821 protein-coding genes, 12 tRNA genes, 3 rRNA genes, 1 other RNA gene, 27 pseudogenes and 5 riboswitches (2 of these 869 running past the window's edge) are annotated in these 912,828 nt (G+C 65.2%); of the genes and pseudogenes, 491 read left to right on the forward strand and 373 right to left on the reverse strand.

Translation table 11 applies throughout. The features are described from left to right. From FYJ92_RS00235 to FYJ92_RS00255, 5 genes are all read right to left on the reverse strand, one after another. Positions 1-1,464 carry the 5' portion of an NAD-dependent succinate-semialdehyde dehydrogenase gene (locus FYJ92_RS00235; RefSeq protein ID WP_185262085.1) on the reverse strand. Its footprint begins 69 nt before the window's first position, so only the first 1,464 of its 1,533 coding nucleotides appear in the window; the start codon lies at positions 1,462-1,464; its stop codon lies off the left edge, out of view. Positions 1,465-1,614: 150 nt separating this feature from the next. Beyond that, complete coding sequence (locus tag FYJ92_RS00240; RefSeq protein ID WP_185262086.1) at positions 1,615-2,568, reverse strand: alpha/beta hydrolase; 954 nt, start codon at positions 2,566-2,568, stop codon at positions 1,615-1,617. Then, a complete protein-coding gene (locus FYJ92_RS00245) occupies positions 2,565-4,052 on the reverse strand; it encodes an NAD(P)/FAD-dependent oxidoreductase (RefSeq protein ID WP_185262087.1) in 1,488 nt (495 codons plus the stop codon). The genes FYJ92_RS00240 and FYJ92_RS00245 overlap by 4 nt, the downstream gene beginning before the upstream one ends. 33 nt (positions 4,053-4,085) lie before the next feature. After that, positions 4,086-5,237: an alcohol dehydrogenase catalytic domain-containing protein gene (locus FYJ92_RS00250; RefSeq protein ID WP_255482216.1), complete on the reverse strand. Its 1,152-nt coding sequence runs from the start codon at positions 5,235-5,237 to the stop codon at positions 4,086-4,088. Positions 5,238-5,707: 470 nt separating this feature from the next. Further along, positions 5,708-7,141 (reverse strand): PucR family transcriptional regulator, encoded by a 1,434-nt coding sequence (locus FYJ92_RS00255; protein ID WP_255482217.1) that lies wholly within the window; start codon positions 7,139-7,141, stop codon positions 5,708-5,710. A gap of 123 nt (positions 7,142-7,264) precedes the next feature. Here FYJ92_RS00255 and FYJ92_RS00260 point away from each other — a divergent pair, with 123 nt between their 5' ends. The 10 genes and pseudogenes from FYJ92_RS00260 to FYJ92_RS00290 all read left to right on the forward strand — a co-directional run bounded on the left by FYJ92_RS00260 (position 7,265) and on the right by FYJ92_RS00290 (position 17,873). Beyond that, positions 7,265-8,623: an aminotransferase class III-fold pyridoxal phosphate-dependent enzyme gene (locus FYJ92_RS00260; RefSeq protein ID WP_185262089.1), complete on the forward strand. Its 1,359-nt coding sequence runs from the start codon at positions 7,265-7,267 to the stop codon at positions 8,621-8,623. A 34-nt stretch (positions 8,624-8,657) separates the two neighbouring features. After that, the gene (locus FYJ92_RS00265; protein WP_185262090.1) at positions 8,658-9,914 is read left to right on the forward strand and encodes a CaiB/BaiF CoA-transferase family protein; all 1,257 of its coding nucleotides are present in this window, start codon (positions 8,658-8,660) and stop codon (positions 9,912-9,914) included. Continuing rightward, positions 9,898-11,100 carry an acyl-CoA dehydrogenase family protein gene (locus FYJ92_RS00270; protein WP_185262091.1) on the forward strand — a complete coding sequence of 401 codons (1,203 nt, stop codon included), beginning with the start codon at positions 9,898-9,900 and terminating at the stop codon, positions 11,098-11,100. The genes FYJ92_RS00265 and FYJ92_RS00270 overlap by 17 nt, the downstream gene beginning before the upstream one ends. A gap of 56 nt (positions 11,101-11,156) precedes the next feature. After that, positions 11,157-11,894 (forward strand): annotated as a pseudogene (locus tag FYJ92_RS18845) (aldehyde dehydrogenase family protein); the annotation flags it as partial. A 121-nt stretch (positions 11,895-12,015) separates the two neighbouring features. After that, positions 12,016-12,123, forward strand: coding sequence for a hypothetical protein (locus FYJ92_RS18850; RefSeq protein WP_255482439.1), 108 nt, complete (start codon positions 12,016-12,018; stop codon positions 12,121-12,123). A gap of 26 nt (positions 12,124-12,149) precedes the next feature. Beyond that, positions 12,150-12,305 (forward strand): hypothetical protein, encoded by a 156-nt coding sequence (locus FYJ92_RS18855; RefSeq protein WP_255482219.1) that lies wholly within the window; start codon positions 12,150-12,152, stop codon positions 12,303-12,305. A 21-nt stretch (positions 12,306-12,326) separates the two neighbouring features. Next, a complete protein-coding gene (locus FYJ92_RS00280) occupies positions 12,327-13,727 on the forward strand; it encodes an aldehyde dehydrogenase family protein (RefSeq protein WP_255482220.1) in 1,401 nt (466 codons plus the stop codon). Between the two features lie 82 nt (positions 13,728-13,809). Further along, a complete protein-coding gene (locus tag FYJ92_RS00285; RefSeq protein ID WP_255482221.1) occupies positions 13,810-15,018 on the forward strand; it encodes an acetyl-CoA C-acetyltransferase in 1,209 nt (402 codons plus the stop codon). Positions 15,019-16,639: 1,621 nt separating this feature from the next. After that, a complete protein-coding gene (locus tag FYJ92_RS18860; RefSeq protein ID WP_255482448.1) occupies positions 16,640-16,825 on the forward strand; it encodes a hypothetical protein in 186 nt (61 codons plus the stop codon). Further along, positions 16,809-17,873 carry an amidohydrolase gene (locus tag FYJ92_RS00290; protein WP_255482440.1) on the forward strand — a complete coding sequence of 355 codons (1,065 nt, stop codon included), beginning with the start codon at positions 16,809-16,811 and terminating at the stop codon, positions 17,871-17,873. Before FYJ92_RS18860 ends, FYJ92_RS00290 begins: the two co-directional genes overlap by 17 nt. A gap of 740 nt (positions 17,874-18,613) precedes the next feature. Here the strand turns inward: FYJ92_RS00290 and FYJ92_RS00295 are convergent. From FYJ92_RS00295 to FYJ92_RS00305, 3 genes are all read right to left on the reverse strand, one after another. After that, positions 18,614-19,837 carry a cytosine permease gene (locus FYJ92_RS00295; RefSeq protein ID WP_255482222.1) on the reverse strand — a complete coding sequence of 408 codons (1,224 nt, stop codon included), beginning with the start codon at positions 19,835-19,837 and terminating at the stop codon, positions 18,614-18,616. Positions 19,838-20,202: 365 nt separating this feature from the next. Further along, a complete protein-coding gene (locus FYJ92_RS00300; protein ID WP_219729674.1) occupies positions 20,203-22,209 on the reverse strand; it encodes a hydantoinase B/oxoprolinase family protein in 2,007 nt (668 codons plus the stop codon). A gap of 2 nt (positions 22,210-22,211) precedes the next feature. Next, complete coding sequence (locus FYJ92_RS00305) at positions 22,212-24,266, reverse strand: hydantoinase/oxoprolinase family protein (protein WP_185262095.1); 2,055 nt, start codon at positions 24,264-24,266, stop codon at positions 22,212-22,214. Between the two features lie 157 nt (positions 24,267-24,423). Here FYJ92_RS00305 and FYJ92_RS00310 point away from each other — a divergent pair, with 157 nt between their 5' ends. Then, positions 24,424-26,022, forward strand: coding sequence for a PucR family transcriptional regulator (locus FYJ92_RS00310; RefSeq protein ID WP_185262096.1), 1,599 nt, complete (start codon positions 24,424-24,426; stop codon positions 26,020-26,022). A gap of 84 nt (positions 26,023-26,106) precedes the next feature. Here FYJ92_RS00310 and FYJ92_RS00315 read toward each other — a convergent pair whose 3' ends face one another. Continuing rightward, complete coding sequence (locus tag FYJ92_RS00315) at positions 26,107-28,263, reverse strand: amylo-alpha-1,6-glucosidase (protein ID WP_185262097.1); 2,157 nt, start codon at positions 28,261-28,263, stop codon at positions 26,107-26,109. A gap of 361 nt (positions 28,264-28,624) precedes the next feature. Between FYJ92_RS00315 and FYJ92_RS00320 the strand changes: the two genes are divergently transcribed. Beyond that, on the forward strand, positions 28,625-30,055 hold the full coding sequence (locus FYJ92_RS00320) for an amino acid permease (protein ID WP_185262098.1): 1,431 nt from the start codon (positions 28,625-28,627) through the stop codon (positions 30,053-30,055). A gap of 818 nt (positions 30,056-30,873) precedes the next feature. Here FYJ92_RS00320 and FYJ92_RS00325 read toward each other — a convergent pair. Beyond that, a pseudogene (locus FYJ92_RS00325) lies at positions 30,874-31,089 on the reverse strand (helix-turn-helix domain-containing protein); the annotation flags it as partial. Positions 31,090-31,123: 34 nt separating this feature from the next. Continuing rightward, positions 31,124-31,267, reverse strand: a pseudogene (locus tag FYJ92_RS19255) (FCD domain-containing protein); the annotation flags it as partial. A 41-nt stretch (positions 31,268-31,308) separates the two neighbouring features. Here FYJ92_RS19255 and FYJ92_RS00330 point away from each other — a divergent pair. Next, positions 31,309-31,467 (forward strand): annotated as a pseudogene (locus FYJ92_RS00330) (pyridoxamine 5'-phosphate oxidase family protein); the annotation flags it as partial. Positions 31,468-31,491: 24 nt separating this feature from the next. On the opposite strand, the gene FYJ92_RS00335 reads toward FYJ92_RS00330, so the two are convergent. Beyond that, complete coding sequence (locus FYJ92_RS00335; RefSeq protein WP_185262099.1) at positions 31,492-32,094, reverse strand: hypothetical protein; 603 nt, start codon at positions 32,092-32,094, stop codon at positions 31,492-31,494. 53 nt (positions 32,095-32,147) lie between these two features. After that, a complete protein-coding gene (locus tag FYJ92_RS00340; protein ID WP_255482224.1) occupies positions 32,148-32,753 on the reverse strand; it encodes a hypothetical protein in 606 nt (201 codons plus the stop codon). Between the two features lie 159 nt (positions 32,754-32,912). On the opposite strand from FYJ92_RS00340, the pseudogene FYJ92_RS00345 reads away from it, so the two are divergent. Next, a pseudogene (locus FYJ92_RS00345) lies at positions 32,913-33,133 on the forward strand (hypothetical protein). An 83-nt stretch (positions 33,134-33,216) separates the two neighbouring features. Here FYJ92_RS00345 and FYJ92_RS00350 read toward each other — a convergent pair. Beyond that, the gene (locus FYJ92_RS00350) at positions 33,217-33,621 is read right to left on the reverse strand and encodes a DUF5997 family protein (RefSeq protein WP_160675920.1); all 405 of its coding nucleotides are present in this window, start codon (positions 33,619-33,621) and stop codon (positions 33,217-33,219) included. A 123-nt stretch (positions 33,622-33,744) separates the two neighbouring features. On the opposite strand from FYJ92_RS00350, the gene FYJ92_RS00355 reads away from it, so the two are divergent. Then, positions 33,745-34,494: a LysR substrate-binding domain-containing protein gene (locus FYJ92_RS00355; protein WP_185262100.1), complete on the forward strand. Its 750-nt coding sequence runs from the start codon at positions 33,745-33,747 to the stop codon at positions 34,492-34,494. 23 nt (positions 34,495-34,517) lie between these two features. Here the strand turns inward: FYJ92_RS00355 and FYJ92_RS00360 are convergent, their stop codons facing one another. Together FYJ92_RS00360 and FYJ92_RS00365 are read right to left on the reverse strand one after the other, a co-directional pair. Next, positions 34,518-34,853, reverse strand: coding sequence for a hypothetical protein (locus tag FYJ92_RS00360; protein WP_185262101.1), 336 nt, complete (start codon positions 34,851-34,853; stop codon positions 34,518-34,520). A gap of 309 nt (positions 34,854-35,162) precedes the next feature. Beyond that, positions 35,163-37,091 carry an adenylyl cyclase gene (locus FYJ92_RS00365; RefSeq protein ID WP_255482225.1) on the reverse strand — a complete coding sequence of 643 codons (1,929 nt, stop codon included), beginning with the start codon at positions 37,089-37,091 and terminating at the stop codon, positions 35,163-35,165. Between the two features lie 307 nt (positions 37,092-37,398). On the opposite strand from FYJ92_RS00365, the gene FYJ92_RS00370 reads away from it, so the two are divergent. From FYJ92_RS00370 to FYJ92_RS00400, 7 genes are all read left to right on the forward strand, one after another. Beyond that, positions 37,399-38,691 (forward strand): ABC transporter substrate-binding protein, encoded by a 1,293-nt coding sequence (locus FYJ92_RS00370; RefSeq protein ID WP_185262102.1) that lies wholly within the window; start codon positions 37,399-37,401, stop codon positions 38,689-38,691. Positions 38,692-38,694: 3 nt separating this feature from the next. Further along, positions 38,695-39,687: a carbohydrate ABC transporter permease gene (locus FYJ92_RS00375; RefSeq protein WP_185262103.1), complete on the forward strand. Its 993-nt coding sequence runs from the start codon at positions 38,695-38,697 to the stop codon at positions 39,685-39,687. Further along, positions 39,684-40,598 (forward strand): carbohydrate ABC transporter permease, encoded by a 915-nt coding sequence (locus FYJ92_RS00380; RefSeq protein ID WP_185262104.1) that lies wholly within the window; start codon positions 39,684-39,686, stop codon positions 40,596-40,598. The genes FYJ92_RS00375 and FYJ92_RS00380 overlap by 4 nt, the downstream gene beginning before the upstream one ends. After that, positions 40,595-42,070: a glycoside hydrolase family 1 protein gene (locus FYJ92_RS00385; RefSeq protein ID WP_185262105.1), complete on the forward strand. Its 1,476-nt coding sequence runs from the start codon at positions 40,595-40,597 to the stop codon at positions 42,068-42,070. Before FYJ92_RS00380 ends, FYJ92_RS00385 begins: the two co-directional genes overlap by 4 nt. A 25-nt stretch (positions 42,071-42,095) precedes the next feature. Then, positions 42,096-43,154, forward strand: a complete 1,059-nt coding sequence (locus FYJ92_RS00390; protein ID WP_185262106.1) for a LacI family DNA-binding transcriptional regulator — start codon at positions 42,096-42,098, stop codon at positions 43,152-43,154. Between the two features lie 246 nt (positions 43,155-43,400). After that, on the forward strand, positions 43,401-43,634 hold the full coding sequence (locus FYJ92_RS00395) for a fibronectin type III domain-containing protein (RefSeq protein WP_185262107.1): 234 nt from the start codon (positions 43,401-43,403) through the stop codon (positions 43,632-43,634). A gap of 169 nt (positions 43,635-43,803) precedes the next feature. After that, entirely contained in the window at positions 43,804-44,487 is a 684-nt protein-coding gene (locus FYJ92_RS00400) for a GntR family transcriptional regulator (RefSeq protein WP_185262108.1), read from the forward strand. Position 44,488: 1 nt separating this feature from the next. Here FYJ92_RS00400 and FYJ92_RS00405 read toward each other — a convergent pair whose 3' ends face one another. The 3 genes from FYJ92_RS00405 to FYJ92_RS00415 all read right to left on the reverse strand — a co-directional run bounded on the left by FYJ92_RS00405 (position 44,489) and on the right by FYJ92_RS00415 (position 47,432). After that, positions 44,489-45,301 carry a putative hydro-lyase gene (locus FYJ92_RS00405; RefSeq protein ID WP_255482226.1) on the reverse strand — a complete coding sequence of 271 codons (813 nt, stop codon included), beginning with the start codon at positions 45,299-45,301 and terminating at the stop codon, positions 44,489-44,491. Between the two features lie 20 nt (positions 45,302-45,321). After that, positions 45,322-46,539: an NRAMP family divalent metal transporter gene (locus FYJ92_RS00410; protein WP_255482227.1), complete on the reverse strand. Its 1,218-nt coding sequence runs from the start codon at positions 46,537-46,539 to the stop codon at positions 45,322-45,324. Between the two features lie 149 nt (positions 46,540-46,688). Then, positions 46,689-47,432 carry a GntR family transcriptional regulator gene (locus FYJ92_RS00415; RefSeq protein ID WP_185262110.1) on the reverse strand — a complete coding sequence of 248 codons (744 nt, stop codon included), beginning with the start codon at positions 47,430-47,432 and terminating at the stop codon, positions 46,689-46,691. Positions 47,433-47,539: 107 nt separating this feature from the next. On the opposite strand from FYJ92_RS00415, the gene FYJ92_RS00420 reads away from it, so the two are divergent. From FYJ92_RS00420 to FYJ92_RS00470, 11 genes are all read left to right on the forward strand, one after another. Continuing rightward, positions 47,540-48,304 carry a LamB/YcsF family protein gene (locus tag FYJ92_RS00420; RefSeq protein WP_185262111.1) on the forward strand — a complete coding sequence of 255 codons (765 nt, stop codon included), beginning with the start codon at positions 47,540-47,542 and terminating at the stop codon, positions 48,302-48,304. 46 nt (positions 48,305-48,350) lie between these two features. Next, on the forward strand, positions 48,351-50,018 hold the full coding sequence (locus FYJ92_RS00425) for a 5-oxoprolinase/urea amidolyase family protein (RefSeq protein ID WP_185262112.1): 1,668 nt from the start codon (positions 48,351-48,353) through the stop codon (positions 50,016-50,018). 7 nt (positions 50,019-50,025) lie between these two features. After that, on the forward strand, positions 50,026-51,810 hold the full coding sequence (locus FYJ92_RS00430; RefSeq protein WP_185262113.1) for a biotin carboxylase N-terminal domain-containing protein: 1,785 nt from the start codon (positions 50,026-50,028) through the stop codon (positions 51,808-51,810). Between the two features lie 220 nt (positions 51,811-52,030). Beyond that, entirely contained in the window at positions 52,031-52,333 is a 303-nt protein-coding gene (locus FYJ92_RS00435) for an urease subunit gamma (protein WP_185262114.1), read from the forward strand. Positions 52,334-52,348: 15 nt separating this feature from the next. Beyond that, complete coding sequence (locus FYJ92_RS00440; RefSeq protein ID WP_185262115.1) at positions 52,349-52,696, forward strand: urease subunit beta; 348 nt, start codon at positions 52,349-52,351, stop codon at positions 52,694-52,696. Beyond that, positions 52,693-54,405, forward strand: coding sequence for an urease subunit alpha (ureC, locus tag FYJ92_RS00445; RefSeq protein ID WP_185262116.1), 1,713 nt, complete (start codon positions 52,693-52,695; stop codon positions 54,403-54,405). Before FYJ92_RS00440 ends, ureC begins: the two co-directional genes overlap by 4 nt. A 24-nt stretch (positions 54,406-54,429) precedes the next feature. Then, a complete protein-coding gene (gene ureE, locus FYJ92_RS00450; protein ID WP_185262117.1) occupies positions 54,430-54,915 on the forward strand; it encodes an urease accessory protein UreE in 486 nt (161 codons plus the stop codon). Beyond that, positions 54,896-55,606 (forward strand): urease accessory protein UreF, encoded by a 711-nt coding sequence (locus FYJ92_RS00455; protein ID WP_185262118.1) that lies wholly within the window; start codon positions 54,896-54,898, stop codon positions 55,604-55,606. Before ureE ends, FYJ92_RS00455 begins: the two co-directional genes overlap by 20 nt. A gap of 42 nt (positions 55,607-55,648) precedes the next feature. Continuing rightward, positions 55,649-56,263, forward strand: coding sequence for an urease accessory protein UreG (ureG, locus tag FYJ92_RS00460; protein ID WP_141138964.1), 615 nt, complete (start codon positions 55,649-55,651; stop codon positions 56,261-56,263). Beyond that, positions 56,260-57,129, forward strand: coding sequence for an urease accessory protein UreD (locus tag FYJ92_RS00465; RefSeq protein ID WP_255482228.1), 870 nt, complete (start codon positions 56,260-56,262; stop codon positions 57,127-57,129). Before ureG ends, FYJ92_RS00465 begins: the two co-directional genes overlap by 4 nt. Continuing rightward, complete coding sequence (locus FYJ92_RS00470; RefSeq protein ID WP_185262119.1) at positions 57,130-58,191, forward strand: HoxN/HupN/NixA family nickel/cobalt transporter; 1,062 nt, start codon at positions 57,130-57,132, stop codon at positions 58,189-58,191. Positions 58,192-58,243: 52 nt separating this feature from the next. On the opposite strand, the gene arfB is transcribed toward FYJ92_RS00470, so the two are convergent. From arfB to FYJ92_RS00485, 3 genes are all read right to left on the reverse strand, one after another. Continuing rightward, a complete protein-coding gene (arfB, locus tag FYJ92_RS00475) occupies positions 58,244-58,666 on the reverse strand; it encodes an alternative ribosome rescue aminoacyl-tRNA hydrolase ArfB (protein ID WP_185262120.1) in 423 nt (140 codons plus the stop codon). Between the two features lie 74 nt (positions 58,667-58,740). Continuing rightward, a complete protein-coding gene (locus tag FYJ92_RS00480) occupies positions 58,741-59,007 on the reverse strand; it encodes a type II toxin-antitoxin system RelE/ParE family toxin (RefSeq protein WP_185262121.1) in 267 nt (88 codons plus the stop codon). Next, positions 59,004-59,270 carry a type II toxin-antitoxin system Phd/YefM family antitoxin gene (locus tag FYJ92_RS00485; protein WP_185262122.1) on the reverse strand — a complete coding sequence of 89 codons (267 nt, stop codon included), beginning with the start codon at positions 59,268-59,270 and terminating at the stop codon, positions 59,004-59,006. The genes FYJ92_RS00480 and FYJ92_RS00485 overlap by 4 nt, the downstream gene beginning before the upstream one ends. A gap of 74 nt (positions 59,271-59,344) precedes the next feature. Here FYJ92_RS00485 and FYJ92_RS00490 point away from each other — a divergent pair, with 74 nt between their 5' ends. Further along, positions 59,345-59,821, forward strand: a complete 477-nt coding sequence (locus FYJ92_RS00490) for an MFS transporter (RefSeq protein WP_255482229.1) — start codon at positions 59,345-59,347, stop codon at positions 59,819-59,821. Between the two features lies 1 nt (position 59,822). On the opposite strand, the gene FYJ92_RS00495 is transcribed toward FYJ92_RS00490, so the two are convergent. Genes FYJ92_RS00495 through FYJ92_RS00505 form a run of 3 tightly spaced genes read right to left on the reverse strand, consistent with a single transcriptional unit; the run spans position 59,823 to position 62,502 of the window. Then, a complete protein-coding gene (locus FYJ92_RS00495; RefSeq protein ID WP_185262123.1) occupies positions 59,823-60,527 on the reverse strand; it encodes an alpha/beta fold hydrolase in 705 nt (234 codons plus the stop codon). Positions 60,528-60,536: 9 nt separating this feature from the next. Then, entirely contained in the window at positions 60,537-61,316 is a 780-nt protein-coding gene (locus FYJ92_RS00500; protein WP_185262124.1) for an ABC transporter ATP-binding protein, read from the reverse strand. Positions 61,317-61,347: 31 nt separating this feature from the next. Then, the gene (locus FYJ92_RS00505) at positions 61,348-62,502 is read right to left on the reverse strand and encodes an ABC transporter permease (RefSeq protein WP_185262125.1); all 1,155 of its coding nucleotides are present in this window, start codon (positions 62,500-62,502) and stop codon (positions 61,348-61,350) included. A 164-nt stretch (positions 62,503-62,666) separates the two neighbouring features. On the opposite strand from FYJ92_RS00505, the gene FYJ92_RS00510 reads away from it, so the two are divergent. Beyond that, positions 62,667-63,986: a sensor histidine kinase gene (locus FYJ92_RS00510; RefSeq protein ID WP_185262126.1), complete on the forward strand. Its 1,320-nt coding sequence runs from the start codon at positions 62,667-62,669 to the stop codon at positions 63,984-63,986. After that, entirely contained in the window at positions 63,986-64,639 is a 654-nt protein-coding gene (locus FYJ92_RS00515; protein ID WP_185262127.1) for a response regulator transcription factor, read from the forward strand. Before FYJ92_RS00510 ends, FYJ92_RS00515 begins: the two co-directional genes overlap by 1 nt. A gap of 99 nt (positions 64,640-64,738) precedes the next feature. Here FYJ92_RS00515 and FYJ92_RS00520 read toward each other — a convergent pair whose 3' ends face one another. Continuing rightward, positions 64,739-65,053: a hypothetical protein gene (locus FYJ92_RS00520; RefSeq protein WP_255482230.1), complete on the reverse strand. Its 315-nt coding sequence runs from the start codon at positions 65,051-65,053 to the stop codon at positions 64,739-64,741. Positions 65,054-65,440: 387 nt separating this feature from the next. Here FYJ92_RS00520 and mptB point away from each other — a divergent pair, with 387 nt between their 5' ends. Together mptB and FYJ92_RS00530 are read left to right on the forward strand one after the other, a co-directional pair. Further along, positions 65,441-67,060: a polyprenol phosphomannose-dependent alpha 1,6 mannosyltransferase MptB gene (mptB, locus tag FYJ92_RS00525; protein WP_185262128.1), complete on the forward strand. Its 1,620-nt coding sequence runs from the start codon at positions 65,441-65,443 to the stop codon at positions 67,058-67,060. 189 nt (positions 67,061-67,249) lie between these two features. Further along, positions 67,250-67,837 (forward strand): TetR/AcrR family transcriptional regulator, encoded by a 588-nt coding sequence (locus FYJ92_RS00530; RefSeq protein ID WP_185262129.1) that lies wholly within the window; start codon positions 67,250-67,252, stop codon positions 67,835-67,837. 12 nt (positions 67,838-67,849) lie between these two features. On the opposite strand, the gene FYJ92_RS00535 is transcribed toward FYJ92_RS00530, so the two are convergent. The 11 genes from FYJ92_RS00535 to FYJ92_RS00580 form a co-directional block, all read right to left on the reverse strand. After that, a complete protein-coding gene (locus tag FYJ92_RS00535; protein ID WP_185262130.1) occupies positions 67,850-68,227 on the reverse strand; it encodes a multidrug efflux SMR transporter in 378 nt (125 codons plus the stop codon). After that, positions 68,227-68,550 carry a multidrug efflux SMR transporter gene (locus FYJ92_RS00540; protein ID WP_185262131.1) on the reverse strand — a complete coding sequence of 108 codons (324 nt, stop codon included), beginning with the start codon at positions 68,548-68,550 and terminating at the stop codon, positions 68,227-68,229. The genes FYJ92_RS00535 and FYJ92_RS00540 overlap by 1 nt, the downstream gene beginning before the upstream one ends. 125 nt (positions 68,551-68,675) lie before the next feature. Beyond that, positions 68,676-69,314 (reverse strand): DUF5134 domain-containing protein, encoded by a 639-nt coding sequence (locus tag FYJ92_RS00545; RefSeq protein ID WP_185262132.1) that lies wholly within the window; start codon positions 69,312-69,314, stop codon positions 68,676-68,678. A gap of 152 nt (positions 69,315-69,466) precedes the next feature. Then, positions 69,467-71,413, reverse strand: coding sequence for a primary-amine oxidase (locus FYJ92_RS00550; protein ID WP_185262133.1), 1,947 nt, complete (start codon positions 71,411-71,413; stop codon positions 69,467-69,469). Positions 71,414-71,696: 283 nt separating this feature from the next. Further along, on the reverse strand, positions 71,697-72,698 hold the full coding sequence (locus tag FYJ92_RS00555) for a DUF3445 domain-containing protein (RefSeq protein ID WP_255482231.1): 1,002 nt from the start codon (positions 72,696-72,698) through the stop codon (positions 71,697-71,699). Then, positions 72,695-73,519 (reverse strand): PDR/VanB family oxidoreductase, encoded by an 825-nt coding sequence (locus FYJ92_RS00560; RefSeq protein ID WP_255482232.1) that lies wholly within the window; start codon positions 73,517-73,519, stop codon positions 72,695-72,697. The genes FYJ92_RS00555 and FYJ92_RS00560 overlap by 4 nt, the downstream gene beginning before the upstream one ends. A gap of 158 nt (positions 73,520-73,677) precedes the next feature. Further along, complete coding sequence (locus FYJ92_RS19240) at positions 73,678-74,160, reverse strand: dimethylamine monooxygenase subunit DmmA family protein (RefSeq protein ID WP_370526077.1); 483 nt, start codon at positions 74,158-74,160, stop codon at positions 73,678-73,680. An 8-nt stretch (positions 74,161-74,168) separates the two neighbouring features. Then, the gene (locus tag FYJ92_RS00565; RefSeq protein WP_185262135.1) at positions 74,169-74,549 is read right to left on the reverse strand and encodes a cupin domain-containing protein; all 381 of its coding nucleotides are present in this window, start codon (positions 74,547-74,549) and stop codon (positions 74,169-74,171) included. A gap of 426 nt (positions 74,550-74,975) precedes the next feature. After that, positions 74,976-76,460 (reverse strand): APC family permease, encoded by a 1,485-nt coding sequence (locus FYJ92_RS00570; RefSeq protein WP_185262136.1) that lies wholly within the window; start codon positions 76,458-76,460, stop codon positions 74,976-74,978. A 485-nt stretch (positions 76,461-76,945) separates the two neighbouring features. Further along, positions 76,946-77,653: a cache domain-containing protein gene (locus FYJ92_RS00575; RefSeq protein WP_185262137.1), complete on the reverse strand. Its 708-nt coding sequence runs from the start codon at positions 77,651-77,653 to the stop codon at positions 76,946-76,948. Then, complete coding sequence (locus tag FYJ92_RS00580) at positions 77,650-78,411, reverse strand: FadR/GntR family transcriptional regulator (protein ID WP_185262138.1); 762 nt, start codon at positions 78,409-78,411, stop codon at positions 77,650-77,652. The genes FYJ92_RS00575 and FYJ92_RS00580 overlap by 4 nt, the downstream gene beginning before the upstream one ends. A 284-nt stretch (positions 78,412-78,695) precedes the next feature. On the opposite strand from FYJ92_RS00580, the gene hxlB reads away from it, so the two are divergent. The 8 genes from hxlB to FYJ92_RS00620 all read left to right on the forward strand — a co-directional run bounded on the left by hxlB (position 78,696) and on the right by FYJ92_RS00620 (position 87,182). After that, positions 78,696-79,295 (forward strand): 6-phospho-3-hexuloisomerase, encoded by a 600-nt coding sequence (gene hxlB, locus FYJ92_RS00585; RefSeq protein ID WP_185262139.1) that lies wholly within the window; start codon positions 78,696-78,698, stop codon positions 79,293-79,295. Positions 79,296-79,350: 55 nt separating this feature from the next. After that, positions 79,351-79,974: a 3-hexulose-6-phosphate synthase gene (gene hxlA / locus FYJ92_RS00590; protein WP_185262140.1), complete on the forward strand. Its 624-nt coding sequence runs from the start codon at positions 79,351-79,353 to the stop codon at positions 79,972-79,974. Between the two features lie 150 nt (positions 79,975-80,124). Then, positions 80,125-80,340: a hypothetical protein gene (locus FYJ92_RS00595; RefSeq protein ID WP_185263885.1), complete on the forward strand. Its 216-nt coding sequence runs from the start codon at positions 80,125-80,127 to the stop codon at positions 80,338-80,340. A gap of 46 nt (positions 80,341-80,386) precedes the next feature. Then, the gene (gene zwf / locus FYJ92_RS00600; protein ID WP_185262141.1) at positions 80,387-81,955 is read left to right on the forward strand and encodes a glucose-6-phosphate dehydrogenase; all 1,569 of its coding nucleotides are present in this window, start codon (positions 80,387-80,389) and stop codon (positions 81,953-81,955) included. Beyond that, entirely contained in the window at positions 81,952-82,944 is a 993-nt protein-coding gene (locus FYJ92_RS00605; RefSeq protein ID WP_255482233.1) for a glucose-6-phosphate dehydrogenase assembly protein OpcA, read from the forward strand. Before zwf ends, FYJ92_RS00605 begins: the two co-directional genes overlap by 4 nt. Before the next feature lie 52 nt (positions 82,945-82,996). Further along, positions 82,997-84,103 (forward strand): S-(hydroxymethyl)mycothiol dehydrogenase, encoded by a 1,107-nt coding sequence (locus tag FYJ92_RS00610; protein WP_185262142.1) that lies wholly within the window; start codon positions 82,997-82,999, stop codon positions 84,101-84,103. Continuing rightward, the gene (locus tag FYJ92_RS00615) at positions 84,100-84,720 is read left to right on the forward strand and encodes an MBL fold metallo-hydrolase (protein ID WP_185262143.1); all 621 of its coding nucleotides are present in this window, start codon (positions 84,100-84,102) and stop codon (positions 84,718-84,720) included. Before FYJ92_RS00610 ends, FYJ92_RS00615 begins: the two co-directional genes overlap by 4 nt. Positions 84,721-84,827: 107 nt before the next feature. Next, positions 84,828-87,182, forward strand: coding sequence for an FdhF/YdeP family oxidoreductase (locus FYJ92_RS00620; RefSeq protein ID WP_185262144.1), 2,355 nt, complete (start codon positions 84,828-84,830; stop codon positions 87,180-87,182). A gap of 75 nt (positions 87,183-87,257) precedes the next feature. On the opposite strand, the gene FYJ92_RS00625 is transcribed toward FYJ92_RS00620, so the two are convergent. The 6 genes from FYJ92_RS00625 to FYJ92_RS00650 all read right to left on the reverse strand — a co-directional run bounded on the left by FYJ92_RS00625 (position 87,258) and on the right by FYJ92_RS00650 (position 96,268). Then, on the reverse strand, positions 87,258-88,001 hold the full coding sequence (locus FYJ92_RS00625; RefSeq protein WP_185262145.1) for an IclR family transcriptional regulator: 744 nt from the start codon (positions 87,999-88,001) through the stop codon (positions 87,258-87,260). Then, complete coding sequence (locus FYJ92_RS00630) at positions 87,998-89,347, reverse strand: APC family permease (protein WP_255482234.1); 1,350 nt, start codon at positions 89,345-89,347, stop codon at positions 87,998-88,000. The genes FYJ92_RS00625 and FYJ92_RS00630 overlap by 4 nt, the downstream gene beginning before the upstream one ends. A 387-nt stretch (positions 89,348-89,734) precedes the next feature. Continuing rightward, positions 89,735-90,394 carry a DUF5134 domain-containing protein gene (locus FYJ92_RS00635; protein ID WP_185262146.1) on the reverse strand — a complete coding sequence of 220 codons (660 nt, stop codon included), beginning with the start codon at positions 90,392-90,394 and terminating at the stop codon, positions 89,735-89,737. Positions 90,395-90,555: 161 nt separating this feature from the next. Continuing rightward, positions 90,556-92,040: an APC family permease gene (locus tag FYJ92_RS00640; protein WP_185262147.1), complete on the reverse strand. Its 1,485-nt coding sequence runs from the start codon at positions 92,038-92,040 to the stop codon at positions 90,556-90,558. 294 nt (positions 92,041-92,334) lie between these two features. Beyond that, positions 92,335-94,278: a primary-amine oxidase gene (locus tag FYJ92_RS00645; protein ID WP_185262148.1), complete on the reverse strand. Its 1,944-nt coding sequence runs from the start codon at positions 94,276-94,278 to the stop codon at positions 92,335-92,337. Positions 94,279-94,960: 682 nt separating this feature from the next. After that, positions 94,961-96,268, reverse strand: coding sequence for a LuxR C-terminal-related transcriptional regulator (locus FYJ92_RS00650; RefSeq protein WP_185262149.1), 1,308 nt, complete (start codon positions 96,266-96,268; stop codon positions 94,961-94,963). Positions 96,269-96,431: 163 nt separating this feature from the next. Between FYJ92_RS00650 and tkt the strand changes: the two genes are divergently transcribed. The 7 genes from tkt to FYJ92_RS00685 all read left to right on the forward strand — a co-directional run bounded on the left by tkt (position 96,432) and on the right by FYJ92_RS00685 (position 104,086). Continuing rightward, positions 96,432-98,585, forward strand: coding sequence for a transketolase (gene tkt / locus FYJ92_RS00655; protein WP_255482235.1), 2,154 nt, complete (start codon positions 96,432-96,434; stop codon positions 98,583-98,585). Between the two features lie 104 nt (positions 98,586-98,689). After that, the gene (gene tal, locus FYJ92_RS00660) at positions 98,690-99,811 is read left to right on the forward strand and encodes a transaldolase (RefSeq protein ID WP_185262150.1); all 1,122 of its coding nucleotides are present in this window, start codon (positions 98,690-98,692) and stop codon (positions 99,809-99,811) included. 34 nt (positions 99,812-99,845) lie between these two features. Beyond that, complete coding sequence (rpe, locus tag FYJ92_RS00665; protein WP_185262151.1) at positions 99,846-100,523, forward strand: ribulose-phosphate 3-epimerase; 678 nt, start codon at positions 99,846-99,848, stop codon at positions 100,521-100,523. A gap of 50 nt (positions 100,524-100,573) precedes the next feature. Continuing rightward, positions 100,574-101,047, forward strand: coding sequence for a ribose-5-phosphate isomerase (locus FYJ92_RS00670; RefSeq protein ID WP_185262152.1), 474 nt, complete (start codon positions 100,574-100,576; stop codon positions 101,045-101,047). Between the two features lie 117 nt (positions 101,048-101,164). Continuing rightward, entirely contained in the window at positions 101,165-102,184 is a 1,020-nt protein-coding gene (gene fbaA, locus FYJ92_RS00675; RefSeq protein WP_185262153.1) for a class II fructose-bisphosphate aldolase, read from the forward strand. Between the two features lie 112 nt (positions 102,185-102,296). After that, on the forward strand, positions 102,297-103,289 hold the full coding sequence (locus FYJ92_RS00680; protein WP_185262154.1) for a Gfo/Idh/MocA family protein: 993 nt from the start codon (positions 102,297-102,299) through the stop codon (positions 103,287-103,289). A gap of 74 nt (positions 103,290-103,363) precedes the next feature. Then, the gene (locus tag FYJ92_RS00685) at positions 103,364-104,086 is read left to right on the forward strand and encodes an HAD-IA family hydrolase (protein ID WP_219729675.1); all 723 of its coding nucleotides are present in this window, start codon (positions 103,364-103,366) and stop codon (positions 104,084-104,086) included. 219 nt (positions 104,087-104,305) lie between these two features. Here FYJ92_RS00685 and FYJ92_RS00690 read toward each other — a convergent pair whose 3' ends face one another. The 3 genes from FYJ92_RS00690 to betT form a co-directional block, all read right to left on the reverse strand. Further along, positions 104,306-105,601: an ISL3 family transposase gene (locus FYJ92_RS00690; RefSeq protein ID WP_255482236.1), complete on the reverse strand. Its 1,296-nt coding sequence runs from the start codon at positions 105,599-105,601 to the stop codon at positions 104,306-104,308. Between the two features lie 309 nt (positions 105,602-105,910). Then, positions 105,911-106,321, reverse strand: coding sequence for a cupin domain-containing protein (locus tag FYJ92_RS00695; RefSeq protein WP_255482237.1), 411 nt, complete (start codon positions 106,319-106,321; stop codon positions 105,911-105,913). A gap of 415 nt (positions 106,322-106,736) precedes the next feature. Continuing rightward, positions 106,737-108,836 (reverse strand): choline BCCT transporter BetT, encoded by a 2,100-nt coding sequence (gene betT / locus FYJ92_RS00700; RefSeq protein ID WP_370526079.1) that lies wholly within the window; start codon positions 108,834-108,836, stop codon positions 106,737-106,739. A 606-nt stretch (positions 108,837-109,442) separates the two neighbouring features. Here betT and FYJ92_RS00705 point away from each other — a divergent pair. The 5 genes from FYJ92_RS00705 (at position 109,443) to FYJ92_RS00725 (ending at position 112,412) form a co-directional block, all read left to right on the forward strand. Then, complete coding sequence (locus FYJ92_RS00705; protein WP_219729676.1) at positions 109,443-109,856, forward strand: cupin domain-containing protein; 414 nt, start codon at positions 109,443-109,445, stop codon at positions 109,854-109,856. A gap of 141 nt (positions 109,857-109,997) precedes the next feature. Beyond that, positions 109,998-110,363: a cupin domain-containing protein gene (locus FYJ92_RS00710; RefSeq protein ID WP_185262156.1), complete on the forward strand. Its 366-nt coding sequence runs from the start codon at positions 109,998-110,000 to the stop codon at positions 110,361-110,363. A gap of 114 nt (positions 110,364-110,477) precedes the next feature. Beyond that, complete coding sequence (locus FYJ92_RS00715; RefSeq protein WP_219729677.1) at positions 110,478-110,855, forward strand: ethanolamine utilization protein; 378 nt, start codon at positions 110,478-110,480, stop codon at positions 110,853-110,855. A gap of 134 nt (positions 110,856-110,989) precedes the next feature. Continuing rightward, complete coding sequence (locus tag FYJ92_RS00720; RefSeq protein ID WP_185262157.1) at positions 110,990-111,220, forward strand: hypothetical protein; 231 nt, start codon at positions 110,990-110,992, stop codon at positions 111,218-111,220. Positions 111,221-111,803: 583 nt separating this feature from the next. After that, on the forward strand, positions 111,804-112,412 hold the full coding sequence (locus FYJ92_RS00725; RefSeq protein WP_370526080.1) for a Gfo/Idh/MocA family protein: 609 nt from the start codon (positions 111,804-111,806) through the stop codon (positions 112,410-112,412). Positions 112,413-112,503: 91 nt separating this feature from the next. On the opposite strand, the gene FYJ92_RS00730 is transcribed toward FYJ92_RS00725, so the two are convergent. The 8 genes from FYJ92_RS00730 to FYJ92_RS00765 form a co-directional block, all read right to left on the reverse strand. Continuing rightward, entirely contained in the window at positions 112,504-113,529 is a 1,026-nt protein-coding gene (locus FYJ92_RS00730) for an ATP-dependent 6-phosphofructokinase (protein WP_185262159.1), read from the reverse strand. A 127-nt stretch (positions 113,530-113,656) separates the two neighbouring features. After that, a complete protein-coding gene (locus tag FYJ92_RS00735; RefSeq protein WP_185262160.1) occupies positions 113,657-114,019 on the reverse strand; it encodes a cupin domain-containing protein in 363 nt (120 codons plus the stop codon). Between the two features lie 86 nt (positions 114,020-114,105). Next, on the reverse strand, positions 114,106-115,557 hold the full coding sequence (locus FYJ92_RS00740) for a glyceraldehyde-3-phosphate dehydrogenase (protein ID WP_255482238.1): 1,452 nt from the start codon (positions 115,555-115,557) through the stop codon (positions 114,106-114,108). Positions 115,558-115,684: 127 nt separating this feature from the next. After that, a complete protein-coding gene (gene hxlA, locus FYJ92_RS00745; RefSeq protein ID WP_185262162.1) occupies positions 115,685-116,308 on the reverse strand; it encodes a 3-hexulose-6-phosphate synthase in 624 nt (207 codons plus the stop codon). 216 nt (positions 116,309-116,524) lie between these two features. Continuing rightward, a complete protein-coding gene (locus tag FYJ92_RS00750; RefSeq protein ID WP_185262163.1) occupies positions 116,525-117,748 on the reverse strand; it encodes a glycosyltransferase 87 family protein in 1,224 nt (407 codons plus the stop codon). Positions 117,749-117,812: 64 nt separating this feature from the next. Next, positions 117,813-119,138 carry a glycosyltransferase family 87 protein gene (locus FYJ92_RS00755; protein ID WP_255482442.1) on the reverse strand — a complete coding sequence of 442 codons (1,326 nt, stop codon included), beginning with the start codon at positions 119,136-119,138 and terminating at the stop codon, positions 117,813-117,815. A gap of 157 nt (positions 119,139-119,295) precedes the next feature. Further along, the gene (locus tag FYJ92_RS00760) at positions 119,296-120,405 is read right to left on the reverse strand and encodes a GTP pyrophosphokinase family protein (protein WP_185262165.1); all 1,110 of its coding nucleotides are present in this window, start codon (positions 120,403-120,405) and stop codon (positions 119,296-119,298) included. Positions 120,406-120,458: 53 nt separating this feature from the next. Then, entirely contained in the window at positions 120,459-121,496 is a 1,038-nt protein-coding gene (locus FYJ92_RS00765) for a LacI family DNA-binding transcriptional regulator (RefSeq protein ID WP_370526279.1), read from the reverse strand. A gap of 147 nt (positions 121,497-121,643) precedes the next feature. On the opposite strand from FYJ92_RS00765, the gene FYJ92_RS00770 reads away from it, so the two are divergent. The 3 genes from FYJ92_RS00770 to FYJ92_RS00780 are packed head-to-tail and all read left to right on the forward strand — an operon-like array spanning position 121,644 to position 125,080. Further along, positions 121,644-122,672 (forward strand): nucleoside hydrolase, encoded by a 1,029-nt coding sequence (locus FYJ92_RS00770; protein ID WP_185262166.1) that lies wholly within the window; start codon positions 121,644-121,646, stop codon positions 122,670-122,672. Next, positions 122,673-124,100: an MFS transporter gene (locus FYJ92_RS00775; RefSeq protein ID WP_185262167.1), complete on the forward strand. Its 1,428-nt coding sequence runs from the start codon at positions 122,673-122,675 to the stop codon at positions 124,098-124,100. It begins immediately after the preceding gene. After that, positions 124,097-125,080 (forward strand): ribokinase, encoded by a 984-nt coding sequence (locus tag FYJ92_RS00780; RefSeq protein WP_185262168.1) that lies wholly within the window; start codon positions 124,097-124,099, stop codon positions 125,078-125,080. Before FYJ92_RS00775 ends, FYJ92_RS00780 begins: the two co-directional genes overlap by 4 nt. Before the next feature lie 114 nt (positions 125,081-125,194). Here the strand turns inward: FYJ92_RS00780 and FYJ92_RS00785 are convergent, their stop codons facing one another. Next, on the reverse strand, positions 125,195-126,154 hold the full coding sequence (locus FYJ92_RS00785) for a polysaccharide deacetylase (protein ID WP_185262169.1): 960 nt from the start codon (positions 126,152-126,154) through the stop codon (positions 125,195-125,197). 42 nt (positions 126,155-126,196) lie between these two features. Then, positions 126,197-127,723 carry a cytosine permease gene (locus FYJ92_RS00790; protein WP_185262170.1) on the reverse strand — a complete coding sequence of 509 codons (1,527 nt, stop codon included), beginning with the start codon at positions 127,721-127,723 and terminating at the stop codon, positions 126,197-126,199. Between the two features lie 107 nt (positions 127,724-127,830). On the opposite strand from FYJ92_RS00790, the gene FYJ92_RS00795 reads away from it, so the two are divergent. The 3 genes from FYJ92_RS00795 (at position 127,831) to FYJ92_RS00805 (ending at position 130,264) form a co-directional block, all read left to right on the forward strand. Next, positions 127,831-129,372: a PucR family transcriptional regulator gene (locus tag FYJ92_RS00795; RefSeq protein WP_185262171.1), complete on the forward strand. Its 1,542-nt coding sequence runs from the start codon at positions 127,831-127,833 to the stop codon at positions 129,370-129,372. Positions 129,373-129,471: 99 nt separating this feature from the next. Next, positions 129,472-129,768 carry a hypothetical protein gene (locus FYJ92_RS00800; protein ID WP_185262172.1) on the forward strand — a complete coding sequence of 99 codons (297 nt, stop codon included), beginning with the start codon at positions 129,472-129,474 and terminating at the stop codon, positions 129,766-129,768. After that, positions 129,701-130,264 carry an IS110 family transposase gene (locus FYJ92_RS00805; protein WP_255482443.1) on the forward strand — a complete coding sequence of 188 codons (564 nt, stop codon included), beginning with the start codon at positions 129,701-129,703 and terminating at the stop codon, positions 130,262-130,264. The genes FYJ92_RS00800 and FYJ92_RS00805 overlap by 68 nt, the downstream gene beginning before the upstream one ends. Positions 130,265-130,301: 37 nt before the next feature. Here the strand turns inward: FYJ92_RS00805 and FYJ92_RS18865 are convergent, their stop codons facing one another. The 11 genes from FYJ92_RS18865 to glyA form a co-directional block, all read right to left on the reverse strand. Continuing rightward, positions 130,302-130,502, reverse strand: a complete 201-nt coding sequence (locus FYJ92_RS18865) for a DUF202 domain-containing protein (protein WP_370526081.1) — start codon at positions 130,500-130,502, stop codon at positions 130,302-130,304. Positions 130,503-130,861: 359 nt separating this feature from the next. Further along, positions 130,862-131,821, reverse strand: a complete 960-nt coding sequence (locus FYJ92_RS00810; protein ID WP_185262174.1) for a D-glycerate dehydrogenase — start codon at positions 131,819-131,821, stop codon at positions 130,862-130,864. Then, positions 131,818-133,017: a pyridoxal phosphate-dependent aminotransferase gene (locus FYJ92_RS00815; protein ID WP_185262175.1), complete on the reverse strand. Its 1,200-nt coding sequence runs from the start codon at positions 133,015-133,017 to the stop codon at positions 131,818-131,820. The genes FYJ92_RS00810 and FYJ92_RS00815 overlap by 4 nt, the downstream gene beginning before the upstream one ends. A gap of 292 nt (positions 133,018-133,309) precedes the next feature. Beyond that, positions 133,310-134,158 carry a pyridoxal 5'-phosphate synthase lyase subunit PdxS gene (gene pdxS, locus FYJ92_RS00820; protein WP_255482444.1) on the reverse strand — a complete coding sequence of 283 codons (849 nt, stop codon included), beginning with the start codon at positions 134,156-134,158 and terminating at the stop codon, positions 133,310-133,312. Between the two features lie 180 nt (positions 134,159-134,338). Then, a complete protein-coding gene (purU, locus tag FYJ92_RS00825; RefSeq protein ID WP_185262177.1) occupies positions 134,339-135,232 on the reverse strand; it encodes a formyltetrahydrofolate deformylase in 894 nt (297 codons plus the stop codon). 3 nt (positions 135,233-135,235) lie between these two features. Next, on the reverse strand, positions 135,236-136,609 hold the full coding sequence (locus FYJ92_RS00830; protein ID WP_185262178.1) for an L-serine ammonia-lyase: 1,374 nt from the start codon (positions 136,607-136,609) through the stop codon (positions 135,236-135,238). Beyond that, positions 136,609-137,244: a sarcosine oxidase subunit gamma gene (locus tag FYJ92_RS00835; RefSeq protein ID WP_185262179.1), complete on the reverse strand. Its 636-nt coding sequence runs from the start codon at positions 137,242-137,244 to the stop codon at positions 136,609-136,611. Before FYJ92_RS00835 ends, FYJ92_RS00830 begins: the two co-directional genes overlap by 1 nt. Further along, complete coding sequence (locus FYJ92_RS00840) at positions 137,237-140,185, reverse strand: sarcosine oxidase subunit alpha family protein (protein ID WP_185262180.1); 2,949 nt, start codon at positions 140,183-140,185, stop codon at positions 137,237-137,239. The genes FYJ92_RS00835 and FYJ92_RS00840 overlap by 8 nt, the downstream gene beginning before the upstream one ends. Then, positions 140,182-140,577, reverse strand: a complete 396-nt coding sequence (locus tag FYJ92_RS00845) for a sarcosine oxidase subunit delta (RefSeq protein WP_185262181.1) — start codon at positions 140,575-140,577, stop codon at positions 140,182-140,184. Before FYJ92_RS00845 ends, FYJ92_RS00840 begins: the two co-directional genes overlap by 4 nt. 27 nt (positions 140,578-140,604) lie before the next feature. Then, positions 140,605-141,825, reverse strand: a complete 1,221-nt coding sequence (locus tag FYJ92_RS00850) for a sarcosine oxidase subunit beta family protein (protein WP_185262182.1) — start codon at positions 141,823-141,825, stop codon at positions 140,605-140,607. Next, positions 141,822-143,162 (reverse strand): serine hydroxymethyltransferase, encoded by a 1,341-nt coding sequence (gene glyA, locus FYJ92_RS00855; RefSeq protein WP_304632677.1) that lies wholly within the window; start codon positions 143,160-143,162, stop codon positions 141,822-141,824. Before glyA ends, FYJ92_RS00850 begins: the two co-directional genes overlap by 4 nt. 159 nt (positions 143,163-143,321) lie before the next feature. Between glyA and FYJ92_RS00860 the strand changes: the two genes are divergently transcribed. Together FYJ92_RS00860 and FYJ92_RS00865 are read left to right on the forward strand one after the other, a co-directional pair. Then, complete coding sequence (locus tag FYJ92_RS00860; RefSeq protein ID WP_255482239.1) at positions 143,322-143,993, forward strand: GntR family transcriptional regulator; 672 nt, start codon at positions 143,322-143,324, stop codon at positions 143,991-143,993. A gap of 234 nt (positions 143,994-144,227) precedes the next feature. Beyond that, complete coding sequence (locus FYJ92_RS00865) at positions 144,228-145,040, forward strand: IclR family transcriptional regulator (RefSeq protein ID WP_185262184.1); 813 nt, start codon at positions 144,228-144,230, stop codon at positions 145,038-145,040. A 4-nt stretch (positions 145,041-145,044) separates the two neighbouring features. Here the strand turns inward: FYJ92_RS00865 and FYJ92_RS00870 are convergent, their stop codons facing one another. After that, complete coding sequence (locus tag FYJ92_RS00870) at positions 145,045-146,181, reverse strand: aromatic ring-hydroxylating dioxygenase subunit alpha (protein WP_185262185.1); 1,137 nt, start codon at positions 146,179-146,181, stop codon at positions 145,045-145,047. Positions 146,182-146,266: 85 nt separating this feature from the next. Next, entirely contained in the window at positions 146,267-147,490 is a 1,224-nt protein-coding gene (locus FYJ92_RS00875) for an NAD(P)/FAD-dependent oxidoreductase (protein WP_185262186.1), read from the reverse strand. A 248-nt stretch (positions 147,491-147,738) separates the two neighbouring features. Between FYJ92_RS00875 and FYJ92_RS00880 the strand changes: the two genes are divergently transcribed. The 10 genes from FYJ92_RS00880 (at position 147,739) to FYJ92_RS00925 (ending at position 160,195) form a co-directional block, all read left to right on the forward strand. Next, the gene (locus FYJ92_RS00880) at positions 147,739-148,089 is read left to right on the forward strand and encodes a bifunctional 3-phenylpropionate/cinnamic acid dioxygenase ferredoxin subunit (protein WP_185262187.1); all 351 of its coding nucleotides are present in this window, start codon (positions 147,739-147,741) and stop codon (positions 148,087-148,089) included. Between the two features lie 31 nt (positions 148,090-148,120). Then, on the forward strand, positions 148,121-150,016 hold the full coding sequence (locus tag FYJ92_RS00885; RefSeq protein ID WP_185262188.1) for a BCCT family transporter: 1,896 nt from the start codon (positions 148,121-148,123) through the stop codon (positions 150,014-150,016). Continuing rightward, entirely contained in the window at positions 150,013-150,954 is a 942-nt protein-coding gene (gene purU / locus FYJ92_RS00890) for a formyltetrahydrofolate deformylase (protein WP_185262189.1), read from the forward strand. The genes FYJ92_RS00885 and purU (FYJ92_RS00890) overlap by 4 nt, the downstream gene beginning before the upstream one ends. Positions 150,955-150,975: 21 nt before the next feature. Continuing rightward, positions 150,976-153,483, forward strand: a complete 2,508-nt coding sequence (locus tag FYJ92_RS00895; RefSeq protein WP_185262190.1) for an FAD-dependent oxidoreductase — start codon at positions 150,976-150,978, stop codon at positions 153,481-153,483. A 309-nt stretch (positions 153,484-153,792) separates the two neighbouring features. Next, positions 153,793-155,196, forward strand: coding sequence for an MFS transporter (locus tag FYJ92_RS00900; protein WP_185262191.1), 1,404 nt, complete (start codon positions 153,793-153,795; stop codon positions 155,194-155,196). Between the two features lie 62 nt (positions 155,197-155,258). Continuing rightward, a complete protein-coding gene (locus tag FYJ92_RS00905) occupies positions 155,259-156,515 on the forward strand; it encodes an aminopeptidase P family protein (RefSeq protein ID WP_185262192.1) in 1,257 nt (418 codons plus the stop codon). A gap of 73 nt (positions 156,516-156,588) precedes the next feature. Further along, entirely contained in the window at positions 156,589-157,425 is an 837-nt protein-coding gene (locus FYJ92_RS00910; RefSeq protein ID WP_185262193.1) for an IclR family transcriptional regulator, read from the forward strand. 256 nt (positions 157,426-157,681) lie between these two features. Then, positions 157,682-158,485 (forward strand): alpha/beta hydrolase, encoded by an 804-nt coding sequence (locus tag FYJ92_RS00915; RefSeq protein WP_185263604.1) that lies wholly within the window; start codon positions 157,682-157,684, stop codon positions 158,483-158,485. Positions 158,486-158,618: 133 nt separating this feature from the next. After that, positions 158,619-159,344 carry a FadR/GntR family transcriptional regulator gene (locus FYJ92_RS00920; protein WP_370526280.1) on the forward strand — a complete coding sequence of 242 codons (726 nt, stop codon included), beginning with the start codon at positions 158,619-158,621 and terminating at the stop codon, positions 159,342-159,344. Between the two features lie 83 nt (positions 159,345-159,427). Next, positions 159,428-160,195, forward strand: a complete 768-nt coding sequence (locus tag FYJ92_RS00925) for a glucosamine-6-phosphate deaminase (protein ID WP_185262195.1) — start codon at positions 159,428-159,430, stop codon at positions 160,193-160,195. Between the two features lie 214 nt (positions 160,196-160,409). Here the strand turns inward: FYJ92_RS00925 and FYJ92_RS00930 are convergent, their stop codons facing one another. Beyond that, positions 160,410-160,667: a metal-sensitive transcriptional regulator gene (locus FYJ92_RS00930; RefSeq protein ID WP_185262196.1), complete on the reverse strand. Its 258-nt coding sequence runs from the start codon at positions 160,665-160,667 to the stop codon at positions 160,410-160,412. A gap of 125 nt (positions 160,668-160,792) precedes the next feature. Between FYJ92_RS00930 and FYJ92_RS00935 the strand changes: the two genes are divergently transcribed. The 5 genes from FYJ92_RS00935 (at position 160,793) to FYJ92_RS00955 (ending at position 164,537) form a co-directional block, all read left to right on the forward strand. Then, positions 160,793-161,410, forward strand: coding sequence for a rhodanese-like domain-containing protein (locus FYJ92_RS00935; protein ID WP_185262197.1), 618 nt, complete (start codon positions 160,793-160,795; stop codon positions 161,408-161,410). Further along, complete coding sequence (locus FYJ92_RS00940) at positions 161,407-162,165, forward strand: sulfite exporter TauE/SafE family protein (protein WP_185262198.1); 759 nt, start codon at positions 161,407-161,409, stop codon at positions 162,163-162,165. The genes FYJ92_RS00935 and FYJ92_RS00940 overlap by 4 nt, the downstream gene beginning before the upstream one ends. 143 nt (positions 162,166-162,308) lie before the next feature. Next, entirely contained in the window at positions 162,309-162,605 is a 297-nt protein-coding gene (locus tag FYJ92_RS00945) for a rhodanese-like domain-containing protein (RefSeq protein ID WP_185262199.1), read from the forward strand. Between the two features lie 57 nt (positions 162,606-162,662). Then, positions 162,663-163,025 (forward strand): thioredoxin, encoded by a 363-nt coding sequence (gene trxA, locus FYJ92_RS00950; protein WP_185262200.1) that lies wholly within the window; start codon positions 162,663-162,665, stop codon positions 163,023-163,025. A gap of 111 nt (positions 163,026-163,136) precedes the next feature. After that, positions 163,137-164,537 (forward strand): rhodanese-like domain-containing protein, encoded by a 1,401-nt coding sequence (locus tag FYJ92_RS00955; RefSeq protein WP_185262201.1) that lies wholly within the window; start codon positions 163,137-163,139, stop codon positions 164,535-164,537. Positions 164,538-164,823: 286 nt separating this feature from the next. On the opposite strand, the gene FYJ92_RS00960 is transcribed toward FYJ92_RS00955, so the two are convergent. From FYJ92_RS00960 to FYJ92_RS01005, 10 genes are all read right to left on the reverse strand, one after another. After that, complete coding sequence (locus tag FYJ92_RS00960) at positions 164,824-165,660, reverse strand: hypothetical protein (RefSeq protein WP_185262202.1); 837 nt, start codon at positions 165,658-165,660, stop codon at positions 164,824-164,826. 53 nt (positions 165,661-165,713) lie between these two features. Next, on the reverse strand, positions 165,714-166,916 hold the full coding sequence (nagA, locus tag FYJ92_RS00965) for an N-acetylglucosamine-6-phosphate deacetylase (RefSeq protein WP_255482446.1): 1,203 nt from the start codon (positions 166,914-166,916) through the stop codon (positions 165,714-165,716). 65 nt (positions 166,917-166,981) lie between these two features. Beyond that, complete coding sequence (locus tag FYJ92_RS00970) at positions 166,982-167,665, reverse strand: N-acetylmannosamine-6-phosphate 2-epimerase (protein ID WP_185262204.1); 684 nt, start codon at positions 167,663-167,665, stop codon at positions 166,982-166,984. Positions 167,666-167,750: 85 nt separating this feature from the next. After that, positions 167,751-168,695, reverse strand: a complete 945-nt coding sequence (locus FYJ92_RS00975; protein ID WP_185262205.1) for an ROK family protein — start codon at positions 168,693-168,695, stop codon at positions 167,751-167,753. Positions 168,696-168,701: 6 nt separating this feature from the next. Beyond that, on the reverse strand, positions 168,702-169,631 hold the full coding sequence (locus tag FYJ92_RS00980) for a dihydrodipicolinate synthase family protein (protein WP_185262206.1): 930 nt from the start codon (positions 169,629-169,631) through the stop codon (positions 168,702-168,704). A 48-nt stretch (positions 169,632-169,679) separates the two neighbouring features. Beyond that, positions 169,680-170,495, reverse strand: coding sequence for an ATP-binding cassette domain-containing protein (locus FYJ92_RS00985; protein WP_185262207.1), 816 nt, complete (start codon positions 170,493-170,495; stop codon positions 169,680-169,682). Next, a complete protein-coding gene (locus FYJ92_RS00990; protein WP_185262208.1) occupies positions 170,492-172,627 on the reverse strand; it encodes a dipeptide/oligopeptide/nickel ABC transporter permease/ATP-binding protein in 2,136 nt (711 codons plus the stop codon). Before FYJ92_RS00990 ends, FYJ92_RS00985 begins: the two co-directional genes overlap by 4 nt. Positions 172,628-172,630: 3 nt before the next feature. After that, entirely contained in the window at positions 172,631-173,536 is a 906-nt protein-coding gene (locus tag FYJ92_RS00995) for an ABC transporter permease (protein WP_056347607.1), read from the reverse strand. A gap of 212 nt (positions 173,537-173,748) precedes the next feature. Next, positions 173,749-175,371, reverse strand: a complete 1,623-nt coding sequence (locus FYJ92_RS01000) for an ABC transporter substrate-binding protein (RefSeq protein WP_185262209.1) — start codon at positions 175,369-175,371, stop codon at positions 173,749-173,751. A gap of 177 nt (positions 175,372-175,548) precedes the next feature. After that, on the reverse strand, positions 175,549-177,303 hold the full coding sequence (locus FYJ92_RS01005; RefSeq protein WP_185262210.1) for an exo-alpha-sialidase: 1,755 nt from the start codon (positions 177,301-177,303) through the stop codon (positions 175,549-175,551). A 66-nt stretch (positions 177,304-177,369) separates the two neighbouring features. Between FYJ92_RS01005 and FYJ92_RS01010 the strand changes: the two genes are divergently transcribed. The 4 genes from FYJ92_RS01010 to FYJ92_RS01025 all read left to right on the forward strand — a co-directional run bounded on the left by FYJ92_RS01010 (position 177,370) and on the right by FYJ92_RS01025 (position 180,400). Further along, a complete protein-coding gene (locus tag FYJ92_RS01010) occupies positions 177,370-178,308 on the forward strand; it encodes a PfkB family carbohydrate kinase (protein WP_185262211.1) in 939 nt (312 codons plus the stop codon). Between the two features lie 87 nt (positions 178,309-178,395). Beyond that, positions 178,396-179,214, forward strand: coding sequence for an HAD family hydrolase (locus tag FYJ92_RS01015; protein WP_185262212.1), 819 nt, complete (start codon positions 178,396-178,398; stop codon positions 179,212-179,214). Between the two features lie 103 nt (positions 179,215-179,317). Beyond that, positions 179,318-179,566 carry a hypothetical protein gene (locus FYJ92_RS01020; RefSeq protein WP_185262213.1) on the forward strand — a complete coding sequence of 83 codons (249 nt, stop codon included), beginning with the start codon at positions 179,318-179,320 and terminating at the stop codon, positions 179,564-179,566. 27 nt (positions 179,567-179,593) lie between these two features. Next, positions 179,594-180,400 (forward strand): glycerophosphodiester phosphodiesterase, encoded by an 807-nt coding sequence (locus FYJ92_RS01025; protein WP_255482240.1) that lies wholly within the window; start codon positions 179,594-179,596, stop codon positions 180,398-180,400. A 61-nt stretch (positions 180,401-180,461) separates the two neighbouring features. Here FYJ92_RS01025 and FYJ92_RS01030 read toward each other — a convergent pair whose 3' ends face one another. The 3 genes from FYJ92_RS01030 to FYJ92_RS01040 all read right to left on the reverse strand — a co-directional run bounded on the left by FYJ92_RS01030 (position 180,462) and on the right by FYJ92_RS01040 (position 184,868). After that, on the reverse strand, positions 180,462-181,508 hold the full coding sequence (locus tag FYJ92_RS01030; protein ID WP_185262214.1) for an EAL domain-containing protein: 1,047 nt from the start codon (positions 181,506-181,508) through the stop codon (positions 180,462-180,464). Between the two features lie 166 nt (positions 181,509-181,674). Continuing rightward, complete coding sequence (locus FYJ92_RS01035) at positions 181,675-183,222, reverse strand: bifunctional diguanylate cyclase/phosphodiesterase (protein ID WP_185262215.1); 1,548 nt, start codon at positions 183,220-183,222, stop codon at positions 181,675-181,677. Between the two features lie 20 nt (positions 183,223-183,242). Further along, positions 183,243-184,868, reverse strand: coding sequence for an ATP-binding protein (locus FYJ92_RS01040; RefSeq protein WP_370526089.1), 1,626 nt, complete (start codon positions 184,866-184,868; stop codon positions 183,243-183,245). A 133-nt stretch (positions 184,869-185,001) separates the two neighbouring features. On the opposite strand from FYJ92_RS01040, the gene FYJ92_RS01045 reads away from it, so the two are divergent. Genes FYJ92_RS01045 through FYJ92_RS01055 form a run of 3 tightly spaced genes read left to right on the forward strand, consistent with a single transcriptional unit; the run spans position 185,002 to position 187,462 of the window. Further along, entirely contained in the window at positions 185,002-185,388 is a 387-nt protein-coding gene (locus FYJ92_RS01045) for an STAS/SEC14 domain-containing protein (RefSeq protein WP_219729678.1), read from the forward strand. Positions 185,389-185,440: 52 nt separating this feature from the next. Continuing rightward, positions 185,441-186,298, forward strand: coding sequence for a class I SAM-dependent methyltransferase (locus FYJ92_RS01050; RefSeq protein ID WP_185262217.1), 858 nt, complete (start codon positions 185,441-185,443; stop codon positions 186,296-186,298). Positions 186,299-186,337: 39 nt separating this feature from the next. Then, positions 186,338-187,462: a glycerate kinase gene (locus tag FYJ92_RS01055; RefSeq protein WP_185262218.1), complete on the forward strand. Its 1,125-nt coding sequence runs from the start codon at positions 186,338-186,340 to the stop codon at positions 187,460-187,462. Positions 187,463-187,572: 110 nt separating this feature from the next. On the opposite strand, the gene FYJ92_RS01060 is transcribed toward FYJ92_RS01055, so the two are convergent. Beyond that, the gene (locus FYJ92_RS01060) at positions 187,573-188,067 is read right to left on the reverse strand and encodes a DUF6328 family protein (RefSeq protein ID WP_185262219.1); all 495 of its coding nucleotides are present in this window, start codon (positions 188,065-188,067) and stop codon (positions 187,573-187,575) included. A 188-nt stretch (positions 188,068-188,255) separates the two neighbouring features. On the opposite strand from FYJ92_RS01060, the gene FYJ92_RS01065 reads away from it, so the two are divergent. From FYJ92_RS01065 to FYJ92_RS01080, 4 genes are all read left to right on the forward strand, one after another. Further along, positions 188,256-189,155, forward strand: coding sequence for an SDR family oxidoreductase (locus FYJ92_RS01065; protein ID WP_185262220.1), 900 nt, complete (start codon positions 188,256-188,258; stop codon positions 189,153-189,155). 42 nt (positions 189,156-189,197) lie between these two features. Continuing rightward, on the forward strand, positions 189,198-189,713 hold the full coding sequence (locus FYJ92_RS01070; protein WP_185262221.1) for a hypothetical protein: 516 nt from the start codon (positions 189,198-189,200) through the stop codon (positions 189,711-189,713). 123 nt (positions 189,714-189,836) lie between these two features. Then, positions 189,837-190,655, forward strand: coding sequence for a GAF domain-containing protein (locus FYJ92_RS01075; protein WP_185262222.1), 819 nt, complete (start codon positions 189,837-189,839; stop codon positions 190,653-190,655). Next, on the forward strand, positions 190,652-191,515 hold the full coding sequence (locus FYJ92_RS01080) for an SGNH/GDSL hydrolase family protein (protein WP_185262223.1): 864 nt from the start codon (positions 190,652-190,654) through the stop codon (positions 191,513-191,515). The genes FYJ92_RS01075 and FYJ92_RS01080 overlap by 4 nt, the downstream gene beginning before the upstream one ends. A 28-nt stretch (positions 191,516-191,543) precedes the next feature. On the opposite strand, the gene FYJ92_RS01085 is transcribed toward FYJ92_RS01080, so the two are convergent. Continuing rightward, entirely contained in the window at positions 191,544-192,896 is a 1,353-nt protein-coding gene (locus tag FYJ92_RS01085; protein ID WP_185262224.1) for a uracil-xanthine permease family protein, read from the reverse strand. A 187-nt stretch (positions 192,897-193,083) separates the two neighbouring features. Here FYJ92_RS01085 and FYJ92_RS01090 point away from each other — a divergent pair, with 187 nt between their 5' ends. After that, positions 193,084-193,689: a malonic semialdehyde reductase gene (locus tag FYJ92_RS01090; protein ID WP_185262225.1), complete on the forward strand. Its 606-nt coding sequence runs from the start codon at positions 193,084-193,086 to the stop codon at positions 193,687-193,689. Positions 193,690-193,806: 117 nt separating this feature from the next. On the opposite strand, the gene pgm is transcribed toward FYJ92_RS01090, so the two are convergent. Beyond that, positions 193,807-195,477, reverse strand: coding sequence for a phosphoglucomutase (alpha-D-glucose-1,6-bisphosphate-dependent) (gene pgm, locus FYJ92_RS01095; protein ID WP_185262226.1), 1,671 nt, complete (start codon positions 195,475-195,477; stop codon positions 193,807-193,809). 269 nt (positions 195,478-195,746) lie between these two features. Between pgm and FYJ92_RS01100 the strand changes: the two genes are divergently transcribed. Together FYJ92_RS01100 and FYJ92_RS01105 are read left to right on the forward strand one after the other, a co-directional pair. Further along, positions 195,747-196,547, forward strand: coding sequence for a nuclease-related domain-containing protein (locus FYJ92_RS01100; RefSeq protein WP_185262227.1), 801 nt, complete (start codon positions 195,747-195,749; stop codon positions 196,545-196,547). Positions 196,548-196,625: 78 nt separating this feature from the next. Continuing rightward, positions 196,626-197,192 (forward strand): DUF4190 domain-containing protein, encoded by a 567-nt coding sequence (locus FYJ92_RS01105; RefSeq protein WP_185262228.1) that lies wholly within the window; start codon positions 196,626-196,628, stop codon positions 197,190-197,192. A gap of 118 nt (positions 197,193-197,310) precedes the next feature. Here FYJ92_RS01105 and FYJ92_RS01110 read toward each other — a convergent pair whose 3' ends face one another. Then, the gene (locus FYJ92_RS01110; protein ID WP_185262229.1) at positions 197,311-197,514 is read right to left on the reverse strand and encodes a hypothetical protein; all 204 of its coding nucleotides are present in this window, start codon (positions 197,512-197,514) and stop codon (positions 197,311-197,313) included. Positions 197,515-197,597: 83 nt separating this feature from the next. Further along, positions 197,598-199,079: an amidase gene (locus tag FYJ92_RS01115; protein WP_185262230.1), complete on the reverse strand. Its 1,482-nt coding sequence runs from the start codon at positions 199,077-199,079 to the stop codon at positions 197,598-197,600. A 114-nt stretch (positions 199,080-199,193) separates the two neighbouring features. Between FYJ92_RS01115 and FYJ92_RS01120 the strand changes: the two genes are divergently transcribed. The 3 genes from FYJ92_RS01120 (at position 199,194) to FYJ92_RS01130 (ending at position 200,831) form a co-directional block, all read left to right on the forward strand. Further along, complete coding sequence (locus FYJ92_RS01120) at positions 199,194-199,520, forward strand: rhodanese-like domain-containing protein (RefSeq protein ID WP_185262231.1); 327 nt, start codon at positions 199,194-199,196, stop codon at positions 199,518-199,520. 38 nt (positions 199,521-199,558) lie between these two features. After that, entirely contained in the window at positions 199,559-200,497 is a 939-nt protein-coding gene (gene pheA / locus FYJ92_RS01125; RefSeq protein ID WP_185263607.1) for a prephenate dehydratase, read from the forward strand. A 124-nt stretch (positions 200,498-200,621) separates the two neighbouring features. Then, a complete protein-coding gene (locus tag FYJ92_RS01130; protein WP_185262232.1) occupies positions 200,622-200,831 on the forward strand; it encodes a hypothetical protein in 210 nt (69 codons plus the stop codon). Between the two features lie 12 nt (positions 200,832-200,843). On the opposite strand, the gene FYJ92_RS01135 is transcribed toward FYJ92_RS01130, so the two are convergent. Further along, a complete protein-coding gene (locus FYJ92_RS01135; protein ID WP_185262233.1) occupies positions 200,844-201,902 on the reverse strand; it encodes a diacylglycerol kinase family protein in 1,059 nt (352 codons plus the stop codon). 90 nt (positions 201,903-201,992) lie between these two features. Between FYJ92_RS01135 and serS the strand changes: the two genes are divergently transcribed. Both serS and FYJ92_RS01145 read left to right on the forward strand, forming a co-directional pair. Next, on the forward strand, positions 201,993-203,273 hold the full coding sequence (gene serS / locus FYJ92_RS01140) for a serine--tRNA ligase (RefSeq protein ID WP_185262234.1): 1,281 nt from the start codon (positions 201,993-201,995) through the stop codon (positions 203,271-203,273). A gap of 188 nt (positions 203,274-203,461) precedes the next feature. Continuing rightward, positions 203,462-204,319, forward strand: coding sequence for an HAD family hydrolase (locus FYJ92_RS01145; protein ID WP_185262235.1), 858 nt, complete (start codon positions 203,462-203,464; stop codon positions 204,317-204,319). A 147-nt stretch (positions 204,320-204,466) separates the two neighbouring features. Here FYJ92_RS01145 and FYJ92_RS01150 read toward each other — a convergent pair whose 3' ends face one another. Next, positions 204,467-205,066, reverse strand: a complete 600-nt coding sequence (locus FYJ92_RS01150; protein WP_185262236.1) for a hypothetical protein — start codon at positions 205,064-205,066, stop codon at positions 204,467-204,469. A 161-nt stretch (positions 205,067-205,227) separates the two neighbouring features. Here FYJ92_RS01150 and FYJ92_RS01155 point away from each other — a divergent pair, with 161 nt between their 5' ends. Next, a complete protein-coding gene (locus tag FYJ92_RS01155; RefSeq protein ID WP_185262237.1) occupies positions 205,228-207,663 on the forward strand; it encodes a phosphoketolase in 2,436 nt (811 codons plus the stop codon). An 83-nt stretch (positions 207,664-207,746) separates the two neighbouring features. On the opposite strand, the gene FYJ92_RS01160 is transcribed toward FYJ92_RS01155, so the two are convergent. Both FYJ92_RS01160 and FYJ92_RS01165 read right to left on the reverse strand, forming a co-directional pair. Beyond that, positions 207,747-209,033 carry a carboxylesterase family protein gene (locus FYJ92_RS01160; RefSeq protein ID WP_370526281.1) on the reverse strand — a complete coding sequence of 429 codons (1,287 nt, stop codon included), beginning with the start codon at positions 209,031-209,033 and terminating at the stop codon, positions 207,747-207,749. Positions 209,034-209,190: 157 nt separating this feature from the next. After that, positions 209,191-209,679 (reverse strand): inorganic diphosphatase, encoded by a 489-nt coding sequence (locus tag FYJ92_RS01165; RefSeq protein ID WP_185262238.1) that lies wholly within the window; start codon positions 209,677-209,679, stop codon positions 209,191-209,193. 154 nt (positions 209,680-209,833) lie between these two features. Between FYJ92_RS01165 and dacB the strand changes: the two genes are divergently transcribed. Further along, positions 209,834-211,318, forward strand: a complete 1,485-nt coding sequence (gene dacB, locus FYJ92_RS01170) for a D-alanyl-D-alanine carboxypeptidase/D-alanyl-D-alanine-endopeptidase (RefSeq protein ID WP_185262239.1) — start codon at positions 209,834-209,836, stop codon at positions 211,316-211,318. On the opposite strand, the gene FYJ92_RS01175 is transcribed toward dacB, so the two are convergent. Beyond that, positions 211,315-211,575, reverse strand: coding sequence for a hypothetical protein (locus FYJ92_RS01175; protein ID WP_185262240.1), 261 nt, complete (start codon positions 211,573-211,575; stop codon positions 211,315-211,317). The two genes, dacB and FYJ92_RS01175, sit on opposite strands and share 4 nt — an antisense overlap. A 152-nt stretch (positions 211,576-211,727) precedes the next feature. Here FYJ92_RS01175 and FYJ92_RS01180 point away from each other — a divergent pair, with 152 nt between their 5' ends. The 20 genes and pseudogenes from FYJ92_RS01180 (at position 211,728) to FYJ92_RS01275 (ending at position 228,013) form a co-directional block, all read left to right on the forward strand. Then, entirely contained in the window at positions 211,728-212,861 is a 1,134-nt protein-coding gene (locus FYJ92_RS01180) for a zinc-dependent metalloprotease (RefSeq protein WP_185262241.1), read from the forward strand. A gap of 114 nt (positions 212,862-212,975) precedes the next feature. Next, a complete protein-coding gene (gene tilS / locus FYJ92_RS01185; protein WP_185262242.1) occupies positions 212,976-214,046 on the forward strand; it encodes a tRNA lysidine(34) synthetase TilS in 1,071 nt (356 codons plus the stop codon). Positions 214,047-214,076: 30 nt separating this feature from the next. Beyond that, a complete protein-coding gene (gene hpt, locus FYJ92_RS01190) occupies positions 214,077-214,628 on the forward strand; it encodes a hypoxanthine phosphoribosyltransferase (protein WP_185262243.1) in 552 nt (183 codons plus the stop codon). A 364-nt stretch (positions 214,629-214,992) separates the two neighbouring features. After that, positions 214,993-216,036 (forward strand): LacI family DNA-binding transcriptional regulator, encoded by a 1,044-nt coding sequence (locus FYJ92_RS01195; RefSeq protein WP_185262244.1) that lies wholly within the window; start codon positions 214,993-214,995, stop codon positions 216,034-216,036. A 32-nt stretch (positions 216,037-216,068) separates the two neighbouring features. Then, positions 216,069-216,359 (forward strand): annotated as a pseudogene (locus tag FYJ92_RS01200) (glycoside hydrolase family 32 protein); the annotation flags it as partial. A gap of 25 nt (positions 216,360-216,384) precedes the next feature. Then, the gene (locus FYJ92_RS01205; RefSeq protein WP_255482243.1) at positions 216,385-216,576 is read left to right on the forward strand and encodes a GH32 C-terminal domain-containing protein; all 192 of its coding nucleotides are present in this window, start codon (positions 216,385-216,387) and stop codon (positions 216,574-216,576) included. A gap of 177 nt (positions 216,577-216,753) precedes the next feature. Further along, a complete protein-coding gene (gene ftsH, locus FYJ92_RS01210; RefSeq protein WP_185262247.1) occupies positions 216,754-218,820 on the forward strand; it encodes an ATP-dependent zinc metalloprotease FtsH in 2,067 nt (688 codons plus the stop codon). 10 nt (positions 218,821-218,830) lie between these two features. Then, a complete protein-coding gene (folE, locus tag FYJ92_RS01215) occupies positions 218,831-219,475 on the forward strand; it encodes a GTP cyclohydrolase I FolE (protein ID WP_185262248.1) in 645 nt (214 codons plus the stop codon). A 10-nt stretch (positions 219,476-219,485) separates the two neighbouring features. Further along, a complete protein-coding gene (gene folP, locus FYJ92_RS01220; RefSeq protein WP_185262249.1) occupies positions 219,486-220,406 on the forward strand; it encodes a dihydropteroate synthase in 921 nt (306 codons plus the stop codon). Positions 220,407-220,417: 11 nt separating this feature from the next. Then, positions 220,418-220,777, forward strand: a complete 360-nt coding sequence (gene folB, locus FYJ92_RS01225; RefSeq protein WP_185262250.1) for a dihydroneopterin aldolase — start codon at positions 220,418-220,420, stop codon at positions 220,775-220,777. After that, positions 220,774-221,313, forward strand: coding sequence for a 2-amino-4-hydroxy-6-hydroxymethyldihydropteridine diphosphokinase (gene folK / locus FYJ92_RS01230; RefSeq protein WP_185262251.1), 540 nt, complete (start codon positions 220,774-220,776; stop codon positions 221,311-221,313). The genes folB and folK overlap by 4 nt, the downstream gene beginning before the upstream one ends. Positions 221,314-221,316: 3 nt before the next feature. Continuing rightward, a complete protein-coding gene (locus tag FYJ92_RS01235) occupies positions 221,317-221,850 on the forward strand; it encodes a DUF3180 domain-containing protein (RefSeq protein WP_185262252.1) in 534 nt (177 codons plus the stop codon). Further along, a complete protein-coding gene (locus FYJ92_RS01240; protein WP_185262253.1) occupies positions 221,831-222,343 on the forward strand; it encodes a PH domain-containing protein in 513 nt (170 codons plus the stop codon). Before FYJ92_RS01235 ends, FYJ92_RS01240 begins: the two co-directional genes overlap by 20 nt. After that, entirely contained in the window at positions 222,340-223,896 is a 1,557-nt protein-coding gene (locus tag FYJ92_RS01245) for a PH domain-containing protein (RefSeq protein ID WP_185262254.1), read from the forward strand. The genes FYJ92_RS01240 and FYJ92_RS01245 overlap by 4 nt, the downstream gene beginning before the upstream one ends. Beyond that, positions 223,889-224,779, forward strand: coding sequence for a Rossmann-like and DUF2520 domain-containing protein (locus FYJ92_RS01250; RefSeq protein ID WP_185262255.1), 891 nt, complete (start codon positions 223,889-223,891; stop codon positions 224,777-224,779). The genes FYJ92_RS01245 and FYJ92_RS01250 overlap by 8 nt, the downstream gene beginning before the upstream one ends. 1 nt (position 224,780) lies before the next feature. Then, positions 224,781-225,707 carry a pantoate--beta-alanine ligase gene (locus FYJ92_RS01255; RefSeq protein WP_185262256.1) on the forward strand — a complete coding sequence of 309 codons (927 nt, stop codon included), beginning with the start codon at positions 224,781-224,783 and terminating at the stop codon, positions 225,705-225,707. 290 nt (positions 225,708-225,997) lie between these two features. Then, positions 225,998-226,219, forward strand: coding sequence for a hypothetical protein (locus FYJ92_RS01260; RefSeq protein ID WP_185262257.1), 222 nt, complete (start codon positions 225,998-226,000; stop codon positions 226,217-226,219). Continuing rightward, positions 226,200-226,457, forward strand: a complete 258-nt coding sequence (locus FYJ92_RS01265; RefSeq protein ID WP_185262258.1) for a hypothetical protein — start codon at positions 226,200-226,202, stop codon at positions 226,455-226,457. Before FYJ92_RS01260 ends, FYJ92_RS01265 begins: the two co-directional genes overlap by 20 nt. Positions 226,458-226,582: 125 nt before the next feature. Then, positions 226,583-227,278, forward strand: a complete 696-nt coding sequence (locus tag FYJ92_RS01270) for a GAF and ANTAR domain-containing protein (protein WP_185262259.1) — start codon at positions 226,583-226,585, stop codon at positions 227,276-227,278. A 9-nt stretch (positions 227,279-227,287) separates the two neighbouring features. Further along, positions 227,288-228,013: a GAF and ANTAR domain-containing protein gene (locus tag FYJ92_RS01275; RefSeq protein ID WP_185262260.1), complete on the forward strand. Its 726-nt coding sequence runs from the start codon at positions 227,288-227,290 to the stop codon at positions 228,011-228,013. A 70-nt stretch (positions 228,014-228,083) separates the two neighbouring features. On the opposite strand, the gene FYJ92_RS01280 is transcribed toward FYJ92_RS01275, so the two are convergent. After that, complete coding sequence (locus tag FYJ92_RS01280) at positions 228,084-228,365, reverse strand: hypothetical protein (RefSeq protein WP_185262261.1); 282 nt, start codon at positions 228,363-228,365, stop codon at positions 228,084-228,086. A 127-nt stretch (positions 228,366-228,492) separates the two neighbouring features. Here FYJ92_RS01280 and FYJ92_RS01285 point away from each other — a divergent pair, with 127 nt between their 5' ends. Together FYJ92_RS01285 and FYJ92_RS01290 are read left to right on the forward strand one after the other, a co-directional pair. Further along, positions 228,493-229,125, forward strand: a complete 633-nt coding sequence (locus tag FYJ92_RS01285) for a TetR/AcrR family transcriptional regulator (RefSeq protein ID WP_185262262.1) — start codon at positions 228,493-228,495, stop codon at positions 229,123-229,125. Between the two features lie 253 nt (positions 229,126-229,378). Then, positions 229,379-230,848 carry a DHA2 family efflux MFS transporter permease subunit gene (locus FYJ92_RS01290; protein WP_185262263.1) on the forward strand — a complete coding sequence of 490 codons (1,470 nt, stop codon included), beginning with the start codon at positions 229,379-229,381 and terminating at the stop codon, positions 230,846-230,848. An 87-nt stretch (positions 230,849-230,935) separates the two neighbouring features. Here the strand turns inward: FYJ92_RS01290 and FYJ92_RS01295 are convergent, their stop codons facing one another. From FYJ92_RS01295 to FYJ92_RS01305, 3 genes are read right to left on the reverse strand one after another with little or no spacing between them, the layout of a single operon-like run. Then, positions 230,936-231,772 carry an alpha/beta fold hydrolase gene (locus FYJ92_RS01295; RefSeq protein WP_185262264.1) on the reverse strand — a complete coding sequence of 279 codons (837 nt, stop codon included), beginning with the start codon at positions 231,770-231,772 and terminating at the stop codon, positions 230,936-230,938. Between the two features lie 34 nt (positions 231,773-231,806). After that, positions 231,807-232,661 carry an alpha/beta fold hydrolase gene (locus tag FYJ92_RS01300; protein WP_185262265.1) on the reverse strand — a complete coding sequence of 285 codons (855 nt, stop codon included), beginning with the start codon at positions 232,659-232,661 and terminating at the stop codon, positions 231,807-231,809. Positions 232,662-232,709: 48 nt separating this feature from the next. After that, positions 232,710-233,594 carry an alpha/beta fold hydrolase gene (locus FYJ92_RS01305; RefSeq protein ID WP_185262266.1) on the reverse strand — a complete coding sequence of 295 codons (885 nt, stop codon included), beginning with the start codon at positions 233,592-233,594 and terminating at the stop codon, positions 232,710-232,712. Between the two features lie 67 nt (positions 233,595-233,661). On the opposite strand from FYJ92_RS01305, the gene lysS reads away from it, so the two are divergent. From lysS to dhaM, 8 genes are all read left to right on the forward strand, one after another. Next, complete coding sequence (lysS, locus tag FYJ92_RS01310; protein WP_185262267.1) at positions 233,662-235,194, forward strand: lysine--tRNA ligase; 1,533 nt, start codon at positions 233,662-233,664, stop codon at positions 235,192-235,194. Between the two features lie 2 nt (positions 235,195-235,196). Then, positions 235,197-235,376: a hypothetical protein gene (locus FYJ92_RS01315; RefSeq protein ID WP_185262268.1), complete on the forward strand. Its 180-nt coding sequence runs from the start codon at positions 235,197-235,199 to the stop codon at positions 235,374-235,376. 145 nt (positions 235,377-235,521) lie between these two features. Beyond that, positions 235,522-235,851 carry an Lsr2 family protein gene (locus tag FYJ92_RS01320; RefSeq protein ID WP_185262269.1) on the forward strand — a complete coding sequence of 110 codons (330 nt, stop codon included), beginning with the start codon at positions 235,522-235,524 and terminating at the stop codon, positions 235,849-235,851. Positions 235,852-236,365: 514 nt separating this feature from the next. Next, entirely contained in the window at positions 236,366-238,858 is a 2,493-nt protein-coding gene (locus FYJ92_RS01325) for an ATP-dependent Clp protease ATP-binding subunit (protein WP_185262270.1), read from the forward strand. Between the two features lie 140 nt (positions 238,859-238,998). Further along, on the forward strand, positions 238,999-239,514 hold the full coding sequence (locus tag FYJ92_RS01330; RefSeq protein ID WP_185262271.1) for an amino-acid N-acetyltransferase: 516 nt from the start codon (positions 238,999-239,001) through the stop codon (positions 239,512-239,514). A 243-nt stretch (positions 239,515-239,757) separates the two neighbouring features. Continuing rightward, a complete protein-coding gene (gene dhaK / locus FYJ92_RS01335) occupies positions 239,758-240,759 on the forward strand; it encodes a dihydroxyacetone kinase subunit DhaK (RefSeq protein WP_185262272.1) in 1,002 nt (333 codons plus the stop codon). Positions 240,760-240,761: 2 nt separating this feature from the next. Beyond that, positions 240,762-241,394, forward strand: a complete 633-nt coding sequence (gene dhaL, locus FYJ92_RS01340; RefSeq protein ID WP_185262273.1) for a dihydroxyacetone kinase subunit DhaL — start codon at positions 240,762-240,764, stop codon at positions 241,392-241,394. After that, complete coding sequence (dhaM, locus tag FYJ92_RS01345; protein ID WP_185262274.1) at positions 241,391-242,098, forward strand: dihydroxyacetone kinase phosphoryl donor subunit DhaM; 708 nt, start codon at positions 241,391-241,393, stop codon at positions 242,096-242,098. The genes dhaL and dhaM overlap by 4 nt, the downstream gene beginning before the upstream one ends. A 2-nt stretch (positions 242,099-242,100) precedes the next feature. On the opposite strand, the gene FYJ92_RS01350 is transcribed toward dhaM, so the two are convergent. The 5 genes from FYJ92_RS01350 to FYJ92_RS01370 all read right to left on the reverse strand — a co-directional run bounded on the left by FYJ92_RS01350 (position 242,101) and on the right by FYJ92_RS01370 (position 244,949). Further along, on the reverse strand, positions 242,101-242,391 hold the full coding sequence (locus tag FYJ92_RS01350) for a DUF3040 domain-containing protein (RefSeq protein ID WP_185262275.1): 291 nt from the start codon (positions 242,389-242,391) through the stop codon (positions 242,101-242,103). Positions 242,392-242,515: 124 nt separating this feature from the next. Beyond that, complete coding sequence (locus FYJ92_RS01355) at positions 242,516-243,007, reverse strand: hypothetical protein (RefSeq protein ID WP_185262276.1); 492 nt, start codon at positions 243,005-243,007, stop codon at positions 242,516-242,518. A gap of 36 nt (positions 243,008-243,043) precedes the next feature. Then, complete coding sequence (locus tag FYJ92_RS01360) at positions 243,044-243,475, reverse strand: DUF3592 domain-containing protein (RefSeq protein WP_185262277.1); 432 nt, start codon at positions 243,473-243,475, stop codon at positions 243,044-243,046. Positions 243,476-243,478: 3 nt separating this feature from the next. Further along, positions 243,479-243,910 carry a DUF3592 domain-containing protein gene (locus FYJ92_RS01365; RefSeq protein WP_185262278.1) on the reverse strand — a complete coding sequence of 144 codons (432 nt, stop codon included), beginning with the start codon at positions 243,908-243,910 and terminating at the stop codon, positions 243,479-243,481. A gap of 64 nt (positions 243,911-243,974) precedes the next feature. Further along, positions 243,975-244,949, reverse strand: coding sequence for an A/G-specific adenine glycosylase (locus tag FYJ92_RS01370; protein ID WP_219729703.1), 975 nt, complete (start codon positions 244,947-244,949; stop codon positions 243,975-243,977). Positions 244,950-245,102: 153 nt separating this feature from the next. On the opposite strand from FYJ92_RS01370, the gene FYJ92_RS01375 reads away from it, so the two are divergent. Then, entirely contained in the window at positions 245,103-245,786 is a 684-nt protein-coding gene (locus FYJ92_RS01375) for a hypothetical protein (RefSeq protein ID WP_185262280.1), read from the forward strand. Between the two features lie 127 nt (positions 245,787-245,913). Here FYJ92_RS01375 and disA read toward each other — a convergent pair whose 3' ends face one another. Continuing rightward, positions 245,914-246,990 (reverse strand): DNA integrity scanning diadenylate cyclase DisA, encoded by a 1,077-nt coding sequence (gene disA / locus FYJ92_RS01380; RefSeq protein WP_185262281.1) that lies wholly within the window; start codon positions 246,988-246,990, stop codon positions 245,914-245,916. A gap of 361 nt (positions 246,991-247,351) precedes the next feature. Here disA and FYJ92_RS01385 point away from each other — a divergent pair, with 361 nt between their 5' ends. Both FYJ92_RS01385 and FYJ92_RS01390 read left to right on the forward strand, forming a co-directional pair. Further along, the gene (locus tag FYJ92_RS01385) at positions 247,352-248,965 is read left to right on the forward strand and encodes a peptide chain release factor 3 (protein ID WP_185262282.1); all 1,614 of its coding nucleotides are present in this window, start codon (positions 247,352-247,354) and stop codon (positions 248,963-248,965) included. A gap of 6 nt (positions 248,966-248,971) precedes the next feature. Further along, a complete protein-coding gene (locus FYJ92_RS01390; protein ID WP_185262283.1) occupies positions 248,972-250,201 on the forward strand; it encodes a beta-ketoacyl synthase in 1,230 nt (409 codons plus the stop codon). Between the two features lie 34 nt (positions 250,202-250,235). Here the strand turns inward: FYJ92_RS01390 and FYJ92_RS01395 are convergent, their stop codons facing one another. From FYJ92_RS01395 to FYJ92_RS01405, 3 genes are all read right to left on the reverse strand, one after another. Further along, positions 250,236-251,909, reverse strand: a complete 1,674-nt coding sequence (locus tag FYJ92_RS01395; protein ID WP_255482244.1) for a cell wall metabolism sensor histidine kinase WalK — start codon at positions 251,907-251,909, stop codon at positions 250,236-250,238. A 103-nt stretch (positions 251,910-252,012) separates the two neighbouring features. Then, a complete protein-coding gene (radA, locus tag FYJ92_RS01400; RefSeq protein ID WP_185262284.1) occupies positions 252,013-253,386 on the reverse strand; it encodes a DNA repair protein RadA in 1,374 nt (457 codons plus the stop codon). 105 nt (positions 253,387-253,491) lie between these two features. Beyond that, the gene (locus FYJ92_RS01405) at positions 253,492-254,619 is read right to left on the reverse strand and encodes an aromatic acid exporter family protein (protein ID WP_185262285.1); all 1,128 of its coding nucleotides are present in this window, start codon (positions 254,617-254,619) and stop codon (positions 253,492-253,494) included. Between the two features lie 234 nt (positions 254,620-254,853). On the opposite strand from FYJ92_RS01405, the gene pstS reads away from it, so the two are divergent. The 4 genes from pstS to pstB all read left to right on the forward strand — a co-directional run bounded on the left by pstS (position 254,854) and on the right by pstB (position 258,982). Then, a complete protein-coding gene (pstS, locus tag FYJ92_RS01410) occupies positions 254,854-255,975 on the forward strand; it encodes a phosphate ABC transporter substrate-binding protein PstS (protein WP_185262286.1) in 1,122 nt (373 codons plus the stop codon). Positions 255,976-256,077: 102 nt separating this feature from the next. Then, positions 256,078-257,010, forward strand: a complete 933-nt coding sequence (gene pstC / locus FYJ92_RS01415) for a phosphate ABC transporter permease subunit PstC (protein WP_185262287.1) — start codon at positions 256,078-256,080, stop codon at positions 257,008-257,010. Further along, positions 257,011-258,123 carry a phosphate ABC transporter permease PstA gene (pstA, locus tag FYJ92_RS01420; RefSeq protein ID WP_185262288.1) on the forward strand — a complete coding sequence of 371 codons (1,113 nt, stop codon included), beginning with the start codon at positions 257,011-257,013 and terminating at the stop codon, positions 258,121-258,123. Between the two features lie 79 nt (positions 258,124-258,202). After that, complete coding sequence (gene pstB, locus FYJ92_RS01425; RefSeq protein WP_185262289.1) at positions 258,203-258,982, forward strand: phosphate ABC transporter ATP-binding protein PstB; 780 nt, start codon at positions 258,203-258,205, stop codon at positions 258,980-258,982. Between the two features lie 38 nt (positions 258,983-259,020). Here the strand turns inward: pstB and FYJ92_RS01430 are convergent, their stop codons facing one another. From FYJ92_RS01430 to FYJ92_RS01440, 3 genes are all read right to left on the reverse strand, one after another. Continuing rightward, complete coding sequence (locus tag FYJ92_RS01430) at positions 259,021-260,034, reverse strand: inorganic phosphate transporter (protein ID WP_185262290.1); 1,014 nt, start codon at positions 260,032-260,034, stop codon at positions 259,021-259,023. Position 260,035: 1 nt separating this feature from the next. Then, positions 260,036-260,653, reverse strand: a complete 618-nt coding sequence (locus FYJ92_RS01435; protein WP_185262291.1) for a DUF47 domain-containing protein — start codon at positions 260,651-260,653, stop codon at positions 260,036-260,038. A 267-nt stretch (positions 260,654-260,920) separates the two neighbouring features. Then, entirely contained in the window at positions 260,921-261,580 is a 660-nt protein-coding gene (locus FYJ92_RS01440; protein ID WP_185262292.1) for a hypothetical protein, read from the reverse strand. Positions 261,581-261,784: 204 nt separating this feature from the next. Between FYJ92_RS01440 and FYJ92_RS01445 the strand changes: the two genes are divergently transcribed. Continuing rightward, positions 261,785-261,857: transfer RNA gene (locus FYJ92_RS01445), tRNA-Lys, on the forward strand. 56 nt (positions 261,858-261,913) lie between these two features. Here the strand turns inward: FYJ92_RS01445 and FYJ92_RS01450 are convergent. Then, positions 261,914-262,828: an ANTAR domain-containing protein gene (locus FYJ92_RS01450; protein WP_255482245.1), complete on the reverse strand. Its 915-nt coding sequence runs from the start codon at positions 262,826-262,828 to the stop codon at positions 261,914-261,916. Between the two features lie 324 nt (positions 262,829-263,152). Here FYJ92_RS01450 and FYJ92_RS01455 point away from each other — a divergent pair. The 5 genes and pseudogenes from FYJ92_RS01455 to FYJ92_RS01475 form a co-directional block, all read left to right on the forward strand. Further along, positions 263,153-264,576: pseudogene (locus FYJ92_RS01455) on the forward strand (alpha-N-arabinofuranosidase); the annotation flags it as partial. A 17-nt stretch (positions 264,577-264,593) separates the two neighbouring features. Then, positions 264,594-265,172, forward strand: coding sequence for an HhH-GPD-type base excision DNA repair protein (locus FYJ92_RS01460; protein ID WP_185262293.1), 579 nt, complete (start codon positions 264,594-264,596; stop codon positions 265,170-265,172). Positions 265,173-265,184: 12 nt separating this feature from the next. Then, positions 265,185-266,189, forward strand: a complete 1,005-nt coding sequence (locus FYJ92_RS01465) for a LacI family DNA-binding transcriptional regulator (RefSeq protein ID WP_185262294.1) — start codon at positions 265,185-265,187, stop codon at positions 266,187-266,189. A 115-nt stretch (positions 266,190-266,304) separates the two neighbouring features. Beyond that, positions 266,305-268,563: a 4-alpha-glucanotransferase gene (malQ, locus tag FYJ92_RS01470; RefSeq protein WP_185262295.1), complete on the forward strand. Its 2,259-nt coding sequence runs from the start codon at positions 266,305-266,307 to the stop codon at positions 268,561-268,563. 681 nt (positions 268,564-269,244) lie between these two features. After that, complete coding sequence (locus FYJ92_RS01475; RefSeq protein ID WP_185262296.1) at positions 269,245-270,072, forward strand: putative protein N(5)-glutamine methyltransferase; 828 nt, start codon at positions 269,245-269,247, stop codon at positions 270,070-270,072. Between the two features lie 105 nt (positions 270,073-270,177). On the opposite strand, the gene FYJ92_RS01480 is transcribed toward FYJ92_RS01475, so the two are convergent. Beyond that, positions 270,178-271,941 carry an HNH endonuclease signature motif containing protein gene (locus FYJ92_RS01480; RefSeq protein WP_185262297.1) on the reverse strand — a complete coding sequence of 588 codons (1,764 nt, stop codon included), beginning with the start codon at positions 271,939-271,941 and terminating at the stop codon, positions 270,178-270,180. Positions 271,942-272,078: 137 nt separating this feature from the next. On the opposite strand from FYJ92_RS01480, the gene FYJ92_RS01485 reads away from it, so the two are divergent. Next, the gene (locus FYJ92_RS01485) at positions 272,079-272,660 is read left to right on the forward strand and encodes a DM13 domain-containing protein (protein ID WP_185262298.1); all 582 of its coding nucleotides are present in this window, start codon (positions 272,079-272,081) and stop codon (positions 272,658-272,660) included. A gap of 151 nt (positions 272,661-272,811) precedes the next feature. On the opposite strand, the gene FYJ92_RS01490 is transcribed toward FYJ92_RS01485, so the two are convergent. From FYJ92_RS01490 to FYJ92_RS18875, 5 genes and pseudogenes are all read right to left on the reverse strand, one after another. Next, positions 272,812-273,246 carry a hypothetical protein gene (locus tag FYJ92_RS01490; RefSeq protein ID WP_185262299.1) on the reverse strand — a complete coding sequence of 145 codons (435 nt, stop codon included), beginning with the start codon at positions 273,244-273,246 and terminating at the stop codon, positions 272,812-272,814. 108 nt (positions 273,247-273,354) lie between these two features. Beyond that, a complete protein-coding gene (locus FYJ92_RS01495) occupies positions 273,355-273,621 on the reverse strand; it encodes a GlsB/YeaQ/YmgE family stress response membrane protein (RefSeq protein ID WP_185262300.1) in 267 nt (88 codons plus the stop codon). Between the two features lie 134 nt (positions 273,622-273,755). Then, positions 273,756-274,589: an aldo/keto reductase gene (locus FYJ92_RS01500; protein ID WP_185262301.1), complete on the reverse strand. Its 834-nt coding sequence runs from the start codon at positions 274,587-274,589 to the stop codon at positions 273,756-273,758. Between the two features lie 28 nt (positions 274,590-274,617). Next, positions 274,618-276,434 (reverse strand): annotated as a pseudogene (locus FYJ92_RS01505) (rhamnogalacturonan lyase); the annotation flags it as partial. Positions 276,435-276,524: 90 nt separating this feature from the next. Further along, positions 276,525-276,647, reverse strand: a complete 123-nt coding sequence (locus FYJ92_RS18875; protein WP_255482246.1) for a hypothetical protein — start codon at positions 276,645-276,647, stop codon at positions 276,525-276,527. Between the two features lie 27 nt (positions 276,648-276,674). On the opposite strand from FYJ92_RS18875, the pseudogene FYJ92_RS01510 reads away from it, so the two are divergent. The 12 genes and pseudogenes from FYJ92_RS01510 to FYJ92_RS01565 form a co-directional block, all read left to right on the forward strand. Next, positions 276,675-277,022, forward strand: a pseudogene (locus FYJ92_RS01510) (IS110 family transposase); the annotation flags it as partial. Positions 277,023-277,591: 569 nt separating this feature from the next. Next, positions 277,592-279,397: a beta-galactosidase family protein gene (locus tag FYJ92_RS01515; RefSeq protein ID WP_185262302.1), complete on the forward strand. Its 1,806-nt coding sequence runs from the start codon at positions 277,592-277,594 to the stop codon at positions 279,395-279,397. A gap of 340 nt (positions 279,398-279,737) precedes the next feature. Beyond that, a riboswitch (SAM riboswitch) is annotated at positions 279,738-279,860 on the forward strand. Between the two features lie 437 nt (positions 279,861-280,297). After that, entirely contained in the window at positions 280,298-281,545 is a 1,248-nt protein-coding gene (locus tag FYJ92_RS01520; RefSeq protein WP_185262303.1) for an N-acetylglucosamine-6-phosphate deacetylase, read from the forward strand. Positions 281,546-282,638: 1,093 nt separating this feature from the next. Continuing rightward, the gene (locus FYJ92_RS01525; protein ID WP_370526095.1) at positions 282,639-283,700 is read left to right on the forward strand and encodes an ABC transporter permease; all 1,062 of its coding nucleotides are present in this window, start codon (positions 282,639-282,641) and stop codon (positions 283,698-283,700) included. A gap of 32 nt (positions 283,701-283,732) precedes the next feature. Beyond that, positions 283,733-284,656, forward strand: coding sequence for a carbohydrate ABC transporter permease (locus FYJ92_RS01530; RefSeq protein WP_185262305.1), 924 nt, complete (start codon positions 283,733-283,735; stop codon positions 284,654-284,656). Between the two features lie 84 nt (positions 284,657-284,740). Further along, positions 284,741-286,402 carry a sugar ABC transporter substrate-binding protein gene (locus FYJ92_RS01535; protein ID WP_185262306.1) on the forward strand — a complete coding sequence of 554 codons (1,662 nt, stop codon included), beginning with the start codon at positions 284,741-284,743 and terminating at the stop codon, positions 286,400-286,402. 123 nt (positions 286,403-286,525) lie between these two features. After that, positions 286,526-287,539 carry a LacI family DNA-binding transcriptional regulator gene (locus tag FYJ92_RS01540; protein ID WP_370526097.1) on the forward strand — a complete coding sequence of 338 codons (1,014 nt, stop codon included), beginning with the start codon at positions 286,526-286,528 and terminating at the stop codon, positions 287,537-287,539. A gap of 103 nt (positions 287,540-287,642) precedes the next feature. Continuing rightward, the gene (locus FYJ92_RS01545; RefSeq protein ID WP_185262307.1) at positions 287,643-288,839 is read left to right on the forward strand and encodes a Gfo/Idh/MocA family protein; all 1,197 of its coding nucleotides are present in this window, start codon (positions 287,643-287,645) and stop codon (positions 288,837-288,839) included. Between the two features lie 391 nt (positions 288,840-289,230). Continuing rightward, positions 289,231-290,148: an SIS domain-containing protein gene (locus FYJ92_RS01550; protein ID WP_185262308.1), complete on the forward strand. Its 918-nt coding sequence runs from the start codon at positions 289,231-289,233 to the stop codon at positions 290,146-290,148. Positions 290,149-290,158: 10 nt separating this feature from the next. Continuing rightward, a complete protein-coding gene (locus FYJ92_RS01555) occupies positions 290,159-291,121 on the forward strand; it encodes an ROK family protein (protein WP_255482249.1) in 963 nt (320 codons plus the stop codon). Continuing rightward, entirely contained in the window at positions 291,118-292,104 is a 987-nt protein-coding gene (locus FYJ92_RS01560; RefSeq protein ID WP_185262309.1) for a 1-phosphofructokinase family hexose kinase, read from the forward strand. The genes FYJ92_RS01555 and FYJ92_RS01560 overlap by 4 nt, the downstream gene beginning before the upstream one ends. Further along, the gene (locus FYJ92_RS01565; RefSeq protein ID WP_185262310.1) at positions 292,101-292,940 is read left to right on the forward strand and encodes a class II fructose-bisphosphate aldolase; all 840 of its coding nucleotides are present in this window, start codon (positions 292,101-292,103) and stop codon (positions 292,938-292,940) included. The genes FYJ92_RS01560 and FYJ92_RS01565 overlap by 4 nt, the downstream gene beginning before the upstream one ends. Positions 292,941-293,796: 856 nt before the next feature. Here the strand turns inward: FYJ92_RS01565 and FYJ92_RS01570 are convergent. Next, a complete protein-coding gene (locus tag FYJ92_RS01570; protein ID WP_185263613.1) occupies positions 293,797-294,408 on the reverse strand; it encodes a nuclease-related domain-containing protein in 612 nt (203 codons plus the stop codon). On the opposite strand from FYJ92_RS01570, the gene FYJ92_RS01575 reads away from it, so the two are divergent. Continuing rightward, positions 294,380-294,628 (forward strand): nuclear transport factor 2 family protein, encoded by a 249-nt coding sequence (locus FYJ92_RS01575; protein WP_255482250.1) that lies wholly within the window; start codon positions 294,380-294,382, stop codon positions 294,626-294,628. The genes FYJ92_RS01570 and FYJ92_RS01575 overlap by 29 nt on opposite strands. Positions 294,629-294,687: 59 nt before the next feature. Here FYJ92_RS01575 and FYJ92_RS01580 read toward each other — a convergent pair whose 3' ends face one another. The 3 genes from FYJ92_RS01580 to FYJ92_RS01590 form a co-directional block, all read right to left on the reverse strand. Next, positions 294,688-295,719, reverse strand: coding sequence for an NAD-dependent epimerase/dehydratase family protein (locus tag FYJ92_RS01580; RefSeq protein WP_185262311.1), 1,032 nt, complete (start codon positions 295,717-295,719; stop codon positions 294,688-294,690). Further along, positions 295,713-296,684 (reverse strand): aldo/keto reductase, encoded by a 972-nt coding sequence (locus FYJ92_RS01585; protein WP_185262312.1) that lies wholly within the window; start codon positions 296,682-296,684, stop codon positions 295,713-295,715. The genes FYJ92_RS01580 and FYJ92_RS01585 overlap by 7 nt, the downstream gene beginning before the upstream one ends. Positions 296,685-296,759: 75 nt before the next feature. Then, the gene (locus FYJ92_RS01590) at positions 296,760-297,581 is read right to left on the reverse strand and encodes an aldo/keto reductase (RefSeq protein ID WP_185262313.1); all 822 of its coding nucleotides are present in this window, start codon (positions 297,579-297,581) and stop codon (positions 296,760-296,762) included. 200 nt (positions 297,582-297,781) lie between these two features. Between FYJ92_RS01590 and FYJ92_RS01595 the strand changes: the two genes are divergently transcribed. Continuing rightward, on the forward strand, positions 297,782-298,693 hold the full coding sequence (locus FYJ92_RS01595; RefSeq protein WP_185262314.1) for a helix-turn-helix transcriptional regulator: 912 nt from the start codon (positions 297,782-297,784) through the stop codon (positions 298,691-298,693). A gap of 131 nt (positions 298,694-298,824) precedes the next feature. Here FYJ92_RS01595 and FYJ92_RS01600 read toward each other — a convergent pair whose 3' ends face one another. Beyond that, positions 298,825-299,034: a dodecin gene (locus FYJ92_RS01600; protein WP_185262315.1), complete on the reverse strand. Its 210-nt coding sequence runs from the start codon at positions 299,032-299,034 to the stop codon at positions 298,825-298,827. Between the two features lie 105 nt (positions 299,035-299,139). Then, complete coding sequence (locus tag FYJ92_RS01605; protein WP_185262316.1) at positions 299,140-299,844, reverse strand: FadR/GntR family transcriptional regulator; 705 nt, start codon at positions 299,842-299,844, stop codon at positions 299,140-299,142. Between the two features lie 144 nt (positions 299,845-299,988). Here FYJ92_RS01605 and FYJ92_RS01610 point away from each other — a divergent pair, with 144 nt between their 5' ends. From FYJ92_RS01610 to FYJ92_RS01660, 11 genes are all read left to right on the forward strand, one after another. Then, positions 299,989-301,473: a four-carbon acid sugar kinase family protein gene (locus tag FYJ92_RS01610; protein WP_185262317.1), complete on the forward strand. Its 1,485-nt coding sequence runs from the start codon at positions 299,989-299,991 to the stop codon at positions 301,471-301,473. Between the two features lie 48 nt (positions 301,474-301,521). Continuing rightward, positions 301,522-302,421, forward strand: coding sequence for an NAD(P)-dependent oxidoreductase (locus FYJ92_RS01615; protein WP_185262318.1), 900 nt, complete (start codon positions 301,522-301,524; stop codon positions 302,419-302,421). Positions 302,422-302,523: 102 nt separating this feature from the next. Beyond that, positions 302,524-303,951: a GntP family transporter gene (locus FYJ92_RS01620; RefSeq protein ID WP_185262319.1), complete on the forward strand. Its 1,428-nt coding sequence runs from the start codon at positions 302,524-302,526 to the stop codon at positions 303,949-303,951. Further along, positions 303,951-304,802: a class II fructose-bisphosphate aldolase gene (locus FYJ92_RS01625; protein ID WP_185262320.1), complete on the forward strand. Its 852-nt coding sequence runs from the start codon at positions 303,951-303,953 to the stop codon at positions 304,800-304,802. Before FYJ92_RS01620 ends, FYJ92_RS01625 begins: the two co-directional genes overlap by 1 nt. Before the next feature lie 36 nt (positions 304,803-304,838). Further along, positions 304,839-305,243: a DUF1304 domain-containing protein gene (locus tag FYJ92_RS01630; protein ID WP_185262321.1), complete on the forward strand. Its 405-nt coding sequence runs from the start codon at positions 304,839-304,841 to the stop codon at positions 305,241-305,243. A 100-nt stretch (positions 305,244-305,343) separates the two neighbouring features. Beyond that, positions 305,344-306,708 (forward strand): acyltransferase, encoded by a 1,365-nt coding sequence (locus FYJ92_RS01635; RefSeq protein ID WP_370526098.1) that lies wholly within the window; start codon positions 305,344-305,346, stop codon positions 306,706-306,708. Next, positions 306,705-307,034: a GNAT family N-acetyltransferase gene (locus tag FYJ92_RS01640; RefSeq protein ID WP_185262322.1), complete on the forward strand. Its 330-nt coding sequence runs from the start codon at positions 306,705-306,707 to the stop codon at positions 307,032-307,034. The genes FYJ92_RS01635 and FYJ92_RS01640 overlap by 4 nt, the downstream gene beginning before the upstream one ends. A 208-nt stretch (positions 307,035-307,242) precedes the next feature. Next, positions 307,243-308,898, forward strand: coding sequence for a pyridoxal-dependent decarboxylase (locus FYJ92_RS01645; RefSeq protein ID WP_185263615.1), 1,656 nt, complete (start codon positions 307,243-307,245; stop codon positions 308,896-308,898). Continuing rightward, positions 308,895-310,277 carry a lysine N(6)-hydroxylase/L-ornithine N(5)-oxygenase family protein gene (locus tag FYJ92_RS01650; protein WP_185262323.1) on the forward strand — a complete coding sequence of 461 codons (1,383 nt, stop codon included), beginning with the start codon at positions 308,895-308,897 and terminating at the stop codon, positions 310,275-310,277. The genes FYJ92_RS01645 and FYJ92_RS01650 overlap by 4 nt, the downstream gene beginning before the upstream one ends. Then, entirely contained in the window at positions 310,274-310,867 is a 594-nt protein-coding gene (locus tag FYJ92_RS01655; protein WP_185262324.1) for a GNAT family N-acetyltransferase, read from the forward strand. Before FYJ92_RS01650 ends, FYJ92_RS01655 begins: the two co-directional genes overlap by 4 nt. A 32-nt stretch (positions 310,868-310,899) precedes the next feature. Further along, a complete protein-coding gene (locus FYJ92_RS01660; protein WP_185263616.1) occupies positions 310,900-312,738 on the forward strand; it encodes an IucA/IucC family siderophore biosynthesis protein in 1,839 nt (612 codons plus the stop codon). Between the two features lie 110 nt (positions 312,739-312,848). Here the strand turns inward: FYJ92_RS01660 and FYJ92_RS18880 are convergent. Continuing rightward, a pseudogene (locus FYJ92_RS18880) lies at positions 312,849-313,046 on the reverse strand (DUF6596 domain-containing protein); the annotation flags it as partial. 49 nt (positions 313,047-313,095) lie between these two features. Here FYJ92_RS18880 and FYJ92_RS01665 point away from each other — a divergent pair. Beyond that, positions 313,096-313,863, forward strand: a complete 768-nt coding sequence (locus FYJ92_RS01665) for an SDR family oxidoreductase (RefSeq protein ID WP_185262325.1) — start codon at positions 313,096-313,098, stop codon at positions 313,861-313,863. Here the strand turns inward: FYJ92_RS01665 and FYJ92_RS01670 are convergent. Next, positions 313,829-314,896: an FUSC family protein gene (locus FYJ92_RS01670; protein WP_185263617.1), complete on the reverse strand. Its 1,068-nt coding sequence runs from the start codon at positions 314,894-314,896 to the stop codon at positions 313,829-313,831. The genes FYJ92_RS01665 and FYJ92_RS01670 overlap by 35 nt on opposite strands. A gap of 234 nt (positions 314,897-315,130) precedes the next feature. After that, positions 315,131-316,729 (reverse strand): MFS transporter, encoded by a 1,599-nt coding sequence (locus tag FYJ92_RS01675; RefSeq protein WP_185262326.1) that lies wholly within the window; start codon positions 316,727-316,729, stop codon positions 315,131-315,133. Between the two features lie 501 nt (positions 316,730-317,230). Between FYJ92_RS01675 and FYJ92_RS01680 the strand changes: the two genes are divergently transcribed. Continuing rightward, positions 317,231-317,443 (forward strand): hypothetical protein, encoded by a 213-nt coding sequence (locus FYJ92_RS01680; protein ID WP_185262327.1) that lies wholly within the window; start codon positions 317,231-317,233, stop codon positions 317,441-317,443. 70 nt (positions 317,444-317,513) lie between these two features. Next, positions 317,514-317,774, forward strand: coding sequence for a hypothetical protein (locus FYJ92_RS01685; RefSeq protein WP_185262328.1), 261 nt, complete (start codon positions 317,514-317,516; stop codon positions 317,772-317,774). Positions 317,775-317,933: 159 nt separating this feature from the next. Here FYJ92_RS01685 and FYJ92_RS01690 read toward each other — a convergent pair whose 3' ends face one another. Next, on the reverse strand, positions 317,934-320,369 hold the full coding sequence (locus FYJ92_RS01690) for an ATP-dependent DNA ligase (protein ID WP_185262329.1): 2,436 nt from the start codon (positions 320,367-320,369) through the stop codon (positions 317,934-317,936). A 40-nt stretch (positions 320,370-320,409) separates the two neighbouring features. On the opposite strand from FYJ92_RS01690, the gene FYJ92_RS01695 reads away from it, so the two are divergent. Then, positions 320,410-321,444, forward strand: a complete 1,035-nt coding sequence (locus FYJ92_RS01695) for a Ku protein (RefSeq protein WP_185262330.1) — start codon at positions 320,410-320,412, stop codon at positions 321,442-321,444. Positions 321,445-321,486: 42 nt separating this feature from the next. Here the strand turns inward: FYJ92_RS01695 and FYJ92_RS01700 are convergent, their stop codons facing one another. After that, on the reverse strand, positions 321,487-321,753 hold the full coding sequence (locus tag FYJ92_RS01700) for a Rho termination factor N-terminal domain-containing protein (RefSeq protein WP_185262331.1): 267 nt from the start codon (positions 321,751-321,753) through the stop codon (positions 321,487-321,489). 247 nt (positions 321,754-322,000) lie between these two features. Here FYJ92_RS01700 and FYJ92_RS01705 point away from each other — a divergent pair, with 247 nt between their 5' ends. Both FYJ92_RS01705 and FYJ92_RS01710 read left to right on the forward strand, forming a co-directional pair. Further along, on the forward strand, positions 322,001-322,846 hold the full coding sequence (locus FYJ92_RS01705; protein ID WP_185262332.1) for a class I SAM-dependent methyltransferase: 846 nt from the start codon (positions 322,001-322,003) through the stop codon (positions 322,844-322,846). Beyond that, the gene (locus FYJ92_RS01710; RefSeq protein WP_185262333.1) at positions 322,846-323,277 is read left to right on the forward strand and encodes an SRPBCC domain-containing protein; all 432 of its coding nucleotides are present in this window, start codon (positions 322,846-322,848) and stop codon (positions 323,275-323,277) included. The genes FYJ92_RS01705 and FYJ92_RS01710 overlap by 1 nt, the downstream gene beginning before the upstream one ends. 73 nt (positions 323,278-323,350) lie before the next feature. On the opposite strand, the gene FYJ92_RS01715 is transcribed toward FYJ92_RS01710, so the two are convergent. The 5 genes from FYJ92_RS01715 to FYJ92_RS01735 form a co-directional block, all read right to left on the reverse strand. Beyond that, positions 323,351-323,629 (reverse strand): HPr family phosphocarrier protein, encoded by a 279-nt coding sequence (locus FYJ92_RS01715; protein ID WP_185262334.1) that lies wholly within the window; start codon positions 323,627-323,629, stop codon positions 323,351-323,353. Between the two features lie 68 nt (positions 323,630-323,697). After that, a complete protein-coding gene (locus tag FYJ92_RS01720; RefSeq protein WP_185262335.1) occupies positions 323,698-325,758 on the reverse strand; it encodes a fructose-specific PTS transporter subunit EIIC in 2,061 nt (686 codons plus the stop codon). A 2-nt stretch (positions 325,759-325,760) separates the two neighbouring features. Continuing rightward, positions 325,761-326,786: a 1-phosphofructokinase family hexose kinase gene (locus FYJ92_RS01725; protein WP_185262336.1), complete on the reverse strand. Its 1,026-nt coding sequence runs from the start codon at positions 326,784-326,786 to the stop codon at positions 325,761-325,763. After that, positions 326,783-327,586: a DeoR/GlpR family DNA-binding transcription regulator gene (locus tag FYJ92_RS01730; RefSeq protein WP_185262337.1), complete on the reverse strand. Its 804-nt coding sequence runs from the start codon at positions 327,584-327,586 to the stop codon at positions 326,783-326,785. The genes FYJ92_RS01725 and FYJ92_RS01730 overlap by 4 nt, the downstream gene beginning before the upstream one ends. 302 nt (positions 327,587-327,888) lie before the next feature. Further along, entirely contained in the window at positions 327,889-328,146 is a 258-nt protein-coding gene (locus FYJ92_RS01735; protein ID WP_185262338.1) for a DUF6458 family protein, read from the reverse strand. A 163-nt stretch (positions 328,147-328,309) separates the two neighbouring features. Here FYJ92_RS01735 and FYJ92_RS01740 point away from each other — a divergent pair, with 163 nt between their 5' ends. The 3 genes from FYJ92_RS01740 (at position 328,310) to FYJ92_RS01750 (ending at position 332,635) form a co-directional block, all read left to right on the forward strand. Next, a complete protein-coding gene (locus tag FYJ92_RS01740) occupies positions 328,310-328,927 on the forward strand; it encodes an alpha/beta hydrolase (protein ID WP_185262339.1) in 618 nt (205 codons plus the stop codon). 504 nt (positions 328,928-329,431) lie between these two features. Next, positions 329,432-330,220: an HAD family phosphatase gene (locus FYJ92_RS01745; RefSeq protein ID WP_185262340.1), complete on the forward strand. Its 789-nt coding sequence runs from the start codon at positions 329,432-329,434 to the stop codon at positions 330,218-330,220. Positions 330,221-330,301: 81 nt separating this feature from the next. After that, complete coding sequence (locus tag FYJ92_RS01750; RefSeq protein WP_185262341.1) at positions 330,302-332,635, forward strand: glycoside hydrolase family 65 protein; 2,334 nt, start codon at positions 330,302-330,304, stop codon at positions 332,633-332,635. Between the two features lie 63 nt (positions 332,636-332,698). Here the strand turns inward: FYJ92_RS01750 and FYJ92_RS01755 are convergent, their stop codons facing one another. Continuing rightward, positions 332,699-334,036 carry an MFS transporter gene (locus FYJ92_RS01755; RefSeq protein WP_185262342.1) on the reverse strand — a complete coding sequence of 446 codons (1,338 nt, stop codon included), beginning with the start codon at positions 334,034-334,036 and terminating at the stop codon, positions 332,699-332,701. 154 nt (positions 334,037-334,190) lie between these two features. On the opposite strand from FYJ92_RS01755, the gene FYJ92_RS01760 reads away from it, so the two are divergent. Both FYJ92_RS01760 and FYJ92_RS01765 read left to right on the forward strand, forming a co-directional pair. Beyond that, entirely contained in the window at positions 334,191-334,994 is an 804-nt protein-coding gene (locus FYJ92_RS01760) for a hypothetical protein (RefSeq protein ID WP_185262343.1), read from the forward strand. Continuing rightward, positions 334,984-335,733: a LamB/YcsF family protein gene (locus tag FYJ92_RS01765; protein WP_185262344.1), complete on the forward strand. Its 750-nt coding sequence runs from the start codon at positions 334,984-334,986 to the stop codon at positions 335,731-335,733. The genes FYJ92_RS01760 and FYJ92_RS01765 overlap by 11 nt, the downstream gene beginning before the upstream one ends. Before the next feature lie 91 nt (positions 335,734-335,824). Here FYJ92_RS01765 and FYJ92_RS01770 read toward each other — a convergent pair whose 3' ends face one another. Next, positions 335,825-337,174, reverse strand: a complete 1,350-nt coding sequence (locus FYJ92_RS01770) for a DUF445 domain-containing protein (protein ID WP_185262345.1) — start codon at positions 337,172-337,174, stop codon at positions 335,825-335,827. Positions 337,175-337,224: 50 nt separating this feature from the next. On the opposite strand from FYJ92_RS01770, the gene FYJ92_RS01775 reads away from it, so the two are divergent. The 5 genes from FYJ92_RS01775 to FYJ92_RS01795 all read left to right on the forward strand — a co-directional run bounded on the left by FYJ92_RS01775 (position 337,225) and on the right by FYJ92_RS01795 (position 340,551). After that, complete coding sequence (locus tag FYJ92_RS01775) at positions 337,225-338,133, forward strand: glycerophosphodiester phosphodiesterase family protein (protein WP_185262346.1); 909 nt, start codon at positions 337,225-337,227, stop codon at positions 338,131-338,133. 75 nt (positions 338,134-338,208) lie between these two features. After that, a complete protein-coding gene (locus FYJ92_RS01780; RefSeq protein ID WP_185262347.1) occupies positions 338,209-338,697 on the forward strand; it encodes a hypothetical protein in 489 nt (162 codons plus the stop codon). Next, on the forward strand, positions 338,694-339,509 hold the full coding sequence (locus FYJ92_RS01785) for an AzlC family ABC transporter permease (protein WP_255482371.1): 816 nt from the start codon (positions 338,694-338,696) through the stop codon (positions 339,507-339,509). The genes FYJ92_RS01780 and FYJ92_RS01785 overlap by 4 nt, the downstream gene beginning before the upstream one ends. Continuing rightward, positions 339,506-339,817, forward strand: coding sequence for an AzlD domain-containing protein (locus FYJ92_RS01790; RefSeq protein ID WP_185262348.1), 312 nt, complete (start codon positions 339,506-339,508; stop codon positions 339,815-339,817). Before FYJ92_RS01785 ends, FYJ92_RS01790 begins: the two co-directional genes overlap by 4 nt. 425 nt (positions 339,818-340,242) lie before the next feature. Further along, positions 340,243-340,551, forward strand: a complete 309-nt coding sequence (locus tag FYJ92_RS01795; protein WP_185262349.1) for a hypothetical protein — start codon at positions 340,243-340,245, stop codon at positions 340,549-340,551. 5 nt (positions 340,552-340,556) lie between these two features. Here the strand turns inward: FYJ92_RS01795 and FYJ92_RS01800 are convergent, their stop codons facing one another. Together FYJ92_RS01800 and FYJ92_RS01805 are read right to left on the reverse strand one after the other, a co-directional pair. Further along, a complete protein-coding gene (locus FYJ92_RS01800; RefSeq protein ID WP_185262350.1) occupies positions 340,557-340,775 on the reverse strand; it encodes a hypothetical protein in 219 nt (72 codons plus the stop codon). A gap of 186 nt (positions 340,776-340,961) precedes the next feature. Beyond that, on the reverse strand, positions 340,962-341,597 hold the full coding sequence (locus FYJ92_RS01805; protein WP_185262351.1) for a TetR/AcrR family transcriptional regulator: 636 nt from the start codon (positions 341,595-341,597) through the stop codon (positions 340,962-340,964). A gap of 120 nt (positions 341,598-341,717) precedes the next feature. Here FYJ92_RS01805 and FYJ92_RS01810 point away from each other — a divergent pair, with 120 nt between their 5' ends. From FYJ92_RS01810 to FYJ92_RS01835, 6 genes are all read left to right on the forward strand, one after another. Beyond that, the gene (locus tag FYJ92_RS01810) at positions 341,718-342,041 is read left to right on the forward strand and encodes a thiamine-binding protein (RefSeq protein ID WP_185262352.1); all 324 of its coding nucleotides are present in this window, start codon (positions 341,718-341,720) and stop codon (positions 342,039-342,041) included. 179 nt (positions 342,042-342,220) lie between these two features. Next, positions 342,221-342,898 (forward strand): O-methyltransferase, encoded by a 678-nt coding sequence (locus FYJ92_RS01815; RefSeq protein ID WP_185262353.1) that lies wholly within the window; start codon positions 342,221-342,223, stop codon positions 342,896-342,898. A 99-nt stretch (positions 342,899-342,997) separates the two neighbouring features. After that, positions 342,998-343,477: a Dps family protein gene (locus FYJ92_RS01820; protein ID WP_185262354.1), complete on the forward strand. Its 480-nt coding sequence runs from the start codon at positions 342,998-343,000 to the stop codon at positions 343,475-343,477. Positions 343,478-343,499: 22 nt separating this feature from the next. Beyond that, positions 343,500-344,657 carry a hypothetical protein gene (locus tag FYJ92_RS01825; protein ID WP_185262355.1) on the forward strand — a complete coding sequence of 386 codons (1,158 nt, stop codon included), beginning with the start codon at positions 343,500-343,502 and terminating at the stop codon, positions 344,655-344,657. Beyond that, on the forward strand, positions 344,651-346,051 hold the full coding sequence (locus tag FYJ92_RS01830) for a bifunctional PIG-L family deacetylase/class I SAM-dependent methyltransferase (protein ID WP_185262356.1): 1,401 nt from the start codon (positions 344,651-344,653) through the stop codon (positions 346,049-346,051). Before FYJ92_RS01825 ends, FYJ92_RS01830 begins: the two co-directional genes overlap by 7 nt. A 1-nt stretch (position 346,052) precedes the next feature. Then, positions 346,053-346,811 (forward strand): glycosyltransferase family 2 protein, encoded by a 759-nt coding sequence (locus FYJ92_RS01835; protein WP_255482251.1) that lies wholly within the window; start codon positions 346,053-346,055, stop codon positions 346,809-346,811. Positions 346,812-347,008: 197 nt separating this feature from the next. Here FYJ92_RS01835 and FYJ92_RS01840 read toward each other — a convergent pair whose 3' ends face one another. The 4 genes from FYJ92_RS01840 to FYJ92_RS01855 all read right to left on the reverse strand — a co-directional run bounded on the left by FYJ92_RS01840 (position 347,009) and on the right by FYJ92_RS01855 (position 349,927). Beyond that, positions 347,009-348,109: a YihY/virulence factor BrkB family protein gene (locus tag FYJ92_RS01840; protein WP_185262358.1), complete on the reverse strand. Its 1,101-nt coding sequence runs from the start codon at positions 348,107-348,109 to the stop codon at positions 347,009-347,011. Between the two features lie 113 nt (positions 348,110-348,222). Continuing rightward, complete coding sequence (locus FYJ92_RS01845; RefSeq protein WP_185262359.1) at positions 348,223-348,774, reverse strand: DUF3618 domain-containing protein; 552 nt, start codon at positions 348,772-348,774, stop codon at positions 348,223-348,225. Next, complete coding sequence (locus FYJ92_RS01850; RefSeq protein ID WP_185262360.1) at positions 348,771-349,202, reverse strand: phage holin family protein; 432 nt, start codon at positions 349,200-349,202, stop codon at positions 348,771-348,773. Before FYJ92_RS01850 ends, FYJ92_RS01845 begins: the two co-directional genes overlap by 4 nt. After that, complete coding sequence (locus FYJ92_RS01855; RefSeq protein WP_370526101.1) at positions 349,202-349,927, reverse strand: hypothetical protein; 726 nt, start codon at positions 349,925-349,927, stop codon at positions 349,202-349,204. Before FYJ92_RS01855 ends, FYJ92_RS01850 begins: the two co-directional genes overlap by 1 nt. A gap of 398 nt (positions 349,928-350,325) precedes the next feature. Between FYJ92_RS01855 and FYJ92_RS01860 the strand changes: the two genes are divergently transcribed. Together FYJ92_RS01860 and FYJ92_RS01865 are read left to right on the forward strand one after the other, a co-directional pair. Next, positions 350,326-350,808: a hypothetical protein gene (locus tag FYJ92_RS01860; RefSeq protein WP_185262362.1), complete on the forward strand. Its 483-nt coding sequence runs from the start codon at positions 350,326-350,328 to the stop codon at positions 350,806-350,808. Between the two features lie 134 nt (positions 350,809-350,942). Beyond that, a complete protein-coding gene (locus FYJ92_RS01865) occupies positions 350,943-351,893 on the forward strand; it encodes a spermidine synthase (RefSeq protein ID WP_185262363.1) in 951 nt (316 codons plus the stop codon). Positions 351,894-351,921: 28 nt separating this feature from the next. Here the strand turns inward: FYJ92_RS01865 and FYJ92_RS01870 are convergent, their stop codons facing one another. Beyond that, positions 351,922-352,833, reverse strand: a complete 912-nt coding sequence (locus tag FYJ92_RS01870) for a LysR family transcriptional regulator (protein ID WP_185262364.1) — start codon at positions 352,831-352,833, stop codon at positions 351,922-351,924. A gap of 129 nt (positions 352,834-352,962) precedes the next feature. Here FYJ92_RS01870 and FYJ92_RS01875 point away from each other — a divergent pair, with 129 nt between their 5' ends. Both FYJ92_RS01875 and FYJ92_RS01880 read left to right on the forward strand, forming a co-directional pair. Next, positions 352,963-354,345 (forward strand): MFS transporter, encoded by a 1,383-nt coding sequence (locus FYJ92_RS01875; protein ID WP_185262365.1) that lies wholly within the window; start codon positions 352,963-352,965, stop codon positions 354,343-354,345. Between the two features lie 52 nt (positions 354,346-354,397). Further along, entirely contained in the window at positions 354,398-355,147 is a 750-nt protein-coding gene (locus FYJ92_RS01880) for a 3-hydroxybutyrate dehydrogenase (RefSeq protein WP_185262366.1), read from the forward strand. A gap of 84 nt (positions 355,148-355,231) precedes the next feature. Here FYJ92_RS01880 and FYJ92_RS01885 read toward each other — a convergent pair whose 3' ends face one another. The 3 genes and pseudogenes from FYJ92_RS01885 to FYJ92_RS01895 form a co-directional block, all read right to left on the reverse strand. Then, positions 355,232-355,495, reverse strand: coding sequence for a hypothetical protein (locus FYJ92_RS01885; RefSeq protein WP_185262367.1), 264 nt, complete (start codon positions 355,493-355,495; stop codon positions 355,232-355,234). Positions 355,496-355,675: 180 nt separating this feature from the next. Next, the gene (locus FYJ92_RS01890; protein ID WP_185262368.1) at positions 355,676-355,864 is read right to left on the reverse strand and encodes a helix-turn-helix domain-containing protein; all 189 of its coding nucleotides are present in this window, start codon (positions 355,862-355,864) and stop codon (positions 355,676-355,678) included. 24 nt (positions 355,865-355,888) lie between these two features. Further along, positions 355,889-357,363 (reverse strand): annotated as a pseudogene (locus tag FYJ92_RS01895) (amino acid permease). Between the two features lie 225 nt (positions 357,364-357,588). Between FYJ92_RS01895 and FYJ92_RS01900 the strand changes: the two are divergent. The 4 genes from FYJ92_RS01900 (at position 357,589) to FYJ92_RS01915 (ending at position 360,972) form a co-directional block, all read left to right on the forward strand. Then, positions 357,589-358,017, forward strand: a complete 429-nt coding sequence (locus tag FYJ92_RS01900; RefSeq protein ID WP_185262369.1) for a hypothetical protein — start codon at positions 357,589-357,591, stop codon at positions 358,015-358,017. Beyond that, entirely contained in the window at positions 358,011-358,244 is a 234-nt protein-coding gene (locus FYJ92_RS01905) for a helix-turn-helix transcriptional regulator (RefSeq protein ID WP_185262370.1), read from the forward strand. The genes FYJ92_RS01900 and FYJ92_RS01905 overlap by 7 nt, the downstream gene beginning before the upstream one ends. Next, positions 358,241-359,212, forward strand: a complete 972-nt coding sequence (locus tag FYJ92_RS01910; RefSeq protein WP_185262371.1) for an NAD(P)-dependent alcohol dehydrogenase — start codon at positions 358,241-358,243, stop codon at positions 359,210-359,212. The genes FYJ92_RS01905 and FYJ92_RS01910 overlap by 4 nt, the downstream gene beginning before the upstream one ends. A 146-nt stretch (positions 359,213-359,358) precedes the next feature. Continuing rightward, on the forward strand, positions 359,359-360,972 hold the full coding sequence (locus FYJ92_RS01915; protein ID WP_185262372.1) for an HNH endonuclease signature motif containing protein: 1,614 nt from the start codon (positions 359,359-359,361) through the stop codon (positions 360,970-360,972). A 107-nt stretch (positions 360,973-361,079) separates the two neighbouring features. On the opposite strand, the gene FYJ92_RS01920 is transcribed toward FYJ92_RS01915, so the two are convergent. Continuing rightward, positions 361,080-361,589, reverse strand: coding sequence for a GNAT family N-acetyltransferase (locus FYJ92_RS01920; protein ID WP_219729679.1), 510 nt, complete (start codon positions 361,587-361,589; stop codon positions 361,080-361,082). A gap of 129 nt (positions 361,590-361,718) precedes the next feature. Between FYJ92_RS01920 and FYJ92_RS01925 the strand changes: the two genes are divergently transcribed. From FYJ92_RS01925 to FYJ92_RS01940, 4 genes are all read left to right on the forward strand, one after another. Further along, the gene (locus FYJ92_RS01925) at positions 361,719-362,543 is read left to right on the forward strand and encodes an IclR family transcriptional regulator (RefSeq protein ID WP_185262374.1); all 825 of its coding nucleotides are present in this window, start codon (positions 361,719-361,721) and stop codon (positions 362,541-362,543) included. Positions 362,544-362,756: 213 nt separating this feature from the next. Then, positions 362,757-364,511 (forward strand): urocanate hydratase, encoded by a 1,755-nt coding sequence (gene hutU, locus FYJ92_RS01930; RefSeq protein ID WP_255482253.1) that lies wholly within the window; start codon positions 362,757-362,759, stop codon positions 364,509-364,511. Positions 364,512-364,516: 5 nt separating this feature from the next. Next, a complete protein-coding gene (gene hutH, locus FYJ92_RS01935) occupies positions 364,517-366,109 on the forward strand; it encodes a histidine ammonia-lyase (protein WP_185262375.1) in 1,593 nt (530 codons plus the stop codon). A gap of 160 nt (positions 366,110-366,269) precedes the next feature. Beyond that, positions 366,270-366,506: a hypothetical protein gene (locus FYJ92_RS01940; RefSeq protein ID WP_185262376.1), complete on the forward strand. Its 237-nt coding sequence runs from the start codon at positions 366,270-366,272 to the stop codon at positions 366,504-366,506. Positions 366,507-366,638: 132 nt separating this feature from the next. Here FYJ92_RS01940 and FYJ92_RS01945 read toward each other — a convergent pair whose 3' ends face one another. From FYJ92_RS01945 to FYJ92_RS18885, 4 genes and pseudogenes are all read right to left on the reverse strand, one after another. Beyond that, positions 366,639-366,896: a hypothetical protein gene (locus tag FYJ92_RS01945; protein WP_185262377.1), complete on the reverse strand. Its 258-nt coding sequence runs from the start codon at positions 366,894-366,896 to the stop codon at positions 366,639-366,641. A 180-nt stretch (positions 366,897-367,076) separates the two neighbouring features. Beyond that, a complete protein-coding gene (locus FYJ92_RS01950; protein WP_185262378.1) occupies positions 367,077-367,478 on the reverse strand; it encodes a universal stress protein in 402 nt (133 codons plus the stop codon). 59 nt (positions 367,479-367,537) lie between these two features. Further along, positions 367,538-369,151, reverse strand: coding sequence for a tripartite tricarboxylate transporter permease (locus FYJ92_RS01955; protein ID WP_185262379.1), 1,614 nt, complete (start codon positions 369,149-369,151; stop codon positions 367,538-367,540). Continuing rightward, positions 369,151-369,477 (reverse strand): annotated as a pseudogene (locus FYJ92_RS18885) (tripartite tricarboxylate transporter TctB family protein); the annotation flags it as partial. The gene FYJ92_RS01955 and the pseudogene FYJ92_RS18885, both read right to left, overlap by 1 nt. A gap of 65 nt (positions 369,478-369,542) precedes the next feature. Here FYJ92_RS18885 and FYJ92_RS01960 point away from each other — a divergent pair. Further along, positions 369,543-369,881 (forward strand): annotated as a pseudogene (locus tag FYJ92_RS01960) (helix-turn-helix domain-containing protein); the annotation flags it as partial. A 33-nt stretch (positions 369,882-369,914) separates the two neighbouring features. Here FYJ92_RS01960 and hutG read toward each other — a convergent pair. After that, positions 369,915-370,910: a formimidoylglutamase gene (gene hutG / locus FYJ92_RS01965; protein ID WP_185262380.1), complete on the reverse strand. Its 996-nt coding sequence runs from the start codon at positions 370,908-370,910 to the stop codon at positions 369,915-369,917. 202 nt (positions 370,911-371,112) lie between these two features. Between hutG and FYJ92_RS01970 the strand changes: the two genes are divergently transcribed. Continuing rightward, positions 371,113-372,417 (forward strand): sodium:proton antiporter, encoded by a 1,305-nt coding sequence (locus FYJ92_RS01970; protein WP_185262381.1) that lies wholly within the window; start codon positions 371,113-371,115, stop codon positions 372,415-372,417. Between the two features lies 1 nt (position 372,418). Here the strand turns inward: FYJ92_RS01970 and FYJ92_RS01975 are convergent, their stop codons facing one another. Then, entirely contained in the window at positions 372,419-373,858 is a 1,440-nt protein-coding gene (locus FYJ92_RS01975) for an NCS2 family permease (protein WP_185262382.1), read from the reverse strand. Between the two features lie 108 nt (positions 373,859-373,966). On the opposite strand from FYJ92_RS01975, the gene FYJ92_RS01980 reads away from it, so the two are divergent. Beyond that, positions 373,967-376,360 carry an excinuclease ABC subunit UvrA gene (locus tag FYJ92_RS01980; RefSeq protein ID WP_185262383.1) on the forward strand — a complete coding sequence of 798 codons (2,394 nt, stop codon included), beginning with the start codon at positions 373,967-373,969 and terminating at the stop codon, positions 376,358-376,360. 114 nt (positions 376,361-376,474) lie between these two features. Beyond that, on the forward strand, positions 376,475-377,104 hold the full coding sequence (locus FYJ92_RS01985; protein ID WP_185262384.1) for a copper resistance CopC family protein: 630 nt from the start codon (positions 376,475-376,477) through the stop codon (positions 377,102-377,104). On the opposite strand, the gene FYJ92_RS01990 is transcribed toward FYJ92_RS01985, so the two are convergent. Next, the gene (locus tag FYJ92_RS01990) at positions 377,101-377,721 is read right to left on the reverse strand and encodes an FAD-binding protein (protein ID WP_185263618.1); all 621 of its coding nucleotides are present in this window, start codon (positions 377,719-377,721) and stop codon (positions 377,101-377,103) included. The two genes, FYJ92_RS01985 and FYJ92_RS01990, sit on opposite strands and share 4 nt — an antisense overlap. A 419-nt stretch (positions 377,722-378,140) precedes the next feature. On the opposite strand from FYJ92_RS01990, the gene FYJ92_RS01995 reads away from it, so the two are divergent. From FYJ92_RS01995 to FYJ92_RS02020, 6 genes and pseudogenes are all read left to right on the forward strand, one after another. Then, positions 378,141-379,178 carry a universal stress protein gene (locus FYJ92_RS01995; protein WP_185262385.1) on the forward strand — a complete coding sequence of 346 codons (1,038 nt, stop codon included), beginning with the start codon at positions 378,141-378,143 and terminating at the stop codon, positions 379,176-379,178. A gap of 87 nt (positions 379,179-379,265) precedes the next feature. After that, a complete protein-coding gene (locus tag FYJ92_RS02000; RefSeq protein WP_255482372.1) occupies positions 379,266-379,493 on the forward strand; it encodes a PEP/pyruvate-binding domain-containing protein in 228 nt (75 codons plus the stop codon). Next, positions 379,385-380,449: pseudogene (locus tag FYJ92_RS02005) on the forward strand (PEP-utilizing enzyme); the annotation flags it as partial. The gene FYJ92_RS02000 and the pseudogene FYJ92_RS02005, both read left to right, overlap by 109 nt. Before the next feature lie 98 nt (positions 380,450-380,547). After that, positions 380,548-381,762, forward strand: coding sequence for a hypothetical protein (locus FYJ92_RS02010; protein ID WP_185262387.1), 1,215 nt, complete (start codon positions 380,548-380,550; stop codon positions 381,760-381,762). A 71-nt stretch (positions 381,763-381,833) separates the two neighbouring features. After that, positions 381,834-382,778 carry an ABC transporter ATP-binding protein gene (locus tag FYJ92_RS02015; RefSeq protein WP_185263620.1) on the forward strand — a complete coding sequence of 315 codons (945 nt, stop codon included), beginning with the start codon at positions 381,834-381,836 and terminating at the stop codon, positions 382,776-382,778. Beyond that, entirely contained in the window at positions 382,768-383,697 is a 930-nt protein-coding gene (locus FYJ92_RS02020) for an ABC transporter permease (protein ID WP_370526102.1), read from the forward strand. Before FYJ92_RS02015 ends, FYJ92_RS02020 begins: the two co-directional genes overlap by 11 nt. Positions 383,698-383,756: 59 nt before the next feature. Here the strand turns inward: FYJ92_RS02020 and FYJ92_RS02025 are convergent, their stop codons facing one another. The 3 genes from FYJ92_RS02025 to FYJ92_RS02035 all read right to left on the reverse strand — a co-directional run bounded on the left by FYJ92_RS02025 (position 383,757) and on the right by FYJ92_RS02035 (position 386,718). After that, complete coding sequence (locus FYJ92_RS02025) at positions 383,757-385,148, reverse strand: C40 family peptidase (protein ID WP_185262388.1); 1,392 nt, start codon at positions 385,146-385,148, stop codon at positions 383,757-383,759. A gap of 210 nt (positions 385,149-385,358) precedes the next feature. Next, positions 385,359-386,279, reverse strand: coding sequence for a cation diffusion facilitator family transporter (locus FYJ92_RS02030; RefSeq protein ID WP_185262389.1), 921 nt, complete (start codon positions 386,277-386,279; stop codon positions 385,359-385,361). 10 nt (positions 386,280-386,289) lie between these two features. Further along, complete coding sequence (locus tag FYJ92_RS02035) at positions 386,290-386,718, reverse strand: metallopeptidase family protein (RefSeq protein ID WP_185262390.1); 429 nt, start codon at positions 386,716-386,718, stop codon at positions 386,290-386,292. Between the two features lie 73 nt (positions 386,719-386,791). Between FYJ92_RS02035 and FYJ92_RS02040 the strand changes: the two genes are divergently transcribed. Then, positions 386,792-387,421 (forward strand): class I SAM-dependent methyltransferase, encoded by a 630-nt coding sequence (locus FYJ92_RS02040; RefSeq protein ID WP_185262391.1) that lies wholly within the window; start codon positions 386,792-386,794, stop codon positions 387,419-387,421. 9 nt (positions 387,422-387,430) lie between these two features. Here FYJ92_RS02040 and FYJ92_RS02045 read toward each other — a convergent pair whose 3' ends face one another. Beyond that, positions 387,431-388,372 carry a DMT family transporter gene (locus tag FYJ92_RS02045; protein WP_185262392.1) on the reverse strand — a complete coding sequence of 314 codons (942 nt, stop codon included), beginning with the start codon at positions 388,370-388,372 and terminating at the stop codon, positions 387,431-387,433. 53 nt (positions 388,373-388,425) lie between these two features. Beyond that, the gene (locus tag FYJ92_RS02050; protein ID WP_185262393.1) at positions 388,426-389,475 is read right to left on the reverse strand and encodes a PHP domain-containing protein; all 1,050 of its coding nucleotides are present in this window, start codon (positions 389,473-389,475) and stop codon (positions 388,426-388,428) included. A 166-nt stretch (positions 389,476-389,641) separates the two neighbouring features. Between FYJ92_RS02050 and FYJ92_RS02055 the strand changes: the two genes are divergently transcribed. The 8 genes from FYJ92_RS02055 to FYJ92_RS02090 all read left to right on the forward strand — a co-directional run bounded on the left by FYJ92_RS02055 (position 389,642) and on the right by FYJ92_RS02090 (position 392,520). Further along, positions 389,642-389,714 (forward strand) — tRNA-Glu (locus FYJ92_RS02055). 90 nt (positions 389,715-389,804) lie between these two features. Further along, positions 389,805-389,878 (forward strand) — tRNA-Asp (locus FYJ92_RS02060). A gap of 48 nt (positions 389,879-389,926) precedes the next feature. Further along, positions 389,927-390,002: transfer RNA gene (locus FYJ92_RS02065), tRNA-Phe, on the forward strand. 224 nt (positions 390,003-390,226) lie between these two features. Then, complete coding sequence (locus FYJ92_RS02070) at positions 390,227-390,703, forward strand: Asp23/Gls24 family envelope stress response protein (RefSeq protein WP_185262394.1); 477 nt, start codon at positions 390,227-390,229, stop codon at positions 390,701-390,703. Continuing rightward, a complete protein-coding gene (locus tag FYJ92_RS02075; protein WP_185262395.1) occupies positions 390,700-390,891 on the forward strand; it encodes a hypothetical protein in 192 nt (63 codons plus the stop codon). Before FYJ92_RS02070 ends, FYJ92_RS02075 begins: the two co-directional genes overlap by 4 nt. Next, entirely contained in the window at positions 390,888-391,268 is a 381-nt protein-coding gene (locus tag FYJ92_RS02080; RefSeq protein ID WP_185262396.1) for a hypothetical protein, read from the forward strand. The genes FYJ92_RS02075 and FYJ92_RS02080 overlap by 4 nt, the downstream gene beginning before the upstream one ends. 74 nt (positions 391,269-391,342) lie before the next feature. Further along, positions 391,343-391,912, forward strand: coding sequence for a DUF6286 domain-containing protein (locus FYJ92_RS02085; RefSeq protein WP_255482374.1), 570 nt, complete (start codon positions 391,343-391,345; stop codon positions 391,910-391,912). Next, entirely contained in the window at positions 391,909-392,520 is a 612-nt protein-coding gene (locus FYJ92_RS02090; RefSeq protein ID WP_185262397.1) for a hypothetical protein, read from the forward strand. The genes FYJ92_RS02085 and FYJ92_RS02090 overlap by 4 nt, the downstream gene beginning before the upstream one ends. A 218-nt stretch (positions 392,521-392,738) precedes the next feature. Here FYJ92_RS02090 and FYJ92_RS02095 read toward each other — a convergent pair whose 3' ends face one another. Beyond that, the gene (locus FYJ92_RS02095; protein WP_185262398.1) at positions 392,739-394,592 is read right to left on the reverse strand and encodes a glycoside hydrolase family 13 protein; all 1,854 of its coding nucleotides are present in this window, start codon (positions 394,590-394,592) and stop codon (positions 392,739-392,741) included. 126 nt (positions 394,593-394,718) lie between these two features. On the opposite strand from FYJ92_RS02095, the gene FYJ92_RS02100 reads away from it, so the two are divergent. The 5 genes from FYJ92_RS02100 to FYJ92_RS02120 all read left to right on the forward strand — a co-directional run bounded on the left by FYJ92_RS02100 (position 394,719) and on the right by FYJ92_RS02120 (position 399,374). Next, positions 394,719-395,999: an ABC transporter substrate-binding protein gene (locus tag FYJ92_RS02100; protein WP_185262399.1), complete on the forward strand. Its 1,281-nt coding sequence runs from the start codon at positions 394,719-394,721 to the stop codon at positions 395,997-395,999. A gap of 7 nt (positions 396,000-396,006) precedes the next feature. Further along, positions 396,007-397,044, forward strand: a complete 1,038-nt coding sequence (locus FYJ92_RS02105; protein ID WP_185262400.1) for a carbohydrate ABC transporter permease — start codon at positions 396,007-396,009, stop codon at positions 397,042-397,044. After that, on the forward strand, positions 397,041-397,934 hold the full coding sequence (locus tag FYJ92_RS02110; RefSeq protein WP_185262401.1) for a carbohydrate ABC transporter permease: 894 nt from the start codon (positions 397,041-397,043) through the stop codon (positions 397,932-397,934). The genes FYJ92_RS02105 and FYJ92_RS02110 overlap by 4 nt, the downstream gene beginning before the upstream one ends. Then, positions 397,931-398,185, forward strand: coding sequence for a hypothetical protein (locus FYJ92_RS02115; protein WP_185262402.1), 255 nt, complete (start codon positions 397,931-397,933; stop codon positions 398,183-398,185). The genes FYJ92_RS02110 and FYJ92_RS02115 overlap by 4 nt, the downstream gene beginning before the upstream one ends. A 145-nt stretch (positions 398,186-398,330) precedes the next feature. Continuing rightward, positions 398,331-399,374, forward strand: a complete 1,044-nt coding sequence (locus FYJ92_RS02120) for a LacI family DNA-binding transcriptional regulator (RefSeq protein WP_370526105.1) — start codon at positions 398,331-398,333, stop codon at positions 399,372-399,374. A gap of 82 nt (positions 399,375-399,456) precedes the next feature. On the opposite strand, the gene FYJ92_RS02125 is transcribed toward FYJ92_RS02120, so the two are convergent. Together FYJ92_RS02125 and FYJ92_RS02130 are read right to left on the reverse strand one after the other, a co-directional pair. Further along, complete coding sequence (locus tag FYJ92_RS02125) at positions 399,457-400,446, reverse strand: hypothetical protein (protein ID WP_185262404.1); 990 nt, start codon at positions 400,444-400,446, stop codon at positions 399,457-399,459. Between the two features lie 34 nt (positions 400,447-400,480). Further along, a complete protein-coding gene (locus tag FYJ92_RS02130; RefSeq protein ID WP_185262405.1) occupies positions 400,481-401,287 on the reverse strand; it encodes an exodeoxyribonuclease III in 807 nt (268 codons plus the stop codon). Between the two features lie 302 nt (positions 401,288-401,589). On the opposite strand from FYJ92_RS02130, the gene FYJ92_RS02135 reads away from it, so the two are divergent. The 4 genes from FYJ92_RS02135 (at position 401,590) to FYJ92_RS02150 (ending at position 405,916) form a co-directional block, all read left to right on the forward strand. Continuing rightward, on the forward strand, positions 401,590-403,089 hold the full coding sequence (locus tag FYJ92_RS02135) for a CoA-acylating methylmalonate-semialdehyde dehydrogenase (protein WP_185262406.1): 1,500 nt from the start codon (positions 401,590-401,592) through the stop codon (positions 403,087-403,089). Continuing rightward, positions 403,089-404,168, forward strand: a complete 1,080-nt coding sequence (locus tag FYJ92_RS02140) for an enoyl-CoA hydratase/isomerase family protein (RefSeq protein WP_185262407.1) — start codon at positions 403,089-403,091, stop codon at positions 404,166-404,168. Before FYJ92_RS02135 ends, FYJ92_RS02140 begins: the two co-directional genes overlap by 1 nt. Next, on the forward strand, positions 404,161-405,075 hold the full coding sequence (mmsB, locus tag FYJ92_RS02145) for a 3-hydroxyisobutyrate dehydrogenase (RefSeq protein ID WP_185262408.1): 915 nt from the start codon (positions 404,161-404,163) through the stop codon (positions 405,073-405,075). Before FYJ92_RS02140 ends, mmsB begins: the two co-directional genes overlap by 8 nt. 64 nt (positions 405,076-405,139) lie before the next feature. Continuing rightward, on the forward strand, positions 405,140-405,916 hold the full coding sequence (locus tag FYJ92_RS02150) for an enoyl-CoA hydratase (RefSeq protein ID WP_185262409.1): 777 nt from the start codon (positions 405,140-405,142) through the stop codon (positions 405,914-405,916). 5 nt (positions 405,917-405,921) lie between these two features. On the opposite strand, the gene FYJ92_RS02155 is transcribed toward FYJ92_RS02150, so the two are convergent. Continuing rightward, the gene (locus FYJ92_RS02155) at positions 405,922-406,431 is read right to left on the reverse strand and encodes a MarR family winged helix-turn-helix transcriptional regulator (protein ID WP_185262410.1); all 510 of its coding nucleotides are present in this window, start codon (positions 406,429-406,431) and stop codon (positions 405,922-405,924) included. Positions 406,432-406,433: 2 nt separating this feature from the next. Continuing rightward, positions 406,434-408,155 carry an AMP-binding protein gene (locus FYJ92_RS02160; RefSeq protein WP_185262411.1) on the reverse strand — a complete coding sequence of 574 codons (1,722 nt, stop codon included), beginning with the start codon at positions 408,153-408,155 and terminating at the stop codon, positions 406,434-406,436. Between the two features lie 166 nt (positions 408,156-408,321). On the opposite strand from FYJ92_RS02160, the gene FYJ92_RS02165 reads away from it, so the two are divergent. Next, the gene (locus FYJ92_RS02165; protein ID WP_185263623.1) at positions 408,322-409,455 is read left to right on the forward strand and encodes an acyl-CoA dehydrogenase family protein; all 1,134 of its coding nucleotides are present in this window, start codon (positions 408,322-408,324) and stop codon (positions 409,453-409,455) included. An 81-nt stretch (positions 409,456-409,536) separates the two neighbouring features. Here the strand turns inward: FYJ92_RS02165 and FYJ92_RS02170 are convergent, their stop codons facing one another. From FYJ92_RS02170 to FYJ92_RS02180, 3 genes are all read right to left on the reverse strand, one after another. Then, positions 409,537-409,740 (reverse strand): cold-shock protein, encoded by a 204-nt coding sequence (locus FYJ92_RS02170; protein WP_013599688.1) that lies wholly within the window; start codon positions 409,738-409,740, stop codon positions 409,537-409,539. Positions 409,741-409,910: 170 nt separating this feature from the next. Then, positions 409,911-410,537 (reverse strand): response regulator transcription factor, encoded by a 627-nt coding sequence (locus FYJ92_RS02175; RefSeq protein ID WP_185262412.1) that lies wholly within the window; start codon positions 410,535-410,537, stop codon positions 409,911-409,913. Continuing rightward, positions 410,534-411,805, reverse strand: a complete 1,272-nt coding sequence (locus FYJ92_RS02180) for a sensor histidine kinase (protein WP_185262413.1) — start codon at positions 411,803-411,805, stop codon at positions 410,534-410,536. The genes FYJ92_RS02175 and FYJ92_RS02180 overlap by 4 nt, the downstream gene beginning before the upstream one ends. Before the next feature lie 215 nt (positions 411,806-412,020). On the opposite strand from FYJ92_RS02180, the gene FYJ92_RS02185 reads away from it, so the two are divergent. Continuing rightward, positions 412,021-412,614, forward strand: a complete 594-nt coding sequence (locus FYJ92_RS02185) for a heme-binding protein (RefSeq protein ID WP_185262414.1) — start codon at positions 412,021-412,023, stop codon at positions 412,612-412,614. 10 nt (positions 412,615-412,624) lie between these two features. Beyond that, complete coding sequence (locus FYJ92_RS18890) at positions 412,625-413,338, forward strand: ankyrin repeat domain-containing protein (protein ID WP_255482259.1); 714 nt, start codon at positions 412,625-412,627, stop codon at positions 413,336-413,338. Between the two features lie 79 nt (positions 413,339-413,417). Here the strand turns inward: FYJ92_RS18890 and FYJ92_RS02195 are convergent, their stop codons facing one another. From FYJ92_RS02195 to FYJ92_RS02205, 3 genes are all read right to left on the reverse strand, one after another. Then, the gene (locus FYJ92_RS02195) at positions 413,418-414,614 is read right to left on the reverse strand and encodes an acetyl-CoA acetyltransferase (RefSeq protein ID WP_185262415.1); all 1,197 of its coding nucleotides are present in this window, start codon (positions 414,612-414,614) and stop codon (positions 413,418-413,420) included. Next, on the reverse strand, positions 414,611-415,318 hold the full coding sequence (locus tag FYJ92_RS02200) for a CoA transferase subunit B (RefSeq protein ID WP_185262416.1): 708 nt from the start codon (positions 415,316-415,318) through the stop codon (positions 414,611-414,613). Before FYJ92_RS02200 ends, FYJ92_RS02195 begins: the two co-directional genes overlap by 4 nt. Before the next feature lie 77 nt (positions 415,319-415,395). Beyond that, on the reverse strand, positions 415,396-416,115 hold the full coding sequence (locus FYJ92_RS02205; protein ID WP_185262417.1) for a CoA transferase subunit A: 720 nt from the start codon (positions 416,113-416,115) through the stop codon (positions 415,396-415,398). Between the two features lie 199 nt (positions 416,116-416,314). On the opposite strand from FYJ92_RS02205, the gene FYJ92_RS02210 reads away from it, so the two are divergent. Then, complete coding sequence (locus tag FYJ92_RS02210) at positions 416,315-417,085, forward strand: IclR family transcriptional regulator (protein WP_185262418.1); 771 nt, start codon at positions 416,315-416,317, stop codon at positions 417,083-417,085. A gap of 41 nt (positions 417,086-417,126) precedes the next feature. Here FYJ92_RS02210 and nadE read toward each other — a convergent pair whose 3' ends face one another. Continuing rightward, positions 417,127-417,948: an ammonia-dependent NAD(+) synthetase gene (nadE, locus tag FYJ92_RS02215; RefSeq protein ID WP_185262419.1), complete on the reverse strand. Its 822-nt coding sequence runs from the start codon at positions 417,946-417,948 to the stop codon at positions 417,127-417,129. A gap of 119 nt (positions 417,949-418,067) precedes the next feature. Continuing rightward, on the reverse strand, positions 418,068-419,084 hold the full coding sequence (locus FYJ92_RS02220) for a LacI family DNA-binding transcriptional regulator (RefSeq protein WP_185263625.1): 1,017 nt from the start codon (positions 419,082-419,084) through the stop codon (positions 418,068-418,070). A gap of 221 nt (positions 419,085-419,305) precedes the next feature. On the opposite strand from FYJ92_RS02220, the gene FYJ92_RS02225 reads away from it, so the two are divergent. The 17 genes from FYJ92_RS02225 (at position 419,306) to FYJ92_RS02305 (ending at position 441,398) form a co-directional block, all read left to right on the forward strand. Beyond that, complete coding sequence (locus FYJ92_RS02225; protein ID WP_185262420.1) at positions 419,306-420,166, forward strand: sugar phosphate isomerase/epimerase; 861 nt, start codon at positions 419,306-419,308, stop codon at positions 420,164-420,166. Further along, positions 420,163-421,176 (forward strand): Gfo/Idh/MocA family protein, encoded by a 1,014-nt coding sequence (locus tag FYJ92_RS02230; RefSeq protein ID WP_185262421.1) that lies wholly within the window; start codon positions 420,163-420,165, stop codon positions 421,174-421,176. Before FYJ92_RS02225 ends, FYJ92_RS02230 begins: the two co-directional genes overlap by 4 nt. A gap of 192 nt (positions 421,177-421,368) precedes the next feature. Beyond that, a complete protein-coding gene (locus FYJ92_RS02235; RefSeq protein ID WP_185262422.1) occupies positions 421,369-422,898 on the forward strand; it encodes an ABC transporter substrate-binding protein in 1,530 nt (509 codons plus the stop codon). 120 nt (positions 422,899-423,018) lie between these two features. Further along, positions 423,019-423,960: an ABC transporter permease gene (locus FYJ92_RS02240; protein WP_185262423.1), complete on the forward strand. Its 942-nt coding sequence runs from the start codon at positions 423,019-423,021 to the stop codon at positions 423,958-423,960. Continuing rightward, positions 423,957-425,831 (forward strand): dipeptide/oligopeptide/nickel ABC transporter permease/ATP-binding protein, encoded by a 1,875-nt coding sequence (locus tag FYJ92_RS02245; protein ID WP_185262424.1) that lies wholly within the window; start codon positions 423,957-423,959, stop codon positions 425,829-425,831. Before FYJ92_RS02240 ends, FYJ92_RS02245 begins: the two co-directional genes overlap by 4 nt. Further along, positions 425,828-426,733: an ATP-binding cassette domain-containing protein gene (locus FYJ92_RS02250; protein WP_185262425.1), complete on the forward strand. Its 906-nt coding sequence runs from the start codon at positions 425,828-425,830 to the stop codon at positions 426,731-426,733. The genes FYJ92_RS02245 and FYJ92_RS02250 overlap by 4 nt, the downstream gene beginning before the upstream one ends. 47 nt (positions 426,734-426,780) lie before the next feature. Continuing rightward, positions 426,781-427,641: a sugar phosphate isomerase/epimerase gene (locus FYJ92_RS02255; protein ID WP_255482260.1), complete on the forward strand. Its 861-nt coding sequence runs from the start codon at positions 426,781-426,783 to the stop codon at positions 427,639-427,641. Between the two features lie 59 nt (positions 427,642-427,700). Continuing rightward, a complete protein-coding gene (locus tag FYJ92_RS02260; protein ID WP_185262426.1) occupies positions 427,701-428,867 on the forward strand; it encodes a Gfo/Idh/MocA family protein in 1,167 nt (388 codons plus the stop codon). A 106-nt stretch (positions 428,868-428,973) separates the two neighbouring features. Then, positions 428,974-430,038: a LacI family DNA-binding transcriptional regulator gene (locus tag FYJ92_RS02265; RefSeq protein WP_185262427.1), complete on the forward strand. Its 1,065-nt coding sequence runs from the start codon at positions 428,974-428,976 to the stop codon at positions 430,036-430,038. A gap of 80 nt (positions 430,039-430,118) precedes the next feature. Further along, positions 430,119-431,525: a glucuronate isomerase gene (gene uxaC / locus FYJ92_RS02270; protein WP_185262428.1), complete on the forward strand. Its 1,407-nt coding sequence runs from the start codon at positions 430,119-430,121 to the stop codon at positions 431,523-431,525. After that, entirely contained in the window at positions 431,522-432,949 is a 1,428-nt protein-coding gene (locus tag FYJ92_RS02275) for a mannitol dehydrogenase family protein (RefSeq protein WP_255482261.1), read from the forward strand. Before uxaC ends, FYJ92_RS02275 begins: the two co-directional genes overlap by 4 nt. Positions 432,950-433,186: 237 nt before the next feature. Further along, on the forward strand, positions 433,187-434,620 hold the full coding sequence (gene uidB / locus FYJ92_RS02280; protein ID WP_185262429.1) for a glucuronide transporter: 1,434 nt from the start codon (positions 433,187-433,189) through the stop codon (positions 434,618-434,620). Positions 434,621-434,665: 45 nt separating this feature from the next. Next, a complete protein-coding gene (gene manD, locus FYJ92_RS02285; protein ID WP_185262430.1) occupies positions 434,666-435,895 on the forward strand; it encodes a D-mannonate dehydratase ManD in 1,230 nt (409 codons plus the stop codon). A 53-nt stretch (positions 435,896-435,948) separates the two neighbouring features. Then, on the forward strand, positions 435,949-438,237 hold the full coding sequence (locus FYJ92_RS02290) for a gluconokinase, GntK/IdnK-type (RefSeq protein ID WP_185263628.1): 2,289 nt from the start codon (positions 435,949-435,951) through the stop codon (positions 438,235-438,237). Between the two features lie 151 nt (positions 438,238-438,388). Then, positions 438,389-439,678 carry an FAD-dependent oxidoreductase gene (locus FYJ92_RS02295; RefSeq protein ID WP_185262431.1) on the forward strand — a complete coding sequence of 430 codons (1,290 nt, stop codon included), beginning with the start codon at positions 438,389-438,391 and terminating at the stop codon, positions 439,676-439,678. A 10-nt stretch (positions 439,679-439,688) separates the two neighbouring features. Next, the gene (gene pyrE / locus FYJ92_RS02300) at positions 439,689-440,261 is read left to right on the forward strand and encodes an orotate phosphoribosyltransferase (RefSeq protein ID WP_185262432.1); all 573 of its coding nucleotides are present in this window, start codon (positions 439,689-439,691) and stop codon (positions 440,259-440,261) included. 96 nt (positions 440,262-440,357) lie between these two features. Continuing rightward, entirely contained in the window at positions 440,358-441,398 is a 1,041-nt protein-coding gene (locus FYJ92_RS02305; protein WP_185262433.1) for an alpha/beta hydrolase, read from the forward strand. Here FYJ92_RS02305 and FYJ92_RS02310 read toward each other — a convergent pair. Then, positions 441,395-442,225, reverse strand: coding sequence for an HAD-IIA family hydrolase (locus FYJ92_RS02310; RefSeq protein WP_185262434.1), 831 nt, complete (start codon positions 442,223-442,225; stop codon positions 441,395-441,397). The genes FYJ92_RS02305 and FYJ92_RS02310 overlap by 4 nt on opposite strands. Before the next feature lie 130 nt (positions 442,226-442,355). Between FYJ92_RS02310 and FYJ92_RS02315 the strand changes: the two genes are divergently transcribed. The 3 genes from FYJ92_RS02315 to FYJ92_RS02325 all read left to right on the forward strand — a co-directional run bounded on the left by FYJ92_RS02315 (position 442,356) and on the right by FYJ92_RS02325 (position 444,644). Further along, positions 442,356-443,030 (forward strand): TrmH family RNA methyltransferase, encoded by a 675-nt coding sequence (locus FYJ92_RS02315; protein ID WP_370526106.1) that lies wholly within the window; start codon positions 442,356-442,358, stop codon positions 443,028-443,030. Positions 443,031-443,199: 169 nt separating this feature from the next. Then, positions 443,200-444,219, forward strand: a complete 1,020-nt coding sequence (gene fbaA / locus FYJ92_RS02320; protein ID WP_185262153.1) for a class II fructose-bisphosphate aldolase — start codon at positions 443,200-443,202, stop codon at positions 444,217-444,219. 2 nt (positions 444,220-444,221) lie between these two features. Beyond that, the gene (locus tag FYJ92_RS02325; RefSeq protein WP_185262435.1) at positions 444,222-444,644 is read left to right on the forward strand and encodes a DUF3151 domain-containing protein; all 423 of its coding nucleotides are present in this window, start codon (positions 444,222-444,224) and stop codon (positions 444,642-444,644) included. A 196-nt stretch (positions 444,645-444,840) separates the two neighbouring features. Here FYJ92_RS02325 and FYJ92_RS02330 read toward each other — a convergent pair whose 3' ends face one another. Beyond that, entirely contained in the window at positions 444,841-445,470 is a 630-nt protein-coding gene (locus FYJ92_RS02330; protein WP_056348638.1) for a uracil-DNA glycosylase, read from the reverse strand. Between the two features lie 440 nt (positions 445,471-445,910). Here FYJ92_RS02330 and FYJ92_RS02335 point away from each other — a divergent pair, with 440 nt between their 5' ends. The 4 genes from FYJ92_RS02335 to FYJ92_RS02350 all read left to right on the forward strand — a co-directional run bounded on the left by FYJ92_RS02335 (position 445,911) and on the right by FYJ92_RS02350 (position 449,457). After that, positions 445,911-447,200, forward strand: coding sequence for an adenylosuccinate synthase (locus tag FYJ92_RS02335; RefSeq protein ID WP_185262436.1), 1,290 nt, complete (start codon positions 445,911-445,913; stop codon positions 447,198-447,200). 260 nt (positions 447,201-447,460) lie between these two features. After that, positions 447,461-447,796, forward strand: a complete 336-nt coding sequence (locus FYJ92_RS02340) for a DUF1508 domain-containing protein (protein WP_185262437.1) — start codon at positions 447,461-447,463, stop codon at positions 447,794-447,796. A gap of 231 nt (positions 447,797-448,027) precedes the next feature. After that, on the forward strand, positions 448,028-448,579 hold the full coding sequence (locus tag FYJ92_RS02345) for an RNA polymerase sigma factor (protein WP_185262438.1): 552 nt from the start codon (positions 448,028-448,030) through the stop codon (positions 448,577-448,579). Further along, the gene (locus tag FYJ92_RS02350) at positions 448,576-449,457 is read left to right on the forward strand and encodes a hypothetical protein (RefSeq protein WP_185262439.1); all 882 of its coding nucleotides are present in this window, start codon (positions 448,576-448,578) and stop codon (positions 449,455-449,457) included. The genes FYJ92_RS02345 and FYJ92_RS02350 overlap by 4 nt, the downstream gene beginning before the upstream one ends. A gap of 43 nt (positions 449,458-449,500) precedes the next feature. Here the strand turns inward: FYJ92_RS02350 and FYJ92_RS02355 are convergent, their stop codons facing one another. From FYJ92_RS02355 to acs, 4 genes are read right to left on the reverse strand one after another with little or no spacing between them, the layout of a single operon-like run. Further along, positions 449,501-449,995 (reverse strand): CoA-binding protein, encoded by a 495-nt coding sequence (locus FYJ92_RS02355; RefSeq protein ID WP_185262440.1) that lies wholly within the window; start codon positions 449,993-449,995, stop codon positions 449,501-449,503. Beyond that, positions 449,992-451,350, reverse strand: coding sequence for an O-acetylhomoserine aminocarboxypropyltransferase/cysteine synthase family protein (locus FYJ92_RS02360; protein ID WP_185262441.1), 1,359 nt, complete (start codon positions 451,348-451,350; stop codon positions 449,992-449,994). The genes FYJ92_RS02355 and FYJ92_RS02360 overlap by 4 nt, the downstream gene beginning before the upstream one ends. After that, a complete protein-coding gene (sfnG, locus tag FYJ92_RS02365) occupies positions 451,350-452,543 on the reverse strand; it encodes a dimethylsulfone monooxygenase SfnG (RefSeq protein ID WP_185262442.1) in 1,194 nt (397 codons plus the stop codon). The genes FYJ92_RS02360 and sfnG overlap by 1 nt, the downstream gene beginning before the upstream one ends. Next, complete coding sequence (gene acs, locus FYJ92_RS02370; RefSeq protein ID WP_255482262.1) at positions 452,540-454,762, reverse strand: acetate--CoA ligase; 2,223 nt, start codon at positions 454,760-454,762, stop codon at positions 452,540-452,542. Before acs ends, sfnG begins: the two co-directional genes overlap by 4 nt. A gap of 273 nt (positions 454,763-455,035) precedes the next feature. Between acs and FYJ92_RS02375 the strand changes: the two genes are divergently transcribed. After that, a complete protein-coding gene (locus tag FYJ92_RS02375) occupies positions 455,036-455,461 on the forward strand; it encodes a CoA-binding protein (protein ID WP_185262443.1) in 426 nt (141 codons plus the stop codon). Between the two features lie 61 nt (positions 455,462-455,522). Here the strand turns inward: FYJ92_RS02375 and FYJ92_RS02380 are convergent, their stop codons facing one another. Then, positions 455,523-456,551, reverse strand: coding sequence for an isopenicillin N synthase family oxygenase (locus tag FYJ92_RS02380; RefSeq protein WP_185262444.1), 1,029 nt, complete (start codon positions 456,549-456,551; stop codon positions 455,523-455,525). Between the two features lie 45 nt (positions 456,552-456,596). Here FYJ92_RS02380 and FYJ92_RS02385 point away from each other — a divergent pair, with 45 nt between their 5' ends. The 4 genes from FYJ92_RS02385 to FYJ92_RS02400 are packed head-to-tail and all read left to right on the forward strand — an operon-like array spanning position 456,597 to position 458,191. Then, positions 456,597-457,013 (forward strand): MmcQ/YjbR family DNA-binding protein, encoded by a 417-nt coding sequence (locus FYJ92_RS02385; RefSeq protein ID WP_185262445.1) that lies wholly within the window; start codon positions 456,597-456,599, stop codon positions 457,011-457,013. Continuing rightward, positions 456,974-457,552, forward strand: a complete 579-nt coding sequence (locus tag FYJ92_RS02390) for a DUF1990 family protein (RefSeq protein WP_185262446.1) — start codon at positions 456,974-456,976, stop codon at positions 457,550-457,552. The genes FYJ92_RS02385 and FYJ92_RS02390 overlap by 40 nt, the downstream gene beginning before the upstream one ends. Before the next feature lie 28 nt (positions 457,553-457,580). Continuing rightward, entirely contained in the window at positions 457,581-457,898 is a 318-nt protein-coding gene (locus tag FYJ92_RS02395) for a putative quinol monooxygenase (RefSeq protein ID WP_185262447.1), read from the forward strand. Further along, complete coding sequence (locus FYJ92_RS02400) at positions 457,898-458,191, forward strand: DUF503 domain-containing protein (protein WP_185262448.1); 294 nt, start codon at positions 457,898-457,900, stop codon at positions 458,189-458,191. The genes FYJ92_RS02395 and FYJ92_RS02400 overlap by 1 nt, the downstream gene beginning before the upstream one ends. Before the next feature lie 80 nt (positions 458,192-458,271). Here FYJ92_RS02400 and purL read toward each other — a convergent pair whose 3' ends face one another. The 3 genes from purL to purS are packed head-to-tail and all read right to left on the reverse strand — an operon-like array spanning position 458,272 to position 461,652. After that, positions 458,272-460,590, reverse strand: a complete 2,319-nt coding sequence (gene purL / locus FYJ92_RS02405; protein ID WP_185263631.1) for a phosphoribosylformylglycinamidine synthase subunit PurL — start codon at positions 460,588-460,590, stop codon at positions 458,272-458,274. Positions 460,591-460,604: 14 nt separating this feature from the next. Next, entirely contained in the window at positions 460,605-461,399 is a 795-nt protein-coding gene (purQ, locus tag FYJ92_RS02410) for a phosphoribosylformylglycinamidine synthase subunit PurQ (protein ID WP_185262449.1), read from the reverse strand. Between the two features lies 1 nt (position 461,400). Continuing rightward, positions 461,401-461,652, reverse strand: a complete 252-nt coding sequence (gene purS, locus FYJ92_RS02415) for a phosphoribosylformylglycinamidine synthase subunit PurS (RefSeq protein WP_056631212.1) — start codon at positions 461,650-461,652, stop codon at positions 461,401-461,403. A 276-nt stretch (positions 461,653-461,928) separates the two neighbouring features. Here purS and FYJ92_RS02420 point away from each other — a divergent pair, with 276 nt between their 5' ends. The 3 genes from FYJ92_RS02420 to FYJ92_RS02430 all read left to right on the forward strand — a co-directional run bounded on the left by FYJ92_RS02420 (position 461,929) and on the right by FYJ92_RS02430 (position 468,876). After that, positions 461,929-462,114, forward strand: coding sequence for a hypothetical protein (locus FYJ92_RS02420; RefSeq protein WP_185262450.1), 186 nt, complete (start codon positions 461,929-461,931; stop codon positions 462,112-462,114). Positions 462,115-462,428: 314 nt separating this feature from the next. Continuing rightward, the gene (locus tag FYJ92_RS02425) at positions 462,429-465,395 is read left to right on the forward strand and encodes an exo-alpha-sialidase (RefSeq protein ID WP_370526242.1); all 2,967 of its coding nucleotides are present in this window, start codon (positions 462,429-462,431) and stop codon (positions 465,393-465,395) included. A 373-nt stretch (positions 465,396-465,768) separates the two neighbouring features. Next, positions 465,769-468,876 carry a S8 family peptidase gene (locus tag FYJ92_RS02430; protein ID WP_185263632.1) on the forward strand — a complete coding sequence of 1,036 codons (3,108 nt, stop codon included), beginning with the start codon at positions 465,769-465,771 and terminating at the stop codon, positions 468,874-468,876. A gap of 83 nt (positions 468,877-468,959) precedes the next feature. On the opposite strand, the gene FYJ92_RS02435 is transcribed toward FYJ92_RS02430, so the two are convergent. Genes FYJ92_RS02435 through FYJ92_RS02450 form a run of 4 tightly spaced genes read right to left on the reverse strand, consistent with a single transcriptional unit; the run spans position 468,960 to position 471,306 of the window. Further along, positions 468,960-469,313, reverse strand: coding sequence for a serine protease inhibitor (locus tag FYJ92_RS02435; protein WP_185262452.1), 354 nt, complete (start codon positions 469,311-469,313; stop codon positions 468,960-468,962). After that, the gene (locus FYJ92_RS02440) at positions 469,310-470,242 is read right to left on the reverse strand and encodes a 3-methyladenine DNA glycosylase (RefSeq protein ID WP_185262453.1); all 933 of its coding nucleotides are present in this window, start codon (positions 470,240-470,242) and stop codon (positions 469,310-469,312) included. Before FYJ92_RS02440 ends, FYJ92_RS02435 begins: the two co-directional genes overlap by 4 nt. Then, positions 470,220-470,783 (reverse strand): SSI family serine proteinase inhibitor, encoded by a 564-nt coding sequence (locus FYJ92_RS02445; protein ID WP_185262454.1) that lies wholly within the window; start codon positions 470,781-470,783, stop codon positions 470,220-470,222. Before FYJ92_RS02445 ends, FYJ92_RS02440 begins: the two co-directional genes overlap by 23 nt. A 40-nt stretch (positions 470,784-470,823) precedes the next feature. Next, on the reverse strand, positions 470,824-471,306 hold the full coding sequence (locus tag FYJ92_RS02450) for a MarR family winged helix-turn-helix transcriptional regulator (RefSeq protein WP_185262455.1): 483 nt from the start codon (positions 471,304-471,306) through the stop codon (positions 470,824-470,826). Positions 471,307-471,386: 80 nt separating this feature from the next. Here FYJ92_RS02450 and FYJ92_RS02455 point away from each other — a divergent pair, with 80 nt between their 5' ends. Further along, positions 471,387-471,629: a hypothetical protein gene (locus FYJ92_RS02455; RefSeq protein ID WP_185262456.1), complete on the forward strand. Its 243-nt coding sequence runs from the start codon at positions 471,387-471,389 to the stop codon at positions 471,627-471,629. Positions 471,630-471,760: 131 nt separating this feature from the next. After that, entirely contained in the window at positions 471,761-471,976 is a 216-nt protein-coding gene (locus FYJ92_RS02460) for a hypothetical protein (protein WP_185263633.1), read from the forward strand. Positions 471,977-472,068: 92 nt separating this feature from the next. On the opposite strand, the gene FYJ92_RS02465 is transcribed toward FYJ92_RS02460, so the two are convergent. After that, the gene (locus tag FYJ92_RS02465) at positions 472,069-473,427 is read right to left on the reverse strand and encodes an aspartate kinase (protein ID WP_185262457.1); all 1,359 of its coding nucleotides are present in this window, start codon (positions 473,425-473,427) and stop codon (positions 472,069-472,071) included. A gap of 215 nt (positions 473,428-473,642) precedes the next feature. Between FYJ92_RS02465 and FYJ92_RS02470 the strand changes: the two genes are divergently transcribed. From FYJ92_RS02470 to FYJ92_RS02480, 3 genes are all read left to right on the forward strand, one after another. Continuing rightward, positions 473,643-474,614 (forward strand): ABC transporter ATP-binding protein, encoded by a 972-nt coding sequence (locus FYJ92_RS02470; protein WP_185262458.1) that lies wholly within the window; start codon positions 473,643-473,645, stop codon positions 474,612-474,614. After that, complete coding sequence (locus FYJ92_RS02475) at positions 474,611-475,762, forward strand: ABC transporter permease (RefSeq protein WP_185262459.1); 1,152 nt, start codon at positions 474,611-474,613, stop codon at positions 475,760-475,762. The genes FYJ92_RS02470 and FYJ92_RS02475 overlap by 4 nt, the downstream gene beginning before the upstream one ends. 193 nt (positions 475,763-475,955) lie before the next feature. Continuing rightward, positions 475,956-477,032: a hypothetical protein gene (locus FYJ92_RS02480; RefSeq protein WP_185262460.1), complete on the forward strand. Its 1,077-nt coding sequence runs from the start codon at positions 475,956-475,958 to the stop codon at positions 477,030-477,032. Positions 477,033-477,072: 40 nt separating this feature from the next. Here FYJ92_RS02480 and recR read toward each other — a convergent pair whose 3' ends face one another. From recR to FYJ92_RS02500, 4 genes and pseudogenes are all read right to left on the reverse strand, one after another. Further along, on the reverse strand, positions 477,073-477,672 hold the full coding sequence (recR, locus tag FYJ92_RS02485; protein ID WP_056348564.1) for a recombination mediator RecR: 600 nt from the start codon (positions 477,670-477,672) through the stop codon (positions 477,073-477,075). Positions 477,673-477,735: 63 nt separating this feature from the next. Further along, on the reverse strand, positions 477,736-480,975 hold the full coding sequence (locus FYJ92_RS02490) for a DNA polymerase III subunit gamma and tau (protein WP_185262461.1): 3,240 nt from the start codon (positions 480,973-480,975) through the stop codon (positions 477,736-477,738). A gap of 50 nt (positions 480,976-481,025) precedes the next feature. Beyond that, an RNA gene (ffs, locus tag FYJ92_RS02495) (signal recognition particle sRNA small type) lies at positions 481,026-481,122 on the reverse strand. 189 nt (positions 481,123-481,311) lie between these two features. Further along, a pseudogene (locus FYJ92_RS02500) lies at positions 481,312-481,661 on the reverse strand (hypothetical protein). A 311-nt stretch (positions 481,662-481,972) separates the two neighbouring features. Here FYJ92_RS02500 and FYJ92_RS02505 point away from each other — a divergent pair. Next, positions 481,973-482,060 (forward strand) — tRNA-Ser (locus FYJ92_RS02505). 130 nt (positions 482,061-482,190) lie between these two features. On the opposite strand, the gene FYJ92_RS02510 is transcribed toward FYJ92_RS02505, so the two are convergent. Continuing rightward, entirely contained in the window at positions 482,191-483,108 is a 918-nt protein-coding gene (locus tag FYJ92_RS02510; RefSeq protein ID WP_185262462.1) for an oxygenase MpaB family protein, read from the reverse strand. A 165-nt stretch (positions 483,109-483,273) separates the two neighbouring features. Here FYJ92_RS02510 and FYJ92_RS02515 point away from each other — a divergent pair, with 165 nt between their 5' ends. The 3 genes from FYJ92_RS02515 to FYJ92_RS02525 all read left to right on the forward strand — a co-directional run bounded on the left by FYJ92_RS02515 (position 483,274) and on the right by FYJ92_RS02525 (position 486,206). After that, a complete protein-coding gene (locus FYJ92_RS02515; protein WP_255482265.1) occupies positions 483,274-484,470 on the forward strand; it encodes a M23 family metallopeptidase in 1,197 nt (398 codons plus the stop codon). Positions 484,471-484,623: 153 nt separating this feature from the next. Beyond that, positions 484,624-485,151 (forward strand): glutathione peroxidase, encoded by a 528-nt coding sequence (locus FYJ92_RS02520; RefSeq protein ID WP_185262463.1) that lies wholly within the window; start codon positions 484,624-484,626, stop codon positions 485,149-485,151. Between the two features lie 122 nt (positions 485,152-485,273). Next, a complete protein-coding gene (locus FYJ92_RS02525; protein WP_185262464.1) occupies positions 485,274-486,206 on the forward strand; it encodes a phosphodiesterase in 933 nt (310 codons plus the stop codon). A 77-nt stretch (positions 486,207-486,283) separates the two neighbouring features. On the opposite strand, the gene FYJ92_RS02530 is transcribed toward FYJ92_RS02525, so the two are convergent. Continuing rightward, entirely contained in the window at positions 486,284-487,699 is a 1,416-nt protein-coding gene (locus FYJ92_RS02530; RefSeq protein ID WP_370526243.1) for a stealth family protein, read from the reverse strand. Between the two features lie 282 nt (positions 487,700-487,981). Next, complete coding sequence (locus FYJ92_RS02535) at positions 487,982-488,911, reverse strand: hypothetical protein (protein WP_185262465.1); 930 nt, start codon at positions 488,909-488,911, stop codon at positions 487,982-487,984. Between the two features lie 139 nt (positions 488,912-489,050). On the opposite strand from FYJ92_RS02535, the gene FYJ92_RS02540 reads away from it, so the two are divergent. Both FYJ92_RS02540 and FYJ92_RS02545 read left to right on the forward strand, forming a co-directional pair. Then, on the forward strand, positions 489,051-489,350 hold the full coding sequence (locus tag FYJ92_RS02540; RefSeq protein WP_181577293.1) for a type II toxin-antitoxin system VapB family antitoxin: 300 nt from the start codon (positions 489,051-489,053) through the stop codon (positions 489,348-489,350). Then, entirely contained in the window at positions 489,343-490,008 is a 666-nt protein-coding gene (locus FYJ92_RS02545) for a LytR C-terminal domain-containing protein (RefSeq protein WP_185262466.1), read from the forward strand. The genes FYJ92_RS02540 and FYJ92_RS02545 overlap by 8 nt, the downstream gene beginning before the upstream one ends. A gap of 78 nt (positions 490,009-490,086) precedes the next feature. Here the strand turns inward: FYJ92_RS02545 and FYJ92_RS02550 are convergent, their stop codons facing one another. Both FYJ92_RS02550 and FYJ92_RS02555 read right to left on the reverse strand, forming a co-directional pair. Next, a complete protein-coding gene (locus tag FYJ92_RS02550) occupies positions 490,087-490,728 on the reverse strand; it encodes a TetR/AcrR family transcriptional regulator (protein WP_185262467.1) in 642 nt (213 codons plus the stop codon). 65 nt (positions 490,729-490,793) lie between these two features. Next, on the reverse strand, positions 490,794-491,501 hold the full coding sequence (locus FYJ92_RS02555; RefSeq protein WP_185262468.1) for a DsbA family oxidoreductase: 708 nt from the start codon (positions 491,499-491,501) through the stop codon (positions 490,794-490,796). A gap of 183 nt (positions 491,502-491,684) precedes the next feature. Here FYJ92_RS02555 and FYJ92_RS02560 point away from each other — a divergent pair, with 183 nt between their 5' ends. Together FYJ92_RS02560 and FYJ92_RS02565 are read left to right on the forward strand one after the other, a co-directional pair. After that, positions 491,685-492,803, forward strand: a complete 1,119-nt coding sequence (locus FYJ92_RS02560; RefSeq protein ID WP_185262469.1) for a glycosyltransferase family 4 protein — start codon at positions 491,685-491,687, stop codon at positions 492,801-492,803. A 15-nt stretch (positions 492,804-492,818) separates the two neighbouring features. Then, positions 492,819-494,966: an amylo-alpha-1,6-glucosidase gene (locus tag FYJ92_RS02565; RefSeq protein ID WP_185262470.1), complete on the forward strand. Its 2,148-nt coding sequence runs from the start codon at positions 492,819-492,821 to the stop codon at positions 494,964-494,966. Between the two features lie 22 nt (positions 494,967-494,988). On the opposite strand, the gene FYJ92_RS02570 is transcribed toward FYJ92_RS02565, so the two are convergent. The 7 genes and pseudogenes from FYJ92_RS02570 to FYJ92_RS19265 all read right to left on the reverse strand — a co-directional run. Further along, positions 494,989-495,522 carry a GNAT family N-acetyltransferase gene (locus FYJ92_RS02570; protein ID WP_185262471.1) on the reverse strand — a complete coding sequence of 178 codons (534 nt, stop codon included), beginning with the start codon at positions 495,520-495,522 and terminating at the stop codon, positions 494,989-494,991. A gap of 22 nt (positions 495,523-495,544) precedes the next feature. Beyond that, on the reverse strand, positions 495,545-496,546 hold the full coding sequence (locus FYJ92_RS02575) for a sugar phosphate isomerase/epimerase (protein ID WP_185262472.1): 1,002 nt from the start codon (positions 496,544-496,546) through the stop codon (positions 495,545-495,547). A 1-nt stretch (position 496,547) separates the two neighbouring features. Then, positions 496,548-497,507: a Gfo/Idh/MocA family protein gene (locus FYJ92_RS02580; RefSeq protein WP_255482268.1), complete on the reverse strand. Its 960-nt coding sequence runs from the start codon at positions 497,505-497,507 to the stop codon at positions 496,548-496,550. A gap of 8 nt (positions 497,508-497,515) precedes the next feature. Further along, positions 497,516-498,637, reverse strand: a complete 1,122-nt coding sequence (locus tag FYJ92_RS02585) for a Gfo/Idh/MocA family protein (RefSeq protein ID WP_185262473.1) — start codon at positions 498,635-498,637, stop codon at positions 497,516-497,518. Further along, entirely contained in the window at positions 498,634-499,392 is a 759-nt protein-coding gene (locus FYJ92_RS02590; RefSeq protein WP_185262474.1) for a sugar phosphate isomerase/epimerase, read from the reverse strand. Before FYJ92_RS02590 ends, FYJ92_RS02585 begins: the two co-directional genes overlap by 4 nt. Positions 499,393-499,444: 52 nt before the next feature. Then, positions 499,445-499,663 (reverse strand): annotated as a pseudogene (locus FYJ92_RS19260) (carbohydrate ABC transporter permease); the annotation flags it as partial. A 602-nt stretch (positions 499,664-500,265) separates the two neighbouring features. Continuing rightward, positions 500,266-500,523, reverse strand: a pseudogene (locus tag FYJ92_RS19265) (Gfo/Idh/MocA family protein); the annotation flags it as partial. Here FYJ92_RS19265 and FYJ92_RS02605 point away from each other — a divergent pair. The 3 genes and pseudogenes from FYJ92_RS02605 to FYJ92_RS02615 all read left to right on the forward strand — a co-directional run. Beyond that, positions 500,512-501,249: pseudogene (locus tag FYJ92_RS02605) on the forward strand (ROK family protein); the annotation flags it as partial. The pseudogenes FYJ92_RS19265 and FYJ92_RS02605 sit on opposite strands and share 12 nt — an antisense overlap. 189 nt (positions 501,250-501,438) lie before the next feature. Next, positions 501,439-502,995 (forward strand): IS1182 family transposase, encoded by a 1,557-nt coding sequence (locus tag FYJ92_RS02610; protein WP_185260994.1) that lies wholly within the window; start codon positions 501,439-501,441, stop codon positions 502,993-502,995. Between the two features lie 207 nt (positions 502,996-503,202). Then, positions 503,203-504,399, forward strand: a complete 1,197-nt coding sequence (locus tag FYJ92_RS02615; protein WP_185262475.1) for a CynX/NimT family MFS transporter — start codon at positions 503,203-503,205, stop codon at positions 504,397-504,399. A 226-nt stretch (positions 504,400-504,625) separates the two neighbouring features. Here the strand turns inward: FYJ92_RS02615 and aceB are convergent, their stop codons facing one another. Then, positions 504,626-506,278 carry a malate synthase A gene (aceB, locus tag FYJ92_RS02620; protein WP_185262476.1) on the reverse strand — a complete coding sequence of 551 codons (1,653 nt, stop codon included), beginning with the start codon at positions 506,276-506,278 and terminating at the stop codon, positions 504,626-504,628. 93 nt (positions 506,279-506,371) lie between these two features. Further along, positions 506,372-507,688, reverse strand: a complete 1,317-nt coding sequence (gene aceA, locus FYJ92_RS02625) for an isocitrate lyase (protein WP_185262477.1) — start codon at positions 507,686-507,688, stop codon at positions 506,372-506,374. Between the two features lie 153 nt (positions 507,689-507,841). On the opposite strand from aceA, the gene FYJ92_RS02630 reads away from it, so the two are divergent. Next, on the forward strand, positions 507,842-509,356 hold the full coding sequence (locus FYJ92_RS02630) for an XRE family transcriptional regulator (RefSeq protein WP_185262478.1): 1,515 nt from the start codon (positions 507,842-507,844) through the stop codon (positions 509,354-509,356). Positions 509,357-509,466: 110 nt separating this feature from the next. On the opposite strand, the gene FYJ92_RS02635 is transcribed toward FYJ92_RS02630, so the two are convergent. The 3 genes from FYJ92_RS02635 to FYJ92_RS02645 all read right to left on the reverse strand — a co-directional run bounded on the left by FYJ92_RS02635 (position 509,467) and on the right by FYJ92_RS02645 (position 512,634). Beyond that, positions 509,467-510,396, reverse strand: coding sequence for a TAXI family TRAP transporter solute-binding subunit (locus FYJ92_RS02635; RefSeq protein ID WP_185263637.1), 930 nt, complete (start codon positions 510,394-510,396; stop codon positions 509,467-509,469). A 94-nt stretch (positions 510,397-510,490) separates the two neighbouring features. Beyond that, the gene (locus FYJ92_RS02640; protein WP_185262479.1) at positions 510,491-511,969 is read right to left on the reverse strand and encodes a HAMP domain-containing sensor histidine kinase; all 1,479 of its coding nucleotides are present in this window, start codon (positions 511,967-511,969) and stop codon (positions 510,491-510,493) included. Beyond that, the gene (locus FYJ92_RS02645) at positions 511,966-512,634 is read right to left on the reverse strand and encodes a response regulator transcription factor (RefSeq protein ID WP_185262480.1); all 669 of its coding nucleotides are present in this window, start codon (positions 512,632-512,634) and stop codon (positions 511,966-511,968) included. Before FYJ92_RS02645 ends, FYJ92_RS02640 begins: the two co-directional genes overlap by 4 nt. A gap of 253 nt (positions 512,635-512,887) precedes the next feature. Here FYJ92_RS02645 and FYJ92_RS02650 point away from each other — a divergent pair, with 253 nt between their 5' ends. Together FYJ92_RS02650 and FYJ92_RS02655 are read left to right on the forward strand one after the other, a co-directional pair. Beyond that, positions 512,888-514,282, forward strand: a complete 1,395-nt coding sequence (locus FYJ92_RS02650; RefSeq protein WP_185262481.1) for an MFS transporter — start codon at positions 512,888-512,890, stop codon at positions 514,280-514,282. A gap of 265 nt (positions 514,283-514,547) precedes the next feature. After that, positions 514,548-516,296, forward strand: coding sequence for a pyruvate dehydrogenase (locus tag FYJ92_RS02655; protein ID WP_185262482.1), 1,749 nt, complete (start codon positions 514,548-514,550; stop codon positions 516,294-516,296). A gap of 457 nt (positions 516,297-516,753) precedes the next feature. On the opposite strand, the gene FYJ92_RS02665 is transcribed toward FYJ92_RS02655, so the two are convergent. Genes FYJ92_RS02665 through FYJ92_RS02680 form a run of 4 tightly spaced genes read right to left on the reverse strand, consistent with a single transcriptional unit; the run spans position 516,754 to position 519,618 of the window. Further along, positions 516,754-517,608, reverse strand: coding sequence for a hydroxymethylpyrimidine/phosphomethylpyrimidine kinase (locus tag FYJ92_RS02665; RefSeq protein ID WP_185262483.1), 855 nt, complete (start codon positions 517,606-517,608; stop codon positions 516,754-516,756). After that, positions 517,605-518,015: a hypothetical protein gene (locus FYJ92_RS02670; protein WP_185262484.1), complete on the reverse strand. Its 411-nt coding sequence runs from the start codon at positions 518,013-518,015 to the stop codon at positions 517,605-517,607. The genes FYJ92_RS02665 and FYJ92_RS02670 overlap by 4 nt, the downstream gene beginning before the upstream one ends. Further along, on the reverse strand, positions 518,012-518,929 hold the full coding sequence (locus tag FYJ92_RS02675) for a TIGR01777 family oxidoreductase (protein WP_185262485.1): 918 nt from the start codon (positions 518,927-518,929) through the stop codon (positions 518,012-518,014). Before FYJ92_RS02675 ends, FYJ92_RS02670 begins: the two co-directional genes overlap by 4 nt. 32 nt (positions 518,930-518,961) lie before the next feature. Then, the gene (locus FYJ92_RS02680) at positions 518,962-519,618 is read right to left on the reverse strand and encodes a TetR/AcrR family transcriptional regulator (RefSeq protein ID WP_185262486.1); all 657 of its coding nucleotides are present in this window, start codon (positions 519,616-519,618) and stop codon (positions 518,962-518,964) included. A gap of 200 nt (positions 519,619-519,818) precedes the next feature. Between FYJ92_RS02680 and FYJ92_RS02685 the strand changes: the two genes are divergently transcribed. After that, entirely contained in the window at positions 519,819-520,550 is a 732-nt protein-coding gene (locus tag FYJ92_RS02685) for a queuosine precursor transporter (RefSeq protein ID WP_185262487.1), read from the forward strand. A gap of 2 nt (positions 520,551-520,552) precedes the next feature. Here FYJ92_RS02685 and FYJ92_RS02690 read toward each other — a convergent pair whose 3' ends face one another. The 6 genes from FYJ92_RS02690 to FYJ92_RS02715 all read right to left on the reverse strand — a co-directional run bounded on the left by FYJ92_RS02690 (position 520,553) and on the right by FYJ92_RS02715 (position 526,064). Next, positions 520,553-521,302 carry a dienelactone hydrolase family protein gene (locus FYJ92_RS02690; RefSeq protein WP_185262488.1) on the reverse strand — a complete coding sequence of 250 codons (750 nt, stop codon included), beginning with the start codon at positions 521,300-521,302 and terminating at the stop codon, positions 520,553-520,555. An 83-nt stretch (positions 521,303-521,385) separates the two neighbouring features. Then, positions 521,386-522,666, reverse strand: a complete 1,281-nt coding sequence (tgt, locus tag FYJ92_RS02695) for a tRNA guanosine(34) transglycosylase Tgt (RefSeq protein ID WP_185263638.1) — start codon at positions 522,664-522,666, stop codon at positions 521,386-521,388. Between the two features lie 99 nt (positions 522,667-522,765). Continuing rightward, positions 522,766-523,491, reverse strand: coding sequence for an SRPBCC domain-containing protein (locus tag FYJ92_RS02700; protein WP_185262489.1), 726 nt, complete (start codon positions 523,489-523,491; stop codon positions 522,766-522,768). 61 nt (positions 523,492-523,552) lie between these two features. Continuing rightward, positions 523,553-524,590, reverse strand: coding sequence for a DUF6707 family protein (locus tag FYJ92_RS02705; protein ID WP_185262490.1), 1,038 nt, complete (start codon positions 524,588-524,590; stop codon positions 523,553-523,555). Between the two features lie 86 nt (positions 524,591-524,676). Beyond that, a complete protein-coding gene (locus tag FYJ92_RS02710) occupies positions 524,677-525,216 on the reverse strand; it encodes an NUDIX hydrolase family protein (RefSeq protein ID WP_185262491.1) in 540 nt (179 codons plus the stop codon). A gap of 98 nt (positions 525,217-525,314) precedes the next feature. Beyond that, on the reverse strand, positions 525,315-526,064 hold the full coding sequence (locus FYJ92_RS02715) for a VOC family protein (protein ID WP_185262492.1): 750 nt from the start codon (positions 526,062-526,064) through the stop codon (positions 525,315-525,317). A 78-nt stretch (positions 526,065-526,142) separates the two neighbouring features. Between FYJ92_RS02715 and FYJ92_RS02720 the strand changes: the two genes are divergently transcribed. Continuing rightward, positions 526,143-526,745, forward strand: a complete 603-nt coding sequence (locus FYJ92_RS02720; protein ID WP_185262493.1) for a YdeI family protein — start codon at positions 526,143-526,145, stop codon at positions 526,743-526,745. A gap of 31 nt (positions 526,746-526,776) precedes the next feature. Here FYJ92_RS02720 and FYJ92_RS02725 read toward each other — a convergent pair whose 3' ends face one another. From FYJ92_RS02725 to FYJ92_RS02740, 4 genes are all read right to left on the reverse strand, one after another. Further along, positions 526,777-527,937, reverse strand: coding sequence for an ABC transporter ATP-binding protein (locus tag FYJ92_RS02725; RefSeq protein ID WP_185262494.1), 1,161 nt, complete (start codon positions 527,935-527,937; stop codon positions 526,777-526,779). Continuing rightward, a complete protein-coding gene (locus tag FYJ92_RS02730; RefSeq protein ID WP_185262495.1) occupies positions 527,934-529,526 on the reverse strand; it encodes an iron ABC transporter permease in 1,593 nt (530 codons plus the stop codon). The genes FYJ92_RS02725 and FYJ92_RS02730 overlap by 4 nt, the downstream gene beginning before the upstream one ends. Positions 529,527-529,531: 5 nt before the next feature. Continuing rightward, complete coding sequence (locus tag FYJ92_RS02735) at positions 529,532-530,587, reverse strand: iron ABC transporter substrate-binding protein (RefSeq protein WP_185262496.1); 1,056 nt, start codon at positions 530,585-530,587, stop codon at positions 529,532-529,534. A gap of 171 nt (positions 530,588-530,758) precedes the next feature. Further along, entirely contained in the window at positions 530,759-531,946 is a 1,188-nt protein-coding gene (locus FYJ92_RS02740) for a glycoside hydrolase family 76 protein (RefSeq protein WP_185262497.1), read from the reverse strand. 102 nt (positions 531,947-532,048) lie between these two features. Here FYJ92_RS02740 and FYJ92_RS02745 point away from each other — a divergent pair, with 102 nt between their 5' ends. Together FYJ92_RS02745 and FYJ92_RS02750 are read left to right on the forward strand one after the other, a co-directional pair. Continuing rightward, entirely contained in the window at positions 532,049-532,873 is an 825-nt protein-coding gene (locus tag FYJ92_RS02745) for an SDR family NAD(P)-dependent oxidoreductase (protein WP_185262498.1), read from the forward strand. Between the two features lie 101 nt (positions 532,874-532,974). Continuing rightward, entirely contained in the window at positions 532,975-534,180 is a 1,206-nt protein-coding gene (locus FYJ92_RS02750) for an acyl-CoA dehydrogenase family protein (RefSeq protein ID WP_370526245.1), read from the forward strand. 76 nt (positions 534,181-534,256) lie between these two features. On the opposite strand, the gene FYJ92_RS02755 is transcribed toward FYJ92_RS02750, so the two are convergent. Next, the gene (locus FYJ92_RS02755) at positions 534,257-535,099 is read right to left on the reverse strand and encodes a DUF1684 domain-containing protein (protein ID WP_185262500.1); all 843 of its coding nucleotides are present in this window, start codon (positions 535,097-535,099) and stop codon (positions 534,257-534,259) included. 144 nt (positions 535,100-535,243) lie between these two features. On the opposite strand from FYJ92_RS02755, the gene FYJ92_RS02760 reads away from it, so the two are divergent. Together FYJ92_RS02760 and ppc are read left to right on the forward strand one after the other, a co-directional pair. Continuing rightward, positions 535,244-535,924, forward strand: a complete 681-nt coding sequence (locus tag FYJ92_RS02760) for an NADPH-dependent F420 reductase (protein ID WP_185262501.1) — start codon at positions 535,244-535,246, stop codon at positions 535,922-535,924. 152 nt (positions 535,925-536,076) lie between these two features. After that, positions 536,077-538,899 (forward strand): phosphoenolpyruvate carboxylase, encoded by a 2,823-nt coding sequence (gene ppc, locus FYJ92_RS02765; protein WP_185262502.1) that lies wholly within the window; start codon positions 536,077-536,079, stop codon positions 538,897-538,899. A 126-nt stretch (positions 538,900-539,025) separates the two neighbouring features. Here the strand turns inward: ppc and FYJ92_RS02770 are convergent, their stop codons facing one another. The 3 genes from FYJ92_RS02770 to FYJ92_RS02780 are packed head-to-tail and all read right to left on the reverse strand — an operon-like array spanning position 539,026 to position 542,045. Then, positions 539,026-539,769: an ABC transporter ATP-binding protein gene (locus tag FYJ92_RS02770; protein WP_185262503.1), complete on the reverse strand. Its 744-nt coding sequence runs from the start codon at positions 539,767-539,769 to the stop codon at positions 539,026-539,028. After that, the gene (locus tag FYJ92_RS02775; RefSeq protein WP_185262504.1) at positions 539,762-540,901 is read right to left on the reverse strand and encodes an iron ABC transporter permease; all 1,140 of its coding nucleotides are present in this window, start codon (positions 540,899-540,901) and stop codon (positions 539,762-539,764) included. The genes FYJ92_RS02770 and FYJ92_RS02775 overlap by 8 nt, the downstream gene beginning before the upstream one ends. Next, entirely contained in the window at positions 540,891-542,045 is a 1,155-nt protein-coding gene (locus FYJ92_RS02780) for an ABC transporter substrate-binding protein (RefSeq protein WP_185262505.1), read from the reverse strand. The genes FYJ92_RS02775 and FYJ92_RS02780 overlap by 11 nt, the downstream gene beginning before the upstream one ends. 150 nt (positions 542,046-542,195) lie before the next feature. On the opposite strand from FYJ92_RS02780, the gene FYJ92_RS02785 reads away from it, so the two are divergent. Further along, positions 542,196-542,969, forward strand: coding sequence for a DUF6390 family protein (locus FYJ92_RS02785; RefSeq protein WP_185262506.1), 774 nt, complete (start codon positions 542,196-542,198; stop codon positions 542,967-542,969). A 74-nt stretch (positions 542,970-543,043) separates the two neighbouring features. Here the strand turns inward: FYJ92_RS02785 and FYJ92_RS02790 are convergent, their stop codons facing one another. From FYJ92_RS02790 to FYJ92_RS02840, 11 genes are all read right to left on the reverse strand, one after another. Then, a complete protein-coding gene (locus FYJ92_RS02790) occupies positions 543,044-543,412 on the reverse strand; it encodes a hypothetical protein (protein WP_185262507.1) in 369 nt (122 codons plus the stop codon). Next, positions 543,381-543,704 carry a HypC/HybG/HupF family hydrogenase formation chaperone gene (locus FYJ92_RS02795; protein ID WP_185262508.1) on the reverse strand — a complete coding sequence of 108 codons (324 nt, stop codon included), beginning with the start codon at positions 543,702-543,704 and terminating at the stop codon, positions 543,381-543,383. Before FYJ92_RS02795 ends, FYJ92_RS02790 begins: the two co-directional genes overlap by 32 nt. Positions 543,705-543,716: 12 nt before the next feature. Then, the gene (locus FYJ92_RS02800; RefSeq protein WP_185262509.1) at positions 543,717-544,208 is read right to left on the reverse strand and encodes a hydrogenase maturation protease; all 492 of its coding nucleotides are present in this window, start codon (positions 544,206-544,208) and stop codon (positions 543,717-543,719) included. 123 nt (positions 544,209-544,331) lie between these two features. Continuing rightward, the gene (locus FYJ92_RS02805; RefSeq protein ID WP_185262510.1) at positions 544,332-545,774 is read right to left on the reverse strand and encodes a hypothetical protein; all 1,443 of its coding nucleotides are present in this window, start codon (positions 545,772-545,774) and stop codon (positions 544,332-544,334) included. Then, on the reverse strand, positions 545,771-546,469 hold the full coding sequence (locus FYJ92_RS02810) for a DUF6084 family protein (RefSeq protein WP_185262511.1): 699 nt from the start codon (positions 546,467-546,469) through the stop codon (positions 545,771-545,773). Before FYJ92_RS02810 ends, FYJ92_RS02805 begins: the two co-directional genes overlap by 4 nt. Next, positions 546,466-547,137, reverse strand: coding sequence for a DUF5947 family protein (locus FYJ92_RS02815; protein ID WP_185262512.1), 672 nt, complete (start codon positions 547,135-547,137; stop codon positions 546,466-546,468). The genes FYJ92_RS02810 and FYJ92_RS02815 overlap by 4 nt, the downstream gene beginning before the upstream one ends. Before the next feature lies 1 nt (position 547,138). Then, positions 547,139-548,116 (reverse strand): NifU family protein, encoded by a 978-nt coding sequence (locus FYJ92_RS02820; RefSeq protein WP_185262513.1) that lies wholly within the window; start codon positions 548,114-548,116, stop codon positions 547,139-547,141. A 6-nt stretch (positions 548,117-548,122) separates the two neighbouring features. Next, positions 548,123-549,916 (reverse strand): nickel-dependent hydrogenase large subunit, encoded by a 1,794-nt coding sequence (locus tag FYJ92_RS02825; protein ID WP_185262514.1) that lies wholly within the window; start codon positions 549,914-549,916, stop codon positions 548,123-548,125. Positions 549,917-549,944: 28 nt separating this feature from the next. Then, on the reverse strand, positions 549,945-551,003 hold the full coding sequence (locus FYJ92_RS02830; RefSeq protein ID WP_185262515.1) for a hydrogenase expression protein HypE: 1,059 nt from the start codon (positions 551,001-551,003) through the stop codon (positions 549,945-549,947). 31 nt (positions 551,004-551,034) lie between these two features. Continuing rightward, positions 551,035-551,967 carry a hydrogenase nickel incorporation protein HypB gene (gene hypB / locus FYJ92_RS02835; RefSeq protein WP_185262516.1) on the reverse strand — a complete coding sequence of 311 codons (933 nt, stop codon included), beginning with the start codon at positions 551,965-551,967 and terminating at the stop codon, positions 551,035-551,037. Between the two features lie 4 nt (positions 551,968-551,971). Beyond that, positions 551,972-552,301: a hydrogenase maturation nickel metallochaperone HypA gene (locus FYJ92_RS02840; protein WP_185262517.1), complete on the reverse strand. Its 330-nt coding sequence runs from the start codon at positions 552,299-552,301 to the stop codon at positions 551,972-551,974. A gap of 139 nt (positions 552,302-552,440) precedes the next feature. Here FYJ92_RS02840 and FYJ92_RS02845 point away from each other — a divergent pair, with 139 nt between their 5' ends. Both FYJ92_RS02845 and FYJ92_RS02850 read left to right on the forward strand, forming a co-directional pair. Beyond that, the gene (locus tag FYJ92_RS02845) at positions 552,441-553,652 is read left to right on the forward strand and encodes a HoxN/HupN/NixA family nickel/cobalt transporter (RefSeq protein ID WP_195808712.1); all 1,212 of its coding nucleotides are present in this window, start codon (positions 552,441-552,443) and stop codon (positions 553,650-553,652) included. Between the two features lie 81 nt (positions 553,653-553,733). Then, entirely contained in the window at positions 553,734-554,039 is a 306-nt protein-coding gene (locus FYJ92_RS02850) for a hypothetical protein (RefSeq protein WP_185262518.1), read from the forward strand. 39 nt (positions 554,040-554,078) lie between these two features. Here the strand turns inward: FYJ92_RS02850 and FYJ92_RS02855 are convergent, their stop codons facing one another. The 3 genes from FYJ92_RS02855 to FYJ92_RS02865 form a co-directional block, all read right to left on the reverse strand. Then, complete coding sequence (locus FYJ92_RS02855; RefSeq protein WP_185262519.1) at positions 554,079-554,696, reverse strand: DedA family protein; 618 nt, start codon at positions 554,694-554,696, stop codon at positions 554,079-554,081. A gap of 147 nt (positions 554,697-554,843) precedes the next feature. Next, on the reverse strand, positions 554,844-555,521 hold the full coding sequence (locus FYJ92_RS02860) for a hypothetical protein (RefSeq protein ID WP_185262520.1): 678 nt from the start codon (positions 555,519-555,521) through the stop codon (positions 554,844-554,846). 218 nt (positions 555,522-555,739) lie between these two features. After that, positions 555,740-555,886, reverse strand: a complete 147-nt coding sequence (locus FYJ92_RS02865; RefSeq protein ID WP_185262521.1) for a hypothetical protein — start codon at positions 555,884-555,886, stop codon at positions 555,740-555,742. A 200-nt stretch (positions 555,887-556,086) separates the two neighbouring features. On the opposite strand from FYJ92_RS02865, the gene FYJ92_RS02870 reads away from it, so the two are divergent. From FYJ92_RS02870 to FYJ92_RS02880, 3 genes are read left to right on the forward strand one after another with little or no spacing between them, the layout of a single operon-like run. Further along, on the forward strand, positions 556,087-556,257 hold the full coding sequence (locus tag FYJ92_RS02870) for a hypothetical protein (protein WP_185262522.1): 171 nt from the start codon (positions 556,087-556,089) through the stop codon (positions 556,255-556,257). Further along, positions 556,254-556,463 carry a hypothetical protein gene (locus tag FYJ92_RS02875; protein ID WP_185262523.1) on the forward strand — a complete coding sequence of 70 codons (210 nt, stop codon included), beginning with the start codon at positions 556,254-556,256 and terminating at the stop codon, positions 556,461-556,463. The genes FYJ92_RS02870 and FYJ92_RS02875 overlap by 4 nt, the downstream gene beginning before the upstream one ends. 30 nt (positions 556,464-556,493) lie before the next feature. Further along, on the forward strand, positions 556,494-557,027 hold the full coding sequence (locus tag FYJ92_RS02880) for an O-acetyl-ADP-ribose deacetylase (protein ID WP_185262524.1): 534 nt from the start codon (positions 556,494-556,496) through the stop codon (positions 557,025-557,027). On the opposite strand, the gene FYJ92_RS02885 is transcribed toward FYJ92_RS02880, so the two are convergent. Both FYJ92_RS02885 and FYJ92_RS02890 read right to left on the reverse strand, forming a co-directional pair. After that, the gene (locus FYJ92_RS02885; protein WP_185263640.1) at positions 557,012-558,022 is read right to left on the reverse strand and encodes an RluA family pseudouridine synthase; all 1,011 of its coding nucleotides are present in this window, start codon (positions 558,020-558,022) and stop codon (positions 557,012-557,014) included. The two genes, FYJ92_RS02880 and FYJ92_RS02885, sit on opposite strands and share 16 nt — an antisense overlap. A 196-nt stretch (positions 558,023-558,218) precedes the next feature. Continuing rightward, positions 558,219-558,794: a TetR-like C-terminal domain-containing protein gene (locus FYJ92_RS02890; RefSeq protein ID WP_255482272.1), complete on the reverse strand. Its 576-nt coding sequence runs from the start codon at positions 558,792-558,794 to the stop codon at positions 558,219-558,221. A 66-nt stretch (positions 558,795-558,860) separates the two neighbouring features. Here FYJ92_RS02890 and FYJ92_RS02895 point away from each other — a divergent pair, with 66 nt between their 5' ends. Next, positions 558,861-559,364: a DUF4188 domain-containing protein gene (locus FYJ92_RS02895; RefSeq protein WP_185262525.1), complete on the forward strand. Its 504-nt coding sequence runs from the start codon at positions 558,861-558,863 to the stop codon at positions 559,362-559,364. 18 nt (positions 559,365-559,382) lie between these two features. Here FYJ92_RS02895 and FYJ92_RS02900 read toward each other — a convergent pair whose 3' ends face one another. Then, on the reverse strand, positions 559,383-560,921 hold the full coding sequence (locus tag FYJ92_RS02900) for a PLP-dependent aminotransferase family protein (protein WP_185262526.1): 1,539 nt from the start codon (positions 560,919-560,921) through the stop codon (positions 559,383-559,385). 61 nt (positions 560,922-560,982) lie between these two features. Between FYJ92_RS02900 and FYJ92_RS02905 the strand changes: the two genes are divergently transcribed. Then, the gene (locus tag FYJ92_RS02905; RefSeq protein WP_185262527.1) at positions 560,983-561,633 is read left to right on the forward strand and encodes a YitT family protein; all 651 of its coding nucleotides are present in this window, start codon (positions 560,983-560,985) and stop codon (positions 561,631-561,633) included. A 6-nt stretch (positions 561,634-561,639) separates the two neighbouring features. On the opposite strand, the gene FYJ92_RS02910 is transcribed toward FYJ92_RS02905, so the two are convergent. The 3 genes from FYJ92_RS02910 to FYJ92_RS02920 are packed head-to-tail and all read right to left on the reverse strand — an operon-like array spanning position 561,640 to position 569,268. Then, positions 561,640-562,485 (reverse strand): Fpg/Nei family DNA glycosylase, encoded by an 846-nt coding sequence (locus FYJ92_RS02910; protein ID WP_185262528.1) that lies wholly within the window; start codon positions 562,483-562,485, stop codon positions 561,640-561,642. Then, positions 562,478-567,673: a DNA glycosylase AlkZ-like family protein gene (locus FYJ92_RS02915; protein ID WP_185262529.1), complete on the reverse strand. Its 5,196-nt coding sequence runs from the start codon at positions 567,671-567,673 to the stop codon at positions 562,478-562,480. The genes FYJ92_RS02910 and FYJ92_RS02915 overlap by 8 nt, the downstream gene beginning before the upstream one ends. Before the next feature lie 56 nt (positions 567,674-567,729). After that, a complete protein-coding gene (locus tag FYJ92_RS02920; protein WP_185262530.1) occupies positions 567,730-569,268 on the reverse strand; it encodes an FAD-dependent oxidoreductase in 1,539 nt (512 codons plus the stop codon). A gap of 182 nt (positions 569,269-569,450) precedes the next feature. Here FYJ92_RS02920 and FYJ92_RS02925 point away from each other — a divergent pair, with 182 nt between their 5' ends. The 5 genes from FYJ92_RS02925 (at position 569,451) to FYJ92_RS02945 (ending at position 575,688) form a co-directional block, all read left to right on the forward strand. Then, a complete protein-coding gene (locus FYJ92_RS02925) occupies positions 569,451-570,461 on the forward strand; it encodes a LacI family DNA-binding transcriptional regulator (protein WP_185262531.1) in 1,011 nt (336 codons plus the stop codon). Next, a complete protein-coding gene (locus FYJ92_RS02930) occupies positions 570,458-571,432 on the forward strand; it encodes a sugar ABC transporter permease (RefSeq protein ID WP_185262532.1) in 975 nt (324 codons plus the stop codon). Before FYJ92_RS02925 ends, FYJ92_RS02930 begins: the two co-directional genes overlap by 4 nt. 7 nt (positions 571,433-571,439) lie before the next feature. Next, complete coding sequence (locus FYJ92_RS02935) at positions 571,440-572,399, forward strand: carbohydrate ABC transporter permease (protein WP_185262533.1); 960 nt, start codon at positions 571,440-571,442, stop codon at positions 572,397-572,399. 68 nt (positions 572,400-572,467) lie between these two features. Next, on the forward strand, positions 572,468-574,075 hold the full coding sequence (locus tag FYJ92_RS02940) for an ABC transporter substrate-binding protein (RefSeq protein ID WP_185262534.1): 1,608 nt from the start codon (positions 572,468-572,470) through the stop codon (positions 574,073-574,075). Positions 574,076-574,179: 104 nt separating this feature from the next. Beyond that, positions 574,180-575,688, forward strand: a complete 1,509-nt coding sequence (locus FYJ92_RS02945; RefSeq protein ID WP_185262535.1) for a glycoside hydrolase family 32 protein — start codon at positions 574,180-574,182, stop codon at positions 575,686-575,688. A 32-nt stretch (positions 575,689-575,720) separates the two neighbouring features. On the opposite strand, the gene FYJ92_RS02950 is transcribed toward FYJ92_RS02945, so the two are convergent. From FYJ92_RS02950 to FYJ92_RS02970, 5 genes are all read right to left on the reverse strand, one after another. Continuing rightward, on the reverse strand, positions 575,721-576,344 hold the full coding sequence (locus FYJ92_RS02950; protein ID WP_185262536.1) for a DUF4232 domain-containing protein: 624 nt from the start codon (positions 576,342-576,344) through the stop codon (positions 575,721-575,723). Between the two features lie 104 nt (positions 576,345-576,448). Then, positions 576,449-577,183, reverse strand: a complete 735-nt coding sequence (locus tag FYJ92_RS02955) for a YcnI family protein (RefSeq protein ID WP_185262537.1) — start codon at positions 577,181-577,183, stop codon at positions 576,449-576,451. Positions 577,184-577,270: 87 nt separating this feature from the next. After that, entirely contained in the window at positions 577,271-577,894 is a 624-nt protein-coding gene (locus FYJ92_RS02960) for a hypothetical protein (protein ID WP_255482274.1), read from the reverse strand. A gap of 64 nt (positions 577,895-577,958) precedes the next feature. After that, positions 577,959-579,305, reverse strand: a complete 1,347-nt coding sequence (locus FYJ92_RS02965; protein WP_185262538.1) for a hypothetical protein — start codon at positions 579,303-579,305, stop codon at positions 577,959-577,961. 70 nt (positions 579,306-579,375) lie between these two features. Then, positions 579,376-580,497 (reverse strand): nitronate monooxygenase family protein, encoded by a 1,122-nt coding sequence (locus FYJ92_RS02970; RefSeq protein WP_185262539.1) that lies wholly within the window; start codon positions 580,495-580,497, stop codon positions 579,376-579,378. A 438-nt stretch (positions 580,498-580,935) separates the two neighbouring features. Between FYJ92_RS02970 and FYJ92_RS02975 the strand changes: the two genes are divergently transcribed. Both FYJ92_RS02975 and FYJ92_RS02980 read left to right on the forward strand, forming a co-directional pair. After that, entirely contained in the window at positions 580,936-581,277 is a 342-nt protein-coding gene (locus tag FYJ92_RS02975) for a hypothetical protein (protein WP_185262540.1), read from the forward strand. Between the two features lie 105 nt (positions 581,278-581,382). Continuing rightward, positions 581,383-582,162, forward strand: a complete 780-nt coding sequence (locus tag FYJ92_RS02980) for a type 1 glutamine amidotransferase domain-containing protein (RefSeq protein WP_185262541.1) — start codon at positions 581,383-581,385, stop codon at positions 582,160-582,162. 216 nt (positions 582,163-582,378) lie between these two features. Here the strand turns inward: FYJ92_RS02980 and FYJ92_RS02985 are convergent. Further along, positions 582,379-582,468 (reverse strand) — tRNA-Ser (locus FYJ92_RS02985). A gap of 260 nt (positions 582,469-582,728) precedes the next feature. Here FYJ92_RS02985 and FYJ92_RS02990 point away from each other — a divergent pair. From FYJ92_RS02990 to FYJ92_RS03010, 5 genes are all read left to right on the forward strand, one after another. Beyond that, positions 582,729-584,189 (forward strand): HNH endonuclease signature motif containing protein, encoded by a 1,461-nt coding sequence (locus FYJ92_RS02990; RefSeq protein ID WP_185262542.1) that lies wholly within the window; start codon positions 582,729-582,731, stop codon positions 584,187-584,189. A 408-nt stretch (positions 584,190-584,597) separates the two neighbouring features. Next, positions 584,598-585,659, forward strand: coding sequence for a zinc-binding alcohol dehydrogenase (locus tag FYJ92_RS02995; RefSeq protein ID WP_255482275.1), 1,062 nt, complete (start codon positions 584,598-584,600; stop codon positions 585,657-585,659). Positions 585,660-585,662: 3 nt separating this feature from the next. Continuing rightward, entirely contained in the window at positions 585,663-586,058 is a 396-nt protein-coding gene (locus FYJ92_RS03000; RefSeq protein WP_185262543.1) for a 6-carboxytetrahydropterin synthase, read from the forward strand. A gap of 4 nt (positions 586,059-586,062) precedes the next feature. Then, a complete protein-coding gene (locus tag FYJ92_RS03005; protein WP_185262544.1) occupies positions 586,063-587,274 on the forward strand; it encodes a glycosyltransferase in 1,212 nt (403 codons plus the stop codon). A gap of 3 nt (positions 587,275-587,277) precedes the next feature. Then, positions 587,278-588,546, forward strand: a complete 1,269-nt coding sequence (locus FYJ92_RS03010) for a DNA glycosylase AlkZ-like family protein (RefSeq protein ID WP_185262545.1) — start codon at positions 587,278-587,280, stop codon at positions 588,544-588,546. A gap of 75 nt (positions 588,547-588,621) precedes the next feature. Here the strand turns inward: FYJ92_RS03010 and tadA are convergent, their stop codons facing one another. Continuing rightward, the gene (tadA, locus tag FYJ92_RS03015) at positions 588,622-589,128 is read right to left on the reverse strand and encodes a tRNA adenosine(34) deaminase TadA (RefSeq protein ID WP_185262546.1); all 507 of its coding nucleotides are present in this window, start codon (positions 589,126-589,128) and stop codon (positions 588,622-588,624) included. 130 nt (positions 589,129-589,258) lie between these two features. Here tadA and FYJ92_RS03020 point away from each other — a divergent pair, with 130 nt between their 5' ends. The 3 genes from FYJ92_RS03020 to FYJ92_RS03030 are packed head-to-tail and all read left to right on the forward strand — an operon-like array spanning position 589,259 to position 591,380. Then, positions 589,259-589,951, forward strand: a complete 693-nt coding sequence (locus tag FYJ92_RS03020; protein WP_185263643.1) for a phosphatase PAP2 family protein — start codon at positions 589,259-589,261, stop codon at positions 589,949-589,951. 42 nt (positions 589,952-589,993) lie between these two features. Next, positions 589,994-590,644 carry a uracil phosphoribosyltransferase gene (gene upp, locus FYJ92_RS03025; protein WP_185262547.1) on the forward strand — a complete coding sequence of 217 codons (651 nt, stop codon included), beginning with the start codon at positions 589,994-589,996 and terminating at the stop codon, positions 590,642-590,644. Positions 590,645-590,681: 37 nt separating this feature from the next. After that, positions 590,682-591,380: an HAD-IA family hydrolase gene (locus FYJ92_RS03030; protein ID WP_185262548.1), complete on the forward strand. Its 699-nt coding sequence runs from the start codon at positions 590,682-590,684 to the stop codon at positions 591,378-591,380. Positions 591,381-591,420: 40 nt separating this feature from the next. Here FYJ92_RS03030 and FYJ92_RS03035 read toward each other — a convergent pair whose 3' ends face one another. From FYJ92_RS03035 to FYJ92_RS03045, 3 genes are all read right to left on the reverse strand, one after another. Further along, positions 591,421-592,131, reverse strand: a complete 711-nt coding sequence (locus tag FYJ92_RS03035; RefSeq protein WP_185262549.1) for a hypothetical protein — start codon at positions 592,129-592,131, stop codon at positions 591,421-591,423. A gap of 5 nt (positions 592,132-592,136) precedes the next feature. Further along, positions 592,137-592,313, reverse strand: a riboswitch (cyclic di-AMP (ydaO/yuaA leader). Positions 592,314-592,389: 76 nt separating this feature from the next. Next, positions 592,390-593,853, reverse strand: coding sequence for a HAMP domain-containing sensor histidine kinase (locus tag FYJ92_RS03040; RefSeq protein WP_185262550.1), 1,464 nt, complete (start codon positions 593,851-593,853; stop codon positions 592,390-592,392). Between the two features lie 93 nt (positions 593,854-593,946). After that, positions 593,947-594,687, reverse strand: coding sequence for a response regulator transcription factor (locus FYJ92_RS03045; RefSeq protein WP_185262551.1), 741 nt, complete (start codon positions 594,685-594,687; stop codon positions 593,947-593,949). Positions 594,688-595,310: 623 nt separating this feature from the next. Between FYJ92_RS03045 and FYJ92_RS03050 the strand changes: the two genes are divergently transcribed. Both FYJ92_RS03050 and FYJ92_RS03055 read left to right on the forward strand, forming a co-directional pair. Beyond that, positions 595,311-596,177, forward strand: coding sequence for a winged helix-turn-helix domain-containing protein (locus tag FYJ92_RS03050; protein ID WP_185262552.1), 867 nt, complete (start codon positions 595,311-595,313; stop codon positions 596,175-596,177). Positions 596,178-596,270: 93 nt separating this feature from the next. Continuing rightward, positions 596,271-596,798: a histidine phosphatase family protein gene (locus FYJ92_RS03055; RefSeq protein ID WP_185262553.1), complete on the forward strand. Its 528-nt coding sequence runs from the start codon at positions 596,271-596,273 to the stop codon at positions 596,796-596,798. Here the strand turns inward: FYJ92_RS03055 and FYJ92_RS03060 are convergent. Continuing rightward, positions 596,776-597,723, reverse strand: a complete 948-nt coding sequence (locus FYJ92_RS03060) for a LysR family transcriptional regulator (protein ID WP_185262554.1) — start codon at positions 597,721-597,723, stop codon at positions 596,776-596,778. The two genes, FYJ92_RS03055 and FYJ92_RS03060, sit on opposite strands and share 23 nt — an antisense overlap. 72 nt (positions 597,724-597,795) lie before the next feature. Between FYJ92_RS03060 and FYJ92_RS03065 the strand changes: the two are divergent. Beyond that, a pseudogene (locus tag FYJ92_RS03065) lies at positions 597,796-598,667 on the forward strand (EamA family transporter); the annotation flags it as partial. A 14-nt stretch (positions 598,668-598,681) separates the two neighbouring features. Here the strand turns inward: FYJ92_RS03065 and FYJ92_RS03070 are convergent. From FYJ92_RS03070 to FYJ92_RS03095, 6 genes are all read right to left on the reverse strand, one after another. After that, complete coding sequence (locus FYJ92_RS03070; RefSeq protein ID WP_185262556.1) at positions 598,682-599,377, reverse strand: hypothetical protein; 696 nt, start codon at positions 599,375-599,377, stop codon at positions 598,682-598,684. Between the two features lie 4 nt (positions 599,378-599,381). Further along, positions 599,382-599,996, reverse strand: a complete 615-nt coding sequence (locus FYJ92_RS03075; RefSeq protein WP_185263644.1) for a TetR/AcrR family transcriptional regulator — start codon at positions 599,994-599,996, stop codon at positions 599,382-599,384. Positions 599,997-600,097: 101 nt separating this feature from the next. Further along, a complete protein-coding gene (locus tag FYJ92_RS03080; RefSeq protein ID WP_185262557.1) occupies positions 600,098-602,134 on the reverse strand; it encodes a YhgE/Pip family protein in 2,037 nt (678 codons plus the stop codon). Next, positions 602,131-602,838, reverse strand: a complete 708-nt coding sequence (locus FYJ92_RS03085) for an ABC transporter ATP-binding protein (protein WP_185262558.1) — start codon at positions 602,836-602,838, stop codon at positions 602,131-602,133. Before FYJ92_RS03085 ends, FYJ92_RS03080 begins: the two co-directional genes overlap by 4 nt. Positions 602,839-602,965: 127 nt before the next feature. Continuing rightward, positions 602,966-604,480 carry an NAD(P)/FAD-dependent oxidoreductase gene (locus FYJ92_RS03090; RefSeq protein WP_185262559.1) on the reverse strand — a complete coding sequence of 505 codons (1,515 nt, stop codon included), beginning with the start codon at positions 604,478-604,480 and terminating at the stop codon, positions 602,966-602,968. 260 nt (positions 604,481-604,740) lie between these two features. Next, positions 604,741-604,814 (reverse strand) — tRNA-Arg (locus tag FYJ92_RS03095). Positions 604,815-605,088: 274 nt separating this feature from the next. Between FYJ92_RS03095 and FYJ92_RS03100 the strand changes: the two genes are divergently transcribed. Further along, a complete protein-coding gene (locus FYJ92_RS03100; RefSeq protein WP_185262560.1) occupies positions 605,089-606,915 on the forward strand; it encodes a phosphoenolpyruvate carboxykinase (GTP) in 1,827 nt (608 codons plus the stop codon). Between the two features lie 135 nt (positions 606,916-607,050). Here FYJ92_RS03100 and FYJ92_RS03105 read toward each other — a convergent pair whose 3' ends face one another. The 4 genes from FYJ92_RS03105 to FYJ92_RS03120 all read right to left on the reverse strand — a co-directional run bounded on the left by FYJ92_RS03105 (position 607,051) and on the right by FYJ92_RS03120 (position 610,738). Then, entirely contained in the window at positions 607,051-608,211 is a 1,161-nt protein-coding gene (locus FYJ92_RS03105) for a globin domain-containing protein (RefSeq protein ID WP_185262561.1), read from the reverse strand. 139 nt (positions 608,212-608,350) lie between these two features. Next, on the reverse strand, positions 608,351-608,800 hold the full coding sequence (locus tag FYJ92_RS03110) for an Rrf2 family transcriptional regulator (protein ID WP_185262562.1): 450 nt from the start codon (positions 608,798-608,800) through the stop codon (positions 608,351-608,353). A gap of 17 nt (positions 608,801-608,817) precedes the next feature. Beyond that, positions 608,818-609,333, reverse strand: coding sequence for a hypothetical protein (locus FYJ92_RS03115; RefSeq protein ID WP_255482276.1), 516 nt, complete (start codon positions 609,331-609,333; stop codon positions 608,818-608,820). Continuing rightward, positions 609,320-610,738: a phosphomannomutase/phosphoglucomutase gene (locus FYJ92_RS03120; RefSeq protein ID WP_185262563.1), complete on the reverse strand. Its 1,419-nt coding sequence runs from the start codon at positions 610,736-610,738 to the stop codon at positions 609,320-609,322. Before FYJ92_RS03120 ends, FYJ92_RS03115 begins: the two co-directional genes overlap by 14 nt. A gap of 96 nt (positions 610,739-610,834) precedes the next feature. Between FYJ92_RS03120 and FYJ92_RS03125 the strand changes: the two genes are divergently transcribed. Then, positions 610,835-613,015 (forward strand): RecQ family ATP-dependent DNA helicase, encoded by a 2,181-nt coding sequence (locus FYJ92_RS03125; protein ID WP_185262564.1) that lies wholly within the window; start codon positions 610,835-610,837, stop codon positions 613,013-613,015. On the opposite strand, the gene FYJ92_RS03130 is transcribed toward FYJ92_RS03125, so the two are convergent. The 4 genes from FYJ92_RS03130 to FYJ92_RS03145 form a co-directional block, all read right to left on the reverse strand. After that, positions 612,939-614,420 (reverse strand): MFS transporter, encoded by a 1,482-nt coding sequence (locus tag FYJ92_RS03130; protein WP_185262565.1) that lies wholly within the window; start codon positions 614,418-614,420, stop codon positions 612,939-612,941. The genes FYJ92_RS03125 and FYJ92_RS03130 overlap by 77 nt on opposite strands. Before the next feature lie 135 nt (positions 614,421-614,555). Next, positions 614,556-614,643, reverse strand: a tRNA-Ser gene (locus FYJ92_RS03135). A 148-nt stretch (positions 614,644-614,791) separates the two neighbouring features. Continuing rightward, on the reverse strand, positions 614,792-615,202 hold the full coding sequence (locus tag FYJ92_RS03140) for a GNAT family N-acetyltransferase (protein WP_255482277.1): 411 nt from the start codon (positions 615,200-615,202) through the stop codon (positions 614,792-614,794). Between the two features lie 101 nt (positions 615,203-615,303). Beyond that, positions 615,304-617,559 (reverse strand): prolyl oligopeptidase family protein, encoded by a 2,256-nt coding sequence (locus FYJ92_RS03145; protein ID WP_185262567.1) that lies wholly within the window; start codon positions 617,557-617,559, stop codon positions 615,304-615,306. Positions 617,560-617,634: 75 nt separating this feature from the next. Here FYJ92_RS03145 and FYJ92_RS03150 point away from each other — a divergent pair, with 75 nt between their 5' ends. After that, the gene (locus tag FYJ92_RS03150) at positions 617,635-619,644 is read left to right on the forward strand and encodes an FAD/NAD(P)-binding domain-containing protein (RefSeq protein WP_185263646.1); all 2,010 of its coding nucleotides are present in this window, start codon (positions 617,635-617,637) and stop codon (positions 619,642-619,644) included. Between the two features lie 31 nt (positions 619,645-619,675). Here FYJ92_RS03150 and FYJ92_RS03155 read toward each other — a convergent pair whose 3' ends face one another. Continuing rightward, positions 619,676-620,443, reverse strand: a complete 768-nt coding sequence (locus tag FYJ92_RS03155) for a VOC family protein (protein WP_185262568.1) — start codon at positions 620,441-620,443, stop codon at positions 619,676-619,678. Positions 620,444-620,592: 149 nt separating this feature from the next. Next, positions 620,593-620,680: transfer RNA gene (locus tag FYJ92_RS03160), tRNA-Ser, on the reverse strand. Positions 620,681-620,789: 109 nt separating this feature from the next. On the opposite strand from FYJ92_RS03160, the gene FYJ92_RS03165 reads away from it, so the two are divergent. From FYJ92_RS03165 to FYJ92_RS03205, 10 genes and pseudogenes are all read left to right on the forward strand, one after another. Beyond that, the gene (locus tag FYJ92_RS03165; protein WP_185262569.1) at positions 620,790-621,773 is read left to right on the forward strand and encodes an NAD(P)H-quinone oxidoreductase; all 984 of its coding nucleotides are present in this window, start codon (positions 620,790-620,792) and stop codon (positions 621,771-621,773) included. A 120-nt stretch (positions 621,774-621,893) separates the two neighbouring features. Then, a complete protein-coding gene (locus tag FYJ92_RS03170; RefSeq protein WP_185262570.1) occupies positions 621,894-622,505 on the forward strand; it encodes a PadR family transcriptional regulator in 612 nt (203 codons plus the stop codon). Further along, positions 622,502-623,239, forward strand: a pseudogene (locus FYJ92_RS03175) (ABC transporter ATP-binding protein). The gene FYJ92_RS03170 and the pseudogene FYJ92_RS03175 overlap by 4 nt, the downstream one beginning before the upstream one ends. 1 nt (position 623,240) lies before the next feature. Next, complete coding sequence (locus tag FYJ92_RS18895) at positions 623,241-624,554, forward strand: hypothetical protein (RefSeq protein ID WP_255482278.1); 1,314 nt, start codon at positions 623,241-623,243, stop codon at positions 624,552-624,554. A 216-nt stretch (positions 624,555-624,770) separates the two neighbouring features. Beyond that, the gene (locus tag FYJ92_RS18900; RefSeq protein ID WP_255482279.1) at positions 624,771-625,520 is read left to right on the forward strand and encodes a hypothetical protein; all 750 of its coding nucleotides are present in this window, start codon (positions 624,771-624,773) and stop codon (positions 625,518-625,520) included. 97 nt (positions 625,521-625,617) lie between these two features. Further along, positions 625,618-625,902: a DUF1540 domain-containing protein gene (locus FYJ92_RS03185; protein ID WP_111907293.1), complete on the forward strand. Its 285-nt coding sequence runs from the start codon at positions 625,618-625,620 to the stop codon at positions 625,900-625,902. Positions 625,903-626,118: 216 nt separating this feature from the next. Continuing rightward, the gene (locus tag FYJ92_RS03190; RefSeq protein WP_185262571.1) at positions 626,119-628,419 is read left to right on the forward strand and encodes a carbon starvation CstA family protein; all 2,301 of its coding nucleotides are present in this window, start codon (positions 626,119-626,121) and stop codon (positions 628,417-628,419) included. Beyond that, on the forward strand, positions 628,419-628,610 hold the full coding sequence (locus FYJ92_RS03195) for a YbdD/YjiX family protein (protein WP_185262572.1): 192 nt from the start codon (positions 628,419-628,421) through the stop codon (positions 628,608-628,610). The genes FYJ92_RS03190 and FYJ92_RS03195 overlap by 1 nt, the downstream gene beginning before the upstream one ends. A gap of 82 nt (positions 628,611-628,692) precedes the next feature. Then, complete coding sequence (locus tag FYJ92_RS03200; RefSeq protein ID WP_185262573.1) at positions 628,693-629,370, forward strand: bacterial proteasome activator family protein; 678 nt, start codon at positions 628,693-628,695, stop codon at positions 629,368-629,370. 8 nt (positions 629,371-629,378) lie between these two features. Beyond that, complete coding sequence (locus FYJ92_RS03205) at positions 629,379-629,858, forward strand: hypothetical protein (RefSeq protein WP_185262574.1); 480 nt, start codon at positions 629,379-629,381, stop codon at positions 629,856-629,858. Positions 629,859-629,861: 3 nt separating this feature from the next. On the opposite strand, the gene FYJ92_RS03210 is transcribed toward FYJ92_RS03205, so the two are convergent. Together FYJ92_RS03210 and FYJ92_RS03215 are read right to left on the reverse strand one after the other, a co-directional pair. After that, positions 629,862-630,047, reverse strand: coding sequence for a hypothetical protein (locus FYJ92_RS03210; RefSeq protein ID WP_185262575.1), 186 nt, complete (start codon positions 630,045-630,047; stop codon positions 629,862-629,864). A 39-nt stretch (positions 630,048-630,086) separates the two neighbouring features. Next, positions 630,087-631,082, reverse strand: coding sequence for a hypothetical protein (locus tag FYJ92_RS03215; RefSeq protein WP_185262576.1), 996 nt, complete (start codon positions 631,080-631,082; stop codon positions 630,087-630,089). A 288-nt stretch (positions 631,083-631,370) separates the two neighbouring features. Between FYJ92_RS03215 and FYJ92_RS03220 the strand changes: the two genes are divergently transcribed. Next, positions 631,371-631,637: a hypothetical protein gene (locus FYJ92_RS03220; RefSeq protein ID WP_185262577.1), complete on the forward strand. Its 267-nt coding sequence runs from the start codon at positions 631,371-631,373 to the stop codon at positions 631,635-631,637. Between the two features lie 149 nt (positions 631,638-631,786). Here the strand turns inward: FYJ92_RS03220 and FYJ92_RS03225 are convergent. The 4 genes from FYJ92_RS03225 to tmk all read right to left on the reverse strand — a co-directional run bounded on the left by FYJ92_RS03225 (position 631,787) and on the right by tmk (position 635,336). Next, positions 631,787-631,859 (reverse strand) — tRNA-Thr (locus FYJ92_RS03225). A gap of 94 nt (positions 631,860-631,953) precedes the next feature. Beyond that, on the reverse strand, positions 631,954-633,519 hold the full coding sequence (locus tag FYJ92_RS03230; RefSeq protein WP_185262578.1) for an alpha/beta hydrolase: 1,566 nt from the start codon (positions 633,517-633,519) through the stop codon (positions 631,954-631,956). 21 nt (positions 633,520-633,540) lie between these two features. Then, complete coding sequence (locus FYJ92_RS03235) at positions 633,541-634,683, reverse strand: DNA polymerase III subunit delta' (RefSeq protein ID WP_185262579.1); 1,143 nt, start codon at positions 634,681-634,683, stop codon at positions 633,541-633,543. Beyond that, entirely contained in the window at positions 634,680-635,336 is a 657-nt protein-coding gene (gene tmk, locus FYJ92_RS03240; RefSeq protein ID WP_185262580.1) for a dTMP kinase, read from the reverse strand. Before tmk ends, FYJ92_RS03235 begins: the two co-directional genes overlap by 4 nt. Positions 635,337-635,389: 53 nt before the next feature. Between tmk and FYJ92_RS03245 the strand changes: the two genes are divergently transcribed. Next, positions 635,390-636,580 (forward strand): PLP-dependent aspartate aminotransferase family protein, encoded by a 1,191-nt coding sequence (locus FYJ92_RS03245; protein WP_185262581.1) that lies wholly within the window; start codon positions 635,390-635,392, stop codon positions 636,578-636,580. A gap of 9 nt (positions 636,581-636,589) precedes the next feature. After that, a complete protein-coding gene (locus FYJ92_RS03250; RefSeq protein ID WP_185262582.1) occupies positions 636,590-636,940 on the forward strand; it encodes a DUF2516 family protein in 351 nt (116 codons plus the stop codon). A 70-nt stretch (positions 636,941-637,010) separates the two neighbouring features. Here FYJ92_RS03250 and FYJ92_RS03255 read toward each other — a convergent pair whose 3' ends face one another. After that, positions 637,011-637,871 carry a class I SAM-dependent methyltransferase gene (locus tag FYJ92_RS03255; RefSeq protein ID WP_255482280.1) on the reverse strand — a complete coding sequence of 287 codons (861 nt, stop codon included), beginning with the start codon at positions 637,869-637,871 and terminating at the stop codon, positions 637,011-637,013. 130 nt (positions 637,872-638,001) lie between these two features. On the opposite strand from FYJ92_RS03255, the gene FYJ92_RS03260 reads away from it, so the two are divergent. Continuing rightward, positions 638,002-638,748: a phosphoglyceromutase gene (locus FYJ92_RS03260; protein WP_185262583.1), complete on the forward strand. Its 747-nt coding sequence runs from the start codon at positions 638,002-638,004 to the stop codon at positions 638,746-638,748. A 75-nt stretch (positions 638,749-638,823) separates the two neighbouring features. Here the strand turns inward: FYJ92_RS03260 and phoU are convergent, their stop codons facing one another. Further along, the gene (gene phoU, locus FYJ92_RS03265) at positions 638,824-639,477 is read right to left on the reverse strand and encodes a phosphate signaling complex protein PhoU (RefSeq protein ID WP_185262584.1); all 654 of its coding nucleotides are present in this window, start codon (positions 639,475-639,477) and stop codon (positions 638,824-638,826) included. A gap of 202 nt (positions 639,478-639,679) precedes the next feature. Between phoU and FYJ92_RS03270 the strand changes: the two genes are divergently transcribed. Continuing rightward, entirely contained in the window at positions 639,680-640,888 is a 1,209-nt protein-coding gene (locus tag FYJ92_RS03270; protein WP_227007691.1) for a cell wall metabolism sensor histidine kinase WalK, read from the forward strand. Continuing rightward, complete coding sequence (locus tag FYJ92_RS03275; RefSeq protein WP_185262586.1) at positions 640,885-641,565, forward strand: response regulator transcription factor; 681 nt, start codon at positions 640,885-640,887, stop codon at positions 641,563-641,565. The genes FYJ92_RS03270 and FYJ92_RS03275 overlap by 4 nt, the downstream gene beginning before the upstream one ends. Before the next feature lie 90 nt (positions 641,566-641,655). Here the strand turns inward: FYJ92_RS03275 and FYJ92_RS03280 are convergent, their stop codons facing one another. Next, complete coding sequence (locus FYJ92_RS03280; RefSeq protein WP_185263648.1) at positions 641,656-642,201, reverse strand: hypothetical protein; 546 nt, start codon at positions 642,199-642,201, stop codon at positions 641,656-641,658. A gap of 270 nt (positions 642,202-642,471) precedes the next feature. On the opposite strand from FYJ92_RS03280, the gene FYJ92_RS03285 reads away from it, so the two are divergent. The 8 genes from FYJ92_RS03285 to FYJ92_RS03320 all read left to right on the forward strand — a co-directional run bounded on the left by FYJ92_RS03285 (position 642,472) and on the right by FYJ92_RS03320 (position 650,163). Continuing rightward, positions 642,472-642,954, forward strand: a complete 483-nt coding sequence (locus FYJ92_RS03285) for a CarD family transcriptional regulator (RefSeq protein ID WP_026266570.1) — start codon at positions 642,472-642,474, stop codon at positions 642,952-642,954. Between the two features lie 146 nt (positions 642,955-643,100). Continuing rightward, positions 643,101-643,907 (forward strand): 2-C-methyl-D-erythritol 4-phosphate cytidylyltransferase, encoded by an 807-nt coding sequence (ispD, locus tag FYJ92_RS03290; RefSeq protein WP_185262587.1) that lies wholly within the window; start codon positions 643,101-643,103, stop codon positions 643,905-643,907. A 17-nt stretch (positions 643,908-643,924) separates the two neighbouring features. Continuing rightward, complete coding sequence (gene ispF / locus FYJ92_RS03295; RefSeq protein ID WP_185263649.1) at positions 643,925-644,407, forward strand: 2-C-methyl-D-erythritol 2,4-cyclodiphosphate synthase; 483 nt, start codon at positions 643,925-643,927, stop codon at positions 644,405-644,407. 72 nt (positions 644,408-644,479) lie between these two features. After that, a complete protein-coding gene (gene cysS / locus FYJ92_RS03300; RefSeq protein ID WP_185262588.1) occupies positions 644,480-645,946 on the forward strand; it encodes a cysteine--tRNA ligase in 1,467 nt (488 codons plus the stop codon). A 68-nt stretch (positions 645,947-646,014) separates the two neighbouring features. Next, positions 646,015-647,004, forward strand: coding sequence for a 23S rRNA (guanosine(2251)-2'-O)-methyltransferase RlmB (gene rlmB / locus FYJ92_RS03305; protein ID WP_185262589.1), 990 nt, complete (start codon positions 646,015-646,017; stop codon positions 647,002-647,004). A 178-nt stretch (positions 647,005-647,182) separates the two neighbouring features. Then, positions 647,183-649,294: a glycogen debranching protein GlgX gene (gene glgX, locus FYJ92_RS03310; RefSeq protein ID WP_185262590.1), complete on the forward strand. Its 2,112-nt coding sequence runs from the start codon at positions 647,183-647,185 to the stop codon at positions 649,292-649,294. A gap of 18 nt (positions 649,295-649,312) precedes the next feature. Beyond that, positions 649,313-649,798: a ribonuclease domain-containing protein gene (locus FYJ92_RS03315; protein WP_185262591.1), complete on the forward strand. Its 486-nt coding sequence runs from the start codon at positions 649,313-649,315 to the stop codon at positions 649,796-649,798. An 8-nt stretch (positions 649,799-649,806) separates the two neighbouring features. Then, positions 649,807-650,163 carry a barstar family protein gene (locus tag FYJ92_RS03320; RefSeq protein WP_185262592.1) on the forward strand — a complete coding sequence of 119 codons (357 nt, stop codon included), beginning with the start codon at positions 649,807-649,809 and terminating at the stop codon, positions 650,161-650,163. 15 nt (positions 650,164-650,178) lie between these two features. Here the strand turns inward: FYJ92_RS03320 and glgP are convergent, their stop codons facing one another. Beyond that, positions 650,179-652,797, reverse strand: a complete 2,619-nt coding sequence (gene glgP / locus FYJ92_RS03325; RefSeq protein ID WP_185262593.1) for an alpha-glucan family phosphorylase — start codon at positions 652,795-652,797, stop codon at positions 650,179-650,181. A gap of 152 nt (positions 652,798-652,949) precedes the next feature. Here glgP and FYJ92_RS03330 point away from each other — a divergent pair, with 152 nt between their 5' ends. The 7 genes from FYJ92_RS03330 to FYJ92_RS03360 all read left to right on the forward strand — a co-directional run bounded on the left by FYJ92_RS03330 (position 652,950) and on the right by FYJ92_RS03360 (position 667,149). Continuing rightward, positions 652,950-655,031: an alpha-1,4-glucan--maltose-1-phosphate maltosyltransferase gene (locus tag FYJ92_RS03330; RefSeq protein WP_185262594.1), complete on the forward strand. Its 2,082-nt coding sequence runs from the start codon at positions 652,950-652,952 to the stop codon at positions 655,029-655,031. Further along, on the forward strand, positions 655,028-656,824 hold the full coding sequence (gene treS, locus FYJ92_RS03335) for a maltose alpha-D-glucosyltransferase (RefSeq protein ID WP_185262595.1): 1,797 nt from the start codon (positions 655,028-655,030) through the stop codon (positions 656,822-656,824). The genes FYJ92_RS03330 and treS overlap by 4 nt, the downstream gene beginning before the upstream one ends. 1 nt (position 656,825) lies before the next feature. Continuing rightward, positions 656,826-660,506, forward strand: a complete 3,681-nt coding sequence (locus FYJ92_RS03340) for a 1,4-alpha-glucan branching enzyme (RefSeq protein WP_185262596.1) — start codon at positions 656,826-656,828, stop codon at positions 660,504-660,506. A gap of 496 nt (positions 660,507-661,002) precedes the next feature. Further along, positions 661,003-662,526 (forward strand): 16S ribosomal RNA (locus tag FYJ92_RS03345). A gap of 540 nt (positions 662,527-663,066) precedes the next feature. Beyond that, a 23S ribosomal RNA gene (locus FYJ92_RS03350) occupies positions 663,067-666,215 on the forward strand. Positions 666,216-666,427: 212 nt separating this feature from the next. Beyond that, positions 666,428-666,544 (forward strand): 5S ribosomal RNA (gene rrf, locus FYJ92_RS03355). Together the 16S, 23S and 5S rRNA genes form the textbook arrangement of a ribosomal RNA operon. A gap of 107 nt (positions 666,545-666,651) precedes the next feature. After that, a complete protein-coding gene (locus tag FYJ92_RS03360) occupies positions 666,652-667,149 on the forward strand; it encodes an SRPBCC domain-containing protein (protein WP_185262597.1) in 498 nt (165 codons plus the stop codon). A 127-nt stretch (positions 667,150-667,276) separates the two neighbouring features. Here FYJ92_RS03360 and FYJ92_RS03365 read toward each other — a convergent pair whose 3' ends face one another. Continuing rightward, complete coding sequence (locus FYJ92_RS03365) at positions 667,277-668,323, reverse strand: LacI family DNA-binding transcriptional regulator (protein ID WP_255482282.1); 1,047 nt, start codon at positions 668,321-668,323, stop codon at positions 667,277-667,279. Beyond that, positions 668,323-670,059 carry a glycoside hydrolase family 13 protein gene (locus FYJ92_RS03370; RefSeq protein WP_185262599.1) on the reverse strand — a complete coding sequence of 579 codons (1,737 nt, stop codon included), beginning with the start codon at positions 670,057-670,059 and terminating at the stop codon, positions 668,323-668,325. The genes FYJ92_RS03365 and FYJ92_RS03370 overlap by 1 nt, the downstream gene beginning before the upstream one ends. 205 nt (positions 670,060-670,264) lie before the next feature. Between FYJ92_RS03370 and FYJ92_RS03375 the strand changes: the two genes are divergently transcribed. Together FYJ92_RS03375 and FYJ92_RS03380 are read left to right on the forward strand one after the other, a co-directional pair. Next, positions 670,265-671,635, forward strand: a complete 1,371-nt coding sequence (locus FYJ92_RS03375; RefSeq protein ID WP_185262600.1) for an FAD-binding oxidoreductase — start codon at positions 670,265-670,267, stop codon at positions 671,633-671,635. A gap of 230 nt (positions 671,636-671,865) precedes the next feature. Continuing rightward, entirely contained in the window at positions 671,866-673,146 is a 1,281-nt protein-coding gene (locus tag FYJ92_RS03380; protein WP_255482283.1) for an IS110 family transposase, read from the forward strand. Positions 673,147-673,320: 174 nt separating this feature from the next. Here the strand turns inward: FYJ92_RS03380 and FYJ92_RS03385 are convergent, their stop codons facing one another. The 4 genes from FYJ92_RS03385 to FYJ92_RS03400 all read right to left on the reverse strand — a co-directional run bounded on the left by FYJ92_RS03385 (position 673,321) and on the right by FYJ92_RS03400 (position 678,554). After that, a complete protein-coding gene (locus tag FYJ92_RS03385; RefSeq protein WP_185262601.1) occupies positions 673,321-674,739 on the reverse strand; it encodes a DUF4032 domain-containing protein in 1,419 nt (472 codons plus the stop codon). A gap of 175 nt (positions 674,740-674,914) precedes the next feature. Then, positions 674,915-675,997 (reverse strand): ABC transporter ATP-binding protein, encoded by a 1,083-nt coding sequence (locus FYJ92_RS03390; RefSeq protein WP_185262602.1) that lies wholly within the window; start codon positions 675,995-675,997, stop codon positions 674,915-674,917. Positions 675,998-676,231: 234 nt separating this feature from the next. Beyond that, positions 676,232-677,062, reverse strand: a complete 831-nt coding sequence (otsB, locus tag FYJ92_RS03395) for a trehalose-phosphatase (protein WP_185262603.1) — start codon at positions 677,060-677,062, stop codon at positions 676,232-676,234. Further along, a complete protein-coding gene (locus tag FYJ92_RS03400) occupies positions 677,052-678,554 on the reverse strand; it encodes a trehalose-6-phosphate synthase (RefSeq protein WP_304632678.1) in 1,503 nt (500 codons plus the stop codon). The genes otsB and FYJ92_RS03400 overlap by 11 nt, the downstream gene beginning before the upstream one ends. A 180-nt stretch (positions 678,555-678,734) precedes the next feature. On the opposite strand from FYJ92_RS03400, the gene FYJ92_RS03405 reads away from it, so the two are divergent. Both FYJ92_RS03405 and FYJ92_RS03410 read left to right on the forward strand, forming a co-directional pair. After that, positions 678,735-679,625, forward strand: a complete 891-nt coding sequence (locus FYJ92_RS03405) for a DsbA family protein (protein ID WP_185262604.1) — start codon at positions 678,735-678,737, stop codon at positions 679,623-679,625. Positions 679,626-679,776: 151 nt separating this feature from the next. Then, positions 679,777-679,850: transfer RNA gene (locus FYJ92_RS03410), tRNA-Thr, on the forward strand. Positions 679,851-679,875: 25 nt separating this feature from the next. Here the strand turns inward: FYJ92_RS03410 and FYJ92_RS03415 are convergent. Further along, entirely contained in the window at positions 679,876-681,471 is a 1,596-nt protein-coding gene (locus tag FYJ92_RS03415; protein ID WP_185262605.1) for a PucR family transcriptional regulator, read from the reverse strand. A gap of 100 nt (positions 681,472-681,571) precedes the next feature. Between FYJ92_RS03415 and FYJ92_RS03420 the strand changes: the two genes are divergently transcribed. The 5 genes and pseudogenes from FYJ92_RS03420 to FYJ92_RS03440 all read left to right on the forward strand — a co-directional run bounded on the left by FYJ92_RS03420 (position 681,572) and on the right by FYJ92_RS03440 (position 686,755). Continuing rightward, entirely contained in the window at positions 681,572-682,948 is a 1,377-nt protein-coding gene (locus FYJ92_RS03420) for an MFS transporter (RefSeq protein WP_185262606.1), read from the forward strand. Then, the gene (gene speB / locus FYJ92_RS03425; RefSeq protein WP_185262607.1) at positions 682,945-683,943 is read left to right on the forward strand and encodes an agmatinase; all 999 of its coding nucleotides are present in this window, start codon (positions 682,945-682,947) and stop codon (positions 683,941-683,943) included. The genes FYJ92_RS03420 and speB (FYJ92_RS03425) overlap by 4 nt, the downstream gene beginning before the upstream one ends. A 301-nt stretch (positions 683,944-684,244) precedes the next feature. After that, a pseudogene (locus FYJ92_RS03430) lies at positions 684,245-685,472 on the forward strand (glycosyl hydrolase). Between the two features lie 194 nt (positions 685,473-685,666). After that, entirely contained in the window at positions 685,667-685,969 is a 303-nt protein-coding gene (locus FYJ92_RS03435) for a DUF4193 domain-containing protein (protein WP_185262608.1), read from the forward strand. Between the two features lie 237 nt (positions 685,970-686,206). After that, positions 686,207-686,755: a hypothetical protein gene (locus FYJ92_RS03440; protein ID WP_185262609.1), complete on the forward strand. Its 549-nt coding sequence runs from the start codon at positions 686,207-686,209 to the stop codon at positions 686,753-686,755. 107 nt (positions 686,756-686,862) lie between these two features. Here the strand turns inward: FYJ92_RS03440 and FYJ92_RS03445 are convergent, their stop codons facing one another. The 3 genes from FYJ92_RS03445 to FYJ92_RS03455 are packed head-to-tail and all read right to left on the reverse strand — an operon-like array spanning position 686,863 to position 690,603. Next, a complete protein-coding gene (locus tag FYJ92_RS03445) occupies positions 686,863-688,425 on the reverse strand; it encodes an APC family permease (RefSeq protein ID WP_185262610.1) in 1,563 nt (520 codons plus the stop codon). Between the two features lie 13 nt (positions 688,426-688,438). Beyond that, the gene (locus FYJ92_RS03450; protein WP_185262611.1) at positions 688,439-689,464 is read right to left on the reverse strand and encodes an agmatine/peptidylarginine deiminase; all 1,026 of its coding nucleotides are present in this window, start codon (positions 689,462-689,464) and stop codon (positions 688,439-688,441) included. Then, on the reverse strand, positions 689,461-690,603 hold the full coding sequence (locus FYJ92_RS03455; RefSeq protein ID WP_185262612.1) for a nitrilase-related carbon-nitrogen hydrolase: 1,143 nt from the start codon (positions 690,601-690,603) through the stop codon (positions 689,461-689,463). Before FYJ92_RS03455 ends, FYJ92_RS03450 begins: the two co-directional genes overlap by 4 nt. Positions 690,604-690,816: 213 nt before the next feature. On the opposite strand from FYJ92_RS03455, the gene FYJ92_RS03460 reads away from it, so the two are divergent. Continuing rightward, positions 690,817-691,296, forward strand: a complete 480-nt coding sequence (locus FYJ92_RS03460; RefSeq protein WP_185262613.1) for a Dps family protein — start codon at positions 690,817-690,819, stop codon at positions 691,294-691,296. Between the two features lie 95 nt (positions 691,297-691,391). Here the strand turns inward: FYJ92_RS03460 and FYJ92_RS03465 are convergent, their stop codons facing one another. Next, positions 691,392-692,978 (reverse strand): MFS transporter, encoded by a 1,587-nt coding sequence (locus FYJ92_RS03465; protein ID WP_185262614.1) that lies wholly within the window; start codon positions 692,976-692,978, stop codon positions 691,392-691,394. A gap of 67 nt (positions 692,979-693,045) precedes the next feature. On the opposite strand from FYJ92_RS03465, the gene FYJ92_RS03470 reads away from it, so the two are divergent. Then, positions 693,046-693,585: a TetR/AcrR family transcriptional regulator gene (locus tag FYJ92_RS03470; protein WP_185262615.1), complete on the forward strand. Its 540-nt coding sequence runs from the start codon at positions 693,046-693,048 to the stop codon at positions 693,583-693,585. A 107-nt stretch (positions 693,586-693,692) separates the two neighbouring features. Next, a riboswitch (glycine riboswitch) is annotated at positions 693,693-693,790 on the forward strand. Between the two features lie 188 nt (positions 693,791-693,978). Next, positions 693,979-696,849 carry an aminomethyl-transferring glycine dehydrogenase gene (gene gcvP, locus FYJ92_RS03475; protein ID WP_370526122.1) on the forward strand — a complete coding sequence of 957 codons (2,871 nt, stop codon included), beginning with the start codon at positions 693,979-693,981 and terminating at the stop codon, positions 696,847-696,849. Positions 696,850-696,875: 26 nt separating this feature from the next. On the opposite strand, the gene FYJ92_RS03480 is transcribed toward gcvP, so the two are convergent. Continuing rightward, entirely contained in the window at positions 696,876-697,421 is a 546-nt protein-coding gene (locus FYJ92_RS03480) for a TspO/MBR family protein (RefSeq protein ID WP_185262617.1), read from the reverse strand. A gap of 158 nt (positions 697,422-697,579) precedes the next feature. On the opposite strand from FYJ92_RS03480, the gene FYJ92_RS03485 reads away from it, so the two are divergent. The 3 genes from FYJ92_RS03485 (at position 697,580) to FYJ92_RS03495 (ending at position 701,583) form a co-directional block, all read left to right on the forward strand. After that, positions 697,580-698,653, forward strand: a complete 1,074-nt coding sequence (locus FYJ92_RS03485; protein ID WP_255482285.1) for a peptidoglycan bridge formation glycyltransferase FemA/FemB family protein — start codon at positions 697,580-697,582, stop codon at positions 698,651-698,653. Positions 698,654-698,739: 86 nt separating this feature from the next. Further along, positions 698,740-700,056, forward strand: coding sequence for a peptidoglycan bridge formation glycyltransferase FemA/FemB family protein (locus FYJ92_RS03490; protein ID WP_185262619.1), 1,317 nt, complete (start codon positions 698,740-698,742; stop codon positions 700,054-700,056). Between the two features lie 39 nt (positions 700,057-700,095). Then, positions 700,096-701,583 (forward strand): threonine/serine exporter ThrE family protein, encoded by a 1,488-nt coding sequence (locus FYJ92_RS03495; protein WP_185262620.1) that lies wholly within the window; start codon positions 700,096-700,098, stop codon positions 701,581-701,583. A 26-nt stretch (positions 701,584-701,609) separates the two neighbouring features. Here FYJ92_RS03495 and FYJ92_RS03500 read toward each other — a convergent pair whose 3' ends face one another. The 3 genes from FYJ92_RS03500 to FYJ92_RS03510 form a co-directional block, all read right to left on the reverse strand. Beyond that, entirely contained in the window at positions 701,610-702,767 is a 1,158-nt protein-coding gene (locus FYJ92_RS03500; RefSeq protein ID WP_255482286.1) for a metallophosphoesterase, read from the reverse strand. A gap of 159 nt (positions 702,768-702,926) precedes the next feature. Beyond that, positions 702,927-703,766 (reverse strand): siderophore-interacting protein, encoded by an 840-nt coding sequence (locus FYJ92_RS03505; protein ID WP_185262621.1) that lies wholly within the window; start codon positions 703,764-703,766, stop codon positions 702,927-702,929. Positions 703,767-703,780: 14 nt separating this feature from the next. Continuing rightward, positions 703,781-704,551, reverse strand: a complete 771-nt coding sequence (locus FYJ92_RS03510; RefSeq protein WP_255482287.1) for a uracil-DNA glycosylase — start codon at positions 704,549-704,551, stop codon at positions 703,781-703,783. A 133-nt stretch (positions 704,552-704,684) separates the two neighbouring features. Here FYJ92_RS03510 and FYJ92_RS03515 point away from each other — a divergent pair, with 133 nt between their 5' ends. From FYJ92_RS03515 to groL, 5 genes are all read left to right on the forward strand, one after another. Further along, on the forward strand, positions 704,685-705,014 hold the full coding sequence (locus tag FYJ92_RS03515) for a DUF3263 domain-containing protein (RefSeq protein ID WP_185262622.1): 330 nt from the start codon (positions 704,685-704,687) through the stop codon (positions 705,012-705,014). Positions 705,015-705,065: 51 nt separating this feature from the next. After that, positions 705,066-705,683, forward strand: coding sequence for a LytR C-terminal domain-containing protein (locus FYJ92_RS03520; RefSeq protein ID WP_185262623.1), 618 nt, complete (start codon positions 705,066-705,068; stop codon positions 705,681-705,683). Between the two features lie 158 nt (positions 705,684-705,841). Beyond that, positions 705,842-706,048, forward strand: a complete 207-nt coding sequence (locus FYJ92_RS03525) for a cold-shock protein (RefSeq protein ID WP_185262624.1) — start codon at positions 705,842-705,844, stop codon at positions 706,046-706,048. A gap of 11 nt (positions 706,049-706,059) precedes the next feature. Beyond that, positions 706,060-707,325: an ABC transporter substrate-binding protein gene (locus FYJ92_RS03530; RefSeq protein WP_255482288.1), complete on the forward strand. Its 1,266-nt coding sequence runs from the start codon at positions 706,060-706,062 to the stop codon at positions 707,323-707,325. 290 nt (positions 707,326-707,615) lie between these two features. Beyond that, positions 707,616-709,244 (forward strand): chaperonin GroEL, encoded by a 1,629-nt coding sequence (gene groL, locus FYJ92_RS03535; RefSeq protein WP_058929984.1) that lies wholly within the window; start codon positions 707,616-707,618, stop codon positions 709,242-709,244. Between the two features lie 76 nt (positions 709,245-709,320). On the opposite strand, the pseudogene FYJ92_RS19270 reads toward groL, so the two are convergent. Continuing rightward, positions 709,321-710,630 (reverse strand): annotated as a pseudogene (locus tag FYJ92_RS19270) (ABC transporter substrate-binding protein). Positions 710,631-710,841: 211 nt separating this feature from the next. Between FYJ92_RS19270 and FYJ92_RS03545 the strand changes: the two are divergent. Then, the gene (locus FYJ92_RS03545) at positions 710,842-711,903 is read left to right on the forward strand and encodes a ribonuclease HI family protein (RefSeq protein WP_185262626.1); all 1,062 of its coding nucleotides are present in this window, start codon (positions 710,842-710,844) and stop codon (positions 711,901-711,903) included. Positions 711,904-711,924: 21 nt separating this feature from the next. Here the strand turns inward: FYJ92_RS03545 and FYJ92_RS03550 are convergent, their stop codons facing one another. The 6 genes from FYJ92_RS03550 to FYJ92_RS03575 all read right to left on the reverse strand — a co-directional run bounded on the left by FYJ92_RS03550 (position 711,925) and on the right by FYJ92_RS03575 (position 719,093). Next, entirely contained in the window at positions 711,925-712,212 is a 288-nt protein-coding gene (locus tag FYJ92_RS03550; protein WP_058932786.1) for a WXG100 family type VII secretion target, read from the reverse strand. A 109-nt stretch (positions 712,213-712,321) separates the two neighbouring features. Then, entirely contained in the window at positions 712,322-713,872 is a 1,551-nt protein-coding gene (locus FYJ92_RS03555) for a HAMP domain-containing sensor histidine kinase (protein ID WP_185262627.1), read from the reverse strand. Positions 713,873-713,874: 2 nt separating this feature from the next. Then, positions 713,875-714,585 carry a response regulator transcription factor gene (locus FYJ92_RS03560; RefSeq protein WP_160677858.1) on the reverse strand — a complete coding sequence of 237 codons (711 nt, stop codon included), beginning with the start codon at positions 714,583-714,585 and terminating at the stop codon, positions 713,875-713,877. A gap of 117 nt (positions 714,586-714,702) precedes the next feature. Next, positions 714,703-716,346: a DNA repair helicase XPB gene (locus tag FYJ92_RS03565; RefSeq protein WP_185262628.1), complete on the reverse strand. Its 1,644-nt coding sequence runs from the start codon at positions 716,344-716,346 to the stop codon at positions 714,703-714,705. A 13-nt stretch (positions 716,347-716,359) separates the two neighbouring features. Further along, positions 716,360-718,849, reverse strand: a complete 2,490-nt coding sequence (locus tag FYJ92_RS03570) for a helicase-associated domain-containing protein (protein ID WP_185262629.1) — start codon at positions 718,847-718,849, stop codon at positions 716,360-716,362. A 10-nt stretch (positions 718,850-718,859) separates the two neighbouring features. After that, a complete protein-coding gene (locus FYJ92_RS03575; protein ID WP_185262630.1) occupies positions 718,860-719,093 on the reverse strand; it encodes a hypothetical protein in 234 nt (77 codons plus the stop codon). A 245-nt stretch (positions 719,094-719,338) separates the two neighbouring features. Between FYJ92_RS03575 and FYJ92_RS03580 the strand changes: the two genes are divergently transcribed. Genes FYJ92_RS03580 through FYJ92_RS03590 form a run of 3 tightly spaced genes read left to right on the forward strand, consistent with a single transcriptional unit; the run spans position 719,339 to position 721,675 of the window. Further along, the gene (locus FYJ92_RS03580) at positions 719,339-719,722 is read left to right on the forward strand and encodes a cold-shock protein (protein WP_056347308.1); all 384 of its coding nucleotides are present in this window, start codon (positions 719,339-719,341) and stop codon (positions 719,720-719,722) included. Between the two features lie 9 nt (positions 719,723-719,731). Next, a complete protein-coding gene (locus FYJ92_RS03585) occupies positions 719,732-720,295 on the forward strand; it encodes a DUF3027 domain-containing protein (protein ID WP_185262631.1) in 564 nt (187 codons plus the stop codon). Positions 720,296-720,340: 45 nt separating this feature from the next. Beyond that, a complete protein-coding gene (locus tag FYJ92_RS03590; RefSeq protein WP_185262632.1) occupies positions 720,341-721,675 on the forward strand; it encodes an MFS transporter in 1,335 nt (444 codons plus the stop codon). 25 nt (positions 721,676-721,700) lie between these two features. Here the strand turns inward: FYJ92_RS03590 and serC are convergent, their stop codons facing one another. After that, on the reverse strand, positions 721,701-722,831 hold the full coding sequence (gene serC, locus FYJ92_RS03595) for a phosphoserine transaminase (RefSeq protein WP_185262633.1): 1,131 nt from the start codon (positions 722,829-722,831) through the stop codon (positions 721,701-721,703). 276 nt (positions 722,832-723,107) lie between these two features. On the opposite strand from serC, the gene FYJ92_RS03600 reads away from it, so the two are divergent. From FYJ92_RS03600 to FYJ92_RS03645, 10 genes are all read left to right on the forward strand, one after another. Then, positions 723,108-723,803 carry a metal-dependent transcriptional regulator gene (locus tag FYJ92_RS03600; protein WP_185262634.1) on the forward strand — a complete coding sequence of 232 codons (696 nt, stop codon included), beginning with the start codon at positions 723,108-723,110 and terminating at the stop codon, positions 723,801-723,803. A gap of 131 nt (positions 723,804-723,934) precedes the next feature. Continuing rightward, positions 723,935-724,178: riboswitch (cyclic di-AMP (ydaO/yuaA leader) on the forward strand. Between the two features lie 3 nt (positions 724,179-724,181). Further along, positions 724,182-725,006: a M23 family metallopeptidase gene (locus FYJ92_RS03605; protein ID WP_185262635.1), complete on the forward strand. Its 825-nt coding sequence runs from the start codon at positions 724,182-724,184 to the stop codon at positions 725,004-725,006. Positions 725,007-725,154: 148 nt separating this feature from the next. Then, a riboswitch (cyclic di-AMP (ydaO/yuaA leader) is annotated at positions 725,155-725,317 on the forward strand. Positions 725,318-725,387: 70 nt separating this feature from the next. Beyond that, positions 725,388-726,080, forward strand: a complete 693-nt coding sequence (locus tag FYJ92_RS03610) for a C40 family peptidase (RefSeq protein WP_255482291.1) — start codon at positions 725,388-725,390, stop codon at positions 726,078-726,080. A gap of 171 nt (positions 726,081-726,251) precedes the next feature. Beyond that, positions 726,252-727,010 carry an NlpC/P60 family protein gene (locus FYJ92_RS03615; RefSeq protein ID WP_185262637.1) on the forward strand — a complete coding sequence of 253 codons (759 nt, stop codon included), beginning with the start codon at positions 726,252-726,254 and terminating at the stop codon, positions 727,008-727,010. A gap of 236 nt (positions 727,011-727,246) precedes the next feature. Then, positions 727,247-727,747: an HNH endonuclease gene (locus FYJ92_RS03620; protein WP_185262638.1), complete on the forward strand. Its 501-nt coding sequence runs from the start codon at positions 727,247-727,249 to the stop codon at positions 727,745-727,747. Between the two features lie 60 nt (positions 727,748-727,807). Further along, positions 727,808-728,530, forward strand: a complete 723-nt coding sequence (locus FYJ92_RS03625) for an NTP transferase domain-containing protein (protein WP_185262639.1) — start codon at positions 727,808-727,810, stop codon at positions 728,528-728,530. Further along, positions 728,527-728,820 carry a DUF6457 domain-containing protein gene (locus FYJ92_RS03630; RefSeq protein ID WP_185262640.1) on the forward strand — a complete coding sequence of 98 codons (294 nt, stop codon included), beginning with the start codon at positions 728,527-728,529 and terminating at the stop codon, positions 728,818-728,820. Before FYJ92_RS03625 ends, FYJ92_RS03630 begins: the two co-directional genes overlap by 4 nt. Before the next feature lie 10 nt (positions 728,821-728,830). Then, positions 728,831-730,222 (forward strand): molybdopterin molybdotransferase MoeA, encoded by a 1,392-nt coding sequence (locus tag FYJ92_RS03635; protein ID WP_370526126.1) that lies wholly within the window; start codon positions 728,831-728,833, stop codon positions 730,220-730,222. 126 nt (positions 730,223-730,348) lie between these two features. Beyond that, the gene (gene fdhD, locus FYJ92_RS03640) at positions 730,349-731,218 is read left to right on the forward strand and encodes a formate dehydrogenase accessory sulfurtransferase FdhD (protein ID WP_185262642.1); all 870 of its coding nucleotides are present in this window, start codon (positions 730,349-730,351) and stop codon (positions 731,216-731,218) included. Between the two features lie 204 nt (positions 731,219-731,422). Further along, complete coding sequence (locus tag FYJ92_RS03645) at positions 731,423-734,458, forward strand: glycoside hydrolase family 38 C-terminal domain-containing protein (protein WP_185262643.1); 3,036 nt, start codon at positions 731,423-731,425, stop codon at positions 734,456-734,458. A gap of 254 nt (positions 734,459-734,712) precedes the next feature. Here the strand turns inward: FYJ92_RS03645 and FYJ92_RS03650 are convergent, their stop codons facing one another. Both FYJ92_RS03650 and FYJ92_RS03655 read right to left on the reverse strand, forming a co-directional pair. Further along, positions 734,713-735,450: a hypothetical protein gene (locus FYJ92_RS03650; protein WP_185262644.1), complete on the reverse strand. Its 738-nt coding sequence runs from the start codon at positions 735,448-735,450 to the stop codon at positions 734,713-734,715. Then, complete coding sequence (locus FYJ92_RS03655) at positions 735,447-736,202, reverse strand: hypothetical protein (RefSeq protein ID WP_185262645.1); 756 nt, start codon at positions 736,200-736,202, stop codon at positions 735,447-735,449. Before FYJ92_RS03655 ends, FYJ92_RS03650 begins: the two co-directional genes overlap by 4 nt. 251 nt (positions 736,203-736,453) lie before the next feature. On the opposite strand from FYJ92_RS03655, the gene FYJ92_RS03660 reads away from it, so the two are divergent. Further along, complete coding sequence (locus FYJ92_RS03660; protein WP_185262646.1) at positions 736,454-738,118, forward strand: ABC-F family ATP-binding cassette domain-containing protein; 1,665 nt, start codon at positions 736,454-736,456, stop codon at positions 738,116-738,118. Then, positions 738,115-740,028: an ABC transporter ATP-binding protein gene (locus tag FYJ92_RS03665; protein WP_185262647.1), complete on the forward strand. Its 1,914-nt coding sequence runs from the start codon at positions 738,115-738,117 to the stop codon at positions 740,026-740,028. The genes FYJ92_RS03660 and FYJ92_RS03665 overlap by 4 nt, the downstream gene beginning before the upstream one ends. A gap of 9 nt (positions 740,029-740,037) precedes the next feature. On the opposite strand, the gene FYJ92_RS03670 is transcribed toward FYJ92_RS03665, so the two are convergent. From FYJ92_RS03670 to FYJ92_RS03680, 3 genes are all read right to left on the reverse strand, one after another. Further along, positions 740,038-740,457 carry an NUDIX domain-containing protein gene (locus FYJ92_RS03670; protein ID WP_185262648.1) on the reverse strand — a complete coding sequence of 140 codons (420 nt, stop codon included), beginning with the start codon at positions 740,455-740,457 and terminating at the stop codon, positions 740,038-740,040. Positions 740,458-740,490: 33 nt separating this feature from the next. Then, complete coding sequence (locus FYJ92_RS03675; protein WP_185262649.1) at positions 740,491-740,967, reverse strand: DUF6314 family protein; 477 nt, start codon at positions 740,965-740,967, stop codon at positions 740,491-740,493. Position 740,968: 1 nt separating this feature from the next. Further along, a tRNA-Arg gene (locus FYJ92_RS03680) sits at positions 740,969-741,041 on the reverse strand. 83 nt (positions 741,042-741,124) lie between these two features. On the opposite strand from FYJ92_RS03680, the gene FYJ92_RS03685 reads away from it, so the two are divergent. Further along, the gene (locus FYJ92_RS03685) at positions 741,125-741,886 is read left to right on the forward strand and encodes a DUF998 domain-containing protein (protein ID WP_185262650.1); all 762 of its coding nucleotides are present in this window, start codon (positions 741,125-741,127) and stop codon (positions 741,884-741,886) included. On the opposite strand, the gene FYJ92_RS03690 is transcribed toward FYJ92_RS03685, so the two are convergent. After that, on the reverse strand, positions 741,883-742,509 hold the full coding sequence (locus tag FYJ92_RS03690; protein WP_185262651.1) for a hypothetical protein: 627 nt from the start codon (positions 742,507-742,509) through the stop codon (positions 741,883-741,885). The two genes, FYJ92_RS03685 and FYJ92_RS03690, sit on opposite strands and share 4 nt — an antisense overlap. Positions 742,510-742,541: 32 nt before the next feature. On the opposite strand from FYJ92_RS03690, the gene FYJ92_RS03695 reads away from it, so the two are divergent. From FYJ92_RS03695 to sucD, 5 genes are all read left to right on the forward strand, one after another. Then, positions 742,542-743,387, forward strand: a complete 846-nt coding sequence (locus FYJ92_RS03695) for an inositol monophosphatase family protein (RefSeq protein WP_185262652.1) — start codon at positions 742,542-742,544, stop codon at positions 743,385-743,387. A 98-nt stretch (positions 743,388-743,485) separates the two neighbouring features. Beyond that, positions 743,486-746,059: a DNA helicase PcrA gene (pcrA, locus tag FYJ92_RS03700; protein ID WP_185262653.1), complete on the forward strand. Its 2,574-nt coding sequence runs from the start codon at positions 743,486-743,488 to the stop codon at positions 746,057-746,059. Positions 746,060-746,228: 169 nt separating this feature from the next. Next, on the forward strand, positions 746,229-746,936 hold the full coding sequence (locus tag FYJ92_RS03705) for a hypothetical protein (RefSeq protein ID WP_185262654.1): 708 nt from the start codon (positions 746,229-746,231) through the stop codon (positions 746,934-746,936). A gap of 222 nt (positions 746,937-747,158) precedes the next feature. Next, positions 747,159-748,328, forward strand: coding sequence for an ADP-forming succinate--CoA ligase subunit beta (sucC, locus tag FYJ92_RS03710; protein WP_185262655.1), 1,170 nt, complete (start codon positions 747,159-747,161; stop codon positions 748,326-748,328). 11 nt (positions 748,329-748,339) lie between these two features. Next, entirely contained in the window at positions 748,340-749,242 is a 903-nt protein-coding gene (sucD, locus tag FYJ92_RS03715) for a succinate--CoA ligase subunit alpha (protein ID WP_056346687.1), read from the forward strand. Positions 749,243-749,415: 173 nt separating this feature from the next. On the opposite strand, the gene FYJ92_RS03720 is transcribed toward sucD, so the two are convergent. The 3 genes from FYJ92_RS03720 to FYJ92_RS03730 all read right to left on the reverse strand — a co-directional run bounded on the left by FYJ92_RS03720 (position 749,416) and on the right by FYJ92_RS03730 (position 750,915). After that, on the reverse strand, positions 749,416-749,865 hold the full coding sequence (locus FYJ92_RS03720; RefSeq protein WP_185262656.1) for a MarR family winged helix-turn-helix transcriptional regulator: 450 nt from the start codon (positions 749,863-749,865) through the stop codon (positions 749,416-749,418). A 199-nt stretch (positions 749,866-750,064) separates the two neighbouring features. Then, entirely contained in the window at positions 750,065-750,559 is a 495-nt protein-coding gene (locus FYJ92_RS03725; protein WP_185262657.1) for an SRPBCC family protein, read from the reverse strand. Continuing rightward, positions 750,556-750,915: a helix-turn-helix transcriptional regulator gene (locus tag FYJ92_RS03730; protein WP_185262658.1), complete on the reverse strand. Its 360-nt coding sequence runs from the start codon at positions 750,913-750,915 to the stop codon at positions 750,556-750,558. Before FYJ92_RS03730 ends, FYJ92_RS03725 begins: the two co-directional genes overlap by 4 nt. Before the next feature lie 170 nt (positions 750,916-751,085). Between FYJ92_RS03730 and FYJ92_RS03735 the strand changes: the two genes are divergently transcribed. The 17 genes from FYJ92_RS03735 to FYJ92_RS03815 all read left to right on the forward strand — a co-directional run bounded on the left by FYJ92_RS03735 (position 751,086) and on the right by FYJ92_RS03815 (position 770,122). After that, a complete protein-coding gene (locus tag FYJ92_RS03735) occupies positions 751,086-751,490 on the forward strand; it encodes a tautomerase family protein (protein WP_185263654.1) in 405 nt (134 codons plus the stop codon). Positions 751,491-751,676: 186 nt separating this feature from the next. Then, on the forward strand, positions 751,677-752,711 hold the full coding sequence (gene iolC / locus FYJ92_RS03740; protein WP_185262659.1) for a 5-dehydro-2-deoxygluconokinase: 1,035 nt from the start codon (positions 751,677-751,679) through the stop codon (positions 752,709-752,711). Beyond that, on the forward strand, positions 752,708-753,631 hold the full coding sequence (locus FYJ92_RS03745) for a deoxyribose-phosphate aldolase (protein WP_185262660.1): 924 nt from the start codon (positions 752,708-752,710) through the stop codon (positions 753,629-753,631). Before iolC ends, FYJ92_RS03745 begins: the two co-directional genes overlap by 4 nt. Before the next feature lie 7 nt (positions 753,632-753,638). Further along, positions 753,639-755,588 (forward strand): 3D-(3,5/4)-trihydroxycyclohexane-1,2-dione acylhydrolase (decyclizing), encoded by a 1,950-nt coding sequence (gene iolD, locus FYJ92_RS03750; RefSeq protein WP_185262661.1) that lies wholly within the window; start codon positions 753,639-753,641, stop codon positions 755,586-755,588. 35 nt (positions 755,589-755,623) lie between these two features. Continuing rightward, on the forward strand, positions 755,624-757,135 hold the full coding sequence (locus tag FYJ92_RS03755) for a CoA-acylating methylmalonate-semialdehyde dehydrogenase (protein ID WP_185262662.1): 1,512 nt from the start codon (positions 755,624-755,626) through the stop codon (positions 757,133-757,135). A gap of 37 nt (positions 757,136-757,172) precedes the next feature. Continuing rightward, complete coding sequence (locus FYJ92_RS03760; RefSeq protein ID WP_185262663.1) at positions 757,173-758,090, forward strand: sugar phosphate isomerase/epimerase; 918 nt, start codon at positions 757,173-757,175, stop codon at positions 758,088-758,090. 26 nt (positions 758,091-758,116) lie between these two features. Further along, complete coding sequence (locus FYJ92_RS03765) at positions 758,117-759,130, forward strand: Gfo/Idh/MocA family protein (protein ID WP_185262664.1); 1,014 nt, start codon at positions 758,117-758,119, stop codon at positions 759,128-759,130. A 113-nt stretch (positions 759,131-759,243) separates the two neighbouring features. Next, positions 759,244-760,119, forward strand: a complete 876-nt coding sequence (locus FYJ92_RS03770; RefSeq protein WP_185262665.1) for a sugar phosphate isomerase/epimerase — start codon at positions 759,244-759,246, stop codon at positions 760,117-760,119. After that, the gene (locus FYJ92_RS03775) at positions 760,116-761,555 is read left to right on the forward strand and encodes a sugar porter family MFS transporter (protein WP_255482292.1); all 1,440 of its coding nucleotides are present in this window, start codon (positions 760,116-760,118) and stop codon (positions 761,553-761,555) included. The genes FYJ92_RS03770 and FYJ92_RS03775 overlap by 4 nt, the downstream gene beginning before the upstream one ends. Positions 761,556-761,894: 339 nt before the next feature. Beyond that, the gene (locus tag FYJ92_RS03780) at positions 761,895-762,890 is read left to right on the forward strand and encodes a substrate-binding domain-containing protein (RefSeq protein ID WP_185262666.1); all 996 of its coding nucleotides are present in this window, start codon (positions 761,895-761,897) and stop codon (positions 762,888-762,890) included. Positions 762,891-762,957: 67 nt separating this feature from the next. Beyond that, entirely contained in the window at positions 762,958-764,022 is a 1,065-nt protein-coding gene (locus FYJ92_RS03785; protein WP_185262667.1) for an ABC transporter permease, read from the forward strand. A gap of 14 nt (positions 764,023-764,036) precedes the next feature. Next, positions 764,037-764,972: an ATP-binding cassette domain-containing protein gene (locus FYJ92_RS03790; protein WP_185262668.1), complete on the forward strand. Its 936-nt coding sequence runs from the start codon at positions 764,037-764,039 to the stop codon at positions 764,970-764,972. A gap of 108 nt (positions 764,973-765,080) precedes the next feature. Further along, positions 765,081-766,079 carry a Gfo/Idh/MocA family oxidoreductase gene (locus tag FYJ92_RS03795; protein ID WP_185262669.1) on the forward strand — a complete coding sequence of 333 codons (999 nt, stop codon included), beginning with the start codon at positions 765,081-765,083 and terminating at the stop codon, positions 766,077-766,079. Then, positions 766,076-767,137, forward strand: coding sequence for a Gfo/Idh/MocA family protein (locus FYJ92_RS03800; protein ID WP_185262670.1), 1,062 nt, complete (start codon positions 766,076-766,078; stop codon positions 767,135-767,137). Before FYJ92_RS03795 ends, FYJ92_RS03800 begins: the two co-directional genes overlap by 4 nt. A 35-nt stretch (positions 767,138-767,172) precedes the next feature. Then, positions 767,173-768,288, forward strand: coding sequence for a Gfo/Idh/MocA family oxidoreductase (locus tag FYJ92_RS03805; RefSeq protein WP_185262671.1), 1,116 nt, complete (start codon positions 767,173-767,175; stop codon positions 768,286-768,288). Continuing rightward, positions 768,288-769,091: a TIM barrel protein gene (locus FYJ92_RS03810; protein WP_185262672.1), complete on the forward strand. Its 804-nt coding sequence runs from the start codon at positions 768,288-768,290 to the stop codon at positions 769,089-769,091. The genes FYJ92_RS03805 and FYJ92_RS03810 overlap by 1 nt, the downstream gene beginning before the upstream one ends. Beyond that, positions 769,088-770,122 carry a Gfo/Idh/MocA family oxidoreductase gene (locus FYJ92_RS03815; RefSeq protein WP_185262673.1) on the forward strand — a complete coding sequence of 345 codons (1,035 nt, stop codon included), beginning with the start codon at positions 769,088-769,090 and terminating at the stop codon, positions 770,120-770,122. Before FYJ92_RS03810 ends, FYJ92_RS03815 begins: the two co-directional genes overlap by 4 nt. A 76-nt stretch (positions 770,123-770,198) precedes the next feature. On the opposite strand, the gene iolB is transcribed toward FYJ92_RS03815, so the two are convergent. Beyond that, entirely contained in the window at positions 770,199-771,092 is an 894-nt protein-coding gene (iolB, locus tag FYJ92_RS03820) for a 5-deoxy-glucuronate isomerase (protein WP_185262674.1), read from the reverse strand. A 16-nt stretch (positions 771,093-771,108) separates the two neighbouring features. Continuing rightward, positions 771,109-771,849, reverse strand: coding sequence for a GntR family transcriptional regulator (locus FYJ92_RS03825; protein ID WP_185262675.1), 741 nt, complete (start codon positions 771,847-771,849; stop codon positions 771,109-771,111). Positions 771,850-772,033: 184 nt separating this feature from the next. On the opposite strand from FYJ92_RS03825, the gene FYJ92_RS03830 reads away from it, so the two are divergent. Continuing rightward, a complete protein-coding gene (locus FYJ92_RS03830; RefSeq protein ID WP_185262676.1) occupies positions 772,034-772,504 on the forward strand; it encodes an SRPBCC family protein in 471 nt (156 codons plus the stop codon). A 9-nt stretch (positions 772,505-772,513) separates the two neighbouring features. After that, the gene (locus FYJ92_RS03835; protein ID WP_185262677.1) at positions 772,514-773,647 is read left to right on the forward strand and encodes an LOG family protein; all 1,134 of its coding nucleotides are present in this window, start codon (positions 772,514-772,516) and stop codon (positions 773,645-773,647) included. Between the two features lie 17 nt (positions 773,648-773,664). Here the strand turns inward: FYJ92_RS03835 and FYJ92_RS03840 are convergent, their stop codons facing one another. Beyond that, on the reverse strand, positions 773,665-774,804 hold the full coding sequence (locus FYJ92_RS03840; RefSeq protein ID WP_255482293.1) for a VIT1/CCC1 family protein: 1,140 nt from the start codon (positions 774,802-774,804) through the stop codon (positions 773,665-773,667). 256 nt (positions 774,805-775,060) lie between these two features. Here FYJ92_RS03840 and FYJ92_RS03845 point away from each other — a divergent pair, with 256 nt between their 5' ends. Further along, a complete protein-coding gene (locus tag FYJ92_RS03845) occupies positions 775,061-775,264 on the forward strand; it encodes a hypothetical protein (RefSeq protein WP_185262679.1) in 204 nt (67 codons plus the stop codon). Between the two features lie 109 nt (positions 775,265-775,373). Here FYJ92_RS03845 and FYJ92_RS03850 read toward each other — a convergent pair. Continuing rightward, a pseudogene (locus FYJ92_RS03850) lies at positions 775,374-776,865 on the reverse strand (sodium:solute symporter). Positions 776,866-777,207: 342 nt separating this feature from the next. Here FYJ92_RS03850 and FYJ92_RS03855 point away from each other — a divergent pair. After that, positions 777,208-777,783, forward strand: coding sequence for a helix-turn-helix domain-containing protein (locus FYJ92_RS03855; protein WP_185262680.1), 576 nt, complete (start codon positions 777,208-777,210; stop codon positions 777,781-777,783). A gap of 155 nt (positions 777,784-777,938) precedes the next feature. On the opposite strand, the gene FYJ92_RS03860 is transcribed toward FYJ92_RS03855, so the two are convergent. Continuing rightward, positions 777,939-778,094 (reverse strand): hypothetical protein, encoded by a 156-nt coding sequence (locus tag FYJ92_RS03860; protein WP_185262681.1) that lies wholly within the window; start codon positions 778,092-778,094, stop codon positions 777,939-777,941. Between the two features lie 679 nt (positions 778,095-778,773). On the opposite strand from FYJ92_RS03860, the gene speB (FYJ92_RS03865) reads away from it, so the two are divergent. The 10 genes from speB (FYJ92_RS03865) (at position 778,774) to FYJ92_RS03910 (ending at position 792,435) form a co-directional block, all read left to right on the forward strand. Beyond that, positions 778,774-779,838, forward strand: a complete 1,065-nt coding sequence (gene speB, locus FYJ92_RS03865) for an agmatinase (RefSeq protein WP_185262682.1) — start codon at positions 778,774-778,776, stop codon at positions 779,836-779,838. Positions 779,839-779,843: 5 nt separating this feature from the next. Next, positions 779,844-781,550 (forward strand): thiamine pyrophosphate-binding protein, encoded by a 1,707-nt coding sequence (locus FYJ92_RS03870; protein ID WP_185262683.1) that lies wholly within the window; start codon positions 779,844-779,846, stop codon positions 781,548-781,550. A gap of 188 nt (positions 781,551-781,738) precedes the next feature. Beyond that, positions 781,739-782,245 (forward strand): MarR family winged helix-turn-helix transcriptional regulator, encoded by a 507-nt coding sequence (locus FYJ92_RS03875; RefSeq protein ID WP_185262684.1) that lies wholly within the window; start codon positions 781,739-781,741, stop codon positions 782,243-782,245. 1 nt (position 782,246) lies between these two features. Then, positions 782,247-783,878, forward strand: a complete 1,632-nt coding sequence (locus tag FYJ92_RS03880; protein ID WP_255482294.1) for an MFS transporter — start codon at positions 782,247-782,249, stop codon at positions 783,876-783,878. A gap of 188 nt (positions 783,879-784,066) precedes the next feature. Continuing rightward, a complete protein-coding gene (locus FYJ92_RS03885; RefSeq protein WP_185262685.1) occupies positions 784,067-785,800 on the forward strand; it encodes an ABC transporter ATP-binding protein in 1,734 nt (577 codons plus the stop codon). A gap of 128 nt (positions 785,801-785,928) precedes the next feature. Beyond that, positions 785,929-787,860, forward strand: a complete 1,932-nt coding sequence (locus tag FYJ92_RS03890) for an ABC transporter ATP-binding protein (protein WP_185263656.1) — start codon at positions 785,929-785,931, stop codon at positions 787,858-787,860. Between the two features lie 47 nt (positions 787,861-787,907). After that, positions 787,908-788,324: a thioesterase family protein gene (locus FYJ92_RS03895; RefSeq protein WP_185262686.1), complete on the forward strand. Its 417-nt coding sequence runs from the start codon at positions 787,908-787,910 to the stop codon at positions 788,322-788,324. Between the two features lie 115 nt (positions 788,325-788,439). Beyond that, positions 788,440-788,691 carry a PLDc N-terminal domain-containing protein gene (locus tag FYJ92_RS03900; protein ID WP_185262687.1) on the forward strand — a complete coding sequence of 84 codons (252 nt, stop codon included), beginning with the start codon at positions 788,440-788,442 and terminating at the stop codon, positions 788,689-788,691. A 71-nt stretch (positions 788,692-788,762) separates the two neighbouring features. After that, positions 788,763-791,009: an McrB family protein gene (locus FYJ92_RS03905; RefSeq protein ID WP_185262688.1), complete on the forward strand. Its 2,247-nt coding sequence runs from the start codon at positions 788,763-788,765 to the stop codon at positions 791,007-791,009. 124 nt (positions 791,010-791,133) lie between these two features. Beyond that, a complete protein-coding gene (locus FYJ92_RS03910; RefSeq protein WP_370526246.1) occupies positions 791,134-792,435 on the forward strand; it encodes a restriction endonuclease in 1,302 nt (433 codons plus the stop codon). Between the two features lie 45 nt (positions 792,436-792,480). On the opposite strand, the gene FYJ92_RS03915 is transcribed toward FYJ92_RS03910, so the two are convergent. Then, positions 792,481-794,136 carry a cell wall metabolism sensor histidine kinase WalK gene (locus tag FYJ92_RS03915; protein ID WP_185262689.1) on the reverse strand — a complete coding sequence of 552 codons (1,656 nt, stop codon included), beginning with the start codon at positions 794,134-794,136 and terminating at the stop codon, positions 792,481-792,483. A 101-nt stretch (positions 794,137-794,237) separates the two neighbouring features. Between FYJ92_RS03915 and FYJ92_RS03920 the strand changes: the two genes are divergently transcribed. Further along, positions 794,238-795,011, forward strand: a complete 774-nt coding sequence (locus tag FYJ92_RS03920; protein WP_185262690.1) for a response regulator transcription factor — start codon at positions 794,238-794,240, stop codon at positions 795,009-795,011. Here the strand turns inward: FYJ92_RS03920 and FYJ92_RS03925 are convergent. From FYJ92_RS03925 to FYJ92_RS03935, 3 genes are all read right to left on the reverse strand, one after another. Continuing rightward, the gene (locus FYJ92_RS03925; protein ID WP_185262691.1) at positions 794,984-795,394 is read right to left on the reverse strand and encodes an Hpt domain-containing protein; all 411 of its coding nucleotides are present in this window, start codon (positions 795,392-795,394) and stop codon (positions 794,984-794,986) included. The two genes, FYJ92_RS03920 and FYJ92_RS03925, sit on opposite strands and share 28 nt — an antisense overlap. Before the next feature lie 205 nt (positions 795,395-795,599). Continuing rightward, on the reverse strand, positions 795,600-796,121 hold the full coding sequence (locus FYJ92_RS03930) for a very short patch repair endonuclease (protein ID WP_185262692.1): 522 nt from the start codon (positions 796,119-796,121) through the stop codon (positions 795,600-795,602). A 19-nt stretch (positions 796,122-796,140) separates the two neighbouring features. After that, positions 796,141-796,575 (reverse strand): pyridoxamine 5'-phosphate oxidase family protein, encoded by a 435-nt coding sequence (locus FYJ92_RS03935; RefSeq protein WP_185262693.1) that lies wholly within the window; start codon positions 796,573-796,575, stop codon positions 796,141-796,143. A gap of 232 nt (positions 796,576-796,807) precedes the next feature. Between FYJ92_RS03935 and FYJ92_RS03940 the strand changes: the two genes are divergently transcribed. The 3 genes from FYJ92_RS03940 (at position 796,808) to FYJ92_RS03950 (ending at position 799,596) form a co-directional block, all read left to right on the forward strand. Next, on the forward strand, positions 796,808-797,470 hold the full coding sequence (locus tag FYJ92_RS03940) for a DUF6318 family protein (RefSeq protein ID WP_185262694.1): 663 nt from the start codon (positions 796,808-796,810) through the stop codon (positions 797,468-797,470). Beyond that, the gene (locus FYJ92_RS18915; RefSeq protein ID WP_255482295.1) at positions 797,470-798,381 is read left to right on the forward strand and encodes a hypothetical protein; all 912 of its coding nucleotides are present in this window, start codon (positions 797,470-797,472) and stop codon (positions 798,379-798,381) included. The genes FYJ92_RS03940 and FYJ92_RS18915 overlap by 1 nt, the downstream gene beginning before the upstream one ends. A gap of 144 nt (positions 798,382-798,525) precedes the next feature. Next, positions 798,526-799,596 (forward strand): alkene reductase, encoded by a 1,071-nt coding sequence (locus tag FYJ92_RS03950; protein WP_185262695.1) that lies wholly within the window; start codon positions 798,526-798,528, stop codon positions 799,594-799,596. A gap of 212 nt (positions 799,597-799,808) precedes the next feature. On the opposite strand, the gene FYJ92_RS03955 is transcribed toward FYJ92_RS03950, so the two are convergent. Continuing rightward, positions 799,809-800,105 (reverse strand): hypothetical protein, encoded by a 297-nt coding sequence (locus FYJ92_RS03955; RefSeq protein WP_104062760.1) that lies wholly within the window; start codon positions 800,103-800,105, stop codon positions 799,809-799,811. Between the two features lie 137 nt (positions 800,106-800,242). On the opposite strand from FYJ92_RS03955, the gene FYJ92_RS03960 reads away from it, so the two are divergent. Continuing rightward, on the forward strand, positions 800,243-802,852 hold the full coding sequence (locus FYJ92_RS03960; RefSeq protein WP_185262696.1) for a Tex-like N-terminal domain-containing protein: 2,610 nt from the start codon (positions 800,243-800,245) through the stop codon (positions 802,850-802,852). A 51-nt stretch (positions 802,853-802,903) separates the two neighbouring features. On the opposite strand, the gene FYJ92_RS03965 is transcribed toward FYJ92_RS03960, so the two are convergent. The 3 genes from FYJ92_RS03965 to FYJ92_RS03975 all read right to left on the reverse strand — a co-directional run bounded on the left by FYJ92_RS03965 (position 802,904) and on the right by FYJ92_RS03975 (position 806,371). Continuing rightward, complete coding sequence (locus FYJ92_RS03965) at positions 802,904-804,424, reverse strand: HNH endonuclease signature motif containing protein (RefSeq protein ID WP_185262697.1); 1,521 nt, start codon at positions 804,422-804,424, stop codon at positions 802,904-802,906. A 167-nt stretch (positions 804,425-804,591) separates the two neighbouring features. Further along, on the reverse strand, positions 804,592-805,452 hold the full coding sequence (locus tag FYJ92_RS03970; RefSeq protein WP_185262698.1) for an NAD-dependent epimerase/dehydratase family protein: 861 nt from the start codon (positions 805,450-805,452) through the stop codon (positions 804,592-804,594). Positions 805,453-805,456: 4 nt separating this feature from the next. Continuing rightward, positions 805,457-806,371: an MSMEG_6728 family protein gene (locus tag FYJ92_RS03975; RefSeq protein WP_185262699.1), complete on the reverse strand. Its 915-nt coding sequence runs from the start codon at positions 806,369-806,371 to the stop codon at positions 805,457-805,459. A 252-nt stretch (positions 806,372-806,623) separates the two neighbouring features. Between FYJ92_RS03975 and FYJ92_RS03980 the strand changes: the two genes are divergently transcribed. Beyond that, complete coding sequence (locus tag FYJ92_RS03980) at positions 806,624-807,160, forward strand: hypothetical protein (protein ID WP_370526247.1); 537 nt, start codon at positions 806,624-806,626, stop codon at positions 807,158-807,160. 196 nt (positions 807,161-807,356) lie between these two features. Here FYJ92_RS03980 and FYJ92_RS03985 read toward each other — a convergent pair whose 3' ends face one another. After that, positions 807,357-808,004, reverse strand: coding sequence for a transglycosylase family protein (locus FYJ92_RS03985; RefSeq protein ID WP_185262701.1), 648 nt, complete (start codon positions 808,002-808,004; stop codon positions 807,357-807,359). 217 nt (positions 808,005-808,221) lie between these two features. Next, positions 808,222-810,861 carry an excinuclease ABC subunit UvrA gene (locus tag FYJ92_RS03990; protein ID WP_185262702.1) on the reverse strand — a complete coding sequence of 880 codons (2,640 nt, stop codon included), beginning with the start codon at positions 810,859-810,861 and terminating at the stop codon, positions 808,222-808,224. 48 nt (positions 810,862-810,909) lie between these two features. On the opposite strand from FYJ92_RS03990, the gene FYJ92_RS03995 reads away from it, so the two are divergent. From FYJ92_RS03995 to FYJ92_RS04010, 4 genes are all read left to right on the forward strand, one after another. Further along, positions 810,910-812,016 carry an adenosine deaminase gene (locus FYJ92_RS03995; RefSeq protein WP_255482296.1) on the forward strand — a complete coding sequence of 369 codons (1,107 nt, stop codon included), beginning with the start codon at positions 810,910-810,912 and terminating at the stop codon, positions 812,014-812,016. A gap of 240 nt (positions 812,017-812,256) precedes the next feature. Next, positions 812,257-813,180, forward strand: coding sequence for a glycosidase (locus FYJ92_RS04000; protein ID WP_185262703.1), 924 nt, complete (start codon positions 812,257-812,259; stop codon positions 813,178-813,180). A gap of 161 nt (positions 813,181-813,341) precedes the next feature. Beyond that, positions 813,342-813,887: a YceI family protein gene (locus FYJ92_RS04005; protein ID WP_185262704.1), complete on the forward strand. Its 546-nt coding sequence runs from the start codon at positions 813,342-813,344 to the stop codon at positions 813,885-813,887. A gap of 5 nt (positions 813,888-813,892) precedes the next feature. Beyond that, on the forward strand, positions 813,893-814,237 hold the full coding sequence (locus tag FYJ92_RS04010; protein WP_185262705.1) for an acylphosphatase: 345 nt from the start codon (positions 813,893-813,895) through the stop codon (positions 814,235-814,237). On the opposite strand, the gene FYJ92_RS04015 is transcribed toward FYJ92_RS04010, so the two are convergent. The 3 genes from FYJ92_RS04015 to FYJ92_RS04025 form a co-directional block, all read right to left on the reverse strand. Next, positions 814,224-815,429 carry an MFS transporter gene (locus FYJ92_RS04015; protein WP_185262706.1) on the reverse strand — a complete coding sequence of 402 codons (1,206 nt, stop codon included), beginning with the start codon at positions 815,427-815,429 and terminating at the stop codon, positions 814,224-814,226. The genes FYJ92_RS04010 and FYJ92_RS04015 overlap by 14 nt on opposite strands. Positions 815,430-815,448: 19 nt before the next feature. Beyond that, positions 815,449-819,222, reverse strand: coding sequence for a TM0106 family RecB-like putative nuclease (locus FYJ92_RS04020; protein ID WP_185263660.1), 3,774 nt, complete (start codon positions 819,220-819,222; stop codon positions 815,449-815,451). A 158-nt stretch (positions 819,223-819,380) separates the two neighbouring features. After that, positions 819,381-820,577, reverse strand: coding sequence for a TerC family protein (locus tag FYJ92_RS04025; RefSeq protein ID WP_185262707.1), 1,197 nt, complete (start codon positions 820,575-820,577; stop codon positions 819,381-819,383). 137 nt (positions 820,578-820,714) lie between these two features. Here FYJ92_RS04025 and FYJ92_RS04030 point away from each other — a divergent pair, with 137 nt between their 5' ends. Next, positions 820,715-823,042 (forward strand): FdhF/YdeP family oxidoreductase, encoded by a 2,328-nt coding sequence (locus FYJ92_RS04030; protein ID WP_185262708.1) that lies wholly within the window; start codon positions 820,715-820,717, stop codon positions 823,040-823,042. Between the two features lie 62 nt (positions 823,043-823,104). On the opposite strand, the gene FYJ92_RS04035 is transcribed toward FYJ92_RS04030, so the two are convergent. Beyond that, positions 823,105-823,431 (reverse strand): DUF6457 domain-containing protein, encoded by a 327-nt coding sequence (locus tag FYJ92_RS04035; protein WP_185262709.1) that lies wholly within the window; start codon positions 823,429-823,431, stop codon positions 823,105-823,107. A 254-nt stretch (positions 823,432-823,685) separates the two neighbouring features. Here FYJ92_RS04035 and FYJ92_RS04040 point away from each other — a divergent pair, with 254 nt between their 5' ends. Together FYJ92_RS04040 and fdhA are read left to right on the forward strand one after the other, a co-directional pair. After that, positions 823,686-824,033, forward strand: a complete 348-nt coding sequence (locus FYJ92_RS04040; protein WP_185262710.1) for a GNAT family N-acetyltransferase — start codon at positions 823,686-823,688, stop codon at positions 824,031-824,033. 263 nt (positions 824,034-824,296) lie between these two features. Beyond that, positions 824,297-825,508 carry a formaldehyde dehydrogenase, glutathione-independent gene (gene fdhA, locus FYJ92_RS04045; protein WP_185262711.1) on the forward strand — a complete coding sequence of 404 codons (1,212 nt, stop codon included), beginning with the start codon at positions 824,297-824,299 and terminating at the stop codon, positions 825,506-825,508. Positions 825,509-825,632: 124 nt separating this feature from the next. Here the strand turns inward: fdhA and FYJ92_RS04050 are convergent, their stop codons facing one another. After that, a complete protein-coding gene (locus FYJ92_RS04050; RefSeq protein WP_185262712.1) occupies positions 825,633-826,817 on the reverse strand; it encodes a metallophosphoesterase family protein in 1,185 nt (394 codons plus the stop codon). Between the two features lie 154 nt (positions 826,818-826,971). Between FYJ92_RS04050 and FYJ92_RS04055 the strand changes: the two genes are divergently transcribed. Together FYJ92_RS04055 and FYJ92_RS04060 are read left to right on the forward strand one after the other, a co-directional pair. Continuing rightward, complete coding sequence (locus FYJ92_RS04055; protein ID WP_185262713.1) at positions 826,972-827,439, forward strand: SRPBCC family protein; 468 nt, start codon at positions 826,972-826,974, stop codon at positions 827,437-827,439. A 254-nt stretch (positions 827,440-827,693) separates the two neighbouring features. Then, on the forward strand, positions 827,694-828,017 hold the full coding sequence (locus FYJ92_RS04060; protein WP_185262714.1) for a hypothetical protein: 324 nt from the start codon (positions 827,694-827,696) through the stop codon (positions 828,015-828,017). A 20-nt stretch (positions 828,018-828,037) separates the two neighbouring features. Here the strand turns inward: FYJ92_RS04060 and FYJ92_RS04065 are convergent, their stop codons facing one another. Beyond that, positions 828,038-828,355 (reverse strand): hypothetical protein, encoded by a 318-nt coding sequence (locus FYJ92_RS04065; RefSeq protein WP_185262715.1) that lies wholly within the window; start codon positions 828,353-828,355, stop codon positions 828,038-828,040. Between the two features lie 157 nt (positions 828,356-828,512). On the opposite strand from FYJ92_RS04065, the gene FYJ92_RS04070 reads away from it, so the two are divergent. Both FYJ92_RS04070 and FYJ92_RS04075 read left to right on the forward strand, forming a co-directional pair. Continuing rightward, a complete protein-coding gene (locus tag FYJ92_RS04070) occupies positions 828,513-828,842 on the forward strand; it encodes a helix-turn-helix transcriptional regulator (protein WP_255482297.1) in 330 nt (109 codons plus the stop codon). A 63-nt stretch (positions 828,843-828,905) separates the two neighbouring features. Continuing rightward, positions 828,906-829,808 carry a TIGR03086 family metal-binding protein gene (locus tag FYJ92_RS04075; RefSeq protein WP_219729682.1) on the forward strand — a complete coding sequence of 301 codons (903 nt, stop codon included), beginning with the start codon at positions 828,906-828,908 and terminating at the stop codon, positions 829,806-829,808. 158 nt (positions 829,809-829,966) lie between these two features. On the opposite strand, the gene FYJ92_RS04080 is transcribed toward FYJ92_RS04075, so the two are convergent. Next, positions 829,967-831,094 carry a glutamate--cysteine ligase gene (locus FYJ92_RS04080; RefSeq protein ID WP_255482298.1) on the reverse strand — a complete coding sequence of 376 codons (1,128 nt, stop codon included), beginning with the start codon at positions 831,092-831,094 and terminating at the stop codon, positions 829,967-829,969. Positions 831,095-831,474: 380 nt separating this feature from the next. Here FYJ92_RS04080 and FYJ92_RS04085 point away from each other — a divergent pair, with 380 nt between their 5' ends. From FYJ92_RS04085 to FYJ92_RS04105, 5 genes are all read left to right on the forward strand, one after another. Beyond that, positions 831,475-831,870 carry a VOC family protein gene (locus FYJ92_RS04085; protein WP_185262718.1) on the forward strand — a complete coding sequence of 132 codons (396 nt, stop codon included), beginning with the start codon at positions 831,475-831,477 and terminating at the stop codon, positions 831,868-831,870. A gap of 217 nt (positions 831,871-832,087) precedes the next feature. Continuing rightward, positions 832,088-832,591 (forward strand): DinB family protein, encoded by a 504-nt coding sequence (locus tag FYJ92_RS04090; protein ID WP_185262719.1) that lies wholly within the window; start codon positions 832,088-832,090, stop codon positions 832,589-832,591. A gap of 96 nt (positions 832,592-832,687) precedes the next feature. Further along, entirely contained in the window at positions 832,688-833,194 is a 507-nt protein-coding gene (locus tag FYJ92_RS04095) for a GNAT family N-acetyltransferase (protein ID WP_185262720.1), read from the forward strand. Next, positions 833,191-833,928, forward strand: a complete 738-nt coding sequence (locus FYJ92_RS04100) for a hypothetical protein (RefSeq protein ID WP_185262721.1) — start codon at positions 833,191-833,193, stop codon at positions 833,926-833,928. Before FYJ92_RS04095 ends, FYJ92_RS04100 begins: the two co-directional genes overlap by 4 nt. A 63-nt stretch (positions 833,929-833,991) precedes the next feature. Further along, a complete protein-coding gene (locus tag FYJ92_RS04105; protein ID WP_185262722.1) occupies positions 833,992-834,327 on the forward strand; it encodes a cupin domain-containing protein in 336 nt (111 codons plus the stop codon). 248 nt (positions 834,328-834,575) lie between these two features. Here the strand turns inward: FYJ92_RS04105 and FYJ92_RS04110 are convergent, their stop codons facing one another. The 6 genes from FYJ92_RS04110 to FYJ92_RS04135 all read right to left on the reverse strand — a co-directional run bounded on the left by FYJ92_RS04110 (position 834,576) and on the right by FYJ92_RS04135 (position 843,619). After that, complete coding sequence (locus tag FYJ92_RS04110) at positions 834,576-834,794, reverse strand: hypothetical protein (protein WP_185262723.1); 219 nt, start codon at positions 834,792-834,794, stop codon at positions 834,576-834,578. Between the two features lie 84 nt (positions 834,795-834,878). Further along, positions 834,879-836,744, reverse strand: a complete 1,866-nt coding sequence (gene atzF / locus FYJ92_RS04115) for an allophanate hydrolase (protein WP_185262724.1) — start codon at positions 836,742-836,744, stop codon at positions 834,879-834,881. Further along, the gene (gene uca / locus FYJ92_RS04120) at positions 836,741-840,487 is read right to left on the reverse strand and encodes an urea carboxylase (protein WP_185262725.1); all 3,747 of its coding nucleotides are present in this window, start codon (positions 840,485-840,487) and stop codon (positions 836,741-836,743) included. The genes atzF and uca overlap by 4 nt, the downstream gene beginning before the upstream one ends. After that, entirely contained in the window at positions 840,484-841,173 is a 690-nt protein-coding gene (locus tag FYJ92_RS04125; protein ID WP_185262726.1) for an urea amidolyase associated protein UAAP2, read from the reverse strand. Before FYJ92_RS04125 ends, uca begins: the two co-directional genes overlap by 4 nt. Then, on the reverse strand, positions 841,170-842,045 hold the full coding sequence (locus FYJ92_RS04130; protein WP_185262727.1) for an urea amidolyase associated protein UAAP1: 876 nt from the start codon (positions 842,043-842,045) through the stop codon (positions 841,170-841,172). The genes FYJ92_RS04125 and FYJ92_RS04130 overlap by 4 nt, the downstream gene beginning before the upstream one ends. Before the next feature lie 56 nt (positions 842,046-842,101). After that, positions 842,102-843,619, reverse strand: coding sequence for an amino acid permease (locus FYJ92_RS04135; RefSeq protein WP_185262728.1), 1,518 nt, complete (start codon positions 843,617-843,619; stop codon positions 842,102-842,104). Positions 843,620-843,846: 227 nt separating this feature from the next. Here FYJ92_RS04135 and FYJ92_RS04140 point away from each other — a divergent pair, with 227 nt between their 5' ends. Continuing rightward, positions 843,847-844,518, forward strand: coding sequence for a TetR/AcrR family transcriptional regulator (locus FYJ92_RS04140; RefSeq protein ID WP_185262729.1), 672 nt, complete (start codon positions 843,847-843,849; stop codon positions 844,516-844,518). 13 nt (positions 844,519-844,531) lie between these two features. Here FYJ92_RS04140 and FYJ92_RS04145 read toward each other — a convergent pair whose 3' ends face one another. The 3 genes from FYJ92_RS04145 to FYJ92_RS04155 all read right to left on the reverse strand — a co-directional run bounded on the left by FYJ92_RS04145 (position 844,532) and on the right by FYJ92_RS04155 (position 846,539). Further along, positions 844,532-844,741 (reverse strand): alpha/beta fold hydrolase, encoded by a 210-nt coding sequence (locus FYJ92_RS04145; RefSeq protein ID WP_185262730.1) that lies wholly within the window; start codon positions 844,739-844,741, stop codon positions 844,532-844,534. Between the two features lie 95 nt (positions 844,742-844,836). After that, positions 844,837-845,358, reverse strand: coding sequence for a hypothetical protein (locus FYJ92_RS04150; RefSeq protein ID WP_185262731.1), 522 nt, complete (start codon positions 845,356-845,358; stop codon positions 844,837-844,839). Beyond that, entirely contained in the window at positions 845,355-846,539 is a 1,185-nt protein-coding gene (locus tag FYJ92_RS04155; RefSeq protein WP_185262732.1) for a serine/threonine-protein kinase, read from the reverse strand. Before FYJ92_RS04155 ends, FYJ92_RS04150 begins: the two co-directional genes overlap by 4 nt. Before the next feature lie 199 nt (positions 846,540-846,738). Here FYJ92_RS04155 and FYJ92_RS04160 point away from each other — a divergent pair, with 199 nt between their 5' ends. Continuing rightward, a complete protein-coding gene (locus FYJ92_RS04160) occupies positions 846,739-847,020 on the forward strand; it encodes a hypothetical protein (RefSeq protein ID WP_185262733.1) in 282 nt (93 codons plus the stop codon). Positions 847,021-847,088: 68 nt separating this feature from the next. On the opposite strand, the gene FYJ92_RS04165 is transcribed toward FYJ92_RS04160, so the two are convergent. Then, positions 847,089-849,524 carry a hypothetical protein gene (locus FYJ92_RS04165; RefSeq protein ID WP_185262734.1) on the reverse strand — a complete coding sequence of 812 codons (2,436 nt, stop codon included), beginning with the start codon at positions 849,522-849,524 and terminating at the stop codon, positions 847,089-847,091. Positions 849,525-849,557: 33 nt separating this feature from the next. Then, on the reverse strand, positions 849,558-850,259 hold the full coding sequence (locus FYJ92_RS04170) for a peptidoglycan-binding protein (RefSeq protein ID WP_185262735.1): 702 nt from the start codon (positions 850,257-850,259) through the stop codon (positions 849,558-849,560). Positions 850,260-850,435: 176 nt separating this feature from the next. On the opposite strand from FYJ92_RS04170, the gene FYJ92_RS04175 reads away from it, so the two are divergent. The 3 genes from FYJ92_RS04175 to FYJ92_RS04185 all read left to right on the forward strand — a co-directional run bounded on the left by FYJ92_RS04175 (position 850,436) and on the right by FYJ92_RS04185 (position 852,414). After that, positions 850,436-850,825: a VOC family protein gene (locus FYJ92_RS04175; protein ID WP_185262736.1), complete on the forward strand. Its 390-nt coding sequence runs from the start codon at positions 850,436-850,438 to the stop codon at positions 850,823-850,825. A 51-nt stretch (positions 850,826-850,876) separates the two neighbouring features. Then, a complete protein-coding gene (locus FYJ92_RS04180; RefSeq protein WP_185262737.1) occupies positions 850,877-851,029 on the forward strand; it encodes an LPXTG cell wall anchor domain-containing protein in 153 nt (50 codons plus the stop codon). Between the two features lie 62 nt (positions 851,030-851,091). Continuing rightward, on the forward strand, positions 851,092-852,414 hold the full coding sequence (locus tag FYJ92_RS04185; protein ID WP_185262738.1) for an alpha-amylase family protein: 1,323 nt from the start codon (positions 851,092-851,094) through the stop codon (positions 852,412-852,414). A 43-nt stretch (positions 852,415-852,457) separates the two neighbouring features. On the opposite strand, the pseudogene FYJ92_RS04190 reads toward FYJ92_RS04185, so the two are convergent. Continuing rightward, positions 852,458-852,723, reverse strand: a pseudogene (locus FYJ92_RS04190) (dihydrofolate reductase family protein); the annotation flags it as partial. Positions 852,724-852,808: 85 nt separating this feature from the next. Between FYJ92_RS04190 and FYJ92_RS04195 the strand changes: the two are divergent. Further along, a complete protein-coding gene (locus FYJ92_RS04195) occupies positions 852,809-852,952 on the forward strand; it encodes a hypothetical protein (protein WP_156380336.1) in 144 nt (47 codons plus the stop codon). Between the two features lie 468 nt (positions 852,953-853,420). On the opposite strand, the gene FYJ92_RS04200 is transcribed toward FYJ92_RS04195, so the two are convergent. Next, positions 853,421-853,582: a hypothetical protein gene (locus FYJ92_RS04200; RefSeq protein ID WP_185262739.1), complete on the reverse strand. Its 162-nt coding sequence runs from the start codon at positions 853,580-853,582 to the stop codon at positions 853,421-853,423. 59 nt (positions 853,583-853,641) lie between these two features. Beyond that, a complete protein-coding gene (locus FYJ92_RS04205) occupies positions 853,642-854,394 on the reverse strand; it encodes a metalloregulator ArsR/SmtB family transcription factor (protein WP_185262740.1) in 753 nt (250 codons plus the stop codon). A 29-nt stretch (positions 854,395-854,423) separates the two neighbouring features. On the opposite strand from FYJ92_RS04205, the gene FYJ92_RS04210 reads away from it, so the two are divergent. Beyond that, the gene (locus FYJ92_RS04210) at positions 854,424-854,783 is read left to right on the forward strand and encodes an excalibur calcium-binding domain-containing protein (protein WP_185262741.1); all 360 of its coding nucleotides are present in this window, start codon (positions 854,424-854,426) and stop codon (positions 854,781-854,783) included. 388 nt (positions 854,784-855,171) lie between these two features. Beyond that, positions 855,172-855,837: a hypothetical protein gene (locus tag FYJ92_RS04215; RefSeq protein WP_185262742.1), complete on the forward strand. Its 666-nt coding sequence runs from the start codon at positions 855,172-855,174 to the stop codon at positions 855,835-855,837. 82 nt (positions 855,838-855,919) lie between these two features. Here FYJ92_RS04215 and FYJ92_RS04220 read toward each other — a convergent pair whose 3' ends face one another. Genes FYJ92_RS04220 through pxpA form a run of 5 tightly spaced genes read right to left on the reverse strand, consistent with a single transcriptional unit; the run spans position 855,920 to position 860,180 of the window. Further along, positions 855,920-856,903, reverse strand: coding sequence for a biotin-dependent carboxyltransferase family protein (locus tag FYJ92_RS04220; RefSeq protein ID WP_185262743.1), 984 nt, complete (start codon positions 856,901-856,903; stop codon positions 855,920-855,922). After that, positions 856,893-857,798 (reverse strand): allophanate hydrolase subunit 1, encoded by a 906-nt coding sequence (locus FYJ92_RS04225; protein WP_219729683.1) that lies wholly within the window; start codon positions 857,796-857,798, stop codon positions 856,893-856,895. Before FYJ92_RS04225 ends, FYJ92_RS04220 begins: the two co-directional genes overlap by 11 nt. Beyond that, entirely contained in the window at positions 857,795-859,147 is a 1,353-nt protein-coding gene (locus FYJ92_RS04230) for an acetyl/propionyl/methylcrotonyl-CoA carboxylase subunit alpha (protein ID WP_185262744.1), read from the reverse strand. The genes FYJ92_RS04225 and FYJ92_RS04230 overlap by 4 nt, the downstream gene beginning before the upstream one ends. Before the next feature lie 2 nt (positions 859,148-859,149). Beyond that, positions 859,150-859,389, reverse strand: a complete 240-nt coding sequence (locus FYJ92_RS04235; RefSeq protein WP_185262745.1) for an acetyl-CoA carboxylase — start codon at positions 859,387-859,389, stop codon at positions 859,150-859,152. A gap of 35 nt (positions 859,390-859,424) precedes the next feature. Further along, entirely contained in the window at positions 859,425-860,180 is a 756-nt protein-coding gene (gene pxpA, locus FYJ92_RS04240) for a 5-oxoprolinase subunit PxpA (RefSeq protein WP_185262746.1), read from the reverse strand. Positions 860,181-860,249: 69 nt separating this feature from the next. Between pxpA and FYJ92_RS04245 the strand changes: the two genes are divergently transcribed. Then, positions 860,250-861,746, forward strand: a complete 1,497-nt coding sequence (locus FYJ92_RS04245; protein ID WP_255482300.1) for a PucR family transcriptional regulator — start codon at positions 860,250-860,252, stop codon at positions 861,744-861,746. Positions 861,747-861,807: 61 nt separating this feature from the next. On the opposite strand, the gene FYJ92_RS04250 is transcribed toward FYJ92_RS04245, so the two are convergent. Further along, entirely contained in the window at positions 861,808-862,848 is a 1,041-nt protein-coding gene (locus FYJ92_RS04250; RefSeq protein WP_185262748.1) for a LacI family DNA-binding transcriptional regulator, read from the reverse strand. Between the two features lie 285 nt (positions 862,849-863,133). On the opposite strand from FYJ92_RS04250, the gene FYJ92_RS04255 reads away from it, so the two are divergent. The 14 genes and pseudogenes from FYJ92_RS04255 to FYJ92_RS04320 all read left to right on the forward strand — a co-directional run. Then, complete coding sequence (locus tag FYJ92_RS04255) at positions 863,134-864,153, forward strand: asparaginase (RefSeq protein WP_185262749.1); 1,020 nt, start codon at positions 863,134-863,136, stop codon at positions 864,151-864,153. Between the two features lie 89 nt (positions 864,154-864,242). Continuing rightward, positions 864,243-865,130, forward strand: a complete 888-nt coding sequence (locus FYJ92_RS04260) for a polysaccharide deacetylase (protein ID WP_185262750.1) — start codon at positions 864,243-864,245, stop codon at positions 865,128-865,130. Then, complete coding sequence (locus tag FYJ92_RS04265) at positions 865,130-866,524, forward strand: MFS transporter (RefSeq protein ID WP_185262751.1); 1,395 nt, start codon at positions 865,130-865,132, stop codon at positions 866,522-866,524. The genes FYJ92_RS04260 and FYJ92_RS04265 overlap by 1 nt, the downstream gene beginning before the upstream one ends. Continuing rightward, on the forward strand, positions 866,521-867,288 hold the full coding sequence (locus FYJ92_RS04270; protein ID WP_185262752.1) for an SDR family NAD(P)-dependent oxidoreductase: 768 nt from the start codon (positions 866,521-866,523) through the stop codon (positions 867,286-867,288). The genes FYJ92_RS04265 and FYJ92_RS04270 overlap by 4 nt, the downstream gene beginning before the upstream one ends. Before the next feature lie 21 nt (positions 867,289-867,309). Then, positions 867,310-868,032, forward strand: coding sequence for an SDR family NAD(P)-dependent oxidoreductase (locus FYJ92_RS04275; protein WP_185262753.1), 723 nt, complete (start codon positions 867,310-867,312; stop codon positions 868,030-868,032). 607 nt (positions 868,033-868,639) lie between these two features. Continuing rightward, positions 868,640-870,034: an OFA family MFS transporter gene (locus tag FYJ92_RS04280; RefSeq protein WP_185262754.1), complete on the forward strand. Its 1,395-nt coding sequence runs from the start codon at positions 868,640-868,642 to the stop codon at positions 870,032-870,034. 1 nt (position 870,035) lies between these two features. Then, complete coding sequence (locus FYJ92_RS04285) at positions 870,036-870,179, forward strand: hypothetical protein (RefSeq protein ID WP_185263886.1); 144 nt, start codon at positions 870,036-870,038, stop codon at positions 870,177-870,179. A gap of 160 nt (positions 870,180-870,339) precedes the next feature. Then, complete coding sequence (locus FYJ92_RS04290) at positions 870,340-872,682, forward strand: CHAT domain-containing protein (protein ID WP_185262755.1); 2,343 nt, start codon at positions 870,340-870,342, stop codon at positions 872,680-872,682. Next, positions 872,679-873,080 carry a CU044_2847 family protein gene (locus tag FYJ92_RS04295; RefSeq protein WP_185262756.1) on the forward strand — a complete coding sequence of 134 codons (402 nt, stop codon included), beginning with the start codon at positions 872,679-872,681 and terminating at the stop codon, positions 873,078-873,080. Before FYJ92_RS04290 ends, FYJ92_RS04295 begins: the two co-directional genes overlap by 4 nt. A 39-nt stretch (positions 873,081-873,119) precedes the next feature. Beyond that, positions 873,120-874,484: an MFS transporter gene (locus tag FYJ92_RS04300; protein WP_185262757.1), complete on the forward strand. Its 1,365-nt coding sequence runs from the start codon at positions 873,120-873,122 to the stop codon at positions 874,482-874,484. A 54-nt stretch (positions 874,485-874,538) separates the two neighbouring features. Further along, positions 874,539-875,153 (forward strand): heme-binding protein, encoded by a 615-nt coding sequence (locus FYJ92_RS04305; RefSeq protein WP_185262758.1) that lies wholly within the window; start codon positions 874,539-874,541, stop codon positions 875,151-875,153. 204 nt (positions 875,154-875,357) lie between these two features. Beyond that, on the forward strand, positions 875,358-875,810 hold the full coding sequence (locus FYJ92_RS04310) for an OsmC family protein (RefSeq protein ID WP_185262759.1): 453 nt from the start codon (positions 875,358-875,360) through the stop codon (positions 875,808-875,810). Between the two features lie 238 nt (positions 875,811-876,048). Next, entirely contained in the window at positions 876,049-877,212 is a 1,164-nt protein-coding gene (locus tag FYJ92_RS04315; protein WP_255482301.1) for a class I SAM-dependent methyltransferase, read from the forward strand. Beyond that, positions 877,199-877,495: pseudogene (locus FYJ92_RS04320) on the forward strand (MFS transporter); the annotation flags it as partial. The gene FYJ92_RS04315 and the pseudogene FYJ92_RS04320, both read left to right, overlap by 14 nt. On the opposite strand, the gene FYJ92_RS04325 reads toward FYJ92_RS04320, so the two are convergent. From FYJ92_RS04325 to FYJ92_RS04335, 4 genes are all read right to left on the reverse strand, one after another. Next, a complete protein-coding gene (locus FYJ92_RS04325) occupies positions 877,464-878,147 on the reverse strand; it encodes a sensor histidine kinase (protein WP_370526137.1) in 684 nt (227 codons plus the stop codon). The pseudogene FYJ92_RS04320 and the gene FYJ92_RS04325 sit on opposite strands and share 32 nt — an antisense overlap. Positions 878,148-878,179: 32 nt before the next feature. Next, positions 878,180-878,401: a hypothetical protein gene (locus FYJ92_RS18920; protein WP_255482302.1), complete on the reverse strand. Its 222-nt coding sequence runs from the start codon at positions 878,399-878,401 to the stop codon at positions 878,180-878,182. Positions 878,402-878,681: 280 nt separating this feature from the next. Beyond that, the gene (locus tag FYJ92_RS04330; protein WP_185262760.1) at positions 878,682-878,861 is read right to left on the reverse strand and encodes a hypothetical protein; all 180 of its coding nucleotides are present in this window, start codon (positions 878,859-878,861) and stop codon (positions 878,682-878,684) included. A 108-nt stretch (positions 878,862-878,969) separates the two neighbouring features. Then, entirely contained in the window at positions 878,970-879,233 is a 264-nt protein-coding gene (locus tag FYJ92_RS04335) for a hypothetical protein (RefSeq protein ID WP_185262761.1), read from the reverse strand. A 215-nt stretch (positions 879,234-879,448) separates the two neighbouring features. On the opposite strand from FYJ92_RS04335, the gene ehuB reads away from it, so the two are divergent. The 4 genes from ehuB to ehuA are packed head-to-tail and all read left to right on the forward strand — an operon-like array spanning position 879,449 to position 882,521. After that, complete coding sequence (ehuB, locus tag FYJ92_RS04340) at positions 879,449-880,342, forward strand: ectoine/hydroxyectoine ABC transporter substrate-binding protein EhuB (protein ID WP_185262762.1); 894 nt, start codon at positions 879,449-879,451, stop codon at positions 880,340-880,342. Positions 880,343-880,370: 28 nt separating this feature from the next. Beyond that, positions 880,371-881,069, forward strand: coding sequence for an ectoine/hydroxyectoine ABC transporter permease subunit EhuC (gene ehuC, locus FYJ92_RS04345; protein WP_185262763.1), 699 nt, complete (start codon positions 880,371-880,373; stop codon positions 881,067-881,069). Then, positions 881,066-881,722, forward strand: coding sequence for an ectoine/hydroxyectoine ABC transporter permease subunit EhuD (ehuD, locus tag FYJ92_RS04350; protein WP_185262764.1), 657 nt, complete (start codon positions 881,066-881,068; stop codon positions 881,720-881,722). Before ehuC ends, ehuD begins: the two co-directional genes overlap by 4 nt. After that, the gene (gene ehuA / locus FYJ92_RS04355; protein WP_304632680.1) at positions 881,706-882,521 is read left to right on the forward strand and encodes an ectoine/hydroxyectoine ABC transporter ATP-binding protein EhuA; all 816 of its coding nucleotides are present in this window, start codon (positions 881,706-881,708) and stop codon (positions 882,519-882,521) included. Before ehuD ends, ehuA begins: the two co-directional genes overlap by 17 nt. 8 nt (positions 882,522-882,529) lie before the next feature. Here the strand turns inward: ehuA and FYJ92_RS04360 are convergent, their stop codons facing one another. Further along, positions 882,530-882,988 carry a RidA family protein gene (locus FYJ92_RS04360; RefSeq protein WP_185262765.1) on the reverse strand — a complete coding sequence of 153 codons (459 nt, stop codon included), beginning with the start codon at positions 882,986-882,988 and terminating at the stop codon, positions 882,530-882,532. An 87-nt stretch (positions 882,989-883,075) separates the two neighbouring features. Here FYJ92_RS04360 and FYJ92_RS04365 point away from each other — a divergent pair, with 87 nt between their 5' ends. Next, a complete protein-coding gene (locus FYJ92_RS04365) occupies positions 883,076-883,810 on the forward strand; it encodes an Asp/Glu/hydantoin racemase (protein ID WP_185262766.1) in 735 nt (244 codons plus the stop codon). A 140-nt stretch (positions 883,811-883,950) separates the two neighbouring features. On the opposite strand, the gene FYJ92_RS04370 is transcribed toward FYJ92_RS04365, so the two are convergent. Next, positions 883,951-884,691, reverse strand: coding sequence for an aspartate/glutamate racemase family protein (locus FYJ92_RS04370; protein WP_185262767.1), 741 nt, complete (start codon positions 884,689-884,691; stop codon positions 883,951-883,953). A 204-nt stretch (positions 884,692-884,895) separates the two neighbouring features. On the opposite strand from FYJ92_RS04370, the gene FYJ92_RS04375 reads away from it, so the two are divergent. The 3 genes from FYJ92_RS04375 to FYJ92_RS04385 all read left to right on the forward strand — a co-directional run bounded on the left by FYJ92_RS04375 (position 884,896) and on the right by FYJ92_RS04385 (position 887,704). Next, positions 884,896-886,326, forward strand: coding sequence for an amidase (locus tag FYJ92_RS04375; RefSeq protein WP_185262768.1), 1,431 nt, complete (start codon positions 884,896-884,898; stop codon positions 886,324-886,326). Positions 886,327-886,334: 8 nt separating this feature from the next. Next, a complete protein-coding gene (locus FYJ92_RS04380) occupies positions 886,335-886,844 on the forward strand; it encodes a DUF3830 family protein (RefSeq protein WP_185262769.1) in 510 nt (169 codons plus the stop codon). A gap of 185 nt (positions 886,845-887,029) precedes the next feature. Beyond that, positions 887,030-887,704, forward strand: coding sequence for a GntR family transcriptional regulator (locus FYJ92_RS04385; RefSeq protein ID WP_185262770.1), 675 nt, complete (start codon positions 887,030-887,032; stop codon positions 887,702-887,704). Positions 887,705-887,794: 90 nt separating this feature from the next. Here FYJ92_RS04385 and FYJ92_RS04390 read toward each other — a convergent pair whose 3' ends face one another. The 4 genes from FYJ92_RS04390 to FYJ92_RS04405 form a co-directional block, all read right to left on the reverse strand. Further along, entirely contained in the window at positions 887,795-889,057 is a 1,263-nt protein-coding gene (locus tag FYJ92_RS04390; RefSeq protein ID WP_370526139.1) for a M20 family metallopeptidase, read from the reverse strand. Further along, positions 889,054-890,307: a PLP-dependent aminotransferase family protein gene (locus tag FYJ92_RS04395; protein WP_185262771.1), complete on the reverse strand. Its 1,254-nt coding sequence runs from the start codon at positions 890,305-890,307 to the stop codon at positions 889,054-889,056. Before FYJ92_RS04395 ends, FYJ92_RS04390 begins: the two co-directional genes overlap by 4 nt. Before the next feature lie 3 nt (positions 890,308-890,310). After that, the gene (locus tag FYJ92_RS04400) at positions 890,311-891,492 is read right to left on the reverse strand and encodes a M24 family metallopeptidase (protein WP_185262772.1); all 1,182 of its coding nucleotides are present in this window, start codon (positions 891,490-891,492) and stop codon (positions 890,311-890,313) included. A 101-nt stretch (positions 891,493-891,593) separates the two neighbouring features. Beyond that, positions 891,594-892,559, reverse strand: a complete 966-nt coding sequence (locus FYJ92_RS04405) for a D-2-hydroxyacid dehydrogenase (RefSeq protein WP_185263664.1) — start codon at positions 892,557-892,559, stop codon at positions 891,594-891,596. A gap of 128 nt (positions 892,560-892,687) precedes the next feature. Between FYJ92_RS04405 and FYJ92_RS04410 the strand changes: the two genes are divergently transcribed. From FYJ92_RS04410 to FYJ92_RS04440, 7 genes and pseudogenes are all read left to right on the forward strand, one after another. Then, positions 892,688-893,965 carry an aspartate aminotransferase family protein gene (locus FYJ92_RS04410; RefSeq protein WP_185262773.1) on the forward strand — a complete coding sequence of 426 codons (1,278 nt, stop codon included), beginning with the start codon at positions 892,688-892,690 and terminating at the stop codon, positions 893,963-893,965. 8 nt (positions 893,966-893,973) lie between these two features. Continuing rightward, complete coding sequence (locus tag FYJ92_RS04415) at positions 893,974-897,105, forward strand: FAD-binding and (Fe-S)-binding domain-containing protein (RefSeq protein WP_185262774.1); 3,132 nt, start codon at positions 893,974-893,976, stop codon at positions 897,103-897,105. 40 nt (positions 897,106-897,145) lie between these two features. Then, complete coding sequence (locus FYJ92_RS04420) at positions 897,146-898,639, forward strand: NAD-dependent succinate-semialdehyde dehydrogenase (RefSeq protein ID WP_185262775.1); 1,494 nt, start codon at positions 897,146-897,148, stop codon at positions 898,637-898,639. Positions 898,640-898,649: 10 nt separating this feature from the next. Continuing rightward, a complete protein-coding gene (locus FYJ92_RS04425; RefSeq protein ID WP_255482303.1) occupies positions 898,650-900,134 on the forward strand; it encodes an MFS transporter in 1,485 nt (494 codons plus the stop codon). 12 nt (positions 900,135-900,146) lie between these two features. Next, a pseudogene (locus FYJ92_RS04430) lies at positions 900,147-900,581 on the forward strand (MFS transporter); the annotation flags it as partial. Then, positions 900,560-900,832, forward strand: a complete 273-nt coding sequence (locus FYJ92_RS04435) for a hypothetical protein (RefSeq protein ID WP_255482304.1) — start codon at positions 900,560-900,562, stop codon at positions 900,830-900,832. The pseudogene FYJ92_RS04430 and the gene FYJ92_RS04435, both read left to right, overlap by 22 nt. A gap of 326 nt (positions 900,833-901,158) precedes the next feature. Continuing rightward, the gene (locus tag FYJ92_RS04440; protein ID WP_185262776.1) at positions 901,159-901,479 is read left to right on the forward strand and encodes a GYD domain-containing protein; all 321 of its coding nucleotides are present in this window, start codon (positions 901,159-901,161) and stop codon (positions 901,477-901,479) included. 106 nt (positions 901,480-901,585) lie between these two features. Here FYJ92_RS04440 and FYJ92_RS04445 read toward each other — a convergent pair whose 3' ends face one another. The 4 genes from FYJ92_RS04445 to FYJ92_RS04460 all read right to left on the reverse strand — a co-directional run bounded on the left by FYJ92_RS04445 (position 901,586) and on the right by FYJ92_RS04460 (position 904,541). Next, positions 901,586-901,843, reverse strand: a complete 258-nt coding sequence (locus FYJ92_RS04445) for a hypothetical protein (RefSeq protein ID WP_227007632.1) — start codon at positions 901,841-901,843, stop codon at positions 901,586-901,588. A gap of 234 nt (positions 901,844-902,077) precedes the next feature. Further along, entirely contained in the window at positions 902,078-902,356 is a 279-nt protein-coding gene (locus FYJ92_RS18925; protein ID WP_255482305.1) for a SulP family inorganic anion transporter, read from the reverse strand. Positions 902,357-902,452: 96 nt separating this feature from the next. Further along, positions 902,453-902,965, reverse strand: a complete 513-nt coding sequence (locus FYJ92_RS04455; RefSeq protein WP_185262778.1) for an isoprenylcysteine carboxylmethyltransferase family protein — start codon at positions 902,963-902,965, stop codon at positions 902,453-902,455. A 4-nt stretch (positions 902,966-902,969) separates the two neighbouring features. Beyond that, positions 902,970-904,541, reverse strand: coding sequence for a serine hydrolase (locus tag FYJ92_RS04460; protein ID WP_185263666.1), 1,572 nt, complete (start codon positions 904,539-904,541; stop codon positions 902,970-902,972). Between the two features lie 163 nt (positions 904,542-904,704). On the opposite strand from FYJ92_RS04460, the gene FYJ92_RS04465 reads away from it, so the two are divergent. Then, on the forward strand, positions 904,705-904,971 hold the full coding sequence (locus FYJ92_RS04465; RefSeq protein ID WP_185262779.1) for a hypothetical protein: 267 nt from the start codon (positions 904,705-904,707) through the stop codon (positions 904,969-904,971). 2 nt (positions 904,972-904,973) lie between these two features. Here FYJ92_RS04465 and FYJ92_RS04470 read toward each other — a convergent pair whose 3' ends face one another. The 4 genes from FYJ92_RS04470 to FYJ92_RS04485 form a co-directional block, all read right to left on the reverse strand. After that, complete coding sequence (locus FYJ92_RS04470) at positions 904,974-905,996, reverse strand: DUF808 domain-containing protein (RefSeq protein WP_185262780.1); 1,023 nt, start codon at positions 905,994-905,996, stop codon at positions 904,974-904,976. Positions 905,997-906,223: 227 nt separating this feature from the next. Continuing rightward, positions 906,224-907,180: a lipid kinase gene (locus FYJ92_RS04475; protein WP_185262781.1), complete on the reverse strand. Its 957-nt coding sequence runs from the start codon at positions 907,178-907,180 to the stop codon at positions 906,224-906,226. A gap of 31 nt (positions 907,181-907,211) precedes the next feature. Then, the gene (locus FYJ92_RS04480) at positions 907,212-908,870 is read right to left on the reverse strand and encodes a thiamine pyrophosphate-binding protein (RefSeq protein ID WP_185262782.1); all 1,659 of its coding nucleotides are present in this window, start codon (positions 908,868-908,870) and stop codon (positions 907,212-907,214) included. Positions 908,871-908,989: 119 nt separating this feature from the next. Next, positions 908,990-909,493, reverse strand: a complete 504-nt coding sequence (locus tag FYJ92_RS04485; RefSeq protein ID WP_185262783.1) for an Lrp/AsnC family transcriptional regulator — start codon at positions 909,491-909,493, stop codon at positions 908,990-908,992. A 92-nt stretch (positions 909,494-909,585) separates the two neighbouring features. Between FYJ92_RS04485 and hisC the strand changes: the two genes are divergently transcribed. The 3 genes and pseudogenes from hisC to FYJ92_RS04500 form a co-directional block, all read left to right on the forward strand. Continuing rightward, the gene (hisC, locus tag FYJ92_RS04490; protein ID WP_185262784.1) at positions 909,586-910,683 is read left to right on the forward strand and encodes a histidinol-phosphate transaminase; all 1,098 of its coding nucleotides are present in this window, start codon (positions 909,586-909,588) and stop codon (positions 910,681-910,683) included. A 54-nt stretch (positions 910,684-910,737) separates the two neighbouring features. Then, the gene (locus FYJ92_RS04495; RefSeq protein ID WP_185262785.1) at positions 910,738-912,150 is read left to right on the forward strand and encodes an amino acid permease; all 1,413 of its coding nucleotides are present in this window, start codon (positions 910,738-910,740) and stop codon (positions 912,148-912,150) included. Positions 912,151-912,597: 447 nt separating this feature from the next. Next, positions 912,598-912,828: pseudogene (locus tag FYJ92_RS04500) on the forward strand (MFS transporter); its annotated part runs 51 nt beyond the window's last position; the annotation flags it as partial.

The raw sequence follows: 912,828 nt of genomic DNA on the forward strand, positions 1-912,828 counted from the left end.
CGTGTATTCGGCAATGCCTTCGGAGCCGCCTTCGCGTCCGAGGCCGGATTGCTTGACGCCGCCGAAGGGTGCTGCGGCGTTGGAGATGACGCCGGCGTTGAACCCGACCATGCCAAATTCGATCTGGTCTGCCACGCGCAGCAGGCGGTTGAAGTCTAGGCTGTAGAGGTAGGAAGCCAGGCCGTATTCGCTGGCGTTGGCCAATCGGATGGCGTCTTCCTCTGTGGTGAAGGTGGTGACGGGGGCGACAGGTCCGAAAATTTCCTGGCCCAGGATCTCCGCGTCGTTGGGCACGTTGGCCAGGACGGTGGGAGGGTAGAAGTATCCCGGACCGTCTGAGGGGGCACCGCCGGTGACGGCTATTGCGCCGGCGTCGACGGCGGCGCTCACCAGGGCGTGGATGTCGTCACGGGCACCGGCATTAATCAGTGGACCTACCTGGGTGGTGGGTTCGGTGCCGCGGCCGGTGGTCAGGGCGCCCATCGCGGCGGCGAACTTGGCCGTAAATTCTGCGGCGATGGATTCCTGGACCAGGAAGCGGTTCGCGGCGGTGCAGGCTTCGCCCATGTTGCGCATCTTGGCGGCCATGGCGCCTTCGACGGCTTTGTCCAGGTCGGCGTCCTCGAACACAATGAACGGTGCGTTGCCGCCCAGTTCCATCGAGGTCCGCAGCACGTTTTGCGCCGCGTCAGCCATGAGGCGTTTGCCTACAGGCGTGGAGCCGGTGAAGGAGATCTTCCGGAGCCGGGAGTCCTTCATCAGCGGCCCGGAAATACCCGATGCCGACGAGGAGGACACCACGTTCAGGACCCCGGCGGGCAGGCCAGCGTCGAGCATGGTCTGGGCGAACAGTTGGGAGGTCAGCGGTGTCAGTTTCGCTGGTTTGAGGACCATCGTGCACCCCGCAGCGACTGCGGGGGCAACCTTGCGGGTGGCCATGGCCAGTGGGAAGTTCCAAGGCGTGATCAGCAGACAGGGGCCGACCGGCTTGTGTTGGACCAGGATCTTGTTCTTCCCCTCGGGGGTGGTGAGGTAGCGGCCGTAATCGCGGACTGCTTCTTCGGAGAACCAGCGCAGGAACTCAGCCCCGTAGGTGACCTCGCCGCGCGCTTCGGCCAGCGGCTTGCCCATTTCAAGGGTCATCAGTAGCGCGAAGTCCTCCGCACGTTCGGTGACAAGGTCAAATGCCCGGCGCAGGATCTCGGCGCGCTCCCGCGGTGCAGTGCGTGCCCAGGAGGCTTGGACCTTATCGGCCGCGTCGAGCGCGGCGACGGCGTCCTCACTCGTGGCGGAGGCGAGGGTAGCGAGCACCTCCCCCGTGGCGGGGTCATGGACATCGAACGTGCCGCCGTCGGACGCGTCCCGCCACCGACCTCCGATCAACAAACCGGTAGGGACAGAGGCAAGGAGCTCAGCCTCACGCTGGCGTGAGACAGCAGTCGGATCAACGAGGGCAGTAGTCATGAAGATTCCTAAAGAAAGTAAGTGACGGTGATAACCCACCATGAGAGTGGAGGGCTATCACCGTCCTTTGATTGATCAGCCCGACGGGCTCAAGCGCCGGAAGCGACTTGCCACATCGGTCCTGTGATGGCGGGACGTACTCCATCTCAGTTAGATAGTGCGGTCCCTGATAAAGGCAGCGACCTGGTCGACTATTTGTTCTCCACGGGGGATACGTCCCGCGGAGGTGAACAATCCGTGGGCGTACCCGGGGAGGTGCTGGTACTGGACCTCCGTGCCTGCACAGGCCAGGGCGGCGGCGTAGTCTGCCCCCTCGTCAACCAGCGGGTCGTTGTCCACAGTGATCACGTAAGCCGGTGGCAGCCCCGCGGGGAGCTGGGTTAGGGAAGGACTGATATCCGGTGCAGCGCGGTCCACGCCCTCTGGCAGGTAGTGGTCAGCGAACCAGCCGATGGTGTCAGCAACCAGAGGGAATCCCTCGGTGACCCGTTTGTAGGAAGGCGAGGACATGGTCAGATCCACCATGGGGTACATGAGGACCTGGGCCACTACAGGCAGGGGATCTGTGGTCGTGGCGTTCTCATTGGCTAGGACTGCGGCTAATTGTCCTCCCGCGCTATCACCGACGAGCACAGCCTCGGTTACGTCCAGGCCGTGCTCGTTGCCGGCATCGAACAACCAGTGCATGGCCATGCGGCTGTCGTCAATCGCAGCCGGGTAGGGGTGCTCCGGGGCAAGCCGGTAGTCCACAGCAATGACCGGCAGGTTCGTGAGGGAGGCCAGGCGACGGCACAGTCCGTCATGTGTTGAGAGGCTGCCCATGACCCACCCCCCGCCGTGGAAAAACAGCACGGCGGGGGTGGGGCCTCCAACGGTGCGGGGGTCATAGACCCGCACCTTGAATCCATCCAGGCTGAAGTCAGTGACCGACGCCAGCGGATCACCGCTAAGGCCGTTGGCAGCGCAACCGTTCTCGTAGAGCTCGCGCACATGCTTCACGGAGTAGGAGTGAAACGGACGTCCACCGGAGGCCCGGAATTTCTGCAGCACCTCTGCAGCGTCCGGTGCTATGGGCCTCCCGCTGAACCGGTCGGTTTTGGTCACTTTCCGGGTCCGGATTCGGCCAGCTGCAGGTAGTCCTCGAGCTGGAGGTCGTGGGTGTGGGACCGGTATTCTTCGACGGTTCCGGACCAGTTGTTGATAACGCGGCCGTCCTCGTTCTTGTACCAGGAGGAGCAGTCGGAGGAGAACGCGGACTTCTGGAGTTCTTCCTGAACGTGTGCGTTGAACTTCTCAACGACCGCGCGGTCCACTTCCAGGAACCTTGATTCATCGGCTGCGATGTGCTGCACGGCCTGGGCGATGTAGCGGTGCTGGGCCTCCAGCATGGATACGACCGAGTTGTGGTTGAGGTTGGTGTTGGGACCGTAGACCAGGAAGAGGTTGGGGAAGTTGTCGACGGCGATGCCCAGGTAGGCTTCGGGGGCGTTGCCCCACCGCTCGTCGAGGCCGAATCCGTCGCGTCCTGAAACGCGCATGGATCCCATGAAGGCGTGGCTCTTGAACCCGGTGGCGTAGATAATGACATCAAACTCGTGCTCGACCCCGTCAGCGGTGCGGACGCCACGGGGAGTGAATTCCGTGATTGCCTCTGTCACGAGTTCTACGTTCTCGCGGGTCAGGGCGGGGTAGAAATCATCGCTCCGCAGGATCCGCTTGCAGCCGAAGTCGTAGTCGGGAGTGAGCTTGGCCCGCAGTTCAGGGTCAGAAACCTGGGTCTCGAGGTGCTGGCGGGCGAGCTCGACTCCTTCCTCGGAAGCAGCGGTGTGGCGGCGGGTGCGTTCGAATCCGGCTTCGCGGAATTCGTGGATTTCCTGACGCAGCTGACGGTAGGTGTCCGGGTTTTCCTGGAAGCGGGCGCTCTCTTCCTCCGTGAAGATGTACTGGTCACGGGGGAGGATGTAATTGGCTGAGCGCTGGAATACGGTCAGGTTCGACGCGATCTTGGCGACCTCGGGCACGTATTGAACCGCAGTTGCGGCGGAGCCGATGGATGCGACGCGCTTGCCGGTCAGGTCAAGGTCGTGCCGCCACTTGGAGGAGTGGAAGGCCACGCCTTCGAATGTTTCTGTGCCGGGGAAGTTGGGGATGTTGGGTTCGTTCAGCTGGCCCCAGGCAGCCACCACGGAACGGGTCAGGAACTCCGAGCCATCGGCAGTGTGCACGGTCCAGAGGCGGCGGTCCTGGTCCCATTCAGTCGCGGTGATGTTCTGGCCGAAGTGGATGTGCTTACCGAGCCCGAATTCCTCAACCATGGAACGTAGGTAGCCCTGGAGTTCCTCCTGGCCGGCAAACATGCGGGAAACCTTGAGGTTCAGGAAGTAGCTGTAGCAGTATACAAGCGCCTGGGTGTCGCATGCGGCGCCGGGATAGGTGTTCTCGCGCCATACGCCTCCCACATCGTTGCCGCGCTCGAGGATCAGGAAGTCGTCGATGCCTTCCTGGACGAACTGGGCTCCCTGGCCTAGGCCGCCGAAGCCGGCGCCGATGATGATCGCGCTGTAAATGTGGTCATTTGTGGAGGTCATGATGTTCTCTCTTCGGGGCTGGAAGTGTGGTGGTCAGGAAAAGGTAATGATTTGGCGCAGTGCGTGGCCGCCGTCGAGCGTGTCCATGGCGCGGTTGATCTCTTCCAGCGGGATGGTGTCTGAGACCAGGCCTTCAACGGCCAGCTGGCCGGATCGCCAGAGTTGTTCGTAGATCGGGATGTCATGTTCCGGGACCGCCGAGCCGAGGTAGCTGCCCACGATCGACCGTGCCTCCGCTGTAAGGGCCAGTGGGTCGATGTTGATTGACTGGCCGGGTGCGGGCAGTCCGACGGTGACGGTAATGCCGCCCGGCTTTGTCAGTGCGACCGCTGCTTCCAGAGCGCGCGGGTGCCCAGCTGCTTCGATGACGGCGTCGAACTTTTCGCCGCGTTTCAGGGCATCAGCAGAGGTCAAGGCGTCAGTGGCACCGAGGTTTCGCGCGGCTTCCAGTTTTGCCGGCAAGGTGTCGATACCGACGACGTGTTCGACTCCGGTGGCGATGGCCGTAATGAGTGCCGCCATACCTACTCCGCCGAGACCGACGATGGCTACCCGGGCGGAAGGTGCGGGCTTGGCGACGTTGAGGATAGCTCCTCCTCCGGTGAGCAGTGCGCACCCGAGCAAAGCGGCTATGTGCGCCGGAACGTCCGCGCCCACGGGCACCACGGAACGGCGTGAGACCACTGCATAGGTGGCGAATGCGGAGACTCCGAGGTGGTGTTGGACGGGCTGACCCTCGCGGGAGAGTCTGCGGTTGCCGCCCAGCAGCGTTCCTTCCGTATTGGAAGCGCTGCCCTGCACGCATGGCGTTTTGCCGTTGGAGTTGCACCCTGCGCATTCACCGCAGCGGGGGAGGAAGGTCATTACGACGCGCTGGCCCAGGGAGATGTCGGTGACACCCTCGCCCAGTTCCTCCACGATGCCGGCTGCCTCGTGGCCGAGCAGCATGGGGACCGGCCGCGGCCGGTTGCCGTTGACTACGGAAAGGTCGGAGTGGCATACGCCCGCTGCCTCGATGCGGACTAGGATCTCGCCCGTGCCGGGTCCTTCGAGTTCAAGGTTTTCCACATGGATGGGACGGGTATCAACGTAGGGCCGCTCTGCCCCGATGGTCTCAAGTACCGCCCCGCGTATGGTCCTGGTGGTGGTTGTCTTTGCTATGGAGTTCGTATCTTGGATCGTCACGATTGTCCTCTCAGTGGTGCGGTGGAGCTGTGCAGAGGGAAGGTCTTGTGGGAGGGAGCGTGCGGCGCCGGCAACACCGTGCGTGCTGGCTCGTGTTGTTCTCATCGTTCCTCCTGCAACGGGTGTGCTCATCCCCTCGGGGATCGTTCCTCCGACGACGGACTGTCCATTGAGAGTAGGCAGCCGAATCCGGCTCGTCACCATGCAGAACGTAGATATCCAGACGTTTCTTTGTGCGATCCGTCAAACAGGAGGAGTCTTTGAGGACTTGAGTCCCACCTGCGTCTGGGTAGTGTCGGAACGGTCCGCCCATGCCACGTAACCGTGGCAAGCGTGCAGGCGACATCGCCTGAGCGGCATGGACCCGCGGCAGTTAGGCGAGGGGAATGAAGGCCAGAGTGGCGAATCAGCTGCCCTAATGAATTCCGCCAATTCTTCGGTCGCCGGGCGTCGAAATCAGGGTTTCACGCCTAATGTGGTGCCTGGGACCGTCCCCTAAGGGCGAGCCATAGCTGCGCTGCAACGTCGGGGTCATCCAAGTCAACCCCCAAGAGTTCCTTGGCTTGGGCAATCCTGTAACGAACAGAATTCCGATGTACGCCCAGTTCGCGGCCGGCGGCCTCCCATTGCCCGCGGTGGGCCAGATATGCGCGGACCGTTTCAAGGAGCTGACCGCTGTGGGAAGTTAGTTCATCCACCCATTCATCTGCCGGCAGGTCGAGGCCGTGACCTATGCGTATCAGCTGTCCGGCGGGTGCTGAGGCAGCGGCCTCGGCCACCTGTGCTCCAATTTCGTGCAGGCGCCGTAGAGGCATGGGTCCACCCCAGGCACCGCGGACACCTTTCGGCAGCTGTGGATAAGGGCTCGACGCTGACTGCAGCACAAACGTGACACCGGAACGTTCGAGGACCAGCCCGGACAGGGCGGGCCGCGCAGCCAGATGTTCGGTATCGGGCAGGACCGCGACGAATGCTGTTTCCGGTAGCGGATCGGAGTCCATCTGCTTTGCAAGGAGCCGCGCTGCATCGTCATGTCCTTCCAGGACCAGCGCCGCGAGCATGCCTTCAGCCCGTCTACGCTCAGCCGCGGCGTTGCGCTGTCCGGCTGCCCTGGCGGCCAGGAGCGTGGATGCGGTGAGGAACAAGTGCCGCTCGGCAGCAGCCAGTTGCCCGCTTCTGCCCAAAGCAAGATACCCGGAAGCCGCTGGACCGTCAGATACCGGGTAGAGGGAAGCAACACCGGATGCCAGTTGAATATTGCCCGTGGCCCCTCGGCGCGCGTTCCGCAAGATGGCAGATTCCCGTGTCAGTTCCGCCAGCAGTCCGGGTGGAAACTCAGCACCGCTGGCGGCGGACGATGGGGTCCCGTCACCTTCAGGCAGGTATGCCACCCAGGTTCCCAGGGCGCGCGACAATTCGCGCACGATCTCCGGTTCCGCGTCATCCTGGGCCGCGGCCCGCGTCAACGCCACCTGGAGTCCTAACAGAGCAGTGAGTTCAGCTTCGCCCCCTTGCCTGACAAGTTCCCAATAGGCGCGAGATACGGCCAGGAAGGGGGACTCACGGGGAATGGTCAGAAGGGGAAGGCCGGCCTCAACGCAGGCGGCCCGCAGTTCGTCCGGCACCATGGCATGGCCCGAGCCTAGGCCAAGACCCAGGGCAGCGACGCGACCTTCCACCAAGCGTTGCACATAGTTTTTAGCGGCCTCTTGACGCGCGTCTCCATCCAGGCCGGTGAGCTGCAATCCGACGGTGAGGAGAAGCTCGCCTCCATAGAGGAACATCGTGGGATCCTCCAGCTCAGAGACATGCACGCCCGTGAGTTCCACACGGGGGAGCGGTATGGGCCAGTAGGGCGCCAGGTCACGCTTTGCAGCCTCAACAAGCCTTGCGAGGGTAATCATGGGTAAATCATAGGCGATCGGTTTTGTACGCTGAGACCGTAAAAGGAATATCTTTGGATGGATTATCCAACGACACGTCATCGGACTGTCCCTATGGTGGATTTCACCACACGAGGAGGACCTATGACTGTCACATCAGAACTCACAGCAAACCAGGCCAACGATCCGGCCAGCGTTAAAGCCACAGCACGCCGCCTGCTCACCGAGCTCCCGGGACCGCGTTCCCGTGAGCTGGAGACCGAACGCCGCCAGCACGTCACCGACGCATTTGGTATCACCCTGCCCATATTCATCGATCACGCGAAGGACGCGCTGCTCGTAGACGTTGACGGAAACCATCTCATCGACTTCGCCTCAGGCATTGCCGTAACCAGCGTTGGCGCCGCGAACCCGCAGGTGGCCAAGCGCGCCGCCGCCCAGCTCGAGCGCTTCACCCACACCTGCTTCATGGTGACCGAATACTCGTCCTTCGTCGAGGTCTGCCGATGGCTCAATGAGCACACCCCTGGCGACTTCGAGAAGCGGACCGCACTGTTCACCACCGGTGCGGAGGCAGTTGAAAACGCCATCAAAGTCGCCCGGGCCGCCACTCGCCGCCCCAACATTCTCGTCTTCGACGAGGCCTACCACGGACGCACGCAGCTCACGATGGCGATGACGGCAAAGGAAAACCCGTACCGACTCAACTTCGGGCCCCTGCCGGGCTCTGTTTTCCGCGGACCGACCGCCCCCGCCCACACCTCCCCTAACGGACCGGGGGAGGCGCTTGAGCAGATCGAGGCGCTTCTCGCCGAAAACGGCGCGGAAACCTTCGCGGCCATGGTCATCGAACCGATCCAGGGCGAGGGCGGGTTCATTGTCCAGGCCCCCGGATTCCTCCAAGGTCTTCGGGAAATCGCTACCCGCCACGGCATCGTGCTGGTCATCGACGAGATCCAGGCCGGCATGGGCCGAACCGGCACGCTGTTCGCGTCCGAGCATGAAGGAATCGCCGGTGACATCACACTGACCGCTAAGGCCCTCGGCGGCGGCCTGCCGCTTTCGGCCGCTACCGGCCGTGCCGAGCTTATGAACGCTGTCCACACCGGCGGCCTTGGCGGAACCTATGCTGGCAACCCCATAGCCTGTGAGGCCGCTCTGGCCGTGTTCGAAATCCTAGAAGACGGCACCCTTTTGGAGAACGCCGTTGCCATCGAAGCCGCTGTGCGTCACCGTCTGGAACCGCTCGTCGCACTGGACGGCGTCGCAGACGTTCGCGGCAGGGGTGCGATGATGGCGATCGAGTTCAGCGACGCCTCCGGACCCCGCAAAGACCTCGCCACCACAGCAGCGAAGGCAGCCAACGCCCATGGTGTCCTAACTCTTACCTGCGGAACCAACGGAAATATCATCCGGCTGCTCCCTCCGCTCGTCATCGAAGCCGACGTCCTTGACGAGGGCCTGGCGGTACTGGAGGCATCCATTCGGTCGGCACTGTCATGACTTTCCGGGGACGGTGGACCGGGCGGGGTCAGCCATGAGGTGTGGCGCGGAATCCGGGGCACCACTTGAGGGGATTGTCGTCGCCGACTTCTCCCGCGTGCTTGCCGGTCCGCTCGCGACCATGACCCTGGCTGATCTCGGTGCCCGGGTCATCAAAGTGGAGCGGCCCGGAACCGGGGATGACACCCGGGCGTGGGCGCCACCTTCCTCAAAGACAGGCGCGACTTACTTCGAAAGCGTTAACCGCAATAAGGAATCCGTCACCCTCGATCTGACGGACCCCGAGGACCTGGAGCTTGCCCGGGAACTGGCACGCCGCGCCGACGTCTTGGTGGAGAACTTCAAACCCGGAGGGCTCGCCAAACTGGGTCTGGGATATGAATCATTGGCTCAGGAGAACCCAGGCCTGGTGTACGCATCAATTTCGGGTTTCGGCTCCGAAGGCGGCCGTGATCTGCCTGGGTACGACTTCATAGTCCAGGCCGTCGGCGGACTGATGAGTATTACCGGGGACCCGCAGGGCGACGCCTACAAAGTAGGCGTCGCCCTGGTCGATGTACTGACAGCGAAAGATGCCACGATCGGCATCCTCGCCGCCCTTACCGAGCGCAATTCCACAGGTCGCGGCAGGCGGATCGAGGTCAATCTCCTCTCAAGCCTGCAGGGCGCTCTAGCCAACCAAGCTCAGGCGTACCTCGGAGCCGGTGTTACTCCTACGCGACTGGGCAACGACCACCCTTCCATCGTCCCGTACCAGCTTCTTGCCACACGTGATGACCCGCTGGCCGTCGCCGTGGGAAACGACTCACAGTTCGCCAAGCTCTGCCGCGCCATCGGCAATCCGGAGCTGGCCGCTGATCCCCGGTTTGTCACCAACTCAGCGAGGGTCAAGCACCGCCGGGAACTTGTCCAACTGCTGGAAGACGGGCTCGCACGCGCCGGAGCGACGGAATGGCAGGACCAGCTCGTTTCTGCAGGAGTACCCGCCGGCCGCGTGGCCAGCATAGATGAAGGCATCGCGTACGCCGAAACATTGGGTCTGGAACCGACAATTCAAGTCCATGACACAGACGGAAACGTCACCGGCCGCCAAATCCGCCATCCGATCATCTGGACGCCGGCGTTGCCACCGCGGACCCAGGCCCCACCCGCCCTCGGTGAGCACACCGGGGAAGTGCTGGACTGGCTGCGTCAGACCAAAAGCAAGACGTTTACCGACACCCCTCAAAGTGCCGCCCATTCCCAAGTCGTTTATGCCCAGGAGGGACCACATCATGACTCTCGCCCCTAGTTCGGCCGGCATCGAGGCCATTACCGCACTCGAACCTTCGGACCTGATCTCTTTCGATACTCTCCTCACGGACGAGGAGATTGCCCTGCGCGACCGGGTCCGGACCTACGTTCGGGAGGAGATCAAACCGAACATCGCCACCTGGTACGAAGAGGCCAGATTCCCGCTGGAAATCGTGCCTGATCTCGCGAAACTCGGCCTGCTCGGAATGCATTTGAAAGGATACGGCTGCGCCGGGGGAACCGCAGTGGACTATGGGCTGGCTGCTGCCGAACTCGAGGCCGGTGATTCAGGCATACGCACTTTCGTGTCCGTCCAGGGCTCTCTGGCCATGTCTGCGATCTCCAAGCACGGTTCCGAGGAACAGAAAGAGGAATGGCTTCCCCAGATGGCTGCTGGTACGGCCATCGGATGCTTTGGTCTCACGGAACCCACGGCCGGTTCAGACCCCTCTGCCATGGCCACTTTTGCCCGCCGCGACGGCGAGGACTGGATACTTACCGGCACCAAGCGGTGGATAGGACTCGCGAACGTGGCACAGGTGGCAGTGATCTGGGCCCAGACGGAGGCGGGAGTGCGCGGATTCGTCATACCAACCCAAGCTCCGGGCTTCACAGCCACCCCGATCGAGCCGAAGCTGTCAATGCGTGCTTCTGTTCAGTGTGAAATCACTCTGAAAGACGTGCGCCTGCCTGCCGACGCTGTCCTGCCAAACGTCACTGGCCTCCGCGGCCCTTTCGCCTGCCTCAACGAGGCACGTTATGGCATTGCCTGGGGCACCATGGGAGCCGCGCGTGACGCCTTCGAAGATGCCCTGGACTACTCCAAAAATCGGCTGCAGTTCGACCGGCCATTGGCCGGTTATCAGTTGACTCAGCAGAAGCTCGTGAACATGGCACTCGAGATCAACAAGGGTTTCCTTCTGGCGCTGCACCTGGGACGGCTCAAAGATGCCGGCAAGCTGCAAAATCATCAGATCAGCGTGGGCAAACTGAACAACTGTCGCGAAGCGATCGAAATTTGCCGCGAAGCACGCACCATCCTCGGCGGCAACGGGATCACTCTCGAACACTCGCCCCTTCGCCACGCGAACAACCTTGAATCCGTTCGTACCTACGAAGGCACTGACGAGGTCCACACCCTCATCCTTGGCCAGGAGCTGACAGGCATAGGTGCCTTTCGGTGAGTGCCGCCCTTGATGTGCCGGCCACGTCAGGCACCGCCCCCGGTGCGACGGGGACGGTGCAGCTCGGGCTCCTCATAGACCGGGACTGGGTACCAGGCAACGGCGGCCACCTCACCTCTGTAAATCCCAGCCGCCCGGAGGAGATCGCCGCCGAAGGCGGCACCGCCGTCCTTGCCGATCTCGACAGGGCCGTCCTGGCAGCGCGCGCCTCACAACGGGCATGGAACCGCACCCCGATCCACGAACGCGGCGCCGTCCTGGTTCGGGCCGCCGCAGCCTTGGAGTCGCAAGCCGACGTACTTGGCCTCGAACTTTCCCGCGAAGAAGGCAAGACCCTCACCGAGGGAAGGGCAGAGGTGCTGCGTGCAGCTCAAATCCTGCGCTACTTCGCCGCAGAGGGCGACCGTGTGGCCGGGGAGCACTTTGCTTCGCCCCGGCGCGGGGAACGTATCCTCGTAACTCGCAAGCCGCTGGGCGTAGTTGGCATCGTCACCCCGTTCAATTTTCCGATCGCCATCCCGGCATGGAAGATCGCTCCCGCCCTGGTGCACGGTAACGCGGTGGTGTGGAAGCCGGCTTCCACCGTCCCTCTTCTCGCCATGCGCTTTGCCGAAGCGCTCGTTGCCGCCGGGCTGCCCGCGGGGGTACTTAACCTTGTCGTTGGTCCCGGCTCTCTCGGAACTGCTCTTGTTCAGAGCCCTGGCGTGGACGCCATGTCCTTTACCGGCTCGTCAGCGGTCGGACGTGCACTGGCGGCCCAAGCTGCCGTCCGGGGAATTCCCATGCAAGGCGAAATGGGAGGAAAGAACGCGCCACGGGTTCTGGCCGATGCTGATCTGGACCTAGCTTCGGAACAGGTGCTTTTCGGGGGCGTTCCGCTCCACCGGACAGAAATGTACCGCAACATCACGGCTCATTCTCGCGGACCCCATCGCGGACGAATTCCTGGAGCGCCTCACGCTCCGACTCAGCGCTTGGCAGACCGGGGACCCTGTTGACTCAAAAGTACAGATGGGCCCGTAATCATTGAGGCAGCGCGCAGGTCAATCATGAGCGGAATCGACACAGCCGTAGAGACGGGCGCCGTCGCCATCGCCGGAACATCTGCTGACAATTCCTATGCCGGTACTCCCGGCGCCTTCATCCCCCCGACTGTGCTGCAGCTCCCTGCTGGCAAGGCCGGATCAACCAACCTCGCCTGGTGAAAAGAACTTTTCGGTCCCGTCTTGGCGGTCCGCCGGGCCGCGACCACCCAGGAAGCATTCGGTTTGGCCGAAGAGTCCGAGTTCGGCCTGTCTGCAGCATTATTCACCCGTGACCTTGCGACAGCATTGGAAGCAATCGAAGCCCTCGATGTGGGAATCCTTCAGCTCAACTCCGAATCTGCCGGTTCAGATCCTCATGTGCCGTTCGGCGGATCAAAGAAGAGCAACTTCGGTCCCAAGGAACAGGGCGGCGCGGCCAAAGACTTCTACACACACGACAACGGTCTACCTCCGCGGGTAGGAACGAAGAAGGATCAGATGGCTCACACTCTTACAAAAACGCCTGACCCCTTAGCGGTATCAGCCGCTAACGCGAGGCAGCCGAAAACCATCCAAACCTTCGGCGTCGTTGGCGCGGGCCTTATGGCAAGCCAGCTCGTCCTGCTGGTCGCGGACAAGCTCCGCATCCCGGTCCTCATCAGCGATCTTTCCACCGACCGGGTGTCCGCGGCCCTCCACCGAATGCGCGGACATCTTGACCGGCAGGAGGCCAAAGGCAAGCTCCGACCAGGCGAGGCAGCCGAAATCGCCGGGCTAATCCGGGGCACCACCGATCCGTCGAGGTTCAGCGGGTGCGACGCCGCAATCGAGGCGGTCTTCGAGGACCAAAAGAATAAACGGAGCGTATTCCGGCAGCTCGAGGAGCACATCGATCCGGATGCCCTCCTGCTCACCAACACTTCCTCGCTCTCGGTCACCGACATGGCACGTGGCCTCAAGCACCCAGACAGGGTGCTTGGGTTCCACTTCTTCAATCCAGTCGATGTCCTCCCGCTCGTCGAATTGGTCCGGACCCCCCTCTCATCCGATACCGCTCTCGCCACAGCATGGAGCCTCGCCGCGGGTCTCGGCAAGACCGCCATACCTGTCACTGATACGCCCGGCTTTGTCGTCAACCGACTCCTCACGCGCCTGTTTAACGAAATACTCGCTGAAATCGACAAAGGCGGGGACCCCGTTGCCGTAGACCGTTCCCTCTCACCGTGGGATCTGCCCATGACACCCCTTCACCTGATCGGCTACATAGGCCCCTCGGTGCAACAGCACATCTGTGACACTCTGCACCGCGCCTACCCCGCCCGCTTCGACCGGTCAGCCTCTCTCACGGCAGTCGTAAAAGCCGGACTGCCGGGCTTCTTCGACGAAAACGGCAAAGTTCCTCCCGCGGCACGGACCCTACCCCCGGAGCCGCACGGAGTGGACCCGGACCGGGTACGGCTGCGCGTCCGCCATGCATTGGCCCAAGAAGCCCAGCTCATGCTGGACGAAGGCGTCGTCGCAACCTGGGAGGACATCAACCGCTGCATGACTCTCGGCGCCAACTTCCCGACAGGCGGCCTGACACACCTCCTCGCGACGTAACATGCACAACCGTTCAAAACGAAGTACGGCCAATCGAAGTAAGTTCGAGCCGTCTCCACCAACAAATCCCGGAGCAACCGCAGTGAAAACAGAATCTAACTTCCGACTATCCGACCCGAGGGATGTCGTCATTATCGGCGCAGCACGCACCGCTCAGGGACGACTGCTGGGCCAATTGGCACCACTTTCCGCCGTCGAACTGGGCGGAGCGGCCATCGCTGGCGCCCTCTCACGGGCCAGCGTCCCGGCAGATACCGTCGATGCCGTCATCATGGGCCAAGTTCTCCAGTCAGGGACCGGACAAAACCCGGCCCGGCAGAGCGCGGTCGCCGCGGGAATTCCCCTGAGCGCACCCGCCGTGACAGTGAACAAAGTGTGCCTCTCGGGACTGTCGGCCATAATCGAGGCCGCCCGAATGCTACGCCTTGGCGACGCAGCCGTAGTCGTCGCCGGCGGCCAGGAATCGATGAGCCAAGCCCCCCGCCTAGTCGCAGGCACCCGGACCGGGAATGCGTACGGAGCGCTCACTCTGGTGGACGCAGCCGCCCAGGACGGCTTAACAGACGCATTCGACCACGAGGCCATGGGCCTGGCCACTGACCGCGCCAACTCGGCATTGGGCATTTCGCGGGCAACCCAAGACGCCGTCGCCGTCACCTCCCACTTGCGGGCAGCCGCAGCCCAAGATTCAGGAGTGTGGGCCCAGGAAATCATCCCTGTGAAGGTGCCCACACGAAAGGGCGTCCTCGAAATCACCGAGGATGAAGGCATCCGCCCCGATGCTTCACAGGAGTCGCTGGCCCGTCTGCGCCCCGCCTTCTCCCCGGATGGGACGGTGACTGCGGGCAACGCCTCACCTTTGACCGATGGCGCCGCGGCAGTTGTACTGACCACCCGGGAGACCGCCCAGAGGCATGGGTGGGATGTCCTCGCAGTCCTTCGGGCCCACGGACAAATCGCCGGGCCTGACACATCCCTGCCGGACAAGCCCGCCAAAGCGATCCGCGCCGCCCTGTTGCGCGAAGGCTGGACAGCCGAAGAACTCGACCTGATCGAGATCAATGAAGCCTTCGCCTCAGTTGCATCGCATTCCAGGGAACTGCTCGGCGTGTCCGAGGACCGGATCAACATACACGGCGGCGCAGTTGCCATCGGACACCCAATCGGTGCTTCAGGAGCCCGGCTGGTTGTCACTGCCGTGCACGAACTCATCCGCCGCGAAACGGGCCGGGCCGCCGTTGCACTATGTGGAGGCGGGGGCCAGGGCGACGCCCTGCTCCTGGAACGCTGATGTTCGAGCAGTGGCACACCGCTACACACCTCCGCCGAACAGTAGATTGGCAGGACCATGTGGGCGACATCCTAGAGATCCGCTCCAACGACCGCGTTGTTCGCCGGGGGATCGTCGAAGAAGAAATGCCGGACGGTTCAGGCTATGGTTGGCAGCCGATGCCGCTGACCGCCGGGAGTACTTCTACAAAGATCTCGGCTGCGAGCTTTGGATCTAGTCCAGGGGAGACTGTCATCGACTGGCTGAGGAGCAGCGCTCCGTGAAACATCACCTCCGCACACTCCACCGGCGCACCCCTACGTGCTCATCGCCGAACGCGGCGTGGAGACACTGGTCGGTGCAACCGTAGGGGTCAAGGTCCTCATCATCTTCTCCGGACACGACGGCCACGACATATAGTTGCCAGCAGGGGAGACGGATCACCCCGCTCAGCGTCCGCTCCTACTGAGATCAAACCCAGCTTCCGGCGATGTGACACGGCGCTGAAGGCTGGTTCTGCATGCACTCCCCACAAGAGCGGCGAACCAACACCGTCGTTGCTGTTGATTGATGCAGAATCGAAGTGATTGGCATCTGAGATTTCTCTTGCCGGCCGCGGGAATGCGCCCGGCTCGACACGCCTCTTGAGTCCGGCGCAGTTCTACTATCGGTTCTGACTGCCGTATGAGACCCTGTGCGTCGATTCAACTGACCGCCGGTCGGCGTGCTCCTGCTGACGTGCTGAGCTTACCCACCCGGACTGCTGGACACCGGCAACCGACGGGGAAGTTCCAACCACTTCTTCAGGGGACCCGAGGCGCCGGGAGGTGTTCTTGCTCTGAACGAGGATCCTGCTTTTCATGAGCTTTGCTCTTCTCAAAATTTGTAAACGAAAGGGGCAACTGCAAGACGTTGAACGTCAGGAGTAAGTGCTTCGGGAGTTCGCTTTTATCGACGGTGATACGAAGCGAACGAGCGTCCATACAGTCTGGGAGCCGTGCAGCGGTGGCATAACTTCTCCTTGCTGCAGGTAACGTACGGGCAAAGGAGCACCCTCGGGTCCCCACCAGCCACTACAAGGCGCGTGGTGCCCTGTTCTTGCGTTGATAGTCGAACTGTTCGAGTGGTTCACCTGAAGCTGCAGCACGGATGCCCCTTTTTTCGGCGTGGTCCTGACAATGAAGGCCTGTACATGAATGCCGCTTGGAGAATCAGGCTGTCCCATGATCGTAGGGACGCCCCACACGCGAGTCACCGTACACTTCGTCAAGACTTCCGCTTTTATCTGTACTGATCGCCGAAACAGCTGGTCTTCGCCTTCCCGGGCCTTGATACAGTCCCTTTATGGAGGGTTGAGATGACCCGGACAAGTCCATCCAGTCCAGAAGTAACTGCGTGCAAATTTTAGAGGCCCGGGTTCCCGCGCCCGGGGATACCTAAACAAAGTAATGAAAACGCTCAGCTTCCTCCGGTAAGTACCTCCTGCCCACCAACGCCTGACCCGTGGTACTGCCCTCACAGGTATAGGCTCAGGAACGACTATGGCCGCCACTTCAGCGAGCCCACTTAGAAGTCGGATGATCGGACCTTCCCGAGGCAGCCAGGGCCGACTCGTTTATGTCCTGCTAAGCAGGCGATACTCATGGAACCAGGAGGCACAGCAACCGTTATGGCAAGTGTGCGCACCGCCCTCGCGGAGGGCGTCAAGGAGTGGAAACCGCGGGTTCAGGCCATGGCCCACGAAATTCATTCCAACCCCGAGGTGGCCTTCGAGGAGGTCCGCTCGTCGGAGGCAGCAGCGGCGCTCCTGGCTGAAGGCCACAGTTGAGCGGGGCACTGGTGGTCTTCCGACAGCTTTTACAGCTACCGCCGGAAGCGGTGCCTTAAAGGTGGCACTGTGCGTGGAATACGACGCGCTTCCAAACATTGGACATGCGTGCGGGCACAACCTTATTGCTGGCGCGTCAGTCGCCGCTGCCCTTGCCCTGAGACCCTATGTAGACGAGCTCGGCATCACACTGAAGGCCATTGGAACCCCTCCTGAGGAAAACGGTGGCGGCAAGGCGCTTCTTCTTGAACGTGGGGCGTTTGACGGTATCAGCCTCGCCCTGATGGTTCACCCTGTCCAGGATGGGGTGACCTATAACCCGGCAGGTACCAGCGCCCAGGCGATGGGCAGGTACAAGGCGACGTTCGTTGGGAGGGCCGCCCATGCGGCAGCAGCCCCCCACCTGGGCGTAAACGCTGCAGATGCAGCTGTGCTGAGCCAAGTCGCCGTAGGGTTACTGCGTCAGCAGATACCTGGAGACCACCGAATAGCTCTATTTGTCGCTGAGGCGGGGCACGCCACGAACATCATCCCGGAACGGGCGGTAGTCGAGTTTGAGTGCCGGGCATTCACTTTGAGGGAATATGAAGCCCTGCTTGAGCGCGTCCGCGGCTGTTTTGAAGGGGCCGCCCTGGCCACCGGAACAACGCTGATCATTGAGGCGACAGAACCCGCATATGAGCCGTTACTCCAAGACAACGCCCTGGCTGCACACTGGACTGACGCGATGTTCACGTTCGGCAAGGACACATCTACGTCCGGCGACATGAGTGGTGGGTCAACTGATATGGGCAACGTCTCCCAGGAAATTCCAACCCTGCATCCCTGGCTGAGTATCCCCGGGGCGAATGTACCAATCCACTCACACGAGTTCGCAGTATTTGCCGATTCCCCTGAGGCGTACAGCGTGATGTTCGAGGCAGCAACCGCCCTGGCTTGGACAATCGCCGGCGCAGCAACGACCCCCGCCGAAAGAGAACGCTTTATTAAAGCGGCATACCGCCGCCAGACCGTCACCGCGAAGGTACCCCATGAGTACCAGCACTAAATCGCGCGGAGACAAAGTTTGTGTCCGGCTGACCGCGAGTGTTTGTCTAGCGTTGGATTCGGCTTGATACTAGGTGATTTTCCTTCGAATGTGATGACGACGGCCTTCAAGGCAGGCTTCCAACGGTACCCGTCGTGCCCTGCCTTTTGTCTGTGTGGTCAATGGCCAGATAAGGGCATTCCGGACCGCCATCCCAGTCGGGAAGTATCACTCTGACCCTGACCGCGCGCCGGGCGGGACGTTGACGGATTTTGACGGCGTTGGTGCTTCAGATAGTGCGCCGGATGTCGACGACACAGTCCCGGACATGCAAAGCGGGCGACAAGAGGTTTGTGACACGAGCGACCACGATGCCCTTCGGAGGGGGCATGACCTGGGCTGAGCTCAAGGAAGGCCACGGCGAAGGCCCGCTGTGTGTAACGAGCGGTGGCACCGGGTTGGACATACGACGTAGGAGGCGGTTCAAGCTGCCACTGCAGGTTTTCCGGCAACTGGACAACGTCTGGGTCCCGGGCCCAGGCACCGGATTGGTTTACGGAGCGATTACCCATAAGGCAAGTCTTGGCCGGTTCATCGTTCACCGGGCTCAGGTCTATGGCCTGCCTCCCGAGGTGCTGGATCGGCTTCTCTGCGGAATTGTGGGTCTTCTCTAAGAGCTTGGACGATAACAGAGGCGTGGGCGAACTCCACCGGACAACTTTGTCCGATGGAGTTCGGCCGCACGTGCTAGCGATTTGGCTTCAGCTGGTGGGATGCGAAATGGCAGGATCCAATTCTTCATCGGCTGGGTCAATCGTATCTACGGAATTGATTAGACGCGGCGGGGAGAATTTATAGGCACCGTAATAGACGCCTGCAGCCAAGGCCATGGTGATCAAAGGCGTAAGCTGGGAGATTACGGGCCACGCTGTTTGTTCAGTGAGTGCAATTCCGGTTGCTGAAGCGAATACCCAGGCGATTGCTCCGGGGCTGACCGCTTTGAGATTTCCAGGGCGGATATCAGGGACAAGATCTTGCGTTTTCCAGTTCAGTGCAATAAATACCAGTGCGATGGCAACCCAGGCGGTTACAAATACGCCTTGCCAGGCCAGGGCCTTGAGAAGGTAACTCAGAACATCGGTGAGCATGAGCAAAAAGGCCAGAGCGCCGCAGACGATAACCCATACATAGCGGGGCAGGTTGAGTCTAAATACCCGACTGGCAAATGCCGAGAGGTTTTCGGATGCCAGGAAGTAGTTGGCGGTATTGATGCGGGTCTGTGAGATAAGGATGACGAGCAGGCCGACCAGTCCGAGCGATGAGATAAACGCTTGGACGACCCCGGTTTCTGAGGCTTCAATTCGCCATGCGCTCATGATGTATATGCCGACCAGCCCGTTGAGCCCGAACGTGAATGCGTAGAAGACCCATCCAAATGTCACCGTACCGAGGAATTTTTCGTCTTGTTGTCGACCCAGCCGGGCATAGTCAAAGGTGTACATCATCATGATGTAGACGCCCATGTAGATAAGGTACGAAGTGAGCCAGCCGGGCAGGGCCGATGAGACGGCGGCCTGGCCAATCCAGTCTGTGGGTACTCCCCGGATGAGAGTAGCGGCGACGACCACCGCAATCAGGCCGGCAACATAGAGCGGGAGCAGGACACCGTTGAGTTTGTCCAGCCAGTTCTGTACGCCCCCCAGGGCCAGGGGAATGGCGTAGAGCACCACGATGCCATACCAAACGACCATGCTGCCGCCGAAGTACTCGTGGAATGCGACGGCGATAATGGATCCTTCGAACACTGCGTAGTAGATGGCCGTGGCTGCAAAGATCAGAGATGCCAGGGCGGAGCCGACCAGTCCGAAGAGTGTGCGGGAGAAGAGGCTGACTGTGAGTCCTGTCCGAGCCGCGTAGCGCGACAGAACCGTGTTGATGGCACCGTAGGTGACAATGGTGAGCGCCATTCCGATCAGGGTGTTCACGACACCGACTGCTCCTGCTGAGGCCACAGCTACGTAGATCCAGAACATGGCGGAGAATACCGCCCACCAAGCCATAGTGAGTGACCATTTTCCGGCACGCTCAGTGGCGGGTAGAACGTAATTTGAGTACGACAATTTTGCACCTTTCAAGTCTTTGAAGAAGCCAGGGAGGGGGATGCTTGGCCGGAGATCGTTTCGAGAGGAGCCGCCATGGCTCCTCCGGGTTCGTGCCGGCGTTAGCTCCCTGCCAAATTGAGTTGCTTCCCTCACCGTGGTCACGGATCTGTCGCGATTGCAGGGCAATGACGATGCCGGGTCCGCCGACGCGATCAGCGCCGGCGGACCCGGTGTTGGTCAGAATGCGCTTAGTGCCAGTGGGCCGACGAACGCTTTTCCATGCTCTTGCGGAACTCTGAGGTGGTCTCCGGGAACAGTTCCCCGGTGCCCCAGTCCAGGATGACGCCGTGGCGGCGGATCACGTCGAGCATGTCCATCTCTCCGGCGCGGTACTTCTCCGCCACGGCGACCGGATCGGCGGTCAGCCACCCTAGGCGGTCGCCACGGATCTGCTGGCGCAGCTCGAGGCTGGCTGCTTGATCGATCTCAAACTGGTCCAGTTCGCGATCGATTTCGCGGATGATGACGCCGTAGTCCTTCGCTGCGCGTTCGATCGACACGTACTCGTCGATGACGTCTTCGAGGACTTCGTCGAAGGGGCGTTCCAGGGGATCGCCGTAGCCGCCCCCACCAGCGGACGGGCGGGTAAACGAGTCCCCGGAGTGCAGCGGAACGGCGGAGAAGTTGGAACCGAGGAACTTTTCCTGATCGGTTCCCTTGTTCATCCAGACACCGTGCGGGATGGACGGCAGGCCGCCTTCGATGCCCCAGGTGATGGAGCGTGCACGGTCGCAGCAGTAGCTCATCACGGTCTTCGTCGCGTCGACCAGGGTGCCGCCCTTTTCGATGCCGAGGCCACCGCGGAATCGTCCGGGTCCGCCGGAGTCGGTACCGATCTGGTGCACGGTGGTCAGGACCGGCGACAGCCGCTCCTGGCCTTCGATGGGCTGGACGGCCAAACCGGGTCCGAAGACCGGGGCGGTGGCGCTGGCTCCGTCTTTGGAGGCTCGTCCGCCCCAGCCGCCGGCCATCCAGTCGTACCACATGAAGTAGGGGTTATCGTCGGTGCGGCCGTCGCGGCCACCGACCAGGAGGTACTCGAGGTTGAAGGCGCAGGCCATGGCGCGTTCGGGCATGATCTGGGACCAGAGCTCGAAGATTCCGTTCATGAGCTTTTCGTAGGGACCGGAGCAGAACCCGGTGACCGCGTAGGGCCACCCGGCATTGACCACGGTGCCCTCGGGGCCGATTTCCGCATCGACGGCGGCGTAGAAGCCGGAGTTCAGCGGAACGTCCGGGAAGAACGTCTTGGTGCCGGCGTAGATGGCCGAGTGGGTTGTGCCGTAACCGGAGTTAAGGAAGGTTTCGACGGCGGGCGCGGAACCGGTCAGGTCGTAGTGGATGCCCTTGCCGTCCAGTGTCAGCTTGATTTTGATGGGCACCAGGCCCTCGCCCTTGCCCGGGTCGAAGTCGATGTAATCGGTGGTCTCCCACACTCCCTGCGGCAGGGATTCCAGGCGGCGCAGGACGATCCGTTCAACGTAGTCCTGCGTTTCCTGCATCGCGGCGACGACCGTCGATTTGGAGTATTTGTCCACCAGGCGGAGGACTTCACGCTCGCACACGGCGGTCGCTTCTGACTGGGCCTGGAGGTCACCCATCGCCTGGCGCGGTGCCCGGGTGTTCGACACCAGGAGCTGGGCGACGTCGTGAAGGAAGACACCCTTGCTCCAGATCCGCACGGGAGTGATCCGCAGGCCTTCGCCGAAATGTTCCTTGGCGTTGACATCGAATGAACCCGGAACGTTGCCGCCAATGTCAGCCCAGTGGCCCTTGTTCTGGGCGAAGGCGATCACCTCACCGTCGGAGAAGATCGGTCGAATGAAGCTAACGTCGTTGAAGTGTGTGCCGCCCCGGTACGGGTCGTTGATGGCAAACACGTCCCCCGGATGAATGTCTTTGCCGAATTCTTCGATGACGGCCTTGCACTGGAAGTGCAGGGTACCGACGTGGACGGCAATGTCGCCGCTGCCCTGCATGACGGTGTTTCCGTTCGCGTCACAGAGAGCGGAGGAGAAGTCGCGGGAGTAAATAACAAAGGAATAGCAGGTTCGGAGAATCTGCTCGCTCATCAGGTCGACGCTGGTGACGAAGGCGTTTTTCAGCACCTCGAACGTTACGGGGTCAAGGCCTGATGCTTGCCGTGCATCGGTGTGGGCGACATGGAGATCTGGAATGGTGATCACGTCGGTCATGATTAGGCTTCCTGCTCGTCTTTGAACTCTGTGAGGTGGATCCGGATGTTGAGCCACTCGTCGATCTCGGCGGTGGTGCGCGGGGGCACGACCGTCGTGGAGTCAAGCTGGTCGATGATGGCGGGACCTTGGAACGTCGCGCCGGCGCCGAGCTTGGTACGGTCGTAGACGGGCGTATCGACCCAGCCGTCCTCACCGAAGTACACCGGCCGGACCGAATCGGGTTCGCCAGGCTCGGAGACCCATTCCGTGGCCGGAGCGAAGGAGGGCTTGGGCGTCTTGCCGACAGCGGAGAGCTGCAGCTGGTAGATTTCCACGGGCTGGTCATCCTGGCGGAACGCAAATTCGCGCTCGTGCTGCTGGTGGAAGCTCTGGATGGCTTCTTCCAGAGCGCCGTCGCCGGTTCCCATGTTCACGGCCAGCGATCGCCATTGTCCCTGGTAGCGCATGGAGATGATCCGCTGCAGGATCGAATTCTCCGCGGATACGCCTTCGTGGCGGAGCCGGGCGGTGGCTTCCGTTTCGAGGGCCTTGTACTTGCTCTCCAGGTCTTCAGGATCGGCGTGGGCGGCAACAGCCGTGTACATCGCGGACAGGTCGTGCCGGATGTCCACCAGGAGGCAGCCCAGCGCGGATGTGACGCCGGGGTTGGGCGGTACGACGACGGTGGGAATGTTCAGTTCCTTGGCCACCTCGACGCCGTGCAGGGCGCCGGCGCCACCGAAGGCGAGCAGCGCGAAGTCGCGGGGGTCATAGCCGCGGCGGATGGAGATCAGGCGGACGGCGTCGGCCATGTTGGCGTTCGCGACCTGGAGGATGGCGTGGGCAGCCTCGGCTTCGCTCATGTCCAGCGGTTCAGCGATGGCACGCTTGATCACGGCCTGCGAGAGCCCGCGGTCCAGCGTCTTCGCGCCGCCGGCCAGGGTGGATCCGAGCCTGTTCAGGACCACGTTGGCGTCGCAGTTGGTGGGCTCTTCGCCGCCCATGTTGTAGCAGGCGGGTCCCGGATCGGCGCCCGCGGACTGCGGGCCGTTGCGAAGCGAACCGGCAATGTCGATGTGCGCAATCGAGCCGCCGCCGGCGCCGATGGTGAGGACCTCGATGCTGGGGAAGACGATGGGGTGGCCGTATTCAACCTGCCATTCTTTGGTGATGCGGAGCTCACCGTCGGAGACCAGGGCAATATCGGTAGACGTGCCGCCCATGTCCAGGCTCACGGCGTTTTCGAAGCCACACTGCTGGGCGATGTGTTTCGCTGCGATCGCGCCGGCTGCGATGCCGGACGCTGCGAGGCGCACGGGGTAGCGCTTGACCATGCGGGGGGTCATGGAACCGCCGCCGGAGTGAAGGAGCAGCAGGTCGCCGTCGTAACCGCCGGTTTTGAGCTCCTCGGCGAGGCGGCTGACATAGCCGGACACCAGGGGTCCCAGCACGGCGTTGGAAACGGCGGTGTTGAAGCGGTCGTGCTCGAAGATTTCGGGCAGGATCTCGGCTGAGGTGGAGACCGTGGCTTCCGGAAGTTCCTCTTCCAGGATTTTCCGCATCCGGATTTCGTGCTCGGCGTTGGCGTAGGAGTTGATGAAGCAGACGGCGATGGTGGTGACGCCGCGCTTACGGAGGACCGCGGCCAGGCGGCGGGCTTCTTCTTCGTCCAGGGGAGCGACGATGTTGCCGGCGTAGTCAACACGTTCGGTCACCTCGAACCTGTCGCGGCGGCGGATGTAGGGGCCGGTCACGTCGTTGTAGGCGTCCCAAAGGTCGTCTTTGGTACCGTCCCTGATCTCGATGACGTCCCTGAACCCCTTCGTCGTGACCATGGCTGCGGGGGGAAAGTTCCGGGTAATCAGGGCGTTTGTTGCTACCGTGGTGCCATGTGAGAACAGCGACACGTCAGCCAGATTGATCTCGGCGCGTTCCACCCCGTTCAATATCGCCAGCATGGGGTCAGCTGGTGTCGACGGGACCTTGGTGACACGCATGCGCTGTGTTTCTTCATCGAAAATGCAAACGTCAGTAAATGTTCCCCCGACGTCGACGGCGACTCTGAGATTGGACATCTATGTTCCTCCAGGATGCTGATTGGGTAGCAACAACAATCCGCTGTGACGTGAATCTCTGTCACTGGCGAAACTAAAATTAAGGAACAGACACCATTGTGAGAATTACAATCAGCCTTCCGCCCGGCGCTCCGTTACGTCGAAGTTAGGAGTCAGGATGCCCGATAAGTCTCCCGTCACTCTTCATGACGTGGTATCAGAAGCTCCGTTGGGCTTGGCTCCTCTGGTCCAGGGCAACCCGGACGCTGTCATAACGGGAGCCCACACAAGCGACATCCACAATCCGGCGGGCTGGCTGGAACCGAACACTGTTCTGCTCACCACCGGGTTGAGGTTTGTGAACGCCGAACGGGATGAACTGCTGGCCGTGAGACTCGTAGAAGATCTGCGGAAGGCCCGCGTAGCGGCCCTGTTTTTCGGCGTTGGGGTTTACTTTGACCAGGTCCCCGCCATGCTGGTCGCGGCATGCAAACAAGCCAGTTTCCCTTTGTATACGGTGGCACACGACGTTCCCTTCCACCGCATCGAGAACTTCATCAACCAGTCCCAAGCCTCTCCTGACGCCTACCTGCAAAAGCGGGCACTCTGGCTCAGCAACGACCTGCTGCAAAGCATCTCTGCCGAGAACCCCGTCCACGCCCTCATTGTCAGACTCGCCACGGCATGCCGGGGTACGGCGGTGCTTTACGAAGATTCCGGACGAATAGTTGAATCCTCCGGGGACGGGCCGACCCACTTGATCTGGAAAGAGCTGCGTAACGGCAATAACATGTCTGAGATCGTGGTGATAGGACAGTGGGGAGTTATGGCCCGGCCACTGGTGCTCCGAGGGGACGGCTTTATCGTTGCGGTGGCCAGTAGGAATCACCGCGTGCTGAAGGATCTCGGAGACCTACTGCTGGAAACGACGCAGCGGCTCCTGGCGGCAGTGAATGGAATCGCTCAGTTTTCAGATTCGAGACAACGGCACGAAAACACGCAATTGCTGACCTTGCTGCAAGACGGCGTGCCCGTGGCTCGCGAATTCAGGCACTGGGAGCGTATGCGTGCGTTCCGATTTACACCCTACGAACCCCTTAGGGCCGTGGTCGCCGCGAATCTCGCCCAGCAGCCGATGGACCTTTCCTTTTCGGAACAACTTTTGCGCCGCGCCGAAGCCAGTGGCCTGGGACTATTGCTCGCGGAGAATGGGCGAACTCCCGAGAGTCCTCCGGGCTTTCATGCTGTGGTTTCGAACTCATCAGCCTTGGACGCGTGGCTGGAGTTGACCGACAGGTCTGTTTTCGTCGGCCTGTCTGAACCTTATTCCGACCTCGCCAGGACCCCCGAGGCTTTCCGGGAAGCGGAGGCAGCGGCAGGCATCGCCCGCAGGCAAATCCAGGCGGCGATAAGGACCGGCTCCGGGGTTTATAAGGGGATCGTCCGGCTGGACGACGTGGACCCAGCCACGTGGCTCCTGGCCCGTCGGCGGTCACCACAGGATAAGGACAAGCTAAATCTGTTTGTTGAAGCACTGCATGGCGACAACGAACTGGAACAGACGGTCATCTGCTACCTGGTGAACGATCTGGACGTTGCGAAGGTCGCTGGAGTGCTGTTCGTTCACCCGAACACCGTCCGATACCGGTTGAAGAAAGTTGAAACTTTGGTAGGCGGGTCACTCTCGAGCCCACGGATAATTGCCAACCTTTACCTCGCCTTTCATGATGACGTCGTTGCTTTGAGCCAGACCTGGAACGAATCGGGCAAACCGTAAAACACGCAAGTGGGACCCGGATGTCATGGCTGCGGAAGCGGGACTGAACCGAGCCTCGAGCCAGTCAGCCGAGGCGGCACTTCGCTAAGGCTTTGGGCGCCGGGCGGCCAGCTCCACCAGTTCGGTAAACCAAGGACGGTGCCCTCTGTGGAATGCCATCCCTTCGGGCAGCCCCTGGACGGTGGGGACGGCATTGGCGATGTCGATGGTGATCCGGCCGCCGGCAATGGGCGCGTTGGTGATGTGGAGGTCGCCGTAGGATTCCGGGAGGACCGGATCCATCCAAAAGCCGCCACGGGAAACATGGGTGTCATAGCGCATCAGGCTCGTCACCAGCAGGATCGGGGTGGTCGCCGCCCAGGCCTGCGGCGAGCACGCCGTCGGATAGGGCACGGGTGCCGTGAACTGGTCCCGGCCGAAGCCGCAGAAGAGCTCCGGCAGCCGGCCCCCGGAGTATTCGGCCGCCTCAAGCAGTGCTGTGGAGATCCGCTGGGCCTGCTCAACGAACCCGTAGCGCAGCATCCCGGCGGCGATGATCGCATTGTCGTGCGGCCAGACCGATCCGTTGTGGTAGCTCGCCGGGTTGTAGGCGCCCATGTCGGCCGCCAGAGTCCGGACGCCCCAGCCGCTGAACATCTCCGGGGACATCAGCCGTTCGACCACCAAAGGCGCCTTGTCCTCATCGATGAGGCCCAGCCAGAGGCAGTGGCCCATGTTGGACGCGCACGCGTCGACCGGCCGCTTGTCGCGGTCCAGGGCGATGGCGTAATACCCGCGCTCGGGGATCCAGAACTGCTCGTTAAACGTCTTCTTCAATCGCGCCGCCCGGCCGGCTAGCTCGTCTCCCAAGGCCGTGTCGCCGGCGTCGTACGCCATCGAGGCACGAGACTGATACGCGATATACACGTAGGCCTGCACCTCGCAGAGCGCGATCGGCGGCTCGGCCATCCTGCCGTCGGCGAAATTAATCCCGTCCCATGAGTCCTTCCAGCCCTGGTTGATCAGGCCCTGGCCGTTGAGGCGCTCATACTCGACAAATCCGTCTCCGTCCTTGTCCCCATAATCCCGAATCCACGCCAGCGCACGGTCCGCGTGCGGCAGCAACGCGGCGATGGTCTCCGCGGCAAAACCCCATCGGCTGACCGATCCGAGTACCATCACGAATAGCGGGGTGGCATCGACGCTGCCGTAGTAGGCGGACTTGCCGCCCAGCGCCAGCCCGCTGGAAACATCGAGCCGTACCTCATGCAGGATCTTGCCCGGCTCCTCCTCCGTCATCGGATCCACCACGGTACCCTGACGGTCCGCCAGGGTCTGCAGCGTGCCCAGGGCCAGGGACGGATCCACGGGCAGCGCCATTTCCGATGCCCACAGCGAGTCCCGGCCGAACAGGGTCATAAACCAGGGCGCCCCGGCGGCCACCACCACCCGGTCCGGATGCTCCGCGTCTTCAATCCGCAGGGCACCCAAGTCATCGTAGCTGCGCCGCAAGGTCCGTTCGATCGACCGGTTGCCCATCTGCAGCACCGGGATCCTGGCCACCCACTCCTGCCGGCGCCGGTCCCGCGGGGACACTCCGTCCCCTTCAGCATGGACGAAGGCCGCCGCGGCGCCAGCCCCGTCCGTGCCGGGAACGACGGTGAGGACGGTGCTCCACTGCCCGTGCGGCGCGACCGACACCCGGTACGTCAGCGCTTCGGGCGTGACCTCGGCCCGGGGGGCCTGGATCACGACGCCCTTTCGCAACTCCTGCCAGAGCGCCCGTATGCTTAGCGCGTCGCCCTCCACTTGGCGGGTTTCCTCCCAACGGCGCTGGATTCGTGCCTCTTTGACCTCGAAAAGGTCCGCGAAATCCACCTCAATCCCCACGGAGATCACGCATTCGGCCGGCTCCACGGAGTAATTGCGGACGGTGACCTGCTCCTGGAGGCCGGCGCCCACTTCGCGCAGACGCTCCACGATCAGCGGGCTGTCCGCGTACCCGTCCAGGCGGGGGGCACGGCCGGCAAAGAGTGCCCGGTAGGGCTCCTTCGTCTCCGCGGCAAGGGGCTCCAGCGGCTGGCCGTTAATGGTCAGGCTCCAGCCGGACAGGATCCGGGTGTCGAGGACGAAGAGACCGTGCGGATGTTCGGGAAGGATGTCCCCGTTCGGCAACGAAATACAGAAAGAAGATCCTTCCACCAACGTGACCGCCCCGGTGCCTAACGGCCCGGCCGCCGTGTCAGCATTCCATCCAGCCATCCCGGCCCCTCTAAGAAACTGGCACCAGCGTGCCTTGGCCCCTCAGGTCACGCCGGTCGCCGCCAAATTATGCAACCGAGGCTACTCTTGCATACTCCCCGATGCCAGAGCCGGCCCGTGGAAAGACCTCCGTCCGGTCGGACACCATCCCTTTCGCAGGTTGGCAGTTTGAACTGACCATCCCCAGTGTGCTTTAAGTTCCACGCTGGCAGTCAGGGGAAGCGCGTTGTGCATTGTGTATAAGAGAGCCCAAGGAATCAGTGCAGTCCATCCATGGTCTTCGGGAACGGGCTAACGCACACTGTCAGGGAATTGTGCTCGGCATCACCTCTACCCTCTTAGCCTAGGAATGAAGATACGTATGCAAGATCCCGCGACCCTCGCTCCGCCCCCACAAACCGCCACCGGCGAATCCGGCGCGAGCACGAAATCGACCGCTCACGCGAGTCTCCGTCCTCGGCATCTGACGATGATCGCGCTGGGTGGCATCATCGGTGCGAGTCTCTTCGTGGGCTCCGGCACCGTGATCCGTTCAGTGGGCCCTGCCGCGCTGATTTCGTACGCAATTGGCGGAGCACTCGTCATCCTCGTCATGCGCATGCTGGGCGAGATGTCCACGAACCGTCCGGTCGTCGGCTCGTTCATGGAGTACGCCCGCGAGGGACTTGGTGAGTGGGCGGGATTCACGATCGGTTGGCTCTATTGGTATTTTTGGGTCGGGGTCGTCGCCTTCGAGGCGGTCATCGTGGGGCGGATATTGCATGAATGGATTCCTATGGTGCCGGACTGGAGTTTTGCGCTTGCCGGCCTCCTCTTATTAACGATCAGTAATCTCATGTCTTTGCGCTCGTTCGGCGAGACTGAGTTCTGGCTCGCGTCGATCAAGGTCTCCGCTATCGTCGTGTTCCTCATCTTCGGCACGCTTTACGTCCTGGGTTTGCTGCCGAATTCGACGGGGTCGGTCGCCAACCTGACAGCGCACGGCTTCATGCCATACGGCTGGGCGGCCGTCCTAAACGGCGTCGCCGTCGTGGTTTTTAGCTACTTCGGCACCGAGATCGTCACGATGGCCGCGGCAGAATCAGAGCAGCCGGCCAAGGCCGTCGCGAAGGCCACGAACACTATCGTGTGGCGCATCGTATTCTTCTACATCGGCTCGGTCGCGATCCTACTCATGGTGGTTCCCTGGGACGAACTTCCCTCGACGACGAGCCCGTTCGCGTTCGCGTTCGGTCGCTTCGGCCTCCCGGCGGCCGACCAAGTGATGAACGCCGTCGTGCTCACCGCTGCACTGTCGGTGCTTAATTCGGGCCTTTACTCCGGATCGCGGATGCTCTTCGCCCTGTCCAAGCACGGTTATGCGCCCCGCTGGGTCGAGGACCGCAACCGGTCCGGCGTACCCTGGAAGGCGATCCTGCTCTCGACCGTGGTCGGCTACATCGCGATCGCTGCCAACTACGTGGCACCGAAGGTAATTTTCGACTTCATCATGAACTCCGCAGGGCTCGTGGCGATGTTCGTGTACGCGTTCGTGGCCCTGACGCAGTGGCGGCTGCGGAACTGCATGAGCGCTGCTGAGCGGGAGTCGCTCAAGCTCAAGATGTGGTTGCACCCATGGCTCAACATCGTTGTGCTTGCCGCCGTCGCTCTCATCGTGATCCTCATGGCCCTTAACCCCGCCAACGCCCCCCAGGTCTGGCTCAGTCTGGGCGCGCTTGCGGTGCTGTTGGTCATATACCCCTTCGTACGACGGCGCTCGTCGACCCGCGCCGAAATCCACACCAGCTGTTGAGTTCCTGTCCACGGTCACGTGTCGAGGTCAGACCCACGAAACCGGTATTGACGTCACTATCACCGTGACCGACCGCGCCGGCATGGAGCGCCGGCTTGATGAAGCCATGGCCAGGACATGGGCGAGGCAGGAAGGGCGTCAGGGCATTCTGGTTATACGGCATGACTTAGGCTCCTTCACGGTGGCCCTCAGCGATCCTGCGCCCTTCGGGTAGACCCGCGAACACCAGGACCGGTGAACCACCCGCGGCAGGGCCGGAACTAGAACGTCGGCAGATCTTCGGACATACAGGGCGTTATACTCCCGGCCATCGGGGAGTCCGGTCCCAAGACACTTCTGGAGTTCCACACGAAGTCCGCCAGAGTCAAACTTTTTCAAGTGAGGAAGGAATAAGATTTCACGCGCGGAGACCCGGGCGCCATTCAAACGGTTCTGCTCCGGGCGACCAGGAGGTACACGGGCAAAGCCCGGCTAAGGACGAACCCGGAAAGCTGTCCGCCCACCAGATGTGCACGTATCAGGACCCATCGGATTCAGAGGAGCGGCTCGGGCGGCACCAGCACTAAGCTGGGAGTAACCCTGCGGACGGGCCGACCACCGCCATGAGTTGCATGCATTGGCCTCCTGGGTCGAGCAGTCCCGCGGGAAGATCCTCGGTGACGTGGTGCATGAGAAGCTCCTTGCTCCGGGGTTCACCTGGTGTAAGCGAACGACCAGATGCCGGCTGAGTTGAAGGTGAAATATCGGGCCCTGAGCGTGCGCGTGCACCGGCCTTGGACTTTTTGGCCGGGTCCTGACCTGTGGAAATGCCGGTTTAGTCATGGAACGGACAGCGTCGGCCGGGGAGCGGTGCACTCCAGCTTGGCGTGGCGCAGGTACTGATAAACCGTCTCGCGGCTGATCCCATAATCACGGGCAAGAACAGCTTTCGGAACACCGCTGCCGGCGCGCTGAACCAGCTCGGCCGCCCGTTCCGGCGTGAGGGTCTTTTTCCGCCCCTTGTAGGCGCCGCGCTGCTTGGCCAGGGCGATGCCTGATTACGCCCAGCAACCTTTGATTACCGGAGTAGGCAAGCAGGCTGAGATGAAAGTCTGTGTCCGCTTCAACGAACGCGACTACGTCCTTGGATTGTGCCGCGTCGACTATGGCCTGGGCCAACACACGGAGTTGTGGCAGGTCAGCATCGGGTATTAAGCCCGTAATCCTACCCATAGTCGGTGGCTCGATCAGAGACCGAAGCTCGGTAACCTCGTCCGGATACCCCGGAGGTGTGCCTGCTCCGGGTGGACTCGGAATCCGCAGAATACTGGACCAGTCCGGGCGGGACGGCCGCCACCGTCCTCCAGTGGGTCAAGTCCAAAGTGACGCACAGCCGCATGAGCGTCGGCGAAAGCGGCACGGTGGAGCTTTAGGGGACGGCCTGGGGCCGCCCGCTGCTACGGCGCGGCTGTCAGTGCGGCGAGGACCGCCGGCAGCAGTACGTCATTCCGGCCCCAGCCCGGATCCAGGATTTCCACGTACCAGGAGTCAGCGAGCAGCAGGGCCAGTGTTTCGTTGGTTTCGTCCGCCCAGTCCCGGATCTGATCTTCCTCCACCGGAGTCTCGCTGGAGCCGAGGACGGTAACTACCTCGCCGCCGTCGAGCGTAACCGGGATGGCGGCGCTGCTGGCCTCGCCCGGGGCGTGGGCCACCGTCACCAGCTCAGTCCGGGTGGAGAGGGCCAGGAGTTCCGCGGCCGCCTCCGCACTGCAGAAGCCGGTCACGTACTGCCGCTGGGCGGAGCCATCGGTCCGCAGCCCGGGCTGGGATTCCTTGGTGAACAGCCCGCTCCTGTTCAGGGCGGCAAGCTCCGCCGCGATGGCTTCCGTTTCGGCGTCGTAGCGGACAGTAAAGGTGGCCGCCTGGTACCCGCTCTTGCCCTCCAGCCAGCGCGCCGTCAGTTCCCCGGCCGCTGCCAGCGTGATGGCCTGCCGCCAAGCCCCCTTATCCTCCAGGCGCCTGCCGAACTGGTCACGGATTTCCGCTTCTGTGGCTTCCATCCTCGGATGCTACGGCGCCCCGTCGCAGGACTCCAGCGACGGCGACACAGCAGTTAACGTCCGACGGCGGGAAGTCCGGCAGGGATCCCGGCAGCCCGTTCCGCCGCAGCGAGGGCAAGGCCAAAGCGGGCGACGGCGGGAGCGTAGCCCTGGTGCGGCACGGTCCGCAGCTGTTCCGCCTCCCTCATGGCGCGGATCAGCGCGGACGTCTCGGGCAGCCGGACGTCCGTCATGGCGGGGTAGTCGATGCAGCAGGCGGGGTCCAGTTCGTAGCGGCTCCACCGGGCCAGAAGTGCGTCATGTTCAGCCTGCGCCGCGGTGTGCACGGGCCCGTCCTGCCTTTGCTGGCGGCGGCGTTCCTGCCACGCCAGGATTTGGGGACTGCCCCGGTACGCGGCCACGCCCGCTCCTGTCCCCAGCACAGCCAGGATTGCGCCGGACCAAGGTGACGCAAGTGTGGGAATGAGGATCGCCGGGATTGCCACGGCAGACCCCATAAAAACGTCCCAGAATACGGGGTCAGGGGCGTGGACGGCAGGGTCCGGCGTCGAATGCCGGCGGACAGCCAGGACAGTGGCGGCCACCGCGCACACCAGCACTGCACCCCAGAAGCCCAGCTGCAAGGCTCCAAACAGGACGGATTCTGCGAATGCCGGCACTGCGGCACCTCCCCGCGTCAGACCCGGCCCAGGATTCCGGGTTGCTCCTTCCATTGCAACCCCTTCGGACGCCGGGGTCAATGGCGGGACCTTCTGCGCCGCCTTCCGGGATTCGTGCCGGAGGTTCCCGCCCCTGCCGCGGGCCGGTAGCTTGGGACCATGAGACTGAAAATGTGCAGCATCCATGTCCAGGATCCGGCCGCACCCATACGTTCTACACCGGGACCCTCGGGTTCGAGACGCTGATGGCGATGCCCGAGTACGGCCGGCTGGTGGCCGCAGGCGTGACCTTCCAGGGCGAACCATCAGAGGATCCGTCCGGGATCAGTGCAGTCTTCGACGATGGCTGCGGCAACTTCGTGCAGTTGCACCAGGACTGACGTTCCCCAAAAACAACATAGGCTGGTCCGCGGATCCGGACAGTCAAGGTTCGGATCCGCGAACAAGCCTATGAACGGCGCGGCTACTCGGCCTGGGCGCGGGCCTTCTTGGCGTCCTTCTTGGCTGCCTCGTCCTTGACCCGCTGGGCTTCGGTACGGACGGCGGCGTGGGTGGAGCGCTCGGTGACCAGCCACGCCGGGGGAGCCTGCAGCAGCGCGGTGATTTCCGCCGTCGTCAGCGCTTCCTCAACACCGCCGCGGGCCAGGCCGCTGATGGAGACGTTCAGCTTCTGGGCCACAACCGGGCGGGGGTGCGGGCCGTTGCGGCGGAGTTCCGCGAGCCACTCCGGCGGGTTGGTCTGGAGTTCGGCGAAATCGGCGCGGCTGATGGTTGAATCCTGGAACTCCTGCGGTGTTGCCGGCAGGTAGATGCCAAGCTTCTTGGCAACGGTGGCCGGCTTCATGGACTGGGAGTTTGCAGAGGTCATGATTCAAGGGTATCCGGCTGCCCGCCTGAAAGGCACCAATACTGCACCATCTCAGTACCAGTCCCGCCCCATTTCAACAACAGTTCCGGTATTGCGGGGCCGCGCGGGCGGTACTGTGAAGACGTGCCCGCAGACAATAAATCCCCGCAGAACGCCAGTCCCGACGAATCGCCGGAGCAGGAGGCGCCCCGCGTGCTCCGCTTCGCCTATGTGGCCGGCGTGACCCCGGGCAAGTGGATCCGCCGCTGGGAAGAGCGCGTGCTGGACATCCCGCTGGAGTCGTTTATGTCCGACGACGGCGCCCAGCTTTCCGTACTAGGTGACGGTTCTGCGGACCTCAGCTTTGTGCGGCTTCCGGTGGAGCGCGAGGGCCTCAACGTGATTCCCCTGTATGAGGAGCAGCCCGTGGTGGTGGCGCCCAAGGGGCACGAGATTTCAGTGTTTGAGGAAGTGGCCCTGGCCGACCTGTCGGCAGAGACTTTCCTGGATGTCGCCGAATTGGGTGGCCCGGAAGCGGCCATGCAGGTGGTGGCGTCCGGCGCTGGCCTGGTGATCCTGCCCATGTCCGTGGCCCGGCATTTCAACGTCAAGGACACTGTGGCCCGCCGGCTGACAGGTGCCCCGAGCACGGAGATCGCGCTGGCCTGGCCCAGCGATTCCACGGACGACATCATCGAGGAGTTCATCGGGATTGTCCGCGGCCGCACCGCGGCGAGCTCCCGGCAGCCCTCGGCCCAGCAGGAGAAGCCCAAGAAGGAACCGAAGCCGGACCGGCGCGGCCCCGCGGTTAAGAAGCCGAAGGTGGCCCAGCGGTACGCCCCGAATCCGGACAAGGGCCGCGGCAAAGGCTCACGCAAAAAGGGCAAGCGCTAAAGCGCTGCTTCAGGATCTGGCCTCTACTTGGCGCAGGCGTCCTGGAGGGCCTTGACGGAGTCGGCCGGAACCTGGTCGCCGGAGTCGGCGATCTGGCGCAGCGGGGTGGTGATCTCGGCGGGGGCGCCCGCGGTCTCCGCGCCGGCAACCAGACCGCCCAGCAGTTCCTTGTCCTGGACACTGATCAGGCCGTCCTCGACGAGGGCGCAGGCCTGCTTCTTCACTTCACTGCCGGCCGCCGTGGCGACCTGGGAGGCGCCGTCGCTGACGGCCTTGTTCGCGGCGTCCTCCACCTGGCCGCAACCGGTCAGGGCAATCATGAGGGTGACAGCGGACAGGGCGGCGAGGTGAAGTTTCATCCACGCACCCTAACAAGGGCTCCTGAGCGGAAGCTGGCCGCGGACCGGCTGAAGACCGCCGTCCCATCTGCGTCCGCGGCTGCTGACGGCCTGGGGAGTGGCCTCCGTGCGGGGGCGGCTGCCCACGTCACGCCCGCGACGCGGATACCTTTCCACGACGCGCTAAATTCCTGGCGCGCCGGTACTCCGGTAGCGGCAGGAACTTAGCGCCGCGCGGAGTAGAAGGCGTGTCGTCGGGGGTGGCCAAAGAGCATGCCAGGCGTGGCCCTCGGGCGGGCGGGACATGGGATCCCGCCCGCCGGCGTGGTCTTAGCCGAAGCTGGCAACGTAGCTGGGCACCCCGACGGCGTCCGTCGAGACGGGCGCACCGGTGTCATTGATGACGTGGTCCAGCGTTCCTGCGCCGAGGTTGACGGTCAGCAGGCCACGGAGCCTCACTCCGGGCGTGACCGGTACTTCGAAGCCACGGGTGGCGTGAATCGTTGGATCCACGTTGTTGTAGACGTAGCTCCCCCCGCCCCAGAGTTCATGGGTCTTGACCGAATCAGCGATCTTGTAGCCTGCCCAGCCAAGGACTCCGTCATGCTGCCAGGCGGCCTGGTTGGGCGCATCGTAGGGCAGCTCGTTCTGGAAGAACACCGTTTTGCCGTGCTCACCGTTCCAGATGACGTTGTACTGCTGGTAGTGCTCCACGAACAAGCCGGTGGCCGTGACGTGGTCGCCGTTGATGATGACGCCGTTGTCCGCCGTGTTGGTGGTCCAGCCGACACCGTTGCCGTGGTCCGCCCGCCAGGCCCAGATGTGGTCCAGGAGCACGTTGTCGCTGTTGACTTCCAGGCTCAGCGAAGCCTTGCCCACGTGCGGTCCGCCGATGCGGAAGAACACGTCGTGCAGCGTGGTGGGGTTGGAAGGGTCGCTGTGATTCAGTGACTTCTGGCCGCCGCCTGCAGAATCCGCGACCTTGCCGATGCGCATCAGAGCGGGCGAGTTCACCTCGCCGGCATCCACAGTGACGGCGGCGATATCGACGCCGGGGACATCCGCGACTGTCAGCGGCACGGCGCCATTGACGGCGGTGAGGGTGGCCATGCCGAGCCCGAGCACAACCGTGTTGGCACGCTTGACCTCAATGCTCTGGTCGATGTCGTAGACCCCCGGGGTCAGCAGCAGGTTTTTGCCGCGAGCCAGCTGGGAGTTGATGGTCTTGACCGAATCGCCGGGTCTGGCCACGAAGAAGTCGGAAAGCGGGATACTGCGGCCCGCCGTCGGACCGTTTTCCCATGTGGTTCCGGCAGAGTCCCTGCGGACCCCGGGAACGAAGACGCCGTACTGGCCCGCCGCGTCGACGGTGAGGTACGGCTTCTCCCGGCTGACCGGGGTGCCCGCGAGGTTGGTGTAGGGCGGATTCGGGAAGGACTGCGCCGGGGCACCGTCCACGCCGGAGAAGACCTGGTTCCAGACCCCGTTGGACCAATCGCCGATGCTGCTGTCACGAACGAAATACTGCTGCTGCGAACCGTTGATCACGGTGCCGGTCTTGGAGTCGGAAATGAACCCTCCGCTGGCATACTGCGGTCCGGCGGTGCAGTAGTCCATGAGGGACAGGTTGCCGCCGGTGATGTTGACCCGCCGCATGGGGGAGGCCTGCGAGGCAGCCCAGAAGTTGGCCGAACTCCGGCAGCCGTCGAGGCCGGTGACGTTGATGGTGAGGTTGGACAGTGAGCGCCAGAAGTTGTTCAGCGCGATGCAGTTGTCCGCGGTCAGGCACCGGTTGTACACATCAACGTGCCCGTTGATGGTGACATCCGTGGGTGAAGCGCCCAGGCCCGCGACCTCGGTCGAGTAGCCGACCTGGACGATGAGGGGCTCCTCGGCGGTGCCATAGGTGCCGGGCTTAAACAAAAGGGAGTACCGCTTGGAACCCATTTCGTCGTCGACCTGTGCGGCCGCTATGGCGTCGACAGTTGCCTGGATATCGGCCACCGGCATGCTGGGGTCGAAGATTCGGACATTGGGGCCGAAGCCGGGGTCGCCCGCCTGCGGGGCGGCCTGGCGGGGTGCGGGCGTGGGGGTCTGCGGCGCTCCCGCCACAGAGGCAGCCGCAACGCCGCCGCCGCTGCCGATGAGGCCGATGAGGAGTGCGGCAGTGCCGGCAATGGACCGGATCCGGAGACGCGGCTGCTGCGGAACGTCGGCTGGGGTGCCCGCTGAACGAGCGGGGAAATGGGCTAGCGGCATTGCTGGTCCTGTTCTCTGAGGGCGGGTTTCGTCGCATTCGGCGGCAAAGACGGTTGATCCCGACTGGGTCACCACCATAGTGGGAGCGCTCCCACACTGGAGCGTAACATCGCCCCAGGCCCCGGGCAAGGGTTTGTTTCCCCGGAGGAGCCCGGCCTTGACAAGCCGATGTGAGGTGGGACACCATGTCGGTGAGAGCGCTCCCACGCGGATCGCCCAGCCCGCAGACGGTGCGGCTGCCCCCCTCCGGCCACGGCGACTTCCGGCGCTGTGAACCGGATGGAATCTTGACGAAGGAGTCTTCCCTGTGAAAAACCCAAACAAGTTCTCTGTGCTGTCCGCTGCGGCCGCCTGCCTGGCCCTATCGCTGACGGCCTGCGGTTCATCCGCCCCCGAGAAGTCCGGCGCGGACGGGGCCACCGGTTCCAAGCCGGTGACCCTGACCGTTGGCACGTTTAATGAGTTCGGCTACGAGAAGCTTTTTGAAGAATACGAAACGCTGAACCCGAACGTCACGATCGAGCACAAGAAGGCGGCCACCACCAACGAAGCCCGCGATAACCTCACCACCCGGCTGGCAGCCGGGTCCGGGTTGTCCGATATTGAAGCCGTTGAGGTGGACTGGCTGCCCGAGCTGCTCCAATATCCCGACCGCTTCACCGACCTGACCGACCCGGCTGTCGAAGGACGCTGGCTGGACTGGAAGGCCGACGCTGCGAAGACCGCCGACGGCAAGCTTCTGGGCTACGGCACCGACTCCGGGCCCGAGGCGGTCTGCTACAACGCCGAGCTGCTCAAAAAAGCGGGCCTGCCCACCGAGCGCGGGGAAGTTGCGAAGATGCTGGGCGGGACCTGGGAGAGCTACTTTGAGGCCGGCAAGAAGTTCAAGGCAGCCAACCCGGACTCTGCCTGGTTCGACTCCGCCGGGGCGATCTACCAGGGCATGAGCAACCAGCTTAAGAAGGTCTATGAGGAGGAGGACGGCACCGTCATCGCCACGGAAAACCAGAAGGTCAAGGACACCTACAACCAGGTCCTGAAAGCCTCCGCGGAGGACGGGCTCTCAGCCCACCTCGGCCAGTGGAGCGATGACTGGGCCTCCGGATTCCAGACAGGCGCTTTCGCGACGACCCTCTGCCCGGGCTGGATGCTCGGTGTCATTGAAGGCAACGCGGCCGGAGTTACCGGCTGGGACGTCGCCAACGTCTTCCCCGGCGGCGGCGGCAACTGGGGCGGCTCCTACCTTACTGTCCCCACACAAAGTGACAGCCAGGCCGAGGCAAAGAAACTGGCCGGCTGGCTGACCGCCCCCGAGCAGCAGGTCAAGGCCTTCACTGCCAAGGGCACCTTCCCGAGCCAGAAGCAGGCACTGGAAAGCAGCGAGTTGCTGGGCCAGACGAATACCTTTTTCAACGGCGCACCCACGGGCCAGATCTTCGCCGAACGTGCCAAGGCCGTTGAGGTAACCCCGTTCAAGGGCACCAAGTTCTTCGCTATTAATGACGCCATGCAGCAGGCCCTCACCCGCGTGGACGTCGACAAGACGGACGACGCCGCCTCCTCCTGGGAGAAGTTCGTCACCGCCGTAAAGTCCCTGTAGACGATGACGGTTACGGACCAGGTCAAGCCCCGGAGCGGCGGCGATGTGCCACCGCCGCCGGGCGGCAGCAAAAGCGTTCGGCGTCTGGCGCTCTCCCAGCAGGTCTCCAAGTGGGACGTGAAACTCTCCCCCTATCTGTACATCTCCCCGTTCTTCATCCTGTTTGCCATCACGGGACTTTTTCCGCTGATTTACACAGGCTGGGTTTCGCTGCACAACTGGAACCTAATCGGCGGGCAGGGGAAGTTCACGGGACTGGAGAACTACGGCTTCGTCCTGTCGCAGCCCTACTATTGGAACGCTGTTGGCAATACGCTCAGCATTTTCCTCCTGTCCTCCGTTCCCCAGGTCGTCATTGCCCTGGTAATAGCGGCGGTGCTGGACGCGAATCTGAGGGCCAGGACATTCTGGCGGATGGGGATCCTGGTGCCGTTCGTCGTCGCACCTGTAGCGGTGGGCCTGATCTTCAACAATCTCTTCGCCGACCAGTTCGGCCTGATCAACGAGATTTTGAAAGCACTGGGGCTTGGCCGGGTCCGTTGGCATTCTGATTCGCTCGCCAGCCATACGGCGATCGCCACCATGGTGAACTTCCGCTGGACGGGCTACAACGCGCTCATCTTCCTCGCGGCCATGCAGGCAATCCCGCGGGACGTGTTCGAGGCCGCGACCATCGACGGCGCCGGGAGGCTGCGGCAGTTTTTCTCCGTGACTGTTCCCATGTTGCGGCCGACGGTGATTTTCGTCGTCATCACGTCCACCATCGGCGGACTGCAGATCTTCGACGAGGCGCGTGTCTTCGACCAGTCCGGGCTGGGCGGGGCGGACAGGCAGTGGCAGACGCTGACCATGTATATCTGGGAGCTCGGTTGGGGCCAGCGGAACTTTGGCAGGGCCTCGGCCGTGGCGTGGCTGCTCTTCATGATGATCGTGCTGATAGCCCTGCTCAACTTCGTCATCACCAAGCGCATCGCAAGCCAGGGAGGCCGCAAGTGAGCTCCATCCCCATGATCGAACAGAACGCAGGCAAGGGCGCCGCGCGGGCCGCGGCGCGGCGGAGGCCCGGCGCCGGAGGAAAAACGGGCTCCGCCGGCACGCGCCGGCCAGGATTCCTGACCTACGGTTTCCTGGGAGCTGTGCTGCTCGCGTCCCTCTTTCCGCTCTACTGGTCCTTCCTCGTTGGCAGCCATGACAACACAGTCCTGAGCCGCGGCATACCGCTGCTGCCCGGAGGGAACTTCATTGCCAACGCGGCGAAAGTCTTCGACAGCATCCCGTTTTGGAAAGCCATGGGCAATAGCCTCATCGTCTCCAGCGTGACGGCGGCTTCCGTCGTGGCCTTCTCCACACTCGCCGGGTTCGCCTTCGCCAAGCTCCGGTTCCGGGGGAGCAAGGTGCTCCTGGTCTTTGTGGTCGCCACTATGGCCGTCCCGACTCAGCTGGGCGTCGTCCCGCTGTTCATCGTGATGTCCAAGCTCGGCTGGACCGGCTCGCTGTGGGCTGTCATCATTCCCGGTGTTGTCACGGCCTTCGGCGTGTTCTGGATGACCCAGTATCTGCGGGACGCCCTCCCGGACGAGCTCATCGAGGCGGTGCGGATGGACGGCGCTTCCATGATCCAGTCCTTCTGGTACATAGGATTCCCGGCCGCCCGGCCGGCCGCTGCCATGCTGGCGCTGTTCACGTTCGTAGCCACCTGGACGAACTTCTTCTGGCCATTCATCGTCCTTGACCCCTCAAATCCCACATTGCCGGTGGCGTTGCAGCTGCTGCAGGCCGCACACTTTGTGGACTACTCGGTGGTCCTGGCTGGAGCAGTCCTGGCCACCGTTCCGCTGTTGCTGCTATTTGTCGCCGCAGGCCGCCAGCTCGTTTCCGGAATCATGCAAGGAGCAGTAAAAGGATGAACACCACCCCGCTCTCATTCCCCGAGGGTTTTCTGTGGGGGGCGGCCACTGCCGCTTACCAGATAGAAGGGGCCGCCCACCTCGGCGGCCGGAAAGACTCAATCTGGGACACCTTCTGCCGGGTTCCCGGGGCGGTCGCCGACGGCCACAATGGCGACGTCGCATGCGACCACTACCATCGCACCGCCGAGGATGTCGCCTTGATGAAATCGCTGCATCTTAAGGCGTACCGGTTCTCCGTGTCCTGGGCGCGCTGCATGCCGGACGGCAGAACGCCGAACCCGGAGGGGATCGCGTTCTACTCCCGTCTGGTGGATGAACTGCTGGCCGCAGGCATCACCCCCTGGCTGACGCTGTACCACTGGGACCTGCCCCAGGCCCTGGAGGACGAGGGCGGCTGGGCCAACAGGGAGACCTCCCGGCTTTTCGCCGCCTACGCCGCCGTGATGCACGAGGCCCTCGGCGACCGGGTGCGGATCTGGACCACGCTCAATGAACCATGGTGCTCAGCGTTCCTTGGCTACGCCGCCGGTGTCCACGCGCCGGGCCGTCAGGAACCGGCAGCCGCGCTCTCCGCCGCTCACCATCTGCTGCTCGGCCACGGCCTCGCCGTTGCCGAACTGCGCCGGCGCGACCCGGACGCAAAACTGGGCATCACCCTGAATCTCACGGTTGCGGATCCGGCCGATCCCGACTCCGCCATCGACCGTGACGCGGCCCGCCGCATCGACGGGCTGCACAACAGGATCTTCCTGGATCCGCTCCTCCGCGGTGAATACCCCGCGGACGTGCTCGACGATGTTTCCGGGCTCGGCTTCGACGCTGTTGTCCAGGAAGGCGATCTGGCCGTCATTTCAGCGGCACTGGACCTGCTCGGCGTCAACTATTACCAGGGCGAAGCCCTCACCAGATCGGTGTCCCCGGCCGAACAGCCGGACCGCCCGGAAACCGTGACGACGACGGCGGAGGCCGCGCCGGAGTCCGCCAGCCGGCCCGCGGTATCGCCGTTCGTCGCCGCCGACGGTGTGCACTCGGTGCCGCGCGGGCTGCCGGTGACCGGCATGGGCTGGGAGGTCCAGCCCGAGGGCCTGTTTCGGCTGCTGACGCGGCTCCAGCGGGAGTACACGGGTCCGGCCGGCATCCCGATTTACATGACGGAAAACGGGGCCGCCTACCCGGACACCCCCGACGCCGACGGCTTCGTCGACGACCAGGACCGGCTGGCCTATTTTGACGCACACCTACGCGCGGTGCGGGAGGCGATCGACGCCGGCGCGGACGTCCGCGGCTACCTCGCGTGGTCCCTGCTGGACAACTTCGAGTGGGCCTACGGGTACCACCAGCGGTTCGGGCTGGTCCGGGTAGATTACGAGACCCTGGAGCGGATACCCAAGGCCAGCGGCCTCTGGTACGCAACTGTGGCGGCGACGAACGCCGTACCGCCCAGCAAGGTGGGCTCGCACGTGGGATGACCGGGGATGTCGTATTCTCAAGGTGATGAGTGAACAGATCCACCGGGGTGTCCGGCCAAAACCGGCGAGGCCGAGCCCTACCCTTGAAGACCTTGCGAAGGCGGCGGGCGTGTCCCGCTCGACCGCCTCGCGGGCCATCAACGGCGGTTCCCGGGTCAGCCCGGAAGCCCAAGCGGCCGTGGACGCCGCCGTCGTAGCGCTTGCCTACACCCCTAACCGGGCGGCACGCAGCCTGGTCACCCGCCGGACCTCGTCAATTGCCTTGGTAATTCCCGAGCCGGATGCGCGCGTCATGATGGATCCCTTCTTCGCTGCTGTCATTACCGGCGTTAATGAAGCGCTCCGCAGCACCGACATGCAGCTGGTGCTCCTGATGTCCCGGGCAGGTGACGACTCGGCCAGGACCCTCCGGTACCTGCGCGGCGGACACGTGGACGGCGCGATTGTGGTCTCCCACCACCGTGCCGACGACTGGGCGGAGACCCTCGGCACGACGGGCCTGCCCACTGTTTTCATTGGCAGGCCTTGGGATAACAAGCTCGGTGTTCCCTTTGTGGACCTGGACAATTTTGAGGGCGGCCGCCTGGCAGCCCGCCACCTCGCGTCCATTGGACGCACGAGGCTTGGAACCGTGGCCGGCCCGGCCGACATGCCCGCTGCAGCGGACCGCTTGGATGGCTGGCGGCAGGGACTGCTTGAGGCCGGCCTGCAGGCCGGCCCCGTCATCCACGGGGACTTCACGACGGCGGGCGGCACGGACGCTGCACGACGCCTGCTCGCGGACATGCCGGAGTTGGACGGCGTTTTCGCGGCGTCGGACCTCATGGCGCTGGGCGTGATCGAAGTTGTTCGTGGCCAGGGCCGGGACGTGCCCGGGGACGTGGCGGTGGTGGGTTTCGACAACCACGCGCTTACGGCGTCAAACGGCCTCAGCCTCACCACGGTGACCCAGCCGATGGTGGATATGGCCGTGGCGGCCGGGCAACTGCTGATCTGCGGGATCGAGAACCCGGAATTACGGCTGGAACCCGTGATCTACCCGGCCCAACTCGTGGTTCGCGCAAGCACAACAGGCCCCGCCTGAGCCGGAGGCGGCAAACCCGGAAGCAGCGCCGGAAACCGGTACTGAACCAGCCTCCCGAACGCATTCCAAAGATAAACCTTGTGGTTTCGGTCGCCATTGCCTCATCACCGCCGACCTCTCCGTCGCCGCACTGCCGACTGGTCCCACTGACACCGACGCGGCGCGCACAGCGGTCGCCGACGATTACACGCCATACGCGTATGCCAAGGCCCCCGCGGTGCCGTAGTAAAGGTCCAGGGTAAGTCTTTGCTGGCGTCCTGGACCGCGCCTGCCTCCGATGGCGGGTTTCCCGTCACCGATTACCTGATTGGGACATCCACCGATGGGGTGAACTGGAGGACCTTCGGTGACGGGGTCAGTACCGCACCCAACACCAAGATCACGGGACTCCTCGGGAAAACCGAATACCTAGTGCGGATCGCCGCGGTCAGCGAGCCCGGCACCGGAGCCTGGTTGACCACCACGGCTACGACCAAATAGCCCCTACAGGCAGCCAGCCGGCGGCCGCTGCGACTCTGCCATTACGGAGAGGCGCGGCGGCCGTTCGCGTGTGCAGACATAACTCCGTACCCTCCGCCTAAGCACCCCTATGCGCCGCCGGCGGTGCAAGCGGCGCGGGGAGTCCCCGCTTCTTCTGTAGATTGGATCCATGCCGATGAATGCCGCGCTCGAAGGGATCTCCGACGAGGTCCAGGCCACCCACGCCCACACCGGATCGTGGGTGGCTGCAGTGCTGCGTTCGCGTATCTCGGCCGGCAAAATCGCCCCTGGAACGAAGCTCTCCGAGCAGAAGCTTTCCGAGGTCCTGGGCGTCTCACGGAATACGCTGCGGGAGGCTTTCACGGTCCTCGCCGGTGAGTCCGTGGTGCAGCGCATTCCCAATCGCGGCGTGTTCGTGTCCGCGCCCCAGGCCGAGGATGTCCGTGAAATCTACCGGGTCCGCCGGCTGATCGAGCCGGCGGCCGTGCTGTGGGGGGAATGCCCCGCACAGACCCTGGATGCCCTCGATGCCATCATCGACCGGGCCCGCGCCGCCCTGAGCGCGGGGGCCGTGACGGAGATGGCCGATGCCAATCAGGACCTGCACAAGGCGCTGGTGGCGCTCTCCGGGAGTGCGTCAGTAGATGAACTTATGGACAAGGTCCTCGCCCAGATGCGGCTGGTTTTCCACGCCATGGCAACCACGTCGGACTTCCACAGCCAGTACGTGGAACGCAACGCCGCCCTCGTAGCGCTGCTGCACGCCGGCCGCCGGGAAGAGGCCGCGGCAGAGTTGCGCCTGTACCTGGATGTTGCCGAGCACGAACTTCTGGCGCAAATCGGAGCCCAGTAGCCTACGGCACCTGGTACGAGGTGTCCCGTGCGTCCGTAATCAGCATGTGCCCCGGGGCATGGCCAATGGCCAGTGCCGGCCGGGACTCCATCACGGCAGCCTGCGGTGTCACCCCGCACGCCCAGAAGACCGGGATGTGCCCGTCCGGGATCCGAACCGGGTCGCCGAAGTCCGGGAGGCCCAAATCCGCAATGCCCAGTTCGGCGGGGTTGCCCACATGGACCGGCGCACCGTGCACGGCCGGATAGCGGGAAGTGATGCGGACGGCGTCGGCCACCTGGGAGGCCGGAACGGGCCGCATGGAGACCACCAGAGGGCCGGCCATTTGTCCGGCCGGTTCGCAGCGGACCGACGTGCGGTACATGGGCACGTTCACTCCCTGGTCGATATGGGCCACCCGGATGCCGTTGTCCTGGAGGGCGGATTCGAAGGTGAAGCTGCAGCCCACAATGAATGTCACGAGGTCATCGCGCCAGTGGTCCGTGATGTCGGTTGGTTCGTCGACCTTCCGGCCCTCCCGGTACACCACGTACTTGGGCACATCGGTGCGGATATCCCCTCCGGCCAGCAGTGCACCGGAGGTCGCGCCGGCATCCAGCACGCCCAGGACAGGGCAGGGCTTGGGGTTGCGCTGCGCGAACAGCAGAACATCGAAAGCCTGCGCCTTGGGCACGATGATCAGGTTGGCCTGCGCGTAACCGCTGCTCCAGCCGGAGGTGGGCGTCACGAGACCGCCGCGGAACAGGGCCCTCGCCTCCGCCGGGAGCAGCCCTGCCGGGTTTGCGGGATGGCCGACGGTGGACGGCACGTTCACCTCACGTAGTTTCAGGGGTTCTAGGCCCACAGCTTGGCCAGGCTGGTCAGCGAGCTGTAGCCAAGGAACAAGGTCAGCAGCCAGGCCACGATGCCAATGACAAGCAGGCCCTTGGGGTAGACGTAGCCCTGCATGAGGTCCCGGCGGCGCCAGGCCACCCAGAGCAGCACTCCGAAACCGACGGGGAGGATGAGGCCGTTGAAGGCACCCGCGAAGATGAGGAGCTGCTGCGGGGCCTGGCCGATCAGCAGGTAGGCCACGGTGCAGAAACCGATGAAGCCGACGGTGATCAGGGAGCGGGTGCGGGCTTTGGTGCTGGACTTCGTCACGAAGGAGACCGAGGTGTACGCCGCGCCGATCACGGAGGTGATGGAGGCAGCCCACAGGATGACACCGAAGACCCGCATGCCGATATCTCCCGCTGCGGCCTGGAACGCGGAGGCGGCCAGGTTGCTGCCGGTCAGGGCCACACCGCCGGCGACGACGCCGAAGATGGCCAGGAAGAGCAGGATGCGCATGACGCAGGTGACCAGGATCCCCACGATCGAGCTCTGTGTGATTTGTTTGACGTTTTCAACGCCGGTGACGCCGGTGTCCAGCATACGGTGGGCACCCGCATACGTGATGTAGCCGCCGATCGTTCCGCCGATGAGGGTTGTGATGACCAGGAAGTCGACCTTCTCGGGCATCACAGTGTTCTTGAGGGCCTCACCCAGCGGCGGCGCGGAAACCACTGCCACATACAGCGTCATCAGGATCATCAGGGCACCGAGGATCACCACGATCCGGTCGAGGGCCACGCCGGCCCTCCTGCTGAGGAAGATCAGGATCGCCAGGACGGCAGACACGGCCCCGCCGATTTTGGGATCCAGCCCCATCATGGCGTTGGTGCCGAGCCCGGTTCCGGCGATATTGCCAATGTTGAAGACGATCCCACCCACAAAGACGAGCGCGGCGAGGAACCAGCCGACGCCGGGAAGGACCTTGTTGCCGAGCTCTTGGGCCCGCAGGCCGGAGACGCCGATGATCCGCCAGACGTTCGCCTGTACGGCAATGTCGACCAGGATGGAGACCAGGATCGCGAAGGCGAAGGCGGCGCCGAGCTGGACGGTGAAGGCTGTGGTCTGGGTGATGAACCCCGGGCCGATGGCACTGGTGGCCATGAGGAACATGGCGCCCAGCAGGGCGGAACGCCGGGCGGCCGGTTTGAGGGCGGCCTTGACGGTGGTGGATTCCATGGGGGTCCCAACAGTTGGGTGACTGGCGTCACAACGATTGTCTCCCGCAACTGTACCGACTGTTGAACAATCTGCGCAAGGAATTGTTCAACAATTCTAAAGACACTGTTCCGGTCCCGGCGAACTGCTCGGCCCTGGGGTAAGGTCGCTCAGTCGCCGTGGACGGCGCGCTGCTTCTCCTCCGAATTATTCAGGTACGCCAGCAGCAGGTCCCCGGCGCGGTCCAGTTGGCCGGCCTCCAGGGCCTTGAAGATTTCCTCGTTATCGTCGAGGTAGCTGCGGTAGAAGTGCGCATCCACGGTGGCCTTGTGAAAGAACAGCCGCATCTCGGCCAGCACCTGGGCCATAATCGAGTTGAGGCGCCGGCTCTCGGCCAGCGCCACGATGGCCCCGTGGAAATGCTGGTTCGCGCTACCGAGGGCCTCCTCGTCGTCCGCTGCCGCCGCGGCCCTGCCTTCCTCCACGGCCGCACGGACAGCGGCCACCCGCTCGGGGCTTCCGCCGCCGCGGATCGCGGTCACCTCGATGAACCGGCGCACGGTGTAGACGTCATGGATCTCGCCCGGCCCCAGGGTCGCGACGAACACGCCCCGGTTGGGATGCCGGACCACCAGCCGCTCGGCCGCGAGCTCGGCAAAGGCCTCGCGGATGGTGTTGCGGGAAACGCCCAGCTCCTCGGAGATGGTCGATTCGGTCAGCCGCGCGCCCGGCAGCAGCAGCCCTTCCGCCAGCTGCAGCCGCAGCTCGGCCGCGACCCGGTCCGCCACGGAGGGGGTGGCCACCCGCAGTCGGGCCGCCGGCCCCAGGGTCGCGCTGGCCTTGCCGGAGGCCTTGCCGCTTCCGGCGGGGGCTGAGCCGGGAATGCCAGGGAATCCTGAGTCGGCGCTCGTCATAGATGCGAATCTACACGATCGTCACATCGTGGAATTGACGAATTGTTGAACAATTCCGGGATTTGGTGCATCCTAGATAGAGGAACCCCATGAGACGAGGATCACAAATGGCAACCATCGACCTGAACAGCGATGTCGGCGAATCCTACGGACGCTGGAGCCTGGGAGACGACACGGCGATGTTCCGCTCGGTTTCCAGTGCGAACGTGGCCTGTGGATTCCATGCCGGCGACCCCAGCGTGATCCGGAAGACCTGCCGCGAGGCGGTGGCCGCCGGCGTCGTGATCGGCGCCCACGTCGGCTACCGCGACCTCGCGGGTTTCGGCCGCCGCTTCCTGGACATCGACCCGATCGAACTCGCGGACGACGTCGTCTACCAGATCGGCGCGCTGCAGGCCCTGGCCGCCGCGGAAGGCGGCAAGGTGACCTACGTCAAGCCGCACGGCGGCCTGTACAACGCGATCGTGGCGCACACCGCGCAGGCGAAAGCCGTCGTCGACGCCGTAAAATCCGTCGACCCTAACCTGCCCATCCTGGGCCTGCCGGGCTCGGAAGTGCTCCGCCTGGCCGAGGCCGCCGGGCTCCGCGCCGTAACCGAGGCGTTCGCGGACCGGGCCTACAACCCGGACGGTACCCTCGTGTCCCGCACGCTGCCCGGAGCGGTCCTGAACGACCACGCGGAGGTCACGGAGCATGTCCTCCGGATGGCCTCCGATTCCGCCGTCCGAACCATTGACGGCTCCATCCTGAAGATCCGCGCAGAGAGCATTTGCGTGCACGGCGACTCCCCGGGAGCCGTCACCATGGCCGCCGCAGTCCGCGAGGCCCTGAACGCCGCCGGCATCGGCACGGCCGCATTCGCCCACGCCTAAGCGACGCGGATCCAGACCAAAGCAGCGGCAACGATGAAGGTAGCTGATGATTGAGACAGCGGGGGAAACCCTGGCAGTACAAAGAGCGGCAGTACAAAAAGTCCGTTCCGTGCGGGCGGTGGGAACCCGCGCCGTGCTCGCCGAGCTCACCGGAACCCAGGACGTGCTGGCACTGCAGGCGCTGCTTCTGGAGAACCCGTTGCCGGGCCAGCTGGACGTCCTCGCCGCGGCCGAGACCGTGCTGGTCACGGCGGACTCGCCGGTCTCGGCCCGGCGGATCGCCGCGCGGCTGCTCCGGTTCGACCTCATCGCGCCTGTGCAGCGGGACGGCGGGCTGGTGGTCATCGACACCGTGTACGACGGCGAGGACCTCGCCGAAGTGGGGGAGCTCACCGGCCTCGGAACCGAGGGCGTTATCGCAGCCCACACCGGGCAGATCTGGACCGTTGCCTTCGCCGGCTTCGCCCCCGGCTTCGGGTACATGGTGGGGGAGAACCAGGCCCTCGAGGTGCCGCGGCGCAGCTCGCCGCGCACCGCCGTCCCCGCCGGATCGGTGGCGCTGGCGGGCAACTACTCCGCCGTGTACCCGCGACGCTCGCCCGGCGGCTGGCAGCTGATCGGCCGCACCGGCGCCGCCATGTGGGACCTGGACCGGGAGCAGCCCGCCCTGGCCGCCCCCGGCCACCGCGTCCAGTTCCGCGCGGTCCGGGACGCCGTGTCGCTGGCCCCGGGAGGCCCCGCCGAGGTTGCTGCTTCCGACATGACGTCTGGCCTGCGGGTCGTTTCGCCAGGCCTGCAGAGCCTGATCCAGGATCTCGGCCGGTACGGCCACTCCGGCCTGGGCGTCTCCGCCGCCGGCGCGCTTGACCGGGCGTCGCTGCGCCGGGCCAACCGCCTCGTCGGGAACGCGCCGTCGGCCGCCGCCATCGAAACCGTCGCGGGAGGCCTCGCGGTGCAGGCAGTCGGGGACCAGGTCCTCGCCGTCGCCGGTGCCCCCTCGGACCTGACCATCGCGTCGCCGTCCGGGGATGACCTCGAGCCGGCCTGGCGCACCGTCCCGATCGCCACCCCCTTCGCCCTGCTCGACGGCGAAACGCTGACCATTGGCGCGCCGCAGAGCGGTTTCCGCAGCTACCTCGCCGTCCGCGGCGGCGTGGACATCGCCCCGGTGCTCGGCAGCCGTTCCACCGACACCATGTCCGGGATCGGCCCGGCACCGCTGGCTGCCGGCCAGCTCTTCGCCGCCGGCGGGGAGGCCGAATCCGGCGTCGTCGGGCACCCGGAACTGCAGCCGGACTTCCCGGGCGCCGGTGTCACCGTGCTCGACGTCGTTCCCGGCCCGCGCGCCGACTGGTTCGACGCCGCAGCGCTGGCGTCCTTCTGCGGCCAGGACTGGGAAGTGAAACCGCAGTCCAACCGCGTCGGCATGCGCCTGCAGGGAACCCCGCTGCAGCGCACCCGCCAAGGCGAACTTGCCAGCGAGGGCACCGTCGCCGGCGCCCTGCAGGTCCCGCCGGAAGGGCTCCCCGTGCTCTTCCTGGCCGACCACCCGATCACCGGCGGCTATCCGGTGATCGCCGTGGTGGTCGACTCCCAGCTGGACCTCGCAGCCCAGGTCCCGATCGGCGGGTCCATCCGGTTCCGCTGGGCTCCCGGCTACGGGCTGCCCACCAGCTTTTCCGAAGCATCCCCGAACATTCCCCAGACAAAGTGAGCATCTGATGCGTAAGGTCCTGATCGCCAACCGCGGAGAAATCGCCGTCCGCATCGCCCGCGCCTGCGAAGACGCCGGACTGGAGTCCGTCGCCGTCTACGCGGACATCGACGCCGACGCCCTGCACGTCTCCGCCGCGGACGAGGCCTACGCCCTGGGCGGCAACTCGCCGTCGGAAACGTACCTCGATATCCCCAACCTCCTGCGCGTGGCCGCGGAGTCCGGGGCGGACGCGGTGCACCCCGGCTACGGCTTCCTGTCCGAGAACGCCGAATTCGCGCAGGCCGTCCTCGACGCCGGCCTGACCTGGATCGGACCCACCCCGGCGGCCATCCTCCAGCTGGGCAACAAGATCACGGCGCGCGAGATCGCCGTCCGCGCCGGTGCCCCGTTGGTGGCCGGCAGCGACGGCCCGGTGGATTCGGCCGCGGAGGTCCGCAGGTTCGCCGAGGAGCACGGCCTGCCGATTGCCATCAAGGCGGCCTTCGGCGGCGGCGGACGCGGGCTGAAAGTGGTCCGCGAGATGGACCAGATCGAGGAGTCCTTCGATTCCGCGGTCCGCGAAGCGGTGGTGGCCTTCGGTCGCGGCGAGTGCTTTGTGGAGCGGTACCTGGACCGGCCCCGCCACGTGGAGGCCCAGGTCCTGGCGGACCAGCACGGCAACGTGGTGGTGGTGGGCACCCGCGACTGCTCGCTGCAGCGCCGGCACCAGAAACTCGTGGAAGAGGCCCCCGCACCCTTCCTGACCGAAGAGCAGACCCAACAGATTTACGCCGCCTCCAAGGCAGTGTGCCGCGAAGCCTCCTATTCGGGGGCCGGGACGGTGGAGTTCCTGGTGGCCGCCGACGGTACCGTCGCGTTCCTCGAGGTGAACACGCGCCTGCAGGTGGAGCACCCCATCACCGAGGAGACCACCGGCGTGGACCTGGTCCAGGAGCAGTTCCGGATTGCCGCAGGTGAGCCGCTGCGCTTCACCGCCGATCCCACGCCGTCCGGCCACTCGTTTGAATTCCGGCTCAACGCCGAGGACGTGGGCCGGGGCTTCCTTCCGTCGCCCGGCACGATCGCGACCTTCAGCGGCCCGACGGGTCCCGGCATCCGCCTGGACACCGGGGTCCGCTCCGGTTCCATCGTGGCGCCGCAGTTCGATTCCCTGCTGGCCAAGCTGATCGTCACCGGAGCCGACCGCCAGCAGGCACTGCGCCGTGCCCGCCGCGCCCTCGCGGAAATGGAGATCACCGGTGTGGCCACCGTCCTGCCGTTCCACCGGGCCGTTGTCCAGGCGCCGGACTTCATCTCCGAAACCGCGCTCGGCATTCACACACGCTGGATCGAGACTGACTTCGCGGATTCCATCGCGGCGGATCCGGAGTTCGGCACGTCCGTTCCGGACGGTGAGCGGCGCACCATTACCGTCGACATCGACGGCCGGCGCCTCGCCGTCGGCCTTCCCGCTGACCTGCTGGATGGCTGGGCGCGCTCCGGTGCGGCCGTTCCGGCCGGTGTTTCCCTTGACGGGGCTGGTTTGGATGGGGCTGGTCTGGATGGCGCTGCCGACGGCGGGGCTGGCGCCGCTGATCCCGGCGAGCTGCGTGCAGATATGGCCGGGACTGTGGTGAAGTGGCTCGTGGAGCCGGGCGCCGAAGTTTCGACGGGGGACGCCATCGTCGTTCTTGAGGCCATGAAGATGGAGACGCAGGTGACCGCTCACCGCGCCGGTACGCTGACCGGGATCCGCGCAGACGCCGGCGCCGTTGTGAGCGCCGGGGCTGTGCTGGCGATCATCGGCTGAGCCGTTCGGGCCTGCCTGGCTTAATCAGGAAAGCCCGGCAGGAGGAATTCGCTCAACCTGGTCACAATGCGTGACGTTGATTCGACCGCGGTCGCCCGGGGTGTTTCCCTACGGGATTCTGATAGTCTTCAGTCATCCACGGGCCTCCCGGTCGCCTTTTGACCGGTTGTAGATAACGAGTGGGAGCTCGCGATTTATCGCGAATGATTGGGAGCCTTTAATGCATCTGACGCCACGCGAAAGCGAAAAACTGATGATTGTGGTTGCTGCCGACCTCGCACGACGGCGGCAGAAGCGCGGACTCAAGCTCAACCATCCGGAATCCGTCGCGATTCTTACGTACGAGCTGGTCGAGGGCGCCCGCGACGGACGCCGGGTGGCGGACCTCATGAGCTATGGCGCCACCATTCTGACCAGGGAAGATGTCATGGAAGGTGTCGCCGACATGATCCAGGACGTCCAGGTCGAAGCGACGTTCCCGGACGGCACCAAGCTCGTCACCGTGCACAATCCCATTCGCTAGGCGAAGGAGAACCCCATGAAACCCGGCGAATACATCCTCCGCCCGGAGCCCATCACCTGCAATGCGGGCCTCATTCCCCGCGCCCTCGCCGTGATCAATCGCGGCGACCGGCCCATCCAGGTGGGCTCCCATTATCATTTTTTTGAGGTGAACGATGCCCTCGAGTTCGACCGCGAGGCGGCCTACGGCTTCCGGCTGGACATCCCGGCAGGTACCGCGGTGCGGTTCGAGCCCGGGGATGAAAAGACAGTCAACCTGCTCGCGTTCTCGGGCGATCGTGCGGTGTACGGGTTCCGGGACCGCATCAACGGACCGCTCGAGCCGAGCCGCGGACTGATCTCCCTTCAGGATGACACCAAATGAGCTTCGAACTGAGCCGCAAACAGTACTCGGACCTCTACGGCCCCACCACGGGCGATGCCGTTCGCCTGGCCGACACGGAACTGTTCCTCGAAATTGAGCACGATCACACCAACTACGGTGAAGAGGCGGTGTTCGGCGGCGGCAAGGTCATCCGTGACGGCATGGGCCAGAACGGGCAGCTGGTCCGCGACGACGACATCCCGGATACCGTGATCACCAACGTGATCGTGCTTGACTACACCGGCATCTACAAGGCCGACGTGGCCCTGCGGGACGGGCACATCTTCAAAATCGGCAAGGCCGGCAACCCGCAGATTTCCCGGGGTGTGAACATCACCATCGGCGTTGCCACAGACATCATCGCGGGCGAGGGCAAGATCCTCACCGCGGGCGGCATCGATACGCACGTGCACTTTGTGAGTCCCGATCAGGTGCCGGTGGCGCTGGCGTCGGGGGTTACCACCCTGATCGGTGGCGGTACCGGACCGAGCGACGCGACCAAGGCCACCACCGTGACGCCGGGCGCCTGGCACATTTCACGCATGCTTCAGGCGGTGGAGAACCTGCCGATCAATATCGGCCTGCTCGGCAAAGGCCATGCCAGCGCAATCGAGCCCCTCGCGGAGCAGATCCGGGCCGGCGCCATCGGGCTGAAGGTGCATGAAGACTGGGGCTCCACCACATCATCGATCGACATGTCGCTGCGTGTTGCCGATGAGTATGACGTGCAGGTGGCCATCCACTCCGACACCCTCAACGAGTGCGGTTTTGTCGAAGACACCATCCGTGCCATCGGCGGCCGCGTCATCCACACGTTCCACACCGAAGGCGCCGGCGGCGGGCATGCTCCGGACATCATCAAGATAGCGGCGCTGCCCAACGTCCTGCCGGCGTCGACCAATCCCACCCTGCCGTACACGGTCAACACCATCGACGAACACCTCGACATGCTGATGGTCTGCCACCACCTGAGCCCGGACATCCCCGAAGACGTGGCCTTCGCGGATTCGCGGATCCGCAAGGAAACCATCGCGGCGGAGGACGTGCTGCATGACATGGGCATCTTCTCCATCACCAGCTCCGATTCCCAGGCCATGGGCCGCGTGGGCGAGGTGGTCCTGCGCACCTGGCAGGTAGCGGACGCCATGAAGCGCCAACGCGGAAAGCTCGACGGCGACCCCGAGGTGGGAGACAACGTCCGGCTCAAGCGCTACGTCGCCAAATACACGATCAACCCGGCGATCGCCCACGGCATCGCCGACTCGGTCGGAAGCATCGAGGAGGGAAAATTCGCCGACCTCGTGCTCTGGGACCCGATGTTCTTCGGCGTCAAGCCCGAGCTCGTGCTCAAGGGCGGGCAAACGGTCATGAGCGTTATGGGGGATCCCAACGCCTCGATCCCCACCCCGCAGCCACGCACCCTGCGCGGCAACTTTGGGGCGCTCGGCACCGCGGTACACACCTCGTCGATCACTTTCCTTTCCCAGGCCGCCATCGCTGCCGGAGTCCCCGAAGAGCTGAGCCTGCGCCGCGTGATCCGGCCGGTGAGCGGGATCCGCACCCTCACCAAGGCAGACATGAAACACAACGGCGCGACGCCGGATATCGGGGTCGACCCGGAAACCTACTCGGTGACTGTCGACGGCGAGCCGATCACGGCCGAGCCCTCGACAGTGCTGCCCATGGCGCAGCGCTACTTCCTCTTTTAGCCACATATCCCTAAGGGGGCATATATGATCATCGACCACATCATCGCCAACCGGCACGATCTCCCCGACGGCGAGCTGGCCGGCCTCCACGAGGAGCAGGTCCTGCTGCCGAGCGCGGAACTCGTCAAAAAAATCCAGCGTGTGACCACGGACCACGGCCGTGAGCTGGGCATCCGGCTCAGCGATTCCGCAGGCCCGGTGCGGGATCTCCGCAACGGCGACATCCTGTTCCGCGACCACAAAACGGTCATCGTGGTGACAGCCCTGGCAACGGACGTCCTTGTTATTGCCGCCCGCAGCATCCGTGAAATGGGGGTCGTGGCGCACAACCTCGGCAACCGGCACATGCAGGCGCAGTTTTTCGACGCCGCTGGCGAGTATGGCGCCGACGTGATGGTGGTGCAGTACGACCACACGATCGAGGACTACCTGGTCCACGCGGGCGTGCCGTACTCCCGCCAGGAACGTGTGGTGCCTGTGCCGTTCCGCCATGCCGAACACACCCACTGAGCGCGTGAACGAGCCGCCGTCGTACCTGCTGCCGCTGTTGCAGCTCTCTGACTCTGCGCTCCCCACGGGCGGGTTCAGTCATTCCTTCGGGATGGAGACGTTCCTGGAACGCGGGCTCATCGACGGCGAAGCGAGCTTCGCCAGCTGGCTGGGCCAGTTTGTGAGCATCCAACTGACCTACAGTGACGGATTCGCCCTGCGCCTCGCGTTCGAGGCGTCCTCAGTGGACGAGATGGCCAGGGTCGACCGGATGATCGCCGCGGCGGCACTGCCCCGGGAGGTCCGCGAAGCAGGGACCAAGATGGGCGCACGGATGCTGGCCATCGCCGGAACCGTGGCGCCGGGTACAGGGCTCGCGGACTACGCGGCCGACGTCGGATCTGGGCGTTGCGCCGGGCATCCGGCTGTCGCATTCGGCGTTGCCGGCCGGCAGTTGGGCGTCCCGCTGGAGGAATTGCTGGCGAGCTATCTCTTCACGGCAGTCACCTCCCTGACCCAAAATGCCATCCGGGCCATCCCTATCGGGCAGGATGCCGGGCAGCGTGTCCTGCTGGGAACGCATCCGAAGATCATGGACGCAGTCCGCCGGATCCAGGCACTCGATGCCGACGACTTCGGAATCACGGCCCCCGGCCTCGAAATCGCCCAGATGCGCCACGAACGCCAGCGCGTCCGCATGTTTATGTCTTAGCAGTCCGCGGTTCGCCGCACCCACTACGTAGCAAGGAGCACCATGAAACTCATCAAAATCGGCGTCGGCGGTCCTGTCGGCGCAGGCAAGACCCAGCTCGTGGAACGCCTGACCCGCCACCTCAGCGCCGAGATTTCGATGGCCGCGATCACCAACGACATCTACACCATCGAGGACGCCAAGATCCTCGCGGCCAACGGGATCCTGCCCCTGGACCGCATCATCGGAATCGAAACCGGCGGTTGCCCGCACACGGCCATCCGGGAGGACACGTCGATGAATTCGGCTGCTGTGGAGGAGTTGCGGCTGCGCCACCCCGGCCTCGAAGTCGTCTTCATCGAAAGCGGGGGAGACAACCTCTCGGCCACGTTCAGCCCGGAGCTTGTGGACTTCTCGATCTACATCATCGACGTGGCGCAGGGCGAGAAGATCCCGCGCAAGGCCGGCCAGGGCATGATCAAGTCCGACTTCTTCATCATCAACAAGAAGGATCTGGCCCCGTATGTGGGCGCCGACCTCTCCGTGATGGAAGCGGACACGCTCGAGTTCCGCGGCAACAAGCCGTACTGCTTCACCAACCTCAAAACCGACGAAGGCCTGGAGCACGTCATCAACTGGATCAGGCGCGACGTGCTTATGCTTGATCTCCGCCAGTGACGGGTGCACCGGCGCCGGAACTCCCGGTGCGCCGTGCCGCCGTCGAACTCGCCGGTACGCTCGCCCTCACCGTGGGTGTGCGGGGCGACCGCTGCATCGCCACCAGCCAGTACCACCAGGGGGCGCTTCGTATTCTCCGCCCGCACTACCTCGATGACACGGGCCAGGTCTGCTACGTGGTGGTCAATCCCGGGGGCGGGTACGTCGGTGGCGACGAGTATGAAATCGACATCGCCGTGGAGACAGGGGCCCGGCTCCTGCTGACCACGCAGTCCGCGACGAAGGTCTACCGCACGCCCGGGAACCGGGCCGAGCAGCGGACACACATCCGGCTCGGCCCCAACGCGAGCCTGGAATGTTTGCCGGACCCGCTGATCGCCTACCGCGGGGCAACCTACCGGCAGGCCACGGTGGTTGAGATGGATGGCAGCGCCTCGCTGGTGATGGCCGAGATCGTCACCCCGGGCTGGTCGCCGGACGGCGCCCTGTTCGGCTACGACGAGATTCGTCTGCGGAACGAGATCTCGGTCAACGGGCGCCTGGCGGTGCTCGACAACCTGCTGATCCGCCCGCTGACCGGTGCCGCCCCGCTAGACGGCATGGCCTTCCTCGAGGACTACACCCACGTCGGTTCCCTCCTGGTCATGGATGCCCGTGTCGATGCCGCGCTGCTGAACGAGCTGCATGAGGAGCTGCTGCCGCTGGCCGGCGCGTGCAATCTGGGCATGTCACTGCTCGACGGCGGCCTGGCCATCCGGGCCCTGTCCCACGCCACCGAGCCGCTGGACGCAGTCATCCGCGCCGGCATCGATTTCCTGCGCTTCCGCTGGCACGGCCAGCCCCGCCTTAACCTTCGAAAGTACTGAATGAAAGCCGTCTTGAACCACCACGAGCGGGAAGCCCTCCCGACAGCCCGCCGCTTGGCGGTGACCTTCGCGGCTGTCGCCGCCCTTCACGGGGTGATGCTCGCGCTGCTGGCCGATTCCCTGCGGACAAACCACAACCCTGTGGTGCTCGGCCTGCTCATCACCGCTTACCTTGCCGGTGTGAAGCACAGCTACGACTGGGACCACATTGCGGCGATCGATAACTCCACCCGCCGCTTCGCGGCCCAGGGCCGCAGCCCCGTCAGCGTGGGCTTCGCCTTCAGCATGGGGCACAGCATGGTGGTTGTGCTTGCCGGGGTACTTGTGGTCAGCGGTGCCGGCATCATTCAGGATGCACTTAATGACGGATCGCCGGCGAACATGGTTTTGAGTATTACCGGGGCATCCGTCTCGGGTCTGTTCCTGCTGACCATCGGCGTTTACAACGCCGCCGCGTTCCGACGTACCGCCTTGTTGTACCGCCGGGTCAAGGACGGTGCAACCGTCACCCGCGAGGCGCTCGCGCCGACCGGTCTGGTGGCCCGCCTGCTCGACAAGCCGCTCTCCCGGGTAAACCGCCCACGCGACATTTTTGTCCTGGGCTTCCTTTTCGGCCTTGGCTTCGACACCGCCTCGACCATCGCGTTCCTGCTCCTCACGGCGACGGCCGCCCTCGCCGGCATCTCGCCGGTCGCGCTGATGGCCCTGCCCTTCGGCTTCATGGCGGCGATGACGCTGTGCGACACGGTGAACGGCGTCGCCATGATGAAGATGTACCGAAGCGCCGTTGTGGACCCCCGGCGCCGTATCGGCTTCAACATGGTCATCACCGGTGTGTCCGCAGCCTCTGCCCTCTTCATCTCGATCATCACCATCGCCGGCGTACTGCACGCGATGCTCGGACTCACCGACCCGGTGACCACATTCCTGGCCGAGCTCGAACTGGGCCACGCCGGGCTGGTCCTCGTGGCGCTGTTGCTGTTTATCTGGGCTGCGTATACCTGGGTCCGCCGCGCCGGCGGATCCGCCTCAGCCACAACGGGCGCAAACCCGCAGGGATAGGCTCGACGGCGGGATCGCGACTTGGTCCCGCCAGCGGGACCGTTGGGCGGCGCTACTCGGCTGACGGCCGTTGCCGTTGCCGTTTCGTCGTCGACCGCTGTTCCTTGGCGGCGAGGCGGCGGCGGTTCGAACCCCGGGTCGGTTTGGTCGCCCGGCGCTTGGGGCCTTCGGGTGCCAGGCCTTCTGCCACCAGCTCGGTGAGCTTGGCCAGGGCGGTCTCGCGGTTGCGCAGTTGGGAGCGCTGTTCGGAGGAGGCCACGGTTACAATTCCGGTAACGAGGCGTGGCCCGAGGCGCGTGAGCAGCATCTGCCGTTGGTCGTCCGAAAGGGCGGCGGAGCCGGCGATGTTCCACGAGAGTTCGGCGCGGCTGTCCGTCGTGTTGACGTGCTGACCGCCTGGCCCGGACGAGCGCGAGAACCGCCAGCGGAGTTCCGACGCGGGAATCGTGAGCGCGGGTGACACCTCCAGATCCATGTATCCAGCGTTGCACACTATGGGCGTGATCCACGCCCTCCAGGCCCGGCCCCGACGCAGTTGGGCGCACGCTCTTAACCCTGATGTTGGTAGATGTCGCGCCGGTGGCCCATGGCAACGACCAAGACGATCAGCTGTGCGTCCCGGATCTCGTAGATGATCCGGTAGTCGCCGGTACGGACACGCCAGTCGCCGCTGCTTCCGGAGAGCTTCTTGGCTCCTGGGGGACGCGGCGTCGCGGCGAGCAGTTCGATGGCGGCTTGGATGCGTAGGCGTGCGTCGGGCGGAAGCTTGCGCAACTGCCTGACAGCGGCCGGAGCAAGCTGCACGGCATAGCTCACGCCAGGCCCAGTTCCGCCTTGACTTCCTCCCAAGGCACGGGGCCGTTGCTCGTCTCGGCCATTTCGTTCCGCGCAGAGCTCGCCGCGCGGAGATCCTCCAGGTCCTCGGCAGCCTCGATCAAGCGGGCGAGATCCTCGGCGTCGATCAAAGCGGCCACGCGGCGTCCCCGGCGTGTAAGGTACACCGGTTCATGATTCACCCGCGCGGTATCAACCGCTTCCGAAAGCCGGCTGCGTGCGTCGGTCACAGTCATCTCACTCATGACTGTATTTTAGTCCTATTCCGCCGAAACGTACATAAACGCTATTAGAGCGAAAATGACGCTCCGCCACGCCCGTGGGGTGCCCCCTGGCGATTGTGCTTGGCCTGCTGACCATCTTCCTGGGCTTTATGGTTTTCGGGCTCATGGCCGGCCGGCTCGCCGAACGGTGGTCCGAACGGGGGACTCCCACCGTGGGCCTGATCATGACTGCGGCCGGCGCCCTGGGGCTGCTGGCGACGGCGCTCCTGCACCTGCCGCTGATTGCAATTATTTTGTCCCTTTTCACCATGGTCAGCGGGGTGGCTGTGACCAGCCCGCCGGCCACCTCGCTGGCACTCAAGGATTATCCCGACATCGCCGGGACGGCCTCCTCATTGCTGGGGCTGGCCCGGTATGCCTTCGGAGGGATCGCCGCTCCCTTGGTGGGCATCGGCGGCGCCACCGACGCCGTTCCGTTCGGGATAGTTGCAGCCGTTTCCGCGGCAGCGGCCGTCCTTTGCCTCGGGCTGGTCAGCAGGCGGCGCAGCCCAAGTGTTATCGGGCGGATGTAACTTACCCCGCCCGCTCGACCGCCGCCAGGATCGCCTGGCCAAGCTCCACGGGTTTGGTGAACTGGGGCCAGTGCCCGGTGGGGAGGTCCACGTACTCGATGTCTCGGATGCGAGCCAATTCCTCCGTGAAGGGGTGGCTGGCGTCGATCCATTCGGTCAGGAGCGATGACGGGAATTCGCACGCGATCACCGTGGCGGGGACGTCGTAGCGGCGGACGTCATGCAGGCGCTGCCGGCCGTAGGCCACACCCTTGGGCTGCGGAATGGCGCGGGCCCGGAAAGATGCGCGGAGCTCGTCGGTGAGGTCCACCAGGTCGGCGTCCTCGAATCCTTCCCACGGCGGCAGCGGCACGTCGTCGCCGTCAGTGGGCAGCTCGTCATTTATGGCGCCGCCTTCGCCCAGGGGTCCGCTGTCCACGTAGATGTTCCGCGCCACCCGGTCTGGCCGCGCGTCCGCCACCGCGTGGATGATCGCGCCCCCGCCGGAGTGCCCCACGAGGACCACTTTCCCCTCGAGGTCATCAACGAAATTTACGACGGCGGCAATATGGTCCTGGAGGCTGATGCCGGCCCGGGGTGTATCCACAGATTCGAGGCCGGGCAGCGTCAGCGGATGGGTTGTGTGCCCGGCCGCCTCCAAGGCAGGCGTCACCTCCTCCCACGATGAGGCGTCCAACCAGAAACCGGGTACCAGGATGATGTCCATGACGGAACCCTACTCCGCGCCCCCGGCACTGGGTAAGGCATTAAGCAAGGCGCCGGGTACGGCCGGGGCAGACAAACCGCCGTCGCGCATTGCGGCGACGGCGTCGGTCAGCGGCACGAATTCCGTGTCGTGTGTGACCATCACGGTGGCCACTTTGAACTCGTCCGTGACCCGGCGAAGCAGCCCGACGATGGAGGCGCTGCGCGCGTGGTCCAGCGCCGCCGTCGGCTCGTCCACCAGCAGTACTTTCGGACTGCCCATCAGGGCTCGGGCAATGTTCACCCGCTGCCGCTGCCCGCCCGAGAGCTGATGCGGACGCTTGTCCGCGGCCCCGGTCAGGCCCACCAGATCCAGGAGTTCCACGGCGCGAGAACGCGCGGCCTTCAGGGACTTGCCGCGCAGGTGGTGGCCGATCATCAACTGCTCGACGGCGGTCAGGGAGGCCAGGAGGTTGGGCTGCTGGAAGATGATGCCCACCTTCTCCCGGCGCAGCGCGGTCAGTTCCTTGTCCTTCAGTCCCGCCGTGTTGGTCCCGTCAATGACCACGTCCCCACTGGTGGGGCGGACCAAGGTTGCCGCCACGGCCAGGAGGCTGGATTTGCCCGAGCCGGACGGGCCCACCAGCGAAACCATCTGGCCTGCCGCGACCTGGAGGCTGACGCTGTCCAGGGCCTTAACGGTTCCGCCGCCGTCCGGGTATTCGAGGGTGACGTTGGTGAGGGCCAGCGGCGGGCGGGCCAGGACGGAGCCGGCAGTTGGCGTGGCCAGGAGTGCAGGTGTGACAGACATGGAAAGTACCTTTCGGAGGGTGAAAAAGGAGTTAGTTGCCGCCGAGAGCGATCAGCGGATCGACGGTGGTCACCTTGCGGACTGCCAGCGCGGCACCCGCCATGCCCAAGGCCACAATTCCCAGCACGGGCAGCAGCGTGGTGGCTGGCGTGACCAGGAACGGCGCCGCCTGGGCTGCGGCGAACCCGCCCAGAATTCCGACCACCCCGCCCAGGCCAGCACCGGCCAGCAGCACGATGGCGGCCTGGGTCATGGCGTCGCGGAGCACGTAACCTCCGGACGCGCCCATGGCCTTGAGGACTGCGATATCGCGGGTGCGCTGAACCGTCCAGACCGTCAGGAACGCCACGATCACCAGCGCCGAAATCCCATAGAGGAATGCCTGCATCAGCATCAGCGACCCGTTTTCACTCTTGAAGGAACCCAGCGCCTGGAACGATCCTGTGCGGGTGGTGCTGACTGTCTGCGCCATCGCATTGGCGGACTCCTCGTCCACCTCGGCGCCGTCTTGGTAGGTGACCGCCACGACGGTCGCCACGGGCGTGTTCCCCGGCGTGTTCCCCGGCGTGCTGCCGGCAGCCGGAGCCAGGTGCGCCACCTCGGTCCAGGTGGGCAGCGCTGTCCACACCACGCCGGTGTGCGAATACCACTGGTCATCCACGACGGCGGTGACGGTCACTTCAGTGCCACCCACCGTGGCCGTGTCTCCGACGTAGAGCGAGAGATCTGCGGCGACGGTCGCGCCGATCACCACCGACCCCGCCTTGACCGGCGACGGTGCCAGCTGCCCGTCCTCGGCAACACCGAACACCGCCACGTTGGTGGTGCCGCCGTCGCCGCCCTGGAGGCGGGACTGGCTGATACCCAGGGCCTCGGCCCGGGCCACTCCGGCGGTGCCCTTCCAGCTGTCCACCTGCGCTGCCGTCACCTCGCTCTCGGTGAAGGACGCCGTGGGCTGGTTGGCGCCCGGGGCGCCAAAAACGATGCTGTCCACCGGCTTGGCCTCAGCGCCGGAGCCAGGACCAGACCCGGCACCCAGCTTCCCGATGGCGGACGTGGACTGGTCGCCCAGCCCGGCGGTGAGCCCGGACAGCAGCACCAACAGCAGTGTCACCAAGGCCACCACGCCGCCCATCAGGGCAAACCTGCCCTTGGCGAACCGGATATCGCGAATAGCGAGAAACACGTTGTACTTCCTTCAGTGGGGTGGATTTCCTTCTGATTCCACTCTCCGGCGCATCGTCCCAACCCACATCGGGGACTTGGTTGAGCCGGGTGGGACAAAGGGCTGACGGGGCGGTCAACCTTTTGGTTGATCCGTACGCCCCCGCCGGCGCATAAGCTGATCAAATGCCTGCCGCGGACCCACAGACCACCACGTCGGGGGCTGCCATCCTGCGGTTCCTGCGGGTGACGCTTCATGTCAGTTTTGCCGTGCTGCTGCTGGTTGCCATCCTGCGGCTCCATTTGGCGGCCGGCGCGGAGGGCGCGGCAGCCGGCCAGCGCCTTGCCTGGTCCCTACTCGCACTTGCCTTGGCGGCCGCGTATCTCGCCGGCACCATCCTGGAAAAGCGCTTCGCCGCCGGCCGTTCCAGCTTCAACCCGCACCCCTACGCCGCCCCTTGGCTGGGCCTTGTCACGGTGCTGTGGGGCATCCTCCTCGCGGGCAGCGCCGAGTTTTCCTGGGTCGCCTTTCCGCTTTTCTTCCTCCACCTGCACGTCCTCCCGCAAAGGATTGCGCTGCTCACCATAGCCGCGATGACGGCCGCCGTTGTTGCCTCGCAATGGGTGGCCAGCGGACTGCCGTCACCCACCGTGCCCATGGTCCTGGGACCGGGGCTGGGTGCCGTTTTCGCCGTGGTCACCGGGCTCGCATACCGCGCTCTCTACGAGGAGAGCGAGGCGCAGCGGCTGGCCGCGGACGAACTCCGGCGCACCAGGGCCGAGTTGGCCAAAACCCAGCACGACGCCGGTGTCGCAGCTGAACGTGAGCGCCTGGCCCGCGAAATCCACGACACCCTCGCGCAGGGCCTGTCCAGCATCGTCCTGGTGGCGCGGGCGGCGGAGAAGTCCCTGGCCAGCGGCGATCTTGCCGCCGCCGCCGAGCGGTTCGCGCTGGTGCAGCAGACGGCGTCGGAAAACCTCGCGGAGGCCCGCAGCTTTGTCCGCGGCCTCACCTCGCCGCAGCTCCAGGAGTCGTCGCTACCGGAGAGCCTGCAGCGGCTCTGCGCCGAAACCGAAACCATGGCGGCCGCCCGCGGTGACGGACTCCGCTGCCGCTTCGAGCTGGTGGGCAACCCGGCGGAGCTGCCGCCGCAGTACAGCGTCACCCTGCTCCGGGCCGCCCAGGCCAGCCTGTCCAACGTCCGGCTTCATGCCAAGGCAAGCACCGCCGTCGTCACCCTCGCGTTCCTCGGGGACGAGGTCACACTGGACGTGTACGACGACGGCGCGGGATTTGTGCCGGAGGCGCCCGGTTCCGGTGTGGCCGGCCGGGCGGACGGCAGTGGGTTCGGGCTGCGTTCGCTCGCTGCCCGGGTGGGCGAGCTGAGCGGCTCGGTGGACGTGGAGACGGCGCCGGGCGAGGGGACCGTCGTCGCCGTCCGGCTGCCGCTCACAGGCGGGGCGATACCCGGGCAGCAGTTGCCCGGCCTGGGAGGGGAAAACTGATGAGGGAGCTCCGCATTCTGCTGGTGGATGACCACCCTGTGGTCCGCGCGGGCCTGCGCGCCATGCTGACCGAATTCGAGGACTTCAGCGTGGCTGCCGAGGCCGCCGACGGGGACGCTGCGCTGCGCGAACTCGCACGGCTGCGGACGCTGGGGGAGCGCGTGGACGTGGTGCTGATGGATCTGCAGATGGGCGCCGGGATGGATGGTGTTACCGCCACGGCAGCGATCCGGAAGCTGGAATCCCCGCCACCGGTCCTGATCCTGACCACGTACGACACCGAGGCGGACATCCTGGCTGCCGTGGAGGCGGGCGCCAGTGGCTACATGCTCAAGGACGCCCCGCCGGAACAGATCCGCCAGGCGGTGTTGTCGGCGGCGGCCGGCCAGACGGCGCTGGCGCCCAAGGTTGCGGCACTGTTGATGTCTCGGATCAGCAGCCCGGAAACCGCCCTCACAACCCGTGAGGTCCAGCTCCTTGAACTGCTGGCCACCGGACTGACCAACCGCGCCATCGCCCGGCGGCTCTTCATCTCCGAAGCCACCGTCAAAACACACCTCGTGCACATCTACGGCAAGCTCGGCGTGGACAACCGGACGTCCGCTATAGCCCTGGCCACGCAGCGGCGAATTATCCGCACGCCGGGCCTGTAACGGTTCCATATTCGGCGTGCATTGCTCCGTCGTCAGGGGAACTTTGAGGTGATCCGATCAGCTGCGGCCGCGTCACTGAAACTTCCTCACGAGCATTTATCAGCAGCGGGTGCTGGAGTCCTTTGCGGACTTCACGATCGCACCGTGGCCCTGAAGGAACATTTTTCGGCCGCCGCCGTCATCGGTCCAGACCCAGATGATGGAGAAGTCCGCCGTGGCGGCATCCACAACCCCGGTGCCGGTGAGTGTTCCTTCGGCGAAGCTGACCTGCTCACCGACGACAAACCTCGGGTGGTGGATCCGGTTCCTCCTCTTGCGAGAGGATGTGAGGCTGCCTGGAGCCATCATCGGGTGGCTCCAGCGGTGCTGGGAGCGGTCATCTGGTGGTGAGTCATGGGCATCCTTCGGTCGCATGTTGGCTCTGCCAGCTCATTACAACCCTGCCCGCTGCTCCCAGGTCACGCTCTGCGTACGTGGTGGGTCCAGCCTAACCGGGACGGAGTTCGCGGTGCCTTCCGAACCGAATGCGACCAAGCAGCACTCCCTATAGCTGGCTGACCGCAACGCGACGGTATATTCAATTGGTCGCGGATACCGCTACAGCCGCTCGCCGAACGGCGGCAGGCTTCGGGCGCTGCGGCGTGCAAAGAGCTGCGCGACGCCTCATTGCGTAACAGGGGGTACGTCCGCTCCCAGCATGCTGGGGCAGGCCGCGGCCCAACTGCTAAAATGGCTGGGTTGTAGACCGGCCTATAGCTAGTCCAGCCAGCGCCGTAACATAAGTAGGGGACCACACAAGAGATGACGGCAGGCGGTTCGCACATCAGCACTTCGAAGAACTTCCCCGGTCCGTCGAAAAAGACAGCCGCCGGCGCGGAGTTCCCGAAGTCTGCTGCGACCGCCGCAGTTCCCCCCACGAAGCCCCGGGTATACGTCGCCACCGGGCAGGGGTTCCTCGGCGCCCTCATGATGTTTGTTGGCTCGATCGGAACGGGCTGGATCGCCAACGGCTCACCCATGATCCGCCAGCCGGTGGTCATCGCCCTGCGGACCGAGGGCTGGGGCGTGACGCTGTCCACCGTGCTTTTGACGGTGGGGGCCATGCTCTTGATGCGGTCCTGGCTCAGGCTGGGCCAGCGGCTGGGTGACTGGGGCGAACACTCGCTGCGGTCGGTGGTCATAGCCATCTCCGCCTGGTCCCTGCCGCTCCTGCTGGCCGTCCCCATTTTCTCCCGCGATGTCTACGCCTACACCGGCCAGGGCCGCCTGGTCATGGAGGGGCAAAATCCCTACACTGTGGGCATCTCCACACTCAACAACTGGTTCGCCCTTGGCGCGGACCCGGCCTGGGCAGAGAACAGGACCCCTTACGGGCCCTACTTCCTGTGGCTCGCCCGCGGTGTTGTGCAGCTGACAGGGGCCCAGCCCGACGTGTCCGTGCTGCTTTTCCGCCTGATCGCCGGCTTCGGGGTTCTGCTCTGCGTCATCTACGTGCCGAAGCTGGCAGAACTGCACGGTATTAACGGCGCGCGGGCGCTCTGGATCGCGGTGGCCAACCCACTGTTCCTCATCAGCTTCGTGGCCAGCGCCCACAACGACGCGCTGATGGTGGGCCTCGCCGTCGCCGGTGTCTATTTCGCCGCGACGAAGCGCTACTTGGCCGGCATCCTGCTGGTCACCGCCTCCATCGGGATCAAGCCGATCACCGTGCTGCTGCTCCCGTTCATCGGGGTGATGTGGGCGGGGCCTGCCGCCTCGTGGACGCGGAAGTTCCTTATTTGGGGCGCGACGGCGGGGATTAGTTTCGCCGTGCTGGCCGTCAGCGGGATCCCCTACAACCTCGGGTTGGGCTGGGTGTGGGCCATCATGGACCCGACGCCGGGGTACACCGGGTATTCGCCGTCGGGGTTCCTGGGGCAGCAGGTCGAGTTCCTCGGCAATGTGCTGGGACTGCCGGGCGGCACTATCGCGGACCTTTTGCGAACGGGCATGAAGTGGGCGGCTATAGGGCTCGTGCTGCTGCTGATGTTCCGTGGCGATTACTCGCGGGCGGTGCGCCGGCTGGCCCTGGCGTTCGCCGCCGTCGTCATGCTTTCGCCTATCATCCAGCCCTGGTACATTCTCTGGTTTGTGCCGTTCCTGGCTGCCACCGGCATCCGGAACGACTGGCAGATCCGGTGCCTCTACGTGGGCGTGACGTTCTTTGTGGTGTTCGGCGCGCAAGACCAGCTCTCGGTCTGGTCCTTTGTAGAGCTGGCCATTGACGCGTCGTCTTTGGCGTTCGTGACGGCGCTGCTGTTCACGTTCTACCTCCTGGTCCTGGACATCCACACGCGAAAGCTGCTGATCGAGGGCAAACCCTCGGACTGGGCCCGGCGTGGATGGGGCTGGGTGCAGGAGCAGCGGCGCAGGGCCCGCTGAGGCGCGCCCTACTGGTTGCAACCCTTGCTCTATGTCGGCACGCAATAAGGAAGAAGCTTGTCTGGTACACGACGAATGTTCAAGTCAACCGTTCTTGACGAAGGGCCTGGGCCTTTTTTCGAACGCACAGGCAATAGTCTTGAGGAAGTGTCCCTGACGGGCCGAAATCGGGAGACTGGAGAGTGAGCTATGCGGGTATCCGCTGAAGATCGAAAAGAACAGCTGATTTCAGCGACAGTTGAACTTATGCGTCGTGAGGGCGTTCAGTCCGTGACCATCCGGGCCATTGCCAAGGAGGCTAACGCTCCACTGGCTACAGCACACTATTGCTTCAGCAACAAAGAAGAGCTGATGGAGGCGGCTGCCGAGGCTTGGTTTAAGAACTTGAGCCGCTTCTCAAGCGATGTCCCGGTCCATTTAGGCCTTCGCAAGGCTGTGGAACAAGTAGCCGAAGGCTACTGGCGCGCCCTTGAGGAAGAGCCCGAAAGCATACTTTCTGAGATTGAACTCATTTTGTGGGCAACACGCAATGCCGCCGTCAGCCCGCTGGCCGGGAGGATTTATCCCGCCTATGAAGTGGAGCTCGGAAATATGTTCGCTTCCGCCGCCCAAAACACCGGCGAACAGTGCCTCATGGAGTTCGCTACGCTGGTCAGGATCTTTTTGATGATTTACGACGGAGCGGCCATTCAATACATGACCGACCCGAAGGCCGCCGATCATCGCGCCCAGTTCTTCATGATGATTGACGCACTTCTCCTCAAAGCCGGCGTCTGAACCAGCGCGGCCTCAGGCGGGCACCTTGGTGTCGGAACGGTCGGCAGGGGACGTGGCGACTGCAGGCAGGGATTTCAGCCCGGCCGCGCAGCCCACAATCCCGGCGATGAATAGTACCTTCAACAGGCTGAAGGGTTCGACGCCGGTAACCATCGCCCAGCCCACCGTCAGCGCAGCGCCGATTCCCACCCAGACGGCGTAGGCGGTGCCGAGCGGGATGCTGCGGATAGCCAGGCCGAGGCCGGTCATGCTCAGGGTGGCCGTGACCGCGAAGACAAAGGTGGGCAGCAGGTGGGTGAAACCATCGGAATTGCCCAACGCCGTGGCCCACACGGCTTCCAGTACGGCGGAGGCGAGGAGCAGCAGCCAGGCGACGGAACGCTTGGTCATTACGCCACCACCTTGAGGCCAACCACGCACGCGGCGATGCCGGTGAGCAGCAGGAGGCGGGCCGTCGTCGGACGTTCCGTTTTGGTGATGATCGCGTAGGCGGAGGTCAGCACCACGCCTACGCCTACCCAGACGGCGTAGGCGGTTCCGGTGGGGATGGACTGCATGGCGAGGGCGAGGCCGCCCATGCTGGCGACGGCGGAGACCAGGAAGAGGAGCGCGGGCGGGACACGGCGCCGGCCGGAAGCTTGGAAGGTCCGGTGCAGGGCGGCGGCCCAGACGGCCTCCATCGACCCGGAAAGAATGAGGATTAACCACGACATAACAGATCCTTTGGCCTCGCTTGTAGGACCCGACGGCGGGTGGCCGGGCCGGAAGTCAGTCTCAAGATCAACCTCCCCGTGGGTTGGTGCCGGGGCCTCCCGCAGTGTTCACTGGGGATCAACACCTAAGCCATGGTGGCGAACATGAGGGCCATGATGGCGGCGCCGAGGGCTTCGAGGCTGTGTTTTTCCCGGGGGGAGTGGGCGGTCTTTTTGGGCTCCGTGGTTGCCGGTTTCCGGGTGCGCAGAAGAAGGGCGATGAAGATCAGCGCCGCGGTTGCGAAGATGATTGTCAGCGGGGTGGCGAGGCTGGGTAGATGATCGAGGGTTGCGGTGGCAGTGGCGCGGGGTAGCAGGGGCATTGCGTGGTGGGCGTTGGGCAGTGGCATGGTTTCTGCGGCGCCGGGGGTGATGTGGCTCGTCATCATGGTGATCATGAGTGCGGCGCCGGCCATGCTGACGCTGTGGTAAACGCATTTCAGGCGGCTCAGGCTGCCTGTGCAGAGTATTTTGAATTCGGGCCGGGCGACGGCCTGGATAATGAACCAGAGCGCTGCGCCGGTGAGGACGGCGATCTGGGCCAGCACGGTGGAGGGTGCGAGGTTCCAGAGCATGGCGGCCATTAGGAGGTTCATGAGGGCGTGGAGGCTGTTGTTGACCCGTTCGATGAGTTGGTCGGGTTTGGTGGCCTGCAGGAGGTGGTAGCTTCCGCTGAGCAGCAGGACGGCTGTGAGGGTCCAGGTAATTGCGGGGATATTGAACACGCGGATCACACTCTCGCTACAGGGTTTGGGTTAGGTGCAGGCGGTCCCCGGTGCTTTGGTTACAGCACCGGGGACCGCCTGTTTGAGGGTTGTTCGTTTTCCAGCTTTAGCTCAGATGCCTGGTTCTTTGCTTCCCTGAAGCTGGGCCGGGCTTATTTGTCGGTGGTGCAGCATGTTTCGGTGTTGGTTGTTTGGGTTCGGTTTTCGTTGGTGGGGAGGTTGAGGGTGGGGTTTTGGTCGAAGAATCCGTGGGGTTCGAGCATGAATCCGATGTTTTGGCGGGGCATGATGGGCCAGTCTTCGAGGCGGACGACGTGGTGCATGCCGAAGGTGTACCAGACCACGAGGTCCTGGTCCACGATGTTCCGGTCTGCTTGGGTCCAGATGTGCAGGCCGTCGTCGGCGCCGGTGGCTTGGTTGGGGAATTCGCCGGCGGCGAAGCGTTCGGTGCGGTTGTAGGCGGTGACCCAGAGGTTGTTCCGGGCGAACTGGGCTCGTTTGCTGACGTAGGACTCGTCGCCGGCGGCGAGTTGGATGCCGTCGGTGGGGATGAGGCGGTAGGCGACGGGTTCGTCCACGATGTTGCGGCTGTCGCGGTTGGCGATCTTCCAGAAGCGGTGTTTGGAGGAGTCGGTTTTGCGGATGGCTGCCTGTTCGGTTTCGAGGAGCCGGTCGACTGCTTTGAATGCGGTGTGGGTGGGGTTGTGTTCGGGGATTTCCATGTCTACTTCGTAGACGGCGTTTGTGGGTCCGTCGATTTCGAAGTCCATGCGGACGTTGAACATGTGCTGGTGGATCGGGGCGTAGAGTCCGTCGTTGTTCAGGGTCTGGCCGTAGGGGCTTTTCTCGCCGGGTTTCTGGCCGGCGGTGGAGAGGATGCCGGTGGCTTTGACGAGGAACTCGATGCTGCCGTCGAGGAAGAGGTGCCAGTAGAAGGCGTACTCGTAGTTCGCGACGGTGGCGATGAAGGAGATGACGAGTTTGCGGCTGCGGCGGGTTTCGGTGGTGCCTTCGCGGAAGTCGAAGTGCTTCCAGAGGATCGAGTCGTCTTCTTCGTGCATGCAGATGGCGTTCTCGATGGTCAGGGGGTTGCCGTGGCTGTCGGCGGTGATGCCGTCGAAGTATTTGATCTCGCCCAGGCAGTCGCAGCCCAGGGTCAGGGAGTTGGCCATGTTCCCGATGTTGTATTCGCCTGAGTCGAAGGCGTTCTTTTTGGCTTGGACGGGGGCGGTGTCGCCGTAGGGGACGACCATTTCCGAGAGTGAGGCCCGGTTGATCACGGGGCGTTCGACGCCTTTGTTGCGGAATTTCAGCTGGTGCAGGACCAGGCCTTCGCGGGGGGTGAAGCCGACGCGGAAGGACCAGTCGGCCCACTGGACGTGGTTGCCGGTGACGGTGAAGGAGGCGCCTTCGGGCTGGGTGATGGAGATGGGTTTGAGGTCGGTGCGGGCCTCGCCGACGTATTTGGGCAGGTAGTTGCCGCTCGCGGACGGGACCGGGATTGCCTGGTCGTCTTCGACCTTGACGATTTCGCCGGTGTTCAGGTCCACGATGACGATGAAGTTCTCGATCGGGTGGGCGTAGGGGCTGTCGTCTGCTTCTTCGCGGACGAAGACGAGGGCGCGCATCAGGCGCCGGCCCTGATCGTCTTCGCCGAAGTAGCCCACGGACCAGGGTTCGAAGCAGACCAGGGACATGTCGGTGATGCCGCGTTTGGCCAGGGCGGCCTGGACCTCGGGGTCCTTCCGGCAGCTCTCTTCACCTTCGGCGAATTCGTCGAGCATGAACGGGGGGTGGATGTGCGCGGCGAGCTGCGTCCATTTGGAAACGATGCCCGAGTCCAGGTCCACGATCGCTTCGTAGGACCGTGCCTCGGCCCGGTCGACGAGGACCGCGTCGGCCTCGCGGACCGTTGCCGCGCCGGAGCGGAGCAGTTCCTTATCCGGTTCGCGCAGCTCAATACTGATGAAGCGGAACGACTCGGCCGCGGCCTGGCCATCCTTCAGGATCGCCGCGGCCCGGGAAATCTCGTCGCGGGAGAGCGGATCGAGAGGGTGTGCTACCCCAACCTCGGTGTGGATTTCAGTGGTGAGAGTCATGGTTTTCTCCTTGGTTCTTTCTTGAGGATGAGATCCCTAAGGACTGATAGGCGAGTTGCCCCGTGACATGGGTGGCGTTTTGCAAATACTTGGCAGTCCACTCATATGCTTGAAAGCCGCCTGGAGGATGCCGGGCCTTGCCGGCGGAGCTCAACTCTGAACTCCACGGACGTGATGCCGGTCACGTGTTCCTCTTGCAGCCAAGCTACGTGAAATAAATCATTTAGTCTAGCTTTTTTTATGCATATTCTTTTATTGCCTCTTTATGGCGCGATGCCGGGGTTTAGCGGGCGAGCAGCCAGTCAGATGCAGCTTTGCGGTAGCGGATGATGCCTTTGTATTCGGCCATGTCGTCCGGTAGTTCGGCCAGCACATGGCCCATCTTTTCCCGCCACGCAGGTACCCTGGCAATGTCGGTGAGCGGCAGGAGATGGGTCCGGACCAGGAACAGCAGGGCACCGGAGTGCGGGAGACGGATCAAATGCTGCACTTCCACCCGCAGGTGTAGCTTCTCCGGCATGGCGGGATCGTCGGCTATGGTGCTGCGGTCGGGGCCCCATTCAGGGTAGGTTTCCGTGGAGGTATCCATACGCCGGCCTATGGTCATCGTCCAGTTGGTCCGCCGAAATTGTTCCCCGGGCTGCAGGCGCAACAGGAACTGCTCGGCCCGGCTGGTGATGCGTTCTTCCTTCACCCGCGGGACGGGATGGTGGATTTCAAGGAAGTTCATGCCGACGTCGAAACCGAATGACCAGTCGGCGGCGAACGTGACCAGGCCGGCATCAAGCCACAACGTGTCTTCGCGGATATCAAGAAGAATGATGTCGTCCTGGATCTGGGTGCCGAGGAACCGCAGTGGCCCCTCCGGCAGCGAGCTGTCGTCTCCGACGGTGAATTCCACCTCGAGGTTCTGCAGACCGTTACGCCAACGGCAGATGTTCCCTTCCCGATGGAAAGACATCGTATCCGGGTAGTCTTCGGCCATGGAGGACAGCAGGGTGGTGAGGGCGTCCCACACCGCCGTTCGCATGTGGGGGAGGACATTCACGCGGGAAGGGTCGCGGGTCAGCACCTTGGCGCGCTCGGCCAGTTCATCCAGATAGTGTTCGTCGATGTCCACGAGATGGGCGCCCCAGGCGCCCGCCTCTGTCGGCGCTGTCTTGGTGGCTGGTTCGACGTTTGCGCTGTACCGGTAGGTGTCAGAGGCAAAAGGAAAGGGAAAGCGCCTGATCCGTTCCGGGAGGAGGGCGGCGTCAGGATCGGTTTCGATGATCGTGCTACTCAAAGGTCCAACTCCAATTCTGGGTCGTTGCTACGCGAAACGCAGCACATCATTGTGGTGTTCGCAGCCTTTTCTTGCTCGGATAGGTAAAGATCCCGGTGCTGGGGTGCGCCGCGAAGCACCGGCAGGACGCATTCGCCGCAGATGCCTTTTCGGCACATATTGGGGATGCTTTGCCCTGCTGTTTCAAGGGTCTCCAGCAGCGAAACGCCGGCTGGAACTTCCAAACGAACGCCGCTGCGTGCCAGATGCACCGTAAAGGGTTCGCCCGCGTCCAGTTCAGCTGCGCCAAAGGCTTCTGAATGGAGCCGGGCGGATGACCAGCCATGGCCTCGGGCCTCTTCCAGGACCGCATCCATGAAGACAACCGGACCGCACACGTAGAGGTGGGTTCCGACGGGCTGCGTTATGAGCGCTTCCGCCAGAACGTTTTGGAAACTGCCCCGGTCAGTGCACTCGACCAAAGCGGTCAACCCGGGCCCGAGCAGTTCCCGCGCTTCCGTAACGTGGGCGCCGGCGTCTGGCCGGTGCACGTAGATCATCGTTGCCGTGGAGCCCCGTTCCACCGCGGCCCTGGCATGTGAAAGAATCGGCGTGATCCCGATTCCTGCAGCAACAAGCAGATGATGCGTCGCTGTTGATGCGGGAGCAAAAGCACTCCGGGGGCGCGCAACATTAACACGATCACCGACGCAAAGCCGGTGCATGGCTAGGGAGCCGCCGGCTCCTTCGCCGACCCTCAGGACAGAGATGCTGTATTCGGACGGTGCGTTGCCTGAGCCTGTCAGTGAGTATGCATTGACGCCGTTTCCCCATTGGACCACCAGGTGGCTCCCCGGGACATAGGAGGGCAACCTTCCACCTTCCGGGGCCGCCATCGTGATGCTGACAATCGATTCCGTCTGGCGGCTGACGTTTGTCACCTCCAGCTGGAGGCCTCCTTCCACCGCCGGGTGGACGCGGGGCTGGAGCGCTATGGCGGTCATGCTGCCTCCTCGGCGTGGGCTGAGTAGCCCAGGTATGCGCCTCTTCGTCGGGAAAAGTGATCAGCGATGGTCAAGGTGGTGGCGCATCCTTGACACTTCACCTCGGTGCCGGCTGCTTCATCAACGGTGGTGGTAAGGCAATGCGGGCAATAAACAAACCGGGGTCCGGTTTCCTGGGGAAGGAGCGTTACCTCATCGCCCAGAAGTCCGCAGTCTGCGGCGGCTGCTGCGGCTGCACGGATATCCGTCGGAGGGCCTGCGAGTATCAGACGGACGCCTACACGGGAACCGCTGAACACAGACTTGAGTTCCGAGAGGCTCTCGGCGGTTGCCGATTCGAAATGGAGATCGTACCGGGGCTGGCCATTGGTGTCTGGAAGTGCGGTGTCATCTGAGGATCCGAAAGATACACAGATGACACCGCGGAAACCAGGTTCCAGGCCGTTGCCGGCTGCTGGCGGCATGGACGCGGAACGCATGGTCGGTCTTACGGTGCGAAGGTGCGGTCGCCGGCGAAGAACCCCAGGCCATACTCAGGGGTTTCAAACTTGACGGTTGTGCCCTTGGGGAAGAACAGCACGTCGCGCTCCTTCGCGTGCGTCACTTCGCCCGTGGTCTGGTCCGTGAGGATGAATTCCCCCTTGATGACGACCTTCATTTCGTCGTAGGTGTAGGTGTACACCAAGGGCTCCGAGGCCTTCAGTTCGAAGAATCCGGCGCACATGACCGACCCCTCCGGGTTATGGAGGGAATCGCCGATCGCGGCGACCGTCCCCGGCTCATCCATGGACGGGAGACCGATGAAGCCGTTCTCTACCTTGTGGATCGATCCGGCCTTGGTCAGTGTTCCTACGAGGGTGGTTTCCATGGTGTCTCCTTTGACTAGTGGTGTGTAAAAAATGGGGTTTCGGGAGGGGCCGTCCTCAGGGATAACCAACTGAGCTCTAATCCGAGCCCTTGCTGGTGTGATGCGAGTCACGCTCCTCGTCCCATCTGCAAAGCTACGGTACTTAATTCATCTAGTCCAGTCTTTTTTAGAAAATTACGCCTTGGGATTTAGTGTTTATTTTTCGTGGGAACTATTGACAGGTAGGGAACCGCCGGAAAAGCGCAACGGTGGATGCCGGCCCCCCGTAAGGGCCCGGCATCCACCGTGAAACATGCGTCTACCACCGTCCGTCCTGGTGCGCCGGGCTAGGACAACGCCTGTACTACCCCGTCATGCGTCAACCCCGGTGGACATGATCGGGACACGTGTGCAGGACTCTTTCGGCGGAATCCCCGGCCGGTTACGTCACCTGGGATTTGGAACCGGTCGAAGATCCCCGGCGTCGTGGTCTGAAGACGGTGCTGTGGCTGCTTTGTCATTCAGCCGACGGGATTCACGCTGGGTATACAACCAGATGGGCAAATAGAGCGATAGTACGAGGAAACCCACCCAGGTTGAGGTCCAACCGACCTCCAGGCTGTTCAGGTACACCACGCCCACCAGGCATAGGGGTAGATTGAACAGGCCAAAGATCATGGCGACGTGTTTCCAGCCCTTGGGTGCTTTGAAGGGCCGTTCGAGGTTGGCGAAGGACGGGTGATTCTTAGCCCTGACATATGCGAACAGGCTGATGCCGTTGGCGCAGGTGTAACCAATTGCGGACGCCGCAAGTATTGCCGCCGGCGTTCCCATCGAAATCAGTACCAGGTTGAAGGCCCCGATGACCAGCATCGCGACAAACGGAGTGCCCTGGCGGTTCGTCTTGCCGAAGACCCTGGGGAGGTTGCCTTCGCTCGACATGGAGTGCATGGCGCGGGAAGAGCCCAGATAGGCCGTCTGGATGATGAGGATCATGGCGGCGATCAGCATGATGATGGTGACCATGGTGCCTGCCTGGCCAAAGACTGCCTGGGCCACTGGAATCAGGGGCGACAGGGGCTCGGCCAGTACACCCTCAACACCAAGCACGCCGATCACCGCAGATTGCACTAAGACAAATGAGAAGAAGCAGATGATGCCGCACGCATAAAGCGCTTTGGGAACATCCCTGGACGGGTTCTTGTATTCGGGGCCGTAAATGGCTGCCGTTTCCCAGGCGCAGGCACTCCACTGAGCGATCGCAAAGATGCCAAAGAGAATCAGGATGTGGTGCATGTCCCAGGCCCAGTCCGCCGGCATCCAGCTGCCGGTGATGTTTGACATGTCGACTTTCCCGGTCGCGAAAGGCGCCACGGTGAGGACAACCAGGGGTATAAGAGAGAACGCAGCCAGGATGTACCCCAGTTTGGCGCCGTCCTTGAGACCGAACCAGTTGACGATGAACAACCCGGTGAAAATCACCAGGCCTGAGATCAGTGCGAGCTGGTACTCGGTGAATGTCTCGGCCAGAACCGGAAACAGCCCATGCAGGTAACCGCCCACCAGGATGGAAAAAATTGCCAGTACAGGATTCCAGGCGAACCAGTAGCTCCACGCGCTGAAGCCACCGATCAGCTTGCCTTTGTCGTACTTGCCCTTGTAGTTCTCCGTCCGGAATACATGCTGGGCGAACCCCGGCAGGCCGGAAGCCTTGGGGAACGTGGTGGCCATCTCGGCATACGCGGTGCTCTGCATAAAACCCTGAAGGACCGACAATCCCCAGATGAGAATTGCTGCGGCGGACACATACATCGGCAGATAGCCCAATGAGGGCAGAATCAGCAAGGGCACACCCAGCGCAATGGCCAAACCCTGCTTCCAGTCGATCGACCGTTCCAGGTGATCGGTGCCGTCTGAACGATTTTCACTCATAAAATCTCCCTAAAACTACTCTAGTCGTCTCTGACTTCTTCGTCATGGAACTCTTTTTCTTGAATCTTCCAGTGGCGGTGCAAGAACACATCTGTCCAGCCCGGCATGTGGTATCACGGCGCCATCCGGCAGCACGATCTTGCAACTGCGTGAAGGTCCGGACGGCGGACTGGCAAGTAAAACGAGGCAGGCTCCGGTGCGCGCAGTGGTAGCGCCAACGTGCTAGGCCGACAGGTGCGGCAGGGGGGTCGCTCGCAAAAACACCTTCAGGGTTGAGCTCTCGTGACGTGGACAAGGGTGTTGTCCGAGCCCGGGAAATTCTTCCTCTGGTGCCGAAAGACTCGTGACTGCTCCGAGGTATGGCATGTGAAACAGATCACCCCCAGAGGTTACAGCTTAAAAGCTCTATTGCGATAGCTTTTATTTGCCGAACTTTTCCAGCTTCGGTGCAACCAACGTTGACCCGTGCCTGGGAAAGTTCGCACCTAGACAGCGAAAATCAGGGAAAGCCCAAGGTGTGGGACGTCCAGGGCCATCCGATGCTGGCCGGGCAAACCGGATTTAATCCGCTCACCAACGAGGTATAAACCGGAGTTGCCGAGAATGACGCGATTGCTGGCATTGACGAGGGCCGCATCTCCGGGAATGGCGCGCAGAGTGGGCATGATGAGGGGTTCCAGGTCCCTGATCCGGATGTCGCATGCAGCCACGCCCGTGAAACGCCCGTGGACAGAAAGCGGGGCCGCAAATGTCAGGATGTATTCCTCGAAGCCGAGGAAGTCCACATATGGCCCCCATACGCTCTGCTCACCTGTGGAAGCGGCGGTGGAGAAGAACGGCAGCTTCTCATAGTCGTAATAACGGCTGCTGCCTGGAGTCATGTCGAGGTCGAGCCTGCCGATGGTGCCGTGTTCCTTGCGGGCCCACCAGTCCAAAGCCGGTACCCCCTCCTCGATGGTTTCCACGGCGAAGAAAGTCCCGGCCCCTGCTGCGTAACTGTTCTTCGTCAGGAAATCCCGGGGATATTCATCCAATCCCTTGAGGACCGCCTTACCTGCTTTGGACTTGTCGGCGAGATTTCGTTCAAGGAGGGAAGAAACGTCGCTGGAGAGCTTCGTGACCTCCGTGCAGACGCCGCTCATCCAGGAAGAAAGGTCGGATGCAGCATGTACGACTTCAACGGTGGGCTTCATTGACCATCCTGGTTTGATTGGGCGTAGCCGAGGGTCAGTTTCTGGTCGATCAGGTGGAAAATGTTCCGCCTGATGTGCTCAAGGACAAGGTTTTGGGCCTTCTCCGGCTGGTCTTGGGCTACTGCCCGGACCAATTCCAAGTGTTCTGCGGTTGCCTGCTCGGGGTCAAATGCCACCGTGAGGGGAGTCCAAAGCTGCTGGACTGTTTCTTCCTGAAGCCGTATTTCCGCGTTGGCGAGCCTTGGCGATTGCGCGGCTATTGCCAGCTCGATGTGGAAGCGGCTGTCAGCAGGTGCACGCACTTCGGGGGTGTCGGCCAGAATTAATGCCCTCGCAAGTTCCTGAAGGCGCTCGAAGTCGTGTGCTTCTGCGCGCTCACAGGCCAGACGGACGGTGGTGGCTGCTATAGCGGAATGTTCGTCACCGATGTCACGTATTTCCGAAATTGACGTCGAGAGGAACCAATCCCGAATGACGTCCTTCTGCGTACGAGGCTGGTTGACCACGAAGGTTCCCCCGCTTCGGCCCCTGCGGGTCTCGACGATCCCCCGCTCGCGCAGTTCCCCCAAAGCTTCGCGAAGAGTGGCGCCGCCAACCCCAAACATTTCCGAGAGGGCCGCTTCGGGTGGCAAGCGTTCGCCCACTTTAAGCAGCCCAAGGCCGATGGCCTTGGTAATTCTGTCCACAATCGCATCGGCCCTCTCGATTTCGGGCAGGGACCGATAAATCTGGGACTGGATTGATGACGGCGAGGCCAAAAGTCTGCGCTCCGGAAAATGGGTACGGGTCGATCAATGACAAGCAGCCCGGATGGTACGTGAGTGGACTTAACTCGTTCTCCAGAGTCTATGCAATGAATCCTTCAAACCTGCGGCTTTTCGGCACTCCCTAGCCTTCGGCTCGGCACCACCAATCCTAAAGTGTAGTCAGAACCGTCAGAAAACAGTGTTACCCCCGCCCTTTCGCTTCGGGAGTATGGATATCAACCACAAAGCATCGTTCGACCGGATCCCGGCCGACGACCGAATGGAAGGGACAAAACGTGACTCCGACAGTAAATACAACGCTCACCGGATACAGCACCACCGGTGACATTGTCCGGAATCTCGCTCTTGTACAGGACGAGATCGCGGACACAGCGGCCAAGATCGACGAGCAGCAGATCGCCGACGTGGCCCGCCACCTTAGCCATCCTGGCCGGGTGTTCGTCGCCGGAGCCGGCCGAAGCGGCCTGGTGCTGCGGATGGCCGCCATGAGGCTGATGCACCTTGGCCTGAACGTCCACATTGCCGGTGACACCACCACGCCTGCAATCGCCTCCGGTGACCTGCTCCTCGTGGCCTCGGGATCGGGAACGACCTCGGGAGTGGTCAAGTCAGCAGAAACAGCGGCGAAGGCCGGAGCGCGGATTGCGGCGTTCACCACCAGCCCGAGTTCACCTCTCGCCGGGCTTGCTGACGCTGTGGTGATCATTCCCGCCGCGCAGAAGACCGACCACGGCTCCAGCGTTTCGCGCCAGTACTCCGGGTCGCTCTTCGAGCAGGTACTGTTCCTCGCCACTGAAACCCTGTTCCAGTCCCTGTGGGACAACACCGACGTACCGGCCGAAGAGCTCTGGCTCCGCCACGCCAACCTCGAATAACCGAACCACAATTTTTCACACCCACCGCAGTTCCCAACAGAAGGAAAACAACACCATGAAACTCCAAGTTGCTATGGACGTCCTGACCACCGAAGCCGCCCTCGAACTGGCCGGTCAGGTCGCCGAGTACGTCGACATCATCGAACTCGGCACCCCCTTGATCAAGGCTGCCGGCCTCTCTGCCGTCACCGCCGTCAAGAACGCCCACCCGGACAAGATCGTCTTCGCTGACATGAAGACCATGGACGCCGGAGAACTTGAAGCCGACATCGCTTTCAAAGCCGGCGCCGACCTGGTCACCGTGCTCGGCTCTGCCGATGACTCCACCATCGCCGGCGCCGTCAAGGCAGCCAAAGCCCACAACAAGGGCATCGTCGTTGACCTCATCGGCGTGGCAGACAAAGTCACCCGCGCTAAGGAAGCCCGCGCCCTGGGTGCCAAGTTCGTAGAGATGCACGCCGGTCTCGACGAGCAGGCCTTGCCGGGCTTCGACCTGACCGGGCTGCTCCGCGCCGGAGCAGAAGCGCGCGTTCCGTTCTCCGTCGCAGGCGGCGTGAAGCTCGCCACCATCGAAGCAGTTCAGAAGGCCGGCGCCGACGTAGCCGTCGTCGGAGGCGGCATCTACAGCGCGGCAGACCCGGCACTGGCAGCCAAGCAGCTCCGCGCCGCCATCAACTAACCAGCCGGAATGTCTTGCCCGTACTGCCCGCGGAGATACGTCACCGCGGGCAGTACACGTTCGGTGTAAGAACCAAGAACACAACACACCCCAAGGATGAGGGGTTTGGCACATTGGGGGACCGGATCCCTGGAAAGGAAGCTGTTCATCATGCGTAGTCAGGCCACACACAATTTGGAAGTCATCGTTACCGAGCCTGGTCGGCTTTACGAGTTGCTCGACCATGCAGAGGCCGCGCTCCGCCAGGTAGCGACGCCTCATTGCTATGCCGGCATTCTGGTCACCCGCCATGATCCCAGCCGCTACACCCTCGCACTCAGCGACACCGTTCCCTATGGGGAGACCCGCGAGCAGATACTCTCGTGAGCGTCGGTCGGCTGCCGCACTGTCTTGCCGAAAGTTAGAAGCAACCATGTCAGTTACTTACGTTGATTCAAGTGTGAGGTCTGGACTTAGGTCTGGCCGTAACCCGTTGCGGGATCCGCGTGATCGTCGCCTGAATCGGATTGCCGGTCCGTCCTCGTTGGTGCTCTTCGGGGTGACGGGTGATCTTGCGCGTAAGAAGCTCATGCCGGCTGTGTATGACCTGGCGAACCGGGGGTTGTTGCCGCCGAGTTTCGCGTTGGTGGGGTTCGGCCGGCGTCCGTGGTCGGATGCGGAGTTCGCTGCGGAGGTGAAGGCGTCGGTGCAGGCGTATTCGCGGACGCCTTTTGATGAGGCGGTGTGGAACCAGCTTGCTGAGGGTATCCGTTTTGTCCGGGGTGAGTTCGACGACGATGATTCGTTTGAGCGGTTGGGGGAGACTGTCGCGGCCCTTGATGAGGTCCGCGGGACGCGGGGTAATCACGCGTTTTACCTTTCGATTCCGCCGAAGGCGTTTGAGCAGGTCTGCCGGCAGCTTTCCAAGCATGGGCTCGCGCAGGCTGAGGGGGATAAGTGGCGGCGGGTGGTGATCGAGAAGCCGTTCGGGCATGATCTGGACTCGGCCCGGGCGCTCAATGAGATTGTGGAGTCGGTGTTCCCGCCGGATGCGGTGTTCCGGATCGATCATTACCTGGGTAAGGAAACGGTTCAGAATATTCTGGCGTTGCGGTTCGCGAACCAGTTGTTTGAGCCGTTGTGGAACGCGAATTATGTGGACCATGTCCAGATCACGATGGCTGAGGATATCGGCACGGGCGGCCGGGCCGGGTATTACGACGGTGTGGGTGCGGCCCGGGACGTGATTCAGAACCATCTGCTGCAGTTGTTGGCGTTGACGGCGATGGAGGAGCCGATTTCCTTTAACGCCGATGATTTGCGGGCGGAGAAGGAAAAGGTCCTTGCCGCGGTGAAACTCCCGGAGGATTTGTCGACGCATTCGGCGCGCGGGCAGTTCGCCGGCGGCTGGCAGGGCGGGGAACAGGTCCAGGGTTATCTGGAGGAGGAGGGTATCCCGGCGGATTCGAAGACGGAGACGTTCGCGGCGATCCGGGTGGATATCCATACCCGCCGCTGGGCCGGTGTGCCGTTCTATTTGCGTGCTGGTAAGCGTTTGGGGAGGCGGGTGACCGAGATCGCGGTGGTGTTCAAACGCGCCCCGAACCTGCTCTTCCGTGACCATGGTGAGGATGACTTCGGCCAGAACGCCGTGGTGATCCGGGTCCAGCCCGATGAGGGTGCGACGATCCGGTTCGGGTCCAAGGTCCCGGGCACGCAGATGGAAGTCCGGGACGTGACCATGGACTTCGGCTACGGGCATTCCTTTACCGAGTCCAGCCCCGAAGCCTACGAACGGCTGATCCTCGATGTGCTCCTGGGCGAGCCGCCGTTGTTCCCGCGGCACGCGGAGGTGGAGCTGTCCTGGAAGATCCTGGATCCTTTTGAAGATTACTGGGCCGGGCTCACTGAACAGCCCGAACCCTACGCCCCGGGGTCCTGGGGCCCTGCCTCGGCGGACGAGCTCCTTGCCCGCGACGGACGAACCTGGAGAAGGCCATGATTGTAGATTTGCCGGACACCACCACCTCGAAGATTTCCAAGAAGATCACCTCCCTGCGCGAGCAGGGCGGTGTGATCGCCCTGGGCCGGGTCCTGACCCTGGTGGTCGTGACCCGGTCCGGGCTCGAGGAAGAAGCGATCGAGGCCGCGAACGAGGCCAGCCGTGAACACCCCTGCCGGATCATCGTCCTCGCTGACGCCGGCTCTGAGGCTCCCAACCGGCTCGACGCGCAGATCCGGGTCGGTGGTGACGCCGGCGCCTCGGAGGTTATCGTGCTCCGCGGCTACGGCGAACTCGCGCATGAAAGTGAATCCCTCGTCGCGGCCCTGCTGCTGCCGGACGCCCCGATCGTGGCCTGGTGGCCGCACGGGGCACCGGCGAACGCCTGCGAAACCTCCGTGGGCCGGATCGCGCACCGCCGGATCACGGACTCCGCGAACGAAACAGACCCTCAACTGGCGCTGGAAAACATCCGGGCCACCTATAAGGCCGGGGACACCGATCTCGCCTGGACCCGGCTGACGAACTGGCGGATCCAGCTCGCGGCGGTCCTGGACCAGGTGGACTCCTCACCCGTCACCGCCGTCGCCGTCGAAGGCGCTTCCGACTCCCCGTCCACGATCCTGCTCGCGGCCTGGCTCACCCTGGCCCTGGACGCGCCCGTGACGATCGTGGCGGACCCCGCCGGGACCGGCATCCGCCGCGTCCGCCTCACCCGCCCCACCGGCGACGTGCAGCTCTTCCGCCCCGGACTCTCCGTCGCGGAACTCACCCAGCCCGGCCAGCCCGCGCAACGCATCTCCCTGCCACGCCGCAGCCTCAAAGACTGCCTCGCCGAAGAACTCCGCCGCCTCGACCCCGACGAAGTATTCGGCGAAACGGTTCGCAGTCTTGGTAGTTCCAAAGTGCATCAAGCCAGCAGCGTGACATTCACCTGCAGCGGGGAGCCAGAACGTAACCGGGACCGCGTGTCACTGATCGCCGTATAAAGGGACCCCGACTCACCGGATCCACCCGGATCCAGAAAAGGAACACAAAGTAATGGTTCACAAAGTCAAAGCGGTCATCGTCCGGGAGAAGAATTCCCCGGTTTCGGTGGAGACTATCCTGGTCCCGGATCCGGGGCCGGGGGAGGCCCTGGTGGACATTCTCACCTGCGGGGTCTGCCACACCGACCTGCATTACAAGCAAGGCGGCATCGGCGATGAGTTCCCCTACCTGTTGGGCCACGAGGCCACCGGTGTGGTCAGCGCCGTCGGTCCCGGCGTCACCGAGGTGGCGCCGGGTGACCGGGTGATCCTGAACTGGCGTGCTGTCTGCGGTGAGTGCAGGGCTTGTGCCAAGGGCCAGCCGCAGTACTGCTTCAACACGCACAATGCCACGCAGAAAATGACGCTCGAGGACGGTACGGAACTCTCTCCCGCGCTGGGCATTGGCGCCTTCGCGGAAAAGACGCTGGTTGCTGCCGGGCAGTGCACAAAGATTGACGACGACGTCGATCCTGCCGCCGTCGGGCTGCTCGGCTGCGGTGTGATGGCCGGCATCGGTGCCGCCATTAACACGGGCGAGGTCAAGCGCGGCGAATCCGTGGCCGTGATCGGCTGCGGCGGCGTGGGCATCGCCGCGATCGCCGGCGCAAGGCTCGCAGGTGCCACCACGATCATTGCGGTGGACATCGACGCCAACAAGGTGGAAATGGCTAAGTCCCTTGGAGCCACCCACGGGGTGAATTCCGGCGAGGAAGACCCCATCGAGGCCATCCGGTTCCTCACAGGAGGCAACGGAGCGGACGTGGTGATTGACGCCGTCGGCCGTCCTGAAACGTACAAGCAGGCGTTTTACGCCCGCGATCTCGCCGGCCGCGTGGTGTTGGTGGGTGTCCCGACGCCGGGCATGTTGCTTGAACTGCCACTGCTGGACGTCTTTGGGCGGGGTGGGTCGCTGAAGTCCTCCTGGTACGGGGACTGCCTGCCTTCCCGCGATTTCCCGATGCTCGTGGCGCACTACAAGCAGGGCAACCTTGACCTGGATGCCTTCGTCACCGAGCGGATCACCATCGATCAGGTGGAGGATGCCTTTGCCAGGATGCACGAGGGCAAGATTCTGCGCTCGGTTGTTGAAGTACAGACTCTGAAGGAGCTCTCATGACAGTCACCATCGAAAACCTGGTCACCTCGGGCACTTTTACGCTCGACGGCGGCACCTGGGACGTGGACAACAACGTCTGGATCGTGGGCAACAAGGATGAGTGCGTGATCATCGACTGCCCGCATGACGCCGAGGCGATCATTAACCAGGTCCGCGGCCGGAAAGTCCTGGCCATCCTGCTGACCCACGCGCACAATGACCACATTGGCGCCGCGCGGCAGGTCGCGGACGCTGTCGGCGCCCCGATCGTCCTGAACCCGGACGACCTGGTCCTCTGGAAGCAGGTCTACCCTGATTCTGAACCGGACCGGTACCACGGGGACGGTGACGTGTTCGAGGTGGGCGGCACCGCGCTGTTGGCCATCCACACCCCGGGCCATTCCCCGGGCTCCACCTGCTTTTACCTCGAAAGCGAGGGAACCGTCTTCACCGGCGACACCCTCTTTAACGGTGGACCGGGAGCGACGGGACGCTCCTACAGCGACTACCCCACGATCCTGACGTCCATCAGGGAACGTCTTTTGACGCTGCCGACCGAGACGTTGGTTCGCACAGGCCACGGCGACAACACTACGATCGGAGCTGAACGGGAAACGCTGGCTAAGGTTTCCCAGTAAGCAGGGTCTTGAACAGCAGAATCCCGTTGAGGCGCGCCAGGACAGCTGGCGCGCCTCAACGGGCGTTTTGGACATGAATGGCGTGAGCCGCAAAGGAAGTTGGAACAATGAAGTTCGGTAAGCAGCCAGCCCCCGTCGCAGACATCAACGAGGACAACCTCGCAGTCCACAAACCCAAAACGGAAGCGGCCGGAGTCAAAGCCGTGATGGTGGCACTGGAGCGGGCCGTGGCCCAGGCTGGCGTGACCCGGACGGCGCAGTCCCTGCTGCGGCTGAATCAGCAGGGCGGGTTTGACTGCCCGGGCTGCGCGTGGCCGGAATCTGCCACGAAGCGCAAGGCGGCCGAGTTCTGCGAGAACGGTGCCAAGGCCGTGGCCGAGGAGAACACCCTTCGGACGGTTGGGGCGGAGTTCTGGGCCAAGCATTCCATCGCCGAACTGTCCGGGAAAACGGAGTACTGGCTCGGTAACCAGGGCCGGCTGAGCGAGCCGGTGGTGATCCGGGAAGGGGAGACCCACTATTCGCCGATCTCCTGGGCCGAAGCGTTCGACCTGATTGGCGAGCACATCCGGGCCTCCACGCCGGACCGGTGCGTCTTCTACACGTCCGGCCGCACGGCGAACGAGACGGCGTTTATGTATCAGTTGTTCGCGCGGGCCCTCGGCACGAACAACCTGCCGGACTGTTCCAACATGTGCCACGAGTCCTCGGGCTCGGCGCTGAACCCGACCATCGGCATCGGCAAGGGGACCGTGTCCCTGGAGGACATCCACGACTCCGAACTGATCTTCGTCGTGGGGCAGAACCCCGGCACCAACCACCCCCGCATGCTCTCGGCGCTGAAGGAGTGTAAGGACAAGGGCGGCAAGGTGGTGGCGGTCAACCCGCTGCCGGAGGCCGGGCTGTTCAACTTCAAGGATCCGCAGACCGTCTCGGGTGTGGTGGGCGGCGGCACGCCGCTGGCCGATGAGTATCTTCAGATCAAGGTGGGCGGTGACCTGGCACTGTTCCAGGCACTGGGCCACCTGCTCCTGGCGGAGGAGGAACGGAACCCGGGCACCGTCGTCGACCGTTCCTTTATTGACGCGCAGACCGACGGGTTCGATGCCTACCGCGACGCCCGCGGCGAGCTGGACTGGGCGGAAACTGAGAAGGCGACGGGCCTGTCCCGGGAACAGATCGAAACCGTGGCCGGGATGCTGGTCCGGTCCAAGGCCACCATCTTCTGCTGGGCCCTCGGTGTCACGCAGCAGCCGCACTCGGTTGACACCATCAAGGAAATGGTCAACGTCCTGCTCCTGCAGGGCAACTTCGGCAAGCCAGGCGCCGGCGCCTGCCCCGTCCGCGGCCACTCCAACGTCCAGGGCGACCGGACCATGGGCATCTGGGAGAAACCGAAGGAATGGCTGCTCGAGGCACTGGACACCGAGTTCGGGATCCTGTCTCCGCGGCACCACGGACACGATGCGGTGGAAGCCATGGAGGCGTTCGAGCGTGACGAGGTGGACGTTTTTGTCTCCATGGGCGGCAATTTCTCGCTCGCCTGCTCGGACACCGAAACCCTGGAAGCGGGTATGCAGCGGATCGGCCTGACGGTGCACATCTCCACCAAGCCGAACCGCTCCCACGTGGTGCACGGCCGTACGTCCCTGATCCTGCCTACGCTGGGCCGGACCGACAAGGATGACAAGCACCCCAAGGGCGCGCAGTTCCTGTCCGTGGAGGACTCCATGTCCGTGGTCCACTCCACCCAGGGCAGGCTGGTGCCGGTCTCCGATCACCTGCTCGCCGAACCGGTCATCGTGGCGAGGATGGCAGAGGCCACCTTCGGGCCGGACCACCATGTGGCCTGGAAGGCGATGGCCGAGGACTATGACGTGGTCCGTGACCATATCTCCCGCGTCCTGCCCGGCTTCGAAGACTTCAATGCCAGGGTCCGGACTAAAAACGGCTTTGTGCTGCCTAACCCGCCGCGGGACACCCGCTCGTTCAAGACGGACATCGGGCGCGGCCGCTTCACGGTCAGCCCGCTGGAATACCTGACCCCGCCGGAGGGCCACCTGGTACTGCAGACCATCCGCAGCCATGACCAGTACAACACCACGTTCTATGGCCTGGATGACCGGTACCGCGGCATTTCGGGCGGCCGGCGCGTGATCCTGGTGCACCCTGAGGACCTGGCCGAGCTCGGTTTCAAGGACCGGGACTTGGTCGACGTGGTGAGCACCTTCCGCGGCCACGACCGGCAGGCGGACAAGTTCCGCCTGGTGGCCTACCCGACGGCGAAGGGCTGCGCCGCGGCGTACTTCCCCGAAGCCAACGCCTTGGTCCACAAGGAAAATGTCGCCAGGGAATCCAACACCCCCGGCTTCAAGGCAATGTTCGTCCGGTTTGTGCCGCACGCGGCGAAGCCGGAAGCAGGCGAAGAGTCCGCTTCGTTTACGGCGGCCACTGCCGGCTGACCCGACAGAACGGCCCCGTCTCCAAAAGCTTGGATTCTAGGGGGCGGGCCGTTCTGCTGCTTCCGAGAGTTCAAATCAGAACAGAAGCGGTGCCAGCCGCAGTGTCAGTTCGCGGGCCGCCTCCGCATGTGCGTAGATTGTGGTGAACCGTTCTGCGGGGCCGGTGAGGCAGAGCGCCGCGCCCAACGACCCATTGGGCATTCGTACTGGAAGTGCCAGGCTGGCGGATCCTAATTCGAATTCGTTGATTTCCGAGGCCTGGTCTTTGAGCCTTATTTCCGCGAGTTGTTCTTCCAGCCGGTCACTGTCTGTGATGGTGTTCTCGGTCAGCTTCACTAACTGTCCTCCCGGCAGCGGGGAGGCCGAACCGCCGAGTTCAGCGAGCATCAGCTTCCCTGCGGCGGAGGCGTGTGGATACCGGAGCAGTTCGAATACTGAGTGGAGCGGATAATCAGGATCTTCGTCGGCGATTCTTACCGAAGCGTTCCTGAACATGATGAGGTGCACTGCGAAACGGTTTCCCCGCCGGAACTCTTCCATTGCGGTGCGGGCGGCGGTAGGAACGGTTGGCGGGGTCGCGGCCGTAACCAAGCCTGAGATTGCGTGTCCGAGTGCAAATCCGCGCAGATCAGATGTGCGGACCAGATATTCGGCGCCGACGAGCGCATTCAGTATCCGGTAGGCGGTCGCCGGAGGCATTCGCAGGGCGTCGGTGATCTCTTTCGCCGTGGTGCCGGTGCCGAACCGTGCCACGATCTCCAGGATCCTGAGCGAGCTTGACGCTGAGCCGGTACCCGAGTGTGTGGGCCTGTAGCTCATGGCAGCGGTCCACTATGAAACAGGTCTGATTCCCGGGTCTCGTCGTAGATGCCCACTGACGCCAGGCGCGCGGGTAACCGGCGGTGAAGGAACGCGGCGTATATGACGCTGAGGAGGAGGACTCCGCCGTAGATGAGGGTCTGCGGGTTACCTGTTCCAATCGATGTCATCGCAGCCGTCCAGAGAACCGCACCGAGGATTACGGAGGTTACTGCTCCGAGTATCCAGCTGGCCAAGGTGTTCTCCCCGATCCGGCGTAGGAAGAAGGGCAAGGACGCGCTGGCAAGGATATATGACCCCAGGTATCCATAGGCGCCAAGGGTGAAGAGGTTCGCGAGGCCCTGCTCGGGGCTGGCTCCGGAGATGATGACCGCGACGGGAACGATGGCAACAACCGGCATCACAACCAGGATCGCCATCGAGGGCGTCCGAAAGGCGGCATGTGTCCGGCCGACTACCCGTGGGGCAACGCCTTCCCGGCCCATACAGAAAAATATCCTGGCAAGGGCGTTCACAGATGCGATGGCGCAGGCAAACCAGGACGCGGCGATTCCCAGGTCAAGGACTGCGGCGAACAAGGGGGAAGACTGGGAGAACAGGTCAGACAACGGAGTGGAGCTGCCTGTTATGTCCGACGGTGCTTCTTTGAGGGCTACGTCCTGGGCGGTTACGGCGAGGAGATAGAGCACGCCCGCCAAGATGGGGGTCCATGTGATGGCCCGTGGCACGCTGACGAAGGGTCTCTGCGCTTCCCCTCCGAGTGTGGTCGGGCTTTCGAAGCCGACAAAGGCACTTACGGCCACCACGATTCCGATCGATAACGAATCAAAATGTCCGTTCCAGGCGAACACACTCCCGAGATTGACCTGCGGCGCGTTGAAGGCGAAGTAAACGACCATGAGAACGGTGAGTATTCCAATTGAAATGGCTTCCATTAACAGCGTGGACCACGCGGATATCTGGATCCCCCTGACCATAAGGAAACAGGCGGCGCCTGCGGCGGCAAGAATGACAAGCACCGCGAAAACCTTAGGATCTGCGACGGGGACGCCAAGATTGACGAATAGCTCAACGATATATGTGCCAACAGCCAGCAGACTGGCCATGGCCACGAGTCCGTACCCGAATATGGCTGACCAGCCGGCGGTGATTGCCGTCCGTTGACCGAGCCCTTTCGCAGTGTAACTGTAGAGCCCGCTGACGGCTGCCATGCGCTTTGCCATCGGCCTCAGACATAAGGTAACCAGGACGATGATGGCCATGGCGGCGCTGAATGTCAGTACAAGGTTCGGTCCAGCAGATCCAACGACGAGGCCAGGAAAGATGAGAGCCGGAATGACGGACATGGCGCCCGCGGGTGCCATGTTCGCTATTGACTGCGCGAAGACCGGCAAGAAGGAAAGTTTCCGGCGCCTCAGGCCCTCCACCGGAGAGTGAGGAGAAATAAAGCGATCACCGCGGGCAGACACTACGTACCAACTTTCCCTACGAGGGCAGGTCCGCCTTGCTTATGGGGAGCGCAAGTCATCGGCCCGTGCTGGAATACATTAGCATTGCCAGCCGGCACCGAGGACGTCTGTGAAGTTTCGAATGCTTCCGCCGCATTAAGTGCAATGATAATTTCCCAATTCAATAGCCATAAAGAGTTCGTAATTTACGAATTCCTTGACGTAGTTTTTTATATATCCGCGCAAGGCAAGGATCTCTTTTCCATTGATCGCAGCGAGCACGTCCTATGCCATGGTGGTCAACATCAGGGCCATGACGGCAGCGCCGAGGGCTTCGAGTAGGTGTCCGGTGCGGAGAGCGGGCTTCGGAGCACTTGCGTGGGGGAGCACGGATTTTGTTAACGCGGATTTTGTTAATAGGAGGCGGATTAGGAAAGTCACCGCCGCAGCTCCGAACAGTACCGTCAGGACGATCGCCAGGGCGGATGAGAGATCAAATGTTGCTGCAGCCGTGCTTTGTGATGCGGCTGGCACCGTGTGGTGGGCGTGCGGCGTTGACAGGGCGCCGGCCGGGACGGTTTTATCGCCGGCGGTCGGGTGACCCATCATGGCAACCATGAGCGCGGCGCCGGCCATGGTCAAGCCGTGGTACAGGCACTGCACCCGGCCCTGGCTACCTCCGCAGAGCAATTTAGATTCCGGCCGAGCGACCGACTGGATGACAAACCACAGCGCTGCGCCGGTGAGTATTGCTATCTGAGCCAGCGTGGTCGATGGCACGAGGTTCCACAACATGGCGGCCATCAGGACGTTCATTAGGGCATGGAGACTTTTGTTGACCCGGTCGGTGAGATGGTGGGACCGCGTGGCCTGCAGGAGGTAATAGCTTCCGCTAAGCAGCAGAACGGCCGTGAGGGTCGAGGTAACTGCCGGAACATCGAACATGGGATCACCTCTCACTACTGGGTTGGGGTTAGTCAAGGTTCGGCCCCCGGTGCCGCTGCTGCAGCACCGGGGGCCGCCCAACAAAACGCGATGGAGAATGCGCAGCGTCGGATTGTTGCCATGAGGATCCGTTTGACGTGAAGCCGTAGGTGCGAGTTCCGTTACCTGAGATCCAAAACCTTTTCCCGTTCTGCGGCTTCGTGGTCTGACGAGGGAGCAGCGGCTGCCTTGGTTTTCGCACGTCGTGATTCATGTTGTGTATACAGCCAGATGGGGAGGAAGAGCGCCAGTACGAGGAACCCGACCCAGGTTGAGGTCCAGCCGATTTCCAGGCTGTTCAGGTAGACCACGCCGATCAGGCATAGAGGCACATTGAACAGGCCAAAGATCATGGCGACGTGTTTCCAGCCCTTCGGTGCTTTGAAGGGTCGTTCCAGGCCGGCAAAGGCGGGGTGTTTCTTGGCTCGGACGTAAGCGAACAGGCTGATGCCGTTGGCGCAGGTGTAGCCAATGGCCGAGGCCGCAAGAATTGCTGCGGCGTTTCCCATCGAGATCAGTACCAGGTTGAACGCTCCGATGACCAGCATGGCAACAAACGGGGTCCCTTGGCGGTTGGTTTTGCCGAAAACCTTGGGAAGGTTCCCTTCCACCGACATGGAGTGCATGGCGCGGGAGGAGCCCAGGTAGGCCGTCTGGATGATCAGGATCATGGCGGCGATCAGCATGATGATGGTGATTATTGTGCCAGCTTGGCCGAAGACGGCCTGGGCCACCGGGATCAGGGGTGATACGGACTCGGCCTGTACACCTTCAACCCCAAGCACGCCGATCACCGAAGTTTGCAGCAGTACGTACAAGAGGAAGCAGATGATGCCGCAGGCAAGCAGCGCCTTGGGAACATCCTTGGACGGGTTTTTGTATTCGGGGCCGTAGATGGCTGCTGTTTCCCAGGCGCAGGCACTCCATTGTGCGATTCCAAAGATGCCAAAGAGAATCAGGATGTGGTGCATGTCCCAGGCCCAGTCAGTCGGCCACCAGCTACCGGTGATGTTGGTCAGCTCAACGTGTCCGGTAGCAAAAGGGGCCACGGCCAGGATAACCAGCGGTATCAGGGATACGGCCGCCAGGATGTAACCCAGGATGGCGCCATCCTTGAGGCCGAACCAGTTGACCACGAACAACCCGGCAAAAATTACCAGACCGGAGATTAGTGCGAGCTGATATTCGGTGAATATATCGCCCAGCGCCGGAAAGAGCCCGTGCAGGTATCCGCCCACCAGGATGGCGAAGATCGCCAGGATTGGGTTCCAGCCAAACCAATAGCTCCAGGCGGTGAAGCCGCCGATCAGCTTGCCCTTGTCGTACTTGCCCTTGTAGTTTTCGGTGCGAAATACGTGCTGGGCGAAACCTGGCAGACCGGAGGCCTTGGGAAAAGTGGTGGCCATTTCGGCATACGCGGCGTTCTGCATGAAACCCTGCAGAACTGATATTCCCCAGATGAGGATTGCCGCGGCTGATACATACATCGGAAGGTAACCCAGGGAGGGCAGAATCAGCATGGGAACACCCAGTGCTATAGCCATACCTTGCTTCCAGTTGATCGACCTTTTCAGGTCATCGGCTTCGTCCAAACGATTTTCACTCATAACATCTCCCTTGATGGACTGAACGTCGTGCGATCTCTGCTGCATGGATGCCGGTGGTGACCGGCCAATAAGAGACGGAACCCCGAAGCGCGAACGTCCAGCACGTGGGAGGGCCAATAGAGTCTCTTGATTTATTGATGCCGAAGGCCGGCCTGGGCCGGCCTTCGCTGTGCTGGTCCATCCGGGCACTCGTTGGGCCGGATGATCCCGCGGACAGGAACGCGCCTAGCGGTGACGTTCCGGGAGCGGCGCCGACGAATCAAGGCGCGCTCCCGGAACCTCAGGTATGGACTGCTAATCCTTGGTGCAGCATGTTTCGGTGTTGGTTGTTTGGGTTCGGTTTTCGTTGGTGGGGAGGTTGAGGGTGGGGTTTTGGTCGAAGAATCCGTGGGGTTCGAGCATGAAGCCGATGTTTTGGCGGGGCATGATGGGCCAGTCTTCGAGGCGGACGACGTGGTGCATGCCGAAGGTGTACCAGACCACGAGGTCCTGGTCCACGATGTTCCGGTCTGCTTGGGTCCAGATGTGCAGGCCGTCGTCGGCGCCGGTGGCTTGGTTGGGGAATTCGCCGGCGGCGAAGCGTTCGGTGCGGTTGTAGGCGGTGACCCAGAGGTTGTTCCGGGCGAACTGGGCTCGTTTGCTGACGTAGGACTCGTCGCCGGCGGCGAGTTGGATGCCGTCGGTGGGGATGAGGCGGTAGGCGACGGGTTCGTCCACGATGTTGCGGCTGTCGCGGTTGGCGATCTTCCAGAAGCGGTGTTTGGAGGAGTCGGTTTTGCGGATGGCTGCCTGTTCGGTTTCGAGGAGCCGGTCGACTGCTTTGAACGCGGTGTGGGTGGGGTTGTGTTCGGGGATTTCCATGTCTACTTCGTAGACGGCGTTTGTGGGTCCGTCGATTTCGAAGTCCATGCGGACGTTGAACATGTGCTGGTGGATCGGGGCGTAGAGTCCGTCGTTGTTCAGGGTCTGGCCGTAGGGGCTTTTCTCGCCGGGTTTCTGGCCGGCGGTGGAGAGGATGCCGGTGGCTTTGACGAGGAACTCGATGCTGCCGTCGAGGAAGAGGTGCCAGTAGAAGGCGTACTCGTAGTTCGCGACGGTGGCGATGAAGGAGATGACGAGTTTGCGGCTGCGGCGGGTTTCGGTGGTGCCTTCGCGGAAGTCGAAGTGCTTCCAGAGGATCGAGTCGTCTTCTTCGTGCATGCAGATGGCGTTCTCGATGGTCAGGGGGTTGCCGTGGCTGTCGGCGGTGATGCCGTCGAAGTATTTGATCTCGCCCAGGCAGTCGCAGCCCAGGGTCAGGGAGTTGGCCATGTTCCCGATGTTGTATTCGCCTGAGTCGAAGGCGTTCTTTTTGGCTTGGACGGGGGCGGTGTCGCCGTAGGGGACGACCATTTCCGAGAGTGAGGCCCGGTTGATCACGGGGCGTTCGACGCCTTTGTTGCGGAATTTCAGCTGGTGCAGGACCAGGCCTTCGCGGGGGGTGAAGCCGACGCGGAAGGACCAGTCGGCCCACTGGACGTGGTTGCCGGTGACGGTGAAGGAGGCGCCTTCGGGCTGGGTGATGGAGATGGGTTTGAGGTCGGTGCGGGCCTCGCCGACGTATTTGGGCAGGTAGTTGCCGCTCGCGGACGGGACCGGGATTGCCTGGTCGTCTTCGACCTTGACGATTTCGCCGGTGTTCAGGTCCACGATGACGATGAAGTTCTCGATCGGGTGGGCGTAGGGGCTGTCGTCTGCTTCTTCGCGGACGAAGACGAGGGCGCGCATCAGGCGCCGGCCCTGATCGTCTTCGCCGAAGTAGCCCACGGACCAGGGTTCGAAGCAGACCAGGGACATGTCGGTGATGCCGCGTTTGGCCAGGGCGGCCTGGACCTCGGGGTCCTTCCGGCAGCTCTCTTCACCTTCGGCGAATTCGTCGAGCATGAACGGGGGGTGGATGTGCGCGGCGAGCTGCGTCCATTTGGAAACGATGCCCGAGTCCAGGTCCACGATCGCTTCGTAGGACCGTGCCTCGGCCCGGTCGACGAGGACCGCGTCGGCCTCGCGGACCGTTGCCGCGCCGGAGCGGAGCAGTTCCTTATCCGGTTCGCGCAGCTCAATACTGATGAAGCGGAACGACTCGGCCGCGGCCTGGCCATCCTTCAGGATCGCCGCGGCCCGGGAAATCTCGTCGCGGGAGAGCGGATCGAGAGGGTGCGTTACCCCAACAACAGTTTCGGTTTCAATGTCGATAGACATACTTTTCTCCTTGATTCTCGTTGAGGATGAGATCCCTAAGGCCTGATAGGCGAATTGCCCCGCAGGGCCTGGAATATGCCGAAAGTTTTCCTGGGCATAGCTGATTACTAATTTCTTGATCTGCTACGGACCGCTTGCAAAACCGATCCGCTGTTTTTACTGTGCCAGCCGATCTCTGCTCCGAACCTACTGAACATGACGCTGATCACTTGCATTCGGTCTGTGTAGAAAAAGCTACGTTATGCAATTCATCGAGGCGAGCCTTTTATGGATATTTACGTGAGAAATTCGCAGGGGTATTTTCCCATCGCAGTTAACATGTTGGAAACATGCCGAAACATGATCGAAACCTGCGGAGCGGGATTCCAGCCGTCAACGCCGCGTCGGAACCGCTGTTACGGCCCTGTCTCTGAGCGTGGTTGGGGGGATTTTACGGAAGGGTCGTTGGCCTCAGGCGGCGAGCCGTTCGGGCTTGCGATCCGCCGCAGGCCGCGGCCCGCAGCCAGAGCACCACCATCGGGGCACCCCGGTTGGTGCTCTCGGTTTCGACATGCGCAAGGCAGATGGCAGCCTCAGCGGCGGACGTAGACGAGGTCCTGCACGCACACCGGTCTGGACGAGCGGGCCGGCCCGTTTCGTCTTAAATGGACCGCGCAGTCAACTTGAGTGAACAGCTACTCCGCTACCGGAGTCCGTGGCTGTGTGCCAGGGCGATAGCCTCGGTGCGTGAACCGACCTCGAGCTTCCTGAACAGGTTGCGCACATGGAACTTGACCGTGTTCTCGCTAATGCCGAGCGTGGAGGCGATGGTCCGGTTGCGCTCTCCGGCGACAAGGTGCTGGAGGACTTCGAGTTCCCGGGCGGCAAGGTCCCATCCCGCGACATCCCCGGCCGGGCGTGTCGTTTGCATGTCCAGGGGGAGGGTGACAAACACGTCCGCACCCCAGCCCGGCATGACGTCGATCCGCAGTGTTCCGGTGAGCGCCTGGACCCTGCGGTCCAGGCGGGCGATGCTCGGCGCGTCGGCTTTGAGCGCACCCCGGCCGTCGTCGCGGACGTTGATCAGTAGGTTTTCGCCGTCGCAGTCCCATTGCGTCCGTACCCTGCTGACGTCCGGTTGTTCCGTCATGGCCAGCACAAGTCCGCGGACGATTGCCCGTGCCGCGTGGGCAACTTCGCCCGGCAGAGCCCGTCCATTCAGCGGCGGTTCGATAAATTCAATCTCAATGCCGCTGTAGCGTGTGAGCGGCCGCAGGTCCTCCCGCAGGCGCTCGAATGCCTTGGCGACGGGCTCTTTCACCAGGTCTGTAGTGCGGTCGCTGTGGGTCCGGATCCCGATCAGAGCTTTGGCGGTGAGGTCGATGACGGTTGTGCGGGCCGCCGCGTCCTCCAGCGAGGAGGAACGAAGGGCTGCCAGGAGTGTCTCCAGGGTGGTGGAGTGCACATCGGTCAGTTCCGCGGTCACGCGGAGGCGTTCAGCGGATGCCGCCCGCGATTCGAGCAGGTACGACGGCGGCGCATCGGCCACCTTCTCCCGGATCCGCCGCGCTGTAAGGCGCCACAGATACGTCACCAGGTCCAGGCCGGCGTTGCGCCCCGGAGCGGCAGGGGGATCGGTAAGGACCAGGAGGGCGTTGCTCGAGGCGTGTTTCAGGGCGAGTACGGGGCGGGTCTTGCTGGCGAGCTCGGCTTCCCCGAACCAAGGTCCCTCATCCTTAAGGGTGGCGCGGAGTGTGTCCAGCTCGGCGATGGAGACCCGGGAAATGATGTCTTCGTCGCCAGCCTTCTTCTGCGGGCGGCCTGTGCAGTCTTCCGTGAAGATCACAAGCGCGCTGCTTCCCATGTAGGGGAGCGTGGCATCACGCAGGCGCTCCGCTATCTGGGCCAGAGGGGCGTCGGCCAATGCTGCCACACTCTGCAAAAGCGGCCACGGCAGGTCTGGTAGGGCCACGGTGAGTTCTTTCAGGGATGGGTCCGGCGCTGCACTCATCCAGACAGCATACCCGGCCGGAAACGTTCTTCCAACCCAAAAGGGTAGTAAGAACCGTCAGAAAACAGTGTTACCCCTGCCCATTTGGTTCGCGATTATTGATATCAACCAGAAAGTATCCGTCCGGCCGCTGCAGGCCGACCAGATCCAAAAAGGACAAACCGTGAACCCGACGACAAATGTGATACTCCCCGGCACTGCCAATTCAGCAACACTCAACTGGACGCCCGAGGACGAGCGCGCCGTAGACACCGCCCGTGTTCTGGCGGCGGACGCTGTGGAGAAGGTCGGCAACGGCCACCCCGGCACTGCCATGAGCCTTGCCCCGGCCGCGTACCTTCTTTTCCAGAAGCTGATGCGCCACGATCCCCGCGACCCGGACTGGCTGGGACGTGACCGTTTCATCCTGTCACCCGGCCACTCCTCCCTGACCCTTTATGTCCAGCTGTTCCTGTCCGGCTACGGACTGGAACTGGACGACCTCAAGGCGCTTCGCACCTGGGATTCGCTGACCCCGGGGCACCCGGAGTACAAGCACACCGCCGGTGTCGAAATCACCACGGGCCCGCTGGGCCAGGGCCTTGCGTCCTCGGTGGGCTTCGCCTACTCACAGCGGCGGATGCGCGGCCTGTTCGACGCCGACGCCGCCGAGGGCACGTCCCCGTTTGACCACACCATCTGGGTCATCGCCTCCGACGGCGACATTCAGGAAGGCGTGACCTCCGAGGCTTCCTCGCTGGCCGGGCACCAGGAACTGGGCAACCTCGTGGTGATCTACGACGAGAACCATATCTCCATCGAGGACGACACTGACATCTCCTTTACCGAGGATGTCCTCAAGCGCTACGAGGCGTACGGCTGGCACACCCAGCGCGTGGACTGGACCGAGACGGGCGAGTACGTCGAAGACGTCCAGGAGCTGTACTCTGCACTGCTGGCCGCAAAGGCCGAGACGTCCAAGCCGTCCATCATCTCGCTGCGCACCATCATCGGCTACCCGGCACCCAAGAAGCAGAACACCGGCAAGATCCACGGTTCAGCCCTGGGCGCCGAGGAAGTCGCAGGCCTCAAGGAGGTGCTGGGCTTCGATCCCGCCAAGTCCTTCGAGGTGGACCAGGACGTCCTGGCCCACGCCCGTGCCGTCGTCGACCGCGGCGCTGCAGCCCGCAGCGAATGGGATTCCTCATTTGAGGCGTGGCAGTCGGCCAACCCTGAGGGCGCCGCGTTGCTGGAGCGGATCGAAGCTAAGACGCTTCCCGCCGGACTTGATGCAGTCCTGCCGGTCTTCGAAGCTGGCAAGGATGTCTCCACCCGGGCAGCGTCGGGTAAGGTCCTGAACGCACTCGGACCGGTCATGCCGGAACTCTGGGGCGGTTCGGCTGACCTCGCCGAGTCCAACAACACCACCATCGAAGGCTCGGCCTCCTTCATCCCGGTCTCCCGCTCCACCGATGCCTGGAAGGGCAACCCCTACGGCCGGGTCCTGCACTTCGGCATCCGTGAGCACGCCGCTGCGTCGATCGTGAACGGTATCTCGCTGCACGGCCGGACCCGCGCGTTTTCCGGTACGTTCCTGATCTTCAGTGACTACCAGCGCCCGGCCATCCGCCTCTCGGCTCTGATGGGTGTCCCGTCCATCTACGTGTGGTCCCACGACTCCATCGGCCTGGGCGAAGACGGTCCCACCCACCAGCCGGTGGAGCAGCTCTCCACGCTGCGCGCCATTGTGGGCCTGGACGTAGTCCGCCCCGGCGACGCCAACGAAGTGGGCATGGCATGGAAGACCATGCTGGAGAACCACGAAAACCCGGCCGGGATTGTCCTGACCCGTCAGAACGTCCCCACCTTCGCCCGCGGTAACGGTGCAGCACAGGGTGATACCTTTGCTTCCCCGGCGGGTGTGGCCAAGGGCGGCTATGTCCTGGCAGAAGCTTGCAAGGACGGCGCCACTGTTCCGGCCGACGTTCTGCTGATCGCTACCGGCTCCGAGGTCCAGTTGGCCGTCCAGGCCCGCGAGGCACTCCAGGCCGAAGGGATCGCTGCCCGCGTCATCTCCATGCCCTGTGTTGAGTGGTTCAACAAGCAGGACGCGGCTTACCGAGAGTCCGTGCTCCCCGCAGCAGTCAAGGCACGCGTCTCCGTCGAAGCCGGCCTGGCCCTGGGCTGGAGGGAATTCGTTGGCGATGCCGGCCGTTCCATCTCGCTCGAGCACTACGGCGCTTCGGCTGACTACAAACGCCTGTTCCAGGAGTTCGGCATCACCGCGGAGGCAGTTACCGCCGCCGCCAAGGGCTCCCTGGCCGCTGCCCGCAACTGATATTTACCTGCACTGCGGCCAACGCCGCGGGACGGCCTCATGGGGGACGTCCCGCGGCGCGGCCGCGAACTGTCACCAGTCCACAATTTTTGAAGGAAGAAGCCATGACCAACGCAACCCCCACCGCCCAGCTGTCCGACGCCGGCGTGTCCATCTGGCTCGACGACCTCTCGCGTGAGCGTCTCGCAAGCGGCAGCCTGCAGAAGCTCATCGACGAAAAGAATGTGGTCGGCGTGACCACCAACCCGTCCATCTTCCAGGCCGCGATCACCTCCGGCTCCGACTATGACGCAAAGATCGCCGAACTTGCCGCGCAGGGTGCCGGCGTCGAAGAGACTATCTTCGAGATCACCACCACCGACGTCGCTGACGCCTGCGACCTGTTCGCTCCGATCGCCGCCGCCACCAAGGGTGTCGACGGCCGCGTTTCCATCGAAGTTGACCCGCGCCTGGCCTGGGACACGGCCGGCACCATCGCCGAAGCCAAGAACCTCTACAAAAAGGTGGACAAGGACAACGTCCACATCAAGATCCCGGCAACCCTTGAAGGCCTCGAAGCGATCACTGCGACCCTGGGCGAGGGCATCAGCGTTAACGTGACCCTGATCTTCTCCCTGGAGCGCTACCGGGCCGTCATCAACGCCTTCCAGTCCGGCCTGGAGCAGGCGAAGGACAACGGCCATGACCTGTCCACGATCCACTCCGTGGCCTCGTTCTTCGTCTCCCGCGTTGACTCCGAAATCGACAAGCGCCTTGACGCCATCGGCACCGACGAAGCCAAGGCCCTCAAGGGCAAGGCCGGCGTAGCCAACGCCCGCCTGGCCTACCAGGTCTACGAGCAGCTCTTTTCCACCGATCGGTGGGAGGTCCTGGCCGAAGCCGGCGCACGTCCACAGCGTCCCCTGTGGGCTTCCACCGGCGTCAAGGACCCGGCCTACCCCGACACCCTGTATGTCACGGGACTGGTAGCTGCCGACGTCGTCAACACCATGCCGGAGAAGACCCTGGACGCCACGTTCGACCACGGCGTGGTCACCGGGGACACCATCACTGGCGCCTATGCCGAGTCCAAGGCCGTGCTGTACGCACTGGACGCACTGGGTATTTCCTACAACGAGGTGGTTGCCCTCCTCGAATCCGAGGGCCTGGAGAAGTTTGTAGCCAGCTGGAAGGAACTGCTGGCCGACGTCGAAGGTGCCCTTGCCGCTGCACGGAAGGCATCCTGATCCGAGCTCTGACAGCTACCGAAAGGCAGACACCATGTCCGCATCACCTCTGAAATGCTGCATCAACCCCAGCATCCTCTCGGCCGACTTCGCCAACCTCGAGGCCGAGCTTGCCCGCATCAGCAACGCCGATGCCGTGCACGTGGATGTTATGGACAACCTCTTTGTGCCAAACCTGACCATCGGCCTGCCTGTTGTGGAACGGCTGCAGAAGGTCAGCCCCGTCCCGTTGGACGCCCACCTGATGATCGCAAACGTGGACCGTTGGGCGCCGCAGTACGCCGACGCCGGCCTGAGCTCTGTGACGTTCCACGTCGAGGCATCAGATGCCCCCATCAAACTCGCCCGGGAACTCCGCGCCCGTGGGGCCAAGGCTGGCATGGCACTTCGCCCGGCCACTCCGGTGGAACCGTACCTGGACATGCTCACCGAACTGGACATGCTGTTGATCATGACGGTGGAGCCGGGCTTCGGCGGCCAGGCATTCCTGGACGTCATGCTGCCCAAGATCCGCCGTGCCCGCGCGGCAGTGGACGGTGCGGGGGTGAACGTGGCCATCCAGGTGGACGGCGGCATCACAGAGGAAACCATCACCCGCGCCGCGGAGGCCGGTGCCAACGTCTTTGTGGCCGGATCCGCCGTATACGGCAGGCCGTCGCCTGAGGACGCCATCGAGTCGCTGCGCGCCAACGGGCAGCTCGCTTTCGGCTAACTACGCTGCACGACAACAACACCGCACCCCACCAGTCTGAAGGACCCCTCATGCGCGTTCACATCGCAACCGACCACGCGGGTATGGAGCTTAGCTCCCACCTCATCACCGCACTCTCAGCCAGTGGCTACGAGATGGTAGACCACGGGCCAGCGGCCTACGACGCCGAGGACGACTACCCGGCATTCTGCATCAAGGCCGCGTCCGCCGTCGTGGCCGACCAGGCCGCCGGCGTTGACGCCCTCGGGATTGTGCTGGGGGGCTCAGGCAACGGCGAGCAGATCGCTGCGAACAAGGTGAAAGGCGTGCGCGCGGCCTTGGCATGGAACCTCGACACCGCCAAACTGGCCCGCGAACACAACAACGCCAACGTCGTGGCAGTGGGTGGCCGCCAGCACACCGTTCACGAGGCCACCGAACTGATCGAGGCGTTCCTAGCCGAACCATATAGCAACGCCGAACGCCACGAGCGCCGCATCGGCAAGATCGCCACCTACGAATCCACCGGCGAGGTTGCCGAGTAGGTTCATTTCACGGAGGCCCCGCGCAATCCTTTCGAAGGACTGCGCGGGGCCTTGGGACTGTCTGACACGTGCTTGTGGCAGGCGCGCCCAAAAACAAAATCCACTTGAGGAGTCAGCATGCCCATTGCAACCCCAGAGATCTACTCCGAGATGATCGACCGTGCCAAGGCCGGGGGCTTTGCGTTTCCGGCGGTCAATGTGACGTCGTCGCAGACCCTGAATGCAGCCATCCGCGGGTTCGCCGAGGCTGAGTCCGATGGCATTATCCAGGTTTCCACCGGTGGCGCAGCGTACTGGTCCGGTGCATCGGTCAAGGACATGGTTGCCGGTTCGCTCGGTTTCGCCGCCTTTGCCCGCGAAGTGGCCAAGAACTACAACGTCAACATTGCGCTGCACACGGACCACTGCCCCAAGGACAAGCTGGACGGCTTTGTCCTGCCGCTGCTGGCCGCTTCGGAGGCTGAGGTCAAGGCTGGCCGGAACCCGATCTTCAACTCGCACATGTGGGACGGCTCGCACGAGACCCTCGAAGACAACCTGCGCATCGCCCGCGAGCTGCTGGAGCGTTCCGGCGCGGCGAAGATGATGCTCGAGGTTGAAATCGGCACCGTCGGTGGCGAGGAAGACGGCGTGGAGAACGAGATCAACGAGAAGCTCTACACCACCACCGAAGATGCCCTCGCGACCATCGAGGCGCTGGGTACGGGCGAGAACGGCCGTTACCTGACGGCGCTGACGTTCGGTAACGTCCACGGCGTGTACAAGCCCGGTGGCGTGAAGCTGCGCCCGGAGCTGCTCAAGCAGATCCAGGCCGAGGTGGGTGCCAAGATCGGCAAGGAGAACCCGTTTGATCTGGTGTTCCACGGCGGTTCGGGTTCTTCTGACCAGGAAATCGCTGACGCCGTTTCCTATGGTGTGATCAAGATGAACGTCGATACGGACACGCAGTACGCGTTCACGCGTCCGGTGGCCGGGCACATGCTCGCCAACTACGACGGCGTGCTGAAGATCGACGGCGAAATGGGCAACAAGAAGACCTACGATCCCCGCGTCTGGGGTGCCTCCGCCGAGGCCGGCATGGCTGCCCGCATCGCCGAGGCCGCCCGCCAGCTCGGCTCCCTCGGCAAGACGTTCTAGCCGAAGAGGGCTGGGAGCTAAGATCCCTCACAGCAGTACGATCCGAACCCATAAACTGCGACCGGGCATGAAGCCGCATTGCCAGGGCAGAGAGCCTGAAAAGGAGTATTCAATGAGCGAGAAATTGCGTTGGGGTGTCCTGGGCACCGCACGCGTCGTCCGCAAGACCATTCCGGCGTTGCAGGAAACAAAAAACGGTGAGGTCGTAGGTATTGGGTCCCGCACGGAGGAAAGGGCCAGGGAGTACGCCGATAAGCACGGCGTGCCCCAGGCGTTCGGTTCATATGAGGCGCTACTCGGTTCCCCGGACATTGACGCTGTTTACATCGCGCTGCCGAACGCGCTGCACCTCGAATGGATTCTAAAATCCTTGGACGCAGGCAAGCACGTCCTCTGTGAAAAACCTTTGGCGATGAGCGCCGCCGAGTGCGAGGAGATTGCGCGCAAGGCCGATGAGACCGGGCTGAAAGTCCTAGAAGGCTTTATGTACCGTTTCCACCCACGTTTTGAGAAGCTGCAGGAGTTGCTTGCAGCCAGTGCGGTGGGCACATTGACCTTTGTCCACGTCGCACACTCCTTCGATGCGGGCGGCGACGACAACATCCGCTGGTATGCAGGGCTCGGCGGTGGCGCACTTTTCGATGCTGGGTGCTACTGCGTCAACATGAGCCGGATGGTCACAGGGCAGGAGCCGGCTCACGTCGCCGCGTTTGGCAACTACCGTGACGCCAACGACGGCGGTCGAATCGACACCAGCATTGCGGGCATACTGCGCTTTCCCGGCGGCGCAACCTCGCTATTTGATACGGGGCTAAACCTCGAGCGCCGCAACTTTTTGGAAGTCACGGGCACCGGGGGCCGGCTCTACCTCGAGAATCCGTTTGGGCTCCTGGAGGAGGATTCGGTGCTGGAGGAGCATCACTTCGGGCAGGACACCGTCTATCACGGGGTCAAGGGCGAAAACCATTTCGTCCGGATGGGCGAACACTTCGCCGACAGCGTCCTGAACGGTACACCGCTGCGCTACGACCTCACGGACGCGGCAAACAACGCCCGCGTGCTGGAAGCTCTCGACCAGGTAGCGAGGAATCAAGAGGACGCGTGACCCAGAGCAGCAAGCGCACCACAGACTCGACTCCCGCTACCTACGCTGGAACCCTAGTTACCAAAGGATGCACTATGGCGTCTCATGACCACTTCGCACGGTTTAACGGGCGCGTAGAAGAGCACCCGTCGGAGCTGCGCAGCACAACGGGCGGGGGCCGTACCGTGACTGCCCTGCACTGCACTGCCGTGCTGTTCGACTGCGACGGGGTGCTCGTCGATTCGGACACCGCCGTTGTGCGTTCCTGGACCCGGTGGGCGCACGAGATGAACCTGGACCCAGAAGAAGTCCTCCCTACCGTTTATGGACGACGATCGGTCGATACCGTCGCACAATTCATCTCCCCGTCGAAGCGCCCAGCCGCTGTGGAACTGATCGACGCACTGGAAATAGAAGACGCAGCTACCGCCACAGAGATCCCCGGCGCCGCCGAGCTCCTGGCAGCGATACCCGCTGGCCGGTGGGCTGTAGTGACCTCCGCGTCACGCGACCTGGCCCACGCCCGTCTGTCGGCCGCAGGGCTCACCGCTCCCGAGGTACTGGTAACGGCCGACGACGTCAGACACGGCAAACCGCACCCCGAAGGCTACCTTGCCGCAGCACAACGTCTCGGCGTGCCGGCAGGCCAGTGCGTTGTGGCGGAAGACGCCCCTGCCGGCATTCGCGCAGCACGCGCCGCTCAGGTGGGACACGTCCTTGGCGTCGAAGGCCGGGATATCGGCGAACATCAGCCGGACGCCGTAGTCCCTGATCTGCGGTCCGTGCGCTGGACCAGTGCCGGCCTCGAAATCCAGTGAAGAAACAAATAGGTGGTACACGTCAGGCAGCAAGGAAAAGAGCGTCAAAACTGAAGTGTTGATCCTTGAAGGATGAGCATCTTGCCAGCGCCTAAGAGGTATCCAGACGAGCTCGCTTGCGGGCCGTCCGGCACGTGATAGACGCCTAGAGGAATCCTGTTGACCGGAGAGTGGCCTGCCCTCGTATCGGTGCGCAGCTGGTTATCCGGCCCTTCGCAGTTAGGCATGGTTGGTTTGTTTGATCCGGTAAGGTCGGTGGCCGCCGGCGGCGAGTAGGCATCTGAGTCGGTAGTTGGTGAAGTTGCGGAAGCCTCTGGCGATTCGGCGTGTGGTTTCGATGACGCCGTTGATTGCTTCCGTGGGTCCGTTGGAGGCGCCGTTGGTGTCGAAGTAGGCCAGGATCGCCGTCTTCCATTGTTTGAGTGTCCGGCCGAGGCGGGCGACTTCGGGGATCGGGCAGGTCGGGAATGACGCTATGACTTCGTTGACGAGTTCCCTGCCCCGTTCCGGCCGGGCGTGGTAGATGTTGCGGAGCTTCTGATAGCACTGCCAGGCGAGGGTGACTTCGTGGTCGGGGTCCCCGAGAGTGAGTTTCGCATCGAGCCGTGCGGATTGCTTGTCGGAGAGATGTTCAGCGCCGATCTGTAGGGTCCTCCGGATGCCGTAGAGCGGATCTCCCTTGCGGCCGCGGTGCCCCAGGGTGTCCTGCTGGACGCGGCGGCGGACTTCATCGACCATGGCTGATCCGAGCTTCACAACATGGAAGGCGTCCAGGACCGTGATAGCTTCGGGTAGCTCGTCGCGGATCGCGTTGGCGTAGCCGCGGAATGGATCCAGCGCCGCTGTCTTGATGCCGGCGGTGAACCCGGTGCCGCGGTCTTTGAGCCAGTCGGCGTAGGCCTTCCCGGATCGGCCCGGGACGAGGTCCAGCAGCCGGGCGTGGACCATGCCGTGGGCGTCGCGGGTGTGGTCCACGATCCCGGTGACCATGCCGGATCCCGGCGGGCCGGTGTGGGACCAGACATGCTCATCGACGCCGAGCGCGTCAACGCCGGCGAGCCGATCGGCGCTCCCGATGCGGCGGGTGGCCTCTGCCTTGATGGCGTCCCAGACGGTGTGCCAGGAGACCCCGAGTTGGTGGGCCAGGGCCGAGACCGGGGTATCGAAACCCTGCAGCGCGTCGGTCGCCCACCCAACGGCCCGGGCAGTGAGTTTCGCCCGCGGCCCTGCCAGCGGGTGCTCTTCGGTGAACGTCATTCTTGGGCAGCCCGGGTCCGGGCAGCGCCAGACCCGTTTGGCCCACAGCAGCCGCACCGGCCTGCCGAAACAGGGAATGTCATGGAGCCGGACCTGGCGGCGGCCGTGGCCTACCGCGACGACGCCGCAATCAGGGCAACCCGCGAGTTCCCCGCCGGTCTCGATGCGCAGAAGCAGGCCGGTCCCGGTTGCCGTGACAGTGCTGACGTGGATGCCCTCGACACCGAGCAGCGCATCCGCGCGCGCACCAGCGGCCACCGGAACAAGACATAGAGTTATTCATGTCAGGGTCTCTTTTGCTATTGGTTTGCTTGGTCGCTACCAATTCAAAGAGGCCCTGACCTCTTTCCCACCGCACCACGCCGCACCGAAAACCCCCAGCCCGGCGGCGGTATCCTCAGACCGCCCTAACCACGCTCATCTGCGAAGGGCCGGTTATCCGGCCGACACGATCCGCGGCTGGTCCGGACGGAAGAGATCGATCGCAGGTCGCCATCGTTCCGGCCACAAGGTGGCTCACTGCACCGTGGGACGGGCGGATGATGTGCCGGGCCAGTGGACCTGGGCTCAGAGCTCGGAGTATTTGAAGGAGTGGGACTCCAGGCCTTCGGGGTTCGGGCCGTAAATGGTGACCATCCGCGCGTAGACGGGTGCCCAGTAGCGGCCGGCTCGTCCGGGATTTACGCGTGCAGAATCTCCCGGCTTCAGGATGACGGTCTCGCCTTCGCTCTGGATATGAAGTTCTCCCTCCAATACAAAGTTAGTCTCTGAATGGGGGTGGAAGTCCTCCCAGGCGCACGCGTCCAGTTCCCACTCGGAGAGTATGAAGTCGTCCCATGGGCCTACAGGATGCGAATTTATAAACCTGCAGCGCAATCCCTGCCATTTGTTCTGCATGGCTTCGAGGGACTTCGCCGGCCAGAAATCGATCGCTTCGCCCGTAGTCACTGTCGGGAGCTGAGGAGTGGTTGTAGCCATAATCTTTTCACCGATTCTTTAAGGGGGAATGTACTTCTGGCATGAACTTGCATTCAAATCAATGGTTCACCGCGAAGATGGTGAACTCCTAGTTGGTGACCATGCGGGCTGTCACCAAAGGGGCCGATGCGACTTTAGCTATCTATCCCGCCTATGAAGTGGGGCTGGGAAGTATGTTCTCCTCCGCCGCCCAAAGCAGCGGCGAGCGGTGCCTCATATCCTTCCCTTCGGACTGTTCAGCTTTGGCCTGCGGTCCGCTTTCCCTCTCAGCGGCCACATGCGGGAAGCTGTGGACGCATGCCAGCGGCGGACAGTTAGCGGCTCTGTAGCCTTGGCGCGGACACGATGCGGTAAGGCGATCGAACATGGTGGGCGACGAAGGTGCCCACCATGTTCGATACATCCGCAGCTTCGCCTATGCGAGGGTACCCGTGGTCGGCGGTGCCGGCGGGGTGATGAGAGTGGGGTGGTCGTACTCGTTCGAGTAGGTCAGGAAGCTCAGGTGGGCCTCGTAACGCACCAGCACGTCCTCCATGATCTGCTGCCAGGTTACGCCCATCAGGTCGTAGCCCTCGGAGCCGGTCTGAGAAAACACTTCCACGCGGTAGTAGACATCGGTTTCATGGCTCTTATGCCTGCCAAATTTCGGCACTGAAGCCTCTACAGCCTGGATCTGATAGTGGAAGTCGCGGTGGTCCGGGATGGTGACCACGAGAACATGGCTGGGGACGCCCGTGTGTTCGTTCGGGAGGGTGTGCAGGGTTGCCTCATGGCCCTGCTTCGTGAACTCATCGAGGGCTTCGGCCAGCGCCGGTCGCGCTGTGGCTTCAATAAACGCCGACACGTCGTTCTTGGACGCGTAGGAGCGTACCCGTGCCAGTCGCTGGCCCCAAGTGCGGTCCGCCGCATTACCGCCGTGCACCGCCATCGACTGCCGCCGCAGCACGCGGCCCTCACGATCGGCCTTCTCCATCCGCAGCGCTTTGGTGAACGAGGCCATCACCAGCCAGGCGATGATCGTCACCGGCAGACCGAAGATCAGCGTGGCGTATTCCATGGTGGTCACGCCGCCGGCCACCAGCATCGCGATGGTCAGCAGCGCGGTAACCAAGGCCCAGAAGATCCGGAGCCACTTGGCGCCATCCTGGGTTGCATTGGTGATGTGGGAAGAGAAGTTGGACATCATCATGGCGCCGGAGTTGGCGCTGGTGAGGTAGAACAGCATGCCGGACAACGTGCCCAGCCCTATCAGGAGAGGCGCTCCGGGGAACATCCCAAGCAGCGCGTACCAGCCCTCTTGCGGGCTGGTAATGGCCAGCTGCGCGAACGCCTCATTCCCGTTCAGGACCTCGTGCAAGGCACTGTTACCGAAGATACTCACAACCAGGAAGTCGCACAGCACCGGGAAGGTGACGGCGGCGATGACGAACTCCCGCAGGGTCCTGCCGCGTGAGATGCGGGCCAGGAAGAGCCCCACGAACGGACCCCAGGCCAGCCAGAATGCCCAGAAGAACAGGGTCCAGCCGCCCATCCACTCCGAGCCGCCTTCCTGGTATGCGAACGTCTGCAGGGTGCGTTCAGGCAGGGTGAAGATAAAGCGGCCGATGTTCTCCACCAGGGAATTGAGCAGGAAGGAGGTCTGGCCGGTCACCAGCATGTACACCAGAAGCGCTGCGGCGCTCCAGATGTTCAGCTCCGCGACCCAGCGGATCGCTTTGTCAACGCCGGAAGTGCACGCCGCGATGGTCAGTATGACGGCGACAATCACCAGCGCGATCTGCAGCGCCAGGCCTTCTTCGAGACCGAACATGATGGAGAAGCCGACGTTCAGCAGCACCACGCCGATCCCCATGGCCGTAGCCACACCAAAAACGGTGCCCACCAGGGTGATGATGTCGATCGTGTCGCCGAGGCCGCCCTTGACGCGCTTGCCGAGCAGTGGATACAGGGCTGCGCGGATGGACAGCGGAGTGCCCCACCGGTAAGCGAAGTAGCCCATGGCCATGCCAAGGAGGGCGTACATGGCCCAGCCTGCCACACCGTAGTGGAACATGGTCCAGACCACGGCTTCGTGGGCTGCCTCGGCCGTCTGGCCTGCGCCCTCCGGCGGATTCATGTACTGGGTGATGGGTTCGGTCACGGAGTAGAACAGCATGTCAATGCCCACACCGGCCGCGAACAGGTAGGCCACCCAGGTGAAGAGCTTGTACTGCGGACGGGAGTGGTCCGGGCCCATCCGGACCGAACCAACCTTGGACAGCGCCACCCACAGGACAAACCCTATGACGACGGTGACAGTGAGCACGTAGAACCAGCCGACGTTCTCCGCGATCCAGGACACCACCGTCTTCATGGTGGACTGGGCGCCGGCAGGCACCAGCATCGCCCAGATAGAGAAAGCAATAATAATGACTGACGCGATGATAAAGACCCGCCAGTTGACCTTAGGCGCGGGTTCCTCAGTGAGTTCGGGGGGCGCGGTGTCAGGTTTTTTATCGATATTAATGATGCTCAAATGTCCAACTCCAATTCCTGGTTCAGGCCGCGCGGAACGCAGCACATCATGGTGGTGTTCGCGGTCTCTTACTGATCGGTCGGATAGACGTCCGGGTGCAGGGGTGCCCGACGAAGTACTGGCAGGAAACGTTCCCCGCAGATGCCGCTGGGGCAGATAACGTGATGCTTTTCCGGCGTTTTTGTAGGATGCTGCGAAAGATTTATCTAAGAACTGTTCATCACTTGCGTGGGGACTGCGCTGACGATCACCTCTGAAGCCCGGTCAGGGCTCCCGGAGAAGATTGCCGCGAACCATGCATCCCCTGATTCCCAGAGGGCCAGCCGGGCTCTGCTTTGAGTTCGGCTGGTGTGATGCCAGTCACGCTGGTCGTCCACATACTGTGACAGGAACGAATGTTCAAGTCAATGGTTCAACTGAAGATTTCGCGAACCCGTTTCCGACCCGCGTCATTTCCAATGGATCTAGCATGAACGCTTGACTTGAACAATTGTTCATGTAGTGTCTATCGCAGCACGGTGGTCTACCTCACTATCACGCGATGAAACAGACATTCACCGGGCACGTCTTGTTAGAAGATTTCCGACTCTTGAAACGGTTGAAGCCATGAATGATGTACGCGCCATTCAGTCCCCGCCAGTGACGACGGGAAATGCAGTGGACTTCTGGGCGGCAAGGCCCCTGGAGGCCTTGGGTGGAGAATACGGGCGGCTACGCTGCCGGTTTATCAATTCCCATCCGGTAGGCAGCTGGGATGACTTTATCCTCTCGGAATGGACGCTGGATTCCTGTGCTTGGGAGGACTTTCACCCGCACAGCGAAACCGCTTTCGTGCTGGAGGGAGAACTCCATATTGAGAGCCAGGGCAAGACTGTTGTCCTGAGGCCGGGCGATTCGGCACGCGTCAACCCGGGCAGCCTGGGCCGATACTGGGCACCCGTCTACGCGCGGATGATCACCATTTACGGCCCCAACCCCGAGGGTCTGGAATCACACTCCTTCCGGTACTCCGAAGTCTGATCCCGACATACCCATAATGGCGAGACGCCCGGTCACCGCCGAAACCCTTCAGTGCCGGCGCCTCAGAGGGATCCGGACCGCAATGAAGCAGAGCCTCCCTTCACCAGTGAAAGTCCCATAACTTTTTGAAAGGCAAATCAAATGACAGAACAGACAACCTCCATCTCCGCAGCCCTCATCCGGGATGCGAAGAACGCTACGGATCTGGACGATTGGGGCCCCTGCCCTGAAGCCATCGGACCGCAGACGATGGACACCCGCGGAATCTATCTGTGGAAAGACGGGAAAGGTGCCGAATCCGGCATCTGGGAATGCACCGCAGGACCCTCCCGCTGGGTACTCGAAACGAACGAGTTTGTGCACGTCCTCTCAGGCTCCATGACCATCACGCCCGACGGCGGCGAGCCCGAGCTCGTCGGTCCCGGCGACACGATCTTCATCCCCCGTGGCTGGAGTGGCAACTGGGAGCTTCACGAGACGCTGCGCAAGCTCTACGTGATCTTCTAATCACCAATAAAGGCTATCGACAGAGAACCATCCAAAGATGGACGGTTCTGGCAAAGATAAAAAGTTCTGACAAAGACAAGTCAGAATTTCATAACACTATCCACAGGAGAGATCATGGAAACCACAGCACTAGGAACGTTCACCAAAGCCGGATCCATCCACAAAGTGGAAAACGGCTTCATCGGACTGCCGTCAATGAACGTCCCGGGAGTCGACGCCGCCATCGGCGACTCCCTCACTCACCCCAACGGTTCGGTCATGAGCTCCGGGTTCTTCGAGCTCAAGGCCTCAGAGCCGCTGGTGTACACGTACACGTGCGACGAAATGAAGGTTGTCGTGAAGGGTGAATTCATCCTCACCGACCGGGCCACAGGAGAGGTGACCCACGCCAAGGAGCGCGACGTACTCTTCTTCCCCAAGGGAGCGGAAATCACCTTCGAGACCCCCGACTACGGCCTGGGCTTCTTCACCGCCCACGGCTCCATGTCCTAAGCGACACGATTCGAGGCCTTCCCCATCAGGCGGTTATAAATCAGATCACTGAAGCCGCCACTTGCCCCTGCAGCAACAGCCAGCCAACACCTGCTGTTGCTGCAGGGGCAAGAACGTCACAAGAAAGTGTTGACATGAATAGTCAGACCATCGAGTCTGTGGAAGTCCTAATCGACAGGCCTGAAGAACTTTACGATTTGCTTAACGAGGCAGAAGCCGTGCTCCGGCAAGCAGCTATGGCCCATGGGTCTGCCGGCATTCGGGTCACCCGGCATGATCCAGCCCGGTACACGTTCGAACTCAGCGACACTGTTCCGTATGGCGAGACCCGGGAGCAGACAGGCCGGGCGGTGGAACAGCCGTGACCGTTTCACCGTCAACCTCTCCTTTGGGAGGTTCCCCGTCGTCCGGTTGAGTCAGTCCATTAGATGCTGCTGCTAAACATACAACGAGGAGAGAACGGTGACTTCAGGGATGAATCGAGTGGGAGGGTCCGGCTGGGACGATGTCCAAGTTGGAGACAAGGTGCAGTTGATCGGCCGCGGCCGCCCAGAGTATGTCGGATTAGTGGACGCCCGGACAGCGGAAGGCGACATCATTTGGGTCCATGACCCTGTTGATGGCCGCCGTCTGTTCCACATTCAGGACGGCTACGAACTCCAGCTCGTCGCATCATAACCGAACCGTGTCCTGATGGCTGTCACTACCGCTCAGGACCCGAAACCGACCAGCTGCCAGGCCGTAACGGAATGTCTCTTTCCGGAACAATATAAAAATGATGTATCGCTTAAGGTCATGCAGCGTCCGCGCCTCCCGCCTGGGTTTTATGGGATGATCTGACACTGAAATTCTCGGCTCTTGTCCAGGCACTCAGTAAAAATCGCATCTGCTGAAACCAGCTGGCGTCGTCCGCAAGACCACTCCGGCGTTGCAGGAAACAAAAACGGTGTGGTCGTAGGTATTGCCTCCGGCACCGAGGAAAAGGCCAGGGAATACGCCGATAGGCACGGCGTGCCCCAGGCGTTTGGCTCTTATGGGGCGCTGCTCGGTTCCCCGGACATTGACGCTGTTTACATTTCGCTGCCGAACGCGCTGCACCTCGAGTGGATTCTTAAATCCTTGGACGTTGAAAAGCTGCAGGAGTTGCTTGCGGCCGGTGCGGTGGGCACTTTGACCTTTGTCCACGTTGCACACTCCTTTGATGCGGGCGGGGACGACAACATCCGCTGGTATGCGGGGCTCGGCGGTGGCGCACTTTTCGATGCTGGGTGCAACTGCGTCAACATGAGCCGGATGGTCGCGGGGCACGAGCCAGCTCATGTCGCCGCCTTTGGAAACTACCGCGACGCCAACGACGACGGTCGGATCGACACCAGCATTGCGGGCATGCTCCGCTTTGCCGGCGGCGGAAACCACTTCGTCCGGACGGGAGAACGCTTCGCCGGAAGCGTCCTAAACGGCACACCTCTCAGCTACGACCTCACGGACGCGGCAAACAACGCCCGGGTGTTGGAAGCTCTCGACCAGGCAGCGAGGAATCAAGAAGGTAGCGTCTGAGGGGAGCCCCGCTCAGACGTTGGCAGGATCTCCGCGGTCAGCGAACCGATTTCCTCGGCCCCCTGGCCGCCGTGCGACCAGCCTGGGCAGCTCAGCCGAACAGGACTGCGGCTTCGTCGTAGCGGTTCTGCGGCACAGTCTTTAGCTGGCCCAGGGCTTCCTTGAAGCCCACCTGCTCGATCTCCGTGCCCTTCAGTGCAACCATGGTGCCCCAGAAGCCTTCCACCACAGAGTCGACGGCTGCCATGCCCAGTCGCGTGGCCAGGACTCTATCGAACGCTGACGGCACGCCGCCTCGCTGGATATGGCCCAGAATGGTGGCACGCGTTTCGATGCCGGTCCGGGCTTCCAGTTCCGGGGCCAGCTGGTCCGCGATCCCACCGAGCCGGGGCCGCCCAAAGTTGTCCAGGCCGCGCTCGGAGTGCGGGGATTCCATATGGTCCGGGACAAACCCCTCGGCAACCACCACCAGTGGTGCGCGGCCCCGAGCGTGGGCTTCCTTCACCCACTGGGCAATCTGCTCGATGCCGACCTTCTGCTCGGGAATGAGAATGGCATGGGCACCTGCCGCCATGCCGGCGTGCAGTGCGATCCAGCCCACGTGACGGCCCATCACCTCTACGATCATGCACCGGTGGTGCGATTCGCCAGTGGTGCGCAGCCGGTCGAGGGCCTCGGTGGCGATCTGCACGGCCGTGTCGAAACCGAACGTGTAATCCGTGGCGTCAAGGTCGTTGTCCACGGTCTTCGGGACGCCCACAATCTTCAACCCGGCGTCGGTCAGGCGCTTCGCAGCAGCCAAGGTTCCCTCACCGCCGATCGCGATGATGGCGTCGATGCCCAGTCGCTTCATGTGGGCCTTGATAACCTCCGGCCCGCCGCCGTTTTCAAACGGGTTGGTGCGGGAGGTGCCAAGGATGGTGCCACCCTGCTTCGCGATGCCCCGGACCAAAGTGCGGGGAATATCGATGACGTCGCCCTCAACCACACCGCGCCAGCCGTCCAGGAACCCCACGAATTCGTGACCGTGGATGGCAATGCCCTTCAAGACGGCGCCGCGGATAACGGCGTTTAAGCCGGGGCAGTCGCCACCGCTGGTGAGGATTCCAATTTTCATGTTTCGGCTCAAATCATAGGAGAAGGTTTACAGCAGGGCACCTGAATGCCTTTTGATGGTGCGGCACGTGCCAAAATCTGTCAGGCCCGGGGGTACCCCCGGGCCTGACGCGGCACAGCTAATGCGGTTAGGACGTGAAGATCACAAAGAACTTCCGGATCCGTTCCTGGATCTCCCACGTCCCCTGCCAACCGATCGGGAAGATGGCGGCTGTTCCGGCCTCCAGGGTGATCGGTTCAGCGCCATCCTCGGTGACCACCATGCGGCCTTCAAGGACATGAATCGCCTCACCGCGCTCAAGGAACTCCCACCGGGAAAGGCCTGGGTCGGCTTCCCAGACTCCGGAGAGGATGCGGGAGTCGTCGCTGGTAAAGGGAATGGCAATTCGCGTTGGTATCTCGTCGCCGAGTACCTCGGCCAACGGCGCGCCGAGCAGGGATTCGTCGAGTTCCCCTGCGAAGAGCTCGCTGGGCTGGAAGGTGATGCTCATGTTGATGTACCTTTCTGTTGCTGCCCACCGGTAGCGTCTCCGGCTGGCTGGTGGTGGCCGCGGCTCGAGATAAGCGGCGGTTGAATTTAGGCCAGAGCGGCAAGCACCGACATGGCTTCCTCAACGACATCCGTAGCGGGGAAGGAGGGGCGCTTCATGCCGGCCATCTCTTCCATGACGCGGACGACCTGGCAGCTGTAACCGAACTCGTTGTCGTACCAGACATAGAGGACGAGGTTCTTGCCGTTGGCGATGGTGGCCAGGCCGTCCACGACGCCGGTGCGGCGGGAGCCGACGAAGTCGGTGGAAACGACCTCAGGAGAATCGACGTAATCGATCTGCCTGCGCAAATCCGAGCGCAGTGACATTTCCCGCAGGAAGTTGTTGACCGCGTCCTTGGTGGTGCCGTTTTCCAGGCTCAGGTTCAGGATGGCCAGCGAAACGTCGGGGGTGGGGACCCTGATGGAGCTGCCGGTGAGCTTGCCCTGGAGTTCGGGGAGGGCCTTCGCTACTGCGGTGGCGGCACCGGTTTCGGTGATGACCATGTTCAGCGCGGCGGAGCGGCCGCGGCGGTCGCCGTTGTGGAAGTTGTCGATCAGGTTCTGGTCGTTGGTGAAGGAGTGGACGGTTTCAACGTGGCCGTGGATCACGCCGAACTTGTCGTTGATGGCCTTCAGGACCGGGGTGATCGCGTTGGTGGTGCAGGACGCTGCCGAGACGATCCGGTCCGTATCCTCGATGCTGCCGTGGTTGATCCCGTGCACGATGTTCTTGACCGGGCCCTTGCCCGGAGCCGTCAGGAGAACCCGGGCAGCACCCTTGCTCTGCAGGTGCTGGGACAGGCCTTCGGCATCGCGCCAGCGCCCCGTGTTGTCCACCACCAAGGCGTTGTGGATGCCGTAGGCGGTGTAGTCGATCGTGGCAGGATTGTCCGAGTAGATGACCTGAATCCGCACACCGTTGGCGGTGATGGTGTTGGCGTCCTCGTCCACGCGGATGGTGCCTCGGAAGGGGCCGTGGACCGAGTCGCGGCGCAGGAGGCTGGCGCGCTTGGTGAGGTCGTTATCGGAGCCGCGGCGAACCACGACGGCGCGCAGGCGCAGTCCTTGGCCGCCACCGGCCTTTTCGATGAGCAGGCGCGCCAGCAGGCGGCCGATCCGGCCAAAACCGTACAGCACGACGTCGGTGCTGGTCCGGTCATCGCCACCGCGCTTGCCCACTACCTCGGCAAGTTCGGCGCGGAGGAACTCTTCCAGGGTGGCGCCGTCGCCTTCTGCCTTGAACTTTTGGCTCAGGAGGGCGATATCGATCGCGGCCGAGCCGGGCTCCAGCCGCAGCAAGGTCTCCAGCAGCGGGGCGGTCTCTTCCGGACGCAATTCGTCCTTACTGATCCGGCGCGCGAACCGGTGCGCCTTGAGGATGTCCATGGTGGACTTGTTGACCAGGGTCCGGCCATGAATGCTGGTGACCACGTTGTTTTCGCGGTACAGCCGGCCAATCACCGGAATCATGGCCTCGGCGAGTGCCTCCTGGCCCATCCACGTATCAAGGCAAGAATCTTTAGTTTGTAGCATCGGGCTGCCTTTCCAATGGGGGTCGGGTCTGGATGAGCTTCAGCTCCTGAGATGGTCCAGGAGACCCGCCGGTCTTTCCGAGGGGTGGTGGTTAGTTGATGGCGGCGCGGAGTTGCTTGGCCGCCAGCGCGGGGTCGGCTGCGCCGTAGATGGCGCCGCCGGCGACGGCGACATCGGCGCCGGCCTTCTGGACGTCTGCGATGGTGGCCAGCTTCACGCCGCCTGCGACGGAGAACGGAACGCGGGCTTCTGCGCCGGCGCGGAGCAGCCCGGTCAGGTCGAAGCCGGGCTTTGCCTGCTCGTCCAGGCCGGCGTGCATCTCAACGAACTTCGCACCCAGGGCGCGGACTTCCTTGGCACGGGTGACCTTGTCTGCGATGCCGATGAGGTCAACGACAACGCCCTTGTTGTGGGCCTTGGCAGCCTTGACGGCGCCGGCGATGGTGGAGTCGTCGGCGGCACCAAGCACGGTGACCAGGTCAGCGCCGGCCTTGAAGGCGATGTCGGCTTCGAGTTCGCCGGCGTCCATGGTCTTCAGGTCAGCGAAGACGACCTTGTCCGGGTGGGCGTTCTTGATCGCGGTGACGACGGAGAGGCCTTCGGCCTTGATCAGCGGCGTACCGAGCTCGATGATGTCAACGAATTCGGCGACCTGGCCGGCAAGTTCGAGGGCGGCTTCGGTGGTCAGGAGGTCGATAGCAACTTGGAGCTTCATGGTGTTGTTTCTTTCTGCCGTGAACTACAGGTGGGTGTGGACAGCTAGTCCTGACATCCATCGTCCAGTCTTTTGCAGGCAGGCGAAACGCCAATTCGGGATGGTTCAAACTACCTTTTTGGGTAGGCTCCTCCGGCCGCCCGGGGGAAGGTATGGTTCTGTTTTGTGGCACGGGAAACGGCGGTGTTGCCCCGAAACTCGACGGGGAGTGTCACCTCAGGCGGCCCGCGTCTGCGGGGCCGCCTGTGACTTGCGGCCAAGCTCCGCGGTCCGCTTCACCGACCACCACAGCAGCACCACCAGGAGAACATTGCGTGTTGTCAGGATGGCAGCCATGACCGGGTGGGCGTGGATGAGCGGTGTGTAGAACAACGGGTAGATCACAAATGTGGTCATCGCGATTCCCATCAGCAGCGCAGCAGGTACCTTCCACCGCTCCCAGTCGTGCGTGAGGCCCGCGATGATCACCGGCGCCAGCCAGATGATGAACTGTGGCGAACCCACCTTGTTGAACACGATGAACGCCGTGGTCATCATCAGCGCGCCCTCAAGGAACAGCTCCTCCCGCTCGGCGCCGCGGTTCAGTGCCCGGGCCAGCAGGACGGCCGCCACCATGGCGGCGAGGATCAGCAGCGGCTGCATCAGGAACGCGGCCACGTCGGCGCCGGGCCCGTACACCTCGGTGGAGTTGATGGCCGTGTTGTCCGCCATCTTGGACCCGGCGATGTTGAAGACACTGAGCCACACCCACGGCGTGGAGAACGTGGCTTCAAGCTGCATGCCACGCTCGCCCTGGTTGGTCAGGAAGTCCATGATGTGCGTCAGGCCGCCGGACAGGTACGTGCCCAGGCCCACGACGGCGGTGACCGCCACCCCGGAGGCCAGCACCTGGATCCGCTTACGGCTGGCAATAACGATCGGCACCAGTACCGCTGCCGGCCACACCTTGAGCCAGGTGGCGATGCTCAGCAGGATCCCCGCCACCACGGGGCGTTCGGCCGCGTACAGCAGGGCAATCAGCACGATGGGGGCCGTGATGCCCTCCACCCGGGCGAAGCTGAGGTAACCCATAAAGACGGTGAAAAACAGCCACCACCAGGCCGGGGCGATGCCCTTCACCTTCCGCGGTCCGCGGGTCAGGAAAGCAAGCCCGACGGCGTTGAGGGCTGTGATGATCAGGAACCAGCACAGGAGGTACAGGCTGGGTCCGGCAATATTCGCGAGGAAGATCGGGATCTGCGCCAGCACCGGGTACACCCAGGGGCTGATCTTGCCGTCAAGACTGTCCGGGTTGTAGCCGTCCGTGGCCCATTGACGGTACTGCTCGGTGTCGCTGAACGTATCGCCGTTGAGGAAAAACGACGCCATCCAGCCCAGGAAATACAGGTGGATGACCGCAAAGCCCCACCAGACGCTGGAAGGACGGGTAAACCAGTCCACCCCTCGCGCGGGCAGGACGGTGCTGCGGACGCTGACCAGCCGGTCGAAGAACTTCGTGGAAATCTCAGGACTCCTTGAGCGCGGGGACGGACGAGGACGTCTTCTTGCCCAGGAAGTACAGGCGCCGGACCGACCACAGGAACAGGACAACCAGGAGGACGTTGCGGATGGTCAGCACGCCGGCCATGACTGGGTTGTTGTGGCTAAGGGCATCGTAGAAGAGCGGGTAGATGAAGAACGTTGCCACCGCGATGGCGATGAGCATGGCCGCGGGGACCCGCCACTCACGCCAGCTGTGCGCCAGGCCCACCGCCACGGCCGGGGCCAGCCACACCATGAACTGGGGCGAGCCCACCTTGTTGAACACCACAAAGGCGGTGGCCAGGGTGAGTGCTCCGGCCAGCAACAGCTCGGTGCGGTCCACGCCGTCGTCGGCCTTGCCGGTGCCGTTGAGCTTGCCGTTGTGCAGCGCCCAGAAGGTCAGGCCTGCCACGAGCAGCGCGGCCAGGATGAGGAGCGGCTGCATCAGCACTGACATCACCGCGGTGCCGGGGCCGTCCACCTGCATGGAGTTGATATCGGTGTTCATGTACATCCGGGAATCGCCGATGTTCAACACGGACAGCCACAGCCACGGGGTGGTGAACGTTGCCTCAAGCTGCATGCCCCGGTCACCCTGCTGGGTCAGGAAGTTCAGTAGTTTGGGCACGCTGCCAATCGTGGCGGCGAGTGCCACCACCACCGCTGACGTGGCCACGCCAGCCAGCACCACCAGCAGGCGGTTCTTGACGACGGCGAAGAGGGCCAGCATCACTGCTGCCGGCCAGACCTTCACCCAGGTGGCCGTGGCGAGCAGTATCGAGGCGATGAACGGCCGGCCCACACCATAGGCCAGGGCCACCAGGACGATCGGTGCTGTGAGGCCGTCCACGCGTGCGAAGCCGAGCCAGCCCATCAGCAGCGTGAAGATCAGCCACCACCAGCCCGCGGGGATGGCGTTCTGGTTGCGGCCGCGGTCAGTGAGCTTGGCCAGGCCCCAGCCGTTGAGGATGGTGGTCATCAGCACCCAGAGGAAGAAGAACGGTCCGGGACCGGCAAGGCCTGCCAGCGCCATGGGGATCAGCGCGAGGATGGGGTATACCCACGGGCTGGGGCCTCCGCTGAGGTTCGCTTCGTCGAAACCCGCCCGGGCCCAGTCGCGGTAAATGAAGGTGTCGCTGAAGGCTTCGCCGCGCAGGGACAGCAGCGCGGCGAAGATCAGGAAGCCCAGGTGCACCAGGATGAAGCCGGTGAGGAGCCCCCGCGGCGTGTTCAGCCAGGACCGTGCGGCCGCAGGCAGGATGACGTTGCGGATCCGTGTGAGCGTGGCGAAGAATGCGTCCGTGGAAATGGCGGAATCCTTGTCAGAGAGGGGCAAAAACAGGTGCCGGATCTTGCCGCTGGGCTGGAACCGGGAGCATCGGAGATCCATTTACAACAGCCTCCACCTTGAGTCAAGGGTAGTTGAATGTCAGGGTGCCCAATAATCCTGCGGCTCCGCGATTGACCTACTTGGACTTGGTCTGGCGGTAGCGCTCGATCTGTTTGAGCCGCCGCAGGAGGCTGTCGCGCCGCGGGTGCGGGACGGCGTCGGGCGTCTCTGCGGTGAGGTCAATGTGTTTGGTGCCGTACTGCCAGAGCAGGAGGTCATCCAGCAGGCGGTCCGGGCCGGGGGAGTAGCGGTGGTCCAGCGCCTTGCGGACCTCGGTGATCCGCTGGGCGCTGAGCAGGCCGGCGAGCTGGACGGTCTGGTTGAGTCCGTGGGCGGCCATGAGCTCGGCGGCCCAGCCCCAGTCATCATCGACTTTGCGGTCCACGTGCGGCAGCAGCGTGCGCCAGACGTCACGGATCCGGTTGGGAGTGAGCTGCGCGGCCCCCTCACCCTCGACATCCCAGTAGCTGCGGACTTCCTCGTAGCGTTCGTGCAGGTCCGCAAAGGCGCTTTCCACGGTTTCCAGCATGGCGGCGGTGGCGGTGAACTGCCGATCGAAATGTGGGGTCCAGGCGCGGGGGTCCTCGGCCTTGAAGCGGATGTCGTGCTCGATCTCGCTCCAGGCGTGGGCGAAGACGGTGCGGATCTGGCATTCGAAGAAGTAGCTGCCGTTGGCCGGAATCTCCGGGTTGACGGCTTGCTGGTAATTCTTGACGGCCTCGTTCTGGATTGTGCGCAAGATGAGGTGGCGGCTGGAATAGCCGTAGGTGCCGGACTCGATGGAACCGATGTCCTTCTCGCGGTCGCCGCGGCAGTCGAATACCTGCCGCTGGCGCTTGATGATGTTGGCCACTAAGGCATTCTCGGTGGGCAGTTTGGTGATGACGCGCACGCCGACCATGTCGTTGAGGGTGCGGAACGGGTCCGGGAATTTCAACACCGGGGGGCCGCCGGGTTCCAGCGGTTCCTCAATCCGGGAAATCTTCTCCCGGAACGATTCCACCGACTTGGTGCGCCCCGTGACAAACAGCGGTGTGACCTCGGTGTCCTTCAACATGTCGCGGAGGATGTGGAGAACGTCCTTGGTGACCAGCTTCAGGGCAGGGCGGACGCGCTCGTAGATCTCCACGTTCTCCTGTACGGATTCACGCAGGCTGATGTCCAGGCTGTCCCAGTTACTCGGCATGCACACAGCTTACGGCGGGCGTGTGACAGCGGCTTGTCATGCCTGGCGCAGTGTTATGCCGAAGTGGAGTTGCGGACCACCAGGGAGCCTTCCAGCGTCAGCTGCGGCTGCTCCAACCGGTGGCCTTCCATGAGCCGTCGCAGCTGCCCACCTGCCTGCAGCCCCAGCGAGGTTGCCGGCAGATGGACGCTGGTCAGGCTGGGATTACTCGTCGCGGAATACGGCAGATCATCGAAGCCGGCGATGGCCAGCTGGGCCGGGATCTGCACGCCTGCCACGCGTGCTTCCTGCAGCACCCCGTAGGCGTGGGTGTCCGTGCAACAGACGACGGCGGTCACCCCGGAATGCTGCCACGCCGGCCAGGCTGCGGCGAATGCGGCGGCGGACGCGCCGACGTCTATGGTGGTCCTGATGATGCCGTCAGCGGGCACCGACATTCCGTGTGCGTTGGCCGCGGCCAGGAAGGCGCGGCGTCTGACCTCGAATGTGGCCGTGCCTGTCACGCTGTCCACGTAGGCCACCCGGCGGTGTCCAACATCCGCCAAATGCGCGGCCAGCTGGCGCGCGCCGTGCGCAACGTCCAGATTAACGGACGGGGCGTAGGCCTCAAGCCCCGGCGCGTCCAACAGGACTACGGGGCCGGCGGCGGACAGTTCTTCCAGGAATTCGGCGTTGGGAGCGTCAACCAGAAGCCCGGCCGGCCGGAGCGCCATCAGCTTCCGGACGTCGTCCGCCTGCGGGAACTCCCCGGCATCGGTAACGGACAGCAGCAGCTGGTAATCAGCCCCGAGCGACTCCCGGACACCGGCGATCACCTTGGCGAAAAACGGGTTGGAGATGTCCGGGGCCACGAGTAAAACCATGGAGCTGACGCCTTTGGCCAGCGAGCTGCCCAGGCTGTCCACGACGTAGCCGAGCTCGGAAATGGCCTCCCGCACCCTGGCGATGTTGTCCTCGGAGACGCGGCCGGCAGTCTTGCCGTTGGCCACCAGGGAAACCGTCGCCGTCGAGACGCCAGCGCGGGCCGCGACCATGGCCGCCGTGATCCGCCGCGGGCGGACGGACGGCTGCACCTGCTCCGCGGATTCCATACCTCGATCGTAGTAGGCCGGTGAAGCGAAGCCACCCACCACTACGTTAAGCGCTTGACCTGCAGCAACGTCAAGCGCTTGACGCGCGGCCCGGACGGGTGCCATGATCACACTGAATACTTTCGGCCACTGCCTCGGCAGGCCCCAATGACGTGGAGATTTAACGTGGAATCCAAACCGATAAAACCCGCCCGCAAGAAGATCATTCTTGACTGTGACCCGGGGCATGACGACGCCGTGGCTATCCTGCTTGCGCACGGCAACCCCGACATTGAGCTTCTGGCAGTCACCACCGTCGTGGGCAACCAGACGCTCGAAAAGGTCACCCGGAACGCGCTCGCAGTCGGGACCATCGCCGGTATCACCGGAGTGCCTTTTGCCGCCGGTTGCGGCCGGCCCCTGGTCCGCACCATCGAAACCGCGCCGTCCATCCACGGAGAGACGGGCATGGACGGCCCCGCGCAGCCCGAGTCCACCATCGAACTGGACCCGCGCCACGCCGTCGACCTCATCATTGAAACCGTGATGGCCCACGAAGCCGGCACGGTCACGCTTGTTCCCACCGGCGGCCTCACCAACATCGCGCTGGCAGCCCGCAAGGAACCGCGCATTGTGGAACGTGTCAAGGAAGTTGTCCTGATGGGCGGCGGCTACCACGTGGGCAACTGGAGCGCCGTGGCCGAATTCAACATCATCATCGACCCCGAGGCCGCCCACATCGTGTTCAACGAGAAGTGGCCGGTGGTGATGGTGGGCCTGGACCTCACCCACCAGGCCCTCGCCACCCCGGACGTCGTCGAGAAGATCGCCGCCGTGGGCACCGGACCCGCCAAGTTCGTGATGGAACTGATGGCGTTCTTCACCCAGACCTACAAGGACGCCCAGGGCTTTGACTTCCCGCCCGTCCACGATCCGTGCGCGGTGGCCTACGTGATCGATCCCAGCATCGTCACCACCCGCAAGGTTCCGGTGGACATCGAGCTCCAGGGCACGCTGACCCTTGGCATGACCGTGGCCGACTTCCGGGCCCCCGCGCCGGACAACTGCACCACGTCCGTGGCCGTTGACCTGGACCACGCCCGTTTCTGGGACCTCGTCACGGATGCCCTGGTGCGCATCGGCGAACCGGCCGTTCTTGAAGCTGCCGGCCTTGCAGCCGCCACGGGAGGCAAGTAGATGAGTGCCACCCTCACCGAGTCAAAGACCAGCCGGGGCAACGTCACCGCCCTGATGGTCGCCCTGCTGGCCGCGTGCGTCGCCTTCCAGCTCAACGCCTCCATGCTCAGCCCTGCACTGGTCACCATGGGCAAGGAACTGAACACCGATCAGGCCGTGATCGGCCTCTCCCAGACCTGGTTCTTCACCGCAGCCGCCCTGTTCTCCCTCTTCCTGCCCCGCCTGAGCGACATCATCGGCCGCAAGAAGATCCTGATCGGCATGATGCTCCTGATGGCCGTCGGATCCGTCATTGCGGCCATGGCCCCGGACGTCACCTGGCTGTTTGTGGGCCGCATCATCCAGGGCGTCAGTGGCCCCACCGTGCCGTTGTGCCTGATCATGCTGCGCTCCGCAGTCAGCAACCCGCGCAAATACGGGACGCTTATGGGCCTCATCACCGCGGTCAACGGCGGCGTGGCCGGCGTGGACTCGTTCGTGGGCGGCTACTTCGCCGAGCACTTCGGGTTCCGCAGCATCTTCTGGCTCATGGTGGTCCTGGCCGTCGTCGCCACCGCCCTGATTGCCGTCCTCGCCGGCGAAAGCAAGCCCGCCGCCGGCACCTCCATGGACTGGCTGGGCGTGTTCTTCATCGTCGTCGCCGTGGGTGCGCTGCTCACCGCCCTCAACGAGGGCTCCAAGCTGGTGGGCGCCTTCGCCCCCGGCACCCTCCTGCTGGCGATCGGACTGGTGGTGGTCACCGCCGTCGCGTTCTACTGCTTCTGGACCGTGGAAAAGCGGGCCAAACAGCCCATGGTGGAAACCGTCCACCTGCGCCAGCGCTCCACCTGGGCGCCGCTGCTGACCACCACGCTGACCATGACCGGTATTTTCGCCGTCATCAACGGAATTGTGCCGGCGTATGTGCAGGCCGCTGACCCGGGATTCGGCATCGGCCCCACCGAAATGTCGCTCATCATCCTCACCCCGTACGCCCTGCTCGGCTGGCTGGTGGGCCCCATCAGCGGCCGGCTCGCGCCCATTCTCGGCTACACCAAGGTCCTGCGCATTGGCATGCTCGGCAGCATTGCCGCCTTGGCCATCATCGCGTTCTTCGGCCTCAGCAGCCTGCCCATGATGATCGCCGGAACCGTCTTGCTGGGCATCATGTACGCCGGTACGGTCAACATCATGCTGAACGGACTCGGAGTTGTCCTCTCACCCGCCGGAAACCCCGGCTTCCTGCCCGGCATGAACGCGGGCGCCTTCAACTTGGGTGCCGGCCTGAGCTTCCTGGTGCTGCCTGCCGTGCTGGTGGCCACCTCGGCCCTCGGCGATGCCGCGGCGTCGTACATGACCGTTGTGGTCACCGGCCTGGTCATTACCGTCGCAGCGTTTGCCGCGTCGCTCCTCATCCCCAAGCCCGTCGAGGCTGAGGTAGCCGAATGAGTTCCGCAACGGCCGGCTCCCAAACCAGGATCGTCGTCGTCGGTTCCCTGAACGCGGACCTGACGATCTACTGCGAGCGGCTTCCGCTGCCCGGTGAAACGGTGCACGGCAACGGATTCGCCGTGAACCCGGGTGGCAAGAGCGCCAACCAGGCCGTCGCCGCCAGCCTCCTGGGCGGGGACGTCAGCCTTGTGGGTGCCGTCGGTGTGGACGCCAATGGCCACATGCTCCTGTCATCGGCCGCCGGCGCCGGGGTTGACGTGTCCGGCGTCCGGACCTCGTCAACTGAGGCCACGGGCGTCGCCGTCATCGCCGTGGATTCCAACGGCGAGAACAACATCATCATCTCCGCCGGCGCCAACGGCACCCTCTCGCCAGCGGACGTGGCCGCCGCGGCGGAATCGTTCGACGGCGCCGCGGTGGTCTGTCTCTGCCTTGAGGTCAGCCTTGACACGGTGGAATCCGCTGCCCGGGCAGGGCGCGACGCCGGCGCCACAGTTCTGCTGAACCTCTCGCCTTACGCGGAGATCCCGCAGCAGCTGGCGGACCTGACCGACATCCTGCTGGTCAACGCCCACGAGGCGTCGCTGTTCCTTGGCTCCGCCGCGATCCCCGGCCACGACGCGGATGCCAGCGACTGGGAAGCGGTCAGGCGGCACTTTGCCGAACGGGGACTCCAACGTGTCCTGGTCACGCTGGGGGCCCACGGCTCAATGGTGCTGGATTCGCTGGCGCCTTCCGGGCAACAGCTGGTCCGGGTGGCACCTATAAAGGTCAAGGCCGTGGATACCACCGGCGCGGGCGACGCCTTCACTGGCGCGGTAGCCGCGCGCCTGGCAGCCGGCGCGCCGCTGGCTGACGCCGCCGCCTTCGCCTCGGTTGCCGCCGCGCTGGCCACCACCCGCAAGGGAACGCAGGCCGCCTATCCCGAGGTAGCGGACGTGGAGCGCGTGGTCGCTTCGGATGGACACCCACTGTGACGGACTGACGTCAACGAGGAAACGCGGAAAACGCCGACGGCGACAGGTGACTGTCGCCGTCGGCGGTTCCCTTTGCGTTGCTGTGCCTCCGTTGTGATTCAGGCGGAGCCGGGGTTACCGGCTGTGGCTGCCGACTGGTATCCGGTGGTGAACGGCGGCTGCGGTGAACCGGGCTCCGGTGTCCGGGAAGGACTGGACCTCGATCCGGGCGTGGCTGTGGACCTCCTCGACCGTCCTGCGGGTGTGCTCGGCGATCTCCTCCATGGTGGTCACCCACATGCCGTCCATCGATTTCACGCGGTCAATCAGCTGTTCCAGGGCCACTGCCTTGGACGGCCGACCCGAAATGAACGGGTGGTTGGTCAAGACAAAGCAACTGCCTTGGGCATGGTGTGCCTCCGCCTCCAGGGTCCACATTTCCAGGACCTTGGCCGGGCTTTCGATGACTCCGCTGCCGGTGACGCCAGGATAGAACGCGTACTGTTCCCAGTCGTCAAGGGTCCAGTCGACCGGGATCTCCACGATGTCCCGGTTGTCGCCGGGGGCGACGCTGACGCGGTAGGGTGCGTCGCCGTCGAGCAGGCTCGAATCATAGAGGAAGCCGCGGTCCGCCAGGAGCGCCGGGGAATGCCAATTCAGTTCCCACCACGGCGCCCGGTAACCTACCGGCTCCACGCCGACCTTGGCGAGAGCTTCCAGCCCGCGGTCGATGTAGCGTGCCTCGGTCCCGGCGTCGATCCCCTGCATGGGTTCGTGCAGGTAACCGTGGTGGGCCACCTCGTGCCCGGCGTCCACGATGCGCCGGACCGTGTCCGGGTAACAGTCTGCCGTGAAGCCGGGAACGAAGAAGGTGGCCCGGATGTCCTGCCGCTGGAGAATTTGCAGCAGGCGCGGTACCGCCACTTTGGGCCCGTAGGACTGGTGGGTCATCAGGGACATCCGGCGCGTGCTCTTCGGATCGTGGGCGATGGTGCACGACTCGGCGTCGACGTCGAACGTGAACGAAGCTGCTGCCCGCTTACCCTCAGGCCAGGTGATGGGATGGGAGGAATCCGCGAATGCTTCAAAGGTCATGTCTTGTTCCTAGAGTTTCAGGTCCGGCAGAGTGTCAATGTTTCAGAGTTCGGCAGGTGCGCTGGGCCGGGTGGCGAAGCCCAGGTCGGCAGTCGCCTGAAGCACGATGGCAGCCGGGAGGGCGGAGTCAAGGTACCTGCGGTGGAACCTCGGGCCAAGGATGGCGTAGGTGCCGGCGCTCGCAAGGCCGCCTGCGAGCCAGGAGAGGTCCCAGCCGCCCAAGGCCACAGCAATGGGGCCCTGCATCGCCGGTACGAGTCCGTACATAAACAGCCAGGTGGCGAAGATGCCGATCAGGAGTGAGGCGACGCCAGCCCAGTTGACGCCGGGAAGGCGCTTGGTTCCGACGGCGTCGAAGAGCCTGTCCGGGTTGCCCGGCCAACGCTTCTCGAGCCAGAAGTAGTGGACCAGCATTACTCCGCCCCAGGCCGCTACCCAGGCAACCAGCCCGATGAGCCATGCGTCCAGGACGGCGGCGAAATCTTCCTGGAAGATGAAGAAGACGACGGCGGCCAGGGAGAAAACTCCGACGAACAGGTTGAGCTTGCGCCGGCTGATAGTGATGTCCAACGACTGGGTTGCGACCGAGAAGGTGTAGATGTTCAGGATGTTGGTGGCGATGGGGCCGTGCAGCACCATCAGCAGCACCGGCAGTGCGAGGACGCCGAAGTTCTGGACGATGAGCTTGCCCGGGTCGATTTCACCGCTGTTGGTGGCCAGGCTGGCGCCGAGGATTCCCAGCCACACCACGGGAATGAATTGGCCCAGAACTGATGCCAGGTACACCTTCCGCTTGGGGACTTCGGTGCTCACAAACCGGGAGTAGTCGGCGGCGTAGGTAAACCAGGTGATGCCCCAGCCGATGCCGATGGCTGTCATCACGGCGCTCATGGCGGCGATGCGCTCGGATCCTTCCAGGATCTGACCGGCAGGGCCGGCGTAACCCCAGTCGATTTTCATGCCGAACCAGGCCACTGCGGACATCACGGCCAGGATGATGATGGTGGGCGGGACCGTCCACTTTTCGAATGCCGCGATGGCTTTGTAACCGAACCAGGCGATGGCTACCTGCGCGGCCATGATGGCGGTGGCAATGCCGATCTTCCAGGCGTAGTTGTGGGCGGTGGGGTCAACCCAGCCAAGTGTGCCGAAGAGGGCCATCACCAGATCCAGGATGATCCACGTGTTGACTGCGCACCAGCCGATCACCAGGAGCGCCTGGATGGCGGCCGGCAGGTAGTTGCCGCGGCGGCCGAAGGCTGCCCGGGCCAGGACCATGCCGGTGGCGCCGGTCTTCTGGCCAAGCAGGACGAAGCAGCCGAACAGCAGCATGCCGATCAGGTTCCCCAAAACCAGGACGGTGACTGTGTCGGCAAAGCCGAGGCCGAGATGAATGCCGAGTGCACCGAGCACCCAGTTGATGGGTGCAAGATTTGCGCCGGCCCAGATCCAGAACTGACCGGAAACTTTGTGCGTGCGCTGGGACTCGGGAATGGGCTGAAGCCAGGCTTCGTAATCTTCAGGCGCAGATTGCTGTCCGGCTCCAGCGGTTGAGGTGGGTTGCTGCATTGGGGCCTCCGTTGAGGGGATGTTGATTCCTCAAGGTTATGTGGGCCACGCCACATAGACCATATACAATGTGTCGTAGAGATCATTAGATAACGCGACGGAGTGTCATGTCTATACGCCTGCAGGATGTCTTGAAACACTCCACCCTGACCCCGGCGGATCCTGTGATCCGGGCAGCGGCGGCCATCGCGGCCCAGACGCAGCTGCGCTGGATTCACTCCAGTGAGGTCTTGGACATTGCGCCGCTGCTTGGCGGCGGTGAACTGTTGCTCACCGGCGGACAGGCGCTCACCTCCGCAACTGATGAACGGCGTGTTGGCTACATCTGGGAGCTGGCGGAGCGTGGCGTGGCTGCGCTGGCCATCGAGACGGGTACTGTGCTGCCGTCGATTCCGTCCTCGATGGTGGCGGCAGCTGAAGCCGCTGGTCTTCCCTTGATAGAGCTTCGAAAAGTGGTGCCCTTTGTCGGCGTCATGGAAGCCATCAACTCGCTGCTTGTGAGCGAGTCAGCTGCTCACCTGCAGCAGGCTGACCGGGCCAGCCATGCCATGGCGGTGGAGCTTGCCCATGGCGGCAGTCTTGACCGGATCCTGGCTGTCCTGGCGGACGCTACCGGCGCGGAAGTTGTACTGACGTCCACCTCTGGTGCCCCGTTGGCTAGTGCACTGCCGGCAGGCCATGCCGAGGAGCCGGACCTCACAGCGTCCATCGAGTCTTCGCCGGATCGGGCACGAAACATCCAGGTTGACGTGTCCGTGCGTGGCATCCCTTCAGCCCGTCTCACCCTTCATGCCCTTCCCGGGGCAGATGTGAACCTGACGAGGATCGCCGGTAACCGCTCGGTGGACATTCTGGCGTTGGCCCTGCTGCAGCGCATGCCCCCTGGCTTGAAGGAGATGGCGGGTGCTGCGCTGATCCGCGCCGTCGATTCAGGAACGCAAAACTGGCGGCTCCAGCAGCTCGCCCCGGCTGCGGGGATCCCGTTGTCCGCGCAACTGGTGGCCGTTGTGGTCCGGTCTCCTGGCTCAAGCCAACCCAGAATGGCTGTGGAGCAACTGCTGGAGCGGGTGGGGCATCACGGCGCAAGCTACGCGGACAACGCGGAACTCTTAGCGCTGGCCGTCCTCCGCCCCGCCAGGATGCAGGAAGACCGGGACGCAATTGTGGCCGGACTGCAGTCGCTTGCATTGCCGGAGGGGACAGTCAGCGCGGTCGGACCGGTGGCCCATGGAATTTCCGCCGCACCATGGTCCTTGACGGAAGCCCGGCTGACCCTTGACCTCGGGACGGGCGCGGGACCGCTCAGGGCCGGGTCAGGACAGTCCGGAGCGGTCCTCGACGCCGAGGCCTTCGCAGTGGAGCGGCTTGCGTTCCATTCCTTGGATGAGGCCCAGCGCACGGAATTTATCGGCCAGCAGCTCGGTGCCATCCTCGTCCACGATTCCCAACGAAACTCCGCGCTGGTGGAGACGCTGCGGGTCTGGCTGGATTCCGGCTGCAACACGGCCCAGGCTGCCCGTGAGCTGCACCTGGAGCGGCAGTCGATGCACCAGCGACTGCAGCGGATCTTCTCCCTCTGCGGCGGCGACCCCCGCGGAACGGGCAGGCTCGCTGCGCTGCACCTGGCCACCCGGCTCGCCGCGTCATAGCCCCGTACGACGTCCGGGGGCGTCCGAGGGGGAAAGCCAGCCGACTCACTCGGCATTCATCTCGGCCTCGGCTTTGCCGACACAGTCACCGTCCTGGTTTTGGGGAACCTGATCGGCATGCTGCTGTTCGGCTGCTTCGTCCTGCTTGGCCAGAAGACCGGCGCCACCGGCATGGTGGGTGACCTGGAGGTTATTGATGACCTGATCGACCTGCGCGAAGCGTTCGATATCGCACTAACGGACCACGTTATGGCAGGCCTGGCGCAGACGCCGCATCGATCAGCTTGCCCGAACTATCTCCGTGCTGACGGCGCAGATCGACAGGGCGATGGAGCCCTTTCGTGCGACCAGAGAAGCGCTTTGCACGATCCCTGGTATCTCAACGCTCGTCGCTGACGTGATCATCGCTGAAACGGGTGGCGACATGAGCGTATTTCCCACGGCCGCGCATTTGGCATCCTGGGCCGGTGTCTGCCCGGGATCCAATGAATCCGCCGGCCGGGTGAAATCGACAAGAATCATGCCCGGCAACGAATATCTCAAGGGCGCGCTGGGCATCGCCGAGATGGCCGCGTCCCGCGGCAAAAACATTTACGTCAGCGTCAAATACAAGCTGATCGCCCTCCGGCGCGGCCGGGTCAACGCAATCGTACACATCATCCTGACCGCGACCTGGCACATGCTCGCCAACGGTGAGGTTTACACGGATCCTGGCTCGGGCTCCTACCTGAAGACGGAACCTGAACAGGCCAAGCCAAGGCCATTCGTCAGCTCAAAACCCTCGGCTACCTTGTCAGCCTCACACAGGCGGTTGCATGACCTTGCGTCATTTTCCGATCAGGAGTCGGCTGCACCAGTCATGGGACAGAGCGGGGTGAGTGCAGAGAACTGAGGACCAAGGCAGGTGCCGAAGAGATAGGCGGACCCGACTAGGGCTGCGGCCACCAGGGTGCCGACGAACCAGCCATGGTGGGGCAGCCAGCGGAGGAAGATGGCTGCAGCAACCACATGGACAAGGTGGTGCGGCTCCAGGCGAGGTCCGTGCGTTCTGGCTGAAGGCCGGCATCGCCGTGCCTCGGGGGACTGTTCTGCGCTAGGCCGTACACGTGCAGGAGTTCAATGGTGGCCACATCGGAAAACGTCCCTGTCCCTGGGCTGATTTCCGCTCTCGCCGCCGCCTCTGGTAGTGCTGGGGGCAGCGAAGCCGCAGCCGCCGTTGTTGAGGAACTGTGCGCGAAGCCGCGTTAGCCGAACTTCAAGGAAAGATGTGCCAGCTGGGAGCCCCTCCCCAGGCTCAGTCTGACGAAGGCTGGTTATCGGCGTTTCATTTGGTCGCTCGTTAGGGGAGAGAATCACGCAATTGGTCCCTGAAACTGGCCCGGCAATTCCTTCGCTCGTGAAGAACATGAACGAGTACGAGCCCCATGCCTTCGCGACGGGGCTCCTACTCGTTCATGTTGTCGCCTCGCTCGGTGGACGCCAGGTGCTTTTAATTGATCGGGGTGGGCGGTCGTTCGCCGCTGAGCACTGCCAGGGTGTTCTCGGCCGCGAGCATCGCCATCGCGGTTCGGGTCTCGACGGTGGCGGAGCCAAGGTGCGGCACGAGCACCACGTTCTCGAGCTCGTGTAATCCGGGGTGCACCTTGGGTTCGTTTTCAAAAACGTCGAGCCCGGCGCCGGCTATCCGCCCCTCGCGAAGGGCTGAAGCGAGGGCTGCTTCGTCGATGATCGGACCCCGCGCGGTGTTGATGAGGTACGCCGTGTCCTTCATGGCTGCGAGTTGCCCGGCGCCGATCAGGTGGTGGGTAGCCGGTCCGTAGGGGCAGTGCAAGGAGACGATGTCGGATATGGCCAGCAACTCATCGAGCTCGACCCGCTGGGCGCCCAGCTCGTCGGCAAGAACGGGTTCGATCTCACTGCGTGACTGGTAGACGATTTCCATTCCGAAAGCCTTGGCCCGGCGTGCGGTCGCCTGGCCGATGCCGCCCATACCGACGATGCCGAGGGTCTTTCCCTGGAGGCTGCTGCCGAGCAGGAAGGACATGCCCCACTTCCAGTCTTTGCCTGAGCGGATGAGCCGTTCGCCCTCGCCGAGCCTGCGGGTTGCTGAGAGGATGAGGCCGAGCGCGATATCGGCCGTGGCCTCCGTGAGCACGCCCGGTGTGTTGGTGGCGACGACGCCCCGCCCGGTGCAAGCTGGCACGTCGATGTTGTTATAGCCGACGGCGACGTTCGCGACGACCTTGAGCTGCGGGCCGGCGGCGTCGAGCAGCTCGGCGTCGATGCATTCGGTGAGCAGGCTCACCACGGCATCGGCCCCGGTTACCCGGCGCAGGAGCTCCTCGCGGCCAATCGACTCCGGACCCGCCCAGGCATCGACTTCGTGTTCTGCACGCAGCTTCTCGAGTGCGGTTTCGGGTACACGTCCCGTGACGACGACCCGGCTCATGCCGTCTCGATCCACTTGCGCAGGCGGCCGAGGCCGTCGTGGATATCGGCGACGTCGATCCCCGAGTAGGCGAGACGGATGTACTGCCGCTCTTCGCCGGGCTGGCGGCGACCGAAGTGCTCACGTGTGCAGAAGGAGACGCCCGTTTCGTACAGCGCTGCTGAGGCGAAATCGCCGACTGCCGTGTACCCCATGCGCTCCATGACCTCGGTGACGTCGGGGAACAGGTAGAAGGTCGACTGCGGCACGGCGACGTGCATGCCGGAGATGTCGTTCACGAGTTCGCATGCGGCATCCCGGCGCCCGCGCAGGATGTCGAGCATCTGCTGAACGGGTTGCTGGGTTCCGCGGAGTGCTTCAATGCCGGCCCATTGCACGTAGTGCGTTGTGCACGACTCGTCGTTGGTGTTGAGTGTGCTGAGGATTTTGGCGATCTCGATCGGGGCGACGGCGCAGCCGAGGCGGGATCCGGTCATGGCGAACTTCTTGCTGAAGGTGTAGAGGATTACTGTGCGCTCCGCCATGCCGGGAAGCGACGCGATCGAGTTCGAGACACCCTCATATCGCGTTTCGAAGTACGCCTCATCGGAGAGTACCCAGAGGTCGTGCTCCTGCGCGAGCTGTGCGATTGCCTCCCGCTCGGCCGCCGTCGACTCGGCCGAGATGGGGTTCTGCAGGTCGTTGTAGATGATTGCGACAGTGTTCGGGGTGATCGATGCGCGCACCTGGTCGAGGTCGATCGCGAACCCCTGGCTCGTGGGCACGTAACGGTAAGGCACTGCCGTGCCGCCGAGGTATTCGATCTGTGATTCGTAGATTGGGAAGCCGGGGTTGGGATAGAGCACTTCCTGGCCGGGGTTCATGACCGCCTGCAGGAACTTGGTGATAACGGGCTTGCCGCCGGTCATCACCACGACGTTGTCCGGGGTGAACTCGATGCCCCGGCGGGCTCCGATGTCCTCGGCGAGGGCTTCGCGCAGCTGGGGGATGCCAGGGCCGGGGCAATAGCCCGTGTAGCCGTCGGCGATGGCCCGGTTCATTGCTTCGACGATATGCGGGGCCGTTGGGATGTTAATGTCGCCGAGATGGAAGGGGTACACGGGGTTCCCCTTTGCCTTCCATCCGGCTGCGGCTTGGGCGACGCTGAAGGCGGTTTCGGTGCCCAGACGTTCGAGCCGGTGCGCGAGTTGCTGCATGGTGTTTTACTCCTCATCGAGACTGTGATCGGTCTTCTGCGGTGATGATTGGACTTTGGGTCATGGCGGCGGTTGGGCAGGGTTGACCGGTGCCTTTACGGTGGCCACGGCCAGGAACCTTTTGCGGACGGTTCCTTGTCCGTTTCGGCCGACGCAGTAGGGACAGTTGCGGCTGTCCGGTTCACCGGAGCAGGGTTTCCTCCTTAACCTCAGGCAGTTCCCGGCGCTGACTGTGGTCATCTTTTCCGCGCTTGCTGTCATGGTTCTCCTTGACGCTGGGCGGCGAAGAGTCTTACCAGCCGCGTTGGGCGAGGCGGTGCGGCTGGGGGATTTCGTCGACGTTGATGCCGACCATGGCTTCGCCGAGGCCGCGGGAGGCCTTGGCGATGACGTCGGGGTCATCGAAGAAGGTGGTGGCCTTGACCACGGCGGCGGCGCGCTGGGCCGGGTTGCCGGATTTGAAGATACCGGAACCGACAAATACACCGTCAGCGCCGAGCTGCATCATCATGGCGGCGTCGGCCGGGGTGGCGATGCCGCCGGCGGTGAACAGGACCACGGGGAGCTTGCCGGCGGCGGCAACTTCCTTGACCAGTTCGTACGGGGCCTGCAGTTCCTTGGCCGCGACGTAGAGCTCGTCCTCGGGCAGGGCGGCGAGCTTGGCGATCTCGGCGCGGATCTGGCGCATGTGCCCGGTGGCGTTGGAGACGTCGCCGGTGCCGGCCTCGCCCTTGGAGCGGATCATGGCCGCGCCTTCGTTGATGCGGCGCAGCGCCTCACCGAGGTTGGTGGCGCCACAGACGAAGGGAACCGTGAAGTTCCACTTGTCGATGTGGTGGACGTAGTCGGCCGGGGTCAGGACCTCGGACTCGTCAATGTAGTCCACGCCGAGGGACTGCAGGACCTGGGCCTCGACGAAGTGGCCGATCCGGGCCTTGGCCATCACCGGGACGGAGACGGCGTCGATTATCTTGTCGATCATGTCCGGATCGGACATGCGGGACACGCCGCCCTGGGCACGGATATCGGCCGGAACGCGTTCGAGGGCCATGACTGCAACGGCACCGGCGTCTTCGGCGATGCGGGCCTGTTCAACGTTGACGACGTCCATGATGACGCCGCCCTTGAGCATCTCAGCCATGCCCCGCTTGACGCGGTTGCTGCCCGTGATCAGGGGAAGAGGTATTGGCTGGTTCACGAAGTGTTCTCTTTCCGTCAGTTTTGTGGTTTTAGGCGCCAGTGCGGCATAGCACGAGCCTGTGCCCCTTTGTGATCTGGCTTCCGGCATGGTCGTCAGGCGCGGCCTGGACTCCTACCGGATCTATCGCAGCACCACCGTCCTGTTGCCCTGCAGGATGACCCTGCCCTCGCAGTGCCAGCGCACGGCGTTGCTGAGCGCCTTGCACTCGGTGTCCCGGCCGGCAGCGACAAGGTCCTCGGGGCCGTAGGTGTGGTCTACCTCAACGGTCTGCTGGGAGATGATCGGCCCTTCATCGAGCTCGGCGTTGACATAGTGGGCGGTGGCCCCCACGGTCTTCACGCCGCGCGCGTACGCCTGGTGATACGGCTTGGCGCCCTTGAAGCTGGGCAGGAACGAGTGGTGGATGTTGATGGCGCGCCCGTCGAGCTTGCGCGTGAGTTCGTCGCTGAGCACCTGCATGTAGCGGGCCAGCACCACCAGTTCCACGTCGAGTTCATCCACCAGTTCCAGCAGCCGGGCCTCGGCGGCCGGTTTGGTGCCGGCGGTGACGGGCACGTGGAAGAACGGAATGCCGTGCCATTCCACCAGCGTCTGGTGGTCCGTGTGGTTGGAGACCACAGCGGCGATCTCCACCGGAAGCTCACCGGTTCTGGCACGGAACAGCAGGTCGTTCAGGCAGTGGCCGAACTTGGACACCATGATCAGCACGCGGCGCTTGGCGCCGTGCCGCTCCAGCCGCCAACTCATCCCGAACCGCTCCGCCACCGGGCCAAAAGCGGCCCGCAGCGTGTCAGCGGTGGAGGCATCGCCGTCGGACGCGAAGTGCACGCGCATAAAAAAGTGCGCCTCGGACCGTTCGCCGAACTGCTTGCTGTCCACGATGTCGCAGCCATGCTCCAGCAGGAAACCTGAGACGGCGTGGACGATGCCCGGCGTCTCGGGGCAGTCCAGCGTCAGGACGTGTTCCACGGTTGTGACCGGCAACGGGCGTGTTTCAGTCTGGATGTCGGTCATGGCTCAGCACTCGATCACGTTGACGGCGAGACCTCCGCGGGAGGTTTCCTTGTATTTGGTTTTCATGTCCGCTCCTGTCTCACGCATGGTTTTGATGGCCTTGTCCAAGGACACTTTGTGGCTGCCGTCCCCGTGGAGGGACAGCCGCGCGGCGTTGATCGCTTTGACGCTGGCGATGGCGTTCCGTTCGATGCAGGGGATCTGCACCAGGCCGCCCACCGGGTCGCAGGTCAGCCCGAGGTTGTGCTCGATCCCCACTTCGGCGGCGTTTTCCACTTGTTCGGGCGTGCCGCCGAGGACCTCGCACAGGCCCGCTGCAGCCATGGAACAGGCAGAGCCCACTTCGCCCTGGCAGCCCACTTCGGCGCCGGAGATGGAGGCGTTGATCTTGAAAAGAATCCCGACGGCGGCCGCCGCGAGGAGGAAGCGGACCACACCGTCGTCGTCGGCCCCCGGAACAAACTTGACGTAGTAGTGCAGGACGGCAGGCACGATGCCGGCCGCGCCGTTGGTGGGAGCCGTGACAATCCGCCCGCCCGCGGCGTTTTCTTCGTTGACTGCGAGGGCGAACAGGTTGACCCATTCCATCGCCCGGAGGGGATCAGTGACGCCCGTATCCGCCGTCAGGGTCTTGAATAACGACGGCGCCCGCCGCCTGACGTTGAGTCCGCCGGGAAGGATTCCTTCCGCGGCGCAGCCGTTGTCCACGCACTCGCGCATCACGGCCCAGAGTGCCAGCAGCTTCTCGCGGAGCTCCGCTTCGCTGCGCCACACCAGCTCGTTTGCGAGCATCACGTCGGAAATGGACATCCCCTCGCGCCGGCAGATCGCCAGGAGTTCGTCGGCGCTGGTGAACGGGTATGGCAGGGCGGTGTCATCGGCCACCACCCTGTCGCCGGAATCGGCGTCGCCGTCCACTACGAATCCGCCGCCGATGGAGTAGAAGCTCCGTTCGCTAAGGACGGTGCCGGCGTGGTCCAGGGCCCGGAAGGTCATGCCGTTGGGGTGGGCGGGGAGGGACTTGCGGCGGTGCAGTACTACGTCCTCGTCCCAGTTGAAGTCCACCCGGTGATCCCCGCAGATCATAAGTTCGGCGTCGAGGGCGGCTGCGGCCACCTGGTCGTCGGCGGTGGAGGTATCCACCGTCTCCGGGTCCAGGCCCTGCAGGCCCAGTACCACCGCCTTGTCGGAGCCGTGGCCCCGCCCGGTGGCACCAAGGGAGCCGAACAGTTCGGCCCGGACCCGGGTGGTTGAGCTCAGGAGCCCGCCGCTTTTGAGCCCGTCAGCGAACAGTTTTGCCGCCCGCATCGGGCCGACCGTGTGTGAGGACGACGGCCCGATGCCAACGGAAAACAGGTCCAGGGCGCTAAGCGCCATCAGGGCACCTCGGGGGAAGCGAACTCCCTCATTGCGTCCAGGAGCCAACGGCCCAGGAACTCCGCGAACGAGGCCCGGGGGAAGAGCCGGTAGCTTTCCTCCCCGATCTTCTGCAGGACCACCGGGATATTGCCTACCTCGGTGGACAGGGCTGCACCCGTGGTGAAGCTGCGGGGGTGCAGGTCCAGGGCGCAGCCCTTTTCCAGGACGGCCCGGGCGCGCGGACCGGAGAGCTCGAACGTGGTGCGGTTGGCGGAGAGGTCCACAACCTGGCCCGGTGCATCGCCCAGCGCGGCCACGAGGGAGCCGATGAGGTCACCGCCCAGGGAATCGTGGGCTTCTTCCGGTGCCACCACCAGGAACTCGGAGGGTCCCAGCCAAAGAACGGTGACGCGGTCCGTGCCGCCCACGTCGCCGCAGCGTGCCGGCAGGCCGCCGGTAACGGCGGCGATCCGTGAGCCTTCTTCGGAGCGGGGATCCACCCGGACGCCGGCCATGGTCTGGAACAGGCCTTCTTTCAGGACCACCGTTCCCTGGATGGAGCCGGCATCCATTGCCGCGGCCAGGTGTGAGGCCGGGCTGCGGCGGATGTCGCGGAGTCCATTGATGCCGTCGAGTGCTGCTGTGTTAGCCATCTTTGCGGGTCCCTTCGGGGTCAAAAAGTACGGTTTCGGCGACAACAACGTCAACGAGCTGGTCGCCGGCGGCGGCCACCAGGGTCTCGCCGATGCGGTTGCGGCCATTCTTGATCAGGGCCAGCGCGAAGGACCTGCCCAGAGCGGCGCTGTGGTAGCTCGAGGTCACGAACCCCTCCATGGGGACCGGGCCGTAGGCGGGGTTCGTGGCGATGCCCTTCTCCACAAGCTGGGTGCCTTCGGGCAGCCTCAGCGTCCCGTCCACGGGCAGGACGCTGACCAGGTGCTTGCGGTCCGCGCGCTGGGCGTCGGCCCGGGCGTAGGAGCGTTTGCCGATGAAGTCCTTGGCCTTCGAGACCACCCATTCCATCCCCGCGTCCTGCGGGGTGACCGTACCGTCGGTGTCCTGGCCAACGATGGGGTAACCCTTCTCTGCGCGGAGCACGTGCATCGTTTCGGTGCCGTAGGGGGTGATGTTGAATTCAGCCCCGGCTGCGGCTACCGCTTCCCAGGTGTTCAGCCCGTACCAGGACGGCACGTTGATCTCGTAGGCCAGTTCGCCGGAGAACGAGATCCGGCAGATCCGTGCCTGGACGCCGGAAGCCAGCGTGGTTTCCCGGAATGTCATGAACGGGAAGGCATCTGCTTCGAGGCCGCCGTCGGCTGCCAGCTCCGGCGCCACTTTGGCGAGCACCGCCCGGGATTTGGGCCCGACGACGGCAATGGTGGACCACTGTTCGGTCACCGAGGTGCAGTGCACGTCCAGCTCAGGCCATTCGGTCTGCAGCCATTCCTCCAGCCAGTCCAACACCTTCGCGGCGCCGCCTGTCGTGGTGGTCATGAAGAACCGGTCCGCATCCAGGCGCAGGGTCACGCCGTCGTCGAAAATCATGCCGTCCGCCATGCACATCACGCCGTAGCGGGCGGAACCCGGTGCGAGCTTCTTGAACGCGTTGGTGTACATCCGGTTGAGGAACTCACCGGCGTCCTTGCCCCGGATTTCGATCTTGCCCAGCGTGGTGGCGTCCATAAAACCGACGGATTCGCGGACGGCGGCGCACTCCCGGAGCACGGCAGCGTCCATGTCTTCCCCGGCCTGAGGGTAGTACCAGGGCCGCTTCCACTGCCCGACGTCCTCGAACAGGGCACCCTGCGCGACGTGCCACGGGTGGACCGAAGTGAGGCGGGCGGGATCGAAGAGTTCGCCGCGCTGGCGTCCGGCGAGGGCCGAGAACGCCACCGGGGTGAACGGTGCACGGTAGGTGGTGGTGCCGATGTCGCCGATGCCACGGGAGGCTTCGCCGGCGGTCCGCAGCGCCGCTGCGATGACGCCGATCGCGTTGACCCCTGAGGTCTTGCCCTGGTCGTTGGCGGTGCTGATCGAGGTGTAGCGCTTGATGTGCTCCACGGACCGCATGCCGGCGCCGGTGGATCGCAGGACGTCGGCCACGGACTGGTCGCGCTGGAAGTCCACGAAGTGGTGGTGCCAGTCGTCTGGCGTGCCGGTCTGACCGGGCACCAGCCACAGCTGGCGCGTAGGGGCGGACGCTTTCGGCTCGCCGGGGGCAGCGGGCTTTGTGCTGGACTCGAAGCCCGCCGCAATGGCAGCCGCGGCGCCGGCGGAGATGCCCTCGGCCAGGCAGTCCCCGATTTCGAAGCTGCCACGGCCGGAGCCAATGGTCTGCTGGTTCGGCACCACGGTGCTCGGCACAAAGGCCGCCAGGTCCTCGTCCCAGCGCAGCTTGCCCTGCCGTTGCGAGTGGAGGTGCACCAGCGGGCTCCAGCCGCCGGAGACAGCGAGCAGATCGCAGGCGATTTCCTCGATGCCGGAGGTGAGGGCGCCGTCTTCGCTGATGCTGCGGACGGTGACGGCATTCAGCCGGCCATCGGGGCTGGCGCCGGCGGCGGTGTCCGCCACGGCGCTGCCGATCAGCACGCGGGTGCCTGCTTCGACGGCGGCGGCTGCCACAGCGGTCAGCGCGGGACGGGCGTCCACGACGGCCTGGATCTTGACGCCCGCGGCGCGCAGGTCCGCGGCGAGGGAGTAGGCGCTGTCGTTGGTGGTGCTGATGACGATGCGCTGCCCTGCGGCCACGGCGTAGCGGTTGAGGTAGCTGCGGACGGCCGAGGCGAGCATGATGCCGGGCCGGTCGTTGTTCTCGAAGACCAGGGGCCGTTCGTGGGCGCCGGGGGCCAGCACCACCTGATTAGCACGCACGTGCCAAATCCGCTGCCGGGATACACCGGGCGCCGCCGGGCTGGACAGGTGGTCCGTGCGGTTCTGCACCGCGATGACGTAGTTGGCATCGTAGGCGCCGAAGGCCGTGGTGCGGTTCAGGACCGTACTTTCGGCTCCGGAGACGAGTTCGGCTTCCACGTCGGCCACCCATTCCAGGGCGGGCTTGCCTTCGATGTCCTCGGCCAGTGCGGGCGCAGTGGATCCGGACAGGAGCGATCCTCCCAGTTCGGGCTGGTCATCCATGAGCATCACGCGGGCACCGGTGCGGACCGCTTCGCGGGCGGCGGCCAGTCCGGCGGGGCCACCGCCGATCACCAGGACGTCGGTGTGCACGTACTTCTTGTCGTATTCAGCCCGGTCTTCCTCGGGATCCAGGCGGCCCAGACCGTTGAGCAGGTCCGCTTTCAGGCCGTCCACCAGGGTGACGGTGGTGGCGGGGAGCATGGATTCGGCCACGTGGCCCGGGAACCGTGCTTCGACCCGGACCAGTGCGTTGGCTTCCTCCACCCCGGCGGACATGATGCCGCGGGGCCGGTCTTCGTAGAGCGAGTTTCCGGCGGCGATCCGGCCGTTGGCGAGCAGTGCGGAGGCGAGGGTGTCGCCGGGGTGTCCGGTGAATTCCTCGCCGTCCACGGTGAAGCGCCAGGACATGGTGCGGTCGATGCGTCCGCCGGCGGCGAGGCGGGCGTTCTGGGAAGTCACTTGGTTGCTCCTTCCGGGGCGGTGATGCTGGTTGCTGAGGTGCTGGGCGCGGCGGCACCGGTGGTGGTGCTGTCAGCGGCGGTGCTGGCAGTGCCTGAGTCCGGGACGGCCGGGTTGGCCGGTGCGGGCCGGGGCGTGCCCATCGGGTAGACGGACTGGATGTCGTAGGTGACGGTGTCGCGGAGCATGTTGAACCACTGGCGGCAGCCGGTGCTGTGCAGCCAACGCTCGGCGAAGGCGCCCTTGGTGTTGTCCCGGTAGAACAGGAATTCGGCCCATTCGCGGTCGTTCAGCTCGGTGGGGTTTTCCGGGTAGGCCACGTGGGCCTGGCCGCCGTAGTGGAACTCGGTCTCGTCGCGCGAGCCGCAGTTGGGGCAGGGGATGAGCAGCATGTGCGTCTTCTTTCTGGGGGACGGCGGCTAGTGGGCGACGGCGGCTGCGCCGTGTTCGTCGATCAGGGCGCCGGTTTCGAAGCGTTCCAGCGCAAACGGCTTGTTCAGTTCGTGCGGGGTCCCGGTGGCGATGTTGTGCGCGAAGGTGAGGCCTGCGGCCGGGGTGCCCTTGAAGCCGCCGGTGCCCCAGCCGCAGTTCACAAACATGTTCTCCACCGGGGTGTTGCCCACGATGGGGGAGGCATCCAGGGTGGTGTCCACGATGCCGCCCCACGTCCGGAGCACGTGCGCCCGGGCAAAGATGGGGAAGAGTTCGACGGCGGCAGCCATCTGGTGCTCGATGACGTGGAAGGAGCCGCGCTGGCCGTAGCCGTTGTAGGAGTCCACGCCGGCACCCATGACCAGTTCGCCCTTGTGTGCCTGGGAGACGTAGACATGCACGTGGTTGGACATGACCACGGTGGGGTGGACCGGCTCGTGCAGTTCGGACACAAGCGCCTGCAGCGGGTGCGACTGGATGGGGAGCCGGAAGCCTGCCATTTCGGCCAGGACCGAGCTGTGCCCGGCAGCGCACAGGCCCACCTTTTCGGTGTTGATGGTGCCTTGATTGGTCTTGACGCCCACCACGCGGTTGCCGTCCTTGACGAAGCCGGTGACTTCGCAGTTCTGGATGATGTCCACGCCGAGTTCGTCGCATTTGCGGGCGAAAGCCCAGGCAACGTGGTCGTGCTTGGCGATGCCCGCACGGGGCTGGTACGTGGCGCCCATAACGGGGTAACGGATGTTGTCGTTGATGTTCAGGATGGGGCAGAGTTCCTTGACCTGCTGCGGATCAAGCCATTCCGCGTCCACGCCGTTGAGCTTGTTCGCTCCGACCCGCCGCATGCTTTCGCGGACGTCACCCAGGGTGTGGGCGAGGTTCATCACGCCGCGCTGGCTGAACAGGAAGTCGTACTCGAGCTCTTCCGGCAGGATTTCCCAGAGCTTGAGGGCGTGCTCGTAGATGGCCGCGCTCTCGTCCCAGAGGTAGTTGGAACGGATGATGGTGGTGTTCCGGGCCATGTTGCCGCCGGCCAGCCAGCCTTTTTCCAGGACGGCGATGTTGGTCATCCCGTGGTTCTTGGCGAGGAAGTAGGCGGTAGCCAGGCCGTGCCCGCCGCCGCCCACAATCACGGCGTCGTAGGAGGACTTGGGTTCCGGATTCCGCCAGAGGAAATCCGGGTGCTCCGGGAGCTGTTGGTTGCTCACTGGGCTGCTCCAATCATGTCTGCCTCAACGCCCGCCAGGGCGGCGTCGGCGGTGAGGTGGGGGTAAAGGGGGAATTGTTCTGCCAGGGCCGTCACCCGGGCGCGGAGTTCGACGGCGGTGTCCTCGCTAAGTGATGCAGCGCTGGCAGCGGCGATGAGCGCCGTTGCGATGATGTCCGCAACCTCGGCGAACTCCACGGCACCGAAGCCCCGAGTGGCGAGGGCTGGTGTGCCGATGCGGAGTCCGGATGACACCATCGGCGGGCGGGGATCGAATGGTACGGCGTTGCGGTTCACCGTAATGCCGATCCGGTGCAGCGCGTCTTCGGCCTGCTGGCCGTCCAGTTCCGAGTGGCGGAGGTCCACCAGGACCAGGTGCACGTCGGTGCCGCCGTTGACCACGGAGATGCCGGCCGCGGAGACGTCGTCACGGAGGAGCCGTTCGGCCAGCAGCTTGGATCCTTGCAGGACGCGTTCCTGGCGTTCCTTGAATTCAGGGGTGCCGGCGAGCTTGAAGGCCACGGCCTTGGCGGCGATGACGTGCTCCAGCGGGCCGCCTTGTTGGCCGGGGAACACGGCGCTGTTGATCTTGCGGGCGTACTTTTCCCTGGCGAGGATGACGCCGCCGCGAGGGCCGCCGAGGGTCTTGTGCGTGGTGGTGGTGACGACGTCGGCGTAGGGCACCGGATTGGGGTGCAGCCCTGCAGCCACCAGGCCGGCGAAGTGGGCCATATCCACCATGAGGTAGGCGTCCACGAGGTCGGCGATCCGGCGGAACTCGGCGAAGTCGAGCTGGCGGGAGTAGGCGGACCAGCCGGCGACGATCAGCTTCGGGCGGTGTTCGAGGGCGAGTGCTTCGACCTCGGCCATGTCCACCCGGAGGTCGTCTTCACGCACGTGGTACGGGACCACGTTGTAGAGCTTGCCGGAGAAGTTGATCTTCATGCCGTGGGTGAGGTGCCCGCCGTGGGCCAGGCTCAGGCCCATGATGGTGTCGCCCGGGTCCAGCAGGGCGAACATGGCGGCGGCGTTGGCCTGGGCGCCGGAGTGCGGCTGCACGTTGGCGAATTCGGCACCGAACAGTGCCTTGACCCGGTCGATGGCGAGCTGTTCGATGACGTCCACGTGCTCGCAGCCGCCGTAGTAGCGCTTGCCGGGGTAGCCCTCGGCGTACTTGTTGGTCAGGACCGAGCCCTGCGCCTCCATGACGGCGGACGGGGCGAAATTCTCCGAGGCGATCATTTCCAGCGTGGACTGCTGGCGGACCAGCTCATTGCTAATGGCCTGCTGGACCTCGGGATCGACGAGGGAAAGTCGATCGTTCAACTGCTCAACCACGGATGCTCCTTTGAAATACCACTGTTGTGATAACTGATATATCAGTGTTAGGTCAATGGTATGATTGGAATCACACAATAGTCAATAGCTGGTGGCAAGATGGCCCCGAGCTTCCGGTTGGAAGCTCGGAGCCGCGCAAGCGAAGAATGGAGCGGCTCCTTGAATGCACTTCCTGTACTGCCTCCCGCCGAGGATGAAGCGCCGTCGCAGGCGGAGGCCGCCTACCGGCAGCTGCGCGACAAGCTGATCATGCTCGAAATCCGCCCCGGCGAGCCGATCAACGACGGGCAGCTGGCGGCCGAGCTGGGCTTCGGCCGCACGCCGGTGCGAGAGGCTATCAAGCGGCTGGAGGTAGACCATCTGGTGGTGTCCTATCCGCGCCGCGGTACTTTTGCCACGAATGTGGACTTCACGGAACTGGCCGATGTCTCGGCGATCCGGGAACTGCTGGAGCCGCTGGCCGCGCGCCGTGCGGCCAACAGGGCAAGCGAGTCCATGCGCCGTGAACTGCTGCAGGTCGCTGATGCCATTGCGAAGCTGGATCCCAACCCCGGGGAGACGCGCGACCTCATGAGGTACGACCTGACGGTTCACCGGCTGATCTACAAGGCGGCCGCCAACCCGCACCTGGAAGACACGTTGATCCGCTACGACAACCTGGCTACGCGCATCTGGTGCCTGGTCCTGGACAAGGTCCCATCGGTCAGTGGCCACATCACCGAGCACGTGGACCTGCTCAAGGCGGTCGCCGCGGGCGACGCCGACAGGGCGGCCGAGCTTGCCCTGCACCACGTCACCAGCTTTGAGGAAACCATCCGCAAGGTGCTCTAGCAGTCCGGACCCTCGAAAGCTTGCCCGGTTGATGCCCCTTGAAGCCTCCGCGCGAAGGGACGCAGTCGCGATGGCACACAATAACGGTCTGCGCCGACCTCCGGCCGCCGTAACGCAATGCCTGCTCCCGAGCGCCCGGCGGCATAGGATCGAAGGGTCGAACTAACTGATAGGACGCTCTAAGCGGCCTTCGTGGCGGGCAGGCAAGCCGCACATTACTTGAGAGTATGGATCATGGCTTCGAACAATGACCGCGAATCCGACGTCGATGCGGACACAGGCCAGCACGGCGGGGTCCAGTCCGTGGACCGGGCCCTCGCAGTCCTGGAGATCCTGGCGCGGGACGGCCACGCCGGCGTGAGCGACATCGCCGAAGAGATGGGCATCCACAAATCCACCGTCTCCCGGCTGCTGGGTTCGCTGGTGAGCCGGGAAATGGTCCAGCAGAACAGCGACCGGGGTAAGTACCAGCTGGGCTTCGGCATCCTCCGGCTGGCCAGCTCCATCCCCGGCCGGCTCAGCCTGGTCCGCGAAGCCCGGCCGGTGCTGGAAAGCCTGGCGGAGGAATTCAAGGAGACGGTGAACCTTGCTGTCCTGCGCTCCAACTACGCCGTCAACGTGGACCAGGCGATGGGCCCGTCCACGCTGGCCACTTATGACTGGGTGGGCAGCCTGACACCCCTGCACGCGACGTCGAGCGGGAAGGTCCTGCTGGCTGCGCTGCCCGCGGACGAGCGGGACCGCGTCCTGAAGGAGACCGGGCTGCCGCCGCGGACTCCGCGGACCATCACCAACAGGAAAGAGCTCGAAACCCAGCTGCTCGACGTCGCCCGTGATGGTTACGGGGTGGTGCGGGAGGAGTTCGAAATCGGGCTCAACTCAACGTCCGTGCCTGTGCTGAACCACGTGGGTGCGGTCATCGGTGCGGTCAGCATCTCCGGGCCGGCCTTCCGCTTCGATCCGGAAACGTCGCCGGGACTCCTCGAAGCACTGAAGCAGGCCGGCCTTCAGATCAGCGCAAAGATGGGCTACACCGGAGGCCGGTAACGCCTCAACCGCGCGGGGCGATGTCCCCGACCTTCTCCTGCACCCAGTCGTGGAAGGCGCTGATATGGTGCTCGCTTGGCACCAGCACACCGCCCTTGGCGTAGACCTTCGAGCCCATGGCCGGCTGGCAGCGCTCGCAGGCGTCGAAGTCCTGCTGGTTGACGCGGTGGAACAGCTCCACTGAGGAAGTGACGTCCTTGCCGCTCGCCACAACACTGGGCAGGTACAGCCAATCGCATTCCACGATGGTGTGGTCCGCGGCCATGGGGAACATGCGGTGGATGATCACGTGGTCCGGGACCAGGTTCACAAACACCGTGGGCTTGATGGTGATGGCATAGTAGCGGCGGTCCTGGCCCTCCTCGATTCCCGGAATCAGGTCGAGCCCCTCCGAGCCGTCTATCGTGAAGCCCTTGACGTCCGCACCGAACTCCGCGCCGTGTCCCACGAAGTATTGCGCGGCCAGCCCGTCAGCGAACTCCGGCAGGACCTCCGTCAGTTCCGGATGGATGGTGGCGCAGTGGTAGCACTCCATGAAGTTCTCAATGATCAGCTTCCAGTTCGCCTTCACGTCGTAGCGGATTCGGCGGCCCAGGCTGAGGTTGGCCACGTCGTAGCCCTCGATCGCCTTCAGGTCGCCGAGCCGCTCCTCGATGGCACCCATCACGTCCTCTTCGAACGACGGCGGCTCGTCCGCCAGGCACACCCACACGTAGCCCAGATATTCGCGGATGTGGACCTTCACCAGACCGTATTCGTCGCGGTCGATATCCGGCATCTTGGTGAGGTTGGGCGCCGCGATGAGTTTGCCCTCAAAGTCGTAGGTCCAGGCGTGGTACGGGCACTGGAATGAGCGTGCGGCTTCACCCTGCTCTTCCATGCACAGCTTGACGCCCCGGTGCCGGCAGACGTTGTAGAAGGCGCGGATCCCGCCTTTGCGGGTGCGGCTGATCAGCACGCTCTCCCGCCCGATCTGGACCGTTCGCCAGGCGCCCGGCTTGTCCAGGTCGGCCGAGCGGACGGCACAGAACCACATCTGCTCAAAGATCCGCTCCTGCTCGGCCCGGAACACGCCCTCATCCACATATGTATAGCCGGGAAGGGTGGGGATCAGACTCGGGGCACTTACCTCAACAGACAATTTGTCCTCCTAACGAACAAAAATCAACAACAAAGGCCATAACGTAGGGCCGGGTTTTCGGGTTTGGGGCTTCGGAACAGGGCTTTCAGGACACGACGGCGGCCCCCACGAGTCCGGGAACGTCCAGGCGGACGGGTGCCGCCACATCGGGTACCGGCGCCGCGAGGCTCCGGCGCCACTTGGTAAACAGGCGGGGTTGGTTCATGCCAAGGACCGCCACTGCCACATCATCGCGGTAGTAGACGGCGAGGCAGCTGTGCGCGTGGACGTCGCCCACCTCGACCTCCACCCGGTCGTAGCCGGCGGAATGGCCGGCAAACTGCAGCTTGACGCCATACTGGTCGGACCAGAAATAGTGCGGCTTGGCCGGCCTGGGAGCGGCGTCAGCGTCCAGGAGTGCCTCGACGGCGACGGCTGCCCGCTCAAGGGCGCCGGTCCAGTGTTCCATCCGGCGGTGCGTGCCCGCTGCCTGGTCGAACCAGGCGGCGCAGTCACCCACGGCCACTATTCCCGGCACTCCGGTGCGACCCATGGCGTCGCACAGTACCCCGCCGCGCAGCTCCAGGCCGGAGCCTTCCAGCCACCCGATGTTGGGCTCGGCTCCAATGCCAACCACCACGACGTCTGCGCCCACGTAGCGTCCGCCGGCCAGCCGGATTCCGGTGACGTTGCCTTCGCCGCTGTAGAAGTCCTCGATCACGGCGGAAGAAATGAGCTCCACCCCATTGGCTGCGTGGAGTCCGGCGACCACGCCGCCCATCTCCGTTCCGAGCTGCGCGGCGAACGGCACGGGCTTCGTATCGATCATGGTCACTTCCATGCCCCGCGACGCGGCAGCGGCGGCAACCTCGGCGCCGATGAAGCCTGCCCCGATCACGGCCATCCTGCTGCCGGGCACCAGCTCGGGGGCTAGGCTCTGTGCGTCCGCGAGCGTACGGAGGGTAAAGACATTGCTCAGCCCGGCAAGTGTGGGCAGCCGCCGTGCCCTCGCTCCGGTGGCTATGACAATGCCGTCCGCCTGTATGGTGCGGCCGTCCTTAAGGAAGACGGTCCGCGAGGACGCGTCCAGGGAAGCGGCCTCTGCCCCCAGCACCCATTCGGCCGCCAGCTCATCGGCGTCGGTTTCCAGGAATAGGTCCTCGGCCCTGATCGCGCCCAGCAGGAAGTCCTTGGACAGCGGCGGGCGGTCGTACGGCCGGTGGGGTTCATCGCCGATGATGACCAGCCGTCCGGTAAAGCCTTGGGCGCGGGCCGCCCGGGCGGCGGAAAGTCCCGCCAGGGAGGCTCCGATAATCGCAAGCGTCTGCATCAATACGGCCTCTTTCAATTGCTTTGTACGCAACAACAATCGCTATATGCAACAGCGTGATCTATGCCACGGTCACTGTCAAGGGTGGAAAGCCAGGAAGTCTGGAGACCGCAACAGAAGAGAAAACTCTTGACAAGCACTGTGAGCTGGCGCACTGTGTTGCATATGGCGATTGCTGTTGTTCACTACGGAACGTTGCGGCCATCGCGGCAGACACAGGGTCCCCGAAGAAAACAAGAGGTCCAACCATGCACAAGGCATGCCCGCTCAGTGAACTGGCTCCTGGGGAAGCGCTGCGGCTCAATACGTCGCCGCCCATCGCCGTCTTCCACACAGAAGACGGCGAGCTCTTTGCCATCGACGACACATGCACCCACCAGGACGCCTCGCTGGCGGACGGCTGGGTGGAGGACTGCTGGGTGGAATGCCCGCTGCACGCCTCCAGGTTCAACCTGCGCACGGGAAGCGTAGACGCGCCGCCGGCCAAGCTGCCGGTGCGCTCCCATGAAGTAACAGTGATCGACGGCGACATCATGATCGCCGAATCCACGGAGGTTCCCAACCTCCCCCCTGGCCTGACAGTAGACGGCCACGTTTAGTCCGCCAATGCATCCATCAAAGGAATCGTTCATGGCAATAAACACTGGAGCCGCTCTTCGCGACGGCACCGAAGACCCCTCCGCCCCCGACAATGAAGCCGACGTGGAAGAGTCCGAACGGCACGAAAACGACGAACAGATCCTGAACGAACTGCGGGAGAGCGAAACGGACCTTTCCGCCGGAAGACGTCCCGGCCGCTCGCTTGAGGGGCTGGACAAGGTCACTTTCGGAGTGACAGGAGCCTTGGCGCTGGCCTTTGTTGTGTGGGGCTTCACCAATTCCGCGTCCCTCGGCGCGACTTCCACCGCCGCGCTGGCGTGGGTCATCGAAAACACCGGCTGGATCTTCGTAAGCCTGGCGTCACTCTTTGTGATTTTCGTCCTGTGGCTCGCACTGGGGCGCTTTGGCAGTATTCCCCTCGGCAGAGACGGTGAAAAACCAGAGTTCCGGACCGTGTCCTGGATCGCCATGATGTTCAGCGCAGGCATGGGCATCGGACTGGTGTTCTACGGCGTCGCCGAACCGCTCTACCACTACGTAGCACCGCCGCCCGGCACGGTAGCCGGTGTGACCCCGGAGGCAGTCCAGACGGCCATGGCCACTTCGATATTCCACTGGAGCGTGCATCCCTGGGCCATGTTCGCGGTTGTTGGCATCGCCATGGCCTACAGCACCTTCCGACTCGGCCGGCGTCAGCTCATCTCTTCGGCATTCATCTCACTTTTCGGGAAGCGCGCGGAAGGGCCCGCAGGCAAGATCATCAACATGCTGGCCATCTTCGCCACCCTCTTCGGCACGGCTGCCTCGCTGGGCTTGGGAGCCCTGCAGATTGCCAGCGGCCTACAGTTCAACGGCTGGGTCGGCGAAATCGGCTCTCCGGTGCTGGTTCTGATCATTACCGCGCTGACGATCTGCTTTGTGGCCTCTGCGGCCTCGGGCATCGCACGCGGTATCCAGTGGCTCTCCAACATCAACATGGTGCTGGCCCTGACACTTGCCGGGATTGTGTTCATTGTGGGCCCCACGCTGTTTATCCTGAACCTGGTCCCCGCTGCCATCGGAGACTATGTTCGGGATCTGCCGTCCATGGCATCCCGGACTGAGGCCGTGGGGGACGACGCGCTTCGTGAATGGATGTCCGGTTGGACCATTTTCTACTGGGCATGGTGGGTATCCTGGGCCCCGTTTGTCGGCATTTTCATCGCGCGCATCAGCCGAGGCCGCACCATTCGCCAGTTTGTTACCGGCGTACTGCTGGTGCCAAGCGTCGTCAGCGTCATCTGGTTCTCGATTTTTGGCGGCACTGCATTCGACATCCAGCAGCGTGCCGATGCCACGGCCGACACCACTGATGGCTTGGTCCAAACCGTTGACGGCGTACCAAGCATCTCCTTCCAAGGCGCGCTGTTCGACCTGATCCGTAACCTCGAAGTCCCGCCGGCAGTCGGTATCGGAATTGCTCTGCTTGCCATGGTTCTGATCGGCATCTTCTTCGTTACCAGCGCTGACTCGGCCTCCATTGTTATGGGTTCACTCAGCTCCAACGGGCGGCTGGAACCGTCCAAGCGGGTGCTGATCTTCTGGGGAGTCCTGACCGGAGCCATCGCGGCTGTCATGCTGCTGGCCGGCGGGGACGACCCCAGCGCAGCCCTCAACGGCCTGAAGAACATCACGATTGTCTCCGCGTTGCCCTTCGCCGTAGTTATGTTGCTGCTTTGCTTCGCACTGGTCCGGGATCTGCGCCGCGATCCGATCGCCCTGAGAAACCGCTTGGCGGAATCCGTCGTCGAACGCGCCATCCGCGCCGGCGTGGACGAACACGGCGGAGTCCAGTTCGACCTCGTGACCAAACATGAATGCGAGGAACACCGCTCTGATGGTGGGCCCTGCCCGGGAACGACACAAGCAACCAGGAGAGACCAATGACCGCAGTTCTTCAAGGACGTACCGCCGACTACCATGCGGCCGGTAAGGGGGCGAGGACAGCAGAACTTGTACTCACTCTCTCCTGCCCCGAGCAACCCGGCATCGTACGTGCCATTACGACCTTCCTGGCAGACCGTGGATTCGACATCGTGGAGCACCAGCAGTTCGACGACCACGTCAGCGGCAACCTCTACCTGCGCACCGCCTTCAGGCAAAGTGACGGCTTCGGCGACCCGGCGGGCACCGCTGGATCCACCGGGCAGACGGCGGATAGCCTCAGGGCCGAGTTCGCAGCCACGGCCGGGGAGTTCGGCATGGACTTCAGCATCCACGACGGCCGGCCGCAGCGGCTGTTGGTGATGGTCTCGAAGTTCGGGCACTGCCTCAACGACCTGATCTTCCGGTGGCAGGCGGGCAGCCTGGGCGCGGAGATCGCCGTCGTGGTTTCCAACCACGAGGACCTGCGCGCCATGGCCGAAGCCGCTGGCTTGCCCTTCATCCATGTGCCGGTGACGGCCGGCAGCAAACCGGAAGCCGAGGCCCGGCTGCTGGACCTCGTGGCCGAGTATAACGCGGACCTGGTGGTCCTGGCCCGCTACATGCAGGTGCTGTCCAACGACCTGTGCACCAGCCTCCGCGGCCGGGCCATCAACATCCACCACTCGTTCCTGCCCGGCTTCAAAGGCGCCAAGCCCTACCACCAGGCTTATGACCGCGGCGTGAAACTCGTCGGGGCAACGGCGCACTACGTGACGCCGGACCTCGATGAGGGCCCCATCATCGAGCAGGAGGTGTTCCGGGTGGACCACAGCCTGGATGCGGAGGCCCTGGTGACCGTGGGCCGCGATGCCGAATCGCAGGCCCTGTCCCGGGCCGTGAAGTGGCATTGTCAGCACCGCGTCCTGCTCAACAACACCCGCACAGTCGTATTCCGCTAACGCGAACCAGGAGAACCACTCATGAGCGCATCACCACGCGTTGTCATCATCGGCGCCGGCATCGTCGGCACCAACCTCGCGGACGAACTCGCCAGCCGCGGCTGGAACAACATCACGGTCGTCGAACAGGGGCCGCTGGAGCTGGCCGGCGGCTCCACCTCGCACGCGCCCGGCCTGGTCTTCCAGGCCAATCCGTCCAAGACCATGACCGAATTCGCCAGCTACACGGTGGACAAGCTGCTCTCCCTCAGTGCCGACGGGGTGTCCTGCTTCAACCAGGTGGGTGGGCTTGAGCTGGCCACCACCGAGGCGCGGCTGAAGGACCTTGAACGCAAGCTCGGCTACGCCACTTCCTGGGGCATCGAAGGCCGGATCATCGACCCGGATGAGTGCCGGAAGCATTACCCGCTGCTGAACTCCGGCACGCTTGCCAACGGCAACACTGTTCTCGGCGGCCTTTACGTTCCCACCGACGGCCTGGCCTCCGCGGCCCGCGCGGTCCAGCTGCTGATCAGCAGGGCACTTGCAGCGGGCGTGACATTCCTCGGTTCCACAGCGGTGACCGGCATCGAGCAGGCAGGCGGCAAGGTCACCGGCGTTGAAACGGCCGACGGCGTGATCCCGGCAGACATCGTGGTGTCCTGCGCCGGCTTCTGGGGCCGAGAGCTCGGCAAGATGGTGGGCATGAAGGTCCCGTTGCTGCCGTTGGCACACCAGTACGTCAAGACCACGCCGCTGGACGGGCTGCGCGGCGTCAACGAGATGCCCAACGGGGCCAGTAAGCCCATCCTGCGGTACCAGGACCGCGACCTGTATTTCCGCGAACACGGTAACCGGATCGGCATCGGCAGCTACGCACACAAACCGATGCCCGTGGACATGGAACAGCTGCCCCGCGTCGGCGCTGAGGACATGTCAGAGCACCACATGCCTTCCCGCCTGGACTTCACGCTGGAAGACTTCGCCCCGGCCTGGGAGGACTGCCAGGACCTGCTTCCGGCCCTGCGCGCAACCCGGATCGAAGACGGCTTCAACGGCATCTTCTCGTTCACTCCCGACGGCGGCCCGCTGATGGGGGAGTCGCCCGACGTCGAAGGCTTCTTTGTGGCAGAGGCAGTCTGGGTCACCCATTCGGCCGGCGTCGCCAGGGCCATGGCCGAGCTGCTGACCGAGGGCCAGTCCCGCACCGACCTGCACGGCTGCGAGCTCACGCGGTTCGAGAAGGTCCAGACCAGCGACCAGTACGTCAGCGAAACGTCCCAGCAGAACTTCGTGGAAATCTACGACGTGATGCACCCGCTGCAGCCCAGGGAATCCCCGCGTGACCTGCGGCTCAGCCCCTTCAACGCCCGGCAAAAGGAACTCGGGGCGTTTTTCCTCGAGTCCGCGGGCTGGGAGCGTCCGCACTGGTTCGAGGCCAACCGCGGGTTGCTGGCCGAGCTTCCGGTCGAGTGGCAGGCGCCGGAGCGGGACGAGTGGGCAGCCATGTACTCGTCCCCCATCTCCGCGGCTGAAGCGTGGAAGACGCGCACCGCCGTCGGGCTTTACGATATGACACCGCTGAAGCGGCTGGAGGTCAGCGGGCCGGGTGCTCAGGCGCTGCTGCACCGCCTGAGCACCGGAAACATCGCCAAGAAGCCCGGCGCAGTGACGTACTGCCTGCTGCTGGCGGACGACGGCGGCATCCGCAGCGACGTGACCGTTGCCCGGCTCGCGGAGGAACAGTTCCAGCTGGGCGTGAACAGCAACGTGGACTTCGACTACCTGCGCGTCGAAGCCAGGAGGCAGTCGGCCGCGGATCCTGCCCAGTGGGTGCACGTCTCCGACATCACCGGCAGCACCTGCTGCATCGGGCTGTGGGGACCCTTGGCCCGCGAGGTGATCGGGAAAGTCAGCGGGGACGATCTCAGCAACGACGGCCTGAAGTACTTCCGGACCAAGGAAATCTCGGTGGGCGGCATCCCCGTCACGGCCATGCGTCTGTCCTACGTCGGTGAACTCGGCTGGGAGCTGTACACCACCGCGGAATACGGGCTGAAGCTCTGGGACCTGCTGTTCGAGGCCGGGCGGGAGCATGGCATCATCGCCGCCGGACGCGGAGCCTTCAACAGCATGCGGCTTGAGAAGGGCTACCGGCTCTGGGGCACGGACATGACGACGCAGCACCACCCCTACGAGTCCGGGCTGGGCTTCTCGATTGCAAAGGATAAGGAAGGCTTCGTGGGCTGGGAGGCGCTGGCCGCCCGTAAGGATCAGCCCGCCACCCGGGCGTTGCGGTGCCTGACCGTCGACGACGGCACCTCCGTCGTGCTGGGCAAGGAACCGGTGTATGTCAACGGCGAGCCTGCCGGGTACGTCACGAGCGCGGCGTACGGCTACTCCGTGCGCAAGCCGATCGCGTACGCCTGGCTGCCGGCGTCGGTTTCTGTCGGTGACTCGGTGGAGATCGAGTACTTCGGTGAGCGCATCGCCGCGACCGTCACGGCCGAGCCGCTCTTCGATCCCGGCATGGAGCGCCTGCGCGGCTAAGTGAAACCCCTCTGCCCGCCAGCCTGGATACTCAGGCTGGCGGGCTTTTGCGTGACCGGCGAACCCGGTTCCGCCGTGAATATCAGACCCTCGATGGCCTCGTTCACCGCAACCTGAACTCAACCTACGCAACCATTTGTCAGACCGTCCATGCGCGCGCTTGCTGCTCGTCGTCGGCAAACACGTACCAGCCGTGCCGGGGGGCTTTGGGCCTAGTTGCAAAAGAAGTATTGACTGTGGCGCGCATCACGCCTATTCTGGTGCAACAGCGTTGCGCTGATTGCAACCCCAAACAATCTTGGTGGACACATGAGTAACGAATCTTCCTCTCCCGCTGTTGCGGGAGGCCCTGGCCCCAAGCCGCATGGTGCACATGACGGACCCGGCCCCGGTCGCAGCACGTTGAGCGGCCAGAATTTTGAACCTGCTGACGGTGCGGTCAGCAAGGAAACACGCCGCAGAGTGGTCGCGGCCAGCTTTATCGGCAACTTTGTTGAATGGTTCGACTACGCCGTTTACGGCTATCTGGCCGTCACGATCGCGGCAGTCTTTTTCCCCGAATCGGATCCCCAGACCGGGCTTCTGCTGACTTTCGCCCTGTTCGCGATTTCGTTCCTGGTACGCCCATTGGGCGGATTCATCTGGGGCCACATCGGTGACAAGGTCGGCCGGCGGACAGCCCTCTCCCTCTCGATTCTTATCATGTCCGGAGCAACGTTCTGCATAGCCCTTATTCCGGGCTATGACACGATCGGCATCTGGGCTCCCATCCTGCTTTTGATCATCCGGGTGGCGCAGGGCTTCTCCGCCTCGGGTGAGTACGCCGGAGCCTCGGCCTTCCTGGTCGAGTACGCCCCTGCCAACAAGCGTGGCCTGTACGCCGCGGTTGTACCCGCCAGCACCGCAGCCGGCCTGCTCCTCGGTTCCCTTCTTGCAGGCCTGTTGACCGCTTTGCTCAGTACCGACGCGATGCAAAGCTGGGGCTGGCGCCTGCCGTTCCTGCTTGCAGCCCCGATGGGCCTGATCGGACGCTACATCCGTACCAAGCTGGAAGACACCCCGGTGTTCCGCGAACTGGCCGCCGAGGGCGAGGCCGCCAAGGCGCCGGTCTCCAGTCTGTTCCGGAAACACTGGCGGCGGTTGCTTCTGGCCGTCGGAGCCGTGCTGCTCAACGCTGTCGGCTTCTACGTGATCCTCAGTTACATGCCGACGTACCTGTCATCGGAGCTGGGGCTCGGAGCCACCGAATCCTTCCTGGCCACCACCATCGCGCTGCTGACGTACATCGGATTCATCTTCCTGACCGGAATGCTCTCGGACCGCTACGGCCGCAAGAAGGTGCTCATCGCCGCATCCATTACCTTCATCGTGCTGACCGTGCCGGCCTTCGCCCTCCTGGGAACCGGAAACTTCCTGGTCATCGTCCTCGTCCAGATCCTGCTGGGCGCCATGCTCACCCTCAATGACGGAACGCTTCCGAGCTTCCTCGCCGAAATGTTCCCCACCCGTGTCCGTTACAGCGGTTTCGCGGTCAGCTTCAACCTCTCCAACGCCCTGTTCGGCGGTACCGCCCCGTTCGTGGCCACTCTCCTCATCGCAACCACGGGCAACGTCCTGGCTCCGGCCTGGTACCTGGTCGCAGCGGCCTTCATCTCCCTGATCGCCGTCGCACTCTCCCGCGAAACCAGCAAGGAACCGCTGCGCCACGAATAGCCCGGCCAGCGCCGAAGACTTTCCATCCCCGCAATCCGCAGTAAAGAAAGGCATCACCCACAATGACCACCACAGCATCTGAAAACGCCACATCCGTCGCCGAACTGGAGCGGACCAAGGTCCTGAAGAACGGTAAGAAAGTCAGCCTGACCTTCTCCGATACCGAGTTTGAGCGCCGCTTGTCCGGTCTGCGCCGCATCATGGCCGAGAAGGAACTGGACGCCGTCGTCCTGACCAGCTACCACTCCATCAAGTACTACTCCGACTTCCTGTTCACCACTTTTGGCCGTTCCTACGCCATGGTGGTCACCAAGGAAGACACCGTGACCGTCACCGCCAACATCGACGCAGGGATGCCCTGGCGCCGCAGCTTCGGCGACAACCTGGTCTACACGGACTGGCGCCGGGACAACTACATCTTCGCCATCCAGGAAGTCCTGCGGACTCGCGGCATCAACCCGCGCCGGCTCGGCGTCGAGGACGACTCCCTGCCCCTGGATAACCGCAACAAGATCCAGGCCGCCTTCTCCGGTGCCACCCTGGTGGACGTGGCCCAGGCCGGCATGCGCCAGCGCATGATCAAGTCCGCCGAAGAAATCGAGGTCATCAAGCACGGCGCCCGGATCGGTGACCTGGGCGGCGAAGCCATCCGCAACGCCATCACCGCCGGCATCACCGAGTACGAGGTCGCCCTGATCGGCACCGAGGCCATGGTGCACGAGATTGCGCGCACCTTCCCGGACTCCGAAATCCGCGACACCTGGGTATGGTTCCAGTCCGGCATCAACACCGACGGCGCCCACAACTGGGCCACCACCCGCAAAATCCAGGAACACGACATCCTGTCCCTGAACTGCTTCCCCATGACCAGCGGCTACTACACAGCACTGGAACGCACCCTGTTCTACGGCGAACCCGATGCCCGCTCCCTGGAACTGTGGAACATCAACGTTGAGGTCCACAAGCGCGGCCTTGAGCTGATCAAACCCGGCGCCGTCTGCAAGGACATCGCCGCCGAGCTCAATGAAATCTACGTGGGCCACGGACTGCTGGCCAACCGCACCTTCGGCTACGGACACTCGTTCGGCGTCCTCAGCCACTACTACGGCCGCGAAGCCGGACTGGAGCTCCGCGAAGACATCGACACCGTGCTGGAGCCGGGCATGGTGGTTTCCATGGAGCCCATGATTACCGTCCTGGATGGCCAGCCGGGCGCTGGCGGCTACCGCGAACACGACATCCTCGTCGTCGGTGAAGACGGTGCCGAGAACATCACCAAGTTCCCGTTCGGCCCGGAATACAACATCATCGGGGCCTAACGCCTCCGTGGTTAGCGGCGCCGTGTAACGCGGCGCCGCTTTCCGCTGACTATGCGCAATGATAGTGAGCATCATGACCACACCAGATTCCAATGACACCAACGGCACCGACACTAACGGCAAGGGCGACACCAAGGGCGCCTCGGTCATTGTCAACGCCATCGCCGTCCTTCGATCATTCACGGCCGACGACCCGTTGCTCGGCGTGACGGAGATCGCCAACCGGGTGGGATTGCATAAGAGCACGGTGTCACGGATCCTGGCTACCTTCGAACAGGAAAACCTCGTTGAGCGTGATGCGGACACCCGCCGGTTCCGCCTCGGACTGGGCCTGATCGCCGTCGCCGGCCCGTTACTGGCCGAGCTGGAGGAACGGCGCGTCGCCTATCCCGTCCTGCGCGAACTCACCGAACTGACAGGCGAAACCAGCGCGCTGATGATGTGGGAGGGCAACGAGTCGATCTGCGTGGAGCAGATTGCCAGCCGTCACCAGATCAAGCACACTGCGCCTCTGGGCGCGCGGTACAGTGACGCGTTGAGTTCTTCGGTCCAGGTGTTCCTGGCAAAGCAACCGGAGGAGAGGGTGCGTTCCCTTCTGCGCAGCGGAGCCATTACCTACCCTGGGCTGGACGAAGCCTCCCTCGAGGATTATCTGCTCCGCCTTAAAGACGATTCCAGCAGGGGATGGGCCATCAATTACGGCGAATCATCCATGGATGAAGTCGGCGTTGCCGCCCCCGTCTACGATCATCGCGGCGATGTTGTGGCAGCAGTCCTCATCCCGGCCCCGCGGTTCCGCGTTTCCAAGCAACGCCTGCAGATCCTGGGCGAATCCTGCATGGCAGCGGCGGACAAGGTCACCGCACGGCTGGGTGGCAAAGCATCCGGCGCTGGCCGGGGAGGCCGCTAGCCGGCAAGTCCAGAAATGGTGCCGGCGGCCACCTCCTCTAATTTTTGTGTTTCGGTAACTGGAAGCCTTGACCAATAGCGGACCCCCGCGAGGCACGCTGTAGGCTCGGCACATGGCTGATCTACGGCGTCGGACGTTTGTCTTCCGCACGCTGGTTGGCGCGGCGGCCGCGGCCGCTGTTGGAACTCTCGGCACCGGGTGTTCGCCCGGCGCCGAGCGGGACGGTGCCGCCGGCGGCGGCGCCAAGGGGGATGCAGTGAAGCGGCACAAGTACCAGTACGGCGAGGACGCCAGCCAATGGGGTGAGCTATTCCTGCCGGAGCTGCCGGCTGGCGGTGAGCACCGCGGCGTGGTGGTGGTGATCCATGGCGGCTACTGGCGCTCGCAGTACGGCGCAGAGCTGGGTGAGCCGATCGCCCGTGACCTGGCCGCCCATGGCATGGCCGCCTGGAACCTGGAATACCGCAGGGCCGGAAACGGCGGCGGCTGGCCAAACACTTTCATCGACGTGCTCGCCGGAATCGACAGGCTGGGCGACCTCGCGGCCAGCCACGCCCTGAACCTTGGACCGGTGGTGGCGCTGGGCCATTCGGCTGGCGGACATCTGGCTGCCTGGGCTGCTGGCCGCGGCAAGCTTGCTCAGCTGGGAATGCCGGACGCTGACCGCCAGGTGCCGCGCAAGTCCGACGCCTCCGCAGTGCATCTGACCGGAGTGGTCAGCCAGTCCGGCCTTCTTAACCTGGCCGAGGCGGAGAAGCTGAACCTCAGCAACGGTGCGGTGAGCAATCTGCTGGGCGGGTCGTCGTCGAAGTATCCGCACCGCTACCGGTACGCGGATCCGATGAGTGCCCTTCCGCTGGCCGTTCCGGTTGTCGCGGTCCATGGATCCGAGGACTCCACCGTTCCGCTGGGCCAGTCCGACTCCTATGTCAACGCTGGTACCGCCGCGCACATGCAGACCCGGTTGATCAGGGTTCCCGGGGACCACTACGCCCTGATCGATCCCAAAAAGCCTGGTTACCGGGCGTGCCGCGAGCTGGTTCAATCCCTTTTGGGTTAGATTCGGGCCCTCCGAGTTAAAAATGTTCAAAAGGTCAGTAACTTTCGGACATTGGACGTCCCATCTCCTGTACTCTTGAGAGGTAGGACGAGTCGCGACCCTTAAGCGCGGCAAGGAGGAGACCCCCGTGGCCATCGCATCGCAAGAAGTATCGCCCGCCCGTTTCAGCGCGCAGCTCCGTTCGAATGCCCTGCAGACGCGGATCATGGATCTTATTCTGGAGCGCGGCCTGGACGTTGGGGACGCACTTCCCACCGAAAGTGAACTCTCCGCCGAACTGGGCGTGGGCCGCAACACCGTTCGTGAATCCCTGAAAGTGCTGCAGGCGCTGGGCGTCATCGAGATCCGGCACGGCTTTGGCATGTTCGTTGCGCCCAACAACTTCAGCGCCCTGGTGTCGGGCCTGACCTTCCGTGGCCGGCTGTCCCTCCGCCACAAGGGCGAAGAAGCCATGGAGCTCATCGATGTGCGTCAGGCCCTCGAGTCTGGACTGATCGGTTCGGCCATTAACCTGCTCACCGACGAACACCTGGCGGATCTGCGCTCCACCATGGAAGCCATGGAGACCGCCGCCAAGAATGGGGAGCCGCTGCATGATCACGACGCCGAGTTCCACCGCCGCCTGTACGCCCCCCTGAACAATGAGCTGCTGATCAACCTCATGGATGTCTTCTGGCAGGTTTACCGGAAGATCCACCTGGCCCTCGGCACCGGCCCGGTCAACCTCGAACAGCAGACGCAGGACCACTGGGACATCTTCGAGGCCGTGGCCAACAAGGACAAGGCTCTTGCGTCCGAACGCCTGCAGCGCCACTTTGACGGCATCCGCCTGAAGCTCAGGGACGTCGCGGCCGCCTAGCCTGTATTCCCTCTGCCTTTTCCTTAGCTGCCCGCGCTCCGGGCGGATTTAGTCCTGCCCTTTTCGTAGAGAGTGCCTTTGTCGTGGAAATTTTTGTTGTGCCTACCGCCTCAGCCACCGGTTCTGTCGCCGCCGGTATCCTCGCTGCCGTCATCCGCAGCAAGCCCGACGCTGTCCTGGGCGTGGCCACGGGTGGATCTCCGCTGCCCATCTACGCGGCGCTCGCCAACCACCGGCTCGACATGTCCTCTGTCCGCGCCTTCGCCCTGGACGAGTACGTGGGCCTGCCCCCCGGACACCCCGAAAGCTATGCCGAAGTTGTGCGGCGCGAAGTGATTGAACGTCTGCACCTGGATCCCGTCAACGTAGCGGTGCCGGAAGGAAGCGCTGCGGACCCCGAAACCGCCGCCGCTGACTACGACGCCGCCATTGCCGGCGTTGGCGGCATCGACGTGCAGATCCTCGGCATCGGCCACAACGGTCACCTGGCATTCAACGAGCCCGGCTCCGCCCTGGACTCCCGGACCCGGGTGGAAGTCCTCACCGAACGCACCCGCGAAGCCAACGCCCGCTACTTCAGCACACCGGAGGAGGTGCCGCTCCGCTGCATCACGCAGGGGCTGGGCACCATCCTCGAAGCCCGCCATCTCCTGCTGGTGGTCAACGGCGCGGACAAGGCCGGCATCCTGGCCGCCGCCCTCAACGGACCCGTCACTGCCGAATGCCCGGGCTCGGTCCTGCAGCTGCATCCGCACGTGACGGTGGTGGCCGACGAAGCCGCAGCGTCTCAGCTGGCGAAGGGGTGTGGGCAGGTTGCCGTGCGCGTGTCCGGGGCGGCTGCCAGCGTCTAGGCCCTTGCGGGTTGACCTGGCATTCGTGCTGCGGATCTGATGTCTCAGCAGTGTTTTCAGTTTCAGAAGTGGCCTGCACTCATCCGGATCGGGACCGCAAGGGCCTCGCGCGTGCGGTCAGCGCTTCCGCCCAGGGAAGGGACGCGGTGGTGGCCAGGGTATACGCCATGGTGCTCCTCGAAGTAGTCGACGGGCCGCTGATGAGGCGGGCTGATTAGGCGAGGGAGAGGAAGAGCTTTTCCAGGTCTTTCGTCCCCATGCTTGCATCCTTTTGGACGATGCACTGTTCAAGCCCGGTGGCAATGATGGCGAATCCGGCCCGGTCGAGGGCCTTCGAGACGGCGGCGAGTTGGGTGACAATGTCCTTGCAGTCGCGGCCTTCCTCGAGCATGCGGGTGACGGCGGCGAGCTGGCCCTGTGCGCGCTTTAGGCGGTTGATCACAGGGGTGAGTTGTGTGGGATTCAGCTCCAAGGGATTCTCCAGAATAGATCGCGGGTGTTTGGTAACCTTATACCCCCCAGGGTGTTTTGACTACCCCGGGGGGTATCTGTAATACTTGGTGGGGTATCCACCTGACCCCTCCCGAGAGGCCTTCAATGACGTCCCCTTCCAAAGCAACCGCCGTTAAGGCACTTGCCCCGGAGACCCTTCAATCCTGGTTTAAAGAGCACCGGGACCTGGTGGTAATCGATGTGCGTTCCGCCGCGGAGTTCGAGTCCATGCATATCCGAGGCTCCTACAATGTGCCGCTCCCGTTGCTGTCCGAGCACACTGACGAGCTCGCCGCCCGGCTTGGTTCACGAGTGGTTCTGGTGTGCCAGTCCGGGGTGCGGGCCGAGCAGGCCCGCCAGCGCATGGCTACCGTTGGCCTGGACACCGCTTACGTCCTCAACGGCGGCGTTCCTGGCTTCGCCGCGGCCGGCGGCGACGTGGTCAAGGGCAAGGACCGCTGGGACCTTGAACGCCAGGTCCGCCTGGCCGCAGGTTCCCTGGTGGTTCTGGGTCTGGCCGGGGGCAGGTTCGTCTCCCCGAAGATCCGCATGCTGGCCGGCGCCATCGGGACCGGCCTGACGTTCTCGGCCGCGACCAACACCTGCGCCATGGGCAAGGCCCTCTCGGCGATGCCGTGGAACAAGGCAGCCGCGGAGCCCACCCGAGAAAGCGCCATCCTGCAGCTTCCCGTTCCGGCCGCAGAAGAGGACGCCGCGGCATGATTCCGGCCCTGGGTCTGGGGCTCGTCGTCGGGATCGTCCTGGGCGTAGTGGGCGGCGGCGGGTCGATCATCGCCGTTCCAGCCTTGGTGTACGGGGTGGGCATGAGCCCGGCGCAGGCCATCCCTACCTCTCTGCTGGTAGTGGGAGTGTCTTCGCTGGCAGCCCTGCTTCCCCGGATCCGGGAGGGCCTGAACTGGCCCGTGATCGCATTGGTCGGGGCCGCCGGTATTCCGGCGGCCTGGGCCGGCGCGGCCGTAGGCAAGCTGCTGGATCCGAACATCCTGATGCTGGGGTTTGCCGTGATCATGGTGGCTGCGGGCATCCGGATGCTGATGAAGCCCCGCGAATCCGAAGGGTCCTGCAGCACCGGCCCACACCGGGCTTTCCGGTCCTGCGCCCCGAAGGCCGTGACAGTGGGCCTGCTCGTAGGATTCCTTACCGGACTGCTCGGGGTAGGCGGGGGCTTCCTCATCACCCCCGCGCTGACCATCTTCCTGGGCCTGCGGATGAAGCAGGCCGTCGGAACCTCCCTGGCGATCATCATCATTAACTCCGCCGCCGGCTTCAGCGCCCACGCCGCCGGCTACACCATCGACTGGGCCACCACCCTGGCGTTCGCGGTCCCGGCCATCCTGGGTTCCGTCCTCGCCGCCCGACTGGCCCGCCGCCTGAAGGACCAGCACATCCGCATATCCTTCGCGGTACTCATCTTCGCTGTCGCGGCGTGGGTCACCGCCGGCACCCTCACCGCCTGACACCACCCAACGAGTACCGCAGGGATCCAGAAATCCCGTCCCGTGGTCGCCCTGTGTGCCTCCGGCGGCGGCATGGCCGCCTGGCGCCAGGCCGTCGAACCCGTCCGATAACAACAGCCCAGAATATTTCGAAGGAGAATCCAATGGCTGAAATCACCATCACCGAAGCCGAGCAGCGCCGTAACACGGCCCGCATCCTCGATGTCCGCGAGGACTTCGAGGTAGAGGAAGGCATGATCCCCGGTGCCCTGCATATCCCCATGGGCCAGCTGCAGGCACGCCTGTCCGAATTGGATCCCGCCGTCCCCGTCATCGCCGTCTGCCGCAGCGGCAACCGCAGCGCAGCAGTGGCTGACGCCCTCAACGGGGCCGGCTATAGCGCGGACACGATGGCAGGCGGCATGATCGCCTGGACCCGCGCCGGACTCCCCACCACCTGACGCCCCAGTATCGCCACCAGCCATCTAAGACAACGCCCGAAAGGACACGAAAGACAAATGGCAACCATCGACGTCACCGAACAGAGCTTCGCCCAGACCCTGGAGGGCAACGAGATCGTCTTCGTTGACTTCTGGGCAGCCTGGTGCGGCCCCTGCCGCATGTTCGCCCCCACCTACGGCGCTGCCGCCGAACAACACCCGGACATCACCTTCGCCAAGGTGGACACCGAAGCCGAACAGGCCCTCGCCGCCGCAGCAAACATCGCCTCCATCCCCACCCTGATGGCCTTCAAGGACAACACCCTCGTCTTCTCCCAGCCCGGAGCACTCAACGCCGCCGGACTCGAGGAAGTCATCCAAGCCGTCAAGAACCTGGACATGGACAACCTTCGCGCCGACGCCGCACCGCACCACCCCTAACACCCGCAGCCCCCAACGGAGTGGCATGCCCCTCATTGCCATATACCCCCCGGGGTATTAGAATCAGTAAAGAACAAACACCCAACTTCCCCTCACGAAGGAGAGCGCCACATGCTTATCGAGCGTATTTACGACGAGGACCTTGCCCAGGCCAGCTACCTGATCGGCTGCCAGGCCAATGGCACGGCCGTCGTTGTCGACGGCCGCCGCGACATCGCCGTTTACCAGGACTTGGCCGAGAAGAACGGCATGAAGATCGTGGCCGTCACCGAAACCCACATCCACGCCGACTACCTCTCCGGCACCCGCGAACTCGCTGCCGCCACCGGCGCGAAAATTTACGTCTCCGGTGAAGGCGGGCCGGACTGGCAGTACGAATTCGACGGCGAACGCCTTTACGACGGTGACAAGATCACCGTCGGCAACATCAGCATCCAGGCCGCACATACCCCGGGCCACACCCCTGAGCACCTGTCCTTCCTGGTCACCGACGGCGCATTCAGCGACCAGCCCGGCTACCTGCTCTCCGGCGACTTCGTCTTCTCCGGTGACCTGGGCCGCCCCGACCTGCTCGACGAAGCAGCCGGCGGCGTCGACACCCGCTTCGAGGGCGCCAAGCAGTTGTTCGCCAGCTTGCGGGATAAGTTCCTGACCCTGCCGGACTACGTCCAGGTCCACCCGGCCCACGGGGCCGGCAGCGCCTGCGGCAAGGCACTCGGCGCCATCCCCTCCTCCACCGTCGGCTACGAGCGTCTTTACTCTTGGTGGGGCCCCTACCTCGCCACCAACGACGAGCAGGGCTTCATCGACGAACTCCTCGAGGGCCAGCCCGACGCCCACGCCTACTTCGGCCGGATGAAGCGCGAAAACCGTGTGGGCCCGGCCGTCATGGGCGAACGCGCTCCGCTACAGGAACTGAATCCCGAAAAGGTCGCCAAAGACCTCTCCGAGGACAAGGTCACCTTCATCGACACCCGCCCGAACAGCGAAGTCCACGAGGGCACCGTGGTCCGGTCCCTGAACGTTCCGGCCGCGAAGTCCGTGGCCAGCTACGGCGCCTGGGTGGTAAACCCGGAGACGGACAAGAACCCGCTGGTGCTCCTGGCCGCCGACCAGGAATCCGCGCAGGACATGTGGGACCACCTGGTCCGCGTGGGCATCGACAATGTTGCCGGCTACCTCACCAGCATCGACAGTCTGCCCACCTTCACACCCAAGCTTATCCAGCCCGAGGACCTCGCCGGCTTCGAGGCGTCAATGGTTCTGGACGTCCGCAACCGCACCGAGCACGCCGCCGGGCACATCCCTGGCTCACACCAGCTCAGTGGCGGCCGTGCCATGTGGCACCTCGACGAACTCCCGGCCGAGGGCACCATCGTGAGCTACTGCCACTCCGGCGTACGGAACTCCGTGGCTGCCAGCGCCCTCCGCCGCGCCGGGTACGACGTCGTCGAACTCGACGGCAGCTACGCCGCCTGGAACGCCTTGCAGAACAGCGTTCCTGCTGTCTAAGCAGGCGTAGCGGTGCGAACACCAACTAAGTAAAACCAGGGTGCGGTGGTATGGGCGCGTTCCACCCGTGCCACGCACCCTGTTCAGCGACTCACCAACCAAGGAGAATCACATGTGCCGGGCAGTGAAATGCGATAAATGCCACAAGACGACATGGGCCGGATGCGGCCAACACGTAGACGAAGTCCTGCGCGGAGTTCCCAGCTCCCAGCGCTGCCTCGGTCACGCGCGGGAGAGCCGGTCCGCGAGGGGATTTTTCGCCAAACTCTTCGGGCGGTAGGGCTCCTTAGCCGCCCCGGAGATCGTCAGCTACGGCAGCCTGCGGCAGTACCAGCAGGTAGCCGGCCGGCATGTCGCTGCTCCAGCGTCGCGGCTCGCGGACCACGAACTGGGTCGCCAGCTGCTCGGGGGTGAGCAGGCTGTTGGGCGCGGGCGACGGACCCCACTGCCCGCTGCCGTGCGGGTAGAGCGGATCCTGGACGCGGACGCCGGTAACCGAGAACTCGGGGAACTGGCCCGGATCGCCGAGCGACTCGAACCCGCTCATCACCCACGCGTGGCGGCCGCTCCACATGACCAGCCCGACCGGCCGGCCCGTGCCGGCGACGGCTCGCGCCGCGGTTTGCAGCGCATCCTCGTAGTCGGTGATGCTGACGACGGCGTATGGACCCATCCCGGCCTCGGTCAGCACCTCCGCCCAACCGATCGGGTTGGCACCGTTGAACGAGTCGGATGACCGTGCCCGGGCCATCTCCCACAGTTCGTTCTGCTGGGCACGATCGGCCCACGTGCCGCTCCCGGTCTCGTCAGTGAGGTTATGCGCCATCTGGATGCTCGCCGCAACACACCAGTCAAAGGTGTACTGCGGCACGAAGTCGCCCTCCTGGTAGAGGTTGAGGGCGAACGCCTGGGGCGCCTCGGATGCCGTGGGCGCCGGGCTTGGCGTGGGGGCCGGAGCCCAGCGCGGGGTAGGTGTGACGTCGTCTGCGGCTGGCGAGGCCGGGGAGGTCACGAACGAGCGATCCGTGGCGGCGTCGTCGAGGTCCACCACGGCAGTGCAGGCCGTGAGAAGGGACGCCAGGACAACGAGCCACGCCAGAAGACGGGCAGGGGCACCGGTCATAATCGAAAGTCTAGCGCGATGCGGCAGCCCAGCATCCCGCAATCCGTGCCGCGTTAAACTCCGACGGCGGGGCGGCCCAGCGTGCGGCCGGCGCGCAGGACCAGGACGCGGCGGAAGCTGCGGTCCACTACGACGACGTCGGCGCGCAGGCCCGCGCGGAGGCTTCCGATTTCCTGCTCCTGGCCGATGATGGCCGCCGGCACCGCGGTGGCTGATAGAACAGCGGCGGCCGGGGCCACCCCGGCGTCAATGGTCCGCCGCACAACGTCCAGCATTGTGGCCGTCCCGCCGGCGAGCGTGCCGTTGCTGAGCCGGGCCACGGCACCGCTGACGGAGACGGCTGCGGGGCCCAGCTCGTAGTCGCCGTCGGGCAGTCCGGTGGCGGCCATGGAGTCGGTCACCAGGACCACGTTGTCCGCGCCTACCAGCTCGAAGACCATCCGGACCGTTTCGGGGTCCAGGTGCGCGCCGTCGGCGATGAGTTCGACGGCAATCGTGCCGGCCCTTGCCAGCCGGAGGCACGCGGCGACGGGTCCGGGGCTGCGGTGGTGCAGCGGCGGCATGCCGTTAAAGAGGTGTGTGACGGTGGGGCGCGATACGGTCCCCAGGCCGGAGGCCGCCAGCAGCTCCGCCGCCTCGGTGAGGGAGGCCGCCGTCGTCCGCCCATCCGCGTCAGTGTGGCCCAGCGACGGTGTGACGCCGTGCTCTCCGAGCGTGCGCACCACGGCGCCGGCACCGGGAAGTTCGGGCGCGTAGGTCATGGTCCGCAGGTGGCCGCCGGCCGCGGCCAGCAGCTCGCCCAGCATGGGGAGGTCCGGCTCGCGCAGGTACCGCGGATCCTGGGCGCCGCAGCGTGCATGGGAGAGGAACGGCCCTTCGGAGTGGATGCCCGCGATGAGTCCCTCGTCGGCGAGCTGCCGCAGGGTTGCCAGGCCACGCATCAGGTCCTCGCGGGACGCCGTAACCATGCTTGCCAGCAGCGTGGTGGTGCCGCTGCGGTGCAGGAAGTCCACGGCGGTCCTGGCAGCCTCGCTATCGCCGCTGGGGAAGTCGCCGCCCACGGCGCCGTGGCAGTGCAGGTCTACGAGGCCGGGCAGAATCATGCTGCCCGGCGGAAGGTTAAGTTCTTCAAGGCCCGGCAGCGATGCCTCGTCCAGGCCCCCACGGGGCCCCACATACGCGATCCGGCCGTCCGCGACGGCCACCACAGCGTCGGCCTGGGCCGAGCCGTCGGTCAGGACCGTGCCGGCCAGCAGGTAGTTCCCGGCCTCGGCGCCGGCGGGCTGTGTTTGTTCCGGCTGTGTTTGTTCCGGCGGCGGGTTCACTTCAGGGCCTCGGCGAACCAGCCGGTGATGGTGGCCGGGTGCGTGATCGCGGTACCGACGACGACGGCGAACGCGCCGGCGTCGAGGCACTGCCGGGCCTGGGCGGGGGAGTGGAGGCGGCCTTCGGCGATGAGCGGCACGCCGAAGCCCGCGGCGGCGATCTGCTCCAGCAGTTCCAGGTCGGGGCCGTGCGTCTTGGGGCGCTCGCCGGAGTACCCGGAAAGCGTGGTGCCGATCAGGTCGGCCCCGGCCGCGACCGCAGCGGCAGCGTCGTCGAACGAGCCGCAGTCCGCCATGACCAGCGCGTGGGAATCCTGATGGATGCCCGCCACCGTCTGGGCCAGGGTCAGGCCGTCCGGACGCTCCCGCCGCGTGCCGTCGATCGCCACCACGTGTGCGCCCGCGTTGGCCACCGCCAAAGCGTGGCGGAGTGTGGGAGTGATGAAGACGCCGTCGTGCCCGTCCTTCCAAAGCCCGATCACCGGAACCTCCACCGCTGCCCGCGTGAACTGCACATCGGCCAGGCCTTGGACGCGGATAGCAGCGGCGCCGCCGATCACGGCGGAGGCGGCAAACTGCGCCGTGGTGCGCGGGTCCCGCATGGGCTCGCCCAAATACGCCTGGCAGGAGACGATGAGTTGCCCGCGCAGGGCTTCGAGGGCTTCGGGGGTCAGAATCACGGTCGGTTCCTCTGGAAGGTTGGCGGAGCGGGCTGACGATCGGGGTGGGGCGAGGTGGTCAGGCGGGGTGCTTTGGACGACGGAGTCAGGACGCAGTGGTGAGGACCAGCCGCGCGGCGCCCACCATTGCTGCGGCATTGCCGAGTTTAGCGGGCAGGACCGGGAGGCCGAGCAGGGCCGGCAGGAGTTCGGCGCGCAAGGCCCGTTCCATGGGGCGCCACCAGGGGGCGCCGGCGTCGGATAGCCCACCGGAAACCACCACTACCTCGGGGTCCAGGATATTCGCGAGACCGCCCACCGCCTGCCCTGCCGCGGCGGCGCCGAGGCCCACAGCTTTGATGGCCACGGCATCGCCGGAGCCGGCCCGGGCAAAGACTCCGCGGGCGTCCAGCACCGGCTCGTTGCCGCCCAGCCGCAGGTACGCCTCGCGGATGGCGGGCCCGGAGGCGACTGCCTCAACGTGCCCGGCGCCGCCGCAGACGCATGGAACAGGCAGGCCTTCGTGGAAAGCGTACGGGGAGGCGAAGTGGCCCACGTGTCCGCCCGCGTACCGGTGACCCAGGACCGGGTGCCCGGCCAGGACAAAACTGCCGCCGACGCCGGTGCCGAAGGCCACCAGGAGCGAACTGGTGGTTCCTGCGGCGGAACCCGTCCACGACTCGCCCAGGGCGTGCGCATGGACATCGTTCACAGCCTGTACAGCCTCCGGCGCCAGGCCGAGCCGGGCGGCCAACGCTGCGGTCAGCTTGGTCCCGGCCCACCCGAGAATGGCATCCGTAGCCGACACCACCACACCGCGTCCGGCATCGATGACCCCTGCCGAGCCAACCCCGACCCCCACCACGTTCAGGCCCTCTGCTTGAGCCCGGGACATGAGGGAAGAAACGAGCGCCGCAGTAGCGTCCAGGATCGCGTCGCTGCCATCCCGGTTCAGGGTAGGAATGGTCTCCGAAAACAAGACCTCCCCGTCCCCGGAAACAACCCCGGCAGCGGTCTTAGTACCCCCAAGGTCAACACCGATCGCGTGCATCGTTCTCTACACCAGGCCGTTGCGTTCCAGGATGACGCGGATTGCCTTGGTCTCGTCCTCGTCCAGGGAGAGCATGGGGGCGCTCATGACGTTGGTCTTGATAATGCCCATGAGCTGCAGGGCGGTCTTGAAGGCGCCCAGGCCCGCGGCGTTGCCGGACATGCGGCCGGCCTTGGGGGTGTAGACGATCTCGAAGACGTCGGCCAGGCGGTCCTGTTCGGCTGCGGCCTGGGCCCAGTCGCCGGCCTGTGCGGCGTCGAAGAGGCGGCGGTAGCCGGCCGGGTCAACGTTGCCGAGGCCCGGAACAACACCCTGGGCGCCGCCCAGGAGGGCGCCGTCCACAACCACTTCGTGGCCGGTGAAGATGTCGAAGTTGGGGATGTCCTTGGCGGCCAGCAGCAGCTGGCGGAACGAGACGTCGTCGCCGGAGGAGTCCTTCACGCCGGCAATGACGCCCTCGCGGCCCAGCTCGACCAGAAGGTCGGTGGGCAGCTTGAAGTGGGTGCGCACCGGCACGTCGTAGGCGAAGACGGGGACGTCGACGGCGGCGGCGATGGAGCGGAAATGCGTGCCGTTCTCCTGGGCGTTGGAGATGGCGTAGTACAGGCTGGTGGCCACGATCGAGTCGGCGCCCAGCGCGATGACGCGCTTGGCTTCCTCAATGACGCGGTTGGTGGTCTGCTCTACGGCGCCCACGATGACCGGCACCTGGCCGGCGTTCACGCCTGCCACGGTCTGCACGACGAGGTCGCGCTCGCTGTTGGTCATGTGGGTGACCTCGCCGGAGGAACCCAATACAAACAGGCCGCTGACGCCGCCGTCGAGCAGGTGCTTGGTGACGTTTTCCAGCGACGGTACGTCGATGGCGCCATCGGCGGTGCGGGGGGTTACGACGGGCGGAATGACGCCCTGGAAACGGGAAGCGACGGTGGTCACGGTGTTCTCCAAATATTGATGGTTAGACGAAAATTTCTGGCGGGAAAGCTAGATGTGGAGCAGGCTCGGGGCAGCGCCCAGGAGCTTCTTGGTGTAGTCGTTGGTGGGGCTGTCGAAGACCTGGGTGGCGGTGCCCTGCTCGACGATCTTGCCGAAGTACATAACGCAGATGCGGTCCGAGACGTAACGGACGGTCTGGATGTCATGCGAGATGAACACCATGCCGAGGTTCAGCTGGGTCTTCAGGTCAGAGAGCAGGTTCAGCACCTGGGCGCGGACGGAAACGTCAAGGGCCGACGTCGGCTCGTCGGCCACAATGATGTCCGGATCCAGTGCCAGGGCGCGGGCGATTGCCACACGCTGACGCTGTCCACCGGAAACCTGCGACGGCGTGACCTCGGCCGCGGACTGCGGGAGACCCACCAGGGCAAGCAGCTCCTTGACCTTCGCCGCACGCGTGGCTGCGGTTCCGATGCCGTGGATCTGCAGCGGGTCGGTGAGGATGTCCTGGACGGTCATGCGCGGGTTCAGCGCCGTGGCGGGGTCCTGGAAGACCACGGACACGGAGCGGCCGAATTCCTTGCGCATTTGTGCGTTGCGCTTGATGGCGGGCTTGCCGTGGAACAGGACCTCGCCCGACGTCGGCGGCTGAAGTCCCACGAGCACGGACGCGAGCGTGGACTTACCGCAGCCGGACTCACCCACGATGCCCACGGTTTCGCCGCGGCTGATGGTGAAGTCGACGCCGTCGACCGCTTTGACGATGTTCGGGCGGAAGAGCCCGCCGCCACGTGCGTGGTGGTGGACCTTGACGTCCTTGAGCTCGATGACCGGCTTAGAGCGTTGCTGTATTGAATGGCTCATTCTGCATCCTCCTTCAGGTGGCTCGCCCAATAGTGGTCAGCGTCCCCGCCGTTGGCGGCTCCTACCGACGTCAGGACCAGCTGCTGGTTGGGGTCGGCGTCGGACCGCAGTGAACGCGGGGCGAAGCGGTCTCCCGGGGCGAAGTCCCGTGGGGACGGGACGGTGCCGGGGATCTGGTGCAGGCGCACGGCGTCGGCCTCGATGGAGAGGACAGCGCCGAGCAGGCCGCGGGTGTACTCGTGCTTGGGGTTCTGCAGCAGCTCCGAAGCCTGTGCGGATTCCACCACCTGGCCGGCGTACATCACGGTGATGCGGTGGGCCAGGGAGGCCACCAGGGCGAGGTCGTGGCTGACAAAGACCATGGCGAAGCCGAGCTGTTCGCGCAGTTCGTTGAGCAGGTCCACTACCTGTTTCTGGACGGTGACATCCAGGGCGGTGGTGGGCTCATCGGCAACCACGATCTTCGGCGAACGGGACAGGGCCATGGCGATCAGGACGCGCTGGCGCTGGCCGCCGGAGAGCTCGTGCGGGTAGCTGGCGAGCGTCCGGACGGGATCGAGCTTGACCAGTTCCAGCAGCTCGGTGGGGGTCTTGCGGCCGCCGCGCTTGGTCAGCTGCTCCATCTGGTCCTTGATCTTCATGGACGGGTTCAGGGAGCTCAGGGCGTCCTGGTAGACCATGGCGATCTGCTCGCCGCGCAAGCCTTCATAGGCCTTGACGCTGCTGTGGCTGGTGGCCGGATCCAGCAGTTCCTTGCCGTCGAACTTGATGGAACCGGTGACCTGCGCGGTCTTGGGCAGCAGGCCCATGACCGCGAGGGACGTGATGGACTTGCCGCAACCGGATTCGCCCACCAGGCCCATGGTCTCGCCTTCGCGGACCGTGAAGGAGACGTTGTCCACAATGGCGGTGTCGCCGAAGCGGCCCGGGAAGCGGATGGACAGGTTCCTGACCTCGAGGACGTTGCGGGCGCCGGACGGTACCTGGGGGAGGCGGTCGGAGCGGGTGGCCTCGATGGCGGAAAGCAGTTCCAGTTCCTTGTCCAGCAGCAGGTGCGGGTTCGCCGCGGCCAGCTTCGGGTCGGAGAGGATGGCTGCCTCGTTGTAGTGCTCCTCGGTGAGGACGTCGCCGTAGGCGGCGCGCACGCCGTCGAGCTCGTGCTCTTCCACCACCGAAGGCTGGGCCACGGAAGTGCCGATCTGGGCGTCGACGCCGGCACCCACCGCTGCGCCGGACACAACAGCTGACGCGCCGTCGTCGTCTTTTACCGCCGGTGCCTTGCGCAGTTTCGGGTTCACCATGGCGTCGGTGAGGCCCTCGGCGAGGATGTTCAGCGAGAGAACGGTGAGCAGGATGGTCACACCGGCGAAGGTGGTGGCCCACCAGCCGCCGGACAGGACCAGGTTACGGCCGTAGGAGATCACGTTGCCCCACGACGGTGCGGGGTCCTGGACGCCGGCGCCGAGGAAGGACAGCGAGGCTTCGAGGATGATGGCGTCGGCCACCATCACCGTGGCGAACACCAGTACGGGGGCCGCGGTGTTGCGGACGATGTGCTTGAGCAGGATGTAGAAACGGCCTGCGCCGATCACGCGCTCGGCGCGGACGTAGTCTTCGCCGTACTGGGAGAGTACATTGGCGCGGACCACGCGGGCCAGCTGCGGGGTGTAGATGATGGCGATGGCGATGATGATGGTGGGAACCGAGTTGCCGAACGCGGCCAGCAGCACTGCGGCCAGGGCGATGCCCGGGAACGCCATCAGGATGTCCATCAGGCGCATGATCAGTTCGTTGACGGCCTTGCTGGACGTGGCGGCGAAGGAGCCCAGCAGGGCGCCTGCCAGGATGGCCAGGATGACGGCGCCGAGGCCGATCATGAGCGAGGACTGGGCGCCGAAGAGCAGGCGGGAGAAGATGTCGCGGCCCAACCGGTCGGTGCCGAAGAAGTGCTCGGCGCCCGGCGGGGTAGCGGGGATGAAGGTCTCCAGCGGATCGTGCGGCGCGATGACCGGCGCGAACACGGCGGAGAGGACGATCATGATGAGGAAGAGGAGGGCGATGCGGGAGCCCCAAGGCAGGGCCTTGAAACGGATGCCCGGGGCACTCAGCCGTTCAGCAAGCTTGCTACGCATGAGCTATACCGTCCTGATTCGGGGGTTGATGAGCAGGTACAGGAGGTCCACCACGATGTTCACCAGAACGAAGGTGACCGAGATGGTGAGCACCACGCCCTGGACCAGGTTCACGTCCAGGTTGGTGATGCCGTTGAGGATCAGCTGGCCCATGCCGGGCAGGGCGAAGATCATTTCAATCACGACGGCGCCGCCGAGCAGGTAGCCCACGCGTAGTCCCAACACCGTCACCGGAGTCACCAGTGCGTTGCGCAGGACGTTCTTGGAGACCACTTCGCGGTAGGGGACACCGTTGCCGATGGCGGTGCGGACGTAGTCGCGGTCCAGCTCCTCCACCATCGAGGTGCGGACCACGCGGATCAGCGAGGCGGAGACCGGGATGCCGAGGGCCAGGGCCGGGAGGGCCATGGAGTTCAGCCAGCCGCCGAAGCCGGATTCCGGCGTCGCGATTCCCCCGGAGGGAAACAGGGGGCTGGCGCCGAGGGCGAACCACTGGATCAGGAGGATGCCGAGCCAGAACGACGGCGTGGCGATCGCGGCGATCGAGAAAACGCGGACCAGCTGGTCCTGCCATTTGTCGCGGTAGAGGGCGCCGAGGATGCCGAAGGTCAGGGACAGGACGATTGCGATCAGCACGCCCAGAAACGTCAGCTGCAGCGTCAGGGGGAACGCGGAGCCGATCATGGAGGCCACCGACTTTGCCGGCGGCGTGGTGACGCCGAGGTCCAGCTGCAGCAGCTTGCCGAGGAAGCTGAAGTACTGGATGACCAGCGGGTCGTTCAAGCCGTTTTCCTGGCGGTACTGCTGCTTCGCTTCTTCGCTGGCGCCGTCGCCGAGGGCGGAGCTTGCCTGGTCGCCGGGAGCGGCCTGCAGGACAAGGAAGACGAGCAAGGTGATGCCCAGGATCATCAATGGCAGTGCTGCGAGTCTGCGGCCAAGCAGACGCAATATCGTGACCAATTTGTTCTCCGGTTTGTTTGGTTGTGCCGCGGGGGCCGCGTCACGGGTGGTGCTTCTCAGCCCAGAGGGGCCATGGCCAGCGGGCCACAGCCCCTCTGCTGCGTCGAGTTGGTGATGCCGTCCCGGGAAGCCCCGGGTGCTGCGCTGGTTCTCAGCGCAGCTTAGGCGGTGCGTCCGACGTCGATGAACGACATGCCGGTGGTGGGCAGCGGCTTAAAGCCGTTGAGCTTCTTGTCGTCCCAGGCGGAGGGCAGCTGGCGGTGGAAGATCGGGTACAGGGGAACTTCCTCGGAGACGAGGTCCACAATTTCGCCGGTGATCTTCTTGGCGTCTGCTGCGGCAGCCTGCGAGCCCTTGTTCATGAGCTCCTGCAGCTTGGCGCGTTCCGGGGCGGTCCAGTAGGCGCGCTTTTCCATCCAGGTGGCGCCCGAGTAGAACCAGCTCAGGAGCAGGTCCGCGTCGTTGCCGAAGACTGAGGGGTCGCCGGGGGCTGCGACAACTGAGTAGTCGCCGGTGCCGACGCGGTCCGTATACAGGGCGCCGGACTGCAGGCTCTTGACGGAGACCTTGACGCCCGGGATCTTGTTCCAGGATTCGAGGATCAGCGGGGCAACGTCCTTGACCCAGGCGGTGTCCGTGGTGAGCAGCTCGAATTCGAGGCTCGTGACGCCGGCTTCCTTCAGCAGGTCTTCGGCCTTCGTGACGTCGTAGCCGTAGACGTTCTTGGCCTTGACGTAGTCCGGGTGGCCTTCCTGGAAGTAGGAGCTGGCCGCCTTGGCATTGCCGAACAGGGCCTTCTTAATGATGGCTTCCTTGTCCAGGCCGTAGTGCAGGGCCTGGCGGACCAGCTTGTTGTTGAACGGGGCCTTGTTGCAGTTGAACATCAGGAACATCAGGCCGAAGGACTGGACTGATTCAACCTTGACCTTGGACTTCAGGCCGTCGATGTCCAGGTAGGGGACGTCCTCGATGGCCTGGACACGGCCGGACTGGACGGCGGTGACGCGGGCAGCGGCGTCGGAGAGCAGGAGCCAGGTCATGCCCTTGGCCAGTGCCGGCTTGGGGCCGTTGTAGTCTGCGAACGCTTCGAAGACGATCTTGTCGTCCTTGGCGGCGGAGATGAGCTTGTAGGGGCCGGTGCCGACGGGCTTGGCGTCGAAGGCCTTGAGGTCCGTGGCCAGGGCCTTGGGGACAACCTTGACCACGGAGATGCGGGGGCCGAAGCCGGGGAAGGCGTACTTGAGGGTGAACTCAACCGTCTTGGCATCCAAGGGCTTGACGTCCTGGATGAACGGGATGAACTGCGAGAACAGGGACTTGTTCGCCGGGTCCATCACGCGGGTGAAGGAGAATGCGACGTCTTCGGTGGTGACCGGGGTGCCGTCGTGGAACTTGGCGCCTTCGCGGATGGTCACCTGGTAGGTGGTGTCGTTGACCTTCTTGGGGTCCGACGCCGCCAGTGCGTTGTACGGCACGCGGGTGGCCGGGTGCAGTTCGATGAGGCCTTCGAAGATGTGCAGGTTGGCGGCCATCGGAGTGGCGCCTGAGGAGCTCAGCGGGTCGAAGCCGGTGGAAAGGGCATAGGAGATGCCCGCTTCGATGGTGAGGTCCTTGTTGACTGCCGCAGCGCTCGCGGAGTCGCCGGTGGTGGTAGCTGCCGGGCTGCCGCACGCGGCGACAGAGGCGGTGAATGCTGCAGCGGCGCCCATGGCACCGGTGAGCTTGAGGAAGTTCCGGCGGCTGGCGTCATTGACCAGCGGCAGGTTCTTGGTGATGTTGTTCATGAGGGCCTCGCCATTCCAGAAGGTTTATCGGATGTAGGACGTCCGAGCTCGTATGTCGACTGTAAGCGTCATCACAGGTTCACGTCAAGCGCCGATTCCCTCCGACGCTCTCTCACTTCCTGCGAGCTTCCCCCCGGACGCTCTCTCACTTCCTGCTTGTTTTTGGCGGACGCTCTCTCACCCGGGCGCGCTGACGTCGCCGGAGCCGGTGTCAAACCTGAAAGCACGACGGCGGCGCTCGGCAGTGCCGCCGCGCTCGCCGGTCATTTCAAATGCCACCTCGTAGGCCACCTCGGCGTAGCCGCGCGCCACATCGGCCGCGGTGACGGTGTAGCCGGGAGTGAAGTAGAGGGCTTCTTCCCCGGGGCCAAGGTCCGCGGCGGGGAAGGCGTCCGAGCCGGGACCGGACAGCCGGACCGAGGTTGCCGGCAGGGGGCCGTCATTGCGTGCCCGGCCCGTGAAGGCCAGGATGTCCCCGGCCTTGTAGCCGGGAATGATGGGGCCATAGTTCAGGTCCTGCGCCTCCCGCGTGCCGATGACCTGCGCAGCTTCGGCCGAGTAGCCCTGGCCGATTTCCTTCCAGGTGTGAACGCCCCAGTCCTCACCGCCGGACTGCATGACGTGGAACTCGCCGGCGTTCTGCCAGGCCTTCGGGCGGCCGGGCGTGATGGAGCGCAGAACCATGTCGAACACAAGACCCGCGCCGGGCACGCCCGCTTCCACGGTGGACTCGGGCGGGATGCCCCCGGCGTCGCTCCCAGTGGCGGCGGGACGGGCGGTGAGTTGTTCGGTGAGTTGCTCCGCGGGCACGGAGGCGAACACGATTTCCCGGTAGCCCTGGCGTTCGTAGAGGATGCCGATGTTGCCGTCGGGGAGCCGGGCGGCCGTCGAATATGCCGAGCTTCCCGGGCAGAGGACCAGCTTCGCGGGCCAGCTGAGGCCGTTGTCGGCGGACAGGCTGATCACCGTGTTCCGCCGCAGGGCCGTGTCCTGGTTGTTGGTGGCCAGAAGCCATGAGCCGGTGGACTCGGCGGCGAGGGAGGTTACGGACGGCAGGCCGTCGAAGCGGACCAGGGAGCCGTTGTCACCCGGGTCCGGGAGGTCCGCGACAGGTCGCAGTGCGCTCCAGGTGGCCCCGCCGTCGTCGGATGTTGCGGCAAGGCGGCGCGGTGTGCCGCGGCTGTGCAGCAGGAGCCTGCCGTCCTGCAGGGCGACAACTTTGTTTTCATTCGGGGTGTAGCCGTGCGTCCGGGCGCCGATGAGCTCCCCGAGGGTCCAGGAGTCGCCGTGGTCGTCGCTGTACGCCGAGGCGGCCATGATCTCGCTGCCGGCCAGGACCACAAACTGCTGCACCAGCCGGCCGCGGTACGGGCCGGCGTGGATCTGGATGCCCTGCCCGGCCGCGGCGAAGATCCCGGTGATGTCCGGCTCGTCCGTACCTGGCTCACGCGGGCGGACAGGCGGCCGGAGCTTAAGCTGGGCGGTGATCCTGCGGTGCTGCCAGGTCAGGCCGTCGTCGTCCGAGTAGCTGAGATCGCAGTGCTGCACATCGTCGTCGGGCTCCAGCCCGGCCGCGGCTTCGAAGAATCCGGCGTGCGTTCCGGCGGCGTGGAACATAAAGTTCCGGCCGGTCTCAGCGTCCACCAGGAGGCTGGGGTCGCCGTAGCCATTGAGGCCGCGGCCCGTCCTTACTACCTGCTGTTTGCCCCAGGTCCCGCCGTTGTCCGTGCTGCGCCGGAGCAGGAGGTCAATCGGGTTGGGCAGGTCATCGAGGTTGGGGCGGCCGTCGTAGGCGGCCAGCAGGGTGCCCTGCCGTGAGACGGCGAGGGCGGGGATCCTGTATTGCCGGTAGCCGCCGGTGCCCCGGACCGCCAGCACGTGTTCGACGTCGGGCATGGCAGCCGCCGTTGGCTGCAGGACATGGGATGTCATATCTCCATTGTAGGGGACACGTAACACGCCTGTGTAGGCGGCCGCATGTCTGGCAGAGTTATGACCATGCTCACAGTTATTGGCGAAGGCCTTGTTGACGTTGTCCAGCGCGCCTCCGGAATCAAAGCCCACGTGGGCGGCAGCCCCCTTAACGTCGCGGTGGGCCTGGCCCGCCTTGACCATCCCGTGCAGTTCATCGGCCGCTACGGCCGCGACGCCTACGGGGATTCGGTGGCGGCGCACCTGCGCTCCAGCTCCGTTATGCTGCCGCTTGGCCCCGATGACCTGCCTACCAGCGTGGCCACCGCCGTAATTGACGACGACGGCGCCGCCACCTACACGTTCGACCTCGCCTGGGAGCTTCCCGGCCTGGCGGACCGCCTCGCCTATATGCTGCAGGGAACCACCCTGATGCACACCGGCTCCATCGCCACGATGCTGGCGCCGGGCGCCGCGGCGGTGCTTGCCGCCGTCGAGCACGCCCACCCCGCCGCCACGATCAGTTTCGATCCCAACTGCCGGCCCAGCATCATCACCGACGTGGACTATGCACGGACACAGACCGAGAAGTTCGTCACGCTCTCGGACGTGGTCAAGGCCTCGGACGAGGACCTGGAGTGGTTGTACCCGGGGGTGGACGTGCTTGAATCGGCGCGCCGCTGGCTGTCGCTGGGCGGGTCCGAAGGGCCGGCCATTGTGGTGGTCACGCGCGGCGCGGCCGGACCGTGGGGCATTACGGCTGCCGGTGAAGCCGCGATCGACGCGCCCCGCGTGGAAGTGGCCGACACTGTGGGTGCCGGTGATTCCTTTATGGCCGCCCTGCTCTCCGGGATCGTGGACCGGGGCCTGGACGGTGCGCAGAACCGGAAGGACCTGCGCGAACTTCCGGCGGAGGGCCTGGCGGAACTCCTGGCGCACGCAGCCCGCGCGGCGGCCGTTACTGTTTCCCGCCCGGGCGCCAACCCGCCCACGCGTGCCGAACTGAACGAGGTTCCGGCGGAGTAGGAGGTTCCGCCACATCGACTGCTTTTTGCCGCCGGCCGTGGCGACCTTCGCATCGTTCGCCACGTTCGCCCCACGTAGACTGGCAGGATGCGGCTGGTAGCAAGTGATATTGACGGAACGATTCTTGGGCACGACGGAAAGATCAGCGACCGCACCGTCCGGGCCTTCCACGCCTGCAGGGACGCCGGCATCGAGCTCGTTTTTGTCACCGGCCGCCCGCCGCGCTGGCTCCACCCGCTGGAGGAACAGCTGGGCCACACCGGCACGGTCATCTGTTCCAACGGCGCCGTGGTGTGGGACCTCGAAGCGGACCGGCTGGTTTCCGCCCGGGCGCTGGGCATCGATGCGGTGCTGGAACTGCGGCGGATCATCAAGAAACTGCGCCCCGCCGCGCTCTTCGCCGCGGAAACCCTGACCGGATTCCATCTGGAGCCGGGTTTCATCGAGAACGGCTCCAGCGAGCTGCTGGCCGAATTCACCCCCGCACCGCTGGCCGGGACGCTGACCCCGGACGACGCCGTCGTCAAGTTCCTGGCGATTGTCAGGGATGGCACCGCGGACGACTTCCTGGCAGCCGTGCGGCCCGCCGTCGCCCATCTCGCGTCTGCCACGCACTCCGCACCGACCGTGGCGATGCTTGAACTGTCTCTTCCCGGCGTCAACAAAGCTGTCACCCTCGCCGAATACGCCAAGGCGCTGTCCATTGACGCCGCCGACGTCGTGGCGTTCGGGGACATGCCCAACGACGTCGAAATGTTGCGTTGGGCGGGCCACGGGTACGCCATGGCCAGCGGCCATCCGGACGCCATCATCGCCGCCGGGCAGCAGGCACCGCACTTTGACGACGACGGCGTGGCCCAGATCCTCGAAGCCAGGCTCGCGGCGCTGGGGGTAAAGCTCTCCTGACCCCGGCTTCCGGGCCGGGAATTCACAGGAGCCGCTCACCTCGCGTTCACCTTTGCCATTTACCGTGGGTTACGGATAAACATCCGCAGCTGAAGGGGTAGTCATGGCAAGAAACGGCAACCAACGCGCGGCCGAGGCGCCGTTGCGCCCGGCAGAGCCGGCTGCGCACTGGAAGGCACTGAAAGAGGGTGACCGCGTCCGCGTCCGCCTCACCCCGGGATACGAAACCGGCGGGTTCGTGGATGCCATCACGTGGGACCACACCGCTGTGTGGGTGGACCTCGACGACGGCCACGGCCGCACGCTGCTGCACTGCAGCGACGGCGTGGAGATTGTGCCGCAGGACGCATAGCCCGGCGGCTCCGGTACGCTCGCAAACGTGACTCAGTCGTTTTTTGATGCTTCCGACGGTGCTGGCCGTCCCCCGTGTCCCATCGCCCTGGCCCACCGCGGATTCTCGCGGGAAGGGCTGGAGAACTCGATGGCCGCGTTCCGGGCCGCCGCCGAACTCGGCTATGAGTACCTTGAGACGGATGTGCACACCACCTCCGACGGCGTGCTGCTGCTCTTCCACGACGACACCCTGGACCGGGTCACAGACGGCCGGGGCCGGATTTCGGAGCTGACCGCCGCTGAGGTTTCCACCGCGCGGATCGGCGGGCTCGAGCCCGTGCCGCTGTTCGACGACCTGCTGAGCGCCTTCCCGGCTGCCCGGCTGAACCTCGACGTCAAAGACTGGAAGTCGGTGCAAAGCCTGGCTGCCGGCATCGAACGGCACGGCGCCCATGACCGGGTCCTGGTGGCCAGTTTCTCAGACCGCAGACGCCGGGCGGTGCTGAAACTGCTGAGCCGTCCGGTGGCTTCCTCGGCAGGGATGGTGACGAACGCGCTGTTTGTCCTGCTGGGCCCGGTGCTTCCGGCTGCCTGGCTGCGCCTGGCGCTGCGGGGACCGTTGAGCGATGTCCAGGCCCTGCAGGTTCCGGTCCGCTACGGGGCGGTCCGCGTGGTGACGGCTGCCTATGTGCGGCGGGCGCACGCCCTGGGCCTGGTGGTCCATGTGTGGACCATCAACCACCCGGCTGAGATGCACCGGTTACTTGACCTGGGCGTGGACGGGATCGTGACGGACCGCGCGGATCTCCTGAAGCAGGTCTTGCGGGAACGCGGCCAGTGGCCCGGCGGCTGACCCGGTTCCAGGGAGTCTGCGCCGGGTGCACTGCGCAGGACTGCGGTGCATTTCCGCGCAGTCAGGAGCCGCCGGGACCTTGGATGGCGTGGTTGGCAGCGAGGCGGCGGAGCCCATCGGGGTCCAGTGGCGTATTCCACGCCGCCCAGTCCTTCGGCCGCACGGAGGGCCGCCCCAGCAGGAAGCCCTGGCCGGCGCTGAAACCCAACTCCGTAAGGACATTCAGTTCCTCGGTGGTTTCGACTCCTTCTGCCACCAAAACGCTGCCTATCTGCTCCGCGAAGTCCACCAGGCACGCAGCCAGGGCGTGCTGGGAGGTGTCCGTGTCCACGCCGCTGATCACATTCCGGCCCAGCTTGATGAAGTCAGGCCGCAGATGGAGCATCCGGCTCAGGGCGCCCGCGGTGGGGTGCGAATCATCGATTGCAATGCGCAGCCCCCGTTCACGGAGCGGCGTAATTGCGGAAATGAAATGCGAGTATTCCTCGTCCGGAATTTCGTTCGTCAATTCGAGCACAATTCGGTCTATTGGCAGCTCGATGTGTTCAAACAATTCGGGGAGCCGGGGATCCAGGCATGATACGGGGGAGATGTTCAGGGACACGTAGAGGTGCGCGGGGAGTTTCGCGGCAGCTAAGGCTGCGGACGCGAGGGCCGAGAATTCCAGGTTGGCGCCCAAGCCAACGGCGGCCGCCTCGGCGAACCAGATTTCCGCGCCTGCGCCGTCGTCGCTGACAAAGCGTGACAACGCCTCTACACCCATTACGGCTCTGGATTCGAGGCCGTAGATCGGTTGGAATGCGGTCATCAGCATCTGGTTTTCCAGCAGCGAGCTGATTCGCGACAGGCTGCGGAGGGAATCCAGCCGCTCGGCCAGTTGGGGCGGCATGGCGCTGAGGGGTTGCGGAAAACGGGCAGTGTCCGGAGTGCCGCCTTCTGCGCCGTCCTGTTGTTGGCGCTCCAGAAGATACTCCAGCAGGGCCCGTTCAGGCGCGCCTGGGTTTTCTCCCAGGCGGTCGCTAAGGCGCTGACGTATTGCCGCCCCGGCAGGATCAGAATCCCCGAGGACCCCAGCAATAACTCCCCAAGCTTGTATCCGAACCGTCATTAGCAACGCCCCCAGTTGACGAAGTAATGGCTCCTTGGCCTCTTTATTTTCAAATTTCCAGATACCTTCGGAATGCTCTACTTCTGATTAATGCCGATCTTCCTGACCGCGAAGAATCGGATGCCGCCACTTGATCGTATATCGGGATGATCGAAAAGCGCAGCCCCTAATCGATCAACCTCTTATTACTTTCGGATAAAGTCTCGGCCAGCAGTCCAGGAATCTGTTCGGGCGGGACGGGCTTGCTGAAGAAATAGCCCTGTGCGCTGAGGCACCCTAGGTTCCTGAGGTGCTCGGCCTGGTCCGCTGTTTCCACGCCCTCCCACACGGCTTCGAGCCCGCAGGCGCGCACCAATTGAAGGACGGCGGCCACCAGTGCAGGCTGGCTGGGGTCCGTGCCCAGTCCCTCAATCAGGGACCGGTCCACTTTGACCCGGTCCACTGGGAGCCGGCGCAGGTAGCTGATGGAGGAATACCCGGTACCGAAGTCGTCGATTTCGATTCCGACGCCCAGTCCGCGCAGCCCGCCAAGGGAGTACCGGTCCAGTTCGTTGCCCCTGACGATGGCCGCTTCCGTCAGCTCCAGGACAACCTGCTCTGGACGGACGCCCGTCTGCTTGAGCACGGCGCGGACGTCCTCGATGAACTGCAGGCTCTGCAGATCAGTTGCGGAGATGTTGATCCGGACGGAAAACCTGCTATCCACCAGTCCGGCATCAATCCAGCGGCGTAGCTGGCCGACAGCTGTGCTGAGCACCCACAGGCCCAGCTCGGAGATCAGTCCCGCGTCTTCTGCCAGCGGGATGAACTCGTCGGGCATGATGCGGCCGCGGGTGGGGTGGTCCCAACGGACCAGGGCCTCCACGCCTTCGATGCGCCCGGTGCCCAGTTCAATCACGGGCTGGTAGTGCAGCACCAAGCCCTCGCCCTTGATGGCGGTCCGGAGGTCCTCCAGCAACTGGCTGCGGAGCTTGCGGATGAGCAGAAGCCCGGGTTCGAAGACGTGGAGCCGGTTGAGCCCCTCGGCTTTGGAGGCGTACATGGCCACATCGGCCTCCATCAGCAGGTCCTCGGCCCGCCGCCCGGACGCCCCGACGCTGAGTCCAACGCTCGCCCCGCAGCGGACCGTCCGGTCAGGAAGGTCAATGGGTTCCTTAATGGCTGCCAGGATGCGCTGGCCTACGACGGCGGCCTGGTCGGCTCCCGTGGCCGGCATAACGATGGCGAACTCGTCCCCGCCCAGCCGGGCTACAACGTCGTTGGTCCGGACTGCGCGGCGGATGCGTTGTCCCACGGTAACCAGTACCTGATCCCCGGCAGAGTGGCCGAGGGTGTCGTTGATGGATTTGAAGGCGTCAAGGTCAAGGAGGAGGATAACGGGCTGGCTGAGGGCATCGCCGTCGTGGTCCTGGGCGGACTTCAGTGCAGCGAGAAGCGCCGAGCGGTTGGCAAGGCCGGTGAGGGGATCCTGCATCGCCATCTTCTTCATTTCGCGGTGGGCTTCGTGCAGCAGTTGCGTGCGGACCTCAACACGCTGCTCAAGCTCCTCGTAAATGATCTGGAGGTCCTCGGCCAGGAGGTTGGTGCCCATGATGATGGCGTCGAGCTCGTCCCGGGCCGGCGAAACTTCTATCCGCGACTGGAGGTCTCCGGAGGCGAGCCGGACGATGCCATCGAGCAGCTGGGAGAGCCTGGGGTCATCGTCAGCGAACATCTGGTGCCTCCTTCCCGCGTTCAGATTTCCTGGGACCCGTGGGCTCCTAGGGGGAGGCTTACGGTGACAGTGGTGCCAACACCCAGCTCCGAGGTTACGCCAATGCGGCCGCCGTGGCGCTGGACGATGTCCTGGGTGATGGCGAGCCCCAGTCCGGTACCTGGAACCGCCCCGGACATCGCGTTCGAGGCGCGGTAAAAACGTGTGAAAACGTGGGCTATCTCGTCACTGGATATCCCCATCCCGGTGTCCGAGACGCTGACCGTCGCCCAGCGTGCGCCGGCTGCATCTTCCCGCGTCAGGCTGACGACGTCGATTTGTCCTCCGCCGGGGGTGAACTTGATGGCGTTGGAGACCAGATTCGTAAAAACCTGCTGCAGCTGCACTTCGTCTGCCAAGATTTCCAGATCGTCCGGGGCCATCGACGTGGCAATGGCGACATTCTGCACTTTTGCGAGCGGCCTCAGCGCAGCGGTGACGATCTCGAGTGTCCGCGCCAGCCGGACGGGGGTCAGGTGCAGCGGACTTTGCTCGTGCCCGTTGCGGGAGACGCTGAGCATGTCCTCGATCAGCAGCCGCAGCCGTTCGGTGTTTCTTACAACGATGTCCAACATTTGGTGGACCTCGCTGGACACGGGATCGGACGTGTTCTCCTGGATCATGTCCAGGTAGGCCATGATCGATGTCAGCGGCGTGCGGAGCTCATGGTTGACGGTGGCCAGGAAGTCGGTCTTGGCTTTGTCCAGCTGCTGGAGTTGCTTGACTACCTGCTGCTGGCTGGTGATCAGGTGGCTTTGGATCAGGCCGTGGACGGTATTGCCGGCAACGTGCTGGATCAGTGCCAGCTCGGCCCGCGACCATTCCCTGGGGGAGTCCAGCTGGGCGATCCAGATAATTCCCAGCGACGAGCTGCCGTCCCCCATCGGGACGGCTACGGACGCGGCGGCGCGCAGTTGCGCGAGCTCGGCCGGCAGCCGGACATCGCCGGCGCCGTGCGGTGCGAACGCCCCGTCCGCCGTGAGGGCCTCAGCCCGCGCCCACAGTACGTCAGCGGTCCTGCGCACCGGGCCTTCATCCGTGCACAATCCGTCAGGCAGCCGGGCCAGATCGGGCCGGTGCCACTGGGCGGTAATGGGTGGCACCTTGTCGTCGTCGAACGTGGTCAGCCAGACCCGGTCCGCGCCGAAAGTCTCACCGAACCCCCGGACCACAATATCGGCGATCTGTTGCGGATGGTTGGTTCCGCGGACCGCCGCGGATACCTGCCGCAGCCTTTCGCGTAACGTCTCCGCTTCCTGCCGGGCTTCATTCCGGCGGGAGACCAGGTTGATCAGGGCAGTGGCACGGTGGACGAGTTCCTTGGCAGCGGGCGGTTTGGCGATGCTGTCCCGTACGCCGGCATGCTCCACCGCTTTGACTTCGGCCGGGCTGTCGAGATCAACGAGAACCAGCACAGGGGCGGTCGCGTCGACGTCGGAGAGCGAACTGTCAAGGACCAGGACGGAGGGCTCGCGCTGTTCCAGAAGGGCCGAAAGGCCGGTGGCGTTGTCCACAGCGCTGACCGTGAAGCCCGCCGCCTCGAGTGCCGCCGCGCTGGATTCCCGGCGCCCGGCGTCGGGATCCGCAACCACTGCCAGGTATGGCACGGTTGCGACGTGTGGTGTCTTCCCTGGCAACCTGCCTCCTTCGCCCCTGAGTAAGCACATGATTGCTCTTGACTGAGTACATTGTAGGGTGACGGAGCATCCCTGCTCCCATAAGTGTGTGCGGAAGGTAGTCGTGACGAGTCAGCCTGCAGAAGAGGCCAAAGCGGACCTGGCGCTGGACGAACTGGGTGTCGTCCAGCTCAAATGGCCGCAGGGTGTGTCCATCACGGAGTCGGACGCAGAGGCCGCCATGCGGAACGTCAACGACCTTTGCGGGGCCGGCCGCCATCCCATGCTGGTGGACATGGCCACCACGGCCCAGGTGAGCAGGGGAGCCCGTGCCGTTTTTGGCCGCCCCTGCCAGGCCTCCCGCATTGCGCTGCTCGGGGCGTCGCCGGTTGATAAAGTGCTGGCCAACTTCATCCTGGGCATCAACAAACTGCCCTGCCCCACCCGGTTCTTTACGTCCCGCGACGACGCCATGGCCTGGTTGTTGAAGGAACCCGCGGCCACAAGCTGAGCGGAACAGCCCGCAAACGGCTGCGGCGCGTTCTGGGTCCTATATTTGTCCTATGCTATCCCGCGCGAAAAAGGTGCTCTCCGCCTTGCGGCAGTACTTGATCCTGCCCAAGCTGATCAGACTGTCCATCTCTGCACCGAAAAACAGGACCGTGGCCTGGGAAAGGTATTGGGCCGGAATCGCGAGGACGGGCGCCCGGAGTGACGTGCTGTGGGATTCCGGCACCGACCATGAGCTGCTGGGCTACGGGGACGTCCTGCGGCGGCACTTCGATCCAGGCCTTCCCGTGGTGGATGTGGGGTGCGGACATGGCGCATTCAGCCGCGCCCTGACGGCGTTTTCACCGAAGGTCCTGGGCGTTGACGTGTCTGCGCACGCGGTGGCCCGTGCCCGTGACGAATCGGCAGGAGTTGACGGGGTCAGCTACCTGGCCTGTGACATGACCGAGCCGGGAGCCGGCGCGAGTCTGGTGGAATCCACGGATGCCAACGTCTTTGTCCGTGGCGTCCTTCACGTCCTCGCGCCGGCCGAACAGGCCGCGCTGATGGAAAATCTGCGGCAGCTCGTAGGTGCCCGCGGCACAGTCTTCCTGGCGGAGACGAATTTCCAGGGCAACCCGGTGGAGTACGTCGCGCACCTGGGGGCGTCACTGCGCAGCATCCCGGCCCCGTTGGAGCTGGCCATCCGGAAACTGCCCATGCCGGGCCGCTTCGGACCGGAGGAGCTGGCCCGCGTGATGCCGAAGGACCGGTGGACGCTGGTGGAAGACGGTGCCGCAAGCATCGAGACCAACCCGCTGATCGACGAGGCGGGGAACAGCAGGATACCGGGCTATTTTGCGGTGCTCAAGCCCAAAAGTTCCGACGCGGGCCGGCCGGGTTCGTCCTGGGCTGTCCGCATACCGGATTAGGCAAGCGCTTTCCCGGAAGCGGCTGGCATGATGGACGGCATGCGCATTCTCATCGCTCCGGACAAGTTCAAGGGCTCGCTCACCGCCGCGGAGGCCGCCGCCGCCATCGCCGAAGGTGCGCTGCGCGTATACCCGGACGCCGTCGCCAACCAGTTTCCGATCGCCGACGGCGGCGAGGGCACCCTGGAAGCTGCCGTCTCGGCCGGCTACGAGGAGCGGCTCAACGCCGTTGTGGGCCCCATTCTTGCCCCCGTCGGCGCTGCCTGGGCCATCCGGAAGAACGCCGACGGCGGGGCTACCGCCGTCATCGAAACAGCCCAGGCCTCGGGCCTGGCTGAGATGGAACCCACCCCGGCCAACGCCTTGCGGGCCCACAGCTACGGCTGCGGGCAGCTGATCGCGGCGGCGCTCGACGCCGGAGCTACCGAGATTGTGTTGGGGCTGGGCGGATCGGCCATGACGGACGGCGGCAGCGGCGCCCTGCGTGCGCTGGGCCTCAAGCCGCTGGACGCCGCCGGCAACGTTGTTCCGTTGGGCGGCGGATCACTGGCCGACGTTGCAGCCCTCGATACCTCCGGGCTGGACCCGCGATTGTCCGCAGCCTCCTTCAGGATCGCCGTGGACGTCCAGAATCCGCTGTATGGCGCCACCGGCGCGGCCCACGTCTTCGGCGCCCAGAAGGGTGCCGACGGCGAGGCAGTTGAACAGCTCGACGCCGGTCTCCGCAACTGGGCGTCCGTACTCCGGGGGGCCACTGGCCGGGACGTTAACATTCCGGGAGCCGGGGCAGCGGGCGGTTTCCCGGCGTCGTTCCTTGCCTTCACCAACGCCCGGCTGGAAGGAGGGTTCGCGCTCGTCGCAGGGCTCACCGGACTCGCAGGTCAACTGGACAACGCTGACTTGGTGATCACCGGGGAGGGTTCCCTGGACTCGCAGTCGCTGACCGGCAAGGCCCCCATCGCCCTCGCGGACGCAGCCCGGGACCGCGGGATTCCGGTGATCGTGGTGGCAGGGCGGATCCTGGTCACACCCGAGGACCTGGCAGGGCACGGCGTGGTCGCCGCAGCGCAATTGCTGGATGTTGCGGCCAGCCCGGAAGACGCCGTCGCCAACGCCGCAAAATACCTGGCCTGGGCCACCAGCCAGGTCCTCGAAGGCGCCTGAAGCCAGGGCCCCCAGGCCCGGTCCTTACTGCGGGTCTTTGGGCCCCGATGCTTAGGCTCCGGTTTCGTAATGCACCGTGATCCCCGGCGATTTGCCGGCTTTGCGGCCTGCTACCGTCCCGCTGCGCGTCTGTTGAGCCGCAGCGGGACGTAGATCAGCAGCACCAGAAGCACGGACAGCAGGATTCCGCCGGCGGTCAGGCCGGCGGTGCGGCCGCCCGTTACATCAAAGACCAGTGTGGCTGTCCCGACACTGAGCATCCCCACGCCGGCCAGGGCGATCTTGGTGATGGTGTCGGCGCTGGAGACCAGGGTTTCCTTGAGTCGTTGGCGGAAGAGCCTGCGGTGGACGCTGACCGGAAGCAGGATAAAGGCAGTGGTCAGCGTCGCGACCACTACGTTGACGAGATAAAGGCCCACCTGGAAAGCATCCAGGCTCTCGAACCGGTTCTGGAAGGGCAGGGTCAGGAGGAAGCCGGCCAGGATCTGGACCCCGGTTTGGAGCACCCTGAGTTCCTGCAGCAGCTCAGCCCAGTTGCGGTCCAGCTGTTCCTCACGGGTTTCATTCCGCCCGGAGCTTCCGGTGAAGTCTTCAACACCAGACATGCTATTCCTCGCTCCCGGGGCATATCCGCGTGATCCAAAGCTAGGCCGGAGTTGCGCCAAAATCAACGTTTGATAAGTTTACTTATTATTTGCTCCGGATGGTGGACTTGCTCCTCCGTGCGGGATAGTTTCGAAGAACCGGCGCAGGCAGGAGCCCTTCGAAAACCGATCCAATGAAGAGGTGGACTATGAGCGAAACGCAGAAACGGACAGAACCGCCCACCGACCCCCGGTACGGCTTTCATTCCGGGCCCTTCCCGAAGCAGGAACAGAAGCAGCCGGGCCTGACTGTGCCCATGGACCCGAAGCCGGACCACGGCGAACTTAGCTACGAGGGGCGCGGTGCGCTGCGGGGTAAGGCTGCGCTCATCACCGGCGGCGACTCAGGAATCGGCAAGGCAGCGGCCATCGCGTTCGCCCGCGAGGGGGCCGACGTCGCAATTTCCTACCTTCCGGAAGAAGAGGAAGATGCCCAGGACACGGCCGACTGGATCCGCAAGGCGGGCCAGCGCGCGCTGCTGTTGGCCGGGGACGGCCGGGAAGAGGCCTTCAGCACCCGGATCGTCACTGATGCCGTGGCAGAATTCGGCGGCCTGGATGTGGTGGTGCTCAACGCCGCCTACCAGAAGAACCGCGAGAGTTTCGAGTCCCTGCCAACCGAGGAATTCGACCGCGTGCTCAAGACCAATCTGTATTCCCTGATCTGGACGGCCCGGGCCGCGGTTCCGCACCTGAAGGCCGGCTCGTCGATCATCACTACGGCTTCGATCCAGGCTTTCAACCCGTCGCCGGGGCTGATCGACTACGCAATGACCAAGGCCGCGCAGGTTGCCTTCACCAAGGCGTTGGCCCAGGAACTTGGGCCAAAGGGGATCCGCGTCAACGCGGTGGCCCCCGGCCCCATCTGGACCCCGCTGATCCCGGCCACGGAGTGGCCGGACAAGCTGCCCGCCTTCGGGCAGGATACGCCGTTGCAGCGGGCGGGTCAGCCGGCAGAACTCGCCGCGGCTTATGTGCTGCTCGCGTCCGATCAGGGGTCCTACATTTCCGGAGCAGTGCTGCCGGTGACGGGCGGCAAGGGCCTGTAACGAAGTTTGCACGTCAGATTCACATCCACTACAGGAGGAACCATGAGTCAGGACAACCAGCGCACGGAACCCGCCGAGGAAGTGGGCGGCTACGGCACGCCGACGGCGGAACAGGAGATGGGCGGGGCGGACAGCAAGCAGTATGCCCAGCCCCGCGACGAAGAGGATTTTGATGCCGCCGGGCTCAATCAGAACAGCCCTGACGGTGAAACATTCGCCACCGGCACACCCAATCTCAGCCACCTCGATGAGGAAGACAAAGACAGCGCCGGCGAGCCGGGTGCCGGCCGATTCGGCGGCACTGATGACCAGCACCACGCCGAAAGCGACACCAATGATCCCGGCTTCGAGCCGGGAGAACCGCCCGTCCCGCGCGACGCCGACGTTCCCTCCGCCGAGGCCGAGATCAACGAGTCCAACGCCGACGCGCAGGGCACTGAATCCTTCTCGTCGGAATCGGGACAGGAGGCTGCCGGCCTGCCGGACGGCAGCGGAACCGACCTGCCCAAGGACAAATCACCGAACGATGACGAAGAGGAGAGTTTCGACGCCGGGTAGCCGGTGTTCTCCGCCGGGACTGCGGGTTTTGTGTGGGTGGGTCTTGCCCGCGGAGCGGTCACCGGACGTATCCTAGAAACAGGTTTTGCAGTGGGCCACGCGTTTCGAGCCTAGGCGTGGAACATGGCCGCGGAGACACAAGGGGAGCCGGGCCGGGAATCGCTTCCGGACCCCCAGGAGACGGTGTTCGACAGCACGGATGTCGAAGACTTCCTTGTGGCGGTTACCCGCGAGTTCATGCGCGACATCGATGGCGATTCCCGTGGTATCAGCTGGGCCGTCACCTTCTTCCGCTCCGGATCGGCCCGGACCGCTGCCGCGGGGAACGCCGCCGCGCGCGCCGCGGACGAAGAGCAGTGCTCGTTTGCGGACGGACCAGTGCTGGAAGCTGTTCGTGCGGGTGATTTTGTGCATCTGGCCGACGTCGCCCGCGACCGGCGTTGGCCGGGCTATGCCAGTGCTGCCGCTGACCACGGCGTCAGGTCGCTGCTGTCCACGACGGTTGTTGCAGCTGCCGAATGGAGTGCAGCACTGAGCCTCTACGCGTCCACTCCCCATGCCTTCACCAGCGAGGACATCATCAGGACGCGCAGGTATGCGCGTCAAGTGGCCCGGTCGCTGCGGATGGTGGTGTGTGTGGCGGAGCGGGCCGCAGCCAGCGCTCAGCTGGCGGTAGCCCAAAGCTCAACGGTGCTTATGGACCTGGCTGTGAGCACGCTTGAATCCGATTACGGGCTCGGCCATGATGCGGCCCTGCAGTACCTCCGGACCGTCGCACGGCACACCCGCCACGGGCTTCGCGAGACAGCTCTGAATATTGTGGCTGCCTCGCGCTCCGACCAGGCAGGTCGCGGCCGTGACAACGCCTCCGTCCTGGGACTCGCTGACCTCGAAACACCCGCGCTCCGCCAGGGCCACTACAAAACAGGGAGTACGGCATGAACGTCTGGAAGCAGGACATTGCAGCCGCGAGGGCCGCTCCGGACCCGGCGCCCCACCCGTGGCACCGGCTGGTTGCGTTGGGCGACTCCTTCACTGAGGGCATCGGTGACCCCGAGCCGCGCAGCGAGGGTGGCTTGCGCGGCTGGGCAGACCGCGTGGCCGAGGAACTCAGTGCGGACCAGCCCGATTTCGCCTACGCCAACCTGGCCGTACGGGGCCTGCTGGTACAGCAGATTTTAGACCAGCAGCTCGCTCCGGCGCTGGCGCTGAAGCCCGATCTGGTCACGCTCTCCGCCGGCGGCAACGATATTGTTTTCCGTCGCAGCGACCCTGACCGGCTCGCAGAAACGATCGACGACGGCGTGGGCAAGCTGGCCCGGTCCGGTGCCACCGTGGTCCTTTTTGCCGGGCCGGACTGGGGCGCGACGCCGGTCTTCAGCCAGATCCGCGGGAAAGTGGCCATCTTCAACGAGAACCTCCACGCGGTGGCCGCCCGCCACGACGCGGTCATGGTTGACCTGTGGTTCCTGCGCGAATTGTCGAGCGCGGGCATGTGGGACCCGGACCGGCTGCACTTCTCGCCGTTGGGCCACCACACCATCGCCGCGGCCGTGTTGAAGGCCCTGGGTGTCTCGCACACACTGGAGCCGTTCGAGCCTAAGCCGCCGCGGCCCCACAGCTGGAAGGAAGCCCGGACCGAGGACCTCATCTGGGCGCGCGAATATCTGGTTCCGTGGGTGATCCGGCAGTTGAGGCACCCGCCGGAAGCGGAGCTGACCGCCAAGCGTCCCGAGCCGCGGCCGGTCTTCGGCGTCGGAACCCCGCCCGGACCGTTTATCGGCGGCGGTCACGCAGCCTGAGGTGCAGCCTGACGCAGCTGCGGTAGGGTCAGCGCTTCTTCGGCGCCCGTTTCGCTGCTGCGTTAACGGCTGCCTTGACGGCGGGAGGCAGGCCCGCCTGCTCCGTTTCCGGTTCAGCCACCGAGCCGCGGGCCTTCGCGATGGCTTTCATGCCGTGGTAGATCACCAGGGCCGCGGCTGAGCCGAGGGCGATGCCCGTGAACGTCAGTTCCCCGATGGTCCAGGTGTAATCCGCGATGCCGATGATCAGCGCGACGGCGGCAGTGGTCAGGTTCACGGGGTTGGAGAAGTTCACCTTGTTCTGCACCCAGATCTTGACGCCCAGGATGCCGATCATGCCATACAGCATGGTGGCGGCGCCGCCCAGAACGCCCGGCGGGACCGTAGCAATCAGTTCGCCGAATTTCGGCGAGAAGCTCAGGACAATAGCGAAGACGCCGGCAACCCAGTATGCCGCCGTCGAATACACCTTGGTGGCCGCCATAACGCCGATGTTCTCCGCGTAGGTGGTGGTGCCGGAACCGCCGCCGAAGCCGGCAAGAACCGTGGCGGCGCCGTCCGCCATCAGCGCGCGGCCGGAGACGCCGTCGAGGTTCTGGCCGGTCATGGCCGCCACGGACTTCACGTGCCCGATGTTCTCGGCTACCAGGACCAGCACGACGGGGACAAAGAGGCCAAGCACGCCCACATGGAACTCGGGGGTCTGGAAGTAAGGCAGCCCGATCCAAGCGGCGGCCTCCATTTTTTCGTAGCTCACTTCGCCGCGCAGCATGGCCACGAGGTAGCCCACTACAACGCCCACCAGGATGCTGAGCCGGCCGACGATTCCACGGAAAAGTACGCTGACCAGGATGATGGTGGCGAGTGTGATGACGGCGGTGACGGGGGCGGCGTCGAAGTTCATCTTCGCGGCGGGGGCCAGGTTCAGGCCGATCAGCGCCACGATGGCGCCGGTGACGATGGGTGGCATCAGCCGGTTGATCCAGCCGGCGCCGAACTTCTGCACGATCGCACCGATGAGGGCCAGTGCGACTCCGGTGAGCACCACTCCGCCCAGCGCGCCGGGCACGCCGAACTGCTGTTGGGACGCCATGATGGGCGCGATGAACGCGAAGCTGGAGCCGAGATAGCTGGGAACGCGTCCCTTGGTGATCACCAGGAACAGCAGCGTGCCAATGCCGGAGAAGAAGAGAGTGGTGGCTGGCGGCATGCCGGTGATTATGGGAACCAGGAACGTGGCTCCAAACATGGCCACGACATGCTGCATGCCTACGCCGATGGTCAGGGGCCAGGCCAGCCGCTCATCCGGTGCAACCACGTGGCCGGGCTTAATCGATTTGCCGGTGCCGTGGAGCTTCCATTTCATTCCGAGCATGCTCATGGTCGGGGCCTTTCAAGGGGGTTGCCGCTGGGGCTGGGATCTTCCGGTGCAACAATACCGCGCGGTCCTGCTGTGGTGAACGTCACGTGCGCATAGGGAAGAAGGCGGGCGTGCTTGAAGTTACAACTATGGAAAGCAGACCGCCGGCCCATCATTTGCGATGAGCGGGCCCAGCGAAAGGTACGCCATGACTATTGCCCACGAAGAAGCGGTTATCGATTCGGCCGCCGTCGACGCCATTTTTGCCGAGGCCCGCACGGCCAACTCCTTCACCGGCGAGCTGACCGAGGACCAGGCCCGCGCCATCTACGAACTCACCAAGTTCGGCCCTACGGCTTTCAACTCCCAGCCCCTCCGCGTGACCTACGTCCGCTCGGACGAGGCGCGTGCCACCCTGGTTGACACCCTGGCCAACGGCAACAAGGCCAAGACCGCCTCCGCGCCGCTGGTTGCCGTCCTCAGCTACGACACCGCCTGGGCCGAGCAGTGGGACAACTTCCTGCCCGAGTACAACGCTCCGAAGGCCATGTACGACGCCGCCCCGGACCTGGCCGCGTCCACCGGCAACAACAACGCCCACCTGCAGGCCGGCTACTTCATCCTGGCCGTCCGGTCCCTCGGACTCGCCGCGGGCCCAATGACCGGAGCCGACTTCGGCGCCCTCGACGCCGCTTTCTTCCCCGCTGGCGACCAGAAGAGCTTCCTGGTGGTCAACATAGGCCAGGCCGGCGAAGACGCGTGGGGCGCAGCGAAGCCCAAGTTCAGCTACGAGGACGTTGTCCGCACCGTCTAACGCTCTCTCACTTTCTGCAGCTTAAACAACAACGCTCTCTCACTTTCATCAGGAAAGTGAGAGAGCGTTGTTCGTTTTAGCGCGTTTATTGAGAGAGCGTTCGTTTTTTTGCGCAGATTAGGCGATGACGCCGTCCACCAGAGCCTTGGCCTCCGCCTGGACCTGCTTGAGGTGCTCCTCGCCCTTGAAAGACTCGGCATAGATCTTGTAGACGTCCTCGGTTCCGGACGGGCGGGCGGCGAACCAGGCGTTCTCGGTGACCACCTTGAGCCCGCCGATGGACGCACCGTTGCCGGGCGCCTCGGTCAGCTTGGCGGTGATGGTTTCGCCTGCCAGTTCCGTTGCAGTGACGTCCGACGGCGAAAGCTTGCCGAGCGCCGCCTTCTGCTCACGGGTGGCCGCTGCATCAATGCGTGCGTAGACGGGGCCGCCGAACTGGTCGGTCAGGCCCTTGTACAGCTGGGACGGGGACTTGCCCGTGACCGCAGTGATCTCCGAGGCCAGCAGCGCCAGCAGGATACCGTCCTTGTCGGTGGTCCAGACGCTGCCGTCCAGCTTGTTAAAGGATGCGCCGGCAGATTCCTCGCCGCCGAACGCGCCTTCGCCGGACAGCAGTCCCGGCACAAACCACTTGAAGCCCACGGGGACCTCAACCAGTTTGCGGCCCAGGCTTTCCGCCACGCGGTCGATGATCGAGGACGAAACCAGGGTCTTGCCCACCACCGAGTTGGGGTTCCAGCCGCTGCGGTTGCGGTAGAGGTAATCGATGGCGACGGCGAGGTAGTGGTTCGGGTTCATCAGGCCGCCCACCCCGTCGACAAGAGGTGTCACGATCCCGTGCCGGTCGGCGTCGGCGTCGTTGCCGGTGGCGATGTCGAACGCGGCTGAACTGCCGCCGTCGGACATCCTGTTGATCAGGGAGGCCATCGCGAACGGCGAGGAGCAGTCCATCCGGATTTTTTCGTCCCAGTCCAGGGTCATAAACGCCCACTGCGGATCCACGGTCGGGTTCACCACGGTCAGGTCCAGGTGGTGGCGCTCGCCGATCTCGCCCCAGTAATCCACTGCCGCACCGCCCATGGGGTCGGCTCCGATGCGGACGCCGGCCTCGCGGATGGCGTCGAGGTTCAACACGGACGGGAGGTCGTCAACGTAGCTGCTGAGGAAATCGAACTTGCCGGTGCTGTCCGCGGCGAGGGCGTCGGAGACGGGGATGCGCTTCACGCCCCGCAGGTTGTTTTCCAGGAGTTCGTTGGCGCGGTTGGCGATCCAGCCCGTGGCGTCCGAATCGGCCGGGCCGCCGTGCGGAGGGTTGTATTTGAAGCCGCCGTCTCCGGGCGGGTTGTGGCTGGGCGTGACCACAATGCCGTCCGCCTCCGGGGTGCCGGGCTGGCGGTTGTTGTTGTACGTGAGGATCGCGTGGCTCAGTGCCGGTGTGGGCGTGTAGCCGTGCCGTGCGTCAATCAGCACGTGCACGCCGTTGGCCGCGAGGACCTCCAGGGCGGAGTTCTGCGCCGGCTCGCTGAGGGCGTGGGTGTCCTTCGCCAGGAAAAGCGGGCCGGTGATGCCCTGCCCGGCGCGGTATTCCACGATTGCCTGCGTGATCGCGACGATGTGTTTTTCGTTGAACGACGCCTTCAGGCTCGAGCCGCGGTGCCCGGAAGTACCGAACGCCACGCGCTGGCCGGGATCACCCAGATCCGGCGTGATGTCGTAATACGCGTCGAGGAGCGCAGTGATGTCAACAAGGTCCTGGGGTTGGGCAACTGTGCCCGCGCGGCTAGCCATGGCACCAGCATGCCAGACGTGGGCGGGAGTCAAAACGCCTGGTCCATAATCCGGCCCCTATGACGCGGAAAGTCCCCTCCGGGCTGTCTGCCGCAGGTAGTTAAAGCGAGTACCAGCCCCAAAAGTACCTATATACCGGCTCCCAGTGGCGCTGCTACTTTCGAAAAAACTCAGGATGGAATGCCCGACGGCGGGGCCACCGCCATCGGGCAGTGCACTTCGCGTCGGGCACTGCAGTGAGTCGGCACGTGGGAACCAGGGGGCAGGTCATGGGGGCAGGAGACGGCGCCGCCGAGCAGTCCAGGCTGGCTGCGGAACGTGTTCAGCGGCTGAAACGCCAGCTCGATCAGGCCGAGCGGGCCACGAAGTCGTGGGATGCCGGTGCGGTGGGCGAGCGTCTCGTGACAGACAGGCTGAGCCGGCTCATTCCGCACGGCTGGTACCTGCTGAACGATGTCCACTGGCCCGGGCGGCCCAAAGCCAACCTTGACCATGTTCTTGTGGGGCCCGGCGGTGTGGTGGTGGTCGATGCCAAGAACTGGACCGGCGAGGTCCGGGTCTCCGGCGGTGTCCTGTGGCAGGGCCGTTTTGCCAGGACGCAGTCCGTGGACGGCGCATTGGCGCAGTGCGCCGCCGTCGCGTCCGTGCTGGCGCCGCCCCACCGGCGGTTCGTCCGCCCGTTGATCTGCCTCGCCGGGCAGCCGGACCTCTTCGGCATCACCAATTCCGACGTCGCCGTGGCAGGGGCCGACCGCGTTGTTGCTGCTGTCCTGGCGCTGCCCCCGGTGCTCAACCAGCAGACGGTGGTGGGCCTGTATGCGCACCTTGGCGAGCAGCTCACGCCGGAATCTGCTGCTCGAAGTCCTGCGGTGAACTCGCTGACCGTGAAGTCGCCGAACGCGAAGCCACTGACCTCGAAACTGGCGGCGGGACAGGCAGGCGGCGTCGGATCCGGACGCGCCAGGAAGTCGAGCGCACAGCACCACGCCGCAGGTGGGTTGACCCGGTTGATGTTCCTGGCTGCCTTTGTGGTTTTTGCTGTCTACGTGCTGCCTTATTGGGGGCGGTAGGACTGGATGGCGGTGCCGGTAGGCCTGTATTGCAGGCGGCGGTAGGCTGGAAATCGAAGACTTCGAATGAGGAAAAACATGACTGATCAGCCAACTCCGCGCCCTGATTCGCAAGGGTCCGCCGCCCAGGGACCAGGCGATTCGCCGGCAGGCTACGAGCCGCCGCAGTTTGTGCCGCCGCAGGGCCCCAGCATTCCGGCGCCGCCTTTGTATGACCAGAATCAGTTCGGCCAGAACCAGTACACCCAGCCTGGTGCGTACAGCCAGCCCGGCGATCAGTATGGCGCGGCCTATGCCCAGCCCCCAAGCCCGTACGGCCAAGGCGCCAGCCCCTATGGCCAGCCGGCGTACGGGCAACCTGCTTACGGCCAGCCTGCCTATTACGGCATGCCGGTGCAGCAGCCCAAGGGCCTGAGCATTGCCAGCATGGTCCTCGGCATTTCGTCGGTCCTTCTTGGCTGGTTCATGATTCCGCAGATCGCTGCAATCATCACCGGCCATCTGGCCCTCCGCCGCGAACCGTCGGGCAAGGGCATGGCCATCACCGGCCTGGTCCTGGGCTACCTTTGCCTGCTCGGCTACGGAGCGTTCTGGCTGCTGCTCATCATCGGGCTGATGTCATACAGCACCACCTACGGGTACTGACCCCCGGTCGAAACTGGGGTCGGATGGTGGGGCAGGCTGGCCCGCCCGCGGCGGACTCCCAGGCACCGGAAAGGCCCCCCGCCAGGGGGCCTTTCTTCAGGCGGTCTGAACAACAAATTCAGACTCTCTCGCGTCGGCGTTCAGCGGCCGGTTCCTGGGCTTCGTGGGTCCTTCCGCGACGCGGGAAGGCCCAGAAGGTGAAGTCCTGGGCCGTGTAATGCGGCTCCGGACGGTCCGGCGGTGTTTCCTGGCGTTCTTCGGGTTTCCGGTCGGATTGCTTCTTGGCCCGCCAACCGAAGTCCTCCATCGATGAATAGCACATCACAGACCTCCTCATAGTGACTGCCCCTTAATCGTCCTCCGGATCGGCCCCGGAGTCGACCCCCGGAGCGGTTCAAACTGTCATCAGAAGCCGAGCTGGGCCGCCACCTGGAGCAGGACCAGTTCCGAGCCCGCCGGCCCCACGAGCTGGATTCCCATGGGCAGGCCGTGCGCTGGCCGCCCACCGGTCCAGTACACGGGAATCGTGATGGCCGGCAGGCCGCAGACGTTCACCATGGAGGACCACGGCGCGAATTCGCACTGCCTGCGGTAGTCGCCGTCGGCGTCCCCGGGCCATTCCGCGGCCGGCCACGGTTCGTCGCCGTGCGTGGCGCCGGTAAACCAGCCTACTGGGCGGGGCGTCTGCGCCAGGGCCGGCATCAGCATCAGGTCCCAGCTGCCGTACTGCGTGATGGTGTCGCGTTCGAATTGCCGGAGGAAAGCCAACGCTTCATTGAGCTTTGATGCGCTGCGCTGCTGGGCCCGGCGCCTGAACGTGCGGGTCAGCGGGGCCAGGAGCGCTTCGCGGTGCGGACTGATCCGGGCGGTTCCGACGGCGGCGGTCCACACAGTGGTGAAGGCGTCCGGGTAGCGGTTGTCGTAGCGGATGGCGGCTTCGCTGACCGCGTGCCCGGCGCGCTCCAGCATTTCCAGGCCCGCCTGCAGCGCGGCTAAGGTTTCGGGTTCGGGGGTTAACGGGAAGGTGGTGGACCAGGGGCTGTCCAGGGTCAGGCCGATGCGCAGAGGACGCGGTTCGTGTCCCACGGCGCCGAGATAAATGTTGTCAGGGGGCGGCACCAGAGCATCCATCAGCAGGGCCGCGTCGGCCGCGCTGCGGGCCAGGGGACCCGCTACCACCAGCCGGGCGGGATCGCTCGAACTTTCGCCGGACGGCACCACGCCACGGCCGGGTTTGAGGCCCACCAGGCCGCAGGCGGCGGCCGGGATACGGACGGAACCGCCGCCGTCGGTCCCCGGCGCGAACGGAAGCAGGCCCGCGGCCACCGCGGCAGCGCTGCCTCCCGAGGAGCCACCGGAACTCCGGCTCGGGGCATGCGGGTTGCGCGACGGCGGTGCAATGCGGTTTTCGCTGTACGCCGTCAGCCCAAACTCCGGAACCTGCGTCTTGCCCAATGAGACAACGCCAGCGGCCTTGAGGACTGCGGCCAAGGTGCCGTCGGCGAGGGCCGGTTTGTGGTCAAGTGCAGCGCTGCCGTGGGTGGTCATCACGCCGGCGACGTCGGTCAGGTCCTTGAACGCCACCGGCATGCCATGCAGGAGCGGCAGTCCGTCCGTCCTGGCCCCGGAGGCCTCCGCGGAGTCGGCTCCGAAGTCTTTTCGGAACCGGGCGAACCGTGCATCGGCGGCGGCCGCATCGGCCATGGACTGTTCTGCAGTGACCGTGACAAAGGCGCCCAGCAGCGGATTCTGCTCGGCGATGCGGGCCAGGAAATGTGCGGCGACGTCCCGCGCTGAGAGCTCTCCTGTGCGGAGCGCATCCCGCAGTTGGACGGCGGTCAGTTCGTGGATGTCAGCGGTAGAACCGGTTGTCTGCTCAGCGGGCAAAGCCCCTCCTCAGGGTCATTTAGAAGCGTAGCCTGCGTCAGCTTCCGGCAGGCACGGCAGGGCGGCTGACGCTAGGCTGGAAGGAGACCCGTGATTCTCCGAAGAAGGACTCCCATGAGCGATTTCGATTCTGTGCCCGTCAACGACGTCCCGGCCGACGCCGTGATTCTGGACGTCCGCGAAGACTACGAATGGGTGGCCGGACATGCCGAGGACGCTCTGCACGTTCCTCTGGATCAGCTTCCGGCACGGCTTGACGAGTTGGACCCGGACCAGGACATTTACGTTATCTGCCGCACGGGCGGACGGTCCTTCCGTGCTGCGCAGTGGCTCACCGGCCAGGGCTATACAGCCATCAACGTGGCTGGCGGAATGGACCAGTGGCTCGAGTCCGGCAAGCCGCTTGTGTCCGATAACGGCCTCAAGCCCCTCGTTCTGTAGTTCAACCCGTATCTGTGTCCATCACCCAAGAGGAATCCATGCCCGCCACGCCCGTTACGTACACTTTCCTTGGGCCTGAGGGCACGTTCACCGAAGCGGCACTGATGCAGGTACCGGACGCCGCCCAAGCCACGCGTAATCCCGCCGCCACCGTCAACGCGGCGCTGGACATGGTCCGCGACGGCTCTGCGGACGCAGCGATGGTGCCCATTGAGAATTCGGTCGAAGGCGGCGTCACCGCCACGCTGGACGCTATCGCCGGCGGACAGGAGCTCCGGATCATCCGCGAAGTCCTGGTGCCCATCAGCTTTGTCCTGGTGGCCAGGCCCGGCGTGGAGGTGGCGGATATCCGCCGGATCTCCACCCACGGCCATGCCTGGGCGCAGTGCCGTCTGTGGGTGGACGCGAATATTCCGGGTGCGGAATATGTTGCGGGTTCCTCCACCGCTGCGGCCGCAATGGGGCTCCTGGGCGACGAAGCCCACTACGACGCCGCGATCTGTGCGCCCATCGTGGCCCAGGAGCAGCCGGGGCTGACCGTCCTGGCAGAGAACATCGGCGACAACCCGGGGGCTGTAACGCGGTTCATCCTGGTGAGCAGGCCGGGCGTACTGCCCGAACGGACCGGTGCGGATAAGACCACAGTGGTAGTCCCGCTGCCGGAAGACCGTCCGGGTGCTCTGATGGAAATCCTGGACCAGTTCGCCACGAGGGGCGTGAACCTCAGCCGGATCGAATCCCGGCCGACAGGTCAGTACCTTGGCCACTACTTTTTCAGCATCGACGCCGACGGGCACATCGCGGATGCCCGTGTGGCCGATGCCTTGGCTGGGCTACACCGCATCAGCCCGGCCACCCGCTTCCTGGGCTCCTACGGGCGGGCAGACGCCCAAAGCCCCAGCGTCGCGCAACACACCTCGGACGAGGCATTCCGGGCCGCACATGAATGGGTCGGGCAGATTCTGCAGGGGGAATGAACGCGGCTGGACGACGACCAAGGCTTCGCCCACAGCGTAGGTCAAGGTACTTCCGCGGGATAGTTACTGTGCGTATGCTTACCTGATCCACCTGGGGGATGGCCCCTAACGAAGGGAGCAGGTCATGAATACCAGCAGCACAGACAATGACGGCCAGGGCATGATCGTTAATCCCAAGCCCGCAGTCGACAATCAGGACTGGGACGGCGACGACGCGGACCGCGCTGACCGCCTGCGCTTCGAAGAGGAACAGGCCATGATCCGTGAGCAGTCCGAGGCGCGTGCCGCGAAGGCCGCCGCCGAGGCTGAAGCGGTCAAGAAGGCAACTGCCTGAGGCCAGGGCTGCTTAGCCCTGCTGGCCTTTCACCCTGATCAGGAGAGATCGCGGCTCCACCCGGACGGTGAGCTTGGTGGCCAAACCGGATGTGTCGCCGTCGATTTGTGTGGGCATGGGCTCCGGGCACTTGATGACGATACGGCCGGCCCGGTACATCGTCATGATGGGCAGGTTGCCCTTGTGTTTGAAGAGGATTTTCGCGTACATGGCGAGCCAGCCGATGGCGCTGCGGGGGCTCATGACTACCACGTCCAGCATGCCGTCGTCGATCATGGCTTCCGGGATGAAGTCGATCCCGCCCGGGACCAGCCCACAGTTGGCAAAGAGGACGCTGCGGATGTTACGGACCTGCTCAGGCTTGTCATCCAGTGCGACTGAGACCCTCCTTCGCCGCCCCGGCAGGTGACGCATTCCGGCTTCGGTATAAGCTAGCCAACCCACGGCTTTCTTTAGGCCGTCATTGGTATCAGCGAGTATTTCGGCGTCCATGCCGATCCCGCCGATCACCAGGAACGCGTGCTCGGAAGAGTGTCCCGTGCGGGAATTCTCGATGCCCATCCGTGCGGTATCGATGTAGCGCTGGTGGCCGAAAAGCGCTGTATGCACGTTTGCGTGAAGGTCGTTGACATCCAGATCCACGTTTCGCGCCAGGAGGTTTCCCGTCCCCAGCGGAATCAGGCCCATGGCCACATCCGTGTGGGCGAGGGACTCTGCCACCACCCGCACGGTGCCGTCGCCACCGCCCACCAGAACGACGTCGGCCTTGTACTCCAGCGCCGCCCGGGCCTGGGAGTACCCGGGGTCCTCGGCGGTCGTCTCGATGAAAAGAGGCGCGTCCCAGCCAGCGGCCAGGCAGGCGCGCTGGATGGCTTCCTTCGCTTCCGGGGCGCGTGCCTTGACGGGATTAAGAATGACCACCACGCGTTGCTGGGTGAGGCCGGTTTCGTGTGCTTCTTCGTGGACTGCGCTGCGGATGTGCAGGGCTTTGAGCCTGCGGACGCCCCACCAGCTGGAGACGGCGAAGGCCAGCGCCGCCGCGCTCAGGACGTAAAGAAGCCAGTCGTTCATGGTGCTTCAACAGTAGCCCGGCCGCGGCGCCGCGATTCCCGCCGTCCGGCCGGGAAGTGCTGGGTCCGCCGGATTCGATACTCTTGTCTGGTGATCGACGTAAAAGAGCTCAGCGAAAACCCGGACAAGTTCCGTGCCAGCCAGCGCGCCCGCGGCGCAGACGAATCAGTGGTGGACGCGATCATCGCCGCAGACTCCGTGAGGCGTGCCGCCCTGATCCGCTTTGAAAACCTCCGCGCCGAGCAGAACGTTTTCGGCAAGAAGGTGGCGCAGGCCAAAGGCGACGAGAAGAAGGCCCTGCTCGCCGAGGTCAAGGAACTGGCCAACACTGTGAAGGCCGCATCGGCCGAAGCGGACGCCGCCCAGGCCAAGCAGGACGAACTGCTGCGCACCATCCCGAACCTCATTGAAGACGGTGTCCCCGAGGGCGGCGAGGACGACTACGTGGTGGTCAAGACCGTTGGCACGCCCCGCGGGTTCCCCGATTTCGAGCCGAAGGACCACCTGGAAATCGGTGAGCTGATCGGCGCGATCGACATGGAGCGCGGTGCGAAGGTGTCCGGCTCCCGCTTCTACTTCCTGCGCGGCGTGGGTGCACGCCTGGAGATGGCGTTGCTGCAGATGGCCATGGACCAGGCCATCGAGGCGGGCTTCGTGCCCATGATCACGCCAACTCTGGTGCGCCCCGAAACCATGCAAGGCACCGGCTTTGACGTAAAGCACGACGCCGAGATCTACCGTCTAGCTGAGGACGACCTTTACCTGGTGGGCACCTCCGAGGTTGCCTTGGCCGGGTACCACGCGGACGAGATCCTGGACCTGACGGACGGCCCCATCCGGTTTGCCGGGCAGAGCTCCTGCTACCGCCGCGAGGCCGGCTCGCACGGCAAGGACACCCGCGGCATCATCCGCGTGCACCAGTTCAACAAGGTGGAGATGTTCGTCTACACCACGGTGGAAAAGGCCGCAGCCGAACACGAACGGCTGCTGGCGTGGGAAGAGGAGATGCTGGCCAAGTGCGAGCTTCCGTACCGGGTGATCGACACCGCTGCCGGGGACCTCGGCATGTCTGCGGCCCGCAAGTTCGACTGCGAAGCCTGGGTTCCCACGCAGGGTGCCTACCGTGAGCTCACGTCCACCTCGAACTGCACCACGTTCCAGGCCCGGCGCCTGAACATCCGCGAGCGTGTGGTCAACGACGAAGGCGTAGCCAAGGGGACCCGTGCCGTGGCCACGCTGAACGGCACGCTGGCCACCACCCGCTGGATCGTGGCCATCCTGGAGCACCACCAGAACGCCGACGGCTCGGTCAACGTCCCGGCCGGACTGCAGAAGTACCTGGGCGGGATGGAAGTCTTCCCGGTCCTCTAGGCTCGCGGAGCAGACCTAGACGCAGGATTCATGGGCTTGTTCGCGGATCTGAACCTTGAAGGTCCGGATCCGCCGATACGCCCAGGAATACTCACACCGGGGATAACCAGTGAGTATTTACCGGCTGTTCACGGGCGTTGTGGCCTGCGTCCTAGCCGGTTTCAGGGGGTCTCTGGTCTACTGGACGTATGACTACATTGACTGAAACCACAGTCGCCGGCATCGATGACCAGCGGATCGCAAACAAAATCAGCACCACCAACTTCATGGTTGCCCTGGACGTGGACGGAACCTTGGTGGACCACGACGGCCACATGTCCGCCACTGTCCGTGAGGCCGCCCAGGCCGTGGTCGGCGCCGGGCACGACGTCCTCATCGCCACCGGCCGCTCCCTGAACGCCACATTACCCATCATCGAGCAGATCGGCATTGACCGCGGCTACGCCGTTTGCTGCAACGGTGGCGTGACGCTCCGGCTGGATCCGGACCTGACTGACGGCTACGAAATCATCCACAAGGCCACCTTCGATCCGGCGCCGGCGCTCCGTGCGCTGCGGGAGAAGCTGCCCACGGCTAAGTACGCGCTGGAGGACGAGGACGGCAACTTCCTGTCCACGGAACGCTTCCAGGATGCCAGCTTTGGCGTAGAAGCGATCGGCGTCGACTTCCAGACTCTCCTGGACGCCACCGCGGTCCGCCTGGTGGTGTTCAGCACAGAAAACACGCCGGAGGAATTCTCCGCAACCATCAAGGAAATCGGCCTGGCTGGCGTAACCTACTCGGTCGGCTGGACCGCGTGGCTGGACATCGCCGCGGCCGGAGTCACCAAAGCCAGCGCGCTGGAACGGCTCCGCGGCCAGTTGGGGATCGAGCCCCACCGGACCGTGGCCATTGGCGACGGCCGCAACGACATCGAAATGCTGGGCTGGGCCGGGCGCGGAGTCGCCATGGGCCAGGCCCCGGAGGAAGTCATCGCCGCCGCGGATGAGGTCACGCATTCAGTATTCGACGACGGCGCCGCGCACGTGCTGCGCAGTCTCCTTTAGGGGGCGTACTTGATCAGCCAAAACCCCGCTCAAATCTTCAACGTCGGGGCCCTGGGGCGATCACCGGCGCAGTGCAGTGACGGCACACTGTAAAGGCGCCCAGCAAAAGGCGTGAGTCAGCAGCAAGCCGCGTGGACTCGGCCGCGGTCATCGCACCTCGAGGATGAGTGCCAGTAACCGCGAGGCGGCGGGACGGGCAGCGTGTTCTTCGTTCCACTGGGCCCTGGCCACTGCTTTGCTGACGGCCTGCGTGGTGATGCCCAGTTCTTGGGCCACCGCTTTCTGCTGTCCGCGGACGCCGGGGGTCATGAGGTCCAGGACCCGCCATTCAGCCCCCGATCTGTCCCTCACAATGTGGCCCAAAAGCCGCAGCACGGCTTCGGCTTCGTGGGCGACGTCCGCCAGCGGTCCTTCCACGGCGACCGGGATGCGTTCTTTGCTGTTCCGGAGCCGGTCCACCGCGCGCCGGGCATAGATCAGGCCGTGGCCGGAGGCATCCTTGACCTGGTTGGGAAGCGGCTCATTGACCGGCCCGACGCCCAGCCCCACGTACCAGGAACCGCAGCGCAAGGCGATCAGTGCAGCTTCTACGGCCTGGTTCGGGCAGTCCACAATGCCTTGGACCTCGTCCTCCACAGAACGGTCGAAATCCAGGCGCGCGGGTATATGCCGCAGGTCCTTCAGCAGCTGCGGGACGCGGTCGCCGTCGCGCCGGCTATCCGTTTGGTTGATGGTCAACGTGAACATGTGGATCAAAGACTACCGGTTCGTCGTTGGCCCAAGGCAAGTCGGCGACCGGTCCTGATTCAGGCAAAACGAAGCCTGCCGGGAGGTTGTGCCAAGTGCCGATACGTGTTGCGATGGAGGCTCAGCTGCCGTCGGCGGCGCGCAGCTACGTGAGGATAATCATGGCCGGCAGCACGGCGCAGGACGTCTTGGAGCAGGAAACACTGAACCTTGTGGACCGTTGGTGGCGGGCCGCGAACTACCTTTCCGTGGGACAGATCTACTTGCGCTCAAATCCGCTGCTGAGGGAGCCCCTCGCCGCGGACCACACCAAGTCCCGGCTCCTGGGCCACTGGGGCACCACTCCCGGGCTGAACTTCGTCTACGCACACCTGAACCGCGTGATCCGCCGAGACTCGCAGGAAATGCTCTTCGTTGCCGGCCCGGGCCATGGCGGTCCTGCTGTAGTGGCGAACGCCTGGCTCGAGGGCACGTACTCCGAAATCTACGGCCAGGTTGGCCCTGACGGGGAAGGCCTGGCCGAACTTTTCCGCCAGTTTTCCTACCCGGGCGGCATTCCCAGCCACGCGGCGCCGGAGACCCCGGGTTCCATCAGCGAAGGCGGCGAACTCGGGTACGCGCTGGCCCACGCCTACGGGTCCGTGTTCGACAATCCCCAGCTGATCACCGCCGTCGTGATCGGGGACGGCGAGGCCGAAACGGGGCCGCTCGCCGCGAGCTGGCACTCGCATAACTTCCTGGATCCGGCCGCGGACGGTGCGGTGCTTCCCATCCTGCACCTGAACGGCTACAAGATCGCCAATCCCACCATCCTGGCGCGCATGCCGCAGGAACAGCTGGAGCAGCTGCTGCGCGGGTACGGCCACGAACCGTATTTCGTGACCGTCCAGGACCCGGACAACACGGAGCGGGCGCACCGGGACTTCGCTGCCGCCGTCGACACTTGCCTGGCCGGGATCCGCGCAATCCAGAACTCCCGCCGGGGCGAGGCGGCCGGGACGGGTGGGAAAGCGGACCACGACGGCACTGCAGCCGGTGCCCCAGGAAACGGCGCTGCGCCGCACTGGCCCATGATTGTGCTGCGCTCGCCCAAAGGCTGGACAGGACCGCGGGTAGTGGACGGACACCAGGTTGAGGGCACCTGGCGGAGCCACCAGGTCCCGCTGACGGAAGTCCGCACCAACGGAGCACACCTGAAGCAGTTGGAGGAGTGGCTGAAGTCCTACCGTCCGGAGGAACTGTTCGACGCCGAGGGCAGGCTCCGGCCCGACGTAGCCGCGAACGCGCCCGCCGGGAACCTCCGGATGAGCGCCACCCAGCACGCCAACGGCGGAATCCTTCGCACACCGCTGAAGCTGCCCGCCTACGCCGCCCACGCCGTTGAGGTCGCTTTACCGGGGACGGAACGGACCAGCCCCATGATCACCCTGGGCTCGTGGATGCGGGACGTCATCAGGCTGAACATGGAGAACTTCCGCCTCTTCGGGCCGGATGAGACGGCATCCAACCGGCTTCAGGCCGTCTACGAAGTGACCGACAAGGTCTGGCAGTACCGGATTGACGACGCCGACGAGCATCTTGCGCGTTCGGGCCGGGTTCTGGAGGTGCTCAGCGAACACCTGTGCCAGGGCTGGCTGGAAGGCTATCTCCTGACCGGCCGGCACGGGGTGTTCAGCTGTTACGAAGCCTTCATCCACATCGTGGATTCCATGTTCAACCAGCACGCCAAGTGGCTCAAGGTCCACCGCAAGCTCCCGTGGCGCCAGCCCGTGGCGTCGCTGAACTACCTGCTCTCGTCCCATGTGTGGCAGCAGGATCACAACGGTTTTTCGCACCAGGATCCAGGGTTCATCGACCACGCGGTGAACAAAAAAGCCGAGGTCATCCGCGTGTACCTGCCGCCGGACGTGAACACCCTGCTGTCCGTCATGGAGCACTGCCTGGCGTCCACCGACTACGTGAACATTGTGGTTAGTGGCAAGCAGCCATCGCCCACCTGGCTGGGTCCGGCCGACGCCGAGAACCACTGCCGGCGGGGACTGGGCATCTGGGAGTTCGCGGGTTCCGAAGTGGCTGGAGAGGACCCGGACGTTGTTCTGGCGTGTGCCGGGGACGTGCCCACGGTGGAAACGGTGGCCGCGGCCGAACTGCTGAAGCGGGGTGTCCCGGGGCTGAAGGTCCGGGTGGTCAACGTGGTAGACCTGATGCGGCTCCAGGACGCAAGTGAGCACCCGCACGGCCTTCCGGCGTCGGACTTTGACGGCATCTTTACCCCGGACAAACCGATCATCTTCGCCTACCACGGCTATCCCACGCTGATCCACCGGCTGGCCTATCGCCGCACCAACCAGGAAGGCCTGCACGTGCGCGGCTACAAGGAGGAGGGAACCACCACAACCCCGTTCGACATGGCCATGCTCAACGGGATCGACCGCTTCCAGCTGGCCATTGACGCTATTGACCGCGTACCCGGTCTGGCCGAAAAGCACTCGCTGCTGCGGCAAAGCCTTCAGGACCGGCGGATCCAGGCCCGCGAACACACTCGCACACACGGCGAGGACCCGGAGGAGATCCGGAACTGGGTGCTCAACGCCTGAACAGAAGCAACGCGGGGTCACTTACGGCCGGTCCGGCCGCCCAGGATGGGCGCGAAGTGACCCCGCGTTGCAGTCATGGTGCGTCACATCGAGCGGTACTCGAGCGCGCCGGGAATTCCGCCCGTCTCACCCAATCCGTCCCCGCGGGCGAAGGCTGCCCACAGCCGGCGCACCTCACGGCCCACAGCGTCGATCTCATCCCAGGTTGCGCCCTTGAGGAGCCCAGCGGAGGCCCAGGTCTGCTGGTTTCCGAACAGCAGGGGCAGATCAACCGTGTGGGCGGCCCGGTAGAAGTTCCCGGGCGCGCCCCAGGACAGCAGGTAGCTGTAGGCCTTGCCTCCCGCGCGGGCGTGGCGGCGGGCAAATTTGCGGGCGGATCGGCCGTAGACAGCCTCCGTCACCGCCCAATTAATGGCCCGCACGGCAACGTCACCCAGCAGGGGGACCTTGCCCAGCCAGCTGACCACTGGACTCCGGGGAAGGAACAGACGGGCCTCGTCGGAGGTGTGCCCGATCAGCACCTCGATGCCCGGGGCCGTGGCGTTCCAGGCCGCCTCAACGCGTGATTCCAGTGGCAGCGGGGCGTGCCCGTATTGGGTGCCGAACGGCATGGCTGCCATCAGGCCGTATTTCCGGGCCACCTGAGACACGTGGCCTTCGATGTCCACCACGTCCAGCATCGGGGTGTCTTCCGTGACGGCTTCGGCCGCGATGCCCATGGCGCGGCTCATCTTGTGCCGGCCGCGGGTGATCCCCAACGGTGCACTCTGGATGATGGCCCGCTGGAACAGGGACGGCGCCTCCGGAGTGGCCATGAGGTGGACTACGGAGTCGCCGCCTGCCGACTGCCCGAACGCGGTGACGCGCCCCGGGTCGCCGCCGAAGGCCGCGATGTTGCGCTGCACCCACCGGAACGCTTCCAGCTGGTCCAGCAGGCCGAGGTTCGCGGGCCGGCCGGTGCCGGTGGCCAGGTAGCCGAACAAGCCCAGCCGGTAGGTCACGGACACCACGACGACCCGGTTCTCGGACACCAGGGACTTGGGGTCAAAGATCGCCAGGTCGCCGGAGCCCGACGTGTAGGAGCCGCCGTGCAGCCACACCATGACCGGGACGTGCTCGCCGTCGGCAAGCCCTTCCGGGACGGTGATCGACAGGCGCTGGCAGTCTTCACTTCCGGGGAGCTCGCCATACCGGGTGCCCAGGATGTCGTCCAGGAACGGAACCGGGCCCTGCGGGCAGGCCGGTGCGAGGGTGGTGGCGGCATAGTCGGCGGTCCAATCGGACGCGGTCACCGGAAGTTGAAAACGGCCCGCGGTGGCGTAGGGAATGCCGGTGGCCCGCAGCACCGCACCGTCCCGCCACCCGGTGATCGGTCCGCACGGCGGTTGAAAATACGGCGGTTCAAAATGCGGGGCACTCAAAGGCTGGAAACTCACCCTTCACCTTAAACCACAACGCGGGGTCACTTCCTGCCCAATTCCGGAGGTGGAATGGGCGGGAAGTGACCCCGCGTTGCAGGCGGTGGGATTAGTGCGTTGCCGGCACGTAACGCTTGATGGAGGCTTCCAGCTCGGCCTCGGCGGCGGCGCGGTCGCCCCAGCCCTCAGCCTTGACCCACTTGCCCGGCTCCAGGTCCTTGTAACGGGTGAAGAAGTGCTCGATTTCCTTGATCAGGAAGTCGCTGACATCGCTGATTTCCTGGATGTGGTCAAAGCGGGCGTCGACCGGGACGCACAGGACCTTGGCGTCGCCGCCGCCGTCGTCGGTCATGTTGAAAACGCCGATGGGGCGGGACTCAACGATGACGCCGGGGTGCAGGTCGAAGTCCTGTAGGAGCACCAGTGCATCCAGCGGATCGCCGTCTTCGCCCAGGGTGTTCTCGAAGAACCCGTAGTGCGTGGGGTACTGCATGGAGGTGAAGAGAACGCGGTCCAGGCGGACGCGGCCGGTTTCGTGGTCAACTTCGTACTTGACTCGTGATCCCTTGGGGATCTCGATGGTCACGTCGTGCTTCATGGAATGCTCCTCGGCAATTGCAGGGGGTTCGCGGCACAGGAGACGAACAACAAAAAGGAGTGTCGGTGCCGCCGACTACTATTGAGGATATAGCGAGAGGCCCAGGTTTCAGGAACTTGCGGGGAAATTTCAGGACTTGAGGACCAGCACCAACATGAAGGAAACATCGGGCGCCAGCGCGTTCCGGCGCACGGTTCAGCGCGGGCTGCAGGCCTGGCCCACCGCGCTGCTCTTGGCCGTGATCGTTATCCTGGCACTCCCCGCCGTGTGGCTGGTAGCCCCTGCTTTCGTCGTCCCGCCGCCGGCAGCCACGCCGGTGGTGCCCGCCTGGCAGCAGCTCCCGGCCACTCTTTCCGCCCGGCAGGGCCTGGCCCCGCTTGCGGAGTCGGCGCCCGTTCCGCTGCCCGCCGCTGTCGCCGCGCAGTTGGACGCCTTGTTAAAGCCCGACGGCGACGGCAGCTTCACAGGGCTGGTCCAGGATGCGCTCACTGGCCAGGTCCTGTTTGACCGGGGCGGTTCGGAGAGCCGGATCCCCGCCTCCAATATGAAGCTGCTCACCGCTGTGGCCGCCCTCCGGGCGATCGGGCCGGACCACCGTTTCGGCACCAGGGTTCTAGCTGGGCCCGCCAGCAATCAGGTGGTGCTGACCGGCGGCGGCGACGTCCTCCTGGGCGCCGGTGAATCCGCGCCCAACCAGGTGATGGGCCACGCAGGGCTCGCCACCCTGGCCACCGCCACCGTGGACGCGCTCCAGGCCATTGGAACAACCGGCGAACTGAAGGTCCTGGTGGACGATTCCCTGTTCAGCGGCCCCGCCTTGAACCCCGTCTGGGCTGACGGGGACGTTGCAGCGGGCGAGGTGGCGCCCTTGTACCCGCTGGCGCTGAACTCGGCGCGCTTTGACCCGGCTGTGACCACCGGCCTACGCCCCCAGGACTCTGCAATCACCGCCGCGGAGGCGTTCGCCGCGCAGCTCAAGACTGCAGGCGCCGCTGCGGGACTCACGGTAGCGGCCGGCGTCGACCGTTACACTGCGCCTTCCGGCGATGCGCCCCCCGCTGAAGAGCCGGCGGTCCTTGCCGAAGTCCAGTCCGCCACTATGGGCCAGCAGGTGGACCTGATGCTGCAGACCTCGGACAACTACCTGGCGGAGGTCCTGGGCCGGATGGCTGCGTCGGCGGCCGGGGAGCCCGCCAGCAATGACGGCGCCACCTCAGCAGTCCGCACACAGCTCGTGAACCTGGGGATCCCCACGGACACCATGCGCCTGGCCGATGTGTCCGGTCTGGCGTTGGCCAACCAGGTCTCTGCCCGCCAGTTCGCGGAAGTGGTGCGTGCCATCACCACCGGGACCGACACCAGGCTGCTGGCTGCGCTGGATGGATTTCCGGTCGCCGGGCTGACCGGAACGCTGGACAGCCGCTACGGGGATGGCACCACGGCCCGCGGAGCCGGCCTGGTGCGGGCCAAGACCGGGACCCTGAACTCGGTGATCGCACTCAGCGGGTACGTGGTGGACGCAGACGGGCGGCTCCTGGTCTTCTCGTTCATCGGCAACGGGTTGACGCCTGGTGCTGCAGGGAACCGGGAAGCCCTGGACCGGGCCGCCACGGCGCTCGCCGCCTGCGGCTGCCGCTAACTCTGGCAACTCGCTAGGGATGTAGCGGAATGTCCCGAGTTGGCGGCAGGAGTTGCCTGTGCCGCCGCCGAAACCGAGGACTCCCCGGACTCCGGAACCGCAGCCACGGCGGACGTCGCGGTGGTGCCCAGCAGTGCAGCCATCACGACGGCGGCGACCACCGAGCGCCACCCACTGCGGGGTCCGGGGGACAAGGGAGCGATGGGGCGGCACGGGATCATGGGGTTCTCCTCGATGCGGGGCGGTTCTGTTGTCACTACTTTGCCCGCGCTTGCTGGCAGGGCGCTTTCGGCATCCTGTGCGCCGGCTGTGCCTGGGGACGTCGCCGGAGGCCCCGATGCACCGGTGACCGTTCGCCGGTCAGCGAACTTAAGGACTATCCGCCGTCCGCTGTGATGTGATGGGGACTATGGAGTCCACTGTGCGTGATTCGTCAGCCCCGGCATCGTCCAGCCCGGCCCAGGCCCTGATCAACTGGGACCTGGCCGCGTCCACGGCGGCCCGGCTGGCCTCCGCGGGGCCCACCCTCAACTCGTCGGAAATCGGCGAAGCCGTGGACAGCCTGCGCTGCCTCGCGGACGCCTCCGTCCCGCACGTCCACGAAATCACGGGCCTTGAAGCCGCGCGGGACCTCCGCGACTCCTCTGTCCTGGTGGTGGACCGGGCCAGCTGGGCCAAGGCCAACACGCAGAGCTTCGCCGTGATGCTCAAACCCGCGATGGAAAAAATGCTGGAAAGCCGCCGCGGCAACGTCAGCCCGGCGGCGGCCAGCGTCAGCGGCGCCATTACGGGCAGCCAACTCGGCGCTGTCCTGGCGTTTCTGTCCAGCAAGGTCCTGGGCCAGTACGATCCGTTTGCCGCGCTCGCCGAAGGTTCCAAAGCGCCGGCAGCCGGCCGCCTGCTTCTTGTGGCGCCCAACATCGTGGCTGTGGAGCGCGAACTCAACGTCACGCCGGAGGATTTCCGGCTCTGGGTCTGCCTTCACGAACAGACGCACCGCGTGCAGTTCGCCGCCGCGCCCTGGCTCCGCCACCACATGCTTTCCGAGATCGACAACCTCAGCGGGCACCTGCTGGGCAACGTTGATTCGCTGATGGAGCGCGCGTCCGCCGCCGCGCGTTCCCTCAAGGACCGGACCGCCACCGGCAATACTCCCGGCCGCGGCGCCATCCTGGACCTGCTGCAGAACCCCGAGGAAAAGGCGTCACTGTCCCACCTGACGGCCGTGATGAGCCTGCTGGAGGGCCACGCCAACGTTGTGATGGACGCCGTCGACGCCAGCATCGTCCCCTCCGTCAGGACCATCCGGCAGCGCTTCACCGACCGTGGCAAGGACCGCGGCGTGATGGAGAAATTCATCCGCAACCTCCTGGGCCTGGACGCCAAGATGCGCCAGTACTCCGACGGCGCCAAATTTGTCCGCTCGGTCGTGGCTGTGGCCGGCATGGAGGGCTTCAACCGGGTGTGGGAATCCGCCGAAAACCTCCCCACCGAGCCCGAAATCCATGACGCCAAGCTGTGGGTTGACCGGATGGGCCTGTAGGTGCCCCACGCCCCCAATGTGCCGGACGCCCCAGGGGTTCCGGACGCCCGTACGGCTTCACGCGGACGACGGCGGCCCGGCAGGCTCGCGCCCGTCGTCGGCAAGGCGCGCAAAATGGTCCAGAACGCCCTGGCAGAGGCTGGCTATCCGGAGCACGTGCTGGTGGCCTGCAGCGGTGGTCCCGATTCGATGGCCCTCGCGGCGGTGGCGGCCTATTTTGCCCGCCGCGGCCACGTTGACGGGCACGCCCTGACGGTGGGCGCGGTGGTGGTTGACCACCAGCTGCAGGAAGGCTCGGCCCAGGTGGCTGCCGCCGCTGTCCAGACACTGAAGGAACTGGGCCTCTCCCCGGTGGACCTCCGGACCGTTACCGTCGCCAGCACCGGGATGGGGCCGGAAGCCGCCGCCAGGGATGCCCGCCACGCAGCGCTGGAGGCTGCGGCCAGGGACTACGGGGCCACCGCTATCCTGCTCGGGCACACTCTGGATGACCAGGCCGAACAGGTCCTGCTGGGGCTTGCCCGCGGCTCCGGCACACGCTCGCTGGCCGGCATGCGGCCTGCCCGCGGCCTGTTGCTGCGGCCGTTCCTGGGCCTGCGCCGCGTGGATACCCTGGAGATCTGTGACGTCGAGGACCTTGAGCCTTGGCACGATCCCAGCAATTCGGACCCGTCGTTTGCCCGCTCCCGGACCCGGGTGGAAGTACTGCCGCTGCTCGAGGAAAAACTGGGGCCCGGCGTGGCTGAATCGCTGGCCCGGACCGCGTCCATCCTGCAGCTGGACGCTGACTATCTGGAGGACGTGGCAGATCGCACATTTGCCGCCTTGGCCGAGCGGTCCGGACTCGAGGTCAGCCTTCCGGAGGAGGCCCTGGGGGAACTTTCCCCGGCCATCAGGTTCCGGGTCATCGCCAAGGCAGCGGCCGACGTCGGGGGCCAACAGCCCAGCTACCAGCGCCTTCTGGCAGCGGAAGCGCTGCTGCGCCGGCAGGGTTCTGCCGGTCCCGTGGAGCTGCCCGGCGGTGTGAGCGTGTACAGGCTGTCCCTCGCCGAGCTGGCCCAGCGGGACGCGGCGGAAACGCGGCCCGCGACCCCGGACGGGCCCGACGGCGGTGCCCCCGTTCCCCGTGAAGCGGCCCGCTGTGGGAAGCTAGTATTCCGGCCTCAAAAACCGCCCCAAGAATAGTCGCACCCCGCATCTACACAGGAGCCATTGGTGGATTCAAACGACGTCCAGGCAGACCTCAAGCACGTTCTCTACACCAAGGAACAGATCCAACAGCGGATCGCTGAGCTCGCTGCGCAGATCGACAAGGACTACGAAGGCCGCGAAATCCTTCTGGTCGGTGTACTCAAGGGCGCTGTGATGGTTATGGCCGATCTCGCCCGCGCGCTCCACAGCCACGTTTCGATGGACTGGATGGCAGTGTCCTCCTACGGCTCCGGCACCCAGTCCTCGGGTGTTGTGCGGATCCTGAAGGACCTGGACACGGACCTGATGGGCAAGGACGTTCTTATCGTCGAAGACATCATCGACTCCGGCCTGACCCTGTCCTGGCTCAAGACCAACCTGGAATCCCGCGGCACCTCTTCTGTGGAGATCTGCACCGCGTTCCGCAAGCCCACGGCCGCCAAGGTGGAGATCGACGTCAAGTACGTCGGCTACGACATCCCCAACGAGTTCGTGGTGGGCTACGGCCTGGACTACGCCGAGAAGTACCGCAACCTGGACTTCGTGGGCACGCTCGCCCCGCACGTTTACGAGTAAAGATTTAGGCACGGCAATGCCGGCGGCGGTCTCTTCGGAGGCCGCCGCCGGCATTTAAGCTGCCGAACCTACCGGGTCCGGACCTTAAGGCGTCGCCCGGAACGAGTGCCGGGTTTGAGGCGCGTTTGTTCTCCTTTGTCCTGATGAGGGCGGGAAGCCCGGGCATTGGCGGAGGCGGGGTGACGCACAAGTTATTGCAGATAGGGCTGTTAACGCCTTTAGGGCCACACCCGCGGTCGGTATGTAGGCGGCATATGCACTTGTGGCCCAGTAGCCCGTTCATGCCCTGGCCACGCCAGGGAAGCGATTACCCGTCTGTAGCCTTACTGGTACAGCACCAACACCATCAGGACGTGGAAGACCAATGACCAATAGATCAGTCGGTATCAAGGAAGTAGCAGTCGCCGCCGGCGTGTCTGTGACCACGGTTTCCCACGTCCTCAATGACGTGTCGTACGCACGGATCAGCCCGGAAACCCGGGGCAAGGTGAAGTCCGCCGCCGAGCAGCTCGGCTACGGTCCCAACCGCCTGGCCCAGGCGCTCCGCACCCAGCGGACCGGGATGCTTGGCCTGGTCAGCGAGGACATCGCCACCACACCCCATGCAGGACGCATCATCCTGGGCGCGGACGAGGCCGCCCGTGCCCGCGGCTACAACCTGATGATCATCAACACGTCAGGGTCCGCGAGCCCCGGAACCAGGGACGCCGACGTCGAGGCCCTCCTCGAGCGCCGCGTCGACGGCATCCTCTACGCCACCATGTACCACCGCCAGGTGCAGGTGCCGGTCAACCTTGGCAGTGTGCCGTCCGTTCTGGTGGACTCCGTCAGCACCAGCGGCAGCATCACCGCCGTGGTGCCGGACGAGGAGGGCGGTGCCCGCGCCGCCGTCGGAATCCTCCTGGCGGCCGGCCACACCCGCATCGGCTTCCTTAACAACACCGACGACGTCCCCGCCACCCGGGACCGCCTCCGCGGCTTCCGGGCCACACTTTCGGAGGCAGGGCTCGACGGCGACGCGGCACCTGTCGAATCGGAGGTCTCCGAAGTGCAGGGAGGCTATGAGGCGGCCAGCCGGATGCTGCGGCGCGAAGACAGGCCCACCGGGCTGTTCTGCTACAACGACCGGATGGCCATGGGCGCCTACCGCGCCGCGGCGGAGCTTGGGTTGTCCATCCCCGGGGACCTGTCCGTGGTGGGCTTCGATGACCAGGAGCTCATCGCGGCGAACCTGTACCCGGCCCTGACCACGGTGGCCCTGCCGCACTACGAAATGGGTGCCTGGGCCGCCGATAACCTGATCGACGCCATCGAGGGCAAGACGGATTTGGCCCTCATGGCGCTCCACCCGACCATCTTGGACTGCCCGCCGGTGCGGCGCGATTCGGTGGCGGCGCCCACGCGCTGACCGCTGCTGCTTTACGCCAGGACCCGCCACCCATGTCCAGTTGCCTTGATGACGCACGCCCCCAGACGGACCCGGCCGGAACGTCGCACCTGCGTCCAGCACTCCATTACACGGCGCGGGACACCGGGCTCAATGACCCCAACGGCCTGGTGTTTTACCGTGGTACGTACCACCTCTACTACCAGAACAACCCGGATGGGAACGTGTGGGGGAACATGTCCTGGGGCCACGCAACGTCCACTGACCTGGTGCACTGGACCGAACAACCCGTGGCTATCGCCTGCGACGATGCCGGGGACATCGACTCCGGCAGCGTTGTGGTGTTTTCGCGTCCGTGGAGTCCGCCCCGTGCCCCTGGAGGACGGCGTGCTCACGCTGCGCATCGTCGTCGACCATTGCTCGGTTGAGGTGTTCGCCCAGGGTGGGACAGTGGTCCTGACCGACCTGGCCTTCCCGCGCGTTGGAAGCAAGGGTTCGTCCGTGTTTGCCGAGACCGTTACGGCCATCCTCCGGAAACTGGCTGTCGCCGCAGCCGGCTGACCTGCGGAGTTCCACTCTGCCGTCCACATCCCGCTACGCCCAGAGGGAACTTTTGCGCAGCACCGTGCGTGAATTACTCCGAACGGTGTATAGCTAGTAGCTGATGCAGGACCACACGCGCGCAGACTCACTCGCCGTGCAGCACTACCAGGAGGGACGGGGCCAGCCCCCGAACAGATGAAAGCTAAGAGTTTCTTGAAGGGCCCGGGCATCTGGATCGTTGTTGTGATCGCCATGCTCCTTGTGGCTTTTGCCACACTGGCTCCCGGTGGTGCGGCACGGATCGATACGGACAAGGGCCTTGAACTCCTTGCCGACAGCGGCAAGGTTGAGCAGGCAAAAATCTTCGACGGCGAAAACCGCGTTGACCTGACCCTCAAGGACAACCTGGATGTCAACGGGCAGGACAAGGGCAAGAGCGTCCAGTTCTTCTTTGTCGACGCCCGCGCCACCGACGTCGTCAAGGCCGTCACGGCTGCCAAGCCCGCCAACGGCTACACGGACCAGCCGATCGAAAGCAACTGGTTCTCCGGCCTGCTTTCGCTGCTTATCCCCGTCATCCTGCTCGGTGCGCTGTTCTGGTTCCTGATGACCCGGATGCAGGGCGGCGGCTCGAAGATCATGCAGTTCGGCAAGTCCAAGGCCAAGATGGTCAACAAGGACATGCCGCAGGTGACCTTCGTTGACGTAGCCGGTGCGGACGAGGCCGTGGAGGAGCTCCAGGAAATCAAGGAGTTCCTGCAGGAACCGGCCAAGTTCCAGGCCGTGGGCGCCAAGATCCCCAAGGGCGTGCTGCTCTACGGCGCTCCGGGAACCGGCAAGACCCTCCTGGCCCGTGCCGTCGCCGGCGAAGCCGGCGTGCCGTTCTTCTCCATCTCGGGCTCGGACTTCGTCGAAATGTTTGTCGGCGTGGGCGCATCCCGTGTCCGCGACCTCTTCGAGCAGGCCAAGGCCAACTCTCCGGCCATCATCTTTGTTGACGAGATCGACGCCGTCGGACGGCACCGCGGTGCCGGGATCGGCGGCGGCAACGACGAACGCGAGCAGACCCTCAACCAGTTGCTGGTTGAAATGGACGGCTTCGACGTCAAGACCAACGTGATCCTGATCGCGGCCACCAACCGCCCCGACGTCCTGGACCCGGCCCTGCTGCGTCCCGGCCGTTTCGACCGCCAGATCTCAGTGGACGCCCCGGACCTGATCGGCCGCGACCAGATCCTGCAGGTGCACGCCAAGGGCAAGCCGATGGCCCCGGGCGTTGACCTCAAGGCCGTGGCGAAGAAGACTCCGGGCTATACCGGCGCAGACCTCGCCAACGTCCTGAACGAGGCAGCCCTGCTGACCGCGCGCTCCAACGCCAACCTCATCGATGACCGCGCCCTCGATGAGGCCATCGACCGCGTTATGGCAGGCCCGCAGAAGCGCAGCCGCGTGATGAAGGAACACGAACGCAAAATCACCGCATACCACGAAGGCGGACACGCCCTGGTGGCGGCTGCCCTGCGGAACTCGGCGCCGGTCACCAAGATCACCATCCTCCCCCGCGGCCGGGCCCTGGGCTACACCATGGTGGTCCCGGAGAACGACAAGTACTCCATCACCCGCAACGAACTGCTGGACCAGATGGCCTACGCAATGGGCGGCCGCGTGGCGGAAGAGATCGTCTTCCACGATCCCTCCACGGGAGCCTCCAACGACATCGAAAAGGCCACCTCCACGGCCCGCAAGATGGTCACCGAGTTCGGTATGAGTGAGCGCGTCGGCGCGGTACGCCTGGGCCAGGGCGGCGGCGAACCCTTCCTGGGCCGCGACGCCGGGCACGAGCGCAACTACTCGGACCAGATCGCCTTTGTGGTGGATGAGGAAGTGCGCCGCCTGATCGACCAGGCGCATGACGAGGCGTACGCCATCCTCACCGAAAACCGGGACGTCCTGGACCAACTGGCCCTGGAACTCCTGGAACGGGAGACCCTCAACCAGGCCGAGATCGCGCACATCTTCACGGACATCCGCAAGCGTGACTTCCGCGAGGTGTGGCTGTCCAAGGAGACACGTCCGGTCCAGCAGGCCGGCCCTGTGGAGTCCCGCCTGGAGAAGTCTGAGCGCGAAGCCCAGGAGGAAGCCAAGGAAGCCCGCCTCGAGGAACCGCTGGACGCGCTGCCGCCGCACCCGCAGGGTGTCCCGGATGACGCTGCGTTCCAGGGCGGCATCCCCGACTCGGGGCCTGACGCCACGCACGGCTAAGCTTTCTCCTGTGACTCACATCGACGACGACGACGCAGCCGCCTCCGCCGGACACCCGGCGGAGAACGGATCCCACCACAAAAAGCATGAGAAGGTGGACCGGCCCCGGATCGAGGCGGCCGTCCGTGAAATCCTCCTGGCCATTGGCGAGGACCCGGACCGCAGTGGCCTCGTAGACACCCCCAGGCGGGTGGCCAAGGCCTACGCCGAGGTGTTCGCGGGACTGCACCACGATCCCGCTGACGTCCTCTCCACCACGTTTGACCTGGACCACGAAGAACTGGTCCTGGTCAAGGACATCCCGTTCTACTCAACGTGCGAGCACCACCTGGTGCCGTTCCACGGGGTTGCCCACGTCGGCTACATTCCCTCCCACGACGGCAAAGTGACCGGGCTCAGCAAGCTGGCACGCCTCGTGGATATCTACGCCCGGCGCCCCCAGGTGCAGGAGCGGCTCACCACCCAGATCGTCGAAGCAATGGTCAGCCACCTCAAGCCGCGTGGCGCGATCGTCGTTGTCGAATGCGAACACATGTGCATGTCAATGCGCGGTGTCCGCAAGCCCGGAGCAAAGACCGTCACCAGCGCGGTCCGCGGGCAGCTTCATGACCCGGCCACCCGTGCCGAAGCCATGAGCCTCATCCTCGGAAGGTAAGTAACAGACCATGGACTCACTCGCTGCAGCCCCGGGAACCGGGCCCGCAACATCTCCGCTGCCCATCCTCCGCAAACCGCGCCCGGCCGCGACATTCGCGGACCTGCCCACCGGCCGCACCCTGGTGATGGGCATTCTGAACGTCACCCCGGACTCCTTCAGCGACGGCGGAAAGCACCCGACGGCGGACGCGGCCATCGCGGCGGGCCTGCGGATGTTCTACGCCGGAGCGGACATCATCGATGTCGGCGGCGAATCGACTCGACCCGGCGCGGAGGATGTAACCCTGGAGGAAGAACAGCGCCGGGTGATCCCAGTCATCGAAGCCCTGGTCAAGGCGGGCGCCCTGGTCAGCATCGACACCACGCACGCCGCAACGGCCGCTGCTGCCCTGAAGGCCGGCGCCGCCATCATCAACGACGTTTCCGGGCTGACCATCGAGCCCGAGATGGCCGAGCTCGTAGCCGCGTCCAAGGTGCCGTATGTCCTCACGCACCGCCGCGGCGACGCCCGCACCATGGACTCCCTGGCCCAGTACCAGGACGTTGCCGGCGAAGTGGTGGCTGAACTGTCCGGCGTCCGCGACAAACTCTATGCAGCCGGGGTGGGCAAAGAGCAGATCATCGTGGACCCGGGCCTGGGCTTCGCCAAGAACGACGCCCAGAACTGGGAGCTCCTGCAGCACCTGGACCAGCTGGACAGCCTGGGGCACAAGCTCCTGGTGGCGGCGTCCCGCAAGCGCTTCCTGGGCACACTCCTCACGGTAGCCGGCAAGTCCGCCGTCCCGGAGGAACGCGACGACGCCACGGCCGCCATCACCGCGATCAGCGCGTCCCGAGGGGCCTGGGCCGTCCGTGTGCACGACGTCGGTCCCAGCCTTGACGCCGTCAAGGTGGCCGCGCGGATGGCCGCCGCCCCTACCACCACCTAGGCCGGGCACCCATGGACAGGATCACGCTGAGCGGTGTCACCGCCGTCGGCCATCACGGAGTCTTTGATTTCGAGCGCCGTGAGGGCCAGCCGTTTGTAGTGGACGCCGTGCTGCATCTGGACTTCGCCAAAGCCGCAGTATCCGACGACGTCCGGGACACCGCCCACTACGGCGAGGTGGCTGAGCGGATCACGGACTGGATCACGGGGGAGCCGCTGAACCTGATCGAGGCACTGGCCGTCCGGATCGCGGATGGCTTGCTCGCCGAATTCACCATCCAGGCCGTGGACATCACCGTCCACAAGCCCAAGGCGCCCATCGAGGTGCCCTTCGGCGATGTGGCCGTCAGCGTGCACCGGGAGAGGCCATGAGCGGCGGGTACACCAAAGCCGTACTGGCCCTCGGCAGCAACCTGGGCGAGCGGAACGACACCCTGTCCGAGGCCGTTGCCGACCTGGTGGACCCGCCGGAGGTTCGCCTGCAGGCCGTTTCCCCGGTGGTGCAGACCAAAGCCGTGGGCGGCCCAGCCGGCCAGCCTGACTTCCTGAACATGATTATCACAGTGGAAACCACGCTGTCCCCGGCCGAGCTGCTGAAGCACTGCCAGGCCGTGGAAAACAAGCACCTCCGGGTTCGTGACGTGCGCTGGGGGCCGCGGACGCTCGACGTCGACATCATCACCTACGGCGACCTCATCAGTGACGATCCGGTCCTGACCTTGCCGCACCCGCGTGCCGCCGGACGCGCCTTTGTGCTGTATCCGTGGTCGCTCATCGAGCCCGCGGCCACCCTGGGCGGGGAACGCATCAGCGAGCTGGCTGCCCGCGCCCCCGACTTTGGCGATCTCGCCCCGTTTGACGGTTTCGGCGATTACGACGGCGTCCCCACGGCCGGGGCGGTCGAGTAACCAGTGAAACCCGTCAACCCTGCCCGCCTGCTGCTGATCGGCCTGGTCCTGACCGTGGCCGGCTGGTCGGCCACGGTGGTGACCACGCGCTACAGCATGGCCACCCCGGTTCTTCCGGCCACCGCGTTGGCCACCATGGGCGTGATTGTTGCCATCACATTGGTGCTTGGCGTCCGCGTGCTCCGGTGGCGCAACGGCACCAAACGCAAGAAGGCCCTGGACCCGATCCTTGCCGCCCGGACCCTGGTGCTCGCCCAGGCGTGCGCCTATGCGGGCACCGTCCTGCTGGGCTGGCACGCGGGGATTTTCCTGGACCAGCTGCGGATCTGGAATCTGCGCAGCGACCAAGGCATCACCTGGGTGGCAGTCGCGATCGCTGCCGGCGGCCTGGTGATGATCGTCGTCGGCCTGCTGGTGGAGCGGTTCTGCAAGATCCCACCCGAAGACACCGAGGCAACCCCCGGCGACGGGAAACCCGGCCGCGGGGTACGCGGCGAAGCCGCCGGGGAAGGCGAATATGCGTACAGAGGCGATTGATCCACCAGGCATTACCTGGCAGCGGGTGTCCCCGAAATACGTCACCGTGCGGCTGGTGCAATGGGCCTTAGGAAACCTGATCACGGTGGTTGTCCTGACCCTGCCCCTCATCTTTGTCCTGCTCGGCTGGTGGCGGTGGCCGCCCCTGTGGCTGGCCATCACCGTCCCGGCCGTGACCCTGGTCCTGGCCGCCTGGCGCCTGCTGCTGATCCCACGGCAGGTGCGCGCTATCGGCTACGCCGAGCGCGACGATGACCTCCTGGTCCGTGGCGGCATTTTCTTCCAACGGACCATGACGGTTCCCTACGGCCGGATGCAGTACGTGGACATCGGCGTGGGCCCGGTGGAACGCGGGCTGGGACTCTGCACGCTCAAACTCCACACCGCCTCACCCGGAACCAACGCCAGCATCCCCGGCCTGCCCGCGGCGGAGGGTGCACGCCTGCGCGAGCAGCTCGCGGCCCGCGGTGAAGCGAGGCTGGCAGGGCTGTGACGGCAAACGTTCCGGAGGCCGGCGCACCGAGTGCGGTTCCGGTAGCGCCCGACGGCGAGTGGCTGCGTGTGCACCCGGCCTCCCCCTTTGTGCGCGGCTGGGTGGCACTGGCGGCCATTGGTTTCTTCTTCGGGCGGGACTTTTTCGAGCGGTTGCTGCAGGGCCGTCCGGTCTTCGAGCAGGACTTCGCCGGCCGGGCACCCTGGCTGGTGGCCGGCGGCGGCATCGTCCTGGTGGTAACCGTGCTGGGTTTCATCCTGACCTGGTATTTCACCAAGTACCAGATCTCGGAAGGGTACGTCCGGGTCAACTCCGGGTTCCTCTTCCGCCAGCAGCGGCAGGCCCGGCTGGACCGGGTCCAGGCCATCGACATCGTGCAGCCCCTGCTGGCCAGGATCTTCGGCCTGGCCGAACTCAAGTTTGAGGTCGCCGATGCCGGCGAATCGGCCGTCAAACTGGCCTACCTGCGGATGGACGACGCCCGCCAGCTCCGGGCCACCATCCTGGCACGGGCCGCAGGTGTGGTCCCGGACCCTGCCCGGCCGCAGGAGGCCGCGCCGGAGGCGCCTGAATACCCGGTCCTGTCCGTGCCGCCGTCGCGCCTTATCGGTTCGCTGCTGCTCAGCGAGCAGAGCTTCTTTGTGGTGGTGGGCGGCATCGCCTCCGTGATCCTGTCCGCCGTGACGGAGAACCGCGGCTTCTTCTTCTACCTGATCCCGGCGGTGCTGGGCCTTGCAGCCAGCTACTGGGGCTCCTTTAACAAGGGCTACAACTTCACCGCCGCCATTTCGCCGGACGGGATCCGGCTCCGCTATGGACTGCTGGACACGCAGGCGCAGACGCTGCCCCCGGGCAGGGTCCAGGCGCTGAAGGTAGCCCAGTCCCCGCTGTGGCGGATCTTCGGCTGGTACCGGATCCAGGTCAACGTGGCCGGGTACGGCGCAGCCGGGAGCAATGGCGAGACGGCGTCCCGGACCACGCTGCTGCCCGTGGGCAAGCTGCCCGAAGTGATGTCCATGCTTGCCCTCGTGCTGCCGGATCCCGGGACGCCGGAGCCCGGACGCATCTTCGCTGCCGGGCTCTCGGGGTTGGATTCCGACGGCGGATTTGTCACCACGCCGCACCGTGCCAGGTTCCTGGCGCCGCTGGGCTGGCGCCGCAACGGCTTCGCCACCACTGACACCGCCCTGCTGATCCGATCTGGCCGGTGGTGGCGGGAACTGGTGGTGGTCCCGCACCAGCGCACCCAGTCAATGGCACTGCACCAGGGCCCCCTCGCACGGCGGTTCCGTGTGGCGGACCTTGTCCTGCACACCACGGCGGGGCCGGTTTCGCCGCGGCTCACCCAGGCCGGACTTGACGAGGCCCGGGCCCTTTTTAATGCCCAGTCCGCCAGGGCCCGGCTCGCCCGCAAGCGGCAGACCAGCGAACAATGGCTGGCAACGGTGGTTCCCGCGCCGGTGGTCGCGCCCGTCGAAACCCCTGTGGTTGTGCCGGCCCAGACCCCCATGCCGCAACAGAGTCCCCAACAGGAAGGCCCGCAACGTGGCTAAGCCCGGGCGCCTTGGCGTCGGAATCATCGGTGCCGGGAAAGTGGGTGCCGTCCTTGGTGCGGCGTTGCGCTCGGCCGAGCACGCCGTCGTCGGGGTTTCCGCGGTGTCAGAGGCCAGCCGTGAGCGCGCGGAGACGCTGCTGCCGGGCGTGCCCATCCTGGAGATCCAGGAGATTGTGGAACGGTCCCAACTGGTGCTCCTCGCCGTGCCGGACGATGCCCTCGCCGGGCTGGTGAACGGCCTCGCCAAACTCGGGGCGTGGCAGCCCGGCCAGATCGTGGCGCACACCTCAGGCAGGTTCGGCGTGGGGGTGCTCCGCCCGGTGCGTGCCGCCGGAGCCATTCCCTTGGCAATGCACCCCGCCATGACGTTCACGGGCATGAGCCTGGATTTGACGCGCCTGCTGGACTGCACGTTCGGCGTCACGGCGGACGCCGCGATGCTGCCCATTGCGCAGGCACTGGTCGTTGAGATGGGCGCCGAGCCCGTGGCCATCGCCGAGGGGGACCGGACCCTTTACCACGCGGCCCTGGCCCATGGCTCGAACCATATGGTCACCCTGGTGGCGCAGGCTTCCCAGCTGCTCCGCGACGTTGGCGTGGACGCGCCGGAGCGGATGCTGGGGCCCTTGCTGCGGGCCACGCTGGAGAACGCGCTCGCCTCCGGGGAATCTGCGCTGACCGGGCCGGTGGCCCGAGGTGACGTCGGGACAGTGGCGGCCCACGCTGAGGCGCTGCGGGAGTACGACGCCGGCGCGCAGGGCGATGTGCTGGAGGCTTACCTCGCCATGGCCCGCGCCACAGCACGGCGGGCAAGCAGCCGGGGGCTGCTCAAAGCGGATCAAGTGGGGGCCATCCGCGCGGCCCTGGAAGAGGAGAACTGACATGGCCACGCAACTGGTGACAACTGCCGCAGAGCTCCGCGAAGCGAGCGCCCGGCTGCTCGCGCAGAAAGCGGGCACATCCCAGGGCCTCGTGCCCACCATGGGCGCGCTGCACGAAGGGCACGCCCGCCTGGCGCGGACCGCCGTCGAACAGAACGACGTAGTGGTGGCGTCTATTTTTGTGAACCCGCTGCAGTTCGGCGATGCGGTGGATTTGGACCGGTACCCGCGGACCCTTGACGCCGATCGTGCCCTGCTGGAAGAACAGGGCGTGGACCTCGTGTTTGCGCCGCCGGTGGAAGAGGTCTATCCCGGCGGCGAGCCGCTGGTGCGTGTGACTGCCGGCTCCCTAGGGGAGAAATGGGAAGGCGCCTCACGGCCGGGACATTTCGACGGCGCCCTCACAGTAATTGCCAAACTGCTGCACTACGGCATCCCCGGCTCCGGGCTTCCGCCTGCCGGTGCTTTTGCTTCCGGCGGCGGGGGGCTGCCTGCCTACCGGGCTTACTTCGGGCAAAAGGATGCCCAGCAGCTGGCTCTCGTGCGACGGATGGTGGCGGACCTGAACTTCCCGGTCGAAATTGTTGCCGTTCCCACGGTCCGGTCCGAGGACGGGCTGGCCCTCTCAAGCCGCAACCGGTTCCTATCAGACGAGGAACGGGAAGCCGCCCTGGTGTTGTCGCGGGCGCTGCGGCTCCTGGCGGAGCGGGCGGACGCCCACCAGCCGCTTGATCTGGAATCCGCCCAGGCTTTGGTGGAATCCCAGCCATTGGTCGGACTGGATTATTTCGACGTAGTGGATCCCGGCACCCTTGAGCCTTTGGCCGAAAACTGCCGGAAAGTCCCGTTCCGTGGCGAGGGCCTGGCGATCATCGCGGCCAAGGTGGGGCCTGTCCGGCTGATCGATAACGTGCCGCTCAGCAGCTGACATGTTGCGCCCGGCTCCGGGCGCGTAAGGCCTCGGGTCTCTGTTCGTCTTTCCGCGTAGGGGCTATGCTGAAATTGTTGCCCCAGACCCTGGCATCGCCCTATTCGGCGTACTCCAGGAGGAACCGTTCCACGCAGGGCACCCCACACATCCTCTGCAGTTAGCCCCGGCCTTTTGTGTTGCCCGGCTTCTGTCTGTCCAGCGCAGCCGCATGCACGGCCAGCGGGACGTCCACCTGCATTCCCCATTCACGTGGCCGACCGGCCACGCTCAAATCAGGAGCAAATCCAATGATCCGCACAATAGATGACGGGTTGTCCTATCTCGTCAAAGTGAATGACGCGTCCGTCCTGGACGAATATTTGAATTCGGCCGTTGACCTGGCCCGCCAGTACGCCTCCAGCATTGCCCTGTGCGGGATTCTGGTAACCCGCCACGCGCACGACACCTATACCGTAGCGGTCAGCGAGGCTGTACCTTTCGGAGAGACCCATGAGCGCCACGATCCCTAAGGTGGAGGCCGTGTTGTCCTATGATCTTTATGCTGACAGAATCACACCGATCGGATGGCAGGCGTACGAAATCATCACGTCCATCCTGGAGGACCCGTCGCCGGATCTGGACCAGCACAAATGGCGCCTTCGCAGGTGTGTGGCCGCCCACCCGGGCGCACCGGAACGGGCGCTGCAGGCCCATCTGATGGCCACCTCAGAAGTGGTAAATGGCTACAGCCAGGAAGGGCCGGCCTGAGGCCCTGTCATTGACGATCGTCGGGTTCGCGGCAATATGTATCCTTGAGGTGACAACTCCGCCGTTCCGGTTCAGACTGCAGCCGAATCTTTACCGCGGGATGATTCAGGGATCAGAGGCTCACCATGGACATTGCACCCGATATGGTTGCCGGTGACCAGAACGTGTGTGCTCCATATCTGGAGAAGCTGCCCATAACGGGTGCCGCGGTGTCGCTCTTCGGCGGAGCCGCCGCGGAGACCCTGGTCTCCGCCAGCGACGAACTCGCCTCCCGCCTGGATGAACTGCAGTTCAATCTCGGCGAAGGCCCGCGGTGGCGGGCCCACAAGACCCGCTTGCCCGTGCTGGTCCCCGACGCACAATCCACCGCCGACGACGAATGGCCCATGTTCCGGCAGGCGATCGCAGGGACGGACGCAGCCGCGCTGTTCGTTTTTCCACTCACAGTGGGCGCGATGGACCTCGGTGTCGTTGAGCTATATCACGCCGTTAGTGGAAACCTGAACCGGTCGGACCAGTCGATGGCGGCCGTACTTGCCAGGGGGACATCGTGGTACCTCCTGCGCAAGATTCTGAGCCTCAGCTCACCGGATACGGATCCAGTTCTGGAGCCGGCGCTTACGTCGCGCCGCGAGATTCACCAGGCCACCGGGATGGTCCTGGCGCAGTCTGGTGCTACGGCAGCGGAATCCTTGCTTTTGTTGCGTGCCTACGCTTTTGCAAATGACTTCACGTTGGGGGAGACAGCCGCCGCTGTGCTCGAAAGAAGGCTCAGCTTCGACACCGACAAGGGTAGGGCCGGCGGCCCTGCCCTGCAGTAAAATAGGGCCATGGTAACCAGTACCCGCGCCGAGCGCGCCAGTGCGGCGTTCGTCAAGCTCACTGACACCCTGGTGGCCGATTACGACGTCGTGGATCTACTGCACACACTCGTGGAGGAGTCGGTGGGCCTTCTTGACGTCGCGGCCGCTGGTCTGTTGCTTGCCGATCCCAGCGGAGAACTGCAGGTTGTCGCCTCCACCAGCGAGCAGAGTCAACTGGTCGAGGTGCTCCAGCTGCAAGCCGGAGCCGGTCCGTGCGTAGAGTGCTATCTGACCGGGGCGGCAGTTGCCGTGGACGACATCGCCGGGCTTACCAAGTGGCTGGGCTTCCGCCAAGCCGCGCTGTCGCAGGGCTTCCGCTCCGTTCATGCAGTGCCCATGCGCATTCACGGCAGGATTATCGGAGCCATGGGTCTGTTTGGCGCCCGGGAGGGTTCCCTGCCCGCAGAGGATGCCGCGATCGGCCAGGCCCTTGCCGACGTCGCCACCATCAGCCTGATGCAGGAACGCACCATCCGGGAAGCGGCACTGGTCAACGAGCAGCTCCAGCTGGCACTGAACACCCGTGTGCTGATTGAGCAGGCGAAAGGCGTCATTGCCCATACGGCCGGGGTGGACATGGACGCAGCGTTCAACCTGCTGCGGAGCCATGCACGCGCCAACAGCCAGAGCCTGCATGCGACCGCCGGACGCATTGTGGACCGCAGCCTCACGTTGCAAGGCCGGCCGCTCTAAGCCTTTCTACTGCGGGTGCCTCATGCTGAATCGCGGGCGGGCGCACATTGCGGCGCAGGAGCGTGTTGCTCTACTGCGTTGATTCACCCTGCGGGTAGCGGTTGATCATCAGCTGCTGCAGGAGTGCGCGCTCGGGTTTGCCGGGATTCTGGGCGACGCAACGGCGGAGCCTGGCCCGGGCAAGTTCCTCGCCGGGGGATGTTCCGCGGAGCACTTCATCAATGATTTCCTGCGCCTGCCACCGCAGGGATTCCCGGGCGAAGTAACGGACCTCGGCGGACGCAGCCGTACTTTCTATCCACGGGTCAGTGTCGGCACACGGGATGAAATCGAACGTTCGCTCTGCTGACATCGGGGCCTCCTTGCACCAAGCCGACAAGGCCTTTTGAGGGTCCCGTCAGCGTCATAGCACTGCGTTGGGAAAAACATTACAGCGAGTAAGACTGGTCTGTCTGCACCTGGAGTAAACTATTCCTACGATGATTTTCGATGCAGACCACGCTGCAGAGCCCGCCCTGTCTCCTGCGGATTTACCCGCCGAGGCGGCAGTTGTTCCTGCCGATTCCCGGGGCCGGATCCTGGCTGTGGCTTATGAACTGTTTTCCCGCCGTGGGGTGCGGGACGTAGGCGTTAACGAACTGATCGAACGTTCCGGCGTGGCCAAGGCAACGTTTTACCGGCACTTCCCGTCCAAGGACGCGCTCGTCCTGGCGTTCCTGGAGCAGCGGGACCAGCTATGGACAGTTGATTCCATCGTCGGCCAGGCCAAACTGCGCGGCACAACCCCCGCCGAACAACTGCTGGCTATCTTCGACGTCTTCGGCGACTGGTTCCTCCGCGACGACTTCGAAGCCTGCTCCTTCATCAACGTCCTGCTGGAAATGGGCCCGGCCCATCCGCTCGGCCAGGCCAGCATCGATTACCTGGCCAGGATCAGGGGCCACGTGCAGGCCCTCGCGGAGCAGGCCGGGTTGGACCGCCCGGAGGATTTCGCCCGGTCCTGGCACATCCTCATGAAGGGGTCCATCGTCTCAGCCACCGAAGGCGACACCCAGGCGGCGAAGCGGGCCCAGCAGATGGCCAGCTGGCTGATCGAGCACCACCGCAGCTGACAACCGGCCCTCCCGCGCGAATGGCCACTTAAGCCCCGCCCACGAATACTCCGTTCCTCGACGCCGAGCGCCGGATAGCAAGGAATCAGCAGGAGTTCAGTTAATCCGGCCGGGCCCCGAGGCAGCATGCTGGATCAAAGCCCGTGCCGAAGAATAAACCTGTGTCCCGGAATTAGTCCGGACGGTAGAGTGTTGGAATCTGCAGCGACGATGCTCGCGAGCCACTTCATTCTTACTCCCTGAGGGAACACCCATGTCTACAGAAGTCTCTTCGAACGCCGCCGGGCAGCCCGGGCCAGTAGCGGCGGCGCTGTCCGCCGCGCCGGAGAAGATGTCCCGCGAATCGGTGACCATCATCGCCACCCTGCTCGTGGCGACCTTTGTGGTGATCCTGAACGAGACCATCATGAATGTGGCCCTGCAGCGGCTGATGGTTGACCTGCGTGTGGACGCGCCCACCGTGCAATGGCTCTCCACCGGTTTTATGCTCACCATGGCGGTGGTCATCCCCACCACCGGGTTCATCCTCCAAAGCCTGTCCACGCGGGCCGTCTTTATGCTGGCCATGGGTCTGTTCGCCGGCGGCACCGCCGTGGCGGCGGTGGCTCCCGGTTTTGAGATCCTGCTCCTGGCCCGCATCGTCCAGGCCGGCGGCACCGCCATCATGCTTCCGTTGCTGATGACCACCATCCTCACCCTTGTCCCGCTGGCCAAGCGCGGCGCCGTCATGGGCAACGTCAGTATCGCCATCTCAGTGGCGCCGGCCATGGGTCCCACTGTCTCCGGGCTGATCCTGGAGCATTTCGCCTGGCGCTTTATGTTCGTTTTTGTCCTGCCGGTCGCCCTGGCCGCGCTGGCCATCGGCCACAAGTACCTGACGAACGTGGGGGAAACCGAGAAGACCAAGCTCGATTTCCTCTCCGTACTCCTCACGGTTCCTGCCTTCGGTGGCTTGGTGTATGGCCTCAGCCAGATCGGCGGCGGCCAAAGCGGTCCGAGCACCATGGCCATCGCCGCCCTGGTAATAGGCGTCGCCAGCCTGACGGTCTTTGTGCTCCGCCAGCTCCGGCTGCAGAAGTCCGAAGCCCCGCTGCTGGATCTCCGCGCCTTCAACTTCAGGATGTTCACGGTTTCCGTGCTGCTGATGGTGGTGGCCATGATGGCGCTCTTCGGCGGCGTGATCCTGCTCCCGCTTTACCTGCAGGAAATCCGCGGCCTGGGCTCGCTGGAGACGGGTCTCGCGCTGCTTCCGGGTGGCCTGGCGATGGGCCTGCTGGGCCCGTTTATCGGCCGGCTGTTCGACCAAGTGGGCCCGCTGCCGCTCACCGTTACCGGTTCCGTGCTGATGGTGCTGGCCTTGTGGCAGTTTTCAATGCTCGACGCCGGCACTCCGGTCTGGTGGATCATCACCCTCCACGTGGGGCTCAGTTTCGGCCTGGCGCTGCTGTTCACGCCGGCATTTACCACCGGCCTGAACCCGCTGCCGCCGCATCTTTACTCTCACGGCTCGGCGATCATGAGCACCGCACAGCAGGTAGCCGGTGCCGCCGGAACGGCGCTGCTGGTGTCCATCTTTGCCGTGGTCTCGGCCGCGTCGGGGCTCGTTGCCGGCATGAGTGCAGCGTTCCTGACGGCAACCGTGATAGCCCTTGCCGCCGTCGTACTCTCTGCGATGATGCGGAAAACAGGCGGCGCCGTCCCGGGGCACGGCGCCGGCCACTAACCACTCTTAACCAAACGCGGGGTCACCTAGCGCCCATCCGGCCCACCGGAACGGGCCGTAGGTGACCCCGCGTTGCTTTGGATGGGGTCAGCTGGCGAAGAAGTCGCTCAGCTCGGTGATGAGCTTGTCCGGTGCACGGAGGACGCCGTCGTGGCCGGCTCCCGGCAGGATGGTGTAGCTGGAGCCGGACAGGACATCATGGATCTGGCCGCAGGCAACACCGAAGTACGCAGGGCTCTTCTCGCCCACAATAATCAGCGTTTCCAGGGGCAGCTCCAGGAACGGCTCGGCCGGCATGTCCGCTGCGATGATGGCCTTGATTTCCCGGACGCCGGTGCGCATCAGTTCACGCTGCTGCTTTCCTTCGGAAGTGCCCGCGGTGAGTTTGTTGGCCAAGGTCAGCATGGACAGTGGCATGCGGGATGAAAACGCTCCGCCCGCCTCAAGCCCGCGCTGCAGTACGGCCAAGGCGCGGTCGTCGTCCCCGGCGGCCGTGGCCCGTTCGTATTCGGCAGTCCAGTCGGCCTTCACGCTGTGGTTCACGGACACGGCGGGGTCATACACAGCCAGCCGCTCCACCGGAAGGGTCCGGGCCGCGTGCAGGGCCACCGCGCCGCCGAAGCTGTGCCCAAAAACGTCCGTGCTGGACGTGTGTTTCATCACGGCATCCAGGTCCCGCACGTCCCCGTCCAGCGTGTAATCGTCGGCCTGCGGCGAGGAAGATCCGCGGCCGCGGCGGTTGAACGTGTGCACGGGGCGGCCCAACGCGGTGCTGAGTTTCTGGGCGAACTTTGTGTAGTCGGCCGCGGTCACCATGGAAGCCGGGACCACAACCACGCCGGAACCGGCGGAGGCCAGTTCAGCACCCGTGGAGAAGAGCTCCAGCGTGCCGCCGTCGGGGGTCTTGATGTTCTCGCTCGTCATGATCCGAGCCTAGCCGAGCAACCTGCGGAAAGCCTCAGCCCTTGAAGTATTCAGCGATGTCAGCGACAAGTTCCTTAACTGCGGCCGGAATGGAGCCATGGAAGCCCTTGGGTGAGAGCTCGAAGGTGCTCCCCGGGACGGCCGCGTGAAGGCGCTGGGCCGTGACCTTGTAGTAGCTCGGGCTCTTGCCGCCCACCATAAAGTGCGTGTTGGCGGGCAGTACGGCGAAGTTCCTTGCATGCTCGGCTTCGCCGTACGCGGCCCGCAGTTCGCCCACGCCGGTTGGCATCAGCTCCCGGAGCATCTTGTTCACTTTGGTGCGCGACACCACAGCCATCAGCCCCGCAAGGACAGGCTCGGGGACCTTCGAGAGCGCAGTGCCCGGCTGCATGCCCTTTTTCATTCGGGCCATGGCATGCCCCACCCGGCCGGCGTTCACCGCGGCCTCGAACTCGTCCAGCCAGGACATGTCGATGCTGCCGTCGATGTTGACCGCGGCGTCGTAGACCGCCAGTTTGTGCGGTTCGTATGAGGTGCCTACGAACTCCTGGACGGCGTTCAGCGCCACCGATCCGCCCAGGCTGTGGCCCAGGACGTTGCGGGCACCCGTTGCATCCATGACCGTGCGGACATCGGCAATTTCCGTGGCCATGGAATAATCCGCCGGCTGCTCGGTGGAGTTGCCCCGCCCGCGCCGGTCGTAGACGTCCACTGCCCACCCGTCGCCCAGCCCGTCGGCCAAAGCCATCGAGAACGGCCGGTAGATCAGGGCCGTGAGGAAGGCCCCTCCGATGACCACCACACGGCGTTCTCCCGGCGCATCCTCGGTTCCGTAGCTGTACAAAGCCAGCCTGCCGCCGTCGTGCGTGGGGACTTCCTGTGCTCTCACGCTCCCCATCCTAGGCGCGCGGCAAAGGCTCCGCACCGGCAAGGCGACCTACCGGCGCCTCCCCAGCGTCCGGGCCTGGCCGTCGCTGCCGTTGATGAACCGGGCAATCCGCACGGCCAGGCCCTTGCCGGGTCGGATGGGTCCCTCATGCAGCTGGCCGGGGACCACCTGGAAGGTGATCGATGGCACCGCGGCGGCCAGTTGGCGGCCGGTCTCGGCAAAATACGCCGGACTCCAGCCGCCGCTGAGCATCAGGACGGGCGTGGTGAGGGCGGTGAAATTCTCCAGTTCGGCGTCGGCGTCCAGTACTGCCCGCATTTCGGTGACGGCCGTGGGCAGCAGCTGGCGCATTTCCGCGCCCAGATTGGTTTTGGCGGAGAGAATGCTCAGCATCCGCAGCGCGCCGAGAGGCAGGTAGGACAGGGGGCCGGCCGTAGCCAGGCCCTGGACCAGGTGCGCCCAGGCATGGTTAAGCTGGCCTGCGGTGACGGCGTCCTCAAGCTCCGGCCGCCAGCGGTGGCTCAGGTTTCCGGACAGCGACACCGCGGCGTCATAGGTCACCAGCCGGCCCACGGGCAGGGTCCGGGCCGCCTGCAGCGCTACGAAACCGCCGTAGCTGTGGGCCACCACGTCCGTGGAACCGGTCTCGCGCATGACCGCCGCAAGGTCGCTGACCTCCGTTTTCACCGAATAGTCCTCCGGCTGCGGGGCGGACCCCGCCCTGCCGCGGCGGTTGTAGCAGTGCACCGGCCGGCCCAGCAGGACGCTGAGCTTCCGGGCAAAAGGCCGGTAGAGGGCGTCGGTGACCAAAGTGCCGTGGATGAGTACGACGCCGGGAGGTCCCGCCATCGTCGGGTCCAGTCCTGCGGGGGTGCGGAAGGAATGGACGTCGAGGCGCCCGCCGTCCTCCGCTTCAACTTTCCAAGTCTCCACAGCCCGAGTCTATGCCCGGGCGTCTGCCGGGAGCCGGAGGCGGGAATGCCCGGTAAACTTGGGGATTGTGACTTCCCAAAACACCCCCGCCCCAAAAAATGCCCCAGAGCCGCTCGACGCCAGCGAACAGATGCGCATCCGCATGGACAAGCGCGCGAAGCTGATCGGGCGCGGCACCGAGGCATATCCGGTGGGCGTGGAACGCACGCATTCCCTCACGGAGATCCGCGAAAAGTACTCGCACCTTGAGGCTGACGACACCACCGGCGACGTTGTGGGCGTCACCGGCCGCGTGGTTTTTGTGCGTAATACCGGCAAGCTCTGCTTCGCCACACTCCAGGAAGGCGGAGTTGACGGCAAGGGCACCCGGCTCCAGGCGATGCTCAGCCTTGCCAACGTGGGCGAGGAAGCTCTCGCGGACTGGAAGGCGGTGGTGGACCTGGGCGACCACGTGTTCATCAAGGGCGAAGTGATTTCCTCCCGCCGCGGCGAGCTGTCCGTGATGGCCGAGTCCTGGTCCATGGCTTCCAAGGCACTGCGCCCGTTGCCGGTGCTGCACGCGGAACTGAACGAGGAAACCCGCGTCCGTCAGCGTTACGTGGACCTGATGGTGCGCGATGAAGCACGGGAGATGGTCTACACCCGCGCCGCGATTACCCGTTCCATCCGCGAGAGCCTGCACCGCCACAGCTACGTCGAGGTGGAAACCCCCATCCTGCAACTGGTCCACGGCGGCGCCCTGGCCCGCCCGTTCGAGACGCACATGAACGCGTTCGACCAGAAGATGACCCTTCGCATTGCCACTGAGCTTTACCTCAAGCGCGCCGTGGTGGGCGGGATCGATCGCGTCTACGACATGGGCCGCGTCTTCCGCAACGAGGGCGTGGACTCCACCCACAGCCCCGAATTCACCACCCTTGAGTGCTACGAAGCCTGGGCTGACCAGTTCGTCATGGCCGAGCGCATCAAGGAGATCATCCTGGACGCCGCGGACGCCGTGGGTGTGGGCCGCACCCTCCAGACCGATGCCGGGGAGATCAACCTCGACGGCGACTGGGCCTGGGTTTCGGTCTACCCGGGACTGTCCGACGCCGTTGGCCAGGAAGTCACGCCGGACACGTCGCTTGAGGTGCTCCGCGAAATCGCGCAAAAGCGTGAGGTCAAGGTGGACCCGAAGTGGGACGCCGAGAAACTGGCCGTGGAACTGTTCGGCGAAATTGTGGAACCCACGCTCCTGAACCCCACCTTTGTGTACGACTACCCGCCGTCTGCCCAGCCGTTGGCCCGCCCGCACCGGAATGACGGCCGGCTGATCGAGGCCTGGGACCTCATCATCGGCGGCATGGAGCGCGGCACAGCCTTCTCCGAGCTGATCGACCCCGTCATCCAGCGCGAGCGGCTGACTGAACAGTCGCGGCACGCTGCCGCGGGCGACGACGAGGCAATGCAGCTGGACGAAGACTTCCTGCGGGCCCTCGAATACGGCGCGCCGCCCATGGGTGGCATCGGCCTGGGCATCGACCGGCTGGTGATGTTGTTCACCGGCGCCGGTATCCGCGAAACCATCCTTTTCCCGCTTCTGAAGCCCGAAGGCCACTGACCATGGAATATGTAGCCGTACTCCTGCCCTCGTTGGTGGTTGGCCTGCTTTTTTGGTTTGCCATGAAATCCATCTTCAATGCCGATAAGGCCGAGCGAAAGGCTGAAGCGCGGGCCCAAGCCGAGGCGGAATCGCGTTCCGGTGCGCCTTTGAACGAACAGAACCCCGAATCGGACAAATAGCTCGAAAGAGATTTCTGCGGGTTCCTGTGGATATCCACAGGAACGATTGAACGCTTTGACGCGTTGCCATAAAGAGGCCCATACTTTTTACAGGAACATCCTCATTTTCTGACAACCGCACCTTTCCAAGAGGAAGACATATTTAATGGCACAGAAAGTAAACATCATCCTCGTCGATGATCTTGATGGGGGATCCGCGGACGAAAACGTCCGTTTCGGCCTCGATGGGGTCAGCTACGAAATCGATCTGTCCTCGGCCAATGCGGCCGAGCTCCGTTCTGCCTTGGAGCGCTTTGTTGCCGCCGGACGCAAGACCTCGGCCGGCAGGGCTACCCGCACCAAGCCGGCTGCAGGCGCCCGCGCCAACGACTCCGCGCAGATCCGCCAGTGGGCACGGGATAACGGCTACACGGTTAACAGCCGCGGCCGAATTCAGGCTGAAATCCAGGAAGCCTACCAAAAGGCAAATTCCTGACCTACGCATCTCCAGCCGCGTAATAGGCCCTGTCTTCACCTTCGGGTGGAGGCAGGGTTTTTTGATGCCAATTGTGAATGCGTAAAGACGGACCTGGGCGTGCGCGAAACCCATGCTGACCAAAAATCTTCAGGCGTACCGTTGGGCTAATCTCCGCGCGATTTCCTCACGATGAGCCGGTGATTCGGTTTGAGCCTCTGGTCTGGGACGCCGGCGCGAATTCGCCCACTCGAATCTTTGCGTGGCGGGAAACACCCGGAATGTCTGTAATTAGCGGGCCTTGGTGATCCTTGAGCCGTCGTCGTCCCTTATTGCGTTCCGCTCCTGACACCGCGGTCATGAACCGGGTGATGACTTCCATGCGTTCTCCTTGCTTGAGGTCTTTGCATTGGTCCAAGCGGTGCAGGGTGACGGGAGGTTGGACACGTCATGTTTCCCCTGTGGCGAACACGCTCCCCAATAGTGGGTCTGCCACGTAGCATCAAAGTACGTCGTAGCTAGGAGTGTGGCGAAAATGTTTGAGCGATTTACGGACCGTGCCCGTCGCGTAGTTGTGCTTGCCCAAGAAGAGGCACGCATGCTGAACCACAATTACATTGGTACCGAACACATCCTCTTGGGTCTGATCCATGAAGGTGAGGGCGTTGCCGCCAAAGCTCTTGAGTCCTTGAGCATTTCGCTCGACGGTGTGCGCGAGCAGGTACAGGAGATCATCGGCCAGGGTCAGCAGGCCCCGTCCGGTCACATCCCCTTCACCCCGCGCGCCAAGAAGGTGCTGGAACTTTCCCTGCGGGAAGCCTTGCAGCTGGGCCACAACTACATCGGCACGGAGCACATCCTGCTGGGCCTCATCCGTGAGGGTGAAGGCGTTGCCGCCCAGGTGCTGGTCAAGCTCGGCGCAGACCTCAACCGCGTCCGCCAGCAGGTCATCCAGCTCCTCTCCGGCTACCAGGGCAAGGAGACTACCGGCGCAGGCGTCGGTCCCGGCCAGCCCGAGGGCACTCCGGCCGGCTCCGTGGTTCTGGACCAGTTCGGCCGCAACCTCACCCAGGCTGCGCGCGAGAACAAGCTGGACCCGGTGATCGGACGTGAGTCCGAAATGGAACGCGTTATGCAGGTCCTTTCGCGCCGCACCAAGAACAACCCTGTGCTGATCGGTGAGCCCGGCGTCGGCAAGACCGCCGTCGTCGAAGGCCTCGCCCAGGCAATTGTCCGCGGCGACGTCCCGGAAACCATCAAGGACAAGCAGCTGTACACCCTGGACCTCGGTTCACTGGTGGCAGGCTCCCGGTACCGCGGTGACTTCGAAGAGCGACTGAAGAAGGTCCTCAAGGAAATCCGCACGCGCGGCGACATCATCCTCTTCATCGACGAAATCCACACCCTTGTGGGCGCCGGCGCTGCTGAAGGTGCCATCGATGCTGCGTCCATCCTGAAGCCCATGCTGGCCCGCGGTGAACTGCAGACCATCGGTGCCACCACCTTGGATGAGTACCGCAAGCACATCGAGAAGGATGCCGCGCTCGAGCGTCGTTTCCAGCCGATCCAGGTCAAGGAGCCCTCTGTCGCGCACGCGATCGAGATCCTCAAGGGCCTGCGTGACCGCTACGAGGCGCACCACCGCGTCACCATCACCGACGGCGCCCTCACCTCGGCCGCGAACCTGGCCGAGCGCTACATCTCGGACCGCTTCCTTCCGGACAAGGCCATCGACCTGATCGATGAGGCCGGTGCCCGGCTGCGCATCCGCCGGATGACCGCCCCGCCGGAACTGAAGGCCATGGACGAGCGGATTGCCAAGCTGAAGATGGAGAAGGAATCCGCCATCGACGCGCAGGACTTCGAAGGTGCCGCTTCGCTCCGGGACAAGGAGCAGAAGCTCATCACTGAGCGTGCCGAGAAGGAACGCCACTGGAAGTCAGGCGGCATGGATGACATTTCCGAGGTGGATGAGGATCTCATCGCCGAGGTATTGGCCAACTCCACCGGCATCCCGGTCTTCAAGCTGACCGAGGAAGAGTCCACGCGCCTGCTGAAGATGGAAGACGAACTGCACAAGCGTGTGGTGGGCCAGAACGAGGCCATCAGGTCCCTGTCCCAGGCGATCCGCCGCACCCGTGCAGGCCTGAAGGACCCCAAGCGTCCGGGCGGCTCGTTCATCTTCGCCGGCCCCACCGGCGTCGGCAAGACCGAGCTGGCCAAGGCCCTGGCGGAGTTCCTGTTTGGTGACGAGGACGCCCTCATCACGCTGGACATGTCTGAGTACTCCGAAAAGCACACTGTTTCACGGCTATTCGGTGCCCCTCCGGGCTACGTCGGCTACGAAGAGGGTGGCCAGCTCACTGAGAAGGTCCGCCGCCGTCCGTTCTCCGTGGTCCTGTTCGACGAAGTGGAGAAGGCGCACGCTGACCTCTTCAACTCACTCCTGCAGATCCTTGAAGACGGCCGCCTGACCGACTCCCAAGGTCGCGTGGTTGACTTCAAGAACACGGTGATCATCATGACCACCAACCTGGGCACCCGGGACATCTCCAAGAGCGTTGCCACCGGCTTCCAGTCCGGCACGGACACCCAGACCGGCTATAACCGGATGCGTGCCCGTGTGACGGAGGAGCTCAAGCAGCACTTCCGTCCGGAGTTCCTGAACCGTGTGGATGACGTTGTGGTGTTCCCGCAGCTCACCCAGGACGAGATCATCGAGATCGTGGACATGTTCGTTGGCCGCCTCGAGAAGCGCCTCAAGGACAAGGACATGGGCATCGAGCTCACCACCGCGGCCAAGGTGCTCCTGGCAACCCGCGGCTACGATCCTGCTATGGGTGCCCGGCCGCTGCGCCGCACCATCCAGCGCGAGATCGAGGACCAGCTCTCCGAGAAGATCCTGTTCGGCGAGCTCCACGCCGGCGACATCGTTGTAGTGGATGTGGATGGCGAAGGCGACGACGCCAAGTTCACGTTCGCTGGCAACGCCAAGCCGCGCATCCCGGAGATCGCTCCCAGCGTCTAACCACCAAAAGCGAAGGCTCCGCCACTCCGAAAGGAGCGGCGGGGCCTTCGTGTTGTCCGGCTTCCCGGTGTTGAGTCCGGGAGCGCCCCAGCCCAGCGGGAGCGGCCGAAGCCGGCCGGCCGCCACCGTAGGATTATGGGGTGACCGACTCTGATTCCTTCCACATCCGTTCCGCACGTACCAGTGACGTGGCCGCCATTAAGGGCCTTGTGGCGCCGTTGGCTGGGCAGCGGATCCTGATGGCAAAAGAGACGGTTGCCTACTACGAGAGCCTCCAGGAATTCCGGATCGCAGAAGCCGATGACGGCGATGTCATCGGCTGCGGTGCGCTGCACGTTATGTGGGAGGACCTCGCTGAAGTCCGCACGCTGGCCGCGTCGGATGCATGGCGCGGCAAAGGCGTGGGGCACGTGCTCGTGGAAAGCCTGCTGGCCGAAGCCCGTGAACTGGGAGTGGGACGGGTCTTTTGCCTCACCTTCGAGGTGGATTTTTTCAAGCGCCACGGCTTCGAGGTCATGGCCGACCAGACGGCAGTGGACCCGGTGGTCTACTCCGAGCTGCTGCGCTCCCATGACGAAGGCGTTGCCGAGTTCCTGGACCTGGCGCGGGTCAAGCCCAACACCCTGGGCAATACCCGCATGATCAAGACCCTCTAGACACCCCTGATCACCCTGCCCGGGCAACCGCGGCAAGAAGTCACCCCTGTGACATAAATAGCTTGAAATCGAATTGATGGATAAAGTGACAGGGTTGCAGTGTGGGGCCTGCTGTAAGGGACGGTCATTGGGGGCTGTCCCTTACCGCTTCCACCGAATCGTCGCAGGCTACCGGACTTTGTGCGGCGGTAGTAGGGTCGAAGTGCATCCTCCAGGAAGCACCCACACCCCAGGAGTTCTGCCATGAAAAAGCTCATTAACGATCCCCGCTCCGTAGTTGACGAATCCGTGGAAGGATTCGGTCTGGCCCACGCGGGACTCGTCAACGTCATCGCCGATCCCAAGTACGTAACACGCAAAGACGCGCCAGTGACCGGAAAAGTCGGACTCGTTTCCGGCGGGGGAAGCGGCCACGAACCGCTCCACGCCGGTTTTGTCGGGCTGGGAATGCTCGACGCCGCGGTGCCGGGGGCGGTATTCACCTCACCGACGCCGGACCAGATCCTCCCCGCCACGCTCGCCGTTAACTCGGGCGCCGGCGTCGTCCATATCGTGAAAAACTACACCGGCGACGTCCTGAACTTCGAGACCGCAGCGGAACTGGCGCAGGCCGAAGGCGTGGACATCCGCACGGTCCTGGTGAACGATGACGTTGCGGTGGAGGACTCCCTTTATACCGCGGGCCGCCGCGGCGTGGGTGGCACCGTCCTGGTGGAGAAGATTGCCGGCGCCGCGGCTGAACGGGGCGACAACCTCGATGCCGTCGCCGCGATCGGCGACCGCGTCAACAGCAATGTCCGCACCATGGGGGTCGCCCTGTCCCCGTGCACCGTACCGCACGCGGGAACGCCCAGTTTCGACCTTGCGGAAGATGAAATCGAGATCGGCATCGGCATCCACGGCGAGCCCGGCCGGCACAAAATCCCCATGGAGAATGCCGACGGCATCACCGACCGCCTGCTGGACCCGGTCCTCACCGACCTGGGCATCACGGGCGGCGAGAAAGTGCTGCTGTTCGTCAACGGCATGGGCGGCACGCCCCTGAGCGAGCTGTACATCGTCTACCGCCGCGCTGCCCAGGTCATCGCAGAACGCGGAGCCGTCGTCGAACGCTCGCTGGTAGGGAACTACATCACCGCCCTCGAAATGCAGGGCTGCTCCATCTCCGTGCTACGGCTCGACGATGAACTGACGCAGCTGTGGGATGCCCCCGTGCACACTGCAGCCCTGCGCTGGGGCGTGTAACTGTGGTCCTGGACGTGAACTGGGCCGTCAGGTGGCTGACGCTGTGCGCCCAGGCCATGGCGGAAAACCGGGTGTGGCTCATCGAACTGGACCGTGCCATCGGGGACTCCGACCACGGCGAGAACATGGACCGCGGCTTCCAGGCCGTGCTGGACAAACTGGCCGAGGCGCGGCCGGAGACTCCCGGCGCGGCGCTGAAGCTGACAGCCATGACCCTGATGTCCAAGGTGGGCGGCGCCGCGGGACCCTTGTATGGAACCGCGTTCCTGCGCGCCTCCACCGCTCTGGGAGACGCGGCCGAGATTGATCCGGCGCGCCTTGCCGAAGCGCTCGGGGCTGCCCGCGACGGGATCGTGGCCCGGGGCAAGGCCGAGCCCGGCGACAAGACCATGGTGGACGCCTGGACCCCCGCAGTGGAGGCGGCACAGGCCGCTGCCAAGGACGGTGCCGGCACCGTCCTTGGCGTGCTGGTGGCTGCGGCCGAAGCGGCTGAAGCCGGCGCCGTGGCTACCGACCCGTTGGTGGCCCGCAAGGGCCGCGCCAGCTACCTGGGGGAGCGGAGCGCGGGCCACCGCGATCCGGGCGCCGCCTCAAGTGCGCTGATTCTCCGGGCAGCCGTCGGGGCCGCAGCGTGACAGTTCGTCTGGTGGTGGTGTCACATAGCGAAAAAATAGCCGACGGCGCCGTGGAACTTGCCGCACAGATGGCGCCCGACGTCGTCATCCTCGCCGCCGGGGGCACCGCAGACGGCAGGATCGGAACGAGCCTGGAAAAAGTCATGTCCGCCCTGGACCAGGCGGCCGGCGGCGATGGCGTGGTGGTCCTGACAGACCTGGGATCTGCCGTGATGACGGCGGAATCGGCCCTGGAATTCGTGGAGGAGCCGGCCGGTGTGCTTCTGGCGGACGCGCCCCTGGTGGAGGGCCTGGTTGCTGCGGCCGTGGCCGCACAGGGCGGTGCCGATGCGAAGGCAGTCAAACGTGCCGCCGAAGCGGTCTACGGACTGGGGCCGGACGTGTCGGCTGCTTCGCCTGTGCTGGCCGCCAGTACCGTGGCTGAAGGGTCCGTCACCGGTCCGGGGCCGGACTTCACCGGCGACTTCGAACTGGTGAACGAGGCCGGCATGCACGCCCGTCCGGCCGCCAAGATCGCAGGCGGCCTGGCGTCCCTCAACGCCGAAGTCACGGTCAACGGCGTGGATGGCGCGTCAATGACATCCCTGATGATCCTGGCGGCAGGCAAGGGATCCATGCTCCACATCGAGGCTTGGGGGCCCGACGCAGAGCGTGCCCTGAACTACGTTGGCGGCCTGGTGCAGGCCGGCTTCGGCGAGCCGTAGGCCTATTTGACCTGGTTGCGGCCCAGATTGAAGGAGCGCTTGTCCACGAGCAGGTACGTGCCGGCTCCCATCAGGAGGAAGCCGCCAACGCCGATCACGATGATCTGAGTGCTGACGCCGACAATAAGCAGCACCAGTCCGAACAGGCATGCGATGGCACCGAAGTACGTGCGGCGCCCAAACCTCGTGCCCACGGAGCCGGACGAGAGTTCCTCGGCGAGCCGCGGATCGTCTGCAGACAGGCCCAACTCCAGTTCCTCAAGCTGTTTCCGCTCCCTATCTGAAAGTGGCATCGTAACCCCTTCCCGGCGGCGGACCTGTTGTAAATCCAATGTTGCCGATGCTAGTAATACAGACCGTAGAAGTGTCCTGGGTGGAAGTCAAGGGAGGGGCTGGAGGGCCCTGGGTCGCCAAGAGTCACGCAGCCTGTCGCAGACCCTGGGCGTCGAGAATCACCGAAGCGGTGACGAACTTCCCGCACTGCTCGCCGTAGGGATAGGCGCCGCGGGGCCGGAAATTCAGGGTGTGCACCGGCTGGGCCGATCCGTCCGGAGCAGCCGCGGTGGCGGTCAGCGCCATCGGGGCCTCCGTGAGGGACTCCAGCATCAGCATCCCGATCATGGTCCCGTCCGGGGAAGCCGTGGCGGAGCAGGCCCCGTCCGGTGTGCAGCCCTGGTCAATCGAGGCAGTGCCGGGAACAAGCTCGACGGCGGCCTCTTTACAGACGCCGTCCTGGCAGGCCTTGAGGCGCAGGGATCCCACCTGCGGTACGTACTCCCGGGCCACGGTCACCGAGACCGCTGACGCCTGGGCAATCATCGGGCACGGCGTCGGGACGGGGTAGTAGTAGCAACCGGAGGTGAGAACCGCCGTCGTCATCAGTGCCAGAAGTACCCCGGGCTTGCCCATACTCCAGCGTAAATCCGGAGCCGGAAGCCGGCATTGCTACCAGGAAAGTGACGTAAACATTGTTATGGCTGTTGCTCCGAAGATCACCATAATGAGACCCGTCGCCATCCGGCCCTTGGCAACAACATAGACCGGCAGCGTGGATTCGGCGGGGCCGGCCGGGTTGTAGACCACCGGGATGTGGGTGCCGATGATCGCCTGGTCCTGGCTGTAGATATCGGACCGCCCCAGCCAGCGCTTGCCGCCTGCATCCGCGAATTCATACGACGGCGCAAACCGGTTCCGGCCGTTGCCCGCGGGTCCGTCCGTGCCGTGCAGGTTGCCAGTGACGGTGGCCGCAGTCTCCTGCCACCCCGCCATGGAGCGTTTCCGGCGGAAGGACGCGGCCAGGGACAGTCCCATCAGGATCAGGCCTGCGGCAAGGAAAAGCCCGGGCAGCGCGATGAACAGCAGTTTCAGGGAGTCCACGGTTCAGCCCAGCGGGAAGTTGCCGGCGACCCAGAACAGCAGCAGGGCGAAGAATGCGAAGACCGGCATCAGGCACCCGAGCACCATTTTGGATTCGGACGCCACCTGGAACGACTGGTTGGGATTCGCCGGGTTGTAGGCCACGGCCAGGGGTGATCCCGGTGCCTGCTGGTTGGCGTACGAAACCTCGGATTCGCCCGCATACAGGGTCCCGTTGGGGTCCGCGAACTGGTAGGTGGGGTAGAAGCGCCGGCTCCGCGTTGAGCCGCCGCCGCCATGTGTCCAGCCCGCCACGTTCCCGGTGACGGTCGCCTGCACCTTTGGCCAGCCGGCGATCAGTTTTTCCTGCCGCTTGGCTTTCCGCAGTGAGCGGATCAGCGCAAAAATGACACCCGCAACAAACAGCGCCCAGATGACATACAACACGATTCTCATGAACTTCCCCCGGTTCGAGTCACCAGAAAGTATGCCATCCGGGGGCGGGCCACCCTAAAGACGCTCAGGCAGGCAGCCGGTAACCGCCCTGGTGCAGCTCGGCCAGGCCGTCGCCGAGGAGGCCGGCAATGGCACGTTCGAGTTGTTCCGGCGCGGAGTTCAGGCGGTGCAGTGCGGACAAGGGCACGCCGATTCCGGTCGCCGCGAAGCCCAGGTCAGCAGGCTCCCGCTGGAACATTTCCGCCGGCACCGGGGCGTCCGCAAGCCGAAGCACAGCCATCACGGCTCCCCGGACCTGCCGGTCAGTGCCGTGCCACGCCTGTCCTTTGGGAACGTACGACGGCGGCGGCTCGCCGGCTGCCAGCCACGCACAGGAGTCCCGCACCGGGCAGTCCGCGCACTTGGGCGCACGCGCCGTGCAGACCAGCGCCCCCAGTTCCATCACCGCAGCGTTCCAGCGCACGGAGGTCCCGACGTCGTCCGGCAGCAGTTCCGCCGCGAGCCGCATCTCCGCGGCGTTCAGCGACGGTGAGGGGAGCGCGACGCCGGAAACCAGACGCGCGTGCACCCGCCGGATGTTGGTGTCCACCACAGTCTCCCGGTGTCCGAAGGCAAAAGCGGCAACCGCCGCGGCCGTGTAGCTGCCCACGCCGGGCAGGGCCAGCAGCTCCGTGTAGTCGCCGGGGACCTTGCCGCCGTGGTCGCGGACGAGGGCGGCGGCGGCCGCGTGCAGGCGGAGTGCCCTGCGGGGATAGCCGAGCCTTCCCCAGGAGCGGACGGCTTCCCCTGCAGGCTCGCCGGCGAGCCCGGCGGGGGTGGGCCAGCGCTCAAGCCATTCCCGCCAGACGGGCAAAACGCGCACCACAGGGGTCTGCTGGAGCATGATCTCGCTGACCAGGACTCCCCACGGTGAGCAACGGGTTTCGCGCCACGGCAGGTCCCTCGCCGTCTCCGCGAACCAGCCGGTGATCCGGCGGTGCAGCGCGGCGAGCTGGTCGGGGCGGAGTCCACCCGGGCCGGACGAGCCGTCCACGGGCATGGCTGGGGAAAGGGTCATGGCGTCGATCCCAACACTGTAGTGGATTCCCGGGAGCCCGCGCGAAGATTCCCGCGGACAAACTGTGACCTTAGCGTTGACCGGGGGACCGGCGTGGTGGACGGCAGAATCCGGCGGGTTCTCTAGCCTAGAAGGATGGGCAGGCAAGGCAATTCATCACCGCGCAAGACGGCATCCGCATCCGGTTCCCGGGGCGGTTCCGGCGCTACCCGGCAGCCGAGCGCAGCCGTCTATCGCCGCCGTCGGCTTTTTGTGGGAACAGCCCTGCTGATGGCGGTGGCGCTCACCTTCGGTGGCTTTGCGGTGGCCGGTGCTCTCAGCGGCACCGAGCAGGCATCCTCCACGGGCGGCGCCACCGAATCTGCCCCCGCCCCGGGCCCATCGCCGTCGGAAACTGCGGGCACGGAACCCACTGCCACGCCCACGCCGTCCTGCAGCCAAAACCTGGTGACGGTGTCCGCTTCGACGGACAAAGCCGCCTACGGCCCCGATGAGAACCCGCTGCTCACCCTTAAGGTGACCAACGGCGGAACCGTGCCGTGCGAGGTGAACATCGGAACGTCCCAGATGGAGTTCCTGGTGACCAGCGGTGCGGACAGGATCTTCTCGTCCAAGGACTGCCAGGCCAAAAGCGAAGACCTGGTGAAGACGATTGCCCCGGGCGCCAGCGAAACGGCGAACTTCCCGTGGGCCCGTAACCGCACGCTGGAGGGCTGCAGCCCCATCGAAGCCAAGCCAGGAGCGGGCGGGTCGTACTACATTTTCACGGCCAAGCTCGGCTCGAGGGCCAGCCCCAAGGCCGTGTTCCAGCTCAGCTGATCCTTCTCCCTTGGGCCCACGCCGGCAGGGTTCCCTGGCCGAGCTTGCGAGGCGAGGGCGCCGGTGGGTGGGCCCACGCCGGCAGGGTTCCCTGGCCGAGCTTGCGAGGCGAGGGCGCCGGTGGGGACTAGAGGAAGCGGTCCAGCAGGCTGGCTTCGGCCATCCGGCTGAGGCCTTCGCGGACGGTGCGGGCGCGCTGGTCGCCGATGCCGTCAACGGTCATGAGATCGTCAATGGTGGCCGCCATCAGGAACTGCAGGCCGCCGAAGTGGTCCACCAAGCGGTCGGCAACAGCCTTGGGGACTGCCTTGAGCCCGGACAGTAACCGGTAACCGCGCGGCTGCACCACGGCGTCGAGGTTGGCCTCGCCGCCGGCAAAACCGACGATCCCGGAGATCTTGCCCAGATCGATCAGCTCTGTGGGGCCGAGGTTCACCAGCGCAGTGACGGCCCGTTCGATGTCCTCGGCGGACGCGTCCGGCCCGGCGTAGTCGCGGATGATGACATCGCTGCCCGGGCCGCGGCCCACCGTGAGTTCATCGAGCTGGAGGGACAGCAGCCGGCCGTCCTCGCCAAGTTCCAGGACATACTGCGATATTTCCTCGGAGATCCGGCGGACCATTTCCTGGCGCTGCAGGGTAACTGCGACGTCGCGGACGGTCACCATGGCCTCGATCTCCAGCGCGGACAGGGAACTGGTCACCTGGTCCAGCCGCGAACGGTACCGTTCCAGCGTGGCGAGGGCCTGGTTGGCGCGGGCCAGGACCTTCTCGGATCCCTCCAGCACGTGCCGGAGCCCGTTCACGTACAGCGCGATGATCTGCATGGACTGGCTGACTGAAATCACGGGAACGCCGGTCTGGATGGCCACGCGCTCCGCCGTGCGGTGGCGGGTACCGGATTCCTGCGTTTCGATGCTTGAGTCCGGGACCAGCTGGACCGCGGCCCGGAGAATGTTGCCGGCGTCCTTGTCGCAGATGATGGCGCCGTCCATCTTGGCCAGTTCACGGAGCCGTGTGGGGGAGAAATCGATGCCGATGTCGAACCCGCCGGAGCAGATGGAATCGATGGTCCGGTCCGAGCCCAGCACGATCAGCGCACCGGTCCGCCCCCGGAGGATGCGTTCCAGGCCATCGCGCAACGGCGTGCCTGGAGCCACTCTGCCCAGAGTCGCCTTGAGCGATTCTTCGGGGCTCCGAGCCATAGGTGTTCCCTTCAAAGGTGCAGGCTGCCGCCCGCAGGTACGCCGGTTTTACGCTCCGCCGGCAAGATCAAAAGTACTCAGTTTCCCGCAAGCTCAATGATAGAGGTAAGAAGCGGCAACAACCGCACGGACAAGCCCCAAAGTGCCTCGTTAGGGGGTGCCGTAAAGTGCCTCGGGAGCGCGTGCGACGGCGGCCCTCCGGGAGGCCTTTCGCCCACCGTCCAGGTGGCAGGCGGCTGACCCAGAGCGGCGGCTTCCCGCGCTGCGATAAACTTGGAACTTGGCTGTCACAGAGCCATGCTTCCCCCCTTGAGGCCTGCCGAGCGCCTTGGGGTTACCCCACCGCAGCGAAAGTAGCACCGTGTCCCAAGATGTCCTTAGCCCCGCCCGGGTCAACGAGATTCACAAACAGGCGGCCCGGCGTCGGACGTTTGCTGTTATCTCGCACCCTGACGCTGGCAAGTCCACGCTCACCGAGGCTCTGGCACTGCACGCGAAGGTGATCGGCACGGCCGGCGCCTCCAGCGGCAAGGCCAACCGCAAGGAAACGGTTTCGGACTGGATGCAGATGGAGAAGGACCGCGGCATCTCCATCAGCTCCGCCGCCCTCCAGTTCTCCTACCGGGACACCGTCATCAACCTGCTTGACACCCCCGGCCACGCGGACTTCTCCGAGGATACCTACCGCGTCCTGGCCGCCGTCGACTGCGCAGTGATGCTCGTGGACGCCGCCAAGGGCCTCGAAACGCAGACCATGAAGCTGTTTGAAGTCTGTAAGGCGCGAAACCTGCCCATCATCACCGTGATCAACAAGTGGGACCGGCCGGGCCTGGACGCACTGGCGCTGATGGACGAGCTCACCGAGCGCACCGGCCTCCAGCCCATGCCGCTGACCTGGGCCGTGGGAATCTCCGGTGACTTCCGCGGCGTCTGGGACCTCCGCCAGGACCGCTTCGCCCGCTTCCAGCGCAACAATTCCGGCGCCAACATCGCCCTGACCGAGTACTTCACGCCCGAAGAGGCAGCGGAGACGCAGGGCAGCAACTGGACCGACGCCGTGGACGAGGCCGGCCTGGTCATCGAGTCCAACCTCGAATTCGACGTCGAAGCCTTCCATGCGGGCACCGCCACCCCCATCCTTTTCAGCTCCGCCGCCCTGAACTTCGGCGTGAAGGAACTGCTGGACGCCCTGGTGGACTTCGCGCCGCACGCCGCCCCCCGGCCCGACGTCGAGGGCAGCCCGCGCCCGGTCGAATCGTCCTTCTCCGGCTTTGTCTTCAAGGTCCAGGCCGGCATGAACAGGGCCCACCGCGACCATGTGGCCTTCATCCGCGTCTGTTCCGGAGTTTTTGAACGCGGCATGGTGGTCACCCAGACCCGCACCGGAAAGTCATTCGCCACCAAGTACGCCCAGCAGGTCTTCGGCCGCGAACGCGAGGTCATCGACGAGGCCTACCCCGGCGACGTCGTGGGACTGGTCAACGCCTCCACATTGCGCGTGGGCGACAGCCTGTTCCTCGAAGACGCGGTGGAGTACCCGGCCATCCCGCTGTTCGCCCCGGAACACTTCCAGGTGGCCCGGTCCAAGGACCCCAGCAAGTTCAAGAAGTTCCGCCGCGGCATCGAGCAGCTCGAGCACGAGGGCGTCATCCAGGTGCTTCGCTCCGACGTCCGCGGCGACCAGGCGCCGGTGCTTGCCGCCGTCGGCCCCATGCAGTTCGAAGTGGTGGAGGACCGCATGGCGCATGACTTCAGCGCGCCGATGCGGCTGGAACGCCTGCCGTACTCCATCGCCAGGATTTCGACGGCGGAGGCCATGCCCACGCTGGCCAACGTGCCCGGTGCCGAGGTGCTGTTGCGGTCCGACGGCGAATACCTTGCCTTGTTCAACGACGTCTGGGCCCTGCGCCGGATCGAGAAGAACCACCCCGATCTGACCCTCGTGCCCATCGGCACCCACAACCCCGCAAAGTAGCGTTCAATGTCTGCAGACCAACCCCGCGCGCTGATCACCGGCGTCGGCACCATCAACCCGCTCGGATCCACTATGGCCGAAACCTGGACCGGCCTGCTGGCGGGGCAGTCCGGCATCGCCGCGCTGGATCAGGAGTGGGCGGAGCAGCTGCCCGTGCGCATGGCCGGACAGGTCACCGCGGACCTTTCGGAGCACCTCACAACGCGCGAGCTGAAGAGGATGGACCGGTGCGGGCAACTGGCGCTGGTGGCTGCCCGGGAAGCCTGGCAGCAGGCAGGGGCGCCCGACGTCGACCCCGAACGGTTCGCCGTGGTGATCGGCTCCGCCTATGGCGGCCTCGGCTCCACCCTCGAACAGGACCGTGCGCTCGCCAGCGGCGGCCCGCGCCGGGTCTCGCCGCACACCCTCACCCGGCTGATGGTCAACGGCCCCGCGGCCTGGGTCTCCATTGACCTCGGCGCCCGCGGCGGAGCCCGGACCCCGGTCAGCGCGTGCGCGTCCGGCGCGGAAGCAATTGTCCAGGGCGCCGAAATGATCCGCTCCGGAGCGGCCGACGTCGTGATTGCCGGCGGCGTGGACGCATCCGTCAACGACCTGGTGATCACCGGGTTCTCCCAGATCCGGGCACTCTCCACGCGCAACAGCGAACCCCAGCTAGCCTCGCGCCCGTTCGACGGCGGCCGCGACGGCTTTGTCCTCGCAGAAGGCGCCGGCATTGTGGTGCTTGAGAGTGAGGCCCACGCCCGGGCGCGCGGCGCCGTTGTCCTCGGCGCAGTGGCCGGCGGGGCGGTAACCTCGGACGCCAACGACATCGTGGCCGCGGACCCCGCCATGCAGCGAAGGGTCATGCAGAAGGCCCTGGCCTCGGCCGGAATGCAGGCTTCGGAAATCGGCTTCGTTCACGCCCACGCCACCTCCACCCCGGTAGGGGACCGGCTCGAGGCACAGGCCATCAACGCCATTTTCGGTGCAGACGTGCCCGTGACTTCCACCAAGGGCCACACCGGCCACCTGCTGGGCGGCGCCGGTGCGCTCGCCGCGGTTGTGGTGGTCCAGGCCCTGCAGACCGGACAGCTGCCCGGAACGGCGAACGTCGAGGCGCTGGACCCCGAAGTGGACCTCAACGTCGTGACGGACATGGTCCATACGCTGGTGCCGGGCTCCGCCCCTGCCGGCCTGGTGAACGCTTTTGGCTTCGGCGGACACAGCGTTGCCCTGGTGATCACGGCCAGCTAGCAGCAAGGTCCCAGGGGAAGCGACGCCTGGGCAGCTAGCAGGCAGGCAGGATGAACGTGGCCGTGGTGCCCTCGTCCGGGGCGCTGGTGAGGCTCAGGGAACCGCCGTGCCCTTCGATGATGGCTCTGCTGACCGGCAGGCCCAGTCCCGCTCCTGGGATGGCTGTCGCGCGTGACCGCGCCGAGCGGAAGAACTTTTTGAATGCCTGCTCCTGGTCTTCCGCGCTCATGCCGACGCCCGGGTCCGTGATGGAACAGACAAGGTCCGTTCCGGTCCTGTGAGCGTTGACGGTGATTCGGCCGCCGCCAGGGGAGTATTTGATCGCATTCGAAAGCAGGTTGCCCACTACCTGGCGCATCCGGGCGGGGTCCATGTGGGTTGCCAATGGCTGCTCGGCCTCAAGCACCAGCTCCAGACCCCGGTCGGCCGCCTGGGGGAACGTGGAATCCACCACGTCCGCGAGGAGGCGGGCGAGGTCCGCCTCCTGCAGCGACAAGTCCACCTGTTCCGAGGCCACGGCAATCAGGTCGTTCACGAGCCCCAGGAGGTGGGTGGCATTGCGGTGCATCACGCGTAGTTCGGTCTCGATCGCCTCGTGGCCGGGCTCGTCCAAGACAAGTTCCAGGTAGCCGAGGATGGACGTCAGCGGGGTGCGAAGTTCGTGGGAAACGGTGCCGACGAAGTTATCCTTGGCGGCCAATGCAGTGATCAGCGCGGTCACATCCACGAACGTTATGACACCGCCGCTGCGCACGCCGTCCCGGGAGCGGATGACATGCGCGCCCACGGAGTACGCACGTTGTTCCTGTCCCTCGCCTGTCCACAGTAGTTCGTCCGTAAATACGTCGCCGCGTGTCACACGGGCGACGGGCAGCATGCGGGGCGGCACCGGAGTAGCGCGATCGCTCTGCAGCACACACGTCCCGGTGTCCCCATCAGCCAGTCCTGCAAGTCTGGGATCCGCGCGTATGGCCCGGTTAGTCAGTACGTTGTTCCCCTCAGGGTCGACTACCCAGACGCCCACTCCCACCGCGCCGAGAACGGCGTCCAGGAGCCGCTGGCGGTCCAAGCTTTCGGCCAGTGTTTCCGCCAGGGCCTGATCTTTCTTCAGCAAGGCTTTGCGCTGCCGGTGGAGTATCCCGGACACGATATGGGCGGAGACGGCAATGGCGGACAGCACCAGGGGAAGGAAAATGGTCCGGATCATCGATCCCCGGGTCGGTTCGGAGCCGAAGACCGCGGCCGGGATGACGGTGCTGAGGACTGTCACCAAAATGGCCAGGACCACCCTGGCGCGCTGGCGACCCGAAGACAGCCAGATCACCGGAAAAACAAGCATCAGGCTCAGTATGTTGAAGTCGGGGCCGCCTGCTTGACGCGTGAAGCCTATGGTGAAGCAATCAAGAACCGGAATGGCGATAAACGCACCGGCGGGCAGCCTTTCCCACGGGATGGCCACGCAGGCGGCGAAGATGGCCGAATGCGCCAGTAACGCAAGCCTGAAGCGTTCGTCCGCCAGGGTGGCGGGACTGAATATTCCGGCGGCCACGACGACGAGCGCCACCGTGACGGTGAGCGGAAGTTGGCTCATCACCACAAGGCCCCGGGCCCCAAGGCCCCCGAAGAACGCGTCCATTCTCCCGGCGAAAAAACTGTACTCCGCCGACTCGTCGCGGAAGAATCCGCCTGCTTGTAATTGATTAGTCACTCCGGCCCCCCCAGGCGCATCAATAACATCCTCCAGCCTGCTGAAGGTCGTTCCGCCAGCCTAGCGCTTGGCTCCCGCAGGAGCGCAGTACTACGTCAGCGGATTACCCGATCAGCAGGCTCAACGCCTCCGTCAGATGTTCCACCTCGCGCACGGAGAAGCCCGCCGGGACAGGGCCGGGCCCGTTGTGGCTGGCCGGGACCACGGCGTGGGTGAAGCCCAGCCGGTGTGCTTCCTGGATGCGCTGGTTGATGCCGGGCACGGGCCGGACCTCGCCCGCCAGGCCCACCTCGCCGAACGCGATCAGCCTGACGGGCAGGGGTTTGCGCGCCTTCGCGGACGCGACCGCCAAGGCAACGGCGAGGTCAGTGGCCGGTTCGCTGAGCTTCACGCCACCCACCGTGGCCACGTAGGAATCGTCCTTGTGCAGCAGGCAGCCGGCACGCTGCTGCAGCACCGCCAGGAGCATGGACACCCGTGAACTGTCCAGGCCGCTGGTGGCCCGGCGCGGCTGAGAGTTGGCGCTCTCGGCAAGCAGCGACTGCACCTCGGCCAGCAAAGGCCGCCGCCCTTCCATGGTCACGGTGATGCAGGTGCCGGAGACAGGTTCCTTGGTGCGGCTGACGAACAGCCCGCTGGGGTCCGTGAGCCCTTCGATGCCGTTCTCATTCAGGTCAAAACAGCCCACATCGTCCGTGGGCCCGTACCGGTTCTTCACCGCGCGCAGCATCCGGAGCCGGGAATGCCGCTCGCCTTCGAACTGGCACACCACGTCCACCAGGTGTTCGAGCAGCCGCGGCCCCGCGATGGACCCGTCCTTCGTCACGTGCCCCACCAGCAACGTGGTCATGTTCCGCCGCTTCGCAGCCGCGATGAGGGACGCCGCCACCTCACGCACCTGCGAGACACCGCCGGCGCTGCCGTCCACGTCAGCGCTGCTGAGCGTCTGGACCGAGTCCACAATCAGCAGCCTCGGCTCGATTTTCTCCACCTGCCCCAGGGCCTGCCCCAGGTCAGTTTCGGCGGACAGGTACAGGGAGTCCGCGACGGCGTCGATCCGTTCGGCGCGCAGCTTCACCTGCGCGGCGGATTCCTCGCCCGTGACATACAGGACATCCTGGGCGGTGCGGGCGAACTTGGCCGCGACGTCCAGCAGGAGGGTGGACTTGCCCACGCCGGGTTCCCCGGCAAGTAGGATGACCGCACCCGGGACCAAGCCACCGCCCAGTACGCGGTCCAGCTCGTCCACGCCGGTAGGCAGGAAAGCCGCCGTGGTGGCATCCACCTCGGCAATCCGGCGGGCCGGCTCCAGAACTGTTGTTGCCGCCGTCGTACGCGCTACAGCGGCACCGGTCTCCTCAACCGTCCCCCACGCCTGGCACTCGCCGCAGCGTCCCACCCACTTGACCGTGGTCCAGCCGCATTCGGCGCACTTATAAGCCGGCGCTTTGGACGCCCGGGAAGTCTTTGTTGCCATGGGTTCCACCCTACTGGCGGGCACCGACAATCCTCCCCACCTGCCCCCTAACCTCGCAAGCTCGGCCAGGGAACCCTGCAGGCGTGGGCCCAGCCCGTCGGCCCGCTACAAGCCTGGCAGCACGTCCCTCGCCTCGATCGGATCCATGCCCGTGGCCTCCAGGAGGTCCACCATCAGCGGCCGGAACAGCATCACCACAGTCTCACCCTCGAGCCGCTGGACTTCCAGCAGCCTCGGGTGCAGCCGCAGCGCAACCTCGCTGAAGTCCTGCCGGGCGGTCCGCAGATGGGCGCGCCGCGCGCCGTCGTGCGTCTCGGCAAGGCCCAGCGAGAGTTCATCAATCGCAGCCGCCGTATCCTCCAGCACCTCTGCAATGTTCTCGGTTGCCTCATCGGACAGTGCGGCATGGTTGATGGCGCTGGTCAGCCGCCGTGCGAAGACGCGGCTGTTCCTGAGCGCAAGGTCGATGGAGTCCAGTGACTGCTTGAGCCGGTCCAACTCGTCGCGGTGCCGGCGGTGGGCCGGCGCGAGCGTGGCCACCTCGCCGGAAGCGCGGAGGGAGTGGCGCATCGCGTCCACCAGCGGCTGGCAGTTCCGGCCGCGGATCAGCGCGTGCCACGCCTGGGTGGAGTCGCTGTTGCTCAGTGCGGAGGCGCATTCCCGCAGTACCTCGGCCAGTTCGTGGAGCAGCTTCCGTACATCCTTGCGGGGCTCCCGGCGCGGATCCTTCGGAATCAGGATGGTCACCAGGAGCGCAAACACCCCGCCAACAATGGCGTCAATGCTGCGGGTGAACGGCCCGCCGTCCGGCGCCGGCAGCAGTACCACCAGCAAGGATTGCAGCCCCAGTTGCGTGGTGAAGATGTTGCCGCTGTCCAGGAAGCGGGCCAGCAGGATGGAGAACAGAAGGACGACGGCGGCCTGCCAGATGCCGCTGCCCAGCCAGTGCAGCAGCAGATCACCCACCGCGATCCCGATGGTGCAACCGAGGCCCACCTCCATCACCCGGCGCAGCCGCGGGTCACGCGAGAAGCCCAGTGCGATCAGTGACGATGTGGCCGCGAAGAGGGGGCCGGAGTGCCCCAGGACGTATTCGGCGAAGGCGTACGCCCCCACCGCGCAGGCGGTCATCTGGACGGCGGGGACCAGCGAGTTCCGGCTCCGGACCAGGCCGGTGCGGATGCGGCCGCGCAGGAATCGCCTGCTTGCTGAGAGTCCTGCTGCTGCGGCCATGCCCACCAGTCTATTTGCCGCCCGGGCACCTAAGGCCGAAAGTGTGGCACGCGCAATGGTGGCCCCGCAGTTGTAAGCCAATATGCCGCCGTCGTTAATCTTCTGTTCACCTGTGGCCGCCCATCGCTTAACCTGCGGCACATAACTTCATAGAAGGTACAAAACATACGCATCGCGCTGCAGGGCGTCTCCGGCCCTGCCCGCAACTGAATAACCCTGGAAGGGGTACATCTAGTGAAGGCACTCCGTTTCGGCCGCCACGCGGCTATTGCTGTAATCGCTGCCGGCGCACTCGCGCTCACCGCCTGCGGTTCAGACAACGCCACGGGCAACACGCCTGCGGGCAAGCAGACTGCTGCCGGCACCACGGTCACCGGCACGCTGACCGGCATTGGAGCATCCTCCACCGGTGCAGCCATGGACGCCTGGAAGGCTGGCTTCGCCGCTGCCAACTCAGGCGCCACCGTACAGTACTCCCCGGACGGTTCCGGCGCAGGCCGCAAGGCGATTATCGACGGTTCGGCGCAGTTCGCCGGCTCAGACGCGTACCTCAAGGATGAAGAGCTGGCCAGCTCCATGGCCAAGTGCGGCCCCGAAGGCGCCATCAACATCCCGGTCTACATCTCCCCGATCGCTGTGGCATTCAACCTCCCCGGCATTACCGAGCTGAAGCTTGACGCCGCCACCGTAGCCAGGATCTTCCGCGGCGAGGTTGCCAACTGGAACGATCCCGCGATCGCTGCCCTGAACGCCGGCGTCACCCTGCCGGACCTGAAGGTCACCCCGGTTAACCGCTCTGACGATTCCGGTACCACCACCAACTTCACCGAGTACCTCGCCGCGGCTGCTGCCGAGGTTTGGACCGACAAGGCTTCCGGCGTGTGGCCCGCAACCCTGCAGGGCGAGAACGCCAAGGGAACCTCCGGTGTTGTCAAGACTGTCACCGACACCCCGGGCGCCGTGACATATGCGGATGACTCCGCCGTGGGCGGCAAGCTGGGCACCGCCTCCATCAAGGTGGGCGAGGAGTTCGTCAAGATCTCCGCCGATGCCGCTGCCAAGGCTGTCGAAGCCGGCAAGCCTGTCGAGGGCCGTTCCGCCACGGACGTCGCCATCAAGCTGGACCGCAAGACCACTGCCAAGGGCGCCTACCCGATCGTCCTGGTTTCCTACCACGTTGTCTGCACCACCTACGACAAGCAGGAAACCGTTGACCTCGTCAAGGCCTTCGAAAGCTACGTAGTTTCCGACGCCGGCCAGAAGGCAGCTGCTGACTCCGCGAAGTCCGCGCCGCTCTCCTCGGCCCTCGCCGAGAAAGCCGTCAAGGCCATCGAATCCATCAAGGTCAAGTCCTAGTACCTGTCCCTGAACCACGTTCCCCGCCACGCCGAAAGGCGGGGCGGGGAACTTGGCTTTGTACGCTCGATTTAGGCACCACCAACAACCGAAGGGTCTGGAATGACCGCCACCCCCCTGAGCAGTTCCCAGGGCGCAGGCCGCGCCGGGGATAAGATCTTTTCCGGCGCCGCCCTGGCCGCCGGGTGCCTCATCCTCGCCGTCCTGTTCGGCGTGGCATTGTTCCTTGTTGTCCAGGCCATTCCGGCGCTCACTGCCCCGGCAGCCGAAATCCAGGGCGGCGAAGGCTTCTTCGCCTACATCTGGCCGATCGTTATTGGCACCCTCATTGCCGCCGTCATCGCCCTGGTGATCGCAACACCCGTCGCCATCGGCGTTGCCCTGTTTATCTCGCACTTCGCCCCGCGCGGACTCGCCTCCGGCCTCGGCTACGTCGTGGACCTCCTGGCCGCCATCCCGTCAGTGGTTTACGGCGCCTGGGGCGCGGCATTCCTCGCCAAGGAAATATCCCCGGCCTACAACTGGCTGGCCGGGAACATGGGCTGGCTGCCCATCTTCCAGGGCCCCGCCTCTGCCACTGGCAAAACCATCCTGACCGCGGGCATTGTGCTCTCGGTGATGGTCCTGCCGATCATCACGTCCCTGAGCCGTGAAATCTTCCTGCAGACCCCCAAGCTGCATGAGGAAGCCGCCCTGGCCCTCGGCGCGACGCGCTGGGAAATGATCAAAATGTCGGTCCTGCCGTTCGCCCGTCCGGGCATCATCAGCGCCGTGATGCTGGGCCTGGGCCGCGCATTGGGCGAGACCATGGCGGTTGCCCTGGTCCTCTCCTCCGGTGCCCTGACCGCCAGCCTGATCACGTCCGGCAACCAGACCATCGCCGCGGAGATCGCCCTGAACTTCCCCGAAGCCAGCGGCCTCAAGGTCAGCACGCTGATCGCCGCCGGCCTGGTCCTGTTTGTGATCACCCTGGGAGTCAACATGATCGCCCGCTGGATCATCACCCGGCACAAAGAATTCTCGGGAGCAAACTAAATGTCCTCCACTCTCACTCCCGTGCGCAGCAAGCGTTCAGCCCTGACCAAGGGCCAGTTGCCTCCTTTTGCGCCGTACGTTGTCCTGGCGCTCGCGCTCATCGTGGGTGCCGCGATCCTGGCCCTGATCGGTTTTAATGCGTTCGGCTGGGGCATTGTCTCGGCCATCCTCTTCACCGCCGGCCTGGTGGGCTGGAGCGCTGTTGTGGAGGGCTCCCGTAAAGCCAAGGACAAGCTGGCGACTTGCCTCGTGGTGGGTTCATTCCTGGTCGCGCTCCTCCCGCTGATCTCCGTAATCTGGACGGTTCTGGTCAACGGTGTTCCCGGCCTGATCGCCCCGGGTTTCCTCACCAACTCCATGAACGGCGTCACCGGCGCCTACGACAATAAGGCTGTCGAAGAGGGCGCCCCCGTGATCGGCGGCATCTACCACGCACTGGTGGGTACGGTGCAGATGACGCTGGTCGCCACCGTCATCTCTGTGCCCGTCGGCCTGCTGACCGCCATCTACCTGGTGGAGTACGGCAACGACGGCCGGCTGGCCCGCGCCATCACGTTCTTTGTGGACGTTATGACCGGCATCCCGTCCATCGTGGCCGGCCTTTTTGCCGCAGCGTTCTTCTTCGCCGTGGTTGGGCCCGGCACCAAAACCGGTGCCGTCGCCGCCGTCGCGCTTTCCGTCCTGATGATCCCCGTGGTGGTGCGTTCCAGCGAGGAAATGCTGAAGATCGTCCCCAACGAACTGCGCGAAGCAGCCTACGCGCTGGGCGTGCGCAAGTGGCGCACCATCATCAAGGTGGTTATTCCGACGGCGATCTCCGGCATCGCGTCCGGCGTCACCTTGGCGATCGCCCGCGTTATCGGCGAGACCGCGCCCATCCTGGTCACCGCCGGGTTTGCCACCAGCATCAACAACAACGTGTTCGGCGGCTGGATGGCCTCCCTGCCGACGTTCATCTACACCCAGATCCTGAACCCCACGTCGCCGGCAAACCCGGACCCGTCTTCGCAGCGGGCCTGGGGGGCCGCCCTGGTGCTGATCATCCTGGTGATGGTCCTGAACCTGGGCGCCCGGCTGATCGCCAGGATCTTCGCACCCAAGACCGGCCGCTGAAAAATATTCAGCTTGGGATTCCGGTCCTCGCGGCCAAATCATAGACTTCAATCCGTACCCCAGCAAGTGAAGGAACATCATGTCTAAGCGCATCGACGTCAAAGACCTGAACGTGTACTACGGCGATTTCCTGGCCGTGGAGGACGTCAGCATCAACATCGAAGCCAAGTCCGTGACGGCTTTCATCGGCCCCTCAGGCTGTGGCAAGTCCACGTTCCTTCGCACCCTGAACCGAATGCACGAAGTGCTGCCGGGCGCCCGCGTCGAAGGCGAAGTCCTTATGGACGGGGACAACCTCTACGGACCCGGGGTGGACCCGGTGACGGTGCGTTCGCAGATCGGCATGGTTTTCCAGCGGCCCAACCCGTTCCCCACCATGTCCATCCGGGACAACGTGCTGGCCGGCGTGAAGCTGAACAACAAGAAGATATCCAAGGGCGAGGCCGACATCCTTGTGGAGAGGTCCCTCCAGGGTGCCAACCTCTGGAACGAGGTTAAGGACCGCCTGGAAAAGCCCGGATCCGGCCTGTCAGGTGGCCAGCAGCAGCGTCTGTGCATCGCCCGTGCCATCGCCGTGGAACCGCAGGTGATCCTCATGGACGAGCCGTGCTCGGCCCTGGACCCGATCTCCACGATGGCCATCGAGGACCTCATCAACGATCTCAAGGATCAGTACACCGTGGTGATCGTGACCCACAACATGCAGCAGGCCGCGCGCGTTTCGGAAAAGACGGCGTTCTTCAACATTGCCGGAACCGGCAAGCCGGGCAAGCTGATCGAATACGGGAACACCCAGAACATCTTCAGCAACCCCAGTATGAAGGCCACCGAGGACTACGTCTCCGGCCGCTTCGGCTGAGCCCCACCGCCGCCAAATGCGGCGTCTAAGGCCTGCCCTCAGGCAGCCAATGGTGACAACGCCAGGGCCAGCACGAACGCCCCTGCCGCGGTTGCCGCGGGGGTAAGGACCCAGAGCGCCAGGATCTGCATGACCAGCTTCCGGTTAGTGACTGAGAAGTGCTGGTTTTCGCCGGCCCCCAACACGGAAGCCGTCACGGTGTGGGTGGTCGAGAGGGGCCATTGAAGCGCGATCGCGCCGACAAACAGCATGGCGGCGCTGAAGGTCTGGGCCACGGAGCCCCGTAGCGGGTCCACCCTGGTGATCTTGTAGCCGATGGTGTAAGAGATCCGCCAGCCGCCAAAAAGTGTTCCGGCAGTGATCATCACGGCGGAAACCAGCGCCGCCCACAGGGGGATACTCTCGCCGTCGGAATAGCCCGCCGCGAGCAGGGCAAGCAGCAGTACGGCACCCACCCGCTGGCCGTCCTGCAGGCCGTGGCCGAACGCTACGGCACCGGCCGCGATGGCCTGGCTGCGGCGGAAGCGCTCGTTGATGACGTTCGGCTGGGCATACCGCGCGGCCCAGGTGACGGGGAAAACCAGCAGATATGCACCAACGTAAGCGACGGCGGGCGAGAGCATCAGGGGCAGGAGAACCTGGAACAGCAGGGACTGGTCAACGCCGCCTACTCCCACCCCGCCCACGGCCAGGCTGGCGAGTCCGGCCCCGGCCAGGCCGCCCACCAGTGCGTGCGTGGAGGACGCGGGGATGCCGCGCCACCACATGAGCAGTCCCCAGGCGCAGGCGCTGGCCAAGGCTGCCACCAGGATGCTGAGGCCGCTTTGTCCATCCGGCAGGTGAATCCAGGTGTGGCTTATGACAACCACTGCGGTGGCGCTGATCAGGGCGCCCACAAAGTTGAAAAAGGCGGCCAGCAGCACGGCCACGCTGGGCGTCAGCGCCCTGGTGCGGACAGCCAACGCCACGGACGTTGAGACGTCCCTGAAGCCGTTGAGGAAGGCAAACGTTGCGGTCAACAGCACCACAACGCCGAAAATCACTGCTGTCACGTCAGGATTCCTTGACGATGATGCTGCCTACCTGGGTAGCGATGCGGCGCATGTCCTTAGTGACTTCGACCAGCTGGTTGGCGACGTCGCGGTTACGGGAATACTGCGCCCACTTCATGTCCCGGATCATGTCAGCTACCCAGATCCGGTGGGTCCGTTCGGCGCGTTTAGCCAGCCTGAGAATCTCAATCCAGTAATCCTCGAGGTCGTCGAGGTTGTTGAGCTGGCGCATGGCGTCCACGGTGAGCTCGGCTTGCCGGCTGATGATCTCGAGCTGGTCTGCGGCGCGCCGGGGCAGGCGGTCAAGCTGATACAGGGACACAAGCTCCGCAGCGCCGTCCAGTTTTTCGAGGGCCTCGTTCAGGTATCGGGACAGAGCGTACATGTCTTCGCGGGGGAGCGGGTTCACAAAGCTCGTGCGCATGTGGGTGAGCAGGGCGAAATGCAGTTCGGCGGACTTGGCTTCGTGGTCGTGCATGTCGTCCACGAGCTTGGCGTGCTCAGTGGCGGGTACGCCCAGGATCTCTGCCATGGTGGCGCTGGCATGCACAATTTGCTGGGCCATCTGGGACAGCAAGGTCAGCCCTGCGGGCTCCTGGGGAAAAAGGCGCAGCTTCACGTTGGGATACCGGTCTCCGGGGATGTGCAGGGTTGGTGGGCCGCCCGCTTGTGACTTGACGCAGGCCAGCAACTGTGTTGATTCTAGCGGCCGGCGGCCGTGGCCTGAAAACAGGCATAAAAATGGTGCCGAACCGGATACGCCTCTCGGCGGTAGGCCGCTCTAGGCGGCTAATTGTTGAAGCCCGGGGGTTTCGCGGCTCGGCACCAGTTTCAGTGTTCTACGTTGCCCCGCCCAAGTCAACATTGACAGATGGGCGCAGGTGGTTCAGTCGAGCTCGCCCAGTCGCCAGGCATTCGCCGCGTGCTCAAGGTCCTCGGCGGTCTTCACGAGCTGGTGCGAGTTGCGCGTGAGCTTGCTGGCGTGGGCTTCGTTGCCGAGCTCGGCGCCGTCGGCGATGGTCGCCTGGCCAAGCGCCACCACACGGCAGAACGCGGCAGAACGCTCCAGCGCGACGTCGAACTCGCCGTCGAACGCTCCGGAAAGAATGGCGTCCGCCATGGCCCGCATTTCTTCGGCTCCAGGCGGTTCCGCGGCGCCGGCCACTACATGGGAGACCTGAGCGGTGTCCTTGCCCGCGCGGAAGTACACGGAGATCCGTTCCGGGTCCTGGACGGTGGCCGCGCGCAGGGCGTAAAGCCGCCAGAGGGCACCGGGCAGCGAACGCGCGGGGCTTTCCGCCCACATCTCTGCGATGGCCTCCAGCCCCTGTTCGTCCGTCAGCTTGACCAGCCGTTCGGTGATGACGGGGTCGTCGCTGTCGCGTCCGTGGCGGACCAGAGCCTGGGCGGCGAGGTGGGCGGCCTCGGACACCCGCGCGGGATCCGGTCCGCCGGCGAACGGTTCAAAATCGATGGGGGCGAACGGCTTGGGCTTGTGATGCCGGTTGGCTCCGCCGTAGTGACTGGGTCCTGCTTGTTCGCTCATGCCCCCACGCTACTCCTGTGCCGCGCGGGAAATCGAGTGCTGTTCGCAGCCGGGATAGACCGTGCCTGCGCCGGTGGCACTGCGCGGAATGCGGAACGTACGACGGCGGCGCACGCCTGCGTGCCAAACCCGCCCCGTGTGTGGGGTAAAGTATTCTACGTCCAGAAATGGACTGGGCTGATCGGTCGTTTTGACGGTCAGCTGGGGCCTTTAGCTCAGTTGGTAGAGCATCGGACTTTTAATCCGTGGGTCGTGGGTTCGATCCCCACAGGGCCCACCCACACAGAAGACCAGAGACACTCCGTCTCTGGTCTTCTGTCGTAAAGCGGGAGCCTAATGTTCGAAATGAGTGTCCGGCGCACCGCCCGGCAGGCTGGCCAGGATGCCCTCGGCCACCTTGCGGAGCTTGATGTTCCTGTGGCTGGATGCCTTGGAGATGATGGCAATCGCGTCGTTGTAGGAGCACCTGTTCTGCGCCATGATGACGCCACAGGCAATATCGATGGACGTCCGGCTTTCCAGGGCCGACTGCAGATCCGACGCCCTGGTGCTGGCCGACTGCAGCTCAAGGGCCAACCTGAGGCCGCGGGACGCCAGGTCAGTGAAGCTGCGGGCCTCGGCGATCACGGGCAGCGGGAACGCCTGGGAGCTGGCCGCGAAGAAGGCGATGGCAGCTTCGGTGCCCTCATCCAGGGAAAGCCGAAGTCCCAGGACGCTGGCGAACCCGGCGTCCTGGAGGTACGGCCTGTAGCGTGCCCAGCGGAAGTCGGAGTCCACGTGGTTCATGGCCGCGGTACCCGTCCCGGTGAGGGCCTCGGTCAGGGGGCCTTCGCCGACCTCCCCTTCCAGCCGGGCCAAGGATACGGGCCTTGTGCCTGTTCCGGCGGTGGCTCTGGCGCGTTTGACCCGGTTCAGGACCAGGGCACATTCGATGGGGACACCGGCGAGCTGGCTCAGCGCGGCCGCCGCGAGGTGGACCAGGGTCTCCAAGGAGTCGGTCAGGTCCGTCGAGCCGGTGACCAGATCGGGGATAAGCCCGTTGGCCCCGACCATCCCGGTGGTAATCGCTTTCGCGGCCGAGTCCGTGCCCGGATGATCGCCCGGTGCCGGGCTGGGTCTGCGGTCCGTGGTTGCTGCCGGCCCCGGATGGGGGACTCCATGCTGGATGGCGTGCGGCGTCGGATGAGCAAGCGGCGGACGCCTGCCTGCCGACGAGTGTGCCTGGGGCGCTTCGGAACGGGACTTCATGTCCGGCTCGCCGTGGGTCGCCGGGATCCGGCTGGTGGCGGGCGGTGGATGTGACCAGTGGAGAATGGAGGGCCGGCGACGGCTGGGGGAGAGGCCTTGGTCTCGAAGACCTCCTCGTCGCCGGCCCCGCTTACTTCCCGTGCCACTTGGGACGGGAAAACGCGGTTGCCAGGTCGTGTATTCATCCTTCTCACAACCCCCTAGTGAGACATCCAATCCAATGCGATGTGCGAGTCTGTGCTCCTAGTCGACGGTAGTTCGGACGTGGTCCCCGGCGAACGCGTAATCGGTACTTGTTTTTCAAATTAGGTAGTACTTGTTTTTGGCCGCTGCGTCTACACCGGCATCTTCGAGCCGGAGCACCCCACGGCGGACGCGGACGGGTTCCGCACGGACGTCCTGGAACTGACCCGCGAACTCGGTGTTTCCACAGTCCGGTACCCGGGCGGCAACTTCGTGTCCGGGTACCGCTGGGAAGACGGCGTGGGGCCCGTGGAACAGCGCCCGGCACGGCTTGACCTGGCCTGGCACTCCACTGACCCCAACCCCGTGGGCGTCGACGAGTTCGCCAACTGGTCGGTCAAGGCGGGAGTGGAACCGATGATGGCGGTCAATCTGGGCACGCGAGGGATCCAGGAGGCGCTGGACCTGCTCGAATACTGCAATATCGACGGTGGCACGGCCTTCTCGGACCAGCGCAAGGCCAACGGAGCTGACAGCGGCTATGGCATCAAAATGTGGTGCCTGGGCAACGACATGGACGGACCATGGCAGATCGGGCACAAAAGCGCCCTCGAATACGGCCGGCTCGCCGCAGACACCGCCCGCGGCATGCGCATGGTTGATCCTGATCTTGAGCTGGTGGTCTGCGGCAGTTCGGCGCCCACCATACCCACCTTCGGCGAGTGGGAGCGCGTGGTGCTGACTGAGACCTACGACCTCGTGGACCTGATTTCCGCCCACCAGTACTTTGAGGACATCGGTGACCTGCAGGAACACCTGGCTGCCGGACACAAAATGGAGTCCTTCATCCGGGACATCGTGGCCCATATCGACCACGTGAAGTCGGTGAAGAAGTCCGACAAGCAGGTCAATATTTCCTTTGACGAGTGGAACGTCTGGCACATGAGCCGCGCCGAATCAAAGTCGCCAACCGGCTCGGACTGGCCGGTGGCCCCGGTGTTGCTGGAGGACAAATACACCGTGGCGGACGCCGTCGTCGTAGGCGATCTTCTGATCATGCTGCTGCGCAACACGGACCGCGTGCACGCAGCGAGCCTGGCCCAGCTGGTCAACGTCATTGCCCCCATCATGACCGAACCGGGAGGACGGGCGTGGAAGCAGACCACCTTCCACCCCTTGCCCTCACCAGCCGCCACGCCGCCGGTACGGTGCTGCAGCTCGCCGTCGAATCCTCGCTGGTCAGCGGCGACACAACGGCGGCCTTCGCCGCCCTGTCCGCGGTGGCAACGCTCGACGCCGATAAACGCGAGGCAGTCATCTTCGCCGTGAACCGCTCGGCGACGGACGCCCTGACCCTGGACGCCGCCGTCGCCGGCCTCGGCAGTGTCCGGGTGGTGGAAGCGGTCACCTACACGAACAAGGACCCGCACTGGCAGGCGACGGTGGAGGACTCGACGTCGGTCCTGCCTGCGCGGAACGTGAGCGTCAAGGCGGACGGCGGATGGCTCACCGCGGAACTCCCGGCGGTGTCCTGGTCCATGATCCGGCTGGCCCTCGATTCCTAGCCGCGGGAGGTGGAAAGATGAGGGCCATGGAACTGCATATCACCGGTGACCCGGCCGCCGACCAACTGCTGACTGATGACGCGTTCGCGCTGCTGACAGGAATGCTGCTGGACCAGCAGATCACCATGGAATCCGCCTTTGCCGGGCCGGAGAAGATCCGGGCCCGGATCGGGTCCATTGCCCCGGCCGCCGTTGCCGCGTATGAACCCCAGGCGTTCGTTGAGGTGTTCAAGGAGCGGCCCGCGGTGCACCGGTTCCCTGGTTCGATGGCGGGTCGCGTCCAGGCGCTCGCCGAAACAGTGCAGCAGGACTGGGACGGCGACGCGACGCTGATCTGGACCAAGGGCGATCCCGACGGCCCGGAGGTGCTGCGCCGTCTGCAGGCACTGCCAGGATTCGGGGAGCAGAAGGCAAAAATCTTCCTTGCACTCCTCGGGAAGCAGCGCGGGCTGAGCGCCTCCGGCTGGCGCGAGGCCGCCGGCCATTACGGCCAGGACAACGCCTTCCTTTCGGTTGCGGACATCGTGAGTCCTGAATCGCTCGTTAAGGTGCGGGCCAGCAAACAGGCAGCAAAGGCGGCGGCCAAGGCTGTCTAGGGCTGACCAACCATGGCAGTGACCATGAACGATGTGGCGCGCGCGGCCGGGGTGTCGTTGAAGACCGTGTCGAACGTGCTCAACGACTACGAGTTCATCCGGCCGGCCACCAGGCAACGGGTCCAGGACGCCATCGCCGAACTGGGCTACGAGGCGAACCTGACGGCCCGCAGCTTGCGCTCGGGGAAGACCCACATGCTGGGCCTGCTGCTGTCCGACCTCGCAGCACCGTACTACGCTGAACTGGCCTCGCGGGTGATGACGGCGGCGGAGCAGCGCGGCTACCGGGTGCTCGTGCAACAATCCGGCGCCCTGGAAGCCAACGAACTCGGTGCCCTGCAAGGTCCGCTGCGGCAGCTGACCGATGGCCTGCTGTTCACGCCCCTGGTCGTGGGGGCCGACGCCGTCGCCTCCCACCGCGGCACAAAGCCGGTGGTGCTGCTCGGCGAGCACATTCTGGATCCTCGGCTGGATCTGGTCACCATGAGAAACCGGGACGCCGCCCACGCCCTCACCGCCCACCTGCTGGCGGGAGGCCGCCGTCGTATCGCCGTGCTCGGCGCCCGGCCCGGTGAGTCCGCGGGCTCTGCCGGTCTGCGGCTAAACGGTTACCGGAGCGCAATGGAGGACGCCGGCGTCCCGTTTGACCCCGCATTGGTGGCCCCCGGTGAATGGCGCCGCGACGGGGGAGCAGCCGCCGTCGCCGGCCTCCTGGAGCGCGGAATTTCGTTCGACGCCGTCTTCGGCCTGAACGACGCCCTCGCCTTGGGCGCCATGCATGAACTGCTGGTCCGTGGCGTGAAGGTGCCAAACGAGGTTGCGGTGGTGGGCTTTGACGATATCGAGGAGGCACGGTTCGCCTCGCCGTCGCTTACCACCGTGTCGCCCGGCATGGACGAGATTGCCGAACGGTCCATCGGCCTGCTGATCGACCGGATTAACGGGCTCGAAGCGAGGGCAGGCGGGGTCCACGCGGAGGCGGGCTTCGTCCTGAAAATACGGGATTCGGCGCCCTGAAGGCTGCCGCCCGGCTATCGTTGGCTGCAACAGTCGTGCGCGGGGGCGTGTTGCTCCCGTGCGTCAACAAGCAATGTAGGTTCGGGCCCAACACACCAGGCGAGGCGGACATTCCATGAAGACTCCAGACCAGCAGCACGCTCAGATTTTCGGCACGCCGGCACGGTCGGGCGGCGGCGATGCCGTCGTTCATGAGCCCGTGGACCATCAACTCCTCCAGAGTTTGGCGGACGCTCACGGCGTGGGCACAGCGTTCCACGGCTGGGACGGGCGGCCGCACAGCGTCTCCGCGGAGACGCTGATCAAGGTCCTGGCAGCGCTCGGCGTCCCCGCTCACACGAACCAACTGATCGAAAATGCCCTGGTCGAGGCGGAAGTGGCGCCGTGGCGGCGGATGTTGCCCCCCGCCGTCGTGGTTCAGCAGGGCGAATCCGCGCTGGTTCCCGTCCACATCCGGGACGGTGCCACGGCCCGCCTGCATGTGGAGCTTGAAACGGGAACGGGCGAGCCGGTGGACGCCGTCCCGCAGGATCTCTGGGTGGCGCCACAGGACGTGGATGGCGTGGCCACCGGCCGGGCCACCTTCGCGGTACCGGAGGGGTTGCCGCTGGGCTGGCACACGCTGAGGGCAGAGTCCGACGGCGTCGTAGCCGAGGGTGCGCTGGTGGTGGTTCCGGCGCGGCTCACCACCGCCGATTCCCTGATGGAGCGTCGGGGATGGGGCCTGGCCACGCAGCTCTACTCCGTGCGGTCCAAGCGGTCCTGGGGGATCGGCGACTTCGCCGACCTCGCGGATCTGGCCACGCTCAGCGGCGCCCGTGGTGCGGACTATGTCCTGGTCAACCCGCTGCACGCCGCGGAACCCGTGCCGCCGGTCCAGCCCTCGCCCTACTCGCCGTCCACGCGGCGCTTCTTCAACCCGCTGTACATCCGGGTGGAGGCCATCCCGGAAATCGCCTATCTGAAGGCGCGCAAGCGCGCAACGGTGGACAGGCTGCAGGAGCAGGTCCAGGTCCTGAACAAGGACGGCGAACGGCTGGACCGCAATGCCGTGTACGCCGCCAAGCTCCAGGCCCTCGAACTGCTGTATCACGCCCGGCGCTCGCCGGCGCGGCAGGCAGCGTTCGACGAATTCTGCCGGATCTCCGGCTCCGGGCTGGATGACTTCGCCCTGTGGTCCGCCATCCGGGAAGACCTGGCACCGGACCATCCGCTGTGGACCGATCCGGACTGCGCTCTGGGCTCGCCCGAAGCGGAGTCGCTGCGTGGGAAGCTGGCGGATAGGATCGGGTTCCACCGCTGGCTGCAGTGGATCTGCGACGAACAGCTTGAGAACGCGCAGCAGGCGGCGCGACGGGCGGGGATGCGGCTGGGTGTGGTGCACGATCTCGCCGTGGGCGTTGACCTCAGCAGCGCCGACGCCTGGACCCTTCGTGGCGTCCTGGCTCCCGGGATCAGCGTGGGGGCGCCGCCGGACATGTACAACCAGCTGGGCCAGGACTGGAACCAGCCGCCGTGGCATCCCTCCCGCCTGGCGGAGGCCGGCTATGCACCGTTCCGCAACATGCTCTCCAGCGTGCTCCGGCACGCCGGCGGCATCCGGGTGGACCACGTGCTGGGCCTGTTCCGCCTCTGGTGGGTGCCGGCTGGCAACTCCCCGCGCGACGGCGCCTACGTCACGTACGACCACGAAGCACTGATCGGCATCCTGGCACTGGAAGCCCAGCGTGCCGGCGCCGTGGTGATCGGCGAGGACCTGGGAACCTTCGAACCGTGGGTGCGCGACTACCTGGCTGCCCGCGGCATCCTGGGCACCTCCATCCTCTGGTTCGAGAACGACGGCGATTCGCCCCTGCCACCGGAACGCTACCGGACGCAGGCCCTCGCCAGCGTCAACACCCACGACTTGCCGCCCACCGCGGGCTACCTGGCGGGCGACCACGTGGCGCTCCGCAGCAGGCTGGGCCTCCTGGAACGCTCTGAGGCGGAGGAACGGACGGAGCACACGGCAACGCTGGAAAAGATGATGGGGCTGCTGCGGGAACGCGGCCTACTGCCCGCGGATGGGGGCACGGCCGGCGCCTCCGCCGACGGGAACGACGGCAGCACCGGCAGCGAAGAACGCACCATAGAGGCGCTGCACCGCCTGCTGGCCCAGACGCCGTCGGTCCTTCTTGGCGTGGCGCTGGTGGATGCCGTGGGGGAGCGGCGGGTGCAGAACCAGCCCGGCACCACTGAGGCGCTGTACCCAAACTGGCAGGTCCCGCTCGGTGATCCGGACGGAAAGCCGGTGTTCATCGACGACCTCCCTGCCAACCCACGGTTCAACGCTTTGCTGGGTGCCGTCTCTGAAGCGCTGGGGGATCCCCAATGACCGACGGGCCAGTCCTCGTCGTGGGAGGCACCGGCATGCTGGGCAGCCAGGCGTCGCGGACACCACTCTTCAGCGGCAGTTCTTCGGCGAGCCGCCCACTGCCGAACTCGCCATTAGACGGTTCGTCACGAGCTAGGGGCAAACCGTACGCACCCAGGCCCGCGACAAGCCGTAGCCTGCGGTGACCAGCCCTAGCCCGTCGTGAGCAGGTGGGTGACCTGGTCGTAGCGGAAGGTGGCCGGGCCGCCGTCGTGGGTGTAGGAGATGTTCCCACCGCCAAAGACTCCGCCGGCGCCAACCCGGGTCCTTCGGGCCTGGCACGGTGTGCGCCGGGAGGACGGAAGTCGACACGAGCATGGCTGCGACGAACAGACCGGCCACGATGTCGCGGGGTAGTTGAGGCGTTGTCTGCGGGTGCGTTCACGTCAGGGAGACTTTCCTGGTAGCCGCGTTGCGGTACAGGCTGCTGTTGGAGTTGCGATTGGGTGGGGTCAGTTGACGGGTAAATGTGCGGTTCGCACTGGCAATCACAGAACGATCGCCATGTGAACCACGGCACACTGTAAGCGCTTGCGCTGAATACATCCAGTCCTTTCAGACATGCCGCCGGAGCCAAGGTTCGCGTACATTCAGAGGCGGGCGATGGTGCCCGGAGCCCCTCAGTTCGCGGAAGGTGTACCCATGTCAGCCACTGAACTTCACGTTGAGTCCCTTTTGGGGATCGCTGAGCGGCTTCGCTCGGCCGGGTGTGTCTTTGCGGAGGAGGAAGCCCAACTTCTCCTGGCGGCAATGTCCGGTCCGGCCCGGATCGCTTCGGCGGTGGGGAAGCGCGTTGCCGGGTATCCACTGGAGCACATCCTCGGCTGGGCAGAGTTCTGCGGACTCCGGATTGAGCTCGATGCCGGGGTTTTTGTTCCGCGCCGCCGGACCGGGCTCTTGGTGACTGAGGCCGCATCCCTGCTCTCGGCGGACCCGATGCGGGAGCGCCTGGATGGTTCGGAACCCGACGTAGTCGTGGACCTCTGTTGCGGGTCGGGTGCTGTGGGTGCTGCCATAGCCTCCCGGATTGCAGACCTGGAACTCCATGCGGCGGATATTGACCTGGCGGCGGTGGCCTGCGCCCGCCGGAACATCGGCCGTGCGGGTGGTGACGTTCACCAGGGCGACCTGTTCGAGGCACTGCCGCCCACCATCAAGGGCCGGATCAGTGTGCTGGCTGTCAACGCCCCCTACGTCCCCACCAGTTCTATCGATTCCATGCCCCATGAGGCCCGCGAGCACGAACCCTTATGGTCGCTCGACGGCGGCGCTGACGGACTCGAGTTCCATCGCCGCGTCGCTGCGGAGGCCAACGAATGGCTGCGGCCGGGCGGGAATCTCATCATCGAAACCAGCGAGCGGCAGGCCGCAGGGACGTCGTCGATCCTGGCGCATGCGGGCTTCGCGGTGAGGACTGTCCGCTCGGAAGAACTGGACGGCATCGTCGTGGTCGGACGGGCCCGGCCTTAGTAACGGGTGCGCCGGGAGGCACACCTTCCTGCGGTGGCGGCTGCCCATTTGCGCTGCATTCCCGCCCATTTGCGTTGTGGCCGCGTTTTCGCGCTGTGGCAGCGTCTATTCGCGTTGGGGTGGCGGGGGTGGTGGTTTGAAGTAGTGGTTTTGTTGGGGTTTCTGGGTGGGGTCGATGTGGCGTGGGGGTGTGAACCAGGGGACGCCGTTGCGGGTGTGGATGGTCCATTGTTCTTTGTGGATGAGGTGGTGGTGATGGGAGCAGAGCAGGGCGCCGTTGCCGACGTTGGTGGGTCCTTGTTGGGACCAGTAGGTGATGTGGTGTGCTTCGCACCAGGGGGCTGGGATGGTGCAGTTGGGGAAGGTGCAGCCTTGGTCGCGGGCGCTCAGGGCCAGGCGTTGGGTGGGGGTGAAGAGCCGGGTTTTGCGGCCGAGTTCCAGGATTTCGCCGTGGGTGCCGAGGAGGACGGGGATGATGTCGGCGTCGCAGGCGAGTTTGCGGAGGGTGGTTGCCGCGACGGGCCCGGTGAAGGTGAAGGTGCCCGTGCCCGTGCCCGCGCCTGTGCCCGTGCCTGCGCCGTTGCCGGCGTCCGTTCCTCTGCCTTGGGCTGTGGCTGGGTGGGGGAGGAGGTCGTGGTAGTTGATGGTGGCGAGGATTTGGGGGCGGTTCCCGCCGGTGGTGGGGAGTTGGTTGGTGCTGAGGGCGGCTTTGAGGGCGCCGATGATGCCGTCGAGTTGTTTCTGGGAGCGGGTGCGCCGGTCCAGGTCGGGGTGTGCGTTCTGCCAGATGTCATTGCCTTGCCCGGTGGTGGGGGTGTCGGCTGCGGCTGCGGCTTCGGTGTCGCTGGCCGCCCCGGTCCCCATGCCGGTGGTCGTGCCTGTTTCTATGCCCGTGGTGGTGCGGGGGTTGGTGGCGGCGTTCATGACGGTGGCGAGGTGTTCGTATTGGTCGGTGGTGGCGAATATTTCGAGGTGGTGAAGGCCGCGGCGGGGTTTGCGGATGAATGCGCCTTGGGTGTGGCGGAGTGCTTCTTCGGTGGGTTCGGTGCCGTCGGCGTCGAGGGTGTCGGCCCAGCGGCGGGCGACGCGGGCGAGGAAGTCGGGGTCCGCGGTGGCGGCGGTGTGGGTGAGATCGTGTTCGATCCGGTCCAGGTTCTCCGGGGTGGTGTGGTGTTTGAGGCGGTCCAGGGTGGCGCTGATGATGGTCCCGGCGAGGGAGGACACCACGGGCCCAGGGACGGTGTCGTTGTCGCTGGTCTCTGCCGGGCCGTTCGTGGCCGGGGTGAGGGCCGCGGCGAGGTGTTCCCTCATTGGGGGTACGGGGTCTCCGGTGAGGGTGGTGGCCGGCAGGATGCTGTGGGCGAGGTGGATGCGGCGGGTGGCTTCGCTGCGTCCGATCCGGAGCCGGAGGCGCAGGAATTCGGCGGTGGTTTTGCAGCCGTCATCGGCCGGTGACCGCGGCACCGGGCATCTGGTTCCACCGGTGTCGGTGGCTGTCTCCGGGGTTCCGGCGGTTCCGGCGGGCCAGACGGCGTCGGTTTCGTGGACGGTTTCGACGCCGTTGTCCCACCCGGTGATCCAGCCTCGGGTGGTCCGGGTGGTTGCGGCGGCGGCGGTGATGGCCTGGGTGCGGGTGCGGTCCACGGCGCCGGCGGCGAGGATCTGTAGGTAGTCCACGGTGCGGGAAAGGTCCTCGACGAAGCCGGCGAAATCGGCGGCGTCGATGTAGCCGGCCATCGCCAGCGTCCCGGGGGCAGAAGCGGCGGCAGCGTTCACCGCGGCGATCGCCGCAGCCACCCCGGTGTCGGGCGTCAGCACAGCGGCGGTGGTGCCGCCGTCGTCCGCAAGCTGATCCCCGAAAGCTTCCATAGGAATACTCTGCCGTAGGGGTACGACATTTATGCGCCTACTGCGGCCGTCGCCCAAAACGCCGCACGCCCAGTTGTGGCTGGTGCGTTGCGGCGGACGGCGGATACGCGGACGATGAGTCCATGACGGGAAAGCCCATGAGCGGAACGCAAACTCCAAACCGACGCCGGATCTGGATCGTCGCTGTGGTGGCCGTCGCAGCGGTAGGACTGGTGCTTGGGCTTGTGTTGTTCAAGCCCTGGCTTCTCTTTGTGGATGTGAAGGTGGATGAACAGCTTCCCATCGTGGCCAGCGGTCCACCGCTAGCACAACCTGCCACGCCTACACCCTTTGCGCCGACGCAGACGCCGGCACCCGTGCCTGCAGGTCCGGTGCAGCTTGCTGTGGGTACTTTGATCAGCCATGAACACGCCACCACGGGAACTGTCCGGATCGTCCAGCAGCCTGACGGTGCCAGGCTACTCTCGCTCGAAAACCTGGCTACGTCCAACGGTCCGGACGTGCACGTCTGGTTAAGTGCCGCGCACGTGGTGGAAGGGACGGCCGGGTGGTTCACTGCCGGCTCCGCTGATTACTACGACCTCGGCCTGATCAAGGGAAATCTGGGCAATCAGGTTTACCAGCTTCCCACCGACGTGGATCTGTCGAAGTACCGCTCGGTTGATCTGTGGTGCGTTCAGTTCAGCGTGTCGTTCGGTGCTGCCGAGCTGGCCACCTGAGTCAGGGCATGCGGCCATGACCTGAGACGTTGTTGGCCGCCGCGTCCCCCAAGGAGCGCGGCGGCCAGCAACGACCATTTTTAGCACAATTTCAACGTGGTTTCCTTGTCACACGGCGAATCCCGCGTAACGTCCCCGCAACGATCCCGGATCATTCCCGCCGGGGGTCAACGCTCGTCGCTGCGCCGGCAGTAGTGGCGCCGCCTTCACCGGTCCAGTCTTGGCCCTCGTTGTCATTGAACGCGGGGTCGGACTCGACGTCCGATGTTCCCAGGTTCACCGATTCACCCACCGAAGTGCCGGCGTCGGACGTTTTGGACTTGCTGTTACCCGACGCGGCGTCGTGGTGGACGGCGGAGCTGATGACTGTGCCCGTCCGGCGCGCGGCCTCACCCAGCTGGTCCGCCACGTCGGGAGCCTTCTCCCTGATGGCCTCCGCGGCAGCACTGACTTTGTCCTGGACCGGCTTGCTGTCCCAGATACTCGCAGCCCTGGCCTTGAGCTTGTCGTACGCTGCCCGGCCAGACCGTGATCCCAGGACGTAACCAGCCGCGATTCCAATACCTAAAAGAAGTTTTGATTTCATAGTGAACTCCTGCTCGTTGAGAAGGTGTCAGTCCCCGACCCGAGTGGCAGGGGGAAAGAAAACCGGCCCCGGGAGGTCCCGGGGCCGGTGTTCATGCCGGTAACGAAGTTAGCTGCGAACGCTGCGCTTCGTGATCATGCCGTAAACAAGCAGCACGATGATCGAGCCGGCGATCGCGAGCAACCAGGTCTGCAGCGAGAAGAACTCCTGCAGGCCGGTACCGAAAATCATTCCGCCAAGCCAGCCGCCGAGGAACGCGCCGACGACGCCCAGGACGAGGGTGATGATCCAGCCGCCACCCTGCTTGCCTGGAAGGATTGCCTTAGCGATGGCGCCGGCAATAAGGCCAAGAATCAAAAATGCAAAGAAACCCATTTTTTCATTCCTTCTTCCTACATCAAGGAGGTACCCGGATCCCGGGGACGCTTCATCCTTCTGCCTCAATCCTAATCATGCTTAGTATCTTTTCGCCACTCCGCATCCTCGCAAGAAGCATGTCCGCGGCCCTCTCAGTGCCCTGTCGCGTCCGAATCGTTGCCGGCGCCTGGCCCCTCGTCCAGGATGGCAAGTTCCGCGAGATCCTGCCGGTCCAGGGCGAAGTCGAAGATGTCCAGGTTTTCCTGCATCCGCTCGGGATTTCCCGATTTGGGAATGACTGCAAGTCCCTGCTCAATATGCCAGCGCAGCACCAGTTGAGCCGGGGTCTTGTCGTATTTTTCGCCCAGCTGCGCAAGCAGGGGAGCGCCCAGCAGGCTGGCCCCTGACCCGCCCAGCGGACTGTATGATTCTGTGACAATTCCGTGCCCGGCATTGAACTGCCGTTCCGCCTCGCGCGTAATCGCCGGGCTCAGCTGGATCTGGTTCACGGCAGGCACAACGTCGCTTCCAGCCAGCAGCCGTTCCAGGTGTGCCGGCTTGAAGTTGGAGACGCCGATGGACCGGGCTTTGCCCTCCGCCTGCAGCCGCTCGAACGTTTTCCACGTCGACACGAAATCATCCCGCGCCGGGAGCGGCCAGTGGATCAGGAGCAGGTCCACGTAGTCCAGTCCCATGCGGGTCAGCGACCCCTCCAGCCCCGCCGCGGCGCGGTCCTCGCCTTGGAACTGGCCATCCAGCTTGGTGGTGACGAAGATTTCGCTTCGGTCCAGCCCTGATGAGCGGATGCCGTTCCCAACGCCTTCTTCATTGCCGTATTTCACTGCCGTATCGATGTGCCGGTACCCGGCTTCCAGGGCATGTACGACGGCGGCAGTCACCTGTTCGTCGTCCAGCGGCCAGGTACCGAGACCCAGCTGCGGGATGCTGTAGCCGTCATTGAGCATGATGAGCGGTGAGAGAGTCATTTCAACAGTCTGCCGTGCTTTCGCCTTCCTAGCCTTCGAATGCCCGGAGAATGTTTCCGGCCTGGTGGTTCGAGCACTGTTCGTGCCACGTTGGATGCCTGATCGGGCTTCTTTTGCTGGTCCAGGAACGTCACGAAGCGCTGGATGCCCTGCGCCGCCTGGGAGGCGCCAGGTAGAAGTCCGTGTAGGACGGCTGGTTGTAGCTGGTGTTCTGGCGAGCAACTTCCGCCCGGTACTGCGGGTCGTGCATGAGTGTGTAGAGCTTGTGGTTGGTCACTTCTGTACTCATGTACATCCGGAGCGCTGAGCTGTCGCCCGTCCGGACCAGCATTTCCTCGCGCCAGTCACCCACTACGTCAGCAACGAGGCTCGGCGTGCCTTTGGTGCCGTTGTTGGTCCGGGTGTCCGTGGCGGTGAGCAGCCTGCCGCGCTTCCAGTCGTCAATGGTGGGAGTCTGGTCCCCGGAGCCGCTGATGATCTGCGTCGTCATGTCGGCAGCCCATTTGATGCTCATGTTGGTGCCCGGGGTGGTGGCGGAGAGCTTGTCGCCGTCGGCCGACTGCATGCCAATGGCCCAGTTTTCAATGCCGGGCACGGCGGGATCCACGTCGCCGATCATGCCGCGGCCGGTGTCCTTCCCGGAGTAGGCGCCAAACAGCACCTCGCCGGTGGCGGCGTCGCGCATGGCGTAACCGTAGGGGGCGTAGGTGCCGCCCTCATGCACCGTGAAGATTTCCTTGCCGGGGCGGGCGGGATCGATGTCCGTGACATGCATGGCGTCGCCGTGGCCCAGCCGGGCCTCCTCTCCCGGGGTGGCGCTGCCGCCGGGCATGGTGTCGGACGAGCTGTACAGCAGCGAGCCGTCGTCGTCGATCGTTGCCGAGCCGTACACAATTTCCTGCTTGCCATCACTGTCCACGTCGGAGGCGCTGAGGGAGTGGAAGCCCTGCGTGGTGAGCGTGCCGAACTCGGGGTCTGTGCCGTCCCGTCCGTGCGAGCTGTCGTTGAAAGGGTTGGTCATGGGCGTCCAGCCGGAGTCGACATTCCAGACCGGGGAGAGGTTGGCGCCGTCCCAAGTGCAGGCCGCCAGCGTGCTGCGGGTGTAGTAGCCCCGCGCGAAAACAGCGGCGGGTCTCTTGCCGGCCAAATACGCGACGCCGGCCAGGAACCTGTCCACGCGGTTGCCGGGCTCGTTCGTGCCATGGCGTAGTCGCCCCACATCAGGCCGTCGTCGTGCCTGCCAGGCTCATACGCTACGGTCTTCAGTTCCATGCCCGTGGCGCCCTCAAAGACGGTGAGGTATTCCGGGCCGGAAACGATGAAGCCCTCAAAGGCCCGTAACACGTTCCGGACGCTCTGGGCCGGGGCGTAGACATCCATGAAGTAGTCCGTCACCGCTTCGGCATCTGACCGGGACAGCGGGTACTGGTGGTGCGGGGCGATGCCGAACGCTTCCTCCAAGGTGGCGGGCCAGTTGCCGGCCTTGATCTCAGGGTGGTCGCTCCAGCCCATGACCGTGTCCACCATGTGCTGGTAGTAGTCGGCTGCCGCCGAGCCGTCCGCATAGTAGGAGGTGGTCTTGGTTCCCGTGGCTGTCTTGAATATCATCTCCGAGCGTCCGTCGCCGTCGAAGTCGTTCACCAGCATCTGGGTGTAGTGGGCGCCGGACCGGATGTCGACGCCGAGGTCGATCCGGTGGAGCAGTGTGCCGTCAGCCTTGTAGGTGTCCACGTGGGTGTTGCCCGTGTAGCCCACATGGGAGACGTCCTTGGAGTTGTTCGGATCCCACTTGACCATGAACTCGTACTGGCCATCCCCGTCGACATCTCCGACCGAAGCATCGTTGCCGACCTGGAACGTCCGGTTCGCAGCCAAGGGCCGACGTTCGCAGTGAGATGTGTCAAGGAAGTGAGACAGTCGGTGGGTTTTTCAGGGTTAGGCAGCGCCCGGAAGTCGGCTGCTGCCGGTCTTGAAGCCGGCTATCGCGGTGGCCGGCGGCAGCCCGTCGTTGTTCGTGTGCGGGCGCCAGCGGTCGTAGAACACCTCGATGTAGCGCATGAGGCCACGCCGGGCTGACTGCCTCGTGGCCCGCGCCTGGACCACCCGGCGGTGTTGGATCTACTGCGGGCCTGGCCGACGCCAGAAGCCTTGCGCGATGCGGGTCGGCGCCGGATCGGGAACCCGGCTCAAGAAGCTTTCGCCCCGGATGGGTGAACGCCTCGCCGGCGAGATCATCGACGCCTGGATCAGCAAACGGTCACCGTGATCGACCCGAACGCGGCCACGATCGTCCTGCCCAGCTCGCCCGGATGCTTGCCGCGAATCGCGGGACGCCGTCTTCGCCGGGTCGAGGCCCTTGTGAAGGCCCACCCGCTTCACCAGGTCCTGACGTCACTCCCGGCGGTGGGCGTCAGGACCGCAGCACGGATCCTGGCCCGGCCGAACAAGACCTAGTCACCCCTCGGATTAAGCGTCCACCTCTTGCATGTTGGTTGCCGGGCACTTATTGTTGTTAATCGATTAACGATGATGTTCAGGTCACATGTTGGAAGGGTGGAGAAAGTCGTGGAGAGCCATCTTGCCCAAGCGGCGGGCTGGGGAATCATTTGCAGAGTGATAGGGACCTGCTGCAACAGTGGACCCTCCCGGCCGATGTTTTGTAGCGACGATAATCCCGCCTTCCAAAGGAATGAGGAGAATTCAAATGACCAAATCTGAGGTGTCCGTCGACCGGCGGTGCATTCATGGACGTCGAACTGACCCTCCAGCCTTTGGGGGCTGGGCATCCTCTCGTCTGAACCGGATGTGTCGCGTAACCTGTCGCGTTCGGTCACTCTTGATGCCGATGCGTAACGGCCAGTCGGATCGGCCCCCTGGGGCACGGGTCTGCCGGAGCAGACCCAGCTGGTTCCCGGCCCCACAGACAGCTGATCGCTGCAAACGCCCGTCAGGATCGATTTCGAGGAGCACTGTACATCGTGAATCGCTATAACGTTTCTCCCATGCCTAAAGCGATTCTGAATTATAGGGACTCTGTGCTTTTTCGCGCGGGGGAACGTCACCAAATTCTGGCTGGAGCGATTCATTATTTCCGGGTTCATCCGGATCAGTGGCAGGACAGGCTCCGGAAGCTCAGGGCCATGGGAGCGAACGCCGTGGACACGTATGTGGCGTGGAATTTCCACCAGCCCCGGCGTGACCAGGCACCGGATTTCACGGGGTGGCGGGATCTTGGCCGCTTCATCGACCTCGCCGCAGAGGAAGGGCTGGACGTGATCGTCCGGCCCGGCCCCTATATATGTGCCGAATGGGACAACGGCGGCTTCCCGTCCTGGCTGACCGGAATCCCCGGAATCGGCCTGCGCTGCCTGGACCCAGACTTCACGGGGGCCATCGAGGAATGGTTTGACCTTCTTCTGCCCATCGTGGCCAGCCGCCAGACCTCAGCGGGCGGTCCGGTCGTGGCGGTGCAGATAGAAAACGAGTACGGCAGCTACGGCGATGACCACGACTACATCCGGTGGAACCGCCGCGCACTGGAGGAACGGGGAATCACGGAGCTGCTGTTCACCGCCGACGGCGGCAACGACTACTTCCTGGACGGCGGCGCCATCGAGGGAACCTGGGCGACGGCAACCCTTGGCAGCCGCGGCGATGAAGCCGTGGCCACATGGCAGCGGCGCCGGCCGGGTGAGCCGTTCTTCAACGTGGAATTCTGGAGCGGCTGGTTCGATCACTGGGGCGAACGCCACCACGTCCGCGATGCCGCCGACGCGGCCGCGGAGATCCGAAAGATCCTGGACCTTGACGGTTCAGTTTGTATTTACATGGCACACGGCGGCACCAACTTCGGCCTTGGATCCGGCAGCAACCACGACGGCAAAAAACTCCAGCCGACCGTCAGCAGCTACGACTCCGACGCTCCCATCGCGGAGAACGGTGCGCTGACGCCGAAGTTCCACGCCCTGCGGACGGAGTTCTTCCGCGCCCGGGGCCTGGAGGGCAACAACGTCCCGGAACTGCCGACTGAACTCCTGGCAGCGGCACCTGTGCTGCCCGCACAGACCCTCCCCGTGGCACCGGGCGTGGAACTGTTGGACCTGGTCCGTGCCGCAGGGGAACCTGTTCAGAGCGTCAGGCCGCTGTCCTTCGAACAGCTCGGGCTGGACGCCGGCATGGTGCTCTATTCCGCCGACGCCGTGCTGCCGGGGCAACCGGGAAAACCTGCGGAAACACCGTTGAAGATCATGGGGCTGAACGACCGCGCCTACATCTGGGTGGACGGGGTTTTTGCCGGCATCCTCGATGACACCAACGCCGCCGAAGGCCTGAAGGTCACCGGCACCGGCACCCCCGCCAGGCTGGAAATCCTGGTGGAAAACCTCGGCCGGATCAATTACGGGCCATTAACGGGCCACGGCAAGGGCATCCTCGACGGAGTCCTGGTGAACCAGCGTTTCACCTTCCACTGGACCCAGACACCGGTGCCTTTGACCGAATGGGGTCCGGACGAGCTCGGGAGGCTTGCTTCGGCCGAGTTCGCGGCAGAGGCGCCCGCCGACACCTACCTCGCGTTGCCCGGCTTCGGGAAGGGCTTCGTTTGGATCAACGGCTTCCTGCTCGGCCGTTACTGGGACGTGGGGCCGCAGGCTACCCTATACATTCCTTCACCGATGATCCGGCGCGGCGTCAACACCGTCAAGGTACTGGAGCTCGAAAAGTCCGGCATTACCGTCGAGCTCCGAACAGAGCCTGACCTGGGACCGGGCGGTCAGGGTCTGGTGCTGGCGGAAGAACTGGCGGACTGAGCTCGCCGTCTTTCGACTTGGCCGGAACGACAACTAATCCCCGCAAATGTACGCCACATTGGGGGAAGCCGTCCCAGAGGCAGACTCCGGGAGCGTCCAAACGACCTGCGGACGCCCCGGGCCGCCCCTGGCCCAGGCCTGCAAGCGGCGGCACAAAGACACCACTGTACGTCAGGGCAGCGGCCGGCACGACAACGAGCGTGAGATGGCAGTGGGGCGCGTTGCCCTGGCGAACAGGCGCACTGTCAGCTCTCTGCCGATAAGGAAATCTTCCGTGAAGCGTCCCTGGTGGTGGCAATGCCGAGGAAAATCCAAATAATCGGGAGTAGGCTGCGAGGTACTTCATGAGATGTGGCGCCAAGCTCCGACTGGTCACACGCCAACCCCATGTTCAAGGGTGGATCGGATGAAGAAGCGACCAATCGGGAACTAATGACAAACCCCCAATTGGTAAGAGCACTCGTGAAAGGCCCCTAGTGTGCCATGTGAAACCGTTTCTGATTGCACCGTCTCGTCCGGCGCCATGGACGAGACCCAAGAGGTATATATTCGGGTCCTGCCGATAGTGGACACGGTTTGCGGCCTCGTCGAATTCAAGGTCGGCGAAACATGGGAAAGATGCTGGACTACGGCTTCGCGGGAACTGATTCACAGGCTCTCCCATTCAATTCATCCTGCCCAATGGTGCGCCGAAAATATGCAGCTCATAGTTACGATTGCTTTGAGGGGGCAGCCTGCGGGGCAGCCGATTAGATTTCTCCTGCTCCGCGGGCACTACGCGGTTTGTGCGGATAGTGGTGGCGTACACGCGCGGACTCTGGGGACATCCTTGCCCGCTGTTTCGACCACGGCCGGTGCCATTGAGTCACTTGCCGGGGAAATGTGACGGAGAATCGATTCATGAGTTCTCCGGAAACACATTCGGCCACGCAACGCCGCCAGTTCATCGCGGGAACAGTCGTAAGCGACAGGCGTGTCACTGAAAAGGGTGTTCTCGTCGTCGAAGGTGACCGAATCGTCTACGCTGGGCCCACCGCCGGGTTCCATGAGACGCTATTCAACTACCCGGCGTCCGCGGAAACGGTCTGTCACGAAGTTCCGACCGGCGGATTGATCCTGCCCGGGTTTATTGACCTGCATTGCCACGGCGGAAACGGCGGTGACTTCCCTAGCGGCGACGAGGTTTCAGCGCGGAAGGCCATCGACTTCCTGCATCGCTCGGGCACGACAACGCTCCTTGCCAGCATGGTGACAGCCTCCCGGGAGGACCTTTTGCGGGGGATCGAGCTCTTTGCCGGGCTCACGGACGAAGGACTCATCGAGGGCATCCACCTCGAAGGCCCTTTTTTATCGCGCGCCCGATGCGGCGCACAGAACCCGGAATTCCTCCTGTGGCCGAACTCTGAGCTCATGGAGGAGCTGCTCCAGGCAGCTGACGGCAAACTGGTCACCATGACGTACGCCCCGGAACTGCCCGGGGCGGCTAACCTGGTGGGCCTCATGACCAGGCACGGCGTGACCCCTTCTCTGGGACATACGGACTGCGATGACGCCACGGCAGCGGCCTCCCTTGTCGCGGCACGCGAAGGCCTTCTGTCGGCCGGTTTCGAAGGCATCCGCTCGCTTCCCACGGTAACCCACCTCTTCAATGGAATGCCTCCCATGCATCACCGCTCCCCGGGTCCGGTCGCCGCCTGCCTACGCGCCGCGCAGGAGGACAAGGCGATCGTCGAGCTCATAGCGGACGGCGCGCACCTTGATCCGGCCATCGTGACCACTGTGTTCCAGCTGGTGGGTGCCACCAACATCGTTCTGGTCTCAGACTCCATGGCAGCCGCCGGGCTTACCGACGGTAACTACATGCTCGGGCCTTCCCCCGTCACCGTGACGGGCGGTGTCGCCACGCTGGACGCCACGGGCTCCCTCGCGGGCGGTACAGCGACGATGCTCGATGTCCTCCGGCGAACCGTCGCGGCCGGCGTCCGGCTGGAAGACGCAGTACTCTCCGCTACGGCCGTTCCGGCCGCTGTCCTCGGCTTATCCGATGAACTAGGGGGACTCCGCCGTGGGCTCCGTGCGGATGCAGTCGTGGTGGACAAGGACCTCGCACTGGCTGGAGTTCTCCGCGGCGGGAACTGGCTCAAATGACCCCATGGCGGATTTCAGCCGTCGTTGCAACGCTTCACGCACGGACGGTGGTGCTGCCGGTCCAGCCCCGGTATGGCCACATTTGAAATTGAGAGGTTTCTGCTATGTTCGAGCGTGCAAGCGTCGGTTTGGATGTCCATGCCCGCGCCGTGGACGTGAGCGCCTTGGACCCGCAGAGCGGCGAAAATCGTTCACCACCGGATTACCCCGGACCATACCGAGAGTCATGCCTGGATCATCTCTCTGCGGCGGACCAGGAAGCGGCACGGGGCCTGGTCCGTGCCCGGGAAGATGCCCACGGGGATCTCATGCGCTCCCGGCACCGGATCTCCAAGCTGCTGTTACGGCAGGGAATGGTGTATTCCGGCGGGAGGGCCTGGACCGGCAGCCGTGAATGCGTGAACGCCGCTACCCAGTGTTCCGCCTTTGGCTTCCGGGGCGTGAACCCTCGTTTCGATCAATGCCACTTGGTTGCTAACCCGACGGCCGCAGGGGCAGGCCGCTGTTCGGGCACGACCAAGGTCTGGCACTTGCGGTCCGGATCGCGTTGTTAATTCTGAAAGGCTGCCTGGCGGATAGCCGACGTGCCCTGATTGCTTTGCGTAGCCCGCGGACGCGGGATCTCACTGGCACACCCGGACCATAGCGGTCCGGGCAGCACCGAACGCGTCGATCCGGCTGTTCCTTGACCACAGGCGCACAGAGGGCACCGACTTCGACTTCGGCCTCACCGGCCAAGGCCAATTCCTTCGTGGTCACTTGGCAAGTTCCTGCGGGAGCCAAGCTCACGTAGGCCGACCGTATCCGCACTATCGGTGGCACAACCGGATCCGCGGTGGGTAGTGCCCATTAGCGTGGTGTAACGGCCCGGCCCGGGGTGATCGGGGCCGGGCGTCGTACTGCGCGTGGCTTCGACACATGTGGCTGCCCCTCGCCACCGGCAAATCATGGCACGCACATCAATTTCAACCGGTTTCTTGCTAATGAGACGCCCATCACTTATGATTTTGTTAAACGATTAACAAGCATGGTCTGCGTCACATCGGCAAAAGTTGCTGCTTTGGACTGTGACTTCATTGAACGAGGAGAGAGTATGAATTCGACGACGGGGGTGCCTGCTTCGCCGGCACCGGACCGCGTCCGGACTTTAGACGGAACAGACAGCGTGCCGTCACTAAAGTCAGGACCACCTCGCATGTCCAAAAAGCAGGCCAAGTCCCAGGGCGGTCCTGTTCTGCGCAAGAGCTTCAGGAGTCGCCTCCGCCGCGACAAGCAGATGCTGCTGATGATGGTGCCGGGTGTTCTTTTCCTGCTGCTGTTCTTCTACATCCCGATTCTGGGCAACGTCATCGCGTTTCAGGACTACCAGCCTTACTTGGGCATCGGGGACAGCCTCTGGGTGGGCTGGCAGAATTTCGCGGACCTGTTTATCAACCCGGACTTCGTGCATGCATTCTGGAACACGCTCTATCTGGCGGCCTGGCAGCTCGTGTTCCTCTTCCCGGTGCCGCTGATCCTGGCGCTCATTGTGGATTCCCTGATGAGCCCGCGCATCCGCAAGGTCTTCCAGAGCATTGCATACCTGCCACACTTCCTGTCCTGGGTCCTGGTCATCGCGTTCTTCCAGCAGATGCTCGGCGGGGCCGGATTCATCAACAACTCACTGCGCCAACTGGGCATGGACACCATCCCCTTCATGACCAATCCGGACACCTTCCCGGTGCTGGTGGTCGTCCAGATGATCTGGAAGGACGCGGGCTGGGCCATGATCATCTTCCTGGCGGCCCTGGCCACTATTGACGTCTCCCTCTACGAGGCTGCCGCAGCCGACGGCGCCGGCCGCTGGCGCAGGGTTTGGCACGTCACTCTGCCTGGCCTGCGCCCTGTGATCATCCTGCTGCTGATCCTGAGGATCGGCGACATCCTGTCCGTTGGCTTTGAGCAGTTCATCCTCCAGCGAGATGCCGTCGGGGCGGGTGCGGCCGAAGTTCTGGACACGTTCACGTACTACACGGGCATTGTTGGAGGCGGCTGGAGTTCCGGCGCTGCGGCCGGCCTGGCAAAGGGCGTGGTCAGCCTGTTGCTGATCTGGGGCGCCAACAAGCTGGCCCATAAGTTTGGGGAAGACGGCATTTTTGCGAAGAAGGTCGGCTAGCCGGGTACCGGCCGCCGTACAAGGAGACTCACATGACCACTAAAGTACTGACCAAGAAAGCTTCCGGGCTGAGCTACGATTCCAAACGACCCGTCTGGAAAGAGAAGCCCTCGCTGCTGTACCAGAGCATCAAGGCCGTTGTGTTGGTGCTGTTCAGCGTTTCGATCCTGGCCCCCATGCTCCTGGTGGTGTCCACCTCGCTGGCTGATAACGAACAGCTCGTGGCCGCAGGGGGCTTCGTGATGTGGCCGGAACGGCCCACCCTTGAGGCCTATGAGATTATCTTCCGTGGCCCCCTGGTCCTGCAGTCGCTCGGAGTCAGCCTCTTCATCACCGTGGTGGGCACCTTGCTTGCATTGTTCGTGACTATCACCATGGCCTACGCGACCAGCCGCTCGGTCCTTTTTGGGCGGCCGGTCATCCTGGCCATCCTCTTCACCCTGCTGTTCGCACCCGGGCTGATCCCCTCCTTTTTGATGATCCGGGAGCTCGGCCTGCTGGACTCGCTCTGGTCACTGATCCTGCCTGGCGCCTTCGGGGCCTTCAACTTCGTGGTGATGCGCTCCTTCTTTATGAACATTCCCGGCGAACTGATCGAAAGCGCCAGGATTGACGGGGCCAGCGACTGGCAGATCCTGTGGAAGATCGTCCTTCCGCTCTCCAAAGCCGTGGTCGCCGTGGTGGGCCTGTTCTATGCGGTTGGCTTCTGGAACTCATTCTTCAACGCCTTGCTCTACATCAACGACCACAGCAAATGGCCCATCCAGCTTCTCCTGCGCAACTTCGTTGTCCAGGGCAGCGGTGCGGCCGACCAACTGGGAATCACCACTTCCCCGCCGCCGCAGTCCATCCAGATGGCGGTGGTCGTTGTGGCCTTGGTCCCCATCCTCATGGTGTACCCGTTCCTGCAGAAGCACTTTGCCAAGGGTGTTATCACCGGCGCAGTCAAGGGCTGACCACGGGTTCCTGTTCCCTTTAGTTGTTCACCACCACGGTCACATCAGCAGTACTACACATTGAAAAACTAGAAAGGTTTCGCGATGACGAGCACTACTTCCGGACAAGCAGGATTCAGCCGACGCGGTTTCCTTGGCCTCACAGGCCTGGCCATCGCCACGGCTGGTCTTTCCGCCTGCAACCCCGGCGGCGGCTCCGGCAGTGGAGGCGCCTCTTCCTCCTCTGCCGTGAAGCTCCCCACCTACAGGGAATTTACCGGGATCACCGCTGACATCCCGGGCAACGAAAAGGGCCTGCAGGCCGCTTTCTTCAAACTGCCCGAAGCCGTGCAGTCTGTCAAAACCCCGCCGCTCATGGGCAAGGTCACCGGCCTGACGGAAACCTTTGAAACTATGAGCCCGGGCATGAAGGACAACCCCTTCTGGCAGCGACTAAACGCCAAGCTCGGCGGCGAGCTGGAACTGCAGATCGCCGAGGACATCGGCGACGGCTACCCGGCGAAGTTCGCCACCGTCCTTGCCAGCAACAATCTCCCCGACATGATGTGGGTTCCGCCCAACCAGGGTATCCCCAATATCGGCCCCATGCTGGAAGCCAAATTCCAGGACCTCACCCCCTACCTCTCCGGCGACGCGGTGCTTGAGTACCCCAACCTGGCGGCGCTGAAGCCGGATTCGTGGAAGACCGCTGTCGTCAACGGCAAGATCTGGGGTGCTCCCATCCCCAGCACCCCGTTCGGTCAGGTCATGGCGGGCCGCAGGGATGTTTGGGACGCCGTAGGCGGCCTCAACGCGGACAGCGCCGATGAGTTCCTGGAAAAAGCCAAGGAGCTGACGCGCCCCGGCGAGCAAAAGTATGCTCTGGAAGCCAACTACACCAATATCCTCCACATGGTCACCGAGTGGTTCGGCGCCCCCAACGGCTGGGCCGTCAACAAGGACCGTACACTGACCCACCTCTTCGAAACGGATCAGTACGCGGCTGGAATCGAGTTCACGGCAAAGATGTTCGCGGCCGGCGTCTTCTACCCGGACAGCAAAGCATCAGATATCCGCACCCGTGTTGCCAACGGCTCGGTTGCCGCGCAGGTCCTGGTTGGCCCGCACGACATCCGCAGCTACCGTGTCCTGAACCAGAGCGCCAAATTCGACATCCTGTTGCCCTTCAGCGCCGATGGCAAGATCAAGCCCGTGTACGACATGGGTTATGGGACTGTCGGTTTCACCCCCTTCAAGAAGGCCGAGGAGGGAAAGATCCGCGAGCTCCTGGCACTGATCAATTACCTTTCGGCGCCGTTCGGCACCGCCGAGTACCTGCAAAAGAATTACGGCGAAGCCGGCCAGGACTACACCCTGACAAGTGATGGCAATCCGGTACTGACCGAGTCCGGTACCTCCAACGTTCCAGGCCTCGCGTCGGCGCTAAACATCATGGCCAGCCCCGAGAACGTCATCTTCAACCCGGGCTACGACGACGACACGAGGTATGTCAGCGGCCAGGAGCAGAAGCTGCTCGAGAATGCTTGGCGCAACCCGACCAACGGAAGCTATTCGGACACCAGCGCGAAGGTGGGAGCAAAAATCAGCAAGCAGCTCCGCGACAAGGTCATCGACATCATTACCGGCCGCGAGAAGGTTGACGCACTCAAAGACGCAGTCAAGCGCTGGCAGTCCGAGGGCGGCAACAAAATGCGAGAAGAGTACCAGGCTGCATTGCCCGCGGGCGTACCAGTCTTCAACTCATAGAATGTCGGTGGCAGCGGCGGGGACAATGGCGCCATCATTGGTCACCGCCGCAACCGGATATCCGGCAGACAGCCGGCTTCAGTCCAAGGACCGCTTCCGGGTCCACAAAGGGGAAACATGTCGGTGACCAATCGAGACGCTTCGCGTCCGACCATCAGGATGGTCGCGGCGGAGGCGGGGGTGTCCACAGCCACGGTGTCCTATGTGCTGTCGGGACGGCGCGGCGAAGGCGGGCCGGGGGTCTCGGAAGCGACAGTCAGCCGCGTGAGAACAGCAGCGAACCGGCTGGGCTACCAGCCCAACCAGTCCGCACGGGCCATACGGACCGGGCGCACCAACACCGTGATCCTGTCCCTGACCATGCTGTCGGACCCGTGGGCGCTGGCTGTCATTGAGGCCGTCCAGCGTAGGGCGGCCCCTTTGGGGATCACACCCATGATCCTTGGCGACGCAGACTGGGCCAAGGTGCTCCAGACCCACAGCGCCGATGCCGTCTTTGTGGATTCTGTCCAGGGGGAGGGTGAACAGGCGCTGCGTCAGCTCGCTGGCCGCGGCACCAGGCTTGTGGTGTTCGACGAATCGATGGAGCCGAAGGGCTTCGATGTCATCAGGTCCGTGGCCGGACCGGGCTGTGAGCTGGCCATGGGCCATCTGCTCACAGGCCACAGCAGGATCGCGTGCCTCACTACGGCCAGAAGTCTCGCGGGGCCGCGCTTTATGGCATACAGGGACGCGCTGGAAGCCGCGGGGCTGCCGCACCGTGAAGGATATGTGGGCAGCTTCGACGGGACCTCTGCCGGAGCGTACGCCACCACCATCCGCTTGTTGTCGCTTGACGAACCGCCCACTGCTATCTACGCCACGACTGACTATGCGGCTGTAAGCGCCATTAATGCGGCACAGCGGCTGGGGCTGACCGTGGGCACCGACATCGACATCATCGGGGTAGGCAACACCGTGGAAGGCGAACGGATGACGCCGTCGCTGAGCACTGTGGGTCCGGTGGACTTCTTCGACCGGCTGGCACGGCTGCTGCTGGACCGCGCGCTGGGCTCTGATGCGACCCCCGGCGTACTGGACTTCCCCTGGCAGCTGTTCGCCCGCGAATCAGCTCCGTTCAAGAGCACCACACCATAGTTTTGAGAAAGTTTCAGGCCACGCTCCACCGGGAACGCCCGGGCGGAGTCGGGGCTGCATGTTGGCCCGAGGGCTGCAACCAAGCAGGAGGAATCGTTTAGTAATGGGAACTGTTGACATGAAGGTGGGCCTGGTCGGATTCGGCCTGCGGGCCAGTCTGTGGAAGCACGTCCACAAGCCGGGCCAGGGTTCCGTAGTGACTATTGTCTGCGATACCAGCGAGCGGGGCCGGGCAGATGCCGCGGCGAAAATTCCGACAGCCACCGTGACGGCCGATTTGAACGAGCTGCTGGCCAGCGGGATTGACGCGGTCCTGGTGCTGACACCGGACAACAAGCACGCCCTGGTGGCGGTGGAAACGCTCAAGGCAGGCATCCCCACCTTCTGCGAGAAGCCCCTCGATGTGACGCTGGAAGCAGCGGACCTGATCCTGCAGACGGCGTATGAGACCGGAACCCGGCTGTATGTGGGACACAACATGCGACATATGCCGGTGGTGGTGCAGATGCGCCAGCTGATCGAAGACGGCGTGATCGGCGAGGTCAAGGCCATCTGGTGCCGGCACTTTGTGGGTAACGGCGGCGACTACTACTTCAAAGACTGGCACTCGGAGCGCAAGAACGTTACGTCGCTGCTGCTCCAGAAGGGCGCCCACGACATCGACGTCATCCATTGGCTGGCGAACGGCTACACCAAGCGGGTATCCGCCGTCGGTGAACTTGCCGTCTACGGCGACGTGAAGGACCGGCGCGACAACACCGGCAGGAGGATGGTGGACTGGTTCTCGCTGGATAATTGGCCGCCCACCGAACAGACGGAGCTCAGCCCGGTGATCGATGTGGAGGACATTTCCATGATGCAGATGGTGCTGGACAATGGTGTGCTGGCTTCGTATCAGCAGTGCCACTTCACTCCTGATTACTGGCGGAACTACACGGTAATCGGCACCAAGGGCAGGATCGAGAATTTCGGCGACGGACCTGGCGAGAAGATCAACGTCTGGACCTCCAGGACGGCCACCGGTTTTGCGGAGCCGGACCAGGTAGTGGAGATCCTCGACGGCGACGGAGGCCACGGCGGTGCCGATCCCCGCTTGGTCGCAGAGTTCCTTGACTTCGCAGCACATGGCGGGCCGACACAGACCAGCCCGATCGCTGCGCGCCAGTCCGTAGCCGCAGGTGTGCTCGCCACCGAATCTCTGCGCGGTGACGGTTCCGCCCGCGAGGTTCCGGCCTTGCCGGCGGAACTTATCGAGTACTTCAACGCGGGGCAACCCGCACGGAGTGCACAGGCGGTCTGAAGGCCTGAAGGTTGATTGGCTGAGGCAGCCCGGTTCATCCTGCTCTGGTTGGCGTAGCGCTTCCGCCACGGCAACCAGCGCAGACCTGGACGCGCAGCTGCTTGAGCCACCGAAAATCATCGTCACGCATGTATCTTCGCCCTCCACGAGGCCCGTTTCCCATGCAATTACCAACGACGATTCCACCTGCTGTCCTGGGCATACCGGCGACATTGAATTTTTTCTTCGAACCATCTCCGGGGTGCAGGGTGATTTTCGGAAGCCGTAGAAATTCCTCGATGATCGATCTGGCTCATTGAGTGTTTGTAGTGAAGAAACCCACCGGCTGCGTCGGGAGAGCCCGATGCAGCCTGAAGAGCAACGATGTACCGATTAAGGAGCACAAAGAACGATGACTGACGCAACTCGTGGAGCATTCATGGACGAGGAACTGACTTCCCAGCCGGAGGTGTGGGAGCGTGCCATCGCCCAGGCCCATGCCGAGGAACTTCTCCCGGCAGATGGCCAGCGCGTGGCCGTCATCGGCTGCGGAACGTCCTGGTTTATGGCCCAGAGCTATGCCGCGGCCCGTGAAGCGGCCGGCAAAGGCCTGACCGATTCCTTTGCAGCTTCCGAGGCGTTCGTGAACACCAACAGCGAGGCCCGCAACTACGACGTCGTGATCGCCATTACGCGTTCCGGCACCACTACCGAGGTACTGGACCTGCTGACCGGGCTCCAGGGCAAGGTCCGCACGGTGGCCCTGATCGGCGATGTCGAGTCCCCGATAGTCGGCCTTGCCGATGCCGTCATCGGGCTCCCGTACGCGGACGAACAGTCCGTGGTGCAGACCCGCTTCGCCACGTCCGTGCTGGTCTACCTCCTGAGCAGTCTTGGTGTCGACCTTAGCCAGGCAGTCGAAGATGCACGGATCGCTGTAACGGCAGATGTTCCGCAGGAACTGCTCGACGCCGAGCAATTCACCTTCCTGGGGCGAGGCTGGACCGTCGGTCTGGCGCACGAGGCAGGGCTCAAGATGCGCGAAGCGGTACAGGGCTGGACCGAGTCCTACCCCGCCATGGAATACCGCCACGGACCCATCTCCATCGCCGCCCCCGGCCGCGTCACCTGGCTCTTCGGCGAAGAGCCCGAGGGACTCCGCGACGACGTCGCCCGGACCGGGGCCCTGTACATCAATACGGGAAAACACCCGTTGGCCGAACTGGCCCGGGTCCACAAGGTCACGCTGGAACGAGCCCGTGTCCGCGGCCTGAACCCGGACCTTCCGCGCAACCTCACCCGCTCGGTCATTCTCGACGCAACTGTCTAGGCGCCGCTCTATGTCAGATGGAATGACCCCCCTCGGCCCGGCATCAGCCGCCGTATTGGCCTTCGACGTGGGCGGTACGGACATGAAAGCCGGAATCGTTGACGCCTCGGGCGCTATCCGCGGCCTCCGGCGCGTCGCTACGCCGGTGGGCGGCAGCCGCACAGCGGTAGCCGTGCTGGACACTCTGGGCGGGATTGCCGCGGAATTGTCGCAGGAATTTCCGGACATTCCGCTGCAAGCCGCGGGTCTGACGGTGCCTGGACTGGTGGATTCCGCTGCCGGAATCGGCATCTACTCCGCGAACCTCCCCTGGCGGGATTTTCCCTTTACCGCGGAGGCCGAGCGGCGCCTTGGCCTGCCGGTGGCCTTCGGGCACGACGTCGCCTCGGCCGGAAGTGCCGAACTCCTATTCGGTGCCGCCCGCGGATTCAGCGATGTGGTGGTGATGATCCTCGGAACCGGGATCGCCGGGGCAGTGTTCTCCGGAGGGCAGCCGGTGGCGGCCGGCGGCTACGCCGGTGAACTGGGGCATGCCCTGGTGCCGGACCCGTCCGGGAAAGGCACCGCAATTCTGGAGTCCGTGGGTTCTGCTGGCGCCATCGCCCAACGCTATGCGGGCATGACCGGCACCGCGGTGGACGGCGCCAAGGCCGTCCTGGAGCTCACCCGGTCCGGCGACGTCACCGCACAACAGGTCTGGGCCGACGCCATCGACGCTTTGGCCTTCAGCATTGCCCAGTGCGTCAACATCATCGGCACCGAGGCCGTAGTGCTCGGTGGCGGGCTCTCGGAAGCCGGAGACGAACTGTTGGCACCCTTGCGCCGGCGCGTGGATGAACTCCTGACGTTCCACCGACGGCCCAGGATCATGCCCGCACAGCTGGGGCAGAACGCCGGCCTGATCGGTGCGGCACTGAACGCCCGTACCCTGCTGGGCCGGCCACTGCGGCCAAATGCGGACGTTCCCGCGTGAGCACCCCAGCCGGAGAGTCGGCCGGGAACGGCAGGCGCATCATCACCGTGACACCGAACCCGGCCGTGGATCTCACCTACCACGTCGACGGCATCATCCCCGGAGGCAGCCACCGGGTGGACACTCCATTGAGCCGGGCCGGCGGCAAAGGGTTGAACGTCGCCAGGGTGGCCCACCAGCTGGGCAGTACGGTCCTCGCCATCGCGCCCGCGGGCGGAGCAGCCGGTGCGGCCTTCGCCGCTGAGCTTGCAGCCAGTGGAGTACCTCACCGTCTCATCCCCGTTCGGGCGGAGACGCGCCGCAGCATCGCGCTCGTGGATGACGTCAGCGGCCATACGTCCATCTTCAATGAGTCCGGACTTCCTCTGGAACCCGCAGAGTGGCAGGCGCTGGCTGCCGTCGTCGTCGAAAGCCTCAGCGGCGACGACGGGCACCTGGCCGGGGTTCTGGTGGGTTCCGGCAGCCTGCCGGCGGGCGCGCCCCAGGATTTCTATTCGGCCCTTGTCAAGCTGGCCCATGACGCCGGCGTCCCGGCGATCATTGACACGTCCGGTCCCGGGATCATCGCTGCGGCGAGGGCCGGCGCGGACCTGCTGAAGCCCAACAACCACGAACTCACTGAGGCCATGGGGCAGCAGGACCTGGCCGGCGCGGCCCTCCAGCTCATAGGGCTCGGCGCGCGGAGGGTGCTGGTCAGTACCGGTGCCGACGGCATGATGGCATTCGATGCCGCTGAACCGGACCGCTACTGGCACGCCCGGCTGCCCGAACCCCTCAACGGCAACCCCACCGGCGCCGGCGACGCCGCAGTCTCAGCTGCCGCCGTCGCGCTTGCCAATGGCGTCACAGACACCGAACAGATCCTGCGGGCCGCCACGGCCTGGTCCGCTGCCGCGGTGCTGATGCCTGGCGCCGGAGAAATATCACCCCGGTATTCGGAACTTGCCGATCAGCTGATCGTCTCTTACAAGGAGCTGCCATGACCCTGGTCAATACCCGCGAACTGATGGAAAGCGCCGCAGAACGCGGTGTGGGGCAAGGTGCCTTCAACATCGTCCACTTGGAAACCGCGGAGGGACTGGTGGTGGGTGCCGAGGCGGCCGGACTCCCGGTGATCCTGCAGATCTCCGAGAACTGCGCCAAATTCCACGGCGGGCTGGAGCCCCTGGCGCTCGCTTCGCTGGAAATTGCGAGGCAGGCCTCTGTCCCGGTTTCCCTGCATCTGGACCACGCAGAATCTGAAGAGCTGGCTCGTGAGGCGGTTGACCTGGGGTTCGGTTCGGTGATGTACGACGGTGCCCATCTGGACTATGAGCTGAATGTAGCGGCCACGAGGCGGGTGGCGGAATACGCCCACAGCAGGGGCGTCTACATCGAGGCTGAACTTGGCAAAGTAGGCGGAAAAAACGGGGCCCATGCCCCGGGGGTCAGGACAGATCCCGCTGAGGCGGCTGCCTTCGTGTTGGCCACGGGGGTGGACGCGCTGGCTGTCGCCGTGGGTTCGTCCCATGCCATGACGGAGCGGAGCGCTGCCCTGGACTTCGGACTTATTTCCCGGTTGCGGTCAGGGCTGGACGTGCCACTCGTGCTGCATGGTTCATCAGGGGTCTCCGATGAGACGATTGTGGCTGCCATTGGCGCCGGTATGACAAAGATCAATGTATCCACCCACCTGAACGGGTTCTTCACGCGCGCAATCCGGGAATACCTGGATGCGAACCCTTCCGTGGTGGATTCGCGGAAATACCTTGAGGCGGGCCGGGATGCCCTGGTGCCTGAGGTATCACGGTTGCTGACGCTGTTCGCGAAGGCCATTTAGTGTGGCGCGAGAGGCACCCCAGTGAACGGTTCGAAATGGCCCAACCGGCAGAGCCCTGGCGGGAAACCCAGATGGAGGCAAGGCCCGACGCGATATCAGCCTGCACGAGTTGAAATTTCGACCCGGGTCCGTCCCGGCGCAACGGAGGATTGTCTCTCGGGGCTCGTGGCTTCATACCGTGAAGAGCTGTTGCGCATGGGGGCAGCGGCTGCCGAGATTGAAGTCGTGACGGATCGTGATGAAGGCGGTGGTGTCAGTGTGATGGTGACCTGGATCAACGCAACCGTAGCCGACCAACCGGCGCCCGTGGAAGATGGCCGTTGAGGGCTTCCCGACACGGCGTCGAACCGAGCCGAAGATTTCGCTTTCTTGAAACGCTGGCCAACGCTAGCGCGGATCTGATCCAGTATCGGCCTCAATCACTCCTGGGCCGCGTGCTGATCTCGGGGACCGCGGACGGAAAAATGCCGGATACCGGGCTTCACCGGGCCAATTCCTGAGACGCTTGCCGAACTGATCCCCGCCGTTCCCCGCCTGCTCTAACCGTCTAGCGGCACGATGCAATCGGGAGCGGGCGGCTCGCTCAGACTCAGCGGCGCTGACGACGGTCCTCCATGGGTGGCAACTTGGGCCGTCCAACGTTCTCGAGCTGTGCCCGAAAACCCGGTCAGGGTTGTCGCACCGGACAAGATTCCAGGGCAAGTCAGATTCACCGTCCCACATCCAAACGAGACTCCCAGCCCGGCACGGCTCCCTCGCCCGGCGTTGTGACTGTTCGCCAGGATTGGCGACTAATCCGCCGTATCGGTTGGCAGTTTTGAAGCGTGAGCCCATCGGCGGCGCCGCCCTGCTGTCATCAGGGGATGAGGGTCTGCAGGACCGCTCCGGCGGCCACGAAACCGGCCGCGAAGGCAAGGTTCCATGCGGTCCGGCGGCGCCGGGCCACGTCCACGTGCCTCCACAGGGCGTCGAACCGGTTCTGCAGGCCGGCAGGGTACAGCGGGTTCCGGTGCGAGGTTCCCGGCAAAACGGCCGACGTGGCAATCCGGGAAACCTGCTCCGGGGTGAGCACTGGCCTGCGCCGGTTAAGCCAACGCAGTAGCTGCCGGTCCGTCACCACCGCAACGTCGACGGGCTTTTCCCTGGCGGTTATACTTTTGGGTTCGACGATGACGAGGACGCCCATGACCGCCACCTCCTCACCTGCCGCAGTGGTGAGGAGTCTCGCGGCGCGGGCCGCTTCGTGGACGGCGTTGGGGATGTGGCGTTTCTTTTTTCCTGCCACCATCAATGTGCGGCCGGCAACCCATACGGGCTGGTTTGAATGGTTCTTAGTGTTGAGGGTGAAAACCCCGGCAGGACCTATCAGAACATGATCGATGTCTGAGGTGCCGGTGCCGACAGGAACGGCATGCAGGACCGTCCATTCCGGACCGCTTGTGCGCGGAGCGGAAAACCGGCGGGGAATCTACAACGCCTTCCCGCAGCTGCCCAACATCACGCCGCGCCGGATGCTGAGCGGCGGGAACCTGGTGGTGGCCGAAGCCCTGCTGGACTACAACGGGCCGCAATACGAAACGGTGTTCATCTTCGAATTCCGGGACGGCAGGATCGCCAAGGAGACGGCCTACTGGAGCGAGGCCTTCGAGGCGCCCGAATGGCGGGCCCAGTGGGTTGAGAAGGCCTAGTGTCGCGGCGCCGCCGGAGGCTCCCCATCCGGGACGCAGCGGACGCCGCGGACACGCCGTCAGTCAGCCGCTCTCCGTGCCCACTTGATCAGCCGATCACTGAGGTCCATGAACGATTGGTCCACCACCTGCAGTTCGGGGTGGCTGTCATGCCAGTCAACGATCTCTCGGGTCCCGTCCGCGAACGGAATCGTGGCCGTGTAGCCCGGGACCAGGGACTTGATCTTGGTGTTGTCGAAAACCACTGAGTGTGATCGGTCGCCCAGCAGGTTGGGCCCCAGTTCCGCACTGTGCGCGGCGATGGTTTCCGAGGCCACATGGACCAGCTCGGGCTCCGGGACACCGGCTGCCCGGGCGAACGAACGGTAAACCTGGTTCCAGGGCAGGTATTCGTCGGAGGTGATGGTGTAGCTCTCGCCCACAGCCTGCGGCCGGCCTAGAAGCCCCACAAAGGCTTTGGCGAAGTCGCGGCTGTGGGTGAGGGTCCACAGCGAGGTGCCGTCGCCGTGCACCATAACCGGCAGCCCGGCGCGCATCCGGTGCACGTCCGTCCAGCCGCCCACCATCGCGATCTTGGTGCGGTCGTAGGTGTGGGATGGGCGCACCACGGTCAGCGGGAAGTCCTCGGAACGGTACGCCTCAAACAGAATGTCCTCGCAGGCGATCTTGTCCCGCGAATACTGCCAGAAAGGGTTCTTCAGAGGCGTGGATTCCAGGATGGGCAGCCGGGTGGGCGGCTTCTGGTACGCCGAGGCTGAACTGATGAACACGTATTGACCCGTCCTGCCACGGAACAGCTCCAAGCTGGCCCGTGCCTGATCCGGCTTGTAGGCGATAAAGTCCGCGACGGCGTCGAACTCCCGCCCGCCCAGCACCTCCCGCACGGCGGACGCGTCACGCACATCGGCATGCAGCACCTCTGCGCCATTAGGTACCGGCCTGCCTGATTGGCCACGGTTGAGGATAGTCAGCCGGTGCCCCAGCGCGACGGCGCGTTCTGCCGCCGCCGCGCTGATCACCCCGGTGCCGCCCAGGAAGAGGAGGCTCCGTGGTGCCACGGTGTCCGCGGCGGGATCCAACAGGGTCACCATGCGTAGTCCTCCGGTGCCGGGCGGTGGCCCGGGAAGATGCCGTCGAGCCGCTTGAGCGCGTCGGCGTCAAGCGTGACGTCCAACGCCCGGATGCCGGCGTCGAGCTGTTCCTGCGTGCGCGGCCCCACGATCGGTGCAGTGACAGCAGGCTGGTGAAGGAGCCAGGCGAGCGCGATGTCACCGGGTTCATGTCCGAGTCCGTCCGCAAGATCCTCGAACTGCTGGATCTGGTCCCGGTGCTTCTCGAGCGTTTCTGCAGCGCGTCCTTCGATGCGCCGGACACCTCCGCGTTCCTTCTTCAGGACACCGCCCAGCAGCCCGCCCTGCAGAGGGGACCACGGGATCAGGCCCAGGCCGTACTGCTGGGCGGCAGGGATGACCTCCAGCTCCACCTCGCGGCGGAACAGGTTGTAGATCGACTGCTCGCTGACCATCCCGGTATAGTTCCGGCGACGGGCAGCTTCCTGTGCCTGGGCGATGTGCCACCCGGCGAAGTTGCTGCTGCCTGAGTAGAGGATCTTGCCCTGCTGGACGGCCACTTCGATGGCCTGCCAGATCTCGTCCCAGGGAGTGTCCCGGTCAATGTGATGGAACTGGTACACATCGATGTAGTCCGTCTGGAGGCGCTTCAGGCTGGCGTCCAAGGCGCGGCGGATGTTCAGCGCGGACAGCTTGGACTCGTTGGGGCGCTCAGTCATGGTGCCGTACAGCTTGGTGGCCAGGACGGTCCGTTCGCGGCGCTCGCCGCCCTTCGCGAACCAGCGGCCAATGATGTCCTCGGTCCAGCCGCGGTGCCCGCTGCCACCGTAGACGTTGGCCGTGTCGAAGAAATTGATGCCGGCGTCCAGGGCGGAATCCATGATGTTGTGTGCGTCCGCTTCGTCGGTATGCGGGCCGAAGTTCATGGTGCCCAGGCACAGACGGGAAACTTTCAGGCCGGAGCGGCCCAGATGCGTGTACTGCATGGGGAATCCTTCGTTGGTGGAGGGACCTGTCGGAACCCGGTGACCGAGCCTGCCGGCAGGCTCGGTCACCGGTTGCTACAGCTGCGTAAAAGCGGCGACGGCGGGATCGGAACCGATGCGCGCGCCCCGCTCCAGGGCGGTGATGGAGGCAAGTTCGTCGTCGGACAGTGTCAGGGACGAGGCCGCGAAGTTTTCTCGGATACGGGAAGGGTCAACTGACTTGGGGATGACGATGGTGCCGGCGGCCAGATGCCAGGCCAGGACCACCTGCGCCGTGGTGGCGTCGTGAGCCTGCGCGACAGCGGTAACGGCGTTCCCGTTGAGGTCGCCGCCCTGGCCCAGCGGACTGTACGCCTCCACCGCAATCCCGAGGGCGCGGCTCTTGGCGGCAAGTTCGGCCTGCTGGTAGCTGGGGTGCAGCTCGATCTGGTTCACGGCCGGTACCACGTCCGAAGATTCGAGCAGGGTGTCCAGGTGGTCCGAGAGGAAGTTCGAGACGCCGATGGCGCGGATTTCCTTGGCGGCATACAGGGCCTCCAGCTCCTTCCAGGCCTGGACATAGAGGCCCTGCGACGGAACCGGCCAGTGGATGAGGTAGAGGTCCACGAAGTCGAGACCCAGTGCGTCGCGGGTGTCCTGGAATGCGTCCCGGGCCCGGCCCTGGTCGCCGTTGCGGAGCTTGGTGGTCACGAAGATTTCCTCGCGCGGAATGCCTGAGGCTGCGATGGCAGCTCCCACACCTGCTTCGTTGCGGTAGCCGGCGGCGGTGTCGATGTGGCGGTAGCCGGCGGCGAGAGCATCTTCGACGATCCGCTGGGTGTCTTCCGGCGGGACCTGGAATACGCCGAAGCCGAGCTGGGGAATGGCGACGCCGTTGTTCAGCGTGATTTCTGACATGGGGGGACTCCTCGTAGTGCTGAAGGGTGGTTCCTGGCACGGGATGTCCGGCCGGAAACCGCTTTCGGGAATTGCTCCGGTACGAGCCTATGTACTTTCGCGCCGATAGCCAGGCCCTGACCGTGTCCCTGTTTTTCCTAGGACTGGCAGTCCTACCTTCGCGGTAGGAAGTGCCTGCCAGGACGATGCAGAATAGGGGCATGGGTCAGAGCGCCGAGTTCGGAAAATTCCTGAAGGCCATGCGGTCCCGGCTGAGTCCGGAAGACGCAGGGGCGGAAGCCACCTCCGGCGTGCGCCGGGTTCCTGGCCTTCGGCGTGAGGAAGTGGCCAGGCTTGCAGATGTCAGCACGGACTACTACATCCGCCTGGAGCAGGGCAGGAATATCCACCCGTCGCGCTCTGTGCTCGACTCCGTGGCCCGAGCCCTCCGGCTGGACGCGGGCCAACACGCGCACATGCTTGACCTCCTGGAAAACTGTGCGGCCAGCCCACGTTCACCCGGTCCGGAGCAGTCAGTACGGCCGGCACTGCGGCAGCTCCTGGAAGCGGTGGGGGACATTCCGGCTTTGGTGCTGGGCCGCCGGACCGATGTGCTGGTGGGGAACCGGATGGCCTACCTGTTGTTCACGGATTTTCGGGACTTGCCGGCGCACGAACGCAACCTGACCCGGTGGCTGGTTCTCGATCCTGGTGCCCGGGAACTCTTCCGCGACTGGAAAGCAGTGGCCGCGGACGAGGCCGGAGCCCTCCGCGTGGATGTCGGCCGGCACCCCAACGACCCCGAGGCCAACCAGCTGGTCGGCGAACTCGCCGTCCACAGCGAGCAATTCCGGCAATGGTGGGCAGGGCACCGCGTGGCCACGCGGTCCGCCGGCAGCATACGGCTCCATCATCCCGCCGTCGGCGACCTGGAACTGAACTTTGAAAACCTGGTCCTTCCGGACGATCCGGACCAGACCCTGAGGGTGTATTCCGCAAAACCGGGCTCGCCGTCGTCGGACGCCTTGGCGTTACTGAGTCTTGGCCTCAATGCCGGGACCGGCTCCGCAGTCGCCCATCCGGGCACGACGCTGGACTTGGAAGCACTCCCTCCGGCCACCGCCGAAAGCTGACCGGTCTGTACGTCTGCTGGCAACGCTGATTCTAGCCAGGCGCACCGCAGGTGTTGCCTCGTCCAACTGAAGCCAAAGAGTGATGGCCGCGCCCAAAGGACGCGGCCAGCACTCTTTAAAACCCAGGCAGGTCAGCCTTCGTGGCGGAAACCGAGCTTGACCCGCACCTGCCAGTCGGCAACTTTGCCGTCTTCGAGGTGACCTCGGATTTCTTTGACCTCGAACCAGTCAAGGTTGCGCAAGGTCTTGGAGGCCTCGGCGATCCCGTTGCGGACTGCCGCGTCCACGCCTTCTTCGGAGGTACCGACAATTTCAGTAATGCTGTACGTGTGGTTGGACAACTTCGCTCCTCGTGATCGCCTTCGATTCCCGGTTGCGGGCCGTCCTTGAACACTAGTGGCACTTCTCAGGCGTGGCCAGACCCAATACTCCGGAGTGGATGCTGGTCAGGGCGCCTCGAGGACCAGGTTCTTGAGGTCATCCAGGGTCTGTTGCATGTGCAGGTCCATGGCTTCGCGCGACCGGCTCGGATCGCGCGATTCCAGTGCCTCAGCGATGTTCTGGTGGTGCCCGATTGCGTGCTCCTGGATGGTGGGCACGGCCGATGTCTCGGCCCGGCGCTTTTCGAGCACCCGGTGCAGCGGCGCAAAAAGGACCGCAACAAAAACGTTCTCCGAGGCGCTCAGGATCAGGTCATGGAATGCCAGGTCAGCCTCCACGAAGGCGGCCACGTCATTGACCTCATGGGCGGACCGCATCGCCGCTACATGGACGAACAGCATCTGGATGTCGGTGTCGCTGATCCGGGCGGCCGCAAGCTCACACGCCCCGGTTTCCAACATCCGGCGCAGTTCAATCAGCTGCACGGATGCGGCGGCTTCGTTCTGGCCCTCTGACGCGGCACGCAGCACAGCTTCGAGCGAAGCCCAGCGGTTCAGCGGGTTAACGAACGTGCCGCGGCCGCGTTCCACGCTGAGGATCCGCTGCGCCTCGAGGGTTTTCATGGCCTCGCGCACGGTCATCCGGCTCACCTCGTGTTTGGCACTGAGCTCAAGCTCTCCGGGCACGCTGGATCCGGCTGGAAATTCCCCGGCAATGATCCGGTCCAGGAGCTCGTCTGCAACAACGCCCACCAATGATTTCCGTGCCATACGTCCCCTTGCGGCGTCGCCAGATATGTCTGACAAGTCTACTTGCGCGTTTCTATGTCCTGTGCCACACTATTTGAAATGTTAGATGTCAGACATCTTACAGTTACCTCATTATTTTAGATTTCCCACACAACGGAGTGCACTGTGACGCTTGAAGCAGACATCCTGGCCGCCTTCCCGGCAGAAGTCCGGATTCCCGCCCGCCTTGTTGCCGACGCCGTCGCCGCTTCCAGCGCGGAGACCCCCCGAATGCTCGTAGTGCTCGACGACGACCCCACCGGAACGCAGTCCGTTGCGGATCTGCCCGTGCTCACCCGCTGGGAGGTGGAGGACTTCATCTGGGCCTTCGGCCAGGCGAAGCCCGCCGTGTACGTGCTGACCAACACCCGCAGCCTGGACCCCGCTGAAGCTGCGGCCCGCAACGAGGAAGTGGTCCGCAACGCGATGGCCGCCGCGGGGCCCGCAGATGCCAGCGCCGGTTCGGGCCTCCGGCTCGGGTTCGTGAGCCGCAGCGACTCCACTCTCCGCGGACACTACCCGCTGGAGCCCGACGTCATCGCCGCCACCGTTGCTGACGTCAGCGGAGAAGCCACCGACGGCGTTGTGCTGGTGCCGGCGTTCCCCGACGCCGGCCGCGTGACCATCGGCGGCGTGCACTACATGCGTGGCACGGGGGACGACGCCGGCACGCTCACCCCCGTGGCCGAGACCGAATTCGCCAAGGATGCAAGCTTCGGCTTCGCCAACTCGGACATGACCCAGTACGTGGAAGAGAAGTCGCAGGGCCGCTTCGCCGCGGAATCCGTGATCGTCCTTGACCTGAACATCATCCGCGCCTCTGCCCATCCGCAGATCACCGCCAAGGCCATCGCCGACGCGATCCATCCCGCCACCGACTCCACGCCGATCATCGCGGACATCGTCACGGAGAACGACCTCCGCGCCCTGTCGCTGGGCCTGGAAGAAGCCGAACGACGCGGCAAGAAGCTCCTCTACCGCGTGGGACCGCCGTTTGTCCGGGCCCGGATCGGCCAGGAAATCCGCGCCGAGCTCACCGGCGCTGAAGCCTTTGCCGGCAACACCCCGTCCGAGGCAGGCGGCCTGATCGTCGTCGGATCCCACGTGGGCGTGACTACCCGTCAGCTCAAGGCCCTCACCGAACAGCACAGCGCCGCCCGGATTGTGGAGATCGACGTCGAGAAGCTGCTCAGCGACACCGGAGACGCCCACCTGGACCAGACCGTCGGCACCGTCGTGGAGGCTCTCCACGGGCGAGACGTGATCGTCCACACGAGCCGGCTGCTGATCAAGACCGACAACGCCGCCGAAAGCCTGCGGATCGCGCGCACGGTGTCCGCTGCCGTCGTCGCCGTGGTGAACCGGACGCTCAAGACGTTCCCGCCGCGGTTCGTCATCGCCAAGGGCGGGATCACGTCCTCCGACGTCGCCGCCCACGGCCTGGAAATCCGCCACGCCATAGTCCGCGGTCCCATGCTGCCGGGCATCGTCTCGCTCTGGGAGCCGGTGGACGGCCCCGCCAAGGGCATCCCGTACATCGTGTTCGCCGGCAACGTGGGCGATGACCAGTCCCTCGCCGACGTCACCCGCAAGCTCAGCAACACCTTCTGACCGTTGGTTGAGCTTGTCGAAACCCGCAAGAATTCAAAGGAGAACACCATGACCACCAACTACACCATCACCGTCCTGGGCCTCGGCGCCATGGGCCTGCCCATGGCCACCCGCTTGGCCAGCGAACTCACCGTGCACGGCTTCGACATCGCCGAGCCGCGGCTGAAGCTCGCCGAAGAAGCCGGCATCCGCACCTTCGCCTCCGCCCGGGAAGCCTCCAAGGGCGCCGACGCCCTGCTCCTGGCGGTCCGCAACGGCGAGCAGCTCAACGAGGTCCTCTTCGGTGGGAACGGCGTGGCCTCTGTGCTCGAGCCGGGCGCCGTCGTGATCCTGGGCAGCACCGTGGGCACCGAAGCGATCCCCACCACCGTGGCACGCCTCGCCGAATACGGCGTTGAGCTTGTGGACGCGCCGCTGTCCGGCGGCCCCAAGCGCGCCGGCGAAGGCGACCTGCTGATCGTCGTCGGCGCCTCCCCGGAAGCCCAGGAGAAGGCCCGCCCGGCCCTCGAACTGCTGGCTTCCACGCTGACCGTTGTGGGCGACAAACCCGGCGACGGCCAGGCCCTCAAGACCGTCAACCAGCTCCTCTGCGGCGTCCACATCGCGGCAGCCGCGGAGGCCATGGCCCTCGCCGACGCGCTCGGCCTGGACCAGGCCAAAACCCTCGCGGCCCTCGAAGCCGGCGCCGCCGGGTCCTTTATGCTCTCCAACCGCGGGCCCCGCATCCTTGAGGCCTACACCGAGGACGGCGCCGAAGTCCTGAGCCGGCTGGACATTTTCGTCAAGGACATGGGCATTGTCGGCAAGGCCACCCGCGCCGCGGGCCTCGCGGCTCCGGTCGCCGCCGCCGCCGAGCAGCTCTATCTTCTGGGCCAGGCCCAGGGCCTCGCCGCCGCCGATGACTCCGCCGTCATCAAGGTCGTCGCCCCGGTCAAACGCACCGCCTAACCACCACCCCTCTAACCCGACGACGGCGGATCCCCCTTTCCGCCGTCGTCGATCCACCCAGCTCGCTAGGCTTAACTAGCATCGTCGAAGGAGACACACACCATGAGCGCTCTAGCTCTCCTGGCCATAGCAGTAGCAGGCGTCGCCCTGCTGCTCGTGGCAGTCATCAAGTTCAAGATCCCCGCCTTCCTGGCCCTGCTGGTCGTCAGCGTGGGCGTGGCCCTCACCGCCGGAATCCCGCTGGCCGACGTCGTCAAAACCGTCACGGAAGGCATGGGCGGCACACTGGGCAACGTGGCCATCCTCGTCGGCCTCGGCGCCATGCTCGGCAAGATGATCGAAATCTCGGGCGGGGCCCAGGCCCTGGCCGGTAAGTTCACCCAGCTGCTGGGCCCGCGCCGCGTCATCGCCGCGCTCACCTCGGCCGCCTTCCTGCTGGCCATCCCCGTATTCTTCGACGTCGGATTCATCATCCTGATCCCGATCATCTACGGCTTCGCCAAGGCCGCCGGCGTCAACCCGGTCAAGATCGGCCTGCCGGTCGGCGCGATCATGCTGGCCATCCACGTTGTTGTCCCGCCGCACCCGGGAGTTGTGGGCGGCGCCGGCATCCTGGGCGCGGACATCGGATGGACCACCATCATCGGCTTGACCCTCTGCATCCCCGTCGGCGTCCTCGGATACTTCGTTGCCCGGCGGCTGAACCGCCGCGACTTCACCATGCTCCCGTCCACTGCGGAGCAGTTCCGGCTCTTCGGCACCGGAAAATCCGAGGTCGAACAGGATGCAAACGAAGGCGGATCCGGCGTTGCCGTCAAGACCCGCGTCTCGCCGGTCAAGACCGCTCCAAGCCCGGCCATGATCATCTCCCTTATCGTCCTGCCGATCCTGATGATCATGGTGGGAACCCTCGGTGCCGTCATCCTGCCTAAGGGCACCCCTGCGGCAGACGTTGCCACCTTCGTCGGTGCGCCGCTCATCGCCCTGCTGACCACCCTGGGACTCGCCTACTACTTCCTGGGCATCCGCCGCGGCTGGACCTCACAGCAGACCGGTGAAGTCATGGACTCCGCCCTGGCCCCCACGGCCATCGTGATCCTCGTAACCGGCGCCGGCGGTGTCTTCGGTAAGGTACTGACCGTCTCCGGAATCGGCAAGGCGCTCGCCGAGGGCCTGCACACAGTCGGCCTCCCGGTCATCCTGATGGCCTTCGTCCTGGCCGCGATCCTCCGGGCCTCACAGGGCTCCGCCACGGTTGCCATCATCACGACCGCAGGCCTGCTGAGCGCTTCGGTTGCCGACGGCGGCTACTCACCGGTGCAGACCGCACTCATCCTGGTAGCGATCGGCTTCGGCGCCTTCGGCCTCAGCCACGTCAACGATTCAGGCTTCTGGATCGTCACGCGTTTCCTGGGCCTGTCCGTCGCGGACGGACTGCGGACCTGGACCGTGCTCACCACCATCCTTGGACTGGCAGGCTTCGCCCTGACGTTCCTGGTATGGATCCTGGCCGGCGGCCTGAGCGTCTGATGCGCACCCGACTCGACCAGCTGGTCACGCAAGCCCTCCAGCAGGGCTCGGCCGTTCCCGCCTTCACCTGCTACGACTTCACCACGGCGCTTGCCGTAGTGGGCGCGGCCGAGGACGCTGGCCACGGGATCATCCTGCTGGTGGCCCCCAAGACGGCTGCCACGGCGAACGGACTGCGGCTGATCGCCGCGCTCCGTGGCCTGGCAGACGCCGCGTTCGTTCCGGTGGCTGTCCAGCTTGATCACGCGACGGACCTCAAGGTGATGGCCGACGCCGTCGCCGCGGGGGCGGATTCGGTCCTCGCGGACGGTTCCTCCTTGCCGTATGAGGAGAACATTGCGCTGGTCCGTCAGGCACGCGCTGTGCTGGGCGCCGACGTCGTGCTTGAAGCCGAACTCGGCGGCCTGGCCGGCGACGAGGACCGGGCCTTCGGCGCGGATGAAGCCGGTGTGGCCGTTGCAGGGCTGACGGATTCCGCCCAGGTGGAGGATTTTGTGGCCCGGACCGGCGCTGAACTGCTGGCTGTAGCGGTGGGCAACGTCCACGGCAAGTACAAGGGCGAGCCCCAGCTTCGCTGGGACGTCCTGCAGGACATTGCCGTGCGGACGCACATTCCCCTGGTGCTCCACGGCGCGTCCGGCATCCCTGCGGGGGAGCTGGTCAAGGCAGCCGCGATGAACGTGGGCAAGGTGAACTTCAACACCGAGCTCCGCACCGGGTTGCTGGCCACACTCCAGGAACAGCTGCCCGCGCACCGTGCCGACGGCGAGAACCTCCAGGGCCTGCTGGGCCACTGGAACACCACGGCCAGGGAGTTCGCCACATCGGCGCTGGGCATGCTCACCCGGTGACGCCCTCTTGAGTTTTGGGGAGGCTAGGATCAGCACATGATCCTGGCCTCCCTTCTTTTTGCGTTCATCGCCGCCGCGCTGCACGTGTACATCTTCACCATGGAGTCCCTCACGTGGACCACCCCGGCCACCTGGAAACGTTTCGGCCTCGCCTCCCAGGCCGACGCCGAGACCACCAAGCCACTCGCCTACAACCAGGGCTTTTACAACCTGTTCCTGGCCATCGGCGCGTTCATCGGAGTGGGCTGCGTGGCGCTTGGCCCCGGCGCCTCGGCGCAGCAGGTGGCCGGCTGGACCCTCATTTTCAGCTGCTGCGGCTCCATGCTGCTCGCCGCCGCGGTGCTGGCACTGAGTGGGAAAAAGTACCTCCGCGCGGCGGCGCTTCAAGGCACGACGCCGCTGCTCGCCGTCGTGCTTGGGTTGCTGGCCGTTGCGGGCTGACTGGCCCTGCTGGCGTTGCGGCTGGTCCTTTGCTGGCCGGGAGCGCATCGCGGGCGGACAATTGAGTCAACAACAGCATCGGCGCATGTAGGGACTGCACGTGAGTGGTGTGAAGGAGCCGGGGCCGGCCCCGCAGGGTGATCTGGCGGTCCAGCGCGACCTGGTGATCGACCTTGTCCGGTTCTTCTGCCTGGCCCTGGTGGTGGTGGGCCACTGCATGATGGTCAGCCCCGTCCTGCAAAGGGACGGCACCGTGACCTCCGAAAACACCCTCGGCGATCAGCCGTGGTTCGTGCCCGTCATCTGGATCTTTATGGTCATGCCGCTGTTCTTCGTGACCGGCGGCACCACCGGGCTGCAGTCCTGGCAGCGGCTGCAGGCCCTTGGCGGCACCGGCTTGGAGTTTGCCCAGGCCCGGCTCCTGCGGCTGGTCCGTCCGGCGGCGGCCCTCCTGGCGGTGATGTTCCTGGGCCTTTCGGCGGCGCTTCTGTTCGGTGTGGACGCCCAGGTGGTCCAGCTGATGGCCACCGGAGCCGGTATGCCCCTGTGGTTCCTTGCCGCCTACCTTGCAGCCCAGCTCAACATTCCGCTCCTGGCCCGGTTCCACAGCCGCGCGCCCTGGCTGACTGTTGCCGTCCTGGCCGCCCTGGTAGTGGCCGTCGACTGCTTCCGCGGGGCCCTTCCCGTGCTCGCCTACGCGAATCTTGTCTTCCTGTGGTGCGCGGTGCAGCAGCTCGGCTTCCTGATGGCAGACGGACATCTCGCCAGGCTCACCCGCTCCGGCCTGGTGGGGCTCATCCTGGCAGCCAACCTGCTGCTCGGGCTGGTCACCGGCCTGGGCCTCTACTCCGGAAACATGCTGGTTAACCTCAACCCGCCCAACCTTTGCCTGCTGCTCCTGGGCGTGTCCCAGGCCGCAGCGCTCCAGCTTTTCCGGCCGGGGCTCGGCTGGGTTTCCGGCGTGCGCTGGGTCCGCGCCGTGGTTATGATCGCCGGCCGCCGCTCCATGACCGTTTACCTCTGGCACCTGCCGCTGCTCGTGGCCATGTCCGGGCTCCTGCTCCTCACAGACTTCCCCAAGCCCGCGGCAGGCACAGCTGAATGGTGGTGGGCCCGTCCGCTCGTCCTCCTGGGCATTGTGGCCCTTCTGCTCCCGGTGCTGGCCGCGTTCGGTGGCCTTGAGGAACGTCCGACGGCGTCTGTCCACACCCGCGGCAGGCCCGCCGCAGCGGTGCTGACGGCCGCCGTCGTCGTCTTCATTCCGGTGGCGAACGCTGCCCTCAACGGTCTGACGCTCGGCCTGCTCGGAGGTGGCGCCGCATGCTTTGTGTTGGCCGTGCTGCTGCTGGGCAGGATGCCGGAACGCGTCCCCGGCGATGTCCGTGCCGAACGGGCCGCCCACAACGGACGGCAGCCTGATGGGCCATTGCCAGCCGGGCCAAGTAGTGCCAATGTCGAACCATGACTGAGAACATGATTTCCACAGAGGACAAGTTCAGCCCGGACGTCTCGCTGTCCAGGGATGACGAGCATCACCGCTACGAGCTGCGGGTGGGCGGGAAGGTCGCCGTCCAGTCCTTCTTCCGGGACCTGCCCGGACACGTGGATTTCCTCCACACCGACACCGCCGAGGACTTCAAGGGGCAGGGACTGGGAAAGGTGTTGGCTCACTTCGCGCTGGACGACGTGGTGGCTTCGGGTAAGCGGATCATTCCGCATTGCCCGTTCATTGCCGGCTACCTCCGTGCACACGAGGGGTACGAACAGCACATCGACTGGCCGGACAACTAGCGCGGAGTATCTTGCCCCCCGATTCGCGACCGGGGCCAGTCAATGACGCGCCCCCGCCGACGAACGCCCGTATTCACGCAGCTTCAGATAAATAAGTCACTAAAGTTTGACGAAAAGGTGTACCTAAGTAAGGCTTACCTTGCTAAAGACAATCCGCAACGTCGAACTAAGGATGACCACTGTGCCGCTGCTGCCCCGTGTTGATGAGATGGACGTGGATGAAAATCGGGTGAGCGAAACCCTGCCCGGGCAGGATTTCGGTTCCCGGGTGGAGCTGGCCCTCGTTGCCACCAACCATCTGTTCAACACCAGGAACTCCAGCCGGTACGTGGCGCAGGTGCTGCAGGGCGTCAACGCCGTGGCCACCAAGCTGGACCGCACCACCCGGCCGTTCTCCGGCGTCGGGCCTGCCGAAATGAAGGCGCGCATCGGCGCCGTGGACCTGGACCAGCCGCTCCCGGACACAGCCGCGGCGCTGGAAGAGCTGGAGGCCGTGTACCTCCGGGACGCCAACTACTTCCACGACGCGAAGTACGCAGCCCACCTGAACTGCCCGGTGGTGATCCCGGCACTGGTGGGGGAGGCCATCCTGTCCGCGGTGAACTCCTCGATGGACACCTGGGACCAGAGCGCCGGGGCCACCATGATCGAGCGCCGGCTCATCGACTGGACCGCCGAAAGGCTGCAGCTGGGGGCTGCAGCCGATGGCGTATTCACCTCCGGCGGCAGCCAGTCCAACCTGCAGGCACTTCTGATTGCGCGCAACCACGCCGTTGCGGGGCTGCGGCAGGAGCCGGCCAACGCCGGACTCCGGCTGCCCGCCATGCTGGAAAAGCTGCGCATTTTCACGTCCGCGGACAGCCACTTCAGCATCCAGAAGTCCGCGTCCATGCTGGGCATGGGCTTCGACGCCGTCATCTCCGTCCCGTGCGCCGCTGACCACAAGATGGACCCGGCCGCGCTCGCCGAGTCCATGGCGGAAACGCACGACGCCGGGCTGATTCCGATGGCGGTTGTGGCCACCGCCGGGACCACCGACTTCGGTGCGGTGGACCCGCTGGCGGACCTCGCCGCCCTGGCCCGCGCCTACGGTGCCTGGTTCCACATTGACGCAGCTTACGGCGGCGGGCTGATGGTTTCCGGCCGTTACTGCCACCTGCTGGACGGGACCCGGCTGGCCGATTCCGTCACCGTTGACTTCCACAAAACGTTCTTCCAGCCCGTCAGCTCCAGCGCCCTGCTGGTCCGCGACCGAGCGATGCTCCAGCACGTCACCTACTACGCGGACTACCTGAACCCTGAAAGCGCCGCGCAGGCCGAGATCCCCAACCAGGTGGACAAGAGTATCCAGACCACCCGGCGCTTTGACGCGCTCAAGCTGTGGCTGACCCTGCGCATCATGGGCGCTGATGCCATTGGCGCCCTGTTTGATGAAGCGATCGATCTCGCCGCCCGGGTGGGATCCGTGCTGGCGGCCGACGGCGACTTTGAGCTCGCCGCCGACCCGCAGCTCAGCACGCTGGTGTTCCGGTACCGGCCCCGGGTGGCCGGAACTGTGTCCGGTGCTGCTGCCCTTGCCGGCGCCGGTTTTGCCGATGTCGGCCTCACCGACGCTCACGGGCGGCTTTCCGAGGACGCGGCCGACACCCTCAGCCTGGCCATCCGCGCAGCGGTCTTCGCGTCCGGGCAGGCCGTGGTGGCTGGCACCAAGGTGGCCGGCAGGCACTACCTGAAGTTCACCCTCCTCAACGCCGAAGCAACCCTCGAGGACATCAGCGAGATCATCGAACTGCTGCGCCGCACCGGTGCGCAACTGCTGGACGGCGACGGTGTTAGCCCCAGCACCAGCGTGGTGTCCGCATGAGCACCCCGGACTTTAGCGCTTCTGCAGAAACGCGCATTTTCGACTTCGCCGGGATCGGCGTCGGGCCCTTCAACCTGGGCCTTGCCGCCCTCAGTGAGCCGGTGGACGGGCTGGACGGCGTCTTCCTGGAGCAGCGGGAATCCTTCGACTGGCACCCCGGCATGATGCTGGAGCCGGCGCATCTCCAGGTGCCGTTTATGGCGGACCTGGTGACGCTGGCCGACCCCACCTCGCCGTATTCGTTCCTGAATTTCCTCAAGCAGACCGGCCGGCTCTACCGGTTCTATATCCGAGAAAACGTCTATCCGCTGCGCGCGGAGTACAACCAGTACTGCCAGTGGGTGGCCGGCCAGCTGCGGTCCGTCCGTTTTAGCACAGCCGTGCTGGATATAACGTACGACGCCGCCGTGTACCGCCTTTCGGTGGAAGGCCCGGAGGGGCCCGAGGTGCTGCTGGCCCGGCGGCTGGTGCTGGGCACAGGCACGTCGCCGTACGTGCCGGCGTCCTGTGACGGAATAGTCGGGTCTGCTGTTGGTGGCGGCGGGGGGCTTGTCCTCCACAACGCCGACTACCTGTCGAGGAAGAGTGAACTGCAGGCCAAACGCAGCATCACCCTCGTGGGCAGCGGCCAGAGTGCCGCGGAAATCTACTACGAGCTCCTGCAGGACATGGACACCTACGGCTACCAGCTGAACTGGGTCACCCGGTCCGGGCGTTTCTTCCCGCTGGAATACACCAAGCTCACCCTGGAGATGACCTCGCCGGAGTACGTGGATTACTTCCATGGGCTGCCTCAGGACCAGCGTGACGGCCTGATCAAGAGCCAGAAAAACCTGTACAAGGGCATCAACTCCGAGCTGATCGATGCCATCTACGACCTCCTGTACACCAAGAGCCTCTCCGGCATGGTGGACACCCAGCTGCTGACGCACTCATCGCTCACCGACGCCGCGTGGGATCCCGCGGCAGGCGCCCACACGCTGCAGCTCCGGCACGAGGAGCAGGGTTCGGATTATGTTCTGGACAGCGAAGCAGTGGTCCTGGCCACCGGCTACACCTACCGGGAGCCGGACTTCCTGGCGGGCATCCAGAATCGGATCGCCAGGGACACCGCCGGCCGGTTCGCCGTGGCACGCAACTACGGCACCGGCGTGGAACCCGGCGAAATATTCGTCCAGAACGCCGAACTGCACACGCACGGCTTTGTCACCCCGGACCTCGGCATGGCCGCCTATCGCAACTCGTGCATCCTGCGTGAGATCACCGGCCGCGAGGTCTATCCCGTGGAACGCAGCATCGCGTTCCAGCAGTTCGGACCGCCCCGGCCCGGCCCAATCGCTGTGCCGGCTCCGTTCCAGGCTGCGGAGGTGCCCGCGTGAGCTTCACGTTCCGCTGTGCTGACGCCGTTGCAGACGCACCCCTCCTCCACAGCTGGGTGACCCAGCCGTACGCGTCGTTCTGGGGGATGCTGTCCTCCACAGTTGACGGCGTTGTGGAGGAATACTCGAGAATCCAGGCAACGGGGCATCACCATGCCTTGCTGGGGATCAACGACGACGGCGTCCCCGCCTTCCTGATGGAGGAATACCTTCCGGCCGCCTCGCCTCTGGCCGCGGTCTATGCCGTGCAGGAGGGCGACATCGGCATGCACCTGCTGGTGGCACCGCCGTCGGGAGACCCCAAGCCGGGGTACACGGCCGCGGTGATGGACGCCGTGCTGGAGCGGCTGTTCGAAAAGCCAGGCGTGGAACGCGTGGTGGTGGAACCGGACGCTAGGAACTCCAAGATCCATGTGCTCAACGAGCGGCTCGGCTTCCAGCCGTCGGGGGTAGTCAACCTGCCGGACAAGGAAGCGCTGCTCAGCTTCTGCACGCGCCAGGACTACCTCGCCGCCCGCGCAGCCCTGCGCCACACCCAAGACCCTTCCCATGAACTTTCCGCCCCGATCCACCAGGGAGCACCACTGTGACTACTATCGAGCTGAACCCAACCATCGCCGCAATGGCGGGAACCACCGCCAACACCGTTCCCCACCTCGCGCCCGAGCGCTGGGCTACGGCCAACCGCCATCTGGTCCGCAAGGCGCTCGCCGAATTCCTGCACGAACGCATCCTGGAGCCGCAGCGCCTGAGCTCCAGCGGGGGCGCCACAGGTGCGGAAGAGCCCGCGGTATACGCGGTGCGCAGCGACGACGGCTCAACCGCGTACTCGTTCACCGCCCGCGTGCTGGAACTGGAGCATTGGTCGGTGGACGCAGCATCCATCCGCTGCACGCGCGGCGGCGAGGATGCCGCCCCGGACGCGCTGCGCTTCATCACCGAGTTCAGGGACACCCTGGGCATCCGCGAGGAGATGCTCCCGGTCTACCTGGAAGAGATCAGCAGCACGCTGGCCGGACACTCCTACAAGCAGTGGCTGGGACAGCCATCCGCTGAAGAGCTCGTGGCAGGAGTCACCGGCGGCACCGACCCCGCAGCCGACTTCCAGGCCATCGAACGCAGCATGACGGAGGGCCACCCGTGTTTTGTGGCCAACAACGGCCGGCTGGGCTTCGGTGTCAGCGACTACCGGGCGTTCGCGCCGGAGACCGGAGCCTCCGTCAGCCTGGAGTGGATCGGGGTCCACCGCAGCAAGGCTGTCTTCACGTCCAGCGCTGGGCTGGACTACCGCGCCCACCTGGAGGCCGAGCTCGGCGCCGCCGCGCTGCAGTCGTTTGACGCCGAATTCGCAGCACAGGGTGTGGACCCCGCGCAGTACTTCCTGATGCCGGTGCATCCCTGGCAGTGGGAGAACAAGCTCACCGTCACGTTCGCTGCCGAGATCGCCCAGCAGCACATCATCCACCTGAGGACGGGGACTGACAGCTACCAGGCCCAGCAGTCCATCCGCACGTTCTTCAATACAGCCGCGCCCGCCAAGAGCTACGTCAAGACAGCGATGTCCGTCCTGAACATGGGCTTTATGCGCGGACTTTCGCCCCAGTACATGAAGGCCACCCCGGCCATCAATGACTGGCTGCAGGACCTGATCCGGTCAGACGCAGCCCTGCAGAAGCGCGGCCTGGCCATGATCAGCGAGATCGCGGCGATCGGCTACCACAACAGCTACTACGAGGCCGCGTCCGCCAACGGCTCGCCCTACGGGAAGATGCTGTCTGCGCTGTGGAGGGAAAGTCCGCTCCCTCTGCTGGAGGACGGCCAGCAGCTGGCCACCATGGCGTCCCTGTTGCACGTCGATTCGGCCGGCAAGCCGATGGTGTCTGCCCTGATCGAGCGCTCCGGACTGGAACCGGTCGAATGGCTGCGCCGCTACTTCGAGGCTTACCTCGTCCCGCTGGTCCACTGCCTCTACCGGTACGAACTCGCCTTTATGCCGCACGGCGAGAACGTGATCCTGGTGCTGAAGGACGGCGTCCCAGTGCGGGCGGTTATGAAGGACATCGCCGAGGAAATCGTGGTGATGGGGCGCCGGCTGGACCTGCCCGAGGAGGTGTCACGGATCCAGGTGGACATTCCCGACACCGAAAAGGTCCTGGCGATCTTCACGGATGTGTTCGACTGCATCTTCCGTTTCCTCGGTGCCCTCCTGGTGGAGGACGGCAAACTCAGTGAGGAGGAGTTCTGGGGCACTGCCGCCCGGCTTATCCAGGACTACCAGGCGGAGAACCCGGAGCTCGCGGACCAGTTCGCCCGCCACGACCTGTTCGCCGCGGACTTCGAACTGTCGTGCCTGAACCGGCTGCAGCTGCGGAACAACCAGCAGATGCTTGACCTCACCGACCCGTCCGGCGGGCTGCAGATGGCGGGCCGGCTCGCCAACCCGCTCGCCAGGTTCGCTTAGACCAGGGCCCAGCCCGGGGTCAGCCGAGCTCGTCCACCTTGCGCTCCGGACCGCGGGGAGCAGGTGCCAACCCGCCAGGTCGCCGCGCGCGGCGATCGCCTCCACCAGCTCCAGTCCGTTTCGGCAACCGACGGAGCCACGGCATGGCACTCGGCGATGGACGCCTGGAGACCGTAAGCACCCAGCCCGCGTCCGGAACCCGCTCCCCGCACCTGCGCTGCACGTCCGCGCTGGATCGCGGACAGATCCCACCGCCGTCGGTCCTGGTCCTCCAGAAGTACCGGGCGGCCGGACGCGTCGAGCCGGGCCAGGAGGAAAACGCTACGGACTACGGAATAACACGGTTAGTCTGGGCGCATGGAGACACCAACCACAGCGCTCGTAACAGGTGCAACGGCAGGGCTGGGTGCGGAGTTCGCCCGCCAGCTTGCGCAGGAAGGCCACCACATGGTGCTGGTGGCCCGCGACGCCGCCCGCCTCCAGCAGATCGCTGATGAACTCGAGCGTGATTACAGCGTCTCGGCTGAGGTGCTGCCCGCTGACCTGACGGACGACGCCGGAGTGGCCGCCGTCGTCGGGCGGCTCACGGACGCTGCGCGGCCGGTTGAAGTCCTGGTGAACAACGCGGGGATCGGGCTGCTGCATTCCTTCGAAAACAATTCCTTGGACGACGAGAAACGGCACCTGCGCCTGCACGTTGAGACCCCCATGGTGCTTTGCCATGCCGCCCTGCAGGGGATGCTGGAGCGGCATTCCGGCCGAATCATCAACGTGGCCAGCGTGGCGGCTTTTGCCAACCGCGGCAGCTACTCGGCTGCGAAAGCCTGGCAGGTCAGCTTCAGCCGCTGGGCCAACATTGCCTATGGACCAAGAGGCGTGCATGTCACGGCACTTTGCCCCGGATTTACGCACACCGAATTCCATGACCGCATGGGCATGGACAAATCGGTCGCGCCGCACTGGATGTGGCTGCGGGCGGACTGGGTGGTCCGGGACGGGCTGGCGGACAACGTTAGCGGGAAGGGCGTTTCGATCCCCACCAAACGCTACAAACTGGTGGCGGCCATCTCGCGATTGCTGCCGGCGCGGCTTACGTCCGGGCCGCCGCGACGCCCGAAACAGTAGTCTTCCGCGGTGCGCGGACCGCAACCACCACCGCGATACCGATCACCGCGCCCACAAAAGTCTCCACCGCGCGTTCGGTTACCAGCAGGCCCGGGTCCGCGGGCGCGGCAAGCTGCGTCATGAGCAGGATCACCGGCGTGAAGAAGGCCATGGCCCAGCCGTAGTGCCGCGCCATGAACAGCTCGGTGGGGAACTGGAATGCGATCACCAGCAGCGCCAGCACGGCGGCGGTGTGGCCGGGGAAATATTGCAGCGGCGACAGCGGACCAGGGAAAAGTACGACGGCGACCAGCGCCAAACCGACGAACGTCCCCACGATGCGGTGGATCCCGCGGTGGACGCGGCTGGGCAGGTCGGCTCCGGCAAGCGGGACGGCGGCCGCGGCCATGGCCCAGTGCGGGTGGCCGCTGCCGCTCAGCACTCCGCAGGCGCCGGCGGCACCGACGGCCAGGACATAGCGGGCTGCGTGCACCAGCGCGGCCTGACGGAGTTCGCCGCTGAGACGCGGAACGTCCCGCATGGCGCCCGCTTGCCAGGTCCGAACCCGCAGCCAGCCAGCGAAGCCCACAAGGATTGAGAATGCAGCCGAGGCTGCACCGATCAGCACGGCCGTCAGGAACGGCACGTTCGTCGGAACCGAGGCGCAGGCGCCTAGTGCCAGGATGCCGAAGAACGGTCCGTTCGGCTTGAGCTGCACCCTGTCGGAGAACAGGGACCCGACTCCGGCCAGCACAGCCTCTACCAGCACCAGCCACCAGGAGTGGATGTGGTTGAGGGAAAGGAATACGCCCACCGTGATGCCGCTGATCAGGACCACTGCCGCCTGGGCCTGGTGCTTGAGGCGCAGTTGATGGGATTCCGAGCGTCCGTACATGCCGGTCAGGGCGCCGAACACTGCGTACATAGTCAGCTCTGGGCGGCCGATGGCCAGGAGTACCAAGGAGGGAAGTGCCACGCTGAGGGCAACCCGTACGGCCGAGAGCCGGTCGTTGTTGGCCGGGCCCAGCGCATGCAGCGAGCGGGCATGGGCCATGACTCTGCGCACAGCCAACACCACCTATCAATCAGACCCGTGTTTGAAAATTAGCAGAAGGCCGGAATGGGGACCATTAGCCCGGTCACAGGGCGTCGCTTGGGGCTAGCCGGGCTGGCCCGGCTAAAGGCCCGTCCTGCGTGCTTCCACCCAGGGAAAACGTGCGGGGACGGGCCTTCAGGCGCGGGCTGCAGGACGGCCCGGGTAGGCCGGTTTGGTGTTTTGCTGTGTCTCTTAGGCTCCGGCCGGAACCTTGGAAGTTGAGGCGTCCTTGATGTCCTGGGTTTCGAACGGCATCTCGTCCAGGTCGATCAGCAGGTTCTCGTCCTGGGTTGCAACCAGTTCCCTGGCCTCTGCCTGCGTATCCACGCTGGGCATGGAGCCGGGCAGCGGCCTGTTAGCGGATTCTTTTAGGAAGTAGATCGCCACTGCCCCGATCGCAGACGTTCCCATCAGGTAGTACGCCGGCATCATGTCATCGCCGGTTGCCTTGATGAGCGCTGCAACAATGAAGGGCGTGGTTCCGCCGAAGATGGCCACGGAGAAGTTGTAGGAGATGCCCATCGCGCCGTAGCGGCTCGAGGTGGGGAATTGGGCCGGCAGGGCCGACGCGAGGTTTGCCACGTAGAACGTCACGGGGAACGCGATCAGGGACAACCCTGCCAGCGTGGACCAGACTTCGCCGATTCCGATGAGCGTAAAGGCCGGGACCGAGAAGGCCACCGTGCTCAGGGCGCCGATCCAGAGCACTGGTCGGCGGCCGATGCGGTCGGACAGCTTGCCGGTCAGTGGGATGCACAAGGCCATGATCACCAGGACGGGGATTGTCAGCAGCGTTCCGTGAACTTCGTCGTAGCCCATGGACTGGGTGAGGTAAGTCGGCATATAGGAGGTCAACGCGTAACCGGCAGTGTTGGCTGCGGCCACCAGCACCATGGCAACGATGATGGGCCGCCAGTACGCCTTGACGATCCCCACCGGACCCTTAACCGCAGCGGCGTCGCCGTTTGTTGCGTTCTTAGCCAGCTCTTCCTGGGCGTCCAGGGTTGCCTGGAACTGAGGCGATTCCTCGATCTTGCTGCGGAAGTAGATGGCGATAAGGCCCAGCGGGCCGGCGATGAGGAATGGAATCCGCCAGCCCCATTCCTCCATGGCTGACTGGCCAAGGGTCAGCTGGAGGACAGAAACCAGCGCCGCGCCGAGGGCAAAGCCCATGTAGCTGCCCAGGTCCAGGAAGCTTGCGAAGAATCCGCGGCGCTTATCCGGGGCGTATTCGCTCACAAAGGTGGTGGCACCGGCGTACTCACCGCCGGTGGAGAAGCCTTGCACCAGCTTCAGGATTACCAGCAGCGCAGCGGCCCAGAGACCGATTTGCGCGAAGCCCGGCAGCAGGCCGATGCCGAAAGTGCTGGCGGCCATGATCATCAGGGTGGTTGCCAGAATCTTCTGGCGGCCCACCTTGTCGCCCAGCCACCCGAAGATGACGCCGCCCAGCGGGCGGGCAATGAAGGTGGCAGCGAAGGTGCCAAGCAGGAACAGCGTCTGGGTTGATGGATCTGACTCCGGCAGGAACACAGGTCCCATGGTGGTGATCAGGTAGCCGAATACACCGACGTCGTACCACTCCATGGTGTTTCCAACGATGGTTCCGCCGAGCGCTTTTTTCAGCATGGGCCGGTTTACAACATTCACGTCGGACTCTTTGAGTCGGCGACGCGCAAGGATGTTCGGTTTAGGCACGCTTGGTAGTGCGCCCTTGGCTGGTTCATTGTTGGTTCTGCTGGCGTTGTTCATGCCTGCTGAAGAGTCGGTCGTGCTTCGGTCTGTGGGCATTTGGGCGGCTCCTGTGGAGGTCATTTGCTTGCGACTGGTAGCTGCCCCGCTCCGGGCAGGCCTTCAATTTTACGCGAATTCCATGGCAAATGAGAGTTTTGTACCGTAAAGTGCCCTCCTTAGAGAGCGTTTCCACCGGTTTCCAGGGATTTTTTTGGCGGGTCTCGCCCCGTCATCATTGGGATTCGGGCGGTTCGGGGCCACCGTTATGGAATCTTTTTGTTCACGACGCATTTTTTAGGCCATTTTTCCCCTGATTCGCGCCGGAAAGTGACAGCCGCCACGGCCATCCGGACCGCTGCCCCGGCTGCCCTGCGGACCACCATCCCGCCCCATGTACGGGCCGGAAACCGGGGGTTCACAACCGAGCCTGAAACTGCCTATTGTTGAGCCATGGGAACACTGATTTTTGAGTAGGCGGACGCCTGCGGCCTGGTACCACAGGCCCCGTCCAGCTGATCTCGTCAGACACACTGATTCTCCTCAGAAAGGGTCCACCAAATGACTGAAAACAACACTCCCAGCCAGCCCGACTCCGCACTGGACGACGCCGACGCCAAGGGCATCCGGGCCGGGCTCACCGAAGCGCAGCGGGCCATGCTCGCCAGCAAATCCCGGGGCGGCGACGCCGGACTGCAGAGCGTCGGCAAGAGCCACAAGCCCACCCACGCCAGCGGCAAGCAGGGCCCGGCGGAAAAGAAGGTCCGCTGGTAATTCCAGCGCCGGGACAGCACGCCAGACCTACTATTGGTAACCACTTCATTTCATTGCGAAGGGAAGAAAAATGGCTGAAAATCATGCTGGATCAAAGATCGAACCGGAGGTCGCGGGTCATCTCGCGGCAGCCATGGACACCCCGTCCACGCCGGACCCGGCCACCATTGCGGTGACTACCGCGATGGCCGGCGAACGCCAGTGGCCGGACGGCAACGGCAAGCGGCGGCACCCCAAAGAGCGGGGTACAGGCCACGGCCGCATGGGCCAGGAAGCTGCAGTCACGGCCGTGCACCGCACTGGCCGCCCGCAGATGCCGCACTCGTCCTAGGAACACCTGCGGAGCCGACGCGCATCTGACCTGACGACACACAAAAGGTCTGGCGACACCCGAATTCGGGCGTCGCCAGACCTTTTGTGTGTCCCGGGCGATTTTGCGAGTCCTGGACGAATTTTCGCGTCGCCAGGTCAGCAGCACCATGGCGCGTCGCTAGGCCTCCGGCACCACTTCGTCAGCTCTCTTGTCCAGCCGCCAGCCCCGCCACACCGGATGCCTGAGCTTTCCGCTGCCCGTCCATTCCCCGAAGGTCACCTCGCCGACCAGGCGCGGCGTGACCCAGTGAGCGTCCGAGGCATCCTCGCTGGGAACGTCGTCGAACGGTGACGTCTTGCGGGCCAGATCGTCCACCTTCTGCCGGAGTCCTTCCAGTTCCCGGGTGCTGAACCCGCTGCCCACCCGGCCAACGTAGCGCAGCTTGTTGCCGTCGGGGATGCCCACGAGCAGCGACCCTACCGAGCTCTGCCGCCCGCCCTTGCCCGCCCGCCAGCCACCCACCACAACTTCCTGGGTCTGGTGCAACTTGATCTTGATCCACGTCCGGGTCCGCCGCCCGCTGACGTAGCGGCTGTCGGTCCGCTTCGCCATGACACCCTCAAGCCCCAGCTCCTGCGCACTTTCCAGAATGTGCTCGATCCTTTCGTCCAGGACCGGAGACAGCTCCACCGGGCAGTCCGAAGGCCGATAAAACTGCTCAAGGCGCTGCCGCCGCTTGACGAGCGGCAGCCGGCGAAGGTCCTCGCCACCGTCGTACAGCAGGTCAAAGAGCATCAGCCGGACCGGGATGGCTGCGCGGGCCTTGGCGACGTCGCCGGGCCGGGTCAGCTTCATGCGCCCCTGAAGCAGCCCGAAGTCGGGCTTCCCCGAAGGCCCGACGGCGATGATCTCACCATCGGCAACAAACGGCCCCGCCGGCCAGCAGGACCGGTCCGTCAGCTCCGGGTAGGTTGCGGTGACGTCGATGCCGTTGCGGCTGAAGATCCGGACCTTCTTTTCGTCCGCGACCAGCAGGGCCCGCACGCCGTCCCACTTCAGTTCAAACTGCCAATCGCTGCCGTGAAGGTCGGCGGCGGTCCCGGACGTTGCCATCATGGGACTGAATTCCTCCGCCGGTTCATCCTCCACGTGGGCCAGCCGCGGATGGAATGTGTGGTGGTCCTTGTCCATCAGGTGGATGAGCCATTGCCCTTCAGTTTCCCTGCCCTGCCCGCGGCCGGTGTGGATGAGGGCGAACTTCCTGGTGCCGCCCAGGCCCCCGCCCTCTGCGCCGGTCAGGGTGGCGATGACCTCTCGGCCGTTGATCCATTTCTCCAGTTCGTACGTGCCATGGTCCCAGATAGTGACCTCCCCGGCGCCGTATTGGCCTTTGGGAATGGTGCCCTCAAACGTGGCGTAGTCCAGGGGGTGGTCTTCGGTCTGGACCGCCAGGTGGTTCTTCCCGCCGGATTCCGGAACTCCCTTCGGCAGGGCCCACGACACCAGCACACCCTCGTGCTCCAGCCGGAAATCGAAATGGAGCCTGCTCGCATGGTGCTCCTGGATCACGAAGGTGTCCCCGTTTCCGGAGGTGCCGGAGAACGGCTCAGGCGTCCCATCCGGGTCCCGCATCGACCGGTACCGCTCCAGCCGGGCGTGCGCGCCGCCGTCGTCCGTCTTCCCGTCCGGGGGGCCAGGGTTCCCGGCGTCCCCCGGGTGCCCGGCACCGCGGCCGACGGCGGCGAACGGGTCCTTGCCCGCCTCCACCCGGCGCAGCACGGCGTCGTAGTCCAGGTGCTGCAGCTTGGGGGAGCCGATCTCCTGCCAGGTCCGCGGGGCAGCCACGGTGGGGGTGAGCCGGCCGCGCAGGGAGTACGGCACGATGGTGGTTTTGGCGGCGCTGTTCTGGCTCCAGTCCACGAGTACTTTGCCTTTGCGCAGCGTCTTTTTCATGTCGCTGACGGCGAGATTCGGGTGGTCCGCTTCCAGTGCGCGGGCCAGTTCGTGGGCAAAGTCCGAGATCTGATCGGAGGTCTGCGTGCCGTCAAGGCCGGCATAGAGGTGGATGCCCTTGCTGCCGCTGGTCACCGGCACGGGTTCCAGGCCCACGTCCTGCAGGATGGCGCGGGCCAGCCTGGCAACCTCGGCGCATTCCTCAAGCCCTGCGCCGTCGCCGGGATCGAGGTCAAGGACCAGGCGGTCCGGATTGAGCTGCTTGCCGTGCGAGTCCACCTGCCACTGGGGGACGTGGATTTCCAGCGAATTGATCTGGCCGAACCAGGTGAGCGTGGCGGGATCGTTCACCATCGGGTAGTAGATGGTCCGGTCCTTATGTGTGATGGCGGCGCGGGGGAGCCAGCCGGGCGCTGAATCCTCCAGGTTCTTTTGGAAAAACACCTCGCCGGGCTGTCCAGCGGAGCCCACGCCGTTGACCCACCGCTTGCGGGTGGCGGGCCTGTTGGCCGCTGCCGGGATCAGGACATGGGCCACAGCGGCGTAGTAGGCCAGGACGTCGGCCTTGGTGGTGCCGGTCTCCGGGTAGATGATTTTGTCCAAGTTGGTGAGGGTCAGCTCCCGGCCGGCCACCCTGACCCGCTCTTTAGGGCCGGCCATGGGTCTTCACCTCCGGCCCCGCGTGATGTTCACTTGAGGGATGAGAGCCATCTGGAAAGGTGCCATCGCGTTTGGCCTGGTCAACGTACCCGTGAAGGTCTACAGCGCCACCGAGGACCACGACATCAGCCTCCACCAGGTCCACAATGCCGACGGCGGCCGGATCCGGTACCAGCGCCGCTGCGAGGTGTGCAGCAAGATCATCGATTATTCGGACATTGACAAGGCGTTTGAGGACGATGGCCGGACGGTGGTCCTGTCCAAGGATGAACTCAAATCCATCCCGGCGGAGAACAGCCACGAGATCGAGGTGGTCCAGTTTGTCCCGTCGGAGCAGCTCGAACCCATGATGTTCGAGAAGAGCTATTACCTGGAGCCGGATTCCAAATCGCCCAAGGCCTACGTCCTGCTGCGCCGGGCGCTTGAGGATACGGACCGGGTGGCCATCGTCCAGTTCGCCCTGCGCGAGAAGACCCGGCTGGGGGCGCTGCGCATCAAGGACGACGTACTGGTCCTGCAGTCCCTGTTGTGGCCCGACGAGGTCCGGGAGGCCAGCTTCCCGGCCCTGGACACTTCCATCGGGATTTCGGCACAGGAACGCGAAATGTCCGCTGCCCTCGTGGAGTCCATGGCCGCCGATTTCGAGCCCGAGCACTTCACCGATGACTACCAGGTGCAGCTCCGGAAGCTCATCGAGGCCAAGCTGGAGAAGGGGGATTCGCTCGATACTGACGAGACATTCGGTGCAGACGCGGGTGAGGGCGGCAACGGCGAGGTCATCGACCTGATGGAGGCGCTGAAGCGCAGCCTGGAGCGGAAACGCGGCGGCGGGAAGCCTGCCGCGTCTGCGGAGGCGGGCTCCGGGGATACGGCCTCCGGAGACGCGGACGACGACGACACGGAAGAGAGTGCCGACAGTTCCGGCGCGAAGGCTCCCGCCAAAGCCCGTGCCAGGACTGCAAGCACGAAGACTGCTGCCGCGAAGCCCTCCGGAACCAAGTCCTCCGGGACCAAAGCCACCGCCGCGAAGCCTGCGGCGAAAGCCACCACAACGCGGGCGCGAAAGGGTGCTTAAAGCGGGCCGCGAACAGTCTGTGGTGGTGGGGATGGCCGCCGCCTAGGAGTTCCGCAGGGCGGCGATAAGCTCGCTCTTCTTTTTGGCTGAGTAGCCAGTGAGGCCTATCTCCTTGGCTTTGGCCTTTAGCTGCGGGACGGTCCAATCGTCGTAATCGCCGGCTTTCCCACCCTTGCGTCCCACCGCTGAGCGGCCCTTGTTGGCGGCCGCGTTCGAGATGCGGGCGGCCTTCTGCTTGGACGCTCCGTCGTCCCGCAGTTCCTCGTACAGTTCAGGATCTTTCAGGCTCGGGTTCTTCTTGCCGGGCATGTGGTCCTCCTTCGCCGGGTCCGGGATTAGCACCGTATTGGCTGGTCAGGCTTCCACGCTAATTCCGGGACTCGCGAAAAACAAGGAAGCAGTAAGGTTGCTTGCTTCCGTGGTGGGCCGTTAGCCCCAGACGCTTTACAGCCCGCCCTGCTGCGGCCACAATGGGTCGCATCACAGCGCTGTGGAACAGCGTGCTGTCACTCGAAGCCTGTCAAGGGAAAACCTGTCAAAGAAGAGGGGCGCCACCATGAATGACCAAGCGGACGTAGACGAGGCAGACCGGGCACTGAAGCAAAAGCACCGGGCCATGTGGGCCTCGGGGGATTACCCGGCACTGGCCAGTGAACTGGTACAGGATCTCGGGGCCATTCTGGTTGATGCCTGCGGAATCAAGCCGAAGCAGCACGTTTTGGACGTGGCTGCCGGTGCCGGCAACGCGGCCATCCCTGCGGCCATGATGGGCGCCCATGTTGTGGCCAGCGACCTCACCCCGGAACTGTTCTACGCCGGGCGACGGCAGGCTGCCGATCGCGGCGTTGGGCTTGAATGGGTGGAAGCGGACGCCGAGTCCCTGCCGTTCGAGGACGATTCGTTTGACGTGGTCACGTCCTGCCTGGGCGTGATGTTCGCGCCGCACCATCAGGCCGGAGCGGACGAAATTGTCCGGGTATGCAAACCCGGCGGCACCATAGGCCTGCTCAGTTGGACGCCCGAAGGCTTCATCGGAAGGATGTTTGCCACCATGAAGCCGCTCGCGCCGCCGCCTTCGCCCGGAGCCCAGCCGCCGCCGCTGTGGGGAAGCGAGGACCACGTGCGGGAACTCTTCGGTAGCAGGATCACCGATATCCAGGCGAAGAAGCGTTCGCTGGCCATCCGCAGTTTCCACCAGCCGGAGGACTTCCTGCGGTACTTCAAGTCCCACGACGGCCCCACCATCTCGGTCTATAAGTTCATTGGCGATGACAAGGATAAGGCGCAGGCCCTGGACAAAGCGCTCACCGAACTGGCCGATTCCTTTGGCGAGGCCCACGGTGATGCCGCGTGGCAAATGGATTGGGAATATCTGCTGTTGACCGCGAAGGAGGCCAGGTAGTGGCCGGGAATCTTGTGGCCACGTCCACCATCACCATCGAAGCTCCGGCGGACCGCGTCTGGACGGTCATCACCGATCCCGCCGCCGTCAAGGAGTTCATGTTCGGCGCGGATCTGGAAACCGACTGGACGGAAGGAAGCCCCATCGCCTGGCGCGGGGAGTGGGAAGGCAAACCCTACGAAGATAAGGGCGAGATCCTCGAGGTAGACCCCGGCCGCAGGCTGGTCCATTCGCACTTCAGCCCGCTGGGCGGTCAGGAAGACAAGCCGGAAAATTACCACCCGCTCACCTGGACCCTCGAGGGCCAGGGCGGTGCAACAACGCTCACGCTCTCGCAGGACAACAACGCCAACGAAGACGCAGCGGAACACTCCAAGGGCATGTGGGACATGCTCGTGGCGGACGTCAAGAAGATCGCAGAACGCGGCTAAGAAACCAGCGGCCGCCGTCGTACCTTCCCAGGAGAGGGGCCAGGCGCGACGGCGGCCGCTGGCGTCAGGCTGTTTACTCGGCGTCGTGGTCCGTTTCCAGGATCTGCGCCAGACGCTCCAGGGCGTCATCCGCGCCGGTACCTTCTGCACGGAGCACCACAACATCGCCGTGGGCGGCACCCAGGCTCATGAGGGACAGGATGCTGGCGGCGTCCATTGCCTCATCGACCGGCTCGCCCTGGCGGGCGATGGTGATGTCCAGGTCGAACTCGCCGGCGGCCTCGGCAAAGATGGCGGCGGGGCGGGCGTGCAGGCCTACTCGGCTGGCGACGGTTGCGGTGCGTTCTGACATTCTTGCTCCTATTGTCTTTCGGCGCGTCCGTTGGTTCAGCGCCGTGGGTGGTGGTGCGGTGCGGCCGGTCAAACCGTTACTGGAACCGACTCAACGGTAGCAGCGGGCTGGCGGACGGCCCAGCGCTTGAGAGCGATCACTGACAGGGCGGTGACGATGGTTCCTGCCGCAATGGCGACGACGAACATCAGGAAGTTATCGATTGCGAAGAACACGAAGATACCGCCGTGAGGGGCCTTGGATCCTACGCCCGCCGCCATGGAGATGGCGCCGGTGACAGCTCCACCGAGCATGCTGGCGGGGATAACGCGGAGCGGGTCAGCGGCAGCGAACGGGATGGCACCTTCGGAGATGAAGGAAGCTCCCAGCAGCCATGCTGCCTTTCCGTTTTCGCGCTCAGCAAGGCTGAAGCGCTTCTTGTCCAGGACTGTCGATGCCAGGGCCATGGCCAGCGGCGGCACCATGCCAGCGGCCATGACAGCTGCCATGACCTGCCACGGGGCCTGGTTATCCAAGGAAGCGGCACCAAGTCCGGCGACGGCGAAGGCATAGGCGACCTTGTTCACCGGGCCGCCGAGATCGAAGCACATCATGAGGCCCAGGATGACGCCCAGAGCGATGGCGCTGGCGCCGGTAAGGCCGGACAGCCACCCGTTCAGTCCCGCAGTAAGCGCAACGATCGGGCCACCGAGGATCAGGAACATCAGGCCCGACGCGACCAGGGAGGCGAGCAGCGGGATGATCACCACCGGCATCAGGCCGCGCAACCAACGCGGCACGGCCCAACTTCCGATCACATGGGCGGCGTAACCGGCGAGCAAGCCGCCGACGATTCCACCGAGGAAGCCTGCGCCCATAAAGCCGGCAACGGCGCCGGCAACGAAGCCCGGTGCGATGCCTGGCCGGTCGGCGATCGCATACGCGATATAACCGGCCAGGGCAGGCACCAGGAAGCCCATGGACAGTGCGCCGATCTTGAAGAGCACGGCACCAAGGTAGGCGCCGAGTGGTCCCCAGGCGTTGTCAGGGTATTCGGTGGGCAGGTTGAAGATGCTGTTTTCCACCACGATCGCGTTGGCGAAATCAGTGATCAGGTAGCCGCCCAGCAGGAAGCCCAGGGCGATCAGCAGGCCACCACCGGCGACGAACGGGATCATGTAGCTGACACCGGTGAGGAGTGCCTTCTTCAGCTTTTGGCCGATGTGTTCGCCCTTTTCGGTGGCTTCGTTCTCAGCCTGTTCCTCGGCCCCGAAGTGGGGGACTCGGCGCGCATTCGGATTGGCAGCGGCAGCGAGCGCCTCCTGGACCATCTTGGCCGGCTCGTCGATGCCGCGCTTGACGGGGGCGTTGATGACGGGCTTGCCGGCGAAGCGCTCCTTGCCGCGGACATCCACATCCACGGCGAAGATCACGGCTTCGGCGGCGGCAATGACGGCAGGGTCAAGCGGCTTGGCGCCGGAGGAACCCTGGGTCTCCACCTGCAGGTCCACGCCCATTTCCTGGGCTGCGGCCACGAGTGAATCGGCGGCCATGTAGGTGTGGGCGATGCCGGTGGGGCACGCGGTCACGGCCACCAGACGCCGGGGGCCAGCGGTGGTTGAACCAGTAGCAAAAGCACCGGCAACAGCAGCAGCGGGCGCAGCTTCGGCAACAGCAGCAGCTGCGTGGGCCGCCGGCTTATCCGCCAAAGCGCCGTCCACCAGTGCCACGACCTCTTCCCGCGAAGATGCATTGCGGAGTGCCGCAGTGAAATCCTTTTTGATCAGGGACCGGGCCAGCTTGGACAGCAGCTGCAGGTGCTCCTGGTCCGCGCCGTCGGGCGCAGCGATAAAGAAGACCAGGTCCGCGGGCCCGTCCTTGGCGCCGAAGTCCACCTTGGGGTTGAGCCGGGCCATGGCCAGCGTGGGTTCGATGACCGCAGCAGAGCGGCAGTGCGGGATGGCGATGCCGCCGGGGATGCCGGTGGCGGTCTTCTGTTCGCGGGCGAAGGCATCGGCGAAGAGGCCTTCGACTTCTGACGCGCGGCCGGTGGCAGCTACTTTGCTGGCCAGGTGCCGGATCACGTCCTCGGGCGAGGTGCCCAGGTTCTGGTCGAGCACGACCAGTTCGGTGGTGATGAGCTGAGTCACTGTCAATCCTTTCGAAGAGCCGTGATGGTTACGGCATCCGGGGTGGTTTGGTGGACTGCCGGGACAGTGGAACCCGGCAGGGAGGCGGCGGCGGCACCATGTGCCACCGCCTGACGGAGGCAATCGGCCGGGGCGGCGCCCTGGCCGTGGGCGAGCAGATAGCCAGCCAGCGATGAATCGCCCGCACCGACCGTACTGACCGCGGCGACCGGCGGATGCGTGGCCAGCCACGCGCCGTCGGCCGTTACCAAGACAGCTCCCTTGGATCCGAGAGTTGCCAGCACAGCACCCACACCTGAACGCACGACGGCGGCGGCGGCTGCCGCGGCAGCCTCCGGATCCGCTTCCAGTTCGTCTGCGGTGGACGCCGTGGCGAAGCCGGCTGCAGCAGCCAGTTCCGCCAGTTCCTCGGCGTTGGGTTTGAGGAGGTCCGGTTTCCCGGACACACCGTCCTGTGAAGTACCATGCTGTGCCGTGCCGTCCGGCGAGATGCCGGAGACGGCGGCAACGAGCGGGCCGCCGGAGGAGTCGACGGCGATCAGCGGGGCGCCGCCGTCGGCCGCAGTCCGCAGCCGCCGGGTGACGGTCGCGTAGAAGTCGGCCGGGAAGCCGGGAGGCAGGGAACCTGCCAGGACTACCCAGCTGGCGCCGCGGGCGCGTTCCAGCAGCAGGCCGATCAGGGCTTCCTGCTGGTCTGCATCCATGATGGGTCCGGGCTCGTTGATCTTGGTGGTCACGCCACCCGGCTCGGTGAGTGCCACGTTGGTGCGCAGCGGCTCGTCGATGGGAAGGGCCGCGAACGGAACGCCATCGTGGAGCAGCCCCGCGAGGACGGGGTCACTTTCAGCGCCCGGAAGCACCGCGATGGTCTCCAGACCGGAGGCAACCAGGGCCCGTGATACGTTGACGCCCTTGCCGCCGGATTCCTGGCTGACCGAGACCGCGCGTTGGACTTCGCCGCGTTCCAGGGGGCCGGGCAGGGCCACCGTGCGGTCCAGGCTGGGGTTGGCCGTGAAGGTGACGATCATGCGATCACCACGTCAACGCCGGCCTCGGTCAGGGCTGCCGCGAGTTCGAGGCTGGGCTCGCTGTCTGTAATCAAGGTGTCCAGATCTTTCAGGGAGGCGAACTGGACCAGGGTTTCCACGTCCAGCTTGGAGGAATCGGCCAGCACCACGATGCGGTGCGCCGAATGGACGAAGGCCGCCTTGACGGCGGCTTCTTCAGGATCGGGAGTGCTAAGGCCAAAGCTGGCGTGGATGCCATTGGTGCCGATGAAAGCGACGTCGGGGCGCAAACGCTGCGCCGCTTCCACAGTTGCCTGCCCCACCGCGGCCTGGGTGAGCCCGCGCACCCGGCCGCCGAGGATTTGGAGGGCGATGCCGGGCGCGCTGGACAGTTTCGCTGCGATGGGGACGGCGTGGGTGATGACTACCAGTTCAGCGCCGGGTCCGGTAGCGGAAGGCTCGACGGCGGTGCGCCGGGCGAGAAGGTCGGCCAACGCTTCAGTGGTGGAACCGGCATCGAGCAGGATGCTGCCGGACGTGGCCTGGGGGATCAGGGCGAGGGCCGCCTGTGCGATGCGCATTTTCTGGTCCGGGCGCTGGATGGTCCGTTCGTTGATGCTTTCCTCGGTGGTGCTGAAGCGGTCGGCGGAAACCGCTCCGCCGTGGACACGGCGCACAGTGCCGGTGCCTTCGAGGGTGGCTAGGTCGCGGCGGACAGTTTCGGTGGTGATGCGGAAACGCTCAGCCAGCAGGGTCACGCTCACCCGGCCCGTGCGGGCCACAAGCTCGGCTATCTTCTGCTGGCGCTCCTCGGCGAACACGGACCCTCCATTGCGTAAAGTGCTGAATCCCCAGTGCCCTGCAATCCAGTGACTGGCATCACATGATGTTGAATTACTTGACTTTATCTTTGTCTATGTTGGTTTGTCAATGAAAACCATAAAAACACAGAATCCCCGGGAGTTTTTGTCCACGTATTGCGAGCCGAACGGCCCGAAAGTCCCGATAAGTGGACAAAAACTCGCGGGGCGGGGCGAGTCGGGTTAGGCCTGGGTTAGGCCGGAAACGCAAAAGCCGGGCCCGACCTTTTCGGTCGGGCCCGGCTTCCGGGTGGTTTTGAAGCCTAGATGCCGCCGTCGCGGCTTTCGTTGCGGGTGATGCGCTCGCCGGTGTTGGGATCAACCACCGACCGGGTTTCGCTGACCCGGCGGCTGCGGCCCGGTGAGGCCAGGATCAGGGAGGCGATCAGGCCGATTACGCCAACGGCCATCAGGATGTAGCCAATCAGGGCTTGGTCCACAAAGGGAATCAACCCCGGGGCTACGGCCCAGGCCAGGATGGCACCGAGTGCAATAAGGAAAATAGAGGAACCGATTCTCATGACTTGCTCCTTAGTTGTTCGAATACGTGTGATGCCATGCTTGATAAGCATGCTGTCTTACGCTCACGCTACAGCCCGTCGGGGCGCGATTCAATGATTGGGCCGCCCGGGGCGCGCCAACGTCTTGGCTGTTCAGGAGCCTGGCGCTCGTTAGGCTGATCTGATGGAGACTGTTGTTTGGTCCAAACCGGAGGCTGAACGGGGCGGCACGCCGCTGCTGGTCATGATGCATGGCTACGGCACGGACGAGTCCCGGATGGTTCGGCTGTTTGAATACCTCCCGGCCGAGTTCACTTGTGCCGCGCTGCGGGCGCCCATGGTGATCGGCGACCACTACGGCTGGTTCCTCCTGGACTACTTCCTGGCCAACGATTTCGCGGATGTCATCACCGCCACCAACACCGTCCAGACGTGGATCAACTCCGTCCGGGGCCAGCACAGCAGCGTCAGTCTGTTGGGCTATTCCCAGGGAATGGCCATGGCCAGCACGCTGCTGCGCCTGCATCCCGCGGATTACCAGGCAGCGGTGGGCCTCTCCGGTTTTGTGCTGGAAAGCGAACTGCTGTCGCTGACCGAATCCTTCACGGCCCCGCCGCCCTTCTTCTGGGGTCGGGACAAGGCGGACCTGGTGATCAATGAGGACGCAACGGCCTACACCGGACAATGGCTGAACGAAAACACCCGGCTGACCGCCAGGACATATCCGGGCATGGGCCACGCCATGAGCAAGACGGAGATGGTGGACGTCAGCGCCTTCCTGCGCCACTACGTGCTCGGCTGACTGCATTGCTCCACTCAACTGCATGCCGGGCTGAAATCCGTACCCCGCACGGCGTGTGCCCGGTATCGCAACATGAGAAAAAACAGTTGCACGCCCAATTTGTAAGCGCTTACACTCGTCGGTGGCCCACCCTTGCGGGCCATTGAAACCATCGGAAAGGGAAGCCGGACACATGCCACGTGCCATGCCTCCTGCCTGCCTTGCGCCGCCGGCCCGCGTCCGCCAAGTTGTCAGGCCGTGCCAAGGCGCCCATGATGGAAGAAGACGTTCAACAGCAGCCCACCGGCCCGCCGAGGTTTTCACCCTGGCCCTCAGCCGCCCCTGCTGACCCGGCGGCATCGTGGCCGCCCTCCCCGCTCCTGCTCGGCCCCTCCTTGCTGCCCCCGATTTTCGGGCCGCTCCACTTTTCTGCCCGCTTTACTTTTCTGCCTGCTTACCTACCGCCCAGTGACAACCCGCCCGTGACAGCCCGCCTGTTGCCCGCCGTCTGAAAGGACACCGCGCATGACTGACGTTCTGAACACCCGAAGCACCAGCTGGACCACCGCCTCCGCCATCCTGTTCGACCTCGACGGCGTGCTGACCCCCACGGCCACTGTCCACGAACAGGCGTGGAAGGAACTTTTCGAGGGCTTCCTGGCGTCCCGTCCGGATGTGCCCGGCTACCGCGAGGACGACTACTTCGATCACATCGACGGCAAGCCCAGGTTCGACGGCGTCCGGGACTTCCTGGCGTCCCGCGGCATCGCTCTGCCCGAAGGTGCGCCAAGTGACGGCACTGCCGGTCATGCGCCCACCGAGGGCGCCGAGCAGGATGCCACCCGGCAGGACCCCGCCGATGCCACCGTCCAGGGGCTGGGCAACCGCAAGAACAAGATCTTCAACGACATCGTCAGCGCCGGCGTCGAGCCGTTTGCAGGCTCGGTGCGCTTCCTGGAAGCCGCGGTGGACCGCGGACTCAAGGTCGCCGTCGTCTCCTCGTCCCGGAATGCTCCGGCAGTCCTGAAGGCCGCAGGCTTGAACGGGCACTTCGAAATAGTGGTCGACGGCGTCGTGGCTGCCGCCGAAGGCCTCCCCGGCAAGCCGAGCCCGGCCACGTACCAGTACGCCGCGGAACTGCTGGGCCTGCCCAGCGAAGAATGCGTGGTGGTTGAGGACGCCGTCTCGGGCGTCCAGGCCGGACACGCGGGGCACTTCCACTCGGTGATCGGCGTGGACCGCGGTGCCGGCCGGCAGACCCTGCTCGACGCCGGGGCCACGCGTGTGGTCAACGACCTCAACGAGCTCCTCTAACGCCAATCGCCGCCTGACGCTCCCCGGCCTCAGGCACGAAGCACCTCCCCGCACCGCACAACGCCAAAGGACCCCAACACCATGGCTCTTATCACCGCGGACCGTGAACGGTTCCCCAACACCCCCTGGCAGCTTGTGGAAACACGCCACCAGCCGGGCAGCGCGGGCACGCTGGAAACGCTCTTTGCCCTTGGCAACGGGCATCTGGGTATCCGTGGCGCCCACTGGGCGGCCGCGGACGCCGATCTTCCGGGCAGCTTCATCAATGGCCTGCACGAGATCTGGGATATCAAGCACGCGGAGAACGCATTCGGTTTCGCCCGGACCGGACAGCGGATCATCTACATCCCGGATGCGAACAACTTCACAGTGGTCATCGACGGTGAGAGCCTCATGCTCGCCGAATCGACAGTCCTGGATTACCGCCGCTCCGTTGACTTCGCCACCGGCATCTACGAATGCCGCATCACCTGGCTGTGCCGGTCCGGCGCCACGGTGACCACCACCGAACGTCGCGCCGTGGGCTTCGCCTCACGTGGCAGCCTGGGCATCTCGCTCGAAGTGGCTTCGGACCGCGAGGTTTCCGCCGACGTGACGTCGTCCGTCATCAACCGCCAGGACCAGCCTGTGGAGGACCACTCGGCGCATGACCCGCGCCGGGCAGGCCGGCACGCCGGCCGGGTCCTCCTGCCGGTAAGGACCGACGGCGGCGACGGCTCGCTCCGACTTTCCTGGGAAGCGGCGGAATCCGGGCAGCGCGTAGGAATCGCCGTGGACCACTGGACCTCGGCCGGGCACCAGCCTTTCGAGACTGTGGCGGGCGAGGATGAAAGCAGCGTCCGCTATGTCCTGGCAGTAGGTGCCCAGGAGCCGTTCCGGCTGGAAAAGAGCGTCAGTTACGCAGCGGGCCGCGGCGTCCAGGACTCGGCTCGGGACGCCGCGGAGGCCGCCGAAGCCGGGCTCCGGACTGTGGAGGACATCTTCACCGAGAGCAGCGAGCACTACCGCGCGTACTGGGCCACCTCGGACATCATGGTGGGCGGCCAGCCCGAACTCCAGCAGGCCATCCGCTGGAACTTGTTCCAGCTTGCCCAGGCCACCGCTCGGGCCGACATCGCAGGCATCCCCGCAAAAGGTGTCACAGGCTCAGGTTATGAGGGGCACTATTTCTGGGACCAGGAGGTCTACCTCCTGCCCTACCTCACGTACACCAACCCCGACGGCGCCCGCCAGGTCCTCGAGTTCCGGCATGACATGCTGCCGGCCGCCAAGATCAGGGCCAAGGAGCTCAGCGTGGACGGCGCGCTGTTCCCGTGGCGCACCATCAACGGCCTTGAAGCCAGCGCCTATTACGCCGCCGGCACCGCGCAGTTCCACATCGCAGCCGCCATCGCCTTCGCCACCAACCGCTACCTGTGGGCCAGCGGCGACGAAACCTTCCGCGGAGGCATGGGCGCCGAACTGCTGATCGAAACCGCCCGCATGTGGAGCTCCCTGGGCTTCTTCGGCAAGGACGGGCAATTCCACATCCACGGTGTTACCGGTCCGGACGAATACACGGCCGTTGTCAATGACAACCTCTACACCAACGTGATGGCCCGGTTTAACCTCCGCGCCGCCGCAGCGTTGGACCACCCGGAGATCGACGACGCGGAACGCGAGCTGTGGGAGCAGGCAGCGAACCGCATGCAACTGCCGTTCGACGATGACCTGCAGGTCTACTCGCAGGACAACGACTTCATGACCCTGGAATCGTGGGACTGGACTACTCCCCGGTCCAAGTACCCGCTGCTGCTGAACTTCCACCCGCTGGTGATCTACCGGCACCAGGTGCTCAAGCAGGCAGACACGGTGCTGGCTATGTTCCTGCAGTGGCAGGATTTCTCCGCCGACGAGAAGCGCCGCGCATTCGATTTCTACGACCCCATCACCACTGGCGATTCCACCCTGTCCGCCTGCGTGCAGGGAATCATGGCTGCCGAGGTGGGGCACCCCGAAGCTGCCCTGGAGCACTTCACGAACGCCGTTTTCATCGACCTGGACGACACCCACGGAAACACCATCGACGGCGTGCACATCGCCTCCGCCGGGGGAGTCTGGAGCTCGCTTGTCTCCGGCTTTGCCGGGCTCCGGGACCAGGGCCACCTGCCGTTCTTCGATCCGAGGCTTCCGGCGGAGTGGGAGGCATTGTCCTTCCACCTGAAGATCCAAGGACGGCTGCTGCTGGTGGAGCTCGACGCCGGTGCACTCACCCTCAGCATCCGCAGCGGCGGACCGCTCGACGTGGATGTCCGCGGCCAGGTGCACACCATTGGTGAAGATGCAGTCCGGGTTGCCCTGGATCCCTTTGAGGTTCCGGAACGCACTGTCTTCCCCAGCGGGCCTCCGACGGCGAGCCTCCCCATTGTGAGGTGAGGCTCCCGCCTGAGGTGATTCCGCGCCTCAGGTGATTGCGCGCCTGAGGTTAAGCAGGCAGCGTCAGTCTCCTGCCGCCGTCGCGCGTTCCACTTCTGCTGGCCTCTCCAGCGGGTGGGCCAGTTCGTCGGCGGGCATCCGGGCAGCGATCATGGCGATCACCGCCAGGACGGGACAGACGCCGCCGGCGAAGAGGAAGATCGCCCAAATCGGGAACACCTCGGCTGCCGGTCCGGCCAGCGCCATGGAGACCGGCATCAGCGCGAGGGACACAAAAAAGTCGAGGCTGGATACCCGTCCCAGCAGGTGGCTGGGCACGCGTCGTTGCAGCAGCGTTCCCCAGATGACCATGCCCACGCTGCCGGTTGCCCCGAACACAAACATCGCGGCGGCCATGGTCCAGAAGTTGTCCAGAATACCGACGGCGGCCAGTGGCAGGCTGCCTGCACCCCAGGACACCATCATGACCGAGAGGTAGCGGCGCGGCAGTTTCAGGGACGCGGTCACCAGCGAACCGGCGGCCCCGCCCACGCCCATCACTGCAAGCAGGAAGCCGAACATGCGCGAGTCGCCGCCGAGTTGGTCACGGACCACAAACGGCATCAGCACTTCGATGGGGCCAATCAGGAAGAGCACGGAAACGCAGGCCCACAGCAGGGTCCACAGCAGCCACGGGGTGCGGATGGTGTAGCTGACGCCCTCGCGGAGGTCGTGGAAGACGGACGTCTTCGCGGCACCCGTTGTCCCGGCCTCGGCCTCGGCGCTCCGGCCGTGAGCCCTGCCGTCGGCCCCGTTGTGGGGCGCCCCCAGCGCATGGCGCCCCAGGAAGTTCAGGATGATGAACGCCAGTAGATGGCAGGTGGCCACTCCGGTCACGGCGTGCGACGGCGAAAGCGCCGCCACCACCACGCCCGCCACGGCGGGTCCGGCAGCCTGCTGCAGGATGGGCCGCATGGTCCCCTCCATGCCGTTCGCGGCCAGCAGGTCTTCGGGCGGCAGTATGCGCGGCAGGATCGCGGAGTAGGCGGGGAAGAAGAACGCGGCGCCCACGCCCAGGACAAAGCTTCCCACGGCAAGGTGCCACAGCTGCAGCCAGCCAGCCATGGCGAGCCCGCTGATCGCCGCGATAATCGCCAGGTTGGCGCCTTCGACGGCAATGATGAGGAGCCGCTGCGGCACACGGTCAGCGGCGATCCCGCCGGCGAGGACAAAAGCCACCAGGCCGATGCTGCCGGCGGTGGCCACCAGGGACAGTTCCAGCGGTCCGCCGCCGAGGTGGATCACCTGGTAGACCATGGCGACAGCCCACATTCCCGATCCGAAAATGGAGATGGCCAGTGCGGAGATGAGGACCCGGTACTCACGGTGCGCAAAGGGCCGCAGGGCTTGAAGCACGGGCATAGGGCAAGTCTAGGCTCGGCCGGTTCTTGGCGTAACTCAGAGGCATGGTTCGGTTGGGGCCGGAACCGCATTAGTCTTAAGCACCCTTAGTGTTAAGGCAGGTCCGCAGCCAAAACTGCCGGCGGACACAAGCAGTACCGAAGCAGAGGTGACCATGGCCAGGCGCAGAAATCCCGCAGTACGTATCGCACAGGAGACCGCCCATAACGCGGTGTTCGACTCCGACGGCAAACCGAAACCCGGCGTCCACAACGTGCTCCTCCGGGCAGTCGAAATCCAGCGGCCCCTGGTGCTCGCCTACGTCCGGCGGCTGCAACGAAAACACCCGCGCGCCAGTGCCGCCAAGCTCGCGGAGATCCTCGAACGCGACTACCTTCGGGCGGTGGCTGGCGGCGGTGCAATCGTTGGCGCAACTGCCGTTGTGCCCGGCGTCGGAACCGTGGCTTCCCTGGGCCTCTCCGCTGCGGCTACCGTTGGCTTCCTGGAAGCCACAGCCCTCTATGCCACGTCGCTGGCGGAACTCCATGGCATCCGGCTGACCAACCCGGAAAAGGCCAGCACCATGGTCATGGCCATCATGCTGGGCGAAGAAGGCACGGCACTGCTGGGAACGCTGAGCGGCCAGGCCATGGGCAAGGGAGCCAGCCCCACGCAGGCGTGGGGCAACGTGCTGACCAAGTCCATGCCATCGGGCTTCGGTGCCATTCGGAACAAGATCCAGAAGGCCTTCCTCAAGAACCTGCTCAAACGCCAGGGCACTGCGCTGCTTGGCCGGGCGCTTCCGTTCGGTATCGGTGCGGTGGTGGGCGGTGCCGGTAACCTCATAATGGGCCGCGCCGTGGTGGCGAACGCCAAGGAGGCCTTTGGCCCCGTGCCGGACACCATCCCGGGGGAGCTCAAGGCCGTGGCGGCGGAACCGGAAAAACTTACTCTGGAGGGCAACAACCTTGGATCTTAACGCTGACCTCGGCGAATCGTTCGGCTCGTGGAACATGGGGAACGACGCCGCGATGTTCCGGCTCGTGACGAGCGCCAACGTGGCCTGCGGCTTCCACGCCGGTGATCCCATCACCATGCTGGACAGCTGCCGCGCCGCCTTCGAACTTGATGTGACCGTCGGTGCGCACGTGGGGTATCGGGACCTGGCCGGGTTCGGCCGCCGGTCCCTGGACATGTCCTTCGACGAGCTCTTCGGCGACGTGCTCTATCAGCTGGGCGCGCTCGACGGCGTGGCGCACGCCGTCGGTGCCTCCGTTGACTACGTCAAGCCGCATGGCGCCCTGTACAACCGCCTGGTTCACGACGCCGAGCAGGCCTCTGCCATGGTCGCCGCCATCCAGGCCTACGACCCCGGGCTGCCGATCCTCGGGCTGCCCGGCTCGCAGCTGCTGATCCAGGCCAAGGAAGCCGGCCACCCGGTGTTTGTTGAGGCCTTTGTGGACCGCGCCTACCAGGCGGACGGGACCTTGGTGCCGCGCTCCCAGACTGGTGCTGTCCTGCACGACGTCGACTCGATCGTTGAGCGGGCCGTGCGGCTCGCGACGAAGGGCGAAGTTGTCGCAGTCGACGGCACGGTGGTTCAGGTCAGGCCCGACTCCCTGTGCATCCACGGCGACACCCCCGGGGCCGTGGAGATGGCCGCCGGTGTTCGTGCCGGACTCGAAGCGGCCGGCGTTCAGCTGGAGTCCTTCGCGTAGTCAGCCCACTGCAACGCGGGGTCACTTACGGCCCATGCCTCGCGCCAACATGGGCCGTAAGTGACCCCGCGTTGCTTTTGGAAGGGCCAGGTCAGCCGAAGACCAGGTGCGCCGCGCTGAAGATGACCAGCCCGGCCAGTGAGCCCACCACTGTGCCGTTGATCCGGATGAACTGCAGGTCCTTGCCCACCTGGAGTTCGATTTTCTGCGACGTTTCCTCGGCATCCCAGCGGGCCACGGTATCGGTGATCACGCCTGCGATGTCGGAGCGGTAGGTCCGCACCAGGTAGCCGGCGGCGTCGCCGATCCAGGCGTTGACCTTGCCGGCAAGTTCGGCGTCGTTCACCAGCCGTGAGCCGAAATCGCGTACTGCCGCCCTGAACCGCACCGTCAGCTCGCTGTCCGGATCGTCCACCGCAGACAGCAGGGCGCTCTTCACGGTTCCCCAGGTGCGGGAGGCCAGCTCGCGGACCTCGGGGTCTCCCAGAACCTGTGCCTTGATGTCCTCGGCCCGGGCGATCATGACGGGATCATGCTGAAGATCCTGCGCGAGGTCGTTCAGGTACTTGTCGATCTGCTGCCGCACCTGGTGGTTCGGATCGGACTGCACGGCGCGCGCGAACTTGAGGATCTCCACGTAAACCTTGTCGCCCACCAGCCCGTCCACAAACTGCGGGACCCAGGTCGGGGAGCGGTCCGAGACCAGCCGGCTGACGGTTTCGTGGTTGTCGTCCACCCAGTCCGCGGCGCGGTCCACCAGCAGGTCCACCAGCTTGTGGTGGTGCCCGTCGGCAAAAATCCGTTCCGCCATCCTGCCTACGGGCGGTCCCCACGGCGGAGCCAGCAGGTGCTTACGCACCATTCCCTCGATGACCGCCTGGACGTCGTCGTCGTTCAACACCTTGAACGCACCGCGGATGACGGCGGCACCCTCCTTCGCCACCCGCTCGGCGCCACCCGGCCCGGCAAGCCATTGGCCGGCCTTTCCGGCGACGTTTACGCTGGCCAGCTTGTCCTGGACCACCTGTTCCGACAGGAAGTTGGTCTCCACAAATTCACCCAGCGACGCCCCGATCTGGTCCTTGCGGCGCGGGATAATGGCGGTGTGCGGGATCTTGATGCCCATGGGGTACTTGAAGAGCGCGGTGACGGCGAACCAGTCGGCCAGCGCGCCCACCATGCCGCCCTCAGCAGCGGCGCGGACGTACTGCAGCCACGGATATTCCTTCTGCAGCGCGAACGCGAAGACAAAGATGACCGCCATGGAAATGAGGAGTCCCAGCGCCAGAAGCTTCATTTTCCGCAGCGCTGCCGCCTTTTCGGCGTCCCCGGCGCTGAGCTGATGACCGGCGACGGCGGCACTGGCCTTGGGGGACCGCGACGCGGGATCTGGGGGCCCGGGCGGGGGCTGGCGGGTAGTTGGCTCAGAGTTCACCTGCATGTGCCCAGCCTAGCCCCGCGCCGCCGGGCAGCGTCCGCTAGCGTGTCCTCATGACATTCGAGGAGTCTGAGCCGGAAAGGCCACTGGTTTTTGCTCACCGGGGCGCCAGCGCGGCATTTGCCGAGCACACACGCGCCGCTTACCTCCAGGCGATAGCCGATGGCGCAGACGGGGTTGAGTGCGACGTCCACCTCACCCGGGACCAGCACGCCGTACTGCTGCATGACGCCAACCTGGACCGGACCTCGGACGGGACCGGGCCCGTTGCGGACCGAACCCTGGCGGAGTTGCGGCTGCTGGACTTTTCGTCCTGGAAGGGCGCCCGGATCCCGGAGGAATACGGTGCCCGGTCTGAGCAGCTCCTGACCCTGCCGGAACTCCTAAACATCCTGCGCGGCGTTGGCCGGCCCATCGGACTGGCCATCGAGCTCAAGCACCCCAGTCCCTATCAGCTGAAACTGGAAGACCGTGTGCTGGACGTACTCCGGGCAGAAGGCTGGGACGCCGGAACTTCGAGGGTGGACAACGTCCGGGTGACGTTCATGAGCTTCAGCCCCGATTCGGTGAAGCATCTGCTCCGGAGTGTGCCGGCCGAATTCATCTGCCAGCTGGTGGACGACATCGACGTCGACGAACTCCGCGACGAACTGAGCCTGGGCCCCGTGACGGGCGGCGCAATCGCCAATTTGATGAAGGCGGCGCAGCTGGAAGGCGAACGCATCCTGGATGACTGCGAGGTGGGACTCGCGGGGCCGGGCATCATGTACGTCCGCACGCACGCACGGACGGTGCAGCGCTGGCTGGAATCCGGCCGCCGCTTCCGCGTGTGGACCGTGGATTCCGAGCGGGACGTGGCGCTCTGCCAGGGACTGGGGATTCACGAAATCACCACGAACAAACCTGCCAGTGTACTGGCGCAGCTCCAACCGAGCGGGCAACAGGTCCAGCTGCCCTCCTGAGCCTGTGCTGTCTGCCTGTGTTATTTAGGCCTCTGCTGTTTAGCCGCCGGAGCGGCGCTGTGATTGAGTGGACCCATGCCTTTTCGCTGGTCCGCCCGGGCCACCCAAACAGTCTCCGCGGCGGCCATGAGCGCGCTGCTGATGACCAGCGCCATGAAGCACTTCCGCGAGCCAAGGTTCTTCGAACAGGTGGTCCCTGACTACCTCTGCCGCGAGATTCCGGGTGCTCTTGGCGCGTCGCCGCGGGGGAGCGAAGCACCGGCGCCCGACGGCGGCAAGCGGCCCTTGGCCGTCATGTCACGGGAGGAATGGATTGCGGTGAGCGGACTGCTGGAGGCGGGCGCCGCCGTCGGCCTCCTGATCCCGGTGACGCGGCAGGCTGCTGCCACCGCCGTTACGGCTATGTTCGCGGTCTTCCTGGCCGGGCACGTGGACGCCCTTCGGCGCGCGTATGGCCCTGCCGGTTCGCCGGCGCAGCGCAACGTGCATACTGTCAGGCTGCCGCTTCAGGTGCCGCTGATCCTGTGGGCCTGGAGCCTGCGGAAACCGGGACGACGGCGATGAAGCTGCTCGCCTCGCCCGCCGTGCGGGTGGGAATCTCGATCAGCATTGCAACGGGGCTTTACGGGATTTCCTTCGGCGCACTGTCTGTCACCTCCGGACTTGATTTCTGGCAAACCATGGCGCTCAGCCTGCTGCTCTTCAGCGGCGGCTCCCAGTTCGCGTTCATCGGTGTGGTGGCGGGCGGAGGATCCGGTATTGCCGCCATGAGCGCGGCCACGCTGTTGGGCATGCGGAACGGCATCTACGGCATGCAGCTCAACGCCCTCCTGCATCCGACAGGCTGGCGGCGGTATGTCGCGGCGCAGGTCACCATCGACGAGTCGACCGCCACCAGCAGCGGGCAGACTGATCCTGGTGAGCAACTCCGGGGTTTCTGGACGGCCGGCATTGGCATCTACATTCTCTGGAACCTGTTCACCGCAGTGGGTGCCCTCGCCGGCAGCGGGTTGGGCGATCCCAAGCAGTGGGGCCTGGACGGTGCAGCGGTGGCCGCATTCCTGGCCCTGCTGTGGCCTCGGCTCAAGGGCCGGGAACCGGCGGCGATTGCTGTGGTGTGCGCCCTGGCCACGGTGGTGGCCGTGCCGTTCGTTCCCGCGGGCGTGCCCATCCTGATTGCCGCCGTCGTGGCTGCGCTGATCGGCTGGTTCAGCCACGGACGCAGTGATGAAGGCCTGGAACCGGACGTGGATCCCTACCACCCGCACCACGGGCGCCGGGACCGGATCAGCAACACGCGCCGGGACAAAGAACCGGACACGCGTCGGGACAAGCACGGGGACGGCCACGGGCAGGCAGGGCAGGCGGGCACATGAATCTCTGGATCTGGTTGTTGCTGGCCTGCGTCCTTGCCTACGCCTGGAAACTGGTGGGCTATCTCGTCCCGGCAAAGCTGCTGAAGGACCCCCGGATGTCGCGTATTGCCGGCACCATGACCATCGGACTGCTGGCATCGCTGACCATCGTCAACACTGTGGCGTCCGGCCAGACGCTGGCCGCCGACGCGCGGCTGGGAGCCCTCGCCGTCGCGGCCGTCGCACTGGCCTTTCGGGCGCCCTTCCTCGTGGTGGTTGTGGTGGGTGCCGGTGCTGCAGCCCTGCTGCGGCTGATCGGTTGGAACTGACCGTCCAACTTGTGAAACCGGCATCAAACTACTGGTGGTGCGGTTCACATGCGTTGTAGCATGGGCCTGGCTATGCAGTTGGCCGTGGACTCTCGTGAGAGCGCTGGCCATGGAGATAGGACTGCACCCAGCCGGTTCAAGACCCATCAAAGCCCGCCGTCAGGCATCTGGTGGTAGGCGAGCAGGGCTGCCGGTCAAGCGCTTCTTTACCCGGTTCCGGTCCTTGGCCGACCTGCCGCCTGAGGACCTGGATTTACTTTCCGAGCGCATACGACGGGCCCTGGACCTCGGCCAGGGAGCGAATATGGCCGTCCTGCACGCGGCGGTTCGGGCCGAAGTCCGAAACCGGGAAACGGAACCGGACGGCTGAAGGCCGGAAAAATGTCGGCGTGACGCAGTTTGCAACGCCCAAAGGAGCCCCTTAGATGAATGATCAGCCCGATCCCAACGCGCCCGATCCGGGCAGCGGAACCGACGACCCCAAGGGTTCGGACCCGAAGCCGCGGCCGGTGTACGACACCAGTGTCTCCGAATCGACGCGGGAACTGCGGGATACTTCCCGTCGCCGTCGCGACGCAGAGGAGAAGCTGCAGCAGCATCTGGTGGAGGCCAAGGAGCATGTGCCCCACGACTACGATCATGACCCGCACAAGCATGGCAAGGAACACACCGGGGCGGAGGGGAAAGACAGCGCCGGGCGCCAGGAAACCCCGCCCGCAGAACCCCAGCCGTAGGCCGGTCAGGCCGTTTGTTCATCCTCTGGCGACCCGATCCGGCGGGCGCTTTCTTCAACTCCCAGCTCGTACCAAACCTGCGCACCGAACACTGGGGTGGGAGTGTCGAGGTTTTGGAAGAGGGTGTCCAGCAGATTGGCCAGGTCTTCCGCTGCCAACGAAGGAAGGATCTTCTCCGGGCCGAGGGGGTCGTGGATGAGCCGGGACAGGTCAGCCTGGTTCATCGGCGGACGATGGCGTTGGATTGGTTGCGCCGCGGTTGTTTCACTATTGCTCCCTCTGAAGATTCAGAGGCTGGCTGCGTAACCCTACCCGAGTCTAATCCAACCTTGGGACACCAACAATGGGGCGACGGGGGCTCTGTGCAAGCGAGTGCTTACCCGGCCCGGCGGTTGGTCAGGCGTAGGGTGTCAGGTGAACTGTGGACCCTGTAGCTGCGGAGCGGGCAGCGGTACATGCGCGGGCAACGGGCGGTGGGGCCGTTCCGCGCGGATGGCGTCCTCGATCAGTGCCAGCGGGCGGCGCCAGGCATCGGAACCGGGCTCCATGGTGTCCACGACGCCGATCAGCATGGCGAGCAGGCGGAACATGTCAGTCATGGAAATATCGGAACGCAGGGTGCCCTGACCTTGGCCGCGGCCAAGCAGGACGCTCATGGAATCCATCAGTGAGCCGGTGATGCCGGTGAGGAGTTCGCGGCGGCCCGCAACGGCGCCCAGCAGGTTGGCATCAGCGCTGGCCGCGGCCATGAGGGCTTCGAGGACGCGCAGCAGCCCCGCGGTTGCGTCGATGTCAGCCAATGCGCCCGCCATGACGGGGTCCACGGTCTCGCGAAGCTGCCGGTTGAGGGCGGCCAGGACCAGCTCCTCCTTGTCGGCGAAGTTCCGGAACAGGGTGGCCGGGCCAACGCCCGCCGTCAACGCGATGGTCTGGAGTGGAACCTCGGGACCATGCTCCCGGAAGCACTGGCGCGCGGCCAGGATGATCTTGTCCACGTTCCGGGCAGCGTCTGCGCGTAGTGGCTTGCGGACGACAGCAATGCTCATTCGTTCAGGTTAGCAATGCGGCAGGCAGCCACCATGGTTACCGGAGGGTAGCCGGCTATGTGACGCTTTGCCGGCCTCGCCAAACCCGTTCCGGGTTGGGCTGCATGACAGACTTGCCCTATGTTGCTTGCATTTTCAGTCGCCCCGTCCGGTACGCCCGCCGGGGGATCGCGTCCCACCGACGCTTCAGTGCACGACGCCGTTGCGGCCGCCGTGCGGATCGTCCGGGAGTCGGGCCTGCCCAACCAGACGGACTCAATGTTCACCACCATCGAGGGCGAATGGGACGAGGTGTTTGACGTCGTCAAGCGCGCCACCGAAGCCGTGGGAGAGTTTGGCAGCCGTGTCTCACTGGTCATCAAGGCGGACATCCGGCCTGGCTACAAGGGCGAGCTCAGCGCCAAGGTTGACCGCCTCGAAGAGGCACTCTCAGAGGGTTCCTAATTCCTGTCACGCCAAGCATGCTTTTGGCGCCGCCGGGTCGCCGTGCCCGCGTCAGTTCAAGGATATGACGCCCGGGTTGCGCCAAAAGCCTGCTCCACGTGACGCTGCCCTGCAGTAACTGGACGGGTTTCCTGCGCCGAGTTCTGGACCGGCGCATGCCTGCGTGCCAGACTGTGGCCATGTTTGAGCACAAGACCCAGCCGGGGTGGGCGGCCGTTGAAGACTTCCTCACAACTACAGTGGTGCATCCGGACGCTGCGCTCCAGCAGGCGGTGCGCTCCGCCGTCGATGCGGGGATGCCGCCCATTGAAGTCACGCCCAACGCCGGCAAGCTGCTTAAGCTCCTGGTTCAGCTGTCCGGCGCCCGGAGGGTTCTGGAGATCGGCACCCTGGCCGGGTTCAGTAGCATCTGGATGGCGCAGGGACTGCCCGACGACGGCCGGCTGGTGACGTGCGAATATCTCGCCAAGCACGCGGACATCGCCAAGGCGAATGTGGAGGCGGCCGGGTTGAGGGACAAGGTAGAGGTCCGCGTGGGCGCTGCCCTGGACACTTTGGCCGCGCTGCAGGCGGAGGGCCAGGAGCCGTTCGATTTTGTGTTCATCGATGCGGACAAGGAAAACGACGTCGCGTACCTCGAATGGGCCGTGCGCCTGGGCAGGCCGGGAACCACAGTGGTCCTGGACAACGCCGTCTGGGAGGGCGCCGTGCTGGATCCTTCCATGGACCAGGTCAACGCCCCGGGGATCATCAGCGCCCTGGAGTTGCTGGGCCAGCACCCGCAGCTCGACGCCACCGTGATCCAGACTGTCGGCTCCAAAGGCTGGGACGGGTTTGCCCTGGCACGCGTCCGCTGAGCGCACAGCGCCACCGGGACATTCGTCAATTGCTAAGTATGCTTAGAATGACTGTCCGGCCAATGCTCCGTCCGGAGCCGCCTGCACTGGAGGAACACGATGAAAGCGTCACCCACCCTTGCCAGCAACCTTCAGATGGTCCTCACGGACCTGATTGAGCTCCATCTCCAGGCCAAACAGGCCCACTGGAACATCGTGGGCACCAACTTCCGAGACCTTCACCTGCAACTGGACGAAATCATCGCCAGTGTCCGGCTGTTTGCCGACCAGACGGCAGAGCGGATGCGGGCACTGCACGCCTTGCCCGACGGGCGGAGCCGGACCGTAGCCGCAGACACACGCCTTGATGAGCTCACCGGCGGGCTGATTTCCACGAAGGAGGCCGTCAAGCTGGTCACGGCCAGGCTGGAGCGGACGGTGAAGACCATGCGGGATGTCCACGATGAGGTGGACGAAGAGGATCCCACCAGCGCCGACTTGCTGCATGCCGGCATCGAACGCCTGGAACAGCTGGCGTGGATGGTCAACGCCGAAACCATGACGCCGTCCACCGCCGTCACGGACCCGGCGGCAAAGTAGGTCAGGCCGGAGAAACGCCAGAATGTCTGCATCGCCCCAGCGGCCTGTCCGCATAATCTCAACTCAATCCGAACTGGCTTGGACAGTTCCCCTGCTCGACTCCGTGGCCTCCGCGGCAGGCGACGTTCCCGCGTTGCTGTCGTTGGCCCGGGAGGCAGGAGGCAACTGGCCGCAGCCAGGGGGCGGGCATACTGCCCATCTCTGGGAGCTGCTCGCTTCCGTCTCCGCCGTGGACGTTGCCGCCGGGCGTGTCTTCGAACCGCATGTGGATGCCCAAGCGATCCTTGCCCAGGCAGGGAACTATCGGGCGGGCCACGATCCGGCCGATCGCGCGGGGGCATGGGGAGTGTTTGCCGCCGAAGGCCCGGGGCTTCGCCTCGAAGCCAAGACCGGCGACGCCGGAATTCTCTTAAGCGGGTCCAAGCCGTGGTGTTCACTGGCCACGCTCCTGGACCGGGCCGTTATCACTGCCCACACAGAAACCGGCGGACGAGCCGCCTTTGCTGTGGACCTCCGGCATCCGGGCGTGACCTGTGACGAGCCGGCATGGGTGGCCCGCGGGCTGCGGGAGATTCCCAGCGGTACGGTCCATTTCAGCCAAGTGCCCGCACAACAGCTGGGCAGCGACGGCTGGTATTTCAGCCGGCCCGGATTTGCCTGGGGTGGCATGGGGGTAGCTGCCTGTTGGCTCGGGGGCGCCGTGGGCGTGGCACGGGATTACAAAGAGGCCTTGACTGCCGCAGCCCGGTCCGGCCGCGAACCTGACCAGATTGCCCTGGCTGCACTCGGCGAAACAGACAGGATCCTCACCGCCGCGCTCCAGTACCTGGCCCGAACGGCAACAGTTATTGACGACGGCGGCCTGTCCACCGGGGAAGAAGCACCGGAGACTGGAGGCCGCAGCCCGGAAGCCAGGGAAAACCCCCGGAAGTCAGGGGCGCACACGGGGACGGACCGGAGCGTATGGAGCGATGCGTTACGCGTACGCGGAACCGTAGCGGCCGCCGTCGAACGCGTCCTCTCCCTGGTCAGCCAGAACCGGGGACCGGCGCCGCTGGCGTTCGACGAACCGTATGCCAAACGCATGGCGGACCTGGCGCTGTACGTGCGCCAGCACCATGCCATGCGGGACGACGCGCAGCTGGGAAAACTGACGCTGAAGGGGGAACATCTGTGGTGACTTTTTCGCACACGGACCAGGGGACTGCCGAGGCCCGTTGGGCGGCGAGCGGGCTCGCCGCGATAGCGGAGTTGCCGTTGGGGCAAAATGAACTGGCTGCCATGCGGTTCGTGGTGTTGGCTGCACACCCCGACGACGAGACCCTGGGCGCAGGGGGCCTGCTGGCTCTGCTGCACTCGCTGGGCGCCGACGTCGAGGTGCTGCTGTGCACGGCGGGGGAGGGCTCGCACCCGGGCTCGGCGACAACCACGCCTGAACAGCTCGCCGCCGTCCGGCTTGAGGAGTTTGCGGCGGCGATGCGAGTCCTGGGGATGGCCGGACGCTGGCGCTTCCTCGGGTTGCCGGACAGGGGCCTGCAGGAACTGGCGCCGGAAATCGCCGGCCGGCTGCGCGAGGCCATTGGCCGATTCGCCGGCCCACCGCAGCAGCTGGCAATTGTGGCCCCTTATCGGGATGACGGGCACGCGGACCACAACGCCCTCGGCGCGGTGGCCGCGGACGTCGCCGGCGAAGATGGGCACGGCCTGCTGGAGTATCCCATCTGGTACTGGCTGTGGGCCTCCCCGGAGGACCCTGCGTGGCGGTCCTGGTCGCGCGTTCCGCTAAGTACTGAACAGCAGGCGGCGAAGAGATCCGCCATGGACTCACACACGAGCCAGATACGTCCGCTGTCGGGGCTGGCGGGAGACGAAGTGCTCCTCGGCGAGGGGCTGCTGCAACATTTCAGGCGCGCTTTTGAGACATTCGCCTGGACGCCGCCCGGGGCCCAACTGGTCCACTCCCCTCCCCATTCCAGCGCGGACGCGCAACGGATCTTCGACGCCGTGCACGCGAAGTCCGATGACCCCTGGGCGTACACCACCAGCTGGTACGAGCGGCGCAAGCGCACCCTCACCCTCGCCGCACTGCCCCAGGAGACCTACCTTTCTGGCCTGGAAATCGGCTGCTCCATCGGAACATTGACCGCCGAACTGGCCCCCAGATGCACCAGCCTGCTTGCCGTGGATGCCAGCGGTACCGCGCTTGAGCTTGCGGCCCGCCGTCTCGCGCCGTTTCCCGGCGTCAGCACGCGGCAGTTGACGCTCCCTGCCGACTGGCCTGGGGGCCGCTTTGACCTCGTGGTGGTCTCCGAGGTGGGCTACTACCTGTCGGCGGCAGAGCTGGAGCTGCTGCTGCAGCGGATCCAGGAATCGATGGCGCCGGGCGGCACGCTGCTGCTGTGCCACTGGCGGCACCCGGTTTCCGGATGGGAGCTCGACGGCGACTCGGTCCACGCGCTGGCCCGGAACCGGCTGCGGTGGCCCACCGCCGGTCTGTACCAGGAACGCGATTTTGTGCTGGAAACGCTCGTGGCTCCCGCCGATGCCGCCGATCCCGGACCTCCGGTGTCCTGAGATGGGCGGGATCGAGCAGGTTGCCGCGGTTATTCCGGTCCATAACGAGGAACCGCACCTGGCACGTGCGCTGGCAGCGCTCAGTAGCGCAGCTGATGCGCTGCAGCAAAGCCAACCGGACATCGACGTCTCCATAGTGGTGGTTTTGGACGCCTGCACGGACGGCTCGGGCTCCGTGGCAGCGCGGTTTGCAGCGGCGGATGGCCGCATCGCCCTGCTGCCGGTCGCGTTCCGCAGCGTGGGGAGGAGCCGGCGGGCAGGGATCAACCTGCTTCTCGCAGGACGCTGGCCGGACCGTTCGCGGGCGGGCCGTGTGCTGGCCACCGAACGGGTGTGGCTGGCCAATACAGACGCCGATTCCTGCGTTCCGGAAAACTGGCTCCTGCGCCAGGTGGAACTGGCTGACCGCGGCGCCGATGCAGTCTTGGGAACGGTGGAACCGGATCCGGCGGGGATGGACGGCGAACTCCTGCGGCGCTGGCACGTCCGGCATAAGCTGGGGGAGGACCATCCCCACGTGTACGGTGCGAATTTCGGGGTACGGGCCTCGGCCTACATTGGTGCTGGTGGCTTTCCCCGCCAGCGCTCGCATGAGGACCGGGCACTGGCAGCACAGCTACGCCGCAACGGGTACCGGATTACTTCCACGGACACGGTCCGGGTTGTGACCTCCGGGCGGACCGAGGCCCGGGCGCCGCAGGGATTCGGCGCATATCTGCTGTCCCTTGGCATGGAATCCGCGGTGGCGTTCGAACGCTGAGGAAGCGTAAACGGTGGAACCACATGGTCGCTGCGCAGCGGACACATTGAGGGGGCCGACGACGACTGGGGGGACTGGCCTCGGTCTCAGGAGAGGCCACCTCGCCGCCGACCCCGCCTGACACCCGGGACGCCATGGCCCCGGGAAACCTGAGGGAATCTGCTGGTATTGATCTTCCTCCAAGTGGGGTGCCCTGCCTAGTCCTGCGTGGTGGTGTCCCGTTCCGACTGCTCCGCGCCGTTCCGATGGTGCTCACGCAGCTCGCGCCCGCGCCGGATATCGTCTTCTTCCTGCTCTTGTATCTTCTCGCTCCTCTTGGTGTCCCGGGGCGGCAGTTGGATGGTCTCCTCGGCCTCGATTCCGGCCTGGAGTTGCCGTCCCCGCTCCATCTCGGCGTCGAACTCTGCCCCGAACAGCAGTGACATGTTCAGGATCCACAGCCAGAGCAGCATCACGATCACACCGCCGAGCGCGCCGTACGTTTTGTTGTAGTTGCCGAAGTTGGCCACGTAGAAGGCGAAACCCAGCGAGGCCAGCAGGAACACCAGCAAGGCGATAAACGAGCCGATGCTCATCCACCGGAACCTGGGTTGCCTCACGTTGGGCGTGGCGTAGTAGAGCATGGCGATGATAGCCGTGACCAGGGCCACGATCACGGGCCATTTCGCGATGTTCCAGACGGTGAGGAACGCGTCGCTGAGCCCGATGGCCCCGCCGACTGCCTCCGAGACCGGTCCACTGAGCACCAGCAAGCCGGCGAGGACGGCCACCGTGACCACTGCCAGCAACGTCACGGCCAGCATGGTCCCGCGCAGCTTCAGGAACGGGCGGCCCTCATCCACTTCGTAAACGCGGTTCATGGCCCGGCCGAACGCTCCGACATATCCGGAGGCTGACCACAGCGCAGCTGCGAGGCCGACGAACAGGGTCAGTCCGGCGGCAGGCGCGGCGGCGAGCTCCTGCACGGGCCCGCTGACGGTGTTCACGGTGTCTGCGGGCGCAACGCCCCGGACGATTTCGAGCAAGGCCGTGCTGGTTCTTTCCGCATCGCCGAAAAGGCCTACCAGTGAAACCAGCGCCAGTAACGCCGGGAACAGTGAAAGCACGGCGTAATAGGTCAGGGCTGCCGCCAGATCGGGGCACTGGTCCTTGCTGAACTCCCTGATCGTCTTTTTGGCGATGTACTGCCAGGACGGTTTGGTGACGTCGGTGGGGCTATCCGGTTTCCGGGAATCGTCGGGCGCCGGAGCGCTGCCCGCCTTGGCGGTGCTGGTTTCGGGTGCGTCGTGAGTGGCCATGGGGTGTCCTCCCGGTGTTGGAAAAGGAGCGGGCCGGTTCCGCCGGGGGAGGCGGAACCGGCCCGTCTGTGCGCTGTAGTCGTAAGGTTAGGGCGCCCTCAGGGCTGTCGCCGTTACGTGTTCTGCACGTTCTCCCTCGCGTCCGCGGCACGGTCTTTGACGTCCGCTGCCGCAACCTGGCCTTCTGTCTTGACGTGTTCGGCCGCGTCGGCTGCTGTGGCCTTGACGTTCTCCATGGCTTCCCGCGCCGGTTCTTTCAAGCCCTCAGCGATCTCCTTAGCGGCCTCGGTCAGCTCGGCGGTCAACGGTTCGGCAGCGGATTTGAGGGCATCAGCTGCTTCGCGCTCTTTCTCGCTCGCCGGGATCAGCGATGACAAAAGCAGGCCGGCGCCGAAAGCGATGAGCCCAGCAGCAAGCGGGTTGCCCTGCGTCTTGGCCTTCACCTGGTGCGGAGCGTCACCAATACCGTGCACGCGGCCGGTGGCGTCGTCGGCTGTTCCCATGACTTTCTCCTTCACTCCGAACACGGCGTCCTTGACCTTGTCTGTCTGTCGATGGACGATGTTCGACGGCGTCACTTTGTCTGCCACCGCGTCCACGTTCGTGCCCAGGCGGGCACGGGTTGCCTCAATATCTGAACGGATAACGTCCGGGTTGTCGCTCATGGTTTTACCTCACCGGGTTTTAGGGTTGGGGGAATTTCCTGGAGTGTTTCAGCGGTTTGGGGCATGCCCTTTACAGTTTTGAGCTCCCTGCGGCCCACTGACGCCAGCACTGCGGCGATGACGCCCCAGATGACAGCGACGACGACGGCGGACCAGCCGAGTCCCATCAGCCCGCTCAACGCGATCCAGAGGGCGATCGACAGGAACAGGAGCACGAAGTGGCCGGCGACGCCGGCGCCGGCCAGCATGCCACCTCCCCTTCCTGCCTTGCTGGCGGATTCCTTGAGTTCGGCCTTGGCAAGCTCCACTTCCTGGCGCATCAGCGTGGACAGGTCGCGTGTCACCTCGCCGAGCAGGTCACCCAACGACGTGTTGTCCGCCTTAGCGTGCGCCGCAGATGGGGGAGGCGCAGGTATCTGGCTGCTCATCAGAGCCTGCCAGCCTGGCCGTCTGCGGAGCGGCCCCGGGTCAAAGGGTCGTTGGCCATAGGATCGTCGGCGAAAGCGCCATCCCGCAAGGGATCGTCGTCGCGGCGCTCATCAGACCACTCCTCCGCGAGCTGCGGGCTGTCCAACGGACTGGCGGGACGCGTAGGGTCACCGTAGCTGCTCCCCGGTGCGCCGCCGTCGAACCCTGCCGTGTTGGTGGCCGGGCCCGGCAACTGCACCGGAGGGGGCGGGACAGTGCCACCAGCCGACGGCGTGTACCCGTCAGGACCCGCGCCGCGCTGGCCGCCCGTGCCAGGGTAATTCGACGCGGACTCTGGTGCGCCGGCGCTCAGGCTGCGGCTGAGCCGGCCAGCAAGGACTCCTGCGCCGGCCGCGAGCAGCAGGAAAGTCCCAGGGCGCTGCCGGGCGAAACTCTTGACCTCGTCCAGGAGCGACCCCGGGTCCCGTCCGTCCAGCCAGGCGGCGACGGACGAGGAACGTTCCGCTGCCTGGCGGACCATGTCGGTGGCCACCCCGGGCTGGTCGGACGCCTGGGCCATGGCGTGCAGTTCGTCCGAGACTGACCGGAGGCCGCTGGCTACCTTCTGCTGCTGCGTGCTGGCCTGCTGGGTGAGGTCATAGCGGGCCTGCTGCAGGAGCTCCTTGGTGTTCGCCTTGGCCTCCGATGCGACGTTGGCCGCTTCCGACTTGGCGGTTTCAGCCACACTCTGTGCGGAATCCGCCGCCGTCCGCGCCACATCTCCGGCTTCTTCTTTGGCTGCATCGGTGCGGGAGGTCCCATACGTATCACCCGTATGCGGCGCTGCTGTGGGTAACGTGCTGGGGAACGTACTTGGCTCACGTTCTCCTGTGGTTCCGCGTGTGGCCTGTGGAGCCGCGTAAGCCGGATCCTCGGACCATTGGTTCTCTGTCATCTTCGCTCTCTCTTTCCAAAGAAGGCCTGTTATTGATTAAGAACCAGCGATACTGGCCGTAAAATAGTAAGCATGATTAGTAACGGAAGGTAAGCACCCTTCCTACCTGAATTTCAAAGGGGTTCGTATCGCCTGCCGCCCGGCATCGCAGGGACCCCGTCACAACGAAGTGGAAAGGGTGGGTAGTCGTGGATACAACATCGTGGGTTTGGGTGATTGTTGCCATCGTTGTGCTGGTCCTGATTGTGCTGTGGCTGGTGACCGGGCGTCGCCGTCAGGCCATGCAGCAGAAGCGGGACGAATCGCACCGCGAAAAGGCCGCCGAAATGCGCAGGAAAGCCGAGAACATCGAGCTCGATGCGCGTGAGAACGAAGCCCGGGCCAACCGCGCCCGTGCCGACGCGGAAAAGGCACAGGTGGACGCTGCGAGGCTGAAGCAGGAGGCTGAGCAGAAGAACGATGCGGCCAGGTCACTCCGCGAAGATGTGGCCGAGCGCACGCAGAAAGCCGACGCCTTGGACCCCGACATAAATCAGGACGGGGACGCGCGACCCGACGCCATGGAGGCCGAATCCATGCCGGCTGACGCTGACGTGCATCCGGACGAGGCCAGCCGCGCCGAGGAACTTCGGCGTGACCGGACAGACCGGGACCGACCGCTTTCAACCTGACCCTGATCCCGCAACCTGGGCGTGGTCCCGGGGCCGGAACCATTGCTGGTTCCGTCGCCGGACCAAGACTGCGCGGACCGCCGACGCTGGGTGGTCAATTATGGTTGATCCATGACTGAAGTGGCACACGGGTAATGGCAAAGCGCGCCAAGTCAGGCGGGCGGAACAGCCAGCGCTCGACGGCGGGTGTCATTGAGGTGCCCAAGGGGACCCGTCCTGAGGGCCCGGTTGAGGGCGTCTACTACGTTGATACCGGAGACTGCGAGCTCATTGCGGACCAGGACAACTCCAACGGGTGGCTCCTGAAGATCAACGGCGTTATGAGCTCCCATATCGACCTTGCCGATCCGTTGTTCCTCGATTTTGAGTACATGCGCTGGATGGCGGCGCTGATTGAGTCCCGTTGGCCGCCGAAGTCCGGCAAGGGCGGAGCCAAGGCTGTCGCGCCCACCGCGGGCGGGACAGAGAAGCTGCGCGGACTGCATCTGGGTGGCGGGGCCTGTTCGCTGGCCCGGTACTTCCACACCGCCTATCCGGACGCCCGGCAGGTGGTGGTGGAGCTCGACGGCAAACTGGCCGAGTATGTCCGCGGCTGGTTCGACCTGCCCAAGGCACCGCTCCTTCGGCTCCGCGTGGGGGAGGCCCGCGAGGTCACCGAGACGCTGACACCGGACAGCCGCGACTTCATCATCCGAGACGTGTTTGCCGGTTCACTCACACCGCGGCCGCTCACCACCGCCGAGTTCAATGACCACATCCAGCGGGTCCTGGCGCCGGGCGGCATCTATGTGGTCAATTCCGGCGACGCGCCGGACCTGAAGAATGCGCGTGAAGATGCCGCCACCATCGCGGCCGCATTCAAATACACCGTCATCATCGCCGACCCCGCCATGCTGAAGGGCCGCCGCTACGGCAACATGGTCATGGCCGGCAGCGACAGCCCGCTCGACGGAGACCCGCAGCTGGCCCGCCGGCTGCTGGGCGGCGCCGTCCCGGCCCACATCTGGAACGACGCCCAGGTGCGCGCCTTCGCCGCGAACTCCCCGGTTCGTCACGACCCGGCCGTGAACGCCTCCGGTGATTGAGCTCGTCGAAATCCAGGTTTCGACAAGCTCAACCCCCGGAGTTCCCGCCCCGGCCCAGCAGGGCATCCCGGTGCGCCGCCGTTTGGTCGCGCAAGGCCTGTACAACGGCGGCCACGGCGGGGCGGCGCATCGAATCGGGCCGCAGCACCATCCAATACGGGAGCAACTCGGCGAAGTCGTCGGGGAGCAGCCGGACCAGGTCAGTGTGCAGATTGCCCATAAAGCACGGCAGGAAGCCGATGCCCGCGCCGGCACGGGTGGCCTCCACATGGACAAACACGTTGGTGGACGTGAGCCCTTCGCGCATGGCGGGCACCAGCCGCCGGGGTGCGTCCAGATCGTCCACCTGCAGCATGGAATCCACAAAGTAGACCAGCGGGTGTTCTGTCAGTTCGGCCACGCTCGCCGGCGTCCCGTTCTCGGCGAGGTAGGCACGCGAGGCGTACATCCCCAGCATGTACTCGCCCAATTGCACAGCCTCGGCCCGGTGGACCTGCGGTTCGCCCACCACCACTTCGATGTCCAGGCCCGACCGCTGCTGCAGGGCCCGCCGGGTCATAGTCACCACTTCCACGCTCAGCCCCGGGTGTTTCCGGCGCAGCTGCGCCACCGCGGGTGCGGCGATGTAGGCGCTGAAGCCATCGGTCGCGGTCATGCGTACGACGCCGGTAATCGGGTCAGGTGCCTGGCCTGCCGGTCCCAGCGCACTCACCGCTGCCTCAACCTGTTCGGCAACCCGGACAGCGTCCGTGCCCAGCTCCGTCAGTTCCCAGCCGCCGGCCGCCCGGGCCAGGACGCGGCCGCTGAGCGCCTTCTCGAGGGCGGCTATCCGACGCGAAACGGTGGTGTGGTTCAGCCCCAACACTTGCGCCGCCGTCGTAAATTTTGCGGAGCGGGATACCGCGAGCAGGATCAGGAGGTCATCGGGATTTGCCTTCATATCTGCAATTGTGCACACAGTTGGTGCTGGTTTGGCCATTGAATGCGCATGTTTGTGCAGTAATACTCAGTGGAGCCATTAGTGCTGTGGATCACAGCGCGTGTCAAAGTGGACACTAAGGAGAAACTCATGAGCGTAGAGCAGCGCTCGGCAGACAATGCCGCCGGATCCGCACCCAAGGGATCCGGACTGAAGAAGATTGTGGCCGCCTCGATGGTGGGCACGGTGGTGGAATGGTACGAATTCTTCCTCTACGCAACCGCCGCCACCCTGGTCTTCGGGAAGTACTTCTTCCCTGCCACCGGCAACGAGCTGGACGGCATCATCCAGGCATTCCTGACCTATGCGGTGGGTTTCGTGGCGCGCCCCCTCGGCGGGATCGTCTTCGGCCAGATCGGCGACAAGCTGGGCCGCAAACCCACGCTGCAGCTGACCATCGTGATCGTTGGCGTGGCCACCTTCCTGATGGGCTGCCTCCCGGGCTTCGCCGACATCGGCTACCTGGCTCCGGCGCTGCTGGTGGCCCTCCGCTTCATCCAAGGCTTCGCGCTCGGCGGTGAATGGGGCGGCGCGGTGCTGCTGGTTGCCGAACACAGCCCCAACAAATCCCGCGGATTCTGGTCCAGCTGGCCGCAGGCCGCAGTGCCGGTGGGCAACCTGCTGGCAACACTGGTTCTGTTCATCATGTCCACCGCTCTGAGCCCCGAGGCATTCCTCGGCTGGGGCTGGCGCGTGGCCTTCTGGCTTTCCGCCGTGATCGTCTTCGTTGGCTACTACATCCGCACCCACGTCACCGAGGCGCCCATCTTCCTGGAAGCCAAGGCCCTTGTGGAGAAGGAGCAGGCCGTCAGCTACGGCGTCTTCGAGGTGGTGCGCAAGTACCCCAAGGGCATCCTGCAGGCCATGGGGCTGCGCTTCGCGGAGAACATCATGTACTACCTGGTGGTCAGCTTCGCGATCGTCTACCTCAAGAGCGTGCACAAGTACGACACGTCCTCGCTCCTGCTCGCACTCCTGATCGCCCACGTCATCCACTTCCTGGTGATCCCGCAGGTGGGACGGCTCGTGGACAAGCTGGGACGCAAGCCCGTCTACCTGATCGGGTCCATCTCCGGTGCGGCCTGGCCGTTCTTCGCCTTCCCCATGTTTGATACCCGCAACGCCGTGGTGATTGTCCTGGCCGTGACCATCGGCCTGTGCCTGCACGCGTTTATGTATGCCGGCCAGCCTGCCATCATGGCCGAGCTCTTCCCCACCCGGATGCGGTACTCGGGCGTTTCGCTGGGCTCGCAGGTCACCTCGATCTTCGCCGGTTCGCTGGCCCCGCTGCTGGCTACCCAGTGGCTCAAGGACACTGGTTCCTGGCTGCCCACGGCCATCTACCTGGTGGTTGCCTGCGCCATCACTACGGTGGCGGTGCTGAGCCTGAAGGAAACCAAGGGCATTGCCCTGGAGGAAGTGGACAAGGCCGACGCCGCCCGCGAGGGACTGCTCCCGGCCGGCTCACGCTGAGCTGCTTGAGCCGCCGAGCTACTGAGGACTGGGTAAAACGATGGGAAGTGCAATGGATAACACCCTGAACGGCCGCAAGGCCGTGGTGACCGGCGGCGCCAGCGGGATCGGCGCTGCCTGCGTCAGGGAACTCGCCGCCCGCGGGGCGAAAGTGGTGGTGGCCGACGTCGACTCCGCCGGCGCTGCCGCCCTCGCCGATGAAGTGGGCGGCACGGCCTGGTCCGTGGACCTGCTGGACGTGGACGGACTCGCCACCCTGAGCCTGGACTGCGACATCCTGGTGAACAACGCCGGGATTCAGAGCATCAGCCCCATCGAAGCGTTCGATCCGGCGGACTTCCGCCGGATCATCGCGCTTATGCTCGAAGCCCCGTTCCTGCTGATCCGGGCCGCACTGCCGCACATGTACGCCAACGGATTCGGACGGATCATCAACGTGTCATCCGTGCACGGAATCCGGGCCTCCCCGTTCAAAAGCGCGTATGTTTCCGCCAAGCACGGCCTCGAAGGGCTGAGCAAGGTGACGGCGCTTGAGGGCGGGGAGCACGGAGTCACATCCAACTGCATCAACCCCGGCTACGTCCGGACTCCGCTCGTCGAAAAGCAGATCGTGGACCAGGCCAAAGTGCACGGCATCCCCGAGGCTGAGGTCCTGGCCAAGGTGATGCTCACCGAGTCCGCCGTGAAACGCCTGGTGGAACCGGAGGAAGTTGCTTCGCTGGTGGCCTGGATGGCGTCCGATCATGCCGGCATGGTCACCGGGTCCAGTTACGTGATGGACGGCGGCTGGTCGGCGCGGTAAGCCCCTAGTCCTTCCGGGGCTTGGAGTTTTTGTCCAGATAACGCGGGTTCAAGGGCCTGATGGGTGCGTTATCTGGACAAAAACTCAGTCCTGGCGCCTCAGGTGGCGGTGATCGTAGAAGAAGACCCCGGCCTCGGCGCCGAGTTCCACGGACGGACCGCGGTGGGACATGATGATTCCCGCGTGCCGGCCGTTGAACGGATCGTCGCCCACCACGGCTTCGCCCACGCGATAGGGGCACCGCGGGCGGAACGCCGCGAGGACCCGGCCGCAGGCGCGGTGGACGAGGGTAGAGAGTCTGACGGGCCGCCCCATGCTGGCCAGGTCCTGGACGTGTGCTTTCACCATGCGAACCACTCCTTGAAGCGGCGTGGAGCCGCTCAGTCTGGTGCGGTAGCCGGAAAGCTCCCAGCAGAGGATGGTCCTCCTATTCCTGGCTGGCACCTTACAAGTACGGTAGGCCCTATTCACACCAGTCACACCAGTAACATGTACCTGTCTTTGCGGACCAGTCCTACTTAGGCGATTTCAGGGTTGGAGCGGGCTCTTGAGGATGTCGTCGGCGTTGTTGTAGGCCCAGGTGACCAGGGGAACCAGCAGGCCGGACAGTTCATAGCCGCGCTCGGTCAGGCTGTAGTCCACGCGGGGCGGGATGACCGGCTGGGCCTTCCGCAGCACCGGGCCGTCGCGCTCCAGGGTCTTGAGGGTCTGCGCCACACCTGCACCAGTTGCCCGGCACCGTCAGCTGACCACCGGCAGCGGCGAAGTTTCGTCCACGAGTTCGGCCCGGCGTCGTCCGTTCCCCTTGACCCACAGCCGGTAGGCGAGGACCAAAAGCCCCAGCCACACCGCGCTCACATAGAGAGCCACGCGGGTGTCCTCGAAGGCGCCCAGGACGGCAATGACCAGTGCCATAAACGCGATGGTCAGGATGGAGGCAGCCGGCCACCACGGGGACGGGAATTCCGACGCCGGCAGGCCCTTCCGCGCGATCTCGCGTTTCATCGCGACATGGGAAGCCAGGATCATGACCCACACCCAGACGGTGGCGAACGTGGCAATCGAGGCGATCAGGATAAAGACGTCCTCGGGAATGACCGCATTCAGAACCACGCCCACCAGGAGGATGCCGGCCATCATCACTACAGTCATCCATGGCACGCCATGGCGCGAGACCTTGCCGAAAAGTGCCGGTGCGTGGCCTTGGCCGGACAGCCCGAACAGGATGCGCCCGGCGCCGAAGATGTCGCTGTTGACGGCGGAGAGTGCAGCGGTGATCACCACGGCATTGAGAATGTGCGGTGCGGCCGGGATGCCCAGGCCGCTGAAGATCTGGACGAACGGGCTACCGTTGGTCCCGATCTCGTTCCACGGGAACAGGCTCATCAGCACGCCGAGAGTCAGGACGTAGAACAGCAGGACGCGGACGGGAACCGTATTCACGGCCTTCGGAATGACCTTCTTGGGGTCTGCGGCCTCCCCGGCGGTGATGCCGAGCGTCTCGATCCCGCTGAATGCGAACATCACGACGGCGAACGATGCCAGCAGTCCCTCGAAGCCGTTGGGGAACAGCCCGCCGTGCTCCACGAGCTTGCCGAGTCCCGGAGTTACTGTGGAACCGCCGGCCTGGAAACCGAAGGCGATGATGGCGGCTCCGCCGACGATCATGGCGATGATGGCCACCACCTTGATCAGCGAGAACCAGAACTCGAGCTCGCCGAAGACCTTCACGCTGAGCAGGTTCATTGCGGCCAGGAAACAGATGATGGCCAGGATCCAGATCCAGCGGTCCACCTGCGGAAACCAGAAGCCCATGTAAATGCTGAATGCGGTGACATCGGCGATGGCCACAATCGCCATCTCAAAGACATAGGTCCAGCCGGTCACAAACCCTGCCAGCGGCCCGAGGTAGCGGCTGGCGAACTGGCCGAACGAGCCCGAGACGGGGTGCCGGACAGCCATCTCGCCGAGGGCCCGCATGACCATAAACACTGCCGCGCCGCCGATAACGTAGGCGAGCAGGACCGCCGGGCCCGCCTTCGGGATGGCCGAGGCTGAGCCGTAGAACAGGCCTGTGCCGATCGCTGACCCAGTGCCATGAAGCGGATATGGCGGACGTTCAGTCCCCGGTTCAGGACGTGCGCGACGGCGGCTCCCGGCCTGGGCTTTTCGGCCGGGCTTGCGTCTTGGGTGGCGGCGCCTGGTGCTTGCTGCATACGAATACCTTCTCGTCGTTGGGAGGGGGATCGCCAACCAGCAGACCACTTTGGCGCCCGAGGTGATGAGACCCACGGGCGGTTGGTGTCTTCCATCTCAGGCTGGGGGCGGTGTGTGGTCTTTCCTTTCCTGCGGAGTCCAAAACTATTGACATAATGTCTGGTTTTCTTTACTTTTGAGATGTCAGCTTTGTTTTACATCTGATGGGAATGGCAGGAGCGGAAATGTCCTTCGAAGAGAAGAGCGCCTGGATCATGGGAGTGGTGGCAGTGGGCTCCTATGGCGTGTACCTGGCCATCGTCCTGGGGCTGGCCGGCACTATGCCAGTTGCCGAGCTTCCGTACGTTGCTCCACTGCTGTGGACCGTCGGGGCATCCATTGCTGCGTCGATCGCCCTGCACATTCTTCTGGGCATCTTTTCGCCCAAGGAGGCAGGGAAGAAGGACCAGCGCGACAGGGAGATCTACCGTTTCGGTGAGTACATCGGACAGTCGTTTGTGGTCATCGGCGGCGTCGCGGCGCTGCTGCTGGCGATGGCCGAGGTGGACCACTTCTGGATTGCGAACGTCATCTACCTGACGTTCGTCCTGTCCGCCATACTGGGCTCCGTGGCCAAAATCGTGGCCTACCGCCGGGGGTTCCAGCCGTGGTGAAGCCAACGCGGGTAACCAACTCCATCCGGCGCCTGCGGTTCGAACGGGGCGAGATGACGCAGGCCGAACTCGCCGAGCGTGTGGGCGTGACCCGCCAGACCGTCATCGCCATCGAGCAGGGCCGGTACTCGCCGTCTTTGGAGATGGCGTTCCAGATCGCGCATGTGCTAGGTGTCCCGTTAGAGGGCGTGTTCCAGTACCCGAACAACGAAGGAGAAGCATTATGAAAGCTATCGTGCAGGACATTTACGGGAATTCCGATGTGCTCCAGCTACGGGATATTCCGCAGCCGCTGCCCGGCGTTGGGGAAGTGCTGATCAGGGTCCGTGCCGCCGGTGTCGACCAGGGCGTGTGGCACCTCATGACCGGGCGGCCGTACTTGGTCCGGCTTTTCGGGTTCGGGCTAAAGAAGCCCAAGGTACCCGTCCGCGGACGCGAGGTGGCCGGGGTTGTGGAAGCTGTGGGGGCCGGCGTGACACGCTTCCAGCCCGGCGATGAAGTGTTCGGCACCTGCGAGGGGTCTTTTGCCGGATTCGTCTGCGCCCAGGAGAAGCGTGTGGCCGCGAAGCCCGCAAACCTCACGTTCGAGGAGGCCGCGGGGGCACCAATTTCTGGTGTTACCGCGTTGCAGGCTGTCCGTGATGCCGGGCAGGTCAGCGCCGGCCAGAAGGTGCTGGTCATCGGCGCTGGCGGCGGAGTCGGGTCCTTTGCTGTGCAGGTGGCGAAGGCATTCGGGGCGGAGGTCACAGGAGTCTGCAGCGCCGGAAAGGTGGAGCTGGTCCGGTCCCTCGGCGCTGATCACGTCATCGACTACACTCAGGACGACTTTGCGCTCGCCGGGCTGCAGTACGACGTCATTCTGGATACCGCCGGCAACCGGCCGCTCTCAGTCCTGCGGAAGGCGCTAACGCCGCGCGGGATCCTGGTGATTATCGGCGGTGAGGGCGGAGGGAACCTGACCGGCGGGTTTGAGCGTTCGATGGGTGCGCCGCTGGTGTCGCTGTTCTCCGGGCAGAAATTCAAAGGGCTTGTTTCGACGGAGAACTACCGCGATCTCGAGGCGCTGACCACGCTTATTGAAGCTGGCAGTGTGTGGCCTGCAGTGGACAAGGTCTACGCGCTCGCTGAAGCGCCAGCCGCCGTTGAATACATGCACGAGGGCCGCGCCCGCGGCAAAGTAGTAGTCAGCATCTGAGGCTCTTCAACCTCCCACACTTGGCGCGAACGGACATTTGGGCCTGGCCCGCTCCGCCGGCACTTCAAACAATGACGTCAGTGGAGTTGTCCACATAGCCATTGAGCCTCGCGGATATTGTCATACCCTCCGGGGATGATTTGAGTATGGATAGCAGAGCAGCTGTGGCGACGGCGGAGGCCCTTTCGGTGTCCTTCGCTGAGCTTGCTGCAGTGCTCCGTGAAGCTTCCGAAGGCTCCGCTCCGTGTGCTGATCCGCTTCGCCGTAGAGCTGATGTTGCCCTGAAGACCTTGACTGCCGTCGCCTGCGGGGAGGCGAAACTGGCTGCCCTGAAGGTGCATGCGGCCGCCGTGTACGCCGCCGCTGCCGAGGCTCTGGCGGGCCCGGCTGAGTCGCCGCAGGACCACAGGGGCCAGGAGATGGCGGTGGTCGCGGAGGTCGCGTGTGTGCTGACGGTCAGCGAACGCTCCGCCAGTGCTCTGCTTTCTGAGGCGCACGCGCTGACCACGGCCCTGCCGTTGACGTTCTCGGCGTTGCAGGCCGGGCAGATTTCATGGCAGCACGCGAGGATCATGGTCGACGAAACCATGAACCTAAACCCCGCGGGCGCGCAGGCGTTGGAGGCACATTTTCTGGACCCCCACGTGGTGCATCCGGCACGTGGCCCGGCCGGTGAGCTCATCCCCGGCCGGTTCCGGCACAAGGCCCGCACCTGGCGGGAACGCCACCACCCGGTCAGCATCGAAAAACGCCACCTACGTGGGGTCCAGGACCGGCGGGTGGAGTACGCCCCGGACCGCGACGGCATGGCCTGGCTCTCCGCCTACCTCCCCGCAGACCAGGCTGCCGGGATCTGGGACCGTACCACCACCGCAGCCCGGGCCCTCCAAAGCCCCCATGAAGACCGCACCCTCAGCCAACTCCGCGCAGACACCGTCGCGACCTGGCTCCTCGGCGCCAACACCACCGCCGGCGCCGGAACCGGTGATGAGGGTCGGGAAAACAGCGGCGACGCGACCGGCGAAACGAGCGGTATCGGCGACACGGGCCTGGTCGTGAGCGGCGGTGTTCCATCCCCGCGGGCGCAGGTCCTCATCACGGTCCCGGTCCTCGCGCTGCTGGGCCTCACGGATGAACCGGCCATGCTCGACGGATACGGCCCCATCCCGCCGTCCATGGCCCGGCAACTGATCGCCGACGGCGCGGAGTCCTTCCACCGCGTCCTGACCGATCCCCGGGACGGTGCACCGCTGGAGATCGGGCGGACCAGCTACCGGCTCACAAAAGCCCAACGCCAATGGCTCAGACTTCGGGACGGGAAGTGCCCGTTTCCCGGCTGCAGCAACCACTCCCTCGACAACGAAGCCGACCACATCCTCGCCTGGGCCCACGGCGGCACCACCGGTATCTCAAATCTCGGCCAGCCCTGCCACAAACACCACAGACTCCGCCACACCACAGCCTGGACACCCACCGCGGCTACCAAAAATAACCCGCCCGGCTGGATCTCACCCGCCGGACGGCACTACACCAGCGAACGGCAGGACTGGGAGCCACCCAACTGGCCACACCAGAGCCTCGAACGCCTGCGACATGAAAATTTTGGCGAAAGGCTAAGACTTCAAGATCTTGGCCCGGATCCCCATAGCCCGCCCGGCGACCCATCCCTGCCCGAGGACCACCAGCTAGACCAGCCCCTGACAGAAGACGCGTCCCCGGATAGGCCGCTTTCGCCGTCCTCAGTGAACGTCAGCGGCTAGGAACCCCGTCCACCACGGTTCAACACCATCGGCGTCCAGTGCCAAGGCCTCGATAGTTGCGTCACTGCGCAGCGGCCAACCGGTGGAGCTCAACGATGTCGGGGACTCTACGCAAGTGAGCCAGGGCTATCGCCCGTCACTGGAGGAGTTGACACAAACGGCGTTGTCTTGGTGATTGCCGTGAATCCCAACCTTCGCAGGATCGGCTCGCTGTCAGCGGACGCGTCCACCTTCAGGTACTTCACTCCACGGGCGGCTGCCACCCGAGCGCGGGCGGACACCAAGGCCTTGTAGATTCCTCGCCCCCTCCATGCAGGCAACGTTGAGCCGCCCCATAGGCCGGCGAAGTCTGTGCCCGGATAGATCTCCAGCCAGGCGGCCGACACCACTTCGCCCGAGGCCTCGGCCATGAAAACCACCAGGTTTTCCGGGTCCGAGGCCAGCCGTTGATGCAGGTCAGCGGCCAGAAGACGGGACTCAATATCAACCGGGAGGTCATGCGCCCGTGTCTTCCACTCGACGGCTTCCCCGCGGCCGGCAAAGTAGTCACGCCGCCGGGCCCGGGCGGGCCGGGAGGGCAGCCCGTCCCAGCCAACTTCGGACCAAACCCCGTCCAAGGCAAGTGTCTGGTATTCCGGACACGCTTTGTGTTTTGATGGCCGAAAGAGGACTGCCCATGGGCGCAAGGTTAAGTACGGGATCCCGGACATGGCCGGGCGCTCCACGAAAAAATGACGGAGGGCACAATGGTGTCGAGCACGGAAGCCAGGCCTGAGGTGGGCAGCGAACCAAGGGCGACGTCCAAAGTCCCCGCTGCCGAGAACACCCTTCGTATCCTCAAACTACTGGCCTCGAAGCGGGGGCCGATGGCTGCGTCGAGCATTGCGACGTCCTTGGGATTGCCGCGCTCAAGCGTTTACCACCTGCTCGGGGTAATGGAGGCGAACGGTTTTGTCCTCCACTTGCACGAGGAGCAGCGCTACGGGCTGGGGATCAGTGCCTTCGAGCTGAGCTCGGCGTTTTCGCGGCAGGAACCGCTGTCCCGCCTGGGCCGGCCGCTGCTGGCATCGCTGGTGGATGTGATCGGCGAGAGCGCGCACCTGGCGGTGCTCCATGGGCGCGACGTGCTGTACATCGTGGAGGAGCGGGCCAAGAATCGCCCGTCCCTGGTCACCGATGTCGGCGTCCGGCTCCCCAGCCACCTCACGGCCAGCGGTCGCGCCATCCTCGCGGCATTGCCCAAGTCCCAGGTCCGTGCGCTTTACCCGAATGCCGAGGCTTTCACTGCCCGGCACGAGGTGGAGGGCGCCATCATGAAGTACTCCGCGCTGTCCTCGCACCTCGACCGGGTCAGGCAGCGCGGCTACGCCACCGAACACGGCGAGGTGACGCCCGGCTTCGGCTCGATCGCCGCCGCTGTTACGGACCACGTGGGATGGCCGACGGCGGCTGTCGCCGTCACGTTCCTCGAAGACAGACTGCCGGCGGACCAATGGCCGGCGCTCGCCGCGCGGGTCCAGAAAGTAGCGGACGAGCTGTCGGTGCGCATCCACGGCCGCGCGGCCAAGTAGCGCCGCCCCCGGAACGATGCTCTATCACTTTCGGTTCCGATTCGCCCGGTTTGGCGACCGGATCTGATAGAGCAACAGGGAAACCGCAGCGGTCTGGAATCCCGGACACTACCCCTCTGAAAGCTCTGTTTGCTCCGCCAGGAAGGGGCTTTAGTAGAGACAGAACCTCTTCCCATCACCGCGAACCACTCGCCAGAACATGAAGGAGCCCTCATGGCACCCGCCGATTTCACCACCGGTGCCCGCCCGGTCAAAGCAGCCCGCGGCACCGAGCTCACCGCCAAGAGCTGGCAGACCGAAGCCCCGCTGCGCATGCTGATGAACAATCTGGACCCCGAGGTAGCCGAACGCCCCGATGACCTGGTGGTCTACGGCGGCACCGGCCGCGCCGTCCGGTCCTGGGCTGCGTTCGACGCGATCACCCGCACCCTGGAAACCATGGAAAACGACGAGACGCTCCTGGTCCAGTCCGGCAAACCGGTTGGCGTCTTCCGCACCAATGAATGGGCACCCCGTGTGCTGCTGGCCAACTCCAACCTGGTGGGCGACTGGGCCAACTGGCCCGAGTTCCGCCGGCTGGAAGCCGAGGGCCTGATGATGTACGGCCAGATGACCGCCGGGTCCTGGATCTACATTGGCACCCAGGGCATCCTGCAGGGCACCTTCGAGACCTTCGCGGCAATCGCCCGCAAGCTCACCGGTGACGAGGACGGCACCCTCGCCGGCACCTTGACCCTCACCGGCGGCTGCGGCGGCATGGGCGGCGCCCAGCCGCTCGCCGTCACCATGAACGAGGGCGCCTGCCTGATTGTCGACGTCGACGAAAGCCACCTGCGCCGCCGCGCCGGCAAACGCTACCTCGACGAGGTGGAAACGGACCTCGACGCCGCGATCGCCAAGGTGCTGAAGGCCAAGGAAGAGCGCCGCGGCTGGTCCGTGGGCTACGTCGGCAACGCCGCCGAGGTCTTCCCCGAGATCCTGCGCCGCCACAACGCCGGCGAACTCACGGTGGACATCGTCACGGACCAGACCAGTGCCCACGACCCGCTGAGCTACCTCCCTGAAGGCATCGCGGTCGAGGAGTGGCACACCGAGGCCGCCGCCGACCCGGAAGGCTTCACCAAAAAGGCCCAGGCCTCGATGGCCAGACACGTCCAGGCCATGGTCGAGTTCCAGGACGCCGGCGCCGAGGTCTTCGACTACGGCAACTCCATCCGCGACGAGGCCCGCACGGGCGGCTACAACCGCGCGTTCGAATTCCCCGGCTTCGTCCCGGCCTACATCCGCCCGCTGTTCTGCGAGGGCCTCGGCCCGTTCCGCTGGGTGGCGCTCTCCGGCGACCCGGAGGACATCGCCGTCACGGACAAAGCCATCAAGGAACTCTTCCCCGAGAACAAGCACCTGCACCGCTGGATCGACGCCGCACAGGAACGGGTGGAGTTCGAAGGGCTGCCGGCCCGGATCTGCTGGCTCGGTTACGGCGACCGCGCCAAGGCCGGCCTGCTGTTCAACCAGCTCGTCAAAGACGGCAAGGTCAAGGCGCCCATCGTGATCGGCCGCGACCACCTCGACTCCGGCTCCGTCGCCTCCCCATACCGCGAAACCGAGGCCATGGCAGATGGCTCGGACGCCATCGCGGACTGGCCGCTCCTCAATGCCCTGCTCAACACCGCCTCAGGCGCCACCTGGGTCTCGATCCACCACGGCGGCGGCGTCGGCATCGGCCGCTCCATCCACGCCGGCCAGGTCTCCGTCGCCGACGGCACCGACCTCGCCGCCCAGAAACTCGAACGCCTCCTCACCAACGACCCCGGCATGGGCGTCATCCGCCACGCCGACGCAGGCTACGACCGCGCCCTCGACGTCGCCAAAGAACGCGGCGTCCGCATCCCCATGCTCCCCACTGACCCCCTAACCTCGCAAGCCCGGCCAGGCAATCCTGTCCGCGTGGCCCCAGAAAGCAAGTAACTCCAATGACCATCACCACGAACGAAGCGCTCACCGTCACCCTCGGCTCCAGCGGAGTCACACCTGAGGACGTTGTCGCCGTCGCGCGCCACAACGCCCGGGTGACCATCGCCCAGGAAGCGCTGGACACGGTGGCTAAGGTCCGCGCGCACATCAACGAGCTGGCGCACAGCGAGACCCCCGCCTACGGGATCTCCACCGGCTTCGGTGCGCTGGCCAACCGGCATATCCCCAGCGAGCTGCGCACCCAGCTGCAGAAATCGCTGATCCGCAGCCACGCCGCGGGCATGGGCCCGGCCGTGGAACGCGAGGTGGTCCGCGGCATCATGTTCCTGCGCGCCAAGACTCTCGCGTCCGGCCGAACCGGCGTCCGTCCGGTCGTCCTGCAGACCATGGTGGACGTGCTCAACGCCGGCATCACGCCGGTGGTCCGCGAGTTCGGCTCGCTCGGCTGCTCCGGCGACCTCGCCCCGCTGTCCCACTGCGCGCTGGTGCTGATGGGCGAGGGCCAGGCGGAAGGGCCCGACGGCGTGACGTACGGCGGGCGGGGTGAGGCGCCTGTCGCTGAGCTGCTCGCCGGCCACGGCATCGAACCGGTCACCCTCGCCGAGAAGGAAGGCCTCGCGCTGGTCAACGGCACCGAGGGCATGCTGGGCATGCTCCTGATGGCCATCGCTGACATCCGCCAGCTGCTCACGACGGCGGACATCACCGCCGCGCTCAGTGTCGAGGCGCTGCTCGGTACAGACCAGGTTTTCGTACCGGAGCTGCATGCGGCGCTGCGTCCGCACCCCGGCCAGGCCGCCAGCGCGGACAACATGCTGCGAGTGCTGTCCAACTCCCCGATCGTGGCCTCGCACCGGGTGGGGGATTCCAAGGTCCAGGACGCCTACTCGCTGCGCTGCGCACCCCAGGTGGCAGGCGCCGCACGCGATACCGTGGACTACGCCGCCCTTGTGGCATCCCGTGAGCTTGCCGCGGCCATCGACAACCCAGTAGTCCTGCCGGACGGGCGCGTCAGTTCCAACGGCAACTTCCACGGCGCCCCCGTGGCGTACGTCCTGGACTTCCTGGCCATCGCCGTGGCGGACCTCAGCTCCATCGCCGAGCGCCGGACGGACCGGATGCTGGACCCTGCGCGTTCGCACGGGCTGCCGGCGTTCCTCGCCGCGGATCCGGGCGTGGATTCGGGCCTGATGATCGCCCAGTACACACAGGCAGGGCTCGTCTCGGACAACAAGCGACTGGCCGTCCCGGCGTCGGTGGATTCCATCCCCAGCTCCGCCATGCAGGAGGACCACGTGTCCATGGGCTGGCACGCGGCCCGGAAGCTGCGCAAGGCCGTGGAGAACCTCCGCCGTGTCCTGGCCATCGAACTGGTGACGAGCGCCCGCGCCATCGACATGCGGACGCAGCTGTCCGACGGCGAGCTCACTCCGGGCCCGGCAGGCACTGCCGTGATCGGGGTGCTGAGGTCCGTCGTCGAAGGCCCCGGAACCGACCGGTTCCTGTCGCCGGAGCTGGAGGCGGCTGACCGTCTGGTTGCCTCCGGAAAGGTCCGGGCAGCCGCCGAATCCGCCGTCGGAATTCTTTCCTGAGCGGGAACATTCTTCGGTCCTGCTACTAAATTCAACCAATGTCGAAATATGGTGCGACACGTACATTTCGGCGCCGGGAGTGTAGTAGAAATGAAGGTGTAGTGAAAGTCACATCAAAGAGGCTGTGGCGCAGAACGTATACAAAGGGGTAGTAGTTCAAATGAAAGCACGCGGGGCTGTCCTGTCGAGGCGCAATATCCATTCGGCCACCATCTCGGAGTGGGGAACGCTCAAAGCTGGCGACCGGGTGGAAATCATTAAACACGCGCACGTCATTGCGGCGGGCGAAGTGGAAGAAGTATCGCAGAGCGGGAACGTGCTGTGGCTCGTGCCGGCCACCCCGTCAGAGAAGGAACTTTTCCTTAAGTCTGACGGTGTAGAAGTCCGCAGGAGCTAGGAACGCAACTTCAAAACGCAAAAAGAGTCCCTGCCTTCCGTTGCCGGAGGGCAGGGACTCTTGCGTAGATCGCGTTGGATCGCGGGCTGGATCCCAGCAGGGATCGTAGCCCGGATTCGGGGCCGAATCAGCTCAGGCCGCAATGCTTTCGTACGTTTCACCGAAGGGGACCGACTCGTTCAGGGCCACGGTGAAGCGTCCCGGGCGCAACCGCGTCACAAGGATGCCACAGGCCGCGTCTTTTGCCGGCGCGATCAAGGTGGCAACAGCCTTGTCCAGGCCTTCGTGCATCTCGTGCGCTGTGGAAAACTGCAGGTCGATGGACAGGGAAGCCGGGGCTTCGACGGCCGCAACTGCGGCCAGGGGGCGTTCCAAAAATGCTGTAGTCATGTGCCGAACTTTCTGTGTCTCGTGCCAAAGGGCTCGATCCATTGTACCGGTTGCAGGACTTAGGATGTCATATGACTGATAGCTCGCGCCCAGGCGCCAAAAATCCGAAGCTTGTTCGCCGAACCCCGCCTTCAAGGCGCGGTCCTGCGAACAAACTTCGGATAGGCGGTGACGCCCGGATCAGCCCGCCGTGCCCGCTTTGACGGCCAGAACAGGGCAATCAGCCTCGAGCAGGATCCGCTGCGATGTGCTTCCCATGATCAGTTTGCCCACCGGGATTCGGCGGCGCAGCCCGATTACGATGAGCTCGGCGTTGTGCTCCTCCGCGGCATCAAGAACCTCTGCTGCCGCGTCATGGCCCCGGACCGGCTGTTTGATCACGTGGTCGATCCCGTCGGCGGCAAGACGCGCCTTGATGCCCTGGATTTCAGGTTCCTGCGCGTACCGGTTGTCCACCAGGGCATCGCCCTTGGAGGAGTTGATCACCATCAGTTTACTGTTGCTCTTCCGGGCCTCGGCGATGGCCTGGGTCAGCGCCGCTTCGCCCTCGGGTGAAGGGACGTATCCCACCACAATCGTCATGGTTGCTCCTCTGCTTCTGTCGTTTAATATTTTGTTGCGGGGCGGATGTCCAGGTCTGGCTAGCCGTTGCCGTCCCCGTCGCCACCAGCGGTGGCGTCGGCCCGGCAGCTGCCATGACTGCCGCCGTCTCCGAGATCCGTCGGCTCGGCGGAACCGGACTTTGCGGGCATCGCCGCGAGTCCCGCTGCCGGACGGTTCCGACGCCACAGCTTGAGCAGCAGCGGAAAGGCGAGAATAATCGCCAGAATGACATAGATGCCGACGGCGATCGGCTCGCTCAAGAGACCGGCGGGGTCACCCGCGCTGAGCTGCAGGCTCTTGCGAAGCTGTCCTTCGATCCTCGGCCCCAGGATGACGCCCAGGATAAGCGGCAGCACGGGAAGTCCGAAACGCCGCATCATGAATCCCAACACGCCGAGCACCAGCAGGAGTATCAGATCGAATGCCTGCAGGTTGACCGAATAGGCGCCCAGCGTGGCGAAGAACAGGATCCCGGCGTACAGGTACGGCCGCGGGAGCTGCAGGATTTTTGCCCACATCGGTGCCAAGGGCAAGCTGATGAGCAGGAGCAGGAAGTTGCCGATGAAGAGGCTCGCGATCAGCGCCCAAACCAGCGGTCCCTCGTTGGCGAACAGGAGGGGTCCCGGCTGAATGCCGAACTGGACAAACGCTGCGAGCATCACGGCGGCAGTGGCATTGGTGGGCAGGCCCAGGGCCAGGAGGGGCGTCATGGTGCCGGCGGCGGCCGCGTTGTTGGCTGCTTCCGGTCCGGCAACTCCTTCGATGGCTCCCTTGCCGAACTCCTCGGGATGCTTGCTTAGGCGCTTCTCCGTCACGTAGGAGAGGAACGTGGGGATCTCGGCTCCACCGGCAGGAAGTGCGCCGAAAGGGAAACCGAACGCCGTTCCGCGGAGCCAGGGCTTCCATGACCGTTTCCAGTCCTGTTTTCCCATCCAGGGTCGGCCTACCGGTATGACGTGCAAAGGAGTGCGGCGCATATGAGCGGCAACCCACAATGCTTCGCCCACCGCAAAGATGGCGACTGCCACCACCACGATGTCCAGGCCATCGGCGAGCAGGGGCTGGCCGAAGGTGAGACGGCGCTGGCCGGTGACGGAATCCATGCCTACCAGGCCTATGGCCAGCCCAAGGCCGAGCGAGGCAAAGCCCCGGAGCCGCGAAGATCCAAGGACGGCGGTCACTGCCAGGAGTGCAAGCACCATAATGGCGAAGTAGCTCGGCGAGCCCAGGCTGACTGCGAACTCAACCACGATCGGTGCGAAGACAGCCAGTAGTGCGGTGCCGATGGTGCCGGCCACGAAGGAACCGATGGCTGCCGTCGCCAGAGCCTGGGCGGCCCTGCCGGCTTTAGCCATCTTGTTGCCTTCAATGGCGGTGACAACAGAAGACGATTCCCCTGGGGTGTTTAGGAGGATGGAAGTGGTGGAGCCGCCGTACATTCCGCCGTAGTAGATGCCAGCGAACATAATGAAGGCGCTGGTGGGTTCCAGGACGTAGGTGACCGGGAGCAGCAGGGCAATGGTCATGGCCGGGCCAAGGCCCGGAAGCACGCCGACGGCGGAACCCAGGATCACGCCAATAACGGCGTAGAGGAGATTCATCGGGGTCAGTGCGGTGGCAAAGCCGTCCATGAGGGACGAGAAGACATCCATTAAAGAATTCCTTCCAGGAGACCGGCGGGCAGCGGGATGCCGAGGCCTAGGTAGAAGCCGTAAAAAGTCAGTACGGACACAGCCAGGGCAATGAGGCCATCGCGGGCGTAATGCCGGCTCCCCAGTGCCCACGCGCCGCCCCAGAACAGGACGGTTCCCGAGATCACCCATCCGGCCCAGTCGATCAGCAGGATGTTGGCCACGAAGGCTCCCACCAGTGGCAGGACCGTCTTCCAGTCGGCGGGGTGCGAGAGATCCACGTCCTCACCGCCTTCGGCTTCTCCCTGTCCGCCCCGCAGCACGTTGACTGCCAGCAGGACGGCGCAGTCGCCGGGCTTCCGGAGGCGTCCACCACGCCGGTCCACGAACGGCCTTCCAGCACGCGGCTGGCGACCTGCAGGAACGGCTGGAGCAGTACCGCAGCGCCTACCAGGGCCTTGACTCGGCCAAGGATGTGGCGGAGCAGTCGGATGTGAACCGGGTGTTCGGGCTGGACCGGACCCAGCGGCCGTTGCCGAAGGGTTGCAGCATCGAAACACTGAAGCTCGTGGAAACTGCCCTGAATGAGGCCGACGGAACCCTGTCCGCCGCCGAAGTGGCCGCCGAGCTGGGCACGTCCCGGGTCAGTGCGCGCCGCTATTTGGAGTACCTCCATGACGAAGGCGCCCTGGAGGTCCGGCTCAAGTACGGCGTGGGCAGGCCCGAGCGGCGATACATGCTCAAGGCTTAGCCGCACCGGCCGCCAGCATTCGGGCCGGGGGACTTAGCGCAGCAGCGTGTTTACCAGCCGCGCGGCAACCTTGGCGGTCCGCCCGTCGACGTCGAACCCGGGGTTCAGCTCGGCCACGTCCACGTGCAGGAGCTTCCCGCTTTCCGCAGCCTGCCTGCACACTGCGCTGATCACCGGCAGGGGCACTCCGTACGCCGCGGGCGCGCTTACGCCGGGAGCTACCGACGCCGGCAGCACGTCCAGGTCAATGGTCAGGTAGAGCAGGTCCACGCCGTCCAGGAACTGAGCAACGAAAGACTCTACCCGCCCGGCGGCGCAGTCCTCATCCAGCACATACTTCACGCCCAGCCGCTCGGCGGTGGCGAACAGCGCCGGTGTGTTGTTCGGCTCGGAAATCCCGACGACGGCGTACCTGAATTCGCGTCCCGCGGCAGCTTCCGCCTGCGCCATTTGAAGAAACGGTGTGCCGGAGCTTGGCAGCTGTTCATCGCGGAGGTCAAAGTGGGCGTCCAGGTTCAGGACGCCCAGCCGCTGCCCGCCACTCACCGCTTCGGAGCCTGCAACTCCCAGATAGCTCGCGTAGGCGGTCTCGTGCCCGCCGCCCAGCAAAAAGGTGAGCATGCCTGCGTCAATCATGGCCGCAACGGCGTTCCCGGCGCGGGCCTGCCCGGCCTCCAGGGCGCCGTCCGAAACCACAACGTCTCCGGCATCGGACACAGAGCGGCCCAGATGGAAAGCCAGCGGGCCAAGCGCGGCGCGGATCGCTGCCGGGGCAAGAGCTGCACCCGTCCGGCCTTTGTTGCGGCGCACTCCTTCGTCGCTGGCGAATCCGAGGATGACGGCAGGGCGCTGCGGGGCGCCGGTAGGGGAGCCGGCGTGCGCGACTGGGGCAGGGGAAGAGGAGGATGCGCTGAGCGATGCGTAGGGCGAAACAGCCTGCCACCAGCGCCGGTGCCCGCCGCCGTCGCCGTCGAACCGCCCAGTCCAGGGCTGAGGGGGGACATCGGCGGTCAATGCGGAGGGGGCCATGTTCCAAGCTCACCGCATGCGGACCGCCAAAGCCAGCGGGGCCGCCGTCGTCGTGTCTGTAATTCCGGAACCACAGGCCCGGGGTGAAAGATTGGCCGCAGGTGTGGTCCCGGCAGCCGCACGCTAAGGTGGAGCAATCCCTCCGCGGGGTGGGCCCGTCCGCAGGGCAGGCGCCTCAGGGCAAGTCGCAGGTCGGAGCACCATGTTCGAATCCACCAGCATCCTCTTCGCCGTGGCGGGCGTTGCGGTTTTTGTCGCCGCGATTCTCCCCAAGGTCCTGCGCCACGTACCGTTCTCCATGCCAATGGTGTTCCTGGGCGCCGGGATCGCAGCTTTCTCGCTGATCCCCAGCCTGCCGGATCCCAATCCGATAGTGCACAGCGACATTGCCGTCCACCTCTCGGAGGTCTGCGTCATTATTTCCCTGATGGGCGCGGGTCTGGCCCTGGACAGGCCCCTGGGGCGCCGGAGCTGGGCCACAACCTGGCGGCTCCTGGGAATAGCCATGCCGCTGTGCATCATAGCCCTGACACTGATGGGTTTGTGGTTCCTGGGGCTGGGGCTGGGGGCGGCCTTGCTGGTTGCCGCCAGCCTCGCCCCTACGGACCCGGTGCTGGCCGCTGAGGTCCAGGTGGGCGAACCGGCCGATGATGACGACGAAACGGACAAAGAGGACGAGGTCCGCTTCGGCCTGACGTCGGAAGCCGGCCTGAACGACGGACTCGCCTTCCCGTTTGTGTACCTGGCCATCGCCATTAGTGTGGTGGGCGCGTCGCCGTCGGAGTGGTTCCCCCAGTGGTTCGGTGTAGACGTGGTCTGGCGCCTGGCAATTGGGGTCCTCGGCGGCTTCGCCACGGGCAAGCTGCTGGCCAGGCTGTTTTTCTCCGCGAGGAAGGAAAGCCTGCGGCTCGCCAACCACTCCGAAGGGTTTGTGGCCTTGGCGGCAACTTTCCTGGCGTACGGCCTCACCGAGATGATCGAAGGCTACGGTTTCATCGCGGTGTTTGTCTGCGCGGTCACCATCCGGTCCGCCGAGCATACCCACGGCTACCACCGTGTGCTGCACTCCTACGTGGAACAGCTGGAACGGCTGGTGACCGTGGTGATCCTCGTCCTGCTGGGCGGCGCGATCGGCCGCGGACTCCTGGCCGAGGTCGGCTGGGCGGAACTCCTGGTTGCGTTGGCGTTCCTGCTCCTGGTGCGGCCCGCGGCCGGCTGGATCGGACTGCTTGGCGGAAAGACGGGCCCCTACGAACGCGTTGCCCTTTCTTTCTTCGGGATCCGCGGCATCGGTTCCTTGTACTACCTGGCGTATGCGCTGGGAAAGGGCCGGTTTTCCGAGCAGGCTGAGTGGCTGTGGTCCTTCGTGGGCCTGGTAGTGGCCCTTTCCATCGTGATCCATGGGGCCACTACTTCGCCGTTGATGAACCGGCTCGACCGCATGCGGGAGCGGAAGGCCCTGGCAGAATCCGGCGATGAGGGCAAGGCCCCCACCACTGCCGTGTAAGTCACATGCCCAGCGCGGCCTCGATCGGACCGACAGCGAAGAACAGCAGGAATGCGCCGGCCACCGCCCACATCAGCGGGTGGACGTCCTTGGCGCGGCCCGTGAACGTCCGGATCAGGACAAAGGCGATGAAGCCTGCGCCGAGACCGTTGGCGATCGAGTACGTAAACGGCATCAGCGTGAAGGTCAGGAAAGCAGGGATGGCGATGCCCCAGTCCTGCCAGTCGATCTTGCCCACCTGGGAGACCATCATGAAGCCCACCACCACCAGGGCAGGGGCCACCGCCTCGAACGGGACCAGGTTGATCAGGGGCGTGAAGAACATGGCCACCAGGAACAGCAGGCCGGTGACGATGGACGCCACGCCCGTCCGCGCACCCTCGCCGATTCCGGCGCCGGCCTCAACGTAGATCTGGTTCGAGGAGACGGACGCGCCGCCACCCACGATAGCGCCCAGCGCGTCCACCTGGAGCACACGGTCCACGTCGGGGATGTTGCCGTCCTTGTCCACCGTGCCCGCCTCGTTTGCCAGGCCCACCATGGTGCCCATGGCGTCGAAGAAGATGCTGAGCAGGATCACGAAGGCCAGCAGCGTGGCGGCCACAAAGCCCAGGTGTTCAAAAGCGCCGAACGGGTTGGCCTTGCCGATCAGCGACAGGTCCGGGGCGCTCCACCCCGTAAGGGACGGCGCCACCAGGGACCAGCCCTGCGGGTTGGCGGTGGTGCCGTCAAAGCTGGGACCGATGTGCAGGGTCATTTCCAGGATCACGGAAATGATGGTGGAGGCGATGATGCCGATCAGGATGGCACCCCTGACCTTGCGGACCACGAAAGCGATGGTGAGGATCAGGCCGAAAACAAAGACGGCCGTGGGCCAGCCCAGCAGCTTGCCGTCGAAGCCCAGGCCCACGGGAACAGTGGTGCCGGCAGCGTCGGGGATCCGGCGCACAAAACCGGCATTCACCAACCCGATCAGGGCGATGAACAGTCCGATGCCCACCACGATGGCGGTCTTGAGCCCGTCCGGGACGGCCTTGAAGACGGCGGTCCGGAAGCCGGTGAGGACCAGGATCAGCATGGTCACGCCGGACAGGACCACCAGGCCCATCATGTCCGGCCACGTCAGGCCGGGGTTCGTAGCGACCGTGACGGCAACAAACGCGTTCACGCCCAGCCCGGCGGCCAGCGCGAAGGGGTGCCTGCCCCAGGCGCCCATCAGGATAGTAAGGATACCCGCCACAAACGCCGTCACAGCAGCCACTGCGGCAAAGCCCAGTGTGGTGCCGGTGGAATCCGGGCCGGAGAGGATCAGGGGGTTAAGCACCACGATGTAGCTCATGGCGAAGAATGTGGCAAAGCCGCCGCGGATCTCGCGGGAGAGGTTGGACCCCCGCTCGGAGATCTTGAAGTACCGGTCCAAGGCAGAGCCCTGCTTAAGCATTAGTCCTCCGGATGTGTTGTTGGGGGTTACTCGATCCTAGAGGGCGGGGGCGCGCGCCTAGAATATCTGTCAGGAACCTCACAATGCCGAGCAAATGTTGGAGACACCATGACTACTGACGCATCGACAGACCAGCAGCTCCCCGCGGCGCACGTCGCCGACAGCCACGATCTGATCAGTGTGCAGGGTGCCCGGGAGAACAACCTCAAAGACATCAGCATCGAGATCCCCAAGCGCCGCCTGACAGTATTCACCGGGGTGTCCGGTTCGGGCAAGAGCTCACTGGTGTTCGCCACGATCGCCGCCGAATCCCAGCGGATGATCAACGAGACCTACAGCGCCTTTGTGCAGGGGTTTATGCCCAACCTGGCGCGGCCTGACGTGGACCACCTCGAAGGGCTGACCACGGCGATCATCGTTGACCAGGAGCGGATGGGCGCAAACCCCCGCTCCACGGTGGGAACTGCCACGGACGCCAACGCCATGCTCCGGATCCTCTTCAGCCGGCTGGGCACCCCGTATGTCGGGCCGCCCACGGCCTTCTCCTTCAACGTCCCGACGCGGAAGGCCAGCGGTGTGATGAGCACCGAGAAGGCCGGCGGCCGGGTGGAGAAGGCCGTGGTGCAGAACGTTGTGTACCTGGGCGGCATGTGTGCGCGCTGCGAGGGCATGGGCTCGGTCTCCGACTTTGACCTGACCGCTTTGTACGACGACACCAAGTCCCTCGCCGACGGTGCCCTGACCGTCCCCGGCTACAGCATGGACGGGTGGTACGGCCGGCTGTTCGAGGGCATGGGCCTGCCGATGGACAAGCCGATTGCCACGTTCACGAAGAAGCAGCTCGAGACGATGTTGTATGCCGAGCCCACCAAGATCAAGGTTGAGGGCATCAACCTCACGTTCGAGGGCATCATCCCCAAGATCCAGAAGTCCATGCTGTCCAAGGACGTCGAGGCGATGCAGCCACACGTGCGGCGCTTTGTGGAGAGCGCCATTACTTTCCAGGCCTGCCCCGAGTGCGAGGGCACGCGGCTCAGCCCCGAGGCCAGGTCGTCGAGGATCCAGGGCAAAAACATCGCCGAGCTCTGCGAGATGCAGATCAGCGACCTGGCCGAGTGGGTCCGCGGGTTCGACGAGCCGTCGGTTGCGCCGCTCCTCAAGGGTCTGCGGCACCTGCTGGATTCCTTCGCCGAAATCGGGCTGGGCTACCTCTCGCTGGACCGCCCGGCAGGCACCCTCTCCGGCGGCGAGGCGCAGCGGACCAAGATGATCCGGCACCTGGGCTCGTCCCTCACCGACGTCACCTACGTCTTCGACGAACCCACCATCGGCCTGCACCCGCACGACATCGAACGGATGAACCAGCTGCTGCTGCAGCTGCGCGATAAGGGCAACACCGTCCTCGTGGTTGAACATAAGCCCGAGACCATCGCCATCGCCGACCACGTGGTCGATCTCGGCCCCGGCGCCGGCACCGCGGGCGGCAGCGTCTGCTTCGAGGGCACTGTGGACGGGCTGCGGCGGAGCGACACCATCACCGGCCGCCACCTCGATGACCGTGCGAAGGTCAGGGGATCCGTGCGAACCTCCACCGGCGCCCTCGAGGTGCGTGGCGCCTCCACGCACAACCTCCAGCATGTCGACGTCGACGTTCCGCTCGGCGTGCTCTGCGTGGTGACAGGTGTCGCGGGTTCGGGCAAGAGCTCGCTGATCCACGGTTCCGTGGCAGGACGTGACGGTGTGGTGGTAGTCGACCAGGGCGCCATCAAGGGCTCGCGCCGCAGCAACCCCGCCACGTACACAGGCCTGCTCGAGCCGATCCGCAAGGCTTTCGCGAAGGCGAACAACGTGAAACCGGCGCTGTTCAGCTCCAACTCCGAAGGAGCCTGCCCCACCTGCAACGGCGCGGGCGTCATCTTCACCGAACTGGGCGTGATGGCCACGGTCGAGTCCACGTGCGAGGACTGCGAGGGCCGGCGCTTCCAGGCGTCAGTGCTGGAATACACGCTGGGCGGCCGCAACATCTCCGAGGTGCTGTCCATGTCCATGACAGAGGCTGAGGTCTTCTTCAGCGAAGGGGAGGCCCGCGCGCCCGCGGCCCACAAGATCCTGGACCGGCTCGTCGACGTCGGGCTCGGCTACCTGACGCTCGGCCAGCCCCTCACCACGTTGTCCGGCGGCGAGCGGCAGCGCGTCAAGCTGGCTACGCAGATGGCAGAGAAGGGCGATGTCTACGTCCTGGACGAACCGACCACTGGCCTCCACCTCGCCGACGTCGAAAACCTCCTCGGCCTCCTTGACCGCCTCGTGGAGTCCGGCAAATCGGTCATCGTCATCGAACACCACCAGGCGGTCATGGCGCACGCCGACTGGGTCATCGACCTCGGCCCGGGAGCAGGGCACGACGGCGGTAAGGTCGTTTTCGAGGGGACTCCCGCCGAGCTTGTGGCCGCCAAGTCCACGCTCACCGGCAAGCACCTCGCGGCGTACGTCGCCGGCTGAACGCCGGTGCCCGGACAGCGTGGGCGGGCGCTGCCCGCGAAGCTCGCTACGGAAGTTCACCCACGGAAGTTCGCCTAGGCTGGAAGGACGCCAACTAAAGGGAGCAGTACACCCATGCGATCCATACGCCGCCAGTTGCTGAGCGTTGTGCTCGGGACCTTCGTTTTCGTAGCCGCGGTCCTGGGATTCGCGGCTCCGGCCTCGGCACACGATGCCGCCGAGTCCAGCAGTCCCGCGCAGGGCGCCACGGTGGCCACGGCCCCGGAGCAGGTGTCCGTCACCTTCAATAAGAACCCGCTGGGCATCGGCGCACAGTTCTCCGTCAAGGATTCGGCCGGTGCCGAGTGGGCGGATGGCGCTCTTGAGATCGTGGACAGCACGGCCACCCAAAAGCTCAAAGCCGGCGCTCCGGCGGGTGCATACACGGTGGTCTGGCGCGTCGTCAGCTCGGATTCCCATCCGATCGAGGGGACGTTCGGCTTTACGGCGACAGCAGCTGCGGCGGGAGCCGCGCCTTCGGGAACATCGGCGGGCGCATCGCCGTCGGCCGCTATTCCCACGATGGGAAGTGCGGAGCCGGGAACCGTGGCGGCTCCGGCGCCGGCTGAAAACGCGTCGCAGCCGTTCCCTTGGAGCCTGGTGATCTTTGCTGCAGTGGCCGTGGGCCTGCTAGTGGCCATCGGTATCCTCGCGAAGCGCCGCCTCACCACACGCAGTGACGACGACGAAACCGAACAGGCTTAGACGGCGGCGGCGCTTTCCGGGTGGACCGTGGCCGAGATGGCCTGGCCCACGGTCTTGGCCTGACGCAGGACTTCCTTGGGTGAGGGCGTGATGAGCTCGCCCACGCCCACGAGGTAGATGCCGATCTGGCGCATCGCGGCCACCAGGTTGCGGCCAACAGTGATGCCGAAGTCGCTGAGCATACGCCGCAGCTGGCTGTGCGCACACCGGGTCAGCACAATGTTGTCTGCCAGCAGGATGCCGTTGGGCGTATGGACTTCCCACTGGCCGGACGGGGACCCCGCGGCCGTTCCCGTGCTGGTTCCGCCGGCTTCGCCGCCCACCATGGTCAGCTGAACCGCCCGGGTGGTGGTGCGGACATCCATGTGGTGGCTGGCGGCGTAGTTGCGCAGGTGGCGGAGGATCTCGTTGCGTTCCCGGAGGGATTCGGAGTCTGCTGCGTCGCAGCGCTGCAGTGAAGCAGTGTTGGCCGGTTGTGCGGCGCCGAGGATGTCGAGCCCGTCCACTACGATGGCGTGCACGCCACGGCGGCGCAGTTCCGCGCCAACCGCCAGGCCTGACAGCCCCGTGCCGATGATCACCGTGGTGGTCCGTTCGGTCCCGCCATTCACAGGCATGCTTGACACTACAGTTTTCCTCCTTGAAAGGCTTTCGGATGCAGGCAGCGTCGCCCCGCATGCGTTCCGTTACCCCCAAAGTCCGGCCGCAGCACCGGCCCGGGACGCACCTTGAATTGGGCGTCGGCGGACCGGCAGTGCCTCGAAGACTACAGAACATTCAGGACCGTGGATAGCCCAAACACAAACATTCTTCTCCGCGATGAATACGCTTTCCGCTCCGTTCGCCGTGGGCTGTGGATAACCGGCCAGCCAGCGGCGCTGGGCCGCTTGCTAAGTGTCCGTGGACCGAGAATAGTGAGAAGCGGAAGCAGGGCTCTCCAGCCCATCGGGGCACACATCGCGGCCGGTGCGGGCGGAGGGCGCCGCGTCTGGCAGAATAGCCGCAACATAAGGCAGTATCGCGAGGAGGCGGCCCCATGGGCGCACATGAGTTGCATCCGGATCCGGAAGAGGACAGGGCCGGAAATTCGGCGGCTCCGGTGGGGATTGTTGTCGGCGTAGACGGGTCCGACCACGGTCAGTGCGCCTTGGTGTGGGCAGCCCGGGAAGCCGAGCGCCGCCGTCGGCCTTTGCACATTGTCACCGCCTATTCAGTGCCGATCTTTGCGGCGTCCGGGCTGGACGGCGGGTACGCCACCGTGGATGATTCCGTGATCCGCGAGGGCGCCGAAGCGATCGTCAAGCAGGCGCTGGACAAGGTTTCCGGGTACAACATCGAGGTTGACGGCTCCGTGGAGAACGGGGACGCCTCGGGTGTGCTCCTGGAAATGTCCGAGACGGCTGATCTGCTGGTCTTCGGCACCCGCGGCCGTGGCGGATTTGTGGGACGACTGCTGGGCTCGGTGAGCAGCGCCCTGCCTGCACACGCCAAGTGCCCCACCGTTACGGTGCCGCTGGTGTGTTCGGACCGACTGGGCGAAACCACAGAAGACAAACGCATCAGGGCCGAGCAGGACAAGCCAGGGCACAAGCAGGTCGAGAACGTTGTGGTGGTGGGCGTTGACGGTTCCGAACAGGCGCGGGTCGCTGTGCTGGAGGCTGCCGACCAGGCTGAGCGGCTCGGGGCGACCCTGCGCGTAATCTGTGCGGTGCCGCAATTCAGTGGATCCTTGGCCTGGGTCCCGGCCCCCATGGACCGCAAAGCACTCTTCGATGACATCCAGATCCAACTTGACGCCGGAATGGCCTGGCTGAAGAGCCACTACCCGAACCTTGCCGTGGAGTCGGAACTGCTGGACGGTTCTGCCGTGGACGTCCTGGTGGAGGCCAGCCGGCATGTGGAACTGGTCGTGGTGGGCACCCGGGGCCATGGCGGGTTCACCGGCATGCTGCTGGGTTCCACCTCCGGCGGCGTGCTCCATCACGCCAAGAGCCCGGTCCTGGTTGTTCCGGACCGCGACGATCCGCGGCTGGCGGACCGCGACAAGTTTGGGCCGCTCCCCGGCGCAGCCTGACCAGTCACCTTCGCAGCAGGAGGCATGAAGATGCCTGACACCGGCAGCCCGCCTCCCATCCTGGGATTGGAGGTGGTCACCGCAGCAATGGTTCCCCTGGTGGGCGGCAAAGCGGCCAACCTGGGGGAGCTGCTCGCCGCTGGGCTGCCCGTGCCGGACGGCTTCTGCCTCACCACGGAGGCCTACCGTGAGGCGACTGCGGGAACCGGCGCACGCGCGAGTTCGCAAACTCACTCGAACCGCCCGCCGGCCTCACCCCGCTGCAGCACCTGGACTACGCCGAACACGTGCTCGGCACCCGCATCTTCTCAGTAGTGCCGTCCATCCTGCCGCTTCCGGCGCTCGGGTTCGCTGCCCTGGCGCTCGCCGGAAAACTGCTCGGCGGCGGCCGGTGGGAAGATCTGCAGACTGTGCTCCGCGGGCTGCCCAACAACGTCACCACCGAGATGGACCTGGAGTTGTGGCGCCTCGCCCAGGCGATCAAGAACGACGGCGGTTCCCGCGCCGCCGTGACGGACCGGGCACCCGCCGAGCTGGCCGAAGACTTCCGCGCGGGCCAGCTGCCCGCCGTGCTGCAGTCCGGGGTGGCCCGGTTCATGGGCCAGTACGGGCACCGTGCCGTGGCCGAGATCGACGTCGGTATGCCGCGCTGGTCGGACGACGCCACGCACATCCTGGGTGTCCTGGCGAATTATCTCCGGCTCGAGGGCTCGGCGCTGGCGCCGGATATCCAGTTCAGCAATGCGGCAGAAGAAGCCGAAGCCTGCGTTGACCGTCTCGTCGCGGAGGCGCGGAGCCGCGGCCGGCTGCGCGGGACTGTGGTCCGGGCGGCGCTGCGGCGCGCGGACTACGCCCTGGAACTCGAACGGCGTCACGTGCCGCGGGTGCTGCTGTCGGACGGCACTGAGCCGGAAGCCGTTCCATCCGGCGACGCTGCGGCCGCATCCACGGTGCCGGGGGCACTGACCGGGAGCCCGGCATCGGCCGGTGTTGTCACGGCCACTGCCCGTGTGATCCTCGACCCGGTGGGCGCGCGCCTGGAACCGGGAGAAATCCTGGTGGCGCCATCCACGGACCCCGGCTGGACACCGCTGTTCCTTACCGCGGGCGGACTGGTGATGGAGATGGGCGGGCCCAATTCCCACGGTGCCGTGGTGGCCAGGGAGTATGGCATTCCCGCGGTGGTGGGCGTCCCGGACGCCACGCTCCGGCTCTCCACCGGGCAGGAAAAAACGGTCGACGGCGGCGCCGGAACCGTGGTGCCTTCGTAGCAGGGCAGCCCCCGGCAAGACTTCCTGAAGAGACGTGTGCGCTGGCGGTCCCCAGGCGTAACCTGAAGTATGGGCTCCATGGATGAAGCAGGGCTGGCATGATCCGCGCATGGCTGCGCTGGGTGCCTGCCGTAGCTGTACCTGCAATGATTGCCGCCGGCGTGCTGGTGGGATCCATTCCGGCGCGCGCCGGCGATCCGTTGCCACAAAAGTCTCCGGCGGAGGTCCTGACCCTTCTTGCCCAGCACAACACCAGGTCATTCTCCGGAACGGTCGAGCAATCCGCCGAACTGGGCCTGCCCGAACTGCCGGCCGCCGGTCCCACGTCCGGACCGGTGCCGGCTGGTGGAGCCGCGTCGATCCTGGCGTTCCTGACCGGTGAGCACACTGCCCGGATATTCATGGACGGGCCAACAAAGATACGGGTCCAGCTGATGGACCGGCTGGCTGAACGTGACGTTATCCGGCGGGACGGCGACGTGTGGTTCTACAACTCCAAGGACAACAGCGCCGCCCACCTGGCCTTGCCGGCGTTCGCCAGCGACCTGCCGTTGCCCGTTCCGTCCATGCCCATCCTGCCCGGCGACCTCCCCGACCCGCCCGTACTGCCGACGCCAGAGGACCTGGCCCGTGAGTTCCTTGACGTTGTGGACAGTTCCACCGAGGTGACGGTGGGGCCGGACATCGAAATTGCCGGCCGGACGGCCTACGGCCTGGAACTGGCGCCGAGGACGCGGGGAACGCTGGTTGAGAAAGTTGCCATCGCCGTCGACGGCGAGACCGGAATGCCGCTGCGGGTATCCGTGATGGCACGCGGCCAGGCAAAACCGGCTTTCAAGGCTGGCTTCACCAGCCTGTCACTGGCGGCCCCGGAGGACTCGGTATTTTCGTTCGTTGCCCCACCAGGCGCCACGATCAAGGAGCTGCAGGCACCACCGATCCCGCTCCGGCCCGGCCTGCCACCCCTTCCGCCCGTTCCCGGTGGGATTACGCCAGGAGCGGTTCCGGACGGCGGCCCTGATCAGGTTCCCGGCAGTGATGCCGGCCTGCGGCACCGTGATGCACTCCGGCCAACGGTGATTGGCGAGGGCTGGGAGACCGTCATCGGGTTCCCCGCGGCACCCGACGGCCAAGGTGCTGCCTTGACTGAATCCTTGCTGAAGGATCCGCTCCTGTCCCAGGCCGCCGTCGTCGTGCCCGGCGGACGGCTCCTGTCCACGGCACTGGTCAACGTCTTGCTGACCGACGACGGCAGGATCTTTGTGGGGATGGTCCCGGCGGAGCGGCTCCAGGCCGCCGCCGGCGCAGTGTGACCGCGGCCGGGGGGACGGCTGCCGGGCTGGCCGCCGCCCGGACCAGCCCTCAAGGGAACGGCACAACCGGGCTGACCATCGAGACCCAGGGCCTGACCAAGCGTTTCGGCAAACAGCTGGCGGTCCACAACGTGGACCTCGCCGTTCCCCGCGGTGCCGTGTTCGGGTTCCTGGGCCCCAACGGTTCGGGCAAGACCACCACCATCCGGATGCTGTTGGGCCTTGCTGCCGCGTCGGCCGGAACCGTCAGCGTCCTGGGCCTGCCGATGCCGCAGCGCCTGCATGAGGTTCTGCCGCGCGTCGGTGCCCTGGTGGAGGGACCGGCGTTCTATCCGTTCCTTTCCGGCACCGCCAACCTGCACCGCCTGGACGCCGCCAGCCGGCATGCGGCCCCCGCTACCCGGACCGCCCGCGTGGCCGCCGCGCTTGAGCGCGTGGGTCTCTCACACGCCGCCGGCAAGCGGGTCCACGCCTACTCCCTGGGCATGAAGCAGCGGCTGGGGATCGCCAACGCGCTGCTGTCGCCGCGGGAGCTGCTGGTGCTCGATGAGCCCACCAACGGGCTGGACCCGCAGGGAACGCGGGAAGTGCGGAGCCTGGTGCGGTCGCTGGCCGCCGACGGTGCCACCGTCTTTGTCTCCAGCCACCTCCTCGCAGAGGTGGAGCAGATCTGCACGCACGCCGCCATCATGAGCGCCGGGCGGCTGGTGGCCCAGGGGCCGCTGGCCGAGTTCCGCCAGGGAGGCGAGACCCGGATCCGCCTGTTAACGCCCGACGCCGGGACGGCCAGCGAGGTCCTGCTGCGGTTGGGCATGTCCCCGGGAATGGGGACGCCTGAACCGGACGGCGACGTTCTGACCGCGGTCGCCGCCGCGTCCCGGCTTGAGGCCCCGGAGGACATTGTGGCGGAGCTCGTGGCAGCCGGGGTGCGCGTCCGCGGTTTTTCCGTGGAGCGGGAGAGCCTGGAGGAGCGCTTTGTGGCGCTGACGGGAGAGGGGTTCGACATTGCCCAATAGGGCTTCTGCGGCCGGCAGTGTTCCGGCAGCCCGTGGCGTTCCCGATGCCGGCAGTGGTAGTGAGACCAGCAGCGGTACTGAGACCAGCAGTGGTTCGAGCGCGCCGTCGAGCCTGCCCCTGCTGGGGTCCGAGCTGAAGACGCTTTTCCGGCGCCGCCGGACCGCGGCCATGCTGGTGGCTCTTGCCGCGATACCGGTGCTGATCGCCGTCGCTGTCCGGCTCTCGTCATCCGTTCCTGCCGGGAGGGGACCGGCGTTCCTGGACCGGATCAGCCAGAACGGGCTGTTTGTGGCGGTCACGGCGATGCTGGTTTCCGTGCCCCTGTTCCTCCCCCTAACCATTGGGGTGGTGGCGGGCGATACCATCGCTGGCGAGGCCAGCCTGGGCACGCTGCGTTACCTGCTGGTGGCGCCGGCCGGTCGCGTGCGCCTGCTGCTGGTGAAGTACGCCGGAGCGCTGGCGTTCTGCGTCGCCGCGCCCGTCACGGTGGCCCTTGCCGGGGCCGCGATCGGGGCTTCGCTGTTCCCTGTCGGGCCGGTAACGCTCCTATCCGGGGATGTCGTCCAGCCGCCTGAGGCCGCGCTGAGGCTGGTCCTGATCGCCGCCTATCTGGCGGTGTCCCTGGCCGGACTTTCGGCGATTGGCCTGTTCCTGTCCACCCTGACGGTGGTCCCGGTGGGCGCGATGGCCGCCACGGTGGTGCTGTCAGTGGTCTCGCAGGTGCTGGACCAACTGCCGCAGTTGGAATGGCTGCACCCTTGGCTGTTTACGCACTACTGGTTCGGCTTCGCGGACATCCTGCGCCAGCCGGTGCTGTGGGACTCTTTTGCCAGCAACGCGCTGCTGCAGGCGGGCTACGTGGCCGTGTTCGGGGCGCTCGCCTATGGCCGGTTTGTCACCAAGGACGTGCTGTCCTGAGCCTCGAGCGCTGGGCCGGGAGTCCCTGGCCGGAGCCTCGGACCGCAGCCCTGTCCGCATCAGTAGCGGGCTGCGTAAGGGTGGAGCTGCATCCCGGCCATCCAGCTCAACTGGGTCACGCCGATGCCCTCGTCCGGATTCAGCGCCTGCACCACCTGGCCGTTGCCCAGGTAGATGGCCACGTGATAGAAGCCCGGGGCTGAGCCCCAGACCAGCAGATCGCCGCGCCGGGCCTGGGAGATCGGCACGTGAACGGGGGCCGCCGCGTACTGCTGGGCAGCGGTGCGCGGCAGGTACTTGCCCGCGGCGGCGAAGGCCGTTTGCACGAGGCCGGAGCAGTCAAAACCGTTGGGGCCGATGCCGCCGTACTGGTAGAAATATGGCGACCCCACCTTGGACATCGCCACTGAGATGGCCGTCTCGTTGGAGCCACCCGGCGATGGGGCCGGTGTTGGCGCGGGAGCCGGGGCAGGTGCTGGGGCCGGAGCGGGCGCGGGTACTGGCGCGGGAGCGGGGGCAGGTGCTGGGGCCGGAGCGGGAACAGGCGCTGGAGCTGGCGCGGCCGGCAGGTTCCCGCCGCCGCCGCCGGCCGGTTCGGCGGCAGGCCGGTCTGCTGCCTGCGCCGCCGCAGCCCGATCAGCAGCCGCAGCCAGTTCGTCGAGCCTGGCTTCCTCGCGCTGCCTGTCCAAGGCGTCAATGCGAGCTGATTCGAGGGCCACTGTGGTGTTCCGCAGCTGGGCGAGTTGATCCACGAGGATTGTCCGCTGCGCCGCGGCTTCGGTTACGGCCTTGGCCTGGGCGGCGTTGGCTTGTCCGGCCTCTTCCTTGCGGGCTTCGGCCTTTTGGGCGGCGTCGTCAGCGGCCCGGTTGGCGTCGTCGGCGGCGGCCGTCAGGGACTGCGCTGCGGACGCTGCGGATGCCGCCGATCCGAAGGCACGGCTCCGGCTGGCCGAAATGGCTTCCAGTGTCGCAGCCTGGTGCAAGGTTTCGGGGTTGCCGCTGACGAACGTGCCCAGCGTAGGGTTCAGCCCGCCGTTGCGGTATAGGTCGCCGGCGAGCTGACCCACCTGCTTCCGGGTCCTGTCCTGCTCCTGCGTCGCAGCGGTGGCCTTGGCCGTGGCCACTTCTGCCGCCATCTTGCGGTCCTGCAGTTCAACCAGGGCTTCGCCGTAGGCGTTATTGGCCTGCAGAGACAAGGCAAACGTGGCTTGCTGGGCGCTCTTGGCGTCCGCGAGGAGGCGTTCGATGCTGGCGACCTTATCCGCCGTCGCGCGTTCACTCGCCTTGGCTGTGGCGATGTCCTCCGGGGTGGGAAGCTCCGGCGACGCCGGGAGATGGAGACTCGGAGCCTGCGGCAGCGGCGCAGCCTGGGAGGGGAGGGCCATGGTGCCGAAAAGTACGACGGCGGTGCACAGCACGGCGGCCTTCAAGCCGGATCCGGTCAAACCCATTCGCAGAACCTCGCACGCAGTAAGGCTGGGGGAGCGAGGTCTGGTGGCGGCACGAGGAGCCCCTCTGCTGATCTCCCAGCAGTCCGAGGCTACGTGAGCGTGTGAACTTTGGCAACACTGGTCACATCAATAACATATACAACAAGAGCGCGATTCCGGCACATATGGACCCGGCGTGTCGTGCCGAGCCTGTGTCGTCCGCCGCAAGGGTCAGGCGTGCTGGCGCGATTCGTGCTCCGAGTGACTTGCGGGCTCCAGCTGGAAAGTGCAGTGCTCGGTGTCAAAGTGGGAGCCCAGGCAGGTGGTCAGCTTGTCCAGGAGCTGGTCGGCGCCGCGGGCATTGAGGACGCCGTCCTCCACCACCACGTGGGCTGAAAACACCGGCACGCCGGATGTGATCGTCCAGATGTGGATGTCATGGACGTCCACCACGCCGTCAACGCTGAGGATGTGTTCGCGGATCATCTGCACCTCCACACCTTTGGGGGTCGCCTCCAATAGGACGTCCACCACATCGCGCAGCAGGCTCCAGGCCCGCGGCAGGATCATCAGGGCGATGAGCACGGAGGCGATCGTGTCGGCGGCCTGGTAGCCGGTGAACATGATGACCAGGGCAGCAACAATGACTGCGACTGAGCCCAGCAGGTCGCCCAGCACTTCAAGGTAGGCGCCCCGGATGTTCAGGCTGTCCTGGTGTGCGCCGCGCAAAATCAGCATCGAGACCAGGTTGGCCACCGCGCCCAGGATGGCCGCGAAGAGCATGATGTCGGTGTGGACCTCGGGCGCGGAGCCAATTCGGCGGATGGCCTCGGTGAAGATGACCACCGAGATAACAATCAGGATCAGCGCGTTGGCCAGGGCGGCCAGGACCTCGGCCCGCTGGTAGCCGTAGGTCCGCTGATCGCTTGCGGGGCGTCCGGCGATCCAGGCAGCCAGGAGAGCGATGGTCACGCCGGCCGCATCCGAGAGCATGTGGCCGGCGTCCGCCAGCAGGGCCAAAGATCCGGACAGTGCCGCGCCGATCACCTGGACCACCACCACAGCAAGGATGATGGCCAGGACGGCGATGAGCCGTTTGCGGTGGCGGCCTGTCGCCGTGATCCCGTGTGTGTGGCTGTGGTCGTGTCCCATGCCTACAAGGCTAGTCCCAGCCGAGCTCGTGCAGCCGCCGGTCGTCGATGCCGAAGTGGTGGGCAATCTCGTGCACCACCGTCACAGCCACTTCCTGGATCACCTTGTCGCGGGACCCGCAGATATCCAGGATGGGCTGGCGGAAGATGGTGATCCGGTCCGGCAGTGAACCGGCATCCCACCATGAATCCCGCTCCGTCAAGGGAACGCCCTCGTAAAGGCCCAGCAGAACGGTGTCCGGTTCATCGCCCGGGCCGGGCACGTAGTCGTCCTCGACAAACACGGCCACGTTGTCCATGGCGGCCGCCAGTTTGGCGGGGATCAGTCCCAGTGCATCCGTGACGGCGGCCTCGAAATCGTCAGCGGACATCTCAAACGGACCGGACTCTTGCGGACCATCCGGGATGATGGGCAGGCCGGGCGGCAGTTTGGCGGGCATAATCAGACTCTAGTCCGCAGCCCGGTCGGCGCGCATACTGAAACCCGTCCTTGACCGCCTTGGGAGGAGCCTGATGTCCGTCCATCATCGCCTTTTTGCCGCCACTTACGACGCACTATCGGCCTCTGTGGAGCGCCGGGAGCTCGCTCCTCGACGGGCTCGGCTGCTTTCCGGGCTGACGGGAACCGTGGTGGACGTCGGCGCAGGCACCGGGGCGAATCTGCGGCACTTCCGCCACGCTGAGCGGGTAATCCTGGTAGAGCCGGACCGCTACATGCGGGCCAGGTTGAGCTCCCGGCTCGGGGAGTCATCGGTTCCTGTGGAGGTTTCCTGCGCCGATGCGGAGCACCTGCCGCTGCCGGACGGCGCGGCGGACGCCGTCGTGTTCACCCTGGTGCTGTGCTCGGTGCCGGATCAGCGGCTTGCCCTGTTGGAGGCGCGAAGGGTACTCAAACCCGGCGGGACACTCGCGGTGCTGGAACATGTCCGCGGACAGGGCCGGGCGGCCCGCTGGCAGGACAGGCTGGACGGCCTGTGGGGCCGATGTGTGGCGCCGGGGTGCCACATCAACAGGACCACGGTGGCATCCATCGGCGAGGCCGGATTCGAATTCACGGAAATCAGCAGGTTGGAGGCTCCGGCGGTTGCCCTGGCCACGCCGATCATCGCGGGCACGGCAAAGCCGAGCCCAACGTTTCGCTGAACGGAGCCGCTACCGGGACCTGCGGCGCGTCAGGCCAACACCCACCAGGCAGACCAGCCCGCCCACCAAGCCCAGCACCGCGGGCACTTCGCTGAGGACCAGCCACGAGATCAGGATGGTGGTGCCCGGCACAAGATAAGTGGTGGCCGCCAGTTTTCCGGCGTCAATCAGGGACAGCGCGTAGGCCCAGGTGGTGAAGGCGACGGCGGTGGGGAAGATGCCCAGATAGACCAGGCCCAGTGTCGCCGGCAGCGGTGCCGACTGCAGCTCGGACACCAGCTGGCCGCTGAATGGCAGGCAGCAGACCGCCCCCACCATGATGCCGAACCAGGTGGCCTGGCCCGCCGGGAACTTCCGCAGCACCGGTTTCTGGATGATGACGCTGACGGCGGCGAGCACGGCGGCAAGGAGGCAGAGCAGCACGCCCGCCACATCCGCCGTCGAACGTTCCCCGGAACCTGAGCCGGAACCAAGCGCGATTAGGGCAACCCCGCCGAACGCCACCAGGCTCCCGATAATCAGCCAGCGCGGGAAGCCCTCCTTCAGGAAGACGCCGGCCATGATGGCAACCAGGATGGGATTGACGTTGATCAGCAAGGCGGCGGTCCCGGCGTCCAGCAGGTGTTCTGCCGCGTTCAGGGCCACGTTGTAGCCGCCGAACCACATCACGCCGTAGCCCAGGATGGGCCACCATTCGCGGCCCCGCGGCAGCAGCTTGCTTTTGGCCAGCTGCGGCAGCACCAGCGCGCCGAGCACGACGGCGGCAACCGCCAGCCTGCCCAGGGTCAGGGAACCGGGGGAGAAAGTGGGACCGATGGCCCGGATCCCCACGAAGGCCGAGGCCCAGAACACTACGGTGATCACCACGGCAGCGACGCCGAGCGCGTTGGGACGGCCAGGTGACGGGCGAAGCGCGGTTGCTGCTGCGCTGAGAGGGGTGCTTGAAGCCATGCTGCCAATCTAGCCCTGCCGCGGCGCCGGCAGCTGGCGGGAATCGGACACGTCTAGTCGATTTTCTGCCAATCCTGGGCCGACCACTCCAACAGCCGCTCCAGGGGCCAGGTGGTAACGATGCGGTCCACGGGCACATTGTTGTGCGCGGCACGGGCCGCCCCGTACTGGAGGAAGTCGAGCTGGCCCGGAGCGTGGGCGTCGCTGTCGATCGAGAACAGGCAGCCGGCGTCCAGGGCCAGCCGGATCAGGTCATCCGGCGGGTCCTGCCGCTCGGGGCGCGAGTTGATCTCGACCGCCACATTGTTTTCGGCGCACGCCGCAAATACCTTCAGGGCGTCGAAGTCCGATTGCGGGCGCGTGCCACGGGATCCCTCCACCAGGCGTCCGGTGCAGTGGCCCATCACATTGGTCCGGGGGTTCTGGATGCCCTGGAGCATCCGCTGGGTCATGGTGGCGCCGTCCGCCCGAAGCTTCGAATGGACGCTGGCCACCACAATGTCCAGACGGTCCAGCATCTCCGGTGACTGGTCCAGTTCGCCGGATTCCAGGATGTCCACCTCGATGCCGGTCAGGAGCCGGAATCCGTCCTTTTCGCCGTCAGCTGCGGAGGCGGCGTTGATCGCGGCCACAACGTCGAGCTGTTCGGTCAGGCGCTCGGCGCTGAGCCCGTTGGCGATGGTCAGGTTGGGGGAGTGGTCTGTCAGCGCCAGGTACTCGCGGCCCAGAAGGCGGGCAGCGTCTGCCATGAGGTGGATGGGAGAGCCGCCGTCGGACCAGTCGCTGTGGCTGTGGAGGTCGCCCCGGAGCGCTTCGTGAAGCTCGGTCCCACCGTCCGCCAGCGGCACCGCGCTTCGCTGGCGAAGATCCTCAAGATACTCGGGCACCTCGCCGTCCACGGCCTGCCGGACCACTTGGTAGGTCCTGTCGCCGATGCCCTTCATGCTCTTGAGCCTGGCGTCCCGGGCCCGGGACGCCACCTCCGAAGGGTCGAGTCCGGCGATGATCCCGGCCGCCTTCCGGAAGGCCTGGACCTTGAACGTGGCGGCGCGTTCCCGTTCCAGCCAGAAAGCAATTTCATTGAGCGCGGCGACGGCATCCATCTGTCCATCTTCGCCTGTTCCGGCCGCTTCGGTCAGGTGTCGCGGGCCGATTTTGAGTTATTCCCGCCGAGGCCCTATAGTTTTAGAGTCCAGTTCGGAGCAACTGCAAACGAGAAGACTGAGAGCCCTGGCTCGAAGCCTTTTATTTTGTGCCGAACGGGTTCTGGCCCCCATCGTCTAGCGGCCTAGGACACCGCCCTTTCACGGCGGCGGCACGGGTTCGAATCCCGTTGGGGGTACGCAAGGAACTGGTCTGGCAGGCTGAAAACGTCTGGTAAGCTGGAAGCCTTGAAAAAAGCGGTAGCGATGCCGCGAAGCAAGAAAATCAAGGCCCTGTAGCGCAGTTGGTTAGCGCGCCGCCCTGTCACGGCGGAGGTCGCGGGTTCAAGTCCCGTCAGGGTCGCTCTGATTGCTGGAAGAAATTCCGGCAGTCAAGGTGACATGTCACCTAGGCTCTGTAGCTCAGTTGGTAGAGCGTTCGACTGAAAATCGAAAGGTCACCGGATCGACGCCGGTCGGAGCCACCACTGGGAAGCATCAGTTCTTCGGAACTGGTGCTTTTCTTCTTTAATCGGGCACCCGCCTGCGCAACGCTTCCTCCCGCCCCGTCCAGCGCTCTCAGGAGCAATCAGTGGACAGAACTCAGGAGGGGCGGGGCCGGCTCTTGTGCGAGGAGGCTGACTCTCGGCAGCTTCCCACGCCGGAACTCGCGTTAGGGATAGGGTTGGGAGCAATAGAAGGGGAGTGCCTGATGGAATACCAGAACCCACAACCCGATGCGGGTGTCGAGCGCCAGCTGATTACCAGCCACCACGCCGCCAGCCAGGCGCCCGTACCAGGGCATGGGCGCACCGTGATCGCGGAGACCGCCGTGGCAAAAGTTGCCGGCATCGCTGCCCGTACCGTGCCCGGCGTCTACTCGTTGGGCTCGGCCCCGTCCCGTGCGCTGGGAGCCATCCGGGACGCCGTCGGCAGTTCGGACCATGCGGCCGGTGTCCGCGCCGAGGTCGGTGAGACGCAGGTGGCGGTAGACATCAGTTTGGTGGCCTCCTATGGAACGCCACTGCATTCCCTGGCCGATCAGGTCAGATCGGCCGTGTACCGCGCGGTCGAGGAACTCGTTGGCCTGCAGGTCATCGAAGTGAATGTCGAAGTAACCGATGTCTACGTGGCACCGCCAGTGAAGGCCGGAGCGCCTGCCGGCGCCGAGAGGGAGGCACTGCTGTGAACCTGACCGTTGTGGGCATCGCAATAGGCGCCTTCGTGGCGTTTATGTCCTTCCAGTTCGGGCTGTGGGGCTTCCTGGTCTCCATCCTCTTTATGGCTATCGGCGCCCTCCTGGGCCGCGCAGCGGAAGGGAAACTGGACCTGCGCGGCGTCCTGGACGCCATCATCGGCCGGCGCTCCTCGTCATGACGTCAGCGTCGCCTTCCTTCCCGGTCCACGTCCTGAACGGACACAACCGCATCAGCACGCAGGCCCTGACCAGCCTTGCCAGGACAGCAGCCGCGGAAGCCCTCGGCGTGGATCCCCACGATGTCCGGGCGGACTGGACGGACGATGACGGCCTGCTGGCTCTGTCGCTCGTGTCACCTATCAGGATCCCGCCGCTGGCCACCGTGCTCAGGGACGCAGGCCGGGTCGCCGCGTTCGGCGGATCAATTTGGGACCGGACGGTCGATGCCAAAGCCAGGATCCTCTCGACGGTCACGGCCCTCAGCGGCGCCCGTCTGAGCAGGGTAGATATCCGAATCAGCGGCGTTAAACCGATCGAGGGAGTCCGGGTCCAATGAGCGGCGGAACAGTGGACGGGGACCTGGCGGATTCGACGCCAACAAGCCGCGCCCGGGCCCGGCCGCAACCCGACATGCGCAGGGTCGTCTACCGGGAGACACATTCCTCGCGGGCAGCGGTGGCAACAGTGGCAGCGGTCCTGGTGATGGGGCTTGCCGGCTACGGGCTTCTCGAATCGGCCGTGCACGCCATTGGGCAGCCGGCTTGGCTGATCGAACCACAGCTGGCAGCGGAGCGCATCGTTGCCCTGCCGGCTGGTACCCCGCCGTTGCTGCTCGGTGCCAGTGGTGCCTTGGTGGCTATGGTGGGACTGTTTTTCCTGCTCAACGCCATCCTGCCGGGAAGACGCGCCCGGCATGTGCTGAACAGCGCTGGCAGTTCGTCCGCCGTGGTGGTGGATGACGAGGTCATCGCCTCCGCCCTGGCGCGCAGCGCACGGCTCGCCGCCAATGTCACCCCGGAACAGGTCATGGTGGTGGTGTCCCGGCGGCAGGTCATCGTGAATGTGCGCCCCACCTCAGGGGTTCCCGTGGCTGAGGCGGCAGTGCTGGCCGCGGTCCAGGACGAACTCAGCGGGATGTCACTGGTCCCGTTGCCGGAGGTCCGCGTCAACATTTCCACCATAGGAGTGATCGGATCATGACGGCCACACCCTCGCTCCTCAACCGGATCCTGCTGGGCATTCTCGGGCTCAAGCTGCTCGCCGTGGGCATCCTGCTCGTCCTGCTTGCCGCGGTTCCACCAGTGGGAACCTGGTGGCATGCCTGGTCCGGATCGGCATGGCGCAGCGTCAACCAGTACTTCGACAACACCCGATTCCCGGGACGTCCGGAAAGCTGGCTCTGGATTCTTATAGCTCTTGCCCTGGTAGTCCTTATTGGCCTGATGGTGGCCTGGATCGCGCAGCAGGGCAAGGGCCGTAGCAACCTGCTGGTGGCCGAGTACGATCCCGGGACCGTGGCCGGAGACGTGCGGATCAGCGGGGGAGTAGCAGAACAGGCGTTGAAGCACGCTTTGGCTGAACGGCCCGATCTGGCGGGTGCCACGGTGGCAACCTACGATGTCCAGGGCAGCCCTGCCTTGAAAATCCGGCTCCAGCCGCGCCAGGGCGTGGCGCCGCACCTCCTGGCGGACGAGGTCTATGCCTTGGTAGATGCTTTGGACCAAGTGGTTGGCAAACGGACGCCGGTCCTGATCCATATCGGTGCCGGGGCCAGGACACGGTTCAGCCGGGCCGAACGCGTCCGTTAGGGTCAGACGGCGGGACACCTGATCGTGCCGATGCCGGCGGATATCGGCTGGCAACTACCCACCACCACTGTCCGGATGGAATGACCGGGGAATCTAGGAGGACACCATGAGCGAGCGAGGCACTGGCAGCGGAGCAGCAAATGCCAAGGAACTCGCTGGTGAGGTAGCAGAAAACGCCAAGGGCTTTGGCGCCAAGGTCGCCATGCGCTCAGGGAAGATCACGTGAGGGTCAAGTAAACCGTGCAGTTTGCCGGAATTTCGGCCGTGGTGTCGCTGGTCAGCGGGCCACTGGCCAGAGCCACCGTGTACTCAGCGGGAACGGGTATCGCAACTGACGCCAGGTTACTGACTACCTGGACTTTGCCGTTATTGAAGGCCAGCACACCTTGGGCTGGTTGATGGATGTCGGCCCACTGGAACGTTCCGGACCCCAGTCCATGGGCCGAGCGGAACGCCAGCGCCGAACGGTACAGCTCCAGCGTGGAACCCGCTGCGCCATCTTGACGGTCGGCTGCGAGGTTCCTAAAGGACTCCGGCTGGGGCAGCCAGGGTGCCGCGGGCACGCGACGGCTGGAGCCGCCGTTGGGCGCTGCATTATCGACGCCGGCACCGTCGGCACTTAAAGCGTCTGCGAAGCCGTAACCGGATTGGTCTGCATTCCAGGGAAGCGGGACGCGGCAGCCATCGCGGCCGACTTCAACTCCGTTCGTGCGGAAGAACGTGGGATCCTGCCGGGCTTCGTCAGGGAGGGTGGTGTGCTCGGGAAGGCCAAGCTCCTCGCCTTGGTATATGTAGGCGGAGCCGGGCAGCGCCAAGGACACCAATGTGGCGGCGCGTGCACGTTGCAATCCCAGGGCGGCATCCGGCTGTTCATCCCCGGCCCCAACGCCCTTGGGGAAAGAGGTGGGATCTTTCAGGCCGAACCGGGTACTGTGACGGACGGTGTCGTGATTGCTCAGCACCCACGTGCACGGCGCTCCCACGGACGCCGCGGCCTTGAGGGAATCTTCGATGGCTTCGGCCATTCGCTCAGCGTTCCAGCCGGCGAGCAGGAAGTCGAAGTTGAATGCCTGCTGCATTTCGTCCTTACGGATGTACCGGGCCAGTCGTTCCGCCGGTTCCACCCAGGCTTCGGCGACCATCATCCGATCGCCTGCGTATGCGGCCAGCAGACGGTTCCAATCCCGGTAGATGTCATGCACACCGTCCTGATCAAAAAATGGCGACGGCGGGTACTGCGGCGACACTGCGCGGTGGGGCTCCTGCGCCTCCGTATGTGCTCCAGGGGCATCACCAGGTGGGGTATCCCCTCGGGCTGGGGCCGGTTCGGCGGTGCCTTCCACCATGGCAACCGCGCCTTCCCAGTCCGGCAGTCCCGCTTCCTTGACCATGCCGTGGGCGACGTCCACGCGGAAGCCGTCGACTCCACGTTCCAGCCAGAAGCGCAACACGGAACGCATTTCCTCTTGGACTTCGGCGTTGCCCCAGTTCAGGTCCGGCTGTTTGGCGTCGAAAAGGTGGAGGTACCAATCGCCGGGGCCGCCGTCGGCTTGGGTGACCCTGCGCCAGGCTGGCCCGCCGAAAATCGATCGCCAGTTATTCGGGGCCAGATTGCCGTCACCGGATCCTTGCACCTCGTCCTTGCCCTGCCGGAATATGTAGCGGTCCCGCTGCACGGAGCCGGGGACCGAGGCCAGCGCCTCCTGAAACCACACATGCTCGTCCGAGGTGTGGTTGGGGACGAGATCAACAATGACTCTCAGCCCCCGACCGTGAGCCGCCTGCAACATTTCGTCGAAATGCGCCAGGGTCCCGAAAAGGGGGTCGACCTGACGGTAGTCCGCAACGTCGTAACCGGCGTCCGCTTGGGGAGACTTGTAGAACGGTGACAGCCAGATGGCATCCACTCCGAGCCGCTGGAGATACGGCAGGCGTGCAGTAACCCCCTGAAGATCGCCCATTCCGTCCCCGTTCGCGTCCGCGAAGGAACGTGGGTAGATCTGGTACACAACAGCGCCGGCCCACCAGGATGGGACACCCGAACCGGGGGTAGGAACGAACGGGTGGGACATTTGGTTCCTCTCCTATAACGTTTTGATGTAAACGCTTGCATAACTCGATGCAACGTTACTAGTGTGATGGTCACCACATCAAGCGCACTGTCGACTTACTTGTCACTCAGCGAGGAGCCTCAAGCAATGAAAACCCGCAAATTCTTACTCCCGGCAGCTACCGCCGGCATTTTGGCCCTGACGCTTTCCGCCTGCGCGGGCGGCGGCGGGGGGACCACAGGCGGCACGGACGCCGAAGCGAACCTGGACGGCCGTGGACCCATCACGTACGTACAGGGCAAGGACAACAGCAACGTCGTCCGTCCCCTCTTGGATAAATGGAATGCTGCACACCCGAACGAGCAGGTCACGTTCAAGGAGCAGACAGACCAGGCTGACCAGCAGCATGATGACCTGGTTCAGAATTACCAGGCCAAAAACGAGAACTACGACGTTGCCAGCGTGGACGTCGTCTGGACCGCCGAGTTCGCAGCCCGCGGATGGCTCCAGCCCCTCGAAGGCGCCATGGCCGTTAAGACCGATGGCATGCTCGAGCCCACGGTCAAGGCAGGTTCGTACCAAGGCAAGCTTTATGCGGCCCCCGTCTCCTCTGATGGTGGCATTCTCTACTACCGCAAGGACCTTGTCGCTACGCCGCCCACCACGTGGGGACAAATGATGGAAATGTGCTCCATCGCCAAAGCAAACAACATCGGCTGCTATGCCGGGCAGTTCAAGCAGTATGAAGGCCTGACGGTTAACGCCTCCGAGGCCATCAACTCCGCCGGAGGGTCAGTCCTGAATGACCAAGGCAAGCCGAGCCTGACTACGCCTGAGGCCAAGGAAGGCCTTCAGAACCTGGTAGACGCATTTGCCAACGGGAACATTCCGGCCGAGGCCATCACGTACCAAGAAGAGGAAAGCCGCCGGGCCTTCCAAGAGGGCAAGCTGCTTTTCCTCCGCAACTGGCCCTACGTTTACAACCTTGCCACGACTGAAGGTTCCTCCGTTGTTAAGGACGTGCTGGGCATGACAGCGCTTCCGGGCAAGAACGGACCCGGTGCATCATCGCTCGGCGGCCACAGTGCTGCGATCAGTGTCTACTCCAAGAACAAGGCAACTGCCCTGGACTTTGTTAAGTTCCTGGTGGGAGAAGAGCAGCAAAAGTTCTTCGCCACCCAGGGTTCGTTGGCTCCCGTAATTGGATCGCTCTACGAGGATCAGGAACTGGTGGCGAAACTGCCTTACCTGCCGGTGCTGAAAACCTCAATCGAGAACGCCGTACCGCGTCCCGTGACACCGTTCTACCCGGCTGTCACGCAGGCCATCCAGGAGAACTCCTATGCGGCGCTGAAGGGCGAAAAGTCTGCTGAAAGGGCCCTCGCTGATATGCAGGCGTCCATCGAATCTGCGGGCGCGGGGTCGTAACTTAGCCATGGCAACTGAATTGGGCCCGACGCCGACAAAACCGCCGGCGTCGGGCGGGACCCCGATCCACCACGCACCCAAGGGTGTGGGTGAGGACAACAAAATACTGAGCCAGGGCAAGTGGGCTTCCTGGCTTCTTGCCCCCACCATCATCGCGCTGGGCATTGTGATCGTCTATCCGATCATCAGCGCTATAGTCATGTCTCTCCAGAAGGACGCCGGCCTGGATCCAGCCACCGGACTCTTCACGGCTGGCGGCCCGGCGGGAATCCAGAATTATGTGAACTGGCTGGCACAGCAGTGCGCAGCCCCCGGCGGCGGCACCATCGCCTGTCCTCAGGGAACATTGGGCGGGCAGTTCTGGGCCGCAACGGGTACTACATTCTTCTTCACCATTGTCACCGTCACGTTTGAGACCATTCTTGGCTTCTGGATGGCAATGATCATGGCCCGGACCTTCAAGGGCCGGAGCATGGTCCGCGCAGCCGTCTTGGTGCCGTGGGCCATTCCAACTGCGGTGACTGCCCAACTGTGGCTCTTCATCTTCGCGTTCGAGGGCATCGCCAACAAGCTTTTCAACGCCTCCATCCTCTGGACTGGCAGCGAGTGGCCGGCCAAATGGGCTGTGATCATCGCAGACACTTGGAAGACCACTCCGTTTATGGCTCTCCTGATCCTGGCAGGTCTGCAAATGATCCCGGCGGACGTTTATGAGGCTGCCAGGGTGGACGGTGCCTCGGCATGGCAGAGGTTCCGCCTGATCACCCTGCCCCTCGTTAGGCCTGCCTTGATGGTGGCCATTCTGTTCCGCACCTTGGACGCCCTGCGGATGTTCGACCTGCCCTACATCCTGACGCAGGGTGCGAACAACACCACCACGCTGTCCATTTTGGTGATCAACCAGATCAGGCAAGGGTTCAACTCGGCCGCGGCTTTGTCGACCATCACCTTTATCATCATCTTTCTGGTCGCTTTTATCTTCGTTCGCTTCCTTGGGGCGAACGTTGTGGAACAAAGCGGCGCAACAGGTAAGGGGAAGAAATGAGCTCGGCAACAGCCACGGAACTGCGCGCCCGGCAGGACAAGGGCCGCAAGACCGCCCAGAATCGGGAGAAGTGGGCACAGGGGCGGACGTACATCAGCGCCGCAGTCATCCTGGTTTGGTGCCTGGCCCCCGCATACTGGATGGTGGTGACGGCGTTCCGGGAGGTAGGCTTCACATACGACACGTCACTGCTGCCCACCCACGTGACCCTGGACAACTTTGCCACGGCGTTCGACACGTCCTTCGGCAACCGGTTCGGCCAGGCACTGCTCAACAGTGTCATCATTGGCACAGTGGTCACTGTCGTATCGCTGCTGATCGGCGTTTTTGCCGCCTACGCACTGGCCCGCCTGAATTTTCGGTTCAAGTTCCTGGTGCTGGGGTTCATCCTCGGCGCTTCCATGTTCCCGGGCGTTGCGCTCATCACGCCGCTGTTCCAGCTGTTCACTAACATCGGCTGGATGGGTACCTACCAGGCCCTGATCATCCCAAATATCTCCTTTGTGCTTCCGCTGACCGTTTACACCCTGACATCCTTCTTCCGCGAGATGCCGTGGGAGTTGGAAGAGTCGGCCCGGGTGGACGGCTGCACGCAGGGTCAGGCTTTCCGAAAGGTGATCATGCCGCTGGCAGCGCCGGCCATCTTCACTACGGCAATCCTGGCGTTCATCTCCTCCTGGAATGAATTCCTGATCGCCAGCCAGCTGTCCAACGCGGCGACGCAGCCTGTAACGGTGGCCATCGCCAGCTTTGCCGGTGCCCAGCCGAACCAGATCCCGTACACGGCCATTATGGCCGCCGGCACTATCGTGACCATACCCTTGGTGGTCCTGGTGCTGGTGCTGCAGCGTAAGATCATCGCCGGCCTGACAGCAGGTGCTGTCAAGTGACGCGGTCTTCGGAGCATGGCGGGCAGAACGAAGGGCTCGTCCGCCCTGAACGTCGAAGGGCCCGGTCCGGCGAAGACTTTGACGTCATCATCGGGTTCCTGGGCTTTTGGGCCGTGGTTCTGCTCGTGGTCACGGTGTGGATGGAAGTGACGGGCCAGCCTGCGCTCTGGTGGTCCCTTGGCCTGCTGGCCAATCTCTTGGCGGTCTACGGGATGGTGCGGTTGCGCCGCCGGCTGCCGGACCGGAGGTAGGGGGCTCCCTAAAATCCAGCGGGTGGCCCGCCGGCGCGCAGGTAATACTGCGAAGCAAGGAGCGGCTCAGAATACCATGGCATGGAGGCATTGCAGGAAGTAAAGCAGCCGCACGCAGCGAGCACGGAGGGGAACGGTGGCACGCATGCCTGGGAGGTCTCAACGGGGTGGCCACAGCGGCGTCAGCATTGAGGACGTGGCAGCGGCCGCCGGCGTATCCACTGCCACCGTTTCCCGGGCCGTGCGGGGGCTGCCCAGGGTTTCGCCCGCCACCCGGGAGAAGATCCTAGAGGTGGCGGGTGCTTTGGGCTATGTGGCGTCGTCGTCGGCGTCAGGACTGGCCACCGGCCGAACCAAGACCATCGGCGTCCTGGCGCCGTTCGTGAGCCGCTGGTTCTTCTCCAAGGCCATCGAGGGCGCGGACCGCGAACTTCACGCCCGGCACTACAACCTTTCCCTCTTCAACCTGGGCGGTCACGGCAGCAACCGTGAACGCCTCTTCAGCAAGACCATGGTTTATAAGCAGATTGACGCCTTGCTGGTCCTTTGTATGGCGCTCAGCCACGACGAACTGGACCACCTCCAGAAGATTGATATCCCGCTGATCGTGGTGGGCGGCCATGTGGAGGAGTGCGCGTACATCGGCATCGACGACTACGCCGCTGCATCCACCGCCGTCCGGCACTTGATCGACCTCGGCCACCGGGATATTGCCCTCTTGCACGGCGACGACGAAACGGACCTTAACTTCGACGTTCCCCGCGTACGGATCCTGGCTTTCCAGGAGGTCATGGCGGGAGCGGGGCTCGCCACCCGCCCCGAGTGGGACGAATGGGGAGACTTCACGGTCCGCAGCGGCCAGGAAGCGTTCCGGCGCCTCTGGGCCGCACCCGGCCCGAAGCCAACCGCCATCTTCTGCGCGTCCGACGAGATGGCCATGGGGGTCATCTTTGAAGCCGCCCGGGCGGGCGTCCGGGTGCCGGAGGACCTCTCGGTGGTGGGGATCGATGACCACGATTTCTCCGACGCGGTGGGCCTGACCACAGTGGGGCAGCGGCCCGATGAGCAGGCCGAGCTGGCCACCAAGATGCTCCTCGATGAACTGGACGGCATGGTCGGGGCGGTCCAGTCCGCCGTCGCGCCCCACCAGCTCATCGTCAGGCGTACGACGGCACAGCCTCCTTCCTGAGGAGGCACTGCGGGGCATCCGAGCCAGGAGGCCGTGGGTGCCAGGATGCCGCGTTCGCGGCGCGGCGGTCAGGAAGCTGTGGTCAGGACGCGCGGGCGAGTTGCCTGATGGGAATCCAGCGGGAAGCCAGCCTGCGGTAGGCCGCCGCGGCGCCCGTCATGTCGCCCTCTGCCAGGCATTCAATGCCCAGCCGGATGTCCATGGGCGACTCGTCCGGGTACACCTTGTCCGCCACGGCGCCGTAGTCGAGTTCCACCATGGAATTGACGTGGAACAGCTCCAGCCATTCGGTCAGCTGGGCGAGGTCGTCCAGCATGTCCAGGTCCGGGGCGGCCAGCGCCAGGTGAGCCACGGCGTACCGTGCCCGCTCCATGGCTTCGGTGATGGGAGCCCACACCCTGACGGTGAGGATGCGCCCGCCTGATTCCACCACATCCTTATGGTCGCTTTCCATAAACAGCGAGAACCAGCTGAAGGGGATGCCCCAGGTGGAGGCGCGGCTATGCACGCGGATGGCGCCGTCACGGGCTTTGACCTGGTCAATGCGCTCCTGGTGCTTGTCCCGCTGCTCTTCGGGAATCAGCATTTCGGCCAGCGGGCCGTGGATGCCTTCCATGAGCGCATTCGCAGCGAGGCCGGCGCGCAGGACCAGCTGGCTGGGGCAGTACAGCAGGACGCGCCCGGTCCCGGAGTCACTCCCAGCGCCCCCAGCGTCAGGGCCGGAACCTGCGCCTATCCCGGTACCGAAGCCGGATTCGACACCCGGGCCGGACTCGGCACCGGCGTCGGACATTCCTGCCTGCGGGGTCCGCCCCGGGGGGACGCCGGGAACGCTGGTGACCCGGACCAGGTCCGTCCGCCCGGTGGGGAACGGGTCCCCGCCGGAGCGTGTGATCCTGCCCAGCGAGGCCAGCAGTTCGGCGTTTTCGACGGCGGCCCGGGAGGCCGTGCGGGCTCCGGCGGTCCGGATGGCGTCCCGTTGTCCTTCCGGGAAGGCGTCCAGCGGTTCGTAGACGCGCAGGGTGGAGGAGAACGGCAGGCCGGCCTGGCCCCGGTAGAGGTTTCCCGTCAATACAGTCTCCCTTCCTGGGCCGCGGCTGCAGCCATCAGTCGGCCAGATCCACTAGGACGGGGGCGTGGTCCGAGGCGCCCTTGCCCTTGCGTTCCTCGCGGTCGATCGAGGCGCCGGTGACGCGGGCCGCCAAGGCCGGCGAGCCAAGGACAAAGTCAATGCGCATGCCCTCCTTCTTGGGGAAGCGCAGCTGGGTGTAATCCCAGTAGGTGTACACACCGGGACCGGGCGTGTAATGACGGGCCACGTCGGTGAAGCCGGCTTCTTCGAAAGCGTGGAAGGCGGCGCGCTCCGGCGGGCTGACGTGGGTATGGCCCTGGGACAGGAAAAGGTCGATGTCCCAGACGTCCTCATCCTGGGGCGCGATGTTCCAGTCGCCCATCAGGGCAACCTGGGCCTCCGGGTTCGCGGTGACAAGGCCCTGGGCGTGGTGCTTGAGGGATTCGAGCCATTTGAGCTTGTACGGCATGTGTTCGTCATCCAGCGAGCGGCCGTTGGGCACGTAGAGGCTCCAGACCCGGACGCCGCCGCACGTGGCAGCCATGGCGCGGGCCTCCTGCACGGGGTCCTTGCCGTCCTTCCCGAACGGAGGCTGGTCCAGGAAGGTGCGTTCCACGTCTTCCAAACCAACCCGGGAGGCGATGGCCACGCCGTTCCACTGGCTGACGCCGAAGTGGGCCACCTCGTAGCCCATGCGTTCGAACAGCTCCCAGGGGAAGTTTTCGTCCTTGCACTTGGTCTCCTGGATCGCCAGCACGTCGCAATCGCTGCGCTGCAGCCAGGCCTCCACACGGTCGGCGCGGGCACGGAGGGAGTTCACATTCCAGGTAGCAATCTTCACAGTCCCTAACTTACCGAACTTGTTGCCCGGAGGCGTTGCCGCGGCGCGGGCGCGGTCGGTTCCGGGCAACTGTGCGGCCGGTGTCCGCAGAAACGGGGCACTATGGCGCAGGCAGGCCGTTGAATTGTGCTGCGGGGCCCCGGATGCGGGTCAAAGTGCCCCAGGACGCGTACCGCAACAAAATGACGGCGACGGCGACAGCGGGCGCCACGAGGGTTTGGGGCAGTCTGGAATTTAGTAGGAAGTCCGAGTATATTCGCTTGCAGAGATGACCTGGATCACATGCGAAGGAGCATTGCATCATGGTGCGCGAACTATCCCATTACGTAGATGGCCAACGGGTGGCGGGGACCTCCGGCCGCTTCAGCGACGTTTTTGACCCTTGCACGGGCCAGGTCCAGGCGCGCCTGCCCCTGGCCAGCGGGGAGGAAGTCCGGAACATGGTGGCCGCCGCGGAGAAGGCGCAGGTCCAGTGGGGCGCCATGAACCCGCAGCGCCGCGGCCGGATCCTGCTGAAATTCGTTGACCTCGTCAACGAGAACATGGATGAACTCGCCACGCTGCTGTCCTCCGAACACGGGAAGACGTTCGCGGACTCCAAAGGCGATATCCAGCGCGGAATTGAAGTCGTGGAGTTCGCGGCGGGTGCCCCGCACCTGCTCAAAGGCGAATTCTCCGACGACGCCGGTGCAGGCATCGACGTCCACTCGCTGCGCCAGCCACTCGGCGTGGTCGCGGGCATCACCCCGTTCAACTTCCCGGCGATGATCCCGCTGTGGAAGTCCGGCCCGGCCCTCGCCGCCGGCAACGCCTTCATCCTCAAGCCCTCCGAACGGGACCCCTCGGTTCCGTTGCGCCTGGCCGAACTGTTCACCGAGGCCGGGCTGCCGGACGGGGTGTTCAGCGTGGTCAACGGGGACAAGGAAGCCGTTGACGCGCTGCTGGAAGATCCCCGGGTGAAGGCCATCGGCTTTGTGGGTTCAACGCCCATTGCCCAGTACATCTACGCCACCGCTGCCGCCCACGGGAAGCGCGCCCAGTGCTTCGGCGGGGCCAAGAACCACATGGTGATCATGCCGGACGCGGACCTGGACATGGCCGCCGACGCCCTGATCGGCGCCGGCTTCGGCTCCGCCGGCGAGCGCTGCATGGCCATCTCCGTGGCTGTCCCGGTGGGGGAGAAGACTGCGGATGCGCTGGTAGCCAAGCTGACCGAGCGCGTCAAACACCTCAGGGTAGGCCACAGCCTGGACAAGGACTCGGACTTCGGGCCCGTGGTGGCGGCGAGTGCCAAGGAACGGATCGAGGGCTACATCCAGTCCGGCGTGGACCAGGGCGCCACCCTGCTGGCCGACGGGCGCGGCCTCACGGTGGAAGGCTACGACGACGGTTTCTGGGTGGGACCCACGCTCTTTGACCACGTCACCAAGGACATGAAGATCTACCAGGAGGAAATCTTCGGGCCCGTCCTGAGCGTGCTCCGCGCCGCCGATTACGACGAAGCCCTCCGGCTGTGCTCCGAGCACGAATTCGGTAACGGTGTGGCCATCTTCACCCGCGATGGCGACGCCGCCCGGGACTTTGCCAGCCGGGTGGAGGTGGGAATGGTTGGCATCAACGTCCCCATTCCGGTGCCCATCGCCTATTACACGTTTGGCGGTTGGAAAGCGTCCGGTTTCGGCGACCTGAACCAGCACGGCGCCGACGCGTTCCGTTTCTACACCAAGACCAAGACGGTCACCACACGCTGGCCGTCCGGGATCCGCCAGGGCGCCAGCTTCATCATGCCGGAAGGCAGCTGATGACGGAGGTACTGTTCGAGAAGCGCGGCCACCTGGGCATCATCACGCTCAACCGGCCCCAAGCCGTCAACGCCCTGAACGCCGGCATGGTGGATGCCATGCTGGCGCAGCTCACGGCCTGGGCGGACGACGACGGCGTGGCCACCGTCCTGGTGCGCGGTGCAGGCGAGCGGGGCCTCTGCGCCGGGGGCGACATTGTGGCGATCTACCGGGACATTCTTGGCGGCGGCACGGAAACAGCTGACTTCTGGCAGGCCGAATACCGGCTGAACTCACTGATTGCCGCCTACCCGAAGCCTTATGTGGCCTTGATGGATGGCCTGGTGCTGGGCGGCGGCGTGGGAATCTCAGCGCACGGCTCGGTGCGGGTGGTCACCGAACGGACCCGGACCGGGATGCCGGAGACCACCATCGGGTTTGTGCCCGACGTCGGCGGGACCTGGTTGCTGGCCAAGTCACCTGGGGAGACGGGCACCCATGCGGCGCTGACGGGAGCTCACCTGACCGGCGCGGATGCGCTGTTCCTGGGCCTCGCGGACCACTTTGTCCCGTCGGGGAACTTGCCGGAGCTGGCGGCCGCGCTCGAACACGAAACTGCGGAAGCCGCCGTCGTCCGCTTTGCGCGGAACCCGCCGCCCTCCGGGCTCGAGGAGCAGCGCGGCTGGATCGATGCCGCCTACGCCAGCGATGACGTGGAGGACATTGTCCGGCGGCTACGGACCATGGATGGGGCGCCGGATGGCACGCCGGGGGTGGAGGGGGACGGGGCCACCGAGGCTGCCACCACCATCGAAGCGAAGTCGCCGACGGCCGTGAAGGTGACCCTGGAGTCCCTCCGCCAGGCCAAGGGACTTTCGCTGGACGAAGCGCTGGCGCAGGAATACCGGGTAGGTCTTCGTTTCCTGGTTGCGCCGGACTTCCGCGAAGGAATCCGCGCGCAGGTGGTGGACAAGGACCGCACACCGCAATGGAAGCCGGCCACGCTGCACGAGGTGCACGCGACGGACGTGGCACGGTTCTTCGCGCCGCTGGGGGACCGGGAGCTCACGCTGAACACAAAGGAGCCGGACAATGCCTGAACAAACCACCGTCGCTGTCCTGGGCCTGGGCCACATGGGCGGCCCCATGGCAGTGAACCTGGTCCGTGCCGGCTACACCGTGGCCGGCTTCGACGTAATCCCCGCCGCCCTGGATTCCGCCCAGGCACACGGTGTCCCCACGGCGGCCAGCCCGCTGGACGCCATCGCCGGTGCCGACATTGTGCTGACCATGTTCCCCAGCGGCCAGCACGTGCTGGATGCCTACAGCGGCGCCGAAGGACAGCCGGGCCTGCTCGCCGAAGCCAAGCCGGGCACCATGTTCCTGGACTGCTCCACCATCAACGTTGACGAGGCCCGGGAAGCCTCCGCGCTCGCCATTGCGGCCGGCCACCGTGCTGTGGACGCCCCGGTCTCCGGCGGCGTGGTGGGTGCGGAAGCCGGCACGCTGACCTTTATGGTGGGCGGCGAGACGGAGGATTTCGAGGCCGTCCGGCCAGTGCTCGAGGTGATGGGCAAACGCGTGGTCCACTGCGGCGCGCACGGCGGCGGCCAGGCTGCCAAGATCTGCAACAACCTCATCCTGGGGGTCTCCATGATCGCGGTCAGCGAGGCCTTTGTGCTGGGCGAGAAGCTGGGCCTCACGCACCAGGCGCTCTTCGACGTCGCCTCCAACGCCTCCGGTCAGTGCTGGGCCTTGACCACCAACTGCCCGGTCCCCGGGCCGGTCCCCACCAGCCCTGCCAACCGCAACTACCAGCCGGGATTCGCGGGAGCGCTGATGGCCAAGGACCTGCGACTGGCGCTCAATGCGCTGGAAAGTACGGGGGTGGCTGCTCGGCTGGGACCGCTCGCCTCCGAAATTTACGATACGTTTGCCGCTGAAGGCGGAGCCGGCCGGGACTTCTCCGGAATCATCACGGATATCCGCGACAAATCGCAGCAATAGCACCATCTGCAGCAGCGGCAACGCTCGCAGCACGCAACATCCACGAACAGCTGAAAGGTCAGGCATGACGGAGTATACGAACATCCTGGTGGAACAGCGCGGCCGGGTAGGGCTGGTCACGCTCAACCGGCCGGAGGCGCTCAACGCCCTGGACAAGGCCACGATGGAACAGCTCGTGGCAGCCGTCGCCGCCATGGACGCGGACCCCGGCGTGGGCGCGGTGGTGGTCACCGGATCGGGCAAGGCGTTCGCCGCCGGGGCAGACATCAAGGAAATGGCATCCCAGGGCTACATGGACATGTACGCCGCGGACTGGTTCCGGGGCTGGGAGGACTTCACGCGGCTGCGCATTCCCGTCATCGCGGCGGTGTCCGGCTTCGCGCTGGGCGGCGGCTGCGAGCTGGCCATGATGTGCGATTTCATCATCGCCGGGGACAACGCCAAGTTTGGCCAGCCGGAGATCAACCTCGGCGTGCTGCCGGGCATGGGAGGTTCCCAGCGGCTCACCCGCGCCGTGGGCAAGGCCAAGGCCATGGACATGATCCTCACGGGGCGCTTCATCGGCGCCGAGGAAGCGGAACGCTCGGGCCTTGTCTCGCGCGTGGTGCCCGCGGAGGACGTGGTGGAGGAGGCGCTGAAGGCCGCGGAGGTCATCGCGTCCAAGTCCAAGCCCGTGGCCATGCTCGCGAAGGAGGCCGTCAACGCCGCCTTCGAAACGGGACTCGCCCAGGGTGTCCTGTTCGAACGCCGGATCTTCCACTCGCTCTTCGCCAGCGAGGACCAGAAGGAAGGCATGGCAGCCTTTACGGAGAAGCGCCAGCCCGGGTTCAACCACCGCTGACGGGATTAGCCGTCCGTAAAGTCCCCGGCATTCCGGCGGAACGTGCCCAGGATATGGATCAGCTGGTCCACGTCGGCCGTGTCGAACCCCGACTGGCCAAACACCTCAGTGTTGAGCACCGCCGTCGCGCGTTTGGCCACGGTCCGCCCCTCCGCGGTGAGCTCGATCAGCGTGGTACGCCCGTCCGTAGGATGCGGCGAGCGGGCCACCAGTCCCGAGCCTTCCAAACGGTCGACGGCGTTGGTCACCGAGGTGGGATGGACCTGGAGCAGGGCGCTCGCCTTGTTCATGGGCAGCGCTCCGCTGCGGGCGAAGCTGAGGAGTGCGAGCAGTTCGTAGCGGGCGAAGGTCAGTCCGAACGGCTTCAGGGCGCCCTCGATCCGGGCCAGCAGGATCTGCTGGGTGCGCATGATCGCGGTGATCGCAGCCATGGGAGCGGCAACGTCGGCCCAGCCGTGCTCCTCCCAGTTCCGTTGGGCATCCGCGATGGGGTCCCGGGGCAGTGGCGCGGCCATCCTCAGCCTTTCAGCCCCGGGAAATCCGCCTCGGAGTACTCCAAGCCGAAGCCGTCGGGATGGGTGACCCCGCCGTGCCGGAGTTGCTCATTGTGCCGCAGCTCCACACGGCGGATTTTGCCCGAGATGGTCTTGGGCAGCGCCGCGAATTCCAGCCGCCGGATCCGCTTGAACGGCGCCAGGCGTTCGCGGCAGTACCGCAGGATGTCCTCCGCCAGCTCCGGCCCCGGCTCCAGTCCGGACACCAGGACAACGTAGGCCTTGGGGACGGAGAGTTTGAGCGCATCCGGCGACGGAACCACAGCGGCTTCGGCCACGGCCGGGTGTTCGAGCAGCACGCTCTCCAGCTCGAACGGCGAGAGCCGGTAGTCGGAGGATTTGAAGACGTCGTCGTCGCGGCCCACGTAGGTGATGACGCCGTGTTTGTCCCGGCTGGCCATGTCGCCCGTGTGGTAATAACCGCCGCGGAACGCCTCAGCGGTCCGTTCCGCGTCACCGTAGTAGCCCTTCATCAGCCCCACCGGCCGGGGGTCCAGGCGGAGGCACAGCTCGCCGTCGTCGGCTTCTTCCCCGGTGTTCGGGTCCACCAGCACAACGTCGTAGCCGGGAAGCGGCCGCCCCATGGCGCCGATGGTGATCGGCTGGCTGGGCGTGTTGGCTACCTGGACGGTGGTTTCGGTCTGGCCGAAGCCGTCCCGGATGGTCTGGCCCCACGCGCGCTGGACCTGTTCGATCACTTCGGCGTTCAGCGGTTCACCCGCGGAGACCACCTTGGTGGGCGGGGACTTCAGCACTTTCAGGTCCGCTTGGATCAGCATCCGCCAGACCGTGGGCGGGGCACAGAAGCTGGTGACGCGCTCGCGGTCCATCTGCTCCATCAGAGCACGGGCGTCGAACCGTTCGTAGTTGTAGACAAAAACGCACGCCTCCGCGATCCACGGGGCGAAGAAATTGGACCACGCGTGTTTGCCCCAGCCCGGCGACGCCACATTCAGGTGCACGTCGCCGGGTTCCAGGCCAATCCAATACATTGTGGAGAGGTGCCCCACCGGGTACGACGTATGCGTGTGCTCCACCAGTTTGGCCTTCGACGTGGTTCCGGAGGTGAAATACAGCAGCAGCGTCTCGTCCGCCTGCGTTGGGGCGTCGGGAACGAAGGTGACTGCCGCCGTCGTCGAATCCGCGTACTGGAGAGCCTCTGCGTTGGCTGCACCGATCCCGCCGATTTCGATCAGGCGGTAATCGCCGGGGACGCCGGCAAACTTACCAATGTTGGAACGCCCGACGGCGGCCCAGCCCGCCTCGCCGCGCTCCACGCGTTCGGCCAGGTCCTCTGGTCCCATCAGGGTGGTGGTGGGGATCAGGACAATGCCCAGCTTGATGCCGGCCAGCATCAGCTCCCAGAGCTCCACCTGGTTGCCCAGCATGACGATCATGCGGTCCCCGCGGCGCATGCCCTGGCTTCGCAGCCAGTTGGCCACCTGGTTCGAACGGGCGGCCAGGTCCGCGAAACTCCGGCGGGTGGACGAGCCGTCCTGCTCCACGATGACCAAGGCCGGATTATTGGCCTTCTCAGGATCTGCGGCGATCTGATCGAACCAGTCGAGGGCAAAGTTGAATTCCGTGAACCGTGGCCACACGAACTCGCGCCTGGCCTGGTGGTAATCGGAATGCAGGGCCAGCAGGCGGTCGCGTGCCTCGCGGAAGTCATCGGTGACTGACATGGGGGGGGGCACCTTTCGTCCAGTGATGCGCATCACAAAGAATCCATCCCTGTGCAATATACTAGGACATCCAAGGGTTTGGAAGACCGAAGGGATATGAAGCGTGCAGCCACAAGGACGTGAGCGTGTTGTGACCGAAGCCCTGCCTTTTCCCGAGGCAGACCTGATGCACATCGTGGACCTCCTGCCCGCGGCGGAACGCGTGCGCTATCTGGAGATCCGGGCCTTCCTGCAGTCCACGGTGCGGCCGGCATCCATTGGCTACTGGAACCGCGAGGAATTCCCGTTCGGGTTGCTGGCGGAAATGGGCAAGCACGGGCTGGGCAGGCTGCAGACTGACGGCACATCCAAGCTCTTCAAGGGCCTGATGTACGTCGAAGTGGCCAGGGCGGACGTTTCGCTGTCGGCCCTGGTAGGGATCCACAACGAACTGATCGTCGGGATGATCGACGCCCTCGGCTCCCACGAGCAGAAGCAGCGGTGGCTGCCTGGCCTGACAACCTTTACCCAACTCGGCGCCTTCGCCCTGACCGAACCCGACCACGGCTCGGACATCGCCGGCGGGCTGGAAACATCCGCGCGGTTGGAGGGCGGCGAGTGGGTGATCAACGGCGCCAAACGCTGGATCGGCTCCGGGACCATCGCGGACTTTGCCCTGGTGTGGGCGCGCGACGCAGCAGACGGGCACATCAAAGGCTTCATTGTGGAGACGGACCGTGCGGGCTACCGGGCCACCAAGATTGCCAACAAGATCGGCCTGCGGATCATGCAGAACGCGGACATCGTGCTGGACAACGTCAGGATTCCGGCGGCCAACATGCTGCCGGGCGCCACCGACTTCTCCAAAGCCAACGAGCTCCTGCGGGATTCGCGCGCCTGGGTTGGCTGGCAGGGTGCCGGGATCCAGCTGGCCGCGTTCGACGTCGCCCGTTCCTACTCCCTGGAACGCAGGCAATTCGGCAAGGAACTGGCCTGCTTCCAGCTGGTCCAGCAGCAGCTGGCGGAAATACTCGGCAACGCCTCCGCGTCACTGGCGCTGATGGCCCAGCTCGCCCGGATCCAGACGGACGGCAAGCTGGAAATGGCCCAGGCGGCCATGGCAAAGTCCACATGCACCCGGCTGGCCCGCGCGTCGGTGGCGATGGGACGGTCGCTGCTGGGCGGCAACGGAATCAGCTCCGACTATGAAATGGGCAAGCTGTTTGGTGATGCCGAAATCCTCTATACCTATGAGGGCAGCTACGAAATCAACTCTCTGATTGTGGGCCGGGCCGTCACCGGTAAATCGGCCTTCGTCTAGAAAATACCCGCCCGGCAAAAACTTAACAAAAAACTGCCCTGGCCATGCTTTGCAGCACGGCCAGGGCAGTTAATCAGAACCTTAGAGCGGACGAATGTTCTCTGCCTGCGGGCCCTTGGGACCTTGGGTCACATCGAATTCGACTTTCTGGTTCTCGTCCAGTGAGCGGTAGCCGCTGCTGGCGATTGCGGAGTAGTGCGCGAAAACATCGGCGGATCCGTCGTCCGGAGCGATGAAGCCAAAGCCCTTTTCAGCGTTGAACCATTTAACTGTGCCTGTTGCCATTGCTAACTTCCTTTGTAACCCTTTTCTGGTCCTGCTCGGACGGCAGGCAGACGCGGAGTCTGTAGTCCGCTGTCTCAAACCTAGGGGCTGCGCGGTGGGCGTGCAATAGCTGCAGTCATCAAGTGTCACTCCTGTTACAGAAATGGTGCCCGGGAATTACCTGCTCCGGGCTAACGCATACCCTCCCGGCGGATGGCAGTGGCGATGGCAGCGGCGCGGGTTTCCACCCCGAGCTTGGCGTAGATGTGCGCCAAATGGGTCTTGACCGTGGCCCCGGAAATGAAGAGCCGCTGGCCCAGCTCCCGGTTGCTGAGCCCCTCGGTCAGGAGGCTTAGCAGCTCAGCTTCCCGGGGCGTCAGGACCTCGTCGGGATTGCGCAGCTGCTGGAAAAGCCGGGAGGCCACCGGGGCGCTCATCACGCTTTTCCCCTGTACGGCACCCCGGATGGCGGCAAAGATTTCGTCCGGGGCGGCGTCCTTGAGGAGGTAGCCCATGGCGCCGGCGTCCACGGCCCGGACAATGTCCGCGTCCGAATCGTACGTGGTGAACACCAGGATGGCCTGCGGGCTGTTGCGCTGGCGCAGCTGCTTGATGGCCTCGATCCCGTCCATTCCGGCGCCCATGGCCAGATCCATCACCACCACGGCAGGGGAGTGCTGTTCCACCAGCCCCAGGGCCTCCTCGCCGGAGGCGGCCTCGGCCACCACGTCAAAGTCAGGCTGCGTGCCCAGCAGCGCCTTGAGCCCGCTCCGGACCACCAAGTGGTCGTCCACCAGGAGGACGGTGATGCCGGTCATGCGTCGTCCCGGGTGCTCTGCTGCGCTGGTGGCGCTGACTGCACCCGAACCGGTACTTGTGCGGCCACAATGGTCCCTTCGCCGGGGATGCTTTCAACCGAGAATACGCCGCCCAGCTGCTCCACACGCTGGCGCATGGCCCGCAGCCCGTATCCTCCGGCGTCCGACGGCGGTGCTGCCGCCGACGGGTCAAAGCCTGTTCCGTCGTCGTAGATGTCAAGGGTGACCGAGTCAGGAAGGAACCCCAGCGTCAGGGTTGTGGTGGTGGCGTGCGCGTGCTGCTGGATGTTCGCGGCCGCGCTTTGGACAACCCGCAACAGGGTGTGCCGGACTTCCGGAGGAACGTCCCCCGGCTCGCCGGTGACCAGGAGCCGGGCGTACGGGACGTACTGGGCGGCCGCTTGGTGCAAGGCCTCGGGAAGCGGCGACGCGTCAAGGCCCGGGGCGGCGAGCTCGTGGACCAGGCTGCGGGTCTCGGAGAGGTTCCGGCGTAGCAGCTCCGTAGCCTGGCTGAGCTCCTGGCGCGATGCCTGGCCTGGCCACGAACGGCCAGCGGCTTCGAGGAGCAGCAGGCTGCTGGCCAGGCCCTGCGTCACGGTGTCGTGGATCTCCCGCGATATCCGTTCGCGTTCGGCGATGGTGCCGGCCCGGCGCTCGCTGGCCGCCAGCTGACCCTGTGCCAGCGAAACCTCGGCATGGAGGCGCCGCTGTTCCGCGGCATCGTGCTCGATCCGGTCATGGATCAGCGTCAGCATCACGCCCACGGCGAGCGGCCCCAGCAGCATCGCGAGGTCCGTCCCGTCGCTGAGCCGGAACAGCCCGACGGCGGTGGCGGCCGCCGTTGCGCCCGCCGCCACGTAGCCTACAGTGCCCGTAAAGACGGTGCGGCACAGGAAGAAGATCGCAAAGGAACACCACGCAAAGCTGGGTGCGGCAACGACCAGCACAGCCCACGCGGCCACAAACACGAGCATCCAGACTGCCCACGGCCGTCTCTGCCGGGCCAGTACGGCGATTACCGCGTACAGGGCGCACACCGCTGCTGCCAGTCCGAGGACCAGCAGGTTGTCCGGCAGGCTGTGCCGCATTACATAGCGGACGGCCGACGCGACAAGCAGGACAGCGAAGCCCAGGTGGACGGCGGTGTCGATCCGGCCGAACCGGCCAGCTGCCGGGGCAGGCGAGGCAGGCTTGGCAGGGAGGGCGGATCCGGTGGTCGGTGGGGACCCGGCGGTCAGGGTTTTGCGGGGAGTGGCTGGGGAGGGCATGGGGTCCGGTTCAGGTCAGGAGTGTTCCTATCCCATGCTATTGCCCGCGCCCTTACTGGTCACTCAGCCTTTTGGCTGATGCCGCTGGCCTTCCGGGGGAGCCGGGCGTAGCCGAAGGCCCGATGTTTGTTCCGACTGGCCTGGACAGGATGGATGGAGCCGATGCCCGTCAGGGCATCCCGCCAACGTGGGCCCATTAATCCAAGGAGATCACCGTGAAGAAGTCCAACAAGATTGCCGCCGCTGCCGCCGCCGGAGCTTTGCTGCTGACCGGAGGGCTGACCGTTGCAGCTAATGCCGGGACCAGCCAAGTGGCCGCCCCTGCCGCCGCCCCTGCTGCGGTACCCGCCGTCGACATCCCGCAGGCGCCGGAAACCGTCGTGGCGCAGAACCGCATCACCGTGGGCGCCTCTTCCGAAGCAGTCCGGGCAGCCCTCGCCAAATGCCAGGCGGACAGGCTGCCTTTCGTTACGGTGGCCCTGGTGGACAGGTTCGGCACCGTCCAGGCACTCCTGCGCGGGGACAATGCCGCCGAACACACAATCGAAGCAGCCAAGCAGAAGGCCTACACCGCGGCTGCGTTCGGTGCGCCGACGAGCGAGCTGGCCAAGCGCGTCAACGGCAACGGGCCCAGCATTGCGGACCTCCCCGGCACCCTGTTCCTCGCCGGTGGCGTCCCGCTTAAGGTGAACGGTGTGTCCGTGGCAGGGATCGGAGTGGGCGGCGCCCCCGACGGCACTCTGGACGAGGCCTGCGCCACCGCCGGCGCCGAGGCTATCGCCGCGCTGGCAGCCAGCCCGGCCAAGTAGGCTCGGCTCCATGAGACGGTTCAGGACCTGGCGCCGGGCACGCAGGGCCGCGGCGGTACTCGCGCTCGCGGCTGGGGTTGCATTGTGCCTGGCCGCCTGCCAGGCGGGTCCCGGTGAGCCGCAGCGGCTGGAGTCGCCGCCGTCGTACGTCCTGGTCAACCCGGGCAGCCCGCAACCGTCCGGACCGTCCACACCGGCAGCCACCACGGCGCCAGTGCTGCCCGGCGAAGCGCAGGCACAGCTTGACCAGGAACTGGTCGCCGCCGCGAAGGCGAACAACGTGGCGCTGGTGGGTGAACTCATCGGCCGCGGCGGCAATGTGAACGCCAAGGACGCCATCCAGGATTCAGCGTTCCTCTATGCCGGGGCCGAGGGATTCAACGACGTTCTCCAGCTGACGCTGGCGGCCGGAGCGGACGTTGCCAGCACCAACCGGTATGGCGGAACCGCGCTGATTCCCGCGAGCGAGCACGGCCACGTGGAGACGGTCCGCATCCTCCTGGCTGCCAGGGTGCCCGTGAACCATGTGAACAACCTGGGCTGGACCGCCATGCAGGAGAGCATCCTGCTCAACAACGGCGGGCCCCGGCAGCAGGACGTAGTCCGGCTGCTGTTGGAGGCCGGCGGGGACCCGAACATCAGGGATCCCCAGGGACGGACCGCCCTGGAGAACGCCGAACGCCTGGGCTTTGTGGAGATCGCCAACCTGATTCGGGCAGGCTAGCCCCCCTAAATCCAACGCGGGGTCAGATTTGGCCCGATAATCTGATCTGCAAGGGCGTAATGTGACCCCGCGTTGCTTCTTAGACGGCCTCGAGGACGCTGACGTAGTTGGCGATGCCAACGCCACCCATGTTCTGCACCGCAGCCCGACGCGGGTTGGCCAGCTGCATCGCTCCGGCCGTGCCGGTGAGCTGCATGGCGGCGATGACGTGCTGGGAGACACCGGTGGCGCCGACGGGGTGGCCCTTGGCCTTCAGCCCGCCGGAGACGTTGACCGGCAGCTTGCCGTCCTTGAAGACCCAGCCTTCCTCGATGGCGCGGGCGCCCTGGCCCGGCTCGGTCAGTCCCATGGCCTCGTACATCAGCAGCTCGGCGATGGTGAAGCAGTCGTGGACCTCAGCGAAGTCCAGGTCTTCAAGCCCGACGCCGGCCATCCCCAGCGCGCGCTGCCAGGACACCCGGGTGGCGGCGAAGGCGGTGGGGTCCCGCCGTTCGGCCGGAAAGAAGTCGTTCGCGTGGCCAAAACCGGCGAGCCTTACCGGCTGAGCCGCTCCGCCGGTCGGTGAGCCGGAGAGTACAACGGCGGCGGCGCCGTCGGACACGGGGGAGCAGTCGGTGCGACGCAGGGGATCGGCCACCATGGGGTTCTTGTCTGAAATGGTGCGGCAGAACTCCTCGCCGAGGTCCTTGCGGAGCTGGGCGTAGGGGTTGTCCACGCCGTTGCGGTGGTTCTTGGCCGCGATGGAGCCAAGCACGTCGCCCAGCTTTCCGTCGCCGCGGCCATAGCGCTTGTCGTAGTGCTTGGCGACGTCCGCGAACAGGCCTGTAAAGCCGGTGGTAGACGTCTGGCCGGCCATGTCGTAGTCAGCGCCCAGCAGGGCGGCCCCCACAACGTCGGCACCGGCGTGGGTCATTTTCTCTGCGCCGATCACCAGGACGGTTTTGGCAGTACCGGCCAACAGGGCTTTAGTACCCTGCTGGAACGCCGCCGAGCCGGAGGCGCAGGCGTTCTCCACCCGGGTGGCCGCGACGTTGGCCAGGTCCGGCGAGACCTGCAGCGCCAGGGACGACGGGAAGGCCAGCGGCATCATGCCGGAGTTGAACTGGCCCAGGTAGATCTCGTCGATCTGGCCAGCCTCGATCCCGGCGTTGCTGATGGCTTCGGTGGCCACCTGGACGATCAGGGACTCTAGGGTCTCGTCGGTGAGCTTGCCGAACCGGCTGTGACCCCAGCCGGCGAGCAGGACATCCTTGCCAAACTGTTCCTTCAGGCTCATGCCGTGGCTCCTTCCAGTGTTGCTTCGTTCAGTGCCGCGTCCAAGGCGACGGTGAACGCGGCGTCGGTCTTTTCACGGATTTCCTCCACGGTGACCCCCAGCGCAAGGCGGGTCAGCGTGAGCTGCCGTCCGCCGTCGTCGTCCGCTTCTTGTTCGGTCTTCACGATGTCAAAAACCGCGAGGTCGCTGATGATCCGGTCCACGCACCGCAGGCCCGTGAGCGGCAGGGTGCATTCGGTGACGATCTTCGCCGTGCCGTCCTTGGCGTTGTGCTCGGTCAGGACCAGCACGCGCGGCGTTCCGGCAACGAGGTCCATGGCGCCACCCATGCCCTTGACCATTCTTCCGGGGATGGTCCAGTTGGCGAGGTCGCCGTTGCCGGAGACCTGCATGGCGCCCAGGATGGCCACCTTGACGTGGCCGCCGCGGATCATCCCGAACGATGTGGCGGAATCGAAGATGCTGCCGCCGGGCAGGACCGTGACGGTCTGCTTGCCGGCGTTGATGAGGTCGGCGTCTTCCTCGCCCTCATAGGGGAACGGGCCCATGCCGAGCAGTCCGTTTTCGCTCTGCAGGATCACGCGGACGCCGTCGGGCAGGTTGTTGGCCACCAGCGTGGGGATGCCGATGCCCAGGTTCACGTAGTCGCCGTCGTTCAGTTCCTCGGCCGCGATGGCAGCCATTTCATCCCTGGTCCAGGCCATGGGTTCTCCTTGGGGTTCAAAGTTTTGTGGGGCTTAAGTGTTCGTTCGCGCTGCGGATTGGTTCAGGCTGTAGCCGTTCAGGCGGAGACTGGTGCCGCTCCCCGGGTGCGGACGGTGCGCTGTTCGATGTCCTTCACCCGGCCGCTCGCCTGGACCAGGTGCTGGACGTACACGCCCGGCGTGATGATTTGGTTCGGATCCAGGGCGCCCGCCTCCACGATGACTTCAGCTTCGGCGATGGTCACCAGGCCTGCGGTGGCCACCACGGGGTTGAAGTTCCGGGCCGTGAAGCGGTAGATCAGGTTCCCCTCCGTGTCCGCGGTGTGCGCGTGGACCAGTGCGACGTCGGCGCGGATGGCGCGCTCCTGGACGTACGTTTCGCCGTCGAACTCTGCCAGCGGTTTTCCTTCCGCGACCAGCGTCCCCACGCCGGTCTTGGTGTAGAAGGCGGGGATGCCGGCGCCGCCGGCGCGGAGGCGCTCGGCCAGGGTGCCCTGCGGCGTGAACTCCACCTCAAGCAGGCCCGCGAGGTACTGCTCGGCGAAGAGTTTGTTCTCGCCGACATACGATGCGATCACTTTGCGGACCTGGCCGGCTTCGATCAGCACACCCAGGCCCTTGCCGTCCACGCCCATGTTGTTCGACACGACGGTCAGATCACGCACGCCGGAATCGCGCACGGCCTCGATGAGGTCGGCCGGGATGCCGCTCAGGCCAAAGCCGCCGACGGCGAGCGTCATGCCGTCCCGGATCACTTCGGCCAGGGCAGCGGCGGCGTTGGATTTCAGTTTGGACATTCCGTCTCCTCGTCATCGAGCGTGCAGAGCCGTTCGGGGTATCCACTTTGTGGACATATGGCCTGATGAAGGAGCTTAGGGCGCTCGCGAAAGCTGGTCAACGGCGTGATCCGCCCAGCAGGGAATATATTTCACAGCGTGGACGCTAAGCTTGGAGGTGTCCACATTGTGGAGGATTTCTTGAAATTTGGTGAGTGGAATGACAAATCCAGTCCAAGGGGCGCAAGTGGTGGGGCGCGTCGCCTCACTGCTCCGGCTTGTCGGCCGGAAGCCCGAGGGCAGCTCGATTTCCGGGCTGGTCCGGGAGTCGGGGCTGACCCGTCCCACCGTCCACCGGCTCCTGGCCTCCCTTGCCGCGGAGGGCCTTCTGGACCACGATACCCACAGCGGAAACTGGATCCTGGGCCCGGAGATTTTCCTGCTGGGATCAGTGGCGGCGGCCCGCTTCCCGTTCGAGGACCTGGCGCGGCCAAGCCTTCGCCGGCTGGCGGAGGAGACCGGTGAGAGCGCCTTCTATTCCATCCGCAGGGGCCAGGAGACGGTCTGTGTGCTGCGGGAAGAGGGAAGCTTCCCGGTACGCTCCTTTGTGCTGCATGAGGGAGTCCGTTTTCCGCTGGGCGTGGCCTCGGCCGGGACTGCGATCATGGCGTTCCTCCCGGACGAGGAACAGGACGCCATCCTGTCCGGCTGGGACGGGCACGCCGGCGGTTTCGCAGCAGGCCACAGCCTGGATGTGCTCCGCCGGAATCTGGAACGGACCCGGCTGCATGGCTTTGCCGTGAATCCCGGCCTGGTGCTTGAAGGCAGCTGGGGCATGGGGGCTGCCGTGTTCGACCAGCTGGGCAGGCCGGTCGGCGCCCTTTCGCTCACCGGCATCGAACCCCGGTTCCGGCCGGAACGGCAGGAGCTCCTGGGTAAGCTGCTGATGGAGGAAGCCCACCGGATGACCAACAAACTGGGTGGCAGATAGTCCCGGGTTGCCGCCGCTGACCAGAAGTACCTCGGCTCAGCCTATTTCCACCAGGTATCGAAGATGGTGACAGGCACGGTGCGCTTGTGGCGCGTGCGGAGGTACTTCTGCTCGATCAGCTCAGCGGCCGCTTCCGGAATCTCCCGGCCTTCCAGGTAATCGTCGATCTGGTCATAGGTCAGGCCCAGTTCGTCCTCGTCGGTACGTCCGGGCTTGCCGTCCAGGAGGTCGGCGGTGGGTACTTTTTCCCAGACGCGGGCAGGGGCGCCCAGCTCGGCGAGCAGTTCACGGTTCTGGCGCTTGTTGAGGCCGAACAGCGGCAGGATGTCCGCGCCGCCGTCGCCGAATTTCGTGAAGAACCCGGTGACGGACTCTGCGCCGTGGTCGGTGCCGATCACCAGGTAGTTGTGCTCCCCGGCCAACGCGTACTGCGCGATCATCCGCGTGCGGGCCTTGGTGTTTCCCTTGTGGAAATCGGAGATGCCGTTGCCCACCGTTTTCTCGAATTCGTCCTCGAAGCCATCCACGGCGGCGGAGATGTTGAAGGTCCATTCCGTCTTGGCCTGGATGAAGTCCAGGGCGGCCTGGGCGTCGTCTTCGTCGTGCTGGATGCCATAGGGAAGGCGGACCGCGACGAAGTTGGCCTCCACCCCCTCGGCTTCAAGCTCTTCCACGGCCAGCTGGGCCAGCCTTCCGGCGAGGGAGGAATCCAGCCCGCCCGAGATGCCCAGGACAAAGCCCTTCGTGTGGGTTGCCCGGAGGTAATCCTTCAGAAAATCCACCCGCTTACGCACCTCCCCGAAGGGGTCGATCCGGGGCTGCACGCCCATTTCTTCGATGATGGTGGCCTGGAGTTCGCGCATGTGATCCAGCCTAGTCAGCGCTGTCAACAACGCTCAACTGTGTCCACCTGAACCTCGCACCGTTGAGCGCGAACGGACACTTGGGCACCCGAGCGCGAACGGACACTTCGGGCCCGGGACTACCGCGTTCCGGGTGCCGCTCCGGTTGAACCGCGGACGGTCAGGTGCGTGGGCATCAGCGACCGGCTGCGGCTGCCACCGCCTGCCAGCGGGTTGAGCTGGGCCAGGAGCATGGACACGGCCACCCGGCCGGCCTGTTCGATCGGCGATGTCATGGTGGTCAGCGGGGGATTGCAGAAGTCCGCGCCAAAGATGTCGTCGCAGCCCACCACGCTGATGTCCTCCGGCACCCGGATGCCGCGTTCGCGCAGCCGCTGGAGCATGCCGATGGCGATGAGGTCGTTGAAGGCAATACAGGCGGTGACGCCGGAGTGCACGGCAGCGTCGGCTGCGGCGGCACCCGATTGTGTCTTGGGGGCGAACGGACCAAGCCTGCGCACGTCCACGCCGCGTTCCTCGGCGGCGGCCGCCAGTGCCGCCCAGCGAAGAGCGCTGGACTGGGACGTGAGGGGGCCGGCCATGTAGGCGACGCGCGTGTGGCCGAGGGAAATCAGATGGTCCAGGGCCTGGCTGGTGGCGGACGGCGTGTCGATCACGACGGCGGGAACGCCAGCTACGTCGCGGTTGACGGCCACCAGGGGAATCTTAGCGGCCGCGGCCACCAGCGACTCATCAGTGAGCCTGGACGCGGCGACGATGATTCCGTCGGCGCTCTTGCGCAGCTGCTCCATGGTGGAGGCCTCCACTTCGTCGGACTCTTCAGTGTCCACGAGCAGCTGGGTGTAGCCGGCAGCCTTGAGCTGCAGCTGGGTGCCCCGGATGAGGTCAAAATAAAAGGGATTGGTGATGTCAGGCACCAGGACGCCGACGGCGCCGGTACGGCCGGAGCTCAGGGCCTTCGCCTGGCTGTTCGGCGTGTAGTTCAGTTCGGCGGCTGCCGCTTCGATGCGGGCGCGCGTACGGATGTTTACCCGGTCCGGAGTGGAAAGTGCGCGGGACACGGTGGAGGCGGCCACGCCGCAGATCGCGGCGATGTCGTGGATGGTGGCAGGGCGGTCGGTTCCGGCTGCTTGCATCGCCATGGCGCGCTCCTCACTGAACGGGATGACAGGGGCTTGTGACGGTTGCCACAGCCCTGTAGCTCCTAGATTGCCACAACATGCAATCAGTTGGCAATCGGTTGTCATTGACAGTTGACGTGTCTAGACTTAGGACAGCACTTTTTGTGAACTGAGTCACCCGCGCGCCGGAGCGGCACCAAGGCTGTCCCGTCGCGGGCATACCCAAGGAGATTCCCGTGACCGAAGCAACAAGCGAAGCAACTACTACGGCCTGGCAGCTCTCAGGATTCGGCGATGAAGTGGATCCGGACCCCGCTGTCCAGGCCGCCGTCCTGCTGGCGCTGGGCGCGAGCTACATTGAAGTACGCAGCGCCTGGGGTGTCAATGTCTCCGAGCTGACGCCGGGGCAGGTGTCTGAACTCAAAGACATCCTGGACGCCAAGGGCCTGAAGGTCTCCGCCGTGGCCAGCCCAATCGGCAAGGTGGACATCAGCCTGCCCGTGGAGCACGAGGTGGAACGCCTCCGCCAGATCATCTCCGTGGCCAAGGGATTGGATACCAAGTACATCCGGATCTTCTCCTTCTACCGGAGTGAAACCCAGACGCCGGAAGAAATCCGCGACGACGTCATTACGCGCATGCGGGCACTGGCCGCTGAAGCCGTGAACGCCGGCGTCGTACTCCTGCACGAGAACGAAAAGGACATCTACGGCGATACGCCGCAGCGCGTCCTGGACATTATGGAGTCCGTCGACTCTCCCGCGCTGCGCGTCGCCTGGGACAACGCCAACTTCGTCCAGGTTGGCGTCCGGCCCTACACGGACGGTTACGCCATGCTCCGCCCCTACCTCGAGTACCTCCAGGTCAAGGACGCCATCATGGCCACGGGCGAGGTTGTGCCGTCCGGCCAGGGCGACGGCGAACTGGACGCCACCATTGCCGCCCTGAAGGCGGACGGTTATGCAGGCTTTGCCTCGCTGGAGCCGCACCTCGCCAGCCACCACGAACTGGGTGGCTTCTCCGGGGCGGCTGCCTTCGGCACGGCTGCGCGCGCCTTCGCGGTCCTTGCCGCCAAGAACGGAATCGAACTTTCGTGACCGACCTCAAGGCCGCAGTTATTGGCTGCGGTGATGTGTCGGCAGTGCACTTTGAGGCCATCGCAAAGCTCGACGGCGCGCGGCTGGCCGGGGTCTGTGACTCAGAACCCGGCCGCCTTGCGGCTGCCGTGGCCGCCTACGGCGTCCCGGGTTTCCCTGATCACCTCAGCCTGATCGAGGCCATCGGCCCGGATGTTGTGCACATTACGACGCCGCACAACACGCATGCCTCCATCGCGGCGGACTGCCTTGGGCGGGGCGTGAACGTCATTGTGGAAAAGCCGCTCGCGCATACGCTCGAAGAGGGCCGTCGGCTGGTGGAGGCTGCCAAGGCGTCGACTGCCAAGATCGCCGTCTGTTTCCAGAACCGCTACAACGCCACCGCGCAGGCCATGCATGCCCTGCTTTCTTCCGGCGAACTGGGCGCCGTAGTGGGGGCTTCGGCCACGGTGCTGTGGCACCGCGACGCCGACTACTACCGCAGCCGGCCGTGGCGCGGCACGTGGGCAGGTGGCGGCGGCGGGCTCATGATGAACCAGGCCATCCACACTGTTGACCTGCTGCAGTGGCTGGTGGGCGACGTCGTTTCGTTGTCCGGCAACGCGGCCACCAGGTTCCTGGGCGAAACCATCGAGGTGGAGGACACCGCGGAGTTTGTTGCCCTGCACGCCAACGGTGCGCGCAGCGCCTTCTACGCAACGCTGGCCAATGCCGCGAACGCGCCGGTCACCCTGGATATTGTCACGGAAAAAGCGACTCTCAGTCTTCGTGGAGACTTGACGGTCACTTATGCGGAGGGCCGCGTGGACGTGGTCCCCGAGCGTGTGGTGGAGTCCGGCGGGCGTACCTACTGGGGCGTCTCGCACGAGCTGCTCATTACTGATTTCTATGCCCGCCTCGGCGACTCGGGTCCGTTCCGGATCAACCCTGAAGAGGCCGAGAAATCCCTGAAAATCGTCAAGGAGATTTACCGCCAGAGCTACCCGGACGCGCCGGAGAAAGTCTCCTGAGCTGCTCACGGCAACCGGTTGAAGGCGGTTAGAACGTTTCACTCACAGCGATTTTCACCTAGATTGCAGCAATATTGACAATCGGTTGCCAAAATTGGCAATCATGCGTAGTCTGAATCTCGAAGGCCGGTGTGGCTCACGCCACACCGGCCCAATCGCAACTCTCACGTTCCACAGATTCAGGAGCCAACAATGAAGTTAGGTCCCAAGGCGGCAGCTGCCGCCATTACCGTCAGCGCAGCGCTGGCACTGACAGCCTGCGGCGGCGGCGCTACGGGTGGCGCCGGTACGGCAGCAGCCAAGACAACGTCCCTGACATTGGGCGCCGTTCAGGAAATCCGTTCCTGGGACCCGGCACAGGCCCATGTGGGCCACTTCCTCCAGCCCTACCAGGCAGCGTACGACTCCCTGATTCTGCGGGAACCGGACGGCAAGCTCAGCCCCATGCTGGCTACGGAGTGGAAGTACAACGACACCAACACCAAACTCACCGTGGACCTCCGCACGGACGTGACCTTCAGCGATGGCGCCAAGTTCGACGCCGAAGCGGCCAAGGCAAACCTGGACCACTTCAAGACGGCCAACGGCCCGCAGATGGCACAGTTGACTGCCGTCTCCGACGTCAAGGTTGTTGACGCCGACACCATCGAACTGAACCTTAAGAGCCCGGATCCCTCGCTTGAGTTCTACCTCAGCCAGGCTGCCGGCCTGATGGGCAGCCCGAAGGCGCTGGGTACCGAAGGTATCAAGACCGAGCCCGTGGGCAGCGGCCCGTATGTTATGGACAAGGCCGCCACAGTGAAGGACTCGCAGTCGGTGTTCACCGCCCGAAAGGACTACTGGAACAAGGACCTCCAGAAGTTCGAGAAGGTTACCTTCAAGACGCTGATTGACCTGACCGCCCGCACCAACGCCCTGGTTTCGGGACAGGTTGACGCCACGCTGCTGGACCCCAAGACCGGCAAGCAGGCCGACGGCGCCAAGATGAAGCTGGTCTCCACCGAGGTGGACTGGCAGGGTCTCCTGCTGATGGACCGCGACGGTACCAAGAACCCCGCGCTGGGGAACGTCAAGGTCCGCCAGGCCATCAACTACGCCTTTGACCGCAAGACGATCGTGGACCAGGTCCTGATGGGCCAGGGCGCCCCGACCTCGCAGCCGTTCGGCAAGGCCAGCGGAGCCTGGACCGAGAATCTGGAGAACTACTACAGCTACGATCCGGCCAAGGCCAAGGCGCTCCTGAAGGAAGCCGGCTACGAAACCGGCGTGGTCCTCGACGTCCCGGCTGTCCCGGGCTTCGAAACCCAGCTCGCGGTGGTCAAACAGCAGTTGTCCGATATCGGGATCACCCTGAACGTCGGCGCCGCGATCACCAACACCTACACCACGGACATTTCAGCGCAGAAGTTCACCGCCATCTTCTTCTCGCTTTTCCAGGGTGAGCCGTGGGTGGCCACCAACCAGATCGTCTCCACGAAGGCTCTCTACAACCCGTTCAAGAACACCACTCCCGAGCTTCAGGCCAAGATCGACGCCGTCGAGCATGGTGGCAAGGACGCGGGGACGCTGGCCCAGGAAGTCAATAAGTACGTGGTGGAGCAGGCGTGGTTCGCCCCGTTGTACCGGGTCAACCAGATGTACTACCACAACTCCAAGATCACCGTGGAACCGCAGGTCCAGCAGGCCGTTCCATCGATCTACAACTACTCGCCCGCCAAGTAGCCCACCAAGAATTACCGGGCACGTAGCCACACAAATTCAGGCGCAGGTCCGGCAGCCCATCAGGAAACGGTGGGCTGCCGGGCCCGGCAGCCAATCCATGCCAGTTCAATGGAGCCAGCAATGATCACTTTCATTCTCAAACGCCTCGGCAGCGGACTCGTCGTTCTGTTCGCCGTCTCGATCCTCGTTTTTTCCCTGCTTTACGTATCGAGCGGCAGTATTGCGCGGAACATCCTGGGCGACCAGGCAACACCGGAGCAGCTGGCCGTGAAGGAAGCCGAACTGGGGCTGGACCAGTCCATCATCGCGCGTTACATCAGTTGGCTCACCCACGCACTAAGCGGGGACCTGGGCACATCGTGGTTCACCTCGGAGCCCGTCGCCAACGCGCTGGCCACCCGCATCCCGGTCACGATGACCATGGTCTTTACGGCCATGCTCCTGATCTCCGTGATCGCCACGCTTATCGGCGTTGCGGCCGCGGTAAAGCGCGGTTGGGTGGACAGGATCGTCCAGATCGGTGCCATCATCGGCGATTCTGTCCCCGGCTTTGTCATCGGCATCATCCTGGTGACAATTCTTGCTATCCAGATGGGCATGTTCCCCGCCACCAGTACCATTTCGCCCGGTGTCGGCGCGGACGCCTGGGTACTTTCCCTGACCCTTCCGGTGATCGCACTGCTGATCAACGGCGTCACCGGAGGCGCGCAGCAGATCCGCAGCGCCGTCATCAAGCAGCTCGAACGCGATTACGTCCGCACCCTGCGCAGCCGCGGCATCGGTGAGCGCGAGGTCCTGTTCAAGCATGTCCTTCGGAGCGCCGCTCCGGCTGGGCTGACCGTGCTCAGCCTCCAGCTGATCGGCATGCTGGGCGGCGTGGTCATCATCGAGCAGATCTTTGCCCTTCCAGGTATGGGGCCGCTCGCCGTAGCTGCCACCGGCCAAAGTGACCAGCCTGTAGTCATGGGCGTTGTAATGTACACCGTCGTCGTTGTGATCGTGGTCAACCTCATTGTTGACCTGCTCAACGGCTGGCTTAACCCGAAGGTGCGTGTCTCGTGACCGAGTCCGTCGAATCCTCAGCCCTGACGCCGGCCCCCGTCACGTCGGGCCAGACCGGAACCGTTGTCCGGTCAACAGTCTTCAAGCGACTGCTGAAGAATCCTCTTGGCATCATCGCCATCGTTATCCTGCTGGCGATGGCCTTCATGGCCGTATTTGCCGACGCCCTGGCCCCGTTCGAAGAGAACTTCGCCAACATTTCCAAGACCCTCGCCGCGCCGGACTCTGTCAACATTCTCGGCACCGACAGCTCGGGACGTGATGTCTGGAGCAGACTGCTGTTCGGGGCACAGCTGACACTGAGCTCGGCGCTGCTGTGCGCCGCCGTCGCCATTGCCATCGGCCTGCCGGCAGGCCTGATCGCCGGCTACTACGCCGGCAAGTTCGAAGCGGCCTCCAACTGGGTTGTCAGCATCCTGATGAGCCTTCCGGGCCTTATCGTCCTGCTGACCATCCGGGCCGCGTTCGGCCCTTCGGTCTGGATTGCCATGATCGCCTTCGGCGTCCTGATCAGCCCTTCCTACTTCCGGCTGACCCGGTCGGCGGTGCAGTCGGTCCGCAACGAACTCTATGTGGATGCTGCGCGGGTCTCGGGGCTCTCCGATTTCAGCATCATCGTCCGCCATATCTTCTCCGTGGTACGCGCCCCGATCATCATTCAGACGGCCGCGATCGCAGGCGTAGCCATCGCCATCCAGTCCGGGCTCGAGTTCCTCGGGCTGGGCGATCCGGCGAAGGCCACCTGGGGCGTCATGCTCAGCGAAGGCTTCAAGAACGTCTACCTCACCCCGACCCTGCTCTTCTGGCCTGCGTTTGCCATGGCGCTGACCATCGGCGCCCTGGTCCTGTTGGGCAACGCCCTCCGTGACGCACTCGAAGACGGCGAGAAGATCAAGCACCGCAGGCAGAAAGCCCATCAGGCCGAAGACGCGGCCGCAGCCAGCGCCGCCAAGGCGGCGCGCAAGACCATTGCGGCCGTCGAGGCCGGAACCGAACACCACCTCGTCAAGGTGACCAACCTCGGCGTCGGCTACCCCCAGGCCGACGGATCCATCAAGAAGGTGGTGGATGACGTCTCCTTCCACGTTGACCGCGGCGAAATCCTCGGCATCGTGGGCGAGTCCGGGTCGGGTAAATCCCAGACGGCCTTCTCCATCCTGGGCCTGCTGCCGGACACCGCACGCATCGTGGGCGGCGCCATCCAGTTCGATGGCAACTACACTGTCGCGCCGGGCGATGACAAGGTCAACCAGGGCCGCCTCTCCAAGCTGCGCGGCAAGCGGATTTCCTACATCCCGCAGGAACCCATGAGCAACCTGGACCCGGCCTTCACTATCGGCTACCAGCTGGTCACGCCCATGATGCGCGTCCTGGGAATCTCAAAGGCAGAGGCCACCAAGAGAGCCATGAAGCTCCTCACCGACGTCGGCATCGTCAGCCCGGAGCGCACCTTCAAGGCCTACCCCCACGAGGTATCTGGCGGCATGGCCCAACGTGTGCTCATTGCCGGCGCCATCAGCTGCGAACCGGACCTCATCATTGCCGATGAGCCCACCACGGCACTGGACGTTACGGTACAGGCCGATGTGCTGGACCTCATCCGCGACCTCCAGCGCCGGCTCGGCGTCGGCGTCATCCTGGTGACCCACAACTTCGGCGTTGTGGCTGACCTCTGCGACCGTGTTGTGGTCATGCAGAACGGCCGGCTGGTGGAGGAAGGCCCCGTGCGGGAGATCCTGCGCGAACCGAAGGAACGCTATACCCAGACTCTGTTGGCTTCGATGCTGGAAGGCAAAAAACCGATGACCATGCTGGTTTCAGCTGCTTCGTCTTCAACTGCGTCATCAAGTGCTAAGGAGAATGTCCTGTGACGGAAACTGCAGCCTCAAGCGCCGCGGTATCAGCCCCGGCACGCGCAGAACTCCTTCGCGTGGAAAACCTGGTGGTCGAGTACCCCGGCAAAGGATTCCGTGCACGGAAATTCCGCGCCCTGACCGACATTAATATCAGCATCGGCCAGGGTGAGACCTTGGGCCTGGTGGGCGAATCAGGGTCGGGTAAGACCACCCTGGGCCGGTCTGTACTGGGTCTCGCGCCGGTGAGCGGCGGCAAGATCACCTTCGAAGGCCAGGACATCAGCCACGCCACCCGCAAGCAGCGGCGCGTCCTCAGCCGTGACATGCAAGTGGTCTTCCAGGATCCCTACACGTCACTGAACCCCGCCCTGGAAATCGGCGACATTCTGGCCGAACCCCTGGGCGTGCAGGGCATGGAGCAGGCAGCAGCAAAGAAGCGCGTGAAGGAACTCCTGGACCAGGTTGGCCTCCCGTCGGACGCCATCCACCGGCTTCCGCGCGAGTTCAGCGGCGGCCAGCGCCAGCGCGTGGCGATTGCCCGCGCCTTGGCACTGTCTCCCAAGCTCATCGTCTGTGATGAGCCGGTCAGCGCACTTGACCTCTCCACCCAGGCCCGCGTCCTGGATCTCTTCCTGCAGATCCAGAAGGACACGGGCGTCTCCTACCTGTTTGTCTCCCATGACCTTGACGTGGTCCGCCACATCAGCCACCGTGTAGCCGTGATGTACCGTGGAGAAATCGTGGAGCAGGGGCCCGCAGAGATCGTCACGCGCAACCCCGAGCACCCCTACACGCAGCGGTTGCTGCTCGCTTCCCCGGTGCCGGATCCGGACCGCCAGGAGAAGCGCCGTGCCGACCGTCACCGGCTGCTCGAAGAACAGCGCCAGCAGAACGAGCAGGCCGCTGTCCTTGCCTAGGGCTGGTGCCCGAACTAACGCAACAGCAACAACAATGGAGGAATAACGTGGCCAAAATTGGCGTACAGGCAATGATGCTGAAGGACAGCTTCACCGAAATCGGGGCGTTCGAAACGCTCCGCAAGGTCAGCGACATCGGCTACAACGCCGTCGAGATCTCCCAGATCCCGATGACGCCGGAAAACGTCGCTGAACTGGACCGGTCCCGCAGCGAGCTGGGCATGGACATCGCAGCCCTTTCCGTGGCCATGGAGACCCCCAAGGGCCGGCCCGGCGATTCCCTGGCGGAGCACTTTGACAAGATCGTGGATGACGCAAAGAGCCTGGACTCGAAGTTGCTGCGGATCGGTATGCTGCCGTTCGAGGCGATGACGTCCATCGGCGCGGTGATTGACTTCGCCAAGCAGGCCAACGAGTATGCCGAGCGCCTTCAGGAGCAGGGCCTGGGGCTGTACTACCACAACCACCACATCGAGTTCGCGAAGTTCGACGGCAAATACATGCTGGACATCATTGCGGAGAACTCCCCGGCCATGGGCATGGAAATCGACGTGCACTGGGTCCAGCGCGGCGGCCTGGACCCGGTCCGCACGCTGGAAAAGTACGCCGGCCGCACGGCCATGGTCCATCTGAAGGACTACCGGATAGGCCAAATGCCGGAGTCGGCCATGGGTCTGCTGGATTCCGGCGACTTTATGGGCTTCATGGCCGAGTTCAAGAATGTTGTCCAGTTCGCCGAAGTGGGCGAAGGCAACCTGGACTTCGCATCCATCATCCCAGCCGCGCAGGCTGCCGGCGCGCAGTACCTGCTGGTGGAGCAGGATGAACTCTATGGCCGCACGGTCTGGGAAGCGCTGCAGACCTCCTACGACAACCTGGTGGCCCTGGGCCAGTCCGAACTCTTCTAGCCGGACCGATTTCCACAATCTTTTCGACAAGCTCAACCAACGGAAAAGGATAAACAACTGTGAGCAAGAAAGTACGCCTCGGCATCATCGGCCTGGGCCAGCAGGGCGGCGCTTACGCCAAGTTCATCACCGACGGCATGGTCCCCAACATGGTGATCGGAGCCATCTGCGACACCGACCCGGCCAAGAAGGAGATTGCCTCCGCCACATACCCCGACGCTCCCTTCTATGACGACTACATCGCCATGCTGGAAAGCGGCGACGTTGACGCCGTCGTGACCTGCGTGCCGCACTTCCTGCACCCGGAAATGGGCATCGAGACCCTGAAGCGCAACATCCACGCGCTGGTGGAGAAACCGGCCGGCGTCTACACCAAGCAGGTCAAGGAACTGAACGAGTTCGCTGCCAGCAAGCCGGAACTCTCCTTCGGCATCATGTTCAACCAGCGCAACAACCCGCTGTACAAGAAGCTCAAAGAGATTGTGGAAAACGGCGAGATCGGCAAGATCCGCCGCAGCAACTGGATCATCACCAACTGGTGGCGTCCGCAGGGTTACTACAACTCCAGCGAATGGCGCGCGACGTGGGGCGGCGAAGGCGGAGGCGTCCTGGTCAACCAGGCCCCGCACCAGCTGGACCTGTGGCAGTGGATCTGCGGCGTCCCGAAGTCCGTCTACTCCAAGGTTTCCTTCGGCTTCCGCCGCGACATCGCCGTCGAAGATGAAGTGACCGCGGTGGTTGACTACGGAGACGGCGTTACCGGCGTTTTTGTCACCGCCACGCACGACCTGACCGGAACCGACCGCTTCGAAATCCTGGGGGACCAGGGCAAGATCGTCGTCGAAGGCAGCAAGACCGCCACGGTCACACGTCTGCACAAGCCCGAGCGCGAACTCAGCGACGGCATGGACATGGACGATGTCCGCAAGCTCTTTATGGGCCAGCTGAACCCGGAGCAGTACTACACCACCGAGGTCATCGAGTTCGAGTCCGTCTGGGGCGGACAGCACGCAGGCGTCCTGGAGAACTTCGCCGCCAACATCCTGGACGGCACGCCGCTGCTCGCTCCGGGCTCGGACGGCATCAACGGCGTCCGCCTGGCCAACGCCATCCACCTCTCCGCATGGACCGGCAAGGAAGTTGGACTGGACTTCGACGAGAACGAGTTCCTCGCCGAGCTCAACAAGCGCATCGCCGAAGAGGGCAAGTTCCCCCAGCGCGCCTAACCTCCTGAGTGAGTAGCGGGGCTGAGTAGCAGCTGTGGCCGTTTTGGACCATCAAAACGGCCGCAGCTGCCACCTGCTTGAGTGGTTTCATCGTTAGGATAGGGCGGTGACTGAACCCCAAACGCCGGACAAGCCAGCCCCGTCAGCTGGCTCGGCTAAGAAGAACGGCCGCGACGGCAAATCCAACGCGACGATCTACGACATCGCCAAGTTGGCCGGCGTCAACGCGTCCACCGTATCCCGGGCACTCAGCAAGCCGGGCAGGGTCAGCTCCAAAACACAAAAGCTCATCGAGGATGCGGCCGCCGAGCTGAACTACCAGGTCAATCCGTTCGCGCGCGCCCTTCCCACAGGAAAGACCAATACGTTCGGCCTCATCGTCGCGGACATTACCAACCCCACCTTCTTTGACATCATCCGCGGCGCCGAGACCACGGCAACCAGCCGGGACTACACTCTGGTGCTCGCCGAATCGGCGGAGTCCGCGGCAACTGAACTGACTGCCGCCCGGCGGCTGATGGCCACCGTGGATGGCCTTATTCTGGCGAGCCCACGCATGGACGATGACAACATCCGCGCCCTGGCCCAAGACAAGCCCGTGGTGGTCATCAACCGCGAAGTGGAGGGCGTGCCGTGCGTGGTGCCGGACGTCAACAAGGGGATCAGCGAGGCGGTCCGCAGCCTGGCCGCCAACGGCCACACGAAGGTTGCCTATGTGGCGGGGCCGCCGGAATCCTGGATGTCCGAACGCCGGTGGGAGGGTGTGCAAGCAGCCTGCGACTGGTCCCGGCTCGAGGCAGTGCGGCTCGAATCCACCAAACCAACGGTCGACGGCGGCCGGAAGACTGCGCGTGATGTCCGCGCCAGTGGCGCCACGGCGGTCCTGACGTACAACGACCTGCTGGCCATCGGGCTTATGCAGGAGCTCCAGGCTGCCGGCGTAGTGGTGCCTGACCACGTCAGCATCATTGGCTTTGACGACATTTTCGGCGCGGATTTCACGACGCCACCGCTCACCACCGTGCGTTCGCCGCTGGGGGAGTGCGGCGAGGCAGCCGCCAAGCGCCTGCTGGACTTTCTTCACGGAAGCGGGGAACAGGCCGGAACCTTGAGCGTCGAGACTGAGCTGGTGCTGCGCGGCTCCAGCGGTAGGATCCTGCCCGCGAGGTGAGTCCCGGCGGGCCAATTCCAGCATTTGGCAATTCATGGCAACCGATTGACAAAACTCTGCGCCAGGCAGATTATTGATCTATGTCACAGTCGATTGCTGCCAACCCAGACAGGCTCCTGCCCGCTGACCCAGGAACGCGGAGCATTGCGCGGGACCTTCTTGCGCGCGTACAGGACCTCCCCATTATCTCCCCGCATGGCCACGTTGACGCCGCCGTCATCGAGCACAACACGCCGTTCCCTGACCCGGCAGCGCTGCTCGTCAGCCCGGACCACTACGTCACGCGCCTGATCCACGCCAACGGCGCCCCCTTGGACAAGCTGCGCGGCGGCGGTCCCACGACGCCCGAGTCACGCGAGATCTGGCGGACGTTCGTGGATGCCTGGCCGCTCTTCGAAGGCACGGCCTCCGGCTACTGGCTGCGCAACCAGTTCGACAGCGTCTTCAACCTGGGCGCAGACCTGGGCGAGATGTCCGCCGACGCCAGCTATGACGCCATCGCCGCGAAGCTCTTGGAGCCAGGCTTCCGTCCCCGCCAGCTTTTCAAGGACTTCAACATCGAGGTCCTTGCCACCACGGACGATCCCCTGGACAACCTCGCCAGCCACAAGGCCATCGCCGAAGACGCCACCTTCAACGGCCGCGTCCTGCCGACGTTCCGCCCGGACGCTTACCTGAACATCGCGCACCCTACCTGGAGCGCCAACGTTGACCGCCTGATCGATTCCGCCGCTGACGGCGCAACCGGCTACGCGGGCTACATCACCGCCCTGGAAAACCGCCGCCGCTACTTCGTGGAGCACGGCGCCGTCTCGGCGGACCACGGTGTGGCCACCCCGGCAACGCTCAAGCTGGACCGCGCCGAAGCCGAGCGGATCTTCGAACTCGCCCGCGCCGGCAAGGCCACGGCCGAGGACCGCAACACCTTCGAGGCGCACATGATGTACCAGATGGGTCGCATGTCGGTTGAGGACGGCCTGGTCATGACCATCCACCCGGGTTCGTTCCGGAACCACCACACCGCCACGTTCGAGGCCTTCGGCGCGGACACCGGCCACGACATCCCGTTCGCCACCAACTACACCGAGGCCATCCGGCCGCTGCTGCAGGACTTCGGCACGGCCAAGGACTTCCACCTGGTGCTGTTCACCCTGGACGAGACCGTGTTCTCCCGCGAGCTCGCACCGCTGGCCGGCTTCTACCCGTCCGTCTACCTGGGCGCACCCTGGTGGTTCCTGGACGCCCCGGATGCCATGCTCCGGTTCCGCTCCGCTGTTACCGAAACGGCCGGCTTCTCCCGTTCTTCCGGTTTCATCGACGACACCAGGGCCTTTTGCTCCATCCCCGCCCGCCATGACGCGTCCCGCCGGATCGAAGCCTCCTTCCTGGCCCGCCTCGTGGCCGAGCACCGTGTCAGTGAAGACCGCGCCCACGAAATCATCGTGGACACCGTCGATTCCTCCCCGCGAAGGGTTTTCAAACTGTGAGCATCGAACAGACCGACGCAACAGGCAAGGCTGACGAATCCCTGCCGCAGCTGAACCGGACCGTCCACGCCTCAGCCAAACCGCCGGTGCGGATCGTCCACCTCGGACTCGGTGCCTTCCACCGGTCGCACCAGGCCTGGTACACGAGCCAGGCCAGCGACGCCGCTGACTGGGGCATTGCGGCTTTCACCGGCCGCCGCCCGGACGCTGCCCTGGCCCTTGCCGAGCAGGACGGCCTCTTCACGCTCGTGGAGCGCGCTGACAGCGGCGACTCGTTCGCCGTCGTCGGCAGCATCGTTGAAGCGGTAGACGGCGCCGACGTGCAGCGGCTCGCAGAGCTCGTTTCGGCACCTGCCACCGCCATGGTCACCCTGACGGTCACGGAAGCGGCGTACCGGCTCGGTGCCGACGGACAGCTGGACACTACGGCGTCCGACGTCGTCAGTGACCTTGCGCTGCTGGCTTCCGGCAGCGGAAGCCCGTCGACGCCGCTGGGCCGGCTTGTCTTCGCCCTCGCCGCGCGCCGGGCTGCCGGAGCCGGACCGCTCGCCGTTGTCTGCTGCGACAACCTCGCCAACAACGGCACGGTAGCCCGCAACGCCGTGGCGGGCCTGGCGCAGGCCTGGGACGCGGAGCTCGCGGCCTGGGTCGAGGAAAACGTCAGCTTTGTCAGCACGTCGGTGGACCGCATCACCCCGCGCACCACGGAAGCGGACATCGCCGCCGTCGAGGCCGCCTGCGGCTACCGGGACAACTCGCCCGTAGTGGCTGAGCCCTTCACCAACTGGGTGCTCAGCGGAGATTTCCCCGCCGGCCGTCCGCGCTGGGAAGATGCCGGCGCTGTCTTCGTCGACCACATCGAGCCTTACGAGAACCGCAAGCTGTGGCTCCTGAACGGCGCTCATTCCCTGCTGGCCTACGCTGGCCAGCTCCGCGGACACACCACGGTGGCGCAGGCCCTCGCGGACCCGCAGTGCCTGAACGCCGTCGAAAGCTTTTGGGACGAAGCCGAGGCGAACCTGTCCGGCGCCGCGGCTGGTGGCGCGGACCTGCAGATCCCGGCGTACCGCGCCGCCCTGCTGGCCCGCTTCAGCAATGCGCACATCGCCCACCACCTGGCCCAGATCGCCATGGACGGCAGCACCAAGCTGCGCATGCGGGCCGTGCCTGTCCTCTCGGCCGAACGGGCCCAGGGCAAGTCCGGTGCCGCTGCGGCGCTGATGATCGCGGCCTGGATTGATTTCAGTGCAGCGGCGGAGACGTTTCACGATCCGCTGGCAAGTGAGGTGGCCGCGGCCACCCAGCTGGAAGGCACCGAGCGCGTGCGGGCGGTCCTGGCGCTGGTGGATCCTGCCGTCGCAGCGGACGATTCCGTCGTGGAGCTGGTTTCCGGCCTGCTCGGGACATTCGCGGCGGGCTCCTAAGCACCACGCGCAAGCCGCACTTCTACTGCTTAATGAACAGCACTGCCCGGTCCAGGGTCTTGGACCGGGCAGTGCTGTTTCGATGACGTGCGTTTTGTGAAGCTTCAACAGAAATTTGTGGCAACCGCTTGCCATTTTATTGCCAAGTGACTAGGATTACAGGCAACGAGAAACACACGGCGGTACCCGCGCCGGATCGCTGGCCAACACGGCGGCAAGGGTAAAGGAGCCCAATTCATGAAAAAGCTAAACAAGCTCAGCATCATCGGCTATGGTGCCGGCGATGCAGCTAACAACCTCGCATTCACCACCGCCACCATGTTCCTGCTGGTGTACTACACCGATGTTGCCGGTATCTCCGCAGCAGCCGCTGGAACCCTGTTGCTGGTAGTAAGGCTCTTTGACGCCTTCGCCGACGTCTTCGCCGGTCGGATCGTTGACCGCACCTTCAGCAAGCGCTTCGGTAAGTTCCGTCCGTTCATCATGTTCGGCTCCATCCCCCTGCTCCTTTTGAGCGTGGCAACCTTCTCCATTCCGCAGCTTGGCGAATCCGGCACGCTGCTGTACGCGTACGTCACCTACGCGGCCCTCGGTCTTGCCTACAGCCTCGTAAACATTCCGTACGGCTCGCTGGCCGGCGCCATGACGCAGGATCCGGGGGAACGCGCAAAGCTGGGCTCGGCCCGCATGGTGGGTGCCCTGCTGGTGGGCTCCGCCCTGGGCATCTTCGTTGCACCGCTGATCAAGCCCGGTGCGGATCTCCAGTCGACCTTCACCACCATCACCCTGATCTTTGTTGTCATCGGGGCGGCGCTCTACTTCTTCACCGCATTGACAGCCAAGGAACGCGTGCACCGCGCCGTCCCCAAGGTGACGTTCAAGCAGAGCGTTGACACGCTTAAAGGCAACAAGCCCCTCCTGATGCTGTGCCTGAGCTCCTTCTTCTTCCTCTCCGGCTACCTCGCCCTGACCTCCGTGCAGCTGTACTACCTGCGCGATGTCCTGGGCCGCCTGGACCTGTACCCGGTACTGTCCATCATCCAGCTGGCGCTTACCTTCTTCCTGGCCGCCTTTATGCCCAAGCTTGTCCGTAATGTGGGCAAGAAGCGCGTCTACATCTACTCTTCCCTGGTCACTGTCATCGGCGGTGCGATCATCTTCTTCACTCCAACCGGCCAGGTCTGGATGGGCTTTACCGGCCTCGTGATCAGCCTCGTGGGTGTCCTTGCCGTCAACATCGTGGTGTGGGCGCTGGAAGCCGACACGGTGGAGTACGGCGAATGGCGGACCGGTGTCCGCACCGAGGGCATCACGTACGCCCTGTTCTCCTTCACCCGCAAGTCCGGCCAGGCTGTGGGCGGCGCCCTGGCGGCGTACGCCCTGGCACTGGGCGGTTACAAGTCCGGCACGGCCCAGACCGCGGAGGCCCTGTACGGCATTCAGATTGCCGCGGGCGCAATCCCTGCCGTACTGACTATCCTTGCGGTACTGGTTATGACCAAGTACACGCTGACCGACGCCAAGCACGCGGAAATCCTTAAGGAGATCCAGGAACGCCGGACCAAAACTGTGGGCGCCGGCGACGACGCTGACGCCAGCACGCCGGCTGAAACCAGCACCACCACTGACGCCGGCACGCCGGTTGGCGCCGGCAAAACCGCCAGCCACTAACGTCCAGCACCACCAACTGACCAGAAGTCCCCGAAAGGATCTGCCGTGAAAATCATTGCCGCTGAAGTCTTCGTGACAAGCCCGTCACGTAACTTCGTGACCCTGCGCATCACTACGGACGACGGGGTCACCGGCATCGGTGACGCCACCCTGAACGGCCGCGAACTGGCTGTTGCCGCGTACCTCAAAGAGCACGTGGCCCAGCTGCTGATCGGCAAGGATCCGCACCGGATCGAGGACACCTGGCAGTTCCTGTACCGCAGCTCCTACTGGCGCCGCGGCCCGGTCACCATGGCGGCAATCGCCGCCGTCGACATGGCATTGTGGGACATCAAGGGCAAGATGGCGAACATGCCGGTCTACCAGCTCCTGGGCGGTGCCTCACGCAACGGCCTGCGCGCCTACGGCCACGCTTCCGGCGCGGACACTGAGTCGCTGTTCGATTCCGTCCGTGAGCACCTGGAACTGGGCTATAAGTCCATTCGCATCCAGACAGCTGTCCCCGGCATCAAGGCCGTCTACGGTGTGGCCGCCCAGGCCCAGGCATCGGGCGAACGCTACGACTACGAACCCGCCGGCCGCGGCGCGTTCCCGCAGGAAGAGGACTGGGACACCCGCGCCTACCTGCGCCACCTGCCCACCGTGTTCGAAGCCGTGCGCAACGAGTTCGGCCCCGAAATCCCGCTGCTGCATGATGGTCACCACCGCATGACGCCCATCCAGGCCGCCAAGCTCGGCAAGGCACTGGAACCGTACGATCTCTTCTGGCTTGAGGACTGCACCCCGGCCGAAAACCAGGAGGGCCTGCGCCTGGTCCGCCAGCACACCACCACCCCGCTGGCCATCGGTGAAATCTTCAACACCGTGTGGGACTACCAGACCCTGATCAAGGAACAGCTGATCGACTACGTGCGCGCAGCCTCCACCCACTTCGGCGGCATTTCCCCGCTGAAGAAAGTCATGGATTTCGCCGCCCAGTACCAGATCAAGTCCGGCTTCCACGGGCCCACGGACATTTCCCCGGTGGGCTTCGCCGCCCAGCTGCACGTGGGCCTGGCCATCCACAACTATGGCATCCAGGAATACATGCAGCACTCGGACAAGACCAACGAGGTCTTCGAGCAGTCCATGACCTTCAAGGACGGCTACCTGCACCCGGGCGACAAGCCCGGCATCGGCGTCGAATTCAACGAGGAAGCCGCAGCCGCGTACCCGTACCAGCAGGCCTACCTGCCGTACAACCGTCTGGTAGACGGAACGGTGCACGACTGGTGACCGCCACCACTTCCACCTCCACGGTGGGCGGCGCCGGTCCCCACGTCATCGTGATGGGCGTCTCCGGTTGCGGCAAGACCACCATCGGTGACCTGGTGGCCCGCGAGCTGGGCATCCAGTTCCTCGACGGCGATTCCCTCCACCCTGTGGAGAACGTCGCCAAGATGGCAGCTGGCACTCCGCTGACCGACGAGGACCGCTGGCCGTGGCTCGCCACAGTGGGCTCCGAGCTGGCAGCCGCCAAGGGCGGCCTGGTTCTGGCCTGCTCTGCTCTTCGCCGCAGCTACCGCGACGCCATCCGCGCCCAGGCGCCGGACACGGTATTCCTGCATCTGCACGGCGGCAAAGAGGTTCTTAGGGCACGGACTGAAGGCCGCTCCGGGCACTTTATGCCGCCCGCACTGCTGGAATCCCAGCTCGCCACCCTCGAAGCGCTCGAAGCCGATGAGGCAGGCATTGTGGTTGACATCGCCGGCCCAGTGGACCAGGTCGTGGCCGACGCATTGGCGGGCATCGCAGCTGCGGTGACTGCCGCCGTCGGAAGCTCCGCCCACGGTAACGGAACTGCCGCGGCCGGTGCCGCTGGCTCCCCGGGGCGCCAGTTCGACGTCGACCTCCAGGCCGCGCCGTTCAACCTGGATGCTGCAGCGATCACCTGGGTGAACACCACTCTGGAATCGATGACGCTTGAGGAAAAGATCGGGCAGCTGTTCATCAACCACAACAACGATTACTCCCCGGAGTACCTCGACGGTGTGCTGGAGAACTTCCATGTGGGCGGCATGCGTTACCGGCCGGGCCCGTCCGCTGCCGTGCAGGAACACATCCGGCACGCGCAGTCGAAGTCCAAGGTGCCGCTGTTGGTGGCCTCCAACCCGGAAATGGGTGGCGCCGGAAGCTGCGACGACGGCACGTTTGTGTCCACGCACCTGCAGGCAGGTTCGCACCCGGACAAGTCCATCGCACGCCGGATGGGCCAGGTTGCCGGTGTGGAAACCGCCGCCCTGGGCTGCAACTGGGCCTTCGCCCCGATCGTGGACATCCACTACAACTGGCGGAACACGGTCATCTCCACCCGGGCCTTCGGCAACACGCCGGAGATCGTGGTGGAACGGGCCAAGGAGTACTTCGACGGCATCAGTGAATCGCCCACTGCCTGTGCCATGAAGCACTTCCCGGGCGACGGCATGGACGAGCGCGACCAGCACGTGGTCACGTCCTACAACACTCTCGGCTACGACGAGTGGAACACGACGTACGGCCACGTGTACCGCGAAATGATCGGGCATGGCGTGCAGTCGATCATGATCGGGCACATCGGTGCGCCGGAGCTTTCCCGGCACTTCCGCCCGGGCCTCGCGGACAAGGACATCCGTCCCGCCACGCTGGCCCCGGAACTGCTCCAGGACCTGCTGCGCGGCGAGCTCGGTTTCAACGGGCTCATTCTCACGGACGCCTCGCAGATGATCGGGCTCACGCAGGCCATGAAGCGCAAGGACCTGGTTCCTGCGACCATTGCCGCCGGCTGCGACATGTTCTTGTTCTTCCGCAACGCCGACGAAGACTTCCAGTACATGCTGGATGGCTACAAGTCCGGCGTCATCACCGAGCAGCGCCTACATGACGCCCTGCGCCGCATCCTGGCCCTCAAGGCCTCGTTGGGGCTGCACCTCAAGGCTCGCAACGAACTGGCTCCTCCGGTGGAAGCCCTGGCAAAGATCGGCAGCGCGGAGCACCGCGCCGTCGCCGCGGAGATCGCGGACAAGACCGTCACCCTGGTCAAGGACACTGCCAACAATTTGCCCATCCGGCCGGAAACGCACAAGCGGATCCGCCTGTACGGCATCTCCGGCGGCCCGGACTTCACCATGGCGGACCCGCTGGCCTACCTGAACACGGTCAAGGACGAGCTGGAAAAAGCCGGCTTCGAGGTGCACGTGTTCAAGACTGCCGATCAGCGCAAGGCGGCTGGGGAGACGGGCGTCAATTTCATGTCCGTCATCTCCGAGGAAGCCACCGGCGACTACGCGGACAAGTATGACGCGGCGTTTGTCTTCGCGAACGTCAAGGGCTTCGCCCAGGAAGCGGCGATCCGGATCAAGTGGTCCACCCCGATGGCCGCGGAAATCCCGTGGTACGTCACCGAGGTTCCCACAGTGTTTGTGTCGCTGAACCAGCCCAACCACCTCATCGACGTGCCGATGGTCAAGACCGCCATCCATGCGCATGCGGGAACCGTGGAGGCTATCCGGGCCACCATCGAGAAGATCATGGGCAAGTCCGAGTTCCAGGGGACGTTCAACGAGAATGTCTTCTGCGATTCCTTCGACACCCGGCTCTAGGGTTATCGCTGCGGTTTTAGGCTGACGACTCGCAGACGGACTGTCGCTACGCGGATACGCGTAGCGACGGTCCGCTTCTGCGTCACAGGGCCATTTCCGCGTCCCAAACCAGGCGAGTGCGGCCACAACATGTGCGGCGTACCGTTAGTGCATGGAGCGAACAGGGTGCGCCGTTGTCGGCGGTGGGCCGGCGGGCATGATGCTGGGGCTGCTGCTCGCCCGGGCCGGCGTCGACGTCACGGTCCTCGAAAAGCACGGCGACTTCCTCCGGGATTTCCGCGGCGACACCGTGCATGCCTCCACCATCAGGCTGATCGACGAATTGGGACTGGGCGCCAGCTTCCGTCAGCTTCCACAGAGCAGGCTGGACAACGTTGCCTTCCCCATCCCGGGCGCCGGCTTGGTCACTTTCGGGGATTTCGCGTCCCTGAAGCCCCCGTACAACTACATTGCCATGATGCCGCAGTGGGACTTCCTGAACTTCCTAGCCACCGAGGCCGCGCGCGAACCCACCTTCACGCTCCGGATGCAACACGAAGCAATGTCGTTAATGTTCGACGGCGGACGCGTCGCCGGCGTCCGCTACCACACACGCGACGGCCGTGAAGGTGCACTTCATGCGGACCTTGTGGTGGCCACTGATGGGCGCCAGTCAGTGCTGCGCCGGGCCGCCGGGCTGAAGCCAAGGAACTACCCCGTCCCCTTCGACACGTGGTGGTTCAGGCTTCCGCGCCATGCCTCGGAGAAGGGCGCCGTGGCGGGAATCGTCCCGGCATTCCGAGGCCGGGAAGCCATGATCGCCCTGTACCGCGACGACTATTACCAGATGGGATATATCGGCCCGAAGGGAGAAGACGCGCGGATCCGGGCCGAGGGGGTGGAAGGGTTCAGGGAGCGCGTTTCCGGACTGCGTCCTGACCTGGCTGACCGGGTGGATTCGATCCGGTCCATCGAGGACCTGCACTGGCTGGATGTGCGCCTGGACCGGCTGCGGCGCTGGTACGTGGACGGGATGTTGTGCATTGGCGACGCTGCCCATGCCATGTCCCCGGTGGGTGGCGTGGGCATTAACCTGGCCATCCAGGATGCCGTGGCGGCAGCGGCCCGGCTGGCGCCGGCACTTCTCCGGGGGCACGTATCGGTGCAGGATCTCGCTGGAGTGGAACGGAGGCGCAGGATGCCCACCGTGGTTGTCCAGACGGTGCAGCGGATCCTGCACCGCGCAGTGTTCGTCCCATTGTTCGCCGGAAAGAGGACCGGGCCTCCGCCGGCCCTGCTGTTTGTGGTGAGGCACGCCCCGATGGTCCGGCGACTCATGCCGCGGCTCATCGCGTTCGGGCCCCGGCCGGAACATGCGCCTTCCTTCGCCCGCCGCGGTCAGCCGCAGCATGCAGCAAAGCTGCCCGGCTTGGCGCGCCGTCACAAATCGGGCAACCACTAAACTGGACACCATGACTTCCCCTCTTGACGCCGCCGCTGCCCGTGCCCGCCTGCTGGAACTGATCAAGGAACTTGCCGTGGTCCGCGGCAAGGTGATCCTCTCCAGCGGTGCCGAGGCCGACTACTACATCGATCTGCGCCGCATCACGCTGCACCATGAGGCCTCCAAGCTCGTGGGCCAGGTCATGCTGGCATTGACGGACGACGCCGGAATCGACTTTGAGTGCGCAGGTGGCCTGACGATGGGTGCTGACCCCGTGGGCACCGCTGTTATGCACTCCGCCGTGGACGCCGGCCGCACCGTGGACGCGTTTGTGGTCCGCAAGGCCCAGAAGTCCTACGGCATGGGCCGCCAAGTTGAAGGCCCATCGGTTGAGGGCCGCAAGGTCCTGGTGCTGGAGGATACGTCCACCACCGGCGGCTCCGCACTCACCGCTGTTGAGGGTGTCCGGAAGGCCGGCGGCAACGTGGTTGCCGTGGCCGTCATTGTGGACCGGGACACTGGCTCCAAGGAAAGAATCGAAGCCGAGACCGGTGTGCCCTACCTGTTCGCCTTCGGCAAGGACGAGCTGGGCCTGTCCTAGTCCGGCCTCTCGCAGCAAGTAGGGCCGCGACTCCGGGCCAGGGTTGCCCCAGGCCCGGGTTGCAGCGGCGGCTTCCGCTGTGGCTACGGTAGAGGTGTGTCGTACAGCGAGGAAACAGATCCGCAGGAACAGCCTGGTGCCCATCAAGCCCGGCTGCTTGCCAGTGCCGCCGTACTCAAGCGGTTTTCGCGCCGCGGGTTCCTGGCCGGAACGGGTGCCTCTGCCCTGCTGGCAGCAGACATGCTGGTTACCCGCCGCATCCAGGCGGAACGGCGGGTCACCAGGATCCTGCAGATCGCGGACGATTTCGCCGACGCCTATTACCCGAACGCCAGCTGGTTCCTCTTCCCCGGCTACAAGACCAGCTGGGAAGAGGCGCTCTGGATCCTGAACGTCATGCGTGGTGCGCTGAACAAGCGTGGCCAGCTTGCCGCCGTCGGCTATTCCAACCAGGGGTTGGACATTGATGAGGTGGTGATCGCCGTCATCGAGCATGTCCGGGCGAAAAAGCTTACCAAGCTTTTCTTCTACGGCCACAGCTTCGGCGGCATGGTGGCCACCCAGGTGGCCGCGCGGCTAAGGGAATTCCACGGCGTGGAGGTCGACTTCATCCTGTTGGATTCCAGCCCCTACAGCCGGAGCGACGTGCTGGATGAGAGCTGGTTCGACGGCGTGGTGTTCCTGTACGAGAACGGCTTCCGGGTCCCGTCGGTGGTCCGCGGCAGCTACGAACTGGGGGAGCGCGTCATCCATAAGGACGAGCGGACCTGGCGGCAGATCCTGGACCAGACCATGGAGCAGTTGTCCCCGATCGCCCCGTCCAGTGTGCTCATCCAGTCCGAGTCGGCCTACATCTACCACTTCGATGGAAACCGGTTTGTGGACAAGCTCGGCGGCACGCGGATGGCGTATATCGGCAACCCGAAAGACCGCACGGTCCGCTACCCGACGGCCAAGGACGCGTGGTCGGCAGCGTTCCAACCCCAGATGGTCTCCACGGACCTGCAAACGGACGGTGCCCTGCCGGCGCACGCGAGCCCCGGCTGGAATCCGCTCATCTACCGGCCCATCGTGGAGCGGCTGATGGACGACTTTTTCCCGCTGCCCCGCGGCGGCTCGAAGGTGGCGGTCTTCTAAATCTGGTTCTTCAGGTCGGCCACGGAGTTCAGCACCTGGTTGGGCCGGAACGGATAGGCGGCAATGTCTTCGCGCTGCGTAATTCCGGTGAGGACCAGCACCGTGTGCAGGCCTGCCTCCATGCCGGCAATAATGTCGGTGTCCATCCGGTCCCCGATCATCGCCGTGGTCTCGGAGTGCGCATCGATCTGGTTCATGGCGGACCGGAACATCATGGGATTCGGTTTGCCCACAATGTACGGCTCCCGGCCGGTTGCCTTCGTGATGAGGGCCGCAATGGCCCCCGTCGCGGGCATGGGACCGTCCTTGGACGGGCCGGTGGCGTCCGGATTGGTGGCAATAAAGCGGGCTCCGGCCAGGATCAGCCGGATGGCCATGGTGATGGCCTCAAAGGAGTACGTCCGGGTTTCGCCGAGCACCACAAAGTCCGGGTCCTGGTCGGTGAGGATGAAGCCGGCCTCGTGCAGCGCCGTCGTCAGTCCTGCCTCGCCGATCGTGTAGGCCCGGTTCCCGGAGCCGGAACCGCGCACCTGGTCCTTCAGGAAGTGGGCTGTGGCCAGCGCGGACGTCCAGATGTTTTCCTCGGGAATTTCCAGCCCGGAAGCACGCAGCCGGGCGGCCAGGTCCCGGGGCGTGAAGATCGAGTTGTTGGTCAGCACCAGGAACCGCTTGGACGTGTCCACCCAGCGCTGGATCAGCTCGGCAGCCCCCGGGACGGCATGGTTTTCGTGGACGAGCACGCCGTCCATGTCTGTCAGCCAGCATTCGATCTCCTGGCCGTTGCGGTAGACCGCCTGTGAACCCTGTACCTGGTCTGCTTCTGCCACGCTTACCTCCGTGAGATGTGCCTATTCCTGGTCCAGTCTTTCATCCTTCTTGCCCGGCAACACTCGAGGCCTGAGAAAAACCGTGCAGCCGGGCATCAGTACCCAGGACTGACGCGGCTAGAGTTGAAGTGTGACTGACCTTCCCCAAGCCCCGCCGCTGCCCGTTCCACTGCCAGAGGAGGCGCCGGAACCCAATGCGGAGGTCGGCGTCGGGCCCTGGGACGGCGAGCTGCCTGAAGGCGACCATTGGGATCATGAACTGCTGGCAGACGGCGACCGGCGCAACGTGGTGGACCAGTACCGCTACTGGAAGCATGACGCGATCGTGGCTGACCTCGATTCCAAGCGGCATAACTTCCACATCGCCATTGAAAACTGGCAGCACGACCTCAATATCGGCACCGTGGTGCGCACCGCCAACGCGTTCCTCGCCAAGGAAGTCCACATCATCGGGCGACGCCGGTGGAACAGGCGCGGGGCCATGGTCACCGACCGCTACCAGCACATCCGCCACCACCCCACCGTGGAAGACTTTGTGGCCTGGGCGCAGGGGGAGGGGCTCGCTATCATTGGCATCGACATATTCCCGGACTCCGTGCCCCTGGAAACCTATGAGCTGCCCAAGGACTGCGTCTTGGTGTTCGGCCAGGAAGGGCCCGGGCTGACGCCGGAGGTCCATGAGGCGGCCTTGGCCACCCTGTCCATCGAGCAGTTCGGCTCCACCCGCTCCATCAACGCCGCCTCCGCCGCGGCTGTCGCCATGCACGCCTGGATCCGCCGGCACGTTTTTAGCCAGCCCGTCTGACCCGCGCCACTTCTGACCCGCGCCGAGTTGGCTTTGTGAGCGTGAGTGTTACCCGTCCGCGTGACCCGAAACACTGCCCCTGCACAGAAATGGCTAGGATGGTGGCTAGCCGTAAGAGGTCTACTCCAGGGTCACAACCCACAGACGAAAACTCAGCATAGGAGTCAGCATGCCCATTGCAACCCCAGAGATCTACTCCGAGATGATCGACCGTGCCAAGGCCGGGGGCTTTGCGTTTCCGGCGGTCAATGTGACGTCGTCGCAGACCCTGAATGCAGCCATCCGCGGGTTCGCCGAGGCTGAGTCCGATGGCATTATCCAGGTTTCCACCGGTGGCGCAGCGTACTGGTCCGGTGCATCGGTCAAGGACATGGTTGCCGGTTCGCTCGGTTTCGCCGCCTTTGCCCGCGAAGTGGCCAAGAACTACAACGTCAACATTGCGCTGCACACGGACCACTGCCCCAAGGACAAGCTGGACGGCTTTGTCCTGCCGCTGCTGGCCGCTTCGGAGGCTGAGGTCAAGGCTGGCCGGAACCCGATCTTCAACTCGCACATGTGGGACGGCTCGCACGAGACCCTCGAAGACAACCTGCGCATCGCCCGCGAGCTGCTGGAGCGTTCCGGCGCGGCGAAGATGATGCTCGAGGTTGAAATCGGCACCGTCGGTGGCGAGGAAGACGGCGTGGAGAACGAGATCAACGAGAAGCTCTACACCACCACCGAAGATGCCCTCGCGACCATCGAGGCGCTGGGTACGGGCGAGAACGGCCGTTACCTGACGGCGCTGACGTTCGGTAACGTCCACGGCGTGTACAAGCCCGGTGGCGTGAAGCTGCGCCCGGAGCTGCTCAAGCAGATCCAGGCCGAGGTGGGTGCCAAGATCGGCAAGGAGAACCCGTTTGATCTGGTGTTCCACGGCGGTTCGGGTTCTTCTGACCAGGAAATCGCTGACGCCGTTTCCTATGGTGTGATCAAGATGAACGTCGATACGGACACGCAGTACGCGTTCACGCGTCCGGTGGCCGGGCACATGCTCGCCAACTACGACGGCGTGCTGAAGATCGACGGCGAAATGGGCAACAAGAAGACCTACGATCCCCGCGTCTGGGGTGCCTCCGCCGAGGCCGGCATGGCTGCCCGCATCGCCGAGGCCGCCCGCCAGCTCGGCTCCCTCGGCAAGACGTTCTAGTTATGTCGGATGAGTTCCGCAAGAACCTGATGGGTCCGGAGCCGACGCTCCTGCCTGCCGAGACCGACGTCTACGAGCAGCTGGACGCCGGCGCCGAACCCCTGGACCTGGTGGAGAAGCACCCCACGTCGTCGCTGTTGTGGGCTGTCCTGGCTGAGGAGGCGTGGTCCGAGGGCCGCACCATCGATTCCTACGCCTACTCGCGCGTTGGCTACCACCGCGGGCTGGACTCGCTGCGCCGCAACGGCTGGCGCGGGGTGGGCCCTATCCCATGGGAGCACGAACCCAACCGCGGCTTCCTGCGTGCGCTCTACTCGCTGGGCCGCGCATCCGCGGCCATTGGCGAAGCCGAGGAACCGGAACGCATCGAGAAGTTCCTCAACGACTCGGACCCGGCAGCCAAGGCGGCCATCGAGGGCAAGTAGTTTGAAGGGCAACGCGGGGTCACTTCCGGCCCAATAACCATCGTTTTTGGGCCGGAAGTGACCCCGCGTTGTTTAACGAACGACGGCGGGCGGTCACCTTTCAGAAGAAATGGTGACCGCCCGCCGTCGTTCCCCACCCGCACTCTCACCTCGCAAGCTCGGCGAGGGAACCCTGCGGGCGTGGGCCTACCGGTGGCTAAACCTTCGCGAGTCCTGTGCGGGCCATGGCGTCGGTGTAGACAACGCGCATTTCCTCGAGGTACTGTTCCTGCCGTGCGGGCGTCCCGGCGAAGGCGCGGCCGCTGAGGGAGCGGACCTTGTAGGTCTTCAGCCCGCGGCGCCAGAGCAGCGGAACTTCGGTCTTCAGCAGCAGGTTGGCCAGGCGGTTGGCTTCGGTGCCGTGGGCCACAATCACCGAGGCGCGGGGAACCACGGCGAGGAACTTCAACAGCGGCTTGAGGCCAGCGGAAATCTGGTCCGGCGTGAACTTGCCGTTGACCTCACCTGGGGTGTGCCACGGGTGCACGTTCCAGGGCATCACGAACTCGGGGCGCAGGCCCAGCTTCCACTGGATGCCGAGCATGCGGGTGGCGGCGTCTTCGTCGCCGGCGGTGATGAAACCGGACGGGTCAGCTTCGCCGATGTTGGAGTAGAGGCTGATGATGCGGCACTCGTCTACGTCGTGCATGGGGTCGACGTACGGGACTTCGGTGTGGGGCTTGACGCTCTGCAGGGAATCGCACAGCTCATTGACGGCTGCAACGTTGGGCTCGTAGCGGCGGCTGAGGAGCTGTTCACGGAGGGATTCTGGGGCCAGGGCTGTCATATAGTGCAATGTCTCCTGCGGGGCTCGGCGATGCTGCCAATCCGGAAAATGGGCGCGTGATGGGCGCGCCCGTCCGGCGTGGTTTGAAATGTGGTGTGGACCGATTCCTGGTCGATCTCTATCAGTTTAGCAAGCCCCGCGAAATGCGGACCCCGTCCGGTGAGATTCCGTGATGAAAGGCATACGCCGGACCACGCAGCCGGAGAGGAAAACCCGCGGACGATCCGCAATGGCGCGGCAGGCTCCGCAAGCCCAACGGGTGGAGGAAATCCCCGCATCGGCTAAACTTGGGTGGTAAGAGCCCCGGACTCTTGCGTGGTTGGCCGCCGTAGCGGTCCGGCCAGGCTATGGCCTTCGGGGCATTCTCATGAACGGCGCAACGCAGGCTTGCCATCTAGGTGGACTGACCTGTGCGGCCCGAACGAATGGGGGAGGATCCCATGCCAGCAATCGTGATCGTAGGAGCCCAGTGGGGCGACGAAGGAAAAGGCAAGGCCACCGATCTTCTGGGCGGCCGCGTTGACTACGTCGTAAAGCCCAACGGTGGCAACAATGCCGGGCACACCGTCGTCGTAGGCGGTGAGAAGTATGAGCTCAAACTCCTTCCGGCCGGCATTTTGAGCCCTAACGCGATTCCGATCATCGGCAACGGCTGTGTGGTGAACCTTGAGGCCCTGTTCGAGGAGATCGAAGGCCTGCAGGCCCGCGGCGCGGACACGTCCAAGCTGCGCATCTCAGCCAACGCGCACCTCGTGGCGCCCTACCACCAGGTCCTGGACAAAGTCACCGAGCGTTTCCTCGGCAGCCGCGCCATCGGCACCACCGGCCGTGGCATCGGCCCCGCTTACATGGACAAGGTGGCCCGCCTGGGCATTCGCGTCCAGGACGTCTTTGACGAGTCCATCCTCCGCCAGAAGGTGGAAGGATCCCTGCGCCAGAAGAACGAACTCCTGGTCAAGGTCTACAATCGCCGCGACATCGTGGTGGACGAGATCGTGGACTACTTCCTGGCGTTCGCCGATCGCCTTCGCCCGCTGGTCATCGACAGCACGCTTGTCCTCAACAACGCCCTGGACGAGGGCAAGGTTGTCCTGATGGAAGGCGGCCAGGCCACATTCCTGGACGTAGACCACGGCACCTACCCGTTCGTGACCTCCTCCAACCCGACCGCCGGCGGCGCGTCCGTTGGCTCGGGTATCGGCCCCACCCGGATTTCCCGCTCCATCGGCATCATCAAGGCCTATACCACCCGTGTTGGCGCCGGACCGTTCCCCACCGAACTGTTCGACGAGATGGGCATGTACCTGCAGAAAACCGGTGGCGAGTTCGGCGTAAACACCGGCCGTCCGCGCCGCTGCGGCTGGTACGACGCCGTCCTGGCCCGCCACGCTTCCCGCGTGAACGGCTTCACGGACTACTTCGTCACCAAGCTGGACGTCCTCACCGGCATTGAGCAGATCCCGGTCTGCGTTGCCTACGACGTTGATGGTGTGCGGCACGACGAAATGCCCATGACGCAGACCGAGTTCCACCACGCAGTGCCCATCTTTGAGTACTTCGAGGGCTGGACCGAGGACATCACCGGCGCCCGCACGCTGGAGGACCTCCCCGAGAACGCCCGCAACTACGTGCTGGCCCTCGAAAAGCTCTCCGGCACGCGTTTCTCCGCGATCGGCGTCGGCCCGGACCGCGACCAGACCATTGTGGTCCACGATCTGATCAACGACTAACAGCCTGCAACGTACGACGACGGCGGGTCACCTGAAGAGGTGGCCCGCCTTTGTTCTGCCTGGGGGTAGTACGCAATTTACACAGGCTTAACGCAACCGGTCTTGTGAGGCTGTACCCGAGGCGGACAGACTCTTAAGCACACCCTGAACTGATCAGTTGATCATTCGACCAGACCCGCAGGTGCCGGACGCAGCGATGCTCCGGGACCGCCCGTGGCTAAGATGCCGCGGACGGGACCCGCAGACCGGAAGGATTTATCATGGCCGGGAAGTTTGAAGTTTTCTTGGATTCGGATTCACATTTCAAGTTCCGCCTCACGGCGCCGGATGGCACCGTGATGGCTGTGTCCGGAGCCTTTGAGGACAAGGCAGCCGTGGCTGCAGGGATCGCCGCCGTCCGCGAATGCGCCGGGACAGGGCTCGTCACCGACCTCTGCCCCGCCGCGAACGTTTCGCCGACCGCCCCCGCTCCGGTGCTTGTCCCCGCCCAACTCAAGCCGGGCTGTGGGGACCAGTTCGTCCCCGCCACCAGGGCGCACACTTTTGTCATGGCCAAGGCGCCGCGCCGGGGTGTGGCCGCCCCTCGCTGGACGTAGGCAGTACGGCCGGCGGTACAATCCTTGGAAGTTTTTCTCCGACGGCGTAACCCCGGCGGTGTCTGGAGCGATTACCCCTATGAAGCGCCGGTCTGGAACGTGTCCCCCATCATGTTCCAGCCCGGCTCTTTTGTTACCGGCGGGTAAAGTTAGCTGGCGAGGGCATTCCGCGCATGACGTGCGGGCCCCAAGCTAAGCAAGCCCAGTCCCTCCACCGAAGGCCCTGTGTCCGTGACCGATGCACTGACAGATGACGTTCTGCGTGCGCGCGCCCGCGATCCGGAGCTTTTCAGCATCGTGTATCGCACCTATGCATCGCAGGTCCTGGGCTACCTCACAGCCCGCGGGGTAGAAGATCCGGAGGCGGTTATGCAGGAAGTCTTCCTCGCCGTCCTACCGCGGCTGCAGACGGTTACCGGCGGTGTCGCCGGGCTGCGCACCTTTGTCTTCTCCGTGGCGCACGCCAGGATGGTGGACGATCACCGGAGGCAGCAGCGCACCCCCACCAAACTTCCGTTCGAACCGGAGCTTGACGGACGCCAGGAGTCATCCGCCGAGGCCCAAGTTCTGCAGCGGATCTCCCCGCAGGAGGTTGCGGATCTCCTGAACGATCTGCCGGCTGAGCAGCGGGAAGTGTTGTCGTTACGCCTCGTCGCGGGCCTGACCGTGGACCAGGTGGCCGCTGTGATGGGAAAGAGTGCGGGTGCCGTCAAACAGCTACAGCGACGTGCACTGATCCGGCTGCGCGAGCAGTCCGCAGTGAATGAGTACGTGGCCCCATGACGTCCAATGCCAGCTCCCTGATCCGGACCGTGGATGAAATGCTCCTTGATGCCGGTTGGACCGATACCGCCGGTTGGGCCGATGACGCCGGGCTCCGTGAAACGCTGCTCGCGGTAGGTTCCCTTGCCTCCATGCCGGTCCTCGAGCCCGGCCCTGAACTGGCGGCACTGCTCGCAGGCCAGTCCCATCAGCTCGCCCGGCACCGCCTGCTCCGCAAGCACCGGACCACCGTTGTGGGCCTGGCTGTCGTCGCGGGGATGGGCCTTGGCGTCACCGCAGTTGCCGCCACCGGGACCGCTCCGGACGCGCAGGCCAGCAATTCCATCCAGCAGCTGTTGCGGGACTGGGCCCCTGCCTGGACCGTCGCGGGGACTCCGTCTGTCAGCGGGAGCGCCGTCGATCCGGCGGAGGTGCAGTTGCCCGCGGAGCCGGCAACCCGCGACATTTCAGCGCCGATACACCCCGAACCTGCTGAACTTGGAACCGGCCAGCCAGTCAACGGTCCGGAAAACGCTGGCCAGAACGCGGGCACGGGGCCGGCCGGCCGCGGAGACGACACCGCGCCCGGCAAGTCAAAGGCGGACGACGGCGGCGCGCCGGGGAACGCCGCGGGCGTCACCCCGGGCGGCGCTGCTCCGCGGGATGCAGCCACTCAGGACGCTGCCACCCAGGAGGAAAGAAAAGGTCCTGCCAAGGCCGCCACAGACGCCGCTGCCGAACTCGACAAGGCCGGAAAGCTGGCTGCCGGTACGCTGTCCGAAGCCGCAACAGCGGCCGAGTCCCTGACGTCAGCCCTCGTCCCCCCGGCACCGACGGAAAAAACCGGGCCCGGCATTGCCGGACCCGGTTCAAACTGGCTAAGGAAGTTCAACCGGTAGGTTCTCCGTCAGGAAGAGCCTTCCGCCGGGAACCACCTTTCCGTCAGGAAAGGAGTTGCCGCTTGGAGGAGATCACGCCGGTGTCGAAGCCGGCCAGGTGCAGCCCGCCATGGAACCGGGCGTGCTCGATCTTAACGCAGCGGTCCATCACCACGTCGAGCCCGGCGGCTTCCGCGTCCGCGGCCACGTCCTCATGCCAGGAGCCGAGCTGCAGCCAGAGGGTTTTGGCGCCGGCCGCGATGGCTTCGTCCAGGACGCCCGGGAGGTCATCGTGCTTGCGGAACACATCCACGATGTCCGGGCTTTCGGGAAGATCGGCCAGTGAGGCGTAGGTCGGTTCACCAAGGATCTCCTTGACCACGGGGTTCACGAAGTACACCTTGTACCGCGTGGACGACTGCAGGTAAGTCGCCACAAAATAGCTGGCCCGGGACGGCTTGTCCGAGGCGCCCACAATCGCAATTGAGGTGGCTGCGCGCAGCAGGTTCAGACGCTCCGGAGCGGAAGGTCCGGCCCAGGTGCGTTCGCTGGTGCTCATACGTTCGCTCCAATCGTGCAGGATTCTGCTTCGGTGGTTGAGTCTGTCGAAACCTCGGCCGCGACCACCGGTTCGGAGGCCGCGTCCAGTGCCTGGTCCAGGTCCCACAAGATGTCCTCGATATCCTCCAGGCCCACGGAAATCCGGACCAGGTCCTCGGGCACGCCCGCGGACTCCAGCTGGACCGGGCTCAGCTGCTGGTGCGTGGTGGACCCCGGGTGGATCACCAGGGTGCGGGAATCGCCCACGTTGGCCAGGTGCGAGGCCAGCTGCAGGGATTCGATGAACTTCTGCCCGGCCGTGCGGCCGCCCTTCACTCCGAAGGAGAAGACGGAGCCGGGGCCCAGCGGCAGGTACTTCTTCGCGCGCTCAAAATGCGGGTGCGAGGGTAGCCCGGAGAAGTTGACGTATGCCACGCGGGGGTCGGCCTCGAGCCATTCGGCCACAGCCTTGGCGTTCTTGAGGTGTTCGTCGAGTCTTTGCGGGAGCGTTTCCACGCCTTGCAGCAGCTGGAAAGCCGACAGCGGCGAAAGTGCCGGGCCGATGTCCCGCAACTGTTCGCAGCGCAGCTTGGTGAGGAAGCCGTACTCGCCGAAGTTGCCCCACCAGGAGACATTTCCGTAGGACGCCACCGGCTCGGTCATGGTGGGGAACTTGCCGTTGCCCCAATCGAACCGGCCGCTCTCCACGATCACGCCGCCCAGGGTGGTGCCGTGCCCGCCCAGGAACTTGGTGGCCGAGTGGATCACGATGTCGGCGCCGTGTTCGATCGGGCGCACAAGGTACGGCGTGCTCAAGGTGGCGTCCACCACGAGGGGGACGCCGGCGTCGTGCGCTACCTTCGCAAGGGCCGCCAGGTCCTGGACTTCCGACGACGGGTTCGCCACCACCTCGACGAAGATCGCCTTGGTGTTTTCCTGGACCGCCGCGGCATAGTCTGCGGGGTCTGTGCCGGGAACGAACGTGGTGTCCACGCCGAAGCGGCGGAGGGTCACATCCAGCTGGGTGATGGTGCCGCCGTACAGCTGGGAGGCTGCCACGATGTGGTCGCCGGACTGGGTCAGCGCAGCGAAAGTGATGAACTCAGCTGCCATGCCGGAGGACGTTGCCACGGCGCCGATGCCGCCTTCCAGCGAGGCGATGCGCTCTTCGAAGGCTGCCACGGTGGGGTTGCCGATGCGGGAGTAGATGTTGCCGTACTTCTGCAGCGCGAAGAGGTTGGCGGCGTCCTGGGTGTCCTTGAACACGAAGGACGTGGTCTGGTAGATGGGTACCGCGCGGGCGCCGTGCTCGGCGTCGGGGGTGCCGCCGGCGTGCAGGGCGCGGGTGCGGAAACCGAACTTGCGGTCGGCCATTACGCAGCCACCCCAACGTTGGCCACGGGTGTGGCGGAGAGGTCCAGTTCGGTGCCGTGCCGGCGGGCCAGGTCCGCCTCGAGCTCGCGCACAATCGGCAGGATGTCCTGGCCGAATGCGGCCACCTCCTCCTGGAAGTGCAGGTAGCCGGTGAGGAAGAGGTTCACGCCGATTTTCTTGTATTCCACGATCCGTTCGGCGATCTGCTCCGGGGTGCCGATCAGCTGGGTCTTGAAGCCGTCGTTGTACTGGACCAGATCCTCGAAGCTGGAGTCGGCCCACATGCCCTTGCCGTCCTTGGTGGACGCGCCGGCTTCCTGCACGGCGTCACGGAAGCCCTGGACTGCAGGCTTGTGTGCCTTCGCCACGATTTCGCGGAGTGTCTCGCGGGCTTCCTTCTCCGAATCGCGGGCGATGACGAACCCGTTGAGTCCGAAGCGGGGGGCGGCGAGGACCCCGTCAGTGCCGCGCTTCGTCTCACCTGAAGCAGATACAACCCCCGCGATGTTCTCCTTGAAGCCTTCCAGGTCCTTGCCGTTAGAGAAGTACCAGTCAGCCACGCGGCCCGCAGTGGCCTGCGCCGCCGTCGAGTTTCCGCCGAAGAAGATTTCCGGGTGCGCACGGCCGGGGACATCCACGGGGGCCGGGTTCAAGGTGAAATCGGTGATGTTGTAGTAAGCGCCGGACTGGCTGTATTCCTGCTCGGTCCACAGTCCGCGCAACACGTTGATGAATTCCTCGGTGCGGACGTACCGTTCGTCGTGCTCCAGCCAGTCGAGACCGAAGTTGGTGAACTCGTTTTTGAGCCAGCCGGAGACGATGTTGACCGCGGCACGGCCATTGGAAATGTGATCGGCGGTAATGATGAATTTGGCCAGCACACCGGGGTGCCACATGCCGGGGTGGACGGCGGCGATGACCTTCAGGCGTTCGGTGGCCGCGAGGAGGGCCAAGCTGAACGACGTAGCCTCGTGCTGCTTGTCGGCTCCGTAGGACGCGGCGTAACGGGTCTGTGTCAGGGCGTATTCGAAGCCGGAGTTCTCGGCGATCTGCGCGAGCTTCTTGTTGTAGTCAAAGTCCCAGCCGGTGCGCTGTTCGATGGTGGAGACCACCAGGCCGCCGGAAACGTTCGGCACCCAGTACGCAAACTTGAGCGGCTCTGAAAGGCGGGCAACGTTGCTGATGTCTGTCATGAGTTTTCCTTTACTAGGGTCCGCTCGCGCAGAACGTCCTGGATTCCGGCGATCGCCGGTTCGTTTTGGAGTGAGGTGGTGTCGCCCAGGGCGGTCCCCTCGAATAATTGGGTGAGCAGCCGGCGCATGATCTTGCCGCTGCGGGTCTTCGGCACGTCAGGAACCACGACGACGTCGCGCGGCTTCGCGATCGGGCCGATCACCTTCGCGACGTACGCTTTGAGCTGGTCCCCGGTGGTTGAGCCCGTCGAAACTCCTGCTTTTAGCACCACAAAAGCGACAATCGCGTGCCCGGTCTTGGGATCGGCTACCGGACAGACGCCGGCCTCCACCACGTCCGGGTGGGCCACCAGCGCCGACTCGATCTCGATGGTGGAAAGCAGGTGGCCGGAGACGTTCAAGGTGTCGTCCACGCGGCCCAGGATCCAGATGTCGCCGTCGGCGTCGTACTTTGCGCCGTCGCCGGCCAGGAACCAGCCCTGTTCCACGTACTGGCTCCAATATGAGTCGTAGTAGCGCCGGGGATTGCCCCAGACGGTGCGGGCAATGGCGGGCCCGGGAGTGTCAACCACAATGAAACCCTGGACACCCGGGGGCACGGTATTGCCGGCGTCGTCCACGATCCTGGTGCTGACGCCCGGCAGCGGTCGGGCCGCGCAGCCCGGTTTGAACTCGGTGTCCGTCGGGGCGGGGGAGAGGATGGTGGCGCCGGTTTCGGACTGCCACCACGTGTCCACCACCGGTGCCGTGCCGGCGCCCACGTTCTCGCGGAGCCAGCGCCAGGCCTCCGGGTTGACGGCTTCGCCCACGGTGCCGAGCATCCGGATGGAGGAGAGGTCGTAGCTGTCCGGCACGCCATCCGGGAACCAGCCCATGAGGGACCGGACCAGGGTGGGCGCGGTGTAGTACTGGGTGACGCCGTAGCGTTCGATGATCTCGAAGTGGCGGCCCGGGTGCGGGGTGTTCGGAGTGCCTTCGAAGATCACCTGGGTCACGCCGTTGGAGAGCGGACCGTAGATCTCGTACGTGTGCGCCGTGACCCAGGCGAGGTCGGCGGTGCACCAGTGCACGTCCTGGTCGCGGAGCGCGGGATCCGGGTTGCTGAAGAGGTGTTCGAAGCTCCAGGACGCCTGGGTCAGATACCCGCCGGAGGTGTGGACCAGACCCTTGGGCTTGCCCGTGGTCCCGGAGGTGTACATGATAAACAGCGGCGTTTCGGCGTCGAACGCTTCGGCATCGTGGACTTCCGCGGCAGTCCCGACGGTGTCATGCCACCACACGTCGCGGCCTTCAGCCATGGAAACGGCGGCCAGGTCCTCCGGCGCTGTGGTGCGGTTGATGACCAGCATGTGTTCGATCGCGTTGTCCCCGGCGACGGCGGCGTCCGCGTCGTCCTTGACGGGCACGGCGACGCCGCGGCGGAACTGGCCGTCCGTGGTTACGAGGAGCTTGGCGCCTGTGTCCTCGACGCGGAACTTCAGGGCTTCAGCGGAGAAGCCACCGAAAACGAGCGAGTGGATGGCGCCGATCCGGGCCACGGCGAGGGTGATGATGACGGTTTCGGGAATGACCGGCAGGTAGATGACCACGCGGTCACCTTTGGTGATGCCCAGGGCCAGCAGGGCGTTGGCGGCCTTGGAGACTTCGCGCTGCAGTTCCGCGTACGTGATGGCTCGGCGGTCCCCGGGCTCGCCTTCGAAGTGTAGGGCCACTTTGTCGCCGCGGCCATTGGCGACGTGGCGGTCCACGCAGTTGTAGGCGACGTTGAGCTTGCCGCCCTCAAACCAGGTGATTTCCGGGCCTTTGCCGGCTGCGGCGTCGGCCGGGACCCGGCGGTGGGCCGTGTGCCAGGGCTTGCCGCCGGAGATTCCTGTGGGCTGCGCCCAGTCCAGGCGGAGGGCCTGCTCTTCCCAGAAGGCCACATTGTCCGGCTGGGCGTCTTCGTGTGTTTCTTTGTGCTCCGCCGTCTGCTGTGTGGTGGTGGTGCTGCTGTGGCGCGCCGGCCCTCCCGACGGTGCGCCGTGCACGGCGACGTCGTTCGGCTCGGTCGAGGACCATCCCGATGAGCTGCTGGAAGGGCCGGGCGCGTCACGCAGCCCTGCTTCGATCGCCGTCGCGTTCGAAGTGGATTGTGGGGAGTCCCTTTCAACGGCCGCTGCTGCGGCACTGGCGGGACTCAGGGTGGTCAACGGCGTGGCAGAAGATGCTTCTGGTGTCATAGATGTGCTCCATCGATCCTGGCGGTAGCACCCTCCGCTGTGTGCTGAGGATGGTCGCCTCAACGGGTACGGCGCTGGTCAGGGATGCTGCGGCTTCATCGATCCAGGTCTCTTGGCCGCTCGGGATGGTCACTTCCACTACAGCTGAACCGCACGCCCTGCGCCAAATCGGCGTCCACGGAACGTAATATTCGTTCACCCCAGGCATTGGCGCCCACGAGTCAGTCAGTTATTCGACGACGAGCCACTCCAGGGGCGATGTACGCTTGCATCATGGGCCACGTCAACGATCCTGCCGTTATTGAGCGCCTGATGCGGAACAAAGGGCGGTGGGCCATCGTGGGCCTGACCACCAATCAGTGGCGCGCAGCCTACGACACGTCGCTGTTTATCCGCGACCGGCTCGGCATGGAGATCATCCCCGTCAACCTTCCCGGCGACCCCGTCCACGGCGAAACGGGGTACCGCAAGCTGGGTGAGATTCCCCCTGAAAAACAACCCCTCGACGTCGTCGACTGCTTTGTGAATTCACAGAAGGTCGGGGCGGTGGTGGACCAGGCAATTGCGGTGGGCGCCAAGGCCGTGTGGTTGCAGCTGGGCGTTACCGACGAAGCGGCAGTGGACCGGGCCAAGGCCGCCGGCCTGGACGTGGTGATGAACATCTGCCCCGCGCAGCAGGCGTGGAAGTACAACCTCTGACTGGTTCCCCTGGACGCGCTGGTTCCCCCGGCCGCTCAGCGCGCCCCGCGCGGCAGCCCGCTCAGCGCTGCATAAGGTCCGGGTAGTGGCGTTCGGTCACGTCGGGGTGGGCGCGCATGCGGCCCTTAAGCATGTTCAGGCCAAAGGACGCGAGAAGCGGGTTGGACGGGTCGTCGGAGATGCCGCGGGCCTGGGCTTTGAGCTCGGGCGGCAGGGGCACCGGATCGATGACGGCATCCAGCCGCGGCGACCAGAAGAACGGGACTGAGTAGCGGTCCACGCCGGGTGGCGGCGCCTGGACGCGGTGGATCGTGGCGGCAAGGAAACCTTCCGTGGCCACCTCCAGCATTTCGCCCAAATTCACCACGAGTGCCCCGGGAACAGGCTCAACCGGCGCCCATTCGCTCGTCCCGGGCGGCAGGACTTCGAGTCCGCCCACCTCGTCCTGGAGGAGCAGGGTGACAAAACCGTAGTCGGCGTGGGAGCCCACGCCCTGGTCGCCGGCCGCCTCCACCACACCGCCGACGTAATGCACCAGCTTTCCCATCCACGCCGGTTCGTTGCCGAAGGGCTCGTCGAAGTGGTCCTCCGGCAGTCCCAGGGAAACCGAGATGCCCCGCAGCAGTTCCATGCCCACGCTGGACATCAGGTCGGCCCAGGCCATGGCCGCGGACTTGAGCTCCGGCAATGCTTCATCGGGCCACATGTTGTGCCCCTGGAGCAGCCAGTACGGCTGATCGGCCGGGTAGTTGTGGACGGGTTCGCGTTCCGGGGAGTAGTCGATCTGCTCGCGCGCGTCGGCCCGGCCCTGCGTGACCTCAGTGCCCATCCGGGTGTAGCCGCGAAAATGTGGTGAAATCCTGTTGTCCAGCTTCATCCGCTCCTCAAGCGGCAGATCGAAGAACCGTTTAATGAGGGTCAGCAGCTCCTCGGCCTGGCCGGGGGCGGCGCCGTAACCAGTGATTTGGAAGAAGCCCACGTTGTGGGCGGCGTCCCGCAGCTGATCTATGAATTCCGGGCTGAAGGAGCCGTACGGCTGGCGTGCGGCGCTCATGTCCAGAACGGGGATGGTGGCCTGGTCGGGTGACATCTTCGCAGACTAGCACCGCCGGGAAGGGCTTTGTAGGCTCGGTCCATGGACGCAGCGCAACTCAAGGCCATCTGCCTGTCATTTCCCGGTTCCTTCGAGGATTTTCCCTTCGGTCCCGATACCTCCGTTTTCAAGGTCCGGGCTGCCGTGGCGGGTGGCGCAAGGCATGAAGCCAAGATGTTTGCGGCCTCCGCCATGAACCCCGACGATTGGTCCGTGAGCCTGAAGTGCGAACCGGCCCTGGCTGAGCAGCTGCGTGCCGCCCACCCGGAAATCACCGGCGCGTGGCACATGAACAAGACCCATTGGAACGGCGTGCGGCTCGACGGGAACCTGCCCGATACCATGGTCCGGGACATGGTGGAGGACTCCTACGACCTGGTGGTGGCCTCCCTGAGCCGCAAGCAACAGGAGCAGCTGGGATGGGCGCGGCTGACCGGTTCTCCGGGCCGGTCCCGTTGACCGGGAAGCGCCTGGCCGCCGGTCACCTCAACTACCCTGGTATCGGCTCCACCGAAAACGGCCGGCCGCCGGAAGGCTACCCGCTCGTCGTATCGCGGGAGTATCTGGGCGATGGGCCGGCGGTCTACCGCAGGGTGGCGCACGGAATCCTCACCTGGGAACTGCAGCGGAGGTCCGGCCTGCGCGTCCGGACCGAGTCCGACGCCGTGGTCCCCGGCGCACGCGTGGTGAGCGGGTTCGGCGTCGGGCCCTTCCGTATCAATGCCCCCTGCGAGGTGGTCTGGGTCCGGCATCCCTTGCCGGGCGAAAGTCCGCAGTCGGCGGGCTTCGGCTACGGCACGCTGCCCGGCCACCCGGAGCGCGGCGAGGAAGCATTCGAAGTTGAAATCGGCGCCGACGGGCGGGTGTTCCTGAAGATCACAGCGTTCAGCCGGCACGCCAACTGGTTCTATACGGCCGGCGGCCTGCTGGCCCGGGCCGCGCAACGGCACGTCACTTCGCGATACGTTGAAGGGGCACGCCAGCTCGCCGCGGGATAGTCCATGTTCCGCAACGGAAGGAAAATCCATGATCTTCATCGTCGTTAAATTCAAGGTCAAACCCGAATGGTCCGAGCGCTGGCTCGGCCTCGTTGACGACTTCACCCAGGCCACACGGGCGGAGCCCGGCAACCTGTGGTTCGACTGGTCCCGCAGCGTGGAGGACCCCAACGGGTTTGTGCTTGTGGAAGCCTTCAAGGACGACGCCGCCGGGGACCACGTCAACAGCTCCCACTTCAAGCAGGCCATGGCGGACATGCCGCAGGCGCTGGCTGAAACACCGCAAATCATCAGCCGCCAGCTCGACGGCGACGGCTGGGACCGGATGGGCGAACTGACCATCTGATGTGGATCGGCTGGATTGAATTCGACATCCTCCTAGGCGATGTCCAGAGTCTGAAGGAAAAGCGCTCCGTCATCAGGCCGCTGCTGGCCGAGCTCAAGCGCCGCTTCGGGGTGTCCGTTGCAGAGGTGGGGGACCACGAACAGCACCGGCGCTCGCAGGTGGGTGCAGGCCTGGTGGCAGCGGACCGGGCGCACCTCGTGGAGGTGCTCACCGCCGTCGAACGCTTTGTGGCCGTCCGGCCCGAAGTTGAGCTGCTCAGCTCGAGGCAGCGGGAGCTCCGCAGCGACGATTAAATCAACGCGGGGTCACTTGCCGCCCATCCCGAGGGGATTATTGGGCGGAAAGTGACCCCGCGTTGATTTAAGGGTGGGGACTAGCCGAAGTACTTCGGCAGGGTCGCCTCGTGGGCTTCGCGGAGGGCGTCCAGCGACATGGTGTCCACGCCGTTGACCTCCAGGTTTCCGCTGGCTGCGTCCACCACGCCGATCCGGGTGTGGGCAAAACCGCGGGCCGTGCACATGTCCTTGAAACGGACCTCTTCCGAGCGGGGCACGCCGACAATTGCGCGGCCCTGCGACTCGGAGAACAGCGCCGTGAACAGGTCCACGCCGTCGCGGTCCAGAACGTCCTGCAGGGCGATCCGGGCACCTACGCCGTAGCGCAGTGCGGACTCCACCAGGGCTGCCGCGAGGCCGCCTTCGGAGAGGTCGTGCGCGGAGTCCACCATGCCGTCGCGGGATGCGTTGATCAGGATTTCGCCCAGCTCGCGTTCGGCGGCAAGGTCAACCCTGGGCGGAAGTCCACCAAGGTGGCCGCGCATGTTGGCCCACTCAGAACCGTCCAGCTCGGCCGCCGTCGTACCCAGCAGGTAGATGGCCTGGCCATCTTCCCTCCAGCCCGACGGCGTGCGGCGTGCGACGTCGTCGAGCTTGCCCAGCACTGCCACTACGGGGGAGGGATGGATGGGCGTGGTGCCGGTCTGGTTGTACAGCGAGACGTTTCCGCCCGTGACCGGGATGCCCAGCACCATGCAGGCATCGGACAGGCCGCGAATGGCCTCCGCGAGCTGCCACATCACGTCCGGGTCCTCGGGGGAACCGAAGTTCAGGCAGTCGCTGACGGCCATCGGAACGGCGCCGGAGGTGGCCACGTTGCGGTAGGCCTCGGCCAGCGCCAGCTGTGCGCCGTGGTACGGGTCAAGATAGGTGTAGCGGCCGTTGGCATCGGTGGCCAGGGCAACGCCCAGGCCCGTTTCCTCGTCCACCCGGACCACGCCGGCGTCGTCCGGGAACGCCAGGGCGGTGTTGCCGCCAACGTACCGGTCGTACTGGTTGGTGATCCAGGCCTTGCTGCACATATTCGGCGACGCTACGAGCTCGGTGACGGCCGCGGCCAGTTCCGCGGGGGCGGAGGGGCGGCTGGCGTCCTGCACAGAGCCGGTGAAGGAATCGGCCTGTACGGAATCCTGCCAGGAGGGGCGGGCGTACGGGCGGTCATAAACCGGCCCGTCGTGGGCCACGGTGCGCGGGTCGACGTCCACGATGACTACGCCGTCCCAGGTGATGATCAGGCGGCCGGTGTCGGTGACCTCGCCGAGCCAGGAGTACTCCACGGCCCACTTGTCCATCACGGCTTCGAAGGCGGCGATGTTCTCCGGGGTGACCACAGCCATCATGCGTTCCTGCGACTCGGACATCAGGATCTCGCCCGGGGTCAGCGTCGGGTCGCGCAGCAGGACGGAGGTCAGCTCAACTTCCATGCCGCCGTCGCCGTTGGAGGCGAGTTCCGACGTGGCGCAGGAGATGCCAGCGGCGCCGAGGTCCTGAATGCCTTCAACCAGCGAGCCCTTGAAGAGCTCCAGGCAGCACTCGATCAGGACCTTCTCAGCGAAGGGGTCGCCCACCTGGACGGCTGGGCGCTTGGACGGCTTGGTGTCGTCGAAGGACTCCGAGGCCAGCACCGAGGCACCGCCGATGCCGTCGCCGCCGGTGCGTGCACCGAACAGGACCACCTTGTTGCCCTTGCCGGACGCGTTGGCGAGGCGGATGTCCTCGTGGCGCATCACGCCAACAGCCAGCGCGTTGACCAGCGGGTTGCCCTGGTAAACCGAGTCGAACACCATTTCGCCGCCGATGTTCGGCAGGCCCAGCGAGTTGCCGTAGCCGCCGATGCCGGCAACGGCACCGTGCATCACACGGGCAGTGTCCGGGTGGTCAATGGCGCCGAAGCGGAGCGGATCCATCACTGCAACCGGGCGCGCGCCCATGGAGATGATGTCGCGGACAATGCCGCCGATGCCGGTGGCTGCACCCTGGTAGGGCTCCACGAACGACGGCGAGTTGTGGGACTCGATCTTGAACGTTACGGCCCAGCCGTCGCCCAGGTTGGTGACGCCGGCGTTTTCGCCGATGCCCACCAGCATGTCCTTCTTCATCTCCTCTGTCACCTTGTCGCCGAACTGGCGCAGGTGGTTCTTCGAGGACTTGTAGGAGCAGTGCTCGCTCCACATGACGGAGTACATGGCCAGCTCGGCGCCGGTGGGGCGGCGGCCAAGGACCTTGACTACCTCATCGAACTCGTTCTGCTTCAGGCCCAGCTCGGCCCACGGCAGGTCCGTGTCCGGCGTCTTGGCAGCGTTCTCGACGGTGTCAATGTTGAACTTCTTGGACGAGGTCTCGACAGGCTCGACCACCGAATTGGTCTCGGTCACTTGTTGCCTCCCACAATCTTGTTCAGTACGGAGGTGAAGAACCCCAGGCCATCGGTATCCGTGCCCCCAATGCCATCCAGCGACTGCGGGCCGAAGCCAACTTCCACCGCGTGCTCGGGGTGGGGCATAAGTCCCACCACGTTGCCGGCCGCGTTGGAAATGCCGGCGATGTCGCGTCGCGAGCCGTTGGGGTTGAAACCCACGTAGCGGAACACCACGCGGCCTTCAGCTTCGAGGGCGTCCAGGACCTTTTCGTCGGCGATGTACTGGCCGTCCTGGTTCTTCAGCGGAACCGTGATTTCCTGGCCGGCCTCGTAGTCCAGGGTCCAGGCGGTGTTGCTGTTTTCCACGCGCAGGACCTGGTCGCGGCACATGAACTTCAGGTGGTCGTTCTTGATCATGGAGCCGGGCAGCAGGTGCGACTCGGTCAGGATCTGGAAGCCGTTGCAGATGCCCAGCACGGGCAAAGGATTCGAGGACGCGGCGCCTGTTGCTGCCTTAATGATCTCGGACATCAGCGGGGCGAAGCGGGCAATGGCGCCGGCGCGGAGGTAGTCGCCGTAGGAGAAACCGCCGGGGATTACGACGGCGTCCACGTCACCCAAGGTGGTGTCTGCGTGCCAGAGCGGCACTGCGGTGCCGCCGGCGAGCCGGACTGCACGGGCGGCGTCGCGGTCGTCAAGGGTGCCGGGGAACGTGACTACGCCGATCCGGGCACCCGCGAGCCTGCGAGCACCAGGAGCGTCGGCGGCAACGGCGATCGCCTCGCCGATCAAGGGAAGTTCAGTCATCTCAGGCCTCGACGACCTCGACGTTGACGACGTCTTCGATCACCGGGTTGGACAGCAGGGTTTCGGCGGCTTCGCGGGCCTGGGCCAGGATTGCGTCGGTCACCTCGCCGTCAACCGTCAGTTCAAAGCGCTTGCCCTGGCGGACAGAGCTAAAGCTGGTGAAGCCCAGGCGGGGGAGTGCACCCACGATGGCCTTCCCCTGCGGGTCCAGAATCTCGGGCTTGGGCATGACGTCAACAACGATCCGGGGCATCCGGCAACTCCTGTGCGTGAGCATTGGGTAAGGGCGCAGCGGAGTCACGCCGTCTTACGCCGTTCCAGGATGTTGGGGGACATTCTTTTTCGAACAGTGTCTTTAGAACAGTGTGGACGGGCGCTCCGCGAGCTTGCTAGCCCATTCTACCGGGCGAACCGCCGCACCCTGTATTCGGTGGGATCGGCCACAGTCATCGCGGCGGGGCGGGCTTTCGGGAGGTGGAGCACGACGGCGGCTATGGCCTCGCGGGGCCAGCGTCACTAGGATTGCGGCATGGCTGAAAAATCGAAATCCATGCTGTTGCCGATGATGGCTTTGGCCGTTTTTGCCGGCTTGGGCCGGATGGTAGCACAGAAGATCAAGGCGGACCGGGCTGCCCGGGAAACGCGCGTGACCGGCCCTATGGACGAAAAGACCCGCCAGTGGATCAGCGACGTGGTCCGAACGCCCCGGCAGTAGACGCCCGCTTACCCAGGCCTCAAGACTTTACGCAAGCCCAAATGGGCGTCCCACCACGGGGCGCCCATTTTTGTGCCCAGCGTCAGGGCCCCTGCGCCAGATCCTCGGCTGCAAAATGCCCTGCTCCCGAGTCGCTGCCCCCGGCCTCTCCCAGGCTTGTTACAGAATCTCCTAGCCATGTGAGGTTCTACACACTATGGTCGTAGGACGTCGTATGTGGCAGGTGGTATCCCCTTGGGTGCCGAGACCGCCCGCACGGCCGAATTCTCCCGATCCGCCGCCCCGCGGCGCCTTGAAAGGATATGGAATTGCGAATCTTCACTCAGCGGAGCCGGTACCGAAATATTGGCCGGACCGCAGGAACCGGGCTGGTAGCGCTGGCGCTGCTAACCGGGTCCGGGATCGCTGCGCAGGCGGAACCGATCCCCTCGAACAGCCCCACCGCACCTCCCGGTTCATTTGCGGAGGCCAACATCGGCGCCGACCGTACGGCGGCGAACTTCTATTACCGGATTCCCGCCCTCACCTACGTTGGCAACAACGTGGTGCTCGCCTCATGGGACGGCCGTCCCGGCAGCGCGGCGGACGCCCCCAATCCCAATTCGATCGTGCAGCGCCGCAGCACTGACGGGGGCCAGACCTGGGGCCCCGTGCAGGTTATCGCCGCAGGCCACGTGGGCGACGCCTCCGGTCCGCGGTACGGCTACAGCGATCCCTCCTACATCTACGACGCCGAGGCCGGCAAGGTCTTCGCGCTGTTTGTGTACTCCAAGGACCAGGGCTTCTTCGGCAGCCAGTTCGGCAACAACGACGCCGACCGTGCCGTCATTTCCTCGGCCGTCATCGAATCCTCCGACGGCGGCGTCACCTGGACCCAGCCGAGGCTCATCACCAACGTCACCAAGCCGGGCACCAGCAAGACCAGCCCCGTGGCCGGCGATATCCGCTCCAACTTCGCGTCCTCCGGTGAAGGCATCCAGCTCAAGTACGGCCAGTTCAAGGGCCGCCTGATCCAGCAGTACGCCGGCGATGTGCGCCAGGCGGACGGCACCAACAAGATCCAGGCCTACAGCGTCTACTCGGACGATCACGGCGTCAGCTGGCACAAGGGCGCCAACGTGGGCGACCGCATGGACGAGAACAAAACCGTGGAACTTTCCGACGGCCGCGTGCTGCTGAACTCCCGCGACAACGCCAACCAGGGCTACCGCAAGGTGGCCGTCTCCACCGACGGTGGCGCCACCTACGGCCCGGTCACCCAGGACACCGAGCTGCCGGACCCGGCCAACAACGGCTCCATCGCCCGGATGTTCCCGGCCGCGGCACAGGGCTCAGCGGACGCCAAGAAGCTCATTTTCACCAACTCCAATTCCAAGACCGGCCGCGAGAACGTCTCCGCTCGCATCTCCTGCGACGACGGTGCCACCTGGCCCGGCGTACGCACCATCCGCGCCGGCTTCTCCGCCTACTCCACCGTGTCCCGCCTCGAGGACGGCAAGTTCGGCGTTCTTTATGAGGGCAACTACACGGACAACATGCAGTTCGCGAAGTTCGACGACGCTTGGCTGAATCACGCCTGCGCCCCGCTGTCCGTGCCGGCCGTGACCACGACTCCCGGTGCCACCTCGCAGGTGGCCGTCACCGTCACCAACCAGGAAGCCACCACTCTCTCCGGCGCCACCGCCACCGTCTACACCCCGGCCGGTTGGACCGCCACCACGGTGCCCGTGCCCGCCGTCGCGCCCGGGGCCTCGGCTACTGTCAATGTCGCACTGACCGCCCCGGCGAACGCCGGTGGTCCGCAGAACCTGAACGCGGCATTTACGACGGCGGATGGCCGGGTTTCGCAGTTCACCTTCACCGCCACCGTCCCGTCAGCTCCGCAGGTGGGACTCACCATCAACGGAACCGCCCCGGCTCGCGACGTCATCGCCAGCCCCTACCAGGCAGGCGACGTCATGAGCTACACGTTCGCCGTCAAGAGCACAGCGAACGTCACGGCGAATTCCGTCCCGGTCTCCGGCAACTTCGAGTCCGGTTTCCTGCCTCCCGCGCCCGGCGCACCCAGTGCCCCCAACTGCCGGTTCAACAACCTGGCCGCCGGTGCCACATACAGCTGCACCACGGCCAAGCACACGGTGACCGCGGAGGACATCGAGCGCGGCTACTTCGTTCCCCAGGTCAGCTTCACCATCACGGCCAGCGCGACGCCGTCGCTCACCAAGACCGTTCCGTTCACCGGCGCCGCGGTGGCACTGCGTGACGGTCTGGTTTCCGCCACCATCGCCGGCGCCCGTGCGGACTCCGGCCGTGACCTCGCCACCGCACCGTACGCCGCCGGCGACGCATTTCCGTATACCTTCAGCGTGAGCAACACGAGCCCGCTGGTGGAGAAAGTGGTTCCGACCGCCGGCAACTTCAGCCCGTTCGTCCCCGAAGGCCCGGGCAACTGCCGCTACGGCGTGCTCCCGGCCGGCCAGGGCTACAGCTGCGCCACGCCGCGCCACACCGTGACCGCGGAAGAGGCCGCGCAGGGCTACTTCGTTCCGAAGACCACCTGGGAGGTCAGTTCCGCAGGCCAGAGCAACAAGGTCTACACGATCGACGGCGGCGAAGTGGACCTGAAGGTCCGCGACGCCAAGCTGGAAGGCACCGTGTCCGCTGAGTGGGCCGACGCCGACGGCGACCGTTTCGCCAGCGAAGGCGATGCTGTCTCGTACACCTACACCGTTGGCAACGCCGGCAATGTTGCCCTCACCGGGCTCAGCGCCCCGGACGCTTCCATCGGCCAGGACGCCCTGGCCGTGGGCGGGACGGTGACGGCGACGCGTGAGCACGTCCTCACCGCAGCCGACGTCGCGGCAGGACGCCTCGACGCCGTCTCGTTCGAAGCAATCGCTACCAACGGCGCCAAGCAGGTCACGGCCACGGTGACCGGCGGCGCATTGGTGCTGGCTCTCCAGCCGGCGCAGCCCGAGACTGCCCCCGTCCTCGCCGTCCAGGACCTTGAGGGGCAGACTGCTCCGTTCGATCTTGGCACGCAGGAGAAGTACCGCAACGGCCAGAAGGTGACCCTGAAGGGTCTTGATTACGGCCAGTGGTACTACGTGTACCTGAACAAGAAGAGCTACCGGATCGGCTGGATTTTCCCCACCACGGACAACACGGTTGAGTTCATCTTGCCTTCCGGCGTGCAGAACGGCCGCGACGACGTTGTGGTGCTGGACAAGGATGGCAAGCAGGTCTCCTTCGACCGCCTGCAGGTGACTCCCAAGGGCTAAGCCAGGTGATTTCCCAGCACCAAAGACGACCTCCGCGTGGAGCCGGACTCACCTAAAGTCCGGCCCACGTGGGGGTCTTCTTGTGTGCCTTCCCGGCTCTCCCCTAAACGCCGCATGATTGACGTACGCAACTAATGTGTCCTATGTCATATTTAGCTCTCAGTCTGTACCGTTTGTAACGGCTGGTCACAGCATTACAAAATCTGTAATGCTGTGCGCCGTTCCCAGCTGCTCCAGACCGGCAACGTGGCCGGCCGTTCCTCGTGAAAAGGTGTAGTCGCTCGTGAAATCAACCGGAAAAAGCCCCATTCGGGGCGGGGGTATCCGGAAGGCGGCGGCATTGGCCGTGGGCTTGCCGCTGCTCCTTTCTTCGATGGCGATGAGCCCCGCTACCGCGGCGCCCGCTGAAGCAAACACGGCAGTTGCCCCAAAGAAGATCACCCCAGGCGACTACCCCGCTGGCCGTTACATTGTGGTGCTGACCGAGAAACCGGCTGCCACCTACGACGGCGGGTCTCCCGGACTCGCCGCGACCAAGCCCCAGAGCGGCCGCAAGCTTGACGCCGACCGGCCCGAAGTCCAGCAGTACCAGGCGCACCTTGAGGGCAGGCAGAACGCCGTGGCCGGGTCCGAAAGCGTCCGGATCAAGCGCCAGTACACGGCTGCCATCAACGGGTTCTCGGCCGATTTGACCGCCGACCAGGCCGTACAGCTCGCCAAGGACCCGTCCGTCCTGGTAGTGGCGCCGGACACGGAGAACACGCCGGATTACTCCACCACGGACTTCCTTGGGCTCAGTGGCGGAAACGGCCTCTGGAAGACTGCCTTCGGCGGGCAGGAAAATGCCGGCAAGGGCGTCGTAGTGGGCGTGATTGACTCCGGCTACACCCCCTCGAACCCCTTCTTCGCCGGGGATGCCGTGCAACCCCTCGCCGGCCAGGCCCAGGTGGGCGCTCCATACCCCACGGCGGACGGCCATATCGCCATGCTCAAGTCCGACGGCGACACCTTCGTCGGTGAGTGCCAGAAGGGCCAGGGGACCGGCGCTGCGTTTGACGGCAGCGCCTGCAACTCCAAAGTCCTGAGTGCCCGCTACTTCGCTGACGACTACATGGCGTACGTGGCACCGGAGAACCGTGCGCCCGAAGAACTGATTTCGCCTGTGGATGTGGGAAGCCACGGGACGCACACGGCCAGCACCGCCGCGGGCAATGCGAACGTCCGGGCCAACCTTGGTGCAACCGATATGGGTATCACCAGCGGGGTGGCACCGGCCGCAAAGATCTCCGTCTACAAGGTCTGCTGGGAGGACAACAATCCGGCCACGGGCGGGTGCTACAGCTCCGCCTCCGTGGCCGCGATCAATCAAGCGATCCTGGACGGAGTGGATGTGCTGAACTACTCCATCTCCGGCAGTACCTCAACCACCACAGACCCCGTTTCGCTGGCCTTTCTCTCCGCGGCCTCGGCCGGAATCTTTGTTGCCGCGTCCGCCGGAAACTCGGGGCCAACGGCAAGCACCGTGAACCACGGCGCGCCGTGGCTGACCACAGTTGCCGCGAGCTCCTTCTCCACGGCATTGCAGGGAACCGTCGAATTTGAGGACGGCAGCAAGTACCGCGGCGCCAGTCTTATGGCCGCTCCCGTTCCTGCGAGCAACGTTGTGCTGGCGGCAGGTGCTGCAGCCGCCGGTGCAGCAAACCCGGAACTGTGCGCCCCCAATGCCCTGGATCCCGCCAAAGTGACAGGGAAGATCGTTGTCTGCGACCGCGGGGTGGTGGACCGCGTAGCCAAGAGCGCCGAGGTGCAGCGTGCCGGCGGCATCGGCATGATCCTGGTCAACGTGACCACCTCCTCCGAGGACCTGGACCGTCACGCAGTCCCCACAGTGCACGTGAACCCACCGGCCACGCAGCAGATCAAGGACAAGATCACCGCCAACCCCGGGATCAAGGTCGCCCTGGTGAACACGGACACCACGGGCCTTCCGGCCGCGCCGCAGCCGCAGATCGCCGGCTTCTCCTCCCGGGGCCCGCTGCTTGCCACCGGCTCAGACCTCCTCAAACCTGACGTGGCAGCGCCGGGTGTAGCGGTGCTGGCAGGCGTTGCGCCCATCGGTTCCGGCGGCGACCAGTTCGGCATGATGTCCGGCACGTCAATGGCTGCGCCGCATGTGGCCGGATTCGGCGCCTTGATTCTGGCAAAGAACCCCATCTGGTCTCCTGCCACCGTCAAGTCGGCCATGATGACCACGGCAGCTGATATCAAGAACGAAGACGGCAGCCGGAACGGTAACGTTTTCGCCACCGGCGCCGGCCAGGTAGACATTGCGCGGGTCCTTGATCCCGGCTTGGTCTATGACAATTCAGCGGACGACTACCTGAAGTTCATTCAGGGAACGGGCCTGGACCTGGGCATCCCGGATCTCGGAACAACCGCGCCGCGGGATATGAACGTTGCCTCGTTCGCGCTGGGGGCGCTTACCGGGAAGACCGAGGTCACCCGGACGCTCACCGCGCTGACCCCGGGCGTCTACCGGGCCAAGGCCAATGTTCCCGGCATTAAGGTGACGGTCACGCCGTCGATCCTCAGCTTCAATGCTGCCGGCGAGAAGCGCACTTTCAAGGTCAAGTTCGAGAACACCAGCGCTGCTTTGGGGCAGTTTGCCATGGGCAACCTCGTCTGGCAGGGTGCCGGCAAGAACGTGGCATCGCCGGTGGCTGTCCGCCCGCAGTCGGTGGTGGCGCCGGCGAACCTGGCCTTCGCTTCGGAAGGCGGCCAGGGGCAGGGCGACATTCCGGTGGTTTCCGGCACCAACGCGCCCGTGAAGGTCACCCTGGATGGTCTGTCCAAGGCTGACTCCTCAGCCATCGAGCTGGTTCCCGGACCGCTGGCACTGGCAACGAACGCGTCCAACTTCGCCAAGGAGGTCACCGTTCCGGCAGGATCGCCGTTGGCAAAGTTCTCCGTCTTTTCAGCCGACCAGGCCGCCGACTTCGACATGGTGGTCTTCAACCCGGCGGGACAGGCGCTGCTGGCCCAGACGGCCTCTGCCAGTGAATCGCTTTCGGTTCCGAACCCGGCGCCGGGCGTTTACACGATTTTTGTGAACCTCTACGCAAGCCCCAATGGGCAGCCCACCAAGGCGTCCGTGGACGCGGCGGTGCTGGGAGCCAATGTGGGAAATGCCACGGTGACCCCCAATCCGCTGCGGCTCGGTAATGGCCAAGCGGGAATTGTGAAGCTGCAGTGGAAGGACCTCGCAGAGGGCTCGTACATCGGCCGGGTGACGTTCGACGGTTCGAGCGTGCCCACCTTCGTCTCCGTGGTTGTCACTCCGGGCAGTGCTGTGGTGGTCCCTGATGATGAAACGGCCGATAACCCTGCCACGGACTCGAACGACAAGAAGGACAAGATCAAAAAGGAAAAGAAGAAGCAGGAGGTCCCGGAGTTCTCCGGAAACCGCAACATGGATCTCTAGCTCTTCAGAATGAAACCGGAAAACGCCGCCGGACCGCTTGGGTCCGGCGGCGTTTCCGTCGGTGCGGAGATTGCCGCCGAGGGTCAGGTTTCGCCGCGGGAACCCATTGTCCCGCCGAGCAGGGGCGCCATGGCGCGCCAGCGGGAGATTTCACAACCGTCAGTTCGCCGGAAAGTCACACTCACGGGACGGCCGTTGATGGAGCCGGTCACAACGGCCACCTGCGGCCCGCCGTATTGCTGTGTGCAGAGTTTCGGGGGGCCCGGTTTGGGGAAGAAGATGTCCTCGCCGAAGCGTTCCATGGCTGACAACGCTCCTGCCGGATCGGGCAACGTGCAACCGTCGGCGGGGCGGCCATCGTGGACTATCAGCCGGAATTCGTACTCGGGGGCGTCGGGGTCTTCCGTGACCTTGATGGTCAGCTCGAGGTCCTTCATACCGTCCCTGCCGTCCGAAGCGGTGCCAAGGCCTGCGCCAGGCGCGCGCGAAGCGCGGCAGCCTCGGCCGCGAAGGCCCGCTGATGCTCAACGTAGGCCGCTTTGCCTTCAGCTGTTTCGATCCGAACGGGCGGGTAACCCCACTCCGCGAGGTCGTAGGGGGAGGCCTGCATGTCCATGGCCCGGATCCGCCAGGACAGTTCGAAGCAATCCATAACCAGTTCGCCGGGAAGCGCAGGCAGCAATTTGTATGCCCACTTGTAGAGATCCATGTTGGCGTGCAGGCAGCCCGGCTGTTCCATGTGCCGCTGGTTTTCGCGGCTGGGCGTCAGTTCGTTCAGCGCAATGGCGTCGGGCGTGTAGAAGCGGAAGGCGTCAAAGTGTGAGCACCGGATCCGGTTGTCCTCCACCACTTTGTCCGTGCCGGTAGAACCCAGCCTCAGCTGCAGGTATTCGTGGCGCCGGTCGAACTTGTCCTGGCGGTAGACCATGGCCCATTCGTGCAGCCCGAAGCAGCCAAACTGCGCAGGGCGGGCCGCGGTGCCGCGGAGAATGATGTCCGCGAAGGCCACAGCCTCGTGCCGGTCGGCCAAGAATTTGTCGCGATCAAAAGTCACGGCAGGGGTTCCTGGCGGCAACCCCAGGGAGGCGAGTTCGCCGTCGTCGAGCGTCCTGTAGTGCTTCCAGCCCATCCGGGCAGACGCCGCTTCCCCGGTCAGTACGACGCCGGCTCCGGGGTGCCAGCGCAGCAGCTGGCCAGGCTTCTGCGTGTAGTAAGTGAAAAGAAAATCCTCCACCGGGTGCTTCCGGCCCGCCGAGCGGCGGGCAAGGTAGGGATCGGAATAACGGCGGACGCGTTGCTCGTACGCTTTTTCGCGGGCGCACCGGGCATCGGCCGTCAGCAGGCTAAGTTGCTCCACCGCTGGCACCCAGGATGTCCCGGGCTGCGGTCCAGGCACCGATTTCGCAGCCGTTGGTGCGCGCGAATGTGGCATCCACAGGAGTATTGTCCACAATCCCGGTGACTGTGGCGGTCTGCGGGCCGCCGTATTGTTCGGTGCAGGCCACGTCTTTGCTCCTGGGAGCAGGGCTGAGGAGCGCAGCGTTGTTCTTAAGGGCAGTGCACGCAGCCTCAGGCGTGGGGTGCTTGCTCTCGGCTGTGGGAAGGCCATCGCGGCAGACCAGTGTGTAGTTCACCGCCGGCTCAGCGGGAGAGGGCTTGACCATGATGGCAAGCTCGGCGTTTCCGGCGCCGGGGCCCGCTGTCGGGGCTGGGGGCGCGGAAGGGGACGGTGCCGGGACAGTGGTCTCGGTATCCGGAGCGGGGGCGGCGGAGGTGCCCTGGCTGGCGGAGGAGCTGGCTGAAGGGGTGGCGGACGAAGTCCCGGTCCCGTCAGGGGTGCCCGTACACGCGGCAAGCAAGGCAACGGCGAGGACCGCCAGCAATGGCCGTACTGATCTCAAACGCATGGACCCTCCTAGGTTGTTGCCATTTTACGCCTTGGCGGGTTTACTCCCCGACTGGTTGCCCGTCGGTTCCGGCGGTCGCGGCGATAAGCCCCATCATGGACTTGTGCAGCTCGCCCACCTGCTCCCGGGTCAGCCCCAGGCGTTCCATCATGGTGCCCGGGACGGCAATGGCCTGCTGACGCAGGGCGGCGCCGGCCGGCGACAGGCCCACGGCAAGGCTGCGTTCGTTTCCGTCCACCCGCTGGCGGGTGACAAAGCCGGCCTCCTCCAGCCGCCGAAGAAGCGGTGAGATCGTGGCCGGCGCCTGAACCAGGGCTTCACTGATGCTGCGCAGGGTGCGGGGTGCTGATTCCCAAAGGCACAGCATCACGAGATATTGCGGGTGTGTGAGGCCGAGCTTTTCGAGGACGGGCTTGTAGGCGCCCACTACGCTTCTGGATGCCACGGTAAGGGCAAAACAGAGCTGCTGTTCCAAGCGGAGGTCATCGTCCTGCTGCCGCGCAGCGCCGGCCCGTACCGTCATCACATTCCTCCAATAGTTAGTGCACTAATTGTTAGCGTACACTGGAGCGAGTAGATGGTTCTATAGAAGGGGTCACTTTCATGGGCACAGGCAAGTCAGCGGACAAGGGCAACGCATCCCAGCGGTTCATGCGGGCAACCGGGAAGCTCCGGGCAATTTTCGGCCCTGCCAACCGCAGTTCCCTGGTGCATGACATGACCGAAGAGAACCAGGCACTCTTGGCTCAGCGCGAGCGGGAGACCCAGCAATGGGAAACGCTCACCCGGCCGGACGGCAGCACCTATGTTGTGCCCAGGAACCCGGACGACCAGTCCCTCCGCTGAGCCTCTCCCGGCCGTTCCATCAGGCCGAACCTCACTGGGCTCTTTTTGCGGAAGCGGGCGTAAAATAAGGGCACTGACTCCAACAGGAGGTAGCGGCTCTTCACCCGCAACGCGGGAAGGGGGTGGAAACAATGGGACATGCGCTCACCGGTTTTATGCACGTGACTGACAGGCTCCGTTTTGTCTTCGGGCCGGCAACGCGTCTGGACACGGATTTGCCCGTGGTCCACAAGCATGATGAGTATGAGCAGGCCTCTGACGAGGACCTTTCCCACTTCGCAGTGGAAACCGATTCCGAAGGTCATCACTACGCCGTGCGTCGCGAAGTACTGGACAAACAAGCCTGAAACAAGGGCAACACGGGGTCACTCCCGGCCAGATAAACGAAGGTTATCGGGCCGGAAGTGACCCCGCGTTGCATGTAGAGGGCGGACTTGGCCTAACGACCGGTGCCACCATAGACGGTTGCCTCGTCCTCGCTGTCCAGGTCGAAGGCCTTGTGGATGGCCCGGACGGCGTCGTCAAGGAGATCGGCGTGTGTCACCACGGAGATCCGGATTTCCGAGGTGGAGATCATGTTGATGTTGATCCCGGCGTCGGACAGGGCCTTGAAGAACGTCGCAGAGACGCCCGGGTGTGACCGCATGCCGGCCCCGATCAGGGACAGTTTGCCGATCTGTTCGTTGTATTCGATGTTCTCGAAGCCGATGTCCGGCTGCGCGGCCTTGAGTGCTGCCAGGGCCTCCGCACCTTCGACGATGGGAAGCGTGAAGGAAATGTCCGTCCGGCCCGTGCCGTGCGTGGAAACGTTCTGCACGATCATGTCGATGTTCGAGTGGGCGTCGGCAATGACCTGGAAGATCGCCGCGGCCTTGCCGGGGATATCCGGGACACCCACCACGGTGACCTTGGCTTCGGAACGGTCGTGTGCAACGCCGGAGATGATTGGCTGCTCCAAGGCAACTCCCTCTTGAGTGGTGATCTTGTCTTCGGCGCTGGGGATGACCCAGGTGCCTTCGTTCTGGCTGAATGAGGACCGGACATGCAACGGCACGCCGAACCGGCGTGCGTATTCAACGCAGCGCAGGTGCAGGATCTTTGCGCCGGACGCCGCGAGTTCCAGCATTTCTTCGCTGGAGATGGTGTCGATTTTCTGGGCGGACGGCACCACCCGGGGGTCTGCGGTGTAGATGCCGTCAACGTCTGTGTAGATCTCGCAGACATCGGCATCGAGTGCGGCAGCCAGGGCGACGGCGGTGGTGTCCGAACCGCCGCGGCCCAGGGTGGTGATCTCGTTGGTGCTGCGGCTCATGCCCTGGAAGCCGGCCACGATCGCGATGTGCCCCTTGTCCAGGGCGGTGCGGATGCGGTGCGGATCGACGTCGATGATTCGCGCCTTGCCGTGGATGCCGTCGGTGATCATGCCCGCCTGGGAGCCGGTGAAGGACTGCGCTGAGGCGCCGAACTTGTTGATGGCCATGGCCAGCAGGGCCATGGAGATGCGCTCACCGGCGGAGAGGAGCATATCCATCTCGCGGGCAGGGGCGGAATCAGTCACCTGGGCGGCAAGGTCCAGCAGTTCGTCGGTCGTGTCGCCCATGGCCGAAACGACCACCACCACTTCGTTGCCGGCGCGCTGGGCGTCGACCACGCGCTTGGCGACGCGCTTGACTCCCTCGGCATCCGACACCGAGGAGCCGCCGAACTTCTGCACGATCAGCTGTTTGGTCACGGCAGGGTCTTCGGGCAGCTCCTGTGGCTGCGTTGCTGCGTGCACTTCGGAAGTGGGCGTACTCATGCGCGTACCTTCACTGGATCAATCGGAGTTCTGGAGGTCAGGCACGGCCTTGCGGCTGGACGGCGTGACGTGTCAGCCCAGTTTATCGCCGCCTGTGGCCGCACGCGGAATTGTGTCCAAATCTCAGCCTTCCGGCGGATACTGCGCCCGTCGGCTCGGGCGTAGGCTCAAATAGTCAGTATGTATGAACGGCTTGGGGGACAGGTGCTCGGAAAATGACAGAAAATTGGGACCAAATAGGCATTCCGGCCCAGCCGGAAAGCCCTCGCCAGGACGGCATCAGCGCCTCCGCGGTGAGCCGCCGCTTCGGGCAGGTGCACGCCGTCGAGCACATGGATTTCCATGCTCCGGCGGGTAAGGTCACCGCCCTGATCGGCCCTAACGGGGCCGGTAAGACCACCTTGTTGCTTATGCTGGCTTCGCTGTTGGCACCGGATTCCGGCACTATTACGGTGGATGGGCTCGATCCGCAGCACCACAGCGCGGAAGTGCGCAAAAGGATTGGCTGGATGCCGGACACCCTGGGGGTGTGGGAGTCCCTCACCGCCCGTGAAATTCTCACGCAGATAGCCCGTTTCTACCAGCTGCCCAAGGCCGGCATCCCGCAGCGCGTCACCGCCATGCTGGAACGTGTCCGCCTGAGCGATCTGGCGGACCAGCCGGCCCGCGTCCTGTCCCGGGGGCAGCAGCAGCGCCTCAGCCTGGCCCGGGCCCTGATCCACGATCCGTCCGTGTTGCTCCTCGATGAGCCGGCGTCCGGCCTGGACCCGGGATCGCGGGTGGAGCTGCGCGTGATGCTGCGGCAGCTCGCGGCGGAGGGCAAATCCATAGTTGTCTCCTCCCACGTACTCAGCGAGCTGGACGAGATTGCCGACGCCGCGGTGTTCGTCAACCAGGGGAAGACGGTCCGGCACCAGACCACGGATGGGGCTTCCGCCTCCGGCAGGCGCTACGCCATCTCGGCAACCGACGGTACCGCGCTCGCCGCCAAACTAACGGAGCTGGGCCTGGCGTTCCGGGTTGAGGACGGCCGGTGGCCGGCCGTCAGCCTGGTGTTGCTGAACGACGACGACGCCGCCCGCCTCCTGCGCGACCTGGTGCTCGCCGGCGTCGGGGTCAGCTCCTTTGCGCCCGCCTCGGGTGCCCTGGAAGAGACTTACATGAACCTTGAGGGGGAGCGGCGATGAGCGAGCTGACAGATATAACCCAGCGCCCGGCGGCCGCCGGTTTTGGTGCCGGCTATCTTACCGGTATCCGTGATGTGGTGGTCCTGGAACTCAAACAGCGGCTCCGGTCCCGCGGCTGGTACATCATGCTGGCCATCTGGTTCATCCTGACGGGCCTGGTGACCTGGCTGACGTGGGCCAGCTGGAATGCCCAGCGCGAAGCCCAGCGGGCCTACTCCAACTTCATGCCGCCCGACACCGGACCAGGGTCCATGATCTTCGAAGTGGTCCTGGCCTTTGTTCTCCTTTTCGCGTTGCTGGTGGCGCCCGCGCTCTCTGCCAATGCCGTCAACGGCGACCGCGCCGGCGGCACCCTGGCCATCCTTCAGGTGACCCTGCTGCGGCCCGGCCAGATCCTGTGGGGCAAGTTCTTCGCCGCGTGGACCGCCGCTCTGGCATTCCTGGTGGCCAGCACGCCGTTCCTGATCATCGGAGTCGCCCTCGGCGGCATGACGCCCGGCCATGTCCTCGTGGCCCTGCTGATGCTGGCCGTTGAAGTCGGCGTAGTGTGTGCCATCGGCGTCGGAATTTCCGCGCTGGCGGGGCGCCCGCTGTTCTCGATTGTGGTCACGTACCTTGCCGTGGCCGGGCTGGTTTTCGGTTCCCTGATTGCCTTTGGCCTGGGCACCGGGCTATCGCAGGGAACCATCATGGCCAACCAGGCGCAGTACCGCAACTACGAACAGTTGCGGCCGGTACCCGACGACACGGTGGCGGAGGAACCGGCGTACACCTGCTCCGGACCGCTGCGTGCCCAGCCGACCGTGCGCACAGAGAGGGTGGCATGGATGCTTGCCATGAACCCCTACGTGGTGGTGGCCGACGCCATCCCCTATACGGTCCGGGTTAACAGTGGCTTCGGCATGTCGTCACCAGTAGGGGCCATCGAATCCATCAGCCAGGGTGCGCGTTACGCCATGGCCGGTCCGGAGGGCACATACCCTTGCGCCAACGGCGAGGCCAAGCCTCAGTATCTGGCGCAGTCCACTCCGTTGTGGCCGCTGGGGCTTGGCCTGCAGCTGCTGCTTGCCGGGCTGCTGATGTGGCTGGGTTGGCGATCGCTGCGCACCCCGGCGCACAGGATGGCGAGCGGAACACGCATTGCCTAAAGCCGGCGTGCCCCTGCCGTGACAGTCCTTGCCTTGACGGCTAGGCCACTGGACTGCGGGGGTACTGGACAGGCCTGCTTCAGCGGATCACGATTGGAGTAGCTGGCCGACATGGCGGCTGGCTGTCGGGGCTGGTCCTGTCCATAGGGATGGAGGCGGCACGTGGCTGATAAGAACGTGGCGGATGAGGTCCGTGGCTGACGGGAAAGATCCGGCCGACGACGAACCTCTGTACGAACCCATTGGCGCCGGAAAATACCAGTACGACGACGAAGACGACGCCGGGGACAGCTCGTCCCCGGGCGGCGCCCAGGTTTGGTTGCTCGTCGGCAGTGCGTTGGCAACGGCGCTGCAGACTGTCCGCTCTGGCCGCTTCTGGTGGGAGAGCGCCGCCATTCTCGGTGCCTGCTGGGGCGCCGGTACGCTGTTGGTGATCGCCCTGGTCACCGGCGGTGACCTGCCGCCGGATTCCCATGCCTGGGTGTGCATGCTCACGGCCGCAATGCTGGTGCTGATGAGCTGCGTACTCGCTGTCCGGTGGGGGTACGTACGGCGCGGCGGTGGCCAGGATCCCGTCGAGGGTGCGGTGGACGGCCCGTTGCTGGACTGGGCGCGCTGCAGTGCCACAGGATTGGTCTTCGCCAGCGTGGCTTTCGTTTTCCTGCTGCTGCTCGCGTTCTGGTCTGAGTCCTCGCCCGCAATTGCCGGGGTGACCTATGTCCTGATGATGCTTGAAGTCTTGGTTTTTGGCGGCATTGGCGCGGGCGCTGCGCGGTGGTTTGAAGGTCAGCAGGGAAGGGTTCTGGCGTGGGGCGTCGCAGCGTTGCTTCTGGTTGGAAATGTGGTGGCGGTGATAGCGCTGCTGCCCAGCGTGAGGGCGTATGAGCCGGTGTTGGTGGCCATCAACATTCAGCGGGACGAGTTCGGCACGGTTGTCTCCTATGGGTGTTCGCCGGAGTTCCGTGGTATCTCCGAGGTCTACCACACCGAGCGGATCTTCTGGATGGCAACGAGCAACCCGATGGTGATCCTGGCGCTGATTGCCGGTGAAGCCGAGCCTAAGGAGAACGTCTTGGGTTGGCTCCCCGGGGAACTGCAAAACGCAGCGGAAGGAGCCCAGGTTCCTTGTGTGGAGGGGCAGGAACAGGAGAAGACAGGCGCCGAAATGCCACTGGCACTGATCGGCGTTGGCACGCAGTCCGGGGCCGCGGGCATTCTGTTGGCAGGTGGCTACCGGGCTGCCCGACGACGGCTCAACCCTGCCGCCTGAACGCGTCCTGCCAGATAACGCCAGGCCAGATCAGGTCAGATCAGGTCAGGGCGTTGCGGCGGCCTTCGAATGCGCGGCCGAGCGTGACCTCGTCGGCGTACTCAAGATCGCCGCCCACGGGCAGGCCGGAGGCCAGCCTGGTTACCACGATGCCGATGGTCTTCAGCATCCGGGCCAGGTAGGTGGCCGTTGCTTCGCCTTCGAGGTTGGGGTCGGTGGCAATGATGACTTCCTGGATGGCGCCGTCGTTCAGCCGGGTCAGGAGTTCCCGGATCCGCAGTTGCTCGGGCCCCACGCCGGCAATGGGGTTGATGGCCCCGCCCAGCACGTGGTAGCGGCCGCGGAAGGATCGTGTGCGCTCCACGGCGAGGACATCCTTGGACTCCTCCACCACACAAATGACTGACGGGTCCCGCCGGGGATCGCGGCAGATGTTGCACAGTTCCTGCTCGGTGACGTTGCCGCATACCGTGCAGAACTTCACGCGTTCCTTCACCATGGTGATGGCTTCCACGAGTCGCTTCATGTCCTGGGGGTCCGCTTCGAGGATGTGGAAGGCAAGCCGCTGGGCGGACTTGGGACCGACACCGGGAAGCCGTCCGAGCTCGTCAATCAGCTCCTGGACTGCGCCTTCGTACACGTTTTCCTCTTTTGGTTTGGCTTGAATGGTGATTGGAGTTGCGGGAGCACGTGTTGCAGGTGCCTAGAACCTCGAAACGATGGGGCTTCCGTCCGGAGACCGCTCTTCGATGAGCTTTCCGCCCAGAATACGCTCCACGGCGGCGCGTCCGAAGACGCCGGATTCCTCGATGGTTTCATCGTCCGCGCTCGGAATGTCCTGGACGTAGGTGGCGGCGGCAGCCTTGGCTGGAGCCTTGGCGCGCCCGGCTTCGGCTTCGGGGCTGTTGGACAGGCGCTGGTAAAGACTCTGCCGGGCGGCAGCAGCGGACTCGGAGGTTGCCGGTGCCGGTTGCAGGGGCGCGGCTGCCGGAGTAGTCGATGCCATGGCGTACTCGCGGACATCGGCAGGTTCTGGAACCACCGCTTTCTCCGTGTGGACTGCCGGAGCCGCTGGGACTTGGCCGGTCGGCGCCGGGCTAGGAAACGCCGCGGTTTCCGGTGCAGGGCTTTGTGGTGCGGGTCTTTGTGGTGCGGCTGGTTGCTGCGCAGCTACGCCGGACGTTGCGGCGACAGCCACGGCCGGCAAGCCCCAACTGGCGTCGGCCTCGGACTGGCTAACGACAGGTGACTTCTGAGGCATCTGAGCGGTGGCCGGCTCGTAGCTGGGGGCGGGAGCGGCGCTAGCGGCCTCTTCAGGGACGGGCGTGTTCAGGCTTTTGCCAACATTGGGTTCGGTACCAACAACCCATACGCCCGGAGCCTGCTCGACGGCGCGGCCCCACGGATCCAGTGCCGCGTCGGGCTGCGACGGAGCGGCAGAGGTCCTGGCCGTTGGGGAAGTTATTGATGCTGCAGCCTTTGAGGTACCTCGAGCAGGCCGCTTGGCGGGTGCGGCTGCCGAAGAGCCAGGCTGTGCAGGCGACAGCCGTGGCGCAGCAGGAGCCGATGGATCCCAGTCCATGGGGGGTTCCTCGTCCAGGGGCGGAGCATCTTCGTCGCGCGGCGGGCCCCAGTCGTCATCGGAGTAGGCGTACGGGCCGGCAGTGACATCAGACTCAGCCGGCTCGGACTGACCCTGGGCGGCTGGTACCTGGGCAGACTCGGTGGCTGCCGGGGCGCTGACGGCGCCGGTGTGCCGGACAGGAGCCGCCGGAGCCGCTGGGACTGTGGAAGGTGCATAAGCGGCAGGGGGCGCAGCAGTGGCAGGAAGTACGGCCGGTTCAGGAGCACGCGTCGCGGGGGAGGGGGCAAGAGAAGGTGCGGGCGCGGTGGCAGGGGCGGCAGGGGTGGAAACAGCGGTGGCAGGGGCCAGGCCCCACGCGACATCGGCTGAACTGGCCGGAGCTTCCGGGCTAGCGGGTGCTTTTGGGTTTGGCTCAGCGCTCGCTGAACTGTTGGCGGCGCCACCGGCGACTGCGGTGATCTGGCAGTCGATGCCTACCGTCTTGTGGATCGCCTGCCGCAGGTTCTCAGCGTGGTCAGCCCGGCCAAAGGCGCTGGCCAACCCCGTGGTGCTGAAGGAAAGCGTCAGGACCTGGCCGTCGAAGGCACCTACCTGGGAGTTAGGCTCAACCAGGGCCCACGTGCTGCGTTTGATCTTGGAGAGCGTCTGCAGAACTTCCGGCCAGGCACGGCGCAGGACTTCAACATCCCCGGTCACTGCCGCAACGGCGGCAGCGGCAGGGGCAGGCGCAGCCGGGGCAGGAACCGCGACGTCGTCTGTGTTTGCCGGCGGGGTGGCTGGCGGAACTTCGCGGGTGGCGTGTTGCCTGGTCTCCCGGTTGGGCTGACCGGTTGCCTGCGGCGTGGAAGCGGGCCGCCGGCCTGTGGACTCGTCAACCGGCCAGTCGTTGGTGCTGACCCTGGGCGGCGTCAGCGTCGGCCTGGCCTCTTCGGCTCCGACGGCCTGTGGCCGGGCAGACCGGGGACCGGCAGCGGCGGGCGCCGAAGGCTGCTGCCCGGCAACCGGCGCCGCCGCAGGTTCCGGCGTCGCGGCCGGAACCGAAGCAACCGGAAGCGCCGCAGCTGGAGCCTCGGAAACGGGTGGGGCAGAAACAGGTGGTGTTGCAGCTGGTGCCGCAGCAGGTGCTGCCGCGGCTGGCACTGGAGCAACCGCGGCCGCCGGAGCGGGAGCACCGACGTCGTTCCCTGCGTAGTTCAGGCGCCGCTCCACGCGGTCGATCCGGGCAGCGATGCCGCGTTCGGTCTGTTCCGAACTGGGGAGCAGGATGCGGGCGCAAAGCAGCTCGAGGTGCAGCCGGGGGGACGTGGCGCCGGTCATCTCGGTCAGCGCCGTGTTGGTGACATCGGCTGCGCGGGAGAGTTCGGAGGCCCCGAGGTTGTGCGCCTGGTTCTGGAGCCGGGCGATCTGGTCCGCCGGCATGCCGCGGAGGATAACCTGGGCGCTTTCGGGCATGGCCTGGACAATGATGAGATCGCGGAAGCGTTCCAGCAGGTCCTCGACGAAGCGGCGGGGATCGTGGCCGGTCTGCACCACGCGGTCCACAGCCCGGAAAACGGTGGCGGCATCTGAGGCGGCCACAGCTTCCACCACGTCATCCAGCAGCGATGCGTGCGTGTAGCCGAGCAGGGCAACGGCCAGCTCGTAATTGAGGCCGGTGGGTCCGGCGCCGGCCATCAGCTGGTCCAGCACAGACAGGGAATCTCGGACTGAGCCGCCGCCGGCCCGGACCACCAGGGACAAAACGCCGGGTGCCACGGGAACGTTTTCCTGGTTGCAGAGCAGTTCCAGGTACGCCATCAGCGGCTCCGGCGGGACAAGCCGGAAAGGGTAGTGGTGCGTGCGGGAGCGGATGGTGCCGATGACCTTGTCCGGCTCCGTCGTGGCGAAGATGAACTTGATGTGCTCCGGCGGCTCTTCAACGATTTTCAGCAGGGCGTTGAAGCCGGCGGAGGTGACCATGTGGGCCTCATCGATGATGAAAATCTTGTAACGGTCGCGGACCGGAGCGTACGTTGCGCGTTCGCGGAGGTCGCGGGCGTCGTCCACGCCACCGTGGCTGGCTGCGTCGATCTCGATGACGTCCAGGGAGCCTGAGCCGCCGCGTGCCAGTTCAATGCAGCTGGGGCACGTACCGCAGGGAGTATCCGTAGGGCCTTGGGCGCAGTTGAGGCAGCGGGCCAGGATGCGGGCGGAGGTGGTCTTTCCGCAACCGCGGGGGCCGGAGAAGAGATAGGCGTGATTAACGCGGTTTTTCCGCAGTGCCGTCATCAGCGGCTCCGTGACGTGTTCCTGCCCGATAACGTCAGCGAAGGAGTCCGGGCGGTACCTGCGGTAAAGGGCGGTGGTAGTAACAGTCACGAGAAGACCCTACCAATCCGGGCTGACATTCTGCCGCCCTGTGGGGGAATAGTAAAGACCCCCCATGCACCCGCCAGAGCCCGCTTACCCTTGCTACCTTCCGGTCCTGGGGGAGTTCAACAGGATGACGCCACATGAGGGGCCGCAGACAAGTTTACCCGAAGATTCGGGAAGGTCTGGACGGCCCGGGCAGCGGCCGGCCGTAGCCCCTTTGGGGTGCCACCTCGCGGCGCGCATCTCTCGATGAGCTTCCCAGGCCCGCTCAAGCGTTGCGGGCCCGCCCCGCTCAAGCGGGCGAGGACCGCGAAAGCGGTGCAACGCCTGCAGGCAATCCAGCTAGCGTCGCCAGCCGTCAACTGGCCAGGTCATAAATGCCGGCTCCTCGTACGGGTGCGCCGCGCGGAGGGCCGGCACAACGGCGTCGAGCATCTCTTCTTCCACAACGCACTCCACACGGGTTTCCGGCACGCGCTCGCCCGCACCCACGGCACGCGCTCGCCCGCACCCACGGCTCCGATGAACGGCTCGGCGCCAGGCAACGGAGTGAAGCGCCCGGTACCGGAGGACGTGAAGGCGCAGTGGGAATAGTTCCCGATCTTGCCCGCGCCGGCGCCGCCGATTGCCGCGAGCAGCGTCTCCGTGTGGGTATCCGGAACGTAAACCACCAGGGCGTGCAGCTGTGTCATGGCCTCATCCTGCCAAGAAGGCAGGCTTGCCGGCAGCAATTCCATTGCTTATCCGGCGGATAGGGCCGATCATGGATATGTACACCGATTGGGGCAATCTCAAGGTTGTGAGCTGCGGGGCCTGGCTGGAGGGCCGGACCCGGCAGCTCAACGGCGTATCGGAGGAATGGGCGCATTGGGGGTGTCCATTTTTACGTTAAGCAGCCAGATGGGGTCCGGGTTGCGCGCCCGCGGTAATAGCCCGAAGGGCCAATTGGGCGATGCCGGAAAGTTCAGGTATTCTAGTATCTGCTTTTGATTCGAAAGCAGCTGGAGAATTCGCCTAGCGGCCTATGGCGCACGCCTGGAACGCGTGTTGGGTTAACGCCCTCGGGGGTTCAAATCCCCCATTCTCCGCCAGCAAAAACCCGGTTCTGACCTCGTCAGGGCCGGGTTTTTTTGCTTTGCTCCAGCCAGGCGCTGACCGGCGACTGGAGCTCAGCTGCCCAGCCCAGCTGCCCGGCTCAGCTTCTCCGGTCAGCTGTCCGGGTCAGCGGCCCGCATAGCCGAGGCGGCGGAGGCGTTTCCGGGCCGCCTGCTCGCTGGGTCCAGGCCCGCGTCCAAGGGCAAGATGTACGACACCGAGAGTCGCCTTCGTCGCCAGCCTGACGGGGAGCGGGAACGGCCCCAGCCGGGGGACCTGGAGCCCCAGCATCAGGCGGTACTTCGGTTCCAGGCTGTAGACGGCGCCGGCGAAGATGATCCGGTAGCCAGGACGCAGCAACGGGTGCAGCGGCGGGTTGCGGATGAACTCGACGGTCTCGGCAACCCTGCTGTCCGCGACCAGCTCACCGTTGTCATACCAGCGGTCCAGTTGCTCCCGCATTTCGGCCTCGCTGAGGGGTGGATCCCCTATGCCCATCAGCCGCCCGGCCTGGGCCCACTCACGGACATAGGCGTCTGGTCCGCCGGGGATCGCGGCACCCCAGATTTTGTGGGCTGCGAGGAAGGCGTCCACGAACGCGATGTGGACCCAGCGGGCGAGTTCCGGATCATTGGCCGAGTAGCTCCGCGCGCCGCCGTGCCCGTCACCGTAATTCCCCTGAACAGGTTCGTGCAGGCGACGTACCCTGGCGGAAGCCTCGTCTGCGGCGGCCTGCGGGCCATAGGTGACAGTGAAGATCCAGCGGATGGTCCGCGCCAGCCGGCTCAGCGGATCTGCGCGGAAGTCGGAGTGCTCGTGGATTCCCGCCAGCGCTCCCGGATGCAAGGCCTGCATCAGGAGCGCGCGGACTCCGGCCACAATGGTGGTCATGGAGCCGTGCACCGCCCAGACGGCCGAGCCGGGCAGGTGATAGCCGGCGTCGTCCCCCTCGGCCAGCCGCGGAACCCACGCGGGCGGGCCGTCCGTGCTGCCGGTGAATACCCGTTTGATTTCGCCCTGCCATTCCCTGAGGAAATTTCGCATGCCACCATTCTCTCCCAGAGCCCGGCGGCCATGTTTCGATGTGGATCCACATAATATCCGCAGCCGTACCGGCGCGGGGGTTCACATGCACGGGGCTTTGTGGTCCCATGAAGTGGTACTGTCCGTCTGGATCCGGGGTCTGGCGGGCCAACCCGGGAGCAGCGAGTGGGCAATCATTGGGGATCCGGCCGGGCGAAGGAGCCTGCGGGCGGCTGCGTCATGGCTGTGCGCGTCCTGGCCGCCAGTGCCGTTGTTGCCGCGGCCCTCTTCACCGTCGGATTCCCTGGAACGCCCCCCATTGAACACCGCCCGGCTGCGCCGGTCGGTGCCGGGCACGTTGGCCTGCCTGGGCTGGCCGGTGCGTTCCTGACGGACAGCCGGGCCTTGGTTCCGTTCAACCGCACACTGGTCAGGACCATCGCCAAGGGCAGGAGCGCTCCGCTCAATGTGGCCTCGGCCGGGCTCACGCGCCCGCCGGACGGGTCCCTCATGGCGCCCCTTGAACTCCTCATCTCAAGCTCTCCTTTCGGGTTTCGGGTCAGCCCGATCAACGGTGCGGGCGGCGACTTCCACCTGGGCCAGGACTTCGCTGCAGGCTGCGGCACCAGGGTTTATTCGGCCGACGCCGGCGTGGTCAGGGCCGCCGGCTGGCACCCCTGGGGCGGCGGGAACCGCGTGGAGATAGACCACGGCAACGGACTGATCACCACGTACAACCACCTGGAGGCTGTCGCCGTCCGGACGGGGGATTCCGTGCAGGTGGGGCAGGTTATGGCCCGGGTTGGCACCACGGGATGGTCCACGGGCTGCCATCTGCATTTCGAAACCATCCTCCACGGCAAGCACACCAGCCCGCTGAACTGGACACTCCTCCCTATTCGTCAGGTGGACGAGCTCGCGGACATAGCCATGGTCAGCTATGACGCCAAGCCCGCAGCTGACGGCGCGCAACGCTGGGCCATCCCGGTTGCCGAGGACAACAGCCACACCGTCCTTGGCGGCGAAGAGGAGCTGTCCGAGGCGCCGCCAGTGGAACCACCGGCGACCACGCCGGAACCGCATGACGCGGCACTGACGGAAGGCCCGTCGTCGGAAGCTACGTCGTCTAAAGCCGCGTCGCCGGACCCCACGGCGTCGGAAACTGCAACAGCAACAGCAACAGCAACAGCAACCGAAACGGCGACGGAAACAGCCAGTACGTCGGCGTCAGCCTCCACGACGTCTTCCTCGCCCGGGACGACGCCATCGCCGACGGGAACCTCAAGCGCTACGCCGACGACGACGTCCCCCACCCCCACGGGCACGTCGCCTGCTCCGACGACGAGCGAATCCCCGTCTCCAACGACCACTGTCTCCAGGTAGCGGCCGTTCAGGCCTGGCACCAGCGCGACGCCCACAGACACCGAAACCTGGTCCGACACTGCGAGACGCTGACGGCAAACTCCCAGACTGCACCCTTACCCTTGATGGTTGGCAACGAATCACCTGCATGACCAACCTTTCAAGGACGGCGCTGTGACAGATCTGTACACCATTCCCCTCACCCTCAACGACGCCACCGAAACCGATTTTGGCCGGTTCAAAGGCAACGTGGTGATGGTGGTGAACGTGGCGTCAAAGTGCGGGTTCACTCCTCAGTACGGGGGCCTGGAGACGCTGTACGAGAAGTTCCGCGACCGTGGCTTCGACGTGCTCGGAGTTCCGTGCAACCAATTCGCCGGCCAGGAGCCAGGCAACGACAGCGAGATCGCCGAGTTCTGCGAGCGGAATTTTGGTGTCACCTTTGCGCTGACGGCCAAGGCCAACGTGCGTGGCAGGGATCAGCATCCGCTCTATGCGGAGCTGACCAGGTTCAAAACCAGTGTGCTGCCCGGCCTGGTGAAATGGAACTTCGAGAAGTTCCTGGTCAACCGCAAGGGTGAGGTGGTGGCACGCTTCGCGCCCACCGTTGAACCGGACTCCGCGGAGGTTATCGATGCCATCGAAATGGCACTGGCCGAATTTGACGGCCCGGCGCCCACAACCGGACTTTCCAGGCCTTAATTCTTTAGTTTTTTCCAACTTGGCCGCAACAATTTACCCACAGTTTGCCAATTGTCTGATTGGATAATAGTTACTGAAGGGTAGAAGGGAAACGCCGTTTCCCACCAACCACAGAGGCAGCAATGAAGCACATCGAGGCCGAACACCCCCGGCCACGCCACTTCCTTCTCCACCTGAGCGACCCCCACCTGTTGGGAGGTCCGGATGCCCTTTACGGCACAGTTGACAGCGAAGCCAAGCTCATTCAGCTTTTCGACGAAGTCAGGGCTTCCGGCGCGCGGCCCGAGGCCGTGATCTTCACGGGCGACCTCGCCGACCAAGGCGACCCCCAAGCCTACGCAAAGCTCCGGGCAATTGTTGATCCCGCCTGCGAAGACATGGGCGCCCAAGTCATCTGGGCGATGGGCAACCACGACAACCGCGCCAACTTCCGGACCGGGCTGCTGGACGAGCCGGCGAGCGATGCACCGGTGGATCGAAGCTACTTCATCAATGGCCTGCGCATCATCACCATGGACACCTCGGTCCCGGGCTACCACCACGGCGAGCTAAGCCCGTCACAGCTGGGGTGGCTTACCCGCCAGCTGGATACCCCTGCCCCCGACGGCACCATCCTGGCGCTCCACCATCCGCCGGTCCCGTCGATCCTGGACCTTGCAGTGCTCGTGGAACTGCGGGATCAGGCCAGCCTGGCTTCGGTGGTCCGCAACTCCGACGTCCGGACCATTCTTGCCGGGCATCTGCACTACTCGACCACCGCCACGTTTGCGGGGATTCCTGTCTCTGTTGCCTCGGCGACGTGCTACACCCAGGACCTCAACGTTGCCGTCGGCGGTACCCGCGGCCGGGACGGCGGGCAGGCCTTCAACCTGGTGCACGTCTATGAGCACACCATTGTCCACTCCGTGGTTCCGCTGGGGAACGCGGCCACCGTAGGGGAGCATGTCACCTCGGAAATGACGGCCGAGCGACTGGCCGCCGCGGGCGTCAGCATCCCTGACAGCGCGAAAGCAGGAGGCGTCAGGAAGGTATCCCTTCCGAACTTCGCTGTCTAGCCCTGCTCGGCGGCAGCGGCATGAGCCCCCACACCGGTGGACCAACGCCAGAGTGCCCGACGTTGGTTCACCCAACCTCAGTGTTCCCAGGGCGCCTTGATGGGGTAGTACTTCTCCAGGAAATCGGTCACGATCTCGGCGCGCTCGTCCGCCGGGACCTCGGGGAAGCTGCCGTCGTTGAGGCAAAAGAAGTCCATGTTCCGCTTCGCCAGCAGCTTGGGCAGGTAGTTCAGCCCGGCGCGGGCGGTGGTGTCCACGTAACGCACTTTGGCTGCGGTTTGGGTGACCGCGCGGCCTGTGAGCAGCGCGTAGTAGTGGTAGAAGGAATTGGTGACCGAGATGTTGTCGGCGGCGCGGAACCTGCTGCCCGCCGTCTTCTGGAACTCCTCCGGGAACTCACGCTCCATCCTGGCCACAACGCTGCGCCGCAGCGGGGCAGCGGTGTGCTCGAGGTGCCGCGTGGTGATCCGCCCGAAGCGGTTCCAGAGCAGCTTGCGGTTGACTCGGGCGGCGTTCTCGAAGCCACTGCGCTCGGCATCGTTATCGCCCAGCCCGATCCGGGTCTCGGCCTCGATGAACTTGGTGACGCCACCCGGCGTGAAGAACATGTCCGGGCCCACAGGCCGGCCGAAGAACATGTCGTCATTCGAGTAAAGGAAGTGCTCGGAGAGGCCCTCGATGTTGTGGAGCTGGCATTCAACGGCCTGTGAATTGTGCGTGGGCAGCACTGTGGGATCGGCGAAAAATTCCTCGCTGCGGACGATGGTCACTGACGGGTGATCGGCGAGCCACTCCGGGGCGGGGGAGTCCGTGGCGATAAAGATGCGGCGGATCCAGGGCGCGAACATGTATACCGAGCGCAGGGCGTATTTGAGTTCGTTGATCTGCCGGAAGCGGGCTTCGTTGTCGTCGCCTTCGCCGAGAACCACACCCTTCTGCTGGGCGCGGCGGGCCGCGATGTAATCGGGCGAGCTGCCGTCCACCCAGGAGAAGACCAGATCGATGTCGAAGCTGATGTCGCTGGCGTGATCTGCGAACATGTTCTCGATGGTGGGCCAGGTGTGCCCGTACCGTTCAACCGTCCCGCGGACAGCGTCCTGGGACTGCATGGTGCGGCGGGTCAGGGAGTTTTCGATCGGGAGGATCAGCTGGTCGCCCTCAAAGCTCCAGAGCTCAATCTGGACGCCGGCGGAGGAACCGAACTCGAAACCGCCGTCCGGCTCAACCCGTGGACGGTAGAGGCGGAAGATGCGGGCCTGGCGGTTGGGGGAGAGGTCCCCGTCGGCCACCAGCACGGAGGATTTCTTTTTCGCGTCCACGGTCATGGAGTAGACGGGCTCGTTGCGGCAGGCCCCCACCAGGGCTGCCCGCAGCTTCTTGCGGTCCTTCCAGTCCAGGGCGATGACCGGACGGTCGTTGTTGCCCCGGACCAGCAGGTAGTCCAGGTTTTCGCCCGCGAGGACACCACGCAGGAACAACAGGTCCTCAACCATGGCCTGGAACGGCGTCCGGTTGTGGTTGATCAGGGCATACCTGCCCTTGTGTCGGACCACGTCAGGCCGGTGTTTGAGCCGCGCCTCAGCCGCCGGAGATGTCACCTCGGCGTGGGTGCGCGGTTCTACGGACGCCTGGCCGCCGTAGTAGATCTCGTCCTGGACAGGTGCTTCTGTAATGGTTGTCTCCGTCGCGGGTAAATGGTAAGCGTTCTTACCTGAATAATAGCGCGACCCCCAAAATGGCAGGCCCCAAACGGGCTCCGCCGGCCGGGAACGGGATCAGCTGGCCATTGCCTCCCGCCAGCTGCGCAGGAAAGCTCCGCCGGCGTCGTCGTGAATGACATCTTCCCCGAGCCCCAGATCGGTGGCCGTCAACACGTCATAGGGTTTGACCGGAACGCCGTCCGCCGGGCGGACATCAACGTGCTTCACGGAATGGTCATTATGGTGCAGCCAGTCCGCCATCGCGTAGTCCGTGCGGGAATCACCCACGGTCCGCCAGGCCTGCGGCGTGATGCCCTGCGCTGCCAGCAACTCCACCGCGCGGCTGGCGCCGAGGTCCTTGCCCAGCCGCACCGACTCAATATCGGTGGAAATGATGGTGGGATCGACGCGGTAGTCCACATCGTCGTCGGAATTCGGTGCGTGGTGCTCCAGCCGGACCACGCCCATGCCGTGGCGGATCATCAGGTCCATGGCATCGGAGTCGAAAAGCTTCTGCTCGGCCAGGTAATCGGCGGAGGGCACCTCGATGTGCTGCTCAACGGACACCATGGCGCGCTTCGTCTCGTCAAAAAACATGTGCTTGGCGTAGTCCTCGGCCACGAGCCGGCGGATGTCATCGCCGTAAGCTTTGGGCATGGCAAGGTCGTGATCAACGTGGATGGGGCCGGGCCCGGCAGCGGTGTAGCTGAACCACACGGCGCCCTTCTCGCAAATGGCGTGGATGACCGTCCCAGCGGGAATACCGGCGGCGATCATCGGTGCCATGACCTGCTCCCGGATGAAGGCATCGGAGCGGCCGGTATTGAAAACAACTGGAATCCCGGCGCTGGCCAGCGCCACGAGATCGGCAATGATGCCCGGTTTCACGTCGCGGGTCACGGGGCTGGCCACGGGTCCGTCGACGTCGAGCAGGAGGGCCAGGGGAGGGGTGGACGGCAGGCGGACGCCGGGCGTGGTGCCGGCAGGAAATTCGGGTGCAGTCATGGCTCCATTGTGTCAGCCGGAGGCCCCCGGTCCTGCGCCGGCGGTGCAATGTCCGCTGCATGTGACAGTTTGGCTACAACCTTGGGATGCTGCGGGCCGGACACTTCTCTTGGGGCGCCAAGCTGCCTAGGGTGGCATGGTGATATTCAAAGCTGTAGGCGAGGGACGCCCGTATCCCGATCATGGTTTCAACACGCCCAAACAGTGGGCATCGCTGCCGCCGCGCCCTGTCCGTCTGGACGAACTGGTGACCACCAAGCGGACGCTGGACCTGGAAGCGCTCCTGGCTGAAGATTCCACCTTTTTCGGCGACCTCTTTCCCCACGTGGTGCAGTACCAGGGAATCCTGTACCTGGAGGACGGCCTGCACCGCGCCGTCCGGACAGCCCTGCACCAGCGGACCGCCATCCACGCCCGCGTGCTGGTCATAGATGGCTAGGAAGCCCAGGGACGCCAGCGTCCTGCACGGGCACCACGTAGTCACCGGCCCCGAACTGCGGGCCACCTTTGAAGCTGCCGGCGACCCCGACAATCCGGTGCGGCTGCGACGCCGAGTGGTGCATGGAGTGGTCCTGGTGTTGCTGCTGGGCCTCATTACCGGCGCCATCATCGTTGCGCTGGCCATCATGAACGGGCATCTTAAGCTTCCGACGACGGCGGGCAGCGATGAGCCCCGGGCCAGCTGTCCCGGGGCCACCTTTGACTACACTCCCAACGATAAAATCAACCTCAACGTCTACAACTCCACCAGCCGTCCCGGGCTGGCCCGCTCCGTGGCGGATGAGCTGCTGGTCCGGAAATTTGTGGTGGGGGCCGTGGCCAACACGGAGGCCGGCTTCCGCGGCGTGGCTGCGGTGGTGTCCGGGGCTGCCGGGCAGTCTGCCGCCTTCAGCGTCCAGCGGAACCTGCCGGGCTCCGACTACTTCCAGGATGGCCGGACGGACGCCAGTGTCGACGTCATACTTGCCAGCGACTACCGGGAGCTCGCCGCCGCGGACCGCGTGGACCAGACGCCGGGGAAGCTCAGCTGCCCGCGTGAAAGCCGAAGGATCGCCGACGATGCCAAGTGGCCGGTTATTCCGACGGCCGGCCCGTGACCTGTTGCCGTTGCTCTATCACGTCTGGTCGCTAAACAAGGCGGATGACGACCGTAGGTGTTAGAGCAACCCAGGGGTTTACGGCAAGGGGAGGCTGACGCGCAGGGGTGCGCCGTCGTGGTCGAACCTTGCTCCGGCGCCCAGTTGGATGAACCGCACGGTGCGGGCGACCCGGGCCTCAAGGTCGGCGGGCTCGTTGCTGCCGCGTGCGGCGCTGGAGGAGAGTGTGCCGTGGATGAGCTGAGCCTGCTGGCCGATGTCCGCTTGCGGCAGGTACCCCTGCGCCATGCCGTCCCGGAGGATGCCCTGCAGCAAAACGCTGAGTTCACCCACGTGGCCGGCCAGTTTGGCAAAGGACGACGGCGACAGTACCGCCGCCATCGCCGGTCCGGGCGGGAGGTGGCGGCGGCTGAGGTCCTCCACCTGGGTGCGCACGTACAGGGCCAACCGTTCGACGGGGTTCTCGAGAGTGTTCAGTGACTCACGCAGCTCGGCCAGGAACCGCTCGGTCTCATCCAGGGCGTAGGAGATCAGCAGCTCTTCGATGTCTGCGTAATAGTTATAGACCGCGGTGCGCCCCACCCCGGCATGCCGGGCGACGTCTGTCATGGTCAGTCCGGGCAGGCCGTGGGTGAACAGGAGTTCCCCGAACGCCGTCAGGACCCGGCGTTGCGTCTCGGCACGTTGCGCGGCATTGTTGGCCGCCGAAATCCTGGGCATGCAGACACTTTACCGCGAAGTGTCAGTAAACTCCTCGCTCCGGCCCCTGTGTAGTCCCGGATCGTTCAGACCGCGCAGCCTTCAGGGCCGCAGGCCTCGCCGGAGTTGCCGTTCGCGGCGTTGACCAGAACCAGCGGGTTTGTCTCCTGCCAGGCCTGGTGCAGCGCCGCAGTGAACGTTTCGGCCGGCTGGGCACCAGAAAGGCCGAACTTGCGGTCAATCACGAAGAACGGCACGCCCGTGATGCCCAGGGCACGGGCTTCCTCGAAATCAAAACGGACATCGTCGGCGTATTTGTCCGTGGTGAAGAGTTCGGCGACTGCATCGGTGCTGAGCCCCAGCTCCTGGCCCAAAGCCGTGAGATATTCGGCGCTGCCGATGTCCTGGCCGTGCTCGAAGTGGTCGCTCAGCAGGCGTTCCTTCGCGACATCCTGCTGACCGTGCTCGGCCGCGAGATGGATCAGGCGGTGTGCGGTGAAGCTGTTGGCCACCACCACCTGGTCGAACCGGTAGTCCAGGCCCTCGCCCTTGGCCTGCTCGGTGACGTGCTCAAACATCTGCGAGACCTGCGCCGGAGCCATGCCCTTTCGCGTGCTCAGGTACTTCAGCTCCGTGCCGTCATAGTGCTCGGGGAGGGCGGGGTCCAGCTGGTAGCTGCGCCACGTCACCTCCACCGCGTCGCGGTGCGGGAACTCGGCCAGGGCGGCCTCGAACCGGCGCTTGCCGATGTAGCACCACGGACACGCGACGTCTGACCAGATCTCAATCTTCATGCTTGCCATAACTGTGCAGGTCAGGCGCCCATTCCCCGCGGGCAGTGTCGGATTTGTCACACAGGGGCTTGAAATGGGGCCCTCGCGGGGCGATAGTCGGAACTACGGGTTAAGCAGAGGCCGTTCGGAATACACCATCGCCAGGTCTGGGGGCGTGGCATGTGATCCTCGCGGAGGACAATCATGCGGATAGGACTTGTTGCAGCACCATGGATTCCGGTTCCCCCAATCGGATATGGGGGCATAGAGAGGGTTGTTGACTCTCTTGCGCGGGGATTCATCGCGGCCGGGCACGAGGTGTTGTTGGCCGCGGCTTCGGACAGCACGTGTCCGGCATCCCTGGTACCAGGCATGAGGCCTTCAAGACCTGCTGAACTGGGGTTCACGCTGTCTGAGCTCAGCCATGTCGTCAGGGCCTATGAAGGCCTGGGCAACGTGGACATCATCCACGACCACACCCTGGCCGGGCCACTGATGGCCCGGCGGAAGTGCAACGCCCCCGTGGTGACCACCATTCACGGCCCCCTCATCCCGGCGTCGGCCGATTTATACCGGGCCATGGCCACCGACACGGCCATCGTCGGGATCTCACGTGACCAGGCCTCCAGCATGCCCGATGTCCCGATAACACGCGTGATTCATCACGGAATGGACGTCGCTGCCGTACCGATCGGTTCAGGGAAAGGCGGCTACGCCTGTTTTGTCGGCAGGATTTGCCCGGACAAAGGGATCCTTGAAGCCATCCATATCGCCCGCAGGGCCGGAATTCCGCTGCGTATTGCGGCCAAGATGCGCGCGCCTGACGAGATCGAGTATTTCCGCTCCGTCATCGAGCCGCTCCTGGGCTCCAACGAGGATTTCCTGGGCGAAGTGGGGGACGCGGACAAGTATCAGCTTATGGGCGAAGCGATGGCGTTCCTGAATCCCATCCAATGGTCCGAGCCGTTTGGGCTGGTGATGATTGAATCCCTCTCAACAGGCACTCCAGTGGTGGGAACGCCGATCGGATCCGCACCGGAGATTGTGGACCATGGAAGGACAGGTTACCTGGGGCCGACGGATCAACTGCACACCCTGCTTCCCCTCGCCGCAGGGCTGGACAGGGCACACTGCCGGGACCGGGCCCTCAATCTGTTCAGCACCGAAAGGATGGTGGGCAGCCACCTGGACCTCTATGCAAAACTGCTGGAAACGAGTCAGCTTTCCGGGGTTCCGGATGCTTCCCATGTAGGCCAGAATCAGACAGGGAGAGCACTTATCCGGGCGTCGGAACCGGGCCCGGTCTCCAGCGGGCGGTCATGAGGGAGGAGAACATCCATGACTGCATGGAATGCCGACACCGAGGCTGATGTTGGCGGGGCTGAGGCCATAACGGTGGTGGAAGGGTCTTCCTTCTGTATCTCCACCCGGAGCGGCGACATCAGTTCCGACGGTGAAACGAACGGCGCGTTTTACCGGGACACCCGGATTGTGTCCCGGTGGATGCTGCGCATCAACGGCGCGCTCCGCGAGCCACTGGTGGCTCAACGGCCGAATTCCTACGAGGCCACGTTCGTGGGCCGCGCCCAGTGGCCCGGCGGCAGGTTCGACAGTCCCCTGGTGGTCCGCCAGGTCCGTCATATCGGACCCGGCCTGCAGGATGACATCACCCTCGAAAACTATTCCGCCGAAGCCGTGGAGTGCGATATCGAACTGTTGGTTGACGCCGACCAGGCCGACCTCTTCGACGTCAAGGGCGGGCGGATTCCGCAGGGCGGGCGGGTGAGCCGAACGGTCAGCGACGGAGGGCTGCTGATCGAGGCCCTCCGTAACGGCCAGCAGCGCGGCTCCGCCATCCGCGCCGCCGGCGCCGAAATCTCCACCGGGATGCTTCGCTTCCACGCGACCATTCCGGCGCGCGGCGAGTGGTCCACCAGCGTGATTGTGGTCCCGCTCGTCAACGGTGTGGGACCCGCGGCGCCGTTCACGGAAGAGGGGCAACCGCGCGGACGCGTCGGCGTTCAGCGGCACTTGGCATGGGAAGAACATATTCCCCGCATCAGCGCCGCGGACGGCAAGATCGAGGCCACCCTGCGCCGCAGCCAAAGCGATCTGGGGTCCCTGCGGATTTTCGACGCCGAGCACCCGGACCGTGCGGCCGTGGCCGCGGGGGCGCCCTGGTTCATGGCACTCTTTGGCCGGGATTCGCTGCTGTCCTCCTACATGTCCCTGCTTGTTGATCCCACGTTGGCGGCCGGAACGCTGCAGACGCTGGCAACCCTTCAGGGCACGAAGGTGGATCCGGAATCCGAGGAAGAGCCAGGCCGCATCCCGCACGAGGTTCGGCTGGGCGTGACGGCCGGGCTGTCCCTGGGCGGATCCGCCTATTACGGCACCGTGGACGCCACCCCGCTCTTTGTCAGCCTTCTGGGAGAGCTGAGCCGCTGGGGACTGGCGGAAGACATCATCGATTCGCTGATTCCCCATGCCGACCGTGCCCTTGACTGGATTGAAACGTACGGCGACCGCGACGGCGATGGCTTTGTGGAATACCTTCGCCCCAACCAGCACGGTCTCATCAACCAGGGCTGGAAGGACTCCTGGGACGGGATCAACTTTGCCGACGGGCGGATCGCCGAACCGCCCACTGCCCTGTGCGAGGTCCAGGGCTACGTCTACGCCGCCTATGTGGGACGATCCCTGCTGGCCCGCTGGGCCGGGGATGCTGAAACAGAGCGCCACTGGGCCGATCGGGCAATTGCCCTGAAGGAGGCTTTCAACGAGAAGTTCTGGCTGCCGGACAAGGGATACTTCGCCATCGCGCTGGACAAGGACAAGACCCCCGTTGACGCATGTACTTCAAACATGGGCCACTGCCTGTGGGTGGGCATCGTTGACGAGGAAAAGGCCCCGGCAGTGGCGGAGCGCCTGATGTCCCCCGAACTGTTCAGCGGCTGGGGGATCCGCACGCTGGCTTCGGACATGGGCGCCTACAACCCCGTCAGCTATCACAACGGATCGGTGTGGCCGCACGATACGGCGATCGTGGCCACAGGGCTGATGCGCTATGGATTTGTTGATGAGGCCATGGAAATCGCCAGCGGGATCCTGGACGCCGCCGAACACTTCGACGGCCGGTTGCCGGAGCTGTTCTGCGGGTTTGATCGGTCCGACTTCCACGGCCCTGTCCCGTACCCCACGGCATGCTCGCCCCAGGCCTGGGCCGCTGCAGCCCCCATTCAACTTGCCCGGATCCTGCTGCGCTTCGATCCGGACTTCACGCGCAACGTGGTCCATCTGGCACCGATCCTCCCGGAGGAAATCGGGGACTTCAGGGCCGAGAACGTCCTGCTGGGGACTTCGCGTGTGGCCATCAGCGCGCGCGGGAGGGAGGGCCGCATCGACGGCCTCCCAGCGCGGCTGAAGCTGCTGAAGGAACCGCGTCCGCCCCTCGACGAACGCCTGGGCGGACGGGCCGGCGACTAGCGGCAGGTTTCCCGGGGGACGCTTAGGGTACGGCACGCTCCAGGACGAAGTCATGCTCCACGGTGCTCCCCAGCCGGAAGGACTTGCTGCCCACCTTGCGGAAGCCGCACTTTTCATAGAAACGGATGGCCCGCGCGTTCTGGCTGTTCACGCCCAGCCACACCCCGGCCGCGCCCGCCTCTGCCGCCGCAAGGAGGCTGGCGTGCATCAGTTCAGCGGCGGCGCCCAGGCCGTGATGGTCGGGGTGGACGTAGCATTTGCTGAGCTCCAGGGAGGGCAGGACCTTCAGCGCCGATGCCACATCCGCGTCCTCCGCCGGCCGGTTGACGAGCAGGCTGTAGCCGTGGAGCGCGCCGTCGGCGTCGATGACCACGATGGTGACATCAGCGTCCGCCAGGTACTCCCGGAAGTGCCGTTCGCTGAGCGTGTTGGCCACGTGAGCGGCAATGTCCTCCGGTGACGACGACGGCGGGCAGGCCAGCGGGAAGGTGACTGCCGCCAGTCCGGCGAGCGGGCCGGCGTCGTCCGTTATGGCCTTTCGGATCGTGTGGGTCATGCAGGGATTCTACGTGCGCCTCCTAGTCCTTGGTGCTGAAGGCGGCGTCGAAGGAGGTGTTCGACGGCGGGAAGTCGTACTTTTTCAGTGCTGCGAGGGCTTCGGGGGCGCCGTGGAGGCGGTCCATGCCGGCGTCTTCCCATTCGATGGAGATGGGGCCGTTGTAGCCGATCGCGGTGAGGGCGCGGAAGGACGATTCCCAGGGGACGTCGCCTCGGCCGGCGGAGACGAAGTCCCAGCCGCGGCGGGGGTCGCCCCAGGGCAGGTGGGAGCCCATGACGGTGTTCCGGCCGGTGGGGCGGAGCTTGGTGTCCTTGCAGTCGACGTGGTAGATCCGGTCCTTGAAGTCCCAGATGAAGGAGACGGGGTCGATGCCCTGCCACATGAAGTGGGACGGGTCCCAGTTCAGGCCGAACGCTTTACGGTGGCCGATCGCTTCGAGGGTGCGCACGGTGGTCCAGTAGTCGTAGGCGATCTCGGAGGGGTGGACTTCGTGGGCGAAGCGGACGCCGCATTCGTCGAAGACGTCCAGGATGGGGTTCCAGCGGTCCGCGAAGTCCTGGTAGCCGGCCTCGATCACTGCGGCGGGCACGGGCGGGAACATGGCCACGTACTGCCAGATGGAGGAGCCGGTAAATCCGACGACGGTGTCCACACCGAGGGCCTTGGCCAGCCGGGCGGTGTGTTTCATTTCCTCGGCGGCGCGTTGGCGGACGCCTTCGGGATCTCCGTCGCCCCAGACCTTCGCGCCCACGATCGCTTCGTGGCGGAAGTCGATGGGGTCATCGCACACGGCCTGGCCCTTGAGGTGGTTGGAGATGGCCCAGACCTTGAGGTTGTATTTGGCCAGGACGGCGAGCTTGGAGTCGACGTAGCCGGGTTCGTCCCAGCGCCAGGCGTCCAGGTGGTCCCCGGAGACGGCGATTTCCAGGCCGTCGTAGCCCCAGCCGGAGGCCATGCGCGCGACTTCCTCGAACGGGAGGTCGGCCCACTGGCCGGTGAACAGGGTATAGGGGCGGGACATGTCAGGCTCCTTCAGAGGCAGCGGTCAGGGCTGTCGGCGTGCCGGCCGGGGCGCTGGCCAGTTGGATGATGGAACTTTTCGCGGCGGCGGACTCTTCAATGGCGTTCAGGATCCGCTGGACGGTGAGGCCGTCCTCGAACGACGGCGAGGGCGGGGTTCCGGTGCTGATGGCGGTCAGGAAGTCGCGGATTTCGTGGGTGAATGTGTGCTCCCAGCCGATGATGTGGCCCTGCGGCCACCACGCGTCAACGTACGGGTGCTCGGGCTCGCTGACCAGGATCCGGCGGAAGCCCTGCTCGCGGGCAGGCCCGGTGGCGTCCAGGAAACCCAGTTCGTTGAGGTTCTCCAGATCGAAAAGGATGGCGCCTTTGTCGCCATAGATTTCCAGCTTGAGGGAGTTCTTCTGGCCGGTGGCCACCCTGGATACTTCCACCGAGGCGATTGCCCCTGAAGCGAGCGTCAGCGTGGCCCAGGCGGCGTCGTCGACCGTTACTTCCTCCTGACCGGCCGCTCCTGGACGGTGCGTGGTGAACGTGTGGGTCCGGCCGGACACTTCGGTGACCTGGTCCCCGAGCAGGAACAGCACCTGGTCGATCGCGTGGGAAGCGATGTCCCCGAGCGCCCCCGAGCCCGCTGTCTCCTTTTTGAGCCGCACGTGCTTGCCCGCTTCGAGGGCGGCGATCGCGATCTTGGCGTGCAGCCAGCCCGGGGCGCAAATGTCAACGATGTCGATGTCATCGCGTTCGATGACCGTCCGCCAGTCTGTGGACGTTTCAGTCCAGCCGTACTTCCCGGCGGCCTCGGCAACCCCGGCGGCGTCCCGGCCCACCAGGACCTTCTGCTCAAACGCCGGGACATCGAAGAAACTGGCAACATTCCGCCAGGCATTCGAGTGGGCCTTGCCCATAAACGCATAGCCGATCATGGCCACGCCCAGCGGGCGGGCTTTTTGGGAGTTCATGGTTGTTCCTAAAGGGTGGATGCGGTGGGGTCCCAGTCCTCAGCGAGAGCCGGGGAGACGGGGGCGGAGCTTTCGACGTCCACAAAGGTCCCGGAATCCATGGATTCCGAAATTGAGACCATAGTGTCCAGCACGTGGTAGGCCAGGGTGCCGGTGGCGCGGTGCGGAACTCCGGCTCGGATGGACCGGGCCATGTCCAGGACCCCCATCCCGCGGCCCTGGCTGGGCCCGGCGGCAGGGATGACCGTCCACTCCTCGTCGCCAGCGCGCCACAGACGGATGTCGCCGTCGAAGTTGTTCGGGTCCGGCAGGGAAATGGTGGCTTCGGTGCCGGTGATCTCCACGAACCCCGCGCGCGGGCGCGGTGACTCGAAGGAGAAAATGCTCTGCGAGGAAGCTCCGCTTTCAAACTGTGCCACCGCTGAAACGTGGGTGGGGACCTCAACGGTGAATTCTTCGCCGGCTTTGGGCCCGGTGCCGATGACACGGACTTCCCTGGCCTTGGAGCCGACGGCGGCGACCTTTTGGATGGAGCCGAAGGTCTGGACCAGCGTGGTGAGGTAGTACGGGCCCATGTCGAAGAGGGGGCCGGCGCCTTGCTGGAACAGGAATGCCGGGTTGGGGTGCCAGGCTTCCGGTCCCGGGACCTGGAACATCGTCGTGGCGGTCAGCGGGGTGCCGATCTCGCCGCGTTCAATCAGCCGACGCGCGGTCTGGAGTCCGGCTCCGAGGAAGGTATCCGGCGCGCAGCCCAGGCGGAGGCCTGCGGCGTCTGCCGCCTTGAGCAGGCCGAGTCCGGATTCGCGGTCCAGTGAGAAGGGCTTCTCGGTCCAGACGTGCTTGCCGGCGTTGACAGCCGCCGTGGCCACCTCCACGTGGGCGGCGGGGATGGTCAGGTTGACGATGATTTCGACGTCGGGGTGGTTCAGGGCCGCATCCACGCCGCCCCATTCGGCGATCCCGTATTCCTTCGCCCGCGCTTCTGCGGCTTCCTCGAAGAGGTCGGCGATGAGATGGACCATGAGGTCCGGAAACGTGGTGAGGTTGTCCAGGTACTGCTTGCTGATGTTTCCGGCGCCGATGACGGCTACTCCAACCGGGCCGCGGCGGGTCGATGCTGCGTGGCTCATGCGAGTGCTCCGGCCGTGCCGGTGCCCTGTGCGGCATTGAGGTAGGCGAGGCTCTCGGCGATGCCTTCGAAGATGTCTCCTGCATAGTCGTCGAACTCCACCACGCCCACTTCCAGGGATTTTGCGGCGGCGATGACGTCCAGAACCGGGACTTTGCCCTGACCCGCCGGCTGCTGCGCCTTGGTGTCGGTGTTCAGCGGTCCGTCCTTGATGTGGATGAACTTCACCCGGTCGCCCAGGCGCTCCAGCACCGCCACCGGGTCCTGGCCACCCACGGCAACCCAGTAGGTGTCCACTTCGAGGACCAGTTCGGGGTCCAGGAGGTCCGCGAAGTACTCCAGCGCAGTGCGGCCTTCGATGGTCGATTCAAGTTCCCACGCGTGGTTGTGGTAACCCACGCGTATGCCGTGCTCGGCGCCCTTCTTGGCTGCTGCATTGAGTTTGGCTGCGGTGGCCTGGATGTCCCCGGCGGACTGCCAGTGCTCGGCTGGAAGGTAGGGGTCGATCACGGTGGTGATGCCCAGTTCTTTGGCTGCCGCGAAGATTTCCTCCTGGTCCTGGCTGAGGAGCGGAGCGTGTCCGGACGGGGCGGTGAGGCCGTTTTCCTTCAGGGCGGCGCCGAGTTCCTTGGCCGTGGCCACGAAGTTATATGGCTCAACCTGGGTGAAGCCCATCTCCGCGACTTTGCGGATAGTGCCGGGCAGATCCTCCTGGATGGCGTTGCGCAAGGTGTAAAGCTGGATCGAGTAGGACATCGTGTTTCCTTTGCGGGAGTTGACGGTTCTGGAAGACAAGTTGGTTCTGAGGCTAGCGGCCGGCGAGGGATCCGCCTATGCCGCCCACGCTGAAGTACTTGTTCAGCGTGGCGAAGACGATGACCGGCGGGAGCATCATGACCACGGCAAGGGCCATGACGGAGGTCCAGTCGGTTGCGTTCTGCTGGAAGAAGGACTGGACGCCCATGGGGAGGGTGAATATCTCGTTGGAGCGAAGGAAGACGATGGCCGCGAGGTAGTCGTTCCAGGAGGCCTCCTCGAGGCTGATGGGCCGAACGGGCCAAAGACAGTGGTTTTCCCTGCTTGCCGCAGCTGGGAGGTCGCCGAGCCGGCGTGCACGTAGGAGGGGGTGAAGTCGATCTTGAGTGCAGCGTCGTCACCGATGGCTTCGAACTCCCAGGCCGGCTCCCATGTGGCGTTCATCGCCGCCCGCAGTTCGATGGTGACGTGGCCTGCCCGGAGGGAGATCATGTAGCCGAAGGGCTTGACGATCTCGGCGTGGAGCAGTTCCACGGCCGCAAAATCGGGGGTGAATCGCCGCACCAAGGGAAGGTCATGGATAGCCAGGCCCATCACTCCGCCGGTGAACATCGCCTTGATGACCTCCGGATCGGTGCTGTCACGCGCCAGCATGGGGGTGCGCCCCACGATCTCGGTGGCGAAGTCCTCGAACCTGGGATTGGGTGGCAGGACGATGGAGGACCTGATGGTGTGCACCTGTTCCGGCAGGTCGCCCCACGCGGCCTCAGCCGCGAGCCAGCCCGGATCGAAGGTGTGCATTGCTCCGACGATGATGGGGGTCCTGGTTTCAGAGGCCGAGATTCTGGCGGCCTCGTCGCCGCTCATGGCAAACGGCTTCTCGCACAGCACTGCCTTTTTGCCTGCACGGCAGGCCGCGATGACCTGGGCGGCATGGTATTGGTGCGGGCTGCAGATGGCCACCACATCCACCGAAGGGTCCGCGAGCAGTTCCTCCATGCTGGTGCTGAAGGTTGCTCCCACCCTGTTCGCCACGGATTCCGCAACTGCAGGATCAACGTCCATGATGTGTCGGACTTCGAGGATGTCCTGCAGCCGGGCGGCTCGCCCAGGACGTTGCCGACGGAACATGCCACCGGACGGCCGGTCAAACCGCCCATCATGCCGGGCTGGGACGGGTTCGACGTGGTCCGCTATGTGCAGCGCTCGCTGCCGGTGCCGGTGCTGGTGGACAACGACGTGAACATTATGGCCCTAGGTGAACGGACCGCCCACTGGCCCGGGGACGTGAACTTCCTCTTCGTCAAGGTCGCCACGGGCATCGGTGCCGGCATTATCAGCAGCGGCCAGCTCCAGCGCGGCGCCAACGGAACCGCCGGCGATCTGGGCCACGTGCGCGTTTCGCGTGGTGACAACGTGTTGTGCCGGTGCGGCAATTATGGCTGTCTGGAGGCGCTGGCATCGGGGCCGGCCGTGGCTGCGAACCTTAGCAGTCAGGGTGTGCCGGCGCGCAAAGGCAGCGACGTGCTGCGGCTGGTCGGCGAGGGAAATCCGCAGGCCGTCCAGGCTTTGCGCCAGGCGGGCCGGGACGTGGGCGACGTGCTGGCCACCGTGGTCAACCTGCTCAACCCCTCCGTCATCGTCATAGGCGGGAGCCTTGGCCAGGCAGGAGAGCACCTGATGGCCGGAATCCGGGAAGTGGTCTATCGGCGGTCCTTGCCGCTGGCAACCAGCCACCTGCGGATCGCCCTGTCCGTGGCCGGGGACCAGGCGGCGATTCTTGGTGCGAGCCAGATGGTCACGCAGTATGTGTTGTCGCCTGCGGCCATGGAGTTAACGCTCCAAGCGGCCGGCTAACCGCCGTTGGGGCCGGTCGGTGTGAACTTCATCGTATGCCAGGGCGCCATGACGCTGCCTGCAGCTTCCGGCACAACACGGCGTGGTAGCAATGGAAGTGATGAAATCCTTTCTAGGACGGCGCTGATTAATCCGGCACTTTAAGGCGCGCCTCCGGGCGGATTCCCGGGGATGGTTAAGACTTGGTGCGTGCAGGGTCGTGATGATGGTCAGCGTCAGCTTTTGGATGTCGGTGCTCTGGCAGGGCATATGCTCCCGGCCGGGTCGGTGTTCAGGTTCCTCGCCGAGCACCGGCACGAACTGTTCCCCGATGAGGCCTTCGCGGACCTGTTCGTCTCCGGACGCGGCCGCCCCTCGACCCCGGCGGACGTGATCGCTTCGGTCATGGTCCTGCAGACCCTCCATAATCTCTCCGACCGCGAAACCGCCGAGGCATTGACGTTTGACCTGAGGTGGAAGGCGGCGTGCGGGTTCGGCCTGGATCAGGGCGCGTTCCATCCGACGGTGTTGACGTATTGGCGTCGGCGCCTGGCGAAAAGTGACCGTCCGCACCGTATTTTCGAGGCCGTCACCCAGGTCATCGCCGGCTCGGGTGCGCTCTCCGGGCGCAGGCGCCGGGCCATTGATTCGACAATCCTTGAAGACGCTGTGGCCCGGCAGGACACGGTCACCCAGCTGATCGCGCAGATCCGCCGGGTCGGCCGGGAAATCCCCGGCGCGGACCTGGTGGTGACGGGTCTGGCCGGCCATGATTACTCCAAACCGGGAAAACCGGACATCGCCTGGGATGACAAGGGTGCCCGCGATGATCTCGTGTCGGCGCTGGTCACCGACGCCCTGACCCTGCTGGGCAGTATCGATGCCGAATCCCTGGACGAGGCGCAGCAGGAAACACTTGCACTCCTGGCCTTGGTCGCAGGGCAGGACGTCGAGCCGGCCGAAGGCTCCGACGGCACGGACGGTCGGTGGAGGATCGCCCGCAAGGTCGCCCCGGACCGGGTCATCTCCACCGTTGACCCGGACGCCCGGCACGCGCATAAGAGCCGGCAGAAGAAGATCGACGGGTTCAAAAGCCACGTCGTGATCGAGCCCGAGACCGGCCTGGTCACCGCCGCGGCCCTGACGAAAGCGGCCGGGCCGGAGAACAGCGACGCGGCCCGCGGTGCCGAACTCGTCGCCGCCGACACGAGCATCGGAACGCAACAGGCCCAGGTGCTGGGCGATTCCGCCTACGGCAGCGGCGAGCTGCTGGCCGCTCTCACGGCCGCCGGGCACACCCCGGTCATCAAACCGATGCCGCTGGGCCGTGCCGTCCCCGACGGGTTCACTGTCGATGACTTCACCATCGACTATGCCGCGAACACGGTGACCTGCCCGGCGAAGATCACCCGTGCGATCAGTGCGAAAGGACGGGTAAGTTTTGGTGGAGCCTGCGCATCGTGCCCGCTGATGAGCCGGTGCACGACGGCGAAGAACGGGCGGAAAATGCAGATCCACCCGCACGACCGGCTCCGCCGAGAACACCGGGCCAAGGCTACTGACCCGGAGTTCCTGGCGGACTACCGGCAACACCGGCCGATGGTCGAGCGCTCGATCGCGTGGATGACCCGCGGAGCCAGACGCGTCCCTTACCGCGGGGTCACCAAGAATAATGCTTGGTGGATGACCCGTGCTGCCGGAATCAACCTCAAACGACTCCTCAACCTTGGATTGACCGGCCAGAACGGGGCGTGGGCGCTTGGATAAGACCCCGGACCAGGACCGCCACGGAGAGAACGGCCTGAACAGCCGCCAGAGACCCCGCGGAGTGCCCAAGACTGGCGACGGACCAGGATTTCAGCCCCGCAGCGCCCCAACCGACGTCCGGCTCCGGCACAAAAAATGGCCCTCCGGAAAACCCGGGCGTCCTAGATCCGCCTAAATCAGCAGGCTCCTAGCCACCGCGGAAACCTCATGAGCGGACAATTCCTGGCCAAAGTTCCCAAGGCCTGGATCCTCCTGGCCTGCATCGGACTTCTGGCGCTGAACCTGCGCGGGCCTTTCGTTGCTGTTGCCCCGGTGGTTGACCTGATGCAGGCCGACCTCGGATTTACCCCCGTGATGCTGGGCCTGCTGACCAGCATCCCGGTGCTGTGCTTCGCGCTCGCAGCATCGCTGGCGTCACTGACCACAAGGAAACTCGGCGCGGAGTTCGCCGTCTCCCTCACCATCCTTGGCGTCCTGGCAGGCGTGATTGTGCGCTCGGCAGGCGGCCCGGGACCGGTGGTGGTGGGCACGGTGATGATCGGCCTGGCCATCACGGTGGGCAACATCGCAGTGCCGTTGATTATCCGCCGCGACTTCTCCCCGTTGCGCCAAGGGACCGCCATGGGCGTGTACACAGCGGCGTTGAATATCGGCTCATTCCTGACATCGATGGTCACGGCGCCCCTGGCCGAGCTGGCCGGGTGGCGGGTGGCTCTGGCCTCCGTGGGCATCCTGGCCGTGATTGCCATCGTTTTCTGGACCCTCGCAGTGGGCGCCCGCACCGCGTTTGTGCCCTCCCGCGCCGCAGTGCCCGGCGGCCATGATCACCCTGCCGTCAAGGGCTCCGGCTGGATTACCGCCGGGCTCACCGCAGGCTTCGCCGGACAGGCTTTTTCCTACTACGCAGTGACGGCGTGGCTGCCGAGCTACCTCAACGACGAGCTTGGCATGTCCGCTTCGGAGGCCGGGGCAGGGTCATCGCTGTTCCAGATCTTCGCCATTGTTGGCGGCCTGGGAGTACCGTTCGCAGCCAAGTATCTCAGTACGACGACGACGGCAGTCACCGTGGGCACACTGTGGACGGCCGTGCCGGCCGGGCTGTTGCTGGCGCCGGAGCTGTGGTGGCTGTGGTCCACCTTCGGCGGCATCGCGCAGGGCGGCGGGATCACGCTGATCTTCATCGCCATCATCAAGCTGGCCCGGGACCAGCTGTCCGCGGGCCGGATGTCCGCCACGGTCCAGGGGCTCGGTTACTGCTTCGGTGCGGTAGCCCCGCCGCTGGTGGGGTTTGTGCACGACACTTCGGGCTCGTGGACCCCGGCATTGCTGGTGATCCTGGGGTCCGTGCTTATTTTCTTCGTCAGCACAACCCTGGCCGTGCGGCTGGTGCCGAAAGGACGCTGACGCGTCCGCCGTCGTACGTTCCCTCCCCTGCTGATTTAGCAACGCTCTCTCACTTAACGCAGCTTAACGACCGACGCTCTCTCACTATCTTGAGGATAGTGAGAGAGCGCCGGCGGGTCACACGGGGTGTTCCGTCGCCGGGCCGGCGCCCCGGATCTCGGGGATGCCTGTTGCGAAGGGCGTGCCTGCCCGGCAGACGGAAATCTATTCAGTAGCCTGCCGCAGCCTAGGCTGCGGAAAGCTCCTCTTTGGTTGCCTTTTCGCGGGCCTCGGTGAGGTAGCGGGCGTAGGCGGGGAGGGTCAGGAAGGACGGGAAGTCGGGGCTGAGGGTGACTTCCTCGAAGATGTCGCGGGAGTCTTCGAAGCGGTCGCCGTCGAAGCGTTCCAAGCGTGCGAACTCTTCGTCGAGCAGTTCCTCGATCCACTGGTGGGTGATGATTTCGCCGCGGTCGGTAATAGCGCTGGCGAACATCCACTGCCAGATCTGGGAGCGGGAGATTTCCGCGGTGGCGGCGTCCTCCATGAGGTTGTGGATGGCGACGGCGCCGTTCCCGCGGAGCCAGGACTCGATGTAGCGAATGCCTACCTCGATGTTGTTCCGGATGCCCTGCTCGGTGATGGTGCCCTCGGTGGCGGCCACGTTGATGAGAGCTCGGTCATCGGGGATGACGTCCTCACGGGTGCGGTCCAGCTGGTTGGGACGCTCGCCGAGAGTGGCATCGAAGACTTCGCGGCAGACCGGAACCAGGTCCGGGTGGGCCACCCAGGAGCCATCGAAGCCATCGCTGGCCTCGCGGGTCTTGTCGGCACGGACTTTCTCGAACGCGTTGGTGTTGGCGGCCTCGTCCTTGCGGTTGGGGACGGCAGCGGCCATACCGCCGATGGCCATGGCGCCGCGCTTGTGGCAGGCACGGACCAGCTGTTCGGTGTAGGCACGCATGAACGGCTGCGTCATGGTCACCTGGGCGCGGTCCGGCAGGACGAACCGGGGGCCGCGGGTACGGAAATTCTTGATCAGGGAGAAAATGTAGTCCCACCGGCCGGCGTTCAGGCCCGACGCGTGATCACGCAGTTCGTAGAGGATCTCCTCCATTTCGAACGCCGCGGTGATGGTCTCGATCAGCACAGTGGCGCGGATGGTGCCCTGCGGGATGCCCAACAGGTCCTGGGCGAGGATAAAGATGTCATTCCACAGCCGTGCCTCGAGGTGGTTCTCGATCTTGGGCAGGTAGAAGTACGGGCCCTTGCCCTGGGCCAGGAGGCGGCGGGCGTTGTGGAAGAAGAACAGGCCGAAGTCCACGATGCCGCCGGCCACGGGAGCGCCGTCGATGATCATGTGCTTCTCGGGCAGGTGCCAGCCGCGGGGGCGCACCACGATGGTGGGCAGCTCGCCGGCCGGGCGGAGCTTGTATTCCTTGCCCTCAGGACTCGTGAAGTCGATCCGGCGTTCCAGCGCGTCGGTGAGGTTAAGCTGGCCCTTGATGACGTTCCGCCACGTGGGGGTGGAGGAGTCCTCCATGTCCGCGAGCCACACCTTCGCGCCGGAGTTCAGCGCATTGATGGTCATTTTCTTGTCCACCGGACCGGTGATCTCCACCCGGCGGTCCTCCAGGCCAGGGGCCGGGGGAGCGACGCGCCACGACGGGTCGTTTCGGATGTCCTCGGTTTCGCGGAGGAACCTGGGGTCCTGGCCGGCGGCGATCTCGGCCCGGCGGGTCCGGCGTGCCTGCAGCAGTTCCTGCCGGCGCTCGGCCGTGGCCCGGTGCAGCTTGGCGACAAACTCCAGTGCATCCGGAGTGAGAACCTCGTCCTGCCGGCAAACAGGCTGCGCGGTCAAAGTGATCCCGTTGATGGTGAAGCTGTCAGTGAAGCTGTTCATTTCAATCTCCTGGAGCTGTGCCCAAACTGGGTAGCACTAAGTGTCGTTGTGAGCCTCCAAAACGACACTTAGTGCTACTTACTTGGGGAAAATTTAGTGGAACTGGCCTTCTTCGGTGGATCCCACCAGTGCCAGGGTTGATGCGTTCGGGTTGAGCGCAGTTGCGATGTCGTCGAAGTAGCCGGTGCCGACTTCGCGCTGGTGCTTTGTCGCGGTGTAGCCGCGGGACTCGGAGGCGAATTCCTTCTCCTGCAGCTCGACGTAGGCGCTCATGCCTTCACGGGCGTAACCGTGGGCGAGATCGAACATCGAGTAGTTCAGGGCGTGGAAGCCGGCCAGGGTGATGAACTGGAACGTGAAGCCCATGGCGCCGAGTTCACGCTGGAACTTGGCGATGGTGGCGTCGTCCAGGTGCTTGCGCCAGTTGAACGACGGCGAGCAGTTGTAGGAGAGCATCTGGTCCGGGAAGTCAGCCTTGACGGCCTCGGCGAACTTGCGGGCAAGCTCCAGGTCCGGGGTGCCCGTCTCCATCCAGATGAGGTCGGAGTACGGGGCGTAGGCCTTGGCGCGGGCGATGCAGGGTTCGATGCCGTTGCGGACCTTGTAGAAGCCTTCCGGGGTACGTTCGCCGGTGACGAATTCCTTGTCGCGGGGATCGACGTCGGAGGTGATCAGGGTGGCTGCCTCGGCGTCGGTGCGGGCGATGACCACCGAAGGGGTGCCTGCGACGTCGGCCGCCAGGCGGGCGGCGTTCAGGGTGCGGACGTGCTGCTGGGTGGGGATGAGCACCTTGCCGCCGAGGTGGCCGCACTTCTTCTCTGAGGCGAGCTGGTCTTCCCAGTGCACACCCGACGCGCCGGCCTGGATCATGGATTTCATGAGCTCGTAGGCGTTCAGCGGGCCGCCGAAGCCGGCCTCGGCGTCGGCAACGATCGGCACCATCCAGTCCTCAACAGTCTGGATGCCTTCGGAGAATTCAATCTGGTCGGCACGGAGAAGCGCGTTGTTGATGCGGCGCACCACTGTGGGAACCGAGTTGGCCGGGTACAGCGACTGGTCCGGGTAGGTGTGGCCGGAGTTGTTGGCATCGGCGGCAACCTGCCAGCCGGAGAGATAGATGGCGCGGAGGCCGGCCTTGACCTGCTGCACGGCCTGGTTGCCGGTCAGGGCGCCCAGTGCGTTGGTGTACCCGCCGGTCTTGTGCTCTTCCGTGAGCTGCTTCCACAGCTTCTCGGAACCGCGGCGGGCCAGCGTGTGTTCCTCGGAGACACGGCCGCGGAGCTTGACGACATCCGTTGCCTTGTAGTCACGGGTCACACCTTCCCAGCGGGGATTGGCGGCCCACTCGAGCTCCAGGGCGGCGGCCTGCTCTTCGGGCGTCTGCTGGGTGGGCTCAAATGCTGCAGTCATCGTTGTCTCCTTGATTGAGCTCCGGGTGGTTATCTGCCGGCCGGAGCTGCTTCGTTGCAGTTCCGGCCGGCTACCCCGGTGCGGTGTTTCTTTCCGTGATTACTACTTTTCAGCACTTCAGAACACTTCTCTAGGGGAAATCTATGGAAAGAAATGCACTTCTTCGCGTATGCTCAAGAAATGACGCCTGGAAGCTGGAACCGCGAAGTTGTACTGCCACCGTCGTCCGCCGCCTCCCTGGAACTGGACGTCATCAGCCTGGGCCGCCGCGTGCGGCATCTGCGCAAGCAGGCCGGGTACACGCTCGATGACCTGGGCGCCGCCGTCGGGACCGCCCCCAGCCAGTTGAGCCTGATCGAAAACGGCAAACGGGAGCCCAAACTTTCCCTGCTGCAGGCGCTGGCAGCCGCGCTCAACGTGAGTATCGACCAGTTGCTTGGCGCCGAACCGCCAAGCCGCCGCGCGGCCCTGGAAATTGAGCTGGAACGCTACCAGCGCGGGCCCCTTTATGAGTCCCTTAATCTGCCCAAAATCCGCATCAGCTCACGGCTCCCAGCCGATGTGCTGGAGGCGCAGGTGGGGCTGCTGCACGAGCTCGAACGCAAGCTTAACGAGCAGGTGGCCACGCCGGAGGAGGCCCGACGCGCAAACGGTGAGCTGCGTGCCATGATGCGCGAGCGCGGCAACTACTTTCCGGAGTATGAGGCCGAGGCGCAGAAGGTGCTGGGACTGGTGGGATACACGGCCGGACCGCTGAGCCAGCACGTCATTGCCGACATCGCCGAGAAGCTCGGATTCACCCTCCACCACGTGAGTGACCTGCCGCATTCCACGCGTTCCGTGACGGATTTGAAGAACCACAGAATCTACCTGACGCAGAGCCAGCGGCAGGATCATGACCCCCGGTCCGTGCTGCTGCAGGCGCTGGGTCACTACGTTTTGGGGCACGAGACGCCGAAGAACTATGGCGATTTCCTCGCGCAGCGGGTCGCCACCAACTACTTCGCGGCCGCCTTGCTGCTGCCGGAGCAGGCCGCCGTGGACTACCTGCAGAAAGCCAAGGCTGCCAAGGAAATCGCGGTTGAGGACATCCGTGACGCATTTGCCGTGTCCTACGAGACCGCTGCCCACCGCTTCACCAACCTGGCCACGAAGCACCTGGGTATCACCACGCACTTCCAGAAGACCCACCAGAGCGGCATCATCTTCAAGGCCTACGAGAACGACGGAGTGACGTTCCCGATGGACCATACCGGCGCCATCGAGGGCCAGCCGTCGTGCAAGGCATGGACGTCGCGGGCGGTGTTCGATGTGCCGGACAAGTTCAGCGCCTACAGCCAGTACACCGACACTCCGTCCGGCACGTACTGGTGCACAGCCCGGACCGAGCGCTCGGTCAACGGCGAGTTCTCGCTGTCGATCGGGGTACCGTACCAGCATGTGAAGTGGTTCCGCGGCCGGGAAACCACTGCCCGCGAAAAGTCCACCTGCCCGGACCCGAACTGCTGCAAACGTCCACCGGCCGCGCTGGCCTCCGAGTGGGCGGGCAACGCCTGGCCGTCTGCCCGGGCCCACTCGCACCTGCTGGCCGCGATGCCGCCCGGGGCGTTCCCCGGCGTGGACGAGACCGAGGTCTACAGCTTTTTGGCGGCGCACTCGGGGAGCTGACCAGGACGCTCTCTCACCTATTGCGGGTTTTTCAAGGACGCTCTCTCACTGTCCTAAGGAAAGCGAGAGAGCGTTTGCGTATTTGTTGCAGAAAGTGGGAGAGCGTTTCGTTACCCGTGGAGTTTCCGATACGCGGCAGCGGCGCCGGGGTGAAGGGGTAAACCGGCGGTGTTGATCAGGGATTCCGGGCTGAGGAACTGAACGCCCAGGCTGGAGCGCGGGATGAGTTCCTCGGCGTGGACCACCAGCAGTTCGACGGTCCGCTTGACAGTTTGGTCGTCAAGATCGCTCCGGCACAGCAGCAGGTTCGCGACGCCCACCGTCCACACGGACGGAATCCCCGCGTAGGCGCCCGCCGGGATCAGCACCCGGTCGTAGAAAACGCCGTATTTGGCCCGCAGCGCCGGCAACAGCGCGGACAGATCAAGGAAACCCAGCCCGACGTCGTCGTTCGCGGCAGCAATGGCCGCGGTGGGCACTCCTCCTGACCAGAACAACGCGTCCACTGTTCCGTCCCTCAGGGCCGCTAGGCCCCCGTTGAGGCCGAGGCTCAGCATCGTGACGCCGTCGGCGGTGCCGGCAGTGGTGCTCAGCCCGGCAGCTTCGATCAGCCGCGGAGTGGTCAGCGACGTCCCCGAGCCGGGCTCGCCGACAGCCACGGTCCGGCCGGCAAGCCCGCCAATGTCCCGGATCCCGCTGTTCCGCCGGATGACGCAGTGGACGTAGTTCTCGTACACCTTTCCCACGGCGGAAAGTCCGACGGCGGGCGTCTCACGCACCGCGGTGCGTTGGGCGGCTGAGTCCGCAAGGGCGACGGCGAACGTGGCTTTGCCGGTCAGTAGATGTTCGAGGTTATCCAGGCTGCCACCGGTAGTCAGCGCCGACGCCTGGCCTGCTACACCGTGACGCTGGAGGGACGCCGCCAACAGCTCGGCGAACTCCAGATAGAAGCCGCCAGGCTCGCCGCCGGCCACGGTGACCGTGCCCGGGCGGTCCGTGGGCGTGCACGCACCCAGGGTCGGCAGGAGCAGTCCGGACATCCCGGCGAGCCCGGCCTTGAGGACGGTCCGCCGCGGGGGAAGTGGCGGAGGCGTGGGCAGGTCCAGCGCTCCGGTCAGGCGCGCTCCGGTCAGGTCAGCCACGCGGACCCACCTGCTCCGGTCCGGCAAAGGGTCCCGGCAAACGTCCCGGCAAACGTCCCGGCACGTCCGCTGCACCCGGAAACTCGAGGCGCGCGTTCAGGCCATGTGGCGATGCCTCGGCAAGCACCAGCCGGCCGCCGTTGGCTGCTGCCAGCTTGTCCACGATGGTCATGCCCAGCCCGGTGCCGCGAGTGGTCCGGTGCACCGGGGACCGCCAGAAGCGGCCCGTGGCCGCTGTCCGTTCGTCGGCCGAAAGCCCGGGGCCGTCGTCGGACACTTCGATAGCCACCGTGCCTTGGCTGGCGCGGGCAGCGGCCGAGATGTGGCCGCCGGGAGCGTACTTGATGGCGTTGTTCAGAAGTTCGCCGACCATCTGGGCCAGTTCTGCCGAATTGCAGGCGATGTGCACGGCGGGGGCAGGCGGATCTTCGAGCAGGATCTGTGCTCCGCTGCGCTGGGCGGCAGGGCCCGCCCGTTCGGTTTCTTCCTGCAGAACCGGATAAGGATCAAGGGGCGCCCGCGCCGCACGTGACGTGGTTCCCAGCGGCCCCCGGGCGGAGTCTTCAGAGGCCCTGTGCTCGGCGGCCGCCAGCTTCAGTACCCCGTCCAGGATCTCCTCCACGCGTTCGAGCTCGGCCAGCACCCCTGCCGCGGCGTCGTGTTCCCGGGCGGTCTTAAGTTCCAGCTGCAGCAGATCGATCCTGAGCCGCAGGGCGCCCACGGGATTGCGCAGTTCGTGCGACGTGTCAGCTATCAGTTGCCGTTGGGAGTCGAGGCTGTTGCTGACGGTCTGCGCCATGGTGGTGAATGAACGGCTCAGCTCCCGCAGCTCCGGCGGCCCGTCCTCGGGGAGCCGGCCGGTCCGTCCTGTCGCCTCAAGTTCGGTGACGGCCGCGTTCAGCCGGTTCACAGGGCGCAGCACCCACCGGGTTACGCCGGCCGCGCCCAGGAGGAGCGCCGCCGCCAGGGCTGCCGCCGCCAATCCCACCACGATCCACCGCCCCCGAAGTTTCTGCCGGGCAGCGTCCAGGTTGACCTCGAGAACGGCCTCGCCCAGGACCTGGCTGGCGCTGCCAAAGGAACGGGAGATCACCTCGGAGGACGGCCCGAACGGCTGCAGCGGGGCGAGCGTGGTGTCGTTGAGGTTCAGGTTCGCCCTGGCCACCGAATCCCGGACGTCCGGCCTATCCTCGCTCAGGCCGCCCGCGCGAAGGGTTCCCTGCTGGAGGCGGATGAGGACTCCCTCCCCGTAAAGTCCGGAATACCGGTCCATCTCCGTCTGTAATTGCCCGGTCTCGCCGGTGGAGGCTGCGTCAAATGCCACTTGCGCCAGGCGGTTGAGCGACGCGGCACGGTTGATCTGCAGTTCCTGGGTCAGTTCCCGGCTGGCGGAGGACAGGATGGCGTTGGAGGTGATGATGACGATGAGCAGCGCCATGACGCTGAGGACGCCCAGGACGCGCAGTTTCACGCTTGGCCCGCCTCGACCCGGTAACCGACGCCGCGGACGTTGATGATGAAGCCCGGTAACTGGAGTTTGGCCCGCAGCCCGGTCAGGTGCACGTCAAGGGACCGGGAAGAGGCCACAAACGCGTCGCCCCACAGCGCGTCCAGGATCTGTTCGCGGGTGACCACCGAACCTGCATGGCTGGCTAGAAGCGCCAGCAGGTCGAACTCGGTGGCCGTCAACCGGAGGACCTCGGAACGGAGGGCAGCCACGCGCCGCTCGAGGTCGATCTCAAGTTCACCCATCACCACGCTCTGCTGCCGCAGGGCGCTATTGCGGCCGGCACGCCGGGTGACGGCTTCGATGCGGGCAAGAAGTTCCACGAGCTTCACCGGCTTGACGAGGTAGTCGTCTGCTCCGGACCGCAGGCCGAGCACCACGCTGCGTTCGTCGTCGCGAGCGGTGAGAATCAGGATCGGCACCGGCGTGACCTGGCGCAGCTTCCGCAGCACTTCCAAGCCATCCATATCGGGAAGGCCCAGGTCCAGCAGGATCACTTCGAACTTCCGGTGGACCAGCAGGGCGTCCGCTCCGCGGGCAACGCGGGTGGGGTGGTGCCCCGCCGTCGCAACGGCTGCGGTGAGGGCGGACGCCATGGCGTCGTCGTCCTCGACGATGAGCAACTCCATGTGCTGTTCCCTTGTTCGTTGAGCGGGCACCTGCAACCTGCCCGCTTTGGAGGTTACCCCTTCCCCCGCTGAAACCTAAGGAAGTGTTAGGAAATGCCCTCCCACGTTGGATGTGCCTTGGCTCACGCATAACTTGGATCAGGTCCTCGGTGTTCAAGGGGGACCGCCAATTTCGAGGAGGAACCATGGGCAACGAAGCCATGGAAAGCATGAAAGTAAGCCAGAAGGCGCAGAAGCCCAGGAAGGTTCAGCGATGAGCACCCAGCAAACCGAAGTCCAAAGCGAGTCAGCCCAGACCCGCCGGGCCGTGAGCAACATCCTCAAGGGTTCATCCGGCAACCTCGTGGAGTGGTACGACCTCTACGTCTACACAGTCTTCGCCGCCTATTTCCAGTCGCACTTCTTTAACTCTACGGACCAGCTCCAGGCTGGCCTCGAGGCGATGGCTGTCTTCTCGACGTCGTTCCTGATGCGACCGGTCGGCGCCTGGTTCTTCGGCCGCTATGCCGATCGCAAGGGTCGCAAGGCCGCCCTGACGCTCAGCGTGACGATCATGTCCGCCGGTTCCTTCGCCATCGCCATCCTGCCGACCACCCAGCAGATAGGCGTCTGGGCGCTGATCCTGCTGATCCTTGTGCGGCTGGTCCAGGGGTTCTCCGTGGGCGGCGAATACGGCACCAGCGCCACCTACATGTCCGAGGCCGCAACGTCGAAGCGGCGCGGCTTCTTCTCCAGCTTCCAGTACGTGACCCTGATCGGCGGCCAGATGATGGCTCTTCTGGTTCTGGTCGTTTTGCAGAACGTTATGCCAAAAGGCGACCTGACCGAATGGGGCTGGCGCATCCCGTTCGCGATCGGGGGCGTCGCCGCGCTCGTGGTCCTGTGGCTGCGGCGCTCGATGGAGGAAACCGTGTCCGCCGAGCAGGTCGCGGCCGCCAAGTCGCCCGTCGCGGCTGGCCAAGCCCAGCCGGGCACCATGAAGCTGCTGTTCACCCAGCACTGGAAGCCGCTGCTGATCTGCATCGGCGTCACCCTCGGCGGCACCGTGGCGTTCTACACGTACACCAACTTCATCCTGAAGTTCATGAACGATACCTCCGGCATCGCCAAGACCGACACCTCCGTGATCAACTTCTGGGCGCTGTTCATCTTCATGCTGCTCCAGCCGGTCTACGGGATCATCTCGGACAAGGTGGGGCGCCGGCCGCTGCTGCTCTGGTTCGGCATTACCGGCGTCCTCTTCACCTGGCCGCTGCTCTCCACCCTGTCCAACACCAAGGACCCGTTCACGGCGTTCCTGCTCATGATGGGTGGCCTGCTTATTGTTGGCGGCTACACCTCCATCAACGCCCTCGTGAAGGCCGAGCTGTTCCCCGCCTCCATCCGCGCCCTCGGTGTCGGTTTGGGCTACGCGATCGCCAACTCGCTCTTCGGCGGCACGGTCCCGCTGCTTGGTGCCGCGTTCCAGAAGGCCGGGCGGGTGGATCTGTTCTTCACTTATGTCACGGTTGCCATTGCCATCTCGCTGGTGGTCTACATCTTCGCCCTGAAAAACAAGAAGGCCACGCACCTGGACCGCGAACAGGGCGATGCCTGGGACCGGCCTGCCAAGGACAACGACAAGGACAAAGACTTCCTCAACGTCTAGCGTTTAGGTTCCGGGGCAGAGGCTCCGGTGAGCGCACGACGGCGGGTGGCCGCCCGCCGTCGTCCGTTCACCGCCGTCACCACGTCCGCACCAGGACGCTCTCTCACTTCCTGCAGGTTTTCTCCAAACGCTCTCTCACATTCTTAAGGAAAGTGAGAGAGCGTCCCTGGTTTATCAGGATGCGCGTTCAGGCGGTGGGACTATATTGGCCCTGTCAGCCCATCAACCAGACAGCTCATCAACCTGATCGCGGGAGTGTGCACTCATGGCCAAGGAACTCGCCACCCAGCTCATCGAACAGCTCCAGGCTGCGGGGGTGAAGCGGATTTACGGGATTGTGGGCGACAGCCTCAACCCGATCGTCGATGCGGTCCGACAAACCGGAGGCGCCAAGGAGGGCGGAATCGACTGGATCCACGTCCGGCATGAAGAGGCCGGCGCCTTCGCCGCCGCAGCGGAAGCCCAGCTGACCGGCAGGCTGGCCGTATGTGCGGGATCCTGCGGCCCGGGCAATCTCCACCTGATCAACGGCCTATACGATGCGAACCGCTCGGGGGCGCCCGTGCTGGCCATCGCGTCCCACATCCCCAGCAAGCAGATCGGCAGCAGCTTCTTCCAGGAAACCCACCCGGACCGGCTCTTCAACGAGTGTTCGGTCTACTCGGAACTGGTCAGCACCGCCGAGCAGGCGCCGCGAGTGATGCACAGCGCCATCCAGCACGCCCTCGGGCTCGGGGGCGTCGCCGTCGTCACGCTTCCCGGTGACATCGCGGGGCTGCAAGCGACAGCCGAAGCGCCGCTGCCCGCCACGTTCCGGCGCGCCACGCTCAACCCGGATCCGGCCAGCGTCCGGGAGTTGGCCGAGGCGATCAACGACGCCGGGAAGGTCGCCATTTTCGCGGGCGCCGGCGTGGAGGGCGCCCACGACGAATTGATCTCCCTCGCGGAACTGATCAACGCCCCGATCGGGCACACACTCCGCGGAAAGGATTTTGTTCAGTACAACAACCCCTACGACATCGGGATGACAGGCCTGCTGGGCTACGGCGCTGCCGCGGAGGGGATCGAGGACGCTGACCTGCTGATCCTGTTGGGCACCGACTTTCCTTATGACCAGTTCCTGCCGGAAACCCGTACCGCCCAGGTGGACCGTGCAGCGCACAGGCTGGGACGGCGGACCGACGTCGACGTCGCAGTCCACGGCGACGTGCGGCCCACCCTCGCCGCACTGATGCCGCTGCTGAAGCCGAAAAAGAGCCGCCGCTTCCTCGACAGGATGCTCAAGAAGCATGACCGGCTGATGAACAAGGCCGTGGGGGCCTACACCCGCAAAGTGGAGAAGAAACAGCCGATCCACCCGGAGTACGCGGCCTCCCTGCTGGACCAGGTGGCCGCGAAGGATGCCATCTTCACGGCGGACACCGGCATGTGCAACGTCTGGACGGCCCGGTACATCAACCCCCTCGGCACCCGGCGGCTGATCGGTTCGTATCTGCACGGTTCCATGGCCAATGCCCTGCCCCACGCCATCGGCGCCCAGTTGGCATTCCCCCGCCGGCAGGTGGTGTCAGTATCGGGCGACGGCGGCCTGTCGATGCTGCTGGGCGAACTCATCACCGTGGCTGCCCACAAACTGCCGGTCAACGTTGTGGTCTTCAACAATTCCACCCTCGGCATGGTCAAGCTGGAAATGCTGGTGGACGGGCTTCCCGACTTTGGCGTGGACGTGCCCGACGCCGACTACGCCGCCGTCGCCAGGGCCCTGGGATTCCACGCCGTGCGGGTTACGGACCCGGCGCGGATCGAGGGGGCTTACCGCGCAGCCTTCGCCCATCCCGGTCCGTCGCTGGTGGAGCTGATGACGGATCCGCAGGCCCTCTCGATTCCGCCGAAGATCTCCGGATCCCAGGTGCTTGGTTTCGCGACTGCCATGTCCAAGGTGGTGCTGAACCGCGGTGCCGGTGAGGCGGTCAGTATGGCCCGGAGCAACCTGCGGAACATTCCCCGGCGGTAGGCGCGCCGAGCTGCGTTCCTTCCGCTCTGGTCCTCGGTGAGGCCCTGCTGACCAATGGCGGCGACGGCTCCAACGGAAACATCGTGTCCTCGCCCGGGAGCCTCCTGCGGAAATGCGGACGGAAATCGCGGATGCCTTCGACGCTGGAGCATTGGAGCGGGTGCAGATCCAGCTACCGCGCTGGGACCGCTGTCACTCAGATCAACGGAGCTGTCTCCAGCGCTCCGCCGGGGCCTGAGCGGTCCATTAGCTTCAACCGGCCGTTCCACTACCAGATCGTGCACGTTGAAACGGGCCTGCCGCTCTTCATGGGAACGGTGGCCGACCCGCGGTAGACGCTCTCTCAGTTAATGCAGGAAAACGCCAAACGCTCTCTCACTTTCCCTAAGAAAGTGAGAGAGCGTTTGGGAAGAACCCGCGTTAAGTGAGAGAGCGTCTGATGGGGCGGGGGAGTGGGTTAGCGCGGGCCACCCTGCCAGAGGGCGTCGAACGGGGCGCCTGACGCCACCCGGTTGCGGATTCCGGCCGTGACAAAGACCTTGGCGGACCGGGCGGCCTCCAGAGGTGTGGCGCCCTTGGCCAGTTCAGCCGTCACAGCCGCGGCCAACGAGCAGCCGGCACCGGACACGGCCACCTCGCCCACCTTCGGAGCGCTGAGGACTTCAAGGGTCTCGCCGTCGTAGTAAACGTCGACGGCGTCGGGGCCTGCCAGCCGCACGCCACCCTTGGCGAGAACCGCTGCACCGCTGAGCTCATGGATGCGGATGGCGGAGGCCTTCAAGGATTCGATGTCGGTGATCGCCAGGCCAGACAGCGATTCGGCTTCGAAGTGGTTGGGCGTGACGAACGTGGCCAGCGGCAGGATCTGCGCCTTCAGGGCCTGGTCCGTGTCCAGCGCGTGGCCCGGCTCCTGGCCCTTGCAGATCAGCACCGGATCCAGCACGACGTTCCGGAACCGGCCGGCTTCCAGTGCTGCCGCGACCGTGCTGATGGTGGCCGGGCTGCCCAGCATGCCGATCTTTACGGTGTCCAGGACAGGCCGGCCCGACGCCGGACCGTAGGCCGCCGTCGTGGCTTCCAATTGGTCCGCAATGACCTGCTGGTCCACCGGCACGAAGCGGTGGTTCCAGTTGTCGCTCGGATCGAAGGACACGATGCAGGTCAGGTTGGCGATGCCAAATACGCCCAGTTCCTGGAACGTTTTCAGATCGGCCTGGGCCCCGGCGCCACCCGTTGCTTCGGACCCCGCGATTGTCAGGACGACTGCGGGAGCGGACACGGGGGACTGGACGGCAGCTGAAGCAAAAGTCATGGCACTATCCTGCCATCCGGCGTCGGGCCAACATTCTCGGTGAGTTCACTATCGTCCTGTGTGTCCACGAGGCCCACAACAGCCAGCCTTCCGACTGCGGCGCAGAATCCGGTCCACAAAACGAGTCCCCACATGCTGTGCCAGTGGTTTCCCGTAAGGAAAAGGAGGGTGAGAAAGCCCGTGACCAGTCCCACCCCGCCGGTGGCCACAATATGAAGCCACTGGTCTCGGACGGGCCGCATCAGCATTCCGGTCGCCAGGGCAAGGGGCATACCAAGAAGCAGAGCGGCCGGGACACCGAAAACGTAGCCTGTCGCGCCGTGCGGAACGCCGAACAGCAGCACGGTGATGCCGGCGCCCAGCAGGAACGCCCCGGGGCCGAACGTCACCCGGTGCGGCCTGTTCACGCCGTCCCTTTGGCGATAGTGAGCAGCGCGCGGCCCAGCTCAGGCTCCCGGAAGATGTACCCCGCGTCAAGCAGCTTCTGCGGCTGCACCCACCGGCTTTTCAACACGAGCTCAGTCTCGGTGCGGATCAGCACGGCCCCCAGCCGCAGCAGCCACGACGGCGTGGGGATACCCAGCCTGGCGCCGTAGGCCCGGCGGACCAGCCGCATCAGCTCGCGGTTATCCACCACATCCGGGGAAGCCACGTTCACCGGGCCCGAAATGTCCGTTCGCGCGTGGAGGAAGCGGACGGTGCGGTAGAGGTCCTCGACGTGGATCCAGCTGAACTTCTGGCTGCCGGCGCCCATGTGACCGCCCAGGCCAAGCCGGGCCAAGGCCGCGAAAGGCCGCAGGGTGCCGCCGCCCGGGCCCAGCACGATGGCGATCCGCAGCGCAATTTTTCGCGTCCCGGGCGCGGTGGCGGAGTCCAAGGCGGCTTCCCACGCCCGGGCCACGACCACCGAAAAGCCTGTCCCGGGTTCGCCGTCAGACTCTGTCTGCGGCCGGTCATCCGCGTGCCGGTAGATGGTGCCGGTGCTGGCGTTGAGCCAGGCCGACGGCGGCGCCTTGCAGACTGCGAGTGCGCGGCCGAGTGCCGTGGTGGTGGAGACGCGGGAATCGAGGATGGCCGCCTTGTTCCTGGCGCCATAGCGGCAGTTGACCGACCGTCCGGCAAGGTTCACCAGCAGGTCGGCGCCGTCCAGCACCCGGGTGATGGCGCCGTCGTCGTTCCAGTTGGCCGCTTCGGCCGTACCCGCGGTGGCCCGGCGGCCGATGGTGCGCACCGTCCAGCCGTCCTTTTCGAAGCGGTGCCGAAGATAGGTGCCGATGAAGCCCGAGGCTCCGGCGAGCACCACGGTGTTTGTCCTGTTCATTTCTTCCCCCAGCTTTGTGTTCGGTGGCGTGTTCAGTCGCGGATACTGCGGCTCAGGTTGAGGACATCGTCCAGCACCTTGTTAACGCCGGGAATCCTTGCCAGCGAAAGTCCCCGGGCGATCAACGGGACTACGCCGTCCACCAGCTTCCGGGTCCGGCGCTGGTCTTCGGAGGTGTCGTACACCCAGAACAGGGCGATCCCCATGTAGCCGAGCCAGAGCAGCTCGGGCAGGTCGGCGCGGAGCTTTTTTGGAGCGGCCGGGCTGGCGCCTTCCACCGCTGCCCGGAAGATGCCGAGCGATGCCTCGCGGGCCGCCGTCGACTCGCCCGCGAAAGGGTTGACGGGCGACGTCGGCCGGATGGCAGTGGCCACGAAGTCGGCGCCGAAGCGGTGGTACGGGGCCATGACATCCAGGCCGGCGTGCAGTGTGGCCTTCAGCCGGCTGCCCAGGTCCTTGAGGCCCTCGAGTGCCTCGTCAGCCTTGGCTGCATGCTCTGCCTGGACCTGGACGTACAGCTCCTGCACCAGCTCATCCTTGGAGACGAAATAGTAGTAGGCGTTGCCCACGGAGACCCCAGCCTCGGCCGCGATGGCCCGCATGGTGGTCTTCCCGAACCCTATATCGCGGAACATACGCAGCGCGACGTCCGCTACGAGTTGCCTGGTCTGCTCGCTCTTGGCGGTCACGGTTTCTCCTCTTTTGAACATGTTCAAAACTGAGTATGCCATGGAACTGAACGTGTTCAAAACGTGGCTGCACGCGCCGGTGGGAGAGCTGCGCACGTTCAGTGGGAGAATGGCGTGACAGTGCTAATACAGCCGGCGTCCGACGCAAATTTCTTTGCGGAACGGTACGCCGAGCGAACCACTACGAATGGAATCTCCCCATGTTTTCCCCCTCAGGCCCTGACGCCCGGCCCATCGCCGGCTCCGCCCGGACGGCACCGAAATTTGCATCGACCGGCTCGCCGTACTTCGGCATCATGCTGGCTTTCATGGCCGTGGTGCTGATCCTGTCGAACATCGGGGCGTCCAAAGGCGTCGCGATCGGCCCGATTATCACCGACGGCGGCTTCTTCCTGTTCCCGCTCGCCTACATCCTGGGCGACGTCATCAGCGAGGTCTACGGCTTCAAGGTGGCGCGCAAAGCCATTTTTACCACCTTCGCCCTCTCCGTCTTCGCCTCTGTTTGTTACTGGGTGATCATCGCCCTGCCCGGCTTTGATGACGACTTCGGCACATCCAAGCAGGCAGCCCTGGAAGGTGCCCTGGGCCCAGTCCCGCAGATTGTGCTCGCCTCGCTGCTGGCATTCCTGGCCGGCCAGACCATCAACTCATGGATCCTGGTGAAGATGAAGGCCCGCTCCGGGGAGAAATCCCTCTGGGCGCGGCTGATGGGCTCCACCGGCGCAGGTGAATTCGTGGACACCCTGATTTTCTGCAGCATCGCCGCCTCCGTCATCGGCATCACCGACTTCGGTACGTTCATGAACTACGTGGTGGTGGGCTTTGTCTACAAGACCCTCGTTGAGTTCCTGTTCGTCCCGGTGACGTCACTGGTGATCGGGTGGATCAAAAAGCGCGAACCGAGCTACGGCGCGGGGTCAGCCCCCGCCTAGCCTCAGCCCTTGAGCGTCCTGTCAAGGAGGGCGCGGAGCTCGGCGTAGTGGCGCTCCGTGGCCTCCGGATGGAACATCGATGTGTCCGCCATCGAATAGCCGTGCGGCGCCCCGGCATAGATCTCGTTGGAAGCCTCGAGCCCGGCATCGTCGAGTGCCGCACCCAGGCGCGCAACGGAGCCGGGATCCATGCTCTTGTCGTGGTCGGCGTGGCCGAAGACGAAGCGCGCCCTGGCCTTGTCGAGTCCATGGTGCGGGCTGTCCGGGGCGTCGCTCGCAAGCCCGCCGCCGTGGAAGCCGCCACAGGCTGTCACCGCTTCGGGGTGGGCGATGGCCGTGCGGACTGCCAGGCGGGCGCCCATGCAGTACCCGAACGTGCCGATTGGACCCGGGGCGACGCCGTCGAGCGTTCCCAGCGCTTCCACCCACGCATCAATGTCCGGCAGGGCTTTGTCCGTGGTGAGGCGTCCGACGCGCGGGAACGCGGCCTTGCCGGCAACCGCCCGGCCCTCCAGCGTGGTCATGTCCATTGCGGGGGCGAGTTCCGCGGCCGAGCCTTCGCGGTAGAAGGCGTTCGGGGCGAGGACCACGTAGCCCCAGTCGGCGATGCGCTGCGCCATCTCCTCGATGCGCGGGCGCAGGCCGAACGCGTCCATGTAGAGGATGACGCCCGGGAAGGGACCTTCGCCGGAAGAGGGGCGTGCCATGATGGCCTCGGCTGTGCCTTCTGCGGCAGGGATTTCGATGAGCATTTGGTCAGGATATCGGAGGACGACGGCGGGACGCCGCCCCGTTGCGTCGCGCCCCGCAGGCGGCCAGCGAGCCGGGCCAGCGCTCAGGAGTAGTACTGCGCCAGGGTCTCGGCCTTGAACTCGAAGAAGGTCCCGGCCTCGATGGCCAGCCGCGCATCGTCCACCATTTTCACCACAAAGCGTTCGTTGTGGATGGAGATCAGCGTGGCCGAGAGCATCTCCTTGGCCTTGAACAGGTGGTGGATGTACGCGCGCGAGTAGTTGGCGCAGGCGTAGCAGTCACAGCCGTCCTGGAGCGGGCCGAAGTCGCGTTTGTACTTGGCGCCGGAGAGGTTGAAGCGGCCGGCAGGCGTGTAGAACGCGGAGTTGCGGGCCACCCGGGTGGGGGAGACACAGTCGAAGGTGTCCGCGCCGTTTTCGATTGCGGTGAAGATGTCGTCCGGCTCGGAGATGCCCAGCAGGTGCCGCGGCTTGTCCTCCGGCAGCTCCTCGTTGCACCAGCGAACAATCGTGCCCAGGTTTTCCTTCTCCAGCGCCCCGCCGATGCCGTAGCCGTCGAAATCCATGGCGCCAAGGTCCCGGCAGGCCTTCCGGCGCAGGTCCTCATACTGCGCACCCTGAATCACGCCGAAAAGGGCCTGGTATGGCTTGCCCACCCGCTCGGAGGTCAGCCGGAAATGCTCCTCCAGGCAGCGCAGAGCCCACAGCCGGGTGCGCTCCAGCGATTCCTCCTGGTAGCCGCGGGAGTTCTGCAGCGTGGTCAGCTCATCGAACGCGAATATTATGTCCGCGCCGATCTGGTGCTGGACCTGCATTGAAATTTCGGGGGAGAACCGGTGGCGGTCCCCATTGAGATGCGATTTGAACCAGACGCCGTCGTCGTCGATGTGGGCAAGGCGTTCCTTGCCGGGAGCTACGGCGTCGTCCGGGACAGCCGCGTCCGCGGAAGACACAGTCTTCATGTCGATGACCTTCTTGAACCCGGACCCGAGGCTCATCACCTGGAACCCGCCGGAGTCCGTGAACGTCGGCCCGGACCAGTTCATAAACGCACCCAGCCCGCCGGCCTCGTCCAGGATGTCTGCTCCGGGCTGCAGGTACAGATGATACGCGTTGGCCAGGAGCGCTTGTGCCCCCAGGTCCGCCATGGATTCCGGCAGGACGGACTTCACCGTAGCTTTGGTCCCGACGGCGATGAACGCCGGGGTGCGGATCTCGCCGTGAGGCGTGGTGATGGTCCCCGTGCGGCCCAGGAATTCGCCGCCATTGGTACATACCTGCGTGGCCGACGGCGCACAGCTGTCAGCAAGGCGGGTGCCAACGGTGAAGGAGAACTGGGACTGGTCAGCGGCGGCGGCCGCCAGCGTGGCGGGATCAGCCGGGACAGCCGAAACGGAGACAGATGTAGCGGAGGCGGGGTTGGCTGGCACGGTTCCAGTGTGCCAGCAAACGCCGCCGATCCCTCAGTGGGCCGCTTCCGATGTGGGGTAGTTCTCAGCCCGCCAGCTTTCCCAGAGCAAATGGATGGACTCCAGTTTGTGGGCACCAAGATCAAACGTTGAGGCGATCACCATGGCGCCGCCTTGGGGCCTTACCCCTTCAATGACGGGCTGGTCCGCCACGATCAGCAGGCCGTCCCCGTGCTCCGCGTAGCTGTGGACGGTGAGTCCCACCTGGTGGTTGCTGCGGAACCAGACCTTCCCGGTGATCTCCTCGCCGGTGGCCAGCGTCAGCCCGTACGGCTCACCCGGCGCAGGCACGTCCGACAATCCGAGCTTTTCGATTTCGGAATCGGAGGTGCCGGGAAATTCGAAGAACAACGTGTGCCGCTTGCCGTGCGGGTGGTGTTCCAGCGCGAAGCGGAGTTGCTGGAGGAACGTCAGCCAGCCCTGGGTGATGTCCTCATCCCAGGCCGCCCATTCCGAGTTGTGGTCCAGGGCTGCACGCGTGACACTGACCAGAGTCCCGGCGGACACCGGTTTGAGGTCGAAGACATCGCCGCCGTTGGTGGTCAGGCTGGTGTGGTCCGGGGCTTCAACGACGTTGCTGCTGAAGTAGATCCCGTCAATCTCATCCGCCAGTTCATCGGCCTCCCAGCCGTGCCACTGGGCCACTTTGGCCGGTTCACGCAGCATGGTCCAGACTTGCGGCGCGTCAGCATTTATCACCACGCTCAGATTGTTCGTCATAGCCCGAATCTACAACGCCGGCGCGGCCCCGGGTAGAGGTAATTCCTCCACCCGGACAATCTCACGCCCGGACGGCCTCGAGTTCGTTGTTGATCCGGCGCTGGAGTTCGCCCACACCGATCGTTTCAGACCCGCCGTGGGCCCGCAGGAACAGCAGGGATTCGAGGCGCAGCAGCCGCCACTCCCGCTCGGCCTCATGGTTGGAGTTGTCGATCGAGCGGAAGATCTCTTTGTCGTACAGGTTGGGTTCGTTCAGCGAACGCTGGCGCACCTTGGCGTTCATCCGGGCCTTGAACGGGTCCGTTTCCTGGTTTTCCGGCAAACGCAGCAGCTTTTCATAGACTTCGGCGCGCTCCTCCTGACGGTCCTGGCGGCAGATGAAGCTGGACAACGCCAGCGATGCCTCCACGGACGCCCACCGGCCCGGGTTGCCGTCGAACGGCAGGACGTTGAGCAGGTCCGCCACCGTGAGCGCCCCGTCCGGATCCTTCAGCGTAATGAACAGTTCGTGGGCAAGATCGCTGAGGTCCTTGAGGCAGCTGCCGGATTTGAAGTTGATGCCCTTGGCCAGCTTGTCCGCCAGCAGCAGCACACCAACGGCGTCCGGGTGGGCTTCCGCGGCAGCCTCCACCACCGCTTCGGGAGTGCCCTGCGGCGCCGGAATCCGCGCGAGTTCTTCCGCGGAGGGCCCGCTCGCCGCGGGCGGGATGGCTGGCAGGGGAGGTACGACGACGGCGGGAGCCGCCGGGGCTTCCTCCCCTTCGCCGGTGTGCTGGGGCTGTTCGGCAGGGGGTTGAGCCGCGACCGGAAGCTGCGTGACGGCGTCGGGCGTGGCGTCCTGAAGGGTGGCGTCCTGAACCGTGATGACCAGGACTGTTGGGTCCAGGATCTTGACGGTGGAGCCGGCGGCGATGCGGAGGGTGCCGCCGCCCGTGAGGTTCGCCAGGACCACCGCAGGGGTCCCGAAATCATCCTGTTCAAACTCCACATGCTGAATTTCGGCGGTGCGTTCACCGTCAGGGAGAAGGAGCTGATCGCCGGTGGTCAGAGATCCAGCCTGCTGTTCGCTGTAGTGCCGGGCGGCTGGGTTTTCGGTCATGGGAGTCCTTAAGTTCTCTTGCGGTCCGCCCTACAGTCTACAAAGCGGGGCGCCGGAAGTCGGGGACGCCGGGGATCCCGCGGGCGTCAGTGACCCACTCCGGCAAAGGCCAGCGCCTGGCGGACCAAGGCGCCGCGGCCGCCGCTGAATTCGAGCTGGACGTCGGCGCTGAGCACTTCCGCCGGAGTCATCCACGTCAGTTCCAGGGCATCCTGGCGGGGCTCGCATTCGCCCGTCACGGGAATGACGTACGCCAGGGACACCGCGTGCTGGCGTTCGTCAGTGAAACCCGTCTGGGACGGGGCAGGGAAGTATTCGGCCACCGTGAAGGGGACCGGGCTGATGGGGAGCTGCGGAAAGGCGAGCGGCCCCAGGTCCTTTTCCATATGGCGCAGGAGTGCGGCGCGGATGGTCTCGCGGTAGATCACGCGCCCCGATACCAGCGACCGGATCATGTTCCCGTCCTCATCGGCCTGGAGCAGCGTGCCGACCTCGTTCACAAAACCCAGCGGATCCAGCCTGACCGGCACGGCCTCCACATAGATCATGGGGAGCCTCCCCCGGGCCTCAAAAAGGTCTTCTTCGGAGAGCCAGCCGGGATTGGGGTCAGGAGTGCGAACGTTCATGGTTAAGTTCTACCTCATCGGACGGCCGGGACCGCTGAGGGGTGAGCTCTCAGCGTAAAGCGTTGTGCTAAGCGCCGGAATATCAGCCCTCAGCAGGATCACTGCGAGGAGAGGCGCTGAGAGATCCAGAGGGTGGGCGGGACATGCGGGGCGCGTGTGGTTGCGGCGGTGCCGTATGCGTCGGGGTTGGCCAAGTGCAGGGTCCGGCCGAAGGCTTCCTCGGTTTCGCTGACATCCAGCCCGGCGGCGGCGAGCCGGTCCCGCAAGGCGCCCAGATCGCCGTCGTACTCAAATCCCAGGCCGGACCGCGGCGCACCGGACGCAGGGCGCACCATCAGCACCCCGCCGTTCTTGGCGGTAAAGTCTGCGGTTTCGTCGGCGTCCGGGACGGGGCGGAACCTGGCACCGATGTCCTGCAGCGTCACCGCGGCCGCGCCGGGATCCGCCGTAAACCAGACCCCGACGACGGTCAGCGCCCGATCAGCGTCAGCCGAGTTTGGCTCCCGCGCGCCTTTGTCCGCAAGGAAGCTGAAGCCGTCCCGGCCGGTGATGCGGCAGGACTCGCCGTGATCAGCGGCGATGAGCTCGGCGACCGTATTTCCGGATTCCTCCGCGGCCAGGGCGGTGCGCCGGGCGAATTCGGCCAGATCGCCCACCTCGACGCCGAGGGCCGTGGTGCCGTCATCCGTAGCACCGGCGTCGGTCAGATGCAGGGCCAGCCGACCGGAACCGGCGTCGAACTCCCGCCACGGGCCGTGATCAACGGTTTTGGCCAGGCCCAGGGCCCTGAGGAGTTGCTCCCAACTGTCCGGCCGGGAGGTGAAATGGACGGGTCGGACACGCAGCATTGGGTTCCTCCTCGAAACAGGGACAGGTCGGCTACGGCCATCATGCCACTTCCTGCGGAAGGCAGGCAGAATAGGGCCATGGCCGTTGAACTCGAGGAACTGCTGGTAGCGGACGCGGCGGCGTGGCGGCTGTGGCTGGAAGCCAACCACAACGACAGCCCTGGCGTATGGCTGGTGCTTCACAAGAAGGGCGGCAACACCACCGAGCTGGACTACGAAGCAGCGCTGCAGGAGGCGCTGTGCTTTGGCTGGATCGACGGTCAAGGCAAACGGCGCGACGATGACAGTTCCTTCCAACGGATGACCCGCCGCGGCCCGAAGAGCGTCTGGTCGGCGCGGAATGTGGACCGCATCGGGAAGCTCCAGGCTGCCGGCCGGATGACGGCAGCGGGCCGCGCGGCCGTCGACGCCGCTAAGGCGGACGGGCGCTGGGAGGCAGCCTATGTGGGCCAGGCGACGGCGGAAGTCCCGCCGGACCTGGCCGCCGCGATCGCCGCCGTCCCCGCGGCCCAGGCCATGTTCGACGTCCTCACCTCCGTGAACCGGTATGCCCTGATTTACCGGACGAATTCCGTGAAGCAGGCCTCCACGCGGGAACGGAAAATTGCCGGCTTTGTGGAGATGCTGGCCCGGGGTGAGGCGCCGTACCCGCAGAAGAAAAAGCCCGCCGCGGGTCAGTAGAGCCCGATTCCGCCAGGCTCAATCACCGGGCTTAGTCGTCGTCCAGGGGGAAGGCGACGGCTTCGCCCACCACCCGCAGGCAGAGTTCCATACCGGGCCGGGCGATGGAGGCGTTCCAGTGCCGGATGGTGATGACTTCGCCGCCGCCGGGGTAGCGGTGGTCGGTGCGGCCGGCCAGTTCCGGCGGCACAGAGAGTTTGAGGCGCACGGTGGTTTCCGGGCCGAAGTAGTCGGTGTCCACCACCACGCCGCGGATGGGGCCATCCTCAGCAATGCGGATCTGCTCCGGACGCAGCATCAGCTGCACCCGGCCCTGGGCGGGCGGGCGGCGCACGGGAATTCCGCCCAGTGAGCACGTGGCCAGCGAGCCTTCCATCCAGGCGTCCAGGATGACGGCGTCGCCCAGGAACTCTGCGGTGGCGCGGTCTGCGGGGCGGGTATAGACCACAAACGGGTTGCCGATCTGGGCCAGCTTGCCGCCGCGCATCACCGCCACCTGGTCCGCGAAGGACAGGGCCTCGGACTGGTCGTGCGTGACCAGGATGGTTGTCACGCCGGCTTTGTTGAGAACCTTGGCCACGGCCCGCCGGGTGGCCACGCGCAGGCCGGCATCGAGGGCTGAAAAAGGCTCGTCGAGCAGCATCAGTTCGGGTTCGCGGGCCAGCGCACGGGCCAGGGCCACCCGCTGCTGTTGCCCGCCGGACAGCTGGTGTGGCCTCCGCTTGGCCATGGAGGCGTCCAGCGAGACCATGTCCAACAGCTCGCTGATCCGGCCTTCCGCAGCACGGCGGCCACCCGCCAGCTTGGCGGTGTCCAGGCCGAACGCGATGTTCTGGCCCACCGTCAGGTGCGGGAAGAGCGCCCCGTCCTGGGCCACGTACCCCACCTGGCGCTTGTGCGCAGGCAACCATACGCCGTCGCCCGCCACCTTGGTGCCGTTGAGCGAGATGCTGCCGGTGGCGGGGTGTTCAAAGCCGGCGATCAGCCGCAGCAGAGTGGTCTTGCCCGAGCCGGATGGCCCCACGATGGCGGTGGTGCCACCCTTGGCCACGGACAGGTTGACGCCCTTGAGGACGGCCTGGGAGGCAAAGTTCTTGGTGACGTCGGCGATCTGCAGGTGGCTGTTGGTGGAGGGTGCCACAGACGGCGCGATCCGCGGTCCCGGAAGCCTGGAGGGGGATTGTTCGGTCACTGTCCGGCTACTTTCTTGGACTGCTGGAAGAGAAGATAGGTCATTGGCGCCGAGAGCAGGATCATCAGGAGGGCGTACGGGGCGGCGCCCGCGTAGTCGATTTCGCTGCTCTTGCTCCAGAACTCGGTGGCGAGCGTCCGGGTCCCGTTCGGGGAGAGCAGGAGTGTGGCGGTCAGCTCGTTGGCGATGGCCAGGAACACCAGGGCAGCGCCGCCCGCGGCCGCCGGCGCGGTCAGCCGCAGCGTGACCCGGATGAAAGCCAGCAGCGGCGGTTTGCCCAGGGCTTGGGCGGCTTCGTCGAGTTCCTTGGGGGCCTGGGACAGGCCGGCGCGGAGATTGACCAGCGCCCGGGGCAGGAACAGCAGGACGTACGCGGCCACCAGCACTCCGGCCGTCTGGTAGACGCCGGGGACCAGCCGGATACTGACGGTAACGAACGCGAGGCCCACCACAATCCCGGGCAGGGAACTGGTGACGTAGTTTGAGAGCTCCAACGACTTGCTGAACCAGCTGGGGTGCCGGACCGCAAGGAAGGCCATGGGGAACGCGACGACGGTGGTTACCACCGCGCCGGCCAGGCCGTAGCCGAGTGTGGTCAGGAGGGCCGGAGCGAACTCGTCGGCAGCCCAGACCGCGGAACCGCCCGCGGTGATCCAGCGCAGGACAAAAAACACCGGCAGCCCGAAGGCCAGTCCCGTCAAAGCAAGCAGGGACAGCTGCGCCGGAACCTGGTAGGCGTGCAGCGGCAGGCGCAGGGCCCTGGCCTGGGCGCCGGATCCTACACGGGCATAGCGGGCCGTGCCCCGGCCGCGGACCTCCACCACCAGCAGGATCAGGCAGAAAAACACCAGGACGCTGGCGAGCATATTGCCGGCGGTCCCGTTGAACGTGGACTGGTACTGGACCATGATCGCGGTGGTGAACGTGTCGAAACGGATCATCGCGAACGCACCGTATTCGGCGAGCAGGTGAAGGCCCACCAGCAGGGCGCCGCCGGTCATGGCGATGCGGAGTTGCGGCAGGACCACCCGGAAAAAGACCCGCCAGTTGCCGAGCCCCAGCGCGGCGGCGGACTGTTCGATGGCCGGGTCCAGCCGGCCGAGTGTTGCGGCCGCCGGGATGTACACCAGCGGGAAATAGGAGAGCGTGGCGATCAGGACACCGGAGCCCAGTCCGGCCAGGGACGGGATCGCCGATACCCAGGCGTAGCTGTTTACAAACGCCGGGATGGCGAGCGGTGCTGCCAGCAGCACCGCCCAGATTTTGTGGCCGCGGAGTTTGGTCCGCTCCACCAGCCAGGCACCGCCAACGCCGAGGACGATGCTGAGCGGAATGGTGATCACCATTAGCAGGACCGTGTTGAGCAGGAGCTCGCCCACTTTCGGCCGGAAGATCAGTTCGACGGCGGTGTCCCACCCGGTTGCCGCCGTCATGTACACGACGTACCCCAGCGGTACCAGGGAAAACAGGGCGATCAGCACTGCCAGGATGGACACCGCGGAAACGCCGAGAGGCGGGCGGGGGCTAGTGCCCCGGCCCGCCGTCGTCGTGCTTCCCGCTGAGGGGGGAGCCGATAGATCAGTGGTCACTGAAATTACAGGAGTCCTGCCTTGGTCATCAGCTCGGTGACCTTCGTGGAGTTCAGCTTGGCCGGGTCCACGGTGGGCGCCTGGAGTTCCTTGACCGGAACCAGCTTGTCGTTGGCGGGTACCTCGGAAGCGATGGCGTACTCGAACGAGGTGCCGTTCTTGAGGACCTCCTGGCCCTTCTTGCCGGTGATGAACTTCAGGAAGGCCTGGGCAGCCGCGGCGTTCTTGGATGACGTCAGCACGCCGCCGCCGGAGACGGACACAAACGCGCCCGGATCCTGGTTCTTGAAGTAGTACGGGGTGACGTTCTTGGAGTTCTCGCCGGTCTTGGCCTGGTCGCCGTAGTAGTAGTAGTGGTAGATCAACGCGGCGTCTACTTCACCGGCGTTGACTGCCTTCATGGCTGCACTGTTGCCCTTGTAGGCTGTGAAGTTCTCCTTCATGCCCTTGAGCCATTCCTCGGTAGCTGCCTCGCCCTTGAGTTCCATCAGCGCAGCCACGATCGCCTGGAAGTCGGCGCCGGACGGTGAAGCGGCCCACTTGCCTTTCCACTCCGGGTTGGCCAGGTCCAGCATGGACTTGGGCAGGTCGCCTTCGCTGAGCTTGGTTTTGTCGTACACCAGGACGGTGGAGCGGGCGGCGATGCCCGTCCACTTGTTGGTGCTGGGGCGGAACTCGGCCGGAACCTGGTCCACGGTGGCCTTGTCGACGTCAGCAAAGAGGCCGGCGTTTTCAACCTGCGCCATGGCGGGGGAGTTTTCGGTGAGGAAGATGTCAGCCGGGGACGCGGCGCCTTCCTGGACGATCTGGTTGGAGAGCTCAGTGTCCGAGCCCTGGCGCATGGTCACCTTGACGCCGGTCTCCGCGGTGAAGGCGTCGATCCATTCCTTGGTCAGGCTCTCGTGCTGCGCGTTGTAGACCGTGATTTCGCCGGCGGCTTTGCCGTCTGCGGCGGAGGAGCCGGTTGCTGCCGGTGTGGTGCTGCCACCACAGGCGGTCAGTCCGAGTGCTGCGGTGGCGGCAAGTGCGATGCCGGCCAGGGCGCTGTTGCGGATCTTCATTGGGGCTACTTTCTGGGGAAAAGTGTGCGGACCGACGGTCTTGGCGAGCCTGTAGTTAGGGTTGGCTCACTCGAGAAACTGTAGGTTAGCCAAACCTAAGACACCAAGCGGCACGGGCCTTAAGTGATAAGGATCACACGCATTACGCAACTGTTGCGTGCCCTAATTGGTTCACGTTTTCTGCTGAATGGCCGCGGCGGCTTCCAGTACCATCCAGGCCTGCAGCTGGGTGGAAAGTTCGACGGCGGCACCTGGCGGGTAGGTGGTGTCCGCCGGGTTTGCCGCGTGGACGGAAAACACATACCTGCCGTTGCCGGCTGTTGCTGCTCCGGCTTCGGCTGGCCGGCGGCCCGCCCAGAAGGCCTCGGCGGTAGCAGTCACCAGCTCCCTGGCCGTGTTCCGCGCGGACGCCGGAAGCCGGGCGTCGACGGCGGCGAGTGCCAGATACCGGCAGAGAATCCCGGTGAAGAGTCCGCCGTCGCCGGTTCCGTCGCAGCGGAGGATACGGGGGGAACTGCCCGGCGCTGTGGTGTGCACCGTCAGGTGCTGGGCTACGCCGTCAATGACCGCCGAGGTCCGGGCGAGGTTGGCATCGCCGCCCAGCTCCAGCAGGGCTCCCAGTACGGGGCCTTGGTTGTAGGTGTAGATGGTGTTCTCCACCGTCACTTCACCGGCCGGGCTCAGCCGCGCCCCGTCGATATAGAGGCACCGGGCCTCGTCGAACAGCACGCCATTGAGCCAGTCCACAAGCCGCTGCGCCTTGGCTTGCTGGCCTGTCCGGGCGTAGTAGAGCGCCACGGGGGCGGTGGCCGGCGTGTTCTTGAAGTCGCGCTTTTTGCTCCAGAAGGTCCCGCCGCCCAGGTCATCGGTGGAGGCGGAATCGAACTGCAGGGTGAGGGTCTCCTGGATTCCGGCGTTACGACGGCGTCCAGGTTTGCGCGTCTCCTCGGCCAGGGTTTGCAGGCGGTGCGTCGCCAGCGCCAACCAGGCCATGTCGTCGTAGTAGCTGTTGACGAAGGTGAAGGCGTTGCGCAGCCGGATGCCCGTGACCAGCCTGGACGCGAGCCTGCCGGCGCTGGCGCGGCGCGGGCCGTTGAACCTTGCTGCGGGAGTGGCTCCGTTGCCCAGTTCGCGGCGCCCGGCGTCCACCAGGCAGTCCATGTAGTGGGCCTGCCACCAGTAGTGCCATGGGTGGAGGGGATTCTTCAGGTGTTTTGACGGCCACTGCACGGCGGCGAGGTGGGTTCCCGGCATGAACAGCAGCCGGCGGCCGAAGAGGGCGGTGACGGAGCGCGCTGCCACGTTGGCGCGCTCCGGCCAGTCGGCGGGCTGCCAGTCGGCGGGTTCGGCATCCGTCATCCGTTTAGCCTAGCGGGTGCGGCCCGCCCGAATTTCAGTTAAGATTCACTAACTATTGTTTCGCGCCGGTCACCGATGTCGGAGCCGCATCAAGGAGGATGTATGGACGTCTTGGGTACTGTCGCGCTGATTACGGGTGGGGCCTCCGGGCTGGGGGCTGCCACGGCGAAGCGCCTGTTCGACGCCGGCGCCTCGGTGGTGCTGATCGACCTGCCCTCCTCCGCCGGTGCGGCCTACGCCGCCGAGCTCAACGCGGCAGCGCTGAACGCGGTCGGCAACGGCTCCGCCGGCGGCTCAGGGGCACGGGCCGCCTTTGTCCCCGCAGACGTCACCAACGAAGCTGAGGTGCAGGCCGCCGTGGACACCGCCGTGGCACTCGGGCCTCTCCGCATGGTTGTGAACTGCGCCGGCGTCGCCACGCCGGGCAAGGTCCTGGGCCGGGACGGCGTCCTCCCGCTGGACACATTCAACCGCGTCATCCAGGTTAACCTCATCGGGACTTTCAACGTGCTGCGTCTGGCGGCCGCGGCCATGGTTTCAACGGAACCCGTGAACACTGCGCTGGGCGGCCCTGAGCGCGGCGTCATCATCAACACCGCCTCCGTGGCTGCCTTCGACGGACAGATCGGCCAGCCGGCCTACGCCGCCTCCAAGGGTGCCGTCGCCGCCATGACTCTGCCGCTGGCCCGGGAACTGGCCCGATCGCTGGTGCGCGTGGTGACCATCGCGCCGGGCATTTTCGAAACACCCATGATGGCATCGCTGTCTGACGAAGCCCAGGCTTCCCTGGGCCGGCAGGTCCCGCACCCGTCCCGTCTGGGCAAGCCCGCGGAATACGCCAGCTTGGTGGCCCACATTGTGGATAATGCGATGATCAACGGCGAGACCATCCGGCTCGACGGTGCCATCCGGATGGGACCGAAATGAGCCGGCCCCGCACCACCGAACCGCCGACCCCCGGGCCGGCCATTTCGAAACCCGCCGCTTCGGAACCGGCTACTTCGGAACCGGCTACTTCGGAACCGGCGATCGACGACCTGCCCACCGCCGATTTTTTCGCTTACGAGTCCTTCCTCAGCGCCAAGGAGCGGGCCAAGCTGGCCGAGCTGCGCGAGTTCCTGGCCACGGAGATCGCCCCGCACGCGTCGGACTGGTGGAACAAGGCGGAGTTCCCGGCGCACATCCTGCCCAAGCTCGCCGCGCTGGAGCTGAGCACGCCGGCGCAGCGCGGCTACAGCAACCTCTTCGCAGGACTGGTCATCGCCGAGATGACGCGCGTCGATACGTCGATCGCCACCTTTTTCCTGGTCCACCACGATCTGTTTGTGGAGTCGCTGTACGGTTTTGGTTCGGCCGGCCAGAAGGCGAGGCTGCTTGCGGACGCTTCAAGCCTGCGCATCACCGGCGCGTTCGCGCTGACCGAGCCCGGCCATGGTTCCGATGTGGCCGGCGGCATGGAAACCCGTGCCCGGCGCATTTCCAGCGCAACGGGAGAGCCCGACGGCGACGGCGACTCGTGGGTGCTCAACGGCGCCAAGCGCTGGATCGGGAACGGGACGTTCTGCGACTTCATGCTGGTGTGGGCCAGAGACGAGGCTGTGGCCGCCAACGGGCAGGGTGCCGTCCGCGGGTTCATCGTGGATGCCTCCTTGCCGGGTGTGAGCCGGAGCCGGATCGAGAACAAGATTGCGCTCCGCACCGTGCAGAACGCGGACATTGTGTTTGAGGATGTCCACGTCGCCGAGTCCGACCGGTTCGCCGGCATCAGCAGTTTCGAAGACACCAACCAGCTCCTGCGTGGCTCGCGGATCATGGTGGCGTGGCAGGCCGTGGGGCAGCAGCTGGCTGCGTTCGACGTCGCCCGGCAGTACGCCGTCGAACGCCACCAGTTCGGCCGGCCGCTGGCGAAATTCCAGCTCATCCAGCAGCAGCTGGTGACCATGCTGGGCAACGCGGTGGCGAGCATGGCCATGATGGCGCGTGTAGCCCAATTGCAGGACGACGGCGCGGCGGACATGCCGCAGGTGGCCCTCGCCAAGGCGTACACCAGCGCCCGGATGCGCGAGACCGTGGCGCTGGGCCGGTCCATCCTCGGCGGCAACGGAATCGTGACCGACTACCGGATGGCCAAAATCTTCGCCGACGCCGAGGCTATCTACACCTACGAGGGCTCGTTTGAAATCAACACGCTCATTGTGGGCCGGGCGGTCACCGGCGTCTCAGCGATCGTCTGACCGGGCGGCACCGGCGCAAATGAGCAGCTGATCCCTTCAAAACTTGGATCTGAGCGGATTGGCTGCCAGTTCGCGCTCAATCAGCGAGGAGAGGCTGCTTTTCGCCGGCTTCGATCTTCGCGTCCAGGCTGTTGCCTTTCACGGGCATGGGGCAGGTGCCGTATGGGGTGAAGGCGCTGGGGTAGTTGATGGCGCGGTTGAAGTCCAGGACCACAGTGGCGTTCCCTGACGCATCAACCCGGGGTCTGGGGGTTGAGACTTTGCGCCACTCATCCGTTGATTCGCCGTTGGTGTCGTCGTGGAACGTGATGGTCAGCGCCCCCAGTTTTTCCTCCTCGGCGTGCAGCCGGTACTCGTGGTCAATGCCCGGCAGCCGGAAAACCACCTCGCCCGCCGAATAATGCACGCCTTCCACCAGGGGATTGGCGGTTCCGATCGGGATCGCCACCGGCTCGGGATACGCCTCGTAGGCTGCCTCGATCACCATGTCCGGGTTGTAGCCGAAGGTGGGAACGCCGTCGAACTCCGTCAGCACCGGCGACCCGGAATCGTGGGTCCGGATGGCGTACCGGTCCGCGCGCATGGCGAGTTCCACCACTACCTGCTGCCCGTCCGCACCGCCGAACTGCACCCACATCAGGGATTCCTCGTTGGTGAGGGAGGCCGTAATGGTCCCGTCCACGGGCTCGCCGGTTTCCGCCAGCGTCAGACCGTCGTGCGCCGCAGCGGTGAGCGTCGCCGTCGTGCCGTCCGTTGACCAGAAGCCGGGGGAAAGGTCGACGGCGGCGGGCCGGGATTCCAGCCACTGGAAGGAGGTGAGGGTCAGCCAGCCGTGGCGGGTGGCGAGGGCTTTGTTCCGGTTGGTGCGGAAACGCTGCCAGCGTTCCAGCTGCGCGGCGGCGTTGGCGGTGGTATTCATGATTCCTCCAAAAGGCGTCTGCATACGGTTCATTCCACCACGGCCGCGCTGCTGCCGGGGCTCTTGTTCTGCCGCTGGCGGAGAGTAGCGTCGAAGGCGGCGGAGTATCGTTCCAGAACTCCCACGGCTGAACTTGGAGGAACCATGAAAATCGCGGTCCTGGGTACGGGTTTTGCAGGCCGGACCCTGGCGGGCGCGCTGTCCGCACTGGGACACGACGTGGTGGTGGGAACCCGCGACCCGGGCAAGACTCTTGCCCGCAGCGCGCCGGACGCCATGGGCACGCCACCCTTCAGCGAGTGGCACGTAGCCAACCAGCACATAGCACTGGAAACGTTCGCGGAGGCAGCAGCCGGGGCGGAACTGATACTCAATGCAACGAACGGCGCGGGTGCGCTCAGCGCCCTCGGTGCGGCGGGCTCGGCCAACCTTTCGGGGAAAGTAGTGGTGGACGTTTCCAACCCGCTCGACTTCTCCCAGGGCATGCCGCCGGTCCTGAACCCGGTCAACACGGACAGTAACGCCGAACGGATCCAGCACGCGTTCCCGGAGGCGCGGGTGGTCAAAACCCTCAACACCATGAACGCGGGGCTGATGGTTGATCCCGGACGGCTGGGCGGAGGGGACCACTCGGTGTTTGTCTCCGGCGACGACGCGAGCGCCAAGAGCACCGTGACGGCCCTTCTCCGGGAGCTGGGCCACCGCGATATTATTGACCTCGGAGACATCGCCACCGCCCGGGGAGCGGAGATGATGCTCCCGGTGTGGCTGCGCCTGTGGTCGGCGTTTGGTACTGCGGATTTCAATTTCAAGATCGTCCGCTGACGTCCGGCGCGGCAGTGGCGGGGACCAGCGCAATATCTGAGACGGATTCCGCCTTCGCCATCCCGTGCGGGTAGCATCGATAGCTAGTAACGTGGCTCACAGTATCCAGCGCAGTGTACTAGCCAAGTCCGAACCCTCGAAAGACAGTTTCCATGGCTAACACTGCAATGAATTCCGCAACCGACCTCGCCTCTGAACTGAGGGCCGATGTCCGGCGCGTCTCCACCCTGCTGGGCGAATCCCTGGTCCGCCAGCACGGGCCCGAACTCCTGGATCTGGTGGAGCAGGTGCGCCTCCTCACCAAGGAGTCCAAGGAAGCCGCCCGTGGCGGAGCCGATGCTACCGGCCCCTGGAGCGCGCACGACGTCGTCGAGCAGGTCCGCGAACTGCTCGGCTCCCTGCCGATCGAGCAAGCCACTGACCTGGTGCGTGCGTTCGCGTTCTACTTCCACCTTGCCAACGCGGCCGAGCAGGTCCACCGGGTCCGCGGCCTGCGGACGCGGCAGGAGAAGGACGGGTGGCTGGCCAAGGCCGTCACCGAAATCGCCGCGAAGGCCGGGCCCGAAGTACTGCAGGAAGTGGTCAACGGGCTGGACGTCCGCCCCATCTTCACCGCCCACCCCACCGAGGCTTCGCGACGTTCCGTGCTGGACAAGATCCGCAGGCTCTCCGACGTCCTGGCCGAGCCCACGAAGGAAGGCACCACCGCGCGCCGCCGGCAGGACCGCCAGCTTTCGGAAGTCATCGACCAGATGTGGCAGACCGACGAACTGCGCCAGGTCCGCCCCACCCCGGTGGATGAGGCCCGCAACGCGATCTACTACCTCGGCGGCATCCTGACCGACGCCATGCCCGAGATGCTCTCGGACTTCTCGGAACTGCTCGGTGAGCACGGCGTCAGCCTTTCGTCCCAGGACGCACCCATCCGGTTTGGGTCCTGGATCGGCGGCGACAGGGACGGCAACCCCAACGTCACGGCGGCGGTCACCAGGGAAATCCTGCAGATCCAGAACCAGCACGCCGTCCGCATCAGCATCGCGATGATGGACGAGCTGATCTCCATCCTGTCCAACTCCACCGCTTTGTCCGGCGCGGACCAGTCGCTGCTGGACTCCATCGATGCGGACCTGAAGAAGCTGCCGGGCCTGGACCGGCGCGTCCTGGAGCTCAACGCCCAGGAGCCCTACCGCCTCAAACTCACGTGCATCAAGGCCAAGCTCATCAATACGGGCAAACGGGTTGCCGCGGACTCCACCCACGAGCACGGCCGTGACTACCGCTCCACCGAGGAACTCCTCGACGACCTCGAACTGCTGGAGCTGTCCCTCCGCAACCACTCGGCGTCGCTCGTCGCCGATGGCGCGCTGGCCCGGGTCCGCCGCGCCGTCGCCTCCTTCGGCCTGCACCTGGCCACCCTGGACATCCGCGAGCACGCCGACCACCACCATGACGCCGTTGGCCAGCTGATGGACCGGCTGGGCGGCCCCGGCATCCGCTATGCGGAACTGAGCCGCGTTGAACGCTTTGAGGTTCTCGGTTCGGAGCTGGCGTCACGCCGGCCGTTGTCCGGCCACCCGATTAAGCTCGACGGCGTCGCTGACGGCACGTACGACGTCTTCCGCGAGGTCCGCCGCGCCCTGCGCACATATGGCCCGGACGTCATCGAGACCTACATTATTTCCATGACCCGCGGCGCGGACGACGTCCTGGCCGCGGCTGTCCTGGCCCGCGAGGCAGGCCTGATCAACCTGTTCGGCGAATCTCCTTACGCCAAGATCGGGTTCGCGCCCCTGCTGGAGACCGTGGAGGAACTGCGAGCCTCGGCGGAGATCGTGGACCAGCTGCTGTCCGTTCCGTCCTACCGAGACCTGGTCCGGCTGCGCGGCGACGTCCAGGAAATCATGCTGGGTTACTCGGATTCCAACAAGGAATCCGGCGTGATGACCAGCCAGTGGGAGATCCACAAGACCCAGCGGAACCTGCGCGACGTGGCGGCCAAGCATGGCGTCCGTGTCCGGTTGTTCCACGGTCGCGGCGGGTCCGTGGGCCGCGGCGGCGGACCCACCTATGACGCCATCATGGCCCAGCCCAACGGCGTGCTCGAGGGCGAGATCAAGTTCACCGAACAGGGCGAGGTCATCTCGGACAAGTACTCGCTGCCGGAGCTGGCCCGGGAAAACCTGGAGCTGTCCCTCGCGGCGGTACTCCAGGGCTCGGCCCTGCACCGGGACCCGCGCACGTCGGACGACCAGCGCGAACGGTACGGGCACGTTATGGAGATCATCTCCGACGGCGCCTTCGACCGGTACCGGAAGCTGATTGACCATCCGGACCTGCCCGCGTACTTCCTGGCCTCCACTCCGGTGGAGCAGCTCGGCTCGCTGAATATCGGCTCCCGTCCGTCCAAACGCCCGGATTCCGGGGCAGGGCTCGGCGGCCTGCGCGCCATTCCGTGGGTGTTCGGCTGGACGCAGTCCCGGCAGATCGTGCCGGGCTGGTTCGGTGTTGGCTCGGGACTGAAGGCTGCCCGCGAGGCCGGAAACTCCGCCCAGCTGGTGGAGATGATGCAAAACTGGCACTTCTTCCGGTCCGTTGTCTCTAACGTTGAGATGACGCTGGCCAAAACGGACCTGGACATCGCCGGGTACTACGTGGCCACCCTGGTTCCCAAGGAATTGCACCACATTTTCGCGGCCATCCGTGAAGAGTTCGAACTCACGGTCACCGAGATCCAGAACCTGACCGGTGAGAATGTGCTCCTGGACGCGCAGCCGACGCTCAAGCGTTCGCTTGAGATCCGGGACCAGTACCTGGATCCCATCAGCTACCTGCAGGTGGAACTGCTCCGCCGTGTGCGGGCTGCCCAGGGCGGCGAAGGCGAGAGCATCAGCGGTGCCGAGATCGACGAACGTCTCCAGCGGGCCATGCTGATCACCGTTAACGGGGTAGCGGCCGGCCTGCGCAACACGGGCTAACCCCGGACGCTCTCTCACTTAATGCGGCTTTCCCCCCGACGCTCTCTCACTTTCTTAGGGAAAGTGCGAGAGCGTTGGCGGTTTTCTTACGTTAAGTGAGAGAGCGTTTGCGTGAACCAAACTCGCTCACTGGCCGCCGTAGTGCACCGCCACGGTCCGTCGGGTGTTGGGGCCATCGGCGTACGGCATGGTGCTGACGCCCACGCCGTACAGGGCCGTGAGTTCTTTCCCGCTCAGCAGCTCCAGGGCATCGCCGGTCCGGGATCCGCTGGGAGTGAGCAGGACGGCCCGGTCCGCGAGGTACAGGGCGTGGTCCGGGTGGTGCGTGCTGAGGAGCACGGCCATGCCGTCGGTCATCAGTTCGCGCAGGAGCCGCAGGACGCGGACCTGGTTCTTCAGGTCCAGGCCCGTGGCGGGCTCGTCCAGCACCAGGACGGGGCAGTCGGCCGCGATGGCACGGGCAATCAGGACCAACTGCTGCTCGCCGCCGCTGAGTGTGGGGAAGAACCTGCTGCGGAGGCCGGCGATGCCCACCCTGTCCATGGCCTCCAGGGAAGCAGCCCGGTCTGCCGCGCCGGGCGAACGGAAGAGTCCGATCTGCCGGGCGCGTCCCATGAGCACCATGTCCAGGGCCCGGTAGGCAAAGGTACCGCCGTGGGCTTGCGGGACATAGCCCGCCCTGGCCGCGCGCAGGACACTGCCCTCTACGGGGTTCAGCAGCCCGGCAGCGCAGCGCACCAGCGTGGTTTTGCCGCTGCCGTTCGGTCCCAGGACGGCGGTGGCGGTTCCCGGCAGGACCTGGAAGCTGACATCCCGGAAGACCCAGTCCGTCCGGCCGTATCCGAAGCCCACGCCGTTGAGCTCAAGCACTTTCCCAGATCCTGTCCCGGTTCCGGCGCAGCAGGACAAAAAACACGGGCGCGCCGATCAGCGCCGTCAGCACACCGAGCGGGATCTCGCCCGCAGTGGCGGTGCGTGCCACGGTGTCCACGAGCATGATGTACGCGCCGCCCAGGAGGAAGGACACCGGCAGCAGGACCCGATGGTCCGGGCCCACCCACATCCTGGCCAGATGCGGGACCACCAGGCCCACCCAGCTGACTGCGCCGCTGACGGCCACCGCCCCAGCCACGATCAGTGCCACCGAAACCAGTACCACCCAGCGCAGCGGCCGGGGCCGGATCCCCAGCGCGGTGGCATCATCGTCGCCCAGCGAGAGCACGTTGATGCGCCACCGCAGGGCCAGGAGCACCAGCGCGCCCCCGACGACGGGAATGAGCGCCACCGCCACCTTGCTGAACGTGGCCGTGGCGACGCTCCCCAGGAGCCAGAACACAATGGCCGGCAGGGTGGTGTTGGGATCCGCGATGTAGGTGACCAGGGCTACCAACGCGGAGAAGAACGATCCCGTGACCACGCCGCCGAGCACAATCATGAGCAGGGGAGTCCCGCCGCGCCCCGACGTGATGAGGAACAGCATGGCCAGCGCGATCAGTCCGAATGCGAAGGAACTGGTGATCAGCGCGAACGTCCCCAGCCCGAGAAGTATCGCCAGTGCGCCGCCGAAGGATGCGCCCGCGGACACCCCGATGATGTCCGGGCTGACCAGCGGATTGTGGAAGATGGCCTGCAGCGCGGCGCCGCCGATCGCCAGGCCGCCGCCCACCAGCAGCGCCAGCAGCACGCGGGGGAGCCTGACAAGGAGCACCACATTCTGCTCCGTGGCGGTGGCCTCGGAGGGGATCGGGACGGCCTGCCCCACTAGGATCTGCACCGCGTGCCAGAGCGGAACGTTGTAGCGGCCCACAGCCAGGGCCACCAAAGTGACGGCAACCAGGAAGATGGTGCTGATGGCGATGGGCTTCAGGGCCGATGGGACTGGCCGCCCGTCACCCGCCGTGTCCGGCTTCGCGCCACGGTCCCGGGCCACGCCACCTGCCCGCTCACCGGGCTGCCCGTCGCCGTCGAGTTCAAGCCGTTCGTCGCTGGCGTCATGCAGCATTGAACTGCCGGTAGTGGTCGGAGTCGGCGTTGGCCGCGGTCCACAGGACCTTGTCCAGCTCCGCGGCCGTGGGCTTGTGGTTGTATAGGAAATCGAAGTACTCAGTGACCTTGTTCCGGAGGACGGAGCGCTGCTGGGGGAAGGCAATGTCGCTGAGCCAGTGCCACATCAGAGGCGATTCCTGCCCGGGGGGATCCCACCGGTACCCACCCAGCGGCACCTTGTACACTCGCCGGTTCTTGACCGCGGACACGGTCTGCCAGACGGGGTCAGAGTAGAGATCCCGGGGCATGGCGGCGTCAAAATTCCCCAGCAGGATGATCTCCGGATCCCACCGCAGGACCTGCTCCACGTCCAGGCCAACCATGCCTGAGCCCTGCAGCGGGTCGTCTCCGGTGGCGGGATTTGTGCCGCCCACCAGCTTGATGTAGAAATCGTTGTAGCTGTTGGCCGCGGCCACCTTCAGGCCGCCGGTGAACCGGTTGAAGTACAGGATGCTGGGCCGCGTGGAGTTCCGGCCAGCCGCCAGCTTCTTGATGGCGGCAAGTTCCAGGTCGCTGCGGCTCTTGATATCCACGGCGCGTTCGGGCTTCCCCAACATCGTGGCGAACATGGCTACCCACGCATCCACGTCCTCCTGTTTGCCGGTGTTGGTCAGCCCGATGACGTTCAGGCCCGCTTTTTCCAGCGGTTCGATCAGCTGCGCGTCGGACCACTGGATCACCACGTCCGGGTCCAGGGCGCGCACGCTCTCCACATTGGCCGTGAAGTCCTGGGTGGCGATCTCGTGCGGCAACTCCAGTGCCTTGGGAAAGATGGTGCCCATGATGCCGTCGCGCATCGCCACCCAGGAGGCGTTGTGCATGGCGGCGAGGTGGTCGGCCGTGCGGTCCACCGCCACGAGCAGCGATGCAGCCGGCATGGGTATGGTCACAACCCGGGTCACCGGCCGGGTAAACGTGAGGGTTTTGCCGCGCTGGTCGGTGATGCTGATCGCGCCACTGCCGCTGTTGCCACCGTTCGTTGCAGGGCCCGACGACGGCGGGGAACCAGGGGTGCTGGCGCATCCGGCCAGGAGGGCTGCAGAGCTTCCCGCCACGAGAAGTTGAAGGGCGGTGCGGCGGTTCAGATCAGTGGTTGCCATGTGTGTGACCCCTGTGCTTCGGTCTTCACAGCATCCGCTCGCGTGCCGAGGCTGTCAACGATTTTATGGTGCCCCGGCGGCTAACGCGCCCTTGTCCGGGACCGGCTGCGGTGCTACGTTCGAAAGACCCTCGGAGAAGGTGGCCACGCGATGGTTATCGATGGTGCCCAGATGTTTGTGCGGTATGCCTACCCGCCCAATTCCCGTGGCAGCTGCGGGCCTCCGGACAGCGATGCCCTGCTCCACTACGGCCAGTCCGGAGTCACCGACCCGGGCCTGCGGGAACTCGCGAAGGGCTTTGCCGGTGCCTTTCCATACCTGGAACTGATTGCCGGGGCCCATGGTATCCACGATCCGCTCGACGCCCGCGTGGTGGAAGCGTACTGGGTGGGAAACAGCCTCCTGGATACCGTGGGCATCAGCACCATGGGCAACTCGATGGAAGACCGGTTCCGGGCACGAACCGGCCGCCAGTTCCCGCACCTCGTGGAAGGCGTCCTGGCCGGCGGCGTCCCGCACCACAGCTTCCACGTCTTCGAGATCTACCCCTGGCTGGGTCTGCTGCGCGATGACCGCCGGTATGCCACTGCGCTGATCGTCCTTGACCGCTGTCGGATCCGGTGGGGCGAGGTGCTGGCCATCACGGGCGACGAAGCCGTGGTGAAGTCGCGTCCCCTGACGTGGGACGGCACATCCCTGGCTGTCGGCGAACCCGTGGTGGAGACCGCCAGGTATGCCGTGAACGGAACCGGCTTTATTGCCGGGCTCGCGGCGGGCGATGTGGTCTCGCTCCATTGGGACTGGGTCTGTGACCGGCTGACGCCGCACCAGCTGCAGCAACTGAAGCTCTTCACCGGCAGGCACCTCAAGATCGCCAACAGCGGCGTGGAGCATCGCGGCGCAGCCATCGCCCTCGAACGCTAAAGACTCAAAGGATAAAGAGTGGAACGCTAAGCCCTCAAGCACTGCGACCTCGACCAACAGCCTTGGTACCCGGCCTAGGGCGCCTGCGGTGCCGCGGTGTCAGGGTCCTCCGGAGGTTCGACGCCGGTCGAATCGCGGGGTGAGGATTCGCCGGTGGGACGCTCCACAGGGCCCGCGTCCGTGCCGGTATCTTCTCGGCCAGCCTCTTTGCCTTCCTCCTTGATCACGTCTTCACCACGCCTCGTGGTGCTCTCGCCCACCCCTTCCGGCGCCATGGCCGCGTCCTCGGGGGTCTCATCAGAACCCGGCTGGGCGGGCTCCTTCAAGGGCGGCTCGCTGCCCCAGGCCCGCGCTGTTCCGGGCGAGGTCCCTTGCTCCTCGCCAGTTCCTTCGGAGCCGCGTGGTTCGGAGTCACGTGGTTCGGACGGATTCATCGGTGTCATGGTGTTCTCCTTCTTGCTGGTTATCAGTCGGAGGCGGCATGTTGTCGTCGCCGGGTAGCCGTGGCCGGCCCATCAGTTCCAGGCCGCTCATCGCCTGTTCGGCGCCCGCAGGATCCACCCGCTCAAGCGCGAAGCCCATGTGGATCAGGACCCAGCTGCCCGGGGGCAGCGGGCCGTCGTCCAGGAGCCCGATGTTGATTTTGCGCTGCACCCCGGCCACGTCCACCAGGGCGAGCTGGTTGCCGTAGCCCTCGATCGGGCCGATGACCTGGCCGGGGATTCCGAGGCACATGGTTGGTCCGCCTTAGGTCTGCTTGGAGGTGTACTGGCTCAGGAGATCGACGACGGCGGCCATCGCCGCCGGGATGGCGGCGGACACGGGCGGTGTCAGCCCGATGCCGTCGGTGACGTCGGCCGGAACGCAGCCCACCACATAGGTCACGGGGGCCTCGCCGCCCAGCGACCGGAGCTTGCCCAGGACGGCGGCAGGGTCCATGCCGTGCGGGTCCAAGGTGGCGCCGGCGTCGAGATCCTCGCTGCGGATCCGGAGTACGCGGAGGCTGCCGGGGGCTTCGTTGTGTTCCGTCCCGCGCTCCGGCGGCACGGCATCCACAAGCACCAGCACGTCCACTCCGGCCAGGAGATCATAGGCCAGGTGCATGCCGCGGATACCGTAGTCAGCCACGTCGACGCCGGGCGGCAGGTCCCCCTCCGAGGCCAGCCGGCGGGCGACTTCCGGGCCGAAGCCGTCGTCCCGCAGGAACATGTTGCCCACGCCTGCCACCAGCACAGTCATGCCGGGATCACATCCGCCGAGCCTTCAGGTAGCGCTGGACGTCGGGGACCGACCGGATCCCCACGTAGACGGCGCCGAGTGCCAACGCCGCCAGAAACGCCACGGTGGCCATTCCTATGATTCTCATGGCGGGTTTTCCTTTCCATCCTGCCCCAGGGGCTCGAGCTCTTCCGGTGAGTAGTAGAAGGAGCGGCCGTAGCCCTCGTGGAGGTCTGCGGCGGGGTCCTGGTCGAGGACCAGGCCCACGTGGGTGCTGCCGTCAACATCGAAATGGACGTTGGTGACGCGGCCCGTTTGCCCGGCGAAGAACAGGTCCTGGGCGTCGGCCCGCCTGCTCGGATTCACCCGGACCCGGCTGCCCCGGGCCACGGGAACCCCGTTAATCAGGACGGCATCCAGATGCGGCTGGACCAGGGCTTCGGCTTCGGGCGTCCACCACTCGGCTTCCTCGCCGCTGCGTCCGGTTGAGGGTTCCGGGCTGTCCAGGGCGACGTCCAAGGCAGCACCGCCCAGGGCGTGCGGATTGCGCAGGATGCCGTGCAGCTGCTGCAGGTCCGCCGGGGACATGGCCTCGCACCGGTCGATGATGGCCGCCGCCCGCGGATCCGTAGCCCGGGCTTCGGCCTTCTCCTCCTCGGTGAGGGTCAGTACGCGAAGGGTGAGGATCTCGTCGATTTCTGTGGAGTCGTACAGCGCCACCGAGCTTTCCGGCGCAACGGCGGGGTGGTCGTAGAGGATGATCGGGGATGCCAGCAGCACGTCACGCTGCCCTTCCGGACCGGCCAGGACGGGCCAGCACCGGTGCTGCCGGCAGGTGGCCGCAGCGGCCTGGGCGTTCGGTGGCGGCTCAAGCAGGGAGACAAAATCGCCGTCCTGGAGGCTCAGGAGCAGGTGCGTACCAATGAAGGATTCCGCGATGGCATCCTGTCGTGTCCAGGCATCCGTCCAGCCTTCCGCCCCACCTGACGCAGGGGCCGCCGCAGTCTTCGCGGCCCTGTTCGCAACGCCGGCGCGCAGCCTGACCAGTGGCCCGCCGGCGGGCGAAGCTGCCAGCCTCACCTCGCCCTGCAGCGCACGACGACGGCGGACCAGCCGCCCAGCCAGCCGCCCCGAAGCGTCACGGAGTTCCTCGGTGTCCTCCCCGCCGGGAACCTCCACGGGCAGGACCGTTTCCCGCCCTCCGAGCCCGGCGACGGCGAACGGTCCCAGCGTGACTTCCCGCTCCACTGCCTCGTCCCAACTCAGCCACCGGGCGGCGCCGACAGTGAGCTCATCCACCGACGTGTACCCGCCGTCGTCGTCCGTTTTCTCTGCGGTCCGGCTCTGGAGCTGCAGGAAGCGCACATGGATTTCGATGGCGGCCTGAGGGCCGGGGGTGAGCAGGCAGTCCGCGAACATGTCCGGCTCTTCGCCGGTCCCGGCTGCGGCGGCGCCCGGCGGGCCGAGGATGCCGAACTGCCACCGGGCCTGGTTCTTCTGCGACGACGCGCGGTATGGGTAGAGCAGGTAGCCCTCGTAGAGGACGGCATCTGCTACGGCGCGGGCCAGGCTCAGGGTCATGTTCATAGCAGTGCCTCTCCTGACAGTGCTGCCGGGGAAGCTGCTGCTGGGGATGCCGCTGCTGGGGACAATACTGCGGCGTCCGCCAGCAGACTCTCCAGGGTGGCGTCCCACGAGGTCAGGCCGCGGGCGGCCTTGTAATGCGACAGCGCGGAGAGTACCTCCCGGTCCAGGCGGAGCCAGCCGGTGTTGGGGAAGTACTGGTCCATCAGCCGGCGCCAGGCGTCCACGGGAAGGCGGTAGGAGGCTTCGAGGTCCCAGGGCACCTGCTCCACGCCGAAGCCGGCCTCGCCCCGGGTAAAGACCGTGCCGGAGAACAGCAGTTCCAGTGGGACGATTCCGTCCCGCAGGGAGTGCAGGTACTTGGCCGCGGACACGTCGAAGTCAAAGGTGCAGGGCAGAGGCAGCCGGACCTCGGTTTCCCCGGTGAAACCCTGGACCATGGTGCTGCACTGCAGCCAGAGGAAGGACTTCAGCGTGGTGGGCCACCGGCTGCGCTCGCCGAACAGGTCCAGCAGGCCGGCTTCTTCCCCAGGGGTGTAGCCGCGGCGCTGGGGCAGGATCCGGACCTGGCTGCGCAGGGCGATGGCGTGTACCGCGGCGCCGGTGGATTCGGTCACCCGCAGCGTCGCCGTGAGCTGGGGTGCCGCCGCGTAGGGTTCCGGCTGGATGTCCAGTACCTCGAATGCCAGGGCAATCACGGGGGGCCTCCGGAGGCTGATTCCCGGGTGGCTTCGTGGACCGGCCTGCTCCGGCTGCTGACTTTTTCGAAGAAAGCGGTGAGCTGGTCGCGTGCCTCCTGGCCGCCGTCGAACCCCCGCCATAGCCGCCGCAGGTGGCCCACCAGTTCATAGCAGGAGTCCACGGGCACCAGGTGGCAATCGGCCTGGGGACGGTCCACGCCGGGGCCCCGGATCAGGAGGGCTTCGGTGTCGGGGGCGGCTATGGACAAGGCGGGATTCCGCGCCATTACGGCATCCCAGGCGTCCAGGGGCAGTTCGGATTCGGTGGCGCCGGCAGGGCCCGGATAGAACGCCACCGTTCGCTCCATCCTGGAACTGCGGAAGAAGAATGCCAGTCCCACGGGGATCTCCAGCTCGTCCCACTGGCCGGGGCCAAGCTCAAAATCGGGGAAGGACAGGTACCGGTCCGGCACCGACCGGTACCTGAGATGGGCGCTGCTGTCTGTGAAGAGCAGGTAGCACGGCCGGCACGTGCACATCATGGCGTGGCTGTCCAGGTCAACCACGTGCTGGTGTTCGGCCGCGATGGGCTCCCCGCACATTTCACAGCGCTCGCCGGCGGGCGCTGCCGGCGGCGCGGCAGCAATCCGCCGCAGCAGCGCAATGGGCAGGCCGGGCGCCTCCACGTCAGCCGCCCTTCCCCGCGGCAACGGGCACGGCCACGGACATCACGCCGCTGCGCACAAGCAGCGGGAGCGGGTCCAGGTGCAGGCTGCGGTCCTCAAGGCAGGAGCCGGCCTGGCGGACATCGAAGTGGGAACGGCACGTGGGGCAGCGGAGCAGGCCGCCGCCGGCGGGGGCGGCCAGGGCGCGCTGCAAGGCGGCGCCCGCCATGGACCCGTCGCAGCGCGGGCAGTGGTCCCGGTAGGCGTAGACGTCCTGCCCGGTGCGGCAGGCCAGGAGCGAATAGCCGCCCACCTGAAACCCGGCCACGTCGCCGGGTTCCAGGTCTGCGACGCCAGGGACGGGCTCCCAGGACCCGTCCGGCTGGTCCTGCCAGCCTGCGCCCGCGCCGGGTTCCGTGTGGTTCATCCGGACAAGCAGGGAGTCCAGGGGGATGAAGGCGGGGGTGGCGGCGTGTTTTTCCGCCTCCACCACTTCGATGGCCGTGACCTCCGGGGCTGCCGTTTCAATCGCCTCTTCGACGGCGAATTTCAAGGTAACGGACGAGGACGGGCAGCCCTGGCAGGTGCCGAGCAGCTGCAACCGCACGACGCCCTCCGGGCTAATGTTCAGCAGTTCCACATCCCCGCCATGGGAGCCAAGGTAGGGCCGGACGCTGTCCAAGGCGCCGGCCACCCTCGTCTCCATCGATTCGGGATGCAGGCCGTGGATGATCAGCAGGCCGGACACCAACTCGTCGGAGGCGAGCGCTGCCAGCGTCCCGTCGTCGAGCTTTCCCTGCTCATCGAGGATTTCCAGCATTCGTTCCAGCCCTGAACCGTACATGTCGGTGACCTGGCGGACCAGGTCCTCGGCACGGCCGCGGGCCACCGCCCCGCCGGCACCGAGGGCGTCGAGGAGCGTACCTATGCGTTCTCCGGGCCGCAGTTCGCTGGTCTGCAGCTGCAGCTGCAGCTGCAGCTGCGGGTCCGCGCCGGGCATGGCAGGTTACTCGCCCGTCAGGGTCTGGGTGGGCGAGTGCAGCATTTCCAGGGTCTGGCCGTTGCCCAGGTACATGTGGACACCGCACGGCAGGCACGGATCGAAGCTGCGGACGGTCCGCATGATGTCGATCCCCTTGAAATGCTCGCGGTCGTTCTCCTCGAAGATCGGCTGGCCCTGCACCGCATCCTCATAGGGGCCGGGGGTCCCCGAGGAGTCTGTGGGGCTGGCGTTCCAGGGAGTGGGCGGATACGGGTGGTAGTTGGCGATCTTGCCGTCCCGGATCACCATGTGGTGTGACAGGACGCCGCGGACCGCTTCCGTGAAGCCGCAGCTGATCGCCTCATCCGGAACCGTGAAGGACTCCCACGTCTTGGTCCGGCCGGCCCGGATTTCCTCCAGCGCCTTCTCGGCGAAGTGCAGCGCCGCTGCGGCCGCGTAGGCCTGGAAGTAGGTGCGGGCGCGGTTGCGTTCCAGGGTGTTGCTCCACTGCGGGATGTTCCATTCAAAGGAAACGGGACCCTTCAACGCGGTCTTGGGGAGGTTGATCTGCACACTCCTGCCGGTCGCCTTGAGGTAGCCGATGTCCACCAGTCCGGCCAGTGCCGTGGCCCAAAGCCGCGCCAGCGGGCCGCCACCGGTGTCCAGAGCCAGGTTGTCCTGGCCGTCGAACCAGCGCGGGGACATGACCCAGCTGTACTTCTCCTTCAGGTCCCTCTTCTGCGGCCGGGGATTGGTGTGCTGGTTCCAGGGATGGCGGCGGTCCACCGGGTTGCCCAGCGGATCGCGGGTCACGAACATCTCCTGGTCTTCCCAGTCCTCGTAGTAGGAGGAGCCCAGCATGATCCGGATGCCAAGGTTGATCCGGACCAGGTCGGTGGTGACAAGTTTGCCGTCCACCACCACGCCCGGGGTGACGAACATCTTCTGGCCCCATTCGGTCATGTCCTTGTACTCGAAGTTGCAGTAGTCCGGATCCTGGAGGGAGCCCCAGCAGCCCAGCAGCGTCCGCCGCAGGCCCACCTGCTCGTAGCCGGGGAGGGCCTCGTAAAAGAAATCGAAAAGGTCGTCATGCATCGGCACGACCTTTTTCATGAATTCCACGTACCGCATGAGCCGGGTGATGTAGTCGGTCATGAGCTGGATGGTGGCCACGGTCCCCACCCCGCCGGGGTAGAGCGTGGACGGGTGGACGTGGCGGCCTTCCATCAGGCAGAACATCTCGCGGGTGGACCGGCTGACCTGCAGCGCCTCGCGGTAGAACTCGCCGGTGAACGGATTCAGCGAGCGCATGATGTCCGCGATGGTCCGGTAGCCGTGGTCGCCCTCGTGTGGAGCGCGGGTATTTTCTGCCTTGGCCAGGACCCCGGGGTTGGTCTCGGAGACCATCTTTTCGCAGTAGTCCACGCCCACCAGGTTTTCCTGGAAGATGTTGTGGTCGAACATGTACTCGGCGGCCTCGCCCAGGTTGACGATCCACTCACCGAGGTTCGGCGGCTTGACGCCGTAGGCCATGTTCTGCGCGTAGCAGGAACAGGTGGCGTGGTTGTCGCCGCAGATCCCGCAGATGCGGCTGGTGATGAAGTGGGCGTCCCGCGGGTCCTTGCCCTTCATAAAGATGGAGTAGCCGCGGAAGATTGAGGACGTGCTCTTGCACTCCACCACCTGGTTGTTCGCGAAATCGATCTTGGTGTAGATGCCCAGGCTGCCCACAATTCTGGTGATGGGATCCCAGGCCATCTCCACCAGGTTGCTGTTGTCCGTTCCGCTCCCGGACGGCATAGGAATCGTTGAGGTCATGTTCTTCACCTGTCTGGAAATGGGGGACTTACCAGGTGCGCTTTGCGCCGGTCAGCAGTTCGGTGCCGGGACGGCGCCACTTGGGCTCCTGGTTCAGCGTGTGGGTAGTTATGCCTCGCAGCGCCCTGATGGCCGCGCCGTATGGGCGGATGGTGTTCGTTGAGAGCTTGCCGCCGGGTGGCTCGTCCATAAACGGCATGAACTTGTCCGGGAAGCCCGGCATGGTGCAGCCGATGCAGATGCCGCCAACGTTGGGGCAGCCGCCGATCCCGTTCATCCAGCCGCGTTTGGGCACGTTGCACTTGACCACCGGACCCCAGCAGCCAAGCTTGACGATGCACTTGGGGGAGCCGTACTCGGTGGCGAAATCGCCCTGCTCGTAGTAGCCCGCCCGGTCACAGCCCTCGTGCACTGTCTTGCCGAACAGCCACGTGGGCCGCAGCGCATCATCCAGCGGGATCATCGGAGCCTGGCCGGTGGCCTGGTACAGCAGGTAGGTCATGGTTTCGGAGAGGTTGTCCGGCTGGATGGGGCACCCGGGCACGCAGACGATCGGGATGCCAGCCTTGGACTTCCAGCCATAACCAAGGTAGTCCGGGACACCCATGGCTCCGGTGGGGTTTCCCGCCATCGCATGGATGCCGCCGTACGTGGCACACGTGCCGGCGGCGATGATGGCCGTGGCTTTGGGCGCCAGCCGGTCCAGCCATTCGCTGGTGGTTATGGGCTGACCAGTGGCCAGATCGTTGCCGAAACCGCACCAGTAGCCCCCTTCGTCGTGCAGTTTTTCGTTCGGGATGGACCCTTCGACCACCAGCACGAACGGCTCCAGCTCACCCCGGTCGGCTTTGCGGAACCACTCCAGGAAATCGTCGGCGCCCTCCTGCGGGCCGCACTCGAAATCGATCAGGGGCCAATGCATGGCAATGCGGGGCAGGCCGGGCAGTGCACCGAGCGCGATCTCCTCCACGCTGGGCTGCGTGGCCGCTGTCAGGGCGACGGAATCGCCGTCGCAGCTCAGCCCTGCATTGATCCAGAGCACGTGAATCAGGGTTTCTTCGGCCCTGAGGGAAGTTTCGGTAGGCATCGTTGCGTCTTTCCGCGGCCCGTAAGGGGGCTCAGTGTGCGTCTGTCAGGGACTCTTCCAGAGGCCCTGCCAAAGACCCAGCGCGGGTCTCTGTCCGGGAGGGGTGGCCGTCCAGCCAGTCATACCAGGCGGTAACGCCGTCGCCGGTAGTGGCCGAGAGGACCAGGAATTGTGCGTGCGCGTTCAGGCGACGGATGCGGCGAACGCATTCGTCGACGTCGAACTCGACGTAGGGGAGGAGGTCCGACTTGTTGATGATCACCAAGTCAGCGGCCATGAACATATGCGGGTACTTCTGCGGTTTGTCATCACCTTCCGTCACTGAGACGACTACTACTTTCGCTGCTTCGCCCAGATCAAACAGCGCGGGGCAGACGAGGTTTCCCACGTTCTCGATGAACACGGTTGAACCCATGGCGGGATCGAGCGCGTCGAGTCCGCGGCGGAGCATATCGGCATCCAGGTGGCAGCCGGCTCCTGTATTGATCTGCACCACGGGCCGGCCGGCTTTGCGGATGCGCTCGGCGTCGAGGGAGGTTTCCTGGTCCCCTTCAATGACGCCGGCCTGCAGCCGGTCGCCCAGCTCCGTGAGCGTGCGCACCAGGAGCGTGGTCTTGCCGGAGCCCGGGGAGCTCATCATGTTCAGCGCCCTGACCTTCCGCCCGGCGAGCCAGCCGCGGTTCCGTTCCGCGAGGAGGTCGTTCTTGGCCAGCAGGTTCTGTTCCAGCGGGATGAGTTCCGGGGTATTGGCTTGGGTGTGGCTGTGACCGTCGGCGTGGGGGTGCGCGTGGTCGTGGGGGTGGCTGTGGGTGTGCCCGTCATGCGTGTGCGAATGCCCAGGTTCGTGGGAATGCTCATGTGCCTGGGGCCCCGGCACTTCCTGCCCCGGCACGTCCAGGCCCGGCACTTCCAGGGAGTACACCCGGGGGGCAGCTTCATCGCCGCAGCCGCACGTCGCGCACATTTCGCTACGCCACCTCCACCGAAACGAGGTTGAGTTCCCGCCCGCTGACCACTGCGACGTCGGCGCTGCCACAGGGACACAAAAGGAACATGTCCGTCATCGCGAAGTCCGTTCCGCACTCGCGGCAATGCCCACGGGCCTGCGGCTCATCGATCAGCAGCCGCGCCCCTGCCAGGGTGGTACCCGCTGAAGCCACATCAAAACAAAAACGGAGGGCGTCCGGAAGCACACCCGATAACGGTCCGATCCGAAGGTTGACACCCATGACTGCCCGGCCGGCGGTCTTGTCCAAAACCGCGTCAATCAGGCTCTGTGCGATCGAGAGTTCGTGCATGGGTACTGCCCCCTCTCTGCCAAGATAGGCTGGTCCAGGCCATAAATCAACCTCCAAATTTGACAGCTGCGCATTCGTCGACTAGGGGCGTATAGTCATCCCAGTATTCTGCAGTTACGCGGAAGCCGGAGGCTCGGCAATGCAGCAACCGGAAGCGGGAGGCAACACGCCGCCGCCGCCCACGACCGTACGGTCCGGGTATGCACTGACCGGCCGGGAACGGGCATCGATCGGTGGAATGGCGGCCGTTGTGTTGCTCCTGCATGCTGTGGGTTGGGGCGTGCTGCTGGCCGTTGTGGCGGCAGAAAACCTTCCGGCGGGCTCCGCCGGCGTTTTCGGCGTTGGCCTCGGCGTTGCCGCCTACACGCTGGGGCTGCGCCACGCATTCGACGCGGACCACATCGCCGCCATCGACAACACCACACGGAAACTCTCAGGCGGCGGCCACCCTGTTAAGGGCCACCCAGGCGACAGGCAGTCGGGCAACGGGGAGGCCCGCAACGGGCAAGGCCGCCCCGGTCACAGGCCCGTGACTGTGGGCTTCTGGTTCTCCCTGGGCCACTCGAGCGTCGTTTTTGGCCTGTGCGCTTTGCTGGCGGCCGGAATCCGTAGCCTGACGGACCAGGGCGGGGTGGTTACGGGCGAAACCGAGGCGGGCCTGCAGATCTTCGGGACCGCAGTCTCGGGCGTGTTTTTATACCTCATCGGCGTCCTGAACCTGGCGATCCTCCTGGAGGTGCTCCGGTCTGCGCGACGGCTGCGGTCCAGCCGGGACAGCGGCGCCGGACTGGAAGACCAGCCTGCCCCCGGTGGCCTCATGACGCGGCTCTTCGGCCGGTTGACCGGACTGATCACCAAGCCCCGGCAGATGTATGGTGTGGGACTGTTGTTCGGTTTGGGTTTTGATACCGCGACGGAGGTGAGCCTGCTGATCCTCGCGGCCGGGGCCGCCGCCTCGGCGTTGCCGTGGTACGCGATCCTCACGCTGCCGGTCCTCTTCGCGGCGGGCATGAGCCTGCTGGACTCGCTGGACGGCTGCCTCATGACTTTCGCATACCGCTGGGCGCTTTCCCGGCCGGTCCGCAGGATCTACTACAACGTGGTGGTGACCGGGCTGTCCGTGGCCGTTGCGCTGGGCGTCGGCTCCGTGCAGCTGATTTCCCTCCTGGTGTACAGCGCCGGGATCCGGTCCGGGCCGCTGGCTGTGATCGGCGGACTCGACCTGGCCGCCGTCGGCTACACAACCGTGGCGCTCTTCGTATTCACTTGGCTCCTTGCCTTGGGCGTGTGGCGCTTCGGGCATATCGAGGAACGCTGGTCAGTGCCCGTCCCCGAGAGCGGCCCCGAGTAGCAGCACCGGCTGCAGGACCAGTCAGGGCAGCGGACGGCGGGTCTAGCCAGGCCAGCGGGCGGCCGGGATAGGGTTGACGGCATGCCTTCGTTCCAGACGCGCCTGAAAATCACCGGACTGAAACCTGGCAACCCGCCGGAAGCCGTGATGGCCGCCGCTGTTGAGGCATTGGAGACCCGCCACCATGTGGAATCCAACCAGATCGAACTAGCCGCCGGCGTTCCGCAGCTGAACCTGCGCTTCCTCGTGGAGGCGACCGAATACAGCGGTGAGAACCAGCAGGCGTGCGAATCGGCAGCGATGATGCGAGACGCCGTCGAACGCGTTGCGCTCACCGGCTCACTGACGGTGCTCCGCCGCAACCGCGGCCGCTGGGCGCCTGTTTAGCTCACTCATGCGAACTCGGTCGAGCTTACGCGCCCGAGCTCACGAGCCGGGACCCGGCTCGTCCACGGGTGAGCGGGTGCCGCGCCGGCGGGTCACGATGATGCCGACGACGACGCCGAACACCAGGCCCAGCACCACACCGATCAGCGAACTCGCCCAGAACGGCAGCTTGGTGGCCGATCCCGTGAAGTAGCCAAGGCCCACCAGCCAGCTGGCCCAGAGGACCGCGCCGAGGCCGGCGCACAGGCTGAAGCCCCGGGCGGAAACATCTGCGATGCCCGAAGCGGCCGACGTCGCCAGCCGCCCGCCGGGGATGAAGCGGGCGCCGATGATGGTCCCGTAGGTGGAGGAGCGGCCGGCCTTGGCGATGGCCTTATGGATGCCGGTATGGACTTTGTGGCCCCACCGCCAGCGGTCCAGGACATGGCTGAGCCGGCGTTTGAAGAGCTGGAACACCACCATGTCCCCAATCCAGGACGCCACCGCGCACAGTGCCCCCACCAGGAAGACGTTGGCCCGGCCGTCGGCCGAGAGGGCCCCGCCGGTGATCACCAACATTTCTGACGGGATGGGCGGGAAGATGGCATCGCCGAGGACCATGGGGATGATCCAGAAGTAGATCGCCGCCCCCCAGCTGTCGGCGTCGCCAAAGTCCATGGCCACAAAGTACCGCACTTTTGCGCGGCAGCACGGCCTGAGCTGGACGGCGGCACGGACTTCACCTCATTGGGTTCAGCGAGCGTCCCAGTACCACGCGTCCCAGTACCACGCGCTCCGGTACCCGGAGCCTCTGTACCCGGCGCCTCAGTAGCCAGCGCCGATGTTCCGGCGGCGTGGCCGTGGGACTCCTCCGCGAACTTCCCTGGGAACGTGGCTGAGGTGCCGTCCAGCGAGGAAATACCAGTACGGCCAGGCGACCCACGCGGCGGCGCCCACGGCGATTCCCGCCCCGCCGATGCCCCAGCGGATCCAGGCCGGCGCCGGTTCCAAAGCCGTCAGCGCAGCCAAGGGCAGCCCCACCACCAAGGCGCCGCCGATGAACTCTCCCAGCCTCGCGAGATCCCGGGGATAGCCGCCCGACTTGAGCAGCGCCCGGTGGGCCAGCAGGAACCAGCCGGCCTGGACCACCATTGCCCCCACCGAGATGCCGGTGGAAACATTGAAATCGAGCTTCTTCGCGACGAGGAGGAACGAGCTTGCCGATCCTGCGGCGCTGGCCGCGATCACCAGCCATTTGGCTGCCTCGGAGCCGGGTGTACGGCGCAGGCGGCAGTGGACCTGGACGATCACCGGGATGATCGTCAGCTGGAAGACGCCGCCGGTGGCATCGTTGATGGTGCCGAAGATGTAGGGGCCGTTCCTTGGCACTTCGATGGCGAACATGGCGCCCAGTGTTGCCACGCCCACTACGCCTAGGCCCGCGGAGGCGTAGGCGAACTTGGCCGCCGTTCGGTCGCCCGGGATTTCGATGAGGGTATCCATGATGCTTCCTCGCTCAGTGTGGATTCTCGCTCAGTGTGGATTCTGGCTCGCGCTGTTCCCGGCTGGCCACCGTCACGGTATTGCTGCCGCGGCGCAACCGCCAGGCCCCCAGCAGGCTTAATTCCCAATCCAGGGCGCGAGCCACAGTCATGCCTATCCCCTTCAAGCGACCGGAAAACACGCGATACCCCAGATATCTATCGTGGCACTGGGGCGCATCATGTCAAGGCAGTTAGTAACAGGGGTTTTGCAGGTTTATATACCGGCAATAAGTCCACATACTGGTCAATCAGTATGGCTTTCAGCACGTCGAGCCAACGCTGAACAGCCACGATGATTTCATCTGCATCGCTGGCGGTCTCCACAATTTCTTGCTCCTGGCCCGGATGACTGGAGATGAGCGTGCCAGTACGCGGTGATTCTGGGCAGGCTCCGCCCGCGCGCGGTTAACACCTTCGCCCGGGCTAGTTTTCCTGGGACCCGTTGAAGGGTCCGGCCGCAAGGACCGCAGCTACCTGCTGCAGCGCGGCGACACACGGCGCTGCGCCGGTTCTACCGGATCATCATGGTGGATACCGGAAATAATATGCGGTCCTCGAACTGGGAAGCGCCGGTGGCGGCCGCGGACGAGCTGGTCATCGTTTCCACCGTGCGGGAAGGCACGGTGGCCAGCGCCGTCTGGCTGGTGGACGGGTTGCGTGAACGCGGCTACGAGGACAAGGTCCGCAACGCGTGACCCTGCTTGCCGCGCCGTCCCTGAAGACCGATCTGCAGCTTCATGACCGGACCCGGAACCACTTCGAGACCCTGACGCGGGAAGTCCTCGATGTTCCCTACGACAAGTCCCTCGTCTCCGGCGGCCCGCTCAACTACCAGGCGCTGCTGGCAACGACTCGCGAGGCTATGCTGCGGGCATCTGCTGCGGTGAAGCGGGGCCTTTGAGCCGCACCTCGTAAGTGGGAAACTGGCGGCATGCGGATCACCATCCTCAAAGGCGATATCACCACCCGCACCGTTGACGCGATTGTGAACGCGGCGAACTCCTCGCTCCTGGGCGGCGGCGGTGTGGACGGGGCCATCCACAGCGCTGCCGGGCCGGAACTGCTGGCCGCCTGCCGCGAACTCCGCGAAACGGTCCTGCCGCACGGGCTGGCGCCGGGAGCCGCCGTCGCCACTCCCGGATTCCGGCTCCCGGCGCGCTGGGTCATCCATACCGTGGGTCCAAACCGGCACGCCGGGCAGACCAACCCGGCACTCCTGGTGTCCTGCTTCAGCGAAAGCCTGCGGCTGGCGGACTCGCTGGGCGCGGCTTGCATCGCACTCCCGGCGGTGGGCGGGGGAGTCTACGGCTGGCACGGGCGCCAGGTGGCGGAGGCAGCGCACGACGCCGTCACGGGGTTTGGTGCCTCCCATCCGGCCAGCGCGCTCGAGTTGGTGGAGTTTGTCCTGTTCGGCCCCGAGATGGAGCAGGACTTCAGGACCGTGTTTGATCAGCGCGGTGCATGAGCAGCCTCGCTGAGGTGGAGTCGGCTGCGGTACTCCACGGGCTTTTTGCTGATGGGGTCCACAAAGCGGATGCCGCGGGCCAGGAGCTGCAGCGGTTTGGAGTAGTCGTCCGGAGCCTTGTCCAGGAGGTCCGGGTAAAACGCGTCGTTCACGATGCCCAGTCCCAACGAGGCCATGTGCACCCTCAGTTGGTGCGTCTTTCCGGAGTGCGGCTCCAGCCGGTACCGCGCCAGGCGCGGCGTGCTAACCGCGTCCACGTTGATGCCAGGGGCTCGGGCACCAGCGTCGCCGGTGCCGGCGGCACCCTCGGAAGCACCGCCGTCGAACGTTTCCAGCCGTTCGATCCGGGTCTCCGCGTTCGGCTCGCCCTCAATGACTTCGGCCAGCAGGTAGCTGCGGGATTTGGTCATCCGGTTCCGGACTACCACGGGGAATTCGACGGCGGGGTGGCCTGCGGTGGGCTCCGCGGCGGACACGCACTCGTATTCCTTCTGCACCTGCCGCTTCTCGAAGAGCACCTGGTAATTTCCGCGGGTTTCCGGGTTGGTGGACAGCAGCAGCACGCCGGAGGTCATCCTGTCCAGGCGGTGCATGGGGATCAGGTCCGGCAGGTTGAGCTGGTTCCGGAGCCGGACCAGGGCCGATTCCTGGATGTAAGTGCCGCCCGGGGTGGTGGGCAGGAAATGCGGTTTGTCCACCACGAGGAGGTGGTCATCCTGGTGCAGGATGCTGATGTCCACCGGGATGCGGGTCTCCGGCGGCAGTGAGCGGTAGTACCAGATGAAGGTGTGGTCCTCGAGCCGGGTGGCCCGGTCCAGGGCGACGCCGCCCTCGCCCACGATCTCGCCGGCGTCGAACCTGTCCTCGATGCCCTGCGGATCGATGTGGCCCCAGCGGTGCATCATGTAGTCCATCGCGGTTGTCCACGGCCCCTCGTCCGGGAGGCGCAGGCGGGTGGCGTTCACGCCGTCACGCACGGGGAGGGGGGATTGCATCACCGGTCCATTCTACTTTGCCGGCTGGCGGCTCCGCCTGGGCCTGAGTGTATTGGCGTCGCCCGCACCGCGTTCTCGACTCGCAAGACAATATTCGACTCGCAATATACCTGACGCGGTGGAAATTTCGCCTGCGCCAGGTATTTTGCGCGTCGAGGGCGAATCAGCGCCTCGGGAATCCACTGGAAGGGTGGCCTCAGGCAGCCCAGCCGCGGGCGACGGCGTCGAGGGCTGCGCCGTACACTGCGGCCCAGTCCGCGTCCGGCGGCCCTACCTGTGCCAGTTCCAGGCTCACCAGGCCGTGGACCTGGCCCCAGATTGCGACGGCGACCATTTCCGCGGGTGCCTGCACAACGGTGCCCGTGGACTGGGCGGAAGCCACCGTCTCAATCAGGGGCACCATGGCATCGGCCGCAACGTCCGGGCTGGGCTGGCAATCGACGTAGGCGGCCAGCGCGCCGCCGAACATCAGCCGGTAAAGCGCCTGATGTTCCAGCGCCCAGGCGCGGTAGGCCACGCCGAGTTCCCGAAGGCCGCCCGGGGCCGCGGCCATCTGTGAGTCTCGGAATGACCGGAACCCGTCGTCCACGACGGCGGTCAGGAGCTGGGATTTTCCGCCGAACAGTGAGTAGACGGCCGTGGTGGACGTTCGGGCAGCCACTGCCACGTCCCGCAGGTTCACGCGCGCCGGACCGTCGCGGTCCACCAGGTCAGCCGTGACAGTCAGCAGGTCCTGCCTGAGGGAATCGTTATGCACTATGGGTCTTGCCATGGAGCCCATTGTTTCATAACGTTGTTTCGTAACAACGTTATGAAACTGATAATCTGAGGAGGTCCCATGGCACAGAAGGTATTTCCAGGCCGGTACACAGCTGACCCGAGCGGCGAATCGGTGACGGTTTTCCTGATTGGCATGCGGGCGAACCGGTGGTGGAAGTTCGGGACCGTCGGCAGGGTGGCGGCCGCCATGCCGCGGATGCTCCAGCACCTGGCCGCCGATCCCGCGGCAGGAATGCTCGGATATGAGCAGTGGTTCGGGCGCACCACTGTGCTGCTCAGCTACTGGGAGAGCCCCGAGCACCTACGGAAGTTCGCCGCGGACCGGGAGTCCCCGCACCTGGAACCGTGGCGCCGATTCATGAAGGAACTCTCCGGAAGTGGAGACGTCGGCGTCTGGCATGAGACGTACCAGGTGCCTGCTGCCGGGATTGAGGTTGTCTACAACGGGATGCCGGTGTTTGGGCTGGCCACGGCGACGGCGCATGTCCCGGTCGGGGCCGGGACCAATACTGCCAGGCAGCGGATGGGCCGTAAGGCCGGGAGGGGCGATGGCGCCGCCTGATCCGAAAGCCCCCGCGCGTCAGGCGATAGCCATGGCCGGCGCGTTCTTCAGGGTCCGGCGGAGCTGCGGGGCGGCGTCGAGCCTGTCCTGGGCTGAGCGCAAGGCCAGGACTGCGGTCTCCAGCTGGTCCGGCGGCAGGGTGAAGGGCACCCGGAGGTAGCGTTCGAAGGCTCCGCCGATGCCGAACCTCGGACCTGCAGCCAGCCGGATGCCGAAATCCGGAGCGATGATCGTCAGCGCAGTGCTTACCGGTGCGGGCAGCCTGCACCAGACGGACAGGCCGCCGGAAGGGTGTCCCGTTTCCCATTCCGGGAGGTGTCCGGCAAGGAGCTCCAGAAGTGCGGTGCGGTTGTTCCGAAGGTCGCTGAGGCGTGCGGGAAGTGGCTCGTCGAGGGCGCGGACCAGGTGGCCCGCCGCCAGCTGTTCCATCAGCGGTCCGCCCAGGTCCAGGGATGTCCGTGCCGCGGCAAACCGCTGGATCATGGCTTCGGAGGCGCGGATCCAGCCCGTCCGAAGGCCGGCCCAGTGGGACTTGCTGAGCGATCCGATGGTGACCACAGCGGGACTGAAAGCTGCTACGGGACTGGTTTCGGCGCCGTCGAGGTTCAGCTCGCGGAGGGTCTCATCCACCACCAGGACCGTCCCGGTCGCCACGGCCGCCCGGACCAGCTGGCGGCGCTGGACATCGGGCATTAGCTGGCCCGTGGGGTTGTGGAAGTCCGGCACCACGTAAGCCATCCTTGGGCGCTGCTGTGTCATGGCGGCCTGCAGTGCGTGCACGTCCCAGGCCATGTGGGGCGGAGCGCCGTCGGCTTTGTTCGTGTTGGCGTCGCGGGCTGTGGTGAATGCCACCGGAATGGGCCGGCAGCCGGCCGCGCGGATGGCATCGAGGGCGTTCGGGTAGCTGGGGTGTTCCACCAGAACCCTGTCCTGCCGTCCAGCCACGGCACGGATGATGATGTTCAGGGCGTGCTGGGCGCCCGAGGTGACCAGGATCTGTTCTGCAGTGGTCGGTACACCTGCCGCCGTGTAACGTGCCGCCACCGCCTCGCGCAGGGGGAGCAGGCCCATGGCGTCGTAGCCGAAGCCCGGCAGGAGCGCAGGAAGTTCGGTGAGGGCGGCCGCGAACGCGCGATGGACCACCTCGCCGCTGGCCGGCAGCGATGCGTAGGCGAGGTCGATCAGCCCCTCCGGTGCCGCGAGACCGGGAGATGTTGTTCCGGGCGTCTGCCCCGCGGTTGTAAGGCCAGGATCCATGAACACAGTGGTACCCGGCGGCGTCAGACGCGGAATCCGGGTCCGGCCCCTGCTGCCTTGCCCGCTGCTGAGGAAACCCTGCCCGCGAAGGTGCCCGTAGGCAGCCGTCACGGTGGTGCGGCTTACGCCCAGCGCCTCAGCAAGTGCCCGCTCGCTGGGTAGTGCCGTGTCCAGGGCCACCCGGCCGTCCAGGACCAGGAGGCGGACGACGTCGGCCAGCTCGCGGTAGGCGGGTGCGACGCCGAGGTTCCACTCGCCCAGTAGGCGGGCCAGGGCGGACGGGGCCAGTGAAGGGGACATGAGGCCAGTCTCCCAGACTGGCTATGTAATTCAATGCCAGTTATCTGGCAGGGTTGTTGTTATGTTGACCCGCAGACTCCTCCAGCTCTTTATCGGCCTCGCCATGTATGGCATCTCCCTGGCCATGTTCATCCGTGCCGGACTTGGACTGGATCCGTGGGATGTGTTCCATCAGGGGGTGGCCGGCAGGACCGGGCTGAGTATCGGCGTGGTGGTCATCATTGTGAGTTTCCTGGTGCTGCTGCTCTGGATCCCGCTCCGGCAGTGGCCCGGGTTCGGCACCCTTTGCAACGCCGTGCTGGTGGGCGTTTTCGCAGACATCGGGCTGGCCTTGATCCCGGCGTTCTCGCATCTGGGCGGCCAGATCGGCATGCTGGCCGGCGCAGTGCTGCTGAACGGCATCGCGTCCGCATGCTACATCGGCGCGCGGTTCGGTCCGGGCGCAAGGGATGGCCTGATGACCGGGCTGGCGCGGCGCACCGGCTGGTCCGTGCGGGTCTCGCGCACGCTGATCGAAGTTGTCGTGTTGGGAGTGGGCTGGCTGCTGGGCGGTTCCGTGGGCGTGGGCACGGTGGTTTACGCCCTCGCCATCGGGCCGCTGGTGCAGCTGCTGCTCCCGCGGTTCATGGTGCCCGCAGTGCTCCCGCCGGACACTGCTGGCCTGGACGCTGCCGAGCCGGTCGCCGTCGAACCCGGGGCCAGGACTTTCTAGGAACCCCTAGGGCAGGACCGGCTGGCACGCCGGGCAGAAGTAGATGTCCCGTCCTTCTTCGCCGTTGGGTTTGCCCAGCACGCGGCGGCGGATGGGGGTCCGGCACTTCATGCACGGCTGGTGTTCCCGCCCGTAAACCCAGTAGCCCGGACGGCCCGCCATCCGCCCGACGGGCATGCCGCGCGGATTAAGGATGGTCACCCGGCGTCCCGGGCCCAGGTTGGCTTCGAGCAGCTTCTTGGCATCCGTCATCAGGGTCCTGAGATCGGGGACAGCGGAGACCGGAGTCGCCGGGTGCGCACCGGACAAAAAGCAGGCTTCGCAGCGGTAGATGTTGCCGATTCCCGCCAGGTTGCGCTGGTCCAGCAGGGCGACGCCGACGGGTACGTCGGGTGCCGCGCGGATCCGCCGCTCTGCTTCAGCCGGGTCCCAGTCCGGACCCAACAGGTCCGGCCCCAGGTGACCCACGATGGTGTCCTCGTCCGCGGTGCGGACCACTTCCACGATGCCCAGGGAAAATCCGACGGCGTCAGCAGCTGCCGTGCGCAGGACGCACCGGGCGGTGAATCCCGGCTTCCGCCAGCGTCCGCCGGGCGGATAGACCTGCCAGGTGCCTTCCATTTTCAGGTGCGAGTGGATAGTGAGTTTCCGTTCCTCCCGTCCGTGCCCGTCCGGTCCCACCACGCGCATCAGGAGGTGCTTGCCCCGCGGGACCACCTCTTCCACCGTCCAGCCCACCAGGTTCAGCGTGGCGAACCTCGGCACGCGGAAGTCTGATGCCGTGAGCGTCTGCCCCGCCAGGGCCTTGTGCAGTTCGGCGGCGGCCCGCCAGACGGAGTCGCCCTCAGGCACGGATCCTCAGACCTTTGGGTGTGGAGTAGGCCCCGGCGGCGGCGAGCGCGGCCGCCACGGGGGTGTCCAGGATGCCGTGGCCGTTGACTTTTTCCATGATCAACTTGTCCACCGCGCCCCGGGTGACCACACCCACCAGGGCCGCCCCGGCGGCGGACAGCACGGCCGCGTCCTCGCTGAAGGCCAGCAGGGTCTTGCCGCCGCGTTCCACGTAGAGGACCAGGGCGCCGTCCACCATGACCACCAGCGCCCCTGCTTTCCGCCCTGGCCGGTGCCCGGTTCCGGCCTCCACGTTGAGTGCCGGCCACGGCAGCGCCGCGCCATAGGGGTTGGCGGGATCCGTGGCTGCAAGGGCCAGCGCCATTGGTTCGGGCTTGGCCAGCTGGGTGTCCTCGGAATAGGAGCGCAGCCGGTCCACGGTTGCGGGGACGGCGAACTGCGCGGCCCCAAGATGCTCGATGAAGTACCCGCGGCGGCAGCGTCCAGCCTCTTCCAGCCGAGCCAGGACCTTGTACATCAGGCCGAACCCGCCGAGGATCTGCTCCGCCATGACCGATCCCCGGGTCACCACGCCATACCGGTCCAACAACAGTTCAGCCGTGGCACGGGCGTGCATGGTGGCGTCGAGTTCGGGCGAGGGCAGGGCAGACCAACGCCCCGCAGCCAGCGGGGGTGTGGCCACTATGCCCGACAACGAGCCATACCGTCCGCCGCCCACTGCGGGGGAACCCAGCTCAGAGGAGCCCGTTCCGGGCGATCCCAGGAGGCCTGTGCCGTGCGAGCGGCCGAGCCTGCTCAGCCTGGGGGCACGGGCGCGGGGCGAGCGGGCCACTTGGCGGTGCGCCGTGTGGCCTCCCGCGATGAGGGCGCGGACCGGGGCGAACGTGTCGCCGGTGATGCGGCCCGCCCAGGCCAGATCCCAGAGCGCGGACATCACTTCCTGGTCGCTGAGCACCGAGTCCATGCCACCGGCCACGTCCTTCAGCTGGCGGAAGAAATAGCCGCCGCCGTTGTTCCTCAGATGGTCAAGCAGGCGCTGCTGCGCGTCCCCGGGGTCGTATTCAACGGCGGGATTCAGCGTCAGCTCGGCGGAATCGGCCAAGTGCAGGCTGACCCAGCCGTCGTTTCCAGGCAGTGCTCCCGCGCCGGACCAGAGGAGCTCACCGGCGGCCATGAGCTCGTCGAGCATGGCGGGCTGGTAGTTGGAAACCCGGCTGGCCAGGACCAGCGGTTCCCATGCGGAAGCAGGCACCGGCACGCCGGAAAGCTGGTCAATCGCGGTGACAATTCCGTCCAGCCCCCGCAGGGATGGCTGCCCGCGACCCACGCCGGGAGTGCGGACGTGCTGCCAGGCCGGCAGGAAACGCCCGTAAGCGGCAGCGTCCACGGGTTCCACCTCGGCGCGCAGGGCTGCGAGCGAACGACGCCGGAGCTTGCGGAGAACTTCGGCGTCGCACCATTCGCTGGTGGCGGGAGCAGGTAGATGCGTCTGCGGGGATTCTGTCGGGAGCGGCTGGGCTGTTTGGACATCCTCAACCGGTGTTTCGTCCGATCGCCCATAGCTGGCCGCCTGTTCCGGCGGGGCGGCGTGCGGCCGGAACTCGCCTTCCACCACCCGGCCATCCGCGGCGAGCCGTTTCAGTGCAGTACCGACCACGGCGACGCCAAGCCCCAGCCGGGCCGCGGCTTCCGCCGACGTGAAGGGTCCGTGCGTGCGGGCGTACCGGGAGACAAGGTCGCCCAAAGGGTCTGCCACAGGTTCGATGAAGGCCAGGGGAACGCCCATGGGCAGCGGAACACCGATGGCATCACGGAGCCGGGCAGCATCCTCGCCGGCGGCGAAGCACTCGGCCCCGCCGATGTTCACTTTGATGGCCCGGTTGGCCCGCAGCAGTGCGGTCAGGTGCGTCGTGGCCAGAGGAATGTCGGCATGCGGGGTTTCGATGGATTCAACCGCCAGGTCGACCTCCGGGATTTCGACTGGCTCAACCACCGGCGATGGCTCAATCATGGGCGCTGCCTCCAGGCGTGCGGCGACTTCTTCCGGGGTCAGCGGACCCAGCAACCTGAGAAGGTCGGCCACGCCTTCCATGCCGCGGGCCCGGCGCTCCGGCGCAAGGCGCTGGAGTTCAAGTTCGGTGGCTTCAATGACCTTCGCATCCAGCAGCTCGCGGAGCTCAACGCGGCCGAGCAGTTCGTTCAGGAGCGTCGAGTCGAGGGCCAGGGCTGCGGCCCGGCGCTCGGCCAGGGGCGAGTCCCCTTCATACAGGAATTGGGCCACGTAGCCGAACAGCAGGGACTTGGCGAACGGCGACGGCTGCTGCGTGGTGGTCTGCACGATCCTGAGTTCGCGGCGTTCCACCGACGCTGCAATGTCCTTGAGGGCCGGAAGATCGTAAACGTCTTGGAGGCATTCGCGGACAGTCTCCAGCACGATGGGAAACGTGGGATATTTCCGCGCGACATCAAGCAGCTGGGCGGACCGCTGGCGCTGCTGCCACAGCGGCTGCCGCTTGCCGGGGGTCTGCCGGGGAAGCAGCAGGGCACGAGCGGCACACTCCCGGAAACGCGAGGCAAAAAGCGCGCTGCCGCCCACTTCTGCGGTGACTATCTGCTCCAGCTCATCGGGGTCAAACAGGAAGAGTTCGGCGCCGGGAGGCTCGTCCTCCATCATGGGGACCCGTAGCACGATGCCGTCGTCCGCCGCCATGGCCGACCCGTCCAGGCCGTACCGCTGGTGCAGGCGCTGCCCGACGGCGAGTGCCCAGGGAGCGTGCACCGGCATCCCGAACGGGCTGTGCAGGATCACCCGCCAGTCGCCCAGCTCGTCGTGAAAGCGCTCCACCACCAGCGTGGTGTCGCAGGGGACAACCTCGGTGGCCAGCTTCTGTGCACTGAGGTACTGGATCAGGTTGTTGGCGGCGTATTCATCCAGTCCGCTGGCTTTGCAGCGTTCGGTGGCAGGGCCGACGTCGGACGCGGAAAGTTCACGCACGAAGGAGCCCAGCGCGCGGCCCAGGTCAACCGGCCGTCCCAGCGAGTCACCTTTCCAGAAGGGAAGCTTGCCCGGCTGGCCGAACGCGGGCGAGACCAGGACTCGGTCGTGGGTGATGTCCTCGATCTTCCAGCTGGTGGCGCCCAGTGCAAAAATGTCACCCACCCGGGACTCGTAGACCATCTCCTCGTCCAGTTCGCCCACGCGGCGGCCGCCCTTCGCGGGCGACGCGGCGGGTTTGCCGTCCCCTCCCGGCGCACCGGAGCCTTCCACCTCGGTGCCGATGATGTATACACCGAAGAGGCCGCGGTCCGGGATGGTGCCGCCGGACGTTACAGCCAGCCGTTGGGCGCCGGGCCTGCCTTCGATGGTGCCGGCGTTCCTGTCCCAGATGATCCGGGGCCGCAGTTCGGCGAATTCATCGGACGGGTAACGGCCGGCCAGCAGGTCAAGGGTTGCCTCGTAGGCGGACCGGGGGAGGGATGCGAACGGGGCTGACCGCCGGACAATGGCGAACCATTCCTCCACATCAATGCTGCCCAGGGCGGTGGCCGCGACGGTCTGCTGGGCCAGGATGTCCAACGGATTGGCCGGGACAAAGAGCCGCTCGATCTTCCCCTCGAGCATCCGCTCCACGGTGATGGCCGTGTGCACCAGGTCTGCCCGGTGCTTGGGAAACAGCACGCCCTGGGAAATTTCCCCCACCTGGTGCCCGGCGCGGCCCACACGTTGAAGACCGCTGGCTACCGACGGCGGTGATTCCACCTGCACCACGAGGTCCACGGCGCCCATGTCGATGCCAAGCTCCAGGGACGAAGTGGCCACAACGCAACGCAGGCGGCCGGACTTGAGGTCGTCCTCGATGAGTGCCCGCTGGTCCTTGGAAACGGAGCCGTGGTGGGCGCGGGCCAGCAACGGATCGGCTCCCGCCGTGCTGCCGGCCTGCGCCATCATGTGGGCCGGTGTGGCGGTGGACGCAGGAGTGGAGGAGGGTGCGAAGGCAGAACTGAATGCAGGGGGGCCGGGCGGAAGCCCGGGGTCTGCAGCACCTGCGTCAGGTGGGTCCCAGCCCCCGCCGACGGCGATCAGCTGGCGTTCGGCGTAAATCTCGTTGAGGCGGGCGGTGAGCCGCTCCGCAAGCCGGCGCGAGTTGGCGAAAACGATCGTGGACTGGTTGGCCAGCACCAGGTCAACAATCTTCTCCTCCACATGGGGCCAGATCGAGGCCTGAGGCTGCAGCCCTGACGCGGGACCGGAATCGAAGGCGCCCGCGGCCCCCGGGAGATCGGACATGTCCTCCACCGGGACAGATACGGTGAGGTCCCAGTTCTTTCGCGACGGCGGGGCCACGATTTCCACCGGAGCGGAACCGGCCAGGAACTGGGCCACCAACTCGCGCGGCTCCACAGTGGCAGAGAGCCCGATCCTCTGGGCGGGTTTGGGCAGCAGCGCATCCAGGCGTTCCAGGGAGACCGCCAGGTGCGCGCCACGCTTGGTTCCGGCGACAGCATGGACCTCGTCGACGATGATGGTGTCCACCTCCGTGAGGGTTTCGCGCGCCCTGGAGGTAAGCATGAGGAACAGCGATTCCGGCGTGGTGATGAGGATGTCCGGTGGGTTGCTGAGCAGCGCCCGGCGGTCCGCCGTCGTGGTGTCCCCGGACCTGACCCCCACCGTGATCAGGGGTGCCGGGAGCCCCAGCCGCTTGGCCGTCTGGGTGATCCCGATCAGGGGCGAGCGGAGGTTGCGTTCCACGTCCACGCCGAGGGCTTTCAGCGGCGAGATGTACAGGACCCGGGTCTTCCGTTTAAGCGGCCGGGCGCGCCTTCCTTTGGCCGGCGCTTTGCCTGTCCCCTTGCCGGTACCACGGACCGCCCCCTCGACCGTTCCATGGGCCGGCGCAGCATCCAGGCCGGGCAATTCAGGGACGGGCAATTCCGGATCAGCGGCCGGCGCCTCAAGGAGCAGGCGATCCAAGGCCCAGAGGAACGCCGCGAGCGTTTTGCCCGACCCGGTGGGCGCCACCACCAGGGCGTGCGAGCCGGACGAAATGGCGTTCCAGGCGCCGGTCTGGGCGGGGGTAGGCTCCGCAAAGGCGCCCAGGAACCAATCCCGCGTGGGCCGGCTGAAACGGCTCATGGCAGTCCTGGGAAGGGCGTCCGGCTCCGTTCCCGGCGGTGGGTGCTCCTGCATTCCTCCATCATGCCCTACCCCACCGACAGTATTGCCGGCCCCGCTGGAGGCGCGTATCAACCCTGCTCGAGCCTCGGAAGATCCCTGGTGGCGGGTCCTTCCAGGAGCTCGCCGTCGGGGCTGAAGCGCGAGCCGTGGAGCGGGCAGTCCCAGGTCAGTTCATTGTCGTTCCAGTGGACAATCCCGCCCAGATGGGTGCAGACGGCGGAGAGCCTGCACATGGTGCCGTCCACTGTGGAGACCGCCGCCGGCCGGGCGCCGTCGCGGTAAACCTTCGCGCCGCCGTCTGCCGGTACGGGACCTCCGGTGGGTGGGATTGTCGAAACGCCGCTTTCGGCAGCCTCAGCCCCCGACTTTCCAACCGCCAGTTTTCCCCAGTCAGTGGTGAGCCGCGCGGCCGCGCCTGCGTTTAGGGCGACGGCGGTGAGCCCGCCGCCGGGGGACGTCACACGGTGATGGATGGTGTTTGCCCAGCGGAGCCTGCCGCCGAGGATGTCCGCGGAAATGCCCAGGGCGGCGGCCACCGCGTTGGTCATGCCCCACTTGTTGTAACCGGTGCCGAAAAAGATGTGGCCCCGGCCCCGCGGCAGTCTGCCAAAGAAGGGCATGAGGTTGGTGGCCTGGTAGTCCTGGGCCGACCACGTGTGGGTGACTACAGCGCCCGGGAAGTGCCCGGTGGCCCAGTTCAGCAGACCAGACAGATGAGACTTTTCCGAGGCGGTCCGCCCCACCTGGTGCCCGTGCCCGCCCACCAGCAGGAACTGACGGCCGTCCGCTTCATGGTCCCTTAGCGAATGGGTGGGCTCCTCGGCTGACAGGTACATGCCGGGCGGCGCGGTGTCTCCGGCCGGCAGTTCAAGGGCGGCGGCGTAGGAGCGCAGAGGCTTGAGTTTGGTGAAGTAGAGCCCGCGGTCCAGAATGGGGATTCCGGTGGCCAAAACAACGTTGTTGGCGGTGACGGTGCCCTGGTCTGTGTGGACAGTTAGTGGTCCGCTCCCGGAGACATTCCGCAGCCGGGTCCCGCCCACGACGCTCCCGCCGCGGGCCCGGACGTCCCGCAGGAGCGCATCCAGGACGTCCATGGGGTTGACCTGGGCCTGATCGGTCAGCAGAAGGGCGCCTTGGATGGGGAAGGGGAGCCGTGCATCCTTCACGTACTCCACGTCCAGGCCGGCATTGGTCGCGGCGCTGAGGTCCTTAAGCAGGCGCTCGGTCCCCTGGTCGGTAGTGGCGAAGGTGTAGGCATCCCGGCGCTGGTACGGCACGCGGTGTTCGTCCAGGTAGCGGAGCAGCCATGACTGCCCTTCCCTGTTGGCCTCAACATAGGCGCCCACCTGCTTCTGCGCATACTGCCTGGCCAAGGCAGACAGCACGGTCCCCTGCAGCAAACTGACTTTCGCCGTGGTGTTTCCGGTGGTCACGGCCCCGGGGAATCTGGCCTCCAAGACCAGGACGCGCTGCCCCGACCTGGCCAGCAACAGCGCAGTGACCAGCCCCGTGAGCCCGGCCCCCGCCACCACGGTGTCGTAGCTGCTGCCTGCCTCGAACGGGTCAGAACTGAATGATTGCCCGCGGTCCAACCAGAGCGATTTCATGGAAGCTAAGTGTACTTATCGTTGACGCTGGGGCCCATAGCCCTGGAACGGGAATGTGGCGTAGTTGACGCCGGATGTGATGCAAGATACAGTCTTACCAAGTTATACGAATAACTAACAAAGCAAACTGGCCCGAGGAGGTGCCCATCATGGCTGGATCGCGGCCAAAGTCAGGACCGACAATGCACGACGTCGCTGCTGCCGCCGGCGTTTCACAGGCCACCGTGTCACTGGTGCTGAATTCAGCCTCCGGGTCGCGTTTCTCCGAGGATACGCGCAGGCGTGTTCGGGACGCCGTGAACCGGCTCGGCTACCGCACGAACGCCCACGCTAAAGTCCTACGCGAAGGCGTGGCCGGCATGATCGGGTTCATTGGCGATTCCGTGGCCACTACCCCTTTCGCGGGCGCCATCATCGAAGGCGCCCAGCAGCGGGCCTGGGAGGATGGACTCCTCCTGCTCTCGGTAAACACTGGTGGTGATAAGCAGCTCGAGGCCGCATCCTTGGACACCATGCTTTCTTATAAGGTCGCTGGCGTGGTCTACGCCGCCATGTATCACCGGCGGCTGGAAGTTCCGGAGGCGTTGGCGGATGTCAGGTCCGTGGTGCTGAATTCGCAGGATCGGGCCGGTCTCGTCCCCAGCGTCGCCCCGGACGAGGTCAAAGGCGGGTATGTGGCCACCAGCCGGCTGCTCGAGGCGGGCCACACCAGGGTGGGGATGATTAATATCGAAACCCTCGAAAGCGGCCTTCCTGCCGCTGTTGGCCGCTATGAGGGCTACTGCGCTGCACTTGAAGAAGCAGGGCTGGACGTTGATCCGTCGCTGGTCCGTTTCGGCAAAGGCGGTGAGGAAGACGGCTACAAGTACACGCTGGAACTTATGACCTCCAGCAACCCGCCTACCGCGATTTTCTGCGCGAACGACCGTGGCGCCTGGGGCGCCTATCAAGCCGTCTCGGACCTGCACCTCTCAATCCCCGGAGACGTATCGATCGTGGGATTTGATAATCAGGCCACTCTGGCGCCGTTTCTTCGCCCGGGATTGACCACTTTTGAATTGCCGTTCGTCGCCATGGGCCGGCGCGCGGTTGACCTGATCCTCCAGGACGCGAAACCCGATGGCCGGGTCGAGCTGATGGACTGCCCTTTGATTGAACGGAATTCCGTGACCCACCCTAAGGAGATGCCATGAGCCGCACCATCCCGGCCCGACGCGGCCGTCCTGCTGCGGCGCCGTTGCCGCAACGAAAAATTTCTCTTTCGCTCCGAATGAAGAGAATTTCCCGCGCCTGGCAGTTATACGTATTACTAGCCCCGGCGCTCGTCTACATTCTGGTCTTCAAGTACTGGCCGATGTACGGCGTGCAGATCGCGTTCAAGAACTACAACCCGGTGGACGGGTTCTCGGACAGCCCCTGGGTGGGCCTGACCCACTTCATCAGGTTCGTCAACTCCTACCAGTTCGGCCAGGTGGTCGGTAACACCTTGTGGATTGCCGTCCTTGGCCTGTTGCTGGCGTTCCCGGTTCCAATCGTCCTGGCTTTGCTGGTCAACCAGCTCCAGAGCGAGAGGTTCAAGAAGTTCACCCAGACCGTGCTGTATTCGCCCGCGTTCATCTCCACAGTGGTGGTGGTCGGCATTATGTTCGTGGTTCTGTCCCCGAGGTCTGGGCTGGTGAACAACGCCATCCAACTGGGCGGCGGGGAGCCGATCTTCTTTATGGGTTCGGCGGAGTGGTTCCGCCCGATCTATGTGATCTCGGATGTCTGGCAGAATGCCGGATTCTCGATGATTGTGTACCTCGCGGCACTGGCGGCCATCGACCCGGCACTGCACGACGCGGCCAAGGTGGACGGTGCTTCCAAGCTCCAGCGCATCCGGCACATTGATCTCCCGGGCATCATGCCGGTGGTGACGATCCTGTTCATCCTGGCCATCGGCAACCTGCTCAACGTCGGCTTCGAGAAGGCACTGCTGATGCAGACGCCTCTGAATGTCTCGACCTCGGAGATCATTCAGACCTACGTCTACCACGCGGGTCTGCAGCAGGCGCAGTTCAGCTATTCGGCCGCCATTGGCCTGTTCAATTCCCTCCTCAACCTGGCGCTGCTGCTCTTCTTCAACACGGTGGCGCGCCGGGCCAATCAAGCGACCCTGTGGTGATGCCGAAATGTCTCTGACAACCAACCCCCGCACTACCGAGAACCCGAACCGGACCGTCATCCAGGTCCGCCCCAAGCGGACCCTGCGCGAAAGATACGGCGACCGCGCCTTCAGCATCGCCGCCACAGCTGTCCTGCTGCTGTCCATCCTGGCCGTGGTGTACCCGCTGTACTTCATCGTCATCGCCTCCATCAGCGACCCGAATGCCGTTTACGAAGGCAAAGTCTGGCTCTTCCCCTCCGGAGTCACCACTGAAGGCTACGAACGGATCTTCGCCGACCGCCGGATCTGGAACGGCCTGGGCAACACCGTCATCTATACCGTGCTAGGCACCGCCGTCAGCGTCAGCACCATCCTGTGCGGCGCCTACGCACTGTCCCGCAAGGACATGCCCGGCCGGAAGATCCTGATGCTCCTGTTCGTGATCACCATGTTCTTCGACGGCGGACTCATCACCAAGTACCTGGTGGTCCGCGACCTCGGCATGCTGGACACCGTCTGGGCAGTGGTCCTGCCGGGAGCCGTGGGGGTGTGGAACCTCATCATCGCCAGGTCCTTCTTCGAACACACCATTCCGAACGAGCTACGCGAAGCCGCCCAGATGGACGGAGCAACCGACTTCAAATTCTTTTTCAAAATGGTGCTCCCACTGTCCAAACCGCTGATCATGCTGATGGTCATGATCCACGTCGTGGCCCAGTGGAACTCGTTCTTTGACGCACTGATCTTCCTCAATGACGACTCCAAGTACCCGTTGCAGCTCGTCCTGCGCAACATACTCATCCAGTCAGACGTCTCATCCGCCGGAACCACCGGCGGGGACATTGCATCCTATGCCGCTGCGCAACGGATCGCAGAGCTCACCAAGTACGCCATGATCGTTGTCTCGAGCCTGCCACTCATGATTGCCCTGCCATTCATGCAGAAGCACTTCACCAAGGGCGCCATGATCGGCGCCGTCAAATAGCTTCTCCCCGCATCGACCACCCGGGCAACCGCCACGGGTCGGCAAAGCACCTCAGAATAGGAATGACCATGGCACTCAGCCGTAAATACTCCGCCCTTGGCGCCGTCCTGGCCGGAACATTGATGTTGACCGCCTGCTCCGGCGGCGGTTCAGGCACTGCGGAGATCAAAGACGCCTCCGCGGACTTCGGCTTCCAGGAAACAGGCTTCCCCATTGTCAGCAAGCAGCTCGAACTGACGTTCTCCGGGACCAAGACCGCACTGGCCCCGGACTACAACACCATGACCGTGGTGAAAAACTGGGAAAAGGACACCAACGTCCACATCAACTGGGAAAACCTGCCCGAAACGGTCTTCCAGGAAAAGAAGAACCTCATCCTGGCCAGCGGTGACCTGCCCGACGCGTTCTTCAACACAGGCCTGACCGACGCCGAGATCGCCACCTACTCCGCCAGCGGCACTCTGATCCCGCTCGAAGGGCTCATCGAGAAGAACGCAATGAACCTTTCCAAGCTGCTCTCGGACCGGCCCGACATCAAGGCCGCCATTACCTCCTCGGACGGGCACATCTACTCCCTGCCCTCCGTCGAGGAACTCGGCCTGGTCCAGTTCCCCAACGAACTCGCCATCAATACGTCGTGGTTGAAAAAGCTGAACATCCCGATGCCAACGACCATCGATGAGTTCCACGACGCGCTGCTTGCCTTCAAGACCCAGGACGCTTCCGGGACCGGTAAGACCATCCCGCTGAGCTTCAGGCCTGGGGGCTGGACCGGCGACATCGTTGACCTGATCGCCGCCCTCGGCGGAGTGCCGGACAATATGGACCACCGCATCGTCCAGGATGACAAAGTCATCTTCACCGCCACCCAGGACGGCTACAAGAAGGCACTCGCTACCCTGCACGAGTGGTACCGGGAGGGCCTGATCGATCCCGAGGCCTTCTCACAGGATGACAAGGCCTACCTGGCCAAGGGGAAAGCCGCCACGGAAAACCTCGGCTCATTTGTTTGGTGGGAAATCCCCGAGATGGTGGGCGCCGACCGCGCCAGCGACTACGCGCTTGTGCCTGTGCTTAAAGGCGTCGACGGCAAGCGCATTGCCAGCCAGTCCAACAACCAGGAAATCGCCCGGGGCGCCTTCGCCATCACCCGGACCAACAAATACCCCGCCGCGACCATGCGCTGGGCAGACAACCTCTACGACCCCATCCAGTCCGCCCAGGCCAACTGGGGTCCCATTGGCGAAACCCTGCAAGAGGACGCAAGCGGCCTTCTGACCCAGATCCCCGCTCCGGCCGGAACCAGCGAAGGCGAACGCCGCCAGAAGGTCGCCCCGGGCGGACCCAAGGCCAATACCGCCGAGAACTTCAAAACTGTCGTCGCTCCCGAACCGCGCGCCGCCGAACGCCAGGAAATCGTCAACGAATTCTACAAGCCGTTCGCTGGCAACGACGGCTACCCCCCGGTCGCCCTCTCCAACGAAGAACTGCAGCAGATCAGCACCATCCAGACCGATATCACCTCCCTGGTCAAGCAGAACATGGCCAAGTGGATCGTCTCCGGCGGCATTGAGCAGGAATGGGACGGCTACGTCGCCCAGCTCGAAAACGTCGGCGTCGAGAAGATGATCGAGGTCTACCAGCAGGCCTACGACCGCTACAAGAGCAACTCCTAGCCCTACAAAAGGGGTGGGCCGGCTGAACCGGCCCACCCCAGCTTCAGAGAGCCCTGTGGACAAGGGTTCTCCACAGACCTGCACAGAAACGAGACCCCATCTCCATGACTGCCGCGACCGCCACCACGGCCGACACCTTCCGACCGGCCCTGCACTACGCCGCCCGGAACACCTGGCTTAATGACCCCAATGGGCTGATTTTTCACAACGGCGTCTACCACCTCTACTACCAGACCAACCCGCTGGATAACGTCTGGGGCAACATGTCCTGGGGACACGCCACCTCCCCGGACCTGACCACCTGGACCGAACACCCCGTCGCCATCGCCTGCGATGCCGACGAAGACATCTTCTCCGGCAGCATCGTCTTCGACCGGGACAACAGCAGCGGATTCGGCACCGGCTCGGCTCCGCCCCTGGTCGCCGTCTACACCAGCGCCTTCAAGCCAGGCTCCGCACATCCCGGCATCCAGGCCCAGTCCCTGGCCTACAGCCGCGACGGTGGCTACACCTGGACCAAACACACCGCCAACCCCGTCCTGAACCGCGGATCCGCCGAGTTCCGGGACCCCAAAGTCATAAAGTACGACGGCGGTGCCGGCAGCTACTGGGTCATGGTCGCCGTGGAAGCCAAGGACTTCCAGGTGGTGCTCTACAAGTCATACGACCTCAAGAACTGGGCGCTGCTGAGTACCTTCGGCCCGGCCAACGGCACCGGAGGCGTCTGGGAATGTCCCGATCTCTTCCCCCTCCCCGTCGACGGGGACCCGGACAACCTTCAGTGGGTCCTCACCGTTAACCTCAACCCCGGTGGCCCGAACAACGGCTCTGCCGGTCAGTACTTCGTCGGGGACTTCGACGGGACCACGTTCACCTCGGCCACAACCGTGACCGAAGGCCTCCAGGACCCGGACCGGCTGGGCGAATACCAGTGGCTGGACTGGGGCCGGGACTACTACGCCGCCGTCTCCTTCAGTGATGCCCCCGACAACCGCCGCCTCATGATCGCCTGGATGAACAACTGGGAATACGCCAACCAGATCCCCACCTCGCCTTGGCGCAGCCCCATGACGTTGGCCCGCGAAGTATCCCTCCGCACCATTGACGGAAAAGCTCGGCTGATTCAAGAGGCCGTAGGAGATTTTGCCTCGATTTCTGACCCGGCCCGGGCGTTCAGGCTTGCGCACGCGGAAATCGCCGACGGCACACACATCCTGGATGCTGCAGCGGGTAGCGTCCAACGCATCGAGCTCACCCTAAGGCCCGGAAGCGCCACGGAATTCGGGCTTGTGGTCCGCGGCGACGGCGACCAGGGAACCCGCATCGGCATCAGGCCCGTCGAAGGCACCCTCGTTGTTGACCGGCGCGATTCCGGGCAGTCAGGCTTCCACGAAATCTTCGCCTCCATCGACACCGCCCCGATCCGGGCTATCGACGGTGACTACACGCTAACCATCTTTGTGGACCGCTGCTCCGTTGAGGTCTTCGCCCAAGACGGCCAGGTCACCATGACCGAATTGATCTTCCCGGCACCCACCAGCACCGACCTCGCGGTCTACGCCCGGGGCGGTACGGCTACGGTCATCAACATGGACGTCATTCATTACGCCTGACCTGGGCAGCGGATCGAATCCTTCCCGCATTTTCAGGCGGGCTGGAAAGCTCCGACGCTCAGGAGGGCGATGTTCGCATTGCTGCACGCGCTGGTGGGCTGCGGCAGGAACAACGACGCTGTGTCTTCCGGCGGGTAGATGCGGTAACCGGCCGCGTCCGTCAGCGTGCAGTCGCTGTAATTCGCGGCCTGGGTGTAACGGAGGACGGCGGTTCCGGTCTGGTCCGGCGCGAGCAGGACGTCCGCTACGGGGGTGGTTTCGTCGCGGGTCGCCGCCGCGCCAATCGGTGCACCGTCGGCGCCGGCGGTCAGCGAAACCCCCGGGTAGCCCTTGAGCAGGCAGGGCGCCGTGCCCGTGTTCGTGAGGTTCAGTTTCATGTAGACGCTGCCCGCCGCGCCCCCGCCGGACGCATCCGTAGCAGCGGACAGTGTGGCCGCCTTGCAGAGCGCAGGACCGGTTGGGGTGGTGGGGGACGACGACGGCGACTGGGACGCGTCCGGAGACGTCGGCGTGCTGGACGGGCTCGCGGAGTTGGTACCCGGCACCGTCGTCCCCTGCGTCTGCGGCTGGCTCGGTCCGCAGGCGGTGAGCAACAGCGCCGCCGCCGCGACCGCCGTCGTAATAACAAACCCTTGTGAAATGCGCTGAGACGTCATGGCACCACCTTTGTTGCTGCTGTGACGGGAGTCAACGCTGCCACGGGCCCGCGGGAGGATTTGATGCCCGGATCGTGATCATCCGGGCATCAAATCCGGGGATGTTACGCGGCAGATTCCTGGCGGCGCTTTGAGTTGCTGCGTGCGAAGGCCACCCCGCCCAGCGCGAGTCCGCCCAACCCGGCAGCAAGCCCCGCCCAGCTGCGGGCGTCCGCACCGCTGTCGGTCACCGCAGCCACCTGCTCGGTGGTGTGGGCCGTGGAAGCAGCGGCGCCGTGGCCGTCCGCGCTGGCCGCCTCGGTGATGGTGATGGACGGGGCCGGTGCCTTGAGGGAGTGCGGGTCCTGTCCGTCCTTGGCGATCTCCGACCAGTCAGTCTGCCCGGTTTCGCACGACTGCAGCGTGGGGAAGTAAAGCGTGGAGCCGGCCGCGTCAGGCAGCTTGACCGAAAGCACCAGGGCATCACGCAGCTCGTGCTCCAGCGGGGCTTTGGCCGTGTACACAATCTGGCTGGTCCGCTTGGTGATGGACGTGCCGTCGGCCAGTTTCTTCGGCTCGGCGAGCTGTTCGGTTACCTTCTCCACAGTCCAGTTGAGGTTCACCGTTGGCTGGGCGTCGTTGAGTTCGGCCGGCAGGGTGATGGCCACTTTGGTGGTGTCGGACTCCTCGCAGCCGTGCTGGATTCCGAAGGTCAGCAGGGCGTAGGAATTGGCGTCAGTTTTGTTCGGGGTGACGCCGACGTGGGCCGACGCGCCTGCTGCTGCGGCCAGGATCAGGACAGCTGCGCCGCCGGTGGCTGTTGCGGCGGTGAGGGTACGGCGAAGGAAGGTGGTGGTCATGGGGTTGCCTTTCGGGCGCACGCCGCATGGGAGCGTGCGGAAGTACGGGTGGGGCCCGCGGCCTGCGGAAGTGCGGTGCGGGAGGGGTCAGGAAAGTACGACGGCGGAAGGCGGGCCGCGTCGGCTGTGTTGCCTGAGGTTCCGCCAGGGGCGGAGGGGGAGAACCGCCGGTGGGCCGGCCACCGCACTCGGCGTAGCGGCGTCGGGCGTTACCGCTTCCGGGAGCCGGACGAGGGGCTTCAGCCACGCGGCCAGAGTCCACAGCGCGGCCTCACCCTTGGCAAGCAGGAGGGCGCAGGCGGCGGTGGCGAGTGCGTGGGTCAGGAGCATCAGGATGCCCGTGGAGCCGGAATCATTGATGTGGCTGGCAGCTGCCATGACAGGCGCGGCGGCGCCGGAGAAGTGCACGTTATGGAGCCCGGCGGCAACAGTGCTCGCAGCCATACCTGAGGAACTGGAGGCCGTGAAGGCTTCGTGCAGGATCAACTGTCCCGCGCCGAGGACCGTGAGCATGGCCGGAAAATTCAGCCGCAGCCTCGTGGCCGTGGTGGCCGCCAGTACGGTCATCGCGAGCACGGCCAGCAGGATGCCTGGGGCGGGAAGGTCTCCGCCGCCGGCCACGTGGGCGCTGGCGGCAAGAGTCAGGACTCCCATGGAGAGGGACGCGGCGCGAAGGAAATGGAAGGGTGGCCGGGCGTGGTCAGAACGCACGGATCCTCCTTATTTCGGTCGCCGGTGACGGTGTTCAGTCGCGTTCTTCGGCGACGTTCAGATTCTACCGGCCTTTGGTCGGGCCACTGGCGTGTGCCGGGCCGTGCAGCGCGATTACATTGGATGGGAACTCTGTGGTGTCGGATGGCTCGTCCGCAAAGTTCAGGAAACCCATGGCCAGGTCGAGGCACTGGATGGCCACCGGGGGAACGCGGTAATCAGTCGCGGCCTCCACCAATCCCAGTTCGGCCAGCAGGGATAGTTTCTGCTGTGCCTCCAAGGCTGCAAACGATGCGTAGATCTCCTCAAGTGCCATGTCTTCGAGCTCGGTGTCCTCGGTGTCCGTGTCCTGAAGCAAGGCACCGTCAACGTCCGGCAACGCCATCCGTTCGAGTTCCGCCACAGGCATTGGTTCATCGGTAGTGCCATACGTGAGGACGGCCAGCAGCGTCCCGGCGACCGCTTCTTGGCCCCACCCCCGGTCCGGGTCTGTGAGCACGCCAACAAGGAGGACCACCGAAAGCATCCGGCGGATGTCCAGCCGTTCCTTGATCCGGGTGCTGTTCCAGGCGGCCACTTCCGGGCCGGGCATGGCCTTGGTGGATCCGAGCGTGATCAGGCCTGCCCCCACCAGGGCTGACCAGATCTCGCGGAGCACCGGTACGTCGTGCATGGTTCCGACTTCGAGCAGTGTTTCGGGCTGGCTCTTGGCAGTTGCCAGATCGAAAAGTGGCTCGGCTCCACTGGCGCCACGCTTCCCACGGGCGTGGACTCCTGCGGCTGCGGCGGCCGGTTCGATGTGTTTCAGGCGCAGCGCGCCCGTACTGGTGATTTCCCTGCCGGTTCCGACCCACTCCAGGAGGGCCGACGCACGCTGGATCAGCGGCATGGCATTGAACGCAGCCTCCTGGTGGTCGTCGCTGAGGTCAGGTACCTGGATAGCCGGCAGTTGCGGGACTGCCGCGGCGATACCGTTTCCCAACACTGAATGGAGTTCCTCATAGGCGGCATCCGTGCCGGTCCAGCGCCCGGTCCCGTTCAGGAAATGGATATACGAGTGAAGGGCGAAGTAGATGTCGTCGAAGGCCTCATCCATGTCGTCGGGGTCCAAGGACGCCGCAATTGCTCCGGCCGCCTGCTCCAGGCTTTCACTGTCGATAGCTGTGGCCGAACTCGAACCGTTGATGGCGTGCTGCGACGTGAGGAAGAGTTTGACCAGCTCAAGACACTCGAAGGCACCGGCAGGATCAGGGTCTTCCGTCGCGTGCCATTGAATGAAGTCATGAGCCATCGAATCAATCACCCGGTGGTTCAGGACCAGCTGCAGGGGCATCTTGGGGGCCGAGGGTACGGCCTTGAGGTGCCGCCGGTCCTTGTTTCTGTTCTTGGATTTGCCGGTCTTTTTTGTCAAGGATTGCCTCCGGTGTCAACGGGCGCTCGCCCCAGGTTCGCCGCTTGGGATAACCGCGGATGTATCGAGCTTACAAAATCGCGGTGCCGGCGAGCAGTTCGGCGAGGACGTCCGCGGCCGAGTCATGCCGGATCAGCGCTGCGGACTGCCCCGCCCAAAGCGACATGAGGTCCGTGTTTCCTTGGGCGGCTGCCTCCGGCCGGAAGCGGCCGGTGAGCCAGTTCTGCGCGGGGAACGGGGCTATTCTTCGCTCCGGGATTCCAGCCTCCGAGAGCCCAGCCTTTGCCACGGTGGCCTCTGAGAGTTCGGCGATGATGCGGTTGGGGATGCCGCGGGCAAGCCGTCCGCTGAGGGCACTTGTCAGCACGGTTTCCCGCGCGGCGGGGCTGTGGAGGACCGCCCGGTACGCAGGCACGGCCGCGGATTCCCGAGTGGCAAGGAACGCCGAGCCCACCTGGACCGCGTCGGCGCCAAGGGCCATGGCGGCTGCGTAACCGCGGCGGTCCGCGATTCCCCCGGCGGCGATGACCGGGATGGTGACGGCATCAGCCACCTGGGGAACCAGCGCAAAAGTTCCGATCAGGGACTCCTCGGCGGGCTTTAGGAACGAGACGCGGTGGCCGCCGGACTCCATGCCACTTGCGACCACGGCATCCACTCCACCGGCTTCCAGGGCAACGGCTTCCGCCACGGTGGTGGCGGTTCCCACCACGACTATGCCACTCCGGTGCGCCGCCTCGATCAGTTCCGGCGCGGGCACACCGAACACAAAGCTGACGACGGCGGGACCCGCCGCCAGTGTTGCCTCCACCTGCTCTTCGTACTCCGGCAGGTAGCGGTCCGGCATGTGCGGAAGGGGAAGGGCCAGTTCGTCGAAGTACGGCTTCAGGGTTTCCAGGTACTGGTCGAAGGCCGCCTGGGGGAGCGAGGTGGTTTCGTCGCCGGTAGGAATCCAGAGGTTGAGGGCGAACGGCTTCGCCGTTGCCTTCCTCAGCTCAGCCCCTGTGTTCCGGATGGCGTCGGCGCCATAACCGTAGAGGCCGTAGGAACCCAGCCCGCCGCCGTCGCTCACGGCTGCTGTCAGCTCCACGGAAGAGACCCCGCCGAAAGGGCCCAGCACCACCGGAACTTCCGTACCGAACAGGTCGGTGATGCGGTTTGGCCGGGCAGAGGTACGGTGCTCCGGCGTCATACGGCGGCTCCTGAAAGGTCAACGGTTTGGCTTCAGGGCCCAGTCTCGCAGGGATGGGCTCTGCTGCCCAACCTTTGGCCGGGGAGTCGGTCTGTTTCCGGGCCCGAGCAGTAGTGGCAGTCGTCGGGGCACGTATCGGTCACGTCTGGCTCCAGAGGAGTTCGAGGCAGTCGCTGACCCGGTCGCTGACCGGGAAGAGTCTGCGGCCGCCGAATAGCGCGATTCGTCGTCGAAGTCACGGTTCTTCCTTAATGATCGGGTGCCGGTCAGGCGTGCCGGTTCAATTCATCCAACCGAGGGGCCCAGGTCAGCTCAATGGAGGATGTGACCACGCTTGCCGCTCCCGTTTGTGCAGGCATCCAGTAGGGCCATGTACCGCGACATGGGACGGGTACTAGACTGCTGGCGTAAGTCGCCAACCACCTCAGGGAGCACACGATGAACTACTCAGGAACTGGCAACGAGAAAGCCACCCCGGCCAGCGAACTCAACAGGACCCATGTGGGTCAGACAGTCAGTTTTGAGCCGGACGAATTCACACTGGTGTTCGGAAAAATCGCGGCCATCGCGCGCAAGGAAGGCAGCGTGACCATCGCTTTGCAGGGCGTTGAAGGAAGTGGCGGCCTGCAGTCCAGCTACAGCCTCCCCGGCAGTCGGCACGTGTATTTGCAGCCGGACATGCTCACCAATACCGAATCCACCATCAAGGACCTCTTCGGCAAGGTCCAGGAGAACCTGCGCGGCGGGCACAAGGGCGATGACAGGACGGACAAGCTCTAGCTGGGGAACTGTCCGTCGGGTACAGCAAAGGTCCTTGCCTTCTAAGACGGGGAGGGCACAAATTGGGCTGGGCGTAGGGTGGAAGTTAGACGGAAGGAGCACTTCATGAAGAAAATCCTCATGGTACTGACCAGCGTTTCCGAGATCGGCGATACCGGAGAGAAGACCGGGTACAACGTGGCCGAGGCTGCACATCCTTGGAAAGTCTTCAAGGATTCCGGTCATTTCGTCGATTTTGCGTCCATCCAGGGCGGCCAGCCCCCGCGCGACGAGGCGGACCCAAAAGATTCCATCCAGGTTGCCTTCACGGAGGACGAGACCACGCGCGCCGGTCTCTACAACACTGCCCGCGTCGACGTCGTTGATCCCGACCAGTACGACGCCATCTTCCTCGTGGGAGGCCATGGCACCATGTGGGACTTCCCGGACAGCGAAGGCTTGCAGAACCTTGTAGCCGGTGTCTACAATTCCGGCGGCGTGGTGGGCGCTGTCTGTCACGGGCCGGCCGGACTGCTGAACGTTGAGTTGGCAAACGGCTTTCGGCTGGTCGAGGGCAGGAAGGTCGCTGCTTTCACCAACGACGAGGAAGTTGCCGCAGGAAAGGACAAGGTCATCCCGTTCTTTTTGGCCGACCGGCTTGAGGAACAGGGTGCCACCCACGTCTCCGCTGGTGTCTTTGAGGAAATGGTAGTGGTTGACGACCGGCTTGTGACGGGTCAGAACCCGGCCTCAGCCGCTGGCGTGGCCAAGGAGATGGAGAAGCTCCTGGCAGAGGTCATCCACCAGGAAAAAGCCGAGGAACAGCACGAGGCGGAGGCGCTGCGCGCCGAAAAAGACGCCGAGAAGAGCGCCAAGAAGGCTGCTGCGGCAGGCACCGAGCACTAACGCCCGCAGCGCACTGAAACTTGGAGGCCGCCCCGCCGACGGAGCGGCCTTCAACCGGCGTACACGCGCCGGCGACCGTACTGTCCAATCGCCGACCTGCTTCAGATTCCGCGCACCACGGCTTACGGCAACCTCAACAAATCAAGGTACCAAGTTTGAGGCAAAACAAGACCCCTGCCTCCCTTTGTTTATAAGGGAAGCAAGGGTCTTGCCAGTTGGCGGTGACGGTGGGATTTGAACCCACGTTGGCTTTGACACCAAACAACATTTCGAGTGTTGCACCTTCGGCCGCTCGGACACGTCACCAACCTGAATAGGTTACCGGAGCATACCGCCCATCCACAAAACGGCATATGTTCAGCCCCTCATGGCGAAGGGACACTTAGCGGAGCTCCAGTGTGAAGGGGCAATTGAGCCCCACTCTTCAGCTCGAACGGACAGTTGAGGGCCTCCAATGCAGCGCCCTCGAAGTGCTGCACGGTCAGGGGCCGCGGAAGGCCGCGGAGTTATCCACATAGCTCTTAAGCCTCGCGGTTATTGTCATACCCTCGCGGGATGATTTGGGTATGGATAGCAGAGCAGCTGTGGTGACGGCGGAGGCCCTTTCGGCGTCTTTCGCTGAGCTTGCTGCAGTGCTCCGTGAAGCTACCGAAGGCTCCGCTCCGTGTGCTGATCCGCTTCGCCGTAGAGCTGATATTGCCCTGAAGACCTTGACCGCCGTCGCCTGCGGGGAGGCGAAGCTGGCTGCCCTGAAGGTGCATGCGGCCGCCGTGTACGCCGCCGCTGCCGAGGCCCTGGCGGGCCCTGCGGCGTCGCCGCAGGACCACAGGGGCCAGGAGATGGCCGTGGTCGCTGAAGTCGCGTGCGTGCTGACGGTCAGTGAACGCAGTGCCGGTGCTCTGCTCGCTGAGGCGCACGCGCTGACCACGTCCCTGCCGCTGACGATGTCCGCGTTGCAGGCCGGGACGATCTCGTGGCAGCACGCGAGGATCATGGTCGACGAAACCACCAACCTCGACAGGCCGGGCGCGGCGGCGTTGGAGGCACATTTCCTGGACCCCCACGCGGTGAATCCGGCACGTGGCCCGGTCGGTGAGCTCATCCCCGGCCGGTTCCGGCACAAGGCCCGGACCTGGCGGGAACGCCATCACCCGGTCAGCATCGAAGAACGCCACCTACGTGGTGTCCAGGACCGGCGGGTGGAGTACGCCCCGGACCGCGACGGGATGGCCTGGCTCTCCGCCTACCTCCCCGCCGATCAGGCCGCGGGGATCTGGGACCGTACCACCACCGCAGCCCGGGCCCTCCAAGGCCCCCATGAGGACCGCACCCTCAGCCAGCTCCGCGCCGACACCGCCGCGACCTGGCTCCTGACCAACACCACCGCCGGAACCGGTGATGAGGGTAGGGAAAACAGCGGCAGCGTGTCCGGCGCAACGAGCGACCATGAGACCGGTGGCAGCGCTGTGGGTGATGGTGTTCCGTCGCCGCGGGCACAGGTCCTCATCACGGTCCCGGTCCTCGCGCTGCTGGGCCTCACGGATGAACCGGCCATGCTCGACGGATACGGCCCCATCCCACCGTCCATGGCCCGCCAACTGATCGCCGACGGTGCGGAGTCCTTCCACCGCGTCCTGACCGACCCGCGGGACGGTGCACCCCTGGAGATCGGGCGGACCAGCTACCGGCTCACAAAAGCCCAACGCCAATGGCTCAGACTGCGCGATGGCAAGTGCCCGTTTCCCGGCTGCAGCAACCACTCCCTCGACAACGAAGCAGACCACATCCTGGCATGGGCTAAGGGAGGCAGTACCGGGATCAGCAATCTCGGCCAGCCCTGCCACAAACACCACAGACTCCGCCACACCACAACCTGGACACCCACTGGCGCCACCAAAAATATCCCGCCCGGCTGGACATCACCCACCGGACGGCACTACACCAGCGAACAACCCGACTGGGAACCACCACACTGGCCACAACAACAGTCGGGAAAATGGTCAGCGCTGGCGCCCCGTGCAGATTGAGGAGTGCCCGAAGACGAAATTCCGGGCCAACCCGTGGGGGCGTTCCCTTTCCCGAACTTCATGGTGCTGACCTTCAGCTGCCCGACAATGAACCGCCCGACCACTCCCTGTTCGCGGAGGCTCTTCCCGACGGTCCGCTGCCCGAAGACCCCTACCGAACTGGGACTTCTCCCTCACTGCCCGCAGCAACGTCTGACCACCAACCCCAAAGAGAATGCAGGGTTAGGGCCGTGGCAGGGCTAACTCGCCGGCAGGGTTAGGGCTGGGCAAGGCTGAGCGGGCAGTACAGGACTGCCTCCCATCAACAGTGCGAACGGACAGCTACGGCCCCGATTTCAAGGCTCCAAGTGTCATCTCGCACGGAGTGGGTGTCGCGGAGAGCCCCCGCGGACTAGATTCATAAGCAAGATGACTAACTCAGGCAAAGAGGCACAAGCAACCGCGTACTGGACTACGGGGCCGAAACGGGGCGAGCTCCGGAACGAGGCTCTGCACGCCCCCGGGCCCGGCGAAGCTTTGGTCCGCACGCTGTATTCAGGCATCAGCAAGGGCACGGAAATTGTGGTCCACACCGGCTCCGTCCCACCACGCGTGGCCGAGGAGATGCGCGCGCCGCACCAAGAGGGCACCTTCCCGTCGCCCGTGAAGTTCGGGTATCTTTCGGTGGGCATTGTGGAGGAGGGGCCCGAAGACTGGGCGGGCCAGAAGGTCTTCTGCCTCAACCCACATCAGGACCGCTACGTCATTTCCACAGACGCCCTCACCAGGATTCCCGACGGCGTCCCGGCCCGCCGGGCCGTCCTCACAGGCACCGTGGAAACCGCCGTCAATGCCCTCTGGGAAGCCGGACCGAGGCTGGGGGACAGGATCGCTGTCGTCGGTGCCGGTCTGGTGGGCGGCATGGTGGCCACGCTCCTGCGCACGTTCCCGCTGGCACGCCTCCAACTGGTGGACCTTGACCCGGAACGTAGGCACCTGGCGGACAAGCTTGGCGTGGGGTTCGCCCACCCCGATGATGCCAAATCGGACTGCGACATTGTATTCCACTGCTCTGCGTCCCAGGAAGGCCTCGAACGCAGCCTGCAGCTGGCCGGCTATGAGGGGGAGATCATCGAGATGTCCTGGTACGCCAACCGCAAGGTCACGCTGCCGCTGGGTGAGGACTTTCATGCACGTAGGCTCTCCATCCGGGCCAGCCAGGTGGGAGTGGTTGCCCGTGCGCGGCGCCACCGCCGGACCACGGCCGAGCGCCTGGAACTGGCTGTTGAGCTCCTCAAAGACCCGGTCTTCGATGTTTTCCTCACCGGCGTCTCTCTCTTCACGGACCTCCCGGCAGTAGTCCAGAACCTGGCCGACGGTACCCTCCAAGCCCTGTGCCATGTAATCGAATACCCCAACGCTGACAGCCTTGGAGCGTACAACCCCGGGCACGACAGCCTCGCGGAAGCCAACCCCAAAGACAGGAAGTAGCCAGTGTTCAGCCTGACCGTCCGACGCCACTTTATGATCGCCCACAGTCTCCCGCGGGAGGTATTCGGCCCGGCCCAGGCCCTCCACGGGGCGACGTTCGTGGCGGAGGTGACGTTCCGCCGTCGTGCGCTGAACCAGGACTCGATCGTCCTGGACATCGGGGCTGCGGGCGGCATAATCGAGGACGTGCTGTCCGGCCTCAACTACAAAAACCTGGACGAACATCCGGACTTCGTGGACAGGCTCAGCACCACCGAGGCACTTGCCGAGTACATCGCCCACGCCGTCGCAGCCAGGCTCAAGGATGATGACGAGGGCCGCGGGCTCGCGGGAATCGACGTCACCTTGCGCGAAAATCCGGAGGCCTGGGCAACCTACGTATACGACCTGTCCGCCTGATCCCATGCTCGTCAGGTTCTTGGTCCCCGCCAACATCCGCCACAACTCCGGCGGCAATGTCTACAACGCGCGGCTCACCCAAGGCCTGAGAACGCTGGGCGTTTCTGTGGAGACTCTGGCGGTGGAGGGTTGCTGGCCGGAGGCCAGCGCCAGGGAACGGCGGCGGCTGGGCGGCCTGCTGGGCGCCTGGGACCCAAAGGTGGACTCACGGCAGACGGACGTCACTCCGGAAACGGTCACCCTCGTGGACGGGCTGGTTGCGTGCGGCGCCCCCGACGAACTGGAGTACGCCGCGGCTGCCGGACAACACGCCTGGGTCCTGCAGCACATGCCCTCGCCCAGCCACCCCGACAGCGAAGGGCGCGCGCTCCGGGCGGCTGCCGGAGTGATCTGCACGAGTTCGTCCGCCGCGGCCTCGGCGTCGGAAAAGCACGGGCTCCCAGCCAGCCGGGTTGCCCTGCCCGGGACGGACCCCGCACCGGTGGCGCCGGGTTCGGCCCCGCCGCACATCGTTGCGGTGGCAGCGCTGCTGCCCAACAAGGACCAGCTGCTGACCGTGGCGGCGCTGGCCAGGCTCCAGGACCTCGCCTGGACAGCGTCCCTGATAGGAACGGACGACGCCGACCCCGCCTATGCGGCACAGGTCCGGGCAGCCATTGCCTCCTCTGGAATGGAAGGCAGGGTGCGTGTGACCGGCCAGCTCGCCGGGACGGCCCTGGCGGACGAGTGGAACCAGACGGACCTGAGCCTTCTTGTGTCCCGGGCTGAAGCCTTTGGACTTGTGGTGACGGAATCGCTGGCCCACGGCATCCCTGTCATTGTGCGGGAGGGAACCGGTGCCGTGGACGCGTTGGGACTCGCCGGGAGAATCACCGGCAGACTTGCGGGAAAACCGGAGGGCGGGCGTGGTGGCGGGCTGAGTGGCGAACGTGGTGGCAGGACATATGCGGTGCCAGGTGCCGCCGTCGGACTCGTCGAAACAGTAGACAGCGGACGCGAAGACCACCGTGCGGACGTGCTCGGTTCCGTGATCCGGCAGTGGCTGATGGACGAATCTCTCCGCGCCGCCTGGCGTGCGGCGGCCCTCGCTGCACGGGAACAGCTGCCCGGCTGGGACTCCACGGCCCGGAACGTCCTGGAAATCCTCGGTGGATCTGCTGAAGTAGTGGCTGCCGAAGGGAAGCCTGTCGCCACGGGCACGGCCGGTGGACAATAAGCCATGACCACGCTCCCGAGCTCCGCCACCGTCTTGATCCCACCGGCAGTGATCCCACCGGCAATAGGCCACGATGCACCGGATCCGCAGGTGCTCACTCCAGAGCTCCTCAGGGCATGGGCCTGGCACAAGCAGGGCCTCGATGGCACACTGCTGGGCGCGGACGCCGCCGACGTGTTTGGCAGGGCCGGCTGGGCCCGTTCCGTCGGCGGAGCCAATCCCTACCTCACGCTCTTTGCCCGCGCCGGCACCAGCCGCGCGCAGGCGGATGCCGACGTCCTGTCGCTGAAAATCCATGAGCTGCCCACCGCCCGAGGCTGCACCTATGTGCTGGGACGGGATGACTTCGCGTGGGGCCTCCAGATCGGCCGGGACGCCGCCGTGGCGCCGTTCCGTGTGCTGGCAAGAATGGGCGTTGAGCGCGGCGAGATCACGCTCCTGGAGGAGGAAATCCTCCACGCCCTGGCCGAGGCTGGCAACCCACTGGACCCCAAACAGCTCAAGGACCTGCTGGGCGATTCGGTCCGGAACCTCGGCGAGGAGGGCAAGAAGAAAGGCGCCGCCACCACGTTGCCAACGGCACTGGGCCTCCTCCAAGCGGAGGGCCGGATCCGGCGCATACCCGCCAACGGACGGCTGGATCAGCAGCGCTACGGCTACACACTGTGGGGTCTGCCGCGCACCGCCATGGACGGCGACGCCGCGCGCAGCCTCCTGTTGCAGCGCTACCTCGGCTGGACTGGCGGTGCCACGGTCAAGCAGTCGCAATGGTTTACCGGGTTCACCCTGGCACACACCAAGGCGGCGTTGGCCGCCACCGGCGCGGTGGAGATTCCCACCGCCAACGGCGAGGTGCTGTGGGTGCTGCCCGACGACGTCGGACGGCTTGCGTCGTTCGAGGCGCCGGCCGAGGAACAGATTCAGCTGCTGGCCGGCACTGACTCGTTGGTACTGCTCCGCAGGAACTCGGGGGATCTCTTTGCCGAGCAGGACAAAGGAAAGCAGGTCCTGGGGTCCACGTTGGCGTTGCAGGCTGATCTGCCGGACCACCCCATCTTCGACCGCGGCCGGATCATCGGACTGTGGCAATACGATCCCGGGAAATCACGGATTGCCTATTGGCTCTTTGACGGGGCCACACCCGCAGTATCCCGGCGCATCGCCGAGGTAGAGGCCTGGATCCGGGACGAACTGGGCGACTTCCGCTCGTTCAGCCTGGACTCGCCGGCCTCGCGCCAGGACAGGATCGACGCCCTGGATGCCGCCGGCTGAGCCGCGTGCAGGTCGGGTGAGAGAGGTGCAACCGGCCGGGACGTTTTCCGCCCACCCGGGCGGCACCCCGACGCCCTACAGCCTGCTGCGGTGCGCTGCGAAAAAGTCCCTGAGGACCGCTCCGCACTCCTTTTCCCGGACGCCGCCGTACACCTCAACCCAGTGGTTGAGCCGGCGCTCGCGGAGGACGTCGAACACCGAGCCCGCCGCTCCGGCCTTCTCATCCCAGGCGCCGAAAACCACGCGAGGAATCCTGGCCAGCACCACCGCGCCGGCGCACATGGCGCACGGTTCCAGGGTCACCACCAGTGTGCAGTCCGCCAGCCGCCAGCCATCCCCGGTGCCGCCGTCGAGCTTGGACAAGGCACGCAACCTGCCCGCAGCCTGGCGGATGGCCATCACCTCGGCGTGGGCGGTGGGGTCTCCCAACTCTTCCCGCTGGTTCCGTCCGGAACCCAGCACGGCGCCGTCGGGCCCTATCACCACTGCGCCGATGGGCACGTCATCAGTGGCCAGGGCGCGCCGGGCTTCGTCGAGGGCAAGACCCATCCATTCGAGGTGGTTCTTTCCTACAGCGGCCATGGCTCAATGATAGTTTCGAGAGATATCCATCCTTGACACCCACCGACGCCAGGAGGAACTCGTGGACGGCGATACATTCAGGGGCCGTGTAGGCCAATGGTTCAAGCCGTATGCCGCCTTGTGGCTCACCATGCTGGTGGGTGGTGTGCTGGTGGTCATCTTGGCACTGCTGGGTGCTGAGGTCTACGACAACGTAGTGGATGACGCAGGATTGACCTCGTTGGACCTGCCCGCGCTGGAGCTGTCGCAGAGCCTGCGGAACCCGGCACTGGATGCCGGGGTAACCGCTTTTACTAACATCGGCGGGGGCATCGGCATGCCCATCCTGGCCAGCTTACTGACCGGCTGGCTGACGTTCCTGAGCCGGACCTGGCGGCCGATCATCCTGGTGGGCGGGGCCGCGGCTGTCTCCACAGTGGCAACCACGGTGGGCAAGCGCCTGGTTGGCCGTACCCGCCCGGACCACTCCGAAGCGGTCCCGCCTTACGAGACTTCACCGTCCTTTCCCAGCGGCCACACCCTCAACACGACGGTGGTGATCGGTGTCGTGCTGTACGTCATGTGCCTCCAGTTCGAAATGCTGTGGGCGCGCATCACGGCCATCAGCGCCGGGGTGATTTTCATCATCGCCATGGGCCTGAGCAGGGTGTTTCTGGGCCACCACTGGCTGACGGATGTGATGGCCGGCTGGTTCCTGGGCCTTGCCTGGGTGGGCATCGTGATCCTGGCGCACCGGCTGTTCCACGTGCTGCGGAAACGCGAGCACGCGGGCCCGGCACCGACGTTCGAACACCCCGTCCTGCGGGATGATCCGTCGAGCTGATTCCCGGCCGGAGGCTGCCCGCGTGGGTGATAGTTTTGACGCATGCGCACTCTCGTTGTGGACCACCCGCTGGTCGCCCATAAGCTCACCGTCCTGCGGGACAAGAACACTCCGTCGCCGGTCTTCCGGCAGCTGACGGAAGAGCTGGTGACCCTCCTGGCCTACGAAGCCACCCGCGAGGTCCGCACCCAGCCGGTCACAATTGAGACGCCCGTCAGCACCACCGTGGGCACCGCTTTCACCAAGCCCACGCCGCTGGTGGTTCCCATCCTGCGCGCCGGGCTCGGCATGCTCGAGGGCATGACCAAACTGGTCCCCACCGCTGAGGTGGGTTTCCTGGGCATGGCCCGCGACGAGGAAACTCTGGACATCATCACCTACGCGGAGCGGCTCCCGGAAGACCTGACGGACCGGCAGATCTTTGTGCTGGATCCCATGCTTGCCACCGGCGGAACCCTGCGCGAAGCCATCAAGTTCCTGTTTAAGCGTGGCGCCTCAGACGTCACGTGCATCTGCCTCCTGGCCGCGCCGGAAGGCCTGGCCAAGCTCGAAGAGGAGCTTGCCGAAGCGAACGTTACTATCGTGCTGGCGTCCATCGACGAACGGCTCGACGAGAAGTCCTACATTGTTCCGGGGCTCGGCGACGCCGGCGACCGCCTGTACGGCATTGCCGGCTTACATCCCGGGCCGTGACGCCTAAGCCCGTGGCGTGTAAGGCAAAATAGGCAGCATGAACATCCCCACACCTGCCGCCACACGAACACCTGCCGCCACGCGAACGCTGACCTGTCGTGCCGTCCTTTTCGATATGGACGGCACGCTGGTGGACTCCACGGCAGTGGTAGAAGAGGTATGGGGAGAATTCGCAGCCCGGTACGGTCTGGACATCGCCGAAATCCTGCGCACTTCGCACGGCATCCAGGCCGCGGATACGATGCGCCGGTTCGCACCGGCCGGAGCCGACGTTGTGGCGCTCACTGCCGAACTCGGCGCCATGGAAAGGGTGCGGACTTCCGGTATCGTCGCGTTGCCTGGGGCTGCCGAGTTGCTTCGAAGCCTCCCGGCCGAGGCCGTGGCACTGGTGACCTCAGCGGACAGGACCCTTGCAGACATCCGCATGGACGCCGCGGGACTCGCCATGCCAGCCACGGTCGTGACGGCGGAACTGGTCACACGGGGCAAGCCGCACCCGGAAGGGTATGTGAAGGCAGCCGGGCTGCTGGGCGTGCAGCCGGCGGATGCCCTTGTGTTCGAGGATGCACCCGCCGGAATCGCGGCCGGTGTTGCTGCGGGGATCCGGACTGTGGCCGTGGGCCCCAACACGGGCGAATTGCCGGCAGGAGTGCTCCACATCCCGGACTACCGTGCAGTGACAGTCTCCGTGGAACCGGACGCTGCGGGCCGGCAGATCATTTCTTTCCGGCTTTGACGCCTGCCTTTAACGCCGGCCCGGGGGGACTCGAGTCGGCCTAGTACCAGTTGTGCGACAGGTGGAAATTCAGGGCGCCGCACGGTGACTGGTAGCGCTCCTGGATGTAGTTCAGGCCCCAGTTGATCTGCGTGCGGTAGTTGGTGAGGTAGTCCCCGCCGGCGCTCGCCATCTTCTCAGCGGGCAACGACTGGACGATGCCGTATGCGCCGCTGCTGGCGTTGGTGGCCGTGGTGGTCCAGTCGGATTCCTTGGTCCACAGCGTCTGCAGGCACTGCATCTGGTCAGCGGACCAGCCGTAGGTCGCCAGTTGTCCGGCGGCGTAGGCTTGGGCTCCTGCGGGGTCGTTGACGGCCACAACAGGTGCCGGGACAGGCTCGGGAGCCGGTGCCGGGGCGGGTGCGGGTTCGGCAGCCTGGGGCGCTACGTTGATCTCGGCCGGTGCAGCTTCCGGCTCGGCCGGGGTCTGGATCTGGGCTGCTTCGAAGCTCAGCGTCGACTGGGCGCTGGCTTCTTCGGCGGACTGGTCCGCGCTGGCTGCAAGCGACGCGGATTCGGAAGCGTGTGCTGCGGCGCTGACGCCGACCAGGAGGGCGCAGGCCGTCGCAAACACGGCGACGCGCTGGCCCACGGAGGGAATCCGGGCCGCCTTGGACAGTGGGGACATAGCTGCACCGACGCGGGTCTGCTTGCGGTGGCTGCCGGACTTTGGGTCGCCCTGCGGGCGTGTTTCTACCTTGAATTCAGACATGATGGATCGCCTCTCACACCTGCGGAGTTAGCTGTCGGGTTCGGATGAGGGCATCCGGCCACACGGCACAATCACGTGTTGACTTAACCCCAAAGGGCTCTTGGTGCCCGGGACGGTGGGTCCCCCGCCTCTGCCTCTGAAAACGGAATCCGGGAAGCGGCAGAGCTTGGCGTCATCCGGATATGCGGCCCAATCGGGATCCGCACCTTTTCTACGGTACAGGAGCTGGACGCTTAAGTCTCATTTTGGTAACAGGAGTCACGACGATGGCGTGTCGCCTTGCGGCATTCGGGATTCGGCTGCGCGGGCCGCGGCACCGGCAGGAAAGTGTAGGGCGAACTCTGTCCGCCCGGCCCGCGATGTCACTGCCACGCTCCCGCCGTGGGCCTCCATGATGGACTGGACAATGGACAGGCCCAGGCCGCTGGTGCCCTCCGACGCCCCGGCGCCCGAGGCCGGTGCCGTGGCCTTGCGGGCCGCGTCTGCGCGGGCAAACCGGGAGAAAACGTGGTCCACGAACTCCGCAGGGATGCCGCCGCCGTCGTCCGTTACCGTCACCACCGCGGCGCCATCGTCAGACTTCGTGACAGCGGTGACCACTGTGGTTCCGGGTGGCGTGTGCTTGCGCGCATTGGAGAGCAGGTTGACCAGCACCTGACGCAGTTGGGAAGCATCACCGGTGACGGCGAGCGGTTCGTCAGGCAGTTCAAGGCGCCAGCGGTGGTCCGGAGCTATGACTTTCTCGTCACTGACGGTTTCGATCACGAGTTGAGTGAGATCAACTTCGCTGAGCTTAAGGGGCTGTCCCTCATCGAGACGGGCCAGCAGGAGCAGGTCCTCCACCAGGGTGGTCATGCGCTCGGACTGGCTCTGGACACGGGCCAGGGACTTCCGACCGTCCGGTGTGAAGTCCTCGGTCATCCGCATCAGCTCCGTGTATCCGCGGATGGCGGTAAGCGGCGTGCGCAGTTCGTGGGACGCGTCTGCAACGAACTGCCGCACTTTGGTCTCGCTCCGCTGCCGCGCCTCGAGGGCACTGGCCACGTTGTCCAGCATCAGGTTGAGGGCGTGCCCTACGCTGCCCACTTCGGTTCCGGGGTTGGAGTTCGACGCCGGGACGCGCACCGCGAGTGCCACCTCGCCCGCGTCCAGCGGGAGCCGGGCCACCCGGGTTGCCACCTCGGAAAGCTGCTCCAACGGCTTCATGGTGCGCCGGATGAGCACGGTTCCTGCCAGCCCGATCAGCGCCAGGCCGCCAAGGGAAACGAACACAAAAGTCCAGACCAGCGACGCCAGCGTGCTCTCCTTGGCAGCGAGCGGAAGTCCCGTGACCAGGACATCGCCGTAGCCGGTTTCCACGGCCACAATCCGGTAATCCCCGTGGGACAGCGAACGGTCCACAGGAAAGCCGTTCCGGGTCAGCGCCATTAGGGTTTGCTTGTCTTCCGCGTCGAGCGCCAGGCGTGTTGTGTCCGAGTTCAGGAAGCCGCCGCTGGGGATCTGGCTGTCCAGAATCCGTGCATTCAGCGTTCCCACGCTCTGCCCGCGGGCGTCGAGCGGGTCTGTCCGGCCGTTGAATCCGCCCAGGCCCGGACGGCCAGGACCGTTCGAAAGTTTGGCTGCCTGGCTCAGTTGTTCATCCAGCTGGCCGGTCAGAAAGGAGTCCATGGAAGCGTAACTGAACAGGCCCACGGCGCCGCAGATGGCAACCAGCAGCGCCATGGCCAAGAGGATCAGTCGCGTGCGCAGATGCCACGTGTCAGGTTTCAGCCAGCTCCGGGCCGGTGTTGGGGTTGCTCGCGGTGAGGACACGGCCTAGTCCGCCGGCTTGATGACGTATCCGGCGCCGCGCACAGTGTGGATCATGGGCGGATGTACGGCATCCACTTTCTTTCGCAGATATGAGATGTAGAGTTCCACGATGTTGGCCTGGCCGCCGAAGTCGTAGTTCCAGACGCGGTCAAGGATCTGGGCCTTGCTGATGACGCGTTTGGGGTTCTCCATGAGATACCGGAGCAGTTCGAACTGGGTGGCCGTGAGCTGGAGGTCATCGCCCGCACGGGTCACTTCGCGGGTGTCGATGTTGAGGACAAGATCGCCCACCACAAGTTCGGCTGTGTCCATCGCGGCAACGCCGGACCGTTGGACCAGGCGGTGCAGCCGCAGCAGGACCTCCTCCATGCTGAACGGCTTGGTCACGTAGTCGTCCCCGCCGGCCGCGAGGCCCAGGATCCTGTCCTGGACGGCGTCCTTGGCGGTCAGGAAAAGGGCAGGCACCTCTGGGGCGAAGGCGCGGATCCTGCCCAGCAGCTCAACGCCGTCGAAGCCCGGCAGCATCACGTCCAGCACCAGGACGTCCGGGCGGAACTCCTTGGCGAGCTTCACGGCCTCGGGGCCATCGGCGGCAACGGCAACAGACCAGCCGGCCATGCGCAGCCCCATGCTCATCAGTTCGGAGAGGCTGGGTTCGTCGTCAACCACCAGGGCACGGATGGGGGAGCCGTCCGGGTGGGTCAGCTGCGGGAGGTTGTTGGTCATGGAGTGCGAAGTGGCCATGGGACAACTCTCCGATCATTCGGTTAGCCCGCGCTATGGGGTTCCTGTGCGCACGCTGTGAATCCCAGCGTAGCGAGCTGAGTGATCAGGGATGGGTGCAGATAATGGGCGGGCCGGAGCCGTTTCCGCTGGACAGGCGGCAAAAGGCAGCAAGCAATTTCAGCAAGCCATGCCGCAGTGAATTTCAAGGGCTTAAAACCGCGAGTGGACGAAGATTGTTCGCCACGAGGGGCTATTTGCGCACCCTTGACGGACAACAACCGCCATTTTGTCGTCATATCAGAATGGTGATCCATGACACAAATCCGTATTCTGTCTCACTATGCGGAACAAAGCACCCATTGTTACTTGCAAGTTCTCATTGTTACGTTGCACACTTTGAGTTGTGAACAAGAACTCAACAGCACCTGCAGCCGCAGAATATTGGCCCAGCACATCCGCTGCTGCCGATATGCGCTGTTGTCGAATGCACGCCTGACCTTCAGACCCCACGAAGTTCCTAGGCATTCGCCCCCAAGCCCAGCGCCCCCAAGCCCAGCGTAGGGCGCCCTCCCCAGATCTCATTGCGGGGAAATTCAGCATTCGAGCCGCGATGACGGCCATTCACATTGAGGTAAGCATTCATGTCAGTTGCATCCGGATACGTCCATATCTCCGTCCGTAACGCAGGCAAGGCGGGCCAGGCCTCCGGCCTCCGCCAAGGCTTCGGCGCCCGGCCGGCGTTCGTCCCGGCAACCCCCGGCGCCAGCTTTCCTGCCCCCGGCTACGCACCGCAAGGCTACAATCCGAATTCCTACGGCCAGCTCCGCGCTGTCCAGCCTGCCGATGCCCCGCCGCTGACCGCGCCCACCCCGGTTATCGCTGGTCCAAACGCCGTGCGGCCCGTCGCCAACGACACCGTTGCCCGTGGATTTGTCCTCTACATGGGCATCGATGAGGAAACCGCAGCGGCTGCTGGAACCTCCATTGCCAAGCTTGCCCAGGAAATCCGCACTTACGCACAGTCACTCGTGACCGGCGCCGAAAGCTACGCGGCCGTTGCCGTGGCCCCGGCCGGCACCCCAGGTTCCGCGCTCGACGTCGTCCGGTCCACCTTTGGTGACCCCACCGTGAATGCACAGAAGCGCACCGAGACTGCCCGGCTTCAGCAGCCCCAGGACCCGCGTCCGTCCGGCGTCCTGATCGACCTTGCCCGCCGAGAAGTCCACCTTGACGGCGAGTCCCTGAATCTGACCTTCAAGGAATTCGAACTCCTGAACTACCTGGTGGAAAACGGCACCCGCACGGTTGGCCGCGATGAGCTGCTCGAGGGCCTGTGGCGCAACGCCGAGGAAGTCCCCAACGAGCGCACCATCGACGTCCACATCCGCCGGCTCCGCTCCAAGCTGGGCCGCCTCGCCAACACCGTCCGCACAGTCCGCGGCCAGGGCTACCGCTTCTACGAGCACCCCGAAGTGATTGTCTGGGCCGCTCCGGAATACTCGATCTAGTCCTTACTTCAGTACCGCGCTAAGGCGGCACGACCCCTCTGTGCCTGTTGTTCGAGGGCGGCGCCGTGGGTCCTGCGGGTCTAGGCTTGGGGGATGAGCGACCACCACATCAAACGCCTGGTGATCATGCGGCATGCCAAGGCCGACTGGCCCGGCGGCGTGGCGGATCATGAGCGGCCGCTGGAGGAGCGGGGCCACCGCGAGGCGCCCCTGGCCGGCAAGTGGCTGGTCAAGCACGGTATCCTCCCGGACTTCATCCTGTGTTCCAGCGCGCTTCGCACCCGCCAGACCTGCACCTGGGTGTGCTCCGAGCTGGGGGATAAGGCCCCGACGCCGAAACTTGAGGACGGCCTCTACGCCGCCTCTGCGCTGCGGATGCTCGCCGTGGTCAACCATGTGCCTGACACCGTGACCACGCTGATGCTCATCTCGCATATGCCTGGCGTCCAGGACCTCGCCATGCACCTGGCCGCACGCGACTCAAACCACGACGCCTACATGGACGCCGCCACACGCTACCCCACCAGCGCCCTCACGGTGCTGGAAACGGAAAAGTCCTGGGCCGAACTGGACGGGCAGGACGCCCGGCTGACCAAGTTCAAGGTCCCGCGAGGCCACTGATCGCAGGGGCCCCGGCAACAACACCGCTCGTCGCGGCGACCTCGCGCAGCAGTCCGGCGACGTGCTGGATGCCCGGGCTGGCCGCCATGGTCCGGCGGTACACGATGCCCACCTGCCTGACCTGCATGGGGTTGACCAGGGGCAGGCCGACGACGTCCGCAGGCAGCGCGGGCCGGCCGAGGCGGGGGACCAGCGCAACCACGGCCCCCTGCTCCACCAGGGCGATGTGGGTTGCAAAGTCAGGATCGTAGACCCGGATGTCCGGTACCCGGCCCCGATCAGCGAAGATCCGCAGCAGGGCCTCGTTGCAGATGGCGCCGTGCGGTGTGCTGATCCACCGTTCGTCCACGAGGTCGGCCGGTTCCACCTGGCTGCGTCCGGCCAGCGCATGGTCGCGATGCACCAGGACGTCCGCAACGTCCTCGCACAGCCAGTCGAGCGCCATGTGCTCCGGTATCACCAGCGGGACAGAGTTCCAGTTGTGGACCACACCCAGGTCCGCCTCCCCGTTGGCCACCCGCGCTACCGCTTCCCGCGGGTCCTCCGCCAGCACGCTGATGTCCAGGTCTGCTCCGGATGAAGCCAGCCGTCCCAGCAACGGCCCCACCAGGCCCCGGCAGGCGGTAGAGAAGGAAACAACCTTGAGGTGCCCTGTGGGTTTGGTCGGATCCGCCAAGAGGGTGGATTCCAGTTCCTCGAGCTCCGACAGGATGCGCCGGCCGTAGGCTGCCAGGGTGAGCCCGCGCTCGGTCAGCAGCACGCCGCGGCCGCGGCGCTCCAGGACGGGGAACCCTGTCTGCTTCTCCAGCTTCTTGATCTGCTGGGAGACGGCCGAAGGACTGAAGCCCATCACCTCCGACGCCGCTATGACCGAACCGTGGTGTTCAATCGCAGCCAATGCCCGGAGTGAACCGATTTCAATCATGAAGCAAACGTACATGGTTTGACGCAAAATTCAACGCTGGTGCTTCATCGGCTCTTCTGCGAGAGTGGGACCGTGAACCTCCGCCACTCCCTCCTTGCCGCCCTGGTCGCCGTCCTTTGGGGCCTGAACTTCGTGGCCATCGACTTAGGGCTTCATGCGAACGGAGGTGAGGTTCCCCCGCTGCTGTTTGTGGCCTTGCGGTTCCTCCTCGTGGTCTTCCCCTGGATTTTCTTCATCAGGAAGCCGGACGTCAGCTGGAAGGCGATCATCGGCGTCGGCGTCTTTATGAGCGCGGGCCAGTTCGGCCTCCTTTACCTGGCCATGGCGCTGGGCATGCCGGCAGGGCTAGCCTCCCTGGTCCTCCAGGCGCAGGTGCTGCTCACGGTACTCCTGGCTGCCGGGTTACTGCGCGAGCGGCCCAGCCGGAGCCAACTGGCCGGCGTCGTTCTTGGCGTTGCGGGCCTGGCCGTGGTGGCCGTCGGCCGCAGTGCCGTTGCCCCGTTGCTGCCGCTCATCATCGTCCTGGGAGCCGCGCTGTCCTGGGCTGCCGGGAACGTCATAGCGCGGCAGGCCAAGGCCGCCTCCGGGCTGGGGCTGGTGGTCTGGTCCGGCGCAGTAGTGCCCCTGCCGCTCGCCGGACTGTCGCTGCTGGTGGACGGCCCGGAGGCGGTGTTCAGCACCCTGGCAGACCTCCAGCCGGCCACGATCCTGAGTGCCCTGTACACGGCCATTTTCGCATCGCTGGTGGGGTACGGAATCTGGAACCGGCTCCTGGCCAGCTACCCGTCGTCGGCCGTGGTGCCTTTCACCCTGCTGGTTCCCGTGGTGGGCATGAGCGCTGCCTGGCTGGCGCTGGGGGAGGTCCCGACGCCGGCTGAACCGGCTGGCGGGCTGCTCCTCCTGGAGGAGTGGCGACGGCGGTAGTCGCTGGCCGAGGCCGGCGCGGTCTGCGGCTGGGTCAGCGGCGGGGCGCCGGTTTGGCGCCCGTCTTGGTGCCCGGTTTGGGTGTCGGCTTGCGGACCGGGGAAGCGGACGGCGACGGCCGCTTGGCTGCCGTGTCAGGCATCCGGGCGGGTGGGCGGAGCCCTGACGCGCGCTGAGCTGTGGCCGCACCCCGTGGTGCCGCGCCACGGGTGGCCGCGGTCCGTGTGGCGGTGCCCCCGGCTGCCGGGCGCCGCCCAGCAGGCCGGCCTGCGCCGGACGCGGGCCGCCGCTTGGCCGGTGGGGGCTTCCGTTTGGCAGTCCCCGGACGCCTTCCCGCGGGCCAGGCAGTGCCAAGGAAGAGGACCACTAGGGTGGCAACTGCTGAGGCCGCACCCCAGTAGAAATAGTTGTCCGGATCCCCGGTGGGGAGCGGTGTGCCGAAGAACGATGATTGCTCGGCGAAGGCCAGTTCCCAGGTGCTGACGAAGGCCAGGGAGAAGGCAATGGTGAAGCTGGAACCCGCAGCGGTGGCCACCAACACAAAGCGGCGCCCGCGGGCCAGGACCTCCGCTATGGCCGCCACGTAGGCCAGCGCAACCAGGCCCAGGAACGTGACCATCACGGTTTCTTCCAGGGTGATGGCGGTGAGCACCAGCATGCCCAAGGCGGCGACAGCCGCGATCACTGCGAATTTCCCGCTGTTACCCATGTGGCGCATGTGTTCAATCATCCTGCTACTTCACGACATAGCCGCGCATGATTGCCATGATTGCTGCAACGCTTTGGTCACGGGTACGTTCGGGGTTGTACGTCTGCCGGTCCAGCCCCACCACGAAGCAGGCGCCAAAGATCGCTGTTTCCAGGCTGCCCCGCGAAATCGTTTCGTCCACAGGGTAGACGGCAGCCACGTTCTCTATGGCCGCGCCGATCACCGCCAGGAGCTCAGCCCGGAGCACCGCGAACGTGTCCCGCCATTCGCTGGGAGTCCGCCAGTTTTCGCTCACCCACAAACGGGCGAAGGACGGGTAATCGGCCATAAAATCCATGGCCTGCCCGATCATTGCCTCCATGGACGCCAGCGGATCGGAGCCGGGCTGCCCGGCCTCGCTGATCAGGCGTGCCTTCAGGATGTCCACACCGTGCCGCAGCAGCTGCGCGATCAGGTCCGACTTGCTGCCGAAGTTGTAGTAGACGGTGCCCTTGGAGACACCCGCCGCCGCGGCGATCTCGTCCACTGTGACGCCAGCTGCGCCACGCTGGCCAATGAGCTCCATGGATGCGTCGAAGAGCTTCTGCCGGGTGGCGTTGGTCCGGGCCGGGCGGCGTTTCTTCTCGGCCGGCCCATGCATGGCCGGATCGGGCCCGGCGGCGGGAACATGGTCTACAGGATCGTGCACGCCGGGATCAGACGCGGCAGAATCAGGCGCGCCAGCTCCGGGCACGGGCTGGCTCATACCGCGATCTCCGGTTTGAGCGTTTTGAGCGTCCAGTACTTGTGCTTCCGGACCGCAAAGGTGGACATCGCAGCGCCCAACAACGTGTAGCCGAGCAGCCCCAGGACAGTGGGCACGATCCCGGACAGCTCCGCGCCGTAGATGAGGTGCCGCATGCCCGTGACCACGTAGCCCATGGGCAGGATTTCGTGGACCACGTGAAGCGGCTGCGGGGTGGTCTGCCAGGGGAACGTGCCGCCCGAGGAGACCAGTTGGAGCACCAGCAGGATCAGCACCACCAGCTTGCCGGGCGACCCCAGCAGCGCCACGATGCCTTGGATGATTGCGCTGAAGGCCATGGCCGCGGCCAGCATAAACAGCCACATCAGTACTGGATGCGCGGGGTTGAGGCCCAGCGCCAGATTCACCACGAGGGTCAGCAGGCTCGCCTGCACCACCGAAACGGCCAGGAACGGAAGCCAGCCGCCGACGGCGATTTTCCAGGCCGGGGCGTTCGACGCCAGGGCCCGCTGGGTGATGGGCCGCATCGCCTGGACCAGCATGAAGATGCCGATCCACAAGGCGAGCGTCAGGAAGAACGGTGCCAGCCCGGCACCGTAGGAGTCCGCCTTCGCCTGGGAGACATTGCTGACCGCAACGGGATCAGCAATCACCTCTGAGAGGCTGCTCTTCTGCGAATCGTCCGGGTTGGGCACCTGCCCGGCTCCCTTGGCAATTTCGTCGGCCAACGTCCGTGAGCCGTCGGCTGCGGTGGCGGCCCCCGCCTCAAGCTGCCCCGCGCCGGCGTCGAGCGTTTGCGCTCCTTGGACGAGGCGCCCGGTGCCGTCCAGCGCGGACTGCTCGCCGGTGGCCAGCGTGGCCGCCCCGGTATGGAGCCGGTCCGCGCCACCGGAGGCCTGAACAATGGCGTCCTTCAGGGCCGGGGTGGCCGTTGCCAGCTGTGCTGCGCCGACGCTCACGGCCTCGGAACCGTCCGCGATCTGCTGGATCTGAGTGGCGTCGGCCTGGATCCGGGTTTTCGCTGCGGCCACGGGACTGGAGGCTGCCACCGTATCGAAGTCGGCCAGGATTTCGTCTGCCTGCAGCTGGGTGATCGCTTCGGATGCGACCAGGCGGGCATTCGATTCGATCACCCGCGTCCGGAGACCCTGGTCCGCGGCATCGAGCTGCGTGACGACGTCCTGGACCTTGGTGTTCAGCTGCGCATTCCCCGCTGCCACCTGTGCCGCGCCGTTGGCGAGGGTCCTGGTGTCGGTGGGCAGCATGGCGGTCTTCTCTTTCAGGACGGAGAGCCCGCTGCTGAGCTGCCCGGCGCCGTCGGTCAGCTGATTGGCGCCGTCACGCAATTTCAGCTGCCCGTTGTAGAGCTCGCCGGCTCCAGCGCTGAGCTCGCTCGTGCCCTTATGCAGGGTGACCGTCCCGTCGCGGAGGGTTGCCACGCCGTCCGCCAGCCGCCCGGCGCCGTCTGCGGCCTTGAGCATCTGGGCGTGGATGGTGCCGAAGCCCGTGAGCAGCTGGTTCGCCGTCTCTTCGCCCACTTCCTTGGCCACGGTTGTGTGCACCGCGGTGGTCAGTTTGTCCACGATGGTGCTCAGCAGGTAGTTGTTGGCATCGTTGGTGGTGACGTTCAGCATCGCCTGGCTGGCTGAATCGAAGCTGCCAGGTGAGACCAGGTTCGTCGAGAACTCCGCCGGGATCTTCAGCGCAAACGCGTACTTGCCGCTGCTGACCCCTGCATCGGCCTCAGCCGCCGTGGGGACCGCCTGCCAGTTGAAGACGTTGCCCTCCACGAGGCCGTCAGCCACCTTCTTGCCCGCCTGGAGCTCGGTGCCGTCGCTGGACGTGGCCCCGGTGTCTTCAACCACCAGGGCGGCCTCGATCTGGTTCAGGTTCCCGTAGGGGTTCCAGTTGGCGTACAGGTACACGGCCCCGTACAGGAGCGGCACCATGATCAGGGCCAGGATGGTCAGCTTTGGCAGCAACCCGCCGGTCATCCGCTTGAGTTCGGAACGGGCCAGCCGCAGCACGGTCACTTGGCATCCTCGGTTTCACGTAAGAGGGATTCGGTTTCTTCGTCTGTGAGGGCCGGCGCATCGGGTACTTCGTCGGCGTCGGGGAAAGCGTTGCCGATCACCGCGGCCGGCCCCGCCCACCCTGCCGGGAGGGCAGTAACGGTGACGACGACGGCGAGCGGCCGGCCGGCGTCGTACGCCAGCTCCTCAAGCCGCGGGAGCCAGTCCGCGGAATGCGCACCGTGCCTGTCGGGGGAGTCCACCACCAGGAGGTCGGTGTACGGGTTGGCGAGCGCCAGGGCTGTCAGCAGTTCAATGCGCCGGTCCGGGGCCAGCTGCTCAGTCCACAAGTCCGCGATGTCCTCGAAACTGTTGACTTTGAGCCAAGGCTGGCTGAGCAGGGCGCCCCGGTAGCGGCGGGGGATCAGGGCGAGGTCCTCGGTGACAAGGTCCCGGACGCTGAGGTGCTGCTCGGGCTCATTCACATTGGGGGAATCCACCAGTGCGCTCGCGAGCCTGAGGGATTTGGTGCGTTCGTTGGCGGCCCACGAGATCCGGCCGCCAGTAGGTTTCATGCGCCCGCTGATGGTCAGGGCAAGGGCTGTCCGCTGGTCCTGGCGTTCGGCGGTGACGAGGAGGAGCTCACCCCGGCCGACCCGCAGAGAGGTGGGCGGGAGCAAATCGTCGCGCCGGCCTTTCACATGGAGCTGCTGTACGGAGAGCAAGAATGGCCTTTCGACGGGGTATGTCCGCCCCAAGCCTAACTGAACTGACTGGTCAGTTCAAATAGCGCAGGCCCTTGTAGGCGCGCGGGCGGAGCAGGCCAGCGCGAACGGGCACTTGCGGCCCCGACTACAGGCCGTACTTTTCCAGGAGCCGCAGCCACACCTCGCTGACGGTGGGAAACGACGGTACCGCATGCCACAGCCGATCCAGCGGGACCTCGCCCACCACTGCGATGGTGGCGGCGTGCAGCAGCTCACCCACGTCCGGGCCGGCGAAAGTGGCTCCCAGCAGGACTCGGCGGTCCTCGTCCACCACCAGTTGCGCCCAGCCTTCGTAGTGTTCGGAATGCAGGGACGAACCCGACACCTCGATGGGCAGTTCCACGGACGCCACGTTGTAGCCGTCCCGCTTCGCCTGTTCCACTGTGCGCCCCACAGCCGCCAGTTCGGGGTCGGTGAACACCACATTGGGGACGGCATGCTGGTTGGCGGTCTGGGCGTACCGGCTCCAGGGCTTTGGGGTGCCGCGGAGCTCGCCCTTGGCGCGGGCCGCGATGGCGTCGCCGGTAGCGCGGGCCTCGTACTTACCCTGGTGGGTGAAAAAGTTGCTGCCGGCGGCGTCGCCAACGGCGTAGAGCCAGGGATCCTCTCCATCCGAGCCCTCCTCGCCCTGAACGTTCGGGGTGCCCGGCGCATCCGGGATGCCCTGGACTAGGCCAGTGGAGTCGGTAGTGAGTTTCAGCGGCTGCCCGTCCCGGGCCTCGAAGCCCAAACTTTCCAGGCCGAGGCCTTCGAGGGCGGGATGCCGGCCGGTTGAAACGAGGACCTTGTCGGCTGTGACAGTGGTTCGTCCGTCCGGCGCCCCGTCCTGAACCGTGAGGGTGAACGTGCCGTCGTCGTTTTCCCGGACACTTTCGGTGGACGTGTTGAGGCGGACCGCAACGCCGTCCGCGCGCAGCCCCGCGACCACAAGCCTGCTGGCCTCCGCAGGAAACGTGCCCAGCAGTCCGCTCCTGGCTACCAGCGTCACGTCCGAGCCCAGGCGTGCGAATGCCTGCGCCAGCTCTGTGCCCGCCACGCCGCCGCCGATCACAGCCAGCCGCTCCGGCACCTCCTTGGCCGAGGTGGCTTCGCGGGTGCCCCAGACCTGCAGGTCTGCCAGTCCGTCGATGGGAGGTGTAGTTGGCCTTGAGCCGGTGGCGAGGACGACGGCGTGACGGGCCTTGAGCTCGTAAGTGTTGCCGTCCAGCCCGGCTACTCCAACGGTGCGTGGCGCGGTGATCCAGCCGTGGCCGCGGATCAGCTCAATCCCGGCATCTTCCAGCCACTTCACCTGGCTGTCGTCCTGCCAGTTTGCGGTGAAGTAGTCCCTGCGCTTAAGGACTGCCGCTGCATCAAGTGTCAGTGTGATGGCTTCCACCGCGCCCGGTACGGACTGTGCGCCGTGCAGGGCCGTGCCTGGTCGAAGCAGGGCTTTGGATGGCATGCAGGCCCAGTATGAGCATTCGCCGCCCACCAGTTCGGCTTCAATGAGGACGGCCGTCAGGCCGCCCTGGACCACCCGGTCGGCGACGTTTTCCCCCACGGCACCGGCGCCGATCACAATGACATCGAATTCACGTTGCAGCGTTGCAGGCGTCATTCGTCCAGCCTACGCCCGCCTCCCTTGAGGCGGGGAGTGCCGCCGTCGTCAATCCTGTGACGCAGAACTGCGTAACATTTGACCACGCATGGCGGGCTCACCCGCGCGAATCCAGGGGCGGTGCAGGGGTTTGCGACCAGAAGTGACGCATTTCCGTCGGCCTGCCCCGGCAGTTCCCGAAGCGGAAGACGGGTGCCGCCCGGGGCCTAACTTAAATGACAAAAGGCCCGTACCGGCGAACCGATACGGGCCTTGCTCTGTGCGCCCAGAGGGATTCGAACCCCCGGCCTTCTGTTCCGTAGACAGACGCTCTATCCAGCTGAGCTATGGGCGCATCTTGTGTTTCGCGGAGTTTCTTGCTCCCCGAACCTCGAATTACTTTACGCGAGGGAGGGCCGGAGTTCCAAATCGAGAAGCCTGTAATCTAGCCAACTAGACCGGTCTAGGTGACCTTCGTCACTTAATTCCACCAATTTGTCCGCCTTTTCCTTGAATTTGCGCGGTTTTCGGTTCAAACGCTCACCAACGTGCACGGCTGGTCCAGTTTGGGTCCCTTGGCGGCCAATAGCATTTAGTCCACACCGATGAACCCGAGGAAGGGAACCGCAATGGGCGATCTCGCAAGACTGCCGCTGCTTGAGAAAGCACCCACTACACATGCTGGCCTGCTGGCATGGGTCGAAGAGGTTGCTGAACTTACTCAGCCGGGCCGCATCCACTGGGTTGACGGTACCGAAGAGGAAAACACGCGTCTCACTGACGAACTCGTCGCAGCAGGGACGCTGACGCGCCTGAACCAGGAGCTCTTCCCTAACTCTTTCGCGGCATTCTCTGATCCCGCGGACGTAGCCCGTGTCGAAGAGCAGACCTTCATCTGCTCCGAGAAGGAGCACGACGCCGGCTTCACAAATAACTGGATGGCCCCGGTCGAAATGAAGCAGAAGCTGCGCGGACTGTTCGGCGGCTCCATGCGCGGCCGCACCATGTACGTGATCCCGTTCGTCATGGGCCATCTGGATGCCGAAGATCCCAAGTTCGGCGTCGAGATCACCGACAGCGCCTACGTTGTTGCCTCGATGCGCATCATGGCCCGCATCGGCACCGACGTCCTGAACCGGATCACCGAGACCAATGCCTTCTTCGTGCCGGCCCTGCACTCCCTGGGTGCGCCGCTCGAAGCCGGCCAGGCCGACGTGCCGTGGCCGTGCAACCCGGACAAGTGGATCGTGCACTTCCCCGAGGAGCGCTCCATCTGGTCCTTTGGTTCCGGCTACGGCGGCAACGCGCTGCTGGGCAAGAAATGCTACGCCCTCCGCATCGCCTCCGTGATGGCCCGCGACGAAGGCTGGCTGGCCGAGCATATGCTCATCCTGAAGCTGACGTCGCCGGAGCAGAAGACGTACTACGTCTCGGCTGCCTTCCCGTCTGCCTGCGGCAAGACCAACCTCGCGCTGCTCGATCCCACCATCGAGGGCTGGAAGGTGGAAACCCTTGGCGACGACATCACCTGGATGCGGTTCGGCAAGGAAGGCGAACTCCGCGCCGTTAACCCCGAGGCCGGCCTCTTCGGCGTTGCCCCGGGCACTGGCTGGGGCACCAACCCCAACGCGATGCGCGCCATCGCCAAGGGCAACAGCATCTTCACCAACGTCGCACTGACCGACGACGGCGGCGTGTGGTGGGAGGGTATGACTGAGGAAGTGCCTGCTCACCTGACCGACTGGCAGGGAACTTCCTGGACCTCGGACTCCGATAAGCCGGCAGCCCACCCGAACTCGCGCTTCTGCACGCCGATCGACCAGATCGACATGCTGGCCGAGGAGTACAACAACCCGGACGGAGTGGAGCTTTCCGCGATCCTGTTCGGCGGCCGCCGCAAGTCCACCATCCCCCTGGTGACCGAGGCCCGCAGCTGGTCAAACGGCATCTTCATGGGCTCCACGCTGTCCTCGGAGACCACTGCCGCTGCAGCCGGAGCAGTAGGCGTTGTGCGCCGCGACCCCATGGCCATGCTGCCCTTCATTGGCTACGACGCCGGCGATTACCTGAACCACTGGGTCAATCTGTCCGCCAAGGGCAACCCGGAACGCCTGCCCAAGATCTTCCTGGTCAACTGGTTCCGCCGCACGGCCGAGGGCGGCTTCGCCTGGCCTGGCTTCGGCGATAACGCCCGCGTCCTCAAGTGGGCCATCGAGCGACTGGAAGGCAAGGCAGGCGCCGTCGAGACGCCGATCGGCTTTGTCCCCACGGGTGAATCCATCGATCTTAAGGGCCTGGATATGACGCCCGCACAGGTCGAAGAGGCTGTCCGCGTCGACCCGGCAGAGTGGGCCACCGAGCTCGCATCCATCGAGGAGTGGTACGCCAACTTCGGCGGTTCCCTCCCCGAGGCGCTGCAGTCCGAGCTTGCCGGCCTGAAGTCCCGCCTGGGCTGAGTCCCCCGCTAATCACGACGGCGGCCCCGCACCTTTTGCAAGAAAGGTGCGGGGCCGCCGTCGTCGGTATTCCGGGTGGGCCCACGCTGCCGAGGGGCCCCAGTCGAGCTTGCGAGATTGGGGAGGCAGTGGGGATTAGCTGGCCAGCCAGATGTCCGGTCCGAAGACCTCGTAATGGATTTTCGTGGCGGGGATGCCTGCGTTGATGGCCTCGTTGCGGATGTGCTTCATGAATGGCAGCGGTCCGCAGAGGTACAGCGATGCGTTGGCGGGCAGGTCCACTTCACGCAGCGACATGAACCCTTTGTTGGCCCCGTCGCGTGGCTCTTCAAGCCACAGCTGTAGGTCAGCGCCGTCCAGGCGTTCGACGTCGTCCGTCATCTGACTGCGCAACGCCCAGCTGTCCAGCGTGCTTTCCGCGTGCAGCACCAGCACCTGCCGGTCGGAGCCCGACTCGGCGAGGGACCGGAGGATCGACGCCGTCGGCGTGCAACCGATGCCGGCCGATGCCAGAACCACCGGGCCGTCGCCGTCCTTCAGGGTGATCTCGCCGTAGGGATTCGAAATTTCCAGGACGTCGCCAACCTCGACGGCGTTGTGCAGCACAGGGGAGACCTCGCCGCCGTCATCGATCTTGGTGGTGAAGCTGCGGCTCGTACCTGCATCGCCCGAAAGTGAGTACTGCCGGACCTGGCGAAGGCCGTCGGGGAGTTGGACCTTGACGCTGACGTACTGGCCGGCCAGGGCGGGCGTGACCGGGGTGTCGTCTGCGGGTTCCAGCGTGAAGGTCATGGAGCCGGTACCGGCATGGTCCTTTGACGCAACCTTCCATGGCGTCCACATCTTGCCGTTGGCCTGTGCTGCGTAAAGGCCCTTTTCGAGCTTGATCAGGGCGTCGGCCATCAGCCAGTAAACCTCGGTCCAAGCTTCGGCGATTTCCGGGGTAATGACTTCGGCCAAATCCTCCGCGATGGCCGCGAAAAGGTGCTCGTAGACCACCTGGTACTGGGGCTCAGTGATGCCGAGTGACGCGTGCCGGTGGGCGATGCGGGACAGCACGGTTTCGGGGAGGGTGCCCGGGTTGTTGACCAGGTGCGTGGCGAAAGCGGCGATGCTTCCGGCCAGCGCCTGCTGCTGGTCGCCCGAGCGCTGGTTGGAGCGGCTGAACAGGCCATCCAACAGTTCCGGGTGGGCGGCGAACAGCCGTGCATAGAACTTGGGAGTGATGGCGCCGATCCGGGAACCGACGAGCGGCAGCGTGGCCTCAATGACGGGGCGGGATTTGTCCGAGAGCATGTGTACTCCTGCGATAGGGGCCGGGCTTGCGCCCGGTCAATGTGAATACTTACATTTGAAATGCGTATATTCGTAACTCAAGTTCTACACCTCGTAGAAGTTGGAATCAAATTGGCGGTGAGGTGGGCGCGGCGCGGGGCTACAGGCCGGGGCGCAGGCCGATCATCTGGAAGACGGGTGCCATCTGCCGAGAGCCGGGAAGTTCGGCCACAACAACTCCATCAAGTTCCCGGTAAAACGCTTCGCGGGCGCGGGCCAGCGCGGCGCGAAGCGTGCATTCGTGGATCAGCGGGCAGTCGCCGCCCGGCGCGACGCAATCGGCCGCATCCGTCCGGGTGTCAAGGTCCCGCAGGACCTGGCCCACCGTTGCCCGGCGGCCAGCGGGGCTGAGCCTGGATCCGCCCGACCTGCCGCGCTCAACGTCGATCAGGCCCAGTGTCCGCAGTTTGGCCATCGCCTTGCTGACGTGGTTGTACGGAGTGCCCACGGCATCGGCGATGTTCTGTGTAGTCAGGAGGGTGGCCCCGGGCGCGGCGGCCAGGACCATCAGCGCCCGAAGGCTGACGTCTGCGAAGGCGTTGATTTTCACGGCAACCGGGGCGCGGTCTAGCCCACCCAGACGGTGGGTTCGCTGGTGTCAGCGGCGAGCTGGCCAAACTCCCATTCGTGCGTCCCGGTGTTGGCGGTGTAGGGGAGGACCGCGGCGAAGACGGATCCATCGCGGTGTTCGGCAGCCACATGGATGGCATCTGTTTCTTCCTCGATCAAGAGGATGTCGCAGACGACAGCGGCGGCCCGGAAATCAGCCCGGTTCTGCCGGAGCAGCTCGGTGAGGTCGCTGATCATCGTGTCCGCGTCGAAGTCAGCGTCGGAGCCGTCCTGGGCATCAGCCGGTGTAACGGCCACGAGGCGGACTTCGCCGTCGTTCTCCACCACCAGTGCGAACGGCAGGAAGCCGCCGTTTCGCTCGAGCTGTTCCTGGGCTGCGCCCACGCCTGTGCCCAGTAGGTTTTCCAGGTCCGTGGCCGAGGCCTCCGGAACGGAATCCCGCCAAGAAGCCACCGCAGCGGGGCCGTCGGTTTCTGTGGCTTCGTAGGCCACTTCCGGCTTAGCGCCTGACATTGGAGAGCACGCGGTCGCGGACGCGTTCCATCGTGGACCGGTCCGTTGCTTCCACGTTCAGGCGGAGGAAGGGTTCCGTGTTGGACGGGCGCAGGTTGAACCAGAAGCTGCCGTCATTTGCCGTGAACGTGCTGCCGTCCATGGTGTCCACGGTGATGTCCTCGGCGGCGAAGTCGGTGCGGACACGCTCAACGGCGCCGGCCTTGTCCTGGATCTCCGAGTTGATCTCGCCGGAGGAGACATAGGGTTCGTACTCGCGGCCGAGCTCGGATAACGGTCCGTCCTGCTCGCCGAGGGCAGCGAGCACGTGCATGGCTGCGAGCATCCCGGTGTCTGCGTTCCAGAAGTCGCGGAAGTAGAAGTGGGCTGAGTGCTCGCCGCCGAACACGGCACCTTCCTCGGCCATGACTGCCTTGATGAAGGAGTGGCCCACGCGCGTGCGGACGGCGCGGCCGCCGTCGTGCTCTACCAGTTCCGGCACTGCACGGGAGGTGAGCAGATTGTGGATGACCGTGGGCGTCGCCTCGCCCTGCGCCTGGGCGCGGGCGATTTCGCGGCGTGCCACCATACCGGTGACGGCCGACGGCGACACAGGCTCGCCCTTTTCGTCGATGACGAAGCAGCGGTCGGCGTCGCCGTCGAATGCCAGGCCGAGATCGGCGCCGTGCTCAATGACGGCCGCCTGCAGGTCGCGGAGGTTTTCCGGCTCGAGGGGATTTGCCGGGTGGTTCGGGAAGGAACCATCCAGCTCGAAGTACAGGGGGATGATCTCGAACGGCAGCTTGGGCAGGAGGGCGTTGCCCAGCACCGCCGGCGTGGTGAGGCCGGCCATGCCGTTGCCTGCGTCGACAACTACCTTGAGCGGCCGGGATCCGGAGAGGTCCACCAGCTGGCGGAGGTACTCGGAGTAGTCCTTCAGGACGTCGTGGACGCCGATCAGGCCGCGGGCGGGGGCCGCCGGGATGGAGCCTTCGTTGAGGTACTGCTCGGCGAGTGCCTGGATCTCTTTGAGGCCTGATTCGGAGGAGATGGGCTGCGCGCCGGCCTTCGACATCTTGATGCCGTTGTATTCGGCAGGGTTGTGGCTGGCGGTGAACGTGGCGCCGGCGGCGTTGAGGGAACCGCAGGCGAAGTAGAGCTCATCGGTGGAGATCAGGTCAAGGAGCTTGACGTCGGCTCCGCGGGTGGCCGCACCGTCGGCGAAAGCCTTGGCGAACTCGGGAGAGGAGGGACGCATATCGCCGCCCACCAGGATCGTCTGTCCTTCCAGTTCCAGGACATCAACGAACGCGGCGCCCACGGCTTCGACGATTTCAGCGGTGATGGATTCGCCCACGATGCCCCGGACGTCGTAGGCCTTGAAGGATGCCGAGAGGTCAAAAGTCTTTGTCTGTTCGCTAGTCACGGGTCTTATCTTACGTGGAGCCGCGGACCTTCCCGGTTGTCCACATACGGAGGTCCCGGCTTTATGGGTGTCGGTGCGGGCTGGGATACTGAATCAATGGTCGATACCCAGAACGCCGCCCTTCTTTCCGCTTCCCCTGACTCACCGTCCGCCACAAAAAGCCAGGCTTTGGAGGTTCTCCGCGAACTTGTGGGGCATCCGGAGGCGGATTTCCACGACGGACAGTTTGAGGCGATTGAAGCGCTGGTCGACGGCGGCCGGCGGGCTTTGGTGGTCCAGCGTACCGGTTGGGGAAAATCGGCGGTGTACTTTGTGGCGTCCCTGCTGCTCCGGCGCCGCGGGGCCGGCCCTACCCTGATCGTTTCGCCGTTGCTGGCCCTGATGCGGGACCAGGTGGCTGCCGCTGCCCGCGCCGGAGTGCGTGCTGTGGCCATCAACTCGGCGAACCAGCTGGAATGGGACACCGTCCGGGAACAGCTCGCCGCCGATGAAGTCGACGTGTTGCTGGTGTCGCCGGAACGGCTCACCAACCCGTCCTTCCGCGAAAACCAGCTGCCGGAGCTCATTCGGCGGACGGGCCTGCTGGTGATTGACGAGGCACACTGTATTTCGGACTGGGGCCACGATTTCCGGCCGGACTACCGCCGGATCGCTGACCTGATCACCCGGCTGCCGGAGTCCGTTCCTGTCCTGGCCACCACTGCCACGGCGAACTCGCGCGTGGTCCATGACATCGAGGAACAGCTTGGCGCGGGGGTCCTCACCATCCGCGGAACCCTGGGCCGTGATTCCCTGCGGCTGGGCGTCCTCACCCTCCCGAATTCGCGCGAACGGCTGGGCTGGCTCCTGACGCACCTGGCCGACCTGCCCGGCAGCGGCATCATCTACACGCTGACAGTTTCCGCCGCGGAGGACACCGCCCGGCTTCTCGCCGAAGCCGGGCACACCGTGCAGGCCTACACCGGCAGGACCGATCCCGCGGACCGGGAGCGCGCGGAGCAGATGCTCAAGGACAACCAGGTCAAGGCGCTGGTAGCCACCTCGGCGCTCGGCATGGGCTTCGACAAACCGGATCTTGGCTTCGTGGTCCACCTCGGGGCACCGTCTTCCCCCGTGGCGTATTACCAGCAGGTGGGCCGAGCGGGCCGTGGTGTGGCGAACGCAGATGTCCTGTTGCTGCCGGGTTCTGAGGACCGGGATATCTGGCAGTACTTCGCCACCGCTTCCATGCCCTCGGAGGAAAAAGCCACAGCGGTGCTGACGGCGTTGGCTGAGGCCGGCACTGCCGTGTCAACGGTTGCGTTGGAGGCCCGGGTTGATCTCCGCCGCACTCCGCTGGAGCTTCTGCTGAAGGTCCTGGCCGTGGACGGCGCCGTGGAACGGGTCGGTGGCGGGTGGCGTTCAACCGGCCAGCCCTGGATCTACGACGCCGAGCGCTACCGTCGGATCGCCGAGGCCAGGGTGGATGAGCAGGACTCCATGGTGATCTACCAGGACACCGCCGGATGCCGGATGGAATACATCACCTCGGTCCTCGATGATGAGACCGCGCACCCCTGCGGGAAGTGCGATAACTGCGCAGGCCGCTGGTTCCGGGCTGACATAGCCGCGGATGCCACGGCAGCGGCGGGCCAGACACTCACCCGCGCCGGCGGCGTCCTGGAGGCACGGCTGCAGTGGCCCAGCGGCATGGACCGCCTGGGCGTTCCGGTTAAGGGCAAGATCAAGCCGGACGAAGGGCTGGCGGACGGCCGCGTGCTGGCCAGGCTGACTGATCTCGGCTGGGGCGGCGCACTGCGGGAACTTTTCGCGGCCGGCGCCGCGGACCGGCCGGTGGATCCCGCCATGCTGCAGGCCTGTGTCCAGGTCCTGCGGGAATGGGCTACCGGTGACGGCCGGAACCCGGGCTGGAGCGGTGCAGGACGGCCGGCCGCGATCGTCAGCATGCCTTCCCGCAGCAAGCCCGAACTGGTCCGGTCCCTTGCCCAGGGAATTTCTGAAATCGGCCGGATCCCTTACCTTGGCGAGCTGGCCCTGGGCCACGGCGGACCCACGGGAAGCCGCGGCGGCAACAGTGCGTACCGGCTCGCGGGAGTCTGGGACCGTGTGGTGGTGGGGCCGCAGCTGGACGTGGCCATGGCATCACTTCGGGGCCAGGGCGTGATGCTGATTGACGATCTCGTGGACAGCCGGTGGACCGTTACCGTTGCTGGACGTGCCCTGCGCCAGGCGGGGGCGGGGGCTGTTCTTCCGCTGGTGCTTGCCCAGGCCGGCTGACCTCGGCGCCAGCCTGCCGGTGCAGTGACACGCTGTCCGCCGTACTCAAGAGCATCAGGACGGCCATGGTGAGGAAGGCCCCGCGGAAGGGGCCGGCGTGATCGGCGGGGAAGGCCCCCGCGCCGTCGAAAATCCGGATCAGCAGGGCGCCAACAGCGATGCCGGCCCCTGCAGCGAGCTGCACCAGGGTCGCCGACACGGAATTGGCCGACGTCAGCTGGGCGGGCGCGATGTCCGCGTACTGCACTGACGCGTAGGCGGAGAAGCCGATGGAGCGGAAAGCCCCGCTGCAGACCAGCAAGGCGAAAGTCAGGGCCTGCGGCGTGTCCGGAGTGAGCAGGGCGCACAGTGCGAAGGTCACCGCCGAGGCCAGGGAGCCGAAGACCAGCATGGCCCGGAAACCGAAACGTCGGATCAGCGGCGTGGTGGCCGGCTTGATGCCGATGTTGCCGATGAACACGGCCGCGACCATGATTCCTGCGTGCAGGGGCGACCAGCCGAAGCCGGTCTGGAACATAAGCGGCAGGAGGAACGGCACCGAGCTGATGGTCAAGCGGTAGACAAACCCGCCGGTAGCCATGGCCCGGAATGTGCGCGTTGAAAAAACACTGAGGTCGAACAGAGGATTTTTGGCCTGCCTCATCCACAGTACGGCCGCCGTGAGGGCACACCCGCCTGCAGCGGCGCTCAATGCAGCCCATGGACCGTCGGGGTGTGCGGTGGCCAGTTCCAGGCCCACCACCAGGGCGCCCACGCCGGTTGTGGTGAGGAGCAGGCCCAGCCAGTCCAGCCGGCGGGTGCTGTCCCCTGCGCCGGTTGGAACCAGCCTCAGTGCGGCGATGAAGGCAGCCGCGCCCAGCGGAAGATTGATGAGGAAGATCCAGTGCCACGACAGGTAGGTGGTCAAGGCGCCGCCCACCAGCGGCGCCAGTACGGGCGCCAGCAACGCGGGCCACACCAGGAAGGCCGTGGCGCGCAGGAGTTCGGACTTTGGTGTGCCGCGCAGTACCAGGAGGGTGCCAACAGGAACCATCATGGCCCCGCCGGCGCCCTGCAGGATCCGGCTCAGCGTCAGCACGGTCAGGTCGGGGCTGACGGCGCAGGCCAACGAGGCGAGCGTAAAGAGGGCAATTGCGACGCAGAATACTTTGCGCGCCCCCACGCGTTCAGCGAGCCAGCCGCTGAGCGGAATTCCCATGGCCACGGTCATGAGGTAGGCCGTCATGGTGATGTTTACGTCCGCGGCCGGAACGCCAAAGTCGCTGGCGATGTTGGGGATGGCGGTGGTCAGGATGGTGCCGTCCAGGAACTCCATAAAGAACGTGGCAGCCACCAGTAGCGCCAGGCGGGGATTCCACGCCTGGCTTGTGCTGGTTTCCGTCCCTGGGGCGTTGCTTGCTGCCATTCCACTATCCTGCCACCGCCGCCCCGGGTGGAGCCCCTGGCGTCCGCACCCCGGACCGTCAGCCCAGCCCGCGGACCACGCCCGGCTCCTGCCCCGGGAACGCAAAAGGCCCCGGTCCAGGACCGGGGCCAAACGCGGAGACGGGGGGATTTGAACCCCCGGTGGAGTTGTGCCCCACACTTCATTAGCAGTGAAGCCCATTCGGCCGCTCTGGCACGTCTCCAATGGCTATTACTAGCCCACCAAGGATACGCAGAACGGGGCACGCAGTGCAAAACGGCCGTCGAACGCCTGTCCCAGGCCCGGCCCACAACGTCCGGGGCGCCGCCTGCGGGCGGAAAGACCTGCGGAAGACCTGCGCCGGGAGCGGGTTAGCGGGAGCGGATCATCCTGATTTCGTGAAGGTCTTCCCAATCTGCCACGCGGTCCTCGGCCCCGTCAGGAGCGAATCTCAGCCGTTCGTAGAATCCGATGGCCTTGCCATTTCCAGCGGCCACCCAGAGGCTGGCGGGCCCTGCGCCGAGTGCAGCCTCAAGCAGCCTGCGTCCCAGACCGAGGCCCTGATGGGACTTAATCAGATAGAGCCCCCACAGCTCCAGGCTCCCTGAGGTGGGCAAATCCTGATCGGTGTCCCCTTGCGGCACTGTGCGGGTTGCGGAGAACCCCACCACTGAACCGTCCACGCACGCCACCCAGGCGGCCGGCTCTGGGGCAAGCAACAGCTGACACCACATCGGCAGCCGGTCGGCCGGTTTCAGGGCAGCCAGGAAGGCGTCTGACATCAAGCCAGGGTAGGTCTGCTGCCAGCACTGGGTGTGGACTTCGGCCAGTTGGACGGCATCAGCCGGTCTGGCCCGCCGGACGTCCACGCAGGCCGCTACGCTCATCCGCCTGCCAGCGTCCGCCACAGGAAGTGCTGGCTGCGGGCCTGCAGAGCGGCGGCCTGCCGGTTGTCCGACGCCCCGGCGTGGCCGCCTTCCAGCGCCTCGTGGAACCAGACATTCGGGATGCCCATCGCCTGCATCCGGGCAGCCATCTTGCGGGCCTGGACCGGTCCCACCCTGTCATCCGACGTGGCTGTCCAGATGAATGTTTCGGGGTACTCCACACCGTCCCTGAGCAGGTGGTACGGCGAGAAGGCCTTGATGTACTCCCATTCCGCCGCCACGTCCGGGTCGCCGTATTCGGCGATCCAGGAGTGCCCGGCGGAGAGCCTCGTGTAGCGCCTCATGTCCAGCAGCGGAACGCCGCAGGAGACGGCTCCGAAAAGCTCCGGGTAAGTCGTGAGCATGTTGCCCACCAGCAGCCCGCCGTTGGACCCGCCCACGCAGCCAAGCCGCTCCCGGGAGGTGACGCCACGGTGGACGAGGTGCTGCGCCACGGCGGCAAAGTCCTCGAAGGCGCGGTGCCGGTTTTCCTTGAGCGCGGCCCGGTGCCATGAGGGCCCGTATTCGCCGCCGCCGCGGATGTTGGCCACCACGTAGACGCCGCCGCGGGAGTGCGCTGCCTCGCCGGGCACGCCAGAGGTGGCGGTCCGGCGTTCCAGCCAAGCACGGCCGACTGTTCCGCTGTACGCAGGGGTCCGGGAGACTTCGAAGCCGCCGTAGCCGGAGAGCTGTGTGGGGTTCTGCCCGTCCAGGACCAGGTCCCGCGAAGCCACCTGGAAGTAGGGGACCCGGGTGCCGTCCGCGGACACGGCGAAGTGCTGCTGCACCTCGTATTGGTGGTCGTCAAAGAACGACGGCGACGCCTTCACTTCCGCATGATGGCTCACCACGCCAGTGCTCACCTCATCAGCGCTCACCTCACCAGTGCTGCCGGAACCAGCGCGCTCCAGCGTTCCGCGCATCAGTGTGCTGGGGGTGGTGAAGCCGGTGGCGACCAGCCAGAAGTCGTCGCCGGCACCGCCGTCGGCCGGTCCTTCGTCTTCGTCATCCACCGCGTAGGCGTTGACGTCGTGCAGCGGCGGGCAGGCGTCCAGCAACGAGGAAGCCCAGGCGCCCCCGCTGGTCGCGCCGCCGTCGGACGCTGCGCCCGGCGCGGAGGGATCCAGCACCCGGATTTCGGACGAGACGTCCCGCAACAGGTTCAACAGCAGGAAATTCCGGGTCCAGCTCCACGACTGCAGCGACGTGTGCGCATCCGGGGCAAAAAGCACCAAGAGCTCCCGTGAGCCGGCAAGGTAGTCCTCGAACTTCGCGGCCAACAAGGAACCGGCGGGGTACGTCGTGCCGTCCAGGGACCAGTCCTGCTGCGGCCGGAACAGGAGCCACTCGCGGTGCGCGCTGAGGTTAACGTCTGTCGGCGCGTCAATCTCCAGCCAGGCGTCGTCCCAGCGGATAAACGTGCTGCGGTTGTAGAAATCGATGTAGTCCACGGCGAACGTGCGCTCGAAACCGGGAGTGGAATCATGCGCCACCACAGCCATCATGTGGCCGTCCGGCACCTCAAAAAGCCGGGCAGCCGCGGAGAGGGTTTCGCCTCGCCGCAGGGTGACGGCGGTCCGGGCGTAGGAGGAGGCGGTCCGCGGCAGGTTCCCGGCCGTGGAGGCGACCAGCAGTGTGTCCGCGTCCAGCCACGAGACGTTCCCCTTCGCCGTCGGCAGGTCAAAACCGCCGCTGGCAGGGTCAACGAACGTGCGGGTCCGGACGTCGAACTCGCGGTAGCGGTTGGCGTCGCCGCCGTCGGGGGAGAGCGCCAGCAGGGCCAGGCGGTATGGTTCGCCGGCGGCAGGGCGCAGGAACGTGGCACCGTGGAACACCCACTCTTCACCCTCCGCGTCGGCGAGGGCATCCACATCCAGCAGGACGTCCCAGTCGGGGGAGTCCGTCAGGTAGCTTTCCCAGGTGGTGCGGCGCCACAGCCCCTTCGGGTTCGCCTGGTCCTTCCAGAAGTTGTAGTACCACTCGCCGCGTTTGCCCACCATGGCGATCCGGTCCGTGGAGTCCAGCACCTCCAGGATGCTTCCTTCCAGGCCTGCGTAATCGGCGTCCTCCAGGAGGTCCTCGGTGCGTGCGTTCTGTTCCCGGACCCAGGCAAGCGGTGCCTCGCCGTAGATTTCCTCCAGCCAGACGTTCTCATCGGTGGGTTCGGGGGCGGGCGATGAACCGGGCGCTTGATCAGCTGCAGTGGTGGTCATGCGCCCCATCCAAACAACAATTTCGCGCCGTAGGCAAGTCAAGTGCCTGAGGCGCATGCCGATACTCTGGATGCCGTGGGTAAATCGAAGAGCATCCGGACAGCCATCATCGGCGCCGGACCCCGGGGAACCAGTGTCCTGGAGCGCCTGCTCGCACACGCGGCGGCACACTCCGCCGCCCATGCCGGCTCCGCAGCCCTCCATATCGACGTCATCGACCCTTATCCGGCAGGCCCGGGGCATGTCTGGCAGCCCGGCCAGTCCCGGCTGTACCTCATGAACACCCAGTCCTTCTATCCCACGGTTATCCCGGAGGACCCCCGGCTGGCTCCGCCCGTCGCGGGCACCACATTCGACCGCTGGCGAGCCCGCCAGCAGCGTGAGCCGATGCCTGCCCTGACGCTGGACGAGCGGTCCGAACTGGCTGCGTTGGGATCGCGGGACTTCCCCAGCCGGGCACTGTACGGCCGCTACCTGCGCTGCACGCTGGACGAGTTGACGGCAAAACTGCCCGACGGCGTCACCGTCAGTTTCCACGAAACCACCGCCGTGTCGGTGCGCCCGTCAGACCACGGAACAGCGGGGACGCCGGGGGATGGCACTCCAGATGACGACACCCCGGGCGAGGCAATCCCATATACCGGAACGTTCGATGTCGGACTCGGCGGCGGAGGTTCGCTCACGGTCGATTCCGTGGTGCTGGCCTTGGGGCACCTTGCGTCCCGGCTGAACCCTGAGCAGCGCGAACTCCAGGCATCGGCCGCACAGCTGGGCCTGAGCTACTTTCCGCCTGCCGTCCCGGCGGACGTCGACTGGGCCGCGGTTCCGCCCGGCGAACCGGTTCTGGTCCGGGGTATGGGGCTGAACTTTTTCGACGTGATGGGCCAGCTCACGGAGGGCCGCGGCGGAAAGTTCATCGACGCCGGAACCCGGCTTGACTATCAGCCTTCCGGCCACGAGCCCCGGATCATTGCCGGCTCCCGCCGCGGCACACCGTACCGGGCCAAGGCGGCGCTGGCCGGCTACTACCCGGCGTCGGTCACCCTGCGGTACCTGACCGAGGCCGCGCTGGAGCGGTTCGCGGCCACCGGGATCCGCCCGGGTTTCGACCACGATCTCTGGCCCCTTCTGCACCGCGACACACTCTGGGCCTACTACTCCACCCTGGTCCGCTCGCAGCCGGCGGCCGTCCCCGACGCATCCGCGTTCCTGGCCGCGCTGGATGAGGCGCTGCGCCCGCATGCCCACAGCGCCGCCAACTGGGAGGCCGCGGTGGAGAGCGTCCTGGCCGTGCACGTCGGGCCGCGGCACCGGCTGGATCTGCCGGGCCTCGCTTCTCCCCTGGCGGGCAGGTCCTTCGGATCGCGCGCTGAACTGGATGCCGCCGTCGTCGAGTACCTGCTCGATGACGCCCGCCGCTCCGCCATCGGCGAGGAGGATCCGGTGAAGATGGCCATCGGCGCCCTGCATCACGGGCGCGCGGTGCTGAAAACGGCAGTGGCCGACGGCGGCATCACCGATGAGTCTTGGGTGGCCGGCCTGCGTGGCTGGTTTGAGTCGTTTGTGGAGGGCCTGGCCAGCGGGCCGCCCGCGCTGCGCGCTGAACAGCTGGCCGCCCTGGCGCGCGCCGGCGTGGTCAGCTTTGTGGGGCCAGATCCCCGGTTCAGCGTGGACCGACGGACTGGCCGCTTTGCCGCCGTCTCACCCTGGGTGAGCGGTCCTCCGGTGGCGGCGAAGACCATGGTGGAGGCCCTCGCGCCGGCCAACCGCGTGTCCGCGAACGATTCACCGCTGCTGGAACAGCTCCTAGCGGACGGGATGGTGCGGCCCCGGCTGATGATGACGGCGGAAGGCGCGCCGGTGCAGGCCACCGGGCTCGACGTTGCGCCGCACCCGTACCGGCCGCTGGCGGCCAACGGCTCGGTCACGGAAGGCTTGTTTGTGCTGGGCCTGCAGTTATCGGCCACCCAGTGGGGCACGGCCATTGCCGCGGAAGCGCTCCAGTCTGGCGGCCCCACGTACGCCAGCGGGCAGCGGACCCTTCGCGACGCCGACGAAATCGCGCAGGCGATCCTCGGACGCTGAAGCCTGCCGCTATTTCTTCAAGGGAATTTACTTACGCGATGACCTTGAACATCGCTCCGGTGGGGTCGGCCAGCGAGGCGAGGCGGCCGAACGGAGAATCCTCCGGCCCGTCAATGACGGTGGCTCCGAGCGAAACAGCCTTCTCAATCGAGGCGTCCGCATCCTCCACGTTGAAGTAGACCTGCCACTTGGACGGAACGTCAGCGGGCAGGTACCCGGAGGCGTCCAGGATGCCCGCCCTGGCGGAGTCCCCGGCGCCCAGGGTGGTGTACCGGAAATCCGGTGTATCGCTCATAACGTCAGTGTCCCAGCCGAACACGTCCTGGTAGAACTTCACGGCGGCGTCGTAGTCCTTGGTGTGGAGCTCGTGCCACGCGGCAGCGCCGGGTTCTGCCACAAGCTCGTACCCCTTCATCTCGCGCGGCTGCCACGCACCGATGGCCGCGCCGGCGGCGTCGCCGAAGATGGCCATGCGGCCCTGTTCCGGAACATCCATGGGCGGCATGTAGACCTGGCCGCCGTTGGCCGCGACGGCGGACGCGGTGGCCTCGGCGTCGTCCGAACGCAGGTAGGTGGACCAGACATCAGGCATGCCTGCCTGGTCCGCATCCTTCTGCATCAGCCCGGCTACGGTCTTGCCGTTCTTCCGCGCGGTGGTGTAACCGCCGTACTTCTCCGCGTCTCCGGTCTCGTATTCCCAGCCGAAGAGTTCGCCGTAGAACTGGCGGGCTGTGGCGATGTCTGATGTCATGAGGTCGATCCAGCAGGGAGCGCCGGGGGAGATCTCGGGTGAAGGCATGGTGGGGCTCTTTCTGTCGATGGGCGGCAACAGGAACGACCCTATGTCCGGTCCGCGACAGTTTCGATGGGTCCGCCATTCCGGCCCAGGGGCCGGTTAAACGAAGAAGCCCCGGCCCGCCATCATGTGGCGGGCCGGGGTTCCATTCGCGGAAGGTAAGAGATTCGAACTCTTGGTACGGGGTTACCGCACACTAGTTTTCAAGACTAGCTCCTTCGGCCGCTCGGACAACCTTCCCTAACGAGTAGTGTTTCATAGGCAGTTGGCTGCAACAAAACAGAGTCTGCCGTGCGTCCGGTGCACACTGGTTCTGGGGCACGAATCAGCTAGAAAACGGGAGTTCTCCATGAAAGCCGTCTACATTGCCGAACCCGGCGGTCCGGAAGTGCTGGAAGTCCGCGACGTCGACGCTCCAGTCCCCGGGCATGGCGAGGTGTTGATCGACGTCGTCGCCGCCGGCCTGAACCGCGCGGACGTGCAGCAGCGCCGGGGCTTCTACCCGCCTCCGCCCGGTGCCTCCGAGATCCCCGGGCTGGAAGTCTCAGGGCGGATCGCCGGCTTTGGTTCGGGCGTCACCAAAGCGTTCTCCGTGGGTGACAAAGTAGTGGCTCTGCTGTCCGGCGGAGGCTACGCGGAGCAGGTTGCGGTGCCGGCGGAGCAGGTCCTGCGGATTCCCGACGGCGTTGATGTGGTCACCGCTGCGTCGCTGCCGGAAGTCGCAGCCACGGTCTACTCCAACCTGATCATGACGGCGCAGCTGCAGGCGGGAGAGACCGTCCTGATCCACGGCGCCACCGGTGGGATCGGCACCTTGGCCATCCAGATGGCCAAGGCCTTCGGCGCCAGGGTGGCCACCACCGCAGGAACAGCGGAAAAGGTGGGGACGGCGAAGGCGTTCCTGGGCGCAGACATCGCCATCAACTACACCGAAGAGGACTTTCCGGACAGCCTGCGGCGGCAGAACGGCGGCAAGGGTGCCGACGTGATCCTCGACGTCGTCGGTGCCAAGTACCTGGCGCAGAACGTTGATGCGCTCGCTGACTACGGCCGGCTCATTGTCATCGGCCTGCAGGGCGGTGCCAAGGGCGAGCTGGATCTTGGCCAGCTCCTGCGCAAGCGTGCGGCAGTGGTGGCCACGGCACTGAGGCCGCGCCCGGTGGCGGAGAAGGGCGCCATCATGAACGCGGTGCGCGAATCCGTGTGGCCCCTCATTACGGACGGCCGGATCCGCCCGCTGGTGGCCAAGACCTTCCCGCTGGACCAGGCCGCGGCCGCGCACCGGTACTTCGATAGCGGCGACCATGTGGGCAAGATCCTGCTGGTTATGTAGTCCGGATAGATACTGAGTATTGCTTTGCGTGGCGGATTGGGTTAGCCTCACTCTATACGCGGTATGCACGGGTCTTGGGGGTCCGTGCATACCGACGCTCACGCCCCCGCTAGGAGCATCATGTCCATCCGCCGCAGCCTCCTCGCCCTGCTGCAGGACCAGCCGCGTTACGGCTACCAGCTCAGGGTTGAGTTCGAAAACCGCACCGGGTCCACCTGGCCCTTGAACATCGGGCAGGTGTACACCACGCTCGACAGGCTGGAACGCGACGGCCTGGTCAGCAATGACGGCAGTGACGGCGAAGGCCACGTCGTCTACAGCATCACCCCTGCGGGCAAGGCGGAAGTGCAGAACTGGTTTGCCGCCCCCGTGGAGCGCAACAACCCGCCCCGGAACGAGCTGGCCATCAAACTGGCGCTCGCAGTCACGCTGCCCGGCGTCGATGTGCAGGCCATCATCCAGGCCCAGCGGGTGGCGTCCATCCGGGCGCTGCAGGACTACACCAAGGCCCGCCGCGACACGGCCGCCAACCAGCGGGCGGCGGATACCGCCTGGCTGCTGGTGCTGGACTCGCTGATCTTCCAGACGGAAGCGGAGGTCCGCTGGCTGGACCTTTGCGAGGCCCGGATGCTGCAGCAGGCGCAGACCGCAGGCCACGCATCACCACGTAAATCGTCCAACGGGGTCACTGTGGAAGAGGCTGCCCCGCTCATCGCGGACAACCGCCGATGAGCGTCCAGGGGCCGCGGCAGGTCCTGGAACTCGCCAAGGTCAGCAGGACGTTCGGTGAAGGCGCGACGGCGGTCGCCGCGTTGCGCGAGGTTGACCTCAGTATCAGCGCCGGCGAGTTCGTCGCCGTGATGGGCCCGTCAGGTTCCGGGAATCCTCCCTTCTGGCGCTGGCCGGGGGACTTGACCGGCCGACGTCGGGCGGTGTCTTTGTGGAGTCCACGCCACTGGGCGGGCTGGGACTGAACGAACTCGCCCGGTTGCGCCGCCGCGCCGTCGGCTACGTCTTCCAGGACTTCAACCTTGTCCCCACCCTGACCGCGGCTGAAAACGTGGCGCTGCCGCTGGAACTGGACGGGACGGCCACCCGGAAGGCGCAACGCCAGGCGTTGGATGCGTTGCGGCAAGTGGGAATCCCGGAACTCGCGGACCGCTTTATGGACCAGATGTCCGGCGGCCAGCAGCAGAGGGTGGCCATTGCGCGGGCCATCGTGGGCGACCGCCGGCTGATCCTGGCCGACGAACCTACGGGAGCTCTGGATTCCACTACCGGCCACGGCGTGATGGAAGTGCTCCGCGGGCGTGCGGATGCCGGCGCGGCCGTGATGCTGGTGACCCATGAGGCCAGGCATGCCCGCGTGGGCTGACCGGGTGGTTTTCCTCCGGGATGGCCGGATCGTTGACCAGGCGGCTGCCATGCACGATCCCGCCATGCTCCTCGCGCAGGCCGGCAACTGACGTGGCACTCTCTCTCGACCCGGCGCCTGGCGGGCGCCGGCAGGCTTTCTTCGTCGCCGTGCGGATGGCCCGGCGCGATATCCGCCGCCACAAAGGGCGTTCCCTCCTGATCATCCTGCTGATCATGCTCCCCTTGGCCGGAATGGCAGGGGCGGCCGCCCTGGTCCAGAGCACCCAGGAGACCGCAGCCGAGCGCGTGCAATACCAGCTCGGCGCCACCCAGGCGCGGTTCCGGCCCATGCCCATGGCCAACGGGGTTATGGTCCAGGACCCGGTCGAAGAACTGCAGATCACCACAAACAACTGGGACACCAACCCGGACTTCACGCCAGCCGATCCGCAGGACGCGATTCCGGCCGGCTACGACGTGCTCACAGAATCCACCCTCGACCTCACCGCCGAGTCGGGTGCGGCGGACGTACGTGTAGTTGGCCGGGCAGTGGATGCCCTGTCCCCGGCATTTGCCGGAAAATACACCCTGCTGGACGGCAGGGCCCCCGGAACTGATGCCGAGATGCTCGTCTCGCCCGGGCTGCTGGAGCGGTTTGGGCTGGGGCTGGGGGAGGAGCTGGCGACGTCGGCCGGGATGTTTGTGGCGGTCGGAACGCTCCGCGATGCGGGCTATTCGGACAGCAACTCCATCGTCTACCTCAAGCCCGGACAGGGCAGCGTGGGCGCCCCGGAGCAGCCGGCCTCCGCCGGCCCGGTGCCCACCGCGCGGGCCATCAAGGCCACCATGTATTACCTGGTGGGTTCCGAACCGGTGACCTGGAGCCAGGTTCTGGAGGCCAACGCCGTGGGTGTCACTGTTCTGTCCAGGTCCGTGGTGCTGGATCCGCCGCCGCCAGACCAGCGCGGGCCGGAAGGCGCAGGGACCACGTCCAGTGCGTCGCTGCCGTTCGCCGCCTACGCGGCCGGGGCGCTGCTGGGCGCACTGGCACTGCTGGAAGTGGGGCTGCTGGCGGGAGCCGCGTTTGCCGTGGGCGCCAAGGGGCAGGTCCGGGAGCTGGCCCTGCTGGCCGCGACGGGGGCCGAAAGCCCCACCATCCGCTCGGTGGTCATGGCGGCGGGCCTGTGGCTCGGCGGCATTGGCGTGGCGGCCGGCGCTGCTGTGGGGCTGGCCGCGGCCGCCGGGGTGGTGATCGTTGCGCGCCTGTACGGATCGGTCCGTTTCCCGGGCTTCCATCCGGACGCGCTGCTGACGGTGCTGGTGATGGGTTATGCTGCGTGCCTGCTGGCTGCCTTGGCCCCGGCGCGGCAGGTGGCGCGCCAGGCCGTTCTGGGCGCGCTCAAATCGGGGCGGTCGCCGGCTTAGGCCGGCAAGAAGTCCACCGTGGTGGGTGCTGCCCTGCTGGGCGTGGCCGCCGCGGCCCTCGCGGCCGGCACCTGGCTCGCCGTCAGCAGCAAAAGACCCCGACGTGTTCACCTCCAGGACGCCGGTCATTGCCTGGTTCCTGCTGGGAGGCGCGGTACTTGGTGTTACATCCCTGGTTCTGCTGACCGGCAAGGTTGTGGCTCTGCGGCCGGCGGAATGGTAGTCAGCAATCCCGTGTTCGTCCGCGACGGGCAGGCATCGCTGGTGGCGCGGGACGTCCGCAAGCCCGCGCGCGCCGACCCCGCCACAGGCGCCTTCCAGGGCTACGAGGAGACGGCGCGGACGGACGTGGCCGCGGCCGTGCTGGAGCCGTCGGTTAATGTGCCGTACTACGGAGTGGTATCCCCGGAAGCTGCCGCGGCGGCCGGCATGCGGGTGGATGACAGTGCCCTGCTGGTCCAGTTCAGCGCCTACCCCGATGCCACCCAGGCTGACAAAATGACGGCAGCACTCGCCGGTCTTTACAAGGACCGCTTCGGGACCCCGCATGTCGAGCGCGGGGCCGAGCGGGACGCATCGCTGATCCTCTGGTCCATCGTGGGACTGGGTGCGTTGATCACACTCAGCGCGGCAGGCATTACCACGGGCCTATCCATGGCGGACTCACGGAAAGACCACGTGACGCTTGCCGGAGTGGGTGCATCCCCGCGCTTGCGGAAGGCGCTTGCAGGTTCGCAGGCACTGATGACGGCGGGGCTCGGAACGATGTTGGGAAGTGTTGCCGGGATAGTGCCTGCCGTGCTGCTGGTGACCGCAACCGGGATGGCGCGGACCGCCGTCGTGCCCTGGCTCCAGCTCGTGGCGCTGCTGATCGCGGTGCCGCTCACCGGTGCAGCCCTCGCTTGGCTGTTTACGCGGGCGAGGCTTCCGGTGTCCCGCCGGGAGGTGGACAGGGCCTGCAATTAGGTCACACAGTTGGGTCTTTTTGATTGGGCCCGGCGGGCCTACCGTGGGGCTTAGGATGCTGTCCCTCCCGGACAGCCGAAGTACGGAGGGACCTCTTATGACAACACATGTTGCCGACTGCAGTGTTACCCGTTGCTCCTTTAATGACCATGAAGGCTGTACGGCCCATGCCATCACGGTTGGCGGGAGTAAAGACCACGCCAGCTGCGCCACGTTCATCGACACCGGGACGCACGGCGGGCTGCCCAAAGTCCTGGCAGATGTCGGAGCATGCCAGCGCTCCGAGTGCGTCCACAATGACCACCTGATGTGCAATGCCCCGGAGGTCCATGTTGGCCCGGGCGCTGACAACGCGGACTGCCTTACTTACGCACACGCGTAGCCACTGCTGCCGCGTGCGAGCTCCCGCGTGCGAGCAAACATTGAAGCCCCCGTCCAGGAAACCCTGGACGGGGGCTTTTGCGCCGCTCGGCGCCTGCGGCCCGCCGTTCACCGCAAATGGCGCTCGGTGCGTGCACAATGCCGTTTCCACGTTTGTGTGGCGTTGGTAGGGTGCCTTTGAGCAACCCACCGAAGCACCGAATCTCAAGGAGGAGACATGGCCAGCAGGCCTGACGAAGCGGTAAGTGCAGCGCAAGGAGGCGGGCCGCTGACCGCAGATCCAAAGCTTCCGCCAACGGCCTTGGATGCGGCCGTCAGCGAGGCCGAAGACAGGAAATGGACCCCGGCCAAGATCGCACTGTGGTCGGCCATCGCGCTGCTCGGTGGCGTCGCCTGGTTCATGCTGGCGATCGTCCGTGGCGAGACCGTCAACGCGATCTGGTTCGTCTTTGCCTCGGTCTGTACCTATCTGATCGCCTACCGCTTCTATTCCAAGGTGATCGAACGCCTCATCACCAAGCCGGACGACCGCCGTGCCACGCCCGCGGAATACAAGGCTGACGGCAAGGACTACGTCCGCACCGACCGCAACGTGCTGTTCGGCCACCACTTCGCTGCCATCGCCGGCGCCGGCCCGCTCGTCGGCCCGGTTATCGCCGCCCAGATGGGGTACCTGCCCGGCACCATGTGGATCATCCTCGGCGTCGTCTTCGCCGGCGCCGTCCAGGACTACCTGGTGATGTTCTTTTCCATGCGTCGCGGCGGACGTTCCCTGGGCCAGATGGCCCGCGAGGAACTCGGCGTCATCGGCGGCACCGCGGCCCTGGTTGCCACGCTGCTCATCATGGTCATTATCGTTGCAATCCTGGCCCTCGTTGTGGTCAACGCCCTGGGCGAAAGCCCGTGGGGTGTCTTCTCCGTCGGCATGACCATCCCGATTGCCCTCTTTATGGGCGTGTACCTGCGCTACCTGCGTCCTGGCAAAGTCATGGAGGTCTCCATCATCGGCTTCGTGCTGCTGATGGCCGCCATCATCGGTGGCGGCGCCGTCGCCGGCACCGAATGGGGCGCCGCGATGTTCCACCTGGACAAGGTCACCATCGCTTGGGGCCTGATCATCTACGGCTTCATCGCCGCGATCCTGCCCGTGTGGCTGCTGCTGGCCCCGCGCGACTACCTTTCCACCTTCATGAAGATCGGCGTCATCGGTATGCTTGCCGTCGCCATCATCGTGGTGCGCCCGGAAATCAACGTCCCGGCCTTCAGCGAGTTCGCCAGCCGGGACAACGGGCCGGTCTTCTCCGGCGCACTCTTCCCGTTCCTGTTCGTAACGATCGCCTGCGGCGCACTGTCCGGCTTCCACGCACTCATCGCCTCCGGTACCACGCCCAAGCTCATCGAAAAGGAACGCCAGACCCGGTTCATTGGTTACGGCGGCATGTTGATGGAGTCCTTCGTTGCCATCATGGCCCTCGTAGCGGCGCTATCGATCGATCGCGGCATCTACTTCGCGATGAACGCCCCCGCGGCCCTGACCGGCGGCACTGTGGAAACGGCGGCCGTTTGGGTCAACTCGCTAGGGCTCTCCGGCGTGAACCTCACCCCGGACATGCTGGCGCAGACCGCGAAGGACGTGGGCGAGCAGAGCATCATCTCCCGTTCCGGCGGCGCCCCGACCCTCGCCGTCGGCCTGGCGCACATCATGCAGCAGTTCATTGGCGGACCTGCCATGATGGCCTTCTGGTACCACTTCGCCATCATGTTCGAGGCACTCTTCATCCTGACCGCCGTAGACGCCGGCACCCGCGTTGCGCGGTTCATGCTGCAGGACTCGATCGGCAACTTCATCCCGAAGTTCAAGGAACACTCCTGGCGGATCGGCGCTTGGCTCACTACCGCGGTCATGGTGGCGGCCTGGGGCGCCGTGCTGATGATGGGCGTCACCGACCCCCTCGGTGGCATCAACACGCTCCTGCCGCTGTTCGGCATTTCGAACCAGTTGCTCGCAGCCATCGCGCTGTCGGTGTGCATGGCCATCGCGGCCAAGCGGGGGTCGTTCAAGTACCTGTGGATCATCGTCGTACCGCTGTCGTTCGCTGCGGTCGTGACCATTACGGCCAGCTTCCAAAAGATCTTCTCCACCACGCCCGCGGTGGGCTACTTCGCCAATAATGCCGCGTTCAGCAAGGCGCTGGCCGACGGCAAGACCTCCTTCGGCTCCGCCAAGACCCAGGCAGCCATGGAAGCAGTGGTACGCAACACAATGATCCAGGGCATCCTGTCCATAGTGTTTGTGGTGCTCAGCCTGATCGTGATCGTCGCCGCGATCCTGGCCACTATCAAGGCCTTCCGCGACCACTCGGCAGGTATGCCCATGGTGGACAACGAGGACCGTCCGAGGGCATCCCGTGTCTTTGCTCCCGCCGGACTCATCCCGACGGCGTCTGAACGGGAACTGATGGCGAAATGGGACGAGCTGCCGGCCGATCAGCGGCTGGATAAGGCGGGGCACCACTGATGGGTGCGCTTGCCGGTGGTTTCCGTGGGTTCGCCACGTACTTCAAAGGGATCATGGGCGCCGATGCCTACACGAAGTACTTGGAGCACCACAACGCTTCCGGCCACGCGGAAGCCCCGATGACCGAACGCGAGTTCTGGCGCGACCGGACCGACCGACAGGACTCCAACCCGCAGGGCCGGTGCTGCTGATGTTGACGGCCGGCCAGCCTTCACCAGCTGGCCGGCTTCATCGACCGGGCTGCACGTCGCCCGCTCGTGAGAGTATGAACGCATGAGCGATCCCACAGACACTCAGCCTGATGATGTCCCCGTTGAGGGCAGGACCCTCGACAACGGCGAACCGGCCATGCCTGCCGCGGCCAGCCCGGCGGGAGCCGGCGCCGGCACCGGTGCGCCTGGCCCGGTCAGTACCGACCCGGCGGCAAGCGGCAAGGCCAAAGGCAGCAACCTGCGGGACCTCGTGGACGAGCCCGCGAAAGTCATGCGGATCGGCACCATGATCCGCCAGCTCCTGGCGGAGGTGAAGTCAGCTCCGCTGGACGACGCCGCGCGCGAACGCCTGGCCGAAATCCACGAGCGTTCCATCAAGGAGTTGGAGGACGGCCTGGCGCCGGAACTTGTTGAAGAGCTGGAACGGATCAGCCTGCCCTTCCCGGAGAACGCCACTCCGTCCGACGCCGAGCTTCGGATCGCCCAGGCGCAGCTGGTGGGGTGGCTGGAGGGCCTCTTCCATGGCATTCAGACGGCTATCGCGGCTCAGCACGCGGCACGGGAGCAGGCCGCCGCGCAGTTGCACCTGAGGCAGCTTCCACCGGGCACCATGATCGCCCCTGGTGTGGTTATCGGGGAGAACGGCGAGCCTCAACGGGCCGCCGCAGGCCAGCGTTCCGGTCCGGTACCGTCCGGGCAGCCAGAGGACCCGGACCACGGCCCCGGCCAGTACCTCTAGGTTCCAGCGTGGGATTCTTTTCTGCCGCCCGCCAAGGGCGCAAGGACGATACTGAGCTGGGGAAGGGCCTTTGGCGCCGCGCCCATGATCGTTTCCACCGGGGCCTGGACCGCTATCACCAGGTCCTCGAAGGTGTCGAAGACGAACAGCTTTACGCAGAACTCGTGGAAGTAGCCAACGAGCTGGCGGGGCTCATGGAACGCGTCCGTGTTGTTTGCGTCGAGGCCCAGCGGCGGTCGCCCAGCGAAGGCCTGGACATTCCCGGGGACTTGGCAGGTGTACACCGGTCGCTGTCGAAGGCGGGCAATTCGCTGGCCACCACCGCCGAGGCTGCCGCTATGCTCCGGCTCGCCGTCGGTCCCGTCCCGGTGGGGGCGGCTTCGGTGCGCCGGCGTGCGGAATCGGTGTTTGAGCAGGTGGCCGACGCTGAACGCCGGCTCGCCGAGGATGCCGCCGCCAGTGGCCAGCCCGAGAGCCTTTCCGGCTGACCGTCAGGCGGCGATCCGGGCCTTTCCGACGGCAACAGCGTCGATGACAGCCCAGGATTCCTCGCTGCCGCAGTTCCGGCTGGCGAAATGCTCGGCTTCCTTCAGGGAATCGAAGCCTTCACTGAAGATCCGGCCGCAATCAGCGTCGAAGTACGTGACGTGAAATTCCTGTGCAAGTTGGTTTTCCATAAATCCAGTCTGCGACCGGGGTCTGACAATAACCGTTCATCAGTCCCGCGTGTTGCCAAGGCGGAGCACCCGCTCCTGCGCGAGCATGGCTGAACGCTTGGCCTTATCTGCTGCCCGCGCCGCCTGCTTGGCCTCGGCTGCCGCCGTGCCCAGACTCTTCCTGGCACTATCGAGCTGCTCCTCCGCGGCTCTGAGCATGTCTCGGAGCTCACGTGTTTCGCGGGTCAGGTCCGAAACTTCCGCCTCCGTGTCCGCAAGCTGCCTTTGCCGGTCCGCGGCCAGCCGGGCTGACTCCGCCTCGGCAGCCTGGGCCTCTCCCAAGGCAGTGCTGGCTTTCTCCAAGGCGGAGGGGGACGCTGCCCGCGGAGTCTCCCGGACGGCCTTGAGCCGTGGTTGGTCCGCAGGCCTGCGGGCGCCGCGTTCCGCCGTCGTGCGTTCTTCCTGACCTGCTGCTGCGGCCGGTGGCTGCTTTGGACTGTCTGGGGGAGTGGCGGACGGCGGGGTGGTGCGCTGCGCCGGCACTGCGGCCGGAAGAGCCACGACCCCGTCGAGTTCAACGGTGTCCACGCCGTCGGCGGACAGCGTCTGGACCAGCAGTCCGCTTTGGACGGCGGCGGTGGCTCCTTCGTCGGCCGTCATCGCCTGCAGGGTCCGTTCGACGTCGGCCGCGATCGTTGCGCTGATGGTGCGCCCCTGGCGCTCGGCGACGGCGCGGGCGGTGTCGACGGCGATCCCCAGCAGGGTGCGGCGCTCACGTGCCAGTTCCCGCAGGGCGGCGGCGTCGAGGGATGCCTGGGCCGCTCGCATCCTTTGGCCGAGCTCGGCGAGCTGTGCGAGGACTCCTGGCTCATGGCTGGCCAGCATGTTGACGGCCCAGGCCGCCGCTGACGGTTTCGGTAAGGCCTTGACGGCTGCCGGGAGCTCCTTCCCGGAACCGGCGGAGGCTTTGGCTGCGGCCGTCCGGGCAGCCACAAATTCCTCGAAAGGCAGGGCGTAGAGTTCGAACGCGATAGCCGCCAGCGCCTTGTCATCCATGCACGCCATCATAGGGGGAGCGGCTGGGCTCGGCATTGAGACCTCAGTGCCTAGACTGGCCGCATGAGAAGAATGTGGGGGCTCATTGTTCGGCCGGCGGTTCTGATGTTGGCGGTTTGCATTCCGGTGGCGGGCTGCTCGAACGTCTGTCCGGCCATCGGGTGGGTCAACTCCGTCACGGTTGAATTGTCGGGTGATGTCTCGAGGGTAGGCACCGTGCAGCTGTGTGCTGATGGCGCGTGCTCGGAGTTGCGACCGGAGCCCGGGACAGCAGTGCCGCGTATTGTCGTGACAACGCCGCTGGATGCCAAGGCTTCTCCTACCCCGGAAGCTCAGCCGGCCATGGCCCCGTTTTACGCTGAACGGATCGATGCCGATACCTGGCGGTTCCAAGTCAATATGAGCACCCCTGACCATGTGACCGCAAAAGCGCTGTCTGCCACAGGCGAGGTCATTGCCGAGACGGACGCCGACCTGGACTGGAAGCGGGTGGGCGGCTCAGCCCAGTGCGGCGGGCCTGTTGAAGCTTCGCCGGTGCGGCTTGTGGTGCCCTAAAAGTGCGCGTTCGGGCGAGCTGCTGGGCTTCACGTGCGATTTCCACCCGGCAGGTCTTCCACGAGGGCACGCCTGGGCGGTAGGCGGCTTTCCCTATTTAACCAGCGAAAAACCCCCTAAAAACCGTGGTTTCTAGGGGGTTTATCCCGAGCTTCCTATCAGAATCGAACTGATGACCTTTTCATTACGAGTGAAACGCTCTACCGACTGAGCTAAGGAAGCACCGCACAAATTCACCCGGCGTAACCGGGCGGTTCATGCAAGAGTCAACTGTAATAGAGTCCCTGCGCCCGGGTCAAAATGGGGTCCCAAAACGTCAGCAGACCGTGTTGTCGGTGGGAACCGTTCCGTCCACTAGGTACTTGTCCACGGCATCTTCGAGGCAGCTGTTGGCCCGGCCGTAGGCAGTGTGGCCCTCTCCCTGCCAAGTCAGGAGCGAGGCGTTGCCCAACTGCTTGCGCAGGGACGCCGCCCATTCCACGGGGGTGGCAGGGTCTCCGGTGGTTCCGACAACTACGATCGGGGCTTCACCGGCATATTCCACCGGGGCAGGAGTCCGCAGGTTTTTGTACGGCCAGTCCAAACAGTTGGTGCCGCCGTAGGCGAAGAAGTAGCCCAGAGTGGGGGAGGCCTGCATAAGCCGTTGTTGTTCGGCGCGCATCCCGGCCGTGTCGGACACCATGGGGTAGTCCAGGCAGTTGATGGCGCCAAAGGCGAAGGTCGAGTTGGACGTGTACTTCCCGTCGGCGCCGCGGTCAGCGCCGAGGTCCGCCAGACGGAGCATCAGGCTCACATCGCCCGTAGTGGCGGCCTCCAGGGCCTGGGTCAGGGCCGGCCAGCTCTGGTCGTTATACAGCGGGGTGATGAGGCCACTGACGAACATCGTGGCGTTCACCAGGCGGCCGTCCTTGGCAAGCCTGGGTGTCGCCTGGACGGCGTTGATGATGTCGCGGATCTGCTGGACGCCGCTGTCCACATTCCCGGTGAGCGGACATGAGGATTCCTGCTGGCAGCTGGCCACATAGGCCCTGATGGCCTTCTCGAAGGCCACTGCCTGGCCGCTGGTCAGCTCCTCGTTGCTGATGGAAGGATCCAAGGCACCATCGAGGACCATCCGGCCCACATTGTCCGGGAACAGCGAGGCGTAAGTGGAACCAAGGAAGGTGCCGTAGGAGTACCCCAGGTAATTGAGCTTCGCGTCGTTGACCACAGCCCGCAGGACGTCCAGGTCCTTGGCCGCGCTGACCGTGTCCACGTGGCCCATTACAGGACCAGTCTTTTCGGCGCACTGCTCGGCGATGGCCTTGTTGTCAGCCAACGCGGCGGCCAGCCCGGCGTCGGTATCCAGGGCGTAGACCTTGGTCCGTGACGCGTCCCGTTCGGCATCCGTCAGGCAGGTCACCGGGGCGGAGCGTTTGACGCCGCGCGGGTCGAATCCCACCAGGTCGTAGCTGGCTCGGACGGACTGCGAGAAGTGCGTTCCTGCCGCATCCTTGACGAAGTCGTAGCCGGACCCGCCCGGACCGCCAGGATTGACCAGCAGGCTGCCTGTCTTCTTGCCCGTGCTGGGAGCACGCAGCGCAGCTATCTGGATCGTGTCGCCATCCGGCTTCGCGTAGTCGATGGGCACGGTGACCTTGGCGCACTGGAAGCCGTTTTCGCAAGGCTCCCACACGACCTCCTGGGCATAGAAGGCATCCAATCCGGCGGGCGCGGACGCCACGATGGACGGGTCTGCCTTTGCCGTAGCAGGGGCTGCGGCCGGGGTATCCCTGCCCAGGAGGCTGCACGAGGCCAGCGTCAGGGCCAGGATCAGGGCGCCGGCAGCCCGCAGCCCAATCACCAGGGATCGGGAGCGTGGGGGCAGGGGGCGTGCAGTCATCGAGCGGTCTCCTAGTAGTTGCTAGATCAGGCTGGCTGCCATCGACTCAATGGTCAATAGCGGAGCAACGTTAGTGGTGGTAATTCGTTGGCGGGCTTTGTTGATCGCGTCCATGCGGGCGAGGGTGGTCTCCGGGGCAGACCGGGCAGCGAATTCCTCCAGCTCACCCCTGAGCTCAACGTTCACCAACTCCACGGCGTTCCCGAACTGGATGATCAGCACATCCCGGTAGAACGAGAGGAGGTCCGTCAGTGTCCGGTCCAGGGAGTCCGTGATGGATCGCTTGGCCCGCCGTTTCTGGTCGTCTTCCAACTGCCTGACCTGGCTGCGCAGCGATGGCGGGAGCATCCCTGACTCCGGGGCGCCCAGGGTGGCCAGCAGCGCAGCCCTCTCGGCGGCGTCGCGCTCTTCATTGGAACTGCTGGCTTCCGCGGTGGCGATCTTCACCAGCTTGTCCGCCATCATCACCGCCGCGGTCACGCCGCGCAGACCCAGCGGGAATCGCACGGTTTCCAGCCGGCGTTCCCTCGCTTCAGGGTCCCGCGCCAGCCGGCGGGCGATCCCCACATGGCTTTGCGCCGCGCGGGCCGCGCGTTCGGCGAGGACCGGGTCCACCCCGTCGCGCTTGACCAGCAAAGCGGCGACGTCGGCGGCCGGGGGAAGGCGCAGGGCCACAGCGCGGCAGCGCGAACGGATGGTCACCAGGACGTCAGCGGGCGACGGTGCGCACAGCATCCAGATGGTCCGCGGAGTGGGTTCCTCGATGGCCTTCAGCAACACATTGGTGGTCCGCTCGGCCATGCGGTCGGCGTCTTCCACCACAATGATGCGCCAGCGCCCGGAAGACGGCCGGTTGCCGGCCTTGGAGACCAGGTCGCGGGCTTCATCGATGGTGATGGTGACCTTCTCGGTCCTGACGTACGTCACGTCCGAATGGGTCTCGCCGAGGATGGTCAGGCAGGCTGGACACTCGCCGCAGCCGCGCCTGGCGACGTCGTCCTGGTCGCAGTTGAGGGCCGCCGCGAAGGCCTTCGCGGCGTTGGAACGCCCGGAGCCGGGCGGGCCCGTGAACAGCCAGGCATGGGTCAGTCCCTCTCCCCGCGAGGCCTGCCGGAGCTGTTCGACGACGGCGGGCTGGCCCTGAAGGTCGTCCCAGACAGTCACGCGGCGCCCCGGCCTGCAGACGCGAGCAGGGCATCCACCCGGGTGAGGATGCGCGCGGCCAGTTCGGCGACAGGCAGGTCCGCCGGAAGGACCAGGTACGTCGCCGGCCGGCCGGCGGCCAGTTCGAGGAACGCTCCGCGGATTGTTGAATGGAACTCATCGGCCTCTGACTCAAGGCGGTCTTCGGCGGCGTCGCCGGCTGTGCGGCGGCGGCGGCCGTCAGCGGGATCCACGTCCAACAACACCGTGAGATCGGGCTGCAGCTCCGACGTCGCCCATTCGTTGAGGGTACGCACGGCATCGGTACCCAGATCCCGGCCGGCCCCCTGGTACGCCACGGACGAATCAATGTAACGGTCCGTCAGGACAACATCGCCGCGTGCCAGCGCCGGGCGGATGACCTGGCTGGAATGGGCTGCGCGGGAGGCGGCGAAGATGAGGGCTTCGGTGTGGGCGTCTATGTGGCCGTGGCCGTGGTCCAGGACCAGGGAACGCAGTTTTTCGCCAATGGGCGTCCCGCCGGGTTCGCGGGTCCGCAGGACCGTCAGTCCACGTGATTCCAGGGTTTCGGCAAGTCTGGCAGCCTGGGTGGACTTGCCGGCGCCGTCGCCGCCCTCGAAGGCGATGAAAAGTCCAGGGCTGTTGGTGGTCACTGCTCAAGACTACCGACTTCGGACGCCGCCGCACGTCCAAGTACGCTTTCTCCATGAGTCTCTCGGAACAGTACGCAGCCTCCCTGTCGGCCGAAACCATGGTGGTTGCCGCCGGCCGGCCGCCGCGTGAGCGGGACGAGCCCGTCAACCCGCCCATCGTGCTGTCCTCGACATACTTCGGCACTGGAGAGCTGGGCGACGGGGACCGGGGCTACGGCCGCTACTCCAATCCCACGTGGGATCCCTTTGAGGAGGCCCTGGGCCAGCTTGAAGGGTCCGACCTGCCCGCCCTGCTTTACGCATCCGGACTTGCGGCCGTCAGTTCCGCGCTGTCCCTGCTGCCCGCCGGAGGTGTCCTGGTGATGCCGTCGCACAGCTACGCGGGCTCGCTGGTGATGGCCACGGAGCTGGCGCAGAAGGGCTTCCTGGAACTGCGGATTGTGGATATCGCGGACACAGACGCGGTCAAAGCACAGCTCGCCCCGCAGGGCCCGGACGCCAAGGCAGCCGGGATGCTGTGGCTTGAGAGCCCCACCAACCCCATGCTGGGCATCGCCGATATCCGGGAACTTACTGCGGCTGCCCATCGGGTGGGCGCCATTGTGGTGACAGACAATACGTTCTCCACGCCACTGGTCCAGCTGCCGCTAAGCCTGGGTTCCGATGTCGTTCTTCACTCGGTGACCAAATACCTGGCCGGGCACTCCGACGTCGTCCTCGGTGCACTGGTGACCTCCAACCCCGACATCCGGGCAGCGCTGTTGCACCACCGCATCATCCACGGCGGTATTGCCGGGCCGTTCGAGGCATGGCTGGCACTGCGCGGGCTGCGGACGCTTGCCCTGCGTGTTGAAAGGTCGCAGGCGTCCGCCGCGGTCCTGGCCGAACGCCTCAGCGTGCACCCACTCATCGACAGCATCCGGTTCCCGGGCCTGCCCGCGGATCCCGGCCACGAACGGGCCAAGACCCAGATGACGGGGTTCGGTTCGATTGTGTGCGTGCAGATCGCGCCCGTTGCCGGCCTGAGCGGTGCGGATGCCGCGGACAAACTGGTCCGCGCGCTGCAGCTCTGGCTCCCGGCGACATCCCTGGGCGGGGTGGAATCGCTGATCGAACGGCGCCGCCGCCACTCCGCTGAGCCGCTGAGTGTTCCGGACAATCTGGTGCGCCTGAGCGTCGGCATTGAGAATATTGAGGACCTCTGGGCCGATTTGAAGCAGGCACTGGACTCGCTGGACCGCTAGGCTTGGACGGTGGACGGTGAACTGATAATTCGGCCTGTAGAGCTGGCAGTGTTTTTTATCCTTGCCCTGGTGGCATTCGGACTTGAAGCGTGGGCTCTGCTGGACTGCGTCCGGCACAAGTCCGCCGCCTTTGAAGCGACCGGCAAACGAACCAAGACCTTCTGGCTGGCACTGACCGGCGGCGCCACCATGATCGGCGCCATCTCGCTCTTCAGCGGCGGCGGAATCTTCGGCACACTCGGCCTCTTTGGGCTCGCGGCCGTGGTCTCAGCCGCGGTGTACCTCGCCGACGTCCGGCCGGCGGTCAAGGACGCGGGCCGCGGCGGCAGCCGCAACACGGGGCCCTACGGCGGCTGGTAGGCCCCACCGGCCCCCTCAGCTCGCAAGCTCGCTCAGGGAACCCTGCCGGCGTGGGCCCACCGGCCGCCAACTAACCCAGCGGCGCCACTGCATCCCAGGCCACCGTCAGTTCGCCCAGGCGCCACCGCGACGGCCCGTCTTGAACCGGCCACCCGCCGTCGAGCAGTGCCTTGCACATGGCGTGCCAGCGCTGCCTGTTGCCGAATGACGCGAGCGGCGCCGACTCCAGCCAGGCGCGGTCCATGGCTTGCATCAGCCGGTGGACAGGCTCACCCGGAACGTTGCGGTGGATCAGCACCTTCGGCAGCCGCTCGGCAATTTCCGATGGCAGGTCAAAGCTGCCGAACCGCACGGACATGCTCAGGGACAACGGGCGCTTGGCGTCGAGGGCAACCCACGTCACACGCCGCCCGATCTCATCGCAGGTCCCGTCGATAAAGAGCCCGCCGGGGGCGAGCCGGCCCTGGACCAGCCGCCAGATCCCCGCCACGTCAGCCTCTTCGTACTGCCGCAGGACGTTGAACGCGCGGACCAACACCGGGCGCCCGGGCAGCGGCAACTCGAAACCGCCCACCTGGAAGCTCAGGCCGGGCCTTTCGAGCCTTTTGGCCACCCGGACGCGCTCCGGCTCGATTTCGATGCCACACACCCGCACGTCCGGCCGGACGGCGCGGAGGCGTTCAAAGAGTTCGACGGCGGTGGCCGGCGTTGCGCCGTAGCCCAGGTCAACCACGAGTGGGTCTTCGGCGGCGCGCAGGCGCCAGGCCTGGGGGCCGGCGAGCCAGCGGTCCACCCGCCGCATCCTGTTGGGATTGGTGGTGCCCCGGGTGACGTTTCCAACAGGTTTGCCTGGCCTGGCGGGTTTGGCCGGCCCGCCGGCGGTCCTGCCCGAGATCTGGGCGTTTGCCACCCGTTCAGCTTTTTGCACCACCGCCCCACTGTATCTTCCAACGCGGGGTCACTTACGGCCTATCCAACGCTCCGCCATGGGCCGTAAGTGACCCCGCGTTGCAGAACGTAACGCCCGGCGGTGTCTCGGCGGATCAATTAGGATAAAAATCATGACTTACAAGCTGATTCTGCTGCGCCACGGCCACAGCGAATGGAACGCCAAGAACCTGTTCACCGGCTGGGTGGACGTTGACCTGAACGACCAGGGCCGCGAGGAAGCAGCACGCGGCGGCGAGCTCCTGGTTGAGAACGATCTTCTCCCGGATGTCCTCTACACCTCGCTCCTGAAGCGGGCCATCAACACCGCCAACATCTCCCTGGACAAGGCCGACCGCGGCTGGATCCCCGTCAAGCGGGACTGGCGCCTGAACGAACGCCACTACGGCGCCCTGCAGGGCAAGGACAAGGCACAGACCCTGGCCGAATACGGCGAGGACCAGTTCATGGAATGGCGCCGGTCCTACGACACCCCGCCGCCGCCCCTGGCCGACGACTCCGAGTTTTCGCAGGCCCGGGACCCCCGTTACGCGGACCTCGGCGACTCACTGCCCCGCACCGAGTGCCTCAAGGATGTACTGGTCCGCCTGCTTCCTTACTGGGAATCAGATATCAAGGAAGACCTCAAGGCCGGCAAAACGGTCCTGGTCACCGCCCACGGCAACTCGCTGCGCGCCCTGGTCAAGCACCTGGACGGCATCAGCGACGACGCCATCGCCAGCCTGAACATCCCCACGGGTATCCCGCTGGTCTACGACCTGGACGAGGACTTCCAGCCGGTCAAGCCGGGCGGCACCTACCTGGACCCGGACGCCGCTGCGGAAGCCATCCTGGCAGTGGCCAACCAGGGAAAGAAATAGAGCAACAGTTAAAGTTCGACGGCGGGTCGGTCACCTCAGGTGACCGACCCGCCGTCGAATGTGGTTCCGGAGCGGCTAGAAGCCCTGCGGCTGCCATTCGCCGGTGACCAGGTATGTGACCTTGCGGGCCACCGACACGCCGTGGTCGGCGAAGCGTTCGAAGTAGCGGCTCGCAAGGGCCACATCCACCGTGGTGGCGGGGGACTCGGCCCAGTCCGGCGCGGCGATCGCCTTGAAGACGCTCAGGTGAAGGTCGTCGATGGTGCTGTTGGCCTTGAGGATGTCGCGGGCTACTTCGAGGTCCCGGGACTCCAGCAGCACGATGAGCTTGTCCGCGATCAGTTGGTCCTGCTCGGCCATTTTGTTAAACGTGTCCGTCATGGAGGCGGGAATCACAGTCGACGGGAAGCGCAGCCGGGCCAGCTGGGCGATGTGGCGGGCCAGGTCACCCATCCGCTCCAGGGAAGCGCTCATGCGCAGGGAGCCCACGATCATCCGCAGATCGCTGGCCACCGGCCCCTGCAGGGCAAGGATATCGATGGCACGCTCATCGAGACTGGTCTGCAAAAAGTCGATACGGGCGTCCGCGGCAATGACGTCCTCCGCCAGATCAACGTCGGCAACCTGGAAGGACGTAGCGGCCTTCCCCATTGCCTCGCTGACCAGCTTCGAAATCTCCACCAGCTGCTCACCCACCTGGGTCAGCTCTTCCTGAAAAACCTTACGCACGTGGGCGTCCTTTCTTTGGAACTCCGCCCCTCAGGTGGCAGACGGAACTCTTGTCGCCATTCGGCACTCCAACGTATAACTCTGTCAGCGTCCGGTAAACGTTTAGTCGCTTGTAGATGAACGTTAGTTGAACCGTCTCCCCTTCGGCCCAAGACGAACCGTCCGGCCATGAACCACGGCCTAAGCTGGAGCTGTGGATCCTATGCTCATCGGTGTCATCGCCGGCCTGGTCGGCCTGTCACTCGGCACTTTTGGCGTGCTTGCCTTCAGGCTCAGTGAAAAGCAGCGCAAGCTTGTCGACGTCGACATGGACGAACCTGCCTTGCCTGCCGGCGCCGCGGAGGTGCTGGCCGTGGTCGGACGGGCTTTTGTAGTGGTGGACGCCGTGGACGGTGTGGTGCGGGCCAGCCCCGCAGCCTACGCGTACGGCCTGGTACGCGGCCACACGGTGGTCCACAAGGAGCTGCTGGACATGACTGCCGGAGTGCGCCGCGACGGCGTGATTCTGGAGAAAAAGCTGGAACTGCCGCGTGGCCCGCTGGGCCAGGGAACCATCGTCGTGCAGGTCCGGGCAGCCATGCTCGGCGAGGAATATATCGTCCTGCTGGCCGACGACCGCACCGAAATCACCCGCACCGAAGAGATCCGCAACGACTTTGTGGCCAACGTGTCCCACGAGCTGAAGACCCCGGTGGGCGCAATTTCCCTGCTGGCCGAGGCGCTGGAGTCCTCAGCCGACGACGAAGAAGCGGTTCGCCGTTTCGCCAAGCGGATGCACAAGGAATCGGGCCGGCTGGCTGCTCTGGTCCAGGACATCATCGAACTTTCCCGCCTCCAGGGTGCCAGCGTCTCCCAGGAGGGCAAGGCAGTGGACATCAACACGGTCATCACCGAAGCAGTGGACCGCTCCCAGCTCCCCGCCGAAAGCAAGAACATCCGGATCGTGGTGGGTGACCGGGTTGAAGCAACTGTCTTCGGCGACCGGGACCTGCTGGTGACCGCACTGCGTAACCTGATCGACAACGCCATCCGCTACTCCCCGGAAAACACCAGGGTGGGCGTGGGCGTCCGGTCCAAGGAGGGGCTGATTGCCGTTTCCGTCACGGACCAGGGTGAGGGCCTGGCCCCGGAGGACCAGGAGCGCGTGTTTGAGCGCTTCTACCGGGTGGATGCGGCGCGTTCGCGCCACACGGGCGGAACAGGCCTGGGCCTGAGCATTGTCAAGCACGTGGCCTCCAACCACGGCGGTGAAGTGACCTTGTGGTCCCGGCCCGGCCAGGGGTCCACGTTCACCCTGCGGCTGCCTGAGATGGAAAGCCGGGACGAACCGGATACTGCAGGTGCCAAACAACGAGTCGTACCCGAGCGTGTTAAAGAACGCGGCGTACATGAGCAAGGAGCCAGCTCTTGAGCAGGATTTTGATTGTTGAAGACGAAGAATCTTTCAGTGATCCGTTGTCCTATTTGTTGGGCAAGGAGGGGTTCGAGGTTGAGGTTGTAGATAACGGCTTGGACGCCATCACCGAATTCGACCGGAATGGGGCTGATCTGGTGCTGCTGGATCTGCAGCTCCCCGGCCTGTCAGGCACTGAGGTCTGCCGCCAGCTGCGGCAGCGCTCCAGTGTTCCGGTCATCATGCTGACGGCCAAGGACTCCGAGATAGACAAGGTGGTTGGCCTGGAGCTGGGTGCCGACGACTACGTCACCAAGCCCTATTCCTCCCGCGAGCTTGTGGCCCGCGTGCGGGCCGTGCTCCGCCGGCAGGGTGAACCTGAGGAGCTCATCTCGGCCACAGTCCAGGCCGGACCTGTCCGGATGGACATCGAACGGCATGTGGTCAGCGTGGAGGGTCAGCAGGTCCTGCTGCCCCTGAAGGAATTCGAGCTGCTCGAAATGCTGCTGCGCAACTCTGGCCGAGTGCTGACCCGCGGCCAGCTGATCGACCGGGTCTGGGGTTCGGACTATGTGGGGGATACCAAGACCCTTGATGTGCACGTCAAGCGTCTGCGCGGCAAGATCGAGCCCGACCCGTCCGTGCCCCGCTACCTGGTGACCGTCCGCGGCCTGGGCTACAAGTTCGAGCCGTAGGCCTCCCCGCCGGTATGGCATACGAAGCTTCAAGTGCACAAAAGGAGGGGCTCCCCACGGGGAGCCCCTCCTTTTGTGCTTTGCTGCTGCTTAGTGGGCCGCTGCTGTGCTGGTGCCCGACGGCGATGGGCTGGGTGTGGCGGAACCGGTCGGTTCGCTCCCGGCCGGCAGGTATTCCTTGTACTCTGCGAGGGAACCATCCAGGACAGGGATCTTCACAGTCTTGCTCACGTTGGTGCCGTCCTCGGTGACCTTGACGTCCACCAGCGAACCGGCGATACCGCCGCTGGTGCTGAGGATTGCCTCATCTGTGGAGTCGTTGAGCAGCGTGTAGGAGTTGGCTTTCACCGGCACCTGCGTCTGCGACCCCTCGGCACCGTTGACCGTGAGCTTGACGTCCTGAGATGAGGAGTTGTAGACGGCGCCGAGCAGGCGGCCGGGCTTGTCTTCGCCGGCGGAGACAATCAGCATGTTGCGCAGTTGCAGCGGACCCAGGTCGGCGCGGATACCGTCCGACGCCGAGTACTGGTGAGAAGTCTGCTGGGGGTTGATGTAGCCACAGCCGGTCATCGTCGCCAGGACGAGGGCCAAGGATCCTGCCGCCAGTGCCAGTTTGCCGCCCTGGGCCCGGTTCATCGCAGTGAAACGCACGTCACGTACTCCTCGAGAGTCTTGAAACATTATTCAGCCATAGCCTAACGGCAAACCCGGCCAAACGAGGATTCCGTGCGGTCACATTGCCCTTGGCAGCGGGCCTCACATGCACTATTATCTGCATCCGTCAAGGGGTCCAAGGGGGTCTATTCTGCCCATTTTCCGCGTATTTCCGGGGTTCCGGGGCCGGTTCGAGGCCAGTCATATGCCTGAATCGTGATAAACTGGTCTGCGGGAAAGGGGAATGTCCACATGGTATTTGAGGTCGGCGAGACAGTAGTTTACCCTCACCACGGTGCTGCAAAAATTGAAGAAATCAAGATGCGCACTGTCAAGGGCGAAGAGAAAATGTATCTCAAGCTCAAGGTGGCTCAGGGTGATCTGACCATTGAAGTTCCAGCAGAGAACGTTGACCTTGTAGGGGTTCGTGACGTAGTGGGCAAGGAAGGTCTGGAGCACGTATTCGATGTGCTGCGGGCCGAGTTCACTGAAGAACCCACCAACTGGTCGCGCAGATACAAGGCAAATCTGGAGAAGCTTGCTTCCGGTGACGTCATCAAGGTAGCGGAGGTTGTTCGCGACCTTTGGCGCCGTGATCACGATCGGGGCCTTTCCGCAGGTGAGAAGCGCATGCTGGCCAAGGCCCGGCAGATTCTGATTTCAGAACTTGCATTGGCTGAAAAGACTGATGAAGAGAAGGCTGCAAGCGTTCTCGACGAGGTCCTGGCTTCCTAAGAATTGAACCCCGGGGGCACGCAAGTGCCTCCGGGGCTTCTTTTTGCCCTTTTTCGGACCACGATCGGACCACGTCCGCTGCACCAGGCGCGTCGCGCGGTCGGGGATTCGGCAGGCCGGGCAGGCGGGCACGTAGGCTGGACATCATGAACAACGGACTTCCGCGCCCCGTCACCGCCGTCGTCATAGTGGCTGCCGGTACCGGCGAACGGCTGGGTTACGGCATGCCCAAGGCGCGTGTGCCCCTGGGGAGTGACACCATCCTCACCCATGCCCTCCGGGGCGCCGCCGCCGCCGGCGTTGCACGCCAGATCTGTGTGGCCCTTCCGCCCGGCGATACCGTCCTGCAGGAAGTGTGCGAGGACTTCGCCGAGGAACTCCGGGCAGCGCACGACGCAAACCCGGACAGCGCGCTTCCTGTATTGACGACGGTCGACGGCGGCGCCACCCGTGCCGCGTCCGTCCGGTCAGCGTTGGCCGCCTTGCTGGACGGCACCGAAGCCGTGCTGGTCCACGACGCCGCCAGGGCGCTGACGCCCGAGTACGTCTTCCACCGGGTGGTTGATTCCCTGGCTGCCGGCGCCGTTGCGGTGATTCCGACGGTACCGGTGGTGGATACGGTGAAGATGGTTACCCCCACCATGGGTGACGACGCCAGCATCGCCCCGGAACTCGTGACGGGTACCGCCCCGAGGGAAGAGCTCCGGTCGGTCCAGACACCCCAAGGGTTCCGCCTGTCCACGCTGATCCAGGCCCATCAGGCGGCGTCGGGCTTCGATGAGAAACAAGCTGCCGCGGTCACCGACGACGCGATGCTGGTGGAACTGCTGGGCGTTCCGGTGCACGCGGTGCATGGCTCCACGCAGTCATTGAAAATCACCACGCCGCTGGACCTGATTATTGCCGAGGGCCTGCTGGAAGGTCCGCTGGGCATCCGCTGGGTGGAAGGCTAATCGTGAGTGAAATCCGAATGATCCTGCCCCGCACCGGAATAGGCCTTGATGTCCACGCCTACGCGTCCGATGACCTTCCCCGTCCGCTCTGGCTGGGCGGGCTGTTCTGGGAAGGCGAGCGTGGCCTCGCCGGGCATTCGGACGGAGACCCGGTGGCTCATGCCGCCGCCGACGCCCTGTTCTCGGCCGCCGGCGTCGGGGACCTCGGTACACACTTCGGCACCGACCGCCCGGAGTTCGCCGGCGCCTCCGGCGTCACGCTGCTGGGAGAGGCGGCCAGGATTGTCCGTGCTGCGGGATTTGAGATCGGCAACGTGGCTGTGCAGTTCGTGGCCACCCGGCCCAAATTCGGCCCACGGCGGGAAGAGTCCCAACGCGTGCTGAGCGAGGCGGCGGGGGCTCCGATCAGTGTCACGGCCACCACCAGCGACGGACTGGGTTTCACCGGCAGGGGCGAGGGCATCTCCGCCGTCGCCACCGCTTTGGTCTATCCGCGCTGATTCACCCCGGGCTGTTCAGTCCGGATAGGGCGTGGGGGCCGGCGCGCAGGCCTTTTCCGCTAATCTGGAGCGGTGACTCTCCGCTTCCATGACACCGCTGCCGCCGAAGTCCGTGACTTCGTTCCCCTCGTCCCGGGAAAAGCGAGCCTGTACTACTGCGGAGCCACCGTGCAGGGCATGCCGCACGTGGGCCACATCCGCTCGGCGATCGCCTTTGACCAGCTCACACGCTGGCTCGAGTACCGGGGGCTGCGGGTCACCGTGGTCCGCAACGTCACGGACATCGATGACAAGATCCTGACCAAGTCTGCAGAGTCGTTCGCCCCGGACTTCGAAGCCGGCCCGGACAACGTCCGCGAGGAGGAATGGTGGGCACTGGCCTACCGCTACGAGCAGGCGTTCCTGCAGGCCTACGACACGCTCGGTGTTGCCCGGCCCACCTACGAGCCCCGCGCAACCGGGCATATCCCCGAAATGCAGGGGCTGATCCAGCAGCTGATCGACCGGGGCCACGCCTACCCGGCGCTGGACGACTCCGGGGATGTTTATTTCGACGTGCGCTCCTGGGACAAGTACGGGTCATTGACGCGGCAGAACATTGACGACATGCAGGGTGCCCCCGACGCGGATCCCCGGGGCAAAAAGGACCCCCGCGACTTTGCGCTGTGGAAGGGCTCCAAAGAAGGAGAGCCGACGACGGCGAGCTGGGCCTCGCCCTGGGGCGCCGGCCGCCCGGGATGGCACCTGGAATGCTCCGCCATGGTCACAAAGTACCTCGGCACCGAGTTTGATATCCACGGCGGCGGACTGGACCTGCGGTTCCCGCATCACGAAAACGAGATGGCACAGTCCCAGGCCGCCGGGCACGGGTTCGCCAACTTCTGGATGCACAACGGCATGGTCACCTACCAGGGCGAAAAGATGTCCAAGTCCATCGGCAACACCATCAGCCCTTCGGAGATGCTGGACCTCGCGTCACCGCGGGTGGTCCGCTATTACCTCGGGCAGGCCCACTACCGCTCAGTGCTGGACTACCGCCCCACGTCGCTGGAAGAGGCCGCTGCCGCCGTCGAACGCATTGACGGATTCCAGGCGAAGGCCGTAGCCCGCTTCGGTACAGACTTTGGCTATGTGGCGGGTACCTTCGGCCCGTCCACGGAGGCTCTCCGCACCTTCGAGGCGGCGATGGATGACGACCTGAACGTCCCGCGCGCGTTGGCCGCCTTGCACGAAACGGTGCGCGCCGGCAACAACGCCCTCGCAGAAGGCGATGACGAAGCGGGCCGGCATGCAATGAACGTGGTTATGATCATGACCACTGCCTTGGGGCTTAACGCTGTTGCGATGCCCGCCGCCGGTAACGCCCGGGAATCGGCCGCCCTCGACGTCCTCGTGGAAGCCCAACTCGCTGCCCGGGCCCAGGCCCGGGCCGCCAAGGACTGGTCTGCCTCCGACGCCATCCGGGACACGCTGAAGGCGGCCGGCGTCGTCGTCGAAGATGGCCCGGAAGGCGCTACCTGGAGCCTGCAACGGAACTGAACCGGCGATTTTACTTGATTCAGTAGACTGGTAAGCAGACTCAGTCAAACAATCAAGGGTGGAAAATCATGGCCAACAACGGTCGCCGGTCGGTCAAAGCAAAGAAGGGGCCAACCATCGGAACCGGTGGTCATGGCCGCAAGGCTCTGGAAGGCAAGGGCCCCACGCCCAAGGCGGAGGACCGCCCGTACCACAAGGCGCACAAGAGCAAGCAGCTGTCCGAACGTTCGGCCGCCAAGCGCGGCACGGGCGCGCGCAGCGCCGGCGCCTCTCGCTCGGGCCCCAAGGGCCGCGCCACCGAGGAAGTTGTCACCGGCCGTAACTCGGTTGTCGAAGCCCTCCGCGCCGGGATCCCCGCGAAGGCCCTGCACATCGCCATCCGGATCGAAATGGATGACCGTGTCAAGGAGTCGCTGAAGATCGCGGCCGAACGCGGCATCCCGCTGCTCGAGACCGGCAAGACCGAACTGGACCGCATGACGGAAGACGCCGTGCACCAGGGCCTGGTCCTGCAGATCCCGCCCTACGAGTACCAGGACGCGTACGACCTGGCCGAGGAAACCGTGGACCGCTGGAAGAAGGGCCACGTATCCAACGCGCCGCTGTTTGTTGCCCTCGACGGCATCACGGACCCGCGCAACCTCGGCGCCATCATCCGCTCCGTGTCGGCTTTCAGCGGCCACGGCGTCATCGTCCCGGAACGCCGCTCCGTCGGCGTCACGGCATCGGCCTGGAAGACCAGCGCGGGCGCGGCCGTGCGTGTTCCAGTGGCACGTGCCGGCAACCTGAACAGCGCCCTGAAGCAGTTCAAGAACATGGGCATCTTTGTCCTGGGGCTCGACGGCGACGGCGACGTTTCGCTGCCTGCCCTCACCCTGGCCACGGAGCCCGTGTGCATTGTGGTCGGTTCCGAGGGCAAGGGCCTGAGCCGCCTGGTCCGCGAAAACTGCGACCAGATCGTCTCCATCCCGATCAACTCCGCCATGGAATCGCTCAACGCATCCATGGCCGTTGGCATCTCGCTGTACGAAATCTCCAGGCAGCGCGCCGTCAAGTAGTCCTCGCCGCGGCTGCCGCTCCGGTGGCCGAGCCTGTCGAGACCCCTCATGCCACATCACGGCGTGAGGGGTCTCGCTTTCGGGTTGGAACCCCCGGCGGCGTGCCAGGGACCTCGCGAGATGTCGTCATAAAAGCGGCAGTGCAGTTCACCAGCCGCTGGCCGCTACCATTGAGGTGATGGTCATGCCGCTATTCGACACCGCCTCCACCAAGGATGCCTCTTCGGCATATCCGCTCGGTGTCAGCGTCCCGCGCCCAGGAGCTGGCGCGGATTACGCCATGCAGTCGAGCGCCAACGTCGCCGTGTACGCCCCGGCCGTGGAGAACCTTGAGATCGCTTACAAGGCCGCCGGTGGTGATTGGCATCTCCAAGCCTTGCCCAACGTCACCCACGGCGTGCACCACGGAATTGTTGAGGATTTCCCGTACGGAGCGCTGTACGGGTTCCGCGCCACCGCCAAGGCCGAGACGCTGCCGCTGGCAGTCCCCGTTATTGATCTGGACGACGACGGCGGGCAGCCTCTCCTGCTCGATCCCTACGGCCGGGCGGTGGACCAAGGGGAAGGATTCCTGACGAGCGTCCGGATTGCCGGCGATTTTGACTGGGGCAACGACGAACGGCCCCGGACGCAGTGGCGAAACACCATCATCTATGAGGCGCACGTCCGCGGCCAGAGCATGCTCCACCCCGATGTCCCGGAGGAACTGCGCGGCACGTACGCAGGCATGGCCCATCCGGCCATCATCGAGCATTTCAAGAGCCTGGGTATCACCGCTGTCCAGTTGCTCCCGGTGCACTTCCATCTCGATGAGCTGCACCTGCAGAACCTCGGCCTGACCAACTATTGGGGCTACAACACGGCAGCGTTTTTCGCACCGCACGCGGCTTATGCAACGCAGGCTGCGCAGGATGCGGGACCGCACGCCGTCCAGGACGAGTTCAAGGGCATGGTCAAGCTGCTCCACGCCGCCGGGCTTGAAGTGATTCTCGACGTTGTCTACAACCACACTGCAGAGGGTGGCCCCGACGGCCAGGCCATCAGCTTCCGCGGACTCGGCGAGGACACGTACTACCGTACGGACGGCCACGGTAAGTACATCGACACCACGGGCTGCGGCAACACGTTGAATTTCGGCCAGCCCCGCGTGGTCCAGCTCGTGCTGGATTCACTCCGGTACTGGGTGGACGAATTCCACATTGACGGCTTCCGCTTCGACCTGGCAGTGACGCTCTGCCGGAACGCGGACAACGACTTTGATCCCCGGCACCCGTTCCTGGTGGCCGTGGCCGCCGATCCTGTGCTGTCCGACGTGAAACTGATCGCCGAGCCCTGGGACGTCGGCTACGGTGGCTGGCAGACAGGACGATTCCCCGGCGGCTGGGTTGACTGGAACGATCACTTCCGGGACGGCGTCCGCTCCTTCTGGCTGGCCGACCGTGCGGCCATCGACGCCGGCGGCCATGGCGGCTCCGTGGCGCGGCTGGCTGATGCCCTGTCGGGATCGGCCGGGCTGTTTGAGGCGTCGGGCCGTTCCAGGCTGGCGTCGGTTAACCTCATCATGGCACACGACGGCTTCACGCTCAACGACCTTGTGTCATACGACCGCAAACACAACGAGGCCAACGGCGAGCAGAACCGGGACGGTCACGGGGATAACCGCAGCTACAACCACGGCGCCGAAGGCCGGAGCGAGGACGAGGGCATCGTGGCGAAGCGGGCGCAGTCCCGGCGGAACCTGATGGCCTCCCTGATGATCTCCCTCGGCGTGCCGATGATCACCGCAGGTGACGAACTCGCGCGCACGCAGCAGGGCAACAACAATGCCTACTGCCAGGACAACCCCTTGGCCTGGCTCGACTGGACGCGGACCCCGGAATCCGCGGAGATGCTCCGCAGCACCAAACGCTATGTCCGGCTGCGCAAGGAGTTCCTGGCAAGCCAACCCTATGATTTTCCCGCTCGGGATGAGCAGTCCTATCTCTACTGGTTTGACCACTCCGGGCAGCCCATGTCCATGGATCAATGGAATGATCCCCGGCACCGTGTCATGCAGCTCCTGCTTGGCTCGGACGACGGCACGCTGGCAGGCCTCGTGGTGGTCAACGGCAGCACCTCCGATGTGAAGATCACCCTTCCGGAACTTAAGAACGACGACGGAACGCCCCGCAGGATCTTTGAACTCCGGCTGACCACCTCGCCACTGCACGAGCTTCGCCAGGGCGTCCGCGTGACGTCCGGCGAGACGGACAGCATCGAAGCAAACTCGATCAACATCTACCGCACGTAACTGCGGAGGGGACCAAGATTGCGCAACCGCTCCTTTGCCCTGCTGCTGACCGGACTGTTGGCCATAGCGGTGATCGCTTTTGGCGGCAGCGGGCTCCTCGATGCACTGACGGGAGGTACGCCGCCGGCGGCCAGTTCCAGCGCGGCCCCCGGTCCAGGCCCTCTCGTGCCCGGTTCCGTAGAGGCTCCAGCCCCGGCGGTAATACCCGCCAACCCATCCGGCCTGCCCGCGGTCAAGGAATCCCAGCTGCCGGCCGAAGCCCGGACGACCCTCGCTGCGATCCGTGCCGGCGGCCCCTACCGCTACAGCCAGGACAACAAGACGTTCGGCAACTTCGAGCGTCTTCTTCCACGGCAAGACTCCGGCTATTACCGTGAGTACACGGTGCCCACACCGGGTGAATCGGACAGGGGAGCCCGCCGCATCGTCACGGGCTCCGGGGGCGAGAAGTACTACACCCAGGACCACTACGACTCGTTCAAATTCATCGCAGAAGGCAGCTGAACACCCTCATGAAAATTTACTCCGCCGATACCTGGACTATCGAAGAACTCCGGGAACAGGTCGCCGTCGCCGGCCGCCGCAGCCTGATGGTCCCCGCGGCCGATAGCAAGCGGGCTGTCCTGGAAACGTTCGGCGAAGTGCTCGCCTTCCCTGAGCACTACGGCGTGAACATGGACGCCCTGAACGATTCCCTGCACGATTTTGCGGACAGCATTGGCGAGGACGGGGGCGCCCCGGTGACGATCATCTGGCAGGTGGCCGCAGCGTTCCGCAGTAACCGGTCCTTCGGGATCATCTGCGAGGTCCTCCAGGATGCCGAGAGCTACGCTGGCCGTGACCTGGCGGTCACGGCCGTGCTCCTCTAGATGTGGCGCCGGGCGTCAGGCGTTGACGATCAGCCCCAGCTCGGCTTTGGAAGCCAGTGCCTCGTGCCGGGGCAGGACGCGGACGGTGTAGCCGAACGGACCGGACCGGTCGATCAGCAGGGAGCCGCTGAACAGGTGGCGCCCGTCGCCCAGGTCCTCTTTCGAGCTCAATTCCATCAGGGTGACGTCCGCCAGGGTGTCGCTTTCCTCGGCGCGCCCATAGGCCACCTCCACTGTTACGTCGTCCGGGGTCAGGGTGTGCAGCGCGATGTAGGCGTTCACCTGCAGGGTGTCCCCGATCTGCGGATCCTCGGAAACTCCTACGGAGTCCACATGCTCAACGTGCAGCAGGGGCCACGCTGAGCGCACCTTCGCCGTCCACGCAGCCAGGACACGGGCCTGGGCGTAGGAGTCGGCAACGGCCCTGCGTCCGGCCTCGGCTGCCGGACGGTAGAGCAGGTTGACGTAGTCGTGCAGCATACGCTCGGCGGAAACGGCCGGGCCCAAATGCGACAGCGTGTGCTTGATCATTGACACCCAGTGCGTGGGGACTTTCTCCGTACCCGTAGTGGACGGTCCGGCGGCACCTGCACTGTCAGACACCGTGTTCCCGTAGAAGCGCGGCGCCACCTGCGTTTCCAGGAGTTCGTACAGCGCCGCCGCCTCGATGTCGTCCCGCTCCTCGGGGGACGCATCATTGTTGGCGGTGGGGATCGCCCAGCCGTTCTCGCCGTCGTACATTTCATCCCACCAGCCGTCCATAACCGAAAGGTTCAGCGAACCGTTGATGGCGGCCTTCATGCCCGACGTGCCGCACGCCTCCAGGGGGCGGAGCGGGTTGTTGAGCCACACGTCGCAGCCCGGGAAGAGTGTCCTGGCCATCGCAATGTCGTAGTTCGGCAGGAAGGCGATGCGGTGGCGGACCTCGGGGTCGTCGGTGAAGCGGACCAGATCCTGGATCATCTTCTTACCGGCGTCATCTGCCGGGTGGGACTTTCCGGCGATCACGAGTTGGATCGGATGCTCCGGGTGCAGCAGCAGCGCCTTGAGCCGGGCCGGCTCGCGGAGCATCAGCGTCAGGCGCTTATACGTGGGGACGCGGCGGGCGAAGCCGATGGTCAGCACGTCGGGGTCCAGGACGCTGTCGGTCCAGCCAAGCTCGGCGTCGGCGGCGCCGCGCTTCTTCCACGCGGCGCGGAGCCGGCGGCGCACGTCCTCCACGAGTGCTGTGCGCATTTCACGGCGCAGCCCCCAGACATCGGCGTCGCTGACGTTGTAGGCAAGGTCCCAGCGGCCCATGGCTTCGGCCTCGGAGCCGAACTGTTCCCGCGCGAGCCGGGAGATGCGACCGTCCACCCAGGTGGGCACGTGCACGCCGTTGGTCACGGACGTGATGGGCACCTCGGAGTGGTCGAACCCGGGCCACAAGGCCGAGAACATCCCGCGGGATACCTCGCCGTGCAGCTTGGCGACTCCGTTGGCCCGCTGTGCCAGCCGGAGCCCCATCACGGCCATGTTAAAGACTGACGGATTGCCATCGGCGTAGTTTTCCCGGCCCAGTTCCAGAATCCGGTCCACCGGTACCGCGGGCGCGAGCCCGGCCTGGAAGAAGTGGTGGATCTGGGAAATCTCGAAACGGTCGATTCCGGCCGGAACGGGCGTGTGGGTGGTGAAGACCGTTGACGCCCTGCCGGCGGCGAGGGCTTCATCGAAGCTGAGGGCGGCGTCGCCGGCCATCAGCTCCTGGATGCGCTCAATCCCCAGGAAGCCGGCATGGCCCTCATTGGTGTGGAAGACTTCGGGCGCCGCGGTTCCGGTCAGCTGCTGGTAGGCGCGCAGGGCCTTGACTCCGCCCATGCCCAGCAGGAGCTCCTGCTGCAGGCGGTGGTCGCCGCCGCCGCCGTAGAGGCGGTCGGTGATGCCGCGGGCGGCGTCGTCGTTGCCGGGAACATTGGAATCCAGCAGGAGCAGCGGTACGCGTCCGACGTCGGCACGCCAGATGTGTGCCAGCAGGCGGCGCCCGTTGGGGAGCGGGAGCGAGATCTGCAGGGCCCGGCCGTTGCCGTCGGCGGACGGCTCGCGAAGGAGGGTGAGCGGGAGGCCGTCAGGATCGAGGACCGGATAGGTTTCCTGCTGCCAGGCGTCGCGGGAGAGCGATTGCTTGAAGTAGCCGGCCTGGTACAGCAGGCCCACGCCGATCAGGGGCACGCCGAGGTCCGAGGCGGCCTTAAGGTGGTCGCCGGCCAGGATGCCCAGGCCGCCGGAGTACTGCGGCAGGACTTCGGTGATGCCAAATTCGGGGGAGAAGTATGCGATGGCGGCGGGGGCTTCCGCGCCCAGGCTCTGATACCAGCGGGGCTGCTCAAGATACCGGTCAAGGTCCTCGGCGGCGGCCCGGACCTGGTCAACGACTGACTGGTCGGCGGCGAGGCGCTGGAACTCTTCGCGGCTGACCCGGCCCAGGAAACTGATGGGATCCTGCCCGGATTCTTCCCAGATGCGGGGGTTCAGAGCCGCGAAAAGTTCCCGGGTGGGCCGGTGCCAGGACCAGCGCAGGTTTGTGGCCAATCGGGCCAGCGGCCTGATGGGCTCCGGGAGGACTGTTCTGACGGTAAATCTGCGGATTGCCTTCACCTGCGCCACACTAACCGACAACATCAACGTCTGGAACCGCTTTGGCTTTCTTTTAGGTAAATGACAGTTGGCGTGGCGGATAAGTCGAATCGCGGCGACAAAAAGCAGCGCAGGCTTAGCAATTTTGACCATTTCTCGCTAACGTCGAGCCTGTGACGACTAACTCAGCAACCCCTGCCGCCTCAAAGAAAAAGCCGAAAGGCAAAATCACCGACGGGCTAAGATTTGGCCGCTTTCCGATCACCGCCGTGCAGCCTGCGGTAGAGGGTGGAAAGTATCCTGCCAAGGCCTTGCCGGGGGAGGGGATCGTGGTGGGTGCCACCGCATTCCGGGAGGGTCATGACCAGCTGGGTGTCAGTGCGGTCCTCCTGGATCCCCGGGGGAAGGAACGCCAGCGCGTCAGGCTGGCACCGCCCAAAGGGGAACGCGGCCTCGGCACGGACCGTTGGGAGGGCATCCTCACGCCGTCGGCCGTTGGAAACTGGACCTTCCTCATTGAGGCGTGGCACGACCGCTACGGAACCTGGCACCACAACGCCGAGGTCAAGGTGGCCGCAGGCATCGACGTGGAGCTGATGCTCGCCGAAGGTTCGGCGCTGCTCTCAGAAGCGGCCGCCGACGTCTCCCGTAATGCGTCGGACCGGCGCACCCTGCGCATGGCCTCTTCCATCCTGGCCAACGGATCCCTCACCGATGAGGAACGCTTGGCAGCCGGCTTCGGCTCCGACGTCGCCGACGTCGTGGAACGCCAGCCGATCCGGGAGCTGGTCACCGTTTCCGAGCAGTACCCGCTGCTGGTGGAGCGCGATCTCGCAGGCCGTGGAGCCTGGTACGAGTTCTTTCCCCGGTCCGAGGGCGCCGTCAGGGACGCCGCCACCGGGGCCTGGACGTCCGGGAATTTCAGGACAGCAGCGAAGCGGCTGGACGCGGTGGCGGAAATGGGCTTCGACGTGCTCTACATGCCGCCCATCCACCCCATCGGCATCCAGCACCGCAAGGGCCCCAACAACACCCTGATCGCCGGCCCGCACGATCCCGGCTCGCCCTGGGCCATCGGCGCCAAGGAGGGTGGCCACGACGCCATCCACCCGGAGTTGGGCTCTTTCGAGGACTTTGACGCCTTTGTTGCCCGCGCTAAGGAGCTGGGCCTGGAAGTCGCGCTTGATCTGGCGCTGCAGGCAGCGCCCGACCACCCGTGGGTACAGTCCAACCCGGAATGGTTTACCACCCGGGTTGACGGGAGCATCGCGTATGCGGAAAACCCGCCCAAGAAGTACCAGGATATTTTCCCGCTCAATTTCGACAACGATCCGGAAGGGCTTGCGAAGGAAATCCTGCGGGTCGTGTTGCTGTGGGTCAGCCATGGCGTGAAGATCTTCCGGGTGGATAATCCGCACACCAAACCGGTGTGGTTCTGGGAATGGCTCATTGGCCAGGTCAACAAAAAGACTCCCGGCGTGGTGTTCCTCGCGGAAGCGTTTACGCGCCCTGCGATGATGCACGCCCTGGGCCGGGCGGGTTTCCAGCAGTCATACACCTACTTCACGTGGCGGAACACCAAGAAGGAACTGGAAACCTACTTCGCGGAGGTCAGCCACGACTCGCCGGCGTACTTCCGGCCCAACTTCTTTGTCAACACGCCGGACATCCTCACGGAATATCTGCAGTTCGGCGGTCCGGCGGCGTTCAAGATCCGCGCCGCATTGGCCGCCACCGCCAGCCCGCTGTGGGGCGTTTATGCCGGCTATGAGCTCTATGAGCATGTTGCCCGCCCCGGTGCCGAAGAGTACATCGACAACGAGAAATTTGAATACAAGGCCCGTGACTGGGACGCTGCCGCGGCCTCGGGCCGGACCCTGGCGCCGTATCTGACCAGGCTCAACGCCATCAGGCACAGCCACCCGGCGCTGTTGGACCTGCAGAATCTCACGGTCCACCAAAGCACCGACGACGCCACGGTGGTGTATTCCAAACACAAGACCCTGCCGGACGGCACCAAGGACACCATCATTGTGGTGGTCAACGTCGATCCGCACGGCACCAGGGAGAGCACCATTTCCCTGGACCTGGCTGCCCTTGAACTTGACCCCGAGGACCTGTCGCCCAACGGCGGATTCCGGGTGGAGGACCTCATTTCCGGAGAATCCTGGGAATGGGGCGAATACAACTACGTCCGCCTGGATGCGCACGTTGAACCCGCACACATCCTGAGCGTGAGGAGAGTTCATCAGTGAGCTTTAACCCGCAGAGTTCCAGCCAGCATTTCACCCCCAAGAGCACATTTGAGCTACATGCACCGGGCCTAGCGCACGATCCGCTCTGGTATCGGAAGGCCGTCTTCTATGAAGTGCTGGTACGGGCCTTCGCGGATGCGAACGGCGACGGTTCGGGCGACTTCACCGGCCTGATCGACCGGCTGGACTACCTGCAGTGGCTCGGCATCGATTGCCTGTGGCTCCCGCCGTTCTTCCAGTCGCCGCTGCGTGACGGCGGCTATGACATCTCGGACTACAATTCCGTCCTGGATGAATTCGGCACTATCAGCGACTTCAAGCGGCTGGTGGCGGAGTCCCATGCCCGCGGCGTCCGGGTCATCATTGACCTGCCGCTGAACCACACCTCGGACCAGCACCCCTGGTTCCAGGAATCGCGCAAGGACCCAGACGGTCCCTTCGGCGACTTTTACGTGTGGAGCGACACGGACGAGAAGTACCAGGACGCCCGCATCATCTTCGTGGACACGGAGGAATCCAACTGGACGTTCGACCCCATCCGCAGGCAGTTCTTCTGGCACCGCTTCTTCGGCCACCAGCCTGACCTGAACTTTGAAAACCCCAAGGTCATCGAAGCGCTCTTCGACGTGGTTCGTTTCTGGCTGGACCAGGGCATCGACGGTTTCCGGGCGGACGCCATCCCGTACCTCTTCGAGGAGGAGGGGACCAACTGCGAAAACCTGCCAGCCACCCATGACTTCCTGCGCAAACTTCGGGCCATGGTGGACGAAGGCTACCCCGGCCGCGTCATCATCGCCGAGGCCAACCAGCCGCCCAACGAGGTGGTGGAGTACTTCGGAACAGCAGAAGAGCCCGAATGCCACATGGCGTTCCACTTCCCCATCATGCCGCGCCTCTACTACGCCCTGCGCGACCAGAAGGCCGCTCCGATCATCGAAACCATGCATGACACCCCGGAGATCCCCGAAGGCGCGCAGTGGGGAACTTTCTTGCGCAACCACGATGAACTGACGCTGGAGATGGTCACTCCCGACGAGCGCGCGGCGATGCTGGGCTGGTATGCGCCGGACCCCCGCATGCGCGCCAACATCGGGATCCGGCGTCGCCTTGCACCGCTGCTGGATAATTCCCGGGCCGAGATCGAACTGATCAATGCGCTGCTGCTGTCGCTTCCTGGCAGCCCGTTCCTGTACTACGGGGACGAGATCGGCATGGGGGACAACATCTGGCTCGATGACCGCGATGCCGTACGCACTCCCATGCAGTGGAACCCGGACCGGAACGCAGGATTCTCCAACGCTGATCCCGGCAAGCTCTACCTGCCGGTCATCCAGTCACTGGTGTACAACTACAACATGGCCAATGTGGAAGCCGAGGCCGCCCACTCCGGTTCACTGCTCCGCTGGACACGGCAGATCCTCAGCGTCCGCAAGAACCACCCTGTCTTCGGGCTGGGTGCGTTCAAACATGTCGAAGCGGACCACGACGCCGTGGTGGCGTATCTCCGGGAACTTTCGGATGACAACACTGCGGGGCTGCCGGGCGAATCCATTCTGTGCGCCTTCAACCTTTCGCAGCACCCCGTCGCGGCAAAACTGCGGATTCCGCAGTTTGCCGGCCGCGGACTGCGCGATGTGTTCGGGGGGCAGCCGTTCCCCGGGATCGATGACGACGGATCACTGACGCTGACCCTGGGGAGCCATGATTTCTTCTGGCTGCGGATCCGCTCTGCGACGTCCAACCCGGCCTCCCCGTACACGCAGGCACTGCCCATCCTGTCCATCGAGAACTGACATGGCCCAGCCCACCCTCACAGCCACACTGAGCGCCGTCCTTCGGGAATGGCTCCCACGCCAGCGCTGGTTCCCCGTAAAGACAGACGATTTTGCGCTGGAGCAGGCCGGCAGCCTGAGCCTCGAGGATGCCGCAGGGCAGGCTCGGCTGGAGATATTCCTGCTGGCTGTCACGTCCAGGACGGCCGACGGCGGACTCCGGACTGACGTGGTCCAGGTCCCGCTGAGCTACCGGGCAAGTCCGCTTGCCGGAGCGGAGCGGGCACTGGTGGGCCACGCTCCCGAGGCCGGCATGGCCTGGATCTACGACGCCGTGCACGATCCTTCCTTTGTCTCCTCGTGGCTGGAGCTGATCAGGTCCGAAGCCGGCTCGAGCACGGGTGCGGCGACGGGCCACCGCACCCGGTCGGAGCACCGGTTGCCTACCGCCCACGGAATGGTCAAAGTCCTGTCCGGCGAGCAGTCCAACAGCTCAGTCATCGTTGACGACGGCGAGTCTGCGGCCATTGTGAAATTCTTCCGGGTGCTCTCTGAAGGGATCAACCCTGAAGTTGAGGTGGGGGCGGCACTTACGGCCCAGGGCATCTTCGAGGTTCCGGCAACGCTGGGGTGGGTCCGCGGGGAATGGCAGGCGCCGGCACCACAGGGGCTCCCGGCACAGGCACCATCGCAGGGCGAGCTTGCCGTAGCCCACGAATTCCTCGCCGGCGGCCGGGATGCGTGGCGCCTTGCCGTGGATGCCGCGCGCACTGGCGCCGATTTCACCGCCGAAGCTTATGCCCTGGGTGCGGCCACGGCCACGGTCCACCGTCGGCTGGCGGAAGCCCTCGGCACAGCGGTTGAACCGGCCCCGGGTCAGGTTATTGCGCCCGGAGTAGCCCAGCGGGTCCGGCAGGCATGGGCGGAAGCCGGTGCCGCCGTCGGGCCTTACGACGATGCCTTAGACGCGCTTCTTGGCGAGCTCGACGGCGTGCCGGCGGGGCCGCTGCAGCGGATCCACGGCGATCTTCACCTCGGCCAGATCCTGCAGGTCCCCGGCCAAGGCGGCGGGCCGGGCCGTTGGGCCATTCTTGATTTTGAAGGTGAGCCACTGCGGCCCATCGCTGAACGCAACTTTCCCGACGTTCCGCTCCGCGACGTGGTGGGAATGCTCCGCTCATTCGACTACGCGGCCGGCGCGGCAGAACGCGAATATCAGGGTGCCCGCGTTCCGGCATCCTGGGTCGATGATTGCGCGGACGCGTTCCTCGCCGGCTATGCCGCAGTCACCCCCGGCATCATCGACCGAAGTTCACCGCTCTTTGTGGCATTGTGGCTGGACAAGGCCCTTTACGAAGTCGTTTATGAATTGCGGAACAGACCTGACTGGCTGGCCATTCCAACGAATGCCTCCAGACGGCTCCTCAGCGTTAAAGGCTCCGGCGATCAGGCCCGGGCAGCATCGGAAGGTATCAAAATGACAGGCTCAGCACCTACAGACCGGCCCCGTGTGCCCCTACACGTGGACCCGGAAACCTTGGCCCGCGTGGCGAACGGCGAACATCACGCCCCGCACTCGGTGCTGGGTGCCCACCTGGACGACCACGGCCATGTGACTGTCCGGACCGTCAAGCACCTCGCGGAGGCAGTAAGCGTGGTGACCGCCGTGGGTGCGGTGCCCATGACCCACGAGGATAACGGCGTTTGGGTGGCGGTCCTGGAGCCGTTGCAGGCCGGCCACGTGCCCGACTACCGGCTGGAGGTCACCTATCCTGATGCCGCGCCGCTAACAGTGGATGAGCCGTACCGCTACCTGCCCACAGTGGGTGAAGTGGATCTGCACCTGATCGGCGAGGGCCGGCACGAGAAGCTCTGGGAAGTCCTGGGCGCGCACGTTCAGCACTACAAGTCCTCACTGGGCGATGTTGACGGCGTCTCCTTTGCCGTGTGGGCGCCGAACGCGCAGGCGGTCCGCGTCAAGGGCGACTTCAACGCCTGGGACGGCCGGCAGAACTCACTCCGTTCGCTGGGATCCTCCGGCGTGTGGGAAGTCTTCCTGCCTGGTGTTTTAGCAGGGGCGTGCTACAAGTTCGAGATCAAAACCAAGGGCGGCTACTGGGTCGAAAAGGCCGATCCCCTGGCCTTCGGTACCGAGGTCCCGCCGCTGACAGCCTCCAGAGTGGTGGAGCAGTCGTACGCGTTCAAGGATGCAGAATGGATGGAGGCACGCGCGCAGCGTGACCCGCACAATTCGCCGATGAGCGCCTACGAAGTCCACCTCGGATCCTGGCGCCTTGGCCTGGGCTACCGTGAGCTCGCCAAGGAGTTGGTGGACTACGTCAAATGGCTGGGCTTCACGCACGTTGAGTTCATGCCCGTGGCCGAACATCCCTTCGGCGGCTCCTGGGGCTACCAGGTGACGTCCTACTTTGCGCCGACCTCGCGCTTTGGCCATCCGGATGAATTCCGGTTCCTGGTGGATTCCCTGCACCAGGCCGGAATCGGCGTGCTGCTCGACTGGGTCCCGGCGCACTTCCCCAAGGATGCCTGGGCGCTGGCCCAGTTCGACGGCGAACCCCTGTACGAGCACGCCGACCCGAACCTGGGTGAGCACCCAGACTGGGGAACGCTGATTTTCGACTTTGGCCGCACCGAGGTGCGGAACTTCCTGGTGTCCAACGCGCTGTACTGGCTTGATGAGTTCCATATCGACGGACTCCGGGTGGATGCCGTGGCCTCGATGCTGTACCTCGACTACTCACGCGAAGAGGGGCAGTGGTCGCCCAACCGCTTTGGCGGACGCGAAAACCTGGAGGCCATTTCGTTCCTCCAGGAGGTCAACGCCACTGTGTACAAGACGCACCCCGGCGCGGTGATGATCGCCGAAGAGTCCACAGCTTTCCCCGGCGTCACCGCCCCGACAAGCCAAGGTGGCCTGGGCTTCGGGCTCAAGTGGAACATGGGCTGGATGCACGACTCCCTCAAATACGCCTCCGAGGACCCCGTCAACCGGAAGTGGCACCACGGCACGGTGACGTTCTCCATGGTCTACGCCTTCACCGAGAACTTTCTGCTTCCCATCAGCCACGACGAAGTAGTGCATGGCAAGGGCTCCATGCTCCGGAAGATGCCGGGGGACCGGTGGCAGCAGTTGGCCAACCTGCGCGCCTTCTTTGCGTACCAGTGGGCTCACCCGGGCAAGCAGCTCATCTTTATGGGCACCGAGTTCGGCCAGGAGGCTGAATGGTCCGAGCAGCATGGGCTGGACTGGTACCTGGCAGAGATTCCGGCGCACCGCGGAATGCAGCTCCTCACCAAGGACCTCAACGAGATCTACAGCTCGACGCCGGCCCTCTACGCCCGTGACAACGAGCCGGGTGGTTTCCAGTGGATCAACGGTGGGGATGCCGACCGCAATGTCCTGACGTTTGTCCGCTGGGACAAGGAAGGCAATCCGTTGGTGTGCGCCATCAACTTCTCCGGCGGTCCGCATGTGGGCTATGCCCTCGGCGTTCCCGCTGCCGGGGCCTGGACCGAAGTGCTGAACACCGACGCCGCGGCCTATGGCGGTTCGGGTGTTTTGAATGGCGGTGAGCTGGTTGCCCTGGACGAAGGGCTCGATGGCCAGCCGGCAACGCTTACCGTGACGCTGCCGCCCCTGGGGGCCGCGTACTTCAAGCCCGTTCTTTTGGCGGCGGGCTGACCGATTGGTGTGATCCCGCTCTCTTGAGTGCGGGGCGTGAGGCCCGGAATTCCTTGAGATTCCGGGCTTTTTGCTGCCCTCGGGGTTGTGTCGCAGGGGCCCCAAGGGGGCCTGGGTGGTCATCCCGGCAAAGTGGTGGTAGAGTTTATTTCCGCGCTGCTCCACAGAGTCAGACCGAAAAAACCGACACGAAAGCCTCAGGCTGACGAAGTCGCGGATGCCGGTTTGACAAGTTGGAGAACAGCGGGTAAGTTTGAAAAGTTGCTCCGGAGCGATCCACGGCCGATTAGATGGTTGTGGTGGTGCCGGGTGTGTCTGTTGTTTGAGAACTCAATAGTGTGCCAAGTTTGTTGATACCAATTTATTGTATTGAATTGGTTGAATTGACTGGATTATGCCACCCCGTGGTGTGGTCTGGTTTTTACAGCTGGTTTCAAATTTTGTGCAACCATTTTATCCTGTTATTTCCGGGGTTGGTGGTTGTGTCTGTTTTACTTCAACGGAGAGTTTGATCCTGGCTCAGGATGAACGCTGGCGGCGTGCTTAACACATGCAAGTCGAACGATGAACCTCACTTGTGGGGGGATTAGTGGCGAACGGGTGAGTAACACGTGAGTAACCTGCCCTTAACTCTGGGATAAGCCTGGGAAACTGGGTCTAATACCGGATATGACTCCTCATCGCATGGTGGGGGGTGGAAAGCTTTATTGTGGTTTTGGATGGACTCGCGGCCTATCAGCTTGTTGGTGAGGTAATGGCTCACCAAGGCGACGACGGGTAGCCGGCCTGAGAGGGTGACCGGCCACACTGGGACTGAGACACGGCCCAGACTCCTACGGGAGGCAGCAGTGGGGAATATTGCACAATGGGCGAAAGCCTGATGCAGCGACGCCGCGTGAGGGATGACGGCCTTCGGGTTGTAAACCTCTTTCAGTAGGGAAGAAGCGAAAGTGACGGTACCTGCAGAAGAAGCGCCGGCTAACTACGTGCCAGCAGCCGCGGTAATACGTAGGGCGCAAGCGTTATCCGGAATTATTGGGCGTAAAGAGCTCGTAGGCGGTTTGTCGCGTCTGCCGTGAAAGTCCGGGGCTCAACTCCGGATCTGCGGTGGGTACGGGCAGACTAGAGTGATGTAGGGGAGACTGGAATTCCTGGTGTAGCGGTGAAATGCGCAGATATCAGGAGGAACACCGATGGCGAAGGCAGGTCTCTGGGCATTAACTGACGCTGAGGAGCGAAAGCATGGGGAGCGAACAGGATTAGATACCCTGGTAGTCCATGCCGTAAACGTTGGGCACTAGGTGTGGGGGACATTCCACGTTTTCCGCGCCGTAGCTAACGCATTAAGTGCCCCGCCTGGGGAGTACGGCCGCAAGGCTAAAACTCAAAGGAATTGACGGGGGCCCGCACAAGCGGCGGAGCATGCGGATTAATTCGATGCAACGCGAAGAACCTTACCAAGGCTTGACATGAACCGGTAATACCTGGAAACAGGTGCCCCGCTTGCGGTCGGTTTACAGGTGGTGCATGGTTGTCGTCAGCTCGTGTCGTGAGATGTTGGGTTAAGTCCCGCAACGAGCGCAACCCTCGTTCTATGTTGCCAGCGCGTTATGGCGGGGACTCATAGGAGACTGCCGGGGTCAACTCGGAGGAAGGTGGGGACGACGTCAAATCATCATGCCCCTTATGTCTTGGGCTTCACGCATGCTACAATGGCCGGTACAAAGGGTTGCGATACTGTGAGGTGGAGCTAATCCCAAAAAGCCGGTCTCAGTTCGGATTGGGGTCTGCAACTCGACCCCATGAAGTCGGAGTCGCTAGTAATCGCAGATCAGCAACGCTGCGGTGAATACGTTCCCGGGCCTTGTACACACCGCCCGTCAAGTCACGAAAGTTGGTAACACCCGAAGCCGGTGGCCTAACCCCTTGTGGGAGGGAGCTGTCGAAGGTGGGACTGGCGATTGGGACTAAGTCGTAACAAGGTAGCCGTACCGGAAGGTGCGGCTGGATCACCTCCTTTCTAAGGAGCACCTACAGTCACCTTGCCCCGTGTATGCGGGTGTGGAGGGGTTGTCAGGAGTATATGCCCGTTGCGCAGACGCTAGTTCTGCGGCGGGTGCTCAAGGGTGGAATATCAATGAATAGCGGCCGCTTGTTTTGTGCCTCGTCTAGTACGGTGGTGGGTTGTCCTTCGGGATTCTCTTCTGCTTGGAACGGTGTGGATGTGGGTGGTTTAGTGTTTGGCACACTGTTGGGTCCTGAGGCAACAGGGCCGGTGGGATGTGCTGCGGCTTACGGGTTGTGGTGTGTTTTGTCGGGTTTGTTTGTTTCTGGTTTCCTGGCTGCATCGATCACGTACTTTTTGTGTGTGGGGTGTGTGGTTTGGGGTTGTTGTTTGAGAACTACATAGTGGACGCGAGCATCTTTTATAAGAAGCAATTTCCAAGAATATATGAACCTGGATCTGTCCGGGCGTTCGTTGCTGTGGCCTTTGGGTTGTGGTGGTGGTGTCCGGGTGGTTTTCGTGGTTCTCTCGAAAATTAGCGTTTTGATCTTTTGTGGTCAAGTTTTTAAGAGCACACGGTGGATGCCTTGGCATTAGGAGCCGAAGAAGGACGTAGGAATCTGCGATAAGCCTGGGGGAGTCGATAACCGGACTTTGATCCCAGGGTCTCCGAATGGGGAAACCCCGCCAGGGGCGCGAGCCACCTGGTGACCCGCATCTGAACACATAGGGTGTGTGGAGGGAACGCGGGGAAGTGAAACATCTCAGTACCCGCAGGAAGAGAAAACAATAGTGATTCCGTTAGTAGTGGCGAGCGAACGCGGATCAGGCTAAACCGTTCCATGTGTGATAGCCGGCGGGCGTTGCATGGGCGGGGTTGTGGGACTTTCCGTATCAGTTCTGCCGGACTGGTGAGGTGTGATGTGCAGGCATAGGTGAACGGTCTTGAAAGGCCGGCCAGAGAGGGTGTGAGCCCCGTAACCGAAATGTTTTGTGCCGCCTGGAGAGTATCCCAAGTAGCACGGGGCCCGAGAAATCCCGTGTGAATCTGTCAGGACCACCTGATAAGCCTAAATACTCCCTAATGACCGATAGCGGACCAGTACCGTGAGGGAAAGGTGAAAAGTACCCCGGGAGGGGAGTGAAACAGTACCTGAAACCGTGTGCTTACAATCCGTCGGAGCATCTGCAGCTTGTCTGTATGGGTGTGACGGCGTGCCTTTTGAAGAATGAGCCTGCGAGTTAGTGTTACGTCGCGAGGTTAACCCGTGTGGGGAAGCCGTAGCGAAAGCGAGTCTGAATAGGGCGTTGCAGTGGCGTGATCTAGACCCGAAGCGAAGTGATCTACCCATGGCCAGGTTGAAGCGACGGTAAGACGTCGTGGAGGACCGAACCCACTTCAGTTGAAAATGGAGGGGATGAGCTGTGGGTAGGGGTGAAAGGCCAATCAAACTTCGTGATAGCTGGTTCTCCCCGAAATGCATTTAGGTGCAGCGTTGCGTGTTTCTTGCTGGAGGTAGAGCTACTGGATGGCTAATGGGCCCTACAAGGTTACTGACGTCAGCCAAACTCCGAATGCCGGTAAGTGAGAGCGCAGCAGTGAGACTGTGGGGGATAAGCTTCATAGTCGAGAGGGAAACAGCCCAGACCACCAACTAAGGCCCCTAAGCGTGTGCTAAGTGGGAAAGGATGTGGAGTTGCGAAGACAACCAGGAGGTTGGCTTAGAAGCAGCCATCCTTAAAAGAGTGCGTAATAGCTCACTGGTCAAGTGATTCCGCGCCGACAATGTAGCGGGGCTCAAGTACACCGCCGAAGTTGTGGATTTCAGATATTAGCTAAGCCGCCCCTTTGCGGGGTTGGTTCAGGCGTCTGGAGTGGTAGGGGAGCGTCGTGTGGGCAGTGAAGTCGCGGTGTAAACCAGCGGTGGAGCCTACACGAGTGAGAATGCAGGCATGAGTAGCGAAAGACGGGTGAGAAACCCGTCCGCCGAATGATCAAGGGTTCCAGGGTCAAGCTAATCTGCCCTGGGTAAGTCGGGACCTAAGGCGAGGCCGACAGGCGTAGTCGATGGACAACGGGTTGATATTCCCGTACCGGCGAAAAACCGTCCATGTTGAACAGGGGATACTAACCGCCCGATACCTGCCCGCCCACCCTTCGGGGTGATGTGGGTTTTGGTGGAGCGCGGGACCTGATCCTGGGAGGCAAGCGTATTAACAGGTGTGACGCAGGAAGGTAGCCAAGCCGGGCGATGGTTGTCCCGGTCTAAGGATGTAGGGCGAACGGTAGGCAAATCCGCCGTTCATGATGCCTGAGATCTGATGGGACCCCCTCACGGGGGGATTTGGTGATCCTATGCTGCCGAGAAAAGCATCGACGCGAGGTTTTAGCCGCCCGTACCCCAAACCGACACAGGTGATCAGGTAGAGAATACTAAGGCGATCGAGAGAATTATGGTTAAGGAACTCGGCAAAATGCCCCCGTAACTTCGGGAGAAGGGGGGCCCCAACCTTGAACACCACTTGCTGGTGGGAGGGGATCGGGGCCGCAGAGACCAGGGGGAAGCGACTGTTTACTAAAAACACAGGTCCGTGCGAAGTCGCAAGACGATGTATACGGACTGACTCCTGCCCGGTGCTGGAAGGTTAAGAGGACCGGTTAGCCTTACGGCGAAGCTGAGAATTCAAGCCCCAGTAAACGGCGGTGGTAACTATAACCATCCTAAGGTAGCGAAATTCCTTGTCGGGTAAGTTCCGACCTGCACGAATGGAGTAACGACTTCCCCGCTGTCTCAACCATAAACTCGGCGAAATTGCAGTACGAGTAAAGATGCTCGTTACGCGCAGCAGGACGGAAAGACCCCGAGACCTTTACTATAGTTTGGTATTGGTGTTCGGAGTGGCTTGTGTAGGATAGGTGGGAGACGTTGAAGCCCGGACGCCAGTTCGGGTGGAGTCATCGTTGAAATACCACTCTGGTCACTTTGGACATCTAACTTCGGCCCGTAATCCGGGTCAGGGACAGTGCCTGATGGGTAGTTTAACTGGGGCGGTTGCCTCCTAAAAAGTAACGGAGGCGCCCAAAGGTTCCCTCAGCCTGGTTGGCAATCAGGTGTCGAGTGTAAGTGCACAAGGGAGCTTGACTGTGAGAGAGACATCTCGAGCAGGGACGAAAGTCGGGACTAGTGATCCGGCGGTACATTGTGGAATGGCCGTCGCTCAACGGATAAAAGGTACCTCGGGGATAACAGGCTGATCTTGCCCAAGAGTCCATATCGACGGCATGGTTTGGCACCTCGATGTCGGCTCGTCGCATCCTGGGGCTGGAGTAGGTCCCAAGGGTTGGGCTGTTCGCCCATTAAAGCGGTACGCGAGCTGGGTTTAGAACGTCGTGAGACAGTTCGGTCCCTATCCGCTGCGCGCGCAGGAAATTTGAGAAGGGCTGTCCTTAGTACGAGAGGACCGGGACGGACGAACCTCTGGTGTGTCAGTTGTACTGCCAAGTGCACCGCTGATTAGCTACGTTCGGATGGGATAACCGCTGAAAGCATCTAAGCGGGAAGCTCGCTTCGAGATGAGATTTCCATACACCTTGTGTGTGAGAGGCCCCCAGCCAGACCACTGGGTTGATAGGCCGGATGTGGAAGCGAGGACTAACGACTCGTGAAGCTGACCGGTACTAATAGGCCGATAACTTACACCACACACCACCCCTGCAAACGGTTCAAAAGCGTTTGCAACCATGGGTGGTAAAAAGATAACAAGACTGCTTGCGTCCACTATGTGGTTCCCAAACAACAAACCCGTCACACGGGCCGTTGCACAGGAACACAACACAACAACATAACAACACCACAATGTTGTAACCAGATTTCCCACCCGTACAGGCACGCCTGAACGGGCCGGGTAGAAGGGTTACGGCGGTCATAGCGTGGGGGAAACGCCCGGTCCCATTCCGAACCCGGAAGCTAAGACCCACAGCGCCGATGGTACTGCACCCGGGAGGGTGTGGGAGAGTAGGTCACCGCCGGAACATCATTACAGGTCGAGAGCCCCCCAACCACCAGGTTGGGGGGCTCTCCCACGTTAACCACCCAACCCACAAAACACACCCCGTGGATCCGCGTAGAGTTGACGTCCATGGATAACCTTTTCAGCCACGCGGATGATGCCCCTCCTGTCTCTGTTGAGACCGCAGAGAGCCTGGAAGCCGTCATCTGCACTGTCACTGTGCCGGGGCCGGTGGCCCAGACGTTCGCCGGCTTCACGGATCACACGCACTTGTGGTGGCCACTCGATTCACAGGGTGTGTACGGGGCAGGATCCTACGTTGAGTTTGAAGAGAACCTCATCGTTGAAACAGCTGACGACGGCAGGACCGCGGTCTGGGGCTCCATAGATGACTGGCAGCCGCCCCTTTCCTTCCACGCGTCCTGGCATCCAGGGACTACTGCTATCTGGTCTACAGAGCTGCGGGTCGCATTCAGGGCGGTGGAATCCGGGACGGAGCTGCGTCTGGTCCACAACGGCTGGGAAGGTGCGGAGGATCCTGCCGCCACGCGCGCGGCCTATGCTGCTGGCTGGCCGAAGGTGCTGGACCGTTTCGTGAGGTTCATGGGCGGGGACGCACAGGCCTGACGGCCACCTCACAACAGACCGAACTCAGAACAAACCGCGCTCAGAACAAACCGGCCCAGAAGTGTCCCGGCCCAGAACAGCTGCAGTCGGGAGCGGACCCTGTTCAGCAGGGAACTGCGATGCAGCGTCAGGCCGGCGGTACAGCCGTGCTGTTCCGGACCAGGAACTCTGTGGGGTACTCCCGGTCAAGGGCCGACGCCGGCGGTGACGTGCCCTTCGCAGGCCGCTTCGCGCCGGCGTCGAGCGTTTCCAGCAGCATGCGGGCCGCCAGGGCGCCCTGGCCGCGCGCATCCTGGTTGATGGTGGTCAGCCCAAAGACCTCACCGAGTTCATGACCGTCCATGCCGATCACGGAGAGATCCTGCGGTACACGCAGGCCGAAGTCGCGGGCAGCGAGGATGACGCCGATGGCCATCTCATCGGAGGCGGCAAAAACTGCAGTTGGCCGCCCGGCCGCGGAGGCCAGGAGGCTGCGGGCACTCGCGTAGGCGCCTCGGATGGTGAAGTCCGCGGACACTACCCATTCGGGGCGGACCGCATGCCCCGCAGCCTCCATTGCAGCTTCAAAACCGGCCCGGCGTATCCCGGGCAGTTTGAAGTCCTGGTTCAGTTCGGCATTGCCGGTGATGTGGGCGATCCGGGTGTGGCCCAGCCCGAGGAGGTGCTCGGTGGCGGTTCGGGCGAGGCCGGCGTCGTCAATCCTGATGGTGGAGGCGCCGGCCAGGGCGCCGCCGATGCCTACAATTGGACGGCGGAATGCCAGCAGCTGCTTGATTTCGGCTTCGCTGAGGACGAGCGCCACAGCGATGACTGCGTCCAGCCGCTTCCGGAGCAGGAAGTCGGTCAGGACGCTGCGGCGGCGTTCCGGCAGGTCACCCATGTTGTACAGGGTGAGGTCATAGCCGGCGTCGAGCAAAGTGCCGGACACGCCCTCCAGCACCGACGAAAAGTACCATCGGTGGATGGACGGGACCACCAACCCCACGTTGTGGTTACGGCCTGAAGCCAGGCTGGATGCATGGTAGGACGGGACGAAGCCCAGCTCGTCGGCCGCGGTCTTTGCCAACTGCCGGCTCTTGGCCGACACATTTGCCTTGCCGCTGAGCGCCCGCGACACAGTGGCGATCGACAGCCCGGCGCGGTCGGCAACATCCTTGATGCCAGCAAGTCCCACTAGTCTGCGTCGCCTCCGCCAATCCGCAGCCATGCGGTCTCGCCGGAAGCCAGGAAGTGTGCTGCGCCCGGGTCAGAGTCAGCGCTGCGGACGAGGACACTGCCGGCCGGCATTTCCAAGGGTTCGTGGTTGAGGTTCATGAGCACCAGCGTATCGCCGTTAATGTATGCCAGGGACGAACCGCTACACCAGTCCTCGGCCCAAGCCAGTGATCCGCTGCCCAAACCCAGCTCGCGGCGCAGGGCCAGCATGTTCCGGTACAGGGAAAGGTGCGACACCGGCGATGCGGCTTGCGAGTCCCGTGCCAGTTCCGCGAAGCTCGCCGGCAAGGGAAGCCAAGGATCCTCGCCCGAGCCAAAGCCCAGGTGCCGTTCACCAGTTCGCCACGGGAGGGGAACCCGGCAGCCGTCACGGCCCAACCGGGCACCTCCGGTGCGTGCGAACGTAGGGTCCTGCCGCAGGTGCTCCGGAATATCGATGCCGTCCGGCAGCCCGAGCTCCTCACCCTGGTACAGGTAGGCGGCGCCGGGCAGCCCCAGCATAAACAATGAGGCGGCGGCTGCACGCCGGCGGCCCAGGGCTGTGTCCGGCTGAGGATCCGCCGGACCAATGCCGTCGCCGTCTCGCGGACCGGATCCGTTGTAGCCAAAGCGGCTGGAATGGCGGACGACATCGTGGTTGGACAGCACCCATGTACTGGGGGCTCCCACGGCGTCCAGGGCGGTCAGCGAGTCCGTGATAACACTGCGCAGCCGGTAAACATCCAGTCCGGCGTGCAGGTAGGGAAAGTTGAAGGCCTGGTGCATTTCATCGGACCGGACCCATTCGGCGAGGCGCGGAAGCGGATCCACGTTGGCTTCCGCGCAGAGAATGCGGTCCGGGCCGTAGCCGTCCAGGATGAGGCGCCAGGCCCGGAAGATGTCGTGGAGGGCCGGCTGGCCGAACATCGGAGCCTCGTGGCCGGGGAAGCCGTCCGAGCTTCCGCCGTCGGCCCGGCCGCCCCAGGCGGGCAGCCCCGGGGCTTTGACCAAGGCGTGGGCGACGTCCACCCGGAAGCCGGAGACGCCGCGGTCCAGCCAGAAACGGAGTACGCGCTCAAATTCGGCGTGGACGGCGGGGTTGTCCCAGTTGAAGTCAGGTTGGGAGGAATCGAACAGGTGAAGGTACCACTGGTCCGGCCGGCCGTCAGGACCGGTTACCCGGGTCCAGGCGGGGCCGCCGAAGTGGGACTGCCAGTTATTGGGCGGTTCGTGGCCTTCGGGCCCGGCTCCGTCCCGGAAGATGAACATGTCGCGTTCCTGGCTGCCTGCAGGGGAGGCCAGTGCTGCCTGGAAAGCCACGTGCTGGTCCGAGCAGTGGTTGGGAACCAGGTCCACGATGACCCGCAGCCCCAAGCGGTTGGCCTCGGCAATCATGATGTCGAAATCGCTGAGGGTGCCGAAGATCGGATCCACGTCACAGTAGTCGCTGACGTCATAGCCGGCATCGCGTTGTGGCGATTTGTAGAACGGGGACAGCCAGACGGCGTCCACATCCAGCTCGGCCAGCTGCGGGAGCTCCGCTGTAACCCCGGCTAGATCGCCGATGCCGTCTCCGTTGAGGTCGCGGAATGATCGCGGGTATACCTGGTAGATGACGGCGGAGCGCCACCAGCCGGGTGAGTTGTCGGCGTCGCGGATGTGGGACAGCCGATCCATCAGCGGGGCGGTGGCGTTAAACGCTGTATCTACAGACATGGAGGACAGCTTAGACCCTAACCGGCGGGAAACTGCAAACGTTTCCACGTCAAGGCATAAAGGTCTACTCACCAGTATGTTACGGATGGTCGGTGCTTGCTGGAAACGCTTACAGTCGGTTGGGAGATGACGGGCCAACGGGAAGCACCGCCCTAGACTGGGGGAGAAGCGCAACGACAACAACGACAAGGAACGGGGAGGCTGCGTGGGCGGCTTGGTTGAAGATCTGGTGGGCGCCCTCGGCGCAGGGCAGGTCAGCACCGCGGAGGAACTGCTCGCGAGGTATGCCGTGGACCAGGCCCCCGTCCTGGATTTCCAGCTGCCCGAAGCGGTGGTCTTTGCCAGGTCTGTCACGGACGTACAGGCGGCGGTCAGGCTGTGTGCGGCCCACAATGTCGCCGTTGTGGCCCGCGGAGCAGGAACAGGCGTTTCCGGCGGCGCGCACGCGAGCAGGAACTGTGTAGTCCTGTCCCTGGAACAGATGAACCGCATTCTTGACCTGAACCCGGACGACGAGACCGCCGTCGTCGAGCCAGGAGTGGTCAATGCGGCCCTCAACGAGGCGGCAGCAGAGCATGGCCTGATGTACGCGCCGGATCCGGCGAGCTTTCGTTCCTCCACGATCGGTGGCAACGTTGCCACGAATGCCGGGGGACTGCGCTGCGCCAAGTACGGCGTTACCCGGGACTCGGTGCTGGCGCTGGAGGTGGTGCTGGCCGACGGGTCCCTCATTCGCACCGGCCACCAGACGTTCAAAGGCGTTGCGGGTTACGACCTGACGGGGCTGTTTGTTGGTTCGGAGGGCACCTTGGGAATCGTGGTGGGGGCGACCGTGCGGCTCAAGTATCTGCCCCGTGACGTGCACACCATCGCCGCGTTCTACCCGGACTTCCGGCAGGCCGCCGCCGGCGTCCTGGCGGTGGGCCGGGCCCGGGTGCAGCCGGCCATCATGGAACTGCTCGACGGCGGCACGCTGGCCCAGCTGGATGATCTCCACGGCTCCGACCTGAGTTCACGCGGCCGCTCGCTGCTCCTGATTCAGACTGACGGGTTCGGGGCAGCGGCGGAGGCCGACGTCATGCGTTCTGTCCTCGCCGCCAGCGGCGCAATAGTGAGCACGGAATCCACGGCGGAAGCCGAGCAACTCGTGGAGCTGCGCCGGAACAGCCGGGGTGTGGAAGTGGATGACGAATACCGCGTCGGCGAGGACGTGGCCGTGCCGCGCTCGCGCCTGGTGGATTACGTGGCGGCATTGGAAGACCTCGCGGCCACGCACGATGTGCGCCTGAAGGTGGTGGCGCACGCCGGCGACGGCAACCTGCACCCCACCTTCTGGATTGACAGGCAGGGCAATGCGGTGGACGCTGACGCCATGAGGCGGCTGAACTTAGCCCTGGATGCCTCTATCGAAGCTGCCCTCGAAATGGGCGGCACCATCACCGGGGAACACGGGATCGGGCAGTACAAACTGCGCTGGCTGGGCCTGGAACAGCCGGAACCCGTCCGGGAGCTCCAGCGCAGGATCAAGGAGCTCTTTGACCCGGCAGGGATCTTGAACCCGGGCAAGGCCATCTAGCCTTTGTGTCCCTTGCGGGACGCCCGTTCCGGGCTGAAAATGGTGCCGTGGCCGCCTGTCAACGCCGTGCCTCTATGGTTCCACTAGGCCGTCATCTAGCCGGGCGTTGGGGGTCACGCTCTGGGCCCTTCACTGTTTCTTTTGCCGAGAACGAGGATTAGATTTCCGTTTCCCGGTGATCCCCACGGGCGGCCGCTTCGACAATCAGATCGGGCGCGTTTTGTGAGGAGATGACGAATGCCATGCTGGCCGAATCCCAGGATGAGGAGCAGATCATTGCCAGGGTCGCTGCCCTGGATATCGGCAAGGCTGAACTCGTGTGTTGTGTGCGGATCCCCGGTCCGGGGAACACCCGAAGACGCCTGCAGGAGGTGTCCACGCACTCGACGATGAGCCGGTCCTTGGCGGAGCTGGCCAACCATCTGGTGGACCTGCGGATCGAGCGGGTAGTCATGGAAGCGACCTCGGACTATTGGAAGCCGGTGTTTTATCTTCTCGAGGCGCACGGCCTCGAACCGTGGCTGGTCAACGCCCGCGACGTCAGGCATCTGCCGGGCCGGCCGAAGACCGACGTTCTCGACTCCGTGTGGCTGTGCAAAGTCGCCGAACGGCAGATGCTCCGTCCCAGTTTCGTCCCACCCGCCCCGATCCGCCGGCTGCGGGACCTGACCCGGTACCGGATTGATCTCGTCGGGACCCGGACTGCGGAGAAGAACCGGGTTGAGAAACTCCTCGAGGACGCGTGCATCAAGCTCTCCGTTGTCGCCTCAGACATTTTCGGGGTGTCCGGGCGGGAGATGATGGCCGCGCTCATCGGCGGCGAACGGAACCCGAAAGTCCTCGCGCAGCTGGCACGGGCAAGCATGCGCAGGAAGATCAGCGAACTCGAAGAGGCGTTCACCGGCCTCTTCGATGACCACCACGCCTTCCTGCTGGCCCGGATGCTGTCCAGGATCGACGGCATCGATGCCGATATCGCCGCGGTCGATGAACAGATCGAGGCGCAACTGGCCCCTTTCGCGGCAGCGGCGGAACGCCTGGATGAGATCCCGGGCATCGGCCCCGTTGCCGCCGCGATCATCCTGGCCGAAATCGGGGTCGACATGACCCGGTTTCCGACCGCGGGACACCTGTGTTCCTGGGCGAAGTTCTCCCCGGGCATCAACTCCTCCGCCGGGAAGACGAAGGGCAACGGCTCGACCGGGCACGGCAACCGCTATCTCGCCCGGATCCTGGGCGAGGCCGCCGTCGGTGCCGGCAGAACGGATACCTTCCTCGGCGAACGCCACCGGAGGCTGGCTAGGCGGCGGGGCAAGAAACGCGCCATCGTCGCTATCGGGCGCTCCATCTTGGTCATCATCTGGCACCTCCTGCAGGACCCGGATGCACGGTTCCATGACCTCGGCGCTGACCACTTCAATCGTCACACCAACCCCGACACCAGCAAACGAAACCACGTCCGCCAACTCGAAGCCCTCGGCTATACCGTCACCCTGACACCCGCAGCCTGACACCCACACATATCCATGCTGCCGTCCAACCGCCGCACCACGACGGGCACAGCACTACGCGCCAGACCGCCTGCAGGGCACCTCCATTTTCGGATTAGAGGCCGGCGCTCCACAAACAAACACGGTTGTGTTAACACAACCGTGCTACCACCGCTGCCGGGCCCCCGGGGCAGGTCAGTCGTCGACGTCCGGGTACTCTTCGATGGATTCGTCGGCACCATAGCGGGATTCCTCGGTTTCCACTTCGAGGATCTTCAGCATCGCCGTGTCCGGGTTGAGCATGATGGCGGCCTCGTCCCTGCGGTGGCGCAGGACGGACTCAATATAGGACTGCACAGCCTCGGCGAGCGGAATGTGGCGGGCCTGCTCCTCTGACATATACCAACGGTGCTCAAGCACCTCGTGGACTGCCTCCGCCGGCTCAAGCTTGCGGGACAGGTCGCGGGGGATCGAGCGCACAATGGGCTCGAAGACCTGGCTGACCCAGAGGTGCGCGCTGTATTCCTCGTCCATCCCCGGGTTGTTGTCCGCCCGGAAGGAATCCATGTCATTGAGCAGGCGCCGGGCCTGGTTTTCCTGGGCGTCGAGCCCGGTCAGCCGCAGCAACCGGCGCTGGTGATGTCCCGCGTCCACCACCTTGGGCTGGAGCTGGATGGTGGAACCGTTCTGGGTGGTCTTGATGGCGTATTCCTCGACGTCGAAGCCCAACTCGTTGAGCCTGCGGATACGGGCGCCCACACGCCACCGTTCGCCGAGTTCAAAGGATTCCTTCTCCGTCAGTTCCGTCCAGAGACGCCGGTAGCTCTCCATGATGAGTTCGCTGGTGGCCACCGGGTCCACCTTCTCCTCGATCAGGCCGCCATCCAGGAGATCCATCAGCTCACCGGCGATGTTGACCCGGGCAATCTCGAGATCGTACTCCCGCTGGCCGGTGGAGAGATCGGGATACAGCTCGCCGGTTTCGGCGTCAACCAAGTAGGCGGCGAAGGCGCCCGCATCGCGACGGAAGAGCGTGTTGGACAGCGAGACGTCCCCCCAATAGAAGCCGATGAGGTGCAGCCGGACCATGAGCAAAGCCTGGGCATCGATGAGCCGTGTCAGTGTGTCTTTGCGCAGCATCTGCGAGAACAGCGCCCGGTACGGCATGGAGAACTTCAGGTGGCGGGTAACCAGCACGGGGTTCAGTGGCCGCCCATCCAGGGTGGTCCGGCCCGTGATGACTGCCACCGGTACAACACACGGGACATCCAGGCGCGCCAGCTTCCGGAGCATATGGTACTCGTGGCGGGCCACATGCTCCGATGTTTCCTTGATGGCGATGACGGAGCCGCCCAGGTGGGCGAAACGCACGATGTGCCGCGAAATGCCGCGTGGCAGCGCTGCCAGGTTCTCAGCCGGCCAGTCCTCCAGGGCGATATGCCACGGCAGGTCCAGAAGCTCCGGGTCAGCCGCGGCGGCCGTGATGTTCAGGTTACTGGCGACGCTGGAACTCTTGGCGTCGTTGGCGCTGGCAGCTTCAAACCGAGGGAGTTTGCCGATCTGGCCGTAGTCGGTGGGTTCGTCGTGCCATTGGGCGCTGCTTTCCTCGGTCATGTGCCAATTCTTCCGTACGTAGGGGCGGGGTGCCTAAACAAAGCCAGGAAAGCCACGCTTAAACCACGACGGCGGCCCGTCCGGTAAGGAGGGGCCGCCGTCGGTTGGTGCAGAGCAGTGCCGATCAGGTGGTGACAGCTGGTGCAACCACCGGATTCAAGCTCCGCAACCGGGACTAGCCGCCGAGGCGCAGGCCGGTCTTGGTGTCGAACAGGTGTACATGTCCGGACTGCGGGCGAACGTAGATTGAGTCACCCTTCATCGGGGGTCGGCGGCCGTCGACTCGGGCCACGATGTCGTGGTCCTTGCCGTCCAGCGTGGTGTGGCCGTAGACGTAGGCGTCGGCACCGAGTTCCTCGACGACATCAACCTCAACCTGGAGACCTTCGCCGGCAGCTACCTGCTCGAGGTCCTCGGGGCGGGAACCCAGGGTGACGGTGGCACCATGCGCCTCTTCGAGGACGTTGCGCGGCACGGGGTAAACCGTTCCGCCGAACTGAACCCCGCCATCGACTACGGGCAGTTCGAGCAAGTTCATGGCGGGGGAGCCGATGAAGCCGGCAACGAAGACGTTCTTGGGCTTGTCGTAGAGGTTGCGCGGGGTGTCAACCTGCATCAGCAGGCCGTCCTTCAGCACAGCCACGCGGTCACCCATGGTCATTGCCTCGACCTGGTCGTGGGTGACGTAGACGGTGGTGACGCCGAGGCGGCGGGTCAGGGATGCGATCTGCGTTCGCGTCTGGACGCGGAGCTTGGCGTCAAGGTTGGAAAGCGGCTCATCCATGAGGAACACCTGCGGGTTACGCACAATGGCGCGGCCCATGGCAACACGCTGGCGCTGGCCACCGGAGAGTGCCTTCGGCTTGCGGTCCAGGTATGGCTCGAGATCAAGAAGCTTGGCGGCTTCACGGACGCGTTCGGCGCGCTCTTCCTTGGAAACGCCCGCGATTTTCAGCGCGAAGCCCATGTTGTCCGCAACTGTCATGTGCGGGTACAGCGCATAGTTCTGGAAAACCATCGCGATGTCGCGGTCCTTCGGCGGAACATCGGTGACATCGCGGTCGCCGATAAGAATTCGACCTGAGTTGACGTCCTCTAGGCCCGCAAGCATGCGCAGGGAGGTGGACTTGCCGCAACCGGAGGGTCCAACGAGGACCAGGAATTCGCCATCGGCGATGTCAATGTTGAGCTTGTCAACAGCGGGCTTCTCTGTGCCCGGGTACAGACGCGTAGCGTTATCAAAAGTAACTGTAGCCACAGTTATCAATCCCTTCACCGGCAGGTACGTGCCGGACGATCCGTAGTGAATGGTTCATGTAATTCAGTTATCCACGGCATTGCAGCCGTGTACTCCCCGGCCGAAGCCGAGGAGTATCACGTGACGCCGCACGGTTCCTGTGCGCCACATCACAACCAAGAGTATGTCAGGTCAATGGCATATTGGTGCAAATGTTACGGAGGTCACACGTGAGGTTGGACATGTCGCCGAGGTTCAGTCAGTGCCCGGCTCTTCGTCGGCCACCACCAGGCTCCGTTCCTGCAGGAGTACTTCGAGCAGTTCCGCGACGTGGGCCGGCGCTTCCACCCGGAACTCGGCCTGGGTGAAGTCCAGGCCCACCTTGACGCCCACATCGCCGGATTCCAGCCGGGCCAGCGCGTCCTCGTCCGTGACGTCGTCGCCGGCGAAGAAGACAGCTGTGGCCCCCGTGATCTGGCGCAGGAACGTCAGGCCCTCGCCCTTGGAGGCGTTGACTACCGACGTTTCCAGGACGCGTTTGCCGTTCTTCAGGAAAACGCCCTTGCGGTCCTGGAGAACTGAACGGGCCGCAGCCACCGCGTCCTCGGCGACATCGTCAGTCGCCAGCCGGGTGTGCAGGACCACTCCTGCGGGTTTGTCTTCGAGCAGCGTGCCCGGTGCCTGCTCAACGATCTCTTCGAGGACGCCGCGGACTTCGGCCAGCAGCAGGCGCTGGGCTTCGTCCAGCGTCAGCTCCGCGGAACCGGGGCCCAGCCATGCCTCGGCGCCATGGCTGCCGATCAGCAGCGTGTCCACCGGGGGTGAGGCGACAGCGCGCAGGCTGGCGAGGGCCCTGCCGGAGAGGAGTGCCGTCGTCGTGCGTGGAAGGGCGGCTAGCCCGGCGAAAGCTGCGGCCGAGCGTGGAAGCGGGCGGGCGTCGTCCGCGCGGTCAACCAGCGGGGAAATGGTGCCATCGAAGTCCAAAGCCACCAGCAGGTGTTCTGTCCGGGCGATCCGCCGGGCGGCCTGCCGCAGTTCGGGGGACAAAGCGAGCGGGCCTTTGGCGGGACGGGCCTCAGGAGTCATCTCGCACAACTTTCTCGTTCAGGGCAGCCAGGAAGTCAGCTGACCAGTGGTCGACGTCGTGCTCCAGGATCTGCTTGCGCATGGAGCGCATACGGCGAGCGGCGTCTTTGGGAGGCAAATCGACGGCCCGCATGATGGTCTCCTTGAGGCCGTCGATATCGTGCGGGTTCATCAGCAGCGCCTGCTTAAGCTGGTCAGCGGCGCCGGCAAACTCACTGAGGACCAGGGCGCCGTCGTTGTTCTTGCGGGCGGTGACGTATTCCTTGGCCACGAGGTTCATGCCGTCCCGCAAGGCGGTCACGAGCATGACGTCGGCAGCGAGGTAAAGCGCCACCATCTCCTCCACAGGGTAGCTATGGTGCAGGTAGCGGACGGCGGTGTTCTGGATGGTGTCATAGGTGCCGTTGATGTGGCCGACGGTTCCTTCGATTTCCTCGCGCAGGAGGCGGTATTGCTCAACCCGTTCGCGGCTTGGGCTGGCAACCTGGATCAGCGTTGCGTCGCCGACCGTTAGCTTGCCTTCGTTCAGGAGTTCTTCAAAGGCCTTGAGCCGGTGCCGGATGCCCTTGGTGTAGTCGAGCCGGTCCACGCCCAGGAGGATGGTCTTGGGGTTGCCGAGGTCCTGGCGGATCTGGCGCGCACGCTCGATGATCTCGGGGTTGTGGGCCAGTTCGCTGATCTGGGCCACGTCGATGGAGATGGGGAAGGCCTGGGCTCTGGCGATGTGCGTGATTTCGCCGTCTTTGCCCTTCACGTGCACTTGCTGCTGCTTGACGCTGGCGCCCAGGAACCGGCGGGCGGAGCGCATGAAGTTGCCGGCATCGCTGGGGCGCTGGAAGCCCACCAGGTCCGCGCCCATCAGGCCGTCGATGATGGCATGCCGCCAGGGCAGCTGCGCGAAGATCTCCGGCGGGGGGAAGGGGATGTGGTTGAAGAACCCAATCCGCAGGTCCGGCCGCGCTTGGCGCAGCAGCCGCGGCACCAGCTGCAGCTGGTAGTCCTGGACCCACACCGTGGCGCCCCGGCCTGCATGGCGCACGACGGCGTCGGCGAACCTTTGGTTGACCTTGCGGTAGGCGTCCCACCAGGTCCGGTGGAACTCCGGCGGGGCGATGACGTCGTGGTAGAGGGGCCACAAGGTGGCGTTGGAGAAACCCTCGTAGTAGAGCTCAACGTCGTCGTTGCTCAGCTGGACGGGGACCAGGTCCATGCCGCCGTGGCTGAACGGCCCGACGGTTTCGTCCGGGGCGCCGTGCCATCCCACCCACGCGCCGTCGGACTTGGTCATCATGGGGGCGAGGGCAGTCACCAGGCCGCCGGGGGAGCGGCGCCAGCCGGAGCCGTCGTCGCCGCTGTCACCTGGCGCGCAGCGGTCAACAGGCAGCCTGTTGGAAACAACCATAAAATCGTATGTGGCCACGTTGCTGTGGCTGCGTGCGGCGGCGCCGTCGGCAGGTACAGCTGATGGTTTTTCTTGGACGGGTGTTTGCATTGCGGCCCCCTGGGGTTTGCTTGTGCCTTTAAACCACCTTAATGGGATGGAATCTTCGCGGCTATTCGTCCGTTGGTTGTTCGGGCTGAATACTTGAAAGCGCAAGCTCTCAGGTTTGTCCCCTAAAATGGTGGAGTCGCCACAGAGTGGTCCCCCTATGTCGATCGACCCAAGGAACACATGAGCCCCGCAAACGAAATACGCAAGTCCAAGGCTGAACGAACCTCGGAGGCGCGCGAGAAGGCACGCCTGATCCGTGAGGCGCAGCTGAAGAAGGATAAGCGCAACAAACTGCTGATCGGCTGGGGCATTGTGGTGGCCGTGGTGGCCATCCTTGTGGTGGTGGGTCTGGTGGTGACCACAACGATGCGGCAGAACGCCCCCATCGCTGACCAGGGGCCGACGCCGGCGAATGGAAACGCCAACGGTGGCATCACCTTGCTGGCAAATACCGACGTCGCGAAGCTGGAACCGGCCACCGTTGACGCTGCCGCCGTGGGTGCGCCCCCGGAAACCGCGCCGGAGTCGGTTGTGGCGCCGGGCGCCGAAGCTGAGGCAGGCAAACCGGTCAAGGTGGTCCTGTACGTTGACTTCATCTGCCCGGTTTGCAAGAACTTCGAGACACAGTACAACGAGCAGCTGACGTCGCTGCGCAACGAGGGCAAGATCTCGGTGGAATACCGGGCACTCGGGTTCCTGGACAACCGGTCCTCCACAAACTACTCCTCCCGTGCAGCCAATGCGGCCGCGTGCGTAGTGAATGAGTCCCCGGAGAAGTATGCCGAGTTTGTGGACACCCTGTTCGCCAACCAGCCTGCCGAAGGCAGCGCCGGACTTTCTGACGACAAGCTCAAGACCATGGCGACAGACATCGGCGCCAAGAACATCGACACCTGCGTCGACGGGAAGACCTACCGTCCGTACGTGAAGTTCACAACAAAGCAGGCCGCCGCGATCGGCGTCACCGGCACGCCCACCGTGTTCGTGGACGGCCAGCAGTGGGGCAAGGGTGCCAGCGCGCAGACCCCGTTCCCGGATTTTCTGCAGGCAGCGATCACCGCGAAGGGCTAGATCCTTCCACTCAGGGACCTGCTTCCGGATCGATTCCGGGGGCAGGTCCTTTCTTTTTGCTTCGTTTCTCCCTGGCCGGCGTTTTTACGAGCGGGCGGACTTGGGCTAACCTTATCTAGCGCCGTTGCGGCGCACGCCCTGTACGGGGCGCGCCTCCTTAGCTCAGTTGGCCAGAGCACCGCTCTTGTAAAGCGGGGGTCGTCGGTTCGAATCCGACAGGAGGCTCCGATTGTGGCTTTGACCTGCGGGGTCAGTCTTGAGCCCGTGCTGCCAACGGCTCGCGACCGCCGCGGATCTCCATCGCCGCATGAATCTGCAGTGCAAACCAGAGCTGGGCCAAAGTTGACGTTTCGGTCACGTCCAACCCTGTCAGCTCACTGATCTTACGTAGCCGGTAAATGATGGTTTGCCGGTGCGCGAACAGGGCGGTTGCCGTCTTCTGCCAGGACCGTTGCATGTCCAAGTACGTTCTTAGCGTGACGATAAGGTCCGGCTGGCGGCCGCGCTCATACTCGAAAACCGGACCAAGCAACCGTTCGACGAGTGCCTTGCCTTCTTCATAGCTGGTCAACCCCAGCCACGAAGGGCCTTCGGCGTAGCGTACTAAGTGCTCGGTGGCGCCGCCCGCGGTTCCCAGCGCCCACAGTGACTCCTGAAGCGCGCTTTGAATGCCTGCAGGGGTGGTCGGGGTGCTGACTCCGATCCTGACGCCTCCCGGAAGAGCATGGAATAGCAGCTCGTCCGAACACTGCGTGGACACGAGAACATGGAGCCTGTTGTGAGTCTGCAGGCATGCTGTAGGCAGGCCGTGACGCCAAAGATTCGCGTGGACGTTGGCAAGATCCTGTCCTGCAGCACTGGACAGCGAGATGACCAGGAACTCCTGCGCCGGAATTTCGAATTCGGACAGGCGGCTTTCCAGATCCTTGATCCCGTAGCGGCCGTCAAACGCCTGCAGAAGGAAGTCGGCACCGAGACGGAGCCTGTTCTCCAGCCCCAGAACAGTACGGGACAGTTCCAAGCCCAAAACTGTCGCCGCATGGAGCAGAACGACGGCGTCGGGGTGCGGATCGGAAGCGGGCACAACCACCAGCAGCGCGTTGGCGTGCGTGGGGATGTCCATCATGAGGATGTGTTGGTCGCCGAACCGATGCCACTGGAAATTCTTTGTGGCCGCCGCCGGCCCCACGCGATGCTTCAGCTCCGCTGCCAGCGCTGCCGGGAGCGGCTCACTGTCCGGGTGCCACGGGTGCAGACATCGCCGATCCACCACGAACAGCTGGGAATTCAGTTCAGCAGCTACTCCGTCGATCAGCGTCTGCCACTGGTTTCCCGCTCCGGCAAGTCGGAGAAGATCATAAATTCTAGCCGTCTGCCGAAGCCTACGCGATTCCTCCAGGAGGGAAGACTCCGCGACAGATCGAGCGATGGCGATGAACGGCAGGGGATAGGGCACATTGACCACAGGCAATGGGAGGGCATTGCAGGCATTGATGAATTCAGGCAGGAGTTGTGGTGCGTGCATCTTCTCGCCCACAGCCAATGCGCTGGCGCCGGCCCTGACCAGCGACTCAGCAAGTTCGACCTGACCAGCGGCATCGGGCGGAATCGATAACCCGTTGGTCATCATGATCTCGCCGCCCGTGACCCACTCCCACAGCCGGGGAAGATCCGATGTGTGCGCCCACGTGATTCGGTTTCCCAATCCCCCTGAGCCTGCGAGCAGGCTCAGGCCCAACTGCGGCTCAGCGATGAGCTCTTCGACAGTAATCACGACCGGGTGCCCTTCTTTCTGTAGGGATGACGGCCTAGTGATCTTATACAAATATCTAAGCGCCTTCGTCATTTGTGGTCGATTGACGAATATGCGGCGTGATGGCCGTCACTCATGATTAAGTCACTTACTTCCCGGCTCAACGAAGAGCCTTCAACAGAGAGGGTTTGCAATGAGCGCAACGAGCAATCTCATTGATGACGCCCCGCTTACCAATTTCCACAAGAAGCTGACTTTCTTCGCCTCAGGCGGTCCCTTCATTGACGGCTATGCGCTGTCAATCATCGGCATCGCCTTGATCACTATGACCCCCGGCCTGCACCTGAGCACCGTGGAAATCGGCATGATCGGTGCAGCGAGCCTGGTCGGCATTTTCTTCGGCGGGGCCATCTTCGGCTGGCTGACGGACAAGATCGGCCGGCACAAGATGTACATCGCCGACCTCATCGCCCTGGCAGTGTTCTCCGGCCTGAACGCCTTCGCCACCGAAATCTGGCAGGTTGTCCTCTGCCGGTTCCTCCTGGGCGCTGCCATCGGCGCTGACTATCCGATTGCCACCTCGCTCCTTGCAGAGTTCCTCCCGAAGAAGCACCGTGGTCGTCTCCTGGGTGCAACCTTCGTGGTCTGGGCGATCGGCGCAGCAACTGCCTACGCCGTCGGATACCTGCTCCGCGACACGGGTCCCGACGTCTGGCGCATCATGGTTGGCAGCCCGGCGATCTTCGCCGTCGTCACCCTGCTTTGCCGGCTCGGAACTCCTGAGTCCCCGCGCTGGCTGCTCTCCCGCGGCCGCCGTGATGAGGCGGAAGCCATCATCAAGAAGGTTTACGGCCAGCAGTACAGCCTCGCCGACATTGCCTCAGACAGCCAAGGTCCTGCCAAGCAGGGAAAGTTCCTGGACATCTTCAGGGGACAGGCATGGAAGCGCACCCTCTTTGTCTCCATCTTCTGGACAGCCCAGGTGGTCCCGCTCTTCGCGGTCTATACGTTCGCCCCGGACCTGCTCGCCTCCATGGGCATGACGGGTGACGCCAATCTATATGGTGGTTCCTTCCTGATCTCCATGCTGTTTGTGGTGGGCGGCATTCCGGGTTTGTGGCTCGTAGAAAAGATCGGTCGCCGGAAGCTGCTCCTGTGGAGCTTTGGCATCATCGTCGTTGCACTGGCTATTCCCGCATTCATCCCGAATGTCCAGGCCGCGCCGCTGTTTATCGCCCTTGCAATATTCGCCCTCGCCTCCGGCGCATCCAGCTTCCTTGAGGTTGTCTACCCCAACGAGCTCTTCCCCACGGAGGTCCGTGCCACGGCAGTCGGCTTCGGAACGGCCATCAGTCGTGTGGGCTCGGCAGCCAGCACGTACCTGATGCCGGTCGCAATCATCAGCTTCGGAGCTGCCGGCTCGCTGCTCATCGGTGCTGCCATCTCCCTGGTGGGCTTGGTGGCGACGTTCCTGCTTGCGCCCGAAACTGCCAACAAATCCCTCGCCGAACTCACCACGGAAAATAAGCCGGTAGCTACCGAAACCAACAAAGAAGGATCACTCGTATGACCACGCACAAGCCCATCGGTCCCGTCGATGCAACGAAGGTACCCCGCTACGCCGGGCTCGGAACCTTCGCCCGGCTCCCGCAAATCGACCGGGTACCGGACTACGACATTGCCATCGTAGGCGTACCGTTCGACGGCGGCACCTCCTTCCGCCCCGGCGCCCGCTTCGGGCCCGCTGCAGTCCGTGAAGCGTCCAGGCTGCTGCGCCCCGGCTACCACCCCGAACTCGACGTCGAGCCCGTGTACGAAGCCCAGGTGGTAGACGCCGGCGACATCGCCTGCACGCCCTACGACATCACCCGCGCAGTCCTCGAAATCGAAGAGCAGGCACGGCCCCTGATCAGCGAGGACAAGCGACTCATCGCCATCGGCGGGGACCACACCATCGCCCTTCCCATGCTGCGCGCACTGAACCAAGTGCACGGTCCCGTGGCCCTGCTGCACTTCGACGCTCACCTGGATACCTGGGACACCTACTTCGACCAGCCGATCACACACGGAACGATCTTCCGCCGGGCCTTCGAAGAGGGACTGCTAGTTGAGGACAAGTCCATGCACGTGGGTATCCGCGGGCCTGTCTATGACCGTGACGACTTCCTGCGGGACCACGAGTTCGGCTTCCAGATCATCCGCTGCTCGGATTTGGACGTAATTGGTGTCCCCGCCGCCATCCAGCGGATTAAGGAGCGTCTGGGTGATACGCCGGTCTACGTTTCCATCGACATTGATGTGCTGGACCCGTCCTACGCTCCTGGCACCGGAACACCGGAGATGGGCGGTCTGCACTCCCGTGAGCTGCTTGCCCTCTTGAGAGGCCTGAACGGTATCAACATCGTGGGGGCCGATGTCGTCGAGGTAGCCCCTGCGTACGACCACGCAGACATCACTACTCTCGCGGCCGCAACCCTGGTCTTTGATCTGCTCGGACTGATGGTGAACCGTTCCAAGGGAGTGACCATCAGAGGCGCCGAAGCGCTGGAAGCCGCGGCCGTTTAGGCACCCCAACTTGCTGGCCCGCGGACTCCCGTGGGCCAGGAAGGGCACTGGAACGGGCCTCGAATACAAGCCCGTGAGCGGTTGGGTTGCCACTGCCCGACCTGGACTGGGCTGCCTCGTCGAATCTTCGGTCACAAGATGGGCCGGCCTGCAGGATCCAAGAGCGGCGAGTTCCTTTCAAAAATATTCGAAAATCCCGTCTGGTTTCGGCGTCCAACCCTTAGGATCGGGAAAGTGCCGGTAGGCGCCACCTGACCGGCGGATTTCCACCCGCCTTGCCGATTGCGGGGGACCGATCGCCATGCTCAAAACCTTGAAATCCATCGCGGCAGTGGTTGGGCTGGGTCTGGCTTTGGGACTGATGCCGGCCCAGGCAGCCCAGGCAGCGCCTGCCACCGGCCGGATCTCACTCAGCCCGGCCACTGGACCGGCAGGATCCGCCGTCACAGTCAGCGGAACGGGGTTCAAAGCCTCCACCACGGGGACGGTGATCGCCGGTGCCACGACTTTTCCCATCAAAACGGCAGCCTCGGGTGCCTTCAGCACGTCGATCACCATCCCGTCCGCAGCCACGGGATCGTTGACCATCACGGCCAAGACCTCGTCTGTCGAGGCGTCTTCGGTGTTCACAGTGACCACACCGGACGCTGCGCTCTCTCCAGTCGGCACCGCCGCACTTCGGTTCGGGGTGGCCACGGCCGGCGGCCCACTGGCCAGCGGCGAACTGGATGACGTGGCGCAACTGGCCGGCGAAAGCCCGTCCACCATTCTTTTTTACAAGGACTTCCTCCAGGCGCCCCCCCATTACCGAAATGAACTCCGTCCGGGCACGAGGCGCCGTTCCGCTCATTACCTGGGAACCCTGGGCCTGGGGCGGTGGAACGGAACAGCCGGCATACTCCCTTGACCGAATTGCCGCCGGCGACTTTGACGCCCACATCACGCAGTGGGGCCAGGCGCTCGCTGCCTGGGGCCACCCGGTCCAGCTCAGGTTCGCCCATGAGATGAACGGAAACTGGTATCCGTGGGCCGAAGGCGTCAACGGCAATCAGGCCGGTGACTACGTAAGTGCCTGGCGTCATGTTCACGACGTTGTTGCTGCCACTGGCGCCGGCAACGTGTCCTGGGTCTGGAGCCCGAGTGTTCCGTACTACGGGTCCACCGATCTCGCCGGCCTCTTTCCCGGTGTCGGATACGTGGATGTTGTAGCCCTCGACGGGTATAACTGGGGCACCTCCGCTTCATGGAGCGGCTGGATATCGCCGCAGGATCTCTTCGCTCCGGGCATAGCCCAGTTGCGTGCTCTGGCACCCGGAGTTCCCATCCTGATCAGCGAGACGGCTTCCAGCGAGGCAGGCGGCAACAAGGCTGCCTGGAACGCCGGGCTCGTGTCCTATCTTGCCGCCCAGCCCGATGTGGTGGGCTTCGTTTGGTTCCATCTCCAGAAGGAAACCGACTGGCGCATCAACAGCAGCGCCACCTCAGCCTCCGCATTCAAGTCCGCACTTGAGGCGCGCCGGACTCCCTGACTCAATGCTCAATCTCCCGGTGATCAAGGACGCGCCTTGCTGTTCCGGCCGCGCCTTGGACAAATCCTGCAGAGGGCGAAGCAACGAAATCTGTCTGGTCGGCCACACTATTGCCCAAGTAGCGGCATGATGACCTAAACTGCTTCACTGAGGCGCCTGAAATGGTGCCGTGCAGCGACGAAAGTGAACATGCCATGGCTACCGATTACGACGCTCCACGCAAGACCGACGACGAGGCCTCTGCCGAGTCGCTGGAAGCGCTGCAGGCCTCCCGCAGCGGCAATGCCCAGACCGCAGTCATCGACGTCGACGAGACCGACACCGCCGAAGGCATCGACCTGCCCGGAGCCGATCTCTCCGGCGAAGAACTGACCGTCATTGTTGTTCCCGAACAGTCCGATGAATTCACTTGCGCATCATGTTTCCTGGTCCGCCACCGGTCACAGGTTGCGCGCGAAAAGAACGGCATGAAGTACTGCATCGAGTGTGAAGGCTGAAGTCCCGGCGCCAGCCCCCCCGGTGGGGCGCGCCGGCGTCGTTATTATCCATAACGGCAAGGTGCAGAAACGGCGTTAATAGTGTTTCGTTGGCCCCGTAAAGTGCCTCAGAATTACGCTCGCGTGACCGGAACCAAACCCGATTAACGGTTCCGCGCCGAAGCGGCAACAACCCTGTTGAGTAGCCCCGGAGACTCCTAGGCTTGAGCTACCTAATCACTCGAAGGGTGGCCCACAATGAAAAAGATTCATACGTGGCTGACAGTCATTTTGATGACTGTTGGATTGGGTTTCCTGGCTCCGGGGCCCGCCTCGGCAACCACATCCTATTGCGGACTTGTATGGGGATCGCTGGCCAAATCAAACCCGGCGATGAGCACCGCATCAGTAACCAACGTTCGGACGGGGCAGCACTACTGCTTCGACCGGATGGTGGTTGATCTCAACGGCCCTGTGGCCGGCTACACTGCCCGTTACGTTCCCGTAGTGGTCCAGGATGGTTCAGGTTTCAGTATCCCCCTGCTGGGCAGCGCATTCCTCCAGGTGACTGTGAACGCGCCTTCCTACGACAGCAACTACAACGTCACATACAGCCCGGCAGCCAAGGCCGAACTGTCGAACGTTTCGGGATACCAGACCTTCCGTCAGGTAGCGTACGCAGGCAGCTTTGAAGGCTACACAAGCATCGGCCTCGGCGTCCGTGCACGGCTCCCGTTCCGGGTATTCACCCTGGACGGACCGGGCTCCGGGTCGCGCATGGTGGTGGACGTAGCGCACTTCTGGTGACCGGCGGTTCGCTGCTGAACCGAAGTTGAGACAAGATCAGGAAACTAAAGAACGGCGCCCTGTTTCGGAGACTTTCCGTGCAGGGCGCCGTGCTGTTGTTGGGGCAACTACTCAGGCACCATCAGCGCAGGGGTGTCCCGGCGGATGGTTTCGCCGCGGAAGAACCCCGGGGCGAGGCGTGCCATGATCACCATCAGCACAGCCCCGAGCGCCAGGATCCCGATGCCCAGGACAAACACCAGCCCAACACCGAAGACCTCGGAGCCGCTGCCGAACTCCGGCGCCCAGCTGTCCACGGCTGTCTGCAGGAAAACCACAAACAATCCGACACCGCCCAGCACCGGGCACAGGAGCCGCAGCGCGAAGCTGCGGACGCTGCTGAACACGCTGTTCCGGAAGTACCAGGCGCACGCGATGGCGGTCAGGCCGTAGTAGAAGCAGATCATCAGGCCGAGGGCCAGGATGGTGTCGTTCAGGACGTTTTCGCTGATCACGTGCATCACCGCGTAGAACCCGGCGGACAGGATGCCCGCCGTCACCGTTGCGAAGCCCGGCGTCGAGAAGCGCCTGCTGATGTGGCTGAACGGCGCGGGCAGCGCACCGTAGTGGGCCATGGCCAGCAGGCTGCGCGACGGCGACGTGAACGTGGACTGCAGGGACGCTGCCGAACTGGACAGCACGGCGAGGGACATCAGGATGGCGAACGGCCCCATGATCGGTGACGCAAGCGCCGTGAAGAGGTTCTCGTGATTCTCGGGGTTGTTCAGCCCCACACCCGTATCGCCGACGCCGGCGAACATCATGGTGGCGATGCTCACCAGCAGGTAGATCCCCAGGACAACGACGGCGGTGAGCGTGCCGGCCAGGCCCGCGGTCTTTTTGCCGTTGGCGGTTTCCTCGTTCACGGTCAGGCACACGTCCCAGCCCCAGTAGACAAAGATCGACAGCGAGATACCCGCGGCGATCTGCCCGAACGTCTCGATCCTGGTGACGTCGAACCACCCCCAGCTGAAGGGGATGGCCGTTTCCGATGTGGACCAGTTCGCGAACGCCATGCCGACAAAAAGTACCAGGACCAGTAGTTGGAATCCCACGAGTCCGTACTGGACCAGCTTGGTGGTGTGCAGGCCGCGGTAGCTCACCCACACTGCAAGGGCCACAAAAACGAAGCACGTCAGGACGTTCAACGGCTTATTGTCCGCGAGGTCTGCGAGTTCAGGCGCACCCGTCAGCTGCGACAGGAAGAGATAGAAGAAGTCCACCGCCACGCCCGCCAGGTTGGACAGGACGATGATGTTGGCGGCAAGGAGTCCCCAGCCGCCCATCCAGCCCACCCAGGGGCCAAACGCTTTGGTGACCCAAGTGAACGTGGTGCCGCTGTCCGGGGAATCGGCGTTGAGTTCCCGGTAGGCGAGTGACACCAGGATCATGGGGATGAACCCGATCAGGAAAATGACGGGTAGCTGGAGCCCCGCCTCATTCACCGTGGGGCCAAGGGCGCTGGTCAGCGTGTAGGCCGGCGCGATGGTGGAAATGCCAAGAACGACGACGGCAAGGAGGCCCAGCTGCCCTCCCTTCAGTCCCTTTGCGGTGATGCCGTGCGCCGAGCCGGCCGGGTCGGTCCCGGATGGCTGGCCCGCGGTGGTGCTCGTACGGATGGTTTGGGTCATTGTCCGGCGCTTTCTACGAGGCAGCAGGCTGCTGTTGGGTGATGCAGTGGATGCCGCCGCCACGGGCGAACAGCTCACGGGCGTCAATGCCGACCACACGCCGGCCGGGGTAGGCCTCCGCCAGGATCTGCAGCGCCTTGTCATCGTTGGGATCCGCGAAGGTACACGCGATGACGCCGCCGTTGACCACGACGTGGTTGATGTAGCTGTAGTCCACAAAACCCTCGTCATCCCAGAGCACCTCCGGGGCGGGGACTTCGATGATGATCCACTCCCGGCCGGCCGCGTCCTTCGTGGTGCGGAGGTGCTCGATGATGTCGCGGCTCACCTGGAAGTCCGGGTGGCGGGGGTCCTGCTGGGAGTGCACCAACAGTGTGCCGGGGGAGGGAATGGCGGCCACGATGTCCACATGACCGCGCGTGCCGAACCGTTCCGAGTCCCTGGCCAGTCCGCGGGGGAGCCAGACCACATGAGTGGCGCCGATGGTCCGGGCGAGCTCGGCTTCGACGTCGGCGCGGCTGAGGCCCGGGTTGCGGCCCGGATCCAGCTGCACGGTTTCGGTCACCAGCACGGTTCCCTGACCGTCCACCTGGATGCCGCCGCCTTCGTTGACCAGCGCGGACACGAGATGCATGGCGCCGGCACGGGCTGAGACTTCACCGGCGATCAGCGCGTCCTTGTCCCAGCGCGCCCAGTCCTGGGCACCCCAGCCGTTGAAGACCCAGTCGACGGCGCCGAGGCGCCCGTCCTGGTCCAACACGAAAGTGGGGCCGATGTCCCGCATCCACGCATCGTTGAGCGGGGCGGCAAGTACCTCGACGTTCGGGTGCAGATAGCGGGCGGCGATGCCGACGTCGTCGGGGTCCACCACCACGGTGACCGGCTCAAATTCGACGGCGGCGTTGGCCACCGCTGCCCAGATGGACCGCGCAGCGTGGGCGTCTTCCTCCGTCTCGCCCAGCGTGTAGCCGCCAGTGGGAAAGGCCATCCACAGCCGCTCCTGCAGAGCGGTTTCGGCGGGCATGCGCCACGTGCTCATGAGCTCACCTGCTGACGGTTGCTTGAGCCTGGGGCCACGACCGCAAGGTTCCCTGGCCGAGCTTGCGAGGTTAGGGGGCGGGTGGGGAGCGAAATCCCTGCCCCTTCGGCCACTGCATCTTCGCCGCCGAGCGGCTGGGCGTGGTGTACGGGTTCGGTGAGCCGGCCGTAGGTATCGGGGCGGCGGGTAGCCAGAAACGGGAAGAGCGTGAGCCAGTCCCGGCGCTGGTCCAGGTCGAGGTCTGCCACCAGCACTGCGGAGGCGTCACGCGGGGCCTGGGCCAGGATCCTGCCGTAGGGGTCGGAGATGAAGGAGGAGCCGTAGAAGGTCAGTGTTCCTTCATCACCCCAGCGGTTCGGCGCCACCATAAACAGTCCGTTGGCGATGCCGTTGCCCACAATCACCTGCTGCCACAGCGGCTGCGTATCGAAATCCGGGTGGTCCGGTTCTGAGCCGATGGCGGTGGGGTAGACCAGGATTTCGGCGCCACCGAGGGAGTAGAGCCGGGCCACCTCCGGGAACCATTCGTCCCAGCAGGTGGGCATGCCGAGCCGGGCACCGCCAAGTTCTGCCGGTGCGTGGACCTCGTAGGCGTCAGCAGCCGCTGGCCCTTGGCGGAAGAATTTGTCTTCGTAGTAGCCGGCGGTCACCGGAATGTGCAGCTTGTGGGTGCGGGCGAGCAGCTCGCCCTCGGACGACACAAGGATGGCGGTATTTAGCCCCAGGCCGTCGTCGCTGCCGTCCGGGTTCTCCGCCAGCTGGTACAGGGAGGCGTGGACAGCCACCCCGTGGCGACGGGCGGATTCGGCGGCAAACCGGAAAGTGGGCCCGGTGAGCAGGTCCTCCGCGGTGTCCGACGGCCTGGGGCGGACCGCGCCAGGCCGTACCGCTCCGTGCCGGGGCGTGTCGATTTCGGGGCAGGTGTCCGCGGGGTAGCGCGAGAGGGTGAGTTCTGGCAGGAACACCACCGTGGCACCGAGCCGCGCGGCCCGGCCGATTCCTTCATCAAGTTCGGCCTGCAGGACGGCAGTGTCTGCATGCCAGCGGTGCTGTACGACGCCAACCCGAAGGGCAGGGCGGTCGGACGGCGTTGTCCGGGCCAGGGAGGCGGGTGAGTCGAGGCAGGAAATTTCAATCATGTGCTTACTTCCAGTGAGACGACCGTCACTAAATGAATGACGTTCATTTAGTATGAGGGTCGAATGGCTTTCGCGCAATGGATTATATGAATCCCATTCTTTTATGACGCTCCCGCCAGATTAGTAAGCTCACTGAGAAATTTGGTTTCGGCCCGGCGCGATCGATCCCCTGGCTGATAGCGTCGGGACTACTGGACCGATCGAGGAGGATTCATGAAAGCTTCACCGACCCTGACTAACAACCTGCAGGCCGTACTTGCGGACCTGATCGAGCTGCACATCCAGGGCAAGCAGGCCCACTGGAACATTGTGGGAACCAACTTCCGGGACCTTCACCTGCAGCTGGACGAAATCGTGGATGCCGCCCGGCAGTTCGCGGACGATATGGCTGAGCGGATGCGCGCCCTCCATGCCCTGCCTGATGGCCGCAGTGCCACGGTGGCAAAATCCACCAGTCTGGCCCAGTTCCCCGAAGGCCTCATTAACACCAAGGACGCCATCGAGCGGATCGTCGCTGCACTTGAGGCTGCCGTGGGCACCATGCGCAAGGTCCATGACGAGGTGGACGAAGAGGATCCCACCACCGCGGACCTGCTCCACGAATTCATCGCCAAGCTGGAACAGTACGCGTGGATGGTGAACGCCGAGACCATGAAGGCCTCCGCCAGCGTCACCTCCCCTGACGCCAAGTAGGGCCGGCCGATTGTGAGGCCACAAGCGCCCGGCGCCGGAATGATTTCGGACGCCGGGCGCTTTTGTGCGCTCGCCGGCTTGCCGGAGGCGGGTGCCTAGTCCGCCGTCGGAACTTTCCGGAGTACGACGGCGGCAAGGACTGCCGCGCTCGCCATCAGTGCCAGCGCAATTGCCGCAGTGGTGTGGACGCCCGAGTCAAACGCCAGGCGCGCTGCGCCGCGGAGCGCTTCGGCCAGCGGCGCAGGCAGGCTGCCGGCCAGTTCCACGGCGCCTGCCAAAGTTTCGCCGGCCTGGTGCACGGCAGTGCCCGACGCCGTTTCCTCCACCCCGGCCGGCAGCAGGAGATTGCGCTGGTAGGAAGCGGTCAGGATGGAGCCCAGCACCGCCGTCCCCAGCAGGGATCCCACCTCATAGCCCGTCTCCGAGATGGCAGCCGCCGCTCCTGACTTCTCCGCTGGAACGGAGCCCAGGATGAGGTCATTGGAAATGGTTTCCGCTGTGCCCACCCCCAGGGCGAGGATCAGCAGTGCGGCCAGCAGGAGGGCCGGGCCGGAGCCGTGATCACCAAAGACCACGATTCCGTAGCCGGTGGCGCTTAGGGCCAAGCCACCCGCCACCACAAAGCCCGGACGCACTTTCCGGACCAGCGGCACCACTGCCAGCCCGGCCAGCACTGTGGCCACCAGAGCCGGGATCATGGCTATTCCGGCGGCCGACGGTGTCATCCCTTCCAGGAGCTGCAGGTGCTGGGCGAGGAAGAGAATGAAGCCGTTGAAGGAGAACAGGGCCAGCACGTTTGCTGTGATGGCGGTTCTGAAGACCCGGTTGCCGAACAGGGACATGTCCAGCAGGGGGCTGGCCAGCCGCTGCTGGCGGCGGACAAAGACGACGCCCATGGCCAGGCCAAAGGCAACAAGTCCCAACGGAGCGGCCCCGAAACCTTCGGTCGCCAGTTCCTTGATGCCATACACAACGGGCACCATAACCAGCAGGGACAGGGCGATGCTGGGCACGTCCACCCGTCCGGGCCGCGGATCTTTTGATTCCGGGATGAACGCAGGACCAAACACCAACAGTGGCAGCATGATGGGCACGGCGACCAGCAGGATGGCGCCCCACCAGAACTGCTCCACCAGCCACCCGCCGAAGATGGGACCCAGGGCGGCGCCGCCGGAGAAGCCGGCAGCCCAGATGGCCACGGCCAGCCGGCGCCGGTTTGGGTCCGGAAAAATGTTGCGGATCAGCGACAGGGTTGAGGGCATCAGCATGGCGCCGAAAAACCCCATCGATGCCCGTCCCGCAATCAGCCACTCCGCGCTGGGGGCAAAGGCTGTTGCTGCCGAGACCGCGGCGAATCCAATGCTGCCGGTCAGCAGCAGCCGGCGGCGTCCGATCCGGTCACCCAGGCTGCCCATGGCAACCAGCAGGCCGGCAAGCACCAGGGGATACGCGTCCACAATCCACAACAGCTGGACTCCTGTTGTCTCCAGGTTTCTGGCAATGGCCGGAAGCGCAAACGTCAACGCAGTGTTGTCCACCGCAACCAGGAGCACCGGGAACATCAGCAGGGCCAGCGCGAGCCAGTCGCGCCAGGGCGCCTTGGCGGGCCCGGACGGCCGGAGATCGACCGCCGTCGGGGAAGTGCTGCAGGTGTTCTGGTTGGACTGGCTGGACAACGTCATGTCGATAACTGTACCGTCCAGACGGTACAGTTAAGAAATGGGACCCGGACCGTGCATGATTGAAGCCATGGCCAGAAATCCCGTTGCACGCGATGCAGTCCTTGACGCATTTGAAGAACTCCTGATCGATGTGGGGGAGCGGGCTGCCACGCTGGACGCGGTTGCCAAACGGGCCGGCGTGTCCAAAGGCGGCCTGTTGTACCACTTCCCCAACAAGGAAGCGCTGATCGCTGCGGTACTGGAACGGATGGATCGCCTGGCCGTCGAGGACCTCACCCTGATGGCCGCAGCCACCGAAGGTGCGGCGGCCTACTTCATCCGTTCCTCGCTCTGGTCCGACTCGCCGATGGACCGCTCCTTCGTGGCCGTCACGCGACTGGCCGAAGTAGCCCATGAAGAGGCCCGGCGGCGTTTTGCCGCAATCCAGCAGCAGTGGCTGGACCTGATCGCGGCCGACGTCGGCCCGGCCATGGCGAAAGCCGTGCTCTATATGGGGGACGGCCTGTATTTCAACGCCATGTGGGAAAGCGGTACCGGCGGGGGCGGCCGGGCCAGGCATGGAGACATTGAGGAGCTTCTGGCCGCCGTGGAGCGGCTGCGGGACTGAACCCGATGACCTCATTTGCCCGGCAGCCCGGGGCGTAGGAGAATTGGACCTCGTGGCGGCCTTCTGCGGCCGGCACAATATTCGAGTACTAAACCTGAATATGCCTTTGATCTGCGGCGGGAGAGTTCTGTTAGTAGGTACAACAGGCGCCGTAGGAACAAATCCTCCCCAGGAATCTCTCAGGCCCACGTACCGCCGCGGCCAGGCAGCTCTGGAAAGTGGCAGGCTGTCTGACTGAAGCATCCCGGATCGCTCCGGAATGTCAGGGCCGCTGTGCCCACCGACGGTGCAAGCGTCAGCTTTGCGGAAGCAGGCTGCGCGGAAACTCTCAGGTCCCAGACAGAGCGGGGGAGGAACCCGAGTCAATGTGGCGTACCTTGCGCCGCCTTAGTAATGGAGTTCCTTGTGAGTGTTAATTCGGCCTCGGCCACTTTCGTTGACCGGCATATTGGCGCCCGCCGCCAGGCCGATGTTGACTCCATGCTCAAGGCCGTCGGCTACGGCACTGTGGACGCGCTGGTGGATACTGCCGTCCCAGATTCCATCCGCCAGGCCAAGCCGCTGGCTCTCAAGGACGCCCTGAGCGAGGTTGAGGTCCTTGCTGAGCTGCGGAAGCTGGCTGCGAAGAATAAGACTGCTGTGCAGATGATCGGGCAGGGCTACTACGACACGGTGACGCCTGCGGTGATCCGCCGGAACATCCTTGAGGCCCCGGCCTGGTACACCGCGTACACCCCGTACCAGCCCGAGATTTCCCAGGGCCGGCTCGAAGCGCTCCTGAATTTTCAGACCATGGTCCAGGACCTGGTGGGCCTGCCCATCGCGAACGCGTCACTGCTGGATGAAGCCACCGCGGTGGCCGAGGCTGTGCTGATGATGCGCCGGGCGAACAAGAACCGGGAAGCCAGGGACGGCAAGACAGTCCTGGACGCGGATTGCCTGCCGCAGACCATCGCGATCGTGAAGGGCCGCGCCGAGGCCCTGGGGTTCGAGGTGGAGGTCGCTGACCTGTCCAGGGGTCTGCCCGAGGGCGTCATCAACGGTGTGGTGCTGCAGCAGCCGGGTGTGTCCGGCCGGGTCTTCAACCACGCCGACGTGATTGCCGCTGCGAAGGAGCGCGGCGCCCTGGTCACGGTCGCCGCTGACCTGTTGGCGTTGACGCTGATCACCCCTCCCGGGGAGCAGGGTGCGGATATTGCTGTCGGTTCGACGCAGCGTTTTGGGGTGCCGTTGTTCTTCGGCGGCCCGCACGCGGCGTACATGGCGGTGGCGAAGGGCCTGGAGCGGTCCATGCCCGGCCGCCTGGTCGGGGTGTCCAAGGACGACGCCGGTGTCCCGGCGTACCGTTTGGCGCTGCAGACCCGTGAGCAGCACATCCGCCGTGAGAAGGCCACGTCCAACATCTGCACCGCGCAGGCGCTGCTGGCCATCGTCTCCTCGTTCTACGCCGTTTACCACGGCCCCGACGGCCTCAAGGCAATCGCCGAGACCGCACATGGCCACGCTGCAACTATCGCCGCATCCCTGAAGGCGGCCGGCCTGGACGTACTGCACACAAGCTTCTTTGATACCGTCACGGTTTCCGTGCCAGGCAAGGCCGCGGCTGTTGTGGCCACCGCCGAAGCACGCGGTATCAACCTGCGCCACATCGATGGCGATACCGTGGGTCTCTCCGCCGACGAAACCACGACCCCGGCTGTCGTCGCCGGTGTCCTGGAAGTGTTTGGTGCCACCGTGGTGGACGCGGACGCCGGCCCTGACGCTGAGTTCGCACTGGATACCGCCGTCGAACGTTCCTCCGAGTACCTGCAGCACCCGGTGTTCAACACGCACCGTTCCGAGACCCAGCTGCTGCGTTACATCCGCAGGCTGAGCGACCGGGACCTGGCGCTGGACCGGACCATGATCCCGTTGGGTTCCTGCACCATGAAGCTGAACGCCACGGCGGAGATGGAGGCCATTTCCTGGCCGGAGTTCGCCTCGATCCACCCGTTCGCCCCGGATTCCCAGACCGTGGGCTGGCGCGAACTGATCGCCGACCTCGAAGACCAGCTGACCGAAATCACCGGCTACGACCAGGTGTCCCTGCAGCCGAACGCCGGGTCCCAGGGTGAGCTCGCTGGCCTGCTGGCGATCCGCGGGTACCACCTGTCCCGGGGCGATGACCAGCGCACGGTCTGCCTGATTCCGGCCTCGGCCCATGGCACCAACGCCGCCTCGGCCGTCCTGGCCGGCATGAAGGTGGTTGTGGTGGCCACGGCTGCGGACGGCAGCATCGATCACGCTGACCTGAACGCCAAGATCGAGGCGAACAAGGACGTCCTTTCGGCCATCATGATCACCTACCCCTCCACACACGGTGTCTACGACGCCGACGTCCGCGAGGTGTGTGATTCGGTGCACGCGGCCGGTGGCCAGGTCTACGTGGACGGCGCCAACCTGAACGCCCTTGTCGGTCTGGCGCAGCCGGGCAAGTTCGGCGGCGACGTCTCGCACCTGAACCTGCACAAGACCTTCTGCATCCCGCACGGCGGCGGCGGACCCGGCGTTGGTCCGGTCGCAGCCAAGGCCCACCTGGCACCGTTTATGCCGGGCAATGCGGCTACCTGGACAGAAGGAAACGACGTCCCGATTTCGGCCTCGCGGTTCGGTTCCGCGGGGGTCCTGCCCATCTCGTGGACGTATGTGAAGCTGATGGGTGCCGAGGGCCTGACCGAGGCGACGAAGTCGGCGCTGCTTGCGGCGAACTACGTTGCGGCGCGCCTGAACGAGTACTTCCCGGTCCTCTACACCGGTGAGGGCGGACTCGTGGCGCACGAGTGCATCCTGGACCTCCGTGACCTGACGGCGAAGACCGGCGTTACGGCTGAGGATGTGGCCAAGCGCCTGATCGACTACGGCTTCCATGCCCCCACCCTGGCGTTCCCGGTGGCGGGCACGCTGATGGTGGAACCGACGGAGTCCGAGGACCTTGGGGAGATCGACCGGTTCATCGACGCGATGATCACCATCCGGAAGGAAATCGACCAGGTGGCCAGTGGTGACTTCACAGTGGAGAACAGCCCGCTGCGCCACGCACCCCACACCGCGTCCGCCGTCGTGAGTTCCGACTGGAACCGTGCGTACCCGCGCGAGCAGGCTGCCTTCCCGCTCGCCTCGCTCAAGCAGGACAAGTACTTCCCGCCCGTAGGCCGCATCGACGGCGCAGCCGGGGACCGCAACCTGATCTGCTCCTGCCCGCCGCTGTCGGACTTCGAAGACTAAAACACCGCCAGCATCTGGTACGTCGGCTAGTTGTTCAGCGCTGCCCACAGGTTGAGGGACGACGCGAACACGATCCAGGTTATGTAAGGCAACAACAAGATCCCGGCCAGCCTGCTGATCGGGCCGAAGCGGACCACCGTAACCGTCACCGCCAGGATCAGCGCCAGGATGACCGCAAAAGCGAGCCACAAAGCGGCACTCCCGATCAGCGGATACAGGCTGAAGAAGACCGGCGTCCACACAAGATTCAGGAACAACTGGATTCCGTAGATAACCAGAGCCGGACGCGACTCCGGACTGCCGCGGCGCCAGACCAGCCACGCGGCCACGGCCATGGCTGTGTAGAGGATCGTCCACACTGGACCGAACAGCCAATTGGGTGGCGACCAGGGAGCTTTGTTGGCGTCGACGTACCACCCGTTTACGTTGTTGACCGTGGCAAAGGCACCCAGCCAAGCGACCAGGGCGGAGGCCGCAAGGAAGAGAGCGAGGGCAGCCACCTGCGCGCCGCGCCCGCGGATTCCGGTGGCATTTTCGGGCTGGTGGACGGACCTGTCTGATGGCGACTCCATGGGTCAACCCTTGCGAAGCGCTGCCTGCCAGTCAAGGTACTCCCGCGACCGGGCTGAAACGCCCGGGCCAGATCAGGCTTTAGACTTGTGGCTACATGTCCGCACGTAGCCACGAGTACAGAACCGCGCGCAAACCCCTGAGATTGGACACGGCCCCCTTGCGAGAATTCACCGCCCGCTTTGCCACAGCGGAGGAAATTGAGAACTGGGACAAGCACGTCACGGCCAACCCAAACGGCGGCAACATGCTGCAGTCCGCCGCCTACGCTTCCGTGAAGAACGGCAGCGGCTGGACCGCCCGCTTCCTGGTCCTGGAGTCTGCCGGGACCGCCAGCTACAACCTGGTGCTGGAGAAGAAATTCCCGGTCCTTGGCGTCCTCTGGTACCTGATCAAGGGCCCTGACCTGGCTGCCGTTGAGGACCTCAAGCCGGTGTTGGACGCGTGCGCTGCGTTCGCCCGGAGCCGGAACCTCAACGTCTTCACCATCAAGATTGAACCCGACATTGTGTCCACACCGGAAGCCCGGGCGGACGTCGCCGTCGCCGGCCTGGTGAAAGCCCCGAACATCCAATCCAATGACTCCACCGCCCTGCTGGACATCGCGGCGCCGGAGAACCAGGTGTTCCGGTCCATCTCCTCCCGCGCCCGCAACGCGATCCGCCGGGCAGAGCGCGAAGGCTGCGCGGTGGTGCAGCAGGAGCCAAGCCCGGAAACGTACCGGGCGCTGTATGACCTGATGGCGGACACCGTCAACGCCAAGGGCTCCATGCCGTTGCGCAGCCTCGAGTACTACACCCGGTTCTGGGACGAATTCTGCACCCGCGGCCAAGGCAACTTCTTCTTCGTTTATGAGGACGGCAAACCCAGTGTGGGCGCCTTTGTGATCAACTACGGATCCAAGGCAACCTACAAGGACGGCGGCTCCACCCAGAACAGGAAGCAGTACGGCGATTCGCACCTGGTCCAGTGGCAGGCCATCCGAAGAATGCAGGAACTCGGCTGCACCGAGTACGACTTCTGCGGCACGCCACCGTCCGGCCTGATCAAGGACAAGACCCACCACCTGTACGGCATGGGCATGTTCAAGACGAGCTTCACGAAGACGGTTACGGACTTCGTCGGCTGCCATGACTACGTGTTGTCGCCCGTCAGGCATGCCCTGTGGGTCAAGGGCGCGGAACGGATCTTCCGCCGGCTCGAAACCGCCCGCACCGGCCAGCAGTTCTACTGACAGCCCGCCAGCCACTTCCACCATCCACACCACGAAGGCCAGCGCCTGCCCCACGCGGCAGCGCGGCCATAGATGAGGTTACTTCCGTGAATCCCACCAAAGCCGGAGCCGATCTCCAGCTCAGCGTCCTCAGCGATGCCGAGTTTGAGTCCTTCTCCCTCAAACACCCGCAAAACAACTTCATCCAGTCCGCTGACTTCACCCGCTTCCAGAGCGCCCGCGGCCAGGCAGTGGAGCTGTTCGGTGTCAAGCGCGACGGCGTTCTGGTCGCCGCCGGCAAACTGAACTACACCACCAACCGCTGGGGCTACAAGGTGTGCGAGTGCGCCAAGGGCCCCATCCTGGACTACACGGACGCCGCACTGGTGCGTGACGTCGTCGGACTCCTTAAGGAACGTGCCGCCGAACGCAAGGCTGCCGAACTGCGGATTTCCCCGAACCTGACCTACATCGCCCGCGATGCCGACGGTGCCGAACACCCCGAGATCGTGGACAACAGGCCGCTCGTGGCGGAACTGGCGGGCCTCGGTTTTGAACACCTGGGCTCGGACATGAACTTCGCCAACGTGAACTGGATGTTCATCAAGCAGCTCGAGGGCATCGCGGACGCCGAGGAGCTCATCATGGGCACCAGCTACCGGACCCGGAAGGCCATCCGGAAGGCTGAAAAGAACGGCGTGTTCCTGGAACAGGCCACCCTTGAAACCCTCGACGAGTTCTACGACGCGCTGAGCACCGCGGGGGACGAGAAGGGCTTCTTCTACCGGGAATGCGAATACTACGAACAGCTCCTGCGGACTACCTCGGCCGAGTTCACCAAGCTCATGATGGCCAAGATCGACATCCCCGAGTACCGGAAGTCCATCACCGAGCGCCTGGAAGCGGAAGCCGCGTCCGCAGCCGAACTCCGCCGTGAAGTGGAAGAGACCGGCAGCAAAAAGAAGGCCAACCGCCTCAAAGTGGTCCAGGACCTCGTGGACAGCTACGAACGCAGCCTCAAGGACATCGAGCGGTTCCCGGACTCCGTGGGAGTCGCAACAGTGGCCGCCATCCACTTCGTCTGCTTCGGCGACGAGGTGGTCTGCGTTATCGGCGGCACCAAGCAGGACTACATCTACTTCAACGGCGCCACCTCGCTGTACTGGGGGATGATGCTGCACGCCCTGGACAAAGGCTACTCGCGCTACAACTTCTACGGCACCTTCGGCATCCAGGGACAGGACGAAGAAGGCCACGGCGGCTACGAGTTCAAGAAGGGCTTCGGTGGCGACGTGGTCCAGCTGCTGGGTGACTTCGTGATGCCCGTGCGGCCGGTAGCCTTCCAAGCCAACCGCCTGGTCCGAACGGCCATCGCCGCGGCCCGCACGCTGCTGGGCAAACTGCCACTGAAACGCCGAGCCTAGCACCAATCCGCGAACTGCCAGAAAGGGAGGAGCACCAAGGTGACCGATCGACCTGAAAATCCAAGGCGCAGGCCTCCCCCCGGCGGCCTGCCCAAAACAGAGCCGCTGACACCCTCCCAGCTCCGCCAGGATGCCGCGGCCAAGAGAATGCTGCGGCGACTGGTCCGGGGGGAGAACCCGCCGACAGCGCCGATGAGCATTGTGGACAGGCTCGCCGGAAGCCCCTACGCCAACCCCATGATCCAGGTGGGAGGCGTGGACACCTCCGCACGCAAGACCCTGGACTTTGCCCTGCACCTGGCCGAGACCATGTTCCGGTACGGGGCAGGCGCCCTGGAAGTGGAGACGAGCATCATTGCCGTTACCGCGGCGCTGGGGCTGAAAAACATCGAAGTGGACATCACCAACCAGTCGGTGGGCATCAACTACGCGCCCAAGGACCAGACGCCCATCGCGCTGCTTCGCGTGGTGCGGTCATGGACCAACAACTATGCCGGGCTGGCCAAGGTACACCGGCTGGTGACGGACATCGTGGCCGGAGGAGTAGGCCGCGATGAGGCGATCCGCCGGCTGGACGAGGCCATCACCAGCCCCAAACCGTTTCCGCGTTGGATGGTCACCGTAGCCTTCGGCGTGTTTGCGGCAGTCTTTGTGGGTGTCCTCGGCGGCGGCCCTGTGTCCTCGGGCATTGCCTTCGCGGCCAACATCGGAGTCAGCCTGCTCGCCCGCCAGTTGGGCCGGTGGCGGGTTCCGGACTTCTTCACGACGGCGGCATGCGCCTTCGGCGTTACGCTCACCGCGTTGCTGTTGTGGCGCTTTGAACTCACCAATGCACCATCGATTGTGGTGGTAGGTGGCATCCTCCTGCTCCTGCCCACGGGACGCCTCGTCTCCTCGGTCCAGGACGCCATCAACGGTTTTCCCGTGACCGCAGCAGGACGGTTTCTGTCCACCTTGCTGACGTTCGGCGCGATTGTGGCCGGGATTGCAGTGGCATTCGTGGTGGGCCAGATGACCGGAATGCAGCCCATTAGTGTCACGCAGACGTTCCCGCCTGCCTACGACCTTTGGGTCCTGGTGATCTTTATCGCCGTCGCAGTGATGGCCATCGGCGTGACTGAGCAGACCTCCTGGGAGCTGCTGCTGCCCACCGCCGGTGTGGGCGTGGTGGGCTATTTTGTGCTGCTGGGCGCCGCGTCCCTCGGCGTCGGTGACCGGTTCTCCCCGGCGCTCGCCGCCGTCGCGATCGGCCTGCTGGCGCGCGTGGTGGCGCTTAAGATGGGCGCACCACAGTTGGTGGTAGCGGTCCCGGCGGCCTTGATCCTGTTGCCCGGGCTGACCATTTTCCGGTCCATGTATGTCTTGACCATGGAGGAATCAGAAGTTCTCCTTGGTGCTGGCGGCATGCTCAACGCCGGCGCGATCGTCCTGGGCACAGCCGGCGGAATCGTCCTCGGCGACACCCTGGCGCGGCCGCTGACACGCGGCCTTGCCAGCAACGAGCGGCGCCGCGCCCGGAGGCGCTAGCTAGCGCCAGGCACTAAAGCCTTCCCCTAGCGCTCAATCGCGAAGGCGTCGGTGAAGGTGAATCCGGCGGCGGGCACAAAGCGCGCCTCCAGGCGTGCGTGCGTCAACCTCACGTCCAACGTTCCGAGGGTCCGATCGCTGTTTTTTCCTGTCCAGACAGCAAACAGGCCTGCCTCAGGATCATCGGCTTGGACGTCGTGGTGCCCGGCGCCGCCCACACCGACCGTGACAAAGACCGTGCCCTGCCCCTGGGCAAGGTCGTTGTCGGAGTCGGCCACACAATCGTTCCGGGCCTCTCCGGGGACCAGCACGGGGCAACGTTCAGTCAGGCGGAGTTGACGTGTCCGCTGATAGACATGTTGGTGGCCGGTGAGCACGAGGTCCACGTTCTTGCTCACCAGCATGTTCGTCAGTCGCTCCCCGGGCTGGCAGCCGTACTTTCCCATACTGAAGCACGGGGTGTGCATGCCCACCACAGTCCAGGGGATGTTTGCGGCACGGGCACCGTCGATGGCAGATTCGGTCCAGCGCCAGCGGTTGCTGCCCTGTGAATAGTCCAGGGGCTGTCCGCCAGGAAAATCAATCCCGGGAGAAATAAGGATGAATCTCACCAGGGGGCGGTCCCGGGGCACGTCGACGTACCATTGCGTACCGTACGTGCCTTGCAACCCGGGCAGCCTGTTGGGCAGGCATTGGGCGAACTTGCCGATGTCGCCGTCGTGGCCGTCGCTTTCGTGGTTGCCCGTGATCAGCTCATACGGGAAATCCTGGCCAAGTTTCTTGGTCACCATGTCGCAGAACGCTTGCTCGGCTCCGGCCTGGTAAGAGAGGTCACCGAGCACTATGTTTAGATCCGGCTTCAGCCCGGCGATCACATCGAGGACTGCCTTCGCGCCGCCGCCCAGGCCGATGTCCCCGGCTGCGGTGAAGTGAACCGACCTCGAGTCGGAGGCAGGCTGTTCTTCGGAGGCTGGCTGCTCCTGCGGCTGCACGGGTGGGCCTTCCGGCGCCGCTTGGCACGCCGAGCCCGCAAGGCAGATGAGGGTGGCCCAGGACAGGGCCGCCCAGATCCGGGCCGGGGCGGATGCTGCCCGGGCGGCCATTGGGGCGAACACTGCTGTTTTGACCACTGCGCGGCAGAAGGCAAAAACCCGGCGGAGGAATCGCCTGGTCGTAGCATTCATGACGGCTCCCCGGGACGCTCGGACGGCGTAATCGGAAGCCTGATCAGCAGCTGCCGGAGTGCCATTTACTGTGAGTGTAGGCCTGTGGGGTGCGCCGGACAAGATTTTGGGCCATTTGTTGGGCGATCGGTCAGAGGGTGCGGAGTGCTGGCTACGGGGTCAGACCTTGCCGACGGGAAGCTTCTTTTCGGCCTGGAAGTCGTCCTCCACCCGGCCCTGGGCCCAGTAGCCGGACAGCGAAACCTGGTTCCGTTCAAGGCCGCGCTGGACAAAGAACACGTCCCGCAGGCCCTTCATGTAACCACGCTCGCCGTGGGCAAAAACGTCGACCCGGCCGGCGGGCCACTCGGCGCCAGCCACCGCGGAAACCAGAAGGTCCCCGGCGCCTGCGGGAGCGCCGTTGCGGCGAAGCCAGGTCACCTGAACCCCCGCCGGGGACGCGACGGGCTGGATGTCGGCGTCGCTATCCACCTCGATAAATGCCAGGCCGGCCGCTTCAGCAGGCAACGATTCGATGGCGGCGGCGATCGCAGGAAGGGCGGCTTCGTCGCCGGCAAAGAGGTACCAGTCCGCGTCCGGCGCCGGGTTGTAGGCACCGCCCGGTCCGGTGAAGGTGAAGGTGTCGCCGGGCATGGCAGCAGCCGCCCACGGACCCGCCAGTCCCTCGGCGCCGTGGATCACAAAGTCGATGGCGAGTTCCTGCGCCTCGGTGTCCACCCAGCGGACCGTGTAGGTACGGGTGAAGGGCCACTGCTCGCGGGGCATGGTTTCGCGGATGGTCCACAGGTCCAGGGGCTGGGCATAGTCAATGTGGGGCTGCGGGAAGACAATTTTGACGTAGCGGTCCACAAAGCTGTTGTTCACGTAGGCGGTAAAACCCTTGCCGCCTGCCACGATCCTGACCATGTGGGGCGAGAGTTCTTCCCGCCGAATGACCGTGAGATCGATCTGCGGACGTGTATTTTTTGTGGCGTTGGTGGCGGCCGGAACAGTGCTCATAAGGTAACCCTAAGCTAAGGGACCGGGGGGAGTTCCCAGGTTACGCCAGGGCAGCCCTGGTCCTGCAGCAGCTGGTTGATGGTGGTGAAGGGCCGGGAGCCGAAGAATCCGCGCGACGCCGACAACGGGCTGGGGTGTGCGCTGGACACGACCGCCGCGCCCGGCAGGAGGGGCCGGACGCTCTCCGCGTCCTTGCCCCACAGCACCGCCACGAGCGGCGCCGGCCCGCCGTCGGACGTGCGCCGGCTGGCAACCGCGGTGACTGCCGCCGTCGTGATGGCCTCCCAGCCTTTGCCCCGGTGGGAGCCGGCAGCCCCGGCACGGACGCTCAGGACCCGGTTAAGCAGCAGGACCCCCTGGTTGGCCCAGGCGGACAGGTCGCCGTGGACGCGCGCGGGAAGGCCAAGATCGGCCTCCAGTTCGCGGTAGATATTCGCCAGGCTCCGCGGGATGGGCCGGGTCCGCCCGTCAACGGCGAAGGACAGGCCGATCGCATGGCCCGGCGTCGGGTAGGGGTCCTGGCCCATTACCAGGACTTTCACGCCGGCCAGCGGCTGCCGGAAGGCGCGCAGAACGTTCGACGGCGCCGGCAGCACATGGTGCCCCGCGGCAACTTCGGTGGCCAGGAAGTTCAGGACGCCACGCAGGTCACCCTCCACGGGGCCCAGCGTCTCCGCCCAGTCGGCCGCCATCAGCTCACTGAGCGGCAAAGCGGCCATCTCGGCAAAGCCGACGGGCTCGGCCGGGTCCGCCGTCAGTTCGAACAGCGCGTCAGAATCAAACACGCTCCCATTCTCGCAGGGTCACCGGCCACTGCAGCCGGGCCGCAAATGACATCAGTGTTATTCACGCCGTAACATGGGGAGGAGATTTTGAAACTTAACCGGTAATTCAGCAAGACCAGCGAAGGGGTGTGCCGTGGAGGAACCTGCTCGGGAGCACGTGCCGGAGCCTGAGGAGCGAGGCTCTTTGCTGGCGGATTTTACCCTCCGTGACTCTCCCCTGAGCGAGCGCGACCAGCAGATGCTGGCACTGGAGCGGCAGTGGTGGAAGTACGCGGGGGCCAAGGAACAGGCCATCAGGGAGCTGTTCGACCTGTCCGCGACCCACTACTACCAGCTGCTTAACGCCCTTATTGACACCGAGGCTGCATTGGCCCACGACCCCATGCTGGTCAAGAGATTGCGTAGACTACGTACGTCGCGTCACCGGGCACGCACTGCACGACGCCTGGGTTCCGACGCCTGACCACGCTCGTGCTGAGCCATCAGCAGCAATCAACAAGGACGTCTCCCCACCATGACCAAATACGCTCGGGATGAATTCGACAAGGTTCCGGAGTCCGCCTCGCGGCAGGGTGTCCACCGTGCGGCCTCGGCGCCGGCCCGCCGCAAGCTGTGGCCCATCCTGGCGGTGGGAATTGTGGCATTGGCCATCGGAGTGGTGTCCTTCCTGATCCTTCCCAGGCTCGGGTTCACCCAGGCCGGCAGCGAAGCCTCCACCAGCCTGGAATCAACCGCGGCACCCGAGGCAAGCGCGGCTCCGTCGGTCACTGCTGAATCCTCCGCGGACCCGGAGCCCTCTAACAGTCCGGACGCAGAGCCGAGCGCTTCGCCCAGTGATGTTCCCTCCGCGGCTGTGCTGGACAAGTCCCAAGGTGTTGCCATCTACAACGCGGCCGGGACGGCCGGGCTCGCCGGACGCATCAGCTCGATGGTCCAGGCCGATGGCTGGACGCTGGGCCAGGTGGGAAACTGGGGCGGCGCTCCGCAGCAGACATCAGCAATTTTCTATGCGGGCCCGGCGCAGGAAGCCAACGCCGAAGCAGTCTCCAAACTCCTGAACATTCCCACGCTGGTGGATACCCAGGAATTCCAGGTGCCCTTGGTTGTTGTCCTGGGGCCGGGCTACCAGTAGTGCCCCGCGGTCACGCCTGAATAACTTTTGGGCACCGGAGCGGCCGGGTGGCTCGGCCCTCCGGATGGCTTGTCGCTAGAGTGATTTCAGGCTTCGGTCCGTAACAAGCGGCACACTCCCGACGGGGACCGGCGGCACGACGGAAAAGAGCGGACATCATGGCATTGGGAACGGTTAAGTGGTTCAACGCCGAAAAGGGCTACGGCTTTATTACGGTGGACGGCTCCGGGGGCGATGTCTTTGTGCACTGGTCGGCCATCGAGGGCGAAGGTTACCGGGCCCTGGATGAAGGCCAGCGCGTCGAGCTTGAGGTCGGCGAAGGCGAGAAAGGCCCCCAGGCAGAAAACGTCCGGCCCGCTCAGTGATCCACCGCAGCTTGCGCTCAACAATCGTCCGCACAACTACAGGGGCGGCCCTCCTGCTGGCCCTGGCTGGCTGCGCCGGGTCGGGCGGCAATGCACGCGTTGAATCCGCTGAAGCATCCGGTGACGGCACGCTGCGGATCGGGCTGATCCAGGACAGCGCGGGGAAGCAGGCCTTCCTCAACGACTCACAGCTCGCTGCGGCCCAACTGGCCATCAAGGAAATCAATGCGGCCGGGGGCCACAAGGGCAGGCCTGTTGATCTGGTGGTGGGCGCCGGCGATGGCGCCGATGCCCAGGCCAGGCATCTGGCCTCAGCCAGAGTTGATGTGGTGATCGGACCGACCGATTCGAGCCACGCCGCCGCCGCCATCGATGTCCTCTCGGCTGCGCGCGTCCCGCTCCTCTCGCCGGCCAACTCCGCTGCCGGCCTGTCCCGTTACAAGAGCGGCGGCTATTACTTCAGGACGGCGGCTGCGGACGTTGCCCAGGCATCGGTGCTGGTGAAATTGGCCAAGGAAGGCGGTGCCAAGAGCCTTGCCGTGGTCCACCAGGACTCTGGCTACGGAAAAGACGTAGCTGCCGCGGTGGCCGGCGCCGCCAAGAACGCCGGCCTGGACACCGTCTCCACCACCGCCTTCAAGCCCGGCGACGCCGGGGACGCGGCAGCCGCTGCCAAGGCCGCCTCACCTGACGCGGTAGTGCTGATCGCCAGGGACGACGCCCAGGGTGCCCTCGCAGAGCTCAATAACGCAGGGCTCCGGGGCAAGAGCATCATCCTGAGCGACGGCGCTTTCGCCCAGTACGGTTCGGGGCTGGGATCCAAGGCCCTCGACGGCGCCCGTGCCGTGGTGCCGGGTCTGTTGCCGTCCGCAGACTTCCAAGCCCGTCTTGTGGCGGTCAACCCTGCACTGAAAGACCTTTCGTTCGCCGCAGAGACCTACGACGCCGTGAACCTCGCGGCCCTGGCCGCAGCAAAGGCTGACGACGATGCCGGCCGTTCCATCGCCGCCAACCTGATCGCCGTCTCCGGCGGGACAGCAGGCGGGCAGCCCGCCGCGCAGGCCTCTGGCCCGGCCACCAAGCCGTGCCTGTCCTACACCGATTGCCTCGGGGTCCTGAAGACCGGGGCCGGCATTAATTACGACGGCGAATCGGGGCCGGTTGCCTTCGACGCCAACGGTGACATCACCACGGCCAACTACATGGTGTTCACCTACGGCGCAGACAACAGGGCGGTGCTCACCGGCCGTGAGACTGCAGGCCGGGCAGCAGGCTGATCGCCGGTGGCGAACAGGGCGCCCTGACGGCGCGATTTGCGGGGCCTTTCGCTTGCACTCTCACCTAGGGAGTGCTAATTATTGAGTTAGCACTCTTACGTACCGACTGCTAAAGCAACGTCCGGTTTTCCGGCATCGGAGCTTGGTGGCGGTCGTGGAGCGAGAGAAATACCTAGCTGGAGTGAGATCCCCGGCCGCGGCATACAGAGGCCGCCGGTGAAGGATCGTCCGTCGCGGGCACTGCAGTGAGGTTCATTCTTAACGACTGTCCCGAAAGGACTACTGCCGTTATGGCCAAGATCATTGCATTTGATGAAGAGGCACGCCGCGGTCTTGAGCGGGGCCTGAACATCCTCGCCGACGCCGTCAAGGTCACCCTCGGCCCGCGTGGACGCAACGTCGTCCTCGAAAAGAAGTGGGGCGCCCCCACGATCACTAACGATGGTGTTTCCATCGCCAAGGAGATCGAGCTGGACGACCCTTACGAAAAGATCGGCGCCGAGCTGGTCAAGGAAGTTGCCAAGAAGACGGACGACGTCGCAGGCGACGGAACCACCACGGCTACCGTGCTGGCGCAGGCACTTGTCAAGGAAGGCCTGCGCAACGTCGCGGCCGGCGCTGACCCGCTGTCCCTCAAGCGCGGTATCGAGAAGGCTGTAGCGGCCGTCACGGTTGAGCTGCTGGCCTCCGCCAAGGAAATCGAAACCAAGGAAGAGATTGCGGCTACTGCCTCCATCTCCGCCGGTGACGACGAAATTGGCGCACTGATCGCTGAAGCCCTCGACAAGGTGGGCAAAGAAGGCGTCATCACCGTCGAGGAGTCCAACACCTTCGGCCTGGAGCTCGAGCTCACCGAAGGCATGCGCTTCGACAAGGGTTACATCTCCGCTTACTTTGTGACCGATACTGAGCGCCAGGAAACGGTCCTTGAGGACCCGTACATCCTGATCGTCAACTCCAAGATCTCCAACGTCAAGGAACTGGTTGCTGTCCTGGAAAAGGTCATGCAGTCCAACAAGCCGCTGCTGATCATTGCCGAGGACATCGAGGGTGAGGCCCTGGCCACCCTGATCGTCAACAAGATCCGCGGCACCTTCAAGTCCGTTGCCGTCAAGGCTCCGGGCTTCGGCGACCGCCGCAAGGCCCAGCTGGCCGACATCGCTGTACTCACCGGTGGCCAGGTCATCGCCGAGGAAGTCGGACTCAAGCTGGAGACCGCCGGACTGGAACTCCTGGGACGCGCCCGCAAGGTTGTTGTCACCAAGGACGAGACCACCATCGTTGAAGGTGCCGGCGACGCCGACCAGATCGCTGGCCGCGTTTCCCAGATCCGTGCCGAGATCGAAAACTCCGATTCGGACTACGACCGCGAGAAGCTGCAGGAACGCCTGGCCAAGCTGGCCGGCGGCGTTGCAGTCATCAAGGCCGGTGCCGCAACCGAAGTTGAGCTTAAGGAACGCAAGCACCGCATTGAGGACGCTGTCCGCAACGCGAAGGCTGCTGTTGAAGAAGGCATCGTCGCCGGTGGCGGCGTTGCGCTGATCCAGGCCGGCGCCAAGGCGTTCGCGAACCTGAACCTGACAGGTGACGAAGCAACCGGTGCGAACATCGTCCGTGTTGCCATCGACGCCCCGCTGAAGCAGATCGCTTTCAACGCCGGCCTCGAGCCTGGCGTTGTTGTCGACAAGGTCCGCGGCCTGCCTGCAGGCCACGGCCTGAACGCAGCAACCGGCGAATACGTCGACCTGCTGGCTGCCGGCATCAACGACCCGGTCAAGGTAACCCGCTCTGCCCTGCAGAACGCGGCATCCATTGCCGGTCTGTTCCTCACCACCGAGGCCGTTGTGGCTGACAAGCCGGAGAAGAACGCTCCGGCCATGGGTGGCGGCGACGACATGGGCGGCATGGGCGGCTTCTAGTCCCCAGCGCCCGGACCACGTTCCGCGCAAACAATGATGCGGCCCCCTCCACTGGAGGGGGCCGCATCTATTTCCACTACTTGCGGGCCGTGGCCAGCATTCCTTCGACTTCCTTCTTGAACGCTTCGGCGGCCGTCTGCGGAGTCATCCGGTTGTACAGGACTTCATCGGTGAACCGCTTGATGACGTTCTGGACGCTACCGGCACCCACCGGCGGGACGGGAGGTGCGTCGGCTATGTCCGGCGCAATGGCCTTCAGGAAGGCCACCACGGTGGTGTCTGCCGGCTTGAGGGCAGGGGTGATGCCCTTGACGATCTCAGAGTTGCTCGGGACTCCGCGGTCTGTCATAAGGATGGCGCCTGCGGCGGGGCTGTTGGCCAGGTAATTGATAAAGGTTGCGGCTGCTTCCGGGTGCTTGGACCGTGAGGACGCGGACCAGAACATGGTGGGCTTGTAGTACATGCCGTTGTCCGCAGACTTTCCGTCGGTACTGGGGGCGCGGAGCATCCTGAGGCTGCTGCCTGTGGTGGTTTCCAGCGATCCCAGCTGGTTGGTCCACCACCAGGCCATACCCACCCGGTTCGTGCCGAACAGACTCTCCTCAAGCCCAGCGCCGGAGTCCTCGGTGGCCACAGAGGCCGGCAGACTTGCCTTGGAATCGCGCTGCTCCTTCAGCCGCTCCCAGAACGCAGCGGCCGTAGCGGTGTCGAAATCCAGTTTCCCGTCCTGGGAGTAGAGGTTCGCGCCGTGCTGCCGAAGCCAAATGATGAGGTCTGCCTCGTTGCTGCCATAGGCCGCGCCGTAGCTCCTTCCGTCACCGGCCGCGCTGAGTTTCCCGGCGGTGTCCATGAAGTCGTCCCAGGTCCAGGTGGAGTCGTCGGGGACCGGCACGTTTGCTGCCTCGAAGACCTTGGTGTTCGCCATGATGACCTAGGCGTTCTTCCCGGCGCTCAACCCGTACTGTGCGTCGTTGTACTGGCCGGACGCCAAGGATTCCTTGTCCAGCTTGGAGGTGTCGATCCCGCTCTGTTTGGACAGGTCCAGCAGTGCCCCCGGCCACCGTATTCGGCGATGTATTTCTGATCCATCTGGATGACATCCGGTGCGTCATTGGCAGCGGTGGTGGTGGCCAGCTTGTCCCAGTAGCTGGCCCATTCGCCCGGCGCGGATTCGATCTTGATGTTCGGATGTTCGGCCTCGAACGCGTCGATGACTTTCTCTGTTTGCGCGTTGAGGTACTCGTTGCCCCACCAGGCGAACCGCAGGGTGACTTCGCTGCTTTCACTGGAGCCGGCGGGTGCACCGCAGCCTGTGGCGAGCAGTGAGACAGCGATGGCGACTGCGCCGAACTGGAATCTCCTGCGGCTGATGGCCTGAATCTTCATTGATGTGCCTTCCTCAAAAGGGTGGAGGTCCACCGCGCTCGGGTTCCCGTGACGGCATCGGTGCCGGCGGGGAAGCTTCGACTGAGAAAGCGCTTTCCCGGTCAGGATTCCGATTCTGCCGCGCTTCGACTTCGTCGTCAAGACTTTGCGGTAAGCGGTTTCCCGGATGCTGGCTGAACCGGTTGTCGGCGGTGTCTGGCAGGATGGTTCCGTGACAATTACTGCAGCGGCCGACGGTTCGGCTCTAGGAAATCCCGGCCCGGCCGGTTGGGCCTGGTATGTGAACGACGACTGCTGGCGCGCCGGGGGATGGCCGCACGGCACCAACAACCAGGGCGAGCTAATGGCTGTGCTGGATCTGTTCCGTGCCACCGCGCACGTCCCGGAAGAGGACCTGAGGGTTCTCTGCGACAGCCAGTACGTGATCAACTCCATCACAAAGTGGATGCCAGGGTGGAAACGCAAGGGCTGGCGGAAGGCCGACGGCAAACCCGTCCTGAACGTGGAGCTGCTCAAGGAACTTGACCGGGAAATCGCCGGCCGGAAATACACCTTCGAATGGGTCAAAGGCCACGCCGGCCACGACCTCAATGAGGCAGCCGATGTCCGCGCGCGTGCCGCTGCCACCGCGTACCAGCAGGGTGTGGCAGCGCGGTCAGGCCCAGGCTTCGCTGGAGCCCCGGACGCAGTTGGCCCAGCAGTTGATAGCCGCGTTGCCGTCAGCTCCGGGGCAGTCGCTGCGCTGGCCGGCCCCGACGCCGTCACTGCAGCCAGCCTGCAGGCGGCCACCACAGTCGCCGGCGGTGCTGTCGCCGGCGGTCAGGGCTCGTACGGCCAGGACCTCTTGAATCAAGACCCCTACGACGAGCCGGACCTCTTCAGCGAACTGGAGAGCGAATCGTTCATCCCGGCGGAGTCCGCCGGGGCTGAGATGAGCCCCGAGGCGATCGTCGAGGCCCTCGAACGCGAATTGTCGGGCCCCGACATCCGTGGCGACATCGGCCGTACCGGCGTCCTCCTCCACCCTGATTTCATGGAGATCGGAACGTCGGGCAGAGTCTGGACCCGTGACGCCACGATGATGGCGCTCGAAGAGGAACCAGTGCAGCACGCCGAGCTGGAGATCCTGGGTGCGGACCGCATCGGCACCAGCGCGATCCTGCTGACGTGCCGAAGCTACTCGCGCCCAGGCACGGCTCTCCATAGCTCACTGTGGGTCTTGGACGGCAACAGGTGGCGGCTCCGGTTCCGCCAGGGTACGCCGGAGGCCTAGAGCGCACTTTCGGCCGCGGACTCAGCTGAAGCGTTGGGTGTTGCCCTGCTCGGCCTGGGCGTAGGTGGACGCTGCCGATGCCAGGGCCATGTTGATGGATGCCAGTGACGCCTCCACCTTGCCCTGGGTGAGGGTCCACTCGGTCACCAGGGCCTGGAAGTTGTTGGCAGCCGAGCCCCGCCAGGTGGACTGCAGTTCGTCCAGGCCCCGCTTCATGGTCTGGACGTCCGAGCTGATCCGGTCCACGGTTGCTTTGACGTTGGCCGACTTGAGCTGAAGGAGTTCGGTGTCGACGGAAATGATGCTCATGGCTAGCTGCCTCTCGAAGTAGTGGGACAGCATATGCTGCCCGCCCGGCTGCTCCGGGCCACTACAGCGAGCCTACGGACGGGCACTGCCCGCGCGCCACGCTCCATGGCTATATGTGGATAACCTTGCCGTCGCCGTGGCCTCCGTCCAGAGGATCGCCATGCTGGGCGGACGTCCAGCCCGGAGTCGCGTCCAGTAGGTGCTCATCGCCGGACGGAGCCTCGTCTGTGGCGTCGTCCCTGACAGGCAGGCTGACCACCAAGGTAGCCCCGCCGCCGTCGGTCGTTTCCACCCGGACGGACCCGCCGTGCGATCCCACGATGGCCGCGACAATCGCGAGCCCCAGGCCGCTGCCGCCGGTTTCACGCGTCCGGGACGTGTCCGCCCGATAGAAACGCTCGAACACCTTGGACGCATCCTCTTCTGAAATGCCGGGGCCATGGTCCCGCACCTCGATTACGGCGAGCGGCTGCCCGCCGTCGGAGGTCCGGACCCCGACGGCGAGTTCGATCGGGCTGCCGTCCGGGGTGTAGCGCAGGGCGTTCCCCACGAGGTTCCCCACCACCTGTCGCAGTTTTGCTTCGTCACCGAGCACGGGAGCGGGTGCGGCCCGTTCGTCACCAAGGCCGGTCAGGGAGATGGGACGAAAGCGGTCGCTTGCCTGTGTGTCCACCACCGCGTCGTGGGCGATCAGCTGCAGGTCGACGGGCTTTTGCTGTAGCGGACGCTGTTCGTCCAGGCGCGCCAGCAGGAGCAGGTCCTCCACCATTGAACCCATCCGTTTGGCTTCGCTTTCGATCCGCCCCATGGCCGTGGCCACGTCATCGTCGGTGGCCAGCGCGCCATGGCGGTAGAGCTCGGAGAAACCCCTGATGGTCACGAGGGGGGTACGCAGCTCGTGGGAGGCGTCTGCTGCGAACCGGCGCATTCTGCCTTCGGAGGCTGTCCGGGCGGCGAAGGCCGTCTCGATGTGCGCCAGCATGGCGTTCAGCGAACTGCCGAGCCGCCCCACTTCGGTGCCGGGATTCTCGACGTCCACACGCCTGGAAAGGTCGCCGGCGGCGATCGCGGCCGCGGTCCTTTCCACCTTGGCCAGTGGCCGGAACGACCGCGACACGGTCCAACTGGCGATCAGGGAGGCCAGCAGCAGGGTGAGCAGGCCGACGCCGGTGACCACCAGGGTGGCGTGCTTGAGGACATCGTCCACACTTTGCAGCGGCAATCCGATGACAACAACAGCGGGTTGGCCGATATAGAGCACGGTCACCGCGACCACCCGCCAGTTGTGGCCGTCCGTGCCGCGCACCTGGTAAGGACGCGCGCCCCTGTCCTGGGCGTCCTCAACGGAGATGGTTGAGATGTCGGGGTGGTCATCCGGATTGCCGCCCAACAGCTGGGGCTCCCCACCGGGGGTGTAAAGGATCAGCGAGTAGTCAGTGGGTACCATCGGGTTGGTGGGAGCCTGCAGCTGGGTGAACGAGCGCTGCTTGCTGGCGAGGTCGACGGCGGCGTACAGCTTGTCATCCACCTGTGCCTGGAGGTAGCTGTGCAGCAGCGTCAGGGTGCCGGCACCGGTCGCAGTCAGCGCAACAATCAGCAGTGCCATGATCATGGCCACCAGCTGGGACCTCAGCGAGGCCGATTTCCACCGCTGCAGCAAGGTCAGCGCTTCTCTGCCGTCCGGAGCACGTAGCCCACTCCGCGTTTGGTCTGGATCAGGGCCGGTGCGTCCGGATCAATGTCCACCTTGCGCCGGAGGTAGGAGATGTAGGACTCCACGATCGAGGCGTCGCCATTGAAGTTGTACTCCCAGACGTGGTCAAGGATCTGGGATTTCGACAGCACCCGGTTCGGGTTCAGCATGAGGTAGCGGAGGAGCTTGAATTCCGTGGGGGACAGTTCAATTACGGTGCCGCCGCGGCGCACCTCGTGGGCGTCGTCGTCGAGCTCCAGGTCGTCCACCCGGATCACGGCGTCGTCGTCGAGCATGGGCTGGGTCCGGCGCAGGACCGCGCGGATCCGGGCCACTACTTCGTCCAGGCTGAACGGCTTGGTGACATAGTCGTCCCCGCCCACCGTGAGCCCGGTGACCTTGTCCTCGGTGTCGTCCTTCGCCGTAAGGAACAGGACCGGGAAGTGCTTGCCCGAAGCCCGCAGCTTGCGGGTGACGGTGAAGCCATCCATGTCCGGCAACATCACGTCCAGTACCGCCAGATCGGGTGTGTGGAGTTCGGCGGCGGCCAGCGCGTCGCGGCCGTTGGCGGCAGAGACCACCTCAAAGCCTGCGAAGCGGAGCGAGGTGGACAGCAGCTCGCGGATGTTGGGTTCGTCATCAACAACTAGCAGCTTGGCTTCTGGGCCGGTCTTCTTCATGCTCCCATCATGCTCCCAGAAACTGTGAGTTTTCTGGATGGATGGTGGGTGTTCCATGGGGAGTCTGCTCGTGGTGGTGGCAACCCGGACCGTCAGCCGGTAACACCGGGCGACCTTCTAGCCGGCGCCGACATCCTTGGCGTCCATGATCCGGTAGGCATACCCCTGCTCAGCCAGGAAGCGCTGCCGCTTGGCCGCGAAATCCTGGTCCAGGGTGTCCCGGGCCACCAACGAGTAGAAGCGGGCCGCCCGGCCGTCCTTCTTGGGGCGCAGCAGCCGGCCCAGCCGCTGGGCTTCCTCCTGCCGCGACCCGAAAGAACCCGAAACCTGGATGGCCACCGAGGCCTCCGGCAGGTCGATGGAGAAGTTGGCCACCTTGGACACCACCAGGGTGTTCACGTCACCGGCACGGAAGGCATCGAAGAGTTTCTGCCGTTCCTTGACGGAGGTGTCGCCCTTGATGACGGGAGCCTGCAGGCGCTCGCCGATCTCGTCCAGCTGGTCAATGTATTGCCCGATCACCAGCAGCTGCTCGCCAAGGTGACGTGCCACCAGCTGTTCCACGATCAGGGTCTTGGACTCGGACGTGGCGCACAGCCGGTACTTGTCCGCGTCCTCGGCCATGGCGTAGGCCACGCGTTCGTCCCGGGGCAGGTCAATGCGGACCTCCACGCAGTCCGCGGGAGCGATGTAACCCTGCGCTTCGATGTCCTTCCACGGCGCGTCATACCGTTTGGGTCCAATCAGGCTGAAGACCTCGCCTTCGCGGCCGTCCTCGCGGACCAGAGTTGCGGTGAGGCCCAGCCGGCGGCGCGCCTGTAGGTCCGCGGTCATCCGGAAGATCGGAGCCGGCAGGAGATGGACTTCGTCATAGATGATCAGGCCCCAGTCGTGGCCGTCCACGAGCTCCAGATGCGGGTAGAGGCCACCGCGCTTGGTGGTGAGGACCTGGTACGTGGCGATGGTGACCGGCCGGACTTCCTTGACCGCGCCCGAGTACTCGCCGATTTCATCCTCCGTCAAGGACGTCCGCTTGAGCAGTTCGTCCTTCCATTGCCGGGCGGCCACGGTGTTCGTCACCAGGATGAGGGTTGTGGTGGAACTCGTGGCCATGGCCGCGGCACCGACCAGGGTCTTTCCTGCTCCGCAGGGCAGCACCACCACGCCGCTGCCGCCGGCCCAGAAATTCTCGGTGGCGAGCTGCTGGTACGGGCGGAGCTTCCAGCCGTCCTCGTTCAGGGCGATCAGGTGGGGTGTGCCGTCCACATAGCCGGCCAGATCCTCCGCCGGCCAGCCGATTTTCAGGAGCAGCTGCTTGAGCTGGCCGCGCTGTGAGGAGTGGACCACAATGGTTTCGCCGTCGATCCGAGGCCCCAGCAAGGGCTGGATTTTTTTGGCCCGGATGACCTCTTCCAACACCGGGTAGTCGTCCGTGCGCATCACCAGGCCGTGCTGTGGGTCCTTCTCCAGGCGCAGCCGCCCGTACCGGGACATGGTCTCTTCGACGTCGATCAGCAGCGAATGCGGTACCGGGAACCGCGAGTATTTGAGCAGGGTGTCCAGGACCTTCTCCGCGTCCAAACCGGCGGCGCGCGCGTTCCACAGGCCCAAGGGGGTCAGGCGGTAGCTGTGCATGTGCTCCGGAGCGCGCTCCAGTTCGGCGAAGGGGGCGATCGCGTGGCGCGCCTCGGTAGCCAGTTCGTGGTCCACTTCGAGCAGGATGGTTTTGTCACTTTGGACGATCAGCGGGCCGTCGTTCACGCGGGGGCGTCCTTCACTGGCGCAGTTCTTCTGCGGCCTCGATATCGATAATGCGGTGGATGGAGAGCACCCGCTCGGTTTCCTTGACAGGATCGAAGACCCTGACGCGTCCGCCGGTTACGGAGATGGGAACAACTGTCTCCAGGCAGCAATTCCCCTGGCTGTCCACTACGTTCATGCTCACGCGCTGCTTAAGCCGGATAGCCCGCTGCAGGGTCTCCAGGCCAAGCTGGGTTGTGGCTTCGCCGGTACCCGGCACTGCAGGTGGGTGGTTTCCGTTGGCTTCGGGCCGCCCGTTCCGCAGGACGGCGAGCTGCGCGGCGACGTCGTCCTCCGCTGGCGCGGTCCGCGGCGCTGTGTAGACGGGGCGGGTGCTGCCCGGAACGCCGGTGGTGCGGCGGAGCCGGACCACTCCGGGCTGGGCCTGATCCACCGACGGCGAGAGGCCCAGTCCGCGCAGGACCTGCGCCGTTTCCCGCGGCGGAGCAGTGGAGATCAGCACGGTCGGCGCAATCCGGGCCAGACCCAACCCGGCTGCCTTGGACTCCGCCGCCAGCTCCAGCACCGTTGCCTCATCATCGCTTTGGATAAAGCTGGCGGCAGTTCCCACCCGGAGCCGGCCGTGCCGGGACGCGGTGTCCTCCACCAGGTATTCCAGGGGTTGGGGCACTGCCGTGGCCGAGTGCTCACGCAGGAACTCCAGCAGGCTCGATGCGTCATGCCCGGCATCCAGGGCGCGCCGGACCGAGTTGGCGGAGAACCGGTAGATGGTGGCGGGCCCCTGCCCCTCGGCGTCGGCCATCACCAACAGCTTTTCCGCCAGCTCCGGAGCCAGGTAACCCGGGGCAACTGCCGTCAGGTCCGCCTGGAGCAGGACGTGGTTCAGCGCCGCGGGCAGGTGCTCGCCCAGGATGCCCAGGGCCTCGTCCGGATTGTCCTCGGCAATGGCGCTGCCCAGCTGGCTCAACGCACCGGAGCCGATCAATCCCAGCAGCTCTGCTTCGGCCAGCACACCCCTGATCAGGGAACTGAACCGGCGGGCCATCCGCGGCTGCGTCCATTCAGCCCGCTGGAGCACTGCCGCGGCGTCGAGGACCGGCGCCGTGCCGTCCGCAGCGGCAGCTTCCTGCGTGAGCTCCTCCAGAATTTCCAGGATCCGCTTCCTGACCACCGGGGCATCCGGCCGCTGCGCTTCCGCTGAAAGGGCATTGACGGTATTCCCGGCCACGGCACGGTGCACGGCGGGAACGCCGCCCGGGCCGGTAACGGGCTGACCCACGAGTGAGGGCACACGCTCGCTCGCGAGCCAGGCGTTGACCAGCCACAGCCACTGCTCCTGGCGGGGGAGGGACAGCCACTCCAGCTGCGGGGGCTGCACCCAGGAGGACGAGTCCACATCAAGGCGCAACAGGCCGGAGAGGGCGCTGATCTCCAGCAGCAGGCCCGCCCGGTGCTGGTCGATGCGCAGCGTCTCGGCCAGCCGCTTCATTTCCCGGACGCCTACGCCGCCGCTTCGCAGCGTGGCCAGCGGCTGTTCGCGGACGGCATGGAGCAGATCACCCACCAGCCGGAGGGTTTCAGCGATGGCGCCCAGCGCCGCGTTCCGGCGAAGTGCGGCGGTAGTGCTGCCCAGCTCCGGAACCGGAGGGGAAAGGGAAAAGTCATTGATGATGGCGCCGCCACGCAGCGACAGCCCCACGCTGTGCGGAAGTTCCACGTGCGCGGCGTCCAAGGGGACCAGCAGGCCGCGGGCCAGGAGCCAGTCCACGGGCCCGACGTCGGCGCCCTGGTTCGAGACCGACGCTTTCCGTTGCGCCTGGGGGACGGCACCCATGGCCCAGTTGCGGAATTTGGCGAGCAACGCCGTCGTGCGTTCCGGGGCTCCGGCCAGAGCCGCGCTGAGTGCCTCGGGCGAGGATGTCCAATGCTGTAGCGCCAGGGCTGCCTCCATGGGGGTGGTGGCGTTCTGGATGGAGACGCCGCTTCGGTGCAGCTCCGCAACGAGCTGGACTACTCGCTGGGCAAACGCGGGCTGAAGCCTGACCAGCTCGGTGTAGCTGCGCCCCAGCCCCGCAGGATAGATTCCCACCACGTCCTTGAGGCTTCCCACCGGCAGGTAGTAGCGCTGCCGATGGCCCGAAGCCGCCGTTCCATTCGGCGGCTCGGCCCGGTGCACCAAAGCCAGTTCCTGGAGCGAGGCCAGGATGCGTTCCAGCGCCGCCACCGTGGATCCTGCAATGAGTTTCCGGACGCCCGCCGCAGATGCGCTGTGTTCGGTGTCCGTGTTGGTGCACAGATGCAGGGTTTCCAGCACCTGCATCTGCGGCCTGTTCAGCCGTTCGAGCGCACGCTGGACGCTGACCCGCGCGCTTGCCCGGGCGGCCAGGGCTGAAAAGTCAGGAACCGCGGGGGACATAAGGTCCGGCCGCGCTGCGAAGAGCGCCCGCAACGAGTCATCGCTGCGTGCTTCCAGTTCTTTGCTGAGCGCGCGGATAAGGGACATCAGTCCAACGTTACCGCCCGCTGGACTTTCCTGCCCTGCGCCGGCCGGCCACGCTGTCCAGCACCAGGAAAAGCATCAGCAGGAACGCCACAGGCAACCCGTACAAGGCGGCGGCGGTGACCCAGGCCGGAGCAGCGGAGCCTGCGAAGGCCAGCGCCATGACTGCGCCCACCGCCACGAGGGAAAGCATGGCAACAACCGCTGCGCAGATCATCAGTGGGCGCCGGTATCGCGAGGGTGTCATGCAGGTAACGCTAACAGCCGGGTGACCGGTGGTGGCGCCACAGGCGGCCGTGAGCCGCGGGCCCGCAGCCGCGGCAGGCGGCGGGAGGATGCGTGCGTGAAAGCAGGATTCCGGGTCCCGGCAGGATAACCTTGAGGAACAGACCAACACGGTCCGTTGCTGTCATACCCTGAACCCGCACATCAGTGCGGATGCGGTGACTGCCGGCCGTGTCAGAAGACGTCAGAACGAAGAAGGTTGATTACGTGCCTACCGGCAAGGTCAAGTGGTATGACAAGGAAAAAGGTTTCGGATTCCTCGCAGGCGAGGACGGCCAGGAAGTCTTCCTGCCCAAATCATCGCTGCCCGAAGGCATTACGGAGCTGAAGGCAGGCACACGCGTTGAGTTCGGCGTTGCCGACGGCCGCAAGGGTGCGCAGGCCCTGGGCCTGCGCGTCCTGGACAAAACGCCGTCCATCGCCAAGGCCAAGCGGCCCAGCGCCCGGGACCTCGCGCCGCTCGTCCAGGACCTGGTCAGCGTGCTGGACAACCTTTCTGGAACCCTGTCCGCGGGCAAGTACCCGGAAGGCAACAAGGGCAAGGCCATCGCGGCTGCCCTGCGTAAGGTTGCCGACGAGCTGGACGTTTAGGTCTTGGCCATGAACGCGGAAGCTGAACTGCCGGACACCACGGCACCGGAGACGGTGGGCGCCAAAGCCGAGGCCAAGCGCCGTACCGGCGTGCCCGTGTGGCGGACCGGCAAGCCGGACGCCTTCCTCGCTGCTGCCGTTGGCGAGGCGCGGACCGCCATCGAAGGCATCACGGCGGCGTCGGACATCGGTGCGCACCTGGCTGCCAGAAGTGAGGGCGACCGCCTGGTCACCCACCTCTTCGAATCAAAAATGGCCGGCTACGACGGCTGGCAGTGGTATGCGGTCCTGACCAGGAACTCCCGCTCCAAGGTGGTCACGGTCAGCGAGCTTGGCCTCCTGCCGTCGGAGGATTCCATCCTTTCCCCGGAGTGGGTGCCGTGGGCAGAGCGCGTCCGTCCCGAGGATGCGCAGGCGGCAGAGGAAGAGGAACCGCGCGCTGCTGTTGCTGTCGCTTCGGAGCCGGACACTTCGCAGGCCGACGCTTCGCCGGCCGAGGCTTCACAGGCCGACGCAACCGGGTCCAAGGACGAAGACGCCGAGGACGACGAACCCGCCGGCGAGGCTGACTAGGCAGTTGAGAATGCGCGGGGTTGAGAACCGTGAAGGCCGGCACTGATGTCCACCTTCAAATCCCTGCACATCCTCAACTACCGGATCTGGTTCATCGGCGCACTGGTTTCCAACATCGGAACCTGGATGCAGCGGACGGCCCAGGACTGGCTGGTGTTTGACCACCTCACCGAGCACGACGCCGGAGCCATGGGCATCACCATGGCGCTGCAGCTGGGACCACAGCTGTTCCTGGCGCCCATCGCCGGCCTCGTGGCTGACCGGTACAGCCGCCGGCAGCTGCTGATCATGACGCAGTCAATGATGGCGCTCCTGAGCGCCGGCCTGGGCATCCTGGTGGTGCTCGGCGCCGGCCAGCTGTGGCACGTCTACGGCTTTGCCCTGCTGCTGGGCATGGTGTCCGCGCTCGATGCCCCGGTCCGCCAGACCTTCGTTTCTGAACTAGTGCGGGACGACTACCTGCCCAACGCCGTGGCCCTGAACAGCGCCTCCTTCAATGTCGCCCGCATGATCGGACCCGCCGTGGCCGGCGTGCTCACCGTGGCTGTAGGTCCTGGCTGGGTGTTCCTGATCAATACCGCCACGTTCCTGGCCATGCTCCTAAGCCTGTGGAAAATCCCCTCCGCGTCGCTGCGCCGGCTTCCCCGGGCGGCCCCGGGCAAGGGCCGCATCAGGGAAGGGCTGCGCTACGTCCGGTTCCGGCCGGACATTCTGGTGGTCCTCGTAGCCGTGTTCATCGTGGGCACACTCGGGCTTAACTTCGTACTGTTCATCGCCGCGATGGTGGGCACGGAGTTCGGGCTGGACGCCAGCGCCTTCGGGCTTATGAATTCCATCATGGCCATCGGGTCCGTGGCGGGCGCGCTGCTCTCCGCCGGCCGCGGCAAACCCCGCCTTCGGATGATCTTCGGCGCGGCGGCTGCCTTTGGCGTGTCGTCGGGGCTGGCGGCGCTCGCCCCGAACTACTTCTGGTTCGGCGTCGCGCTGGTGCCGGTGGGCCTGTCCGCGATCACCATGATGACCAGCGCCAACGGCTACGTCCAGACCACCACCGATCCCGTCATGCGGGGCAGGGTCATGGCCCTGTACATGGCCATCTTTATGGGCGGCACACCCATAGGCGCCCCGCTGGTGGGATGGGTGGCCAACGTCGCTGGCCCCCGGTGGTCCCTTTCCGTGGCGGCCGCGTCCGGGATCATCGCCGCCGTGATCGGAATGCTCTGGATCATCCGCGCCCAGCAGCTCCGGATCACCTTCAACCGGCGCGCCCGCGGCCTGCGGTACTTCGGCGTCGTCTCGCATCTGGGCATCCAACAACCGGGGGACAACACAAACGGCGCCGCCAGGGACGAAAACCCGGACGACGCCGTTGGACGCTGACAGCTGGCCTCACCGCGCGAGAGCGCTACTTGCGCAGCTCGCCCACCACGTAATCAATGCTTGCCAGCAGCGCAGTGACATCAGCCGGCTCGATGGCCACAAACGTCGCGATCCGGAGCTGGTTGCGGCCCAGCTTGCGGTACGGCTCGGTGTCCATGATCCCGTTGGCGCGCAGCACCTTGGCGATCGCGGCGGCGTCGATCGAGTCGTCGAAGTCGATGGTGGCGATGACGTTGGAACGGTCTTCCGCCTTGGCCACAAACGGCGTGGCGTACTCGGAGGCCGCGGCCCAGGAGTAGATCCGGCCGGCGGAGTCAGCGGTGCGGGCTGACGCGAAGTCCAGGCCGCCGCTGGCGTTGAGCCACTGCACCTGCGCGTCGAGGGTTACCAGGGTGGTGAGCGACGGCGTGTTGTAGGTCTGGTTCAGCTTGGAGTTGTCGATGGCGGTCTGGAGGTCCAGGAAATCCGGGATCCAGCGGCCGCTGGCCTTGATCCGGGCGGCGCGTTCCAGCGCGGCGGGGGAGAAGAGGCCCAGCCACAGGCCGCCGTCGGACGCGAAGTTCTTCTGCGGGGCGAAGTAGTAGACATCGGCCTCGGAGACGTCCACGTCCAGGCCGCCGGCTGCAGAGGTGGCGTCCACCAGGACCAGGGAACCGGAATCGGCGCCTGCAACGCGCTTGACCGGAGCCGCGACGCCGGTGGAGGTTTCGTTCTGTGGCCAGGCGTAGACATCCACGCCTGCTTCGGCGGCCGATACCGGGCGAGTGCCCGGCTCGGACGTGATGATGGAGGAGGCGTCCAGGAACGGGGCCTTGTTGGTGGCCGAGGCGAACTTGGAGCCGAACTCGCCGAAGGACAGGTGCTGGGCCTTCTTGTCCACCAGGCCGAAGCTGGCGACGTCCCAGAATGCGGTAGAGCCGCCGACACCGAGGACCACTTCGTAGCCTTCGGGGGCACGGAAGAACTGGCTGAGGCCTTCGCGGACGGAGCCTACGAGGTTCTTGACGGGAGCCTGGCGGTGGGAGGTGCCCAGGATGGTCTTGGACGCCGCTGAGAGCGCCTCGAGCTGCTCCGGCCTGACCTTGGACGGTCCTGCGCCGAACCGTCCGTCCTTTGGCAGGAGGTCGGCAGGAATAGTGATGCTGGTTTCGCTCACGGGGGCTCCAATTTCGGCATGGACGTCGCTCACGTCCGGACGGTGGGGTGGCCGGTAGTCGGCAGTGACTGCATTAAGGACCTCCTTTATTCTGCCTGAACCCCTCGATTGGGCGGGAACCGGCACCGTCATAGTCCGGCCAATGAGACCATCGGGCCCCGTCCGGGGATTATCCGGACAAGTTCAAAATAGGCTAAGCTTTTTACCGGACCTCGCCGCTGCTGGACGCGATACGGTGGGACAACGCAACGTACTGCGCTCGAGGAGCTGAGCTGGATGACGGATCTGATCGATACTACGGAGATGTATCTTCGGACCATTTTGGAGCTTGAAGAAGAGAACATCGTTGCCCTTCGCGCGCGCATCGCCGAACGGCTGCGGCATTCCGGCCCCACGGTGTCCCAAACCATCGGCCGGATGGAACGCGACGGACTGGTGGTGGTCTCCGGAGACCGCCACCTGGAACTGACCGAGGCCGGGCGGAAGCGCGCCACGGAAGTGATGCGCAAGCACAGGCTGGCGGAACGGCTCCTGGCGGATGTGATTGGCCTGGACTGGGCCTACGTTCACGATGAGGCGTGCCGCTGGGAGCACGTAATGAGTGAACGCGTTGAGCAGCGCATCTACGAATTGCTCAACCACCCCACCGATTCTCCCTACGGCAATCCCATCCCCGGGCTGGCGGCCCTGGGCGGGCCGGCGTCGGCACTGCCTGATGCCGGAGTGATTAATCTCCTGGATGCGATGCAGGGCTACGGGCCGGCGTCGAACGTAACGGTCAGCCGGTTGGCCGAGCCCATTCAGGTGGAGCCTGAGCTGCTGGTCCAGCTGGACGAAGGCGGAATCAGGCCCGGCGCCTCGGTGTCCCTGGAGCGCGTGGGGGAGTACATTTCCGTGCGGGTTCCGGGCATAGAAGGGGCGCTCGAGCTGCCCCCGGAAGTGGCATCGCACGTCTTCGTTTCCGTCCGCTGACGGGACGGCGGCCTCCTCGCGTTGGGGCCGCGCTATAGCGCAGTGACGCCAGGTTCCGCAAATATAACGGAATTGTTACTGCCCAAGTTAATCGCCTATAGTTGGAACTCAGCGTCGATACAAAAGCGTTACCTGATCCGGAGCCGAGCTCTGCCAGCGGATCAGGTGCACGAATCACCAACTGGCAGAGGCGGGGGAACCACAACCGGTAGTCGCAAGACTGCCTTGGGGTGAAGTCCGTCAGCAGCAAGCCTCTTCCAGCGAAGGATCCTCACGGGATATCTCTGCGCCAAGTGCTTGTTATGGCGGACCGGGTCTTTGAACTCTCTGACCCGAATCCGACAGCTAACTTCGCAGGCTATCCAGAGAGGAACATTCTTGACCACGCAATACTCCAGGGGCCGCCGTCGCGCGGTGGGTCCCGCTTCGGCGCCCAGAGTGGCCGAGGATTTCACTGCGGAGAGGCCCCGCGATCCACAGCGGGAAGCACGACGCCGCCGGGGACCCTTCCGGCAGATGACGGATTTCGCCGCTGCCAGTGGCCTTGGCCAGAAGGCCGGCATCGCCTTGGCAGCAACAGGCCTGGCTCTCACCGTGACGGTTCCCGTGACCGGCCCCGTGATGGCAACTCCGGCACCCGGCCAGGCCGCGTCTGCCGTTTCCGCTGCTCCGCAGCCTGAAGTCACTGCCGAAGCCGCCGCCCAAATTGATTTCAGCCGCTCGTCCGTGGTTACCCAAGGTGATCCCGACGGCAAACTGAAGCAGCTGCTGAGCGCCCAGTCCGCGGGATCCATCACCCGCGCCGCCTCTGCCGGAAGCCTCGGCTCGCCGCTGGCCCAGCTGGCTACAGTCTCTCCCTTCGGATTCCGGGTCAGCCCCATCACCGGCGGCTCCGGCGACTTCCACCGTGGCCAGGACTTCGCCGCGCAGTGCGGAACCTCTGTCCTGGCTGCTGCCAGCGGCACCGTGACCTTCGCTGGCTGGCACCAGTACGGCGGCGGCAACCGCGTGGTGGTGGATCACGGCAATGGCCTTGAAACCACGTACAACCACCTCTCCTCCGCCAGCGTCAAGGTGGGCCAGACGGTCAGTCGCGGCGATGTGGTTGCCCTCAGCGGCACCACGGGCGCGTCCACGGGCTGCCACCTCCACTTCGAGGTCCAGGTCAACGGCGAAGTCGTTGACCCCAGCGGCTGGCTCTGAACCAAATGATGGCAAACTCTCGAATCGCCGCGACGTGCCGTGACCTGAATGTGACATTGGCGCGGAACTCCTGTAACGTTTAAAGCGCGTCAACTTTTCCGAAGTTGACGTTCTTGAGTGGATTGCCTAGCTCTGCCACCGCTCAAGGTCCGTTCGCATGACATCGTCTGGCAGGGGCGGGGGAACCAATTTTGGTCTTCGATTCTGAAGGCCTTGGGGTTAAGTCGCAAAGCTTCCACTGTGAAGCAGAGCGGCCGGGTGACTCCCATCCGAATCCGACAGCTCACCTCGCAGGCATTGGGAGAGGCTACCTTCGTGTCTTCACGCCATAATTCTGCGCGCCACCGCGCACAACCGGTTCGCACCAACCCCTTGGGCCCCGTGTCCAAGGCAGTCAGTGCCAACGCCGGGACCGTAGGTCGCCAGGCTGCTGTTATCGCAGCTGCATCAGGTCTGATCCTGAGCATGGGGCTTCCGGCCAACGCCGCGGATACCACCGCCGGTGTTTCCGCCTCTACCGAGTCCGGTTCCGCGCAGACGGCACTTGCCGTAACTGCGGCGCCCACGGCTACCGTTTCCTTCGAGCGCCCCGTGATCAAGACCACGCCGGCACCGAAGGTTGAAACGGTCCGTGCGCAGTCCACGGCCTCCGAAACCGGGGCTCAGGGTGCTGTGGCAACCGAGGCCGCGGCCTCCAAGCTCGCTGACGCCTCCAAGCTCGCTGACACTGTCTCCTCAGCCGCCGCTTCGGGTCTGGCAGCACTTGCCTACACCGGTATCGGCCGCCCCTACGTCTGGGGCGGCACCACTCCCAATGGCTGGGACTGCTCAGGCTTCACGCAGTGGGTCTACGCCCAGGCCGGCATCAGCATTCCCCGCACCAATGCCTGGACAGCCATGCGGCCCACCGCCACACCGGCTCCCGGTGACCTGGTTATGCAGAATGGCGGCGCCCACGTTGGCATTTACGTCGGCAACGGCATGATGATCAGCGCACTTAACCCGTCACAGGGCACCCTGCTCCACTCCGTGGCATCCACGGGCTCCTCCGCGTTCTTCACGCTGGCCCCGTAGTTCCTGCCATCCAGCAGTTCCTGCAGCCCTGTGCTGACGGGATCGATTCTTCGCTGGAAACTTTTCGCTAAATCCCCGTTCGGGGCGTGCCGGCGTACCCCCAAGATGCCGGCGCGTCCAAAGCCCTTGGTCTGCCCACGCGGTCCTGAGGAAAACGAAAGAGAGAAATTAATGACTACACGTGCAACTGCTGCACGGCACCGCGCCGAGGTCACCAAGACCAACTCGCTGGCTGTCATTGCCAAGGCTGTCGGCGACAACGCCGGCGGCATGGGCCGCCAGGCCGCGGTTATCGCTGCTGCTTCCGGCCTTGTCCTGACCAGTGGTATCGCTGCGAACGCGGCAGACTCCGGAGTCCAGCGTGAAGCTGCTTCCGCTTCGAACCTTGAGGTTGGGGTTTCCGCGCCGGCCATCATTTCGGCCGCCTCCACCATTGCCATCTCGTACGAGAAGCCTGCCGTGACCACCACTCCGGCTCCTGTTGAGGCTCCGGCGCCCGTTGTCGAAGCTCCGGCTCCGGCTCCGGCTCCGGCCAAGGCCGCGGCAACCGTAAAGGTAGCGTCGGCAGCTCCGGCTGCTCCCACGGCTCCGGTCGCTGCCAGCGGCAAGGGTGCTGGCATCCTGTCCGCCGCTTACGCACAGCTCGGCGTCAGCCAGGACTGCACCATGCTGGTGACCAACGCCCTGGCCGCCGTGGGTATCAACTACCACGGCTGGCCCGCCGGCTACCTTTCCCTGGGTAAGACCGTGAGTGCCGCCGAGGCTCAGCCCGGCGACCTGCTCTACTACGCCGACGGCGGCGCGGGCGTTGCCCACATTGCCGTCTACGCCGGCAACGGCCAGGCCGTTCACGGCGGCTACAACGGAAACCAGACTGTTGTGTTCAGCGCCAACGTTGGTTCAGGACCGGTTTACATCCGCGTGTCCTAGCACCGAAGTCGATCTTCAAAGGACCTCTGCCTCACGGCTGGGGTCCTTTGTTGTTGTAGGGCCGCCGCAGCGACCCGGACGCGTGTCCCGGTCCGACACGTGACTGCTGCTACGGCCGAAATTAGTTGATCCCGGGATTCTTTGTTTACTCTTGTGGTGTCGATCCATAGCCCGGATATGCCGGGGGCAGCCGGCCCTCGTGCCCCTGACGGGTGCGGCCACGAAGAGGTACGTGCATGCGCACTCTCGTTCTGAATGCTGGATATGAACCGCTGGCGGTGGTCACCTTCCGCCGGGCGCTGGTGCTTGTGCTCACGGGCAAGGCCAGTGTTATTGCCGAAGGCGATGACCCTGTAGTGGGACCGCAGGAGATCCTGGGCCGCCCGTCCGTGATTCTCCTGAACCGCTACATCCGCCCCAGATACAACCAGGGCACCCCGGTCAGCCGCCGCGGGGTGCTGCGGCGGGACGGTCACCGGTGCGCGTATTGCGGCAAAGGTGCCCACACTATCGACCATGTGCAGCCCAAATCACGTGGCGGCGCCGACTCCTGGGAGAACCTGGTGGCCGCGTGCCTCCGGTGCAACAACACCAAGGGCGACCACACGCCGGCTGAAATGGGCTGGAAGCTCAGGTTTGTTCCGGAACCGCCGCATGGCACCATCTGGCAGATCAAAGAACTTGAGAAGCCGACGCCGGCCTGGGACCCGTTCCTGCTGCCGGAACGGGCCGCCTGAACTCTGGCCTCTAGTTCCAGCTCCGCACAGTATTCCAGCCCGCACAGTTAGGCTGGGAGGGTGGACACTGACCCCCTCGACTTCGATGCTGTCATCCTCGCCGGCGGCCGTTCGTCGCGGCTCGGTGGCGTGCCCAAGCAGAGCCTGACGTACGACGGCGACTCCCTGTTGAACCGCTCCGTGGCCGCTGCCGGGGGAGCCCGGGCCGCCGTCGTGGTTGGGCCGGCCACCGCGGAAATGCTTGGCTGGGAAGTGCCGGCCGGGTTTCTGCGCTGCCGCGAGGAGCCGCCGTTTAGCGGGCCTGCGGCTGCGATTGCGGCCGGGCTGGCGGCCCTGGCCGCTGCGGGCGGCAGCCGCCCCGCGCTGACGCTGGTGCTGGCCTGCGACATGCCCAACGTGGGGCAGGCGGTGGCTGCGCTGAAGGCTGCGTTGCGTTCACGAGGACCGGGCGCAGGACCTGCCGGAGGTAAGCAGGCGGGCCTGGAACCGGACGGCGTGGTGGCCGTCTCGGAGGATGGCCGTAGCCAGCCGCTGGTTGGCTTTTATAGCACAGTCGGGCTACAACGATCCGTCACCCAGCTGGAAACCGCAGGACGCTTAATCAACGGGTCGGTGCGGGCACTCCTTGCTAGTCTGGACGTGCAGCTTGTCGCCGTTCCGGCCGGCTCCACGGCTGACGTGGACACCTGGGACGATGCCGCAGCACTTGGTGTGGCCGGTTCGGATCCCCTGAGCGGGCTCCGGGGCAACACTGCCGCAAACGATTTGGGAGGCAGAGCGTGAAAAGCCAGGAAGAGACGCTGGAAGAGTGGTGCAGGTCCTTGCTCCAGGCGTATGAACTGGAGGACGTCCAGATCGACGTCAACACCATTCTGTCGCTGGCCGGCGTGGCAGCACACTCAGTGGTCCGCCCGGCCGCCCCGCTCACCACCTTTATTGCCGGATTCGCCGCCGGCCTCGCTGCAGGATCGGGACAGGCTACGAACGCTGCCGCGATGACCGCCGCCATGGACCGTGCCCGCACCCTCGCTGCTGACTATGACGCCGAATCTGCCGGGACCCCCGTCGAATGACTCCCGTTCAGTGACCGCCGCCCCCGGCGACGTATCCGAAAATCCCGAGCAGCAGGCAGCCCCGGCAAAGCACCTTGCCCACACCTGGGAGGAGGCGCGCAAGGCCGCTTTTGATATCGCCACCCCGATTCCGCCGGGCCGGGTTCCCCTAGGTCAGGCCCTGGCCAGGGTCCTGGCCAGCGACATCACTGCGTTGCACGACATGCCGCACTACGCGTCGTCTGCGATGGACGGCTGGGCCGTCAACGGCAGCGGTCCGTGGATCGTGGCAGAGGCCGGCCAGCGGCTGGCACCCCACCAGGCCAGCCCCATCGTCACCGGCGGACTGATCCCGCCCGGGGCCAAAGCTGTCCTGCGCAGCGAAAGTGCAGTGCTTGGAACGGACGACGACGGCCTGCCGCTGCTGATGACCGGTGGCGCCGCCCGCCCCGGCGAGCCCGGGAACGGCCAGCACATCAGGAAGGCCGGCGAGGAAGCCGCCGCGGGAGCCGTGCTGGTCAAGGCCGGGGTAACACTGAACCCGGCCCACCTGGCGGTCGCGGCCCTGGCCGGGCATGATGACCTGCTGGTCCGGGGCAAGCCGGTGGTTAAGCTCCTGCTGACCGGCTCCGAAGTTGTAGCCCAGGGGCTGCCGGTCCCGGGACAGGTCCGGGACACCTTCGGTCCGCAGCTCGCCGCCGTTGTGGAAATGCTTGGCGGCATCAACGGCGGCCAGGAACGGATCGGCGACTCTTACGCTGAGTGGCTGGACGGTCTGGCGGACCTCCCACCCGAGGTTCCGGACCCCTCCGCGCTGCCGGCCGACGTCGTGATCACCACCGGCGGTACGGGCGTCTCGGACACCGATCACCTCCGCCGGGCCGTTGCTGAACTGGGCGGGCGGCTGGTCATCGACGGCATCGCCATGCGCCCCGGCCATCCCGCTGTCCTGGCCGAACTCCCCGACGGTCGCTTTGTCCTGGGGCTCCCCGGAAACCCGCTGGCCGCCATGATGGCACTGTCCACGGTGGGCGAACCGCTGCTGGCCGCGCTGGGCCACGGCACCATGCCGCCGGTGCAGGAGGTCCCGTGCGGGACCACCATCGAGGCTGAACCGGGCCGGACCAGGCTGATGCCCTTCCGGCTTCTGTACGGGATGGCGTCACCGGCCAAGCACACGGGTCCCGGGATGATGCGCGGACTGGCATCGGCGCACGGGGTGATGGTTGTTCCGCCGCATGGGGTACAGCTGGGCGAACCCGTCCCGGCGTTTGCCTTGCCGTGGGGACCGCCGGTGCCCGCGCCCGAGCAGCCGGGCAGTAAGACCAAGAGCAGGTCCGCCGCGAAACCAGCCACCCGGGCAGCTGGCAAGGACACTGCGAAGCCCGCCGGTCCGGTGGACTGGAGTGCCCTGCTTGGCTAGGCGCCGTGCTGCGGAATCCCGTACGCCACAGCCCGGCCAGTGGTGCAATGATGGACCTATGAACAGCGCCAGCCGGCAGGTCCGGAACGTCCACAGGGCCCTTCGAGACAGTCTGGCGGTTCGCTGATGGGGCGCGTGACGCAGCGCCGCAAGGTGCACAAGTACGTTTTGGATGGCTCGCCCAATGCCCTTGAGTTCCCGGTCCGCCACCGCGAGGACGTCCTCGCGGTCGAAGAGCCGCTGGAAATCCGGATCGGTCCGCTGTCATTCTCGGTGACCATGCGGACGCCCGGGGACGACTTTGACCTGGTGGCAGGCTTCCTGGTGTCCGAGGGGATCATCTGGGCTCCCGAGCAGCTGGTATCGCTTCGGTTCTGCGCCGGCGAGGACGAAGACGGCGTCCAGACGTTCAACGTGGTGGAAGCCCAGCTGCGGCCCGACGTAGAACTCCCTGCGAAAGGACGGAACGTCTTCACCTCAAGTTCCTGCGGCATCTGCGGCACGGACTCGATCGAGGCAGTGCGCAAGTCCTCCCATTTCAGCCCCGCGGCGGATCCATTGACCGTGCCCGCCCATGTGCTGGCTTCCCTGCCAGGACGGCTCCGCGAAGCCCAGGACGTTTTTGACGTCACCGGCGGAGTGCACGCCGCGGGCCTCTTCCGCATAACGGACGACGGCGGCGTGGAGCTCTTGTGCCTCCGCGAGGATGTGGGACGCCACAACGCCGTGGACAAGGTAGTGGGCTGGGCCCTGCGGGAGCGGTTGCTTCCGCTGACCGGGCTGGTGCTGCAGGTCTCGGGCCGCGCATCGTTTGAACTCGTCCAGAAGGCAGCGCTGGCGGGTATTCCCGTACTGGCGGCAGTGAGTGCGCCGTCGAGCCTTGCTGTGGAGCTGGCGGAGGCCAGTGGCATGACCCTGGCAGGATTCAGCCGGGGTACGAGCCTGAATGTCTACGCCGGGCAGGGCAGGATTACGCTGCCCGTCCCGCACGTTTAGCGCGCAGGTTCCGGGGCCGGTTCCCGGGGAGGATACGGCCGAATTAGGCGCGAACGCGCCGGGATAACAACGGCGCCGGCCTCTTCGGCGGAGATTTCCCGTGACGCTTGGCTATTGAGCTACTAGCCGGTAGATTTTATCCATCGATTGGACGCTTTTGGTTCCATCCGAGTACTCCAGTTCAAGCACCTAAGAGGGTTTACATTGCATGACGACCGCCGGATCACCGAAGTCCGCCTGGACCGGTTTGTCCGCGAGCGGATCATTCCCGCCGTTTACGCCCGCACCGTTCCGCTGAACCTGAGCAGCTGGGATGCCCCCGGCGAACCGGTGTCCGTGATGGATGCACTGCGGAATCACTTCGAGCCGCAGGAACACGGTGCCGCATGGGGAAAGCCGTGGGGCACCAAGTGGCTGCGCCTGCAGGGCGACGTCCCGGAGGCGTGGGGCACCGGCCCGGACACCGCGGTGGAAATCGTGGTGGACCTGGGCTTCATCAACGAAGCCCCGGGATTCCAGTGCGAGGGAATCGCCTGGCGCCCGGACGGCACCATCATCAAGGCGATTTCGCCCCGGAACCAGTACATTCCCCTGAAACTCCTGGGCAGCGGCATGTCCGTTGACTTCTACGTTGAAGCGGCCGCCAATCCGGACATGGCGCAAGGCTGGACCTTCGCCGCCACACCCTACGGGGATAAGGCAACATCAGGCACGGCGCCGCAGTACCGGCTGGGCAGGATCGTCATCGCCGAACTCAACCAGACAGTCTGGGAACTACAGCAGGACATCTGGACCCTCGCAGGGCTCATGCACGAACTCTCCACCGAGCAGCCGCGGCGCCATGAGATCCTGCGTGCGCTGGAGCGCATGATGGACCGGATGGATCCCGACGACGTCCCGGGCACCGCCGCCGCCGGTCGGGCAACCCTGGCGGAAGTCCTATCCAGGCCCGCCTACGCTTCCGCCCATCAATTGGTGGCTACGGGCCACGCCCACATCGACTCCGCCTGGCTCTGGCCGGTGCGTGAAACCATCCGCAAATGTGCCCGGACGTTCTCCAACGTGGTGGCGCTGATGGATGAGGATCCGGGCTTTGTGTTCTCCTGCTCGTCAGCCCAGCAGCTGGCCTGGATGAAGGAGTTCTACCCCGAGCTTTTCAGCCGGATCCGGGAAAAGGTCAAGGCCGGTCAGTTCGTCCCGGTGGGCGGCATGTGGGTCGAGTCGGACACCAACATGCCCGGCGGCGAGGCCATGGCACGGCAGTTCATTGAGGGCAAGAACTTCTTCCTCGACGAGTTCGGCGTCGAATGCCGCGAAGCCTGGCTCCCGGATTCCTTCGGCTATTCCGCGGCCCTGCCGCAGATCGTCAAGTCGGCGGGCAGCCGCTGGTTCCTGACGCAGAAGATCTCGTGGAACCAGGTCAACCGCATGCCGCACCACACCTTCAACTGGGAAGGCATCGACGGCACCCGGCTGTTCACGCACTTCCCGCCCGTAGACACCTACAACGCCGAGCTCAGCGGACGCGAACTGGCGCACGCCGAGCGGAACTTCCGCGACCACGGGCACGGCAACAGCTCGCTTGTCCCGTTCGGCTACGGCGACGGCGGCGGCGGGCCCACGCGCGAAATGCTGGCGGCCGCCAGCCGCACCGCGGACCTCGAAGGCTCGCCCAAAGTCAGGGTGGGTTCCGCCGAGAGTTTCTTCACCCAGGCGGAGGAAGAGTACTCCTCCCTGCCCGTCTGGGTGGGGGAAATGTACCTGGAGCTCCACCGCGGCACGTACACCAGCCAGGCCCAGACCAAGCGGGGCAACCGGCGCAGCGAACACCTGCTTCGCGAGGCCGAACTCTGGTGCTCCACCGCTGCCGTCCGCAGCCCCGGTTCGTTCGAGTACCCGGCAGAAGAGCTGAAGCGGCTGTGGCGGCTGGTGCTCCTGCAGCAGTTCCACGACATCCTGCCCGGCAGTTCCATCGCTTGGGTCCACCAGGACGCGGAACGTAACTACGCCGCCATCAGCGCCAGCCTCGAAACCCTCATTGGGCAGGCTGCGGCCGCGCTCCTCGGCGAGGGATCGCGTACCTTCCTGCTCAACGCCGCACCGCACGCGCGCAACGGGGTTCCGGCATTGGCGGCCGCAGAGCTTTCGCCGACCGGCCGGCCGGTTCAGGCAACCGCGGTGGATGGCGGTTATGTGCTGGACAACGGCATCATCAGGGCGGTCCTGGATGCCGATGGCCTGCTTGCCTCCCTGACCGACTACGCCACGGGACGCGAAGCCATCGCTCCAGGTGCGCGCGGCAACCTGCTGGAACTGCACCGGGACACGCCCAACCAGTGGGACGCCTGGGACATCGATGAGTTCTACCGCCGCAACGTCACGGCGCTGACGGCGGCGCAGGCCATCCGGCTGGAGCATGCCGGACCCAGTGCGGTTGTGGTGGTTGACCGGTTTGCCGGCTCGTCACCGGTCAACCAGCGGATCGTGCTGGAGGCCGGCAGTGGCTCCCTCACCATCACCACCGCCGTTGAATGGCAGGAGAGCGAGAAGCTGCTGAAACTGGGCTTCCCGCTGGACGTCAGGGCCGACCGCTCCGCCTCGGAAACCCAGTTCGGTCATGTCTTCCGCCCCACCCACGTCAACACATCGTGGGAGGCTGCCAAATTCGAGATCTGCGCGCACCGCTGGATCCACGTGGCCGAGCCCGGCTACGGTGTTGCGATTTCCAATGCTGCCACCTACGGACACGATGTCACCAGGAGCGTGCGGGATTCTGACGGCGGGACCACCACTTCGGTGCGTCTCTCCCTGTTGCGGGCACCGAAGTTCCCGGACCCGACGTCGGACCGCGGCCACCAGGAACTGACCGTGACCATCCGCCCTGGTGCCGGAATCGCCGAAGCCGTGGAGGAGGGGTACCGCACCAACCTTGTGCCCCGGCTGGTCAAGGGCGCGCGCGGCGCGGCGCCGCTGTTCGCCGTGGACAACCCGGCCCTGGTCATCGAGGCGGTCAAGCTTGCCGAGGACGGTTCGGGCGACGTTGTAGTCCGCCTCTACGAGTCCCTGGGGCAGCGGTCCGCCGGCGTACTCACGGCCAACTTCCCGGTCACAGCCGTTCAGGCCACAGATCTGCTGGAGCGGATCATCGACGCCCCCGGGGTCGACGCTGCCGCGGCAGAGCAATCGGTGGAGCTTTTGCTGCGCCCGTTCCAGTTGGTGACGTTGAGGTTCGCGCGGTAGGTGCGGCATGGATGCCAACTGTTCCGCCAGCATGCGGGTGTGTCAGCACCCGGGCGGGGCCGTAATGCTGCCTGGCCGTTAAATGGCTGAGTGGGGGCGGTCCCCAACGGCCCGCCACCACTCATCCCCCCAAAGAATGCAAAGACTCAACGGGCCCGGCGCTCAGAAATCTATACCCGTTCGCGAACACCCGCACCCAACTTCACACATTCATGATTGTGCCACGTCTAATGATTTTGTGAAAGCACACAGGGTTACTTTGCGGTAGAAGTCTTTTTCCCAGGCTCATTCAACCCGGACCGCGGCTTGGCTAGCCAGATCAGCGCCAGCCCTATGACAAAGCAAAGGACAGCGGTGTAGTTGATGACAAACTCCACTGAGTCAAGCGCCGGTGGGAACACCGGGAACAACAGACTCGCGCCAATGGCAACCGATCCGAGAACCAGCAGCAGCGCCGCCACCCTGATTAAGCCCGGAAGGTTGCTCCGGCAGGCCTGGACCATGGCCGGCAGCAGGACCAGCGAAACGTAGGCAGGGTAGGCGCGGCCGGCGGCCCCGTAGTACTCAACCAGTAAACCGTTCCTGGCACTCTGGCCTGACACGGCGACCAATCCCGCGGAGGACCCTGCCGTATCCATCATGAGAAACAGTACAAGCACGGCGAGGGAGATCAGGCCCAGGACGGCCATCCCGATCCGTCCCGTGAGCAGCCGGTAAGCACCGTCGGCCCCAAAGCCCCGGGTGACGCGGATACCCACGAAGAAAATAGCGGCGAAGATGACAAAGCGGAGCAGAAGGTTGGCCACGTTAACCCCGCCGAGCGCCTGGTCGATGGCAACGTAGGGCGCCTGGATGCTGAGCAGGGTGGCGAGCGTCATCAGGGCAAAGATGTAGAAGACTGTCCGGTTCTTCCCCTTCAGGGCACTGGGAACGCGCGCGATGGCCACCAGGCCGCAGACAGTCAGCGTGGACCACTGCAGGATTTCGATCATCCCAGGTTCTCCCAGATCTTTTCGGTCTTTTCATGGTCATGTTCCTGCCGGCGGAGGGCCCGGCCGAGTGTCTGCAGCCGGTCACCGGCCAGCGTGGTCAGCTCGCCGTCGGACAGGCTGTCGAGCGCGGCCTGCCGGGCCCCGGGAGGCCAGCCTGCCTCCGCCTCCGTGACCAGCCCGGTGGCCACCAGGCCGCTGGCAGGGCCGACGCCGGCGGCAAGGGAGGTGGCAACCGCCAGTTCGGGCGCCAGCCGGTTCGCGGTCAGTTGCGCCGAATAGTTCTGCGGGGCGATTCCGGTGGCAGCGGAGACCCGGTGCCGCAGTTCGCCGTCGTCGACGGCCTCCACCCAGTTCTTGACCGAGGTAGCGTGCGGGGCCGGCTCCAACGCTGGCGAACCCGCCGGCTCGGCAGCCGTGGCAGCCGCCGGCGCGCCGCCCGGGTCCGCGGAGGAACGGGCCAAAACCGCCCGCAGGAGGTCCGCGGTGGAGATCTGGCTGACCAGTTCAGCCCTGGTGGGCGCGCGCGGGTCCGTGAGCTGGCGGTAGGCATCGAACGCCGCCAGCGCCGAGACGGGGTTGACGTTATACGCGCGGCTGATGTTGACCACAGTTGCCTCTGCCACCTTGCCCCGGACAAGCTGCTGGGCCAGTGTGGTGCGCTTGATGCCGGACACGCGGCAGACGTCTGACGTGCTCGTGTGGGGGGCGATGCCGTGCAGCCAGCGCTGGAACGCTTTGGCAGGTATGGGCATAACGGCTCTCTGCAGAACGGATGGTCGCTTCTGATTTTAGCCTGATGTCCCGTGGACGGTTTGGTGCCGCGTGCTGAGTCGACTATGCTTGATGGTCGAGCCCGTTGGTCCGTACACCCCCCAAGTCCGGACCGGCGGGCTCTTTAGTGCCCCGGCACTTTTCGGGGCGGCACATTGCGGATTCACCGCAGTTTCGGGCCGATTCAGGCGGGCTCCTCCGGCCGGGCGGCGGGGAGAGGACGGACCAACCTATGACTGCAACCCTTGTTGCCAAAGATCTTTCCGGCGGCCACGACCACCGGACTCTGTTCGCCAAACTTTCCCTCACGGTGGCCCCGGGCGACGTGGTGGGAGTAGTGGGCGCCAACGGCGCCGGCAAATCCACCCTGCTGCGCCTGCTGGCCGGGGTGGACCAGCCACAGGGCGGCAGCGTCAGCCTCGCCCCCGCCGATGCCTTTGTGGGCTGGCTGCCCCAGGAACACGAGCGCGTCGCCGGCGAAACCGTGGCCGGCTACATCGCCCGCCGGACCGGCTGCGCCCAGGCGACCGTGGAAATGGAATCCACCGCAGAGGCATTGGGCTCCGGCGCAACGGGAGCCGATGACGCCTACTCGCTGGCCTTTGACCGCTGGATGGCCTCCGGCGCGGCAGACCTCGACGAACGCATCCCGCCCGTCCTGGCCGACCTCGGCCTGGACACCGGAGCCGACGCTCCCATGACCGGGCTCTCCGGCGGCCAGGCCGCCCGCGTGGCACTCGCCGCGCTCCTGCTCAGCCGTTTCGATGTTGTGCTGCTGGACGAGCCCACCAACGACCTTGACCTCGCCGGCCTGGCCAAACTGGAAGCTTTTGTCCAGGGCCTGCGCGGCGGTGTGGTGCTGGTCTCCCATGACCGTGAGTTCCTGGCCCGCTGCGTCACCACCATTGTGGAACTGGACCTGGCGCAGAATTCCGTGGCGGTCTACGACGGCGGCTACGAGGCCTTCCTCGAGGAGCGCGCCGTGGCGCGGCGCCACGCGAGGGAAAAGTTCGAGGAGTTCGCCTCCACCAAGGCAGACCTGGTCTCCCGTGCCCGGACCCAGCGCGAATGGAGCTCCCAGGGCGTGCGGAACGCCATGAAGAAGAGCCCGGACAATGACAAGATCCGCCGGGCCGCCAGCACCGAGTCATCGGAAAAGCAGGCACAGAAGGTCCGGCAGATGGAATCCCGGATTGCCCGGCTGGACGTGGTGGAGGAGCCGCGGAAGGAATGGCAGCTGCAGTTCACCATCGGCCAGGCGCCACGCTCCAGCGCGGTGGTGGCCACCTTGCGTGACGCCGTCGTGAAGCAGGGAAGCTTCACGCTGGGCCCGGTGAACCTGCAGCTTAACGCGGGGGAGCGGATCGGGATCACCGGCCCCAATGGAGCCGGCAAGTCGACGCTGCTGCGCTTGCTCCTGGGCTTGCAGCCGCCCGACGCCGGCAACGCGGCCATGGGCGCCTCGGTAGCCGTCGGTGAAATTGACCAGGCCCGCGGGCTGCTGGCCGGCCATCTCAACCTTGGCGACGCCGTCGAAGCCGTGCTCACGGACCTGACGCCGGCGGAGGTCCGTACCCTGCTGGCCAAGTTCGGGCTGAAGGCGGACCACACCACACGCCCGGTGGATTCGCTGTCGCCGGGGGAACGCACCCGCGCCGCCTTGGCGTTGCTGCAGGCACGGGGAGTGAACCTGCTGGTCCTGGATGAACCCACCAATCACCTGGACCTGCCCGCCATCGAGCAGCTGGAAGAGGCCCTGGAAAGCTACGAGGGCGCGCTGCTGCTGGTGACGCACGATAGGAGGCTGCTGGAGAACGTGCGGCTGGATGTACGGTGGAATGTGGACAACGGAACGGTAACTGAACTGATGGCAGACGCAACGGAGCAACAGCGATGAGCATGGACGGCGTTGCCTGGCACTCCCTGTACAACATCTCCCGGGCCAAGAACGGCTCCCGGCCCTTCTCCAAGGCAACCCTGAAGCGGGTGCTGGGTTTCGCCCGCCCCCACCGGACAAAACTGATCGCGTTTGTGGCGCTGTCCATTGTGATGGCGTTCCTGGCTGTCGCCACGCCCGTGCTGGCCGGCCAGGTGGTTGACACCATCGTGGCCAAGGCGGGTACCGACGAAGTGATCCGGCTGGCGATGCTGATCGCCGTGGTGGCCGTAGCCGAAGCAGGGGTGGGACTCGTCAGCCGCTGGCTGTCCTCCAACATCGGCGAAGGCGTGATCGTGGACCTGCGCACCCGGGTCTTTGACCATGTGCAGAAGATGCCCATTGCGTTCTTTACCCGTACCCGCACCGGGGCCCTGGTCAGCCGGCTGAACAACGACGTCATCGGCGCCCAGTCCGCCTTCGCCGGAACCCTTTCCGGTGTGGTCAGCAACGTGGTGGCCCTGATCCTGACGCTGATCGTGATGCTCGGGACCTCCTGGCAGGTCACTGTGCTCGCCATGATCCTGCTGCCGATCTTCCTCATCCCAGCCCGCCGGATGGGCTCCCGGCTCGCGGACCTGCGCCGTGAGGCCGCAGACCACAACGCAGCCATGGGCACCCAGATGACCGAGCGGTTCTCCGCTCCGGGCGCCACACTGGTGAAGCTCTTCGGCCGGCCGGATGAGGAATCCCGCGAGTTCGCTCTCCGGGCCGGCCGTGTCCGGGACATCGGCGTCCGCACCGCCATGCTGCAGTTCACCTTCGTCACCGCGCTGACGCTGGTCTCCGCGCTCGCCTTGGCGCTGGTCTACGGCCTGGGCGGCTGGCTGGCCATTGGCGGGCAGCTCGCCGCGGGCGACGTCGTGGTGCTGGCACTGCTGTTGACCCGCCTGTACGCCCCGCTCACCGCCCTGTCCAACGCCCGCGTGGAAATCATGAGTGCCCTGGTCAGCTTCGAGCGGGTCTTCGAGATCCTGGACCTCAAGCCCCTGATCCAACAGAAGCCCGACGCCGTGGCCATCCCGCCGGGTCACGTTTCGGTGGAGTTCGACGACGTCCGCTTCGCCTACCCCTCCGCGGACAAGGTCTCACTGGCCTCGCTCGAGGAAGTGTCCACGCTGGACACCCGCGGCGGCGAAGAGGTGCTGCATGGCATCAGTTTCCGCGTGGAACCGGGGCAGACCGTTGCCCTCGTGGGTTCATCGGGTGCCGGAAAGTCCACTATCGCGCAGCTGCTTTCCCGGCTGTACGACGTCGATTCCGGCGCTGTGCGGCTCGGCGGCACCCTTCCCGGGACGGGGCTGGACGTCCGGGACGCCACCTTCGATTCCCTGCGGGACACCCTGGGCATGGTCACCCAGGACGGGCACCTTTTCCACGAGTCGATCGCGTCCAACCTCCGGCTCGCCCGGCCGGACGCCACCGAAGAGGACATGTGGGACGCCATCCGGCAGGCCCGCCTCGAGACCATGATCCGGTCCCTGCCCGATGGCCTGGACACCGTGGTGGGGGAGCGCGGCTACCGGCTCTCCGGCGGCGAGCGCCAGCGCCTCACCATCGCCCGGCTGCTGATCTCCCAACCCCGGGTGGTCATCCTCGACGAGGCCACCGCCGCGCTGGATTCCACGAACGAAGCCGCCGTGCAGGCGGCCCTGGGCGCCGCGCTCGAGGGGCGCACCGCCGTCGTGATTGCCCACCGGCTGTCCACCATCCGTGCCGCCGACGTCATCCTGGTGGTGGAGGGCGGGCAGATCGTGGAGCGCGGGAGCCACACTGAGCTGCTGGCCGCCGACGGCCGGTACGCCGAGCTGTACCAGACGCAGTTCGCCGAGGCCACAGCCGTGGCAGCGGAAGCCGTTCCGGAGTTCTAGCCCCAGTTCTCAGCGGCGCAGCGCGGCCAGTTCCGGCAGGATGTGGTCGGTGAGCAGTGGGGCGAGGTCCGCGGGCAGCGGCGCGCCCCGGTCCAGCGCTGCCAGGTCCAGCCAGCGGATCTCGGCGATCTCAGCTGAGGGGTGTGCCGTCCAGGTTCCGGGTGCCGTAAACACGGTGGCCTCGATGTCCGTGGCGGCCTCGTTCGCGGCGTCGGCGATCCAGACGCCCATCAGCGCCAGCTCGCGCGGATCCACCACGATCCCCACTTCCTCCTGAAGTTCCCGCGCCGCGGCGTGCACGGCTGTTTCACCGGCTTCGGGCTTGCCGCCGGGGTGCATAAACATGCTGGTGCCGCGCTTGCGGACGGTCAGGAGCCGGCCGGCGTCGTCGAAGACACAGACGGCGGAGACAACGATGCGGGCTTTCACGGTACCGAGCCTAGCCTGTTCCGACGTGCCTGTTCAGACCAGTCGCTTCAGGGCCGACGTCAGCAGCAGGTCCTTGCGCGGGCCGGTCACATCCCAGGTGTAAGTGAATGTTTCCGGGCCTTCGTAGCTGTACGCCACGCGGTACGTATCGGGATCGCACCAGTGCCGGTCCTGGCTGGCCTCCGGCCTGAAACTCATCCGGTGGAAGGGCCGCCCGTCGGCAAAAAACACGTTCAGGGCGTCCGGCCGGGCGGCGGGTTTCAGGACGTATTCACGCGAGGCTGGGCCGGTAAAGGTAGGCCAACGCATGGTGCCTTCTTCACGGAAGTCCAGGCCGCCGTCGTGCGTGGGGGACAAACGTACGACGCCGGCAAAGGTTCCGTGGGTGCCGGTGGACCGGTCCAGCAGCTGCCGTTCGACGGCCCATTTCCCCTGAACGGGAAAGTTCCCGGCCGGCGGGGGGCCGAGCAGGTAGGCGCGGAGGTCGAACTCCGGTGAAGGAAGATTCAAGTGCCCTCGATTGGAATCGAACCAACGACACCGGCTTTAGGAGAGCCGTGCTCTATCCACTGAGCTACGAGGGCGCATGTCCGCTGTACCGGCAGGGCCGGTCCGTCCGGACACGGATACAAGCATACAAGGTGGTGGGCCGTACTACGCTCTTGGCATGAGATCAGCCCCGACGTCCGCGCCCGCCGGCGCCTACCTCCCGGACACAGCCTCCACCCGCCAGTACGTCGGCGCCTGGTCCGTCCTGAGTGTCCTGCAGTATTTTGTGGCGGAAACGGCCGTGATCGGAGCCTGGGGCGGCCCGCAACCCTACGACCGCCGGACCGGATACATCAGCGACCTCGGCGCGCTAAACTGCGGGATCTACGACGGACGGGACGTGTGTTCGCCGCTGCATTGGCTGATGAACGCCTCGTTTGTGGTCCAGGGCCTGGGGATGCTGCTCGGTGCGCTGCTGCTGGGCTCGGGGCTGCTGTGTGTCGCCGCCCGGGCCGGGGCCAGGGTCCAGCCGGCGCGCCGGAAGCCCTGGCTGGCTGCGGTCAGCGTTCGGATCCTGACCGGCGCCGCCGGTGCAGGGACCATGATCGTGGGTCTGGTGCCGGAAGACGTCGGCTCCGGCTGGCACTTCGTCGGCGCGTTGATGTACTTCCTGGCCGGCGCGTTGGCACTGCTGCTGCTGGGCGTGTTGTGGCTGCGGCAGACGCCCCTGGGGTGGTTCGTGCTGGGGTGCGGGCTGGTGTCGCTCGCCGCGCTGGTGACCGGCGGCCTCACGCGTATGGACGTGCCGGAGCCGGGCACGCTGGAACGGCTGATGGGTTATCCGGTCACCGCAGGCGTGGCGGCCGCGGGCCTCGTGATCGCCCAACGGGTGCGCCGGCAGCGCAAGGACGTGCGCGCTACTGCTGCCGCGCGGGCCTAGCCGGTTTTTGCGGGCTTTTTGCGCAGGAACACTGCCGCGGCCCCGGTCAGCAGGCTAAGAACGAACAGCACCCACCCCGCAACGGTAAGCCCGGACGCCAAGGCGACCTGGCCGGCGTCGACCGTTTCCGATCCCAGCGCGGCGTCGATGGCGACATTGCCCCACAGTCGGACCACCACAAACAGCAGCGGCACCGCCCAGAGAGCCCAGCGGAGCGACTTTTTGGCGACGTTGGTCCCGATCAGGAGCAGCCACGTGAAGCCGAAGATCAGCGGGAACAGCGTGCCGGCTGTTTTGTGGACGTAGTTGAGCTGGCCGCGGGCGTCGTCATCCATGACGGCGTTCAGTTGGCCAACGTAGCCGGCGTCAAAACCGCCCACGAGCGAGTCGGGCATGGCCAGCTCGCCGGAGAGCTGGGTGAGCTGCTGCAGCGTGAGCAGGTGGACGTACCAGAACAGGAAAAGGCTCACCGTCACGCCCGCGATGAGGATCAGGTTGGTGTTGTTCTGGGCCTTCTGCGGCGAACGGCCGGTGGTGGGGTTGATGACCGGCGGAAGGCTGTGCTGCGGAACAGCCGCCTTGGAGCCGTGCTTCTTGATCCGCTGCGCTGGGGTTTTGGCCATGGCTCCATTATCACTCCACCTAAACTGGGTCCATGACCATTGGCCGGCACAGCACCCTTGAACTTGACCCCGCCCTGGACGACTACCAGCTGGCATCCGCCCTGGTGCGCGAAGCCGGGCAGCTCGCCCTCCTGATGCGCATGGCCGGACTGCAGTCCCAGCAGAAAACCTCCATCTCCGACGTGGTGACCGCCGCGGACCACGCCGCGGAGGCCTATGTGCTGGAGCAGCTGCAGCGCTGCCGGCCGGAGGATGGCATCCTGGGGGAGGAGGGCGCCTCGGTGGCCGGCACCAGCGGCCGTACCTGGGTGATCGACCCCGTGGACGGCACCTACAACTTCCTGCACGGTTCAACGTACTGGTGCTCGGCCATTGCCCTTAGGGACACATCCGATGTACTGCTTGGCGCGATATTCCAGCCGGAGGAGGACAAGCTCTGGCTTGGCGGTACGGCCCGCGCCGCCACGCTGAACGGCGTGGCCCTCACCACTTACCACGGCCCGGCCGCTGTCCCGGACGGCGGGGCGCGTAACGCGACCGCACTCGCCGAACTCGGCGCCGCCACCTACATCCATCCCACCTGGCTGATGGATCCGCTCTGCGCCATGCCGTGGCACGCTGCCGCCACGTCCGCCGCGGCGCTGCGGATGTTCGGCTCCGGGTCCTGCGACCTGGGCAGGGTGGCCGATGGCCAGCTGGGATGCTGGTTCCAGCACAGCTGCCCGGAATGGGACTGGCTGCCCGGCAAAGCAATCGTGCGGGCCGCCGGCGGCGCCACCGACACGGTCCGGATCAACGGCTTGGACTGGTTTATGGCGGGAGGCGCGACGGCGGTGCGGGAGTTGCGTGCCGCCCTCGAGTCGGGCTCCGTGGCCTGAGTCCGGGCCTGCTATTGCGCGCGTCCGGGGTTGGCTCGCGGTGTTATCCACAGGGTTGGACCTGACTGTCAGCCCCACCGCCTAGACTTGTAGGCACCATGGATATGTTGTTTGACCCGTACTCTGACGGACCGTTCAAGGCCGCCACGCCAGCCTCCGCCCGCACCAAGTCGCGCCCGGAAGGCCTTGCTCCGGCCGCCGAATTCGGTGGCGGGGGGCCTGGCGGCGCGTCCGCCAACGGCTCCGACCACGCAGGAGAAGGCGCCCAGCACACGGGCGGCTGGGCCAACCAGCAGCCCGCTCGTGACGGCAACGGCGAGCCGGCCCACCACCGGCCGAACGCCGAGGAGCTCCTGCAGGGACTGAACCCGCAGCAGGAAGAGGCCGTTAAGCACGCCGGCGGAGCCCTGCTTATTGTGGCCGGCGCCGGTTCGGGAAAAACCCGCGTCCTCAGCAACCGGATCGCGTACCTCATTGCCACCCACCGTGCGCATTACGGTGAGATCCTGGCCATCACGTTCACCAACAAGGCCGCCGCCGAGATGCGGGAGCGCATCGCTGCCCTGGTGGGTGGACGTGCCAAGATCATGTGGATCTCCACGTTCCACTCGTCCTGCGTGCGTATCCTGCGCCAGGAGGCCGCCAACGTGGGCCGGAAGTCGAACTTCTCCATCTACGACTCCGCGGACTCGCTGAGGCTGGTTATCCAGGTTTCCAAGAGCCTGGACCTGGACCCCAAGAAGTTCGCGCCCAAGGCCATCCAGCACAAGATCTCGGCGCTCAAGAACGAGCTCATCGACGCCGATTCCTACGCGTCATCCGCGAACCACAACGATCCCTTCGAGTCCGCCGTGGCTGACGTCTTCAAGGGCTACACCCAGCGGCTTCGCCAGGCCAACGCCATGGACTTCGATGACCTCATTGCCGAGACCGTCTACATGTTCCGCGCCTTCCCCGCGCTCGCCGATTCCTACCGGCGGCGTTTCCGGCACGTCCTCGTGGACGAATACCAGGACACCAACCACGCCCAGTACGCCCTGGTCCGCGAGATCGTGGGTGAGGGCCCCGGAGCATCCGAGCTCACCGTCGTCGGCGACTCCGACCAGTCAATTTACGCGTTCCGCGGCGCTGACATCCGCAACATCGTGGAGTTCGAGAAGGACTACCCGGACGCCCGGACCATCAAACTGGAGCAGAACTACCGCTCCACCCAGAACATCCTCAGCGCGGCCAACTCCGTGATCTCGCGCAACCCCAACCGCCCCGACAAACGGTTGTGGACGGCTGAGGGCGACGGGCACAAGATCATCGGCTACGTGGGCGAGAACGAGCACGCCGAGGCCCAGTTCATTGCCAAGGAGATTGACCGGCTCCAGGACGAGGACAACCTCCGCCCCGGTGACGTTGCCATTTTCTACCGCACCAACGCCCAGTCACGCTCCATAGAGGATGTGCTGGTCCGGGTTGGCCTGCCGTACAAGGTAGTGGGCGGCACACGCTTCTACGACCGCAAGGAAATCAAGGACGCCCTCGCGTACCTCCGGGTTTTGGTGAACCCGGACGACGACGTGAACCTGCGCCGGGTGCTCAACGAACCCAAGCGCGGCATTGGTGACCGCGCCGAAGGCGCCGTGGCCGCGCTGGCCCAGCGCGAACGGATGTCATTTATGGCCGCCGCCCGGCGGGCCGAAGAAGCTCCCGGCATGGCTACCCGTTCCGTCAACGCTGTCCTCGGGTTTGTGAAACTGCTGGACGACCTGGCAGAGGTGGCCTCCGGTTCGGGTGCCGCCGCTGCGCTGGAGGCAGTCCTGGAACAGACCGGTTACCTTGCGGGACTGCGTTCCAGCACTGATCCACAGGATGAGTCCCGCGTGGAGAACCTGGCGGAACTCGTCGCCGTCGTGCGTGAATACGAACAGGAGAACCCGGAAGGGTCCCTGGGCGCTTTCCTGGAGCAGGTGTCCCTGGTGGCGGATGCCGACCAGATCCCGGATGCGCCGGGCGCGGACATCGACGCCGCCGTGGCGGAAGCCAAACGCCTCGGGGTAGTCACGCTGATGACCCTCCACACCGCCAAGGGGCTCGAATTTCCGGTGGTGTTCCTGACCGGCATGGAACACGGGCTGTTCCCGCACCAGCGCTCGGCCACGGACCCCAAGGAACTCGCCGAGGAACGCCGGCTGGCCTACGTGGGCCTGACCCGCGCCCGCAAGCGCCTCTACGTCACCCGGTCCGAAGTCCGCAGCATGTGGGGCCAAAGCCAGTACAACCCGGCCAGCCAGTTCCTCGAGGAAATTCCCGCCGAGCTGGTGGAGTGGAAACGCGAAGGCACCAGCAAGCAGTCCGGCGGGTGGGGGAGCAGTGCCTCGATCGGCTCCAGCCGTTACGGCGGATCCTTCTGGGGCGCCGGCACGTCCCGCGGTGCGGCGGCCGACTCGTCGGCAGGTTTCAACGCGGACGTTCCCGCAGCCATCGCCAGGAACCGGGTCCAGCCGCAGAAGGAGATTGTGGCCGTCGGTGTGGGTGACAAGGTCAACCACACCAGCTTCGGCAACGGCACGGTGCTGGCGCTGGAAGGTGCGGGAGACAAAACGGTGGCCAAGGTGAAGTTCGACGTCGGCGAAAAGCGTCTCCTGCTCCGCTACGCGCCTCTGACGAAGCTCGACGCCTAGCCACGGTTGCCCTTGTCCGGGCACGGCGCTTGAAGCTGTCCAGGACATGGACACGCTGGCCATCGTCGCAACCGGCGGGCACGGCACAGAAGCGTTGACAGCCCGGTACGCGCAACCCAACGAGGCCGCGGGCAGGCGCACTCCGGGCTGAGGCCGCTAGCGGGGCATAATGGAGGCCATGCGACGGACTGTATTGGGGATCCTGGCCGCCCTCTTCCTGCTGGCGGGCACTGCCTGCAGCATCACCACCGAGGACCCGGAATACGTAGCGCCGCCCCCGCTGCCGGCTATGGAGCAACTCGAACAGGCAGCGCTGACCGACCCCGCCGCGTTCAGGGCCAGCGGAGACGTTCTGTCCTTCATCACGGAAGACCGGAACATTGCCTGTTCCCTGACGTCGGCCCGTGGGGAACACCTCAACCTCCCGTATGAGTCGAACAGCTTCAGCGACGCGGCCAACAACAAGCTCGCGACCGTCCCCGTGGCGCATTGCGAGCTTGCCGGATACCCCAAACCTGCCGCGGGCGACATCAACGACGACTGCGCCGGCACCAGCCTGGGCTACCTGGGCGGCACGGCGCTGCTCAGCCCGGACAAGGCAACGTACGGGGGGTGCCGTTCCGGCGTCACACAAATGGAGGCCGCCTACGGACCCAAAGGAAATAAAAGCGGCCCGCTGACGGAACTGCCGGTCGTCGCCGAAGGCCAGAACCTGGAACGGAATGGGCTGCGCTGTACCGCCTACAACGGCGGCGTGGCGTGCGGAAACGTCTCTGCCGGCGTCGGGTTCTTTGTGGCACGGGACCGCTACGAACTTATTTCCAAGGCAGCGGCAACGGTCTCCGCGGCACCCACGGAGGCCCTAAAAACCCCGTAATCTAGGGGTTTTTCTACGCTCCATAGAATAGTGTCGTTTCTCACATAAGCGGTACTGTGGGACGGGCCGGTCCTCAGAGAGGGCTAGAGTTCCGAATGGAGCATTGCACTGTGTGGCTCGTTTTCGAACTTGTGGCAGGTGCAGGCAATCCGCAGCCCGGTCATCGTCTTCGGCGGTGCCCGACTGTACAGAAACTACTTCGACGTAGAAGGACACTAAACCGTGGACCTGTTTGAATACCAGGCGCGCGATATGTTCGAGGCGCACGGTGTACCCGTGCTTGCCGGCATCGTGGCGTACACCCCAGAAGAAGCAAAGGCAGCTGCCGAGAAAATCGGCGGCGTAACTGTCGTTAAGGCCCAGGTTAAGGCCGGTGGCCGCGGTAAGGCTGGCGGCGTCAAGGTTGCCAAGACCGCCGATGAGGCGTTTGAGCACTCCACCAACATCCTGGGCATGGACATCAAGGGCCACACCGTCAACAAGGTGATGATTGCCCAGGGTGCCGACATTGCCGAGGAGTACTACTTCTCCGTCCTGCTGGACCGGGCCAACCGCAACTACCTGGCCATGTGCTCGGTAGAAGGCGGCATGGAAATCGAACAGCTCGCCGTCGAACGCCCCGAGGCGCTCGCCAAAATCGCCATCGATCCCGCTGTGGGCATCGACCAGGCCAAGGCTGACGAAATCGTTGCAGCTGCAGGCTTCGATGAGGAACTGCGCGGCAAAGTCGCCGCCGTGATCCTCAAGCTCTGGGACGTCTTCAAGAAGGAAGACGCCACCCTCGTGGAGGTCAACCCGCTCGTCCAGACCGGCGCCGGCGACATCGTGGCACTGGACGGCAAGGTCTCCCTCGACGAGAACGCCGAGTTCCGCCACGCCAAGCACGCCCTCCTTGAAGACAAGGACGCTGCAGATCCGCTCGAGGCCAAGGCCAAGGCGCAGGACCTGAACTACGTCAAGCTGGACGGTGAAGTGGGCATCATCGGCAACGGTGCAGGCCTGGTCATGTCCACCCTGGACGTTGTTGCCTACGCCGGCGAAAACCACGGCAACGTCAAGCCCGCCAACTTCCTGGACATCGGCGGTGGAGCTTCCGCCGAGGTCATGGCCGCCGGCCTCGACGTCATCCTGGGCGACCCGCAGGTCAAGTCCGTGTTTGTGAACGTCTTCGGTGGCATCACCGCGTGTGACGCCGTCGCCAAGGGCATCGTCGGTGCGCTGGCCGAGCTGGGCCACAACGCGAACAAGCCGCTGGTAGTCCGCCTCGACGGCAACAACGTTGAAGAAGGCCGCCGCATCCTGGCCGAGGCCAACCACCCGCTGGTTACCCTGGCCGCCACCATGGACGAGGGCGCCGACAAGGCCGCCGAGCTCGCCAACGCAGCTAAGTAAAGGGACGCACCATGTCTATCTATCTGAACAAGGACTCCAAGGTCATCGTCCAGGGCATCACCGGCGGCGAAGGCACCAAGCACACCGCCCTGATGCTGAAGGCCGGCACCAACATTGTTGGCGGCGTCAACGCCCGTAAGGCCGGCACCACGGTCCTGCACGGCGACACCGAAATCAACGTTTTTGGCACCGTCAAGGAAGCCATTGCCGAAACCGGCGCCGACGTCTCCATCGTCTTCGTCCCGCCGGCTTTCACCAAGAACGCCGTGGTTGAAGCCATCGAAGCAGGCATCGGCCTGGTCGTTGTCATCACCGAAGGCGTGCCCGTCCAGGACTCCGCCGAGTTCTGGGCACTGGCCCAGTCCACGGTTGACGCCGACGGCAAGCAGGTCACCCGCATCATCGGACCGAACTGCCCCGGCATCATCACACCCGGCGAAGCGCTGGTTGGGATCACGCCGAACAACATCACGGGCAAGGGCCCCATCGGCCTGGTTTCCAAGTCCGGAACCTTGACCTACCAGATGATGTACGAGCTGCGCGACCTGGGCTTCTCCACCGCCATCGGCATCGGCGGCGACCCCGTCATCGGTACCACGCACATCGACGCCCTGGCCGCGTTCGAGGCTGACCCGGAGACCAAGGCGATCGTCATGATCGGCGAAATCGGTGGCGACGCCGAAGAGCGTGCTGCCGACTACATCAAGGCACACGTTACCAAGCCCGTTGTTGGCTACGTTGCCGGCTTCACTGCTCCCGAAGGCAAGACGATGGGCCACGCCGGCGCCATTGTCTCCGGTTCCGCCGGAACCGCCCAGGCCAAGAAGGAAGCCCTCGAGGCTGCAGGCGTGAAGGTCGGCAAGACGCCGTCCGAGACCGCCAAGCTGCTGCGCGAAGTCTACGCAGCGCTCTAGCACCAAGAAGTACAACGCGGGGTCACTTACGGCCCGTTCCACTCGGTGGAATGGGCCGTAAGTGACCCCGCGTTGCTTGTTTAAGTACCCCCTGGAGTTTTTGTCCAGGTAATGCCCTGTGCGAGGTGATTTCGGGGCATTACCTGGACAAAAACTCCGAGGGTGCTCGGTGACTAGGCGTTCGCGTGGAGCCGCGGGAGTGCGTCCACCAGCGCGGCCAGCTCGGGGATCTTCTGGGCCTCCGCCAGGGCCCGTTCCAGCGTGGCGTCATGGACCGGCCGGGTTTCCTCCAGCAGTGCGATGCCGCTGGGCGTGAGCTCGGTGTAGATGCCGCGGCGATCGTCCGCGCAGAGGATCCGGGTCAGCAGGGCACGGTCCTCAAGCCTGTTGACCAGCCGGGTGGTGGCGCTGGCGCTGAGCGCGGTGGCGCGGGCGAGCTGCTGCATGCGCATGTGCCAGCCGTCCTGGCGGCTGAGCGCATCCAGTACGGTGTACTCCACCACTGACAGCTTTGATTCGGCCTGCAGGGAGCGTTCCAGCTCACCCTCGATCATGCCGTGCAGCGCCGCCAGGGTGCGCCAACCCTGTGCGCGGACCTCCACGGCGTCGTCCTTGATGCCCATCTGTCTTTCCTCTCGCGGGTGCTCCGGCCGCCTGGCGGCATGAGGCGGAGCACAATCGATAATAATTGTTTGCGCGGTGCATCTGCTTGTGCAACAATAAATAACGCGCCTGCAACTACTAGTTTACGCGTCCTATCTCATTCCGTACAGTTTTCCCCTGGACCCGGACGGCTGCAGGTGGCCCGCACGTCGTCCGCGCTTAGGTGCTGTGCTGCACGTTGGCGCCGCTGAGCAGTTCGTCGAGCCGCTCGTAGCCCTCGGTCATGCCGCCTTCCATACCTGACTGGGCCATGCCGTCGCCGGCCTCTTGAGTGGGGTAGACCGAGTGGCCGCGGACGCGGGACCGGCCCTCTCCGAGATTCTCGAAGGTGAGGAACTCGATGCTGACCACGTCGGGGTAGCCGCCGAACTCGAAGGTTTGAATGGCAAATTCGTTCTCGCGGACAGTGCGATAGATGCCGCTGAATTCGTACGCGACGCAGTCGGGCCCGGTGTGCAGATAGCTGTAGCTGCCGCCAGCCCGGAAATCGAAGTGGTTGATTTCCATCTTCATGCCGCGCGGGCCGAGCCACTGGACGATGAGGTCCGGGTCCTTGTGGGCGAGGAACACGTCCGCCACCGGGTAGTCGAATTCGCGGTCGAAGTCGATGAAGGGGAGTCCTTCAGGAATGGTGAGATTCAGTGGATTGCTCATGATGGATCCTTGGGGTGGGTGCCGCCGTTGGCGGCAGTGGATCTGAGCACGGCGTCCAGGCTGCGGAGCTGCTCTTCGCGGACCAGCCGGTACTGGTCGATCCACGCTGTGAGTGCCTCCAGCCGTGCGGGATTCAGGTGGACGGGCCGGCGCTGGGCTTCCCTGCTGCGGGTGACGAGCCCTGCCTGCTCGAGGACCTGGATGTGCTTCGAGACCGCCTGCTTGGTGATCGCGAAGGGTTCCGCTAATTCGTTGACTGTTGCCTGCCCGCGGCTGAGCCGGGCGATGATCCGCCGCCGCACGGGGTCGGCCAGGGCCATAAAGGCTGCGTCCAGGGTGCCGTCGTCGGGGTTCATCGTGGTGCAAGCCTTTCCTGGTTGCTAATCAACTAATTCATTGATCAACTACTTGATTGGTTAACCATAACCGCCGACCTCGCCCGCATGAAAGGGGTTCCTGGAAATTTCCTTGCCATCGATCCTGATAGTTTGTTAGTATGTCAGGACAAACTATCAAGGAGATGAAAATGCCGCTGGTTCGAATCGATGTTAATCAAGGGCGCAGCTCCGAACAGTTGCAGCGCCTAAGCCGCGGAATCCACGATGCCATCCTCGCCGAGTATGCCATTCCGGAGCGCGACTACTTCCACGTCCTCACGGAGCATCCGCAGGGCCAGATAGTCGCCCAGGATGCGGGGCTCGGCTTCGAGCGCACCGCCGATGTGGTGATGATCCAGATCTTTACCCAAGGCGGCCGGAGCCAGGCGGCCAAGCAATCCCTTTTTGCTGCGATTGCTGCCCGACTGGCGGAACTTGATATTGCCGGTGAGGACGTGTTTATCGGCTATGTGGAGAATGCCGCCGGCGACTGGTCGTTCGGCTTCGGGCGGGCGCAGTACGTCACGGGCGAACTGGCGGTCCCCCGAAAGTAATACCGAGGTCGCCAATTCGGCCCCTAATGCAGGTTGTAAACATGTCAGTACAAACCTTTGACAGGACAATAATTCTAGGGCAAGGTAGTGGTTGTGGCCCCGCTCACGGGGGCCCGGCCAGGAACCGGAGTTCTAGCTCTTGCTGTACAGGGTATGGAGCTCAAACCAGAAAGGTCCGCGATTACCGTGACCCACGAACTGCTCACGATCGGGCGCATCAGTGTCGATATCTACCCGAACGACATCGGGGTGGATCTGGAGGACGTCACGTCCTTCGGAAAGTACCTCGGAGGTTCCCCGTCCAACGTGGCCGTGGCCGCGGCGCGGCATGGCCGCAAGGCAGGCGTGATCACGCGCACCGGTGACGACGCCTTCGGAAAATACCTCCACCGTGAACTGCGCAAGTTCAACGTGGACGATACGTTCGTTACACCGGTGAAGGAATGGCCCACCGCGGTGACGTTCTGCGCCATTATGCCGCCGGATGATTTTCCGCTCTACTTCTACGGGCGTTTCCCCACCGCGCCTGACCTTCAGATCAAGGTCGAAGAGCTGGACCTGGACGCCATCCGTGAGGCCGGGATCTTCTGGTCGACCGTGACTGGCCTCTGCCAGGAGCCCAGCCGCGAGGCCCACCTGGCCGCCCATGCAGCGCGTCCGCGGACCGGTCTCAAGGAAGGCCAGTACACCATCCTGGACCTGGACTACCGGCCCATGTTCTGGGCTTCCGAAGCGGATGCCCGGGCCGAGGTTGCAAAGATCCTGCCGCACGTCACGGTTGCCATCGGCAACGACAAGGAATGTGCCGTCGCAGTGGGCGAAGGTACCCCTGACGAGCAGGCCGACCGATTGCTGGCCGCTGGCGTCGAGATCGCCGTCGTCAAGCTTGGCCCCGAAGGCGTGATGGCTAAAACCCGCACCGAACGCGTTGTCTCGGCGCCGGTCCCGGTGGAAACCTTTAACGGCCTCGGTGCCGGCGACTCGTTTGGCGGAGCCTTCTGCCACGGACTGCTGTCCGGCTGGCCGCTGGCCCAGGTCCTGGATTACGCAAATGCCGCCGGCGCCATTGTGGCCTCCCGCCTTTCCTGCGCCGACGCCATGCCGACGCCGGAGGAAGTCACCTCGCTGCTGGCTGAACGCGGCCGCCTGGCACCGGCCCTGGCCGGTGCCGCCGCTTCACAACCGTCCCACACCACAGTTTCCGAAGGAGCAGCGTCTTGAGCGCCAACGATGATCCCCGCCGTTACCAGCACCTTAGTGCCCTCCGGCTGGAAGATCCCGACGCAGTTGCCCGTGCGGCAGCCACCCGGCGCCGCCATCCGGGGCTGAAGTATGGTGTGCAGAACTTCATCGTTGCCGCCGACCACCCGGCCCGCGGCGCCCTCTCCGTGGGAAACGCTCCGGTGGCCATGGCGGACCGCCTCGATTTGTTGGACCGCCTGCAGATTGCCCTGGCAAATCCCGCCGTCGATGGTGTCCTGGCGTCCCCGGACATCATGGATGACCTGCTCCTGCTGGGGGCACTGGAAGGCAAGCTCGTCTTCGGCTCGATGAACCGCGGGGGCCTGGCCGGCCTGGTGAACGAAATCGACGACCGCTTCACCGGCCACACGGCCGCGGCACTGGAAGCCCTGGGCGCCGACGGCGGCAAGATGCTGACCCGCATCTGCCTCGGCGACCCGGACACCGTCTCCGCCCTGGAAGCCACGGCACGCGCCGTCGACTCCCTCGCGGCACGCAAGCTGATCGCCATGGTGGAACCCTTCCTCTCGGTCTGGAAGAACGGCAAGGTCCGTAACGACCTCAGCCCGGACGCCGTCATCAAGTCCATCGCGATCGCCCAGGGCCTGGGCTCCACGAGCGCCTACACCTGGATGAAGCTCCCCGTGGTGGCCGAGATGGAACGCGTCATGGCCGCAACCACGTTGCCCACCGTGCTCCTCGGCGGGGACCCGGAAGGCACCCAGGATGAGGTCTTCGCCAGCTGGCAGGCCGCCCTGGCCCTGCCCGGCGTCCAGGGCCTCACCGTGGGCCGGACGCTGCTGTACCCGCACGATGGCGATGTGGCCGGGGCCGTCGCCACCGCCGCCTCACTGCTCAAGTCGCCCGTGCTGCAGTCATCAGCGAAAGTATCGGAGTAACGTCCCAATGAGTACAGCAACACGCAGAATGACGGTCGCCCAGGCCGTCGTCGAGTACCTGTCCAAGCAGTACACGGTGGACCGCATCGGCACCGAGGACTACCGGGAGCGGCTGATTCCGGGGACGTTCGGCATCTTCGGCCATGGCAACGTTGCCGGCGTCGGCCAGGCTTTGAAGCAGTACCAGCAGCTCGATCCGGCGATCATGCCGTACTACCAGGGCCGCAACGAGCAGGCCCAGGTGCACCAGGCCGTTGGCTACGCCCGGCACACCCGCCGCCGCCAGACGTTTGCCATCAGCACCTCGATCGGTCCGGGATCTTCGAACCTGCTCACCGGTGCGGCGCTGGCCACCACCAACCGCCTGCCGGTGCTGCTGCTGCCCAGCGACACCTTTGCCACGCGCGCCGCGGACCCGGTCCTGCAGCAGCTCGAGCAGCCGTACGCCTACGACATCACGGTCAACGACGCGTTCCGGCCGCTGTCGAAGTTCTTTGACCGGGTCTCCCGCCCGGAGCAGCTGTTCTCGGCGTTCCACCACGGGCTGCGGGTCCTGACGGATCCGGCGGAAACCGGTGCCGTCACCATCTCGCTGCCGCAGGATGTCCAGGCCGAAGCCTTTGACGTGCCTGAGGAGTTCCTGGCCGAACGCGAGTGGCGCATCCGCCGCCCCGAAGCCGACGACGAGGACATCCGCCGCGCCGCCGAGGCCATCCGGGCCGCGAAGCGCCCGCTGATCATCGCCGGCGGCGGCGTCCTGTACGCCTACGCCAACGAGGAACTCGCTACATTTGCCGAGTTGACGGGCATCCCGGTGGGCAACACCCAGGCCGGCGTCGGTGTCCTGCCCTGGGACCACAAGTTCTCGCTCGGCGCCATCGGCTCCACGGGCACGACGGCGGCCAACGCCATCGCCGCCGAGGCGGACCTGATCATCGGCATCGGTACCCGCTACGAGGACTTCACCACTGCCTCGCGGACCGCGTTCCAGAACCCCGACGTAAAGTTCATCAACATCAACGTCGCCGCCATCGACGCGTACAAGCACGGCACCTACCTGCCGATCGTCGCGGACGCCCGGAAGGCACTGGTCAAGCTGAACCAGGCCCTGGGCGGCTACCGCGTCGGCGCGGACCTCGCAGCGGCGATCGCCGCCGAGAAGAAGCGCTGGGACGCAACGGTGGACGAAGCATTCGACACCCGCTTCACCCCGCTGCCGGCCCAGAACGAGATCATCGGCGCCACGTCCCGGGCCATGGACGCGGCGGACGTCGTCATCTGCGCGGCGGGGTCACTGCCCGGTGACCTGCACAAGATGTGGCGCGTCCGGGACCCGTTCGGCTACCACGTGGAATACGCGTACTCCTGCATGGGCTACGAAATCCCGGGCGGACTCGGGGTTAAGCGCGCCGCGCTCGCAGAAGCCGCGCGCGGTGGCGAGCAGCGCGACGTTGTGGTCATGGTGGGGGACGGCTCCTACCTGATGATGCACACCGAACTGGTCACCGCCGTCGCCGAACGCATCAAGCTGATCGTGGTCCTCATCCAGAACCACGGCTACGCCTCCATCGGATCCCTGTCCGAATCCCTCGGTTCGCAGCGTTTCGGCACCCAGTACCGGGCGCTGAACGAGGAGCAGCACAGCTTCGACGAAGGCGAAACCCTCCCCGTGGACCTGGCCCTGAACGCCGAAAGCCTCGGCGTGAAGGTGATCCGGATCGAACCGGGGGAGAAGGTCATCGCCGAACTCGAACAGGCCATCCGGGACGCCAAGGCTGCGCCTGAACGCGGCGGGCCCATCCTGATCCATGTTGAATCCGACCCCCTGCTGGACGCTCCGAGCTCCGAATCATGGTGGGACGTTCCCGTCTCCCAGGTCTCGGACCTCGACTCCACGCAGCAGGCCTTCAAGACCTACACCGGCCACAAGAACCGCCAGCGCAAACTGCTCGGCTAGAACTCCCCCCTACAGACCGAAGGAAGTCCAACACCATGTCAACGACGACCGTCACCACCACCATCAACCACTTCATCAACGGGGCCGAAACCGCCGGCGTTGGTACCCGCACCCAGCCCGTCTACAACCCCGCCACCGGCGCCGTCTCGGCGGAGCTGCGGCTGGCCAACCGTGCGGACCTGGACAACACCGTCGCCGCCGCCCGCGCCGCCGCCGACACCTGGGGCGACATCTCCCTGGCCAAGCGCACCAATGTGCTGTTCAAGTTCCGTGAACTCGTCGCGGCACACGTCGACGATCTCGCCGAACTGATCACCGCCGAGCACGGCAAGGTCCTCTCCGACGCCAAGGGCGAGATCGGCCGCGGCCTCGAAGTCATCGAGTTCGCCTGCGGCATCCCCACCCTCCTCAAGGGCGACTACTCGGACCAGGTCTCCACCGGCATCGACGTCTTCTCCTTCCGCGAGCCGCTCGGCGTGGTGGCCGGGATCACCCCGTTCAACTTCCCCGTGATGGTGCCGCTGTGGATGGCCCCGATGGCCATCGCCGCCGGCAATGCCTTCATCCTCAAGCCCTCCGAGCGTGACCCGTCCGCCTCGATGCTGTTGGCCAAGCTGTGGAAGCAGGCCGGCCTGCCCGACGGCGTGTTCCAGGTCCTGCACGGCGACAAGGAAACCGTGGAGGGGCTCCTGACCCACCCGGACGTGGACGGCATCTCGTTCGTCGGCTCCACTCCGATCGCCCAGTACGTCCACGAGACCGCCACCAAGCACGGCAAGCGCGTCCAGGCCCTGGGCGGCGCGAAGAACCACGCGATCATCATGCCCGATGCCGACCTGGACAACGCGGCGGACCACCTCGCCGCCGCCGCCTTCGGTTCCGCCGGCGAACGCTGCATGGCCATCTCCGTGGCCGTCGCCGTCGGGGACGCCGCGGACCTGATCGTCAAGAAGGTCGAAGAGCGCGCTCTCGCCGTCAAGGTCAACAACGGCACCGCGCCCGACGCCGAAATGGGCCCCGTGATCACGCCCGCCTCCAAGGAACGGATCGTGAAGATCGTCACCGAGGCCGAAGCCGCCGGCGCGGCCATGGTGGTGGACGGCCGCGACCTGGTTGTCCCCGGCCACGAGCAAGGCTTCTGGGTCGGCCCCACGGTCATCGACCACGTCAAGACCGAAATGACCGCCTACACCGAGGAAATCTTCGGACCGGTCCTCGTGGTGGTCCGCGTCGATGACCTGGACGCAGGCATCGCCCTGATCAATGCCAACCCCTACGGCAACGGCACCGCGATCTTCACCTCCTCCGGTGCCAACGCCCGCAAGTTCCAGCGTTCGGTGACCGTGGGCATGATCGGCATCAACGTGCCGCTGCCCGTGCCGGTGGCCTACCACTCCTTCGGCGGCTGGAAGGCCTCGCTGTTCGGTGACAAGCACATCTACGGCCCCGAAGGCGTCTCCTTCTACACCCGCGGCAAGGTTGTGACCTCGCGCTGGCCCGAGCCCACCCATGCCTCGGGTGCCTCGTACAACTTCCCCTCCAACTAACCGCTGCTGCCGGGACAACAAGAAAGACGACGCCGTCATGACTGAAATAGAGAACAAGCTGATCATCGGCACCGCGCCTGACTCCTGGGGTGTCTGGTTCGCGGATGATCCGCAACAAACCCCGTGGGAACGGTTCCTCGACGAAGTGGCCGAATCCGGCTACAAGTGGATTGAACTTGGCCCCTACGGCTACCTTCCGTCCGACCCCGCACGGCTCGCCGAGGAGCTCAAGCAGCGCGACCTGAAGGTCACCGCCGGCACCGTGTTTACCGCTTTCCACCGCGGCGGGAGAGAGTACGACGCCGCGTGGGAACCCGCCCGAAAGGTCGCCGAACTCACCGCTGCGATGGGTGGAGAAAACATCGTTGTCATCCCGGCGATGTGGCGCGACGATGTCACTGGCGAGGCGGTCGAAAGCGGCGAACTCAACGACCGTCAGTGGGAGGATCTCTTTGCCGGGCACAACCGAATGGGAAAGACCCTGCTCGAAGAGTTCGGCCTGAAGCAGCAGTTCCATTCCCACGCCGATTCTCATGTCGGCGCGCAGCAGGACATCGAGACCCTCCTCGCCGCGACCGACCCGGAGTACCTGAACCTGTGTCTGGATACCGGTCACGCGGAATACTGCGGGGCCTCCAGCTTGGAACTGATCAAGAATTATCCGGACCGGATCGGCTACCTGCACCTGAAGCAGATCAACCCGGAGATCCTGAAGAAGGTCAACGCGGAAAATATGACCTGGGCCGCCGCGAACCTGGCCGGCGTTATGACCGAGCCGCCGAGCGGACTGCCGGACCTCCGCGCCGTGATTGAAGCCGTCGAGGCGCTGAACCGGCCCATTTTCGGCATTGTGGAGCAGGATATGTACCCCGTATCCTTCGACGTGCCGATGCCAATCGCTAAACGCACCCGGAACTACCTGCTCTCCTGCGGCTCCCGCACGGCCGTCAACTAAAGCTCACTGAATCAAAGGACAGAATCATGACTGACATTCTTCGCGTCGCTGTGATCGGCGCCGGCCGGATGGGCGCAGACCACATCCAGCGGCTCAACACCCGCATCCACGGCGCCGAAGTTGCCGCCGTCGTGGACGTGGACCTCGCCCGCGCCCAGGCCGCCATCGAAGGCATTCCGGGCGCCGTCGCCTTGGCCGACGCCGACGAGGCCCTGAACAACGGGGACGTCAACGCCGTCCTGATCGCCACCCCCGGCTTCCTGCATGAGGACATCCTGCTGAAGGCCCTCGCCAAGGACATTCCGATCCTTTGCGAAAAGCCGCTCACCCCGGATGTCGAATCAGCCTGGAAGATCGTTCAGGCAGAGGAAAAGCTGGGCCATAAGCGCATCCAGGTGGGCTTCATGCGCCGCTTCGACGCCGAATACGCGGCCCTGGGCCGGCTTATCCATGGCCACGACCTCGGCGAGCTGCTGATGCTCCACCACCAGCACCGCAACCCCACCACCCCGCCGGGCTTCACCAACGAAATGCTGATCAACGACTCCGTGGTCCACGAATTCGACGCGATCCGGTTCTTCACCGGTGAGGAAATCACCTCCGTCCAGGTCCGGCTCGGCAAGGCCACCCGGAACGCCCCGGCCGGCCAGCACGACCCCCAGCACGTGTTGCTCGAGACCGAGACGGGGGTCCTGGCCGACGTGGAGATCTTCGTCAACGCCAAGTTCGGCTACGAGGTGGCCACCCAGGCCTCCTTCGAGGATGGGATCGTGAACATCGGCGGCGACAAGGGCCTGTATACCCGCAGCGCCGGCCACTGGGGCGGCAACGTAACCCCCGGCTTCGAAGAGCGTTTCGGCGCGGCGTACGACGTCGAAATCCAGTCCTGGGTGGACGCGGCGCTCCGTGGCGAAATCGGCGGACCTACCGCCTGGGACGGCTACGCTACCGCCGCCTGCTGCGAAGCCGGCGTCGAGGCCCAGAAGTCGGGCGAAAAGGTCAAGGTCCGGCTGAACACCAAGCCGGACCTCTACAGCTAACAGCCCCGCCCGCTCCCGTAGTTTTTGTCCAGATAATGCGGCTTTGAGATCCTTCTCGGCGCATTATCTGGACAAAAACTCTAGATCAATGACGCATTTACCAAGGAGTGACCATGAAAATCGCCCTGGATCCCACCCCGTTCCACCACAGCCACAGCCTGCTGGAATTTCCGCACATCGCCGCCGATCTCGGTTACAAGTACCTGCAGCTGACCCCGCACGCGGACATGATCCCGTTCTACAACCACCCCAAAGCCGACGACGAGCTCGTGGCTCAGATGAACAAGGCATGCAAGGACGCCGGCGTCGAAATCGCGTCCATCCTGCCGGTTCTGCGCTGGTCCGGCCCGGACGAGGACGCCCGCGAGGCGGCGGTCCGCTACTGGAAGCGCGCCATCCAAATTGCCGTGGACCTGGGCGTCAGCACCATGAACACTGAATTCAGCGGCCGCCCCGAAAAGGCCGAAGAGTCAGAGCGCGCCTTCTACCGCTCCATGGAAGAGCTGCTGCCGATCATCGAGCGTGAAGGCCTGGACATCCTGATCGATCCGCACCCGGACGACTTCGTCGAAGACGGCCTGGCCGCCATCCGCGTCATCCGCGGCATCAACTCGCCCAACATCGGGATGGTCTACGTCGCCTCGCACTCGTTCCACATGGGCAACAAGCCCTTGGAGATCATGCGGGCCGCCGGGGACAGGCTGCGCCTGGTCCACGTCTCGGACACCATGGACCACCACGCCTCCCACGGCCTGCGCTACATCACCAACCCGCCCGGAAATGCCGTGCGTGTGCACCAGCACCTGAAGATCGGCGACGGCGACGTCAACTGGGACGAGTTCTTCGGCGGGCTCAAGGAAATCGGCTTCCTGGATAAGGACAACACCGTTATGGTGTCCAGCGTCTTCGCCGAAGATGACAACGCAAAGGACGTGTCGCGCTACCAACTGGCGACCATGAAGGAGCATATCCAGAAGGCGAGCGTATGACGGCGCCGGGGGCCTCACCGGCCGTGGCCCGGAAACCGACCGTCAATCACAAACGCGCACTGCGGACGGTCACCATTATTTCGACATTCGGGGGCCTGCTGTTCGGCTACGATACCGGTGTCATCAACGGGGCGCTGCCCTACATGCAGGAAGATCTGGGGCTGACGCCTCTGACCGAAGGCCTGGTGACGTCCTCGCTCCTGTTCGGTGCCGCCTTTGGTGCACTGTTCGGCGGCCGCCTCGCAGACCGCAACGGGCGCCGGAAGATGATCATGGTTCTGGCCATCATCTTCCTGATCGGAACGCTGGCTTGCACGTTCGCGCCAAGCACCGGGTTCATGATTGCAGCACGCTTCGTGTTGGGTCTGGCCGTGGGCGGTGCGTCCGTGACTGTCCCTGTCTACCTGGCTGAAGTTTCACCCAGCGCACTGCGCGGGCGCATCGTCACGCAGAACGAGTTGATGATCGTCACCGGGCAGTTGCTGGCCTTCATCTTCAACGCGTATCTCGGCAACACCTTTGGTGAGGCCGGTGGAATCTGGCGGTGGATGCTTGTCATCGCCACCTTGCCCGCGATCGCGCTGTGGGTCGGGATGAACTTCATGCCGGAAAGCCCCCGCTGGCTGGCCTCCATGGGAAGTTTCGGCGAAACCCTCAGCGTGCTGCAGCGAATTCGGTCCCAGACGGAGGCCCGTGCCGAGTTCGAAGAAGTCAAAGCGATGGCCGTTGAGGACTACAAGTCCAAGATGGGTTCCTGGCAGGACCTCGGAATTCCCTGGCTCCGCCGGATTTTCGTCGTCGGCATCGGGTTGGCTGTCATCCAACAGATCACGGGCGTCAACTCGATCATGTACTACGGAACCCAGATTTTGGCCGATTCCGGTTTTGGCCGGGAGGCCGCATTGACCGCCAACATCGCCAACGGCGTTATTTCCGTGCTGGCAACTTTCGTGGGGATCTGGCTGCTTGGCAAGGTGGGCCGCCGAAAGATGCTTATCACCGGCCAGATCGGTACAACGGCCGCCCTGCTGCTGATCGGCTTCTTCTCGCTGGTCCTGCCCGAAGGTATAGGCCGCGGCTTCGTGATTCTGGCTTTGACCGTCACCTTCCTGGCCTTCCAGCAGGGTGCCATTTCGCCGGTCACCTGGCTCATGTTGTCCGAAATCTTCCCGCTGAAGATCCGTGGTCTCGGGATGGGAGCGTCGGCATTCATATTGTGGATCGTGAACTTCCTGGTGGGCTTCGGCTTCCCGCAGCTACTCGCCGCTATCGGCCTGTCCAGCACATTCTTCGTGTTCGCGGTGCTGGGGGTGGGCGCCATCGCGTTTGCTGCCAAGTACGTCCCGGAGACCAAGGATAAGAGTTTGGAAGACGTGGAGCACTACTTCAAGCACGTTGCCGGCACTAAAGCCCTGGCTGGCAGCCCGGCCCCCTGACCTGCCCTGCTGGCGCAGAAGCCCCTTTGAGCCGCTCGAAGGGGCTTTTGCGTGCCCGGCGTCAGGCGCGGGCGTGCAGCCGGGGAAAGGCGCCCCTGAGGGGCCAGTCCGGGCACCCTCACCCCTGACGTGGCACTCTCCAGCGGCGGGCGCGGCGGAGCCAGCTTGGTCGAAGCCGACGCCGAGATTTACAGTCACCCACTGGTTGTTTTACGTAAAAACATCCTAATGTCAGGACAAACTATTGACTTATGTGAATTGAGTCACCATGATCGTTGTAGAAGGCCGACTGACTGGCGCAGCGAAGCGCCGAGGGGCCCGGATCAAAGGAGATAACTCGTGACGAAGTTTTCGTGGCGTAAGGCGGCCCTCGTGGCCTCTGTGGTGCCCATGCTGGCCCTGAGCGCGTGTTCAAGCAGTGGCGGCAAGGCTCCCGAGGCCGCCGGGGGCGGCGCCGCAGGCCAGGCTGTGTCCACGCCGAAGCTGAAGATCGCATTGATCACGCACGCGGCCCCGGGGGATACCTTCTGGGACATCGTGCGCAAGGGAGCCGAGGAGGCCTCGGCGAAGGACAACGTGGAGCTGCTTTACACGTCCGATCCTGAGGGCGGCCGGCAAGCCCAGCTGATCGAGCAGGCCATCAACCAGAACGTCGACGGCATAGCAGTGACCCTGGCCAAGCCCGATGCGCTTAAGGGCGCCCTGCAGAAGGCCACGGAAGCCGGCATCCCCGTAGTCAGCCTCAATGCCGGCGAATCGGTTTCGGCACAGCTCGGTGCCTTTACGCACTTCGGCTCGAATGAAAAGCTGGCCGGTGCAGCTGTTGGCGACAAGCTCCAGAGCGAGGGTTTGTCCCACCCCATCTGCGTCATTCAGGAACAGGGCCACGTTGGCCTTGAAGCCCGGTGCGCCGGCGTCAAGGACAAGCTGACCGCAACGGAAATCCTCTATGTCGCCGGCACCGACATGACCCAGGTGTCCTCCACCGTGACCGCCAAGCTGCAGGCCACCGCGGACGCTGACTCGATCGTCGGCCTGGGCGCCCCCTTCACACTCACCATCCTGAAGGCCGTCAACTCGGCCGGCAGCAAGGCCAAGGTGGCCTCCTTCGACATGAACGCCGAGCTTGCCCAGAAGATCGCCGACGGCGAGATCCTCTTCACCGTGGATCAGCAGCCGTGGCTGCAGGGGTACGGGGCGATTGATGCGATCTGGCAGAACAAGCGTGGCGGGTTCGAGATCGGCGGCGGCCAGCCGGTACTGACCGGCCCGTCCATCGTCGGCAAGGCCGCAGCGGCTGACGCACTCAAATTCGCCAAAGAAGGCATCCGCTAAGGATCCTTTGAGCCGGGTTCCGGGCCCTTGCGGGGCCCGGAACCCGGCCCGGAGTAGGAGAAGCACCATGACCCAGACCATTTCCAAGACACCGCCGTCGAAGACACCGCCGCCGGTCACTGATGAACGTGTCGGCAAACGCAATCCGCTACAGAAGCTCCTGGGCCGCCCGGAAGTCGGCGCCCTGGTCGGGGCGATCGTGCTGTTCGTGTTTTTCGCCTCGGTCTCCCAGACCTTCATCCAGCCCAACGCGTTCGCGACCGTGCTCTACGGCAGCTCCACGATCGGGATCATGGCCGTCGGGGTATCGCTGTTGATGATCGGCGGGGAATTCGATCTCTCCACCGGTGTCGCGGTGATCTCGTCCGCGCTGACCGCATCAATGTTTTCCTGGTACTTCGCCACGAACGTCTGGGTCGGCGTGGCCCTGGCACTGGTGGTGTCCCTGGCGATCGGGCTGATCAACGGCCTGATCCTGATGAAGACCAAACTCCCGTCCTTCATCGTGACCCTGGCATCGTTCCTGATGCTGACCGGCCTGAACCTGGGCCTGACCCGGCTGATCGGCGGATCCGTGTCCTCCCCGTCGATCTCGGACATGGACGGCTTCGCGTCCGCGAAGGCCGTATTCGCCTCCTCCGTCCCGATCGGGGACGTGGACGTGAAAATCACCGTGTTCATCTGGATCGGCCTGGTTGCGGTCGCGTCCTGGATCCTGCTGAGGACCAAGGTCGGGAACTGGATCTTCGCCGTCGGCGGCGACGCGAACGCCGCCCGTGCCGTCGGCGTCCCGGTCAACAAAACCAAAATCGGTTTGTTCATGGCTGTCGGGTTCTGCGGCTGGATCCTGGGCATGCACAACCTCTTCGCGTTCGACTCCGTCCAGTCCGGGGAAGGCATCGGCAACGAGTTCCTCTACATCATCGCCGCGGTCATCGGTGGCTGCCTCCTGACCGGCGGCTACGGGTCCGCGGTGGGCGGCGCGATCGGCGCGTTCATCTTCGGCATGGCCAACAAGGGCATCGTCTACGCCCAGTGGAACCCGGACTGGTTCAAGTTCTTCCTGGGCCTGATGCTGCTGCTGGCCACCATCGTCAACCTCATCGTCAAGCGCCGCGCGGAACTCAAGTAAAGGGGCCCGGGAAAATGAATGCCAAAGAGATCGACCAGCAAACGCTGCTCCAGAACGAAAAAGATCCCCTCACCCACACCCCCGTCCACCTGCTCTCCCTCGAGGCAGTAGGCAAGCATTACGGCAACATCATCGCCCTGAGCGAGGTCACCATGGCCGTGGACAACGGCCGCGTGACCTGCGTGCTGGGCGACAACGGCGCCGGTAAGTCCACCCTGATCAAGATCATCGCCGGCCTGCACCAGCACGACGCCGGGGTCCTGAACATCATGGGCGAGGAACGAAAATTCACGTCCCCGCGTGACGCCCTGGACGCCGGCATTGCCACGGTCTACCAGGATCTCGCGGTGGTGCCGCTGATGCCGATCTGGCGGAACTTCTTCCTCGGCTCGGAGCTGACCAGCGGCTTTGGCCCGTTCAAGAGCCTGGACGTCGAGAAGATGAAGGAGATCACGCTCCAGGAACTCGCCGAGATGGGCATCGACCTGCGCGATGTGGAGCAGCCCATCGGCCAGCTCTCCGGCGGTGAACGCCAGTGTGTGGCGATCGCCCGGGCCGTGTACTTCGGCGCGAAGGTCCTGATTCTGGATGAGCCGACGGCGGCGCTGGGCGTGAAGCAGTCCGGTGTGGTTTTGCGCTACATCCTGCAGGCCCGCGACCGCGGCCTCGGGGTCATCTTCATCACCCACAACCCGCACCACGCCTTCCCCGTCGGGGACCGGTTCCTGCTGCTCAAACGCGGCAAGTCGATCGGCTACTACGACAAGAAAGACATCACCCTCGACGAACTCACCGCCCAGATGGCCGGCGGCGCCGAACTCGCCGAACTCGCCCACGAACTCGAACAACTCGGCGGCCACAGCGACATCGTCAAAGAAGTCCAGGCGGAGGTCGCGGACGTGGCCGACGTCGCAGATGCCTTCCAGGCAGGCTCCCCAAGACACACCTAACAGGCGCCGGCCGAAGGGGCCCTCCGGCGGACTGCCGGCGGGGCCCTGCCTTGCCATGGGCAGCCATCAAATGACGTGCAGAATCACGATGGACAGGAAAGGACCAACATGCCGATCCGGGTAGGCGTCATCGGCGCCGGAATCATGGGCGCCGACCACATCAGGAATCTCTCCACCACTATCGGCGGCGCTGAAGTCACTTATGTGGCAGATATCGACGCCGGCCGTGCCGCGGCCGCTGCGCCACTGGCCGCCCGCATCACCACCGATCCCTCCGAGCTGATCAATTCAAGCGAGGTGGACGCCGTCGTGGTGGCCTCGCACGACTCCACGCACGCCGGGCTGGTGCTGGAATGCTTCGAGGCGATGACCCCGGTGTTGTGCGAAAAGCCAATGGCACCCACACTCCTGGAGAGCCTTGAGGTGGTAGCGGCGGACGCCGATATTGTGGCCGCCACTGGCGCATCGCTGCTCTCACTGGGCTTTATGCGGCGCTTCGACCCCGGCTACGTGGCCCTGCGCCAGTCCGTGCAGGACCGGGTCCAAGGTGAGCCCCTGATGGTCCACTGCACCAGCCGCAACGCTGCTGCGGGCCCCGGCACCACCTCGGAATCGGCCATCACCAATTCGGCGATCCACGAGCTGGACATTATTCCCTGGCTGCTGGACTCTCCCATCACTGAAGTGTCATGGCAGGCCGGGCGGAGCTCACGCCATGCCGACGGCGGCCTGCAGGACCCGGCCTTTATGATGCTCCGCACCGCCGACGGCACGGTGACCACCCTGGAGCTGTTCCTGAACGCCCAGTACGGCTACACCACGAGTTGCGAGGTTGTCTCGGAACGGGGCACCACCGGCCTGAAGAATTCCGTACTGCTGGGGGTCCAGCAGGCGGGTCTCAGTCAGACGGCGATACCCGCAGACTGGCGCCCGCGGTTTGCCGACGCGTACCGGCTGCAGTTGCAAGCGTGGATCTCAGCATTGGCCCAGGGGGAACAACCACCCTCGGCCGGGGCGCAGGATGGCCTCAACGCCTCGCTCGTTGCCCAAGCCATGATCCAGTCCCTGCACAGCGACAGCGCCTACACGAAAGTGAGCTACTCATGAGCATCTCTGCCCTGCCGGTTTCCCGCGTGCCCGGTTCCCGGGATGCACCGGTGCTGCGCTGGGGGATCATGGGACCAGGCTGGATCGCCGAACGCTTCACGGAATCCGTCCAGGCACACACGGACCAGGTGATTGTTGCCGTCGGGTCCCGTTCGCTCAGCCGGTCCAAGGCATTCGCGGATGCTTTCGACGTGCCAGCCGCCTACGGTAGCTATGCGGAATTGGCCGCCGCCCCGGACGTCGACATCGTCTACGTCTGCACGCCACACAACTTCCACCACCAGGCCGCGGTGCTCGCCCTCGACGCCGGCAAACACGTTTTGGTCGAGAAACCGATCGGCCTCAACGCGGCGCAGGCCCGGGACATCGCCCAGCGCGCCGAGGCCGCCAGTGTGTTCGCCGCCGAGGCCATGTGGAGTTTCTTCCTGCCCAAGTTCGACGTGATCCGGCAGATCCTCGACGCCGGGACCCTGGGCACCGTCACCACGATTTTTGCCGAATACGGCGAACACTTCGACCGCAGCCACAGGATCTTCGATCCCGCGCTGGCGGGCGGCCCGCTGCTGGACCTCGGCACGTACCCGATGGCCCTCGTCACCGAGGTCCTGGGCCTGCCGGAACAGCTGCGTGCCATGGGCCAGCCTCACGAATCCGGGGTCAACGCCCAGCTGTCCGCCATCATGCAGTTCGCCGGCGGCGCGCAGGCCGTGGTGAACACGCACGTGCACAACTTCACGCCTACGTCCGCCACGATAGTCGGTTCCGAAGCCACGCTGACTATCGACGGGCCTTTCAACATGCCCGGTGGCTTCGAAGTCCGCTTCCCGGACGGGCCCCGGCTGCGCCATGAGGAACCGGCCGGCGGCCACTTCGAGGGACTGCACTACGAAGCCGCTGCCGTGGCCCGTGCCGTGGCCGCCGGGCAGACGCAGGCGTGGCAGCGGACCCTGGCAGCGTCCATCCGAACCTTGGACGTTGCCGACGAAATCCGCCGCCAGCTGGGCGTGGTGTTCCCAGGCGAAGAGACGTTGGCGGACGAGGAAACCGCCCGGCTCTGATTCATATTTGTTCTGACCACCGAAAGGACAGGCCCATGGCCTACATCGAACAGCACTCCGGCGGACTCCCCGCACCCGTAAAAGTCGGGCTCATCGGCTCCGGCTGGATGGGGGCGTTCCATGCCGAAAGCATCGCCCGCCGGGTCCCAGGCGCTATCCTCGCTGCCATCGCTGACCCCAATGTGGAATCCGCGCAGACCCTTGCCCAATCACTGGGCACAGCCAAGGTCACTGCCGACGCCGCGGACATCCTGGCCGATCCGGAAATCGACGCCGTGGTCATCGCCAGCCCGGCCCGCTTCCACGCCGCCCTGATCACCCAGGCTGCCGCCGCGGGGAAGCACGTCTTCTGCGAGAAGCCTGCGGGCCAGAGCCTGGAAGAACTCGATGCCGCGCTTGCCGCCGTTGAAAAATCCGGGGTGCATTTCCAGATCGGCTTCAACCGACGCTATGCGGATGACTTCCAGGCCGCCAAGAAAGACCTTGCGGCCGGCATCGCCGGGCAGCCGCAGCTCCTGCGCTCGCTGACCCGCGATCCGGGCAACGGCAGCATCCCGAACGCGGCCAGGGTCCCCGCGTGGACGGTCTTCCTGGAAACCCTGATTCACGACTTCGACACCCTGAACTGGTTCAACGAAGGCGCCGAGCCGGTGGAGGTCTATGCCGTGGCCGACGCCCTCGTGGAACCGGCGCTGCGCGATCAGGGCTTCCTGGACACCGCGGTGGTGACCATCCGCTACAGCAACGGCGCCATCGCCGTGGCGGAAGCAAACTTCAGTGCCCTCTATGGCTACGACATCCGCGGAGAGGTCTTCGGTTCCAAGGGCATGGTCCAGGCCGGCCGTGCCACCGGGACGGCGGCCCGGCGTTACACGGCGGAGGGACTGTCCGCGGAAACCCCGCGCCTCAACGTGGAACTCTTCCGGCAGGCCTACACGGACGAACTCGCCGATTTCGCAGCCACGGTTCGGGCGCAGCGTGACGGCACACCGCCGCCGTCGGGCGCTTTCACCCTCACTCCCGGGGCCGCAGACGCCCGCCGTGCGCTGGCCATGGCGCTGGCGTGCATCGAATCGGTCAAACAGGGCGGTCCGGTGGCTGTGGCTGCTGCCCCCTTGGCGCGGCGTGACGTCGCTCAGGCGGGCGTCTGATGCGGCTGGCCGTCTGTGCAGAAATGGTCTTCACGGACCTGCCGTTTGTGGAACGGGTGCAGCGGCTCCACGACGCCGGGTTCGACGTCGAGATGTGGGACTCCAGGGGCAAGGACCTGGCCGCGCTCAAGGCCACCGGCGCGGTGTTCTCCTCCATGACCGGGTACACCTCCGGCAGCCTCGTGGACCCCGCCACGGCCGACGACGTGGTGCGGACGGCCGAGTCGCTGATTCCCACAGCCCTGGAGCTTGGCGTCAGCCGCATGGTGGTGCACTCCGCGGAGCTCATCGATGGCCAGGCCGCCCGCCCCCTCCACCGGTCCACCGGCCAAATGTGGAGCACCGGGGCGCGGACGCTGGAGCGACTCGGCAACTTGGGGGCGAAGTATGGGGTGACGTTCTGCCTGGAGAACCTCAACACGATCCTGGACCACCCCGGCATTCCGCTCGCCCGGGCCAAGGACACCCTGGCGCTCGTGGAAGCGGTCGGTCACCCCAACGTGAAGCTCATGCTGGACCTCTACCACGCACAGCTGGGGGAGGGGAACCTCATCGAGCTTGTGCGGACCGCGCTGCCCCACATAGGCGAAGTCCAGGTGGCGGACGTACCGGGCCGCTGCGAACCCGGAACCGGGGAGATCAACTACCCGGCCGTGGCCAGGGCGCTCGCGGACGCAGGCTACGAGGGGACGGTGGGTATGGAAGCTTGGGCCAGCAGCGACGACGAGGCAGCCCTTGCGGCCTTCCGGACGGCATTCACGGTGCCGGCCACTATAACGTTTTCAACGGAAGGAACACTATGAAGGACGTCATTCTCGGTCTGGTCGGAGTGGGGCGCATCGGCGTCATGCACGCGAACAACATCGCCGCGCTCAACGGAGTTCTCAACCCCGAGGGCATCAATGTCAGGCTCCTGCTCACCGACGTTGCCGAGGACCACGCCAAAGGGATTGCGGCCGGCCTCGGTGCCGGCTTCGTGCCCTCGGTGGCGGAACTCATCGCCGCCGGCGTGGACGGGCTGGTCATCGCCACGGGAACCGGAACCCACCCAGAGCTGATCAAGGCGGGGGTGGACGCCGGAATCCCGGTCTTCTGCGAAAAACCTGTGGCCATGAACGTGGCGGATGCCCTGCCGGTGCTGGACTACATCCGCGACAACAACGGCGTGGTGCAGATAGGCCACCAGCGCCGCTTCGACCACGGCTACCTGGAGGCCAAGCGTGCCTACCAGGCGGGCGAACTGGGGTGGGTCCATTCCCTGCGCGCCGTCACCTGCGACATGGCGCCGCCGCCCGTGGAGTTCCTCGCCAGCTCCGGCGGACTGTTCCGCGACTGCTCCGTCCACGACTTCGACATCCTGCGCTGGCTGACCGGCCGCGAGATTGTGGAGGTCTATGCGAAGGGCTCCAACAACGGCGACCCGGCCATCGGCGCCGTGGGCGACGTGGACACGGCGCTGGCCCTGGTCACGTTCGACGACGGGACAGTCGGCACCGTCTCAGCCACCCGCTACAACGGCGCCGGCCACGACGTCCGCCTGGAAATCCAGGGCTCCAGCCGTTCGCTGATGGTTGGGCTCGATGAACAAACGGCCATGGCGTCGGCCGAAGCCGGGATCGGGTTCCCCGCCGGGGAACCCCACCGGACCTTCGCCGAACGCTTCGACCAGGCGTACCGATCCGAGATGGCCGCGTTCGTCGAGCTGATCCTGGGCCGGCGCGGGAACCCCTGCACCCCGGAAGACGCTGTGGCCGCTTCCCGCGTGGCTGACGCCGCCCAGGAATCACTGGCTACTGGTGTCCCGGTCAGGGTGGCCATGAGCGTAGCCAGGTGAGCGTACCGCTGCCATGAAAATGTCCCTCCGGAATCCGTTCCGGAGGGACATTCTCTTGATCACCAGAGCTTGATCTCTACCCGCCGAACGGCAGCCGGGGATCGATGTCCTGGCCGTCCCAGCTTTGGCGGACCCAGCCGTGGTGCGGGTCGTCGCTGATGAGCCATTCACGGACGGGGCCGGGGCCGGCCATCACGTTCAGGTAATACAGGTCATAGCCCGGGGCTGCCATAGCGGGGCCATGCCAGCCGTAGGGGACCAGCACAACGTCGCCCGTGCGGACCTCGGCCGCGACGTCGATGGGCCGCTCATCCGAGGCGTACACGCGCTGGTAGCCGATGGCATCGGCGTCGGCGGGTGCCCCGGAACCGGCAGCCACCTGCGTTTCGAAGTAGTAGATCTCTTCGAGGTTCGTTTCGCCGTCCTTCTCCTCATCGTGCTTGTGCGGAGGGTAGGAGGACCAGTTTCCGGCGGGAGTGAGGACTTCGCACACGATGAATCGGTCAGCTTCGAGGGCCGCGGGCGTACCGAAATTGTGGACCTGGCGGGAGCAGTTGCCGGCCCCGCGGAGTTCCACGGGCGTCTCCGCCGCGGTAACCAGCCGGGTGGGATAGGAGGCTTTCGCCGGCGCGGTGGCGACCGCCACCCGTCCGCCGTCGGACGAGCTGATGGTGACGGCGCGGCCCGTTCCCGAGTACAGCACGTCGCTGGGGCCGTGGAACACGGACGCCCGCCCCTTCAGGACATACTCTTCACCGTCCACGGCGACGGTGAAGGAGCCGTTGAGCGGAACCACTATGCGCTCCTCGTCCGCTGCCGGGAGAACGACGGCGGCCCCTGCAGTTAGGGTGGCCACCTTCAGGCCCGTATGGGCCCAGCCGTCCACGGCCAGGGTTGAATCGGAGGTTCCGAGAGAGATGTCCCAAGCGCCGTCGGCGGCGCTGCCCAGGGGGTAGACCCAGTTAGTCATTAATGTATTCCTTGCGCTATCGCTGTACGAGTGTCATTTCAAAGCTGTACGAATCCGCCCGGTACACGTGGTGTCCGGTTTCCACCCGGCGGCCGGCGTCGTCTGTTGCGGTGCGTTCCATGGTGACCAGCGCGGAATTGACCTCAGCCTCCAGCAGGCCCGCCTGATAGTCGTTGGCGATCATGGCGCCGATTCTTTGCGAGGCAAGGCGGAAGTTCACGCCACCACGGCGGAGAATGGCGTAGAGGCCCTCAGAGGCAAGCATGGATTCGTCCATCGTGGCGATGTCGTCCCGGACCCAGTTCTCCATCAGGGCCAGGGGCTTGCCGCCCACTTTCCGCAGGCGGGTGAAGTGGTACACATTGGAACCGGCGGGCAGTTCGAGGGTGGCGAGCGTCGCCGCGTCGGCCTCCATGTGGGAGAAAGTCAGCACCTGCGTGGTGGGCTTCTTGCCGTTGTTGGAGAGATCATCAAACAGGCTGGAGAGCTCCAGGGGGCGGCGGACCTGGCTGGAGACCACCTGGGTGCCCACGCCGCGCTTGCGGACCAGCAGCCCCGAGCGGACCAGTTCGTCCATGGCTTTGCGCATGGTGGGCCGGGACAGGTTCAGCTGGGCCGCGAGATCGATTTCGTTCTCCAGCCGGCTGCCGGGTTCCAGGATTCCGCTATGGATGGCGTTCTCGATGCCCTGGACCACCTGGTGATACAGGGGCACGGGCGAGGAACGGTCGATGATGAGACCAAGTTGATTCGCCACTAAATACTCCTCGTTCCATGCCGGACCCTGGTGCCCGCCCGAGGTTCGGGCGGACATCCATGTCCTGATATGTCCGCTTGATAGGACATACTGCCTTAGTTGATAATATCAGCGGAATTTTGGAGGTCAAGGCTGCCACTGGCGGGCGTCCCTCCATTCGTGCCTGTGGTCCTAGGCTGGGGGGATGAACAACCGATACCTCGTCTCCCGCGAACGCTTCATCGCCGCTCCCCCCCAAGTGATCTTTGAAGTCCTGGCCACGCCCGCGCTGCACAGTGCGATCGACGGTTCCGGCACGGTGAAGGGCGCCCAGCCGCGCGGCCCGGAACGGCTGGGCCTCGGCGCCCGGTTCGGCATGGAAATGAACATGGCCGTGGACTACAAGATCCTGAACACGGTCTCCGAGTTCGAGGAGGGCCGGCGCATCGCCTGGCGCCATTTCTACGGCCATGTCTGGCGCTACATCCTCGAACCGGCCACCGGCGCGGACGGTGCTGCCGGCACGCGCGTCATCGAACAATGGGACGCCAGGGAGGTCCGCGGCAAGGTCTTCCTCCGGCTGGCAGGTTACTTGCGCCGCCACCCCGTCAGCATTGAAAAGACGCTGGCCCGGTTGGACGAGTACGTCACCGGCGCAGCCGGAGCGGCACGCTAGGTCCCCGGCGTGAACCCCTCCGGTGGCCTGGTCCCCAGCCCGCGGACCCTAGAGGTTGAGAGCCTGGAGGCCTTCGACCGGCTGGTCGCCGCTGGCGCGGTGGCCATGCACGGCTGGCACGCCCAGTCCCTGGATCTGCGTGGCCGGAACGCGGCGCTGGAAACCCTGGACGTGGAAGGTGCCATTTTCCTGGGGTGTACCTTCGACCAGGGCGTGGAAGAGGGGCTTCGTCGGCGCGGCGCACTGATCTTCCCCAGGCTGCAGGGTGTGCCGTTCGATCCCTACCGGGCCCGGCTCTACACGCCGCAGGAATTGTATGCCGGCCTGGAAACTTCACCCTATGAGGAGCTGCCTGACGCCCTGGTGTACCAGTGGAGCATCATCCCGGGGCAGCGCAACCGGCTGGACGCCACCCTGGCCTCGGCGCTGCATGACCACGCCATCGGCGACGCCCTGGACGAGTTCATACACGCGGACCTCCACGCCGGCCGCTCCACTGTGGGCGTGATGGGCGGCCATGCCGCCCAGCGGGGCACCCCGGACTTCACCCAGGCAGCCGAGCTGGGCAGGCTCCTGGCGCAGAGCGGGCGGAGGGTCGCTACAGGCGGCGGCCCCGGTGCCATGGAAGCGGCGAACCTCGGCGCCTATCTCAGCCACGTTCCGCTTGCGGAGTTCACGGCGGCACTGGCCGGGCTTGGATCCGTCCCCGGCTTCCGCCCCTCGGTGTCCGCGTGGGCACGCGAGGCGGCCGCCGTCGTCGAACGTTATCCGGGCGGAACCCCGTCGCTGGGCATCCCCACCTGGTTTTACGGTCATGAGCCGCCCAACTACTTTGCCACCCACATCGCCAAGTACTTCGCGAACGCCATCCGGGAGGCGATCCTGCTGGAACTGTGCGACGGCGGCATCATCTTCCTGCCGGGCGCGGCCGGGACCGTGCAGGAAATCTTCCAGGACGCCTGCGAGAACTACTACAGCGCGCGCGAAGCCGTGACGCCGATGGTGCTGGTGGGGCGGCAGCACTGGGAGTACGAGTATCCCGCGTGGCCCATGCTCCAGCGGCTGGCGGCCGGACGTGCCATGGAGGACCGGATCTTCCTGGTGGACAGTGTGGACGAGGCGCTCGCGGTGCTGGGCGCCTAGCCCATTTCCGGCAGCGCCTAGCCCACAGCAGTGCCGAATGCCAGCCCCAGCACATAGGTTACGGACGCGGCGCCCAAGCCGATGCCCAGCTGGCGCAGCCCGCGCGTCAGCGGCGACGTCCCGGACAGCAGGCCCACGATTCCGCCGGTGGCCAGCAGCGCCAGCCCCACCAGCACCGCGGCCACCACCAGGGCGGCCACCCCGGTCAGACCGAACAGGAACGGCAGGATGGGGACCACGGCGCCGGACGCGAAAAAGCAGAAGCTGGACATTGCCGCCCCCCACGCAGTGCCCACGGCCTCGTGCTGGTCCTCCAACTCCGGCAATTCGGGCTGCAGCGACAGGCTGGGATCGCAGTCGCAGCTCAGCAGGCCCATGCGTTCGGCCACGCGGTGTTCGGCCGCTTCGTGGGTCATCCCGCGCGCCAGGTAGACGAGCATCAGTTCGTTGTGTTCGATGTCCAGTTTCGGGGCGGCGGCGAGGGTGATCTGGGTGGGACGTGTGGCGGCCAGGAGCTCGCGCTGGGACCGGACGGAGACAAACTCGCCCGCGGCCATGGACATGGCGCCCGCGAGGAGCCCGGCCACACCGCTGAGCAGCACCACACCGCTGCCCACTCCGGAAGCGGCCATGCCCACCACGAGTGAGAGGTTGCTGACCAGGCCATCGTTGGCGCCAAAGACGGCGGCGCGGAAGGTCCCGGCGAGCCGGCTGCGGCCACGGGTTGCCAGGCCGCGGACCACTTCCTCATGGATCTGCTCATCCGCTGCCATGGCGTCCGTGGCGTTGGGATCCAAGGCATAGGGGGAGCGGCCCTCAGCGCGCTGAGCGAGGGCCAGGACAAAAACGGAGCCGAAGTGGCGGGCCAGGAAACCCAGGAACTGGCTGCGGAGCGATGCCGGCCGGGACTTTTGGGCGTGGTCGCCGAGGAGCCGCAGCCAGTGGGCCTCGTGCCGTCCTTCGGCTTCGGCGAGGGCCAACAGGATGGCACGCTCTTCGCCGTCACGGTTCTGGGCGAGGTCGCGGTAGACGGCGGCCTCTGCCCGTTCGTCCGCCAGGTACTGGCGCCACCGGCGGAGGTCCGCCGGCGTGGGCTGCGGCGCGGATGGATTGGATTCCGCGGGCGCTGCTTGGTGGGGATTGTGGTGCTGAGACACGCAAGGCTCCTGTGCTGGATGGGGAAGGTTCGGCCCCATTGCACCGCCCAGCTTACCGCGGAACGACGCGGGTTTTCGGCTGGCTGACCTCACTGCGGAGTTTAGGTTTCCCTCAAAATATGCAGGTCCACCGGGTGTTCCCGGCCGGGTTCCGGCGGCTCTTGACCGGGCCCACCGGCGGTGCTGTGATGAAGGAGTGGCGTCCGCCCGCGCCCACTCACGAAGCACGTCAAGGCGAACAAACGGAGGTCGAATCATGAGCACCACCGGACAGTACCCGGACATGCCGCACCTGGAATCCGTTGAAGCGGATCCCGCCTATGACTACGCCGAGGACGTCCCCATCAGCGTGGACGACTGGGACGCCGAAGAAGTGGTGGTTCCCACGCCTCCGGTAGCAGTCGACGCCGAGGAGCGCGTGGTCCCACTCGATGAGGACGAGTTCCGCGGAACGGAATGAAACGAACGACGGCGGCACTCCGGTTCGCAGGGGAAGCGAAGGGGAGTGCCGCCGTCGTACTCTGCGTTGGTTGAGCCTTTATCTCCGGCGTTCGAGCCTATCGAGATCCTTAGTGGGTCGGGTGGCTGGCCATCGGGTGGGCTTCCATGGGCAGTTCTTCGGTGACAGCTCCTGCGACCCGCTTCTCCCAGGCCTCGCGGACCTCGGGGTCCGTGGGAGGCGTGAGCAGCGAGATCACGATGTAGGAAACCAGCGACGCGCCCAGGCCCCAGTAAATGGGATCGTTGGCGTAGACACCGTCTTCGCTGGGAATGATTCCCGTGGCGTACGCGATCAGCAGTGCCCGGGTCAGCACCGAGCCGACGGCCATGGACCAGGCGGCTGCGATGCCGGTACCGCGCTTCCAGGCCAGGCCGCCGAGGATGGCCACCAGCAGGCCGCCCACCAGGATGTCGTAGGCGATGGTGAGTGCCACCACGACGTCCTGCGCGGCCATGGAGATCAGAACGGCCACGACGCCCAGGCCCAGGACCCAGTAACGGTTGGCACGGACGTCGTGCTCGGGGTTTTCGGTGTCGTCGGTGTTGATCGTCTTACCGAACCAGCTGGCCACGAACGGCACCACGTCGGCGCGGGCAACCGTGGCGGCCGCGATCAGGGCGCCGGAGGCGGTGGACATCATGGCTGCGACTGCGGCGGCCATGACCAGGCCACCGATGCCGATCGGCAGGATCTGGGTGGCGACCTCGGCGTAGACAACGTCCTTGCCAAGGTTGGCGACGTCGATGTCGGGCAGGGCCACGCGGGCGGCCAGGCCGATCAGGGCGCCGGCGACGCCGTACAGGATGCAGTAGACGCCTGCGGTGGCGCCGCCCCAGCGGGCCACGGTGGTGGTCTTGGCGGTGAAGACGCGCTGCCAGATGTCCTGGCCGATGAGCAAGCCCAGGGTACAGACCACGAAGTAGGTGACGATGGTCTGAATCCCGATGCCGTCGAGCTGGAAGAAGCTGGCGTCAACGCGGGCACGGATCCCGTCGAAGCCGCCTGCTGCGTTGAGCGTGAACGGCAGCATCAGGGCGAAAATGCCGACGGTCTTGATGATGAACTGCACCTGGTCGGCCAGGGTGATGGACCACATGCCGCCGACGGGAGAGGTAGACCAGGACGATGGCGCCGCCGACGGCGATGGCGAGCCAGCGCTCCCAGTCGCACAGGACCACAAAGATGGTGGCGTAGGCGCCGGTGGAGGTGGCGCACAGCATCAGGGTGTAGGCCAGCATTACGATGCCGGAGGTCTGGGTGGCGTGTTGGCCGTAGCGCAGGCTGAGCATCTGGGAGACCGTGTAGATCTTCAGTCGCTGGATGGTGCCGGCGAAGAGCAGGCTCAGGAGGAGCACACCCGAGCCGATGGCCACCACGAGCCACATGCCGGAAATGCCGAATTTGTATCCCAGGCCGACGCCGCCGACGGTGGAGGCGCCGCCCAGGACCACGGCGGCCATGGTTCCGGTGTAGAGCAGCGGGCCGAGGCGGCGGCCGGCCACCAGGAAGTCGCTGTTGTTCTTGGTGCGGGATTTGCCCCACCAGCCGAAGGCCAGCATGGCGATGAGATACACCACCACGATGGCGATGTTGACGAAGTGGCGTCCATTTGGGGCTACTTGGAGCTGATCTGCAGCTTGGCTGGTATCCCGGCGGCGCTGCTGGGGTCGCCGGTCTTCCGCTGCTCCTGTTGAGTGGGGAGGAAGAGTTCCTCAAATATTGCCTCAGAGACGGCACTTGTTGCCTAAAAGCAAATGCTGTGACCGACGCAACAGTCAAGGTCGGCCCCATCATCTGCTGTTCGACGCCGCGCGTGCGACGTTCGCGGCGTCCCGAAGGCGGTTGGCCACTAGGATTGCTCCAGAGATGGGGCCGCACCGCCGGCCATGAAAGGTCCGCACATGAAGGCACTGCCAGTTGAGCCGAGCAACGTTCCCGTTGCCATCGGTTCCCGAATCCGTGCCGCCCGGCAGTCCCAGCGGCTGACCATCGAGCAGGTTGCCGACGCTACAGGCCTGACCAAGGGCTTCCTGAGCCGCGTGGAACGTGACCTCACGTCGCCGTCGGTCGCGTCCCTGGTGACACTGTGCCAGGTCCTGTCCATCTCCATCGGCGATTTGTTCGTTGCCCCGGAAACACACCTGACCAAGCGGAACGACGGCCCCCGCATCTCCCTCGGCGGCGAAGGCATCGTAGAGCGGCTCCTGACGGCCCGTTCCGAACGGCGCATCCAGATCATCCAGGCCGTCATCGAGCCGCATGGCCGCGGGGAGACTGAGCTCTACGCCGTGGACTGCGACGTTGACGTGCTCCACGTGATCAAGGGAAGCATCCGGCTGATCATGACCAACGAGGAATACGAGCTCAGCACCGGCGACACCGTGACGTTCCCCGGCCGCGAGCCGCATACCTGGGTCAATCCCACCGACGAGGCCGTCGAGGTTCTCTGGGTCCTGGTCCCCGCCGCCAGCGGGTAGGGCGGTTTCTTCCCGGCGCGTGTGCGCTCCTCCCCGCTTCGTGGCCCGGTTCTGTCCGGCGCCGCCTGACGCCGCCCGTCCTTGGCTGCAATGCCGCGGGCTGTGCGTTGTCTGGGTGTGCCGTGGGTGGAGCAACTGGGCGGGAGTGCACGCGGTTAGGTCCGCGACCTCTGGCTGGCTGCCAGCACCGCCCTGATTTCGGCCACCACCTGCTCCGGATTGAACCAGATGTGCTCCGGCATGTAGCGCAGCAGGAATACTTGGGTCTCGAATGCGATGCCGTTGCTCCGGAACAGGTACTGGGCATCCACCTCAACAATGGATTCGGCCCGAAGGTCTAATTCTTGCAGTGCGCGCCGGATCGGGGCTGACCGGTCGCCTCTCAGTTGGTCCGGAGCAGCTCAAGCGGCACCCCGTGCAACCGGATTGCCGAGGTCGCCATGGCAGTGGACGACGGCGGTGCGAGGCATCCCAGGGCGTGCAATGCCACGTCTTCCACGGCGGCCACCGGCAGCTCCGGATGGCCCTCGAAGCGGGCAGTCCGGTGCCGGATGAAGCCGCTGCCGTGGCCGTGATTGCAGGCAAGGTGCAGCCGGGAGGGCAGGTTCTGCAGCCATAGCCCATAGTGTCCTGCCGCGCTGGCGCAAGTGAGCCTGGCGTTGTGATGGACTGCCTCCGCAAGATCCTGGTCGCAGTCCGGAGTGAGGAAGATTCCCCGCCGGGGCCGGGAGGCGTATGTGGGTAACCCGCACGGTCCGTGCTGTACGCTCCTGCCCGGTTGCCCCACCCTGGGCCCACCACGGGCCGCGGAGATCCGCGTGGTTCCGCCGCTGGTGGCGGCGGCGAGGGGACTGCGCCTCGGGCAACCGGGCTGGAGCGAGCGTCGAGACCCTTGCGCCAAGAGTTTGTAAACAACTGATGCGCATAAGAAAACTTCAGGCTATGATGGCTGTCACACCCGCCGATCAATCCTCGAAGGAGAGGCTCATTTTGAAAGAGCTGCGCATCGAAGCCAACGGCAACCTTGGCCCCATCGATTCATCCCGTATCCCGCGCTATGCCGGCGCTGCAACGTACGCCCGACTGCCGCGCCTGGACCAGGTGGCCAAGGCTGACGTGACGGTGGTGGGAGTGCCCTTCGACTCGGGTGTTTCTTATCGTCCCGGCGCCCGTTTTGGCTCCAATCACATCCGCGAGGCCAGCCGCCTGCTGCGCCCGTACAACCCCGCCTGGGACGTCAGCCCGTTCGAAAACATCCAGGTGGCCGACGCCGGCGATATGGCGGTCAACCCGTTCAACATCAACGAGGCCATCGAAACCATCCAGCAGAATGCCCTGGACCTCACCGCGGCCGGCAGCAAACTGGTGACGCTCGGCGGGGACCACACCATTGCCCTGCCGTTGCTCCGCGCGGCTGCCGAGCGCGCGGGCGGCCCCATCGCGATGCTGCACTTTGACGCCCACCTGGACACCTGGGATACCTACTTCGGCGCCGAATACACGCATGGCACCCCGTTCCGCCGGGCCGTTGAAGAAGGCATCCTGGACACGGAAGCCATCAGCCACATCGGCACCCGCGGCCCGCTCTACGGCAAAAAGGATCTCGACGACGACCACCGCTTCGGGTTCGGCATCGTCACCTCCGCTGACGTCTACTACCAGGGCGTCCTGGAGACCGTGGCCAAGGTCCGCGCCCGGATCGGCAACCGCCCGCTCTACATCTCCGTGGACATCGACGTCCTGGACCCCGCGCATGCGCCCGGTACCGGAACCCCGGAGGCCGGCGGCATCACCAGCCGCGAACTCCTGGAGATCATCCGCGGCTTCCGCGGCATGAACCTGGTGGGCGCCGACGTCGTCGAGGTTGCTCCGGCCTACGACCACGCCGAAATCACCGGTGTGGCGGCCAGCCATGTGGCCTATGAACTGATCACCCTGATGGCGGACAATGCTGTTGAAGGTGACCGGTTCGGGACCGCCAACGGCTACGCCGCCCAGACTCTCGGCCAAGAAGCCCGCCAACCTGCCGGTTTCGCCGCCGGAACCAAGGAGTAGCCACCATGATTGATTCCGATCCGGGCACGGCAGCCGCGCCCGCAGGGGAGAGCCGGGGGACCAGTCAGCGCAATGGCGGGGACCTCGTCGTCGAAACCCTTGAAGCGCTCGGCGCCAAGACCGTCTTCGGCATCCCGGGCCAGCATGCGCTCGGCCTGTTTGACGCCATGGGCCGCGGCAACCTGCACTTTGTGTCCTCCCGCGTGGAGAACAACAGCGCCTTCGCCGCGGATGGGTACTCCCGCGCCACCGGCGAAGTGGGAGTGCTGTTCCTGTCCACTGGACCCGGCGCGCTGACGTCCCTCGCCGGCCTGCAGGAGGCGTATGCCACGGGTGTGCCCATGGTGGTGGTGGCCAGCCAGATCCCGCTCGCGGGACTGGGCGCCCGCCGCAAGGGCATGCTGCACCAGCTCGATGACCAGAAGGCCTCGGCCGCGAACGTCACCAAGAGCCAGCGCCTGATCCAGCACGCGTCGGGCATTCCGTCGGCCATCCAGGATGCCTGGACTGAAGCCATCTCCTCGCCGCAGGGCCCGGTCTGGCTGGAAATCCCGCAGAACGTGCTGCTGGATCCCATCATGGTGCCGCCGGTGGAGGACGCACTCGCCGAAGCAGCGGACAACCCGCCGCGCTTGGAGCTGGTCCGGGAAGCGGTGAAATGGCTGTCGACGGCGGAACGTCCCGCCATCATCGCCGGTGGCGGTACGCGGCGGGGCCGGGCCGAAAAATCGCTGCTCTCGATTGCCGAGAAGCTGCGGGCGCCGGTCATCTGCACCCCGGGCGGCAACGGCGCCTTCCCGTGGACCCATGAGCTTTCGCTGCAGTCCTGGATCGAGGACCGCCACATGACGGACCTCCTTGAGGATGCCGACGTCCTGATTGTCATCGGCTCCTCCCTCGGTGAAGTCACGTCCAACTACTTCACGTTCGCACCGCGCGGCCGTATCATCCAGATCGACGCCGAACCGCGCGTCCTCGAATCGAACAGCCCCGGTCTGGGCATCCGCGCCGACGCCGGCCAGGCGCTCGCCGCCCTCGACGAGGCCCTGGCAGCGCCCGTCGACACCACCCGCAGCTGGCACGGGGCCACCCCCGAGGACCTGGTGACGGACTCGCTCGCCAAGGTCAAGGCAAGGCTCGAATCCCAGGACCTGGGCAAAGAGCTGAAGTTCATGTCGGACATCCGCGATGCCGTACCCGCGGACATGCAGACTTTCTGGGACATGACCATCTCGGCGTACTGGGGCTGGAGCTGCTGGGATGCACGGCAGGGCCAGTTCCACTCCGCCCAGGGCGCAGGCGGCCTGGGCTACGGCTTCCCGGCAGCCATCGGCGGCGCCGTCGGGCTGGAAACACTGGGCAATCCCGGCCGGGTGCTTGCCGTTTCCGGTGACGGCTCCGCCATGTACTCCATTTCCGAACTCGCCACGGCCAAGCAGCACAACATCCCGGTCACCTGGCTGATCGTGGACGACGGCGGTTACGGCATCCTGCGCGAATACATGGTGGGCGCCTTCGGCAAGGCCACGGCCACCGAGCTCGCACGCCCCGACTTCGTCAAGCTCGCCGAAGCCTTCGGTGTGCCGGCCACGCGAGTGGCCCCCGAGGACGTCGGGGACGCGCTCAAAGCGGGCTTCGCGGCGCACGGACCCAACGTCGTCGTCGTCGAAACCCTGCTCAAGATGTTCGCTCCCACCCATCTGGGCGGCTGAACACCCAAAGCACCAACCAGGCGCGAACTTGCAGCTAATACCCTCCTCAAATCAGTTTGAGGGTAATAGCTGCCGGTTCGCGCGTGGCATTTAAAAGCGCTGGAATCCTGCCGACCCTTCTTTAGTTTCCCAAAGCAACCAGTTAAAGATATAGTTGCCTTAGGCAAACAAAAGAAGAGAGTTTGATCATGGCAGTTGCCCCGGACACCGCAGCGGACCTTGTCTACCGCATCTTCGACCTCCAGAGGGTGGTCCGATGCGTGGCCGCGGCGAGCTTCCGCGGACAGGACACCGGGGTTGCGCTGCAGGGCGTCCTCAGGTTCGTGGGGGAGGGGGAGTCCCGCGCCACCCACCTCGCGGAGCGGCTCGGCGTCAGCGCCCCCGTCCTCAGCCGCCACATCGCGGACCTTGAAGAGCTGGGTTACGTCATCCGGCGGCAGGATCCCGACGACGGCCGCGCCCAGCTGGTTGCCCTGTCGCCCGCGGGCCAGGACAAACTCAGGCAGATCGAGGAACGCCGCGCTGCCACGCTGCAGGATTACCTCAGCGACTGGAGCCAGGAGGATGCCGAAGATACGGCACGGATCCTGACGAAACTCTCGGAGTCCCTCAAGCATTCAGCCCGGGAACATGCGGTCCCGGCACTTTCAACCGTGGCAACAGCCGCCGCAACCCAGACCCTCCAGGAGCACTGATATGTCGAGCCAACCGGCCGCACCACCCTTGGCGATGACCCACCGCCAGATCATGGAAGCCCTGACCGGGCTCCTCGCGGCGTTCTTCACCGCCATCCTTAGCAGCACCATCGTGGCCAACGCGTTGCCCACCATCATGTCCGATCTGCACGGCACCCAGACTGACTTCGCCTGGGTGATCACCGCCGCACTGCTGGCCAACGCCGTCACCACCCCCATTTGGGGCAAGCTGTCCGACCTCTTCAATAAAAAGATCCTGGTCCAGCTGAGCATCGTCATCTTTGTGGCCGGCTCGGTTATGGCCGGACTCTCCGAGACCATCCCGCTGCTGCTCACCGCACGCGTTATCCAGGGTGTGGCGATGGGCGGGCTCACCGCGCTGGCGCAGGCCATCATCGGCACCATGATCCCGCCGCGGGACCGCGGCAAATACTCGGGCTACATGGGCGCCGTGATGGCGGTAGGCACTGCCGGCGGCCCGCTGCTGGGCGGCTTCATCGTGGACAGCCCGCTGGGCTGGCGCTGGACCTTCTTCGTCTGCGTGCCGCTCGCCGTCGTCGCGCTCATCCTGCTCCAGATCACCCTGAAAATCGAACACATCAAACGCCATGTCAAGATCGACTGGCTTGGCTCCATCCTGCTGACCTCCGGTGTCAGCCTGCTCCTGATCTGGGTGTCCTTCGCCGGCAACCCCGCCTATTTCGACTGGGTTTCCTGGCAGTCGGCCGCTATGGTGGGCGGCGGCGTAGTGCTGCTGGCCCTGCTGGTGCTGGTGGAGTCCAAGGTTGAGCAGCCCATCATCCCGCTGAAAATCATCTCCGAACGCACCACCGCTTTGGCCATCATCGCTTCAGTGGCCGTGGGCATCGCGATGTTCGGCTCAACCACCTTCCTGGGCCAGTACTTCCAGGTTGCCCGCGGCGCCACACCCACCGAAGCCGGGCTCCTGACGCTTCCGATGATCGCCGGCAACCTCACCGGTTCCGTCGTTTCCGGTCTGCTCATCAGCCGCACCGGAAAATGGAAGGGCTACCTGATCGGCGGGTCCATCCTGCTGATCGGCGGCCTCGGCCTGGCCGGCACCATGGACCACACAACCGAACTGTGGCAGGCCGGAATCTTCACGGCAATCCTGGGCTTGGGCCTCGGCATGCTGATGCAGAACCTGGTCCTGGCGGTGCAGAACACCGTGCGGGCGTCCGACATCGGTTCGGCCAGCGCGTCCGTGGCATTCTTCCGTTCGGTGGGCGGCGCGATCGGTGTCTCCGTTCTCGGCGCCATCCTCAGCCGCCGGGTCAGCGAACTCGCCACGCAGGGCCTGGCCGCGGCCGGCATCCCGGTGGCGGGCGGTTCCGCCGGAGCGAGCATGGACCTTGTTGATATGCCCGCACCGGTGCGCGAAATCATGCGCGCTGCCTATGGCGACGCCACGGCCGAGGTCTTCCTGATCTCCGCCGGCGTTGCAGTGATAGCCCTGATTTCGGTGCTGTTCATCAAGGAGCGCCCGCTGCGGCGCACCGTTGACATCCAGCCGGAGGTCCAGGCAGGGGCGGGGACCGCGGCAGAGGCAGGTGCCGCGGAAAGCGCCAATGCTGAAAGCACGACGCCGGAACTCGCCTCCGCGAGCCGCTGACCTGAGCACGGCTACCGCAGGTGGATGGCCGGGGAACCTGTGCGGGAGTACGCCGATCGGATGATCTTTGCGGTAGATATCTCGCCCGGGCAACGGATTTCGTAGAGTAGGTAGGCTGAGAAATGTCAGCGCCGTCTGTTACTACTTATCCTCATCATTTCGCGCTCTCTCCCTAAGGATTCAAGGGCATGCTCTTCACCCTCATACGGCGCTACTCCAAACCGTATATGCCATACATCGTGGCCGTCGTAGTGTTCCAGCTGGCGTCCACCATCGCAGCGCTCTACCTTCCCAGCCTCAACGCCCAGATCATCGACGAAGGCGTTTCCCGCGGGGACACGGATTTCATCTGGCGGACCGGGTCCGTGATGCTGCTGGTGGCCGTTGTCCAGGTGGGTACCGCCATCGCCGGCGTCTACTACGGCTCCAAAACGGCCATGGCCGTGGGCCGGGACCTGCGCCGCGGGGTGTTCCGCAAGGTCACCAGTTTCTCCGCCAAGGACGTGAACAGGTTCGGTGCCCCCACCCTCATCACGCGCGGCACCAATGACGTCCAGCAGGTCCAGATGCTGGCGCTGATGGGACTGAACTTCATGGTGGCCACGCCCATCATGTGCATCGGCGGGATCATCATGGCGCTGCGCGAGGACATCAGCCTGTCGTGGCTTGTCTGGGTCTCCGTGCCCGTGCTGTTCGTTGTGGTGGGCTACCTGGTAGTCCGGCTGATGCCCCTGTTCCGTTCCATGCAGAAGAAGATCGACCGCATCAACGCTGTCCTGCGCGAGCAGATCATCGGCATCCGGGTGGTCCGCGCCTTTGTCCGCGAACCGTACGAAACCGACCGTTTTGGCGTGGCCAACAAGGACCTGACCGACGTCTCCTTGAAAATCGGGGCGTTGTTTGTCCTGATGTTCCCGGCCATCGGCATGATCCTGCACCTGTCCACGGCCGCTGTGCTGTGGTTCGGCGGCCAGCGCGTGGATTCAGGCGAGATGCAGGTGGGCTCCCTGACCGCGTTCCTGCAGTACCTGTTGCAGATCCTCATGGCCGTCATGATGGGCACGTTCATGGCCATGATGATCCCGCGGGCCTCGGTCTGCGCGGACCGCATCGGTGAGGTGCTCGACGTCGAACCCTCCATCCACGATCCCGAACGTCCCGAAACTCCCGCCACACTGGCCGGGGTAGTCGAGTACCGGAACGTCACCTTCGCCTACCCAGGTGCCGAGACGCCGGTGCTGAGCAACATCAGCTTCACCGCCAGGCCGGGCGAGACCGTTGCGATCATCGGTTCCACCGGTGCAGGCAAGACCTCGCTGCTGGCCCTGCTGCCGCGCCTCTATGACATCGCCGAGGGCGAAGTCCTCCTGGACGGCGTCTCCGTCAGCAACCTGGACCGCGCCGAGATCACCAAGCGCGTGGCGCTTGTCCCGCAGCGGCCGTACCTCTTCTCCGGCACCATCGAATACAACCTGCGCTTCGGCAAGACCGAAGCCACGGACCAGGAACTCTGGGACGCGCTGCAGATCGCCCAGGGCGGGGACTTCGTCCGCGAGAAGAAGAACGGGCTGAACGCCCGCATCGCGCAGGGCGGCACCAACGTCTCCGGCGGCCAGCGGCAGCGGCTCTGCATCGCCCGCGCGTTGATCACCAAACCCAAGGTCTACCTCTTCGACGATTCGTTCTCAGCACTGGACGTGGCGACCGACGCCAGGCTCCGCGCCGCCCTGAAACAGACCACCGCCGACGCCACAGTGATCATCGTGGCCCAGCGGATCTCCACCATCACCGACGCAGACCAGATCCTGGTCCTGGACAACGGCCGGATCGTGGACCGCGGAACGCATGAGGAACTCCTGGAAACGTCACCCACCTACCAGGAAATTGTTGAATCCCAGCTGAGCGTGGAGGAAATGGCATGAGCGCCGCCAAGAAGGTCTCGACACGCTCGACCACCGAAACGAACCCGGATTCCACAACACCCGAAGATCTCCTGGAGGACGACGGGTTCTTCGAGGAGGAGTACAAGCCCTCCGAAGCCGACGGCGACATGTTCGGCGGTATGCCCGCTAAGAAGGCCGAGCACTTCTGGCCCTCGGCGAAGCGCCTGCTGGGGCTCCTGAAGCCTGAGGCTTTGGGCATCTACGCCGTGGTGGCCCTGGTGGTTGTCTCGGTGGTCCTGAACGTCATCGCCCCCAGGATCCTGGGCCAGGCCATGGACGTCATCTTCGGCGGCGTAGTGGGCAAGCAGCTCCCCGCCGGCGCCAGCAAGGACCAGTTCGTGGAAGGCCTGCGCCAGCAGGGGCAGGACAACTTCGCGGACATGGTGTCCAGGATGGAGCTGGTTCCCGGCACCGGGATCAACTTCCAGAAGCTCTCGGTCCTGATCGCCATCGTGCTGCTGATGTACTTTGTGGCCAACATCTTCCTCTGGCTGCAGGGCTACGTGCTGAACCGCATCGTGATGAAGGTGATCCGCAGGCTCCGGGACGACACCGAAAAGAAGCTGAACCGGCTCCCGCTGAACTACTTCGACACCCGCCAGCGCGGCGACGTCCTCTCCCGGGTAACGAACGACGTCGACAACGTCCAGCAGGCGCTGCAGCAGGCCTTCGCGCAGCTGATCAGCTCGCTGCTGACGGTCATCGGCATTGTCATCATGATGTTCATCGTCTCCTGGCAGCTCGCCCTCATCGCACTGGTGGCGCTGCCGCTGTCCGGCGTGGCGGCCGGCCTGATCGGTTCGCGCAGCCAGAAGCTCTTTGCCGCCCAATGGAAGAACACGGGCGAGCTGAACGGCCAGATCGAGGAATCCTTCTCCGGGCACGATCTTGTGCGGGTTTTCGGCCGTGACGCTGACATGCTGGAACGCTTCGAAGAGCGGAACGAGGCCCTGTACAAGGCCAGCTTCGGAGCCCAGTTCGTCTCCGGCATGATCTTCCCGGTCATGCAGTTCGTTTCCTACCTCAGCTATGTGGGCATCGCCGTGGTGGGTGGCCTCCGGGTGGCCTCGGGCTCGATGTCCCTGGGTGACGCCACGGCATTCATCCAGTACTCGCGCGAATTCACCCAGCCTCTGGGCCAGATGGCCGGCATGGCCAACATGCTGCAGTCCGGCGTGGCGTCCTCGGAGCGGGTGTTCGAATTCCTCGACGCTGATGAGCAGGACTCCGAGACCCCCACCGAGCACTTGCCGGCCAAGACCGACGGGCACGTGGAGTTCAACGCCGTCACGTTCAGCTACACCGAGGACAGACCACTGATCGAAAACCTGTCCTTCACGGCGGAACCCGGGCACACCGTGGCAATCGTCGGTCCCACGGGCGCCGGCAAAACCACCCTGGTGAACCTCGTGATGCGCTTCTACGAGCTCAACTCAGGGTCGATTACGCTGGACGGCGTGGATGTCACGCACCTGAGCCGCTCCGAGTTGCGGTCCAAGGTTGGCATGGTGCTCCAGGACGCCTGGCTGTTTGGCGGGTCCATTTACGACAACATCCGGTACGGCAACCTGGATGCCACCGAGGAGCAGGTCATGGCGGCCGCCAAGGCCACCTTCGTGGACCGCTTTGTGCGTGCCCTGCCGGATGGCTACGGCACCGTCATCGATGAGGAAGGGAACAATGTCAGCGCCGGTGAAAAGCAGCTGGTCACCATCGCCCGCGCATTTGTGGCCAACCCGTCGCTGCTTATCCTGGACGAGGCAACCAGTTCGGTGGATACACGCACTGAACTGCTGGTCCAGAAGGCCATGGCGGCGCTGCGGACGGACCGCACCAGCTTTGTGATCGCCCACCGGCTGTCCACCATCCGCGATGCCGACACCATCCTGGTGATGGAGAACGGCAAGATCGTGGAGCAGGGCAACCACCAGGCGCTCCTGGCGGCGGAAGGTGCCTACTACCGGCTGTACATGTCCCAGTTCGCCGGTTCCGACGTTGAGGAAACCGTTGTGGACGATTCGACGGCGGTCCACAGCTGAGCACCCTGGAAGCCGGAGCCGCCCGGCGCATTGAGGTCCTGGTCCCGATGCGCTGGGGTGACATGGACGCCTACGGGCACATCAACAACGTCCAGATTGTCCGGATGCTCGAGGAGGCACGGATTATGGCGTTCGGGCCTCCCCGGGGCACCGGCCTGCCGGGCATCGAGCCGGAAGTGTCGCTCTTCAACGACGTTCCGGAAGGAACCCTGGCGCTGGTGGTGGACCACAAAATCCGCTACGTCAGGACGCTCGAATACCGCAACATCCCGGCAGTGGTCCAGGTGTGGATCGGTGCGGTGAAGGGCGCCAGCTTCGACATCCACTATGTGGTGCAGGACCCGGTCACCCGGGAGGACTGCGTCCGGGCCAGCAGCCACCTGGCGTTTGTGGACGAAGCCTCCGGCCGCGTCCTGCGCCTGACGCCGGAACAGAAGGAGCGGCTGGCGCCCTATACGTTGTGAGTAGCACGCAATGTGAACGGTGCAACGACGGCTGGTGTCCGCCGTGCCTGCACACCCGTTGCGCAGGCACGGCGGACACCGGAAACTGGGAATATCCACTAAGGAGCGTTTGATCATGGCCAAGAAAACCAAAAAGACCTGGAAAGAGATGTCACCGGCGGCACGGGCAGGATTTGTGGCCATCGGAATCGCGCAGGTGTCACTGATGCTGGCCGCCCAGCGGGACATTTCCAAGCGCCCGGCTGACCAAATTAACGGGCCAAAAGCGGCCTGGCGCGTGGCTGCCCTGATCAACTTCATCGGGCCGATGGGCTACTTCATTCTTGGGCGCAAGCGGCCTGGAGCCGGGGCCGGAACAATCAAATAGCGGGCCTGCGAACTGCAGGCCGCCAGGGACTTCGGAGCGGGCATCCAGCTTGAGCCTGTAAATTTGAACCCATGACCCCAAACCCCAGGACTGCCATGCACCGCGCCCTCGGTGTCTCAAAGGAGATCGAGGACGCGGCCTGGTTTGTGCTGGGACCGGGCCTGCGGGGCAAGCCGTCAGCTTTGGACGGAAACACCCTAACTTGGACTGCGGAGGCTGCGGCAGAGCTGCTGGAACGCCTGGACCGGGGAACCGCGGATGCCAAGGCGCCCATGATGACAAACCTCCGGCAGAACCTCGAAGACGCGTCCCGGGAGGCCAAGCAGCTGGCCGTCGAGCTGCTCTTCCTGCAGTCGCTGCCACTGGCGCACGAGGTGAAGTCGCTCAAGGTCAAGCGTGCCCGTGTGGCTGAGGCCGCGTCCTGGCTGGAAACACCTCCGGCAGCTCCACTGGAGCTGCCCGAGGAACTCTACAAGGGCATGACTGACCACGGCGTGATCAGGGACCGCACCGCCGAATTCAACTGGACCATTTGGGACCACCTCAAATGGCTCTGCCGGTTTGTGCAGCACGTGGACCAGCAGACTCCTGCAGCCATCGCCAAGGCGCTGAAGGACCCGCTCAATTTCCACGAACTCGCCGCAGGCACACCGGGGGACCAGCCCGCCATCCGCCGCAGCATCGAGTACCTGGCGTGGCCGAGCTACTTCGAGCCCGTTGTGGCGGACGTGGAACGGCAGGAAATCCGGGACGCGTTCGCCTCCCTGGTGGGCGGGGCCAAGGGCGACAGTGATGAAGACATCACCGCGGACATCCACCGCATCCGGCTGCATTTGGATGAACAGGCCGGCCAGCGCATCGACTGGTACGCCCGCCAGCTGGTCAGCCAGTGGCGCAAGGTCGGGGATCCCGGGCGCCGCGCGTGGCTGCTGCGTACCCACAGCGACAACGCCGAGCTCCTCACCGCGTGGCAGGAAGAGGAGAAGGTGACGCTCGACGTCGAACATCTCCGACACCTGGACCCGGGGGTGACTGCCGGGCTGGTGCAGCACGCGGTGGACGAGGATTACAAGCACCTGGGCTACGTGGAGCGGGAGGACACCAAAACAGCGGTGTTCGCCTTCCTCACCGTCATGAAGCCCGGCGACCTGGTTCTGTTCCAGCACGCCGGCATCGTGCGGCTGGGCGTTGTGCTGGGCGAGCCCGAGCACAACGATGACAACCGCCGCCTGCGGCGCAAGGTGCGTTGGCTGGACGACGACGGCCACGCCACCACCGATCTGCCCCGTCACGTCCAGCGGCAGCTGGCCACCTCGGGGATCGTTGTTGACGTCACCAAAGTGGTGCAGGCGCTCCAGGCGCTTGTGCCGGCCGAAGCGGAACCGGAGGACGACGACGACGCCGAGCCTGCCGCCGTCGTGCCCCCTGTGCAGGAGGGCTTCCGCCCGCTGAGCCGCGACTTCGCGGAGTCGCTGCACATGGACCTGGAGCCGCTGCAGGAGATCGCGGAACTGCTGGAGGAGAACCGTCAGTTGGTCCTGTACGGGCCGCCCGGAACAGGCAAGACGTACCTGGCCAAGCATCTCGCGGCGGAACTGGCCCAGGACAGCACGGACGAGCGGGTGAAGCTGGTGCAGTTCCACCCGTCGTACGCGTATGAGGACTTTTTCGAAGGTTACCGGCCGGACAAAACGGACGAGGGCCAGGTGGCCTTCAAGCTCGTGGCGGGGCCGCTGCGACGGCTGGCCGAGGAAGCCGCCAAGCCCGGGAACGAGAAGAAGCCTTATTTCCTGATCATTGACGAGATGAACCGCGCCAACCTGGCCAAGGTGTTCGGCGAGCTATACTTCCTGCTGGAGTACCGCGATGACCGGATCTACCTGCAGTACAGCCCCAACGAGCCGTTCACGCTGCCGGACAACCTGTACATCATCGGCACCATGAACACCGCGGACCGGTCCATCGCCATGATGGATGCCGCCATCCGCCGCCGGTTTGCGTTCATCGAGCTGCATCCGCAGACGGAGCCGGTGCAGGGGTCGCTGCTGCGGTTCCTGCAGGCGCGGGACCTGGACACCACGCCGGCACTGCTGCTGGATGCGCTCAACGCCGCCATCGACGAGTGGGACCGGGACCTGATGATCGGCCCGTCGTACTTCATGAAGACCGCCGCCCAGACGCCGAAGGGGCTGCGCCGGATCTGGAAATACGAGCTGATGCCGCTGCTGGAAGAGCACTACCACGGCCAGCTGACGCGCGCGCAGCTGGAGGAGCGGTTCGGGCTGGAGCAGCTGTTGGGGCGCCTTGTTACCAGCTAAGCCAGGCCACACTCCCGTCCACGGCGGCGCCGCGACAGGAGGGGCCGTGCAGGGTCGCGCAGCGCAGGGTCGCGCAGCGTTGGGTGGCGCAGCGTTGGGTGGCGCAGCGTTGGGTGGCGCAGCGTTGGGCGGCGCCCTGCAGCGTGGTGGCGGCTCCGCAGTGCGCCACCTGGTCCTCGACGAGCTGTCCAAAGGCACCGTGGAACGCCTCGATGCGGCCAGCGCGGCATTTATAAACGCCAGTGGACTAGCCAAGGCCTCCCCGATGGGCATGGGTTTGTACCGGATCGAGCCCGCGGACAAGGTGGGGTCGGTCCGCACGGCCACCCTGCAGCTGGATGTGCGCCCCAAAGACCGGCTGGGACTGAGCCGGCTGCTCTTTCTCCTCAGCTACGCCGGCAACCAGGGCTTCCGAGCCGACTCCGTGGCCGCAACCGAGGACCGTGAACTCTGGAGCGCCCTGGCCGAATCCCTGGCGCAAATGGCAGAGCGTGCCCTGGGGCGAGGGGTGCTGCAGGGCTACCTGACCGTTGATGAGTCCCTCCGCACGGTCAAGGGCCGTATCCGGATTTCCGACCAGATCTCCCGGCGCCCCGGAATGCTGGTGCCGCTGGAAGTGTCCTATGACGAGTTCACCGAGGACATCGCCGAAAACCGGATCCTGCGCGCAGCGCTGGAACGGATGGGCCAGGTGCCCCGGGTCCGCCCCGATGTGCTGAGCCGCCTGCGCCAGCTGAAGGGAAAGCTCGACGCCGTCACCCGCCTACCTGCCGGTGCGCCCCTGCCGCCGTGGACGCCGAGCCGGATGAACGTTCGCTACCAGCCAGTGCTGCGCCTTGCCGAGCTGATCCTGAAGAATGCGTCCGCCGAGGCGGGCGAGGGGAAGCAGCAGACGGCGTCGTTTGTGGTGGACATGGCCCAGGTGTTCGAGGATTTTGTGGGCACGGCGCTCCGCGAGGCCATGGCGGCGTATCCGGGGGAGATGCGGCGGCAGTTCAACGCACTCCTGAGCGAAGCTGTCCATGATGCCGACAGGCTGTCCGTGCGCCCGGACGCGGTACACCTGCTGGGCGGTCGGCCGGTGGTGGTCTACAACGCAAAGTACAAGGCCGGCACGGACCTGGGCGCCTCCCTGACCGCCGACCACTACCAGATGCTTGCCCACTGCACCGCCCTGGGTGTGCCCACTGCCTGGCTGGTCTATGCGGGAGTGGGCGAGATGAAGCTGCGGAGGATCCTCAACACTGACATCGACATTGTGGAGTTTCCGCTGGATCTGTCGATGCCGCCGTCGGACATTCTGGCAGCGGTGGCGGACCTTGCGCGGCAGTCCTGGGGTGAAGTGGTCCCCACCCGCCCCCTAACCTCGCAAGCTCGGCCAGGGAACCCGGCGGGCGTGGGCCCAGCCGCCCGCGCGGTCCTGTGATTGAGCCCGTCTCCCGGTGATCGAGCCTGTCGAGATGCAGGAAACCTAGACCGGCATCCGGAACGTGAACGTGGTGCCCTCTCCCAGTTTGCTATCCACTTGGATTGTTCCGCCGTGGGCTTCCACGATGGCCTTGGTGATGGGTAGGCCCAGGCCTACACCGGGAATAGCTGTCCGGCGGACGTTGCTGGTCCGGAAGAACTTGGCGAACACCTGGGCCTGGTCGTCGGCGCTCATGCCCATGCCCGTATCACTGACCCGGCAGGCGAGGTGGCCGTCGTCGTGCTCCAACGACACCACCACGTTCCCGCCGTCGGGCGAATATTTGATCGCGTTGGAGACCAGATTGTCCAGCACCTGGGAGATGCGGGGGCCGTCCACATGGGCATCCAGCCGTCCTGGCGTGTCGGCTGTCAGCGCCACGCGGGAGGCGTCAGCCCTGGGCATCGCGGCGGACACGCTGGCGCGCACCAGTTCAGCGACGTCGACGGCGTGCGGGGTCACGATCAGTTGCCCGTTTCTGGTGGCGAGGAGGTCGGACACCAAGGTGAGGAGGCGTTCTGAATTGCGCTTGATGATGTTCAGCGGTTCCAGTTGGTCGTTGCCGGGATCGTCCTCCAGGAGGAGTTCCACGTAGCCCAGGATGGAGGTCAGGGGAGTCCTGAATTCGTGGGACACGCTGGCGACGAAATCATCCTTGGCGGCCAAGGCGTCCACCAGGTCTGTCACATCGCTGAATACGATCACCGAGCCGACGAACGTCCCGTCGGGGTCCGTCATGGGCCGGGCGCTGGTGGTGATGGCGCGCTGTGATTTGCCTGCGCCCACCCAGACCAGGTAGTCGGTGAAGGTCTCGCCCAGGACGGCTCGTCTTACGGGACGCTCCTCCACAGGGACAGGGGTGGTACGGTCCGCCGCGAAGACCAGCAGTTGGGACTCGTTCGGATCGTCGAGGTCCTTCGGACGGGCCAGTTCGTGGTTGGCGCGCTGTTTCCGGTTCATCAGGATGTCATTGCCGTCTGCGTCGATGGCGAGGACGCCCAAGTGCACAGTGTCCAGAACGGAGTTGAGCAAGGCTTCCTGCCTCCTGGTGCCGAGCAGGCTGGCTTGGAGCTGTTTGTCCTTCTCTTCCAGGATCCGCTGCTGCCGCGTCATGCTCAGGGTCAACACACTGACCGATACACCGATTCCGAGCATCATGACGGGAAGCAGGAGGGGCCTGACCAGGGTAGGGCCAGACACATCTCCGCGAATCAGCAATGGAACCCAGATGATGGCCAATGGCGCGAAGAAGGACAACCACAGGGAGACCCGGGGGTAATAGCCTGAGGCACATAGCCAGATGACGGGGAAGACTGCCAACAGACTGATCCCGGCCAGGCTCTCCTGTCCGCCCTCCCTGCCCACGCCGATGGAGGCGAAGTCCAACAGCGGGATAACCAGGAAGCTGGTGTACGGCAGGCGGTCCCACGGCACCACGTAGCACAGCACCATGAGGGCCAGCTGGGAAAAGAGGAACAACACGAACAGCGGGTTGTCCATGGTCCGGGGGAAAAACGCCGACACGAGTACCACGGCCAGCAATGTGGTTATGAAAAGCGGCATTTGGCTGAGGGCAACTCTTTCCGTCAGCCGGTATTCATGGAAGGGTTTCCGGAAAAACCTAAGGCGGCCCGCGGCCCACGTTGCGGGTTCACTCATGAACGGCGGCCTGAAGTGGGAGGATGGGGGGAATACATACCAGCAGGATATCGGCAGCGGGCTATACTTCTCACGTTGTCAAGCTGGGTGAGGGGACTGGTATGAGTGAAGCACGAGTTGGTCTGGTCATCGAAGACGATCAGGATATCCGGGAGTTGGTACGGGCGGTCCTGACGCAGGCGGGTTTTGACGTCACCGTGGCGGGCAGCGGATCCGAAGGGGTCAAGGCTGCCAGAACCTTGAATCCAGACGTCATAACACTTGATTTGGGACTGCCGGACATTGACGGATTCGAGGTCTCCCGCCAGATCCGCGAGTTTTCGGATGCCTACATCGTGATGCTCACGGCACGGGCTGAAGAACTGGATACGTTGATCGGCCTCGAGTCTGGGGCTGACGACTACCTCACCAAGCCCTTCCGCCCACGTGAGCTCCGCGCGCGGATCGCGGCGATGATGCGCCGCCCCCGGGCGCTTCCGGACGCGGGGGAGAGCGCCCCTCCAGTATCTGATCGCCCGGTCGACGTCGGCACTGGCAGCGGAAACGGTCATTACAGCCACAATGGATTGGACCTGAGCTACGCCTCACGGTCTGTCGCTGTGGACGGCCAGGAGCTCAACCTGACGCGGACGGAGTTTGAACTCCTCTATGCCCTGCTCGAGGCGGGCCGGACTGTCCGGACCAAATCGGATTTGGTGCGCCGGCTCCGGGACGAGGATTACGACGTCGGAAGTTACATTAGCGAAGCGGACGAACGTTCCGTTGAGGTGCACATGGGCAACCTCCGGAAGAAGCTTGGTGATTCACCGCAGCAACCGCGCTGGCTGCAGACGGTCCGCGGCGTGGGTTACCGGTTGGCGCCTGAGGAACGTTGAGCCTGTAGCCTGTGTAGGGTCTGGCGGCAGCACTGGTTGATCGGCCGGAGGTAGTTGACGGCCAGCTGCGGCAGTGCAACGGATGGTTCCGCACGCGGTGACTCTTCCCGGATGGAACGTTCAAGATCCATGGCAAGCCCCGCCAGCCGTTCGGCGCCTACCATTTGGCTCGATGTTTTGAGGCTCAGGATCGCATCCACCGCCCCGTCCAGGTCTCCCGTGGTCAGAGCGAGCCGCAGCTTGCCGATCCGCAACGGCAGGCAGTCGATGAAGTTTCCCACGAAGACGCTGCAGTAGCCGTCATCTTCGTCGAGTTCGACGCGTAACCGGTCAAGGACGGAGGGATCTACCAGGGGGCGCCCTGCGTCGTCGGATGGAGCCATTTCCGTCCTTTCCGCTCGCGACTGCCGCCCGGGTAGGGGGCTGTGACTTGGGTTTGTGTCCACTTTCAGCGTAAATCTGTTCCCTGGAGATGCAGCCGTCCGGGACAAGGACTGCGGGATTCCTGAGGAGAATGCGGGTTTTTCATAGGAGTTCATCTTTGCTGGTGCCGATCAATTCGGGAGGCGGCAAAGGCTCAAGATTGGCTCAACTTCCGGCTGGCGTTGCTTGCCGGCGGTGGGTTTGCCTGCTCCGGGTTTGACCGGAGTGGGTTTGACCGGCGCCCGTTTGCAGGGCGTCAGCTTGCCGGGCACCGAGGAACTCCACAAGGTGGGCTTCGAGGGCGGAGCCGTCCTTCAACTCGCACTCCCACACGGTGAGCACCTCCCAGCCGGCGGCCGTCAACTGTTGGCGCTGGTCGGCGTCGCGGGTTCTGGTGCGGGTGCGCTTGGCCTCCCAGAAGGCGGCGTTCGCTTTGGGCGCGTGCTGGCCTACCCGGCAGTCGTGGAAGTGCCAGAAGCAGCCGTTGATGAAGATGACCTTTCGACGGCCTGCGAACACCAGGTCCGGGCTACCGGGCAGTCGACTTTTGCCTGCCTTGCCGTGCAAGCGGTAGCGGTAGCCTTTGGCGTGGAGGAGGCGGCGCACCAGCAGTTCCGGCTTGGTGTTCTTGCCCCTGATGCGGGACATGTTCCAGCTGCGCTGCTCGGGAGTGAGCCTGTCCGCCATGATTCCAGTCTAGGAGCTCCTAGATTTCGCGCTCCGGCTGATCGCCCAGTTCAAAATGGCGGCCGCTGACGGACGTCGGCACGATTTCCACGTAGAAATCCTTCAGCGTCGGCACCCAGGATTTCAGGCCAAGCTCCTCGACGGCGGCGAGCTCTGTTGAGTTGGCCAGGACGCGCGCCGTGCCCCGGAGGACCACCGACCACGCCTCATCCGAGAGAATACCGTCCGTTTCGAGCAGCACACGGGAGTTGATGGTGAGCTGCGCCAGCTTGTTGCCTGGCGCGGTGCGGAGGTAGATTTTCCGGTCCGAGGTCAGGTAGTTGACGGGAAAGATATCCGGTTCACCGGCCACAGAGACCACCAGCCGGCCGTGCTTTGTTGCTTCCAGGAGTTTCCAGGACTGCTCGTCGTCGAGCTCAAGAACGGGGTTGCCATCTGCGTGCGTAAACATCATGCACGCCATTCTTCTACGTTCGGTAGAAGAATTCTAGGGTTTTGGCGCGGAAATTCTGGGCCCGAGGGCCGGGAGGGCGATTGTCCGTGTGACTTTTTATTGGTCCTTGGCGGTGGTAGAACCGATGGCGGGTGGCTGTGAATAACTTTCATCGCTCAAATGTGTCCTGGGCTACCCTTAAGGTCATTGTTCGGAGCGAAACGTCTTGAAACTATCGGGGGATTAGCTGCCCATGACATCGCACATCACTTCCACGGCCAGGCGTTTGCGCATGCACTTTGTTGCTGCTGTTGCCGTGTCCGCCTTGCTTTTGACCGGATGCAACCCGGCTGGCGATCCCAACAGTGGCGGTACATCGTCCGAGTCTCCGACTGCGAGCTCGACGGCCAACCCCAGCCCCACTCCGACGGCGACTCCTGTCTATGTGCCGGCTTCGGCTAGCGGCCGGGCTCAGAATGTGCCGGTGCCGGTGCTGCCCGAGGTCGCCAAGACGGAGACGAAAGAGGGGCTCGAGGCGTTCGCCAATCACTGGTATGCCACTCTGACTTACGCCTATGAGACCGGCGATATGAAGCCCCTGGAGAGTATTTCAAGCCCAACATGCGTTAGTTGCGCTCGAGTGAAAGAGGTCGTCGAAGGCTGGCACTCGGGCGGCCAGTGGATCGCTGGCGGGCGCATGGTCGTTGAGGGTGCGCAAACGAAGTTTCTCGAGGTTGCGCCCGGTGAATATCAAGTCTTGATTCAGGTGCGGCAGGAGCCGCTTTCCTACTACCGCGCCGACAAGTCGCTGGATGAGACAACGGAGAGCAAGCCTGCGATCGGCGACATCATGGTTGCCGGATACGAGACTGGTGTCTGGACTGCCAAAACTGTTGAGCACTTGGTCAATGAATAATGAAAAAAATTGCCCGCTGCGGGTTATTGATGCTGTTCGTCATCCTGCTACACGTTCCGACAGTTTCCCCCGCTCGCGCTGAGGCTTCTGTCAAGGGTGACTGGGGAGGGGCCGGCGCGAATGTTGGTGGTTGGTATCAGCATCCCGGGTCAGGTGCGTGGACTGAAACTCCCATAGGAGTAGACGACGATCCTTACGTCTACATGTATAAGCACGTTTGCCGTGCGGATCCGACCCTGGATGGCTCAAATTGCGCGGGACCGGATATCGCTTGCACAGCAGGCGACGATGGGCGGAGCGTCAACTGGTACAGATCGCTTGCAGAGTTTACTCCGCGCGTTTGGAGTTTTTTTGCGGGACCGACCTGCATCTACAATGAAAAACCTGTCGACGTCCTGGAACAAATAGCCGCCCAGATCCAACAGCAGTTTGAGAGCCTCCCGATCAACGCCGGAGCGGTTGTCGCGCAGCCCAGCCCCAACACGCTCCGCGGTGCTGAGACGAACTTCTACGCAGACGCGTCCGAGCAACAGTTCGACGTGACGATGTTCGGGCAGAGGGTGCACGTTGTCGCGACGCCGGTTCAGTACACCTGGAACTACGGCGACGGAACCGTCTTCGGCCCGCAGCCTTCTATGGGTGGGCCGCTGCCACAGGACCGCTGGGGTGAAAAGACCCGAACAAGCCATGTCTACGCAGACACGGGCGACTTCCAGGTTGTCCTCACTACGTCCTTCCATGGCACATATTCCGTGAACAACGGACCGCCGCTGCCCATACCTGGCCAGGGGCAGTTCAGTGCACCGCCGCAGACCATCAGCGTCTGGCGGTCCATCACCCGGAACTACGCGGACGACTGCAACCAGAACCCGCAGGGTCAGGGTTGCCCGGGCGTCGCATCGCCCCGCTAGGAAGCCGCGTATGTGACGGCAGGCGCCGCCTGGAATCCAGTCCAAGCCACCCCGGCCGAGAGTGATCCGCGCCTCCATCGGAATACTTGCACGCGCCGCGCAGTTGGGCACAGCAGTACCAATTCACCTCGAAAGGAACTGCGCATGCTGTTTTCTCCCTTAACCCTTGGCGAGCTTGAACTGCCCAACCGCCTGGTCATGGCGCCCCTGACGCGCCTTCGCTCAGGCGAGGATGGTGTTCCGGGTGCCCTGGTCGTGGAGCATTACCGGCAGCGCGCATCACTGGGACTTATCGTCAGCGAGGGCACGTACCCGAGCCCCGCAGGACGCTCCTATCCGGGTCAGCCCGGTCTGGTCACCACGGAGCAGATTGCTGCTTGGAAGAAGGTCACGGACGCGGTGCACGCTGAAGGCGGCCGGATTTTCGCGCAGATCATGCACGGCGGGCGGGTTTCCCATGCGGACATCACCGGCGGCCACACCATTGTGGGTCCGAGTGCCGTGGCCATCGAGGGTGAGGTCCGCACGCCGTCCGGCAAGCAGCCATACCCCGTCCCGCACGCACTGACCACCGACGAGTTGCCCGTTGTGATGCAGGAAATCGTCGCCGGCTCGGTCAACGCCATTGAAGCGGGATTCGACGGCGTGGAGCTGCACTCGGCCAACGGCTACCTTCTCCACGAATTCCTGGCCCCGAACTCCAATGTCCGGGACGACAGCTACGGCGGTTCGCCGGAAAAGCGAGCCCGCTTTGTGATTGAAACGGTCAACGCCGTGGTGGCCGCGGTGGGTGCGAACCGCGTGGGTATCCGCATCTCGCCGGAGCACAGCGTCCAGGGCATCGCCGAAACGGATGCGGCCGATGTCCGCGCCACGTACGAGGTGCTGGTGGACAGCATTGCGCCGCTCAACCTCGCCTACGCCAGCATCCTGCACCACGAGCCCACCAGTGAGCTGGTCCAGGATCTCCGGGCCCGCTTCAACGGCACATTCCTGGTGAACTCCGGCTTCGGCACCATCACCACCCGTGAGGAGGCAGCCGCGCTGGTGGCCGACGGACATGCGGACGCGGTGGTGGTGGGGCGCCCCGCCATTGCCAACCCGGACCTCGCGCGTCGCTGGAAGGAAAGCCTTCCGCTGAACGAGCCGGACCCGGCCACCTTCTATGCTGACGGCTCCATAGGCTACACGGATTACCCCGCGTATTCGGCTTAGCGGTCAATGCTCGCCTTGACCGGAGCTTAACGACGACGGCGGCACCCGGCTTGGGTGCCGCCGTCGTTGGCTGCTCGGTGTGCTGTCCCGGCAGCCCGCGCCAATAAGCCATCCGACGGCTGTTTTGGCTCATTTTCAACGTTGGCCCGCCCAGATTCACAAGTGCTGAGCGGTAACTCCATACTCAAGCGAATGGATTATTGCTAGGAAAACTACAGGTATGCCTCCCGGCCCGTCCCTTCGCGCATCACCAGCTTGTCATCCTGAATGGAGACGAGCAGGCTCTTGGGCTTTCCGCTGACTTTGGTAATGGCTTTCAGGCCCCGGTTGGTGACTTCCACACCTACTTGCGCGCCTTTCGCGGGAAGCTCCACGGACGCTTCGTAGGCTTCCCCCAGCAGCGGGTTGGTGGACACCCCCATATCGCGGCGGACCTCCTTGCCGTTGACCATAACGGTGATGTTGGCCTCGTCGAATCCTTCCTGAAAGACGATGAGCAGTTCCCGCATGGTGGCCTCTTCCTCGAAATGATTGCCTGTGACGGCATATCAACTACAGCACTTCGCGGCCCGGAGCGGAATACCCCGGCCGGCTGCCCGGCAGTACGTCACTGGAGACCATCAGGCCCGTAGTGCAAAATGTTCAGGTGACCCAACTCCCGCACGTCCCGTCCGCCCCCACGTCTGCCTCAACTCCGGACAGCGCCATCCATGCCCAGATCGCCGCCGAGCTTGGAGTGAAGACCTGGCAGGTCAAGGCTGCAGTGGACCTGCTCGACGGCGGGTCCACCGTTCCGTTCATCGCCCGGTACCGCAAGGAAGCCACCGGGACGCTGGATGACACGCAGCTGCGCGAGCTCGACGAGCGCCTGCGCTACCTCCGCGAACTCGAGGACCGCCGTCGTACTGTCCTCGAAGCGATCGCCGCCCAGGGGCAGCTGACGCCCGAACTGCAGACAGCGATCCTTGCCGCGGACACCAAGTCACGGTTGGAGGACATCTACCTTCCGTTCAAATCCAAACGCCGCACCAAGGCCCAGATCGCCCGTGAAGCCGGGCTGGAGCCGCTCGCTGATGCCCTACTGAAGCGGCCCGACCTGGACCCGGAACGCGAGGCTGCCAGGCACCTGAACGCCGAACACTCCATTGGTGACGCGGCCGCCGCGCTCGCCGGCGCCCGTTCCATCCTGGTTGAGCGGGTTGCGCAGGATCCGGACCTCGCGGCGACCCTGCGCGAGCGGCTGTGGACGCAGGGGCGGATGGTGTCGCGGGTCAAGAAGGGCAAGGAGTCCGACGGGCAGAAATTCGCCGACTACTTTGACTTCGCCCAGGCGCCCACCGGGATGCCCTCGCACCGCGTGCTTGCGCTGTTGCGCGGCGAGAAGGACGGCGTCCTGGAGCTGGAACTCGCCGAAGCGGATCCGAACGACGACGACGCCCTGGCCGCTGCGCGTGCCCGCTACGAATCCGCCGTGGCCAGGTGCCTCGGGGTCGCAGACCGCGGCCGGCCCGCTGACGCGTGGCTGATCCAGACCGCGCAGCTCGCCTGGCGCTCGCGGGTACTGGCCCGGCTGACTGCCGACCTCCGGGGAAGGCTGTTCACGGCCGCCGAGGACGAAGCTGTCCGCGTATTCGCCGCGAACCTGCGCGACGTACTCCTGGCGGCACCCGCTGGAAACCGCGCCACTCTTGGGCTGGACCCCGGACTGCGGACCGGCGTGAAAGTGGCCGTTGTGGATGGCACGGGCAAGGTGGTGGCCACCGACACCGTCTACCCGCACGCGCCTACCCGGAAGTGGGACGAGGCCCTCGCAACCCTGGTGCGGCTCGCCCAGAAGCACAAGGTAGAGCTGGTGGCCATCGGCAACGGCACAGCGTCCCGGGAGACTGACAAGCTGGCCGCGGAACTGATCAAGCTGCTGCCAGCCGCGGATGCGAAACAGCAGAAACTGGTGGTTTCCGAGGCTGGGGCGTCGGTCTACTCCGCGTCGGCGCTCGCATCGGCGGAGCTGCCGGGCATGGATGTTTCCCTGCGCGGAGCCGTCTCGATCGCGCGGAGGCTGCAGGACCCGCTGGCGGAATTGGTGAAGATCGATCCCAAGTCCATCGGCGTGGGGCAGTACCAGCACGACGTCACTGCAGCGAAGCTGGACCGCAGCCTGGACGCCGTGGTCGAAGACTGCGTGAACGCTGTCGGCGTTGACGTGAACACGGCGTCGCCCGCGCTGCTGAGCCGTGTGGCCGGCGTCGGGCCGTTGCTGAGCGAGAACATTGTGGCGTACCGGAACGAACACGGGCCGTTTGCCAAGCGCAGCGAACTGAAGAAGGTGCCCCGCCTGGGTGCGAAGGCGTTTGAGCAGTGCGCTGGCTTCCTGCGGATCACCGGGGGAGCAGAACCGCTGGACGCATCGAGCGTGCACCCCGAGGCGTATCCGATTGCCCGGAAAATCCTGGTGGCCGCGGGCTCGGCGCCGGCATCGTCCCTGGATCCCCGCGCTTTCGTTGACAGCACCTTTGGTTTGCCCACGGTCCAGGACATCCTGGCCGAACTGGACAAGCCGGGCCGGGATCCACGGCCTGCCTTTGCAGCGGCGACGTTTTCGGAGGGCATCGAGAAGATCTCCGACCTCAGGCCCGGCATGGTGCTGGAGGGGACCGTCACCAATGTGGCCGCGTTCGGTGCGTTTGTGGACGTGGGAGTGCACCAGGACGGCCTGGTTCACGTATCTGCGCTGGCCAACCGCTTTGTCTCCGATCCCCGCGAGGTAGTGAAGTCCGGGCAGGTTGTCCGTGTGAAGGTGCTGGAGGCCGATCCGGAGCGGAAACGGATTTCGCTCACGCTACGGCTCGACGACGAGCCGTCGACTTCGGGTGGGCGGGCGCCAGGCGCGCGTTCAGAAACTCAGCGTTCGGAGAGTACTCGTTCGGCGGCTGGCCGACCGGAAGCCGCGCGTTCGGAAAAACGCCGTCCTGAAAACGGTCAGGCAACGGGGGGACGGCCTTCCGGGGGCCGTCCGGAAGCGGGCCCGGCAAATCCGCGGCGTGACTCACCTGGGCGTGACGCCAGCGGGCGCGACTCCAACGGGCGTGACTCAGGTGGGCTGCGCGGATCCGGGGCACCAAGCCCGGGGAGCAAGAACATATCGTCTTCGAAGCCCGATCCGAAGTCCTCGGGCGGCCGGCCGCAGGCGCCGAATCTGGCGCCTGCAAACACCGCCATGGCAGAGGCGCTCCGCAGGGCTGGACTCGGCAAATAGCTACGTTCTAACCCGATATCAGGGCATTGCACTGCGAGGCCACGATCCAGCTCACGGTGGACTCTCTGCGGGGATCGCTGGGTCAGGATGCTTGGCCACAGCGTTGGGCCCTTTGCCGGCTGTATGTTCGGATATTGCCTTAAGGTGCTCTGGCCAGTGTGGTGGTTCCCAGTCGGGTTGTTCGCTGGTGTAGTGCCGTCCGGTGGGTGATGTCCAGCCGGACGGTTCGTTCTTGGTAGCCGCAGTGGGTGTCCAGGCTGTGGTGTGGCGGAGTCTGTGGTGTTTGTGGCAGGGCTGGCCGAGATTGCTGATCCCGGTACTGCCTCCCTTAGCCCATGCCAGGATGTGGTCTGCTTCGTTGTCGAGGGAGTGGTTGCTGCAGCCGGGGAACGGGCACTTCCCGTCGCGCAGTCTGAGCCATTGGCGTTGGGCTGTTGTGAGCCGGTAGCTGGTCCGCCCGATCTCCAGCGGTGCACCGTCCCGGGGATCGGTCAGGACGCGGTGGAAGGACTCCGCGCCGTCGGCGATCAGTTGGCGGGCCATGGACGGCGGGATGGGCCCGTATCCGTCGAGCATGGCCGGTTCATCCGTGAGGCCCAACAGCGCAAACACCGGCACGGTGACGAGGACCTGCGCCCGCGGCGACGGAACACCAACACCCACAGCGATGCCACCGGTCTCGTGGTGGCTCGTTTCGCCGGTCGCGTCGCCGCTGTTTTCCCGACCCTCATCACCGGTTCCGGCGCCGGCGGTGGTGTTGGCGCCGAGGAGCCAGGTGGCAACGGTGTCTGCGCGGAGTTGGCTGAGGGTGCGGTCTTCATGGGGGCCTTGGAGGGCCCGGGCTGCGGTGGTGGTACGGTCCCAGATCCCGGCAGCCTGGACGGCGGGGAGGTAGGCGGAGAGCCAGGCCATCCCGTCGCGGTCCGGGGCGTACTCCACCCGACGGTCCTGGACCCCACGTAGGTGGCGTTGTTCGATGCTGACCGGGTGGTGGCGTTCCCGCCAGGTGCGGGCCTTGTGCCGGAACCGGCCGGGGATGAGCTCACCGGCCGGGCCATGTGCCGGGTTCATTGCGTGGGGGTCCAGGAAATGTGCCTCCAACGCCTGCGCTCCCGCGGGGTTTAGGTTCATGGTTTCGTCGACCATGATCCTCGCGTGCTGCCATGAAATCTGCCCGGCCTGCAACGCCGAGAACGTCAACGGCAGGGCCGTGGTCAGCGCGTGCGCCTCAGCGAGCAGAGCACTGGCGGAGCGTTCGCTGACCGTCAGAGCACAGGCGACTTCAGCGATCACGGCCATCTCCTGGCCCCTGTGGTCCTGCGGCGACTCAGCCGGGCCCGCCAGAGCCTCGGCAGCGGCGGCGTACACGGCGGCCGCATGCACCTTCAGGGCAGCCATCGTCGCCTCCCCGCAGGCGACGGCGGCCAAGGTCTTCAGGGCAACATCAGCCCTACGGCGAAGCGGATCAGCACACGCAGCGGAGCCTTCGGAAGCTTCACGGAGCACTGCAGCAAGCTCACCGAAAGACACCGAAAGGGCCTCCGCCGTCGCCACAGCTGCTCTGCTATCCATACCCAAATCATCCCCGGAGGGTCCGACAAAAGCGGTGAGGCTCAATGGCTATGTGGATAACCTTGCGACTAGGAAAACGTCGAAGCGACTATCGGTGCCTCATGTTGGGTTGCGGCAATTGAGGGCCTCAAATGTCCCCTCGCGAAATGTCCCCTCGCGCCCGGAGGCTAGGGGTGTCGGACTCCTGCGCGCGCCAGGACTGCCCGGTAACCTTCCCGGAACGTTGGGTAGGTGAACTCGAGCCCGGTCCCGCGGAGCAGCGCATTGCTACAGCGTTTGTTGCCCCCGCGGGCCTCGCCTGCCGGACCGACTGGCGGTTCCGGATAGCCCATTTCGGCGGCAAGGAACCGCAGCACATCCCCAAGTTCAGCGGGAGAGTTGTCCACACCGACATATACCGGCGCAGGCATAGCTTCCATGCAGGCCAGGCGGACCATCGCAGCAGCGGCGTCGTCCCGGTGGATCCGGTTGGTAAAGCGCGGCTCGTCGGGGACCACGGCATTCCCGCCGCGGACCTGATCAATCAAACGGGTCCGGCCCGGACCGTAGATCCCGCCAAGCCGCAGCACAACGGGCGAGGTGCCCGTGCCGCGCAACCGCGAAACCAGGAGTTCCTCCGCTTCGAGGAGGATGCGTCCCGAGAAACTGCCGGCTGCCGCCGTCGTACTCTCATCAACCCAGCCACCGGCGGCGTCCCCGTAAACAGCGGTGGAGGACACAAAAAGTACCCGGCGTGGCGTCACGCCGTCGCGCTCCAAGGCGTCCAGGACGTGCGTCAGCCCGTCCACATAGGCGGCCCGGTAGGCCGCTTCCGTGGGTGAGTCGGCCGCTACGGCCACGACCACGGCCGTGGTGTCCGCCGGGACAGTGGGCAGGTCCGTGGAGCCCAGGTCCGCCGCTACACCTTCGATCGCAGAAGGCAGTTTCTCGGGCGAACGGCGCCAGCCCACCACCCGGTGTCCGGCCGCGGCGAAGCGCAGGCCCGCTTCGGTGCCCAGGTCGCCGCAGCCGGCCATGAGGATGGTCACGGACTCAGGGAGCGGGAACCGGGAAGAACACCCGGGGGTCCTGCAGGAGTGCCGGGTAATCGAACGCGGCCCGGTCGATTACCTCGGTGACGCTGAACGTGCGGCCGAACCGGCCGTCGTCGAGCGTGATGGGACGGCCCAGCACCTGCCCGACGGCGAACTTGGTGCCGTCCTCAAATGAAACGGCAACGGTGGTCTTGCCGGGGAGGGTGGCGAACGCTTCCTCCTGAGCCTGGCGCTTGCGGGTGGGCTTCTTCACGAGCTGCTTGGGCGGCAGCTTGCGCGGCTGCTTGGACGGGCGGCGGGAGCCGTCGTCGACGTATACGGGGGAATAGCCATCCTCTGGTGCGGCGGGTGCAGCAGCGCCGCCGCGGCGGATCGGAGGCAGGGCCACGGTATCCAGCGTCTGCGGATCGATTTCTGTGTGCGGGTCGCGGAGGATCCAGAGGATGTCGCCCTCGGGTTCTGCCGGGTAGAACTCGTGCTTGGGCTCAGGCCAAATGAAGTCCAGGTCCAGGTCGGCGTCAGGAAACACCGTCTTGTAGAACTTCGGTTCCTTGCGGAGCAGCTTCGCGCGGTGGCTCAGGTGGAAATCAGGATTTCCGAGCCACTCCGGCAACGGGATCCTGGCCGCGTAGTCCGGGTGGGCTGCCTGGGGCGCGAACTCGGTGATGTTGGCGCGGGTATTGTCCTCATGGCCGCGGGAGGTCCATTCGTCCACCATCGCCAGGCCGTACATGGTGAGCGCCGGAACGTGGCCCATCCACATGCGGACGGCGGGGTGGTCCAGCCAGCCGTACTCGGGAATCACCAGAGCCCGCAGGGTCTGCAGCGCCTCAACACGCTGCTTGCCAAGCCTGGCGGTGTCCAGTGCTGCGGCACTCTGCCGGAAATCGGGATACGGAAGGAAGGTTTGCATCCCTTCAGTCTGACGGCATGCGGCGGATGTGCCAATTGCAGTGCCCGGCGCCACACGCGCAGGATCCGGTGGCGGGGTCCCTCAATCACAACAGCGCCATAAATAGTTCACATAGTGGACCGATACATACAACGGGTAACGCTAACCACTAGGATCACCGAAACGCCCCACCGTCCCGGAAGCCCCCCAATGACAATTTCTCCTGTTGCGACCACCGGTTCAACGCAGTTGTTTGTGCCCAAGTTCGGGCAGATGCTGGATCCGGAGGCCAAGGGCATCCTGGTCCTTGATGAATTTACCCTCGACCCGGCTGCTGCGCGGACCGAGCAGCACGGTTTTCGTGCCGCCATGGCCGCCGTTGCCCTGACCATTCGCCGGATCGTTGCTCTGCGGATCGTGATTGCGCTCGTGGCCATCGGCAACCTGCCTCTGTTCCTGATGTCCAGCGGCTGGTGGATCTACGCCGTTTCCCTCGCCCTGGTGGTTGGTGTACACCTTGCCGTCTCCTGGCTCAACAAGCACGAGCCCAAAGTGCGCCAGCGCCAGATGCTGGAACTTCACCTGCACCGCGAGAAGAGTGCCAACTACCGCAAGGTCCGCGACGCTGTGAAGTACATAATCGACACCCCCAGCCGCATGAACGAGCAGCTCTACCTCGAACTGCTGGCGGCCAAGCGTGTGGCACTGAACCTCGCCCACGGCACGGTGGCCCTGCTGGACACCACGGACGACGCCGCGTGGAAGGTCCGCATCATCCGCGAGATTCCGGCCGCCAAGGCAGCAGCCTAAGCGAGCAGGACCGCGGACAGCCGGGCGGGAATCAGGCGCCTGCCCGCCATTCAGAACACAACGGACGACGCCGGAGCTCCCCAGCGAGGGGCGCTCCGGCGTCGTTGTTTCCCGGCGTTGTTGCTGCCGGGTTTTGTTGTTTCCGCGGACCGTCATTCTTGGGGAAAGGGGCGGTCCCCGCGGAAAGTGTTGAAGCTTAGGCGGGAAGCTGCAGGACCTGCCCGGAGAATACAAGGTCCGGGTTGGCAATGGTGTCCAGGTTGGCGTCCGCCAGGCTCTGCCAGCCGCCCTCAACGCCCAGCTTGTCGGCGACCGTACTCAGGGTGTCGCCGGGCTCGAGCGTGTAGGTCTCGCCGCTCAGTTCCACGCGCGCGGCGTGCTGCGGAGCGGTCACGGCATCCGTCGCGGCTGGCAGGGCTGGTGCCTGCTCCACGGGTGTCTGGACCGGCACGCTCTGGACTGGCACGCTCTGGGGGGTCACCGCCGTCGTGCCCCTTCCGCCGCTCAGGCCAAGCTCCGCGGCGCAGGACGGCCACGCTCCCCAGCCCTGCGATGCCTGGACCTGTTCGGCAACTGCGATCTGCTGTTCACGGCTGGCATCGGCCGCGGAACCGGTGCCGCCGTAGGCAGCCCATGTGGTGGCGCTGAACTGCAGGCCGCCGGAGTAGCCGTTGCCGGTATTTGTGGCCCAGTTTCCGCCGCTCTCACACTGCGCCAGGGAATCCCAGGTTGCGCCGTCGGTGGCCGCGTTGGCTGCCGTGACTGAGAGTGCAAGGCCTGCCGCGGAAATGGCGGCGACGGCTACTCCACGGCGTGCGGCAGTACGAATGGTGGTGTTGTTCATGGTGTGATGCTCCTGAAGGCCACCAGCGCTCGGTCCGTCCCCGGAGGTTATTGCGCCACTGCCCGCCCCTGACGATATAGAGGTCAATTTTCGGTGTCTGCCGGCCGGGCAGTTCTGGTGGAGGCAGCACCGGGCATTCATGTCGCCCGAAGAACGGGCTTGCATTTCACGCTAGGACATCGCCGGCCCGTTATCAAACCGAGATGATTTCTGGTGGTCAGCTGGTGACCGGCTGGGGAAGCGCGGCGGCCAGGTAGGGCGCGGTGCGGCTGGCGGTGGAACCCGCGACGTCGGCGGCGGTGCCGGTGGCGACAATCCGGCCGCCGGCGTCCCCGCCGGAGGGGCCAAGGTCAATGACCCAGTCCGCCCCCGCCACAACGGCCATTTCGTGCTCGACCACCACCACGGTGTTGCCGCTGTCCACCAGGCCGTGGAGCTGGGCCATCAGGAGTTCGACGTCGGCGGGGTGGAGCCCGGTGGTGGGCTCGTCCAGGAGGTACAAAGTATGTCCCCGCTGGGCTCGCTGAAGCTCGGTGGCCAGCTTAATGCGCTGGGCCTCGCCGCCGGAAAGCTCCGTGGCGGGCTGGCCCAGCCGGAGGTAGCCCAGGCCCACATCCCCGAGGCTCTTCAGGCTGCGGGCGGCGGCCGGAATGTCGGCCAGGAACGCGGTGGCCGCATCCACCGTCAGGCGCAGCACCTCCGCCACATTCTTGCCCCGGTACGTCACCTCCAGGGTCTCGGGGTTGTATCGGGACCCGTCGCACTCAGGGCAAGGCCCGTAGCTGCCCGGGAGGAAGAGCAGCTCAACCGCCACAAAGCCTTCGCCCTGGCAGGTTTCGCAGCGGCCTCCGGCCACGTTGAACGAGAACCGCCCGGCGCCGAACCCGCGTGCCCTCGCCTGCTCCGTCGCCGCGAATTCCTTGCGCACCGCGTCGAACAGGCCGGTGTAGGTGGCGAGGTTGGAGCGGGGGGTTCGCCCGATGGGTTTCTGGTCCACAGTGACCAGCCTGTCGATCCGTTCCGTGCCGCTGACCGGCCCCACGGACAACGCCGCGGCCGGACCCGCATCATCAGGTTCGGACAGCTGCGGGGCCTGGTGATTCTTCAGCCCGGATCCCACGACTTCCCCTAGGACATGCGTCACCAGGGTGGACTTGCCGGAGCCGGACACCCCTGTGACTGCGGTCAGAACGCCCAGCGGGAACCGCGCATCCAGGTCCTTGAGGTTGTGCCGGGTAATCCCGGCGAGTTCCAGCCAGCCGTCCGGCTCCCGGGCGCCGCCGGCATGTGGTGCGGTGCCCGCGCGAGGTGCCGTGGTGCCTGCATGTGGCGCGGTGCCTGCACGAGGTGCCGTGCCGCCGTCGGAAGCTCCTCGGGGCCCTCCGTTGCCGCGCGCCACGCCCTCGTTGAACAGGAAGGGCCGCGTGACTGAAGCCTCGATGGCCGCGAGCCCGGCAACCGGCCCGCTGTAAAGCACCTCGCCGCCGCCTTCTCCGGCGCGGGGACCAACGTCCACCAGCCAGTCGGCCCGGCGGACCACGTCCATGTTGTGCTCCACCACAAACACCGAGTTGCCGGAAGCCTTGAGCTGGTCCAGGACCGCCAGGAGCGGTTCGGCATCGGCCGGATGGAGGCCGGCGGACGGTTCGTCGAGCACGTAGATCACGCCAAACAGTCCAGACCTGAGCTGGGTGGCGATCCGGAGCCGCTGCATCTCGCCAGGGGAGAGAGTGGGGGTGACGCGGCCCAGCGCCAGGTATCCGAGGCCCAGATCCAGGAGCACGGTGATGCGCTGCAGGAGATCGGCGGTGATGGCCACTGCCACCTCGTTTTCCTCGCCGGAGGACTGCCGGCGTGACGCGGTACCGGCTTCCTTGAGCCCGGCGGTGGGGCGGATGATTTCGGCGAGCTCCGCCATCGGCGTGGCGTTGAGGTCGGCGATATTGCGGCCGCCGAAAGAGACCGCGAGGGCTTCGGGCCGGAGCCCGGTGCCGCCGCAGCGCGGACACGGGCCGGACTCCATAAACGCCAGGACGCGCTCGCGCATGGAGGCGCTCTGGGAGTCCGCCAGGGTGTGCAGGACGTAGCTTTTGGCGCTCCAGAAGCGACCCTTGTATGGCTTGGCCACGCGATCCCGCTCGGGCGTGACTTCCACGACGGGCTGCTCGTCCGTGAACAGGATCCAGTCGCGCTGCTTCCTGGGCAGCTTCCGCCAGGGCACGTTCACGTCGTAGCCCAGGTGGCTGAGGATGTCGCGGAGGTTCTTGCCCTGCCAGGCGCCGGGCCACGCCGCGATGGCCCCTTCCCGGATGGTCAGGTTGGAGTCCGGGACCAGGGATTCCTCGCTGACGGTGTGCGCCACCCCTAGCCCGTGGCATTCAGGGCAGGCGCCGGCCGCGGTGTTCGGCGAAAACGCGTCGGAGTCCAGTTGCTCGGCACCGGCCGGGTAAGTGCCCGCCCGGGAAAACAGCATGCGGAGCGAATTGGAGAGCGTGGTCACCGTGCCCACGGTGGAGCGGCTGCTGGGGGCGCCGCGGCGCTGTTGAAGTGCGACGGCGGGTGGCAGCCCGGAGATCATCTCCACTTTGGGATTGTGGCCCTGCTGGATAAGGCGGCGTGCGTACGGGGCCACGGATTCGAAGTAGCGGCGCTGGGCTTCGGCGTAGATGGTGCCGAAAGCGAGGGAGGACTTTCCCGAGCCGGAGACCCCGGTAAAAGCCACAATGGAGTCGCGGGGCACATCCACGTCCACGTTCCGCAGGTTGTTCTCCCGCGCGCCCCGGACCCGGACGAAGCCGTCCGCCAGATGGCCAGAAGTGGGAAGGGAAACATCGTCAGCCGGTTTAAGGTTCCGCATCGATCCGACTCTAGCCGCGAACCGGCCGGCGGGCGATATCCTGACCCGATGGACAACAACCGGGACACCGCCGCCGATACGCTGCCACAGACGGGACCACCAGCCACGGAAGTGCCCGGGACGGAACTTCCAGGGACAGAACCTTCGGAGACGGACCTGCCGGAGACCGAAGCGGCGCAGCTCCTGCCCGTCGCGGAACTGCACCTGCACCTTGAGGGCACTCTGCAGCCGGAGCTGATCCTCGAACTGGCCGGGCGCAACGGCATCACCCTGCCGTACTCCGGCCTGGAAGAGCTCCGCGGACTGTACGAGTTCACTGACCTGCAGTCCTTCCTGAACCTGTACTACGCCAACATGGCAGTGCTGCAGACCGAACAGGACTTCGCCGACATGACCCGCGCCTACCTGGCCCGCGCCGCCGCTGCAGGGGTCCGGCACGCGGAGATCATGATGGACCCGCAGGCCCACCTCTCCCGCGGTGTCAGCCTTGAAACCTGCGTCAACGGCGTGGCGTCGGCCCTGGCCACCTCCCAGGAGGACTTCGGCATATCCACCCTCCTGATCGCCGCATTCCTGCGGGACCTGTCCGAGGAATCCGCGCTGGAAGTCCTGGACGGCCTGCTTGCCATGAACGCCCCCATCGCGGCCATCGGTCTGGATTCCGCCGAGGTGGGCAACCCGCCGGCAAAATTCGAGCGGCTGTTCGCCAAAGCCCGCGAAGCGGGCCTGCGGCTGACCGCCCACGCAGGCGAGGAGGGGCCGCCGTCGTACATCATCGACGCTCTGGACGTCCTCGGAGTGGAACGGATTGACCACGGCATCCGCTGCATGGAGGACCCCGAACTGGTGGAGCGGCTGGTGGCGGACCGGATTCCGCTGACGGTCTGCCCGCTCTCGAATGTCCGGCTGCGTGCCGTGGACACCCTGGCGGACCATCCGTTGCCGGCCATGCTCGCCGCCGGGCTCAACGTCTCCGTGAACTCGGACGATCCGGCGTACTTCGGTGGGTACGTGGACGACAACTTCTCCCAGCTGAAGGCCGTTTTTGACCTTTCAGACTTTGACAGGGCACGGTTGGCGGCCAATTCCATCCATTCGTCGTTCGCCTCCGAGGAGCGCAAAGCCGAGCTCCTGGACGAGCTGAACGCCGGCTAGCTCCGGTCCGCCCTGCTCGATACACTGGTGCGCGAGCGCGGCCGGAAAGAGTCCGGCGATACCCGGAATTTGTGCTCCAGGGTTGAGTAAACAGCCCCCTAGCCGAGACTCCTGCCTCACTTCTGCTGTAATCCGCGTCATAGTCGGTCACGACACGCAGAGTTAACCAATTCAAGTCGCGCGATTTAACAGGGTCTTGGCAGGATGCCTAGTGACAGATCGCATTATGCAAGGGGAAAAATGGCCAAGTCCATCGCAGATAACACCGACCTCCGACTCAAGACCGTGCTGCACGTGCTGACGGAAGGCGTCTGGTCCGGCGGTTCACTCAACGCTGGCGAGGTTCTGGCGGAAGCCACTGCGCGCGTGCCGTTCAGTGAACACGAGGCCACGCTGCTCAGCGGCGGCATCCCGCGTGGACACAAGACGCTCACCTCCGCCACGGCCAAGCTGGTCAAGGCCGGCTGGCTGGTCAAGGGCCGTTCCGGCTGGACCATCACCGATGACGGCATGCGCGCCACGGTGGCCTTCCCCGATGCGGATTCGTTCGCCACGGCGCTCGACGCCGGCACTCCGGTTCCTGCCGACGTCGCCATTCCGCCGGCCCCGGCACCTGCGCCGGCAGCGAAGGCGGCTCCCGCCAAAAAGGCCCCGGCGAAGCGGACTCCCGCCAAGAAGGCCCCGGCGAAGCGGACTCCCGCCAAGAAGGCCGCCGACGCCGTCGGGAAGGCCGCCAAGGCAATCGAAGACGCCATTGAGGACGCCGTGGAGCCTGTGGTCAAGGCCGTCCGCTCACGCAAGGCAGCACCCAAAACTGCGGCTAAGGCCGCGCCCAAGGCCGAAGCTCCAGCTGTGGAGACTTTCCCGCAGCCCGAGGCCGTAGCGGTTGCCGGCGACTTCAACACCATCCTGGGCGCGCCGGAGAACTGGGCCCCGCAGTACGACGAAGCCCAGCTGACGCTCGATGCCCTGGACCAGCTGTGGAAGATCAGCGCCGACCTGCCCGCTGGCTCTTACACCTTCAAAATCGCGCTGAACCGTTCGTGGGACGAGAACTACGGCGCATTCGGCACGTTCGATGGCCCCAACCACGAACTGCACCACGACGGCGGCACGGTCACCATCCGCTACGATCACCGCACTCGGGACATCACCATCAACTGACCGGACGCGCCCCTCCTCCCACCGAGTTTTTGGGCATGTAACCGCGTCTGCGGGCGGATTTTGGGTCAGTATCTGGACAAAAACTCCGGAGTGAAGCAGTGTGGAAACCGGCCGTCCTGGCCGGTTTCCACCCCACTGTTTCCCACCAAGGAGATGCGAAAGTGACCCTACCTTCAGGCCTTACCTCCGGCGTCTGGACCCTGGACATGTCGCACAGCGAGATCGGCTTCACTGTCCGGCACGCGGGCATCAGCAAGGTCCGCGGACGTTTCACGGACGCCTCGGCCGAAGCCCGCGTTGGTTCATCATTGGCAGAGGCTTCGCTTCACGCCACGGTCAAAACGGCCAGCTTCGATTCCGGCGACGCCAACCGCGACGGACACGTGAAGGGGGCGGACTTCTTCGATGTGGAGGAGTACCCCGAGATGACGTTCCGTGCCACCTCGGTAGAGGGCGACGGCGAGGATTACACGCTCACGGGCGATCTCACCATCCGCGGAATCACCAAGCCGGTGGAGCTGGAGGTTGAGTTCACCGGGGTAGCCGTGGACCCGTTTGGTGCCACTCGCGCAGGGTTCTCCGCGGAGTGCGAGATCAGCCGCAAGGAGTTCGGCCTGACCTGGAACGCTGCCCTGGAAGCCGGCGGCCTGCTGGTCAGCGACAAGGTAAAGATCAACGTCGAAGCGGCGCTGGTCAAGCAGTCCTGACAGCCATGGGCTTTTCCTGGCGCCGCGACGACTCTGGCCGGGATAACCCTGGCGGGGATATCCCCGGCCGGGAGTACGGCGACATCCGGCTCTCTGCCCGCGTCTTTGGCGTGGTGCAGGGGGTCGGGTTCCGTTTCTGGACGATGGGAAAAGCCGACGAGCTGGGGCTTAAGGGCGTGGTGAGGAACCTCGACGACGGCTCGGTGTCCATCGAGGCCGAAGGGCCGGAGCAGCAGGTCCACAAGCTCCTGGACTGGCTGAGATCGGAGAACGCCCCCGGCCGGGTGGAACGGGTGGAGGAGTCCATCTCCGCCGCCGACGGATCGTTCCGGGATTTCACGGCACGCTGACGCGCTCTTTTGGCCCCGGCGGGTAGGAGTGCCGCCGTCCCGTGAGGATCAGCGCAAACGCGACGACGGCGGGAATTGCAGCGGCGATCGGGACCAGGAGCGGCCCCGCAATGGTGAGGGCAGCGGCGCCGAACATCGCGCCGATCATGATCCCGATCTGGATGGTCAGTACCGTCAGTCCGTTGGCGGCGTCCCTGTACTCGCCCCCGGCCCGGAGGATGGCGGACTGGTTGTAAATCCCCATCGCGCCAATGCCTGTGCCCCAGACCAGCATCAGGACCAGCGTGACCGGCAGCGCCAGGGCCGGCACGACGCTTCCCACCAGCGGGAGCAGGGCCACGGAAATTACAACGCCGGCGACAGTGATCAGGAGCCAGCGCCGGGGCCGGGAGTCCACGGTGACGCCGGCGATCCAGATGCCCACCAGCCCGGCAACACCGAGGACACTGATGGACAGCGGGATGCTGAAGTCAGGCAGCCGGACCTCGCGCAGGAACGGCGCAATGTAGGTGAACAAGGCGAAGTGGGCCATAAGCATCAGCGGCCAGGCAACGGCGACAGTCTTCACTCCCGGCTGGCCGATCGCCTTGCGGATTGATGGGTGCGGAGCATCGGGGATACGCCGCACCGGGGGAAGCAGCCACACGGCAAGGAGCGCCAGCACCACCCCGGAGGCGGCCAGGACCAGGAACGCCGCGCGCCAGCCGACGATGTTGCCCAGGGCGGTGCCTACCGGGGCGCCGATGGCCAGTCCCAGGCTGTTGCCGCTGAAGACGATGGCCAGCGCCTTGCCCACTTTGTGGGCCGGGACGATCCGCGCCACAAACGGGGCCATGGCGGACCACAGCAGGCCGTGGGCAATGCCGCCCACCACCCGTGAACCCATGGCGGCACCGAAATCGGAGACGATGGCCACCAGTGCGTTGCTGGCCGCGAAGAACAGGATCAGCGCGATGAGCAGGTAGTGCCGGGGGACCCGCGCCAGCAGCAGAGACAACGGGATCACGGTGACCACGATGATGGCGGCGTAGCCCGCCGTCAGATACCCGGCAGTGGCCTCGGAGACCCGGAAGTCGCCGCTGATCTGGGGCAGCAGGCCGGAGGGCAGGAGTTCGGTGGTGATGGCGGTAAAGCCGATGGCGGCAAGGACGATCAGGGCGCCGACTGGCAACCTGTTGCTCTGGGAAGTCACTTCATGAACTTACCGTGATTCAGCGGTAAGAACACGGTTTCTCAGGGTGTTGCGCGGGCCGTGAGTACCAAGGGCCATGGACACCCGCGCCGAGGCCGATGAAGGCGCCGAGCTCTTCCAGTACCGCCGGTTTGGCCGGCATGTAGTTCGTGAGCTCGGGGGAGCGGATGATCACGGCACGCCACTGGCCCCGCGACACGGCCACGTTGATCCGGTTCCGGTTCAGCAGGAATTCGACCCCGCGCGGAGCTTCGGCAACGGCGGAGCAGGCCATGGACACCAGGACCACCGGCGCCTCCTGGCCCTGGAACTTGTCTACCGTGCCCACACGGACACCGGGTAGGCCGGCGTCATGCAGGGCCTGCCGGATCAGCTGGACCTGGGCGTTGTAGGCGGCCACCACAAGGATGTCCTCCGGGTTCAGTGGCCTGGCCGGTTTGTCGTCGCCCGGAAGCCATTTCAGCCCAATGTGCCGCTGGGCCTGACGGACCACCTCGGCAGCTTCTTCTGGGGAGGACTTAGTGTTCCCGCTGTGGTCCACAAAGACTGTTTCCACCCCGGCGGGCAGCTCCGCGAGGCTGCGGAGGGATGCCACCGGCGCAGCTTCCAGCTTTCCGTCGTAGCTGAGGACGGACACGGCCCGGCACAGGTCCGGGTGCATCCGCCAGCTGTCCGCCAGGAAATAGCCCAGTTCGCCGGGGAGCGTGGCGTGCCCGGCAGCAAGCCAGCCCAAGGCGGACTCGTCCACGGGCTCCGGGTGCGAGCCCTGCGTGACCTGAGGCAGCTGCTGCGGGTCACCGAGGAGCAGGAGGCGCTTGGCGGCGCGGGCCACGGCCAGTGTGTTGGCCAGCGAGAACTGGCCGGCCTCGTCGATGACCAACAGGTCCAAGGATCCTGCTGGCACGGACTTGCCCGTCATGGTCCACGCGGTGCCGCCCACCAGGCAGCCGCCGGGGGAACCCAGCAGCGCCGCGACGTCGTCGTCGGAGGTTCGGTGCCACAGCACCGGATGCGGGGCGGCCAGCTTCTTCGCCACCCGTGCCGGATCCACTCCGGCGGTTTCGATCGCTGTGCAGAGCATGTTCTCCACCACCGCGTGGGACTGCCCCACCACCCCGATCTTCCAGCCCTGTTCCACCAGCCGGGCAATGACGTGGGAGCCGACGTAGGTCTTGCCCGTGCCGGGAGGGCCCTGCACTGCAAGGTACGAATGATCGAGGTCCAGCAGCGTGGCGGTGATCGCCGTGACGTAGTCCGCTGCACCGGCGGCGTCCGTGCCGACGGCTGCGGGACCTGGCATCGAGTGGAAGCGCGGAGGCACCTTGCGCAGGATGTCGACGCCGGGATGTTCCGGAAGCGAGGGCACCGAGGCGCCAACACCCTGGGCCAGTTCGGCCAGGGCGGCCTCGATGCTGGCGGTGCGGATGGGCTGGTCCTCGGTGAGCGCCACCGGAATGTGCGGGTACGCGGGGACTTTCCCTGTTTCCCGTTCCTCGATGGTGATCATGGCCTGGCCGGCAACCCGCGGGTGGTCCTCCACCGCGGTCACGAGCGTGCCGAAGGTGAACCCGCGGCCCGTGGCGGTGCCCAGGGGATCCTCCAGGCCAGCGGGGACCGGCGCATTGTAGAGCCGGCACCAGGTGCTTCCGGGCTTGAACTCCGACCCTTCGCTCATGATCCCGGTCAGCCTCAGCCTGCGGGTACGCATCCGGGCCGTAGGCTTTGCGAGCTCCCAGTCCGTCAGTATTTCCGCGGTATCCACCACAAACACGTTGCGGTGCTCCGACCAGTGGTCGATCTCGGACTCGGTGCGGTCGAAGTGTTCCCACCAGAACTGCTTGCGCTCGCGGCGGTGGTAACCGGTGGCTGCGGCCACCATTGCGATGGCCCGTTCGTCGTTGGTCCAGGGCCGGTTGTCCGGCAGGCCGGCCAGATACTCCTGGAGGCGGCGCTCCTCGGGTGTTGGCTCGGGTTCCGGTAGCGGTGGCGAGGCCGCAACAGCGGACGATGACGACAACAACGCCGGCTGCCCGCCGTCGTCGGAAGTTCCGGTTGTCGCCGTGCGTGAGGCAGCCGTCCGTCGCAGACCCAGCAGCCAGTCGCGGAGGCGGAGGGTGGAGAGGCAGTCGTACTCGTTGTAGTCGGAGATGGAGGCCAGGATATGGGCGGCCGTGGCGGCGTCGTCGTCGTCCCGCGCAGCACAGTAACCGGCATATGCCACCACGGAGGCTCCGGCGTCCTTCACGTCCCCGGAGCGGAGGTTGTCTCCCATGTACAGGGGTTCAAGCTTCTTGATGGAGTAGGACGGCTCGGAGATCCGGAGCGAATGCCGGGCGGTGGCGTAGAGGTCCACAAGGAGGCCGTCGCGGAGCCAGTTGTCCACGATGTCCTCGCCTGCGAGGTGCGTGACGGACAGGTTCCGCAGCGCCGATTTCTCGTAGGCGGCGTAGTGGTAAACGTGCATGTCCGGGTACCTGGCGCGCCGCTCTTCCACATAGGCGAGGAAGTCCAGGAATGCCTGCCGCTCCTCGTTGCGCGAATGCGCCCAGAAGGGCCGGAAGACGGGTTTGTCATCCACGACAGGCGTGCCCGCTGCGTGGGCGTCCGCAGCGTCACCGTCAAACACCGGCGCCTCGATCACCCCGAACAGGTACTCCAGCCCCCATTTGCTGGTGGCGGGGTCCTGCCAGAGGGGATCGCCCTCGAAGTCGAAGAAGATGTCGCCGGGACTGGGCTCCGGAATCGCTGCCAAGGCATTCTCCGGCAGCACCTTGAACGTGACGGTGTGCTCCTCGCCGTCCTTGAAGTAGGTGCGGGAACCGTCCGGAACGTCCCGGCCCAGCTGCATACGGGCCTGGTCGCGGAGCCGGACCAGCGAGCCCGTGGCCTTGCCCGGCGGGAGATCGGCCAGCTCGTCGATGGTGGTGATGTGGTCGGTTATGAGTTTCCTCCGCCGGAGGGTGGTCATGCCGCCCACCAGCAGGAGGTCGCGGTGGGACCGGACCTGCTCGGCGCAGTAGTTGCACCGCCCGCAGTACGCGACGCCGGGCTGTTGCCACTGCACCGCTGAACCGGCCTCGCGGTGGGCGGCGGTCAGGGCGCGGAACCGGTCGCGGCGCTCGCGGAACACCGGCAGCAGGTCCGGCAGGGAGTGGTGGCTGCGGAGGTAGTCGCCGTCCACCACGGCGCCCAGCACCAGTGTGACCCGGGGCGAAGGCTCCAGTCCCATGCCGATGAGCTGGTCGCCGTAGGCGGCAAGCTGCAGGAGCGCGCCCACCTTGGCGTGCCGGGCGAGCTTGGTGTCCCAGACCTCGTAACGGCCAGGGTTTCCGGTTCCGGCGGCCTCGTTGACGATGAAGTCCGCGTAGCCCAGGAACTCGCCGTCGAAAAAGGTTGCCTGGAAAACGACGTCGGCCCCGGCACGGAGCGCGAGTTCCGTCTCAGCGTGCCGTGCCAGCAGCTCGCCTCGGATGTTCTCCCCGCGCTCGATCGAGTACACCCCGGCGCCGCGGCCGGCGTCCCAAGCGCCGTACTGCGCAATCAGGCCGGCCAGGACCTTGGCCTCGTGCTTGTCGCCGAGCGCCCCGGCGCGGCGCTGCATTTCGTCGTCGGGAAACTGCGCTTTGGGGGACCGGCCCAGTTTCTCGTCCAGGATGCGGAGTGTGCGGTATTCGCATTCGCTGGCGGCCACCAGGTCGCTAGCGGAAAACACCAGGTCCTGCGGCGCGCGGGGGCCGGAATCAGCGGAACTGGAATCCGCACTGCGGGGATCAACGCTGGCTGGATCGAGCAGAAACACGGGGTCTCCTCATTGATGTGCCTGGTGACTTGCCTGGCCGGTGGACGGTTCCCCTGGCGCTGGTTTGAATCTAGCAACAGCCACTGACAACGCGGGGTCACTTACGGCCCTTCACGGGCCTCTGGATGGGCGGTAAGTGACCCCGCGTTGCTTTAGGGGTTCGCTGCCCTGACCTGGGCCTCATCGTGCTCGGTGTGGGCCTTACGGAGAAGGTCCATGAATTCGGTTTCGTTGCGGATGAGCCTTCTGTACTTCTCCGGCAGGTTGCGGAGCTGGTCTTCCTCCCGGACCATCCGGGCGAACAGCTTGTCCCGCTCCGCCATGTCCGTTTCGAAGTTGAGGTCCAGGTATTCGGTGGCGTGCCGTTTGGCGCCGGACACCGCGTTTTTGGCCTTCCCCTTGGGGCTGAAGATCGAGGCCAGCACGGTGACAACCAGGACGCCCAGGATCACGGTCAGGGAAATATTGGTGCTGACCTCCACCACATTGACGGGCTCGCCGTCGTTGATGAACGGCAAGTTGTTCTCGTGCAGGGCATGCAGGATGAGCTTGACGCCGATGAAGCCGAGGATGGCGGCGAGGCCGTAGGCAAGGAAAATCAGCCGGTCCAGCAGCCCATCGATGAGGAAGAAGAGCTGGCGCAGGCCCATCAGCGAGAACGCCGTGGCCGTGAAGACTATGAAGACGTTCTGGGTGAGGCCGAAGATGGCGGGGATGGAGTCCAGCGCAAACAGGATGTCGGTGCCGCCGATGGCCACCATCACCAGGAGCATTGGGGTGAGGACGCGCTTGCCGTTCTCCATCGTGAACAGTTTGTCGCCGTCGTAATGTTCCGACGCCGGGAGGTACTTTTTGGCGAGCCGTACCACCAAGCCCTCGGAGTCGTCGTCGTGATTGTCCGGCTTGAGCAGGTTCCCTGCGGTGATCAGCAGGATCAGGCCGAAGATGTAGAACACCCACGCGAAGCTGTTGATCAGGGCGGCACCGAGGAAAATGAACGCGGTCCGGGCGATCAGCGAGAAGACGATGCCGAATAGCAGAACCTTCTGCTGGTCTGCGCGGGGGACCTTGAAGCTGGCCATGATGATGAGGAACACAAAGAGGTTGTCGACTGAGAGGGCCTTCTCCGTGACGTACCCGGCGAAGTATTCGGTGCCCATGGTGATGTCGCCGAACAGCAGCACCCCCAGGCCGAAGAGGAGGGCGATCCCCACATAGATGGAGGACCAGATGGCCGATTCCTTGAGTGTGGGCGTGTGGGCCTTCCGCACATGGAAGAAGAAATCGAAAGCCAGCAGGCCCACGATTCCCGCGATGGTCAGGGTCCAGACAAGGGGAGGGACGTCCATCTGTCCACCCTACCTAGGCGTTTGCCGTTAGTCCTTCTTGACTTGGATGAACCCCTCGATAGGGTGGACTGGGACCGTCGCACTGCAGAAAACCGGTGCGTTAACGGCGAGAGAGCTTGAACCAAGGAGAGTGCAACGTGGCACGCAAGAACCCGCGCGTGGAAGAGGCCAACGAGGCTGACATCGAGGTCAGCGGCCACCCGAAGACGTGGGCCGCCGGCGTCCCGGGTGTCTATCACTCGTTGGAGCCGGCCGTACAGCATATGGGGGCGGTCAGGACCGCGAAAACCCTGCTGGCACTGAACCAGAAGGATGGCTTCGACTGCATGAGCTGCGCCTGGCCGGACCCCGGGCACCGCAAGACATTTGAGTTCTGCGAAAACGGCGCGAAAGCTGTCACCTGGGAGGCCACCCCGGTGGTGATCGGCTCCGAATTCTGGGCCGAGAACTCTGTGAGTGAGCTGCGGCAGCGGTCCGAGTACTGGCTGGGGATGCAGGGACGCCTCACCGAGCCGGTGCACAAGCCCGCGGGCGAGGACCGCTACCGTCCCGTCAGCTGGGAGCAGGCCTTCACCATCGTCGCGGACAAGCTCAAGGGACTGCCGAGCCCGGACCAGGCCGCTTTCTACACCAGCGGCCGGACCTCCAACGAGGCCGCGTTCCTCTACCAGCTGTTTGTCCGCGCCTACGGGACCAACAACCTGCCGGACTGCTCCAACATGTGCCACGAGTCTTCGGGCTGGGCCATGGGCCAGACCATCGGCATCGGCAAGGCTACCGTCTCCGCCGACGACTACGCCAAAGCGGACCTGATCATCGTCATGGGCCAGAACCCGGGCACCAACCACCCCCGGATGCTGACCGCTCTGGAGGAGGCCAAGGAGGCCGGTGCCAGCATTGTTGCCGTGAATCCGCTACCGGAAGCGGGCCTGATGCGGTACAAGAACCCGCAGAAGGTCAAGGGGATCATTGGCCGCGGCACGGAGATCGCCGATCAGTTCCTACAGGTCCGCATCGGTGGAGACATGGCCCTGCTCCAGGCAGTTTCCAAGCGGGTCCTCGACGCCGAGGCCGCGAATCCGGGGACCGTGCTGGACCACGCATTCCTCGCCGAACACTGCCAAGGTCTGGAGGAGCTCCGCGAGCACCTTTCCCAGCTGGACGAAGCTGCCGTATTGGAGGCTACCGGGCTGCGGACCGAGGAAATCGACGAACTGGCGGACCGCTATCTGAGGGCGGAGAAGGTGATCATCACCTGGGCCATGGGTATCACCCAACAAAAGAAGGGTGTGGCCGCCATCAAGGAGATCATCAACCTCCTGCTGCTCCGTGGCAACATCGGCAAGCCCGGCGCAGGCGCGTCGCCCATCCGCGGGCACAGTAACGTCCAGGGCGACCGCACCATGGGCATCTGGGAGCAGATGCCGCCGGCCTTTATGGACGCGCTGGGCAAGGAGTTCAGGTTTGAACCGCCCCGTGAGCACGGTATCGACGCCGTGGAAACCATCAGGCAAATGCGCGACGGCGGCATCAAGGTTTTCGTGGCCATGGGCGGGAACTTCGTGGGCGCCATTTCGGACACCCACGCCGCTTTCGCGGCGATGGAAAACACCGAACTGTCGGTCCAGATTTCCACCAAACTCAATCGTTCGCACACCGTCACCGGGGCCGAGGCGCTGATCCTGCCCACGATGGGCCGCACGGAGATTGATATGCAGGAATCCGGTCCGCAGTTTGTGTCCGTGGAGGACACCGTCTGCGCGGTCCATGCCTCGCACGGAACAGTTAAACCGGTGGCGCCGGGCCTGCTGTCCGAGGTTGCCATCGTCAGCAGGCTGGCGCAAAAGGTGGTGGGTGACTCGGTGCAGGCGGACTGGGCCGGGTTCGAGAAGAACTACGACCTCATCCGGGACCACATCTCGCACGTGGTCAGCGGCTGCGAGGACTACAACAGGAAGATCCGGCAGGACGGCGGCTTTGTGCTGCCGAACGGGCCACGGGATTCGCGGACGTTCACCACCCCTACCGGCAAGGCCATGCTCACGGTCAACGATCTCGAACATGTGGAACGGCCGGCCGGAACGCTGATCCTGCAGAGCATGCGCTCGCACGATCAGTTCAACACCACCATCTACGGCAACAACGACCGCTACCGGGGCATCAAGAAGGGCCGTGAAGTGGTGTTTGTCAGCCCCGGGGACCTCGCCGAACTGGGGCTCAGCGACGGGCAGCACGTGGACATCCACGGCGTGTACCAGGACAACGTGGAGCGCGTGCTGCGCAACTTCCGGGTGGTCTCGTACCCCACGGCGGCCGGCTGCGCGGCGGCCTACTACCCCGAGGCCAACGTGCTGGTGCCGCTGGAAAGCGTGGCCGAGGGCAGCCAGACGCCGGCGTCCAAGGCCGTGATCGTCAGGCTGGAGCCCGTGGCCGTGCTGGTAGGTGAACCGACCGCCGCGGGATAGCGGCTGTCGGTGGTTGAGGCGGCAGAATCGAGCCCGAACCGCTGATGGAGATCCGGGACCGGCTACTGACCGGTGTCTGCCCAGCCCCCAGCCGCGGGGCCGCCGTCGTGCCCGTCCTCGCACAGCCGGAAGGCGACGTCGGCCGCTTGGGTGACTGCCGCCGTCGACTCTGCCTTGGACCCGGCGCCGTTTCCGGCGGCGAGCCCGGCGGCGTAGCCCACCAGGAACGTGGTGACCGGGGCGGCCGCATGGATCACCGAGCCGGCGGACTTTCTGGCCAGGTCAAGCAGGAGTTCCTGATCCACGGCCAGGTCCAGGATCTGCAGTGCCTGGGCCAGCCGGTGGGTCCATTGCTCCAGGGCCTGGGCTTCGTTCTCGTCAACAGCCATGTTCGCTCCTACGTTCCCGGTTTGCTGCTATTGGGCGGCAGGGGGAGTCCTGGCCCATAGCCCACGACACTACAAGGCTTGGGCCGCTGAGTCACCGACATGCCGCGGCGTCGCGGTTGGTTTCGATGACTGGCGGTCGCTCGAGATGGCCGAAGTATCGGTGGCTGCGCTCGATCTGGCCTTCTGGAGGGCGACGAAGTAACGGCGGGGGTGCCGGGGTTAAGCTGAAGCGAAAGCCGAACTGAGGAGATCCCATGCAGGATGTCACCATCCGCCACACCCCGGAGCGGCAGCGCTTCGAAGTGCTGACCGGCGGGAACGTTATTGGTAAAGCCGTGTACAAGGAGTACGACGCCGGCGGCTCACCGCAGCGGATTTTCTACCACACGGTGATCGACGAGGAATACGGCGGTCAGGGGCTCGCGGGGAAGCTCGTCAAGGCGGCGCTCGGTGAAACGGTTGGCGAGGGTCGAGCCATCGTCCCGGTCTGCCCGTTCATCAAGAAGTACCTCCGCAAGCATCCGGAGTATGCGGATGCCGCGGTGGCTACTACGCCGGCGCACCTGGAATTCTTGGACGCCGCTTCGGCTGCCCGGGCCTGATCCGGGCGCGGCGGTGGCGTAACCCCGCCCGGCACTGAACCGGCCCTCGCGTGACCCCGGTCTGGCAGGCGCAGAAAACATTAGGGCTCGTGACCCTAGACCCCGAGGAGCAGCCGTGCCTAGACTGACCGGACCCCCGACGTCAGGAAAACATCCAACTGCTCAAGCAACGGGCAGGCCCTGCACGTGGGGGATCCATTGCAGCACTTCACAACTCACGGCTGCCTCACGAAGGCGCGCCGTGCCGACGCGAGGAGAGCATGATGACAGGGAACAAAGCCGTTGCCTACAAGGAGCCCGGCAAGGTCGAGCTGATCGACATCGACTATCCAACCTTCGAACTGAAAGACGGACCGGGCGTGAACCCCGCGAACGTGGGGCGGGCGGTCAACCACGGGGTAATCCTGAAGACCGTGGCCACCAACATCTGCGGATCGGACCAGCACATGGTCCGTGGGCGTACCACTGCCCCGGCCAACCTGGTGCTCGGGCACGAGATTACCGGCGAGGTAGTGGAGGTGGGCCGCGACGTCGAGTTCATTAAAGTCGGAGACCTCTGTTCGGTTCCATTTAATATCGCCTGCGGCCGGTGCCGGAACTGCAAGGAACGCAAGACAGGCATCTGCCTGAACGTGAACCCGGACCGCCCGGGCAGCGCCTACGGGTACGTGGACATGGGTGGCTGGGTGGGTGGCCAGGCGAATTACGTGCTGGTGCCGTACGCCGACTGGAACCTGCTGAAGTTCCCGGACAAGGACCGGGCCATGGAGAAAATCCTTGACCTGGCCATGCTGTCGGACATTTTCCCCACCGGCTTCCACGGGGCCGTTTCCGCCGGGGTAGGCGTCGGTTCCACGGTGTATGTGGCCGGCGCGGGTCCTGTTGGCCTCGCAGCGGCTACCAGCGCGCATCTGCTCGGTGCCGCCGTCGTGATTGTGGGGGACCTGAACGAGGACCGGTTGGCAAGGGCACGCAGCTTTGGCTGTGAAACGGTGGATCTGACCAAGGGAGACCCGGCGGAGCAGATCGAACAGATCCTGGGTGTGCCGGAGGTGGACTGTGGCGTGGACGCCGTGGGCTTTGAGGCGCGCGGTCACGGCCACGACGCCAAGGAGGCGCCCGCCACGGTGCTGAATTCGCTGATGGACATCACCGCCGCCGGTGGTGCCCTGGGCATCCCGGGCCTGTACGTCACCGGCGATCCGGGCGGAATTGACGAGGCTGCCAAGACTGGTTCGCTCAGCCTCAGCCTGGGTACCGGATGGGCGAAGTCGCTCAGCTTCACTACCGGCCAGTGCCCGGTGATGAAGTACAACCGCCAGTTGATGATGGCCATCCTGAACGACAAGGTGAACATCGCCAAGAACGTCAACGCCAAGGCGATCACCCTTGAAGAGGCGCCCAAGGGCTACGCCGAGTTCGACGCCGGCGCGGCCACGAAGTACGTCCTCAACCCGAACGGATACCTCAGCTGAGCCCCTGCCGGGTTTGACACGGCGGCGGTGCGGCTGCGCCGGGTGACCGGGCGGCGGGCAATTCACCCCAGCGGCGGTGCCTCCTTCAAATGGAGGCACCGCCGCTATCAGGCGCAGGTCAGCGCTAGAGTTGCCGCGGATCCAACGGCTGCGGAACGATCGGCTGGTCGTTGGCCATCAGATCTATGCCCAGGTCCTTTGCGAAGACCAGCCGGGTCTCCTTGTAGATTCCTTGGTGGTTCTCATCCAGCTCGAAGACCCGTGCCCCGCGCAAACGGTTCCGTTCGGCGCCGGCGAGCCCGTAGGCGCCGAATCCGGTGCCGGGCGAGTAACCGAGCTGCACACCGTAGTAGTTGCCCACGTACGTGTTGACGTGGTCGTGGCCCACAAAATAGCCCAGGACGTCCCCCCGCTCCAGGAAGGCGTTGAACAGGCCGGAGTTGATGGGACCGGGGCACTCGTCCTCGTTCCGTTCACCGATGATGTTGTGCTTCGTGAGGGCCCGGGCGTGATCCGCGTCTGTCCGCGAGTCGAGGCTGGCGAACCACATGTTGCGGTGCTCGTGGAGCGCAATGTGGCCCCACATCAGGGAGGGGACCTTCTTGCCGTACTTTTGCTCGGTAGCGATCGACAGATTGCGGTACCAGGTGACCTGGTCCATGCGTACCCAGTCCCAGTCCGGGTAGCCTTCGAAGTCCTGTCCGCTGATGGCGTCCGGGGCATACCGGCCGGTGTCCATGAGCCACAGGCCGAAGGCCGGCGCCTTGGACTTGGCGGACTGAACGAGCAGCAGCGAGTTTGATGTCCCGGTCAGGCCCGGCGTGGAGTCGCCGTTCATATTGAAGTCGTAGGTTTGGAGGAACTGCAGCATCCTGGCCTCGGTCATGCCGGTCCGTGCCACGGAATCCTCGTCGTGGTTGCCGAACGTGACGGCCCACGGGATCTGCCGTCGCTCCATGGGCTGGACCACGTGGTTGAGTGCCTGCTTGACCTCCAGCTCGGAGTCGCAGCCGCCGTTGATCACATCGCCGTTGATCACGACAAAGTCCGGCTTCTCCGCGTCCAGGGTCTTGTCCATGAGCTCGATCGTGCGGCGGTCCGTCTGCTCGTCGTCCTGGGTGTCGTTGAACTGGACCACCTTGAAACCGCCGTCTGGCCGGAATGCGAGGGCGGGCTTGGGTGCCTTCGCACCCGGCGCTGCGCTGCTTCCGGCCGCTGCCGCCACTGCGAGTCCCAGTGCGCCAAGAGTCCCGGCGGCCGTCAGCGCGGCCCTCCGGCTGAGGTTGTGCTGGTGGAGTCCGGTGGTCATAGTTGCCTCTTTCACTGGTGCGGCCGCACTTCCGGCCGTGGATCCTGCGACTGTAGGCCGGCCGGGTAGCGGGCTCCGGAACGGGTGGTGAACACAAGAACTGTTGCCCCTCCGGGCTGGCGGATTCACCGGCCCTTCCGCCTATGATTGCGGCATGTCAACTTACGAAGTCACTCGCAGTGCCCTTATTCCTGCGCCTGCGGAAGACGTGTTTCCGCTGGTCAACAGCTTTCTCGAGTGGACCAAATGGTCGCCGTGGGAGAACGTGGATCCGGAATTGAACCGTTCGTATTCGGGCAGTGACGCCGGTGTGGGGGCCAAGTATGCCTGGAGCGGCAACCGCAAAGCAGGCAGCGGCAACATGGAGATTGTCGAGTCCGAGTTCCCCCGGAGTATCAAGGTCCGCCTTGAGTTCACAAAGCCGTTCAAGGCTGTGAATCCCACTACGTTGACGTTCACACCGGCCGACGGCGGTACCCAGGTCACGTGGCGGATGACCGGCGAGAACAAGGGACTCGCGAAGGTTTTTGCCCTGTTCATGAACATGGACAAGATGGTCGGCGGCGATTTCGAGCGTGGGCTGGCTGCACTCTCGGCCGCCGCGACGGCCAACAAGGCCTGACCCGAGCTCGACCTGGCGGGGCTGGCGCCGGTGCCCTGCAGCCCGTGCCCTGCAGCCGGTGCGCTGGCGCCGGCGGTGCCCGCGGAGCGGCGACGGTGTCCCGGTCCGTGAGGATGAACGACTCGTCCGGTGTGGCCGGGGCACCCCGACGTATTGCAAGGGCACGGCCCCGCGGCAATGCGGCTCCCGGAGGAGGGCCCGACGTCGGCCGCTCACCCATGGTGATCGCCCCGGCGCACGCCTATGGTGAGGGTATGTCTGACTCCTTTTCGTCCTTTGTGGACACCTTCAAAAACATCGGCGTCACCAAGGCGTATGGCCCAGCCGTCCAGGTGGGCGGGGAGGAAATCGTCCCGGTTGCCCTGGTGTCGTTCGGGTTCGGGGGAGGCGGCGAAGCTGGCGACGGTGCCTCCGGCGGGGGTGGCGGCGGGATGGTGCTGCCGTTGGGGGCGTACCGGAGCGTGGGCGGCCGGGCGTCGTTCCGTCCCAACACCGTGGTCACCCTGCTGTGCCTGGTTCCGGTGATCCTGGCGGCCGGCGCAGCCGCGGGCCGGGCCATCCGCGCCGCGCGGTCATAGCGGCACCCGCCGCTAAGTCACTAGCCGGACGCGCGCCGGTTGCGAGCCTGGCGCGCCAGCCGGATGAACCCGTACACAAAGACGGCCTCGATCAGCGCCATCAGCCCGAGCAGCAGCCACTGGCCCTGGGCGATGAAGACCACGGCGCCGGTGAGGACCAGAGTTGTGCCGAGCGCCAGCGCGTACACGGCGAAGCCGAGGGCCACTTTGGCGCTGCGCACACCCGTCCGAAAGCCAAAACCCACGGGTTCGCCGCCGGGATGACCGGCCACGCGGTCCGGGACTGCGGGCTTGAGCCGGTCGAATTCCGCCCAGGGGTCCGGGTCCTGATTGCTCATGCTTCCATTATCCCGCGGTTCCCGAACCACCACCCCCTGTTGCTCTATCACGTACGGCTGCTAAACCATGGTTTTGGGGACCACAAGTGGCAGAGCAAACCAGGGGAGACTCGTCGGTGCCTTGCTTAATACGTTAGTCTCCACTAACGTATCCAGAGTGCCCGACCTTCTCGAAACTGCCGCGGAACCGAACAGGCGCCGCCTGCTCCAACTGCTGGCCCGGGGCGAGCAGTCCGTCACGGAACTGGCGTCCAACTTTCCCGTCAGCCGGTCTGCGATCTCCCAGCACCTGCTGCTGCTGGCCGGCGTCGGTCTGGTACGTGCCAGGAAGGACGGCCGCAACCGGTACTACAGTCTCGACTCCGGGGGAATGCGGCGTCTAAGGGAATCCCTGGACATTTTCTGGACCGACGAACTGGATTCACTGGTGGCCGAGGCCACCGCCCTGCAGCATCCAAACCTGAAGGAGAACCCTGATGACCATTGACAAATCCGTCTTCATTCCGGTCGACCCGGACACTGCTTTGCCCTGATCACCCGGCCGGAGCGGTTGCGGCGCTGGCTGGCCGTCGCGGCGCGCGTGGACCTGCGCGTTGGTGGAGAGTACCGCTGGACCACCACACCGGGGCACTCCGTCGCGGGCACGTTCACGGAGATCGAACCCGGCAAGCGCGTCGTCTCCACCTGGGACTGGGTGGGGTCCACGGCCCCCGCCGGCGATGCGTCCACGGTCACCATCACACTGGACAGTGTCGACGGCGGGACCAACGTCCGCCTCGTCCACGAGGGCCTCAGCCCCGAAGCCGCAGCCGGCCTCACCGAGGGGTGGAACCATTACTTCGAACGCCTGGCCACGCTGGCCACTACGGACGACGCCGGCGCGGACGATTGGGCGGCGGCTCCGGATCCGATCAATGAACTCATCAGCGCCGAGGCAAAACTCGCCATCGTCCAGCGCGTCCTGCGGACCCTGACACCTGCCGGTGCGGACAAGCCGACGCCCTGCGGGGACTTCACCGTTGCCGGGCTCGTGGAACACCTGGTGGGCTCCATTACGGGAATCGGCAAGGCCCTGGGCGTCGCCATCGTCGATCAGCCGGATGCTGCGCCGGAGGTCCGCGTCGCGGACGCCGCCCAGCCCACGCTCGAAGCGTTCCAGGTCCGCGGCCTGGAGGGAACCATCGACATGGGCTTCGCGGAAGTGCCGGCCTCCGTGGTGGCCAACATCCTTAACCTGGAATTCCTGGTCCACGCCTGGGACTTCGCAACGGCCACCGGCCAGGAACTGGAAGTTTCGCCGGTGCTGTCCGGCTACGTCCTGGGCTTGGCGCGAAATACCATCAGCCCGCAGATGCGCGGCAGGAGCTTCGCCGATGAAACCCTGGTGGAAGAATCGGCGGCGAGCATGGACCGGCTGGTGGCGTTCACCGGCCGGCAGGTCATGGCCAACTGATCGCCGAGGGAAAGCCACGGCGCACGCAGAAAACGCAACGACCATCAGCCGGGCACCGGAAGACGTCTACGCGTTCCTGGCGGTCGTCTCATCGCTGGCGACTATGAGGTCACCGTCGCGAGGCCAGGGGCTCCCGATTGCTCTATCGGTTTTGGTCGCTAAACCACGCGGTTGGGGACCAGAAGTGATAGGTCATCCGGGGTGCTCGGTTCGTAGAAGGCCGGCTCCTGGTGCGTAATGACGACGGCGTCGCTCACCACGTCAGCCAGCCTGCCGTGGCGGGCGTAGGCCTGCCGCTGCAGTTTGGCGCCGGTTCCGTTGCTGAAGATCCGGTGCAGGGATGCCTCGACGTAGGCTTCGTCGCCCGCCTCCACCAGGGCGTCGCGGACATGGTTATGGAGCGCGGCGATGACCTTGCGTGCGGACTCCGGCTTGTGGGTCAGCGGGTTCAGCAGGTCTCCCTGGATTCCCCACCGGCTGGCCAGCCAGGAACCTTGGCGCAGGATGATGGCCGAAACCATGTCCGGCCCCTGACCGGATTGCCATTCCCGGGCCGCGGTCTCCACCAGACCCCGGACCAGGGCGGCGATCAGGACGGTGTCGCGGGGGTCGAGGCAGACATCGGATACCCGGATCTCTACGGTGGGGTGGCGGGCGGAGAGGCGGGCGTCAAAATCAGGGTTGTTGATTACTCCCGTGCCGGCCAGGTCCGCCACGCGCTGGTGGTAGGCCTGGGCCGAGCCGAAGATTTCAGTCGGGCCGGCTGAGGACCACCGGTTCCAGGCCTGGGTGCGGTAGCTGGCATAGCCGCTGTCAGCGCCGTCCCAGAACGGCGAGTTGGAGGTCAACGCCATCAGTGGCGGCAGCCAGGACCTGATGCGGTCCAGGATGGCGACGCCTTCCTCGTCAGAGTCAACGGAGACATGGACGTGGCAGCCGCAGGTCAGCTGCTCACGGGCCGTAACAGCAAACTTTTCCAGCAGCGCATCATAGCGGGCGTTGCTGGTGGAATGGGGTGTCACCGCCAGCGGGGACGTGGCGAGGGCGGCGATCCTGGCGCCCGCTTTCCGGGCAAGCGAGTCCGCGAGAGCGCGGCCGGACAGTATCTCGGCGGAGAGCCCGCTCAGGGTGCTGTGCGGGTGGGTGATCACCTCGATCTGTTCCTGGTGAAGCTCGACGGCGAGCATCGGGTGCGTGAAAAGGTCCGCCGGTTCGCCCGGGTCCTGGAGACGCAGCAGGTCTGCGGCCAGGGGCAGGGGACTGCCGTTGGAGGGATCAACGATCAAAAATTCTTCTTCTACACCAAAAGTACGCACTAGCTAAGTGTGCGGCACCAAAAGCAGCCCCAGATCCACACTTGTTCCAGGCCTCCGTGGGGACATCCGTGAAGGAACGGCGAAGGCACCGTGGCGGCATCCGGGAGGGCCGCCTGAAGCAGTTGAAATCCCCTATATCCGCGGGTGCCCTTTCAGTTCCATAATGGCCACATAAGCTTCGGGGACCCTCGTGCCGATGATGGCTGGCGCGGCTCAGGAGAGTCCCAGGTGGCCGCTCCGGCACTTGGCGCAACGGGCGGCCACGCGGCACCGGACAACGATGTTCCGGAGCCGCCCCCGGGGGGAGAGCATCGCCACCAACGCGAAAGCAAGGCACAAAGGAAATCATCATGCTCAAGGATTCAACCATCATGGCTGTCCTCGCTGCCAAGGACATCAACAGGGCGAAGGGTTTCTATCGGGACAAGCTGGGCCTGGAACCGTCCGATTCCATGGAGGACGGCAGCGTGTATTACAGCGCCGGCAACGGAACCGGTTTCCTGATCTACCAGACAGAGAATGCCGGGACGGCCAAGAACACCCAGATGGGCTGGGAAACGGACAACCTCGAAGGCGAGATGGAGGAGCTGCGGGGCCGCGGCGTCGTCTTTGAAGACTACGATTTCCCCGGCCTGAAGACGGAGAACGGCGTTGCCGACAATGACTGGGGGAAGTCCGCCTGGTTCCTCGACAGCGAAGGGAACATTCTCAACATTTCCCAGCGCACGTCGCCAGCGGCAGGCTGATTGGCGCAGGGCTGATTGGCGCGCGAGGGGCCGCACCTGCCGCGAAGGTACGTGCGGCCCCTGGCACGCCACGCTAAGGACGCGCCACGCTAAGGAATCGACGCGGTTCGCCGCCCCAGCGCGGATGGTTAAGGGTTCTATTATCCCGTCCTATCCGGCGATGGGGCGATCGTGTAAGCATGGGGCTCAGTGAAAATGGCACGTCGAGGAGGACCTGATGAAATCCAACGAACTGCTGCTGGACACCTTCGGCCGGATCAGGGAGACGGTGGAGGCCACTCTTGAAGGGCTCGACGACGGGTCGCTGGCTAAGCGGCCGGCGGGCACAGGAAACTCTATTGCATGGCTGATCTGGCATCTCGCCCGCGTGGAGGACGCGCAGGTGGGCTCCGCCGCTGGCCTGGACCAGGTTTGGACGGCACAGGACTTTGCCAGCCGTTTTGGCCTGCCGCTGACAGACCGGGACACTGGCTACGGTCACTCGACCCACCAGGTCGACGCGGTGCGGGCCCGGCCGGAACTTCTCCTTGAGTACTACGACGCCGTCCACCGGCAGACCAGGGGTTTCCTGGAGACACTTACCGATGAGGACTTGGACCGCATCGTTGACAAACGTTGGGATCCGCCCGTTACCCTCGGCGTGCGGCTGGTCAGCACCATTGCCGATTGCCTCCAGCACGTGGGGCAGGCCGCGTACGCCAAAGGGTTGAACGCCGAGTAGGGAGAGGGCGGCTTCCCAGCATCAGGCCACCCTGACCAAGGCCGGCTGGCTGCAGAAAACGGGCTGGGTCAAGTAGCAGGTGGCTACGCTGGGGCCATGGACTTTCTCATCAGGCAGGCCACCCCCGAGGATGCTGAAGCCTTGGTGCACATGCACACCCTGGCCCACGAGGAGACCTATGGGGACCGGCTGTCAGCGGAATTCTTCCGCACGCGGAGGGCCAGCATTCCCGAACGGGTGGAACGTCGTCGGCCATATCTGGCCGGCAGCGACCCGCGGATCATCGCCGTGGACGTCAACAATGGGGTAGTGGGTCTCGCCGACTCGGGTCCTGGACGGGATGAGGACGGCCCGGAGGCGCTGGAGCTGTATTCGCTGTACACGCTCCGGCGGACGCACGGCAGCGGGCTGGGGGCCGCGTTGCTGTGTGCGGCGATCGGTGAGAGTCCGGCATATCTTTGGGTGCTGGAGAACAATCCCCGGGCACAGGCCTTCTACGTCAAACACGGCTTTCGGTTTGACGGCGGGCGCGGGCAGCTGCCACCCAAGTGGGAGGAGCTGCCCGAGATCCGCATGGTCCGTCCGGCGAGGGGCGAGCAGTGATCATGCGGACGGGGTCACTGCCGGATAAGGGGTTACTACCGCGCTGGGCCAGGATCGCCGTCGTCGTTTATCTGTCCGCGACGGTTGCCATAGTTGGTGTTGCCCTTGTCGCCGGCTCCTTCGACCTGGATCTGGATGAGACGGTCCGGGAGTGGCTGATGCGGTTCTTGGTGATCCTGACGCTGCCCGTTTCGGCTGCGTATTTCGCCGTGGGCTTCCTCTTTGATTCCTCGGGTCCGCCGGCGTCGGGCGGGTTGCGGCCGACGGCGGTTTTTTACTATCTGGGGCACCTCGCCCTTGCGGTGGTCAACGCAGCGATCTTCCGGTGGATGGTCCTGAGCATCCGGAGGCCCGTTCCGGCCGCCGCAACAGCAGTTGCGCCTTCCGCTGTGCCAGTTGCTGTGCCTCAGGCTCCGGTGGTGACATTTCACGGGGTCACCCGGAACGTCCGGAACCTTTGGTGGACGGTGCCCCTCGCTGTTCTGCTGAGCCTTCCGCAGTGGTTCGTGGCGGGATTTGCCTGGTGCGGGATCAGCGGCTGCAGCGGCGGAGGTTTCGGGGTGTATACCGGGGCCGAATGGTTGGCGGTCACGATGACCGTTGTGAACGGGTTCGTTTTCGCGGTGGCCGTGTTCGCAGTCCGCTGGCTGTATCCCACAGGGAGGCGCGCCCTCATTGCCTTGGCGACCGGAGCGCTGTTCGGGCTTTTGGGTGCTGCGGTGACGCACGGCTAGCGCCGCCGAAACGAAGGATGAACGGCACTCGGCAAGGCCGGGAATCGTAGGTACGGTTGCGTCATGCAAAAGATATCGATTGAGGCTCTGGCCCGCCAGCAGATCGCTGCCGCCGTTGCGGCTCCCAGCGGACGGGCAGCCGACACAGCGTTCGGCGGGCATGAGAAAAGTCTGCGCCAGACTGTCATGGCCTTCCGTGCCGGCACGCAGCTCAGCGAGCACCAGAACCCCGGCGAGGCCACGGTCTACGTGCTGAAGGGGTCGGTCTGGCTGAGGGCGGGCGGGGAGTCCTGGCAGGGCAAAGCGGGGGATCTCCTGATCGTGCCGGACGGGCTGCACAGCCTGGAAGCGGAAGAAGACTCGGCGGTGCTGTTCACAGTGGTCAAGACGGACCGCTAGAGAACTCTCGCGGGAGGCTGGAGCTGGCCTGCGAGGGAGCGGCCCACCGTGGGGCCGGTGGAGTGCAGGCGCGGAGCAGTCGCGGGGGTCGTCAAGAGGTAGGTGACGCCGGGGCATTCCGTGGGGCCTGCCGTGTCATTGGCAGCCTTGGCCTGTTTGCGCGGGTTGGAGCTCGCGGTAGACAGTGGCGCGTGAGACGTCGCAGCGTCCTGTCGCTTAGGTCCGGGCAAATCTCCGCACCGCAGCAATCAGACGGCGTTGGACGAACCGACGGCCGGAGACTGAATCACTCCACCCTCTAATTGGGCATTTTCCGGCATCGCGTACGCGGCGTCACCGGGGAGCAGCCACCAATATTGGCGCTCCGCATCGCCTGCCGCGTTCGTTGGACCAGTCACCGGACGACTAAGGCAAGACCTGAAACAAATTTTTCGCCACCAGCTGGTTATCTTCTTCTGATCGTTCATTCCACTCCTGTCAGAGCCGGGGAATCTGAATATGGGTTTGTGATCTGTGGGCCAGCCTGGAGGGTTCCTGTAATCCGAGCATTGCTACCCGCGTATGGTCTTTGACTGGCGACCACGGGTGAACCCGGTCAGGAGCGAGTCCCGGAGGCTTTCGCGGGCGTCTTGCCCAGGGACCTCCAATCCGGTCGCATCGGCCGCCATTGCAGCGATCCAGTCGCCGTGGCTTGTGATGTCCCGGCCAGTGGCGGCAGCCACAGCGTCGCAGGCGAAGCCGACAGCGCGAGTACCGTCTGCCAGACGAACGGAACCCAGGAGCATTGGCTCGGGCAGCGCGGCCAGGAACCGTCCCAGCGCCGCTTCCGGCAGCAGCCAGCGCTCTGCCACGAGCTCCGCCCCGTCCTCTGACCGGTACACCCCGGGTTTCGGTGGCTGGGTGTCGAGGGCAACCATGCGGTAGACGGCGGCCGTGCGCACATCCCCGTCCCAGGCGGCACCTAAGGATTCGAGTTCGTGGGCCAGGGGCTGCCCCCGTCGATGTGCCCCAACCACGACGAGCGGCTCAGCGGAGGCGCCCGCCCGCACCGGCCATGGTTTCAAGGGGCCGGCCAGGGGCGCCTGGACGGCTCCGGCCGCGAACAGGGCCGGTGGGGCAGGCGTTGTTTCGATTCTGCGGGCGATGTCAGCGGCAACCGCATCCTCGAACGTTCGCCCCACAACGGTGAGTCCGAACTGGAAGCCGTCCAATTCCCCGGCCGGTATGGCGACAGCGCACAGGTCGAAGAGATTGCAGAAGTTGGTGTAGGTCCCCATCTTCGAGTTCACTCCGACAGGGTCGCGGGCGACGTCCGAGAGGCTCGGGTGGAAAGGTGCTGTGGGGACGATCAGTGCATCGAAGCCCCGCAAGTGCGCCATTGCCTGGTTCTTGAGGTCGTTGAGCCTGCCGGTATCCGAAACGTACCGGTGGGCAGGGACCTCGCCAGCCCGGAGGACAATTCCGGCCACGGTGGGATCCAACCCGTCAGAATTGCCGGAGTCCGCGGTAGCCGAGGCAACAAATGCTCCGATTGCGGCATAGCGCTCAGCCACCAGACCGCCGTCATACAGCAGGCGCGCGGCCTCAAGGAAGTCGTTGAACTCGATCGGCTCCGCATCCACTCCCGAAGCCTGAATCCTGGCAATCTGGCGGCCGAATTCATCAGCCCAATCTTGCGGAAGTTCCGGCAATGCCGATGGATAGGCAACTCGTGGCCGGGCCGGTGCGGCAAGCTTGGCGTCCGACGGCCAGGTTCGTGCGTTCCCCGCCATGGTTCCCATGGCCAGTTCGGCTGTCGCCAGGTCCCGGGCGAACACGGTGACGGCGTCCCACGAGCGGCACGCCGGAACTACTCCGGCGGTGGAAACCACGTTGAGTGTGGCCTTGATGCCCACAATCCCCTGAAGTCCGGCGGGTACCCGTCCCGAGCCTGCGGTGTCCGTGCCGATCGCAACATCGGCGAGCCCCAGGGCCACTGCGACGGCGGAGCCTGAACTGGAACCGCCGGAAATATGGTCGGGCCGGCGGGAATCGCGGACGGCTCCGTGTGGGCTTCGCGTCCCTACCAGCCCGGTGGCGAACTGGTCCAGGTTGGTGGCGCCGAGAACCACGGCCCCGGCCGCCCGCAGCCGGGCTACGGCCTCGGCGTCCTGCTCCGGCATGTAGGCGAACCCGGGACATGCCGCCGTGGTGCTGATCCCCGCCACGTCAACGTTGTTCTTCACGGCAAGGAGCATTCCGGCCAGGGGGAGGTCCGCGCCGGCGGCCACTGCAGTGTCGATACGGCCGGCCTCCGCCAGGAGCTGATCCGCCGGGCGCAGGGCAATCCAAATTTCCGGCCGGTCGACGGCGTCAATGGCGGCCAGTGCTGCTCTCACACGCTCGGTGGCGCATCGGCTTGCGGGTACGGTGCTCATGCTGCAGCCTCTTCCAGTTCGTCGCTGTCCACATCGGAGTGCCCGGTTGCGTTCTGGTCCACCGGTGGAGCAATGACCACGAGAGCCTCGCCTTGCACTACCTGGGAACCTGCCACAGGCAGTACCTGCTGGACCACGCCGTCGCACGGGGCAACCAGCACCGTTTCCATTTTCATGGCCTCCAGCGAAACCAGCGGCTGGTCTTTGGAGACCCGGTCACCGGGGGCCACGTCCACCTTCCACACGCTCGCGGCGAAAGGCGAGGCAACCAGCGTTCCTCCCTCGGGAACCACCAGCTCTTCAGCGACCGGAACTATGGCGGCTGCTGCGTCGGCGCGGTCAAACTCACCGGCGTCGGCCCACGCTTGGCGTTCGACGGCGAACGCTGCCGCCTGCTTCGCGCGGAACGCGTCGATCGAGTCGCTGTTCCGGGCAAGGAAGTCCTCATGGTCCGCCAAGGAGAAGGTGCCCTCTTCGATCTCCACTCCGCGGCCCCGGCCCGCGGCCATGTCGGCCCGCAGGTCCAACAGTTCTTCGGGGCTGACCGGGTACCAGGAGATGCGGTCAAAGAACCGCAGCAGCCAGGGCGAACCGGCCTCGAACGGCGCGGAATCGGCGTAACGGGACCAGACCTGGGTGGTCCGGCCGACGAATTGGTAGCCCCCGGGTCCTTCCATGCCGTAGATGCACATGTAGGCTCCACCAATTCCCACGGCGTTTTCCGGTGTCCAGGTCCGGGCGGGGTTGTATTTGGTGGTCACCAGACGGTGGCGGGGGTCCAGCGGTGTAGCTACCGGGGCGCCAAGATAGACATCGCCAAGGCCGAGGACCAGGTATTCGGCGTTGAAGACCGTGTCAAAGACCTCGTTCACAGAGTCCAGGCCGTTGATGCGCCTGATGAATTCGATATTCCACGGGCACCAGGGGGCGTCGTCCCGGACACCGGCCATGTAGCGCTGGATGGCTTCGCGCGTGGCCGGGTCATCCCAGGACAGCGGAAGACGGACGGTGCGGCTGGGCACCACCAGCTCTGAACTTGCCGGCAGGGCAGCCTCGACTTCCTGCATCAGGCCCAACAGCTTCGGGGTCGGAAGCACCGAAGGGTCGGCCTTGATCTGCAGGGAACGGATGCCGGGGGTGAGGTCAACGATCCCAGGCAAGCGGAGCCCTGCAATGTGCTGGTGCAGGGCGTGCACACGGGCCCTCAGGCTGAGATCAAGGACCATGTCGCCATATTCGACCAGCAGGTTGTCGTCCCCCGAGCGGCGATACGTGACAGCAGGCCGGCCAGGGGCCTGGGGCACCCGTCCCAGCACGCCGTCGTCGCCATCTCCTCGACGGAGACCGGGGGCTGACACCGCCCCGGATGCCCAGCCGTGATCGCCGGGCAGCACCAACTGCCGGGCGGGACCCAGATCCTTGGCCGACGGCGCCCGGTTGGCTTCTACCGGCACGAAGCGGACGGAGTCGCCGGGGCGGAGCTGGCCCAGCTTCCAGCGGTCGGCCGTCACCACGGTCACAGGGCAGACGAAGCCGCCCAGGCTGGGACCGTCCGGTCCCAGCAGGATCGGAGTGTCACCGGTGAAGTCCAGGGCACCTACCGAATAGGCAGTGTCGTGAATATTTGACGGGTGCAGTCCCGCCTCGCCGCCGTCAGTGCGGGCCCACCGCGGTTTGGGGCCGATGAGGCGGACCCCCGTGCGGGCTGAGTTGAAGTGCACTTCGTAACTGGCGGCGTAAAGATCCTCGATGTCCTCGCGCTGGAAGAACTCGGGTGCGCCGTGCGGGCCTTCCACCACAGTCAACTCCCACTCGGACGTCAATACCGGCCTGCTGTCCAGGGGAACCGGGCCGGCCGGGGCCTCTACCGGCCGGCCAGCCGGCAACGAACCTTCAACGGTCCCGGGTGTCCCGGCCCGCAGCACGTCGCCGGACCTGAGTACGCGCCCGCCGTGTCCGCCGAACTGGCCCAGGGTGAAGGTGGACGCGCTGCCCAGGTATTGCGGAACGTCGAGTCCGCCCTGGAACAGGATGTAGCCGCGGAGGCCGGACCCGTCAGCGGTGCCGACGTCGAGGGTGCCACCCGCGGGCACTGTCACCGGTTCCCAGGCGGGAACTTTTGCTCCGTCCACGGTGAGCATGGTGGGGGCGCCTGCGACGCACACCGTTGTGGCATGCGTGAACGTCAGGGTGGGCCCCGTCATGGTGAACTCGAGCCCGGGTGCGCCTTCGGCGTTGCCGAGTGCCCGGTTGCCGAGCCGGAAGGACAGATCATCCATCGGGCCGCTGGGCGGAACGCCTACCTGCCACAACCCTGCACGGCCCGGCCAGTCCTGCACCGAGGTCTGCAGCCCGGGCCGTCCCACGGTGATCCGCGGTTCCGGATCGCCCAGGTCATTCAGGGTGCCGGTGGAGTGGGCCGCGTCGCGGACCACGTCCAGGGCCGTGACGGCCCTGAGCATCCCGAGGTTCGTCTCGATGCCGTCGATCCGGGTGGCCTTCAGTGCTGCGCCGAGCCGGTCGAAGGCCTGGTTCCGGTCCGTGCCGGTGGTGATGATTTTGGCCAGGAGCGGATCGTAGTTGGTGGACACCTCGCTGCCGGTTTCCACCCAGGCGTCCACCCGCACCCCATCTGTGACGGGGTAGACGGCGTTGGTCACCGTTCCGGAACTCGGCTGGAAGTTGCGCGCCGGGTCCTCGGCATAAAGGCGGGCTTCGACGGCGTACCCGGATACCGGGATGCTGTCCGGACGCCCGGCCAGCAGACCGGCTGCCTCCTCGCCGCCCTGGGCCAGCCGAAGCATCCATGCCACCAGGTCCACGCCCGTGACAGCCTCTGTCACGGGGTGTTCAACCTGGAGCCGGGCGTTGACCTCAAGGAATGAGGCCTCCTTCCGGACGGGGTCGTAGACGAACTCCACGGTCCCGGCCGAGCGGTAGTCCAGCGACCCGCAGAGTGCCCGCGAACTGCGGTGCAGTTCATCCCGGAGGGCCTCGGGCAGATCGGGTGCGGGCGCTTCCTCCAGCACCTTTTGGTGGCGGCGCTGAAGTGAGCAGTCCCGGTCACCCAGGCTCACCACCCGGCCATCGCCGTCACCGAAGATCTGGACTTCCACATGCCGGGCATGTTCAACGTATCGTTCGGCGAAAACGCCGGCGGTGCTGAAGCTCGCGCCGGCCAGGCGGGCCACGCGTGGGAAGCTTTCGGCGAGCTCGTCCTCGGTGCGGCATACCGTCATCCCGATGCCGCCGCCACCGCCTGTGGCTTTGAGCATAAGCGGGAATCCGATCTCCCGTGCGGCCAGCACGGCAGCGTCCACGTCCGGAAGCAGGCCGGATCCGGCGATCATCGGCACGCCGGCGGCCCTGGCGGCGTCGCGCGCGGTGTGCTTGGTGCCGAAGATCCGGAGCTGGTCCGGTGTGGGCCCCACGAAAACCAGCCCGGCGGCCTCCACAGCTTCGGCGAAGCCGGCGTCCTCCGAGAGGAATCCGTAGCCGGGGTGGATGGCCCCGGCCCCTGTTGCCGCGGCCGCATCCAGCAGGGCCTCGACTTTAAGGTAGGAATCCTTGGCCGGCGCCGGGCCCAGAAGCACGGCCTCATCCGCCAGCCTGACGTGGCGGGCGCCCCGGTCCGCCTCGGAGAACACGGCCACGGTGCGCAAGCCGATCTTCCGGGCGGATTCGATGATGCGGCAGGCGATTTCGCCGCGGTTGGCGATCAGCAGGGTGTCGAAGCGGTTCACAGGGCAGCGTCCGGGCGGGTGACGATCATGCGGACCGGCGTGGGATTGAACCCGTTGCACGGATTGTTGATCTGAGGGCAGTTGGAAACCAGCACCAGGGTGTCCACTTCAGCCCGGAGGGCCACCCGTTTCCCCGGGGCGGAGAGACCGTCCACGATCCCGAGGGCTCCGTCCGGATCAACGGGAACGTTCATGAACCAGTTGATGTTGGAGACCAGGTCACGCTTACCGAGTCCCCAGCGCGAACCTTCGATCAGGAAGTTCTCCACGCAGGCATGCTGTTCACGGGTGTGCTGCCCGTAGCGCAGCGTGTTGGATTCCTGCGAGCAGGCCCCGCCGATGGTGTCGTGCACGCCAACTTCATCCGCCACCACCGTCATCATCGGCAGGCCGGCGTCGGACCGGAGCACCGAGCCGGTGGTCAGCACGATGGAGCGCTGTGCGGCGAGGGTGACAGACGCGGAGTAGCGCACCTCCGTGTCGTCTGCCGCGTAGAGCAGGCAGTCCACCGCCTGGTTGCCTTCCAGGTCCACGATGGTCAGGACGTCCCCGGCGGCCACGACGGCGGACCAGGGTCCGCGTGCTTCGACGTATTCATCCAGGATGACTGCGCCGTCCGCGAGCGCCGCGTCCCTGGCAGTCGCGGCGGCGGTCGGGGGTGTCAGGGTTTCAGTGGCGGTGTTCATCGGGCGTTCCTTGCAGTGAGGTCATGTTCGGTGTTATTCAGGGCCTGACGGTGTTCGGGGGTCAGCGGCCCGGTCAGGAGCCCTTCCGCAAGCAGCCTGAGGTCTTCCGGGGCGTGCCAGGCGAGGACGTCCACGGCGGTTCCGGTGAAGGCCGGCCGCGGATCCAGCGGGTGGGAGGTATTGGCCAGGAGCACCACGGCGTCCATGTGCAGCAGGATTTCGACGGCGGCACCGGAGCCGGCGGCCCCCGTGAACTGGATGCTGCCGTCCGGGTCAACCCGGATGCCCTTGAACAGCGAGAGCGACGGCGCCACGTCCCGTGCGCCCAGCCCCTGCTTCAGCGCGGCCAGGGTCAGCAGTTCCCGCCCGGCAGGCGAGCTGCTGTGCACCGTCCCGGCGCCGTAGCGGGAAGTGTTCCCCGCCAGCGTGGTGGTACCGGTCAGGGCGTCGTGGCGAGCGGAGGTGTCGGCCACGATCGTGCCCATCAGCCGGCCGGAGTCGGACAGCAGCGGGTGTCCCGCGGTGGGGTAGGCCTGCCACGGAACCTTGACGGTGTCCGCCACATTAAGCCGTTCATGCAGTGCCCCGCTCCGGTAGAGCAGGACGTGGACGCAGGCATCGCCGCCGGTGTCGGTAAGCCGTAGGCGGGTGCCGCGGGCCAGCGGCAGCGCCGTGTAGCGTCCGAAGGCCACGGACTCGGCCCAGCTCAGGCCTTCCTTGGCGGTCCCGGACAGGTTTGCTGTCAGCGATGCCGGGGCGGAGACGGCTGGGACGTGCCGCATGGTGTGGGCCGTGCGGCCGTGCTGCTCCCGGGCGTGCGCGCGGGCTCCAGCGGTGGTGGCCGTGGCTGGTGTTTCGGTGGTCTGCGTCATGTCAATCCTAGAGTGGGGCGTGGGCCTGCACGGGAGTGTGGTCAAGCGGCGGAGGGTCAGGCTTCGGTGCGGCTGGCCGGGCGGGCGGCTGAGCGCCGGATCCAGAGTCCGAGGACGAGCACGATGCCAACCATCAACGGCGCGGAGTAGAGGAGGATGCCGTTTTCGCCGGTGGGGTCGTAGACCTCGGGCCGCGGCCAGGCGAGATTGACCACCATTACGGCGCCGTAGATCACAGCGAGGATGTTGATGGGCAGGCCCCAGCGTCCCAGTGAGAACAGCCCGGCCGGCATGGTCTGGCCCACCTGATCCCAGTCGCCGCGGAGCCGGTTGAGGAGCTGCGGCACGGTGACCAGGAGGTAGGCGACGTACACCATGACGATGCAGACACTGGTGAGGGTGGTGAAGAGGGCGGCGTTGCCGACGTTGATGGCGAGCACACCAACGGCCAGGGCTCCGATGGCGATGGAGGGCCACATCGGAGTGCCGCGGGTGGGGTGGACGGAGGAGAGCAGGGCGGAGGCGGGGAGTTTGCCGTCCCGCGCCATGGAGAACACCAGGCGCGATCCGGCCGTCTGGATGGCGAGGGTGCAGACGAAGATGGCCACGGCCACGTCCACCAGGAGCACTTTGCCCCAGAAGGTGCCGAGGACGGCGGTCAGCACGTAGGGCAGGCCCTCGGTGGCGAGCCGGCCGTCGTCGAGGCTGGGGGCGGCCATCAGCGCAGTCACGATCATCAGCGCCCCGCCGATGCCGGAGATGATGAGGGCCGAGAGGATGGTGCGGGGTGCTGTGCGCCGGGGGGACTTTGTCTCCTCGGAGAGCTCGCCCGCGGAGTTGAAGCCCACCATGACGTAGGCGGCCATCAGGCCCGAGACCATAAACGCGCCCACAGCGCCGAGGTCGGATCCCGCCATGACGGTGGTGTCCATCACGACGTCGGGTCCGCGCTGGGCGGCGGTGATAAGCGCCAGGATCACGGCGACGACGCCGACGATTTCGCAGGTCACGCCCACCGAGTTCACGTGGGCCATCAGCTTGACGCCCAGGGAGTTGATCACGGTGGTGACCACCAGCAGTACGGCTCCGAGGACGACGGCGTTCGCCGCGCCGGTGGTGGTGTTCAGTGCGGGGTCGCCGCCCACCAGTTGGAATCCGTCCCAGAGCTGGGGCAGTACCACCTGCATGGCGATGGCCGCTGCGGCGGCGGTGACCACCTGCGCCAGGGCCATGAACCAGCCGGCGAACCAGCCCACCGTCTCGCCGCCCACCCGCCGGGCCCACTGGTAGACCGCCCCGGAGAGCGGGTAGCGTGCGGCGAGCTCCGCGAAGTTCAGGGCCACCAGCAGCTGGCCGAGCAGCACCACCGGCCAGGTCCAGAAGAACGCCGGACCGGCAAAGGAGTACCCGAACGCGAAGAGTTGGAAGATGGTGGTCAAGATGGAAACGAAGGAGAAGCCTGCCGCGAAGGAGGCATACCGGCCCAGCTTGCGGTGCAGGGACGGCTCGTAGCCAAGCGACGTGAGATCGGCATCATCGGTCTGGGCGGATGAGGGAAGAACAGTAGATGTCATCGGAATCTCCGGGGCTGGGACGGCGTTTGGGGGTTGATCCGTTCCGGCACATGCAGCGCTGGGACCAACACTGCGGAATACCGGTCACTTGATAGTTTTCCAGCCGCAGATCCCGATTTCGTGTCGCCCGTGTAAAAGGTGGATTACGGACTATTTCCGTTGCGTTTCGCCGATCTCACCGCGCCGCGGCGGCGCGCCGGGTCCCGCCGGGGTGCAAGAATGATGCCGTGACAACCACCGGCCCGGGGCGCCCCCGCAAGCAGCAGCCGTCCCGTCCGGGGGCCAATGCCCGAGAGGAAATCCTCGACGCCGCCGCCGAGCTCTTCACCACGCAGGGTTATGCCAACACCTCAACACGCGCCATCGCAGAGGCCGTGGGGATCCGCCAGTCATCGCTCTACCACCACTTCGGCACCAAGGACGACATTCTTGAGGTGCTGCTGGCGGCCACGGTGGCCAGCGGCCTCGATTTTGCCCGTATCGTCTGTGCGGCGAATGATGGCGAGCCCATATCTGCTGGGGCCCGGCTGCACGCCGTCGCACTGTTCGACGGCACCCAGCTGTGTAACGCCCGGTGGAACCTCGGCGTGCTCTATAACTTGCCGGAGGCGCGCAGCGAAAGATTCAGCAGCTTCATTCGGGACAGAACGGAGCTCCGGGCACTGTATCAACGCCTCGGCGCGGCGCTCCCCGAGAACGGCTGGACCGCCACCGGCCAGAACGGAGATCTGGCCTTTCGACTTGTGGAGACCCTCGTCAACCTCCGCGCAGACGGACTATCCACACCGGAATCCCCCCTCCAGGCCGCCGACGCCGGCATTGTCCTCAGCGGCCTGGGCACCCACTTAGCCGCAATCCGGGCACGGAGCGCGGCGCTCATCGCGGATTTCAAAGCCTAGAAAAAGGCCGCACTCACCTGAGCGAGGCGAGGAACGCCGTCGTATCTTCTGCCACCTGCTCCGGACACTCCCACAGCACCAGGTGCGCCACCTCGGGGTAGACCTTCAGAATGGAACCGGGGATCCGGGCGGCCAGGGTTTCCTGATCGGCGCGTGGCAGCATGCCGTCCCCGGCGCCCCACAGGATCAGGGAGATGAACTCGGCTTCCCGCTGCAACATCATCCCGCTGCCCTCGCTCGTTTGCCCCGTTTCCCCATACCCTTCATGTTTCCGCGGTGTTCTACCGCACGCAAGGAACCGTGACGGACGGCAAATACTCAGCCGTTCTTATTTTTGCCTTTGCCCTCGCCTTTTGCCGGTGCGGGTGCAGGGGCTGGTACAGGTGCCGGCACGACGGGCGCTGTGTATTCCTGGGCGGCCTGCGCGGCGGCTTCCGCGTCGGCCTTGGTCTTCGCCGCTTCTGCCGCGGCAGCCGCTGCTTCGTCAGCTGCTTTCGCTGCCGCTGCGGCGGCTTCTGCGGCGGCTTGGAGGTCGGCCCTGACAGCGCTGATGCTGGTCACGATGCTCCGGCGCCGTTCCTCGGAAACCTGACCGCTGCCGGCTGCGGACGCCACGTCCGTTTCCAGGCTGTCCAGCGATTTGAGCGCGGCCGTGTAATCGGTTGCAGCCGCTGCCTGGCTCACGCCGAGCACGAGTTCCTGGAGCTTTTGGGCGGTATCGCGCTGCAGGCCTGTACCGGCCGGGCCGCAGCCAGCGAGCGACGCCGCCAGCATCACGGTGGCGGCAAGGCCGGCTCCCCGGGCTCCCGCGCGCCTGCCCCTGGAATGGAGGCGGGTCATGGTTCCACACTCTTCTGCAGTTCCAGGAGGTGGTCGCCCAGCGGGCCACTCACGGCAGGGTAAGTCACGACGCCGGATGTGGTCTCTGGCGCCTGGCCCGCTGTCAGTGCCGCGGCCCCGCCCGCCAGCGCGAGAACAACCGGGATGGCCACTACCCAGAGCCGCGCCTTCTGTCCGGAACGGAACGACTTCCGCCGTCGCGTTCCCCGAGGGTCGCCGCGCTGATCGGCACCCGGCGCGGGCCTTGTCTGGGCTGTGACGGACGGCGTCCTGAACGGCATGGCCGGCAGCACACGCGTGGTTTCCGGTGCTAGTTCACCGGGAGTGGACGTCGGCGAGACAAGGGCCTGCCGCAGCACCGTCTCGACGTCCGCTGCTGCAGGGCGTTCCAACGGCTCGATTGCCGTCATGGCGCGGATCAGGTCGGCCCACTCGGCGGGGAGATCCGTGGGGATGCTGGGCGCGCGGTGCAGCCTGGCCACGGCGGACTCCACAGCGCTGCCGGGGAATTCCATCGTCTGTTTGATGCATTCGAGCAGGACCAGCCCCAGGGAATAGATGTCTGTGGCAGGGGTGAGGGGGGAGCCCACGGCCTGTTCGGGGCTGAGGTACGCCGCGGTGCCTACCATTGCTCCAGTTGCGGTCAGGCGGGTTGCGTCGGCGATTCGTGCTATGCCGAAGTCGGCCACCTTGGCCCGCAGTGGCTCCCCGGGCCGGGTCTGCACCAAGAGGATGTTTCCCGGCTTGATATCGCGGTGGAGGACGCCAAGGCCGTGGACATAGGCGAGTGCGTCAGCGATGCCGGCGCCTATGACGGCGAGCTCGTCCAGTGGGATCCCGCTGTGCCTGATCCGGCTGCGCAGATCCTGTCCCTCCACCAGTTCCATCGTCAGGAAGGGGCGGGGCTCATCCGGGATGCGTGCGTCAACGCCGACATCGAACAATGTCACGAGGCTGGGATGGTTCAGCGTTGCCAGCAGCGTGATCTCAGCTTGCTGGCGTTTCAACTCGTCTGCGTCCGGGGCCTGGGGTGCGAATAGCTTCAACGCCACGTCCCGGCCCAGATTCTCGTCCCGCGCGCAGTAGACGGACGACATGCCGCCGCGGCCGATCACCTCGCCCAGCCGATAACGTCCGCCCAGCACTTCAGTCCTGCTGGAGCGGCGCAATTCCGCCACCATATCCGTTCCTCCCGGTGCGCTGCGGCACTGTTACCTTAAATCATAAGGCAACTTACTATGTTCGGGCGCTTCTTCGAATCACGGCAGCTCGAAGGACGACCAATCCTTTACGAACGTGGCTACGAATAGCGTCCGAAGCGATGTATCCCGCCCGGGTGAGGCGCTGTCAAGAACGATTCCGGTAGGCGAAAGGTTCCCGATGACCGACTTGAAGTACACCCGCTTCCTTGCCGAATGCATCACCGTCGAGGCGGACGATGCTTCCGGGCTGACCGAAGACAAAATGTACGGTGTCTACGTCAGCTGGTGCTTCCTGAACGGGCTCAATCCCGGTGCGCAGCGTGTGTTCTGGGCCGCGATGGCGCAGAGCGGGCACCATCAGCGCCGGCTCCGCGCAGGCCGCTACTTCAGGCCGGGGCTGGGCATGACCGGCCCGGCGGCCGTGGATTACATCCTGTCGAGCCAGCCGAGCCTGGTCTGACCGTCCTGTCGAAGAGCCGCGTTGTGTCCGCGGAGTGACGTGCGCCTGAACTTCCGATCCAGCCTGTATCACCCCGCGGTTGTGGTCGGAACTGGCGTGGGGGCGACCGGTGCTGGTTGGGTCGGCTCCGTGGTGGGAGCTACTTGCGCTGGGCTGCTTTCCGGTGCCGCCCCGCCGGTGGCAGGCGCCGGGGGAGGGGACGCCGGCGTCGTCGTTCCGGACGGCAAGGATGCCGGGGCGGTGGTGCCCGACGTGGGCGCGGCGCTTGATCCGGCCGTTGGGCCAGGTGACGGGGTGGTTGTGGGCGGCGTCGTGGAGGTGCCGGTTCCCTTTGCGGCGCTGGGATCGCTTTGGATGATCTCCTTGATCTGTTCCTTGAACGCGGTAAGGCGCCCCTGGATTTCGGACAGGGGGACGTTCTGGAGGTTCCGCCCGAACTCGGCAATGTCGGCCCATAGAGCGTTGAGCCTGGCCGTTCCGCCGTCGCTCAGCGGCCCGTCGAGCGTGAGAACGAGTTGACTGGCCAGTGCGTATGTCAGGCAGCGGAGGCAGTTGTAGTTAGCGGCTGCGGACAGATTCTCCGGCACGATCACATTGGCCTGACCCACGATGAGCACCACCTGGAAGCCCACGGCCACGGCGGCGCAGTCGGCGCAGCTGGCGAACGCGTAGGCCTCGTTGGTGGTGTCCACGGGTTCGCCGTCTACGGCCCACACCAGCGCGAAGGCGACGTCGTAGACCACGGAGCCGTCCGTGGTGTTCACCGCCAGAGCCTGGTTCCCGTCCTGCTCCGGGGCGGCGGGCTGGTTGAACGGGAATACCCACGACGGCGCCGCGGCGGAACCGGCCGTCGTGCCGGGCGCTGTCCCGGCCCCCGCAGGAGCGCTGCGGGGCACCAGGACCGTGCTGAGCTGCGGGTTTTCCCGCGTCGGCTTCGCTGCTCCTGCGGGCAACAGGGCCACCGTCTTCCCGGTCCCGCCTTCCCGCAGGGCGGAGTACGCCGCCGTCGGAAATACGGCTGTGGTGACGTCGGCCAAAGTGCCGCGTTCGTACGGCTGCACCGGCCGGTAGGTGTCTGCTCCGGGCCACCAGGCCCAGGCCAGCCCGGCGGTCACCGCTGCGATGGCGGCCATCGCTACGGCCCGCTGCAGCGTCTTGCCGCGGGTCCGCTGCCAAAGTCCGGTGGTCAGCTGCCGGACCAACCGGAGCAGGATGTAGCCAACGCCCAGGATAGGAAGTACGACGGCGGCGATCGCCAGGGTGCGCACCGCGGCTCCGGCGATGTCCCCGGCCGCCAGGCTTTCGGACAATTCCGACTGCTGTTTCAGGACGCTGGCCCATGCCGTGCCCAGGAGCCGCGGCAGCGAGAGGACCATCATGACCAGGCTAAGTACCAGCAGTGGCACCGTGACCAGCACCCAGACCGTGACCACTGCCCGTGCCCATGGCTTGAGCGCCTGGGCTGCGGGGTCCGTCCGGCGCCACGGCAGCAGCCCCAGCAGGGTCGGTTTGATGCGCTGGAAGAGGTCCGGAACACCGGTGGCGTCGGCCAGGATGTGGTAACCGTCAAACCGCACCAACGGAAGCAGCTGCCGGATCATCTGGAGAATTTGGGTGACCACCACCAGCAACAGGGCGTCAAAGCCGGTGGCCCACCAGACACCCATGATGGCCACGGCCACCATCGCGTTGAAGTACAGCCCGCCCAGGTCGGTGCGGAGCCTGCCGCCCCGGCCCAAGCGGTAGGAGTCGGTGACATCGGTGAAAAACGCGGGCCAGATCAGGTAGAGGCCGGCGCCCATGGCTCCCGGTGTTGCGCCGCCACGGCGTGCGGCGGCAGCGTGGCCGAACTCGTGGAAACCCGCGGACAGGACAGTCACGGCCAGGACCAGCAGCACAAGGGCCGGGTTGGCGAACGCGTCGTGGGTTGCGGAGGCGAGGCCCTTGACCATGAGCACCCACCAGCACGCGGCGATGAAGGCTACGCACACAGCCGCCACGATGAGCGGGTTGAAGAGCACCGCGAACGGAGCCGTGAGCTTGCGGGTACGCTCCGGATCCGTCACGGTGTAGCGGAAGCGCATGCCCAGCAAGGGGTCGGCTTTCTTCACCTCTGGCTGTGAACCGTCGGCCAGCCGGAGCAGCCCCAGCGGCAGGAGCTGGGATGTGATCAGTGTGCGGACGTTGTCCGCGCTGACCAACTTTCCGAAGCGGGCGCTGGCGTGGGCGGCGATCTGCTCTGTGGTCCGCTGGCCGTCTGTTGCCTCCAGCACCAGGTACAGCAGGCGTGTCAGCTGGATGGCCTGGCCATCTGCCCTGCGGACCAGCGAGGGCGGCTCACGATATCCCGAACCCTTCGGTTCACCGAGCAGTTCAACGCCATGGGCCCGCGCGGGAACGTCGGGCAGGCGGGAGGCCGGCGGGCCGACGCCTATAGCCGTAGCGGGGGCAGGAGAAGCCGGCGGGCCGTCCATCCTGGGCGGCCCGCCGTGCACTGTACTCATCTAGGTGTGCTCACGTGGGAGGTGGCGTCCGGACTACTGCCGGAGATCGGACTGCTGGTCGGCGGAGGCGGTGGCTTCGCCGTCGATGTGCTGGCTGATGATGGCGTCCTGCTGGGCCACGGCGAAAGCGTTGCTGTCGATGGAGCCGATGTTCGCCGCAACGGCCGCGTCGATCGGTGCGGCAACGTTGGCGTTGGCAGCAACGGCGCCGTTGATCGGGGCCGCGATGTCCGCCTGGGCGGCAAGGTCCACATTGACGTTCAGGAGGTTTCCGTCCAGGGCCGCGGAAGGATCCACCGGCAGGGCGCCGACATCTGAAGCGGGATCTCCGGGCAGGAGGCCGCCGTCGGCGGTGCCGCCTGCGGGGGTGCTGCTGTCCGCGGTTCCGTCCCCATCGGCGGCCGGGTCGGCGCCCTGGTCAATGGTGCTGTCCTGGGTGGAGTCGGCTGTGGCATCCGCGGTGATGCCCTGGTCGATGATGACTCCCTGGTCAGCAAGGGCCTGGGCCTGGGATCCGAAGGAGAGGATGTTGGCGGAGGCAGCCGCGTCGATCGGGGCTGCGACGTTGGCATTGGCCGCGACTGCGAGATCGATGGGTGCCGCGGCGTTGATGCCCAGGTCCAAATCAGCATTCAGGTCCAGGACGGAGGCCACTTCCTTGTCGGGGAGCGCCGTGCCGCCTTGTGCCATCAGTTCTTCGTCGCTCAGCGGGTTTAGTCCCTGTTCAGTGCTCATGCGAAACTCCATCTCCGGCACGGTCGTCGCTGCCCCCAGTGAGCAGTTACTACACCGATGTGCCTAATGCCCGTCAATAGTAAGCATGGTGATCATATTTCGGCATCCCTGGGCGAAGCAAAAACTATTGAGTTTTCGTTGCGCACAGTACATCCGGCGGCGGTACTGTGAGGCGCATGGAGATGCGCCTTGAAGTTGTCCAGGTACCTGTGACCGATGTTGACAGGTCGAAGTCGTTCTATACGGAGAAGCTGGGCTTTGTCCTGGACCACGATGTGGAGCACATCCCGGGAATGCGAGTGGTGCAGCTGACGCCACCGGGTTCGGCCGCCTCGATAGTCATTGGTACTGGAATGACGAGCATGACGCCGGGCAGCCTCGAGGGCCTGCAGCTTGTGGTGTCCGACATTGGCGGGGTCCGGGCCGAGCTCGTCCGCCTGGGCGCCGAGGTCAGCGAAATACAGGACATGGGCGGAGTGCAGTTTGCGTACTTTGCTGACCCAGATGGCAACCGCTGGGTCATCCAGGGCGCAACACCATCGGCCGTCAGGGACGCACACCTCTGATCGGGGCCGTGTCGCAGACGGCCGGTACCGGCGGGGGCGTAGGATGCCGCTATGGGACTAATAATTGGGCTTCTGGTCATCTGGCTTGTTCTGTCGATCGTGGGCTTTGCCGTGAAGGGCCTCATTTGGCTGGCAATCATCGGCCTCATCCTGTTCGTCGCGACGGGCGTGTGGGGCTGGGTCAAGCGGAAGGCCAACGCCTGACGAAGGGGATTACGCGGACCTACCTCGAAAGGGGTGGGTCATCCGTGAAGGGCATCAGCGCCATGAACGAACCTCACTGGGTCCAGCACGCCATCTGGTGGCAGGTCTATCCCCTCGGCTTCGTGGGCGCGGAGAAGACCGCGACGCCGGAACCCGCCGCTGACCACCGGTTGCTGGACCTTGTCCCGTGGCTGGACTACGCGGTGGAACTCGGGGCGTCGGGGCTGGCCCTCGGCCCCATCTTCGCGTCGGAGACGCACGGGTACGACACCACGGATTACTTCCGGATCGATCCCCGGCTCGGATCCGAGCAGGACTTCGACACCCTGGTGGCAGAGGCACACCGCCGCGGACTGCGCATACTGCTCGACGGCGTCTTCAACCACACCGGGCGCTCCTTTGCGCCGTTCCAAAATGTCCTCGTACGCGGGCCGGAGGCGGACACCGCCTCGTGGTTCTCGCTGGAGTGGCCCGAGGGTGCTGCTCCCGGCGTCGAACCCGCTTACCGCGACTTCGAAGGCCACCATCACCTCGTGGCGCTCAACCATGACGAGCCAGCTGTCGCCGATTTCGTTGTAGAGGTCATGGAGCACTGGCTGCGCCGGGGTGCGGACGGCTGGCGACTCGACGCCGCCTATGCTGTCCCGTCGTCGTTCTGGGCCCCGGTCACCGAGCGCGTCCGGTCATCCCATCCTGACGCGTACTTCGTGGGCGAGTACATCCACGGCGACTATGCAGCGGAGGTCCGGTCCGGCGGACTCGATTCCGCCACGCAATACGAGCTCTGGAAGGCTGTCTGGAGTTCGCTCAACGACGCGAACTTCTTCGAACTCGCAGCCGCGTTCGAACGACACAACGCACTCCTGGGCTCCTACGCACCGCTCACCTTCATCGGCAACCACGACGTCACCCGGATCGCGAGCAAGCTCACCGACGCAGCACTGGTGCCGCACGCCGTCGTCGTCCTGCTCACGGTTGGCGGAACGCCGTCCATCTACTACGGCGACGAGCAAGGCTACCGGGGCGTCAAGGAGGACAGGGCAGGGGGCGACGACGACGTGAGGCCGCTCTTCCCGTCCTCCCCCGACCAGCTCTCAGCCCTGGGAGGACCCATCTTCGCAGTGCACCAGGAGCTCATCGGGGTGCGGAGACGGAACCCATGGCTGCACCGTGCCACCACGGACGTCCTCCAGCTCTCCAACGAGGTGCTTGCATACCGCATCGCCGTTGACGCAGATGCGCTTGTGGTCGCACTGAACCTCTCGCACGACACCCAGCGGATCAGCGCCGCAGGAGCCACCGCCGTCGTCGCCGGACAGGCGACCGTCGATGTCGGTGCGGACGCCGTCCTCGTGCCGCCGCGGGGATGGGCCGTCCTGGGCTAAGACGGTTGCGAGAGGCCGCTCAATCTAAGGTTGCGGCCGCCTTTCAGCGGACCACTCGATACCGCACGTGCGTCACGAGGCCGGTGCCGCTCACTTCCGTCGGCTCAAGCGTGACGTTCCCGACGCCGTCGAGCAGCCGTTCGCCCGCTCCCAGGATCATGGGCGAGATGTGGAGCCGCAGTTCGTCCATCAGCCCGATTCGATCCCGTCGGTCACGAAGTTGAACGTGGTGCCGCCCTGCATCTCCAGGGGCTCGCGTGGGTGATGAGTGAGGACGAAAACGTGTGCGTGATACGGCGGCTCCTCGCCCAAGGGCTCCGCAGTGCTTTGGTTCGGCCATAGCTCCGCCGTGTCCTAGGATCAACTCCCGCCGCGGCGCACATATGCTCGATATATGGGCAAAAACCAGCACAGCGAGTTGGAAGGGCAGACCTCCATCAACGAGCTGCTCGACAAGCCCATCGGCGACACCCACATCCAGCTGGTGCTGCCCATCCATGTCCAACTCCGGCCAGGGGAATTCCGCCGCGTGTCCTGAAGCGGCGGAGAACTGCCGTAGAACGACGACGGCGGCGCTTGGGCGGGAGCCGACGGTCGCCACGAGGGCGGAGCGGACACGGCCAGTGCCAGTGGCGGTTATCGGGGGAAGCCTTTAGTGGCGGACCTTCCTGACTCTCAGGCCGCGTCGTGTCGCCGGAGTTCCAGTGTTCTGGTCCGCGATCCGGCGGAGACGGCGCGTGCGAATGCCGGTCCGGGCGTGGGCCTGGTCCATCGGTTGCGTTGGATGTATCGGCCTCGATGCGTTCCGCCGGTGCCGAGAGCGGAGAATGACAACTAGCGTCACGCCCAGCCAGGCGAACGCTGCCCCAATGACGAGAAAAACCGCCGGGATAGTGTCCATAATTAAGTCTAGATCCCAATCCGTAAGCGCACTTATTATTTTCGCCGCCTGAGGATTGCCCGCTCCCGGCAGGCCCTAAGTCAGCCGGACGGAGGGGCGGGTGTTTCATATCGAAGCCGCAAACGGCGGGCAATCAATGAATCCGTTGCGGACATAGAGGCGCCGTGCCGGAGCGAAATACTCATCGGTTCCCGTCTCAAGGCAGATGGGCTCGTAGTCTCGGCGTCGGGCTTCGTCCACGATGTGCATGAGCATGAGAGTGGCCATGCCCCGGCCGCGCGCACTGGTTGCTGTAACGGGACCAGGTGGCGCTGGCCGGAGCCGCCTCAGGTGTACATGAGGGAGCCCGGGGTGGTGAGCTTTTCGCCGGTTTCGAGCCAGGTTTTGAGGCCGGAAAGGATCATGGGCCAGCCGCCGTAGAGCTGGTCGTTGGCGCCTTCGCGGAGTTGGTCGTGGGTCACGGTGAGGTGGCAGGAGTCGCCTACGGGTTCGATCTCCCAGGTGATGCGGGAGGTGCCCTCGGCCTTGACGTCCTCGCCCCAGAGTGCGGTCATGGTTTGGACGAGCTTGCGCGGCGGGTCGACTTCGATGTTTTCGCCTTCGCCCAGGAGGCCGCCGGCCTTCGGGTTTCCCATCTCGAAGCGCCCCCCGGGAGTCCAGTCGGACGTGACGGTGTTCCCGAACTGGTACTTGCCGCGGATCTCGCTGTCCGTGATGGCTTCCCAAAGCCGTTCCGGGGTGGTCTTGATGTAGATTTCGAAGATCTTTTCCATGGGATTTTCCAATCTGGTTTTGAGGTCGCTGAGGGCAGCGGCCCATGGTTGTGCATATTTGCTGACCCAGCGGTCGTGGACCAGGCGAATGGGCACCGGATTGAGGAAATGGAGTTTCTCCCGGCCCCGACGGCGGGTGACCACCAGGCCTGCTTCCTCCAGCAGTTTGAGGTGCTTCATGACCCCGTAGCGGGTCATCTCGAAACGGGCCTCGAGTGCGTGCAGGGTCTGCCCGTCATCCCGGAAGAGCTCATCGAGCAGGTCCCGGCGGGTGGGGTCAGCGAGGGCTTTGAATACGGCGTCCACTGTTCAAGAATAGGTGACTGAATGGTCACATGTCTAGGGTTGCGTCAGCGCATCCGGATATTTGCAGGAGCTGTTGTCACATTGCCTGTAAGTGGTCCGACGTGCGGCCTTCTCCGGAAGGCAAATTCCAGAACTCTATATCGGTTTCTCCCAAGAAGGCTGCGGCAGATCAGGCAGCCGCGCAGGCAGCGAAGCCAGCTCCAGTAGCCCCTGCACCGGCTCCTGCTCCGGCGCCCGCACCAGCGCCCGCAGTCAAGGCGCCGGCTGCCGTCTCTTACGCGAACTGCGCAGCTGTGCGAGCAGCAGGTGCGGCGCCAATCTATGCCGGTACACCGGGATATGGGAAGCATCTTGACCGGGACGGCGACGGCATCGGCTGCGAAAAGTAGGCGGATCGGAAGCTTGTGCCGTGGATACCTTCACTTTTAGGAGGGTTATCCGCGGCACCTCCTTTTCGCGGTTCCCCGGCCTCTTCTCCCTCATGGCGGCGATCGCGGCCGTCCATGACGAGAGCGAGACGTGGTCCCACACTGACTGGCAGGAGATCCTGGGGCTGTACGACCTGCTGATCGACACGTGGCCCTCGCCTGTTATCCAGCTCAACCGGGCCATAGCCCTTGGCTTCGCGGTGGGATCCACGGAGGGACTGGCGGAGCTGGATGCGCTCGGAGCCGAGCCCCAGCTGGCCCGTAGCTGGGCAATCGAGTGCCGCGGGAGAGTACGACGGCGGCACGCCTTTTCGGTACGGCGGAGCGGGGGCAATGGGAGGATGAGTCCGTGGACCAATTCTTTGACTTCCTTCGCCACTACTGGTGGCTCGTCTTCCCTCTCAGCGGAGTGGCCGGAGGGTGGGCAAGGCAGTGGTCCAAGGCCAGCGAACGCCGGCACCGTCGCCGTCTGGAGCTGTACAAGCTCAAGAACCAGGCGGTGCAGGCCGAACAAGCCAGCCAGGCCCAGGTCGCCGCCCTGATGGCAGCGCACGACGCCGTGAACCGGCGGTGGCTGGACTATGAGCTTGACGTGGGGAAACTTATCGACTTCCCGGTCATGACGGATGTACGGGAACCTCTTACTGTCGCATTCCTCCGGGCGAAGAAAGCAGCGGACGGTTTGCGGCCGGCCAAGCCGGAGGAGATTACGACGGCGGCCCGGCTGGCTGAGTACCGGACGGCCGTCCACGGCTTCGAGCTGGCCTTCGACGTCGCAGAGCGCGAAGCCAAGCGGATCAAGGACAACAATTTCACAGGTCCCGAACGTCAGCGGCTGGCAACGGCCAGGAAGCTGCTCAACCTCGCCCTGGACAATGCCGCCACACCGGCGGAACGGCAAACCGCGTACAAGCGCGCCCGTCGGGAGCTGGATGGACTGATCGTCCTCCCCGAGGCCACGGTGGCGGCACTGGAAGAGAAGATTGCCAGGCAACTGGGTGGGCGGGCGGAGTAACGTGCAATATTCACCGTGCCACCCGGCTCCTGAGCCGCCATCAGGCCGGCACCACTACCACTTCCGGCCAGATCCCCTTTGTTCAGCAGTTTCCTAGGGATGCCCGTGCGTTCCTCTTGCGTTCGGCAAGTTCCGTGCGCGCCCCGAGTGCTTCGTCCTGGCTGACGGCGATGAACCTGGTGGACGTGCCGGGGGCGGCACGGGCCACCAGGTCCATGTCGGCACTGATGACCGTGCCCACCATGGCGTACCCGCCGCCGGAGACTGCATCGCGGTGCAGGATGATGGGTTGCGTACCGCCGGGAATCTGGATGGACCCGACGGCGTAGCCGGCATCCACAATGTTGGACGGATCGGAACCTGCCCCGAAAGGTTGGTCGCGTTCTTTCCACTTCACGCCGGGGCCGGAGTACCTCAGCCCCATCCGGTCAGCCACTGGGGTCACCTTCCACTCGCCGTTCAGAAGGTTGCCCAGTCCTTCGTCGGTGAGGCGGTGGTCGTATAGGCCGAGGACAATCCTGACAGCTTGTTCCTTCTCGAACACGGGACGGAATTCTTCCGGCACCTTGTCGGCATCAGGCAGGGCTCCGCCTTTCAGCGGCCTTCCTACGGGAATTCGGTCGCCTGCTTCCAGCTTGCGGCCGTGGAAGCCGCCGATTGCGCCCAGGCTGTAGGTGGACCTGCTGCCGAGGACCTCGGGAACATCGATGCCGCCCTGCACCGCGATGTAGTAGCGCGTGCCGCCCCGGATGACACCGAAGCTCAGTTCATCGCCGGCGTTCAGCTGCAGCCGGGACCATTGGGCCCGCGGTTCGCCGTTGATCTTGACCTCCACCGGGGCGCCGGTCACGGCGATGACGGCATCCTGGCTGGTGGTCAGGACCGGGCCCATGTAAGTGCATTCGAGGACGGCTTCCTTGGCGGTGTTTCCCACGAGCGCATTGCCGAGTTCGGCAGAGTACTGGTCCATGGACCCGCTCTGCGGGATGCCCACGTTGTAGTGGCCGGTGCGTCCCTGGTCCTGGACCGTGGTGGCGAGGCCGGGGGTCTTGATATCAAACGCCATTGAGGGCCTCCATGAGTTCCTGGTTGTAGGCTTCCGGATCCGCGAGTGCCTTGGACACGTCAAATGTCACGGGCGCTTGCCGGTAGCGGAACGTTCCCGCGGAGATCTCGGCCTGGATACTGTTGTATTCGTCCTCGGTGACGGGCTTGAACTTGACGATGTCGCCCGGCTTGAAGAACACCATGAAGTCCTTAAAGTCAGCCAAGGCCTGGGCCGGATCGAAGATCGGCGCGGCAGCGACTCCGAACATCTGGTAGCCGCCGGCTCCCCGCACGGAGTAGATGCACCCGAAGCAGCCGCCATGGCCCACTGTCAGCTTGGGGGTATCGGTGCGTGGACTCAAATACTTGGGTACTTCCAGTTGTTTCTCTCGTTCCACCAATTGGAAGAGGAACGGCAGGCCGGCGACGAACCCCACCATGGAAACAATCCATGGCTGCTCATGGTGGCGCTGGATGAATTCGGCGGCATCCTTGAGGTTGTTGACCCTGGCTGCGTAGTCAATGTCGGTGCCGTCGGGCTCCTGATGGAACCCTTCGCGGAAACGCTCTGCTACTTCGGCAGTGAACGGATCGTCATACCAGACCGGAACTTCGATGATCCGTGTGGCCAGGGCCTGATCCTGGTGGTGGGCCAGGTTTCCTTCAATCGTCCGGACGGTCTCCTCGAGGGCCGACGGCGGCAGTACGTCGGGATCGAACCTCACCAGCAGTGAAGCGTTGGCGGGACAGACATCGACGATACCGGGAAGGTTCATGCCTGAAAGCTTCGTGGCGATGGACATGACCCTGAAGTTCGCGGCAAGGCTCATGGACTCCGAGACCTCCACGAACAGGAATTCGTCGGCTCCCCAGGTGTAACGGGCCTCCAAAACAGCGGGTTCGGGGCTGCTCATTTTGCCTCCATCAGATCGTCGACGGTTTCAATGAATTTCGAGTGGTGCGTGACGGCCGCGAATTCGGGCCGGCCCAGCAGCTTCTTGTGCACGGGGATGGTGGTCTTGACCCCTTCGATGACCGTCCCGTCCAGGGCAACCAGCATGGCCTCAATGGCGGATTCGCGGGTGTCAGCATGGACAATCAGTTTGGCCAGCATGGAATCGTAGTACGGACTGACCGTGGAGCCGGCCTCCACGCCTGTGTCCACCCTGATGCCGCTGCCAGCGGGCCATTGCATGGCCTTGATGAGGCCAGGACTCGGGAAGAAGTTGTTGTCCGGGTCCTCGGCATTGATGCGGCACTCGATGGCATGGCCGCTGAACCGGATGTCATCCTGCCGGAGGGACATCGCTCCGGTGAACGCGATCAGCAGTTGTTCGCGGATCAGATCGACGCCGGTGATTTGCTCGGTGATCGGGTGCTCAACCTGAATTCGTGTGTTCATTTCAATGAAGGCGGCTTCATGGTTGACCGGGTCATAGAGGAATTCGACCGTTCCGGCGCCGCTGTAGCCGCATTCCCGGGCCAGTTCAACGGAGGATTCCCGGATGGTCCGTCGGATGCTGTCCGGGAGGTCCGGCGCCGGGGCTTCCTCAATGACTTTCTGTGAGCGACGTTGCATGGAGCAGTCGCGGTCACCGAGATGGATGAAGTTTTTCCCGTCCCCTAGCACCTGGACCTCGACATGCCGGGCATGCTGCACAAAGCGTTCCAGGTAAACCGTGGGATCGCCGAAGACGGATGCCGCCTCGCCTCGCGCCATCTCGATTGTCTCCAGCAACCCGCCTTCGCTGTGCACAAAGCGGATGCCCCGGCCGCCGCCGCCGGCGGAGGCCTTGACGACCAGCGGATAGCCGACGCCGCGAGCCACGTCAACGGCATCGGCTGCGGGATCGAGGGGGCCGTCCGAGCCGCGGAGTACGGGTACGCCCGCCTTCCGGGCGGATTCCCTTGCCATGGATTTGTTGCCCATCATCTCTATGGCGTCGGCGTCCGGCCCTACCCAGATCAGGCCAGCATCTGCGATCTTCCGGGCGAATACGGCATTCTCGGAAAGGAACCCGTAGCCCGGGTGGACGGCATCGCAGCTGTTGTCCAAAGCCGCTGCGAGGATGGCGTCCTGGTTCAAGTAGCTGGCGGTGGCAGGAGCCGGTCCCACCACGATGACCTTGTCAGCGGAACGGGCGGCCAAGGAATCAGCATCGGGTTCGCTGGCCACCAGGAGCGTCTCGATACCCATGTGCCGGGCGGTCCGCGCAATTCGCACGGCGATCTCGCCGCGGTTGGCGATCAGTAGTTTCTTCATGGCTATCCCTCCCGGACGACGACGATTGCATCGCCCGGGTTAACCATGTCGCCCTCGTTAACTTCGAACGACTCCAGGGTCCCGGCCACATCAGACTGGATTTCGGTGAACTGTTTCATGATTTCGATGATGCCCAGGGTCTGTCCGACCTCGATGGTGTCGCCTTCATTGGCGAAGGGCGGCTTGCCCGGGCCGGGCTTGCGGTAGAAGATGCCGGGGAGCGGGGAAACGATGGTTGCCACGGGTTGCTCTCTTTCAGAAGGTTGGATAGCTCGGTTCAGCCCAGTGCGGCGCGCACGGCCGTGGCCACTGCAACAGAGTTGGGTGCGTCGGAGTGGACGCAGATGCTTCGGAACGGGATGTCCAGTTCGGTGCCGTCAACAGCAAGGACTGGCTTGCCGGCCAAAGCCCGGCCGACGCGCTCGGCCGCGGCGTCGGGGTCAGTGGGAGCCGGCCGGCGCTGGATCAGCAGTTCACCGCCCGAACCGTAATTGAGGTCGACATAGAGTTCCGGCACGAATTCCACCCCCATGGCCCGGCACACGGTTTCGTGGATGGTTCCCGCCAGCCCGAAAAAGGGAACGCCGAACTGCGCGGCGGTTCCAGCGGCGGCCTGCATCAGTTCCTCATCTCCGGCCAGCATGCCGTAGAGGGCGCCGTGGGGTTTGATGTGGTTCAGTTCAAGCCCGTGCTTGCCGAGAAAAGCCGTCAGGGCTCCGGTCTGGTAGAGGATGATCGATTCGACCTCAGCCGGGGTCAGGACCATCCGACGGCGCCCGAATCCCACGACGTCGGGGAGGCCGGGGTGCGCCCCGACTGCCACCCCATGCTCGGCGGCCAGCGCCACGGTCCGGTTCATAACGTCCGGATCGCCGGCGTGGTAGCCGCAGGCCACGTTGGCGACGTCGATGATGCGCATGAGTTCTGCGTCGTGGCCGAACTCGTGGAGGCCAAGGCCTTCACCCATATCGGAGTTCAAGAGCACTCGCCCTTGAGCGTGCGTAAGAGTGTCGGGAGTCACGGTGGTTTGCATGGGTGCTACGCTACCGAGCCTTTTGAACTCCGGATATTGTGCAGCTCGCTGAATTTCAAGGCATGAATTATGGTTATTGCACTGTCCAGCTGGCGACGCCCGCCGTACTTGGAGGCTACCTTGCGTATCTCAGACTTAGTTGATGACGCCGACCTCAGTATCCGCCTCCGCGTTACGGGTGGTGAAGGTCGTCTGGTTCGACCTATCACCTGGTGCGCCCCGACCGAGCATATGGACCCCACGCCCTTCCTCAGCGTGAATGCCCTTGTATTGACCAACGGAATGGGCCTGAACGTCAAGGACTTCAGGATCTGGGACGCTTATGTGGAACGGCTGATGTCCGTGCCAGTTTCCGGACTGGCCTTCGGGCTGGGTGCCGCGCACCGCGAACTGCCGCCCGGGCTGATCCAGGCATGCGAGGCGCACGGCCTGCCACTGCTGGAGCTCCCGCCGGAAGTGCCCTTCGTGCTGATCATGCGGCACGTGGAGCAAGCCATCGCCGCCGAGCGCTATGAGGAACTCCGGAAGGGTTGGGCGCTGGCAGATGAGTGCACCCGGTTGGCCGCTGACGGGCATTCCCTGGCCGAAGTTCTGGGGCGGGTGGCTGACGCCGTCGGAGCGAGGGTGGCCGTGGTGGATCACAATGAGTTCGAGCTCGTCTCCGCGGGCGCGGCTCACGGCGGGACGGCGCGGACGGTCTTGCGACTGCCCAGCGGTGCATCCGAGCAGTTCCGGCTTGCCATCCAAGGCATTAAGAGCGACATCGTGCTGCAGCCCATTCTTGGGCCTGTTGCTGCTGTCATCGCTATGCAGCTGAGCTACACCCTTGGTTCGCATTCACCCCTGCATTCGCGCGAAGCTGCCCGCTTTATGGAGGCGCTCTACGAGGACCGCGGCGAGCCGTCCGTACCCCTGCGCCGCTATGCCCTTGAGTCCGGTTTTGATCCTGACGGTGACTGGGAAGCGGTGCTCATCGGCAGTTCAAGCGAGGTGGCTCCCGCCAAACTGCGCGCCGTCGCGTGGCGCGCACGGGTGGGGCTGCAGGACGCTTTCAGCACGGTGCGCTTCATGGAAGAAGCCGGGCTCACCACCCTGCTGCTGCAGCACGGGCAGGAAACGGCTGAGCTGATCGATGCTACGCGGGGTTTTTTTACGGACGCACCCGAGCTGTCCGTCATCGTCTCGGAACCTCTGAGCCTCAGTGAACTGCCGCTGGCTCTGCAGCTTGCCCGCCGCAACGTGGGACGGCCCGGCGTGCGGCAGGCGCCAGTGGCCGACCTCACCGGCATTGTGCAAGGGCTGCCCGGCCCGGGCCTGCTGGCAATGTGCCAGCGGCTGCTAGCCCCGTTGGCCTCCGAAGGCGGCAGTGCTCTACGGGAGACGTTCGACGCTTACCTGCGCCACAGCGGGAATTCGGCGAAGATCTGTGACGAGCTCTTCATCCACAGAAATACGCTCAGCTACAGGCTGCGGAAAGTCGAGGAGCTTCTCAAACTGGACTTGTCCGACGGCGAAGTCCGCGCCACATGCTTGCTCGCCTTAGGGATCGTCGCGGCTTCGCGTTGAGGAAAAGCAGCGGGGGAGTCGCGCTCGGGAACTCGTGCTGAGGAAATCTCCACGGCGAATATCATCTCTTGTTCTCTTGGGCGCTGCTCTCCCGCACGCGGAGGGTCGGTTCCAGTCTGACCGGCTCGACGATTTCGCCATCCAGCACGCGTTTCAGGAGTTGCACCGCCGTCCGCCCGATATCCAGCATGGGCGAGACGACCGAGGACAGGGGGATGGGAAGCTCCGCGGCCAGGGAGGTGTCATTAAAACCAACCACTGCCACGTCGTCGCCGACTGTGAGGCCATGGGAGCGCAGTGCCCCCATCGCACCGATCGCCGCAAAGTCGTTGACGGCGAACAGCGCGGTCGGATGGGGTTTGCATTGAGTCAGGATATCCTCGGCCGCTTGCCGTCCTCCGGCGGTATCGAACCGGGACCAGACCACAGCGTTCCGGGGAATTTTTCCCCCCAGGGAACGCCAGCGGTTCACGAAGCCGGCCGTCCGGTCAACGGCGGTGCTTGCGTAGGGCTCGCCGGCGATCACAGCGACTTTCCGGTGTCCCTTGCTCCACAGGTGGTCAGCGACAAGCTCGCCGCCAAGGACGTCGTCGCAGGTGGCGGACGGGTAGCCCGGAACGTGGCGGTTCATGAGTACGAATGGCACCGTCCGAAGCGTCAACTCCCGCAACAGGCCAGTGTCCAGATGTGCATCACCGATGATCAGCCCGTCCACGCGCCGGGCGAGCATGGTATCCGCCTTCCGCCGTTGCTCCTCCGGGTCGTCGCGGGAGTTCATGACAAACGTCGAATAGCCCAGCTCCGCCGCCGCCTCGTCTATGCCCTCATACATGATTGCCAGGACGAGGTCCGAAAGCCGGGGCACGATGACGCCCATGAGGCGAGTGCGCCGCGTCCGCAGACCGGCGGCTTGGGGGTCCGGGGAATATCCCCGTTTCCTTGCCAGCTCCCGGACGCGTTCTGCCGTGGCAACGGAGGCTGCCCCCCGCGCCACTTCGGAGCCAGAGTGAAGAATCCTGGACACGGTCGAGGGGTGGATGCCAAGCTCGATCGCGAGATCCTTCAAGGTGACTGTGCGGCCACCGGCCGTGGTCTCATTCATTGGTTCCCCTGCCTCACCCAAAAAGTCGTCACCACCAAGACTGCCCGATAACCTACAGATCTTTGATTTGGGCCCCCTTGACGTGCCGCACCTCACATTCTATAGTAATTTCACCGCCTACCCAATCGATTGGGTTGCTGGGGTTCTGTGCAGAAGCGGCGAGTGTTCACAGCTTCGAAACACCCGGGAGTATTTGCAGGAAACATCGTCAAGATAAATCTTTATCCCATAACCCAATCGATTGGGTATGCATCTGGCAACAGATGCAGGACAAACGGAGTGGAAATGACTGTCATAGATTCGGTTGGCCCCCATGTGGTGCTGTTGGCCACGGGAGGAACAATATCCTCCCGTGCGTCAAAGGCCGGGGGAGCCGCCGTGGCGTCGGACAGCGGGGAGCAGGTGTTCGCCAGCATGGGGGTACCGGCCTCGCATCCGGTCCGGGTGGTCGATGTTTTCCGGAAGGGTTCATATCTGCTGACTCTCGACGACATGATCGCCATTTGCGCCAGCATCAGGCAGGCTCTGGCCGACCCGCAGGTGCTGGGGGTCGTGGTCACCCACGGAACCGACACGATGGAGGAAACCGCCTATCTGGTTGACCTCACCCACGATGATCACCGCCCCGTGGTGTTCACCGGGGCGCAGGAGGCGGCAGACTCACCGAAACCGGACGGTCCGGCCAATCTGTCCCACGCGATCGCCGTCGCCGGTTCCCCGCAGTCCCGGGGGAAGGGCGTGCTGCTGGCATTCGCCGGAACCATCTTCCCGGCAGCCGGAGTCCGGAAGAGCCACACAACGAGGCTCGATGCTTTCGACAATCCGGATTTTGGAATCGCGGGATCGGTCTCCGACGCCGGGGATGTCAGGCTGCGGGCCGCGCGGGCAGGCCTTGCCCCGCTGCCATTGCCCGGCCCCGGGACCGGTTCCCCGCGCGTGGACCTCGTTGCTGCCTACCCCGGCGCGGATTCCACCCTCCTGCTGGCTTCCCTGCAGGCCGGGGCGGCAGGGGTTGTGCTCCAGGGGACGGGAACGGGCAACGCCAACCGCGCGCTGTGCCGGGACGTCGCTGACGCCACCGCGGCCGGCGTCGTGGTGGTGACGAGCACGCGGGTGGAGGCCGGCGCCGTCGTTCCCCGATACGGCGACGGCGGCGGTGCCGACCTGCGCGCTGCCGGTGCCATAGCGTCCGGGTTGCTAAGGCCATCCCAGTCGCTGGTCCTTCTCAGTCTCTTGCTCAGACTGGATACCCCCACCTCCCGCATTGCGGAAACCTTCGCCCGCCGGGGCGCGCGGCCTGACTAGTTTCAGCTGAAACCACACCCGCTCCACCAGAACCAACAACAAAACACCAACATCAAAACCTCATCAAAACGCAGTGAAAGGTTGATCCGATGACCAAGGATATCCAGGTAGCTTTCGGAGTAGACGTCGACGCCGTAGCCGGCATGCTCGGCTCCTACGGCGGCGAGGACTCCCCGTGCGATATCTCCCGCGGGCTCTTCAGCGGCGAGGTCGGCGGCCCCCGGCTGCTGAAGCTCTTCAAAAAGTACGGGCTGACCACCACATGGTTCGTCCCCGGCCACTCCATCGAAACCTTCCCGGACCTGACCCGGATGATTGTGGAGGACGGCCATGAAATCGGCGTCCACGGCTATTCCCACGAGAACCCGATCGCCATGACCCGGGAACAGGAAACGGCCATCCTCGACAAATCCATCGAGCTCATCGAGAAGGTATCCGGCCGGCGCCCCACCGGCTACGTCGCACCCTGGTGGGAGTTCTCCCCGGTCACGAACGAGATCCTGCTGGAACGCGGCATCAAGTATGACCACTCCCTCATGCACAACGATTTCGAGCCGTACTACGTGCGCGTCGGCGACACGTGGAAGAAGATCGACTACACCAAGGATGCCGAGACCTGGATGGAGCCGCTGGTGCGCGGGCAGGAAACAGACCTCGTTGAAATCCCGGCGAACTGGTACCTCGATGACCTGCCGCCCATGATGTTCATCAAGGCGGCCCCGAACTCGCACGGCTTCGTCAACCCGCGCGACATCGAGCAGATGTGGAAAGACCAATTCGACTGGGTCTACCGCGAAATGGACCAGGCCGTCTTCACCATGACCATCCACCCCGATGTCTCCGGCCGGCCGCAGGTGTTGCTCATGCTTGAACGCCTGATCGAGCACATCAACGGCCACGACGGCGTCAGCTGGAAGACCTTCGACCAGATCGCCGACTCCTTCCTGTCCCGCACCCCCCGAAAGGCGAGCAACTAATGTCCACTCAACAGAGCAGCGTCGACCTATCGACGCCGGCCCCCGACGAGAAACGCCGCTTTCCGGTCTTCTCCAAGCGCCACACCACCACCGCCACCGTGCTCGCACTGTTTGCCTGGACCATCGCGGTCTTCGACTACGGACTCTTCGGCACCCTGCTGCCGGCCATGCAGGAGGAATTCGGCTGGACCGCCCCTGAGGCCTACGCGATCAACACCTGGATCGCCGTCGGCACCGCCATCGTCTGTTTCGGCATCGGCCCGATCATCGACCGGCTGGGCCGCCGCAAGGGCATGATGGTCACCGTCGGCGGCACCGCCATCGTCTCCGGCCTGACCGCCCTGATTCCCACCGGCATCCCGTTCCTGAGCAACGGCCTCCTGGTCCTGATCCGGTCCTTTGGCGGACTCGGATTCTCCGAACAGGCCGTAAACGCCACCTACATGAACGAGGTGTACCAGGTCACCGAAGTGGCGGACAAGCGCAAACGCCCCGGCTTTCACTATTCCTTCATCCAGGGAGGCTGGCCGCTGGGCTTCCTGCTCGCCAGCGCCCTCGCCCTGGCCTTCCTGCCCTCACTGGGCTGGCGGGCGCTGTACCTGATGGCCACGGTCCCGGCCGTCGTCATCGTCTGGGTCATCGCGAAGAAACTCAAGGAAACCCCGCAGTTTGAGCTGCACCACAAGCTGACGGAACTTGAGAAGGGCGGAAAGTCCGAGGAAGCGCACTCCCTCGCCCGCTCGTTCGGCGTCGAGCACTCCTCTGCTGCCCCGCTCAAGCGCATTTGGGAACCGCACCTGCGCCGGAACACGATCGTGTTCTCCCTGGCCTGGATCTTCAACTTCTTCGGCATCATGATCTTCAGCATCCTGGGCAGTTCCGTGCTGAAGAACGCCAAGGGCGTCGAACTCTCCGATGCCTTCTGGATGCTGATCGTAATCAACCTGCTCGCCTACTTCGGCTACGTTTTCCACGGCTGGCTCGGTGACAAGATCGGGCGCAAGCGCACCATCATCGGCGGCTGGATCCTCTCCGGGATCTCCTTCGCGATTATGCTCAGCCCCTTCGCCACGAGCCCGTTCCTGATCATCGTGACCTACGGTGCCGGCCTGTTCTTCCTCGTCGGCCCCTACGCCGCAATCCAGTACTTCATGGCAGAGTGCTACCCGGTCAGCTGCCGCGCCACCGGCACCGCCTTCATCGGCGCCATGAGCCAGCCCGGCATCATCCTCGGCGGAGCGCTGTTCACCGCGGTCGCCGCAGGATCCGGCACGGGCCCGGCCGCCCTCTGGGTAGGCGCCGTGGGCACTTTGTTCTCGGGGCTGCTGATGATTGCCGCCAAGCCTCCGGTTGAAGCCTTGCTGGAAGACCATCCGCATGAGGTCGAAGCATGACGCCTGATGTAAAGGTGGCCGTGATCACAGGCGCGGCCAGTGGCATCGGACGGGCCCTCGCGGTCCACTACGCCCACCGCGGCGTGCATTCGGTGATCGGCACCTTTCCTGGTGACCCGCACGACCCGGAAGAAACCCTGCGACTGGTGATGGACGCAGGCGGCCACGGTGTCATCCATGACGTGGACGTCCGCAGCACCCCGTCCGTCGATGCGTTCACCGAACGCGCCATCGACGAGTATGGCCGCCTGGACTACGCGGTTGCCAACGCGGGGGTCCTCCGCAACTCGCCTCTGGGCGAGATGACCGATCAGCGCTGGGATGACATGCTCGACGTCGACCTTACCGGCGTGCTGCGAACCCTGCGCGCCGGCTCCACCAGAATGACCGACGGCGGAGCGATGGTCGCGGTGTCCTCGATCGCCGGCGGGGTGTACGGGTGGGAGGAGCATGCCCACTACGCCGCCGCCAAGGCCGGCGTCCTCGGGTTGATCCGCAGCGTGGCCGCCGAGCTGGGACCGCGCGGCATCCGTGCCAACGCCGTCATCCCCGGACTCATCGAGACACCGCAGTCCCTGGACCCGGTCAATTCACTTGGCCCGGAAGGGCTCCTGCGGGCCGGCAAGGACATTCCGTGGGGCCGGGTAGGGAAGCCGCAGGAGGTTGCCAGCGTGATCGGCTTCCTGACCTCCGACGACGCCGTCTATGTCACGGGCCAATCCCTGATAGTCGACGGCGGGCTCACCATCAAGATGCGCGCCTGAAGGAATCCCGGAAGGATACGAATGAACAACCCTGAAGCCTCCCGTCATACAGCGGGCCGCGCGGTAGTGGTCACGGGCGGAGCCAGCGGCATCGGCAAGGCCATTGCCGAAGCCTTCACCGCCAATGGCGACAGAGTGGCTGTCCTCGACCGGTCCGGTGGGCCGGGAACCATCGCCGTGGACGTCTCAAACGAAGCGAGTGTGCGCGCGGCCTTCGACGCCGCCCGCGCCCAGCTCGGCAGCATCGATATTCTCGTGAACAGCGCGGGACTGCTGACGGAATCACCGTTGGAGGATATGACCCTGGCAATGTGGAACGAGACGATTGCCGTTGACCTGACGGGGGTCTTCCTGTGCTGCCGGGAGGTGGTGGGGGAGATGCGGCAACAGAAGTGGGGCCGCATCATCAACATCGCCTCCCAGCTGGCCATCAAGGGAGGCACCGGGCTGAGCCACTACAGCGCAGCCAAAGCCGGGGTTGTGGGACTGACCAAGGCTCTGGCCCTGGAAGCCGCGGGCGACAACGTACTGGTCAACAGCATCGCCCCTGGCCCCATCGAGACGCCCCTGGTTGACGGTATCTCCGAAGACTGGAAAGCGGCGAAGCGTGCCGGACTCCCGCTGCTGCGCTTCGGTCGTCCGGCGGAGGTAGCCCCGACCGCGTTGCTTCTCGCCAGCGATCCTGGCGGCAACCTGTATGTCGGCCAGACGCTGGGACCAAATTCCGGCGACGTCATGCCGTAGGAAGGAAAGCCACATGTGCGGTGCCTGCGGACGAAGCGTCGTGAGCGACCCCGTGCTGGGGTCGGTTCGAACAATACGGCAGCACCTGATCGTCGCCCAAACGATCAACAGTGCCTGCCGATCGTGGCCCGGGGTCCCGAAAGTGGCTGCCACCAGCGATGGCTGGCTGGTTTCGGGACCGACGGGGGCCACCACAGCCGTTGTGACGGTGGAAGCGCTGTGGTCCGCTGTTTTCCGCAGCAGCCCGGGAGCACGGTCTTTCCTTTCGGCCGGGGACTCACCGGCAGCAGACGTGCAGCCAGAGGATCTGTCGCGCCGGGTTTTGAATCTCGGCCACCGCATGGCGCACAACGCGGTTACGGCTCTGGGATCGTAAGAGTTGTTCAAGCCGTTCAGGACTCGCCGCCCTGGAACGCCGGGCGCCTAACGCCAGTACGCGGACGGAAAATCGTACCGTTCGTCGCGGATACCTCGCCGCTCGGCGCATTGATAGTACGTTTGCTTATGATTTGCACCATGATTACCCAAGGTAAAGGCCCCTCTTGAGGGTCCTGCGCCACCAGATCGCTGGACACCGACGTCTTCGACAAGCAACGGGAGCAGAAATATGAGCTGGCTGGACCGTGAACGAACTATTGCCCCGCCGGGATTCAACCGCTGGCTGGTACCGCCCGCGGCGCTGGCGGTTCACCTCTGCATCGGCCAGGCCTACGCGACCAGCGTGTATAAGACGGCACTGGTCAAGCACTTCGATGCCAGCCTGACCGAAATCGGCGTGATCTTCTCCATCGCCATCGTGATGCTGGGCCTCTCGGCCGCGATCATGGGCACCTGGGTGGACACGAACGGCCCGCGCAAGGCTATGTTCACCTCGGCCGTGTTCTGGGCCAGCGGCTTCCTGATCGGTTCGCTCGGCATCTTCAGCGGCCAGTTGTGGCTGGTCTACCTCGGCTACGGCTTCATCGGCGGCATCGGCCTGGGCATCGGCTACATCTCGCCGGTGTCCACGCTGATCAAGTGGTTCCCGGACCGACCGGGCCTGGCCACCGGCATGGCCATCATGGGCTTCGGCGGCGGCGCGCTGATCGCCAGCCCGGTGTCCACGGCGCTGTTGAAGATGTACGACCCGAACTCCGATGCCAAGGGCTGGGTGGCCAGCGGCGACTCCGTCGGCAAGCTCTTCCTGACCCTCGCGGTCATCTACCTGGCCTACATGATGTTCGGCGCCTTCACCATCAAGGTGCCCGCAGACGGCTGGAAGCCGGCCGGCTTCGACGCCTCGAAGGTCAGGAAATCCGTGCTCGTCACCACGGACAACGTCTCCGCCAAGAACGCCATCAAGACCAAGCAGTTCTGGCTGGTCTGGATCGTGCTGTTCTGCAACGTCACCGCCGGGATCGGCATCCTGGAACAGGCCGCCCCGATGATCCAGGACTTCTTCCGCCAGTCCGACGGCGTCTCCCTGGTCAGTGCCGCCGTCGCCGCCGGCTTCGTAGGACTGCTGTCGATCGGCAACATGGCCGGTCGTTTCGCCTGGTCCTCCACCTCGGACATCACCGGACGCAAGCGGATCTACATGGTCTACCTGGGCGTCGGCGCGGTGCTGTACACCGTCCTGGCCCTCGCCGGATCCACCACCACGGCGCTGTACGTGCTGCTGGCCTTCGTGATCATCTCCTTCTACGGCGGCGGCTTCGCCACCGTCCCCGCCTACCTGCGTGACCTCTTCGGGACCTTCCAGGTGGGTGCCATCCATGGCCGGCTCCTGACCGCCTGGTCCGCTGCCGGCATTGCCGGGCCGTTGATCGTCAACGCTTTCCTGGATGCCCAGGGCAAGCCCGGCCAGCTCACGGCAGTGTCCTATCAGCCCGCGCTGCTGACTATGGTGGCGCTGCTGGTGATTGGCTTCGTCGCGAACCTGCTGGTGAAGCCGGTGGACGCGAAGTTCCACGAACCCCGCCCCGACCGCGGGCGGTCCCAAGAACCTGCCATGGAGGCCTGAAGTGAGCACTGCACACACCCCCGGCGCGAAGGCGCCTGTGAAAGCGTCCACCGGAATGTTAGCCCTGGCCTGGGCGCTGGTGGGAGTCCCGCTGGCCTACGGGATCTATCAGACCCTGACCCGCGTGGCGGCGCTGTTCGGCTAGCCACCTGGTAGATGGCCGACCAGCCATCTTTGACGGGTCAGTGTGATCCCTTGTGAACTCCCGTTCCCTGGGCCACTCTGTAGTTGTGGGCCCCGTTCCTTTTAGAGCGCGGCGGCGGACGCCTTCTGGGGACGCCCTCCGGGTCGCTGGAGAGGTAGCCATGGACGGTGACATCGAGCTGGAACTCGCAGCCGCTTCGGAGCGGGGTGAGTACTCCGTACGCGTAGTGCAGGCCCCGGCGGGAGGCAACGCCTCCGGTGTCTTCCGGCTGGATGTGGAGAAGATCCTCGAGCGCCGGACCGAACTGGAATCCACCGTCCTGGCCTCGGCGGTGGCGGCACGCCGGACCACCCCGGTGGCAGAGCTTCCGGTCCGCGGCGTGGGCCAGCAGCTGTTCCAGGCGTTGTTCACACGGGAGGTCTACGGCACCTACCGTGCCAGCCTGGGCGCGGCGCAGCACAGTGGCCAGCCGCTGCGGGTGGTGCTGCGGCTTGCCGCGCCGGAACTCGCGGCGCTGCCGTGGGAGATGCTTTTTGACCCGGAGACGGAAACCTACCTGTGCCAGACCGAACCGCTCCTGCGGCACATCCCGGCACCGGACTACCACCTGAAACCCCTGGACATCGTGCCACCGCTGCGCATCCTTGGCCTGGTGGCGTCTCCGCGGGACCTGCCATCGCTGGATGGGGAGGCCGAAAAGCGGCACCTCGCCGACGCCCTGTCCGGTCCGATCTCCGAGGGCCGGATCGAACTGGTCTGGGCGCCGGGCGGGACGTGGGAGGACATCCAGTCCAGCCTGCTGGCGGGGCCGTGGCATGTTGTCCACTTCATCGGCCACGGGGACTACGATTCCCGCAGCGACGAGGGACGGATCGCCCTCGTGGGGGCGGACGGCCGGGCCGCCATGGTGCGGGCCATCCGCTTTATGGCCCTCCTCAGTGTTGCCGCACCCCGCCCCCGGCTGGTGGTCCTGAACTCGTGCTCCTCCGGTGAGTCAGGTCAGGAGGACCTCTTCTCCGGCACGGCATCCACGCTGGTCCGCAGCGGCGTCAGTGCGGTGGCCGCCATGCAGTTCGCCATCAGCGACGGCGCCGCCATCGCCTTCGCGCAGGGCTTTTACGCGGCCATCGCCAGCGGCCGGGGCGTTGACGAAGCAGCCCGGATCGGCCGCATTTCCGTGATGGCCAGCCCGGACGGCACCCTGGAATGGGTCACGCCGGCACTGTACGTCAGGGGAGGGTCCACCCAGCTCTTCACCCTGTCGGTCCCGCCCACGCCGCCTGTCCGCCAGCAGGCCGGCCAGGAGCAGACAGCAGGCCAGCAACAGAAGCTTGACGCGCTTCCTGACCGGCTGCAGGAGGAGGCCCGTGAGCGTGCCCGGCTCCGGTCGCAGCAGGCACAGCTGCGCGCCCTCTACGTGCAGGGCTCGGCAGAGCTGCGGGCAAAGCACTACGGCATGGCGATTGAGCTTTTTGACGACCTGCTCACACTCGATCCTGATTACCGCGATGCCGCGGCACTCCGGCTCTCGGCCGTGGAACGCCGGGAGCGTGCCCAAGCCTACGGGCGTGCCGGTGAAGCCGAAGACGCCCAGGACTGGTCCACGGCCATCCGCGAACTTGCAAAGCTCCAAGGCGATCCCGCGTTCCCCGACGCAGCAGCCCGCAAAGCACAGTCGGAGCGGCGCCAACGGACCGCCGACCTGCAGGGCGAACTCGACTACCATGCCGAGAGCGGCAACTGGCAGGCAGTCCTGGATGTCGCGGCGGAGCTGGAGGCTTTGGATCCGGCCGCAGCGGCCCCGGAAGAACTGACGACGACGGCGCGCGGCCACCTTGCCGCCGCGGCGGACCCGGCCCCGCCGCCCGTTAGCCGTGCGGACCGCCCGGCTCCTGTCCCGCCGTCGGAACGTCCCTCAGTTCCGGATGCGCAACCGCCCACGGAACCGCGGGGCCTGGACCCCCGGTTCCTCGGAAGCGGGGGATCCCTCCTGGCGGTCACCGGTGGGCTGCTCGCGTATTTGTTCAGTTACCTGCTTTGGTATGACGAAAACGGCTGGTGGTATTCGGGCGGATCGGGGACTCTCCAGTTCGTCTACGCGGTGCTGGTGCCGGCGGGCTATGTGCTGCTCCTGTTGTCCGGGCTTCCGGTCCGAACGGAGGCAGGCCGGGTGGCGCTGGCTGTGGCCATCGGAGCAGTGGCGCTGATAGGGATTCTGGGTTTCGGGCCCGAGATCCAGTGGGCGGCTATAGCCTGCGGCTTTGTCCACGCGACTTTTGGAATCTGGGCGGGTGTTTTGGCCATCCGCGGCGGTGAAGGACGCAGGGTGCCGGGGTGGGTGCTGGTGGTCTCTGCCGGGTCCCTGCCGCTGGCGTGGATCGGATTGGAGGAGTCGGCCGTGATTGGCCTCGGGTTCATGCTGCAGAGCCTGGTGCTCGCGGCATGCGGCGGTGTCCTCCTGGTGGTGGCCCTGCAGATGAGGAAAGGTTCGGTCCGGGCATGACACGGCTGGTTGAATTCCCCACCGAGGACGGCGGCAGCGTTCTCCTGGAAGTTGCTGACGCAACGGGCAAGCTGGTGACCCGGGGCGGGGACGGCCATTCGGGTGTTTTTGCGCGGGCCCAGCAAACGTTCGAACGGGCCCTGAGCAACATCCGGCCTGCCGTCCAGGGGGTCATCGAAGAGCTCATCAACCTGCCGAACAAACCTGATGAGGTGAGCCTTCAGTTCGGCGTGGACCTGCATGCCGAAGCCGGAGCGTTCATCGCGGCCGCCAGCACCACCTCGAATTTCACTGTCACCCTCAGGTGGACCCGCAACGATGGAGCACGTGCCGGTACTGCCGCGGCCGATTCCACAGGCCAGGGGGCGGTAGGAAACTTGTCACACGCCGCGGAGTAGGTCCGTGACCCAAGGCAACCATGCGCCAGACTTAGGGGCGTGACGAACAAACCCCGTCCTGGCCTTGCGATCGCTGCGCTCAGCCTAGGCACCGCCCTGAACCCGCTGAACTCCTCCATGATCGCCGTCGCGCTGGTGGTCCTGCGGGAGGATTTCGCGCTCGACGTCGCCACCGTCACCTGGGTGATCACCTCCTTCTACCTCGCATCCGCGGCCGGTCAGCCGCTGATGGGCCGGCTCGCGGACCGCTTCGGGCCGCGCCGCCTGTTTACGTTCGGGATGGCCCTGGTGGCCGTGACGTGCGCACTGGCTCCGTTCGCGCCCAACTTCGCGCTGGTCTGCGTGGCGCGGGCGCTCATGGCGGTGGGGACGGCGACGGCGTACCCGTCCGCCGTCGTGATGGTCACCGAACTGAGCCGGCTGGCGAAGCTGCCGTCCACCCGCCCGCTGGGCCGGATCCAGATGGCGAACACGTCCGCGGCCGCGGTGGGGCCCGTCGTCGGCGGTTTGTTGGTGAGCCTGCTGGGCTGGCAGGCGCTGTTTGCCGTCAACGTGCCGCTCGCGCTGCTGGCGCTGGTTGTGGTGCACCGGGTGGCGCCGGCCGATTCCGGACGCGAGACCGGGAAGCTCGCAACCCTGATCCGGGACTCCGATATCCCCGGCATCCTGGCCTTCGTGGCGTCGCTGATGCTCGCGATGATGGCGTTGCTGAACGTGATGCCGGGATACCGCTGGTGGCTCCTGGGCGCCGCGACGGTCATTGCCGCTCTGTTCGCGTGGCGGGAGCTGCGCTTCCGCCCGCCGTTCCTGGACTTGCGGCTGCTGGGCCGGAACCGGCCGCTGCTGCTGGTGTATCTGGTGTTCGTCGTCTTCAGCGGCGTCTACTACTTTGCGTTCTTCGGCCTGCCGCAGCTGCTGCAGGAGGCGGGACATTACGACGCCGGGCTGGTGGGCCTGCTGATGTTTCCTCTGGCGGCGATGTCCGTGCTGGTCACCCCGGTGACGGTCCGGCTGATCGAGCGGTTCGGTGTGCGTGCGGTGCTGATCGGCGGTGTGCTGATCCTGCTGGTTGCCTCCGGCGGGCTGGGGGCGTTGACGTTGTCCCTGTGGCCGCCCTTGGTGTTTGGGCTGACCGCGTTGATGGGTGTGCCGTACGGGGTGGTGAGCACGGCGTCGAACCAGGGCCTGTACGTGTCCGCCCGGCCGGAGGAGAGGGGAGTGGCAGCAGGTATTTTCCAGACCTGCCGCTACCTTGGCGCCATCACGGCGACGGTGTTGATCGGTGTGCTGTACGGGCCCGGGGTGAACCAGGCGAACTGGGGGCTGATGGTTATGGTGATGCTGGGGCTGGGCGCCGTGGTGCTGGCGTTGGCGGCGGCGTGGAAGCGGCGGCCCGGGGTGTAGGTGTGGCCCGGTGTCTGGCCGCCCGTGCCGGACGGGCGTAGGGTCTGGAGGACCATGACAGAACAGCAACCCTACGGGCTGGTCAACAGCTACCCGCACTTCGAGTTGCGCCGGTATCCCGCGCACGTTGTCGCCGAGGTGCACGTCAACACCACCTTTGACCGCGCCGGCAATGCTGCCTTCCGGCACTTGTTCAATTACATCAGCGGCAGCAATACGGCCCAACAGAAGCTGGCAATGACGGCTCCGGTCATCCAGGAGAGCGGGCCGTCACAGAAACTGGCGATGACAGCACCGGTGCTGCAGACCGGTCCGATGCCCGGCAGTGATGCGCAGGCTGATTTTGTGATCGCCTTTGTGCTCCGTGCGGGATTGACGGCTGAGACAGCTCCGGTTCCGACGAACCCCGACGTTCGGATCCGCCCCGTTCCGGGTTCACTTGCCGCAGCTGTCCGCTTCCCGGGCAGCGGCACCGGCGCGGCCTTTGCACGCCGAACCACGGGGCTGCAGGCCGCCCTGACCCTGGCCGGGCTGACGGCTGTGGGGGCGCCACGGTTTGCGCGCTTTGATCCGCCGTTCAAGCCGTGGTTCCTGAGGCACAACGAGGTTATCCAGGACGTGCACGAGTCCACCAGCGCTCATGAAACCACCGGCATCGCCCCCGCCTAGGTGCGCAGCGAAGTTCAGGCTGGACGCCACGCCGGCATTGTATCCAACGACTTTAGTATTACCTAAGGACCAAGCCCAGCAGACTGGGCTGCGTGCCTAGGAGGGCGGCCCGGTCCGCACCGAAACTTTCGCCAGCACGGGGCAAACGGCGTTCGCGGGCCATGCCCATGATGCACAGTTGCCTGCTGGTGGCATCATGGTCCAATGAGCGAAAACAACGATCCCACGCTGCGTTCCGTCGAGCTGACCCGGGCGGCAACGGCCCGTTACGTTGCGCGCAATGCCGCGGGCGCGGAACTTGAATTCGGCCACGGCGAAGGCCTGCTGAGCCCGGTGGAGCTGCTGCTGGCGGCGATCGCCGGATGTTCGGCCATCGACGTGGACACGGTGACGGCACGGAGCGCCGAGCCCACGTCCTTCCAGGTCTCGGCGACCGGCCACAAGGTGGTTGAGGACGGTGCCAGCCGGGTGGAGGGCCTGCACCTGTCCTTCAACCTGGGCTTTCCCGATACGGCCGAGGGGCAGAAGGCCGCCGGCATGGTGGAGCGGCTGGTGGGCCTCTCGCATGAGAAGTACTGCACGGTGTCACGGACGGTGGAGCACGGAACTGCCGTCACCAACGAGGTCCACGTCGCGGTTGGCGACGCTGAGGGCTGACGGGGTGCCGGACGAAATCCGGCACCGATACCTACACCTGTATCCTGAAATGTAGGTTGAATGGCCCCAGCGGCCATCGATCAAGCTCGGTTCGTGGCCGGATGACGGTCCGGAACCTTGGGCCGTGGCTTTGGACGTCGTGGAATCACCGCCGCAATCGTCCGTCTCCGTTCGAGTCGCCGATCGGCCCCCGGACTCTTGGAACGGACCTCTTATCAGTACCGACACACCAGCTCCCGTGGGAATCCCGACGTCGGCCCTCCAGCCTGCGCGCAGGGCTGCGGCGGATGATCCCGCCGTCGTGACCTGGGCCGAGGCGGGTGTCAGCATGACCGCGCGATGGCGGTCGGCGAACGGCAGGCCGGCGCCGGCGCGCGTCGAAGTTGTCACCGACTCCCTTACAGCCGATGAGGCGAACCGGATGGCGTCACAGGGGATCGCGATGCTCTGGCACGGTGACTTCCACAACGCACGTCAGATCCTCAACGCCATGGACCGGCGGGTAGGCGCCGTTAAGAAGATCGCGGGAACTCCGGCCGAGAAGTTTTATCGGCACCGCCAGTCGCGCTCGCATCGTGCCCGCATTCTCGGCCTGCTGCTGATTCCTCTTGATCCGGGCCCGGTGGTGCCGCTGCGCCGCGCACCGGATATCCGGGAGGCCGCCGCTGAAGCGTACGGCGATATCGGCGAATCTTCCGTTGTGTCCCTGCATGAGCTTGTCGGGGCAATTGGCGCCCACGAGTGGCGACGGAACGGCGTCTACGTCGATGCCCTGCAGGGCCGCATCCACCCGCACTACGGCACGTTCTTCCCCACCCGGAGTGAATATGTGGATCTCGTGGCCGCCGCGCCGCTGCCCTCTGACACGCTGGCGTTCGACGTCGGAACCGGCACCGGGGTGCTCGCTGCCGTCCTCGCCCGCCGTGGCGTCCACCGGGTGGTGGCGACGGACAATGAACCGCGTGCCATCACCTGCGCCGATGAGAATTTCCGGAACCTCGGTGTCCAGGACCGCGCTGAGGCCGTCCTGACCGACATGTTCCCGCCCGGACGGGCGCCGCTCGTTGTGTGCAACCCGCCCTGGATTCCGGCCACGCCGCATTCCAGCCTGGACAGTGCCGTCTACGACCCCGGCAGCAGGATGCTCTTTCGCTTCCTGAACGGACTCCCGGACCATCTGGAGCCGGGCGGTGAGGGCTGGCTCGTCCTCTCCGACCTGGCCGAGCACCTTGGCCTGCGCTCGCGTGAGGATCTGCTGGCCGCCATCGAGGCGGCTGGGCTGAAGGTGATGGACCGGCTCGACACCCGGCCAACGCACCCGAAGGCATCGGACCGCGACGATCCTCTGTTCGAGGCGCGCACGGCCGAGGTCACGTCCCTGTGGCGGCTTGTTCCCCGATAGTCACAAGCTCCGGACCCTCAGGAAAGCGCTCGGCGGGACGATCGTTGGCAACACGATGGAATGGTACGACGTCGGTGTGTTCGGTTATCTGATCACCACCATGGGGCCGGTGTTCCTGCCGGAAGCAGACAAATCCGTGCAGAACCTGTTCTTGCTGGGAACCTTCGGAGCCACGTTTATCGCTGGCGTCTTTTTCGGCTGGCTTGGCGACACGATCGGCCGCCAGAAGGTCCTTGCGATGACCTTGATGCTCATGGCCGCGGCGACCTTCGTCGTCGGGCTGCGATCGTCCCGCCATGGTTTTCGATGATGGTTTTGGTGATCGGCATTCCCAGGCCCGCACCGGGAATGGCCGAGGCGTGTGCGCGTGCGGCGTGGAAAAATCGGGTGAAAGCCTGGGCCTGTTCTTCCTGGGTCATCCCGATCCCGGCATCGGCGACCTCGCATCTGACATTGTCCCCGTCCCAGCGGGCCCGGACCGTAAGGACCCCGCCGTCGGGGGTGTATTTGATCGCGTTGGAGAGCAGGTTATCGATACCCTGGCCGATGCGGGCCGGATCGAACCGGCCGGTCACGGGTCCGGACGGTTCAAGGTGCAGGCTGATGCGCGCGGCACTGGCACGCGGCGTGGCGGATTCGATGCTGTGGCGGATCACTTTGGTCAGGTCTGCTGGCCGGGGGTTGATAACCAAGGTATCCGAGGCGACTGAGAGCAGGTCGGTTACCAGATGCAGCAGCCGTTCGGCGTTGCGTTTGGCCACGACCAGGTGCTGTGCCAGGTCGGCGGGAAGGTCGGCGTGTTCGTCCAGGGCCAGGCCGAGGTAGCCCAGGATAGACGTCAGGGGGGTCCTCAGCTCATGCGAGACACTGGCGACGAACTGGTCCTTGGCTGCAAGGGCTGTGACCAGCTCCGTCACGTCGGTAAAAGCCAGCACGGCGCCGGAGCTCCGGCCGGTGCCGTCCTTGATCAGCCGAGACGTTGCGGAGAAAGCGCGTTGACCGGTGCCGGTGCCGATCCAGTCAATTCGTCGGTGAACGCCTCGCCCCTGGCCGCTCGGCGCAGTGGGTGCCGGGCCGGCGGCAGCGGGCTGCTCCGGTCAACGCCGAACACCGGCACTTCCTCACTCCCGGGGGCCCGGGGGTTTTCGCTGAGGGTACCGGTGAGGTGGTGGCTTTGCTGCTTGTTCATGAGAATTTTCCGGCCCGCGTCGAGGACGGCAAGGTGGCAGAGCATTGGGGAACACGGACAACCTGAGCCTCATGCAGCAGCTCGCTGCCATCCCTGCTTAGGCTCAACTGACGGGCGTCCGCAACCGGGCCAACACTGGAAGCGCCTTCCGCCGTCGTCCTAGCCGACGGCGGGAGGCCCCTTGTGCGGCAGTGTCCCGTGGCGGTGCCGCACCCCTATGCGCGCGAGGCCACCCTGCAACCTCTGCAACAGGGGCATCGGCCGTTGGTTAGACGTTGACCTAACCGGACTCTTTCGGCCCAGGCGGATTGGCGTGCTTGCGCCCGGTCACCAGGATCACGAGTGCGACGACGACAGGCACTGCAGCGGCGGCCGGCAGCATCAGTATGCCTGCCGTGGTGGGCATGAAGCGTTTGCCGTCTTCCCGGAAGAGCTTGTCGAGAAAGCGTCGGGTCGGCAAGGGCCTTAGATATGGCGTCCATGGCCTCATTGTTAGGTGACCATATGCTCACCTAACATTGGGCTGGGCGGGCCGGAGGTTCAGGTCCCCACCCGCCGGCGGCATGGATCAGGCGGTGTCGAGCGAAGCCAGGCCTGCCGGTCCGGCGCTGGCTGCGTAGCTGCGCTGTGCCGGCCGCACGGTCGGGCTCCATAGGACGGGCGCGCCGTGGACTGCGGGCATGATGCTGCCTTCGGTGATGAAGCATGCCCCATCGTCGGCGTCGAGGGGCGTCCACCATCCGTTGGCCGGGCAATGCTCGCCGGTGCGGGGGCTGAACGACCGGCTGTTGTCGGAAAGTCGGACGTGGTGTAGTTGGCTGCGGTTTTTCATCGTGGTTCCTTCGGGCACCTTGTGGGGATGGTGATACTCCGGCCGAATCTAGGGGATTCCGGCCTCTTGGGGAAACATCGTTGTCATCTTTAAGAGGCCCACAATTTACATTCGGATTGTTGACAATCGTACAGGTTGCTCCTAGGTTTTATGTAATACACGTCACAGCGTGTTCATTTGCTGACAACCCCGGGTGACCGGGCGAAGGAGTAGTTATGACGGGCAACATTTCGAGGCGCAACGTCCTGCGAGGTGCAGGAGTGGCTGTGCTCGGCGCTACGGTGGCGGGTTGGGCCACAGGCTGTACGAGTGTGGCCGCAGGCGGTCCTGCGTCCGGAGCTGCCAGCAACCTGCTGGAACAGGCGAAGTCCCAGGGCTTCCTCCGCGTGGGTATCGCCAACGAACCTCCTTACACGCAGGTTGGTGCGGACGGCACGGTCACCGGCTGCGAGCCGGATGTGCTTCGCGCTGTCTGCAAACGACTGGGCATCGAAGAAGTCCAGGGCATCATCACGCCTTACGAATCCATGATTCCCGGCCTGAACGCCAACCGCTGGGATGTCATTGCTGCGGGTCTCTTCATGAAGGAATCCCGCTGCGGGCAGGTCCTCTACTCGGAGCCGGTCATCGTCTCCACGGAGTCCTTCGCCACCCCCAAGGGCAACCCCAAGGGCATCACCTCCGTGGCCGCAATCCTGTCTAACCCGTCGCTGAGGATCGCCGTGCTTCCGGGCGGCTTCGAGGAAGGCGTGCTCAAAACGGCTAACGTTCCTGCCTCCCAGCAGATCAAGATCAACGACGGACGCAGCGGCCTGGAGGCACTCAAGGCCAACCGCGCCGACGCGTTCATGCTGCCCACCCTGTCACTGCAGGCGCTTGCAGCTGATGACTCGAGCTTCGACATCTCCGCGCCTTTGAACGATGCTCCCCGAACCGGCTCCGGCGCGGCTTTCCGCCAGTCCGACGCCGCCTTCCACAAGGCCTACAACAAGGAACTCGAAGCATTCAAGGCCACTCCGGAGTTCGCCGAAATCCTCACCAAGTGGGGATTCGATGCCTCCGTGGTGAAGGGCGTTACCGCTGAGGAGCTATGCAAGACCGCGGGCTGATCCTGTTGCCGGCTGAGGGGAGGTGCGGATGTCGGCAGTAATCGACTTCGCGCCGCTGCTGTGGCAGGGACTGCTGACCACCATCCTGGTGGCGGTCCTCAGCGGAGCCCTCTGCCTGGTGGTGGCATTCGCCGCAGGGCTGGCCCGGCTGTCCAGCCACCGCTGGATCAGTTGGCCGGCCGGAGTCTTTATTGAGGTATTCCGCGGGACGTCGCTGCTGGTGCAGATGTTCTGGCTGTTCTTCGCGCTGCCGTTCTTCGGCATCCAGCTCCACCCACTGACAGCGGCCGTCCTGGCGCTTGGCCTGAACGAAGGCGCCTACGCCGCCGAAGTAGTACGCGGCGCCATCGCCAGCCGGGCGAAGGGGCAGACGGAGGCATGCATCGCGCTGGGTATGGAACCCGCCCTGCGGCTCCGGCGCATCATCATTCCGCAGTCCATTCCGGCCATGCTTCCGCCGTTCGGGAACGTCATGGTGGACCTGCTGAAGAACACGTCGCTGGTTTCGCTGGTGACCGTGGCGGACCTGACCTTCCGGGCCCAGATGATCCGCAGCAGCACCGGCCAGACGACGGCCATTTTTCTCACCATCCTGGTGCTTTACTTCGTCCTTTCCTACCTGCTGACCCTGCTGACGAGCTGGCTGGAACGGCGCTTCGCGCTTGACCGGAGGGCTCTCGCTGCCCAGCGCAAGGAAAGCAAAATGATGAAGGTAGGTGCCGCATGATCTGGGACAACGACTTTGCCATATCGGTCATTCCGCTGCTCCTGGAGGGGCTTTGGGTGACCATCAAGATCACCCTGCTGGGCACAGTCCTGGCTGCAGCTCTGGGCCTGTTCTTCGCCATCCTCAGGCGGCTGGCCATCCCGGTGCTCTCACCGGTGGTGTCCTTCTTCGTGGTGTTTGTCCGCGGAACCCCGCTTCTGGTGCAGGCCTACTGCGCGTTCTTCGTCCTGCCCGCGTACGGGATCACCTTTGATGCCTTCACCACCGGTGTGGTGGTGATCGGAGTGAACTACAGCGCCTACATGGCGGAGGTCTACCGCAGCGGGATCCAGGGCGTACCGAAGGGGCAATGGGAGGCCGCAACGGCGCTGAGCCTGCCCGGAGTCCGCACGTGGGGCAGGATCATCCTTCCCCAGGCGGTGCGCACAGTGGTCCCGATGCTCGGAAACTACCTCATCCAGATGTTCAAGGACTCCGCGGTCCTCTCGGCCATCACGGTGGTGGAACTCATGGCGACGGCACAGTCCATCGGCAGCTCGAGCTTCCGGTACCTGGAACCACTGACCCTGGCGGCACTGCTCTTCCTGGCCGTCAGCTACCCAGCCTCGCGGCTCGTCAACAGATTGGAGCGGCGCTATGCGCCCCAGCACTGAACCCCAGCCCCTGTCCGCACCCGTGGACCTCGCCCCGGACCCGATCATCAGGTTCCAGAACGTCAGCAAGAACTGGGGATCCAACCAGGTCCTGAAGTCCTTGAACTTCGAGGTGGCACCCGGGGAGAAGGTCTCCATCATCGGCCCGTCCGGATCCGGCAAAACCACCATCCTGCGGATCCTCATGACGCTCGAGACTCCCAGCGAAGGGCTGGTAAAGGTCGACGGCGACACGCTGTGGGACGTCAGTCCCGGCCAGAAGGTGCGGGAGACCAAGCAGATGCGCGAAACCCGGCGCAAGATCGGGATGGTCTTCCAGCAGTTCAACCTGTTTCCGCATATGACGGCCATGGAGAACATCATCGAGGCGCCCATCCATGTGCTCGGCATGAACAAGGCCGAGGCGAAGGAACGCGCGGCGGAGCTGTTGAACCTGGTGGGCCTGGGAAAGCACATGAACCACACGCCGCCCCAGATGTCCGGCGGCCAGCAGCAACGCGTGGCCATTGCCCGGGCGCTGGCCATGAGACCGAAAGTGCTCCTGTTCGACGAGCCAACCTCGGCACTTGACCCGGAGCTGATCGGGGAGGTGCTGAACGTGATCAGGAACCTCGCACACACCACAGACATGACCATGCTCATGGTGACGCACGAAATGCGGTTCGCGGAGGAGATCTCGGACCGGGTGGTGATGTTCGACAATGGTGCTGCCGTGGAGAGCGGACCGCCGGCGCAGATCTTCAAGGACCCGCAGCAGGAACGGACCCGGACCTTTCTCCGGGCCGTCCTGCAGCACTGACGGGGCCGCTACACCTCAACAATCAGCGAAATCTCAACGGGCGCCAGCCCGGGCAGTTCGGCAACACCGACAGCTGCCCGGGCATGGCGCCCCTTGTCGCCGAAAGCTTTCTCCAGGATCAGGGAAGCGCCGTTGATGACGGCCGGCTGGTCTCCGAATCCTTCCGCCGAGGCCACGTATCCGGTCAGGCTGACAACCGACACAATCCGGTCCAGCGAGCCCAGGTGCTGCTTCAGGGCGGACAGGCAGTTGAGTACCGCTGTGGCGCTGGCCTCCTGGCCCTGTTCGATGCTGAGCTCACGCCCCAGCTTGCCGCTGATAGTGAGGACGCCATCCTTGGTGGGGGTCTGGCCGGCTGTGAAAATGAGGTTTCCCACCTGCCGCACCGGGACGTAGTTGGCCACCGGAACGGGAGGGGATGGCAGGTCGAGTTCGGTGCCGTCTGTGGGGTTTTTCAAGATATCCATGGTGCTCCTTCGAAGGATGTGCCGGGTCACTACGGACCCTAGGTATGCGACGGAGAATTGTCAACAATCTACTACTTAAGGAGAATCATGCAGTCCAATCATGCAACGTTCGCCGGGCCGGAAGCCCAGTCCGGCATCGGAGTGGTGTGCCCGTTCGACATGGCACTGGACCGCGAACTGTGGCGGTGGATGCCGGCGGACGTCTCGCTCTTCTTCACGCGGACACCGTTCTTCGATGAGCCTGTCAGCCTGGAGATGGCTGAGGACGTCAGCGACGACGGCGACATTCTGGCGGCGGTACGGAACCTGAGTGCCGTGCGCCCTGCCGTCATGGCGTACGCGTGTACGTCCGGCAGCTTCGTCAATGGCGTATCAGGGGCCCGTCACATCTCGAAGATCATGGCAACGGAGAGTGATGCGCAGGCCGTGAGCACGTCTGAGGCCCTGCTGGAGGCGCTGGGCCATCTGGGTGCGTCCAAGGTGGTGGTCATTACGCCCTACGTGGCGGACCTGACCCTGCGGCTGGGGGATTTCCTGGCGGAAGCGGGGCATTCGGTGGTGTCGCTTGCCGGGCTGGGACTGGACGGCGGGATCTGGGAAGTCCCCTACCAGACCACAGCAGACCTTATCCGCGCGGCAGACGTGCCGGAGGCTGACGTGATCTTCATCAGCTGCACCAACCTGCCGACCTACGACATCATCGCTCGGCTGGAGCGCGAGCTGGGCAAGCCGGTGCTGTCGGCCAACCAGGTGACGGCCTGGGCCTCGCTGCGCAGGCTGGGAAAGGCGGCGGTGGGTCCCGGACAGCGCCTCCTGACGTAGGCGTTGCGTAAACGATTCGGAAAAGCGGACGATGTTCCGCACAACAGAAAATCCCGGGGCGGGCTGCGCGGTGGCAGCCCGCCCCGGGATTTTTTATGGAACGGAATTCTGTGTGAAGCGGGGTTCTTCTTCGAAGGAGCCTAGGCGCCGGTGGAAACGGAAGCTGTCTCCTTGAAGAGCTGGCCCAGTGCGTCGCAGGGGCGCAGCGTGCCGGCCAGCCGCAGGCCCTGCCAGACCGTCACCTGGTTCGCCGTCAGGACTGGTTTGCCGAGGGCTTCCTCCAGCTCGTTGATCCAGCGGGCGCTGTGCAGGGCGGTGTCCGGGATGAGGATGGCCTGCGCTTCGTCGCTGTCGTTGCTCCTGGCCAGCGCCAGGACGCCTTCGCGGTCAAGTTCGCCAGCCAGAGCAGCGGTGGGGATGTCGTGGCTGACAAGCTGCGTCACATCGATGCCGCCGCGGGACAGAAGCGCCACGAAGTGCCGGGAAACGTCCTCCGGGTAGGTAGCGGCGACGGCCACCCGGGTGAGCCCCAGGGCTTGGCACGCGGCGACGAATGCCAAGGACGTAGAGGACGCGGGGACCTTCAGCGCTTCCTGGATCTCGAGTGCCTGCTGCTGGGCTCCCTCCCAGCCGAAGACGAAACTGCCGGACGTGCAGGCCCACATGACGACGTCGGGCTTCGCGGCGCGCAGGGCTTCCGCGCCCTCGAGGAGCCGCTCGCTCTTGCCGAGGTCCAGCAGCGCCTGGACCTCATGGGCGTCAACGCCCACCGAGGTGTGGACCAGGGGTAGCCGGACTCCTTCGCCGAGGATTTCCTCCATGTAGGGGTAATCGTCCTCGGCTCCAAAACCCGGGTACAGCATGCCTATCGTGACAGTCATTGATTCTCCTTTGAAGTGTTAGCCGGGAACCGCACCCGGTAATTGTGCACAATCGTACAATTGCCCGTCGACAAAAGATAGGAAAGTAGGATTGTTGACAATTATGCTGCAGGCAACATAGCCTGACAAAAGTGTTACCGGCGTCACAGCCGGGGAAATCGCAATCGTAGGTCGTCTTTCGCACCTGGCAAGGAGCTTCACAGCGTGATTGATTCACTGGAATGGGCCACTGCCACGCAGCTGGTTTCCTCATACGCCTCCGGAGAGGTCTCCCCCGTGGAGGCCACCAAGGCGGCTTTGGAGGCCATTGGCCGGCACGACGGGGACATCAACGCCTTCTGCCTGGTGGAAGCGGAATCCGCCCTGGCAGCTGCGCGTGAATCGGAGGGTCGCTGGCGACGGAATGAACCTATGGGCCTTGCGGACGGCGTCCCTACCTCCATCAAGGACCTCATGCTCACGAAAGGCTGGCCCACGCTCCGCGGGTCCCGTCTGGCATCCCCCGACGGCGACTGGAGCGAGGATGCTCCGGCCGTGGCCAGGCTGCGTGAAAACGGTGCCGTCCTGATCGGCAAAGTCACCAGCCCGGAATTCGGCTGGAAAGGTGTGACGGACAGTCCGCGCTGCGGGATCACCCGGAATCCCTGGAACGTTTCCCGCACTGCGGGCGGATCCAGCGGCGGCAGCGCCGCGGCAGTGGCGCAGGGCATGGGCCCCTGGTCCGTGGGGACCGACGGCGGCGGTTCCATCCGCATCCCGGCCGGTTTCACCGGCGTCGTGGGATTCAAACCCACGTACGGTACCGTCCCGCTCTACCCGGCCAGCCCGTTCGGGACCCTCGCCCATGCCGGTCCCATCACGCGAACTGTGGACGACGCGGCGCTGATGATGGACATCCTTTCGCGCCCCGACGCACGCGACTGGTCTGCCGGTCCCGCGCCCACCAGATCCTTCCTCTCGTCCATCGGCGAAGGAGTACGCGGCCGCAAGATCGCCTTCAGTCCGAACCTCGGCTACGGGAGTAACGATCCCGACGTCGAGACGGCCGTCCGTGCGGCAGCCCAGGTATTGCGGGACCTGGGGGCGGAAGTCGAGGAAATCGACCTCGGCTGGCAGGATCCCGTGGCGGCTTACCATGTGCTGTGGTTCAGCGGCGCGGCCAAGGTGGTGGAAGGATATGGCGCCGGCGCCATGGAGCGGATTGATCCGCTGCTGGCGGCTGCGCTGGAACGGCATGCCGGCTTCAGCGCCAGTGATTTCCTGGATGCCACCGCCGTGCGCATGAAGCTGGGCCGCGAGGCAGGGCTCCTCCACGAGCGTTTTGACCTCCTGCTAACGCCCACGCTTCCTATTCCGGCCTTTGAAGCCGGACGTGACGTCCCCGCCGGTTCGTCCTCGCTGGACTGGACCTCGTGGACGCCCTACACCTACCCCTTTAACCTGACCCAGCAGCCGGCCATCAGCGTCCCTTGCGGATTCACGGCCGGGGGCCTGCCCGTCGGCCTGCAGCTTGTGGGTCCCCGGCACGGCGACGCGGGCGTGCTTTCGGCGGCCGCCGCCTACCAGGGTGCCACCGAGTGGGACCTCGCCCGTCCGAACACCACCGCAGTATCGACCAACCCATCCAGGAAGTAAGGCAGAAAATGGCAAGGTACATCAACATCACCGTTGAGAAACGCGGAGTCACCTGCAAGGCGCTCCTGCTCGACGACGCAGCACCTCGCACGGCCAATGCCGTTTGGGACGCCCTGCCCCTGAGCGGACAGGTCTTCCACGGTAAGTACGCCCGCAACGAGATCTACAACCTGGTACCGGCATTCGCCCCGGCCGAACCGGGTGCGGAGAACACCACCGTGACCCCCATTCCGGGCGACGTCTGCTACTTCACCTTCACCTCCAACGACCTCAAGACGCCGTCCCACGGCTACGAGGCGGACTCCACGGATACGCAGGAGACCATCGTGGACCTGGCTGTGTTCTACGGCCGGAACAACCTCCTGCTGAACGGAGATACGGGCTGGGTACCCGGCAACGTGTTTGCCACCATCGTGGAGGGTCTCGATGAAATAGCGGCCGCCTGCCAGGACATCTGGATGGGCGGCGCCCGCGACGAGACACTGACTTATTCACGGGCCGTGGACACCACCCCCTGATCCGCTTCGTCGGGGCCGCCACACGGGCGGCCCCGACTTCTTTACTCAAAAGACGGATGGGCTGGCTGCCTGCCGGTAGGATTGTAGACAGTTTATTCCCGGCCATCCCAGCCGGACATAACCGAAAACGGGTCCGCTGCCACCACGAGGGTCGCAGCCGGACCACTGATGGATAGTGAGTACCGATGCAAAGATTTGAGCCCCTGGTGCGCGAGTCCACGCCAGCAATCATTGCCGGTAAATTGCGCACGGCGATCGGCCTGGGCCAGATTCCCCCTGGTTCCCAGCTGGGCGAAGCGGAACTGGCCAAGGAACTGGGCGTCAGCCGCGGACCTCTCCGTGAAGCCATGCAGAGGCTGACGCAGGAAGGCCTGCTGATCAGCATCCGCAACCGCGGACTGTTCGTTATCACCATGACCGATGAAGAGGTGCGCGACATGTACGTGGCGCGGACTGCCGTCGAACGTGCGGCCTCCGAGCTGATCCTGCAGAAAGACGGCAAGGCCGTTGCCGCGCAGCTGATGCAGACGGTGAAGGCCATGAAGAAGGCCGCAGAGAAGGCGGATATGGACGCCATGTCCCAGGCTGACATGGAGTACCACGCCACGCTGGTGGCTGCGGCCGAAAGCACCCGGCTGACCCGCATGCACAACACTCTGCTGACGGAAACCCGCATGTGCCTGACCGCATTGGAGCGGAAGTACCCGGATCCGCACGCCCGGGTTGCCGAACACCAGGCCATGGCCGAGGCACTGGCGGATGGCGACCAGGAACGGGTGGGCAAGCTCCTGATCAGCCACATGGAAGACGCGCTGGACCGCCTGACCGGCAACGGCGACGCGGACGTGGCGACGGCCTGACCCGGCCCACCCATACGGTAAGTCTAAGAAAAGGGGCTGGCTGCACGATGTGCAGCCAGCCCCTCGCTTAGTTAAAGCGCTGTCAGCAGGTCAGCCGGCGCCGTGCCGGAGGCACAGCAGGGCGTACGCGCGGGCAGCTGCCACGATCTCGGCGACGCTGACGGATTCGTTGACCTGGTGGGCCTGGTCGTTGAGTCCGCCCGGGCCCATCACGATCGCCGGCACGCCAAGGTCGCGGACCACGAAGCCGCCGTCGCAGGCAGCGGTCCAGCCGGTGATGGCGCTGTCCACTCCGGCATCCGCCAGGGCGGCAACGGAGGTGGAGATCAGCGGGTGGTCATCCGGGGTCCGGAAGCCGGGCATCTCCATGGTGACTTCAGCCGAGACCGAGATGCCGTCCGTGTCGATCCCTGCTTCGCGGACCTGCGCCAGGAGGCGGTCCAGGATCTGCTGTGTGTCGTCGTCGGGCATGAGTCGGCGGTCCAGCGAAACGGTGCATTCCGCGGCCACCATCGAGGTCCCGGTGCCCCCCTGAATGAGACCGATGTTCCACGTGCCGGCGCCCAGGAGCGGGTCCTGTTCCCTCTGCAGCAGGGCGTGGTCGTTGCGGACCAGTTCCAGGATTCTGGCAGCGGCGTCAATGGCGTTGCGGCCATCGGCGGGCCGGCCTGAGTGGGCCGACTTGCCGGTGACCTTCAACTCGATGTAGCTGTCTCCACGGCAACCGATCACGGTTTCCAGATCGGTGGGTTCGGCCACGACGCAGGCCGAGTAGTTAAAGGACTCGTCCGCTGCGGCGGAGGCCGTGTAGGCCCGGATGCCGACGCCCAGATCCTCCTCGTCCACGGTGCATGCCAGTGCCGCATTGAACGGCAGGTCTGCGCCGGCATCCTTGAGCGCCTTGAGGGCAATGAGGACGGCGGCCAGGCCGCCTTTCATATCCGTGGAGCCGCGGCCGAACAGCCTGCCGTCGCGCACGAACGGTTCAAACGGCGGCCGCTCCCAGCCGGTTCCGGCCGGGACCACATCCGAGTGGCCCAGGAACAGCATGCCGGGCCGGCCGCCGCCGGGCAGGACGGCCGTGAAGTTCGGCCGTCCCTCAGTTACCGTTTCAGTGAAGACGTCCAGGCCGGCGGTCCGGCTGAATTCTGCCAGGACCTGCACGGTGGCTTCCTCGGTTCCGCCGGGATTCTCGCCGCCGGCGGCCACCAGGGCGGTGGTGAGCGCCACCAGATCCGCCTCGCTGATCAGGCCCAGGACTCTTTCCTCGAGGAGTTGATGCTCCGCGCCCTGGATCCCGGCCTGTTGCACGTCTCGCCGGGGACCTGCCTGCTGCTGGAAGGCGGAGTTCACGCCCCCGCTCCAGCCTTGAGCGCTGCAAGCTCGCGGTCCATGGCCCTGGCAAGGCGGATGATGCCCTCCTCGGCCCGTTCGGGAGTGGTGGACGCGAAGCAGAGGCGGACGGCGTCGTCGAACTTTCCGCTGGCGGACAGCGCCGGTCCGGGGATGAACGCCACACCTTCTGCCAGTGCCGTTTCGAAGAGCTTCCGGGTGGAGATCCGTGCATCCTCTCCCTGCAGGGTGAGCCACAGGAAGAAGCCGCCCTCGGGATCGGTGGTGGTGACGCGGTCGCCGAGGTGGCGGCGGAGGCTTTCCTGCATCGCATCCTTGCGGCGCTTGTACTCCGTGCGCAGGCCGGCGAGGTGGCTGTCCAGGCCGCCGCGGCGGATGAACTCGGCCACGATGTGCTGGTTGGGCACGTTGGTGCAGGTGTCCATGGCCTGTTTGGCGTTGATGACGAGCTGGCGCAGTGCAGGATCGGTGTCCACCCAGCCCACGCGCAGGCCCGGGGCCAGGATCTTGGAGAACGTGCGGACCGAGAAGAGCAGCGGATCGCCGGGGCTCAGCGCCTGGAAGGAGGGCAAGTCCTCGCCCTGGAAGCGGAGCAGGCCGTACGGGTCGTCGTCGATGATCACGGCGTTCCACTCGTGGGCCAGTTCCAGCAGCTGGAGGCGGCGGGGCAGCGAGAGGGTGACGCCGGACGGGTTCTGGAAGTTGGGGATGGTGTAGATGGCCTTGGGCGTACGGCCGGCGGCGGCCACCAGGTCCGGGAGGGCTTCGACGATGAGGCCGTTCTCGTCCATGGGCGCCTCGAGCAGTTCGGCGCCGTAGCTCAGAGCCGTGGCGCTGCCGTTGGTGTAGGTGGGGCTTTCAACGATCACCAGGTCGCCCGGGTTGATGAAGATCTTGCAGGCCAGGTCCAGGCCCTGCATGCCGCCGGCGGTGATGGTGACGCGTTCTTCGGTGGTGGGATCCGAGGTTCCGGCCAGGTAGTCCACCAGCGCCTTCAGGAGCACGGGCTCGCCTTCGGTGGCACCGTAGGTCATGGAGCTGTGGTCGATGACCTTGTCCGCGATGTCCCGGAATTCGGCCAGCGGAACTGCTTCGTCCGCGGGGGAGCCCATGGCGAAACGGACAATGTCGTGGGTCTGGGCTGCCAGCAGGGAAGTGCTGGAGTCGATGACGGAGCCTACAAGGCTGGCTGCGCGGTCTGCCAGCGGCAAAGCGGCCTGGGAGCGGGTGGCAACGTGGTTTGCGGTCATGGCCTAGACGCCTTTCTGGATAAGTTCGCGGGGGTAGCTGGTGAAAGTTTCCACCCCGTCGGCGGTGACGCGGATGGATTCGGAGAGTTCGTAGCCGTAGTTGTCCATCCACATGCCGCCGATGACGTGGAAGGTCATGTTCTCCTGGAGGACGGATTCTTCCTCGGAGCGGATGGAGATGGTGCGCTCGCCCCAGTCCGGCGGGTAGCCGATACCGATCGAGTAGCCGATGCGGGACGGCTTTTCCAGGCCGTGCTTGGCCAGCGTCCAGTTCCAGGCACGGGCCAGTTCACGGACGGGGACGCCGGGCTGCACCTCGGTCAGCACGGCGTTGAGGCCGTCGGCGACGGCGTCGGCCAGCTTTGCGAGCCGCTCCGGCCTCTTGCCGAGCGTCAGGGTGCGCGCCAGCGGAGTGTGGTACCGGTGATGCGCGCCGGCAAGTTCGATCACGACGGCCTGGCCGGCTTCGAAGCGGTCTTCGCTCCAGGTCAGGTGCGGGGTGTCTGCCGCCTCGCCGGTGGGCAGCATCGGCACGATGGCGGGGTAGTCCCCGCCGATGCCGTTGGCGCCCTGGATCTGGGCTTTGCTGATGGCTGCCGCGGCGTCGCACTGGCGGACGCCGACGTCGATTGTCTCCACTGCGGCTTCCATGGCCGCCATGCACACCTGCGCTGCGCCGCGCATCAGCTGGATCTCGGCGTGGGACTTGACGGACCGCACCCAGTTGACCAGCTCGAAGCTGTCCACGAGGGTCCATTCGGGAATCGCGTTCACCAACGAACGGTAGGCCTTGGGGGAGAAGAAGTGTGAGTCCATTTCCAGTCCCACGCATCCCTTGGCCGCCGGCGCAATCAAGTGGCGCTCGCGCAGGGCGGACGCCACCCAGTCGAAGGGATGGACGTGGGGACGGTGGACGTACTGCTCCGGGTATCCGACGACGTAGTCCGCGGGCAGCCAGCTGGTGCGGGTTGCACCGCCTGCGTCCATGGCCCGGCTGAACAGCAGCATGGGGCCGTCAGCCGGAACGAAAACCAGCTGCGGGGTGTAAAACGACCAGGCGTTGTAGCCGGTCAGGTAGTAGATGTTGGCAGGATCAGTGACCAGCAGGGCAGACAACCCTTGCCTGGCCATGCGCAAGCGGACCCCGGCGAGCCGGGCATCGTATTCCTCTTGGCTGAACAGCACAGAGACACCTCCGGTAATTAGTAGATTGTTTACAATTTACGCCATGTGGCATGGATCACACAAACCCGGCCGCAACGCCGCGGATCGGGTCCGGTGCAGGGCTAGTGGCGGCTGACGTAGCCGCGCTGCTTGTCCACTACATTGTTGAGCTGTTCGCCGGCGGTCCAGCGTTCGAGGTTGGCCTGGAACTGGCGCGCCAGTGCGTCGCGCCAGCCGATCACATCGCCGCACATGTGGGCGGACATGTGGACGTTGTCCATGCTCCAGAAGGGATGGGAAGCGGGGACGGGTTCTTCGGTGAAGACATCCAGGGACGCGGCCGCGATCTGGCCGCTCCGGAGCGCCTCGATCAAGGCTGGCTCATCCACCAGGGCGCCGCGGCCCACATTGATGAGGTGCGCCGACGGCTTCATGGCGGCGAGGACTTCGCGGTCCAGCATGTTCCTGGTCTGGTCCGTCAGCGGCGCAATGAGCACCACATGGTCCGCCCATCCCGCATGCGCCGCCAGGTCCTCACTGGCGAGGATGGCGCCGAAGTCCGGATCGTCGTCGCGGGCCGTGCGGCCCACGCCGCGGACCTCAAGGCCTACCGCGCGGAGCAGCCGGGCCGTGGCCCGGCCGATCCCGCCGGTACCCACCACCAGGGCCCGCGAGCCCTCGGTTCGGGTGACTTCGCGGTGCTCCCAGATGCCTTGCTGCTGCAGCGCCTTGCTGCGGTGCAGCTGCTTGTCGTGCGCCAAAATGGAGGCCAGGACGAATTCCGCGATCGGCCGGTCAAATGTGCCATGCGCATTCGTCACCACCACCTCCGAGGAACGCAGTTCCTCGAACATCATCGCGTCCACGCCGGCGGCCGCCACGTGCACCCATTTGAGGGAATCGGCGTGCGGCCAGGCCTCCCTGAGTGCCGACGAGAAGAAGTCCCAAAGGAACAGGATGTCTGCCCTGCGTGACGCCTCGGCGAGGCCGGCTGAATCCGTGAGGACAACGTGGGCCAGTGCATCAAGGGCGGCGAGGTTGTAGGGGCGAGGCTGCCCTTCGGCTACCAGTACCACCACCCGGGGCATCGTTGAGCCGGGTGCTTCAGCCGAGCCCGCCAGGGGCCGGCTTTGATTATTAGTGTTACTCACGCCACAACCGTACGCGATATTAGGATTGTTGACAATAAACAGATGTGACATGCATCATGGAATGCATGACCTCCCTCAGCCCCGCACTCAAGCAAGCAACCCCCATCATCGTGGATCATGCCCTTGGCAGCTGGATCCACGGGACCGATGGAAAAGACTACCTGGACTTCACCACCGGCATCGGCGTGACCAGCACCGGCCACTGCCACCCGAAAGTGGTGGCCGCAGCCCGCGAGCAGGTGGGCAAGATCATCCACGCCCAGTACACCACCGTGATGCACAAGCCGCTGCTGGAACTGACCGACAAGCTCGGTGAGGTCCTGCCGGCCGGCCTGGATTCTGTCTTCTACGCCAACTCCGGTTCCGAGGCAGTGGAGGCGGCAATCCGCCTGGCCCGCATGGCCACCGCACGCCCCAACATCGTGGTCTTCCAGGGCGGCTTCCACGGCCGCACCGTTGCGGCGGCATCCCTCACCACGGCCGGCACTAAGTTCTCCGCCGGGTTCTCGCCGCTGATGTCCGGCGTCCACATGTCCGCCTTCCCGTACGCCTACCGCTACGGCTGGGACGAGGCGCTCGCCGTCGAGTTCGCCCTCCAGGAACTGGACTACCTGCTGCAGACCCGCGTTGCCCCGAATGACACCGCGGCGTTCCTGATCGAGCCCGCCTTGGGCGACGGCGGCTACCTGCCCACCCCGCCGGCTTTCATGGAGGGCCTGCGCGAGCGGGCGGACAAGTACGGCATCCAGCTGATCTTCGATGAGGTCCAGGCCGGCGTGGGCCGCACCGGAAAGTTCTGGGGCCACCAGTACTCCGCCGCCACCCCGGACATCATTGTCACCGCCAAGGGCATCGCCTCCGGCTTCCCGATTTCCGCCATCGCCGCCTCCACCGAAACCATGTCCAAGGCCTGGCCCGGTTCCCAGGGCGGCACCTACGGCGGCAACGCAGTCTCCGCTGCGGCCGGCGTCGCCACCCTCGAAGTGGTCAAGGAGGAAGGCCTGGTGGAGAACTCGCGCATCCGCGGTGAGCAGCTCCAGGCCGGTCTCAAGGAGATCCAGCAGCGCTTCCCGGTTATCGGCGACGTCCGCGGCCGCGGCCTCATGCAGGGCATCGAATTCACCGGCGAGGACGGCAGGCCGGACTCCGCTACGGCCGCCGCAATCCAGCAGGCCACCACAGACCACGGCCTGCTGACCCTGACCTGCGGCCCTGCCGGCAACGTGGTCCGCCTCATCCCGGCGCTGGTTGTCACTGCCGAGGAGATCGCCACCGGCCTGGAGCGCTTCGAAGCCGCCGTCGGCGCCGTAGTCGGTGCCGTCCCCGCCACCGCCGGAGCCTGAGCCGCGCGATGACTGTTTCCTCCCTGCCCGACGCCGCGGACCACGCCGCAGGCGCCGTCGCGTCCTCCGCAGGGCCTGACCTGGCCCCGCAACGGATCCTGCAGCGGCTGACCGCGGCCGGAATCGACGCGGACGCTTCGCCGCGCCGGCTGGCCGAGTATTCCTACGATGCCTCCAACTACCGCGTGCAGCCGCTGGCCGTCGTGTTTCCGCGGTCCGTGGAGGACGTGGTGGGAACGCTGGCGGCGTGCAGGGAGACCGGCACCCCGCTGATCAGCCGCGGCGGGGGCACGTCCATGGCCGGCAACGCGATCGGCCCCGGCGTGGTGCTGGACTTTTCACGCCACATGAACCGGATCCATGGCATCGACGAGGCTGCCGGAACCGTCTCGGTTGATCCCGGGGTGGTGCTGGCGGTGCTCTCCCGCGAGGTGGAGCAGGCCACGGCCAACCGCTGCACCTTCGCTCCGGACCCATCGTCCAAGAACCGCGCCACCGTAGGCGGTTCCATCGGCAATGACGCATGCGGCAACCACTCCGTGCGTTATGGCCGCACGTCGGACCACGTCGTGGAGATCGACGTCGTTACGTCCGGCGGCGCCCGGCTCACGGCCACGGCCACCGGGCTGCGTGCCACCTATCCTGCAGACAGCGCGGCGGCAGCCAAAGCCGCCGCGCTCACCGAATCACTCAAGGAACTGGCCCACACCAACCTGGCCGAGTTCCGTGTTGAGCTGGGCCGGATCCAGCGGCAGGTTTCGGGTTACCACCTGGACAACCTGCTGCCGGAAAAGGGTTTCAATGTGGCCCGCGCCCTGGTGGGGTCCGAAGGGACCTGCGTCATAGTCACCGGGGCGCGGATGAAACTCGTCCCCAAGCCGGCCAGCGCCCTGCTGGTCTGCCTTGGCTACGAGGACGTGGTGGACGCAGCCCGGGATATCACCACCATCCTGGAATTTTCGCCGGCCGCAGTGGAAGGCATCGACGAGGCCATCGTGGATACCATGCGCTTCCGGCGCGGCGCGGACGCCGTGCTGGGCCTGCCGGACGGCAAGGCCTGGCTGTATGTGGACCTCGACGGCGATGACCCGGCCCAGGTGCGGGCCGAAGCTGAAAGGCTGCTGGCCCGGCTCCGGGACAACGGCCGCCTGGTGGCGGGCCGCCCGGTTCCGGACGCCGTGGAACGCGCCTCGCTGTGGCGGGTCCGCGAGGACGGTGCCGGGCTTTCATCCCGCCTGTCCACCGGCGGCGAGTCCTGGCCGGGCTGGGAAGATTCGGCCGTCGCACCGGAGAACCTGGCTGACTACCTGGCCGATTTCCGGGGACTGCTGGACAGCTTCGGGCTGCAGGGGGTCATGTACGGGCACTTTGGCGCCGGCTGCATGCACATCCGCATCACCTACGACCTGCGCACCGAGGAAGGCCGCGAGGTGTTCCGCCGGTTCTCCGCCGAGGCGGCGAAGCTGGTGGTCCGCCACGGGGGCTCGCTCTCCGGCGAGCACGGCGACGGCAGGGCCCGCTCGCAGTTGCTTCCCCTGATGTATTCAGCACGGATGCTGGCGGCATTCTCGGATTTCCGCAAGCTGTGGGATCCCGCGGCCATCCTGAACCCGGGGTCCCTCACCGATCCTGATCCCTTGGATGAGAACCTGGCGCTGGACGGCGTGCCGCAGCGCGAGTGGCGCACCAGCTTTGACCTGCGGCCGCTGCACGCCGGCGGCGGCTCCGCCACAGAGACGGACAACCTGGCCGGTTCAGCCGGCAGCGGCCTGGATCCCTGGGTCCACGCCGTGCAGGCGTGCATCGGCGTGGGCCGGTGCCGGACCGATTCCGGCGGGGTGATGTGCCCCAGCTACCGGGCCACCGGCGACGAGAAGGACTCCACCCGCGGCCGGTCCCGCGTGCTGCAGGACATGGTCCGCGGCGCCCGCACGGTGGAGGAGGGCTGGAAGTCCGAGGAGGTCCGGGAGGCACTTGACCTGTGCCTGTCCTGCAAGGCCTGCTCCAGCGACTGCCCCACAGGCGTGGACATGGCCACCTACAAATCCGAGTTCTTCTCCCACTACTACGAGGGCCGGCTGCGCCCGCTCTCGCACTTCTCCCTGGGCTGGCTGCCGCGCTGGCTGAAGATTACCGGCCACGTGGCACCGCTGGTCAACGCCGTACTGGCTACGCCGCTGGGCAAACTGGCCGCCGTGCTGGGCGGTCTGACCACGCACCGCGACCTGCCCCGGTTCGCCGGCAGTAGTGAATGGCGCAAGGAGGTCGCCGCGGCCGGCGTCAAGATGCCCGGGCGGAAGTCACCCGGGCAGATGGTGCCGGAACGGAAGTACGACGGCGGTACGCGCCCGGACGGTGACGGTACCGTCGGCACTGCGGCAGCCGGCGTCGTCCTCTTTGTGGATACCTTCACCAAGGGCTTCCGGCCCGAGGTGGCCGGTGCCGCGGCCCGCGTGCTGGCCGGCACAGGGGAGCCCACGGAATGCTCGGCGGACGCGTGCTGCGGGCTGACGTGGATCTCCACCGGGCAGCTGGACACGGCCAAGAAACTGATGGCCCATGCCGCCGAAGTCCTGGACGACGGCACGGACCGTCCCATCGTGGTAGTGGAGCCCAGCTGCGCCGCCGCGCTGCGGAAGGACCTGCCCGAACTGGTCCACACGGACCAGGCGCGCCGGGTAGCGGCGAGGGTCCGCAGCTTCGCCCAGCACGTGGGTGAACTGGCCGCTACGGGCTGGACGCCCGCCCCTGAAACGCCGCTTCCGGAACAGGTGGTGCTGCAGACGCACTGCCACGAATACTCCGTGTTCGGTGCCAAAACCCAGCGCGGCGCACTGGCCGCCATGGGCGTCGGGGACGTGGTGGACGCCACCGGCTGCTGCGGCGTGGCCGGGAACTTCGGGTTCGAGAAGGAGCACTACGGCATTAGCATGAAGGTTGCCGAGCAGTCCCTGATACCGGCGCTGCGCACCACCGGAACCGAATCCGTGGTGCTCACCGATGGCTTCTCCTGCGCCATGCAGGTCAAGCAGATCGACGCCGAACGGCCCGGGAAGCATATCGCCCAGCTCCTGGACCCGGGAGACTCCTGGACCCGGGAGAAACAACTCCGGAACGAGTCTGGCCGCCGTGCAGACTGACCCACACTTTGCCCCCTCTTCAACGAAAAGGATCCCCGACATGACAACCCAGACCACCCGGACCGCCGGCATCTCGCAGTGCGCCCTGGACGCCATCGCCAAGGTCAGCACCGGCCTCTTCATCGACGGCGAATGGACCGAAGCCGCCTCCGGCGCCAGGTTCGACGTCATCAACCCCGCCACAGAGGAAGTCCTCGCCACCGTGGCGGACGGCGGCCCGGAGGACGCCCTCCGGGCGATCGAAACCGCCGGCCGCGTCCAGGAAGGATGGGCCAGGACCGCGCCGCGGGAACGCAGCGAGATCCTCCGCCGCGCCTACGACCTGATCATGGCCCGCCAGGATGAACTGGCCCTCATCATGACCTCCGAGATGGGCAAGCCCTTCGCTGAGGCCAAGGGCGAAGTGGCCTACGCCGCAGAGTTCTTCCGCTGGTTCTCCGAGGAAGCCGTCCGGATCGGCGGCGACGTCACCACCACCGGCGACGGCAAGAACCGCATCCTGGTCTCCAAGCAGCCGGTGGGACCGTGCGTGCTGGTGACCCCGTGGAACTTCCCGCTGGCCATGGGCACCCGGAAGATCGGCCCCGCGATCGCGGCAGGCTGCACCATGGTGTTCAAACCGGCCAACCTGACCCCGCTGTCCTCGCTTGCGCTCGTGGACATCCTCATCGAGGCCGGCCTGCCCAAGGGCGTTTTGAACGTTGTCTGCACCACCAAGGCCTCCGACGTCGTGTCCCCATGGATGTCCAGCGGCATTGCCCGCAAGGTCAGCTTCACCGGCTCCACCGAGGTGGGTGTCCGGCTGCTGAAGCAGGCTGCCGAGCACGTCATGCGCTCCTCCATGGAGCTGGGCGGCAACGCGCCGTTCATCGTGTTCGAGGACGCGGACCTGGACCGTGCCGTGGAAGGCGCCGTGGCGGCCAAGATGCGCAACATGGGGGAGGCCTGCACGGCTGCCAACCGGCTCTTTGTCCAGCGACCCATCGCCGACGAATTCGCCCGCCGGCTGGCGGCCCGCCTCAGCGCACTGCAGGTGGGCGACGGCGCCGAAGAAGGGACCGACGTCGGACCCCTTGTGGAGGAAAAGGCGCTGACCAAGGTCCAGGAGCTCGTGGACGATGCGGTGGCCAAGGGCGCAACCGTGGTCTGCGGCGGGTCCCGCCCGGACCGCCCCGGGTACTTCTACACCCCCACGGTCCTCTCCGGTGTCAGCGCAGAGTCGGACCTGATGAGCCAGGAGATATTCGGCCCGGTAGCCCCCGTGGTGGCGTTCGACACCGAAGAGGAAGTCATCCGGCTGGCCAACGACACCCCGTGGGGCCTGGTGGGCTACCTGTTCACGCAGGATGTGGACCGCGGTTTCCGTATGGGTGACGCCCTCGAGGTGGGCATGGTTGGCTTGAACACCGGAATTGTCTCCAACCCGGCAGCACCGTTCGGCGGGATCAAGGCTTCGGGCCTGGGTCGTGAAGGCGGGCGCGTGGGCATCGAGGAGTTCCTCGAAACCAAATACATGGCCGTGCCCCGCGGCTGAGGCCGCCGTCATGCAAGCGAAAACTACCACCTTCAAGGACGAACCAATGATGACCAGTCCCCAGCCTGTTTCCAACAAGCACCCGGAACCACTCAATGCACCAGGTGCCGAGCCCTGCACGGAAGAGGGCAAACGTTCGCTGCGCCGCTCCATCCTGGGCTCGGCCCTGGGCAACGCCGTGGAGTGGTTCGATTACGGCGTCTACGGCTACCTGACCATCTACATGGCCACGAACTTCTTCGGTTCGGTGGAGGGCGACGGCGGCCTGGGCGTCACGCTGACCCTCGCCACCCTGGCGCTGTCCTTCCTGGTCCGGCCTCTGGGCGGCCTGATCCTGGGGCCGCTGGGTGACCGGGTGGGCCGGCAGAAGGTCATGGTCCTCACCGTGACCCTGATGACGATGGCCACCGGCGCCATCGGCCTGCTGCCCACGCTGGACACCGTAGGCTTGCTCGCCCCCGTGCTGCTGCTGATCTGCCGCCTGGTGCAGGGCTTCTCGGCCGGCGGCGAATACGGCGGCGCTGCCGTTTACATGGCCGAGTCCGCGCCGGACCGGCGCCGCGGCTTCCTGGGCTCGTTTCTGGAGTTCGGCACCACCGTGGGGTTCATCCTGGCGGCCATCGTGTGCACCTCGCTGGTTGCCGTGGTGGGGGACCAAGGCATGGAGGACGGCTGGTGGCGCGTGCCGTTCCTGCTGACCATCCCGCTGGGACTCACCGCCCTCTGGATCCGGACCCGGCTGGTGGAGGCACCGGTGTTCTCCGAGGCGTCCGGGCACCGGGAGACCATGCGCTCGCCGCTGCGGCACGCGTTCAAGCACAACTGGCGCCAGCTGCTGGTCCTGGCAGGATTCGTTGTCCTGCTGAACGTGGCGTTCTACCTGATCCTGGGGTACATGCCCACGTACCTGAGCGGCCAACTGGGGCACAGCACGGCGCAGGGAAACTGGATGCTTGTGGCCATCATGGGCATGATGCTTGTGGCCATCCCGCCGGTGGGTGCGCTCTCTGACCGGTTCGGCCGCAAGCCGCTGCTGCTGGTGGCCGCTGCCGGGTACACGCTGCTGTCCGTCCCGGCGGTCATGCTGCTGGGCCTGCCCAGCGTGGCCCTGCAGTTCCTGGGCCTGGCGGTGCTGGGGCTCCTGCTGGTGATCCTGGTGGCTTCGGTGTCCTCCACGCTGCCCGCGCTGTTCCCCACGGCCGTGCGCTACACCGGCTTCGCCATCGCCTACAACTTCTCCACGGCGTTCTTTGCCGGCCCGTCCCAGACCATAGCGAACCAGCTGATTGAAACCACCGGGAACCAGCTGGTGCCCGGCTGGTACATGGCGATTGCCGGCGTGATCGGCCTGGTGAGCGTCCTCTGCATGCGGGAGACCGCGCAGGCCACGCTCCGCGGCGAGACCCTTCCCGGTGCCCCCGAATCGGTCGGCTTCCCGAAGCCCGGTTTCGTGGAGCAGAACCGGAAGGACGCCGAGGCCCGCCGCTCATCGTGAAGTCCCTACCGTTCGCTGGTCAAGCATTTCGGAGCCAGCCTGACTGAAATCGGCGTGATCTTCTCCATCGCCATTGTGATGCTGGGCCTCTCGGCCGCGATCATGGGCACTTGGGTGGACACGAACGGCCCGCGCAAGGCTATGTTCACTTCGGCCATTTTCTGGGCCAGCGGCTTCCTGATCGGTTCGCTCGGTATCTTCAGCGGCCAGTTGTGGTTGGTCTACCTTGGCTACGGCTTCATCGGCGGCATCGGCCTGGGCATCGGCTACATCTCGCCGGTGTCCACCCTGATCAAGTGGTTCCCTGACCGCCCGGGCCTGGCCACCGGCATGGCCATCATGGGCTTCGGTGGCGGCGCGCTGATCGCCAGCCCGGTGTCCACGGCGTTGCTGAAGATGTACGGCCCGAACTCCGGTGCCAAGGGTTGGGTGGCCAGCGGCGACTCCGCTTCCTGAACGAACTCTCCGACCATCTGGAGCCGGGCGGTGAGGGCTGGCTAGTCCTTTCCGACCTGGCCGAGCACCTTGGCCTGCGGACGCGTGAGGATCTGCTGGCCGCCATCGAGGCGGCCGGGCTGAAGGTGGTGGAACGGCTCGACACCCGGCCAACGCACCCGAAGGCATCGGACCGCGACGATCCTCTGTTCGAGGCGCGCACGGCCGAGGTCACGTCCCTGTGGCGGCTAGTCAGCCGATAGCCACAAGCTTCCCAGCAACGTGCGCTCCGCAGGTGGAACGCTCCGATGCTGTTCTCTCGCCGATGCCAGGGACGAGGTTCGGGCCCGGAGAGGTATCCCCGTGTATTGACGGCCTGGAACCCGAGGAATAGCGTCGGCGGTAGCGGGGTCATTCACCCCGTTTCCACGGGATAAGGGGCCGGATCTGGGCCGCTCCTGCACGGCCATGGAGCCAGGTGAGGAGGATTCTGTGCGGACGTCATCCTGTATCAAACGTACCCGGGGTCCGCGGATGCCTTCCGGATGGCCGCGGAATACCGGGACAGGGATCCAGGGAAGGAAAGACCATGCCGAAGTATCTGTTTGAAGCGACGTACGTGGGCCAGGGAATCAAGGGGCTCATGCAGGAAGGCGGCACCAAGCGGCGCGAGGCTTTGAAGGAGGCCCTCAGCTCCGTAGGGGGAACGCTGGAAAGCTTCTACTACGCCTTTGGCTACTACGACGTCCTCGGCGTTTTTGAGGCGCCGGACGATGCCAGTGCCGCAGCACTGTCGCTGCTCATCAATTCGACGGGGAACGTCAACGTCCGCCTGAAGCCGCTCCTGACGGTGGAGGACATCGACGAGGCAGCAAAGAAGACCCCGTCCTACCGGGCCCCGGGACGGTAGGGGAGATTGGCGCTTTGGCCAGCGGCCGCCGTCGTAATTTACGACGGCGGCCGCTGGCGGCGAGGCTCGACGGCAACGGCGCCGTCAGCAGTGGCTCAGCCGGGGCCTATGGTTGCACGGAGTCGAAGAACGTGTAACCGGGGTCCGCCTTCCCGGTCTCGGCCTCGCGTGCTTTCATCCTGATGAAATCTACATCCTGCTGGCTGAGGTGGGTTTCGCCGTGGGGTTCCTCGTTGAGGGGCTGGTCCGTGGCCGCACTGATCTCTGCGGACAAGGTCCGCGGAAGGATCGCGCAGCCGGGGTTATCCATCAGCCACTGCGTAACTGTGGAGGGAAGCCGGTGCCACTCGTCTTGGACGCGCATGTCGGACATGGTGTGCCTTTCGGGGTTCTGTGGTTTACGGGAGGGCCGATACGGGGACCGGGCTGATGGGAGGACGTGGAAGGGCCGTGCCCGGAGGAGTTGCAGGAGAGGGGCTCATTGCCGGGGAACCGCATGTCCCGTCACGGCGTCCCGACGCAATTGCGAGTCTACGCCCAATGGGGCATGCCGGGGCCTGAAAACCTCAGGCAATCCGAGTGCCCTGGACCTGCTTACTCAGGCGGCGCCCCGCTGGCCTCCAGCCGTGACCTTGCCTTGTTTGGCCACGGCCGGGCGGCAACGTACGGCCCATCCGAACATCGCGTAGAGGCCGGTCACCGGGGGAAGGCCGGAGGCTTGGGCGTACGCCATGCCCGCGGGGACCAGGATCGCGAAGAGCGCAGCGCCCGCCACCAGGCCGTGGCGCCGCCATTCGGACCTGTAACCGCGCAGGGCTGGCGGGACCCACCAGGCCCGCGTCTTTCCGAAGCGGCGCATCTTCAGATCATGGCCCACCAATGCCCCTGCCCGCCATCCATAGTTGGGCGCCGTCCGGAGGCGTACGACGGCGGCGCTTGAGTTCCAGCCGAAGGAACCTACGTGCGGGGGAGCCTAACCGCGCGGCAGCCCAACGTAGTGTGGAACCCGCTCCGCGTAATCCGGGTAGGACTGCGGAAACAGGTCTGCGAGCGCGGCTTCTTCCTCGAGGACAAACCGGTGCTCCACCAGCAGTTGGGCGGGCAGCAGTGCGAGGACCCAGGCTGAACCGGCCAGCGTTCCCGCGCCGATTTGGATGAGCCACCAGCCCACATACATCGGGTGGCGGGTTATGGCATACGGGCCTGTGGTCACCAGCTCCTCCGGCCGCTCCAGCTCGAAGGGGCCCGCCGAACGCCGCCGGCGTTCAGCCAGGGCCCAGGCATTCAGGCCGGCGCCGGCGAACATAAGTCCCGCCCCCGCCAGCCTGTGGACGGAACGGGGGCCGGGAAGCGGCAGGGGACGGAGCCTGGCAAGGAGGAAATCGAGGGCCATCGCTGCCACGACGGGAGCCGGCAGCGGAAGGTTGTCGTAGGCCGCCTTCACCCGTCCCGCCAGGGTGCGCACGGAACTGGGTTCGGCTGCCATGGTTTCAGGGTACGCCGCGTGAAGCGTGGCGCAATGCCTCGATGACCAACAAGACGGTCCGCGGAACGGGCCAGAGGATGGCCAGCCCCAGAACCGGCACCAGCGGGACGCCGACGTCCGGGAACTGGCGGATGATGACCAGCAGGTCGGTGTCGAACCGGGCGGGTGCGTAGATGAGGCACAGCCAGAGGGCAAGGGCATCAAGGGCGAGGGCGACGGCGGTCCACACCGGGAGAGCCCACCGGCCAAGCCGCGCGAACCGCCGTCGGAACAGGACCGAAAGCGAAAGCCACAGGCTCAGCAGCTCCGCCAGCAGCAGGGCCAGCGAGACTGCCCAGCTGGACTGCTGCAGCCAGTCCTCGATAACCACGGCGGGGATGGGGGAGTGCCCGTGGAGGATCCGCAGGATGTTGGTGTCGATGGCCTTGAGCCGGGACGGGGCGGCAGTGTCGTTGCCGTTGATGACCAGGGCCACGCCCAGGCCGGACTCAGGAACCACGGCCAGGTACGTGTGGCTATTGCCCCATTCCCCCTGGTGCTCCAGCAGCAGCGGCAACTCCCCAGCGGCGGGCGCCGGGGCCGCAGGATCAACGGATTCCACGAGCGGCCGCGTGAACCAGCCCATGCCGTAGCCCTTCGCCTCGTCCACGGACGTCCGTGGCTCGAACATCTCCGCCACGCTTCCCGGCTGCAGGATCCGGACGTCCCCATACCGGCCGCCGTTGAGCAGTGCTGTCAGCAGGCGGCCCAGGTCCTCGGCCGATGCGTACAGGGTGCTGGAGGGCATCCCCGCGGCGGGCGCCGGAACGTCGGTCTCAACCCAGAACGAGCTGAACCAGCGGTAATAGCCCTCGGCCGCGTTGTCCTCCCGGGCGGCTGCCGCCGTCGTATGGCTGTGCACCATGCCCAGGGGCCCGAGGACGTGCTGCTTCAGGTACTCCCCGAAGGGCTGGTTGGCGACGGTCTGCACCAGGAGGCCCAGGATGTTGTAATTGGCGCTGGCGTAGTGGAATCGCTGCCCCGGTTCGCCGGCCAGCGGGGAGCCGGCCAGCGCACGGACCGCTTCTTCGAGGGCTTCCGGCTCCTGGGCAAGGGACCCTTCGAAGGCCGTGTCCCTGGAGGACATGCCGCTGGTCTGGTGGAGCAGGTGCCGGACCGTGATGTCCGGTGACCGGGGATCGTCCAGCGTGAACCAGGGCAGGTAGGCCCGCACCGGCTCGTCCAGCCGCAGCCGCCCGGCCTCCACCTGCTGCATCACCGCGATGGCCGTCAGGGACTTGCTGGTAGAGGCCAGCAGCACCGGCGTCTGCGGAGTCATCGGCCGCCCGGATGGTGCCGCATCGCCGAAGGCGCCGGAGTGCACCTGCCTGCCGTCACGCACGACGGCGATGGCTGCACCGGGAATCCCGAGGGTTTCGAGCTGGTCCCGCAGGAAGGAGTCCACCGCAGCATAGGCCTGTTCAGGATTGTCTGGTTCCGTGGCGGTCCCTGCGGCGGCAGCCGAGGGAGTGGAACTTCCGAGGGCCACCAGGAAACACAAGAGCAGGCAGTGCGATGACCAGGACATTGTCCGCATGGCTACACCTGCTTCGGCTGACAGTCCCTTCACGGTAGGACCTGTCCCGGCGGAAGACAATGCCGCTCGACGAGTGGTTGCGGGCCCATCCACTTGTGGCTGGCATCTGCCCGGCGCAATCTGCGTCAGACTGGAACTTGGTCCCTCAACGAAAGCAGCTCCATTGATTACCCTCCAGCGGGACGCCCAAGGCTTTGTCCGGATGAACCGGCGCTACCCCAACAGCGTCCGCATCAGGACCACGTTCAGCGACGGCAGCACCGGTGCATTCTCCGGCCGGGCCCTTAACAAGGTTTACGATGCGGCTCTGGCGGAATTCCGCGCGAAGAACGGCCTGGATGCGCGCGGATACTCCAGGACGCCAGCGGGCCGAACGAACTCCGGCAACAAGATCGATTTCGTTCCGGTCCATCCTGGGATGGGGGAGTAAGGCTAGGAGGAAGGACCATCGTTCCGTTTTGTCGGCCGGTAGCCGGCGATTGCGGCGCGGACGTCGCCCTCCTCGTGCTCGCCCTTCTTCTTGCCGAACGGCAGCACTTTTAGCAGCGGGTGCACGATAGCCATGACGAGGAGGCCCCAGGCGAGTCCGAGGATGGCCGAGCACAGGGTGTTCACGAGCCAGGCCAGGAAGCCGCCCACCACCGGGATCCCGACGAAGGGGGCCTCGAGGACATGGACCAAGTCATAGGGGGCGTGCCAGCCGAGGTCGTGTGCTCCCTGCAGCATGATGTGGCCACCCACCCACAGCATGGCGACCGTCCCAATAAGGGTGATCGCGGCCAGCACCGAGGGCATCCCCTTGACGAGCAGCTCACCGAACCGCTGGGAGCGCGCGGAATCCTTAGCGGCCAGGTGCAGGCCGACGTCGTCCATCTTGACGATGAGTGCGACGGCACCGTACACGAGCACCGTGATCACGAGGGCAACAACGACCAGAATGACAGCCCGGGCCCACAGGGAATCACCGGCCACCTCGTTCATCGAGATGACCATGATCTCGCAGGACAGGATGAAGTCGGTGGTGATGGCGCCCTTGATGACCTTGGCCTCCGCCTCCGGACCCCGTTCGACCGCCGGCGCCTTTTCGTCCGAGTGGTCTTTGCGGATCTTGTGCCAGACCTTCTCGGCACCCTCGTAGCAGAGGTAGGTGCCGCCCAGCATGAGGATGAAGGGGATGGCCCCTGGAATGAAGGCGCTGATGAGCAGCAGTGCCGGCAGGATGATCAACAGTTTGTTCCGGAGCGAGCCCCAGAAGATCTTCTTGATCATCGGCAGTTCGCGGGACGGGTCCGCCCCGGACACGTACTGCGGGGTGACGGCGGCGTCGTCGATTACCACGCCGGCGGCCTTGGCCCCCGCTTTGGCGGCTCCGGCGGCGACGTCGTCCACCGAGGCGGCCGCTATGCGGGCCAGTGCTGCAACGTCGTCCAGCAGGGCGACGAGACCGCCGCTCACAGATCGCACCCGTGCTGCTCAAGGGTGGACGGCTGAGTGTGGATGCCTATGTCGAGGCCTGTGATTGGCATGTTTGGAGTATATCGACGGCGGGCCTTCGCTAGCCCGCCACCGCCGCCTTCGCGCTGCGAGGCCTTCATCCACTCGCTCAGCCACGGAGCCCTGCTGGCCGCCTCGATCAGCGAGTCACAAGAGATGTGCGCGCGACCTGACTAGTTAGCAGGCTTTCATACGGACGGCCAGTTCGCGGCGCCCGGTCCGTCTAACAAAGCGCTGGCGCTGCTCTGAGGCACCACCACGTGGACGGCATTGCGCTGGACGGTGAAATCGGAGGGCGTGGTCGTCGCGATCTCGCCGTCGAGGTTCACCGGCAGCGGCTGCTCGGTGACCAGCCGGACGCTTCGGCTGGTGAGGTGGTACACCCGGTCGTGTTCAATGAAGCTTCCGTCCTTGAGGAACCGCGCGATACTCACGTGTTCCTGCAGCGGCCCCGCCAGGATGGCGTAGATGTCGAGGGTGTGGTCATCGATCCCTGCGGTGGGGGAGACCGTGTTGCCGCCTCCGTAATGCCGGCCGTTGCCGACGGCCACCTGAAGCAGGTTGTCGAGCTCCAGCGGCTTGTGGTCCCCGTCGGGGAACTCAAGACGGGCTCCGAACGCCTTGTGCCCGGCATAAGCGCGCAGGGTGGCAATGCCGTAGGCCAATGGCCCGATGTACCGCTTCAGGCGGGGGCTGAGCGCTTCGGTAACAGCCACCGACAGGCCAACGGAGGCGACGTTGAGGAATGGCTCGCCGTTGGCCCGGCCGAGGTCGATGTCCACCACCTTCCCTTCGGCGATGGCAGCGCACGCCTCGGCAAGATTGTTCGGTATCTCCAGCGTGCGAGCGAAGTCGTTGGCGGTGCCCAGCGGAAGAACACCGAGCACAACGTTGGTGCCGGCAATCCGACCGGCGGCGTAGGACACAGTCCCGTCGCCGCCGCCGACAACCACCAGGTCGTGCCCGTCCGCAAGCACCCGGTCAAGCGTTCCGGCCAGGTCTGCCCCGGACAGCACGTGGTGCACCGAGGAAATGGGCACGCCTGCCTTGCGCATCGTGTCCACGGCAAGTTCGGGTGCCGCCCCTCGGCGTGATCCGGCGTTGATTACAACGGCGGCAGAGCGTGCGTCCCTGGCAGCCTTCATGTGGGCCATGTTAGGCGGTGGACCTGTGAATTCAGCCCGCGACCGCCGCCTTCGCCTCCTGTTTGGCCTGCATCCACTCGCTCAGCCACGGGGCCCGGACGCTGGACGTGATCCGGCAGTCGGCCACGAAAGTTCCCGTGGCGCCGGCGTCGATCCAGTCCGTGAGTGCGGCAAGGTCCGCCAGTGAGCGGATGATCGCCGACTCGGCGCCGAGCGCGCGGGCGATGCCGCTGAAGTCCACCTCCGGGATCAGCATGGGCTTTTCGGTCAGGCCCTGGGAGCCGTACTGGTGGATTTCGGCCCCGTAGGCGGCGTCGTTGTAGATCACGACGACCGCGCTGCTGGCCGCACCAATCAGCGATTCGAGGTCGGACAGGCCCATCAGGAAACCGCCGTCGCCGGACGCCAGCACCAGGGTGCGGCCGTCCTCCACTGCGCGGGCTGCCCCGACGGCGCTGGCAAGGCCCAGCCCGATGGCCTGGTAGGCGGTCCCCACCATGACCAGGTCCTGGGGCCTCGGGATGTGCCAGTACATGGGTGCCCAGCCGACGAAGTGCCCTCCGTCCTGGACCACCGTGCGGCGCTCCGGCAGCACCGCATCCAGTGCCGTGGCCAGGGAGCGCGGGTCCAGCCGGCCGTCCGGGGTCTCGTCAGAGCCTGGGTGGTGCGCGGGTCCTTCGGCCACGCGCGTGCGGGCTTCCGCGCGCCAGCCTTCTCCCGAAGGTCCACCATCCAGCATCCGCAGGATGTGTCCCGCAGCAGACTTCACGTCCGCGCTGACGAACGTATCCACCCGGGGGTGCGTCGGCTGCAGGGCGGCGTCGATCTGGATGACGGTGCTGTCCGGGCCGAGCAGGTGCCCGAACCGCATGGTGAAGGGGCTCAGGCTCGCCCCGGCCACAAGGACCACATCGGCCTCACCCATGAGCCCGGCCGCGGTGTCGGTGCCGAAACCGCCCGCGACGCCCAGGTACCCCTCGCCTTTGAGGAGGTTGAGCGCCAGGGCGGTTCCGGCGGTTAGTGCGCCGAGGCGGTCGGCGAGTTCGCGGAGTTCGGGGCCGGCTCCGGCGAGGTGCGCACCGCGGCCGGCGAGGATCAGCGGCCGCTTTGCTCCGGCGAGCAGGCGGGCCACCTGCCCAAGGCCGCCGTCGACGTCGTCAATTACCGCTGCTGCCAGCGGCTCGGGAAGCTCTTCGTCCGCAGTCTCGAGCGCCGCGAGGTCGTAGGGAATGGCAATGACGACGGCGGTCCGCTTGGTGAGCGCGTACTCCACCGCCTGCCGCGTGATGGCGCCCGCGGCGTCGCGGGTGACGGTGAAGGTCGCCGCGCCGAGGCCTGCAGCGATTGCCGCCTGGTCCACGTCCTGGGGCCGGGCGCCGCTGCTCGGGGCGTCTCCGGTGACCAGCACGACGGGGATCTGCGCCTGGACCGACTCGGCCAGCGCCGTGAGCGCGTTGGTGAAGCCGGGGCCGTAGGTGGTGGTGCCCGCGGCGAGGCGTCCTGAGGTCCGGTAGTAGGCGTCGGCCGCGGCGATGGCAGCGCCTTCATGGCGGACGGGGGAGAATCGGAGGCCCAGCTTTTCCGCGGCGTCCAGGAAGTAGACGTTGCCGTTGCCCATCACGCCGAAGACATCGCTGAGGTAGCTGCTGAGAACCTGTGCCACGCGGCCGGAGACGGTAAGAGTAGTCATGCAGGAATCTTGTGGCGTAGTTCACGGATAGGCAAGAGAGTCGAGTTTGGTTGGGATATTTGGCAGGGAGTTGCCCGTCTAAGTGAAAATCTGCCCAGTTGTGGCGTGCATCACCGCACTTAGCTGGAAGGGCGGGATTCCTGCTCCGACAGCCGGCTCAGGAGGCCGTCGTAGCGGGGCGGCATGAGTTCCAGCACGGAAATGGCCGTGCTGGTCCGCTGGATCCCCTCGATTTCCAGGATCTCGTTGGTGATGCGGTAGAGGTCGGCCGTGCTGCGTGCCACCACCTTGGCCATGAGGTCCGCGTCGCCGGTGGTGGCGTGCACCTCGATGACCTCCGGGATCGCGGCGAGCCCGTTTTCCACCGCACCGGTCCGCGTCTGGCTGATTGACAGGGAGAGGAAGGCCATCAGGTCATAGCCCAGCGCGGCAGGGTCCAGCCTCCGGCTGAAGGAGCGAAGGGCGCCGCTGCGCTCGAGCCGTGCCAGCCGGGCATGGACCGTGTTCCGTGCGACGCCGAGCGTCCGGGAGAGTGCCAGGGCGCTGGCTTCTGGATCGTTATCGAGGGCCAGGATGATCCTGCCGTCGAGCGAATCCACGGTGCGGGGGTTCGGGATGGTCATATTTTCACCACAGACAGTCGAAGTTGAGCAGAAGTCCCAATGGGTTGAGCGTATCTTGCATTGTGCGCCGGGTCACAACATGATCGTTCCTCATGACCCGTGATCAGCTCCTGACCGCACCCGACACCACGCTCCCCACCCTTCGTGGCGCTGTGGCCGGACTTCCGCTCTACGTCCCGGGCCGGCGCAGTGCCGGCTTGGACATTGCTGCCCTCGCCAGCAACGAAAGCCATTACGCGCCGCTGCCTGCTGCCGCGGCTGCGGTGGCCGAAGCGGCCGGCACCATGAACCGCTACCCGGACAGTGCCGCCGTCGAACTCCGTGAACGGCTCGCCCGGCACCTGGGCGTCACCGCCGGGGAGGTCGCGGTGGGGCCCGGCAGCGTGGGCGTCCTCCAACAGATCATCACCGGACTGTGCGACGCCGGGGATGACGTGATCTTCGCGTGGCGTTCCTTCGAGGCGTACCCCATCCTGGTTGAGCTGGCAGGTGCCCGGCCGGTCCGCATCCCGCTGGACGACGCAGAGGGCCACGACCTTGATGCCATGGCCGCGGCCGTCACCGACCGCACGAAGGTCATCCTGCTCTGCACCCCCAACAATCCCACCGGCGTGCCGATCAGCCACGAACGCATCGAGGCCTTCCTGCAATCCGTCCGCTCCGACATCCTCGTGGTGATCGACGAGGCCTACGTGGAATACGCCGAAGCGGGCAGCGGTTCCGACTCCCTGGCGCTCTACCGCCAGTACCCGAACGTCTGCATCCTGCGCACCTTCTCGAAGGCCTACGGACTCGCCGGCCTCCGCGTGGGCTACGCCGTCGCGGCGCCGGCCATCGCCGAGGGACTGCGCCGGACGGCCCTTCCCTTCGCCGTGAGCGCGCTGGCCCAGAAGGCGGCCGTCGCGTCGCTGGACGCGGGGGAGGAGATGGAAGCGCGGGTGGCCGCCGTCAGGCAGGAGCGCGCCCGGATGGCCGCGCGGCTGGAAGCCCAGGGCTGGAAGCTGCAGCCGAGCCAGGGCAACTTCCTGTGGATCCGGGCGGATGACGATCTCTGCGCGAGGCTAATGGACGCGTTCGACGCCGCGGGCATCCTGGTCCGGGCATACCAGGGCGACGGCGTGCGGATCACCGTTGCCGATCCCGCCTCCAACGACCGCGTGCTCCGGCTCCTTGAGGCCCACGCAGACTGAAAACCCGACTGACCTGAAACCCAATCCGTTCCACCTACAACCAGAGGACTCCCCATGGAACAACAGACAATGACGTCTGGCCGCGCACTGGGCGCCGCACTCAAACCCCGCCAGCTCACCATGATGGGGCTCGGAAGCGCCATCGGCGCGGGCCTCTTCATCGGCTCCGGCGCGGGCATCCAGGCTGCCGGCCCGGCCGTGCTGATCTCCTACCTCGTGGCCGGCACCCTCATCATCCTGGTGATGTGGGCCCTCGGTGAGATGGCCGCCGCAAATCCGGACAGCGGCGCCTTCTCCGTTTACACCGCCAAGGCGTACGGGCCGGTGGCCGGTGCCACGGTGGGCTGGCTCTGGTGGCTGCAGCTCGTGGTGGTCATCGCGGCCGAGGCGCTCGGGGCGGCAGGCCTGCTGGCCACCATCTTCCCGGTCCTGCCGGTGTGGCTGATGGCCTTCGTGTTCATCGTGGTGCTCACCGCTGTGAACCTCACCAGTGTGAAGAACTTCGGTGAGTTCGAGTTCTGGTTCGCCCTGCTCAAGGTGGCGGCAATCGTCGGGTTCCTCCTGGTGGGCGCTGCCCTGCTCTTCGGCTGGCTGCCGGGCGTTCAGTCGCCGGGCCTGACCAACTTCACCGGTGCCGGCTTCGCGCCCGACGGTTTCGCCGGGATCGCCACGGCACTTTTCGTGGTGGCGTTCGCGTTCGGCGGCACCGAGATCGTGTCCGTGGCGGCAGCTGAGACCGCCGAGCCTGCCCGCAGCGTGCGGACAGCAGTCCGCACGGTGCTGTGGCGCATCCTGGTTTTCTACATCGGCTCCATCTTCATTATCGCGGCCGTGGTTCCCGTGGGTTCGGCGGGGCTGAAAAGCCCGTTCGCCGCGGTACTGGACGCCGCAGGCATGCCCGGCGCAGCCACCGCAATCACCCTGGTGGCCGTCGCAGCACTGCTCTCAGCCCTCAACGCCAACCTCTACGGTGCCTCACGGATGGCGTACTCCCTCGCCGAGCGCGGTGTAGCGCCGCGCGTGCTTGCTTCCGTGTCCAAGGCCCGGGTTCCGGTTGTCGCGGTCCTGGCCAGCGTTGCCTTCGGCGTTGTCACGGCCGTGCTCGAGGTGGCCTTCCCGGAGAAGGTCCTTCCCGTCCTGCTCAACACTGTGGGTTCGACGTGCCTGCTGGTGTGGACGTCCGCGCTCCTCGCCCAGCTGGCGCTGCGCCTCCGCGCCGACCGGGAGGGAACGGAGCTTCCCCTGCGGATGGCCGGCTTCCCGTGGCTCACGGGCTTCGGTCTCCTCATCCTGGCCGCGATCTTCACTGTGGGCTTCATCGGCGAGGACTCCCGCCCCCAGCTCCTGAGCACTTTCGGACTCGTGGCGCTTTTGGCGGTGGCTAACTGGCTTCACCACCGTTCCGGGAAGGTCTCGGGCCGCGGCAAGTCTTCGGATGATGCCAAGGAGCCGGTGCTCATCGACTGAATCAGGCGCCGTGAACCCACTTCGCAGGTTCAAGGTAAATACGAAGGGCGCGTCCGACTTTGGCGGGCGCGCTCTTTTGCAATGGGCGGTAGCGTCGGGGTCACGAAAGGCGAAAGCCGTGAGGCGGTAATAACCCAGTGACAAGTCAAACTTGTTGGATCGCCAGAATCCGGCTTTCCGAGATCGCCAGTCCCGCTCGCATCGTGCACGCATTCTCGGTCTGCTGCTGATTCCTCTTGATCCGGGTCCGGTGGTGCCGCTGCGCCGCGCACCGGATAGGCGGAGGGCCGCTCATGGTGCCGGAAGATATTAACGAAGCGTCCAAGATGGCGCCGTCATACAGGGCTCCAGGGAAAGGGGCGTAGCCGACGGGGCACCTAGCCAGCGGCCGCCGTCGGGAATTACGACGGCGGTGCGTGGGCGGGTGCCGACGGTCGGCTTAGGTGTGCGGCAGCGATGGGGCCCGTCGTCGGCGGTTTGCTGCTGAGCTTGCTGGGCTGGCAGGCGCTGTTCGCTGTCAACGTGCCGCTCGCGCTGCTGGCGCTGATTGTGGTGCACCGGGCGGTGCCGGCCGATGCCGGACGCGAAACCGGGAAGCTCTCAACTCTGATCCGTGACTCCGACGTCCCGGGCATACTGGCCTTCGTCGCCTCGCGGATGTTCGCGATGATGGCGCTG

It is taken from the genome of Pseudarthrobacter sp. NBSH8 (assembly GCF_014217545.1).
Lineage (GTDB): Bacteria > Actinomycetota > Actinomycetes > Actinomycetales > Micrococcaceae > Arthrobacter.

What these genes read in the sequence shown, in the direction of transcription:
- purS (WP_056631212.1), bottom strand. Translation starts at nt 461,652, where the DNA reads ATGCCCCGGATCGTTGTTGACGTCATGCCCAAGCCCGAGATTCTGGAC.
- FYJ92_RS00305 (WP_185262095.1), bottom strand. Translation starts at nt 24,266, where the DNA reads ATGTCCAATCTCAGAGTCGCCGTCGACGTCGGGGGAACATTTACTGAC.
- FYJ92_RS03965 (WP_185262697.1), bottom strand. Translation starts at nt 804,424, where the DNA reads ATGGATAGCAGAGCAGCTGTGGCGACGGCGGAGGCCCTTTCGGTGTCT.
- FYJ92_RS04365 (WP_185262766.1), top strand. Translation starts at nt 883,076, where the DNA reads ATGCAGTCCAATCATGCAACGTTCGCCGGGCCGGAAGCCCAGTCCGGC.
- FYJ92_RS02155 (WP_185262410.1), bottom strand. Translation starts at nt 406,431, where the DNA reads ATGGCCGCGCCACTGCCCCGGGACCCCATCGCGGATGCCCAACGGAAC.
- zwf (WP_185262141.1), top strand. Translation starts at nt 80,387, where the DNA reads ATGTCAGTTACTTACGTTGATTCAAGTGTGAGGTCTGGACTTAGGTCT.
- FYJ92_RS03695 (WP_185262652.1), top strand. Translation starts at nt 742,542, where the DNA reads ATGACCATTGGCCGGCACAGCACCCTTGAACTTGACCCCGCCCTGGAC.
- FYJ92_RS02535 (WP_185262465.1), bottom strand. Translation starts at nt 488,911, where the DNA reads ATGACTGCACCCGAATTTCCTGCCGGCACCACGCCCGGCGTCCGCCTG.
- FYJ92_RS00630 (WP_255482234.1), bottom strand. Translation starts at nt 89,347, where the DNA reads ATGTCCGTCATTCCGGCTCTCATCTTTCCTGGCCTCGTCGTTGGATCT.
- FYJ92_RS00650 (WP_185262149.1), bottom strand. Translation starts at nt 96,268, where the DNA reads ATGAGTGCAGCGCCGGACCCATCCCTGAAAGAACTCACCGTGGCCCTA.
- glgX (WP_185262590.1), top strand. Translation starts at nt 647,183, where the DNA reads ATGGTCATGCCGCTATTCGACACCGCCTCCACCAAGGATGCCTCTTCG.
- hisC (WP_185262784.1), top strand. Translation starts at nt 909,586, where the DNA reads ATGACCCGTGATCAGCTCCTGACCGCACCCGACACCACGCTCCCCACC.
- FYJ92_RS01910 (WP_185262371.1), top strand. Translation starts at nt 358,241, where the DNA reads ATGAAAGCTATCGTGCAGGACATTTACGGGAATTCCGATGTGCTCCAG.
- FYJ92_RS04280 (WP_185262754.1), top strand. Translation starts at nt 868,640, where the DNA reads ATGAGCTGGCTGGACCGTGAACGAACTATTGCCCCGCCGGGATTCAAC.
- FYJ92_RS02330 (WP_056348638.1), bottom strand. Translation starts at nt 445,470, where the DNA reads ATGACAGCCCTGGCCCCAGAATCCCTCCGTGAACAGCTCCTCAGCCGC.
- FYJ92_RS02995 (WP_255482275.1), top strand. Translation starts at nt 584,598, where the DNA reads ATGACTAACTCAGGCAAAGAGGCACAAGCAACCGCGTACTGGACTACG.
- FYJ92_RS00610 (WP_185262142.1), top strand. Translation starts at nt 82,997, where the DNA reads ATGGTTCACAAAGTCAAAGCGGTCATCGTCCGGGAGAAGAATTCCCCG.
- speB (WP_185262607.1), top strand. Translation starts at nt 682,945, where the DNA reads ATGACCACGCACAAGCCCATCGGTCCCGTCGATGCAACGAAGGTACCC.
- FYJ92_RS00375 (WP_185262103.1), top strand. Translation starts at nt 38,695, where the DNA reads ATGACGGTTACGGACCAGGTCAAGCCCCGGAGCGGCGGCGATGTGCCA.
- FYJ92_RS02220 (WP_185263625.1), bottom strand. Translation starts at nt 419,084, where the DNA reads ATGCAAGCAGCCGGAACCGACCGCCCTGCCACCATCCACGACATCGCC.
- FYJ92_RS02025 (WP_185262388.1), bottom strand. Translation starts at nt 385,148, where the DNA reads ATGGGTTTGACCGGATCCGGCTTGAAGGCCGCCGTGCTGTGCACCGCC.
- FYJ92_RS02655 (WP_185262482.1), top strand. Translation starts at nt 514,548, where the DNA reads ATGGCCAAGGAACTCGCCACCCAGCTCATCGAACAGCTCCAGGCTGCG.
- FYJ92_RS02160 (WP_185262411.1), bottom strand. Translation starts at nt 408,155, where the DNA reads ATGTCAGTCACCGATGACTTCCGCGAGGCACGCGACCGCCTGCTGGCC.
- FYJ92_RS02105 (WP_185262400.1), top strand. Translation starts at nt 396,007, where the DNA reads ATGGCAACTGAATTGGGCCCGACGCCGACAAAACCGCCGGCGTCGGGC.
- FYJ92_RS01660 (WP_185263616.1), top strand. Translation starts at nt 310,900, where the DNA reads ATGGCGGGAACCACCGCCAACACCGTTCCCCACCTCGCGCCCGAGCGC.
- FYJ92_RS04295 (WP_185262756.1), top strand. Translation starts at nt 872,679, where the DNA reads ATGACACGGCTGGTTGAATTCCCCACCGAGGACGGCGGCAGCGTTCTC.
- FYJ92_RS00620 (WP_185262144.1), top strand. Translation starts at nt 84,828, where the DNA reads ATGAAGTTCGGTAAGCAGCCAGCCCCCGTCGCAGACATCAACGAGGAC.
- iolB (WP_185262674.1), bottom strand. Translation starts at nt 771,092, where the DNA reads ATGACTAACTGGGTCTACCCCCTGGGCAGCGCCGCCGACGGCGCTTGG.
- FYJ92_RS04475 (WP_185262781.1), bottom strand. Translation starts at nt 907,180, where the DNA reads ATGAAGGCTGCCAGGGACGCACGCTCTGCCGCCGTTGTAATCAACGCC.
- FYJ92_RS01995 (WP_185262385.1), top strand. Translation starts at nt 378,141, where the DNA reads ATGGGCGCACATGAGTTGCATCCGGATCCGGAAGAGGACAGGGCCGGA.
- FYJ92_RS02545 (WP_185262466.1), top strand. Translation starts at nt 489,343, where the DNA reads ATGGCTAGGAAGCCCAGGGACGCCAGCGTCCTGCACGGGCACCACGTA.
- FYJ92_RS03905 (WP_185262688.1), top strand. Translation starts at nt 788,763, where the DNA reads ATGACCCCAAACCCCAGGACTGCCATGCACCGCGCCCTCGGTGTCTCA.
- FYJ92_RS02355 (WP_185262440.1), bottom strand. Translation starts at nt 449,995, where the DNA reads ATGAGCACCAGCGAACGCACCTGGGCCGGACCTTCCGCTCCGGAGCGT.
- FYJ92_RS03170 (WP_185262570.1), top strand. Translation starts at nt 621,894, where the DNA reads ATGTCCATCCGCCGCAGCCTCCTCGCCCTGCTGCAGGACCAGCCGCGT.
- FYJ92_RS03790 (WP_185262668.1), top strand. Translation starts at nt 764,037, where the DNA reads ATGAATGCCAAAGAGATCGACCAGCAAACGCTGCTCCAGAACGAAAAA.
- FYJ92_RS01465 (WP_185262294.1), top strand. Translation starts at nt 265,185, where the DNA reads ATGGCAGTGACCATGAACGATGTGGCGCGCGCGGCCGGGGTGTCGTTG.
- FYJ92_RS03900 (WP_185262687.1), top strand. Translation starts at nt 788,440, where the DNA reads ATGGCCAAGAAAACCAAAAAGACCTGGAAAGAGATGTCACCGGCGGCA.
- FYJ92_RS04395 (WP_185262771.1), bottom strand. Translation starts at nt 890,307, where the DNA reads ATGACCGCAAACCACGTTGCCACCCGCTCCCAGGCCGCTTTGCCGCTG.
- FYJ92_RS03520 (WP_185262623.1), top strand. Translation starts at nt 705,066, where the DNA reads ATGACCAAATACGCTCGGGATGAATTCGACAAGGTTCCGGAGTCCGCC.
- FYJ92_RS01640 (WP_185262322.1), top strand. Translation starts at nt 306,705, where the DNA reads ATGACTGAGAACATGATTTCCACAGAGGACAAGTTCAGCCCGGACGTC.
- FYJ92_RS03975 (WP_185262699.1), bottom strand. Translation starts at nt 806,371, where the DNA reads ATGCAAACCTTCCTTCCGTATCCCGATTTCCGGCAGAGTGCCGCAGCA.
- FYJ92_RS04195 (WP_156380336.1), top strand. Translation starts at nt 852,809, where the DNA reads ATGGGCAAAAACCAGCACAGCGAGTTGGAAGGGCAGACCTCCATCAAC.
- FYJ92_RS00695 (WP_255482237.1), bottom strand. Translation starts at nt 106,321, where the DNA reads ATGGCTACAACCACTCCTCAGCTCCCGACAGTGACTACGGGCGAAGCG.
- FYJ92_RS02745 (WP_185262498.1), top strand. Translation starts at nt 532,049, where the DNA reads ATGGACGTCTTGGGTACTGTCGCGCTGATTACGGGTGGGGCCTCCGGG.
- FYJ92_RS19240 (WP_370526077.1), bottom strand. Translation starts at nt 74,160, where the DNA reads ATGCGTTCCGCGTCCATGCCGCCAGCAGCCGGCAACGGCCTGGAACCT.
- FYJ92_RS01970 (WP_185262381.1), top strand. Translation starts at nt 371,113, where the DNA reads ATGTTCGAATCCACCAGCATCCTCTTCGCCGTGGCGGGCGTTGCGGTT.
- arfB (WP_185262120.1), bottom strand. Translation starts at nt 58,666, where the DNA reads ATGGATCTGGAGGTGTCACCCGCGCTCACGATTCCCGCGTCGGAACTC.
- FYJ92_RS03415 (WP_185262605.1), bottom strand. Translation starts at nt 681,471, where the DNA reads ATGACGAAGGCGCTTAGATATTTGTATAAGATCACTAGGCCGTCATCC.
- FYJ92_RS00705 (WP_219729676.1), top strand. Translation starts at nt 109,443, where the DNA reads ATGAATGATGTACGCGCCATTCAGTCCCCGCCAGTGACGACGGGAAAT.
- FYJ92_RS01685 (WP_185262328.1), top strand. Translation starts at nt 317,514, where the DNA reads ATGGCTGAAAATCATGCTGGATCAAAGATCGAACCGGAGGTCGCGGGT.
- FYJ92_RS00500 (WP_185262124.1), bottom strand. Translation starts at nt 61,316, where the DNA reads ATGTCTGTCACACCTGCACTCCTGGCCACGCCAACTGCCGGCTCCGTC.
- FYJ92_RS03385 (WP_185262601.1), bottom strand. Translation starts at nt 674,739, where the DNA reads ATGACCGAGGAAAGCAGCGCCCAATGGCACGACGAACCCACCGACTAC.
- FYJ92_RS03465 (WP_185262614.1), bottom strand. Translation starts at nt 692,978, where the DNA reads ATGACGTTGTCCAGCCAGTCCAACCAGAACACCTGCAGCACTTCCCCG.
- FYJ92_RS02925 (WP_185262531.1), top strand. Translation starts at nt 569,451, where the DNA reads ATGCACGACGTCGCTGCTGCCGCCGGCGTTTCACAGGCCACCGTGTCA.
- FYJ92_RS04145 (WP_185262730.1), bottom strand. Translation starts at nt 844,741, where the DNA reads ATGATGTTGCAGCGGGAAGCCGAGTTCATCTCCCTGATCCTGTGGGGC.
- hutU (WP_255482253.1), top strand. Translation starts at nt 362,757, where the DNA reads ATGGCACCCGCCGATTTCACCACCGGTGCCCGCCCGGTCAAAGCAGCC.
- FYJ92_RS04415 (WP_185262774.1), top strand. Translation starts at nt 893,974, where the DNA reads ATGACTGTTTCCTCCCTGCCCGACGCCGCGGACCACGCCGCAGGCGCC.
- FYJ92_RS01690 (WP_185262329.1), bottom strand. Translation starts at nt 320,369, where the DNA reads ATGGCCGGCCCTAAAGAGCGGGTCAGGGTGGCCGGCCGGGAGCTGACC.
- FYJ92_RS03720 (WP_185262656.1), bottom strand. Translation starts at nt 749,865, where the DNA reads ATGGGCATCAAGGACGACGCCGTGGAGGTCCGCGCACAGGGTTGGCGC.
- FYJ92_RS00645 (WP_185262148.1), bottom strand. Translation starts at nt 94,278, where the DNA reads ATGTCTATCGACATTGAAACCGAAACTGTTGTTGGGGTAACGCACCCT.
- FYJ92_RS03090 (WP_185262559.1), bottom strand. Translation starts at nt 604,480, where the DNA reads ATGACGCCTGCAACGCTGCAACGTGAATTCGATGTCATTGTGATCGGC.
- FYJ92_RS18855 (WP_255482219.1), top strand. Translation starts at nt 12,150, where the DNA reads ATGAGCGGAATCGACACAGCCGTAGAGACGGGCGCCGTCGCCATCGCC.
- FYJ92_RS02840 (WP_185262517.1), bottom strand. Translation starts at nt 552,301, where the DNA reads ATGCACGAACTCTCGATCGCACAGAGCCTGATTGACGCGGTTTTGGAC.
- FYJ92_RS04310 (WP_185262759.1), top strand. Translation starts at nt 875,358, where the DNA reads ATGAGCGAAAACAACGATCCCACGCTGCGTTCCGTCGAGCTGACCCGG.
- FYJ92_RS00255 (WP_255482217.1), bottom strand. Translation starts at nt 7,141, where the DNA reads ATGATTACCCTCGCAAGGCTTGTTGAGGCTGCAAAGCGTGACCTGGCG.
- FYJ92_RS03615 (WP_185262637.1), top strand. Translation starts at nt 726,252, where the DNA reads ATGACTACACGTGCAACTGCTGCACGGCACCGCGCCGAGGTCACCAAG.
- FYJ92_RS02830 (WP_185262515.1), bottom strand. Translation starts at nt 551,003, where the DNA reads ATGCCTACCGAAACTTCCCTCAGGGCCGAAGAAACCCTGATTCACGTG.
- FYJ92_RS02790 (WP_185262507.1), bottom strand. Translation starts at nt 543,412, where the DNA reads ATGACACCGATGAATCCGTCCGAACCACGTGACTCCGAACCACGCGGC.
- FYJ92_RS03215 (WP_185262576.1), bottom strand. Translation starts at nt 631,082, where the DNA reads ATGGATGACAAGGCGCTGGCGGCTATCGCGTTCGAACTCTACGCCCTG.
- FYJ92_RS02385 (WP_185262445.1), top strand. Translation starts at nt 456,597, where the DNA reads ATGGACGCAGCGCAACTCAAGGCCATCTGCCTGTCATTTCCCGGTTCC.
- FYJ92_RS01195 (WP_185262244.1), top strand. Translation starts at nt 214,993, where the DNA reads ATGACCAATAGATCAGTCGGTATCAAGGAAGTAGCAGTCGCCGCCGGC.
- FYJ92_RS04165 (WP_185262734.1), bottom strand. Translation starts at nt 849,524, where the DNA reads ATGAGTACAGTGCACGGCGGGCCGCCCAGGATGGACGGCCCGCCGGCT.
- ehuD (WP_185262764.1), top strand. Translation starts at nt 881,066, where the DNA reads ATGATCTGGGACAACGACTTTGCCATATCGGTCATTCCGCTGCTCCTG.
- FYJ92_RS04495 (WP_185262785.1), top strand. Translation starts at nt 910,738, where the DNA reads ATGGAACAACAGACAATGACGTCTGGCCGCGCACTGGGCGCCGCACTC.
- FYJ92_RS04360 (WP_185262765.1), bottom strand. Translation starts at nt 882,988, where the DNA reads ATGGATATCTTGAAAAACCCCACAGACGGCACCGAACTCGACCTGCCA.
- FYJ92_RS03210 (WP_185262575.1), bottom strand. Translation starts at nt 630,047, where the DNA reads ATGGAAAACCAACTTGCACAGGAATTTCACGTCACGTACTTCGACGCT.
- FYJ92_RS02650 (WP_185262481.1), top strand. Translation starts at nt 512,888, where the DNA reads ATGAGCACCCAGCAAACCGAAGTCCAAAGCGAGTCAGCCCAGACCCGC.
- FYJ92_RS03785 (WP_185262667.1), top strand. Translation starts at nt 762,958, where the DNA reads ATGACCCAGACCATTTCCAAGACACCGCCGTCGAAGACACCGCCGCCG.
- pstB (WP_185262289.1), top strand. Translation starts at nt 258,203, where the DNA reads ATGTCTAAGCGCATCGACGTCAAAGACCTGAACGTGTACTACGGCGAT.
- FYJ92_RS01850 (WP_185262360.1), bottom strand. Translation starts at nt 349,202, where the DNA reads ATGAGCAGCCAGATACCTGCGCCTCCCCCATCTGCGGCGCACGCTAAG.
- FYJ92_RS03105 (WP_185262561.1), bottom strand. Translation starts at nt 608,211, where the DNA reads ATGCTCTCGGACAAATCCCGCCCCGTCATTGAGGCCACGCTGCCGCTC.
- FYJ92_RS02460 (WP_185263633.1), top strand. Translation starts at nt 471,761, where the DNA reads ATGGGACATGCGCTCACCGGTTTTATGCACGTGACTGACAGGCTCCGT.
- FYJ92_RS01155 (WP_185262237.1), top strand. Translation starts at nt 205,228, where the DNA reads ATGGCCGGCAGCACGGCGCAGGACGTCTTGGAGCAGGAAACACTGAAC.
- FYJ92_RS00670 (WP_185262152.1), top strand. Translation starts at nt 100,574, where the DNA reads ATGCGCGTTCACATCGCAACCGACCACGCGGGTATGGAGCTTAGCTCC.
- FYJ92_RS03725 (WP_185262657.1), bottom strand. Translation starts at nt 750,559, where the DNA reads ATGAGCAATCCACTGAATCTCACCATTCCTGAAGGACTCCCCTTCATC.
- FYJ92_RS00875 (WP_185262186.1), bottom strand. Translation starts at nt 147,490, where the DNA reads ATGCAGACGCTTGCGATTATCGGAGCCTCCCTGGCGGGACTTTCCGCC.
- FYJ92_RS03990 (WP_185262702.1), bottom strand. Translation starts at nt 810,861, where the DNA reads ATGCGGAACCTTAAACCGGCTGACGATGTTTCCCTTCCCACTTCTGGC.
- FYJ92_RS02350 (WP_185262439.1), top strand. Translation starts at nt 448,576, where the DNA reads ATGACGTCCAATGCCAGCTCCCTGATCCGGACCGTGGATGAAATGCTC.
- FYJ92_RS02235 (WP_185262422.1), top strand. Translation starts at nt 421,369, where the DNA reads ATGAAGTTAGGTCCCAAGGCGGCAGCTGCCGCCATTACCGTCAGCGCA.
- FYJ92_RS01055 (WP_185262218.1), top strand. Translation starts at nt 186,338, where the DNA reads ATGCGCATTCTCATCGCTCCGGACAAGTTCAAGGGCTCGCTCACCGCC.
- FYJ92_RS02675 (WP_185262485.1), bottom strand. Translation starts at nt 518,929, where the DNA reads ATGAACAGGACAAACACCGTGGTGCTCGCCGGAGCCTCGGGCTTCATC.
- FYJ92_RS01650 (WP_185262323.1), top strand. Translation starts at nt 308,895, where the DNA reads ATGAGCACCCCGGACTTTAGCGCTTCTGCAGAAACGCGCATTTTCGAC.
- tadA (WP_185262546.1), bottom strand. Translation starts at nt 589,128, where the DNA reads ATGGCCGCTGTAGGAAAGAACCACCTCGAATGGATGGGTCTTGCCCTC.
- FYJ92_RS00735 (WP_185262160.1), bottom strand. Translation starts at nt 114,019, where the DNA reads ATGAGCATCACCTTCCAGCCCAGCGAGCTCTTCGCAGGGGAACTCGAC.
- FYJ92_RS03075 (WP_185263644.1), bottom strand. Translation starts at nt 599,996, where the DNA reads ATGCATGGGCCGGCCGAGAAGAAACGCCGCCCGGCCCGGACCAACGCC.
- FYJ92_RS01365 (WP_185262278.1), bottom strand. Translation starts at nt 243,910, where the DNA reads ATGAGAATCGTGTTGTATGTCATCTGGGCGCTGTTTGTTGCGGGTGTC.
- FYJ92_RS00455 (WP_185262118.1), top strand. Translation starts at nt 54,896, where the DNA reads ATGCCGAACACACCCACTGAGCGCGTGAACGAGCCGCCGTCGTACCTG.
- FYJ92_RS01775 (WP_185262346.1), top strand. Translation starts at nt 337,225, where the DNA reads ATGACATTCGAGGAGTCTGAGCCGGAAAGGCCACTGGTTTTTGCTCAC.
- ureC (WP_185262116.1), top strand. Translation starts at nt 52,693, where the DNA reads ATGAGCTTCGAACTGAGCCGCAAACAGTACTCGGACCTCTACGGCCCC.
- iolD (WP_185262661.1), top strand. Translation starts at nt 753,639, where the DNA reads ATGAGTACAGCAACACGCAGAATGACGGTCGCCCAGGCCGTCGTCGAG.
- FYJ92_RS02240 (WP_185262423.1), top strand. Translation starts at nt 423,019, where the DNA reads ATGATCACTTTCATTCTCAAACGCCTCGGCAGCGGACTCGTCGTTCTG.
- FYJ92_RS00760 (WP_185262165.1), bottom strand. Translation starts at nt 120,405, where the DNA reads ATGCCGAGTAACTGGGACAGCCTGGACATCAGCCTGCGTGAATCCGTA.
- FYJ92_RS02785 (WP_185262506.1), top strand. Translation starts at nt 542,196, where the DNA reads ATGGTTATCGATGGTGCCCAGATGTTTGTGCGGTATGCCTACCCGCCC.
- FYJ92_RS03885 (WP_185262685.1), top strand. Translation starts at nt 784,067, where the DNA reads ATGCTCTTCACCCTCATACGGCGCTACTCCAAACCGTATATGCCATAC.
- FYJ92_RS02890 (WP_255482272.1), bottom strand. Translation starts at nt 558,794, where the DNA reads ATGGCAAGACCCATAGTGCATAACGATTCCCTCAGGCAGGACCTGCTG.
- FYJ92_RS03505 (WP_185262621.1), bottom strand. Translation starts at nt 703,766, where the DNA reads ATGAGCACTGTTCCGGCCGCCACCAACGCCACAAAAAATACACGTCCG.
- FYJ92_RS01490 (WP_185262299.1), bottom strand. Translation starts at nt 273,246, where the DNA reads ATGAAATCAAAACTTCTTTTAGGTATTGGAATCGCGGCTGGTTACGTC.
- FYJ92_RS03115 (WP_255482276.1), bottom strand. Translation starts at nt 609,333, where the DNA reads ATGTCAGGCGCTAAGCCGGAAGTGGCCTACGAAGCCACAGAAACCGAC.
- FYJ92_RS01695 (WP_185262330.1), top strand. Translation starts at nt 320,410, where the DNA reads ATGAGAGCCATCTGGAAAGGTGCCATCGCGTTTGGCCTGGTCAACGTA.
- FYJ92_RS02760 (WP_185262501.1), top strand. Translation starts at nt 535,244, where the DNA reads ATGAAAATCGCGGTCCTGGGTACGGGTTTTGCAGGCCGGACCCTGGCG.
- FYJ92_RS01735 (WP_185262338.1), bottom strand. Translation starts at nt 328,146, where the DNA reads ATGAGAATCGGTTCCTCTATTTTCCTTATTGCACTCGGTGCCATCCTG.
- FYJ92_RS02560 (WP_185262469.1), top strand. Translation starts at nt 491,685, where the DNA reads ATGCGGATAGGACTTGTTGCAGCACCATGGATTCCGGTTCCCCCAATC.
- pstA (WP_185262288.1), top strand. Translation starts at nt 257,011, where the DNA reads ATGTCCTCCACTCTCACTCCCGTGCGCAGCAAGCGTTCAGCCCTGACC.
- FYJ92_RS03690 (WP_185262651.1), bottom strand. Translation starts at nt 742,509, where the DNA reads ATGGCCAAAACCCCAGCGCAGCGGATCAAGAAGCACGGCTCCAAGGCG.
- FYJ92_RS00350 (WP_160675920.1), bottom strand. Translation starts at nt 33,621, where the DNA reads ATGACCTCTGCAAACTCCCAGTCCATGAAGCCGGCCACCGTTGCCAAG.
- FYJ92_RS02575 (WP_185262472.1), bottom strand. Translation starts at nt 496,546, where the DNA reads ATGTCCCGCCCCTATACCCTGTTCACCGGCCAGTGGGCCGACCTCCCG.
- FYJ92_RS02045 (WP_185262392.1), bottom strand. Translation starts at nt 388,372, where the DNA reads ATGGCTTCAAGCACCCCTCTCAGCGCAGCAGCAACCGCGCTTCGCCCG.
- FYJ92_RS00470 (WP_185262119.1), top strand. Translation starts at nt 57,130, where the DNA reads ATGAAAGCCGTCTTGAACCACCACGAGCGGGAAGCCCTCCCGACAGCC.
- FYJ92_RS00315 (WP_185262097.1), bottom strand. Translation starts at nt 28,263, where the DNA reads ATGGCTGGATGGAATGCTGACACGGCGGCCGGGCCGTTAGGCACCGGG.
- FYJ92_RS00245 (WP_185262087.1), bottom strand. Translation starts at nt 4,052, where the DNA reads ATGACCTCCACAAATGACCACATTTACAGCGCGATCATCATCGGCGCC.
- FYJ92_RS00415 (WP_185262110.1), bottom strand. Translation starts at nt 47,432, where the DNA reads ATGACGAGCGCCGACTCAGGATTCCCTGGCATTCCCGGCTCAGCCCCC.
- FYJ92_RS04060 (WP_185262714.1), top strand. Translation starts at nt 827,694, where the DNA reads ATGTCTGACTCCTTTTCGTCCTTTGTGGACACCTTCAAAAACATCGGC.
- FYJ92_RS01060 (WP_185262219.1), bottom strand. Translation starts at nt 188,067, where the DNA reads ATGTCTGGTGTTGAAGACTTCACCGGAAGCTCCGGGCGGAATGAAACC.
- FYJ92_RS03380 (WP_255482283.1), top strand. Translation starts at nt 671,866, where the DNA reads ATGACGAATGCCATGCTGGCCGAATCCCAGGATGAGGAGCAGATCATT.
- FYJ92_RS04175 (WP_185262736.1), top strand. Translation starts at nt 850,436, where the DNA reads ATGGAGATGCGCCTTGAAGTTGTCCAGGTACCTGTGACCGATGTTGAC.
- FYJ92_RS04455 (WP_185262778.1), bottom strand. Translation starts at nt 902,965, where the DNA reads ATGGCAGCCGAACCCAGTTCCGTGCGCACCCTGGCGGGACGGGTGAAG.
- FYJ92_RS04480 (WP_185262782.1), bottom strand. Translation starts at nt 908,870, where the DNA reads ATGACTACTCTTACCGTCTCCGGCCGCGTGGCACAGGTTCTCAGCAGC.
- FYJ92_RS00510 (WP_185262126.1), top strand. Translation starts at nt 62,667, where the DNA reads ATGCCTGCCGCGGACCCACAGACCACCACGTCGGGGGCTGCCATCCTG.
- FYJ92_RS03185 (WP_111907293.1), top strand. Translation starts at nt 625,618, where the DNA reads ATGACAACACATGTTGCCGACTGCAGTGTTACCCGTTGCTCCTTTAAT.
- FYJ92_RS01980 (WP_185262383.1), top strand. Translation starts at nt 373,967, where the DNA reads ATGACTACTGACGCATCGACAGACCAGCAGCTCCCCGCGGCGCACGTC.
- FYJ92_RS01565 (WP_185262310.1), top strand. Translation starts at nt 292,101, where the DNA reads ATGACCCTGGTCAATACCCGCGAACTGATGGAAAGCGCCGCAGAACGC.
- FYJ92_RS18915 (WP_255482295.1), top strand. Translation starts at nt 797,470, where the DNA reads ATGAAAAAAATTGCCCGCTGCGGGTTATTGATGCTGTTCGTCATCCTG.
- FYJ92_RS03980 (WP_370526247.1), top strand. Translation starts at nt 806,624, where the DNA reads ATGCTGGATCCGGAGGCCAAGGGCATCCTGGTCCTTGATGAATTTACC.
- FYJ92_RS02435 (WP_185262452.1), bottom strand. Translation starts at nt 469,313, where the DNA reads ATGAAGGACCTCGAGCTGACCATCAAGGTCACGGAAGACCCCGACGCC.
- FYJ92_RS00520 (WP_255482230.1), bottom strand. Translation starts at nt 65,053, where the DNA reads ATGCGACCGAAGGATGCCCATGACTCACCACCAGATGACCGCTCCCAG.
- FYJ92_RS02805 (WP_185262510.1), bottom strand. Translation starts at nt 545,774, where the DNA reads ATGAACATGACCCTGAGCCTGGCCCGCGCCGTAGCAGATGCCGTCCTC.
- FYJ92_RS00960 (WP_185262202.1), bottom strand. Translation starts at nt 165,660, where the DNA reads ATGACCGGTGCCCCTGCCCGTCTTCTGGCGTGGCTCGTTGTCCTGGCG.
- fbaA (WP_185262153.1), top strand. Translation starts at nt 101,165, where the DNA reads ATGCCCATTGCAACCCCAGAGATCTACTCCGAGATGATCGACCGTGCC.
- FYJ92_RS02095 (WP_185262398.1), bottom strand. Translation starts at nt 394,592, where the DNA reads ATGTCCCACCCGTTCGTTCCTACCCCCGGTTCGGGTGTCCCATCCTGG.
- FYJ92_RS01120 (WP_185262231.1), top strand. Translation starts at nt 199,194, where the DNA reads ATGAGCGATTTCGATTCTGTGCCCGTCAACGACGTCCCGGCCGACGCC.
- groL (WP_058929984.1), top strand. Translation starts at nt 707,616, where the DNA reads ATGGCCAAGATCATTGCATTTGATGAAGAGGCACGCCGCGGTCTTGAG.
- FYJ92_RS02935 (WP_185262533.1), top strand. Translation starts at nt 571,440, where the DNA reads ATGTCTCTGACAACCAACCCCCGCACTACCGAGAACCCGAACCGGACC.
- ehuA (WP_304632680.1), top strand. Translation starts at nt 881,706, where the DNA reads ATGCGCCCCAGCACTGAACCCCAGCCCCTGTCCGCACCCGTGGACCTC.
- FYJ92_RS04385 (WP_185262770.1), top strand. Translation starts at nt 887,030, where the DNA reads ATGCAAAGATTTGAGCCCCTGGTGCGCGAGTCCACGCCAGCAATCATT.
- FYJ92_RS02050 (WP_185262393.1), bottom strand. Translation starts at nt 389,475, where the DNA reads ATGGATGCCGTCGCCGCGCTCAATGAAATTGCTTTCTGGCTGGAACGG.
- FYJ92_RS01450 (WP_255482245.1), bottom strand. Translation starts at nt 262,828, where the DNA reads ATGAAGTCCCGTTCCGAAGCGCCCCAGGCACACTCGTCGGCAGGCAGG.
- FYJ92_RS03620 (WP_185262638.1), top strand. Translation starts at nt 727,247, where the DNA reads ATGCGCACTCTCGTTCTGAATGCTGGATATGAACCGCTGGCGGTGGTC.
- FYJ92_RS02915 (WP_185262529.1), bottom strand. Translation starts at nt 567,673, where the DNA reads ATGCAGGAGCACCCACCGCCGGGAACGGAGCCGGACGCCCTTCCCAGG.
- FYJ92_RS00485 (WP_185262122.1), bottom strand. Translation starts at nt 59,270, where the DNA reads ATGAGTGAGATGACTGTGACCGACGCACGCAGCCGGCTTTCGGAAGCG.
- FYJ92_RS02970 (WP_185262539.1), bottom strand. Translation starts at nt 580,497, where the DNA reads ATGACGCCGGAGCACCGTACCTCTGCCCGGCCAAACCGCATCACCGAC.
- trxA (WP_185262200.1), top strand. Translation starts at nt 162,663, where the DNA reads ATGGCAACCATCGACGTCACCGAACAGAGCTTCGCCCAGACCCTGGAG.
- FYJ92_RS02930 (WP_185262532.1), top strand. Translation starts at nt 570,458, where the DNA reads ATGAGCCGCACCATCCCGGCCCGACGCGGCCGTCCTGCTGCGGCGCCG.
- tal (WP_185262150.1), top strand. Translation starts at nt 98,690, where the DNA reads ATGACCAACGCAACCCCCACCGCCCAGCTGTCCGACGCCGGCGTGTCC.
- FYJ92_RS01705 (WP_185262332.1), top strand. Translation starts at nt 322,001, where the DNA reads ATGAATGACCAAGCGGACGTAGACGAGGCAGACCGGGCACTGAAGCAA.
- FYJ92_RS04460 (WP_185263666.1), bottom strand. Translation starts at nt 904,541, where the DNA reads ATGCGGACAATGTCCTGGTCATCGCACTGCCTGCTCTTGTGTTTCCTG.
- FYJ92_RS01755 (WP_185262342.1), bottom strand. Translation starts at nt 334,036, where the DNA reads ATGCCCGTGCTTCAAGCCCTGCGGCCCTTTGCGCACCGTGAGTACCGG.
- FYJ92_RS02615 (WP_185262475.1), top strand. Translation starts at nt 503,203, where the DNA reads ATGAGCGGACAATTCCTGGCCAAAGTTCCCAAGGCCTGGATCCTCCTG.
- FYJ92_RS03340 (WP_185262596.1), top strand. Translation starts at nt 656,826, where the DNA reads ATGGCCCAGCCCACCCTCACAGCCACACTGAGCGCCGTCCTTCGGGAA.
- FYJ92_RS02040 (WP_185262391.1), top strand. Translation starts at nt 386,792, where the DNA reads ATGTCCGTCCATCATCGCCTTTTTGCCGCCACTTACGACGCACTATCG.
- FYJ92_RS00625 (WP_185262145.1), bottom strand. Translation starts at nt 88,001, where the DNA reads ATGAGCTACAGGCCCACACACTCGGGTACCGGCTCAGCGTCAAGCTCG.
- FYJ92_RS02665 (WP_185262483.1), bottom strand. Translation starts at nt 517,608, where the DNA reads ATGACTTTTGCTTCAGCTGCCGTCCAGTCCCCCGTGTCCGCTCCCGCA.
- FYJ92_RS04370 (WP_185262767.1), bottom strand. Translation starts at nt 884,691, where the DNA reads ATGACTGTCACGATAGGCATGCTGTACCCGGGTTTTGGAGCCGAGGAC.
- FYJ92_RS00955 (WP_185262201.1), top strand. Translation starts at nt 163,137, where the DNA reads ATGCTTATCGAGCGTATTTACGACGAGGACCTTGCCCAGGCCAGCTAC.
- FYJ92_RS03915 (WP_185262689.1), bottom strand. Translation starts at nt 794,136, where the DNA reads ATGAGTGAACCCGCAACGTGGGCCGCGGGCCGCCTTAGGTTTTTCCGG.
- FYJ92_RS03445 (WP_185262610.1), bottom strand. Translation starts at nt 688,425, where the DNA reads ATGACCCAAACCATCCGTACGAGCACCACCGCGGGCCAGCCATCCGGG.
- FYJ92_RS02900 (WP_185262526.1), bottom strand. Translation starts at nt 560,921, where the DNA reads ATGTCCCCTTCACTGGCCCCGTCCGCCCTGGCCCGCCTACTGGGCGAG.
- FYJ92_RS01035 (WP_185262215.1), bottom strand. Translation starts at nt 183,222, where the DNA reads ATGTTCGCTGACGATGACCCCAGGCTCTCCCAGCTGCTCGATGGCATC.
- FYJ92_RS01350 (WP_185262275.1), bottom strand. Translation starts at nt 242,391, where the DNA reads ATGCCACTTTCAGATAGGGAGCGGAAACAGCTTGAGGAACTGGAGTTG.
- ppc (WP_185262502.1), top strand. Translation starts at nt 536,077, where the DNA reads ATGGCTAACACTGCAATGAATTCCGCAACCGACCTCGCCTCTGAACTG.
- FYJ92_RS01985 (WP_185262384.1), top strand. Translation starts at nt 376,475, where the DNA reads ATGCGATCCATACGCCGCCAGTTGCTGAGCGTTGTGCTCGGGACCTTC.
- FYJ92_RS02885 (WP_185263640.1), bottom strand. Translation starts at nt 558,022, where the DNA reads ATGCAATCCCCCCTCCCCGTGCGTGACGGCGTGAACGCCACCCGCCTG.
- FYJ92_RS01460 (WP_185262293.1), top strand. Translation starts at nt 264,594, where the DNA reads ATGAGGGCCATGGAACTGCATATCACCGGTGACCCGGCCGCCGACCAA.
- FYJ92_RS01900 (WP_185262369.1), top strand. Translation starts at nt 357,589, where the DNA reads ATGTCCTTCGAAGAGAAGAGCGCCTGGATCATGGGAGTGGTGGCAGTG.
- FYJ92_RS01520 (WP_185262303.1), top strand. Translation starts at nt 280,298, where the DNA reads ATGAGTTCTCCGGAAACACATTCGGCCACGCAACGCCGCCAGTTCATC.
- FYJ92_RS02340 (WP_185262437.1), top strand. Translation starts at nt 447,461, where the DNA reads ATGGCCGGGAAGTTTGAAGTTTTCTTGGATTCGGATTCACATTTCAAG.
- FYJ92_RS01085 (WP_185262224.1), bottom strand. Translation starts at nt 192,896, where the DNA reads ATGAGCATGCTCGGAATGAAATGGAAGCTCCACGGCACCGGCAAATCG.
- FYJ92_RS03230 (WP_185262578.1), bottom strand. Translation starts at nt 633,519, where the DNA reads ATGACTGCACGCCCCCTGCCCCCACGCTCCCGATCCCTGGTGATTGGG.
- FYJ92_RS03950 (WP_185262695.1), top strand. Translation starts at nt 798,526, where the DNA reads ATGCTGTTTTCTCCCTTAACCCTTGGCGAGCTTGAACTGCCCAACCGC.
- FYJ92_RS02990 (WP_185262542.1), top strand. Translation starts at nt 582,729, where the DNA reads ATGGATAGCAGAGCAGCTGTGGTGACGGCGGAGGCCCTTTCGGCGTCT.
- FYJ92_RS02950 (WP_185262536.1), bottom strand. Translation starts at nt 576,344, where the DNA reads ATGACGTCTCAGCGCATTTCACAAGGGTTTGTTATTACGACGGCGGTC.
- FYJ92_RS00810 (WP_185262174.1), bottom strand. Translation starts at nt 131,821, where the DNA reads ATGAGCCGGGTCGTCGTCACGGGACGTGTACCCGAAACCGCACTCGAG.
- FYJ92_RS01535 (WP_185262306.1), top strand. Translation starts at nt 284,741, where the DNA reads ATGACGAGCACTACTTCCGGACAAGCAGGATTCAGCCGACGCGGTTTC.
- FYJ92_RS00540 (WP_185262131.1), bottom strand. Translation starts at nt 68,550, where the DNA reads ATGTCGTGGTTAATCCTCATTCTTTCCGGGTCGATGGAGGCCGTCTGG.
- FYJ92_RS04040 (WP_185262710.1), top strand. Translation starts at nt 823,686, where the DNA reads ATGCAGGATGTCACCATCCGCCACACCCCGGAGCGGCAGCGCTTCGAA.
- FYJ92_RS01370 (WP_219729703.1), bottom strand. Translation starts at nt 244,949, where the DNA reads ATGCCCGTGGACGGCTCGTCCGGCCCGGGTGGACTCCGCCCCGACCAG.
- FYJ92_RS00615 (WP_185262143.1), top strand. Translation starts at nt 84,100, where the DNA reads ATGACAGTCACCATCGAAAACCTGGTCACCTCGGGCACTTTTACGCTC.
- FYJ92_RS03165 (WP_185262569.1), top strand. Translation starts at nt 620,790, where the DNA reads ATGAAAGCCGTCTACATTGCCGAACCCGGCGGTCCGGAAGTGCTGGAA.
- FYJ92_RS03920 (WP_185262690.1), top strand. Translation starts at nt 794,238, where the DNA reads ATGAGTGAAGCACGAGTTGGTCTGGTCATCGAAGACGATCAGGATATC.
- FYJ92_RS02290 (WP_185263628.1), top strand. Translation starts at nt 435,949, where the DNA reads ATGGGCGTCTCCGGTTGCGGCAAGACCACCATCGGTGACCTGGTGGCC.
- acs (WP_255482262.1), bottom strand. Translation starts at nt 454,762, where the DNA reads ATGACACCAGAAGCATCTTCTGCCACGCCGTTGACCACCCTGAGTCCC.
- FYJ92_RS02375 (WP_185262443.1), top strand. Translation starts at nt 455,036, where the DNA reads ATGGGCCACGTCAACGATCCTGCCGTTATTGAGCGCCTGATGCGGAAC.
- FYJ92_RS02860 (WP_185262520.1), bottom strand. Translation starts at nt 555,521, where the DNA reads ATGGATACCCTCATCGAAATCCCGGGCGACCGAACGGCGGCCAAGTTC.
- FYJ92_RS00570 (WP_185262136.1), bottom strand. Translation starts at nt 76,460, where the DNA reads ATGAGTGAAAATCGTTCAGACGGCACCGATCACCTGGAACGGTCGATC.
- folP (WP_185262249.1), top strand. Translation starts at nt 219,486, where the DNA reads ATGGACTCACTCGCTGCAGCCCCGGGAACCGGGCCCGCAACATCTCCG.
- upp (WP_185262547.1), top strand. Translation starts at nt 589,994, where the DNA reads ATGCGCACTCTCGTTGTGGACCACCCGCTGGTCGCCCATAAGCTCACC.
- FYJ92_RS02390 (WP_185262446.1), top strand. Translation starts at nt 456,974, where the DNA reads ATGGGCGCGGCTGACCGGTTCTCCGGGCCGGTCCCGTTGACCGGGAAG.
- FYJ92_RS03895 (WP_185262686.1), top strand. Translation starts at nt 787,908, where the DNA reads ATGCGCTGGGGTGACATGGACGCCTACGGGCACATCAACAACGTCCAG.
- FYJ92_RS00865 (WP_185262184.1), top strand. Translation starts at nt 144,228, where the DNA reads ATGGCTTCGAACAATGACCGCGAATCCGACGTCGATGCGGACACAGGC.
- FYJ92_RS00895 (WP_185262190.1), top strand. Translation starts at nt 150,976, where the DNA reads ATGAGCGCATCACCACGCGTTGTCATCATCGGCGCCGGCATCGTCGGC.
- FYJ92_RS04110 (WP_185262723.1), bottom strand. Translation starts at nt 834,794, where the DNA reads ATGAACGATCAGAAGAAGATAACCAGCTGGTGGCGAAAAATTTGTTTC.
- FYJ92_RS01700 (WP_185262331.1), bottom strand. Translation starts at nt 321,753, where the DNA reads ATGCCCGGCAAGAAGAACCCGAGCCTGAAAGATCCTGAACTGTACGAG.
- FYJ92_RS04225 (WP_219729683.1), bottom strand. Translation starts at nt 857,798, where the DNA reads ATGAGCAGCCCCGAACCCGCTGTTTTGGAGGCCCGTTACACCTGGGGA.
- FYJ92_RS02110 (WP_185262401.1), top strand. Translation starts at nt 397,041, where the DNA reads ATGAGCTCGGCAACAGCCACGGAACTGCGCGCCCGGCAGGACAAGGGC.
- FYJ92_RS02175 (WP_185262412.1), bottom strand. Translation starts at nt 410,537, where the DNA reads ATGACCGGCATCACCGTCCTCCTGGTGGACGACCACTTGGTGGTCCGG.
- FYJ92_RS03020 (WP_185263643.1), top strand. Translation starts at nt 589,259, where the DNA reads ATGCTGGTGGGTGGTGTGCTGGTGGTCATCTTGGCACTGCTGGGTGCT.
- FYJ92_RS02775 (WP_185262504.1), bottom strand. Translation starts at nt 540,901, where the DNA reads ATGCTGCATGACGCCAGCGACGAACGGCTTGAACTCGACGGCGACGGG.
- FYJ92_RS02715 (WP_185262492.1), bottom strand. Translation starts at nt 526,064, where the DNA reads ATGCTGCGTGTCCGACCCGTCCATTTCACCTCCCGGCCGGACAGTTGG.
- FYJ92_RS02720 (WP_185262493.1), top strand. Translation starts at nt 526,143, where the DNA reads ATGGCCGTTGAACTCGAGGAACTGCTGGTAGCGGACGCGGCGGCGTGG.
- FYJ92_RS03940 (WP_185262694.1), top strand. Translation starts at nt 796,808, where the DNA reads ATGACATCGCACATCACTTCCACGGCCAGGCGTTTGCGCATGCACTTT.
- FYJ92_RS04265 (WP_185262751.1), top strand. Translation starts at nt 865,130, where the DNA reads ATGTCCACTCAACAGAGCAGCGTCGACCTATCGACGCCGGCCCCCGAC.
- FYJ92_RS00430 (WP_185262113.1), top strand. Translation starts at nt 50,026, where the DNA reads ATGCGTAAGGTCCTGATCGCCAACCGCGGAGAAATCGCCGTCCGCATC.
- FYJ92_RS01615 (WP_185262318.1), top strand. Translation starts at nt 301,522, where the DNA reads ATGACCACCAACTACACCATCACCGTCCTGGGCCTCGGCGCCATGGGC.
- FYJ92_RS02735 (WP_185262496.1), bottom strand. Translation starts at nt 530,587, where the DNA reads ATGAAGATCCGCAACAGCGCCCTGGCCGGCATCGCACTTGCCGCCACC.
- FYJ92_RS02165 (WP_185263623.1), top strand. Translation starts at nt 408,322, where the DNA reads ATGCACATCGTGGACCTCCTGCCCGCGGCGGAACGCGTGCGCTATCTG.
- FYJ92_RS03455 (WP_185262612.1), bottom strand. Translation starts at nt 690,603, where the DNA reads ATGATTGAAATTTCCTGCCTCGACTCACCCGCCTCCCTGGCCCGGACA.
- FYJ92_RS01555 (WP_255482249.1), top strand. Translation starts at nt 290,159, where the DNA reads ATGTCAGATGGAATGACCCCCCTCGGCCCGGCATCAGCCGCCGTATTG.
- FYJ92_RS03755 (WP_185262662.1), top strand. Translation starts at nt 755,624, where the DNA reads ATGTCAACGACGACCGTCACCACCACCATCAACCACTTCATCAACGGG.
- FYJ92_RS02455 (WP_185262456.1), top strand. Translation starts at nt 471,387, where the DNA reads ATGGGCACAGGCAAGTCAGCGGACAAGGGCAACGCATCCCAGCGGTTC.
- FYJ92_RS02685 (WP_185262487.1), top strand. Translation starts at nt 519,819, where the DNA reads ATGTTTTCCCCCTCAGGCCCTGACGCCCGGCCCATCGCCGGCTCCGCC.
- FYJ92_RS01605 (WP_185262316.1), bottom strand. Translation starts at nt 299,844, where the DNA reads ATGGCACGGAAATCATTGGTGGGCGTTGTTGCAGACGAGCTCCTGGAC.
- pxpA (WP_185262746.1), bottom strand. Translation starts at nt 860,180, where the DNA reads ATGCAAACCACCGTGACTCCCGACACTCTTACGCACGCTCAAGGGCGA.
- FYJ92_RS00270 (WP_185262091.1), top strand. Translation starts at nt 9,898, where the DNA reads ATGACTCTCGCCCCTAGTTCGGCCGGCATCGAGGCCATTACCGCACTC.
- FYJ92_RS03570 (WP_185262629.1), bottom strand. Translation starts at nt 718,849, where the DNA reads ATGTCCCTTATCCGCGCGCTCAGCAAAGAACTGGAAGCACGCAGCGAT.
- FYJ92_RS02555 (WP_185262468.1), bottom strand. Translation starts at nt 491,501, where the DNA reads ATGAAGATTGAGATCTGGTCAGACGTCGCGTGTCCGTGGTGCTACATC.
- FYJ92_RS00730 (WP_185262159.1), bottom strand. Translation starts at nt 113,529, where the DNA reads ATGAAAATTGGAATCCTCACCAGCGGTGGCGACTGCCCCGGCTTAAAC.
- FYJ92_RS04185 (WP_185262738.1), top strand. Translation starts at nt 851,092, where the DNA reads ATGAACGAACCTCACTGGGTCCAGCACGCCATCTGGTGGCAGGTCTAT.
- FYJ92_RS01740 (WP_185262339.1), top strand. Translation starts at nt 328,310, where the DNA reads ATGGAGACTGTTGTTTGGTCCAAACCGGAGGCTGAACGGGGCGGCACG.
- FYJ92_RS00495 (WP_185262123.1), bottom strand. Translation starts at nt 60,527, where the DNA reads ATGGACATCATCCTGGTACCCGGTTTCTGGTTGGACGCCTCATCGTGG.
- FYJ92_RS01000 (WP_185262209.1), bottom strand. Translation starts at nt 175,371, where the DNA reads ATGAACAACATCACCAAGAACCTGCCGCTGGTCAATGACGCCAGCCGC.
- FYJ92_RS02690 (WP_185262488.1), bottom strand. Translation starts at nt 521,302, where the DNA reads ATGCTCATCGAAATCCCTGCCGCAGAAGGCACAGCCGAGGCCATCATG.
- FYJ92_RS01130 (WP_185262232.1), top strand. Translation starts at nt 200,622, where the DNA reads ATGAATACCAGCAGCACAGACAATGACGGCCAGGGCATGATCGTTAAT.
- FYJ92_RS01485 (WP_185262298.1), top strand. Translation starts at nt 272,079, where the DNA reads ATGAGCGGAACGCAAACTCCAAACCGACGCCGGATCTGGATCGTCGCT.
- FYJ92_RS02450 (WP_185262455.1), bottom strand. Translation starts at nt 471,306, where the DNA reads ATGACGGTACGGGCCGGCGCTGCGCGGCAGCAGGACGATGACCTCCGC.
- FYJ92_RS02395 (WP_185262447.1), top strand. Translation starts at nt 457,581, where the DNA reads ATGATCTTCATCGTCGTTAAATTCAAGGTCAAACCCGAATGGTCCGAG.
- FYJ92_RS01180 (WP_185262241.1), top strand. Translation starts at nt 211,728, where the DNA reads ATGGAGTCCACTGTGCGTGATTCGTCAGCCCCGGCATCGTCCAGCCCG.
- FYJ92_RS02585 (WP_185262473.1), bottom strand. Translation starts at nt 498,637, where the DNA reads ATGAGCCACGCAGCATCGACCCGCCGCGGCCCGGTTGGAGTAGCCGTC.
- pheA (WP_185263607.1), top strand. Translation starts at nt 199,559, where the DNA reads ATGCCCGCCACGCCCGTTACGTACACTTTCCTTGGGCCTGAGGGCACG.
- FYJ92_RS02335 (WP_185262436.1), top strand. Translation starts at nt 445,911, where the DNA reads ATGCCAGCAATCGTGATCGTAGGAGCCCAGTGGGGCGACGAAGGAAAA.
- FYJ92_RS04445 (WP_227007632.1), bottom strand. Translation starts at nt 901,843, where the DNA reads ATGCGCGTCCAAGACGAGTGGCACCGGCTTCCCTCCACAGTTACGCAG.
- FYJ92_RS01875 (WP_185262365.1), top strand. Translation starts at nt 352,963, where the DNA reads ATGAGCGTAGAGCAGCGCTCGGCAGACAATGCCGCCGGATCCGCACCC.
- FYJ92_RS03420 (WP_185262606.1), top strand. Translation starts at nt 681,572, where the DNA reads ATGAGCGCAACGAGCAATCTCATTGATGACGCCCCGCTTACCAATTTC.
- FYJ92_RS01975 (WP_185262382.1), bottom strand. Translation starts at nt 373,858, where the DNA reads ATGCTTAAGCAGGGCTCTGCCTTGGACCGGTACTTCAAGATCTCCGAG.
- FYJ92_RS00905 (WP_185262192.1), top strand. Translation starts at nt 155,259, where the DNA reads ATGACCACCACAGCATCTGAAAACGCCACATCCGTCGCCGAACTGGAG.
- FYJ92_RS02420 (WP_185262450.1), top strand. Translation starts at nt 461,929, where the DNA reads ATGGCTGAAAAATCGAAATCCATGCTGTTGCCGATGATGGCTTTGGCC.
- FYJ92_RS03435 (WP_185262608.1), top strand. Translation starts at nt 685,667, where the DNA reads ATGGCTACCGATTACGACGCTCCACGCAAGACCGACGACGAGGCCTCT.
- FYJ92_RS00985 (WP_185262207.1), bottom strand. Translation starts at nt 170,495, where the DNA reads ATGAGCCATTCAATACAGCAACGCTCTAAGCCGGTCATCGAGCTCAAG.
- FYJ92_RS03845 (WP_185262679.1), top strand. Translation starts at nt 775,061, where the DNA reads ATGAGCACCACCGGACAGTACCCGGACATGCCGCACCTGGAATCCGTT.
- FYJ92_RS04290 (WP_185262755.1), top strand. Translation starts at nt 870,340, where the DNA reads ATGGACGGTGACATCGAGCTGGAACTCGCAGCCGCTTCGGAGCGGGGT.
- FYJ92_RS03400 (WP_304632678.1), bottom strand. Translation starts at nt 678,554, where the DNA reads ATGCAAACACCCGTCCAAGAAAAACCATCAGCTGTACCTGCCGACGGC.
- FYJ92_RS00300 (WP_219729674.1), bottom strand. Translation starts at nt 22,209, where the DNA reads ATGACCGACGTGATCACCATTCCAGATCTCCATGTCGCCCACACCGAT.
- FYJ92_RS01625 (WP_185262320.1), top strand. Translation starts at nt 303,951, where the DNA reads ATGCGCACCCGACTCGACCAGCTGGTCACGCAAGCCCTCCAGCAGGGC.
- FYJ92_RS01880 (WP_185262366.1), top strand. Translation starts at nt 354,398, where the DNA reads ATGGATAACACCCTGAACGGCCGCAAGGCCGTGGTGACCGGCGGCGCC.
- FYJ92_RS04150 (WP_185262731.1), bottom strand. Translation starts at nt 845,358, where the DNA reads ATGACCCGCCTCCATTCCAGGGGCAGGCGCGCGGGAGCCCGGGGAGCC.
- folB (WP_185262250.1), top strand. Translation starts at nt 220,418, where the DNA reads ATGGACAGGATCACGCTGAGCGGTGTCACCGCCGTCGGCCATCACGGA.
- FYJ92_RS03925 (WP_185262691.1), bottom strand. Translation starts at nt 795,394, where the DNA reads ATGGCTCCATCCGACGACGCAGGGCGCCCCCTGGTAGATCCCTCCGTC.
- FYJ92_RS01475 (WP_185262296.1), top strand. Translation starts at nt 269,245, where the DNA reads ATGTCAGCCACTGAACTTCACGTTGAGTCCCTTTTGGGGATCGCTGAG.
- FYJ92_RS02705 (WP_185262490.1), bottom strand. Translation starts at nt 524,590, where the DNA reads ATGACCGAAAACCCAGCCGCCCGGCACTACAGCGAACAGCAGGCTGGA.
- FYJ92_RS00400 (WP_185262108.1), top strand. Translation starts at nt 43,804, where the DNA reads ATGCCGATGAATGCCGCGCTCGAAGGGATCTCCGACGAGGTCCAGGCC.
- FYJ92_RS01790 (WP_185262348.1), top strand. Translation starts at nt 339,506, where the DNA reads ATGAATCTCTGGATCTGGTTGTTGCTGGCCTGCGTCCTTGCCTACGCC.
- FYJ92_RS03050 (WP_185262552.1), top strand. Translation starts at nt 595,311, where the DNA reads ATGTCAGTTGCATCCGGATACGTCCATATCTCCGTCCGTAACGCAGGC.
- FYJ92_RS00635 (WP_185262146.1), bottom strand. Translation starts at nt 90,394, where the DNA reads ATGTTCGATGTTCCGGCAGTTACCTCGACCCTCACGGCCGTTCTGCTG.
- FYJ92_RS01630 (WP_185262321.1), top strand. Translation starts at nt 304,839, where the DNA reads ATGATCCTGGCCTCCCTTCTTTTTGCGTTCATCGCCGCCGCGCTGCAC.
- FYJ92_RS03805 (WP_185262671.1), top strand. Translation starts at nt 767,173, where the DNA reads ATGGCCTACATCGAACAGCACTCCGGCGGACTCCCCGCACCCGTAAAA.
- FYJ92_RS03480 (WP_185262617.1), bottom strand. Translation starts at nt 697,421, where the DNA reads ATGGAGTCGCCATCAGACAGGTCCGTCCACCAGCCCGAAAATGCCACC.
- FYJ92_RS01585 (WP_185262312.1), bottom strand. Translation starts at nt 296,684, where the DNA reads ATGCAGTACACGCATCTGGGCCGCTCCGGCCTGAAAGTTTCCCGTCTG.
- FYJ92_RS03560 (WP_160677858.1), bottom strand. Translation starts at nt 714,585, where the DNA reads ATGAAGAAGACCGGCCCAGAAGCCAAGCTGCTAGTTGTTGATGACGAA.
- FYJ92_RS03440 (WP_185262609.1), top strand. Translation starts at nt 686,207, where the DNA reads ATGAAAAAGATTCATACGTGGCTGACAGTCATTTTGATGACTGTTGGA.
- FYJ92_RS00720 (WP_185262157.1), top strand. Translation starts at nt 110,990, where the DNA reads ATGAATAGTCAGACCATCGAGTCTGTGGAAGTCCTAATCGACAGGCCT.
- FYJ92_RS01820 (WP_185262354.1), top strand. Translation starts at nt 342,998, where the DNA reads ATGAAAGCGTCACCCACCCTTGCCAGCAACCTTCAGATGGTCCTCACG.
- FYJ92_RS01580 (WP_185262311.1), bottom strand. Translation starts at nt 295,719, where the DNA reads ATGGTGACCCTGTTGGATCCCGCCGCGGACACCGTGGCACCACGGAGC.
- FYJ92_RS02120 (WP_370526105.1), top strand. Translation starts at nt 398,331, where the DNA reads ATGCCTGGGAGGTCTCAACGGGGTGGCCACAGCGGCGTCAGCATTGAG.
- FYJ92_RS03010 (WP_185262545.1), top strand. Translation starts at nt 587,278, where the DNA reads ATGACCACGCTCCCGAGCTCCGCCACCGTCTTGATCCCACCGGCAGTG.
- FYJ92_RS02070 (WP_185262394.1), top strand. Translation starts at nt 390,227, where the DNA reads ATGGAATACCAGAACCCACAACCCGATGCGGGTGTCGAGCGCCAGCTG.
- FYJ92_RS03500 (WP_255482286.1), bottom strand. Translation starts at nt 702,767, where the DNA reads ATGAATGCTACGACCAGGCGATTCCTCCGCCGGGTTTTTGCCTTCTGC.
- FYJ92_RS00765 (WP_370526279.1), bottom strand. Translation starts at nt 121,496, where the DNA reads ATGGAATCCGCGGAGCAGGTGCAGCCGTCCGTCCGCCCGCGGCGGATC.
- FYJ92_RS02755 (WP_185262500.1), bottom strand. Translation starts at nt 535,099, where the DNA reads ATGAATACCACCGCCAACGCCGCCGCGCAGCTGGAACGCTGGCAGCGT.
- FYJ92_RS02940 (WP_185262534.1), top strand. Translation starts at nt 572,468, where the DNA reads ATGGCACTCAGCCGTAAATACTCCGCCCTTGGCGCCGTCCTGGCCGGA.
- FYJ92_RS00535 (WP_185262130.1), bottom strand. Translation starts at nt 68,227, where the DNA reads ATGACCAAGCGTTCCGTCGCCTGGCTGCTGCTCCTCGCCTCCGCCGTA.
- FYJ92_RS04010 (WP_185262705.1), top strand. Translation starts at nt 813,893, where the DNA reads ATGGGCTTTTCCTGGCGCCGCGACGACTCTGGCCGGGATAACCCTGGC.
- FYJ92_RS02955 (WP_185262537.1), bottom strand. Translation starts at nt 577,183, where the DNA reads ATGACCACCACCTTCCTTCGCCGTACCCTCACCGCCGCAACAGCCACC.
- FYJ92_RS02880 (WP_185262524.1), top strand. Translation starts at nt 556,494, where the DNA reads ATGCGGATCACCATCCTCAAAGGCGATATCACCACCCGCACCGTTGAC.
- FYJ92_RS03585 (WP_185262631.1), top strand. Translation starts at nt 719,732, where the DNA reads ATGAACGCGGAAGCTGAACTGCCGGACACCACGGCACCGGAGACGGTG.
- FYJ92_RS01715 (WP_185262334.1), bottom strand. Translation starts at nt 323,629, where the DNA reads ATGTCAGAACGCACCGCAACCGTCGCCAGCCGAGTAGGCCTGCACGCC.
- FYJ92_RS04260 (WP_185262750.1), top strand. Translation starts at nt 864,243, where the DNA reads ATGACCAAGGATATCCAGGTAGCTTTCGGAGTAGACGTCGACGCCGTA.
- FYJ92_RS02580 (WP_255482268.1), bottom strand. Translation starts at nt 497,507, where the DNA reads ATGAACTCCCAAAAAGCCCGCCCGCTGGGCGTGGCCATGATCGGCTAT.
- FYJ92_RS00835 (WP_185262179.1), bottom strand. Translation starts at nt 137,244, where the DNA reads ATGGCTAACACAGCAGCACTCGACGGCATCAATGGACTCCGCGACATC.
- FYJ92_RS00565 (WP_185262135.1), bottom strand. Translation starts at nt 74,549, where the DNA reads ATGGAAACCACCCTCGTAGGAACACTGACCAAGGCCGGATCGATCCAC.
- FYJ92_RS02710 (WP_185262491.1), bottom strand. Translation starts at nt 525,216, where the DNA reads ATGAACGTTCGCACTCCTGACCCCAATCCCGGCTGGCTCTCCGAAGAA.
- FYJ92_RS01770 (WP_185262345.1), bottom strand. Translation starts at nt 337,174, where the DNA reads ATGCAGGTGAACTCTGAGCCAACTACCCGCCAGCCCCCGCCCGGGCCC.
- FYJ92_RS01590 (WP_185262313.1), bottom strand. Translation starts at nt 297,581, where the DNA reads ATGTCAGAAATCACGCTGAACAACGGCGTCGCCATTCCCCAGCTCGGC.
- FYJ92_RS00770 (WP_185262166.1), top strand. Translation starts at nt 121,644, where the DNA reads ATGACGTGGAGATTTAACGTGGAATCCAAACCGATAAAACCCGCCCGC.
- FYJ92_RS01480 (WP_185262297.1), bottom strand. Translation starts at nt 271,941, where the DNA reads ATGGAAGCTTTCGGGGATCAGCTTGCGGACGACGGCGGCACCACCGCC.
- FYJ92_RS03190 (WP_185262571.1), top strand. Translation starts at nt 626,119, where the DNA reads ATGGCCAGCAGGCCTGACGAAGCGGTAAGTGCAGCGCAAGGAGGCGGG.
- FYJ92_RS03650 (WP_185262644.1), bottom strand. Translation starts at nt 735,450, where the DNA reads ATGATCGAAATCCTGCAGTGGTCCACGCTGACTGTCTGCGGCCTGGTG.
- FYJ92_RS02905 (WP_185262527.1), top strand. Translation starts at nt 560,983, where the DNA reads ATGTTGACCCGCAGACTCCTCCAGCTCTTTATCGGCCTCGCCATGTAT.
- hypB (WP_185262516.1), bottom strand. Translation starts at nt 551,967, where the DNA reads ATGTGCGCGACGTGCGGCTGCGGCGATGAAGCTGCCCCCCGGGTGTAC.
- FYJ92_RS03155 (WP_185262568.1), bottom strand. Translation starts at nt 620,443, where the DNA reads ATGCCTTCACCCGAGATCTCCCCCGGCGCTCCCTGCTGGATCGACCTC.
- dhaK (WP_185262272.1), top strand. Translation starts at nt 239,758, where the DNA reads ATGAAAAAGCTCATTAACGATCCCCGCTCCGTAGTTGACGAATCCGTG.
- pyrE (WP_185262432.1), top strand. Translation starts at nt 439,689, where the DNA reads ATGACTTCCCCTCTTGACGCCGCCGCTGCCCGTGCCCGCCTGCTGGAA.
- FYJ92_RS00435 (WP_185262114.1), top strand. Translation starts at nt 52,031, where the DNA reads ATGCATCTGACGCCACGCGAAAGCGAAAAACTGATGATTGTGGTTGCT.
- FYJ92_RS00815 (WP_185262175.1), bottom strand. Translation starts at nt 133,017, where the DNA reads ATGCAGCAACTCGCGCACCGGCTCGAACGTCTGGGCACCGAAACCGCC.
- FYJ92_RS00605 (WP_255482233.1), top strand. Translation starts at nt 81,952, where the DNA reads ATGATTGTAGATTTGCCGGACACCACCACCTCGAAGATTTCCAAGAAG.
- FYJ92_RS03880 (WP_255482294.1), top strand. Translation starts at nt 782,247, where the DNA reads ATGTCGAGCCAACCGGCCGCACCACCCTTGGCGATGACCCACCGCCAG.
- FYJ92_RS01315 (WP_185262268.1), top strand. Translation starts at nt 235,197, where the DNA reads ATGGAATATGTAGCCGTACTCCTGCCCTCGTTGGTGGTTGGCCTGCTT.
- FYJ92_RS03470 (WP_185262615.1), top strand. Translation starts at nt 693,046, where the DNA reads ATGGCCAGAAATCCCGTTGCACGCGATGCAGTCCTTGACGCATTTGAA.
- ehuC (WP_185262763.1), top strand. Translation starts at nt 880,371, where the DNA reads ATGTCGGCAGTAATCGACTTCGCGCCGCTGCTGTGGCAGGGACTGCTG.
- FYJ92_RS04000 (WP_185262703.1), top strand. Translation starts at nt 812,257, where the DNA reads ATGGCCAAGTCCATCGCAGATAACACCGACCTCCGACTCAAGACCGTG.
- FYJ92_RS03460 (WP_185262613.1), top strand. Translation starts at nt 690,817, where the DNA reads ATGAAAGCTTCACCGACCCTGACTAACAACCTGCAGGCCGTACTTGCG.
- FYJ92_RS00940 (WP_185262198.1), top strand. Translation starts at nt 161,407, where the DNA reads ATGATTCCGGCCCTGGGTCTGGGGCTCGTCGTCGGGATCGTCCTGGGC.
- uxaC (WP_185262428.1), top strand. Translation starts at nt 430,119, where the DNA reads ATGTCACAGTCGATTGCTGCCAACCCAGACAGGCTCCTGCCCGCTGAC.
- FYJ92_RS04250 (WP_185262748.1), bottom strand. Translation starts at nt 862,848, where the DNA reads ATGAATGAGACCACGGCCGGTGGCCGCACAGTCACCTTGAAGGATCTC.
- FYJ92_RS00360 (WP_185262101.1), bottom strand. Translation starts at nt 34,853, where the DNA reads ATGAAACTTCACCTCGCCGCCCTGTCCGCTGTCACCCTCATGATTGCC.
- FYJ92_RS03360 (WP_185262597.1), top strand. Translation starts at nt 666,652, where the DNA reads ATGGATAACCTTTTCAGCCACGCGGATGATGCCCCTCCTGTCTCTGTT.
- FYJ92_RS00310 (WP_185262096.1), top strand. Translation starts at nt 24,424, where the DNA reads ATGCCCGATAAGTCTCCCGTCACTCTTCATGACGTGGTATCAGAAGCT.
- FYJ92_RS18890 (WP_255482259.1), top strand. Translation starts at nt 412,625, where the DNA reads ATGAGACGGTTCAGGACCTGGCGCCGGGCACGCAGGGCCGCGGCGGTA.
- FYJ92_RS01280 (WP_185262261.1), bottom strand. Translation starts at nt 228,365, where the DNA reads ATGTCAGCAGAGCGAACGTTCGATTTCATCCCGTGTGCCGACACTGAC.
- FYJ92_RS00780 (WP_185262168.1), top strand. Translation starts at nt 124,097, where the DNA reads ATGAGTTCCGCAACGGCCGGCTCCCAAACCAGGATCGTCGTCGTCGGT.
- FYJ92_RS01620 (WP_185262319.1), top strand. Translation starts at nt 302,524, where the DNA reads ATGAGCGCTCTAGCTCTCCTGGCCATAGCAGTAGCAGGCGTCGCCCTG.
- FYJ92_RS03870 (WP_185262683.1), top strand. Translation starts at nt 779,844, where the DNA reads ATGATTGATTCCGATCCGGGCACGGCAGCCGCGCCCGCAGGGGAGAGC.
- FYJ92_RS00775 (WP_185262167.1), top strand. Translation starts at nt 122,673, where the DNA reads ATGAGTGCCACCCTCACCGAGTCAAAGACCAGCCGGGGCAACGTCACC.
- FYJ92_RS00575 (WP_185262137.1), bottom strand. Translation starts at nt 77,653, where the DNA reads ATGAAGCCCACCGTTGAAGTCGTACATGCTGCATCCGACCTTTCTTCC.
- FYJ92_RS03760 (WP_185262663.1), top strand. Translation starts at nt 757,173, where the DNA reads ATGACTGAAATAGAGAACAAGCTGATCATCGGCACCGCGCCTGACTCC.
- FYJ92_RS02360 (WP_185262441.1), bottom strand. Translation starts at nt 451,350, where the DNA reads ATGGCCGACCGCAAGTTCGGTTTCCGCACCCGCGCCCTGCACGCCGGC.
- FYJ92_RS04230 (WP_185262744.1), bottom strand. Translation starts at nt 859,147, where the DNA reads ATGAAGAAACTACTGATCGCCAACCGCGGCGAGATCGCCGTGCGAATT.
- FYJ92_RS01325 (WP_185262270.1), top strand. Translation starts at nt 236,366, where the DNA reads ATGTTTGAGCGATTTACGGACCGTGCCCGTCGCGTAGTTGTGCTTGCC.
- FYJ92_RS02850 (WP_185262518.1), top strand. Translation starts at nt 553,734, where the DNA reads ATGCCTTCGTTCCAGACGCGCCTGAAAATCACCGGACTGAAACCTGGC.
- FYJ92_RS02035 (WP_185262390.1), bottom strand. Translation starts at nt 386,718, where the DNA reads ATGCCCGCCAAACTGCCGCCCGGCCTGCCCATCATCCCGGATGGTCCG.
- FYJ92_RS00795 (WP_185262171.1), top strand. Translation starts at nt 127,831, where the DNA reads ATGTCTATACGCCTGCAGGATGTCTTGAAACACTCCACCCTGACCCCG.
- ureE (WP_185262117.1), top strand. Translation starts at nt 54,430, where the DNA reads ATGATCATCGACCACATCATCGCCAACCGGCACGATCTCCCCGACGGC.
- FYJ92_RS02980 (WP_185262541.1), top strand. Translation starts at nt 581,383, where the DNA reads ATGAAGAAAATCCTCATGGTACTGACCAGCGTTTCCGAGATCGGCGAT.
- aceA (WP_185262477.1), bottom strand. Translation starts at nt 507,688, where the DNA reads ATGACTGCAGCATTTGAGCCCACCCAGCAGACGCCCGAAGAGCAGGCC.
- FYJ92_RS03770 (WP_185262665.1), top strand. Translation starts at nt 759,244, where the DNA reads ATGAAAATCGCCCTGGATCCCACCCCGTTCCACCACAGCCACAGCCTG.
- FYJ92_RS00320 (WP_185262098.1), top strand. Translation starts at nt 28,625, where the DNA reads ATGCAAGATCCCGCGACCCTCGCTCCGCCCCCACAAACCGCCACCGGC.
- ispD (WP_185262587.1), top strand. Translation starts at nt 643,101, where the DNA reads ATGAACAACGGACTTCCGCGCCCCGTCACCGCCGTCGTCATAGTGGCT.
- FYJ92_RS04380 (WP_185262769.1), top strand. Translation starts at nt 886,335, where the DNA reads ATGGCAAGGTACATCAACATCACCGTTGAGAAACGCGGAGTCACCTGC.
- FYJ92_RS03735 (WP_185263654.1), top strand. Translation starts at nt 751,086, where the DNA reads ATGCCGCTGGTTCGAATCGATGTTAATCAAGGGCGCAGCTCCGAACAG.
- FYJ92_RS04180 (WP_185262737.1), top strand. Translation starts at nt 850,877, where the DNA reads ATGGGACTAATAATTGGGCTTCTGGTCATCTGGCTTGTTCTGTCGATC.
- FYJ92_RS04425 (WP_255482303.1), top strand. Translation starts at nt 898,650, where the DNA reads ATGCAAGCGAAAACTACCACCTTCAAGGACGAACCAATGATGACCAGT.
- FYJ92_RS02090 (WP_185262397.1), top strand. Translation starts at nt 391,909, where the DNA reads ATGACGGCCACACCCTCGCTCCTCAACCGGATCCTGCTGGGCATTCTC.
- FYJ92_RS02465 (WP_185262457.1), bottom strand. Translation starts at nt 473,427, where the DNA reads ATGAGTACGCCCACTTCCGAAGTGCACGCAGCAACGCAGCCACAGGAG.
- FYJ92_RS18860 (WP_255482448.1), top strand. Translation starts at nt 16,640, where the DNA reads ATGGAACCAGGAGGCACAGCAACCGTTATGGCAAGTGTGCGCACCGCC.
- FYJ92_RS02010 (WP_185262387.1), top strand. Translation starts at nt 380,548, where the DNA reads ATGATCCGCGCATGGCTGCGCTGGGTGCCTGCCGTAGCTGTACCTGCA.
- rpe (WP_185262151.1), top strand. Translation starts at nt 99,846, where the DNA reads ATGTCCGCATCACCTCTGAAATGCTGCATCAACCCCAGCATCCTCTCG.
- FYJ92_RS03130 (WP_185262565.1), bottom strand. Translation starts at nt 614,420, where the DNA reads ATGGCAGCAAGCAACGCCCCAGGGACGGAAACCAGCACAAGCCAGGCG.
- FYJ92_RS01940 (WP_185262376.1), top strand. Translation starts at nt 366,270, where the DNA reads ATGAAAGCACGCGGGGCTGTCCTGTCGAGGCGCAATATCCATTCGGCC.
- FYJ92_RS04200 (WP_185262739.1), bottom strand. Translation starts at nt 853,582, where the DNA reads ATGGCCACTCTCATGCTCATGCACATCGTGGACGAAGCCCGACGCCGA.
- mptB (WP_185262128.1), top strand. Translation starts at nt 65,441, where the DNA reads ATGACGGCAGGCGGTTCGCACATCAGCACTTCGAAGAACTTCCCCGGT.
- FYJ92_RS02000 (WP_255482372.1), top strand. Translation starts at nt 379,266, where the DNA reads ATGGTTCCCCTGGTGGGCGGCAAAGCGGCCAACCTGGGGGAGCTGCTC.
- FYJ92_RS02820 (WP_185262513.1), bottom strand. Translation starts at nt 548,116, where the DNA reads ATGCCCGGCGCGGACCCGCAGCTGCAGCTGCAGCTGCAGCTGCAGACC.
- FYJ92_RS01295 (WP_185262264.1), bottom strand. Translation starts at nt 231,772, where the DNA reads ATGACGAGCGAGAACATCAAGACCCCCGACGGCGGCACGCTGGAGCTC.
- FYJ92_RS02740 (WP_185262497.1), bottom strand. Translation starts at nt 531,946, where the DNA reads ATGACGGATGCCGAACCCGCCGACTGGCAGCCCGCCGACTGGCCGGAG.
- ehuB (WP_185262762.1), top strand. Translation starts at nt 879,449, where the DNA reads ATGACGGGCAACATTTCGAGGCGCAACGTCCTGCGAGGTGCAGGAGTG.
- FYJ92_RS01915 (WP_185262372.1), top strand. Translation starts at nt 359,359, where the DNA reads ATGGATAGCAGAGCAGCTGTGGCGACGGCGGAGGCCCTTTCGGTGTCC.
- FYJ92_RS18920 (WP_255482302.1), bottom strand. Translation starts at nt 878,401, where the DNA reads ATGAACAAGCAGCAAAGCCACCACCTCACCGGTACCCTCAGCGAAAAC.
- FYJ92_RS00335 (WP_185262099.1), bottom strand. Translation starts at nt 32,094, where the DNA reads ATGGAAGCCACAGAAGCGGAAATCCGTGACCAGTTCGGCAGGCGCCTG.
- FYJ92_RS02510 (WP_185262462.1), bottom strand. Translation starts at nt 483,108, where the DNA reads ATGCGAAATTTCCTCAGGGAATGGCAGGGCGAAATCAAACGGGTATTC.
- uidB (WP_185262429.1), top strand. Translation starts at nt 433,187, where the DNA reads ATGAAAAAGCTAAACAAGCTCAGCATCATCGGCTATGGTGCCGGCGAT.
- FYJ92_RS02530 (WP_370526243.1), bottom strand. Translation starts at nt 487,699, where the DNA reads ATGGTTGAGGACCTGTTGTTCCTGCGTGGTGTCCTCGCGGGCGAAAAC.
- FYJ92_RS02100 (WP_185262399.1), top strand. Translation starts at nt 394,719, where the DNA reads ATGAAAACCCGCAAATTCTTACTCCCGGCAGCTACCGCCGGCATTTTG.
- FYJ92_RS03765 (WP_185262664.1), top strand. Translation starts at nt 758,117, where the DNA reads ATGACTGACATTCTTCGCGTCGCTGTGATCGGCGCCGGCCGGATGGGC.
- FYJ92_RS00260 (WP_185262089.1), top strand. Translation starts at nt 7,265, where the DNA reads ATGACTGTCACATCAGAACTCACAGCAAACCAGGCCAACGATCCGGCC.
- FYJ92_RS00935 (WP_185262197.1), top strand. Translation starts at nt 160,793, where the DNA reads ATGACGTCCCCTTCCAAAGCAACCGCCGTTAAGGCACTTGCCCCGGAG.
- FYJ92_RS01990 (WP_185263618.1), bottom strand. Translation starts at nt 377,721, where the DNA reads ATGCCTGTGAATGGCGGGACCGAACGGACCACCACGGTGATCATCGGC.
- FYJ92_RS01255 (WP_185262256.1), top strand. Translation starts at nt 224,781, where the DNA reads ATGGCCACGCAACTGGTGACAACTGCCGCAGAGCTCCGCGAAGCGAGC.
- FYJ92_RS01825 (WP_185262355.1), top strand. Translation starts at nt 343,500, where the DNA reads ATGTCTGCATCGCCCCAGCGGCCTGTCCGCATAATCTCAACTCAATCC.
- FYJ92_RS03705 (WP_185262654.1), top strand. Translation starts at nt 746,229, where the DNA reads ATGGAGGCCATGCGACGGACTGTATTGGGGATCCTGGCCGCCCTCTTC.
- FYJ92_RS02180 (WP_185262413.1), bottom strand. Translation starts at nt 411,805, where the DNA reads ATGCCCTCCCCAGCCACTCCCCGCAAAACCCTGACCGCCGGGTCCCCA.
- FYJ92_RS01495 (WP_185262300.1), bottom strand. Translation starts at nt 273,621, where the DNA reads ATGGGTTTCTTTGCATTTTTGATTCTTGGCCTTATTGCCGGCGCCATC.
- FYJ92_RS01405 (WP_185262285.1), bottom strand. Translation starts at nt 254,619, where the DNA reads ATGGCCGCAGCAGCAGGACTCTCAGCAAGCAGGCGATTCCTGCGCGGC.
- FYJ92_RS00550 (WP_185262133.1), bottom strand. Translation starts at nt 71,413, where the DNA reads ATGACTCTCACCACTGAAATCCACACCGAGGTTGGGGTAGCACACCCT.
- FYJ92_RS00885 (WP_185262188.1), top strand. Translation starts at nt 148,121, where the DNA reads ATGGCAATAAACACTGGAGCCGCTCTTCGCGACGGCACCGAAGACCCC.
- FYJ92_RS03575 (WP_185262630.1), bottom strand. Translation starts at nt 719,093, where the DNA reads ATGACACCCTCGCGATACCGGCGCCCACTGATGATCTGCGCAGCGGTT.
- FYJ92_RS01500 (WP_185262301.1), bottom strand. Translation starts at nt 274,589, where the DNA reads ATGACTCTCTCACCGCTCATCATGCTCAATGACGGCTACAGCATCCCG.
- FYJ92_RS00530 (WP_185262129.1), top strand. Translation starts at nt 67,250, where the DNA reads ATGCGGGTATCCGCTGAAGATCGAAAAGAACAGCTGATTTCAGCGACA.
- FYJ92_RS03040 (WP_185262550.1), bottom strand. Translation starts at nt 593,853, where the DNA reads ATGGCGCTGCTGGTTGCCATCTGCGGCGCCGTGGGCCTGTTCAGTTAC.
- FYJ92_RS03035 (WP_185262549.1), bottom strand. Translation starts at nt 592,131, where the DNA reads ATGTCTGAATTCAAGGTAGAAACACGCCCGCAGGGCGACCCAAAGTCC.
- hutG (WP_185262380.1), bottom strand. Translation starts at nt 370,910, where the DNA reads ATGGCCCCCTCCGCATTGACCGCCGATGTCCCCCCTCAGCCCTGGACT.
- FYJ92_RS01530 (WP_185262305.1), top strand. Translation starts at nt 283,733, where the DNA reads ATGACCACTAAAGTACTGACCAAGAAAGCTTCCGGGCTGAGCTACGAT.
- FYJ92_RS00880 (WP_185262187.1), top strand. Translation starts at nt 147,739, where the DNA reads ATGCACAAGGCATGCCCGCTCAGTGAACTGGCTCCTGGGGAAGCGCTG.
- FYJ92_RS02140 (WP_185262407.1), top strand. Translation starts at nt 403,089, where the DNA reads ATGACGGAGGTACTGTTCGAGAAGCGCGGCCACCTGGGCATCATCACG.
- FYJ92_RS04125 (WP_185262726.1), bottom strand. Translation starts at nt 841,173, where the DNA reads ATGAACACCGCCACTGAAACCCTGACACCCCCGACCGCCGCCGCGACT.
- FYJ92_RS03550 (WP_058932786.1), bottom strand. Translation starts at nt 712,212, where the DNA reads ATGAGCATCATTTCCGTCGACACCGAACTCCTTCAGCTCAAGTCGGCC.
- FYJ92_RS01005 (WP_185262210.1), bottom strand. Translation starts at nt 177,303, where the DNA reads ATGACATCCCATGTCCTGCAGCCAACGGCGGCTGCCATGCCCGACGTC.
- fdhA (WP_185262711.1), top strand. Translation starts at nt 824,297, where the DNA reads ATGACAGGGAACAAAGCCGTTGCCTACAAGGAGCCCGGCAAGGTCGAG.
- FYJ92_RS00410 (WP_255482227.1), bottom strand. Translation starts at nt 46,539, where the DNA reads ATGGAATCCACCACCGTCAAGGCCGCCCTCAAACCGGCCGCCCGGCGT.
- FYJ92_RS01320 (WP_185262269.1), top strand. Translation starts at nt 235,522, where the DNA reads ATGGCACAGAAAGTAAACATCATCCTCGTCGATGATCTTGATGGGGGA.
- pstC (WP_185262287.1), top strand. Translation starts at nt 256,078, where the DNA reads ATGACCGCCACCCCCCTGAGCAGTTCCCAGGGCGCAGGCCGCGCCGGG.
- malQ (WP_185262295.1), top strand. Translation starts at nt 266,305, where the DNA reads ATGAAGACTCCAGACCAGCAGCACGCTCAGATTTTCGGCACGCCGGCA.
- FYJ92_RS04440 (WP_185262776.1), top strand. Translation starts at nt 901,159, where the DNA reads ATGCCGAAGTATCTGTTTGAAGCGACGTACGTGGGCCAGGGAATCAAG.
- FYJ92_RS03525 (WP_185262624.1), top strand. Translation starts at nt 705,842, where the DNA reads ATGGCATTGGGAACGGTTAAGTGGTTCAACGCCGAAAAGGGCTACGGC.
- FYJ92_RS01845 (WP_185262359.1), bottom strand. Translation starts at nt 348,774, where the DNA reads ATGAGCGACAACCCGGACGTTATCCGTTCAGATATTGAGGCAACCCGT.
- gcvP (WP_370526122.1), top strand. Translation starts at nt 693,979, where the DNA reads ATGGAGTTCCTTGTGAGTGTTAATTCGGCCTCGGCCACTTTCGTTGAC.
- FYJ92_RS03055 (WP_185262553.1), top strand. Translation starts at nt 596,271, where the DNA reads ATGAGCGACCACCACATCAAACGCCTGGTGATCATGCGGCATGCCAAG.
- FYJ92_RS02780 (WP_185262505.1), bottom strand. Translation starts at nt 542,045, where the DNA reads ATGGCAACCACTGATCTGAACCGCCGCACCGCCCTTCAACTTCTCGTG.
- FYJ92_RS03285 (WP_026266570.1), top strand. Translation starts at nt 642,472, where the DNA reads ATGGTATTTGAGGTCGGCGAGACAGTAGTTTACCCTCACCACGGTGCT.
- FYJ92_RS01645 (WP_185263615.1), top strand. Translation starts at nt 307,243, where the DNA reads ATGGACGTGGATGAAAATCGGGTGAGCGAAACCCTGCCCGGGCAGGAT.
- hxlA (WP_185262140.1), top strand. Translation starts at nt 79,351, where the DNA reads ATGAAACTCCAAGTTGCTATGGACGTCCTGACCACCGAAGCCGCCCTC.
- FYJ92_RS00680 (WP_185262154.1), top strand. Translation starts at nt 102,297, where the DNA reads ATGAGCGAGAAATTGCGTTGGGGTGTCCTGGGCACCGCACGCGTCGTC.
- FYJ92_RS01440 (WP_185262292.1), bottom strand. Translation starts at nt 261,580, where the DNA reads ATGAGCGAACAAGCAGGACCCAGTCACTACGGCGGAGCCAACCGGCAT.
- FYJ92_RS02380 (WP_185262444.1), bottom strand. Translation starts at nt 456,551, where the DNA reads ATGTCACCCGACCAGGCCACCATCCCCGTTCTGGACATGAGCGCCGCA.
- FYJ92_RS02855 (WP_185262519.1), bottom strand. Translation starts at nt 554,696, where the DNA reads ATGGACTTTGGCGACGCCGACAGCTGGGGGGCGGCGATCTACTTCTGG.
- FYJ92_RS02295 (WP_185262431.1), top strand. Translation starts at nt 438,389, where the DNA reads ATGGAGCGAACAGGGTGCGCCGTTGTCGGCGGTGGGCCGGCGGGCATG.
- FYJ92_RS03875 (WP_185262684.1), top strand. Translation starts at nt 781,739, where the DNA reads ATGGCAGTTGCCCCGGACACCGCAGCGGACCTTGTCTACCGCATCTTC.
- FYJ92_RS03030 (WP_185262548.1), top strand. Translation starts at nt 590,682, where the DNA reads ATGAACATCCCCACACCTGCCGCCACACGAACACCTGCCGCCACGCGA.
- FYJ92_RS04095 (WP_185262720.1), top strand. Translation starts at nt 832,688, where the DNA reads ATGGACTTTCTCATCAGGCAGGCCACCCCCGAGGATGCTGAAGCCTTG.
- FYJ92_RS00785 (WP_185262169.1), bottom strand. Translation starts at nt 126,154, where the DNA reads ATGACCTTTGAAGCATTCGCGGATTCCTCCCATCCCATCACCTGGCCT.
- FYJ92_RS01135 (WP_185262233.1), bottom strand. Translation starts at nt 201,902, where the DNA reads ATGAACGACTGGCTTCTTTACGTCCTGAGCGCGGCGGCGCTGGCCTTC.
- FYJ92_RS00910 (WP_185262193.1), top strand. Translation starts at nt 156,589, where the DNA reads ATGACCACACCAGATTCCAATGACACCAACGGCACCGACACTAACGGC.
- FYJ92_RS03450 (WP_185262611.1), bottom strand. Translation starts at nt 689,464, where the DNA reads ATGAGCACGTGGCGCATGCCCGCCGAAACCGCTCTGCAGGAGCGGCTG.
- FYJ92_RS01795 (WP_185262349.1), top strand. Translation starts at nt 340,243, where the DNA reads ATGAATGATCAGCCCGATCCCAACGCGCCCGATCCGGGCAGCGGAACC.
- FYJ92_RS01945 (WP_185262377.1), bottom strand. Translation starts at nt 366,896, where the DNA reads ATGACTACAGCATTTTTGGAACGCCCCCTGGCCGCAGTTGCGGCCGTC.
- FYJ92_RS01725 (WP_185262336.1), bottom strand. Translation starts at nt 326,786, where the DNA reads ATGATCGTCACCTTCACGGCCAACCCCAGCCTGGACCGCACGGTGGCC.
- FYJ92_RS02150 (WP_185262409.1), top strand. Translation starts at nt 405,140, where the DNA reads ATGACGGAGTATACGAACATCCTGGTGGAACAGCGCGGCCGGGTAGGG.
- FYJ92_RS04210 (WP_185262741.1), top strand. Translation starts at nt 854,424, where the DNA reads ATGTCTAGGGTTGCGTCAGCGCATCCGGATATTTGCAGGAGCTGTTGT.
- FYJ92_RS04270 (WP_185262752.1), top strand. Translation starts at nt 866,521, where the DNA reads ATGACGCCTGATGTAAAGGTGGCCGTGATCACAGGCGCGGCCAGTGGC.
- FYJ92_RS04130 (WP_185262727.1), bottom strand. Translation starts at nt 842,045, where the DNA reads ATGACGCAGACCACCGAAACACCAGCCACGGCCACCACCGCTGGAGCC.
- FYJ92_RS01050 (WP_185262217.1), top strand. Translation starts at nt 185,441, where the DNA reads ATGCTATCCCGCGCGAAAAAGGTGCTCTCCGCCTTGCGGCAGTACTTG.
- FYJ92_RS00740 (WP_255482238.1), bottom strand. Translation starts at nt 115,557, where the DNA reads ATGGGCCAGGAGGCACTCGCCGAGGCCATGATTCCGGTGATTGGCCGG.
- FYJ92_RS03810 (WP_185262672.1), top strand. Translation starts at nt 768,288, where the DNA reads ATGCGGCTGGCCGTCTGTGCAGAAATGGTCTTCACGGACCTGCCGTTT.
- FYJ92_RS01665 (WP_185262325.1), top strand. Translation starts at nt 313,096, where the DNA reads ATGGAGACACCAACCACAGCGCTCGTAACAGGTGCAACGGCAGGGCTG.
- FYJ92_RS02135 (WP_185262406.1), top strand. Translation starts at nt 401,590, where the DNA reads ATGGTGCGCGAACTATCCCATTACGTAGATGGCCAACGGGTGGCGGGG.
- disA (WP_185262281.1), bottom strand. Translation starts at nt 246,990, where the DNA reads ATGGCTCGGAGCCCCGAAGAATCGCTCAAGGCGACTCTGGGCAGAGTG.
- hutH (WP_185262375.1), top strand. Translation starts at nt 364,517, where the DNA reads ATGACCATCACCACGAACGAAGCGCTCACCGTCACCCTCGGCTCCAGC.
- FYJ92_RS03320 (WP_185262592.1), top strand. Translation starts at nt 649,807, where the DNA reads ATGAAAATTTACTCCGCCGATACCTGGACTATCGAAGAACTCCGGGAA.
- FYJ92_RS01265 (WP_185262258.1), top strand. Translation starts at nt 226,200, where the DNA reads ATGAGCGCCACGATCCCTAAGGTGGAGGCCGTGTTGTCCTATGATCTT.
- FYJ92_RS03600 (WP_185262634.1), top strand. Translation starts at nt 723,108, where the DNA reads ATGACGGATCTGATCGATACTACGGAGATGTATCTTCGGACCATTTTG.
- FYJ92_RS02635 (WP_185263637.1), bottom strand. Translation starts at nt 510,396, where the DNA reads ATGTCCGGACTGCTCCTGCCGACCCTGGGTGCGTGCACGCCCACGGAC.
- FYJ92_RS01955 (WP_185262379.1), bottom strand. Translation starts at nt 369,151, where the DNA reads ATGGATGTCTTCTCGTCCCTCATGGACGGCTTTGCCACCGCACTGACC.
- FYJ92_RS00805 (WP_255482443.1), top strand. Translation starts at nt 129,701, where the DNA reads ATGGAGCCCTTTCGTGCGACCAGAGAAGCGCTTTGCACGATCCCTGGT.
- FYJ92_RS02210 (WP_185262418.1), top strand. Translation starts at nt 416,315, where the DNA reads ATGACAAATCCAGTCCAAGGGGCGCAAGTGGTGGGGCGCGTCGCCTCA.
- FYJ92_RS02170 (WP_013599688.1), bottom strand. Translation starts at nt 409,740, where the DNA reads ATGGCAACAGGCACAGTTAAATGGTTCAACGCTGAAAAGGGCTTTGGC.
- dacB (WP_185262239.1), top strand. Translation starts at nt 209,834, where the DNA reads ATGAAGGAAACATCGGGCGCCAGCGCGTTCCGGCGCACGGTTCAGCGC.
- mmsB (WP_185262408.1), top strand. Translation starts at nt 404,161, where the DNA reads ATGCCTGAACAAACCACCGTCGCTGTCCTGGGCCTGGGCCACATGGGC.
- FYJ92_RS04025 (WP_185262707.1), bottom strand. Translation starts at nt 820,577, where the DNA reads ATGGACGTCCCTCCCCTTGTCTGGACCCTGACCATCGCGGGAATCGTG.
- FYJ92_RS04420 (WP_185262775.1), top strand. Translation starts at nt 897,146, where the DNA reads ATGACAACCCAGACCACCCGGACCGCCGGCATCTCGCAGTGCGCCCTG.
- FYJ92_RS03955 (WP_104062760.1), bottom strand. Translation starts at nt 800,105, where the DNA reads ATGCGGGAACTGCTCATCGTCTTTCAGGAAGGATTCGACGAGGCCAAC.
- FYJ92_RS01550 (WP_185262308.1), top strand. Translation starts at nt 289,231, where the DNA reads ATGACTGACGCAACTCGTGGAGCATTCATGGACGAGGAACTGACTTCC.
- FYJ92_RS03665 (WP_185262647.1), top strand. Translation starts at nt 738,115, where the DNA reads ATGAGCATGGACGGCGTTGCCTGGCACTCCCTGTACAACATCTCCCGG.
- FYJ92_RS04485 (WP_185262783.1), bottom strand. Translation starts at nt 909,493, where the DNA reads ATGACCATCCCGAACCCCCGCACCGTGGATTCGCTCGACGGCAGGATC.
- FYJ92_RS01840 (WP_185262358.1), bottom strand. Translation starts at nt 348,109, where the DNA reads ATGGCCACTCACGACGCACCCGAAACCAGCACCGCCAAGGCGGGCAGC.
- otsB (WP_185262603.1), bottom strand. Translation starts at nt 677,062, where the DNA reads ATGACTCCTGAGGCCCGTCCCGCCAAAGGCCCGCTCGCTTTGTCCCCC.
- FYJ92_RS01065 (WP_185262220.1), top strand. Translation starts at nt 188,256, where the DNA reads ATGAGCGAAACGCAGAAACGGACAGAACCGCCCACCGACCCCCGGTAC.
- FYJ92_RS01090 (WP_185262225.1), top strand. Translation starts at nt 193,084, where the DNA reads ATGACTATTGCCCACGAAGAAGCGGTTATCGATTCGGCCGCCGTCGAC.
- FYJ92_RS03830 (WP_185262676.1), top strand. Translation starts at nt 772,034, where the DNA reads ATGAACAACCGATACCTCGTCTCCCGCGAACGCTTCATCGCCGCTCCC.
- FYJ92_RS03590 (WP_185262632.1), top strand. Translation starts at nt 720,341, where the DNA reads ATGTCCACCTTCAAATCCCTGCACATCCTCAACTACCGGATCTGGTTC.
- FYJ92_RS00710 (WP_185262156.1), top strand. Translation starts at nt 109,998, where the DNA reads ATGACAGAACAGACAACCTCCATCTCCGCAGCCCTCATCCGGGATGCG.
- tilS (WP_185262242.1), top strand. Translation starts at nt 212,976, where the DNA reads ATGGTCCAGAACGCCCTGGCAGAGGCTGGCTATCCGGAGCACGTGCTG.
- FYJ92_RS00515 (WP_185262127.1), top strand. Translation starts at nt 63,986, where the DNA reads ATGAGGGAGCTCCGCATTCTGCTGGTGGATGACCACCCTGTGGTCCGC.
- FYJ92_RS02030 (WP_185262389.1), bottom strand. Translation starts at nt 386,279, where the DNA reads ATGGGACACGACCACAGCCACACACACGGGATCACGGCGACAGGCCGC.
- FYJ92_RS03890 (WP_185263656.1), top strand. Translation starts at nt 785,929, where the DNA reads ATGTTCGGCGGTATGCCCGCTAAGAAGGCCGAGCACTTCTGGCCCTCG.
- ftsH (WP_185262247.1), top strand. Translation starts at nt 216,754, where the DNA reads ATGAAAGCTAAGAGTTTCTTGAAGGGCCCGGGCATCTGGATCGTTGTT.
- FYJ92_RS03200 (WP_185262573.1), top strand. Translation starts at nt 628,693, where the DNA reads ATGAGCGATCCCACAGACACTCAGCCTGATGATGTCCCCGTTGAGGGC.
- FYJ92_RS00845 (WP_185262181.1), bottom strand. Translation starts at nt 140,577, where the DNA reads ATGCTGCTCATCCCCTGCCCCAACTGCGGCTCGCGCGACGAGACCGAG.
- FYJ92_RS04305 (WP_185262758.1), top strand. Translation starts at nt 874,539, where the DNA reads ATGACAGAACAGCAACCCTACGGGCTGGTCAACAGCTACCCGCACTTC.
- FYJ92_RS01075 (WP_185262222.1), top strand. Translation starts at nt 189,837, where the DNA reads ATGGCCGCGGAGACACAAGGGGAGCCGGGCCGGGAATCGCTTCCGGAC.
- FYJ92_RS01760 (WP_185262343.1), top strand. Translation starts at nt 334,191, where the DNA reads ATGGCCAGGCGCAGAAATCCCGCAGTACGTATCGCACAGGAGACCGCC.
- FYJ92_RS01925 (WP_185262374.1), top strand. Translation starts at nt 361,719, where the DNA reads ATGGTGTCGAGCACGGAAGCCAGGCCTGAGGTGGGCAGCGAACCAAGG.
- nadE (WP_185262419.1), bottom strand. Translation starts at nt 417,948, where the DNA reads ATGCGCGAACTCCAGGCCACCATCATCGAAGAAATGGGCGTGCAGCCC.
- FYJ92_RS00440 (WP_185262115.1), top strand. Translation starts at nt 52,349, where the DNA reads ATGAAACCCGGCGAATACATCCTCCGCCCGGAGCCCATCACCTGCAAT.
- FYJ92_RS01545 (WP_185262307.1), top strand. Translation starts at nt 287,643, where the DNA reads ATGGGAACTGTTGACATGAAGGTGGGCCTGGTCGGATTCGGCCTGCGG.
- FYJ92_RS01030 (WP_185262214.1), bottom strand. Translation starts at nt 181,508, where the DNA reads ATGACGGTTCGGATACAAGCTTGGGGAGTTATTGCTGGGGTCCTCGGG.
- FYJ92_RS03660 (WP_185262646.1), top strand. Translation starts at nt 736,454, where the DNA reads ATGACTGCAACCCTTGTTGCCAAAGATCTTTCCGGCGGCCACGACCAC.
- FYJ92_RS00995 (WP_056347607.1), bottom strand. Translation starts at nt 173,536, where the DNA reads ATGATCCTGGGCATCACCTTGCTCGTCTTCCTTGTCCTGCAGGCCGCT.
- FYJ92_RS04055 (WP_185262713.1), top strand. Translation starts at nt 826,972, where the DNA reads ATGTCAACTTACGAAGTCACTCGCAGTGCCCTTATTCCTGCGCCTGCG.
- FYJ92_RS04135 (WP_185262728.1), bottom strand. Translation starts at nt 843,619, where the DNA reads ATGACATCTACTGTTCTTCCCTCATCCGCCCAGACCGATGATGCCGAT.
- FYJ92_RS03730 (WP_185262658.1), bottom strand. Translation starts at nt 750,915, where the DNA reads ATGAACCCCGACGACGGCACCCTGGACGCAGCCTTTATGGCCCTGGCC.
- FYJ92_RS03985 (WP_185262701.1), bottom strand. Translation starts at nt 808,004, where the DNA reads ATGAACAACACCACCATTCGTACTGCCGCACGCCGTGGAGTAGCCGTC.
- FYJ92_RS04035 (WP_185262709.1), bottom strand. Translation starts at nt 823,431, where the DNA reads ATGGCTGTTGACGAGAACGAAGCCCAGGCCCTGGAGCAATGGACCCAC.
- purQ (WP_185262449.1), bottom strand. Translation starts at nt 461,399, where the DNA reads ATGACTGAACTTCCCTTGATCGGCGAGGCGATCGCCGTTGCCGCCGAC.
- FYJ92_RS04245 (WP_255482300.1), top strand. Translation starts at nt 860,250, where the DNA reads ATGGTTATTGCACTGTCCAGCTGGCGACGCCCGCCGTACTTGGAGGCT.
- FYJ92_RS18875 (WP_255482246.1), bottom strand. Translation starts at nt 276,647, where the DNA reads ATGCGCTACATCGAGGTGTTCTACGACCGCTGGCGCCCGCACACGAAC.
- FYJ92_RS01240 (WP_185262253.1), top strand. Translation starts at nt 221,831, where the DNA reads ATGCGTACAGAGGCGATTGATCCACCAGGCATTACCTGGCAGCGGGTG.
- FYJ92_RS02325 (WP_185262435.1), top strand. Translation starts at nt 444,222, where the DNA reads ATGTCGGATGAGTTCCGCAAGAACCTGATGGGTCCGGAGCCGACGCTC.
- FYJ92_RS01885 (WP_185262367.1), bottom strand. Translation starts at nt 355,495, where the DNA reads ATGGTGAAAGCACACGTCCAGGACCTGGCCAGCATGGGGCGGCCCGTC.
- FYJ92_RS02825 (WP_185262514.1), bottom strand. Translation starts at nt 549,916, where the DNA reads ATGACCTCAACGATTCCTATGCCGTCCGGGAGCGGAACGGACAACAGC.
- FYJ92_RS01670 (WP_185263617.1), bottom strand. Translation starts at nt 314,896, where the DNA reads ATGGCCCATGCCCGCTCGCTGCATGCGCTGGGCCCGGCCAACAACGAC.
- FYJ92_RS03260 (WP_185262583.1), top strand. Translation starts at nt 638,002, where the DNA reads ATGACTTACAAGCTGATTCTGCTGCGCCACGGCCACAGCGAATGGAAC.
- FYJ92_RS01015 (WP_185262212.1), top strand. Translation starts at nt 178,396, where the DNA reads ATGCGGCTGGTAGCAAGTGATATTGACGGAACGATTCTTGGGCACGAC.
- FYJ92_RS00790 (WP_185262170.1), bottom strand. Translation starts at nt 127,723, where the DNA reads ATGCAGCAACCCACCTCAACCGCTGGAGCCGGACAGCAATCTGCGCCT.
- FYJ92_RS03995 (WP_255482296.1), top strand. Translation starts at nt 810,910, where the DNA reads ATGGACAACAACCGGGACACCGCCGCCGATACGCTGCCACAGACGGGA.
- ispF (WP_185263649.1), top strand. Translation starts at nt 643,925, where the DNA reads ATGATCCTGCCCCGCACCGGAATAGGCCTTGATGTCCACGCCTACGCG.
- FYJ92_RS00420 (WP_185262111.1), top strand. Translation starts at nt 47,540, where the DNA reads ATGGCAACCATCGACCTGAACAGCGATGTCGGCGAATCCTACGGACGC.
- FYJ92_RS01390 (WP_185262283.1), top strand. Translation starts at nt 248,972, where the DNA reads ATGTCTGCAGACCAACCCCGCGCGCTGATCACCGGCGTCGGCACCATC.
- FYJ92_RS00385 (WP_185262105.1), top strand. Translation starts at nt 40,595, where the DNA reads ATGAACACCACCCCGCTCTCATTCCCCGAGGGTTTTCTGTGGGGGGCG.
- FYJ92_RS00900 (WP_185262191.1), top strand. Translation starts at nt 153,793, where the DNA reads ATGAGTAACGAATCTTCCTCTCCCGCTGTTGCGGGAGGCCCTGGCCCC.
- FYJ92_RS03405 (WP_185262604.1), top strand. Translation starts at nt 678,735, where the DNA reads ATGAGCCCCGCAAACGAAATACGCAAGTCCAAGGCTGAACGAACCTCG.
- FYJ92_RS01110 (WP_185262229.1), bottom strand. Translation starts at nt 197,514, where the DNA reads ATGTGCTATTCATCGATGGAGGACTTCGGTTGGCGGGCCAAGAAGCAA.
- FYJ92_RS01780 (WP_185262347.1), top strand. Translation starts at nt 338,209, where the DNA reads ATGCCTTTTCGCTGGTCCGCCCGGGCCACCCAAACAGTCTCCGCGGCG.
- atzF (WP_185262724.1), bottom strand. Translation starts at nt 836,744, where the DNA reads ATGAGCACCGTACCCGCAAGCCGATGCGCCACCGAGCGTGTGAGAGCA.
- ureG (WP_141138964.1), top strand. Translation starts at nt 55,649, where the DNA reads ATGAAACTCATCAAAATCGGCGTCGGCGGTCCTGTCGGCGCAGGCAAG.
- sfnG (WP_185262442.1), bottom strand. Translation starts at nt 452,543, where the DNA reads ATGACAGACATCAGCAACGTTGCCCGCCTTTCAGAGCCGCTCAAGTTT.
- FYJ92_RS01070 (WP_185262221.1), top strand. Translation starts at nt 189,198, where the DNA reads ATGAGTCAGGACAACCAGCGCACGGAACCCGCCGAGGAAGTGGGCGGC.
- pgm (WP_185262226.1), bottom strand. Translation starts at nt 195,477, where the DNA reads ATGGCTAGCCGCGCGGGCACAGTTGCCCAACCCCAGGACCTTGTTGAC.
- FYJ92_RS03100 (WP_185262560.1), top strand. Translation starts at nt 605,089, where the DNA reads ATGGGCGATCTCGCAAGACTGCCGCTGCTTGAGAAAGCACCCACTACA.
- FYJ92_RS03815 (WP_185262673.1), top strand. Translation starts at nt 769,088, where the DNA reads ATGAAGGACGTCATTCTCGGTCTGGTCGGAGTGGGGCGCATCGGCGTC.
- FYJ92_RS03775 (WP_255482292.1), top strand. Translation starts at nt 760,116, where the DNA reads ATGACGGCGCCGGGGGCCTCACCGGCCGTGGCCCGGAAACCGACCGTC.
- FYJ92_RS02645 (WP_185262480.1), bottom strand. Translation starts at nt 512,634, where the DNA reads ATGGAGTTGCTCATCGTCGAGGACGACGACGCCATGGCGTCCGCCCTC.
- FYJ92_RS03935 (WP_185262693.1), bottom strand. Translation starts at nt 796,575, where the DNA reads ATGATGTTTACGCACGCAGATGGCAACCCCGTTCTTGAGCTCGACGAC.
- FYJ92_RS01260 (WP_185262257.1), top strand. Translation starts at nt 225,998, where the DNA reads ATGATCCGCACAATAGATGACGGGTTGTCCTATCTCGTCAAAGTGAAT.
- FYJ92_RS01805 (WP_185262351.1), bottom strand. Translation starts at nt 341,597, where the DNA reads ATGAGCATTGCTGTCGTCCGCAAGCCACTACGCGCAGACGCTGCCCGG.
- pdxS (WP_255482444.1), bottom strand. Translation starts at nt 134,158, where the DNA reads ATGGCTGAGATGCTCAAGGGCGGCGTCATCATGGACGTCGTCAACGTT.
- FYJ92_RS04085 (WP_185262718.1), top strand. Translation starts at nt 831,475, where the DNA reads ATGCTCAAGGATTCAACCATCATGGCTGTCCTCGCTGCCAAGGACATC.
- FYJ92_RS02895 (WP_185262525.1), top strand. Translation starts at nt 558,861, where the DNA reads ATGGCACAGAAGGTATTTCCAGGCCGGTACACAGCTGACCCGAGCGGC.
- FYJ92_RS01275 (WP_185262260.1), top strand. Translation starts at nt 227,288, where the DNA reads ATGGTAACCAGTACCCGCGCCGAGCGCGCCAGTGCGGCGTTCGTCAAG.
- hxlA (WP_185262162.1), bottom strand. Translation starts at nt 116,308, where the DNA reads ATGAAGCTCCAAGTTGCTATCGACCTCCTGACCACCGAAGCCGCCCTC.
- FYJ92_RS01080 (WP_185262223.1), top strand. Translation starts at nt 190,652, where the DNA reads ATGAACGTCTGGAAGCAGGACATTGCAGCCGCGAGGGCCGCTCCGGAC.
- FYJ92_RS01100 (WP_185262227.1), top strand. Translation starts at nt 195,747, where the DNA reads ATGGGGGCAGGAGACGGCGCCGCCGAGCAGTCCAGGCTGGCTGCGGAA.
- FYJ92_RS03655 (WP_185262645.1), bottom strand. Translation starts at nt 736,202, where the DNA reads ATGCCCATACCTGCCAAAGCGTTCCAGCGCTGGCTGCACGGCATCGCC.
- FYJ92_RS02945 (WP_185262535.1), top strand. Translation starts at nt 574,180, where the DNA reads ATGACTGCCGCGACCGCCACCACGGCCGACACCTTCCGACCGGCCCTG.
- FYJ92_RS01525 (WP_370526095.1), top strand. Translation starts at nt 282,639, where the DNA reads ATGAATTCGACGACGGGGGTGCCTGCTTCGCCGGCACCGGACCGCGTC.
- FYJ92_RS04065 (WP_185262715.1), bottom strand. Translation starts at nt 828,355, where the DNA reads ATGAGCAATCAGGACCCGGACCCCTGGGCGGAATTCGACCGGCTCAAG.
- FYJ92_RS00640 (WP_185262147.1), bottom strand. Translation starts at nt 92,040, where the DNA reads ATGAGTGAAAATCGTTTGGACGAAGCCGATGACCTGAAAAGGTCGATC.
- FYJ92_RS02590 (WP_185262474.1), bottom strand. Translation starts at nt 499,392, where the DNA reads ATGTCCTACTCGATCCAGCTTTACACCTTGCGCAACGCCATCCAGGAG.
- FYJ92_RS01285 (WP_185262262.1), top strand. Translation starts at nt 228,493, where the DNA reads ATGATTTTCGATGCAGACCACGCTGCAGAGCCCGCCCTGTCTCCTGCG.
- FYJ92_RS00425 (WP_185262112.1), top strand. Translation starts at nt 48,351, where the DNA reads ATGATTGAGACAGCGGGGGAAACCCTGGCAGTACAAAGAGCGGCAGTA.
- FYJ92_RS00990 (WP_185262208.1), bottom strand. Translation starts at nt 172,627, where the DNA reads ATGCGTAGCAAGCTTGCTGAACGGCTGAGTGCCCCGGGCATCCGTTTC.
- FYJ92_RS00715 (WP_219729677.1), top strand. Translation starts at nt 110,478, where the DNA reads ATGGAAACCACAGCACTAGGAACGTTCACCAAAGCCGGATCCATCCAC.
- FYJ92_RS03245 (WP_185262581.1), top strand. Translation starts at nt 635,390, where the DNA reads ATGAGTCTCTCGGAACAGTACGCAGCCTCCCTGTCGGCCGAAACCATG.
- FYJ92_RS03855 (WP_185262680.1), top strand. Translation starts at nt 777,208, where the DNA reads ATGAAGGCACTGCCAGTTGAGCCGAGCAACGTTCCCGTTGCCATCGGT.
- sucD (WP_056346687.1), top strand. Translation starts at nt 748,340, where the DNA reads ATGTCTATCTATCTGAACAAGGACTCCAAGGTCATCGTCCAGGGCATC.
- FYJ92_RS03195 (WP_185262572.1), top strand. Translation starts at nt 628,419, where the DNA reads ATGGGTGCGCTTGCCGGTGGTTTCCGTGGGTTCGCCACGTACTTCAAA.
- FYJ92_RS02550 (WP_185262467.1), bottom strand. Translation starts at nt 490,728, where the DNA reads ATGCCCAGGATTTCGGCGGCCAACAATGCCGCGCAACGTGCCGAGACG.
- FYJ92_RS03045 (WP_185262551.1), bottom strand. Translation starts at nt 594,687, where the DNA reads ATGGCCACTTCGCACTCCATGACCAACAACCTCCCGCAGCTGACCCAC.
- FYJ92_RS03370 (WP_185262599.1), bottom strand. Translation starts at nt 670,059, where the DNA reads ATGTCTGTAGATACAGCGTTTAACGCCACCGCCCCGCTGATGGATCGG.
- fdhD (WP_185262642.1), top strand. Translation starts at nt 730,349, where the DNA reads ATGGGGCGCGTGACGCAGCGCCGCAAGGTGCACAAGTACGTTTTGGAT.
- FYJ92_RS02700 (WP_185262489.1), bottom strand. Translation starts at nt 523,491, where the DNA reads ATGACGAACAATCTGAGCGTGGTGATAAATGCTGACGCGCCGCAAGTC.
- FYJ92_RS01870 (WP_185262364.1), bottom strand. Translation starts at nt 352,833, where the DNA reads ATGAAGGCAAATCCCGATGACCTCCTGATCCTGCTCGCGGTATCCCGC.
- FYJ92_RS02570 (WP_185262471.1), bottom strand. Translation starts at nt 495,522, where the DNA reads ATGACCCACACGATCCGAAAGGCCATAACGGACGACGCCGGCCCGCTC.
- FYJ92_RS04105 (WP_185262722.1), top strand. Translation starts at nt 833,992, where the DNA reads ATGCAAAAGATATCGATTGAGGCTCTGGCCCGCCAGCAGATCGCTGCC.
- FYJ92_RS00975 (WP_185262205.1), bottom strand. Translation starts at nt 168,695, where the DNA reads ATGCACGCGATCGGTGTTGACCTTGGGGGTACTAAGACCGCTGCCGGG.
- FYJ92_RS00945 (WP_185262199.1), top strand. Translation starts at nt 162,309, where the DNA reads ATGGCTGAAATCACCATCACCGAAGCCGAGCAGCGCCGTAACACGGCC.
- pcrA (WP_185262653.1), top strand. Translation starts at nt 743,486, where the DNA reads ATGGATATGTTGTTTGACCCGTACTCTGACGGACCGTTCAAGGCCGCC.
- FYJ92_RS04220 (WP_185262743.1), bottom strand. Translation starts at nt 856,903, where the DNA reads ATGGCGTTTGATATCAAGACCCCCGGCCTCGCCACCACGGTCCAGGAC.
- FYJ92_RS04275 (WP_185262753.1), top strand. Translation starts at nt 867,310, where the DNA reads ATGAACAACCCTGAAGCCTCCCGTCATACAGCGGGCCGCGCGGTAGTG.
- FYJ92_RS04405 (WP_185263664.1), bottom strand. Translation starts at nt 892,559, where the DNA reads ATGCCCCGGGTGGTGGTACTGGTAGCCGAAGGGCAGCCTCGCCCCTAC.
- FYJ92_RS03800 (WP_185262670.1), top strand. Translation starts at nt 766,076, where the DNA reads ATGAGCATCTCTGCCCTGCCGGTTTCCCGCGTGCCCGGTTCCCGGGAT.
- FYJ92_RS02525 (WP_185262464.1), top strand. Translation starts at nt 485,274, where the DNA reads ATGAAGCACATCGAGGCCGAACACCCCCGGCCACGCCACTTCCTTCTC.
- FYJ92_RS04410 (WP_185262773.1), top strand. Translation starts at nt 892,688, where the DNA reads ATGACCTCCCTCAGCCCCGCACTCAAGCAAGCAACCCCCATCATCGTG.
- FYJ92_RS02195 (WP_185262415.1), bottom strand. Translation starts at nt 414,614, where the DNA reads ATGAGCCTGAAGGAACAGTTTGGCAAGGATGTCCTGCTCGCCGGCTGG.
- rlmB (WP_185262589.1), top strand. Translation starts at nt 646,015, where the DNA reads ATGGCCAACAACGGTCGCCGGTCGGTCAAAGCAAAGAAGGGGCCAACC.
- fbaA (WP_185262153.1), top strand. Translation starts at nt 443,200, where the DNA reads ATGCCCATTGCAACCCCAGAGATCTACTCCGAGATGATCGACCGTGCC.
- FYJ92_RS00830 (WP_185262178.1), bottom strand. Translation starts at nt 136,609, where the DNA reads ATGGCGCTTAGCGCCCTGGACCTGTTTTCCGTTGGCATCGGGCCGTCG.
- FYJ92_RS01515 (WP_185262302.1), top strand. Translation starts at nt 277,592, where the DNA reads ATGCCTAAAGCGATTCTGAATTATAGGGACTCTGTGCTTTTTCGCGCG.
- FYJ92_RS02975 (WP_185262540.1), top strand. Translation starts at nt 580,936, where the DNA reads ATGAACTACTCAGGAACTGGCAACGAGAAAGCCACCCCGGCCAGCGAA.
- FYJ92_RS03280 (WP_185263648.1), bottom strand. Translation starts at nt 642,201, where the DNA reads ATGAACCGGGCCCAGGGCGGCAAACTGGCACTGGCGGCAGGATCCTTG.
- FYJ92_RS02870 (WP_185262522.1), top strand. Translation starts at nt 556,087, where the DNA reads ATGGTGGATACCGGAAATAATATGCGGTCCTCGAACTGGGAAGCGCCG.
- FYJ92_RS00595 (WP_185263885.1), top strand. Translation starts at nt 80,125, where the DNA reads ATGCGTAGTCAGGCCACACACAATTTGGAAGTCATCGTTACCGAGCCT.
- FYJ92_RS01680 (WP_185262327.1), top strand. Translation starts at nt 317,231, where the DNA reads ATGACTGAAAACAACACTCCCAGCCAGCCCGACTCCGCACTGGACGAC.
- FYJ92_RS01800 (WP_185262350.1), bottom strand. Translation starts at nt 340,775, where the DNA reads ATGAACCAGGCTGACCTGTCCCGGCTCATCCACGACCCCCTCGGCCCG.
- FYJ92_RS03125 (WP_185262564.1), top strand. Translation starts at nt 610,835, where the DNA reads ATGGTCGATACCCAGAACGCCGCCCTTCTTTCCGCTTCCCCTGACTCA.
- FYJ92_RS01145 (WP_185262235.1), top strand. Translation starts at nt 203,462, where the DNA reads ATGACTACATTGACTGAAACCACAGTCGCCGGCATCGATGACCAGCGG.
- FYJ92_RS01150 (WP_185262236.1), bottom strand. Translation starts at nt 205,066, where the DNA reads ATGTTCACGTTGACCATCAACCAAACGGATAGCCGGCGCGACGGCGAC.
- FYJ92_RS03060 (WP_185262554.1), bottom strand. Translation starts at nt 597,723, where the DNA reads ATGATTGAAATCGGTTCACTCCGGGCATTGGCTGCGATTGAACACCAC.
- FYJ92_RS02565 (WP_185262470.1), top strand. Translation starts at nt 492,819, where the DNA reads ATGACTGCATGGAATGCCGACACCGAGGCTGATGTTGGCGGGGCTGAG.
- radA (WP_185262284.1), bottom strand. Translation starts at nt 253,386, where the DNA reads ATGGCAACAAAGACTTCCCGGGCGTCCAAAGCGCCGGCTTATAAGTGC.
- FYJ92_RS01815 (WP_185262353.1), top strand. Translation starts at nt 342,221, where the DNA reads ATGTTTGAGCACAAGACCCAGCCGGGGTGGGCGGCCGTTGAAGACTTC.
- FYJ92_RS02795 (WP_185262508.1), bottom strand. Translation starts at nt 543,704, where the DNA reads ATGTGCCTCGGAATCCCCGGCCAGGTCATCGGCCCGATCGAGGGCTAC.
- FYJ92_RS01750 (WP_185262341.1), top strand. Translation starts at nt 330,302, where the DNA reads ATGGCTCTTATCACCGCGGACCGTGAACGGTTCCCCAACACCCCCTGG.
- FYJ92_RS01290 (WP_185262263.1), top strand. Translation starts at nt 229,379, where the DNA reads ATGTCTACAGAAGTCTCTTCGAACGCCGCCGGGCAGCCCGGGCCAGTA.
- FYJ92_RS01165 (WP_185262238.1), bottom strand. Translation starts at nt 209,679, where the DNA reads ATGAAGCACGACGTGACCATCGAGATCCCCAAGGGATCACGAGTCAAG.
- FYJ92_RS00685 (WP_219729675.1), top strand. Translation starts at nt 103,364, where the DNA reads ATGGCGTCTCATGACCACTTCGCACGGTTTAACGGGCGCGTAGAAGAG.
- FYJ92_RS03685 (WP_185262650.1), top strand. Translation starts at nt 741,125, where the DNA reads ATGAGATCAGCCCCGACGTCCGCGCCCGCCGGCGCCTACCTCCCGGAC.
- FYJ92_RS01270 (WP_185262259.1), top strand. Translation starts at nt 226,583, where the DNA reads ATGGACATTGCACCCGATATGGTTGCCGGTGACCAGAACGTGTGTGCT.
- FYJ92_RS01810 (WP_185262352.1), top strand. Translation starts at nt 341,718, where the DNA reads ATGTTGCTTGCATTTTCAGTCGCCCCGTCCGGTACGCCCGCCGGGGGA.
- FYJ92_RS03930 (WP_185262692.1), bottom strand. Translation starts at nt 796,121, where the DNA reads ATGGCGGACAGGCTCACTCCCGAGCAGCGCAGCTGGAACATGTCCCGC.
- FYJ92_RS02430 (WP_185263632.1), top strand. Translation starts at nt 465,769, where the DNA reads ATGGCGATGAGCCCCGCTACCGCGGCGCCCGCTGAAGCAAACACGGCA.
- FYJ92_RS01865 (WP_185262363.1), top strand. Translation starts at nt 350,943, where the DNA reads ATGGCAAAGCGCGCCAAGTCAGGCGGGCGGAACAGCCAGCGCTCGACG.
- FYJ92_RS03070 (WP_185262556.1), bottom strand. Translation starts at nt 599,377, where the DNA reads ATGATTGAACACATGCGCCACATGGGTAACAGCGGGAAATTCGCAGTG.
- FYJ92_RS02800 (WP_185262509.1), bottom strand. Translation starts at nt 544,208, where the DNA reads ATGACTGTGCTGGTGGCAGGCGTGGGCAACATGTTCCTGCGGGACGAC.
- FYJ92_RS01675 (WP_185262326.1), bottom strand. Translation starts at nt 316,729, where the DNA reads ATGCCCACAGACCGAAGCACGACCGACTCTTCAGCAGGCATGAACAAC.
- folK (WP_185262251.1), top strand. Translation starts at nt 220,774, where the DNA reads ATGAGCGGCGGGTACACCAAAGCCGTACTGGCCCTCGGCAGCAACCTG.
- FYJ92_RS00265 (WP_185262090.1), top strand. Translation starts at nt 8,658, where the DNA reads ATGAGGTGTGGCGCGGAATCCGGGGCACCACTTGAGGGGATTGTCGTC.
- FYJ92_RS00390 (WP_185262106.1), top strand. Translation starts at nt 42,096, where the DNA reads ATGAGTGAACAGATCCACCGGGGTGTCCGGCCAAAACCGGCGAGGCCG.
- FYJ92_RS04335 (WP_185262761.1), bottom strand. Translation starts at nt 879,233, where the DNA reads ATGAAAAACCGCAGCCAACTACACCACGTCCGACTTTCCGACAACAGC.
- FYJ92_RS02845 (WP_195808712.1), top strand. Translation starts at nt 552,441, where the DNA reads ATGCAGCAACCGGAAGCGGGAGGCAACACGCCGCCGCCGCCCACGACC.
- FYJ92_RS04170 (WP_185262735.1), bottom strand. Translation starts at nt 850,259, where the DNA reads ATGAGCACTGAACAGGGACTAAACCCGCTGAGCGACGAAGAACTGATG.
- FYJ92_RS04255 (WP_185262749.1), top strand. Translation starts at nt 863,134, where the DNA reads ATGACTGTCATAGATTCGGTTGGCCCCCATGTGGTGCTGTTGGCCACG.
- FYJ92_RS03145 (WP_185262567.1), bottom strand. Translation starts at nt 617,559, where the DNA reads ATGACCACCACTGCAGCTGATCAAGCGCCCGGTTCATCGCCCGCCCCC.
- FYJ92_RS00365 (WP_255482225.1), bottom strand. Translation starts at nt 37,091, where the DNA reads ATGCCGCTAGCCCATTTCCCCGCTCGTTCAGCGGGCACCCCAGCCGAC.
- FYJ92_RS02470 (WP_185262458.1), top strand. Translation starts at nt 473,643, where the DNA reads ATGACAGAAAATTGGGACCAAATAGGCATTCCGGCCCAGCCGGAAAGC.
- FYJ92_RS04090 (WP_185262719.1), top strand. Translation starts at nt 832,088, where the DNA reads ATGAAATCCAACGAACTGCTGCTGGACACCTTCGGCCGGATCAGGGAG.
- FYJ92_RS01105 (WP_185262228.1), top strand. Translation starts at nt 196,626, where the DNA reads ATGACTGATCAGCCAACTCCGCGCCCTGATTCGCAAGGGTCCGCCGCC.
- FYJ92_RS03005 (WP_185262544.1), top strand. Translation starts at nt 586,063, where the DNA reads ATGCTCGTCAGGTTCTTGGTCCCCGCCAACATCCGCCACAACTCCGGC.
- FYJ92_RS02475 (WP_185262459.1), top strand. Translation starts at nt 474,611, where the DNA reads ATGAGCGAGCTGACAGATATAACCCAGCGCCCGGCGGCCGCCGGTTTT.
- purU (WP_185262177.1), bottom strand. Translation starts at nt 135,232, where the DNA reads ATGACCGACATCCAGACTGAAACACGCCCGTTGCCGGTCACAACCGTG.
- FYJ92_RS03140 (WP_255482277.1), bottom strand. Translation starts at nt 615,202, where the DNA reads ATGTCAGACGCCTTCCTGGCTGCCCTGAAACCGGCCGACCGGCTGCCG.
- FYJ92_RS03795 (WP_185262669.1), top strand. Translation starts at nt 765,081, where the DNA reads ATGCCGATCCGGGTAGGCGTCATCGGCGCCGGAATCATGGGCGCCGAC.
- FYJ92_RS01950 (WP_185262378.1), bottom strand. Translation starts at nt 367,478, where the DNA reads ATGACGATTGTGGTGGGATACGTCCCTTCACCCGAGGGCGAAGCGGCG.
- FYJ92_RS01375 (WP_185262280.1), top strand. Translation starts at nt 245,103, where the DNA reads ATGGGCAGGCAAGGCAATTCATCACCGCGCAAGACGGCATCCGCATCC.
- FYJ92_RS01020 (WP_185262213.1), top strand. Translation starts at nt 179,318, where the DNA reads ATGGCAAGAAACGGCAACCAACGCGCGGCCGAGGCGCCGTTGCGCCCG.
- FYJ92_RS04050 (WP_185262712.1), bottom strand. Translation starts at nt 826,817, where the DNA reads ATGACCACCGGACTCCACCAGCACAACCTCAGCCGGAGGGCCGCGCTG.
- FYJ92_RS01010 (WP_185262211.1), top strand. Translation starts at nt 177,370, where the DNA reads ATGCTCACAGTTATTGGCGAAGGCCTTGTTGACGTTGTCCAGCGCGCC.
- FYJ92_RS02205 (WP_185262417.1), bottom strand. Translation starts at nt 416,115, where the DNA reads ATGTCCAAACTGAAATCCAACGCCGCCGCTGCCCTGGCCGAAGTGATC.
- FYJ92_RS03270 (WP_227007691.1), top strand. Translation starts at nt 639,680, where the DNA reads ATGCTCATCGGTGTCATCGCCGGCCTGGTCGGCCTGTCACTCGGCACT.
- FYJ92_RS01745 (WP_185262340.1), top strand. Translation starts at nt 329,432, where the DNA reads ATGACTGACGTTCTGAACACCCGAAGCACCAGCTGGACCACCGCCTCC.
- FYJ92_RS02400 (WP_185262448.1), top strand. Translation starts at nt 457,898, where the DNA reads ATGTGGATCGGCTGGATTGAATTCGACATCCTCCTAGGCGATGTCCAG.
- FYJ92_RS01595 (WP_185262314.1), top strand. Translation starts at nt 297,782, where the DNA reads ATGGGTCAGAGCGCCGAGTTCGGAAAATTCCTGAAGGCCATGCGGTCC.
- FYJ92_RS04155 (WP_185262732.1), bottom strand. Translation starts at nt 846,539, where the DNA reads ATGGTGGCGGAATTGCGCCGCTCCAGCAGGACTGAAGTGCTGGGCGGA.
- purU (WP_185262189.1), top strand. Translation starts at nt 150,013, where the DNA reads ATGACCGCAGTTCTTCAAGGACGTACCGCCGACTACCATGCGGCCGGT.
- FYJ92_RS01785 (WP_255482371.1), top strand. Translation starts at nt 338,694, where the DNA reads ATGAAGCTGCTCGCCTCGCCCGCCGTGCGGGTGGGAATCTCGATCAGC.
- FYJ92_RS01835 (WP_255482251.1), top strand. Translation starts at nt 346,053, where the DNA reads ATGGGCGGGATCGAGCAGGTTGCCGCGGTTATTCCGGTCCATAACGAG.
- FYJ92_RS04160 (WP_185262733.1), top strand. Translation starts at nt 846,739, where the DNA reads ATGACCGACTTGAAGTACACCCGCTTCCTTGCCGAATGCATCACCGTC.
- aceB (WP_185262476.1), bottom strand. Translation starts at nt 506,278, where the DNA reads ATGAACAGCTTCACTGACAGCTTCACCATCAACGGGATCACTTTGACC.
- FYJ92_RS18900 (WP_255482279.1), top strand. Translation starts at nt 624,771, where the DNA reads ATGGTAGTCAGCAATCCCGTGTTCGTCCGCGACGGGCAGGCATCGCTG.
- FYJ92_RS02080 (WP_185262396.1), top strand. Translation starts at nt 390,888, where the DNA reads ATGACGTCAGCGTCGCCTTCCTTCCCGGTCCACGTCCTGAACGGACAC.
- FYJ92_RS02920 (WP_185262530.1), bottom strand. Translation starts at nt 569,268, where the DNA reads ATGAAATCGCTCTGGTTGGACCGCGGGCAATCATTCAGTTCTGACCCG.
- FYJ92_RS01355 (WP_185262276.1), bottom strand. Translation starts at nt 243,007, where the DNA reads ATGGGCAAGCCCGGGGTACTTCTGGCACTGATGACGACGGCGGTTCTC.
- FYJ92_RS02445 (WP_185262454.1), bottom strand. Translation starts at nt 470,783, where the DNA reads ATGCGTTTGAGATCAGTACGGCCATTGCTGGCGGTCCTCGCCGTTGCC.
- FYJ92_RS02200 (WP_185262416.1), bottom strand. Translation starts at nt 415,318, where the DNA reads ATGGCCTGGACCAGGGATGAAATGGCTGCCATCGCGGCCGAGGAACTG.
- FYJ92_RS02630 (WP_185262478.1), top strand. Translation starts at nt 507,842, where the DNA reads ATGCACTTCTTCGCGTATGCTCAAGAAATGACGCCTGGAAGCTGGAAC.
- FYJ92_RS02085 (WP_255482374.1), top strand. Translation starts at nt 391,343, where the DNA reads ATGCGCAGGGTCGTCTACCGGGAGACACATTCCTCGCGGGCAGCGGTG.